734 protein-coding genes, 13 tRNA genes, 8 pseudogenes, 6 riboswitches and 2 other annotated features (1 of these 763 cut by a window edge) are annotated in these 768,212 nt (G+C 38.2%); of the genes and pseudogenes, 599 read left to right on the top strand and 156 right to left on the bottom strand.

The window, feature by feature from the left end; translation table 11 throughout:
* Nucleotides 1-96: 96 nt before the first annotated feature.
* The 18 genes from BMZ31_RS05240 to BMZ31_RS05160 all read left to right on the top strand — a co-directional run bounded on the left by BMZ31_RS05240 (nt 97) and on the right by BMZ31_RS05160 (nt 9,009).
* Nucleotides 97-172, top strand: a tRNA-Asp gene (locus tag BMZ31_RS05240).
* 11 nt (nt 173-183) lie between these two features.
* Nucleotides 184-256 (top strand) — tRNA-Phe (locus BMZ31_RS05235).
* A gap of 40 nt (nt 257-296) precedes the next feature.
* Nucleotides 297-372 (top strand) — tRNA-Thr (locus BMZ31_RS05230).
* A gap of 26 nt (nt 373-398) precedes the next feature.
* Nucleotides 399-483: transfer RNA gene (locus BMZ31_RS05225), tRNA-Tyr, on the top strand.
* A gap of 5 nt (nt 484-488) precedes the next feature.
* A tRNA-Trp gene (locus BMZ31_RS05220) sits at nt 489-562 on the top strand.
* A 19-nt stretch (nt 563-581) separates the two neighbouring features.
* Nucleotides 582-657 (top strand) — tRNA-His (locus BMZ31_RS05215).
* A gap of 38 nt (nt 658-695) precedes the next feature.
* Nucleotides 696-770 (top strand) — tRNA-Gln (locus BMZ31_RS05210).
* Between the two features lie 4 nt (nt 771-774).
* Nucleotides 775-849 (top strand) — tRNA-Gly (locus BMZ31_RS05205).
* Nucleotides 850-856: 7 nt separating this feature from the next.
* A tRNA-Leu gene (locus tag BMZ31_RS05200) sits at nt 857-942 on the top strand.
* 23 nt (nt 943-965) lie between these two features.
* Nucleotides 966-1,047, top strand: a tRNA-Leu gene (locus BMZ31_RS05195).
* 114 nt (nt 1,048-1,161) lie between these two features.
* On the top strand, nt 1,162-1,401 hold the full coding sequence (locus tag BMZ31_RS20695; RefSeq protein WP_254778595.1) for a hypothetical protein: 240 nt from the start codon (nt 1,162-1,164) through the stop codon (nt 1,399-1,401).
* 86 nt (nt 1,402-1,487) lie between these two features.
* Complete coding sequence (locus tag BMZ31_RS20690; RefSeq protein ID WP_254778593.1) at nt 1,488-2,090, top strand: tyrosine-type recombinase/integrase; 603 nt, start codon at nt 1,488-1,490, stop codon at nt 2,088-2,090.
* 161 nt (nt 2,091-2,251) lie between these two features.
* Nucleotides 2,252-2,485, top strand: coding sequence for a hypothetical protein (locus tag BMZ31_RS05185; RefSeq protein WP_254778591.1), 234 nt, complete (start codon nt 2,252-2,254; stop codon nt 2,483-2,485).
* Nucleotides 2,486-2,715: 230 nt separating this feature from the next.
* Entirely contained in the window at nt 2,716-3,939 is a 1,224-nt protein-coding gene (gene avs1a / locus BMZ31_RS05180; RefSeq protein ID WP_090830636.1) for an AVAST type 1 anti-phage system MBL fold metallo-hydrolase Avs1a, read from the top strand.
* Nucleotides 3,940-3,952: 13 nt separating this feature from the next.
* The gene (locus BMZ31_RS05175) at nt 3,953-5,044 is read left to right on the top strand and encodes a trypsin-like serine peptidase (protein WP_090830635.1); all 1,092 of its coding nucleotides are present in this window, start codon (nt 3,953-3,955) and stop codon (nt 5,042-5,044) included.
* Nucleotides 5,037-5,516, top strand: a complete 480-nt coding sequence (locus BMZ31_RS05170; protein ID WP_090830634.1) for an ABC-three component system middle component 2 — start codon at nt 5,037-5,039, stop codon at nt 5,514-5,516. The genes BMZ31_RS05175 and BMZ31_RS05170 overlap by 8 nt, the downstream gene beginning before the upstream one ends.
* Nucleotides 5,509-7,434, top strand: coding sequence for an AAA family ATPase (locus BMZ31_RS05165; RefSeq protein WP_090830633.1), 1,926 nt, complete (start codon nt 5,509-5,511; stop codon nt 7,432-7,434). The genes BMZ31_RS05170 and BMZ31_RS05165 overlap by 8 nt, the downstream gene beginning before the upstream one ends.
* Nucleotides 7,435-7,773: 339 nt before the next feature.
* Entirely contained in the window at nt 7,774-9,009 is a 1,236-nt protein-coding gene (locus BMZ31_RS05160; RefSeq protein WP_090830632.1) for an HNH endonuclease, read from the top strand.
* Nucleotides 9,010-9,326: 317 nt separating this feature from the next.
* On the opposite strand, the gene BMZ31_RS05155 is transcribed toward BMZ31_RS05160, so the two are convergent.
* Together BMZ31_RS05155 and BMZ31_RS05150 are read right to left on the bottom strand one after the other, a co-directional pair.
* On the bottom strand, nt 9,327-9,662 hold the full coding sequence (locus BMZ31_RS05155; protein ID WP_090830631.1) for a hypothetical protein: 336 nt from the start codon (nt 9,660-9,662) through the stop codon (nt 9,327-9,329).
* Nucleotides 9,663-9,873: 211 nt separating this feature from the next.
* Complete coding sequence (locus BMZ31_RS05150) at nt 9,874-10,176, bottom strand: hypothetical protein (RefSeq protein WP_090830630.1); 303 nt, start codon at nt 10,174-10,176, stop codon at nt 9,874-9,876.
* A gap of 93 nt (nt 10,177-10,269) precedes the next feature.
* On the opposite strand from BMZ31_RS05150, the gene BMZ31_RS05145 reads away from it, so the two are divergent.
* The 11 genes from BMZ31_RS05145 to BMZ31_RS05095 all read left to right on the top strand — a co-directional run bounded on the left by BMZ31_RS05145 (nt 10,270) and on the right by BMZ31_RS05095 (nt 21,130).
* Nucleotides 10,270-10,692 carry a hypothetical protein gene (locus tag BMZ31_RS05145; protein ID WP_090830629.1) on the top strand — a complete coding sequence of 141 codons (423 nt, stop codon included), beginning with the start codon at nt 10,270-10,272 and terminating at the stop codon, nt 10,690-10,692.
* A 481-nt stretch (nt 10,693-11,173) separates the two neighbouring features.
* Nucleotides 11,174-12,115 (top strand): carbohydrate ABC transporter permease, encoded by a 942-nt coding sequence (locus BMZ31_RS05140; protein WP_090830628.1) that lies wholly within the window; start codon nt 11,174-11,176, stop codon nt 12,113-12,115.
* The gene (locus tag BMZ31_RS05135; RefSeq protein ID WP_090830627.1) at nt 12,115-12,942 is read left to right on the top strand and encodes a carbohydrate ABC transporter permease; all 828 of its coding nucleotides are present in this window, start codon (nt 12,115-12,117) and stop codon (nt 12,940-12,942) included. Before BMZ31_RS05140 ends, BMZ31_RS05135 begins: the two co-directional genes overlap by 1 nt.
* Before the next feature lie 79 nt (nt 12,943-13,021).
* Entirely contained in the window at nt 13,022-14,305 is a 1,284-nt protein-coding gene (locus BMZ31_RS05130) for an ABC transporter substrate-binding protein (RefSeq protein WP_090830626.1), read from the top strand.
* Between the two features lie 207 nt (nt 14,306-14,512).
* On the top strand, nt 14,513-16,330 hold the full coding sequence (locus tag BMZ31_RS05125) for a cache domain-containing sensor histidine kinase (protein ID WP_090830625.1): 1,818 nt from the start codon (nt 14,513-14,515) through the stop codon (nt 16,328-16,330).
* The gene (locus tag BMZ31_RS05120; RefSeq protein WP_090830624.1) at nt 16,305-17,075 is read left to right on the top strand and encodes a response regulator transcription factor; all 771 of its coding nucleotides are present in this window, start codon (nt 16,305-16,307) and stop codon (nt 17,073-17,075) included. The genes BMZ31_RS05125 and BMZ31_RS05120 overlap by 26 nt, the downstream gene beginning before the upstream one ends.
* Before the next feature lie 16 nt (nt 17,076-17,091).
* A complete protein-coding gene (locus BMZ31_RS05115; protein ID WP_090830623.1) occupies nt 17,092-17,814 on the top strand; it encodes a ThuA domain-containing protein in 723 nt (240 codons plus the stop codon).
* A gap of 15 nt (nt 17,815-17,829) precedes the next feature.
* Entirely contained in the window at nt 17,830-18,855 is a 1,026-nt protein-coding gene (locus BMZ31_RS05110) for a Gfo/Idh/MocA family protein (RefSeq protein ID WP_090830622.1), read from the top strand.
* A 14-nt stretch (nt 18,856-18,869) separates the two neighbouring features.
* Entirely contained in the window at nt 18,870-19,910 is a 1,041-nt protein-coding gene (locus BMZ31_RS05105; protein WP_090830621.1) for a Gfo/Idh/MocA family protein, read from the top strand.
* Nucleotides 19,911-19,922: 12 nt separating this feature from the next.
* Entirely contained in the window at nt 19,923-20,891 is a 969-nt protein-coding gene (locus BMZ31_RS05100; RefSeq protein WP_090830620.1) for a sugar phosphate isomerase/epimerase family protein, read from the top strand.
* A gap of 165 nt (nt 20,892-21,056) precedes the next feature.
* A tRNA-Gly gene (locus BMZ31_RS05095) sits at nt 21,057-21,130 on the top strand.
* Between the two features lie 89 nt (nt 21,131-21,219).
* On the opposite strand, the gene BMZ31_RS05090 is transcribed toward BMZ31_RS05095, so the two are convergent.
* Nucleotides 21,220-21,891 carry a B3/B4 domain-containing protein gene (locus tag BMZ31_RS05090; protein ID WP_090830619.1) on the bottom strand — a complete coding sequence of 224 codons (672 nt, stop codon included), beginning with the start codon at nt 21,889-21,891 and terminating at the stop codon, nt 21,220-21,222.
* A gap of 89 nt (nt 21,892-21,980) precedes the next feature.
* On the opposite strand from BMZ31_RS05090, the gene queG reads away from it, so the two are divergent.
* The 6 genes from queG to yhbH all read left to right on the top strand — a co-directional run bounded on the left by queG (nt 21,981) and on the right by yhbH (nt 28,898).
* Entirely contained in the window at nt 21,981-23,123 is a 1,143-nt protein-coding gene (queG, locus tag BMZ31_RS05085) for a tRNA epoxyqueuosine(34) reductase QueG (RefSeq protein ID WP_090830618.1), read from the top strand.
* 87 nt (nt 23,124-23,210) lie between these two features.
* Nucleotides 23,211-24,080: an amidase domain-containing protein gene (locus BMZ31_RS05080; RefSeq protein ID WP_090830617.1), complete on the top strand. Its 870-nt coding sequence runs from the start codon at nt 23,211-23,213 to the stop codon at nt 24,078-24,080.
* A 65-nt stretch (nt 24,081-24,145) separates the two neighbouring features.
* The gene (gene trmL, locus BMZ31_RS05075; protein WP_090830616.1) at nt 24,146-24,619 is read left to right on the top strand and encodes a tRNA (uridine(34)/cytosine(34)/5-carboxymethylaminomethyluridine(34)-2'-O)-methyltransferase TrmL; all 474 of its coding nucleotides are present in this window, start codon (nt 24,146-24,148) and stop codon (nt 24,617-24,619) included.
* Nucleotides 24,620-25,149: 530 nt separating this feature from the next.
* Complete coding sequence (locus tag BMZ31_RS05070) at nt 25,150-27,045, top strand: PrkA family serine protein kinase (protein ID WP_090830615.1); 1,896 nt, start codon at nt 25,150-25,152, stop codon at nt 27,043-27,045.
* A 110-nt stretch (nt 27,046-27,155) separates the two neighbouring features.
* A complete protein-coding gene (locus BMZ31_RS20235) occupies nt 27,156-27,332 on the top strand; it encodes a hypothetical protein (RefSeq protein WP_175478006.1) in 177 nt (58 codons plus the stop codon).
* A 396-nt stretch (nt 27,333-27,728) separates the two neighbouring features.
* Nucleotides 27,729-28,898 carry a sporulation protein YhbH gene (gene yhbH, locus BMZ31_RS05065; protein ID WP_090830614.1) on the top strand — a complete coding sequence of 390 codons (1,170 nt, stop codon included), beginning with the start codon at nt 27,729-27,731 and terminating at the stop codon, nt 28,896-28,898.
* 421 nt (nt 28,899-29,319) lie between these two features.
* On the opposite strand, the gene BMZ31_RS20890 is transcribed toward yhbH, so the two are convergent.
* Together BMZ31_RS20890 and BMZ31_RS05060 are read right to left on the bottom strand one after the other, a co-directional pair.
* On the bottom strand, nt 29,320-29,445 hold the full coding sequence (locus BMZ31_RS20890) for a hypothetical protein (RefSeq protein WP_302846833.1): 126 nt from the start codon (nt 29,443-29,445) through the stop codon (nt 29,320-29,322).
* 473 nt (nt 29,446-29,918) lie between these two features.
* A pseudogene (locus tag BMZ31_RS05060) lies at nt 29,919-30,065 on the bottom strand (KGG domain-containing protein); the annotation flags it as partial.
* A gap of 159 nt (nt 30,066-30,224) precedes the next feature.
* On the opposite strand from BMZ31_RS05060, the pseudogene BMZ31_RS20685 reads away from it, so the two are divergent.
* The 7 genes and pseudogenes from BMZ31_RS20685 to BMZ31_RS05025 all read left to right on the top strand — a co-directional run.
* A pseudogene (locus tag BMZ31_RS20685) lies at nt 30,225-30,344 on the top strand (FMN-binding negative transcriptional regulator); the annotation flags it as partial.
* A gap of 127 nt (nt 30,345-30,471) precedes the next feature.
* Nucleotides 30,472-31,062, top strand: a complete 591-nt coding sequence (locus BMZ31_RS05050) for a DUF421 domain-containing protein (protein WP_090830611.1) — start codon at nt 30,472-30,474, stop codon at nt 31,060-31,062.
* Between the two features lie 544 nt (nt 31,063-31,606).
* Nucleotides 31,607-33,595, top strand: a complete 1,989-nt coding sequence (locus BMZ31_RS05045; protein ID WP_090830610.1) for a methyl-accepting chemotaxis protein — start codon at nt 31,607-31,609, stop codon at nt 33,593-33,595.
* 551 nt (nt 33,596-34,146) lie between these two features.
* The gene (locus BMZ31_RS05040; protein ID WP_090830609.1) at nt 34,147-34,635 is read left to right on the top strand and encodes a hypothetical protein; all 489 of its coding nucleotides are present in this window, start codon (nt 34,147-34,149) and stop codon (nt 34,633-34,635) included.
* Between the two features lie 217 nt (nt 34,636-34,852).
* Nucleotides 34,853-35,572 carry a hypothetical protein gene (locus BMZ31_RS05035; RefSeq protein ID WP_090830608.1) on the top strand — a complete coding sequence of 240 codons (720 nt, stop codon included), beginning with the start codon at nt 34,853-34,855 and terminating at the stop codon, nt 35,570-35,572.
* Between the two features lie 103 nt (nt 35,573-35,675).
* The gene (locus BMZ31_RS05030; RefSeq protein WP_090830607.1) at nt 35,676-36,152 is read left to right on the top strand and encodes a GNAT family N-acetyltransferase; all 477 of its coding nucleotides are present in this window, start codon (nt 35,676-35,678) and stop codon (nt 36,150-36,152) included.
* Between the two features lie 171 nt (nt 36,153-36,323).
* Nucleotides 36,324-37,031 carry a DNA alkylation repair protein gene (locus BMZ31_RS05025; protein ID WP_090830606.1) on the top strand — a complete coding sequence of 236 codons (708 nt, stop codon included), beginning with the start codon at nt 36,324-36,326 and terminating at the stop codon, nt 37,029-37,031.
* 176 nt (nt 37,032-37,207) lie between these two features.
* Here the strand turns inward: BMZ31_RS05025 and BMZ31_RS05020 are convergent, their stop codons facing one another.
* Nucleotides 37,208-40,249, bottom strand: coding sequence for an efflux RND transporter permease subunit (locus BMZ31_RS05020; RefSeq protein WP_175478005.1), 3,042 nt, complete (start codon nt 40,247-40,249; stop codon nt 37,208-37,210).
* 345 nt (nt 40,250-40,594) lie between these two features.
* Here BMZ31_RS05020 and BMZ31_RS05015 point away from each other — a divergent pair, with 345 nt between their 5' ends.
* The 11 genes from BMZ31_RS05015 to BMZ31_RS04965 all read left to right on the top strand — a co-directional run bounded on the left by BMZ31_RS05015 (nt 40,595) and on the right by BMZ31_RS04965 (nt 52,338).
* Nucleotides 40,595-41,710, top strand: coding sequence for a mechanosensitive ion channel family protein (locus tag BMZ31_RS05015; protein WP_254778589.1), 1,116 nt, complete (start codon nt 40,595-40,597; stop codon nt 41,708-41,710).
* A gap of 643 nt (nt 41,711-42,353) precedes the next feature.
* Complete coding sequence (locus tag BMZ31_RS05010) at nt 42,354-42,839, top strand: STAS domain-containing protein (protein WP_090830604.1); 486 nt, start codon at nt 42,354-42,356, stop codon at nt 42,837-42,839.
* Nucleotides 42,840-43,023: 184 nt separating this feature from the next.
* The gene (locus BMZ31_RS05005) at nt 43,024-43,797 is read left to right on the top strand and encodes an amino acid ABC transporter substrate-binding protein (protein WP_090830603.1); all 774 of its coding nucleotides are present in this window, start codon (nt 43,024-43,026) and stop codon (nt 43,795-43,797) included.
* Between the two features lie 66 nt (nt 43,798-43,863).
* Entirely contained in the window at nt 43,864-44,523 is a 660-nt protein-coding gene (locus BMZ31_RS05000; protein ID WP_090830602.1) for an amino acid ABC transporter permease, read from the top strand.
* 15 nt (nt 44,524-44,538) lie between these two features.
* A complete protein-coding gene (locus BMZ31_RS04995; RefSeq protein WP_090830601.1) occupies nt 44,539-45,285 on the top strand; it encodes an amino acid ABC transporter ATP-binding protein in 747 nt (248 codons plus the stop codon).
* Nucleotides 45,286-45,492: 207 nt separating this feature from the next.
* The gene (locus tag BMZ31_RS04990; RefSeq protein ID WP_090830600.1) at nt 45,493-46,257 is read left to right on the top strand and encodes an SDR family NAD(P)-dependent oxidoreductase; all 765 of its coding nucleotides are present in this window, start codon (nt 45,493-45,495) and stop codon (nt 46,255-46,257) included.
* 28 nt (nt 46,258-46,285) lie between these two features.
* Nucleotides 46,286-46,591, top strand: a complete 306-nt coding sequence (locus BMZ31_RS04985; protein WP_090830599.1) for an ArsR/SmtB family transcription factor — start codon at nt 46,286-46,288, stop codon at nt 46,589-46,591.
* A 20-nt stretch (nt 46,592-46,611) separates the two neighbouring features.
* On the top strand, nt 46,612-47,994 hold the full coding sequence (locus BMZ31_RS04980; RefSeq protein ID WP_090830698.1) for an aldehyde dehydrogenase: 1,383 nt from the start codon (nt 46,612-46,614) through the stop codon (nt 47,992-47,994).
* Between the two features lie 31 nt (nt 47,995-48,025).
* Nucleotides 48,026-49,030 (top strand): NAD-dependent epimerase/dehydratase family protein, encoded by a 1,005-nt coding sequence (locus BMZ31_RS04975; RefSeq protein WP_090830598.1) that lies wholly within the window; start codon nt 48,026-48,028, stop codon nt 49,028-49,030.
* 491 nt (nt 49,031-49,521) lie between these two features.
* The gene (locus BMZ31_RS04970; protein WP_090830597.1) at nt 49,522-51,204 is read left to right on the top strand and encodes a glycoside hydrolase family 13 protein; all 1,683 of its coding nucleotides are present in this window, start codon (nt 49,522-49,524) and stop codon (nt 51,202-51,204) included.
* Nucleotides 51,205-51,315: 111 nt separating this feature from the next.
* Nucleotides 51,316-52,338, top strand: a complete 1,023-nt coding sequence (locus tag BMZ31_RS04965) for a LacI family DNA-binding transcriptional regulator (RefSeq protein WP_090830596.1) — start codon at nt 51,316-51,318, stop codon at nt 52,336-52,338.
* 21 nt (nt 52,339-52,359) lie between these two features.
* On the opposite strand, the gene BMZ31_RS20230 is transcribed toward BMZ31_RS04965, so the two are convergent.
* Complete coding sequence (locus tag BMZ31_RS20230; protein ID WP_175478004.1) at nt 52,360-53,076, bottom strand: hypothetical protein; 717 nt, start codon at nt 53,074-53,076, stop codon at nt 52,360-52,362.
* A gap of 169 nt (nt 53,077-53,245) precedes the next feature.
* Here BMZ31_RS20230 and BMZ31_RS04955 point away from each other — a divergent pair, with 169 nt between their 5' ends.
* The 7 genes and pseudogenes from BMZ31_RS04955 (at nt 53,246) to ribE (BMZ31_RS04925) (ending at nt 60,158) form a co-directional block, all read left to right on the top strand.
* A complete protein-coding gene (locus BMZ31_RS04955; protein ID WP_254778587.1) occupies nt 53,246-54,025 on the top strand; it encodes a divergent polysaccharide deacetylase family protein in 780 nt (259 codons plus the stop codon).
* 72 nt (nt 54,026-54,097) lie between these two features.
* Complete coding sequence (locus BMZ31_RS04950) at nt 54,098-54,607, top strand: potassium channel family protein (RefSeq protein WP_090830595.1); 510 nt, start codon at nt 54,098-54,100, stop codon at nt 54,605-54,607.
* A gap of 483 nt (nt 54,608-55,090) precedes the next feature.
* Complete coding sequence (locus tag BMZ31_RS04945) at nt 55,091-55,654, top strand: hypothetical protein (protein ID WP_090830594.1); 564 nt, start codon at nt 55,091-55,093, stop codon at nt 55,652-55,654.
* Nucleotides 55,655-55,674: 20 nt separating this feature from the next.
* Nucleotides 55,675-58,026 carry an EAL domain-containing protein gene (locus BMZ31_RS04940; RefSeq protein ID WP_090830593.1) on the top strand — a complete coding sequence of 784 codons (2,352 nt, stop codon included), beginning with the start codon at nt 55,675-55,677 and terminating at the stop codon, nt 58,024-58,026.
* A 31-nt stretch (nt 58,027-58,057) separates the two neighbouring features.
* Nucleotides 58,058-58,206: riboswitch (FMN riboswitch) on the top strand.
* A 133-nt stretch (nt 58,207-58,339) separates the two neighbouring features.
* Nucleotides 58,340-58,990, top strand: a complete 651-nt coding sequence (gene ribE / locus BMZ31_RS04935) for a riboflavin synthase (protein ID WP_090830592.1) — start codon at nt 58,340-58,342, stop codon at nt 58,988-58,990.
* 12 nt (nt 58,991-59,002) lie between these two features.
* A pseudogene (gene ribB, locus BMZ31_RS04930) lies at nt 59,003-59,626 on the top strand (3,4-dihydroxy-2-butanone-4-phosphate synthase); the annotation flags it as partial.
* Nucleotides 59,627-59,690: 64 nt separating this feature from the next.
* On the top strand, nt 59,691-60,158 hold the full coding sequence (gene ribE, locus BMZ31_RS04925; RefSeq protein ID WP_090830590.1) for a 6,7-dimethyl-8-ribityllumazine synthase: 468 nt from the start codon (nt 59,691-59,693) through the stop codon (nt 60,156-60,158).
* A 154-nt stretch (nt 60,159-60,312) separates the two neighbouring features.
* On the opposite strand, the gene BMZ31_RS04920 is transcribed toward ribE (BMZ31_RS04925), so the two are convergent.
* Nucleotides 60,313-61,143: an aldo/keto reductase gene (locus tag BMZ31_RS04920; RefSeq protein ID WP_090830589.1), complete on the bottom strand. Its 831-nt coding sequence runs from the start codon at nt 61,141-61,143 to the stop codon at nt 60,313-60,315.
* Between the two features lie 122 nt (nt 61,144-61,265).
* Complete coding sequence (locus tag BMZ31_RS04915; RefSeq protein ID WP_090830588.1) at nt 61,266-61,874, bottom strand: nitroreductase family protein; 609 nt, start codon at nt 61,872-61,874, stop codon at nt 61,266-61,268.
* 121 nt (nt 61,875-61,995) lie between these two features.
* On the opposite strand from BMZ31_RS04915, the gene BMZ31_RS04910 reads away from it, so the two are divergent.
* Nucleotides 61,996-62,304 carry a winged helix-turn-helix transcriptional regulator gene (locus tag BMZ31_RS04910; protein WP_090830587.1) on the top strand — a complete coding sequence of 103 codons (309 nt, stop codon included), beginning with the start codon at nt 61,996-61,998 and terminating at the stop codon, nt 62,302-62,304.
* Nucleotides 62,305-62,358: 54 nt separating this feature from the next.
* On the opposite strand, the gene BMZ31_RS04905 is transcribed toward BMZ31_RS04910, so the two are convergent.
* Both BMZ31_RS04905 and BMZ31_RS04900 read right to left on the bottom strand, forming a co-directional pair.
* A complete protein-coding gene (locus BMZ31_RS04905) occupies nt 62,359-62,844 on the bottom strand; it encodes a hypothetical protein (RefSeq protein WP_090830586.1) in 486 nt (161 codons plus the stop codon).
* A gap of 221 nt (nt 62,845-63,065) precedes the next feature.
* Nucleotides 63,066-63,461, bottom strand: a complete 396-nt coding sequence (locus tag BMZ31_RS04900; RefSeq protein ID WP_090830585.1) for a sporulation protein — start codon at nt 63,459-63,461, stop codon at nt 63,066-63,068.
* 206 nt (nt 63,462-63,667) lie between these two features.
* Here BMZ31_RS04900 and BMZ31_RS04895 point away from each other — a divergent pair, with 206 nt between their 5' ends.
* The 5 genes from BMZ31_RS04895 (at nt 63,668) to BMZ31_RS04875 (ending at nt 70,018) form a co-directional block, all read left to right on the top strand.
* Nucleotides 63,668-64,189, top strand: coding sequence for a DUF2179 domain-containing protein (locus tag BMZ31_RS04895; protein WP_090830584.1), 522 nt, complete (start codon nt 63,668-63,670; stop codon nt 64,187-64,189).
* Nucleotides 64,190-64,565: 376 nt separating this feature from the next.
* The gene (locus tag BMZ31_RS04890; RefSeq protein WP_090830583.1) at nt 64,566-65,714 is read left to right on the top strand and encodes an ABC transporter ATP-binding protein; all 1,149 of its coding nucleotides are present in this window, start codon (nt 64,566-64,568) and stop codon (nt 65,712-65,714) included.
* Entirely contained in the window at nt 65,707-67,263 is a 1,557-nt protein-coding gene (locus BMZ31_RS20885) for a glycine betaine ABC transporter substrate-binding protein (RefSeq protein WP_090830582.1), read from the top strand. The genes BMZ31_RS04890 and BMZ31_RS20885 overlap by 8 nt, the downstream gene beginning before the upstream one ends.
* Nucleotides 67,264-67,449: 186 nt before the next feature.
* Nucleotides 67,450-69,504 (top strand): methyl-accepting chemotaxis protein, encoded by a 2,055-nt coding sequence (locus tag BMZ31_RS04880; RefSeq protein ID WP_090830581.1) that lies wholly within the window; start codon nt 67,450-67,452, stop codon nt 69,502-69,504.
* A gap of 196 nt (nt 69,505-69,700) precedes the next feature.
* Entirely contained in the window at nt 69,701-70,018 is a 318-nt protein-coding gene (locus BMZ31_RS04875) for a hypothetical protein (protein ID WP_090830580.1), read from the top strand.
* A gap of 48 nt (nt 70,019-70,066) precedes the next feature.
* Here BMZ31_RS04875 and BMZ31_RS04870 read toward each other — a convergent pair whose 3' ends face one another.
* A complete protein-coding gene (locus BMZ31_RS04870) occupies nt 70,067-72,229 on the bottom strand; it encodes an MMPL family transporter (RefSeq protein ID WP_090830579.1) in 2,163 nt (720 codons plus the stop codon).
* 217 nt (nt 72,230-72,446) lie between these two features.
* On the opposite strand from BMZ31_RS04870, the gene BMZ31_RS04865 reads away from it, so the two are divergent.
* From BMZ31_RS04865 to BMZ31_RS04850, 4 genes are all read left to right on the top strand, one after another.
* The gene (locus tag BMZ31_RS04865) at nt 72,447-73,403 is read left to right on the top strand and encodes a sugar-binding transcriptional regulator (RefSeq protein WP_175478003.1); all 957 of its coding nucleotides are present in this window, start codon (nt 72,447-72,449) and stop codon (nt 73,401-73,403) included.
* Nucleotides 73,404-73,584: 181 nt separating this feature from the next.
* Entirely contained in the window at nt 73,585-74,259 is a 675-nt protein-coding gene (gene deoC, locus BMZ31_RS04860) for a deoxyribose-phosphate aldolase (protein WP_090830577.1), read from the top strand.
* 26 nt (nt 74,260-74,285) lie between these two features.
* Nucleotides 74,286-74,456 carry a XapX domain-containing protein gene (locus BMZ31_RS04855; RefSeq protein ID WP_090830576.1) on the top strand — a complete coding sequence of 57 codons (171 nt, stop codon included), beginning with the start codon at nt 74,286-74,288 and terminating at the stop codon, nt 74,454-74,456.
* A 26-nt stretch (nt 74,457-74,482) separates the two neighbouring features.
* Nucleotides 74,483-74,881: a cytidine deaminase gene (locus BMZ31_RS04850; RefSeq protein ID WP_090830575.1), complete on the top strand. Its 399-nt coding sequence runs from the start codon at nt 74,483-74,485 to the stop codon at nt 74,879-74,881.
* A 257-nt stretch (nt 74,882-75,138) separates the two neighbouring features.
* Here BMZ31_RS04850 and BMZ31_RS04845 read toward each other — a convergent pair whose 3' ends face one another.
* Nucleotides 75,139-75,771: a DNA-3-methyladenine glycosylase gene (locus BMZ31_RS04845; protein ID WP_090830574.1), complete on the bottom strand. Its 633-nt coding sequence runs from the start codon at nt 75,769-75,771 to the stop codon at nt 75,139-75,141.
* Nucleotides 75,772-75,890: 119 nt separating this feature from the next.
* On the opposite strand from BMZ31_RS04845, the gene proC reads away from it, so the two are divergent.
* The 8 genes from proC to BMZ31_RS04805 all read left to right on the top strand — a co-directional run bounded on the left by proC (nt 75,891) and on the right by BMZ31_RS04805 (nt 88,368).
* A complete protein-coding gene (gene proC / locus BMZ31_RS04840; RefSeq protein WP_090830573.1) occupies nt 75,891-76,706 on the top strand; it encodes a pyrroline-5-carboxylate reductase in 816 nt (271 codons plus the stop codon).
* Nucleotides 76,706-78,322, top strand: coding sequence for a diguanylate cyclase (locus tag BMZ31_RS04835; RefSeq protein ID WP_090830572.1), 1,617 nt, complete (start codon nt 76,706-76,708; stop codon nt 78,320-78,322). The genes proC and BMZ31_RS04835 overlap by 1 nt, the downstream gene beginning before the upstream one ends.
* Nucleotides 78,323-79,366: a HEAT repeat domain-containing protein gene (locus BMZ31_RS04830; RefSeq protein WP_090830571.1), complete on the top strand. Its 1,044-nt coding sequence runs from the start codon at nt 78,323-78,325 to the stop codon at nt 79,364-79,366.
* The gene (locus tag BMZ31_RS04825) at nt 79,367-80,779 is read left to right on the top strand and encodes a glycosyltransferase family 2 protein (RefSeq protein ID WP_090830570.1); all 1,413 of its coding nucleotides are present in this window, start codon (nt 79,367-79,369) and stop codon (nt 80,777-80,779) included.
* The gene (locus BMZ31_RS04820; RefSeq protein ID WP_175478002.1) at nt 80,776-84,024 is read left to right on the top strand and encodes a hypothetical protein; all 3,249 of its coding nucleotides are present in this window, start codon (nt 80,776-80,778) and stop codon (nt 84,022-84,024) included. Before BMZ31_RS04825 ends, BMZ31_RS04820 begins: the two co-directional genes overlap by 4 nt.
* Nucleotides 84,025-84,026: 2 nt before the next feature.
* Entirely contained in the window at nt 84,027-84,395 is a 369-nt protein-coding gene (locus tag BMZ31_RS04815) for a response regulator transcription factor (RefSeq protein WP_090830569.1), read from the top strand.
* A complete protein-coding gene (locus BMZ31_RS04810) occupies nt 84,385-87,303 on the top strand; it encodes an ATP-binding protein (protein ID WP_090830568.1) in 2,919 nt (972 codons plus the stop codon). Before BMZ31_RS04815 ends, BMZ31_RS04810 begins: the two co-directional genes overlap by 11 nt.
* A gap of 162 nt (nt 87,304-87,465) precedes the next feature.
* Nucleotides 87,466-88,368 (top strand): aldo/keto reductase, encoded by a 903-nt coding sequence (locus tag BMZ31_RS04805; protein WP_090830567.1) that lies wholly within the window; start codon nt 87,466-87,468, stop codon nt 88,366-88,368.
* Between the two features lie 161 nt (nt 88,369-88,529).
* Here the strand turns inward: BMZ31_RS04805 and BMZ31_RS04800 are convergent, their stop codons facing one another.
* The 4 genes from BMZ31_RS04800 to BMZ31_RS04785 form a co-directional block, all read right to left on the bottom strand.
* Entirely contained in the window at nt 88,530-89,111 is a 582-nt protein-coding gene (locus BMZ31_RS04800) for a YitT family protein (RefSeq protein ID WP_090830566.1), read from the bottom strand.
* Between the two features lie 127 nt (nt 89,112-89,238).
* Nucleotides 89,239-90,540: an NCS2 family permease gene (locus tag BMZ31_RS04795; protein ID WP_090830565.1), complete on the bottom strand. Its 1,302-nt coding sequence runs from the start codon at nt 90,538-90,540 to the stop codon at nt 89,239-89,241.
* A gap of 187 nt (nt 90,541-90,727) precedes the next feature.
* Nucleotides 90,728-91,729, bottom strand: a complete 1,002-nt coding sequence (locus BMZ31_RS04790) for an inorganic phosphate transporter (RefSeq protein WP_090830564.1) — start codon at nt 91,727-91,729, stop codon at nt 90,728-90,730.
* A gap of 11 nt (nt 91,730-91,740) precedes the next feature.
* A complete protein-coding gene (locus BMZ31_RS04785) occupies nt 91,741-92,358 on the bottom strand; it encodes a DUF47 domain-containing protein (protein WP_090830563.1) in 618 nt (205 codons plus the stop codon).
* Nucleotides 92,359-92,747: 389 nt separating this feature from the next.
* Between BMZ31_RS04785 and BMZ31_RS04780 the strand changes: the two genes are divergently transcribed.
* Complete coding sequence (locus BMZ31_RS04780) at nt 92,748-93,002, top strand: GlsB/YeaQ/YmgE family stress response membrane protein (RefSeq protein WP_090830562.1); 255 nt, start codon at nt 92,748-92,750, stop codon at nt 93,000-93,002.
* A gap of 52 nt (nt 93,003-93,054) precedes the next feature.
* Here the strand turns inward: BMZ31_RS04780 and BMZ31_RS04775 are convergent, their stop codons facing one another.
* Complete coding sequence (locus tag BMZ31_RS04775) at nt 93,055-93,975, bottom strand: RluA family pseudouridine synthase (RefSeq protein ID WP_090830561.1); 921 nt, start codon at nt 93,973-93,975, stop codon at nt 93,055-93,057.
* 194 nt (nt 93,976-94,169) lie between these two features.
* Between BMZ31_RS04775 and BMZ31_RS04770 the strand changes: the two genes are divergently transcribed.
* Nucleotides 94,170-94,568: a YhcU family protein gene (locus tag BMZ31_RS04770; protein ID WP_090830560.1), complete on the top strand. Its 399-nt coding sequence runs from the start codon at nt 94,170-94,172 to the stop codon at nt 94,566-94,568.
* Between the two features lie 46 nt (nt 94,569-94,614).
* Here BMZ31_RS04770 and BMZ31_RS04765 read toward each other — a convergent pair whose 3' ends face one another.
* From BMZ31_RS04765 to BMZ31_RS04755, 3 genes are read right to left on the bottom strand one after another with little or no spacing between them, the layout of a single operon-like run.
* The gene (locus tag BMZ31_RS04765) at nt 94,615-95,085 is read right to left on the bottom strand and encodes a thioredoxin family protein (RefSeq protein ID WP_090830559.1); all 471 of its coding nucleotides are present in this window, start codon (nt 95,083-95,085) and stop codon (nt 94,615-94,617) included.
* A gap of 1 nt (nt 95,086) precedes the next feature.
* Nucleotides 95,087-95,524 carry a disulfide oxidoreductase gene (locus BMZ31_RS04760; protein ID WP_090830558.1) on the bottom strand — a complete coding sequence of 146 codons (438 nt, stop codon included), beginning with the start codon at nt 95,522-95,524 and terminating at the stop codon, nt 95,087-95,089.
* A 21-nt stretch (nt 95,525-95,545) separates the two neighbouring features.
* Complete coding sequence (locus BMZ31_RS04755) at nt 95,546-96,148, bottom strand: TetR/AcrR family transcriptional regulator (protein WP_090830557.1); 603 nt, start codon at nt 96,146-96,148, stop codon at nt 95,546-95,548.
* A gap of 150 nt (nt 96,149-96,298) precedes the next feature.
* On the opposite strand from BMZ31_RS04755, the gene BMZ31_RS04750 reads away from it, so the two are divergent.
* From BMZ31_RS04750 to BMZ31_RS04730, 5 genes are all read left to right on the top strand, one after another.
* Nucleotides 96,299-98,038, top strand: a complete 1,740-nt coding sequence (locus BMZ31_RS04750) for a phospho-sugar mutase (RefSeq protein WP_090830556.1) — start codon at nt 96,299-96,301, stop codon at nt 98,036-98,038.
* Between the two features lie 268 nt (nt 98,039-98,306).
* Nucleotides 98,307-99,425 (top strand): GAF domain-containing sensor histidine kinase, encoded by a 1,119-nt coding sequence (locus BMZ31_RS04745; RefSeq protein WP_090830555.1) that lies wholly within the window; start codon nt 98,307-98,309, stop codon nt 99,423-99,425.
* A gap of 14 nt (nt 99,426-99,439) precedes the next feature.
* Nucleotides 99,440-100,084 carry a response regulator gene (locus tag BMZ31_RS04740; RefSeq protein WP_090830554.1) on the top strand — a complete coding sequence of 215 codons (645 nt, stop codon included), beginning with the start codon at nt 99,440-99,442 and terminating at the stop codon, nt 100,082-100,084.
* 138 nt (nt 100,085-100,222) lie between these two features.
* The gene (locus BMZ31_RS04735) at nt 100,223-100,750 is read left to right on the top strand and encodes an NADPH-dependent FMN reductase (RefSeq protein WP_090830553.1); all 528 of its coding nucleotides are present in this window, start codon (nt 100,223-100,225) and stop codon (nt 100,748-100,750) included.
* A gap of 11 nt (nt 100,751-100,761) precedes the next feature.
* Entirely contained in the window at nt 100,762-101,994 is a 1,233-nt protein-coding gene (locus BMZ31_RS04730; protein WP_090830552.1) for an MFS transporter, read from the top strand.
* Nucleotides 101,995-102,039: 45 nt separating this feature from the next.
* Here BMZ31_RS04730 and BMZ31_RS04725 read toward each other — a convergent pair whose 3' ends face one another.
* On the bottom strand, nt 102,040-102,291 hold the full coding sequence (locus BMZ31_RS04725) for a YhdB family protein (RefSeq protein WP_090830551.1): 252 nt from the start codon (nt 102,289-102,291) through the stop codon (nt 102,040-102,042).
* Between the two features lie 136 nt (nt 102,292-102,427).
* On the opposite strand from BMZ31_RS04725, the gene BMZ31_RS04720 reads away from it, so the two are divergent.
* From BMZ31_RS04720 to BMZ31_RS04710, 3 genes are all read left to right on the top strand, one after another.
* Nucleotides 102,428-103,417 (top strand): M14 family zinc carboxypeptidase, encoded by a 990-nt coding sequence (locus BMZ31_RS04720; protein ID WP_254778585.1) that lies wholly within the window; start codon nt 102,428-102,430, stop codon nt 103,415-103,417.
* A 39-nt stretch (nt 103,418-103,456) separates the two neighbouring features.
* Nucleotides 103,457-103,777 carry a DUF3889 domain-containing protein gene (locus BMZ31_RS04715; RefSeq protein WP_090830549.1) on the top strand — a complete coding sequence of 107 codons (321 nt, stop codon included), beginning with the start codon at nt 103,457-103,459 and terminating at the stop codon, nt 103,775-103,777.
* Nucleotides 103,778-104,114: 337 nt separating this feature from the next.
* Nucleotides 104,115-105,527 carry a SpoVR family protein gene (locus BMZ31_RS04710; RefSeq protein ID WP_090830548.1) on the top strand — a complete coding sequence of 471 codons (1,413 nt, stop codon included), beginning with the start codon at nt 104,115-104,117 and terminating at the stop codon, nt 105,525-105,527.
* Nucleotides 105,528-105,633: 106 nt separating this feature from the next.
* Here BMZ31_RS04710 and BMZ31_RS04700 read toward each other — a convergent pair whose 3' ends face one another.
* Complete coding sequence (locus BMZ31_RS04700; RefSeq protein ID WP_302846832.1) at nt 105,634-106,128, bottom strand: PCYCGC motif-containing (lipo)protein; 495 nt, start codon at nt 106,126-106,128, stop codon at nt 105,634-105,636.
* A gap of 204 nt (nt 106,129-106,332) precedes the next feature.
* Between BMZ31_RS04700 and BMZ31_RS20225 the strand changes: the two genes are divergently transcribed.
* Nucleotides 106,333-106,557 carry a hypothetical protein gene (locus tag BMZ31_RS20225; protein ID WP_090830546.1) on the top strand — a complete coding sequence of 75 codons (225 nt, stop codon included), beginning with the start codon at nt 106,333-106,335 and terminating at the stop codon, nt 106,555-106,557.
* A 178-nt stretch (nt 106,558-106,735) separates the two neighbouring features.
* On the opposite strand, the gene BMZ31_RS04690 is transcribed toward BMZ31_RS20225, so the two are convergent.
* From BMZ31_RS04690 to BMZ31_RS04680, 3 genes are read right to left on the bottom strand one after another with little or no spacing between them, the layout of a single operon-like run.
* A complete protein-coding gene (locus BMZ31_RS04690) occupies nt 106,736-106,924 on the bottom strand; it encodes a twin-arginine translocase TatA/TatE family subunit (RefSeq protein ID WP_090830545.1) in 189 nt (62 codons plus the stop codon).
* Between the two features lie 12 nt (nt 106,925-106,936).
* A complete protein-coding gene (locus BMZ31_RS04685) occupies nt 106,937-108,106 on the bottom strand; it encodes a ZIP family metal transporter (RefSeq protein WP_090830544.1) in 1,170 nt (389 codons plus the stop codon).
* A 15-nt stretch (nt 108,107-108,121) separates the two neighbouring features.
* Nucleotides 108,122-109,138, bottom strand: coding sequence for a multicopper oxidase domain-containing protein (locus tag BMZ31_RS04680; RefSeq protein ID WP_090830543.1), 1,017 nt, complete (start codon nt 109,136-109,138; stop codon nt 108,122-108,124).
* A gap of 360 nt (nt 109,139-109,498) precedes the next feature.
* Here BMZ31_RS04680 and BMZ31_RS04675 point away from each other — a divergent pair, with 360 nt between their 5' ends.
* The 4 genes from BMZ31_RS04675 to BMZ31_RS04660 all read left to right on the top strand — a co-directional run bounded on the left by BMZ31_RS04675 (nt 109,499) and on the right by BMZ31_RS04660 (nt 113,884).
* On the top strand, nt 109,499-110,536 hold the full coding sequence (locus BMZ31_RS04675; protein ID WP_090830542.1) for a flavin-containing monooxygenase: 1,038 nt from the start codon (nt 109,499-109,501) through the stop codon (nt 110,534-110,536).
* 91 nt (nt 110,537-110,627) lie between these two features.
* Nucleotides 110,628-111,182: a copper resistance CopC family protein gene (locus BMZ31_RS04670; protein WP_090830541.1), complete on the top strand. Its 555-nt coding sequence runs from the start codon at nt 110,628-110,630 to the stop codon at nt 111,180-111,182.
* Nucleotide 111,183: 1 nt separating this feature from the next.
* Nucleotides 111,184-112,260: a copper resistance D family protein gene (locus tag BMZ31_RS04665; protein WP_090830540.1), complete on the top strand. Its 1,077-nt coding sequence runs from the start codon at nt 111,184-111,186 to the stop codon at nt 112,258-112,260.
* 685 nt (nt 112,261-112,945) lie between these two features.
* Complete coding sequence (locus BMZ31_RS04660) at nt 112,946-113,884, top strand: magnesium transporter CorA family protein (protein ID WP_090830539.1); 939 nt, start codon at nt 112,946-112,948, stop codon at nt 113,882-113,884.
* Between the two features lie 48 nt (nt 113,885-113,932).
* Here BMZ31_RS04660 and corA (BMZ31_RS04655) read toward each other — a convergent pair whose 3' ends face one another.
* Entirely contained in the window at nt 113,933-114,874 is a 942-nt protein-coding gene (gene corA, locus BMZ31_RS04655; RefSeq protein ID WP_175478015.1) for a magnesium/cobalt transporter CorA, read from the bottom strand.
* Nucleotides 114,875-115,413: 539 nt separating this feature from the next.
* The gene (locus BMZ31_RS04645) at nt 115,414-115,899 is read right to left on the bottom strand and encodes a PCYCGC motif-containing (lipo)protein (RefSeq protein WP_368086626.1); all 486 of its coding nucleotides are present in this window, start codon (nt 115,897-115,899) and stop codon (nt 115,414-115,416) included.
* 245 nt (nt 115,900-116,144) lie between these two features.
* On the opposite strand from BMZ31_RS04645, the gene BMZ31_RS04640 reads away from it, so the two are divergent.
* From BMZ31_RS04640 to BMZ31_RS04625, 4 genes are all read left to right on the top strand, one after another.
* Nucleotides 116,145-116,441, top strand: a complete 297-nt coding sequence (locus BMZ31_RS04640; protein ID WP_090830536.1) for a hypothetical protein — start codon at nt 116,145-116,147, stop codon at nt 116,439-116,441.
* Between the two features lie 186 nt (nt 116,442-116,627).
* Nucleotides 116,628-117,368, top strand: a complete 741-nt coding sequence (locus tag BMZ31_RS04635; RefSeq protein WP_090830535.1) for a ZIP family metal transporter — start codon at nt 116,628-116,630, stop codon at nt 117,366-117,368.
* A gap of 97 nt (nt 117,369-117,465) precedes the next feature.
* Entirely contained in the window at nt 117,466-117,795 is a 330-nt protein-coding gene (locus tag BMZ31_RS04630) for a hypothetical protein (RefSeq protein WP_090830534.1), read from the top strand.
* A 147-nt stretch (nt 117,796-117,942) separates the two neighbouring features.
* On the top strand, nt 117,943-119,976 hold the full coding sequence (locus tag BMZ31_RS04625; protein ID WP_090830533.1) for a YhgE/Pip domain-containing protein: 2,034 nt from the start codon (nt 117,943-117,945) through the stop codon (nt 119,974-119,976).
* A 135-nt stretch (nt 119,977-120,111) separates the two neighbouring features.
* Here BMZ31_RS04625 and BMZ31_RS04620 read toward each other — a convergent pair whose 3' ends face one another.
* On the bottom strand, nt 120,112-122,775 hold the full coding sequence (locus tag BMZ31_RS04620) for a YhgE/Pip family protein (RefSeq protein WP_175477999.1): 2,664 nt from the start codon (nt 122,773-122,775) through the stop codon (nt 120,112-120,114).
* Between the two features lie 463 nt (nt 122,776-123,238).
* On the opposite strand from BMZ31_RS04620, the gene BMZ31_RS04610 reads away from it, so the two are divergent.
* Nucleotides 123,239-124,003 carry a FixH family protein gene (locus BMZ31_RS04610; protein ID WP_175477998.1) on the top strand — a complete coding sequence of 255 codons (765 nt, stop codon included), beginning with the start codon at nt 123,239-123,241 and terminating at the stop codon, nt 124,001-124,003.
* A 58-nt stretch (nt 124,004-124,061) separates the two neighbouring features.
* On the opposite strand, the gene BMZ31_RS04605 is transcribed toward BMZ31_RS04610, so the two are convergent.
* Both BMZ31_RS04605 and BMZ31_RS04600 read right to left on the bottom strand, forming a co-directional pair.
* Nucleotides 124,062-124,946, bottom strand: a complete 885-nt coding sequence (locus BMZ31_RS04605; RefSeq protein ID WP_090830529.1) for a YitT family protein — start codon at nt 124,944-124,946, stop codon at nt 124,062-124,064.
* A gap of 127 nt (nt 124,947-125,073) precedes the next feature.
* Nucleotides 125,074-125,442 carry a response regulator gene (locus tag BMZ31_RS04600; protein WP_090830528.1) on the bottom strand — a complete coding sequence of 123 codons (369 nt, stop codon included), beginning with the start codon at nt 125,440-125,442 and terminating at the stop codon, nt 125,074-125,076.
* Between the two features lie 72 nt (nt 125,443-125,514).
* A riboswitch (cyclic di-GMP riboswitch) is annotated at nt 125,515-125,605 on the bottom strand.
* 247 nt (nt 125,606-125,852) lie between these two features.
* On the opposite strand from BMZ31_RS04600, the gene BMZ31_RS04595 reads away from it, so the two are divergent.
* Nucleotides 125,853-126,749 carry a cation diffusion facilitator family transporter gene (locus tag BMZ31_RS04595; protein ID WP_175477997.1) on the top strand — a complete coding sequence of 299 codons (897 nt, stop codon included), beginning with the start codon at nt 125,853-125,855 and terminating at the stop codon, nt 126,747-126,749.
* Nucleotides 126,750-126,847: 98 nt separating this feature from the next.
* On the opposite strand, the gene BMZ31_RS04590 is transcribed toward BMZ31_RS04595, so the two are convergent.
* Nucleotides 126,848-127,222, bottom strand: a complete 375-nt coding sequence (locus tag BMZ31_RS04590) for a Na-translocating system protein MpsC family protein (protein ID WP_090830526.1) — start codon at nt 127,220-127,222, stop codon at nt 126,848-126,850.
* Between the two features lie 230 nt (nt 127,223-127,452).
* Nucleotides 127,453-127,594, top strand: a riboswitch (cyclic di-AMP (ydaO/yuaA leader).
* A gap of 375 nt (nt 127,595-127,969) precedes the next feature.
* Here BMZ31_RS04590 and BMZ31_RS20880 point away from each other — a divergent pair.
* From BMZ31_RS20880 to BMZ31_RS04565, 7 genes are all read left to right on the top strand, one after another.
* Nucleotides 127,970-128,101: a hypothetical protein gene (locus BMZ31_RS20880; protein ID WP_302846831.1), complete on the top strand. Its 132-nt coding sequence runs from the start codon at nt 127,970-127,972 to the stop codon at nt 128,099-128,101.
* A 441-nt stretch (nt 128,102-128,542) separates the two neighbouring features.
* Nucleotides 128,543-128,620, top strand: coding sequence for a potassium-transporting ATPase subunit F (locus BMZ31_RS21020; RefSeq protein WP_368086628.1), 78 nt, complete (start codon nt 128,543-128,545; stop codon nt 128,618-128,620).
* Between the two features lie 25 nt (nt 128,621-128,645).
* Entirely contained in the window at nt 128,646-130,319 is a 1,674-nt protein-coding gene (gene kdpA / locus BMZ31_RS04585) for a potassium-transporting ATPase subunit KdpA (RefSeq protein WP_090830525.1), read from the top strand.
* Nucleotides 130,320-130,353: 34 nt separating this feature from the next.
* Nucleotides 130,354-132,381, top strand: a complete 2,028-nt coding sequence (kdpB, locus tag BMZ31_RS04580; protein ID WP_090830524.1) for a potassium-transporting ATPase subunit KdpB — start codon at nt 130,354-130,356, stop codon at nt 132,379-132,381.
* Nucleotides 132,382-132,407: 26 nt separating this feature from the next.
* Nucleotides 132,408-132,959, top strand: a complete 552-nt coding sequence (gene kdpC / locus BMZ31_RS04575; protein ID WP_090830523.1) for a potassium-transporting ATPase subunit KdpC — start codon at nt 132,408-132,410, stop codon at nt 132,957-132,959.
* A gap of 86 nt (nt 132,960-133,045) precedes the next feature.
* Nucleotides 133,046-133,453 carry a CBS domain-containing protein gene (locus tag BMZ31_RS04570; protein ID WP_090830522.1) on the top strand — a complete coding sequence of 136 codons (408 nt, stop codon included), beginning with the start codon at nt 133,046-133,048 and terminating at the stop codon, nt 133,451-133,453.
* Between the two features lie 60 nt (nt 133,454-133,513).
* Nucleotides 133,514-135,883, top strand: a complete 2,370-nt coding sequence (locus BMZ31_RS04565; RefSeq protein ID WP_090830521.1) for a universal stress protein — start codon at nt 133,514-133,516, stop codon at nt 135,881-135,883.
* Between the two features lie 106 nt (nt 135,884-135,989).
* Here the strand turns inward: BMZ31_RS04565 and BMZ31_RS04560 are convergent, their stop codons facing one another.
* Both BMZ31_RS04560 and BMZ31_RS04555 read right to left on the bottom strand, forming a co-directional pair.
* A complete protein-coding gene (locus tag BMZ31_RS04560; protein WP_090830520.1) occupies nt 135,990-137,246 on the bottom strand; it encodes a DUF445 domain-containing protein in 1,257 nt (418 codons plus the stop codon).
* Nucleotides 137,247-137,339: 93 nt separating this feature from the next.
* On the bottom strand, nt 137,340-138,398 hold the full coding sequence (locus BMZ31_RS04555; protein ID WP_254778583.1) for a helix-turn-helix domain-containing protein: 1,059 nt from the start codon (nt 138,396-138,398) through the stop codon (nt 137,340-137,342).
* Between BMZ31_RS04555 and BMZ31_RS04550 the strand changes: the two genes are divergently transcribed.
* The 7 genes from BMZ31_RS04550 to BMZ31_RS04520 all read left to right on the top strand — a co-directional run bounded on the left by BMZ31_RS04550 (nt 138,390) and on the right by BMZ31_RS04520 (nt 144,511).
* A complete protein-coding gene (locus BMZ31_RS04550; protein WP_175477996.1) occupies nt 138,390-138,602 on the top strand; it encodes a hypothetical protein in 213 nt (70 codons plus the stop codon). The two genes, BMZ31_RS04555 and BMZ31_RS04550, sit on opposite strands and share 9 nt — an antisense overlap.
* Nucleotides 138,603-139,000: 398 nt before the next feature.
* Complete coding sequence (locus BMZ31_RS04545) at nt 139,001-139,342, top strand: PadR family transcriptional regulator (protein ID WP_090830517.1); 342 nt, start codon at nt 139,001-139,003, stop codon at nt 139,340-139,342.
* Nucleotides 139,329-139,970, top strand: coding sequence for an HAAS signaling domain-containing protein (locus BMZ31_RS04540; protein ID WP_090830516.1), 642 nt, complete (start codon nt 139,329-139,331; stop codon nt 139,968-139,970). Before BMZ31_RS04545 ends, BMZ31_RS04540 begins: the two co-directional genes overlap by 14 nt.
* A gap of 67 nt (nt 139,971-140,037) precedes the next feature.
* Nucleotides 140,038-141,498: a DUF4153 domain-containing protein gene (locus BMZ31_RS04535; RefSeq protein WP_090830515.1), complete on the top strand. Its 1,461-nt coding sequence runs from the start codon at nt 140,038-140,040 to the stop codon at nt 141,496-141,498.
* A 32-nt stretch (nt 141,499-141,530) separates the two neighbouring features.
* Nucleotides 141,531-142,229 carry a response regulator transcription factor gene (locus BMZ31_RS04530; RefSeq protein WP_090830514.1) on the top strand — a complete coding sequence of 233 codons (699 nt, stop codon included), beginning with the start codon at nt 141,531-141,533 and terminating at the stop codon, nt 142,227-142,229.
* The gene (locus BMZ31_RS04525) at nt 142,219-143,628 is read left to right on the top strand and encodes a sensor histidine kinase (protein WP_090830513.1); all 1,410 of its coding nucleotides are present in this window, start codon (nt 142,219-142,221) and stop codon (nt 143,626-143,628) included. Before BMZ31_RS04530 ends, BMZ31_RS04525 begins: the two co-directional genes overlap by 11 nt.
* A 529-nt stretch (nt 143,629-144,157) precedes the next feature.
* Nucleotides 144,158-144,511, top strand: a complete 354-nt coding sequence (locus tag BMZ31_RS04520) for a hypothetical protein (protein WP_090830512.1) — start codon at nt 144,158-144,160, stop codon at nt 144,509-144,511.
* 59 nt (nt 144,512-144,570) lie between these two features.
* Here BMZ31_RS04520 and BMZ31_RS04515 read toward each other — a convergent pair whose 3' ends face one another.
* From BMZ31_RS04515 to BMZ31_RS04490, 6 genes are all read right to left on the bottom strand, one after another.
* Nucleotides 144,571-144,753, bottom strand: a complete 183-nt coding sequence (locus tag BMZ31_RS04515) for a hypothetical protein (RefSeq protein ID WP_090830511.1) — start codon at nt 144,751-144,753, stop codon at nt 144,571-144,573.
* A 118-nt stretch (nt 144,754-144,871) separates the two neighbouring features.
* Nucleotides 144,872-146,221 carry a hemolysin family protein gene (locus BMZ31_RS04510; RefSeq protein ID WP_090830510.1) on the bottom strand — a complete coding sequence of 450 codons (1,350 nt, stop codon included), beginning with the start codon at nt 146,219-146,221 and terminating at the stop codon, nt 144,872-144,874.
* A 66-nt stretch (nt 146,222-146,287) separates the two neighbouring features.
* On the bottom strand, nt 146,288-146,689 hold the full coding sequence (locus tag BMZ31_RS20875; RefSeq protein WP_090830509.1) for a MerR family transcriptional regulator: 402 nt from the start codon (nt 146,687-146,689) through the stop codon (nt 146,288-146,290).
* A 216-nt stretch (nt 146,690-146,905) separates the two neighbouring features.
* Nucleotides 146,906-148,210 carry a hemolysin family protein gene (locus BMZ31_RS04500; protein ID WP_090830508.1) on the bottom strand — a complete coding sequence of 435 codons (1,305 nt, stop codon included), beginning with the start codon at nt 148,208-148,210 and terminating at the stop codon, nt 146,906-146,908.
* A gap of 410 nt (nt 148,211-148,620) precedes the next feature.
* Nucleotides 148,621-149,169 carry a GNAT family N-acetyltransferase gene (locus tag BMZ31_RS04495; protein ID WP_090830507.1) on the bottom strand — a complete coding sequence of 183 codons (549 nt, stop codon included), beginning with the start codon at nt 149,167-149,169 and terminating at the stop codon, nt 148,621-148,623.
* 31 nt (nt 149,170-149,200) lie between these two features.
* The gene (locus BMZ31_RS04490; RefSeq protein ID WP_090830506.1) at nt 149,201-150,361 is read right to left on the bottom strand and encodes a histidine kinase N-terminal domain-containing protein; all 1,161 of its coding nucleotides are present in this window, start codon (nt 150,359-150,361) and stop codon (nt 149,201-149,203) included.
* 182 nt (nt 150,362-150,543) lie between these two features.
* A riboswitch (TPP riboswitch) is annotated at nt 150,544-150,647 on the top strand.
* Nucleotides 150,648-150,774: 127 nt separating this feature from the next.
* Between BMZ31_RS04490 and thiT the strand changes: the two genes are divergently transcribed.
* The 4 genes from thiT (at nt 150,775) to BMZ31_RS04470 (ending at nt 154,423) form a co-directional block, all read left to right on the top strand.
* Entirely contained in the window at nt 150,775-151,350 is a 576-nt protein-coding gene (thiT, locus tag BMZ31_RS04485; RefSeq protein WP_090830505.1) for an energy-coupled thiamine transporter ThiT, read from the top strand.
* 146 nt (nt 151,351-151,496) lie between these two features.
* Nucleotides 151,497-151,949: a helix-turn-helix transcriptional regulator gene (locus BMZ31_RS04480; RefSeq protein WP_090830504.1), complete on the top strand. Its 453-nt coding sequence runs from the start codon at nt 151,497-151,499 to the stop codon at nt 151,947-151,949.
* 120 nt (nt 151,950-152,069) lie between these two features.
* Entirely contained in the window at nt 152,070-152,252 is a 183-nt protein-coding gene (locus BMZ31_RS04475) for a hypothetical protein (protein ID WP_090830503.1), read from the top strand.
* Nucleotides 152,253-152,377: 125 nt separating this feature from the next.
* Entirely contained in the window at nt 152,378-154,423 is a 2,046-nt protein-coding gene (locus BMZ31_RS04470; protein ID WP_090830502.1) for a transglycosylase domain-containing protein, read from the top strand.
* Between the two features lie 91 nt (nt 154,424-154,514).
* Here BMZ31_RS04470 and BMZ31_RS04465 read toward each other — a convergent pair whose 3' ends face one another.
* Entirely contained in the window at nt 154,515-154,841 is a 327-nt protein-coding gene (locus tag BMZ31_RS04465) for an HPr family phosphocarrier protein (RefSeq protein ID WP_254778579.1), read from the bottom strand.
* A gap of 709 nt (nt 154,842-155,550) precedes the next feature.
* Here BMZ31_RS04465 and BMZ31_RS04460 point away from each other — a divergent pair.
* The 3 genes from BMZ31_RS04460 (at nt 155,551) to fumC (ending at nt 161,259) form a co-directional block, all read left to right on the top strand.
* The gene (locus BMZ31_RS04460) at nt 155,551-157,302 is read left to right on the top strand and encodes an ABC transporter ATP-binding protein (protein ID WP_090830500.1); all 1,752 of its coding nucleotides are present in this window, start codon (nt 155,551-155,553) and stop codon (nt 157,300-157,302) included.
* Nucleotides 157,303-157,306: 4 nt separating this feature from the next.
* Nucleotides 157,307-159,325: an ABC transporter ATP-binding protein gene (locus tag BMZ31_RS04455; RefSeq protein ID WP_090830499.1), complete on the top strand. Its 2,019-nt coding sequence runs from the start codon at nt 157,307-157,309 to the stop codon at nt 159,323-159,325.
* A 557-nt stretch (nt 159,326-159,882) separates the two neighbouring features.
* The gene (gene fumC / locus BMZ31_RS04450; protein ID WP_090830498.1) at nt 159,883-161,259 is read left to right on the top strand and encodes a class II fumarate hydratase; all 1,377 of its coding nucleotides are present in this window, start codon (nt 159,883-159,885) and stop codon (nt 161,257-161,259) included.
* Between the two features lie 256 nt (nt 161,260-161,515).
* Here the strand turns inward: fumC and BMZ31_RS04445 are convergent, their stop codons facing one another.
* Nucleotides 161,516-161,731, bottom strand: coding sequence for an alpha/beta-type small acid-soluble spore protein (locus tag BMZ31_RS04445; protein WP_090830497.1), 216 nt, complete (start codon nt 161,729-161,731; stop codon nt 161,516-161,518).
* A 258-nt stretch (nt 161,732-161,989) separates the two neighbouring features.
* Here BMZ31_RS04445 and BMZ31_RS04440 point away from each other — a divergent pair, with 258 nt between their 5' ends.
* Nucleotides 161,990-162,232 carry a hypothetical protein gene (locus BMZ31_RS04440; RefSeq protein ID WP_090830496.1) on the top strand — a complete coding sequence of 81 codons (243 nt, stop codon included), beginning with the start codon at nt 161,990-161,992 and terminating at the stop codon, nt 162,230-162,232.
* A 46-nt stretch (nt 162,233-162,278) separates the two neighbouring features.
* Here BMZ31_RS04440 and BMZ31_RS04435 read toward each other — a convergent pair whose 3' ends face one another.
* Nucleotides 162,279-163,391: an ABC transporter ATP-binding protein gene (locus BMZ31_RS04435; protein ID WP_090830495.1), complete on the bottom strand. Its 1,113-nt coding sequence runs from the start codon at nt 163,389-163,391 to the stop codon at nt 162,279-162,281.
* A 99-nt stretch (nt 163,392-163,490) separates the two neighbouring features.
* On the bottom strand, nt 163,491-164,396 hold the full coding sequence (locus tag BMZ31_RS04430) for a PucR family transcriptional regulator (RefSeq protein WP_139205910.1): 906 nt from the start codon (nt 164,394-164,396) through the stop codon (nt 163,491-163,493).
* A 172-nt stretch (nt 164,397-164,568) separates the two neighbouring features.
* Here BMZ31_RS04430 and BMZ31_RS04425 point away from each other — a divergent pair, with 172 nt between their 5' ends.
* A complete protein-coding gene (locus BMZ31_RS04425) occupies nt 164,569-164,829 on the top strand; it encodes a metal-sensitive transcriptional regulator (RefSeq protein ID WP_090830494.1) in 261 nt (86 codons plus the stop codon).
* Between the two features lie 46 nt (nt 164,830-164,875).
* Here BMZ31_RS04425 and BMZ31_RS04420 read toward each other — a convergent pair whose 3' ends face one another.
* The 5 genes from BMZ31_RS04420 to BMZ31_RS04400 form a co-directional block, all read right to left on the bottom strand.
* On the bottom strand, nt 164,876-165,067 hold the full coding sequence (locus BMZ31_RS04420; RefSeq protein WP_090830493.1) for a hypothetical protein: 192 nt from the start codon (nt 165,065-165,067) through the stop codon (nt 164,876-164,878).
* A 65-nt stretch (nt 165,068-165,132) separates the two neighbouring features.
* Complete coding sequence (locus BMZ31_RS04415) at nt 165,133-166,341, bottom strand: YheC/YheD family endospore coat-associated protein (RefSeq protein ID WP_090830492.1); 1,209 nt, start codon at nt 166,339-166,341, stop codon at nt 165,133-165,135.
* Nucleotides 166,338-167,702, bottom strand: a complete 1,365-nt coding sequence (locus BMZ31_RS04410; RefSeq protein WP_090830491.1) for a YheC/YheD family endospore coat-associated protein — start codon at nt 167,700-167,702, stop codon at nt 166,338-166,340. The genes BMZ31_RS04415 and BMZ31_RS04410 overlap by 4 nt, the downstream gene beginning before the upstream one ends.
* Nucleotides 167,680-168,783, bottom strand: a complete 1,104-nt coding sequence (locus BMZ31_RS04405; RefSeq protein ID WP_090830490.1) for a YheC/YheD family endospore coat-associated protein — start codon at nt 168,781-168,783, stop codon at nt 167,680-167,682. The genes BMZ31_RS04410 and BMZ31_RS04405 overlap by 23 nt, the downstream gene beginning before the upstream one ends.
* 2 nt (nt 168,784-168,785) lie before the next feature.
* The gene (locus BMZ31_RS04400; RefSeq protein ID WP_217642740.1) at nt 168,786-170,147 is read right to left on the bottom strand and encodes a YheC/YheD family endospore coat-associated protein; all 1,362 of its coding nucleotides are present in this window, start codon (nt 170,145-170,147) and stop codon (nt 168,786-168,788) included.
* Nucleotides 170,148-170,383: 236 nt separating this feature from the next.
* On the opposite strand from BMZ31_RS04400, the gene BMZ31_RS04395 reads away from it, so the two are divergent.
* From BMZ31_RS04395 to BMZ31_RS04385, 3 genes are all read left to right on the top strand, one after another.
* Entirely contained in the window at nt 170,384-170,737 is a 354-nt protein-coding gene (locus BMZ31_RS04395) for a YlbF/YmcA family competence regulator (RefSeq protein WP_090830488.1), read from the top strand.
* 462 nt (nt 170,738-171,199) lie between these two features.
* Nucleotides 171,200-172,066 carry a Cof-type HAD-IIB family hydrolase gene (locus BMZ31_RS04390; protein WP_090830487.1) on the top strand — a complete coding sequence of 289 codons (867 nt, stop codon included), beginning with the start codon at nt 171,200-171,202 and terminating at the stop codon, nt 172,064-172,066.
* A 164-nt stretch (nt 172,067-172,230) separates the two neighbouring features.
* Nucleotides 172,231-173,742: a coproporphyrinogen III oxidase gene (locus BMZ31_RS04385; protein WP_090830486.1), complete on the top strand. Its 1,512-nt coding sequence runs from the start codon at nt 172,231-172,233 to the stop codon at nt 173,740-173,742.
* 118 nt (nt 173,743-173,860) lie between these two features.
* Here BMZ31_RS04385 and BMZ31_RS04380 read toward each other — a convergent pair whose 3' ends face one another.
* Complete coding sequence (locus BMZ31_RS04380) at nt 173,861-174,133, bottom strand: hypothetical protein (protein WP_090830485.1); 273 nt, start codon at nt 174,131-174,133, stop codon at nt 173,861-173,863.
* Nucleotides 174,134-174,237: 104 nt separating this feature from the next.
* Between BMZ31_RS04380 and BMZ31_RS04375 the strand changes: the two genes are divergently transcribed.
* Nucleotides 174,238-175,023 (top strand): enoyl-CoA hydratase, encoded by a 786-nt coding sequence (locus BMZ31_RS04375; protein ID WP_090830484.1) that lies wholly within the window; start codon nt 174,238-174,240, stop codon nt 175,021-175,023.
* Nucleotides 175,024-175,428: 405 nt separating this feature from the next.
* On the opposite strand, the gene BMZ31_RS04370 is transcribed toward BMZ31_RS04375, so the two are convergent.
* The gene (locus BMZ31_RS04370; RefSeq protein WP_090830483.1) at nt 175,429-175,614 is read right to left on the bottom strand and encodes a YhzD family protein; all 186 of its coding nucleotides are present in this window, start codon (nt 175,612-175,614) and stop codon (nt 175,429-175,431) included.
* A gap of 140 nt (nt 175,615-175,754) precedes the next feature.
* Here BMZ31_RS04370 and BMZ31_RS04365 point away from each other — a divergent pair, with 140 nt between their 5' ends.
* The 6 genes from BMZ31_RS04365 to BMZ31_RS04340 all read left to right on the top strand — a co-directional run bounded on the left by BMZ31_RS04365 (nt 175,755) and on the right by BMZ31_RS04340 (nt 183,640).
* A complete protein-coding gene (locus tag BMZ31_RS04365; protein ID WP_090830482.1) occupies nt 175,755-176,654 on the top strand; it encodes an ABC transporter ATP-binding protein in 900 nt (299 codons plus the stop codon).
* On the top strand, nt 176,647-177,900 hold the full coding sequence (locus tag BMZ31_RS04360) for an ABC transporter permease (RefSeq protein WP_090830481.1): 1,254 nt from the start codon (nt 176,647-176,649) through the stop codon (nt 177,898-177,900). Before BMZ31_RS04365 ends, BMZ31_RS04360 begins: the two co-directional genes overlap by 8 nt.
* Nucleotides 177,901-178,059: 159 nt before the next feature.
* The gene (locus tag BMZ31_RS04355; protein WP_090830480.1) at nt 178,060-179,286 is read left to right on the top strand and encodes a metallophosphoesterase family protein; all 1,227 of its coding nucleotides are present in this window, start codon (nt 178,060-178,062) and stop codon (nt 179,284-179,286) included.
* Nucleotides 179,287-179,299: 13 nt separating this feature from the next.
* Nucleotides 179,300-182,302, top strand: a complete 3,003-nt coding sequence (locus tag BMZ31_RS04350) for an ATP-binding protein (RefSeq protein WP_090830479.1) — start codon at nt 179,300-179,302, stop codon at nt 182,300-182,302.
* 52 nt (nt 182,303-182,354) lie between these two features.
* Nucleotides 182,355-183,299 carry a 3'-5' exoribonuclease YhaM gene (yhaM, locus tag BMZ31_RS04345; protein WP_090830478.1) on the top strand — a complete coding sequence of 315 codons (945 nt, stop codon included), beginning with the start codon at nt 182,355-182,357 and terminating at the stop codon, nt 183,297-183,299.
* A gap of 152 nt (nt 183,300-183,451) precedes the next feature.
* Entirely contained in the window at nt 183,452-183,640 is a 189-nt protein-coding gene (locus BMZ31_RS04340) for a sporulation YhaL family protein (RefSeq protein ID WP_090830477.1), read from the top strand.
* 49 nt (nt 183,641-183,689) lie between these two features.
* On the opposite strand, the gene BMZ31_RS04335 is transcribed toward BMZ31_RS04340, so the two are convergent.
* Nucleotides 183,690-184,559, bottom strand: a complete 870-nt coding sequence (locus tag BMZ31_RS04335; protein ID WP_090830476.1) for a peptidylprolyl isomerase — start codon at nt 184,557-184,559, stop codon at nt 183,690-183,692.
* Between the two features lie 208 nt (nt 184,560-184,767).
* Between BMZ31_RS04335 and BMZ31_RS04330 the strand changes: the two genes are divergently transcribed.
* Nucleotides 184,768-184,851 (top strand): YjcZ family sporulation protein, encoded by an 84-nt coding sequence (locus tag BMZ31_RS04330; RefSeq protein ID WP_064503397.1) that lies wholly within the window; start codon nt 184,768-184,770, stop codon nt 184,849-184,851.
* Between the two features lie 95 nt (nt 184,852-184,946).
* Here the strand turns inward: BMZ31_RS04330 and BMZ31_RS20660 are convergent, their stop codons facing one another.
* Entirely contained in the window at nt 184,947-185,132 is a 186-nt protein-coding gene (locus BMZ31_RS20660) for a hypothetical protein (protein WP_090830475.1), read from the bottom strand.
* Nucleotides 185,133-185,303: 171 nt separating this feature from the next.
* Here BMZ31_RS20660 and BMZ31_RS04320 point away from each other — a divergent pair, with 171 nt between their 5' ends.
* On the top strand, nt 185,304-185,645 hold the full coding sequence (locus BMZ31_RS04320; RefSeq protein ID WP_090830474.1) for a DUF1878 family protein: 342 nt from the start codon (nt 185,304-185,306) through the stop codon (nt 185,643-185,645).
* On the opposite strand, the gene BMZ31_RS04315 is transcribed toward BMZ31_RS04320, so the two are convergent.
* From BMZ31_RS04315 to BMZ31_RS04295, 4 genes are all read right to left on the bottom strand, one after another.
* Nucleotides 185,623-186,216 carry an HTH-type transcriptional regulator Hpr gene (locus tag BMZ31_RS04315; protein WP_090830692.1) on the bottom strand — a complete coding sequence of 198 codons (594 nt, stop codon included), beginning with the start codon at nt 186,214-186,216 and terminating at the stop codon, nt 185,623-185,625. The two genes, BMZ31_RS04320 and BMZ31_RS04315, sit on opposite strands and share 23 nt — an antisense overlap.
* Before the next feature lie 214 nt (nt 186,217-186,430).
* Nucleotides 186,431-186,802 (bottom strand): YtxH domain-containing protein, encoded by a 372-nt coding sequence (locus BMZ31_RS04310; RefSeq protein WP_090830473.1) that lies wholly within the window; start codon nt 186,800-186,802, stop codon nt 186,431-186,433.
* A gap of 523 nt (nt 186,803-187,325) precedes the next feature.
* Entirely contained in the window at nt 187,326-187,853 is a 528-nt protein-coding gene (locus BMZ31_RS04300) for a tryptophan transporter (RefSeq protein WP_090830471.1), read from the bottom strand.
* 131 nt (nt 187,854-187,984) lie between these two features.
* On the bottom strand, nt 187,985-188,404 hold the full coding sequence (locus BMZ31_RS04295) for an HIT family protein (RefSeq protein ID WP_090830470.1): 420 nt from the start codon (nt 188,402-188,404) through the stop codon (nt 187,985-187,987).
* 639 nt (nt 188,405-189,043) lie between these two features.
* Between BMZ31_RS04295 and BMZ31_RS04290 the strand changes: the two genes are divergently transcribed.
* From BMZ31_RS04290 to BMZ31_RS04275, 4 genes are all read left to right on the top strand, one after another.
* Nucleotides 189,044-189,784: an ABC transporter ATP-binding protein gene (locus BMZ31_RS04290; protein ID WP_090830469.1), complete on the top strand. Its 741-nt coding sequence runs from the start codon at nt 189,044-189,046 to the stop codon at nt 189,782-189,784.
* Complete coding sequence (locus BMZ31_RS04285) at nt 189,777-190,988, top strand: ABC transporter permease (RefSeq protein ID WP_090830468.1); 1,212 nt, start codon at nt 189,777-189,779, stop codon at nt 190,986-190,988. The genes BMZ31_RS04290 and BMZ31_RS04285 overlap by 8 nt, the downstream gene beginning before the upstream one ends.
* A 97-nt stretch (nt 190,989-191,085) precedes the next feature.
* Nucleotides 191,086-191,814, top strand: coding sequence for an EcsC family protein (locus tag BMZ31_RS04280; RefSeq protein ID WP_090830467.1), 729 nt, complete (start codon nt 191,086-191,088; stop codon nt 191,812-191,814).
* A gap of 86 nt (nt 191,815-191,900) precedes the next feature.
* Complete coding sequence (locus tag BMZ31_RS04275) at nt 191,901-192,536, top strand: phosphatase PAP2 family protein (RefSeq protein ID WP_175477994.1); 636 nt, start codon at nt 191,901-191,903, stop codon at nt 192,534-192,536.
* A 28-nt stretch (nt 192,537-192,564) separates the two neighbouring features.
* Here the strand turns inward: BMZ31_RS04275 and BMZ31_RS04270 are convergent, their stop codons facing one another.
* Together BMZ31_RS04270 and BMZ31_RS04265 are read right to left on the bottom strand one after the other, a co-directional pair.
* Nucleotides 192,565-193,962: a hypothetical protein gene (locus tag BMZ31_RS04270; RefSeq protein WP_090830465.1), complete on the bottom strand. Its 1,398-nt coding sequence runs from the start codon at nt 193,960-193,962 to the stop codon at nt 192,565-192,567.
* Nucleotides 193,963-194,134: 172 nt separating this feature from the next.
* Nucleotides 194,135-194,641 carry an antibiotic biosynthesis monooxygenase family protein gene (locus BMZ31_RS04265; RefSeq protein WP_090830464.1) on the bottom strand — a complete coding sequence of 169 codons (507 nt, stop codon included), beginning with the start codon at nt 194,639-194,641 and terminating at the stop codon, nt 194,135-194,137.
* Nucleotides 194,642-194,930: 289 nt separating this feature from the next.
* Between BMZ31_RS04265 and hemE the strand changes: the two genes are divergently transcribed.
* The 17 genes from hemE to BMZ31_RS20530 all read left to right on the top strand — a co-directional run bounded on the left by hemE (nt 194,931) and on the right by BMZ31_RS20530 (nt 213,220).
* Nucleotides 194,931-195,977: a uroporphyrinogen decarboxylase gene (gene hemE / locus BMZ31_RS04260; protein WP_090830463.1), complete on the top strand. Its 1,047-nt coding sequence runs from the start codon at nt 194,931-194,933 to the stop codon at nt 195,975-195,977.
* 151 nt (nt 195,978-196,128) lie between these two features.
* Nucleotides 196,129-197,067, top strand: coding sequence for a ferrochelatase (gene hemH / locus BMZ31_RS04255; RefSeq protein ID WP_090830462.1), 939 nt, complete (start codon nt 196,129-196,131; stop codon nt 197,065-197,067).
* Nucleotides 197,068-197,085: 18 nt separating this feature from the next.
* A complete protein-coding gene (gene hemY / locus BMZ31_RS04250; RefSeq protein ID WP_175477993.1) occupies nt 197,086-198,516 on the top strand; it encodes a protoporphyrinogen oxidase in 1,431 nt (476 codons plus the stop codon).
* Between the two features lie 105 nt (nt 198,517-198,621).
* Entirely contained in the window at nt 198,622-199,194 is a 573-nt protein-coding gene (locus BMZ31_RS04245; protein ID WP_175477992.1) for a TetR/AcrR family transcriptional regulator, read from the top strand.
* Between the two features lie 73 nt (nt 199,195-199,267).
* A complete protein-coding gene (locus BMZ31_RS04240) occupies nt 199,268-201,439 on the top strand; it encodes a YhgE/Pip domain-containing protein (RefSeq protein WP_090830460.1) in 2,172 nt (723 codons plus the stop codon).
* Nucleotides 201,440-201,801: 362 nt separating this feature from the next.
* Nucleotides 201,802-202,779 carry a nuclease-related domain-containing protein gene (locus tag BMZ31_RS04235; protein ID WP_175477991.1) on the top strand — a complete coding sequence of 326 codons (978 nt, stop codon included), beginning with the start codon at nt 201,802-201,804 and terminating at the stop codon, nt 202,777-202,779.
* A 58-nt stretch (nt 202,780-202,837) separates the two neighbouring features.
* Nucleotides 202,838-203,572 carry an MBL fold metallo-hydrolase gene (locus tag BMZ31_RS04230; protein ID WP_090830458.1) on the top strand — a complete coding sequence of 245 codons (735 nt, stop codon included), beginning with the start codon at nt 202,838-202,840 and terminating at the stop codon, nt 203,570-203,572.
* 18 nt (nt 203,573-203,590) lie between these two features.
* Complete coding sequence (locus BMZ31_RS04225) at nt 203,591-204,580, top strand: lipoate--protein ligase (protein WP_090830457.1); 990 nt, start codon at nt 203,591-203,593, stop codon at nt 204,578-204,580.
* A 470-nt stretch (nt 204,581-205,050) separates the two neighbouring features.
* Nucleotides 205,051-206,601 carry a fatty acid--CoA ligase family protein gene (locus BMZ31_RS04220; protein ID WP_090830456.1) on the top strand — a complete coding sequence of 517 codons (1,551 nt, stop codon included), beginning with the start codon at nt 205,051-205,053 and terminating at the stop codon, nt 206,599-206,601.
* 1 nt (nt 206,602) lies between these two features.
* Complete coding sequence (locus BMZ31_RS04215; RefSeq protein WP_090830455.1) at nt 206,603-207,379, top strand: enoyl-CoA hydratase-related protein; 777 nt, start codon at nt 206,603-206,605, stop codon at nt 207,377-207,379.
* Nucleotides 207,380-207,614: 235 nt separating this feature from the next.
* Complete coding sequence (locus BMZ31_RS04210; protein ID WP_090830454.1) at nt 207,615-208,604, top strand: ABC transporter substrate-binding protein; 990 nt, start codon at nt 207,615-207,617, stop codon at nt 208,602-208,604.
* 33 nt (nt 208,605-208,637) lie between these two features.
* On the top strand, nt 208,638-209,648 hold the full coding sequence (locus BMZ31_RS04205) for an ABC transporter permease (protein WP_090830453.1): 1,011 nt from the start codon (nt 208,638-208,640) through the stop codon (nt 209,646-209,648).
* On the top strand, nt 209,623-210,417 hold the full coding sequence (locus BMZ31_RS04200) for an ABC transporter ATP-binding protein (RefSeq protein ID WP_090830452.1): 795 nt from the start codon (nt 209,623-209,625) through the stop codon (nt 210,415-210,417). Before BMZ31_RS04205 ends, BMZ31_RS04200 begins: the two co-directional genes overlap by 26 nt.
* 142 nt (nt 210,418-210,559) lie before the next feature.
* Nucleotides 210,560-211,273, top strand: a complete 714-nt coding sequence (locus tag BMZ31_RS04195) for an AzlC family ABC transporter permease (protein WP_254778577.1) — start codon at nt 210,560-210,562, stop codon at nt 211,271-211,273.
* Entirely contained in the window at nt 211,263-211,568 is a 306-nt protein-coding gene (locus tag BMZ31_RS04190) for an AzlD domain-containing protein (RefSeq protein ID WP_090830450.1), read from the top strand. The genes BMZ31_RS04195 and BMZ31_RS04190 overlap by 11 nt, the downstream gene beginning before the upstream one ends.
* Nucleotides 211,569-211,722: 154 nt before the next feature.
* Nucleotides 211,723-213,003, top strand: coding sequence for a M48 family metallopeptidase (locus tag BMZ31_RS04185; protein ID WP_090830449.1), 1,281 nt, complete (start codon nt 211,723-211,725; stop codon nt 213,001-213,003).
* Nucleotides 212,987-213,220, top strand: coding sequence for a hypothetical protein (locus BMZ31_RS20530; RefSeq protein ID WP_090830448.1), 234 nt, complete (start codon nt 212,987-212,989; stop codon nt 213,218-213,220). The genes BMZ31_RS04185 and BMZ31_RS20530 overlap by 17 nt, the downstream gene beginning before the upstream one ends.
* On the opposite strand, the gene BMZ31_RS04175 is transcribed toward BMZ31_RS20530, so the two are convergent.
* Entirely contained in the window at nt 213,217-213,453 is a 237-nt protein-coding gene (locus BMZ31_RS04175) for an IDEAL domain-containing protein (RefSeq protein ID WP_090830447.1), read from the bottom strand. The two genes, BMZ31_RS20530 and BMZ31_RS04175, sit on opposite strands and share 4 nt — an antisense overlap.
* A gap of 385 nt (nt 213,454-213,838) precedes the next feature.
* On the opposite strand from BMZ31_RS04175, the gene BMZ31_RS04170 reads away from it, so the two are divergent.
* The gene (locus tag BMZ31_RS04170; protein ID WP_090830446.1) at nt 213,839-214,405 is read left to right on the top strand and encodes a competence protein ComK; all 567 of its coding nucleotides are present in this window, start codon (nt 213,839-213,841) and stop codon (nt 214,403-214,405) included.
* 140 nt (nt 214,406-214,545) lie between these two features.
* Here BMZ31_RS04170 and BMZ31_RS04165 read toward each other — a convergent pair whose 3' ends face one another.
* On the bottom strand, nt 214,546-214,935 hold the full coding sequence (locus BMZ31_RS04165) for a YhjD family protein (protein WP_090830445.1): 390 nt from the start codon (nt 214,933-214,935) through the stop codon (nt 214,546-214,548).
* 204 nt (nt 214,936-215,139) lie between these two features.
* On the opposite strand from BMZ31_RS04165, the gene BMZ31_RS04160 reads away from it, so the two are divergent.
* The 5 genes from BMZ31_RS04160 to fabG (BMZ31_RS04140) all read left to right on the top strand — a co-directional run bounded on the left by BMZ31_RS04160 (nt 215,140) and on the right by fabG (BMZ31_RS04140) (nt 220,337).
* Nucleotides 215,140-217,113 carry a S9 family peptidase gene (locus BMZ31_RS04160; RefSeq protein WP_090830444.1) on the top strand — a complete coding sequence of 658 codons (1,974 nt, stop codon included), beginning with the start codon at nt 215,140-215,142 and terminating at the stop codon, nt 217,111-217,113.
* Nucleotides 217,114-217,299: 186 nt separating this feature from the next.
* Nucleotides 217,300-218,238, top strand: coding sequence for an LCP family protein (locus tag BMZ31_RS04155; RefSeq protein ID WP_090830443.1), 939 nt, complete (start codon nt 217,300-217,302; stop codon nt 218,236-218,238).
* A 76-nt stretch (nt 218,239-218,314) separates the two neighbouring features.
* Nucleotides 218,315-218,938: a TVP38/TMEM64 family protein gene (locus BMZ31_RS04150; RefSeq protein ID WP_090830442.1), complete on the top strand. Its 624-nt coding sequence runs from the start codon at nt 218,315-218,317 to the stop codon at nt 218,936-218,938.
* Between the two features lie 18 nt (nt 218,939-218,956).
* The gene (gene lepB / locus BMZ31_RS04145) at nt 218,957-219,511 is read left to right on the top strand and encodes a signal peptidase I (RefSeq protein ID WP_090830441.1); all 555 of its coding nucleotides are present in this window, start codon (nt 218,957-218,959) and stop codon (nt 219,509-219,511) included.
* Nucleotides 219,512-219,596: 85 nt separating this feature from the next.
* A complete protein-coding gene (gene fabG / locus BMZ31_RS04140; RefSeq protein ID WP_090830440.1) occupies nt 219,597-220,337 on the top strand; it encodes a 3-oxoacyl-ACP reductase FabG in 741 nt (246 codons plus the stop codon).
* Between the two features lie 429 nt (nt 220,338-220,766).
* Here fabG (BMZ31_RS04140) and BMZ31_RS04135 read toward each other — a convergent pair whose 3' ends face one another.
* Together BMZ31_RS04135 and BMZ31_RS04125 are read right to left on the bottom strand one after the other, a co-directional pair.
* The gene (locus tag BMZ31_RS04135) at nt 220,767-222,029 is read right to left on the bottom strand and encodes an NAD(P)/FAD-dependent oxidoreductase (protein WP_090830439.1); all 1,263 of its coding nucleotides are present in this window, start codon (nt 222,027-222,029) and stop codon (nt 220,767-220,769) included.
* A 550-nt stretch (nt 222,030-222,579) separates the two neighbouring features.
* Nucleotides 222,580-223,800 (bottom strand): helix-turn-helix domain-containing protein, encoded by a 1,221-nt coding sequence (locus BMZ31_RS04125; RefSeq protein ID WP_090830437.1) that lies wholly within the window; start codon nt 223,798-223,800, stop codon nt 222,580-222,582.
* Between the two features lie 456 nt (nt 223,801-224,256).
* Between BMZ31_RS04125 and BMZ31_RS20870 the strand changes: the two genes are divergently transcribed.
* On the top strand, nt 224,257-228,399 hold the full coding sequence (locus tag BMZ31_RS20870; RefSeq protein WP_090830436.1) for a S8 family serine peptidase: 4,143 nt from the start codon (nt 224,257-224,259) through the stop codon (nt 228,397-228,399).
* Between the two features lie 422 nt (nt 228,400-228,821).
* On the opposite strand, the gene BMZ31_RS04115 is transcribed toward BMZ31_RS20870, so the two are convergent.
* Nucleotides 228,822-228,895: transfer RNA gene (locus tag BMZ31_RS04115), tRNA-Arg, on the bottom strand.
* Nucleotides 228,896-229,161: 266 nt separating this feature from the next.
* On the opposite strand from BMZ31_RS04115, the gene BMZ31_RS04110 reads away from it, so the two are divergent.
* From BMZ31_RS04110 to addA, 6 genes are all read left to right on the top strand, one after another.
* On the top strand, nt 229,162-230,229 hold the full coding sequence (locus BMZ31_RS04110; protein ID WP_090830690.1) for a DUF3900 domain-containing protein: 1,068 nt from the start codon (nt 229,162-229,164) through the stop codon (nt 230,227-230,229).
* A gap of 29 nt (nt 230,230-230,258) precedes the next feature.
* Nucleotides 230,259-231,230, top strand: a complete 972-nt coding sequence (locus BMZ31_RS04105) for a DMT family transporter (RefSeq protein ID WP_090830435.1) — start codon at nt 230,259-230,261, stop codon at nt 231,228-231,230.
* Nucleotides 231,231-231,243: 13 nt separating this feature from the next.
* Nucleotides 231,244-232,446 (top strand): alanyl-tRNA editing protein, encoded by a 1,203-nt coding sequence (locus BMZ31_RS04100; protein ID WP_090830434.1) that lies wholly within the window; start codon nt 231,244-231,246, stop codon nt 232,444-232,446.
* A gap of 456 nt (nt 232,447-232,902) precedes the next feature.
* Nucleotides 232,903-233,442: a GNAT family N-acetyltransferase gene (locus BMZ31_RS04095; protein ID WP_254778575.1), complete on the top strand. Its 540-nt coding sequence runs from the start codon at nt 232,903-232,905 to the stop codon at nt 233,440-233,442.
* 350 nt (nt 233,443-233,792) lie between these two features.
* Entirely contained in the window at nt 233,793-237,296 is a 3,504-nt protein-coding gene (gene addB / locus BMZ31_RS04090; RefSeq protein ID WP_090830433.1) for a helicase-exonuclease AddAB subunit AddB, read from the top strand.
* On the top strand, nt 237,289-241,065 hold the full coding sequence (addA, locus tag BMZ31_RS04085; protein WP_090830432.1) for a helicase-exonuclease AddAB subunit AddA: 3,777 nt from the start codon (nt 237,289-237,291) through the stop codon (nt 241,063-241,065). The genes addB and addA overlap by 8 nt, the downstream gene beginning before the upstream one ends.
* Nucleotides 241,066-241,113: 48 nt before the next feature.
* On the opposite strand, the gene BMZ31_RS04080 is transcribed toward addA, so the two are convergent.
* Genes BMZ31_RS04080 through BMZ31_RS04055 form a run of 6 tightly spaced genes read right to left on the bottom strand, consistent with a single transcriptional unit; the run spans nt 241,114 to nt 243,079 of the window.
* Nucleotides 241,114-241,332 (bottom strand): spore germination protein, encoded by a 219-nt coding sequence (locus BMZ31_RS04080; protein WP_090830431.1) that lies wholly within the window; start codon nt 241,330-241,332, stop codon nt 241,114-241,116.
* Nucleotides 241,333-241,367: 35 nt separating this feature from the next.
* Nucleotides 241,368-241,760: a spore germination protein GerPE gene (locus BMZ31_RS04075; RefSeq protein ID WP_254778573.1), complete on the bottom strand. Its 393-nt coding sequence runs from the start codon at nt 241,758-241,760 to the stop codon at nt 241,368-241,370.
* Nucleotides 241,760-241,939 (bottom strand): lipocalin/fatty acid-binding family protein, encoded by a 180-nt coding sequence (locus tag BMZ31_RS04070; RefSeq protein ID WP_090830430.1) that lies wholly within the window; start codon nt 241,937-241,939, stop codon nt 241,760-241,762. The genes BMZ31_RS04075 and BMZ31_RS04070 overlap by 1 nt, the downstream gene beginning before the upstream one ends.
* A 5-nt stretch (nt 241,940-241,944) precedes the next feature.
* Complete coding sequence (gene gerPC / locus BMZ31_RS04065; protein WP_090830429.1) at nt 241,945-242,553, bottom strand: spore germination protein GerPC; 609 nt, start codon at nt 242,551-242,553, stop codon at nt 241,945-241,947.
* Between the two features lie 38 nt (nt 242,554-242,591).
* Nucleotides 242,592-242,810 (bottom strand): spore germination protein GerPB, encoded by a 219-nt coding sequence (locus BMZ31_RS04060; protein WP_090830428.1) that lies wholly within the window; start codon nt 242,808-242,810, stop codon nt 242,592-242,594.
* A gap of 47 nt (nt 242,811-242,857) precedes the next feature.
* A complete protein-coding gene (locus tag BMZ31_RS04055; protein WP_090830427.1) occupies nt 242,858-243,079 on the bottom strand; it encodes a spore germination protein in 222 nt (73 codons plus the stop codon).
* A gap of 154 nt (nt 243,080-243,233) precedes the next feature.
* Between BMZ31_RS04055 and BMZ31_RS04050 the strand changes: the two genes are divergently transcribed.
* The 14 genes from BMZ31_RS04050 (at nt 243,234) to BMZ31_RS03985 (ending at nt 254,247) form a co-directional block, all read left to right on the top strand.
* On the top strand, nt 243,234-244,427 hold the full coding sequence (locus BMZ31_RS04050) for a DUF418 domain-containing protein (RefSeq protein WP_090830426.1): 1,194 nt from the start codon (nt 243,234-243,236) through the stop codon (nt 244,425-244,427).
* A 159-nt stretch (nt 244,428-244,586) separates the two neighbouring features.
* Nucleotides 244,587-244,673, top strand: a riboswitch (cyclic di-GMP riboswitch).
* A gap of 97 nt (nt 244,674-244,770) precedes the next feature.
* Nucleotides 244,771-245,103, top strand: a complete 333-nt coding sequence (locus tag BMZ31_RS04045; protein WP_254778616.1) for a DUF192 domain-containing protein — start codon at nt 244,771-244,773, stop codon at nt 245,101-245,103.
* Between the two features lie 13 nt (nt 245,104-245,116).
* Nucleotides 245,117-245,287: a Flp family type IVb pilin gene (locus BMZ31_RS04040; RefSeq protein ID WP_090830424.1), complete on the top strand. Its 171-nt coding sequence runs from the start codon at nt 245,117-245,119 to the stop codon at nt 245,285-245,287.
* Nucleotides 245,288-245,361: 74 nt separating this feature from the next.
* Nucleotides 245,362-245,532 (top strand): Flp family type IVb pilin, encoded by a 171-nt coding sequence (locus tag BMZ31_RS04035; protein ID WP_090830423.1) that lies wholly within the window; start codon nt 245,362-245,364, stop codon nt 245,530-245,532.
* A gap of 279 nt (nt 245,533-245,811) precedes the next feature.
* Nucleotides 245,812-246,333 (top strand): A24 family peptidase, encoded by a 522-nt coding sequence (locus BMZ31_RS04030; protein ID WP_090830422.1) that lies wholly within the window; start codon nt 245,812-245,814, stop codon nt 246,331-246,333.
* Nucleotides 246,330-246,713: a TadE/TadG family type IV pilus assembly protein gene (locus BMZ31_RS04025; RefSeq protein ID WP_090830421.1), complete on the top strand. Its 384-nt coding sequence runs from the start codon at nt 246,330-246,332 to the stop codon at nt 246,711-246,713. Before BMZ31_RS04030 ends, BMZ31_RS04025 begins: the two co-directional genes overlap by 4 nt.
* A gap of 11 nt (nt 246,714-246,724) precedes the next feature.
* Nucleotides 246,725-247,642 (top strand): Tad domain-containing protein, encoded by a 918-nt coding sequence (locus tag BMZ31_RS04020; protein WP_254778571.1) that lies wholly within the window; start codon nt 246,725-246,727, stop codon nt 247,640-247,642.
* Entirely contained in the window at nt 247,643-248,350 is a 708-nt protein-coding gene (cpaB, locus tag BMZ31_RS04015; RefSeq protein WP_139206602.1) for a Flp pilus assembly protein CpaB, read from the top strand.
* 33 nt (nt 248,351-248,383) lie between these two features.
* The gene (locus BMZ31_RS04010; RefSeq protein ID WP_090830419.1) at nt 248,384-249,247 is read left to right on the top strand and encodes a CpaE/TadZ family protein; all 864 of its coding nucleotides are present in this window, start codon (nt 248,384-248,386) and stop codon (nt 249,245-249,247) included.
* Complete coding sequence (locus BMZ31_RS04005) at nt 249,244-250,677, top strand: TadA family conjugal transfer-associated ATPase (protein ID WP_090830418.1); 1,434 nt, start codon at nt 249,244-249,246, stop codon at nt 250,675-250,677. Before BMZ31_RS04010 ends, BMZ31_RS04005 begins: the two co-directional genes overlap by 4 nt.
* Entirely contained in the window at nt 250,674-251,633 is a 960-nt protein-coding gene (locus BMZ31_RS04000; protein WP_090830417.1) for a type II secretion system F family protein, read from the top strand. Before BMZ31_RS04005 ends, BMZ31_RS04000 begins: the two co-directional genes overlap by 4 nt.
* A 3-nt stretch (nt 251,634-251,636) precedes the next feature.
* Nucleotides 251,637-252,557: a type II secretion system F family protein gene (locus tag BMZ31_RS03995; RefSeq protein WP_090830416.1), complete on the top strand. Its 921-nt coding sequence runs from the start codon at nt 251,637-251,639 to the stop codon at nt 252,555-252,557.
* A gap of 353 nt (nt 252,558-252,910) precedes the next feature.
* Nucleotides 252,911-253,807 carry a fumarylacetoacetate hydrolase family protein gene (locus tag BMZ31_RS03990; RefSeq protein WP_090830415.1) on the top strand — a complete coding sequence of 299 codons (897 nt, stop codon included), beginning with the start codon at nt 252,911-252,913 and terminating at the stop codon, nt 253,805-253,807.
* An 83-nt stretch (nt 253,808-253,890) separates the two neighbouring features.
* Nucleotides 253,891-254,247, top strand: coding sequence for a YisL family protein (locus tag BMZ31_RS03985; protein ID WP_090830414.1), 357 nt, complete (start codon nt 253,891-253,893; stop codon nt 254,245-254,247).
* An 83-nt stretch (nt 254,248-254,330) separates the two neighbouring features.
* On the opposite strand, the gene BMZ31_RS03980 is transcribed toward BMZ31_RS03985, so the two are convergent.
* Entirely contained in the window at nt 254,331-254,894 is a 564-nt protein-coding gene (locus BMZ31_RS03980) for a DUF2777 domain-containing protein (protein WP_090830413.1), read from the bottom strand.
* 177 nt (nt 254,895-255,071) lie between these two features.
* On the opposite strand from BMZ31_RS03980, the gene asnB reads away from it, so the two are divergent.
* On the top strand, nt 255,072-256,919 hold the full coding sequence (gene asnB, locus BMZ31_RS03975; RefSeq protein ID WP_090830412.1) for an asparagine synthase (glutamine-hydrolyzing): 1,848 nt from the start codon (nt 255,072-255,074) through the stop codon (nt 256,917-256,919).
* A gap of 233 nt (nt 256,920-257,152) precedes the next feature.
* Here the strand turns inward: asnB and BMZ31_RS03970 are convergent, their stop codons facing one another.
* Complete coding sequence (locus tag BMZ31_RS03970; protein ID WP_090830411.1) at nt 257,153-258,628, bottom strand: methyl-accepting chemotaxis protein; 1,476 nt, start codon at nt 258,626-258,628, stop codon at nt 257,153-257,155.
* A gap of 218 nt (nt 258,629-258,846) precedes the next feature.
* The gene (locus tag BMZ31_RS03965; RefSeq protein WP_090830410.1) at nt 258,847-260,601 is read right to left on the bottom strand and encodes a glycoside hydrolase family 13 protein; all 1,755 of its coding nucleotides are present in this window, start codon (nt 260,599-260,601) and stop codon (nt 258,847-258,849) included.
* 352 nt (nt 260,602-260,953) lie between these two features.
* On the opposite strand from BMZ31_RS03965, the gene BMZ31_RS03960 reads away from it, so the two are divergent.
* The 6 genes from BMZ31_RS03960 to BMZ31_RS03935 all read left to right on the top strand — a co-directional run bounded on the left by BMZ31_RS03960 (nt 260,954) and on the right by BMZ31_RS03935 (nt 269,740).
* Nucleotides 260,954-262,261, top strand: coding sequence for a sugar ABC transporter substrate-binding protein (locus BMZ31_RS03960; RefSeq protein WP_090830409.1), 1,308 nt, complete (start codon nt 260,954-260,956; stop codon nt 262,259-262,261).
* 163 nt (nt 262,262-262,424) lie between these two features.
* Nucleotides 262,425-263,726 (top strand): carbohydrate ABC transporter permease, encoded by a 1,302-nt coding sequence (locus tag BMZ31_RS03955; protein WP_254778569.1) that lies wholly within the window; start codon nt 262,425-262,427, stop codon nt 263,724-263,726.
* On the top strand, nt 263,726-264,559 hold the full coding sequence (locus tag BMZ31_RS03950; protein WP_090830685.1) for a sugar ABC transporter permease: 834 nt from the start codon (nt 263,726-263,728) through the stop codon (nt 264,557-264,559). Before BMZ31_RS03955 ends, BMZ31_RS03950 begins: the two co-directional genes overlap by 1 nt.
* A 100-nt stretch (nt 264,560-264,659) precedes the next feature.
* Nucleotides 264,660-266,204 carry an alpha-amylase family glycosyl hydrolase gene (locus BMZ31_RS03945; RefSeq protein WP_090830408.1) on the top strand — a complete coding sequence of 515 codons (1,545 nt, stop codon included), beginning with the start codon at nt 264,660-264,662 and terminating at the stop codon, nt 266,202-266,204.
* A 12-nt stretch (nt 266,205-266,216) separates the two neighbouring features.
* A complete protein-coding gene (locus tag BMZ31_RS03940; protein ID WP_090830407.1) occupies nt 266,217-268,571 on the top strand; it encodes a glycoside hydrolase family 31 protein in 2,355 nt (784 codons plus the stop codon).
* Nucleotides 268,572-268,696: 125 nt separating this feature from the next.
* On the top strand, nt 268,697-269,740 hold the full coding sequence (locus BMZ31_RS03935) for a LacI family DNA-binding transcriptional regulator (RefSeq protein WP_090830406.1): 1,044 nt from the start codon (nt 268,697-268,699) through the stop codon (nt 269,738-269,740).
* Between the two features lie 256 nt (nt 269,741-269,996).
* On the opposite strand, the gene BMZ31_RS03930 is transcribed toward BMZ31_RS03935, so the two are convergent.
* The 3 genes from BMZ31_RS03930 to BMZ31_RS03920 all read right to left on the bottom strand — a co-directional run bounded on the left by BMZ31_RS03930 (nt 269,997) and on the right by BMZ31_RS03920 (nt 273,654).
* Nucleotides 269,997-270,869: an SDR family oxidoreductase gene (locus BMZ31_RS03930; RefSeq protein ID WP_090830405.1), complete on the bottom strand. Its 873-nt coding sequence runs from the start codon at nt 270,867-270,869 to the stop codon at nt 269,997-269,999.
* A 105-nt stretch (nt 270,870-270,974) separates the two neighbouring features.
* Nucleotides 270,975-272,621: a CoA-disulfide reductase gene (locus BMZ31_RS03925; protein WP_090830404.1), complete on the bottom strand. Its 1,647-nt coding sequence runs from the start codon at nt 272,619-272,621 to the stop codon at nt 270,975-270,977.
* A gap of 541 nt (nt 272,622-273,162) precedes the next feature.
* Nucleotides 273,163-273,654, bottom strand: coding sequence for a YajQ family cyclic di-GMP-binding protein (locus tag BMZ31_RS03920; RefSeq protein WP_090830403.1), 492 nt, complete (start codon nt 273,652-273,654; stop codon nt 273,163-273,165).
* Nucleotides 273,655-273,811: 157 nt separating this feature from the next.
* Between BMZ31_RS03920 and BMZ31_RS03915 the strand changes: the two genes are divergently transcribed.
* Entirely contained in the window at nt 273,812-274,684 is an 873-nt protein-coding gene (locus BMZ31_RS03915; RefSeq protein WP_090830402.1) for a CvfB family protein, read from the top strand.
* A gap of 241 nt (nt 274,685-274,925) precedes the next feature.
* On the opposite strand, the gene BMZ31_RS03910 is transcribed toward BMZ31_RS03915, so the two are convergent.
* On the bottom strand, nt 274,926-275,057 hold the full coding sequence (locus tag BMZ31_RS03910; protein ID WP_090830401.1) for a DUF3941 domain-containing protein: 132 nt from the start codon (nt 275,055-275,057) through the stop codon (nt 274,926-274,928).
* Nucleotides 275,058-275,144: 87 nt separating this feature from the next.
* Nucleotides 275,145-276,002 (bottom strand): DegV family protein, encoded by an 858-nt coding sequence (locus BMZ31_RS03905; RefSeq protein ID WP_090830400.1) that lies wholly within the window; start codon nt 276,000-276,002, stop codon nt 275,145-275,147.
* A 126-nt stretch (nt 276,003-276,128) separates the two neighbouring features.
* Between BMZ31_RS03905 and BMZ31_RS03900 the strand changes: the two genes are divergently transcribed.
* Together BMZ31_RS03900 and BMZ31_RS03895 are read left to right on the top strand one after the other, a co-directional pair.
* On the top strand, nt 276,129-276,971 hold the full coding sequence (locus BMZ31_RS03900) for a YitT family protein (RefSeq protein WP_090830399.1): 843 nt from the start codon (nt 276,129-276,131) through the stop codon (nt 276,969-276,971).
* A 10-nt stretch (nt 276,972-276,981) separates the two neighbouring features.
* The gene (locus BMZ31_RS03895; RefSeq protein WP_175477990.1) at nt 276,982-277,728 is read left to right on the top strand and encodes a BsuPI-related putative proteinase inhibitor; all 747 of its coding nucleotides are present in this window, start codon (nt 276,982-276,984) and stop codon (nt 277,726-277,728) included.
* Nucleotides 277,729-277,792: 64 nt separating this feature from the next.
* Here BMZ31_RS03895 and BMZ31_RS03890 read toward each other — a convergent pair whose 3' ends face one another.
* The 3 genes from BMZ31_RS03890 to BMZ31_RS03885 form a co-directional block, all read right to left on the bottom strand.
* A complete protein-coding gene (locus BMZ31_RS03890; protein WP_090830397.1) occupies nt 277,793-277,987 on the bottom strand; it encodes a DUF3813 domain-containing protein in 195 nt (64 codons plus the stop codon).
* Between the two features lie 2 nt (nt 277,988-277,989).
* Nucleotides 277,990-278,142 carry a hypothetical protein gene (locus tag BMZ31_RS20220; RefSeq protein WP_175477989.1) on the bottom strand — a complete coding sequence of 51 codons (153 nt, stop codon included), beginning with the start codon at nt 278,140-278,142 and terminating at the stop codon, nt 277,990-277,992.
* Between the two features lie 102 nt (nt 278,143-278,244).
* Complete coding sequence (locus BMZ31_RS03885) at nt 278,245-279,057, bottom strand: Cof-type HAD-IIB family hydrolase (protein WP_090830396.1); 813 nt, start codon at nt 279,055-279,057, stop codon at nt 278,245-278,247.
* Nucleotides 279,058-279,256: 199 nt separating this feature from the next.
* Here BMZ31_RS03885 and BMZ31_RS03880 point away from each other — a divergent pair, with 199 nt between their 5' ends.
* The 4 genes from BMZ31_RS03880 to BMZ31_RS03865 all read left to right on the top strand — a co-directional run bounded on the left by BMZ31_RS03880 (nt 279,257) and on the right by BMZ31_RS03865 (nt 281,970).
* Nucleotides 279,257-280,030 carry a prolyl oligopeptidase family serine peptidase gene (locus BMZ31_RS03880; protein WP_090830395.1) on the top strand — a complete coding sequence of 258 codons (774 nt, stop codon included), beginning with the start codon at nt 279,257-279,259 and terminating at the stop codon, nt 280,028-280,030.
* A gap of 20 nt (nt 280,031-280,050) precedes the next feature.
* On the top strand, nt 280,051-280,359 hold the full coding sequence (locus BMZ31_RS03875) for a metal-sulfur cluster assembly factor (RefSeq protein WP_090830394.1): 309 nt from the start codon (nt 280,051-280,053) through the stop codon (nt 280,357-280,359).
* 13 nt (nt 280,360-280,372) lie between these two features.
* Nucleotides 280,373-280,711, top strand: coding sequence for a DsrE family protein (locus BMZ31_RS03870; RefSeq protein ID WP_090830393.1), 339 nt, complete (start codon nt 280,373-280,375; stop codon nt 280,709-280,711).
* 134 nt (nt 280,712-280,845) lie between these two features.
* The gene (locus tag BMZ31_RS03865; RefSeq protein WP_090830392.1) at nt 280,846-281,970 is read left to right on the top strand and encodes a TIGR04053 family radical SAM/SPASM domain-containing protein; all 1,125 of its coding nucleotides are present in this window, start codon (nt 280,846-280,848) and stop codon (nt 281,968-281,970) included.
* A gap of 46 nt (nt 281,971-282,016) precedes the next feature.
* Here the strand turns inward: BMZ31_RS03865 and BMZ31_RS03860 are convergent, their stop codons facing one another.
* Nucleotides 282,017-282,703 carry a Crp/Fnr family transcriptional regulator gene (locus BMZ31_RS03860; protein ID WP_090830684.1) on the bottom strand — a complete coding sequence of 229 codons (687 nt, stop codon included), beginning with the start codon at nt 282,701-282,703 and terminating at the stop codon, nt 282,017-282,019.
* A gap of 386 nt (nt 282,704-283,089) precedes the next feature.
* Here BMZ31_RS03860 and moaA point away from each other — a divergent pair, with 386 nt between their 5' ends.
* Nucleotides 283,090-284,106, top strand: a complete 1,017-nt coding sequence (gene moaA, locus BMZ31_RS03855; RefSeq protein ID WP_090830391.1) for a GTP 3',8-cyclase MoaA — start codon at nt 283,090-283,092, stop codon at nt 284,104-284,106.
* Nucleotides 284,107-284,204: 98 nt separating this feature from the next.
* Here the strand turns inward: moaA and ric are convergent, their stop codons facing one another.
* On the bottom strand, nt 284,205-284,903 hold the full coding sequence (ric, locus tag BMZ31_RS03850) for an iron-sulfur cluster repair di-iron protein (RefSeq protein WP_090830390.1): 699 nt from the start codon (nt 284,901-284,903) through the stop codon (nt 284,205-284,207).
* A gap of 602 nt (nt 284,904-285,505) precedes the next feature.
* Here ric and glp point away from each other — a divergent pair.
* From glp to BMZ31_RS03835, 3 genes are all read left to right on the top strand, one after another.
* On the top strand, nt 285,506-286,771 hold the full coding sequence (gene glp / locus BMZ31_RS03845) for a molybdopterin molybdotransferase MoeA (protein WP_090830389.1): 1,266 nt from the start codon (nt 285,506-285,508) through the stop codon (nt 286,769-286,771).
* The gene (mobB, locus tag BMZ31_RS03840) at nt 286,765-287,316 is read left to right on the top strand and encodes a molybdopterin-guanine dinucleotide biosynthesis protein B (RefSeq protein ID WP_175477988.1); all 552 of its coding nucleotides are present in this window, start codon (nt 286,765-286,767) and stop codon (nt 287,314-287,316) included. Before glp ends, mobB begins: the two co-directional genes overlap by 7 nt.
* Before the next feature lie 318 nt (nt 287,317-287,634).
* Complete coding sequence (locus BMZ31_RS03835) at nt 287,635-288,351, top strand: YwiC-like family protein (RefSeq protein ID WP_090830387.1); 717 nt, start codon at nt 287,635-287,637, stop codon at nt 288,349-288,351.
* Between the two features lie 31 nt (nt 288,352-288,382).
* Here the strand turns inward: BMZ31_RS03835 and BMZ31_RS03830 are convergent, their stop codons facing one another.
* Nucleotides 288,383-289,075, bottom strand: a complete 693-nt coding sequence (locus tag BMZ31_RS03830) for a Crp/Fnr family transcriptional regulator (RefSeq protein ID WP_090830386.1) — start codon at nt 289,073-289,075, stop codon at nt 288,383-288,385.
* Nucleotides 289,076-289,356: 281 nt separating this feature from the next.
* Here BMZ31_RS03830 and BMZ31_RS03825 point away from each other — a divergent pair, with 281 nt between their 5' ends.
* The 9 genes from BMZ31_RS03825 (at nt 289,357) to clpB (ending at nt 302,212) form a co-directional block, all read left to right on the top strand.
* Entirely contained in the window at nt 289,357-289,536 is a 180-nt protein-coding gene (locus tag BMZ31_RS03825; RefSeq protein ID WP_090830385.1) for a YjzC family protein, read from the top strand.
* A 522-nt stretch (nt 289,537-290,058) separates the two neighbouring features.
* Nucleotides 290,059-291,093, top strand: a complete 1,035-nt coding sequence (argC, locus tag BMZ31_RS03820) for an N-acetyl-gamma-glutamyl-phosphate reductase (RefSeq protein WP_090830683.1) — start codon at nt 290,059-290,061, stop codon at nt 291,091-291,093.
* Nucleotides 291,094-291,111: 18 nt separating this feature from the next.
* The gene (gene argJ / locus BMZ31_RS03815) at nt 291,112-292,341 is read left to right on the top strand and encodes a bifunctional ornithine acetyltransferase/N-acetylglutamate synthase (protein ID WP_090830384.1); all 1,230 of its coding nucleotides are present in this window, start codon (nt 291,112-291,114) and stop codon (nt 292,339-292,341) included.
* Between the two features lie 13 nt (nt 292,342-292,354).
* Nucleotides 292,355-293,125 carry an acetylglutamate kinase gene (gene argB, locus BMZ31_RS03810; protein WP_090830383.1) on the top strand — a complete coding sequence of 257 codons (771 nt, stop codon included), beginning with the start codon at nt 292,355-292,357 and terminating at the stop codon, nt 293,123-293,125.
* Nucleotides 293,126-294,277 (top strand): acetylornithine transaminase, encoded by a 1,152-nt coding sequence (locus BMZ31_RS03805; protein WP_090830382.1) that lies wholly within the window; start codon nt 293,126-293,128, stop codon nt 294,275-294,277.
* 72 nt (nt 294,278-294,349) lie between these two features.
* Complete coding sequence (locus BMZ31_RS03800) at nt 294,350-295,432, top strand: carbamoyl phosphate synthase small subunit (protein ID WP_090830381.1); 1,083 nt, start codon at nt 294,350-294,352, stop codon at nt 295,430-295,432.
* Nucleotides 295,425-298,544, top strand: a complete 3,120-nt coding sequence (locus BMZ31_RS03795) for a carbamoyl phosphate synthase large subunit (protein WP_090830380.1) — start codon at nt 295,425-295,427, stop codon at nt 298,542-298,544. The genes BMZ31_RS03800 and BMZ31_RS03795 overlap by 8 nt, the downstream gene beginning before the upstream one ends.
* The gene (gene argF / locus BMZ31_RS03790) at nt 298,541-299,497 is read left to right on the top strand and encodes an ornithine carbamoyltransferase (protein ID WP_090830379.1); all 957 of its coding nucleotides are present in this window, start codon (nt 298,541-298,543) and stop codon (nt 299,495-299,497) included. Before BMZ31_RS03795 ends, argF begins: the two co-directional genes overlap by 4 nt.
* 117 nt (nt 299,498-299,614) lie before the next feature.
* Complete coding sequence (gene clpB / locus BMZ31_RS03785) at nt 299,615-302,212, top strand: ATP-dependent chaperone ClpB (RefSeq protein WP_090830378.1); 2,598 nt, start codon at nt 299,615-299,617, stop codon at nt 302,210-302,212.
* An 85-nt stretch (nt 302,213-302,297) separates the two neighbouring features.
* Here the strand turns inward: clpB and BMZ31_RS03780 are convergent, their stop codons facing one another.
* Nucleotides 302,298-302,480: a YjzD family protein gene (locus BMZ31_RS03780; RefSeq protein ID WP_090830377.1), complete on the bottom strand. Its 183-nt coding sequence runs from the start codon at nt 302,478-302,480 to the stop codon at nt 302,298-302,300.
* A 229-nt stretch (nt 302,481-302,709) separates the two neighbouring features.
* Between BMZ31_RS03780 and BMZ31_RS03775 the strand changes: the two genes are divergently transcribed.
* The 3 genes from BMZ31_RS03775 (at nt 302,710) to BMZ31_RS03765 (ending at nt 305,492) form a co-directional block, all read left to right on the top strand.
* Nucleotides 302,710-303,447, top strand: coding sequence for a lipase family protein (locus BMZ31_RS03775; RefSeq protein WP_090830376.1), 738 nt, complete (start codon nt 302,710-302,712; stop codon nt 303,445-303,447).
* A gap of 77 nt (nt 303,448-303,524) precedes the next feature.
* Nucleotides 303,525-304,373: a hypothetical protein gene (locus BMZ31_RS03770; protein WP_139206601.1), complete on the top strand. Its 849-nt coding sequence runs from the start codon at nt 303,525-303,527 to the stop codon at nt 304,371-304,373.
* 165 nt (nt 304,374-304,538) lie between these two features.
* A complete protein-coding gene (locus BMZ31_RS03765) occupies nt 304,539-305,492 on the top strand; it encodes a BMP family ABC transporter substrate-binding protein (RefSeq protein WP_090830374.1) in 954 nt (317 codons plus the stop codon).
* A gap of 20 nt (nt 305,493-305,512) precedes the next feature.
* Here the strand turns inward: BMZ31_RS03765 and BMZ31_RS03760 are convergent, their stop codons facing one another.
* Nucleotides 305,513-305,764, bottom strand: coding sequence for a hypothetical protein (locus tag BMZ31_RS03760; protein WP_090830373.1), 252 nt, complete (start codon nt 305,762-305,764; stop codon nt 305,513-305,515).
* A 198-nt stretch (nt 305,765-305,962) separates the two neighbouring features.
* Between BMZ31_RS03760 and BMZ31_RS03755 the strand changes: the two genes are divergently transcribed.
* The 10 genes from BMZ31_RS03755 to BMZ31_RS03710 all read left to right on the top strand — a co-directional run bounded on the left by BMZ31_RS03755 (nt 305,963) and on the right by BMZ31_RS03710 (nt 316,942).
* Nucleotides 305,963-306,895, top strand: coding sequence for a beta-ketoacyl-ACP synthase III (locus tag BMZ31_RS03755; RefSeq protein WP_090830372.1), 933 nt, complete (start codon nt 305,963-305,965; stop codon nt 306,893-306,895).
* A 94-nt stretch (nt 306,896-306,989) separates the two neighbouring features.
* Nucleotides 306,990-308,228, top strand: a complete 1,239-nt coding sequence (fabF, locus tag BMZ31_RS03750; protein ID WP_090830371.1) for a beta-ketoacyl-ACP synthase II — start codon at nt 306,990-306,992, stop codon at nt 308,226-308,228.
* 399 nt (nt 308,229-308,627) lie between these two features.
* Entirely contained in the window at nt 308,628-309,413 is a 786-nt protein-coding gene (locus BMZ31_RS03745; protein WP_090830370.1) for a DUF2268 domain-containing putative Zn-dependent protease, read from the top strand.
* Between the two features lie 163 nt (nt 309,414-309,576).
* A complete protein-coding gene (locus tag BMZ31_RS03740; protein ID WP_090830369.1) occupies nt 309,577-310,599 on the top strand; it encodes an ABC transporter ATP-binding protein in 1,023 nt (340 codons plus the stop codon).
* A 2-nt stretch (nt 310,600-310,601) separates the two neighbouring features.
* Nucleotides 310,602-311,612, top strand: a complete 1,011-nt coding sequence (locus BMZ31_RS03735; protein WP_090830368.1) for an ABC transporter ATP-binding protein — start codon at nt 310,602-310,604, stop codon at nt 311,610-311,612.
* A 36-nt stretch (nt 311,613-311,648) separates the two neighbouring features.
* A complete protein-coding gene (gene opp4A, locus BMZ31_RS03730) occupies nt 311,649-313,355 on the top strand; it encodes an oligopeptide ABC transporter substrate-binding protein (RefSeq protein ID WP_090830367.1) in 1,707 nt (568 codons plus the stop codon).
* Nucleotides 313,356-313,521: 166 nt separating this feature from the next.
* Nucleotides 313,522-314,487 carry an oligopeptide ABC transporter permease gene (gene opp4B, locus BMZ31_RS03725; RefSeq protein WP_090830366.1) on the top strand — a complete coding sequence of 322 codons (966 nt, stop codon included), beginning with the start codon at nt 313,522-313,524 and terminating at the stop codon, nt 314,485-314,487.
* A gap of 13 nt (nt 314,488-314,500) precedes the next feature.
* Nucleotides 314,501-315,412 carry an oligopeptide ABC transporter permease gene (gene opp4C, locus BMZ31_RS03720; protein WP_090830365.1) on the top strand — a complete coding sequence of 304 codons (912 nt, stop codon included), beginning with the start codon at nt 314,501-314,503 and terminating at the stop codon, nt 315,410-315,412.
* Between the two features lie 470 nt (nt 315,413-315,882).
* Nucleotides 315,883-316,104: a YuzI family membrane protein gene (locus BMZ31_RS03715; RefSeq protein ID WP_090830364.1), complete on the top strand. Its 222-nt coding sequence runs from the start codon at nt 315,883-315,885 to the stop codon at nt 316,102-316,104.
* Between the two features lie 91 nt (nt 316,105-316,195).
* A complete protein-coding gene (locus tag BMZ31_RS03710) occupies nt 316,196-316,942 on the top strand; it encodes a YjbA family protein (protein WP_090830363.1) in 747 nt (248 codons plus the stop codon).
* 36 nt (nt 316,943-316,978) lie between these two features.
* On the opposite strand, the gene trpS is transcribed toward BMZ31_RS03710, so the two are convergent.
* A complete protein-coding gene (trpS, locus tag BMZ31_RS03705) occupies nt 316,979-317,968 on the bottom strand; it encodes a tryptophan--tRNA ligase (protein WP_090830362.1) in 990 nt (329 codons plus the stop codon).
* Between the two features lie 62 nt (nt 317,969-318,030).
* Nucleotides 318,031-318,269: a binding site (T-box leader), on the bottom strand.
* Nucleotides 318,270-318,822: 553 nt separating this feature from the next.
* Between trpS and BMZ31_RS03700 the strand changes: the two genes are divergently transcribed.
* The 5 genes from BMZ31_RS03700 (at nt 318,823) to BMZ31_RS03680 (ending at nt 324,606) form a co-directional block, all read left to right on the top strand.
* On the top strand, nt 318,823-320,472 hold the full coding sequence (locus BMZ31_RS03700) for a peptide ABC transporter substrate-binding protein (protein ID WP_090830361.1): 1,650 nt from the start codon (nt 318,823-318,825) through the stop codon (nt 320,470-320,472).
* A gap of 264 nt (nt 320,473-320,736) precedes the next feature.
* On the top strand, nt 320,737-321,672 hold the full coding sequence (locus tag BMZ31_RS03695) for an ABC transporter permease (RefSeq protein WP_090830360.1): 936 nt from the start codon (nt 320,737-320,739) through the stop codon (nt 321,670-321,672).
* A 2-nt stretch (nt 321,673-321,674) separates the two neighbouring features.
* Nucleotides 321,675-322,589 carry an ABC transporter permease gene (locus BMZ31_RS03690; protein ID WP_090830359.1) on the top strand — a complete coding sequence of 305 codons (915 nt, stop codon included), beginning with the start codon at nt 321,675-321,677 and terminating at the stop codon, nt 322,587-322,589.
* Nucleotides 322,590-322,600: 11 nt separating this feature from the next.
* Nucleotides 322,601-323,668, top strand: coding sequence for an ABC transporter ATP-binding protein (locus BMZ31_RS03685; protein ID WP_090830358.1), 1,068 nt, complete (start codon nt 322,601-322,603; stop codon nt 323,666-323,668).
* Nucleotides 323,669-323,670: 2 nt separating this feature from the next.
* The gene (locus tag BMZ31_RS03680) at nt 323,671-324,606 is read left to right on the top strand and encodes an ABC transporter ATP-binding protein (protein WP_090830357.1); all 936 of its coding nucleotides are present in this window, start codon (nt 323,671-323,673) and stop codon (nt 324,604-324,606) included.
* 69 nt (nt 324,607-324,675) lie between these two features.
* Here BMZ31_RS03680 and BMZ31_RS03675 read toward each other — a convergent pair whose 3' ends face one another.
* On the bottom strand, nt 324,676-324,858 hold the full coding sequence (locus BMZ31_RS03675) for a hypothetical protein (protein ID WP_090830356.1): 183 nt from the start codon (nt 324,856-324,858) through the stop codon (nt 324,676-324,678).
* A 215-nt stretch (nt 324,859-325,073) separates the two neighbouring features.
* On the opposite strand from BMZ31_RS03675, the gene BMZ31_RS03670 reads away from it, so the two are divergent.
* The 6 genes from BMZ31_RS03670 to pepF all read left to right on the top strand — a co-directional run bounded on the left by BMZ31_RS03670 (nt 325,074) and on the right by pepF (nt 332,517).
* Nucleotides 325,074-325,649, top strand: coding sequence for a GNAT family N-acetyltransferase (locus BMZ31_RS03670; protein ID WP_090830682.1), 576 nt, complete (start codon nt 325,074-325,076; stop codon nt 325,647-325,649).
* Between the two features lie 524 nt (nt 325,650-326,173).
* Nucleotides 326,174-326,569 (top strand): transcriptional regulator SpxA, encoded by a 396-nt coding sequence (gene spxA / locus BMZ31_RS03660; protein WP_090830354.1) that lies wholly within the window; start codon nt 326,174-326,176, stop codon nt 326,567-326,569.
* Nucleotides 326,570-327,010: 441 nt separating this feature from the next.
* The gene (gene mecA / locus BMZ31_RS03655; RefSeq protein ID WP_090830353.1) at nt 327,011-327,688 is read left to right on the top strand and encodes an adaptor protein MecA; all 678 of its coding nucleotides are present in this window, start codon (nt 327,011-327,013) and stop codon (nt 327,686-327,688) included.
* A gap of 65 nt (nt 327,689-327,753) precedes the next feature.
* Nucleotides 327,754-329,265, top strand: coding sequence for a cardiolipin synthase (cls, locus tag BMZ31_RS03650; protein WP_090830352.1), 1,512 nt, complete (start codon nt 327,754-327,756; stop codon nt 329,263-329,265).
* 76 nt (nt 329,266-329,341) lie between these two features.
* Nucleotides 329,342-330,592 carry a competence protein CoiA gene (locus BMZ31_RS03645; protein ID WP_090830351.1) on the top strand — a complete coding sequence of 417 codons (1,251 nt, stop codon included), beginning with the start codon at nt 329,342-329,344 and terminating at the stop codon, nt 330,590-330,592.
* 104 nt (nt 330,593-330,696) lie between these two features.
* Entirely contained in the window at nt 330,697-332,517 is a 1,821-nt protein-coding gene (pepF, locus tag BMZ31_RS03640) for an oligoendopeptidase F (protein ID WP_090830350.1), read from the top strand.
* Between the two features lie 594 nt (nt 332,518-333,111).
* On the opposite strand, the gene BMZ31_RS03635 is transcribed toward pepF, so the two are convergent.
* From BMZ31_RS03635 to BMZ31_RS03620, 4 genes are all read right to left on the bottom strand, one after another.
* Nucleotides 333,112-333,996, bottom strand: coding sequence for a ClpXP adapter SpxH family protein (locus BMZ31_RS03635; protein WP_254778567.1), 885 nt, complete (start codon nt 333,994-333,996; stop codon nt 333,112-333,114).
* Complete coding sequence (locus BMZ31_RS03630) at nt 333,993-334,400, bottom strand: globin domain-containing protein (protein ID WP_090830349.1); 408 nt, start codon at nt 334,398-334,400, stop codon at nt 333,993-333,995. The genes BMZ31_RS03635 and BMZ31_RS03630 overlap by 4 nt, the downstream gene beginning before the upstream one ends.
* Before the next feature lie 218 nt (nt 334,401-334,618).
* Entirely contained in the window at nt 334,619-335,230 is a 612-nt protein-coding gene (locus tag BMZ31_RS03625; RefSeq protein ID WP_090830348.1) for a lytic transglycosylase domain-containing protein, read from the bottom strand.
* A 20-nt stretch (nt 335,231-335,250) separates the two neighbouring features.
* The gene (locus BMZ31_RS03620) at nt 335,251-335,907 is read right to left on the bottom strand and encodes a CYTH domain-containing protein (RefSeq protein ID WP_368086625.1); all 657 of its coding nucleotides are present in this window, start codon (nt 335,905-335,907) and stop codon (nt 335,251-335,253) included.
* A 150-nt stretch (nt 335,908-336,057) separates the two neighbouring features.
* Here BMZ31_RS03620 and BMZ31_RS03615 point away from each other — a divergent pair, with 150 nt between their 5' ends.
* From BMZ31_RS03615 to BMZ31_RS03600, 4 genes are read left to right on the top strand one after another with little or no spacing between them, the layout of a single operon-like run.
* Nucleotides 336,058-336,417: a UPF0738 family protein gene (locus BMZ31_RS03615; protein WP_090830346.1), complete on the top strand. Its 360-nt coding sequence runs from the start codon at nt 336,058-336,060 to the stop codon at nt 336,415-336,417.
* Between the two features lie 57 nt (nt 336,418-336,474).
* On the top strand, nt 336,475-337,113 hold the full coding sequence (locus tag BMZ31_RS03610; protein WP_090830345.1) for a GTP diphosphokinase: 639 nt from the start codon (nt 336,475-336,477) through the stop codon (nt 337,111-337,113).
* Between the two features lie 49 nt (nt 337,114-337,162).
* Nucleotides 337,163-337,960 (top strand): NAD kinase, encoded by a 798-nt coding sequence (locus BMZ31_RS03605; RefSeq protein WP_090830344.1) that lies wholly within the window; start codon nt 337,163-337,165, stop codon nt 337,958-337,960.
* 17 nt (nt 337,961-337,977) lie between these two features.
* Nucleotides 337,978-338,883, top strand: coding sequence for an RluA family pseudouridine synthase (locus BMZ31_RS03600; protein WP_090830343.1), 906 nt, complete (start codon nt 337,978-337,980; stop codon nt 338,881-338,883).
* 29 nt (nt 338,884-338,912) lie between these two features.
* Here the strand turns inward: BMZ31_RS03600 and prpE are convergent, their stop codons facing one another.
* Nucleotides 338,913-339,650, bottom strand: coding sequence for a bis(5'-nucleosyl)-tetraphosphatase PrpE (prpE, locus tag BMZ31_RS03595; protein ID WP_090830342.1), 738 nt, complete (start codon nt 339,648-339,650; stop codon nt 338,913-338,915).
* Nucleotides 339,651-339,956: 306 nt separating this feature from the next.
* Here prpE and mgtE point away from each other — a divergent pair, with 306 nt between their 5' ends.
* From mgtE to BMZ31_RS03545, 10 genes are all read left to right on the top strand, one after another.
* On the top strand, nt 339,957-341,336 hold the full coding sequence (gene mgtE, locus BMZ31_RS03590) for a magnesium transporter (protein WP_090830341.1): 1,380 nt from the start codon (nt 339,957-339,959) through the stop codon (nt 341,334-341,336).
* A gap of 16 nt (nt 341,337-341,352) precedes the next feature.
* Complete coding sequence (locus tag BMZ31_RS03585) at nt 341,353-343,212, top strand: monovalent cation:proton antiporter family protein (protein ID WP_090830340.1); 1,860 nt, start codon at nt 341,353-341,355, stop codon at nt 343,210-343,212.
* 115 nt (nt 343,213-343,327) lie between these two features.
* Nucleotides 343,328-344,098 (top strand): enoyl-ACP reductase FabI, encoded by a 771-nt coding sequence (gene fabI, locus BMZ31_RS03580; RefSeq protein ID WP_090830339.1) that lies wholly within the window; start codon nt 343,328-343,330, stop codon nt 344,096-344,098.
* A gap of 333 nt (nt 344,099-344,431) precedes the next feature.
* The gene (locus tag BMZ31_RS03575; RefSeq protein ID WP_090830338.1) at nt 344,432-344,791 is read left to right on the top strand and encodes a DUF1360 domain-containing protein; all 360 of its coding nucleotides are present in this window, start codon (nt 344,432-344,434) and stop codon (nt 344,789-344,791) included.
* Nucleotides 344,792-345,139: 348 nt separating this feature from the next.
* Nucleotides 345,140-345,592, top strand: coding sequence for a YhcN/YlaJ family sporulation lipoprotein (locus BMZ31_RS03570; protein ID WP_254778565.1), 453 nt, complete (start codon nt 345,140-345,142; stop codon nt 345,590-345,592).
* 15 nt (nt 345,593-345,607) lie between these two features.
* A complete protein-coding gene (gene spoVAC / locus BMZ31_RS03565) occupies nt 345,608-346,084 on the top strand; it encodes a stage V sporulation protein AC (RefSeq protein WP_090830337.1) in 477 nt (158 codons plus the stop codon).
* A complete protein-coding gene (spoVAD, locus tag BMZ31_RS03560) occupies nt 346,085-347,095 on the top strand; it encodes a stage V sporulation protein AD (protein WP_090830336.1) in 1,011 nt (336 codons plus the stop codon).
* Nucleotides 347,096-347,112: 17 nt separating this feature from the next.
* Nucleotides 347,113-347,469: a stage V sporulation protein AE gene (spoVAE, locus tag BMZ31_RS03555; RefSeq protein WP_090830335.1), complete on the top strand. Its 357-nt coding sequence runs from the start codon at nt 347,113-347,115 to the stop codon at nt 347,467-347,469.
* An 84-nt stretch (nt 347,470-347,553) separates the two neighbouring features.
* On the top strand, nt 347,554-347,673 hold the full coding sequence (locus tag BMZ31_RS03550; protein ID WP_139205907.1) for a YjcZ family sporulation protein: 120 nt from the start codon (nt 347,554-347,556) through the stop codon (nt 347,671-347,673).
* A gap of 138 nt (nt 347,674-347,811) precedes the next feature.
* Nucleotides 347,812-348,066 carry a sporulation-specific transcription regulator SpoVIF gene (locus tag BMZ31_RS03545; RefSeq protein ID WP_090830333.1) on the top strand — a complete coding sequence of 85 codons (255 nt, stop codon included), beginning with the start codon at nt 347,812-347,814 and terminating at the stop codon, nt 348,064-348,066.
* Nucleotides 348,067-348,112: 46 nt separating this feature from the next.
* Here BMZ31_RS03545 and BMZ31_RS03540 read toward each other — a convergent pair whose 3' ends face one another.
* Complete coding sequence (locus BMZ31_RS03540; protein WP_090830332.1) at nt 348,113-350,407, bottom strand: ATP-dependent helicase; 2,295 nt, start codon at nt 350,405-350,407, stop codon at nt 348,113-348,115.
* A gap of 392 nt (nt 350,408-350,799) precedes the next feature.
* Here BMZ31_RS03540 and BMZ31_RS03535 point away from each other — a divergent pair, with 392 nt between their 5' ends.
* On the top strand, nt 350,800-351,081 hold the full coding sequence (locus tag BMZ31_RS03535; RefSeq protein ID WP_090830331.1) for a hypothetical protein: 282 nt from the start codon (nt 350,800-350,802) through the stop codon (nt 351,079-351,081).
* 16 nt (nt 351,082-351,097) lie between these two features.
* On the opposite strand, the gene BMZ31_RS03530 is transcribed toward BMZ31_RS03535, so the two are convergent.
* From BMZ31_RS03530 to BMZ31_RS03515, 4 genes are all read right to left on the bottom strand, one after another.
* On the bottom strand, nt 351,098-351,772 hold the full coding sequence (locus tag BMZ31_RS03530; RefSeq protein ID WP_090830330.1) for a DUF421 domain-containing protein: 675 nt from the start codon (nt 351,770-351,772) through the stop codon (nt 351,098-351,100).
* Nucleotides 351,773-351,886: 114 nt separating this feature from the next.
* On the bottom strand, nt 351,887-352,309 hold the full coding sequence (locus BMZ31_RS03525; protein ID WP_090830329.1) for a GNAT family N-acetyltransferase: 423 nt from the start codon (nt 352,307-352,309) through the stop codon (nt 351,887-351,889).
* Between the two features lie 6 nt (nt 352,310-352,315).
* Complete coding sequence (locus BMZ31_RS03520) at nt 352,316-352,828, bottom strand: YjcG family protein (protein ID WP_090830328.1); 513 nt, start codon at nt 352,826-352,828, stop codon at nt 352,316-352,318.
* 144 nt (nt 352,829-352,972) lie between these two features.
* Nucleotides 352,973-353,695, bottom strand: coding sequence for an alpha/beta hydrolase (locus BMZ31_RS03515; RefSeq protein ID WP_090830327.1), 723 nt, complete (start codon nt 353,693-353,695; stop codon nt 352,973-352,975).
* 448 nt (nt 353,696-354,143) lie between these two features.
* Here BMZ31_RS03515 and BMZ31_RS03510 point away from each other — a divergent pair.
* The 6 genes and pseudogenes from BMZ31_RS03510 (at nt 354,144) to BMZ31_RS03485 (ending at nt 356,808) form a co-directional block, all read left to right on the top strand.
* Nucleotides 354,144-354,216: transfer RNA gene (locus BMZ31_RS03510), tRNA-Val, on the top strand.
* A gap of 328 nt (nt 354,217-354,544) precedes the next feature.
* Nucleotides 354,545-354,807: pseudogene (locus BMZ31_RS03505) on the top strand (metal-sensitive transcriptional regulator).
* Nucleotides 354,808-354,841: 34 nt separating this feature from the next.
* A complete protein-coding gene (locus BMZ31_RS03500; RefSeq protein WP_090830326.1) occupies nt 354,842-355,198 on the top strand; it encodes a rhodanese-like domain-containing protein in 357 nt (118 codons plus the stop codon).
* 94 nt (nt 355,199-355,292) lie between these two features.
* Nucleotides 355,293-355,527: pseudogene (locus tag BMZ31_RS03495) on the top strand (glutaredoxin family protein).
* Nucleotides 355,528-355,687: 160 nt separating this feature from the next.
* On the top strand, nt 355,688-356,296 hold the full coding sequence (locus BMZ31_RS03490; RefSeq protein ID WP_090830325.1) for a class I SAM-dependent methyltransferase: 609 nt from the start codon (nt 355,688-355,690) through the stop codon (nt 356,294-356,296).
* A gap of 137 nt (nt 356,297-356,433) precedes the next feature.
* On the top strand, nt 356,434-356,808 hold the full coding sequence (locus BMZ31_RS03485) for a YidH family protein (protein WP_090830324.1): 375 nt from the start codon (nt 356,434-356,436) through the stop codon (nt 356,806-356,808).
* A 137-nt stretch (nt 356,809-356,945) separates the two neighbouring features.
* On the opposite strand, the gene BMZ31_RS03480 is transcribed toward BMZ31_RS03485, so the two are convergent.
* From BMZ31_RS03480 to BMZ31_RS03470, 3 genes are all read right to left on the bottom strand, one after another.
* Complete coding sequence (locus BMZ31_RS03480; protein WP_090830323.1) at nt 356,946-357,485, bottom strand: NAD(P)H-dependent oxidoreductase; 540 nt, start codon at nt 357,483-357,485, stop codon at nt 356,946-356,948.
* A gap of 117 nt (nt 357,486-357,602) precedes the next feature.
* The gene (locus BMZ31_RS03475) at nt 357,603-358,139 is read right to left on the bottom strand and encodes an NAD(P)H-dependent oxidoreductase (protein ID WP_090830322.1); all 537 of its coding nucleotides are present in this window, start codon (nt 358,137-358,139) and stop codon (nt 357,603-357,605) included.
* A 103-nt stretch (nt 358,140-358,242) separates the two neighbouring features.
* Complete coding sequence (locus BMZ31_RS03470) at nt 358,243-358,665, bottom strand: MarR family winged helix-turn-helix transcriptional regulator (RefSeq protein WP_090830321.1); 423 nt, start codon at nt 358,663-358,665, stop codon at nt 358,243-358,245.
* Between the two features lie 291 nt (nt 358,666-358,956).
* Here BMZ31_RS03470 and BMZ31_RS03465 point away from each other — a divergent pair, with 291 nt between their 5' ends.
* The 12 genes from BMZ31_RS03465 to BMZ31_RS03410 all read left to right on the top strand — a co-directional run bounded on the left by BMZ31_RS03465 (nt 358,957) and on the right by BMZ31_RS03410 (nt 369,471).
* Nucleotides 358,957-359,385, top strand: a complete 429-nt coding sequence (locus BMZ31_RS03465; RefSeq protein ID WP_090830320.1) for a VOC family protein — start codon at nt 358,957-358,959, stop codon at nt 359,383-359,385.
* A 59-nt stretch (nt 359,386-359,444) separates the two neighbouring features.
* Entirely contained in the window at nt 359,445-360,152 is a 708-nt protein-coding gene (locus BMZ31_RS03460; protein ID WP_090830319.1) for an SDR family oxidoreductase, read from the top strand.
* Between the two features lie 43 nt (nt 360,153-360,195).
* Nucleotides 360,196-361,023: a methyl-accepting chemotaxis protein gene (locus tag BMZ31_RS20865; RefSeq protein WP_090830318.1), complete on the top strand. Its 828-nt coding sequence runs from the start codon at nt 360,196-360,198 to the stop codon at nt 361,021-361,023.
* 27 nt (nt 361,024-361,050) lie between these two features.
* Nucleotides 361,051-362,100 (top strand): zinc-binding dehydrogenase, encoded by a 1,050-nt coding sequence (locus BMZ31_RS03450; protein WP_090830317.1) that lies wholly within the window; start codon nt 361,051-361,053, stop codon nt 362,098-362,100.
* A 54-nt stretch (nt 362,101-362,154) separates the two neighbouring features.
* Nucleotides 362,155-363,189, top strand: a complete 1,035-nt coding sequence (locus tag BMZ31_RS03445; RefSeq protein WP_090830316.1) for an aldo/keto reductase — start codon at nt 362,155-362,157, stop codon at nt 363,187-363,189.
* Nucleotides 363,190-363,416: 227 nt separating this feature from the next.
* Complete coding sequence (locus BMZ31_RS03440) at nt 363,417-364,253, top strand: SDR family oxidoreductase (protein WP_090830315.1); 837 nt, start codon at nt 363,417-363,419, stop codon at nt 364,251-364,253.
* 58 nt (nt 364,254-364,311) lie between these two features.
* Nucleotides 364,312-365,346 (top strand): aldo/keto reductase, encoded by a 1,035-nt coding sequence (locus BMZ31_RS03435; RefSeq protein ID WP_090830314.1) that lies wholly within the window; start codon nt 364,312-364,314, stop codon nt 365,344-365,346.
* 20 nt (nt 365,347-365,366) lie between these two features.
* Entirely contained in the window at nt 365,367-366,233 is an 867-nt protein-coding gene (locus BMZ31_RS03430; RefSeq protein WP_090830313.1) for an SDR family oxidoreductase, read from the top strand.
* The gene (locus BMZ31_RS03425; RefSeq protein ID WP_090830312.1) at nt 366,230-366,946 is read left to right on the top strand and encodes an NAD(P)H-dependent oxidoreductase; all 717 of its coding nucleotides are present in this window, start codon (nt 366,230-366,232) and stop codon (nt 366,944-366,946) included. The genes BMZ31_RS03430 and BMZ31_RS03425 overlap by 4 nt, the downstream gene beginning before the upstream one ends.
* Nucleotides 366,947-367,052: 106 nt before the next feature.
* The gene (locus BMZ31_RS03420) at nt 367,053-367,520 is read left to right on the top strand and encodes a nuclear transport factor 2 family protein (RefSeq protein WP_175477986.1); all 468 of its coding nucleotides are present in this window, start codon (nt 367,053-367,055) and stop codon (nt 367,518-367,520) included.
* Nucleotides 367,521-367,899: 379 nt separating this feature from the next.
* Entirely contained in the window at nt 367,900-368,886 is a 987-nt protein-coding gene (locus BMZ31_RS03415; RefSeq protein WP_090830310.1) for an aldo/keto reductase, read from the top strand.
* 6 nt (nt 368,887-368,892) lie between these two features.
* Nucleotides 368,893-369,471 (top strand): TetR/AcrR family transcriptional regulator, encoded by a 579-nt coding sequence (locus BMZ31_RS03410; protein WP_090830309.1) that lies wholly within the window; start codon nt 368,893-368,895, stop codon nt 369,469-369,471.
* Nucleotides 369,472-369,656: 185 nt separating this feature from the next.
* Here BMZ31_RS03410 and BMZ31_RS03405 read toward each other — a convergent pair whose 3' ends face one another.
* Nucleotides 369,657-371,573 carry a CoA-disulfide reductase gene (locus tag BMZ31_RS03405; RefSeq protein WP_090830308.1) on the bottom strand — a complete coding sequence of 639 codons (1,917 nt, stop codon included), beginning with the start codon at nt 371,571-371,573 and terminating at the stop codon, nt 369,657-369,659.
* Nucleotides 371,574-372,006: 433 nt separating this feature from the next.
* Between BMZ31_RS03405 and BMZ31_RS03400 the strand changes: the two genes are divergently transcribed.
* The 3 genes from BMZ31_RS03400 (at nt 372,007) to speE (ending at nt 375,156) form a co-directional block, all read left to right on the top strand.
* Nucleotides 372,007-372,840 (top strand): alpha/beta fold hydrolase, encoded by an 834-nt coding sequence (locus BMZ31_RS03400; RefSeq protein ID WP_090830307.1) that lies wholly within the window; start codon nt 372,007-372,009, stop codon nt 372,838-372,840.
* Nucleotides 372,841-372,844: 4 nt separating this feature from the next.
* Nucleotides 372,845-374,101, top strand: a complete 1,257-nt coding sequence (locus tag BMZ31_RS03395; protein ID WP_090830306.1) for a GNAT family N-acetyltransferase — start codon at nt 372,845-372,847, stop codon at nt 374,099-374,101.
* A gap of 197 nt (nt 374,102-374,298) precedes the next feature.
* Nucleotides 374,299-375,156: a polyamine aminopropyltransferase gene (gene speE / locus BMZ31_RS03390; RefSeq protein ID WP_090830305.1), complete on the top strand. Its 858-nt coding sequence runs from the start codon at nt 374,299-374,301 to the stop codon at nt 375,154-375,156.
* Nucleotides 375,157-375,172: 16 nt separating this feature from the next.
* On the opposite strand, the gene BMZ31_RS03385 is transcribed toward speE, so the two are convergent.
* Nucleotides 375,173-375,838 (bottom strand): hypothetical protein, encoded by a 666-nt coding sequence (locus BMZ31_RS03385; protein ID WP_090830304.1) that lies wholly within the window; start codon nt 375,836-375,838, stop codon nt 375,173-375,175.
* Between the two features lie 226 nt (nt 375,839-376,064).
* On the opposite strand from BMZ31_RS03385, the gene BMZ31_RS03380 reads away from it, so the two are divergent.
* The 7 genes from BMZ31_RS03380 to BMZ31_RS03350 all read left to right on the top strand — a co-directional run bounded on the left by BMZ31_RS03380 (nt 376,065) and on the right by BMZ31_RS03350 (nt 385,772).
* Nucleotides 376,065-378,701: a putative amidoligase domain-containing protein gene (locus BMZ31_RS03380; RefSeq protein WP_254778564.1), complete on the top strand. Its 2,637-nt coding sequence runs from the start codon at nt 376,065-376,067 to the stop codon at nt 378,699-378,701.
* Nucleotides 378,698-380,110, top strand: a complete 1,413-nt coding sequence (gene murF / locus BMZ31_RS03375; RefSeq protein WP_254778563.1) for a UDP-N-acetylmuramoyl-tripeptide--D-alanyl-D-alanine ligase — start codon at nt 378,698-378,700, stop codon at nt 380,108-380,110. Before BMZ31_RS03380 ends, murF begins: the two co-directional genes overlap by 4 nt.
* 20 nt (nt 380,111-380,130) lie before the next feature.
* Entirely contained in the window at nt 380,131-381,636 is a 1,506-nt protein-coding gene (gene aepX, locus BMZ31_RS03370; protein ID WP_090830303.1) for a phosphoenolpyruvate mutase, read from the top strand.
* Nucleotides 381,633-382,763, top strand: coding sequence for a phosphonopyruvate decarboxylase (gene aepY, locus BMZ31_RS03365; protein ID WP_090830302.1), 1,131 nt, complete (start codon nt 381,633-381,635; stop codon nt 382,761-382,763). The genes aepX and aepY overlap by 4 nt, the downstream gene beginning before the upstream one ends.
* Nucleotides 382,756-384,600: a 2-aminoethylphosphonate aminotransferase gene (locus BMZ31_RS03360; protein ID WP_090830301.1), complete on the top strand. Its 1,845-nt coding sequence runs from the start codon at nt 382,756-382,758 to the stop codon at nt 384,598-384,600. The genes aepY and BMZ31_RS03360 overlap by 8 nt, the downstream gene beginning before the upstream one ends.
* Before the next feature lie 13 nt (nt 384,601-384,613).
* Nucleotides 384,614-385,033: an NUDIX hydrolase gene (locus BMZ31_RS03355; protein WP_254778562.1), complete on the top strand. Its 420-nt coding sequence runs from the start codon at nt 384,614-384,616 to the stop codon at nt 385,031-385,033.
* 124 nt (nt 385,034-385,157) lie between these two features.
* Nucleotides 385,158-385,772: a DUF2238 domain-containing protein gene (locus BMZ31_RS03350; protein ID WP_090830299.1), complete on the top strand. Its 615-nt coding sequence runs from the start codon at nt 385,158-385,160 to the stop codon at nt 385,770-385,772.
* Nucleotides 385,773-385,790: 18 nt separating this feature from the next.
* On the opposite strand, the gene BMZ31_RS03345 is transcribed toward BMZ31_RS03350, so the two are convergent.
* Nucleotides 385,791-386,243, bottom strand: a complete 453-nt coding sequence (locus tag BMZ31_RS03345) for a VOC family protein (protein WP_090830298.1) — start codon at nt 386,241-386,243, stop codon at nt 385,791-385,793.
* Between the two features lie 163 nt (nt 386,244-386,406).
* Between BMZ31_RS03345 and BMZ31_RS03340 the strand changes: the two are divergent.
* The 6 genes and pseudogenes from BMZ31_RS03340 (at nt 386,407) to BMZ31_RS03315 (ending at nt 391,886) form a co-directional block, all read left to right on the top strand.
* Nucleotides 386,407-387,459: pseudogene (locus tag BMZ31_RS03340) on the top strand (NAD(P)H-dependent flavin oxidoreductase).
* Between the two features lie 149 nt (nt 387,460-387,608).
* Nucleotides 387,609-388,337, top strand: coding sequence for an amino acid ABC transporter ATP-binding protein (locus tag BMZ31_RS03335; RefSeq protein WP_090830297.1), 729 nt, complete (start codon nt 387,609-387,611; stop codon nt 388,335-388,337).
* 22 nt (nt 388,338-388,359) lie between these two features.
* The gene (locus BMZ31_RS03330) at nt 388,360-389,163 is read left to right on the top strand and encodes a transporter substrate-binding domain-containing protein (RefSeq protein WP_090830296.1); all 804 of its coding nucleotides are present in this window, start codon (nt 388,360-388,362) and stop codon (nt 389,161-389,163) included.
* 85 nt (nt 389,164-389,248) lie between these two features.
* Nucleotides 389,249-389,899 (top strand): amino acid ABC transporter permease, encoded by a 651-nt coding sequence (locus BMZ31_RS03325; RefSeq protein ID WP_090830295.1) that lies wholly within the window; start codon nt 389,249-389,251, stop codon nt 389,897-389,899.
* 11 nt (nt 389,900-389,910) lie between these two features.
* On the top strand, nt 389,911-390,561 hold the full coding sequence (locus tag BMZ31_RS03320; protein ID WP_090830294.1) for an amino acid ABC transporter permease: 651 nt from the start codon (nt 389,911-389,913) through the stop codon (nt 390,559-390,561).
* Nucleotides 390,562-390,980: 419 nt separating this feature from the next.
* Nucleotides 390,981-391,886, top strand: a complete 906-nt coding sequence (locus tag BMZ31_RS03315; RefSeq protein WP_090830293.1) for a DUF1002 domain-containing protein — start codon at nt 390,981-390,983, stop codon at nt 391,884-391,886.
* Nucleotides 391,887-392,012: 126 nt separating this feature from the next.
* Here the strand turns inward: BMZ31_RS03315 and BMZ31_RS03310 are convergent, their stop codons facing one another.
* Nucleotides 392,013-392,228: a hypothetical protein gene (locus BMZ31_RS03310; protein WP_090830676.1), complete on the bottom strand. Its 216-nt coding sequence runs from the start codon at nt 392,226-392,228 to the stop codon at nt 392,013-392,015.
* Nucleotides 392,229-392,328: 100 nt separating this feature from the next.
* Nucleotides 392,329-393,120: a glycerophosphodiester phosphodiesterase gene (locus tag BMZ31_RS03305; RefSeq protein WP_090830292.1), complete on the bottom strand. Its 792-nt coding sequence runs from the start codon at nt 393,118-393,120 to the stop codon at nt 392,329-392,331.
* Nucleotides 393,121-393,309: 189 nt separating this feature from the next.
* Here BMZ31_RS03305 and ytvI (BMZ31_RS03300) point away from each other — a divergent pair, with 189 nt between their 5' ends.
* From ytvI (BMZ31_RS03300) to BMZ31_RS03275, 6 genes are all read left to right on the top strand, one after another.
* The gene (ytvI, locus tag BMZ31_RS03300; protein WP_090830291.1) at nt 393,310-394,341 is read left to right on the top strand and encodes a sporulation integral membrane protein YtvI; all 1,032 of its coding nucleotides are present in this window, start codon (nt 393,310-393,312) and stop codon (nt 394,339-394,341) included.
* Nucleotides 394,342-394,742: 401 nt separating this feature from the next.
* Nucleotides 394,743-395,729: a BMP family lipoprotein gene (locus BMZ31_RS03295; RefSeq protein ID WP_090830290.1), complete on the top strand. Its 987-nt coding sequence runs from the start codon at nt 394,743-394,745 to the stop codon at nt 395,727-395,729.
* Nucleotides 395,730-395,751: 22 nt separating this feature from the next.
* Nucleotides 395,752-397,404 (top strand): methyl-accepting chemotaxis protein, encoded by a 1,653-nt coding sequence (locus tag BMZ31_RS03290; protein ID WP_090830289.1) that lies wholly within the window; start codon nt 395,752-395,754, stop codon nt 397,402-397,404.
* 143 nt (nt 397,405-397,547) lie between these two features.
* The gene (locus BMZ31_RS03285; protein ID WP_090830288.1) at nt 397,548-397,652 is read left to right on the top strand and encodes a YjcZ family sporulation protein; all 105 of its coding nucleotides are present in this window, start codon (nt 397,548-397,550) and stop codon (nt 397,650-397,652) included.
* A 29-nt stretch (nt 397,653-397,681) separates the two neighbouring features.
* Nucleotides 397,682-397,819, top strand: coding sequence for a YjcZ family sporulation protein (locus tag BMZ31_RS03280; RefSeq protein WP_090830287.1), 138 nt, complete (start codon nt 397,682-397,684; stop codon nt 397,817-397,819).
* A 148-nt stretch (nt 397,820-397,967) separates the two neighbouring features.
* A complete protein-coding gene (locus tag BMZ31_RS03275; RefSeq protein WP_090830286.1) occupies nt 397,968-398,570 on the top strand; it encodes a cell wall hydrolase in 603 nt (200 codons plus the stop codon).
* Nucleotides 398,571-398,592: 22 nt separating this feature from the next.
* On the opposite strand, the gene BMZ31_RS03270 is transcribed toward BMZ31_RS03275, so the two are convergent.
* On the bottom strand, nt 398,593-399,012 hold the full coding sequence (locus BMZ31_RS03270) for a YkvA family protein (RefSeq protein ID WP_175477985.1): 420 nt from the start codon (nt 399,010-399,012) through the stop codon (nt 398,593-398,595).
* Between the two features lie 222 nt (nt 399,013-399,234).
* Here BMZ31_RS03270 and BMZ31_RS03265 point away from each other — a divergent pair, with 222 nt between their 5' ends.
* The 8 genes from BMZ31_RS03265 to BMZ31_RS03230 all read left to right on the top strand — a co-directional run bounded on the left by BMZ31_RS03265 (nt 399,235) and on the right by BMZ31_RS03230 (nt 408,636).
* Nucleotides 399,235-400,815: a peptide chain release factor 3 gene (locus BMZ31_RS03265; protein ID WP_090830284.1), complete on the top strand. Its 1,581-nt coding sequence runs from the start codon at nt 399,235-399,237 to the stop codon at nt 400,813-400,815.
* Between the two features lie 97 nt (nt 400,816-400,912).
* Entirely contained in the window at nt 400,913-401,935 is a 1,023-nt protein-coding gene (locus tag BMZ31_RS03260; RefSeq protein ID WP_090830283.1) for an EAL domain-containing protein, read from the top strand.
* Nucleotides 401,936-402,078: 143 nt separating this feature from the next.
* Nucleotides 402,079-403,473, top strand: coding sequence for a Na+/H+ antiporter NhaC (gene nhaC, locus BMZ31_RS03255; RefSeq protein WP_090830282.1), 1,395 nt, complete (start codon nt 402,079-402,081; stop codon nt 403,471-403,473).
* Nucleotides 403,474-403,598: 125 nt separating this feature from the next.
* Nucleotides 403,599-404,696 (top strand): SDR family oxidoreductase, encoded by a 1,098-nt coding sequence (locus tag BMZ31_RS03250; protein WP_090830281.1) that lies wholly within the window; start codon nt 403,599-403,601, stop codon nt 404,694-404,696.
* 133 nt (nt 404,697-404,829) lie between these two features.
* Nucleotides 404,830-405,318, top strand: coding sequence for a hypothetical protein (locus BMZ31_RS03245; protein WP_090830280.1), 489 nt, complete (start codon nt 404,830-404,832; stop codon nt 405,316-405,318).
* 138 nt (nt 405,319-405,456) lie between these two features.
* Nucleotides 405,457-406,683 (top strand): DUF5667 domain-containing protein, encoded by a 1,227-nt coding sequence (locus BMZ31_RS03240; RefSeq protein ID WP_139206599.1) that lies wholly within the window; start codon nt 405,457-405,459, stop codon nt 406,681-406,683.
* A gap of 115 nt (nt 406,684-406,798) precedes the next feature.
* Complete coding sequence (gene sigI, locus BMZ31_RS03235) at nt 406,799-407,551, top strand: RNA polymerase sigma factor SigI (RefSeq protein ID WP_254778561.1); 753 nt, start codon at nt 406,799-406,801, stop codon at nt 407,549-407,551.
* A 14-nt stretch (nt 407,552-407,565) separates the two neighbouring features.
* Complete coding sequence (locus tag BMZ31_RS03230; protein ID WP_175477984.1) at nt 407,566-408,636, top strand: anti-sigma factor domain-containing protein; 1,071 nt, start codon at nt 407,566-407,568, stop codon at nt 408,634-408,636.
* 28 nt (nt 408,637-408,664) lie between these two features.
* Here the strand turns inward: BMZ31_RS03230 and BMZ31_RS03225 are convergent, their stop codons facing one another.
* The 6 genes and pseudogenes from BMZ31_RS03225 to BMZ31_RS03205 form a co-directional block, all read right to left on the bottom strand.
* Nucleotides 408,665-408,862, bottom strand: coding sequence for an alpha/beta-type small acid-soluble spore protein (locus BMZ31_RS03225; RefSeq protein ID WP_090830276.1), 198 nt, complete (start codon nt 408,860-408,862; stop codon nt 408,665-408,667).
* Nucleotides 408,863-409,137: 275 nt separating this feature from the next.
* Nucleotides 409,138-410,463 (bottom strand): (Fe-S)-binding protein, encoded by a 1,326-nt coding sequence (locus BMZ31_RS03220; protein WP_090830275.1) that lies wholly within the window; start codon nt 410,461-410,463, stop codon nt 409,138-409,140.
* Nucleotides 410,460-411,872, bottom strand: a complete 1,413-nt coding sequence (glcD, locus tag BMZ31_RS03215; RefSeq protein WP_090830274.1) for a glycolate oxidase subunit GlcD — start codon at nt 411,870-411,872, stop codon at nt 410,460-410,462. Before glcD ends, BMZ31_RS03220 begins: the two co-directional genes overlap by 4 nt.
* Nucleotides 411,873-411,965: 93 nt before the next feature.
* Entirely contained in the window at nt 411,966-412,211 is a 246-nt protein-coding gene (locus BMZ31_RS21015; RefSeq protein WP_254780680.1) for a PucR family transcriptional regulator, read from the bottom strand.
* A 153-nt stretch (nt 412,212-412,364) separates the two neighbouring features.
* Nucleotides 412,365-413,086, bottom strand: a pseudogene (locus BMZ31_RS21010) (CdaR family transcriptional regulator); the annotation flags it as partial.
* Nucleotides 413,087-413,161: 75 nt separating this feature from the next.
* Nucleotides 413,162-413,518, bottom strand: a complete 357-nt coding sequence (locus BMZ31_RS03205) for a DUF3905 domain-containing protein (protein WP_090830273.1) — start codon at nt 413,516-413,518, stop codon at nt 413,162-413,164.
* Between the two features lie 147 nt (nt 413,519-413,665).
* Here BMZ31_RS03205 and BMZ31_RS20215 point away from each other — a divergent pair, with 147 nt between their 5' ends.
* Both BMZ31_RS20215 and BMZ31_RS20210 read left to right on the top strand, forming a co-directional pair.
* A complete protein-coding gene (locus tag BMZ31_RS20215) occupies nt 413,666-413,827 on the top strand; it encodes a hypothetical protein (protein WP_175477983.1) in 162 nt (53 codons plus the stop codon).
* Nucleotides 413,824-413,964: a hypothetical protein gene (locus BMZ31_RS20210; protein ID WP_175477982.1), complete on the top strand. Its 141-nt coding sequence runs from the start codon at nt 413,824-413,826 to the stop codon at nt 413,962-413,964. Before BMZ31_RS20215 ends, BMZ31_RS20210 begins: the two co-directional genes overlap by 4 nt.
* A 68-nt stretch (nt 413,965-414,032) precedes the next feature.
* Here BMZ31_RS20210 and BMZ31_RS03200 read toward each other — a convergent pair whose 3' ends face one another.
* Entirely contained in the window at nt 414,033-415,775 is a 1,743-nt protein-coding gene (locus tag BMZ31_RS03200; protein ID WP_090830272.1) for a B12-binding domain-containing radical SAM protein, read from the bottom strand.
* 174 nt (nt 415,776-415,949) lie between these two features.
* Here BMZ31_RS03200 and BMZ31_RS20525 point away from each other — a divergent pair.
* Nucleotides 415,950-416,024 (top strand): annotated as a pseudogene (locus BMZ31_RS20525) (lactate utilization protein C); the annotation flags it as partial.
* Between the two features lie 31 nt (nt 416,025-416,055).
* Here BMZ31_RS20525 and BMZ31_RS03195 read toward each other — a convergent pair.
* Nucleotides 416,056-417,078, bottom strand: coding sequence for an acyltransferase family protein (locus BMZ31_RS03195; protein WP_090830271.1), 1,023 nt, complete (start codon nt 417,076-417,078; stop codon nt 416,056-416,058).
* 353 nt (nt 417,079-417,431) lie between these two features.
* Here BMZ31_RS03195 and BMZ31_RS03190 point away from each other — a divergent pair, with 353 nt between their 5' ends.
* From BMZ31_RS03190 to BMZ31_RS03175, 3 genes are all read left to right on the top strand, one after another.
* The gene (locus BMZ31_RS03190; RefSeq protein WP_254778558.1) at nt 417,432-419,255 is read left to right on the top strand and encodes a methyl-accepting chemotaxis protein; all 1,824 of its coding nucleotides are present in this window, start codon (nt 417,432-417,434) and stop codon (nt 419,253-419,255) included.
* Between the two features lie 475 nt (nt 419,256-419,730).
* Complete coding sequence (locus tag BMZ31_RS03180; RefSeq protein WP_090830270.1) at nt 419,731-421,584, top strand: PAS domain-containing sensor histidine kinase; 1,854 nt, start codon at nt 419,731-419,733, stop codon at nt 421,582-421,584.
* Nucleotides 421,585-421,709: 125 nt separating this feature from the next.
* Entirely contained in the window at nt 421,710-422,294 is a 585-nt protein-coding gene (locus BMZ31_RS03175) for a DUF2087 domain-containing protein (protein WP_090830269.1), read from the top strand.
* A 67-nt stretch (nt 422,295-422,361) separates the two neighbouring features.
* Here the strand turns inward: BMZ31_RS03175 and BMZ31_RS03170 are convergent, their stop codons facing one another.
* The gene (locus BMZ31_RS03170) at nt 422,362-423,147 is read right to left on the bottom strand and encodes a carbon-nitrogen family hydrolase (protein ID WP_090830268.1); all 786 of its coding nucleotides are present in this window, start codon (nt 423,145-423,147) and stop codon (nt 422,362-422,364) included.
* 127 nt (nt 423,148-423,274) lie between these two features.
* On the opposite strand from BMZ31_RS03170, the gene BMZ31_RS03165 reads away from it, so the two are divergent.
* From BMZ31_RS03165 to BMZ31_RS03140, 6 genes are all read left to right on the top strand, one after another.
* Entirely contained in the window at nt 423,275-424,447 is a 1,173-nt protein-coding gene (locus tag BMZ31_RS03165; protein ID WP_090830267.1) for a pyridoxal phosphate-dependent aminotransferase, read from the top strand.
* 83 nt (nt 424,448-424,530) lie between these two features.
* A riboswitch (SAM riboswitch) is annotated at nt 424,531-424,638 on the top strand.
* 87 nt (nt 424,639-424,725) lie between these two features.
* Nucleotides 424,726-425,940 carry a 2,3-diketo-5-methylthiopentyl-1-phosphate enolase gene (gene mtnW, locus BMZ31_RS03160; protein ID WP_090830266.1) on the top strand — a complete coding sequence of 405 codons (1,215 nt, stop codon included), beginning with the start codon at nt 424,726-424,728 and terminating at the stop codon, nt 425,938-425,940.
* Complete coding sequence (locus tag BMZ31_RS03155) at nt 425,941-426,609, top strand: 2-hydroxy-3-keto-5-methylthiopentenyl-1-phosphate phosphatase (protein WP_090830265.1); 669 nt, start codon at nt 425,941-425,943, stop codon at nt 426,607-426,609.
* Entirely contained in the window at nt 426,602-427,231 is a 630-nt protein-coding gene (locus tag BMZ31_RS03150) for a methylthioribulose 1-phosphate dehydratase (RefSeq protein ID WP_090830264.1), read from the top strand. The genes BMZ31_RS03155 and BMZ31_RS03150 overlap by 8 nt, the downstream gene beginning before the upstream one ends.
* 22 nt (nt 427,232-427,253) lie before the next feature.
* Nucleotides 427,254-427,787 (top strand): 1,2-dihydroxy-3-keto-5-methylthiopentene dioxygenase, encoded by a 534-nt coding sequence (locus BMZ31_RS03145; RefSeq protein ID WP_090830263.1) that lies wholly within the window; start codon nt 427,254-427,256, stop codon nt 427,785-427,787.
* A gap of 302 nt (nt 427,788-428,089) precedes the next feature.
* Nucleotides 428,090-428,371 (top strand): aspartyl-phosphate phosphatase Spo0E family protein, encoded by a 282-nt coding sequence (locus BMZ31_RS03140; protein WP_254778557.1) that lies wholly within the window; start codon nt 428,090-428,092, stop codon nt 428,369-428,371.
* Between the two features lie 692 nt (nt 428,372-429,063).
* Here BMZ31_RS03140 and BMZ31_RS20205 read toward each other — a convergent pair.
* The gene (locus BMZ31_RS20205) at nt 429,064-429,261 is read right to left on the bottom strand and encodes a hypothetical protein (RefSeq protein ID WP_139206598.1); all 198 of its coding nucleotides are present in this window, start codon (nt 429,259-429,261) and stop codon (nt 429,064-429,066) included.
* A gap of 137 nt (nt 429,262-429,398) precedes the next feature.
* Here BMZ31_RS20205 and BMZ31_RS03130 point away from each other — a divergent pair, with 137 nt between their 5' ends.
* The 4 genes from BMZ31_RS03130 to BMZ31_RS03115 are packed head-to-tail and all read left to right on the top strand — an operon-like array spanning nt 429,399 to nt 432,863.
* Nucleotides 429,399-430,217: an electron transfer flavoprotein subunit beta/FixA family protein gene (locus BMZ31_RS03130; protein ID WP_090830261.1), complete on the top strand. Its 819-nt coding sequence runs from the start codon at nt 429,399-429,401 to the stop codon at nt 430,215-430,217.
* A 42-nt stretch (nt 430,218-430,259) separates the two neighbouring features.
* Nucleotides 430,260-431,291, top strand: coding sequence for an electron transfer flavoprotein subunit alpha/FixB family protein (locus BMZ31_RS03125; RefSeq protein ID WP_175477981.1), 1,032 nt, complete (start codon nt 430,260-430,262; stop codon nt 431,289-431,291).
* Nucleotides 431,284-432,579, top strand: a complete 1,296-nt coding sequence (locus BMZ31_RS03120; RefSeq protein WP_090830260.1) for an FAD-dependent oxidoreductase — start codon at nt 431,284-431,286, stop codon at nt 432,577-432,579. The genes BMZ31_RS03125 and BMZ31_RS03120 overlap by 8 nt, the downstream gene beginning before the upstream one ends.
* Complete coding sequence (locus BMZ31_RS03115) at nt 432,579-432,863, top strand: ferredoxin family protein (protein WP_040204690.1); 285 nt, start codon at nt 432,579-432,581, stop codon at nt 432,861-432,863. The genes BMZ31_RS03120 and BMZ31_RS03115 overlap by 1 nt, the downstream gene beginning before the upstream one ends.
* A 117-nt stretch (nt 432,864-432,980) precedes the next feature.
* Here BMZ31_RS03115 and BMZ31_RS03110 read toward each other — a convergent pair whose 3' ends face one another.
* Nucleotides 432,981-433,334: a hypothetical protein gene (locus tag BMZ31_RS03110; RefSeq protein WP_090830259.1), complete on the bottom strand. Its 354-nt coding sequence runs from the start codon at nt 433,332-433,334 to the stop codon at nt 432,981-432,983.
* Between the two features lie 225 nt (nt 433,335-433,559).
* On the opposite strand from BMZ31_RS03110, the gene BMZ31_RS03105 reads away from it, so the two are divergent.
* Entirely contained in the window at nt 433,560-434,093 is a 534-nt protein-coding gene (locus BMZ31_RS03105) for a hemerythrin domain-containing protein (RefSeq protein ID WP_254778556.1), read from the top strand.
* Between the two features lie 269 nt (nt 434,094-434,362).
* Complete coding sequence (locus tag BMZ31_RS03100; protein ID WP_090830258.1) at nt 434,363-435,511, top strand: MFS transporter; 1,149 nt, start codon at nt 434,363-434,365, stop codon at nt 435,509-435,511.
* Between the two features lie 106 nt (nt 435,512-435,617).
* Here BMZ31_RS03100 and BMZ31_RS03095 read toward each other — a convergent pair whose 3' ends face one another.
* Nucleotides 435,618-437,111: an ATP-binding protein gene (locus tag BMZ31_RS03095; protein ID WP_175477980.1), complete on the bottom strand. Its 1,494-nt coding sequence runs from the start codon at nt 437,109-437,111 to the stop codon at nt 435,618-435,620.
* A gap of 182 nt (nt 437,112-437,293) precedes the next feature.
* Here BMZ31_RS03095 and BMZ31_RS03090 point away from each other — a divergent pair, with 182 nt between their 5' ends.
* Both BMZ31_RS03090 and BMZ31_RS03085 read left to right on the top strand, forming a co-directional pair.
* Entirely contained in the window at nt 437,294-437,734 is a 441-nt protein-coding gene (locus tag BMZ31_RS03090) for a MarR family winged helix-turn-helix transcriptional regulator (RefSeq protein WP_090830256.1), read from the top strand.
* Nucleotides 437,735-437,942: 208 nt separating this feature from the next.
* Entirely contained in the window at nt 437,943-439,637 is a 1,695-nt protein-coding gene (locus BMZ31_RS03085) for a M3 family oligoendopeptidase (protein WP_090830255.1), read from the top strand.
* A gap of 45 nt (nt 439,638-439,682) precedes the next feature.
* On the opposite strand, the gene BMZ31_RS03080 is transcribed toward BMZ31_RS03085, so the two are convergent.
* Nucleotides 439,683-442,706, bottom strand: a complete 3,024-nt coding sequence (locus tag BMZ31_RS03080; protein ID WP_090830254.1) for an efflux RND transporter permease subunit — start codon at nt 442,704-442,706, stop codon at nt 439,683-439,685.
* 318 nt (nt 442,707-443,024) lie between these two features.
* Nucleotides 443,025-445,175 (bottom strand): ATP-dependent Clp protease ATP-binding subunit, encoded by a 2,151-nt coding sequence (locus tag BMZ31_RS03075; protein WP_090830253.1) that lies wholly within the window; start codon nt 445,173-445,175, stop codon nt 443,025-443,027.
* A gap of 203 nt (nt 445,176-445,378) precedes the next feature.
* Between BMZ31_RS03075 and BMZ31_RS03070 the strand changes: the two genes are divergently transcribed.
* On the top strand, nt 445,379-446,422 hold the full coding sequence (locus tag BMZ31_RS03070; protein WP_090830252.1) for a YkvI family membrane protein: 1,044 nt from the start codon (nt 445,379-445,381) through the stop codon (nt 446,420-446,422).
* Between the two features lie 57 nt (nt 446,423-446,479).
* Here BMZ31_RS03070 and BMZ31_RS03065 read toward each other — a convergent pair whose 3' ends face one another.
* Nucleotides 446,480-447,148 (bottom strand): hypothetical protein, encoded by a 669-nt coding sequence (locus BMZ31_RS03065; RefSeq protein ID WP_090830251.1) that lies wholly within the window; start codon nt 447,146-447,148, stop codon nt 446,480-446,482.
* 220 nt (nt 447,149-447,368) lie between these two features.
* Here BMZ31_RS03065 and BMZ31_RS20635 point away from each other — a divergent pair, with 220 nt between their 5' ends.
* Together BMZ31_RS20635 and BMZ31_RS03060 are read left to right on the top strand one after the other, a co-directional pair.
* Nucleotides 447,369-447,491: a DUF6254 family protein gene (locus BMZ31_RS20635; RefSeq protein WP_254778555.1), complete on the top strand. Its 123-nt coding sequence runs from the start codon at nt 447,369-447,371 to the stop codon at nt 447,489-447,491.
* 87 nt (nt 447,492-447,578) lie between these two features.
* Complete coding sequence (locus BMZ31_RS03060; RefSeq protein WP_090830250.1) at nt 447,579-448,238, top strand: oxidoreductase; 660 nt, start codon at nt 447,579-447,581, stop codon at nt 448,236-448,238.
* Nucleotides 448,239-448,297: 59 nt separating this feature from the next.
* Here the strand turns inward: BMZ31_RS03060 and BMZ31_RS03055 are convergent, their stop codons facing one another.
* Nucleotides 448,298-448,486, bottom strand: a complete 189-nt coding sequence (locus BMZ31_RS03055; protein WP_090830249.1) for a YkvS family protein — start codon at nt 448,484-448,486, stop codon at nt 448,298-448,300.
* 245 nt (nt 448,487-448,731) lie between these two features.
* On the opposite strand from BMZ31_RS03055, the gene BMZ31_RS03050 reads away from it, so the two are divergent.
* The 5 genes from BMZ31_RS03050 (at nt 448,732) to BMZ31_RS03030 (ending at nt 454,260) form a co-directional block, all read left to right on the top strand.
* Nucleotides 448,732-449,940 carry an MFS transporter gene (locus BMZ31_RS03050; RefSeq protein ID WP_090830248.1) on the top strand — a complete coding sequence of 403 codons (1,209 nt, stop codon included), beginning with the start codon at nt 448,732-448,734 and terminating at the stop codon, nt 449,938-449,940.
* Between the two features lie 490 nt (nt 449,941-450,430).
* Nucleotides 450,431-450,697, top strand: coding sequence for a phosphocarrier protein HPr (locus tag BMZ31_RS03045; RefSeq protein WP_090830247.1), 267 nt, complete (start codon nt 450,431-450,433; stop codon nt 450,695-450,697).
* Nucleotides 450,697-452,415, top strand: a complete 1,719-nt coding sequence (ptsP, locus tag BMZ31_RS03040; RefSeq protein ID WP_090830246.1) for a phosphoenolpyruvate--protein phosphotransferase — start codon at nt 450,697-450,699, stop codon at nt 452,413-452,415. Before BMZ31_RS03045 ends, ptsP begins: the two co-directional genes overlap by 1 nt.
* A 324-nt stretch (nt 452,416-452,739) precedes the next feature.
* Nucleotides 452,740-453,213, top strand: a complete 474-nt coding sequence (locus BMZ31_RS03035) for a hypothetical protein (protein ID WP_090830245.1) — start codon at nt 452,740-452,742, stop codon at nt 453,211-453,213.
* A 174-nt stretch (nt 453,214-453,387) separates the two neighbouring features.
* A complete protein-coding gene (locus BMZ31_RS03030) occupies nt 453,388-454,260 on the top strand; it encodes an NAD(P)-dependent oxidoreductase (RefSeq protein WP_090830671.1) in 873 nt (290 codons plus the stop codon).
* A gap of 51 nt (nt 454,261-454,311) precedes the next feature.
* Here the strand turns inward: BMZ31_RS03030 and BMZ31_RS03025 are convergent, their stop codons facing one another.
* Entirely contained in the window at nt 454,312-455,463 is a 1,152-nt protein-coding gene (locus BMZ31_RS03025; RefSeq protein ID WP_090830244.1) for an aminotransferase A, read from the bottom strand.
* A gap of 191 nt (nt 455,464-455,654) precedes the next feature.
* On the opposite strand from BMZ31_RS03025, the gene corA (BMZ31_RS03020) reads away from it, so the two are divergent.
* From corA (BMZ31_RS03020) to BMZ31_RS03000, 5 genes are all read left to right on the top strand, one after another.
* Entirely contained in the window at nt 455,655-456,650 is a 996-nt protein-coding gene (gene corA / locus BMZ31_RS03020; protein ID WP_090830243.1) for a magnesium/cobalt transporter CorA, read from the top strand.
* Nucleotides 456,651-456,751: 101 nt separating this feature from the next.
* Nucleotides 456,752-457,270: an RDD family protein gene (locus BMZ31_RS03015; RefSeq protein WP_090830242.1), complete on the top strand. Its 519-nt coding sequence runs from the start codon at nt 456,752-456,754 to the stop codon at nt 457,268-457,270.
* Nucleotides 457,271-457,320: 50 nt separating this feature from the next.
* Entirely contained in the window at nt 457,321-457,752 is a 432-nt protein-coding gene (locus BMZ31_RS03010; protein ID WP_217644035.1) for a DinB family protein, read from the top strand.
* A 110-nt stretch (nt 457,753-457,862) separates the two neighbouring features.
* Entirely contained in the window at nt 457,863-459,188 is a 1,326-nt protein-coding gene (locus BMZ31_RS03005) for an MFS transporter (RefSeq protein WP_090830240.1), read from the top strand.
* Nucleotides 459,189-459,291: 103 nt separating this feature from the next.
* Complete coding sequence (locus BMZ31_RS03000) at nt 459,292-460,197, top strand: chemotaxis protein (RefSeq protein ID WP_090830239.1); 906 nt, start codon at nt 459,292-459,294, stop codon at nt 460,195-460,197.
* A gap of 83 nt (nt 460,198-460,280) precedes the next feature.
* Here the strand turns inward: BMZ31_RS03000 and BMZ31_RS02995 are convergent, their stop codons facing one another.
* The 4 genes from BMZ31_RS02995 to BMZ31_RS19990 form a co-directional block, all read right to left on the bottom strand.
* Nucleotides 460,281-460,751, bottom strand: a complete 471-nt coding sequence (locus BMZ31_RS02995; protein ID WP_090830238.1) for a YkyB family protein — start codon at nt 460,749-460,751, stop codon at nt 460,281-460,283.
* 118 nt (nt 460,752-460,869) lie between these two features.
* On the bottom strand, nt 460,870-462,147 hold the full coding sequence (locus BMZ31_RS02990; protein ID WP_090830237.1) for an MFS transporter: 1,278 nt from the start codon (nt 462,145-462,147) through the stop codon (nt 460,870-460,872).
* Nucleotides 462,128-462,760 carry a PadR family transcriptional regulator gene (locus BMZ31_RS02985; RefSeq protein WP_090830236.1) on the bottom strand — a complete coding sequence of 211 codons (633 nt, stop codon included), beginning with the start codon at nt 462,758-462,760 and terminating at the stop codon, nt 462,128-462,130. Before BMZ31_RS02985 ends, BMZ31_RS02990 begins: the two co-directional genes overlap by 20 nt.
* Before the next feature lie 125 nt (nt 462,761-462,885).
* Nucleotides 462,886-463,137: a hypothetical protein gene (locus BMZ31_RS19990; RefSeq protein ID WP_139205906.1), complete on the bottom strand. Its 252-nt coding sequence runs from the start codon at nt 463,135-463,137 to the stop codon at nt 462,886-462,888.
* A gap of 266 nt (nt 463,138-463,403) precedes the next feature.
* Here BMZ31_RS19990 and BMZ31_RS02980 point away from each other — a divergent pair, with 266 nt between their 5' ends.
* A complete protein-coding gene (locus BMZ31_RS02980; protein ID WP_090830235.1) occupies nt 463,404-465,521 on the top strand; it encodes a sensor domain-containing protein in 2,118 nt (705 codons plus the stop codon).
* A gap of 290 nt (nt 465,522-465,811) precedes the next feature.
* Here the strand turns inward: BMZ31_RS02980 and BMZ31_RS02975 are convergent, their stop codons facing one another.
* On the bottom strand, nt 465,812-466,684 hold the full coding sequence (locus tag BMZ31_RS02975; protein ID WP_090830234.1) for a metallophosphoesterase: 873 nt from the start codon (nt 466,682-466,684) through the stop codon (nt 465,812-465,814).
* A gap of 150 nt (nt 466,685-466,834) precedes the next feature.
* On the opposite strand from BMZ31_RS02975, the gene BMZ31_RS02970 reads away from it, so the two are divergent.
* Both BMZ31_RS02970 and fadH read left to right on the top strand, forming a co-directional pair.
* Complete coding sequence (locus tag BMZ31_RS02970; protein ID WP_090830233.1) at nt 466,835-467,047, top strand: hypothetical protein; 213 nt, start codon at nt 466,835-466,837, stop codon at nt 467,045-467,047.
* A 98-nt stretch (nt 467,048-467,145) separates the two neighbouring features.
* On the top strand, nt 467,146-467,910 hold the full coding sequence (fadH, locus tag BMZ31_RS02965) for a 2,4-dienoyl-CoA reductase (RefSeq protein WP_090830232.1): 765 nt from the start codon (nt 467,146-467,148) through the stop codon (nt 467,908-467,910).
* Between the two features lie 227 nt (nt 467,911-468,137).
* On the opposite strand, the gene BMZ31_RS02960 is transcribed toward fadH, so the two are convergent.
* Nucleotides 468,138-469,010 carry a C39 family peptidase gene (locus BMZ31_RS02960; protein WP_090830231.1) on the bottom strand — a complete coding sequence of 291 codons (873 nt, stop codon included), beginning with the start codon at nt 469,008-469,010 and terminating at the stop codon, nt 468,138-468,140.
* A 153-nt stretch (nt 469,011-469,163) separates the two neighbouring features.
* On the opposite strand from BMZ31_RS02960, the gene BMZ31_RS02955 reads away from it, so the two are divergent.
* The 14 genes from BMZ31_RS02955 to BMZ31_RS02890 all read left to right on the top strand — a co-directional run bounded on the left by BMZ31_RS02955 (nt 469,164) and on the right by BMZ31_RS02890 (nt 481,150).
* Nucleotides 469,164-470,378 (top strand): EAL domain-containing protein, encoded by a 1,215-nt coding sequence (locus BMZ31_RS02955; RefSeq protein WP_090830230.1) that lies wholly within the window; start codon nt 469,164-469,166, stop codon nt 470,376-470,378.
* 84 nt (nt 470,379-470,462) lie between these two features.
* Nucleotides 470,463-470,693 carry a hypothetical protein gene (locus BMZ31_RS02950; RefSeq protein ID WP_090830229.1) on the top strand — a complete coding sequence of 77 codons (231 nt, stop codon included), beginning with the start codon at nt 470,463-470,465 and terminating at the stop codon, nt 470,691-470,693.
* 298 nt (nt 470,694-470,991) lie between these two features.
* Nucleotides 470,992-471,669 carry a DUF3993 domain-containing protein gene (locus tag BMZ31_RS02945; RefSeq protein WP_175477978.1) on the top strand — a complete coding sequence of 226 codons (678 nt, stop codon included), beginning with the start codon at nt 470,992-470,994 and terminating at the stop codon, nt 471,667-471,669.
* 236 nt (nt 471,670-471,905) lie between these two features.
* Entirely contained in the window at nt 471,906-472,142 is a 237-nt protein-coding gene (locus BMZ31_RS02940) for a YkuJ family protein (protein ID WP_090830227.1), read from the top strand.
* 141 nt (nt 472,143-472,283) lie between these two features.
* The gene (cbpB, locus tag BMZ31_RS02935) at nt 472,284-472,718 is read left to right on the top strand and encodes a cyclic-di-AMP-binding protein CbpB (RefSeq protein WP_090830226.1); all 435 of its coding nucleotides are present in this window, start codon (nt 472,284-472,286) and stop codon (nt 472,716-472,718) included.
* 129 nt (nt 472,719-472,847) lie between these two features.
* Nucleotides 472,848-474,314, top strand: a complete 1,467-nt coding sequence (locus BMZ31_RS02930) for an MDR family MFS transporter (protein WP_090830670.1) — start codon at nt 472,848-472,850, stop codon at nt 474,312-474,314.
* Nucleotides 474,315-474,375: 61 nt separating this feature from the next.
* Complete coding sequence (locus BMZ31_RS02925; RefSeq protein ID WP_090830225.1) at nt 474,376-475,251, top strand: LysR family transcriptional regulator; 876 nt, start codon at nt 474,376-474,378, stop codon at nt 475,249-475,251.
* Between the two features lie 101 nt (nt 475,252-475,352).
* Entirely contained in the window at nt 475,353-476,063 is a 711-nt protein-coding gene (gene dapD, locus BMZ31_RS02920; protein ID WP_090830224.1) for a 2,3,4,5-tetrahydropyridine-2,6-dicarboxylate N-acetyltransferase, read from the top strand.
* A gap of 183 nt (nt 476,064-476,246) precedes the next feature.
* The gene (locus BMZ31_RS02915) at nt 476,247-477,365 is read left to right on the top strand and encodes an N-acetyldiaminopimelate deacetylase (RefSeq protein WP_090830223.1); all 1,119 of its coding nucleotides are present in this window, start codon (nt 476,247-476,249) and stop codon (nt 477,363-477,365) included.
* A 156-nt stretch (nt 477,366-477,521) separates the two neighbouring features.
* On the top strand, nt 477,522-478,064 hold the full coding sequence (locus tag BMZ31_RS02910; RefSeq protein WP_090830222.1) for a peroxiredoxin: 543 nt from the start codon (nt 477,522-477,524) through the stop codon (nt 478,062-478,064).
* Nucleotides 478,065-478,145: 81 nt separating this feature from the next.
* Nucleotides 478,146-478,601: a TlpA family protein disulfide reductase gene (locus tag BMZ31_RS02905; RefSeq protein ID WP_090830221.1), complete on the top strand. Its 456-nt coding sequence runs from the start codon at nt 478,146-478,148 to the stop codon at nt 478,599-478,601.
* Between the two features lie 142 nt (nt 478,602-478,743).
* Nucleotides 478,744-479,658: a DUF4349 domain-containing protein gene (locus BMZ31_RS02900; RefSeq protein WP_090830220.1), complete on the top strand. Its 915-nt coding sequence runs from the start codon at nt 478,744-478,746 to the stop codon at nt 479,656-479,658.
* Nucleotides 479,659-479,769: 111 nt separating this feature from the next.
* Nucleotides 479,770-480,429, top strand: a complete 660-nt coding sequence (locus BMZ31_RS02895) for a potassium channel family protein (RefSeq protein WP_175477977.1) — start codon at nt 479,770-479,772, stop codon at nt 480,427-480,429.
* Between the two features lie 124 nt (nt 480,430-480,553).
* Nucleotides 480,554-481,150 carry an HXXEE domain-containing protein gene (locus tag BMZ31_RS02890; protein WP_368086627.1) on the top strand — a complete coding sequence of 199 codons (597 nt, stop codon included), beginning with the start codon at nt 480,554-480,556 and terminating at the stop codon, nt 481,148-481,150.
* 185 nt (nt 481,151-481,335) lie between these two features.
* On the opposite strand, the gene rnjA is transcribed toward BMZ31_RS02890, so the two are convergent.
* Together rnjA and BMZ31_RS02880 are read right to left on the bottom strand one after the other, a co-directional pair.
* A complete protein-coding gene (gene rnjA / locus BMZ31_RS02885) occupies nt 481,336-483,003 on the bottom strand; it encodes a ribonuclease J1 (RefSeq protein ID WP_090830217.1) in 1,668 nt (555 codons plus the stop codon).
* A gap of 6 nt (nt 483,004-483,009) precedes the next feature.
* Nucleotides 483,010-483,219, bottom strand: coding sequence for a DNA-dependent RNA polymerase subunit epsilon (locus tag BMZ31_RS02880; protein WP_090830216.1), 210 nt, complete (start codon nt 483,217-483,219; stop codon nt 483,010-483,012).
* 495 nt (nt 483,220-483,714) lie between these two features.
* Between BMZ31_RS02880 and BMZ31_RS02875 the strand changes: the two genes are divergently transcribed.
* Both BMZ31_RS02875 and BMZ31_RS02870 read left to right on the top strand, forming a co-directional pair.
* Nucleotides 483,715-484,605, top strand: coding sequence for a DMT family transporter (locus BMZ31_RS02875; RefSeq protein ID WP_090830215.1), 891 nt, complete (start codon nt 483,715-483,717; stop codon nt 484,603-484,605).
* Nucleotides 484,606-484,631: 26 nt separating this feature from the next.
* Nucleotides 484,632-485,402, top strand: a complete 771-nt coding sequence (locus BMZ31_RS02870; RefSeq protein ID WP_090830214.1) for a Cof-type HAD-IIB family hydrolase — start codon at nt 484,632-484,634, stop codon at nt 485,400-485,402.
* A 223-nt stretch (nt 485,403-485,625) separates the two neighbouring features.
* On the opposite strand, the gene def (BMZ31_RS02865) is transcribed toward BMZ31_RS02870, so the two are convergent.
* Nucleotides 485,626-486,180, bottom strand: a complete 555-nt coding sequence (gene def, locus BMZ31_RS02865) for a peptide deformylase (RefSeq protein ID WP_090830213.1) — start codon at nt 486,178-486,180, stop codon at nt 485,626-485,628.
* Nucleotides 486,181-486,427: 247 nt separating this feature from the next.
* Between def (BMZ31_RS02865) and BMZ31_RS02860 the strand changes: the two genes are divergently transcribed.
* From BMZ31_RS02860 to lpdA, 5 genes are all read left to right on the top strand, one after another.
* Complete coding sequence (locus BMZ31_RS02860; protein WP_254778554.1) at nt 486,428-487,087, top strand: YkyA family protein; 660 nt, start codon at nt 486,428-486,430, stop codon at nt 487,085-487,087.
* 515 nt (nt 487,088-487,602) lie between these two features.
* Nucleotides 487,603-488,721, top strand: coding sequence for a pyruvate dehydrogenase (acetyl-transferring) E1 component subunit alpha (gene pdhA, locus BMZ31_RS02855; protein ID WP_090830212.1), 1,119 nt, complete (start codon nt 487,603-487,605; stop codon nt 488,719-488,721).
* A 3-nt stretch (nt 488,722-488,724) separates the two neighbouring features.
* Nucleotides 488,725-489,702 carry an alpha-ketoacid dehydrogenase subunit beta gene (locus tag BMZ31_RS02850; RefSeq protein ID WP_090830211.1) on the top strand — a complete coding sequence of 326 codons (978 nt, stop codon included), beginning with the start codon at nt 488,725-488,727 and terminating at the stop codon, nt 489,700-489,702.
* A 156-nt stretch (nt 489,703-489,858) separates the two neighbouring features.
* Entirely contained in the window at nt 489,859-491,226 is a 1,368-nt protein-coding gene (locus tag BMZ31_RS02845; protein ID WP_090830210.1) for a dihydrolipoamide acetyltransferase family protein, read from the top strand.
* Nucleotides 491,227-491,229: 3 nt separating this feature from the next.
* Complete coding sequence (lpdA, locus tag BMZ31_RS02840) at nt 491,230-492,639, top strand: dihydrolipoyl dehydrogenase (RefSeq protein ID WP_090830209.1); 1,410 nt, start codon at nt 491,230-491,232, stop codon at nt 492,637-492,639.
* A gap of 63 nt (nt 492,640-492,702) precedes the next feature.
* Here the strand turns inward: lpdA and BMZ31_RS02835 are convergent, their stop codons facing one another.
* The gene (locus tag BMZ31_RS02835) at nt 492,703-493,104 is read right to left on the bottom strand and encodes a hypothetical protein (protein WP_090830208.1); all 402 of its coding nucleotides are present in this window, start codon (nt 493,102-493,104) and stop codon (nt 492,703-492,705) included.
* 215 nt (nt 493,105-493,319) lie between these two features.
* On the opposite strand from BMZ31_RS02835, the gene BMZ31_RS02830 reads away from it, so the two are divergent.
* Nucleotides 493,320-493,562: a hypothetical protein gene (locus BMZ31_RS02830; RefSeq protein ID WP_090830207.1), complete on the top strand. Its 243-nt coding sequence runs from the start codon at nt 493,320-493,322 to the stop codon at nt 493,560-493,562.
* A gap of 19 nt (nt 493,563-493,581) precedes the next feature.
* On the opposite strand, the gene BMZ31_RS02825 is transcribed toward BMZ31_RS02830, so the two are convergent.
* Together BMZ31_RS02825 and BMZ31_RS02820 are read right to left on the bottom strand one after the other, a co-directional pair.
* Entirely contained in the window at nt 493,582-493,917 is a 336-nt protein-coding gene (locus tag BMZ31_RS02825) for a hypothetical protein (RefSeq protein WP_090830206.1), read from the bottom strand.
* A 59-nt stretch (nt 493,918-493,976) separates the two neighbouring features.
* Nucleotides 493,977-494,411, bottom strand: coding sequence for a DUF1885 family protein (locus tag BMZ31_RS02820; protein WP_090830205.1), 435 nt, complete (start codon nt 494,409-494,411; stop codon nt 493,977-493,979).
* A 159-nt stretch (nt 494,412-494,570) separates the two neighbouring features.
* Between BMZ31_RS02820 and BMZ31_RS02815 the strand changes: the two genes are divergently transcribed.
* On the top strand, nt 494,571-494,870 hold the full coding sequence (locus tag BMZ31_RS02815) for a DUF3055 domain-containing protein (protein ID WP_090830204.1): 300 nt from the start codon (nt 494,571-494,573) through the stop codon (nt 494,868-494,870).
* A 246-nt stretch (nt 494,871-495,116) separates the two neighbouring features.
* Nucleotides 495,117-495,242, top strand: a complete 126-nt coding sequence (locus BMZ31_RS02810) for a GapA-binding peptide SR1P (protein ID WP_090830203.1) — start codon at nt 495,117-495,119, stop codon at nt 495,240-495,242.
* Between the two features lie 54 nt (nt 495,243-495,296).
* On the opposite strand, the gene BMZ31_RS02805 is transcribed toward BMZ31_RS02810, so the two are convergent.
* Nucleotides 495,297-496,769 (bottom strand): aminotransferase class I/II-fold pyridoxal phosphate-dependent enzyme, encoded by a 1,473-nt coding sequence (locus BMZ31_RS02805; protein ID WP_090830668.1) that lies wholly within the window; start codon nt 496,767-496,769, stop codon nt 495,297-495,299.
* A gap of 213 nt (nt 496,770-496,982) precedes the next feature.
* Here BMZ31_RS02805 and BMZ31_RS02800 point away from each other — a divergent pair, with 213 nt between their 5' ends.
* Together BMZ31_RS02800 and BMZ31_RS02795 are read left to right on the top strand one after the other, a co-directional pair.
* Entirely contained in the window at nt 496,983-497,939 is a 957-nt protein-coding gene (locus BMZ31_RS02800) for an NAD(P)H-dependent flavin oxidoreductase (protein ID WP_090830202.1), read from the top strand.
* Between the two features lie 64 nt (nt 497,940-498,003).
* Nucleotides 498,004-498,273, top strand: coding sequence for a UPF0223 family protein (locus BMZ31_RS02795; protein WP_090830201.1), 270 nt, complete (start codon nt 498,004-498,006; stop codon nt 498,271-498,273).
* Between the two features lie 185 nt (nt 498,274-498,458).
* On the opposite strand, the gene BMZ31_RS02790 is transcribed toward BMZ31_RS02795, so the two are convergent.
* A complete protein-coding gene (locus BMZ31_RS02790) occupies nt 498,459-499,079 on the bottom strand; it encodes a DUF1054 domain-containing protein (protein WP_090830200.1) in 621 nt (206 codons plus the stop codon).
* Nucleotides 499,080-499,279: 200 nt separating this feature from the next.
* Between BMZ31_RS02790 and BMZ31_RS02785 the strand changes: the two genes are divergently transcribed.
* Nucleotides 499,280-499,474, top strand: coding sequence for a hypothetical protein (locus BMZ31_RS02785; protein WP_090830199.1), 195 nt, complete (start codon nt 499,280-499,282; stop codon nt 499,472-499,474).
* 256 nt (nt 499,475-499,730) lie between these two features.
* Nucleotides 499,731-500,528: an inositol monophosphatase family protein gene (locus BMZ31_RS02780; protein WP_090830198.1), complete on the top strand. Its 798-nt coding sequence runs from the start codon at nt 499,731-499,733 to the stop codon at nt 500,526-500,528.
* Between the two features lie 90 nt (nt 500,529-500,618).
* On the opposite strand, the gene BMZ31_RS02775 is transcribed toward BMZ31_RS02780, so the two are convergent.
* Nucleotides 500,619-500,804, bottom strand: a complete 186-nt coding sequence (locus BMZ31_RS02775; protein WP_090830197.1) for a YlaF family protein — start codon at nt 500,802-500,804, stop codon at nt 500,619-500,621.
* A 148-nt stretch (nt 500,805-500,952) separates the two neighbouring features.
* On the opposite strand from BMZ31_RS02775, the gene typA reads away from it, so the two are divergent.
* Genes typA through BMZ31_RS02760 form a run of 3 tightly spaced genes read left to right on the top strand, consistent with a single transcriptional unit; the run spans nt 500,953 to nt 503,464 of the window.
* Nucleotides 500,953-502,794: a translational GTPase TypA gene (typA, locus tag BMZ31_RS02770; protein WP_090830196.1), complete on the top strand. Its 1,842-nt coding sequence runs from the start codon at nt 500,953-500,955 to the stop codon at nt 502,792-502,794.
* A 23-nt stretch (nt 502,795-502,817) separates the two neighbouring features.
* The gene (locus BMZ31_RS02765) at nt 502,818-503,132 is read left to right on the top strand and encodes a YlaH-like family protein (RefSeq protein ID WP_090830195.1); all 315 of its coding nucleotides are present in this window, start codon (nt 502,818-502,820) and stop codon (nt 503,130-503,132) included.
* Between the two features lie 38 nt (nt 503,133-503,170).
* On the top strand, nt 503,171-503,464 hold the full coding sequence (locus BMZ31_RS02760) for a hypothetical protein (protein ID WP_090830194.1): 294 nt from the start codon (nt 503,171-503,173) through the stop codon (nt 503,462-503,464).
* A gap of 59 nt (nt 503,465-503,523) precedes the next feature.
* Here BMZ31_RS02760 and BMZ31_RS02755 read toward each other — a convergent pair whose 3' ends face one another.
* Nucleotides 503,524-503,724 carry a YlaI family protein gene (locus BMZ31_RS02755; RefSeq protein WP_090830193.1) on the bottom strand — a complete coding sequence of 67 codons (201 nt, stop codon included), beginning with the start codon at nt 503,722-503,724 and terminating at the stop codon, nt 503,524-503,526.
* A 158-nt stretch (nt 503,725-503,882) separates the two neighbouring features.
* Between BMZ31_RS02755 and BMZ31_RS02750 the strand changes: the two genes are divergently transcribed.
* Entirely contained in the window at nt 503,883-504,338 is a 456-nt protein-coding gene (locus BMZ31_RS02750) for a pyridoxamine 5'-phosphate oxidase family protein (RefSeq protein ID WP_090830192.1), read from the top strand.
* A gap of 20 nt (nt 504,339-504,358) precedes the next feature.
* Here the strand turns inward: BMZ31_RS02750 and BMZ31_RS02745 are convergent, their stop codons facing one another.
* Nucleotides 504,359-504,943: a YhcN/YlaJ family sporulation lipoprotein gene (locus BMZ31_RS02745; RefSeq protein ID WP_090830191.1), complete on the bottom strand. Its 585-nt coding sequence runs from the start codon at nt 504,941-504,943 to the stop codon at nt 504,359-504,361.
* 200 nt (nt 504,944-505,143) lie between these two features.
* On the opposite strand from BMZ31_RS02745, the gene BMZ31_RS02740 reads away from it, so the two are divergent.
* Nucleotides 505,144-506,472, top strand: a complete 1,329-nt coding sequence (locus BMZ31_RS02740) for a PhoH family protein (protein WP_090830190.1) — start codon at nt 505,144-505,146, stop codon at nt 506,470-506,472.
* Nucleotides 506,473-506,509: 37 nt separating this feature from the next.
* Here the strand turns inward: BMZ31_RS02740 and BMZ31_RS02735 are convergent, their stop codons facing one another.
* On the bottom strand, nt 506,510-507,007 hold the full coding sequence (locus tag BMZ31_RS02735) for a molybdopterin-binding protein (RefSeq protein ID WP_090830189.1): 498 nt from the start codon (nt 507,005-507,007) through the stop codon (nt 506,510-506,512).
* 180 nt (nt 507,008-507,187) lie between these two features.
* Between BMZ31_RS02735 and BMZ31_RS02730 the strand changes: the two genes are divergently transcribed.
* Together BMZ31_RS02730 and BMZ31_RS02725 are read left to right on the top strand one after the other, a co-directional pair.
* Nucleotides 507,188-507,469, top strand: a complete 282-nt coding sequence (locus tag BMZ31_RS02730) for an Fpa/YlaN family protein (protein ID WP_090830188.1) — start codon at nt 507,188-507,190, stop codon at nt 507,467-507,469.
* Nucleotides 507,470-507,675: 206 nt separating this feature from the next.
* Nucleotides 507,676-508,875 carry an FtsW/RodA/SpoVE family cell cycle protein gene (locus BMZ31_RS02725; protein ID WP_090830187.1) on the top strand — a complete coding sequence of 400 codons (1,200 nt, stop codon included), beginning with the start codon at nt 507,676-507,678 and terminating at the stop codon, nt 508,873-508,875.
* A gap of 109 nt (nt 508,876-508,984) precedes the next feature.
* Here the strand turns inward: BMZ31_RS02725 and BMZ31_RS02720 are convergent, their stop codons facing one another.
* Complete coding sequence (locus BMZ31_RS02720) at nt 508,985-509,893, bottom strand: COX15/CtaA family protein (RefSeq protein WP_090830186.1); 909 nt, start codon at nt 509,891-509,893, stop codon at nt 508,985-508,987.
* A 547-nt stretch (nt 509,894-510,440) separates the two neighbouring features.
* Here BMZ31_RS02720 and cyoE point away from each other — a divergent pair.
* The 8 genes from cyoE (at nt 510,441) to BMZ31_RS02680 (ending at nt 518,539) form a co-directional block, all read left to right on the top strand.
* Nucleotides 510,441-511,379 carry a heme o synthase gene (gene cyoE, locus BMZ31_RS02715; RefSeq protein ID WP_090830185.1) on the top strand — a complete coding sequence of 313 codons (939 nt, stop codon included), beginning with the start codon at nt 510,441-510,443 and terminating at the stop codon, nt 511,377-511,379.
* A gap of 107 nt (nt 511,380-511,486) precedes the next feature.
* A complete protein-coding gene (coxB, locus tag BMZ31_RS02710; RefSeq protein ID WP_090830184.1) occupies nt 511,487-512,557 on the top strand; it encodes a cytochrome c oxidase subunit II in 1,071 nt (356 codons plus the stop codon).
* A 28-nt stretch (nt 512,558-512,585) separates the two neighbouring features.
* Nucleotides 512,586-514,460, top strand: a complete 1,875-nt coding sequence (gene ctaD / locus BMZ31_RS02705) for a cytochrome c oxidase subunit I (protein WP_175478012.1) — start codon at nt 512,586-512,588, stop codon at nt 514,458-514,460.
* A complete protein-coding gene (locus BMZ31_RS02700; RefSeq protein ID WP_090830182.1) occupies nt 514,460-515,089 on the top strand; it encodes a cytochrome (ubi)quinol oxidase subunit III in 630 nt (209 codons plus the stop codon). Before ctaD ends, BMZ31_RS02700 begins: the two co-directional genes overlap by 1 nt.
* Before the next feature lie 4 nt (nt 515,090-515,093).
* Nucleotides 515,094-515,429 (top strand): cytochrome c oxidase subunit IVB, encoded by a 336-nt coding sequence (gene ctaF / locus BMZ31_RS02695; RefSeq protein WP_090830181.1) that lies wholly within the window; start codon nt 515,094-515,096, stop codon nt 515,427-515,429.
* Nucleotides 515,430-515,623: 194 nt separating this feature from the next.
* Nucleotides 515,624-516,583 (top strand): cytochrome c oxidase assembly factor CtaG, encoded by a 960-nt coding sequence (gene ctaG, locus BMZ31_RS02690; RefSeq protein ID WP_090830667.1) that lies wholly within the window; start codon nt 515,624-515,626, stop codon nt 516,581-516,583.
* A gap of 177 nt (nt 516,584-516,760) precedes the next feature.
* Nucleotides 516,761-517,228 carry a DUF420 domain-containing protein gene (locus BMZ31_RS02685; protein ID WP_090830180.1) on the top strand — a complete coding sequence of 156 codons (468 nt, stop codon included), beginning with the start codon at nt 516,761-516,763 and terminating at the stop codon, nt 517,226-517,228.
* A gap of 138 nt (nt 517,229-517,366) precedes the next feature.
* Complete coding sequence (locus tag BMZ31_RS02680) at nt 517,367-518,539, top strand: GNAT family N-acetyltransferase (protein WP_090830179.1); 1,173 nt, start codon at nt 517,367-517,369, stop codon at nt 518,537-518,539.
* 42 nt (nt 518,540-518,581) lie between these two features.
* Here the strand turns inward: BMZ31_RS02680 and ytvI (BMZ31_RS02675) are convergent, their stop codons facing one another.
* Nucleotides 518,582-519,640 carry a sporulation integral membrane protein YtvI gene (gene ytvI, locus BMZ31_RS02675; protein ID WP_090830178.1) on the bottom strand — a complete coding sequence of 353 codons (1,059 nt, stop codon included), beginning with the start codon at nt 519,638-519,640 and terminating at the stop codon, nt 518,582-518,584.
* A 134-nt stretch (nt 519,641-519,774) separates the two neighbouring features.
* Here ytvI (BMZ31_RS02675) and BMZ31_RS02670 point away from each other — a divergent pair, with 134 nt between their 5' ends.
* Nucleotides 519,775-520,128, top strand: a complete 354-nt coding sequence (locus BMZ31_RS02670; RefSeq protein ID WP_090830177.1) for a hypothetical protein — start codon at nt 519,775-519,777, stop codon at nt 520,126-520,128.
* Nucleotides 520,129-520,147: 19 nt separating this feature from the next.
* On the opposite strand, the gene BMZ31_RS02665 is transcribed toward BMZ31_RS02670, so the two are convergent.
* Nucleotides 520,148-520,507: a YugN family protein gene (locus tag BMZ31_RS02665; protein ID WP_090830176.1), complete on the bottom strand. Its 360-nt coding sequence runs from the start codon at nt 520,505-520,507 to the stop codon at nt 520,148-520,150.
* Between the two features lie 247 nt (nt 520,508-520,754).
* Between BMZ31_RS02665 and BMZ31_RS02660 the strand changes: the two genes are divergently transcribed.
* On the top strand, nt 520,755-521,186 hold the full coding sequence (locus tag BMZ31_RS02660; protein ID WP_090830175.1) for a CBS domain-containing protein: 432 nt from the start codon (nt 520,755-520,757) through the stop codon (nt 521,184-521,186).
* A 318-nt stretch (nt 521,187-521,504) separates the two neighbouring features.
* The gene (locus BMZ31_RS02655) at nt 521,505-522,590 is read left to right on the top strand and encodes a CAP domain-containing protein (RefSeq protein WP_090830174.1); all 1,086 of its coding nucleotides are present in this window, start codon (nt 521,505-521,507) and stop codon (nt 522,588-522,590) included.
* Between the two features lie 68 nt (nt 522,591-522,658).
* On the opposite strand, the gene BMZ31_RS02650 is transcribed toward BMZ31_RS02655, so the two are convergent.
* The gene (locus BMZ31_RS02650) at nt 522,659-523,030 is read right to left on the bottom strand and encodes a hypothetical protein (protein ID WP_090830173.1); all 372 of its coding nucleotides are present in this window, start codon (nt 523,028-523,030) and stop codon (nt 522,659-522,661) included.
* A 155-nt stretch (nt 523,031-523,185) separates the two neighbouring features.
* On the opposite strand from BMZ31_RS02650, the gene BMZ31_RS02645 reads away from it, so the two are divergent.
* From BMZ31_RS02645 to BMZ31_RS02620, 5 genes are all read left to right on the top strand, one after another.
* Nucleotides 523,186-523,599 carry a YlbD family protein gene (locus BMZ31_RS02645; protein WP_090830172.1) on the top strand — a complete coding sequence of 138 codons (414 nt, stop codon included), beginning with the start codon at nt 523,186-523,188 and terminating at the stop codon, nt 523,597-523,599.
* A 13-nt stretch (nt 523,600-523,612) separates the two neighbouring features.
* Nucleotides 523,613-523,852, top strand: a complete 240-nt coding sequence (locus tag BMZ31_RS02640) for a YlbE-like family protein (protein ID WP_090830171.1) — start codon at nt 523,613-523,615, stop codon at nt 523,850-523,852.
* 93 nt (nt 523,853-523,945) lie between these two features.
* Nucleotides 523,946-524,389, top strand: coding sequence for a hypothetical protein (locus BMZ31_RS02635; RefSeq protein ID WP_090830170.1), 444 nt, complete (start codon nt 523,946-523,948; stop codon nt 524,387-524,389).
* Nucleotides 524,390-524,450: 61 nt separating this feature from the next.
* Complete coding sequence (locus BMZ31_RS02630; protein ID WP_090830169.1) at nt 524,451-524,897, top strand: YlbF/YmcA family competence regulator; 447 nt, start codon at nt 524,451-524,453, stop codon at nt 524,895-524,897.
* A gap of 680 nt (nt 524,898-525,577) precedes the next feature.
* On the top strand, nt 525,578-525,853 hold the full coding sequence (locus tag BMZ31_RS02620; RefSeq protein ID WP_090830167.1) for a YlbG family protein: 276 nt from the start codon (nt 525,578-525,580) through the stop codon (nt 525,851-525,853).
* A 35-nt stretch (nt 525,854-525,888) separates the two neighbouring features.
* Here BMZ31_RS02620 and BMZ31_RS02615 read toward each other — a convergent pair whose 3' ends face one another.
* Nucleotides 525,889-526,278 (bottom strand): DUF7147 family protein, encoded by a 390-nt coding sequence (locus tag BMZ31_RS02615; RefSeq protein ID WP_090830166.1) that lies wholly within the window; start codon nt 526,276-526,278, stop codon nt 525,889-525,891.
* A 516-nt stretch (nt 526,279-526,794) separates the two neighbouring features.
* Here BMZ31_RS02615 and BMZ31_RS02610 point away from each other — a divergent pair.
* From BMZ31_RS02610 to coaD, 3 genes are all read left to right on the top strand, one after another.
* Complete coding sequence (locus tag BMZ31_RS02610) at nt 526,795-528,213, top strand: stalk domain-containing protein (RefSeq protein ID WP_175477976.1); 1,419 nt, start codon at nt 526,795-526,797, stop codon at nt 528,211-528,213.
* Nucleotides 528,214-528,759: 546 nt separating this feature from the next.
* The gene (rsmD, locus tag BMZ31_RS02605) at nt 528,760-529,320 is read left to right on the top strand and encodes a 16S rRNA (guanine(966)-N(2))-methyltransferase RsmD (RefSeq protein ID WP_090830164.1); all 561 of its coding nucleotides are present in this window, start codon (nt 528,760-528,762) and stop codon (nt 529,318-529,320) included.
* Between the two features lie 12 nt (nt 529,321-529,332).
* On the top strand, nt 529,333-529,812 hold the full coding sequence (gene coaD, locus BMZ31_RS02600) for a pantetheine-phosphate adenylyltransferase (RefSeq protein ID WP_090830163.1): 480 nt from the start codon (nt 529,333-529,335) through the stop codon (nt 529,810-529,812).
* Between the two features lie 31 nt (nt 529,813-529,843).
* On the opposite strand, the gene ylbJ is transcribed toward coaD, so the two are convergent.
* Nucleotides 529,844-531,070 (bottom strand): sporulation integral membrane protein YlbJ, encoded by a 1,227-nt coding sequence (gene ylbJ / locus BMZ31_RS02595; RefSeq protein ID WP_090830162.1) that lies wholly within the window; start codon nt 531,068-531,070, stop codon nt 529,844-529,846.
* Nucleotides 531,071-531,263: 193 nt separating this feature from the next.
* Between ylbJ and BMZ31_RS02590 the strand changes: the two genes are divergently transcribed.
* Both BMZ31_RS02590 and BMZ31_RS02585 read left to right on the top strand, forming a co-directional pair.
* Nucleotides 531,264-532,046, top strand: coding sequence for a patatin-like phospholipase family protein (locus BMZ31_RS02590; protein ID WP_090830161.1), 783 nt, complete (start codon nt 531,264-531,266; stop codon nt 532,044-532,046).
* Nucleotides 532,047-532,051: 5 nt separating this feature from the next.
* Nucleotides 532,052-533,077, top strand: a complete 1,026-nt coding sequence (locus BMZ31_RS02585) for a SepM family pheromone-processing serine protease (protein ID WP_090830160.1) — start codon at nt 532,052-532,054, stop codon at nt 533,075-533,077.
* A gap of 116 nt (nt 533,078-533,193) precedes the next feature.
* Here the strand turns inward: BMZ31_RS02585 and BMZ31_RS02580 are convergent, their stop codons facing one another.
* On the bottom strand, nt 533,194-534,426 hold the full coding sequence (locus tag BMZ31_RS02580) for a nucleotidyltransferase (RefSeq protein WP_090830159.1): 1,233 nt from the start codon (nt 534,424-534,426) through the stop codon (nt 533,194-533,196).
* A gap of 147 nt (nt 534,427-534,573) precedes the next feature.
* Here BMZ31_RS02580 and BMZ31_RS02575 point away from each other — a divergent pair, with 147 nt between their 5' ends.
* The 4 genes from BMZ31_RS02575 to BMZ31_RS02560 all read left to right on the top strand — a co-directional run bounded on the left by BMZ31_RS02575 (nt 534,574) and on the right by BMZ31_RS02560 (nt 536,933).
* The gene (locus BMZ31_RS02575) at nt 534,574-535,101 is read left to right on the top strand and encodes a YceD family protein (RefSeq protein ID WP_090830158.1); all 528 of its coding nucleotides are present in this window, start codon (nt 534,574-534,576) and stop codon (nt 535,099-535,101) included.
* Between the two features lie 82 nt (nt 535,102-535,183).
* Nucleotides 535,184-535,357 carry a 50S ribosomal protein L32 gene (gene rpmF, locus BMZ31_RS02570; RefSeq protein ID WP_040204800.1) on the top strand — a complete coding sequence of 58 codons (174 nt, stop codon included), beginning with the start codon at nt 535,184-535,186 and terminating at the stop codon, nt 535,355-535,357.
* A 152-nt stretch (nt 535,358-535,509) separates the two neighbouring features.
* The gene (locus BMZ31_RS02565; protein WP_090830157.1) at nt 535,510-536,271 is read left to right on the top strand and encodes an enoyl-CoA hydratase/isomerase family protein; all 762 of its coding nucleotides are present in this window, start codon (nt 535,510-535,512) and stop codon (nt 536,269-536,271) included.
* Nucleotides 536,272-536,357: 86 nt separating this feature from the next.
* A complete protein-coding gene (locus BMZ31_RS02560; protein WP_090830156.1) occupies nt 536,358-536,933 on the top strand; it encodes an RsfA family transcriptional regulator in 576 nt (191 codons plus the stop codon).
* Nucleotides 536,934-537,199: 266 nt separating this feature from the next.
* Here BMZ31_RS02560 and BMZ31_RS02555 read toward each other — a convergent pair whose 3' ends face one another.
* The gene (locus BMZ31_RS02555; protein ID WP_090830155.1) at nt 537,200-537,670 is read right to left on the bottom strand and encodes an N-acetyltransferase; all 471 of its coding nucleotides are present in this window, start codon (nt 537,668-537,670) and stop codon (nt 537,200-537,202) included.
* A gap of 231 nt (nt 537,671-537,901) precedes the next feature.
* On the opposite strand from BMZ31_RS02555, the gene BMZ31_RS02550 reads away from it, so the two are divergent.
* The 47 genes from BMZ31_RS02550 (at nt 537,902) to pyrE (ending at nt 588,890) form a co-directional block, all read left to right on the top strand.
* Nucleotides 537,902-539,245, top strand: coding sequence for an acetyl-CoA carboxylase biotin carboxylase subunit (locus tag BMZ31_RS02550; RefSeq protein WP_090830154.1), 1,344 nt, complete (start codon nt 537,902-537,904; stop codon nt 539,243-539,245).
* Nucleotides 539,246-539,263: 18 nt separating this feature from the next.
* Nucleotides 539,264-539,476 carry an acetyl-CoA carboxylase biotin carboxyl carrier protein subunit gene (locus BMZ31_RS02545; RefSeq protein WP_090830153.1) on the top strand — a complete coding sequence of 71 codons (213 nt, stop codon included), beginning with the start codon at nt 539,264-539,266 and terminating at the stop codon, nt 539,474-539,476.
* Nucleotides 539,477-539,806: 330 nt separating this feature from the next.
* On the top strand, nt 539,807-541,348 hold the full coding sequence (locus BMZ31_RS02540) for an acyl-CoA carboxylase subunit beta (protein WP_090830152.1): 1,542 nt from the start codon (nt 539,807-539,809) through the stop codon (nt 541,346-541,348).
* A 576-nt stretch (nt 541,349-541,924) separates the two neighbouring features.
* Nucleotides 541,925-542,833, top strand: coding sequence for a 2-dehydropantoate 2-reductase (locus tag BMZ31_RS02535; RefSeq protein ID WP_090830151.1), 909 nt, complete (start codon nt 541,925-541,927; stop codon nt 542,831-542,833).
* Nucleotides 542,821-543,210 carry a DUF3397 domain-containing protein gene (locus tag BMZ31_RS02530; RefSeq protein ID WP_090830150.1) on the top strand — a complete coding sequence of 130 codons (390 nt, stop codon included), beginning with the start codon at nt 542,821-542,823 and terminating at the stop codon, nt 543,208-543,210. Before BMZ31_RS02535 ends, BMZ31_RS02530 begins: the two co-directional genes overlap by 13 nt.
* A 102-nt stretch (nt 543,211-543,312) precedes the next feature.
* Complete coding sequence (gene bshC / locus BMZ31_RS02525; protein ID WP_090830149.1) at nt 543,313-544,947, top strand: bacillithiol biosynthesis cysteine-adding enzyme BshC; 1,635 nt, start codon at nt 543,313-543,315, stop codon at nt 544,945-544,947.
* 137 nt (nt 544,948-545,084) lie between these two features.
* Entirely contained in the window at nt 545,085-545,516 is a 432-nt protein-coding gene (mraZ, locus tag BMZ31_RS02520) for a division/cell wall cluster transcriptional repressor MraZ (RefSeq protein ID WP_090830148.1), read from the top strand.
* Nucleotides 545,517-545,579: 63 nt separating this feature from the next.
* Entirely contained in the window at nt 545,580-546,521 is a 942-nt protein-coding gene (gene rsmH, locus BMZ31_RS02515; RefSeq protein WP_090830147.1) for a 16S rRNA (cytosine(1402)-N(4))-methyltransferase RsmH, read from the top strand.
* Nucleotides 546,522-546,543: 22 nt separating this feature from the next.
* Nucleotides 546,544-546,900, top strand: a complete 357-nt coding sequence (gene ftsL / locus BMZ31_RS02510) for a cell division protein FtsL (protein WP_090830146.1) — start codon at nt 546,544-546,546, stop codon at nt 546,898-546,900.
* On the top strand, nt 546,900-549,143 hold the full coding sequence (locus BMZ31_RS02505) for a penicillin-binding protein (protein WP_090830145.1): 2,244 nt from the start codon (nt 546,900-546,902) through the stop codon (nt 549,141-549,143). Before ftsL ends, BMZ31_RS02505 begins: the two co-directional genes overlap by 1 nt.
* Nucleotides 549,144-549,236: 93 nt before the next feature.
* Nucleotides 549,237-551,150 (top strand): stage V sporulation protein D, encoded by a 1,914-nt coding sequence (locus BMZ31_RS02500; RefSeq protein ID WP_090830144.1) that lies wholly within the window; start codon nt 549,237-549,239, stop codon nt 551,148-551,150.
* A 126-nt stretch (nt 551,151-551,276) separates the two neighbouring features.
* Nucleotides 551,277-552,746: a UDP-N-acetylmuramoyl-L-alanyl-D-glutamate--2,6-diaminopimelate ligase gene (locus tag BMZ31_RS02495; RefSeq protein WP_090830143.1), complete on the top strand. Its 1,470-nt coding sequence runs from the start codon at nt 551,277-551,279 to the stop codon at nt 552,744-552,746.
* 169 nt (nt 552,747-552,915) lie between these two features.
* Nucleotides 552,916-553,890, top strand: coding sequence for a phospho-N-acetylmuramoyl-pentapeptide-transferase (gene mraY, locus BMZ31_RS02490; protein WP_090830142.1), 975 nt, complete (start codon nt 552,916-552,918; stop codon nt 553,888-553,890).
* Nucleotides 553,891-555,240 (top strand): UDP-N-acetylmuramoyl-L-alanine--D-glutamate ligase, encoded by a 1,350-nt coding sequence (gene murD / locus BMZ31_RS02485; RefSeq protein ID WP_090830141.1) that lies wholly within the window; start codon nt 553,891-553,893, stop codon nt 555,238-555,240.
* 86 nt (nt 555,241-555,326) lie between these two features.
* Nucleotides 555,327-556,427, top strand: coding sequence for a stage V sporulation protein E (spoVE, locus tag BMZ31_RS02480; protein ID WP_090830140.1), 1,101 nt, complete (start codon nt 555,327-555,329; stop codon nt 556,425-556,427).
* A 252-nt stretch (nt 556,428-556,679) separates the two neighbouring features.
* On the top strand, nt 556,680-557,780 hold the full coding sequence (gene murG, locus BMZ31_RS02475; RefSeq protein WP_090830139.1) for an undecaprenyldiphospho-muramoylpentapeptide beta-N-acetylglucosaminyltransferase: 1,101 nt from the start codon (nt 556,680-556,682) through the stop codon (nt 557,778-557,780).
* A 59-nt stretch (nt 557,781-557,839) separates the two neighbouring features.
* Nucleotides 557,840-558,748 (top strand): UDP-N-acetylmuramate dehydrogenase, encoded by a 909-nt coding sequence (gene murB, locus BMZ31_RS02470; protein ID WP_090830138.1) that lies wholly within the window; start codon nt 557,840-557,842, stop codon nt 558,746-558,748.
* Nucleotides 558,749-558,895: 147 nt separating this feature from the next.
* A complete protein-coding gene (locus BMZ31_RS02465; RefSeq protein WP_090830666.1) occupies nt 558,896-559,687 on the top strand; it encodes a cell division protein FtsQ/DivIB in 792 nt (263 codons plus the stop codon).
* A complete protein-coding gene (locus BMZ31_RS02460; protein ID WP_090830137.1) occupies nt 559,650-560,369 on the top strand; it encodes a DUF881 domain-containing protein in 720 nt (239 codons plus the stop codon). The genes BMZ31_RS02465 and BMZ31_RS02460 overlap by 38 nt, the downstream gene beginning before the upstream one ends.
* 48 nt (nt 560,370-560,417) lie before the next feature.
* Nucleotides 560,418-561,149 (top strand): DUF881 domain-containing protein, encoded by a 732-nt coding sequence (locus tag BMZ31_RS02455; RefSeq protein ID WP_090830136.1) that lies wholly within the window; start codon nt 560,418-560,420, stop codon nt 561,147-561,149.
* On the top strand, nt 561,149-561,499 hold the full coding sequence (locus BMZ31_RS02450) for a small basic family protein (RefSeq protein WP_090830135.1): 351 nt from the start codon (nt 561,149-561,151) through the stop codon (nt 561,497-561,499). Before BMZ31_RS02455 ends, BMZ31_RS02450 begins: the two co-directional genes overlap by 1 nt.
* Before the next feature lie 135 nt (nt 561,500-561,634).
* The gene (gene ftsA, locus BMZ31_RS02445; protein ID WP_090830134.1) at nt 561,635-562,921 is read left to right on the top strand and encodes a cell division protein FtsA; all 1,287 of its coding nucleotides are present in this window, start codon (nt 561,635-561,637) and stop codon (nt 562,919-562,921) included.
* Between the two features lie 41 nt (nt 562,922-562,962).
* Entirely contained in the window at nt 562,963-564,105 is a 1,143-nt protein-coding gene (gene ftsZ / locus BMZ31_RS02440) for a cell division protein FtsZ (RefSeq protein ID WP_090830133.1), read from the top strand.
* 794 nt (nt 564,106-564,899) lie between these two features.
* Nucleotides 564,900-565,838: a sigma-E processing peptidase SpoIIGA gene (gene spoIIGA / locus BMZ31_RS02435; RefSeq protein ID WP_090830132.1), complete on the top strand. Its 939-nt coding sequence runs from the start codon at nt 564,900-564,902 to the stop codon at nt 565,836-565,838.
* A 44-nt stretch (nt 565,839-565,882) separates the two neighbouring features.
* On the top strand, nt 565,883-566,602 hold the full coding sequence (gene sigE / locus BMZ31_RS02430; protein WP_090830131.1) for an RNA polymerase sporulation sigma factor SigE: 720 nt from the start codon (nt 565,883-565,885) through the stop codon (nt 566,600-566,602).
* Nucleotides 566,603-566,778: 176 nt separating this feature from the next.
* The gene (sigG, locus tag BMZ31_RS02425) at nt 566,779-567,558 is read left to right on the top strand and encodes an RNA polymerase sporulation sigma factor SigG (protein WP_090830130.1); all 780 of its coding nucleotides are present in this window, start codon (nt 566,779-566,781) and stop codon (nt 567,556-567,558) included.
* 148 nt (nt 567,559-567,706) lie between these two features.
* Nucleotides 567,707-567,973, top strand: coding sequence for a YlmC/YmxH family sporulation protein (locus BMZ31_RS02420; RefSeq protein ID WP_090830129.1), 267 nt, complete (start codon nt 567,707-567,709; stop codon nt 567,971-567,973).
* Between the two features lie 66 nt (nt 567,974-568,039).
* Entirely contained in the window at nt 568,040-568,867 is an 828-nt protein-coding gene (gene pgeF / locus BMZ31_RS02415) for a peptidoglycan editing factor PgeF (RefSeq protein WP_090830128.1), read from the top strand.
* Nucleotides 568,867-569,553, top strand: a complete 687-nt coding sequence (locus BMZ31_RS02410) for a YggS family pyridoxal phosphate-dependent enzyme (RefSeq protein ID WP_090830127.1) — start codon at nt 568,867-568,869, stop codon at nt 569,551-569,553. The genes pgeF and BMZ31_RS02410 overlap by 1 nt, the downstream gene beginning before the upstream one ends.
* Before the next feature lie 3 nt (nt 569,554-569,556).
* The gene (locus BMZ31_RS02405) at nt 569,557-570,009 is read left to right on the top strand and encodes a cell division protein SepF (RefSeq protein WP_090830126.1); all 453 of its coding nucleotides are present in this window, start codon (nt 569,557-569,559) and stop codon (nt 570,007-570,009) included.
* A 6-nt stretch (nt 570,010-570,015) separates the two neighbouring features.
* The gene (locus tag BMZ31_RS02400) at nt 570,016-570,279 is read left to right on the top strand and encodes a YggT family protein (protein WP_090830125.1); all 264 of its coding nucleotides are present in this window, start codon (nt 570,016-570,018) and stop codon (nt 570,277-570,279) included.
* Nucleotides 570,280-570,282: 3 nt separating this feature from the next.
* Nucleotides 570,283-571,056 (top strand): YlmH family RNA-binding protein, encoded by a 774-nt coding sequence (locus BMZ31_RS02395; protein ID WP_090830124.1) that lies wholly within the window; start codon nt 570,283-570,285, stop codon nt 571,054-571,056.
* Between the two features lie 89 nt (nt 571,057-571,145).
* Nucleotides 571,146-571,661 carry a DivIVA domain-containing protein gene (locus BMZ31_RS02390; protein ID WP_090830123.1) on the top strand — a complete coding sequence of 172 codons (516 nt, stop codon included), beginning with the start codon at nt 571,146-571,148 and terminating at the stop codon, nt 571,659-571,661.
* A 48-nt stretch (nt 571,662-571,709) separates the two neighbouring features.
* Nucleotides 571,710-571,947, top strand: a binding site (T-box leader).
* Nucleotides 571,948-572,012: 65 nt separating this feature from the next.
* A complete protein-coding gene (gene ileS, locus BMZ31_RS02385; protein WP_090830122.1) occupies nt 572,013-574,784 on the top strand; it encodes an isoleucine--tRNA ligase in 2,772 nt (923 codons plus the stop codon).
* 346 nt (nt 574,785-575,130) lie between these two features.
* A complete protein-coding gene (locus BMZ31_RS02380; protein ID WP_090830121.1) occupies nt 575,131-575,421 on the top strand; it encodes a hypothetical protein in 291 nt (96 codons plus the stop codon).
* 79 nt (nt 575,422-575,500) lie between these two features.
* The gene (gene lspA / locus BMZ31_RS02375) at nt 575,501-575,992 is read left to right on the top strand and encodes a signal peptidase II (RefSeq protein WP_090830120.1); all 492 of its coding nucleotides are present in this window, start codon (nt 575,501-575,503) and stop codon (nt 575,990-575,992) included.
* The gene (locus tag BMZ31_RS02370; protein WP_090830119.1) at nt 575,964-576,875 is read left to right on the top strand and encodes an RluA family pseudouridine synthase; all 912 of its coding nucleotides are present in this window, start codon (nt 575,964-575,966) and stop codon (nt 576,873-576,875) included. Before lspA ends, BMZ31_RS02370 begins: the two co-directional genes overlap by 29 nt.
* Nucleotides 576,876-577,056: 181 nt before the next feature.
* The gene (pyrR, locus tag BMZ31_RS02365; RefSeq protein ID WP_090830118.1) at nt 577,057-577,599 is read left to right on the top strand and encodes a bifunctional pyr operon transcriptional regulator/uracil phosphoribosyltransferase PyrR; all 543 of its coding nucleotides are present in this window, start codon (nt 577,057-577,059) and stop codon (nt 577,597-577,599) included.
* A 326-nt stretch (nt 577,600-577,925) separates the two neighbouring features.
* Entirely contained in the window at nt 577,926-579,233 is a 1,308-nt protein-coding gene (locus BMZ31_RS02360) for a solute carrier family 23 protein (protein ID WP_090830117.1), read from the top strand.
* Nucleotides 579,234-579,387: 154 nt separating this feature from the next.
* A complete protein-coding gene (locus tag BMZ31_RS02355; RefSeq protein WP_090830116.1) occupies nt 579,388-580,326 on the top strand; it encodes an aspartate carbamoyltransferase catalytic subunit in 939 nt (312 codons plus the stop codon).
* Nucleotides 580,289-581,575, top strand: coding sequence for a dihydroorotase (locus tag BMZ31_RS02350; protein WP_090830115.1), 1,287 nt, complete (start codon nt 580,289-580,291; stop codon nt 581,573-581,575). The genes BMZ31_RS02355 and BMZ31_RS02350 overlap by 38 nt, the downstream gene beginning before the upstream one ends.
* Nucleotides 581,572-582,669, top strand: a complete 1,098-nt coding sequence (locus BMZ31_RS02345; protein WP_090830114.1) for a carbamoyl phosphate synthase small subunit — start codon at nt 581,572-581,574, stop codon at nt 582,667-582,669. The genes BMZ31_RS02350 and BMZ31_RS02345 overlap by 4 nt, the downstream gene beginning before the upstream one ends.
* Complete coding sequence (carB, locus tag BMZ31_RS02340; RefSeq protein WP_090830113.1) at nt 582,653-585,862, top strand: carbamoyl-phosphate synthase large subunit; 3,210 nt, start codon at nt 582,653-582,655, stop codon at nt 585,860-585,862. Before BMZ31_RS02345 ends, carB begins: the two co-directional genes overlap by 17 nt.
* Complete coding sequence (locus tag BMZ31_RS02335; RefSeq protein WP_090830112.1) at nt 585,859-586,638, top strand: dihydroorotate dehydrogenase electron transfer subunit; 780 nt, start codon at nt 585,859-585,861, stop codon at nt 586,636-586,638. Before carB ends, BMZ31_RS02335 begins: the two co-directional genes overlap by 4 nt.
* Nucleotides 586,635-587,573: a dihydroorotate dehydrogenase gene (locus BMZ31_RS02330; RefSeq protein ID WP_090830111.1), complete on the top strand. Its 939-nt coding sequence runs from the start codon at nt 586,635-586,637 to the stop codon at nt 587,571-587,573. Before BMZ31_RS02335 ends, BMZ31_RS02330 begins: the two co-directional genes overlap by 4 nt.
* On the top strand, nt 587,545-588,252 hold the full coding sequence (pyrF, locus tag BMZ31_RS02325; RefSeq protein ID WP_090830110.1) for an orotidine-5'-phosphate decarboxylase: 708 nt from the start codon (nt 587,545-587,547) through the stop codon (nt 588,250-588,252). Before BMZ31_RS02330 ends, pyrF begins: the two co-directional genes overlap by 29 nt.
* Nucleotides 588,253-588,257: 5 nt before the next feature.
* Nucleotides 588,258-588,890, top strand: a complete 633-nt coding sequence (pyrE, locus tag BMZ31_RS02320) for an orotate phosphoribosyltransferase (RefSeq protein ID WP_090830665.1) — start codon at nt 588,258-588,260, stop codon at nt 588,888-588,890.
* 31 nt (nt 588,891-588,921) lie between these two features.
* Here the strand turns inward: pyrE and BMZ31_RS02315 are convergent, their stop codons facing one another.
* On the bottom strand, nt 588,922-590,634 hold the full coding sequence (locus BMZ31_RS02315; RefSeq protein ID WP_090830664.1) for an Rqc2 family fibronectin-binding protein: 1,713 nt from the start codon (nt 590,632-590,634) through the stop codon (nt 588,922-588,924).
* Nucleotides 590,635-590,806: 172 nt separating this feature from the next.
* On the opposite strand from BMZ31_RS02315, the gene BMZ31_RS02310 reads away from it, so the two are divergent.
* The 17 genes from BMZ31_RS02310 (at nt 590,807) to spoVM (ending at nt 608,738) form a co-directional block, all read left to right on the top strand.
* Nucleotides 590,807-593,485 carry a calcium-translocating P-type ATPase, SERCA-type gene (locus tag BMZ31_RS02310; RefSeq protein ID WP_090830109.1) on the top strand — a complete coding sequence of 893 codons (2,679 nt, stop codon included), beginning with the start codon at nt 590,807-590,809 and terminating at the stop codon, nt 593,483-593,485.
* Nucleotides 593,486-593,576: 91 nt separating this feature from the next.
* On the top strand, nt 593,577-594,452 hold the full coding sequence (locus BMZ31_RS02305; RefSeq protein WP_090830108.1) for a YicC/YloC family endoribonuclease: 876 nt from the start codon (nt 593,577-593,579) through the stop codon (nt 594,450-594,452).
* A 57-nt stretch (nt 594,453-594,509) separates the two neighbouring features.
* Nucleotides 594,510-594,773, top strand: a complete 264-nt coding sequence (gene remA, locus BMZ31_RS02300) for an extracellular matrix/biofilm regulator RemA (RefSeq protein ID WP_090830107.1) — start codon at nt 594,510-594,512, stop codon at nt 594,771-594,773.
* An 11-nt stretch (nt 594,774-594,784) separates the two neighbouring features.
* Complete coding sequence (gmk, locus tag BMZ31_RS02295; protein WP_090830106.1) at nt 594,785-595,402, top strand: guanylate kinase; 618 nt, start codon at nt 594,785-594,787, stop codon at nt 595,400-595,402.
* Nucleotides 595,402-595,620, top strand: a complete 219-nt coding sequence (gene rpoZ / locus BMZ31_RS02290; RefSeq protein ID WP_090830105.1) for a DNA-directed RNA polymerase subunit omega — start codon at nt 595,402-595,404, stop codon at nt 595,618-595,620. Before gmk ends, rpoZ begins: the two co-directional genes overlap by 1 nt.
* 216 nt (nt 595,621-595,836) lie before the next feature.
* Complete coding sequence (gene coaBC / locus BMZ31_RS02285) at nt 595,837-597,051, top strand: bifunctional phosphopantothenoylcysteine decarboxylase/phosphopantothenate--cysteine ligase CoaBC (protein WP_090830104.1); 1,215 nt, start codon at nt 595,837-595,839, stop codon at nt 597,049-597,051.
* Nucleotides 597,048-599,462: a primosomal protein N' gene (priA, locus tag BMZ31_RS02280; protein WP_090830103.1), complete on the top strand. Its 2,415-nt coding sequence runs from the start codon at nt 597,048-597,050 to the stop codon at nt 599,460-599,462. Before coaBC ends, priA begins: the two co-directional genes overlap by 4 nt.
* 74 nt (nt 599,463-599,536) lie before the next feature.
* On the top strand, nt 599,537-600,022 hold the full coding sequence (def, locus tag BMZ31_RS02275; RefSeq protein WP_090830102.1) for a peptide deformylase: 486 nt from the start codon (nt 599,537-599,539) through the stop codon (nt 600,020-600,022).
* Complete coding sequence (gene fmt / locus BMZ31_RS02270; protein ID WP_090830101.1) at nt 600,019-600,963, top strand: methionyl-tRNA formyltransferase; 945 nt, start codon at nt 600,019-600,021, stop codon at nt 600,961-600,963. The genes def (BMZ31_RS02275) and fmt overlap by 4 nt, the downstream gene beginning before the upstream one ends.
* A gap of 1 nt (nt 600,964) precedes the next feature.
* Complete coding sequence (rsmB, locus tag BMZ31_RS02265; RefSeq protein WP_090830100.1) at nt 600,965-602,314, top strand: 16S rRNA (cytosine(967)-C(5))-methyltransferase RsmB; 1,350 nt, start codon at nt 600,965-600,967, stop codon at nt 602,312-602,314.
* A 3-nt stretch (nt 602,315-602,317) separates the two neighbouring features.
* The gene (gene rlmN, locus BMZ31_RS02260; protein ID WP_090830099.1) at nt 602,318-603,409 is read left to right on the top strand and encodes a dual-specificity RNA methyltransferase RlmN; all 1,092 of its coding nucleotides are present in this window, start codon (nt 602,318-602,320) and stop codon (nt 603,407-603,409) included.
* A gap of 3 nt (nt 603,410-603,412) precedes the next feature.
* Entirely contained in the window at nt 603,413-604,165 is a 753-nt protein-coding gene (locus BMZ31_RS02255) for a Stp1/IreP family PP2C-type Ser/Thr phosphatase (RefSeq protein WP_090830098.1), read from the top strand.
* Nucleotides 604,165-606,156: a Stk1 family PASTA domain-containing Ser/Thr kinase gene (gene pknB / locus BMZ31_RS02250; RefSeq protein WP_090830097.1), complete on the top strand. Its 1,992-nt coding sequence runs from the start codon at nt 604,165-604,167 to the stop codon at nt 606,154-606,156. The genes BMZ31_RS02255 and pknB overlap by 1 nt, the downstream gene beginning before the upstream one ends.
* Before the next feature lie 18 nt (nt 606,157-606,174).
* A complete protein-coding gene (rsgA, locus tag BMZ31_RS02245) occupies nt 606,175-607,056 on the top strand; it encodes a ribosome small subunit-dependent GTPase A (protein ID WP_090830096.1) in 882 nt (293 codons plus the stop codon).
* 1 nt (nt 607,057) lies between these two features.
* The gene (rpe, locus tag BMZ31_RS02240) at nt 607,058-607,702 is read left to right on the top strand and encodes a ribulose-phosphate 3-epimerase (RefSeq protein ID WP_090830095.1); all 645 of its coding nucleotides are present in this window, start codon (nt 607,058-607,060) and stop codon (nt 607,700-607,702) included.
* Between the two features lie 205 nt (nt 607,703-607,907).
* The gene (locus BMZ31_RS02235; RefSeq protein WP_090830094.1) at nt 607,908-608,555 is read left to right on the top strand and encodes a thiamine diphosphokinase; all 648 of its coding nucleotides are present in this window, start codon (nt 607,908-607,910) and stop codon (nt 608,553-608,555) included.
* 102 nt (nt 608,556-608,657) lie between these two features.
* Nucleotides 608,658-608,738: a stage V sporulation protein SpoVM gene (gene spoVM, locus BMZ31_RS02230; protein ID WP_075685407.1), complete on the top strand. Its 81-nt coding sequence runs from the start codon at nt 608,658-608,660 to the stop codon at nt 608,736-608,738.
* 159 nt (nt 608,739-608,897) lie between these two features.
* Here the strand turns inward: spoVM and rpmB are convergent, their stop codons facing one another.
* Nucleotides 608,898-609,086, bottom strand: coding sequence for a 50S ribosomal protein L28 (gene rpmB, locus BMZ31_RS02225; protein WP_090830093.1), 189 nt, complete (start codon nt 609,084-609,086; stop codon nt 608,898-608,900).
* A gap of 338 nt (nt 609,087-609,424) precedes the next feature.
* On the opposite strand from rpmB, the gene BMZ31_RS02220 reads away from it, so the two are divergent.
* From BMZ31_RS02220 to BMZ31_RS01790, 87 genes are all read left to right on the top strand, one after another.
* The gene (locus BMZ31_RS02220; RefSeq protein WP_090830092.1) at nt 609,425-609,787 is read left to right on the top strand and encodes an Asp23/Gls24 family envelope stress response protein; all 363 of its coding nucleotides are present in this window, start codon (nt 609,425-609,427) and stop codon (nt 609,785-609,787) included.
* Nucleotides 609,788-609,840: 53 nt separating this feature from the next.
* The gene (locus tag BMZ31_RS02215) at nt 609,841-611,523 is read left to right on the top strand and encodes a DAK2 domain-containing protein (protein WP_090830091.1); all 1,683 of its coding nucleotides are present in this window, start codon (nt 609,841-609,843) and stop codon (nt 611,521-611,523) included.
* A gap of 124 nt (nt 611,524-611,647) precedes the next feature.
* Nucleotides 611,648-612,310, top strand: a complete 663-nt coding sequence (gene sdaAB / locus BMZ31_RS02210) for an L-serine ammonia-lyase, iron-sulfur-dependent subunit beta (RefSeq protein WP_090830090.1) — start codon at nt 611,648-611,650, stop codon at nt 612,308-612,310.
* Nucleotides 612,311-612,333: 23 nt separating this feature from the next.
* Nucleotides 612,334-613,224 (top strand): L-serine ammonia-lyase, iron-sulfur-dependent, subunit alpha, encoded by an 891-nt coding sequence (sdaAA, locus tag BMZ31_RS02205; protein ID WP_090830089.1) that lies wholly within the window; start codon nt 612,334-612,336, stop codon nt 613,222-613,224.
* On the top strand, nt 613,214-615,262 hold the full coding sequence (gene recG, locus BMZ31_RS02200; protein ID WP_090830088.1) for an ATP-dependent DNA helicase RecG: 2,049 nt from the start codon (nt 613,214-613,216) through the stop codon (nt 615,260-615,262). Before sdaAA ends, recG begins: the two co-directional genes overlap by 11 nt.
* A gap of 141 nt (nt 615,263-615,403) precedes the next feature.
* Nucleotides 615,404-615,967 carry a transcription factor FapR gene (gene fapR, locus BMZ31_RS02195; RefSeq protein WP_090830087.1) on the top strand — a complete coding sequence of 188 codons (564 nt, stop codon included), beginning with the start codon at nt 615,404-615,406 and terminating at the stop codon, nt 615,965-615,967.
* 20 nt (nt 615,968-615,987) lie between these two features.
* On the top strand, nt 615,988-616,995 hold the full coding sequence (gene plsX, locus BMZ31_RS02190) for a phosphate acyltransferase PlsX (protein ID WP_090830086.1): 1,008 nt from the start codon (nt 615,988-615,990) through the stop codon (nt 616,993-616,995).
* Nucleotides 616,996-617,006: 11 nt separating this feature from the next.
* A complete protein-coding gene (gene fabD, locus BMZ31_RS02185; RefSeq protein WP_090830085.1) occupies nt 617,007-617,951 on the top strand; it encodes an ACP S-malonyltransferase in 945 nt (314 codons plus the stop codon).
* The gene (gene fabG, locus BMZ31_RS02180; RefSeq protein WP_090830084.1) at nt 617,951-618,694 is read left to right on the top strand and encodes a 3-oxoacyl-[acyl-carrier-protein] reductase; all 744 of its coding nucleotides are present in this window, start codon (nt 617,951-617,953) and stop codon (nt 618,692-618,694) included. The genes fabD and fabG (BMZ31_RS02180) overlap by 1 nt, the downstream gene beginning before the upstream one ends.
* 79 nt (nt 618,695-618,773) lie before the next feature.
* Nucleotides 618,774-619,007, top strand: coding sequence for an acyl carrier protein (gene acpP, locus BMZ31_RS02175; RefSeq protein WP_090830083.1), 234 nt, complete (start codon nt 618,774-618,776; stop codon nt 619,005-619,007).
* 96 nt (nt 619,008-619,103) lie between these two features.
* Complete coding sequence (rnc, locus tag BMZ31_RS02170) at nt 619,104-619,847, top strand: ribonuclease III (protein WP_090830082.1); 744 nt, start codon at nt 619,104-619,106, stop codon at nt 619,845-619,847.
* A gap of 52 nt (nt 619,848-619,899) precedes the next feature.
* Nucleotides 619,900-623,466, top strand: coding sequence for a chromosome segregation protein SMC (gene smc / locus BMZ31_RS02165; protein WP_090830081.1), 3,567 nt, complete (start codon nt 619,900-619,902; stop codon nt 623,464-623,466).
* A gap of 15 nt (nt 623,467-623,481) precedes the next feature.
* The gene (gene ftsY, locus BMZ31_RS02160) at nt 623,482-624,468 is read left to right on the top strand and encodes a signal recognition particle-docking protein FtsY (protein ID WP_090830080.1); all 987 of its coding nucleotides are present in this window, start codon (nt 623,482-623,484) and stop codon (nt 624,466-624,468) included.
* A gap of 414 nt (nt 624,469-624,882) precedes the next feature.
* Nucleotides 624,883-627,261, top strand: a complete 2,379-nt coding sequence (locus tag BMZ31_RS02155; protein ID WP_090830079.1) for a hypothetical protein — start codon at nt 624,883-624,885, stop codon at nt 627,259-627,261.
* Complete coding sequence (locus BMZ31_RS02150; protein ID WP_090830078.1) at nt 627,258-628,193, top strand: ABC transporter ATP-binding protein; 936 nt, start codon at nt 627,258-627,260, stop codon at nt 628,191-628,193. The genes BMZ31_RS02155 and BMZ31_RS02150 overlap by 4 nt, the downstream gene beginning before the upstream one ends.
* On the top strand, nt 628,190-629,032 hold the full coding sequence (locus BMZ31_RS02145; protein ID WP_090830077.1) for an ABC transporter permease: 843 nt from the start codon (nt 628,190-628,192) through the stop codon (nt 629,030-629,032). The genes BMZ31_RS02150 and BMZ31_RS02145 overlap by 4 nt, the downstream gene beginning before the upstream one ends.
* Nucleotides 629,033-629,055: 23 nt before the next feature.
* Nucleotides 629,056-630,621, top strand: a complete 1,566-nt coding sequence (locus tag BMZ31_RS02140; RefSeq protein ID WP_090830076.1) for a hypothetical protein — start codon at nt 629,056-629,058, stop codon at nt 630,619-630,621.
* A gap of 4 nt (nt 630,622-630,625) precedes the next feature.
* Nucleotides 630,626-631,633 carry an AAA family ATPase gene (locus tag BMZ31_RS02135; RefSeq protein WP_090830075.1) on the top strand — a complete coding sequence of 336 codons (1,008 nt, stop codon included), beginning with the start codon at nt 630,626-630,628 and terminating at the stop codon, nt 631,631-631,633.
* Nucleotides 631,630-632,499 carry a DUF58 domain-containing protein gene (locus tag BMZ31_RS02130; RefSeq protein ID WP_090830074.1) on the top strand — a complete coding sequence of 290 codons (870 nt, stop codon included), beginning with the start codon at nt 631,630-631,632 and terminating at the stop codon, nt 632,497-632,499. Before BMZ31_RS02135 ends, BMZ31_RS02130 begins: the two co-directional genes overlap by 4 nt.
* Before the next feature lie 12 nt (nt 632,500-632,511).
* Nucleotides 632,512-634,290: a vWA domain-containing protein gene (locus BMZ31_RS02125; RefSeq protein ID WP_090830073.1), complete on the top strand. Its 1,779-nt coding sequence runs from the start codon at nt 632,512-632,514 to the stop codon at nt 634,288-634,290.
* Complete coding sequence (locus BMZ31_RS02120; protein WP_090830072.1) at nt 634,274-637,066, top strand: VWA domain-containing protein; 2,793 nt, start codon at nt 634,274-634,276, stop codon at nt 637,064-637,066. The genes BMZ31_RS02125 and BMZ31_RS02120 overlap by 17 nt, the downstream gene beginning before the upstream one ends.
* A 98-nt stretch (nt 637,067-637,164) precedes the next feature.
* Nucleotides 637,165-637,497 (top strand): putative DNA-binding protein, encoded by a 333-nt coding sequence (locus BMZ31_RS02115; protein WP_090830071.1) that lies wholly within the window; start codon nt 637,165-637,167, stop codon nt 637,495-637,497.
* A 12-nt stretch (nt 637,498-637,509) separates the two neighbouring features.
* On the top strand, nt 637,510-638,862 hold the full coding sequence (ffh, locus tag BMZ31_RS02110) for a signal recognition particle protein (protein WP_090830070.1): 1,353 nt from the start codon (nt 637,510-637,512) through the stop codon (nt 638,860-638,862).
* Nucleotides 638,863-638,961: 99 nt separating this feature from the next.
* On the top strand, nt 638,962-639,234 hold the full coding sequence (gene rpsP / locus BMZ31_RS02105) for a 30S ribosomal protein S16 (RefSeq protein WP_090830069.1): 273 nt from the start codon (nt 638,962-638,964) through the stop codon (nt 639,232-639,234).
* 11 nt (nt 639,235-639,245) lie between these two features.
* Nucleotides 639,246-639,476, top strand: coding sequence for a KH domain-containing protein (locus BMZ31_RS02100; RefSeq protein WP_090830068.1), 231 nt, complete (start codon nt 639,246-639,248; stop codon nt 639,474-639,476).
* Between the two features lie 102 nt (nt 639,477-639,578).
* Nucleotides 639,579-639,965 (top strand): YlqD family protein, encoded by a 387-nt coding sequence (locus tag BMZ31_RS02095; RefSeq protein ID WP_090830067.1) that lies wholly within the window; start codon nt 639,579-639,581, stop codon nt 639,963-639,965.
* Between the two features lie 12 nt (nt 639,966-639,977).
* The gene (gene rimM, locus BMZ31_RS02090; RefSeq protein WP_090830066.1) at nt 639,978-640,496 is read left to right on the top strand and encodes a ribosome maturation factor RimM; all 519 of its coding nucleotides are present in this window, start codon (nt 639,978-639,980) and stop codon (nt 640,494-640,496) included.
* Entirely contained in the window at nt 640,496-641,236 is a 741-nt protein-coding gene (trmD, locus tag BMZ31_RS02085) for a tRNA (guanosine(37)-N1)-methyltransferase TrmD (RefSeq protein WP_139205912.1), read from the top strand. The genes rimM and trmD overlap by 1 nt, the downstream gene beginning before the upstream one ends.
* A gap of 133 nt (nt 641,237-641,369) precedes the next feature.
* A complete protein-coding gene (gene rplS / locus BMZ31_RS02080; protein ID WP_090830064.1) occupies nt 641,370-641,714 on the top strand; it encodes a 50S ribosomal protein L19 in 345 nt (114 codons plus the stop codon).
* 165 nt (nt 641,715-641,879) lie between these two features.
* Entirely contained in the window at nt 641,880-642,437 is a 558-nt protein-coding gene (gene lepB / locus BMZ31_RS02075; RefSeq protein WP_090830063.1) for a signal peptidase I, read from the top strand.
* Between the two features lie 19 nt (nt 642,438-642,456).
* Complete coding sequence (ylqF, locus tag BMZ31_RS02070) at nt 642,457-643,353, top strand: ribosome biogenesis GTPase YlqF (protein WP_090830062.1); 897 nt, start codon at nt 642,457-642,459, stop codon at nt 643,351-643,353.
* Nucleotides 643,354-643,444: 91 nt separating this feature from the next.
* Nucleotides 643,445-644,209, top strand: coding sequence for a ribonuclease HII (locus BMZ31_RS02065; RefSeq protein ID WP_090830061.1), 765 nt, complete (start codon nt 643,445-643,447; stop codon nt 644,207-644,209).
* 21 nt (nt 644,210-644,230) lie between these two features.
* Nucleotides 644,231-646,114 (top strand): hypothetical protein, encoded by a 1,884-nt coding sequence (locus tag BMZ31_RS02060; protein WP_090830060.1) that lies wholly within the window; start codon nt 644,231-644,233, stop codon nt 646,112-646,114.
* Entirely contained in the window at nt 646,111-646,407 is a 297-nt protein-coding gene (locus BMZ31_RS02055; protein WP_090830059.1) for an EscU/YscU/HrcU family type III secretion system export apparatus switch protein, read from the top strand. Before BMZ31_RS02060 ends, BMZ31_RS02055 begins: the two co-directional genes overlap by 4 nt.
* Before the next feature lie 242 nt (nt 646,408-646,649).
* Nucleotides 646,650-647,810, top strand: coding sequence for an ADP-forming succinate--CoA ligase subunit beta (gene sucC / locus BMZ31_RS02050; RefSeq protein ID WP_090830058.1), 1,161 nt, complete (start codon nt 646,650-646,652; stop codon nt 647,808-647,810).
* A 72-nt stretch (nt 647,811-647,882) separates the two neighbouring features.
* Complete coding sequence (gene sucD, locus BMZ31_RS02045; protein WP_090830057.1) at nt 647,883-648,785, top strand: succinate--CoA ligase subunit alpha; 903 nt, start codon at nt 647,883-647,885, stop codon at nt 648,783-648,785.
* A 78-nt stretch (nt 648,786-648,863) separates the two neighbouring features.
* Nucleotides 648,864-649,727: a DNA-processing protein DprA gene (dprA, locus tag BMZ31_RS02040; protein WP_090830056.1), complete on the top strand. Its 864-nt coding sequence runs from the start codon at nt 648,864-648,866 to the stop codon at nt 649,725-649,727.
* A 296-nt stretch (nt 649,728-650,023) separates the two neighbouring features.
* Nucleotides 650,024-652,099: a type I DNA topoisomerase gene (gene topA / locus BMZ31_RS02035; RefSeq protein WP_090830055.1), complete on the top strand. Its 2,076-nt coding sequence runs from the start codon at nt 650,024-650,026 to the stop codon at nt 652,097-652,099.
* A 251-nt stretch (nt 652,100-652,350) separates the two neighbouring features.
* Nucleotides 652,351-653,658, top strand: a complete 1,308-nt coding sequence (gene trmFO, locus BMZ31_RS02030) for an FADH(2)-oxidizing methylenetetrahydrofolate--tRNA-(uracil(54)-C(5))-methyltransferase TrmFO (RefSeq protein ID WP_090830054.1) — start codon at nt 652,351-652,353, stop codon at nt 653,656-653,658.
* Between the two features lie 60 nt (nt 653,659-653,718).
* A complete protein-coding gene (gene xerC, locus BMZ31_RS02025) occupies nt 653,719-654,618 on the top strand; it encodes a tyrosine recombinase XerC (protein ID WP_254778553.1) in 900 nt (299 codons plus the stop codon).
* Nucleotides 654,619-654,665: 47 nt separating this feature from the next.
* Nucleotides 654,666-655,208 (top strand): ATP-dependent protease subunit HslV, encoded by a 543-nt coding sequence (gene hslV / locus BMZ31_RS02020; RefSeq protein WP_090830053.1) that lies wholly within the window; start codon nt 654,666-654,668, stop codon nt 655,206-655,208.
* An 18-nt stretch (nt 655,209-655,226) separates the two neighbouring features.
* Nucleotides 655,227-656,633, top strand: a complete 1,407-nt coding sequence (gene hslU, locus BMZ31_RS02015; RefSeq protein ID WP_090830052.1) for an HslU--HslV peptidase ATPase subunit — start codon at nt 655,227-655,229, stop codon at nt 656,631-656,633.
* Between the two features lie 66 nt (nt 656,634-656,699).
* A complete protein-coding gene (gene codY, locus BMZ31_RS02010) occupies nt 656,700-657,479 on the top strand; it encodes a GTP-sensing pleiotropic transcriptional regulator CodY (protein ID WP_090830051.1) in 780 nt (259 codons plus the stop codon).
* 441 nt (nt 657,480-657,920) lie between these two features.
* Nucleotides 657,921-658,310: a flagellar basal body rod protein FlgB gene (flgB, locus tag BMZ31_RS02005; RefSeq protein ID WP_090830050.1), complete on the top strand. Its 390-nt coding sequence runs from the start codon at nt 657,921-657,923 to the stop codon at nt 658,308-658,310.
* A 5-nt stretch (nt 658,311-658,315) separates the two neighbouring features.
* A complete protein-coding gene (flgC, locus tag BMZ31_RS02000; protein WP_090830049.1) occupies nt 658,316-658,777 on the top strand; it encodes a flagellar basal body rod protein FlgC in 462 nt (153 codons plus the stop codon).
* A 22-nt stretch (nt 658,778-658,799) separates the two neighbouring features.
* A complete protein-coding gene (fliE, locus tag BMZ31_RS01995; RefSeq protein WP_090830662.1) occupies nt 658,800-659,114 on the top strand; it encodes a flagellar hook-basal body complex protein FliE in 315 nt (104 codons plus the stop codon).
* Nucleotides 659,115-659,187: 73 nt separating this feature from the next.
* Complete coding sequence (gene fliF / locus BMZ31_RS01990) at nt 659,188-660,777, top strand: flagellar basal-body MS-ring/collar protein FliF (protein ID WP_090830048.1); 1,590 nt, start codon at nt 659,188-659,190, stop codon at nt 660,775-660,777.
* Between the two features lie 18 nt (nt 660,778-660,795).
* Nucleotides 660,796-661,812, top strand: coding sequence for a flagellar motor switch protein FliG (fliG, locus tag BMZ31_RS01985; protein ID WP_090830047.1), 1,017 nt, complete (start codon nt 660,796-660,798; stop codon nt 661,810-661,812).
* The gene (gene fliH, locus BMZ31_RS01980) at nt 661,793-662,572 is read left to right on the top strand and encodes a flagellar assembly protein FliH (RefSeq protein WP_254778552.1); all 780 of its coding nucleotides are present in this window, start codon (nt 661,793-661,795) and stop codon (nt 662,570-662,572) included. The genes fliG and fliH overlap by 20 nt, the downstream gene beginning before the upstream one ends.
* A complete protein-coding gene (gene fliI / locus BMZ31_RS01975) occupies nt 662,569-663,885 on the top strand; it encodes a flagellar protein export ATPase FliI (protein WP_090830045.1) in 1,317 nt (438 codons plus the stop codon). Before fliH ends, fliI begins: the two co-directional genes overlap by 4 nt.
* Before the next feature lie 3 nt (nt 663,886-663,888).
* Nucleotides 663,889-664,332 (top strand): flagellar export protein FliJ, encoded by a 444-nt coding sequence (gene fliJ / locus BMZ31_RS01970; RefSeq protein WP_090830044.1) that lies wholly within the window; start codon nt 663,889-663,891, stop codon nt 664,330-664,332.
* Nucleotides 664,333-664,339: 7 nt separating this feature from the next.
* A complete protein-coding gene (locus BMZ31_RS01965; protein ID WP_090830043.1) occupies nt 664,340-664,951 on the top strand; it encodes a MotE family protein in 612 nt (203 codons plus the stop codon).
* An 18-nt stretch (nt 664,952-664,969) separates the two neighbouring features.
* Nucleotides 664,970-666,223: a flagellar hook-length control protein FliK gene (locus BMZ31_RS01960; protein ID WP_090830042.1), complete on the top strand. Its 1,254-nt coding sequence runs from the start codon at nt 664,970-664,972 to the stop codon at nt 666,221-666,223.
* 3 nt (nt 666,224-666,226) lie between these two features.
* Nucleotides 666,227-666,874 carry a flagellar hook assembly protein FlgD gene (flgD, locus tag BMZ31_RS01955; RefSeq protein WP_254778551.1) on the top strand — a complete coding sequence of 216 codons (648 nt, stop codon included), beginning with the start codon at nt 666,227-666,229 and terminating at the stop codon, nt 666,872-666,874.
* A gap of 17 nt (nt 666,875-666,891) precedes the next feature.
* Nucleotides 666,892-667,281, top strand: a complete 390-nt coding sequence (locus tag BMZ31_RS01950) for a TIGR02530 family flagellar biosynthesis protein (RefSeq protein ID WP_090830040.1) — start codon at nt 666,892-666,894, stop codon at nt 667,279-667,281.
* Nucleotides 667,282-667,355: 74 nt separating this feature from the next.
* Nucleotides 667,356-668,156, top strand: coding sequence for a flagellar basal body rod protein FlgG (flgG, locus tag BMZ31_RS01945; RefSeq protein ID WP_090830039.1), 801 nt, complete (start codon nt 667,356-667,358; stop codon nt 668,154-668,156).
* Between the two features lie 51 nt (nt 668,157-668,207).
* The gene (locus BMZ31_RS01940) at nt 668,208-668,432 is read left to right on the top strand and encodes a flagellar FlbD family protein (RefSeq protein WP_090830038.1); all 225 of its coding nucleotides are present in this window, start codon (nt 668,208-668,210) and stop codon (nt 668,430-668,432) included.
* A complete protein-coding gene (gene fliL / locus BMZ31_RS01935) occupies nt 668,419-668,847 on the top strand; it encodes a flagellar basal body-associated protein FliL (protein ID WP_090830037.1) in 429 nt (142 codons plus the stop codon). Before BMZ31_RS01940 ends, fliL begins: the two co-directional genes overlap by 14 nt.
* 45 nt (nt 668,848-668,892) lie before the next feature.
* On the top strand, nt 668,893-669,891 hold the full coding sequence (fliM, locus tag BMZ31_RS01930; RefSeq protein WP_090830036.1) for a flagellar motor switch protein FliM: 999 nt from the start codon (nt 668,893-668,895) through the stop codon (nt 669,889-669,891).
* Nucleotides 669,881-671,161: a flagellar motor switch phosphatase FliY gene (gene fliY, locus BMZ31_RS01925; RefSeq protein WP_090830035.1), complete on the top strand. Its 1,281-nt coding sequence runs from the start codon at nt 669,881-669,883 to the stop codon at nt 671,159-671,161. Before fliM ends, fliY begins: the two co-directional genes overlap by 11 nt.
* A gap of 20 nt (nt 671,162-671,181) precedes the next feature.
* A complete protein-coding gene (locus BMZ31_RS01920) occupies nt 671,182-671,544 on the top strand; it encodes a response regulator (RefSeq protein ID WP_090830034.1) in 363 nt (120 codons plus the stop codon).
* A gap of 27 nt (nt 671,545-671,571) precedes the next feature.
* A complete protein-coding gene (locus BMZ31_RS01915; protein WP_254778550.1) occupies nt 671,572-672,240 on the top strand; it encodes a flagellar biosynthetic protein FliO in 669 nt (222 codons plus the stop codon).
* Nucleotides 672,237-672,902 (top strand): flagellar type III secretion system pore protein FliP, encoded by a 666-nt coding sequence (fliP, locus tag BMZ31_RS01910; protein ID WP_090830033.1) that lies wholly within the window; start codon nt 672,237-672,239, stop codon nt 672,900-672,902. The genes BMZ31_RS01915 and fliP overlap by 4 nt, the downstream gene beginning before the upstream one ends.
* A gap of 12 nt (nt 672,903-672,914) precedes the next feature.
* Nucleotides 672,915-673,184, top strand: coding sequence for a flagellar biosynthesis protein FliQ (gene fliQ / locus BMZ31_RS01905; protein ID WP_090830032.1), 270 nt, complete (start codon nt 672,915-672,917; stop codon nt 673,182-673,184).
* A gap of 4 nt (nt 673,185-673,188) precedes the next feature.
* The gene (fliR, locus tag BMZ31_RS01900; RefSeq protein ID WP_090830031.1) at nt 673,189-673,965 is read left to right on the top strand and encodes a flagellar biosynthetic protein FliR; all 777 of its coding nucleotides are present in this window, start codon (nt 673,189-673,191) and stop codon (nt 673,963-673,965) included.
* On the top strand, nt 673,966-675,048 hold the full coding sequence (flhB, locus tag BMZ31_RS01895; protein WP_090830030.1) for a flagellar biosynthesis protein FlhB: 1,083 nt from the start codon (nt 673,966-673,968) through the stop codon (nt 675,046-675,048).
* Nucleotides 675,049-675,084: 36 nt separating this feature from the next.
* On the top strand, nt 675,085-677,121 hold the full coding sequence (gene flhA / locus BMZ31_RS01890) for a flagellar biosynthesis protein FlhA (RefSeq protein ID WP_090830029.1): 2,037 nt from the start codon (nt 675,085-675,087) through the stop codon (nt 677,119-677,121).
* Nucleotides 677,118-678,299, top strand: coding sequence for a flagellar biosynthesis GTPase FlhF (gene flhF / locus BMZ31_RS01885; RefSeq protein WP_090830028.1), 1,182 nt, complete (start codon nt 677,118-677,120; stop codon nt 678,297-678,299). The genes flhA and flhF overlap by 4 nt, the downstream gene beginning before the upstream one ends.
* A gap of 1 nt (nt 678,300) precedes the next feature.
* Entirely contained in the window at nt 678,301-679,167 is an 867-nt protein-coding gene (locus tag BMZ31_RS01880; RefSeq protein ID WP_090830027.1) for a MinD/ParA family protein, read from the top strand.
* A 9-nt stretch (nt 679,168-679,176) separates the two neighbouring features.
* On the top strand, nt 679,177-680,274 hold the full coding sequence (locus BMZ31_RS01875) for a protein-glutamate methylesterase/protein-glutamine glutaminase (protein WP_090830026.1): 1,098 nt from the start codon (nt 679,177-679,179) through the stop codon (nt 680,272-680,274).
* Between the two features lie 20 nt (nt 680,275-680,294).
* Complete coding sequence (locus tag BMZ31_RS01870; protein ID WP_090830025.1) at nt 680,295-682,343, top strand: chemotaxis protein CheA; 2,049 nt, start codon at nt 680,295-680,297, stop codon at nt 682,341-682,343.
* Nucleotides 682,344-682,525: 182 nt separating this feature from the next.
* Entirely contained in the window at nt 682,526-682,975 is a 450-nt protein-coding gene (locus tag BMZ31_RS01865; RefSeq protein ID WP_090830660.1) for a chemotaxis protein CheW, read from the top strand.
* Nucleotides 682,976-682,985: 10 nt separating this feature from the next.
* Nucleotides 682,986-683,627: a chemotaxis protein CheC gene (locus BMZ31_RS01860; RefSeq protein WP_090830024.1), complete on the top strand. Its 642-nt coding sequence runs from the start codon at nt 682,986-682,988 to the stop codon at nt 683,625-683,627.
* A complete protein-coding gene (locus BMZ31_RS01855; protein WP_090830023.1) occupies nt 683,624-684,121 on the top strand; it encodes a chemotaxis protein CheD in 498 nt (165 codons plus the stop codon). Before BMZ31_RS01860 ends, BMZ31_RS01855 begins: the two co-directional genes overlap by 4 nt.
* 297 nt (nt 684,122-684,418) lie before the next feature.
* Nucleotides 684,419-685,183, top strand: a complete 765-nt coding sequence (locus tag BMZ31_RS01850; RefSeq protein WP_090830022.1) for a FliA/WhiG family RNA polymerase sigma factor — start codon at nt 684,419-684,421, stop codon at nt 685,181-685,183.
* Between the two features lie 23 nt (nt 685,184-685,206).
* Nucleotides 685,207-686,562 (top strand): DUF342 domain-containing protein, encoded by a 1,356-nt coding sequence (locus tag BMZ31_RS01845; RefSeq protein WP_254778609.1) that lies wholly within the window; start codon nt 685,207-685,209, stop codon nt 686,560-686,562.
* Between the two features lie 14 nt (nt 686,563-686,576).
* Nucleotides 686,577-686,891 (top strand): hypothetical protein, encoded by a 315-nt coding sequence (locus BMZ31_RS01840; protein WP_090830020.1) that lies wholly within the window; start codon nt 686,577-686,579, stop codon nt 686,889-686,891.
* A gap of 9 nt (nt 686,892-686,900) precedes the next feature.
* Nucleotides 686,901-687,542 carry a hypothetical protein gene (locus tag BMZ31_RS01835; RefSeq protein WP_090830019.1) on the top strand — a complete coding sequence of 214 codons (642 nt, stop codon included), beginning with the start codon at nt 686,901-686,903 and terminating at the stop codon, nt 687,540-687,542.
* A gap of 146 nt (nt 687,543-687,688) precedes the next feature.
* Nucleotides 687,689-688,390, top strand: coding sequence for a 30S ribosomal protein S2 (gene rpsB, locus BMZ31_RS01830; protein WP_090830018.1), 702 nt, complete (start codon nt 687,689-687,691; stop codon nt 688,388-688,390).
* 154 nt (nt 688,391-688,544) lie between these two features.
* Nucleotides 688,545-689,426 carry a translation elongation factor Ts gene (tsf, locus tag BMZ31_RS01825; RefSeq protein WP_090830017.1) on the top strand — a complete coding sequence of 294 codons (882 nt, stop codon included), beginning with the start codon at nt 688,545-688,547 and terminating at the stop codon, nt 689,424-689,426.
* Between the two features lie 113 nt (nt 689,427-689,539).
* On the top strand, nt 689,540-690,265 hold the full coding sequence (pyrH, locus tag BMZ31_RS01820; RefSeq protein ID WP_090830016.1) for a UMP kinase: 726 nt from the start codon (nt 689,540-689,542) through the stop codon (nt 690,263-690,265).
* The gene (gene frr, locus BMZ31_RS01815) at nt 690,265-690,822 is read left to right on the top strand and encodes a ribosome recycling factor (protein WP_090830015.1); all 558 of its coding nucleotides are present in this window, start codon (nt 690,265-690,267) and stop codon (nt 690,820-690,822) included. The genes pyrH and frr overlap by 1 nt, the downstream gene beginning before the upstream one ends.
* 349 nt (nt 690,823-691,171) lie before the next feature.
* Nucleotides 691,172-691,948: an isoprenyl transferase gene (locus BMZ31_RS01810; protein WP_090830014.1), complete on the top strand. Its 777-nt coding sequence runs from the start codon at nt 691,172-691,174 to the stop codon at nt 691,946-691,948.
* A 19-nt stretch (nt 691,949-691,967) separates the two neighbouring features.
* Nucleotides 691,968-692,759 (top strand): phosphatidate cytidylyltransferase, encoded by a 792-nt coding sequence (locus tag BMZ31_RS01805; protein ID WP_090830013.1) that lies wholly within the window; start codon nt 691,968-691,970, stop codon nt 692,757-692,759.
* A gap of 33 nt (nt 692,760-692,792) precedes the next feature.
* Nucleotides 692,793-693,935, top strand: coding sequence for a 1-deoxy-D-xylulose-5-phosphate reductoisomerase (gene dxr / locus BMZ31_RS01800; RefSeq protein WP_090830012.1), 1,143 nt, complete (start codon nt 692,793-692,795; stop codon nt 693,933-693,935).
* 125 nt (nt 693,936-694,060) lie between these two features.
* Complete coding sequence (gene rseP / locus BMZ31_RS01795; protein ID WP_090830011.1) at nt 694,061-695,320, top strand: RIP metalloprotease RseP; 1,260 nt, start codon at nt 694,061-694,063, stop codon at nt 695,318-695,320.
* 19 nt (nt 695,321-695,339) lie between these two features.
* Nucleotides 695,340-697,043: a proline--tRNA ligase gene (locus tag BMZ31_RS01790; RefSeq protein ID WP_090830010.1), complete on the top strand. Its 1,704-nt coding sequence runs from the start codon at nt 695,340-695,342 to the stop codon at nt 697,041-697,043.
* 58 nt (nt 697,044-697,101) lie between these two features.
* On the opposite strand, the gene adhP is transcribed toward BMZ31_RS01790, so the two are convergent.
* Complete coding sequence (gene adhP, locus BMZ31_RS01785) at nt 697,102-698,118, bottom strand: alcohol dehydrogenase AdhP (protein WP_090830659.1); 1,017 nt, start codon at nt 698,116-698,118, stop codon at nt 697,102-697,104.
* A gap of 322 nt (nt 698,119-698,440) precedes the next feature.
* On the opposite strand from adhP, the gene BMZ31_RS01780 reads away from it, so the two are divergent.
* The 52 genes from BMZ31_RS01780 to BMZ31_RS01525 all read left to right on the top strand — a co-directional run bounded on the left by BMZ31_RS01780 (nt 698,441) and on the right by BMZ31_RS01525 (nt 760,879).
* Complete coding sequence (locus BMZ31_RS01780; RefSeq protein WP_090830009.1) at nt 698,441-702,766, top strand: PolC-type DNA polymerase III; 4,326 nt, start codon at nt 698,441-698,443, stop codon at nt 702,764-702,766.
* 382 nt (nt 702,767-703,148) lie between these two features.
* Nucleotides 703,149-703,619 (top strand): ribosome maturation factor RimP, encoded by a 471-nt coding sequence (gene rimP, locus BMZ31_RS01775; protein ID WP_090830008.1) that lies wholly within the window; start codon nt 703,149-703,151, stop codon nt 703,617-703,619.
* Nucleotides 703,620-703,717: 98 nt separating this feature from the next.
* Nucleotides 703,718-704,839 carry a transcription termination factor NusA gene (gene nusA, locus BMZ31_RS01770; RefSeq protein ID WP_090830007.1) on the top strand — a complete coding sequence of 374 codons (1,122 nt, stop codon included), beginning with the start codon at nt 703,718-703,720 and terminating at the stop codon, nt 704,837-704,839.
* An 18-nt stretch (nt 704,840-704,857) separates the two neighbouring features.
* Complete coding sequence (locus tag BMZ31_RS01765; protein ID WP_090830006.1) at nt 704,858-705,139, top strand: RNase P modulator RnpM; 282 nt, start codon at nt 704,858-704,860, stop codon at nt 705,137-705,139.
* Nucleotides 705,139-705,441: a YlxQ family RNA-binding protein gene (locus BMZ31_RS01760; protein ID WP_090830005.1), complete on the top strand. Its 303-nt coding sequence runs from the start codon at nt 705,139-705,141 to the stop codon at nt 705,439-705,441. The genes BMZ31_RS01765 and BMZ31_RS01760 overlap by 1 nt, the downstream gene beginning before the upstream one ends.
* 19 nt (nt 705,442-705,460) lie before the next feature.
* A complete protein-coding gene (gene infB, locus BMZ31_RS01755; RefSeq protein ID WP_090830004.1) occupies nt 705,461-707,665 on the top strand; it encodes a translation initiation factor IF-2 in 2,205 nt (734 codons plus the stop codon).
* Complete coding sequence (locus BMZ31_RS01750) at nt 707,665-707,946, top strand: DUF503 domain-containing protein (RefSeq protein WP_090830003.1); 282 nt, start codon at nt 707,665-707,667, stop codon at nt 707,944-707,946. The genes infB and BMZ31_RS01750 overlap by 1 nt, the downstream gene beginning before the upstream one ends.
* Nucleotides 707,947-707,960: 14 nt before the next feature.
* Nucleotides 707,961-708,335 (top strand): 30S ribosome-binding factor RbfA, encoded by a 375-nt coding sequence (gene rbfA / locus BMZ31_RS01745; protein ID WP_090830002.1) that lies wholly within the window; start codon nt 707,961-707,963, stop codon nt 708,333-708,335.
* A 117-nt stretch (nt 708,336-708,452) separates the two neighbouring features.
* Nucleotides 708,453-709,373, top strand: a complete 921-nt coding sequence (truB, locus tag BMZ31_RS01740) for a tRNA pseudouridine(55) synthase TruB (protein WP_090830001.1) — start codon at nt 708,453-708,455, stop codon at nt 709,371-709,373.
* A gap of 34 nt (nt 709,374-709,407) precedes the next feature.
* A complete protein-coding gene (ribF, locus tag BMZ31_RS01735; RefSeq protein WP_090830658.1) occupies nt 709,408-710,358 on the top strand; it encodes a bifunctional riboflavin kinase/FAD synthetase in 951 nt (316 codons plus the stop codon).
* Between the two features lie 127 nt (nt 710,359-710,485).
* On the top strand, nt 710,486-710,755 hold the full coding sequence (gene rpsO, locus BMZ31_RS01730) for a 30S ribosomal protein S15 (protein WP_090830000.1): 270 nt from the start codon (nt 710,486-710,488) through the stop codon (nt 710,753-710,755).
* Nucleotides 710,756-711,002: 247 nt separating this feature from the next.
* Complete coding sequence (gene pnp, locus BMZ31_RS01725) at nt 711,003-713,120, top strand: polyribonucleotide nucleotidyltransferase (RefSeq protein ID WP_090829999.1); 2,118 nt, start codon at nt 711,003-711,005, stop codon at nt 713,118-713,120.
* Between the two features lie 382 nt (nt 713,121-713,502).
* Nucleotides 713,503-714,447: a polysaccharide deacetylase family protein gene (locus BMZ31_RS01720; protein WP_090829998.1), complete on the top strand. Its 945-nt coding sequence runs from the start codon at nt 713,503-713,505 to the stop codon at nt 714,445-714,447.
* A gap of 86 nt (nt 714,448-714,533) precedes the next feature.
* Nucleotides 714,534-715,775: a M16 family metallopeptidase gene (locus BMZ31_RS01715; protein WP_090829997.1), complete on the top strand. Its 1,242-nt coding sequence runs from the start codon at nt 714,534-714,536 to the stop codon at nt 715,773-715,775.
* 114 nt (nt 715,776-715,889) lie between these two features.
* A complete protein-coding gene (locus BMZ31_RS01710; protein WP_090829996.1) occupies nt 715,890-716,153 on the top strand; it encodes a YlmC/YmxH family sporulation protein in 264 nt (87 codons plus the stop codon).
* Nucleotides 716,154-716,396: 243 nt separating this feature from the next.
* Complete coding sequence (dpaA, locus tag BMZ31_RS01705; protein ID WP_090829995.1) at nt 716,397-717,299, top strand: dipicolinic acid synthetase subunit A; 903 nt, start codon at nt 716,397-716,399, stop codon at nt 717,297-717,299.
* Nucleotides 717,296-717,889: a dipicolinate synthase subunit B gene (gene dpaB, locus BMZ31_RS01700; RefSeq protein WP_090829994.1), complete on the top strand. Its 594-nt coding sequence runs from the start codon at nt 717,296-717,298 to the stop codon at nt 717,887-717,889. Before dpaA ends, dpaB begins: the two co-directional genes overlap by 4 nt.
* A gap of 178 nt (nt 717,890-718,067) precedes the next feature.
* Nucleotides 718,068-719,120 carry an aspartate-semialdehyde dehydrogenase gene (asd, locus tag BMZ31_RS01695; RefSeq protein ID WP_139205905.1) on the top strand — a complete coding sequence of 351 codons (1,053 nt, stop codon included), beginning with the start codon at nt 718,068-718,070 and terminating at the stop codon, nt 719,118-719,120.
* Nucleotides 719,121-719,162: 42 nt separating this feature from the next.
* The gene (gene dapG / locus BMZ31_RS01690) at nt 719,163-720,407 is read left to right on the top strand and encodes an aspartate kinase (protein ID WP_090829992.1); all 1,245 of its coding nucleotides are present in this window, start codon (nt 719,163-719,165) and stop codon (nt 720,405-720,407) included.
* Between the two features lie 21 nt (nt 720,408-720,428).
* Nucleotides 720,429-721,298 (top strand): 4-hydroxy-tetrahydrodipicolinate synthase, encoded by an 870-nt coding sequence (gene dapA / locus BMZ31_RS01685; RefSeq protein ID WP_090829991.1) that lies wholly within the window; start codon nt 720,429-720,431, stop codon nt 721,296-721,298.
* A gap of 190 nt (nt 721,299-721,488) precedes the next feature.
* Nucleotides 721,489-723,156, top strand: coding sequence for a ribonuclease J (locus tag BMZ31_RS01680; RefSeq protein ID WP_090829990.1), 1,668 nt, complete (start codon nt 721,489-721,491; stop codon nt 723,154-723,156).
* A 761-nt stretch (nt 723,157-723,917) separates the two neighbouring features.
* Nucleotides 723,918-724,673: a ClpP family protease gene (locus tag BMZ31_RS01675; protein WP_090829989.1), complete on the top strand. Its 756-nt coding sequence runs from the start codon at nt 723,918-723,920 to the stop codon at nt 724,671-724,673.
* Nucleotides 724,670-724,888, top strand: coding sequence for a YlzJ-like family protein (locus tag BMZ31_RS01670; protein ID WP_090829988.1), 219 nt, complete (start codon nt 724,670-724,672; stop codon nt 724,886-724,888). The genes BMZ31_RS01675 and BMZ31_RS01670 overlap by 4 nt, the downstream gene beginning before the upstream one ends.
* Before the next feature lie 146 nt (nt 724,889-725,034).
* Nucleotides 725,035-727,377 (top strand): FtsK/SpoIIIE family DNA translocase, encoded by a 2,343-nt coding sequence (locus BMZ31_RS01665; RefSeq protein ID WP_090830657.1) that lies wholly within the window; start codon nt 725,035-725,037, stop codon nt 727,375-727,377.
* A 468-nt stretch (nt 727,378-727,845) separates the two neighbouring features.
* Complete coding sequence (locus tag BMZ31_RS01660) at nt 727,846-728,571, top strand: GntR family transcriptional regulator (protein ID WP_090829987.1); 726 nt, start codon at nt 727,846-727,848, stop codon at nt 728,569-728,571.
* 87 nt (nt 728,572-728,658) lie between these two features.
* Nucleotides 728,659-729,756 carry a BMP family lipoprotein gene (locus BMZ31_RS01655; protein WP_254778549.1) on the top strand — a complete coding sequence of 366 codons (1,098 nt, stop codon included), beginning with the start codon at nt 728,659-728,661 and terminating at the stop codon, nt 729,754-729,756.
* A 168-nt stretch (nt 729,757-729,924) separates the two neighbouring features.
* A complete protein-coding gene (locus BMZ31_RS01650; protein ID WP_090829986.1) occupies nt 729,925-731,448 on the top strand; it encodes an ABC transporter ATP-binding protein in 1,524 nt (507 codons plus the stop codon).
* On the top strand, nt 731,445-732,524 hold the full coding sequence (locus BMZ31_RS01645; RefSeq protein WP_090829985.1) for an ABC transporter permease: 1,080 nt from the start codon (nt 731,445-731,447) through the stop codon (nt 732,522-732,524). The genes BMZ31_RS01650 and BMZ31_RS01645 overlap by 4 nt, the downstream gene beginning before the upstream one ends.
* Nucleotide 732,525: 1 nt before the next feature.
* Entirely contained in the window at nt 732,526-733,479 is a 954-nt protein-coding gene (locus tag BMZ31_RS01640) for an ABC transporter permease (RefSeq protein ID WP_090829984.1), read from the top strand.
* 175 nt (nt 733,480-733,654) lie between these two features.
* Nucleotides 733,655-734,794 carry a GGDEF domain-containing protein gene (locus BMZ31_RS01635; RefSeq protein ID WP_090829983.1) on the top strand — a complete coding sequence of 380 codons (1,140 nt, stop codon included), beginning with the start codon at nt 733,655-733,657 and terminating at the stop codon, nt 734,792-734,794.
* 221 nt (nt 734,795-735,015) lie between these two features.
* Entirely contained in the window at nt 735,016-736,296 is a 1,281-nt protein-coding gene (locus BMZ31_RS01630) for an EF-P 5-aminopentanol modification-associated protein YfmF (protein WP_090829982.1), read from the top strand.
* On the top strand, nt 736,293-737,582 hold the full coding sequence (locus tag BMZ31_RS01625; protein WP_090829981.1) for an EF-P 5-aminopentanol modification-associated protein YfmH: 1,290 nt from the start codon (nt 736,293-736,295) through the stop codon (nt 737,580-737,582). The genes BMZ31_RS01630 and BMZ31_RS01625 overlap by 4 nt, the downstream gene beginning before the upstream one ends.
* A gap of 84 nt (nt 737,583-737,666) precedes the next feature.
* Nucleotides 737,667-738,389: an elongation factor P 5-aminopentanone reductase gene (locus BMZ31_RS01620; protein WP_090829980.1), complete on the top strand. Its 723-nt coding sequence runs from the start codon at nt 737,667-737,669 to the stop codon at nt 738,387-738,389.
* Nucleotides 738,390-738,615: 226 nt separating this feature from the next.
* The gene (locus BMZ31_RS01615; protein WP_090829979.1) at nt 738,616-738,873 is read left to right on the top strand and encodes a DUF3243 domain-containing protein; all 258 of its coding nucleotides are present in this window, start codon (nt 738,616-738,618) and stop codon (nt 738,871-738,873) included.
* Nucleotides 738,874-739,008: 135 nt separating this feature from the next.
* Nucleotides 739,009-739,800: a DUF3388 domain-containing protein gene (locus BMZ31_RS01610; RefSeq protein ID WP_090829978.1), complete on the top strand. Its 792-nt coding sequence runs from the start codon at nt 739,009-739,011 to the stop codon at nt 739,798-739,800.
* A 9-nt stretch (nt 739,801-739,809) separates the two neighbouring features.
* Nucleotides 739,810-740,694 (top strand): helix-turn-helix domain-containing protein, encoded by an 885-nt coding sequence (locus BMZ31_RS01605; RefSeq protein ID WP_368086624.1) that lies wholly within the window; start codon nt 739,810-739,812, stop codon nt 740,692-740,694.
* Between the two features lie 59 nt (nt 740,695-740,753).
* A complete protein-coding gene (gene pgsA, locus BMZ31_RS01600) occupies nt 740,754-741,329 on the top strand; it encodes a CDP-diacylglycerol--glycerol-3-phosphate 3-phosphatidyltransferase (protein WP_090829976.1) in 576 nt (191 codons plus the stop codon).
* A gap of 92 nt (nt 741,330-741,421) precedes the next feature.
* Nucleotides 741,422-742,672: a competence/damage-inducible protein A gene (locus BMZ31_RS01595; protein ID WP_090829975.1), complete on the top strand. Its 1,251-nt coding sequence runs from the start codon at nt 741,422-741,424 to the stop codon at nt 742,670-742,672.
* A 594-nt stretch (nt 742,673-743,266) separates the two neighbouring features.
* Complete coding sequence (gene recA, locus BMZ31_RS01590) at nt 743,267-744,307, top strand: recombinase RecA (RefSeq protein ID WP_090829974.1); 1,041 nt, start codon at nt 743,267-743,269, stop codon at nt 744,305-744,307.
* Nucleotides 744,308-744,677: 370 nt separating this feature from the next.
* Nucleotides 744,678-746,237 carry a ribonuclease Y gene (rny, locus tag BMZ31_RS01585; RefSeq protein ID WP_090829973.1) on the top strand — a complete coding sequence of 520 codons (1,560 nt, stop codon included), beginning with the start codon at nt 744,678-744,680 and terminating at the stop codon, nt 746,235-746,237.
* A gap of 116 nt (nt 746,238-746,353) precedes the next feature.
* A complete protein-coding gene (locus BMZ31_RS01580) occupies nt 746,354-747,151 on the top strand; it encodes a TIGR00282 family metallophosphoesterase (RefSeq protein ID WP_090829972.1) in 798 nt (265 codons plus the stop codon).
* A gap of 421 nt (nt 747,152-747,572) precedes the next feature.
* A complete protein-coding gene (gene spoVS / locus BMZ31_RS01575; protein ID WP_029281188.1) occupies nt 747,573-747,833 on the top strand; it encodes a stage V sporulation protein SpoVS in 261 nt (86 codons plus the stop codon).
* A gap of 178 nt (nt 747,834-748,011) precedes the next feature.
* Nucleotides 748,012-748,941 (top strand): dipeptidase, encoded by a 930-nt coding sequence (locus BMZ31_RS01570; RefSeq protein WP_090829971.1) that lies wholly within the window; start codon nt 748,012-748,014, stop codon nt 748,939-748,941.
* A 287-nt stretch (nt 748,942-749,228) separates the two neighbouring features.
* Nucleotides 749,229-750,965, top strand: a complete 1,737-nt coding sequence (locus BMZ31_RS01565; protein ID WP_090829970.1) for a 2-oxoacid:acceptor oxidoreductase subunit alpha — start codon at nt 749,229-749,231, stop codon at nt 750,963-750,965.
* A complete protein-coding gene (locus BMZ31_RS01560; protein WP_090829969.1) occupies nt 750,966-751,832 on the top strand; it encodes a 2-oxoacid:ferredoxin oxidoreductase subunit beta in 867 nt (288 codons plus the stop codon).
* A 709-nt stretch (nt 751,833-752,541) separates the two neighbouring features.
* Nucleotides 752,542-754,086, top strand: a complete 1,545-nt coding sequence (gene miaB / locus BMZ31_RS01555) for a tRNA (N6-isopentenyl adenosine(37)-C2)-methylthiotransferase MiaB (protein WP_090829968.1) — start codon at nt 752,542-752,544, stop codon at nt 754,084-754,086.
* A gap of 1 nt (nt 754,087) precedes the next feature.
* Entirely contained in the window at nt 754,088-754,540 is a 453-nt protein-coding gene (locus tag BMZ31_RS01550) for a YlbF/YmcA family competence regulator (RefSeq protein WP_090829967.1), read from the top strand.
* A 238-nt stretch (nt 754,541-754,778) separates the two neighbouring features.
* Nucleotides 754,779-755,324, top strand: coding sequence for an outer spore coat protein CotE (locus BMZ31_RS01545; protein WP_090829966.1), 546 nt, complete (start codon nt 754,779-754,781; stop codon nt 755,322-755,324).
* Nucleotides 755,325-756,164: 840 nt separating this feature from the next.
* Nucleotides 756,165-756,536, top strand: a complete 372-nt coding sequence (locus BMZ31_RS20630; RefSeq protein WP_254778607.1) for a VOC family protein — start codon at nt 756,165-756,167, stop codon at nt 756,534-756,536.
* Nucleotides 756,537-756,647: 111 nt separating this feature from the next.
* Nucleotides 756,648-758,597 (top strand): alkaline phosphatase family protein, encoded by a 1,950-nt coding sequence (locus tag BMZ31_RS01535; protein WP_090829964.1) that lies wholly within the window; start codon nt 756,648-756,650, stop codon nt 758,595-758,597.
* Between the two features lie 603 nt (nt 758,598-759,200).
* Nucleotides 759,201-759,878, top strand: coding sequence for a protein kinase family protein (locus tag BMZ31_RS01530; RefSeq protein WP_090829963.1), 678 nt, complete (start codon nt 759,201-759,203; stop codon nt 759,876-759,878).
* A complete protein-coding gene (locus tag BMZ31_RS01525) occupies nt 759,851-760,879 on the top strand; it encodes a potassium channel family protein (protein WP_090829962.1) in 1,029 nt (342 codons plus the stop codon). The genes BMZ31_RS01530 and BMZ31_RS01525 overlap by 28 nt, the downstream gene beginning before the upstream one ends.
* 48 nt (nt 760,880-760,927) lie before the next feature.
* Here BMZ31_RS01525 and BMZ31_RS01520 read toward each other — a convergent pair whose 3' ends face one another.
* From BMZ31_RS01520 to BMZ31_RS01510, 3 genes are read right to left on the bottom strand one after another with little or no spacing between them, the layout of a single operon-like run.
* Entirely contained in the window at nt 760,928-761,314 is a 387-nt protein-coding gene (locus BMZ31_RS01520) for a DUF350 domain-containing protein (RefSeq protein ID WP_090829961.1), read from the bottom strand.
* Nucleotides 761,315-762,556 (bottom strand): glutathionylspermidine synthase family protein, encoded by a 1,242-nt coding sequence (locus BMZ31_RS01515; protein WP_090829960.1) that lies wholly within the window; start codon nt 762,554-762,556, stop codon nt 761,315-761,317.
* Between the two features lie 3 nt (nt 762,557-762,559).
* Nucleotides 762,560-762,871 carry a hypothetical protein gene (locus BMZ31_RS01510; protein ID WP_090829959.1) on the bottom strand — a complete coding sequence of 104 codons (312 nt, stop codon included), beginning with the start codon at nt 762,869-762,871 and terminating at the stop codon, nt 762,560-762,562.
* Nucleotides 762,872-762,964: 93 nt separating this feature from the next.
* Here BMZ31_RS01510 and BMZ31_RS01505 point away from each other — a divergent pair, with 93 nt between their 5' ends.
* The 4 genes from BMZ31_RS01505 to mutL form a co-directional block, all read left to right on the top strand.
* Nucleotides 762,965-763,399, top strand: coding sequence for a hypothetical protein (locus tag BMZ31_RS01505; RefSeq protein WP_090829958.1), 435 nt, complete (start codon nt 762,965-762,967; stop codon nt 763,397-763,399).
* 74 nt (nt 763,400-763,473) lie between these two features.
* Complete coding sequence (locus tag BMZ31_RS01500) at nt 763,474-764,406, top strand: manganese-dependent inorganic pyrophosphatase (protein ID WP_090829957.1); 933 nt, start codon at nt 763,474-763,476, stop codon at nt 764,404-764,406.
* 390 nt (nt 764,407-764,796) lie between these two features.
* A complete protein-coding gene (gene mutS, locus BMZ31_RS01495; protein ID WP_175477974.1) occupies nt 764,797-767,439 on the top strand; it encodes a DNA mismatch repair protein MutS in 2,643 nt (880 codons plus the stop codon).
* A 24-nt stretch (nt 767,440-767,463) separates the two neighbouring features.
* On the top strand, nt 767,464-768,212 hold the 5' end (the start) of the coding sequence (gene mutL, locus BMZ31_RS01490; protein ID WP_090829956.1) for a DNA mismatch repair endonuclease MutL. Its footprint extends 1,162 nt past the window's final position; the window shows 749 of its 1,911 coding nt (coding positions 1-749); its start codon is at nt 767,464-767,466; its stop codon lies off the right edge, out of view.

Here is a 768,212-nt window from a genome sequence, read left to right as displayed (position 1 = left end):
CGGTAGCTCGTCGGGCTCATAACCCGAAGGTCGCAGGTTCAAATCCTGCCCCCGCAATTAATGTAAGTTATTTTCAAGGAAACTTGAAAAAACTTTGGTCCCGTGGTGTAGCGGTTAACATGCCTGCCTGTCACGCAGGAGATCGCCGGTTCGATCCCGGTCGGGACCGCCATTTATTATTTTGGCTCAGTAGCTCAGTCGGTAGAGCAAAGGACTGAAAATCCTTGTGTCGGCGGTTCGATTCCGTCCTGAGCCACCTTGATTTTTTCGCACTAGCGAAAATAATCATCCTCAATGCCGGTGTAGCTCAGTTGGTAGAGCAACTGACTTGTAATCAGTAGGTCGTGGGTTCGACTCCTATCGCCGGCACCATTCTTACAATGTCTTTCTTTTATAGTGGAGGGGTAGCGAAGTGGCTAAACGCGGCGGACTGTAAATCCGCTCCCTCCGGGTTCGGCGGTTCGAATCCGTCCCCCTCCACCATTTATAGGGGTATAGTTTAAAGGTAGAACGAAGGTCTCCAAAACCTTTGGTGTGGGTTCGATTCCTACTACCCCTGCCAATTTTAATTTACAACTGTGGCGGTTGTGGCGAAGTGGTTAACGCACCTGATTGTGGTTCAGGCATTCGTGGGTTCGATTCCCATCAGTCGCCCCATTTTTCACAAAATCATAGCATTTGCATATAATGATTATTGGGCTATAGCCAAGCGGTAAGGCATCGCACTTTGACTGCGACATGCGTTGGTTCAAATCCAGCTAGCCCAGCCATTATGCGGAAGTAGTTCAGTGGTAGAACACCACCTTGCCAAGGTGGGGGTCGCGGGTTCGAATCCCGTCTTCCGCTCCATTGAATTGCCGGGGTGGCGGAACTGGCAGACGCACAGGACTTAAAATCCTGCGGTAGGTGACTACCGTACCGGTTCGATTCCGGTCCTCGGCATTGCAAGCCTATTAATTGAATACGCCGGTGTGGCGGAATTGGCAGACGCGCACGACTCAAAATCGTGTTCCGTGAGGAGTATCGGTTCGACCCCGATCACCGGTATTAAAAATGCTTTAGAATCAAGGTCTCAACTTAATGTTGAGGCCTTTTTTCTTTGCCTTCTAACACGACTAAGAAAACAAAAATCGTGTGCACTGAATCGTGTGCGTAAGAGGTATGTATGGCAAGACGAAAAGAATTACTAAGGAAGAACTTCAAATTATAAGAAAGAAAATTACTGATGAAGAAGCCTTCGAAAAGTTCTTTAAGGATTGTTATTTGCGTAATTTAAGGCCAGCAACAATTGAGTATTACAAAAATGAATTTCATGCTGCTAAGCTGCTCTTGAATAAGGAACTTGTTAATTGCAATCAGAAGGATATTGAGGATTTAATCATTCAAAGCAGAAAGTCATGAAGGTAACTACCATTAATACTCGATTACGTGCCCTTAGAGCTTTCTACAACTTCCTGGTTAAAAACATACTAATTAATGTGAGTCCAATGAAGAACATTAAACTATTGAGGGATAGACAAAAGACAATAGAAACTTTAGATAAAAATGAAATTGAGTCTTTACTTAAAGTCATTAGAAAACAAAAAACATTGATAGGTTTTCGCGATGAGGTTATTTTGCTTATTTTTCTTGATACTGGAGTTCGACTATCTGAATTGGTTGGGATTAATGTTGAAGATGTTCAGGGGAATAAGATAATTATCAGAAAGACGAAGAATTTGTTTGAGAGGACTGTTTACTTATCTGATATCACTCAAGAGCAGCTAAAGAGATACGTAATTATAAGAGGTGAACTGGAGACAAAAAGGCTGTTTATTAGTCGGGATAACGAAAAACTTAATCCTCATAGCATTCAAACCAGATTTACTAAATACGGAAAAGAAGCAAAGATAAGCAAAAGAGTAAGCCCACATACTTTTAGACATACCATGGCAAAAAGAATGATTATGGCAGGTGTGGATGCTTTTACCCTTGTGACCATTCTTGGTCACAGTGATATTACAATAACCAAAAGATATGTCAACTTGTGGGGGGCAGATATAGAACTAAAGCATAAACAATATGGTGCACTTAAGGGATTAAATATATAAGGTTTACGAACATATGTTGCCACACTATAATAATAAAAGAGATGGCATATGAGTTTGGCGGCTCTACCATCTCTTAATAAAAATCGCAGAAGGATTAACTTCTACATGAAAATGATAGCAAGTCTTTTTCCTCTGTGTCAAGAGATGAAGGAGAAGGAAAAATGAAATTAGTATCATTGTTAAGTGGTAGAGGTTTTGTTATGTACAACAAGGAGTTAGCTCACAAAGTATCAGTAAATGGAGCAATCATTTTCGGACAGTTATGTTCAAGTTACGAAAGTTTTGGAAGTAAGGAAATGTTAACTATTCGTGATGGAAAAGAATACTTTTTCTTAACAGCAGAAACTTTGGAAGAAGAAACAGCTCTTACATATAAACAGCAAAAATGGGGCTAAGTTTAACTATCCCCCTACTTCTTCTAGAAAAAAAGCTTATATGCTTGAAATAACGTGGGGGGTTTCGATTTTTGCGAAGGTACCAAAACCCCAAAACTCCGTGAACATTCAAAAATATAATCAAAATGGGATTGTTAGAGTTTATCTAAAACAGGTATTTCCACTTATGTTATCTTATTATAAAATGAAATTTATGGTAAAATCACTTTAAAAAAAGAGGAGTCATGATTTTGTCTGATATTCGTATTGAAGTATACCCAGCTTTAGAAGGAGACTGCTTTTTAATAAGCATAGGGAAGGAAAGAAAAACAAATATCCTTATTGATGGTGGGTTTGCGGAAACATATAATGATTACTTAAAGCCTAGACTAATTAGTATGGCAGAAAATGGTGAAGAGTTAAATCTAGTTATTGTTACACATGTTGATGCAGATCATATAGAGGGAATTATAGAACTTTTTAAGGAGAATGGAACGGCAGAGAACCCTTTAATTATTCCAATTAAAGAAGTCTGGCATAATAGTTATAGACATCTTAATTCATTAAAACAAAAAGGTAAGGAACTTAGTTCTAATGAAGAAGGTATTCTTTCAGGTATAATTAGCCAGGGGTCTGTTGTTCAAAACAAAAAGAATAATAATCCAAATAAAGATATAAGTGCAAAAGATGGATCTACATTAGCAGCATTACTGCTTAGTAGGAAATACAAATGGAATAGTTTGTATGATGGCAAAGCAGTGAATTGTGATAATAATGGGTTAATAGCATTGACAGAAGATATTAACCTACGGTTATTATCTCCTAATTCAGAGAGTTTAAAGAGATTAGAAAAATACTGGTTTAAAGAGTTAAGGAAAAAAAAGTATGATTTTAAGTTAACAGACAACAAACTATTTGATGATGCATATGAGTTTTTTTTACTATCTCAAAATGATGATCAACAAAATAATGAAAGTGAAAATGTATCCTATAAGGAGAAAAAAATGAGCCTAGACCACCTTTTAAGTAAAAAAATGAACCATGATAATTCGCCTGCAAATGGTTCTTCTATTTCCTTTATCATTGAATATAAGAAGAAAAAACTATTATTTTTAGCAGATTCTCATCCTAAAAGCATACAAAAAGAAATACAAAATTTAGTGAATAATATTGGTTATAACCCTTTTTTTAACATAATCAAAGTTTCACACCACGGTAGTCACAGAAATACTAGTACTGAGTTACTTGGTTTGATAGATTCTCCTATTTATTTATTTTCTACAAATGGAGAAAAAAATAATCATCCAAACCCAGAGACTATCGCTAGGATTATTTCTAGAAAAGGGTTAGAGAGGAAGCTAATATTTAATTATCCGGTTAATAATGAGATTCTTTCTAATGAAGATATTAGGACAGAGTATCAATTCTCTCTGGAATTTTCTGATGGATATCATGTGAAGGTAATTGATTTATAGAGGGGCTAGTAAAATGATGAACAAGGTTGATTTAACTTATGAAAAAGCAATAGGCAGATTGATTTGTGGTGATGAAGTCAAGGATAAAGCAACGGTTTTTCTAATTTCAGCAAACAGAGCAGTTACAGCAAGACACGCAGTTGATGAGTATTATTTGGAAGGCAAGGAGATCTATCTAGAGTTTTTAAATATTCATAATTCACCTATTAAACGTAGGGCAGTTCCTATTGAGCCCACCCAAATTCTAAATTCACCAGTTACTGTTTTAGAACTAGATGAGCCTATACATAGTAATTTATATTTAAGATTCTGTAATTATGAAGTTCAAAAAGATAATATATATGAGACTTTTGGATATCCAGTAGTTAAATGGGAAATGGGTCATCGAACAAAGAGTAATGTATTAAGAAGGATAACAAGCAATATGGCTCGCCCATATGATTGGGATATTGATTTAAACCATGAATCAAATATAGACAATTTCAGCGGTCTTTCAGGCGCCCCACTATTTGTAAATGGAAAGTTAGTAGGAGTTGTTTTAACTGAAACAGTTGCCAACGATAAGGTAGTTTCATTGGGTTCTATTAGTGTACAAAGTATAAGAGACTATTTAATAGAGTTGGAAATATTAATCGAGGAGCCTTTACAAGAATTTAGTATGGACGAAATTTACGAAATAGATGGGAATAGGGATTTCTCTGAATCTATGTTCATACTAAAGCTTGAATCTGCGCAGATTTATGATCATGAGGATTGTCAGCAAGAATTTTTTAATGCAGAAATAGCAAAAAGTTCAATTGAAAGTAGGGACGTCTCTTCTGAAATTAAAGATTTCGTTATGTTAAAAGAAAACGTAAAGAGTATTTGGAAAACTCAACATCGTTCATATAAAGATGAGAAGGATGGAAACGACCTTTTAACAAAGGTTTACGAGAGGATTGAGGATTTAAATGAAACCACTCTAAAGATTGGCCTTGATATTCCATTAGTAGCTAAAAAAGGAATTGTTCATCAATTATCTGATGAATGCAAGGTTGGTTGGGTAAAAAATTATAAGTCTAGATTAGAGGAACACTTATTAGGAAGGGGTGTAGAAAATGATTGAAGAGTTGAATTTAGTTAACAGAGATTTAATTTTAAATTCAACAAGATTACTAATATTAATATCTGAATTTGATTCTAAAAAATCTTTTAAAATGAATATAAATAAAATTATGTTATATGACTTTTTTATGAAGTTTCCACAAACAATGCTACCGAAGAAAGAAATTGAGGAGGAACAGAGGGATTTTAATGAATTTTACTCTTTCTTTCATTGGCAGCCAGATAGGGAAGAATATAATTTATACTTAAGGTACTTATTAAGTAAGAAATTAATACAAAGAAATATAATGGATAACGATTTTTGCTTTAAAATTAATGAGTTGGGTAAAGAAGTCATTGTAAAAATGGAGAGTTCATACTCAGTTGAGTTAGGTCATATTGCGAAGTATATAAAAAAAGAATTGAGTAAATTAAGTGATACTAAAGTTGAGAGTATGATTATCAAAAAAGTGGGAATGGTTAATTATGAGTAAAAAGATATACTTAGAAAAATTAATATTAGTTGGTTTTCGGAAAAATTACGAAGTACTATTCAAAAAAGGTTTGAATTTTATTTCTGGTCCGATGTCAACTGGTAAATCTTCTATAGCAGAAATGATTAATTATGCTTTTGGCAGTGAAAAACATAAAGCTTACATAGAAATAGGAAAAAGTTGTAAGGATGTTCAGTTAGAATTTTGGATTGGAGACAATAAATTTAAGATTGTTCGACCTCTGTTTGATTTCAAAAGACCAGTTAAGTTATTCCGATGGAATAAAGAAGAATTAGGATTCGATAAGAATTTTGAATTGCTAGAGATTGATACCCCAGCCAATAAGCACTCACTTTCAGCATTTTTACTAAATGAAATTGATCTCCCAGATATAATTGTCGCAAATCAACATTTTAGTTTTAGAGATTTATTTAAATATTCTTATGTTAAACAGTCAATCATTGATTCTGAAAATTTATTGATGGAAAAAACCTCAGGATCTAATTTAAAAAGAAAGCCTACTTTTGAGATAATCTTTAATATTTATAACGAATTGTTAGGGGATTTAAAACAGCAACTGAAAGAAAAATTGAAGTATATTGATTTTTTAAATAATAAAAGAATTGGTGTCTACGAATTTTTGAAAGAAATGAATATGCTTAATGATAATACCTTTCAAGAGCAAAAAGAGAGACTTGAAAAACTACGGTCAGATGAGACTAATAAACTTAGAGAAATAAAGGCTTCTGGAAAATATGATGAAAGTCTTACGCTGGGACTAGAAGGGGAGATTAATAATTTAAAGGAGAAAATTAGTAATTTTGATACTCTTATTTTAGATAAAGAAAAGCATATTGATAAATTGCTTTTATTAAGGAATCAATATTATAGTGAAATTCAAAAGATTGAATTCATTTTAGAAGGTTCATTGATTCTAAATAGTTACACGTTTGATTTATGTCCTTCTTGTTTAAACCCTCTCCTACCTAAAAGTGGATGTACATTATGTGGAAGTGAACTTAAAGACCTCTCAACAGAGGAAACGAGAGTGTTTAAAAGTGAACTTCTTCGTTTAAAAAGAAAGCTTAATAGCTTAACTTCATTTATGGATCAACAAAGGGAGATTTTAATAAAACTTCAGAAAGATAAAAATTTATCTGAAGAGCAATTGCATGTAAAACAAAGAGAATTAGATCATTTAATAAATCATTATATCAGTCCTTACATTGAACAAATTCAACAAATTAACTATAAAATTGGAGAAATAAATAACAGTATTGATCAGTTAGAAAAAAATCTAAGAGTAGTAAATCAATTTTCCAAAATTACTCAAGATATTCTTGAGGAAGAGAAGTTACGTGATAATTTACAAAAAAGAATTAATTCATTAGAAAAGGATAAAATATCCAAAAAGGAAGTAATCCAAAACCTTTCTGAATTATTTTTTGAAATATTAGAGGAATTTTCGTTTCCTAAACTTAGTAACGCCTATATAGGGGAGTCCAATTACTTGCCTTTTGTTAGAGGAGTAAAATATGATGAATTAGGAAGTGGTGGAGCAATTACAATGACAACCATGGCCTATTTTCTATCTATTGCATTATTAAAGCTCAATAATAAAAATCACTTGGGTCTATTAATAATTGATTCTCCAAGGAAAAACCTAGGGGCTGATTCTAAAATCGATGATGAATTTAAAGATGAAGAAATATTTAACTCTATAATAAAATATTTTGCTTCTTTAAAGGATAAAACGGATAAAGACAAAACAGAAAATCCTGTAGAGGATATTCAATTAATCGTTATTAACAATGGTAATCCTGATTTCTTAAGTGAAGATGATTTAATTGTAAGATTTGATGGAAAAGGTACTAATCAATTACCATATGGATTAATTGATGATGTGGAACACATATAAGTATTTAATTAGTTTATTTTAATTAAGTATAAAATATTAATTTTATCCAACTACACCTGTCAATTAGGTGTAGTTTATTTATATATATAAAATGAGAATTTTATATTACTGATTACAACGAATTACCAGTAACATAGAATGCCACAAGGTGTAGTACGGCGGCTAATTACTGTTTGAAAAACATCCTGATTAAAGAGACTGGCATTTTTACATTGTGAAAAACGGAAAATCTAATACCAATATTATGTAATGAATGCTATTATAATATTTAGATTTTTTACTTTTGTGATTATAGTAGGTATAAATACAACTATCTTTAATTTCCTGGAGGGCTTTTAATTGAATAGAATTTCAATAAAGAAAGAAGTATTAGAAAGGGATAATTACACTTGTCAAATGTGTGGATTTTCTGGCGCATCGGTCAATTTAGGTATACATCATATTATACCTAAAAGTTCAGGAGGTCCAGATTCCATAGATAATTTAACAACAATTTGCAATAATTGCAACTACAGTACGCATAAACTTGCACTAAAGGAAAAAAATGTTGATAGCAAGAAATTAAACAAATGGGTCAATGAATACTTCAGCACCCCAGTAACTGGTGATTTGTATCATTACACTAACTTGAATGCTGCAAAAGGTATTTTAGATACAAAAGAAATGTGGTTATCAAATGTAAGAACAATGAATGACCCCGACGAACTTAGTTATGGTTATAGATTAATTACTATGGCGTTAGAAGAACTAGAAGGAAAGGATTTTTTTCAGCCACATCAAGAAACATTAGGAAATCTAAAAGAAGTTATGAAACAATTAGCAGAACAAAAGGTGATTGTTGGAAACGCAGAAATATACTTGACCTGTTTTTCAGCAGCCGAAAATACGATACGTCAGTGGGTTACATATGCAGACACAGCTAATGGTGTAAGTCTAAAGTTTTCTAACAAAATAAGTAAAAATAAACATGAAATTAAAGACATATTAAACAACAGGGTCTCCATGGTAGCTGCAAATAAATATGATGATGTTAAAGAAACGATTGACCTGTATAAAGAAAACTATTACGGATTTAAAGAGGTAAAATATGTAAAAGAGGACGTCGCAACAGAATCACCTTTTTTCCAAAATTTAAAATTCGAACTAATTGAACCATTAACCGAGCTTTTCTCTGACTCAGCTAATAATAGGAAATTAAATACTGCAGGACCTACCAAGTATGTCCAATCCATTTGTGATGGTTCTATTGAAAGTATTGCCACTAACTTTTTTATAAAGATGGCTTTATGGGCGCTGTCTGTAAAACATCTTCATTGGGAAGACGAAAAAGAGTGGAGACTAATATTGTTATTACATAGTCCAAAAGTCAATAACTACAATACTCATTTCTTAATCAAACCTGGTATGATGGTTCCATTTATAAAATATTTTATTTCACCGGAAGATATCTTGGAGATTTGTCTGGGACCTAAAACAAATAAGTCTATGACCCACTTAGCTTTAGACTACTATGTTAAAGCTAACCCAGTTTATAGTAAACTTAAAATTGAAGAATCTGATATAAAAATGGCTTAGCAAATAGTGATACGTATATAAGAGCTATTAAGAGTTCTCACTCATCTCCTTCTATAAAAGTCTGCCTATTTGGCGGACTTTTTGTTATTTATGTAACGGAAATGAACCGGGTGCAAATCTCGTAATTGGTAATAAGAATGGCGTGTAAACTGACAACAGTTTTGACACGCCATTTTTAATTTATGGAGTTTTTTTAGTCCTGGAAATATAAAGCGTCTTATGGTGCTAAAGCTCCCGTTACTTTAAGTACATCTATTAAAACTCTTTTTCCTCCAATATACCTTGTTATCCTTCCTAGCAGCGATAGCATAGTGATATTATACAAACTTAAAAGTCTCAGATGAAATTCCATTTGCTTCTAAGTCACTATAAAGGTACATAACGATAACTTCCTTAACAATTTCTTCTTCGCTATTTGTCCACTCGTTCGGAAGAGAAGTTGGTGCATTCACATTCCAAGATATTATATATCCAGGAACTGATGAATCATCCCAAGACACAGTAATATCTACGGTCGCATTTGCAAGCTCAACATCATCATCACCATCTCCAAACCGGTTTACAACAATCTCATAATTATATGAAAAACGATAAGTATCATTTTTTTTCAATGAACGGACATAATCGTCTTCATTTTCATAGCCATTATACATAAATTTTCCCTCCAAAAAATATAAATCGATTTATAAAAAAGCTTTCCTTTTAATTGTAACATTTTGTAATTTTATGAGTATATATTTTTTACTATCCTGATACAAAAAGAAATTGGCACAGGTCAATCCCCATACCAATTAGTTTGTCATTTTATTATAATGTACCTCAAAACGAACCCGTTAATATTATAAACAAGGTGTTTTTTTATTATTATTCCCAGTCTTCTTCAACCCTCGGGATATTCTCATTATTGTAAAATTCGTAAAACATTTCTGTTAAAAAATTTTGACGTTCTTCATTAGACTCCCATTTGTTAAGGTTCATAACAATCTCCATCATTTCTTCTGCAGAATACTTTTGCGTGTGAAACGCCTCTTCCTCCTCTTCTCTTTCTTTATTGAGACGATTTAAATACATATCATGTATTCCAACTTTTTTAGATAGAAATTCAATGTCCTTTTTAAGATTTGAAATTTCTTGTTGTAAATTTAAAATTTCTTCTGCTGTCTTCATTTCGACATCCCCCCATCAACTTTTCTAATAGTATTTTACCATTCTTGCTTTACACTTTAAATTCACTCGATATAAGAAGTTCGAGGTGATTTTATGTTTCCAACAATGGAGCAACTTATTGAACATTTGAGTAATAAAATGACTAATGAGGATATAGCAAAAATATATGGGCTCACTTTTCAAAAGGTTATACAATTAATTAAAAAACATAACATCAATCCAACTGAACTTAGAAAAGTCGATAAATTTATTGTTTATGAACACTGGTATAACGGGGAACTAGTATATGTAGGTAGTGGTGTTTGGTATAGGTGTAGAAGATATACAAATAGAAGGAACACGGAACATCGGCAACTAATGGAACAAGGAAAAATTGTATATAAGATCGTAGGGGAATTTGAGGATTTGAATGAAGCAAGAAAAGTTGAAGCTAAATTAATAAAAAGATACCATTCATTAGGACAAGTAAAATTTAATAAAAAAATTAATTATCGAATTGACGATTTTAAAGAGTAAAGGCATAATTATCAGTAGTCGTGTTATTTAAATTTCTCAGTAATTCCTTATACTGTTGGGATTATCGGTTTTATAAGCATTTTAGTTATCGACCGGACTCAAAATCGTGTTCCGTGAGGAGTATCTGTTCGACCCCGATCACCGGTATCAAATAAGGCTCAAAAGCCTTTAAAATCAAGAGATCTCACAAATTGTGGGGTCTTTTTTTTATTGATTCAACTTCATATAGCAAAAATTGTATAGGCTGACGATAAGTAACTTTAAAGAGTGCAAGAATGATAGTAAAGGATGGTGGAACAGCAAGAAGGACTTAGAGGAGAATTTTCTTCAGCTATCCCATCATATTATAGACTTATTTTTTTAAAAAAAGAAGTCAAAATTGTCTACCAATTAAGTCAATTTAGTTCCCCTGCACCTCTCGTTCATCAATTATAATTTAGAAAGCGGTTACATTTATAAAAATCAGGGAGGTGGAGTAAGAATGATTTCCAAGATTCAAACCAAGGAAATAACAACCAACCCAAACATTAAAACAAAATCGAATAGCATATTGAAAAAGAAAAACATTTTAGTTTATGCGGCTTTTGTTGGACCGGCAATATTATTTTTTCTATCTATTCAAATTATCCCTTTTATGATGGGGATTTATTATTCTTTTACATCATGGAATGGCGTTAGCTCGGTAGCTGAATGGGTTGGATTGGAGAATTATATTAAGATTTTTAAAAATGATCCTAATTTCTTCAATTCATTTTTATTTACCACAAAATTTATGGCTGCTTCTGTCATTATCAGTAATTTATTAGGTTTTGGTTTTGCGCTCCTTTTGAATGCAGCTTTAAAAACAAGAAACATCTTGCGGACCATATTTTTTATTCCAAATGTCATTGGAGGACTATTGCTCGGTTTTATCTGGCAATTCATTTTCGTAAAAGGGTTTGCCTCAATCGGAAACCTTACAAATCTTGAAGTATTTAAACTTCCTTGGCTGGGTGATGAGACGACTGCTTTTTGGGGCATAGTTATCGTATTTGTTTGGCAAATCAGCGGATATATGATGGTAATCTATATAGCGGCATTACAAGGCGTTGATAACTCTCTTTTAGAAGCTGCTAGAATTGATGGGGCATCTAATTGGAAGTTACTAACGAAGATTATCATCCCTCTTATATTGCCAGCTTTTACAATTTGTTTCTTCTTAACTATTTCGATGGCATTCAAAATTTTTGATATCAACCTTTCTTTAACCGGTGGAGGACCATTCAATTCTACACAATCGGTTGCAATCAATATTTATCAGGAAGCCTTCCAAAACAATCGTTATGGTTTAGGTACTGCAAAATCCATCCTATTCTTCTTAGTGGTTGCGGTCTTCACAACCGTTCAAGTTATTGTTACGAAGAAGAGGGAGGTTGAGGCATAGTGGATCAGAAATATACAAAACTAACATTTTTACTAGAAATAGTTGGTATTGTCTTGGCAATCATTTTTCTTATTCCCTTTTACTTTGTTATTGTCAATTCCGTAAAAGGTTTCGCTGACATCCTCATCGACGCAGCTTCTTGGCCAAAGGAGTTTTTATTCAGTAATTTCGTTAAAGTTTGGGAGATCATCAATTTTCCTAGAGCGTTTTGGAATTCATTGGTTATAACGGTGATAAGTAATATCGGACTTGTTTTGATTAGTTCTATGGCGGCGTGGAAGATGGTAAGAACTCCAGGGAAATTCAGTAAAATACTTTTTGTATTCTTTGTATCAGCGATGGTAATTCCTTTCCAGACTGTCATGATTCCTCTTATGAAGCTGGGAGGAACAGTTGGTCTTACTAATAGTATAACTGGACTGGTTATTATGTATTTTGGATTTGGAATCCCGCTCTCTTTGTTCCTTTATCATGGCTTTGTTAAAACAGTACCAATTGAGATTGAAGAATCTGCCAGAATTGATGGCTGTAGCCAATTTGGAGTGTTTTGGAGGATTGTTTTTCCACTATTAAAACCGATTACAGTGACTGTTGTCATCCTTAACACGTTATGGATCTGGAATGATTTCTTACTGCCATTGCTCGTCTTACAAGATGCAGAATTGCGAACCATTCCTTTAGCGACAAGTTCCTTTTTTGCACAGTACACAAAACAGTGGGATATGGGGCTAGCTGCTCTCGTGCTAGGAATAACGCCAGTCATTATTTTCTTTCTATTCTTGCAAAAGCACATTATCAAAGGTATTGCTTCGGGTTCGATCAAATAGTTATTAAGTTTTTGTAGCTATCTCCATAGATAACTGCGAAAATTTATATAAAAAAATAAAAAGGGAGGTCAATACTGCTATGAAACGCTTTTTACTTCTTTGTTTATCTATGATTTTGTTTGTAGGCATCATTGCTGGCTGTTCTTCAAAGAATACTTCTAGCAATGATAAACCAAAGGAAGGGTCAAAATCAAAGGATGAGGTTGTAACCCTAAACCTTTTCCAATTTAAGGTTGAAATCGCAGAACAGCTTCAAGCAATGATTAAGGAATTTGAAGCAGAGCATCCAAATATCAAGGTAAAGCTTGAAACGGTTGGTGGTGGAGCAGACTATGGCGCAGCTTTAAAAGCCAAATTTGCTTCAGGGGAAAAACCTGATATTTTCAACAACGGTGGTTTTAAAGAGTTAGAGCTTTGGAAAGAGCATTTGGCTGACCTCTCTCAAGAACCTTGGGCTGAGCACGTACTTCCAATTGGGAAAGTTCCAATGACAGACACGGATGGAAAGCTTTATGGTATGCCAGTCAATCTCGAAGGATATGGTTTTATTTACAACAAAGATCTATTTAAGGAAGCTGGAATTACGGAACCACCAGCAACAATTACAGAACTAAAAGATGCGGCAAAAAAGCTTAAAGCGAAAGGTATTACACCATTCTCTGCTGGCTATGGCGAATGGTGGGTAATTGGTCAGCATTTATTGAATATTGGATTTGCACAGCAGGAAGATCCTATTAAATATATCGAAGGATTATATGACGGATCACAAAAGATTACTGGAAATGAGCAATTTAAGAATTTCAAGGAAGTGTTAGACACAGAAATCAAGTACGCAAATGATAACCCATTAACAACGGATTATAATACTCAAGTTACACTATTTGCATCTGGTAAAACAGCTATGCTCCAACAAGGTAACTGGACGGAGAACATGATTAAGGAAATCAATCCAAACATCAACATGGCGTTTTTACCAATCCCTATTACGGATGATGAAAAAGCAGACCGTCTACCAGTCGGTGTTCCAAACAACTGGGTAGTTAACAAGAACTCTGAGCATATTGAAGAAGCAAAGGAATTCTTGAATTGGATGGTTTCATCCGAAACAGGTAAGCGTTTCATTACTGAAGAATTTGCATTTATTCCAGCATTCGATAACATCGAGCCAACTGGTTTAGGGCCTTTGGGACAATCAATTCTTGAATACTCTAAAGCTGAAAAAACAATTCCTTGGACTTGGTTCAGATGGCCGGACGGAGCAAACAAAGAGTTTGCAGCAACAATCCAAGAATATGCAGCTGGAAAAATTGATTATGACACCGTTCTAAAACGCTTTCAAAAAACGTGGGAAAACCTGAAGTAAATGAATTTGTACCCATGATGAGGGAAAGCATGTCTTCTACGAGACATGCTTTCTGTTGTATTATTACACAAAAAATATAATCAATTTCGTATGCCGAAGTCTTACATTACCTAGAACTCTATTAGTATTTAACTTTCCGGCATTCACCTATGGAAGGGGAAGCTATATACTTGATTATAAGTAGAATAGCAGGAGGGAAGTCACCACATGTTTAGATCAAGCATAAGGAATAAACTTATCATCCTCTTAATGGTTACAACAATCGTCCCATTCGGTTCATCCATTATTATCACCTATTTTCATACGAAAGAATCTTTAAAAAATCAAGTTGTACAGGAAAATAGGAATCTCCTCTATCAGGGGAAAGTTAACCTGGAAAGCTATCTAAATGAATTAAATGGACTAACCCTATCATTATATAAAAATCCAGATATCGTTAACTTTCTAAGGTCAGACAACAAAGAAGATAGTTACCAAACGCTTGGAATTATCAAAAATGTCCTGCAAACGATTTTGTATGCTGAAGATAATATTGAAAGGGTTCATATATCCATTGCAGAGGACTACTGGGGACTTTCCGCTTCCAAACAATCGACGGTAGTTTTTGTGAAAAATTTGATGGATTCTAATAAAGAATCCTATGAGAAGGCAAGAAAAAGTCCATTCAATATGTATATTGAACCAATACATACTCGGCAAGATGCAACAAAAAAGAGAGCGTTGAATGTCATTTCTATACACCGTTCATTAACGAATGTACCTGCAAATGAAGTGCTCGCCTACATTTCTTTAGAAGTGAGACCTGATAAAATTATTAAACTAAGTGAAAATCTGTATAACCAGGATACAGAGGAATTCTACATTCTAACCCCAGAAGGAGAGATGATATACAGTTCGGATGCTAATATATCTGCCAATAAAAAGAAGGAAAAATGGATCGACAGGTTAATTCTTTCTAAAAAGAATAAAGGGACGCTAGAATGGAAAGAAAGTTCATTCAACGGACTAATGATTTATGATCAACTCCCGAAAGCTAAGGGTGGATGGTTTTTGGTGAAGGCCATACCTTATTCCACTCTGTATGAAAGTGTTTTTGACGTAACGAAAATTAACATTATATTTGGGATGGTTGGTTTAAGTCTCGTCATACTAGCCACATTATTCGTATCCTTTAAGATAACATCGCCAATTCGAATCCTACTGCACAACATTCAACAAGTTGAAGCAGGTAATATGAAAGTCCATTTCGAATCATTAAGAGACGATGAAATTGGAAGATTAAGTTTTCGCTTTAAACAGATGATTGAAAAGATAAATGATTTGATAAACAGAGAATACAAACTTGAATTGGAAAACAAAACAAATCAATTAAAAGTTCTTCAATCACAGCTTAATCCTCACTTTTTATATAACGCATTGCAATCGATTGGAACGGTTGCATTAAAAAACAAAGTGCCGCAAATTTACTCGCTTGTTACTCACCTTTCTAAAATAATGAGATATGGGATGAACATGGATGAGGATATGGTGCCTTTATTCAAGGAAATAAACTATACCGAGGCTTTTTTTCTTTTACAAAAAGAACGGTTTGGTGAGCAATTAGAGTTTTCTATAGATGTAGAAGATGAGGCATTGCAGATACTCGTTCCAAAAATGATTTTGCAACCGATTATCGAAAACTACTTCAAGCATGGATTTGAAATGCGTAATGGAGTAGGAAAAATTTCGTTAGTTTGTAAAAAGGCTGAGTCAGCCTTAATCATACAAGTTCAAGATAATGGTGGAGGGGTATCTGAAAGCCGCCTGGAAGAAATTTATCAACATTGGAAGGAAGAAAACAATCGCATAGGGCTAGAAGAAACCAATATTGGATTGAAGAATATATATGTCCGTTTGAAGCTTTACTATAATGAACAAGCCACATTACAGCTCGAAAATCAAAATGAAGGTGGTCTTTTAGTAACGATTAGACTGCCGATAGATTTGGAAGGTGAGAGGCATGAAAGCAATCATTATAGACGATGAGAAACACGTCCGTGAAGGATTACTTCTTTTGGCAGATTGGGAAAAGAATGGTATTCAGAAGATTTTCGAGGCAGAAGACGGAAATGGAGCGATAGAGCTAATTTCCAAACACCGTCCTGAAATCATTTTTACAGATATGAGAATGCCTAAAAGAGATGGAATCAGTCTCTTGAAGTGGATTCACGCCTCCAATCTTATGAGTAAAACGATTGTGGTGAGTGGATACGATGATTATGAATATATGAGAAATGCAATCTATTATAAAAGCTTTGATTATATCTTAAAACCAATTGACCCAGAAATTCTCAACGAAACATTAGAAAGAGCAATAAAGGAATGGAACGAGCAGCATTCTTTAAACAAGTCGAAGATGGTGCCAGACGTTAAGACAGAGGTGAATTTTCAACTTGAGAAAGAGAAAAGTGTTATGCAAAAAATAGAAGAATACCTGAGGACGAATTTTCAGCAGGATATTAATCTCCAAGAGATTGCTGATCGTTTTTTCTTAAGCAGAGAGTACATTTCAAGGAAATTCAAGCAGGAATTTCGAGAAACATTAACCGATTATTTAACGAAAATCCGTATGGAAAAAGCAAGAGAACTAATGGGAAATCCGCAAATGAAAATCTATGAAGTTGCCTATTTGGTTGGTTATCAAAATGAAAAATATTTTAGCAAAGTGTTTAAGAAACTCGTTGGATTAACACCAAATGAATATAGGAATAAATACTCTTCTAAATTATAGAACTGGAGGTCTTAACATGGTTAATGTAACAGTTTGGAATGAGAATCGTCATGAACAGAAAAATCCAAAGGTGAGCGCAGTTTATCCCGAGGGTATACATGGCACGATTGCAGCATTTTTGGGAGAAGCGCAATTCAATGTGGGAACAGCTACCTTGGACGAGCCTGAGCATGGTCTAACCGATGAAGTCCTAAATCAAACAGAGGTTCTGATATGGTGGGGTCATATTGCTCACAATGAAGTTAAAGATGAGATTGTTGAAAAGGTGAAGCAGAGAGTACTCGATGGAATGGGACTAATTGTCCTTCATTCAGGTCATTTTTCTAAAATTTTCAAAACCCTCATGGGGACATCCTGTGATTTGAAGTGGAGGGAAGCTGGAGAAAGGGAACGTTTATGGATCCTTGACCCGAGCCACCCTATTGCTGAAGGACTGGGGGAATATATAGAGCTTGAGAGCGAAGAAATGTACGGGGAGCATTTTGATATTCCTGCTCCTGAAGAATTGCTGATGGTTAGTTGGTTTGAGGGCGGAGAGGTTTTCAGAAGTGCCTGTACTTATCGTCGCGGAAAAGGAAAGGTTTTTTACTTCCGCCCAGGACATGAAACTTATCCTACTTATTACAACAAACAAATTCAACAGGTGATCACAAATGCAGTTAAATGGGCGAAGCCATTAGATCTGCCAAATCCTGTTTATGGAAATGCACAACCGCTTGAAAAAATCAGTGCGAAATAAGGGGAGGAATGAGTAATGGAGAAAATTAAAGTTGGAATTATTGGCTGTGGCAGTATTGCAAAACATCGTCATCTTCCGGAGTATGCAATGAATAACCATGTAGAAATTATTGCTGTTTGTGACATTGTGCAGGAGCGGGCAACAGAATTCGCTAAACTTTATGATGCAAAAGCGTATTCTCATTACGAGGAGTTATTAGGAAACCCAGAAATTGATGCGGTCAGCGTCTGTACTCCTAATTATTTACACGCACCAGTTTCCATTGCAGCTCTCAATGCTGGCAAGCACGTTCTTTGTGAAAAACCAATGGCCACTTCCCAAGATGAAGCTAAGAGCATGATTGTAGCGGCTAAAAATAGCGGAAAGAAACTTATGATTGCACACAATCAGCGTTTTGTACCGTCACACCAAAAAGCAAGGAAATTGATTGAGAACGGTGAAGTTGGAAAAATATACAGCTTCCGAACTGCTTTCGGTCACGGTGGTCCAGAAGGCTGGAGTGCAGATGGAAAAGAAAGCTGGTTCTTTAAAAAGAGTGAAGCTTTTATTGGCGCAATGGGGGACCTCGGTGTTCATAAAACGGATCTGCTCCGCTTTTTGCTAGGAGAAGAAATTGTGGAAATAGGAGCTTTTGTCGAAACGAGCGCAAAAGAAAAGGCCGATGTTGATGACACAGCAGTTTGTGTCTTAAAAACGGAATCGGGAATCATTGGCACACTAGCCGCCAGCTGGTCGTATGTTTCAAAAGAGGATAACTCTACGATTATTTATGGGGAGAAGGCTATTCTAAGATTAGAGGATGATCCGGTCAATTCCTTAATTGTTCAATATAAAAACGGGGAAGTTGCAAAGTTTGAACTTGGAGGTATTCAGACGAACAATAGTGGCGGTCAGAAGAACTCACAAGTCATTAGCCATTTTGTAAATTCCATTATCCATGATACGGAACCTCTGGTTACAGGAGAAGAAGGAATGAAATCACTTCAGGTTGTTCTTGCTGCACTTGAATCGAATGAAACAAAACGAATTGTAAAAAATTAATTGAGGTGTAGCTGATGCAGAAGCTGAGAATGGGAATGATCGGAGTGGGAGGAATTGCGCAGAGCCGTCATATTCCCTCCTTCTTACAATTATCCGATCAAGTAAGTATTGAAGCCATCAGTGATGTGAATGAAGCGACCGCGAGGCTTGTTGCTGAAAAATATGGGATTTCAAAGGTGTTTTCCAATTATAAGGACATGTTCTTCGAGGTTGATGCTGTTACGATCTGTACGCCGAATAAGTTCCATGCAGAAATCGCCATTGCAGCGCTTGAGGCAGGACTTCATGTATTATGCGAAAAGCCGATGGCAATGAACGCTGAAGAATGCCTGGCAATGAATAATGCAGCTGAAAAGGCCGGAAAGATTTTAGCTATAGCGTACCATTATAGGTTTATGAAAGATTCACAAGCTGCGAAACGAGTCATTTTAGAAAATGAAATTGGCACTCCGATGGTAGCGAGAGTTAAAGCACTAAGGAGGAGAAAAGTTCCTGGATGGGGTGTTTTTACAAGTAAAGAGCTTCAGGGCGGGGGCAGTTTAATCGATTACGGATGCCATTTTTTAGACCTTTCACTTTGGTTATTAGGAAATCCAAAGGTTGTTGAAGTGACTGGTACCTCCTATAACCAATTGAGCAAAATGTCTGAGCAAGTTAATTTATGGGGGCACTTTGATCATAAGACGTTTGATGTGGATGATCATGTGACTGCCTACATTAAATTTGAAAATGGTGCGTCGATGCTATTTGAAACTTCGTGGTCTGCGAACATCATGAAAGATGAAGAGTGTGTAAGTATTTCCGGTCAAACCGGCGGGGTGGAACTATTCCCGTTTCAACTAAATCAATCCAAGCATGGGATGTTATTGAATAGTGTAGCAGACTGGGTACCAGGAGATGATGATCCCGGGATACCTCAAGCGATGAATTTTATTAACAGCTGCTTAGGTTTGGAAAAGCTTGTTGTTAAATCAGAAGATGCTTCGCAGGTAACGAGAATTATAGACGCTATCTATCAAAGTAGCGAATCAGGCAAAAGTATTCTTTTGACATAGGAGGATTCTAAAATGAAACTTGGTGTTTTCACGGTTTTATTTTCACATAAGAATTTTGATGAAATGCTTGATTATGTGAAAGCGGCAGGATTGAAGGCTGTTGAGATAGGTACAGGAGCGTATCCTGGCAAAGCTCACTGTAACCTTGATGAGCTTTTAGAAAGTGCAGACAAGCGCGATGAATATCTAGAGAAAGTCACTTCAAGAGGGTTAGAGATAAGCGCGTTTAGTTGCCATGGCAACCCAATCTCACCGGATAAAGAGTTTGCAGAAGAGTCCCACCAAGCCTTGGTTAAAACAATTAAACTGGCAAGCTTGTTGGGCGTACCTGTTGTTAACTGCTTTTCAGGGACAGCAGGAGATCACGAAGGCGCGAAATATCCAAATTGGCCAGTAGCGCCTTGGCCAAATGAATTCGGAGACATTCTGAAGTGGCAATGGGAGGAAAAGTTAATTCCTTATTGGAAGGAAGTTGGCTTACTTGCCCAAGAGCACCATGTGAAAATTGGATTGGAGCTTCACGGCGGTTTTCTCGTCCATACTCCGTATACTCTCTTAAAATTAAGGGAAGAAACATGTGAGGCAATTGGTGCCAATCTTGATCCAAGTCACTTATGGTGGCAAGGAATTGATCCGGTAGCAGCTATTAAAATACTTGGAAAAGAAAATGCTATCCACCATTTCCATGCAAAAGATACTTACATCGATCAAGAAAATGTCAATATGTATGGGCTAACCGATATGCAGCCATATGGAAATGTCCAAACACGAGCGTGGACATTCCGTTCAGTTGGGTGCGGGCACAGTCTTCAAGAGTGGTCTGATATGATGAGTGCGCTGCGGACATTCGGCTATGACTATGTTGTGAGCATCGAACACGAGGACCCACTCATGTCGATTGAAGAAGGCTTCTCACGTGCAGTTAAAAACTTGAAATCAATCTTAATTGAAGAACAGCCAACTGATATGTGGTGGGCATAGGGTGTTTGTGGAAAAATGGGAAGGTACATTAAGTCTCTTCCCATTTTAATTTTTATAAAAGTTATTGACGAATTTTAAGGAAACGTGTATTATATAGAAGTTGTCACTTCCATTCGACAAAAAACGAACATTTTCGCAAAATATACATGAATAACTAAATAAAATGCGGGTGTAGTTTAATGGTAAAACCTCAGCCTTCCAAGCTGATGTCGTGAGTTCGATTCTCATCACCCGCTCCATACATATTGTTTACAACGCAGTGTTTCGTTCAAAAAGAACGAAGTATTGCGTTTTTTATTTTGCGCATATGAAAATAGGATACCTACTGCTACAGGCATCCTATCACTTTAAATTGTCCATTACCTCCATGAATCTGAATGAACATATTCATTAATGATTCAGTTAGTTGTTCGCATTGATCAGTATTGAGAGAAGGGCGTAAGTAGATGATTTGAAGAGCATTTTTTGTATCCATTGTCACGGGCGCTCTGTCTGAATCAACAAAAGGGCTCCCAAAGGGACCATGATCATCACATGAAACTAATAGATTATGTAACGAGTTACTTCGTCCATTCAAACCAGTGTATTCATCATTCTCCTGTCCAATCTTGAGTGCAATATCTCCAGACAGTTTGGTGAGGTCATAAATGCCAATGGGTACTTGATATTGCAGTGAATAAAAGTTATTTAAATCTGTCGCACTTTGAATTGAAGGCAAGTAATTTTGTTTTTGGATGCGTCGATATAAGGCTTCTGCAGAATGTCTATAACGATTTGGATCTTTACCAATAGACTTAAATATTTGTCTCCATTCCTTGATACCCTCTAGTTCATTAACTGACTTTTCCTCAAGGTCAAAGTATAAAGATTCTTGGAATAATTGCAATCGTCCCTTTAACATCTGCGGAGAATCTCCTACACTTATTCCTTCATAGTGGATTACCCCGATTTTAAATGCTGGAATTTGGGAGCATACTTCTGATGAGATATTAATTTCCAAGGATTCCACCTCCAAATTTTCTTTTAAATAGTTTATCATAAATAAGGATTATAAAATAATTGGCACAAAGATTGAAAGGAGGCATAACCGTGAATTTTAAAGGCTTGAAAGAAGAAATCGTGGCTTATAGTAAATCCATTGGTATTGATAAAATTGGGTTTACAACTGCTGATAGTTTTCAAGAAATGAAAAATCGATTGTTGGTTCAGCAAGAATTCAATTATCAATCTGGCTTTGAGGAAAAAGATATAGAGAAGCGTGTTACGCCTTCATTGATATTTGAAGAACCTCGTTCTATCATTTCGATTGCTTTGGCATATCCTTCAAAAATGAAGGTTCATATAAAGAGTAAAAAAGGGGAGCGTCGCGGGATTTTTTGTCGTGCTTCGTGGGGTGTTGATTATCACAATATCCTAAAAGATCGTTTAATGAAACTTGAAGCATTTATTTCTGAAAAAGTGCCGGAGGCTCGGTTCAAATCGATGGTGGATACCGGTGAGCTTGTTGATCGCGCTGTTGCAGAACGGGCTGGGATAGGCTGGAGTGGAAAGAACTGTTCGATCATTACTCCAGAATACGGTTCCTACGTTTATTTAGGAGAAATGATTACGAATCTGCCATTTGATCCTGATACACCAATGGAAGACCGTTGTGGAACCTGCAACAAGTGTGTGGATGCATGCCCGACCGGAGCATTGGTTCAAGGTGGACAGTTGAATTCTCAGCGTTGTATCGCGTTTTTAACTCAGACAAAGGGATTCCTGCCAGATGAGTTTAGGAACGAACTAGGTAACCGTATATATGGCTGTGACACTTGTCAGACTGTTTGTCCAGAAAATAAAGGGAAGAATTTTTATTTTCACGATGAAATGGAAGCTGATCCGGAATTGGCTAAGCCATTATTAAGACCAATGCTCAACATAAGTAATAAGGAATTTAAGTTGAAGTTTGGTCCGATTTCTGGTTCCTGGAGAGGGAAAAAGCCACTTCAAAGAAATGCCATCATTGCACTTGCACATTTCAAAGACGAAACGGCCATACCGGAATTAATGGAACTAATGAAGAATGATTCGAGACCTGTACTCAGAGGAACCGCAGCTTGGGCGTTAGGGAAAATAGGTGGACTTGAAGCGAAAAACGCTTTGCTGGCTGCTAAAAATAAAGAAAATGACGAAGAAGTTCTAGCTGAAATTGACAAAGGCTTGAGTTTCTTTTTGATCAAAGAGAACTAGTCACTTGATATCATCGTGTGATTAGTTCTTTTTTTTAGCAGAAAAGATAATTTCTTCTCATATGAATGAAATGAGAGGAGGGATGTTATGCGGAAGCAGTTGCAAGATTTACTTAAAAGGCGTGTTGAACAGTGTGTGTCTCAAGAGAGGACGAAAGCATGGAATTGTCCTAAGATTGAAAGGAAGAAAGAAAGTTGTCTAAAGAGGAAAGCAGAAATAGTTAAATCAAAGGCTACTGGAAAAATCACTGATATTAGAGAAGAGAATGATATTTCGGTCGTTTCTTATGATGTTCATTTTCAATATTTGATTAAACAGAAGGATTTGCTTATTCTGGAAGAAGAAATCGAGCAAAGAAGAGCAGAATTTTTTAATAATGAACTTATCGAAGAATTAGAAGTGCATCCTAATCTACAAAGAGATCTGAAGGATTATTTTGTTCCATCAGATGATCGTGATGAGAGACTAAGTTATGAATACAACCGTTTACGAGCAGTTCAGTATGCTGAAAGATGGTGGAATGAGTTCAATCCCGCTTACAAGAGATTTGAAAATGATTGTACAAACTTCATCTCGCAATGTCTAAGAGCTGGCGGGGCACCGATGAGGGGAATTCCTAACCGGAATAGAGGCTGGTGGATGACGAATACATGGAGTTTCAGTTGGACCGTTGCACAGTCACTAAGAGGTTATTTAGGCTCTTCCCAAGTCGGACTGAGGTCTAGAGAAGTGGCAAGTCCTAGAGAGTTATTGCTTGGTGATATCATTTGCTATGATTTTCAAGGAGACGGTCGATTCGACCATAACACCATTGTTACAGGGAAAGATGCTTTTGGTATGCCATTGGTTAATGCTCATACTACCAATAGCAGGATGAGATACTGGGCTTATGAAGATTCAACTGCTTACACGCCTCAAATCAAATATAAGTTTTTCACGATTGTCGATGATCGCTAAACAGGTTGAATGGTTTCGGTTGAATGTTATAATAGCAGATAGAGTTTATTGATGAGGTGAAAATTGTGGCATTACATGTAGTCTTATATCAACCACAAATCCCGGCAAACACCGGCAATATAGCAAGAACTTGTGCAGGAACGGATAGTGTCTTGCATTTGATTAGACCATTAGGCTTTTCAACGGATGACAAGGCGCTTAAACGGGCTGGTCTTGATTATTGGGAGTTTGTAAAAGTGGTTTATCACGATTCATTGGAAGAATTTTATGAAAAAAACGAAGGCGGAGAGTTTTTTTACCTGACAAAGTTTGGAGAAAAACCGCATTCGACTTTTGACTATAGCGATCCAAGCAAAGATTACTATTTCATTTTTGGACGAGAGACAACTGGGTTGCCAAAAGACGTTATCGAAAAAAATAAGGAAAGAAGTCTTCGTATCCCAATGAATGATAACATTCGTTCATTGAACCTGTCTAATACCGCTGCAATTCTTATTTATGAAGCATTAAGACAGCAAAACTTTGCTCATCTAAAATAGTTATAATAAAAGGCTGTTTTCGCATTGATTGTTGTTTTCACGAAAAAAGCAACAACACGTATAAGTTCTAATTTCGTGCTCTTTTCCTCAATATAAAATTCTAAACGCTAAATCTCGTCTAGCTTTAGTATAGAAAAAGCCCTACTGCCGGCTTTTTCTTGTTCCAATAACAACAAAGTTTACGAAAAGAGCCTAATAAAAAAACTGCTGAAATATCAGCAGTTTTTTATTTTTTAGCACCTGGCTTATCATCGTATCCAGAAGTGAAAATTGCGGCTAAGAAAACGACCATGACACCAATAATCAATAGCAATTTCATATATGTAAGCCTCCTTTTTTACTGATTAAATGACATATAAGCATATTATATCCCAATTTTCTCTAAGAGTGAAGGAAAAGGACTAGTTTATTCAAAAAACATCTGAAGAAAAAATGACAGGCAGTTTCTTCGCTCGGAATAAGAATGTTCAAGTGCCCAAGCGCATAGACTTTATTAATCGTCTCTGATAATGCGACAAGGGGAGGACAAAATGGATATTCTAAAAAAGATTGAGATGTTTCGAGTTGAAGAGGAAAAGCTTCGTTGGGAAGGGACTTTCGGTGAATATTTACAATTGTTGAAAGAAAAGCCATGGGTAGGTCAATCCGCACATTCACGGGTTTATAATATGATCAAGGATGCCGGGATTGAAGAGGTAAAGGGAAAGAAAACGTACCAGTTTTTCAACAATCAACTTTTTGGTTTAGAAGAACCTTTAGAGAGACTAGTGGAAGAATATTTTCATCCAGCAGCAAAAAGACTTGATGTAAGGAAAAGAATCTTACTTTTGATGGGTCCTGTTAGTGGTGGGAAATCTACCCTCGTCACGATGCTCAAACGCGGATTGGAAGCCTATTCGCACACAGAAAGAGGATCAGTATTTGCTATTAAAGGGTGTCCGATGCATGAAGATCCATTGCACATGATTCCGCATCATCTAAGAAAGGACTTTGCTGATGAGTACGGAATCCGCATCGAGGGAAATCTATCTCCATTAAACTTAATGCGTCTTGAAGAGGAATATGGCGGCAGGATTGAAGATGTACTGGTAGAAAGAATCTTCTTCTCAGAAGATAAGCGGGTTGGAATTGGGACGTTCAGTCCATCCGATCCTAAATCACAAGATATTGCAGACTTAACGGGAAGCATCGACTTCTCGACGATTGCCGAGTACGGGTCAGAATCAGATCCGCGCGCATACCGTTTTGACGGCGAATTGAATAAAGCCAACAGGGGTATGATGGAATTCCAGGAAATGCTGAAATGTGATGAAAAGTTCTTGTGGCATTTGCTTTCTTTAACACAAGAGGGAAATTTCAAGGCAGGAAGATTTGCCTTAATTAGCGCCGATGAGCTTATTGTTGCCCATACAAATGAAACGGAGTATCGTTCATTTATTTCCAATAAAAAGAATGAGGCTCTTCATTCAAGGATTATTGTTATGCCAATTCCTTATAATCTTAAAGTGACTGAGGAAGAAAAGATTTATGAAAAGATGATTAACGAAAGTGATGTCTCTAACGTTCATATCGCTCCTCATACGTTAAGGGTGGCTGCTATGTTTACCATCTTGACGCGACTCAAGGAACCGAAGAAGGGCGATATTGACTTAGTTAAGAAGATGAGGTTGTACGATGGGGAAAATGTTGAAGGGTACAGTTCAGCGGATGTTGAAGAATTGAAAAAAGAATATCAAGATGAAGGAATGAGTGGGATTGATCCACGTTATGTGATCAACCGTATTTCTTCAACCATTATTCGTAAAGAAGTACCTTCAATCAATGCTTTGGACGTGTTGCGTTCCTTGAAAGAAGGACTGGATCAGCACCCATCCATTACTGCTGAATTGCGTGAACGCTATATGAACTATATCTCATTGGCTCGTAAAGAGTACGATAACCTGGCGAAGAAAGAAGTTCAAAAGGCATTCGTATATTCATATGAAGAGTCTGCTAAGACACTTATGGACAATTACCTTGATAATGTGGAGGCATATTGTAATAAGGCGAAGCTACGTGACCTTCTGACTGGCGAGGAAATCAGCCCTGATGAAAAACTGATGCGTTCTATCGAAGAACAAATTGGCATCTCAGAAAATGCGAAGAAAGCTTTCCGTGAAGAAATTTTGATTCGAATTTCTGCGTATGCTCGTAAAGGAAAACGATTTGATTACAATTCACACGATCGTTTAAGAGAAGCCATTCAAAAGAAATTGTTCGCTGACTTGAAAGATGTAGTGAAAATCACCACTTCTTCCAAAACTCCAGATGAACTTCAATTGAAGAAAATCAACGAAGTAGTGGTCCGCCTGATTGATGAGTGTGGCTATAACTCGACGTCTGCAAATGAATTGTTGCGTTACGTAGGTAGTTTGTTAAATAGATAATAGACTAAAAAGAGGTCGGCTGTCGCTGACCTCTTTTTGATTTTCACAAGAAAAGCAGGGCTTGTTTAAAAAGTATCAAAAACGGGAAAATACCAGTAGAGGTGATAAACATGAAGAATCCAGAATTAGATCGTAACCATACGCCAGAGAATAGTTCAATGGCTCCTAATCTAGAGGAGATGGAGAATCTCGGAAAGCAGATGGAAAACCGCAGAACCAACCAAGAATTGAAAGAGGATTATGGAAAGAAGCCAGATCCCATCCAACATGAAAAGGCAGACGAGTAACCTTTGCTGATACAGCAAGGGTTATTTTTTTGCGCTAAAGAAGGGATGCACCTTGAAAGGATAACCCATTGTAAAACATTCAGTCTTCTTCATTTCATACAAACCCTTATCAGCGCGTTGCAGGAGGCTATACAGGGTACTACTATCCGTATGGTTACGTTGCTGAGATACGAGTAATCTACCCGTTTTTAAAATTGTAACCACATAAAAATGAAAGGCTTGTCCTTCTTTAAGATTGTTTAGCCTAATTGTCAAAATAAACTGTAAATTATTCGCTGTTTCTGCATAGGATAGAGTAATTACATTTCTCTAAGGATTTTGGCACTCGCGATAATGTATGCGAAAAGGAAACTATGTGTGCAATGTAAGATAAAATTTTATAAGGAGGGGTTTAAATTGACCGATGTGAACAGCCAGCCGTTTTTAATTTCCAGAGAAGATTGGTCCCTCCACCGTAAAGGCCACGATGACCAGCAGCGCCATCAGGAAAAAGTCCAAGAAGCGATACGCAATAATCTTCCTGATTTGATTACGGAAGAAAGTATCGTGATGTCAAATGGCCGTGATGTGGTAAAAATACCAATTCGTTCTTTGGACGAATACAAAATTCGTTATAACTATGATAAAAACAAACATGTGGGCCAGGGAGACGGTGACAGCAAAGTTGGCGATGTAGTAGCTCGTGACGGGTCCGGTGATCAAAAGGGTAAAGGAAAAGGGCAAGGAGCAGGCGATCAGGCCGGAGAAGATTACTTCGAAGCAGAAGTGTCGATGATGGAACTCGAAGAAGCATTGTTTAAAGAGCTTGAGCTACCGAATTTAAAGAGGAAAGAGCAACAAGAACATCTTGTTGAAAACATTGAATTTAATGATATCCGCAAAACTGGATTGATGGGCAATATCGATAAGAAGCGGACAATGATGACTGCCTTTAAACGTAATGCGATGATGGGGAAACCGGCATTTCATCCTATTTATAAAGAGGATTTGAAATTTAAGACATGGAATGAAACAATAAAGCCTGAATCCAAAGCAGTCGTTTTAGCGATGATGGATACGAGCGGATCGATGGGAATATGGGAAAAGTACATGGCCAGAAGTTTCTTTTTCTGGATGACTCGTTTCCTTCGAACCAAATACGAAACCGTTGATATTGAGTTTATTGCTCACCATACAGAGGCTAAAGTTGTGTCAGAAGAAGACTTTTTCTCGAAAGGTGAAAGTGGAGGAACCATTTGTTCTTCCGTATATAAAAAAGCATTGGAACTTATCGAGCAAAAATATGATCCTAGTAAGTTCAATATTTATCCGTTCCACTTTTCAGATGGTGATAATTTAACTTCTGATAATGCCAGATGCGTCAAACTTGTTGAAGAGTTGATGAAAGTTTCCAATATGTTCGGTTATGGAGAAGTAAATCAATACAACCGCCACTCGACCCTCATGTCCGCGTATAAAAACATCAAACATGAAAACTTCCGTTACTATGTCCTCAAGCAGAAAGCCGATGTCTTCCATGCCATGAAGAGCTTTTTTCATAATGAAGAAAATAAGAAGTTTGCTTAAACGAAACCGACAGGCTGATGCCTGTTGGTTTTTATTATGGATTCGAAATGTGTTTTGACTATAGAGTCAAATAGTAAAAGTGAAGGCAATTGTAAGAAATGGATGCTTGTTATAACCATGGTAAAGTGATTCTAAAGGCTTCTTTGCCATTTCACAGGCCACTAGAGAGACTTTAACATGTAAATACGAAAGATCGATCAGGTTTGTTCATATACCAAAGCACAAGCATACCATTATTAAACAAATTCCAGTTAAATTATGCGGTGATTGTATTAAATGAATCAGAAAAGGAGTCCTCAAAGGCGTATTCCTTTGGGGACTCCTTCATTTTGAAAGAAAATCATATCCCAATAGAGATGCGTTTGGAGGAGATTGTTGATTCTATTAATTTTTGATATTGATAAATAAAATAATCCAACTCTTAGCTAGCTATTACAGTTCTGTCATTATTAAGCCCTAGTTTTAGTCCTTTATCGATTAAGTCCAATCTTAAGAATTCAATATAAATCCGTAATTCAAACGGTGAAAATACGAAAGTCTTTTCCATTTCAATACCTCGTTTTACAGAAAAATACAAAACAACTTTATGATTTTATCATTTTATTATTAGTAATGAAACGAAATTTGTGAGGAAACATAGAATTTTTTAATTCACCTAACCAATTTGTACAGCCTACTTACTATTTAAGTTCATTTGAGAAGGAATGTACTCCTGCAGTTTTTTCACAACATATTGATTAGCATAACGTATCGTCGCGTGCATTTTCTCTATTTTTTTTAGAATTCTACTCTATGAATAAGAAAGGTAGAGAAAGTACAACCGTTTTATTAGAGCATCGCGGTCACAAGCAAAATTCATTTGTACCCGAGATGCTATTCTAAGGAGCTTGTTCCTCTTTTTACATAGAAAAACGACAGCTAAAAAAGCTGCCGTTTTCCTGATATCAAGTATAGCTTTGTCATTTTGACCTAATCGTTGGAGTTACGTCCTCTCCCATTTGAGGAATTATTATCATTATCATTTTGGCTTCTTGCTTCTCCACCTTTACGACCGATGTCCTGGTAGAAATCCTTGTCATGATTTTCAGCTGTAGCCTCTCCGCCTTTACGTCCTCTTTCCTCACGAGACATCTTAGAATCATTGCTATTACCGTTGTTGTTAGCCATTTTAAGATCACTCCTTAAGATTATTGAGGTTACATCCTTTAAATAGCCTGTACAACGAAAATAAAACTAGAACATTAAAAGTGTAATAATATTGTAAAATTTCGTTAATATTTGTCTTTTTTAATTAACCTCTGTTAAGAGTCAGGATTGATTTTTTAATGGGTAAGTATGGAAGAAACAGAGCAGGGGAAACCAATAGCCACTCATTTGCCTTTTGGTTTTAATAAAAAAGGTGATGATTACTATATTACTGGGCATATGGCCTATGGAAACCCTCAGAGGATAGGAAATGACATTGTTATAAAAAATCTTTCACATTTAGCCAATAAACCGTTTCAAAATAAAATGTTCAGCTCATGTATATTATATATGCCTTTTTATAAACTAACGGAAAAAGGGTGGTAATATGCAATTAAATTGGATTTGGAATGCGGTTCTAATTGTTTTAGTGGGAACGATCTTATTAAGATTTGCTGGTAGAAATTCAGTTTCTCAAATGACAGTATCCCAACTTGTCATTATGATTACGATTGGACCTATACTTAGTCGTCCCATTGAGAACAAAGGACTTTTGACCACATTTGGTGTTGTTTTAGTTCTTATTTTTACTGTGTATGGTATCCAGTATCTTAAAATGAAGTTTGATAAGATAGAAACATTTTTTAGTGGGAAACCCGTATTTATCATAGAAAATGGAAAAATAAATGAAGAAAACATGAAAAAAATGAGACTTACTCCTGACGATCTTGATATTCGATTACGCCAAGCTGGAAGTTACGCCATTGTTGATTTAGAGTGGGCAACTATTGAGGTTAGTGGAAAACTTGGTTATAAGTTGAAGGCTAATAAACAACCAGCCACCAGGGAGGACATTCAGAAATTAATCCAATTAGTTGAATCTAAGTACACCGATTCCATTTCTTTTCATAAAGATATGCACGCTGTGGGAAACAATATAGTTACTGAGGTTGCTTCTAAAAAAGATATCAATCCTTAAACTTCCAGTAACACTGATTAAGAGAACAAGAAATCCCTTCAGAGAGCAAGGTCTGAAGGGTATTTTTATAGGGGATGTTTTTTCACATTTTTCTGTGTTTCATGGATGAGGAATCGGTGCGTTTCTACTATAAGTGGAGATGTACCTTTCTTATTGAAGTAATATGGCAGATTTGTTTGTGAAGAAATGTACTTAAAGTAACGGGGCTTTAGTTCAATAACAAACCAAGCCACCGAAAAAGTAAATTGTGGATTCGAAATTTGTTTAGGTTACCAATATCAAAAATGAAGGCAATTATAAGAATTGGCAATGACTGCGATAAGGCAGTCTTTTTCTTTCGAAAAAATGAACATTGAAATTTAACAGAGTCCATTTGCAAAATTATCAACATTATCGCTTACAAAGCCAACCTTTTATTTAGCCAGAGAGAATGTTAAACAATAACCATAATTAGTAATCCCAACCTTAAATTAACAATGTAAAATTTGCATGAACATTCCGATATATATGATACATATAAATTAGAAAAGTAGGGGTCAAACGGATGAACTTTAAGAATTATTTTACTTCTAAAATCCAGCGTCAAATTCTTATTCCTTTTTTATCATTATTAATTATTGCGGGTGGGATTATTGCATTTATTAGTTATACACTGAGCGTTAAGATGACAACCAATGAGTTGACACTAACAGTCAAAGAACAAATGAAAAATACAAATGAAGCTTTTGAAATTTTCTTTCACAATACTGAGTCAACTATCAGTCTTTTTGCTAACAACGAAGAAGTAAAAAACTATAATACCAATAGAGAAGCCATTCTGAATGATTTTAAAGCAAAGATCGAAAGTGATAAAACAATCACTAATATTTATATGGGAACAGAAGAAACAGCAGAAATGATTCTATACCCACATGCGGAATTACCAGCTGATTACAATCCAAAAGAACGACCTTGGTATACAGATGCTATAAATAGCAAAGATAAAATCATCTGGACTGAACCCTATATCGATACAAGTACAAATCAAACCATTATAAGTGCCGCTAAAGCAATATATGAAAATGACAAGTTAATTGGAGTTGTAGCAGTCGATATCTCTATTGACACTTTAATTGGCATGATAAATGAAACAAAAATTGGTGAAACAGGATATGCATTTTTAGTTGATAAACATGGTAAAATTCTAGCACATCCATCTAAAGAGGAAATAACAAAAGATGTAAATAATGAACCGTTTTATAAGTTTATGGATAAAAAAGAAGGAGTAGTACATGCAACATATGAGGGTCAAGAGAGGGAATTTGGTTATTTTGTGAATCCGACAACAGGATGGAAAATTGCCGGAATTGTCAATACTGCTGAATTTGAGGGAAAAGGAAAACAGATCATAACTCCGATTTTAATTACTCTTCTTCTGGTTCTCGCGTTTTCGGTAGTAGTTTCTTTAATTGTTACCCGCTTCATAACTAAACCTATCAAGACTCTACAAGGTGCAATGGAACAGATCGAGAAAGGTGATCTTACCGTTTCAATCAATATAAAGCGGAGTGACGAAATAGGTGCTTTAGGTAAAAGCTTTGACCATATGATTAAACAACAAAGAGATATCCTGAAGAAGATATCAACAATATCTAATCAAGTTACAGATGCTTCCCAAACGTTAGTCGCAAGCGCCGAAGAAAATACCGCTGCATCAAATGAAGTGGCAACGACTATGGAACAGATTGCTTCCGGTGCAACAAATCAAACTGAAATTGTACAAATAAACGTTGTCGCATCTAATATGCTTTCGGAAAGCATAAAAGAAATTGAGATTCAATCAGAGAAAATTAAACAAGAGTCTGAAAATATGTTTGTTTCTTCAGAAGAAGGTATGGAGAAGGTCCACAATCTTCAAAAACAATTTGAAAAAACCAGTCAGCTTGCCTTAGAAATGGGAGAGGTTGTTAATCAACTAAATGAACGATCTTCTTCGATAAGTAATATTGTCCAAACAATCGGAGGAATTGCAAGCCAAACTAATTTATTGGCTCTAAACGCGGCTATTGAAGCAGCTAGGGCTGGGGAACATGGAAAAGGCTTTGCTGTAGTTGCAGACGAAGTAAGAAAACTTTCAGAGCAAACAAACCAATCCTTGAAGGAAATTTCAAATATCATCAGACTAATGCAAAATGAAACATCCAATACTGTTTCATTAATCGAACAAACGAATCAGTTCATCCTTGAACAAGGTAATACAGTAAATGAAACAGAAATCGCTTTTAAGTATATAAATGAAAAAGTCACATATAACCATAAATTATTCGAGAGAATAACCATAAGTATGAAAGAAATGGTGGAGCAAAAAAATCGTTTGCTAGAAAACTCCAACCATCTAAATGCGATTAGCCAAGAAACGGCAGCGGGCACAGAACAAGTATCTGCTTCCATTGAAGAGACTACTGCATCTATGGAACAACTAAATCACTTAGCTGTCGAATTAGAAGAGTTTTCAGTGGAAATGCAAAATGAAGTTCGAAAATTCAGTTTATAAAAAAAGCATTCAATATAAAATTTCATAGAATAATTAGATTAGGAGTTACATTCAGCTAGGACAATTTAAAATAAAAAATCCGCGGAAATTTGAATATGTTTTGTCATCGGATTTAATATAAAATGGCAGGGATTTTGAATAAAGCATGTCCTCACTGGTATAAGTTTTTCTAAAAAGGTAATTAAGGTTTTCTTAAAATTATGGGAAATACCCAGAGAATTAAGGTGGAATTTACCTTTTTCTTTGGGTGTTTTTTTTTGAAAAAGAGAGGGACTCTGTTTGGCAAGCTGGAAAAGACTGATGAGCTACAGAGTTTTTGATGCAATTATAATGATTAGGTTGTCAAATGACACAAAAGTAAGTGAGAATTTGTAAACTTTCTTATTTCACTCACGGTGCAAGAGTTAAAGAAATGATCGCTACTTTTGGGCATTTTCCTTATTGTCCTAACGGCAGTTTAGTTGAAGAAATATTTAGGTGAATTTTGTAATTACCAAATAATAAGCGTATCCCTCAAAAAAATGGTAATTATATAAAATAGAGGTGATTACTTGATAGGCCTTATTATAGCAATTATTGTTTATAATTTTATTGCCTTTAAGACAAATAAGAAACTAACAGGTAATAAAATTATACAAATTTGGACATTTACCGTTGCGTTTCAGATAATATTTGATGTCATTGTTGATTATAAATATCACGGTTACTGGTATTTTACTAAAGCTATTGATTGGCAAGGAATTATTCCACATTTACTATTAGTCCCACCAGTTAATATAATTTTTTTAAATTGGTTTCCTTTTGAAAAGAAAATTACTAAACAATTTGCGTACCTTATAATTTTTGTATTAGCAATAGTAATTTACGAAGCAATAGCTAATTTACCGAATCCTTGGGGATACTTTCATAATGGATGGTGGACGCTTTGGTACTCGGCTATCGTAGACCCGATACTTCTATTGATATTATTAGGATTTTATAAATGGATATGCCAACTAGAAATAAAAGCAGTAAGCAAATATAAGAAAAATGGTAATTGATTAGCGAATTTAACTTTTAATAATGACTTTACTCAACTAACGGGGGCGTTGATCCTAGAAGGATTAACGCTTCTTTTTGTTGAACTGTTATTGAAGTAACGGTTGCAAGAGTTAAAGATGGGAACTGTTGCGGCAATCCCGTTGTTTGTTCCACGAACGGGCAGTTGAATAAGAGCGGAATTAAGAACTTAAAAATTAATGTAAATGGGGATGGAGAATGAAGAATATAAAACGGACATTTTTTGCTGCCGTTGTTGTTTTACTAGTTGCTGGGGGTTGGTTTGGTTACCTAAAAATGACAGATGATACTTATGAAGGAATGTCAATTATTCCTGAACAACACGATGATATTCCTTTATTTGAAGGGTTAGAACCAACAAGAAGCAATTACGTTATAGAAGAGAATCGCTGGAATGATGTATATGATTTTTACTTTGAGAAACTACCTGAACTAGGATGGAAGAATGATTATGTACAAACTGCACTTGATGATGAAGACTCTGAAAATGATTGGGGAGGATTTCAATCTCGTTGGACAAAATTAGGTTTTGAAGGAGAGTTAACCATTTCTGCATCATACAATAAATTTGACGAACAAACGGAGGTAATGTTCGATCAAACACCAATTTATTATACTTCAACTTGGATAAATAAAGTTCCAGAAAGTATATGTATATATCAGAATTCAAACAATCGAGATTGTTCGGTAATAAAAGATAGAGGTAAGATTCAGAAAATAGTGAGTCTCATTAACGATGCAATTGATTGGGAAGGAAAAGCATTACCACGTGAAAAAGCAAGTACAATTGATTTTGGTGAGATAGATATAAAGGTTCTTTACGAAAAGGAGAAAGAAGTTTATTTTCAGTCGGAAAAAGGTCTGAAATTTATGAAGCCAGAACCTGAATTCTTTGAACTTACGGGAATCTCACAGTAAACAGTTTTAATTCCGGGTGCCTTAATCAATGGTGCAGATTATTTGAAGAAGGGTGATATAATATTTTAAAAGTCTGAATTAAAGACTTTGGGAGGATAAAGAAATGAAAATTGAAACAAGAGAAGCAAAGGTTAAAGACTTTCATCAAATGTTAGAAATATACAAAGAACTTGATGAAATACATAGGTTGGAACATCCCGATATATTTATAGAACCTGAAGGTGACGCTAGACCTTTAGAATATATTCAAAATCAGATTGAAGACGATGATAAATATTTAGTTGTGGCTGAATTAGATAATCTGATAGTTGGTTTTGTAGAATGTGTTGTTATGGAATCAAGTACATTTCCAGTTATGAAGAAAAGAAAATGGGTCGAATTAAATAGTCTAGTGGTTTTAAAGAGTTTTCAGAGTAAAGGTATAGGAAAAATGTTACTTGATTGTGTGGTTGAATGGAGTAATAAAAAAAGAATAAACAGAATTGAGTTAAAAGTATTTAATTTTAATACAAGTGCTAGAGAGTTTTACTCAAAGGCTGGTTTCAAAAATATCTACTCTAAACTGTACTTAGATTGTTAATTTTCTTAATAAAAGGGGCTTTAGTTTAAGATCGGGCTACCACACTTGTTAGCTGTTTTATTGTCCTAAAGGTCAGGATAGCTTTAGAAGAAATTAATAATTTTGTAGAAATGGATTTGAGGGGCTTGAATATTAAGGGGAAAACCTCCCAAATGAAGGAAGTGCTAAAAGATGAATTTACAAATGGTTATGCAGGAACTTGAAGCTCTGGGCAAGGAACGAACCAAGAAAATTTACATATCCAATGGCGCGCAGGAGCCGCTTTTTGGAGTGGCTACAGGCGCTATGAAGCCAATCGCCAAGAAAATCAAAATAAATCAACCATTGGCTGAGCAGCTTTACGCGACAGGGAACTACGACGCCATGTACTTTGCAGGCATTATTGCAGACCCAAAAGCAATGACTGAGGCGGATTTTGAGCGGTGGATGGATGCGGCGTATTTTTATATGTTGTCCGATTATGTGGTTGCAGTAACTTTAGCTGAAACTGATATTGCACAAGACGTTGCTGATAAATGGATTGCTAGCGGTGAGGAACTGAGAATGTCAGCAGGCTGGAGTTGTTACTGCTGGCTTTTGGGTAATCGCCCGGACGGTGAATTTTCTGTAAGCAAGATTGCCAATATGCTTGAAAATGTAGAAAATACGATTCATCATTCTCCAGAACGAACTAAATATGCTATGAATAGTTTTATTTACACGGTGGGGATATCATTTTTGCCGCTTCATGAAAAGGCGGTCGAGATCGCAAAGACTGTAGGCCCAGTAGAAGTAAATCAGGAAAAGAAAAAAAGTAAGTATCTACTCGCTTCTGAAAGAATTCAAAAGGGAGTAGATAGTGGGCAGCTTGGTTTTAAACGCAAATATGTAAGATGTTAACAGTAGTCTCGCAATGCGAATAAAAAGAAGATATAAGGCTCTTGTTGTATTATCGGTCAGCATTCATTTTGTTCCACACTTAAAATTTTCTTATAAATGTCAATAACAACGAAAAAACAGCAAACCTAGATTTGCTGTTTTTAACGTCATCTTAATGTTTAATTTCCTTTTATCTTTTAATAAGAGATAGGATTTTCTGTTGTCTTGCCCTTTACCGCATTTTGTCTCTGTTTTTTTGCTTTCTTAAAGTGAAACAGTTCGTAAAAAGTTGGAATCACAATAAGTGTTAATAGAGTGGATAAAGTTAAACCGGAAATTACCACAACGGCTAAACCTTTTGAAACAAGATTCATACTCATACCGGATTCGTTCGCGAAAAGAAGCGGCACCATCGCGAAAACGGTCGCAAGTGCTGTCATTAAAATTGGACGAAGTCTTACGATACCTGCTTCAATAATTGCTTCACGGATATTCATTTTTTCTTCATTATGACGAATGCGGTCAACTAACACAATCGCATTTGTCACCACAATACCAATGAGCATCAGCATGCCGATTCCGGCAGAAACATCGATACTTGATTTTGAGATGACAAGTCCTAATAGAGATCCGATTGCTGCAAGTGGCAGAGAAAACAAAATTGCGATACTCGCTCGGAAAGATTTTAAGGTAATTAGTAGAATTAAGAAAACCAATCCGATAGAGAACAACGCCATTTTTCCAAGTTCCATTAAATCATCTGTCGACTGCATAGATGATCCGGTAATCTCAGCTGTAGTCCCATCCCCAAATGTATGATCATTTTTCCACATTACTAGTTCTTTTTGAATCGCTCCTGTGACGTCACCCATTTTTTCTGGATCCACGGCTGCGCTGACTTGAAGATAATTGTGGCCATTTTTTGAGTAAATGGTTCCAGGCTCTTTTACATCTTCAATCTTCGCAATTTCAGATAAAGCTGTCATTCCATTTGGTAACATAATTTGTAAGTCTTCTAAGTCTTTTGAATTACTTACTTCTTTTAAAGCACCAAGTTTTACTGTAGTCGTCCGGCCATCTATTTTCATGTTGCCGATGATGGCTGGCTTAAGCATTGCGCCAATAGATTGTGCAATTTCTTCGGCGTTTACTAATTTCGAATCTACCGTTATTCTTACAGTTGGTTTTGTATTTTCATCATTATTTTCAACTTTTAGTACGCCTTCAATTGATTTTAGTTTCTTCTCGACTATGTTTGCTGCCTTTTCAATTTTCGCTTCATCATCGCCAAGCACGTCAACGGATACCGTTGTTGTGTTCGGGCCCATTAAACCGGCTGTATCTGCAGTAAGAACCGCACCATCGAATTCTTCCTTATGTTTACGGATATCTTTTACAATTGTTGAGGAATTTACATCTTCATCAAGGAATACCATGAACTGAATTTGGTTGCTGTCTTGAAGCTCACCGAATTGAGCCGCATCAGCATTGTTACCAACTTGAACGATGTGGTTTTTAACGCCTTTTTCCTTAGCTAAAATGCCTTCCATTTTCGTTAATCCACTTTTTACTTCTTCAAATGGCGTGCCATTCTTATAACGAAGCAAAACGGTGATGTACGCGCTGTCTGATTGATCGACTGAACCTTTTGGCATTGAAACAAATAAACCAACAGAGCCTCCGACCACTACGAGTGACAAAAGGATAGGCAGCCATTTATGATTCAAGCTCCAGCGAAGTACCGATGGATAAAATGTGCTTTGCTTATGATCCTTTATCTTCACGTTTTTCATCATTCTTGCACTCAAAACCGGTACGACCGTAAGTGAGACAAAAAGTGAAGCAAGCAATGAACAAGAAATCGTTATGGCAAAAGGCAATACAATATCCCTTAGACCTCCTGAGACAAGTCCCATTGGTAGGAAAACCGCTACGGTTGTGAGTGTAGAAGATGTAATGGCTGCTGAAACCTCTTTTACCGCACTAATTAGAAATTCAGGTGTTAATTCATTTCCAGTTTTTCTTCGGTAGATATTTTCAACAACTACGATACTATCATCCACTAGTCGTCCGACAGAAACTGCAATACCACCTAGTGTCAAAATGTTTAACGTTACGCCGAAAAACGATAGTAACAACATCGTAATACATAGAGAAAGCGGAATACTGATGATTGTAATCAGCGTCATTCGGAAACTGCGCAAGAACAATAAAATAATAAGCGTTGCAAATAGAGCTCCAATTAATACTTCACGTGTCATCGAGTTAATGGAGTCTAAAACAGTATCTGCCAAGTTAATAAATACTGTTGCTTTCAGCGTACCTTTATATTCCTTATTTATTTCCTTTGCTAATTCGTCTACTTGAGTTCCAACTGATACTGCGTTGGATGTTGAATCTTTTTGTACAACAATTTGAATGAAGTCTTTGCCATTCATATGTACAATGCTTTGTGTATCTTTTTCCAATGTAACTTCAGCTACATCTTGTAGCTTTGTGCTGGCGTTAATCTGTAGATTTTTTAGATCTTCTATTTTTTCGATCTTACCAGTTACAATGATGCTAGTTGCTTCATTGTTGAGTGTCTGTTCCCCCACGGCGACAGATGCATTTCTTCCTTGTAAAAGTGTATAAACATTTTGAAGTGGGATTTGGGAATTCGTTAATTTTTTCATGTCTAATTTGATTAAGACTTGTTGGTTTTTTCCCCCATACGTCATGACATTTCCTACACCTTTTATTTGTTTGAACTTTGGAAGAATGTCATTTTCAACAAGGTTCAATTCCTTATTACTAATCTCTTTTTCAAACGTTAAACCAGTATATACCACTGGTATTTGTGAGGTGTTCAAGAGTACAACAAATGGCTTCATTACACCAACAGGTAAATTAACAGTAGAGACAGCCTCTTGTACTTGTTGTTTTGCTTCCTTTAAGTTTGTATTCGATTCAAAAGTCAATGTCATTTGCGTAAAATTGTTTCCGGTTTCCGAAAGTACATCGCGTTTTCCTTTTACTCCTGCAAGTGACTTTTCAATAGGTTTTGTTACTTGTTCATCCATGGTGACAGCGTCAATACCGTTTCCGACTACTGATACCGTTACATATGGTTGATCTGCTTCCGGCATAAGTTCCATTGGGATGTTGAAATAGCTAATAATTCCAAAAACCATTGAGGCGATTACAGAAAAAGCTAAAGCCGCTTTATTTCGTAGCGCCCATTTTGTAAACCATGTCATAAATAACCTCCGAATATACATATTTATCAAACTAGGAAAATTATACCATTACATACGCGCTAACACATTACAAATTTTGAGATTTATTGAATTTTTAACCTAAAAAAAATAATGGTCATTCCTAGTATAGTCAACAACTAAATGTAAATCAGATTCTGGTGAAGCTATAGGAATAAGATGGTTCTTTTAAATCCTAAAATCCATGACTTTAGCAGTATTTAAATATCTATTCGAAGAAGTTATTATATGTGGATGCAATAGTTTAAAAAGCAGGTGTTATGAGCTTTTTTCATGTCGGCCTTATATTGCATCTATAGAATAGTAAAGTAAAAGTGAGGTAATAAAATGTTTAAAGATACATATGTCATGGCTTTCTTAACGTTTGGATTAGAATATGAAACGTTAAAGAACTTAGGGATTTCTATTGGAATCTTGGCTGTGTTTATTCTTTTTAGAAACATATTTACTAAATATGTGTTTCAGTTAATCTTAAAGATTTTCAAAAAAGCACCAACAGATTTCTTCACAAAAATCTGTTTAAGCTTTGAACGCCCTTTAGGATGGGCGTTTATTATATTAGGTTTGTATGTTGCGATGGATTATTTCCCTTTCATTGAACAACACAATTCGTTATTCTTAAAATTCTTACGTTCTATGGTCATTATTTTGATTACATGGGGATTGTTTAATTTGTCTTCTCCTACTACGGGGATTTTGGTCAGTGTGAACCAAAAGATGAACAATAAAATTGATTTAATTCTACTTCCTTTCATTTCAAGAACAATCCGTGTCATCCTGATTGCGATTAGTATCAGTATTATCGGTCAGGAATTCGATTATGACGTAAATGGCTTGGTCGCAGGTCTTGGTTTAGGAGGGCTCGCCTTTGCTTTAGCTGCAAAAGAAGCCGTAGGTAACTTAATAGGCGGAATTGTCATTGTAACGGAGAAACCTTTTACGGTTGGAGACTGGATCTTAACACCTAGCGTAGAGGGAACAGTAGAAGATATTAACTTTCGAAGCACAAAGATTAGAACTTTTAGTCAAGCACTCGTTACTGTTCCAAATTCAACCCTTGCAAACGAACCGATTACCAATTGGAGCCGTATGGGTAAACGACGAATCAATTTTCACTTAGGCGTTAACTATCAAACTACCAAAGATCAAATTACAAGAGTCGTTCATCGAATTGAACAAATGTTAAAAACTCATGATGAAGTTCATCAAGATACGATAATGGTGGCATTCGATCATTATAATGACAGTAGTCTTGATATTCTGTTATATTTCTTCACCAATACAACGGTATGGGCAGACCACGTTAAAATCAAACATGAAATTAACCTAGAAATCATGGGGATTTTAGAGGAAGAGGGAGTAGAAGTCGCTTTCCCAAGTCGAACCATTTACGTAAAACCACAATCAAGTGAATTATTTCAAACAATGGGATCTCTTGATTAAACTAAAGGGTTAATTAAAGAAGTAGCTAATCGGAAAATAACTGGTTAGTGAGATATAGAAGAATTACTTTACCAGACCGACAAGCAACACGCCTGTCGGTCTTTTTCTTATTCGAAAATGCTTAACCTAACTACAGTAAAATTTTAGAAGGTATAAATCTATATTACTAACATGCTTAATGGATTGAATATAAAAGGCTCTTTTCTAAAAGATTGTTGTTTATTAATCAGTTTTGTGAAAACAAGCCAATAATGAAGTTGATTGGAGCGGAAGGTGCGAGACTCCTCGAAAATCCTCATGATGCTTTCGCATCATTTCGTGCGATGTGAATTCCTGGAAGCTTTCCTTGTGCTACCGCCTTTCCTTCGTGCGTGGGTTTATTCGAGGAAGTCAACCAATGTCCTGCGGGATTAGCGGGACAGGTGAGACCCCGCAGGCGCGAATGCGCCGAGGAGGCTCACCGCACGCCCAAGACGAATTTGTCCATGAAAAAGCAGGCTTTAGTGCTTTTTCATAATTCGTAACGCGGAAAGCGAGCATCCTGGAGCGGAAATCAACCACTACAATCTAATAGCAACAAAGTTTATGAAAACAGCCATATAAAAAAACAACAAATCTTTCTGTTGGAGGGGGAGTAACATTCATGCAAGAAATGGATGAACTAAAAAGGGAGAATGCTATACTGAAAGAGAAGATTAAGGATTATGAGAAGTTAATCGATGAACTTTCAGCACCGGTCATTCCTTCAATTATACCTAATACCATATTAGTTCCTTTAATGGGGAAATTAACGACACAACGATTTAGCAGAATTCAAAATATCATCCTTCTTAATATACAGAATCAAAATGCCGATACCGTTCTGATTGATTTTACAGGGATTAGTGTCGATGAAGTGGATGCGATAGGGATTAGCCAATTAAGTCATGGGCTTTTCCAAATAAAAACTTCATTAAAATTAATGGGTGTCGAAACAATCTTTGTAGGATTTTCACCTCAATTTTCTCAAGGGTTGGTCCAAGCGGGAGTCGATGCTAAGAAACTGAATACCCATGCCACGTTTAGAACAGGACTCCGATATTTAATGAATAAAAAAGGTCTAGAGTTCAAATCAACAATAAATATTTAATGAAAGTTGTCCTTATAGAAAGTTTATTAACCGAGCTGTATTCCTTAAATTGGAATATGGCTTTTTTTATTTTTTCTAATAAGGAACATTGTAAATCACAAATTATATTGTTATAATGTGCTAGTGTGATAATATGGTAACGCACTAAAGTAAAATGATAAATACAAAAGGTGGTAATCATAACATGAAACGTTTAGCAACTTTTATTCTTATAATAGTAGGTTTATTTGCGATTGTAACTGGATGCTCGAAGTCCACAGAAAAAGAAGATAATACGCTTGTTATTGGTATTGACGATAAGTTTGCACCAATGGGCTTTAGAGATGAACAAAATGAAATTGTTGGGTTTGATATCGACTATGCAAAAGCGGCAGCAGAAAAGATGGGTAAAAAGGTTAAATTCCAACCGATTGATTGGAAAACGAAAGAATCTGAGTTAAGCAGTGGAAGAATTGACCTCATTTGGAACGGTTACACTATTACGGATGAGCGTAAAGAGAAAGTCCTTTTCACAAAGCCTTACCTAAAAAATGCACAAGTTGTTGTAACATTGGCTGATTCTAAAATTGCAAAATTAAATGACTTGGAAGGCAAAGTAGTAGGTCTTCAGTCGCTTTCATCGGCGGCAGATGCTTTGAATGCTGCACCAATCAAATCCAAAGTAGAAACAGTTACGGAGTTTTCCGATAATGTTCTCGCTTTGAATGATCTGAAGAGCGGTCGTTTGGATGCAGTGGTCATTGATGAAATTGTCATAAACTATTACATGACGAAAGAAAAAGAGGCATTTAAAGTACTTGATGAGTCTCTTGCTCCAGAAGAATACGGAATTGGCGTGAAAAAAGGCAATGAGGAATTGCTTGAGGAACTTCAAAAAGCTCTAGATGAAATCAACGAAAACGGAACTGCAGCTAAGATTTCGGAAAAATGGTTTGGCGAAGATAAAGTTTTAAAATAGTACGGAATATAGGGCAAAACAGGATTTCCTTTACGGGAAGCCTGTTTTGTTTTTGGAGGAACTTCTATGTCAATTGATTATCTAACATCTATATTAATGCCAATGCTTGACGGCGCACAGATGACCGTTCTATTGTTCTTCGTTGCGATTATCGTGTCCATTCCTCTTGGACTAGTGTTGACACTAGCAGTGGGAAGCCGATTCAAGGCATTATCGGGGCTGGCTCAAGGTTATATATATGTGATGCGTGGAACGCCACTATTGCTCCAATTATTGTTTATTTGTTTCGGACTTCCGATGATCCCTGTGATTGGGGAATATATGGTCCTTGATCGTTTTGTTGCAGCTTGCCTTGGGTTCATATTGAACTATGCAGCTTATTTTGCAGAGATTTTTCGCGGTGGCCTTTTGGCTATTGATAAAGGTCAATATGAAGCATCCCAAGTACTCGGTCTAAATAAATGGCAGACAATGACACGCGTCATTTTGCCACAGATGTTCCGCGTTGCCCTTCCGGCAGTGGCAAATGAGTCTGTGACCTTGGTAAAAGATACAGCACTTCTATATGCTGTAGCGGTACCTGAGTTATTACACTACGCACAGACCGCTGTTAATAGAGATTTTACGATTATGCCATTTTTCGTAGCGGGAATCATTTATTTAGTGATGACGATTGCCTTAACCATTTTCTTTAAGTGGCTCGAGAAGCGGTTCAAATTTGAATAGAAAGGAGTGAGTAATATGTCGATCATACAAATCTCAAATCTCAAAAAATCATTTGGCAGTTTGGATGTTCTAAAACAAATTACATTTGATGTTCAAAAAAACGATGTGGTGGCAGTAATTGGACCTTCTGGATCGGGAAAGAGTACAATGCTCCGAAGCCTTGTACATCTTGAGACAATCGATGCCGGTAGCATTTGCATAGATGGTAATTATTTGGTGAAGGATGGGCTGTATTCAAATCCACAGGAGTTAAAGCAAATTGCCTCTAAAATGGGCATGGTTTTCCAGCACTTTAACCTTTTTCCCCATCTCACTGTAAAAGAGAATCTGGAACTCGCTCCAAAGATGCTTAAGAAAACGTTAAATGAAGATATTCATAAGCAAAGCACTGACATTTTGGGGAAAATCGGATTAACAAACTGGGCATCATCCTACCCTAAGAATCTCTCTGGTGGTCAAAAGCAAAGGGTAGCAATTGCACGTGCTCTTATGATGAATCCAGAAATCCTATTGTTCGATGAGCCAACATCTGCCTTGGATCCCGAATTGACTGGCGAGGTTTTGCAAGTAATGAAGCAATTAGCAGAAGAAAAAATGACAATGATTGTCGTAACTCATGAAATGGGGTTTGCAAGGGAAGTAGCGAATAGAGTGGTTTTCATGGATAACGGAGAGATTATTGAATCAGATCATCCGGAGGAACTGTTTACCAACCCTAAGAATGAGCGAACTAAGGCTTTCCTGAATCGGAGTTTAAAGTAGGATTTAAACGTTATTATACTATCTCCTCTATAATGGGGAGATTTTTTTATGGAATCTATGTTAAAGCTCAATATTCATAGTATCTGCTTCTTTTTCAAAAACTAACAGAATATACCTTAGAATGATAGAACATTGACTTCTTAAGGAAAAGTAATTATTATATGTTTAAACGCTTAAACATATAAAAATTTCTTCCTGGAGGTCAAAATGAAAAAAACAGTATTAATTACGGGTGCAACAAGTGGATTAGGATACGAGTTTGTGAAATTATTCGCCGCTGATGGATACGATCTGGTTCTTGTCGCTAGAAACGAAAATATAATGAGACAAATTCAAAAGGAATATCCCTATACGAAAATCACTGTGATTACAAAAGATTTAGGTGAACCTAGTGCTGCACTCGATGTTTTCACTGCAGTAGAGAATAATGGTATTGAAATTGATGTGCTTGTGAACAATGCAGGCTTTGGTTTATTAGGTGAATTTGATCGTCTGGATATCCAAAAACAATCAAATATGATTCAATTAAATGTAACAGCATTAACAGAATTAACCTATTATTTCCTGCCACAAATGAAGCAACGAAAAAGTGGAAGAATCATGAATGTTGCCAGTACAGCAGCATTTCAGCCTGGTCCGATGATGGCCGTCTATTATGCAACCAAAGCCTATGTACTTTCATTCTCAGAAGCACTTGTCGAAGAACTGTCAGGTTCCGGTGTGACTGTCACAACGCTCTGCCCTGGTGCAACTAAAACTAACTTTGGTTCGGTTGCAAATGTAGAAAAAACAAAAATGTTTAGTAAGGCAATGTCATCGGAGGTAGTTGCGAAGCAAGGTTATGCAGCGTTAATGAATGGAAATCGTGTAATGATTACAGGTGGTATGAATAAGGTTGGAGCAATTGCAGCTAAATTTATGCCAAGAAGCATCTCAGCCAAGATTGCAAAATTTGTTGCAGGGGAAAAATAAGGCATCAATTTTTAAAGGGGAAGATCAGATGGGAAAACAGGCGATAGACGTATTTCGTGCTTGTATACCGCTATTTAATGCGTTAAGTGATACAGCAAGACAAGACATTATCTTATTGTTAGCTGAACAGGAACGATTAAGTGTTAACGAAATTGCAGAGCAATCCAATCTTTCAAGACCGGCAATTTCACATCACTTAAAAATACTACGGGAAAATCAGCTTGTTGAAATAGAGCAAAAAGGGACAACGCGGTACTACTCACTTTCGTTAGACCAAAGTGTTTTGCAACTAAAACAGTTGATTGAGGTTGTAGAATCTGAGTGTATTTTATAATGAAGGGCGGTAATGAAGCGATGGTTGAGTTAGATATGAAAAAAATCTTACAAGAGCATAAGCAATTCTTTCACAATGGGCACACGAAAACCCTCGAGTTTCGCCTAGAACAATTGCAGAAACTTAAAGATGCCATCATTCGTTATGAGAAAGAAATCATTACGGCATTAAACAAAGATCTTCGTAAGAGTGAGTTTGAAGCCTATGGGACAGAAATTGGCTTTACACTTGATAGCCTTCGTTACATGTTGAAAAATTTGAAGCATTGGATGAAACCTGAAAAGGTTAAAACACCGCTTCATCAGTTTCCTGCTAAGAGCTACATTATGAAGGAGCCGTATGGGACTGTCCTTATTATTGGACCATTCAACTATCCATTTCAATTAATTATTGAACCTTTAATTGGGGCCATTGCAGCCGGTAATTGTGTTGTATTAAAACCTTCTGAAAGCACTCCACATGTTTCTGCATTGATTAAGAAAATGATGAGAGAGACTTTTGATGAGCATTATGTCCGTGTGATGGAAGGGGAGAAGGAAACGACTTCCCTATTAATCCATGCACCATTTGATTATATATTCTTTACAGGAAGTGTCCCCGTTGGCAAAATCGTCATGGAAGCTGCAGCCAAAAACTTAGTCCCGATTACATTGGAGCTTGGAGGCAAAAGCCCGGTAATTGTAGATGAAACGGCCAATCTTGAAATTGCCGCAAAAAGAATCATGTGGGGAAAAATGATTAATGCGGGACAAACCTGTATTGCTCCTGATTATGTCATTGCACATGCAAAGATTAAAGATGCATTAATTGATAAGATGAAGGAAGCTGTCACTTCTTTTTATGGAACGGATGCTTCGAAAAGTGAGGACTATGGAAGAATTGTGAATGAGCGTCAATTTGATCGACTTGCCGAAATTATCGAAAAGGACAGAAGAAAAGTCGTCTTTGGAGGGAATGTCCTACGAGAAGATTTATACATCCAACCTACCATTTTCGATAAAATTACCTGGGATGATGCTTCCATGATGAATGAAAATTTCGGACCTATCCTTCCCGTTCTTGAATTTAATCATCTTGAGGAAGCCATCAACATGATCAATGACCGGCCGAAACCATTGGCTCTCTATATTTTTACGGAAAACAAAAGAGTAGAAGATGAAGTGTTGAGCAAAGTTTCCTTTGGAGGAGGCTGTGTAAATGATACCTTATCACATGTTGCGAGTGCCCATCTTCCTTTCGGTGGTGTTGGAAATTCGGGAATTGGTGCTTATCACGGAAAACATAGCTTTGAAGTATTTTCACATAGTAAAAGCATCTTGAAAAAAAGTACAAAATTTGAATTAGGAATCGTTTTTCCTCCATACAAAGATAAGATTAAACTTGCAAAAAAGTTGTTGAAATAATTTTTTATAGGCAGGAAGAAGGTAAATTGTATTGAAAATAGCTGTCATTGGGGCAACAGGGATGATTGGACATCATACAGCAAATGCCGTAATAGAAAGAAACCATGAGCTAATCATTTTACGCCGTTCTTCATCTAATACTGAGAAATTGAAGGATTTGGTCTATGTTGACCGAATTGTTGATTTTAATGATCGTAAAAGCATTACTCAAGGCCTAATCGGGGTGGACGCGGTCATACATTGTGGTGCCTATTATCCGACAATCCCCCGTTATTGGAAAGAAGATGTAAAGCTTGCTTCTGAGCAAATGGAAAACTTCTATGAAGCATGCAAAGATATTCCTCTTCATAAAATCGTTTATGTCGGTGCAGCGATTGCTTTGCCCAAACATCCTGAAGGGGAAAATGGAACCGAGGAAATGGTTTATTCTTCGACACCACAAAACAAGAATCCTTATCTACAAGTGAAATATGAATTAGAGGAAATGGCAAAGCAATATGCCTCCAAAGGTTTACCTGTTGTGATTGGCATCCCTTCCATGTGCTTTGGTGAATATGATTATGGGCCATCAACAGGTCGATTAATCGTTGATATAAGTAACGAGAACTTGCCAGCTTATATTGAAGGGAATCGGAATGTTATTTATGCGGGCGATGCCGGAAGAGGTCTTGTTATGGCTGCCGAAAAAGGGAGAATTAGTGAGCGTTATTTATTCACTGGCACAAATGTTTCCATGAAAAATCTAACTAAATTAATAGCGGATTTATCAGGAGTGGAGCCTCCCAAAAAGAAAATTCCATTACCGATTGCAAAGGTGATTGCACACTTCCTAGAATTTAAGGCAAAAATCTTCAAAGAGGAAAAAGTGAAACTAGATTCAACTGCTGTAGCCGTTATGGCACTTGGACAATTTCTTGACGGATCAAAAGCAAGGCATGAGTTTGGTTTTACACAGAGTGAGACGTTAGAGGAAACGATAAAAAGGTCCTTGACTTGGTTTTTCAATGAAGGATATATAAATAAAAGAGATAGATAGCCAGTGAAAGAGTTCAATTAATTGGACTCTTTTTGTTTGGCTATGTTAAAGCACATGGTTGATTTTCTGCATTTTGTTGGTTGGAGCGAAAGGCGCTTGACTCCTTGAAAATTCTCCATTATGCTCGCATAAAATCGTGCAATGTAAATTTAGGGAAGAATTCCTTGTGCTACTGCCTTTTCTTCGTGCGTTGGTTCTTTCGAGGAAGATCCAAAATGTCTTTAGAAAGAAAGCGACTGGAGCGGAAATCAACATTAAAATTTAACAGAGCTTTTTGTTTTCATTATTTGAGGCTGCATGAAACTATGTGGTAGTACGCTATTCGAGTTATTGACAGATGATTAAGTTAGAAGTAAACTGAAATCACCGTAGATGTGAAAACGGTTGCACCATAAAAGAAATAAAATAGTTTAATTGAGTATATTCTATTTTTTTACCAAATGATTAAACGTTTAATCAAACTATCAAATTATATATGAGGATGAGACTTAATGAATAAGAAATGGTGGAAAGAAAGTGTTGTTTATCAAATTTACCCAAGAAGTTTCATGGATAGTAATGGTGATGGAATTGGGGATTTGAAAGGTATTACTTCTAAGCTTGATCACCTGCAGGATTTGGGTATTGATGTTATATGGCTTTCACCGGTTTATAAGTCTCCTAATGATGATAATGGCTATGATATTAGTGACTATCGAAATATTATGGACGAGTTCGGTACTATGGCAGATTTTGATGAAATGCTTGAAGAAGCGCATAAACGTGGAATTAAGATCATGATGGATCTCGTTGTAAACCATTCATCAGATGAACACAGCTGGTTTATTGAATCACGCAAGTCCAAAGATAATCCATATCGTGACTATTATATTTGGAAAGATGGAAAAGATGGACTTCCTCCTAATAACTGGGGAGCGTGTTTCGGAGGATCTGTATGGGAGTACGATGAAACTACCGATGAGTACTATCTACACTTATTCTCAAAAAAACAACCAGACTTAAATTGGGAGAATCCTCGTTTGCGTCGTGAAGTATACGATTCCATGACATACTGGTTAGATAAGGGCATCGATGGTTTCCGAATGGATGTAATTAATTTTATTTCTAAGGATACTAGTTACCCAAATGGAGTTGTGCATGAAGGAAGCCACTATGGTGATGGTGGACAATACTTTTTGAATGGCCCAAGAATCCATGAATTCCTTCAGGAAATGAATAAAGAGGTTCTTTCAAAATATGATATTATCACTGTTGGTGAAATGCCAGGAGTGAATGAAGAACAAGCGAAACTTTACACAGGCAATGATAGAAATGAACTTAACATGGTCTTTCATTTTGAACACGTCGGTTTAGGCGATGGGAAATTCGGAAAATGGTCAGCCTTGCCTTGGAAATTAACAGATTTGAAAAAGATTTTTACAAAATGGCAGGTTGGCTTAGCTGAAGATGGTTGGAACAGTTTGTATTGGAGTAATCATGATCAGCCACGTGCGATTTCGAGATTTGGAAATGCTAGTGAAGAATATCGCGAGCTTTCAGGGAAAATGTTAGCAACTTGCCTTCATATGCTACAAGGAACGCCTTATATCTACCAAGGTGAAGAGTTAGGGATGACGAATGTTGCCTTTGATCGTGTAGAAGACTACCGTGACATTGAAACACTAAATGCTTATCGTGATTATGTTGGTGATGGAAGGATCTCACATGAAGAAATGATGCGTGGCATCCATGAACGTGGACGCGATAATTCAAGAACACCTGTACAATGGACAAACGAAAAAAATGCAGGTTTTTCTGAAGGAACACCTTGGATTGATGTGAATCCAAACTATACAAAAATTAACGCAAGCAGTGTAAAAGAAGATCCTAATTCAATCTTCCATTATTATAAAAAGTTGATTCAATTGCGTAAGAAAATGGAGATTATCGTATACGGTACTTACCAAATCCTTATGGAAAATGATGAGAAGATTTATGCTTACACAAGAACACTGGGTGATGAGAAGTTGTTGGTGATTACGAACTTCTCAAAAGATGAGCCTGTCTTTGAATTACCAGAGGATATTACATTTGATTCAAAGGAATTGTTAATTAGCAATTACGATGAAGTGGATGGCGATATTTCTTCTATCACTCTAAGACCTTATGAAGCGAGAGTTTACCTTCTAAAGTAAGTTCAAGTAAACCTATAGCTGTCCCATTTAAGTGCAAAGCACAGATGGGGCAGCTTTTTCTCAAATAAATAGTGGTTATCTCTTTGTGCTTTCTTCGAGAGGAGGTTAGAAATGAGCAGAAGAATCAGTATTAAGGATGTTGCTGACAAAGCAAAAGTGTCCATTGCAACCGTCTCGAATGTGATGAATGGAAAAGGACGGATGTCTGAAGAGACAATTAAGCATGTAACAGCTGTTATTGATGAGTTAGGCTATACACCTAATATGGCTGCCCGAAATTTGAAAACGAACAAATCACAGCTCTTTGGCGTTGTCGTTCCTACTGAAAAGAAAGAGAAATTGTATGAAAATCCTTTTTATTGGAGTTTTGTTAACGGTCTGGAATCAGGTATGAGGGAGCGGAATTACCAGGTCATATTAGAGGGCATTAACGAGGAGGCTGAATCATTCTCCTTCGTGAAAGAAAGGCAATTGGATGGCCTTGTCATTATAGGGACCCATGAAGGTTCATCTATCATTGATAAAGTATTAGCATTGAATGTTCCATGCGTATTTGTTGATAGTTATCTGGAAGATCCGAGTTTGTATCAAGTAATGATTGATGACCATAATGGCGGCTATATGGCGACTAAACATTTAATTGACTTAGGACATCGGAATATTGCCATCATAACTGGCAGACCCGTAAAAGGACATGTTATTGATAACCGTCTTCAAGGTCATATGAAGGCTCTTGAGGAAGTTGGAATCGTCTTCCATGAAGAGTACGTAATCGAGAGGCCGATTAACACTTATGGTGGTTACTCTAGTGCTCAACATATCATGGAAAAGTATCCTAATGTCACAGCCGTCATTGCTTTTTCTGATATAACAGCAATGGGGGCAATGAAAGGATTTATCGATCATGGTTGGCACATACCGCAGGAAATCTCCATCGTAGGATTTGATGGCTTATTTTTTGCAAACTTTCTGTCTCCTTCCCTTACGACGGTTCATCAAGACATAGAGCTGAAAGGGAAAATAGCTCTGGATTTATTAATGAAACAAATGGATGGGAAGGACGTCATTTCAAATAAAAAGGTCGTGCTTCCGGTTGAATTGAATATCGGGACAAGTACCTCCAAGAATGAATAAGCAGCTCAGTGTTTGGGCTGCTTATTCTATTCTCTCTTTTTCGAACAATGAAGGATTAACCAATCCGCTTAAGCTTTCGGTTGAAGCCCACAGATTACTAAGGAATCTAGGCATCATTTGTTTGGATGGAAGATGGCGATACTTAGAAAAATAAATAAACAGTTTAAGGTAATTACATGCATTTATGGGAATATGAATGTTTTCTGCATAATAATTGTTTTCCGTGATAGTGGCAAATGAACGGGTTTCGAAACCCGTTACAAACCTGGTTCGCTTCCCTTTGTATTCGTTAGGTATGAAATGTAGGTTTTTGACGATTAGGGGATCATCGCTACCATCATAATTGGCAAAACGAAGTTGTTTTACAGGTGATACATCATCAAGATTTTCCACCACATATAGTGCATGTCCGTAAGCCTTATCGAATCCCTCTCTTAAAGGTTGCATTTGTAGTTCATTTAAGCGATCTACCAACGGGAGAACATCATCCTTTAGATAGGTGGGACGGAAGATTTGCCGGGAAAGTTTTAATTTATCCAGTGTTTCGCAAGTGAAGGATGTGAAAAGGTACCAGTATCCTTGATCATCTCTGCTCACAAAATCTCTCTCAGATTTACTGTGAATGTAAAAGTCTCTAAAACGGTCATTTTGATCAAAAGTAAAATCTTCCTCTTCTGTTCTTTCCTTATTTGTATTTAATGGTTCCTCTATCGGTACGGCCAATTGTGAAAAAATCATTAAATCAACCTCAATTCTCCTAACTTTTCACTTTAACTTACCTTGAATCAAGCTAAAATAAACAATTCATATTAAATTTGATGACCTTCTCAGGTAACTAGTGGCATGCATGCTCCTTTTTCAGATTGGATAAATTAACATGAATACACCGTTTTTAAGGAGGACCGGAATGAAAACTTTAAGAATTTTTTATTTTGCTGTAATGGTGTTTAGTTTTCTGTTATATCCTACGCAAAGTGGAGCGAAACAACTTAGAGCTGCTATCATAATTGATGATTTTGGTGGAGGAGGAGGTGGAGTAAACGAATTTTTGGAAGGAGATATTCCGATTACGGCTGCGGTAATGCCTTTTACGGAAAAATCTAGAGAACATGCAGAATGGGCGCATAGAAATGGATTTGAAGTAATGGTGCATTTGCCAATGGAACCGAAGAAGGGGAAAAGGTCATGGTTAGGTCCGAAACCAATTACGACCGATCTAAATGAAGATGAAGTAAAGAAGCGTGTAATCGAAGCAATCGAAAGTGTGCCACATGCGAAGGGATTAAATAATCATATGGGCTCCCGTGCTGTTGAAAATGAAACGATTGTGAGGGCAATAGTAGAAGTAGTCAAAGAAAAAAAGATGTTTCTAGTAGACAGCGGTACAAGTCCAAAATCTAAGTTCCCCAAAATAGCTAAGGAACTTGGTGTCCCTTTATTATCAAGGGATGTTTTCCTCGATGATATTTCATCAACAGCTCATGTGAAAAAACAAATGATGATATTGGCAAAAATTACGGAACAAAAGGGAGAAGGAATTGCTATAGGTCATGTGGGAGTAACGGGTAAGAAATGTTCAACAGGCATATTTGAATCAATGACATATTTTAAACAAAGAAACATTGAGATTGTCCCAGCTTCTGCGCTCATTATGGATGAAATCAGAAAACAATATTTTTTATTTTAATATTAACCAAAGGCCCGCTTGCGTTTCCGTTAACGGGCTTTTGATGGTTTAATGTGATAGGAGGAAGGATAGGTGCGGACATCTCGTTATACCAAAAAGCTTATATTGTATGTATTTTTGAATCTATTCTTGTCTTCATTATTATTCTTCGATAAATATTTGAATAAAATGAATGGAGGTTTGAATTATATTGTCTTAGCATTCCTTATTCTAATTTTGGTGTTTTGCAGTGTTCTGTTTGGGATTTTTATCAAAAGAGTAATCAGGTCGAAGGAATCATTAACCAGGATTATTAGTGGGACTGCTTTATTAATCGGACTTATCATTCTTTCATATGCAAATATTTATCAGCAAATCCATCGCATTTATGGTAAGAAGGCTTTCTCTGGTGAAACCTTATCCAGTAACGACTTTTTATATTACAGCATCACTACATTCACCACCACTGGATACGGAGATATTACATCAGTTGGCCTTATCTCAAATATCGCTGCAGCCTCACAAATGTTATTCGGATGTATTATGAACACCATCTTGATTGCCATCTTGACGTCTATTATTTTGTCGAGACTGAAGGAATAACTTCATATAAATTGGCTTTGTTAAAGTACAATGTTGATATTCTACACTTTGTTGATTGGAGCGGAGGGCGCATGACTCCTCGAAATTCCTCAATGATGCTACCGCATCATTTCGTGCGATGTAAATTCAAGGATGCTTTCCTTGTGCTATCGTATTTTCTTCGTGCGTGGGCTTTTTCGAGGAAGATCATCAATGTCATGGGGGATTAGCGTTTAAGAAGAGACCCTCGGCAGGAGCGAAAGCGACGAGGAGGCTCGACGAACTCCCCCCAAGACGAATTTGTCCTTGAAAAAGCCAGCATAAGGGCTTTTTCATAATTTGTACCGGAGAGCACGCGACTGGAGCGGAAATCAACAGGCAAGTTTAACAGAGCCTATAAATATATAAGATTATCATATAAAACCATTGCTTTTCCCTATGCAGATAAAATAGACTGAATCTATGACAAAATTCTACAATATTTAGTGCTTAGGGGGGAGATACATGTATAAAAAAGTAGAGACCACCGAAGATTTGAATATATTTGATAATATCTGGATGAGTTGTTGGGTTGAAAAGGGATTCGAAATGGAGTTTTCCCATGGAGAAATTGATCGGTATATTATCAAAAATGATGAAGCGCAAAATATTGGAACAGTTGAGTTAAAAGATTACTCATTGGATGAGAATAATTACATGAATTTAATTTATCCATTTCATAAAAACAATGTGATATCCACTAGTACAAAAAGGATGGTTGAAATTGATAAAGTAGCCATTCTAAAAGAACATAGAGGTAAAAACCTGGACAGGCTTTTATCTGTAATTGTTTTTCATTGCAAAAACAATGAGATAAGTTATTGTATAGTTCTTCTCGAACGACTATTCTATAAAGCTCTGAAGAACGTTTATAAAGTTCCCCTGTATGTTGATGGAGAGAAATTTTTCTACAAGGGTGATTTGGTTGTGCCGGCCATCATAGATGTAGAGAGAATGTATAGAAATAGTGAAGAGTATAACTGGCTTATTTCTGATGTGCAAAAAGCAGGTCTTGAAGTGAAAATTTAGACAGGTGAGACGGAGAAAATATGTTCATTCGAAGAAATAAAGCGTTTTTGTTTATTGTCATTATGATTTTCTTCTATTTAATATGGAATATTGTGTTTAAGAAAGATAAACATCTGATTGATGCAGGGGGATTTGCTTTTCAAACCATTGCACCATTGATTTCTACAGGTTTGCTTATATCAGCCTATAGGAAGACGAAGAAAAAATGGAAAAGATTTTGGTTGTTTTTAGGTATGGGTAGTTTTAGCTATTTTATTGGAATGATGCTTTGGTCTTATTATGAATTATTCCTAAAAGTTGGTGCTGAAACCACTATTTTACCTGAAATGTTTTGGATCGGTCAGAACTTGTTCTATTTATTTGCATTACTGATTGTAATGTATGAAGCCAAAAATAGATTGATTACCTTCAGACTCTTTCTTGATATTTTAATTGTCATGTCGGTTGCGGCGACATTCTATTGGAAATTTATTATTGATCCTCTACTTGATAGGAACTCAGGTTTATATCAATTGGTAGGGGAGCTTATCTATCCTATTCTTGATTTAGGTGTTTTATTTGGGGTAATAAGCTTTCTTATCGCTTCAAACAGAATGTTTACAAAAAAATCATCTCTGTTAATTGTATCGGGATTGCTTATCCAAATTATTGCAGATACCATCTTTTCGTACTTGAAAGTTAAAGATACTTACGAGGTCGGTAGCATTAATGAACCCTTATGGATTTTCTCTCTGCTATTGATTGGACTAGCGGGAAACTATCATGAAAAGACTATTCATAAATCGTTGCCAAGTAACTTTAACAGAATTATCAAGGGGAAAATCCTCAAGCATACTCTTCCATATACAAGTGTAATATTTCTATTTACATATGTGGTATTCAAGTTTTACGAAATTGATACGATTGTTTTCGGATTGTTTATTAGTATCCTATTAGTCATACTGAGGCAAATTATTACACTATTAGAAAATGACCGTTTGGTTGATAGTCTGCATGGTTTAAACGAGGAACTTGAATCGAAAGTAAAAAACAGGACGGAGCAACTTGAAGAGACATTAACAACTATGGAATATTTGGCCTACCATGATGTCGTAACTACGTTGCCCAATCGTAGATTGCTTGAAATCAAATTATCGGAAGCTTTGGAAAGAGCATCTAATAAAAAGAGCCAAATTGCCGTCATGCTGCTTGATTTGGATAGATTTAAGCAAATTAATGACAGTTTAGGTCATTCATATGGAGATTTGTTGTTAATTGAAATCGGACAGCGTCTTAAAAGCATATTAGATGAGGGAGTCATCATTTGTAGAATTGGGGGAGATGAGTTTTCAATCCTAGTTGAGTTTACTGAAATTTCAACAGTAGAAGAAAATGCTAAGAGGATCATATTTGAATTAGGGAAGCCATTTTTTATAAAAGAAGCTGAACTTCACATAACAACTAGTATTGGCATCGCGATTTTCCCAGAACATGGATCCGATTTCAGTGAACTATTAATGCAAGCTGATATGGCAATGTACCGTGTAAAAGAACAGGGAAAAAATAATTATGAATTTTATCATTCATCCATGAATATGCAATCTAGAGTCGAGATGGAGAACGCTTTACGGAAAGCTATTCAAAATGAGGAATTTATTCTTTATTATCAGCCGCAGCTTTCATTAAGCACTGGAGAAATTATTGGAGCGGAAGCCTTAATTAGATGGAACAGACCTGATCACGGTATGGTTACACCTGAAAAGTTTATCCCTATCGCTGAAGAATCTGGCATTATTACGACCATAGGAGAATGGGTAATAAGAAAAGCATGTGAACAAATTGTCCTATTGAAAAGAGCTGGATTCAAACCATTGCGTATAGCGGCAAATATTTCATCCATTCAGTTCCAGCAAATCGATTTTGTTGAAGTCGTTTGCAGAATCATTAAGGAAACTGGCGCAGATCCTGAGCTTCTTGAATTAGAAATTACAGAGAGTATTGCGGTTAAGGATATTGAAGATACCATTGCTAAACTTAGTGCATTAAAGAAAACGGGTATTCAAATTTCCATTGATGATTTTGGCATGGGTTATTCTTCTTTGCACTATTTAAGCCAATTTCAAATTGATCGTTTGAAAATTGACCGTAATTTTATCCTGAATATCGATGAAAGTGAAAAGGATGTAGCGATTGTTAAGCTGATTACGATGATGGCTAAAGGTTTGAATCTTAAAGTGCTGGCAGAAGGTGTTGAAATGAAAAGTCACTTAAATTTCCTCAAAGAAATAGAATGCGATGAGTTTCAAGGATTTTTATTTAGCCCACCTGTTCCGATAGAGGATTTCATGGAGTTATTGTCACATGAGAAGTCGAATGTTTTCCTTTTGATATAGATATTAGTATAATAACATTGTAACAACTGAATATTTCCTTCGGGGTCGGGTGAAATTCCCAACCGGCGGTGATGAAACAATAGTGTTTCTAAGTCCGTGACCCGGTTAACTTTATCGTTAAGCGGTGGATCTGGTGAAATTCCAGAGCCGACAGTACAGTCTGGATGGGAGAAGGAATATAAAGGTTAGGACAATGGAAGAAAAACACCATTTTTGACCTTTATTTCGTGCTGCCTAATTTTGGACCTGAAGAAATCATTTCTTCAGGTCCTTTTTTTATGGTTCATTAACACAGTGAGGCGGTGAAAATAATTTGTTTACAGGGATTGTAGAAGAGATTGGCGAGGTCACAGAAATTAAACTGTCGAGAAATAGTTTTAACTTAAGAATTGCTGCAAGGAAAATACTCGGTGATGTAAAGCTTGGTGATAGCATTGCTATAAATGGTGTATGCCTGACAGTCACTTCTTTTTCTCATTACGAATTCACAGTGGATGTTATGCCTGAAACGATTAAGGTAACAAGTCTCAATAGAATTACAAGAGGTTCTAAAGTGAACTTGGAAAGAGCTATGGCTGCGGATGGCAGATTTGGAGGCCATTTTGTTTCTGGACATATTGATGGAGTTGGAATGATTAAGAACAAAAAACGTCTAGCAAATGCTGTGTATTATGAAATAGAAGCTGATGAAGAGTTACTTCATTACATAATCTTGAAAGGTTCTGTAGCAGTCGATGGTACAAGCTTGACTGTGTTTGATGTAACAGATCAAAGTTTTACAGTTTCCTTAATACCTCACACCGTTCAAGAGACAATTATTGGTCAAAAAGAAATGGGGGATTTTGTAAATGTTGAATGTAATATGCTTGGCAAATATGTAGGACATTTCATGTCGAATAAAACAAGCATAAAGAAAGAAAAATCCATTTCTGCTCAATTTTTAGAAGACAATGGATTTTTATAGGAGGGGTATGACATGTTTGATCCTATTGAAGAAGCAATCGCTGAGCTAAGGAATGGAAATGTCATCATTGTATGCGACGATGAGGATAGGGAAAATGAAGGGGATTTCATTGCACTTGCTGAAAAAACTACCCCAGCTGTCATTAATTTTATGGCCACACACGGTCGAGGCTTAATTTGTGTTCCCATTGAAGAAGACCTTGCTGAGAGGCTTAAATTGGATAAAATGGTTGAACAAAATACGGATCCACATGGGACAGCCTTTACAGTGAGCATTGATCATAAATTCTCAACCACAGGGATTTCTGCGTTCGAGCGATCTGCAACCGTTTTGAGTATGGTAGATCCAGCTTCTAATGCAGTTGATTTTAAAAGACCAGGTCATATTTTTCCGTTAATTGCTAAAGAGGGCGGAGTTTTAAGACGAGCTGGGCATACAGAAGCGGCAGTTGATCTTGCAAAATTATGCGATGCAAAGCCTGCAGGTGTAATTTGTGAAATTATGAATGAAGATGGTACAATGGCGCGTGTTCCAGAGTTGCGTAAAGTTGCTAATGAGTTTGGGTTAAAGATGATAACGATTAAAGATTTGATGGAATATCGAATAAGAATAGAGGGTCTTATTAATAGCGAAGTGTAAGAACTTGGTGCTTTAATTTTCTCACTAATTTAACATTAAAAGAAAAATTGGAGGATTGGACATGGGCAATATCTTTGAAGGTAATTTAGTTGGTACAGGATTAAGAATAGGAATCGTTGTGGGAAGATTCAACGAATTTATCACAAGTAAATTGTTAAGCGGGGCATTGGATGCGTTGAAACGTCATGGTGTAAGTGAAGATTTAGTAGATGTTGCATGGGTGCCTGGCGCTTTTGAAATTTCATTAATTGCTCAAAAAATGGCGAAAAGCAATAAATACGATGCAGTAATTACGCTTGGCACCGTTATTCGCGGTTCCACTCCACATTTCGATTACGTTTGTAATGAAGCTGCAAAAGGCGTATCCACTACTGCGCTTCAAACTGGTGTACCTGTCATTTTCGGTGTTTTGACTACTGATACTATTGAACAAGCTATTGAAAGAGCTGGTACCAAGGCTGGAAATAAAGGCTGGGAGGCTGCAGCATCAGCAATTGAAATGGCGAACCTTTGCCGTGTAATCGAATAAGGTTCTTTTCTTGAACTTTTTTGTTATTGGAACAAGAAAAAACCGGCAGTAGGGCTTTTTCTGTACTTATGCCACTAGGAAATTAGAGTTTAGAATTTCATAATGAAAGAAAATCTCCCGCATTTGCGGGAGATTTCATTTTCTAAATATATTATTAAAAATCAAAGTTATCAGGATCTGGACCGACTCTTTCGTTCTTATTCAGGCTATTGATCTTGTCCATATCTTCCGTTGATAACTCAAAATCAAAGATACTTGCATTCTCGATAATACGTTTTTCATTCGTAGATTTTGGAATAGTCACAACCCCGTTTTGTAGGTCCCAACGTAGAATGACTTGGGCTGGTGATTTACCATACTTGTTGGCAATTTCAACAATAACCGGTTCAGTGATTAACTCACCTTGTTTCAGTGGAGACCATGCTTCAAGCTGAATGCCTTCTTTTTTACAAAAAGCATGCAGTTCAGTCTGCGTAAGATGCGGGTGATATTCAACCTGATTGACCATAGGTTTGATTTCAGCCACGCTAAGTAGGTCTTCAAGATGATGGATATGGAAGTTGCTTACGCCAATTGCACGAACACGTCCATCCTTATAAAGCTTTTCTAAAGCCTTCCATGTATCGTTGTATTTGCCTGCCACTGGCCAGTGCACTAAATAAAGATCCAGATATTCAAGTCCAAGCTTTTCCATACTCGTTTCAAATGCTTGAAGCGTGGTTTCATACCCTTGATCGGCATTCCATACTTTTGTTGTGATGAACAATTCTTCACGTGGGACGCCAGAGTCCTTAATGGCTTGTCCAACACCCTCTTCATTTTGGTAAATAGCAGCCGTATCAATACTTATATATCCGTTCTTGATTGCCGCTTTAACAGAATCAACTACTTCTGATCCTTCTTTTACTTTGAATACACCTAAACCAAACCAAGGCATTTCTACTCCGTTATGTAATTTAGTTGTAGCTTTTAAGCTATTAGTCATAATGGTTATCCTCCTCTTTTCATGTGTTTAGGGACTACTATATTCTCTCATAAAATCTTCTAAAAGATGAATATTTTGCTTAAATTCGCCGGTTCTCTTTTTTGAAAACCGGCGATTGTTTTTTAAATCCAAGTTGTCATGTCTTCGATATTCAAACGGCCAGATGGTCTGCCTGGCTTGGCTGCTTTGCCAAGTGGTAGAAGCATGATTGGGACATAGCGATCACTAACCTTAAAAGTATCAACAAATGCTTGAGAGTTGAATCCTCCTATTGGACATGTGTCCCATCCCTTTGCTTGTGCAACAAGCATCAACTGCATAGCTGCAAGAGATGCATTTCCATATGCTGCTAATTTAGCGTATTCAGGATTTTTATATGCACCTTCAATTTGTCCATGAAGTGCATTTTTGATTTCCTCGCTTAAAGCACCTGCTTCTACGGCTGGACCGAAAACGGGTTCAAAGTTCTTGTTTGCTTCTAAATCTCCGAGAATGACGATGACAGCAGAAGCGTCGACAACCTGTGACTGATTATATGCGATAGGCAATAATGTTTCTTTGGCTTGTTGATCATGTATGACCATAAAGTGCCAGTGCTGCAAATTCCATGCAGACGGTGCTTTTCCAGCTAATTCTAAGATTTCCATTAGCTCGTCCTTTTCTATCTTTTGACTTGCGTCAAATACTTTCACTGCTCTACGTTCTTCTATCACTTGAAATAAGTTTTTCATAACTTAACCCTCCTGTTGATGGTAAAAATAAATCAACTTACTTTTTGTAAGTTGTGACTTAGTGTATAATAAAGAAAAATGTATTAGAGGTCAAGGAATAATATTTAAAGGAGATTTAGAAATGGCATCTTCTTGTTTATGCCCTAAATTTGAAAAAGCATTCCAACTCTTAGGGAAACGTTGGACCGGTGTAATGATCCATGTGCTTTCTGAAGGACATACTCGCTTTAATGAAATAGGCGAGCAAATCCCTAATATAAGTCAAAAAATGTTGGCGGATCGATTGAAGGATTTAGAACAACAAGGAATTGTCGAGAGAGTGGTATTTCCTGAAACTCCCGTCAGAATTGAATATCATTTGACGGAAAAAGGGGAAGAATTGTATCCGGTAATGGCAGAATTGCAAAAATGGGCTGAAAAATGGGTATAGCAATATAAAAAAGAAAATGACTGTACCTCATTGTGGTACAGTCATTTTTTAGGCTTAACGAAGCTCTAAAGTCAGAAGAGCTGCAAGTTCATTCAAATCCTTTAAAACCATCGTTTTTGAATCCTCGATTAGAATTTGAGCGCTCCATTCCCTTGATTCATTGATGGCTGAAAAGGCTTCTTTTTGTTTTTCTAAAAGTAGAAATGCTCTTGCACGTGCTTCAAATGCATAGGCTGTGTAAAAGGGTTCGATTTTTGCTGTCTTGCTTATGTGTATACATTGATCAGCGTTATATAGAGAACGCTCTCCGAGACCTGCTGATGCATACACTCTTGATAATTGCCAATATCCGATGGATAAATTTTGGGCGGTATGAGTTTCAACTTGAGTCCAATGCCAAAATGAGACATGTGCGAGGTTTATCATTTGTTCATTTTCTTCCAGTGTACGGTTATCCTTATCAAGAAAATCCCAAGTCCGATTAAAGCATTGAACAGCTAATTCTTTATGGGTATAACTATTTGTAGTTGGTGAATTCATGAAAGAAACCTCATTTCATTTTTTTCTTCTCATATAGATATTCCTTTTTAAATGTGAATTTCCTTTTTTTAATGGGCCATAATATTTTATAGAAGAAGACGCTGTTAAATAATGCTATATATGGATGACGGATTCCCCACTAAGTCAAAATTAGACATTAACACCAAGAAGAAAAAAAGCAACCATAGATGGCTGCTTTTTGGATTAAATAAAATGTTAAATTACCTTGCTGCTAAAACTTTAATGCCATCTAAATCTACTTTTTTAATTCCTTCATGAAAAATCAAGTTTGTTTTGAATTTATAAGATAATTGACTTTCAGATTGTGGTAATGATTCAGGCAGATGAAATTTGAAAGGTATTTTGTTTACTTCTTCACACTGTATCTTTTTAGAAGTTAAAATAGTCGAAGTTTCAATGATTGATTCAAGATCATCTTTCGTATTTACAGATATAAGGTCACACTCAATTCTTTTCAATTTTTGCTCGGATGTTCCTCCATTAATTAAGAAGTGTCCAGTCACACATTCCCCTGGTACATATTCTTCTTTTTCTAAAACAAGATCAATTTTGGCAGAGCCAATACCTAATAAGGACATGCATTTTTTTAAGATCAATTAAAAGATCCCCCTTCAGAAATAGACGATTCATTTTAACACATTTCTTATAGATGTGAAGTAAAAAAAAAAAATAAAAACAAGGGAAATATCGACAAAAAATTCACTTCCTAAAGCAAGAATTTTTGCGAAAATGTATTTTAAGATTAAAGAACGGGTAAGGTCAAATATGAGCTTTGGATTAGCTGGATAGAAGGAGGATTGCTATGATTGAAGCTTTACTCATTTTCTTGCTTCAAATTATTTATGTACCAGTCTTAACGTTAAGGACGATCCTTTTAGTGAAGAACCAAGCAACTTCTGCTGCGGGTGCGGGCCTAATAGAAGGAATCATTTATATTGTCAGTTTAGGTATCGTTTTTAAAGATCTGTCAAACTGGATGAATATCGCTGCCTATGTTATTGGTTTTAGCGCGGGTTTATTATTAGGTGGTTACATCGAACGAAAACTTGCATTTGGTTATGTAACGTACAATGTTAGCTTGCTTGAGCGGTGCGATGAATTAGTAGAATCATTGAGAAATGCCGGATTTGGAGTAACGGTTTTTATTGGAGAAGGGATCGAATCTCAACGCTTTCGTCTCGATATCGTTTCAAAAAGATCACGTGAAAAAGAATTTTTGAGAATTATTGAAGAAATTGCCCCTAAAGCTTTCTTGGCATCTTACGAAATAAGATCCTTTCGTGGTGGCTACTTAACAAAGGGAATGAAGAAGAATTCAAAATGAGTATAGGCTGTTTTCGCATTGATTGTGCTTTTCGGATGCTACTTTCATCCCGCATTCTTTATGGCTTCGGGGCTCTTTTCGAGAAGTTACTGAACCAAGAATTCATAAAGAATCGAAAAAATCCAGGAGCCGATTTTTACTTTTGCTTGTGAAAACAACAAAGTTTACGAAAAGTGCCTTAGTATAAGACGTTACTTTTGAAGGGTCGCTCAAAAGTTAACGTCTTATTTTTTTTGATCTTTTAAATATTATGTTTTTTATGATGGTAACGCTTACTGAGAAAATTATTTCAAAAAAATGTTTGCTCGCTAACTAAGTTAGGGTAAATAAGTCTTATTGATAAAGAAATTTTAGAACGAAAAGTGAGGCGAAAGACTTGATTACATTTGAAAACGTTGGGAAGAAATATCCGAACGGTTTGGAAGTACTTAAGAACATAGATTTTCATATCAATAAAGGTGAGTTTATTACCTTGATTGGACCAAGTGGATGTGGAAAAACGACGACTATGAAGATGATCAATCGTCTGATAGAACCTACTAAAGGTAGAATCCTTATTGATGGTGAAGATATTTCAAAAAAGAATCCCGTATCTTTAAGAAGAAACATTGGGTATGTGATTCAACAGATTGGCTTACTTCCACATATGACCATAGGAGAAAATATCTCTATCGTTCCTCGTCTTAAAGGTTGGGAAGCAGATAGATACGAAAAGAAAGTAGATGAACTTTTAGAGCTTGTTGGTTTAGATCCGAAGACATTTAAGAATCGTTACCCAGCGGAATTGAGCGGTGGGCAGCAGCAACGTGTCGGGGTTATTCGAGCTTTGGCAGCTGAACCTCCTATCATTTTGATGGATGAGCCATTCAGTGCGTTAGATCCCATTAGCCGTGAACAACTCCAGGATGAACTTACGAAGTTACAAGAATCAATAAAGAAGACGATCGTTTTCGTTACACATGATATGGATGAAGCTCTTAAAATTGCCGACAGGATTGCGATTATGAAGGATGGCGAAATTGTTCAATTCGATACCCCTGAAAGAATCCTGCGCCATCCTGTAAATGATTTTGTAAAAGGATTTATTGGTGAGCAGCGCTTAGAGAACGGGTTGCAAACAACTCCAGTTGCTGAAGATCTTATGATCCATAGATTGGTGACTGCCAGACCGAATCGGGGTCTTGCTGAAGCACTGAAAATGATGAAAACATATAAGGTTGATAGTTTGCTAGTCACAGATCAAGAAAATCGCTTGCTTGGAATTGCAACAGCTGAAGCGATTAGACGAAATTATACAGATGAATCGAAAGTATTGAAGGATATCATTTATATGAACTTAACAACAGTGGAAAAAGATACACCATATACAGATGTAGCAGAAATCTTCGCGAAAGAGGGGGCTCCCTCTATTCCGGTTTTAGATAATGGGAAACTAGCAGGTCTTATTACAAAGGCTACCATGATGAGAGGTTTAGCAGGGATTAATACAGAGCCTCATCACGAAGGGGGTTCAGTCAATGTCTAATTTCTTCCATACATTAACACAAACCTTTTATGAAAGATGGCCAGACATTCTGATTGGATTAAAGGAGCACTTATTCCTTTCACTTGTGTCCATCTTAATTGCTACCTTGATTGCCGTTCCTTTAGGTATTTTTATTTCAAGAAGAAAGAGAATTGCTGAGCCAGTTATCGGAGTGACAGCTATCTTTCAAACAGTACCTAGTTTAGCGTTATTCGGTTTCCTGTTACCGCTCTTTGGAATTGGTAATACCACAGCCATTATTGCTCTTACTATTTATGCCTTGCTTCCCATTTTGAGAAATACGTACATTGGTATTACGGGTGTCGAACATTCAGTCGTTGAGGCTGGTAGAGGTATGGGTATGACGAAGAATCAAATACTTCGTATGATCGAACTTCCTCTAGCACTTCCCATTATCATGGGGGGATTAAGGACGGCTACCGTTCTCACAATTGGTGTAGCAACTCTTGCAGCCTTCATTGGTGCTGGAGGATTAGGCGATTTGATCTATAGGGGTCTTTCAACAACAAGAAATGAACTTGTCCTTGCAGGTGCCATTCCAGCCGCCCTTTTGGCAATTGTATGTGATGGGTTACTAAAGAGAGTGGAGATTGCTTCTGATCCAAGATCAGGAAAGAAATTTTCTCTTAAGAAACTAGCTCTTTTCGCAGGAATTCCATTACTAGCACTTATCCTATTCTTTGGGATGAAAGAAGATACGGATGAAAATACAGTAGTCATTGCTGGTAAGAAATGGACAGAGCAATATATTCTTCCGCACATACTAGCAGTCTATATTGAGGACAAGACAGATTACAAAGTAAAAATCGAAGAAGGATTAGGTGAGACGCCTGTATTAACTAAGGCTATACAAAAAGGTGACATAGATATGTTTGTCGAGTACACAGGAACAGGTCTATTAACCGTACTTAAAGAAGAGTATGATCCTGAAATGGATGCGGATCAAATATATGAAAAAGTCAAAAAAGGCTACGATGAAGAGTATGATTTAGAATGGATGAAACCATTAGGATTTGAGAATACATTTACACTTGCATTAAATCCAGAGACATACAAGAATCTTGGGGTAAAGACGATTTCAGATTTATCACCACGTTCGTCTGAATTGCTATTCGGTGGACCTACCGAGTATTACGAACGCGAGGATGGATACACTCCTCTTGTTGAGACGTATGATTTAAGCTTTAAAGAAAAAGAAAGTCTGGATCCTAATCTGATGTATACAGCAGTAAAGGAAGGGGATGTAGACGTCATTCCTGCCTTCACTACTGATGGGCGAATCGCTCGTTTCAATTTGGGTGTTCTTGAAGATGACAAAAAGTTCTTCCCGCCATATTATGCAGCACCAGTCATCAGAAAAGAAACGCTCAAGGATTTTCCGGAATTGAAGAAAGTATTAAATCAACTTGAAGGAAAAATTTCGGAGAAAGAAATGGCCGAAATGAATGCACGCGTCGATTTGGATAAAGAAGATCCGAAAAAAGTAGCAACTGATTTCTTAAAAATGAAAGGTCTAATAAAGAAATAAAAAGATATACAGAAAGCTAACAAAAGAGCCATCAGCGAAGATGGCTCTTTTGTTGTGGATAAAATTGGATTGGCTACTATAGTACTTTTTTCACTGTTGGAAGCTTAAAAACATCCGATACCAATAAGGGTAACAGGTGTCGCAATTTGTCGAATTGAAATATTAAACAATAAAGGAGAAAATTGAATGTTGAAATTTAAAACGGTAAAGGGAAGGACATTTTTCTTCATACTACCTCTATTACTATTAACTTTAGTCTCTATCATCTTATTTTCATACTTCTATTCTAAATCTCTTATCTATAAAGAATTGAATCAAAAGATGGAGCAACAGTTAAATAGTGTCACAAACAGTCTGGAATCAAATTTGAAGTCTCATATGAAAGTGACTGAGTCTTTAGCTAGAACCGTTGAATCAAATAATGCATCTTCATTCACATTGCCTGAATTACAGAATCTCCTAAAGAATAATCTGCGTACAAATAAAGATACATTTGGGTTAGGGATCTTCTTTGCACCAAATAAATACAAAGAAAGTGTACAGTACTTTTCGACGTACTCCTATAACGAAGACGGGAATGCAGTGACCACAGAAGAGTACAGTGCCCCCTCTTTTGACTATCCTTCACAGGAATGGTATAAGGTTGGAGAAAATACAAGCAAGGCGGCAATATTTACTGATCCTTATTTAGACACAAACCTTAATATATTAATGGCAACAGCCACGGCACCATTTTATGAAGGAGACAATCAAATGCAAGGTGTTGTCACTGGTGATATTGATTTGAATACACTTCAGGAATATGTTGGGAATTTAAAAGTTGGTTCAACAGGATGGGCACTTTTAATGGATAGCAAAGGAAACTACCTTGCTACTCCGGATAAGAGTAAAGTGATGAAAACCCAAATCCAAAAGGATGATAACCAATCCCTTGCTAACATAGGCTCTAAACTTTTAAAAGGAAAGTCCGGAAATGATAGTTATGAAGATTCGAATGGAAAGAACCATATTTATTATAAGAAAATGCCTCTTAATAATTGGGTTATCGCTCTTGTCATTCCCGATGAGGAATTATCTGCACCTTTAAAATCGTTGCTGAACACGCTTGCCATCATCAGTATCATTTCTATTGTGTTCATAATCCTTATCATTCTTATATATAGCCGCTATATTACAAGTAATATAAAAAGTGTGAATGACCTTTCCATTGCAATGGCAAGTGGTGATTTTTCAGGAAGTATTGAGGTCAACTCTCACGATGAATTTAAGCAAATGGCAAACAATATGAACATGATGCTCCAAAAACTTCGAATGATGTTCACTCACTTAGCTGATAGTACGAATCAAGTTGCAGCCTCTTCACAACAATTAACGGCAAATGCTAATCAATCAGCTAAGTCTACGGAATCGGTTGTTTCCGCTATGAAGGAAATATCAGCAGGTGCGGAGGACCAAGTGGTATCTGTAGAGGAGAGCACGAGAGCGCTTGAAGAAGTAGCAATTGGGATGCAGCGTATTGCTGAATCGACAGCTACTGTTTCAGAGACATCTGCTGATGTAAGTGAAAGAGCAGGACTTGGAAATGAAGTGGTTCAATCTGCGGTAGAGCAAATGAAATTGATTCATTCAGCAGTTAACGACTCTTCTTCAGCATTAACTCGATTAGTTGGACATTCAGACGAGATTGGAAAGATTATTGAAGTAATTACAGCGATTACTAATCAGACCAACTTGCTTGCCTTGAACGCGGCCATTGAAGCTGCTAGAGCAGGCGAATCTGGAAAAGGTTTCGCGGTTGTGGCTAATGAAGTAAGAAAACTTGCTGAACAATCGAAATCATCTGCAGATCAAATTGCAAGTCTCATATTGGAAATGCAAAAGGAAACAATTCATACTGCTAGCTTGATGAAAAAAGGTGCTGAAGAAGTAGAAAAAGGAAATGTAGTGATCACAAAAGCTGGAGAAATTTTCAAAGATATTGTTGATAATATTGAGTTTGTGAATTCTCAACTTCTAGAAGTCTCAGCGGCAAGTGAAGAAACATCAGCGAGCTCTGAGGAAATTACAGCAACTTCACAGCAGTTGCTCAACATTGCTCGTGAAACATTATCTAGTACTACTCAAGTTGCAACTTCTTCAAATGAACAGCTTGAATCAGTGGAAGATATTTCGTCAGCAGCAGAAGGGTTAAGCAAATTAGCTCAAGAATTACAGGAACTTAGTGCTCAATTCAAGATATAACAGTAAAAAGGGAAGCTCAATTAGAGTTTCCTTATTTACTAGTTTTCTGCTGGCTTAATAGCACGATGAGTTTAGTCGGAATGGACCTGACAAAAAATGGTCAAAAACTTTTGAAGAATTATCAACAGTTTTTCCAATGTAATAACAATCGGCATGCCATTCCCTATAATGAAGGTATCAAATGCGGAGGTGCCTTATGAATATTACGACGATTATTGAACTGAAGAATGATGAAGTCGAAGAAATGGCAGGCGCTAAATTGGTTTTTGCAAAAGAACAAATGGATGACCATATTGTTGAAACTTGTGTGGAATGTTTCAAATACACTAGTGATGGACAGTGCATAGAAACAGAAGTTGCAATGGAAAAAGTATTCAATCACCTGCAGGAAAAGGGGATCATCCCTCTTCATATCAAAGATTTTTCATTTGAGATGCCATCTTGTGAGAAAGTGAAGAAGAATTCAGATATGGAAGACATACCGCAAAATGTCATACTTTCATTCATGTATTAATTTCTTCATTACTGAAATAAGAAAAAAGCCAACCAAAAAGGTTGGCTTTTAATGTGCGTTCATTTTCTTTCTAGGTTTGATACCAAAGAACCACCAATTCCAATCGCCAAGGAGCTTCATTAATGATGGAACAAGAATCATTCGCACAATGGTAGCATCAATGAAAATGGCAATCGCAATTCCTACACCCAATTGTTTAACAGGCATGACACCTGTGAAGGCAAATGCACCTGTGACGACAATCATAATGGCAGCGGCGGAAGTAATAATTTTACTTGTGGAGGTAAGTCCATCAATGGTGGCTTTACTATTATCACCGGTTTCCAAGTAATACTCTTGAATCCTTGATATTAAGAAGACTTCGTAGTCCATCGATAATCCGAAAACAAGACTGAATACGAAGACAGGTAATACAAGCGCAATATTCACCGATTCCATTCCAAAATGACCTTGCTGATAAATCCAAACGACAATTCCAAAAGTTGAGCCGAGACTTAAAATATTCATTAGAATCGCTTTAATCGGAATGAGTAGGGAACGGAAAGCAAGCATGAGAATGATAAAGGTTGAGACAAGAATCAACATCAAACCATGTGGAGCCTTCTTAAAGATTTCATCGAAAATCTCCTGTTCAAACTTGTAGCTTCCTCCAAAGTTCGTCTTGATACCAAGGTCTTTCTTAGACCATTCTCGTACCCATTTTCGTGCTTCAGGAGATTCAATGTCCTCATCGAGATAGACATTTACAAGCATTTTTCCGTCTCTAATAAAATAATCACGTATAGGTTGAGTTTGCTCAGGATTTCCTTGCTTTAAGAACCCCATGAACATTTTTGCGTCATCAATGGAAGTAGCTGTAAAAGCTGAATCTACAGACGTGACGAGAGTATTTTCTTGGATCTTTTTTATGGCATTAAGAATTTTTTCGGCGGAGTTTTCATCCAAACGATCTTCCTTGCTGTCAAAGACAATGCTCACTTTGTTGCGATCGCTTTTCCCTTTTTCCATAAAGTGATCTTGGAAGGTTTCATATGCTACTCTTGAAGGGTATTTCGGCGGCAATGCATCAACACCTGGAATAGCCAAAGACATTTCTCTTACTGGTACAAGACAAACCAATAAGATTGCAAAAGCACTTAGCATCATGACCAATGGTTTCTTCATGACGAACTTTGCAAATTTATTCCAAATACTTTTAGAAGATTCCTTTGCTCTCCAAACGCTTAAGGAGTGGATCTTATCTCCAAGAATAGCCAATAAAGCAGGCAGGAAAGTCAAAGCGGACAAAGCTGAAACGAGTACAACAATCATTCCGCCTAGTGCAACATTTTGGAAAATGTCTATCTGAATAAACAGCAGTCCTGATAAACCGATGAAGACGCATAGACCCGAGAAGATGATTGAACGCCCAGCAGTAGCTACAGTTACTCTAAGAGCTTCTGGTATGCTTTTACTCTTTACCTCTTCTTTATAGCGGTTGATAAACAATAAGGCAAAGTCTATGCTGAGAGCAAGTCCAATCATTGGAACTATATTTAATATGAAAATGGAAAGGTCAGTAGCATAGCTGAAAAAGTATACAACTCCCATTGTTGTCAAAATGGATATGACTCCTATCACAAGCGGAATGCTAGCCGCGATCAAACCGCCGAATGCAAGAATGAGGACAAGGAGAGCAATTGGCAAACCAATCATTTCGGCTTTTGCTAAATCTTCTTGGCTTGCTTCATTCAAATCTTTAACGATTACAGGTTCCCCTGTTAATGTTACTTCTAATCCATCTTGATCACGTAGGTTCTTATCGAGGAACTTGATTTCCTCTGATAAATTACCTGGCTCTTTATCAAAAGTAATCAATCCATATGCCCGATTATCTTTGATCATGCCTTCTCGGTCGAAGGGAGAGATCACATTTTTTACGCTATTAAGATCCTTGGCAGAATCCATTGTAGCTTTCATATATTCTTTCCAATTAGAATCCGTGATTTCTTTTTTTCGTTCGAACATGACAATAATAGTGGCCTTCGGTTGTTCGAATTCTTTTTCGAGAATATGTCGAGTTTCCTTATAGGCTCCGTCATATTCAAATCCGTTCCCACTTAGAACGGAAGGGAGTTTCGTTGCGGTGAATCCAAATCCTGCAATGATAAGAACCCATATAATAAGAGTCAATTTTCTATACTTGTACATAAGATTTCCTAATTGGTTCAATGAAGTGTCTTCCTCCTAGCTGAAAATTTTTACAACTATTTTTATTATCGATATTTTAAAGGGTCTTGTATAGTTTCAAAGCTCGTGAATCCTCCACTCACTTTAAAAAATTCTTCAAATTAAGGTGAGGTAATGGGACGAACAAATAAATCGCAGATGACTTAATCAAATTTTCTGCTACAATTATGCTATTAATTCAACTGAATAGGTGATGTTTTTGGAAAAAGATAAGCTTTTAAAAGTTATTGAAGCGGCGAAGCTATACTATTTACTTGATCATAATCAGAACGAGATTGCGAAGATGCTTGGGGTATCAAGACCCACAGTATCTAGGTTCCTTCAATTAGCCAAAAGTGAGGGGATTGTACAGATTAGTATTAAAGATCCCACTGAGAATATTGAAAGTCTGGCAGCGGAACTAGAAAAGAAATTTAATCTAAAAAAGGCGATCGTGGCATCGATACCACAATATGAAGATAACCTTATTAAAAATTATTTAGGTGAAAAAACGGCAGCTTATTTGCATGAAGTAGTTAAAGATGAAGATATTATTGGAGTGACATGGGGAACAACGCTTTATCATGTTGCAATTGAGTTAAAACAAAAGTTTGTGAAAGATGTAAAGGTTGTGCAGTTAAAGGGTGGAGTAAGTCATGCAGAAACGAACACATATGCATCTGAAATCCTTTACTTATTTGGCAAGGCTTTTAACACCACACCACATCATTTGCCACTTCCGGCCATTGTTGATCATGAAATTGTAAAACGTGCGATGGAAGCAGACCGACATATCGGCAGGATCCTTGATTTAGGAAAACAATCAAATATTGCCCTCTTCACCATTGGACCAGTAAAATCAGAATCTTTACTTTTTCAACTAGGTTATTTTACTGAAGCTGATCTGGAAACATTATTTCCAAAGGCTGTGGGGGATATTTGTTCAAGATTTTTTGACCGGGATGGGAATATTTGTAGTGAAAGTTTAAATGAACGTACATTGGGCATTAACCTCGATGAATTGAAAAAGAAGGAGAAGTCCATTCTAGTAGCAGGGGGACCTAAAAAAATTGATGGCATTTATGGTGCATTGAAGGGTCGTTATGCCAATGTCCTTGTTACTGATCAGTTTACAGCCCAGTTTCTTCTTGATAAAGCGAACTTGGCAAGTAATTAAAAGTAAGAGTGGTTTAACAAGCCTTTTCCGTTGAAATATGACACTTCTGTGAATTGGAAACATATTTATTTTACATTTGTTCACAAAACACATTACAAATGTTCATTTTTTTGTTATATTAATTTTGGAAGTATTTTTATAAGCAATATGACATTTATTTAATAGTGAGGGAGATATATATATGACTCAAAATGTTGCAGGAATGATCGATCATACTCTTTTAAAAGCTACAGCTACAAAGGCTGAAATCGTAACACTTTCTGAAGAAGCAAAAACGCATAAATTTGCCTCTGTATGTGTGAACCCAACTTGGGTAAAGACGGCTGCAGAAGTACTTGCTGATACTCCAGAAGTTAAAGTTTGTACAGTAATCGGTTTTCCATTAGGTGCATCAACTCCAGAAGTAAAAGCATTCGAAACAACTAATGCTATCGAAAATGGTGCTACAGAAGTTGATATGGTTATCAACATCGGTGCCTTAAAAGACAAGAATGATGAACTTGTTGAAAGAGACATTCGCGCAGTTGTTGACGCAGCTCGTGGAAAAGCTTTAACAAAAGTAATCATCGAATCTTGCTTGTTGACTGACGAAGAGAAAGTACGTGCATGTGAGCTTTCAGTTAAGGCTGGCGCAGATTTCGTTAAGACTTCTACTGGGTTCTCGACAGGTGGAGCAACTGTTGAAGATATCGCATTGATGAGAAAGACTGTAGGTCCTGACATCGGTGTTAAAGCTTCTGGTGGCGTAAGAAGCCGTGAAGATGCATTTGCAATGATCGAAGCAGGTGCTACACGTATTGGTGCAAGTTCAGGTATTGCCATCATCAATGGCGAAACTTCTACAAGTTCTTACTAAAATTGAGATAAAGAAGAGGTCCAATTATGAAAGAGATTATTTTAGCTACAGTAGCGGGCATAGCTGTAGGAGTACTGTTTAAGTTTCTTAAACTTCCTTTACCAGCTCCACCCGTATTTTCAGCAGTAATGGGTGTATTTGGTGTTTACTTTGGCGGAGTTATCGCTGAATGGTTAACGAAATTTTTCCAACAATAGGATAACCTGGGCGGAGGGTGAACGAGATGGAAGAGAACACTTTGGTAAAAGAAGCGATTAAGGCGCGGGAATTTGCTTATACTCCTTATTCTAAATTTAAGGTAGGGGCAGCGCTCCTTTCAACGGACGGCCAAGTTTATCATGGGTGTAATATTGAAAATGCTGCATACGGAATGTGTAACTGTGCTGAAAGAACGGCACTTTTCAAAGCCTATTCAGATGGCGTCACGAAATTTCAATCGATGGCTGTCGTTGCAGATACAGATCGTCCTGTACCGCCATGCGGCGCTTGTCGTCAAGTAATCTCTGAGCTTTGTGATCCTGATATGGAAGTCGTTTTGACTAACCTAAAAGGGGACATTGAGAAAATCACCGTTAAAGAACTTCTTCCCGGGGCTTTCTCACCTAAAGATTTGTTAAAATAAGCAAAAAGCTAATCTTCGGATTAGCTTTTTTTGTTGTCTAGGAAATTTTAAAATAAATTAATGTGGATAACTTTCTACGTTTTTCTAATAATCCAGCTCCAGCGCCCAGCCCCTCGGGGTCATAAGCCAAATCACTTCAGAAATCAGGATTTCCTGCGTGATTCGTCTTATGCCTGTCGGGGCTAAACAGGGCGCTTGCGCCTTTTGTTCTTGTTTATATGGTTTTATCCTTGTACAACGATGAGCAAAAGGCTAATCTAATTTGTTTTTGATTTTCTTTCTTTCCTAGATATAAACGGATTTTCCGTAATCCAGAACCTCCATGGATAATCTTTGGCTTCTCCTGAATTATCAATACCAATTCGCTTTCCTGAAGAGATGGATTCTGGCTTATAACCTTTTGCAATCATCAATGGTGGTTCAAAGAAAGCAGAACCATAATCCTTCATTGTGATTCCTAGTGCTTTCGTAAGTTTTCCAGGGCCATTTGTAAGGTTTTGAAGTTCTGTGAGACCCCTTCTTTTTTTCATTAGTTGAATTCCTGTCAGGGGTTCAAGTGCCCTAATCAAAACTGCCTCCGGTGCCCCATTTTCTCCACTAACGACGTTCACTAAACAGTGCGTATGCATGACATAGGTATAAATTCGACCGGGTTCCGCGAACATGACTTCTGTTCTTTTCGTTCTCCGATTTTGATAACTATGTGCAGCTTGATCCATGGGACCTATATAAGCTTCTGTTTCCACGATATAGCCCGCTATAATTCCCTCATCTGTTTGTCTTAAAAGAATGCTCCCGAGTAAGTTCTGTGCTAATTCAAGCGTAGGTTGTATATAAAAAGACTCAGGATAAACACTATAATCATCTATTAATGCTTTGGATTCCGTCATTTTTCTACCTCTTTCTACAAAAAACTACAAAAGTGGGGAGTGTTTTCTTTATAATTCCCCCTTCATACCTTAAAATAACTGACATACATAGAAAATATTACAAATAGGGTGTGTTCTGATTGGATAAGAAGATTGGTTTTATAGGTAGTGGCAAAATGGCCCAGGCTATGCTTAATGGCTTGGTGAAATCTGAGGTAGTAAATAAGGAACAAATTATGGCTAGTGCCAAATCCGAGGGAACAATCAACCTCGTAAAAGAAATGTACAAAATAAACGTTACAAATGAAAATAAAGAAGTAGCGAAATTTGCAGATATCATCATCCTTGCCGTAAAGCCCATTCATTATGGATTGATTATTTCTGAAATAAAGGATTTAATCCGAAACGATACGGTGATTGTAACGATAGCAGCTGGCATTACGCTTCAGGATATTGAAGCCGCCTTTGATAAAAAAGTGAAATGCGTTAGGACGATGCCTAACACACCTTCATTAGTAGGTGAAGGAATGAGTGTACTTTGTCCAAATGCTTTTATTTCTGATATGGATTTGAAAAATGTACGACAATTATTCAATAGCTTTGGTAAAAGTGAAATCCTTGAAGAAACTTTAATGGATGTTGTTCCGGCTATCAGTGGTTCTAGTCCTGCATACGTCTACATGATGATTGAAGCAATGGCGGATGCTGGAGTAATGAAAGGGATTTCCCGAAAACAATCGTACCAACTTGCTGCACAGGCGGTTCTTGGGGCTGCAAAGATGGTACTGGAAACCGGTGAACATCCCGGAGCATTGAAAGATGATGTCTGTACACCTGGGGGAGCAACAATCGAAGCAGTTGCTGAACTCGAGAAAAATGGCTTCAGAGGGTCCATCATAAATGCGATGGAAAAATGTTACGAAAAGACAACGGGGATGACTAACGGGAGGAAATAATGGAGTTACATAATTATGAGCGGCTTTTATTTCAAAAAATTAAAAGACAGATTTCTGACTGGTTTGCTTCCGTTGAAGAGATGGTCATTCCAAAAGAGGATGTGTATGGCTTCTTGCATTCCATTAAAGGGACTGCAGGCACCATTGAACTTGGAGGACTATTTCAGATGGCGAGCAATCTCTTGGAGAGTATAGAGAAAAGGGAATCCGATTGGAGTCTGAGCGACTTGCGGGATTTCCTTTATGATCTAATGAATCTGACATATGAATATGAACATTTTCAAGAGTTGGATAGCAAACCTAAAGTTGAAAGAAATGCTCAAATCCCATTAATACAGATTATTGATACCGATATTTCGATGCTCATTTTATTAAAGGATGTCTTAGAGGAAAAAGGTTGGATGGTTATTACTAGTTCCAACTTGGAAAAAGCCAAGTCCCAGTATTATGAATTTCATCCTGACCTCATCATATTAGACGGTAATTTGCCAGATAACGGCGGATTACAGTTTCTAAACGATTTAGAGACGCATACATCCAAACACTTCGTTCCAAAAATGATTATGAGCGCTCAAAATGATCGTCAATTGAGAATAGATTCCTATCGTTCTGGTGGGGATGATTTTGTTGCAAAGCCCATAGATAGTGAAGAGTTTATCGTAAGAGTGGAAAGGCACTTACAGAGGAAACGATTATTTGATGAATCGGTCTTAACGGATGAACTGACAAATGTATACAATCGCAGATATTTGAGCGATGTTCTTGATAGAAATTTAAAAGATTTCAAAAGAACAAAGGAACCATTTTCTATTGTCTTAGCTGATTTAGATCACTTTAAGAAAATTAATGATACTCATGGCCATTTAATTGGAGATCGCGTCTTATTGAAATTTGCTGAATTTTTAAGGGAAAGCACTCGAAGCTCTGATACGGTTTTTAGATATGGCGGAGAAGAGTTTGCCATCATTCTACCTAGAACAAGGAATGAGGAAGCAAAATCAATCATGAAGAGGATATTACGTGATTTTTCGAAAATTTCATTTGAGGGTAACGATGACAAATTTACGGTTACTTTTTCCGCTGGAATATTTGAAATAAACGTCAGTGATTTAGAAAAGAATGATGTTCTAAAGTTTGCCGATCAAGCTTTGTATAAAGCAAAAGAAAGTGGAAGATCGAAAGTTGAAAGTGCGAGCGATCAATTGCACTATGCATCAACTAGAAAATTAAGTGTATCCATTGTTGACGATGACGCCATTATTCGAACGATTCTATTAAAAGTTATTCAGAATATTGAAGTGGAGAGAACGGAACTAGACGTAAAAGCCTTTGAAGACGGTATATCTTTTTTTGAATCGGGACGTTTTGAAGAATCAGAAGAACACTTCCTCATTCTTGACGGAGTGATGCCTGTAATGGATGGATTAGAAGTATTGCAAAAGGTGAAAAAGATCCAAGGAAATAGGAATCTTTATGTCCTCATGTTGACTGGAAGAAAAGGGGATATGGATATTGCCAGGGCATTAAAATTAGGGGCGGATGATTATGTAACGAAACCTTTTAGTATCACTGAGCTCCAAGCGAGAATTCAAAGATTAATTAAAAGGATGAAATAAATGATTGGTAATGAACTTGCAATCCTTTCAGGTGCACTTCTTATAGTGTTTTTTTTCCTCCTTGGCATTTTGCTGTACTTAATCATAAGAAAGCTTAGTGAAAATGCGAGAAACCAAAAAATCAGCAAGCTTACTGAAAAGTACTTTGCATTGATTTTTATCTATATGACAGATCAGTTTCACTCAAGAAGTATACGCTCCGATTCTAAATTGCAAAAAGAGGCATTAGAACAAGCTCTTGGAAGGTACGCGGAAGTGCTTGAAGGTGAAAGTGAGAAATACGCGCTCAGACATTTGGCAGAATTACATTTATCAGGATATTATGCAAAAAGACTTAAGTCGGCTGTCTGGAGTCAGCGTATGAACGCACTATACTATATAGAAGATTTTCAGATGATGACACTTCGAGAAGATGTGATTAGATTACTGAGAAAAAAGAAAATTTCCAGAGAAGAAATCGTTCATTCACTTCGTGTTTTGGCTTCTTTTCGGGATAAACGTCTGTTCGAATTACTTAGTAATGACTTTGATCATTTGACTGATTATGAGTATCGGGCGATTTTGTCCAGGCTTGATAAAGAAGGAATTGATTTATTTATGCTCAGTTTTTATCGTATTCCTGAACAATTGAAGTTTGCAGTATTAGACGTTTTAGGTACTTCAAAGGAAATCCATTACTTAAGTTTCGTGGAAACCATTTATGGATCTTATTCAGGCGAAATAAGGTTAAGGGCATTAAAAACGATAGCGGCTATTGGTTATGTTAAAGATATCAATACTTACTTGCCATTATCCGACTCTTCCGTTTGGCAGGAGAGAATGTTTTTTGCGAAGTTGCTAGGTTCATCAAATGATCGCAAAGGAATCCCATACTTGGTTACATTTTTGCATGATGATTCTTGGTGGGTAAGATCCCAAGCAGGGCAAGCCTTATCTAGTTTTTCGAATAGTCGTGATATCTTTCTTAATGTGCTTCGACAATCCCAAGATCCATATGCACGTGACATGGCAGAAGAATGGCTTTCACGGGGAGAGGGAATTTAAATGGAGAATTCTTGGTGGACTACCGGATTCACGATTGTTGCTGGATTCATTGCTATTTACATGATTGTTATTATTGTTTTTTATACAGTTATCCTCGTCATTTCAATGTTACAGCTACGAAAGCATTTTAAGTTAAATCGTAAACAAGTATATGAGGATTATGTGGATGACTTTGCTGTAAAGCCGATATCCATCATTGTGCCCGCGTTCAATGAAGAAGCCGGTATCATCCCAAGTGTTAGGTCATTGTTAAGTGTAAATTACCCTAGTTTTGAAATCATTGTGGTAAACGACGGATCCACAGATTCCACGTGGCAGAAGATGATTGAGCATTATGAGATGAAAGAAATAAAAAGAGTGGTTCGCAAACAGATTGAGACAAAGCCTATTTCAAGTATTTATCAATCTACGCTTCTTACGAATCTATATTTGATTGATAAAGAAAATGGAGGAAAGGCAGATGCTCTAAATGTTGGGTTGAATTTTGCTCATTATCCCTATATTTGTTCGCTAGACGGAGACTCCGTCTTGGAACAAGACGCTTTTCTAAAAGTGATGAAGCCGATTGTTGATTCTGGCGAAGAAGTGATCGCTTCCGGGGGAAGTGTGAGAATTGCGAATGGATGTGAAATTCATAACGGTAATATCCTAAACATTGGCTTATCCAATAATCCACTCGTCATCATGCAAATTATCGAGTACCTACGTGCATTCTTAATGGGTAGGATCGGCTTAAGCAGACACAACCTTTTGTTGATCATTTCAGGAGCCTTTGGGGTATTCTCGAAAAAGTGGATAGTCGAAGCAGGGGGATACAAAACGGATACAGTAGGAGAAGACATGGAGATGGTTGTCGGAATCCACCGTTTGCTCAAAGAGAAGAAACTGAAGAAGAAAATCGTCTATGTACCAGATCCAGTTTGTTGGACAGAAGTTCCAGAAGAAATGAAGTTTTTACGCAAGCAGCGTAGACGCTGGCATCGTGGTTTATTCGAGAGTTTATGGAGACATCGGAAGATTACTTTTAATCCTAAATATGGATCGATTGGCTTTATTTCTTTCCCTTATTTTTGGATAGTCGAATTTTTAGGACCGATTGTTGAACTCTTTGGTTATGTCTTCGTAGTCCTTTCCATGTTTTTTGGTGGAATCTATTTGGAGTTTGCCATTCTTATTTTCTTATTATCATGCTTATATGGATCTCTGTTTTCTATGTCTGCCGTATTGTTGGAAGAATGGACATTAACGAGATATCCTAAAGTTTCTGATATGTTGAAGTTGTTTTTTTACTCCATGACCGAAACGATTTGGTACCGGCCTCTAACTGTTTTTTGGAGATGTGAAGGTATTTGGCAGATGATCAAAGGTGATCACAGCTGGGGAGAAATGAAGAGAAAAGGTGTATCACGATGAGAAACTACTTGAAGAGTCCACAAGTATATGTATGGATATTTGTTTTGCTTTTTTGCCTAGTCATTACGAGTCCGTTTTGGCTATGGTTTATAAAAAATGAAAATCACTTAAATGTGCTTATCGTCGATAAGACTGTGCCGGATCAATCCTATCGTGAACATAAAGGGTTGGTTTGGATTTTGAATAATGGAAAGTACATGAAAGGAAATGGTGAACCGTATTCCGTTAGTAAAGACTACGTAGGATTTAAACCGTCAAAGGAAAAGACTTTTAAAACAACTGAGGTTCCAAATGACTTGTCCAGATTTGATGTAATTTATCTTGCTGATCAATATGGAGTATATAATGAAGAATTCTACGGAACAAATGAGACGGGAAAGAGATCTGAAGCATTGTATGGAGGGCTTCAAGAACAAGAACTCAAGAATATTGAGAGAGCCTTACTTAAGGGGAATAAAACGTTAATCGCAGAATTCAATACATTTGGCAGTCCGAGTTCTGCGGAAACAAGGGATAAGATATCCAATTTACTAAATCTTGATTGGACAGGTTGGATCGGTCGTTATTTTTCCCACTTAGAAGGTACAGAAGTTCCTGATTGGGTGAAGGAAAACTATCAAAAAAAGTACGGGAAATGGGACTATTCCGGTGAAGGTTATGTGTTTGTTGATGCTAATAACTTCATAGTAGTTCTAGGCAGTAAAGATTTAAAGGGTAGTGGTGTCGAATTTTTTTACACGAACGAAGGAAAGGAAAGGTTTTCTGGCAATGTTGAAGCAGAATATGGCTATTGGTTCGATATTATTGAGGCGAGAAATGAAACTGAGATTCTGGCCAAGTATCAGCTGCCTTTAACCAAAAAGGCGAAGCAAAAGCTAAAGAAGTTTGGAATTCCAACAGAATTTCCAGCCATCATCTCACATCAAAATAGGAAGTATTCGTCCTATTATTTTGCAGGGGATTTTGCAGATGAGGCAGAAATTCCGCAAATCTATCAGACCACAGGCTTTGATAAGTGGAAAAGACAAACTGAATCAAAGAGTTCGTTCTACTGGAGCGGATATGTACCACTTATGAAACAACTATTAAAGAACGGTCTACATAAAAATATTGAACCGAAAAAAATTGAACTAACTAAAAAGGATGGAATCCTCTCGAATAGTCGAACAGGAGATAAGTACATACAGATAAAGAAGAATGGAAAATGGGAGGACTTGCTCATCAAAGGTGTTAACATGGGGATTGGAAAGCCAGGTTATTTCCCAGGTGAAACGGCTATTACGAAAGATGAATACTTTAGATGGTTCAAAGCGATTGGAGAGATGAATGCCAATACGATACGAGTTTATACTCTTCATCCACCAGCATTTTACGATGCACTCTACGAATATAATCAATTGGCTGAAAATCCTATCTTTCTTTTTCAAGGGGCATGGATTAATGAGGAAGGACTTGTCCAAACCCAAGATGCATATGCTCAATCAAACGTGGTCGATTTTCAAACGGAAATGAAGCATATGATCGATATTACTCATGGACATGCTGACATTGTCAAAAGAACTGGGCATGCTTACGGCAAGTATAGCAGCGACATTTCGTCGTATGTACTTGGATATATCATTGGAATAGAGTGGGATCCTTACATGGTTCAAAACACGAACCTTAAACATAAGGAAAAAGCACAATTCAAGGGGAAATATTTTAACACTTCTAATGGCTCTCCATTTGAAGTATGGCTTGCAGAAAGGCTGGAGTTTGCTGCTACCTACGAAGCAGATACTTATCAATGGCAACATACGATGAGTTTTACGAACTGGGTGACAACGGATTTGCTTAATCATCCAGAAGAGCCGCTAGAACAGGAGGACCTTGTAGCCGTAAACCCAAATCACATTCAAAAGACAAACGATTTTCATGCGGGTATCTTTGCTTCGTATCATATTTATCCGTACTACCCTGACTTCCTTAACTTGAATGATACTTATGCCAATTATAAGGATTCGAAGGGTGAGAAAAATAATTATGCGGGCTATCTAAATGACCTAATAAAAGAGCACGAAATGCCTGTCGTTGTGGCCGAGTTTGGTGTGCCGGGTTCAAGGGGTTTAACGCATAAAAATGTGATAGGAATGGACCAAGGGCACCATTCTGAAAAGGAACAAGGGATGATCAACAAACGTCTATTTGAGTCGATTGTTTCAGAGGGCTATGCAGGTGGAATGGTGTTTGCATGGCAGGACGAATGGTTCAAAAGGACTTGGAACACGATGGATTATGATAACCCCGATCGCAGACCATTTTGGTCTAACATTCAAACGAATGAACAAAATTTTGGATTGCTTTCTTTTGAGCCAGGAATGAAAGAAAGTGCCATTCATGTCGATGGAGATACAGGAGATTGGATCAAGAATAAGTCTAGGCTCCTTTATAGCATGCGAGGTAGCAAATTGAAGGAAACACGGATGAGTTCAGATGAAAAATACCTCTACTTTTTAATGAAGTACGAATCACCCTTAAATTTTAAGAAGGATGATATTTTTCTAATGCTAGATACCATTGGAGACCAAGGTCAAACCGAGATTGAACTGTCAAAGGGGAAGAAACTCAAGACAGATTTAGGAATTGATTTTCTGATAAGCTTGAAGGACGAAAATAATGCAAGTATCACCGTGGATAGTTACTATGATTCCTTTTATTATCAGTATGGTGAGATGCTGAAGATGATACCTAAAGCTCCATATGCCCATGTAAAAAATAATGGAGTATTTCATCCTATAAGATTGGCACTCAATAAAGAGCTGGTTATCCCGACAACAGGCAAGAAAATCCCGTTTCAATCTTATGAGACAGGAGAGTTAAAGTTTGGTAATGCCAACCCTATTAATCAAAAATATGATTCCTTAACCGATATAAGTATTAACGAGGATCATACAGTCATTGAGGGAAGAATACCATGGCAATTGTTGAATGTTAAAGACCCTAGTCAAAAAGAAGTGATGGGGGATCTATGGAAACAAGGGTTAACGGGAAGTAGAAAAATTTCTGATATCGGTGTGGTTGTAGCATTTAGTGAAAATGAAAAGCTGCTCTATACCCAACCTGAAACTTCCCATGCCACCATAACACGAGATAGCGTTGCTATATATAATTGGGATGATTGGGATGAGCCTCGCTACTATGAACGTCTAAAAGAATCATACTACATCATGAAGAACACGTATGGTTCTATAGGTACGGGGGAATAAAAGTGAAAAAGATTTTATTAGCTGAAGATGAAGAAGTATTGCGAATGCTGATAGCAGATACATTGGAGGATGATGAATATTTGGTGGATGAGGCTTCAGATGGAGCAGAGGCGTTATCTAAGATTCAAAATACCGATTATGATCTCATCATTCTAGATTATATGATGCCTGTTTTCACAGGACTTGAAGTAATTGAAAAAGTGAGAAGCATTCCAGGGAAACAATCTATCAAAATCTTGATGCTTTCTGCCAAAAGTCAACAGTACGAACAGGAAAAGGTTCTCGAAGCGGGCGCGGATTATTTTATGGCAAAACCTTTTAGTCCGCTTCAGCTTTTGGAGAGAGTAGAGGAAATTCTTAATGAAAATTAATCAATACGTTAAGAAAAGTCTATCACACCAATTTATTGCACTTATGGGAACCTTTATTGGTATTTTTGTCATAGGGTCTATAGTGTTGTTACTCACTTTACGCTCCCTTATACAATCATATACAGCTGAGAATGAACTGTTGGAGAAAAAAGAGCGAATCGCTCAGGAAATTGAAACGATTTATAACCGTTCTTTCTTTGATGCTCGTGGATATTTGGCATATGGTAATCTGACTTTAAAAGAAAATGCTTTAGCTCAAGAAGAAAAAATAAGAAAACTTGAAAAACAGTTTGCTAAGATAGCAAATCGAAACGAAGATCGCCTCTTTTTGAATAGCATCTATGAGTTTACAGACTATTACTTTGTAGACACACTCCCTCGTATCTTTCAATTACATGAAATTAACGATAAAGAGGGAGTCATACAGTTAGGTAATAAACAGGCGACTTCAAGAGTGAATCATTTTCAAGAAGTACTTCAGAGCTATGCCATTAAGCTTGATAATGATGTGGAAAATAATTTTCAAAAACTGTTAATTACGCAAACCTATGTTCAAATTGTCTTTGTCATTTTCATTCTACTTATATTACTTGTACTTCTAAGAATCATCCGATTGATGTTAAATAGAATTGGACACCCTTTAACTCAATTTGTTAAAGCTGCAAATGACATGTCAGAAGGAAAAGATACCATTATCCCAACGAAAATGAACATCGAACGTATGGACGAAATTGGCATATTATCAACAGCATTTCAGAGAATGGTAGAAAAGGTTCAAGAAAAAGAGCAAGACTTGTTGTCGCATAATGAAGAATTGAAAGCTCAGCAGGATGAGCTAAGATCACAACAGCGAGAACTTGAAGAAACACTCGAGACACTACGTGAAAATGAAATAAAGTTAAGTAATCGAAATAAATTAATTAACAATATCTCGAATTCATTGAACAAACAAGAGGTTTTGGATAGTATCGTTGAAAATACTTGTAAAATTATCGATGCTGATCGTGGGATGATTGCCATGATTTCAGATCAAATATATGCAGGATTTGGGATCTCGGATAAAGGGATGTTGCAGTTTTTCACTCATTGGGACAATGGTCTAAACCGAAGATTGCAAAGTAAAAAGAAACCAATCTGCCTAAAGAGGGAAATGAAACCTGAAGAAAATGGTTTCTATAGTGGCACTTTTTATAGTTATGATTTATATATTCCCATTCTCTCATCAGACAATGGAGTAATGGCCTTAATGGTCTTTAGTCGATATAGCGCGCCATTTCTTCATGAAAATATGGATGAATATGAAGCACTGGCTAAAAGCATAGGAATTTCATTAGAAAAAATCAATTTATATGAGAAGTCAGAGGATGAACGAAAACTTAACCAAGACATCTTGAACACAGTCCATGAGGGCATTCAACTTATAAATAAAAACAAGTCAATTGTTCAAGTAAATGAACAGTTAAATGAACTTTTCGGATTAGCGAAAGGGGATAGACAGCTTGTTGGCCTAAAATGGGAGGAATGGACCACTTTATTAAGAAGTCAGGTTGAGGACGATATGAATCTTTTTCAATTCTTGGAAAATGCCATTTCTAGTGAGCACACAATATCACAAGATGAACAATCATTTATCTACCGGAAGAAGGAAAATAATCAGGTCATTAAAATTTACTGTGAAGACCTTTATCATGGAGACAAGAAGTTTGGGAAAGTGATTGTGTATCGAGATATTACGAAGGAATTTGAAGTAGATCAGATGAAGTCTGAGTTTGTAAGTACCGTAAGTCATGAGTTGAGAACACCATTGGCAAGTATTTTGGGTTTTACTGAACTAATGATGAATCGTGATTTAAAGAAGGATAAACAAAACAAATATCTTAAGACCATCCTCAATGAGACAAAGCGCCTAACAGCACTAATCAATGACTTTCTTGATGTCCAGAGAATGGAATCTGGAAAACAAACATATGAAAAGAAGTTTTTTGAATTAGTTCCTATATTAGAAAAAGTAATAGAGATGCAAAAAGTAAATACGGAAAATCACAAAATAACCTTGAAGTGTAGTGTTTCGGATTCGCCTTACATTCTTGGAGACAAAATGAAGATAGAACAAGTTTTTACCAACTTAATAAGCAATGCTATCAAATATTCTCCAGATGGTGGCAAAGTGGAAATCTGTATTGATAAAAATCAAAAGCAGATTGAGGTTGCAGTTAAAGACCAAGGGTTAGGAATTCCGGACGATGCTTTCACCCATTTATTTACGAAATTCTATCGTGTTGATAATACGGACCGTCGAAAAATAGGCGGTACTGGGTTGGGACTGGCTATTGTTCATGAAATCATGAAAGCTCATGGAGGAGATATTAGGGTTGAATCTGATTTAGGAGAAGGAAGTATTTTTACAGTCGTTTTTCCAGTATATGAAGGAAAGGAAGAAGCTTTCTTGGAAGATGAAAGGGTTGGGAATATCGGAAGAGGCTATCACATCATGGTAATTGAAGACGATACTAGTTTAGCCCAACTCATTATACAGGAGTTGCGAGAAAGTGGCTTCCATGCTGAGAATTTCAAAAATGGCCGGGATGCACTGCTGGCAATTGAGAAAGAAACTCCGGATGCTATTGTTTTAGATATCCTGCTAGAAAAAGGCGATTTGGATGGTTGGGAAGTCATGGAGATGATAAAGAAATCTGAGCGCTTCAAAGACATTCCAATCATCATATCGAGTGCTCTTGAAGAAAAAGAAAAAGGATTATCACTAGGGGCAAATGACTATCTCATAAAACCATATAAGCAAAGCCAATTATCAAAAGCCATTATGCAGACATTGCTGAATATGGGAAAAATGGGACAAATTCTTGTGCCTGATACAAATGAAAGAAATCGTTTCAAACCAGAAGAATAGAATAGTCTACTTGTAGGGGATTCACTATTGTAACTTGGTGAATCTTCTTCTATATTCTTAATCCATTTGAATTGCTATTTATGTTGCTATGAGGTAAAGTGCCAATGGATAGACCCTTTTTGAGTTTCGTATGACATCTAGTTTTAGAAAAGAGGTAAGTGTATGGAAAAAGTTCAACTAGCAGAAGATTTGTCATTTTCACGTGTCATTCATGGTTTATGGAGACTGGCAGAGTGGAACATGAATTCAGAGGAAACGTTGAAATTAATCGAAGAATGTATGGATTTAGGCATCACGACTTTCGATCATGCAGATATTTATGGTGATTACACAAGTGAATCTCTCTTTGGCAATGCTTTAGAACTGAAACCATCGCTAAGAGACGCCATGCAAATTGTAACGAAGTGTGGAATAAAGTTACTTTCTTCAAAATATCCTGAGCATGAGATTCAACACTATGATACAAGCAAAGAGCATATTTTAAAGAGCGTAAATCAATCCTTAGTTAACTTAAAAACGGATTACATAGATGTATTATTGATACACCGTCCTGACCCGTTCATGGACCCTCAGATGGTAGCGGAAGCTTTTGAACAATTAAAAGCAGAGGGGAAGGTTCGTCACTTTGGTGTGTCTAACTTTACGCCTTCACAGTTTAATATGTTAAGTAGTTACTTAAATTTTTCTTTAGTAACGAATCAAGTAGAAGTTTCCGCCATGCACATGGAAACATTTAAAGATGGAACGATAGAACAGTGTCAGGAAAAGCGAATTGCGCCGATGGCCTGGTCACCGCTGGCCGGGGGACGTATTTTTACTGCGAATGATGAAAAGGCGTTGAGGGTTCGACAAGCACTTGAAGAGGTGGGGAATGAACTGGGTGTACATGCAATCGATCAATTGATGTATGCATGGCTTCTAAACCATCCAGCCAAGATAATGCCGATTGCAGGTTCTGGTAATCTACAAAGAATACAACAGGCTGTGGATGCATTAAGTATCAAGATGACTCGCCAGCAATGGTTTAAGATTTGGGTTGCCTCTAACGGACATGGTGTCGCATAACAAGAAGACAAAAGAACGCCGCAACTGGAGTTGCAGGCGTTTTTTTGAACTTTTGGTTTTTGGCTCTATTCATAGTATTTTTTGTAAATTAAGGAGTGGTTGATTCCACTACAGGTTGCTAACTTTCAGCAGAAGAATTATAAAAAGCCGGCATTAGCATATTAAAAGTAAGGATAGGTAGTTTGTTTCCTTACCGTAATAGACGTCATAATTCCTACAAAAATAATAGTCAAAAATGAATACATGAACTTTTCCACCCCCACCACACTGAGGCCGCTAAGTACAACGAGTCCGTCAATCAAAAAAATAAGAATACCAACGTTTAATGAAGTTTTCAAGGTAAGAAGTTGTGCTAAAAGATCGGTTCCACCGGTACTCGTTTCATATCTAAGCATAATACCTATTCCTGTTCCTACAAGTAATCCGCCAATAATGGTGCTCACTAAAATCCCTGTCTGAAAAGAGCCGTTAAAAAATGAAAAAAGATCAATACATAGTGAAGAAATAATTAGTCCATGCAAACTGTAAAAAAAGTACTTTCTTTGAAAAAACCATGCTAAGACGTATAACGGGATACTGAGAATAATCATACTCAAACCCGTTGGCCATCCGTAAAAATAATGAAGAATTAGCCCAATACCAATGATTCCTCCATCCAAAAGATGATGAGGAACTAGAAATCCATTTACACCTATACTGAGTAAAAAACTCCCCATTAATATCGCCAGTAATTTACCTGCCATTTTACTCACCTCACTCACTTGTCCTTCTCTAACAAAATATGAGACATATCCACAAATAGAATGGAAATACATTTTGGCCAAAAATAAAAGACCACATCACAAAGTGATGTGGTCTGCGTGTCCATTATTAATGTGGCAAAAATGCGAGTTGATAGAAGAAGAGGACCGCAAAAAGGTAAACAAGTGGATCAACTTCTTTAAACTTTCCTTTTGCTATTTTCATCAACGGATAAGAGATAAATCCAAGTGCAATACCAGTCGCGATGCTTGATGTAAGAGGCATGCTTAAGATAATAAGAAAAGCAGGGAAAGCTTCATCCAGTTCATCCCATTTGATATGGGAAATGCTTCCCATCATCAAACTACCAACAATGATGAGGGCTGGTGCTGTAATGGCAGCTAAACCAGAAACCGCACTTACAAGAGGTCCGAAGAATGCAGCTACAATGAATAGGATAGCGACAGTCAAAGAAGTTAATCCAGTTCGGCCACCTGCTGCAACACCACTTGAGGACTCAATATACGCTGATGTTGGGCTTGTCCCGAATATCGCACCAATTGTAGTCGCAATTGAATCGGAGAGCAATGCTTCACGAGCACGTGGCATTGTATTGCCCTTCATTAATCCTGCTTGTTGGGCTACCCCTACCATCGTTCCGGTAGTATCGAAAATTGTTACAAGTAGGAAGGAGAAAACAACTGCATAAAGACTATGTTGGAAAACTTCTCCGAAAGCATCGATTGGATTAACAATGATCAAGCCTTCTGGAAGTTTAGGTAGTGACATGATGCCTTGGTCAAAAGAAAGCTGACCAGTAGCAAATGCGATAATACCTGTAACGATCATTCCTAAAAACAAAGCTCCATTAATTCTTAACACCATGAGAACTAAAGTAACAGCTAAGCCAATCAGTGCAAGGATGGCTGAAGGTGAATGTAAATCTCCCAATCCAACTAGATTTGTAGGATGGTCCGTAATTATTTTTGTAAGGCGAAGACCTATGAAAGCAATAAACAACCCAATTCCTGCTGTAATACCGTGTTTAAGATTCTCAGGAATTGCTTCAATCAATTTCTTACGGAAAGGAGTCAATGACAATACGACGAATATAAGACCCGCGATAAAAACTGCAGCAAAAGCAGTAGTATATGAAATATTTCCATGAGTTCCTACAACTGAATAAGCAAAATAAGCGTTCAAACCCATACCAGGGGCAATAGCGATAGGATAATTAGCAAATAGTGCCATCCATAAAGTACCCGTAACAGTTGCAATGATTGTTGCGGTAAAAACCTGGTCAAATGGGACTCCAGCGTCTGCAAGAATAATGGGATTTACAACGACGATGTAAACCATTGTGAGAAAGGTAGTTAAACCGGCCAAAATTTCTGTTTTGGCATTTGTATTGTTTTCTTTTAATTTAAACAAAGAATTCACTCCTAAAAACGAACATTTATAAACACAAATCTTATAATATTCGTTTTTAGGTGATTTATCAAGAAGAAAATAAAAAGAGTTTTAATTGGAATTGGTAGAAGGTAGTGGGAGCATGGAAAGTGGGAAAGGTTCGAAATATGAAAAAAAGCAGGGGATAAGCATCCCCTGCCAAAACATATTAGAAAATTAGATTTAGAATATGGTACATGATTCCTGCGATAAGAGCAGAAATAGGTAATGTAATTACCCATGTAATCAACATTCTTTGGGCAGTTCCCCACTTTACGCCTTTAAGACGGTGAGATGCACCTACACCTAAGATTCCAGAAGAGATAACGTGAGTAGTACTAACAGGTAAGTGGATATATGTCGCTCCGAAGATAACGGCTGCACCCGTTAAGTCAGCTGCAACTCCGTTTATCGGACGGATTTTCATGATTTTACCGCCTACCGTTTTAATGATCTTCCATCCACCAATTGAAGTACCTAATCCCATTGCTATAGCACAAGATACTTGAACCCATCGTTGGATTTCATCTGGTGATTCCTGGAATCCGTTTGCAACTAAAGCAAGCGTGATGATACCCATTGCTTTTTGTGCATCATTTGTACCATGTGAGAATGATTGTAAAGCAGCAGTAGCTACTTGAATCAAACGGAAATTACGGTTTGTTCTGGTTAGGCTATGGTTTCTGAATACGACTTTAAATATGCTGTAAACGATATAACCTACCGCAAAGGCTAATAATGGCGAGAAAATCAATGCTTGAATGATTTTCATGAAGCCAGCGTAATTCAAAGAGTCAAATCCTGATGCAGCGATTGCTCCACCTGCGATTGATCCTATTAAAGTATGTGAAGAACTACTAGGAATACCTAAGTACCAAGTTAATAAGTTCCAAAAAATTGCTGAAATTAATGCAGCTAAAATTACAAGCGATCCATTTTGTAAAGTGAAGGGATCAACAATATCCTTTGTAATCGTTTTTGCAACACCAGTAAATGTGATGGCACCTACAAAGTTCATGACAGCAGCTAAAATGATTGCTTGTCTTGGTTTAAGAGCTTTCGTTGAAACAGAGGTTGCAATTGAATTTGCAGTATCATGGAAACCATTAATGAAGTCAAATGCAAGAGCCCCGATGACGATAAGTATCGTTAAGATTAAAATAGCATCCATTTTAAGACTCCTTATGCATTTTTCATGATAATAGTTTCTAATGTATTAGCAACACCTTGAGAGCTATCTGCGATTTCTTCAAGGTTTTCGTAAATTTCTTTGTACTGGATAATACGGATTGGATCCTTCTCAACTGAGAATAAATGTTTAATTGATTGACGTAGGATTCCATCACATTGTGATTCATAATCTTTGATCTTGATTGCGTGATCACGGATTTGCAACAATTTCTTAGTTGAAAGCAATTCGATTGCCTTTTCGATTTCTGCCACACTTGCTTGGATAGCAGCAACGAATTTTAGCATATAGTCGTCTGCTTGTGTAATATTGTACATTTCGAAAAGCGCTGCACAGTGCTCAAGTCCATCAAGTACATCGTCCATGCTGATAGCTAAGTGAAGAAGATCTTCACGCTCGATTGGAGTAATGAAAGCATCGTTTAACTGCTTAATCATTTCGTGAACAAAAGAATCGCCTTTTGTTTCATATTCTTTCATTTTCTCAGAGAATATTTTCAAATCAGATACATTGTTCAATTTGTACTCAGTAAAGTATGTAGCACCTTCCTTAAGGTTGTGAGAAATACTGTTGAGTAACTCTGAAAACTTATCCTTCTTTTTGAAAACCATTTTGAAACCCCCAATTAAAATTAAAATTCATCCAAGTAAAGTACCAAACGAAATTCATTTTACATGAAAAATGTCGAAAAAGGTTGCCTTTACATTAAAATTTACAAAAACTTAACATTACTAATGTAGCCAAGTTCATATTCAGTTATTTTGAGGTTTTTAATAATTTTTTTGTTCATGTGTTTAATATACCAACAATGGTGGTAAGTTAATCGTACAAGCAAGTTAAAACGACAAAATGGTTTTCCATTTTGTTAAACATCAACTTAATTACTTGTAAGCTGCAGCGAAAAGTAATTAAGACGCACTGTACCTGACTTCCCGGGTGAAGGTAAAGTGTAATGATGAAATGAAATAATAACTAATTTTAAATTTGAGGAGTGAGTTAAATGGGCTTTTTATGGGCTTTAATTATTGGTGGATTAATCGGATGGGTAGCAGGTATGATTGTAGGTAAGGATATTCCAGGTGGTGTTATTGGTAACATTATCGCAGGTTTTGTTGGTGCATGGTTAGGTTCAATGATTTTCGGTCATTGGGGTCCGGATCTTGCAGGATTCGCCATTATTCCGGCGATTATTGGTGCAGTATTACTAGTATTTATTTTAAGCTTGATCATGAGAGGTTTCCGCAAAACAACATAATTATTTAAAAATAAAATTTGAAAAACCTCCCATTTTGGGAGGTTTTTTGTATTTATATGAGTGACAAATTGATTCTGTAAGACTCGGGGAAGTCAGTCGGAAACGGTGCATAAACAACCATTTCTTCAAGTGTTAAAGGATGAATGAATTCCAATTTTGCGGCATGGAGCATGACTCGTGGCTGGGTACCATTTCCTCCATATAAGGTATCACCGATAATAGGATGGCCAATATGGCTCAGGTGGACCCTGATTTGATGAGTTCTACCTGTATCTAGCCAGCATTTTACTAATGTCAGACCTTCATTTTTAAATTCTTTAATGACTTCGTAATGAGTAGTGGCAGATTGTCCAGAGGGAGACACGCGTCTCCGTGTAGCGTGATGACGATCTTTTCCAATTGGCTCGTTGATTGTACCTCGTTTTTTCTTTGGCGTACCTTGGACAAGAGCTAGGTAAGTGCGCTTTATCTCTCGTAACTCCAATTTTCGATCGAGTATGGCACCAGCCAGTTCGTGTTTTGAAAAAAGAATGGCACCTGACGTTTCTCGATCCAACCTATGAACATGACGAAAATTCCTTATTTCTCCTTTTGACTGAAGATAATAGGCAACTCCATTGCTTAGAGTTTCTTTATCTTCAAAAGAATTTGGATGTGTATTCATAAACGGCATCTTGTTAAGAACGATTAAGTGATCGTCTTCGTAAATAATGTCCAGCTCTAAATAAGTAGCAGTTAAATGGATTTCAACATCCTGAAATATATGGAGTTGCAACTTATCATTTTTCTGCAAGGGATTGAGCCAGTTGGCTTTTGTCCCATTTAACTTTACAGCCGCATTCATTCTAAGAGCATGGGTTAATTTTTTGGGTGAATCCCACCGCTGACGAAATAGTTCTTCTATTGTTATGCCCTCCCAGTAGTTGGGAACTGTTATTTCAAACCATTCTCCTGTGCGTCTAGTCCGAAGCATGAAGATACCTCACTTTACTTTATGTACAATATTCCGGTCTGATAAATGACCTAATATTAGTTAATTATTACCTGTACCGTGGGTATAATTACCACCCTAAAATTAAAGCGAATTATGTTATTCTTAACGTATATCATTACGTAATCATAAATATAAATTGTTTACGATGAAAAGGATGCAAAGGTGGGTTTTTAGTGAAGATTGTTTTTGCATCGACACCAAGTCAAGAAGAGAAAATTAGCGAGCTTGTCCAGCATTTCTACTCCAGCGTTTTTCCACTTTACTTCTCGGATCAAGAAATAAGAAAGTTTGAACGACTGAAAGTGCTGCAGACCACAACCCGTCATTTTGAATACTTCGGAACTTTACGTGAAGCATTCCATGTTATTACCAGCTTGCAAACCCTTATTTCCATCTTGGAGTCGCCATGCCAACAAGAACATTATGAGCTTTTATTTAGCAAAAATGCAGAAAAACTAAAAGATTATAATTTGTTTTTTCCATTCGAATATGATCAATTCTTAGATGCAAAGTTCTTAAAGAATACCAACTTTAGTACTTACACTAAAGCTGCCAATGAATTACTAGTCTAAATATTTAAACGCCTGCAGAAATGCAGGCGTTTTTTTCTATTTAGGATTATTTAGCATTCTCGTTTAGCCATTGTTCAAAGACGTCTTTTTCTTGAGATCCAACAATTCGTGCGGTTTCTTTGCCGTCTTTATATTGGATGATCGTTGGCGTACTTTCAATCTTATATTTATCCCAGCCGTTTTCGAACTCCAGTAAATTGAATTGTTGTAAGTTAACATCCATCTCTTTTGCTAAAGGAGACACGATAGGAGTCGTTACCTTGCAATGTGGACATGTCGGGCTATAAAAGTAGATGGTAGCATCTTCTCCGTCAGCAAGCTTCTTATCCAATTCTTCAGGGAGAATTAAGTTTTGATAGTTTGGATCATCGAGCTGTGCAATCGTTTCGGAATGGAGAGTATCTTTCTTATATTTATTTTCTTCTCCCATTTTTTCTTCGTTTTGCATCTTCGTTAAATAAGCCACACCAATAAAAAGACCAATAATGACTACAAGAAAGATGAGTACCTTTTTCATATTATTTTTCCTCCTTTATACTTTTCCATATTATTAAACTGCAAATAAAAATAATTGTAAAAGCGGTTAGAGCAAGAAAGGGAATAGTTATAAAACCCAGCCAATTAATATACTGACCCGTACAAGGAACACGGCCGCATGCAGGTGCGGTGTCGGCCATAAAAGAAAGCTTTTGCAGAGAGTAATGGTAAATTGAAATAAGTGCGCCAATTCCAGACATCCACATGGAGTAATAAACGGCTTTATAGTCTTTTTTGATCACTGCTATTCCTAAAATTAATACAAGTGGATACATAAGGATGCGTTGATACCAGCATAATACGCAAGGCTCATACTGACGGATTTCAGAAAAGTATAAGCTACCAAACATGGCAAGTACGGATGCAACCCATGCCGTAAACAATAAAGATTCCTGTTGTTTTGATTTAACATCATTCATGCTTATTCACCCCGGTAATTATTATTTATTTTTATTTATTCCTAGTAAACCATATAAGAAGAAATAAATGCTTTCTTTAACAAATCGGTTCTTTTGCTCTTCGCTTGCGAGAATCTCTGAATATTTTCGTATACTATCAGAAAAGGACTGCATGAAAAAGAAGATTGTATTGGTCGAAAGGTTTTCTGAGATATCGCCGGACTTTCTGCCTTCCTCGAGAAAATCGAGAATAAGAGGGAATGATCTTTCCATAGAAAAGGCTTGGACCATTTCGGCAATCGCTGAATTTTCATCGACAAGGTTAATGAGGAATTCTGAACTTATTTCATCATTGCTTGCTAATTTATCTTCCATTAGTCGCGCCATTTTTTCCGTGAAAGAAAGACTGCTCTCTTTAATCAGCATAAATCTCTCAAGCTGAGAATGTAAATAATGTTTTACAACGTCAGAAATTAGATTGTCTTTGCTCCCATAGTAATTGTAAATGGTCACTTGAGATACCCCAGCTCCTTTTGCAATCTCCTGGATATTTACCTTTTGAACACCCGATTTTGCAAAAAGTGAAAATGCTGCTTGGCGAATTTGCTCCATTTTTTGTTGCTTTCTTCGTTCAAAGCCGTTCATTTTGTCACCTCAACATTTATCTTAAGCGAAAAAGCCATTTATCTCAAATTCAAAATATCAGTTTAATTTTTCTTTTATTAGATGCGCTTATGCAGGTCCCATCAAATTTGCTATAATAATGTTAATTTCAATAAAAATGGGGGGATTTGGATGGATTGGAAGAAGCGTGCACAAATGTGGACAAATTTTGTACAGATCGATGAAGAATTGAAATCCCAATTATCAGAGATGAAAAATGATGAAAAACAACTAGAAGAAGTATTTTATAAAAACCTTGAATTCGGTACTGGCGGAATGCGTGGAGAACTCGGTGTCGGCACAAACCGCATGAATATTTATACTGTAAGAAAAGCAGCTGCTGGCTTAGCTGCCTATATTGATTCACAAGGCATGGATGCGAAGAAGAGAGGGGTAGTCATTGCATACGACTCTCGTCATAAGTCCCCTGAATTCGCGATGGAAGCGGCAAAGACATTGGCGACAAGAGGAATTCAGACATATGTGTTTGATGAGTTAAGGCCGACACCTGTCCTTTCGTTCGCTGTCCGCCATTTACATGCTTTTTCAGGAATAGTGATTACGGCAAGCCACAATCCTCCTGAGTATAATGGATTTAAAGCTTATGGGCATGACGGGGGGCAATTGCCACCTGATGCTGCTGATGAAGTGATCGAGAAAGTGAATGAAATCGAGAATGAATTGATTCTTGAAGTCTCAAGTGAAGAGTCTCTCAAAGAAAAGGGCCTTATAGAAATGATAGGTGCTTCCATAGATCAGGCATACCTTGAAAAATTGATGACAATCTCTGAAAACCCTAATCTTGCAGATGAAACAAATATCAAAATCGTTTTTACTCCTTTACACGGAACGGCAAACAAACCTGTACGTGATGCCTTAAAGGCTCTTAAATATCAGAACGTTACCGTTGTGGAAGAACAAGAACTTCCTGACCCAGAATTCTCCACAGTAAAAAGTCCGAATCCTGAAGAGCATGCAGCATTCGAACTGGCTATTCGTGAAGGAAAGAAAGTAGATGCAGATATTTTAATCGCAACCGATCCTGACGCAGATCGTCTTGGAATAGCGGTTAAGAATAATGAAGGTGAATATGTGGTTTTGACAGGAAATCAGACAGGTGCCCTGTTACTCGACTATATTCTTTCACAAAAGCAAGAAAAAGGAATGCTGCCACGTAACGGTGTGGTAATGAAAACAATCGTTACTTCTGAGCTAGGAAGAAAAGTTGCTTCACAATATGACATCGAAACGATTGACGTTTTGACAGGATTTAAATTCATTGCTGAAAAAATCAATCAGTTTGAAACATCAGGTGAATATAGATTTCTATTTGGATATGAAGAAAGCTATGGTTATTTGATTGGCGACTTTGCTCGTGATAAAGATGCTGTTCAAGCAGCTTTGTTAGCTACAGAGGTATGTGCCTATTATAAAAAGCAAGGAATGACTATGTACGATGGGCTCATGCAAGTTTATGAGAAATATGGGTATTACTTAGAAGGTCTTCGTTCTTTGACTCTTAAAGGCAAGGAAGGTGCCGAATTAATTCAAGAGATTCTGTCCCAATTCCGTGCAAATCCACTTTCTGAACTAGGGGAATTAAAGGTTCACTCAATGGAAGATTACTTGACAGGTTTAAGAGTGATAGATGACAAAACAGAGAAGATAGATCTTCCAAAATCAAACGTCTTGAAATTTTTCTTTAATGACGGTTCATGGGTTTGTTTACGTCCGTCAGGGACAGAACCAAAGGTGAAATTCTACTTTGGAGTTAATGATGTGACATTATCACAAAGCAAAAACAAATTGGAAAGCGTCGAGAATCATTTTATGACACTGGTAGAAGGCATGGTTCAGACTTTAACAAAATAATATCACCAAGTTAGCTAGGCAGCACTTGTTTATATGGCATCTGCTTCGGAACATGTAGTGGATGAAATCGTTATTCATCCACTAGTACAGAATTATCCAATCGCATATTGATTTTAATCCCAAAGGATTCTTCCTTTGGGATTTTTTAGATTTCGCAGGATAGGTGTTCTACATCTTTAGATGTAGAATATTTCAGACTTTTTGTTAACGTCATAGAGTTTGGAAAGAGGTATAATGAGAAAAAATGGATTTTTTAGGAGGGGCAAGGTTGGAGGAAGACAAAAGGCTTATAAAGCTTAAGCTTTTAAAAGAGATTGCGGAGTTATTAAATAAAGGTACGGAGATGAATGTCGTCCTTTCTGAAGTGTTAAAAAAACTCTTGAATGTAACAGGTATGGAAACAGGATGGGTGTTTTTAATTAATGAAAATGGAAATTATGAGATGGCAGCTTTTGAAAATCTACCTCCTGCATTATTGATTAACAATTGTGAACCGATGTGTCATGGAGGTTGCTGGTGCATTGATAGATACAACGATGGGCGATTAGATAAGGCGACTAATATTATTGCATGCAAAAGATTAGAAGATGTCATGGAAAATAAATGTGGAGAAACGTATGGATTAACCCACCACGCTACGGTCCCTCTAAAAGCAGGAAATGAAAAATTTGGTTTATTGAATATTGGCTCACCCCATAAAACGCACTTCGAATCGGAAGAATTGGCGCTATTGGAATCAGTCAGTCTGCAAATTGGAACAGCTTTGAAACGGATGAAATTAACGCAAATCGAACAAGAGACGGCACTTGTTGCAGAACGGAATCGGTTGGCTCGTGACTTGCATGACTCAGTCAACCAGTTGCTTTTTTCCATAAATTTGACTGCTAGAGGCGGTAGGGAAGTGACAACTGAGACAGAAGTTGCCGAAACCTTTGATTATATACAGGATTTGGCCCAAGAAGCCCTTCTAGAAATGAGGGCATTAATCTGGCAATTGAGACCTCAAGGGCTGGAAAACGGGATTGTAAGTGCATTAAGCAGCTATGGACAAATGCTCGGCATGACCTTGGACGTTAAAGTAAAGGGAGTCGTTAACTTGCCATGCCAAGTAGAAGAAGTGATATGGCGAATCGGGCAAGAAGCAATGGCAAATTGCAAAAAGCATTCAGGTCAATCGAATATCAAGATTAATTTAACTGTTGGAAGCCACCAAGTAACTTTTCAAATTGAAGATGAAGGCTGTGGTTTTTATTACGATGAGGAAAAACAGTTACCTTCACTTGGTTTGAGAAGTATGAAGGAGAGAACTGAGGCTGTAAACGGAACATTGCAAATCAAGAGTTTACCGGGGAATGGAACTAAGCTAAAGGTAAAGATACCTTTTTAAGGAGAGAGGATTATATGGGGATTAGAATCTTAATTGCTGACGATCATCACGTCGTTAGAAGAGGGTTAGTCTTTTTCTTGAAGACGCAACAAGAAATTGAAATCATTGGTGAGGCCAGGAATGGAAAAGAAGCCGTTGAGTTGGCCTCAAAGCTAAACCCAGATTTGATTTTAATGGATCTTGTCATGCCTGTCATGAATGGGATAGAAGCAACAAAACTGATCAAACAAGAAAACCCACATATAAAAATTATGATGCTGACGAGTTTTTCTGATCAGGATCATGTCATTCCTGCTATTGAAGCAGGAGCATCGGGTTATCAATTAAAAGATATCGAACCTGATGACTTAGTTCGTGCTATTAAGCAATTGATGAATGGAGTGAACCAGCTGCATCCAAAGGCGACTAGTCACTTACTGGAGCATATGACTAATAAAAACAATCAACGCAAGGAACCAATAGAAAGTCTGACACGCCGAGAAATCGAAGTCTTAAAAGAAGTGGCGAATGGAAAGAGCAATAAAGAAATTGCTTCTACTTTATTTATTTCAGAAAAAACCGTGAAAACGCATGTATCTAATATATTATCCAAGTTGGAATTAGCTGATCGAACACAAGCAGCGCTTTTTGCTGTTCGAAATGGTGTAATGGAAATGTAACCTTTTCTACAACTTTAGTCGTAGAAATCACAGTAAGAATTTCCATCTCATTGACTACGGAAAAATCAAGCGTATAGATGATTTTGAAGATGCTTTTTCTTCCTATAATGATATTAGAAACCTAAAGGAGAGAGAGCGATGAAAATATTAATGATCAATGGTAGCCCAAGAAAAACAGGGCGTACGGGGATTGCTTCTCGTTATATTACGAAAATGCACGGTGTTGATTTCATTGATTTGAGTGTGTTGGATGTTCCAATCTTCAATGGTGAAAAGGATCAAAACGAACTTGCTTCCGTTAAGCATATACGTACATCAGTTTCTGAAGCGGATGGAATTATTATGGCTTCACCAGAGTACCATAGTGGCATGAGCGGCGCGTTAAAGAATGCGCTCGATTTTCTTGGTAGCGAGCATTTTGCAAACAAACCCGTCGCACTTTTAGCAGTGGCGGGGGGTGGCAAGGGTGGAATCAATGCCTTAAATAACATGCGAACAGTAGCACGAGGATTATATGCCAATGCCATTCCAAAACAGCTTGTCCTCGATCCACATTGTTTCAATTACGAAAACGATGGTCTAAATGATACTGCCGCTACACAAGTCAATGGGCTTATTGAAGAACTAAAGATTTATGTCCGAAGCTTCTCAATCATGAAGGCATAGGAGGAGTGAAAATGGCGAACTTATATAGTGATAAGCGTTTTTTCTTTATACTCGCAGCCAATATTCTCTCATCAATCGGTTCAGGGATTACCATGATTGCGATCCCTTGGCTTCTTGTGTCTGAAGTAGATGGGGGTAAGATATTCGGTTATATTACCATCGCTATGACGGCTGTAAATTTTGTTTTAACTCCCATGATTGGTCATATAGTTGACCGTTACTCTCGGAAAAATATACTTTTAGTCGGTGAATCCCTAGGCTTTATTCTGATTACAATCTTTTCAATTTATGGGTTGATGGGATTCGAGTATCAGATCTGGCATTATCTAATTTTATTTGGCACAGGTAGTTTTTATTATAATCTCTTCTATCCAGCTATCTTTGCATTCAATCAAGAGATTTTTGATAAAAGTGTTTACAGAAGTTTAAATGGAGCGATGGAAATACAAGGTCAGCTCTCCAGTGTTTTAGCAGGCGCATTAGCGGCAGTGCTCTTGACGAAGGTTGGACTGGAATGGTTATTGTTAATCGATGCACTCACTTATTTAGCTGCGTTCTTATTTTTCAAAGCCATACCTTACGTGCAAAAACCGCTTTCTAATCAAGGTGAAGCATTCTTAATGAAGTTAACAGAAGGTTATCGCTTTATGAAAGTTAGACCAGCTTTATTCTTTTTCCTCTTAGCATCATTTATGCCATTTATCGGAGTTATGGTCACGAACTATGTGTTTCCCGTTTATCTAGCTGAAGTTTTAAAAGCTGAAGCTGCAGTATATGGAATGCAAACCACGATCTATGGAGTTGGAGCCGTCATTGCAGGAATATTGATTCCGGTCATCTCATTAAAATGGGGCAATCGATATACCATACTTTTTACTGTATTCCTATACGCAACTGCGATTTCTACAATCGTTTTGACATCATCGATATCTGTTTACTTTTTGCTAACAGTGTTGCTTGCGTTTGGAAATGCAGGGACGCGAGTGGCTAGAAATGCATTTATGATGGACGTCATTCCTAATGCCATAATGGGTAGGGTGGATAGTTTGTTTAGGGTTGTCGGATTAGGGATAAGGCTCCTCTTATTAACGATTTTTACACAGTTAAGTTCCCAGGATCATATTTCATACAGTTTTTATCTTTTGTCGGCTGTGCTGATTGCCGCTTTCCTCACTGTTCTTTTTTCTTCGAGAAAATTTGTAGAAACTGACACCCATACTTTGCTAAAAACACGGACCAGTTAATGGCCCGTGTTTTTTCTATTCATTGTATTGGATAATCCGATTACCTTAGGAAAGACTATATACAGCTAATTCTTCATCCTCTATAGAAGTTTCGCTGGCGTGTTCAATATACCTTAGTAGAGAAGTTAATTGTTTCTCTAATGCATTATATTCTTTTTCAAAATGGTAGGCATGCAAGAAATGTTCGATCTTCTTGGAGAGAAATTGATCTTTTGTTCTTACCATTAAGATCAATAAATTATCCCATTGAGATCGGTGAGTGTAATAAAGAGCTCGATCATAATCAGTATTGTTCATCTGTTTCTGTCCCCTCCTCGTTGGGAGTGGTTATATTTTGTGATAAACCAGGAGAGAAATCTCGCAGTAAATGTTGGACATCTTGAATCAGCGCGTTTTTCAAGTTTTACCTGTATAAATGTAGAGGAGTATCGTGATGAAAAAGCGGTTGCTTTTAATGATATGTTTATTATCATTTTATTCGAATATTGCTTATGCAAGTCCAGTGGTGAAAACCGACAACCTATACACATATGAGGAAATGTTAAGGGATGTTAGCGATTTAGACCGGAAATACAAAGAAATCATTACTGTGAACACAATTGGCCATTCCCATTTTAATCGCAAAATCATGGCGATTAAGCTCGGGAAAGGTCAAAACAATATTCTTATCAACGGTTCGCATCATGGGCGTGAATGGATGACGACCATGCTCATTATGAAGATGATTGAAACGTATGCTGAGGCATACGCAAATAATAATGTAATCGGTAAATATAAGACCGATATCTTCAATGACTTTTCTATATGGTTTGTGCCTATGGTTAATCCGGATGGGGTAACGTTACAGCAATTTGGTCCAAATCAATTCCCGATCTTTCATCAGAAGTCTTTGCTTCACATGAATAATGACTCACATGATTTCAAAGGTTGGAAAGCGAATGGTTGGGGTGTGGATTTGAACAGGCAATACCCAGCGGGCTGGAATGAATTAAAAGGCGAGAGCCAAAGGAATTATCAATTTTACAAAGGACACAAACCCCTGCAAGCTATTGAGGTTCAAGCTATTTCCCATTTTACTAAGAGAATTAAACCGGCTTTAGCCATTTCTTATCACACTGCTGGACGAGAAATATTCTGGAATTACCAAAATGGTGAATGGCTAGTAAGAGACAGAAAAATCGCTGCTAAAGTGGCACAATTGACGGGATATAAACTAAATATCCCTCCTAAAAAAGCAACTGGAGGCGGCTTTACAGATTGGTTTATTACTACTTTTCATAAGCCGGCAATGACGATTGAAATCAGTTTTCTAGTAGGGGAAAGAAACCCACCCTTATCCGTTTTTTCAGAGGAGTGGGTGCGAAATTGCGAAGTTGGAATCATGCTCGCACATGAAATTAAAACAATGTACATAAAAAAATAAGCATTCGCTAAAAATACGAAAGGAAAGGAAGTGTACCAGATGAAAAAAATATGGATGTTAGCGGTATTATCTTTGGCATTGACGCTCGGCTTTCAAGCCTCAAAATCCAGCGCTCAACAACCTGATTATGCTAAATACGGAAATGTAGCCATTGCTGTTGTAAAAGCGGATTATCCTGGTATTGCTGTTACAGAGTATAACTATATTGGGAGAACGAAGCCCAACGCCACAGACGTTACTGACTCATTTCGCTTCAAAGTAACGGAAAATGGAAAGCCAAAAGTTGTGGTTGTAAAAGTCACCCACAATTTAGAAAACAAAAAGCTACTGAATCTAACAGTTGGCGAGGAAAAACCATAGGACTACTACTCCTATGGTTTTTCCCTTTTTGTGCTTTTTAAAGTGTTTTTTGGCTCAACATATTGCCTGTTAAAATATTTGACGTGATTTTTGTAACTTTTGACGGGTTTTTGAAATATATGAGGTGAAATTTCATTATTTGACGTGATTTCGAAAAGATATGATTGGAACTTAATATTCAGAAAATAATAATGAGTAATTATCCTTATATTTCAGCCAAGGAACTGTTCATTTAATCTGCTACTTGGGACCACCACATCTTTTTCAGTTCGGATTCGTTTCATCATTCCCGATTTCTTCTCATACATTGTGGTAAGAAGAAAAAGGGGGAGTGAAGATGAATTCTGAAGGCCGAAAAGCATTGGAGAAGGCTATCGGAGAAATAACGGAGATTGCAAAAGGATTTGGTTTGGATTTTTATCAGATGAGATACGAAATCTGCCCTGCTGAAATCATTTATACATTCGGTGCCTATGGAATGCCGACGCGATTTTCACATTGGAGCTTTGGTAAACAGTTTTTTAAGATGAAGCTGCATTATGATTTAGGTTTAAGCAAAATTTATGAACTTGTTATTAACTCTAATCCTTGTTACGCCTTTTTACTTGATTCCAATTCCCTTATTCAAAATAAACTCATTGTTGCCCACGTTTTAGCTCATTGCGACTTTTTTAAAAATAATGTCAGATTTCAAAATACAAAGCGCGAAATGGTTGAGAGTATGGCTGCAACAGCTGACCGGATTCAACAATATGAAATTCGTTATGGAAAGAAAGAGGTAGAAACCTTCCTTGATGCCGTATTGGCGATAGAAGAACATATTGACCCTTCGTTAATGAGACCAAAATTGGCTTGGACAATGGAAGATGAAGTTGAATCTTCGGAAGACCGTGCACCCGTTACTCCATATGATGACCTGTGGGGTATGGACAAAAAAGAGGAAAAGAAGACTGATAAATCCACGAAAAAGAAATTTCCCCCTCGTCCAGAAAAGGATTTATTGCTATTCATAGAGACTTACAGCAAAGAACTTGCTGACTGGCAAAGAGATATTCTCACGATGATGCGTGATGAAATGCTCTATTTTTGGCCTCAGCTTGAAACCAAAATCATGAACGAAGGCTGGGCATCTTTTTGGCACCAGCGGATACTCCGTGAAATGGATTTGACGAGCGGTGAAGCGATTGAATTTGCCAAACTGAATGCAGGTGTCGTGCAGCCATCAAGAACGGGAATTAACCCTTACTATTTAGGTATCAAGATTTTTGAAGATATTGAAGAGCGTTTTAATAACCCAACAGAAGAAATGAAGAGAAGGGGAGTCAAACCTGGATCCGGTCGTGAAAAGATGTTTGAGGTACGGGAAATTGAATCAGATATTTCATTTTTACGAAACTACCTTACGAAAGATCTTGTTATGCGTGAAGACATGTATTTATTCCAGAAACAAGGCAAGGAATACAAAGTGGTCGACAAACAATGGGAGCATGTAAGGGACCAACTCGTCAGTATGCGTGTCAATGGTGGCTTCCCATATATCACCGTAAACGATGGAGATTACATGAAGAATGGAGAACTATACCTTAAGCACTGGTTTGAGGGAATTGAACTGGACCTGAAGTATTTGGAGAAGGTATTGCCATATGTTCACCAACTATGGGGAAGAATCGTCCACATGGAAAGTGTTATTGAAGGCAGGGCAATGCTATTTACGTATGATGGAAAAGGGATCCATCGGAAATATTTATAACAAAAAGGAGCGATGTTACCCCTATTTGCTGGGATACTCACAGCTATACACGTATGGACGAAACATTAAGCAATAAACAAAAAACGCTGAAAATTTTCAGCGTTTTTTATGCTTCTGGTATTGGAGTCGGAGTGGATGGTGTACCCAATCCTTTGTATTTTTCATCAATTTGATTACGGATATCTTTTAAAGGTGTCCCTTTTTCGAACTCTGCTTTAGCCTCACGGGCTATATCTACACAAACCCCTCAGCCAAAGCCCATTGTATCAAGGGTTACGGTAGTACCTTCAATTTTATCTACGAAACAATTTGTGTTGCTTGTATGCCCGTCTTCTTCGTAGCATCCACAGTAGCAAGGCATGTAATTGAGGACCTCAGGATTAGAAACTGCGAATTGATATGCTTCTAACACTTTGGGGCTATCCGTATAGTTTGTTACAACAGACCAATCATCGCTACCTATATTATAAGTTAGAACAGGTGCGTTTTTTTCGTTGTGTTCAGTGTGCTGACCGTCAGACTGTTCTTGTTCACCTGTTGATGATGAACAACCAGTAGATAATGCGACGACTGTCAGTATAGGGAATAAATACTTTTTCATCTAAACTTCCTTTCCATGAATAGCAAGGTTTATATAGATACTCTGTTATAAATAGAAGGATACAGAATTACTTTTATAGATTCAATGGAAAGTATTGAATATTCCTGATTTGTTCATTGTTTTGTTACAATTCCAAAATATAAAGACCACCATCCAAATCCTCTTTCCTTGTTTATCCCAATCAGTAAGATAATTCTTAGGAGAATGAGTGGGGTTTGTGATACAATCCTGCATGAGATGGTTTTAGAAAGGATGTACATGATGAACTTTGCACTGGGATTTAATCTTATGGTTTTTCTTCCTGATATTGCAATATATTTAGTATTATCGTTATTATCGTTAGGTGTAATCTTTTTCTTTAAGAAAAAATCAGATCAAGAATTAAGGGAACTCGAAGAAAAAGGCCAATCAAACATAAAACAACCCTAAAAAGTAATGACATGGGTCCAACTGAAAGATGATAATAATAGAATCCATATTTATTAAACTAAAAGAGGGAGTCCGAAAGTTTGCTTTTGGACTCCCTCTTTTTTCATGTGTGGTTATGGTTTGTTACTTTAGTGACTGAGAATTGATGTCCGCATAGGTTGTGAAAGAATTTGATGGTTCATTTTCCTTTATCGATATCTTTTTCATGTTCATCATCGTTTTCATCCAATATTCCCTTGGTGGACTGTCTAAATTCCCTAAGCGTGGTCCCTACTGCCCGCCCTAGCTCTGGAAGTTTTTTCGGTCCAAATACGATTAATGTAAGAACAATAATTAAGATGACACCACTAATACCTATATTCGCCACTTCAATCTCCCCTTAATATTTTACGAAAAATGCCGTAAAATACATGATCAATATTCCCATTGTAAATCCGGCAAAGTTCAGCCAGGAAACTGAAGGTTCAAGGTTCTTTTTATGGTCTTCGATAAGCATTTTCGAGATAACGAAAATAACTTGTAAAATCGCTCCTGCTCCTATTCCTAGGAAAACAGCTCCCCATATTGGTGAAAAGACGAATCCCCCAAACCACGTTCCGAGGATGGCAGGTGCCCCAGCAATGGATCCAAGTAAGATAAAGGTGCTCATTTTAGGCTTTATCTTCAATAAGGGAGCTGCAATGCCAATTCCTTCGGTAATATTATGAAGTGTAAAACCAATGACTAGAAACGTTCCTAGTGCAGCTTCTCCAAGTGCGAAGGATGAGCCAATGGCCAAACCTTCACCAAAATTATGAAGACCAATGCCTGTAGCCATTAATAAAGCAATTCCAATGGGAGAATAACCTTTTCCTTTTTGTTTCTTATGTTGATACTGATCAAAGGCAATTAAAAGTAAGAAGGAAAGAACAGTACAAATAATGACAACCATATTTCCTTGGAACACAGAAGGTGCTTCTGCTCCAATTTCAAACCCATCAAACAAAGTGCCGAAAAATAAAAACAACAATAACCCAACGGTGAGCGCCATAATGCTATTGATCCATTTTCGTTTTAACCTCTTCATAAACGGATACCATAATAAGCCTAATGTGATAGGCACAATTCCTACATAAAAACCTATAAAACCGTAATTCAAGAAGTTTTTCCAAGATGGTTCTGGCGTCAAGGTTGCCGCAGCAATCGAGGCTTCCGTAATAATGCCATTTTCTGAAATTAATAGGATCGTATGTGGATCTCCTTCCACCCAAGGATAGTTAATCGTTACCTTAGCATCCTGAAATCTTTTTAATGTTGTTCCGGGATCCATTGAGAAATTCCAAACAGAATCATCCACAATCACTTGAGAAATGGTCAATGTTTCTGGCCCTGTATTACTGACATCTAGTTCAAATCCATTTGGAACGACCGTTAGTTTATCGAGATTTAAGACCTCGATTGGAGCTGCGGGGTCTCTTTCGACTCCAGCTCCATTTTTGAATACCCACCCCAGCACCAATACTAAAAGGACAAGTGGGATGAGGCCGGTTATCAACCATTTTGCTTTCATAAATTCCCCACCTTTCTAAATAACTTCAAAGAATCCCATCCATCCGAGTTCGGCAAATTCACTTACATGTGCATGGAACATGTATTTACCTTTGTAGGGGAATCGTACCTCAAGAATTCCACGTTCTCCTTGGCACTGCATGATGGTATCGGTAAATTGAGTAGGATTATCATTTCGTCCAGTTGGAATATACGTAAAGTAGTTGGCATGCAAATGGAATGAATTAAGCAAGTCAAACTCCGTTAAATTGCTCAGATAGATTCGGACAAGTTCATCCTTTTTGATTTTGATGGGATGATTCATAAAAGCAAAAGCGTACCCATTCACTGTATAAAATTCATTCGCACCGTCTAAATCCAAATCATAGGCATTCATCACCATATTTAGTTCTACGGCTTTTTCTCGTGGAGTTTTTGGGTCAATGATGAAATTCCCGTATAACCCTTTATGAATATGGCGGCGTAAAGGCAAAACATGACAATGATAAATCTGTAATCCATATGGTTTTGCTTCAAATTCGTACGTAAACGATTCACCAGGTGCTATAGGGGCAATACCGTCCATTTCAGGGGGATGAATACCATGGAAATGAATGGAGTGCGGGTGGCTCCCCTGGTTTTTAAATTGAAAACGTAAAAGATCTCCTTCTGTACAACGAAAGGTTGGTCCTGGGATTGTTCCATTGTAAGTCCAACCCGGAAATTTAATACCTTTTGCAATTTCAATTTCCTTATCAATCGCAACGACTTCATATTCACGGAGGGTTCTACCATCTGATAACGTTGACACTTTTCCATAATCAAATTCAGTCAAGAGGCGTTCAGCCATTTTGTAGCCTTCTGTTTTGGTCGTATCCATCATGTTGGTGTGACTTCCTGTATGGCCGCTTTTACCGGAAGCGTGGTGGTTTTCGGCTTTTGCTACACTTGAAAATGGAGACATTTTATTCAAATACATACTGCCTGCGATACCAAGTGCGCCTGTAGTGCCTATTTTGATAATATCGCGCCTTGAAATCTTATTATCGGACATGTTTTTACCTCCTTTTAAAAAGTTTCCCCGATGCAACTTAATTGGGTTTGTCTATAACATAATTCATGGACAATCCATTTGTCAATTACAAAATTAATAGATAATTTTGTAATTTTTTTATCAAACATTCAAACAATCATTTGACCATGAAATGATTGTTGCATATACTAATACTCAAATGAATGTTTGAATGATAAAGGTGGTGTCTTATTAGGGTTGGATCGCTATTTTTGCCGATATGGGCGCAACTCTTATTGTCACACTAAACGGCTTACGACTTCTCAAGATAAAAGACAAATAAGAAATGACTCCCCAATTGTTTGGGGAGTCTTCTATTGATTTTTTTAAGGGGGAGAATTTATGTATGACGTTATAGTCATTGGTGCGGGTCAGGCTGGTCTTTCTATGGGCTACAATTTAAAACAAAAGAATGTATCGTTCTTAATTTTGGATAAAGGAGCAGAAGTGGGTGAGAGTTGGAAAAATAGGTATGACTCTCTCACTTTATTTACACCACGCTCCTATAGCTCACTTCCTGGGTTACCTTTAAAAGGGGAACAAGAACATTATCCAACGAAGAATGAAATAAGCGATTATTTATCTTTGTACGCCACCACTTTCGAGCTCCCTATCCAGCTAAATACTTGTATTGAAAAGGTGGTCAAAACAGATGAACATTTTACTTTGTTCACCAGTAAAGGAGAATACCAAAGTAAAAATGTAATTGTTGCGACAGGTCCATTTCAAGACCCCAACATCCCAAAGTTCTCAGAGCGTTTATCTGATAAAGTCTTTCAGCTGCATTCATCTGATTACAAAAATCCTCGTCAACTTTTAAAAGGAACCACACTTGTTGTAGGTGGAGGAAACTCAGGCGCGCAGATTGCAGTAGAGTTATCAAAGGAAAGGGAAGTGTATTTATCTATTGGGCACAAGTTGAAATTCATCCCCCAGGATATCGGGAATAAAAGCGTATTTTGGTACTTTGATAAATTGGGAGTATTAAGGGCTAATGTGAAAAGTAAAATCGGAAGGATCATAAAAAATAGGCCAGATCCTATTTTCGGGTACGAACTGAAAGTTCAACTCAAAAAGGAAAGAGTTCTTCTTAAGCCTCGTGTCCTATCAGCAGATAAGAATACAGTAACTTTTGCTGACGGTAGTAATGTGGAAGTGGACAATGTCATATGGTCGACTGGTTTTAAATCCGATTATCAATGTATAAATATCCCGTCTATTTTCAATGAAAAAGGTTTTCCCATTCACGATCGTGGAATTACATCGGTTAACGGATTATACTTTTTAGGCTTACCTTGGCAATATAGAAGAGGATCAGCATTACTTCAAGGAGTCGGGACGGACGCAAAGTACCTAACTGAATACCTTTTTAAGAAGTAATGGAAAGTTAACTGTGTTATGAATTTTTGAAAATTGATCCTAACTAGAGTGTAATGATGAAAAATTTGAGCATATACAAAGGAGCTACACCATGAAAAGACTATTCTTAACACTATTATTCCTACTCGTAATGGTCCCGACCATTACGAGTGCACATACTGAAATCTCATCTTCCAATCCTTCATCAGGCCAGGTTGTAACGGAGGATCTTAAAGAAATTGTCCTTAAATTTGAGGGAGAAATTGAATCATTGAGTACGATAAATGTCACAAAGGACGGAAAAGAAATTTCCCTTTCCAGAGTTGATTTAAAAGAAAAACAAATGGTAGGTGTACTTTCATCGCCGCTTGAAGATGGAGAGTATGTGATTGATTGGAGTATTGCTGGAGAAGATGGACATCCCATCACAGGAGAGATACTTTTTTCTGTACAAATGGAACAAAAGGAAGAATCCGAACAGAATGCTGTAACAACTGAAAAAGAAGATATGAATCAGGAAATGGAGAAGAAAGAAATCACTAAGACCAATAGCACGTCTGAAAATCATGGTCACAAATCCTCAAGTCTTATAACAAATATTATGATGGTGATCCTTTTATTGATTCTTGTGTTCGGCGTATCAAAGCTTTTTAGAAGGAAGCGTTAGTATGAGTATGTTCATTTCGTTGGCTGAACTCGGGAATTATATCTTATTTTCCATTTTAGTTGGTCATGTTGCTTTACAATTCGTTTCAGAAAAAAATAAGCCTCAAATCGAGATCTCAAAGCATTTCTTACTACTTTCTACACTGGGTATCATCATTTTTACATTGGGTCCCATTGTACAAGTTATCACTTATTTTGAGGGAAGTGTCGGATTACCTCTTGCCATTTATTCTGTCCTTACAGATTTCCAGGTAGGGAGAGCGTGGCTATTTATTGGATTCATGGCAACTTTTTTATGGATGACCATTTACGTGGAGGGATCAAAATATTTACAAGCGTTTTGGCTTTTAATGATGATTCTTGCGGTAGGCTACGCCAGTCACATTGCATCACTTTCTTTATGGACGGGTTTAGTCACGCATGTCATCCATTTTCTAATGGTCACACTTTGGGTAGGGGTTCTCATTCATGTTACATGGTTTTCAACAGGAAAGTACAATTGGAAGAAGTTTCTTAAATGGTTTACTCCCTTTGCCATCGTATGTTTACTCATCGTTGTCATAAGTGGAATAAGCCTCATGCTTTTTGTTGTTGAACCGAAAGATTACGTGAATTCATGGGTGTTACCTTATGGTCAGATGCTACTTCTAAAGCACATAAGTATTATCCCCGTTCTTGTTTTTGCTTTTATGAATGGGGTTCTGGCTAAGAAAAGTTTAAAGCATTCTGCCTTCAATCCGCTGCCATGGTTAAAGGGAGAAAGTATCTTATTGTTACTTGTATTCTATTTTACTAGTGTAATGGGAACATTGTCCCCACCTCATGAAGTTGAATTTACTGTTAAAACAGAGGGAGCTTCACAATTGTTGGAATCGCTATTAGGGACGGAGATTATTTCATCATTACATTTACAATTGGTTCCAACATTCCAATCGTCTTTACTAATGTTTATAGCCATAATATTTTTGTCCTTAATTTTGGTGAGTTTTAAGAAAGTGAAACCGATTCTCTCAGTGGTATTCGGACTAAGCTTTATCATGGCTTTATATTTGGGAATAATGCTGTCGTTATTCATATAAAGATTGAGTGTTTTCAATAATAAAACAGCAATTATGTCCCATGAGTGCTTCCCGTAAGAGAGCGACAGTTTGTAGTGCACTGTGGTCGTTGGAGTCAGACTAACGGATGGGCTTAAAGGCGCCATAGTTTATCGACCTTCCTCTCCCAGCCGTAGAATCAGTATGGACGGATTCAATATATTTTCATTTTCTGTGGTGTAGCGCTGTTATTGCGCTTCATGGATGGCTAACAGGGGCTTTTATTTAAGAACAAGCAACCGAACTTTTATTTTCTCTACACTAAGAAAGACTGATTTTCTAGTCTGGAATCATCATAATATTTTTAACAAATTTTATTCAATCAATAAAATGCTCAAGGATAAGGTAGGATTTTAATCATTTTGTTCAGTATTCTAAGAAGCCGATTTGTGTCGGCTTTTTTACATTTAGAAAATGGACACGTAGTTCTAGATTAGTGCATAGTTTACAATTCTAACCTGTCAGAGTATGATATTTAGGCACATTCCCATTTAAAAGGAGTTGAACATTTTTGGGTAATCCAAATAGTTTAGAACCAGAACCCGATTCGAAATTTGAGGAAGTCATTTACAAACCATTCTTCAAGGGATTGATTACTGATAAAATCGTCAACTCTTTGTTTTATCTGGGGTAGATTTGGCTTCCTTACTCATGAGGAGGTTACACAATGTTGAAAATTTATTTGACTAATGAAAATGGATTTCTTCAAGAGACTACTGAGTTCATCAAAGGATGTTGGATTAATCTTGTATCCCCAACGGAACATGAGATTAATGAGGTAGCAGAAAAATTACAGATTCCTTTAGATTTCCTAAAAGACCCATTAGATGAAGAGGAAAGATCAAGGATCGAAAAGGACGATGGTATCGTCCTCATTATTGTTAACACACCTTTGTTGTCAAAGGATGAGAATGGTATTCCTATTTATGACACAATTCCTCTAGGGATGATAATTGCCGAGGATAGTTTTATCACTATTTGTTCCAAAGATAATCCGATATTTCACGTATTTGCACAGAATAAAGTAAAGCAGTTTTTCACCTACAAAAAGACAAGGTTTTCGTTCCAAATTCTTTATTTAATATCTACATCTTTTCTCAAGTATTTAAAACAAATCATTAAAAAGACAGATAAGATTGAGAATGAACTTCATCAGTCAATGAAAAATAAAGAGCTTTTTTCATTATTGAATATGCAAAAAAGTCTTGTATATTTCACTACCTCTTTAAAATCGAATAACATTGTTATGCAGAAAATGTTAAAAAGCAATTATCTTAGACTTTTTGAGGATGACCAAGAATTGTTAGAGGATGTAATTATAGAAAATCAACAAGCTATTGAAATGGCTGAAACCCATACCACCATCTTAAGTGGCATGATGGATGCATTTGCCTCTGTCATATCCAATAATGTTAATTTTGTAATGAAGTTTTTGACATCTATTACAATAATTATGGCTTTACCTACAATGGTTGCAAGTTTCTATGGAATGAATGTTTCTATTCCTTTTCAAAATTATCCGCATTCATTTTTAATTGCTATCATCATTTCAATAATTTTATCCAGTGTTACAGCACTTATCTTCTGGAAAAAGAGATTCTTCTAAGAAATGACAAAACCGATATTCATAATGGAATATCGGTTTTTGATTTTTTTATTTAAACCATCCTTTTCTCCAGAGCCAAAAGAGCATAGTTGATCCTACAACAAACATAACTCCGAGTACACAAAAATATCCCCAACGCCAATGAAGTTCTGGCATATATTCAAAATTCATGCCATAGATACTGGCGATGAATGTTAAAGGAATGAAAAATGATGTCATGACAGTCAGTGTTTTCATGATTGAATTCATTCTGTTTGAAGTTAAGGATATATAATTATCACGAATATCTGAGGTCATTTCGCGATTAGTCTCAACCATCTCTGAAAGCTTTAATAAATGATCATATAAATGCATGAAATAAGCTCTCTCATTTTTTGGGACAACCAATTTTTCTGAATTAAGGATTCGATACACTAATTCTCTCATTGGTAAGATGGTACGGCGGAGTTTGAGAAGCTGATTTCTAATTTCAAAAAGACCTTGGATTCCCTCTTGTTTCCCATCCGTAACTTCCATTTCGTTTAGTGAATCCTCAATTTTATAAACACTTGGGAAATACCCATCAACAATCTTATCCATAATCAAATAAAAAAAGTAAAGCGAGCCCTTTTTTAATATCTTTTCATCTTTATAGAGCTTTTGACGGACTAACTCCATTTCAGGTGATGGTTGTAAATGAAACGTTACAATAAAATTTTGCCCAACAAATATATCCACTTCTTCAGCGGTAAGTGTATTTTGATTTAATGAATGTAGGACAAAAAAATCATAGCCCTCATTATAATCAAGCTTGGGACGCTGGAAATAATGAAGGCAATCTTCAATTGCCAGTGGATGGAACTTGAAGTGGGTCTTTAGAAGAAGAGACTCTTCCTCAGTTGGAACGTTAAAATCTACCCAATACCACATAAGGTCAAGATTTGCTAATTCACTTATTGGTAAATCATTGATAACTCGCAAGTCATTTGTAACTGCAATGGTACGTATCATATTCATCGATCCTCTTTTCATCTATTTTAACCATTATTATCAAAGCGTGATTTTACAATGCATTTTGGTATCAGTAATAAGGTATGGTCCATTTTTCAAAGATCCTTTTTATTCTTACAATAGCTTCTTTGAAAAATGATTTCAAATAAATTTTATGTAATAAGAGTTGGAGGGGTATAGGTATAAATGGAAGCCCCTTTATGGGTTAAATGAAAATCATAAACCATTTATGAGTGGTTTGTGATTTTTTTTAGATGAATCTCGATGTTCTGAACTCCTCGTACGACAATCTTATCAATCATTTCTTTCGTTAATACTTTCGTTTTTTCTGGTGGAAGGGAGTCAAACGCATCAATGATTCCCTGAAGTTTCTAAGCAGGTAATGAAATTTTTGTCGTTTATAATTTTAGTTCGACGATAAACAGCATGTTATGAAGGCAAGGCAATGCTATTTACGTATGAGGGGATAGGGATACATCGGAAATATTTATAACAAAAAGTAAAGCCCGAATTCAATTAGAATTCGGGCTTTACTTTTGTTACCCTTCAGGCATAGGTGTAGGAGTTGGTGCTGTGCCAATTCCCTTGTATTTATCATCAATCATATGGCGAATTTCTTTTAAAGGAGTACCTTCCTCAAACTCTGCTTTAGCCTCACGGGCTATGTCTACACAAATTCCTCAGCCAAAGCCCATTGTATCGAGGGTTACCTTAGCACCATCTGTACTTTCTACAAAGCAGTCTGTATTGTTCGTATGTCCTTCTTCTTCGTTACAACCGCAATAGCAAGGTATATAGTTTAGTACTTCTGGATGCGCGACAGCAAATTGATAGGCTTCGAGTATTTTCGGACTATCGGTATTAGATTTGATAACAGACCAATCATCGCTCCCAATTTTATATGTTAAGACGGGAGCACTTTTTTCTGGTTGTTCATTGCTAGATTGTACCTGATCTTTAGGTGAAGCGGAACAACCGGCTACTAAAGTGAAGACCGTCAACATAGGGAATATATACTTTCTCATCTAACCTTCCTTTCCAATAAGAAGTTATGTTCATATAGCTATTCTTATCATAATAGTAGCGAAAGGAAAGTATTGCTTCAATGGAAATCCCACGTTAGAGCGTTTCCTTCTGATAAAATTCGATAGTTTGTCACAACTTCACATAGGTTGAACACTAAGCACGTCTCAATTTTCGTTTAAGCATGGCTAACTAAGGGAAATGTAAAGTATGAACAGTTCAAATCTAAACTGGAGGATTGGTAAAAATGGAAACAACGCATGATTTACACAAAACAAATGATACAGTATCAGAAACCGGAACTTATATTTGTGCTGCAGGAGAAAGAAAAGATCTTCAAAAAGGGGAACAATTTCCTGTATGTCCAAATACGCATCAACCGACAACATGGCGTCACGCAGACCATGAACACAAAAGTGGCGAGCAAGTTACAGAATCAGGTGGTTACCAGGATAAAGATGGAGAACATGTTGAATTAAAACAGGGTGAAGTTTTTCCAAATTGCCCAAATACAGGTCAGCCAACTACTTGGAAGCATGCATGATTCTTGAAAAGAACGTAGGTTAACATGTGCTAAAAAAAGGTGTCCCTAAAGTTTAACTTTTGGGACACCTTTTTTATGTGTCCTGATTAGAAGCATGAAACTCACTTTCAGTCTAAATAACAAGTTAATGACATATGTATAAATTGATTTAACAATAACAAAGACAAGTTATTAAAGGGTGGTTTAATGGTTGAAGAGTTAGAGTTTAGTGCTGCAATCGTCTTTCTTGTTTTTGTTGGGATGGTTATTGGCGGAACATCCATTCGAATCATGGGTGTATTCATAAGTAGAGAAAATACAGTGTATTTACAAATCCTTTGCGGTGGTTTGTTAATGGGCTTGTTTACTTTTGAAATCCTTCCCAAAGCATTTATTCACTATCAGAGTGTCGGAATATTTACCGGCATATCGATAGGTGTATTTATTATGCTTTCAATGGAATGGGTCTTACATAAAAGTTCGCACTTTCACACTTTGAGTCAAGACGCCCTTTATTTATTGATGGTTGCCCTCATTATTCATAGTTTTCCTACTGGTATCATGTTTGGAATGAGCCTTCAAAAAGGTGCCCTAATAAACGGTGGCTTACTGCTTGCCTTTATCATCCACCATGTACCAGAAGGAATGATTATTATGTCATTGGTACCAATGACTAAGAGGAAAAATCGCTTATTTATACTTCTTTGCTCAACATTGTCAATCGTAATCGGATTGAATATATATATGGGGCTACATATAAGCTTTGATTCAATGAAATGGAATACCATCATGATGGGAACGACGATTGGGACCTTGGGTTATGTCACCATTTATGAAATGCTTTGGAAGAAATCGAAAAACCTTTCGAAGGGAAAAGTAGCATTGATTGTTCTAACTGGAATGATGGGGATTCACTACTTCCTAAAACTTCTACCTACACATCACTAAGAAGTTAGGCTTTTCTTTATTCCTCAAAATTAAATCATGTACAAAGACAAGCATGAATAAACATTTTGTATATGTCATTAATTTAAGGGGGAAAAAAATGAAGAAACTGCTTTTATTGTTACTTTGTATCTTCTTTTTAAGTGCTTGTAGTGAACAAGAGTCATCAAAGGAGATTTGTGGGTATGGGCCAATGATGGTTGTAAACGGTAAAGACTATTTGAGGGTCCCAGTAAAGAAACCATTTAAGTTAGAAAAACAAATCGGAGTGATAAAGGAGAAACTAAAAGAAAAAATTCATCCTGTTGAGAACTTCTCATCGAACTCTCTTGAAGTTGGAACAACGATTTATCGCGTAGAAGGACATGAAAATTATTTATTAGCAGAAACCAAAGATAAAGAATATCTATTATATGAATTGATTAATTAGAAAAAGGGTGGAAGAAGACATTTGTCTATCTTTCACCCTTTTTTCTTCTATAAAATTGTCCATTACTAAATAACATCGTGAAGTATAATCTAATGATTTTCTCTAAAGCTAAGGGAATCAATATTATTTCCTGAGGAGAGGTATAGTGTGAATAAGATTTGGCGCATTTATAAAACAGATTGGCATCGAATCTTTCGCGCCCCAACAGTGCTCTTTTTAGTAGTAGCATTAATGCTATTACCTTCTGTTTATGCTTGGGTAAATATCAAGTCGATATGGGATCCGTATAGCAACACATCTGGAATAAAAGTTGCAGTTGCTAATGAGGATGAAGGTACGGAAGTTTTAAAAAAGAAAATCAATGTAGGAAATGAGATTGTGAAAAATCTGAAGAATAACCATAAACTTGGATGGGTGTTCGTTGATCGAATGGAAGCAAAGCGTGGTGTAGAACATGGAGAATACTATTCCTATTTGATTATTCCAAAGGATTTTTCTAAAAAGCTCTCCAGTATATTGGAAGCCAATCCCCAAAAACCGGTCATCCTATTTGGAGTCAATGAGAAATTAAATGCGGTCGCACCAAAGATTACAAACTCAGGTGCATCCAGTGTAACCATACAAATTAGTGATAACTTCACTAAGACAGTTGGTGAAGCTATCTTTTCTGCATTTCAGAGAGTAGGAAAGGTTCTACAAAAAGATTTGCCGTCTATTCTAAATCTGGAATCAAAAATTTTTGAACTCGAACAAGCTTTACCGAAAATTGAAGAGATGGGTCAAGCCGCAATTGAATTAGAAAGCAAGTTGCCTGAAATAAGACAAAAAGCTCAGAAAATCATTGAACTCGAGAAAAAAATACCAGATATCCAAAGGGCAGGCGAAAGTATCTTAAAAATCGAAGGAAGCTTACCACTAGTTGAGGAAGCGGGGGATCAAGTGGTAGAACTACAAAAGCAGATGGGAGAAATCGGTCGATCGACAGAAATACTGAATGACATTAACAACAACTTGTCCACTTTGGAAGCTAATTTAGAAGAGGCAATAAACAATGCAAAGGCGGCTGCAGATTCAAATGCGAATACAGATGAAAATACACAAAAGTTAGAGTTACTTTATAAAGACATTGTGGGAATACACAATCGTGTTACTAACACTCGATTAGGTCTAAAACAAAAGATAGATGAAATAGAGGATAGCATGAGCAGAGCTGCTGGCTTCATGGAAAATGACTTGCCTTCTGTAGAGAAAAAGATTCATGAGGCCGCAGCTTTCGTTCGTCAAGACTTGCCAAAGATGGAAAATGATCTCCGAAAAACGTCATTACTCATTCAGAATAGGTTAGCCGAGTTCGAGAATGTGGTTCATAGTGCAGCAAATTTTGCTCGAAATGATTTGCCAGCTTATGTAGAAAAGGTGAAAATTGCCGCAGATAAAATCCGTAAGTTCAGAGGCAGTGTAAATATTAACGAAGTCATCGCCTTCTTACAGCACGATCCACAAAAAGAAAGCGAATTTTTAGCTAGCCCAGTTATTCTTAATACGAAAAGGATTTTTCCGATACCTAATTACGGCTCAGCAATGGCCCCGTTTTATACAATGTTGGCACTATGGGTAGGAGGGACTCTTCTAGTTTCTTCCCTCAGAGTGGATGTGGAAGACAATGAGCATAAATTCAGAAGCTATCATGTTTATTTCGGTAGATTATTAACGTTTCTTACGATAGGATGCTTTCAAGCGGGTATTGTTACTTTTGGAGAAATATTCTTTCTGCATACTTATGTAGTAAATAAATATTGGTATGTCTTATTAAGTATTTTTATCAGCATCGTTTTTGTATGCATCATATACACGCTATGTTCCGTGTTTGGAAACATCGGCAAAGGACTAGCTGTTCTTTTAATGGTTTTTCAGATGTCTAGTAGCGGGGCGACGTTTCCTGTCAGTATGACTTCTCCATTTTTCCAAAGTTTAAGCCCTTTTATGCCATATACATATGCTGTAAGAATTTTGCGTGAGGCAGTCGGAGGAATGATTCAAGAAGTTGTATTAAGAGATTCGCTCATTCTAAGTATCTACATTGTCGTCTGTTTCTTTATTGCTCTGATTTTGAAGAAGCCTCTTAATAAGAGACTTGCAGGCGCTTTAGAGAGTGCGAAAGCCTCTAAAATGGTACCATGAAGGGATGGGAAGTTAACATGGAGGACTGCTGAAAATAGGAAGGAATAAACCTATCATATTTTAGCCAAATTATTTGACAATAAATCTAAAAAGTCCTGCAGAGGTATTCTTTACCTCATGCAGGACTTTACCGTCTTACATTGCTACATCAGATTGTTGTGATTGTGATGTAGTTTTTTCTTTCACAAGGAATACTGCCAAAGCAAGTAAGCTAAACGCGATGAAGTAGATAAATAGTACACCTAAGTTAGAAAGTGCAGTACCAAAGTTATCTAGAGTGATCACCGCTTTAAATCCTGCAATGCTATAGGTCAGTGGTAGGAATTCGCTTAAATTACGTAGATTTTCAGGCAACATTGGAATCGGTAGATTTGCTCCTGTAGTTGAAAGTTGAAGAACGATCAACACAAAAGCAACAAAGCGACCGATATTTCCAAGGCTTGCAAAGAATAATACAATTCCTGAGAATATGATGCTCACCACAATGGCAAAGAATACGAAGCCGAATGGATTTTGGACGTTCAAATCTAAAGCGAATACTACTGCTGAAAGGAGCAGAGCCTGCCCGATTGCAAGGGAAGCAAGATTCAAGAATTTAGCTCCGAACCATGTGAATGCTGATACACCTTCTGGTCGTGTGAAATTAATAAACATTGACATAATCAAGATTCCTACAAGTAAAGCTAAAGATAAAACATATGGAGCTGTTGAATCGCGGTAGAACTGATAACCGTTAACTTTATCGCTGACTAATTCAACAGGTGAAGAGAACATGCTAATATTTGAATCATCAGCCTTAATCGCACTTGTTTTTTCAGCACCATCTTTTAGTCCAGTTGCTAGTTCGTTGCTACCAGCATTTAGTTTGCCAGCACCATCATTCAATTGTGTGACACCATCAGTTAGGTCACCCCAACCTTTATTCACACTTGCCGTTCCGTCGCTTACTTGAACCATGCCGTTATGAATTTTGCTAGCACCGCTCGTAAGTTGACGCCATCCGTTATCAACGGTAGCATTGCCATCGCTCACTTGAACCAAGCCAGCATGAACTTTCCCAACGCCATTAGTCAATGGTCCCCATGCAGTGTTAATAGAGTCATTGCCCGCGCTTACTTGAACTAAGCCAGCTTGGATTGCTCCCGCACCGCCATTAAGTTTCTTAACTCCTTCCGTGAGAGTACTCCAACCTGTATTGACACTGTTATTTCCAGCAGCAATGAGAGTGGTACCACCATGAAGTTCCGCAACTTTATCAATCATAGTTGCCCAGCCTGCTTCAACTGTAGCTGTACCTCCGGCAAGAAGAGGAGCTTTTTGATGAAGACTTGCGACTCCTTGGACAATATCAGTTTGTCCGACTACCATTTGATTAACGCCGTCTGCTAAAGAGTCTTCTTTAGGAATTGAGTTTTCCGTGAATGCAGCTGCTAATAATGCTGCTCCACCTTGTAATTGTTGAAGTTTTTCTTTTTTTGCGGGATCAGTTGCAGCTGCAGTGATACCTCGACTTGTTTGTACAATGGTCATAAAGGCTGTATCAGTTTGTAGCTCTGGATGAGCTGTTAAGTAGGCATCTAATGCTCCAGTTAGCTGCTGGAGATTTGAACCTAGGGCCTGTGAAGATGCAGCAACTTCATTTACACCTGCAGAAACAGCTGCAGCTCCAGGTTGAATTTTGCCACGAATGGCAGCTTGAGTCTTAGTTAAACCGCCTAAAATTTGTTCAGTCCCGCCTTTTAAAAGCGGTGTACTTGCTTCAAGTTGCTTTGCTCCTGCAGCAAGCTCTTGTATGCCTTGCTGTTTTTCCTTTAATGATTGTAGTAATAGACCAGTACCGTTGTTAGCAGCTGTTGCTCCTGCGGCCAATCTGGAAATATCTCCAGACTTTATTTCCATTTGGGATAGCATTAGAGAAGTCCCATCTTTCAATTCAGATGATCCATCCTTCAAATCTCTCGTTCCTTTTGCTAACTTAGCAATATCACCAGTCTTAGCCTTTAAGGATGTAAGGATTTGAGCTTGCCCGTCTCTTAATTCTTTCGAACCCATTGCCAATTTCGTAATGTCAGGCTGTTTCTTCGTTAAGTTGCTCAACAATTGGCCTGTACCATCTTTAAGTTCGTTTGAACCATTAGCAAGTTTGCTAATGTCACCAGATTTTTCTGTAAGCGATTTCAAAAGTGTCGACGTTCCATCGTTCAATTGAACCGTTCCATCGTGTAGTTGGGCTGATCCATCAGCTGCACTTTGAAAACCAGTTGAAACTTCTCCAAGACTACCGAAAATGTTTTTCACGTATTTCTCGGTAATCTTATTCGCTAAGCTTTCTCTGATTTTCTCTGTAGCACTTTTTGTTACTTGAGCTGCCATGAAGTTCAAGCCTTCATTTTGTATATAGTTCAGCTCTAATTTCATTGGATTAGGATCTAGAACAGTTGTGACCCTTTCCGAGAAGTCTTCCGGAATCTCGATAACCATGTAATACTTTAGGTCCTTAAGTCCTTTTCTTGCTTGGGCAGAATCGACGAATTTCCATCCAAGACTTTTGTTTTTTTCAAGATCTGCAACGAGATCTTTTCCGACATTGATCTGTTCATCATCTGATACGGCGCCGAGATCATTGTTGACAACTGCGACCGGCAAATTCGACAGATTGTCGTAAGGTCCCCATTTAGGTGATAGTAGAATACCACCATACACCACTGGGACGAGCAATGCTGCAATGACAGAGAATAAGACTCCTTTTTTTGCAACAAGCTTGGCCATTTCTGAAAAGAATAAGCCAAAAACATTCATCCATTTTACCCCCATATTTCGAATAATTGCGTGTGAAAAATGAATGTCTATTCAATTCTTTCACTAAGAGATATTTATTCTAAATACTAGGACAAAATTCCTGCTAATTTTCCAGAAAATAAAAAATATTATGAAAATTATTCCAAAATAATATGAAAAGGATTATTAATTTGGCTCCGGTAAAGTTTAAGTTTGATTATTAAAAAATGTTAATTGGAGCGGAAGGCACGAAGACTCCTGCGGGATTAGCGGGACAGGTGAGACCCCGCAGGCGCAGATGCGCCGAGGAGGCTCACCGCACGCCCCGCGGAAAGCGAAGTGCCTGGGAGCGAAAATCCACCGGAACATTTAACGGAGCGTCTAATCTTAACAAATTATTCACATCTTAATGTTGTTAATACTGGTTAACTCCGTTAAGATTTTGGTAAGAATGTGTATATATGATAATAAAGGAGCTTTTAAAATGAAATTTAAGATATTAGGGATTGTAATGTTCGTATTCTTCCTTGCAGCTTGTTCTTCAAATGAAGATCACTCAAACCATAAGAATCATAATGCTCAGAATTTAGAACTCATTGATGTTGAAGTGAAATTGACTCCGGAGACATTGAAGGCAAATGAAGAAGTGAAAATTGAAGCAGTAGTGACTCAGGGGAAAGAAAAGGTAGCCGATGCAAAAGAAGTCAAATTTGAGATTTGGCAGTCAGGTCAGGAAGACCATGAAATGTTGAAAGCCAAGAATGACGGCAAGGGAATTTATTCTATTAGTAAAACATTCACTGAAGATGGTCAATATTTCGTAACGGCGCATGTTACGGCAAGAGGTTTGCATGCAATGCCTAAAAAAGAAATAACAGTAGGTACTCCAGTAGCAACAAATGATTCACATGATGAAAATCATGAATCAGCCACACATGAGGAAGAACATCATCACGATTCAGAGCTAACGATTGATCTAAAGAATACAACTGAATTTAAAGCGAATGAGCAAGCAAAACTTAATGCAGTGGTTATGAATGCTGATTCCGCTCTTTCGGATGCGAAAATTACCTTTGAAGTATGGGAAGGTGCAGAGGGGAAACCTCAATGGATTGACGCGAAAGAAGAAGGAAACGGATTGTATACGGCACCCATTACCTTTCCTCAAGCTGGTTCCTATCATGTACAAGTTCATGTGAAAAAGGATGAATTGCACGACCATAAAGTGTTCATGTTTGACGTAAAATAATGAAGCGGACAGCTCTAAAGGAGGGCTGTCCGCTTTTATTGAAGGGATAGTGAAAAGTTTAATGAATATCTTTTTTCTTGAAACGTCCGCCACGAACTTCAGAGATATCGGCAAATGCCAGAAAAGCAGTGCGATCGATTTCCTCTACTATAGTCTTTAGTTTGGCTTCTTCGAGACGGGTGATTACACAGAAAATAACTTTCTTATCATCTCCAGTAAAAGCCCCTTCACCAGTTAAGTAAGTTACTCCCCTACCTAGTCGAGCAAGAATCGCTTCACCAATGTCCTTATGTTGATCGCTAATGATCCAGGCAGATTTTGACTCATCAAGCCCTTGGACAACTACGTCGATTGTTTTAAAAGCAATTACGTAGGCGAGCATGGAGTACATAGCACGATCCCAACTAAACACAAATCCTGCTGCTCCGAGAATGAAAATGTTGAAAAACATAATGATTTCACCAACAGAGAATGGCACTTTGTTGTTGATAAGAATTGCTAAAATTTCAGTACCGTCTAATGCACCTCCGTATCTAATCGCCAAACCTACACCTACACCTAGTACCATTCCACCAAAAACGGTTGCAAGAAGAATGTCATCTGTGAAAGGGGGAATTGGATGGAATAAGGAAGTGAAATAAGAAAGAACAATAATTCCAAATAGGGTAGAAATCGCAAACGTCGTTCCTATTTGTTTTCGGCCAAGAAAGAAAAATGGAAGGTTCAATAGGAAAATGAACATACCGAGAGGAAGATGGAACACGTGGGATAACATAATGGAGATACCGGTAATTCCTCCATCGATTACACTATTAGGAACTAAAAAGATTTCTAGCCCCGTTGCCATTAAGAGAGCACCGAGGAATATTCCAATGGCTCTTTTTAGAACTTGGCCTTTACTAAGTTTTTTGTGTTTTATTGCTGATTTTACTGTTTCTGTCATTCATCTGCTCCTTTACCGTTCATTTTTCAAACTATAATTATAGTATACCAATAATAAAATGATATTCCTTATGTTAAGCTCATAGTTCAAGTAATAAAATATCCCAAAACAAAAGCAGCATTCCTGATTAGGAATGCTGCTTTTGTTCAATATTATGTAAGGAAGCAATTAAGCCAGTGAAATCGGGTTTAGATAAGAAGTCCTTTGCTCCAAGTTTAATTAAATCGGAGTGTAAGAAAGGCTCGAATAAAGTAGAAAACATAATGATATTAGCATTAGAATCTAATTTCAGGATTTGTCTTAGTGCCTCAAAACCATTTTGTTTCGGCAAAGAAATATCCATTAATACAAAATCTGGTTTAGATTGTACATATTTACTGACAGCTTGTTTGCCATCATCGGCTTCAGCGATGATCCTAAAATGTGTCTTCGTCAGCAGTTTTCGAAGGACGCTTTTGGTGTAGATAGATGAATCTGCTACAAGAATTCTTTTCATGATTGAACACCCTTCCTTTAGGTAAAAGGCAAAGTAGGGAATGGACGTTGGAAAGAATACTCTACGAGTGTCCTATGCAACCCGGCTGCCATGACAAGAAAAATCTTGTTTTAGGCCCGTGGCTTTGCGTCTTTTACTTTCGTAAAATTTGCCCTTTGTCAAATAGTAGCAGAATATAGTAATTGAAACATGGGATAAAAGGTGTGTTTTTAACCAAGACAGGGGAATAGATGAAAATTTAGTTGAAGAATGTAGAACGAGTGCGGGTGCGAAGATATGATAATGAAAAGTTTGGTCTTGGGAAATTTTTTTTTATTAAGGCTAAAGAGGTTGCATGATCGAAAACTGTTGCTCTAGACCCACCAATCTACGAATTGTTATGATGGGAAAAGATTTGAATTGGGGTGTTGTTGTTGGATAAAAGAGAATCATTAGCAAAAAAAATTGCCATCATAAGTGTTTGGGCTAATATCATTCTCACATTAGGGAAAATTTTTGTAGGTTGGTATGGGAACTCGGATGCTGTCTTCGCAGATGGGATTCACTCTGCTGCAGACGTTTTTGCTTCAATCATCGTTTTACTAGTCATAAAGTTGGCCAATAAACCTGCAGATGAAGATCACCCCTATGGACACGGGAAGGCAGAAGTCATTGTTTCGGGTGTAGTTGGGATCATTCTAGTCTTTGTTTCCATCTATATCGTTTATGAAGGCATTGTAGGCTTTTTCCATCCAATTGAAACGCCTAGTCTTTTAGCGATGTGGGTAGCTATTATTTCTTACGTTTCAAAAACGGTTCTTTATCGCACATCTTTGAAGGTTGCCAAAGAATATAAAAGCAAGGCAATGGAGGCCATCGCTTTTGATCATAAGGCAGATATAGTAGCATCTATTGCAGCTGCAGCGGGGGTATTGCTTTCGTTTATTGGAGATAAGTCTAATATCATTTTCTTGATGTACGGAGATAAAGTGGCTAGTATTTTCGTTGCATATCTTATCTTTAAGATAGCTAAGGAAATGCTGACAGAAGCTTTTCATATCCTTATTGAACGAAGTCTTGATGCCGATACCTTGCAGTCCATTATCAATGTCATCAATGAATTCGAAGAAGTTAGACGGATAGACAGAATCCGAGGCAGAGAGCATGGACATTACATATTAGTTGACGTGAGAATATCTATCGACCATTTTAAGACAATCAAAGAAGGTCATGATCTGGCAAGAGAAATAAAAGGCGCCTTAATGAAAAAGTTCGATAATGTTGAAGAAGTATTGATTCATCTTAACCCTTATTTTCCAGAAAATTAACGCGAAAGGACTGGCGATTTAAAGGAGCCAGTCCTTAAATTATTTGAAGTGAGGTTATATCATTTGACCAGTTCCATAAAGGTGGAGAGAGTGAACATTTAGGACTGTTCAAGAACTTTTTCAAGGTCTTTGTCGATTATGAAGACCTCAATTCTTTCTCCCATTTTAGTACTGATATCACTATGGCTGGATAATACTTTGCAGCCGGTAAATTGTTCAACGATTTGCTCAAAGTCCTGGCTGTACATTTCTCGCAAAACCTGCCGCATTTGTTTTACTAGCTTTCGACCTGTATCGTGGGAAACTAAGTGTTTTTCCTCGACAGTCAGCACACCCTTGAATCGAGTGATGACCATATCTTTTACGATATAAGTCTTTGCTTCCTGCGGTCCTCTACCAATCAATTCTCGTTGAAACTTAATAAAGGCGGCACTTATTTCTGCCTCTAATTTCTTTTTAGACGGTGATCCCACTCATGTTTCCTCCCTAAAGTGATGTTTTCACTTTTCATGAGCCTTATATTAAAGCCAGCAAGAACAAAATGTCAATAACTACTAGAATCTTAGAAATAGTGAGAAAAGATGAGGAATATTAAGTAATATTCGTTTTTATTAGGATAAATAAAGAAATTTAAACTTTTTTTGTGTTTTTTACCTATTTACAAACGAATGCTTCAGGAATATCATTACATTGTAATCAGCAACTTCATATACGGCTCAATCCTGAGAAATCAGGAACGGAGGAACCAATTATTTGGGGTTAATTCTGCCATACGCAGAAGGGATGAGTAACTCTTTCGCCATCCTACCCGTCAGCTAACTTCGTCGGCTAAAGCGAGGGAGGTCATAAGACCACCTTTTTCAGGGGGCTTTTTTGTTGTCATTAAACAGCAGAAGAGCAACTTGAGATTGTAAAATGGGTCTTTTTTTGTTGCCTATTTTAAGAAAAGAAAAAGTAATTTGGAAGACAGAACGCAAAGAGAGCTATATGCTTGCTGGGCGTTAAGTAGACCAATGAGTGCTTTTTCTCCGTAATGTTTGTTTCTATATGCAAACAGTCATGATGTTTTCAGCATCTATGATCGTTTGCCTATAGAAACGAACCGGAGGAAGAGTAAGCATTGGTCTATTTTTTTGTTCTTTTGCAGGTTTCCAGTCATGAGAAAAGTTGAGAGGGAGTAAGAAAACACCAGAAGCAATCGTTCAAAGGAGAAAAAGTGCATGGACAATATTTTACTCATTGGAAAAGGGGAGCTGTTTTCATCAGTAGTTAATTATTCTTATCGTTACGTCTCAAATGAATTGATCACGATTTTGCCGTATGAACAATTTTTATATTTACAAAGTTGGTAAAAGAGATTGAGAATTTTCAAGAGCATAGAAAATTAAGCGGCTACAAGCGAGTATATCTTTTACCTGAAGGTTTATCAGCTGGAATTATTTGCACTTCTTTTCTTTCAGAATGGTTTTTAGGAACCATTTTCGTTGTCACTCAGGACCATGGAAGCAATTTTCTTTATAAAAAATTGGGAGCCGATTACGTAATTATGAGCTGGCCACATTGCAGAACCTATCATTGGTTTCCGAAACAAAATGAGGAAAATTCTTAAATTAGAGGAGGTGAATAGTAAAAGCATCTTAGGAAGAAAATTTAACGTTTTATTTTCATTTAGTGGAAGGAGAGCAAAAAATGGATTTTGTATCTATTGGACTTATTGTACTTAGTTTTGCGATGTTTTTTGGTTTTATTAAGTTTTGTGAAATCGTAATAGATGATCAAGGGAGCGGAAAATCATGATTCTATTAATGTGCATTGTAGGCGGCTTAACCCTTTATTTAATGGATGCACTTATTCATCCAGAAAAATATTAATTTTTTTTACGCGGAGGGAAATAAAATGGATTTTTTACAAATAGCCTTGGTACTGGCTCTGGTTGTTATCTTTGCCATTCCAATGGGGCGATACATAGCTTCAGTCTTTTCTTTGGAATCAACAAAACTCGATAGGGTTTTCGGCGGCATAGAAAAGGTGATTTATAAAATCTCAGGCATACAGCAAACCGAAATGAAATGGAAAGAGTACGCCAAAGCACTCTTAATAAGTAATCTTGTCATGTTCGGACTAGGGTATATCATTGTGCGTTTCCAGCACATTTTGCCTGGTAATCCTAGTGACATAGTTACTATGGATCCGCTGCTATCTTTTAATACCATTTCAAGCTTTTTGACTAATACCAATCTTCAGCATTATAGTGGAGAATCTGGTCTTTCTTACTTATCGCAAATGATGGTCATCATATTCTTAATGTTTACTACCCCTGCTACAGGGCTGGCTCTTTGTATCGCTTTTTTCAGAGGTATAACAGGACAAAAGAGTATTGGAAACTTTTATGTTGATTTAGTTCGTACACACACTCGTATTCTATTGCCGTTATCGGTACTGGTTGCGCTTTTCCTAGTCGGTCAGGGAGTTCCGCAAACAATGGACCCAACAGTTACAGTAAATACGATTGAGGGAGCGGAGCAGCAGATAGCCCGCGGGCCTGTCGCTTCATTAGAATCTATTAAACACTTAGGAACAAACGGGGGAGGTTTCTTTGGAGTAAACTCTGCACATCCATTTGAAAATCCTACACCGCTTTCAAACGTAATCGAAATTATTTCAATGTTCTTAATTCCAGCTTCATTGCCATTTGCTTATGGTCGAATGAGCAGAAACCGCAAGCAGGGAATGATCTTATTCACTGCGATGAGCATCATGTTCCTTGGGTTCTTATCCCTTGCTTACTTTAGTGAAGCAGGTGGAAATCCTGCCCTAGAGGCAATAGGCTTATCTCAGGAGAACGGCAGTATGGAAGGAAAAGAAGTACGATTTGGTATTGCCCAAAGTGCACTATTTACAGCGGTAACAACGGCAGCTACAACAGGTACAGTAAACAATATGCATGATACCCTAACACCGCTTGGAGGTCTTGTCCCACTTGGAGAAATGATGTTGAACTGTGTGTTTGGTGGAGACGGTGTTGGAACCATCAATATTTTAATGTATGCCATTTTGGCGGTATTCTTAGCGGGCCTAATGGTTGGTCGTACCCCAGAATTCCTGGGACGGAAAATTGAAGCGAAGGAAATGATATTGATTGCGATAACCATCTTGATTCATCCACTGATCATATTAGTTCCTTCTGCCATTGCCCTGGCAACCAATATGGGAACAGTTGCAATCTCAAATCCAGGCTTTCACGGTATTTCACAGGTAGTGTATGAGTTCACTTCATCAGCTGCCAACAACGGTTCTGGATTTGAGGGCTTAGGTGATAATACCCCGTTTTGGAATATTTCAACAGGTCTGGTCATGTTGTTTGGCCGATACTTCTCAATGATTGCCATGATTGCGGTAGCAGGGTCATTGTTGTCAAAAAAACCGGTACCGGAAACGCTAGGAACTTTTAAAACAGATAACAGCACATTCTTGGTCATTCTTGTAGCAACGGTATTAATTGTCGGAGCATTAACCTTCTTCCCAGTGCTTGCACTAGGTCCTATAGCTGAATGGCTGACCATACGATAACGATAGAAAACAGAAAGTAAAGGAGTATTCCTATATGAACACAACGCGTAAAAATACGCTTAGTAATGATATTGTTACAAATGCGATAAAAGAGTCATTTAGAAAACTTAATCCGATTGTAATGTTGAAAAATCCAGTTATGTTTGTAGTAGAAGTAGGTTTTGTCATCACCCTTCTGTTGACGATTTTCCCATCCATTTTTGGAGAAAAATCAGACGCATTGTATAACGGAGTAGTTAGCAGCATCTTATTTATTACAATCTTATTCGCAAATTTTGCTGAAGCATTAGCTGAAGGCAGAGGGAAAGCGCAAGCTGACAGTTTAAAGAAAACAAAGCAAGATACAAAAGCGAGAAGGTTACAAAAAGATCATTCTTATAAAATCGTAGATTCTACAGAATTGCGTAAAGGAGATATAGTTCTCGTAGAAGCAAACGAAATGATTCCTGGGGACGGAGAAGTCATTGAAGGCGTTGCCTCTGTAGATGAATCAGCCATTACCGGTGAATCAGCTCCTGTTATCAAGGAATCTGGCGGTGATTTCAGCTCTGTAACAGGTGGTACTAGAGTCACTAGTGACAGCATTAAAGTGAAAATTACTGCAGATCCTGGAGAATCATTCATTGATCGAATGATTAGCCTTGTAGAAGGTGCAAAACGCCAAAAAACACCTAATGAAATCGCATTAAATACGCTTTTGGTCAGTCTAACATTAATATTCCTGATTGTTTGTACGACACTTGTTCCTATTTCATCTTTTGTAAATGCAACTATTCCGGTTGCAACCCTGATTGCACTGTTGGTTTGCTTAATACCAACAACGATTGGTGGACTTCTCTCGGCAATTGGGATTGCTGGGATGGACCGTGTTACACAATTTAATGTAATCGCAATGTCAGGAAAAGCTGTTGAAGCCGCAGGAGATATTAATACGATCATCCTTGATAAAACTGGGACGATTACACATGGTAACCGAATGGCTTCTTCATTTGTTCCGGTAGAAAACATAACAAAGGATGATCTCAATCGAGCAGCGGTGGCTAGTTCGCTACATGATGAAACTCCTGAAGGACGATCTATCATTGAACTAGGAAGAAAATTAAATGCTACCTTTCCTGAGATTCATGGCACAGAGGGAGTGGAATTTACTGCAGAAACTCGGATGAGTGGTACTAATTTTTCAGATGGCCTTGCAGTACGTAAAGGGGCAGTTGACGCAATAAAAGAATATGTGAAAAAACAAGGTGGGCAAATACCTAGAGATCTTGAAGAAAAAACAAGGAAAATCGCAATGGAAGGTGGAACTCCGTTAGCGGTAGCAGATGGAAATCGTATATTAGGTCTAATATATTTGAAGGATACAGTTAAGCCTGGTATGAGAGAAAGATTTAATGAATTACGAAAAATGGGAATTAAAACAGTCATGTGTACAGGGGACAATCCCCTAACTGCAGCAACCATTGCTAAAGAAGCTGGCGTGGATGATTTTATCGCAGAGGCAAAACCTGAAGATAAGATTGCTGTTATCAAAAGAGAACAATCAGAAGGAAAATTGGTTGCTATGACAGGCGATGGAACAAACGATGCCCCAGCTCTCGCCCAAGCCGATGTTGGTCTTGCTATGAATAGCGGTACTATGGCAGCAAAGGAAGCTGCAAACATGGTTGATCTAGACTCTGATCCAACAAAAATAATCGAAGTCATTTCGATTGGGAAACAGCTATTGATGACTCGCGGAGCTCTGACTACATTTAGTATTGCTAACGATGTTGCTAAATATTTTGCCATCATTCCTGCCATGTTTATGATTGCAATACCTGAAATGGCTTCACTTAATATTATGAACCTTCAAACCCCAGAAAGCGCGATTTTATCAGCTCTGATTTTTAACGCAATCATTATACCATTGCTGATTCCATTAGCTATGAGAGGCGTTAAATATATTCCAATGAGTGCAACGAAATTATTAAATCGCAATTTGTTCATTTACGGTTTTGGTGGAGTGTTAGTTCCGTTTATTGGTATTAAAGTGATCGATATCGCATTGAGCTTGTTTATTTAAATAATCTAATAAAGGGTGATGGTAAAGTGTTGAAAAATCTAAGAATCAGTCTGGTGCTGTTAATCGTTTGTGGGATAGGCTACCCTATGGCAGTAACCGGTATTTCTAATTTAGCAATGCCGGCAAAAGCAGAAGGAAGTTTGATTGAAAGTGATGGAAAAGTAATCGGTTCAGAATTAATCGGCCAGATGTTTAAAGATCCGAAATATTTTTCCGGGCGAGTATCTTCTATAGAATATAATGCAGCAGGTTCTGGCTCTGGCAACTATGCACCTTCGAATGAAGCTATGATTGAACGTACAAAAAAGGATATTGAAGCCTTCCTTGCAGCAAATCTAGAAGTGAAGAAAGAAGATATCCCTGCAGATCTTTTAACAAATTCAGGATCGGGACTGGATCCGCATATTTCTCCGTTAGCAGCCAAAATTCAAGTCTCGAGAATCGCGGAGATAAGAGGCATAGACGAAAAAGAATTGCTTCAATTAATTAAAGAGAAGACAGAAGGTCGACAACTGGGTATTTTTGGTGAACCTCGGGTCAACGTTTTAGAGTTAAACATGGCTCTTGACCAAATGTAATATGTTGAGAAGGAGAGTACTGTACTCTCCTTTTTTCAAAAAATAAATAGTTAAGCACCGAGTAATTTTGGAGGACTGTTGTTATTGTGAATATAGCATTTTTTCTCATACCCAAGAATGAAGTAGCATACATCAAATACGAATCAACAATGAGGCAAGCACTAGAAAAGATGGAATATCACAGGTATTCAGCTGTGCCACTAATAGATTGTGAGGGAAGGTACATCGGTACTCTTACAGAAGGAGATCTATTATGGAAGGTAAAGAATACACCAAATTTTACTTTTGAAAGTACCAATAAGATTTGGTTAAGAGATATTCCTCTTCATAAAAAAAATAAAGCCATTTCGATTAACTCAGAAATGGAAGACATCATCCTAAAGTCATTGGAACAAAATTTTGTTCCAGTCGTGGATGACAATAAAACATTCATTGGCATCATTAGAAGAAGAGAAATTATAGAGTATTGTGCCAAAAGCTTATTCGTCATGTAATTTTAACAGTTTATTTATCTTTGAAAGTTTTCGCGTAAGTTTAAAGAGAGGGAAAAGTATATGGCAGAAAAGTTTCGAAGGAAATCTCCCGAAGAATTTTTACATTCCATTTACAAAATCAATCGAGGTCGTCTAAAAATTATTCTAGGTGCAGTTTCTGGATCTGGAAAGACCTTTCATATGTTATTGGAAGGAAATGAACTTAAGAAAAAATCAATTGATGTGGTAATAGGAATAGTTAGTGCCTCAGATCGTCCTAAAACCGTTGAACAAATAGGAGATCTAGAAATAATTTCACCGATTGAGTGGACGGACAATGGAAACATTAAACAGGATTTGGATGTAACAGCCATAATTGAAAGAAATCCTGAGGTAGTACTTGTCGATTCTTTGTCACATCGTAATCGACCTAATGCTTTGAATAAGAGAAGACTTGATGATGTGTTAATGATTATGAGCAATAACATTAGTGTATTAACAACCATAAACATCTATGAATTAGAAGGTGTAAAAGAGGTAGCGGAAAAATTATTAGGTGTTAAGGTTCAAGTTGACCAATGTCTACCAGATAACACTCTAGCAATGGCGGATGAGGTTAAGCTTCTAGATGTTACTCCTGAACAAATACTTAATCGTTTTCAAGAAGGTTCTATTAATGAAGGACATGAAGAGAAAAGTAAGCAACAAAATTTATTCAGAAGAGATAATTTGGCTGTATTACGAGAACTTTCATTACGTTTTTTAGCAGGAGAAGTAAATGATGAACTAGACGATTATCGTGAGAAGCAGGGATTAATTGGACCATCTGGAGCCTCGGAGCTAGTGCTTGTATCTGTCCAATACCACTGGAATGGATCCATCTTAATACGCCGAGGACAACAAATTGCAAAACGACTAGGTGGAGAGTTATTTGTTGTATGTTTTCGCTCTCCTGCAATGAAACTCTCCAAAGACGAGGAGACTTTTCGAAGGTCCATTATAAAGCTAGTTGATAAAGTAGGAGGGAAATTTGAAGAATTACCATTAACAACTGATGATGTAGCCGAGGAAATTGTAACCTATGCGACTAATAATAATGTTACTAGAATTGTGATGGGACAATCAAAACGAAGTCGTTGGGAGGAAATTATCCATGGATCTATTATTAATAGAATACTACGTAAAACGAGAAACATGGATGTATTTATTGTAGCTGATCGAGCAGAAAAAAATGGAGAAAGAGTAATTCCTGCTAAATGGAATAAAGAAATTGTTAAGAATCCATACCGCCGTATGTCCCATAAAGAAGTAGAAGAGAAAATAGATAAGATTAGACGAGGCCATTTAAAAGTATATATCGGAGCTGCCCCCGGTGTTGGAAAGACCTATACAATGCTACGTGAGGCGAACCTCTTAAAAAGAAAAGGCATCGATATCATAATTGGACTAATCGAAACACATGCAAGAAAAGAAACATCGGAACAAATTGGTTCCCTAGAATTGATTCAAAGGAAAAAAATAAGCTATAAAAATGTTTTCCTGGAAGAAATGGACACAGAAACCATTATCAAAAGAAATCCAGAGGTTGTGCTTGTAGATGAATTAGCTCATACAAATGTACCCGGGAGTAAAAATAAAAAACGATATCAAGATGTTGAAGAAATCTTAAAAGCGGGAATTTCGGTTATTTCAACGATGAACATCCAACATCTAGAAAGCCTAAATGACAGTGTGGAACAAATTACTGGGGTTCGAGTTCGGGAAACTGTACCAGACCATGTTTTGAGAGTTGCAGATGAAATAGAGCTTATTGATATTTCTCCAAAATCGCTTCAGCAACGAATGCGTGAAGGAAATATCTATGCGAAGGAAAAAGTGGAACAAGCGCTGAATCATTTTTTTAAAACTGGTAACCTTATTGCTTTACGTGAATTAGCTTTACGCGAGGTAGCGGATGATGTTGATGAAAGGCTTGAATCATTGGAGACGAGACGGACTTTAAGGGGGCCATGGAGAAAACAGGAGGTAATTTTTGTTTGTGTAAATCTGCGCACGGATAGTGAAAGTCTCATTAGGCGCGGGTTTCGTATCGCCTATAGGTTAAAAGCGGTATGGTATGTGGTTTATGTCAAACATCATTCACCTCTAACTGAGGAGGAAGAGAGGAGTTTAGAGAATATTAAAATTTTGACAGAACGGCTCGGAGGAATCTTTGAAATGTACGAAACTACTCAACGCCGACAAGTGGTAGGAGAGCTAGTGGAACGATTAAAGGAAAAAAATGCAACGCAAGTGATTATCGGTCATTCAGCTCGGAGAAGATTAGAGGAAGTTCTTAAAGGATCGGTGGTGCAAAAATTACTTAGAGCGGTACGTCATTTAGATGTATTAGTTGTTGCTGATCATAAACCGGAAACAATGGACAGTAACAAAAGTGATCTTAAATATTGAAAAGGATAATAGGGAAAGGGGATCGTAATTAGTATTTTTATTTAGTAAGTAATTAAAAAGGAAAATAAAAAGTGAGTGCAAATGAAAAGAGCACTCACTTTTTGGACTAAAAAAATGATTTAACCCCAACTAATACTAATCCAATCAAGAAACCACAAAGTGCCCCGTTTACACGAATCCATTGCAAATCTTTCCCTACGTTGTTTTCGACCATCTGTGTAATGGTAGCATCGTCAAGCTTGTCTAAATTCTCACGAACAAGTTTTCCGATAACAGAGTGATTTTTCTCTACGAGATTGGCAATTTGTTTTTGTACCCAGTCTTCCATTTTTGCCATTCTTTCGCTATCTGCCTTTGTATTGCTCAGTAGCTTCTGAATCGCAGGAAGAACGAAATCGCCAAAAAATTCTGGTGCTTGTATGAAGAGAAGTAATCTTTCCTTAAATTGCTTCAAGATGTCAGTAATTTGATTCGCAGGCTGCCAATCCTCTATAAATTGTTGCTTCCAGCCGTTTAGCTCTCCAGATAATTTTTCTAGGTTTTGCGTTTTCGTTAATTCGGACTGAATTTGTTGAATGACCATTTGTCTATTACGATTATCCTTTTCCTGCAAACCGCGCACATTTCTTAATATGAATGTTTGCAAAAGGCTCCCAAGCTTTTCTTCATTAATAAAATTACTGAATGAACGCAGTGCAATTTGCATAAAGCCATCCATTTTCATGTTTTCAATATATTCTATGGCCATCGTTCCCAACTGGAATTTTGTGCTATCTTTACTCGCCCAAACTGCTAGCTCATTGAGAGCGAAGTCGAGTGCCTTCACCTCGTATTCACGAGTTGTTACTTGCTCAACTGCAGCTTGCAACACTTTCAAGGTATCCACCGTTTCTAATTTAGACTTTAATTCTTTTTCTACAAACGGTGATAACTTTTCAACGTTCAGCTCTTGTACGCTATGAACAAGAATAGATGTAATGGCCGTTTGGAATACTTCAGTCTGAATTTTTTCTTCGGCAATATTCAATGCCTTTTCGGTAAAATTCATATTTTTGATTTTTGCGCGAATGCTTTCTTTTGTAAGCCAATCGTTCTCAAGCATATTTACAATTCCATTCGTAATCCTTTGTCTATTTTTAGGCAGAAGGGCAGTGTGGGGAATTGGAATTCCTAGTGGATGTCGGAATAACGCAGTAACGGCAAACCAGTCGGCCAAACCACCTACTAACCCCGCTTCAAACCCACCTTGTAGGAATCGTCCAAAAAGAGAGTCTTGAAAAGGTATAGTTGCAATAAATCCTGTTCCCATTATTGCAAGTGAAATGCTAGCCAGATGTTTAGATTTGTTATTGTTTTTTGTCATTTGAATTACCTCGATGATCATTTATTTTATAGCCCTATTTTGAACTGTTGAAATTAATTTAACATGTGAAAGAGGTTAATTCCAACTATGTGTTTAATTCCCCGTAGTTACAGTAAATAAATCCATTTTCTTGTTTATATGATCGATATATTTTTCATCTTGTTGAAGTTCGAATATGACTTTTGCTTTCTGCAACAATCTTAAGGCTTCAGTAAACTGACCTTGAAGTTCTAGGTTATACCCATATTGATAGTGAAGCTCACCAAGGAGGTATAAGTTGTCTTTTTCAATACACCAACGAACGGCTTTTTGACAATAAGAAATGGACTCAGAATAACGTTGTATACGCGTTAAAACGCGAGCAATGTTATAGAAAAGGCGCGATACAATAGTATGGTCCTGAATATAGGGGATTTGCTTTAGATATTCGTGTCCGTTCACGTACGTATCCAGTGCTTCTTCATACGATCCTTCCTCAAAATAAACAGAACCTATACTTAACAGAATTTCTATTTCCCTTTCTGACCAGACTTTTTCGATATCGTGGGTAAGGGAAATGGCCTCATGTAATATTTGTACAGCTTCCGTTCCATCCCTATGTAACATGTAATGACATATTCCTTTATGCCATAATAATACTTGGAAAGTCTTATTGTTCTCCGTGAATAAAGGATTGTTCATTTCTGCTTTTACGATTTGTTCCATCTGCAAGTACTGAGAATTTCTTCTAGCCGCAGTCAACTGGCGGGTGACTTCCTGTACATAATCTAGTCGAGGTGTGATGCCAATATCGAAAAAGTAGTTTACATCTACCCCTAGTCTTTGAGAGATTAAGTATAATGTATTGGAAAGTGGATAGGCTTCGCCTTTTTCGATTTTGCTAATTTGCGCTTGGGTACAGATCCCTGTCGCTAATTCTTGTTGAGAGAGGTTCATTGATTTTCTTAAATCCTTAATTCTTTTTCCAATGGCTGAAAAGTCCAATGCAATGCCCCTTTCAAAAATATTCCTAGAGTTATAATTACAAATGAAAAACGTTGATTGTGAGAGTTTTCTATCGGAAAATAACGATAAATCGGCTATTTTGGCGAATATATCAAAATTTGATTTATGGTCTAATAAGAATAAGTCATCGCTTAAGTGATGATCCATCAAAAAGAAGAGGAAGGTGTGACTTTGAAAAATCACTTTTTCAAAATAACCATTGCTACAATCTTGTTGGTTGGTACAGCTATAGGCATTTCTCAAGGAAGTGGCCAACAGGATACTTTCCAGAAAAGGTCTATCGAACACATTGCTGAACTGCCAACCATTTTTAACAATGGGAATGATGGCACATCTTCAAGCCTAACATAGGCACTTTTCTATTGAGCACCATCCATGAACAATTCAGCATGGCTTTTAGGACTTACCCCATTTGTAAAATCTCTTTTCTCTTTTTGAGAGCCTTCCCGGTTTCGGAAGTGCTCTATTTTTTTTTTTTTTTGAAGGATGTATTAAAGGTCAATGTTGATCTTTTACACCTATTGATTGGAGCGGAGGGGACAAGACTCCTGCGGACTCACCTGACACCCCGCGGAAAGAGATTTCCTGGAGCGGAAAATCAACAGTCTAATTTAACATAGCCTTTTTGAAAAACAACTTTAACATAAATATACCATTTGATTTCAAATTTTTTCTATAATTTAACTTTACTTTTCTTCTTATTATCTTGTAATATGATATTACCTAATAATTCTAGGTAGGTGATAAATATGTTTAATCGGGAGCTTTTAAAAGGGAGCACTTCGTTGATTGTTTTGCAAATGCTACAAGAACGCGATATGTATGGTTATGAATTGGTGAAGGAATTGGATAAACGCAGCGACCATCATCTGCAGGTAAAAGAAGGTACTTTATATCCTGCCCTTCATAAACTGGAAAATCAAGAATATATCGAATGTTATTGGCAAGAGCAAGAGAAGGGACCTGCACGCAAGTATTACCGAATTACGGCTGCAGGGAAAGAAATGTTAGATGAAAAAACGCAGGAATGGAATCAATTTGTAAAGGTCATGAACAAAGTGATGAGGAGACCTGGACATGATTCGATCTAAGGAAGAGTTCTTGCTGTTATTAGAGCAGGGGATAAAAAAACATCCTGATAAGGAAAAGATTTTGGAAGAGTATGATTTGCATATTTCAGAACTAATTTTGGAATTGTCACAGCAAGAAGGAAATCAAGGTTCAGTCATGGATCACGTTGTCAAAAGGCTAGGAACTCCTGATGAAATCGCAGCACTTTGGCTTGAGGAAGTCAGTGCGTCTCCAGAAAAAACGAAATGGTTATTCATATTGACAAACGTTTTCTTCTTCATAGGTGGGAGTGCGCTAACTCTTGCGTATCATTTGCTTGAATTAAAATGGATAGATGGTATGTGGGGTAAATTGACGGCTATTCCCTTTACAATCATGATGGTTTACATGTTTTTCTGGGCATTGTTAGGATATGAAATTGGTAAATCTTTTGGGCATGGAGGAAAGAAACTCCTTAGAAAGACATTCATTTGGGCATTAGCTCCCAATATTCTATTAATGAATTTAGTGTTGTTCCAAATTATTCCCCGAGATTGGTTTCAGCCCTTGTTGAGTACAAATTTTATCTTATTATGTATAGGGGCAACAGTCTTATTGTATCCAATTAGCTGGTTTGGTTATCGTTGGGGGAAAAAGGTCTCTTTGTAGTCCTTTTTTTTAACTATATACATCGTAATTCTATGTATATAGAAATAGTATGTAATAGGAGGTTCGTATGGAAATCATTAATCGAAAAAACTCATGGGTATTCTTAATTCTTTGCTTTGTTGTTGGTGCAATGGCAGAGATTTCATTTTTACATGGATGGGTAGGTATATCATATCCTATATTTATCATTTTTTTCTATTCACTTTTCCTATGGCGTTTCAGAACGAAGCAACTAACTCATCATAGAATGGGGACACTATTGTTAGTATGTATTTGGCTCCTTTCGTTGACTTTTACTCTTTTTGATAATGTCTTGTTTTATGCACTTAATTCGCTCCTATTGCCGCTACTCATATGTGTGCATCTTGTATTAATTACTAGCCCTAAATGGTTAGAGTGGGATCGTCTTGAGTTTGTTCAGCATGTTTTTAAGAGGATTGGTGGTGCGATTCACTACGATATTCGGTGTGCGGCAGTTCTTAGAAGAAAAATGAAAGGCAGGATGAAGGAATCAACTTATGATTCAATGAGGAAAACTTTATTAGGAATATTGTTTTCCGTTCCCATTCTATTTATAGTGATTAACCTTTTAGTTTCAACGGATGTCCACTTTGCTGACCTGATTGGTAAAATTCCAAATTCGCTTCTAAGCGCTGATATGGTTGAAACTATCCTTAGGAGTTTAGCAGTATTCGTTTATTCCTTAATCATTTTTGGGTTTTTCCAAGTATTGGGCAAAAGGAATATTCCCACAAGGAATCCTCAAATTCGAGGGGAGAAAACTTTTTTTGATGGAGTCAGTATTCTTCCGATTTTGGTCCTTTTGAATGTCACCTATGTGTTATACACCATTATCCAATTCCAATACTTCTTTAGTGGTTCATTGCAGGATGGTTTTACTTATGCTGAATATGCTCGTCGGGGTTTCTTTGAATTAATGACAGTAACCATCATCAATCTTTCACTCATTATATTCGTTCTAAATTATGTCAAACAAAACAAGAAGATTATGTTGTTCATTCGTATACTGCTCACATTACTTGTTTTATTTAGCAACGTTATGCTTGCTTCAGCTTTCATAAGGCTATATTTATATGAAGAAGTATTCGGTTTCACCCTGGCCCGTGTTTTGCCTCACTCATTCATGTTATTTTTGACGGTGATTTATGGTTTTACATTATTGAAAATATGGATTGAGCGGGTTTCATTATTAAGATTTTTCTTTCTTACTGGTATTGTCTATTACACGCTTCTAAATATGGCCAATGTTGATAGGTTTATTGTAGATCAAAATATCGCACGCTATGAAAAGACAGCGAGAATAGACATATATTACATGAATAGCTTATCCTATACAGGTTTAGATGGGTTGATCAGTTTATATGAAAAGGAACCAAATATCCATGGATTGCAACAATTATTGAAAGAACGTCAAATGGAAGAGTACAATACACTTGAATCTTGGCAATCATATAATTTTACGAAAGACAAAGTAGTTGACCGTTTAGAAAAACTCTCATTTAATTAAGATAGATTGAAAAAAGTAAGCAGGTGAGTAAGTTGAAGATACTAGTAATTGAAGATAATGAGAGTGTTTGCTCCATGCTAGAAATGTTTTTCATGAAAGAGGGCTATAAAGGAGAATTTGTTCATAATGGGTTAGAAGGGTATGACCGTTTTCGTTCAGGTGATTGGGATCTGCTCATTTTGGACTGGATGCTACCTGGGATGGATGGAGTCAGCCTTTGTAGAAAAATAAGGGAAGTTAGCAATGTTCCCATTATCCTATTAACAGCAAAAGATAGTGAGTCTGACCAGGTCTTGGGGTTGGAAATGGGTGCAGATGATTATGTAACAAAGCCCTTCAGTCCGTTGACGCTTTTGGCAAGAATCAAGGCTGTTTCAAGAAGGTTTCATCAAGATCCTAAAGTGAATGAATTGAACTATTTACAGTCTGATCATTTTAAAATCAGTAAGGAAACGCGAGAGGTTTATCTTGATGGAGAAAAGGTAAATAACTTAACTCCTAAAGAGTTTGATTTGCTTTACTATTTCATTCAAAACAACAGGCAAGTGTGTTCCCGAGAACAACTTCTAGATAAAGTGTGGGGGTACCAATATTATGGTGACGAACGAACAGTTGATGTTCACGTAAAACGTCTACGGAAAAAAATTGGCACAACTGAAACTCCATTTATTCATACGATTTGGGGCATAGGGTATAAATTTGATGAAACTGTGAGTCAACATGAAATTTAAGTACTTTCATCAATTACTTCTTAGTCACATAAGCGTGCTCTTGATTGCATTCTTCTTATTGTGGTTACTGTTTTATAGTTTTTTAGAGAGCTTCATTTACCAAAATAAAGTGGAAGAACTTCAATCGTTTGGGGTGCAGATCATAACAGACTTAACAGACCCTACAGAAGTGAGTCCCTCTTTTCTAAAGCATTATAATGATTTGTTACAGGCAAGAAACATCCGTTTTTACCTTTTCGATGGCAGTGGAAAAGTGGTAGGCTCCAAAGAAGCACAACCACCTCTCGTTAAGTTGACGGAGGAAGAATGGAATGATATTCAGAATGGAAAAAGCGTTATGGTCAAACATGATTTGGAAAGATTCAAGCAAGAAGTAACGCTTGTGGCTCTTCCATATATGGAAAATCATACTTTGTTAGGTGGGGTTCTGTTGGCCTCCCCCATTAGTGGGGCAAGAGAAATTATCCAACAGATTAATCAATATTTTCTACTGACTGTTGCCTTCACGCTAATCGTTACCTTCCTTCTGAGTGGTATCATTTCGAAATACTATGTGAAGAGAATCAATCGTATTAGGGAGGCTACCTCTATGATTTCTGCGGGGGATTACCATTTTGATATCCCTTTTAGCGGTTATGATGAAATCGGTGGTCTCGCAGAAGATTTTAATCGTATGGGTGGTAAATTAAGAGATTCCCAGCAGGAAATTGAGCGGCTTGAAAATAGACGTCGTCAATTTATTGCAGATGTCTCCCATGAACTCCGGACACCGTTGACAACAATCAGCGGTCTTGTGGAAGGAATCAGAAATGATATGATTCCTCGCGAAGACCAGAAAAGAAGCATGGATTTAATCAATCAAGAAACAAAGAGGCTGATCCGTCTTGTAAACGAAAATCTTGATTATGAAAAAATTAGATCCAATCAGATTAAGCTTACAAAAGAGGAAATTGACCTTATTGAAGTGTTAGAGGTGATAAAAGAACATTTAGATGGTCAGGCACACCTCAAAAATAATGAAATCATTCTTGAAATAGAAGCAGGGATAAGTGTAACTGCTGATTATGACAGGCTATTGCAAATCTTGCTGAACATCACTAAAAATAGCATCCAGTTTACTTCAGATGGTTCTATCTACTTAAGAGGATGGCAATCGCCAAAAGAGACAACCATTGAAATAGAGGACACTGGTTCAGGTATTGATCCTGAAGAAATCGAATCAATCTGGCACCGCTTCTATAAAGCTGATTTATCTAGAACAAGCAATGCTTTTGGTGAATTTGGTTTAGGGTTATCCATAGTAAAAAAACTTGTTGAATTGCATAACGGTAGCATATCTGTATCAAGTGAGAAAAATATGGGTACCAAATTTTTGATTAAGCTTCCGGCAACGTACTAAAAGAAAAAATGAGAGGTGATGCAATAGTGCTCAGCACTTATCGTATCACCTCTTTTCTATAGGCTTTATTAAACGAAACTGTTGATTATTTTATGGGAGAGAATCCGCGAGACTCCTCGAAAATCCTCGAAAATCCTCCATTATGCTATCGCATAATATCGTGCGATGTAAATTCAGGGAAGAATTCCTTGTTTATCGCATTTCCTTCGTGCGGTGATTATTCACGGAAGCTTATTCAATGTCCTGCGGAAAAACGGGCTGGAAAGACCCCGCAGTGAGGAACGAGCGAGGAGGATCGCCAGTTCGTGTGCGGAAAGGGAGTGGATTCCCCATACTCACTTATAAAAAAACAACACTAAACATTAACAGAGCCTTTCTATATGAAGGGCTGCCAGTTGGATGTCCATTCACGTTGCCTCACAAATTTCACAAATACCCTTTCATACTGTATTGTTCCTTAATTTGTAACATGTGCATGCTAGGAATGATGATAAGATGAAACTAACTTAATGAGAGGGAGCGAATTAGAATGGACGCAAACTTTTCGCAATTAGCAAACACAGTTGGTGAAATCAAGAATTTAATGGATTCATTTCAAGATACGCTTGTAAATATAGAAAAGAGACTTTCTCGCCTCGAGAAAATGGATAGTATTGAGCACAGAGTAGAGGTAAACCAAATTGATTTATCAGATATTAAAGAAGCAATCCTAAGGATGGAAGACCATCAAAATGAAGAAATTGGGAAGGTACTTCAAGTCATGAAAGAGAGTTTTACCAAAGAGCACAATGAGACAATTATGCATATTAATCGGCGCTTGGATTCACATTTGATAAAGCTTGCAAAAGCAGAAGAAGAAATAATTATCTTAAAAAATAGATGAGAATAGAGAGAAACAAAAGAAAGGAGCATCCACCTGAATGAATGCTCCATTTTTTATATTTATTTCTTGATTAACGATTTCACTCCTAAATAAAGCAATGCGAATGAAAATACTATAATTGCGATGACTCCAACGATGTCAAAGAAAGTAACGAGGCTAGAGATGAAAGATAGGCTAGGAAGGTCAAGTAGGGCAAAACCAGCCAATATACACGCGACATATAAAAACACGATAGGATTCATTTGTACACCTCCTTAAGAACAATATATTCAAAAAGACTGTACTTGACTGAGACATCTGTCCAAAAAATGATTTGAATTTTAAAAACCCAGGTCATGAATGACCTGGGTTTTAAATGTATTATGATAAGACTTCTGTTTGTGAAATCTTTAGTTCCGAGGAAGGCTCTGTTTCATCTGCCTTTTTTGTAACTTCAATATATTTAATGTGGTGTTCTTCCATTTCGATAATTTTAAAAGCAAAAGTATCGAAGTCAAGAATGTCACCTTCATTTGAATCATAGTTTTCTGTCAGCATCCAACCGCCAATTGTATCCACGTCTTCGTCGTCAATTTCTAATCCGAGTAGATCATTGACTTCACTAACAAGTACCTTCGAATCAATAATAAAGTGATTATCTTTGATTTTTCGAATCATAGGCACTTCATCCATGTCAAATTCGTCACGGATCTCGCCGACAATCTCTTCAAGAATATCTTCTACTGTTACAAGACCTGAAGTACCACCATATTCATCCATCAAGATAGCCATGTGAATACGGTCTTTTTGCATTTTTACAAGTAAGTCATGAATTGGAATCGTTTCAATGACTCTAATGATTGGGCGCGTATAAATTTCTAATGTTTGCGTATCAAGATTCTCGTTACCAATTAAGTCTGTCATCATTTCTTTGATATTAACAAGACCGATGATATGGTCTTTATCGCCATCGATGATAGGATAGCGTGTGAATTTTTCTTCCTTTAGGACTTGAAGAAAAGTAGCTAATGTATCATCTTTAGAAAGCGACATAATTTCGGTACGAGGAACCATGATTTCTTTTGCAATTCTATTATCGAATTCAAATATCTTATTTACATACTTAAACTCTGATTGGTTGATTTCACCACTTTTTAAACTTTCAGCCATAATGATGCGAAGCTCTTCCTCAGAATGTGCCATTTCATGTTCTGACGCTGGTTTTAGACCAAACATGCTTGTGAATATACGTGCAGAACCGTTTAATGCCCAAATGAAAGGAAACATGATCTTATAAAACATGATGAGCGGACGAGCCATGAGCAACGTTACTTTTTCAGCTTTTTGAATAGCCAACGTTTTAGGAGCCAGTTCTCCGACAACAACATGCAAGAAAGTAATAGCTGCGAAAGCGATAGCGAACGTAATGACATGGGAAACTCCTTCAGGAATAGCCATACCATCGAAAATTGGACGAAGCATCATTTCAATTGTCGGTTCACCTAACCAACCTAGACCGAGTGCCGTTATGGTGATACCTAATTGACAAGCTGATAAATACTCATCCAGATTCGAAATAATTCTTTTTGCAGCTATAGCATTCGTATTGCCTTCTTCAATTAACTGATCAATTCTTGAACTTCGTATCTTTACAATCGCAAACTCCGATGCGACGAAAAAAGCTGTTAAAGCAATTAAAATGGCTATTAAAACCAAGTTAAATATGTCCAAATAATTTCCCTATCTCGTTAGAAAACGAGTAAGGAGTCACCTCCCGATTAATAAACGAAATTTGATTTAACTCGTTAAATTCAAAAGTGATTTCATAAGTGCCGAGCCTTCGGAGTTAATATTTTTAGAAAAAACCTTACGTTGATCCTCATTCATATTTTCTATCAAAGGCAATAAAACATTTATCTCATTGTGCAATTGTTTCATTTGTTGCGCAACGGCATTGATTTGTTCTTCCACTTCTGAATCACGAATTATCTTGTTTTTCTTTATTTCTAGTTTTCTCTTAATCTCATCTAATGGAAAATGCATGCTCTTGCATGCTTCGATGAATTCCAAATCTTGCAATGCTTCTTCCGTATAAATACGATAATTACCTTTTGAACGTTCTGCTTTTAGCAGTCCAATCGTTGTGTAATAATCAATCGTTCTTTTCGAAGTATTTGCAATACTTGCTAGTTCGCCGATACGATAGACAACCCCATCATACCACCTCTTTAACGTAAAATTAGTTACCTTTCATTATATACAAATGAAAGTATACAGTCAAACGTTCCGGTTTAGAGAGAATGTTGTAAGACATTGTATGGGAATAGGGGAGAAAATATGTGCATCATTTATAAATACAAAAACAAACGTCCACAAAACGAAGACGTTTGTTTTTGTAGAAATAATTTCTTAAAGTTAAACATTCTCACTGACCTTTTTAACCTCTAAGTACCAAATATGATGTCCTTCTAACTCCTTAATCTTAAATTCATAACCGTCAGCATTTATGCTGTCGCCTTCATTTATTTCATATTTACGTGTCAAGAACCATCCAGCTATTGTATCCACGTCATCTTCTTCTAGATCGATGCCTAAAAGGTCGTTTACTTCCGTGATTAGTACTTTTCCATCCAATATATAGTGATCCTTTCCCATCTTTTGTATGAGTGGAAGCTCATCAGTATCAAACTCATCTCGGATTTCTCCGACTATTTCTTCCAAAATATCTTCAGTTGTTACAAGGCCAGCTGTCCCTCCGTATTCATCGGATAAAATGGCCATTTGCGAGCGGTCCTTTTGCATCCTCATTAATAAGTCTTGAATAGGAATGTTTTCCATAGCCCTGATAACTGGTTTAATATATGGTGTTAAAGGTTCCTCACCTTTACACTTTTGCATAATGCAATCCGTTAAGATTTCCTTAGAATTTACGATGCCGAGTATATTATCTTTGTCTCCATCAATGACGGGATATCGTGTATATCTTTCTTCTCTTATCGTTTTGAAAATTTCGTCCATGTTTTGGTCAATTGATAAACAAACCATCTCCATACGTGGTACCATTATTTCTTTAGCAACGCGATTATCAAATTCAAAGATCCTGTTCACATATTTGAATTCAGATTGATTAATTTCTCCACTCTTATAGCTCTCAGAAAGAATGATTCTTAGTTCTTCCTCAGAGTGTGCGAGTTCATGTTCAGAGGCAGGTTTTAGTCCAAATAAGCCGACAATTAGCCTTGCTGCAGTATTTAATAGCCAAATGAATGGATACATGATTTTATTAAACAGTATAAGTGGCGGTGAAAATAATAAAGTGATGGCTTCTGCCTTTTGAATCGCAAAAGTCTTTGGAGCTAATTCACCCACTACCACATGTAAAAAGGTAATTAATGAAAAAGCGATAATAAAGGATAGAATATGACTTAATGATTCTTGAAGTTGCAACCTCTCAAATAGGGGATGGAGCATTCTTTCGACAGTAGGTTCACCAAGCCAACCTAGTCCTAATGATGTAATGGTTATCCCTAATTGACAGGCAGAGAGGTACTCATCCATATGTGTGACTACTCTCTTGGCAGCCTTGGCCTTTGGATGGCCTTCTGCTAATAATTGATCAATTCTTGTACCTCGTATTTTTACTACTGCAAACTCAGATGCAACAAAGAAAGCTGTCAGTGCAATAAGAATGATAATTAATATGACATTTGTAATAATCATATGAAACCCTACTAGATGTAAGGCCGCCACCTCCGTTCAAAGTTGTTTATAATTAAGAAAGGGAATGAATTTGATTTTAATCTGGATTTCTTTTAATATTCCCTTACATCCTTTTTTTACAATTAAGTTCAATTGAAACTTTAATTAATGTTTTTTTTTATAAAAAGTCGTTTTCGTAAGATTTGTTACTATTTAACAAATAAAAAGTAGTGGTTGATTACCACTCCAGGATGCTCACCTGTCCCGCTGCTCCCGCAGCACAAAGAAAAGGTGATAGCATTTTCGAGGAGTCTCGCACCTTCCGCTCCAATGAACTTCTTTGAATATGGTTTTCTTCCACAAAGCTTATTAGAAAAACAACAATCTTTTAGAAAAGAGCCAATAAAAAAAACTGCCATCAGCAGTTTTTGTTAATCTTGTTTATTCCATTCCCTTGATAACATGCCGTAAACTATCAAATCGTGAAAAACTCCATTCAATACCTCGCCATCTCGAATTGCACCCTCTTTTACAAATCCAAGTCTTTCGGGTATCGATCGGCTCTTTATGTTGTATTCACCACAGCGAATTTCAACGCGATTTAGACCAAGATCTAAGAAAGCATAATTAACTAAAGCTCGAACACACCTTGTCATAATCCCGTATCCTTGGGCTTTTTCGCTTAGATAATATCCAAGACTTGTTTGCCTGTTGCGCCAATCAATTTGATGGAAACCGATGCAACCAACTAATTTTTTTCTATACAGAATTCCAACATTGAAACCATTATTATCAGCAAATTGTTTTAACCATAAAGGAATAATCGCATGATATTGGGAAGGATGTGTCATCCCGTCAACCCAAGGAAGCCATTCGCGAAGATGATTCCGATTACGGTCTACAAGATTATAGAGTCTTTCAGCATCGTGTATTTGAAATAATTGCAGCTCAATATCTTGATCTATTTTTAATGAAAACAAACGTTGGCCTCCTCGAATGAGTTAGGTACCCTTATGGAAGGGGAGTGTCTACAGGTGAAAAAATTTCTTCCTCAGCAATGGGTAGTACAATGGAAAACATGGTTTTATCTATAGTGGATATACATGACAGATGTCCTTTATGCTTTTCGATAATTTCTTTACATACAAAAAGTCCAAGTCCAGTGCCTAGCTTTTTGGTTGTAAAAAAAGGTTCAAAAATAGTGCGATGATACTCTTCTGGAATCATTGGACCATTGTTGGCAATATCTATTCTAATTGTTCCACTTTGTACGGGATGACTAATGATTTCAATTGTTGGTTGATCTACATCATGATGTCCAAGAACGTCAATTGCATTAAAAATAATGTTAATGAAAACCTGTCTGATTTCATCTGCGTATCCCCATAGAGGAAGATCCCTATCAAGTTCCTTAATAATTCGCACTTTTCCATCAAGGATGCTAGGATACAAGAAGTTTAAGACTTCTTCGATCATTTGATTCAATTGGAACATAACCTTTTCTTTACCAATTAATTCTTTTTTAGACAGTAGTAAGAACTGCGAGATGCGAAAGTTCAATTGCTCAAGTTCGTTCGAAATAATATCAAGATATTTCATACTTGGATAATCCGCTTTAAGGAGTTGGATAAAACCTTGAATGGATGTCATTGGGTTTCGAAATTCATGGATAAAGCTTGAAGTCATTTGTCCCAACAATGTAAGACGATCTTGGTGTGTAGAATCAATAAACTGCGTCTTTTCTTCAATAATTTTATTTTTCGCTTCAGTATAATGGGTTACCGCATAATATAGAAATTTATCAAAACAAAAATTGATTTTGTTTATAGACTCTTGCAGGTCAGGCCAGTCGAGTCCAGCTTTGCTCAACTGCGTATAAACAAGGGACCTTCCAAGGTCGACGTTATAGACAAAGTCACCGATGTTAATGTTGGCTAAGACTCTTTCTTCTGCCACATGATGCGCTAAATCCTGTATAAAATGAAGTAGTTCTTCTTCTGAAAGAAGGAATGTATTTTCAATAATGCTAAATATAGAAGTAGCATTCTCAATGATTTTATCTTTGAATGGATCATCATTGGAGACCATGATCGATTTGGCCCAATCGTTTAATAATTCGTCTTTATGGCTTTGAAGATAAAACAGAAATTTGTTCTTCGTATCTTGTATCATGTCAAGCCTCCATATGAATTAGGTTCCGAAAAGAATGGTTATTTGAGTTATTCGTTAAAGGTGGGGAAATTCCTTTAATTTTTGAAAAAAAAGGACTTAAAACCACTACTTTCATTGTATTTTAGTGTGTGACTTGTAAAAATAAATTTAGAGTAGTATATTCATAGAGGAAATCAATTGAATACTTCCACAAGGGGGGCCAAATTTGGCTGAGAGTGAACGATCGAGTTCTGACCCTTTGAACCTGTTAGTTAACGCTAGCGTAGGGATGTGGTTTGGTGAATAATGTCAGCAATTTGGACCAAGCGCGCAACCGTCCAGATTGCTTTTTTATTTGCACAAAATACCAATGCGCCATGTCGACTGTTAGGTTAGGTTTCAACGATATCCAACCATAAAAGGGGGAAACGTATATGAAACAATCTCAGAGTAAGACATTATTTTTAGTGGAAATTGCTGTTTTTACAGCGCTTGCCTATTTACTTGATCTAGTATCAGCATTCGTGTTTTCGAGAATTTGGCCACAAGGAGGGTCCGTCTCGATTGCGATGGTACCGGTGTTCTTAATGGCTTTCCGTTGGGGGATTAAAGGCGGGGTTCTGACTGGTTTATTGCTTGGACTACTACAATTTATTTTAGGGTTTGCATCTATTTACACTCCGGTACAGGGTGTACTGGATTACTTAATTGCCTTTTCGGTTTTAGGGTTTGCTGGGCTATTTGCAGGGCAAGTAAAAAGTGGTCTTATGGAGAATAAGCGAACAAAATGGATAACAGGTTTGATATTAGGAACAGTAGTAGGAAGTGTCCTTCGCTTTCTTTGTCATTTCATTTCTGGAATTGTATTCTTTGGTTCTTATGCTCCGAAGGGTCAGCCAGTTGCCTTGTATTCTCTTATTTATAATGGAACGTACATGCTGCCAAGTCTTATCATTAGCGCAATCATCATGATATTAGTTGTAAGTGCATTACCGAAAAGAATGATTTAATCAACAGGCAAGTTCAATAAAGCGAATCAATAAAAATGTCTAAGTTTCAACTTAGGCATTTTTTTATGATTATTTTGCAAATAGCTTTTAAATAAAAGAATATTTGTGTAAAATTACACTAACCATAAAAAGAAGAAGGTATGAATGTGACAAGAGATGAGATTATCCTCAAGATATCGGAAAAGTTAAGGCTTGTACGAACGGAAGCGGGTTATACACAAGATAAGATGGCCGATATCATCGGTCTATCTAAGAAAACGCTTGTACAGATTGAAAAAGGCAGAGCACTTGCCAATTGGTCCACAGTCGTTGCTACATGTGCACTTTTCCGTGAAACAGAAACCATTCAATTTATTTTCGGAAATGAACCTTTAGAGGTTTTAGAAACAGTGGCTCGTGATGGAAGAGACTATCGTCAAGAAAAAACACTGGGTGGGAAGATTTGGTGGAGAGAAATGATGAGAAGAAATGGCTTTATTTTACAACAAAATATTGTAAGTCAGCATTTCCGCATCTTGGACGAGGAACATTTTAGAATCTATAGTAGTATGGATGAGCATTCGGCAAAAATGAGATTTGAAGAATTATGTAAAGGGTAAACTTTTGAGAGCAGACATTGTCTGCTTTTTTCCATGGCATTAATTCTATTAAGTTACCCTCAAAAAATGCATATCGCAAACGAATCTTATTTTAAAATGTAAGAGACTGAGGTGAACAGAATGAGTAATTCGCAAGTTATGCATCCTACCATTCGTAAATGTTTACAACATCTTGAGATTCTTGATGCCGATGATAAAACAAAACAAATTGTATATATGTATATGGAGTCATTATATAAGGAACTAACAGAAGTAAATTTACTTCCACACGAAAACATGGAGCGAGATCAAATAAGCAATTAATAAAGCATTCGATATGAATCGAACGCTTTTTATTTTCGTTCAATGAATATGTTTTTTTTATAATGGGTAAAAGTAAACGATACTTCACATAAACACATCAAGAAAGTAATTCGCAGGGGGAACATATGAATAGGGAAAGTTATAGAAACAAAATGAAAAAAGATTGGAAACAACGTCATTGGAAACAAATCGTCTTATTGTTAGTCACTAGTTTCATTTTAATAGGATTAGGTTTCTTTCAGTTTTTTTCATCGGATGTGGATATTTCAAAGTTGAAGAATGAACTATTACAACCAACAGTTATTTATGATGTAAATGGTAAGGTAGCCAGCAAAATCTCAGGAAACAAAAACGAAGGCGTTTCGATAAATGAGATACCAGTGCATATGAAAAATGCTGTAGTCGCAATCGAGGATCACCGCTTTTACGATCATAGTGGAGTCGATTTAATCGGGATTTCAAGAGCATTTTTCCGTAATTTAAAGGCTGGCGGAGTAGTGGAAGGTGGAAGTACCATCACCCAGCAATTAACGAAGAACGCTTTGCTTTCTACTGAAAAAACTTACGATAGAAAATTAGAAGAGGTTTTCTTGGCTCGCGAAATTGAGAAGGAATATAGCAAAGACGAAATCCTGCAGATGTATTTGAACATGATCTATTTTGGTGAAGGGTCATGGGGAATCAAGCAAGCCTCACTTAAATATTTCGGAAAAGAACCAAAAGATTTAACTATCGCAGAATCTGCGCTTATCGCGGGACTAATAAAAGCACCTTCCGCACTTAATCCGTACGAACATATCGAAAAGGCGAAGGATAGACGGGACGTCGTATTGGTTCAAATGAAAGAACAAGGAATGATTTCTCAAAATCAATACGAACAAGCAAAATCTGAAAAGGTAACTTTGAAAGACAAAGGGGCTGATCCTTTTAAAGGTAAATACCCTTACTATGTTGATCACGTATTGGATGAAGCAATTAAGGTATACGGGTTGTCGCAAGACCAGTTATTAACGGAAGGATACAAGATTTATACGGAAATGGATACGACCATGCAGGGGGCTGTTGAAAACACATATGCCAGTGATAGTCTGTTTCCGTCAAGTAACGATGATACCATAGTACAAAGTGGCGCTGTTTTGATGGATCCACAAACTGGTGGCCTAAGAGCGATTGTCGGTGGCAGAGGACAGCATTATTTTAGAGGCTATAATAGGGCAACACAGCTTAAAGCTCAGCCAGGTTCAACAATGAAGCCGATTGCTGTTTATACTCCGGCCATTGAAGAAGGTTGGGATATTAAGGACCTTGTAAAAGATGAACCTATGAAATTTGGTAACTATGAGCCAAAGAATTATAAAGGTCGTATACATGGTGATGTTCCAATGTATGAAGCGGTTAAGGAGTCCTATAATATTCCAGCTGTTTGGCTGTTAAATGAAATAGGTATTGAAAAAGGTCTTGATGCCATTAACCGCTTTGGCATTCCTTTAGAAAAAGGGGAACGCAATCTTGCACTGGCTTTAGGTGGCTTACAAACGGGAGTATCTCCAAAGGAAATGGCTGAAGCCTATTCCGTATTTCCTAATTCAGGTACAAGAACAAAAGCGCATTCTATTAAGAAGATTGTTGATGTTGATGGAAACGTTGTTGCCCGTTTTAAAGAGAAAAAAATAAAAGTGACCAATAAGATTGTGACAGATAAGATGACGACCATGCTTTTAGGAGTGGTCGAACATGGTACAGGTAAGGCAGCACAAATTACAGGTTATGAAGTTGCTGGTAAGACAGGTTCAACCCAGGTACCCATAGAAGGGATTGATGGTGTAAAAGATCAATGGTTCGTTGGATATACTCAAAGTCTTGTAGGAGCTGTTTGGGTAGGATACGATAAGACCGATAAGAACCATTATTTGAATACCACAAGTAGTGAAGGGGCAGCCGTCATCTTTAAAGATTTCATGAAGGACGCCGTTAAAAATACCCCAAATACTCGTTTTGACGTTCCTCACATTGCAACATTCATGGAAGAAAAAAGACGTGAAGAAGAAAGAAAAAGGTCTGTAGAAGAGCAGTTTAAGAACGAAGCGGATAAATGGAAAAAAACGATCGAAGAAGAAACAAAGAAGTGGGAAAAGAAATTGAAAAAAGGTAAAGGAAAAAAAGGTCATTAAGAAGAGGGGGGCGTATAACGCCATCCCCTTTTTTGGGGGAAAACAAAAGGCATCGCCCATGTGTACTGGGAGGATGCCTTTAAACTAAATATCAAATTTGAAAAGTTTCTGTTGTATCAAGAAATCGTTTCTGATTCATACGCAATACAGAAATATGGCTCGTACAAATAGATTTAATGCTTTCTAAATGATTCTGAACATCGTTTCCTTCAACAATAATTTTCAATGCTGTTTGTGGCTCTACTGTCAGTAAAAATGATACCAGTTTAGGTAAATTAGAAGAATCCACCGCTTTATGTTGACTATATAAGTAAGTTGATCCATTAAAAGCTCTAGATGCTTGGAAAATTTCCAGCATTTTTTTCATCGAAAATTTGTTGTGAACGATGACATTCGTCGAGATAATTTCTTTCATCATTCTTTTCTCCTTTGTCTTATATACTATTTTTTGTGATAGTTTTTAAATACCCGTGTGAGAAAAGGCTAAACCACGAGGAACAGAAATGTGAAATTAGTCCTATCCGACGGATAGGGTGTCATGAAGCATCAAGAAAGTCCTTATTAGTTTAATTGCCTAATTATTAGAAAATACGTACAATTTACATAAATACGATTGACTAAAAGAATGTAGAGTGATAATCTAACAAAGAATGAAAAATAAGGAAAAGGAGGGTTACTAATGAACATGATAAAGTTGAATGACCAAAATAAAACTGCATACTCAAAATGTAACCTGTCCAACGCACTTATTTGATTTATTATTTATTGAATCAATTATATAAGGTGTAGACAGCACAGGTTACGTTTTCTTAAACGTGATTTGTGCTTTTTTGTCTCTTACACCCTTTTTAAACTGAGACATATCGCATTCCCGCGGTATGTCTTTTTTGTTTTTGGCTCTGTTAAAGTACAGTGTTGAATCTTTGCACTTGGTTGATTGGAGCGGAAATCACCAGACAAAATTAACATAGCCTTGTTATTTAGGAAGAAATAAGTAATTCGCATTTCTGTTAAATACTCATAAGGAGGAAGCAAAATGAAACCCAAAAAGGAATTGATGATTGAACATAACTCTGGGGATTTAGATGGTGGTTAACGATGGATAGGAAAAGAAGGGGGACGATAGAATGTTTTCGGTATTACAAAAATTAAGTTGGTTCTTTAGAGAAAATTGGAAAAGATATACTGTTGCTATTAGTTTGCTAACTTTTGTAGGTTTTATTGAAATCATACCGCCAAAGTTAATTGGTATGGCGATCGATGATATCCATATAGGAGAAATGACATTAGAGAAAATTTTTCGTTACGTTGGAATCATGGTAATACTTACGGTTTCTTCCTATATCATCACCTATGTTTGGATGTATCAATTATTCGGTGGAGCATTTTTAGTAGAAAGGCAGTTAAGATCACGTTTTATGCGTCATCTGCTTAAAATGACTCCTACTTTCTTTGAAAAGAACCGGACTGGGGATTTAATGGCACGAGCTACTAATGATTTAAAAGCAATATCCACTACAGCGGGGTTTGGAATTTTAACATTTGTAGATTCAAGTATTTGGATGTTAACGATTCTATTCACAATGGTGTTTTTCATTAGTTGGAAATTGACTTTGGCAGCAATTTTACCTTTACCGCTTATGGCTTTACTAATGAAGATGTACGGTAAAAAGATTCATCACCGCTTTACAAGTGCTCAAGATGCTTTTGGCGATTTAAACGATCGAGTATTGGAATCCATTGCAGGCGTTAGGGTAATTAGAGCTTTTGTACAGGAAAAAGCGGATGAACAGAAATTCCATGAAATGACAGAGGATGTTTATAGAAAAAATTTATCTGTTGCAGTAATCGATGCACTGTTTGAACCGACTATTAAAGTGTTGGTCGGGCTAAGCTATTTGATTGGTCTTGGATATGGAGCTTATCTCGTTTTCCATCAAAGTATTACGCTCGGTGAACTGGTGTCTTTTAATGTGTATTTAGGGATGCTTATTTGGCCAATGTTTGCCTTTGGTGAACTCATTAATATCATGCAACGAGGAAGTGCTTCCCTAGATCGTTTACAGGAAACCTTATCCTATGATGCGGACGTAAGCAATCCGGAAAATCCCGTGAATGTTGAGACTCCAGAAAGTATTGAATTCAATGATGTGACGTTTCAATACCCGTCTGCTACTAAACCAAATCTTCAAAAGATAAAGGTGAGGATTGATCGAGGACAGACGCTAGGTGTCGTAGGAAAAACAGGTAGTGGGAAGACGACATTTATTAAACAATTGCTTAGGGAATATCCAGCTGGAGAAGGGATGCTTGCCCTTTCAGATATTCCAATTGAAAGCCAAGACCTTGGAAAGGTTCGTGGATGGATGGGGTATGTCCCGCAAGAACATGTGCTATTTTCACGAACAGTAAAGGAAAATATTTTGTTCGGGAGAAGCGATGCAACAGAAGCCGATCTAGAAAAAGCTATCTATTTGGCAGCTTTCAAGAAAGACTTAGAAATATTACCAGAAGGCTTGGACACTTTGGTAGGAGAAAAAGGAGTCGCTCTTTCTGGTGGCCAGAAACAAAGAATTTCCATTGCGAGAGCTCTTATAAAGGATCCGGAAATCCTGATATTAGATGATTCACTTTCAGCTGTGGATGCAAAAACCGAGAAGCGGATTATTGAGAATATCCAGTCAGAGCGTGAAGGGAAAACTACGCTTATTACGACACATCGTATGTCTGCCGTCCAGCATGCTGATCATATCATTGTCTTTGATGATGGGAAAATCACAGAGGAAGGCACGCACGACCAACTGATGTTAAGAGGTGGCTGGTATAAAGAACAGTATATTCGCCAACAGGCGGAAGACACCGCGCAAAATGAGGGGTGACACCATGACAATAGGAAAAAGATTATTTGAATATGCCTTGATATATAAGAAAATCATCATCACGGCTTTGATTATGCTAACGATAGCGGTTGCGGCTGACTTAGCCGGACCGTTTGTAGCTAAGAAGCTGATTGATCAACACATACTTGGAATAGAATCACCTTGGTACAAAACCCAGAAGGGAAACATGTCGGTTGAATACAAAGGCGAGTATTTCACAAGAAAAGATTATTTAGAGGAATCTTTACCTGCTGAAAATCAGATTCGTATCCTCCAAGTTGGAAGTAAATTTGTAATGGTTAAACAACCAATTGATTTTGATGGGAAAAGAAGCATGGTCGCCGGACAATTGTTGATCAAAAAGGGAAGTGACACAAGTAAGTACAATGCAGAAATTTTAAGTGGTACTCAGTTGTTAAAGTTTTATTTGCCTGAAATTCCAAAAATGATAAAACTGTTAGGCATTTATTTTGCCTTGCTGGTTATAGCTGCATTCTTCCAATATGGTCAAAAGTATTATCTACAGAAATCTGCGAATAGAATTATTCAAAAAATGCGTGAAGATATTTTTGGTCATATCCAGCGATTGCCGATTCACTATTTCGATAATTTGCCGGCAGGTAAAGTAGTGGCCAGAGTAACGAACGATACGGAAGCCATTCGTGAATTGTACGTAACGGTCCTTTCTGTATTCTTCTCAAGTGCCATCAATATCGTGGGAATTTATGTAGCGTTATTTATCCTAAGTCCCAAGCTTGCGGCTCTATGCCTGATATTGTTACCCATTTTATATGTATGGATGATCATTTACAGAAGAATCGCTTCAAAATATAATCATGTCATTCGTGCCAGGGTTAGTGATATCAATGCAATGGTAAATGAGTCCATTCAAGGAATGAATATCATTCAAGCTTTTAAAAGAGAAAAAGAGACGATTGGTGAGTTTGAAAACTTCAATGAAGATCATTTTAAATTCCAGAACAAGCTTTTAAGCTTGAATTCTCTTACTTCACATAATTTGGTTAACGTTTTAAGAAATTTAGTGTTTGTCATCTTCATTTGGTACTTTGGTTCGGAATCGATAAGGGCTATCGATGTTTTGTCCCTAGGAATGTTGTACGCATTCGTAGATTATATCAATCGTTTGTTTAATCCAATTGTTGGAGTTGTAAACCAATTAGCCAATCTGGAGCAAGCGCTTGTGGCAGGAGAAAGAGCTTTTGAACTTCTAGATGAAAAAGGTGAAATGGTAAGTGATCAGGACATTCCAAGGTATAAAGGTAATGTGAAATTTGATCACGTTTCATTTGGATATAAAGAAGACGAATACGTTTTAAAAGACTTGGATTTTGAAGCTAAACATGGAGAAACTGTTGCACTGGTTGGTCATACAGGCTCTGGAAAGAGTTCAATTATGAATTTGCTGTTCAGGTTTTATGATTGCCAGAAGGGTTCTATTTTGATTGATGGAATCGACATAAAAAGTCTGCCTAGACAAACGATTAGAAAGCATATGGGTATTGTTTTACAAGATCCGTATTTGTTCACAGGAACCATTGCTTCAAATGTGGGACTTAATCATCCTGGGATTTCTAGAGAGAAAATCGAGAAAGCATTAGCTGACGTCGGAGCTGACGTTATCTTTAAAAACTTTGAAAATGGTTATGATGAGCCTGTGATTGAAAAAGGAAGCACTCTTTCCAGCGGCCAGAGACAGCTCATTTCTTTTGCAAGGGCACTCGCATTCGATCCGGCTATTCTCATACTCGATGAGGCTACTTCGAGTATTGATACCGAAACAGAAGCTGTTATCCAAGAAGCGATGGATGTGCTGAAGAAAGGTAGAACTACCTTCATTATTGCACATCGACTCTCCACTATTAGAAATGCTGATCAAATCATTGTGCTCGATAGAGGAAGAATTGTAGAGAAGGGAAACCATGATGAATTAATAGAGCGAAAAGGGAAGTACTACCAAATGTATCAATTACAACAAGGCGGAGCGTCCATATCGGTCTCCTAAAGGATGGCATTGCAGAATCGTTTTCAAAAATAAAGGAGTTCACAGAATTTCTATAACATTGTCACCTATTCGCAACAAATATTCCTGATTTTGCGGCGATCATATGATACTTTATCATTGATGAACAAAGTAGATATGGTCGAGGTGAAAACAATGGGCGAATTTTCTGTCACACTCAGTATTGCCAGTATTATGATTCTTGTCTATTTTATTGGATATACGATGGTGAAATCTTAAAACTACTGCAAATTTTGCAGTAGTTTTTTTTTGAAAGAAAAGAATTTTTACACAAATGAAATAGGGTCTTACACAAATAAAGTGTACAGTTACACCAATGAACCGTACAGTTACACAAATAAAAATTTTCCTACAACCTATCCTCTGAATAAAACAGTATAAATAGATACAAAATATTACTTTTCAGATCAAAATTTATAGTTTTTCCCAACGATCTTAAGTTTAGAAGACAATCTAAATAATTGGTTTAAATTTTTGATCTTCTAAACATGATTTTTCAAATGAATGGGAATAAATTAGGTAGGAAAGGATGTGTGCCTATGAACGAATATAGAGTGGAGAAAGATACAATCGGTGAAATAAATGTGCCTAAGGACAAATATTGGGGGGCCCAAACTCAAAGGAGCAAAGAAAATTTTAAGATAGGCAAGGAAAAAATGCCAACCGAACTTATCTACGCTCTTGTTACAATCAAAAAAGCAGCCGCCATAGTCAACCATGCAAGTCAGAAATTGTCTCAGTCTAAATCTACTGCCATTATGGCTGCTTGTGATGAAATCTTAACGGGTAAGCTTGATGAACATTTTCCATTAGTAGTTTGGCAAACGGGAAGTGGAACGCAGTCGAATATGAACGTGAATGAAGTAATTGCATTCAGAGCGAACCAAATCTTAGACACAACTAAAGATGGGAAAGTTCATCCGAACGATGATGTGAATATGTCTCAAAGTTCAAACGATACTTTTCCGACAGCGATGCATATATGTGCTTATAAAAAAATCTTCGAGGAGCTTTTGCCCGCTATCAGGAAGCTTAAAGTTACGCTACAGGCTAAAGAAGAGAAATTCGCAAAAATAATTAAAATAGGAAGAACCCATCTGCAAGATGCAACCCCTGTTACTTTAGGACAGGAAATTAGTGGCTGGAAGGCAATGCTTCAAAAAAGTGAAAAAATGATTACGGAAGCATCACAATATTTGCTGGACTTAGCAATTGGGGGAACGGCTGTAGGTACTGGGATTAATGCAGATAGAGATTTTGGGGATAAAATGGCAGAAGAGTTAGAAAGATTGACTGAATATCCATTTCAATCTTCTAGCAACAAATTTCATGCATTAACTAGTCATGATGAAATTGTCCATGTCCATGGTGCCATGAAAGCTCTCGCAGCTGACTTGATGAAGATTGCTAATGATGTGAGATGGCTTTCAAGTGGTCCGAGAAGTGGAATTGGAGAGTTGAGAATCCCAGCGAATGAACCAGGAAGTTCTATCATGCCTGGGAAAGTAAATCCAACCCAAAGTGAGGCTCTGACGATGATTGTTTGTCAGGTATTTGGAAATGACGCAGCAATTGGTTTTGCAGCAAGCCAAGGCAATTTCGAACTAAATGTGTTCAAGCCTGTCATCATTTATAATTTATTGCAATCAATAAGTATACTTGCAGACGGCATTGTTTCCTTTAATGATCATTGCGCCATCGGCATCGAAGCAAACCTAGAAGAAATTCATAAGCATTTAGAAAGATCATTGATGCTGGTGACGGCACTCAATCCTCATATCGGGTATGAAAAAGCTGCGTTTATTGCTAAAAAAGCTTTTGCGGAAAATACTACTTTAAAAGAAGCAGCTATAAAAAGTGGCTACTTAAATGAAGAACAATTTGAACAGTGGGTTAAACCTGAAAACATGATTTAACCAAGGCTCTTTTCGTAAACTTTGTTGTTTTACAAGCAAAAGTAAAAATCGGCTTCTGGATTTTTACGAATATTAATGAATTCTTAGTTCAGCAACTTCTCGAAAAGAGCCCCGAATTCATTAAGAATGCGGGATGAAAAAAACATCCGAAAAGCAATAATCAGTGCGAAAACATTCTAAACACTAACATGCCCCCTTCCGAAGAAGGGGGCAATAGCCAAATTTATTCAATTGTAGGTGATATGCTTAGTTTAATTTATTTTGAATATCCGCCAAAAGATTGTTCAGCCATTTGAACAAGGCGTTTTGTGATTTCTCCACCAACAGAACCGTTAGCGCGAGCCGTTGCATCTGCACCTAATTGTACTCCGAACTCACTAGCGATTTCATACTTCATTTGGTCAAGTGCTTGTTGCACTCCTGGAACTAATAATTGATTGGACGAATTGCTTCTAGATGATTGGTTTGGCATTGTGATTCATCTCCTCAATAATTTTTAGTTTTAATGGTTGGGTTAGCCGGAATTACACCGGCGTGCAAGTTATCCTGCAACCTTTTGGTTTAACCCATCGGTAGAAGTGATTTGCTGTTTGTACTAACTATTATGGATGATTTTTAAGGACTTATTCAGATTTATTTACAACCAATTTATTCCTTTTTGAAAGTTGTACATAGGGTGTTTCTTTTTACAAACAATAGAGGAGAAGAATCGTCAAAAGGAGACGGTAAGATGAATATCTGTCCTATTTGCAACGGATTGCAAGAACTGAAGATAGCGTGTGATAAATGCAAAAGTAAAATGAATGATTGTGGTAGAATCATGGACTATTATGATGATTATAGTGCTTATATGGAAATAGATCAGTTGAAACTGGAGGATGGTTATCCAGATACAAATGCACAGCATAAATGTCCCCATTTGTATTCCTGTATGAAATGTAATCAAGATCAAATCGTCTTTATTACAGAATAAATGAACCCCGCCTTATGTTAAGGCGGGGTTCATTGTTTTCATGTTATTATTTTTCGTTCGATGGTCGAATGCGTGATTCTGTTTCAGCATCAAAGAAGTGAGCTTTATTCATATCAAATGCAAGTTCCAGGTTTTGACCAGGAACGATATCTGTACGAGAGTCAACGCGAGCAACGAAATCTTGTCCGCCTACGCTAGAATAAATCATAGTTTCAGCACCAGTTAATTCAGAAACATCGATTTGTGCATTGATTTTTGTTCCTGGAGAAGCTTCGATGAAAACTGGCTCATCATGAATGTCTTCTGGACGTACACCAAGAATAATTGGCTTGCCAACATAACCTTGTTCACGAAGTACTTTCATTTTTCCTTCTGGAACTGCTATGGATGCATCACCAACGATGAACTTTCCATCTTCTAGCTTTCCGTTAAAGAAGTTCATAGCTGGAGAGCCAATAAAGCCGCCAACAAATACATTTTCAGGCTTTTCGTAAACTTCTTTAGGAGCTCCAACTTGTTGAATGAGTCCGTCTTTCATAACAACAAGGCGAGTAGCCATTGTCATAGCTTCTGTTTGGTCATGCGTTACATAAATAGTCGTTGTTTGTAAGCGACGGTGAAGCTTGGCAATTTCTGCACGCATTGCTACACGAAGTTTTGCATCAAGGTTTGAAAGTGGTTCATCCATTAAGAATACCTTTGCATCACGGACAATTGCACGGCCAAGTGCAACACGCTGACGTTGACCGCCTGATAATGCCTTAGGTTTACGATCTAAATACGGATCCAAGCCAAGAATCTTAGAAGCTTCCTTCACACGACGATCGATTTCATCTTTAGGGAACTTACGAAGTTTAAGGCCAAAAGCCATGTTGTCATATACACTCATGTGAGGGTATAGAGCGTAGTTTTGGAATACCATTGCGATATCACGATCTTTAGGAGCAACATCATTTACCCTTTTGCCATCGATGAAGAAGTCGCCCTTAGAGATCTCTTCTAAACCAGCAATCATACGAAGTGTAGTTGATTTTCCACAACCTGATGGTCCAACAAATACGATGAATTCTTTATCTTGAATGTGTAGATTGAAATCGGTTACAGCAGTAACTTTATTATCATAAATTTTATAAATGTGATCGAGTTTCAATTCAGCCATTAGTATAGCCTCCTAGAGAATATGTTGTTAAGAAGATTCTACCTAATAATCACAAAATGCAAAATGGACAATGTGCACAAACTTTTTTGGGCAAGTTGTTCACTTAATTTCGCTGTTTGAAATTAAGGAAGCAATGAAAACCGTAAAAGCACTATGAAAGTCTTTCAAATGTATGCCTGTTTTTTCAGTGAATTTGTCAAGACGATATTGCAAAGTATTTCGGTGTATGTACAAGTGTTTTGCCGTCATACTTGCATTTAGGTTATTTTCAAGAAAAGTTTTTATCGTAATGTGCATCTCGGGGTCATCTTTAAATATTTTCAAAAGTTCATTGTCCATTTTTCCTTTTATATCTTCCCTTAAATGGTGTGCAAGGTAGGACGGGAAAACCTTTTCGAAAGATAACATTCTTTCATTTTTCAAAAAAGAAAGAGAAAAATCAAAAAATTCCTTATCCTGCTTAATAAGAGATGGAGTTTTAAACGCTAGCTCATGAAATTTTCCGATGAAAAAAAAGGTCTTTGCGAAAAAGTCAGCCTCGAACGTTTCAGACATCATCTGGTATTCTTTTTCCGACAATGAAACAGCTGAATTTTCTTCAATGATGATTCCTCTATTATCAAATTCCCATATAATGATAGCTTGTTCAGGTAAGAAGCCCTTGATTGCAGATTCCAACTCTTCACGTTCAAGTTGTTGATTCTCAATGAAAAAATGAATGAATCTCATTTCTTTTTGTGATTGTTGAATGGGAAATGGACCTTCGTTATATAAAAAGTCGTACCACTCTTTAGTATGGATATTCATAGTGGAGATTGCTGATTTTTCTACATGTTCATATAGGAGGCTGAGAAGCTTTAATTCTTTTTCGCCAATGCCATTCTTGGGAATGAGGAGCCATGATTGATCTTGATGATTTCTGAAGTAGTGGTAATTTGAAAAGTTATCTGTTGGAAATTCTTTGGATATAATTGCTTCGGGATATAATAATTGAATATGATTCATGTTTAGGTCCTCGATTATTAGTAATTATTGAAATTCATTATATCAGGTCTATCATAGGAAAAGAATGTGTGTCAAATGATGCAGTTTTTTTTGTTCAATCGTGAAAAAAAATTGGAATAAGGATATAATTAGATACAGCAGGGGGTACCGTAATGAGAAAGAGGTGTTTATCGTGGAATACTCCAAAGAAATGAAGAATCGTTTGAAACGTCTGGAAGGGCAAGTACGTGGTGTTATCAGAATGATGGAAGAAGGCCAGCATTGTAAAGATGTTGTGACTCAGCTTTCAGCTGTAAGATCGGCTGTCGACCGCTCCATTGGATATATGGTAGCGAAAAACCTGGAGGCTTGTATTCGGGAAGCTAATGACGAAGGCAAAACGGCAGAGGACGCTATCCAAGAAGCTGTTAATATGATAGTGAAAAGCAGATAGACACCTACATCTTATGATGAGGTGTCTTTTTATAGGGGTACGTTTTTTAACTTTCACTTTGATAAGGAGGCTCTTCTTCATACAAATCTCTTGCTTCTTCAATATTGACACTATCATGACGCATATGGACAGTGCCTCCGGACATACCTTCATTGATCATACGGTCAATATCCATATAAGCTAGGTCTCTGCCTTCATAACAAGACTCTTTTTGTGATGATTGTTTTTTCTCTTTCATTATGATGACTCCTTTCCATGAAGTTCAGTTTATTTTTTCAGGAAAACAGTCATTTCATACAGTTTTTATAAAGGTTCATTTTGCTGCCCATTCAAATGACTACAGTAATAAAAAAGTTTGCAGAGCTTTATCAACTTATTTTCTTCGATATGTTCTTCCTCAAAACTCATTGGTTTTGAATTCACCTCATAGACGTAGTAGTCTCCACTTGTGCTAATTCCTGCGTCAATCGAGAACTCGCCAAAAAAACCATATCTATTAGTTAAGGCCTTCCCTATGAGAGGAGTAATCGTATTTATGAACTGATCATGCTCTTTTGTTTGCAATAGTTGGTAAGAGATATAGGTACCTCCATTTGGAAGGTGTGTCGTTACATTTTGAGATTTCGATATTCTAATTCCTACACCCGTAACTTTGTAAATTCCCTCATCGAAATGGCATAATACCCGAAAATCAAAACGATTTCCTTCAAAGGTTGCAAACTTAATTGCTTTTTGTACAATGTATGTTTTCGTAGCTTGTGTTGAAGTTTTCCACCATTCCCAAAATGAATCGTAATTTTGAAAAATGTAGGAGTTGTCTATGCTATACACTTGAATTTGTTTGTCTGAAGCCAAATGAAGTCTGTATATCCCCTTTCCTTTTGAAGAAAGGCAAGGCTTTAAATAAATTGTCCGATGCTCCTCAAGGAAGTCTGCTAGTATCATGCGTTCCTCTAAAGGGATTGTTGCTGGTAAAAATGGTCGAAGTTGAGGATCTTCTTGGAATATCGTGGTCAAATCATATTTATCAATAAAACATGGGTTGAAAAATGGAATGCCTTTATCGGCGAACGTATTCATCATGAGGTTATTAAAGATGTCCTTTTCTGTTTTTCGTAAAGAAATACGGTTATATATGACATCTGGAAAAGGCGTCTTAACCTTTATCCAAGTGTCATTCTGTGGAAGATATAGGTTTCCTTCAATTAAATTTTCATGGATATCATCTGGGGTGAAAATAAAACTAAGGGAGCCGTTATTTAGAAGGTGCTTTTGCAACTTCCTGAACAAAAATCCGTTTCCAATCACTTCTTGCCCATTCTTTTTAGAACATAGGATGCCGACCAGTGGTCCTAGATGATTATTTTGAGAGGACAATTGGAATGGAATGTAGCGACTCGAGGCTTGAATGTTTCTAAAAGATACTGGGAGTTTTTCGATTCCAAATGTAAAGGATTCTTCACTATAATTGTGAACCCATGTTTGTTCCTTTCGATCCCAAAACAGACTCATTTGAAGAGCATCTCCGGATTGATGATTGATTGTTCAGTAAGGAAAACAGCGAACGCGATAGAGAGCTTTCTTGTTAATAAATCAAAATCCTTTAGCTGTGGATGGGTAAAAATAGACCTTCCCGGTTTGGAGTTTGCTTCAAATAACCAAACACGTCCATTGCGATCAATACCAAGGTCGAATCCTATTTCTCCGATTATTCCTTCCATGTCCCGTTCTATTGCTTCGCTAAGAACCAAGCTTGCATGTGTCAATTTTTCTTTGTACAGGGAACATTCTTTTGAAGGGAAAATTTCTTCCAGGGTTTTTATGACTCCGCCGTTATGAATATGGGTTGTGGCACTGCCGACTCCGGCGATCTTTGCTGCTATGGCTGTAACATGCCATTTACCATGGGCGTCTTTATTGGTATGCACACGGAAATCGAGAGTACGTTGTTGATGTCTGAGTAAGTGGATTCCTTGTTGAATAAGCATTTTTTTCATGCTTTTTCCACGAAACACATACTTGAAAAGAGCCTCCAAAGTAGAAAACTTCAGGAGCCGATTCATATGCTGTGAATCGCAATATCGACAATAATACATGTTTTCTTGCTTATCATAAATAATTTGGTGAACGCTATTACCCAGACTTCCGTTAAAGGGCTTTATATAAATATGCCCGTAATCTGAAAGCATTTTTTCAATTTGTGAAAAAGATGAAAAAGTATGAGTCTCGGGCAAAAACTCAACTGCAAGAGGATTATCGAGCAACCGTTCGTGAACATCCAATTTGTTAAAGAAACCAGGATTATACCAAGGAATAAGGTAGTCGTGCTGTAATTTGTCCTTGATCTTTTTTAAATGCGGACGGTTTTCAGTTTTTCTATTTGGCAGCCGGTCGTATATAACATTTGGAAAGGGAACTTCGTTGATGACCCATCCTTCTTTGCGAAAAAAGAAACCTTTTATCATTCCCCTTTCCCAGTCGATGTGCTGTTCCCCAAAGATGAAAGGAAGCGCACCTACAGATTTTTGAACCGATAACAGTTTTGCGAAAAAGATAGATCTTTCGCCCATCGGTCTTAAAGGGAAAGGTGTGAAACCCGCAGTGAAAATACCAATTAATGGACCCAAATGTAAAGTCTGATCTTGCACAAATGCATGCAATGGTACATCTGAGTGAAGAAAGGTAATAGAATCTGCTACATTTTTGCTCATAACTATCTTATCCACACTTTGTTCGGAAGGCTTGAATTGAGCTTCCACGGAAAGAGAGCCGAAGGCAATTCGGTTCAATGAATGGTCTTTTATGAGGGCAGTTGGACAAAACACAGTGGATTCATTCCTTATGTCCGTTTCAATGATGTAACGTTTTCGCATGGTGTGAATTCAGTCCCTTCACTTCGTTTTGGTGAACAAAACTTCCATAAAGAAAAGGAGCTTGATAAAGAGTATCTATCATCTCTGGGCAAGTCTCTACAATTACTTTTCGACCAGGCTTTGAATTTATGTCCAAAATCCAGACGGCACCATCCTTTGCAACTCCAATGTCGACGCCCATTTCAAATAAAGATGGAAACTCGTTCTCCAATAAAGTAGGAAGCAGCTTTACAATATATGAAAGTTCACCGTGTATATAACGTGCTTGCTCTTTTGATATTGACTCAGTCCAGCTTCTATAATCCAATGTCTTGCCGCCTGCACACAAGTTTGACAGAATACCTTCGTTTTGCCCCTTACGGATACCCTTTCCTCGCTCAGTCCACTTTCCTTCTGCATTCTTCTGTAAGAGAATTCGGATATCAAAAGGAAGATCAGAAGAATCACGTAATTCAAAATAAGGCTGAACAAGATAAAGATGATTTTGAAGCAATTTCTCTAGCCATGCTTGCATTTTCTTGATATCTGTAAAAGTGCGTTCTATCACCTTTCCGTTCTTCTCTGTTTTAACAATGATAGAGAACTCTTTTTTTTCGATGTAATAGATTCCGTATCCTTGAGAGCCTGTAATGGGCTTAAGCATGATTTTCTTCCAGTTTTCTAGTCGGTTAAATACAGTTTGATAGGAGTTGACTTGTTGGGAAGGAGGTAGATAGGGGGCAAGTTCTGTATTTGCGAGAGTTTTGTAAAGTTCTATCTTGTTTGGTAGACCGTATCCTAAGAACCTGATATCGTCTCTATTTTTAAGCCATGTGACAATGGGTATCGCTTTCTTCGAATGTGGATCGTCTCCATAAAAACAACGATCATATAATACCGAAGGGAGAGGAAACTCACAATCTACCCAATCGTGACTTGTGGGCTCAAACTTTTTCCCTTTTACTAGTTGTGTAAGAGGATTAATACTTGTTGGAATAAACCGATAGCAAACGATTCCCCTCAATGCGGCGCGTTTAGCTACCTCTGTAAAATAACTTGCTTCGCTTTCATGATTAAGTGACATAAAACCTAAAGTGTACATGTTTACGAATCCTCCTTTTTAGTGGACTTTTCAAAAGCAAGGGAAGTGCAAAACCGGATAATTGCTTTTGCTGAAGGCCGAATTTTTAATGATTTGTCTTCAAAGTTTTTCGATGGTTTTGAATTGATTTCGATAATCCATAGCTTCCCATGGTGATCAATTCCAATATCTACGCCTAACTCTCCAAGGATTCCAGAGGTGTGTTGACTTAAAATGGAACAAGCTTCGATAGCGAGTTCAGCCAACAAAGCACTTTGAGCCATGGCCTCCTGCTTGCTGAAACAATGGGAAAGAGCAAGGACAGGACGCATGATTTCTCCACCTTGAGCTATGTTTGAGACGAATTGTTGCTTGGCAGATATCCGTGCAACTGTAGAAGTCTTACTCCAAAGATTTTGTGAATTGCGATGACAGAGGACGCGAAAATCGATTTGCCGCGAATAGTAATCAATAAGGTCAATCCCTTGCTGTACAATGCACCATTTTTTTGTGAAAAAGGTTTGGTAATGTTGGAACAGTTCATTAAAGGAGAGCTTCCTTTCGCTTTTGAGATGATGGTTTGTAGATGTATCTACCCAATAAGAGTTCTCATCTTTTGTAATCTTTAAGATGTTTCTCCCTTGGCTGCCGTGAATGGGTTTAATGAAGACCGTACTATATTTATTTGTCATCTCAATAAGGCTTTCTCTTGTAAGAAGCTTAGTATCGGGAAGATAAGGAAGTAAATGATCTTCATGACTTAAATAGTTATACACTTCCCATTTTGAAAAAAATCTTTCGTTAAAATAAGGGATTTCCAGGTCATTAATCATCTCGCGTAATGCTAGCATTTCAGATCCTTGTTCGAGTTTTCGAGAATGAATCCGATTATAGATAACATCAGGAAGGGGCAGCTCGCTAGATACCCATCTTTCATTTTCATAATAAAATCCTTTTACTGAAGAAGCGGAAAAGTCGGCATGGGCGAAAACGTAGAAGAACCCTCCATACTCCTTTACACCTTTTTCTAATTCTTCGCAGAATGAGTGGATGCTCCGAAAATTAGGTTCATCATTTTCGTCATGATAATAATTAGTAAGCATGCCAATAATAGGCCCAACTTTCAATGTTTGTAACACTTCATCAAAACGGACGGCAAAAACATATTTCTGTACAGGCAGAGAATATTTTTCAAACAAAGCGGTTGGGATTTTTAATGTACTTGTATCTATGCTAAAAGTTTTCATTTTAACACTTATGCATGTTCGCCCTATTGTTAGTGGAATGATGCTTTCATCAGCCATTTTCCATTTTTTTAGAAGAGCTGAGGAAACATACATCGAATAGGGATCTTCATTGTAAGTTTGAATAGGTTCAAACTTCATATAAGAAACGGAACTTGTCATCATCATTCCTCATTTATGTTTCAACATTTTGTTTATTTTTTAAGTAGGAAATTAGGCAAAAGCGGATATAAGTATCTTATGATTTCGGTTTACAGGGTGTGATTCGATTTTTGAAATGAGTGTTTTTCGGAGGTCGTTCAAGGTCACACCTCGCTATTACCTACATAGTTTGTTATAGTTAGAGGGAAGTAGTGATTATTAAAGGAGTGGTTATCATGGCAGTAAATCTATACGATGCAGCTTACGAAATGGAAAAAGCAATTCGTCAAAGCGATGAATATAAGCAACTTAAACAAATGTATGATGAAGTCAATGCGGATGAGTCAGCTAAAAGAATGTTTGAAAACTTCCGTGACATCCAAATGAAATTACAACAAAAGCAAATGATGGGTCAAGAAATCACACAAGAAGAAGTGGATCAGGCTCAAAAAACAGTAGTACTTGTTCAACAACATGAGAAGATTTCAAGATTGATGCAAGCTGAGCAACGTATGGGCATGATCATTGGAGAAATCAATCAATTGATCATGAAACCTCTAGAAGAACTTTATGGCAAGATGGAAGCATAAGAATAGACATTCCCAAAGCTCTGGCAAATTGCCAGGGCTTTTTTTATCAGATAAGGATGTGTAAAATTTGACCTAAAACGTATTTTTGGGGCATTACTGTGTCTGAAAGGGGCAAGCACAAAAGAAAACGGGTTTTACACAAATAAAATGGCAATCTACACAAATAAAGTGTACAGTTACACAAATGAACCATACAGTTACACAAAAAGAAATTCTCCTATAATCTCTCTTCTAAATGAGTGAGTGAAAATTGATATTAAATATTACTTTTTACACTCCCTTCCTCTTCATTATTTGACGATTTTTCAAACTGTCTAAGATTTATGAGGTAATCTAATGAGTTGGTTTATCTTTTGAAGGACATTCTTGCTTTTGCTTAATTTCATCCCTCTGTTCTATAAATGTATAAGCCATCATACAAGTGAAATAAGGTTAATTTCATCACGAACAGGGGGCAACATGATGATATATCGCTTACTTGCGTTAAATATTGATGGGACACTTCTACAATCAAATGGAAAACTGCATAAATCTACAAAGGAAGCCCTAGATTATGTTCAGCAAAAAGGAATTTATGTAACGCTCGTTACTTCAAGGAGCTTTCCCTCCGCAAAGAAAGTGGCTCGTGCTTTGAAACTAAAATCCTTGCTTGTGACACATCAAGGTGCATATATTTCAGGTCCTGATGCAAAGCCGGTATATGTGAAACGAATTTCAGAAGATGTAACTTATGACATTGTGAGATTCCTTGAAAGTTTTTCTTGTCAGATAAGAATTGTACATGAACAATTTTCGTTGTCTAATAAACTCAGGATTAATAATAACCTTCTTGCGAAGACCGTTTTCACATCTGGAGATCCAGTTTTGTACTCTCAACAATTTGTAGAAGACCTAAGTGAAACACTAGCTGATCAGCCGGTATCACCTCCGAAGATCGAGGTGTATTTTGAACATAAAAAAGATGCGGAAGATGCTAAAGCAGGCTTGAAAGCCATGTTCTTGGAAGTATCAGCAGATGCATTAAATCCTTATTGTTTAGAAATTTTGCCTCAAGGTGTTTCAAAAATGAATGGTCTTCTTTATTTAGGAGAGCATCTGGGCATTAGTCGAAAAGAAATGGTCTATATCGGCAGTGATCTTGATGATATTCCTTTAATAGAAGAAGCGGGATTAGGCGTTGCTATGGGGAATGCTCGTTTTGATGTGAAAAAAGCGGCAAACTGGGTGACTCGTTCTGAAAATGAACAAGGAGTTGCTTATATGGTGAAGGAACATTTCCGCAAACAGCAGCCGATAGAGTTCTTAAAAAAGATGAATATTATTAAATAGTAATTCTAGCTATCTGACCCATTTTGGGAATGATAGCTTTTTGTATTTTTGTGGCGTGACTAAGTCCCAAAATTTGCTGCATTCTTTGCATTTCCGTTTATTGACCTGCCAAAAGGCTTTATGTAAACTTAAGACAATCTGTTTTTTTTGAAAGGTGATAAATTTTGCATATATTAATTAAAGGCTTAGATGACGAAAGATATATTCGTCCACTTCAGAATATAGCCAATTTATTTTTTGAAGAATCTAAAGTAGCATTTACTCCAATTGAAAATGCTGATATTCATATATTGTTCACTTCTGAAATAGGGGAAGAATTTAAAGCTAATGCTAGCTTGACTGATTTAAATAACCAAAAACATACAGCGTCCTTCAGTACAATCATTGATGAAGCAGGTACTGAAAAAGAACGTTTCAAACAAACGAAAAACGCATTTTTGCATGTTTATTTGAAGGTACTACAGGAATGGACTGGAATCATTCAAAAATGGGGCATTCTGACAGGGATTCGTCCTACAAAATTACTTCATCGTAAACTTCAGGATGGAGTTGGGGTTGGAGAAGCTCATCAGGAATTGAAGAAGGATTATCTTATTTCTGATGAAAAAATCAATCTCATGCAGCATATCGTAGAACGGCAGCTTGCTGTCGTACCTGACCTTTATTCATTACAGAAAGAAGTAAGTATTTATATTGGGATTCCATTTTGTCCAACAAAGTGTGCATACTGTACGTTCCCTGCGTATGCCATAAATAGCCGGCAAGGATCTGTCGATTCTTTCTTAGGTGGGTTGCATTACGAAATGAAAGCGATCGGGCAGTGGTTGAAGGAAAAGGATATCCGAATTACGACTGTCTATTATGGTGGTGGAACTCCGACGTCCATTACAGCTGAGGAAATGGACATGCTTTATGAAGAGATGTACCAATCCTTCCCTGATGTCGAAAACATCCGTGAAATCACTGTTGAGGCTGGCAGACCAGATACGATTACGCCAGAAAAAATAAATGTCTTGAAAAAGTGGAACATCGATCGAATTAGCATAAATCCACAATCGTATACTCAAGAAACGCTAAAAGCGATCGGGCGTCATCATACAGTAGAAGAAACGGTAACAAAGTACCATTTAGCAAGAGAAATGGGTATGAACAATATTAATATGGATTTGATTATTGGTTTACCGGGTGAGGGGATGACTGAATTTACTCATACATTGGCTGAGACGAAGAAATTGATGCCCGAGTCATTAACGGTTCATACCCTTTCATTCAAGCGAGCATCAGAAATGACGAAAAATAAAGAACGGTACAAAGTGGCTGATCGCGAAGAAGTTGAGGGCATGATGGAATTAGCAGAGAAGTGGACGAAAGAGCATGCCTATGAGCCCTATTATTTGTACCGTCAAAAGAATATCTTAGGCAATCTTGAAAATGTTGGTTATGCTCTACCAGGACAAGAGAGTATCTATAACATCATGATTATGGAAGAACAACAAACGATTATTGGTCTTGGTTGTGGAGCAGCAAGTAAGTTCATTCACCCCGTCACAGGCAAAATCACTCAGTTTGCAAACCCAAAGGATCCAAAGACTTATAATGATAGCTACAAAGAATATACTGATGAAAAAATTGCGATTCTGAACGAACTATTTTTTCAACAAACTATAGAACGATAAAATAAATGCTTAGGAAAAAAATCAAAAGGCTATTTTAACAGAACCAATCATTAAAAATGAGTCGCCAGCATTCTAAATGTCTGGCGATTTTTTATGGTCTAGGAAATTATAAAATAAATTAATGTGATAACTTTCTACGATTTTCTAATAATCCAGCTCCAGCGCCCAGCCCCTCGGGGTTGTTTCCTAAAGCCGAAACAACCTTGGTCATAAGCCAAATCACTTCAGAAATCAGGACAAGGAACGCTTCGGCAGCATTAACATCGCACGAAGAAAAAGCGATAGCTTTTTCGAGGATGACTGCGTGATTCGTCTTATGCCTGTCGGGGCTAAACAGGGCGCTTGCGCCTTTTGTTCTTTGGGAGAATAAAATTATGCCAAAACTTTTCATGACATTATCCGAGAAGAATTTTCTTAATTTTTATAAAATTAGTTTTTTTACTTAAAAGGTAGCTTTATAATAAGAGAGAATAGTGAAAGGAGGCGTTTCAGGTTATGAATTTTGTAACGGAAAGCGTAAATGTAAAAATAAATGGTCGCGTTGCAACGGTTGAAATGAACAGACCCGAAGCTTTAAACGCATTGGATAAAGATCTTATTAAAGGGCTAGTTGTGAAATTGAAAGAAATCACTGACTCTGATGAAATTGATATTGTCGTGCTAACAGGTAATGGTAAAGCTTTCTCAGCCGGCGGTGATATTAAGTCAATGCTTACAATGAAAGATGAAAACGATTTCTTTCCGATTATGGATAGCATAAATGAACTAATAATTACTTTATACAGTATTCCAAAGCTGACAATCAGTGCGGTTTCAGGAGCAGCTGCTGGATTGGGCTTTAGCCTAGCGCTTGCCACAGACTATATTCTGGCAGATGACACAAGCAAGTTTGCCATGAATTTTATCGGTATTGGACTTATTCCTGATGGAGGAGCACACTTCTTCCTAGAAAAAAGACTTGGAGAGACAAGGGCGAAGCAACTTATTTGGGAAGGGAAAGTCATGGGTGCTGAAGAGGCGTTCAAACTGGGCTTAATTCAAGGAGTTGCTGAAGGTTCCTTAGCAGATGCACTTGAAAGCAAGGTCACAGAGTGGTTACATAAACCCGTTCAAGCGATGATCAAAACGAAAAAAATCCTAGCTGAAAACAATCGACCTCAATTATTGAAGGTTCTAGAAGTCGAAAAGCACGCCCAATTCAAAATGAGACAATCCAAAGATCATCGCGAAGGCATTCAAGCTTTTATTGAAAAAAGAAAACCAAAATTCATTGGGAAGTAGAAAGAAAAGCGGAAACGCCTTGCTTAGCCCCGACAAGCATAAGACATGCGCTGGCAAAAGGCGTCCTTTGCCTTCCGAAGCGAATGGCTTATGACCTCGAGGGGCTAGGCGTTGGAGCTGGACAACAAAAAAGCGGAAACGCCTTGCTAAGCCCCGACCAGCATAAGACATACGTTGGCAGAAGGCGTTCTTTGCCTTCCGAAACGGATGGCTTATGACCTAGGTTGTTTCGGATTTAGGAAACAACCTCGAGGGGATGCCGCTCGAAGCTGGACAACCAGAAAAGCGGAAACGCCTTGCAAAGTACTTTAGTCAAATGAAGACCTGGAAGTCTGGCAAGTAATAGTTATTGGCAACAGAACATATATAGAAAGAGGCGGATCACAATGATCTGCCTCTTTTCAGCTAAGCATGGAATAATACGAGTTTACCGCTTGGTGAAGTGCATCGGTGAGTTTTGTCGAGGTAATTCTTTTCGCTTAGCATCTTTTCGCCAATTTGTTTGGCTTCCTGATCAGCAGCTGCTTGGAACGTTTCATCAAGCAATTTTTCTCCATTTGCTTCAAAAACGGTAAGTTTATAATTTTTCATAATCATTACCCCTTTGTTTAATTATTCAGATGATTACTATTATTCTTACATAATTTATTAAAATGTGCAAAAATAAAATTAATGGAAAAGTGAACCTTTTGAACTACTATAATCGTAGAAACAGAGGAGGGGGGAGTTTTATGTCTTTAAAACTTGAACAAATCACAAAGAGTTATGGAAAGTTTATTGCGGTTGACGAATTGACTCTAAATATCCCAGAAAAAGAGATGTTTGGATTTTTAGGAGCGAATGGAGCGGGGAAGACGACGACCTTCAGGATGATCTTGGGTCTACTTGAGCCTAATTCTGGCACAATTACATGGAATGGAACGAACTTAAATTATTCTACGAGCCATCTCGTTGGATATTTACCAGAGGAAAGAGGCTTGTATCCAAAGTTAAAGGTAAAGGAACAACTAGTGTACCTTGCAAGGCTAAGGGGCATGAGTAAGCAAGATGCCCTTAAACAGCTTACATACTGGCTTGAGAGATTTAAAATACCTGAATACATCGATAAGAAAGTCGAAGAGCTGTCGAAAGGAAATCAGCAGAAAATCCAATTTATCGCAGCGGTACTACACCAACCAAAATTGCTTATTCTGGATGAGCCATTCAGCGGCTTGGATCCTGTAAATGTTGAATTATTAAAGGGTGCTGTACTTGAATTAAAAGAGAGCGGTACAACTATAGTCTTTTCAAGTCATCGAATGGAACACGTAGAAGAAATGTGTGAGCATTTATGTATCATGCATAAAGGTAAGCCAGTGGTACATGGATCTCTAAAAGATATTAAACGCAATTTTGGAAAAAAGAATTTAGTCATTCATGCTGATTTTCCTCTAGATGAGTTGAAAGATTATTCAGGAGTAACAAAGTCTAAAGTTACGACGGAGGGAATTCACTTGCAAATCGAAGGAGAACATGTTGCTGAAAAGATACTAAAACAAATCGTCAACAATGGATTCATTCGAAAATTTGTCCTTGAAGAACCCTCGTTAAACGATATTTTCATTGAAAAAGTAGGTGCTTCCTATGAATAAGTTTTGGATTATTCTATTTCATACCTATCTGAACAAATTGAAAACGAAGTCCTTTATTGTCACAACGGCAATTACTATTGTTATTCTTCTTGGACTGACAAATATGAATAGAATTATAGATGTATTTGACCGCAATGATTCTGCTGAGAAGATAGCTGTCTTAGATGAAACAGAACAACTGTATGAGCCTTTAAAAACCGCTGTAACTGCTTTAAACAAAGATTTAAAGCTTGAAAGATATGAAGGAGACATCGCAAAGGCTGAATCAGATGTCAAAGAAGAAAAATATGCAGGAATGCTGGTTTTGAGCCTAAATGATGAAAAGCTTCCAGAGGCCCAGTTCAAGGCGATGAGTATTGCAGATTCAACCGTGTATGCCGATATACAAACGAGCATGCAACAAATCAAAACAACTTTAGCGGCTTCTCAAATAAACCTGACTCCCGAGCAGCTTCAAAAACTCTATAATCCAGTAGTTTTCGAGAAAATCGCGCTTGAAGAAAATGCTAAAACTGAGGAAGAACTTAATCAGGCTAGGGGCCTTGTTTATGTGATGCTTTTCATTATATATTTTTCAGTCATTATGTACGCGAATATTATTGCGATGGAAGTTGCGACCGAGAAGTCTTCACGGGTTATGGAAATCCTTATTTCCAGTGTTTCACCTGTAAAGCAAATGTTCGCCAAAATCTTAGGCATCGGGCTTCTAAGCTTGACTCAATTGGCTATCATGCTATCAATAAGCTATTTTTCTGTTAAGCAGAACCTTGCAACAATGAAAGGCGGATTCTTCGACTTTTTTGGTTTCGGGAATGTGCCAATCGGAACCATTATATATGGAGTCCTCTTCTTCATACTGGGGTATTTCTTGTATGCGACCCTTGCGGCATTTTTAGGATCACTCGTCAGCCGTATTGAGGATGTTCAACAAATGATTACACCAATGACGATGATGATTGTTGCTGGATTCATGATTGCCATGTTTGGTCTTAATAAACCAGAGGCATCTTTTGTTACGGTAACATCTTTTATTCCCTTCTTCACGCCTATGCTTATGTTTCTCCGCGTCGGTATGCTCTCTATCCCAGTATGGGAAATTGCAGTCGCCATTGGTATACTAATTGCTACAATTGTCGTTCTTGCTGTATTCGGAGCCCGTGTCTATAAAGGTGGAGTGCTCATGTATGGAAAATCAAGTACTTTTAAAGATATTGGGAAGGCATTACAGCTTACGAAAAAAGAATAAGGTGAGAGGGAGCTTTCTCAGAAGAGAAGGCTTCTTTTTATATCCTTTTTAACTAAATTTCCAATATCACCATGATAATACTGAATGGTCTTATTAAATGTGTGGGAACACGCATTCGCTTTGTGTTAAAATAAAGAAAAAGTTCGTGAGGTAATCAAAATGAAACAGATTAAGTTTATTCATGCCGCAGACTTGCACCTCGACAGTCCAATGCAAGGATTGAAGCATTTACCTAAAGAAATCATAACAAGGCTGAGAGAAAGTACCTTTACAGCATTCAAGAAAATCACTGAGGCGGCTCTCCAACATTCAGTTGACTTCGTGGTATTGGCAGGAGACTTATATGATGGAGAGGATCGAAGTATAAAGGCGCAAGCCCGCTTTAAAAAGGAAATGGAAAAGCTGGCAGCTGCACAGATTCCTGTATATATCATACACGGAAACCATGATCATTTGAACGGGACTTGGATCAAGCTTGATATGCCAGAAAGTGTCCATATCTTTAATGAGAATGTAGAAGTTAGTAAACTAAAAACTAAATCAGATGCAGTCGTTCATCTTTATGGTTTCAGTTACGAACAAAGACACGTAATAGAGAGAAAAATAGATAGCTACATGAAAAAGGATTGGGCCGACTTCCATATTGGTATCCTGCATGGTCAAGATGGAGCGGATTCGAATCATGCTGCATATGCACCTTTTCAAGTTCAGGACTTATTGGAAAAGAAATTTGATTACTGGGCACTAGGTCATATACATAAGAGAGCAATCTTATGCGAAAGTCCTCCAATCGTTTATCCGGGTAATATTCAAGGGAGGCACAAGAAAGAACTGGGCGAGAAAGGGTGCTATCTCGTAACGCTTACCGAAAGAGAAGCTGAATTAGATTTCATTGCGACCGCAGATGTTGTATGGAAAGAAATTCAACTGGATATAACTTCAGCTAAGCATTTTCAGGACGTTTACTCGTTATGCAGGCAGACCATTGAAAATAATCGAGAGAATGGCAAAGGTACATTGCTTTCTATGAGTCTTGAAAATCAAGAAACAGAAACATTCCTTACACCTTCACTTGTTTCTGAACTCTTAGAGGTACTCCAAGATGAAGAAAAAGAGATGAATGCTTTTGTATGGTTAATAGATTTAAATGTCATGAACACAAATGTTATGAGTTTGCCAAATACGATATACGAAAGTGAGTTTTTGGGAGAATTATTTGCAGAAGCAGAATCGATTGAAAATATCGAACAGGCAATCTCTGTTTTATATGATCATCATCATTTAGGAAGAAAATATTTATCTCCATTAGAAGAGAAAGAGGAACAAGAATTGATTATGAAAGCTCAAACTTTATTAGCGAATTTGTTGACTTCAGCCAAACGGTAAGAGAGGGGTAAAAATGAGAATAACAGAGTTGTACATATATGGATTTGGACAATTGAATGACTTGGATATACGAGATTTGAGTGACTTCCAAGTGTTCTTTGGGGAAAATGAAGCCGGAAAGTCCACCCTTTCTGCCTTTATACATGCCATTTTGTTTGGATTTCCGACGAAACAGCAGTCTGACTTACGATATGAACCAAAACATCAAACCAAATATGGTGGTAAACTCAAGGCTCACTTCCCTGATCGAGGATATGCTGTCATTGAAAGGGTAAAGGGGAAAGCCGTTGGAGATGTGACAGTGGTTCTTGAAGATGGTACGCGCGGTAATGAGCTTCTTTTAAAGGAATTACTTTCTAATGTAGATAGGTCTTTATACCAAGCCATTTTTTCTTTTAACATTCACGGTTTGCAAAATATCCATCAAATTAAAAATGAAGATATCGGTAAATTTCTTTTCTCAGCTGGCACACTCGGAACAGATAGTCTTTCCATAGCTGAAAATGAACTTCAAAAAGAGTTGGATTTACGTTTTAAGCCAAGTGGAAAGAAACCCATAATCAATGAGAAGCTTCAAGAGTTGCATGAACTGAACGCAGACTTGAAAAAAGCCGCTGCCAAAAACCACGCTTACGAACAGCTTATCGTGAGAAAAACAGAATTGGAAAACGACTTGAACGGTCTTCGTAACGCGATAGAAGACCTGAGATTGAATGAAAACAAACTAAAGGAATGGATACGTGTTCGTCCAAACTTCCTTGAAGAGAAAAGTATCATCAGGGATTTAGAGAAAATAGGAGAGTTCAATTTTCCTATTCATGGTATTCAAAGGATAGAGAAGTTACTGCTGCTGTTGAACCCGCTAGATGCTCAACTTTCAACTGCGAAGGAGAACGCCGAGCAAATTTCTCGAGAATTGGAGTCCTTAAAACCTAATCAAGAAATTTTAGCTCATGAATCGGCCATTTTATCCTTATTGGAAAAACTGCCTTTACTTGAACAAATGAAACTTGAAGAAGCCAAACTTAAGAACCAAAAGGAAGAAACCAACGAAAAGTTGAATGTTCTTAAGGAAAAACTTCACCTCTCCATTCCGTATAAGGAAATTTTCGAGATCAATACAAACATCTTTGTAAAACAGGAAGTTGAAGAAGCCTACATTAAATCACAGAAATTATCAGAGAAAATGAAGGACCTTGATGATAGCTTTAATGAAGAAAAAAAAGAACTTGAAAATTTAGAAGAGGAAATGAAACGTTGTAGAGAACAACTACTTTCAGAAGAGGAAAGAAGTAAATATAGTAGAAGTTTTAAGAGTGAGACTGGAATTCAAAAAGCAGAGACGGAAATGGGTTATTTGCAAGAAAAGATCCTTTTTTATAATAACGCCGATCAGCAAGAAAAGAAGCGAATGAAGGAACAGCAAAAAAAGAAACAATTTCAACTCATGGTTTTCGCAGTTATCATAACTTTACTACTCGTCTATTTCATCATGACGAAACAATGGAATTTAGCGGCCATTGGTTTCTTTGTAAATATATTGCTGATTTTGCTTGGGATAAAGAATAAAGACTCTAAACCGACAAGCACAAAAAATGAAGTTTTGGAAGAACTCATCGAGCAGGAGGCAAGTTTAAGAGAGAACTTAAGAGTGATGAAGTCCGGTACGGATTTTCATGCTATTAAAATGATAGAAAAGGATGACCAACTTCTAAATCAATTGAAAAGTCTTGAACTGAAATGGGAACAAAAGAATATTCAGTATGAAAAAGTGCTTGCTAAATTTGAAGCCTGGGAAGAAGAAGTCAGGCAGAATGAACAGCAGGTAAGGGATCTATGTGCTTCACTAAAGCTTCCTTATAATATAGGGGTGGCGCGTTTGATTGAAGGATATCAGATGATTGAACAACTAAAGGCAAACTGGCGTGAAATCATCCGAATTGATCAAAGGCTCCAAGATATAAATGATTCTGTTAGTAAAATCGAGGTTCGTTTGAAATTTTACTCAGACAAGTTCTTTGATGGGCAAGATTACGATATTCACCATTTTTCTTTTACATTCAAGAGGATTTTAAAGGAAGAAACAGAAAAACAAATTCAATGTGAAGCAATCGGCAAAAAGTATAAAGAAACAGTTGATCATCTACAAGAGTTGCTTCGCCAACAAAGACATATGAAAGGTGAAGTTTCCAAACTCCTTGAAGAGGCGGATGCTGAGGATGAGCAGCAATTTATGTTAATAGGTAGAAAAGCAGAAGACAGGATTAAGCTTAATAAGAGGCTTCAGGAACTTGAACGTCAAAAGAGCTATAGTTTTCTAACACAACAAGATCTCGGAGAACTTGAAGCAATCTTGGATGTAGAAGCTTCTATTATGGAATTTGATACGAAAGTGAAGTTTTCCGAGTCCAGATACGCTGAAATGCAGGATCAACTTGCAAAGGTCAAGTACGAACTCCAAGTAATTGAAGATGGTGGTCTATACTCTGAACTCATGCACACCTTTAAGGAGAAGAAATATGAGTTAGAAGAAGCTGCTAGAGAATGGGCATCGTATAGTCTAGCTCAAAATATCCTGTACAGAACGGTTGAGAAGTATAAAAATCAAAGATTACCCCAAATGCTTGAAAAAGCTGAAGAATTCTTCGTTTTTCTTACAGAAGGGAAATATAGAAGAATTCATTTAAAGGATTCAGGGACAGGCTTTATCATCGAGAATAAGGATCATACGCTCTTTGAGGCTAATGAATTGAGTCAGGCAACAATGGAGCAAGTTTATGTTGCCTTGAGACTTTCTCTTGCGGTCACTTTATATGAGAAATATTCATTACCTATCATGATTGATGATAGTTTTGTAAACTTCGATGAAAAGAGGACGTCGAAGATTATGCAGCTTTTGAAAAAACTAAACAACAACCAAATCTTGTTTTATACTTGTCATAAACACATGCTCAAATATTTCAATGAAAGTGATATTCTCTGGCTCGATAAGGGTAAGGTAAGGATACATTCATAGGTAAATATCGGTATGATATACTTGAAGTATGGGAAGGAGTGTTGATTTCACTATGGGTAAAGGGATTCTAGATTTTGAAGTTGGGGAGCATTTTGAAGCGTTCCTACTTATTAAGAGTTCAGTAAAGGGAGTAGCTAGTAATGGGAAGCCTTTTCTAACACTCATTCTCCAAGACCAAAGTGGGGATATTGAAGCTAAACTTTGGGATGCGACAGATGAAGACGCAAAAAATTATTCTAACCAAAGTATAGTAAAGGTTTCTGGTGAAATTCAAAATTATCGTGGCAGAAGTCAGTTGAAGATAAGGCAAATCCGATCTGCAGGACCTTCTGATTCCGTTAAGCTTTCTGATTTTCTAGAAACGGCTCCTTTAAGTAGCGAGGACATGAACGGAATTCTAACACAGTATATTTTTGAGATGAAGAATCCAAATATCCAGAGAATCACAAGACACTTAATCAAGAAGCATCAAGTTGCTTTTCTTGAATATCCAGCGGCGACAAAGAACCATCATGAGTTTGTATCCGGTTTGGCTTATCATGTGGTAAGCATGCTCGATCTTGCAAAAGCAATCGCAGGGCTATATCCAAGCCTTGATAAGGATTTACTCTATGCAGGTGTGATTTTACATGATATGGGTAAAGTACTTGAGTTATCGGGCCCTATCTCAACCGCCTACACATTAGCTGGAAATCTTCTTGGTCATATTACCATTATGGTTAATGAAATTGGCAAAGCTGCTGACGAACTTGGCATAACAGGTGAGGAAGTATTGATTCTTCAGCATCTTGTTCTTAGTCATCACGGTAAAGCTGAATGGGGAAGTCCAAAACCTCCACTTGTTAAAGAAGCGGAGATTTTACATTACATTGATAATCTAGATGCTAAAATGAATATGCTTGACCGGGCATTAGAAAGAGTGAAGCCTGGTGAAGTGAGCGAACGAATTTTTCCGCTTGAAAATCGTGCTTTCTACAAACCAACTTTTCATAAATAACCAAAAAGCATTTCGCCAAAAAAGCGATTTGCTTTTTTGGTTTGCATTATTTGAATTTCATTGTTCCTTGTCCAATTTTTTTAGCATAATTTACACTTCCAAGAATATGTTGATAACAAGGGGACAACCTCATTTCGAAAGGAGCAATGTACATGACTATTCCTATTTGGGTATTTGCTGTTGTATTTGGGATTGTTATTAGTGCGATCATGGCAATTAAAACAGGAAGAGAAGAGAATAAACTTGAGATGGAGAGTATAGAGCGGGAAGGGGAAATCTATATTGTCCGTTTAGAGAGGGAAAAGGAAAGACGCAGAGAGAATAAATCACTTGGTGTTTAATACAAAAGAGGGACTTCTAATGAAGTCCCTCTTTTTAAGGAAGAGAAAATTATTTTCCTTCTTCTTTCTTAGCTGTGTCCAAGACACCTTTAAGATCTTTATCTTTAACTTCAACTTTAGCTTCTTTCATTTCACGTTTCATTGTTGCAGCAATAACTTCGTTAGTCAATTTTGAAGACTTTAATTGGTATTCCATCTCTTCTTTCATGTCTTCGAAAGATTTTTTCTCTTTCTTTTCCGTTACTTGAATGATGTGGAAACCATATTCAGTCTTTACAGGAGCACTGATTTCATTCACTTTAAGAGCATATGCTGCTGCTTCGAACTCAGGAAGCATTTTTCCAGCTCCGAACCAACCTAAATCTCCGCCTTGTTGAGCAGAAGTAGTGTCAGTTGATTTTTCTTTTGCTAAGTCTTCGAATTTAGCGCCGCCATCCAGCTTCGCTTTAATATCCTTAGCAGTAGCTTCATCTGCAACTAAGATGTGGCGTGCCTTAATTTCTGGCTTATAGTTGTCGTAGTATTCTTTAAGTTCTTTGTCTGTTACTTTAACATCTTTCAATGCAGCTTTTTCAACTAAAAGCTGGCTTTTAAGGATTTCTTTTAATTCTTTTTCATCCTTGATATTATTTTGCATCAAAAGCATTTCGAAATTTGCACCGGCTTGAGCCTTAATTTCGTCAACTTTCTTGTTTAGCTCTTCATCTGTAACTTTATATTTTTTTGCAAGGACTTTTTGATATAGAAGCTCTTGAAGAGCTTGTTCACCGTATTTTTCCTTCATTGCTTCGTAAAGCTCGTCCTTCGTTACATTTCCTGCCTTTGATTCAACAACGGCTTCTGAACTTCCGTTTCCATTACAAGCACTTAAACCAATAACCCCAGCCGTTAAAGTGAGGGTCAGTATCCATTTTTTCATGATGAACATCTCCTAAACAGTATATTCTTTTATTTCCACAAACCCTACTATAACACAAATGCAGATAAGTGCAAAAATTTTACTATTAAGTAGTCACATGAAAACGACTAGTCCACTTGAAAACTTTTCGGGTAAAGGGATAAACGCCCATTTCAAAAAGGAAGCAAATGAATAGTATAAGTTAGCAACTCTTAAAGGAGGTGTTAACATGGGTGCTGGATACGGCGGAGGCTTCGCTTTAATCGTAGTTCTTTTCATCTTGTTAATCATTGTTGGCGCAGCTTGGTTATAGTTTAAAATGAAGAAAAAACATGGGGCAAAAATTGCCCCATGTTCTTTTCATTCCACCTTCTGACGTTAGTGTCTGAAAAGGTGGAGATGTATGGTTTATGTGAAGAGAATTTCAATGTAAGAGGAAACAAGCAATATGGTAATTAAGATGTTGATAGTTCTAAAAACCTTGTGCTGTCGCTCTTCCGGGATTTCCTTTTGGGAACATAGGGAATCTGTCATCTTATTCACATAAAATAAGATAAAAACGGCTAAAATAAGAAACAAATATATGGAGATCATCAGCGATTCCCTCCCTTACTCTATAGTTTGCTTATAATACAATATCAAACATTTTCTAAAAAAGATAGTAAAAAAGAATGTGAGAATAGGCAGTTTATACATACGTTCTATGAGGGAATAATGATATAATCTTATGCTATAAGGATATAGGTTTAGAATCGAGGTCACAGGATGAACGAACGGACTGTTATGCAAAGACTAGAACTATTGGAATATCATCAAAGCCTGTTAATGGAAATGATGACTTTTTCATCAGATGAATTTAATAAATTGATCATCACAAAGAAGCTCTCCAAAAGGGAAGTTGAGACATTTTCATCATTTTGTGAGAAATTGAGCATAGAGATGCAAGAACAAAAAGCGGAAGGTTTTGTCTACTTTCATCCGCTTTTTAATGAATTTAAGTCTATTCTGCCTAGACATATCCAAGCAAGGGAGATGATTGAAGCCTGTTTACAGCAAGGTCTATTCACACCCTTAATGGCGGAGTTTAAGAAATACTTAAAGAGCTAGACAAATCTTGTGTCGTTTCCTCACGCTTCTTAAGCTTGCCTTCTTCTTCCACGAATTCCCCTTCAATCTTATTAAAGGATTTTTCGAAAATATCCATAAAATCATTTCCATAAATATTTCTCACAATTGCCATCGTCTCCACGAAATCAGGAAATTTCCCATACAGGTCTCGTAGAGGTAGGGCACCTGAAAATACAGCGTTGCCACTTGGCTCATATGATTCCATTAGAGAAAGAAGAATACCTTCACCTTGTTCTGTCAGTTGGATATACGTATTGCGTTTGTCGTTTTCCTTTTTAGAAAATTGAAGAAGACCACGTTCTTCAAGCTTTTTTGAAAAATTGAAAGCTGTTGAAACATGCATAACCCCAAATTTAGCCACATCGGAAATGGACGCACCGTTTAAATGATAGGCAATCCAAAGGATATGATGCTCATTGATGTTTAAGTCAAAAGGCTTAATCCATTGCTGCCAGTCCTTTTCAATAGATTTCCACAACGCTTTACTCAGCTGGGCTATCCTTTGGCTGAAAAGTATGGCTTCTTTCATTGAATATTCTTTTTCTGACATCCCCATTTTCACCCACTTTTTAAATACTCTATTAACATTATGCCAATAAAGTAAAAATTAATAAAGATATAAATTTACAAAATTTTTAGAATTTGAAAGTTTTTTTTAATTTTAGGTCGTTATTTTCTAAAAATTGGTTAAAATTGAGTTCTTTCAGTTCTTGAAAGAACTCAAAAAGTCCGATTACAGATCGATTTTTATTTTTGAGTGGAGACTATGCTTGAGCAGATTGATTCTTTGCCAGTTCTGTTTCTAATTGCTGAATCGATTCTTCGATTTGTGCTATTTCTTTTTGTAGTTCGAGTTGATGAGGTTCAATCTCTGATTTCCATTCAGCTAATGAGACATTAACATCTTGAACAAATTGAGAGATGTGAGCTTTACCTTCCTTTGATGCAGAAACGGACGAATTCTTCAATTCCACAAGATTATCCTTAAGTTCGAGCAAGTGTTTCGACCACAAATCTTTATTTGCAATTAATGAAGCGCGCGTTTCTTTTCCAGATGATTTTGTAGAAAGCAAAGTTGATACTCCTGCAACTACGCCTCCGACTAAAAATCCATATATAAATTGTTTTGGTTTCATATGTATACACCTCGTCTTTTTTCTATTTACAAATTTCTACATAAAATATGAAAATCCTTTTTTACAAAAACTTATAAATGACAGTCATTTGTTTATTTATATCACTTTGAAATGGAGCATAAACATTGTGAACACATAGGCTCATTTTTATCAGCATAATATTGATTAATACATCGCTTTGTAAATAGCGAAGGGTGGGGGAAGATGTGGGATTACTTATCAAGTTCATTTTCTTGTTGAGTCTTGTGTGTATAATTGGTTTTTTATATTATTTGCTTCTTTATCAAAAATCTTCAGCTTATCCTCCAAGATATTTGGTTATGAAAAGAATGCGTGTATTAGGGGGGAGTGGAGGGGCACTATTTTTGATGGGGTGCTTGTTTTATATCTTTTAATAAGGCGCTTTAAGCTGCATGTTAAAATCTGCTCAAGGCCCTCGTTATTCAAGGGGTATTCAACCTTGTGTCAATTATCTCGCTATACCAAAAAAAAAGAACCCAAAAATTGGGTTCTTCATTTTGCTTTATATTCGATGTGTTTGTGTTGTCAGTTTTGTTCTTTTTACGATTGTTCCTGCTACCGGATATAGGAACACCATCATAATTGTATTTAAGGCTGTTGCTGGCAATACAACGCCAATAAATAATGCAGTGAAAGGAATTGGTAAACCAACTAGCAATAGTGCTGAAGTTAGAAATACAGTTCCAGAAATCATTGTGCCAATTGCTGTTAAAATACCTACACTAATAATGGAGTTTTGAAACTTCTTCAAAACAAGGAACATTCCAAAGAATAAAAATGCTGATATAGGCTTATCAATGATATTTGGGACTAGACCTCCAGGGAAAGTTGTTGTCAAACCTGAGATTAATCCAGTTACAATTCCAAGAAGTAAGACGCTTTTTTTGTCAGGAAAAAGTATGATCCCCAAAAACATCATCGTCAGCATCATATCTGGTTTCATGCCGTTTATAAATCCGGGTACGACGGCATGAAGTACAGCCCCCATTCCTACCAATAGGGATAAGGCCACAAGGTTCTTCGTATTCATTTCTCATCTCTCCTCTGCTCTTCTGAGTCTAAGCTATTTTGTTCCTCCTGCAGTGCACTCATTGCCTGCAGCGAAAAACTTGTTGTCATTATATCATGGGTGGCTCAAAAATGGAACCAGTCTATTTCCATCTAAATTCGATTAGAAATTTTTTGAGCCATTTCTCTTAAATGGTCTGGAGTATAATCACTTTGATTTGATTTCCATACAGCTCCAAAACCATCGCCTTTGCCGTAGCGTGGAATGAGATGCAAGTGGAAATGGAAAACCGATTGTCCTGCATCTTCACCATTGTTATTAATCGTATTCATTCCAATCGGATTGAATTCCGTTTTTAAAGCATTGGCGATTTGAGGAACGACTTCGTAAATATTACGAGCAATTTCTGGAGTAAGTTCGTAAATGTTTTCCTTATGTACTTTTGGGATTACCAAAGTATGTCCTTTTGTAACCTGGCTAATATCCAGAAAAGCCACTACATGTTCATTTTCAAATACCTTTGAAGCGGGAATATCACCATTAACAATTTTGCAAAAGATACAATCTGACATTTATAACATCCTTTCAAATTTCGTCTCATTTAACTTGACTATATATTACCAAATATTATTCATTGTTGCTAAGCTGAACGATGTACAGGAGAGAAAGAAGAATTCCTTTCTTCATATTAAAAGGCAGGATCCGCTTGGAATCCTGCCTAATGAAGGGGAACTGCTTCTATGTGTGTGTTAACTCAGGTCATTCTCTTTGATAAGCACCTCATTTTCTATAAAATAGATAAGGGTGAATTATTTAAAGAGTGATCTTTGTTCAAGCTGACCATCCCCTTTTCAGGTTCTTCTTTATATGTTTAACAACGTATAAAGCTTAACGATGATCTGCGACAAACACCTCATTTTCACTTATTGATGGTAAGCGTATTTTGGTGTTTCAAGAACTCGACATGGTGTGCAATGCAACCATCCCCTTGTTAGGACATGTGAAGCTAACTAATTTGGATTGAAAAGTGAATTGTCTTTAACAGACACCTCATTTCAATTTTTAGCGATTGTTTAAACCGTTTTAGTTGTTGTTGCCCCTTCAAAAATTATGATGTCCGCTTTGGAGACTAAATATACACATGTTCTTTTCTATTTTTAAAATGAATATTTTGGTAAACTAAAAAGAAATGACGAGGAAGGGCGTTGATTATGGCTTTATTGAAGATCGAAGAGTTGACCGGGGGGTATACTCGAAATCCCGTTCTGAAAAATATTTCGTTTGAAGTTAAAGAAAAAGAAATCGTTGGATTGATTGGACTGAACGGGGCTGGAAAAAGTACAACTATCAAGCATATCATCGGTTTGATGGAGCCGCATAAAGGAACGATTTCCATCAATAATCTTTCATTCGTAAAAAATAAAGAAGCCTATCGGAAATTATTTACATTCATTCCTGAAACGCCAATTTTATACGATGAATTAACTTTAAAAGAACACTTAAAACTAACAGCAATGGCGTATGGCTTGTCTGAAAAGGAGTATGATCAGCGCGTCGAGAAACTTTTAAAGGAATTTAGAATGGAAAAGCGGATGAACTGGTTTCCTGCCCATTTTTCAAAAGGGATGAAACAGAAGGTCATGATCATGTGCGCTTTTTTAGTACAGCCATCTCTTTACATCGTGGACGAGCCATTCGTTGGACTTGATCCACTTGGTATTCAATCTTTGTTGGATTTAATGAAAAAAATGAAGGAAAACGGCGCAGGAATTCTTATGTCTACTCACATTCTCGCTACTGCGGAAAGATATTGCGACCGATTCATCATTCTTCATGAAGGAGAGATTCGTGCTCAGGGAACCCTAGACGAACTTAGAGAGCAATTCAACATGCCAACCGCCACTCTTGATGACCTTTATATTCAACTGACAAAGGAAGAAGATTATGTTTGATGACAAAAAGCTATGGAAAGAAAGGGCTAGCCGCCGCAGTAAAGATATGTCGCGTTATTTGCGTTACATATTCAATGGCCACCTTGTAATCGTATTGTTTTTTCTGCTTGGAACTGCCGCTTATTATTATCAAGGCTGGGTTCAAACCTTATCTGGAGATTTCCCTGCAGAAGTCATCATGGCAGTAGTCTTCGGCTTTGTCTTAACTTACAGTCCGGTGTACACCTTCTTATTAGAAGCTGACCGAATTTTCCTGTTGCCCGTTGAAACGAAGATGAAAGACTATTTCTTTCGTTCAACGATTGTCAGCATCGCCTTCCAAAGTTACATATTGCTAATGGTGCTGGCAGCTTTCATGCCACTTTATGCGAAAGTTAGTGGTCAAGGTTTTGGTTCGTTTCTGATGTTTTTTGTAGTATTATTGGCGATAAAAGGTTGGAACGTTTTCGTTAATTGGCAAATTCAATTTTTTCTGCAGCCTTCTATCCATTTATCAGATAAAATAGTCCGCTTTATGATTAATGCTGTCTTTATCTATTTGCTGTTTGTGAAGGCTAATTGGATATTCTTGGTGATATTAGGGTTTATGATGATTCTGTTTTATGCTTATTTTAGAAAGCAAACAGTGGATAAAAGTTTGAAGTGGGAATCTTTAATTGATCAGGAAGAAAAGCGTATGACGTCCTTTTACCGCTTTGCTAATCTTTTCACGGATGTTCCTCAATTAAAGGATAGTGTGAAGAGAAGGAAATGGCTTGATTTCATTGCCAATAGGATCCCTTATTCCCAAGAAAAGGCATTTCAGCATTTATTTATGCTCGCTTTCCTAAGATCTGGTGATTTTTTTGGTCTGTTTATTCGTTTGACGCTTATTGGCGGGGCAGCAGTATATCTTATTTCCTTTCAGTATGGTCAAATCGCATTATCACTGTTGTTTCTTTATTTAACGGGTTTTCAATTACTTCCGTTATGGAACCATTACAATAATAAAATATGGCTCGAATTGTATCCCTTAAAATCAGAGCAGAAGAAAACGGCTTTTCAATCTTTGTTATTTAAATTAATGATGATACAGAGCGTTTTGTTTGCTTTGATGATGTTGGTGAAAGGTGATTATATTATCTCTTTATTGGCTTTTTCAGCTAGTATCCTTTTCTCCATTTTCTTTGTTTATTTTTACAACAACAAAAAGCTGTTTACTTAAGATCTCCTTCCCGTTATGGGAAAGGAGATTTTTTTGAAACTTGTTACTATTTTAAACGTAGAAATAATCATTACAAAACAGGAATGGTGTGGAGCAAATGAATGAATATGAATTAAACATATATAAGGATTTAGAAGAATGGAAACGAAAAATAACGAAGCGTTCTGGAATCATTGCACGTATCTCCAAAAAAGCTCAAGTGAAAGTTAATACAATCATTCCGGAGAAGGTCCATAAAGTTTTGACGGAAAGTATTAAAGGGATGGTAAAAGCTACTCTGGTGGGCTCACAATATTCGACTAAAAAAGATCAAGGATCTGGTTTCACGCTTGCGCAACGCGATGAGCTCGCCAAAAGTAAATTGTCCACTTATCAAAAGACTGCCATGCTTGAAGGGGCAGGAACAGGAGCTGCTGGTTTTTTTCTTGGGCTTGCGGATTTTCCCCTCTTGCTGTCTATTAAGATGAAGTTCTTATTTGAAATTGCAGCGGTCTATGGATTTGACACGAGTAAGTATGAAGAAAGACTATTTATCCTCCATGTATTTCAACTTGCATTTTCCAGTGATGATACAAGGATTGAGACATTCCATACGATTGAAAAATGGGAAGAGAAGAAATCAATGCTGGCAGATATGGATTGGAGAGAATTTCAACAAGAATATAGGGACTACATCGATCTTGTAAAGATGATGCAGATGGTGCCAGGTATTGGGGCAATTGTTGGGGCCTATGCAAATCATAATCTCTTGAAGCACTTAGGCGAAACCGCCATGAATGCCTATCGTTTGAGAGTTCTAATAATGAATCCAAAGGACTATGGATGATATAGACAATTTTTACACATTTTCATATACTTGACATAGTATACTGTCAAGAAGGCTATTAGAGAAAGGAATAGTTACATATGAAAATGAATCGAAATTGGACATTGACAGCGATTGCGGTCTCTTTTGTTGTTGCACTATTAACCGTCTGGCAGGTTGGTCAAACAAAAGGAGCGCTTTGGTTTGATAAAGTTATAACATCCTCGTTAAACTGGGTACCAGAATCAAGCCTTCCGTTTTTTATCGCAATAACTGAAATGGGTGACAAGGTTGGGATTGGCATTCTGGCACTCATTACCGTCTTGTGGTTGGCGTTTAAAAAGAAGGACTTTGCTGGTATAGCGGCTTTTGTTTTTGCAGTAGCACTTGGAAATGAAGTTTCAAAGTTGCTTAAGAATATGGTTGGAAGACCTCGCCCTGAAGTTGAACATCTCGTTGATTTGACAAGTTTTAGTTTTCCTAGTGGTCACGCTATGGTAGGAATCATTCTGTATTTTTTTATTGCTTATCTGATCTTGAAGCATGTTGAAAATAAGAACATTAGAATGCTTGGAGCCGTTTTGGCTGGTATCTTGATTTTACTCATCGGAATGAGCCGCATCGTACTTCATGTTCATTATGCTTCTGATGTAGTCGGTGGATATGCGCTCGGATTTATGTGGGTATCCTTATGGATTTTCTTATATGAAAAGTATGGACGAAAATTAAATAGAACGAAATAGGCAGCCATGTGGCTGCCTATTTTATATATCAAATCAAAAACATTGCCACAATGGTTGTCACGATTAGACCAATGGTAACAGGGGCAAGATTTCTTCTTGCCAACTCGAACGGGTCTACATTACAAATGGCTGCAGCAGGAATTAACGCCCAAGGTACGAGTGTGCCTCCTCCAACCCAGATGGCCGCGATTTGACCTAATGCAGTCAAAGTTGCTGCACCAGCACCGATTGTTGTTGCAAAAAGTTTTGCAATCGATCCGGCGAGAGAGATTCCTGAGAAGCCTGAACCGTCTAAACCGGTAATGGCTCCGACCGAGGTTAGGGTAATGGCACCCACTTCTTTACTTAAAGGCACAACTGAAGCAAGTGCAACACCCAAGTCGTTTACAATACCGTTGGATGCTTTCGGCAGATAATCTCCAATAATGGTTGTGAAACCGGCATCCCCTAGGTAGAAGAAGGCGGCAATCGGAATAACGGGACCAAACACTTTAAACCCGAATTGAAAACCATCTATTAGATAATTCGTGGTTTTTTCCAACCCTTTATCCTTATGACTCATCAATGTAATCATGATCAAGATGAAAATCGACGTACCGCCGATAAGGGCAGTTGCATCCCCGCCCTGTAATTTAAGAAAATACATGGCAGCTACATCAAGGGCAAATAGTAGAGGAACAAAAAGAGCGAAAAATCTTTTTTGCCCGGTAGTAAGCAATGAAGTCTCTGAATTGCTTGAATCCGTACTTTCTTCAGCAGGTAGTATAGTAGGAAGTAACACACCTCTTTTCATATCTCTTCTTAAAAAGTAGAATGCAGCAATCGTTGTGACAGCACCCATTACAAACACGAGCGGGATACTAGCTTCAATCACTTCTGCCACCTGTAAACCGGCAGCGTCTGCCGTCAGTTTCGGTGCTGCCTGAATGATAAAGTCACCTGAAAGTGCAATACCATGACCAAATAGATTCATTGCCATCGCTACCCCAAGTGCTGGTAATCCTGCTCGGACTGCGACAGGTAACAGGACAGCTCCTAATAACGCAACTGCAGGAGATGGCCAGAAGAACCAAGATATTACCATCATCAATATACCAATTGTCCAATATGCCAGGGCCGGGTTGCGGATGAGCTTAGAAAACGGAGAAATCATAACCTCGTTAATGCCCGTTGAAGTAAGTGTTTTACTCATAGCAACGATGATAGAAATGACGAGTATGGTGGAGAGAAGTTCTGTTATGGCGTATATGAAACTTGTGAAAATGCTGCTGACAGACATACTCACCGAACCAGTCGCCGTGATGGCAATGAGGAAAATACCTATAATACAAACAAGGGTAGTGTCTCTTCTTTTAATCATAAAACCGATAATTAATACGATAAAAACAACATATATCCAGTGAAGTGCCGTGAGATCTATACTCATAAAATTACCTCCTTTCATTCATCTGGGAAGCGATTAGACATTCGCCCTGCCGGATGTAATACAGAATATGAAAAAATGAAAAAGAGGTGTTTGAACGATTAAAAATATGTTTTTTGTGCAGGTGAGCTCCGATATAAACCAAAAACGGAACAGAGCATTAGCTCCGTCCCGTCTATTCTTTAGGAATATAGTACTTTGTTACATACGATTGACTTGAGAAAATGTTAGGTTGTTTATCAATCCCTTCCTCTGTGCCTCTCTTTTCATGAGCTTTATCATAGGCCTTGGAAGTTTGCCAAGCATTGAAATCTGATTCACTCTCCCATTGGGTTAAGATAATATAAGTATTGGATGAAAGGGGACGCAACACGCGAATCGCAATAAATCCGGGTTCTTGTTCGATCATCCCTGGTCGATTCTTAAAGCGATATTCAAATATTGGCTTGCCTTCATCCGTTACCGGAATATTATTCATGACGATAAAACCTGATTTTTTCAAAGATCCAGCAGAGTCTATCACCTCATATTTGCGTGGTTCGTTAAATAGAGTGGCTCCCTCAGTCTCATGAAGTAATAACGCACCATCGGTATCTAGCATTGTCAACATCGTTTCTGCTGAGTGTTTATTCTCAATAGATTTCATGTAATCAAATGTTCCTGATGTCATGTAAATCTTCATTATATACACCTCGTTTTTTATTGATAATATACTTTTGATTCTTTAACAAAAACTACTTTAATCTATCTATACTTTAGGGAGTATTCATTTTCTGCCCAATAAATTGGAGGATGAAACGCTAATTTCGACTTTTTTTTGACAGTTTTCCATGTTAACTATACAGAGATGTTAGAAAACGCTATATTTGTAAAGAAAGTATTTTAGAATGTTTATAAAGAAGAAGTTTCTCATTTTGGTTCTTATATATTACAATGAAAAACAGACATGTTTTTGAAAGGTGGATACAATAGTGGCGAAAGCAATAAATGAAACATTTTTAAAAGCAGCAAGAGGAGAGAGGACGGATTATGTTCCTGTATGGTATATGCGCCAAGCAGGGAGATCACAGCCGGAGTATCGCGCCATTAAGGAAAAATACTCATTATTTGAAATTACGCACCAGCCTGAGTTATGCGCTTATGTAACTCGTTTGCCGGTTGAACAATATAACGTTGATGCAGCAATTTTATATAAAGATATCATGACACCACTGCCTGCAATCGGTGTGGACGTAGAAATAAAGTCAGGAATCGGTCCTGTTATTTCAAACCCTATCAGATCTTTTTCCGATGTAGACAAACTTGGGGAAATTAATCCGGAACAAGACGTTCCTTATGTGCTTGAGACGATCAAGCTTTTAACAGAGGAACAATTGTCCGTACCGCTAATTGGATTCGCTGGTGCACCGTTTACACTGGCTAGTTATATGATTGAAGGCGGTCCTTCGAAAAACTATAACAAAACGAAAGCATTTATGTATGCAGAGCCAAAAGCTTGGTTTGCATTAATGGATAAGCTTGCTGAAACGACAATCACTTACGTGAAAGCGCAAATCAAAGCGGGAGCAAAAGCGATTCAAATCTTTGATTCATGGGTAGGAGCTCTTAACGTTGAGGATTATCGCTATTTCATCAAGCCTGTCATGACTCGAATTTTCAGTGAGCTTAAAGAAGAAAATGTACCATTAATCATGTTCGGTGTTGGAGCAAGTCATCTTGCAATGGAATGGCACGATCTTCCGCTTGATGTCGTTGGATTGGACTGGAGATTGCCGATCAATGAAGCGCGTGGCATGGGCATTACAAAAACGGTACAAGGTAACCTTGACCCAGCGATTCTTTTGGCACCATGGGAAGTAATCGAAGAGAAGGCGAAGGCTATCTTAGATCAAGGGATGTCGCATGACGGTTATATCTTCAATTTAGGACACGGCGTTTTCCCATCTGTAAATCCAGATGTTTTAAAGCGTTTAACAACATTCATTCACGAATATTCAGCTGCAAAACTTAGCCGTTAATCACCTTTTTAAAAAACAGAGTGTTAAAAGTGGTAAGGAAAAGCTGGTTTTGTCACAATAGGAAGAAACCGCCTCAGTGGCCGAGCTGCTGAGGCTCTCCTGCACTCTTAAGAGGTGCACCGTTTACATACACATAAAAGAGGTGTTATAGATGACGAAGAAGAAGATGGGGCTACTTGTAATGGCATACGGTACTCCCAATAAATTGGAGGATCTTGAAGGGTATTACACTCATATTCGCCATGGCCGAAAACCTTCTCCAGAAATGCTGGAAGATTTAAAGAACCGTTATGAGGCAATTGGTGGCATTTCCCCACTTGCAAAAATTACAATCGAACAAGGTCAAGCCCTTGAAGCACACTTGAATACCATTCAAGACGAAGTGGAGTTCAAAATGTACCTTGGACTAAAACACATTGCTCCGTTCATTGAAGATGCGGTCAAACAAATGTATGAAGATGGTTTGGAAGAAGCGGTAAGCATCGTATTGGCACCGCATTTCTCAACATTCAGCATTAAGTCGTACAATGGACGTGCTAAGGAAGAAGCGGAAAAGCTTGGCAACCTAAAGATTCATTCGGTGGAAAGCTGGTACAATGAGCCGAAGTTTATTGATTACTGGGTGAAAAAAGTAAGCGACACATACGCGGAAATGCCGAATGAAGAGCGCGAAAATGCTGTTCTAATTGTCTCTGCCCACAGCCTTCCTGAAAAAATCCTTCAACTCGGTGACCCTTATCCGGACCAACTCCATGAAACAGCTGATTTGATTGCCCAAAAAACGGGTATCAAAAATTATGCAGTAGGCTGGCAAAGTGCTGGAAACACTCCTGAACCTTGGCTAGGTCCTGACGTGCAAGACTTAACACGTGAACTTTTTGAAAAGCATCAATACAAGGCATTCGTTTATACTCCGGTTGGGTTTGTATCTGATCATCTAGAGGTTCTATTTGATAATGATATTGAATGTAAAGCTGTCACAGATGAAGTGGGTGCTCAATACTACCGTCCCGAAATGCCGAATGCAAAACCTGAGTTTATTGACGCTATGGCCACAGTCATCCTTCGTCTGTTAGCTGATAACGAATAAAAAGGCGATGATTTTATAATGGTGGAAAAAAAGAAGATTGTCATAATTGGTGGAGGAATGACAGGTCTTACAGCTGCTTATTACCTGCAAAAAATAGTCCGTGATAACAATTTGCCTATTGATGTAACTCTTGTTGAAGCATCCCACAGGCTAGGTGGCAAAATGCAGACCGTCGTTCGAGATGGTTTTACCATTGAGCGTGGACCAGATTCATTTTTAGCAAGGAAAACAAGTATGTCCCGCCTTGTGAAGGAAGTAGGTCTTGAAGACCAGCTTGTTAGCAATACTGCAGGGAAATCCTATGTACTTGTGAAAGAAAAGCTGCATCCCATGCCAGGTGGTTCTGTTATGGGAATACCTACACAAATGGCACCTTTTGTTACGACAGGATTGTTCTCAATGGGAGGGAAATTGCGAGCTGCGGCTGATTTTATTTTGCCTAAGTCTGAAGGCAGTCAAGACCAAGCGCTCGGCGAATTCTTCCGTAGAAGACTTGGCAATGAAGTGGTTGAGAATTTGATTGAACCTTTATTGTCGGGAATTTATGCAGGAGATATTGATCAATTAAGCTTAATGTCGACTTTCCCACAGTTTTATGAGGTAGAGCAGAAATATCGAAGCCTTATTTTAGGGATGAAAAAAACATCACCACCAAAGCCTAAAGATGAAAAAGGCAAATCCAAAGGTATTTTCTTGACGGTTAAGTCGGGACTACAATCTTTAGCTGAAGCGATTGAAGCCAAGCTTGAACCAAATACGGTTCTGAAAGGATATCGAGTAGACTCTATTGATAAACTGGATGTAGGGTATGGGATATCATTCAATAATGGGGAGACATTGAGAGCAGATAGTATTGTAGCGACCGTTCCGCATCACGCCATGCAATCAATGTTTTCACAATATGATTTCTTTGATTCTCTGAAATCGATGCCGGCTACTTCCGTTGCCACTGTAGCGATGGCGTTTCCAAAGGAAGCTATCCGTAAAGATATTGATGGAACAGGTTTCGTTGTATCAAGAAATAGTGATTACACGATCACTGCATGTACTTGGACACATAAGAAGTGGCCCCATACCACTCCAGAAGGTAAAGTACTACTCCGCTGCTATGTTGGAAGGGCAGGAGATGAGGCTGTTGTCGATTTATCCGACGACCAAATCATCAAGATTGTACTAGATGATTTAAATAAAACGATGAACATTACACTAGAACCTGAATTCGCGATTGTCTCTCGTTGGAAAGATGCAATGCCACAATATACGGTCGGTCATAAAGAACGAGTGCAAACCATCAAGGAGCATGTAAGTAAAGAACTTCCTGGAGTTTTTATTGCCGGTGCTTCTTTTGAAGGTATTGGACTTCCTGATTGTATTGACCAAGGCGAAGTAGCTGTTCAACAAGTGGTAGAGTTTTTAAATATGGAAATGAAAGAAGCTGTCAAATCGTGACAGCTTTCTTTTTCTCTTGCATCGGTTTGCATACCGTGATAAAATAACTTCAGTCCTGAATGACTAAAATGTTCATTTGGTCAGTTTCGTGAAAGAGGTGTTGAAATGGCGATTGATAGAAAGCGGCTTATCATTGATGCAGCGACAAATTCGTTTACACTTTTTGGATATAAAGCGACGACAATGGATCAAGTTGCCAAGCTAGCCAATGTTGGAAAAGGAACGATTTATACTTTTTTTAAGAATAAAGAAGAACTTTTTGATGAAATCATCGCGAGTCTTATCAATGACATGAAAGAAGCTGCAGATGAAGCCTTTGATTCATCGTTAACTTTTCACGAAAATGTCCACCGTTCACTTTTTGCCATTCTTGAATTTAGGAAGAAACATCAGTTGACGATCAAGCTTTTCCAAGAGGGACGAGATATGGGGACACCAACGGTTATGGAAGTCATGTTGCGACTTGAAAAAGCCATCATCGGTTATATCAAAGAACGTGTTCAACAAGCGATAAGTAAAGGGGACATTAAAGAGTGTGACCCTGAATTGACGGCATTCGTCATGCTAAAGCTATATATTGCTCTGATCTTTGATTGGGAAAAACAGCATGAGCCATTGCAAAAAGAAAAGATTGCTTCATTATTTGAACAATATATCTTTAAGGGATTGTCTAAATAAGATAGTCCTTCATTTTAGGGATGGAATGACCAAGTGAACAAAATGGTCAAAATGTAAAGGGGAGGCATCACGATTGAAAAACATCTTGTTAAAAGAAGAATTGTTAGCAATCCTTCGCAATAAGAAATTATTGATACCGATTATTGCTGTCATGTTTATTCCGGTCCTGTATAGCGGTATGTTTCTATGGGCTTTCTGGGATCCCTATGACAAGCTTGACGAGCTGCCCGTTGCGGTTGTGAATGGGGACAGCGGTGCCGTGCTTGATGGTAAAGAAATTAAGCTAGGTGACGATTTAGTCGATAAACTAAAGGAAAGTAAGAATTTCAACTTTAAGTTTGTTGATAAAGAGGAAGGCTACGAAGATCTTGATCATCAAAAATACTATATGTTGATTGAGATTCCCGAAGATTTTTCTGAAAACGCAACAACATTATTGGACGAAAATCCAAAGAAATTAGATTTGGTTTACGTTCCAAATGAAGGGTATAACTTCCTTTCTTCCCAAATCGGAGGTACGGCAGTCGATCGTATTAAAGCATCACTGTCAGAAAAGATTACTGAAACTTATGCTGAAACCATGTTCGATAAAATCGGAGAAATGGCTGACGGAGTTACAAAAGCCAGCGAGGGTGCGAGCGACTTAAACGACGGTAGTGAAAAGTTGAAAACAGGTTCTCAGGATTTACGAGATGGATTGGCAACTTTAGCTGAAAAATCCATTCAGTTTAATAATGGGATGAAACAAGCTGATGTTGGTGTGGACCAATTGGCTGAAGGATCTGCCGAGCTGTCTGATGGTATTGGCAAACTGCAAGACGGTCAGCAACTGCTTGCAGATAAATTTGGGGAAATCCAAGGTGGCACAAATCAGTTAGCGGGTGGAGCTTCCCAAATTAAGCAAGGCTTGCAGCAAATTGAAACGAAGTTGCCTGTTGCGGTGGCGGGAACTACAGAGCTTGAGAATGGTGCCGGTCAGCTGACTGCTGGACTGGGACAAGTGAAAGATGGAGTAGGCGGAATTAACGAAGGTGCTCAGAACTTAACTAAGGGATTAGAAGAATTTCGTTCAAAAGGAATTAATCTTACTCCTGATCAGCAAAAAGCACTAGACCAACTGATTGCAGGAAGCCAAGCAATAGCAACAGGTTCTTCTGAACTTTCCGCAGCTACTGGTCAATTGTCTGCAGGCGCAACAAAGTTGCATTCTGGCTTAGGTGCCTTGAAACAAGGACAGCTTGAGTTAAGTAATGGTATTGGTCAGTTGTCTAAAGGAAGCGTTCAGTTGAGCGATGGCTTAGGAAAATTGTTTACAGGCGAAGCAGCCTATGCGACTGGACTGCAGAAATTTGGTGCAGGTCTTGATGATGCAGGGGCTGGATCAGTGAAACTTGCCCAAGGTGCATCCAAGCTTTCAGGTGGTATGACTCAATTATCTGATGGTTCAGTTGCGATGACAGATGGAGTCGGAAAACTGGCTGATGGGTCAGAACAGTTGTCTGAAGGTACGGTTAAATTGTCAGATGGATCTAAGGAACTTGCAGACAAACTTGCTGACGGAGCTAAAGAAGCTTCAAAAGTTGATGCTGATGAAAAGACTTTTAACATGATGGCCGATCCCGTAAAAGTAGATAATGAGAAGATTAACAAAGTACCAAACTACGGTACAGGGTTCGCTCCATACTTCTTATCATTAGGTCTGTTCGTCGGGGCATTGTTGCTATCTATCGTGTTTCCATTGCGCGAACCAGCTGTAACTCCTGCAAATGGGTTTAGTTGGTTTGCGAGCAAATTTGCGATATTAGCAGGTATCGGTGTCATTCAAGCACTTCTTGCAGACGCTATTTTACTTGGTTTGTTAGGGTTAGAGGTACAAAATTTACCTTTATTCCTATTGTTCTCAATAGTGACGAGTTTGACGTTTATTGCGCTAGTACAGTTCTTAGTTACGATGATTGGAGATCCAGGACGTTTCATTGCAATCATCATCTTGATATTGCAGTTAACGACGAGTGCAGGAACATTCCCGCTTGAACTTGTGCCAGATTTCTTACAAGGTTTCAATGCGGTTCTGCCAATGACGTATTCTGTTCACGGCTTTAAAGCGGTAATCTCAAGTGGGGATTTCAGCTTCATGGGTGAGAATATGTTGATTCTATTCATCTTCATGCTTTCATTTGCAGTTGGAACATTGGCATACTTCAGCTTCAAGCATAAGCGTCAATTTGAAACAATTGCTAAATAAGATTGTTAGCGAAACCCAGCCGGCTTTCATGCCCGGTTGGGTTTTTATTTGAATTGGAGAGAAAGAGGTAGAAACGTGTCTGAAAAATGGCAGGCGCGAGTAGAATCCAAATTTGCGCGAGTAAATGTCTGATTCCCGCAAGTAAACTGCACTTTTACACAAGTAAACCGTACATTTGCACAAGTAAAATTTTTTGCTGAACTTCCTACGCTCTCTTCATCGTGTAAAAATATACTAAATATAACTTTTTGAACTTTCGAATCCATTATAATATGTCATTTTTTCGAACTGTTACATATGAAGAAGGTAATTCGATTAGTACTTTTGAATCTTTAATAAAAGTAAAGAAGGGATGTGTCAAAATGATAGTAAAATCGAGAGGAGTTCCTCAAATCATTCAAGTACTAAAAGCTTTACTGCCTCGCTTGGATAAAAATCATCCAAAACGAAATCAACTTCAACAACAATTAGATAGGAGACTTGCGGGATTGAGAGGGGAAGAGTCTTTAGATTATTATTTGGGGTATTTGGACGAACAAAAATATTTCATCCTTCACGACCTGCGCCTCGCAAACGGACCTCATTTCTTTCAAATCGATACTCTTCTCCTAACCACCCAATTTGCAGTCATCTTAGAAGTCAAAAATATTGCCGGGAAAATTATATTTGATTTAGAAGCAGAACAGTTGATTAGGACGCTTGATAATGAACAACAAGGTTTCCACGATCCTCTTAGTCAATTAGAATTTCAGCTTTCACAGTTGAAAAAGTGGTTAACCGAAAAGAAGTGCCCAGCCTTACCACTAGAAGGGTTTGTAGTAATCAGTAGTGATAGGACGATTTATAGCGTATCAAATCAGGATAAAGAAGCTTACCGAAAAATCTGCCATGCTTATGCTATTTTAAAGAGGCTTATAAGACTTGAAAAATTTCATAATAATGAAGTCATGACTTTGAAGGAAGTTCAAAGAATGTATAAGTTGCTAGTCAAACACCATCAGCCATTAACAATTAATGTGCAAAAACACTTAGGTGTCTCAACCGCGGAAATTCGAACAGGAGTTCAATGCCCCGAGTGTGAATTTTTACCAATGCATTATGGTTATGGGTATTGGCACTGTGAAATTTGTCATCATAAAACTAAAAATGCCCATCTAAATGTTCTCAAAGACTATTCCCTTCTCATCACTTCCACGATTACTAACTCAGAATTCCGTCGATTTCTCCACGTTCCAACCCTACATATGGCAAACCATAAACTTCGCTCACTACAATTACCCTACATAGGAGAAGGAAAGCAACGAAAATATGATATTACACATATTAAGCATCCCGATTAGATGAAATCCTCCCAAATATTGAGTATATTAAGGATAGAAGAAATAGAGGAGGTCCAATATGAAACTTACGATTATCGGTTTCTGGGGTGGTTATCCTAAAGCAAATGGTGCGAGTTCAGGTTATTTACTTGAGCACGATGGGTTTCAACTCTTAATTGACTGCGGAAGCGGTGTACTCGCAAAGCTGCAGAACAAGGTACAGCCGGAAGAGATTGATGCAATGATTGTTTCACATTATCATCCCGATCATATTGCTGATATTGGTGTCATTCAACATGCAAGGCTCATTCAAGGGTTCCTTGGGAAAAAAATGACGACATTACCGATATACGCGCATGCGGAAAATCAAACAGAATTTGCAAAGCTTACATATAAAGACATCACAAAAGGAATGGCCTATCAACCGAATGAACCACTCACCGTTGGACCATTTACGATTACTTTTGTCAAAACGATTCATCCTGCCCCGTGCTATGCAATGAGAATCGAAGCAGGTGGGAAGGCAATCGTTTATACGGCTGATAGCGCGTATCAAGATGCTTTTGTTCCTTTTTCAGAGAAAGCGGACTTGCTGCTTTGTGAATGCAACTTCTATGCGGGTCAGAATGCCAGCAATGCAGGACATATGACAAGTACAGATGCAGGAATGCTTGCTCAAAAAGCGGGAGTCAAACAGTTGATATTGACTCATCTTCCTCAATTCGGTAATCTCGAAAACCTCGTTACTGAAGCGGCCGCAGAATATAAAGGTTTCATCAGTCTTGCAGAAGAATTCATGGAAATTACTTTGTAAATATAGGAGTGTTCTTGCATGTTATTTATTGATAATAAGGGAATCACAGATCCACGCATTAACCTGGCGATTGAGGAATACTGTCTGAAAAACCTTGATATAAACGAAACGTATTTACTTTTTTACATAAATGAACCATCTATTATCATAGGTAAGAATCAAAACTCCATTGAAGAAATAAACACAGAGTATGTAGAAAGCAATGGAATTCACGTGGTTCGAAGATTGTCCGGTGGAGGTGCGGTTTATCATGACCTCGGCAATCTTAACTTTAGCTTCATCACGAAGGATGACGGCGAAAGCTTTCATAATTTCCGAAAATTTACGGAGCCTGTAATTGAGGCTTTGAAAAAACTGGGCGTGAATGCAGAGCTAAGCGGAAGAAATGACATTCTTGCGGAAGGTCGGAAGATTTCTGGGAACGCGCAGTTTTCTACGAAGGGAAGAATGTTTAGTCATGGGACACTATTGTTTGATTCTGAAATCGAACATGTTGTTTCGGCTCTTAATGTGAAAAAAGATAAGATTGAATCAAAAGGGATCAAATCCATTCGCAGCCGCGTGGCAAATATTTCAGAGTTTCTTTCTGATAAGATCACCATTGAGGAATTCCGTACGTTGTTGTTAAAAAACATCTTCGAAGGGTCAGAAGAAATTCCTGAGTATGTCCTTACGGAAGAGGATTGGGAGAAAATCCATGCACTTTCAAAAGAACGTTATCAAAACTGGGATTGGAATTATGGGAAATCTCCTAAATTCAATTTACAGCACTCTCACCGTTTCCCAGTAGGGCAAATTGATGTTCGACTTGAAGTGAATAAGGGGACAGTCGAAAATTGCAAGATTTACGGTGACTTCTTTGGTGTTGGCGATGTAACGGAAATTGAAGATAAACTGACAGGTATCCGGTATGAGAAAGCTTCTATCGATGCAGCCCTAGAGGATGCAAATATCCCTCATTATTTTGGTAATATTACAAAAGAAGATTTTCTAAACTTGATTTATTAATAACTAGAGGACAGCGTCTATCAATCAGACGCTGTTTTTTTATCATGGTCTAGGAAATTACAAAATAAATTAATGTGGATAACTTTCTACGATTTTCTAATAATCCAGCTCGAGCGCCCAGCCCCTCGGGGTTGTTTCCTAAAGCCGAAACAACCTTGGTCATAAGCCAAATCACTTCAGAAATCAGGACAAGGAACGCTTCGGCAGCATCATCATCGCACGAAGAAAAGGCGATAGCCTTTTCGAGGATGAACTGCGTGATTCGTCTTATGCCTGTCGGGGCTTAACAGGGCGCTTGCGCCTTTTGTTCTTAGGCTGCTTTCTCTTGTTCCAATAACAACAAAGTTTACGAAAAGAGCTTAATCAAAAATGAAAACGCTTGAATACGAAAATTTCTTTCAATATAATATATTTAGAATATTTTTTATAATTAGTGAATGAGTATTCATTCAGCGAAAGGGGAGAAATAGATGAATTTATCGTTTCAGCTTCATGAAACGGCGAAAAGACTTCCAACGAAAACTGCTTATCATTTTTTAAAACAATCAAGTACATATGCCGAGTTGGATGGCGCCGTTACCAAATTTGCTTCAGGTCTTGAAAAATTAGGATTGCAAAAAGGCGACCATGTCGCATTGCTTTTGGGGAATTCTCCGCATTTTGTGATTAGCTTGTATGGGGCGATGCGTTTAGGGGTAACCGTCATTCCAATCAATCCAATTTATACACCAGATGAAATCGGCTATATTTTAAACAACGGAGATGTTAAAGCGGTTATCATGCTAGATATGCTTCTACCGTTAGCAGAAAAGATGCATCACCTTTTACCAAAGGTAGAAAATTTCATCGTCTGTGAGACTGGACAGGCTCCTTCCAACCTTGAAGAATCTAGCGTATCCTCAAAATTGAAATCGTTTACAAGTGTGGTTGGGTCGGGTGAATTGAGCTTCCAAGGACCGGAATTGAATGAGGAAGATACTGCGATCATTCTTTACACTTCTGGTACGACTGGAAAACCGAAAGGCGCAATGCTATCACATAAAAATCTGTATAGCAATGCAAGTGACGTCGGCGAATATTTACGTATGAATGAAAGTGACCGTGTCATTACGGCATTGCCAATGTTCCATGTTTTCTGCTTGACGGTGGCTTTGAATGCACCGCTTATTACTGGGGCGACCATATTGATTGTGCCAAAGTTCAGCCCAGCAGAGGTTTTCAAACTAGCGAAAGAACATGAGGCAACAGTATTTGCTGGCGTTCCAACCATGTACAATTTCCTTTTCCAATATCCAGAAGGCAACCCGGAGGACCTAAAGTCCTTAAGATTATGTATTTCAGGCGGAGCATCACTTCCAGTTGCACTCCTAAAGAATTTTGAACAAAAATTCAATGTGATGGTTTCTGAAGGGTACGGTCTGTCAGAAGCATCGCCAGTGACATGCTTCAATCCGCTTGACCGCCCGCGTAAGGCAGGCTCAATCGGGACGTCCATCATTCATGTAGAGAATAAGATTGTAAACGAACTAGGGGAAGAGGTAGCGGTAGGTGAAGTCGGTGAACTAGTTGTTCGCGGACCTAATGTCATGAAGGGGTACTATAAACTTCCTGAAGAAACGGCTGCAACACTTCGCGATGGCTGGCTATATACAGGAGATTTAGCTAAAGTCGATGAGGAAGGCTATTTTTACATTGTCGACCGTAAAAAAGACATGATTATTGTCGGAGGGTACAATGTATATCCGCGTGAAGTGGAAGAAGTATTGTACAGTCACCCTGATGTAGTCGAAGTTGCGGTGCTAGGAGTTCCGGATCCGAATTTCGGAGAAGCGGTTAGAAGCTACGTGGTAAGTAAAAATCCTGACATAACAGAAGCAGTGCTTTTGGCTTTCTGTGCAGAACATCTGGCAAAATACAAACTTCCGTCTTCCATTGATTTTATAGAAGAACTTCCAAAGAATACGACCGGAAAAATCTTAAGACGCGCTTTGAAAGCCAAAGTGATGGAATCGGTGAAATAACATGGCAGCGATAAAATATGAAGTCACCAATCATTTAGCCATTGTTACGATTGACCGTCCAGATGCAATGAATGCATTTAATTATGATACTTTAGTAGAGTTGCAAAATACAGTTGAGAAGATTCGTATCGACAAAGAGGTTCGCGTTGTTCTATTCACTGGTGCAGGCGATAGAGCATTCAGTGTTGGAGCAGACCTAAAGGAACGTAAGAATCTTTCTGATGAAGATGTAAAACGCAATATTTATAAAATAAATGACGTTTTCAACAGTATCGATCAGCTTCCACAACCGACCATTGCCGTCATCAATGGATATGCATTTGGAGGCGGCATGGAGTTGGCGTTGGCTTGCGATTTTCGCATAGCAACTGCTGGAACCCTCATGGGACTCACTGAAACAAGTCTTGCGATTATTCCTGGAGCAGGTGGTACGCAAAGGTTACCTAGATTAGTAGGACAAGCTAAGGCACTTGAACTCATCTTGACTGCTCGACGATTAACATCTGATGAGGCAATGGAATACGGACTGCTTACTAAAGTAGTTGAGCCTTCCATGTTAATGGAGTCAAGTATGGAATTTGCCAATCTTATGCTTGCCAATGGTCCTGTTGCTCTTCAACAAGCTAAATATGCCATCAAACAAGGGATGAATGCCGATTTAATGACAGGACTTCAGATTGAACGTAAAGCGTATGAAGTCACGATTCCTACTGAAGATCGAATGGAAGCATTAAAAGCTTTCAGTGAAAAAAGAAAAGCTAACTTTATAGGGAAATAGATTAGGCATGGCCATTATGGTCATGTTTTTCTTTTTTTTAAAAGGATGAAGTGTCACTGTGTCGGCAGTTTGATTATCTCTTTAACCTCGCCAGCAATGCAAACCTCTCAGTTAAGTCTCAAAAAATATTTTCTTAAAATTATAAAAACTTCTTGCGTTCGGAGTTGGAGCGTGATTATAATTTAGTACATAAAAGCGTTTAAGTAAAAGAGTGAAACGCGAGGGGGAAATAGAAATGAGAAAAAGTCTGAAGGTCTTGGCAATGGCTGGAATCATGAGTTCAATGCTTTTAAGCGGTTGTGGAAGTGAAGGTGCAAATGGATCGGAAAAAGGTGAGAAAGATACATATAAGATTGGTGTTACCCAAATTGTCGAGCATCCATCTTTAGATGCCGCTTTAACAGGATTCCAAAAAGCCTTAAAGGAAGAAGGCTTGAAGGTTGAATACGATGTCCAGATTGCCCAAGGCGATCAAAACAACAATCAATCGATTGCTAACAACTTTGCCGGAGATAAGGTAGACCTTATCTTTGCAAACTCTACACCAAGTGCGTTGTCAGCTTTAAATGCTACGAAGGAAATTCCGATTGTTTTTACTTCGGTTACGGATCCGCTCGGCGCGGGACTTGTGAAATCAATGGAATCGCCAGGAGCTAATATTACAGGAACAACAGATACACATCCAGATGCGATTCCAAACATGGTGAAGTTTATGGATGAGCACATGAAAGGAAAAAGCGTCGGCGTGATTTATAATGCAGGTGAACAGAATTCTGTTTCACAAATTGATTTGGTCAAGAAAGCTTTAAAAGGAACCGATTTGAAGTTAGTAGAAACGACGGTTTCAGCATCATCAGAGGTGAAACAGGCGGCTGAATCGCTTGTTGGGAAAGCTGACATGATTTACATCATCACAGATAATACTGTTGTTTCTGCGCTTGAATCGGTTGTACAAGTTGCGGAGGATCAAGACATCCCATTGTTTGTTGGGGAACTTGATTCAGTCAATCGTGGTGGGTTTGCAGCTTACGGTTTCGATTATGCTGACATTGGCTATGAAGCAGGGCAGATGGCTGCCAAAATTTTGAAAGGCGAAAAGAAAGCTAAAGAACTGCCTGTCCAATATCCTCAAAAATTAAAACTATTAATCAATAAAAAGGCTGCAGAAAAAATGAACGTCGACATAAAAGAAGAGTGGAAAACGGAAGCGGAATTTTTGGAATAACAACTTGTTTAAGACTAGAAGGAGGATTGCTTCATGTCACTTGCGGTATTCAGTTCATTTGAAGCCGGTGCCATCTATGCATTGATGGCACTCGGCGTTTATTTATCTTTTCGGATTTTGGATTTTCCTGATTTGACTGTGGATGGAAGCTTTGTCACCGGTGCTTCCATTGCGGCCATTATGATTGTAAACGGCTTTGATCCATTCTTGGCGACTGCACTGGCTTTATTGGCAGGATTTACAGCAGGGGCTTTAACGGGACTGCTCCATACAAAAGGGAATATCAACCCATTACTTGCAGGAATTTTAATGATGATCGCCCTGTATTCTATCAATCTACGAATCATGGGCAAATCAAATGTCCCACTTTTAAATGAAGAGACGGTCATGACTAAACTTACAAACTGGTGGCAGGGGCTTGGACTCGATTCTATGCTTTCATCGCTGCCATTTGTTCCGAAAACGTGGGCTATACTTACGGTTATGACCCTCCTCGCTTTAGCAGTTAAAAAGCTGCTGGATCTATTCTTAAAAACGGACATTGGCCTGGCGCTACGGGCAACAGGTGACAATGAACCGATGATCAGGAGTTTTTCAGGGAATACAGACACTCTGAAAATCGTTGGTTTAGGGATATCAAATGCACTCGTTGCTTTTTCGGGAGCATTGGTTGCTCAATATAATGGCTTTAGTGATGCAGGCATGGGGATTGGCATTATCATCATTGGACTTGCCTCAGTAATTATCGGTGAAGCAGTCTTTGGTGTGAAAAGTATTGCAAGAGCGACGCTAGCTGTAATTGGTGGTTCGATTCTTTACAAGTTAATTGTTACTTTGGCACTACGTGTCGAATTTCTTGAAACGAGCGATATGAAATTGATTACAGCCTTAATTGTAATTGGAGCTCTTGTTATTCCAAAAATCATTTCTCAGCGTCGTTTAAAAGCAGGGAAGAAAAAACGACTATCTATGCTTAAACAAAATATGGGCCAATCAATGGCCAAGAGTGGTGAACAGCTTGTTGCAGCTAAATCAGATTTTTAAAGTATTCAATGAAGGAACACTGGATGAGAAGGCTGCGCTGCAGCAAATCAACTTACATTTGGCAGAGGGCGATTTTGTTACGGTCATTGGAAGTAATGGAGCAGGGAAGTCGACATTAATGAACATGGTGTCTGGTAAGCTGACTCCTGATCATGGTGAGGTACGAATTGCTGCCACTGATGTGACTTACATGAAAGAACATGTGCGATCTAAATACATCGGGCGAGTTTTTCAGGACCCGATGGCTGGGACAGCACCGACAATGACAATTGAAGAAAATTTGGCTATCGCATTTGCGCGTTCCAAGAAGCGGTCTTTAAGAATCGGCGTTACAAGAAAACGGAAAGAGTTTTTTAAAGAAACGTTGGCTACACTTCACCTCGGTCTGGAGAATCGCTTGCAGGCAAAAGCAGGTTTGCTTTCCGGCGGAGAGCGACAAGCATTATCCCTTTTAATGGCTACTTTTACCGAACCAAAGATTCTTTTGCTAGATGAACATACGGCTGCCCTAGACCCTGCCCGAGCAGAACTCATTACGAACCTCACAGAAAAGATTGTACAAGAGTACGGATTGACGACTTTAATGGTTACTCATAATATGGAGCAGGCATTAAGACTTGGCAATCGATTGGTGATGATGGATAAAGGTCAGATTATTTTTGAAGCAGCAGGTGCCGAAAAGCAAGGATTGACTGTAGAAAAACTGTTGCAGGAATTTCAGCGAATTCGCGGTGAAAGTCTTAATAGTGACAGATCCGTCCTCGTTTAAAAAAACACATGTCAAAAACATGTGTTTTTTCCTTTGAATTACGATTAGCAGAGTATAAGATGTTCTAACATAACCTATGAATCATGTATAATAGGAAAATATTGAATAGAGTGATTATTTATTTGAGGGGTGAGACATCATTTTGCATACGTATTCTTCTTTTAAGCAAGGTGTACAGGCAGGACTTAGTATCGCCATCGGTTATTTTCCCATCGCTTTAACTTTCGGTCTATTAGCAAAAACGACGGGTCTTACCATTAGTGAAACGGTATTAATGAGTTTGCTCGTTTTTGCCGGTGCATCTCAATATATTTCATTGAGCTTGATAACAATGGGGACAGGTCTTATTGAAATCATTTTAACGACGTTCATTGTGAATATTCGTCACTTCTTAATGTCCACTTCCTTGAATGAAAAAATGGAAGATGATGAGCGGATTTTTCCTAAACTGTTTTACTCTTTCGGAATTACAGATGAAACCTTCTCCGTTGCAGCCACTAAGGATGGTACGGTATCGGCCGCCTATTTATTCGGTGTTATCTCTGTTTCGTATTCAAGTTGGGTGCTGAACTCAGGTCTTGGCCACTTAGTTGGAGCCAATCTCCCAAAGATACTTCAGGAAAGCATGAGCGTTGCCTTGTATGCAATGTTCGTCGGTCTTTTAGTTCCCTCCATGAAAAAAGCAGCAAAAGTCATATTCTTAGCCGTACTGGCCGCATGCTTTAACTCTATTTTTACTATTACAGGAATCCTTGAACCAGGCTGGGCAATTGTATCGGCAACCTTATTGTCTGCGGTCCTAGTAGAAGCCATTGAGACAGTCAAAAGGCAAAGGAGGCTAGACCATGAAAGCTGAGATTATTTGGATGATTTTAGGTATGGCGGTCGTTACCTATTTGCCAAGGATGCTTCCGTTTGTACTATTTAAGGGTGTAGAACTTCCTCCCTTTTTTCAAGGAGTGCTAAAAAATGTTCCGTACACCACGCTTGGCGCTTTAATCTTTCCAGGCATATTATTTATACAAGAAGATATTTGGTTTGGATTGGTTGGAGCTGCGGCTGCCTTCTTGGCTGCTTTTCTCGGAGCAAACGTCATTTTTGTCGTGTTGGGCTCGATCGCCGTTCTAACCATCTATTCAACAATTATGTAAAGCGTTTTAACCGTTCTAGGAGGAACGGTTTTTTTTTCTGTAAGGAAGAATGATATGATGAAGTTGTTCTTGTCTTCTCAATAAAACAAGTTCTATTTGAGCTTATCGTAACTAAACTAAATATAGAGAGGTAGTACAAAAAGGGGGACAGCTTATGGCGAGAAAGATGGGTGTATATGCCGTATTGGCATACGTACTATATGGATTATTTTATTATTGGTATTTATTCTATTTTGCTGATACCAGTTTGCCGTTCGAATATCAAGGTTCTAGTGCGGATCCAGCAACTTTTTTGAATGGTAGGGAGCTTGTACTGAGTGAAGAATATTCTAAAACACGTAACTTATTGTTTTTCTTAGCAACTCCTCTTGAGTGGCTGATCTATTTTTTAATTTTGCTATTAGGATTATCTAAAGCTTTTAAACGGTGGGCTGACGAATCAGCTAAATATAAGATATTGCAGACGCCGATCTATTTGATATGGCTATCGGTCGTCGCTTATGTGGCTACATTTCCGCTCAGCTATATAAGCTACTCTCTAGCTAAAACCTATAATATTTCTACTCAAACGTTTACTTCCTTTATGAAGGATGAGTTGATCGATTTTTGGGTTAATTACGGAACGATGTTAATCGTTGTATCTGTACTATATTGGCTCATGAATAAGAGTGCAAAGCGCTGGTGGCTGTATGCTTGGTTCCTGTCGATACCATTTACCTTATTTATGATGTTCCTTCAGCCAGTTGTAATTGACCCGTTGTACAATGATTTTTACCCATTGAAAAATAAAGAACTAGAAACCAAAATTCTTAAACTTGCCAGTGAAGCCAAAATTCCTGCAGAGCATGTATTCGAAGTGAATATGGCTGAAAAAACCAATGCTTTAAATGCCTATGTAACTGGTATTGGTTCCAATTCACGTATTGTTCTCTGGGATACAACACTGAATCGCTTATCTGACGATCAAATCCTTTTCATAATGGCCCATGAAATGGCCCATTATGTTGAAAAACATCTTTACTTCGGTATTGCAGGTTATTTACTCCTTTCCTTGCTCGGATTGTACTTAACATACAGGTTGATGAACTGGTCGATTAGGCGTTGGGGGAATGAATTAAAGGTGACGGAAATGAAGGATATCAGAAGCTTGCCTTTATTTTTCATGATTTTGTCGATACTTATGTTTGTGTCAAGTCCATTCTCAAATTTTGTTTCTCGCTATCAAGAAATGCGTGCAGATCGATATGCCATTCATATGACTGAAAATAGTGAAGCTGCTATTACGTCATTCCAGGAATTGAGCCGTTCTGGTTTGAGCCAAGTCAATCCTCCATTGCTTGTGAAGTTATTCCGCTATGGACATCCGACCATGCTGGAGAGGATCAGTATGATTGAGGAATTTCAATTAAAGAATCGCAATGAAAAAGAAGAATAAACAGAAACAGGGAGACAGTGGAAAGATTCCATTGTCTCCCTGTTATGTTGTGGTCAAGGGAATGATAAGTCAGCTCATTTTTCAGCTTCAGAAGTTTGTGTCTTTTGTCAAAAAACAATCCCCCACCATAAAGGTTTGGGGATTTGCGTTAGAAGGGCTCTTGGGGGAGAAATCGGATTTTAACGAAGTTAACGGTGAAGTTCCAACGCTTTCCTAGGTTCCAAATCGTTTTGTGAGTTGAGCATACTGCTTTGACAGCCGCATAAATGCTGGTTTGTCTTTTCGGTCAATCGCTTCATCAATCTGCTTTTGAAGTTTTTCTTTTTCAGATGTCAAAAGAACTTCTGTTAACAACATCTCGATGTACAGGTTCTGAACAAAGGCTTCTTTTAATTCCTTCTTTTTCATGGCACTAATTTTCATCAATTCCGTATAGGATTTTTCCTTCATGAAAATCACCCCTGAAGCTTTTTTATAGTATATGGGGAATCAAGGTGATTATCAACGAATTTTTATAATTTTCTGATAAATATTTTTTAGCGATTGATATTATGAATATTTTCGTAACATTTCCTTCAATTTCAAAATGTTTCAAAGTTAAATGATATGATTTATGAGTATAGGCTGTTTTCGCATTGATTGTTGTTTTTCGGATGAAACTCTCATCCCGCATTCTTTTTGGCTTCGGGGCTCATTTCGAGAAGTTCCTAAACCAAGAACTCATAAAAAAACGTAAAAATCCAGAAGCCGATTTTTACTTTTGTATGTGAAAGCAACAAAGTTTACGAAAAGAGCCTAAGTATAAAAAGCAAAGCATTTTGAGGAGTTGAGAAGGATGGGTCATACATCCATAGAAGAATATGAAATCAATCCGTTTACGATGTTTATCAGGCCGGTAACTTACGGTAGTAAGATTTATTCGGAAATAGTAGAAGTCCAGGATGAATTTTTGTCTCCTTTTAAACCGCTTGATATTATCGAAAATAGCTGTGAGTACTTTGGTGCGACTTTTAAAGGTAAAAAAGAGGGGAGTACTCTGCTTACAGGTGTTACTCATAAAGTTCCGATTGTCATTGACTCCATGAATCATCTTTATTTTTTTCCAACTACATCACCCAATCGCCCCGATTGCATATGGATTGCCCACGACCATGTGATTAGTCACCAGCGGCATAATCCTACTGAAACACTTGTTGTCTTTCAAAATAAAAAGTCTTACATATTCCCAATTTCATACAACTCCTTTGAAAACCAGTTGATGCGTACTGCTTTTTTACGCACCAAAATGCTTCAGCGTATTGATATGCTTGAGCGAAAATCGTTTTATCTTATGAATCGAAATCACAAAATGGAAGCTTCGGAGCGCCAAGACCATTACATGCATAGTCCGAGAAAAAGCTAAGGAATATTTACATACTTTTTTTAGTGAGAGCCTATATTTTCGCATGAGAGTGAGTTCTATACTGATTACCTTTAGTCATGGGTTTCCAGTATTGAATATTCACTCTTTTTTTGCCCGCAAGATGATGGAGTGAAGGAATATCAAAAAGCTTCTGTCTTATTTCGATTTCCAGATAAATGTCTTTGGATGAAATAATAATCCATGAGTTCCTGAACCTTATTTCTTATTCGTGGATTAAAGTAATTGTGATGCTCTTCATATCCTTTGTATAAGAATAAAAACATCGTAAAAGCATCATCCCTTTTAGTTTGCATGACTTGCAACTTGTTCGTTCGCATGTACTTCTTTGCTTCAGACAACTCTCGTTGAATTACTTTCATCGTTTCCTCAATCAAGTCTAGATACGGTTTCTTCAGTTTGAAAGGACTGTTGTTAATAACCATAAGATCCTTGTGGAGTACAGTTAAGACCATTGGCAAGTAAATGGCCTGTTCCATAATATTACGGTCATGTTCAGGGATTCTTGTCATCACAATCAACTCCTTGAATCAATATGATTTTTTGTTTCAGAAAAAAGAATCTCCTCTTATTATAAGAACATTTGTTCGTTTTTATGATACAAAAAATAAATATAAAAGGCAATATCACTTACGAAGTTTCTTTGAAAGAAGGATATAATATTTCTATTGTCGAAATAAAGGGGCAACGATCAATAAAAAGGTGGAATTTCAGCGATGCAAAAACGTGGAATAAGAGCAGAAGACTTATACAAATTAAACTCCGTAACAGACCCGAGGATTTCACCTGACGGGAATAGCTGTGTGTTTGTAGAAACGATGATGAATAAGGAGAGTCAAAAATATTATTCCCACTTAAAATGGATTCCATTACATAAAAAGGACGAACCAGTACAATGGACATTTGGAGAATCAAAGAATCATTCTCCACGGTGGTCTCCTGATGGTCAAAAGATTGTTTTTATTTCAAATAGAAATGGTAAAAATCAATTGTTCGTCTTAAACGTCAATGGAGGAGAAGCGAAACAAATTACCTCTTTGCCGCGTGGTGCAAGCAATCCGGTATGGTCCCCAGACGGGAAAAGGATTGCTTTCTCAACATCGTTGAGAGGGGATACAAGGATTGAAAATGCTGATCAAGAAGAGAAAACAACGATCACACCTCTCGAAGTTGAGGAAATGAAATATAAATCTGATGCGGAAGGATTTTGGAACGGAGATTATAAACAAATAGCCGTTCTTGAAATAGAGACGGGCAAAGTGGAGCAACTAACTACTGGAGAAACAGATCATCAATTGTTTTGTTGGTCGCCAGATGGAAAATATCTAGCCATCGGGGCAGACCAAAATGTGAATAAGGATGATTCGTTCTTGCAGGACGTCTTCATGCTTGATGTTTTAGAAAAAAGCCTAACCAAAATAACGGAAGGTTCAGGATACTTTGGCAATGTAACATGGTCACCAAACGGTAAATACCTTGGATTGATTGGCCATGAAAGTGAGTTCAAAAATGCAACTTTGCCAAAGGCGTGGATTTATCATCTTGAATCAAAGTCAATGAATTGTCTCACCGATAGTTGGGATGTGGCTGTTGGTGACATGATGATCAGTGACTTTCAATATGGTGCGGTGAATCCTGGAATCCTATGGACAGCCGATAGTGAAAGCTTTTATTTTCTTGCCTCAGATTATGGAAGTACAGCTGTCTACTATGGAAATCTGAATGGTGAGATTTACCCTGCCCTTTTAGATCAACAGCATGCCTACGGACTTTCAATAGATGGTTTTGATAAGGCGGTTATTGCAATCAGTTCAACAATCGAAACGGGAGATTTGTATGAACTGACGGTAACTGAAGGGAAATTAGAGCGCTTAACGAATGTGAATGAAAACTTTTTAGATGAAATTCAACTTTCGGAAGCTGAGTCTTTTTATTTTACCGGAGAGAACGGGTTGAATATTCAAGGTTGGCTGATGAAACCAGTGGGATTTGAGGAAGGGAAAAAGTATCCTCTTATTTTGGAAATCCACGGTGGTCCTCATATGATGTATGGGAATACGTACATGCACGAATTTCAAAAGCTCGCCGCAAATGGATATGCAATCGTTTTTGTAAATCCTAGAGGCAGTCATGGATACGGACAAGAATTCGTTGATGCAGTCAGAGGTGATTATGGAGGCAACGACTATGGGGATCTCATGAGCGCTGTTGATTATGTCCTTGAAACATATGATTTCGTTGATGAAAACCGTCTCGGAGTCACGGGTGGGAGCTATGGTGGATTTATGACCAATTGGATTGTGGGACATACGAATCGCTTTAAAGCAGCCGTGACACAGCGTTCGATTTCTAATTGGATCAGCTTTTATGGTGTAAGCGATATTGGTTATTATTTCACTGAATGGCAAATGAAAACGGATATGAGTGACATTGAAACATTGTGGAAGCATTCGCCGTTGGCCTATGTAAAGAATGTAGAAACACCTTTGCTCATCCTCCATAGTGAAAAAGATTATCGTTGTCCTATCGAACAAGCCGAGCAATTGTTTATTGCTTTGAAGAGACTTGGAAAACAGACGAAATTCGTTCGTTTCCCCGGAGAGAACCATGAACTGTCGAGAAGCGGACACCCCAGTCTTCGGATAGACCGTCTTAATCATATTGTTTGTTGGTTTAATCAATATTTATAATAAACCATAAAAACCGCATTCCGACTAGGTTTGCGGTTTTTTCCTGCAAAAAAAAGTGGATTTTGGTGAAAGTTTTTTATAGAAGAAAAAAGGGTAGGGGAAAATGATAGGGAATAAGAAACTTATTAGCTAAAAAAACAGTCCAATATAGTAAGGGTCATAAATAAATGGAATGGATGGATTTGTATGAGACAAGAAAGACATCAGCAAAAGAAAAGAAGTATCTGGCGTAAGGTCCTGTTATTGCTCTTTTTAATGGCAGCAGCATTATTTGCTTTCGTTTATTGGCAATATCAACAAGGAGTATCAAAATCGGTTGAACGCTCCGAAAAACCTCCAGTACAACAAGAGGTATATGAATTTGAAGGAAAAAAAGATCAATTTGGTTTAACAAACATTCTATTACTGGGAAGTGACGCTAGAGGAAAAGAAAAGTCGCGTGCAGATACTATTATGATTGCACACTATAATGAAGATAAAGGCACCTTTAAGCTAACGTCCATCATGAGGGATACGTATGTTGATATTCCCGGACATGACAAAAATAAAATCAATGCAGCCTTCGCACTAGGCGGTCCAGAACTTATGAGACAAACAATCAAGGAAAACTTTGATATTGAACTTCAGTATTACGCTATTTTGGATTTCGAAGGATTTGTTCAATTAATTGATGAAGCATTTCCAGACGGCGTTGAAGTAAATGTGGAAAAAGAAATGTCAGAGAATATCGGAGTAACCCTTAAACCAGGTATTCAAAAACTGGATGGAAAACATCTATTAGGCTACGTCCGTTTTCGTCATGATGCAATAGGGGACTTTGGTCGTGTAAACCGCCAACAACAGGTTGTGAAAGACGTTGGCAGTCAGCTTGCCAGCATTGAAACGATTCCGAAACTGCCAAAATTGGTCGGTGTTGTATCGCCCTATGTGAATACGAATGTAGATACAACCGATGCATTATTCATGATAAAAGATTTTCTCTCAAAGGACCGGGGTACGCTTGAGACCTTCCGAATTCCTGTGGAAGGAACTTTTGAAGACCAAAAAATTAGTGGTGTTGGAGCAGTCCTAAGAATAGACATCGAAAAAAATACAGAGGCTTTGCATCAATTTTTACAGCAATAGTGTTTTCACTCCTGTTATCGTGTGTAAAATAGTAACAGGAGTACATAGAAGAAGTTTATCTTAGAGGGGTTTGCATATGGATTTAGAAACACTGAGGGCATGGTTCACGATGGATAATATCATGGATCTCATCCGTGAATATCGCTCGTTTGGACCATTGCCCGGGATACTTTTACCTATGCTTGAAGCCTTTCTGCCATTTTTGCCATTGTTCTTATTCGTCATGGCAAACGCTAGTGCTTTTGGGCTTTGGCTTGGTTTTTTATATTCGTGGATTGGTGCATGTACAGGTGCGCTATTAATTTTTTTAATCGTCAGAAAGTATGGCCAGAAAAAGATATTGTCTTTTTTACAGAAGCATCCACAAGTTCGGAAATCCATGAATTGGATAGAACGCCATGGGTTTGGCCCTATATTTTTGCTGCTTTGTTTTCCATTCACACCTTCCGCCGTTGTAAACATCGTCGCAGGGCTTTCAAAAGTAAGCATTGCCCAATATATGTTGGCGGTCATCACAGGGAAGATGGTCATGATTTTTACGATAAGCTTTGTCGGCTATGATCTGCAGGCATTAGTGACGAAACCGCTTCGTACGGCAATCGTGGTACTGGTGATTTTTATTCTTTGGTATGTTGGGAAAAGAATTGAAGTAAGATTAAATATGGGGACAGAGATAAAGGATGATATAACAAAACAATAATAATCGGGAGAGTGAAGAATGAAAGAGAAATGGAAAAAAGAAGGGGTCGAGTGGTTTAAAGCTTTTGCCATTGGAATGATCATCTTTGTCTTTATTCGTACATTTTTCGTCTCTAATTATGTTGTGGAAGGAGAGTCGATGATGCCGACTCTCCAAGATGGAAATAAACTGGTTGTCAATAAGTTAGGTTACGAGATAAGTGATTTGCATCGTTTTGACGTAATTGTGTTTCATGCCAACAAAGAAGAAGATTTCGTAAAGCGCATCATTGGATTACCCGGGGATAAAATCGAATACAAGGATGATGTATTATTCATCAACGGGAAAAAGTATGAAGAGCCATTCTTGGACGTATATCGTGAAAAAGCGTTGGATGGAAAGTTAACAGGGAATTTTACTTTAGAGGAGATTACAGGTGAGAAAGTTGTCCCAAAAGGGAAATTATTCGTTCTCGGGGATAATAGGCTAGAAAGCTGGGACGGTCGGCATTTTGGTTTTATCTCAGCTGACCAAGTTGTAGGAAAAGTAAATTTACGTTATTGGCCATTTAATGAAGTCGACGTAGAATTTTAAGAACTTGATCACTATCAAGTTCTTTTTTTCGTATGTTATGGTAAAATAATTAGAAAATTAAGAATAAATTACGGGGGATTTTTTTATGAGATTAGAAAATAAAGTAGCCGTCATCACTGGTGGGGCAAATGGAATCGGATATGCGGCAGCAGGGATATTTGCAAGGGAAGGTGCACTCGTTGCATTGGCAGATTACGATGCCAAGACAGGGGAATTACGTCTGGAAGAATTGAAAAAGAAGGGCTATGACGCCTCTTTTTTTCAGGTCAACGTGACGGATCGAGCTAGTGTCGATGGAATGGTGAAATCCGTGCTGGACAAGTATGGGAAAATAGATATTTTAGTTAATAATGCAGGAATAACGAAAGATGCAATGCTGGCAAAATTAACGCCGGAAGATTTTCAGAGTGTTGTTGATGTGAACTTAATGGGAGTATTCCATTGTGCTCAGGCAATATTGCCAGTTATGGCTGGCCAAGGTAAAGGGAAAATCATTAATACGTCTTCGGTAACGGGCGTTTACGGGAATGTTGGACAAACGAATTATGCGGCTACTAAAGCGGGCGTCATTGGTATGACAAAAACTTGGGCAAAAGAACTTGGACGTAAGGGGATAAATGTAAATGCTGTTGCCCCAGGATTTATTGAGACAGGAATGACAGCAGGCATTCCTGAAAAGGTACTTGGGCAGATGCAGCTGATGGTGCCACTAGGACGCTTAGGCAAGCCAGAAGATGTGGCTAACGCTTATTTATTCCTCGCTTCTGATGAATCAGATTACGTGAATGGCACTGTCATTCATGTGGACGGCGGCATCATGATGTAGGTGAATGTACAAAAGACCAAAAAGCCTGTTGGGGCTATTTGGTCTTTTTATTTGGACTTATCTTGGTTTGCTTTTCTTTTTCTTTCTCGGCTCGATAACGCGCACACGCCGTCTTTAAACAATCACCTTTGACGTGCTCACCGTATTGTTTTCTGAAAATCTCCAAACAATAGCATTTCTGCTGCATTTGCTTAGCTCCCTGAGTGTTCAAAATCATTGTATTTGGTATCTATTGTAGTACCGGTTGGGAGAAATGTGTGTCGGAATTTGTCGTCATATCGATATATGAGGAAATCGTATTGATATATGAAGAATTCGTATCGATAAACTGTGAAATCATATTGATATATTCCAAATCCATATCGATATATTGATAAATCGCGTCGATAAATTAGACTGACTGCAATTCAAGAGAATCATCTATAAGTCCTAACCATAGAGTGGCAGGTTCAGGTCATGCTTTTGCTTTTGAAAAATCCTTTTTCTTGATGAGCGGGTGAGTGAAACGATATCGGCGCCATCGTTTGGACGCTTTAAGATCAAATCTCTTAATATATGAGAGCCGAGCATACTGTAAACTGTGCCATTTCCTCCATATCCTAATAAATAAAAGAGGCGCTTTTTCCCAGGATGAACTCCAATAAAGGGTAGGTTATCAAGAGATTCCCCAAAACTGGCACCCCACGCATGGGCAATTTTTATAGGAAGCATAGGAAATAGCTTTTCTACTTCCTGTTTTAACCTTTGAGCGCGGTTATGAATCCAGTCTTCGTTTTCAGGCGGGAAAGAGATATTCTCGTCTAAGCCACCAGCAATGATTCGTCCATCAGCTGTGGTACGTAAATATAGATATGGTCGTTTCGTCTCCCAAATAAGAGCTTGATCTATCCATTCGGATAAATCGGGTATCGGTTCAGTAGCGATGGCATAAGAACGGTTAATATCTGAAGGGAGAGCATTCAAAATTGGTAATGGTTCATAACCAGTTGCAAAAATGACATTCGAAGCTCGCAAATTACCTAAGGAAGTCTCAACTGTGACATGTTCACTCTGCTCTTTTACTTTTAAAACCTCTGTTTCCTCGAACAAATGAACACCTTTCTTTTGTAAAAAGGTGAGGATTCCCCGGATAAACTTAAGAGGATTAACCTCTGCATCCCCATAAGTAACGAGTGCTCCAGGCTTTGAAAAGGGTAGATGGTTGGTCATTTCTTTATTTGTCCAATAGTCTGTAGGAAAACCATTTTTTTTGAGAGCGTAGAATTCCTTCCTTAATTTATCGACATCCTCTTCCATGCTGGCATAGTAAATACTTTTCCTGCGAATAAAATCACTCTCAAAAGGTAAAGACTGAGCCACTGCTGCTAGTTGATCCATCGCCGTTTGACACAGCTTATAGAAACGAACCGCTTTATCTTCTCCGATTTGTTTGCTCAGTTCATGAAGCATAATATCATTAGAAAATTGTAATAGACCTGTATTGGCAGCCGAACTTCCCATGCCCATCTTCCCTTTATCAATAATGGCAACCTTTAAGCCTTCTTGAATGAGAGCATAAGCACTCAAAGCCCCTGCCATTCCTCCACCAATAATAACTATGTCATATTTATTTGCTTTTTCCGATTGTTCAACCATCCAGTCTTTTGGTTGAAGTGTATTTGGCCAATACAAACTTCCGTTATGCAGTTTCATAGATATGCCCTCATTTCAATATAGTCCGTTATCGATAGAAATGATGTACTATACCCGGATGAGGAAGTGAAAAAACTAGTAAGTATTTTTAGGAGAAAAAAAAGGGGATATATCCTGTAAGGATGAGGATGTAAGACAGTGTTTTTGGTTAAAAAGCCTATAGAGAGTTAGCTTTTTATTTTTGATTTTTTAATAATCACTTTTCTGCGTAATCTTAGCAAGTGCTTCTTTTTTAAAGGCGGCTCAAACACATTTTGGTTTACAGCAATCAATGTCCCAATAGTAATCGGCATTTCTTTAATGTAGGCACTTTGCTTGCATAAAACCGTCCCGAAAGGTTGTAAATGTAATGTTAATTTTCAAGTAGCCATTATTTTAATTGCATCAAAAATCGCTGGTAGACTAAGTGTGAGATTAGGACAGCCTTCGGTTCTAGGGAAACTCCTAATTGGAATTATATTGAGTACTTTTCAAACTAATAGAGTTGAGACCTATTTGCAATATTTAGTTAAAAAAAGGCATAACTCTAATTGTGGCATGCCTTTTCTATTTAATGATTAATCAATACATTGGCTATTTTTAAGGCTTTACCAGTTTGTTTTTTGTTAAAATAATAATTAAACAATTCTTTTTTGGAACGTTTAATTAAATAAACAAAGCCAAATTTTTTAAACAAAGGTAATGAATAATCAGATAAGTATTGATGGTATTCCTGTTCTTTATTTTGAATTAAATAACCAAGTAAAGTAAATAAGTTTATATATAATTGTTCATTTTTCTTTAGAGCTTTTTCTAGTCCTTCATTTGTCAGTTGTAATAATTCATATGTTGGAAGTAAACTCCCATAATATGCACTTCTTATATAGCCTTCTAAAGAAAGTAAGTAAGGGCTTGAATCATTATTTTTAAGACTCATTGACTCTTTATAGTATTTATTCGCTGGGGCATAATTTTTTCTTCTAAAGTATTCAAAGGCTAAATTGTGTAATACCCTTGCCTTACGAACAGGTGAATTACAAAGTTCACAGCTTTTGATTAAGCTTTCAAACCTCTGGATGGTCTCTTTAAAATCTCCATCATCTTTTACTTGAATCGCCATAAGCATTTCTGCATCAATCACTCTGAGATAGTTATTAATTTCTTTAAAAAATTGACGCGATTTATCTGCAAAAAAATAAGCCATAACAGGTGATTCGTTTAAATGATACGCGACTGCTAAATGATAGGAATATTCTTTGTTATAGTAATCTGTATCATTTATTGACTTTAATGCTTGAATTGCTTTGAGATTTTCATGTTTCGCTAAATAGAATACTCCTAAAACGTGTTTGAATAGATTAGCTTCGTAGGATGATAACTTATGTTCTTCCTTTTGGATTTCATCGATGATGACTGATGCTTCATCAGTCAAATTATGCATTAATAAATACCTAACCCGAAGTATTTTGTAAAGATTGATATAATCAGAGATTTGAATTAACTCTTCTTGCTCTAGTTCATGATTTATAAGATCCATTTCTTCAAATAATTGCATGACAATCACATCATGCCAATGATTTAAACGCTTTTTTATATTCTTTAGTTTTATTATTTCATTTTCGATATTAATTTCTAGTCGCTCGGATAAAAGAGTGACAATTTCAGGTGCATATTCAGTTTGTAAACGCTCTATTTTACTAATATGTGTTCCAGAACAAATCCCTTTTCCTAATTGCTCTTGAGTCATTTGGTATTTTTCGCGATAAAACTTTATGATTTTCCCCTCATACATATTGAAATTCTCCTTTTAGAAAAATTCTATTTTGATAGTTTTGAGTAAAGGAAACCAAGATTCCCCCAAGTACAAAAATGATTTTTTCAATATAGTTCCAAAATTATCATTTTCTAGCAATCATACTACTTAACTTTTTGCAAAAAAACGTTTAATTCTTCAAAGTTTGACAATATTCTACAAGGGCTCCGTCAAATCGTATAGTCAAATTAGGAAAACTCGTAGAATAATTCCCCCAATTTACCGACAATAAAAGCTCAAGTACAATATGAATTAATAGAGTTGTCTAATTATTCACACTCTTATTTTACACTATCTTTCTTTAGGGAGGAAAGCGATGCTCATAGGAATATGTAACCATTTTATTAAGGAAAACCTGCTAGATTTATTATTTTTAGAAAATAATAGGTTTAAAATTTGTAGCTAAAATTAAATTAGCAGAAGGAGCATCGATTAATGAAAATTCGAAAGAAACGATTTCTAAATGTTATGGTAACAGGTGTAATAGCATCCAGTTTACTTACATCTTACTTAATGCCTCAGCAAAAAACCTATGCTATATCACATTCTGCAGAATCGATCTTAAAAGGACTAACAGAAGAACAACGACAGTCTATAAAACGATTAACCCCACAAGAAGGATTCATCATTGATCCAAGTTTGTTGTCACTTAAAGATAAAACAGCAAATGTCATTGTTGAGTTCAAAACATCTCCGGTCGAAAATGCTCAGCAATCAAACACAAAAGGTACATCTAAAAATAAAGTAGAAAAGATTAAAGGAGAACAGGAACATTTCAAGCAACGCTTAGAAGAGCTTTTCAATAAAAAGAAGGAATTGAACCCGAAATTAAAAGAAAATTCAATTCATTTTCAAATTAAACAAACTTACCAGAATGTGTTTAATGGAATGGCTATGACGATTCCTACAAATGAAATTAATACCTTGCTTCAGACTGGTGTAGTTAAAAGGATTTGGAAAGACAATGTCGTTAGTTTACCGATAAATGAATCGACTACTACTCAAGAACCAACAACTGGAAAAGTAATTCCACCAGCGCTTCCTCATATAGGAGTTGATCGTTTACATAATGAGGGCTTAAAAGGTCAAGGAATCAAAGTTGGAGTGCTTGATACTGGGATCGACTATAATCACCCTGATTTAAAAGATGTTTATAAAGGCGGATATGACTTTGTCGAAAATGACTCTGATCCAATGGAAACAACTAGAGAGCAATGGCTCGCATCTGGTCAACCTGAAACGATAAACGGTACTGCATACTATACAGAACACGGAACCCATGTTGCTGGAACAATTGCATCTAACCCTAAAAATGATGTTGAATATGCCATGACAGGTGTAGCTCCGAATGTTGACTTGTATGCATATCGAGTATTAGGAGAATATGGATCAGGATATGATTCATCGGTTATCGCAGGTATAGAAAGAGCGGTAGAAGATGGAATGGATGTTATTAATCTATCATTAGGTAATGGTAATAATCATTCCTTAGACGCTACATCTGTAGCAATCAACAATGCAGCATTAAAAGGGGTCATACCAGTTATAGCCGGAGGAAATTCAGGGCCAACACCTGGTACGTTAGGTTCACCAGGTGCTTCTCCACTAGCTATCACTGTTGGTGCAAGTGATGTGCCGACTGATATTCCAACCGTTAATGCGAGTTTAGCAGATATTTCAGTTCAAAATACATTAATGGGGCATGGTCTTGGTAATGATTATCTAAAGTTAATTGATAAAGAGTATGATGTTGTTGAAGTAGGTATTGGTACAGAAGAGGATTATACTGACAAAGACGTTAATGGGAAAGTGGCATTAATTGCTCGTGGCGAGATATCATTTGATGAAAAAATTCGTCGAGCTCACGAAAAAGGTGCTGTAGCGGTATTGATTTATAATCATATCGATGGAGAGATTCCATTTTTCTTAGGTGAAAATCATGGTTATATCCCAACATTTAAAATGTTACATGCCGACGGAGTAAAACTTTCAGAAAAATTAAAAGCAGATCCTACAGCTAAACTTAAATTAACAGACTTACAGTCAAATATGACAACAGGTGATGTATTAGCTGATTTTAGCTCACGTGGTCCAGTTAGTAATAACTTTGATATTAAGCCAGATGTAATAGCACCTGGGGTTTCTACATTCTCTACTGTTCCAGAATATATTAATAGTCCAGAAGATGGTGTCGATTATTCTAGTGGTTATGCAAGTTTAAGTGGAACATCCATGGCAACACCACATGTTGCTGGAGTTGCAGCTTTATTATTACAATCACATCCAGATTATACAGTTGCAGATGTAAAAGCAGCGCTTATGAATACTGCGGATCCTTTAAAAGGTCGTAAGTACAATGTGAATGAAGTTGGAGCAGGACGTGTAGATGCTTATGAAGCAGTCCACAATACAACGTTATTTGAAGTTCAAAATAAGACGACTACCTTGGATGCAGCTGGATTTAAAATAGAAATCGATGACATCTCAGGATCTATACCTTTTGGCAGTATTTCACAATCAAGTGAGACTCAAAATAGAATAACCTCGATATCTATTAAGAATTTAAGTAGTGAACTAGAAACATATCATACTAGAGTTGAATTTTTAACAATCGATGGTGTCTCAAAGGAAGCTGGTAAGAATGGTGTGACGCTTCAATTACCATCAACGATTGATGTGAATGATAATGAGAATAAAAATATTAATGCAGAAATATCCATTCCAGCGGATGCAGAATTTGGTATATATCAGGGATATATTTATATTGAAAATGAATCAAAAACAGCAGAATATCAAATTCCTTTCCATGTTCGTTATTCTAAACCTGGATTCGAAAAACTAGAATTTTATAAACATGCAATAACGAATGACCTTAGTAACTTTCATCCATACATCGAGCCGTTTACACCAGTCAGTTTCAAGTTAAATAGTCATATGAAAACGATTGATGTAGTGGTTAGCGACCTAGATGGAAAACCAATTGGGTTTTATGGCACATTTAATTTAGAAAATACCTCAGTTGATACGGATTACTTAATATTTTTCGGATTTTCAGGTGAAGTAAAACATTTTACAGGTGATCCGAATAAACCTTTATCACTTGAATATGAACCACTTAAAGAGGGTAAATACATTGTTTCTTATATTGGAACAGGAGTAGATGGTAAAACATATAAGATTGATAATGACATGGTGATCGATAATACTGCTCCAACACTGGAATTTGATAAGAAAACAGGAATCAAAGAACTTTCAGATTCAGATTTAACAACGGAAAGTTATGACGGACAAGATTATACAGCCTATTGGGTGCATGGGAAATTGTATGATGATACGATTGACTATTTAAAAACTAGAGGACATGACATCACTCAAGAGGCAAATACCGCGTACGCTTATCAAGATTCTTTTTGGCCAACAGCTGAATTTTTCCCAAATGCAAATGGTGAATTTAAATTTGGTGTCCTACCAGAAGAATATGCAAACTATCCAACTAATGTAAGAATCTATACTTATGATTACGCTACTGCAGGAAATCCGATTTTCCCAGAGTTTACTTTTATTAATAAAGGAGCTCAATATTCTACAATTAAACCAAATACAAAAGGTGTAAGTCTTGGATCGGAGTTTGTAAATACATTTACAGTTCAAAACGCGAAAGATTTAACAAGTGCAACTGTAACAATCGATGTCCCTAATTTCTATAAAGTTGTAGACGTTAAGCCATCAAAACAGCTAGAAGATCTTGCAAATAAAAATAATTGGACTATTAATGTTGCAAAGCCACAAATTAAAGAAGAATATTGGTCTAAGATTTCAACATTTGCTGTAGATATTTCAGATAAAAAGACACAATTACCGGTTTCAATCAATGATGATATTGATTTATTAGATATCAAATTAAAAGTAGTCGATGACCATAATTACATGGTAGAAAGTTCATTCTATTATCAAGAATCTTCATATCAAACAAACTCCGGTAGTAAGTTTACTTTACCAACATTTGCTGAAAAGTTTAAATTCCACTCTCAGCACTCATGGGTAGAAGGTTACTATCATGGTGAAGCAGTTAATTTGGACAACTATGATATGGATTATTCAAGAATTGGGACAAAAGCTTATCTGGTTGATAAAAACGGTAAAAAGTACACTGCGGATATTTCAGAAAATGGGTATATGACGTATACGGATATCCCTGCAACGAAAGATGAATATACGTTAATCGTAGATATCCCTGGTCATTTCTTATATAGTAAAAAATTAACTTTAAGCAGGACAATTGATGGAAAAGTCCAAGGTAATTTCTATTCTATATATACGGATACGACTGCTGCCGGTGATGTCAACGGAGATCATGTAATTGATATTTATGACGCAAAGCTGGTTGCAAACAATGCTGGAATATCAGGGGATAGATTGAAAGAAGATCTTAACAAAGATGGAGTTGTTGACATTATTGACTTCAACTATGTCGAAAAGAACTTCATGTCCATCAATCCATATTTCCCAACGTCCAATAAACCAGTTGAAAAAACTAAAAATCTAACATTAGAAGAATTGAAAAAAAGTTTTAATTAATAATGAGGGTGCCTGTTGATATTGTACAAAACTGTCAAAGCGGCTCGTGAAGTCGCTGCCAGGTTAAAGCCAGGTACCCAAGGATGATCCCATACTTTGCTAAGTAAACATTCTTATTTACAAAGTTTAAAACGTCCTCATTATTGTATGAAGAAAAACTTATTGAGTTAATTAGTAAAAATCTTATGAACAAGGAATCCTAATTCAATTATTATGAAGTCTAAATCTTATTTTTTATATAAGTAACGGAAAGCTTTTGTTGACTAAGACAGCGATCTGCTTTTGCAAAAAATGCAATCTAAACAAAAATGGACCCTTCTCAATATGAGAGGGTCCATTTCATTTTCGGCAATCCAAAGTTTTTGTTATTTGTTGCTCTTAAAGGAGCAAGCAAGAATGTTGATTTATTAAGGGTTTTTGGATGTCCCAGAGAGGATTCGAACCTCCGACCTACAGTTTAGGAAACTGTTGCTCTATCCTACTGAGCTACTGAGACATAATATAATGAATTTAAGTAGTCGTACTATCTCGCCCTGATCGCAGTAAGAAGATTCAAGGAGTGGCTCGATCAGTACGCTGAAGCTTTTTCATTGAAGCTTATTCGGTCGTGCTGAATAGAAAGACTCTTTCATTATAAAGAATGAATGAATAAAGGTCAATAATGGTGAGTAAATCACTCGTGTTGTCTGGCTTGGTAAAATTGACGAATGTAACCTGCTTTTTTATACTGATGAAAGTAATGAAGGAAGCTGGGTGAATGTAGTGGATTTTGAAGTTAAATACTTATCCTTTTTTGTCGTTCAGGTTGAAGGTAAGGGCGATCAAGCGGATAAGCGTTATAAGCATTTTCAGACATTAGATGAAACAGAATATGAAAATAGTTCTTTAAAGGACTTTTTAGACGGAGAATTTACTAAAATTTCAAAACGGAAAGTTGATCGACATCCGAAGACGGAGGAAGTGCCGACAAAAATCGGTTATTTCGTCGTAGAAGAGGGTCATGACCTCACTTCGAATCCAAACTATAATCTCTTCAATCGCGTGAGACATGCTGATTCCAAAGAAGCATTTTATGCTGAAAGTGAGAAGTTTGTTACCGCGTATCTAGATACAAGTGCTGTCCGTGGTGGGGTATTCCTTGTTGCATCAGCAAAGCTTAGGAAATATTTCGATGAGCCATTTGTTTTTATCCTCAAATGCGATTTTGAACCGAAAGTGGCTTCGATTTCCGATGAAGCGACACTGATTAGAAATGTGGAAATGGCGATTACCACAAAGAACATGAAATCGATTCAATATCCATTTATGCCAGAAGAAGGCATGATAGAGGAGCATGAATTGAAAATCAATCAGTCTTCACACGCACGTTATTTTGAAGATTTTTTGAAGTATGTGGAATATGGCCAATCGATGCCTGAAATCGTCAAATCACAGGTGATGGAAATTGTAAGAGGCCATATGGAAGAAAACTATGCAACCGAAAGCGATCCAGAAGAACGTGAACGCCTAGAAACGGCTATGGAGGTTTGGGCAACGAGCGACAAGCGTGAAATCCAAGAGCGATTCACGAATGAGGAAGTCATTGAGGCAGCAGCACAAATCGTCGAGCATACTCCAGATCTAGAGTTGAAAATGAAACTGGATCATATATCAGTGAAAGGACTCCTTTCAGATTATGGAGATAGTGTACATTTAGCGAAGATCAATCATAAATATGTGTTAATGGTCGAAGCTGACTCGGTGGTTTTTGAAAAAGGGTTTTCACCAATTGAATTTCTAAGGCCGGATGATTTGGAACAGGTAATAGAGAGAATTCGTCGAAAACATTAACACGAGGCTATATAAATGGAGGGGGAAACATGCGTCCACTCATGCTTGGAATCTTTTCAGCTTTTTTCTTTGCTTTTACATTCGTTTTAAACCGAGCAATGGAATTGTCTGGGGGTAGTTGGATATGGAGTGCTTCACTCCGGTATTATTTTATGGTTCCATTGCTGCTTATTATTGTGGCAGGTAGAGGGAATCTTCGATCGTTACTCAACGTAATGAAAGAGAAGCCAGGCAAGTGGTTGCTGTGGAGTACAGTTGGCTTTGGATTGTTTTATGCGCCGATTTGTTTTACAGCAAGTTATTCCCCTGGCTGGCTGATCGCAGGGACATGGCAGATAACGATCATTTCAGGGTCGCTCCTTGTTCCATTTTTTTATGAAAAAGTAAAAACGGAAAACGGATTCGTCCTGAAAAAAGGAATGATTCCTGTAAAAGGGCTATTGATGTCCAGTATTATTCTTATTGGTGTGTTTTTGATGCAGATTGAGCATGCTGGAAAAATAGAGAGTAAGGATTTGTGGCTCGGGATTATCCCTATCATAATCGCATCGTTTGCATACCCTCTCGGCAACCGAAAAATGATGGAGGTATGTGAGGGGCGACTGGATGCGTATCAGCGAGTGCTAGGGATGACAATAGCGAGCATGCCTTTTTGGATATTGCTATCGGTCTATGGGGTGGTAAACGTAGGCTTACCGACTGGAGGCCAAATTTTTCAATCAGGCTTGGTGGCTGTATGTTCAGGAGTCATAGCGACGGTACTTTTTTTTCAGGCAACTGACTCTGTCAGAGGTAATATGAAGATGCTCGCTTCGGTTGAAGCAACCCAATCGATGGAAGTTGTGTTTGCTCTAGCTGGAGAAGTCATCCTGTTATCGGCCGCGATGCCTTCAACTTTGTCATGGATTGGGATCGTTGTGCTAATGGCAGGCATGTTTTTGCATAGCTACATTTCGCAACAAACCCATGTACCGAAAAAACCACAAAATATCGCTTTATAGAGGAGTACTAAAGATGGAGCACAAACTTTATTATAAAGACCCTTACACAAAAACTTTTTCGTCGAAAGTCAGTTACCAAAAACAAGACGAATCAGGAAGATGGTACGCAGTTTTGTCCGAAACCGCCTTTTATCCTACCGGTGGAGGGCAACCACATGATACAGGCACAATAGACGGTATAGAAGTAATCGATGTTGAAGAAGTGGACGGTGAAATACGTCATTACATAGAAAAGCCTTTTGAAGAGGTTGGGGATTCTGTAACAGGTGTGATTGATTGGGAACGACGTTTTGATCACATGCAGCAGCATGCCGGGCAGCATATTTTATCAGCTGCCTTTGACTCGGTGTTAGGATTTGAAACGATCAGTTTTCACCTCGGAAAAGAAACCTTAACGATTGATTTAGCGATTGAAGACTTGTCTGAGGAGCAGGCCTCAGCTGCTGAAGCTTTAGCGAATAGCATCATATTAGAAAATCGTCCCATTGAAACGAAGTGGACAACAGATTCAGAGCTTCATCAATATCCTATGAGGAAGATGCCGAAAGTAGCAGGGGATATTCGTCTTGTCATCATACCAGACTTCGATTATAACGGTTGCGGTGGAACACATCCATCATCTACAGGTCAGGTCGGAGCAATTAAGATTCTTGATTGGGAGCGTCAAAAGAAGAAAGTGCGCGTTCAGTTTGTTTGTGGAAACAGAGTGCTTACGCAGCTAGACCATAAACAGAAAGTGCTTCTAACAATGACCAAGCTATTGAATGCTCCTGAACAAGACATGGAGAAAGCAGCGTTCCGCGTTCTCGAGCATAATAAATTTCTTGAAAAGTCGCTTGAAGATGCACGCGATGCTCTCTTGCAATTTGAAGCAAAAGAATTAATCCAAGATTGTCAGAGTGATGGGAAAGTTCGATTCGTAACCAAAGTCATGGTAAATCGTTCGATGCAGGAGTTGCAAAAACTTGCAAAGAGTACGGTAGGACTAGCTGATGACAGCATCGCCATCCTTGTGTCGGAGAGTGATGGTCGCTTGCAAATCGTAGCAGCCAGAGGATCACAAGTTAATGTGAGCATGAAAGCAATCATGGGTGAAGCACTGCCATTGATAAATGGAAAAGGTGGCGGAAATGACGTCATGGCTCAAGGTGGTGGAGAGGCAATTATTTCTGGTGATACCCTTCTCCAAAAAGTGGTGAAAAATTTAATCAGTTAGGCTCTTTTCTTAAACTTTGTTTTTATTGGATTAAAACCATTAGGGATTTAGAGTATAGAACTTTATGTTGAAGAAAAGAGTACGAAAAAAATCCATACGTGATGGTTTCCTTTTTCGCAAGGCTTTGTTAAAGACCAATGTTGATTTTTAGCTTTGTTGATTGTAGCGGAAGGGTGCGAGACTCCTCGAAAAGGCTATCGCCTTTTCTTCGTGCGTGGGTTGATTCGGGGAAGATAATCAATGTCCTGCGGGGAAAGCGGGTCAGGGGAGACCCCGCAGGAGTGAAGCGACGAGGAGGCTCCCGAACCGCCCGCGGAAAGGGAGAGCCATGGAGCGAAAATCAACAACCAAGATTAACAGAGCCTTTCGTAAAAGCAACAATATTTGCGAAAACAGCCATCAGTTAAAAGGAAATCTCTTGCGTATGCCGAATTTTATCACGATGAGGTGATTGGTTTGGAAACGAAAAGTATGTTAAATGGGAATAGGATTTACTTAGATGGTCTCGTTAAAAAAGATGTATCATCTTTCATGAAATGGCAAAAGAAAGATTCTTTGATGAGAAATTATGATGCCCTCCCTTTTACCCCAAAAAGCGAAACTGAGTGGGAGAAGTGGATTGAAGATAATGGTACAAATCAATTCAAATTTGCGATTCGAAACAAAGAAAACGACGATTTGCTCGGACATGCTGCCATCGATGGTATTCTTTGGTCACACCGGACAGCTTGGGTGTCAATTTTTATTGGTGAAGAGAACTTGCATGGGCAAGGATTTGGTAGTGAGGCAATGGAACGGGTGCTTGAATTTGCTTTTTGTGAGCTTAACTTGCATCGTCTTCAATTGACCGTATTTTCATATAACGCTAGAGCCATTGCATTGTATGAGAAGCTCGGATTTAAAAAAGAAGGTACATATCGCGAATTTCTTGAGAGGGATTTACAAAGGCATGATATGTTCTTATATGGATTGTTGAAGCATGAATGGAGAAAATAGCGCGGCGATTGCCGTGCTTTTTCATTGGGTTTGCTAGTGATACCGGTTGGGGCATATTTTTGTTGAATGATGTCGAAATTTCGATAGAAGCTTCGTAACCGTCGTTAATTTCGTATAAGCGCCGTTAAATTTTTGTAACCGCCGATAGAACCCAATCAACCGCCGTTAAATTAAGAAAATCACCCAAGATACCCTCATGTCTGCAATGTCAGCACAAATGATCATCAATCATTTATTGTTTAACCTAACTGAATCATGTACTTGTGGATAACGAAGGTATTATACAAACGTTTGTACCCCTTTTGTGGTAAAATAGTATCAAAGGACGCATTCGAGACGGAGGTTTCATTATGTCATTAAGAACCATTATTGGCCGAGCGGGGAGCGGGAAAACAACCCTCTGCTTGGATGAAATAAAAAGTTCGCTTAAAAAAGATCCCTCTGGAGATCCGATTATATATCTAGTTCCAGATCAAATGACTTTCTTATCTGAATACCGTTTAGTCACTGATCCCGAAATTGGAGGGATGATCAGGACACAAGTGTACAGTTTTTCCCGACTTGCCTTAAGAATCCTTCAGGAGACTGGGGGAATAAGCAGGTATCACTTGAATAGCGTTGGTATGAGCATGCTGATTCGAAAAATTATTGACGAACGTAAAGACGATTTGAAGCTTTTCCAAAAAGCTGCTGATAAAAATGGCTTCATTCAGCAAATGGAGCAAATGATGACGGAGTTCAAGCGTTATTGTATTCGCCCCGAGGAATTGGTTGAAAAGCAACAGCATTTAAATCAGGTGAATGATGAACGCCCGAAACAGGCATTACAAGACAAATTACATGATCTTGAATTGATTTATCGTAATTTTGAAGCCGCTCTCGAAGGAAAGTATACAGATTCTGAAGACTACTTTCGATTACTGACGGAGAAAGCAGCATCTTCTCGTTATCTTCAAGATGCTGAAGTATACATTGACGGTTTTTACAGTTTTACACCTCAGGAGTTCCAGATCATCTCCGAATTGATGAAGCATTGCCGAAGAGTCACGATTGCCATGACTTTAGATGAACCATATATCGGAGTGGCTCCGGATGAACTTCACTTATTCCGTATGTCTGCAGAAACGTGTCAAACCATCCATGAAATTGCAAAGACAGGGAATATCACGATTGAACCGTATATACAAATGAACGAACAAAAGAGATGGGAAGACCCATCCCTCAAATATTTAGAAGCTGCATTTGATGCACGCCCAGCAGTTCCTTTCGAGAGTACACCGGCACTCCATATTTGCCGCGCCGTCAATCGACGCGCAGAAATCGAGGGGATTGCGAGGGAAATACGTGAACTTGTCAGGGCCAAGGGCTACAGGTATAGGGATATTGCCATCTTGATGAGAAATGGTCATTCCTACCAGGATATCATTGAAACGGTCTTTTACGATTACGAATTACCTGCTTTCATCAGTGTAAAACGGACAATGTTACACCATCCGCTAGTAGAATTAATTCGTTCCACTTTGGAAGTCATTAACGGAAAATGGCGTTATGAACCTGTTTTCAGAGCGATTAAATCAGACCTGCTTTTCCCTCTCCAGCGAAATCTAAATAAGATGAGGGAACAGATGGATCAACTGGAAAATTTTGTTCTCGCATACGGGATTCAAGGAGACAAATGGACAAAGAAGGATCGTTGGCATTATCGCCGTATCAAGGGACTTGAGTTTAGCTCTGCCACCCAAACTGATGCGGAAAAAAAGACAGAGCAAATGCTCAATGAGTTAAGACTCATGATCACTGCTCCGATTATTCGCTTGTCCAAGCGTTTCAAAAAAGCGGATAGTGGCAGAAAGCTTTGCGAAGCTATATATCTTTATCTAGAAGAGTTGGAAATTCCTGCGAAACTGGAGCAATGGAAATTCACAGCTGAAGAGAAAGGCGATCTCGTTAAAGCGCGTGAACACGACCAAGCCTGGAATGCCATTGTTGAACTTCTCGATCAATATGTGGAAATGCTTGGCGAAGAAAAGGTGAACTTAAAGCAATTCGCATCAATCATGGATGCAGGTTTGGAATCACTCGAATTTTCACTTGTTCCACCTGCCATAGATCAAGTACTAGTCGCAGATTTAGAGAAATCGAGACTTTCGGATATAAAGGTTGCCTTTATCATCGGACTCAATGAGGGAGTTTTACCGGCCAAAATAGCAAATGACGGCATCCTCGCAGAGGATGATCGAGAAATGCTGCAGGTTACAGGACTAAAAGTAGCTCCTGGTAGCAGAACGAGGCTTCTAGATGAGAATTTCCTCGCCTACAAAGCTTTTACGACGCCGTCTGAAATCCTTTATTTGAGTTATCCGTTTGCCAATGAAGAAGGAAAAGGGCTGATGCCTTCTTCTTATATTAAGAGAATGACAGACATGTTTCCTGCTTTCCATGAACATGCATTTGTAACTGACCCTTCCGAATTGACAGAGCAGGATCAACTGAATTTTGTCTCAAACGGCCACACCTCGTTATCTTACTTGACCGCCATTCTTGAATTGAACAAACGCAATTATCCTGTCAACCATTTATGGTGGGATGTTTACAATTTTTATATGGAAGATGAGAAGTGGAAAAATACCGCCAGCCGAGTTCTTTCTAGCTTATTTTATGAAAATAAAACGGTTCAACTTTCTCCTGAAGTCGCGGATGATTTATATGGAGAAACGATTCAAGCCAGTGTTTCCAGAATGGAAATGTTTCATAGTTGCCCCTTCTCACACTATGTCCAACATGGCTTAAAGTTAAGGGATCGTCAGATTTACCGTCTTGAAGCACCAGATATCGGCGACTTGTTCCACGCGGCATTAAAGCAAATTTCGGAAATGGTCAACGATCAAAATATTTCATGGGCGAAACTGACGCGATCAGAATGCGAGAAATTGGCAAAGCAGGCAGTCGACAATCTTGCTCCAAAGCTACAGAATCAAATCCTGCTGAGTTCTGAACGCCATCATTATATCAAGTATAAACTCGAACAAATTATCACCCGTGCTTCCTTCATTCTAAGTGAACATGCCAAAGTAAGCGGGTTTTCTCCAGTTGGATTAGAGGTTGGTTTCGGTGCAAATGAAAAGCTGAATCCCCTTCAATTTAATTTGAAAAATGGACATAAAATGGAACTTGTCGGACGGATTGACAGGGTTGACAAAGCCGAGGACGACCAAGGTGTTTACTTGCGCGTAATCGATTATAAATCGAGTGAAAAGGATTTGAACTTGGGTGAAGTTTATTACGGGCTTGCCCTGCAAATGCTGACTTATTTAGATATCATTATCGCCAACTCGGACCAGCTAGTTGGGAAGAAGGCAGACCCTGCAGGTGTATTGTATTTCCATGTTCATAATCCGATGATTGACTCGACTGAAATGCTTGGCTCAGACGAAATCGAGGAAAAAATCTTAAAGAAATTTAAGATGAAGGGCTTAGTGCTAGGAGAACACAATGTCATCCGCTTAATGGACCAAGGTCTGGAAACAGGAGAATCACAAATTATTTCTGCTGGTATCAATAAGAAAGATGGTGGCCTTTCTAAAAGATCAAAGATTGCTAGCAAAGATCAGTTTGATGAATTGAATCGATATGTGCGTAATCTATACGTGAAAACAGGAAATGAAATACTTGATGGCAAAGTGGAGATTTCGCCATACAAACTGAAGGAAAAGACTCCTTGTACGTTCTGTTCGTTCAAATCGGTTTGTCAGTTTGATCAATCCGTAGCTTCAAATGAATTTAGATCGCTAACACCAAAATCAAATGAAGAAGTATTTGAGTCCATCAAGAAGGAGGCGAGTCAAGATGAGTAAGCTGAATATACCTCCTAAACCTGAGAATGTCACATGGACAGACGATCAATGGAAAGCCATAATGGCTAAGGATCAGGACATTCTCGTGGCCGCGGCAGCTGGTTCAGGAAAGACCGCTGTGCTTGTTGAAAGAATGATCCAAAAAATTATCGCCGAGGAAGACCCTATCAATGTGGATGAGTTGCTAGTTGTTACCTTTACAAATGCATCAGCAGCTGAAATGCGTCATCGTATTGGAGAAGCATTGGAAAAGGCGATTGACAAAGATCCAGGCTCACAGCATCTACGGACCCAGTTGAGTCTTCTAAACAGGGCGTCCATTTCCACCTTGCATTCATTCTGTTTGGAAGTTATTCGGAAATATTATTATTTAATTGATATTGATCCTGGCTTTCGAATTGCTGATCAAATCGAAGGGCAGCTTCTCAGAGATGAAGTAATGGACGAGTTATTTGAAGATGAATACGGAAAGCAAGGAAATGAGGACTTCTTCAAACTCGTGGATACATTCAGTAATGACCGCAGCGATACAGGTTTACAGGATATTGTCGCAAAGATATATGAGTTTGCCATGTCTAATCCGATGCCAGCTAAATACTTGGATTCAATTGTAAATATGTATAAAGTTGATCCTAATCAAAGTCTGGAGGATTTGCCGTTCATCCAAACGCTTTTATACGATATAGAGTTGCAGTTACAAGGTGCAAAACAATTGTTAGAACGAGGCCTTGAATTGACACGTCTTCCAGGTGGACCGGCTCCAAGAGCTGAGAATTTTGAAGATGATTTAAAGATTGTTGATACGCTATTTATGGCTAAGAACGATTCATGGATGACGCTGTATCATGCCATGCAAACTTGGAGTTTCTCAAGAGCTAAGCCTTGCAAAAAGGGAATGTTTGATGAGGGGTTAACTGAAAAGGCTAAAGAATTGCGTGATAAAGCGAAAAAGCTTTTAGAAACGATGAAAACAGAGCTTTTTACAAGAAAACCAGAGAGCTTTTTGTGTGATATGAATGAAATGAAACCATTGATACAAACGTTGGTAGGATTAGTTCAATCCTTTGCAGACCGCTTTGATCAGCTTAAAAGGGAAAAGGGATTAGTTGATTTCTCCGATTTGGAACATAGTTCACTTGCGATTCTGGCTAATAGACCATCAGAAGATGGCCAACTTCTACCGTCCGAAGCAGCAATAGCGTACAGAGATCACTTTAAAGAAGTTTTGGTGGATGAATATCAGGATACGAATATGGTTCAAGAGACGATCTTGAAACTTGTTAGTAAACAAGGGGAGAACGGGAATTTATTTATGGTTGGCGACGTAAAGCAATCAATCTATCGTTTCCGTCTTGCAGAACCAAATTTATTCTTAGGAAAATACAATCTTTTTGGGAATGGTGAATCAGGTCCCGGACTAAAGATTGACCTTGCGAAAAATTTCCGCAGCCGCTTTGAAGTACTTGAAGGTACTAACTTCTTGTTTAAACAGCTGATGGGCGTAAAAGTTGGGGAAATAGAATATGATGAACCTGCCGAACTAAAGAAGGGTGCACCTTATCCAGAGGACAAATCATATCCAATTGAGTTAATGCTCATCGATCAAGCACAAGGTTCTTCTTCAGAATCAGAAGATGATGCTGAGGAAGCAAGCAGTGACGCTACCGAGTTTGATAAAGATGACTTAAAGCAATCACAGCTTGAAGCAAGAGCAATGGCATTGAAAATTAAACGTATGATTGCTGAACAAAAAGAAGTCTATAATGCAAAGACCAATACAGGTCGACCAGTCATGTATCGGGATATCGTCATTTTGCTACGTTCTATGACTTGGGCTCCTCAAATCATGGAGGAATTCAAACAACAAGGCATCCCGATTTATGCAAATTTATCAACCGGGTATTTTGAAGCCACAGAAGTGGCCATTATGATGAGCCTTCTTCGTGTCATTGACAATCCATATCAAGACATCCCACTTGTTTCTGTGCTAAGGTCGCCGATTGTCGGCTTGGACGAAGAAGAGTTGGCCAAGATACGCATTCATCATAAGAAGAATACTTTCTTTGAAGCTCTCTCTGATTTTTGTTCAAGAGTGCCAAAGGAAGAAACAGAAGGAGCCTATGAAAAGGTTCGTTATTTTTACGAAAAGTTAAAGGATTGGCGTTCACAGGCAAGACAAGGCGCCTTATCTGAGTTGATTTGGCAGTTGTATAGAGATACAAGATTTTACGATTTTGCCGGAGGTCTTCCTGGTGGAAAACAGCGACAAGCGAACTTAAGAGCACTGTATGATCGGGCAAGGCAATATGAAGAAACATCGTTCCGGGGGTTATTCCGCTTTTTGCGCTTTATAGAGCGGATAATGGATCGTGGGGATGATTTAGGCGCGGCAAGGGCACTTGGCGAACAAGAAGACGTGGTCAGGATGATGACCATTCATAGTTCCAAAGGACTTGAATTTCCAGTTGTCTTCATAGCAGGTCTCTCGAGACAGTTCAATACAATAGATATCAAAAAACCATATCTACTGGATAAGGAATATGGCTTTGCAGCCAAATATGTAAATCCAGAGAAAAGAATAGCCTATCCATCACTGCCACAACTTGCTTTCAAGCGTAAAAAGAAGATGGAAATGCTTGCAGAAGAAATGCGCGTGCTTTATGTCGCGCTAACGAGAGCAAAAGAAAAATTATACTTGCTGGCTTCAGTAAAGGATCTCAGAAAGAAGCTTGAGCAGTGGGCAGACACTTCCCAAAACATGGATTGGCTACTAAAAGACTATGAACGAGCAGCGGCAAATAGCTATTTTGATTGGGTTGGTCCTGCGCTTATGAGACATCGGGATGCAGGTGAACTGCTCGTGGATTCTGGAGATCATTCCCATGGATACAAAGAGATTTACAACCATCGCTCTGCTTGGGATATTAAGGTCTTATCTGCAGCTGATCTCCGAGTTGAGGAAGAATTAGCCGAACAAGAAATGGAGAACTTGCTTGATTTTGTGAAGGAGGGACAATTTGTCCCAATTCATTCAAGTTTAAAGGAGGAAATTTCTGATCGTCTTACTTGGACTTATGAAAACAAAGATGCAGCCACGCATCGCTCTAAACAATCTGTGTCCGAAATGAAACGTCATCGGGAAATTTCTGATGAACAGAGTGGGACTGATTTGCTAAGGAAATTCAGGAAGCCCTTGTTGAATCGTCCTAGATTCATACAGGAAAAAGCACTTACCCCTGCAGAACGCGGAACAGCCCTTCATATGGTGATGCAGCATATTGATCTTGCAAAGCCTATTGATGCAGGTTCATTCCAACAGCAGGTCACTGATATGGTGGCAAGGGAACTGTTAACCGAAGAACAGGCAGAAGTCATAGATGTTGCTTTAATAGAACAATTCTTTGAAACTGAAATTGGCAAAAGAATGCTAGCTGCCAAAAGTGTCAAAAGGGAAATTCCTTTTAGCTTGGCATTGCCAGCAAGATCCATATATCCTGATTGGCGAGGGGCAGAAGAGTCCATTTTCATTCAAGGGGTTGTCGATTGTTTGTTTGAAGATGAAGAAGGGCTCGTACTTCTAGACTACAAAACAGATGCGATAACTGAAAGATATAAAGGTGGATTTGAACAAGCGAAACGGATTATGGAAGATCGCTATCGCATGCAAATCGAATTATATGCGAAAGCTGTTGAACAAATCTGGAAAAAGCCGATTCAACATCGTTACTTGTTCTTCTTCGATGGTGCTAACATTTTGAAGATAGAGTAAACTTTTAAATCCAAACAGGCGTGAATCCACTTGATTCGCGCCTGTTTTTTAATTATTTCCAGTGATGGGCTGGTCGACCAGGTTTGTATCAAGGACGTTGCTTGCACTTATACCGTTATTCGTGATGATAAATCCGCCTGTATTTCCTGAGCCCGAACCACTATTGGCTTTTGAAGCGCTTTTGGGAGAAATGATGACAGTATCACCAAACTGAACTGTCCCTCCACCTACATTCACGATTTGAACAGGACCTACAATGGCTGGCATGAACATCACCCTTTAGTTTAAATTAAACAGATTTTTTATTCCTCAGAATCTTCTATCGGCCTTTTAAGTTGCCGAATATGTTTTACCCTTGTTTCCATGTACACATTGCAACTACTTCCTACATGAATTAAACCTGTAGTAGAAACTGCGATGACATCTATTTTCCCCACCTTAATGCAGGGGGTGAGATTATTTTTGAAGGAAATCATATTTTCATTGATTGGTTGAAGTGGGATAGGTTCTTTGAAAATGGCATATTCTTCAAAAACCCCTTCTGTTCCTAAGAAGGTATCTGACTCTCGTTGAACGGCCAATACCCTTGAAAATCCATTGATGATCGATGAATCTCCAAGTTGAATGGTTGAAGAAAAAGAAACGGTTTTGATATGAAGATAATCTACTATCGAAGTTCTTGAGAGCAAGTTCATTATCCTTTCGGAGTTAATGGGACGAGAGCACCGATAATCAATGATTCGGCAGGAGTGTCAAAAGTTGATGCAAGCTGAATGGTTTCCGTATCGCCTACTAATATCAAGGAAGAACTGGCTACGGCTGAGACACGAATCGTACCAACACACAATTCACGGTTATATACTTGAAAATTCATAACGATCAAACCCTTTCGTTATTTTCTGGCAAGTTGCTCAAGAAAGTATGAATACCTTTTTCGATTTCGACTTTTATTTTATGAATGATTTGTTCTTGTTGCTTCTTTAATCCATTTTCACTGCGATCAGTGAATGGAGTCTGATTCATATAATATTCAATTCGGTTTGCCAGTTGCTTCTTTACGTCAGTTTGCACAAAAGAAACGTATGAACGATCAAATTGTCTTTGTAGAGCGTGTTCACAAGCAACAAAAGTCTGTTCAGTGTCTTTCTCAAGATAAGACATGATTGCGTCTTCAATTTCGATTGTACATCGCATTTTTTCTTCTGGGGAAAGACCTGTCTGGATGGTCTGGTTATCGACGGTAAAGTCTTCAATTCCTTGCAAATCTGATGGATTCAGTCCAATGTTAAGTGTACCCTCTAGAGTTTCTACCTTTAATTGATCAAATTTATATTCGATTTTATCGACTCTAATTGCAGGTTTTTCTTTTAATTCCTTTATTTCTGCCATGCAAGTTTGCAGTTGTTCTTCAAGAGCTTTCAATCTGCGATCTTGGGCCTCAATAAAAGCATGGAGTCTGCTTATATAAGAATAAAAGTCCGCACTCATTTGCGTTCACCTCAATTATCATTCGATTTAAAAATCACCTAAGGTGTTTGAAGAGGAACAAATGTCCCTTCGGTTGATCCAGAGCTTGGCGTACCACTTTTCGCTTGAGGAGCGGGTTCTTTAAACCCTCCTGTATTATAAAGGTACGATGCAGGTCTTATCACTCCAGCACTTCCAATTTGAAGTACGCTGGAGTTTGTAATGCTCCCAATTTTAATGAAATTGATTTGAATGGACTGTTGAATGTAGAAATTCATGTCATCACCCGTTATCGGATTTATTGAAGAATGCTATTGATAGGTGCTTACGCATTAAGAATAATTCCTTGATCTATTTGATCCTGGTCATATGTGTTGGTCTGACTGTAATCATTCCGGACATGTAAGGCGTCACCTGTATTGAATGAACCAGCTCCTGAGAAAGTTTTGGCATTTGATATCGGCATGATTTTATAAACGTCGCCTATGTGAAAAACGGCACTGCTTCCGATTGAGATCACTTGGACGACTCCTACGATTGCTGGCATAATCCCCATCCTTTGCGCAGTATTTCTTTATTATCGTATGTTATAGAAGGAATTGTGTGATTAAATTGCCTACTAACCGAAATAAGAAAACCATTTGTTGGGAAAATTTTTAGAGTATAATCGTATTAGGAATTTGTTATAAGAGGGGGAAAATATGCTGAAAAATGTAACGCCTATCACTGAGGCAGAAAGAATTGTTTCCATTGACGTTATAAGGGGCTTCGCAATATTAGGAATTTATTTAATCAATATGCTTTCTTTTCATTCACCATTTTTACATATCGATCCAATTACATGGTGGGACTCCCAAGTAGATCAAGTTATTTATAAGTTCATTGATATCTTTGCTCAAGCTAGTTTTTATCCCTTGTTTTCCATGTTGTTCGGATATGGGCTAATTATTCTAAGAGAACGTACGGTGAAGAAAGGATTGTCTTTTCCTATCATTGCCGCTAGAAGGCTTGTTACATTGTTGGTCCTTGGTATTGTTCATGCCTTTTTGATATGGGATGGAGACATATTAATCCTTTATGCGGTAATTGGACTTTTATCACTAATCTTTCTGAGAATGTCAGGGAAAAAACTTATGCTAACAGGCATACTGCTGTACACGATTTCAAACTTGCTATTAAGTCTGCTGACTTTCATCATCGTCATGATGAATCCAGAAGAACCATTCAATATAGCTGATTTGTCAAAAGCTGATGCTGCTATCGAGGTGTATCAAAATGGAACGTTCTCTGAGATAACAGACCAGCGGATTAGCGAATGGTACGAGGTGTATAATTTGTACTCGTTGCCTATTATGTTGTTTACATTTCTTCCATACTTATTATTCGGTGCAGGGGTTGGGAAGGTTGGAGTTCTGGCTGATGTCCCAAAATATAAGCGAAAGCTCCTCATGACATTCATATTCTTGTTTCCGTTTGGACTGTTATTAAAATGTCTTCCTTACATAATGGTACACAATTATGCTACAGACTATATGCAAGACGCCTTTGGGGGAGTCATGCTCGCCATATCATATGCTTGTGCCATCGCCTTAGTTATGGAAAAAGAAAAGATGAAGAAATTTTTGCTTTACTTGGCGCCAGTAGGAAAATTATCGATGAGCAACTATCTACTACAATCAATTTTTACAACATTTGTTTTTTATAGTTATGGTTTAGGAATGTACGGAAAGTTTTCCTTAGCAGAAGGAACAATTCTTGCGATATCATTTTTTATTCTACAAGTAATTTTAAGCCATTTTTGGGTCAAGTATTTTTATTACGGACCTGTCGAATGGTTATGGCGAAGCGTGACATATTTGCATCGACCAAAAATGGCAAGGAATAAATTTCAGTAAATTCCGACATCGGAACATTAAACCTATAGATTTACCAAGGGTGTTGGTTCCTAATACCTAAAAAAATAATAGATAAAATGAGAGTTTAGAAGGATATTCGAAAGGTTTAAAAGCGAATAATATGAATTTAAGAGATCAGTCGACAAACACAACACTGAGTCTCGATAAAGGCAAACCTGGTGAAAACCAGCGACGCAAAACTATAGGGACTACGGTGCAAATGCACTATGTCAGCCAGTTACCGAAAGATCAGGGTGTTTCATAGGTGCAGTATGACTAATGACCCCCCTTTCGGCAAAGGCGGGGTTATTTTGTATGCATGGAGGTGGAAAAATTGAAAGTCGTGAACCTGTCGAACGGTAAGGAAATGGCAAGCATAGTGACAAAAGCCGACACTTTTTTTAGGAGGCTGAAGGGACTGATGTTTACCCAAAATTTTCATGAAGGACACGGCCTGTTAATTCAACCCTGCCAATCCATTCACACGTTCTTCATGAACTATTCCATTGATGTTCTTTACGTAAGCGAAGATTTCGAAATTGTAGGTATGGACGAAACGATGAAGCCTGCGATGGTTGGAAAGTTTCATAGAAGAGCTGTTTCTGTACTTGAACTTCCTGCGGGAACCATACAGAAAACGGAAACGAAAGTAGGACACTATTTATCTATGATGTGAGGGGTTGTTGAAAATGATGAAGAAGCTTAACGAATTGATGGCAGATGAAAAAGGCCAAGGTATGACGGAATATGGTCTAGTATTAGGAATTATCGCAGTTGCAGTAGTAGGCGCACTAGCAGTATTACGTACTGAAATCCTTGAAATGTTCGAAAGTGTTAAAACGGCAGTAACGAATCGATAAGATCGCAAAAGGAAAGTATTTTAAGAATAAATAATTCTCTTAAACTAATTTACGAATAAAAGGAGTGGTTTTAAATGATGAAAAAAATGCAGTCATTATTCACTGAAGAGCAAGGTCAAGGTATGACGGAGTACGGTTTAGTATTGGGTATTATTGCAGTTGCGGTTGTAGGAGCTCTTGCTGTCCTTCGTACTGAGGTTCTTGAAATGTTTGAAAGCGTTAAAACGGCTGTAACAGGTCGTTAATTAATCTGTTCACCGTATACACATGTGAATGCAGCTTTTTGTTAGGACAAGCATATAAGGGACCCCCCCATGGTTATTATTCTTATATTATTACAATATAAATATCCTTATATGTGCCCCTTATAAATGGTTGCTTGCAGCTAATAAATCTTTGGCAAAAGGCCTTGCGTTCATCTGTAACGTGAGGCCTTTTGTATGTTAATAGAATAGCTTTTTTATTGGTTAGTCTAAGTGCACTCAATGCGCTTGTGCTAATGGCATGAAAAGAGGTGTCTTAAAATGTGGAGTGACTATCTGTTAGTCGCTACTTTGTTGGTATGTGTCATTACTGATATAAAAGAACGGAAAATCTATAATGCAGTCCTTTTTCCAGCGTTATGCACCGCGTGGATTCTACACGTTATCACGGGAGGGAGCGACGGACTATACCTAACTTTGCTGGGTACATTGGTGGGATTTTCATTATTGTTGATTCCTTATTTACTTGGTGGCATGGGTGCTGGTGACGTGAAATTGCTGGCAGTGATCGGAGCCATTAAAGGAATGATGTTTGTTTTGATGGCCGCTGTTTATATGGCTTTAGCAGGTGGTTTAATGGCTTTTTTAATATTAGTTTTTCACAAGGGACTTAAAAAGAGACTATTGGGTATCGTTTACTTCCTAAATGGTTTGCGCAACGGCATCAGGATGCCAATCATGACAAATTCAGATTCTATGAAAACGACTTATCCGTACGGCGTGGCAATAGCCGCGGGTGCACTTTACCAAATTATCAATCAGTACGGAGGGCTTCCGTTATGAAAAAGGATGAATCGGGACAGTCTCTTGTTGAAACAGCATTAATCCTTCCAATCCTGCTCCTCATAATAGCTGGAATAATAGATTTTGGAAGAGTATTTTACACATACTCCCATCTTCATATGGCGGCCCAGGAAACGGTAAGGAGAGGAGGGTTGGGAGAAGGAGATAGTGCCATTAGTGCGTTTGCTCATGATTACATCCATCTACCAAACTCAGAAAAATTGCAAATCAGTATTTCTCCTACAGAAAGCGCAAGAAATCATGGTACTTACATGACAGTCCAGTTACGCTATCCATTTACATTTGTTACACCTATTATCTCAAAATTTTTTCCGTCACCATTTATGATTGAAACCGAATCGACCATACGTGTCGAGTGAGGAGGCGGCTAATGATCGATTTATTAACAAGAATGAGACGAGATGAAAATGGGAATGCCATTATCCTGGCTGCCATATCTTTAATGGCTTTATTAGCGATTGCCGGATTGGCGATCGATGGTGGACTCGTATATATGACCAAAAGCCATCTGCAAAAAACAGCCAATGCCGCCGTACTTTCTGGCGCTCAGGAGTTGACCAATCAAGAAGCCGCTGTGGCAAAGGTTGTGGACGAAGTGTTAATAGCCCATAAAGAACCAGCTTCCCTTGAGAGTATCCAAATAAAAATGAATGACGAAGTATCGGTTGATTTATCTAAAAAAGTAAATCTCGCTTTTTCAACCCTACTAGGTTTTGAAAATTTGGATGTTAAAGTTCATGCCAGTGCAGGACTACGCAATATGGGCAGGGCTGTGGGAGCGGTTCCTTTGGGAATTGATGAGAGTATTCAACTTGATTTCTATAAGACTTACGAATTGAAGGTGGATTCAAGCGGAGTAGAGTACGGTAATTTCGGAATTCTTGCCCTTGGAGGTCCAGGAGCGGCCACATACGAAGATAATTTCCGGAATGGATATAAGTCAGAATTGAAAATTGGAGATATTATCGATACTCAGACAGGTAATATTGCAGGAAAGACAAGGTCGGTTGTTCAGGAACGAGTGAACGGATGTACGGCAAATCCTCCTGACTTCACAGACCGTGATTGTTCAAGGATAATCCTTGTCCCAGTTTATAAGCCGTACGATTATTCAGATGGACAAATGAAGCAAATTAAAGTTACAGGATTTGCTTATTTCTACATTACGGATCCGATGGATAGCAAGGATACTTCCATTAAGGGAATGTTTATCAGAAGGGCCGGTACAGGATTTGAAGAGCCAGGAAGCAAGGATAAAGGGGCTTACAGCATCAGACTAACAGAGTAGGTGAGGAAATTGCGTTCAAAGTTCGTTTTGGTTTTAGCACTTGTAATGGGTATGATTACCACCGTATTATTCTTTCAATATATGAAACAATTTGATGCCGAAAAAGCTGCTACCTCCAATACTGTTGAGGTCATTGTAGCAAAAGAAAGAATCGAGAAGAATGCGCGTATTTCCGCAAATATGATAGAGAGAGTCAGTCTTCCTGAAAAAAGCATCCATCCTAAAATGATGAAATCAGATAGTTTGGTCGTAGGAAAAATAGCAACTTCTATGATTGAAAAAGGCGAGCCAATTATGTCGCATCGACTTGTTTCAGAGTTAGAAGAAGATTTGTATGTTTCAAGGAAAGTGAAGGAAGGCTATCGAGCGGTTTCTGTGGGCGTCAACATCAATCAGACAGCTTTGAATTTAATAGAACCGGAAGACGATGTCGATGTTATTTACTCAAGAGCTAAGAAAGCACAAAACTATGAAAAAGAAGTAGAGACAGTTGTACTCCTTAAGAAAGCCCGAGTACTTGCTGTAGGAAGAAAGCTTAAGACCCCTGAAGATTCAAAAGAACCTTATGTAGAATACAGCAATGTAACATTGGAGTTGAAACCTGAGGACGCATTTAAACTAGTAAATGCATCAGAACAAGGAAATCTTCATTTTATCCTTCATAAGCGTCCGGTCAGAGAAGAGAACGTTGATACAACAAAGAAATAAACAAAAATAGGTTAATACGGAAGGTGACGATTCATGACTAGCCCGGATGAAATGCAAACTGTAGGTGTAGAAAGACAACGGAAACGCGGAGAAATGATTGCCGTTTGCAGTGCAAAGGGCGGGATTGGTCGCACCATTTTAACAGTCAATTTAGCAGTAGCCCTTTTTAAAAAAAATATTTCTGTTGCAATCTTAGACGGTGATTTCCAATTTGGCGATGTCGGTCTAGCTATGGATTTACAATCAACTTTTACCATAAAAGAAGTGATAGAAGGAATCGCAACGCTCGACGAACATAGTCTAGCAGGCTACTTATGCCATCATGATAGTGGGGTAAAGGTTCTGCCCGCAACCGACCGACCTGAGTATGCAGATTTAGTGTCAAAGGAAGCCGTTAATAAGATTTCTGATTTAATGCTTTTGCACCATGATTATGTAGTGGTGGATACGGGAGTGGGGTTAAATGACCATACGATCAACTTTGTTGAACGTGCAGATCAAATCCTGATCGTTACAAATCTTGAAATGGCAGCCTTGAAAAATACTAAATTGATGCTAGAAACATTAGAAATTCTTGGGTTAAGGGAGAAAGCAAGAGTAGTCATCAACCGGGCAAATATGGAAAGTGTCATCCAAGCAACGGATGCCGCAAACATCCTTGATGAAAAAGATCCTATCTATATTCCGAACGATTTTCACATTTGTTCTCAGTCACTTAATATTGGCATTCCTTTTGTCATTAACCAAACCAAAACAGATGTGGCAAAAGGTGTATACAAAATGGCCGAGATGATTACATCCCGACGAGAAATTATCACGTTCAAGACAAGCAAATCACAATCTCTTCTTTCAAAATGGTTACCACGCAAACGCACGAAGGGAGGAGGCAATGAATGAGCCTACTTAATCGCATCCAGGAAAAAACGCAACAGCATGCAGCAGATTCCATTGTAGAAGCAGAAACTCATGATAACTCCTCAAGTATGCCAAAAGTCGATATTCGCAATGTGTTTAGGGACCAACGTAATAAAGACACAGATAAAGACAAAGTAAGAACTAAAAAGGTAGACAAGCATCATGAATTAAAAAGTATTCTTCATAAAAAAATTCTGCAAGAATTAAAGGATGAAGAAGTAGAACAGATTATTCCTAAACTTGATGCGATGGCTATTGAAATTATAAAGGAAGATGAAACTTTCCGAGGAAGCATTGACAGAAAAAAAGTCGTTGACGAATTAATCAATGACTTGACTGGTTTTGGTCCTATCAACCCTTTGTTATTAGACGAGGACGTCTCTGAAGTAATGGTAAACGGTCCCAATCAGGTTTATTGTGAGCGAAAAGGTAAATTAGAATTAACGGCTATCCGTTTTCGAGATGATGAACATGTCATGAGTGTAATCGATAAAATTGTTGCACCAATTGGCAGGCGAATCGATGAAAGTTCTCCCATGGTTGATGCGCGATTGCCAGATGGTTCTCGAGTTAATGCCATTATTCCACCGCTTGCCTTAAATGGACCAACAATAACCATCCGTAAATTTGCTAAGGATCCGTTTCAAATTGAAGACCTGATAAATTTTGGAACGGTTACGGAAGAGATGTCCATCTTTCTAGAAGCTTGTGTAAAGGCAAGGTTAAACGTATTTGTAAGTGGTGGAACAGGTTCTGGGAAAACGACAACGCTGAATGTCCTTTCTAACTTCATTCCAACAGATGAGAGAATTGTCACCATTGAAGATGCAGCAGAACTTCAATTAGGACAGGAACATGTTGTATCTCTTGAATCAAGGCCACCTAATATTGAAGGAAAAGGAGCCATTAGCATCCGTGATTTAGTCAGAAACTCATTAAGGATGCGACCAGACAGAGTCATTATTGGTGAGGTTCGTGGAGCAGAGGCTTTGGATATGCTTCAAGCCATGAATACTGGTCACGATGGATCACTTGCTACAGGGCATTCCAATAGTCCACGTGATATGATTTCAAGATTAGAAACCATGGTGCTTCTAGCGGGTGTAGAGCTTCCCGTAAAAGCAATTCGTGAACAAATAGCAGGAGCCATTGACTTGATTATTCAACAGTCTCGCTTGAAGGATGGGACCAGAAAGATTACGAGTATCACAGAGGTACAAGGGATGGAAGGGGATGTCATTGTTCTCCAGGATGTCTTTACTTTCAAGCAGGAAGGGCTCGGTCCAGATGGCAAGTTTATTGGTAGGTTAGTGCCAACAGGTGTACGTCCTAAATTCTATGATCGCCTAGAAACCTCCGGCGTGCATATTCCTCCTTCAGTATTTATTGAAAATGAGGGGTGGGGGTCATGAAATACGTAATTCTCATATTCTTCCTCTTCTCCTCATTCTTGTTTTTCGTATTTCTCTTAAGAAGAATGTTTTTTTCAGAGCAAAGGCTTGAAAAAAGAATGAAAAAATATTTGGCGGTATCTGAGAAGAACTTAAATAAAAATCAATTTAATCTTCTTCTTCAATTTCAGCTGACAAAGCAAAAAATCCGCAAGAATGTATTAACAAAAGAGAAGAACAATAAGCTAGAGACATTATTAGCAAGAGCAGGATTGCCACTTAAACCTGAAGAATATATCCTGTTTCAATGGATTTCCACTGGTTTTATTGGATGCTTGCTATGGCTTATCAGTGGGGAAGTAATTTTTCTCTTAATTGGTTCTTATCTCGGATTCCTATTCCCTAAATGGTATTTAAGAAAGAAACAAAAGCAGAGAATAACAAAATTTAATGACGATCTTCCGGACATGATTACAACCATCGTTGGTTCTTTACGCGCTGGATTCAGTTTCCCGCAAGCGCTAAAAGCGGTGACAGAAGAAGCGAGTTCGCCAATTAAGGATGAAATGGAAGCAGTCTTAAAGGAAATGCAATATGGGAGCAGCATTGAAGATTCACTCAACGATCTAAAAGAACGCATGCCCAGTGAGGACTTAGACTTGATGATTCAGGCAATCTTGATTCAAAGACAAGTAGGCGGGAATTTGGCAACGGTTCTGGATAAAATCGTCGAAACGATTCGGGATCGAACGAAAATTCATAGACAAATTTCAACTTTAACTGCGCAAGGCCGCTTATCGGGAATAGTGATCGGACTGCTTCCTATTATACTGGCTTTCGTTTTGTTCTTGATTGAGCCGGATTACATTGGAACGCTGTTTCAAAATCCCATCGGTATTGGACTGCTAATTGCCGGTGCGATCTCGGGATTAATCGGGTTCATGCTCATAAGAAAAATTACTTCCATAGAGGTGTAACTGATGATTTTCCTTTCATTTTTCATAACCATCACTTTATTAATCTATGAACTGTTTGTCATTCGTTCTGAGAAAAAAGAGAGAGTACAAAAGCGGCTTGCGGCTTTTGTGACAGCTGAAAAGGATAGTGTTACGGAATTAATAGCAAAGAATCAAACAACGACAATTTTTGAACGTTTTATAAAACCTCTTTTCGAAGATTTTAAAAGAAGTTTTAAGAAGAGAATGCCGGGAGAAAAGGAAGCGAGAATCGAAAAGAAGCTCCAACTGGCTGGCAATCCATTTGGAATGAATCCGGTAGATTTTCGATTATTGCAAGCTGCACTTTTTTTCACATTTCCATTTTTATTTGGTGGTTATGCCAGTCTTTTGAGAGCGGGTACCGGTGGAATCATCATCTTTATTATGATCGGAATTCTGATGGGATTAACCATTCCGCACCTGTATTTACGTCAAAAAACAAAAGCGAGAAATCATAAAGCATTAAGGGAACTACCGGATGTCCTTGATTTATTAACCGTTAGCCTTGAAGCGGGGCTTGGATTTGACTCCGCGGTAAGTAGGGTGGTCTCGAAAAAGGAAGGTGTAATTTCCAATGAGTTTCATCGTTGTCTAGAAGAAATTCGGCTTGGGAAAACTAGACGTGAAGCATTGGCAGGCATTCGTGAAAGGGTGGATGTTGATGAAGTCAAAGCGTTCATTAGCTCTATCCTGCAAGCAGAAAAGCTTGGCATTGGAATGGTACAAGTATTGCGAGTCCAGTCTAATGAAGTTAGAGACAGAAGAAAGCAGCGTGCAGAGGAAGAAGCCATGAAAGCACCAATCAAAATGTTATTTCCTCTCGTCCTTTTCATTTTCCCTAGTCTATTTATTGTTTTGCTAGGACCGGCAATCATTCAGTTCGTACAAACATTTCAAAAATAAAGAAGGCTGGATCCTGAATCGCTTTATGCGAAAAGGACCAGCTTTTTTTTCCATTGGCTTTGTTAGGGGTCAATATTGAATTTTAGCACCTATTGATTGGGACGGAGGGGACTCGATTCCTACGGGATTAGCGGCTCAGGTGAGAACCCGCAGCAAAGCGACGAGGAGGCTTACCGAACGCCCCCAAGACGAATTTGTTCATGAAAAAGCCGGCATTTGAGCTTTTTCATAATTCGTACTGGAAAGGGAGTACCTTGAGCGGAAATCAACAGTCTAATTTAACATAGCCTTTCCATTAATAATAGAGTTCTGTTAAAATTTTCTGTAAATAGTATCTTGGGGGAATGAAAAAAATGAGGTTTGCAACGGCAATCTATGACAATGAAGAATTTGTAGGTCTTGTAAGTGAGGATGGAAAAGAGATATTAAATTTATCAAAAGCTAGTAATGCCAATCAATTTCCACTACCAGCAACACTTGCAGAATGTATTGCAGAAGGAGACTCTTTTCTAGATAAGGTAAAAATTTTGCGTGACTTGCCGCAAGAGGGAAAAAGAGATTTCTATTTATCTATTGATCAAGTGAAGTTATTAGCTCCTATTCCAAAACCACAAAAGAATATCTTCTGTGTAGGGAAAAATTATGCGGATCATGCGATTGAAATGGGAAGTGCAGATGATATTCCTGAAGAAATAATGGTCTTTACGAAAGCACCTACAACGGTAATAGGAGATAAAGAAACGGTGTTGAATCATAATGAAATCACGAGCGAACTCGATTATGAGGGTGAACTAGCCGTGATTATTGGTAGAACGGGCCGTGCGATACCAACGGAAAAGGCATTAGAGTACGTATTCGGATACACAATCATAAATGATATTACAGCACGTGATTTACAAGCTAAACATAAGCAATTTTTTATTGGTAAAAGCTTGGATACAACTTGTCCAATGGGTCCTTGGATTGTCCATCATTCTCTAGTCCAAAACCCTTCTAGTTTGAACATCCAAACATATGTAAATGGAGAATTAAGACAGGATTCAAATACAAAACATTTTATTTTTCCGATCGATAAAATTATCAGCGAATTGTCAAAAGGAATGACGCTTGAGTCTGGAGATATCATTGCTACTGGTACACCAGCCGGCGTCGGAAAAGGATTTAAGCCACCGCGTTTCTTACGTGCTGGTGATGAGATTGAAATTTCAATCTCTGGTATTGGAACATTAAAAAACAAAATTGAAGAATAGCAATTGATTGAAATAGATTTTTTCGGGAAATATGGTAGTAATAAGGGAACTTATTCAAATGAATCTGAAAAGGGGATATGTTCATGACACACGCACATATTTTTTCATGGTTCGTAGCCATCATCCTTTTTTTGGTCGCCCTCAAACTCTATAATGGCGATAACGCGAAAAGTGTAAAGATCGTAAAAATGGTCTTAAGGTTATTTTATGTATTCATTTTGGTTACAGGTTTGATTTTAATCATGGGTCTAGCGAAAATCACCCTGCTTTACATCTTAAAGGCCGCACTTGGTGTATGGGTGATAGCGATGATGGAAATGATTTTGTCTAGAGTATCAAGAAGGCAAAGAACTTCAATACTGTGGGTACAATTTAGCCTAGCCTTACTGCTAGTCCTTTATTTAGGTCTAAAGCTCCCATTGGGATTCGACTGGTTTTAGGAAAGTTTGTCAAAAGGAAAACCCGGTGCATTATGCATCGGGTTTTCCTTTTGGAGATATTCAGTCGGTCTTGATTTTTGTTTCTAAGAGGTCATTTTTTCAATGATGAGCCTTTTCCCAGTATTGAGCGTGAATTCAAAACGATCATTCGTCTTTTCGTAATAACAAAAATGATGCTGAACATTACAAATCTGCTCTTGATTGTCAAAGACCATGAAATTGACTCCATCCTGCTGTTTCTCATCATTTAGGAATGAAAGGTGATTATAACAATACAGGCAATCATAAATGGAGAAATGCAGGGAATTGAGAGTCGTAACAAATTGGAAAAAGGCGTCATCGTTGATGCCATCTAGAAGTCTTTCGAGTGAATAGACCAGGTGCTTACGAATTCTTACATTGTCCTGATGACGTAGAAAAAATATTTCATTTCCCATTTTGATTTTTCCGTCTTCCAATAAGACGCCTCTCTTCCAACGATTCATGTGCAAGACTTCAATCTCCTGATGTAGAAATTCTTCTACAGATGCAGCTTCATCGGTTTCATCGTCAAAGAAAACCCATTGTTCATTCATATATTCAACTGTACCTTCTGAATAGGCTCTTGATTGATATTCATAAAGTTTTAAGCGTTGCTGTCGGTTCATTAGTTAACCTCCGTAAATGGTGCTCTCTTCTTTCTTTGTAGACAGAATCATAAGAATTTATAACTCACTAACTGTAATTAGGACAATTAACCATTTATATTAGGCTGCATAGTATAACATCATGAAAAAAGCTGCTTGTGGCTTTTCCTTAGCCCCATCTGGGAAGGATGATGGAAAATGTGTGGAATTACCGGTTGGATTGATTATCATAGGAATGTAAAAATGCAGACAGACACTCTTGCAAAAATGGCAGGAACGCTTTCGAAACGGGGACCGGACGATACAAATATTTGGACTGATACTAATGTTGGTTTCGGCCATAAACGATTGGTCGTGGTAGATCCCGAAGGTGGAAGGCAGCCAATGACAAAAACGGCAAGAGATTCAGTTTATACCATTTGTTATAACGGTGAATTGTATAATACGGAAGAAATTAGAAAAGAACTCCTTATAAAAGGATATTCGTTCAAGGGTCATTCTGACACAGAAGTTCTGTTAACTGCCTATATAGAATGGGCAGAAGAATGCGTTGATCACCTTAATGGTATTTTTGCTTTTGCCGTTTGGGATCAAAAGAAGGAAAAATTATTTATTGGACGTGACCGATTAGGTGTAAAGCCATTATTTTTTACAGAGAAAAACGGTGGTCTCATTTTTGGTTCAGAACTGAAAGCGATACTTGTACACCCTGAAGTCTCAGCAGAACTGGATAGGGAAGGACTTGCAGAGATATTTGGTCTTGGACCTTCACGTTCTCCTGGCAGTGGTGTTTTCAAAGGAATTAAAGAGTTAAGGCCTGGTCATGCACTAACTTTTTCAAAAAATGGCTTAAAAATCTGGCGCTACTGGAATGTGAAGAGTAGCCAACATCAAGACAATCTAGGAGACACCATTGATAAAGTTCGCCATTTAGTGACGGATGCGGTCACTAGGCAACTCGTTTCAGATGTGCCGCTTTGTACATTCTTATCAGGTGGCGTGGATTCAAGTGCTATAACCGCAATTGCAGCCAAAGCATTTGAGAGGGAAGGTAAGGGGCAACTGCATACTTACTCGATTGATTATGAAGACAATGCGAAGTTTTTCAAGTCTAATGAGTTCCAGCCGAATTCGGATGCCCATTGGATCAATTTGATGACAGACACATTTGGTACGAAGCATCATAGCTGTATCATCACTCAACAACAATTAGTGGATAACTTGATAGAAGCAGTGCATGTTAGAGACTTACCGGGGATGGCTGATATTGATTCTTCACTACTCTGGTTTTGTCGTGAGATAAAGCAGGATTTTGTTGTAAGTCTTTCTGGGGAATGTGCGGATGAAATTTTCGGAGGATACCCTTGGTTTCATCGTGAAGAGGACTTAATGCGAAATGGATTTCCGTGGATGCGTTCATCAGACCAGAGAAATCTTTTACTGAGTGAGCATTGGCGTCGAAAAATTTCAGTTAATGATTACGTAATGGAAAAGTATGCTCAAACTTTAGCAGAGACACCTGCATTAGAAGGTGAATCGAGGCAAGAAGCGAAGCGAAGAGAACTCTTTTATCTGAATATGGTCTGGTTCATGACTACATTACTGGATCGGAAAGATAGAATGAGTATGGGAGCAAGTCTTGAGGTGCGCGTTCCTTTTGCAGATCATCGACTGGTTGAATACGCATGGAATATTCCATGGGAAATGAAAATGCATGGAAATCGTGAAAAAGGAATTTTAAGAGCGGCTCTTGAAGGAATTCTGCCAAATGAAGTTCTTTATAGAAAAAAGAGTCCGTATCCGAAGACGCATAATCCTAAATATGCCCAATCCATTCAAAATTGGATGAAGGATATTCTTTCTGACAAAAGCTCAGCTCTTCATGAATTTTTTGACCGGGAACACTTGAATGAAATGGTCAACAGTGCGGGGACTTCTTTTAAAGAACCTTGGTTCGGTCAATTGATGACAGGCCCACAATTGCTCGCACATCTAGCTCAAATACATGTTTGGTTTAAAGATTATAATGTAAATGTTGTAGAATAAGGCCGTTTTCGCACCGATTGTTGCTTTTCGGATGCTACTTTCATCCCGCATTCTTTATGGCTTCGGGGCTCTTTTCGAGAAGATACTGAACTAAGAATTCAGTAAAAATCGTAAAAATCCAGAAGCCGATTTTTACTTTTGCTTGTGAAAACAACAAAATTTACGAAAAGAGCCTAGAATAAAAAAGAGGCACAACCATTTTATTCAATGGTTGTGCCTCTTTCGCTTAAAGACTATGAAAGATTCTTTTCGATATTTTCGGCTGCGATGGTTGTTTCAGAGATGATAGTTGCGATTTTATGGCTATCCTGATTCAATGATTCAATCGTTGCACTCATTTCCTCAAGACTTGCACTTGCTTCTTCAATGATGGCAGCAAGTTCGCTTGTCGAAGTTTCGACATTAGTAGACTGTTTTTCAACTGAACTTGATAGACTCTCAAATTCTTTGAAAGTCGTATTAAGTGTGTCTAGCGTCTGACCAAGCTTTTGAAAATAGTCAGAAACCTCGTTTGTTGATTCCACGCTTTCTTGAAGCTTCTTGCTGCTGAGCATCACAATTTCCATTGTATCAGCGTTAGAACTATTCACTTCTGAAAGGTTTTTTGTGATTTTTTCTGTAGTCAACTTCGTTGTTTCAGCTAGCTTTCTAATTTCTTCGGCAACCACCGAGAATCCACGTCCTGCATCGCCTGCTCGAGCGGCTTCGATAGAGGCATTAAGGGCTAGTAAGTTCGTTTGATCGGTAATCTCTTTAATATTACCTGCATAAAGGTTAGTTTCTTCAATTTTCTTCGTAAGATTTTCGAAGTTTGAAGATAAGGCGGAGATAACTTGCTGCAACTCTTTCATTTCTTGAGATAATATAGCAAATCTTTGTTGACCGTCAGTAGCAACTGAGTTTGCTTGATTCGCTTCCTCTGAAAGTACACTAGTTACTTGACCCATATTCTGCATCATGATTAACGATTCATGAGCATTCTCTGCTATTTCACTAATTTGTTCGCTTTGTGTCTGACTTCCAGCAGACACTTCAACAATAGCAATTTTCATTTCTTCCTGGGCACTTAAGTTCGTTTGAATTTGATCGTTTACTGTTGTGATACTAGAGATAATTTGCTTTACATCCGTTTCAAGAGTCACCCTTTGTTGCTCTTTAAATACAGCTTCTTCTTCAGCAACAGTTAAGAAAGAGATAACTGATTGAAATTGTTTGGTTGCTAAGTGGATCACTACATACAATAATGAGCCCATTAGTACATATCCAATGATAGAACTTGCAAACATAGCATTCAGTGCATCTTTATGTGAATCTGCAAATAGATTATTAGTGATCATTGTGATTAAACCTAGAATGAAACCGAGCGAAAATATTCTTCTATTTAGTTGTACAGATGCCATAACAGCCATGAAGAAAATTACACCTAGTAGACTGACATTTCCGCCGAACAGGAGAATGGATAGGTTTGTAGATAAACCTAATACGATAACAATGGAGAAGGGGAAAAGAACTGGTTTCTTCATTTTAGTAAAACCGAAATATAATAAGAATGCTAGAACGATTTCTATTCCATATATTGCCGACTTATTAAACTCTTTCATTACAAGCGTATATAATAATGCTAAAGTTGCAGAGATGCTGAAGGTTACCAACATCAACTTATTTTTGTTCAACAAATCTTTTAATTTCAACTGGCTAATCGCTTCCATAGCAAATACCCCTTTCTCCCAATAAAACTTTTCTTTTTGGTAATATCGACATAATTCGGCAAATCTTAAGAGGAGTAAAGGAGAGTAAGAGAATTTATTAAAAGTATTTTAAATAACGTCACAATTTGGTTATATTCTTGGTCCTGTAATGGCATAAAAAAACTAGAGACCTAACTTCGCAAAAGAGGAAGTAGGTCCCTAATTTATTCAGCCATATTTTAGTTTCTTGCTAATTGAAGGATTTTAAATCCAAATCCATCAATAAGAATCTCGTCTGTTTCAATAGTTTCATTCGTCCATAAATCTAGGGCATTTGAAACACTCAAAGATTCAGGAATAACCACATTCACACTATCTACTGAGTTATTTAAAATGAAAATATATTCAGATGATCCATCTGTTTTCGAATAGATGACATGATTTGTAGCATCGTTCGTTTCAATGAAAGTAATATCATTATTTCTAAAAGCTTGATGCTCTTTTCTAAGTGATATCAATTTCTTAAGATGGTTGAACAAATCCCGATTCTGCTTTTCGGTATCCCATACCATACACTTACGGCATCCAGGATCTTGTTCACCAGTCATTCCAACTTCATCTCCATAATAGATACAAGGGGACCCTGTAAATGATAGTTGGAAAATATAAAGCAATTTCAATTTATCGATATTTCCTCCGCATTGAGTAAGGATTCGTGGTGTATCATGGCTATCTAATAAATTAAAAGCAACTTCATTTACATTGTTAGGATAGGAATGCTGGACATTTGAAATGATATTACTGAATTCCTTAGCTTTAATTTGATCTTTTGCAATGAAATTCAGTGCTCCTGTAGTGAAAGGATAATTCATTACAGCATCGAATTGGTCGCCTTGTAGCCATGGCATTGAATCGTGCCAGATTTCACCAAGGATATACACATCAGGACGAATTCCTTTAACTGCTAGACGGAACTCTCTCCAGAACTGATGGTCAACTTCATTTGCCACATCAAGGCGCCAGCCATCGATGTCGAATTCTCTTACCCAGTAACGTCCGACTTCAAGCAAGTAATCTTTTACCTCTTGGTTTTCAGTGTTGAGCTTTGGCATGAATTGTGTAAATGCAAAAGTATCATAGTTTGGTTTTGGCTCGGTTACAATTGGAAATTCTCTTAGATAGAACCAATCTTTATAAATAGAAGCTTCACCTTTTTCAAGCACATCTTGAAATTGAGGGAAGAAATAACCGCTATGGTTAAAAACAGCATCTAGCATAACTTTAATGCCGTTTGCATGACATACTTCTACTAATCTCTTAAATGTTTCCTTATCACCAAACTGAGGGTCAATTTCCATATAATCAATCGTATCGTATTTATGGTTTGAGAAGGCTTTAAAGATCGGTGTGAAATAGATTCCAGAAATGCCTAACTCAACAAGATGGTCGATGTGCTTTATGACCCCTTCGAAGTCACCCCCAAAGAAATTGTGAGGTGTTGGTTCCTCCTCACCCCATGCCAGTGTGCCAGGAGGATTCAAGTCTGGATTTCCATTAGCAAAACGTTCTGGAAATATTTGATACCAAACAGTTTCCTTTGCCCATTCAGGTGCTTGGAAAACATCTATTTTATTCAGGAAAGGAAAACAGAAGAAGTAGGCAGTGTCGTTATTTGGGACTTCCTCATAAAAACCTTTTTCAGTGTAAACGATTGTTTCATCACCAGAGGTTAAGATGAAACCGTAGCGCAATCTCTTAAATTCAGGCGCAACGCTTACAAACCAATAATCAAAGAGGTCATCAGAACCACTAATCTTCATTGTAGTTTGCTTGGTAACCCACCCAGATTCTGTATGCTCATATGGATCGCCGTATACAAGTTGGACAGAATCAACATCATTCCTTTTCGTACGCAAACGGATATGAAGTTCCGTTTCATTATAAGCATAGGCATAATTGTTTTTTGGTCTGTGGTAAACAGCTTCCTTAAGCAATGAAATCACTCTCCTGATAAGTGTAAATTTTATGAACTTTCTATGGAAAAAGAGTAAATATACGAAAAATATTGTAGCGCTTTCATTTTTACTCTGTTATGATTATATCAGTTAGCGAAAACGTTTGCACATAAATATTTTAATAGTTGACATTCGCATTTTTGAAAAATAAACTTATGAATAGCAACAAAGAAAGCGTTTTCTTTTTGAAAATAGAAAATGGACATGATATTACTAGTTTATGAATATTTTATGAACAAATGAGCAAACGTTTTCTTATTCTATCACTCTATTGATTTCACTGCACGAGTGTGCATGAAATATAAAACAATTCTTAAAAGGTGGGGAAAGTATGCAAAAGTTTTTAAAGTTATCTTTTATCCTGGTCATTATTTTTGCTTTAGCAGCATGTAATAAGCCGGTAAAAGAAAACGCAGGCGGAGATAAAGAGAAAGAAAAAGAAAAGACAGAAGAGAAAGTTGCTATCGAAGCTGAAGATGGAGCAAAACTTATTCTTTGGGATAACGGCGGTGCTGAAGGTGAATGGGCGAAATATGTAGCTGAAGAATTCACAAAGAAGACAAGCATCCCTGTTGAAGTACAAGAAGTTGCACACGTTGATGCTGCTGGAAAACTTGAAGTTGACGGACCAGCTGGTCTTGGTGCTGACGTATTCCACGCACCACATGACCACGTAGGTAACATGGTGAAAGCCGGCCTAATCTACGAAAACATGTTTGCTGATGACTATAAGAAAGACTTCATGGAAGCTGCAATCAATGGTACTTCTTTTACTGAGAAAGACGAGTCAATGCTTTACGGTTTCCCTATGGCAATCGAAACTTATGCTCTTTACTACAACAAAGATCTAGTTAAAAAACCTGCTGAAACTTTTGAAGAATTATTCGCGCAATCTAAAGAATTCCAAAAAGGTTCTACTGATGCTGACAAGAAATTCGGCTTCATGATGGAGCCAGGTAACTTCTACTTCAACCATGCTTTCTTTGCTGGTTACGGTGGTTACATTTTTGGTAAAGACAACACTGATCCATCTGATTTAGGTGTTAACAACGAAGGAGCTATCAAGTCTGGTGAATTCATGCAAAAGATTCACAAAGAACTTCTTCCACTTAAAATTGAAGACATCACAGGTGATGTAATCTCTACTTTCTTCAACGAAGGCAAATTACTTTACCGTATCTCTGGTCCTTGGGATATCAAGAACCACACTGACGCTGGCGTAAACTTTGGTATTGCTCCACTACCAAAATTAGATAATGGCAAGAACCCTGCAAGTTTCTCTGGAATCAAGGCTTACTATGTAAACTCTTATTCTAAATATCCTAAAGCTGCAACATTACTTGCACAATTTGCAACAAGCAAAGAAATGTTAGAAAAGCGTTTTGAAATGACTGGTCAAATTCCACCACATAAAGCTTTGTTAGAAAGTGAAAAGATCAAAGCAGATCCTTATGCTAAGGCATTCTTAGAACAAGCTAACAGTGCAGTTCCAATGCCAAATATTTCTCAAATGCAATCTGTTTGGGAGCCAATGGGCGTAGCTTATACAACAATTTGGAATGATGGAACTGATCCTAAAGCTGCTTTCGATGCTGCTAAAACACAAATTGAAGATGCTATTGCTTCTCAATCTAAGTAATTGAATTTCAGAGCCGATACCAATCTAGGTATTGGCTCGGTTTTTATATTGTAATTGAAGATTTTACTAGAAATACAACCTGACTTTGAAAACAAGCAGAAGTGAGTTGAACTTCTGTCTAAATAAATTGCACATCATAAGAAAAGTGAAGAGAGGGATTTAAGTGCAAAAGAAAGCGAGAACAGGTGCAATTTTGTCCTTATTGCTAATGGGACTGGGGCAACTCTACCATCGTCAATATGCTAAAGGAATCTTCTTAATGGCCTTAAATGTTTATTTGCTCTTGTTCTGGTCATTTCCATTTAGATTGGCAATGTGGGGTCTAGTTACACTAGGGGAAACTGCTCAAACGAGAAAAGGATTTGAAATTGTACAAGGTGACCACTCGATCTTCTTAATGATTGAAGGTATCATTTTCCTCATCTTATTCTTGCTCTATTTATGGGTTTACTACTTGAATGTTCGAGATGCTTATAAAGTTGGGAAGCTAAGAGACCAAGGTGGACAACCTAGTACGTTTAAACAGACATTAGCAAATGTTTGGGAGAATGGATTTCCTTATATCCTATTAACTCCTTCTATTCTATTTACTGCTTTTTTGACAATTTTACCGCTATTATTCGGTATTTTAATTGCCTTTACAAACTATTCAGGCCCAAACCATCTCCCACCTAAGAGTCTAGTAGACTGGGTTGGTTTCCAAACGTTCATTGATTTATTCCAGCTTAAGACGTGGAGTAAAACGTTCTATGGAGTATTCAGTTGGACAGTACTTTGGGCAATTTTATCAACGGCGACAACGTTCTTCCTTGGGTTAATCTTTGCGGTGTTCATTAATCATAAAGGTGTTAAGCTTAAGCGTTTCTGGCGAAGTATCTTTATTCTTCCTTGGGCTATTCCGCAATTCATCAGTATTTTAATTCTAAGAAACATTTTTAATGGAGAGTTTGGTCCGCTTAATCATTACTTAGAAGCTTTAGGTTTCGCGGCAATTCCTTGGTTATCAGATCCATTTTGGGCAAAAACGACACTTGTCGTTGTAAACATGTGGTTTGGTTTTCCATTCTGGATGGTTCTGATGAGTGGAGTTATGACAACGATTGATAAGGAGCTTTTTGAAGCGGCCGATGTGGATGGAGCTTCCGCTCGTCAAAAGTTTTGGAAAATCACCATGCCAATCGTAATGTTCTCAACAGCACCCCTATTAATCATGAGTTTTGCAGGAAACTTCAATAACTTTAACGTTATTTATTTAATGACACAAGGTAAACCTGTAAACGTGGAATATAGTTATGCAGGTTCCACAGATATTTTAATTAGTTGGATTTATAAAATGACGCTTCAGCAAAGCCAGTTTGCGATGGCTTCGGTTGTGTCTATCCTAATTTTCATTGTCGTATCGACACTTTCAGTTTGGAATTTCAGAAGGACAAAAGCATTTAAAGAAGAGGATATGATGTCATGATGAGTAAAAAATTATATGACAGACTAACTGTCGGGCTAATATATTTAATTTTGGTCATTACGTCAATCTTAGTTCTCTACCCTATTTATTGGATCGTTATTGGAGCTTTCAATCCAGGAGATTCTCTTTTCTCTACTAAATTGCTTCCGAGTACGTTGACGCTTGATCATTTCAGAGACCTATTTGAAAAGACCGATTACTTATTATGGTATAAAAACACGATTAAAATCGCTTTTTTCAATATGATTATTTCAACTTTTCTTGTTGTAACAGCAGCATATGCATTCTCAAGGTTTAGATTCCCAGGTAGAAGACAAGGACTTATGACAATGCTAGTGCTACAAATGTTCCCTGGTTTCATGGGAATGATCGCAATTTATATTCTTTTACTTCAAATTGGATTATTGGACAACCATTGGGGTTTAATTCTGGTGTATGCTGGTGGATCCATACCTTTTGGTGCGTGGTTGGTTAAAGGATATTTTGATGGACTTCCAAGAAGTCTTGAAGAAGCAGCGAAGATTGATGGAGCAAGTCATACAACGATTTTCTTCAAAATCATGATGCCACTATCAAAGCCGATTTTAGTATTCATTGCTGTAAATAACTTCATTGGCCCATGGATGGATTTTATCTTTGCTCGTCTTGTGTTAAGATCGAATGATAATAAAACACTTGCAATTGGTTTGTTCGAGTTTGTTACAGGGAAGGCAAACACTCAATTCACAACATTTGCTGCAGGGGCAATCTTGGTTGCAGTACCTATTACAATTCTATTCTTGCTTTTCCAAAAACATATTGTTGAAGGACTTAAAGCAGGAGCGAACAAATAGTATCTTTACTTAGCCTAAAGGCGATGCCTTTAGGCTATCAATCAGCAAGGACGTTATATTAGAATACAAAATCAGATTAGGACTTAAGGAGGGAACGGAGATGAAAAAACACTTTCTCATTTTCATCTTGATTCCTTTTCTTTTTTTTTACGCGGTCCCAGCAGGAGCAGCTAACAAAAAAGAAGAGCGTAAATGGCAAGATGAAACCATCTATTTTTTAATGGTCGACCGTTTTAACAATCTCGATTCAACTAATGATATGGATATTAATTTACAAGACCCGAAAGCTTATCATGGTGGAGATTTTAAAGGAATCACCGATAAGTTGGATTATTTGAAAGATATGGGCTTTACAGCCATTTGGTTGACACCAATCTTCGATAACGAAGACAAAGGTTACCATGGCTATTGGATTAAAGATTTTTATAAGCCTGATGAACATTTTGGAACAATGGAGGAATTTAAGAATCTTGTAAAAGAAGCTCACAAACGTGATATGAAGGTTATCTTGGATTTTGTCATTAATCACGTAGGACCCCATCATGAATGGTTGAATGATCCGGCTAAGAAAGACTGGTTTCATGAAAGGAAAGACATAAAAAATTGGAATAACCAAAATGAAGTGGAAGACGGCTGGCTTTTTGGATTACCAGACCTTAATCAAGAAAATCCAGAAGTGAAGAATTATTTATTCGATGCCGCTAAATGGTGGATTAAAGAAACCGATATCGATGGGTATCGCCTGGATACTGTAAAGCATGTTCCTGTAGGGATATGGAAAGAGTTTTCGGCAGAAATGAAAAAGACTAAGAAAGATTTCTATTTAATTGGCGAGGTATGGCACGATGATCCCCGATATATTGCTAAATATGACAAAGAAGCAGGAATAGACGGATTTGTAGATTATCCCTTAAACACTGAATTAAGAAAAGCGTTTAAGAAACCAGACCAGTCTCTTGGTCTTCTTTTCAACGTTTGGAAGAGGAATCAAATCTTATACGAGGATCCTTATTTAATGGGAACATTTATGGATAACCATGATAATGTCCGTTTTACAAGGGAAATCATTCAAAATAACATCCACCCTGGACCAAGATGGAAGATGTCATTAACCTATCTTTATACTTCTCCAGGAATTCCAATCGTCTATTATGGAAGTGAGATTGCCTTAGATGGAGGGAACGATCCTGATAATCGCCGCATGATGAACTTTAAAGCGGATAAAGAATTAATTGAATATATTACGAAGCTTGGAGAATTACGCCAAAAGTATCCTTCATTAACAAGAGGAACAATGGATCTCTTATTTGAAAAAGAAGGTATGGCTGTCTATAAGCGTGTTTATAAAGATGAAATAGCTGTTGTTGCGATTAATAATACGACAAAAACTCAAAAAGTGACTTTAAAAGAAAAGGATCTTGCACCTGATAAAGAGCTAAGGGGATTATTGGGTGATGACTTGGTAAGAAGTGATAACGGCGAATATCGATTAGTAATTGACCGTGAAAAAGCAGAAGTTTACTTTATTGCTGAAAAAACGGGTTTAAATATACCATACTTAGCAGTCATGGCTACTGTTTATGCCGCTTTCATCACTTTTATCATCTTAATTTGGAAAAGGTCTCGTAAGAAAAGCTCTCAGTAAGGAGGAATCGCCATGCTCGAAGATACAAGTTTTGCTATCCACCCAGGTCAAGAACATAAAATCTTGAATGCTGATTATAAAGAATTAGGTAGAATTACTAAAGTTTCCCAAATAGATAATGTGGCCGTTCTAACGACTGAAACGGGTGACCTATGTATAAAATTTTATCGTGAAGATATTGTCAGGTTCGTTATAAATCCTTTTGGTGAAACTTCGTTAAAAAGTAGTCCTGCTTTGACTACGACCGGAGAAAAGGTCGAAGTTTCCATTGTTGAAAGCGAAAAGGATGTAATAATCCAATCGAAATTACTTACTGTACTGGTAGATAAATTCCCAGTAAGAGTAACGGTAAAAGATTCAAATGGAAACATACTGACAAAGCAAAGTGGCAAGGGTATGGGCTATAAAGAGTCTAAAGAAGTTTTATGTTATACAAACATGAGCGAAGAAGATCACTTTTATGGATTTGGTGAAAAGACTGGTTTCTTAGATAAGCGTGGCGAGAAAATGGTGATGTGGAATACGGATGTGTATGCTCCGCATAACCCAGAAACAGATTCTCTTTATCAGTCTATCCCATATTTTATGACATTGAAAAACGGGTTGGCATTCGGAACATTTTTCGATAATACGTTTAAGACGACTTTTGATTTAAGAAGTGAATCAGATCATTACTCCTTTAAAGCTGAAGGGGGGCAAATTGATTACTATATCATGGCAGGTCCTTCACCAAAAGATGTTCTTGAGCAGTACACTTATTTGACAGGGAGAATGCCAATTCCGCCAAAGTGGGCTATAGGATATCATCAATCGCGTTATAGCTACGAAACCGAACAAGAAGTACGTGAACTCGCGGTAAATTTCAAGAAAAAACAAATTCCACTAGATGTCATTTATCTTGATATCCATTACATGAATGAATACCGAGTATTTACATTTGATAAGGACAAGTTCCCAAATCCCAAGCAGATGATTGCGGATTTGAAAGAAATGGGTATAAGAATTGTTCCTATCGTAGACCCAGGTGTGAAACAAGATGCAGAATATAAGATTTATCAAGAAGGCGTATACGAGGATCATTTCTGTAAATACATCGAGGGAGATTACTTCTTTGGTGATGTTTGGCCAGGAAAAAGTGCCTTCCCTGATTTCACAAATTCAAATGCCCGTGAATGGTGGGGAGAGAAGCATAAATATTATACAGACATGGGGATAGAGGGTGTCTGGAATGATATGAACGAGCCATCAGTATTTAATGAATCAAAGACAATGGATTTAAATGTCATGCACGATTATGATGGCGATCCTCGCACACATCGCGAACTTCATAACATTTATGGATTCATGATGGGGAAATCAACATACGAGGGAATGAAGAAGCATTTAGGCGGAAAACGTCCTTTCTTATTGACTCGTGCAGGATATTCTGGGATTCAACGATATGCAACCGTTTGGACAGGGGACAATCGCAGCTTCTGGGAACATCTTCAATTGTCGATTCCAATGGTGTTGAATCTTGGTTTGTCAGGAATTCCGTTCGCTGGTCCGGATGTTGGTGGTTTTGCGCATGATTCTAATGGAGAATTGTTGGCTCGTTGGACTCAGGTAGGAGCTTTTACTCCATATTTCCGAAATCATTGTGCCATTGGATTTGCTCGTCAGGAGCCATGGTCATTTGGTGAAAAGTATGAAAACGTGATAAAAAAATATATTGAACTGCGTTATCAGTGGCTACCACACCTGTACTCACTATTTGCAGAAGCACACCGTACTGGTACACCAGTCATGAGACCACTGATGCTTGAATATCCAAATGATCCTGAAACGTATAACTTATACGATCAATTCATGGTTGGGGATAGTGTCATTGTAGCGCCTATTTTAAAGCCAAGCACGCAACATCGTGTTGTTTATCTACCTTCAGGCTCATGGACAGATTATTGGACGGGAGATGTACTAGAAGGTGGAAAACATCATCTCGTAAAAGCAGATCTTGAGACGCTCCCTATTTTCATTAAACAAGGATCGGTAATTGTTAATGGTGAAGTTAAGCATTCTACAGAGATAAAGGATCAAAAAGTTACACTTCACCTTTATTATGGTAATGATACAGAATCGTGTTTTAAGTGGTATGAAGATGATGGCAGTACATTTGGTTATGAGAATGGTAATTATTCTTTAACTACGCTCACAATTGCATGTGAAGAAAAAGAAATAAAAATCGTTTCTTCAAAAGAAGGAACATACACTTCAGAAATCAGCGAAATGGAACTAATCGTTCATGGAGCAGAAGGAGAAGTAAGGGTATCATTGGATGGGAAAGAATTGAGATTAGAGAAAAATAAAGCGATTCTTTCTTTGAACTAAACCTCTAAAGTTTCTTCGTTGCAACAGAATACCTGAACTGAGGATAAAAATATCCCGTTTTTAGGAAATTCATTTTATAATGAGTGTAAAGAGTCCAATGAGCTTCCAGGGAGAGGGTGAAGCAAATGACGGTTACAATAAAAGATGTAGCAAAACTCGCAAACGTTGCACCATCAACAGTGTCGCGTGTTATTGCCAATAGTCCTAGAATAAGCGGCAAAACGAAGGAAAGAGTAAAAGAGGCCATGGAGGAATTAGGCTATCATCCTAATTTCATCGCACGCAGTCTCGCTAGTCAATCCACTCAGGCTATTGGACTTGTCATGCCGAGTTCATCGGATTTAGTTTTCCAAAATCCCTTTTTTCCAACGGCGTTAAGTGGTCTAAGTCAGGCGGCGCATGAGAAAAACTATGCGTTGCACATGACAACAGGAAAAACGGAAGATGAGATTTTTGACGGTGTTGTTCATATGGTTCAAGGGAAAAGGGTTGACGGGGTCATTCTGCTTTATTCAAAGGTTGAAGATAAAGTAATCTCATATCTACAAAAGCGTGACTTTCCATTTGTAGTAATCGGAAAACCATATAAGCATGCCGAGCAAATTACCCATGTTGACAATGACAACTTTAGAGCAACAAAAGAAGTCACAGAATACTTAATTCAAATGGGTCACGAGCATATTGCATTTGTTGGAGGAAATTTGGACTTTGTTGTAACGGTTGAGCGTCTACTCGGATATGAACGTGCCTTGAGGGATTCATATCTTCCATTAGAAAACGATTATATTGTCCATGAAGAATTCCTAAGAGAAGGTGGACAAGAGGCAGTAAGAGGTTTAATGTCGTTAGAAAAACCACCAACAGCACTTGTGGTGGCAGACGACTTAATGGCATTGGGCGTTCTGAACATGCTAGATGAAATGGGTATCAGTGTTCCAGAGGATATTTCAATTGTAAGCTTTAACAATGTATTGCTTGCTGAAATGTCTAGACCCCCTTTGACGTCAGTGGACATCAATATCTACGATTTAGGTTACGAGGCTGCTAAAAACTTGATCCAAAAGATTGAGAATCCAAAAGAACCGAATAAACGAATCATCATTCCGCATAAACTGATCAAACGTCAGTCATGTGGTGAGCATCGAACAAAAGCTAAAATACTGACTTAAGTAAAGGCTCTTTTCGTAAACTTTTTTGCTTTCACACGCAAAAGCAAAAATCTGCTTCTGGTTCTTTACGATTTTTTATGAATTCTTGGTTCAGTAACTTCTCGAAAAGAGGCCCGAAGCCGTAAAAAATGCGGGATGAGTGTAGCATTCGAAAAGCAACAATCAATGTGAAACAACCTAAGTAAAAGCCGACTGCACAATGTGTAGTCGGCCTCTTTATGTCATTAATCTCGTACGCAAGAGCTCGTTGCGTTAGTTATCCATTTAACACTTTCCCACCGTTGACATGCAGAATTTGCCCACTTACATAAGAAGAATCCTCACTAGCCAAATAAACATAGCTTGGAGCTAATTCATATGGCTGACCTGCACGCCCTAGTGGTGTATCTGAGCCAAATTTTGCCACTTTTTCTGGTGTGAAAGTGGAAGGGATGAGAGGCGTCCAAATCGGTCCTGGTGCGACGCCATTAACTCTAATCCCCTGTTTGGCTAATGACATGGCCAAAGAACGGGTAAATGTGACGATGGCACCTTTTGTGGAAGAATAGTCTATCAATTGTTCATTGCCCTCATATGCAGTAACGGAAGCTGTATTGATAATCGTTGCACCTTTTTTTAGGTGTGGCAATACTGCCTTCGCCATATAGAAATAGGAAAAAATATTCGTTCTAAAAGTTTTCTCCAGCTGCTCGGCTGTTATATCCAGCAAACTTTTCTGTGGATGTTGTTCAGCAGCATTATTGACTAGAATATCAATTTTTCCATATTCGTCTTTAACCCTTTTAACGGAATCGATACAGAATTGTTCATTTCCAATGTCACCTGCAATTAGCATGCATTTACGACCTTCTGCTTCAATCTGTTTTTTTGTTTCCTCTGCATCACTATCTTCATCTAGATAAAGGATGGCTAGATCAGCGCCTTCTTTTGCAAAGTAGATGGCAGCTGATTTCCCAATTCCGCTGTCTCCACCTGTTATGATGGCTACTTTGCCAGAAAGTTTTCCACTGCCTTTATAATTCGGATCGACAGAGATTGGTTCTGGCTGCATTTTTGTTTCCACTCCAGGCTGTTGATCCTGATGCTGTGGTGGAAATTCTTTTGGCGGTTTTACATTTTCGTTACTCATTACATTCACTCCATTCCAAATTCTCTCATGTTTCATAATTCCTTTGTTTCTATCAAGAAAAACATGGGAATTATTAGAATTTGAAAAAGTAAGCGTAAAGACAGGCTATTTAGTTTTCATAGTGGAGTATGTTTTATATCCACCGGTTAAATTCTTAACATCAAAACCATGTTGTTTTAATATTCTAGAAGCCAGATATCCTCTTTGCCCGACTTGGCATGTTATAAAAATGGTTTCATCTTTCGGAAGCTTATCCAGCCTTGAACGTAGCTCATCGACTGGAATATTGATTGAACCTTCAATACAGCCATTTCCATGTTCCTTATTAGTCCTGACATCCAATAGAAATGCGCCATTTCTAACTATTTCATCTATTTCATGCCATTTTACCGTTTCGACTAATCCATCAACAATATTTGCGGCAACATAGCCAAGCATGTTAACAGGGTCTTTGGCAGAAGAATAGGGAGGAGCATATGCAAGTTCGAGTTCCTGTAAGTCTGAAACAGTTAATCCACCTCTAATCGCAGTTGCGAGGACGTCAATTCGTTTATCCACACCATCTTTGCCAATTGCCTGAGCTCCAAAAATCTTTCCGGTCTCTTTATCAAAAAGAAGTTTCATCGAAATGGGCTGTGCACCTGGATAGTAGCCCGCATGGGAAAGGGGATGAATGTGTATAGTTTCATAGGGAATACCGAATCGAGCTAATGTTTTTTCATTATTTCCCGTAACTGCAACGGTAAGATCAAATACCTTTACAATAGATGTCCCAAGTGTTCCGGGATATTTAATATTTCTGCCATTAATAGAATGAGCAACAATATGTGCTTGTCGGTTTGCTGGCCATGCAAGCGGAATCATCGTTGGGTTCCCATTCACGTAATCTCTCACTTCTACAGCATCCCCAAGTGCATAAATAGATGGGTCCGATGTTTGCATATATTCATTCACTTTTATTCCGCCTCTTTCACCAAGTTCAAGTCCTGCTTCCTTGGCTAGCGCGTTCTCTGGCGTCACGCCAATTGCAAGAATAATGAGGTCGGATGAAAGTGTTTTTCCGCTTTCAAGGTGTACCGTTGTTCCTTCTTCGGATACATCTTTAATTCCATCTTCTAGTATAAGGTCAATTCCTTTTTCAACTAGATGTTTTTGTACAACCGTTGCCATTTCAATATCAATCGGAGCCATCACTTGATTTGCCTTTTCAACGATCGTTACTGATACACCAGCTTCGACTAAGTTTTCAGCCATTTCTAGTCCGATAAAGCCTCCACCAATGACAACAGCATGTTTAGGGTGTTTATCATCAATAAATGATTTTATTTTATCCATGTCAGGAATGTTTCTTAGCGTGAATACATTGCTTGATTGTAATCCTGCAATCGCTGGTACAATTGGTTTTGCACCAGGTGAAAGAACAAGAACATCATATTCTTGTTCAAATTCCTCGTCTGATTTTAGATTGCGTGATGTAACCGTTTTACGGTCGCGGTTTATGCGAATAACTTCTGTAAAGTTGTGTATATCCAAATTATATTTTTCTTTCATTCCTTCTACTGTCTGAACAAGTAACTTGGATCTATCCTGTATGACTTCGCCGATATAATAGGGAAGCCCACAATTTGCAAAGGAGATAAATTCTCCTCTTTCAAACATCGTAATTTCTGCATTTTCATCTAGACGACGCATTTTTGTCGCAGTAGTGGCTCCGCCTGCGACTCCGCCAACAATGACAACTTTTTTGTTCATTCCGTTTCCTCCTTTATTAGATACCCTTAAGGGTAAAATATCCATTTATTTTGAATTTAACCCTCACATTTAAGAAAAATCTGCTAATAATAAAAAAGAACCATGCGTGTCAGATAAAAGAGTGAATGAAATCTTAGTAAAAGGCTCTTTTCTAAAAGATTATTTTTTAAAAATAAGTAATGTGAAAGCAAGCCATTAATAACAAAGTTGATTGGAGCGGAAGGTGCGAGACTCCTCGAAAATGCTATCGCATTTTCTTCGTGCGTGGGTTCATTCGGGGAAGCTAATCAATGTCCTGCGGGATTAGCGGGACAGGTGAGACCCCGCAGGCGCAAATGCGCCGAGGAGGCTCACCGCACGTCCCCAAGACGAATTTGTTCATGAAAAAGCCGGCATTAGGGCTTTTTCATAATTCGTCTAGGAAAGCGAGCATCCTGGAGCGGAAATCAACTACTACAATCTATTTAATAAATAGGAACAAAGTTTAAGAAAACAGCGTAATAAAAAAACCGATTGACACTTAGTATCAATCGGTGAGGGATTAGCGGTAATTCATAAATTGAACTTCTACAGTTAAATCAGCCGCTTTGACTGCAGCAATAATTTTCTGAAGATCATCGCGTTTTTGTCCAGTAACGCGAATTTGATCATCTTGAATCTGACTTTTTACTTTGAGTCCGCTGTTCTTTATTAAAGTATTAATCTTCTTGGCATTTTCCTTGTCAATTCCTTGGACAAGCTTGGCACGTTGTCTCACGGTACCACCTGAAGCATTCTCAAGCTTTCCATAATCAATGTTTTTGATCGGAATTCCACGTTTGATCATTTTGCTCAATAATACATCTTTGAGTTGATCCATTTTATAGTTATCATCTGAAACCAGAACTAATTCTTCTTTATCAAGTGTGACACTACTTTTACTGCCTTTAAAATCATAGCGCGTTCCAATTTCTTTCATTGTTAGGGTCACTGCGTTTGTGACTTCTGAGAAGTCGACTTTAGATACAATATCAAATGAATTATCTTTAGACATGGTTACCTCCGAAAAAATAAAATTCCCGATGCGGGTAGGGAAGGTCATCTTCATTTAAATAGAAGTTTCCCTTTATGGCTCCATTATAGTAAAATATAGCAGTTCAAACAACTTTATGTAGTACTGGCTTTTGAAAGACAGATGGGAGGAAATGAATTTGTCTTTATTGGAACAGGTAGGACGAATGGTGAATTTAACCGTTGCTCGAAAGGCAGCGTATGGGTATTTTTTGACGGATGGCAATGAGGATGTTCTTTTGCACTTCAATGAAACAGATAAGGAATATGAGGATGGGGATACAGCAGAAGTATTTCTTTATCCAGATAATCATGGCAGGGTGTCGGCGACTACCACGCAGCCGTCAATTGTGGAGGATGAATATGGGTGGGTTGAGGTAGTTGATTCGAAGCCTGAAATAGGAGTCTTTCTAAATATAGGCATTCAGAAAGACATATTATTAGGTAAAGATGATCTTCCCGTTCACCAATCAGTTTGGCCGCAGGTTGGTGATTTGGTTTATGCAACTATACGAGTAAATCGTAGTTTCCGATTGTATGCAAAGCTAGCTACAGACCCAGTCATCGAGGATATTTCTATAAAAGCAACCCGAGAAGACTATAACAAAAATATTCACGGCCATATTTATCGAACAGCAAAAGTAGGAAGCTGGATCTACACGGCTGAAGGTTTCAAAGGGTTTATCCATGAGTCTCAAAGAAGAGAAGAACCAAGACTCGGTCAAAAGGTAGAAGGTCGAATTATCGATGTTAAAGAAGATGGAACGATTAATGTTTCATTGATTGCACGTAAAGAATTTTCAATGGACGAAGACGCGGCTGTAATTTGGGAATATTTAATGTTAAGAGATGGTGCAATGCCATACAGTGACAAGAGTACTCCTGAAGATATCCACGACCGTTTCAAGTTAAGCAAGGCTGCTTTCAAGAGAGCTATGGGCAAGCTCATGAAAGAAGGAAAAGTTTATCAAGATAACGGTTGGACTTATAAAAAAGAAGAAGAGCAAGCGTAAAATACGCTGCTCTTCTTCTTTTTTTCGTTTTTCTACTTGTCCATCTCAAACCCCCAGCGCCTAGTATACTTCGCCCTCCTCCTTACGATAAGTCAACATCGAATCAAACGTTGCTCCTGCGCCATAGTGATTCCGAGAAGCTTATGTTCAGCTCGTCGCAAAGCTACATGATGCTTATTCAAGGTTGTAAAACAGGAAGTGTTGCAGGCAGTTGCTTCGCTAAACGGGCGTTTCCACTTTTCTACTTATGATCAGTGGTTTTTGAGTATTGGTTTTTTCCAGCTTTGCGATTCTTTTCACGCATCATGTTTTTTTCATGATGAAGGGCTTGATTGTCTTTTGCTTTTTTATCGTTATCGGAAGTATGAGGCATAATAAAACTCCTTTCGTATTTGAATCAATTACACCAATTAGTGTCTGTCATCAAGGAAAGGAGTATGTAAAGTTATAATGAAAGATTTTATGAGATCTTTTTTAAAAAGAAAATCGCAATGGCACCAGGACCAGTATGTGAGCCAACAGAAGCTCCGATTAAAGAAATTGTCACTTCTTTCGGATGGAATTCTTCCACGATCATTTTTTTCATTTCCAAAGCGGTTTCTTCATCCTGGGCATGACTGATTCCTATTTCTTGTTCTTCTAAGGATGTACCTCTTTCTCTCATCAATTCAATGATTCGTCTAAGCAGTTTTTTCTTGCCGCGAATCTTATCGATAGGCACAAGTTTCCCGTCTTCAACATTTAGCAGTGGCTTTATATTTAGGAGTCCCCCTACAAAAGCTGATGCTTTTGAAACGCGTCCACCTTTGGCAAGGTGTTCTAAATCATCCACTGTAAACAATTGTTCCATATTTTCTTTTCTGAACATGATGTCATTTAGAATTTCTTCTTTTGACACGCTTTGAGAGGCCAGTTTAGCAGCTTCTTTTACGAGTAAGCCGTAACCAAGAGAAGCACATTTGGAATCAACGACTGTTAGATTAAAGTTTGGATAATTTTCCTTCACTTGGTTAACAATCATAACAGCGGTCTGATAAGTTCCAGACAGTTGGGAAGAGAAAGCTATGTATATTCCATCTTCGTTATTGATTGCCATCTGTGTAAAAGTTTCTTCAAATGCAAGCGGTGAAGCCTGGGATGTTTTTAGTGTCTTCCCATCACGAATGGCTTGATATACCGTCTCAGGGTCAATTGTTCTCAAGTCTTCGTATTCCTGCCCGTCCAAATGAACCTTTAAGGGAAAAAGGGTTACACCGTGTTCGGTATAAAAGGACAATGGCAAATCACAAGCGCTGTCCGCAAGTATTTTAACTGACAATTTCATACACCTTCTTTTAGCACTATTTCCCTTAAGTTTATATTTTTCATGAACAAATTACAATGAAATGTCCTTGAAAATGAATTTGGGGTATAAGGATATTATTACTTCTTAGGAGGAGTTAAGATGGTCTGGCTTGAAATAAAAAAGTTCACAATCGTTCTTATTGGAGCAATATTAAATGCAATTGCCATGAACTTATTTCTCATACCCGCTAACATATACTCTAGCGGTTTTACAGGCATTGCACAGTTGCTTTCAAAAATCCTCACTGACAACACGCCTATATCCATTTCCACAGGGGTTCTACTCTTTCTCCTTAATGTTCCAGTAACGATTCTTGCTTGGAAAAAGGTAGGGAAATCATTTACTTTTTACAGTTTTATTAGTGTGTTTTTAATGTCCTTATTTCTTGAGATTATTCCAGTCATACACTTATCAAAAGATATCCTGTTGAATGCTGTTTTTGGTGGGGTTATAGCAGCGGTTGGGGTTGGATTAACATTGAAGTGGGGTGCCTCCACAGGCGGGTTAGACATCATTGCCATGATTTTATCAAGAATGAAGGACAAACCTGTAGGGATCTACTTCTTTATTTTCAACAGTATCATCATTTTAACGGCGGGGATTATGTTCGGATGGGAAAAAGCACTATATACCCTTGTAACTCTTTACGCTTCAACAAGGGTCATTGATACCATCCATACACAACATGAAAAATTGACCGCACTAATCATTACAAAGAAACCGGATGAATTAAAAAAGGCTATCCATTCAAAGCTAGTTCGAGGTATTACCATGGTGCCTGCGAAAGGCGCATTTTCTAACGAGACAAGGGACCTATTAATGATTGTCATTACTCGTTATGAATTGTACGACTTAGAAAGAATCTTGAAAGAAGTTGACCCTAATGCATTTACAAACATTGTTCAAACCGCAGGGATTTTCGGATTTTTCCGGAGGGATTAGGAGGAACCATATGAAGAAGTTCTTGTTTATTATTGTTTTACTATTTGTTCAAGTGACAACGGTACATGGTAATCAACAGGACATGAATTTCTCAGTAGCAACTGAAACAGGAACTCAGGAAGCGCTAATACGCTTAAAAGTTGAAAATCAGACAAGTGAAAAGTTGAAGCTTGAATTTCCAACCTCGCAATTTTACGAGTATATCGTCAAAAATCAGAAGGGGAAAGAAATATTTCGATATTCCAACGGCCGGTCTTTCTTACAAGCCATTCAACAAATTGAATTGGATCCAGGTGAAGAAAAGATATGGGAGGACAGATGGACGTACCCAGTTGGGACAAAGCCAGGAGATTATGTCATAGAGGCAGTTTTAAAAGCTAGTATCCTGAATGATAGACCAAGTCAAAAAGAAATCAGAGCGGAAACCAGTGTGAAGATAGGACTTAAGGAAGAGGCATTTAGAGGAATAGTCGTGTCCGGATCAGGGGGGAAATACACTGTTCAAGGTGAAATAAGTCCGAGTCTAACCGAATTCTTTTACTTAGTGGAGGATGGTCATCATCAATGGATCTCCGAGAGGAAAGTAGATTTAGGAAAACCTAGTGGAAAGTGGCGGAAATTCAAGTTGAACATCACGGTGCCATCTAACGTCTTGCCCGAGAACGGAACACTTATCCTTTTTCTTTATGAAAAAAAACTACATAGCGGTGAAGCAGTTAACCACTTACCAGTCAAGCTAGAAAGTTTCCCTAAATAATAACATAAAGTTATATAAAATACAGGAAAATAACCGGATTCCAATAGGAAACCGGTTATTTTCATTACATAGTTGTGTCGATTTGGGCAAGCTCAGTTTGCATTTCTTGGAGCTGCTGCTGCTCTGCGCGAGTCGAATTAGCGAATGCAGAACTTAATGCATTCTTTGCTGTATCAACTGCAGCTTGTTGGTCAACGGTGTCGGCTGATTTAGCAGCCTCCACAAATCTTCTGGCTTCTTGGAACAGTCTATTACCCATAATTAAATCCCTCCAAGTGAGGAATCATGCACATTTGCCATCTTCTGCGCTTCCGCTTCTGCATAGGTCATGTGATAGGGAATACGTTCATCATGCTTGGAAACAGTATCTTTTCCTTGCTGAACAAAGCGTTTCGATTTGTTTCGTTTACCCACTCGAATCCCTCCAAATATAGAGCTTGTTTTGAAACAGCGCTGGCTGCTTCCTAATTAGTATGCTCACGGGAAAAGGATTTCATCGAGGAAAACTATGGTGATTTATTTAATGTTCAGCAAGTCCGCCAAATATAATCCAATGCCATCTTGTTCATTTGTTAAGGTAATATCATTGGCAACTGCTTTTAATTGGTCAATGGCATTCCCCATCGCAATACCATGTCCAGCATACTCAAGCATTTCTAAGTCGTTGTCTTCGTCACCAAACGCAATAATGCGTTCTGGAGGGATTTGAAAATACTCTGACATTCTTTTTAAGCCGACCGCTTTATTCATACCGCTTTTAACAATTTCAATGACATGCCATGGGGCTGCCCAACGTCTGTGATCAATTACTTCAGCATGAACATCTGAGAGATGCTTTCGGATTGCGGCAACATGTTCGTCTTCGGCATGGATCAGCATACTTGTAGGATTTTGAGTTAAAAATTGCTTTAAATCTCCAGTTGTTATATTGGGATCACCAAAACCAAAAATGTCTAACAGCTTTTCATCATGATAATGGAAGTACACTTCGTCGATTACTTCGGCAATGATGTTGTGAAAAGGAAAATCACTCATTGCTTCTACGATGTCTTTTGCGACTTTTATATCTAAAGGGGTATGATATGCTCCCCACTTAGAATCTAAAGGATGGTGGACGAAAGCTCCATTGAAGTTGACGATAGGTGTGGTCAACTGAAGTTCCCTGTAGTACATTTCACTGGAGCGAAATGGTCGGCCTGTAGCAATCATTACTTCGTGTCCTAAGTCTCTGGCTTTCCACAAAATCTCTTTCGTCTTTTGAGATATGGTTTTATCGTCTTTTAATAATGTTCCATCTAAATCTAGTGCAATTAAATGTTTCTCTTTCATATGGATCTCCTTAAGTAGAAAGTGTAATGCTTTTGGAAATTTAAAATTAAGTGGTAAACTAGAACATATTGATTCAAATGAAACTTTATCCTTCTTATGTACCATGTTAACAATAATATAGGGTACATGTAAAAAAATTCACTTCAAAAGCAATTTTTTGTTATTATACTTGAATTGTCAAGATTGGGAGGTTTAGTTCTTGATTATCGTTGAGCATGATTGTATTGAAAGTATTCCCGTTCTTCATGTCGTGAAACAATCTTTATTTTCGGAAAAGCTTCCGCTCGTATTCTTTGTTCATGGTTTTACAAGTACAAAGGAGCAAAATCTTAACTATGCTTATTTAATGGCTCAAAAAGGATTCCGGGTTTTGCTGCCTGAGGCACTACATCATGGTGAACGTAACAATGGAATGAATGAAAAAGAATTATCATTCCACTTCTGGGACATTGTCCTGAATACCATTGGTGATTTGAATGTAATTAAGAATCATTATGCTAAGAAGGAAATGATTGATTCTGAAAACATTGGAGTGTCTGGAACCTCAATGGGTGGAATCGTGACTTTGGGGGCATTAACTCAATTTGATTGGATCAGTGCAGCTGTTAGCTTAATGGGAAATCCTAATTACGAACAATTTGCACAGTGGCAACTTGAAATTATCAAGAAACAGGGACTTCAATTGCCTTTATCAGAAGATAAGCTGAATCATTTTATGTCGGTTTTACGTCAATATGATTTGAGCTTACAACCTGAAAAACTAAATGGACGTCCACTACTTTTCTGGCATGGAAAGCAAGACTCAGTTGTCCCATTCTCGTATGCATATCAGTTTTATGAGTCACTGAAACCACAATATGATCAAGATAAATGGTCTTTTATTGTAGACGAAAAAGCGGGTCATAAGGTTAGCCTTGAAGGTGTAAATGCTACAGTTGAATGGTTTGAGAAACATTTACAGACTGTGGAATAAATGAACAAGGAGTGTTAGAGATGGATCAAGATTTAAAAGATAGCATTATGGGTACTTTGGAATTAGTTATCGACCCAGAGCTTGGTGTGGATATCGTAAACCTTGGTTTGGTTTATGATGTTGAAATGGATGAAGAAGGTACAGCAACTGTGACGATGACATTAACATCAATGGGTTGCCCGCTGGCAGGTACGATTGTAGATCAAGTTAAAAGAGCACTTGAAGACATTCCAGAGGTAAAGAAGACGGAAGTAAATATTGTGTTTAATCCTCCATGGACGAAAGACATGATGACAAGATATGCAAAAATCGCACTAGGCATTCGTTAAAGGAGGTGCAATGATGAAGAATAAAGTAATACTTGTAAGTTCCGATCAGCTTGGAAAAGGTGATAAGGAATTAGGTGAAGGTGTCCTAGAAACCTTCTTTACTCTCTTGAAACAAAGAGAAGAACTTCCCAAAGCAGTGTTTCTCATGAATAGTGGTGTTATGACCCTGACGGATCGCTCCCTTGTTTCATTGCATCTTAAAGAACTTGAAGAAAAGGGCGTTGAAATCCTAGCTTGTAAAACTTGCGTCGATTATTACGAAGTCGAAGGCATCCTGCAAGCGGGGAAAATTAGTTCAATGGCTCATTTTATCGAACTAGCAGCACAATATGAAGTCATTACGATATCCTAAAACTCGTCAGCAGACGAGTTTTTTTGTATGCAAAGATTTGATTGTGACCTACTTCACTTTGTTAATGAATTGACTCACCTATAATAGGACTAAAGGGTTAACTTTTTAGGAACTAATAGCGGGAGGCATTCCAGATGGTTTTTAGCCGTGATTTTAATAAAGATCCATTTATCGTCATATGGGAATTAACAAGAGCATGTCAACTTAAATGTCTACATTGTCGTGCTGAAGCTCAATATCGTAGGGATCCGAGAGAGTTGAGTTTTGAAGAAGGAAAAAATTTAATTGATCAAATTTATGAAATGAATAATCCAATGCTTGTTTTTACAGGTGGAGATCCACTTATGCGCGAGGATGTTTTTGATATTGCTAAATACGCTATCCAAAAAGGTGTTAGGGTCTCTATGACACCAAGTGCGACGCCAAATGTCACAAAAAGTGCAATCGAAAAAGCGAAAGAAGTGGGTCTTGCTCGTTGGGCATTCAGTTTAGATGGGCCAACAGCTGAAATTCACGACCATTTTCGTGGTACAGAAGGTTCCTTTGACTTGACGATAGAGAGAATAAAGTACTTGCATGAACTTGAAATACCGGTTCAAATCAATACAGTAATTTCGAGATACAATTATGAACATTTAGATGAAATGGCAAAAGTTGTTGAAGAGCTAAAGTGTGTATTATGGAGTGTGTTTTTCCTTGTACCGACAGGTCGTGGACAAGAAAAAGACATGATATCTCCTGTTGAACATGAAAAAGTATTTAAGTGGCTTTATGACTTAAGTAAAAAGGTATCCTTCGATATCAAAACGACCGCTGCACAACACTATCGTCGTGTCGTGATTCAACAAAAGAAACGGGAATCCAAAGAGTCACCTAAAGAGATTGATTACTTGAATGCACTGACAAAAAAAGGTTTGACAGGATCTATTAATGGATTAGGTAGAGCTCCAAAAGGTGTAAATGACGGCAATGGCTTTGTGTTTATTTCACATATTGGTGATGTATATCCAAGTGGATTGCTACCAGTGAAGGCAGGGAATATAAGAGAGCGGGGGTTAGCAGATATTTATCGGAATTCGCCAATCTTTCAATCTCTACGCAATCCAGACCTATACAAGGGAAAATGCGGCAAATGTGAATTCAGACATGTTTGCGGAGGATCGCGCTCTCGTGCATACGCGATGACAGGTGACTACCTAGAAAGTGAACCATATTGCACATATATTCCTATGGAGTTAAGAAAGAAACAAACCCAATAAGAAAGGGATGGCGCAGGCCACCCCTTTCTTCACAAATTTGAAAATATCAATCGATACTGCAATAGACAGCTGGACAGTTTTCACAGCCTATTTCTTCACGGAGAAACTGAAGGTCATGGATAATGATTTTTCCTTTCTTGACCGAAATGACTTTATCTTTCTTTAGTTCATTCAGGATACGGTTTGTACTTTCACGCGAAGTTCCGCAAAAATTTGCAAGTTCTTGATTGGTTAAAGGGAGATCGATCAATATTCCATCTTTAACTTCAATTCCATAACTATTCGTCATTCGAATGAGAGTTGAGATGAGTGCCCCTTTTTTACCGTTAAGAACGAGGTCTCGGAACTTGGTTTGAGTTTTTCGAAAGTGATCGCTCATCCATTTCATGAACTCAAACGCTAAGGCACTATTTTGAAAGATTTCTCGTTCAATTACATCTTTTTTGATGGCTACAATTTCGCCTTCTTCTAAAACTTTGGCACTTAATAAGTATTTAGGATTGTCAGTAAATAATGTAAGTTCTCCACAAATATCATTGGCACCACAAATCCTTAATGATAGTTCACGACCATCGGAAGTTATTTTACTTATTTGGACTTTGCCTGAAATGATGATATAAAGTTCTTCAGCTAACATTCCTTCTTGGAATAAGTAGGTTGCTCTTTCACTTTGAAATCTTCGGTCTGCAAAAAGTAGCAGTTCTTTTATTTCTATGGAATGAGTAGGTTTCATTTTATTTGGCACATCAATCACCTTTTCCTCATTTTTGGTTTAGATTTATTAGAAAAAATTCATTTCAATCATTTAAAATTAATTATTATCAACATTTTATCGCAGAAAGATTAAACAAAAACGGTTTAACAATGACAATATAGTGAAAACTTATAAGTATTTAGAATCTTAAAAACAAGTGAACTGTATAAAGTGATAATATGAGACAAGGTATCTTGCTATAGGAGAGCTTTTAGAACGATCTAACAGTTGATTTCCGCTCCAGACGCTTGCTTTCAGGGACGAATTACTACAATCAACAGAGTGAAGAAAATCAATATTATTCTTTAGCAAAGCCATACTTTCAAAAATCAAAACCAGCTTCTCACTTTATTGGAGTTGATATCATGGTTAGAACCATTATTAAAGATAAACTAAATAGGCCTTTAAGAGATTTAAGGGTGTCTGTCATAGATCGTTGTAATTTTAGATGTCAGTATTGTATGCCTGCAGAAATTTTTGGTCATGATTTTGCATTTCTGCCAAAGAGTGAGTTACTTACTTACGAAGAAATAGTACGAGTGGCCAAAGCATTCGTAAAACATGGAGTTGAAAAAATCCGACTAACAGGCGGAGAACCTTTGTTACGAAAAGATTTACCCACATTAGTTGCCATGCTTTATGAAATTGAAGGTGTGAATGATATCGGTTTAACAACCAATGGTGTTCTCCTGCCAAAACACGCAACCGACTTAAAGCACGCTGGCTTAAAAAGAGTCAATGTCAGTCTTGATAGCCTTAATGATGAACTGTTTGGAAAGATCAATGGACGTAACATAGGAACCGGTCCGGTACTCAAGGGAATAGAAGCAGCAAGAACTGCTGGCCTTGGAGTAAAGGTAAACATGGTAGTAAAAAAAGGCTTGAATGATCAAGAAATCATTCCAATGGCTAAGTTTTGCAAAGAAGAAGGGTTACAGCTTCGCTACATTGAATTTATGGATGTCGGCAGCACAAATGGCTGGAAAATGGATGATGTCATTACTAAAAAACAAATTTATGATTTGTTAATGGAGAATTTCGAGTTGGAAGCATTAGATCCGGCCTATTTCGGTGAAGTTGCAAAACTATATCGTTACAAAGGGACTCAAATGGATGTTGGCTTTATTACTTCAGTTTCAGAGTCATTTTGTCAAAGTTGTACACGAGCGCGACTCTCAGCCAACGGCCAGCTCTATACTTGTTTATTTAATGGAAATGGACATGATATTCGAGACTTTATTCGTAATGGGGCAACGGATAATGACATACAGGAAAGAATAGCGAACATTTGGTACCAACGTGATGACCGCTATTCAGATGAAAGAACGGCTGAATCAATAAAAAATCGCAAAAAAATTGAAATGTCTTATATTGGTGGCTAGACTCTCTTTCCGAAAAAGAGAGTCTTTTTTGTTTCAGATGCTATTATGAAGACCTGCGATTTTGTCATCGCAGGTCTATAGAATCCAGATATTCACTTTTAAATGAAACGAGGGAAGAGAATGTTATTTTCAAGATGTACGTGCATGAACGTATGCTCTTCTAACATTTCAAGACGCTTGTAAACAAGGCGATATGTTCCACAGGCATCGGCTGGTGGTGTGAAATCCGATGTGATGGTTCGAAGCTCTCTTAATAATGAACCTGCATGATCATGTTCTTTTTCAAGTTCAGTAATGAAATTGATCGCTTCTTCTCGATTCTCCACTGAGTTCTCAGCTAACATCTTGATGAGAGGGAAAACGGTTTCTTCTTCCTTCGCTGCATGTTCAATCATTTCTTTTTTGAACTCATAGAACAATTCATAAACTTTTAAAAGCTCAGGACGATTACCACCATGGACGCGTGAAACCTTTGTCACGTAAGGACTAAGTTGGTCTAATTCTTCCATAAGCGGACGATGATAATGTGAAATAATGTGGTCAATGATTGTATGAGAGTCTGAATTCAGCCATACTTCCATGTTTTGTTCATTCTCGTTATTTTTTTCAAAAACAACTGTTAATTCTTTTAAAAGTGTTTCAATATCTACATTGTTTGCAGCAGCTGCTTCGCTTAATGGAGTATTACCTCCGCAACAAAAATCAATGCGATAGCGTTTAAATACATCGCTCGTCTTTGGTATTTCATTTACAATATCTCTAACTAGAGTGCTGGCGGAAAAGGTTGCTGTCTTCATCTAACTTCCTCCTTGAAATCCTAATTCTTATTTTGTTTACACTCTTATCTTAATGGAATGGCAACGAGGAGTTGGTGACCTGTATCACACTTTCAATTATTTATTAAATTTAATAAAGAAAAAGATGTTGAGATGTGAAATTTGCCATCTCCATTTGAATCCTTTAACTTTATAATTGATAAAGAAATCAATGAAACCCCTAAAAAAACTTTAAGAATGGCTCTTTTCTAAAAGATTGTTGTTTTTGGAATCAGTTTTATGAAAGTAAACCTAGTAGTTGATTGAAGCGGAAGGTGCGAGACTCCTCGAAAATCCTCCATTATGCTATCGCATAATATCGTGCGATGTGAATTCCTGGAAGCTTTCCTTGTGCTATCGCATTTCCTTCGTGCGTGGGCCCATTCAAGGAAGCCATTCAATGTCCTGTGGGAGTAGCGGGACAGGTGAGACCCCGCAGGCGCGAATGCGCCGAGGAGGCTCACCGCCCGCCCCACGGAAAGCGAGCATCCTGGAGCGGAAATCAACCTTCAATTTATTAAATTGCAACAAAGTTTACGAAAACAGCCTTAATAAATGAACTTTTTACATAGGAGCTGAACAGGATGCTTGAAAGAAGAACACCTATCAACATTGCCGAAGCGGTACAAAAAGTGATGGATTACCAATCCTTAGGAAGAACGGAATATGTAAATATACTTGAAAGCTATGGAAGATTTTTAGCAGAAGATCTAACGGCAACAAGCGACGTGCCTCACTTTGATCGCTCTCCATACGATGGATTTGCTGTTAGAGCTGTTGACACGATAGGCGCTTCTCAAACGAATCCAATAGAATTTGAAGTCATAGATCACATAGGAGCCGGTGAAACGACAAATAAGGTTTTAGATGAGCGGCAGGCAGTGAGGATTATGACTGGGGCAATGCTTCCGAAAGGTGCGGATGCGGTCGTAATGCTTGAACTTGCCAGTTCCTATGAAAAGAATGACAAGGCTTATATGACAACTAAACGAGCATATAAAACGGGAGATAACGTATCGTATAAAGGTGAAGATGCTAAATTTGGCGAAGCCCTTGTTAAAAAAGGAACAATGATTAATCCAGGTATCGTTGCCATACTAGCGACATTTGGTTATGAGCTAGTACCAGTTGTAAAAAAACCAGTTGTTGGTCTTTTTGCTACAGGAACAGAACTACTGGAAGTACACCAAGCCCTTGAGCCCGGCAAAATCAGAAACAGTAACTCATCTATGATCATGGCACAAATTGAAAGAGCCGGTGGAGAGGTTCATTATTTTGGTAAACTTCCTGATATTTTTGATACATGCTATGAGGCAGTCCTAAATGCGGTCGATAAAGTAGATATTCTAATCACAACAGGTGGAGTTTCGGTAGGTGATTATGACTATCTCCCAGCTATTTATGAGAGAATGGGAGCAGAAGTCTTATTTAATAAGATTGGAATGCGCCCAGGAAGTGTCACAACGGTTGCTGTATATAAAGGGAAGCTTTTATTTGGGCTGTCAGGAAATCCTTCGGCTTGCTATGTGGGATTTGAGTTATTTACACGTCCGATCATTAGAAAAATGCTTCATTCAAAAAATCCTCATTTACGAAAAGAAAAAGCGATCTTACAAGCAGATTTTCCGAAACCGAATCCTTTCACACGTTTTGTGAGAAGTAATAGTGATGTACAAAATGGACAGCTAGTTGTTTCGCCAAGTGGGGTGGACAAATCAAATATCGTAATGAGTCTTGCAACTGCCAATTCCCTTATGATTCTGCCAGGAGGTACAAGGGGATTTGAGAGCGGAAATGAAGTTGAAATCCTGTTACTTGAAGATCAATTAGGCAGTGTTTGGCCGTGGTAAATAAACCTTTTATTTTTCAGGTTGTAGGTTATCAGAACAGTGGGAAGACAACTGCTGTAACTCAAATTGTTAGAGGGTTATCTGAGCAGGGATATAAGGTCGCTACAATCAAGCATCATGGTCACGGGGGGAAACCCGAAGTTGTTAAGGACAAGGATTCCTATCGACATATAGACGCTGGAGCAATTGTAACACTGGTCGAAGGAAATGGAAGACTGCTACTGCAGGGAGAAAAAAGTGAATGGTCTCTCGCCGAAAAAATCACTTTGATATCACAGATGAACCCTGATTTCATTATTATTGAAGGACACAAATTTGAATCTTATCCCAAGTTGGTATTGATTCGTAAACATGAGGATACGGAACTGTTAACGAAATTGACCTGTATCAAAGCAATCTACTTTTGGGACTTAGAGTTTATGAATGCGAATGAAGTTCAAGAAGACTTGCTCCTTTGCCATTTGAAGGAAGACGATAGCTTCAAGAGAGTAATTAGATTTATGATTGATGAGTGCAAGAATGTTTTTAGAAGAGAATTGGAATAGTTTCTTTTTAGTTTGTACGGAAGAGATTTGACTCTCAATAGGGCGTCTTTTCTTTTTATACTAGATAAGAAAGTTTTAAATATTACGGAGATAACTGTCTAGCTTCAGCGCCCAGCCCCTCGGGGTTGTTTCCTAAAGCCGAAACAACCTTGGTCATAAGCCAAATCTCTCCAGAAATCAGGATTTCCTGCGCGCTTTGTCTTATGCCTGTCGGGGCTGAACAGGGCGCTTGCGTTTTTCTAATATGTGATTTGTTTCACTTACTTTGTGTCTTATTTGAAATATATTGAAGATAAGCATTACAAAGGAGTGAGAACGATGAAGTTATTTTTACCAAAGCAGCATGGTGCATGGGCAATGTTGCTTGTCCCATATTGGCTTGGCGTTATAGAATCTGGATTTCGTTGGATGCACGTTCCCTTATTTATTGGTTGGCTATTTTTATATTTAGCGACATATCCGTTCCTCATGCTATTTAAGAAAAAAAAGATTCATTTTCACGCCAAATGGAGCATGCTTTATTTGATTCCTTCTATCTTGTTTTTATCTGTACCACTGTATCATAAACCAGAAATGTCCTATTTAGGAATGATCATGACCCCATTTTTTGGTATTAATGTATATTTTTCTTCCAAAAATAATGATAGGGCTTTTGTTAATGATTTAAGTGCAATTATTGTTTTTTGTATTGCTGGTATAGGAAGCAGCTTTCTTGTACATGGTAATCTGACCAATGGAATGTGGCTTCTATTTTCTTCGAGCGTCCTCTTTTTTATTGGAAGCACTTTTTATGTGAAATCAATGATTCGTGAAAAGAAAAATCAAAAATTCAAGTGGCAATCATGGGTGTATCATCTTTTGGTACCGATTATTTGGATTCTTGCTCACGAAGACCTCGTTGCACTAGCTTTTTTGCCTAGTACCATTAGAGCATTCGCCTTCTATGGTAGACCGCTTAGTGCAAAACAAGTAGGTGTATTTGAAATTGTTAATTCGTTCATTTTCTTTATTACTATGATGTACAGTCTATACTGAAAATGAAAAAAGCCGCTTCTTAAGCGGCTTTTTAGTCTACTTTGCAAATTTCAATCGGACAATCTTCGCAATCAATTTCCTTTTTTAAAAAAAGCAGATCGTGAACTTTGATCAGACCTTTCTCCATGGAAATAACCCTTTGTTTTTTGAGTTCGCTCAGCAACCTGTTCACAACTTCTCTGGATGTCCCACAGAAATTTGCTAATTCTTGATTCTTTAAAGGAAAGTTAATTAATATACCTCCATCAGTCTCGATTCCAAAGCTATTTGTCAAACGAATGATTGTAGAATAAAGAGCGCCTTTTTTGCCGTGAAGGACTAAGTCCCGGAATTTAGCCTGAGTCTTTCTATGTTGCAAACTCATCCATTTCATGTATTCCAATGCCAAAGAGGTATTAGTTGCAAGCTTTTCTTCAAGTTGGCTTTTTGAGATAACAGCAACAGAACCACCTTGAATTACTTTTGCCGTTAATAAATATTTGGAAGAAGGGCAAAATAAGTTCAATTCACCTATCAAATCACCGGCATTACATAATCGAAAAGTCAGTTCACGTCCATCGGGAACCATTTTATTGATTTGAATAATGCCATTTTGAATAAGATATAACTCATTAGCCAAACATCCTTCTTGGAAAAGGTAATCGTCATCTTCAATTTTTTTGATATGACTTACTGTCTGGAAGATTTCTTTTAATTCAAATGGAATATCTTGAATGACTTGCATAGACCCTCAGCTCTTTCAAATGGCTTTTTGTTTGGTAATGGATGGGTTTATCCAAAGATTATACTGTAATTATATTGATAATACTTAAGACGTATCAATGTTTTATAAACGAATTCATAAAATCGTCACCATTGTCAGAATTTCCAAGAATAGTACCGACCTTTTATGACAAATTTATTGCTTGGGAAATAGTGCTGTCGAATGAAGTTGGAAACATTTTCTTTCATTTTCAAAAGTGTTTTGGCAAATAATAAGGGAAACGTGAGAAGGAGTGAATTCATTTGGGTCAAAATCGACAGTTTAAACCAGGACAAAAAGCTCCGAATAATGGGGAATATATAGAAATTGGTGAGACAGGAAGCACTGTAAACAATCCGAAAAAGATCAGATTAAAAGCTGGAGACAGCTTCCCGGAAAACTCTAATCACAATCGTATATGGTCTTATGTAAGAAAACCTTAAGACATGAAAAACATGGTTCTGAAAAGAATCCATGTTTTTTTATTGGCTATGTCCAGCACCCAGCCAGTTTTCTTCGGTGAATAAGCTTCCTTATTTTTTGGCTCTGTTAATGTTTAGTGTTGTTTTTCATAAGTGAGTATGGAGAATCCACTCCCTTTCCGCGGACGAACTGGCAAGCCTTCTCGCTCGTTCCTCACTGCGGGGTCTTTCCAGCCCTTTTTTCCGCAGGACATTGAATAAGCTTCCGTGAATAATCACCGCACGAAGGAAATGCGATAGCACAAGGAAAGCTTCCAGGAATTCACATCGCACGAAATGATGCGATAGCATCATGAGGATTTTCGAGGAGTCTCGCGGATTCCCTCCCATAAAATAATCAACAGTTTCGTTTAACAGAGCCTATTTTTTTGAAAAAAAAGATTGCAATTTCTGATTATTTATTTTTATAATGGTTGATATAAATTAATAATTATTTATAAAAATGAATAAAAATACAAAATGTTATCAGGAGGATAATTGGTGATTAACGTTTCTGTAATAGGTGTAACAGGATATAGTGGCGTGGAACTTCTGAGGTTGCTACATGCACACCCTGAATTTAATATTCATACGATGCATTCAACCAAGCCAGAAGAATCCATTTCCAACTTATTTCCCCATCTTACAAGATTAATAAATTGTGATTTGGATAGAGTGGATGTCGATCGTATTGCTGAGGAGTCTGATCTGGTATTTCTCGCAACACCATCAGGGGTTTCAAGTGAATTAGCAAAAGGATTCTTTGATAAGAACATTAAAATTATTGATTTATCTGGGGATTTGCGATTGAAGAATAAGAATAAATACGAACAATGGTACGGGAAAGAGGCTGTAGCTGATCGTATTTTAGAAAAAGCCGTTTACGGATTAAGCGAATGGAATGCAAATGAAATAAGGAATGCAACGATAGTGGCAAATCCCGGATGTTATCCAACCGCTGTTCTATTAGGCTTGGCACCTGTGATGTTAGAGAAGGCCATTCATATAGATTCACTCATCATAGATGCAAAGTCTGGTCTTACTGGTGCAGGAAAGTCACCATCAAACGATACACATTTTTCAAACATGAATGAAAACTTTAAGATTTATAAAGTGAACAAACATCAGCATATTCCTGAGATTGAACAGCAACTTCTTCAATGGGACGAATCAACCCAACCGATTACGTTTAGCACACACTTAATGCCGATAAACAGGGGGATTCAAGCAACTATTTATGCAAAAGTCAGTAATGGATTTGATACCAATAAAATGCGGTCACTCTATGAATCTATGTATCAAAATAGTCCATTTGTACGAATTAGAAACAAGGGAGATTTTCCTCAAGTAAAAGAAGTATGCGGATCAAACTTTTGTGACATTGGATTAGATGTTGATCCTAGAACGGGTAGGATAACGATTGTTTCGGTTATTGATAATCTCGTAAAGGGAGCCGCTGGTCAGGCAATTCAGAATGCCAATCTCATGTTCGGTCTCAATCAAGATGTTGGTTTATACCATATGCCGATGTTTCCATAAAAGGAAGGGGTAGACAAAGTGCAAGCTACAAACTCTATTGAAATAACAAATATAAAATCAGGAAGTATCATAACACCTAAGGGGTTCCTTGCAGCTGGTACACACGCGGGGCTGCGTTATTCAAAAAAAGACTTAGGGGTTATCATAAGCGAAGTTCCTGCCATTAGTGCAGCGGTTTATACAACAAGTCATTTTCAAGCGCCACCTTTAAAAGTGACTCAGGATAGTTTAGCAGAGAATAGTTTTTTGCAAGCTGTCATTGTCAATAGCGCTTGTGCAAATGCATGTACTGGTGAACAGGGCCTTAAAGATGCGTATCAAATGAGATTGTTGGCTGCGCAGCAATTTAATCTTATTGAAGATGCCGTGGCAGTAGCTTCTACAGGAGTAATCGGTGAATTTTTGAAAATGGATAAGATTGAGATTGGAATTACCGAGCTTCTTCCAAATAAAGAATTAACGGATGCTGAAGACTTTCAAACGGCCATTATGACAACAGATCTTGTTATGAAAAAATGCTGTTATTCTACCGTCATTGGTGGAAAGACTGTGACGATGGGTGGAGCAGCGAAAGGGTCGGGGATGATCCATCCAAACATGGCTACTATGCTTGGCTTTGTGACAACAGATGCGGCTGTTCATGCAGATTCACTGAAGAAGGCACTTCAGTTAGTTACAGGCCATAGTTTTAACCAAATAACGGTAGATGGCGACACATCTACAAACGATATGGTAATCGTTATGGCGAATGGTCTGGCAGAAAATCCCGTTCTCGATGAGAACAGTCCAGATTGGGTGGCGTTCGTAGAACTTCTCGCAAAAACTTGTCAAGATTTAGCCAAGCAGATTGCACGCGATGGCGAGGGGGCGACGAAGCTGATTGAAGTAAACGTCAAAGGGGCAAAAGACGATGAGCAGGCCCGTGCAGTAGCGAAAACAATTGTTGGCTCTAATCTTGTGAAAACGGCTGTTCACGGTGCCGATGCAAACTGGGGAAGGATTATCGGTGCTATTGGAGCAAGTTCAGCAGAGGTTAATCCTGAGATTGTTGATATCTCTTTAGGTGAAATGACTATGTTGAAAAAAAGTGAACCTCAAGCCTTTTCTGAAGAAGAAGCTACGGCGTATCTAAATGAAGATACAATAAAAATTCACGTGGATTTACATTTAGGAAATGGAATTGGGCTCGCATGGGGATGCGATTTGTCATATGACTATGTGAAGATTAATGCAAACTATCGCACATAAAAGGAGCAGGGAAATGCAAATAGCTGTCATAAAATGCGGAGGCAGTATCATCAATGAATTATCGGATGCATTTTTTACGAGTATCAAAGTGCTGAAAGAAGAAGGTTATGGCTGTGTCATTGTCCATGGCGGAGGTCCTGATATAAATGAAGAGTTAGAAAGAATGCAGATTGAGCCGGAATTTTATTTAGGGATGAGAAAAACAACAGCAGTAACATTGCAAGTAGTAGAACAAATCTTAGCTGGAAAAACCAATCGTGCACTTGTCACTCGACTAGAGAAAAAAGGTCTCAATGCAATAGGGATAAACGGTAGTGATGCAAAGTGTCTACAAGCGGAAATGATAGACCAAGAGAATTTGGGTCTAGTTGGGGACATAACAACAGTGAACGCTTGCCTCATTGAGTCGTTGTTGCAGCAAGACCTTATTCCGGTACTTACTCCTCTCGCCATAACCGATAAAGGAGAGAAGCTGAATGTGAATGCGGACTTAGCAGCTGCAGCTGTCGCAAAAGCATTAAAGGCGAATCAATGCGTATATATAACGGATGTTAGCGGGATTTATATCGATGGTTCATTAGTTCTTGCTCTCACTGATAACCAAGTAAGTGATTATATCAAAAATGGTAGCATCTATGGTGGAATGATTCCAAAGGTTAGTTCGGCCCTTAAGGCCATTGCAAATGGTGTTAAGAGCGTAAGGATCGTTTCTGGAAAGGAAGCCTTTTTTGATAGAGAGAAATGGTATGGAACAGAAATAGGGACAAAGGGAGTGCAAGTATAAATGAGTTATTTATTTCCTACTTATTCACGATGGGAAATTGAGCCTGAACATGCTGAAGGAACTTACCTAATTAGTAAAGATGGCAAGAAGTACTTAGACTTTACGTCTGGTATCGGAGTTTGTAATTTAGGTCACTGTCCAGAGAATGTGAAAAAAGCCATCCAATCGCAGCTGAATAAATTTTGGCATGTATCGAACCTGTTCCAACAAAGCGAACAGGAAAAGGCAGGACAAATGCTTGCCAAAGCCGCTGGGATGGACGCTGTTTTTTTTGCTAACAGTGGTGCTGAAGCAAATGAAGCAGCGATCAAGCTTGCTAAAAAAGCGACGCAGCGTGACAAGGTCATTACTTTCCAACAGTCTTTCCATGGAAGAACGTACGGTGCGATGGCTGCAACAGGACAAGAAAAAGTGAAAATTGGTTTTGGTACGATGCTTCCAACCTTTGTTTCACTGCCGTTTAACGATATTAAGGCATTGCAAAATGAAATGAATGAAGAAGTGGCAGCCGTTATGCTTGAAGTCGTTCAAGGTGAAGGTGGAATTCATATTGCCGACGCAGATTTCCTAGATCAAATTCAATCATTATGCAAAGAATGTGGTTCATTATTGATCATTGATGAAATACAAACTGGCATCGGCCGCACAGGAAAACCTTTTGCTTTCCAACATTTTGGAATGGAACCGGATATCGTCACAGTAGCTAAAGGATTAGGTAACGGATTGCCAATCGGAGCTGTTATTGGTACGGAAAGACTCAAAGCTATTTTTGGTCCAGGAAGCCACGGTTCAACTTTCGGTGGTAATCCAGTCTCCATCGCAGCAGCCATTGCTACCATGGAAGAAATCTTTGAATCTGCCTTTCTTAGAAAAGTAGAAGAAAAGAGTGCTTGGCTCTTCGATTATTTAGAAAGTAGCTTAATTCACCACGCATCTGTTAAAGCAATAAGAGGCTTAGGAATGATGATGGGGATTGAAATAACAGTACCTAATTCTCAAATTCTTTCCCTTTTAAGGACGTCAGGATTAATTGTTTTGCCAGCGGGTGAAAAGGTGATTCGTCTCTTACCACCTTTGACAGCCACACGAGATGAGCTAAAGGATGGAATTGAAATCATGATAAAGGTATTTGAAGAGTTTAAAGAAAAATAAGCGATTTTTTTTAGAATAATTTGCATAATTATCATTATTCATGAATGTATATACAGAATTAGAGGTGTCGATATGAATGGATATATTAAACTAAGCAGTGGTGAAGTTTATTCTGGTGAATGGAAGTCTAACCTAAACCATCAAGAGGACATTCAAGGGGAAATTGTTTTTTATACAGGTATGACGGGATATCAAGAGGTCTTAACCGATCCATCTTATAAGGGGCAAATTGTCGTATTCACATACCCCTTAATCGGCAATTACGGAATCAATGAAACAGACTTTGAAAGCAAGCAGCCGCATGTAGCAGGGGTCATTGTATACGAAGCAAGTGAATCTTCATTCCATTATGAAGCGAAACATACTTTAAGAGAATACTTGAATAAGTGGAATATCCCTTTGCTTTCGCATGTGGACACAAGAAGTCTCGTTAAGAAAATAAGAAAAAATGGGAGCATGCAAGCTGTACTCTCTCATCAAGAAAGCCCATTGAAAGATTTGAAAATGCCTCAAACCTTGAAAATTGAGAGCGTTACAGTAAAAGAGATGGTATCGGTTGGTGAGGGTGAACATCACGTTGTACTTGTTGATTATGGATTCAAAAAATCGATTTTAGATGCTCTTTTAGATAGAAACTGCATGGTAACTATCGTTCCTTATCACTTTTCTTTTGAAAAAATCGCAAAATTGCAGCCAGATGGCTTAGTACTTTCTAATGGTCCTGGTGATCCTTTAGATCTTATAGGGGAGTTCCCGAAGATTAAGAAGCTGCTCCATCATTATCCCACATTAGGGATTTGTCTTGGTCATCAGCTTAGCGCACTCTCACTTGGTGCGATGACTTCTAAGCTAACTTTTGGACATAGAGGAGCTAACCATCCTGTGTACGATGTGAAGAAAAACAAAGTCATTATGTCATCACAAAATCACAGTTTTGTTGTAGAAGAAGATAGTCTGAAAGGAACAAACTTAGTTGTTCGATTTAAGAATCTGCATGACCAATCAATTGAGGGACTTTATCATCAAAGGTTGCCTATCCAAACGGTTCAATTCCATCCTGAAGCAAATCCAGGCCCTTCGGATAGTGAGTATATCTTTGATGAATTTATGGAAGAAATTATTCAATACAATGGGAGAGTCAGAGCATATGCCTAAAAATACAGCTATAGAAACGATTCTTGTCATTGGATCCGGACCAATCGTAATTGGTCAGGGTGCTGAATTTGACTACGCAGGAACACAAGCGTGTCTTGCTTTAAAAGAAGAAGGCTACAAAGTAATCCTCGTTAATAACAACCCAGCCACAATCATGACTGATGAGGCTATCGCCGATTCTATCTATTTCGAACCTCTGACAGTCGAAACATTGGAAAAAATCATCAGAAAAGAACGACCAGACGGACTTTTGGCAACATTAGGGGGACAGACGGGATTAAATTTAGCATTTCAGCTAGATGAAAAAGGAATTCTTGAGCGCTATGGCGTTAAAGTGTTAGGAACTTCTATTAATTCGATCAAGCAAGGTGAGGATCGTGACGCTTTTCGGAACTTAATGAACGAGCTGGGCGAACCAGTACCTCCAAGCGCAATTGTTCATACTGAAAAAGAAGCAATGGAGTTTGCTAAAACCATCGGATTTCCTATTATCATACGTCCTGCCTATACATTGGGAGGGTCCGGTGGAGGGATTGCCGACAATGAAAAAGAGTTAATAACTCTCATTAAAGGGGGACTTCATGAGAGTCCAATCAGCCAATGTTTGATTGAAAAAAGCATTGCTGGCTTTAAAGAAGTGGAATATGAAGTCATGAGGGATTCTTCAAATACTTGCATAATCATTTGTAATATGGAAAATATCGACCCCGTAGGGATTCATACTGGCGATTCAATCGTAGTAGCACCCTCTCAAACGCTAACAGATGATGAATATCATCTGTTGCGTACTTCGGCAGTTAAGATTATTTCTGCATTAGAAATTATTGGAGGTTGTAATATTCAGTTTGCCCTCGATCCTGTTAGTAAGAATTATTATCTAATCGAAGTTAATCCGAGGGTTAGTAGATCTTCTGCATTAGCATCCAAGGCAACAGGATATCCGATTGCTAGAATTGCTGCCAAACTCGCAGTTGGATATTCTTTATCTGAAATAATGAATCCAGTCACGGAAGAGACATTCGCGAGCTTTGAGCCTGCCTTAGACTACGTGGTTGTGAAATTTCCGGTTTGGCCTTTTGTGAAATTCCCAGAGGTAGATAGAAAACTGGGTACACAAATGAAGGCAACTGGAGAGGTTATGGGCATAGACCGTAACCTTGAAAGAGCGATTTTGAAATCCCTTCGTTCTTTAGAGATGAATAATGAAGATTTAGTCATGCCTTATTTAGGAAGCTGGACGAATGAAAAATTATTTTTCCAGTTAAAAGAACAAACGGATGAACGTTTCTTCATTCTAATGGAATTGATTAGAAGAGGGACATCTATTGAAGTTCTTCATGAGATTACAAAGATAGATTTATATTTCCTTACATGCTTTGCGAGACTGATTGAAATCGAAAAAGAGATTTACTCCTTAGACACTGAAAAGGTTGGAAGAGAAGAACTCGCTTTCTTTAAGGAAAAAGGATTCAGTGACAAGTTCCTTGCTAAGTGTTGGAAGGTGGAAGAGAAGAAGATCCGCCAACTTAGAAAAGAGTTTGGCATATTACCTGTATATAAAATGGTAGATACATGTGCTGCTGAGTTTGAAGCTACTTCCAACTATTACTATTCTTCTTATTTCGGAGAAGACGAGCGAATAGAAACGGACAAGGAAAAGGTTCTCATCATTGGAAGTGGACCGATTCGTATTGGACAGGGAATAGAGTTTGATTACTGTTCTGTCCATGGAGTGCTAGCTGCTAAAGGTGAGAACATTGAAACCGTTATGATCAATAATAATCCAGAAACCGTTAGTACTGATTTCACCATCTCTGATCGCTTATACTTTGAACCATTGACAGTGGAAGATATCCTAAATGTCGTAGAAGTGGAAAAAATTCATAAAGTAATTGTTCAATTCGGAGGGCAAACGGCGATTAACCTGGCTAAAGAGTTAGAATCATTCGGAGTTGAAATTCTCGGCACAAATTCAGACATTATCGACATGCTTGAAGATAGAGAACGATTTTACGAGCTTTTGGGGAAATTGGATATTCCTCATGTCAAAGGAAAGATGGCACATAACTCTACTCAGCTTCTGGAGGGAGCAAAAAAGATTGGATTTCCACTACTTATTAGACCTTCTTATGTAATCGGCGGATTTGGAATGAAAATCGTGAATAATCAAAGTGCACTATATAAATTTTTAAAAGAAGAAAGTGTTCCTTATCCAGTATTAATAGATCAATTTCTTGAGGCAAAGGAAGCAGAATTAGATCTTGTAGCAGATGGTGAAAATATTTATATCCCTGCCATTATGGAACACATTGAAAAAACGGGTATCCATTCTGGCGATAGTATGTCCATTCTTCCACCTATCGATATTTCCTCTGCTGTTCAAAATAAGATGTGTGAATATGCCAAAGCTATCGTATCCGAAATTGCGTATCGAGGATTAATGAATATTCAATATATCTTAAAAGATGAAGAAGTTTATGTACTTGAAGTAAATCCTCGAGCAAGCCGAACTGTTCCAATCATTAGCAAGGTGACAGGCTATCCGCTCGTTCAAACCGCAACGAAAATTCTGCTAGGGAAAAGATCATTGCAGAATGAAAAGGAATATAAGGAGTCGGTAGCACCATTATACTGTGTTAAGTACCCAATATTTTCAAACTATGCTTTAAATGGACTTGATTCAAAAACGGGGCCACAGATGAAATCGACTGGAGAAGGGATAAGCATAGGCGAAAGCGTATCAATAGCTTTAAATAAAAGCTTTCATGCCATTTCGAAAAAAGAGATCCAGTCTCAAGAAGTCCTAATCTATCATGATGATGAAGAAATAGTGGATTTAGAGAATTCGGAAGATGCAGGACAGGTACGTTTCATTTCTTCAAAAGAGTTACCTAGTCCAATAAGGAATGATAAGGTCACCGCCTTTTATAGCCCAGGAATTAGTGAAAAAGATATCGCTAATCGAAAAATCGCGACAAAGCAACGAATTCTGACTTTTACCGAAGAAGAAACCCTTCGAGCATTCTTGAATTCAACGAAAGAAAATCAATGGAAAGTAAGCGATATTAAGGATTGGCTAAATAGAAATCGAGAGGAAGTGCCGCTAGGATGATACAGACAAATTTCAGGAACGATTCACTGAATATTAAAGGAAAAGACTTTTTATCCTTGATTGATTATTCACCGGAAATCATCCAAGGTCTTCTTACCAAAGCTATCAAAATTAAGAATATGACTCTATTAGGGGAGAGTTATAAACCTTTAGTAGGAAAAAACCTTGGGATGATTTTTGAAAAGTCATCAACAAGAACAAGAGTATCCTTTGAGGTTGGAATGTTACAACTTGGGGGCAATGCTTTATATTTAAACAGCAGTGATCTACAGATGGGACGCGGGGAATCGATCCATGATACGGCAAAGGTGTTATCTCAATACTTGGACGGAATCATGATCCGAACTTTTTCTCACGATATTGTCACTGAACTTGCCCATTATGCATCCATTCCTGTTATTAACGGTTTAACGGACTTGTTCCATCCTTGTCAGGCTTTAGCCGACCTTCTCACCATTCAAGAAAATAAGGGTGAATTGGCAGGTCTTAAGGTTACTTATATTGGAGATGGAAATAACGTAGCTCACTGTTTAATGATAGCTTGTGTGAAAATGGGAATGGATTTTGTAATTTCATGTCCAAAAGGTTATGAGCCGAATGAAAGTGTTATTAAAATGGCTATTGAATTAGCAAAAGAAAACAAATGCACAGTCAAAATTGAGAACGATCCCCTTTTAGCCGCTATGAATGCTGATGTGCTATACACGGATGTCTGGACGAGTATGGGGCAAGAAAAGGAAAACGCTATGAGACTAGAGGTTTTTTCTTCCTATCAAATCAATGAAAGAGTAGCTGATCAAGCCAAGTCCGATTATATGTTTCTTCATTGTCTTCCTGCCCACCGTGGGGAAGAAGTGACATCAGGAATCATTGATGGTTCTCATTCTGCTGTATTCGAACAGGCTGGAAACCGCCTTCACGCCCAAAAAGCGCTACTTTCCGAACTACTATAATAATGAAGAAATAAGACAAAGCCATTCGACTTCATGTTCGAATGGCTTTTATTTTCCATGGGAATAATTTATAATATAATCATTAGTCAAAAAAGGTCAAACAGGAGGTTGGGAATCATGAATCTTGAAAAAATGACGGTGCGATTGCAGGAGGGTTTACTTGCAGCACAGGAGTTAGCGAAAGAACACCATCATCAGGAAATTGCTGATGCCCATCTTTTTCTTGCATTAATGAATCAAGATGAAAGCTTAATTGTGTCTGTATTGGAAAGGGAAAATGTTGGAATTGAGATGGTCAAATCGAAATTGCAACAGGCCATTGCCAACAAGCCGCAAGTTTACACTTCAAACACGAATGGTAATCAAATATATGTATCCGCTCAGTTGCATAAATTGCTATCAAAAGCAGAGGAAATAATGAAAGATTTTGAAGATGAATATTGTTCTGTCGAAGTGGTGCTATTAGCTGGTCTTTCTATCAATGACTCTGAGATATCCAAAATATTAAAAACGCATGGAATAAATGAAAGTAAGGTCAAAAAAATCATATTTGAAGTCAGGGGGAATCAGAAGGTGACGACACAAAATCCAGAAGTGACTTATGAAGCATTAAAAAAATATGGACGAGATCTCGTTGCAGAAGTAAGAAGCGGGAAAATCGATCCTGTCATAGGAAGGGATGGCGAAATTCGCCATGTCATTCGCATTCTATCAAGAAAAACGAAAAACAATCCTGTTTTAATTGGAGAGCCCGGTGTCGGAAAAACGGCGATTGTAGAAGGGCTTGCTCACCGAATTGTGCGTAAAGATGTACCAGAAGGCTTAAAAGATAAAACCATTTTTTCACTTGATATGAGTTCATTGATAGCAGGTGCGAAATTTAGAGGGGAATTTGAAGAAAGATTAAAAGCTGTGCTTAATGAAATACGGAAGAGTGAAGGGAAAATCCTCCTATTTATTGATGAACTTCACACAATAGTGGGTGCAGGGAAAACTGAAGGAGCGATGGATGCAGGGAATATGTTAAAGCCTATGCTTGCTCGTGGGGAACTACATTGCATCGGCGCGACTACCTTGGAAGAACATCGTAAATATATCGAGAAAGATCCAGCCCTAGAAAGACGTTTTCAACAGGTCCTGGTTCAAGAACCTACAGTCGAAGACACAATTTCCATTCTTCGCGGCTTAAAAGAAAGATTTGAAATCCACCATGGAGTTAATATCCATGATAGAGCCATTGTGGCTGCTGCTACATTATCTAACCGTTACATTTCAGATCGTTTTTTACCGGATAAGGCCATAGATCTTGTCGATGAAGCTTGTGCCATGATTCGGACTGAGATTGATTCAATGCCATCTGAACTTGATGAAGTTACCAGGAGATTAATGCAACTTGAAATTGAAGAAGCGGCACTCATGAAAGAAACAGATGAGGCTAGTAAAGAAAGACTGGCTTTCTTGCAAAAGGAATTGGCTAACTTAAGAGAACAGGCGAACACCATGAAATCTCGCTGGCTAAAGGAGAAAGAAGGAATACAAGCGGTTCAGGAAAAGAGAGAGCAGCTCGAAAAACTTCGTAGAGAACTCGAGAAAGCAGAAAATGATTATGATCTAAACAAGGCCGCAGAACTACGTCATGGAAAAATTCCTGCACTTGAAAAAGAACTGAAAGAATTTGAATCCTCCTTTGTTAATCAGCAGGAAAATAGGCTTTTGCGTGAAGAAGTTACAGAGGAAGAAATAGCGGGAATTGTTGGTAGATGGACAGGAATACCGGTTTCGCGACTGGTCGAAGGCGAACGTGAAAAACTCTTAAAGCTCGAGAATATCTTGCAGGAACGAGTTGTGGGTCAGGATGAAGCAGTACAGCTCGTGGCAGATGCAGTATTAAGAGCAAGAGCGGGAATCAAGGATCCTAATCGCCCTATTGGCTCGTTCTTGTTCTTAGGACCAACGGGAGTGGGAAAAACAGAGTTGGCTAAAACGCTTGCTGAGGCATTATTCGATAGTGAAGAACAAATGATTCGAATAGACATGTCCGAATATATGGAAAAACATTCGATTTCAAGATTGATTGGGGCTCCTCCGGGGTATGTAGGATATGAAGAAGGCGGTCAGCTGACAGAAGCTATTCGCAGAAGACCTTACTCTGTCATTCTTTTAGACGAAGTTGAAAAAGCTCACCCTGAAGTATTTAATTTGCTACTACAAGTTCTTGACGATGGACGTATTACCGATTCACAAGGACGCACGGTAGATTTCAAGAATACTGTCATCATCATGACTTCAAATATAGGATCTCATTTCTTGCTTGAGGAATTAGATAGTGTAATAAGTGAGGAGACGAAAGAAAAGGTAATGGCAACCTTACGTGGTCACTTTAGGCCGGAGTTCTTAAACAGGGTAGATGATATTATTTTATTTAAGCCGTTATCGCAAGTCGAGATTAAATCTATTGTTTTAAAAATGATTGATGGTTTGCAGCAAAGACTAGCAGAAAAGCATATAAGCATTTCGTTAACGGATGAAGCAATCCGCTTTATCGCAGACTCGGGATTCGACCCGGTCTATGGAGCAAGGCCATTAAAGCGGTTTATCCAAAAAAATCTGGAAACAAAGCTGGCAAAAGAAATCATTGCTGGCAATATTCACGATCATTCCACAATCGAAGTAACCTTTAAAGAAGGACAGCTTTTTATTAACACTCAGAAATAAGAAAAGTTGTTAATCACCATTCTCACAAAAAATAAAAAAGGTCATCCTGCGATGATGCAGGATGACCTTTTAAGTAGGTTGATTCTTAGTGTTTTTCAATAGGATCATTAGGCAGAATAGCAGGAACAACTAAGATTAAGATTGTTGCTCCAACAGCAAGAATAGATCCAAGTTTAAAATCGAATGCAACACCGACCATTGAACTAGCTACATAAGTCAACATTTGTACAAGAAGAAATGCCCAGAAAAAAGTCCAAAAATAACGCACGATTTTCACCTCTAACTATTTAGAAATCTTTTTTCATCTTAACATAAGCTTTAAAATTAATAAAGAAAAACTGACAAGTCCGAACTGAAGGAAAATTTATTTTTAAATAATTAACGGTGTTCGTATATGAATTTAAGTGGATATTTTTGTTGTATAGGCAAACTCCCTCTCAAAACATTTTAATTTACATAAAATATTCTGTAGAAATTATGCAAAAGGGGTCTTATCTATGGAAAACCGGAGTTTTCAACTGGATAGTGAATGGAACATCGTCCAATACCCAGAGAAACCGACGGGATTTGGTGTCTTAATCATTGGCGACGAGAGACATTTCGTAGATGAATGCAAAAGTTTCTGGATGCAGAACGAAGGAAAACAGGCTATCACTCAAAAGTTGAGAGATGCAGGTTACACAATTTTTTCTTCCAATTTATACGGAAGGAATTGGGGGAGTGATCAAGCGGTTGAGCTAAGTAAACGCTTGTATCAACATATTTTAAAAAGTGAAATCTTAAACAATAAAATCCATGTTCTAGCTGAAGGAATGGGAGCTCTAGTTGCATTAAGGCTTTTGCAGGAAATGAACGATAAAATCCGGTCGGTTGCTTTAATAAATCCAATCTTATCTCTAACACATCATCTTGAACAAGAACGTGAGCACAAATTTTTTTATAAGAAATTAATGAAAGAACTTTCGGCAGCGTATCACGAAGATAGTAAAGTGATTGAAACACAAATTCTTGCTAGAGGAAGTGAAGTGACTTTGGATTATGGAGTTCCGATTTCCATTTATCACATACTTGCGGGAGGAAGGGCTTTTAATCAATCCAAGTGGACACAGAAGTTAATTGACAGTCAGAAAAACAGTAAGACTGTCATTCAATCCAGTTATATGCTACCAGAAAAGAAACTTCAGTTAGGTCAACAAATCATCAAATTTTATAAAAGCCATGAGAATCAATTGTAAAGACAGTCTTCCCTTTAAGAAATAATCAGCCCATATAGAGCATACGATACATTGAGTAGTTTTTAGGGGAGGCTTTTATGATGGACAAGGTTGTAATATTATCGCCTTTTGGTTATACAAATTTTTATTTATGCTCTCAATTCCTAGAAAAAGGAATTGAAACCTATGGTTTTAACGTTTCCGATCTAAGTTATGATTCATTTGAAGAAGAAAAATTGATGGAGATAGGAAGAAATGCGAATTATATTGAAATAACGAGGGAAAAACTATTAGAAAACCCATCAATTATTGATTCGGATATTATTATTCTATCTTTATACGATTTTTTCATATCAGGTCATGAGGAATTAAAAGATAGAAACTTATTTGAGTTTATCATCAATGTAAGCAATCGTTCAAAGCAACTCGTTGTACTATTGCCTATGCAAATGAAATTAAAGGAAGAGAAAGTCAATTTAGCCATTAGCGTTTTACAGGAGCTATTGACACGGTTGGAATCATCCAAGGTCAACATTATGCAACAATATTATTTACCCACGCTATATGGCCCGTGGCAGCCTCTTCCTTTTGTATTTCAAACTTTGCTTGTGAGTGAGGGAAAAGGTAAAAGAAATTTGAGTGAGTTCAAGGATTGGACCGCCGATGCGATTTACATTGAGGATGCAATCCGGGAATTAATGAATAAAATAGTCGCAGAAGATAATGGGAAATACCTTTTGAAGAGTGATGTGCCGAACCATTGGGAAAAGTGTGCTGAACTATTAGGTGGTTATTCCGGAAATTTCCAATCAAGGTTTCCAGACATTGAGCATATGCTTGTGGAAGAAGACGTTCAAATCGTAACTGTAAAGTCTTCGATATCCTTAGAAAATGCCCTGGATAAACAAAAAATGCACACAAGTAGACTTTTATTGGGTAAAGACTGAAGCAAATGAAAATGCTCTTTTCAATTTAGGTCTTAGGGAGTAGAATAAGAGGAAATGCACCCATAAAGTGCCAATACAAAAAGTCCAATGCTAAAGAAATTGTACAGCTTCTAAAGCTGTATATTTTTTGGGCATAAGGGTTGCTGTCTAAAGGAGTTGCCAATGATGTTTAAGAGAATAATTACATTTTTGTTATGCCTTTTACTGCTACCAGGATGCGAAAACTCTATGAATACTGGTCAACTAAAAAAAGCGGGGCTTCTTGTTCCTGAAACAATTAATGATCAGGTGTGGGGTACAAAAGGTTATAAAGGATTATTGAAGGTACAATCAAAATTCGATGTTGAAGTATATTATAAAGAAGGTATGAATTCAAAAGCTGTTGTTGAGAGGGCAGTCAAAGAACTAGATCAAAAAGGAGTCAATCTCATTTTTGGACACGGTAATGAATTTGGTGGTTTCTTTGACGAAATCTCTAAATCATATCCCGACATCCATTTTGTTAGCTTCAATAGTGAGGCAAACAGTCCGCAAACAACGAGTCTGAATTTTGATGCTTATGCGATGGGGTTTTTTGGGGGAATGGTGGCTGCACATTCAACAAAAACGAATCAACTTGGTGTCATTGCTGCCTATGATTGGCAACCTGAAGTTCGTGGTTTCCAAGATGGGGCGAAATTTCAAAATGGAATGTCTGAGGTTTCGATTAAGTATGTGGGATCATGGGATGATAAGGAAAAAGCCATGCATATGCTAAAGGAATTGATCAAAAATGATGTTGACGTTGTATATCCCGCAGGAGACGGATTCAACGTTCCAATCATTGAAAGTATGAAAGAGCGGGGATTATTTGTAATTGGATATGTCTCCGATCAATCCGATTTAGGTGAAGAGGCTGTATTGACAAGTACGGTCCAACATGTTGATGCATTGTACGAAATAGTTGCTGAAAAGTTTAATAATGGAACCTTGGAATCAGGAAATCTATCATTTGATTTTGAAGATAATGTTATCTCTCTCGGTAAATTTAGTCCCATAGTGAATAAGGAATTCCAGAAAGAGATTAATGGGTTGATTCAAACATACATAGAAACAGGAAAACTGCCTGAAAAGAAATAAACCGCATTCAATAATGCGGTTTATTTTTTATTCATAAACTTTTCGATGAATGGCTGGATTGTCGAAAATAGTGGCTTTAGCTTATGAGCAGACTCAAGCAGTGTGTCAACGTGAATGATTATTTCATCCAAATCTAGATGTGATGTGGTCTCCAAAGATTCTTCAGGCACCTCATATATTTCTTCTTCACTTTCTGCTTCACTTCTATTTTTTGAGCCAAATAGAAAATGAGCAAATGGATCTTCCTTCATTTTTTCTCGATTTTCCCGCAACGTTATACCTCCTTAACAAGGCTTTACTACAGACTATGTTGAACATTTTTATTTCGTTAGGACAATAGCACATTGAAAAAACATATTTAACAGTTGCTTTAAAGACCAATATTTTGCTAAAATTAGTACCAAGTCATAATAATTGATAATATAATGTGAAATAAAAATTATAAAGATAAGTACAGGGGGATTGACTGTATGAATGCTGGAATATTAGGTATAGGCAGATATTTACCCGAAAAAGTTGTTACCAATGCGGATTTGGAAAAAATCGTTGACACTTCGGATGAATGGATTCGTACAAGGACAGGTATAGAAGAACGTAGGTTGGCAGAAGACAACATCGATACTTCTGATATGGGTTTTGAAGCTGCGAAAAAGGCGATTGAAAATGCAGGCATTGCTCCTGAAGAAATCGATTTGATCTTGGTAGCGACTGTTACGCCTGATCGACCATTTCCTTCAGTTGCATGCATGCTCCAAGACAGACTGGGAGCGAAACGAGCTGCCGCCATGGATATTAGTGCTGCCTGTGCGGGATTTATGTACGGAATGATAACAGCCAAACAGTTTATTGAGACAGGTGCTTATAAGCATATCCTCATCGTTGGTGTTGAAAAACTTTCCAAGATTACTGATTGGACAGATCGAAATACTGCCGTGTTATTCGGTGATGGTGCTGGTGCCGTTATACTAGGACCTGTTTCTGAAAACAGAGGTATCCTAGCTTTTGAATTAGGTGCAGATGGTACTGGAGCTAAACACCTTTATCAGGATGAAAACATCATCATGAATGGCAGAGAAGTTTTCAAATTTGCTGTCCGCCAAATGGGTGAAAGCAGTGTCCATGTATTAGAAAAGGCTGGATTGTCAAAAGAGGATGTAGACTTCCTTGTTCCCCATCAAGCCAACATCAGAATCATGGAAGCATCAAGAGAACGACTTGGACTTCCAGTAGAAAAAATGTCTAAGACAGTAAACAAATATGGTAATACCTCCGCAGCGTCCATACCTATCTCTCTTGTTGAGGAATTGGAAGCAGGGAAAATCCAAGATGACGATGTGATTGTAATGGTTGGATTTGGTGGTGGTCTCACTTGGGGAGCAATCGCGCTTCGTTGGGGTAAATAAAGTTATAATTGATTTTAATTCATTTAAGCCCATATTGTATGGAATGGAAGGCTTGTACTTTGTTAATCGTACTGAAAAAGGAGATGGATCTAGAGTGAATAAACGCAGGGTTGTTGTAACAGGTGTCGGAGCAGTGACTCCACTAGGAAATGACGTAAACACTACATGGAAAAACATACTTGCTGGCAAATCTGGAGTAGGACCGTTGACACGTGTAAATGCTGACGAATATCCTGCCAAGGTTGCTGCAGAATTAAAAGACTTTAACCCGGAAAATTTCATCGATAAAAGAGATGCGCGTAAAATGGATCGGTTTACTCAATACGCAGTTGCTGCATCATTAATGGCAGTCAAAGATGCTGAATTAAACATCACGGAAGAAAATGCTCCAAGAGTAGGCGTTTGGATTGGTTCTGGAATTGGTGGTATGGAAACTTTTGAACAACAATATGAAACGTTCATGAACCGTGGATATCGTCGAGTCAGTCCTTTCTTTGTACCAATGATGATTCCTGATATGGCGACAGGTCAAGTATCGATCACATTGGGAGCTAAAGGATTCAATTCATGTACTGTAACAGCTTGTGCTACAGGGACAAATTCAATTGGAGATGCCTTTAAAGTCATTCAACGTGGAGATGCTGATGCAATGATTACGGGTGGCGCAGAAGCACCGATTACCAAAATGTCTGTAGCTGGATTCTGTGCAAACACTGCACTATCCACAAATCCTGATCCAGCAAGTGCTAGCCGCCCATTCGATAAGAATCGCGACGGTTTTGTAATGGGGGAAGGAGCCGGAGTTGTCGTTCTTGAGGAATTAGAACATGCTCTCGCTCGTGGTGCAAAGATTTATGCTGAGATTGTTGGCTATGGAGCTACTGGTGATGCCTATCATATTACCTCTCCAGCTCCTGGTGGAGAAGGCGGGGCCCGTGCAATGAAAATGGCAATTGAAGATGGGCAATTAAAGCCGGAAGATATTGATTATATTAATGCACATGGAACGAGTACTGATTACAATGACAAATTTGAAACTCTTGCAATCAAAGAAGTTTTTGGTGAACACTCTTATAAATTAGCAGTCAGCTCGACAAAATCCATGACGGGGCATCTTCTTGGAGCAGCAGGTGGAATTGAAGCGATTTTTACTGTTCTAGCAATGAAGGAAAATATCCTTCCTCCAACAATCAATCTTCAAAATCCAGATCCAGAATGTGATTTGGATTATGTTCCAAATGAAGCACGTCCAAAAGTAATTAAGGCTGCTATTAGTAACTCACTTGGATTCGGTGGACACAATGCTACGATAGCATTTAAGAAATATGAGTAATCATCTTAAACGGGCGTATATACGTCCGTTTTTTTTTATTTTTTTTGGCTCTGTTAAAGTTTAAAGTTGATTAATAAACAATGTTAACTGGAGCGGATGGCACGAAGACTCCTCGAAAATGCTATCGCATTTCCTTCGTGCGTGGGTTCATTCAAGGAAGCCATTCAATGTCCTGCGGAAGAAGTGTGTCAGGGGAGACCCCGCAGGAGCATCAGCGACGAGGAGGCTCCCCGACCGCCCGCGGAAAGCGAAGTGCCTGGAGCGAAAATCAACAGGCACATTTAACAGAGCTTTTTTTTTAGGAAAAATTTCACATTCACAAACATCCACGTTGTGACATATATGTGAGTAGCGCTTGAGTTTAAGCTTCAAGGATGAGCCTATAAAGGTGGTGCAAGGATGGGGATTATAAACACGAATGATTGGTTAAAAGAAAACTTTTACGATCCTCTAAAAGTTTGTACGAAGTTGAAACCATTATTTCCAGAACTAAATGAAAAAGAAATCTATACCTACATGAAAAAATTCCATATGTACACTCCTTCGAGAAACACTAAAACCATATATCAACAGTTGAAAGCATCCAAGGTATGGGAAACTGTAGAAACGCTTTATATAAAATACAAAAAGATTTGGAATGGACCAGATGTACCAGTGTATATCTTCCCGCTTGATGGAGGAAATCGATTATTTGTTAGAAACTCTCAAAATAAATGTGGAGTATCATTTCAAGACAAAATGTTTCTTTTTCTAGGCGATATAAAGGATGAAAAGGAAATAGAAGCCGTTTTTGTGCATGAATATCATCACGTTTGCCGGTTAAATGAACTTAATAAAAATCTAACCGAGTATTCCTTATTAGACTCAATTGTGATGGAAGGATTAGCAGAAAAAGCAGTAGAACATCACTGTGGGAAAGTATATCTTGCCGATTGGTGTCGAAAGTATTCACATACTGACATTGAAAAGTGGTGGGGTCAATACATGATCCCTAATCTTTGTCGAAAGAAAAATGAGCGCATCCATGACCATATTTTATATGGGGTAGGGAGGTATCCAAGTATGCTTGGATATAGCATCGGTTACCATATAGTGGAAGAGTTTTATGATAAAAAAAATTTTTCTGCTAAAGCATCTTTCTCTATTTCACCTGAAGAACTATTAAAGGAAATAAAATTCCAATAATTTTTGTAAGTCAAAAAGCCTGGAAAACCAGGCTTTTTAGCTTACAAAAATAGAAAGATTTTTCATAATTGACAAAAAAGTATTGCAATTGTAACAATTTCGTAATAGTATTTTATTTAAATATGAGAATTTACAGAATAATTCAAAAGTAAGAGGGTGTCATATGAACGCAAATACTCTATTACATAAGGAAGCACCTTTATTAGAGGTGAAAAATTTAGAGACAGCCTTTCAAATTGAAGGCAAAGAGTATAATGCTGTCGATAAAGTGTCGTTTTCTGTCAAACCACGCCAAATTGTCGGAGTGGTAGGCGAATCGGGATGTGGAAAGTCAGTCATGAGTTTATCCATTATGAACTTACTTCCAAAGGGTGTAGGAAAAATCCGTTCTGGTGAAATTATTTTTGATGGGGTTCACCTTGAAAATAAAACAGAAAATGAAGTTAATAAGATACGTGGTAAAGATATTTCTATGATTTTCCAAGAACCGATGACATCGTTGAATCCAGTTTTTACAATCGGATTCCAACTGGAAGAAGTTCTCTTCAATCATATGAAAATATCAAAAAAAGAAGCAAGGATGAAGAGTATCGCTCTTCTGAAGAGTGTTGGAATAGGGCGCCCTGAGAAATTGGTGGATGAATACCCGCATCAATTATCAGGCGGTATGCGACAAAGGGTAATGATAGCAATGGCGATTGCTTGTCAGCCTAAACTCTTAATAGCGGACGAGCCCACAACAGCGCTAGACGTTACGGTACAAGCACAAATTCTTGAATTATTGAAGGAAATTCAAGAAGTCAATGATATGTCAGTTATATTAATCACTCATGATTTAGGTGTTGTAGCCGAGATGTGCGATGAAGTGATTGTGATGTATGCGGGTAGAATCGTTGAAAGAACGGATGTAGATACGCTTTTCCATAATCCGAAGCACCCTTATACTACTTTATTGCTTGGAGCAATTCCAAAGATGGATGAAGAAGTGGAAAGGCTTAGTTCTATAAAAGGAATAGTACCTTCACTAACGAAAATGCCTGAAGTAGGCTGCAGATTCATGGACAGATGTCCTAAAGCAATGCCAGAATGTCGTTCCATTACACCAGTACTTTCTGATGTTGAGCAAGGTCATGAAGTTGCCTGTTTGTTGTATGAAACAAGCAAGCCTAGGGAAGGAGTTAGGTGATAATGAGCAACACAGTTTTAGATAATGAAAGAAATCAGCTTTCCTCCCAAACTGAGAATTTATTAGAAATTCAAAACCTTAAAACTTATTACCCGGTAAAGGGAGGATTCTTAAAAAGAACAGTTGGTAACGTTAAAGCCGTAGACAATGTCTCTTTTGAAATAAAGAAGGGTGAAACACTAGGACTTGTAGGTGAATCTGGTTGCGGTAAATCGACAGCAGGAAGAACCATTCTTCGCTTATTGAAGCCAACTGACGGCAAAATCATTTTTGAAGGTAAAGACATTACAAACTTAAGAGGTAAGTCTTTAAGGGATATCCGAAAGGATCTTCAAATGGTTTTTCAAGATCCATATGCGTCACTAAACCCGATGCAAATGGTAGGAGACATAATCGCAGAACCAATCTATAACTATACCAAAAAGAGTAAACCAGAGCTTAAGAAAGAGGTAATGGACTTATTAGAAAAAGTTGGACTACCACCTGATGCTTATTACAAATACGCACATGAATTCTCTGGGGGACAAAGACAACGTATTGGAATCGCAAGGGCTCTTGCGTTAAGGCCAAAACTCATTATTGCGGACGAACCTGTTTCTGCTTTGGATGTGTCTGTTCAATCACAAGTATTGAATCTACTTAAAGATTTGCAAAAGGAATTCGATCTGACATTTTTATTCATCGCTCATGACTTAAGCGTCGTAAAACATATGAGTGATCGAATTGGAGTTATGTATTTAGGAAATATGGTGGAGGTATCTGAAAAGGATAGCTTATACGCAGAGCCTTTACATCCGTATACCCAGGCTCTAATTTCAGCAATCCCATCTCCGGATCCTCGGTTGAAAAAGGAACGAATTATCCTAAAAGGTGATGTGCCGAGTCCTTTGAATCCTCCAAGTGGCTGCCCATTCCATCCACGTTGTCCAATGGCGATGGCAGAGTGCTCTCAAGCTAAACCGGTATTAAAGGAGGTGAGGCCCGGTCATCGGGTCGCTTGCCACCTTTATTAATAAGGCAACAAAAATAACATTAACGGGGGGAAAAAAATGAAGAAGAATTGGTTATGGCTAGCTGCTGTTATGCTAATCCTATCCGCGTTTCTATCAGCGTGTAGTGGCGGCGAAAAAGCTGGTACAAAAAAAGAAGAAGGCAAGAAGGAAGAGACAGCTGGAAAGCCGAAAGATGGCGGAACACTTGTTTATTCATTAGACTCAGCTCCTGAAGGATTATTCAACATGAACTTTTACGGAAATCAATCAGATTTCTACGTAAATGACTTCTTCGACGAAAACTTAATTGATTTTGACGAAAACTTAAAGCCACAACCACACATCGCTTCTTGGGAAACTGCTGATAACAAAGTTTTCAAGTTCAAGTTTAAAGAAGGCGTAAAATGGCATAACGGTGAAGAACTTACTGTACATGACTGGGTTTTCGCACTTGAAACTCTAGCTCACAAAGACTATGAAGGTCCTCGTTACGTAAACGTTCAAAATATCGAAGGTGCTCCAGCATTCCACGAAGGAAAAGCTGACAAGATTTCCGGTGTTAAAGTTATTGACGACTACAATGTTGAGATTACGTTTGACAAAGCTCGTGTAAACAACCTTGAAAACCTTTGGACATATGTTATGTCTCGTAAAGAGTTTGAAGGTGTTGCTGTAAAAGACATGATGGCTTCTGAGCAAGTTCGTACTAAGCCTGTTGGTTTAGGACCATTTAAAGTGACTAAAGTAGTTCCTGGTGAATCAGTTGAACTTGAGCGCTTTGACGACTATTTCTTAGGCAAGCCTCATATCGAAAAAGTTATCTTGAAAGTTATTGATCCTTCTCTAACTGTTGGAGAACTTCAAAACAACACTCTTGATATGACTGCATTCCACCCAAGCATCATCGAAGAAATCTCTGCTTTAAGCAATGTTGATGTTGTAAAATATCCTGGTCTTTCTTATTACTACATTGGATTTAAATTAGGTAACTGGGATGGCAAGAAAAACGTTTCTAACGAGCCTAAGTATGCTGACAAGAAACTACGTCAAGCAATGTACTATGCAATTAACCGTGAAGAGTGGAACAAAGCGTTCTTCTTTGGTGTAGGTAAAGTGGTAAACCGTCCTATCCCTACAAACCACTGGATTGCTGCAGATAATAAAGATCTTGAGCAATACAAATATGACCCAGAAAAAGCTAAGTCATTATTAGACGAAGCTGGATACAAGGATACAAATGGTGATGGATTCCGTGAAGATCCAAAAGGTAAAGAATTTGTAGTTAACTTCGCTCACTACGCAACTCAAAACCCAACTTTCGAAGCTCGTGCAAAAGCTATGGCTCAATACTGGGAAGAAGTTGGCTTAAAAACTAAAGTTTCTATGACTGAAGCTAACCTTTATTATGATCAATTAGAAAAATCAGATAAAGCTATGGAAGTATTCTTCGGTGGCTGGTCAACTGGTACTGATCCAGATCCATCTGGACTTTGGAGATCAGACGCTCTTTGGAACTACCCTCGTTGGGCTGACGAAAAGAGTGACAAGTTCTTAGATGATGCATTAGATGTAAATGTTGTTGGTACTGATGCAGATAAGCGTAAAGATCTTTATGTTCAATGGCAAAAGCATTTCATGGATGAGCTTCCAGCACTTCCAATTGCTGAGTTAGATGAAGTAATGGCTGTAAACAAGCGTGTTAAAGGCGTTAAGTACGATGTTTCAGGTACTAACCGTCAACATGAATGGTGGTTAGAGCAATAATTTTCAAAGTCCAGCGCGGGGGATGCAAGTCCCCCGCCTTGGATATTACCTTGAATTAACTGACGATTACCTCCCAGCTCAAAAAAGCTAGACATGGGGGCTTACCGTCAGTTAATTCGGGAACCAGTAACGTAAAAATCTGTTGTAATGGATAAGGAGAATGCACATGTTGAAGTATTCACTCCGAAGAATATTGGGAATGATCCCGATGTTGCTCCTTATCTCCATTGTTGTGTTTACTCTGGCGAAACTAATGCCTGGAGATTCCCTCAGTGGAGAGATTGACCCAAACAATACGGATCCAAAGTATATCGCTGAAATGCGTGAGAAGCTCGGATATAATGATCCTCCTCACGAACAGTACTTCCGTTGGGTAAAAGGTTTTGTCCAAGGAGAATTTGGGAAATCGGCACGTTATAAGATTGAAGTGGCCGATGTTATCAGTCAAAGGATACCAAATACACTTTTGCTTGGATTTACATCTATTTTTATCACTTATGTGCTCGCCTTCTTTATGGGTATATATGCAGGAAGAAAACCGTATACACTCGGGGATAACTTGATAGGCGCACTCAACTACTTTGGTTTGGCAATTCCTTCATTCATTGCCGGGGTTTTTGCAATCTATCTCTTTTCATTTAATTTAGATTGGTTCCCTTCTAATGGTTCTATCGACATTGGTGTTACAGAAGGTACTTTCGAATATTGGGTAAGTCGTATGCACCATGTAATTTTGCCAGCGATTATCTTAGGTACATTGGCAACGGCAAGTTACACACAATTCTTACGTAATGACATCATCGACAGTAGCCGCAAAGATTATGTACGTACCGCTAGAGCAAAAGGTACACCAGAAAATAAAATTTACAATGTTCATATTTTAAGAAATTCAATTATACCTTTGATTACATTCTTAGGGTTCGATATTGTAGCCATCATTAGTGGAGCCATCATTACGGAGACAATTTTCACTTATCCGGGTATTGGACAATTATTCTTACAATCAGTAGGAACAAGAGATTATCCCGTACTTATGACTTTAACGATGTTGTTCTCTTTCTTGACTCTCGTTGGAAATCTAGTGGCAGATATCCTATACGGTATTGTAGATCCTAGGATTAGAATGGAATAGGGGGGGCTGTGCAATGGAAATCGTTACAAATAAAGAAACTGGCATCGGTGTAGCAGCCCCAAAAAAGAGCTTGTCTCCATGGGCAATTGCACGCAAAAAGTTTTTGGCAAACAAACTGGCAATGACAAGCCTCGTATTTTTGTTAGCCGTTACAATCATATCTATTTTAGCTCCTTATATTACTACTGTTGATATCACCCGAGTAAACATTGGGGAAATGTCATTGAAACCTTCAGGGGAACATTGGTTGGGTACAGATAAAAGTGGAAGAGACGTTTTTACAAGACTCCTATACGGAGGCAGAGTCTCTCTACTTGTTGGAATCTCATGCACAATTTTTGTTATTACCTTAGGAACGATTGTTGGAGCAATTGCAGGATATTTCGGTGGAACAATTGATAGTATGCTTATGAGATTTACCGATTTTGTTTTGAATTTTCCGTTTATCGTATTTGTAATCGTTTTGAGCACAATTTTAAAAGACAAAGTTTCTGGTGTTTTAGTTTTAATCCTAGTTATTAGTTTCTTACAATGGGGTGGGGTTGCCCGTATAGTACGAAGCAAGATCATGGCTGAAAAAGAAAACGAGTATATCATTGCAGCTGTATCAATCGGTTGCTCTCCTTTAAAAGTCATCGTGAAGCACTTACTTCCCAATGTATTATCGACTATCATCGTACAAGCAACTATCTTGTTTGCAACGATGATTGTTGCAGAATCTGGGTTAAGTTATTTAGGATTTGGTGTTCCACAGGAAGTACCAAGTTGGGGGAATATGCTTTCATCGGCAAACGAACCTGATGTATTGCAAGGTAAAGGATGGATATGGATTCCACCTGCATTAATTATTACATTAACAATTCTCTCGATAAACTTTATTGGTGAAGGATTAAAGGATGCATTTAATCCAAAGTCAAGACGATAGAAATCTGCCATCTTCTGATGGCGGATTTTTTTTATGGCTCTGTTAAACTTGCCTGTTGATTTCCGCTCCAGACGCTTGCTTTCCGGTATGAATTATAAAAAAAGCCCTAATGCCGGCTTTTTCATGGACAAATTCGTCTTGGGGGCGTTCGTCGAGCCTCCTCGTCGAGCCTCCTCGTCGCTAGCGCTCCTGCGGGGTCTCGCCTGTAACGCTAATCCCCCAGGACATTGATGAGCTTCTCCGAAATAACCTACGCACGAAGAAAAGGCGGTAGCCTTTTCGAGGAGTCAAGCGCCCTCCGCTCCAATCAACAAAGTGTAGAAAATCAACATTGTACTTTAACATAGCCTTTTTTATAAGTCCCTAGGGAATTCTTTGACTCAAATAGGCATGTCCAAACAATTTACTTCATATAAATATTCAAAAAGCGGATCGACCGAGTTGTATCCGGCTAACTGAAGGTGGAAAAATTGGTAATCAGAGGTTTTATATATCTGACTGGTTTTGGACTGGCTGTATCTGGAGGAGTCAATGCAATTGCTTATCTCAATTTATTAAGCACTGGTTATAGTCCCGCCGAATATTTCTTCTATATAAAGAATCGACCAGAATGTTACATCATGCTAATAGGTGTAGCATTGATCATCATATGTTTATTAAGTCCACATAGAAAAAACGAAAACGACTATTAAATTACGGTGGAAAATGCATTATTAGGAATAAATTAACTTTAGTCTGCCAATACTGATTGACAAATAGATACTTGAAGCGAGGGGTCATACAATGCTATATCTTCATGATGTCTGGGTCAACTGGTTTGAAGGAGAAGAGAATGGATATAATGTTTGCCATTTTCACGAATGGAGAAAAGATGATGGTATTGAACTTCTAGATCAAGTACCACTTCTAAAGGTCGAAACAATATTATTCAATTACATTGAAAATGACTTATCAGAAATACCACAGCAACTTCTAGACGAAATATTCCAAAAAGCTCATTTACGCAAGAACCACGAACGAATTCAAATGGAATATTGTTTTGTAATCACAGATGGGGTAGGGATCCTTGCAGTTGACACAATTGGATACAATATACCGATTAGAAAAAGTCGTCTTATTCCTCGTCAAGAACAGTTAGTATATGAAATGATTGAAAATCATGATGCTAAGGCATATTCATTTAATGCAATAAATGATGAAAAGACTTTTCATATCTTATCTCCTGAGCCAAAGCTGATGTCAGGGTTAACTAGGAAAGAACGACAATTAAAGCAACTACTTTTCATGGCATTAGACCAACTATATACATCTAAGAATCAGGCTGAAATAAGATATTGGTTTACAGAATGGTGTCCCGAAAGATATTCAGTCATTCAAGCTATGGATGTGGATGACGCATGGAAACAGCTATTTGAAGAAACAAAATATGGATGGACAGGTAGACATGAAAAATTTTGTGAAAATATCATCAAAGGCCAACCATTCTTTGAAAAGTTATGGGAAATGGAACAAGGATCGAAAGTAAATTAAAGGAGCTGGAATAAATCCAGCTCCTTTTTCTGATTACTATTTTCGTTTACGTCCCAACCCCATCGCATTTTCCATTTTCTTCAACATCTTGGAAGCTACTCGATTAGCTTTCTCAGCACCATTATCAAGTATTTCGTCTAATTCAGAGCTTTCCATTAGTTCATGATACTTTTTCTGAATAGGTTCAAGTTCTTTAATGAGAAGTTGTGCAAGATCACCTTTAAAGTCGCCGTACCCTTTACCGCTGTAGGCTTCCTCAATTTCCGAAATAGGTTTGTTACTTAAGATAGAATAGATTGATAATAAATTTGAAACGCCGGGTTTGTTTTCTTTATCGTATTTTACAACTCCCTCAGAATCCGTAACTGCACTTTTAATTTTCTTTTCTATTTGTTTTGGATCGTCTAATAGGGTAATAAAAGACTTTGTATTAGGGTCGGATTTACTCATCTTCTTGGTAGGCTCTTGAAGGGACATGATTCGAGCACCGACCTTAGGAATGCGAACTTCAGGAATTGTAAAGATATCATTGTATTTCTTGTTGAATCGTTCAGCTAGATCTCGAGTCAACTCGAGATGTTGTTTTTGATCTTCTCCTACTGGTACTAAATCCGTACCATATAGTAAGATATCCGCCGCCATTAATGGTGGATATGTCAAAAGGCTTGATGAAACGGCTTCTTTTCCTGCAGACTTGTCTTTGAATTGCGTCATACGTTCTAGTTCTCCTATATAGGCCGTACATTGCATCATCCATCCTGCCTGAGCATGAGCCGGTACTTCAGATTGAATAAATAGTGTTGCTTTCTCTGGATCAATGCCTACTGCTAAGTATAGGGCAGCAAGACTGCGGATATTGTTTCTAAGTACCATACGATCTTGAGGTACGGTGATAGCATGCTGATCTACGATACAGAAGTAGCAGTTATATTCATCTTGTAACTCTACAAATTGTTTGAGTGCTCCAATATAGTTACCAAGTGTGATTGTACCGCTTGGCTGGATGCCTGAAAAGATGGTTTTCATTCAATTTTCCTCCATTAAAAGCTTTATTTTTAAACACAAAAAGACCATTCATCCCCATAATAAATAGGGACGAATGGTCCGCGGTGCCACCCTAATTGCTCAAAAGAGCCACTTTGTTCCCAGTATAAATGTCCTGGGTACCTTTTTAACGCAAGGTTTACGCTGGATTATACATGTAAAGAAATACATTTCCTATCCAGGGCTCAAAAGTCCATTCGTGAGAAAGGGATGTTTGTTTTCACCAGACACAAACTCTCTAAAATCCTTATTTCTCAGTACTATTCTTTTTCATAGCCATTCATTTATTTTTGGTAATAATAAAATATCTTATATGGAAGGAAATTGCAAGTTGTCTTAAAAAGCATTCCAATATTTACATAAAAAAGAAAGAAAATGAAACTTTAGTAGGTTGAATTTACAGAAAAAACAATTATTCTAGCAATTTCATTTATTTGAAAAGCCTATTATATCAACGTTTTTGAACAAAAAATTGAAAATTGTAATTTTAAACTCCTAAAAGCTACTTGCAATAAATTTTTAAACTATTTATAATAAACGTAACAAACGGATTCTTTACGGAATTTCAACACTTTCATGTACATAATTTGTCCATGCTTGGTAAGATTTAAAAATGAGTAAGTTTATGACTTGCATTGTTAAGAGATCATACATAGAAACGACTAGTATTCTCTTAAAATTATAAACTTGCTTTTTTTTATTTCGTTTTGAATTGTCTGGAAATTCTATCTATTAAATTAACAGACTATTTAATAAATATATCAAGGGCGGACGAGTGTGCATGGGAAAAATGCAAGTGAAGATCGTTTGTGGAAAAAATATAGGGGGGTAAGACCGTGAAAAAAAGATTATCAGTCTTTTTTAGCTTGTTGCTTGTTCTAAGCATGTTTTTAGCTGCTTGTAGCAAAGAAAAAGCAGGCGAAACTGGCACAAAAACTGAGGGCGGTAAAAAGGAAACTGACGTACCTCAAGAAATGCGTGTTAACGTTAACTCTGAGCCATTCTCATTAAACCCTGGTTTAGCAAGTGATGCTACTTCTGGTGGTGTATTAAACCAAACTTTTGAAGGTTTAACTCGTATTGACAAGAGCGGTAAACCTCAACCAGCAATGGCTGAGACTATCACTCCTTCTGAAGATTTGAAGACTTATACTTTCAAACTTCGTGATGCACAATGGACAAACGGAGACCCTGTAACTGCACAAGACTTCGTTTACGCTTGGAAATGGGCTCTTGACCCTAAAAACGAATCACAATATGCTTACCAACTTTACTACATCAAAGGCGCACAAGCTGCTAACGATCCTGAAGTTGGCGGATCACTTGATGAAGTTGGCGTAAAAGCTATCGACGATAAGACTCTTGAAGTAACTCTAGAAAACCCAACTCCATATTTCTTGGAATTGACTGCATTCTACACTTACTTCCCTGTAAACCACAAGGTTGCTGAAAAGAATCCTAAGTGGTACACAGAAGCAGGTGCAGACTATGTTTCTAACGGACCATTCAAAATGACTGAATGGAGTCACCAAGACAAAATCGTTATTGAAAAGAACGACACTTACTGGGATAAAGATACAGTTAAGTTAACTAAAGTTGAAATGTACATGATCAACGACCCTAACACTGAATTATCTATGTTTGACAACGGAGAATTAGATTGGGCAGGTTCACCATTCGGTACTCTTCCAACTGATGCTATTGGACAATTGAAAGATTCTGGCGACTTAACAATCAAACCTATCGCTGGTACTTACTGGTATAAGTTCCAAACTGAAAAGCCGCCATTGAACAATAAAAACATTCGTAAAGCACTTTCTTATGCAATCAACCGTAAGGCGATTGTTGAGAACATCACTCAAGGCGGACAGATCCCAGCTATGGCTGCTGTACCACCTTCAATGATTAAAGAAAACGAAAAAGGCTACTTCCAAGATAACGATGTGGAAAAAGCTAAAGAATTCTTGAAAAAAGGTATGGAAGAATTAGGATATAAGGATGTAAAAGATATCCCTGCTATCTCTCTTTCTTACAACACAAGTGAAGCACATCAAAAGATTGCTCAAGCAATCCAAGATATGTGGAAAAAAGAACTTGGCGTAGAAGTAACTCTTGATAACGCTGAGTGGGCAGTTTATATCGACAAACTTCATAAAGGTGATTACATGGTTGGTCGTATGGGCTGGTTAGGTGACTTCAACGATCCAATCAACTTCCTTGAATTGTTCCGTGAGAAAGACGGCGGAAACAACAACACTTTCTGGGAAAATGCAGAATTCAAAAAGCTTCTTCAAGATTCAGCTGCAGAATCAGATGCTGCAAAGCGACTTGATATGTTGAAAAAAGCTGAAGAAATCTTCATCGATGAGATGCCAGTTGCTCCAATCTACTTCTATACGAACGTTTGGGTAAGCAAAGAAAATCTGAAAGATGTAGTAGTTTCAGGTCTTGGAGATGTTCAATTGAAGTGGGCTCACTTCGAATAATCTAAACATAGTAAGAAAACTCAAGGTATATGGGATTTTAAACCCATATACCTTGCTTTCTGAATAGGTGAGAAAATACAGAATGTTTCGTCTGTATTTAGTGCGTTAAAGTAGAAATGCAGCTACGCCCAGTCCCTCGAGGCCTTATGCTGACATCAGAATTACCAAAAAAATACTTGATGTCGTATTAGGATTGGAGGGACTAAATAAGGGCGATTTGGCTGAAATTAAAGAAAAAGATAGTAGAAACTGGAGGTGTGCATTATGGTGAGATACATCATGAGTCGTTTACTTTATATACTGTTATCGCTATACCTGATCATTACAGCAACTTTTTTCTTCATGAGACTAGCACCAGGTAACCCGTTTACTTCGGAAAAGCAGTTACCACCTGAAATTCAGGCTGCACTTAATGAACATTATGGCCTCAATGAGCCATGGTATGTACAATATGGGGATTATTTAGGAAGAATTGTACAGTGGGATTTTGGTCCATCATTTAAGTGGAAAGCGCGAACAGTAAATGATCTTATTAATGATGGTTTTCCAGTATCATTACTGCTTGGGGCTGAAGCAATATTAATTGCACTTTCACTTGGACTACTATTAGGTATCATTGCAGCGCTTAGACATAACAAGTGGCAAGACTATACTGCTATGATTATCGCAGTTCTTGGAATATCAGTTCCTTCATTCATTATGGCTACTGTATTACAGTACATCCTGGCAATTAAGCTTGGGATTTTCCCAGTTGCACGTTGGGAATCCTTCGCGCATTCAATCCTTCCTGCATTGGCTTTAGCGTCAACGCCAATGGCGTTTATTGCACGTTTGACTAGGTCAAGCATGCTTGAAGTTCTCGCAAATGATTACATTCGTACCGCGAAATCTAAAGGACTTAGTGGCGGTGTAATCACAGTTAAACATGCTATAAGAAACGCAATCCTTCCGGTTGTCACTTATTTGGGACCATTATCTGCTGCGGTTATTACAGGAAGCTTTGTTATCGAAAAAATCTTCGGAATTCCTGGTTTAGGCTCACACTTTGTTACTTCTATCGGAAACCGGGATTATACTGTAATCATGGGACTTACTGTTTTCTATAGTATCATCCTATTGGCGTGCATTCTCCTGGTCGATATTGCGTATGGATTGATTGATCCGCGCATCAAACTTACCGGCGGAAAGAAAGGAGAATAATTATGCAGATTTCTAAAGATAAATTTCAGGTCGTAGGTTCTCAGGCTTATGAAGCAGAAAAAATTTCAAAGCCAAGTTTGTCTTTTTGGAAGGACGTATCTCTTCGATTTAGAAAAAATAAACTTGCACTTTTTGGTGTATTCTTGTTAATCCTCCTAATCATTATGGCAATTTTCGGACCCCATATGGTTAAATACGATTATGCTACAAATGATTTATTGAACCATAACAAGCCACCTTCAGCAGAACATTGGTTTGGTACGGATGACTTAGGTCGTGACGTTTTTGCTCGTACTTGGGAAGGAGCTAGAATTTCCCTATTCATTGGTGTTGCTGCAGCGTTGATTGACTTTACAATCGGTGTTCTTTGGGGCGGTATTGCCGGCTATAAAGGCGGTAGAGTAGACGAGTTTATGATGCGTATTGCTGACGTATTATGGGCTGTACCTTACCTTCTATTAGTTATCCTTCTGATGGTTGTATTAGGTCAAAGCCTTGGTACGATGATTTTGGCAATGACCATTACTGGTTGGATTAATATGTCCCGTATTGTTCGTGGTCAAGTAATTTCATTAAAAGGACAAGAATACGTACTAGCTTCACGTACTTTAGGTGCTGACCTTCCACGTATCATGGGTCGCCACTTAATTCCTAATACAATGGGACCAATCCTTGTAACTGTAACATTGACTGTTCCAGGAGCTATCTTTACTGAATCTTTCCTAAGCTACCTTGGACTTGGTTTAACACCACCGTTAGCGAGCTGGGGAACAATGGCTGCTGATGGCTTACCTGCAATAAAGTATTACCCATGGCGTTTATTCTTCCCTGCAACGTTTATCTGTTTAACGATCTTTGCATTTAACGTAATTGGGGATGGCTTACGCGATGCACTAGATCCACGATTACGCAAATAGGGAGTGAGAGTATGGAAAAATTATTAGAAGTTAAAAATTTAGAAGTCTCATTCCAAACTTATGGAGGAGAAGTAAAGGCTGTACGAGGAGTAACCTTTGACCTTCATAAAGGAGAGACACTTGCTATTGTAGGTGAATCAGGCTCAGGAAAGAGTGTAACTTCACAAACTATCATGAAGCTGATTCCAATGCCTCCTGGCAAAATTAAGGGTGGACAAATTCTTTTCAATGGGGAAGATATTGTTCCTAAAACCAATAAGCAAATGGAGAAAATTCGTGGTAAGGAAATCAGTATGATTTTCCAAGATCCGATGACATCTCTTAACCCGACAATGAAAATCGGCCGTCAAATCATGGAGGTTCTAATCAAGCATCAAAATATGAATACAGCTGCAGCGAAAGAACGTGCAATCGAGTTGCTTCGCCTTGTAGGTATTCCGATGCCAGAACGCCGTGTGGACCAATACCCACATGAATTTTCAGGTGGTATGAGACAACGTGCAATGATTGCCATCGCTCTTTCTGCTAATCCGAAGTTATTAATTGCCGATGAGCCAACAACTGCACTTGATGTTACAATTCAAGCTCAAATTTTGGAGCTCATGAAAGACTTGCAAAGTAAGATGGATACATCCATCATCTTTATCACACATGATCTTGGTGTTGTAGCAAACGTTGCTGACCGCGTTGCAGTAATGTATGCAGGGCAAATCGTTGAAATGGGTACAGTTGATGAAATTTTCTATGACCCACGCCACCCATATACTTGGGGATTATTAGCATCAATGCCTAGCTTGGACAATGATGATAAATCCGATTTGGCTGCTATTCCAGGAACACCACCGGATCTTACAAACCCACCAAAAGGTGATGCTTTTGCACCGAGAAATAAATATGCAATGGCTATTGATTTTGAGGAAGAGCCACCAATGTTCCAAATTTCTGAAACTCATTTTGCTAAGACTTGGTTGCTTCACCCTGACGCGCCGAAGGTTGAGCCACCTGAAGCTGTCCAAAGACGTATGAGAAAGCTTTCAACTTCCTTTGATAAGGCAGTACTTGTTAAGGAGGGTGAATAAGAATGGCTGATAAATTATTAGAAATCAAGAATTTGAAACAACATTTCAATGTTGGTCGACCTAATATGGTAAAAGCCGTAGATGGTGTTTCGTTTGATATTTATAGAGGTGAGACTCTAGGACTTGTTGGAGAATCAGGTTGTGGTAAATCTACAACTGGACGTACGATTATTCGTCTTTATGATGCGACTGATGGTCAAGTTCTTTTTAACGGTGAAGATGTTCACGGGAAAAAATCTGCAAAAGAATTAAAGAAATTTAATCGTAAAATGCAGATGATTTTCCAAGATCCATACGCTTCTCTAAATCCTCGTATGACAGTTACCGATATCATTGCTGAGGGAATTGACATTCATGGATTAGTGAAAAATAAGAAAGAACGTATGGAGCGAGTTTATGAGCTTCTTGAAACTGTAGGTTTAAACAAGGAGCATGCTAACCGTTATCCACATGAGTTCTCTGGTGGACAAAGACAACGTATCGGTATTGCTCGTGCCCTAGCAGTTGACCCTGATTTCATCATTGCTGATGAACCTATTTCAGCACTTGATGTATCCATTCAAGCACAAGTAGTAAACTTAATGAAAAAGCTACAGCGTGAAAAAGGCTTAACATACCTTTTCATTGCCCATGATCTTTCAATGGTAAAATACATCAGCGACCGTATCGGCGTTATGTATTTCGGAAAGTTAGTTGAATTGGCGCCAGCTGAAGATTTGTATAAGAACCCATTACATGCATATACAAAATCATTATTGTCTGCTATTCCACTTCCGGATCCAGAATCAGAACGCACACGTAAACGTATTTCATACGACCCAAGTGTTCATAACTATGCTGAGGGTGAAGATTTGGAAATGCGTGAAGTGAATCCAGGTCACTTTGTTTATTGCTCTAAAAAAGAGTATGAAGCTTTTAAAGCTAATTACGTTAGATAATAATAAAAAAACGATCTCATTTAAGAGATCGTTTTTTTATTACTAGAAGTTAATCACTTCTATCAAACGTTATTTCTTTCCCCCAACACTTTTCCAACCTGTTGTGAATTTTGCACATTGATCAACAAATTCGCTCTTGTTTTTGCCTCCGAAAAGCTTTTCACCGACACCGTTTGTCATTACACCCATTAGGGCAGTAATAGCAATGACAAGCCCAGCAACAATTGTTAAATCCATTATGTAAGCTCCCATGTTGGCCTCCTTATTTTTCACCCATCCAGCGGTGATTAATCAAAATGAAAAATATGTGTTACTTTCATTTTATAAGAACTATCTGATTATTAAAAGAGAAAGTTGAATAAATCCACTTAAACAAAAAATGGGGAATGTTATTTAAAAATTAGGGAAACTAATCATGTAGAGGTTTTTTTCAAAAACTGTAATTATGACATCAAGGAGTGGTAATGTTGCATTGGTATGAAAAGTTAAATCAGTATTTTCCTATTGAAGAAATGAAGTCACAAGAACATATGGAGACACTTTTGAGAGAACGCCCAGAGATATACCATAAAGATGAAGGATCTAATCATGTACTGATGTATGTGGAACTGGACCAATTCATTTTTATTGATTATTTATTTGTTTCCAATAAGTCTAGAGGGCAAGGACTTGGCCATAAACTACTAGAAAAGTTAAAGCAGAAAGGGAAACCGATAATACTAGAAGTAGAGCCCATTAATTATGAAGACACTGATACTGAGAAACGTCTTAAATTCTATAAGCGTGAAGGATTTGAACATGCACAGTCAATTGGTTATAGAAGACGTTCACTAGCAACTAAAGAGATCACACCAATGGAAATTCTTTATTGGTCGCCAGGACATGAAAAAGAAGAATTGATTTTTGAAGCAATGAAAGAAACATACGAAAAAATCCATACTTATAAAGATAAACAGTTTTATGGAGAAAATTATCAACCTGTGGAGGAAGTTCTACACTTTGATACGGAAAGTGAAAATCCTGATTTGCTTAGGGATATCTAAGTCTGGCTGTGTGAAATCAAACATCTAAAAAAATCTTTGAGAATGATGTTTAACTTATTTAATTTAAGGGTAAAGGAAATTATCTAACATTTACCTACAGAAAAACAAAATAGAAAGCGAATAATTTATGGTAGGATTTTTTCGCATTGATTGTTGCTTTTCTGATGGGATACTCATCTCGTATTCTTTGTGGCTTTGGGGCTCTTTTCGAGAAGTTTCTGAACCAAAAAGTGAAAATCCAAAAGCCGATTTTTACTTTTGCTTGTGAAAGCATCAAAGTTTACGAAAAGAGTCTAAGGGAAAGAAAAACTATTTTAGATTTAGTGAAACTTTTCTCGATTTGAATCGTCTATATAATGAGTGAATAAATATCTCAATTATTACTAGTTCATAACATTTTCAAAAAACCATACCTTTTTCAAAGAAGCTAGTGTATAATCTATGATATAAATTACTTAATTGTAATTATTATAAATAATTTCTTTCTATATATGTTCAAAAACTATTAAGGAGTGTGATTATTTGTGGTTACGCTATACACTTCACCAAGCTGTACATCTTGTAGAAAAGCAAAATCATGGCTTGAAGAACATGAAATCCCATATACAGAACGCAATATTTTCTCAGAACCTCTTTCAATTGATGAAATTAAAGAAATTCTGCGAATGACTGAAGATGGAACAGATGAGATTATTTCAACAAGATCAAAGACATTCCAAAAGCTTGATGTTAATCTAGAATCAATGCCTTTACAAAACTTGTTTGAATTAATCAAAGATAATCCTGGTCTCCTTAGACGACCAATTATCATTGATGAAAAAAGATTGCAAGTTGGCTATAATGAAGATGAAATCCGTCGTTTCTTACCAAGAAGGGTTCGTACTTTCCAATTACGCGAAGCTCAGCGCTTAGTCAATTAATATACCATATTAAAGAAAACCTGCCTCCAATGCAGGTTTTCTTTTTGTATGAAATGGATAAGACGGCTTTACAACTATATGCCTGTATTCTGGGACAAGGTATAGAACAAAGTTATCCTAATTTCTTATAGTAATTAAAAACAACCCTCTATGTAGGTGCTTTTGTCTTTTCCTCGTCAGTAGATTTTGAAATTACATGTCTGCTTTTATCAAATACGGGGAATATTGTAAATGTATAGGCAAATAACCGTTTTTATGTTTTGAGGATTTTTTATTTCCCTAATTGCTCTATTTATCATAAAATATAAGTACAAGATTCTAATAATATTGTCCCATAGAGCTTGAAGTGTATGATGGAGTTCTTTGGGTAAATAAATAGCATGAACATCTTTTTGGGGGTATTTTGTCCCTTCAATCTTGTATCGGAAGGGAGTGTCAATGATGGAGATTGAAAGAATTAATGAAAATACTGTGAAGTTCTACATTTCATATGGTGATATCGAAGAAAGAGGCTTCGATCGTGAAGAGATTTGGTACAATCGCGAACGAAGCGAAGAACTCTTTTGGGAAATGATGGACGAAGTTCATTATGAAGAGGAATTTGCGGTTGAAGGTCCATTATGGATACAAGTACAAGCGTTAGAAAAAGGATTAGAAGTTCTTGTAACAAAAGCTCAACTTGCTAAAGATGGACAAAAATTCGAGTTGCCGATTCCTAGTGATAAGCTAAAAGATATTCCTGTAGATGAACGTATCGAAGAATTGCTTGACCAACATTTCAATCCAAGACAACAGCCGAATGCTGAAGAAGATATTTTTGAAGAGGAGGAACCATTAGAGTTCTTACTCGGCTTTAAAGATTTTGAGGATGCGATTATGCTTTCGAAAAGGTCAGGATTAGATGAACTGGATACAAAGCTTTATAGCTTTGAAAACAAGTATTATCTTTTTGTTCAGTTTTCCGAAGAGCAATTTGAGGAAAAACAAATTGATGACATATTAAGTGTTTTGTTAGAATATAGTCATGAGACAAATTATACCATTCACCGTGTTGAGGAATACGGAAAGGTGATCATTCCGCAAGACGTCTTTAGTACATTGCGCAAACACTTTTCTTAAACGAAGCAACCGATTTCAACTCTTGAAATCGGTATTTTTTTTAAAATAACAGTAGGTGATTTAAACTGAAGAATACAGTTCGTGTTTTATTTTTTATATGTATAATAGGTTTGCTGACTTTTCTGTTTCGTGAAAAGTTACAAGGTGGATTTTTAGGAATTGTGAGTATTATCACGACATTATCAGTATTTTTTATCGGTCTGGTAATCTTTCTTGAAAATCGCCATCCCACTCAAACGATTACCTGGCTTGTGGTTTTAGGTGGATTTCCTTTAGTAGGTTTTGTGTTCTATTTACTGTTTGGACGGAACTACCGAAAAGAAAGAATGTTTCGCAAGAAGTATTTCTTAGATAAACAAGCCTTTCTCAATATTGAGGATACACGTGATATTAAAAGTGAAGAGAAAATAAAACAAATGGCAGATCATCAGAAACGATTATTCAACTTGGCAGAAAATCTAGGCAATAGTCCCATCTCTTTTGGTACGGCTACGCAAGTCTTAACAAACGGTGAGGAAACTTTTAATAGTATTATTGAAGAAATAAAGAGGGCACGTCATCATATTCATCTAGAGTACTACATCGTTCGTCATGATCGAATCGGTCAGGAACTAAAAGAACTTTTAATTTCAAAAGTAGCTGAAGGAGTAAAAGTTCGCTTTTTATTTGATGCAGTAGGCTCATGGCAACTATCTAAGCGTTATATTTCAGAACTAAGAAATGCTGGGGTCGAAACAATTCCCTTTGGTCCTGTAAGATTGCCGTTTTTAAACAATAAATTTAATTTCCGTAATCATAGAAAGATTGTCGTGATTGATGGTACTGTTGGTTTTGTAGGTGGTTTAAATATTGGTGATGAATACTTAGGAAGAAATGAAAGTATTGGTTTTTGGCGGGATACGCATTTGAAATTGAAAGGCGAAGCTGTAAGAACCCTGCAGTTGATTTTTCTGCAGGACTGGTACTACATGACAAATCACAGTTTCCTAACGGCCGAATACTTGTCTCCAGATTACCAAGATAATAATCATGGAGGGGTACAACTTATCGCTGGGGGACCAGATACTGAGCATAGTGTGATTAAAAACATTTTCTTCTCTATGATTACATCCGCAAAAGAAAGCGTTTGGATAGCCTCACCTTATTTCATTCCTGATGAAGATATTTTTTCAGCATTGAAAATTGCTGCTCTAAGTGGAATCGATGTTCGTTTGCTCGTTCCAAACCGACCGGATAAGAGGATTGTTTTTCATGCATCAAGATCTTATTTTCCTGAATTGTTAGAAGCAGGGGCGAAGGTATACGAGTATGAAAAAGGGTTCATGCATAGCAAGATGGTAATTGTAGATCATGAGTTGGCCTCAATCGGAACTTCAAATATGGATATGAGAAGTTTCCATTTGAACTTCGAAGTAAATGCATTCTTATACAGGACAAGAAGTACAGAAAAACTAGTGAAGGAATTTCTTCACGACTTAGAATCGGCCAAACAACTTGATTTAAAGATTTTCAGTGAAAGACATTTAGGCTATCGTCTTTTAGAATCTACTTCACGACTAATGTCACCACTACTATAAGTAAAGCCCTTTTTAAACGTGCAAAGTATAATAACTCTTGCTCGTGAAAAGGGCTCTTTTTTACGCAGGAGTTGAAGTGAGTTTTGGCGAATCAATGGATAAAGAGAGAGGAGGAGATAGTTTGTTAACAGCTGTAACAGATGGCGGTCTAGAAGTTTGTCTTGCTGATGCCAATGATAAATTGAAGCTATTATCGTATCGAAGGGAGGAGCATTTTCTCTGTCCCTCGTGCAAACAAAGAGTAATAATGAAATTAGGAGATAAGAGAATTTATCATTTTGCACATATAGGAGGTAGTTCATGTCCACATACCTACGAACGTGAATCACTATACCATCTCGAAGGAAAGAAACAATTATACCTGTGGCTAAAAAAGGAGGGGTATTGCCCCATTCTAGAACAATATGATCCGGAAATACAGCAGCGTCCAGATATTACTTTCATAAAGGATGGCAAGAAGTATGCGGTTGAATATCAATGTTCTTCGATTGCCGCAGACCTTTTTAAGAAACGAACTAAAGCGTATATCAGTCAAAACTATCATCCACTATGGATCTTAGGCGGAAACCATTTCAAACGAAAAGGGGAAAATACCATTTCATTGTCTGGATTTGATTTCTTGTTCTATAAAACAGAAGAATTCATCCCTTATTATTGTTCCAAACAAAATAAATTCATTTTAGCAACGGACATTCATCCAATTTCTCCTCAAAAAGCCTACGCAAATTTCACCTTTATTCAACCTGAAAATACACCCGTAGATTTACTGCTTAAACCTAAAAAGAAAATTCCAGTTAATTTAAGAGCATGGTGTAAGTTACTTCAAAAAGTAAGACTCAATATGTGCAAGTATCACACCCAACGTGAAGGTCGCTTTTTAAAGACTTTGTATCATAATCGCCTTAATCCCTTCTTATTACCTCCAATTGTAGGCATCCCCATCCAATCAAGTGTCATCATTGAAACTTCGCCGCTTATTTGGCAAGCATATGTCTTCTTAGACTCTATTCACAACAAGAAGCTTGGACAAACCATCTATACTAGAGACGTGATAGGGGCCTTTTTTAGAAGATGCAATTTGAAAGAGATTTTAATAAGAGAAATTCCATCTTTGTGTGGAAGCAAGGTTGATCAAGCTGTCAATGACTATCTGGAAGTATTAACTGAATTAGGGATATTAAAGAAAACATCTGAAAGCACATTTCTTCTTATGGTTAAGGTGGAGATTCCCCAGACTACTCTTGAACAACAGGAAATGGAAGCTTCTTTATATCAACTATTGGATACAATTTCTAAAACAAATAATAAAAGTACATTTCGTACATAAGATAATGATATATTTTCTAAGGGGATTTGAAGGAATTTTCTAAAAAATAGAGAATATATTCATAAAGATTTTCGTATCTCGAAATGTCGATAGGAGGAAATGGAATGGCTAATGAAACTGCTGTAAAATCACTGCCGCCACGCAGTGAAATGAAGGTCGAGGAAACGTGGAGATTAGAGGACATATTTGCAACTGATGATGTCTGGGAAAAAGAATTCAATGAAGTGAAGGCTCTTATTCCAGCTGTGAAAGAATTTGAAGGAAAGCTTGGAGAAAGTTCAGACCAGTTGTATAAAGCTCTTCAATATCAAGATCAACTGTTGGAGCGCCTTGGCAAGTTATATACATATGCCCATATGAGATATGACCAGGATACGACGAACTCTTTTTATCAAGGTCTTGATGACAGGATGAAAAATCTGTATTCTCAAGCCTCAAGTCAATTGGCTTATATTGTTCCAGAAATTTTAGCGGTAGATGAAGATAAAATTAAGGGATTCTTAGCTGAAAACAAGGACTTACAGCTATACAAAAAGGCATTAGAGGAAATCGGGTTACAACGTCCTCACATCTTATCAGCTGAACAAGAAGCATTGCTTGCAGAAGCAAGTGAAGTTTTTAATTCTTCATCAAATACTTTCGGTATGCTCAATAATGCCGATTTAGAGTTCCCAAGCATTAAAGATGAAGAAGGTAACGAAGTAGAGATTACGCATGGTCGCTACATCCGCTTTTTAGAGAGTGACGATCAAAGGGTTAGACATGATGCATTCAAAGCGGTATACAAAACGTACGGTAAATTCCGCAATACATTTGCCAGCACGCTTAGTGGCAATGTGAAAAAAGATAACTTCAAAGCTCGTGTCAGAAAATATAGTTCCGCAAGACATGCGGCATTGGCTGCCAATAACATTCCAGAAAGTGTGTACGATAATCTTGTTAGCACAGTGAACAAAAATCTTCACTTGCTGCAAAGATATGTAAAACTTCGCAAAAAGGTACTTGGTCTCAAAGAATTGCATATGTACGATCTATATACGCCACTTGTAAAAAATGCAAAAATGGAAATTCCTTATAAGGAAGCTGAAGATCTCGTTTTAAAGGGACTTTCTCCATTAGGTGAAGAATATCAGAACGTCCTTAAAGAGGGATTTGAGAACCGTTGGGTAGACGTACATGAAAACAAAGGTAAGCGCAGTGGTGCCTATTCTTCTGGAGCATATGGAACGAATCCATATATCCTTATGAACTGGCAGGATAATGTAAATAACCTGTTCACGCTTGCCCATGAGTTTGGGCATTCTGTACACAGTTATTACACACGAAAGTCACAACCTTACGCATATGGAGATTATTCCATCTTTGTAGCTGAAGTGGCATCGACTTGTAATGAAGCGCTTCTAAATGATTATTTGTTAAAGACAATTGATGATGAACAAAAACGTTTATATCTCCTCAACCATTTTCTGGAAGGATTCAGAGGGACAGTTTTCCGTCAAACTATGTTTGCTGAGTTTGAACATCTCATTCACACAAAGGCACAGAACAATGAAGCTTTAACGGCTGACGCCTTAACAGAAGCTTATTATGAGCTTAATAAGAAATATTTTGGTGAAGAAGACCTTATCCTCGATGAGGAAATTGGCCTTGAATGGGCGCGTATTCCACACTTCTATTACAATTATTATGTGTATCAGTACGCAACGGGATATAGTGCAGCTACAGCACTTAGCCAGCAAATCCTTGAAGAAGGAGAACCTGCTGTTAAACGATACATTGATTTCTTGAAAGCAGGAAGTTCTGATTATCCAATCGAAGTGTTGAAAAAAGCTGGAGTAGACATGACTAGCTCTCAACCGATTGAAGATGCATGTAAGGTATTTGAAGAAAAACTTAACGAAATGGAACAACTATTATCTAAGTAATGTAAAAGGGATGGAGCACCGGGCTCCATCCCTTTTAAAATCCTTTGAATTTTTTTCGATTATTGAAGAAAGTTACTAAGATCAAAAATGAGAGAAATAATAAAGGAGCACTAATGAACAAAGGTATGAGATGCATTAATCCGAGCAGATTAAGAACAAAAGAGAAGATAATGAGCGAAAGAATGATTATTAAAGGAAGTCGACGCATATGTAATTCTCCTCAATCTTTTTAATATATTCTTATTCGAAAGACAATCTATATATTCAATTTATATGACAATATTGTGAAATAACACACAAACTTCTTGCTCATGATTATTATCCATGGTATATTTTATTCGTGAAGTTGATCACAAACAAACATTAACCCCTTTGTTTGAACCGTGAAAGATTTCTCCCATCCCCTTTGTTCGTATTTATAGAAAAGACCTTTCAGCTTACGGAGCTAAAAGGTCTTTTTCCGTTATTATAAAGATAACTGCCAAAGTAATGAGCCTTGATGTAAGGACATAAATACGGTTTAATCGGTCTCCATTTTTGGAGTATGATATGCTTCATTCATAAAAATAGCCATGTCAACATTATGACATGGCTTTATGATTGTTCACTATATTTCCAAAATGTTCCGTATTTCGCAGGCACTTGAGTGACTACTTGTTTTAACAGAAGTTTTTTCATTTCACGCTCTACTTCAGCCACGGTCATATCATAAACAACTGCAATTTCCTTGGAAGCAACAAGGCTGAAAAACTTCAAAAAGGCTTCTAAGGGTGGTGGCTCAGATTGAGTGGGTCTTTCCTGAAGCATTTCCTCAAGTATCTGAACGTACACTTCATAAGGATAATAACCAGTAATTTTGATTCCCTCTTCTTCGGCATCATCATTAAAGAAAACAAGAGTCGGGATTTCCTGCACGTCCATCTCAGAAGTAATCTTCAAATCACATTGAAAGGCTTTCGCTGAGCTTTCAGAGTGGATATCCGTAATAAACTCTTCTACATCAAGTCCAACCTGTCTCGCACAATCCTTTAAGACTTCAAAGTTAGAAACATTTTGCTTATCCAAAAAAAGCACTTCTTGTAATTTTCTTAAAAAACGGATTCCTGCACGACGTCCTTGCAATTCAGCTGCCTTAATAGCGATAGATGCAATGTACGGAGAAGAAACTGGATTTTCGAACCAAAGGCTACCATCACACGACATACCTGATCGACTAGCGGTTTTTTCCCACATGTCAGCTATGTTCTCATAATTTTTTTTCTTGCCCATATTTAAAGTTGCCAAGCGGCCACTTAGTACATGTTTAATGGAAAAATATCTACCGTACTCAATTTGAAGTTTTTTCATTATAGGTTCGATCGCCCAGCATTCAGGACAAAGAGGATCTACGAACATATAAATTTCAATAGGCTTCTTTTCATTCCCATGACAGTGATGGGGTGTCTGATGGGATTTATAACTATTTTCATGTTTTTTCACAAGTCCTCACCCAATGAACTCTCAGTATCTGGAGTATTAATCATATGTTGAGCAGTTAAGACGAGCCTTGCGTAGTATTCATCTCTTAAACGGCCTTCAAGACCAACTTTATCCATCGCTTCTGCCATGCATGCGAGCCAGGCTTTCGCTCGTGACGGAGTAATGGGAAACGGTAAATGACGCGCTCTCATCATTGGATGTCCATGCTCATCAGTGTAAAGGGAGGGACCTCCTAGATATTGCGTCATAAATTGTTTTTGTTTACGTGCAGTTTCAGAAAGATCGTCAGGAAAAATTGGCGATAGCTCAGGATGCTTTCCAACTAGGCCATAAAACGTATCTATTAATTCATGAAGTTTTTCTTCACCGATAGCCTCGAATGGTGTGGGCATTTTCTCTCCCATGTTGCCAACTCCTTTAGTTGAGTTTAATTCCGATTAACGGAGCAGTTTATTTTCTTTATTGTAGCAATGCCTTTTTTATATCTCAAACAAATCGCTCAAATGTAAAGAGATTTTTGCAAAAAGTGGCTAAAAAGCTGTCTTCGTCCATAATCGCTCTATTAATTTACACAAAAACTCCGCCTGTTACAATGAACAAGCGGAGTTTATCGATGACAAGTTTACCCATAATAATGATTTGTCACTTTTTTTACATAGTTTAGAGTTTCTCTGAAGGGAGGAATACCGCCGAACTTATCTACGTTCCCTGGTCCTGCATTATAAGCCGCTAAAGCCAATTCGATATTATCATCATATTTATCAAGCATATTCCGTAAATATTTAGCTCCACCCATAATATTCTGTTCAGGGTCAAAAACATTTTCGACACCTAACGAACGAGCCGTGGAAGGCATTAGTTGCATCAAGCCACCTGCGCCAACATGACTCCTAGCGGCTGGATTGAAATTGGACTCTTGCTTAACAACTGATTTTATCAACTTCGCAGGCACATTAAATTGTGCTGCAGCTTTCTCAATGATCTCATCGAATGATCCTGAGAATTTAGTATTGTTTAATTGAGGTAATTGAGTGAAAGTTTGCTTGTCCAATCTGTTAAGCATACCTAACGCAGATGTGGATGTACTTATCGGTTGAGAATAGGCACTCGTTTGACTTTCCATCAAGAGTTCGTTAAAGATATCCTGAAACATGGAAGTTGGTTGTGGTGAACTAGAGCTGAAATTTTGCATCGCCTTTAATTCCAACATCACCTTTAATTTGTCGATGTTCATGTATAGCCTCCTTCGGGTCTTTAGGAATCCTCTTGCAAGCTTGATTTGCGCTCATAAAAGCGCTGAATTTTATTATTTGTTATTCTCATCGGAATAACATGCTCTTTGAGTAATTCAGAAAAAATCTTTAATCCAGCCTCATAATTTTCTACTTCGTATTCTAACTCAAAATCCTCGAAATTTAAATAGTAACTATGGTCCAAAACAAGTAATCCTTGCCTAAAATTTATTTCTGCTCTTTCTGTCTTTAGAGAGCCAAAATAGGATAAATCAGAGAAGGAAATGCCATATTGCTTAATGATTGCTTCAATAGGACCGCCAGGGAGTTTTCCGGACTGGAATGCAGTGGCTGCTTCATCTTTGCTGATGATTTGATTCGTTTCTAACAATTCCTGACCAGAGGGCTGTTTTAAAGTCATTTCGTATGAGCCATCTTTTTCCCTTATTCGAAGTGCGGAATGGAGGTTCTTAAGAGCAAATGTCTCTGTATCAAAATAATGATTTTCTTGTAAGAAAAAATCGTTCGGGGTAATACCAAATGCATTGCATAATTGGTCGAATTCCGATTCAATGAGTAGATTTTTAAACTCAATCTCTAAATGCTGTGACAATACAATCTTCCTTTCAGCTTCTAAGTCATTTAATGAATTTGGTTTTTCTAAATGGATTATCTTCAACGTTTAGTTCAACGGGTACAAATGGAATAATGGCTCAGCATTCGGAATGCATCCTCTAATATTATCCCTTTTAAAGCTATTTACTGCAATCTTTGGGAGAAATGTGAGGATTATGCTAAAATAGGTAGGTGTATAATGGAGGTTGAAAACATGAATAACAAAATAAACATAACAGAAGCAAACATTAGCGAAGAGAACTTATTTTTAAAGGTTGAAAGTCTATCGGCAACTCTAATGCCAAGAGGACAGATGCTTGTAGATTCAGATCATTTTGCATTTATTTATATCTTGGAGAATGAGGATGCCTATACATATCTGGCTTTGCCTGAATGGAGTTGGCCAACCTTGAAAACCGCGAATGAAAAAGGGGTTAAGGTGTTCGCCATTGCAGGTGAAGCAAATATTGAGCTAACACAATTCAATGATGAACTTTCATATCTAATTGAAAACATTAAGGGTAATAGTAATTATGGTGATGAAATGGTAAAGAAAGTAGAAGACTTATTCTAATGCTTTAAAGCTTTTTATTTAAAATAGTAGCTTGTATCATCGGGTGAGGTGTAAAGCATGAAACATTGGGACCAGTTTTTGGCTCCTTATAAGCAAGCGGTTGAGGAACTAAAGGTAAAGTTGAAGGGCATGCGAAGCCAATTCGAAATGGATTCCGTCCATTCTCCAATCGAGTTTGTTACCGGAAGAGTTAAGCCAATAGCAAGTATTCTTGATAAAGCAAATCAAAAGGGAATTCCCCTTGATAAATTAGAAACAGAAATGCAAGATATTGCTGGTTTACGTATGATGTGTCAATTTGTAGACGATATTCACACTGTAGTTAGAATGTTAAGAACTCGCAACGATCTACAGGTTATTGAAGAGAGAGATTATATTTCTCATAAGAAATCAAGCGGTTACCGTTCTTATCATGTAGTGATTGAGTATCCAGTTCAAACTATCCACGGAGAAAAGAAATTGCTTGTTGAAATTCAAATCAGAACATTGGCGATGAACTTCTGGGCTTCTATTGAACACAGCCTGAACTATAAGTACAAAGGGCAATTCCCATCCGATATTCAAATGAGGCTAAAGAGCGCGGCAGAAGCAGCTTTTCGTCTAGATGAAGAAATGTCGACCATACGTGGAGAAATCCAGGAAGCCCAAGCATTCTTTACTCGAAAGAAAGAAACACAGCAAGAAGGCAATAATTGATATGAATAAAAAGATATCCACTTGCGCATTTCTTATAGGGGGGTAAAGCATGAAATTTGCAATAACATCAAAAGGCGATCAAAAATCAAATACGTTAATGCATAAGGTCAGGACGTACTTGCTAGACTTCGATCTCATCTATGATGAAGATCAACCCGACATTGTCGTTTCTATCGGAGGAGACGGCACATTGTTATATGCTTTTCACCGATATAGTAGTCGGTTGAATAAAACAGCCTTTGTAGGGATTCATACAGGGCACCTGGGGTTTTATGCCGATTGGCGTCCTGATGAGATTGAAAAATTAGTCATTGCCATCGCAAAGACTCCCTATCAGGTGATTGAATATCCATTGGTTGAAGTTATTATTCGCTATCAGCATGGCGGCAAGGAATCACGTTACCTGGCATTAAACGAATCGACTGTAAAAAGTGTAGAAGGAACGCTAGTCATGGACGTTGAAATTCGCGGAGCCCATTTTGAAAGGTTCCGTGGAGACGGTCTTTGTGTGTCTACACCTTCAGGGAGTACAGCATATAATAAAGCATTGGGGGGTGCGATTATCCACCCATCTATTGCTGCTATTCAACTGGCTGAGATGGCATCCATTAACAATCGAGTATTTAGAACTGTCGGATCACCATTGATTTTACCAGCACATCATACGTGTATGCTAAAGCCTGTTAATCGCTCAGACTTTCAGGTGACGGTAGACCATCTGACATTGTTACATAAAGATGTGAAATCGATTCAATTTAGAGTGCCAGATGAAAAAATCAGATTTGCGCGTTTTAGACCATTTCCATTCTGGAAAAGAGTACATGATTCTTTCATTGCAGACGAATAAGACTGGAGTAACGGAACATGCCTACCCGCTTTAAATTGAATTGGAAAATTGACACTAGTGATACCGATAAATTATTGAAAGATTTTCTTAAAGAGCAGGAAATATCCAAAACGGCGTTAACAGATATCAAGTTTAAGGGTGGCAGGATTGTCATTAATGGCGAGGATGTTAATGTTCGATACAAATTGAAAGTTGGAGACGAGGTTACGATTTATTTTCCGCCCGAAGAGCCAAGTGAAGGGGTTAAAGGTGAAAATATTCCACTAAACATTGTTTATGAAGATGAATACCTTCTCGTCATTCAAAAACCAGCGAAAATGAGCACAATACCTTCAAGGGAACATCCGCAGGGAAGCCTCGCAAATGCGCTGGTAGGACATTACGAAAAGATTGGCATCAGAGCTACTTCACATATCGTAACAAGATTGGACCGTGATACTTCTGGTCTTGTTTTGGTAGCGAAACATCGTCATACACATCATTTATTAAGTAAACAGCAAAAGAGCGGGAAGGTTAAGAGAACTTATGAAGCATTTGCTGAGGGGCATTTCTCCACTTCTTCGGGAACGATTGAGGAACCAATCGGCAGGAAAATGGATAGCATCATTGAAAGAGAAGTGAGGGAGGATGGTCAATACGCCTGCACGCATTTCAAGGTCATCCAGTCGATAAAGGGATTCACTCATCTAGAGTTGAGGCTGGAAACAGGCAGAACTCATCAAATTCGTGTACATCTTTCCCACAAAGGACATCCATTAGTGGGAGATGACCTTTACGGTGGACATACTTCTCTTATGGTTCGGCAAGCCCTTCATTGTAAAAAACTCGCCTTCTATCATCCTTTTCTTAAAAAGGATTTGGTCTTTGAATCTTCACTTCCTTCAGACATGGCGGCACTTATCCATACAGAAAAAGCTGATTAACACTTTTTTGTTAGTCAGCTTTTTTCAATTCATTTATCTTCGCGAAACTTTTCGGCGACATATGGCATGGAAGATGGGACGGATACAATTTCCATCTCAGGATATCTTAATGCACTTAGCTTTCCGCCAAATACTGCACCAGTGTCTATGTTATAAGTATTCTTATAAATTTTCGCTTCTATTACAGGTGTGTGTCCATATACGACGATGACATTGCCTGAATAATTTAATGTCCAATCACGACGTACTGGTCTTCCATCTGGATGCTTTTCACCCGTAATATCTCCATAGAGGACAAACGTCTTAACCTTTGCATCATTTCTTCCTATATAGTCATGACGAATCCCAGCATGAGCAATTACGAGCTTTCCATCATCGAGAAGGTGATAGAGGGGGGAATTTTCATACAGTCGAATAAAATCATTTGAAATCTTGTTTTGCTCTTTCTTTGGAAGAGCCCTGTATTCCGCGGCAGTGGTTTCCAAGCCATGAGTTTCTTGAACCTTGTTTCCCAAGAAAAAACGATAAAGCTTATTACAATGATTGCCTGGCGTGTAATAGGCTTTCTTATTTGATACAAGTTTTGAAACAATTTCTGCAACCTTCAAAGAAGCAGGTCCACGATCTGTGAGATCCCCAACAAAACCGAGCAAACGACCATCAGGATGGACTGGAATACCAGTATCCCATTTGTACCCAAGTTCCTCCGTTAAAGTTTTAAATTCATCAAAACAACCATGGATATCACCGATTATGTCAATATTCATTAGAGTCACTCCTTAAGAAAACATCAAATTAGCATTTCGTCATTCTAGCTATTACTATAAGTATAACCAAGACATTTCAAAATGAAAAAAAGCCGCTCATGGTTTTAAGCTATTAATGTTAAAATAATAAGGCTCTTTTCTATTGGTGTTTTTCTTGAAAAATTGTGAAAACAGCCAATAATAAAGATTTAAAGCAAAGGAATTGAGTAAGGACTTTGAATTCTGATAGAAGCCCCAAAAATAATAGAAAAAACAATGAATTCATGTAAAAAAAGTTATGGAATATGCTTGAAAGGGGCAAATAAAATGGAAGAACAATTACAAGAAAAGACACGCAATCGAATGGATACAGATTTACTCATCAAGACTCTTGCTGAAGAAAATTTGGAATTATTCAGAGAGGAATTCCTCGATTCTCATCCATACGATCAAGCAAATTTTTTCAAAGAATTAGACGAAGAGACCAGAACAAAGATTTATCATTATTTATCACCAGAAGAAATGGCTGGTATCTTTGAAAACTTAGAGCTTGAAGATGATGAATATAAAGAAGTTCTTTCCGAAATGAACTTGAATTATGCGGCTGATATGCTTTCCAACATGTATGCCGATGATGCAGTAGACGTATTGAACGAGCTTGATAAAGATCAAGTGGCTAGTTACTTGACGATTATGGATAACGAGGCTGCCCAAGAAATTAAGGACCTCCTTCATTACGAGGAATATACGGCAGGAAGTATCATGACGACTGAATTCGTGGCGATTCTGGCCAATCAAACTGTCAGATCTGCCATGTATATTTTGAAAAAAGAAGCACCACGTGCTGAAACGATTTATTACATCTATGTGGTTAATGAAGAAAAACAACTTGCTGGAGTTATTTCCCTTAGAGATCTAATTGTCACGGAAGATGACACGATGGTTTCAGAAATCATGTATGACCGGGTGGTATCTGTTTCTGTTGGGGATGATCAAGAAGAAGTAGCACGAAAAATGCGCGATTATAACTTTTTGGCCTTGCCGGTCGTGGATTTTCAAAATCATTTACTTGGAATTATTACGGTTGATGATGTTATGGACGTTATGGAGGAAGAAGCTTCAGATGACTATTCAAAGCTTGCAGCGGTATCGGATATGGATAATCTTGATAAAGGACCACTTGCCTCCGCGAAGAAGCGACTTCCATGGTTGATTATCCTACTATTTCTTGGGATGTTAACCGCAAGTCTAATTGGACGCTTTGAAGAAACGTTAAATAAGGTAGCAATTCTCGCTGTATTTATTCCTTTAATAGCTGGTATGGCTGGAAACACTGGAACGCAATCATTGGCCGTAGCAGTCAGGGGGATTGCTACTGGGGAATTGGAAAGGGAGAATAAGTCCAAACTTATCTTCAGAGAAGCTGGTACTGGTTTGATTACTGGCGCCACGTGCGGGGTATTGATTACTTTGGTTGTTTATTTATGGCATGGGGACCTTTTTCTCGGAATGCTTGTAGGCATCTCTATTCTTTGTACATTAACTGTTGCGACCATCGCAGGGTCTTTGATTCCATTGTTTATGCACAAGTTGAAAATTGATCCTGCCGTAGCTTCTGGTCCGTTTATTACAACTATCAATGACATACTTAGTATCCTCATCTACTTTGGATTAGCAACCATGTTTATGAGTTACTTGACACCTTAATGAGGGAGGTAAGAAAGTGGAGCATCATGCATCTTTAACTTCGTTAGTGATAGTGATCATTGTAGCATTCTTAACCCCTATCTTGCTGCACCGTCTGAAACTGGCCGTGATTCCTGTTGTTGTTGCTGAAATCATCATGGGGCTCGTAATTGGTAAGAGTGGATTCGATGTCGTCCAACAAGACATGTGGATTGAAACTCTCTCAACCCTTGGGTTTATCTTTTTAATGTTTTTAAGTGGTCTTGAGATAGACTTTAGTGTGTTTAGAGGTAAAAAGAAGAAAGAAAAATTGTCGAGTGGGAAATTTGAACCTAATTCCTTCTTAGTAGCAACATTGATTTTTATAGGAATTTTTATTTTTTCATTAGGATTATCCTTTTTATTTGTCTTTTTAGGCTTTATCGAGAATGCATTTTTGATGACATTGATTATTTCAACCATTTCCCTCGGAGTGGTAGTACCCACATTAAAAGAAGCGAATCTAATGAAAACAGGAATTGGGCAAATCATCTTATTGGTTGCTGTCATTGCCGACTTAGTGACAATGATTTTACTTGCGGTATTTGTTTCACTTAACGATAAAGGAAATTCAAATATGTGGCTTTTACTTATTCTATTTGCCGCAGGCGTGGGTTTATATTTTATCGGTAGGAGATTTAAGAACCGTAAATTCATTGAAAAACTCTCTACTGGTACGATTCAAATTGGAACGCGTGCGGTCTTTACCTTGATTATTCTTTTAGTAGCTGTCTCAGAAAAAGTAGGGGCAGAAAACATATTAGGAGCCTTTTTAGCGGGTGTACTCGTATCTCTACTGTCTCCTAATCAGGATTTAGTTCATAAGTTAGATTCTTTCGGTTATGGATTTCTCATTCCGATATTTTTCGTAATGGTAGGAGTGAAACTTGATGTATGGTCCTTACTTGGAGATGAAAAACTTCTGATACTGATTCTGTTGTTACTTGCAGGTTTACTGCTCTCCAAGCTGGTTCCAGTCTTTCTTTTAAAAAGATGGTATGACATGAAAACAGTCATCTCTTCAGGTTTCTTGTTAACTTCCACACTTTCACTGGTAATAGCCGCGGCAACCATTGGGGAAAGGATGAATGTAATCACTCCAGAAATGAGCGGTACCTTAATACTTGTTGCTATCATCACCTCCATCTTTACGCCGGTTGTCTTTAAAAAGATGTTTCCGAAAGAAAAACTACACCATAGAAAACTGAAGGTAGCCTTTGTTGGAGCGAATCAAATTACAATGTCTGTTTCAAGAGATTTAAATGCATCTCTTTACGATGTGAGCATCTATCATACAACACAGGAGAAGTCTGAAAAACAAATTGCAGATTCCTTGTTTGATATTAGGGAAATAGTGGACTTTACTTCAGATGACATTGCAAAAACAGAGATTGTGAAAGCCGATGTAGCATTCATTTCAACAGGCGATGAAGAAACGAATGCTAAGCTTGCACTTTTTGTGAAAGAACAAGGAGTCGAAAGGGTTATCACAAGAATTGAAAGTCCAGATAGGGAAGTTGAACTGCAAGAACACGAAATCGAAGTATTTTCAGCATTTCTATCCACAAAAGCGTTGCTGACTGCCCTAATAGAATCACCAAGCATTATAAACATCCTGACAAACCAGGATTCAGCTTTATTTGAGATACAGATGATGAACGAGAACTTTGATGGCATGACAGTAAGAAAGTTTCCTTTTACAGGCGATGTAATATTTGTACGTATTTTCAGGGGAATCGATTCCCTCATTCCACATGGTGACACAGAACTTAAAGTAAATGATCGCTTGATTGTATCGGGCTCAAAAGAATATGTAAGTAAGTTAAGGCGTGAACTTGAGTTTTGTGAGCAGTGTTAAATAAGGTTTGGTATGTTTGCAAGGTGCATAAACCGTTAACTCTTTTCTTTTTTGGATGTATCGTGTAATATTAGTACTAGGTGCTAATAACATGTATAAACTAGGGGGATATAAATTGAATCTTTCATTATCCGGTAAAACATACGTAGTAATGGGTGTAGCTAATAAACGCAGTATCGCTTGGGGGATTGCGCGTTCTCTTCACGATGCTGGTGCTCAATTAATCTTCACATACGCAGGTGAAAGACTTGAGAAAAGTGTTCGTGAACTGGCAGAATCACTTGAAGCGGAACGCACAATCGTATTGCCATGTGATATCACGGTTGATGAAGAAGTTGCTCAGTGTTTTGCACGAATTAAAGAGGAAGTCGGAACCATTCAGGGTGTAGCTCATTGTATAGCATTTGCAAATAAGGAAGAACTTCAAGGCGATTATATGAATACAACACGTGAAGGATTCTTGTTGGCTCATAACATCAGTTCCTATTCTTTAACAGCTGTCGCAAAGGAAGCAAAAGATTTGATGGTTGAAGGCGGCAGTATCGTAACTTTAACGTATCTTGGCGGCGAGCGTGTAGTAGCGAATTATAACGTAATGGGTGTTGCGAAAGCATCTCTAGATGCTAGCGTTAAATATCTAGCTTCTGATTTAGGAAAGCATGGCATCCGTGTTAATTCTATTTCAGCTGGTCCTATCAGAACGTTATCTGCAAAAGGTGTGAGTGATTTTAATTCAATACTAAAAGAGATTGAAGAGAAAGCTCCATTGAGAAGAGTAACAACACAGGAAGAAGTAGGAGATACAGCATTATTCCTTTTCAGTGAACTCTCAAGAGGAATTACTGGTGAGAATATACACGTTGATTCAGGATTCCATATTTTATAGTCATTCAGCCCCGTTCCGATGTAGGAACGGGGTTTTGTATTGTGGGGAATTGTCTAAGTGAGAATGAACTTGATAACAGAGATAACGTCCAAAACTTCAAACTGTTAAATCTTAATAAGGTCTAATTTTTTGAAGTTATCATGTTTACTTCCCAATTTTAATAATAATTTAATACTCCCAATGAATTGAAAATAGGCTAATAGAATGTCCAAAGAAAGTTGAATGCATAAAATATAAATAAATTGAAGCTGAAAATGGTTGTGAAAGAGTGTCTGAATTTTACAGCCTTCAATATTTATCTTACGAGCTCGGTCACTAAAGGAGGATTCGGTAATGATACTTGGATTGGATATAAATATCATCATTATTATTGGATTCGCGACCTTTCGTTTAACAAGATTGATTGTATTTGACAAAATCATGGATAATGTTAGAGCTCCTTTTTTTGATGAAATTATTGAAGAAAACGATTTAGGGGAGAAGGAAATTTATCTCATACCTAAAAAATCTGGAATTCGTCATTGGATTGGACAATTATTATCTTGTTACTGGTGCGTAGGGATTTGGGTAAGTACCTTTCTGGTTTTCATGTATTTGATTTTTCCAACCTTAGGGGGACTTCTGATCATTATTATGGCGGTAGCGGGAATAGGCTCTATTATCGAAACAGCAATAGGTAAAATGCTTCCATAAGAGGTAGTTTTCAGATAATAAAAATTAGTAAGAAGAGGTGAACTTTCCATGATAAGTAAAGGTTCTGATGTTTATATTAAAAAGCAACAAGAACAACAAAAACAGGTTCAGCAGCAAACCAAAGTGAAAAAGAATTGCGGATGTAACAAAAAAAAACAACGTTCTTAACGAAACGGCTGTCTCAAAAGAGACAGCCGTTTCTTGTATATAGGATTAACAGATAAATCTTAGGTACAGTGACTGAGAAGGAGTATACATTTATTTATTGGCATAAAAATCATTTTTGGGAAAAGACTATGGTTAAAATGAAACCATAACTATAGGAAAGGGATTACCATGATTAAAAAGATGCTCTTAACAATAGTAATTACGATACTTGCAGTCGGCTGCAGCCATGAAAAAAATTCCCAAGAAAGTAAATTGGCCCTTATAAAAACAACCAATCCACAGCCTTTGAACATTTCAGCGAGAGAATCAACAAAAGTGGATGAAAAGATTGAAAAGGATATCTCTTCATTTGAGGAAATATATGATGTTGCAGTTATTAAGGGCAAGAAGGAAATCCTTGTTGCTTATAAAGTGAAGCATATGAAGAGATTCGGAATGAAAAACATCGAAAAGAAAATCAATAAGTTGCTTGAGAAGAAGTATCCCGATGAAAATTTCATCGTTTCAAGTGATTATAAGATTTTTCTAGAGGCTGTACAGCTTCGGGAGGATTTGGAGAAGCCTGATTTTTCAACGAAAAAAGCCCAAAAGAGATTTGAAAGAATCATCAATTTAAAAAAGGAATTAACTTAGTAGGGAGGAGCAAATATGAGCAAAAAACAAGATGAAATGACTCCTGAGCAAAAGCAATATCAGCAACTTGAGCAAAAACATGAGATTCAAAGACCTGTATTAAAAAACTGTATTAAGGCATTTTGGGTTGGAGGACTTATTTGTGTGATTGGTCAAGCAATCAGTTACTTTTATATCTATTTCTTCAATTTTACAGAACAGACGGCAGGTAATCCGACAGTTGCGACGATGGTTTTTATTTCAATGCTTCTAACTGGTTTTGGAATTTATGATCGTTTAGGACAGTTTGCTGGGGCTGGGAGTGCTGTTCCGGTTACGGGATTCGGAAATGCTGTTATTTCTGCAGCTATCGAGCATCGGACAGAAGGTTTTGTCCTTGGGGTTGGAGGAAACATGTTCAAGTTGGCGGGGTCTGTCATTCTATTCGGAGTGGTATCTGCTTTCTTCGTTGCACTCATTAAAACGTTGCTCATCATTTGGGGGGTGCTATAGTTGCTTAAGGGAAAACAGACATGGCATTTCAATAACAAGCCCATTATCACAGCAACAGGAGTTAGTGGCGGACCTTTTGAAAAAAACGGAAAGTTATCCTCTGATTTTGATATTCTTCATGATGACTTGTGGATGGGAAAAGAGTCTTATGAAAAAGCTCATCGACTATTAATTGAGGAAGCTATTGAAACTGCTATGCAAAAAGGGAACGTAAAAAAAGATGATATTCAATTCCTGATTGCTGGGGATCTCATTAATCAAATAACTCCATCAAGTTTTGCCGCAAGGACACATGAATTACCGTATTTCGGTATTTTTGGAGCGTGCTCTACTTCGATGGAAGGTCTGGCATTGGCTTCGTTTATCGTGAATCATAATGGAGCAAAGCACATTATCACAGGTGCTTCTAGTCATAATGCAGCCGTCGAAAAACAATTTCGTTATCCGACCGAATATGGTGGTCAAAAACCACCAACTGCGCAGTGGACTGTTACGGGAGCGGGGATGGCCTTAGTTTCAGGTCACGGAAATCGAGGAACCGATCCATATACGACTTATGCCACAATCGGCAAAGTAATTGATATGGGGTTAACGGATCCATTTAATATGGGTGGTGCAATGGCTCCTGCAGCCGCAGATACGATCGTTGCTCACTTTAAGGATACCGGTCTTGATCCATCGCACTATGATCTGATCATTACAGGGGATTTAGGGAGAATCGGTCATGATACGGCAATGGAGTTGTTGCAAAAAGAAGGATTAAAGATTAGTCAGGATCAATTCAAGGATTGTGGTCTTTTGCTATATCAAGACGATCAGCCGGTACAATCTGGAGGAAGTGGTGCAGGTTGTTCTGCAACAGTACTATACGGACATTTGCTTAATGAAATGAAGAAAGGTACATACAGGCGTATTCTCGTCGTTGCAACGGGAGCGTTGCTTTCTCCCTTATCATTTCAACAAAATGATAGTATACCTTGTATTGCTCACGCGGTTTCCATTGAGATTTAATAAAGGAGGAGCAAAAGATGTTAGCCATGTTTTTTTGGGCGTTCGTGGTAGGTGGAGCAATTTGCGTTTTTGGTCAGTTGCTTTTTGATGTGGCAAAATTGACGCCAGGGCATACACTTAGTCTTCTGGTTGTTATTGGAGCTGTTTTAGATGGATTAGGACTTTACGAACCATTGGTTGATTTTGCAGGGGCAGGAGCAACCGTCCCGATTACCAGTTTCGGCAATTCTTTGGTTCATGGAGCACTCCAAGAAGCTGAAAAACACGGTCTTGTCGGGGTCTTAACAGGAATGTTTGAAGTGACTAGTTCAGGAATTTCTGCAGCTATTATTTTCGGGTTTATTGGCGCCGTATTATTTAAGCCAAAAGGATAAAAGTTTAGTTTTTTTAAAAGAGCCCATACACTTTTGGTGTTTTGTCATATGTTATAGGGAGACAACAAAAGCGAGGTGACAATCATGGGCTACGGATTTTGCGGAGGCTACGGTTATGGTGGTGGCGGTTACGGTTCCACATTTGTATTGATCGTAGTATTGTTCATTTTGTTAATTATTGTGGGTGCAAGCTTCTATAATTAATAATCATTTAAATGCAAAATGCCACTTTCAATTCGAAAGTGGCATTCGGCTTTTAAAAGAACGCTTGCGCTTTTCTAATCACCATTTCTCCGCTCTTTCATACTATAAAGTAGTTTAAGAAGGAGCGTGATCCTCGATATGGATAATGGATTTTTCAAGAATATTGAAAAGAAGACCGGCGTGAACATGAAAGACATTTTTGAATTGGCCGGCTCATTGCAAAATGCCAACTTTAAAGATGAAGCGACTGTTCGCAATGTAATCAGAAGAGTGTCTCAAATTGCCAACAAAAATGTTCCGAAGGAAACCGAAGATAAGATCGTAAAATCAATTGTGAATGATGGGAAGCAATTAGACATCAATACAATTACGAAAATGATCAACAAGAATTAATAAATAAGAAAGGACTGAACTTAAAAAAGATCAGTCCTTTTTTCTGTTAGCTTCGAAATATTTTTAGAAATCTTGAAACTGCAGCATTTTTTCCGCGCCTTTTTTCAGGTACGGAAATATAAAGCTTTTCCTTTGCTCTTGTAACTGCAACATAGAGGAGTCTTCGTTCTTCTTCAATTGCAGAAGTTTCTCCGTTTCGCAAACTTTCCAGGGCATAATCATGTGGGAGGCTACCATCAACGGCACCCAAAATATACACGGTATTGTATTCCAAGCCTTTGGAACGATGTATTGTACTTAAAGTAATGGCGTTCTCCATTGTCTTGCTCAATTTCTTCATTTCTTTGTTCATTGCTGCCATGTGTTCCGTATGATCAATAAATTCTCTTAAGGTTGTAAAGTTTCGCGCAGCAACCTTTAAGTCTTTAAGGTCATCCGAGCTTCTTTCCATCTTATTTCCTTCGCTGCCCCTCTTCTTTAAGTAATCCTGAAAACCTAAATCCTTTTCAATTACTTCAAGAGCAGAAAGCGGTGTAAGATGTTTCAAAGACCTGACAACACTTGCGGTCTGTCTAAGCTTTCTTTCTTGGAAGGAATGCCCTGTTTTAATGTGAGTGAAAGTTTCAAGAAAACTGCAATCCTGTAGAATGCTTTGAGCTTTGACTTCCTTTAGTACGGATTGTTTAAGGAAGAGTGGTCCAATTATATAGGGAAGCGCATTTTGGTCATCTTCATTCAAACTTAAACGCATAAAGGCAAGCAGACTTTTGACTGTTCTGCGGTCATAAAAACTTTCAGCATCCTGGTCTAATTTAAAAGGAAGGCTTGAATTGGCAAGTCTCTCAAAAATTGCCCGTGCAGCCGAATGGGTTCTATAAAGAATAGCAAAGTCTGAAGGATTTGCCCCTTGTGCGATCTTTTCCTGTAAGTCCGTCACAATCATCGTAGCTTCTTCTTCTTCATCATATGGATAGAATAAAGTTGGAGCATCCGTCCCAGTGAATTGTGCGCTCATTTTTTTGACGCGACGCTGTTTATTGGCAACAATAATTTGATTCGCTGTCGTGACAATTTCATGTGATGAGCGATAATTCTGTGAGAGATGGATTACTTTTGCATCAGGAAAGTCTTTCTCGAACTCCAATAAGTAAGCAGGGTCACTACCACGGAACGAATATATCGATTGGTCGTCATCACCGACTGCACAAACATTTTTATTTACCGAGGAAAATAATTTCACAAGCTCATATTGTACTTTATTAATATCCTGAAATTCATCTACAAGAAAATACTGAAAACGATTTTGATACTTTTCTAATAGTGAAGGGGAAGATTGAAACAATGCGAAACAACCTAAGAGCATATCGTCAAAGTCGAATAAGCCCTCTTTTAATTTTATTTCTTCATAACGATTATATAGGAAGGAGACTTTTTCTTCCCACTCACTAGTTGGTTTCACATCTTTCGGATTCACTAATGAATTTTTCCAAAAACCAATTTGCTGCAAGGCCAAATCGAAGGCAAAATCCTTTTCCGATAAATCTAATTCTTTTCCGGCTTCCTTTACGATCCGGTCTTTTTCCCACTCTCGTTTGAGGAGTTTTTCAGAAGACCATTTTTCAGGAGAGTGGAATAATAGAATGCGATAAAAAATACTATGGAAAGTACCTGACACAAGTTGGCTCACTTTTTCCCTTTTCATGTTGGGATAATACAGCATTCTGTTTTTCATTTCTGCAGCTGCTTTAGAAGTAAAGGTAAGCAACATCATGGTTTTTGGATCGATCTTTTCTGCTTCAAGCATATATGCTGTTCGAGCTGTCAAAACTCTAGTTTTCCCACTGCCAGCCCCTGCTAAAACAAGCAAAGAGCCCTGAGTTTCTATTACGGCTTTAGCCTGACTTTTATCCAAGTTAACACCTTCAGACAAGAGATTGTCCAAGTAATAGGTTCCTTTTGTTACTTCCCTAACAGAAGGAGGAGTAAATTCTCGATGAATGGTCAGAGCTCTTGCAGGCTTAAATGTAGTCGCATCTTCTTTTTGCAGGGTTGCGATTCCACGTGATTGTGGCATGCGAAAACCGTTTCTTTCAATATAGACTGTTTCAGTTGCTGAAGGCTCTTTATCACTATTAATCTCCGAATCTCGGCATGCTGATGATTCCATTTGTAAATGATAGAAATGTGGTTCTTGGGAAATACCGAGATAAAATTTAACTTTTTTATGGCAAACAGGACACGCAAGTTCGCCGTTTTTTCCTGATTGATAGATTTTTTGAAACTCCGATCTATCTAGTTGATCGATATGAATGACACGGTTTTGATAAAAAACGGTTTTCAAGGATGTCCCTCATTTCTTGTTGAAAATAGACTTTGATTTGAAATGAATTCTACTGTGGGAAAAATGATTTCATGGAAGATGAGTGATGAATAAACGAATGGAGTATCATTTGAATTCGTATCTGAAATGACTTATTAAATCTATCTCTACCCCCAAATATGCCACAGAACAACCGTACCTTATGGATATCTAAAAGATCATTTATTTGTTAAAAAGCCATACCGAGCCATTAACCGAATTCATACTTTTAATAAAACAAGACAGACTCTATCATATCAAATTTCTTATCGATTCAAAAGGGAAGATTCTTGTTTCATTCTGGCAAATAAGGGGTAAAGATGGTGAACAAATCATAAACTAATTAGAAATGAAGAATGAAAGAGGTGTTCGATATGGGATATATCATTCCTGTTACCCAATACCAATATATGCAATATCATAATCGTGAAATTGGAACAACAACTGTCCCCCTACATACATATAAGATTGAACGTGTGAGGGTGGTAAACGGGGAAGAGCCGACTCAGGACCATGAGTCCTCATCACAGGAACGCCTTCAAACGGCTCCGCTTAGAGCTCGATCACCTTATAAAAAAATGCTGAATGAGCGCTTGATTGAGAAAGTTTATAGTGAAATTACTGGTAAAGGTAACCTATACAGTAAAAGTGTTTAAAAAAAGAGGGTGAAGCTTAGTATGTTTGAACATGCAAAGCTTCACCCTCTAACCATTCTGCGTAAAGTACTTCTTCCATTGACTGCGCTCCGTATTTCTTAATTTCCTTCAAGAGCCTTTGTTCATCCCAATGAATCATCTGCAAATTATCCTTTATGAGCTCGCCATCCAGGATAATGGTGACGGGAAGAGTCACTTTATCTAGTTTGAGATTTAGGTCCTGTGCTGTTGGATTCGAATAATTAGGTTTTTTCAATACGCTTACTGTTCCATCTGTCTCCAGTATGGCAAATTCACATTCACGGATTGTAAATACATCTCTTGATCGGAGCAGATGTTGGAGCTGGTTAATATCCAGATGATTTTTCTTTAGAACCTTATAATCAATCTTTCCGTTGCGAATAACGATGGAAGGTTCGCCTTCAAGTAGTTTTCTGGTTCCTTTAAATTTCTGCGTAATGATTTCAGTTGCAAATACTAAAGAACCCCATAGAAAAATAGCAGTCAAAATTTCTTTTACACCAATGTTTTCATCAAATAGGGCATTTCCAACTAGTTCTCCAAGGACCAGTGCTGATATGAAATCAAATGTAGTGATTTGTGTAATTGTCGTTTTTCCGAGTATCTTCGTTAGTAAAAATAACGCGACATAACCTACAAATAATTCAAGGAAAATGTGGAAGAACACCATGTCAAATTTCTCCTTTAATGAACGGCATATAGGGTAGTATTTGCTTTAAGTAGGAAATTATCCCATATAAACACAAAAGCTCTTACCTCAATTGAAGGCAAGAGCTTTTAATTTCTATACAGTTTTAATCATCGTACGATGCGGTATGCCAGCATCTAAGAATTCATCAGAAACAGCTTGATATCCAAGTTTTTCATAAAAAGGAATGGCTTGAGTTTGTGCATTTAATTTAAGCTTTTTGAAGCCTTCCTTCACAGCAAAGTTTTCAATAGCTTCCATGATTGCTTTTCCTGATCCACCATGGCGATTTTCTTTCAAGACGCAAATTCTTTCTACTTTCCCATAGTCATCAAGTTCACGAAAACGTCCTGCACCGATTGGTTTACCCTCTTCATAGAGGACAAAATGGGTACAGTCATTTTCGTACTCATCGATTTCTTCTTCCATTGGGACTTGTTGTTCTTCTACAAAGACAGTTTTTCTAATAGCGAAGGCTTCCTCCAGTTGGTCTGGGTTGGTAACAGCTTTTACATTCATGATGTACTATTCCTTTCTAAGACGAAATGTTTCATATACAGTCCATGATCCATTTTCGAGCTGATAAAGGAGGTGGAAACGATCAACTGTCTCTTCATGGTTTACATCAAGCATACGTAATGAACCATAAACATCAGAATGCTCATCGTTTGAAAGCTTCTGTGCGATGGTAATATGAGGCACGAATGCGTATTCTTGTGGTTGAGTCTCAAGCTGTGCATTCATATCGTTGTGTAGCGAATCCAAATATTCCGATGGCTCAACTTTTAAATAAATTACATTATTAACAGGTTGAAATGAACTGATTTTCGTTGTCTTTAATTGAAACGGCTGATATTTCTTGGCAATTTCCCCAAGTTGTTCGGCTAATTTTTTTGCCTCATCTTCAGTTGCTTCAAACGCTGATTTCAACGTCAAATGTGGGGTGATAAGTGAATAATGTGGATCGTAACGCTTTCGATAGGAATTCGCTAAGTCTTGCAGTTTTTTGGAAGGAAAGATAACTACTCCAAATTTCATAGTAAAACCTCCATTATTCTAATATAGGTACTAGGAACTTACTTGGTAGCCAATCTTAATATCATATTATCCATTCGGTTTCGGCTCTTCATCTTCTAGTATAACAAATTTTCCGAATTTACAATATATAAGAGAACTGATTACCTAAAACATGATTTTAAGAGCACGAATCAAGTCTGGTTGCCAATATGTCCATGTATGATCGCCGTTAAATTCATCATAAAAGTATGTAAACGATTTGCTAGTAAATAACTTGTTCAATTCACGATTTGGTTCTAAGAAGTCCAAGATTTTTCCATCGTTAGTCTTTACGGTAATTTCTTCTGTTCCGATGACATGGTAAATGTTCAATAGCTCAGACTTTGTGAAATTTCTAACGGTTTCTAATACCTTGTCATTGACATATGGCGATTGTAACATGACTTTGCCGAATGTATGTGGGTATTGCAGAGCCGCCATAAGAGAAACTGTCGCTCCCAACGAATCCCCAATAAGCGTACGAGTCGTACCCATATGATAGGTAGGGAACTCTTGATCCAAAAATGGAACAAGTTCGTGAGCTAAAAAGCGGATGTACGCTTCATTTTTTTCACCCGAAGGATGATACTTTTCTCGACGGTCATCAACGTTTAAGTAAGGAATACCAACAATGATGACGTTCTCAATTTCTCGATCGTGTAAAAGTTGATCGGCCACTCTACCAATCCGTCCTAGCTGAAAATAGTCCTTCCCATCTTGAGCAATAAGAAGTGAATACTTGTAAAGCGGAGAAAAGTTAGCCGGTAAATATACAAGTATTTGAACATCTTCATTTAAAGCAGTGCTTCTAATCGTTAAGTCTTTAATTGTCCCTTTTGGAATATCCATGGTGATTCCCCCATTCTAGCATCCGTCCATTCCAATACCGGTGATGGGAATGGGATGGGCGGTTTAGGTTTCTTCAGATATAATCTTTTCCAATATTTCTTTTGAATAAAGACCAGCATTGGCATCAAAACTTATTGAAAAATTACTTCTATCTTACCAATATTTCTTCTTTGTTGCCAAAACAACACTTAAGTACTGACTCCGTGTGCTCATTACCTTTTACAATGATCATTTAATCGCATCATACCTTCAATAAGGTAATTTTAAGTCTAAAAGGAGAGAGGATATTTTTCCATTAATATGCCCATCTATCGTAAAAAAGTTTTCTTCTACTATGTAAAAGTTGACGACATTGACATTTTAACAAAAATGAATAAAATAATATATGTCTTCTAATAGGTATTGACAGATAGACACCTACATACTAAAATCAAAGTACATTCAAATCGATCTGTTAGCTCAGTTGGGAGAGCGCAACCTTGACAGGGTTGAGGTCGGGGGTTCGAACCCCTCACAGGTCATCTATGAAAGCTTCCATTCCATTAAGGTTTGGGAGCTTTTTTTATGATGTTTGGTTGTGATAAAGATATATGAATCAGTGATGGATGCATCCTTTTTGGAATGCATCTTTTTATTGAAAAAAATGAATACATCTGTAAAAAGGAGGGAAGTAAGCTTCTACCCATCTATTTTTTATAAATAAAATATATTGACTATATACCTATATGGGTATATAGTTGCATTGTAGCCATTATTGATACATTAAAGAAGTAGTGCTTCTTTAATGATTAAACGAAGAAGTTGAATAGAGTTCATTAATACCTAAAATACCTAAAGGATGTGTAGATGATGGATTATGATGACCAAATAAAGAATCGTCTTAAACGAATCGAAGGACAACTAAGAGGTATTTTGAGGATGATGGATGAAAATAAGGAATGTAAAGATGTATCACCCAATTATCTGCTGCTAGAACTGCAATTGATAGAACAATTGGTGTGGTAGTAAGTTCTAACTTAATTGATTGTGTACGAAATGCCAATAATCAAGAAGGAAAGCCTTCTGTAGAACTACTGAATGAAGCAGTTAATCTCTTAATAAGAAGCAGATAAATAGAAAACAAACAAAGGAATGGTGAGAAGTAATATGGAGTATCTCAATTATGTAGTGATAGGCATATTTGTTTTGTTTATGTTACAGCGTTTATTACCTACAAAAGGGGTTAAACAAATATCTACCTCTGCTCTAAAAAATGAACTAAACGACCAAAATAAGCAGTTTGTTGATGTTCGCACACCTGTTGAGTTTAAAGGGAATCATATTCGAGGATTTAAGAATATCCCTCTTCACCAGTTGGCCAATAATGTGAATGAACTTTCGAAGGAAAAAGAAATTGTGGTCATTTGTCAAAGTGGAATGAGAAGCAATAAGGCTTCTAAATTGCTAAAAAAAAAAGGATTCAAGCAAGTAACTAATGTAAAAGGTGGCATTAGCGCCTGGTAAGATAACTTTACTGTTTTATGCTACTTTGAGACCTTTTCGAAAGTGTAGATTAAACATGCATAAGAAAAATTTACAGAAGAAGGGGATTTTAAGTATGAATTCAATTACCGTTTATACAACAACTCGTTGCCCATATTGTGCTTATGTTAAAGAATTTTTTGACAGAGGAAAATCTTCCTTTTAAAGAAGTTAATCTTGATTCGAAGCCTGAAATGATGCACCAACTTGTTAGAACAACTGGTCAAATGGGTGTTCCTCAAACAGAGGTTAATGGAAAATGGGTTCTGGGTTTTGATACCCATCACATCCTGCAGGCATTGAAAAACTAAAAGAAGTCAGAATTATTTTAGGGGCTAGCAATAGCCCTTTTTTATATTGTAAAGTAGGACGCATATATACTTATACTATTAATGGAAGTACTACTCGGAAATTGAAGTCACTCGAGTATTTCATTCAAGCATTGGATAGGCAAGCTGGAGGAGGTTAAATATGAATCATTGGGACGTTCGTTTTCAAAATGAAGAATTTGTATTTGGTAAGGAACCAAATGTCTTTCTAAAAGAATTCCACTTAAAGATTCCTCTAACGAGTGGTAGAGCATTAGCAATTGCTGAAGGAGAAGGCAGGAATGCTGTGTTCTTGGCTGAGCAAGGAATGCAGGTAACAACATGGGATTATTCAGAAGCAGGTTTAGAGAAGACAAGAAAGCTTGCTAAGGAAAAAGACGTTGTAGTTGAAACTGCACATGTAGATCTCAATCATGCTCCGTGGAAGAAAAATGAGTGGGATGAGATAGTTTGTATCTTTGGTCATTTCCCTAAAGATTTAAGAGAAAAAACGCTACTTAATGTAAGAGAAGCAGTTAAACCGGGTGGATATTTCTTGACGGAAGTTTACTCTGTGTATCAGCTTCCATACCAAAGTGGAGGTCCCCGAGATGAGGCGCTACTATATTCTCCAGAAGATTTATTACAAGTTTTTTCTGATTGGAGAATCGTTCATTTCTTTATGGGCGAAGTGGTCCGTCATGAAGGCGAGGGACACAACGGATTATCTCATGTGATTCAGTGTGTAGCACAAAAACCTATGGCGGAATAATGGTTAGCTTTTTGTTTACTTCATATTTGTTTATTAATAGAAGTGAAGGTATTGAAGAAATGGAATATTAAATTATATACGATAATATATCTAGGAAGACCATCTCGGAAGGCTTCTTAAGATGAAGGAGCGATCAGATGAGAAATGAACAAGAAAACCAACCAACAATCGATTCCAAATACATTCAGCAGCATTTAGCGAACGAACGGACTTATTTGGCTTGGATTCGTACAGCCATTGCAATTATTGGCGTAGGATTCTTGGTGACAAATTTACATTTTAATATGAAGGAAAATCTCTCACCTATTGGTGATGTGCTAGCAAATATGATTGGCATTGCATCTGTAGCATTAGGGATCATTACGATTATCATGGCAACGATTGTGTATTTAATAAAAATCAATACGATTAATTCTCAAACGTTTACGGCCTCGAAAAATTACATTGTTGCTCTCAGTATCTTTATCATTGTCATTTCTTTATTATTTGGTAGCTATTTCCTACTTGCCTAATACATTTTATAAAAGCACTTCTCAAAAAGCATATGCTTAAGAGAAGTGCTTTTATTATTGCAATCCACAATTTGCTTTTTTTAGCTAGGTATCAAGTTATGCTTAATTCTAAGCTATCATTTATGATGCGTTGAAAACTAGCGGCCAGCACGCAAATTTGAATTGGTTACTTTAGTAGCTAGTGCTTCAGCGCTTTCTTGAAGTCTTTCTTCGTTTAATGTCATCATTCCTTGTAATAGGAAAGAAGGTAGGAAATGCATGCCACAAAGGTTTGCTGTCGCTTGGAAGGGACGAGTTAACTCGCTCATGGAATAGTGATTGTAACCACCAGCCTGGTAAGCTTCAGCCGGACCTCCAGAAGAAATAGCCAGCATGATCTCCTTTCCATTAAGCTTTTTACCTTCTGCCCCATAGGCAAAACCGTATTGTAAAACGACATCTTGCCATTGCTTCAATAAAGCAGGTGAACTATACCAATAAAAAGGGAATTGTAAAACGATGCGATCATGCTCTAATAAAAGTTGCTGCTCTTTTTCTACATCAATCTCGAAGTTCGGGTAATGTGCATATAAATCGTGAACCGTTACATTTTCCTCTTGTTGGAGGCGGTTCATCCATGTTTTATTTACTCTCGACTTCTCCAAGTTTGGGTGGGCCACAATGACTAATGTTTTCATCTTTATCACCTTTCTTGTGTGTGCATGCAAGTGAAATTCTTGAATTCCGTCACTTGAAATAAAATAAAGGTATTTCAGAAGGAGAAATACCTTTATTTTATATTTTTTTATCCTTAATTAAGCTTCGATCGTTGATGGCTGAACAACGTGATCAACATATGCTTTAGCACTTTCTGCTAGTTGCTCATCTGAGACATGCATTACACCATTCAAAACAAATAATGGCATAAATTTAGTGCCAATGAGATTGCTTGTCTGTTGAAGAGGAGTTGTTAAAGTCTCCATGGTAAAATTGTTGTAACCAGTAGGTTGGTATGAATCTTTTGGTCCAAAAGTTGAAATGGCAAGACCAAGTTCTTTACCGTGTAGCTTATCTCCGCCTTCTCCGTATGCCCATCCATATGAAAGGACTTCATCTTGCCATTGTTTTAACAAAGCAGGAGTGCTGTACCAGTAAAATGGGAATTGAAGAATAATACGGTCATGTGACTCTAAAAGTTTTTGTTCATGTTCAACATTTATTTTTCCATCAGGATATGCATCATAAAGAGTATGAATTGTAATTTCTTCGTGCTTTTTCAATTCTTCCATCCAAGCACGATTAATTCGGGATTGTTCAAGATTAGGATGTGTGATAATTACAAGTGTTTTCATCAGTAATTCTCCTTTTTCATCTTTTATTGTTTGTACAAGCAAATATAAAGGTAAGATACCTAACTTAATACATTTTTAGTATTCAGCAAAGTATCTTATTTTATTACTTTTCTAATTTGTTTCCTGCATCGTTTATTAACTTATTTAATACTTTTCCTTCTTCTTCACCCAAAATATCTGAGTAAGATCGAAATAATATTTTCCAGCCTTCTTTAATATCTTTAAGAATCGCTTCTCCATTTTCAGTAGGAAAATTTAACGATCTCTTGCCCTCTGTCTTTCGTTCTATCAAGCCTTTTTCAACCAACTTATCAACAAAACGAGTAATTGTAGAAGGCTTGAGATGCAGGGCCTCTGCTAACTCCGATTGTGCAATTCCAGGTTTATCAATAACTAACATCATTAAAAATGCATGAGTCGGAGATAGTCCCGTGATCTTGAAAGAATCTTCAGCCATCTTTGTAATAGCCCGTGATAGCTTATTAACTGTAAAATACAGGCAATTGTCAAAAAAATCATCAATCATAATAAGAACCCCTTACTTTTTGCTTGTACATACAAATTACCGCATACAAATTTATTTGTCAAATGACATGTAGAAAATTTTATTTCTCAGCATTAAATATTTTCGCTAATAGGAATCAATAAAAAAATGTCAATTTATGAAGGAAAAAATTATCTGGGCAAAGATTGATTTTTCAAATATGTTACTTTATTATGATTGTATGTACAAACAACGAATAGGTTGTTTGTATTACAATTATTAATTTAAACAAATAACTCTATCAAAGTGTGAGAATAATTATTTGGAGAGGGTGTGTTTAGAATAAGTGCTATCCCGTTCAATAAGTTGATGTATTTGTATATGGGTACTTCAAATTTTGATACTGATTTTCATTACTACAAATTTGTACTTGGTGGAAAATTACACTGGGCTTTCGACAGATTTGGAGCAAAGGTTGCTGCATTTGAAATCGGGGAGGGACCTCTATTATTAATCGCAGATCACTTAACTCCACCTACGTGTATGCCTATTTATGAAGTGAGTGATTTGGATGGAAAAACAAGAGAATTAAGAAATAGAGGATGGAAAGAAGAAAAAGGACCAATTGAAATACCAAACGGACCTTGTTACATATTTAAGGACTCTAGTGGAAATTGCTTCGGTATTTTTGAAAACATTAGACCTGCTGTTGCAGAGGAGTCTTACAAGGATGAGAAGAATAAATATAGATTTCAAGATTAAGAGAAAAAATTTTTCGGATTGGATTGTATGTACAAACAATTAAAAAGGAGCTGAACATTGTGTCTCAATATAAGGGAATTGCTCTTATTACCGGTGGAAACAGAGGAATTGGTTTTGAATTAGGCAAACAATTAGCCGTGAAAAATTATCAGGTTATATTAGGCTGCAGAAACAAAGAAAAAGGACAAAATGCTGTTAATTCTTTAAACAAAGCTGGATATGACATGCATGTTGTTGAACTTGATGTTGATCATATTGAAAGCATTCAGAATGCTGTGGAATATGTTCAACAAACATATGGCCGACTTGATGTGTTAATTAATAATGCAGGGGTTTATTTAGATGAGAACCTAAAAATGACTGAAGAAGATCCTGATATTTTAGAACAAACGTTAAGAACCAACGTTTTGGGACCTTTTCATCTAATTCAATCTTTTCTGCCTTTAATGAAGAAAAATAATTATGGGAGAATTGTCAATATTTCTTCTGGTTATGGCCAAATGGATGGGATGGATCATACTGGACCAGGCTCATATAAATTATCCAAACTTGCATTAAATGGACTTACACGTCTTATTGCTGCAGAGGTTCTTGGAAACATCAAAATCAATGCGGTATGTCCAGGGTGGGTTAGGACTGATATGGGTGGTCCTCATGCTCCCAGAAGTGTAGAAGAGGCTGCTCAATCCATATTGTGGCTTACAGAAGTTGATGAAGCTGGGCCAAATGGTGGTTTTTTTAGAAATGGTCAAAAAATCAACTGGTAAATAGATTTGTAAAATATTTCCGATTAAGAAACGAGAGGTTCCTATGTCACAACATCATTTGATTATTGAATCGCTTATAAAGGTCGCTCCAATATTCCAGTCCGCAATACCAACGGACACCTCCATCACTATTGGAAATAAAGACGAAATCCTTGCCTATTTTCCTGGTGAAAAGATAAAGCTTAAGTTAGAACCAGGTATGAAAATAAAACCTGGAACACCTGCGGATGATGTTTTAAAAAATGGAAAACCCATTAGGATGGTCATACCAGCAAATTTGCATGGAGTAGAATTCACAGCAAATCTGCTTCCATTAAAGGATGAAGATGGTCAGGTGATTGGGGTATTGTCACTTGGTATTATGCATCAAAACGAGGAAGAATTATTGAAGATTTCGAATGAAATGACCAATTCTCTGGAATTAGTAAACGAAAATGTAGGAAATGTATCTGGAGGTGCCCAGTCCTTATTTTCACTAACTCGAGATCTTTTACAAAGTTCTGAGGAATCAAGCAAACAGGTGGAAAAAACAAAAGAGGTCATCACTTTTATTAAACAAGTGGCAGATCAAACAAATCTTCTAGGACTAAATGCAGCTATTGAAGCGGCAAGGGCAGGTGAATACGGGAGAGGATTTAGTGTAGTGGCCAATGAAATACGAAAACTTTCCCAACATACCCGTTCCTCTACTGAAACAATTCAAGAAATACTTGAGAACATTAGAAAATCGATGGAGAGTATCAACAAAATGGTACAAAAAATCTCTGATGTAGGAGATGTTCAAAAAGACAATATAAAACAAATTCATGAATCCGTGGAAGAAATACAGCAGATGTCAAAGAGGCTTAATGAATTTGCTAACCTGATTTAAATTTTACAAGCTAAAGGGCGATTTTTGATGAAGAACAAACGTGTAGTTATCCAACATTACGGTGGTGTGGGAGGATTACACATCATTGAAGAAGAGATACCTCTTCCTAAAAAAGGTGAAGTTCGAGTAAAAGTAATAACTGCAGGGGTCTCCTATAATGAGGTAATGCAGCAGGAGGGAGTTTTTAAAAACCCAGCTTTACCTATACCAAAGCTGCCCTATACACCCGGTTATGATATTTACGGAATTATTGAACAGACTGGCTTAAGTGTTGATGAAAAATATATTGGGAAAAGAGTCATTGCTTTAACGGGTACCGGAGGATATGCAAAATATATCAATCTTCCTTTAGAGGAAATGACAATTATTCCAGAAGACTTTGATTTAGATCCAGCTCAAGCAGTCGCTCTTGTTCTAAACTATGTAACAGCCTACCAAATGCTAAAAAGAGTTGCTCGTGCAAAAAAAGGAGAGCGAATTCTGGTCCATGGAGGGGGAGGAGGAGTTGGCTCGGCCCTTTTGGATTTGGGTAGGTTTGCGGGTCTTGAAATGTATGCAACTGCAAGCACTCATAAGCAGAGTTTCATAAAAGGCTATGGCGCTTTTCCTATTGATTATATGAAGGAAGATTTTGTAGAAACCATCAAGGGTCATTCGAGCAATGGGGTAGATATTGTTTTTGATTGTTTCGGAGGATCGGTTTCAACGCGTTCCTATTCATTGTTAAAAGAGAAAGGAAGACTTGTCCTATTTGGAGATTTAGGGAAAATGGCAAATGGGAGACCAGGTAATTTCTTTCAGAATGTAAGAACTATTAGTGGTATTAGTTATTGTCTATTGAAAAATCTAATCCCTTGGAATAATCGAACCGTGTCTTTTTACGGCATTGATGTTTACAAGAAAAAAAATCCTGTTTGGTTTAAAGAGGATCTAAATGAGCTAGTACAGTTATTGTCATCAAAAGAAATTCAACCAAGTATAGCTGAAAAAGTTTCCCTAGAGGGCATTTACTATGCGCATGAACGACTCTCTAAGAGAGATGTCTTAGGAAAATTGATTGTAGATATGACCAAATGATATATAAGCAAGAATGAAGTTAAGTAAAAATCAATAATATAAGGAGGCTTTAGAATGAGATATAAATTATTAGGAAATAGTGGATTGAGAGTTTCAGAGTTAGCTTTGGGAACCATGACATTTGGTGAAGACTGGGGACCTTATGGGGCATCTAAAGAAGAAAGTAGAAAAGTGTTTGAAGCTTATGTGGAAGCTGGTGGCAACTTCATTGACACAGCAAATATTTATTTAAATGGAACAAGTGAAAAATTTGTTGGGGAATTCATTGCACCTATAAGAGAAGAGATGGTTTTAGCCACCAAATATTCGCTCAATTTTCTAAATCCTAATGATCCGAACGCAGGTGGAGGGCATCGGAAAAACCTTGTTCAATCAGTAGAAGCAAGTTTAAAACGATTAAATACAGATTATATTGATGTGTTATGGCTTCATTTTTGGGATATTATGACGCCAGTAGAAGAAGTTATGCGTTCCTTGGATGACTTAGTCCGTTCAGGAAAAGTATTATATGTTGGTATATCGGATGCTCCTGCATGGGTCGTTTCAGAGGCAAATGCAATTGCTAAGTTACGAGGATGGTCCCCATTCATTGGATTGCAAATCCAGTACAGTTTAATTGAAAGAACAGTAGAGCGTGAATTGCTTCCTATGGCAAAGGCATCTGACAGTGGCGTTACAGTCTGGTCTCCTCTAGGACAGGGTTTACTTTCTGGTAAATATACTAAAAAAAGCAGTGATCAAAAGAGGTTGGAAATTCCAAATCCAATGCATAATCAATTCCTAAACGATAGAAATCTTGAAATTGCTAAAGAAGTCGACAAGATTGCAGATGAACTAGGGCGTAGTTCTGCACAAGTGGCGCTAAACTGGGTTAGACAACAACAAGAAAGAGGGGTAATCATCCCGATAATTGGTGCTAGAACAGAAGCTCAATTAAAAGATAATTTAGGTTGTCTTGAGTTTGAACTAGGTGACGAACACATGCAAAGACTAAACGAAATTAGCAAAATTACGTTAGGATTTCCACATGATTTCTTAGCAACAGGACAACAACAGATGTATGCAAAAATTGATAGTCATAGATCATAAAATACAGATATTTTAATCAAAAGGCTCTGTTTAGCGATACTGTTGATATTTGTGAGGAAGGGAATCCGCGAGACTTCTGCGGAAAAACGGGCTGGAAAGACCCCGCAGTGAGGTACGAGCGAAGAGGCTTACCATTTCGTCCGTGGAAAGGGAGTGGATTCTCTAATTTTACTCATAAAAAACAACACTAAACATTAACAGAGCCAATCAAAAAAGGGGAGTTCAACATGGAAAATAAAATTTGTTTGATTACTGGTGGGAATTCAGGTATTGGAAGAGCAACGGCTCTTGAATTAGCTGAAAAGGGAGCTACGGTCGTGATTTTGTGCCGCAGTAAGGAACGCGGAAATGAAGCAGTTAAAGATATTATTGAACAATCTGGTAACAATAAGGTGCACATGCTTGTTGCCGACCTTTCTTCTCAACAAATGGTTCGTCAAGCAGCAGACGAATTTAAACAAAAGTTTGATAAGTTGGATGTATTGATAAACAATGCAGCTGTTTTCTTACCTGAAAGATCAGAAACGGAAGATGGAATTGAAACTACATTTGCTACCAACTATCTTTCTCATTTTTTACTTACCCATCTTTTGCTTGATTCATTAGAAGCAAGTGGTGAAGGCCGTATTATCAATGTTGCTTCAAAGCATAATGGAATTAAGATGAATTTTGATGATTTAATGGTGAAAAATAACTATAAGTTTTATAAAGCTGTAGGACCAACAAAACTTGCTTTAATTTTATTTACGAAAGAGCTTGCAAGAAAATTGGAAGGAAGACCAATCACTGTAAATAGCCTTCACCCCGGCATTATTAAGTCAAACATTATGCATCAGTTGCCTTGGATTTTCCGCAGTATTTTTGGGCTAATGTCAGCTAAAACAGAAAAAGGAGCTAAAACTCCGGTATTTCTTGCAACTGCCCCAGAGGTAAGAGGAGTAAGTGGTCAATTCTTTAATAACTGTAAACCTGAAAACACAACAAAAGAAGCAAACGATCCGAAAGCGGCCAAACAATTATGGGACATAAGCATGAACCTATTAAAGCCGGGTATCTTAAACTAGCATCCATCGTTGATTAAATGATTGATTGTACAAACAAATAAAAAAATAGGTGATAAAAATGAGATATAAATTACTTGGAAAAAGTGGATTAAGAGTTTCAGAACTGGCTCTTGGAACGATGACATTTGGAGAAGATTGGGGATTTGGGGCTTCAAAAGAAGAAAGTAAAAAAATATTTGATCAATTTGTAGAAGCAGGTGGGAATTTCATCGACACTGCTTGCAATTATACGAATGGCACAAGTGAAAAGTTTATAGGTGAGTTCATTCAAGGCAATAGAGAGCAATTCGTGATTGCTACTAAATACTCGCTTTCTACCCGACGTAATGATCCAAACGGTGGGGGAAATCATCGTAAAAACCTTGTTCAAACTATTGAAGGAAGTTTAAAGCGATTAAATACGGACTACATTGATTTATTATGGCTTCATGCTTGGGACTTTACGACACCTATCGAAGAAGTGATGCGTGCTTTGGATGATATGGTTCGAGCAGGTAAAGTTTTATATGTAGGAATCTCTGACACACCAGCATGGATTGTTTCCCAAGCTAATACTTTAGCGATGTTGCGTGGTTGGACGCCATTTATCGGTTTACAAGTGGAATATAATTTACTGCAACGTGCACCAGAACGTGACTTATTACCTATGGCTCGCGCTTTTGATATTGGTGTAACAGCTTGGGCACCGATGGCTGGTGGTGCATTGACAGGAAAGTATCTAAATGACCAATCGAAGGAAGAGTTAAAACGCTTGACTCCAGAAAGCAAAAGATTAAATGACATTAATAGTAAGATTGCAATGGAAGTGGTGAAAATTGCTGGTGAAATTGGCAGTACACCTGCTCAAGTTGCGCTTAATTGGGTACGCCAACAGTCAGGTGTCATGATTCCGATTGTTGGAGCGAGAAAAGTGTCACAGATGACTGATAATCTAGGTGCAGTTGAATTCAAATTATCATCAGAACATCTTCGGAATTTAAATCAAGTAAGCGAAATTGAGCTTGGCTTTCCACACGAATTTTTATCATCTGAACCAGTTAGAAATGCACTGTTTGGTACTACATTTTCAAAAATCGATAACCATAGAAAATAAAGAAATAGAGGTAAAAGAATATGGACACAACAATACTAGTGATTGGTGCAACAGGGAATATCGGTAAAGAATTAACAAAGCTTCTTACCGATAAAGGTTATAAGGTTCGTGTGACCATTCGTCCTACAAGTCAAACAGAGGAATTAAAAGCACTAGGAGTCGAACTGATTCACGCTGATTTACTTGTTCCATCTTCACTGAAAGAAGCTATGAAAGGTATTGAGAAAGTATTTTTTGCGACACCGTTTGTTCCAAACATGGTAGAGCTATCAAGTCATATTATTCAGGCTGCAAAAGAAGCAGGTGTGAAGCATCTTGTGAAAATTTCAGGTGCAGGAGCTGAACTGGAAGCCATCACAATGGCCAAATGGCACCGGACTATTGAAAAAGAAATCGAACAATCAGGGATCGCTTATACCTTCTTACGTCCCAATTCATTTATGCAAAACATCGTCAACTTTAGCTCCCATACAATCAGGGATCACGGTGCATTCTACGCACCTATTGGTGATGGGGAAATTGCTATGGTTGATGCACGTGATGTTGCTAATGTAGCGAATCATGTTTTAACTGAAGAAGGACATGAAAATAAAGCGTATTATTTATCCGGGCCAGAAGCCATTTCTTATCACGAAATTGCAAATATTCTTTCTGATGTGACAGGAAAATCTATAAAATATGTAGATGTTCCAGCTGAAAGTGCTCGTCAATCGATGCTAGATGCAGGTATGCCTGCAGAAACAGTTGATGCATTGGTAGAGTTATATCATATAAACAAAATAGGATATACCGCAGAGGTTTCCAATACAGTAGAAGAAATCATAGGACAAAAAGCAACTTCATTTGAAACGTTCGCTAAAGATTATCAAGAGGCGTTTATAGGATGAATGTGTTAATCGTTTATGCTCACCCGGAGCCGAGGTCGTTTAATGGTGCGTTAAAAGATTTAGCAATCAAAACATTGGAAGAACAAGGTCACTTCGTGAAAGTTTCTGATTTATATGAAATGAATTTTAATCCTGTTGCAAACAAACAGGATTTCTTAGAACTTGAGAACCACGAGTTTTTTAAATATCAAATGGAACAAATAGCAGCCGTGAAAAAAGACACGTTTACTGAAGATATTAAAACGGAAATTGAAAAACTAAAATGGGCTGATTTTGTTCTTTTCCAATTTCCATTATGGTGGTTGTCTGTTCCTGCTATTTTAAAAGGCTGGGTAGACCGTGTTTTTACGATGGGGTGGTTGTATGGGCCTGGCGTAGGTTTATATGATCAAGGTGGATTAAAAGGAAAAAAAGCGATGTTATCTGTTACAACTGGTGGACCTGAGACCATGTTTTCCAAGAATGGAATTAGTGGTGACATGATGGATCAAGTGTTACACCATATTAATCGTGGGATATTGAGCTTTTCGGGAATGGAAGTATTGCCACCATTTGTCAGTTACGGAGCAGCACATCATGAAGAATTACGTAAGCAATACTTAGAAACATTTAAAGAGCGTTTACTTTCTCTTGAAACGACACCATCCACTCCATATCATCCTAATTCGCATTATGATTCAACGATGCAACTTAAGTCAGAGTTCAGAGGGTAAGGCAAGTATAGTGAAGGTTTGATTGCTTCCGTTGGAGAGGACAATTAGAGAAAGTTTTACAATGATAACCCATTTAGTATATTGCTTATTATTAGGGAGTGTAGAAATGGAACAGTTACAAAGATATATTGATCAACAGAAGATCATTTCACAAATAAATAGGGTTGGAACAGCTGCAGATTCACACAAATGGGTAGAGCTAGAAGAAGTGTTTACTGATAAGGTATGGTTAGATTACTCTTCTCTTTCAGGGATAGAGGGTAGTGAAATAAGTAAAAAAGATATTATTCATGCATGGAGCCAATTCTTACCAGGTTTCCAAGCAACGCATCATATGATTACAAACCATGAAGTGGATATTATAGGAAATGAAGCTCAAGCTACTTCTAAAGTACTTGCACTTCACTATTTACCAAACCAATCTAACCATAATACATGGACAGTAGCTGGGGTTTATATGCATCACCTTGTGAAAAACGATGGCAAATGGCTAATTGATCAAATGACATTACAAGCTACTATTATCGATGGAAATAATGATTTACCACAATTAGCACAAGAGAGTAGAAAATAGTCTTATTATAAAAGCATTAAAGAATTGTAGTTGATATGTTACAGTTCATACCATATTTAAATAGATAAATGAAAAAGCGATGCTTCGTAAATTATTTATGCGGCATCTTTTTTTTAGATTAAAAAAACAATGGGCTTAATAAAGAAGTCCCTATGAGATAGCTACTATTATGAAATTTTATGCAAAGAAACATTTGATTCGTTTGATTTTTGGAAAAATGATGAATGCTCGTTGCGTTGGAAAGACTATGTGTGAGGAATATCAAAATTTAGGTTTTTCATCAAGTGACAAAAAATGAAATTTGTCACTTAATATTTGTTATTTTTCTATGATATGATTAACCTATCAAATAAATACAAATAAATTGGAGGTATTTTTTATGGAACATAGAAAAATAGGTCAAAATGATTCATCTATCTCAGCTATTGGTTTAGGTTGTATGGGAATGTCTGATCTTTATGGTGCAGCAGACAGAAAGGAAAGCATTGCAACTATACATGAGGCGCTAGAGAAGGGTATTACTTTATTGGATACAGGAGACTTCTATGGTGTCGGTCATAATGAACTTCTTTTACGTGAAGCATTGCAGGGGCAAAAGCGTGAGAATGCGTTTATTGCCGTCAAAACTGGAGTGTTAAGATCTCCGGATGGCGGATGGATTGGCATGAATAACCGTCCCGAAGCAATCAAGAATGCATTGGCATATACATTACAACGTCTTGGAGTAGATTACATTGACCTTTATCAGCCAGCACGTGTTGATCCAAGTGTACCGATTGAGGAAACTGTAGGTGCTATCGCTGACATGGTGAAGGCTGGATATGTGAAACACATAGGGTTATCTGAGGCAAATGCCGAGACAGTCCGTCGTGCTCATGCCGTTCATCCGATAAGCTGGTTGCAAATCGAATATTCACTATTTAGTCGTGGAATTGAAAAAGAAATCTTACCTACTTTACGTGAACTTGGAATCAGCCTATCTGCTTACGGTGTACTTTCACGTGGATTGTTAAGTGGAAAATGGTCGAAGGATCGTCAAGGTGTTGACTTCCGTTCTTTCGCACCACGTTTTATGGGCGAAAATCTGGATAAGAACTTAGCTCTTGTAGAAGCTTTAAGAGATATCGCAGTAGAAAAACAAGCAAATGTTGCTCAACTTGCCATTGCATGGGTTCTTTCTAAAGGCGAGGATGTAATCCCATTAATCGGTGCTCGCAAACGTTCACAACTACAGGATGCATTAAGCGCAGTGGACTTACAACTTAGCAAATCTGATCTTGAAAGAATTGAAGCTGCTGTGCCTGCAGAAGCTGTTGCTGGTACACGATATGCTGCTGAACAAATGGGGATGTTAGGGGTAGAGTAAGGAGAAATGGCGGACCAACCTTTAACAAAAGAAATTATATTAGATACAGCGGAGCAAGTGCTTCGCCGATTTGGACCAGAGAAAACAAGTGTGGTAGATGTGGCAAGGGCTTTGAAAGTGAGTCACGGCTCCATCTATCGACACTTTCCTAGCAAAGCATCTTTGAGAGAAGCCGTTGCAGAGAAGTGGTTGCATAGCATCTCTGAGCCATTAGCGACCGTTTTCAACCATGACTGTTCTTCTACTGAACGTTTGTATTTATGGTTAAAAACCTTGATTCAGATTAAGCATAACTTGGTTCAGGAAGACCCGGAGTTATTTACGATGTATACTAGTCTTGTAGAAGAATCTGTGGAAGCGGTAAGTGCACATATCGCTGAATTAATTGGACAAATCATTCCGATTATTGAAGACGGCATTGCTAAACAAGAATTTAAGTCCGGAGATGCTGTATCCACCGCGAGCGGAGTCTTTATGGCTACAGCAAAATTTCATCATCCTGCCCACGCTAAAGAATGGTTATCACCAACTATTGATCAGGAATTTGAAACCGTTTGGAATTTGATTCTTTCAGGAATAATCTAAATATCTATAACAATAAGAAAGCCGAATTTTCCACGTCATCATTGGAAAATCGGCTTTTTGTTTATACGGTAAGGCTCTTAAAATGGCTCTGGTTGGAAAGCAAGAATTCAAAAAACAAGTATTAGGTGCTGGCAGCTGGTTCTGATTGTTTTGAAGTAATACGAAATCAGACGGACTATAACATTTTATATCAAGCCTTTTTTTATCGTGGTTGTATAATGCTTATCTTCTCGTTCAGTCTTCACTAAAGTATGTTGATTCTTCTCGCACCAAGCAGAAATGTCTTTTACAAAGTTGCAATCAGTAGAAGTGATTTGCAAGACCTCACCTAATTGAAGCTTTTTGATATTTTTATGAACTTCCATGATAGGGCCGGGACAGGATAAACCAGTCGCATCAATATGCATGAAAACCTCAAAATCTTCAGTTGTAGCTGGTGATACTTTACTGCCTTTTTGATTGTAAACGGAAGAATATGTTTTCCAGCCACCATCTAAATTTTTAACATCATATCCATTTTCTGAAAGAATTCTAGACGCTAAGTAACCTCTTAATCCTACCTGACAAGAAACGTAAATGGTTTTGTCTTTGGGGATTTCATCCAATCGATCGCGAATTTCTCCTAAAGGAATATTGATAGAGCCCTTAATAAAACCCATTTCTCTTTCAATTGGCTCACGCACGTCAATGAGCAATCCACCATTTTCAGCGATTTCATCTATTTCATCCCATTGGACAGTACTTACATCACCTTCCATCATATTTGATGCAACATATCCAGCCATGTTTACAGGGTCTTTTGCTGATGAAAACGGTGGAGCGTAAGACAATTCGATTTCTGTCAAATCATAGACAGTCAAGTTCCCTTTAATAGCTGTAGCGATCACATCGATTCGTTTATCAACCCCATCTTCTCCCACTGCCTGTGCCCCGTAAATGGTACCTGAATCAGGGTTGAATAGTAATTTTAAGGCAATCGGTGCAGCACCTGGATAATAACCAGCATGTGAGCTTGGGTGAATATGAACCGCTTGATATTTCTTGCCTAGTTGTTTAAGTTGTTTTTCATTTAGTCCTGTAGCAGCCACGGCTAAATCAAATATTTTTGCAATGGCAGTACCAAGTGTTCCTTTATATTTCTCGTTCTTTCCATACACATTATTGGCAACAATTCGTCCTTGGCGGTTAGCTGGACCCGCAAGTGGAATCATGGCCGCATTACCATTAATATAATCCTTTACTTCAATTGCATCGCCGAGGGCAAAAATATTCGAATCATTCGTTTGAAGAAATTCATTAACCTGAATGCCGCCACGCTCGCCGACATCCAAACCTGCCATGATAGCCAATTTGTTTTCTGGACTTACTCCAATTGATAAGATGGCCATGTCTGTACAAATCTTTTTTCCACTAGCAAGTTCAATTGTGCTTCCATTGCTCTTAAATGCCTTCACTCCATCTTCTAATATCAAATCTACACCTTTATCTCTCAAGTGAGAGTGAACGATAGAAGCCATTTCGTAATCAATTGGTGTCATGACTTGTTTACCAAGTTCTACTACCGTAACTGATATGCCGCGTTCAACCAAATTTTCCGCCATCTCTAGCCCGATAAATCCTCCGCCAATGACAACTGCTCTCCCTGGATGTTGTTCGTCAACAAATGATTTGATTCGATCTGTATCTGGAATGTTGCGTAATGTAAAGACATTCTTGGCTTCAGATAATCCCTCGATATTTGGAACGATTGGCTTTGCTCCTGGCGAAAGAATTAAGGTATCATAGCTTTCTTCGTATACTTTATTAGTTAGAAGGTTCTTAGCTGAAATAGTCTTCTTCTCTCTATTAATCTCTACGACTTCAGTGAGGTTACGTATATCTAAATTGAACTTTTTACTCATGCCTTCAACTGTTTGTACCAATAATTTCTTGCGGTCTTTAATCGTTTCTCCGATATAATATGGCAATCCACAATTGGCAAATGATATATGTTCTCCTCGTTCAAATAGGACGATTGTTGAAGTTTCATCTAATCTTCTTAATCTAGCTGCTGCTGTGGCTCCTCCCGCAACTCCACCTACGATGACAATCTTTTTTGGCATGTTTATTTCCTCCTTTAAATTAAACCTATAAATCGTGTGCTTTTATATCTTGTTCTGTGAAAATAATCACAAAAAAATACTGATCAATTTCGCAGAACAATGGCTGATGTGTTAAGGGCATTTGATTGTTTTCCTTATGCCCTAATGGGTATATATTACTTACACTTATATACTATACGGGGTATGTGGAGTGTTCAATATAAATCGAATAATTTTGTCTGATTTTCTTTGCAGTCAGACACAAATAAGACAAAAAGTTGGATATGAGACTTGTTAAATCAAGGTTTGTTAGGCGAGATGAAGTACATCTATATTTTTAATGTGAAAGAAAAAGGAATCCAAACTCAATGCAGCGAATATTATTGAAACAAGAATAAACTGACTATTCGTTTTATTTAATTAACTATTATTACATTCCTTTAGGAGGTTACCTATGCATAATGAAGAATTCTTATTGTTGAGAGATATGTCCATTTATACAAAAAGATTTGGCAATGGAATACCTTTGGTGTTTTTACATGGTGGACCTGGTGGGGAACACAGATATTTTCTGCCTCACTTACAATCGTTGGATTCTCACTTTGAACTTATTTTCTATGACCAACGAGGCTGTGGTCAATCCGCTCGATTACAAGGTGGAGATTACACAATTGAGGATGAAATAGAAACCCTAGAAGAACTCAGAAAAAGTTTAGGGCTAGAGAAATTAAATCTTGTTGGTGAGTCCTGGGGATCGATGCTTGCACTACTGTATGCATCAAAATATCCGCAACATACAAACAAAATATTCATGACTGCTGCTGTTGGAGCAACTGTCGATGGATATTTAGGGTTCGGAGAAGAATTAGAGAAAAGACTCACCTCAGAAGATAGAAGGAAATTCGATGAACTTGTAAAAAAACTAGAGGTGAATGAAGTTGATGTGGCTGAAATTTTTAAGGTAATTAACCCATATTACGTTTATAGTGTTAGCAAACTAGCGAAAAAAACTGAGACTAATAGTAATGCCGAAGTGAATAGCAGGTTGGGGGAAGATATAAAGAGTAAGTACAATCACCTCATAGATTCAGAGGCGTTGGGTCAAGTACCAATGATGATTGCTCAAGGAGATACCGATATCATCACCCCTGAAGCATTGGAAGAACTACTCTTAAAACATCTTCCTCACGCTCGGTTAGTCGAAATTAAGAATTGTGGTCATTGGTCAGTCATTGAACAGCCGGAAGTTTTGAAAAATTTAATTAAAGAATTTTTCTTAGGGGAATGATGGTATGGAATCTATTATTCGGAAGCTAACGCTAGCTGAAATCGATCAGTATGCAGAGATTGTCATCAATGCATACCCGGGAGTGATGGAAAGTTCGACTGATTTTAAGACTCGCTTCATTCAAAGTTTGAAAGACATCCATGAAAAGGTAGCTACGATTGAATTTTATGGCCTGTTTCGAGACGGGAAATTAATTGGTGGTATGAGATTACATTATTACCAGATGAATTTGAGTTCGAAAATCATAGATGTCGGTGGAGTTGGATTAGTAGCCGTTGATTTATTGCATAAAAAGGAAAAAGTCGCTAAAGAGCTAATCACATATTTTATTGACCATTTCCGAAATAGAGGTACATCTCTAGTGATGCTATATCCTTTCCGCCCTGATTTTTATAAAAAGATGGGTTTTGGATTCGGAACAAGAATGAATCAATATAAGATTGAGCCTAACAGTTTTCCAAATGAGGAGAATAAAGAAGGGCTGGTTTACTTAACAGAATCCGATTTGCCACATATCCGTGAATGTTATCAAACTTATGCGAAAAACACGCATGGAGCAATCATGAAGACGGAATTTGAATTAGAGAGAATGCTGAAAAATCCAGTTGCAAGAATAGTTGGGTATATGAATGACTCTGTTTTGGAAGGTTATCTTTTGTTTACTTTTCAGAAAGAAAGGGAAGCAAACTTCTTATTGAACAATTTGGAAGTGAAGGAATTCATCTATCTCAATCCAACCTCTTTATTGAAACTCAGTAGCTTTTTGCATACTCAGGCAGATCAAGTTAATCGAGTCATCCTTAATACGCAAGACCAATCTCTTGAATTCTTGTTGAAGGATGCGAGAAATGGGACACACAATCTTATTCCAAGCGTTTACCATGAAACGAATACTTCGGGAACGGGTATTATGTATCGGGTGGCAGATATAGAGAAGTTTATCAATGAATTAAGTGACATACAATTCGGTTATGGAAACTGTAAAATTAAATTTTCTATACAAGATTCTCTTATATCAGATCAGCGTTTAGAAGTTTGGATAAGTGTAGAAGAAGGCTTTATGAAAGTGATCGAAAAATGCGAATGCGAAATCGAAATGGACATCGACGTTTCAGATTTTTCATCACTTTTAATGGGAGCTGTTGATCCTAAAAGTTTATATAATTACGGGAAGTTAAAGCTGAATAATGCTGTTCATATTTCTACATTAATGCAGCTGTTTATAAATCAAAAGAAGCCCTTATGTAACACGCTGTTTTAGCAAGGAAAAACTATCTTGCCTAATCTTCTATCTTAAAAACCTAACATAATTTTATGTTAGGTTCTTTTACTTTTGCTGAAAAATCCTTCCCCTCTTTTTGAAAGGCTCTTATTTTTGTGCGAATGATTCATGACAAGCCTTCAAAAAGTTTCATAGTATAATTGGGACGCCATATTCAAAGAAGGGATGGTGGAAAGATGTCAGAACATATGAAAGGCTATAAACAGGATGAAAAAGGTACTCTTTGGCTCAGAAGCTATGTTGCGAATGCCAGTATGGAGACTAGATATAAGGTTAAGAAGTTACTTCACTTTGAGCGCTCTGCTTATCAAGAGATAAGTATTGTCGATACAAAGGGATTTGGAAGGATACTTGCGCTCGATGGTGTACCGCAAGTTTCACTGAAAGAAGGGTTTATTTATAATGAGATGATTAGTCACGTCCCCCTTGTCACTCATCCTAGTCCTAAGAAAGTGGCAATGATTGGCGGTGGCGATTGCGGACACGTACGAGAAGCTATCAAATATAATGAAATCGAATCCATTGAAGTGGTTGAAATAGATCAAAGAGTAACAGAAGTGTGCAGAGAATGGCTAACTCCAGAAACAGCTTACGCAAATGATCCACGAATAAATTTGATTCACCGGGACGGGTTTGAATGGATTCAAGAGAAGAAAGGAAATATTGATGTACTTATGATAGACCGTCCCGATCCCGAAGGGCCTGGAATTAAATTGTTCAAGCCCGAATTCTACAAATATGTATTTGATGCTTTGACAGTTGATGGAATAGGTGTCTTTCAATCTGGGTCACCTTATTATAATGTCAATACTTTGCAGCGTACGATTCGGAATTTGAAGGAGTTATTCCCAATTGTAAAAACGTATGTAGTAACAATTCCTCTGTTTCCTTCGGGGATATGGAGCTTTACGATTGCTTCTAAGAAATGGGATCCCCTTCAGGCAAAGCTTCAGAGATTGCAAGATAAGGAAACAAAGTACATCGATGCTGATGTTTATCTCGCTAGTTTTACTCTTCCGAAATATGTAAGATGAAAGAAGCCATCCATTTTTATGGATGGCTTCTTTCATTAATAATTTGAGTGATCAATTCGACGATTTCGGATTGATAATCTTCTCTGAGTGTTTTGGAAAATTCAATTTGAAAAGTGTGGAAGTGAGGACCATAGCCCTCATAAGAATCTCCATCTCCCATTCTATGATAGACAATCGATTCATCACCATCAAAATATTCATCAAATACGATTCTTGTATTAGGTAATATTTCATTTGATTTTTTACGAATTGTCCTTTGAAACCAACTCCTCATTTTTTTGGAACACGATTGTCCTTGAAAAGTACCTACTTCAATTGCATGTCGGCCATAATGTTCATCTTTCATTCCGTGGATGGATAAATGTAAAACAGGTTTGGTGATTTGATGGGATTGTTCATCAAGAATGCCATATTGTTTAAAGATTTTTTTTATCGTTGCACGATATTGTTGGAGTGCTGCATCATTGCTCCCATCCATTTTCCTGTTCAAGTCTGCAACCGTTCTTGAAACCTTACTAATGATTCCCGCACATTTTACATTTGAAATGACTCTTTCAACAATCTCTCCTGTAAATAAGTCTGATTGAGGCGGTTTGGCATGTAGTGCATCTACAAGACAGAGTGAAGTTGGATCGCCTATATAATAATCCAGATACTCTAACTCTATGAATTCTATCTTCATATATTTAGCTCACCATTCCCGTTAAATTAAGAGAAATAACCCCTTAGCATGTCCTTTATATATGTAATGCTTTTCTAATGGAAATGGTGAATGGTGCACACTAAGAATTGGACAGGGTATTCACACAAGAACATTTAGTGAAATTACATATCATAATGTAAGGCTACACTCATGGTCACACAGCACTTGAATAAGAAATACATTTTTACAAATTGGAGGGCAATTTGTGCTATCAAATAATCATATTAATATCTTGCGGGATAAAGAACTCCTGTTACGTATGCTTCGGCTAAACAACGTTAAAGCAATTGAACTAGCAGATCCCAGTTCCTCCTCTTATCCACTCATTGGCCGGAAATTCGGACATCAAGGTGGACAGGACGTTACTGTCGTTCATACGAAAGAACAAGGGGTAGAAGAGGGATTTGATTATTTCACAAAGCTTTATGTCATAGAGCAGGAATACCGAATAGAAGTGAAGGGTTTAAGTATAGTAAGCGTTTATTTGGCAATGCCAGACAGTGTCATAGGTAATGAGATTCCTATAAGGACAGAAGAGAATGGATGGAAATGGGAGGAAGTGGATGTTTCATCCTTGCCTGAAGATTGGACAGACATTGCCATAAGAGCCTCTTACATTACTGGTTCTACACATGCTTTTGTAAAGATGGGGCAGTTGATTAATGACCAACCAATCGTCCTTGATGTTCAAGTTTTATCAAATGAAGTTTCAGATACAATTATTAAACCGGATGAAAAAGTCATGACCATCGGCGCAGATGTAGAATTTATGCTTAGTTGTGATAATGAATTGTTGCCGGCATCCGACTTTTTTCCACTAGAAGGACCCATAGGCTGTGATGAAAGACAAATCGAACAGGATAGCGGTGATTATGCACTGGTTGAGTTAAGACCATTACAATCTGATTCTCCGCATGGCCTATATGAGAATATTAAAAAGCTGTTAAAGGATGCATCGAAGGAAATCCCTTTCGATAATATCAGCTTTCGAGCTGGCAGTATGCCATTTTTCGGTTATCAGTGTGGGGGACACATCCATTTCGGAATGAATCCATCTGTTTCACTAATAAGATCACTAGATTACTATTTGGCAATACCACTCGCGATGATTGAAGAATCTAATCCAAGCAGGCGTAGGCGCAGAACGAAGCATGGTGGTTTAGGTAGATTTCGGATGAAGCCGTACGGATTCGAATACATTTCCCTTAGTTCTTGGATGATGACTCCAGAAATTACTTTGGCTACTTTATGTTTGGCACGCTTGTTAGCATCCTGTCATAAAAAATTATCAACCCCTTATTTATATGATTCATGCTTTCAGGAAGCCTATTATAAGGGTAATCGCCATGTGCTTACAATCTTGTGGGAGGGTATCAAGAAGGAACTGACTAATCTAGAAGAGTATCATCAATATGAAAAGGAACTCGCGCCTTTTTTTCAGATGATTGAAGACGGATCAGTTCTTGATGGCAAAACTGATCTTCGGAAAAGTTGGGGCTTTGATGCTCCAGATAAACAATATGAGCGTGGACTTGTCATTCAAGTGCCAAGAAAAACGAGGATGAAACATCAATTAAAAGAAGGTCAAGAAACATATGTATGTGCAGGTAAAGCTATCTCCAAAGCCCAAATTAGACCTTATCCGTTTTCATTTCGTAATTCCAACGTCATTCAACTTTCACCTTCTCTTCGAAAAGCATTGTCGCTTCCCGATTACTGGATTCCGAAAATCTCATCTTCAACAGGCGCATTGGTACTCGGACCTATCTTAGGGATATTAGCAGAGAGGCCTTTTGAGCGCCAAGGGACTTATTTTCAGCATTTAAGCAAGATCGCCAAACAAAAGCAAATGTTAGTATATGTCTTTGAACCGAAAGACATTATGTGGGACACACAGCAAATCAAAGGAACAACCATAGATGGAGAAGGAATCTTCCCATTCCCTGCAGTCATTTACGATCGTCATTTCCGGACAACTCTTAAATATAAAAGAGAAATTGAAGAAACGAGAGCTAAACTCCAATTCGTATACAATATCCCCTTTTTAAATCCCCCAACATTATTCGAAATTACCGGAAATAAGTGGTCTTCACATGAACTCTTATCAGAAAAATTTTCAGATTATCTTCCAGATACTCGACTTTTAAACGAGCCCGAGGACCTAACAGACATGCTTAATCTTCACGGTGAAATTTTCGTCAAGCCTCTTGAAGGTGCGTTAAGCAAAGGTATTACACGCGTTATTCAATTAAACTCAGGAATATTTTGGATGAATGAAAAGCAACGGGTATTCCAGCCATTGACTGGGGTTTCTGAGTTAATCTCTTCATTTTTCCCATTAAAAAATAATAAAAGTTACATCGTACAAGAAGCCATTAAGCGGAGACAAATGAACGGCAATTTCGTTGAACTAAGATCGTATATGCAGAAAAATGGTAAAAACAAATGGGTGAGAACCGGTATGGTAGCACGTTTGACCAATGAGGGAGTAATGTCTGAAGACACAGAAATCAACAAGCGTTCCAGTGTGGTGCTCAATAAGCTTTTCCCTGAAACAGCAGAACTTCGCGCAATGAAGAGAGAAATTGGTGAACTAGCAAAAAATGTAGCGGAGTTAATAGAAGAAGAAATCGGTCCTTTTGGAGAATTGGCAGTCGATATTTGTATCGACCAAAGCAATTCTATTAAAATACTAGAAATTAACGCAAAGCCAGATAATCTTTTTTCTCAGGTGAGAGCATACAAACTGCGTAATCTTGCTGCATTGAGACTCCTCAACTATGCCGCTTCATTAACTGGCTACGAGTTAGATGATAGCAATCAGAAAGGAGATGAAGAATGATGAAAGAGCTTATATTAAGTGACATTGTCACTCTTATAAAAGGAACAGTCATCCACGGGACAGACAATATCATCATCAAAGGAGTTAAGAACCGAACGAAGAAAAAAATGAAGGATAACCACATTCTTTTTCATATCAAAAGAGATAAGATACGTGGATCATTTTGGGAGGGTTACAAATCACTAGCTGTAATAACAGATGTACCAGAACAGATTGGTGAATGGAGAGACAATTTGACTGTTATTGTCGTAAGTGACATTCAGGAGGCATATTGGACATTTATCGATTATTATCGAGGTCTCTTTGATATTCCCATCATTGGTGTTACAGGAACTTGTGGGAAATCTACAACAAAAGAGATGATCCTGCAGATTCTAGAGAAAGATTTCAATGTAGAAGCGACATGGGAAAGCATGAACTCTATGAGTGTAAATCTCAGGTACTTAACCGATATAGATGAATCAACAGAAATAGCTGTCTATGAAATGCCTGTAGCTTATCCCGGTTACCTTAAGGTAGCATGCAGATATTTTAAACCACAGATCCGAATTCTCTTGAATATTGGTGTTCATCATCTTGCAGATTGTGAAACTCCGGAAACGTATATGAAAGCTAAAGCGGAAATAGTAGATGGGATGGACCATGAAGCTGACATTCTCATCCTCAACGGCGATGATGAGAATATTAAAAAGATGGTGGATACAAGTCCGTATAAGAACGTCGTGTATTTTGGGAAAGATGATACAGCTCATTTTCAAGCAGAAAACATTACCTATGCCGTTAACGGGATGAAATTTACTCTCAAGCATGAAGGAAAATGTTATGAAGTATTTGTTCCAGGTTATGGAGAGCACAATGTGTACAATGCAATGGCTGCTATTGCGGCTGTATCATACGCTGGAGTTGAAATGGAAACAGCTATAAAAGGTCTCGCTTCATTCAGCCATCTAGAAGAACACCTGGAATGTAAGCAAGGAATGAATGGAGCGGTTATTATCGACGATACTTGGAACTCAGCGCCGTTATCAATGTCAACAGGTCTGAAAGTACTGAGTGATTTATCTAAGGATAAGACATCCATTGCACTTTTAGGGTACATGCCCCAACTCGGTGACGGTCAGTTTGCGGTCGACCAATATCGAAAAATGGGAGAAGAGGCTTTTTCTACAGGTGTGGATTTACTTTTCGTAGTTGGGAAGGAAGCTGAGCAAATTGGCATTAGTGCCATTGAGTGTGGGATGGACCAAAGCAAGGTGCACTTTTGTGAAACGGGAACAGAAATCTATGCAATTGTAAAAGATTATCTGAGTGATCAAGCTGTTTTATATATAAAAATAACTCACCGGGTTATGACTCGAGATTCCTTCGTTGAGCTGAAGAAGAAATTGATTCCGGATGAAGAATCGTAATCGAAAGGAGAATTAAAAGAATGAAGAAAACGACACAGCTGCGCAACATGATAAATAGCGATCAGCTAGAGTTGATCATGGAAGCCCATAATGCCTTGTCAGCAAAAATCGTTGAATCTGCCGGATTTAAAGGAATTTGGGCAAGTGGCTTATCCATCTCAGCAGCTTTGGGTGTCCGGGATAACAATGAGGCGTCTTGGACTCAAGTACTCGAAGTTTTGGAATTCATGAGTGATGCAACATCGATTCCCATTTTGCTCGACGGTGATACTGGATACGGAAATTTTAATAATGCCCGACGATTAGTAAAGAAGTTAGAGCAAAGAGGTATAGCGGGTGTATGTATTGAAGATAAGCTTTTTCCAAAGACAAACTCATTTATTAATGGGGAAGCTCAGCCGCTTGCTGATATTGATGAGTTTTGCCATAAGATAAGGGCAATGAAGGACACTCAAGAAGATGAGGACTTTGTCGTTGTTTCTAGGGTTGAAGCCTTTATTGCAGGATGGGGATTAAGAGAAGCACTTCGTCGAGCCGAGGCTTACCGTCAAGCAGGTACCGATGCCATTCTTATCCACAGTAAAAAGTCAGATAGTAGTGAAATAGAGACATTCATGAAAGAGTGGGGAAATAGACTACCGGTCATCATCGTCCCCACAAAGTATTATAAGGAACCGACTTCTAAGTTCCGTGATCTTGGTATAAGTGTTGGAATTTGGGCAAACCACAATCTTCGTGCCTCGATTACCGCTATGGAAAAAACATCGAAACAAATTTACCTCGAAGAAAGTCTAATAAATGTTGAGCCTTCTGTAGCTTCCCTTGAAAAAGTTTTTCAGTTACAAGGGCAGGATGAACTCGATTTAGCTGAGAGGAAATATCTTCCAAAAACCAAAAACCTTACCTCTTCTATTATTTTTCCAGGAAACGAAACAGAAAACCCTCTATTGGAGAAGCAAATTGAGCAGCTAAACAACGCAGGAATCAAAAGTATAACGCAAATTGGAAAATCTGCTTCGCAGAATCTTTCTGAAGGAAGAGAAGTTTACCAACTATATCAAGCTATGAATCAATTAAAGGGAGACACTATCTTCAGCTATGCCGAGATGATCTACAAGCCACATGTACTTGAAGAATTACTGGACGACAGTGCAGATATTGTTCTTGTCGTAGATGGAGATTTTGAACGAGGGAAGGATAAGCTATTCGTTACTGCGAGCTCCCCTTATTCAAAAAATTCATATTCCAAAACAGTCAATTTTTTGAGCATGTACGAAAGTAAAGATTTCCAAATTCAAATCCCTCATGGAGAATTTATTGGACTTTGGAAGGTAAATGAAAAAGGAGCGACAGTTTTAAAAGAAGCTTTGGAAAAGATTGCACAAAGAGACGATTTTAAACTATTGACACTCGCTCAATTGTTTAATCAAATCGCAAATACCCATCCAATCATGGTCAAATATATTAAGGGTCAATGGCTTGACTTGGCCTCTTTTAAATCAATAGAGTCAGGTGAATTGCCATGATGGACACGAAAGCATTTGGACAGGAATTAAAAAAACAGGGTTTTGATTTCTTTAGTGGAGTACCATGTTCCTTCTTAAAGCCTCTTATCAACTTTGCCATAAATGAATGCGAATATATGAAAGCTGTTAATGAAGGAGAAGCGGTATCTATTGCAGCGGGAGCAAGCGTGGGGGGAAAAAGGTCTGTCGTGCTCATGCAAAATTCCGGTTTAACAAATGCAAGCTCTCCATTAACATCTCTTATTTTTCCATTTAAGATTCCGATACTGGGATTTGTAAGTCTGCGGGGGGAACCAGGTATACCAGATGAACCTCAACACGAGCTGATGGGACAAATTACAGGACAAATGTTGAGTCTTATGAAACTTGAATGGGAGTATTTATCTACCGATCTGGAATCGGCGGTAAAGCAGATAGAGAAAGCGGTCACTTTCATTCAGCGCGATCAGCCTTTTTTCTTCATAGTAAAAAAAGATACTTTTACTGCTGTGCCACTTGAGAATCAAACTCTGAATAAAACAAGAAATCTCATATGTGGAAAAAAGATGAGAGAGGATCAGTTTCCGACAAGGCTTAATACATTAGGTTTGATTCATTCCTTGAAGGATGACGATACCGTTCTATTGGCAACAACGGGAAAGACTGGGCGTGAACTTTATGAGATTGAAGATGCTCCTAATCATTTTTATATGGTTGGATCAATGGGCTGTATCAGTGCATTTGCACTTGGGCTTAGTGTTGTGAAAGGGAATAAAAATATAATCGCCATTGACGGAGATGGTGCATTGCTCATGCGTATGGGCAGTCTTGCAACAAATGGCTACTACTCCCCTTCTAACGTGCTTCATATACTCCTTGACAATCATATCCACGACTCAACTGGTGGTCAGTCTACTGTTTCTATGAATGTTAAGTTCGTTGAAATTGCTGCTAACTGTGGCTACAAGAATGCTTTTTATGTTCATAGTTTAGAAGAATTACGCAAAAGAATTCAAGATTGGAAGAAAGATAAACAGCATACTTTCCTTTATTTAAAAATAGCCAAAGGTTCCATGAAGAACCTCGGACGTCCGAAACAGAAGCCAGTTGAAGTGAAAGAGAGATTGAAGGTGTTTCTTGATGATTAAGACAGCAGTCATTTTGGCAGCCGGGATGGGAAGCAGACTTAGAGAAAGAACCATTCATCGTCCAAAAGGATTTTTAGAGTTGGATGAACTCTCCATTATCGAGCATTCCATTAAGAAACTCAAAGCATGCGGAATACAAACGATATTTATCGGAACTGGCTTTAAAAGTGAGTATTATGAGGCACTCACTATAAAGTACCCTGAGATTATTTGTGTAAAAAACGCTTCGTTCCAAAGCACTGGAAGTATGTACACTTTGTATCTCTTAAAGGAACGGTTAAATGAAGACTTCCTCTTGATGGAGTCTGATTTAATCTATGAAAAGCGCGGGATAGAAGCATTGGTAGAAGATGCCCGTCACGACATCATCTTAGCGAGTGATCTTACTTATTCCGCTGATGAAGTATTCATTGAATGTAACCGTGATGGAAGTCTCAAGAATATGTCAAAGCAAAGGGGAAACCTGGATGATGTTCATGCAGAACTGGTGGGGATATCAAAAATTTCGTTTTCTACGTACAAGATGATGTGTGAATTTGCTGAAAAGCATTCAAAAAAAGATCTCGATTACGAACAGGCACTGGTGGGGATTTCTTCAAAAACAGGACTTCATATAAAGAAATTATGTAACTATGCTTGGTGTGAGGTAGATGATGAAGGTCATTGGCAACGTGCTATCAATGTAATCTATCCAATCATCAAGGCGAAAGAAAACTTACCTAAGCCGGTACCACGGAATGTCCTGTTAAATCCTGGCCCCGCAACCACGACTGACACGGTTAAATATGCACAAGTTGTACCTGATATTTGCCCTCGTGAAAAAGAATTTGGATCTGTTATGGAGTTTATAGCTGCTGAATTAACAAAATTTGTAGCTCCTGAAGATGAGTATACAACAGTTTTGTTTGGTGGATCAGGGACAGCGGCTGTTGAATCCATTCTCAGTTCCGTTATTGGAAATCGTAAAGTCTTAATTATCAACAATGGAGCTTACGGCAAAAGAATGTGTGAAATAGCCAAAGCATATGGAATCGGTTTTTATGAATTTGAATCACCGGCAGCTAATGGTTTGGAAATTGTCCAATTGGAAAAATTTATTGATGCTCATCAAAAAGAGATTTCACATCTTGCCATTGTCCATAACGAGACGACGACTGGACTGCTTAATCCGATTGAACAGATAGGGGAAATATGTTCGAACCATGGAATTCAAATGATTGTTGATGCGATGAGCTCTTATGGAGCTATTCCTATTAATATGAAAAGGATGAACATTCATTATCTGGCGGCTAGCTCCAATAAGAACTTACAAGGTATGGCTGGAGTCTCGTTTGTCATTGCTCACAAAGCGAGTTTGGAGAAATCGCGCTATTTGAAACCGCGCAATCTTTATCTGAATTTGTATTCTCAATATGAGCATTTCCAAACAACTGGACAAATGAGATTTACTCCGCCTGTTCAGACACTCTATGCTTTAAAGCAGGCAATCATAGAAACAAAGTTTGAAGGTATCGAAAATCGTTATGCAAGATATTCACGAAACTGGGAAGTGCTGATTAATGGAATATCAAAACTTGGGCTTACACACTTAGTTGATTGTGATCATCACAGCAAAATTATCACAGCCATTCATGAACCGGATTGTGAGCATTATGATTTTGAAAAAATGCACGATTTCCTATACAGAAGAGGTTTTACAATATACCCAGGGAAGTTTGCTGAAAAGAATACTTTTAGGATTGCAAACATTGGTGAGATTACGGAAAAAGACATAGAAGATTTTCTTTTGCTTTTAGAACAATACCTGAAAAATGAAAGTCCAATGGATAACAGATAGGAGGGGAGAGAAGATGTCGATTCCAAGACACAAGCTTGCAGTGGCGATCCTTGTTTTGAATGCTAATCATGAAATTCTGCTTATTAAGCATCCGAGAAGGGGATGGGAATTTCCAGGTGGTTTTGTCGATCAAGGCGAATCCATTAAAGTGGCGGCTGTAAGAGAAGTGAAGGAGGAGTCCGGATTAGACATAGAACTAACAAACTTTTATGGCATTGATCAAATCGTCACGAGTTCGACTTGTGTGTTTCTGTTTCAGGGAAGAGTAATGGGCGGCACATTAATGATATCAAATGAATCAGAAGATGCCTGCTTTGTTTCTCTTCTCAAAGCAAAAAGGTTGATTCAAGATGAAGGGTATAAGGGTAGATTAGACCGATGTCTTGAGCAAAATGGAAATCCTTTTATCAATTTAGTTGAACATAACAATTGAGTAAGTGCCGGGTAATATCCAGGACTGGATATCTCCTGGCACTTTTGATATTTAATAGGAATTTTTACATGATGCATAAAATTGGGGGAACTCTAAAATCATATTAGAAGTGTAGGTGTTGAAAATGAGCAATAAACGATTAATTGGTATTTTTATTTTATTTTTGTTTTTTCTTATTTGGTCTGGTATAAGGCCTGCGGACCGCTTCACCTGGTGGTTAGAGGTTCTGCCTGCTTTAATCGGAGTTGCAGCCCTGATTTTTACTTATAGGAAATTTAAGTTTACTTCCTTGGCGTACATACTAATTTTTATTCATTGCGTGATTCTGATTGTTGGTGGTCATTATACCTATGCTGAAATGCCATTATTTAATATGTTAAAAGATATGCTTGATCTTGACCGTAATTATTATGATCGACTAGGCCATCTCGCACAGGGGTTCATCCCCTCCATCATTGTAAGAGAAATCCTATGGAAAACATCACCATTAAGAGAAAATAAATGGCTGCCTTTTATCGTCGTTTGTATTTGTTTGGCCTTTAGCGCCACTTATGAACTAATCGAGTTTACCGTTGCTGTAATGACTGGAGAAGCAGCAGAAGCCTTTCTTGGTACACAAGGGGATGTATGGGATACACAGTGGGATATGCTTCTTGCATTAATCGGAGCCATAACAGCTTATTTTACTCTGCATTCCATTCATAATGAACAACTTAAAAGTCAGGCACCGTCCATATGAATGGATGGTGCCTATGTATTATCGTTTGCTATTCCAAACACTCAAATGAACCACGCCTAGTTCTGGTTTGCTTTCTCCTTCTATTAAAGCCAAGTATTCGAGCGAGTTTCCGTCCGGATCGGCAAAGTAATAGGAGGCAGTTGGCATCCAGGCATGTACAACTGGCTCGGATGCATCTAATCCAAATGATGGACGTACTTCGATTCCTCTTTTCTTTAAAAAAACGGGAACCTCGAGTAAAGTTTCTAGAGAAACTTCGAACGCGAAATGAGATCGGCGGAAGTCTTCTTCGGAAACTTCCCAAACTCCAAGCATCTGTTCTTTTTTCTCCACATCACCCAACCAGAAAAAAGCTACCCTTCTATCTTCTAAAACAGTAGCAACCTCCAAATCCAGACTTCGGTAAAAATCTATCGCTTTTTCTAGATTCCTTGTGTACACATGAGTTTCAAACAGTTTTGCATTTTTCATCTTTCATCCTCCTAGTAACATTTCTTAATACTATGATACTTCTTAAAATCTTCGTATACATTGATCCTTAGCAGTAAATCATCTCATCCGAAAGTATGAAGATATTCTTTTCCGTGAAAGATAGTAAACTATGTATAATGGAAATAAATTGAAATGAGGTGGTGTGGTGATTTTTAAACAACTTGGTGCGCGATATCCTATATTTCAGGCAGGGATGGCAGGTGGCTTAACTACACCTGAACTAGTTGCTGCGGTTTCCAATTTTGGGGCTATCGGCAGCATTGGAGCAGGATATATGACAGCGGAAGAATTAAAAAAGGCAGTAAAAAATACGAAAACACTTACAGATAAATCCTTTGGGGTTAACCTCTTTATCCCAGAAGAAGTAACATTTCCAAAAGTTGAAGAAATTCAACAGATGATTTCATTTTTGAATCAATACTCACACGAAAGTCCAATCCCTTCTAATTGGACATTCACGGATAAAGGGAAAGTGACGTTTGAAGAGCAACTTTAAACTATCTTATCTGAGGATATCAAGCTATGTAGTTTTACTTTTGGACTTCCGGATAGAATATTAATCAAGGAATTACAAAGATCTGGTGTAATCGTAATGGGAACTGCGACGACTGTAGATGAAGCTCAACAACTGGAAAATAGCGGGGTAGATATGATCGTTGCACAGGGAAGTGAAGCTGGTGGACATCGCGGCACATTTCCGACTACAAAAGGAAATCCTCAAATTGGTTTAATAGCCTTAGTGCAGCAAATGGTTCATTCGGTAAAAACTCCTGTAATCGCTGCAGGTGGAATTGTTACAATTGGCGGAATAAAAGCTGTCCTGTCTCTTGGAGCAGCAGGTGCACAATTGGGTACCGTATTCCTAACTTGTAAAGAAAGCGGAACGAATCGTGCTTATCGAAACAAAATCATCGAGAGTAATGAAGAAGATGTCATCATGACGAAGGCATTTTCAGGAAAATGGGCAAGAGGTATTAGAAATAAGTTCATTGAGGTGATAGAGAAGGCATCTTTAGACATTCCACCTTACCCTATTCAAAATGATCTTACAAAATTAATGCGTTCTCACGCTGCAAGAGAATTGAATCCAGAGAAGTTATCTTTATGGGCAGGGCAAGGTGTTGGATTAATTCAAAGGGAATATTCCGCAGCAGAAATTTTGGCAGAACTAGTTTCAGAGTTGAATATTGGATAAGAAATGACACTCTTCCAAGGTGTCATTTTTTGTTGGGAAAATTTTATGTTTAAAGGAAATGGTCGTAGGGTAGAGAATATTCAGAATATTATAATCGGAAATGTTTTATACAGAGATAGCTATGATAATGGGAATAGGGGGGAATTTACGTGATTGAATTTAAGGGAGTCAATAAGTTCTTTGGTGACTTTCATGTTCTAAAAGATATTAATCTTACCATTAACAAAGGTGAGGTTGTTGTTGTGATTGGACCTTCTGGGTCAGGAAAGAGTACAATGCTTCGTTGCATTAATCGGCTTGAAACCATTACAGATGGAACGCTGACCGTCAATCATATTGGAGTTAATGATCCAAAAACTGATATTAATAATCTTCGTCGTGAAATCGGAATGGTGTTTCAACATTTCTATTTGTATCCGCACAAAACCGTGCTTGAAAATATTACACTGGCTCCCATGAAGGTGCTTGGCCTGTCACACCCAGAAGCCCAAAAGATTGCCGAGTTCTATTTGCAAAAAGTTGGCATACCTGAAAAGGCAAATTCTTTTCCAGCACAGCTGTCTGGCGGACAACAGCAACGCGTGGCAATCGCCCGCGGTCTGGCGATGAAACCAGAAATTATGTTATTCGATGAACCTACATCAGCACTTGATCCGGAAATGATAGGAGAGGTGCTTGATGTTATGAAGGCATTGGCAAAAGAAGGAATGACGATGGTGGTGGTTACCCATGAGATGGGATTTGCCAGAGAAGTAGCGGATCGTATCGTTTTTATGGACGAAGGAAAAATCCTGGAAGAGTCAACACCGGCTGAGTTTTATGCGAACCCTCGCGAAGAACGGGCTCGTTTATTCCTAAGCCGTATATTAAACCATTAAATAGAAAAAGGGAGGAAATGAAATGAAGGAATTATTGAAAGCTCCACTAATGGTGATTCTAGCAGTCTTATTTTTGACAGCATGTGGAGGAAATAGCGAAAAAACAAGTGGTGACAGTAGTAAAGATGTGATGGCTCAAATCAAAGACCGGGATAAGATTGTGTTTGGAGTTAAACATGATACCCGTCTATTTGGACTGAAAAATCCAAGTACCGGTAAAGTGGAAGGCTTTGATATCGATTTAGCAAAGGAACTAGTAAAAGAAATATTAGGCGATGAAACAAAAGTAGAGTTTAAAGAAGTTACTTCTAAAACGAGAATACCACTCCTGAATAATGGTGAAATTGACGCTGTCATTGCCACAATGACAATTTCTGAAGAGCGTAAAAAAGAAGTTGATTTTACGGATGTGTATTTTGAAGCAGGTCAATCCTTGCTTGTGAAAAAAGGAAGTAAGATCAAAGGGATTGAGGACTTGAAGAAAGGTACGAAAGTATTAGCGGTAAAGGGTTCAACTTCTGCTATCAATATTCGTGAAAAAGCACCTGAAACCGAAGTATTGGAATTTGAGAATTATTCGGAAGCATTCACTGCCCTTAAGTCTGGAAAAGGGGATGCCTTAACAACGGATGATGCGATCCTTTATGGGATGGCAGATGAAGATTCTTCTTTTGAATTAGTGGGTGGCACTTTTACTAAAGAGCCATATGGAATCGCTGTTAAGAAAGGAAATAAAGAACTTGTGGACAGATTGAATGAAGCTCTTAAGGCAGTCAAGGATTCTGGGAAGTACGATGAAATCAAAGATAAATGGATTAAAAACTAAAGGTTAATAAACAAATATTATTTATAGTTGTTTATATCGGGATGAGCAAAAGCTCATCCCGATTAGTTAGGGGGGATTATGCCTTATGGATTTTTCCATTTTAACCGATAATTTAGATCTATATTTAGAAGGGTTTAAATATACCGTGATAGCGAGTTTCATTGCACTTGTAAGCAGTTTTATTTTAGGAATCGTCATAGCAGTCATGCGAATTGCTCCGATTAAGATGTTGAATTGGGTGGGGACTGCCTTTGTTGAATTTGTCCGTAACATACCAGTTCTTATCATCACATTCTTTTTTTATTTTGGTTTATCATCTGTTGGTGTTGAATTTGACGGATTGACAGCTGGGACCATCGCTCTTGCCATATACACGGCAGCTTTTATTGCTGAAGCGATTCGTGCAGGCATTTTAGCTGTACCGAAAGGACAGATGGAAGCGGCACGTTCATCGGGACTTACTTATAATCAGGCAATGAAACTAATTATTTTACCACAAGCCATAAAAATAGTGATTCCACCGCTTGGCAATCAGTTCATTAATTTAGTTAAAAACTCATCTATATTGGGCGTCATCGCTGGTCTTGATCTCATGTACCAGGCAGATTTGATTTCTTCACGTTCGTTCGTGACATTTGATGTCTATATCTTCGTTGCTCTATTCTATTTAATTCTGACAATACCTTTAAGTCTTGGCGTGGGTTATCTTGAGAGACGCTTAGCTAGAAGCCAATAGGGGGGAGTCTAATGGATTTTGTTGGTGCATTTACTGTGGACCATCTACAATTTTTATTAGAAGGATTTTGGGTCACATTGAAAGTTGCATTTATTTCTATCATTTTAAGTTTCATAATCGGAGGTACGATTGGTACAATACGATACGCGAGAATACCGGTTGTTTCACATGTGCTGGCAGTAGTGGTTGAGACTATTCGGAACTTGCCTTTGTTGTTGATTATTTTCTTTACTTATTTTGCATTGCCAGAGATAGGTGTTAAATTACCGATTACAGTTGCAGCCATTGCTGCATTAACTGTCTTTGAATCTGCGATGCTATCTGAAATTATTCGAAGTGGCTTAAACTCGATTGAAAAGGGGCAGATAGAAGCTGCGCGTTCGTCTGGCCTAGGATATGTTCAGACGTTGAGATATATTATCTTGCCACAAGCATTACGTAGAATGGTTCCTCCCATCGTAAGTCAATTTATTTCTTTATTGAAGGATACATCGTTGGCGGTTGTCATCGCATTACCTGAAGTAACTCACAATGCACAAATTATCTATGGCCAAAAAAGCGGATACGTAATACCGATGTTATTTATACTAGCGTTCATGTACTTTATCGTTAATTATTCACTATCTCTTGTTGCAGGTCGCCTAGAAGTAAAGAGGGCTTAAGGATAAGGAAAGGAAGATGCCAATGATGCATCTTCTTTTTTATGGTCTAGGAAATTATAAATTAAATTAATGTGGATAACTTTCTACGTTTTTTCTAATAATCCAGCTCCAGCGCCCAGCCCCTCGGGGGCATAAGCCAAATCACTTCAGAAATCAGGATTTCCTGCGTGATTCGTCTTATGCCTGTCGGGGCTAAACAGGGCGCTTGCGCCTTTTGTTCTGTGAGTAATAATTAACTCTGTAGATTTTTTATCTTGTTTTATATTTGTTGGGAAATATAAAAAGGAGTACTTGAATACAAGTAATAACTGGATTGAAAAGTAAGGTCATGCTATCTTTGTAGGGATGATTGAAACTTTTTTGATGATTTTTCAGTCTTAATACTTGGTACAGAGATTTGCTTAAAAGGAGAATTAATGATGATTACAAAAGGTTTCTTGAAAATGGTCACAATCGGAGCTGTTTTTACATTTGCGATTTCACTCGGAAATATTGCTCATGCAGATGAAAGTATCAATGAAAAATATGGTTTGCCTATCGTCGTATATGGAGAGGCTTTAATTCCTGCTCAAAAGGAAGAAGTTAGAGACTTACTAAAAGTGGAAGATGTAACCAAGGTAAAAGAGATTACAGTGAATGGGGATGATCTTGTTACCTATATTAAAGGTGATAAGCATTCAAATATGTATTCTTCAGCAAAAATAACTCGAAAAGACACGGGCGAAGGGCTAGTCATTAATCAGGTTACTCCTAAAAATATCACTGAGGTTACCGATGAAATGTATGCTAATGCACTTTTGACTGCCGGTATCCAAGATGCTGTCGTTGACGTGGCATCTCCCGTAAAAGTAAGTGGACATTCCGCGCTCGTGGGAATTTATAAAGCTTATGATGAAGGCAAAGGAACGGAACTTGATAAAGAGCGGACAGAAGTAGCGAATGAAGAACTGAACCTGGCTACAGATTTGGCTAAAAAAGAAGGCATGGATCAAGATAAAGTTAGTGAACTCTTAACTGAGATAAAAAAAGAAATTGCCGAACAAAATCCCGCAACTAAAGAAGAAGTGGAAAAAATCATCGATGATAAGCTGAAAGCTCTAGGATTAGAGTTATCGGCAGCAGACCGTCAACTCTTAGTGGATTTGTTCGAAAAAATGCGTGGTTTGAATATTAATTTTGACAACGTTCAATCACAATTAGAGGATCTTTCAAAGGATATTCAGCAACGTATTGAAGAAGCCGTTGGAGAAAACAAAGGATTCATAGAATCAGTATCAAATTTCTTCAAGGAATTGATTGATGCCATTAAAGGGATTTTTTCATAATCCTTCATTTATTGTTTTACAAATCAACATCCTTACCACTCAAAAAAAGGCTCAAACTTGACGTCAAGTTTGAGCTTTCGATATTTTCAAAAGTATTTAGCTGTAAATCTAAAATTGCAAAATCCATTACATGCCTGTTTTGTATTTTTCATTGCTCGATGAAGAGTTCTTGGTATGGTGACCATCTTTTTCTTCTCGCTTCTCAATCTTCAAATCTTCCATAGGAATAGGATCGACGTTTTTTTCGCTCTCAAATTTGTCAAAGAGACTCTCATTTTCAGTAGGGTATTGTTCTGGATTATCTCTATTGGCTGACAATAGCTCTTCTCTTGTCTTCTTCATTTCTCTCAACTGAATCACCTCGTTTCTAACTTATTTACCTCAGATGAATGCAGGTAAAACAATAAAGGCAATTTTTAGATGAGCAAACTGAACATTATTTCTAATGAAGTAAACTGGGGAAATCACTTATAATCCCATCGACCCCAAGTCTCTTGAATTTTTCGGCCTCTTTCTTGGAGCGGACCGTCCATACCATTGTTTTTAATCCAAAACTGTGTATTTTCTTAACAATTCTTCGATTGACCATCGTTTTTTTAGGATTCACATAAGATGCGTATTTGCTAATGTCTAATAATGTATTTGTAGAAATACCAATCCCTCTATTCTTTAATAACACTCCAATTGGAATATTTGGAAGGAGGGTGTGAAACTTTTTCATTGAATTTCGATCAAAGGACTGGACAATGATTTTTTGGCTATCGGTAAGATGAAGAGCTACTAGTTCCTCAGCCAATTTTTCTTCCATACCAGGATAGAGGGAAGGTTTTTTTAGTTCTATCAGAAATCCAATTTTCTCGTGATAACGATTAAGAACTTCATTTAGAGTGGGCACTCTTTCGGTGCAATAATCCGTATGAAACCAACTTCCAGCTTCATATGTTGTTAGTTCTTTTATAGTAAAATCCCGGATTCGTCCTTTACCATTTGTCGTTCTATTTATAGTATCATCATGGATCACTACAAGATGACCATCCTTCGTCATATGGATGTCTAGTTCGATGTATTCCATTCCATGTTCCATAGCTTTATCAAAAGAAGCGAATGTATTTTCCGGAGAGAGGCCCGCTGCACCGCGATGTCCAACCTTAATCGGAAAATGTCCTTTAATATCTGTGATGTTATTGAAAAATGAAGAGGCAAAAGTCTTTAAATACCAAATAAATTTCAGCATTTTATCATCCCTTCATTAAGAGTTTTATTTATATTCCACCAAAAATGTTAAAAAAACAACAGCCGTATTATTTTTATAAATAAAAAGTGAAGAAACTTCGCAGTCCGCTTAAAAAAAAGATATAATATTCACAGACTTAAATTTATTTGCAACTTTACGCTTAGATGTTGCTCCATAGGAGAGAGTATTATGTGGAAAAAATGGTTAACCATAGTTGGGGTCATCTTACTATTCATATTTTTTATTCCTTACAGTTTACCAATCGTGTTCGCACTAGTCACCGCCATGTTATTAGAAGGTGTTGTACATTATTTTCAAAGAGTTTTGCGTTTAAGCAGGGTAAAGGCCGTTATTGCTTCATTCCTCACTTATATTGCAGCCCTTATCATTATAGGATATAACTTATTCTTAATCATTTTTCAGCAAACGGTAAAATTGTCAGAGAATACTCCATCTTTTGTAAAGGATTTATATGCTTCTGCCATTAAGCCTCTTATAAAAAAATGGGAATCCTATTCCAAGACGCTTCCTGATGAAGTTATTCTTTCTTTAGAAGAAACGTTAGAGAAAACATTTATGGCTCTAGATTCATTTTTACAAGGAACTGTTGCATTCCTTGTTAACCTACTGACAGCCATTCCAGGATTCCTTATTGAATTCCTTGTATACTTAATTGCTTTATTCTTAATTAGCATTGAACTTCCGGAAATCAAGAAACGGATAAAAGAACGTTTGACCGTAGAATCTCAAAGAAAATTTTCGATCGTTATCAACCAGTTAACACAAGCTGGTTTCGGATTTATAAAAGCGCAAATCATCTTGAGTTTGCTTACGTTTGTACTCGCATTTGTCGGTCTTTCAATTTTAGGAGCTCCTTATACATCGTTAATATCTTTGCTTATCGTAGTTGTAGATATATTGCCGATTTTAGGTACAGGATCCGTCTTGGTGCCATGGGCAGTAGTTTCGTTACTGCAGAATAATCAATTCCTTGGAGTCGGATTAATTATCATGTTTGTGGTCATTACGGTGGTAAGAAGAATAATTGAACCAAAAGTATTTTCCACAAACCTTGGGATATCACCGCTTGCATCATTAGTCAGTTTGTATATCGGGTTTAAGTTGTTCGGTTTTATCGGGCTCTTTGCAGGTCCTGCACTTGTGATCATTTTTGATGCACTTGTGAAAGTGAATGTCATTCGTTTAAATTTTAAGATTTAGTTGCAGGTAAAGTACGCATATAGACTATGCGTGCTTTTTTATGTTCTAGGAAATTATAAAATTAATTAATGTGGATAACTTTCTACGATTTTCTAATAATCCAGCTCCAGCGCCCAGCCCCTCGGGGTCATAAGCCAAATCACTTCAGAAATCAGGATTTCCTGCGTGATCCGTCTTATGCCTGTCGGGGCTAAACAGGGCGCTTGCGCCTTTTGTTCTTTCCTAAATATATGAAAATAAAACATTTTAATGGAAAAACACATTGATTAGGTCGAAGGAAACTGCTGAAATGAAAAACCAATTATGACTTTATACCTATTAATAAGGTGCTTTATCTTCACGATAAAAAGTATGATAGTAATTTATTGCTAGAAAGAACACAACAGGAGGATTTTCATCGTATGAAAAAGATTGCGTTATTAATAGTAGTTCTTAGTTTACTAGTAAGCATGTCTGCTTGTTCACAAGGAACTGTTTCTAAAAAAGAAAAGAAAGAGCTTCATGTCGGCATTATGCTTTCAGATGTAGGCCTCGGAGATCAATCTTTTAGTGATGCAGGTTTTGCGGGATTGGAAAAAGCCCGTGATGAACTTGGAATCATATTTGATTATAAAGAACTAAATGAAACTGGAGATTACGCAAAAGGATTAAGCCAGTTAGCAGAGGAAGGTAATGAAATTGTCATCGGGCTTGGATTTATGGTCCAGGAATCCATAGAAGAAGTTGCCAAAAAATATCCGAAGACAAAGTTCCTATTAATTGACTCTGTTTCAGACCTTGAAAATGTTTATTCGGTGACTTTCAAGGAAGAGGAAGGCAGTTACTTAATCGGATTAGTTGCAGGTATGAAGACAAAGACCAACACAGTCGGTTTTGTTGGGGGGATGGATGTCCCGCTAATTCGTAAATTTGCTGCTGGGTTTATGCAAGGTGTAAAAGATGCTAATCCTGCTGCAAACGTGATTATTCAATATGCAGGTGATTTTGGTAATGCAGCGCTTGGGGAGAAACAGGCAACAGAATTGATTGCCCAAAAGGCTGATTTTATCTATCCTGCTGCTGGCTTAACCGGTACAGGGGTATTAAAAGCTGCACAACAAAATAAGATTTACTCATTTGGAGTAGATTCAGATCAATATTTCCTTGCAGAAAAATCAGTTGTAACTTCCATGCTTAAGAAAATTGATGTAGCTATTTACTCAGCAATAAAAGAATATGCAGAGAACGGGAAGTTTAAAGAAAAAGACCAAGTCTTAGGGTTAAAGGAAGATGGAGTAGGTCTTGCTGATTTACGATTGGTCGAATTTACTGATCAAGAAAAACAATTAATGGAAGATAAGAAAAATGAAATCCGCAACGGAAACATCAAAGTAAACAACGATTACTAAACAACCAGAAGGAGTACTATCCATGAATCTTAGAAAAAAATTATTACTGAATTCGTTAATTCCTTTGATTCTCGCGATTCTGATGGTTGGTTTTATTATTGCACAAATGATGCAAATTCAATCTGCCAACAAAAGTGAGGTCAAAAATCTTGTTAATGTCCAAAGGCTAGATGGGGATGTCTTATCACTTCAACAAGGACTAGGAACTTTTGCATTCTCGCCATCAGATGCAAATGCATACGTTGTAACAAATGTGATGAATGAAACAAGGAAAATAATTGGCGAGTTAAACGAGAATCTTACTGACAAGGATCATTTAAAGCAGTTAGATAAAATAAATACTAAATTCACACAGCTTGAGAAAGAATCGAAAAATGCGATTCAAGCCAAAAGTGATTTCGAATCGAAAAGGCTTTCTTTAAGAACGAAAGGGATTTTAAATGACCTTTACTATTTGAAGAAAATCACAAACGAAACTTATGAATCCAACCAACTGGCGATCAAGAAGCAAATAGGTTTCGTTATAACTTCTGCTTTACTCGGAAGCTTGATTTTGCTTGCGGTAACAGGAGTCATTACGTTCATTTATACAACGAGGATTACTAGTCCTATTAAGAAACTTGCGGAAAATGCAAACCGTATTGCGGAAGGGGACTTAACTGTCAAACTTGAATCCATATCACTTAAAGACGAAGTGGGGCAGCTTAACGAAGCATTCATTCAAATGGCTGGTAACTTGAAAAAAATGATTGAACATTTAGCAATTAGTTCAGAACAAGTGGCATCGTCGTCTCAGCAATTGGCGGCAAGCGCAGAACAAACGATTGCTACAACAGAACAGATGTCCAGAACAATGCAAGAGGTTGCAGCAGGTTCCGATCATCAACTAAAAATGTCCTTAGAAAGTGCTCAAGCAGTTGAAGAAACAACAATTGGAATCACAAGAATTGCAGAAAGTGCAACGCAATTGTCTGAACTTACTTCTGATACTGTGTCTAAAGCAGAGGAAGGCTCTACTTTTGTAGGAAAAACGGTACAGCAAATGACTACGATTCAACAATCTGTTGATATAACTGACGAACGCGTCCGTCTATTAAGCAATCGTTCGAAGGAAATTGATGATATTGTTGGAATCATAACAGCTATTGCAGGGCAAACGAATTTATTGGCCTTAAATGCAGCCATAGAAGCAGCAAGAGCAGGCGAATCTGGAAAAGGTTTCGCCGTTGTTGCTGATGAAGTTAGAAAGCTTGCTGAAGAAACAAACACCTCAGCAAAAAAAATCGGTAATATTGTTAACGAAGTTCAAAGAGAGACTGATCTTTCTGTTCAAGCAATGGAAGACGTTCGTCAAAATGTTGAAGAAGGTATTCAAATTACTGAAGATACGAGATCAAAATTCGCAGAGATCTTAGCCTCAATGGATCGTATGTCTGCTCAAATTGAAGAAATTTCAGCTACAAGTGAAGAAATTTCAGCAGGTTCTGAGGAAGTTGCTGCATCCGTTCAAGATATGGCTGAGGTGGCGCGTCAATCAAGTTCACATACTCAGGTAGCAGCATCATCTGCAGGGGAACAGTTAGCATCAATGGATGAAATTAATCAATCCGTTAATCAACTGTCCAAAATGGCTACTGAACTTGAAAATATTATTGGAACCTTTAAGATGGATTGATCTGCAAATATTAAGTTTTACGAGAGAAGCAAATGGTGCTTCTCTTTTTTTTATTTTATTAAAGAGAATTTATTGAGCCTTTAATCGCATAGTCCAAGCATTCTGAATAGGATATATAGAAATTAACAAAGGAGGTTGTTTAAATGTCAGGATCTTGCGGATACGGCGGCGGTTTCGCCCTAGTAGTAGTACTGTTCATTTTATTAATCATCATTGGAGCTTCTTGGGGTTACGGCGGCTGTTGCTAATATTACTCTAAGAAAGGGGGTTATTTGAAATGCCATATGGATACGGTTACGGCGGCTGGGGCTACGGCGCTGGTTGTTGCGGATATGGTTACGGCGGAGGCTTTGCATTAATCGTCGTGCTATTTATCCTTCTTATCATTGTTGGTGCAGCTTGTTTCAAATTCTAATGTAAGTGACGAGACAGGGGACTCATCCCTGTCTTTTTCTTTGTAAAAATTTCCGCTTTTTCCATGGTAAAGATTTGGTGTAGAACTTCCATATGAAATCATGTTAGTCTGTTTAAGTGATTTCAGAGATGCATAAGGAGGTAATACGATGAAGAAAGTGGCTACTATTGTACTCTCTCTACTGTTTGTATTCCTTTCTTTGCAATACGGGGAAACAACAAAAGGACAAGCTCCAATGAAAGACGACCAAAAAATGTACACTGTCCAAAAGGGAGATACATCATATAAAATTGCTGTCAAATTTGGTATATCGGAACTTGAATTAAAAAATGCAAATGCTGAAATGGATATGAAGTTCAAAAAAGGTGAGAAGATTTACATTCCAAAACCTAGCGTTACAAAACAAGAAAAAGAATTACTCGCAAGATTGGTTCATGCTGAGGCAGAAGGCGAACCGTATAAAGGGAAGGTAGCGGTAGCAAGTGTTGTCTTGAATCGAGTAGAAAATAAAGATTTTCCTGATAGCATTAAAGAGGTTATTTATGAAAAAAGACAATTTGAACCTGTAGCAAATGGTAGTATCAATGAACCAGCTGGTGAAGCTTCAAAAAAGGCCGTAAACGAAGCTATTGCTTTGCAAGGTCAGGGAACTGAATCGCTATATTTTTTTAACCCAGATCAAACTAGTTCTAAGTGGTTAAGAACCAAAACAGTCACTGAGGTTATAGGTAACCATCGTTTTGCAATTTAATAAGACAAATTTCATCCCCTCTTTAATCGAGGGGATTTTCCATTTCAATTGCCTTCGAATCTTTCCAAAGTTTAAACTTCTCCAAATCACCGCTGATTTGCTTTACGGTATAGGCAATTACAGCTGCATCATCAAAAATGCCTAAACCTGCGATAAAATCAGGAACAAAGTCAATTGGAGAAACAAAGTAAATTATGGCACCAACAACTGTTAGGATAGTTGAAGTGGAAACATTCTTGTACTCACCCTTTGTCCAAGAGCGGACAAGCTCAAATAGTAATTGAATCTTTTCAAAAGCATTGCCTAAAGAATCCTTTTTACCTGTTGCTTTGGCAAATGCTTTTTTAAGTAAGCCTTCTGTTTTTTCTTTATTTCCAATATAGTTTTTGGCCTTCAAATCAAATTTCTGCTTTTCTGAGTGTAAGTCCTGTTGGATTGACATTGGCTCACATCCTTTTTGAATTTTGGGATACATAAATGTGCCACCTTATGAATAACATTCCACGAAATCCCCATACTAAACTCTTCTTTAAGAATTGAGTGACAATAAAATCCAAGATTTTGTGAGCTTTAATTCGTGTAAACACATTGCAAAGTTCTCCGCAGAGAGCTAAGATTGAAGTTATGAGTAAAAATTTTATGGTTTAAAAAGCGAGGAATATAAATGAGTAAGAAATTCACAGAAGAAGTTCTTTCGCGTCGGACATTTGCGATTATATCCCACCCGGATGCAGGGAAAACGACGTTGACTGAAAAACTTTTATTATTCGGCGGTGCCATTCGTGACGCAGGTACAGTTAAAGCAAAAAAGACTGGTAAATTTGCGACAAGCGATTGGATGGAAATTGAAAAGCAACGTGGTATATCAGTAACATCAAGTGTCATGCAATTTGACTATGATGGATTCCGCGTCAATATACTTGATACACCTGGTCACCAGGATTTCAGTGAAGATACTTATCGTACTTTGATGGCCGTTGATAGTGCAGTTATGATTATCGATTCTGCTAAAGGTATTGAGGAACAAACTTTGAAGCTTTTCAAAGTTTGTCGTATGCGTGGAATTCCAATTTTCACTTTCATTAACAAGCTTGACAGACAAGGTAAAACACCTCTTGAACTTTTGGCAGAACTTGAAGAAGTTCTTGGAATTGAATCCTATCCAATGAACTGGCCAATTGGGATGGGGAAAGAATTTCTTGGTATTTATGACCGATACTACAATCGTATTGAGCAATTTAGGGTTGAAGATGATGAGAAATTTATCAGCCTAAATGATGATGGAGAAATTGAAGGCGATCATCCAATCAAGACGAACGGATTATATGATCAAACTTTGGATGAAATCATGCTTTTGAACGAAGCGGGTAACGATTTTTCTGCAGAGCGTGTTCATGATGGAACCCTTATTCCTGTATTCTTTGGTAGTGCGCTAGCAAATTTTGGCGTTCAAACATTCTTGGAGACATATTTGCAGTTTGCTCCAGCCCCTATGGCGAGAAACTCAACAAGTGGCAAAGTTGATCCTCTTACAGAAAAGTTCTCAGGTTTTGTTTTCAAGATTCAAGCGAATATGAACCCTGCCCATCGTGACAGAATTGCGTTTGTTCGAATCTGTTCAGGTAAGTTCGAACGTGGGATGGCTGTTAACATTCCTAGATTAGGTAAGCAAATCAAGGTCGCTCAATCTACGCAATTCATGGCAGAAGAGCGAAGTACGGTTAATGAAGCAGTCAGCGGAGACATTATTGGATTATATGATCCAGGCACATATCAAATTGGGGATACGATTACATCAGGTAAAGATGATTTCCATTTTGAGCGTTTGCCTCAGTTTACACCTGAATTGTTCGTAAGGGTATCAGCGAAGAACGTCATGAAGCAAAAATCCTTCTATAAAGGAATCCAGCAACTTGTCCAAGAAGGTGCAATTCAGCTCTTTAAGACTGTAAAAACAGATGATTATCTACTTGGTGCAGTTGGTCAGCTTCAATTTGAAGTTTTTGAACATCGCATGAAGAATGAATACAATGCGGAAGTCCTCATGGAACGCCAAGGCAACAAGATAGCCAGATGGATTGAAGGCGATACAGTTGATGAGAATTTATCTAGCTCGCGAAGTCTTTTAGTAAAAGATCGATTTGACCATTATGTCTTCCTTTTTGAGAATGACTTTGCATTGCGTTGGTTCCAAGAGAAAAATCCTGATATTAAACTTTATAATCCTATGGATAAGCACGAGTAATAACACCGGCGGGGAATATCCCGCCGGTTTATTTGTGTCCAAAGTACTAGAGTTTTGATAAAATTTAGAAAGAGAAAGATACTCCTGGAGGTTCAATATGAATGATTATAAATGTGTGCAGTGTGGTATTCCGTTTCAAATCTATACAAATGGATATCTATTTATTGAAACTGAACTGAATGTCACTTCTGACCTATTTCAAAACATTGGGGCCAATTGTTGGGTTGCTCCATATGAAAAACTTGAGTATGCGGAATACCTACTGAAGAAGCTAGAAGAAAGTCATCTGCAATTTGGTAGAGAAATTAGAAGTGCTTTATCACAAACAAAAGTAAAGCCGCTACTTTTCATCCCTGCAGAGAGTCTTTTAATGCAATTGCAAAACGCCGAAATTATTTCTACTATCCAAACTGGAGAATTAATCAGTTATTTGCAACCGATTATCCATTTGCAGGAGAATGATCGAATATTTGGTTATGAATCTTTGCTTCGTTCATCATGCGCAGATATGATTTCGCCAGGAAAACTTTTTTCAGTAGCTGCAAAAAGTGGTATGCTCTCACTTCTTGATCAAAGAGCTCGAGAAGCAGCCATTATTGCGAAACGCACCTACGTACCAAAAGGCGTTAAGAGTTTTATTAATTTTTTACCGTCTACCATCTATAATCCAGAGTATTGTCTGCGTCACACCTTCAAGCTAGTAAAGAAATATGAAATCGATCCATCAGATCTTGTTTTTGAAGTGGTTGAAACAGAAAAAATCAGTGACGTAGACCATTTAAAAAGAGTTTTAGATACTTATAAGAAGCAAGGAATGAAAGTGGCTCTAGATGATGTAGGATCAGGTTTCGCTACGTTAGATGTCCTACAAATGCTTAATCCTGATTTCGTGAAAATAGATCGCCATTATGTGGATCATTGCGATAAATTTCCAGAGAAGCAGCAATTCCTCACTGAAGTGATGCAAATCGCAAAAGATTTAGGCATTATTGTTCTGGCAGAAGGTATTGAAAGGCCAGAAGAACTTGAGCACTGCCGACAGATAGGGATTGATTTAGCTCAAGGTTTTCTTATTGGGAGACCCTCCGAAAGGCCAGCAAAAGATATTATATTAATATAAATAGAGTGTTGACAAGAAAGGGTACGGACGATATTATAAATAAATACTTTACTACTTAAAAGCGTTTAAGTTTAAAAGCGTCTAAGTCTAAAAGTATAGTAATTATTTATCCTATATTCGAAGTCTCGGAGGTATTACTTGTCATGCAACTAGAACAATCCACAATTAATTTGAAGCCTTGGGAGGCCATATTGGTCGTACTTATTCTCTTTGGTGGAATCAGCTATTCCATAATATTTCTTCAAATGATTCCGCATATTCCCATCGTCATTGGGATGACTGGCCTAATGGGTTACGGATTAATAAAAAAAGTAAATATTAATGAAATAGAAGCTGGAATGATGGAAGGCATACGATCTGGTCTTGGAGCTATCCTGTTATTCTTTTTTATCGGGATGCTAATAAGTAGCTGGATGGCGAGCGGAACGATTCCAACATTTTTTTTCCTTGCAATGGAACTCGTAAGTGAAAAATATTTTTATGCAATTGCTTTTGTCGTGACAGCAATAATTGGAATTAGTACTGGAAGTTCCTTTACAGCATCAGCAACTCTTGGGGTTGCATTCGTCAGCGTGAGTGTTACTATCGGGATCTCACCAGCTATTACAGCAGGTGCGGTTGTGTCTGGAGCGTTCTTTGGAGATAAAATGTCACCTTTATCGGATACAACGAACTTAGCTTCCATGGTTGCTGAGGTCAATTTGTTTGAACATATTCGAAATATGGCCTGGACTACAGTTCCGGCATCAATAATATCATTAGTATTATTCGCCTATTTGTCTCCGGAAGCATCATCAGCTGACTTTACCAAGATGAGCATGATAAAATCTGTACTTTTGAAAATGAATCTCGTTCACTGGTATTCATTTATTCCGCTGCTGATTTTGATGTTTTTGGCACTTAAGAAAGCTTCGACACTTATCACTTTGTCCGCCAGTATAATGGCAGCTATGGTAATTTCTATTTTTGTTCAAAAGGATTTTCATCTTCATGATGCTCTAAATCTCCTATATTCAGGTTATAAGTCTGATACAGGAATTAAAGAGATTGACTCTTTACTGACAGCTGGCGGAATGGAAAGTATGATGTTTAGTATTTCTCTTGTCTTGCTTGCTTTAAGTATGGGCGGACTATTGTTCAAACTAGGTATTTTCCCAGTGCTTTTGCAGTCCATCCAGAAACTTCTTAAAGGTACCGCTTCTCTCATATTTGCGACTGCTACCACTGCGATTGGAATTAACTTTCTGCTGGGAGAACAATATCTATCGATACTATTACCTGGCAATGCTTTTAAAGATCGCTTTCAGCAAGCGGGATTGGAATCAAAGAACCTTTCTAGAGTACTTGAGGATGCAGGAACTGTGGTAAATGCGCTTGTGCCATGGGGAGTTTCGGGCATATTCCTCACCAATATTTTAGGGGTAAGTACCCTTGAATATTTACCATTTACATTCTTTTGTCTTTTATCTCCCGTATTGACTGTTCTTTTTGGTTTAACTGGATGGACGATCACAACAAGAAAAACGATTGCTGCTTAAGCAGAATCGTTTTTCTTTAGTTTAATTCATTTTAATTGAAAGAAAATTCTGTCAAAAAATTGACGAATGTATTTTGTACTCTTTAGAATATAAGAAAAAGAGCATGATGACAGGCGGTGCATTTGATGGAAAAAGGATATTTTTTCACTGGGTTTCCAGGCTTTATCTGTAATCAATTAATAAGGCAGGTAATCAAAAAAACTGACATGAGAGGGGTAATATATACTCTTGTTTTACCCAAAATGATGTCTAGAGCAATTGAGGAAAGAAATCAGCTCGTGAAGGAATGCGGTATTCTGGATGAACAGTTTGTGATCATTGAGGGAGATATCACCGCTTTGTCTTTAGGACTATCTCCAGCGATGCAAATGGAAATTAAAGAAAAAATAAACTACGTTTTTCATCTTGCAGCTATTTATGACCTTGCCGTCAATAAAGATGTGGCCGTCCATGTAAATGTGAATGGCACAAAGAATGTGAATAAGTTTGTAAGGGGACTCCCTAATATAAAAAGATATACGTACTTTAGTACGGGATTCATTGCTGGAAGACGTGAAGGGAAATTGTATGAGCATGAACTCATTAGACCATCCCAATTTAAAAATTATTATGAGGAAACAAAATTTGAAGCAGAAGTAATGGTGGAGATGTTAAAAAAAGACGTCCCTGTTACGATCATCCGACCAGGTATCGTGAAAGGAAATACTAAAACGGGTGAGACGATTAAATTCGATGGTCCTTATTTTATTATGAATTTCATCGACAGACTTCGCTTCCTTCCTTTTCTACCTAGACTTGGAGAAAGCGAAGCAGTGGTTAACCTTGTACCAATCGAGTATATTGTTGCAGCAACTACCTATTTGAGCTTTCATGAAGGTGGAGAGGGAAAGACCTATCATTTAACCGATCCATCACCTTACAAAGTGTCAGAATTATATGAGATGCTGATGGAAGAACTCATTAACAAAAGGCCAAGAGGTTCTATTCCTTTATCAGCAGCACAATGGGGATTATCCATTAAACCCTTAAGGAGATATTTAGGCGTAGAAAAAGAAGCTCTAGACTATTTTTCTTGGCTTGGCCAGTTTGACTGTACTCAAGCACAAATGGATTTGCTGGGATCTGGAATTTCCTGTCCTGATTTTAAGGATGGAGTACCAGCAATGGTATCTTTTTATATGAAAAATAAAGATAATCCACGTTATCAGGTTAAAATTATATAAAAGTAGCTAATATCATTTAAAGTCTGATTTCCTGAACTGGGAATTATTTTGGTATTGAATTGGATATCCTAAATGAGAAGCAGTTGCTAGCATTTAGTTAAAACCATCATGCCAAGATAAAGCGGGTTGAACAATGAAGAAGCTCAGTAAACTTGAAGCGATTCTATGGAATATTGCATTGCCCGGCTTTAGTCAGCTGTTGGCAGGACGATATCTCAAAGGAATTACACTTATCTTATTAGAATTTGCTATTAACGTGAATAGTCATTTCAATATAGCGATCATGTATAGTTTTTTGTGGGAGATTGACATGGCCACTAAAGTGATTGACTTCCAATGGCTAATGTTTTATCCATGTGTCTACATGTTTGGAATGTGGGATGCTTATCGTGATGCAATGCCTAAGGATGAGAAACTCACGTTCTTACCCTTCGTATTTGGTGCCTATTTTGTAACCATCGGATTAATGTATTCTACAAGTCTAACGATTTTTGGAATAAAATTTGGTCCAGTTTTTTTACCGATGCTATTTCTTTTACCTGGTCTGATCATTGGATTAGTGATTAAATATTTAATTATAATCATCACTACAAAACGCACGAGAGAAAAAATGTATGAATAAAGGATCTTTTTGAAATCCTTAAACCAAAAACAGGTTTAAGGATTTTTTATTTTATTTATATTTATTTGTAACCCCCACAAATTGTCATATCACCCTCGTAATCTTTTGTGAAAGCGATCGCACATACAAAATCATGAGGTGAAAGAATTGACAAAACTAACTAGCCACAAACAATTAAACAAAATTGCAAAGTCAGCTTTAGCTATGGTTCTTGCAGGAACATTCACATTCTCAACTACAAATGCATTTGCGGAAGAGTCTACTACTCAAGAAAGCACAAATGTAGAAACGGTAGATCTTTCAGCAACAACAAATAAAGAAGCTAACACAGATACAACTGTTGAAACAGAAGACGTTCAAAAATTGGATGATGAAGAAACAGAAGAGCCATCTCTTCTACCTGGAGATTTCTTTTATTTTACAAAATTAGCATTTGAAAAAATCGCATTGGCGCTTACATTTGATGATGTAAAAGAAGCTAAGATGCTTTCTGATTATGCTGCAGAGCGTTTAGCTGAAGCAGAAGCGCTTTTCAAGGCTGGTGATGAAGACTTAGCATTAAAAACAATTGAAGATTCAATCGAATATTTGAAAAATGCTGATGAAATCGTTGAAGAAACTGAAGGCGATGATGAGTCTACGAAAGCAGAAGATACAACAACTGAAGATACAAAGACTGAAGATACAAAGACTGAAGATACAAAGACTGAAGATACTACAACTGAAGACGGACAAGCTTCCGACACTGAAGGTACTGAAAATGACACAGAAGTAAAAGACGATGAAACGGCTGTGGAAGATGAAGTAACAACAGAAGAGCCTGCTACTGAGGAAGAAGAAGCAGTTGAGGAAGTTAAAGAATTGATTTCACAAAACATTATCGCATTAACAGCTGCTATGGAAAAAGTGAAAAATCCAGTTGCTAAAGCTGCGTTACAAAAAAACATCGACAAAAGCTATGAAAAGCTAGCCAAGAAAATTGCAAAATGGGAAGAGCGTTATGCAAAAGAAAATGAAGAAGAAGCAACTGAAGATTCAGTCGAAAAAGAAGAAGTAGTGACTGAGCCAGTAACAGAACCGGTAACTGAGCCTGAAACAGAAACAACTACAGAAACAGAAACGGATACTACCGTTGTACCGGCTCCAATTGTTACGGCACCTAAGCATCCTCAAAAAGCTGTGAAACAAGAAGCTAAGCTAGAAATCAAACAAGTAAAGCAAGAAGCAAAACAAGAAGTGAAAAAGATCAAAGCAGAAGTTAAGCAAAAACGTGTTGAAGCTAAAACAGAACATAAAGGCGGCAATCACGGTGGTAACCAAGGTGGAAAACATGAACAAGACAATAAAGGGAAAGATAGACACTAATTTTTGACCAAGAACAAGAAAAGATAGCCTTTTTTAAGGCTATCTTTTCTAAATCTCTTTTTTACCCCATAAAAACCCTCTGGTTTGCGTATGTTATAATTGGGTAAGTCGAGAGGTGAGACTAATGCTAAGTTTATTGTTCATGACAAAAAAGAAAAAAACATTAGAAGAGAAGGTCCTCTTAATACAAGAAGGAGACCTTTCATTGCTGAACGAGACAATAGACTCGTATAAGCCCTTTATTGCAAAAACAGTGTCCGGAGTATGCAAGCGTTATATTCATGAATCCGACGATGAATTTAGCATTGGCCTTATTGCATTCCATGAAGCGGTTGAAAAATACTCTCCGGAAAGAGGCAGTTCGTTGCTAAGTTTTTCGGAAGTGTTGATAAAAAGACGTGTCATTGACTATATTCGGAAAAACTCCAAAAACCAGTTTGTAAGCCTCGATTATCAGAATGATATGACGGATGAGGAATCTTCTGGATCGATGCTTGAAAATAATCTTTCAATAGAAGAATATACAAAAAAGCAAGACGAAACAAAACGTAGAGAAGAAATAATAAATTTTCAACAGTTATTAAAGGATTTCGATCTGAGTTTTTCAGATATCGTGGAACAATCACCTAAGCATGTAGATGCTAGAAAAAATGCTATTATGATTGCCAAGATTCTTGTAGAAGATTCAGAGTTGAAAGATTTATTATTTGAAAAGAAAAGGTTGCCCATCAAGCAGTTACAACAATTGGTTGATGTCAGCCGAAAGACAATTGAACGAAATAGAAAGTACATTATTGCCATTGCCCTTGTCATGTCAGGGGATTATGTATATATGAATGATTATATAAAAGGGGTGCTTGAAGGGTGAAAAAGGGAGTTGTAATGGAAGTTAATGAGCGTTTTTTGACATTATTGACCCCAGAAGGTGAGTTCTTACGTGCCCGTAAGCAGGACAAGCAATATTCTTTAGGTGAAGAAATTCATTTTTTTCCTTTAGAAGTGAATCAAAAAGTAAAAGACCGTTTTTTTTCTTTTGATCGGCTATCGAGAAAAACAATTGCATTTTCAACTGCAGCGGCGCTTCTTTTTTTCTCAGTATTGATTCCTTTGAACAGTGATCCTAAAGTCTATGCTTATATGTCTATTGATGTAAATCCAAGCATAGAACTTGGTATCAATAAGGAACTCAAGGTTATCGAATTAAACGCCTATAATGAAGAAGGTAAAGAAATAATTGATGACATAACTGGATGGAAAAATAAAGATATGACGGTTATCACAGATAAGATCCTGAATGAAGTGAAAGAACAGGGGTATTTTGAAAAGAACCATGATATTTTGATTTCGACTGTTCCTACAGATGTGAGTGAAAGTGATATCGATGTGCAAATGGATGAAAAGGTAGAAGAAATCCAGCAACATATCGATGAAAGTATTACGTTAACAGTCATGGAAGCTACGGAGAAGGAAAGAAATAAGGCCAAAAAGCTTGGACTTTCAACTGGAAAGTATAAGAGTGAAAAGCAAGGTAAGATTCATGTCATTGAAAAGAAACAAAAAATAATCTCCCCTAAAAAGGATAAAAAACAAGACACGAACCTTACCCCTACTCCAAAAGTAACGGTACCTCCAGTGAAAGATACTGTTCCAGCTGAAAAACCTGTAAAAGAACAACATCCGAATGCTCATGTCCCTAAAACTAATAACGGTCAAGGACAAAAACATGAGGAAAGTGGAAATAAGCGAACTGAATGGAAAGATGATAAGCAAGAGAAACATAATCAAGGCAATATGAAAAATGATAAAAAGCAACATCAGAAATCTTCTACTAATTACCAGCCTCGTCCTAATGATAAGAGAATAGATTCTAATCAAGTGAACAATAGTGGGAAAAAATCATGGAATACTCAAGTAGACCGCAATAATAAGCATAAAGAAAAGTCCGGTTATTAAACCGGACTTTTTGCCATTTTATATGAAGTTATTTTGTTCCACCCGATAATTGAGCTTGTGCTTGTGCCACAAGTCGTTTTGTAATCTCTCCGCCAACTGATCCGTTTGCACGTGCAGCAGTATCAGAGCCAAGACTTACACCAAACTCTTGTGCGATTTCATATTTAACTTGGTCCAAGTATAGTTCAATACCCGGTACAAGTAATTTATTGCTACTTCTTGCCATTACTCTTCAACTCCTATTTCTGTATTACAGAGTGTGACTCTGTAATACTAGTTTCTGCACTTCCAAGCGATTCATAAGTGGTAATACTTATGGAATTGAAGTAAAGGTTGGAAATATCTAAGTAGAAAGGAGTAGAAGAGCTTTTTTTACATTTAGGCTCTGTTAAACTTGGTTGTTGATTTTCGCTACAGGTTTCGAGGAGTCTCTTACCCTTACGCTACAATCAACAAAGCTAATAAATCAACATTGGTCTTTAACAGAGTCTACATTTAAGCTTATTTAGAAGCAGCTTTTAGTAATAAATCAACGATGTGGACTCCTTCTGTTGTAGAAGAAATTCCTTCCCTTTCTATTCCGAGTTTCATTTGTAGTAGGCAACCTGGATTTGCGGTTACAATTGTTGTCGCGAGTGTCTCTTTTGCTTTAACCATTTTTGAATCGAGCATTTGCATGGAAGATTTAGACTCGACAATGTTATAAATTCCTGCAGATCCACAACATCTATCTGCATCTTTCATCTCTCTAAATTTTGTGCCTTTAATCGATTGAAGAAGTATTCTAGGTGCCGAAGCTGTCTTCATCACGTTCCTTAAGTGACAAGAATCTTGATAGGTGATAACTTGATCTGGCAATTCAAGGTGTACTTTTTTATGGAATTGCAATTCTACAAGAATTTCTGAAATATCCTTAATTTTATTAACAAATAATTTTGAACGCTCTTTCCAATCGGGATCATCTTGTAAAAGGTGATCATAATCGATTAGAAATGCACCACATCCACCCGCGTTGGTAATGATATAGTCGACATCCAATTGTTCAAAAGCCAAGATATTTTTCTTAGCTAATTCTTTAGCTAAATCTTTTTCTCCACTGTGGCCATGTAAGGCGCCGCAACAACTTTGGTTTGGAGGAATGATAATTTCACAACCAGCCATCTGAAGCAGTTTTGTTGTTGCATTATTGGTATTTAAGAACATAATATCCATGAGACATCCACTAAAGAAAGCTAAGCGTTTCGTTTGTTCAGACTCAGCAGGTAAGTAGGTTGGTCTATTTTTCATTTCTTTCATGGTTGGTACTTTCGGAAGTACTTTTTCCATTGTAGCTAAACTTTCTGGAAACAGCTTCATAATACCGAGTTTATGAGTCAGGTTTTGTAAACCTGAGCGTTGATAAAAGCCAATCATTCCTGTAAGGCTTCTCATTCTGTTTTGATGGGGAAACAATTCTTCAAAGACGATTTTCCTTACGGCTTTTACAGGTAAAGAGAACTTTTTATTTTGATTAATGATATCTCTAGCTTCTTCCAATAACGAGCCATACTTTACTCCCGAAGGACAAACGGGCTCACAGGCTCTGCAACCAAGACAAAGATCCAAAGATCTTTCGAAATCCTCATCTGGTTCGATTAACCCGTCTACGACTGCTTTCATTAAGGCAATACGTCCCCTCGGTGAATGAGATTCCTTATAGCCGGATTCAATATAAGTAGGGCAGGTAGGAAGGCAAAATCCGCATCTCATACAGTTTAGCAATTCATCTTCGTTCATTCTCTCTTTGAATTGCTGTTGAATTTTCACTTGTTCCTGAACTGTTGTCATTTTGTTACCACCACGCGCTTCCTGCTGTCTTTTGCAATAACTTTTCCTGGGTTCATAATGTTATTTGGGTCAAATGCGGCTTTAACAGCTTTCATAGCTGCCATTCCCTCTTTGCCAAGTTTCAATTCCAAATAAGGTGCTTTCATGATTCCAACGCCATGTTCCCCCGTAATTGTTCCACCAAGTTCGATTGCTTTTTCAAAGATTTCAGCAAAAGCTTTTTCGACTCGCTCCATTTCATCCTTGTCTCGAGCATCAGTAGGGCAAGTTGGATGTAGGTTTCCGTCTCCAGCATGTCCGAATGTACAAATGCTGACATTATGCTTTGAGGCAATTTCATTAATAGCTTTAACCATATTAGCAATTTCTGATCTTGGAACAGTAGCATCTTCCAGAATGGTTGTTGGCTTCAACCGGGCAAGTGCAGAGAGGGCAGATCTCCTCGCTGTTCTTAGAGCTTCAGCTTCAGCTTCTGTTTGTGCCACTTGAACAGAGATAGCTCTTTCCGATTGACATATTTCAGCCATCAACTGCATATCACGATCCACAATTTCTTGAGGACCGTCCTGTTCAATTAATAAAACGGCTTGAACATCTGTTGGCAGCCCTATTTGAGCATAGGCTTCCACGACTTTTAAGGTTGGTTGGTCTAAAAATTCTAATGTAGTTGGAATAATCTTATTGGCAATGATTTTAGAAACGGTCGTTGCAGCAGCTTCTAAGTCCTCATAAAGTGCCAGCATCGTCTTTTTTGTTTCTGGCAATGGGATTAGTTTTAGCGTTGCTTCCGTAATAATGCCTAATGTTCCTTCAGATCCTACAAAGAGGCGAGTGAAGTCGTATCCGGCAACATCCTTAGCCAATTTTCCACCTGTGCGCATAATATCGCCATTAGCAAGTACAATCTCCAATGCCATAACGTAATCACGTGTGACACCATATTTCAATCCACGCAGTCCACCAGAGTTTTCATTAATATTTCCACCTATTGTTGAGATTTTCATTGAACTTGGATCTGGCGGATAAAATAAGCCTTTTGCTTCAACTGCATTTATCATATCAAGTGTGATGACTCCAGGTTGTACAGTTATGGTTAAGTTTTCTTCATCGATTTCGAGAATAGAGTTCATATATTTGAACAATAGAACTATACCGCCTTCAGTAGGGCAAGTGCCTGCACAAAGATTAGTGCCTGAACCTCTGGGGACGATGGGAATGCCACTGCTATTGCAAATCTTTAGGATACGGGATATCTCGTCCGTATTGCGTGGGCTTACTACAGCATCAGGCATCGACTGGAAATTAGGCGTGGCATCAAAAGAATAAACAAGCCTGCCTGTTTTATAATCATCGTAATTTTCGGCCCCAACGATGGCTGAAATTTGTTCTTTTATGCTATTTGGAATCATTTCTATTCCCTCCGTTAAATAAAACACTTACTTGTAAGTATAAAAAAAACAGGCTTTCGCCTGCTATGTATATTCGTACAAAAAAATGTTGGATTAACAATTAATTTTTGTGTTTTCATCCAAGAAACGAAGGGCTAAATATATGGTTACTAAGTTTTCCAGATTTCCTGGATGGTAGCCAGTCAGTTCTTCAAACTTTTTTATCCGGTAATGGAGAGTATTTATATGAATATGTAAGGATTCGGCAGTATTCTTTAAAGATTGATTTTGCCTAATCAACTCTTTAATAGTATGAACGAGTTCACTATCATGTAGAGCAGGACCGATTGTCCTGTTCATAAATTCAATTTTTGTTTCTTGCTTTATTTCTTCAAAAATCATTTCCAATCTAAGCTCCCCATCAAAGACAATGGGGTTTTCATTTCTTGTTGTTTTTAGTGCTCTTTCAGCCTGATGATAAGATATTTGTAAATCTTGTGGGAGGACGCTTTGACCTACTCCAACATATGCTTCAGTCCCGATATGATTTTTGATGAATAAGAGGAATTGATGTAAACGATGCTTAAGCTGTCCTTCTTGCTTGTTTCCGTCAGAAGCAAATAAGACGACAATCCTTTCATTTCGCCATCGTAAAGGGACATCATTCTCATGATCTCTGAACCAATTTAATAGGGTATACCAGCCATCCCTTGTGACAGGTGAATCCATAGAACCAAAATCGATAATGGCAACAATACGTGGAATTGTGAGATTGATTGACAATAGGTCGGCATTATTCAAAAATTGTGTATCCCATTCTCTTCCTTGAATGAGGTCAAAGACGAATGCTTCCGTTGCCCTTGATTGCCAATCAAACTGCTCAGCATAGAAATTCTCACTAATTAATAGTTCGGTCATTTTACGGATAATCTCGCCGAATGGCGTCACGACGTCTGGTTCACCTGTTATTCCAATTACGCCAATTACATCGTTTTGAAAAAAACAGGTAAGTTTATTCCCGCTTTGACACCAATCCAATTATCTTGATTCACTTTGCTAATAATCAATTTTCGCTTATCTCTAAGAGCTATAAGGGCACCTTCGTGAAAAGTACCTACTCGTTGAAAATCTGTACTTGCAATAATAATACCTTCTGTATCAACGACAATGATGTCTTCTCCGATTAGTTTTCTTACTTCACGCACGATTTTTTCGGCTAAATCTGGCAATAACATACATTCACCTCCAAACATATTATAAATGAAAAAAAAGAGGACGTCCTCCTAGGAAATCCGTAGGAGGATGTTCTCTTAATCTTTGCCATGACTAACATCTATAGTAGGATGCATGAAAGGAAATCCTTGGGGTTTCTTATTGCTTTCAACCATTTCACGATTTTCAGCAGAATTCCATCCTATATCATTCGTTGGATGAATCCATTCATCACCTGACATCATTTCCGGATCGGTATCGACCGACCAGTTTTCGAGTGGAGAGTTAGGAGAAGCATACTTACTGTCTCCTATAACCACGCCGTATGAGTTGATAAATGGAGGTTCAATCTCAATTCCCGTACCTTCAAAACTCGGAGCATTGATTTGATGGGGAAGAGTCTCGTTTATGGCTAAGTTCTCGAGTTCGGGCTTGTTGTTGGTCTGTTTTTTCATATGCTCACTCCTGTTTTTGCTTATTTTTTTCAAAAAGGTTCTATTTTATCAAAGTAAAAAAGAGGCAATCAAAGCAAGGCATATTTTAAATTACAGGTGAAAAAATAAGATTGCTTTAGAAAATTCGACTATATTGGGGGTAATGAAATGACTAAACGTAAAGCAGAACATCATGCACTTGAAAAATATAGTAAAACACCAAAAAAGAATCTTAAGGATACCGAATTTTCAGCTGAATATAGTGGCGGGGAAGATGCAATGAAAGGCGCAAATCGTAATTCAAAGCTAGGGAAAAAGGGAAGGTCATGAAAAACAAGAACCAGAATTCAAATGAAATCACCAACGTAGAATTTGGAATTGAATTTGGCGATGTTAATGGTGTGAAGTTATATGATTATCCTTTGAAAAATGAAAAAAAGAATGACAAATCGAAGAAAGAAAAATAAGAAAAAAAGGACAAGCATTTTTTAGCGCTTGTCCTTTTCAAATGATGATAAGAGGGTGAAAAACCGGGTTACATTTCTGCCGAGTATAAGCCGGTTTTTTCTTGAGAAGGGTCAAAGAATGCAACTAAAACATTTTTACTTCTTTCGATTTCACCATCTCTAATATATTTCGTTAGGTTAAAGCTTAGTTCTTCAAGCATGGTGTGTTTATGCAATTCTTTTTCACTAAGACTTAGGTCCATAAATGATGTACCTAAAACAGCTGGATTTTCTAAAATCTGGCTATAAATATTTGTTCTTTGTTCTTTAGAAAAACTTACATGCCACCATGGTTTTCTAGGTTTGAATTTGTGTCTCAATAAATAGTCGTATTTCATCAAGCTTTCAACTATATCAAGATTTTCGATTTTGCGGCTTTCTAAGAATGAATATAATCTTGTAAAAAGATCTTCAAGTTGATGGCCAATTCTTGACCACCCTTTTCTATCCCAGTAAGCGCCAAATTCCTGGAAGAAATCAAATGGAGAAGGGAAGACTCTTGTGACAAGGTATTCGATCGTCTCGTCCATTCGATGATCATTCCAATATTTCTCTAACACATCTTCCACTTGTTTAATTCTTATAATGTCTTCGAAAGGCAAAACGTTATTTCCTAAAATCTCATACGGTGAGTGATCCATATAAACGTAATCATGATCTGCAGCTCGTAGACGTAAACCAGTGCCACGTAGCATTTTTAAGAAACCTAATTGAAGTTCTTCAGGTCTCATTGCAAATACATCATTGAATGTTTGCTTGAAGGAATGGTAATCTTCCTCAGGTAACCCTGCAATCAAATCAAGATGCTGATCAATTTTCCCGCCATCTTTTACAAGCGTTACGGTTCTTGTTAGCTTAGCAAAGTTTTGTTTTCTCATAACCAACTCATTTGTAGCATCATTGGTTGACTGAACGCCAATTTCAAAACGGAATAATCCAGCAGGCGCTTCACGGTTTAAGAATTCAATTACTTCAGGTCTCATGATATCGGCAGTAATCTCAAATTGGAATACTGTACCAGGGAGATGCTCATCAATAAGAAATTGAAACATTTCCATTGCATAGCTTCTGCTAATGTTAAAAGTGCGATCAACAAACTTGATTGTTTTAGCTCCGTTTTTCATGAGATAGCGGATATCGTCCTTAATCTTTTCTCTGTCAAAATAACGGACACCAACCTCGATTGATGACAAGCAAAATTGGCAACTGAAAGGACAACCACGGCTCGTTTCAATATATTGCACCCGTTTGCCCAGGTGAGGAAGGTCTTCCTCAAATCTGTATGGAGATGGAAGTTCTTTCAAGTCCAACTTATTGCGTTGTGGATTAATCAAAGTCTTCTCGTTCTCGCGATAGGAAATACCTGGTACATTTTTGTATTCGTGGCCATGGCTAATCTCATTAAGAAGCTGTTTAAACGTTTGCTCACCTTCACCAAGAACAATAAAGTCTATTGAAGGAACATTATCCATCCATTCCATACTGTCATATGAGACTTCCGGACCACCGACGACTATTTTTATCTCAGGATTGATCTTTTTAATCATTTGCATTACTTTGATCGTTTCTTCGATATTCCATATATAACAACTGAAGCCTAAGACATCAGGCTTTCGGCTAATCAAATCAGTAACAATATTCATGATTGGATCTTTAATGGTATATTCTACAAGTTGAACATCATATTCTGGTGCTGCATATGATTTCAAATATCGGATGGCAATGTTTGTGTGGATGTACTTCGCATTAAGCGTCGAACAAATGATATTCATTATCTAAACTCCTTTTAGACAAAAGTCCATATAAAACAACACGTTATTATAGCTTATTTTTATGATAAAAGAAAGGCTCTTCCGCTTGGAAGAGCCTTTGCATCGTTTAAGGAATCTTGAATGAAAGTACATTATTCTGCAAGAAAGCAATGATGCAGACGAGTAAAAGTATACTCTGCTGATATCGAGTTAGTGGTCGGGGTACACGGTCCAGTAAAGGCAGCGTATATTGTTGTCGATGATCTATAAAAAAAGTCTGCGGAAATCTCCGCAGACTTTTTTATGAAGATTTTACTGAAGTAAGTACTTCATATTTTAGCTTCCTTAACTTCGAAAGTCTGAATTCAATCAGTGGCTGTGCAAAGGAAGTGATCATCTTGCTTGATAATAAGAGCGTTAATACCAAAGCGATAGCAGCTAAATAGATACATCTTTCTGGGTTATCAAAATAGCTTTGAATTGAGCTTTCTCTGAATAAACGTACAAAGAATCCGTGAAGTAAGTAAACATATAACGTATTCTTACCTAGATTTGTAAAGAAGTATTTCTTATTTGGAACAAATGCAAAAAAGCTGAGAATCATCCAGAAGCTGATAGAGTAGAATCCTAAACGTTTGAACATGGCTAAAACTGAATAGGTCCCAAGCTTTTCATAAGATTTTGAACCTAGTAGCCATTGATAAGGAATATCAGGGTTCAAGTAGAACCAAAGGAAAATGGCGACAAAGGACATTGAAGCCAATATTCTTATTCTTGTACTGGAAAGCACGACTAAATGTTCCTTTTTCATGAAGTAACCAATCAGAAATAACGGGAAAAATACAAACGTTCGTGACAAACTCATGTAGTTTGAAATCCAGTCAACATATCCTACAGCCAATCCGATGAAAATAGCTAGTGCAATAGCTACGGATGGCTTCATTTTTGCAAAAACAAAAAGCATGATGTTCCAGAAAAATAAGCTGATTAAAAACCAAAGCGACCAATGTGGATTAAAAGGGTCAATTTTTAAAGTCGATTTGTCATACAAGTAAAAATAGAAAACCGAATAAATCAGTTGGAAAATGATATACGGAAGTATCAATTTTTTAGCTAACTTGGCTACGTACCCTTTATCAAAAAATCCTTTAGCGAAGAAACCTGATACAAGTATGAAAGCCGGCATGTGAAAACTATAGATAACTTTGTATAGGGCATAAATAACATCATTATGTTCTATGAATGACCTAAGAAAATGCCCAAATACAACAAATACAATCAAAATAAATTTTACATTATCAAAGTAATAATCTCGCTGTCTCATTTTTAACCTCCCAGTCTAAGACCCTGGCAATCACCCATTCTATACCCTCTCTTCAAGGTTGAAAACCCTAAACAGTCAGGTAATTAATGGGTAGGGTGAGAGGAATTGCATAATTTCATCATGGTTCCCTTATTAAGAAAATTCACAAATTGTCTTCTGAGTCATCTGTACTATGGAAATTTCATTAGTTGGAAAAATTCAGATAAAATTGTCGACTTGACCTTGTCGATTTTTGTAACAATATATTCACTAGTTAAACTTTTTGATTTATAATGAATAAAAGAAAAAGTTAGAAAATGTTCACAAATGTGAATTTGTAGGTTGGTGTTTACATAATAGGGGGGTTAACAACTGTGCAGAGGGCAAAAAAGTTAATAGGGAAATTAAGAAGGAAAATGGACCAAATGCAGCCTAAACGGAAGCCAAACAAAGAAAAGAAAAATTGGCTTGAGACAGTAAGTAAAAAACTTATGGGAGCGAGGAAGTGGCAAAACTTAAAGCTTGGTCATAAATACGGATTGTCTATTTTTGTTACAATCGGACTTTTTACATTATCAACTATTATTACCTTTGCTCTTTTAGCGAATGTCAACGCGAAAATGGCAGATGTCAAGGATTCTGGTGAAAAAGCAATCGATATGACAGTTTCCGCTGGGATTTTTTATCAAAAGAGCGGGGCAATTGGCAACTATATCATTGATTCAAACCCTAAACACTTAACTCAATTTGAGGAATTAACAAAGGAATTCAGCAAACTCGAGAAACAGATTAAGCCTGCTTTGACTTCTGTTGAATCAAGGCAACTCTTTGCTGATATTAGTAAGAATAATAAAGAAATAACGACAATCTTCAATGAAACGATTAAACCACAAGTTAAGCTGCAGCATAAACGGGAGTACATGCTTGGTAAACTCAAAGTAGACAATATCGTTAAAGATACGATTGTGAAATTGGAAAAATTAAAAGATGTTTTAAAAGAAGAACAAAAAGATGCGATTTCTTCTGCTAAAGCAGGATTAATCTTAACGCTAATCGTCCTTGTCGTTTCCATCATTGTCTCAGCTTTGATGGGGATTATCTCAGTGATTGTTATTAGTTCAATCATTTCAAAGAAATTGAATCAAATTATTATGATTTCAAATGAAATTGCAGATGGAAATTTAAGTGTGGAATCAGTGGAATATAGCGGGATGGATGAGATTGGACAGTTAAGTAAAGCTACAAATTCTATGAAAGAAAAACTTCAGTCCATGATACAAGAAATTTCAGCGGTATCAGCTATTGTTACCCATAAAAGTAGTGAACTCACCGTGACATCTGATGAAGTCAAAGCAGCCAGTCAACAAGTGGCTGCCACGATGCACGAATTATCTGGTGGAGCAGAAGACCAAGCGAGTTCAGCTACAGATTTAGCCAGACTTATGGACGACTATTTATCAAAAGTGCATAAAGCTGTTGAGAATGGGACATCAATTCGAACTGCTTCAAATGAAGTTCTTTCTATGACACAAAAAGGTGATTCCTTAATGAAGGGGTCACAATTGCAAATGGAAAAAATTAACGTAATTATGAAATCATCAGTAGAAAAGGTTAAAGGCTTGGATGATCAAACGAAGATGATCTCGAAGTTGGTTCAGGTCATCAAAGATATTGCTGGACAAACAAACTTACTAGCATTAAATGCTGCGATTGAAGCTGCCAGAGCAGGTGAACATGGCAGAGGATTTGCAGTAGTGGCAAATGAAGTCAGAAAGCTAGCTGAACAAGTTTCCTTGTCCGTTAAAGATATTACGGAGATTGTCCAAGGGATTCAAAATGAATCTGGAAATGTAGTTTCCTCCCTGCAATCGGGATATCAAGACGTTGAGGGTGGAAGGGAACAAATTGAAGCTACAGGACAAACCTTTAAACAAATCTATGAATCTGTAACACTCATGACAAGTAAAATTAATGAGATTTCTGAAAACCTTGATCATGTTTCTGCTAGTTCAGACCAAATGAACATTTCCATCGAGAATATAGCAGCTGTGTCTGAAGAATCTGCTGCTGGTATTGAAGAATCGAGTGCTTCTATTACCCAGACAAATCATGCTATGGAGAACATATCAGAGCATGCACAGTCATTAAGTAATTTGGCTGATCAATTGAATGGAATGATTACAAGATTTAGATTGTAAAAAATGGCTCTTTTCTAAAAGGTTTTTGTTTTTACAAAGATTTGTGAAAGCAAGCCAAAAATTAAGTTGATTGGAGTGGAAGGTGCGAGACTCCTGCGGGATTAGCGGGACAGGTGAGACCCCACAGGCGCAAATGCGCCGAGGAGGCTCACCGCACGCCCCGCGGAAAGCGAGCATCCTGGAGCGGAAATCAACCACTACAATCTAAAAGCAACAAAGTTTACGAAAACAGCCTGAAAAATTGAAGCCGTTTCTTCTAGAAACGGCTTTTTAGCAGGGTTATGTAAAAGCATATTATTGTTTTTGACACCATGTTGACTGCAGTGGAAATCAACAGGTAATTTAACAGAGACTTTAATAAAGACATAGATTAAATAATCGGAATTTTCAATACTTAAATAAAGGTTTTTATTAGCACTCTGTAGAATATGAATGTTACAATAACTGTTTTGTGAATGGCGCGGGGGGACAATATATGGCACATGAGACATTCAGTGAAGATGTGCAAATTTTAAAAGCAAAGATTGCAGAATTGGAAGAACAAAACAACCTGCTTAAAAATGAAATCTCAAATAGAGAAAAATGGAATGCCCTGACGAAAGTGGCAGAAGACGCCATTATTCATTTTGACGATAACGGTGAAATCATCGATGTTAATGATGCTTTTTGTTCCCATGTAGGCTTGAAAAAGCACGAAATCATTTCGAAACCCTTAGAAGAATTCATTCCATATGAAAAGCACTATAAACTTAAGCGTCAAAATATACTCCTTATGGAAGCCGGAAAAGCAAAAGGAATTCTGCCCATTGTACACCGTAACGGTATAACTTTTTTTGATGTTATTACGACAAGACATCCTCTAGGAAATCTTAATATTTCCGTTATGAGAGATATAACTCATAAAAAAATCATGGAAGAATCCATTACGAATAAAGACGATCTTGTAAAAGCTTTATTTTTACAGGCTATAGATGGAATCGTTTTTTGGGATTTAAAAGGTAAAGTTGTTAACGCTAACTCTTCAGCTTGCCGTATCTTTGAGTCATCACACCATGAAATTGTAGGGAAACGGTTTAAGGAATTTCAAGTAAAAAAAGACGAAAATTACTATAAAGCGATGACTGAAATAAATGAAACCGGGGCAGGAAAAGGCCAACTTTTTTTTACATTGCCGAGTGGGAAAGAAAAGTTAATTGAATTTTCGAGTAGAATGCATTCTGTTGATGGATATCACATGACTATTTTTCGTGATGTGAGCAATCGTCATCGCATGGAACAAGAATTAAGATTTAGTGAGTTAAAATGTAGGAAAGTATTTGAAGGGTCTTTTGATGGTATGATCCTGTGGGATGAAGATTATATTATTACCGATGTGAATACTTCAGCTGAATTAAGTTTCGGCATATCCAAAAGAAAGATCATCGGAAAATCCATCAAAGAACTTGTAACAAAATGTCCTAAGAAACATCAGGAACTAATGCAGCACGTCGAACAGGTTATTCAATTTGGTCAACACGATTCGTCAATCATCCTCGAACAGAGGGATGGGACACCTAAACATTATGATTTTTCATCGAAATACAATGTTGTCGAAGGGCTTAGCTTGACTGTTTTTCGAGACATTACAGAGAAAATGGAAATGCAAGAACAATTACGGAAGTCAGATACATTAAACGTAATTGGTCAATTGGCAGCGGGTATTGCCCATGAAATTCGTAATCCAATGACTGCTTTAAAAGGGTTTGTGCAGCTTCTAAAAGGCAGTATAAAAAAAGAACACGAAATGTATTATCAAGTAATAACTTCCGAACTGCAACGAATCGATACCATTATTAATGAATTTTTAATTCTTGCTAAGCCTCAGGCTGTCAGATTTGAAGAGTGTGATGTAACAAAGATCATGAAGGAAACAGTCGACCTTTTGGGAGCACAGGCGGTCCTTCATAACGTCCAATTCGGTACGTTTTATGAGGATGGGGGTGGCAGAGTTTTCTGTGAACCTAACCAATTAAAGAAGGTCTTTATCAATATTATAAAAAATGCAATTGAAGTCATGCCTGAAGGAGGTATGATAGATATCTCTTTTGGAAAGTCAAGAGATAACAAACTACATATAAGAATTAAAGATGAGGGAATCGGAATACCGCCCGAAAAGCTAAAAAGACTGGGTGAGCCTTTTTATACGACGAAAGATAGAGGGACTGGTCTGGGCTTGATGGTTACCTATCGAATCATTGAAGAACATAAAGGTTTCATAAAAGTCGAAAGCGAAGAAGGTAAAGGAACAGTATTCAATATTTATCTACCTTTGATAGTTAACGAAGATTAAATTAGTACGATAGTAAAAAATTGGCACTTTTTTAACAAAAAGTGTCTCTTTGAGTTGACTGGAATATAATAATTTGATATATATCTAATTAGATGATTATCAAATTACCGGATAGGATGATTAGGATGCAACTGAACCGCTTAGTGACTTTCTTAAAAACAATGGGAGATCCGACAAGGGTCCGAGTGGTTGCTTTACTAGCAAATGGACCCCTGCATGGTCAGGCAATCGCGGGTAAATTGGGATTGACTCCTTCAACGATTACACACCATTTAAAAAAACTTCGTGAAATCAATGTGGTGTATGAAAGACGAGATAAAAACACGATTTATTTTTATTTAAATGAATCTGTAATCCGCCAGCAGGCAAAGGGTTTAACCCAACTATTTGAGAAAAAAGAGGAAAAGGTGGATGAAGTGACTGAAATGAATCAGGAACGCCAGAAGGTCTTGAAAAATTTCTTTTCAAATGATGGCCGATTAAAAAGCATACCAGCACAACGGAAGAAGAAACTCATGGTATTTGAACATATTGTTTGTGGTCTGAAAATAGGGAAAAAGTACGAGGAAAAAGAACTGAATGACTATATTAAGCAGTTTCATGAAGATTATGCGACCATTCGAAGGGAATTCATTATCAATCAATATATGTATCGCGAAAATAGTATTTATGAACTGAATCCTCAAGAAATGTGGGCAAAAATAGATTGATAATAAACCTAATAGGAGGAAGGGAGCGTGCAAGTTCAGCGGACTCCATCCTCCTATTGAACAAAAATTAATTATAAAGTTCGGGAATTCTATCAGTAAATATCGGTATCTGACTCCTGACTTGATCTACTTTTGCAAAATCTATGTCAGCGACCATTATTTCTTCCAATTCTCCTGCTTCAGCTACAATTTCTCCCCATGGATCAATGACCATCGAGTGCCCAGCAAACTCATTATTTGGATCACTTCCTGCTCGATTACATGCAATCACATAACACTGATTTTCAATCGCTCTGGCAATGAGTAAGGACCTCCAATGATGAAGGCGAGGCATTGGCCATTCAGCCACGACAAAAAGTGCTTTAGCTCCTTTTACAGTATGGCTTCGAATCCATTCTGGGAAACGAATGTCATAACAAATCATGGCTGCAAGAGATTGTTGTTCTAATTCAAATAATCCCTTTTCACTGCCGGGAATTAAATATAAGTGTTCATCCATTAAACGGAACAAATGAAGTTTGCTATATTCATGAACGAGCTCTCCATCTTTAGTAATCACAAATAAAGTGTTTTTAACACCTTTTTCTGTTCGATTTGCGATGGAACCTCCCACGAAATGCACTTTGTATTTTATTGCCATTTTTTTCAGAAAGCCAATAGTGTTTACGCCTTTACTATCTGCTATTTCTTCGAGTCTAGTTAAGTCATACCCTGTCGTCCACAACTCGGGTAAGACGATGATATTCGGCTTAGATATTGCCGCTTTTTCAATCAATTCAGTCGCCTTCTCTAGATTGCGTTCAGGGTTCCCAAATACAATATCCATTTGAATACAGGCTAATTTCCAGTTCATCTTGTTCCACCTCTTTTAGAAAAATCTAAATTTTTACTTTACAAGCTGTCATTAACGTTATATCATTTGTGACTAGATTTTCAACTAAAAATTTCATCATTCAAAAAATTAAAAGCAGGTGGACCAATTGAAACACTTTCAACAATCAGATTTGCTAGATAGCTTACCGAAACAATTTTTCGCATCACTCGTAAAAAAGGTAGGAGAGTATGTTGCTCAGGGATTTGATGTCATTAATTTAGGACAAGGTAATCCCGATCAACCAACACCTGAACACATCGTTGCTAAATTACAAGCAGCGGCAGCAAATCCAGTAAACCACAAGTACCCTCCATTTCAGGGGTTCCGATATTTGAAAGAAGCAGCCGCAGAATTTTACATGCGTGAATATGGTGTAGTTTTAGACCCAGATTCAGAAGTGGCCATCCTTTTTGGAGGAAAAGCCGGGCTTGTGGAAATACCGCAATGTTTGTTGAATCCTGGTGATACTGTACTCGTACCAGATCCGGGTTATCCTGACTATTGGTCAGGTGTCGCACTTGCACGAGCAGAGATGGCAATGATGCCACTTTTGGAAAAGAATGAGTTTTTGCCAGATTATGATGCTATTTCTAAAGAAACTCTTCGTGCTGCAAAGTTAATGTTCCTAAACTATCCAAATAATCCAACGGGAGCTGTCGCGACGAAGGGATTTTTTGAAAAAACTGTTCAACTGGCAAATGAACACGATATTTGTATCGTCCATGATTTTGCCTATGGTGGTATCGGATTTGACGGTGAAAAGCCGGCGAGTTTTCTCGAGGTTGAAGGGGCAAAGGATATTGGTATTGAAATCTATACGCTTTCTAAAACTTATAATATGGCAGGATGGAGAGTGGGGTTTGCGGTAGGTAATCGAAGTGTGATCTCAAGCATCCAACTCATGCAAGACCATCTCTTTGTAAGTCTGTTCGGAGGTATTCAAGAAGCGGCGGCAGAAGCGTTAATAGGGTCACAAGACTGTGTTCGTGAGCTAAACGACCTTTATGAAAAGAGAAGAGATGTTTTCATAAATGGTTTGAAGTCAATCGGTTGGGAAGTCAAAGCGCCGAAAGGTTCGTTTTTCGCTTGGTTGAAGGTTCCCACTGGATACACTTCGGAGGAGTTCTCTAATTTTTTGTTGGAGAGGGCTCATATTATGGTTGCTCCCGGGATAGGATTTGGAGAGCACGGTGAAGGTTATGTAAGGGTCGGATTGTTAACAACAGAGGAAAGACTGGAAGAAGCCGCAAGAAGAATCGAATCATTAAAAATTTTCTAAAAACTAATTGACAATCTGAAAAATTCTTGCGATAATCCTAATTAATTAATTTTAAATTATGAAAATCAAATATACATTTCGTTTTCTTATCAAGAGCAGGTGGAGGGACTAGCCCTATGAAGCCCGGCAACCGACTTAACATTTTGTTAAGCACGGTGCTAATTCTTGCAGCGATAGCTGGCAGATAAGAGGATGTTAGTTTGTAATGCTAACCTCTTCTTTCTGAAGAGGTTTTTTGCTGTTTTGGCTCTTTTTAAGGGAGAAAGGAAGAAGAACAAATGACTGAATTGATCGCAACTTATGCTGTAAATGACCATTGTGAAAATCCTGAAAAAAAAGCTGAGGAGATTGCCTTAGGGTTAACGGTTGGCTCATGGACCAACTTACCTGAACTAGAACAAAACCAGCTACGACGACATAAAGGGAGAGTCGTTTCGGTTGAAGCTGTTTCTAACGGTCAAGTAGAAGCTGCGATTTTGAAAATCGCCTATCCTGCCGTAAATTTCTCAAATGATATTCCAGCAATTCTTACAACTGTTTTCGGAAAGCTTTCCCTCGACGGTAAAATTAAGCTGATTGATTTACAGTTTGATGCGGCCTTGAAAAATGTATTCCCTGGTCCAAGATTCGGCGTAGAGGGAATTAGGAACTTAACAAGTGTATATGACAAACCTTTGCTAATGAGTATCTTCAAGGGAGTACTAGGAAGAGATATGGATTTTCTTATCCGTCAGCTAAAGGAGCAGGCACTAGGCGGAATAAATATTGTCAAAGACGATGAAATTCTTTTTGAAAATGAATTAACTCCGTTTGAAAAGAGAATTGTAGAAGGTAAAAAGGTCTTACATGAAGTTTATGAACAGACAGGGAACAAAACCTTATATGCCGTTAATCTTACCGGTCGCACTTCCAAACTAAGGGACCAAGCAAGAAGAGCAGCTGAACTCGGAGCAGATCTACTATTGTTTAATGTCTTTTCTTATGGGTTGGATACATTGCAGGAGTTGAGGGAGGACGATGAAATAGCGCTTCCTTTTATGGCTCACCCTGCATTCAGTGGAGCTCTGACTTCATCACCTGATTATGGGGTGTCGAACTCATTGTTGCTCGGCAAATTGTTAAGATATGCAGGAGCGGATTTATCACTTTTTCCGTCACCATACGGCTCTGTTGCATTGGAAAAAAATCAGACGCTATCGATTAGTAGAGAGCTGTTGCTACCTGACTCCTTAAAGCCAGCCTTTCCTGTACCTTCTGCAGGAATACACCCAGGTTTAGTGCCACTGCTCATTGAGGACTTTGGAAATGACTGTGTCATAAACGCAGGTGGAGGTGTTCATGGTCATCCTGATGGTGCTCAAGGAGGAGGGCGAGCATTCATCCAAGCGATTGAAACTCACCTGAAAGGAAAGAGTCTATTCGTGGGTGCGGAACAGTATCCGGAACTAAAAAAGGCGATTCAACTTTGGGGAAGCGTTGAGGTGAATGTCTAAATGCAATATGTAGTTTACTGTGATTTTGACGGCACTGTGACTGCTAAAGATAATATTATAGCCCTAATGAGAAAATTTGCACCCGAGGGCTGGGAAACAATCGCTGATAACGTTCTTTCAAGGAAAGTTTCCATTCGCGAAGGCGTTGGTGAATTGTTTGCTCTTTTACCGAGTAATCAAAAAGACGAATTAACTAAATTTGCTGTTGAAAACGCCATTCTGAGGCCAGGGTTTCAAGATTTCCTCTTTTTCTTAGAGTCTGAAAGAATCCCAATCTATATAGTCAGTGGTGGAATTGATTTCTTTGTCCATCCATTGCTTGAAAAATTCAGTCCTTTGCTAGGAATCTATTGTAATGAAGCAGATTTTTCAAAAGAACGTATTGAAATCAAATGGCCACATATTTGTGATCAACTATGTAGCAATGATTGTGGATGTTGTAAAACGAGCATCATGCGAAAAAATGAAAAAACAGGAGATTTCAATATCGTCATTGGTGACTCGGTTACCGATCTTGAAGCGGCTAAAAAGGCTGACTTCGTACTAGCAAGGGATTTGTTACTTGAAAAATGTCGGGAATGGGACATTCCTCATGAAAGTTTTGATACCTTTTACGATTGTATTGAAGTGATAAAAAATAGGATAGAGGTGAAGAAGGTCAATGCTTAAACAAAGATGGAACGAACTGGCTGACGTAAAGGATGAGCTTTCTGGAAGGGATTGGTTTATGGGTACAAGTGGAAACTTGGCCATTAAAGTGAGCGATGAGCCACTAAGGTTTTTAGTGACAGCTAGTGGGAAAGACAAAAGAAAGCGAACTGACGAAGACTTTCTTCTTGTTGACGAATTTGGAAGGCCAGTTGAGGAAACCCATTTAAAACCATCAGCAGAGACACTTCTTCATGTTGAAATATATCGACGTACAAAAGCTGGTTGCAGTCTTCATGTTCATACGATTGATAATAATGTTATTTCAGAAGTGTATGGTGATACAGGAGAAGTTTCCTTTCAAGGCCAGGAATTAATTAAGGCATTTGATAAATGGGAAGAAGATGCCGTTTTGCGCATACCAATCATCAAAAACTACGCTCATATTCCTACTTTGGCAAAGTCATTCTCAGAATATGTATCCGGAGACACTGGAGCTATTTTAATTAGAAATCATGGAATTACCGTATGGGGAAGAACGGCTTTCGAAGCTAAAAAGATTCTTGAGGCTTCGGAATTCTTATTCCGTTATCAACTCCGATTACTGGAACACAAACCGTATCAGTTATTTAAAGTTGTTTAATAAAATTTAGGAGGAAACGAAAATGGCTCATATTCAATTTCAAGGCCGTGACGAGCAAATTCATGGAAAAGAGGAAGTTGCTAAATTTTTAGATAGTCAGGAAGTAATTTATGAAAACTGGAATATCGGAAAACTACCAGCCGAATTAACCGAGAAGTACACATTGTCTGATGAAGAAAAATCATCTATTTTAGATGCATTTGCAGAGGAAATTGCAGATATTTCAGTGAAACGCGGATATAAAGCTCAAGATGTCATTTCATTATCGGAAAAAACCCCGAATCTAGATACCCTTTTAGAAAACTTCAAAAAGGAACATCATCATACAGATGATGAAGTTCGTTTTATTGTAAGCGGTCATGGGATTTTCGTGATAGAAGGAAAAGATGGAGTCTTTTTTGAAGTCTATCTAGAGCCTGGTGATCTTATTTCAGTACCACCTAATGTAAGGCATTACTTCACGTTACAGGAAGATCGAAAAGTTGTAGCAGTAAGAATTTTTGTTACAACAGAAGGATGGGTTCCTATTTATGAGAAGGAAGAAGTAAGCTTATAATCTATGATTTTCTAGCAGATTTGATGAATTTCAAATCTGCTTTTATATTCCATATAAATGTAAGCGCTTTCCAATATTTCTACAAAAAACCACATACCTTTTTTTGGATAATCCACAAGAAATATGTCGAATTCGCAAGAAAAAACCCTGAAGTTACTGTCGAAAAGTAAGGAAAGATGATTGTTTTGTCTAGTTTTGCGAAAGGGTTTACAGGGGTAGAAATTTTTGTCATAATTCAAAAAAGAGAGGCAAGATAGAGATGAAAAATGGACAAGGTGGTATAGAGTAGGGGGCACTGAAGATTGGGGCAGAAAGCAGCAGTAGCAGTTCATTCCGATAGTATACTTAGAGAAATAAAAAGCAAAAGAGAGAAAATGATGGAATGTGCCAATGAAAAAGGATTTACCAACGAGGATACAATAAAATGTAGTCAGGAACTAGATGAATTAATATATGTTTATCAAACTTGTTTTTGCTCCCCTTCTGAACCAAAAGCAGAAGTCAGAACATTTATTGCAAATTTGACAATGGTATTGCCTAAAGCACTGACAGGAATCATTCAAATTCTATTAATAAGTATTTAATGAAGGAAGAATCCAATTGGAATCTTCCTTTTTTTATGGTCTATGAAATTATCAAATAAATTAATGTGGATAACTTTCTACGTTTTTCTATTAATCCACCTCCAGCGCCCAGCCCCTCGGGGTTGTTTCCTATAGCCGAAACAACCTTAATTGTTTTCAAAAGCCAAAACAATTTTGGTCATAAGCCAAATCACTTCAGAAATCAGGATTTCCTGCGTGATTCGTCTTATGCCTGTCGGGGCTAAACAGAGCGCTTGCGCCTTTTGTTCTTTGGCTTTGTTAAAGGAAATTGTTGAAATAAAGATGTTGTTGATTGGAGCGAAAGGCAGGAGACTCCTCGAAATTCCTCAAGGATGCTATCGCATCATTTCGTGCGGTGTTCATTCAAGGAAGCTTTTTCAATGTCCTGCGGGAATAGAGGGACTTAGAAGACCCCGCAGGCGGATTGTGCCAAGGAGCTTCCGAACCCGCCGAAGAAGAATTTGTCTTTGAAAAACCCGGCAGTATGGCTTTTCATAATTCGCCCGCGGAAAGCGAGTGCCTGTAGCGGAATTCTACATGCGAGGTTAACAGCGTCTTTATTTTTAATAAATCGGTAAAGTGTGACTTTTATCATTGTTGATACCCTTATATTTCATATATTTATATTAGGGATAACTTTCCTTTTTCTCCTGAAAAGATTTTCTTCTTCATTAATAACTACTTTTTAGAGTAATCTCCATTGAAACAAATTTCTTGATCATGCAATACATAAAAGGTTGTTCATCTTTACATTGGGCTGTATTCGTAATTTTGTTGCTATCTAACAAATTGAAATAGTTGTTGATTTCCGCTCCAAGATGCTCGCTCCAATCAACTATTAGATTTACTTTCAGAAATGAGCCTTTCATTTATATACAAAGAAATAAGAATTCCCAAATTGTTTTGTACTATGCTTATGTTGCGATACATATATCGTAATACAAAGCATTTTTATAAAAACTAGCAATGGTTTGCAAGAGAAGGTTTTATTAAGGAGGACCTATATATGCACATTGTCGTATGTGTCAAGCAAGTTCCAGATACAAAAATCATTAAAATCAATCCAAAGACCAACACCCTAGATCGCCGCAGTGCACCTGCCATTCTCAATCCATACGATGCCCATGCGGTTCAGGAAGCAGTCAAGATCAAAAGGCAGACGGGTGGAACGATATCAGTTTTATCCATGGGACCACCCCAGGCAACTGCAGTCATAAAAAAAAGTATCGAAATAGGAGCTGATCGTGGTTATCTGATATCAGATAGAGCTTTTGCGGGGGCCGATACCCTAGCAACTAGTTATGCCTTATCAAAAGCCTTGGAAAGAATCGGAAAGGAACATCCGGTTGATATGATCATTTGCGGCAAGCACGCGATTGATGGAGATACAGGGCAAGTAGGACCAGGTATTGCTCGGAGAATTGATATTCCTCCTGTCACGAATGTAATTGAAGTTTCTGAAGTGAATTTAGATGAAAAAACCGTATTGATTAAGAGAAAGTTAGCTAACGGCTACGAACTCATTCAAACTCAGCTGCCTTGCTTATTGACAGTTGAGAAAGAGATAAACGAAATCGAATATTCATCTTTAACAAACATGATAAAAGCGGCTAGATATGAGTCTGTAATTTGGGCTGTAAGCGACTTAGAGAATGTAGATAGAACCCAACTTGGTTTGAAAGGCTCACCAACCATTGTCGGAAAGATGTTTACGCCTCCTAAACCCGAAGGTGGTAAGAGGTTGGAAGGTTCTGTGGATGAGCAAGTTGAGGAATTGATGGGCTTACTTATGGAAAAGAAGGATTTGTTTTTCTTAAATTCTTAAAATTATTCAGTCTGAAAGTCTATTTTTAGAGGAGGAGTCTCGATGATATTAGACGAATACCGTGGCGTATGGGTATTCATAGAACAAAATGACGGGAAAATTGAAGGGGTTTCTCTTGAATTATTGGGTGCAGGTAGAAAGCTTGCAGACAAGCTTGAAGTGCCTCTTGCCGGAGTTTTACTCGGTGAAGGAGTCAAAACTTTGGCCAATACTGTCATTTCCTATGGAGCCGATGAAGTGTATGTTATAGATCATCCAGTACTTAAAAATTATCGGACTGAATCATATATGAAAGGCGTCATTCTGCTTGCTGAAAAGTACAAGCCTGAAATATTCCTTTATGGGGCTACGCCTAATGGGAAGGATTTGGCGAGTGCAGTTGCGACTGACTTAAATACGGGTCTGACAGCAGATACGACCATGCTCGATGTCGAAGTTAGTAGTCGTTTGCTTGAAGCAAGCCGTCCTGCATTTGGAGGAAATATCATGGCTACCATTCTATGTAAAAAACATCGCCCACAAATGGCTACGGTGCGACCAAAGGTGATGAAGGCTTTGGAAGCGGATCAATCAAAATTAGGGAAGATCATTGAAGAAAAGATGGATATAAGAGAACAAGATATGCGTACTAAAGTGCTGCAAATTGTGAATGATGTAACAAAAAAAGCAAACTTGGCAGATGCCCACATTATTGTATGTGGTGGGAAAGGTATGGGAGATGTACAAAACTTCCAGCTCCTTCAAGAGTTAGCTGATACAATTGGTGCGACATTAGGGGGTACGCGGGATGTGGTTGAGGCAGGATGGATGCCACATCATCTTCAAATCGGGCAAACGGGTGAAACTGTCACGCCGAAAATTTATTTCGCTATCGCTCTTTCAGGAGCCATTCAACACGTGGTAGGAATGAAAAATTCAGAGATCATCATTGCAATTAATAAGGATCCCAATGCACCTATATTTGATGTGGCTACTTATGGAATTGTCGGCGATGCGTTAGTGATAGTACCGAAACTTATTGAGCAATTTAAGGAGATCCGTAATCAAAAGGGCGGTGAAATGAGCTATGTCTGAAAAATTTGATGTGATCGTAGTTGGTGCCGGTCCTGCTGGTACAGCATGTGCTTTTGTTGCTGCTCAAAATGGCCTAAATGTTCTTTTAATTGAAAGAGGCGAATATCCTGGAAGCAAGAACGTAATGGGTGGTGTTCTATACAGAAAACAGATGGAGGACATCATTCCTGAATTCTGGAAAGAAGCACCTCTTGAGCGTCCTGTGATTGAACAAAGATTTTGGATGCTTGATAAGGAATCGGTCGTATCATTTGGGTATAAAGGTCTTGAATGGGCTCAAGAGCCATATAACAATTTCACCGTTTTGAGAGCACAATTCGATCAGTGGTTTGCCAAAAAAGCAGTTGAAGCTGGTGCATTGCTTATTAATGAAACGGTAGTTATTGAATGCATTGTGGAAAATGGAAAAGTCGTTGGAGTCCGTACAGACCGACCGGATGGAGATGTTTTTGCGGATGTGGTGGTCCTTGCAGATGGAGTAAACTCTTTGCTAGGAAAACAGCTTGGATTTCACAAAGAATTCCGTCCTGATGAAGTGGCCTTGACCGTAATGGAAGTTATTAATCTACCTAAAGAAAAAATCAATGATCGATTCAATTTATCTGATAACCAAGGGTGTACAATCGAAATTTTTGGTGACTCCACCAAAGGAAATCTCGGTACAGCGTTTATCTATACAAATAAAGATAGCATCAATATTGGAGTCGGCACGACACTGTCAAGTATGATGAAAGCGAAATTAAAGCCTTATGATTTACTTGATTATTTAAAAAATCATGCAATGGTAAAGCCGCTAATTGAGGGTGGGGAATCAGCAGAATATCTTGCCCATCTCATTCCAGAAGGGGGATATCATTCTGTTCCGAAGGTAGTGGGTAACGGTGTGGTCGTTGTAGGCGATGCTGCACAACTCGTTAATGCGATTCATCGTGAGGGATCAAATATGGCAATGGCTTCAGGGAAAATGGCTGCTGAAGCCATTGTAAAGGCTAAAGAACGTAATGATTTCAGTGAGGCTGGTCTTAGCGCATACAAGGATGAATTATTTGGAAGCTTTATCATTAAGGACTTGGAAAAGTATAAGGATGCGGCACACACATTTGAAAGATACCCACAATACTTTAAAGAGTACCTTCCAATGATGAACCAAGCTATGAGCAAGTTCTTTACAGTAGATGGTACACCAAAACGAGATAAACAAAAGCAAATCATCAAAAGTGTCACAGCAGAAAGAGGGACTTTTAGGTTCATTCAAGATATGTATCGCGCATGGAAGGCGGTGAAATAATGTCGACGAAAAACATCGAGGAAAAGCAGTATCTTCTTAGATTTAAGTGTGATACGAAATCTCATTTGACTGTATTAGACCATGATGTTTGTATGACGCAATGCCCTGATAAAATTTGTACCGTTTTCTGTCCTGCGGAAGTTTATAAATGGGAAGGAACAAGAATGCAAGTCGGCTATGAAGGATGTCATGAATGTGGAAGTTGCCGAATTGGATGTCCCTATCAAAATATTAAATGGGAATATCCTAAAGGCGGGCATGGGATCGTTTTTAGACTGGCTTAAAAACGGAAAAACCGATTGCTTCGGCAATCGGTTTTTTTTTATTCTTCAAACTATATGTATGTTTTTTCACAAGTGAAATCAAAAAAAGGAGGGTGTTGCAGTGGGAATCTCTTGAGGTTAGCTTATTTTCTCTAATTTTGTAGTTGAGAATAATTGATCTCTATGCGACTGTAATTCGAGCAATCGGGCTTTGTCACAAGCTTTATGAAAGTTATCATGGAGTTCTGATGAATAAAAAGGATAATTCCAGTCAAACGTCCCTTCAAAATCACATAAGTAAACGCTTACTCTCCAGTGGAAAAATTCCTCATTTTGAGTAGAAGGTTCACCTTCTAAAGCTATGAGCCAATGGGTTAAAGTAAGAGGAGTGTTTTCTTCGGCAGGTAATTCAGAAGTGAGGGCTTCCTGATCATTTGCACCGATTGGAATCAATGGTTTTTGATAAAAGTCACGATAATTAGGGGAGTTCATATGTTAGTCCTCCTTTATAGGTTGCTAATTTTATTATATGTAAGTTTTTCAGAATTTTTGAGTAAAAATGTTAAAATTTTTCGAAAATTTAACATCGTTCATGAAATGTTCAAGAATCTTTATTTTTCTATATCTTTATGTCATTTTTGGAAACAGTGATGAGCATCACAACGCAAATTTATGCTTCCTTATATACTAAAGAAAAGATCGAAAGGAGACGGGAAAATGACTGAAATAATGGGATGTATGGGGGCTTTTGGCGGAGTAAATGAATCTGATTTATGCGATGGACTAAGGCAACTTAAAGGAGAACACCCACCTCTTATAAACAGGCTTGAAGGGCTGCTTGAAGCATGTTTGAAAATTGAGAGTGGTGAAGAACTAAGTGTGAATTTTAATTCCCTTAAAGAGAAGGTAGAGGCTTTTATTAAGGAACTTGAACCGCATTCTGAACGCGAGGAAAGTATTCTCTTTCCGATGATGTCAAACTATATCGGTAAGTCTATGGGACCTATAGCGGTTATGGAATATGAGCATGATCTCGCTAAATCTCTAATTAGTACTTTTATAGAGCAGTCTGCATCCTCGACAGAATTATCAGAGGGAAAAATGAAGGAACTTGCACTGATGATTAAAAAGGCGTACTACACTTTGGTGGATCATTTTACAAAAGAGGAAAATGTATTATTCCCGATGGCTCAACGTATGTTGACAGAAGAGGAGAAGCAAGAACTTTATTTTAGAATTCAAGAAATATAGACATGATGGGGGAACCCATCTTTTTTTGTTCATGACTTTGGAACTTCTCTTCAGACCTATATTATTGACTGAATATTATGATTACACTGTTCCTTTTCTTAATTCTTTTGAATTATAATATATAAGTATTTATTAGGTTGGTAACGAACAACATCCCTTTATAAAAAATAGCTGAAAAAATAAGGAGGAAAGATATGGTGACTGAAATCATCCGCCAACGCCCCTAATAGGGGCGTTGTTTCTGAGCCGCCACATTTGGAGGTTTAGACATGAAGAAATATGTTTATATTGTTGGTTTATCTGAATTTGCATCAAGAATGAATTTCATGGCATTGACAGCATTAATTCTTACTTTTCCAAATAAAGAATGGCTGTTTACTGCTTTTTTCCTAGTTAGGCAAATTGGCGCTTTATTGATGAGCCCAATTGCTGGTAAACTTGCTGACCGCTTTGACCGAAGAAAGTTAATGTTGATCAGCGACTTTGCAAACGGATTCGCTGTTTTGCTTCCTTTAGTAGGTACTTCATCAATGATTGTAATATCTGCCTTTATTTTAGGATGTACAAATCAATCCTTTTATATTGGTTATGAAGCATCCATACCTGATATGTTCGGGAAAGACAGAGGTTACGATATTAATGCACTAATTGTAAGAATTGCCTCATTTGCGAGCATTATAGGATTTATCATTGGAGGATGGGTAACTGAGAAACTGGGCATTCTTCCTGTAATCGTTTTTGATAGCATTACTTATTTTGTAGCTACAATCTTTTTGTATTCAATAAGTTGGACCTCATCCCTGCACCAAAGAAATAAAGAAATCGGAAAATTAAACAAGAAAAAAGACGCTTTGGAAAAAAATAAGATTTCTAGTGAAGTAAAATGGCTACTGATTATTTTGTTTTTCTTTACATTAGCAGTATCAGGATATAATTTTTCCCTACCGTTATGGGCGGAAACTTATAATCAGCCTTCACTGGTGAATGGAGTCTTTTGGGCTATTTTATCTTTGGGCTCATTTGTTGGGAGCATGATGAATAAGAAAAGTGTTAATATGAAAAGCCTTGCTTTTATTTTTCTGGCATTTGCCTTAAGTTTAGTGTTTTCTTTTACATTTAAAACCGTTTATGTGGCAGTTCCTTTATTGTTTTTTGTAGGCTTTTTTGAAGGCAGAAGTCAGATTATTTCTACGTCATTACTTCAAATGACATCATCAGTACAAAGAGGACGGATATTCGGATTGCAGGGTGTTCTCACTAGAACTGGATTTCTAATAGGGTTTATCCTGTGCCCAATATCAGTATCCATCCTTGGGATATCAGGGAATGTTTGGGCTCTCCAATCGTTATTAATGGTTTGCGCCATCACATACTTGATTTATGAAAAGTGGGGATTATTCAAATCTACTTTTTCATGAGAAATTCAATAAGCAGATTAAAAAAGCGGATCCAATTGTATTGGATCCGCTTCTAATATCAGCATTTTATGAGTTTATTTGAAATATTGCTTGCCATTCCATAAACTTAAACAACTAATGGCAACAAAATAACGACATCTGTTCCTTCATTTTTCTTGCTAGATACTTCTATTTTACCTTTAAAAGATTCAACAATACGCTTGCATACAACAAGTCCTAATCCGGTGCCGGTTTCTTTTGATGTATAGAAAGGAGTGAAAATCTTGGTAAGTTCTTCGGGGGTCATTCCGGAACCATTATCACGTATGCAGATTTCACACCACTTTTCTTTCTTTGAAATCTGTATATTAAGATTGCCATCTTCAGAAATGGATTCAAAGGCGTTCTTTGTAACATTCAGGATGACTTGTTTTAATTGATCCTTATTACACTCTACTATGACTTCCTCATCAGAAAATAACCAAGTACACTTAGCATTGAAAAGATTCCCCTCAGAAATAATCAGTGGTTGGAGCTCTTTGATCACCATGTGAATATGAATCAAGTCTGTTTTTTCTGCAGTTGGTTTACCCAATATAAGGAACTCACTTACAATCTCATTGATTCTACTAATCTCAGTATCAATAACCTCAAAATAATATTTGTCCTCGGGATCGGTATACTTTTCACTTAACAGTTGAATAAGTCCTTTCACTCCCGTCAGAGGATTCCTAATTTCGTGGGCGGTACTGGCTGCCAAAGTTCCGACTAGTTCTAACTTCTGTTGCTCGTTTTGTTTTTTCTCCCTTAAAGATTGCTCCCAAAGAAGAATGTACTTAATTAGTAAGAATAATATATTAGAAATGATCAATATGAAAAATATGGGTCGATAAACATTTTCAATAATAGATTTGTATTTTCTTTCAGGAACTTTAACATAAATGGACCATGGAAGTCTCTCTATAGGCTTGCTTACCCATGAATTGTTATAAGTTTTAGGAGGGCTTTCTATGTTTATTTTCATCATCGGATTTGCTGTGCCATTGTATACTAATATTTTTGTATCGGGAGTAAGGATTTTCATGACATTTTGAATGTAATCTATTCTTATATGAGCCACCATCAAACCATTCAAGTTACGATCTTCATCTAAAATCGGACTAGCTAGTCCAATTACTTTTTGACGATTGATCAAGGTCTCGTATCGATTTGAAATGATTGTATCCTTGGTCTTAATAACATTTTTTATATATGTATTTTTTGAAAGATTAGTATCTACTAATAATCCGTTTGATCCTGCAATAACGGTGCCATATTTATCTAAAACATAGATTCCGCCATAACGTGGATCTTTTTGATGTGTACGCTTCAAGATTGGATCCAGTTTTTCGGGATTATTCATGGAAGTATTGGCGGTCAAAGACAACATTTCCATTGAAGTGACTGTTTCTGCGATAAGTTTATCCCAGCTCTTTTGATGGACAGTTGCAATCCAGTTTGCATGTTCGATTCTAGCTTTCTCATCCTTTTTTAGAGTGGATACGACTGTTAAAGATGAGATGAGTAAAAATGGAACAATAACAACGAAGATATAGATGAGAAGGTTTTTTTTATTTGTCATGATACCGTCCTTTATTCTGCTAAAACAATGATATGATTTATTATAACATTTAGTCTTTTATTCTTAAATCCCATCTATTTGGGAAAGTTATAATGGGAGGCTTCGTTGACACACTTACTTCCGTTATTTATAATAATTTTGAATTCGAGATATTTGATAACGATTAAAGGAATGAAGAATGTATGGAAAAAGAAGCGATTTCCCAATCATTAAAGCTTTTTATCGTTCTTTCTAGGGCTTATAAAGCTATTAATGAACGTGTAAATAAAATTATTCAAACTTATGGACTGAATCCGACTGAATTTGCTGTGCTTGAATTGTTATACCACAAAGGGGATCAACCTCTTCAACAAATTGGTGGGAGAATTTTATTAGCAAGTGGAAGTATCACATATGTTGTTGATAAACTAGAACAAAAAGGAATGTTGAAACGTCTTGCTTGTCCAAAAGATAGACGGGTAACATACGCTCAAATTACCGCAGAAGGAAAAAACTTTATTGAAGGCATTTTTCCTGAACACGAACGACAAATTCATGAGTTGATGTCCAGCCTTGAAACGGAAGAACAAGTACAAGCAATAGAGCTTCTAAAAAAACTAGGCATCCCTGCGGGTAAATTTTAATACGGTTTTCTTAACCGTATTTTTTTATTTTAAAGGAAATTCGGAATTTTTGTAGAAATCCTTAATGTTGTATTAAAAATTAGGCTCTGTTTAATTATAATGTTGTCTTAAAATAAATGATAAAGCAGTTAGTCCGCTGTAAGGGAGCGGATGCTAGTGAATATCACAATGTAGTTTTACAGTGCCAAAAAATAAAGGGGATGGATTCATGCGATTCGAAGAATATACATATAAACGTCCAAACTTAGAAGAAGTGACAGAAGCTTTTCATAAGGTCCTAGTAAAATTTGAGCAAGCATCCACAATCGAAGACCAAGATCAGGCTATGAAGGAAATCAATGAAATTAGAAATGACCTTGGAACAATGTTCAATATTTGTTACGTCCGTCATTCCATTGATACAAATGATGAATTTTACAAGGCTGAACAAGATTATATGGACGAAATTCAGCCTGAAATTGAAGGGCTTATTACAAAATATTATCATGCTCTTGTGAATTCTCCGTTTCGTGAGCAATTAGAAAACAAATGGGGAAAACAGCTATTTGCACTTGCAGAGGGACAATTAAAAACATTTAAGCCCGAAATCGTTTCCTTGCTTCAGAAGGAAAACAAACTTTCATCTGAGTATACGAAATTAGTAGCATCTGCAAAAATCATGTTCGAAGGTGAAGAACGTACTTTAGCACAATTAGATCCTTTCACTGAGTCTACTGACAGAGAAACAAGGAAGGAAGCTAGTGAAGCAAAGTTTGGTTTCTTTGCTGAAAACGAAGAAAAATTTGATCGCATTTATGATGAGTTAGTAAAAGTAAGAACAGAAATGGCTCAAACACTTGGTTATAAAAACTTTGTTGAACTTGGTTATTATCGTATGAACCGTACAGATTATAATGCGGATATGGTTGCAAATTTCCGCAAACAAGTCAAAGAATTCATTGTTCCACTTGCATCCAAGCTTAAAGAACGTCAAAGTGCAAGAATTGGTGTTGACCAAATGAAATATTACGATGAAAACTTCAATTACAAAACAGGGAATGCTTCACCTAAAGGAACTCCTGATTGGATAATTGAAAACGGGCAACAAATGTATGAAGAGTTATCTAAAGAGACAGGGGAATTCTTCCGCTTTATGCAGGATAATCATCTTCTAGACTTAGTCGCTAAGAAGGGGAAAGCTGGAGGAGGTTATTGCACCTTTATAGAGGAGTATAAAGCTCCATTCATCTTTTCTAACTTTAACGGTACATCCGGTGATATCGATGTTCTAACCCATGAGGCAGGTCATGCTTTTCAAGTATACTCAAGCCGTCATTTTGAAATTCCTGAATATTACTGGCCTACTTATGAGGCAGCTGAAATCCACTCAATGAGCATGGAATTCTTTACGTGGCCTTGGATGGAAAAGTTCTTTCTTGATGATACAGAAAAATATAAATTCTCTCACTTAAGTGATGCGCTATTATTCTTACCGTACGGAGTATCGGTCGATGAGTTCCAACATTGGGTATATGAGAACCCTGAGGCATCTCCAGCTGAAAGAAAAGCGAAATGGAGAGAAATTGAAAAAATGTACACTCCTCACAAAGATTATGAGGACAACGAATATCTAAATAATGGCGGTTTCTGGCAACGACAAGGCCATATTTATAACTCGCCATTCTATTATATTGACTACACTCTTGCTCAGATTTGTGCGTTCCAATTCTGGAAGAAATCAAGAGAAGATCAAGCAGGTGCATGGAAAGATTACGTGGCATTATGCAAATTAGGCGGAAGCAAATCTTTTACTGAACTTGTAAAAGGAGCGAATCTTATTTCACCATTTGAAAATGGGTGTGTTGAGTCTGTAGTGGGAGAAATTGATAAGTGGTTAAGTAGTGTGGATGATACAGAACTATAAAAGAGAAGCGAGCGATGGCTTGATACCGTCGCTCGCTTTTTCTTATTATAACGCTCTTTCTTTTCTTACTTGTTTAAAGAAGAAAAGCTCGTAAATGACAGGGACTAAGATCAAAGTAAGAATTGTTGATGACGTTAAGCCCCCAATTACAGTGATGGCAAGACCTTTTGAAATCAACGTGCCCGATGAAGTAGTAAAGGCAAGTGGCAACAGTGCTGCAATCGTTGCAAAAGCGGTCATTAGTATCGGTCGTAATCTTGTTTTACCGCCTTCGATCAATGCTTCTCGAATCTTCATACCTTTTTCTTCACGGTTTTGACCGATTCGGTCTACTAATACAATGGCATTTGTAGTCACAATTCCAATTAACATTAACATTCCGATCATGACGCTGACGGACATTGGCTCGCCCGCAAATGTAAGTCCTAAAAGTGAACCGATTGGAACAAAAATAAGAGAAGAAAGGATAATGAATGGAATTCTCGCTCTGCCGAAAGTTATCAACATCGTCAAATAAACGAGACCAATGGCAATCACCATTGCCAATCCAAGCTGTTGGAATGTTTCCATGGTTTCATCGCTTCCGCCTCCACCTTCAAAGGTTACCCCTTTAGGCAAGTCGAGTTTCTTAACACCGTCAATGACATCTGCTGTAGTCTTTTGAATATTTTCAGAGTCAATTTGAGCTGAAATACGTGCATACACTTTTCCATCGAGTTTTTGAATAGCAGTATAAGTTTCCGTTTCCTCAATTTTAGCAACTTCTGTAATTGGAACAGGCCCTTTAGCTGTGAAGAGGACAATATCTTTAAGATCTTCAAGATCTTCAGCAGGATTGTCATAAGAAATCTGTACTTTACGATCAACATCATCAAGCTTTAGGTTACCAATGTTAACTGGCTTCGTTTGATCTGCAATGGTACCGAGGATTTGAAAACCAGATACGCTAAGTTGGGCTGCTTTTTGAGAATCGATGTCTACCACGACCTGCTTTTGTCTTTCTGAGAAGTTGTTCGAAACGTACTTTAGGTCTTCTTGCTTGGTCATAAACTTCTCTACATCCGAAGCAGCTTGCTGTAAATCAGCTAAATCGGAGGCATATAAATCTATATTTACATTGTTATTGGATGGTGGTCCACCTGTAGACATTTCCTGGACACCAATCTTGGATTTAGGTGCATCTGTGAGAACGATATCTTCCATTTGTTTCTCTAAATCATCAATTAGTTCGGTAACATCTACATTGTCTGAAAGTGTAATAAAATAATTCGCCTGATTTTTTCGTTGTAAACCAGTTTGGAAGTCACGTGTACCGACCCCTGTTGTGACTTCCTTAATCTCTTTCTTTTTATCAAACATTTCTTCAAGTTCCAATGAAACTTCATTTGTTTTTTCAAGTGAAGTGGATGATGGTAATTGAACGCTTGCAACAAGTAACTTTTGTTCTTCGTTTGGTATGAAGGTGAATCCAAGACGAGGGACAAGCGCTAAAGAACCTACTAATGAAAGAATCGATAGAACAATGATTGTTTTCTTGTGATTAAGCGACCATCCAATAGCTCTACCATAAAATCTTTGCATTCCGTCTTCTTTTTCTTCAGCCGGAACTTTCTTGAAAGAAAATTTAGCTAATACTGGTACGATTGTAATCGCAACGACTAATGAAGTTAATAAAGAGAAAACGATTGTCAATGCAAACGGCAAGAAGAATTCCCCGGTTACACCTCCAACAAAGCCTAAAGGTAAAAACACTACAACGGTGGTAATCGTCGAAGAAGTAATGGCTTTCAGGATTTCTTTTGTAGAATCCTGAATCAAATCATTTGAAATGCCTTTCTTTGTACGACGAACCCGTCTAAAAATATTTTCAATTACTACGATACTATCGTCCACAACCCGACCAACTGCTACGGCCATTCCTCCAAGAGTCATGATATTCAGAGAAATATCCATTTGTTGTAGGAAGATGGATGATACGAGTAAGGACATTGGAATGGATATGATGGCAATGATGGTTGCACGGAAATTCCTCAAGAACAAAAGAACCGCTAGAGAAGCGAAAAGTGCTCCCAGTAAACCTTCTTTAATTAATGTTTCTACGGATTTTTCAATTCCTTCCGCTGAGTCAAAACCAATAGCGTACTCAAGTCGGTCATCGTATTTTTTTAAGACGGAAAGAACCTTATCAGCAACTTCCACCGTATTCGCGTCTTGTTTCTTGGTTACGGCCATAGAAAGAGAATCTTTCAAATTGTATCGGGTAATTTCAGGTTTTTCACTGATTTCTTCAATTTTTGCAAATTCTTTTAAAGAAATTGCGGGAGCATTTGGGTTAAAAGACGATTTAATTGTCAAGTTTTCAAGTTCATTGATTGCGTCAACTTTCTCTTGAACCCTAATAGGAATCTGAATTTCGTTTGAATTTAGATTTCCAGCAGGAAACGATAATTGCTTTTGATTAATTTGTTCTTTGACATCATTTAATGACAGTCCAAGCTTTGCTGCTTTTTCTTTATCGACTGTTATCTGTAACAGTTCTTCTGTATTTCCTCCAACAGAGATACTGTTCACGCCTGAAATCTTATTTAATTCTGGAATGACTTCATTATCCAAAAGTTCTTGGAGATCTGTATCTCCCTTTGAAAATAATGAGATGTTATAGATGGGAAAGGCCCCGAAAGAAAATCTGTTTACTTTTGTTTGAACGTTATCGGGCAGTCCGGCATCTTTAATGTAACTGTTAACTTGCTGTTCAATGTCATCCATCTTTGTGTTAAAAGGGAATTCCAAACTGATAATGGCAATGCTTTCGAAGGAAGAACTCTGCATTTTCTTTACTCCTTCGATTCCTTTCAGTTTAGTTTCAAGTTTCTCGGTCACTTGTTCGTTGATATCTTGTGGTGAAGCACCAGGATACACGACCTCAATTGAAAGTTGTGGGAACTCAATATTAGGTAATAAATCAACCTTTAGTTTTGAAAAGGAAAATAATCCGCCAAGAATGAGTAGAAAAGAAATAATAAATACTGCAAAAGCATTCTTCAAACTGAATCTTGTCAAGAAACCCATGTTTTTACCTCACTTATGATTATTTTGTATGTAATCATTCTATAAGGAAAATTGTTGAAATTCATTTTTAAACTGCAAATTTAAGAAATATTTAAGATTCCCTTTACATTTGGTCTTTTTACAATTTGGCTCAATGAAAGTTCATTCTTGATTTTGACACTTTGTTGACTGGAACGGAAATCAACACAATAACAGAGCCCATAATTTAATTGAGTAAGCCTGGAATGGAGCGGAATCAATGGGATTTTATGCATGTATTTAACATTTTGATAAAGAAAAAGCGGAAGTGAGTCACTCCCGCTAAGAATTGCAGTTTTACTAATTATGAACTACCTCTGATGCAAGTATACAAATCTCTTCGTTAACAAGAGTGGCTTTTAAATCCTTGCATTCGTGCTCATCAATAATGAAATCAGTAATTTTATCTTCTAATTGTTCCTGGATTACTCTTCTCAATGGACGTGCCCCAAATGCTGGATGATGTCCAAGTTGTGCCAACTTTTCTTTTACTTCTTGGTCGACTGTCAGAGTGATATTTTGGTCTTTAAGATTGTCCTTGAGTTCTTGAAGCATTATTTCCACAATGTTAATCAAATCATCTTTCTCTAATGTATTGAATTCAATGATGCTGTCAAAACGATTTAAGAATTCTGGTTTGAAGAAAGCTCCAAGACTATCAAGTACACTTGCGTTACCTTCAGAAGGTGTTTTATCAAAGCCCACTTGAATTGTTTTGTGTCCAACACCTGCATTACTTGTCATAATAAGGACCGAATCTTTGAAGATGACCGTTCTTCCTTGGCTGTCGGTAAGTCTACCATCTTCGAGAATCTGCAGGAAAATATGTTGTACATCTGGATGAGCCTTTTCTATTTCATCAAGTAATATGATGCTATAAGGATTTCTACGAACTTTCTCGGTAAGCTGTCCTGCCTCTTCATGACCCACATATCCTGGGGGTGAGCCAATTAATTTTGATACACTGTGTTTTTCCATATATTCGCTCATATCTAAGCGGATCATGGCGTCTTTTGAACCAAATAGTTCTTCGGCAAGAGCCTTAGTTAATTCTGTTTTACCGACACCAGTAGGTCCTACAAATAGGAATGAACCAATTGGACGTTTCTTAGATTTTAATCCAGCTCTTGCTCTACGGATTGCCTTCGCCACCTTTTGAACGGCATTGTCCTGTCCGATGACCTTTTGTTTCATGTATTCTTCGAGATTCTTAATCTTATTTTGCTCATTCTCTTGAAGCTTACCTACAGGAATACCAGTCTTTTGTTCAATTAAATGTTGGATATGTGCTAATTCTACAATCGGAGCGTTATTTTCATTTTGCTCATTTAATTCTTTTTCAATCCGGGTTTCTTCGTCCCTTAATGATGCTGCTTCCTCGTAATTTTCCTTTTTAAGGGCTGTTTCTTTTTTAATTGAAATTGCTTTTAGTCTTGCTTCTAGTTGATCTGTATTTCTAACTTTTGTGACTAAATTTAGTTTTGAGCCAGCTTCATCGAGTAAGTCAATTGCTTTGTCAGGAAGGAAGCGATCTTGAATGTATCGATGGGAGAGATTTACGCAAGCTTCTATTGACTCTTTTGAATATTTCACACCGTGAAAGTCTTCATATTTAGATTGTATACCCTTGATGATTTCAATTGCCTTGTCAAGTGCTGGTTCATGAACGTGGATAGGCTGAAATCTTCGCTCTAGGGCTGAGTCCTTTTCAATTTGTCTGTATTCTTTTAAAGTTGTAGCACCTACTACCTGGAGTTCTCCACGTGCAAGTGCGGGTTTCAGAATATTTGCGGCATCCATGGAGCCTTCTGCAGACCCAGCCCCAACTAATAAGTGGATTTCATCAATGAATAGGATGATATTCTTACGCTCCTGCAATTCGCTAATGAGTTTTTTCATTCTTTCTTCAAATTGACCTCTAATTCCAGTGTTGGCGACGAGCGATGCCACATCCAATAAGTAAACTTGTTTATTCAGCAATTTATAGGGGACGTCTCCCTCCGCAATTTTCAGTGCGAGCCCTTCTGCAATGGCTGTTTTACCTACCCCTGGTTCTCCAATTAGCACAGGGTTATTCTTATTTCTTCTATTAAGAACTTCTATTACACGTGAAATTTCTTCATCACGGCCAATGACAGGGTCTATTAGACCTGCCTTTGCTAAGTTTGTAAGATTTCGTCCTATCTGATCAATGAAGCCATTATTACCTGACTCTTCATAATTTTGTTTAGAGTTAGGCTGATTAGATGTTGAATTTTCAGGTTGACCGAAGAAATCTTGGAAAAATGGAAAATGAGCCATGTTGTGAGCAGTGGGGCTGAAGGCAGACCCTAAGGCTTTTTTTTCTTTATGATAACAAGCTTGGCAGAGTTGTAAGTTTTGTTGTTGATTATTCAATCGAATTGTTACATTAATGTTGGCGTGGTTTTCTTTACACATTTGGCAAAGCATAATAAAAACCTCCTGTTATATGAAATTGCAAATAAGGATTTGTTTGACCTTATTTGACCTTTGTAACCATATTATACTTTGACCTTTTTTGACTTTCAATATTTTTGTTTGTGGTGGATTTTGGAATTATTATTTTTCTTAATTTATGAAAGCTCGTCTTTGTTTGTCTTTTCTTTCATATATTTTTTAGGAGGAGGGATGATGTGAAAACGAGATGGGGAGCGGCCATGCAAATCGCCGCAGTATATGTAGGAACAGTGGTTGGAGCAGGATTTGCAACTGGAAAAGAAATCGTCGAGTTTTTTTCCCGATTTGGGTTATTAGGCTTTTTTAGTATATTAATGAGCGGATATCTTCTTATTTTTTTAGGTTCTAAGCTAATGAGAATGGCCGCCCAAATAAATGCAAAATCATATCAGGAATTTAATCAATATTTGTTTGGAAAATGGACAGGGACAGCAGTCAACATTCTTATGCTAATCATGCTACTGGGTGTCAGTTCAGTTATGTTATCAGGTGCAGGCGCGGTATTTGAAGAACAATTGGGTTCCTCAAAAACAATTGGTGTCATAATTACGATTGCAATGTCTATGGTTGTCATGCTGATTGGTACGAAAGCTCTGTTTGCAGTCAATACATTTGTTGTTCCTATGATGATTACATTTAGTTTTATGCTGATGACACTTTCATTGAATATGCCAGGTTTTACAGGGGCTTTTCTTTTCAGTCCTGAAGTTGATGACAGATGGAAAGTATTCTTATCACCATTTTCCTATACGGCATTAAATCTTGCTCTTGCCCAAGCCGTATTGGTACCCATTGCTTCAGAAATTAAAGACGACTGGGTTATTAAATGGGGTGGGATTCTAGGTGGAGCAGCATTAACAATGATTATGATTTCAAGTCATATAACGCTTATCATGCTTCCTAATTTACAAGCTTACGAAATTCCAATGGCTATCATCATGAAAAGCTTATCAGCAGGCCTTTATTGGATATTCGTACTTATTATTTATGGGGAAATATTTACATCCGTAATCGGAAATGTTTTCGGATTGGAGCGCCAAATACGAAATTACGTAAAAGCACGAACGCTTTATATTGTTTCTACGATATTTATCGTGGCTTATTTCATAAGTTTGATTGACTACGGCACATTGCTGTCTGTCCTTTATCCTATTTTCGGATATGCGAGTCTTTTGTTCCTCTTCCTATTGTGGAAAAAGCCATTGTTAAACAAGAAATAGACTCGGAAATCCCGAGTCTATTTCTTGTTTTATCAAATTGTTTTTTTAGATAACGTATTATTCGCTTTTACCTTTTAAGATTGTTTTTGCCATTTCAATAAACGGTGAACGGTGGTCAGCGTCTTTTTTCGAGAATAAAGTTAATTTCATTTTCATATCCCCATGATCGATGAGGTAAGCAGTTACTGTTTCACTTTCAGTTGATGTTTCCATTACGGTAGCATCTTTAAAGAAATCGTCATCTGGAAGGGCTGGCGTTGTAACCTCGCTGCTGACAGCTTGTAATTGACTCTTCGTCGTATCTTTAACTGTAGTCCATTCCGTTTCAGCCGGTAGCAATTCAATTCTCATGAATACAGAGTCATCGGTCTTGAAAAATAAGATTTCTTTACCCGGTTCCTCCGAAGTTAATTCATACTCAGGAAGAACATACATGGAGTAGTTTTGCTGGTCATTATATTTTAAGAACGCTGTATCTTCCTTTTGTTCTCCATTCACAGTATAAGTTAAGTTTTGTTCTAATATCCTAACAACATCGCCTTCTGGTACTTTTTCTTGTTTATCGTCTGCTTTCTCGTTGTCGTTGTTTTCTTCGCTTTGCTTCTCTTCGTTCCCAGTATTTCCACTACCATTGGTTTGATTGGCCTTTTCTTCATTAGATCCACAACCAGCTAAGAATAGCGTAAGCATTGAAGTGAGGACCATTAATTTAAAAATGTTCTTCATGAAATTACCTCCTGAAATTTTACAATCCTTTCCTACTATATTAGACGAAAATGATCGAAAATGGTTACATTGTGTACAAAATGATGATGAAGACCTTTAATTTTGGGGTTTAGTGGAAATAAAACAGGGGAATCTTCTTCTTTTTTATAGGGGGAAGGTCCCTCTAAAAACATAATCGTGAATAATTTGGTTAGCATAATAAATGAAAGGGGGGAGTAATTTGTCAAAATCAAAGAGTGAAAAAGAACGCGAATGGACAGTGAGAAAGCAGGATCAAAATCCACATGGTAAAGTAAAATCCTTTAAGGAATTGTCCCAAAATCAAACTAAAACTGACCTGTGAGAATAAGCATGGTATCATTTAAGAGCTGCCTGTTTTGTGCAGCTCTTTATGGTTTTGGAATGTGTGCTTGAGGGAGAGGGGAAATAGATGGGAAGAAGCGCATTAGTTTTAGGTGCAAATGGGTTGGTTGGAGGAAAACTTTTAGAACAGCTTCTAAAAGATGATAAGTATGAGAAGGTAACTTATTTAGGTAGGAAAGAAGTTAATAAACATCCAAAATTGACTCAAATATTACTAAATTTAGACAAGTTAGATCATTTCCACAGTGAATTTCAAGTTAATGATGTGTATTGTTGTCTAGGAACAACGATTAAAAAGGCAGGTTCACAAGGAGCCTTTACTAAGGTGGATTATGAATATCCATTGAAAGCTGCACAGTTAGCGAAGGCTGGAAACGCAGACCAATATCTTATCATCTCTGCAATGGGAGCAAATCCAACATCAAGAATTTTCTATAACAGAGTGAAAGGTAAAGTGGAAGAAGAATTAAAGAAATTAAATATGAACGGACTTCATATTTTCCGTCCTTCTTTGTTACTGGGAAAAAGAGAGGAATTCCGGTTTGGAGAAAAAATGGCAGAATGGTTGTTCAAGCCAATTTCGAATGTAAGATTAGCCTTTTTGAGAAAATACGGTCCTATTGAGGCAGAGACTGTTGCAATAGCAATGAAGAGAATAGCCTTAAAAGCGGATAAAGGGATACATATATATGAGTCTGAGCAAATAAAGAACATCACAAAGAGATAAAAGGCAGCTATTAAGAGCTGCCTTTTATCTCTAGATTATTATTTTGATAGAATGATATATTAATATGCGGTTTCTTTTAATACTTTATAATTCTTATGGTTTACCACTGTTCTCTGATCTAATTCCATATCGCGGTAATTATCCATGTAAGTAAGGTCGACGATTACAGAGTTTTCATTTACCTTCTCTACAACCCCTTGCAATCCATCTCGGAATTCTATGACGTTGCCTACTTCTGCTTTCTTCAAATAGGTTCTCTCCTTTACCTTCCAACTGATATCCATATTATTACTTAACAGTTTGCACTAAATTAACCAATTCGTAAAGGTATTTTAGTGTAAGAATCATAAAAAAATTTAATTTTCACAAATTTGATACCGTTTTCAAAGAATTAATCAATAAAATGAGAGAAACTTACATTTTCTTCTAGACAATGGGAGTCCATTTTTATATGATTCTTAGTAACTCGAAATAATCATACGGAGGTGAAATTATGCTTAAAAACAAAAATGTTTGGATTCTAATGACAGGTGAGTTTATCGCCGGACTTGGCATGTGGATAGGGATAATTGGGAATTTGGAATTTTTGCAGCAACAAGTCCCATCGGATTTCATGAAATCATTGATACTGTTTGCAGGATTATTTGTTGGTGTCCTTTTCGGTCCTTTTGCTGGGAGGGTAATTGACCAGTCTTCTAAGAAAAAAGTATTGGCATATTCGAATATATTAAGAATCATAGCTGTGTTCGCAATGTTTTTTGCAATTGGTCAGCAAAATGTATTATGGATGGTTCTATATATGCTGGGCATCAGTGTTTCTGCAGCTTTTTACTTTCCTGCCCTTCAGGCAGCTATACCCCTTATAGTAAAAGAAGAGCAATTGCTGGTATTGAACGGTGTTCATATGAACATTGCTACGATAGCGCGAATATTGGGAACCGCACTAGGAGGACTATTAGCTGTCTATTTCAGCCTCTTTTTTATTTATTTAGCTACTTTACTATCTTATGTAATTATTTTTTTATGTACACTTGCATTAAAAATAAAAGATGAGGAAAAGAAAGAGACTAATATAAAGGAAAAATCGAGCTTTAGGGAACTTTGGCCAGTCATAACGGAACAACCAGCCATACTGACGGGACTTTTGCTTATGCTGATACCTGTTTCGTTTATTGGTAGCTTTAACCTTATGGTATTGGAAATAAGTGAGATGCAAGGTGATCCTGGGATCAAAGGACTCTTGTACACCACTGAAGGAATAGCTCTGATGCTCAGCACTTTTGTTATTAGAAGGATTTCAAGGGGGAAAAACGTTGTTGTCTTTTTGTTAGCCAGTGCGATGCTTATTGCTTTGGCACATATTTCCCTGTATTTTGCTGATATCAAAATACTATCGATCCTTTCTTTTGGATTGTTTGGTTTTGCAGCTGGTGCATTCTTTCCATTATCAGCAACACTTTTTCAAAAGAAGATCGCCAAAGAAGTTCACGGACGCTTTTTTTCTTTCCGCAACATGACGGACAGGGTGTTATTTCAAATCGTACTCCTTTCAACGGGATTATTCCTGGATACCATTGGCTTCAAGTACATGGTTTTATGTTTCGGAGGTTTTTCTTTGCTTTTGGCATTAATATTAACGTTAAAGCAATTATCGAAACCGGTTTCCTATATACAAGATCTTGCCATCAAAAAAGCAAATTAACATATTTCCTCGGAAATTTCGACAAACATTATAAAAAAGGAGAAAGTGAAATGAACATTATTCGTTTCACTTTTTCTTTTTGTATTAGGCTCGTTTCTTAAACTTTGTTGCTCTCTCACACACAAATAAAAAGGCTTCTTTTTACAATTTTTCATGAAATCTTGGTACAGGAACTACTCGAAAAGAGCATTGCCTTATTTATACTCTCCAGCAAAGGTTGTGTTAACATTTAGGTTTGTTTTGTTTTTTTAAAATGCGGGGGAATAACAGTTGAGATTAGTAGTGCAATTTAACTAATCCAAATAAATGATTTCGCACACATTTTCGACACATTTAACGTAAATAATATAGATTGATTTCGAATTATAGCGCTTTCAAATCTTAATTTTTAGTCAATTAACGGTTTAGTTGACGAAAATGGTTAAATTGTATTTAATGAGGGTAGCATCAATCTATATAATATCTCATATTCAAAGGAGTTTGATTAAGCATGGCAGAAAAACAATTCAAAGTAACAGCAGAAACAGGTATTCATGCAAGACCAGCTACAATCCTTGTACAAGCAGCAAGTAAATTCGACTCTGAGATTCACTTAGAATATAAAGAAAAGAAAGTAAACTTGAAATCCATCATGGGCGTTATGTCACTTGGTGTAGGTCAAGGTGCTGAAATTAAGATTACTGCCGAAGGTAACGATGCTGAAGAAGCATTAAGAAGCCTTGAAGAAACTCTTAACAAAGAAGGTCTTGCTGAGTAATGACTTTCTTACAAGGAATTGCTGCATCAAACGGGATTGCGATCGCAAAAGCTTATCGTTTGATTGAGCCCAACCTCACATTTGATAAAAAGACAATCGATGACGTAGACAGTGAAACTGAACGCTTCACAGCAGCATTAGAAAAATCAAAGTCTGAACTTTCGGTTATCCGTGACCGCGCAAAAGTTGAATTAGGTGCTGACAAGGCGGCTATTTTTGAAGCTCATTTGCTTGTTCTAAGTGATCCAGAATTAGTTGGACCTATCGTTGATAAGATCAAGACTGAAAAAATCAATGCTGAAGTAGCACTAAAAGAAACAGCTGACATGTTCGTGATGATGTTTGAGCAAATGGATAACGAATATATGAAAGAGCGTGCAGCTGATATTCGTGATGTTACGAAAAGAGTCTTAGCGCATTTATTAGGTGTTGATTTAGTCAATCCTAGTATGATTCAAGAAGAGGTAATCATCGTCGCGGAGGATTTGACTCCATCAGATACAGCACAATTAAATCGTCAGTATGTAAAAGGATTCACAACGGACATTGGAGGCCGCACATCTCATTCAGCTATCATGGCTCGTTCAATGGAGATTCCTGCAGTAGTTGGAACAAAATCTGCAACTGAACAAATTCAGAACGGTGATTTGGTAATTGTTGATGGGCTAAAAGGAGAAGTACATATTAATCCTACTCCTGAAGCAGTTGAACAATATAAGAAAATCAACGCTGAGTATGAAGAGCAAAAAGCAGAATGGGCAAAACTAGTAAATGAGAAATCAGTATCGGCGGATGGTCATCACGTAGAACTTGCTGCTAACATTGGTACCCCTAAAGATTTAAAGGGTGTTATTGAAAATGGCGGTGAAGGTGTAGGGCTTTATCGAACTGAATTTTTATATATGGGAAGAGACCAGCTTCCAACTGAAGAAGAGCAATTTGAATCATATAAAGCTGTTCTTGAAGGAATGGCAGGGAAACCTGTTGTTGTAAGGACACTAGATATTGGTGGAGATAAGGAACTTCCATACCTGCACTTGCCCAAAGAACTTAATCCATTCTTAGGTTTTAGAGCAATTCGTTTGTGCCTTGATGAACAAGGAATTTTCCGTACTCAATTGCGTGCATTACTTCGTGCAAGCAGTTTTGGTGATCTAAAGATAATGTTCCCTATGATTGCTACACTCGACGAGTTTAGATCGGCAAAGGCGATTCTTGAAGAAGAAAAGCAAAAGCTTCTTTCAGAGGGTGTGAATGTTTCTAATAGCATTGAGCTTGGAATAATGGTTGAAATTCCGTCAACTGCTATTCTAGCGGATCAATTTGCTAAAGAAGTGGATTTCTTCAGTATTGGAACAAATGACTTAATTCAATATACAATGGCAGCCGATCGTATGAATGAGCGCGTTTCATATCTATATCAACCGTATAATCCTGCGATTTTACGCTTGGTTAAGATGGTTATCGATGCATCTCATGCTGAAGGGAAATGGACAGGCATGTGTGGAGAAATGGCAGGAGATGAAACAGCAATTCCGTTATTGCTTGGTCTTGGCTTAGACGAATTCTCCATGAGTGCTACTTCCATCCTAAAGGCGCGTTCACAAATACGTAACCTTAAAAAGTCTGACATGGAAGAGTTGGCAAATGCCGTACTTCAAATGAAAACGACAGAAGAAGCAATTGAGGCTGTACGTAAAGCAACTAATACTAAATAAAAATAAAATGAAGGTTTTACCATTCATTTCTTGGGTATAAATGAGTAAGCACACTTTGGGATAACCATAGTAAGCTGCACATTCTCATTTTCCCCCTTTTTTGCCGACTGCATGAGTAGTCGGTTTTTTTATTTGATAAATGTTGCATTTACACACACGATGAACGGAAAGCAAACAAACGAAGCTTATTGATAAGTTAATAGTGCTTTATCAAACTAAGTAACTTTAACAAATTAAACCACTTATAACTTTGAAACATGCATTCTCTTTTTTATGTTTATCACCTTTTGTTTTAGGAAATGGTATGCATAAGGAGGGATTTCAGTGGTCAAACATTTTAAGAAGCAAAAACTGCTCGGATTTATCATTTGCCTTGCATTTTTACTTAACGCATGTGGTTTTCCAACTGCACAAGAACTGATTATCAATCGATATGCAGATGCATTATTGACCAAAAACAATGAACTTCAGTTTAGGTTTAGAATCAATAATGAGGTTCTTGAAGAAAGACAACCATATAAGGTAAAGGTAACTATACATGATGAAAAGTTAAGAAAAGCTATTGGGAAAGAAGAAATTGTTTATGGAGAAGAACAGGTAAGGAATGGGCAATCGCTTGAGGCAGACAATGAAGGCGAAAAATTTATTTTAATGGAACCCATCCCATTAAACTTGGATCTACATATTGATGAAATTAGAAAGCTAATTGAAGAGGACAATGCTGTTTCTATTGAAGTCTATGATGATCAAGAAGTTCTAGGAAAAGCTTATTTAACTAATTTCTCATCTGAATTATAATCAGGTTTAATTTACTGCAACTTTGGGGAATATATTGAAGTGCATAAATTGGAGATTAAGCACTCGGCCAGGGAAAATTCTTTCCCTGGCTTTTCTCATTTTACAAAGACATGATACGAAATCATGATAAAATTAGAGTATTAATGAAAAACGGAGAGGAAGATCAGATTGAATATGAAGAAAGTAATTGGATTTATAGGAACAGGTGTAATGGGGAAAAGCATGGCAAGTCATTTATTGAAAGCTAATTATACAGTCATTGTATATAATCGTACGAAAGATAAAGCGAAAGAATTGTTATCGCTAGGGGCGAAATGGGCAGATTCACCAAAAGACGTGGCTAAAAAGGCAGACGTGATTTTTACTATCGTTGGTTATCCATCAGATGTTGAAGAAATCTATTTTGGTGATGAAGGGATCCTTGCAAATGGTAAAGAGGGTGCTTACCTAATCGATATGACTACTTCTACTCCATCCCTTGCAGTAAAAATAGCTGAGGAAGCCGAGAGGAAAGGTATGTATGCATTTGATGCTCCAGTCTCAGGTGGTGATATTGGTGCGAAAGAAGCGCGTCTTGCGATTATGGTCGGGGGAGACGATGTTACATTTAATGATATCAAGCCTCTTTTAGATGTTTTGGGCACGAACATTGTATATCAAGGTAAAGCCGGTTCTGGCCAGCATACAAAAATGTGTAATCAAATAGCGATTGCATCGAATATGCTCGGTGTGTGCGAGGCAATTGTTTATGCAGAAAAGGCGGGCCTCAATCCTGAGAATGTCCTGAAAAGCATTTCAACAGGAGCTGCAGGTAGCTGGTCTCTATCTAATCTGGCTCCAAGAATGTTGGCTGAGAATTTTGAGCCAGGTTTCTTTATAAAGCATTTCTTAAAAGATATGAAAATTGCGCTTGATGAAGCAGAAAAAATGAATATGGATGTTCCCGGTCTTTCTCTTGCTCATTCCCTCTATGCTTTACTTTCCGAAAGAGGAGAAGAGAACAGCGGTACCCAAGCATTATATAAATATTGGAATGACAATAATTAAACCTTTAACAACATAAAAAGAAGCCCTCATTAAATGAGGGCTTTTCCTATGCTACTTCGATTGCAGGAACTTCTCCAGTCTATCCAATCCTTCTCTTAATGAGTCCAATGAATAAGCAAAAGATAATCTAAAATAACCTTCTCCTAATGGAGAAAACGCGTTACCTGGGACGACAGCCACTTTTGCCTCTTTCACTAGCTGGAGGGCGAAGTCGAAAGAATTAGCTTTCATCTTTGCAGGTATCTTTACAAAGAAATAGAAGGCACCATCAGGCTTTACTACTTCCAAGTTCATTCCAACTAAACGTTCATATACATAGTCTCTTCTTTGCAGATATTCATTCCTCATTGGGAGTGCGTCATCTATGCCAACAGTTAATGCTTCTAAAGCAGCTGCCTGTGCAATGGAGTTTGCGCATGTCACATTGTATTGATGCACTTTCAATATATGTTGAAGGATGTTCTCAGGGGCAAACAACAATCCGATTCTCCACCCAGTCATTGAATGTGATTTTGACAATCCATTGATGACAATGGTCTTTTCTTTAAGGTATTCAGCAATAGAAGTATGAGCATTGTCAAAAACGATTTCGCTATAAATTTCATCGGCCAAAACAAAAATATCCTTATCCTTTAAATAGTCTGCAATTTCTTCCAATTCCTCGGATGTAAGACTTACCCCAGTAGGGTTCGAGGGGTAAGGTAGTACAATACATCTCGTCTTACTGGTAATAGACCGTTTCATCAAGTCCACTGTAAATCTAAAACCGTTTTTCCTTACATCCACATAAACGGGCTTAGCTCCACACATGCGTATGATCGGCTCGTAGCCAGGATAAACAGGTCCAGGCAATAATACTTCATCACCTTCCGTTAAAATAGATCTGAAAGTGACATCAATAGCCTCACTAGCTCCAGTTGTAATGATAACCTCGGTTTCAGCTTTATATGTAATCCTGTATTTGGTCTCCAAAAATTTAACAGCGGCCTGTCTCAATTCGATCATTCCTGCATTGTGTGTATAGCTGGTGAAATCCATGTCTATAGCATTTTTCGCTGCTTCCTTTACATGGAGCGGAGTAGGGAAATCAGGTTGTCCAATTGTAAGGCTGATCATATCTTTAGTACCTGCGACTAAATTAAAGAATTTACGAATTCCTGAGATTTCTAGGTCTTGGACTTTTTGATTAATGAAGTGTTCCAATTTTTCTAACATCCTTCCGATTTATGTTGTTATTATTTTATCATGAACTTTGTGAAGGAAAACCCTACATGTATAACTTATCTTTTATTTCGTTTGCATCATGATAAGAAGTTACTTAAGATGTTTAGAAGGGAATAATGTAATGAGCAGGTTCATCTATTTTATCAAAGTAAAGAAATGAAGGGTGTCAAATGATAAAAATTTGTGCATTAAAAGGGAGTGGTGAGGTCGTAAATGATCTCACATTAGAAGAAACAAAGAATAATGATGTCAAATGGTTCTGGGTTGATTTTTCAGTACCAACAGTTGATGAACAGAGATTGCTAGCCAGTCATTTTGATTTTCATCCCCTATCCATTGAAGATTGTATCGATGAATTCAGTCAAAGACCAAAGCTTGATTTTTATGAAGAATATCTATTTCTTGTCATACATGCGGTTAATGAAAAAGCAATAATGGCTGAAGAAGTGGACATTTTTGTGAGCGAAAAATTCGTTGTTACTTTTCATAAAAAGGAATTGATTGAAGTCGAACAAATGTGGGATCGATTGAAAAATGATAAACAAATGCAAGAAGGACCATTCTCTATCATGCATGCCATTATTGATAAAGTTGTCGATGACTATTTTCCTTCAGTCTATTTAATAGAAGAAGAATTGAATAGAATTGAGGATAACTCTAAAGATGAATCGATGAATGATTTGATGGAGCAATTGTTCGATCTACGTACTGATTTATCAAGAATGAGAAGGTCTGTTATTCCAATGAGAGACTTGCTATACAGAATCGTTCAATCTGAGAGGCTAAGTTTCCTAAAGGACAGAAAAGTATACTTTAATGATGTCCATGATCATTTATTGAAAATTGTGGAGATGATTGAATCCTATCGTGAATTTTCATCAGATATACGCGACAGCTATCTATCGGTCAATTCAAATCGAATGAATTCCATCATGATGACATTGACGGTAATTACAACCATCTTCATGCCACTTACTTTTATTGCGGGTGTTTACGGGATGAACTTTACATATATGCCAGAATTGGAGTGGAAGTACGGATATTTCTTTATTTTAATAATAATGTTATTGATTGCGATTACTATGTTCATCATGTTTCAAGCGAAAGGTTGGTTTCGTTTTGGGAAACAACCAAAGAAGAAGAGTAGGCATATCCATTTACGTTAAGGAAAGATGCAAAAATTTCATCTATTATTAAAAGTTTGATGATATAATAAATGTAATTTTCAATATTTTTACTCATTTGTAAAATAAAAGGGGAGGAAATTGTGGACTTACATTTAGAAAAAAATGATCCTGAAACAAAAGAGTACGGTGGTTTTTGGATTCGCTTTGGAGCATACCTTTTAGACTCAATCATTCTAGGTATCCCTTTGATGATTCTTACATTTGTCATTTTATTTGCTTTCCTCGGGTCTTCAGGTGTCCTTGATGCTATGCTAGCAGATCCTGAATATATGGAATCCACGATGACAGATAATCAAGCAATGAAACTGTTGGGTGGATATTTGCTTGCTGTATTGCTAAATTTCATCATAACTATTGCATATTACGCTGGAATGCATGCTTCAAAATGGCAAGGGACGATAGGGAAAAAATTACTAGGCCTTAAAGTGACAGACATGAATGGTCAGCGTATTTCTTTCTGGAGAGGGCTGGGACGATACATAGCAATGGTCTTTTTGTCAGCTATATTTATGATTGGTTATATTATGGCTGCATTCACAGCTAAAAAGCAATCACTACACGATATGATAGCGGGTACGATTGTAATTAAAGATAAATAGCATTTGGGGGAAGTATGATGAAGGTGGTTGATTTTCAGAAACATCATGATATGTATTCTAATTGGTTACTGGGCTTAAAGAATTTAGATGATTCTTCTTGGTTTATGCCTATATCAGAAGGAAAATGGTCTGTAGCTGCCATCGTTTCCCACCTATTGTTTTGGGATAGACATTGCATTGCGGAAAAGATCCCTAACTTTAAAGAAGGCTCTTTAATTACAGGGTACCCAGACTTTCAAGAATACAATCAAACAGCCCAAGAATACGCGCATAATGGAGTTTCTAAAGAATCGTTAATTAATGAAATTATTGCAGAAAGAAACCAATATCAAACCTATTTGAAAGGGTTGAAAGAGGAAGAGTTGGATATTTCTTTCAAGATTGGCGGTCATCCGATTACGATTGGGGAGTTCTTTAAGGATTTTATGAGTCATGATTTACATCATCAAGAACAAATAAATAAGCTTCTTAAACCGGAATAATAAGAAAAATCCTTGCATCAAGTGTAAGGATTTTTCTTATTGCCTAAATTTAAAGGGATTCTCAGTCATATAGTTGAAATATATAGAAAATAAAATAAGAGGAGAATCCGATGGAACCTATAAGCAAGCACCAAGTCGCAAAAGAATCGAAGTTGAATATTTGGCGATTATATTTTTCATTGCCTATCATTTCTTGGGCCTTATATGACTTTGCCAACACCATATTTTCATCAAACATTAACACCATATTTTTCCCTTTTTATCTTCAGGAAGTAATAGGTGAGAATGAAGTCCTGAATCAAATTGCCAGTACCTTTGTGTCGTACTCCAATGCGGTAGCAAGTTTCTTTCTCGTACTGTTTTCTCCCTTGTTTGGTGTTTTGATTGACAGAACGGGACAAAAGAAAAAATTCATTGTCGTTTTCACTATCATATCAGCAATTTGTACAATGATGATGGGAATAGTTGCAGGTCAATCGTATTCAGGAAAATGGTTTGGTCTTCCGATTACGCTTTCCGTAGTGGTAATCCTTTTTATTTTCGCGAAATTCTTTTACCATTCTAGCCTTATATTCTATGATGCTACTATTTCAGATCTTGCCACTAAAGAGACAATGCCTCTTATTTCCGGCTTTGGAGTAGCTGTCGGATACATTGGTACTCTTGTTGGATTAACGGTTTATCCTTTTGTAGGGAATGAAGGTTTTCATGAAGCTTTTCTTCCTACAGGAATCTTATTTCTGTTATTTTCATTACCACTCTTTTGGTTTGTAAAAGACAAACCATTACCAATTAAGAAGAAAGAGACCTTTCTATCGGGATACAAAGAAATCATTTCTACTTTTAAAGATATGAAACAACATCAAGCGATTTTTACATTTATGATTGCGTATTTCTTCCTAAACGATGCCCTTGCAACTACCATTGCCATGATGGCCGTTTATGCCAAAACGATCGTCGGTTTTACTACTGGAAAGTTTATATTGCTATATCTGGTTTCGACTGTCTCAAGCATCATTGGTTCCTTTATTTTTGGTTATATTGCCAAGGCAAAGGGGTCTAAGAACGCAATAAGTTATGTAGGGATATTACTTCTTGTGGCCTTAATCATTGCTGCTTTAGCCGTTAATGAATCTATGTTCTGGCTTGCTGGAAGTATGTTTGGGGTAGCGTTAGGATCGATGTGGGTGACAACAAGGACATTTATTGTTGAGTTAACTCCAGAAAACAAGCGAGGGCAATTTTTTGGGTTATTCGCTTTTTCTGGGAAGGTTTCTTCGATCGTAGGACCATTGCTATACGGTACGATTACCCTTATATTTGCGGACTACGGTAATATTGCTAGCAGGCTCGCATTGTCATCGCTTATTGTATTAACTGTTATTGGTCTTTTCATCCACTTTAAAGTCAAATTGCCTGTTGAAAATGATAATTGATTGTTATTTTTAAAAAGTACTTCATTGTCATAAGTAACGGTCGATAATATAGGTATATTAATATTTATTAAAAGTTACTTTGTAGGGAAGGACGATTTGTTAAGTGGATAATAAAAAAGGAATCCTACTCGAGAGCGGAACAAATGAACTAGAACTAGTCGAATTCGGGATTGGTAAAAATAAATTTGGGATAAATGTCATTAAAGTTAGAGAAATCATTAATCCCGTTCCCATTACGCAGATTCCACATGCACATCGGAATGTAGAGGGAATCATTGAGTTAAGAGGGGAAGTCCTACCTGTTGTGAACGTAGCGACAGCACTTGGTTTTCCTCCATCTGAAGAACCTGAACAAGATAAGTTCATTGTCGCTGAATTCAATAAACAAAAGATTGTCTTTCACGTTCATACTGTTACTCAAATACATCGTATTTCATGGAATGAAATCGAAAAACCATCCGATATGTACCAAGGTATTGAAAGTCAAATTATTGGTGTGGTGAAGCTTCAGGGTGAAATGATTCTTTTGCTTGATTTCGAGAAAATTGTCGTTGAAATAAATCCGGATACAGGAATCAACATACAACAGGTGAAGAAACTTGGTAAGCGTGACAGGTCAAACAAAAAGTTAGTCGTTTCGGAAGATTCACCTCTTCTTCGTAAATTATTGTTTGATACTTTATCTGAAGCAGGGTTTCAGTCAATTGAATTTTTTGAAAATGGTCTTGACGCATTAAGTTACCTTGAAAGTATCGTTGCTTCAGGAAAAGATGTTACAGAGGAAGTTCAATTAATTATCACGGATATTGAAATGCCTCAAATGGACGGACATCATTTTACAAAACGAGTGAAAGAGAATACTATGCTATCAAAGCTTCCAGTCATTATATTTTCATCTTTGATTACAGAAGATCTTCGCCATAAAGGTCAAATGGTCGGAGCAGAGGATCAAGTCAGTAAGCCAGAAATTGCCGAATTAGTCCTCTTGATTGATAAATATATCCTATAGGAATGTTTTATTAAACGATAGCTTGTTATAAAAAACGCAAACGCCTGTGTTCAGGTGTTTGCGTTTTTTATAAGTACATAATTTTAATATCTCTCACCAAGTTTTTTGAATACGGGCTTTTGATAATGCCTTTGACGTCCACTAAAAGATGACTTTTCAACTTCTTCTTTTAAGCCTGTATAATTCTGAAGTAATATTCTTGCGTTTTGTAATGATAAAAAGGATTTAGGGTTTCTTCGGTTTTCATCCAACTTTCCTAAGTGCGGCAACTCAGTAAAATCATTTTTTGATGGTGGAATATGAAAACTGTATTGTCCACATTCCACAAGCACATCGGATTGTTGTTGGCTATGTTTTGGATTAAGGGAGAAGTGTAGACCTATTTTCCGTGCTTTACCCTCAGCTATTAGTTTTTTTAATGATTCCTGTTTTAACTTATATAAATATTTTGGATTTGGAGCGGTTTTGGCATGTCTGTTAACTGTATAGATAGCTTGTGAGAGGTGATCTACGGTTAGCTCAAGACGGGGAAGGGGGTTCCTATTATCTTTCAAGTGGGGGTTCTCCTTTCATTTTATTAAAAGCATGTCCATTATAACTTGTTTTACCCCCTTTTGAAAAGAAGAAGCCAACCATAGAAAAAGGGAAGAAGTAATCTTCCCTCTACATTCCCTATATTTGGGCTGAATTTGATTTGCTCCTACCACTTGGCATTCTTCTTGCAAAACTGATCAAGACAGATGTACCAAACAAGACAGTTGCGGCCCCTGCTCCTACCATCACAAAGGAAACTCCAATCAAATCTGCCAGTAATGCGCCTGCTGCTGGAGCGATTAACATGGAAAAAGTCTGAATAGAATTTGCCGCAGAGGAAACACGGGCCATCATAATTTCAGGGGTTTCAGACTGGAGTATATAGCCATATGGAACAGCTTCTCCCGAACCCATTATCCCTAACAGCAAAGCACCAAAAAACCATACCCACTGTTCTAAATTCAATATGCCCATTGCTCCTAGGCCAACTGAAATAATTAATGTTCCACTCAAGACAGATGATATGGCCATAAAAGAAATCGGCTTCGCTTGCCAATTTGTCCAGTTTCCAAGAAATAGAGCACCAATGACACTGCCGAGACCAACAGCACTAACTAAGTAGCCATAATTGTTATGACTAAAACCAAGATCTTTGGCTACAAAAATAAATAGTCCATCATACAAAAAAATAATGAAGAAAGCGATGGAAGAGATAAGGATCGATATTTTTAATGGAGGGACGGAGAAGATATGTCTAATCCCAATAGAAAGATCTTTCCAATAAGATGTTTTTACTTGTTCTTGAGTGTTATTTTGCTCTGATTCATCGTCTGAGACAGGTGGCTTTAAAGAAGGAAGGGTTAATAGAAATAAAATGGATATAGCAAATCCGATGGCTTCAAAAATAAAAGGACTTCTGACTCCTATAATAGCAATTAATGCTGCCCCGAGCGCTGGACCAATAATTTTCATAGTATTCATGGAAAGCTGACTTAACGTAACAGCTTCAGGGAGTAGTTCTTTTGGAACAGTCATTCGGATGACACTTTGTCTTGCTGGATCATACAAAGCAGCAACAGTTGATTTAATAAAAACAAAAACGAGTAAGACGAGGAAATTGGATGCAAAAAAAAGCCCTATCACGCAGGTGATTCTTAAAACTAGGCATGTTAACATTACAGTTTTTTTCGGTAGCTTATCAATAAATACACTAGCAAATGGACCGATTACAACCCAGGGGATTCCTAGTACTATGATGAGGGTAGCAACGGCTGTTTCCCCTAATCCCCAATGAAACGCTACAATCACTTGTAAAGCAATCATATCAAGCCAGTTACCTAGGTCTGAAAAAAGTTGAGCGCCAAACAAGGATCGATATCCTTTGATTCTTAATGGTCTAAACATCGATAGTTTCATCAGCATTACCACCCAATTCATTATTTAGTGCTTTCTTTCTTCGCTGAACAATTTTCTCTTCTAAGCCATTTGGATCTTGCGAAGCGGGAAGGTTATTAGAAAGCAGTGTTTGAATGGTTTCGTCGATCCATTTTATCTCCGCTTCAAGGATTGTTTTAGAATAAGAAATGCCTAGCATCCCGAGTCCACTAATGTAAGATGTTCCATTGCTAGGCCATTGACTAATAAAAGCGAGTATATCTTCACTTTCAAACTTTCTTTTTTGTAAATGCTTAATGAATATACGATTGTCCATTTCACTATGCCATGCGGCCATTTTCATAAATAATTCGTCTTTTCGCGCAGGATAGGCAGGAGTTGCGTTTAACCAGTTTTCTAGTTCAGACCACCCCTTTGCAGTTAACTCGTATAGAGTTTTCTTACGACCTGAAATTTCATTTTCAAAAGCTTGAATGAATCCTTCTTCTTCAAGCTTCTTGAGCTTAGGATAAATGCTTCCGTAACTCATTCCCCAATAAAGGCTCGCAGCCTTATGTTCAAATTCATTCTTAATATCGTATCCTGAACTAGGCATCGAACTTATTACAGCTAATATGGCATGATCTGCAGACATAATATCTCTCCTTGATGTATCGAAATGATATATCGATTATTATAATATGGATTTATATGGAAAACAATGGGGAGTGTAAAATAAAAAAGCAGATCGGTTTCGATCTGCTTTAAACAGGATTGATCTTATCTAATTCGCATTGGATATCCAGGTCCAGGTGGATATGGTGGAAAGGGTTGTGGAGGCGGGTAGGCCGCAGGGTAAGGTGGATATGGATATTGGCATCCAGGATATGGGCAAGGGTATGGTCTGTTGAATAAGAATGGTGTAACTAGAAGTGAACCGAGACCTATACCTGCTACAAATGGCCAAAGTCCAAATCCTATAAAACGACTATCTCGATATGGTTGATAACCACGGTAATAATAGTTATTCATTATGAAAACTCCTCTTCATCTTATGATGTACTCATAACAACTTATGCAAATTTACTTTCTATTCATAATGTATGGTCATATGGGACGGATTGCGCCTGTACACTTAAATGGATTAACATTTGGAATCAAGTTGGGAAACAAGTATGACTCAAAATATAATTAACTGAATTGCTATCATTTATAGTATGATAGGAGCATATATCCATTCGTTTTTTCCTGTCTTTATATACTTTTGAAATAGGATTTTAGTTTAAGAGGATGATCAGATGAAACTTACGAAAAGCATCTTAAATGAAGAATTAGTAAATGGACCGGACGGAATAATTACTGAAAAAATCATTTTTGATATCATTTTTAGACATATGAAAGATTTGGTTTTCGTCATGAAAGTGGAAGAAGGGCCGTCATTTCGATACGTGTTTGCAAATGAATCCGCCCAAGAACATGCTAAAATAACAGCGGATTCGTTAGGGAGAACTTTGGAGGATGTACTTCCGTTTGAATTAGCATTTCCCTTGCAAAAGGAATATGAAAAGTTATTGAAACGTGGCACTGTTCATGTTTTTCTAAATGAAAGCCCTTTCGGTAATGGTGAAAAGGTTGTTGGTGAAACCATTTTGACCCCAGTTAAAGACCTTTCGGGAGAGATAAGGTATGTTATAGCCGTTACTAGGGAAGTAACTGAAAAGCTGGTTGAACAATTGCGTTTAATTGAAAGTGAACAACGATATAAATCAATTGTAGAAAATAATATAGATGCCATTTTTTCAATTGATTTTAAAGGCAAAATATTGGACGCAAACCCTGCTGCTGCATTAGTAACGGGATATACCCAGAAACAGCTCATGAACCGTTCATTATACAATCTGATTGATGATTATGGTCTAAGGGATCTTCAAAACCTTCTTGAAAGAACTCAAAATGGATTTGCCATGGAATCGCTCGATTGTAGATTTATTCACCAGAATGGCCATCTTTTAACAGTGCATATCAAAACGGTTCCCATAGCCATACATGGAGATATTAGTGGGATATATGTGATCATGCGTGATATTTCAATGGAAGCAAGACATGCGGAAACAATAAGGTATATGGCTTTCCACGACCAATTGACGGGGTTATATAATAGAAGGGCACTTCTTGATCATTTGAACGATAGCATACATACATTTTCCAATAAAAGAATCGGATTCGCTCTCATTTCAATAGATTTGGACCGTTTTAAACATCTTAATGATACACTTGGACATCTCGTGGGAGATGAAATCCTAAAAAAAGTTGCGGACCGTCTTTCAGAACTCCAAACAGATAGTTGTCTTGTATATCGTCAAGGTGGAGACGAGTTTATGATTCTGCTACTCAACACAACGAGGAGAGATACCACCCGTTTTGTGCAAGAAACTTTAAACATGTTTGCCAAGTCATTTTACTTTAACTCACAAGAATATTACATTTCTCCAAGTATTGGTATAAGTATGTTTCCGAATGATGGAAAAAATGCAGAAACATTAATTAAGAATGCGGACGAAGCATTATATAGGGTAAAGGATAGAGGAAAAGCACATTTTCAGTTCTATCGCTCAGACATGAGCAATGAGATATTGAATGTAGTAACCCTTGAGACAAATTTACGTAAAGCCATTAAACGTAATGAATTTACACTATTTTTTCAGCCTCAAATAGATTTGAAAACGAGCGAAACCAAGAGTTTTGAAGCACTACTTCGATGGAACAATGAAGAATTGGGGAATATCCCGCCGAGCATTTTCATTCCACTTGCTGAGGACACGGGATTAATTGTCTCAATCGGTAATTGGGTAATCGAACAAGCATGTAAACAAATTAGTGACTGGAACAAGAGTGGATATCACGATATCCGAGTCGCAGTAAATATATCTCCTAAACAATTTCAACAACCTAATCTCGTTCCATTCATCAGGACAATGATTGAAAAGTACAGAGTACTACCTTCGTCCCTTGAAATTGAAATAACGGAGAGTGCAATGCAAGATACGAAAGAAACGATACCGACACTTAAGAGCCTAAAAGAAATCGGTTTGGCCATTTCTGTCGATGATTTTGGCACTGGATATTCTTCATTAAACTATCTGAAAAAATTTCCGATCGATGTGTTGAAAATAGACCAATCATTTATCCGGGATATTCTGCATGATGAGAAGGATGCAGCCATAACTTCAACAATCATTCACTTAGGGAGAAGTCTAGGAATGGAAGTTATTGCCGAAGGTGTCGAAGACAAAAATCAAATTGATTTTCTTTCAAAGGCGATGTGTCATAAGGCTCAAGGGTATTATTATGCAAAACCTCTTCCTGCATCTGACATAGAGAGGGACTTCCTTAACATATGCAATAAAAAAGGCTGATACTTTGGTATCGGCCTTTTTTATCAGAAATTTTTAATTTTAAAATATAACGGAGATAACTGTCTAGCTCCAGCGCCCAGCCAGTTTTCATCTAAGGATATGCTTCTCCGAATATCTTGCGAAGAGCATGACCTTTAGGTGATGCTTGGAGTAGCTCGAGGTTGTTTCTAAAATCCGAAACAACCTCGAGGGGCTGAACACAAAGGAAAGCTACTTGGAAAAACACCGCAGGCATAAGTGCTCTTTACTTGTGCCGAGGGCGCTTGCGCTTTTCTAATTGCATATGGTTTTTATTTGTCTTTTTTGAGGGTAAATACTGTTAACTCCGGCTTTGACAAGAAACGAAATGGCATACGGGTAGTCCCCAACCCACGGTTCACATAGAGAGTCAATGGATTTTGATTACCTATTGAGTAAAAACCTTCATTATATATTTTCGCTAAGGGAGGTTTTACAAGCGGTCCTAGGAAAGGAATCTTAATTTGACCACCATGGCTATGTCCGCTTAACTGCAAATGGACGTTTAGTTCGGAAGCAGCATCAGCTAGATCAGGTTCATGACATAAAAGGATTTTGAATGATTCATGGGGCACATCCCGTAACGTCAATTCTAAGTCGGGTCTCCCTAACATAGCATCGTCTACTCCTGCAACATAGAAATGCTCACCAGTCGGAGAATCAATTCTACTCGCTTGATTTAAAAGAAGTTGGAAACCTGACTGCTCCATTAATTCTTTATAGATATCTGAGCCATAACCTCCGTGATCGTGATTACCATAAATGGCGAATTTCCCAATCTTTGCTTTTAGTTCAGTTAAAATTGGAATGATACTTGACGGGCTCTTATATCGATTAGGTTCGTCCATCAAATCACCAGTAAAGAAGATGATATCTGGATGAAAATGATTTATTTTTTTTACAAGAGTTTCTAGTTGGGATAATTCATATTGGAAGCCTAAATGGGTGTCGCTGAATTGAACGACTTTCAACCCGTCGAATCCAGCAGGGAATTGTGGATGGCTAAAAGAATGTTTTGTTATTTCTAATAGACTGGGTTCAATTTTATTTGCGTAAAAGTAGCCCCCCGTACCTGCCCCAAATGCGGTAAGCAAGATCGAGGCTACTCTTTTTAGAAATGTCCTGCGAGCTACCTTTTTGGGCATGACTTATACCTGCCTGTCTAAAATTTTTACTCATTTATACTAACAGAGAATAGTCAGAAAAAGAAGAGTATGCCAACAATTTTAATACAGTTAGAATTCAAAAATAGAAACGAATACTCGGCAGTCCGGTATTGGGAATAGGAGCACTAAATGATAAAAGATGATGGCAAGAAAAAGAGTATGATGTTCATACCAGTCAGAAATGGAATGATTAAAGTTCATATTTTTGGATTTCACTTTCCTGGTTCTTGGGGAAAAGTATTTGCAAAATTAAACGGTAAGGAAGTCAGCTCGGTAGGAACTGAAAGAAAGAAGACAATTATCCAGTGTTTATCTAAGCTACATAGTACTTTATCTAGTTAAATAAAAGAGTATATTATAATTAACTAACTTAATTGTTCGAAAATTCTCTAATTAATGATAAAATAGAAATGAACGATCATTCATTTGGGGGGATATTGATGAAGGATAAAGTCGTAATCGTCACAGGCGGCTCAAGCGGAATGGGAAAATACATGGCTAAGAAATTCGCAGATGTTGGTGCAAAAGTTGTCATAACAGGAAGGACACCAGAAAAATTAGAAGCTGCAATGGCGGATATTACTGAAAATCAGGAAAACATCCTAGCAATTCAAATGGATGTGAGGGAAATTGAAGATGTCAAAAGAATGATCAAGGAAACATGTGATCGCTTTGGTCAAATCGATTACCTTGTCAATAATGCAGCTGGAAATTTTATTTGCCCTGCCGAGAAATTGAGCGCCAATGGCTGGAACTCAGTTATTAATATCGTATTGAACGGTACTTTCTACTGCAGTAGTGAAGTAGGGAAGTACTGGATTGAGAAAGGCATAAAGGGAAGTATCATCAATATGGTTGCTACATACGCATGGGATGCAGGTGCTGGAGTCATCCATTCTGCGGCTGCAAAAGCTGGTGTATTGTCGATGACTCGTACGCTTGCAGTTGAATGGGGTAGGAAATATGGTATCCGTGTGAATGCCATTGCACCAGGTCCTATTGAAAGGACGGGTGGTGCAGATAAATTATGGGAATCTGAAGAGGCAGCAAAAAGAACACTTGCAAGCGTACCTCTTGGCAGGCTTGGGAAACCAGAAGAAATTGCTGAGCTTGCTCATTTCTTATTCTCCGACGGTGCGGCTTACATCAATGGTGAATGTATTACAATGGACGGAGGCCAATGGCTTAATCAATTTCCTTTTTAAATAAGGCTCTTTTCGAAAACTTTATTGTTATTGGTTTCTGAAACCTTAGGAATTTAGCTTTGAGAATTTTATATTAAGGAAAAGGGCACGAAATAAGAATCTATACGTGTTGTTCCATTTTTCGTAAAAGCAACAATCAATGCGAAAACAGCCTTAAATAATCGCAAGAGGTCAATGTTCATTGGAACTCCTTGAACAAAAGTAAGGGGTGAATAGAAAAACTCTATTCACCCCTTTTTATAGCTAACTGCACGACTTTTAAGTGCTTTCCAAGAATCGATAAATTGTTGTTTTCCTACTTTGACTTGTTTTCTGCCCGATAAAGGATCGTTAAGATAGACGAAGTCCTTATCGTAGCCAACTAGAACAACTGCATGCAAGTCTAAAGGAGTTTTAATGAATTTTTGACCATGGTACCATGATTCCCACCTGTCGGGAAGCCTAAAGTCTCCTGTTGTCCATACCACAACTGGATAGCCTTCAGATACATGTGTCAGTACTTCTTCGAATTTTTTGTTTGTTAGGTTTACAGACCTTCCGGGCATATACTGTTCAATTAATGCTATCATCGGCTTATCGAAAACAGCGTACCCGGCTCTCTTACCTGTCATATCCCCGACGAAACCTACATCAGGGTCACCCCATTTTAATATGTCTCCACGTTGGGACCTCACTAATGGATCATTGTCTTTTTGTACTTTTTGATATAACTCCATTTTAGATGTTTTTACTCCTGCATACTGAAGCATCATAGCCAAGCTTGTGACTTCACAACCATATTTTAGTTCAGGGTTTTGCTTAATGAGTACAACATCTAATAATTGATTTGATTTTACGACTGGTTTTGCCTCATTGAGTTTTTGAATTGGGACCGATGAGACATTATCTAATAGGTCTTTTGATGATTCTGTTTTAGGAGAAGCTGTGTTATTTATTTTTGTCTCTCGCATACTTTCCAAATCAGAATTAGTCTCAGTTTTATTGGTAACATGACTCGTTTTTACTGTATTGTATTTGATCGTCTCTGCCGGGGGCTCACTGTTGGAATGGCTGCATCCAAGTAAAGGGAAGAGAGCGGCCAGAACGTGTAATTTATTCATCAACTCGTCCTCCTTTGTTTGGGCCGTACTTTAGGTTGTGAGTTAAGAAAAATTGTATAACAACATTCTTTTGGCAATGGCGCCACATAAGACAGGAAGGTTTTGGCACACATATGCTATAATTGGTTCAAATAGAAAATTGGAGGAATCGACATGGATGCACTGGACATTCTTACAAATCTAGAAAATGTCGTTCCCTTTTTTCAGCCAATTTTCAGTGCGGATGAGCATCTAGTAATTGGATATGAAATTTTGGGAAGGTATTGTAAAGATGGAGACATCATGAGTCTTGGACCGTTTTTTCAAGATGAGCAAATACCTGAAGAGTACCGTATAGAGGTCGATCAATTAGTTTTGTTGAAAGCCCTTCAAAAAGCCGTAGATCAAGAAAATAACGATTTGCTTTTTGTGAACAAGGATGCGTCATTACTGATGTATGATGATGGTGAAAGTTTTTTACAGACATTGCTATTATTTCAGGATAAGGGAATTCAATTAGACAGAATTGTACTCGAAATCAATGACAGTAAATTTGATGGGGAACATGATCAACTCGATCATCTACTTAATTACTATCGTACTTTTGGCATCAAGATAGCTATTGCAAAAATGGGGAATGACAGAAGTCATCTCGACCGAATTGGTCAACTTGAACCAGATATCTTGAAAGTAAATCTTAGTGCTCTCAGATCTTCAACTACTGCGAGCAATTTCCAAGATATTGTTTATACGTTAGCTTTACTGGCACGTAAAATAGGTGCTACATTGCTTTTTGAAAATATTGAGATGTCCTTTCAGCTTCAATTTGCTTGGAAAAAAGGCGGTAGATACTATCAAGGATATTACTTAGCTACACCAACAGGTGATTTTGTCGATCCATCTTTGGTGAAGGATCGTTTAAAAGGTAAATTTCACGATTTTATTAATCATGAAAAGAAGAAACTTGAAACAATCTATTCAACAGCGACGGCTTTCCATAATATCGTACTTGAATTAGCAAATAAGTATAAAAAGCAAGTTGGCTATGAAGAACTTTTTAAACACTTGATGAGGGAAATGAATGATGTTGCATTCAGAATGTACGTTTGTGACGTAGATGGTTTTCAGATTTCACCTAATTTCTTTAAATCGCAAAGTGGATGGGTAGTACAGCAGGAATATGTACAAAAGAATTGGAGTTGGCGTCCGTACTTTCTTGAAAATATAGTTAAGATGAAATATGAGAAGAAAGGATTGTTATCTGATCTTTATAGTGACATTGAAACCGGAGAGACCGTAAGAACATTTTCATTTCCAATTTCTGTTTCAGATTTCTTATTTATTGATATTTCATATACGTATTTGTTTGAACATGAAGGGTTATTATAACCCTTTTTTTATTTCCCGCATAGAAAGTGTTCCAAAGTGGAAATTTATAATCATTAAGACTTTCCTTGAAGGAGAGGAAAATAAATGGATTTTCTCATGATTTCATTGTTAATTGTAGCTGCCATCTTAGTGTTCTCATTAATTTATACATGGCAGCTTGCCAGACGACAAAAAGCAGTGGATGTGATCGATTCGGCTATTCCTAAGGCGGTTCAAGCACATTCTTATTTAAGCAATCCAATTTTTCTATCGTATGGCATCTTTTTTGCTCTGTTGTTACTGATTATTGTGTTTGTCAGTATCTATTTCTTCTAGGTCTCCTTTTTAGGAGGCTTTTTTTAATTGCATTACTAACTACTGTTGATTACTTATTTAATTTCGTTAGAATCGTCTTCCTTTTTTTAAAAAAATCTAGGTAATCAGAACTGTTTTTGTACTATGCGATGATGAAAGAAGTTAATTCAATATCGAATGGGGTAGAAAGATGATATAGAAAGAATTTATTGTCATAACATGTGATTAAAGGACGAAATCTTTTTAAAACCATGTAACACAAATGTTGGTAAAATGTAATGTATCACGTATAGAAAATATTTGCATAGGGGGAAAGAACATGAAAAAATGGACGTTGCTATTATTCCTGTTACTACTAATGAGCCCGCTGACAACCAATGCTGAAGCAAATAATAATGATCTTTCCAGTCGAAAAGAAGTCCTTTCATTCCTTAAAGGGGCTTTCGAGGCACAAGTATCCCTGAGTGAAAAAGAGAGAGGAATGGATGAAATACATGGAATTCTTTCTCCTTATTTTACAAAGAATTACGAAACAATCTTTTTAAAAGAAAATCTAGTTCATGAGAATGGAAAATATATGACTTACGGATCTGATTTTGCTCGGTATTTCATCCCGTTTTTTCAATTCTCGGATGAAACAAAAATAGTGATTTTACCAGATGAAATTTTTGTTTATGAATACTTTGAAGGTAATAAAGAAGGCCCCGTAGAGTACGAAAGCCATTATGAAGGAATTCGTCTTACTAAAGACAAAGGTAAATGGAAAGTGGATGAATATCTGGATAAGGATATTCCAAACCGAATTATCGAATTGGAACAGAATGTGGAAGTTGAGAAAAACAAAGTCAAGACAACTGAGGTAACTCAAAATCCATCATTGTTCAATCCTCTCTCTGCACTTTTACAATTTGGAGCAATATTTAATGATTACAGTCCTAAAAAATTCTACATGGCTTTCCACCATCCTGATTTTAGGGAACAAGTCGCTTTTCGATAATACCCATTTTAAGACCGCCTTAATGGTTCTTTTATAAGGCGGTTTTTATATGAATAAAAATAAAATATATACCAATCTTAAGATTTTACTTGTACAAATGGCTTACCTTATTTTATTCTGTTAATATTGGCATTCGCAGAATGATGAAAGAAAAGATTCTGAATTTAGGATAAAAAAATGCCAAAAGTGAAAACTACTAACAGAATGTTTGTTTTTCGTTTGAAAGGAGATGGAGCATGTCACAGCTTCAGGGTATATTAACTCGTTTAAAAAACCTTCAGGAACAATCCAATGGAGGTGAACCAGCACAACGTTACTTCGAAGTGGATGGTCAAAGAAAGTGTCAAGTTACTTATCATCCAAAAACAGCTACGTTCGAGCTGGAAGTTTATAATGAAAAAGAAAAACCAAAGCGTTATCAGTTCGACAACATGGACATGATTACAATTGAAATTTTTGACTTAATTCAATAAATAATCAAAGAAGGAACCCTAAATAGGTTCCTTTTTCCTTTAGATTGAGTAAATATTATTAAAAGATGAAAATTAAGCGGTCCATAGGAATTTATGATAAGATGGATTTGCTGGCAAAACAAAAATGAGGGGTTTTCTGTAATGGTAAGTCTTCATAGTGAAGAATTTTTGCAATTAAGTATTCCCGATCTAATGATACCGTCAGAGCGTGTTGCGCATGTCCAATTAGGTAATAATTTAGAGCATGCATTATTAGTTTTAACAAAAAGCGGTTATACGGCGATTCCAGTCTTAGATCCTTTTTATAAATTGCATGGACTACTGAGCACACCTATGATTATGGATTCCATTTTGGGGATCGAACGTATTGAGTTTGAAAAGCTTGAAGAAAAACGTGTGGAAGAAATTATGAACGCTTCAGTTCCGAGGCTGAATATTAATGCAGATTTTAAAGCTTGCCTTGAACTTCTCATCGACCATCCATTTGTATGTATGGAAAATGATGAAGGAGTTTTTGAAGGAATTTTGACAAGGCGGACGGTACTAAATCAGTTGGAAAAACACATTAGCAAGTGATTGAGTTAGAGCTCCCTGTTGGGGGCTCTTTTCACAAACTGAACGAGATAGGAGTTGAAACATTTGGGAGATGTTCTGAATGAAAAAGAAAATCGTAAACGGAACGAATTAAACCGTCCGCTTATTCTGATGACAGTTATGCTAGTCATGTTTATGGGAGCAATCGAAGCAACCATTGTTTCAACGGCTATGCCGGCTATTGTTGGTGATTTGGGTGGTTTTAGCTTATATAGCTGGGTATTTTCAGCCTACTTATTAATGAATGCAGTAACAGTTTTGATTTATGGGAAATTGTCCGATATATATGGTCGAAAGCCAATCTTGACGATTGGTATTGTTTTTTTTCTGATTGGTTCGATTTTATGTGGTTTTGCGCAATCGATGGAGATGTTGATCATATTTCGTTTTATTCAAGGATTTGGGGCAGGTGCAGTTACCTCTATTGCTACGACCATAGTAGGCGATATTTATACGAAGGAAGAAAGAGCAAATATTCAGGGTTATTTAGCTAGTGTTTGGGGAATTTCTGCCATTAGCGGTCCGGCACTTGGGGCGTTAATTGTTGAATACGCAAGCTGGCATTATGTATTCTGGATCAATATCCCGTTAGGCTTATTGGCGATTGTAGGGTTATGGTTGTTCTTCCACGAACGTGTGGAGAAGAAGAAAATTACAATCAATCATAAGAGTGCTCTATTCTTAACGATTTCCATCTCAACTTCAATGGTTATTTTAGTAGAAGGAGGAGGAAGGTGGCCTTGGCTTTCCTTTGAGACTCTCAGTTTATTGGGAATTAGTATAGTGACACTTTTCGTATTTATGATCTTTGAGAAAAAGTCCCTTGAACCTATGGTTCCCTTCACTTTATGGAAAAACAGAGCCATTAGGATTGCAAATCTAGCTTCACTTACAACCGGTATGATGCTAATTGGCATATCTAGTTTCTTGCCAGCCTACGTCCAAGGCGTGATGGGGCGCTCCCCTTTAATCGCTGGCTTCACCTTAACGGCAATGTCCATTGGATGGCCAATCGCCTCTACCTTAGCAGGAAAAATGCTAATCAAGTGGGGTTATCGTTATACGTGTTTATTAGGAGGAGCAGCACTAATCATTGGAAGTAGCCTCTTTTTATTAATAGCACCAACTGGTGGACCGATATGGTTAGCATTGGGCTCGTTCATTGTAGGCATAGGAATGGGGTTAACAACAACATCTTTCGTGGTATCCATACAAAGCTCGGTATCGTGGCAAGAAAGAGGTATTGCTACGGCGTCAAACATGTTTATGCGCAATCTGGGTAACACGATGGGAGCTGCTATATTCGGGGGTATATTAAATTTCCGTTTAAGAAGTTATCTACAAAAGGAACATGAATCCGAGATAAGTCAACAGGAGTTATCAGTTGACTCCGTTAATCTTTTGCTTAATAAATCAAAAAGAATCCGAATTCCAATAGAGATTAGGGAAATCCTTCAGGATGGCCTAACCGTCGGGTTGAAAACGGTATTTGCATCAGTCTTTTTATTAGCGATTATTAGTCTTATATTGATTTTCTTTCTCCCAAAAAACAGAAACTTGAGGAAAAAGCTTAGTTGAATGATAATGAAAATTCAGTCAATATCTATTATAATATAAGAAAAACTATAAAGAGGGATGTATGTCATCATTATCTGAATTTCAATTATTATCGATTCTTGCACAGGAAATGAATATGAGAAAAGCTGCTGAAAGATTATTTGTCTCCCAGCCTGCTCTTTCACAAAGGTTACAAACGATAGAAAAAGACTGGGGCACAAAATTGTTTATCCGTTCACAAAAAGGATTGGCACTAACACCTGCAGGTGAGCATGTGATCGAATTTGTTAAAGATGTCCTCCTTAAAGAAGAGAAAGTAAGAGAGTCAATCCATTCCCTGCACGATGAAGTATCAGGAACACTGAAGATAGCCGTTGCTACAATCGTAGGTCAAAACTGGCTTCCTCAAGTGCTGAAGAAATTTATCGAACGCTATCCTCAGGTTAAGATTTCGCTTGTAACAGGTTGGAGTAGTGAAATTCTGAAGTCTCTATACGAGGATCATGTTCATATCGGTATCATCCGAGGGACACCAGATTGGAAAGGTGTTAAAATTCACTTGTTTGAAGATAGTTTATATCTAGTAGATAAGGAAATTAGCGAGCCTGATCAGGTGCTTAAAACGGACAGACCTTTTATTCAGTTTAAAAGTGACTCCAACTATTATCAAGAAATTCAAGATTGGTGGCAAGGACGCTTTCAGATGGCCCCTAAACGAACAGTTGTAGTTGATCAAATAGAAACATGCAAGCAAATGGCTTTCAATGGAATTGGTTATGCAATTTTGCCCGCGATTACTTTGAATGGTGCAGAAAAAGATATACATAAGATTCCGTTGCTTGATGAAAAAGATGAGCCTCTGAAAAGGGATACATGGCTTCTAGGATATGAATCTTCTTTTCAGTTAAGACAAGTACAGGCCTTTGCGGAGCTGATAAAAGAGTTTACCCCGCACTAAAATAGGAAATGATAAAAAGTGTTTTTATGACTGTTTATCTTGTTTTCAATGCTTTTGTTTGTTACAGTAATTTTGCGAATACATAAAAGGAGGAATTTACAATGAAAATGATGGATGCAAACGAAATTATTTCATTTATACAAAATAGTAAGAAATCTACTCCAGTAAAGGTTTATGTGAAAGGAAATCTTGAAGGACTTGATTTTGGAAGTAGTGCAAAAGCTTTTATCAATGGCAATACAGGGGTTGTTTTTGGGGAATGGTTAGAAATTCAAGAAACTCTTCAAGCAAATGAAGCTAAAATTGAAGATTATGTTGTTGAAAATGACCGCAGAAACTCAGCAATTCCTCTATTAGATATGAAAAATATCAAAGCTCGTATTGAGCCGGGTGCTATTATCCGAGACCAAGTAGAAATTGGAGACAATGCTGTTATCATGATGGGTGCGTCTATCAATATCGGCTCTGTTATCGGTGAAGGTACTATGATTGATATGAACGTAGTACTTGGAGGAAGAGCTACTGTAGGTAAGAATTGTCACATCGGAGCAGGTTCTGTCTTGGCTGGGGTAATCGAGCCACCTTCTGCAAAACCAGTTGTTGTCGAAGACGATGTTGTGATTGGTGCAAATGCTGTTGTTCTAGAAGGAGTAACTGTTGGAAAGGGAGCTGTAGTAGCTGCTGGAGCGATTGTCATTGATGATGTTCCTCCTTATACTGTGGTTGCAGGTACCCCTGCGAAAGTGATCAAACAAATTGATGAAAAAACAAAAGCTAAAACTGAAATCAAACAAGAGCTGCGTCAGCTATAATTATTAAACATCCAAGAAAGCGTGGAAGATTTCCACGCTTTCTTATACATATGGCTTTGTTATATTCTCTATGTTGTTCCTTGAATATATAATAAATTAATCAGTCGCAGACCCTAGTAAAGATCATCCATGTCGGTGATTAGAGCATACATAAAAATAAGTTCTTGTATGAGGAGAGGCAGTATGGAAACTTTTGTGAAGATTAGACGGGACCTTCATCAGATTCCGGAATTGGGTTTTAAAGAGTTTAAGACACAAGAGTATTTAATCAAATATCTGAGTTCATTGCCGCAAGGAAAGCTCACCATCAAAAAGTGGGAAACCGGATTATTTGTAAAAATTCATGGGTTAAATCCAAGCAAAACGATTGGTTATAGAACAGACATTGATGGTTTGCCCATTAGCGAAGAAACAGGGTTACCGTTTTCTTCTACTCATGATGGCAGAATGCACGCATGTGGTCATGATTTTCATATGAGTATCGCTCTCGGCCTAGTAACGCACTTTGTACAGAACCCTATTAAAGATGACTTATTATTTCTATTTCAACCTGCTGAGGAAGGTCCAGGCGGTGCTAAACCGATGCTTGAAACAGAAATTATGAAGGAATGGAAGCCGGATATGATTGTGGCATTACATATAGCTCCAGAATATCCTATCGGCACAGTTGCATTAAAAGAAGGATTACTTTTTGCCAATACTTCTGAATTATTTATTGACCTAAAAGGCAAAGGAGGACATGCTGCATATCCACATCGTACCAATGATATGGTCATTGCAGCTTGTTCATTAGTCAGCCAACTACAAACCATCGTCGCTAGAAATGTGGATCCTCTCGATAGTGCTGTCATCACCATCGGTAAAATAACAGGTGGGACCGTTCAGAATATCATCGCTGAAAATGCAAGGTTAGAAGGTACAATACGGACTATGTCTACTGAATCAATGGAAAAGGTTAAAGCCCGTATAGAAGCCTTAGTAGAGGGCGTAAAGGTTGGCTATGAATGTGATGTAAGGATAGATTATGGTTCCATGTATCACCAAGTATATAACAATCATGAATTGGCACGGGAGTTTATGGATTTCATCCATAATGATACAGAAATGAATTTAATCGAATGTAAAGAAGCAATGACTGGAGAAGATTTTGGTTATATGCTCGCTGAAATTCCTGGTTTCATGTTCTGGTTAGGGGTGGGTTCTGAGTATGGACTGCATCATTCCAAGCTCAATCCAGATGAAAATGCGATCTCTCAGGCAATTGATTTAATGATTAAATACATGAATCGACAAGGTAATTGAGAAAGTTAAGAAAATTTAGACGTTTTTGTTTGGTTCTGGAAAAATCTCATGGTAAAATTAATGTATGAAGACCGACAGAGTATGAAAAATATTTGCAACTTTTAAAAGAGAATTCCATAGTGGTTCTCATTAAATAAGATATTGGAGGGATTTTAAATGCCAGAACGTATGGTTGGAAAACAAGCTCCACGCTTTGAGATGGATGCTGTAATGAAGAACAAGGAATTCGGAAAAGTAAGCTTAGAAGAAAACATGGCTAATGATAAATGGACTGTCTTATTCTTCTACCCAATGGACTTCACTTTCGTTTGTCCTACTGAAATCACTGCACTTTCAGATCGTTTTGATGAGTTTGAAGATCTTGATGCTGAAGTAATCGGTGTTTCAACAGATACAGTGCATACTCACCTTGCTTGGATCAAAACAGATCGCAAAGAAAACGGTCTTGGAGATCTAAATTATCCATTAGCTGCAGATACAAACCACCTTGTTTCACGTGACTATGGAGTGCTAATTGAAGAAGAAGGTATTGCTCTTCGTGGTTTATTCATCATCAGCCCAGAAGGCGAATTGATGTATTCTGTTGTAAACCACAACAATATCGGTCGTGACGTTGATGAAACACTTCGCGTGCTTCAAGCATTACAAACAGGTGGACTTTGCCCTGCAAACTGGAGACCTGGACAAGCTACACTTTAATCATTAATTGACTCTGTATAATACAATTGACCTAACGAATAGTGTTAGGTCTTTTTCATAGTAACAATAGGAGGGTTCTTTATGAAATTACGTGAACAAATGCCAGAATTGAATGGTGTGACAGAATGGCTGAATGGGGAAGTTTCAAAAGAGGATTTAGTAGGGGACAAACCGACACTCATTCATTTCTGGTCGGTTAGCTGTTATCTTTGTAAAGAAGCGATGCCACAGGTGAATCAATTCCGCGATGACTTTAAAGACAAGTTAAATGTAGTAGCTGTACATATGCCTCGTTCGGAAGAGGATTTAAATATTGAGGAAATCAAGAAAAGTGCAGTAGAACATGGGATTAGTCAGCCGATTTTTGTTGATAGTGAAATGAAACTTTCTGACGCTTTCGAAAATCAATATGTTCCCGCTTATTATGTTTTCGATCGTGAAGGAAAATTACGCCATTTCCAAGCAGGTGGAAGCGGTATGAAGATGTTAGAAAAAAGAGTAACTAGAGTACTCGACGAAATGGAGAAAACAGAATAGCTAAAGATAGAAACTGGCCAATAAAATTGGTCAGTTTTTTTGTCTTCTACAAAAAAGTTAATGTTAGACTTTTTCAAGAGTAACCTTTTCATTTCAATATTCGTCGATATGTATATAGCCACGAATGGGAGCGTGAAGGTGAATGAGGTTCATAAAGCGAATGGTCAATCTTATATTATTGCTTTTCTTTATTACCGCTTGCAGTAGTGTTGACAATAGCGGAAGTAAGACTGAAGGGAGAAGCTCCGATTCGATCATGAAAGATGATAGTGGTGAGTCAAAGGCCAACACAAGCGACTCAGTAGCTATGAGTGAGGAATCATCAAAAAAAGAAGAAACCTCTATAGAGCAAGCCAATGTAAATAACCGTATGGTCATTTATGAAGCACAGCTTCATCTTCGTGTGAAAAACTTTGCAGGCACCTTAACATCTTTTGAGCAGATGACGAAGAAATATAGTGGGTATTTGGTAGAGTCTGATGTTGTTAAGGAAGAAGAAACGGTAAGTGGGACAATGACCATAAGGATACCAAACGAATATTTTCAAGAATTCCTAAATGCTGTTGAGGGGGAAGCAGCGGAAATATTGCAACGAAATGTCAATGGTAAAGACGTCACTGAGGAATTTGTCGATCTCGAATCAAGGCTCAAATCAAAACGGGTTGTTGAAGCAAGATTATTAGACTTTATGAAGACGGCAGAAAAAACAGAGGATCTTTTGCAAATCTCTTCAGATTTGGCAACGGTACAAGAAGAAATTGAACAAATCGTTGGTAAGATGAATTACTTGAAGAATCAAACTGCTTTTTCTACCATCACGATAACGTTTTTTGAGAATGAACTAACCGTTCCAAAATTAGATAATAAGGAACTAAATACATGGGAACGGACGAAAAAACAGTTTGTCACGAGCTTAAATTGGTTGATTTCTTTTATTTCCGGCATAGTCGTATTTTTTGTCGGGAATTTGCCAGTTATAATTGTTTTCACATTGATTGTGATAGTTGTTTATCTCTTCATTAAGAAAAGAAAGAGGAATTACAAAACACCTTCTTAAGAATCTTAATTATTTGAGAGATTAATCATACTTTTTTAAAGTAATGGTTTTTTAATAAATATGTTAAGATATACTCATGCTCTTTTAACATATATACCTGGAGGAATTTCTGTGAAAAAAGAATTTGCCGTAATAGGACTAGGGCGCTTTGGCGGCAGTATTTGCCGCGCTTTGGCAGAACAAGGCATGGAAGTAATGGCAATTGATAAAGACGAAGATAGAGTCAATGAGTTTGCCATGATTGCCTCGCATGCAGTGGTTGGTGATACTACGGATGAAACGGTATTAAAAGGTCTTGGAATACGTAATGTTGACCATGTTATTGTTGCAATCGGTGATGATATCCAGTCAAGTATCTTAACAACGTTAATTTTAAAGGAATTAGGTGTAAATCATATAACTGTAAAAGCTCAGAACGACTATCATGAGAAGGTTTTGCGTAAGATAGGTGCAGACCAAGTAGTGCATCCTGAACGTGATATGGGAAAAAGAATTGCCCATAATATCGTTTCCAATAATGTCCTTGATTACCTTGAACTTTCTGATGAACACAGCATTGTCGAAATCGTTGCTAGCGAAAAGCTCGATGGAAATTCAATTATAGGTCTCGACATTCGTGCAAAATACGGAATTAATATCGTTGCAATAAAAAGGGGAAGTGAAATCATCGTTTCTCCGCAAGCAAATGAGATCATCCATACAAAGGATCTATTAATCGTAATTGGAGCAGATGTAGACATCAACCGATTCGAGAGGAAGGTCATGGGATAAAATAAGCGATGAAGCCATAATGGCTTCTTTTTTTATGGCTAGGTTAAATAATTCCTTTGTTCAATTGGAGGCACAAGCCCCTTTCTTCCATTAATGAGATGAACTTTGACCAAGTTTCGTGGAAATGGACGAGACTTGTTTTCTGTACTCCAAGATGATTGTTTATTGTTTTCGTTTCTCAACGAATGCGACCTATGATACACTCGAATTATCAGAATTTACCAAATTAGCAACAAAGTGTATTCCGTTTAAGCGCAGGATACTTGAAGATGAAGCCTTCAAAATAGATAGGAGAAATTATATGGTATTTTTAGATGTTACCAATGCAATATGGTTATTTGTAATTATATTTATGCTCCACGATTTTGAAGAAATTATTTCTGTTGAGCATTGGGCAAATAACAACAAAAGTAAATTAAGTGAAAGAAACACTTGGATTAATCAAAGGATTTGGAGTTTTTGGAACGTTAATTCATATTCATTTGCCAAGAGAGATGTGGTAATCTTTATGGTTATGTCACTTATCACAGTAATTACTATTTTTAATTTACATCAAACTTGGAGTATCCACTTATACACTTCTTTCTTAGTATTCATTTTATTTCACAATGTCCTACATATTTTACAGACAATAATGCTAAGAACATATACACCAGGTTTATATACCGCGATACTCTTAGTTACACCGTACTCAATATTTTTACTGACAATAATAAATTGATTTACTATATTAAAGTGGAACTTTAATGGAACAAAGGAACTCCAAGAAAATATGGATTTCCCTTCCAATATTTCGAAATTCAACACGATCCATTAACATAGCTTTTTTACAAAAAGATCTTTTTTCAAAACAAAAGCTCCAGATCCTATTGGGATACTGGAGCTTTTGAAATTATTCTTTTCTAATTAAACTTCCATGATAATAGGAAGAATCATTGGACGACGCTTAGTTTTTTCGTAAAGGAAAGGGGACAATGTATCAGTGATCTCGTTCTTGATTTCAGACCATTGTGTTGTACGGCGTTCCATTACTTTATTCAAATGTTTTGTAATGAGGCTTTGGGCGTCATTGATCAAATCGCCTGACTCTCTCATGTAGACGAAGCCTCTTGAGATGATATCTGGACCTGCAGAAATCTTGAAGTCTTTCATGTTGATGCTGACGACAACTACAACTAGTCCTTCTTCTGATAAGATTCTGCGATCACGTAGGACGATATTTCCGATATCGCCGATACCGCTTCCATCGATATAAACATTTCCAGAAGGGATTTTTCCAGCAACTTGTCCAGTATCATCAGATAGGGCAAGGACCTCACCATTATCCATAATGAAACAATTTTCTTCCGGAACACCACAGTCAACGGCAAGTTTTGCGTGCATTCTTTGCATGCGGTATTCACCATGAATTGGCATAAAGAATTTAGGCTTTATTAGACGAAGCATTAATTTTTGTTCTTCCTGCCCGCCGTGTCCTGAAGTATGGATATCACTTAATGAACCATGAATAACTTCAGCACCTGCTTTGAAAAGCATGTTGATTGTACGGCTTACACTGATTGTATTACCAGGAATAGGTGAGGAAGAGAATACTACCGTGTCACCAGGAATAATCTGAATTTGACGGTGAGTTCCGTTAGCAATACGTGAAAGTGCTGCCATCGGCTCTCCCTGGCTTCCTGTACAAAGGATGGTTACCTTGTTAGCTGGTAAACGATTAATTTGTTGTGCTTCAATAAATGTCTCTTTAGGTGCAGTAATATAGCCTAGCTCTAGTCCAATATTAATGGCTGCTTCCATGCTTCGGCCAAATACAGCAACTTTTCTACCATGCATTACAGCAGCTTCGACAACTTGTTGAAGTCTGTGGATGTTCGATGCAAAAGTAGCGAAGATGATACGACCATCTACTTTTCTAAAAACATCTTGAATGCTTTCGCCAACACGACGCTCTGACATTGTGAAATTAGGGACTTCACTATTCGTGCTGTCAGATAACAAGCATAATACGCCTTCTTTACCGATCTCAGCCATTTTTGTTAAGTTTGCCGGCTCACCAACAGGAGTGAAGTCAAACTTGAAATCTCCTGTGTGGACAACTTGACCTGGAGGAGTTTTCACGACGATTCCGTAAGAATCTGGAATACTGTGAGTAGTTCTGAAGAAAGTGACAGATGTTTTTCTAAACTTAATGATATCGTCTTCTTTTATCTCAATCAGTTTTGTAGATCTTAATAATCCGTGTTCTTCAAGTTTATTCTTAATCAATCCAAGCGCTAATTTGCCGCCATAAATTGGAATGTTCACTTGTTTAAGTAAGTATGGAATACCACCAATATGGTCTTCATGACCATGTGTAACAAATAAACCTTTAATTTTATCTTCATTTTTAACCAAATACGTATAGTCAGGAATAACGTAGTCAATTCCTAATAGTTCGTCTTCAGGAAACTTAATTCCAGCGTCAATCAGAATGATTTCGTCTTGAAATTGAACGGCGTACGTATTTTTTCCAATCTCGCCGAGACCGCCCAGTGCAAAAACAGCTGTTTGGTCATTTTTAACAAATTTCATAAATTATCAAATCTCCAATACTTTAAAGTCTTCATTAGTTTGTTCATACTCAAGAAAATTTCCTGTTACCGAAGTTACAAATTCAATATTATAGTTGCGATCAGCAAGTTTGTTTCTAACATCCTTTTCTGATTCCGCTTCCACGTATACAGTTTTTGTGTTTTCACGTACAGGTACTTGTAATTTGCTTTCTTGGAAATAAACTTTAAAAATCATCATTATTCGCTCCTTACTCCACATTTAACTTTTTCTATTATATAAAAGTTTAACATCTTTTTCATGTATTTTCTTTTCGCGGGAATTTCCGGGAAGAATTATTTAATTGAAAAATACGTAAAAGAAGGACTGATAAACAATTTACAATAAGGAAGGAGCCCTCCGCAAGTTTGAAGGGCCCGAAATATCATGCAATCGTTTTTTTTCGTAACAGATCGTTCCACTGTTTTAAGAGCTTTTCTTTAAGCTTCTTCAACATAGTGGATCATCTCCTTACTTCTTATTTTATACCATCCTTGTCCAATGTAAAGCTGAGATGAAAGATAAGTGAAACATTTACCTTGTAAACGGTTCTTTTTACTTATATTATATGACGAAAAAACACTTATTTTCATGGATAATGATGGGAATTATGTGTCATTTGCTGAATTGACAATTGACGATGGGAGGTTTAGTGTTTTATTTGCTAGGAAGTGGTAGGGAAAGGGGAATATTATGGGGAGATTGTATACGGCATTAATTGGCTTGAGTCTTATTTGGGGAACTTCCTTTCTATTTATTAAGTTACTTTTGGAGGATATGGGTCCAGCAGCTGTTGTTTTTGGTCGAAGTATTTTTGGAGCAATATTGCTTGGAGCAATCATCATTGTTCAAAAGAAACGCTTGAATCTGAAGAGCGTACCATGGAAAAGCATCATTTTTGTGGCACTGCTTAATAATGTCATACCTTGGTCACTCATTTCTCTAAGTGAAACCATGATATCTTCGAGTCTGGCATCGATTATAAATGCAACAACTCCTATTTGGACCATACTCATTGGCTTTTTCTTTTTCTCTTCCATTTTAGAGTTGAAACAATGGGCTGGTATTTTTATTGGCTTTATTGGGATATTCATCTTATCAGATATACACTTTGATGATCTCATTAATGGAAGTACCCTTGGTGTCTTCCTTATGTCATCGGCTACATTTTGCTACGGTTTCGCCGCTCAGTTGACGAAAAAACACTTAAAGTCATTGAGTGTAATGGAAATATCTTTTCTTACATTGGCCTTATCGAGCTTAATGAGCTTGGGCATAGTCTTAGGACGTGAACCTGAGTCTTTAACATTGTTTGCAAATGCTTCAATCTTATTAAGATTTTTAGGATTAGGTGCATTCGGATCGGGTATTGCTTATCTTTTATACTATTATCTTGTTCAAAAGGGAAGTCCTGAGTTCGCATCTCTTGTGACATACTTAGTTCCAGTCTCTGCCGTCATTTGGGGAGCAGCCCTCCTTGAAGAATCTATACATTTATACATGCTCATTGGGTTATCTATTATATTTATAGGTGTATATGTTGCCTCATACAAAACAAAATCTGTGAAAAAAGTTGCAGCTTAGATTACATAGCATAAGGGGAGTTTTTTATGTCCAAAATTGTTTTTTTTGATATTGATGGAACATTGTTAGATCACGAAAAGAATCTGCCATCAAGTGCAAAGGAAGCTATATTAGAATTAAAGAAAAATGGTGTTTATGTGGCTATTGCTACCGGAAGAGCACCATTCATGTTTGAAAGCCTTCGCAAGGAACTCGAAATAGAATCTTTCGTTAGCTTCAATGGACAATATGTAGTATTTGAAAATGAGGTCCTTTACGAAAATCCATTGATGGAAAAGGATTTAGAAAAACTTCTAGAGCATGCTGACAAGAATGAGCATCCTCTTATTTTTATGAACGAGAAGACGATGAAGTCATCTGTTAAACATCATGAACATATAGAGAGTAGCTTGGGGAGTTTGAATTTCACTCATCCAGATGAAGATAAATTTTATTATAAGGATAGAAAAATCTATCAAACCCTACTTTTCTGTGGAGAAGGGGCAGAAAAGGAATACTCCGATACATATCCTGATTTTCACTTAATCCGCTGGCATCCGGTATCTGTAGATATTTTGCCCGCAGGGGGATCGAAGGCAGAAGGTATAAAGAAAATGGTTGAGAGATTAGGGTTTGACATGAGTAATGTTTATGCTTTTGGTGATGGTTTAAACGATCTGGAAATGCTAAAAACGGTCGGAACCGGTGTTGCAATGGGGAACGGTGTAGCTGAGGCAATAGCTATAGCAAATATGGTCACGAATGATGTAGCCGAAGATGGAATTTGGCACGGGCTGAAAAAACTTGGGCTTATCTAAAAGCTGTTTTCGCATTGATTGTTGCTTTTCGGATATTACTTTCATCTCGCATTCTTTTTGGCTTCGGGGCTCTTTTCGAGAAGGTTCTGAACTAAGAATTCATAATAAGTCGTAAAAATCAAGAAGCCGATTTTTACTTTTGCTTGTGAAAACAACAAAGTTTATGAAAAGAGCCTATCTAAAAAAATCCTGCCTTCCGTTCTCGGAATGGCAGGATTTTCTTTTATCTTTCGATGGCTATTGCATTTTCTATCGGTCTAAATGGATCTTCCTTATTAATATGGTCATAAAACATGACACCATTCAAGTGGTCAATCTCATGTTGGAACACAATTGCAGGAAGACCTTTTAAGCGAAGTTGAATGTCGTTTCCATCTAAATCCTTTGCCTTAACGGTTATACGGGCGTATCGTGGAACAAAGCCAGGAATAGATTCATCGACTGAAAGGCATCCTTCACCTGAAGTTAGATAGGACCTTTCAACAGAATGACTGATAATTTTTGGGTTGAACAATGCATAGCTATATAATGTGTTTTTTTCATCATATACATGTACAGCCATCATTTTCTTTGAAACATTTATTTGTGGCGCTGCCAGACCGATCCCAGCTCGCAGTCCGTATTGTGCAGCGATTTCTGGATTTTGACTGTTCTTTACATAATCCAATAGATCAGTTAGTACTTTCTTATCTTCTTCTGATGGCGGCATAGGTACTTCTGCAGCTACTTCACGAAGAGTGGGATGGCCGTCTCGGATGATATCTTCCATCGTTAACATCTTCTTTCACTCCTGTTCTCTACTTTTTACAAATGTATGCAAATAGTCTATCAGACAATTCCTTAAAAGTTAACACGCTTGTTTTTAAATAATCGTAAGTTTAATCCCTTTGGAATATTTAGATCTCTTTTGCATACTAATGTAGACAAGCTATTGTATTGAGATTTTCGTATACCTTTAACGTTATTGTCAAAATAAACGTTAATCGATATAGTTAAAACGTTATCACTCAAGGGAGGCAAAAGTCTTGCATAAATCAATGAAACGTATCATCTCTATTGCAATTGTTCTTATTATTATTTTGTCAGGATGCTTGATGCAGAAACAGACGGCAGAAGAGATTTATGAAGTGCTAGAAAAAGTAGTGGTCAAAGAAAAAATCTTTGAAGAGCAACAAACTCCACTGATGTCACTAGAAAAACAAGAAAAGGTACTATACGATAAGATCATCACACTGGGAATGAAGGAACAAAAACAAATTAATAAACTTTCAGACGAGGCCCTTAAATTACTTGATGAAAGAGAAGAACTAATGAATAAGGAGCAAAAAAGTATTATTGCTTCAAAAAAAGAATTCAAGAAGATAAAGGCTCTCATTAAGGAATTAGAGGATCCAAAGGTGAAAAAAGAAGCAGATATGCTTTTCGATATCATGCAGAAAAGATATGAGGCACATGATGCCTTATACGAAGATTATATGAAATCACTTAGTTATGATCGTGAACTTTATCAGATGTTCAAGGTTAAAGATCTTTCTATAGATAGGCTAGAAGACCAAGTGAATAAATTGAACGCATCTTATAATGAAATCTTTGCATCTAATGAAGAATTTAATGAACTGACTAAAAAATACAATGAACAAAAGACGGTATTTTACAAAGTCGCAGGATTCAAAATAGAAAAATAAAGCATATTAAAAAATCGATCATTTAGATCGATTTTTTTTAATATATAACAACTTCATGAATTTTTAGTTGTTTGTAGTACAGTGTGTCATATTTTATTAATACAGTATAAAAATTCTTGGGTTCTGATTAACAAGTTACTTAACTTATTAAATTATAAAACATAGTGATTGACGTAAGTATTAGCAATGGGGTAAACTCATCTTTGTGGAAGAAAGTTGTATTAATACTTATTGTGTTTTTGACTAATACAGAATACTTCGAGGATAAAAAGGTAAATTCAACGTTTTTGTTCTCGTTTATGTGGAAAACTATATGAGGCGTGTCCACTTATCAGAAAAACGACATTTAATGTAATCTCATATCACAACTTTTGAAAGTTGTATGCGCTAGAAAGAAATTTCTGGAATAAGTATTCCCGTAATTTTTCTAAAATGTTTTCAATTTGGGTATTCTAAGTTAGTATACTTAGCTCTTTTAAATTATTGTCTTTTCAAAGAAAGGAAAGGTGACTTAAATGGCTTCTAATACAAAGAAGGCACAAAAATTCGATGCGAAAAAATCGCTCGAAACAGTAGAAGAACAGTTTCAAATGTTCCAAATCCTAAATGAAGAAGGGGAAGTCGTAAATGAGGCTGCAATGCCAGAATTAAGCGATGCTCAACTTCAAGAACTAATGGAGCGTATGGTTTATACTCGTATTCTTGACCAACGTTCAATTTCTTTAAACCGTCAAGGTCGCTTAGGTTTCTATGCTCCAACTGCTGGACAAGAAGCTTCACAGCTTGCATCTCAATTTGCTCTGGAGAAAGAAGACTTCATTCTCCCTGGCTATCGTGATGTTCCACAAATGATTTGGCACGGTCTACCTTTATATCAAGCATTCTTGTTCTCACGTGGTCACTTCCAAGGAAATCAGATTCCTGAGGGTGTTAATGTAATTTCTCCACAAATCATCATCGGTGCTCAATACATCCAAGCTGCTGGTGTGGCTTTAGGTATGAAGAAGCGCGGTGCAAAATCTGTGGCGATTACTTACACTGGTGATGGCGGGGCATCTCAAGGTGATTTCTACGAAGGTATTAACTTCGCAGGTGCATTTAAAGCTCCAGCAATCTTCATCGTTCAAAACAACCGTTTTGCGATTTCAACTCCTGTTGAAAAGCAGTCAGCTGCAAAAACTGTAGCTCAAAAAGCTGTTGCTGCAGGTATCCCTGGAATTCAAGTCGATGGAATGGATCCATTGGCTGTATATGTAGCTGTTCGTGATGCTCGTGAGCGTGCTGTTAATGGCGAAGGTCCTACTTTGATTGAAACAATGACTTACCGTTACGGTCCACATACAATGGCAGGGGACGACCCAACTCGTTACCGTACAAGTGACCTAGATAATGAGTGGGAAAAGAAAGATCCACTTGTAAGATTCCGTAAATTCTTAGAAACAAAAGGAATTTGGAACGAAGAGAAAGAAAACGCAGTAATCGAGAAGGCAAAAGAAGACATTAAGGACGCTATCAAGAAAGCAGATGATGCTCCTAAGCAAAAAGTAACTGACTTAATTTCCATTATGTACGAAGAAATGCCTTATAACTTAAAAGAACAATATGAAATCTACAAAGAAAAGGAGTCGAAGTAAGCCATGGCTCAAATGACTATGATCCAAGCTATTACTGATGCGTTACGCACAGAACTGCGCAACGATCCGAATGTTCTACTTTTCGGAGAAGACGTTGGCGTAAACGGAGGAGTATTCCGTGCAACGGAAGGACTTCAACAAGAATTTGGCGAGGACCGCGTATTTGATACGCCACTTGCTGAATCTGGTATCGGCGGTTTGGCTGTCGGCCTTGGCTTACAAGGATTCCGCCCAGTTCCTGAGATTCAATTCTTCGGATTCGTGTTCGAAGTAATGGATTCTATCTCTGGTCAATTAGCTCGTATGCGTTACCGTTCTGGTGGTCGTTATACTGCTCCAGTTACAATCCGTTCTCCATTTGGTGGAGGCGTTCATACACCTGAAATGCATGCTGATAGCTTAGAAGGCTTAATGGCTCAATCTCCTGGTGTTAAAGTAGTCATTCCTTCAACTCCATACGATGCAAAGGGATTATTGATTTCTGCTATTCGTGACAATGACCCAGTCATTTTCCTTGAGCATATGAAATTATATCGTTCATTCAGACAAGAAGTACCTGAAGAAGAGTACACAATTCCGCTTGGTGTTGCAGATGTTAAGCGTGAAGGTACAGACCTTTCTATCATCACTTACGGTGCAATGGTTCAAGAATCATTAAAAGCGGCTGAAGAGCTAGAAAAAGAAGGGCACTCTGTAGAAGTAGTTGACCTTCGTACTGTAAGTCCACTTGATATCGATACAATTATTGCTTCTGTTGAAAAAACAGGACGTGCGATTGTTGTTCAAGAGGCACAAAAACAAGCTGGTATCGCAGCAAACGTAGTAGCTGAAATTAATGACCGTGCCATTTTAAGTCTTGAAGCACCTGTATTGCGTGTTGCAGCACCAGATACTGTATTCGCGTTTTCTCAAGCAGAAACAGTTTGGCTTCCAAACTATAAGGATGTTATTGAAACGGCTAAAAAAGTTTTATCATTTTAATTAATAGCTCTATTATTGCTCATTGTTGAATTGACACTTTGTTGACTGGGACGAAATCAACAGGCAAGTTTAACAGAGCCTTAAGAATATGATGGGGAAGATTTAGATCTTCCCGAGTTTTTTATACGAGATTGTACAATAGGAGGATGAATCGAATTGTCATTTCAATTTAAAATGCCTGACATCGGTGAAGGTATTCACGAAGGCGAAATCGTCAAGTGGTTTGTAAAAGCAGGCGATAAAGTCCAAGAAGATGATGTATTGTGTGAAGTTCAAAACGATAAAGCAGTTGTAGAAATCCCTTCTCCAGTAGCTGGAACGGTTCTAGATGTATTAATCGAAGAAGGTACTATTGCAACAGTTGGTCAAACTTTAATTTCATTTGATGCTCCTGGATATGAGAATCTTAAATTCAAAGGTGATCATGAGGATGAAGCTCCAAAACAAGAGGAGAAGACTGAAGCACAAGTTCAATCTACTCTTGAAGCTGGACAAGACATCAAGAAAGAGGCTGTTGCTTCTGAAACACCTGCAACTTCAACAGGCGCTGGGGCTCAACCTCAAGTAGAAGTAGACCCTAATCGTCGTGTAATTGCCATGCCGTCTGTACGTAAATATGCTCGTGAAAAAGGCATTGATATTCGTCAAGTAGCAGGTTCAGGTACAAATGGCCGTGTTGTGAAAACTGATATCGATGCATTCTTAACTGGTGGGGCAACGGCACCTGCAACATCTACGACAGCAGCAACTGAAACTGTAGGAGCTCCTAAAGCAGCTGAAACAAAAGCAGCACCTACAGCAGCGGCAGTTCCACAAGGACAATATCCAGAAACTCGCGAAAAAATGAGCGGTATCCGCAAAGCAATCGCGAAAGCTATGGTTAACTCTAAGCATACAGCACCACATGTAACTTTGATGGATGAAATCGATGTAACTAAACTAGTTGCACATCGTAAGAACTTCAAAGAAGTTGCTGCTAAGAAAGGAATCAAGCTTACATTCCTTCCTTATGTGGTAAAAGCATTAACAAGTGCACTTCGCGAATATCCGGCTTTAAATACATCGCTTGACGATGCTGCTGGAGAAATCGTTCATAAGCATTACTATAATATTGGTATTGCTGCTGATACAGAGAAAGGTCTTTTAGTTCCAGTTGTAAAGGATGCTGACCGCAAATCTGTATTTAGTATTTCAAATGAAATCAATGAGCTTGCCGTCAAGGCTCGTGACGGAAAATTAGCTCCAGATGAAATGAAAGGTGCTTCTTGCACGATTTCTAACATCGGTTCTGCAGGTGGACAATGGTTTACACCAGTTATTAACCACCCTGAAGTAGCTATACTTGGTATTGGCCGTATTGCTGAAAAGCCAATTGTAAGAGATGGTGAAATTGTTGCAGCACCTGTACTTGCATTATCATTAAGCTTTGATCACCGTATGATTGATGGAGCTACTGCGCAAAATGCACTTAATCACATCAAACGCTTGTTGAACGATCCAGAACTATTGTTAATGGAGGCGTAATAAATGGTAGTTGGAGATTTCCCAATTGAAACAGATACTATAGTCATTGGTGCCGGACCTGGCGGATATGTTGCAGCGATTAGAGCTTCACAGTTAGGTCAAAAGGTAACGATTGTTGAAAAAGGAACTCTTGGTGGAGTTTGCCTAAATGTAGGTTGTATCCCGTCTAAAGCACTTATTGCTGCTGGACACCGCTTTGAGACTGCTAAGCATTCAGAAGCTATGGGTATCACAGCTGACAATGTAAAAGTTGACTTCTCAAAGGTCCAAGAATGGAAAATGAGCGTAGTTAACAAGTTGACTGGCGGTGTTGAAGGTCTACTAAAAGGAAATAAGGTAGATATCGTTCGCGGAGAAGCTTATTTTGTAGATGCTAACACATTAAGAGTAATGGACGAAAACTCTGCTCAAACTTATACTTTTAAGAATGCGATTATCGCTACAGGCTCTCGTCCGATTGAATTACCAGCATTCAAGTACACAAAGCGAGTTCTAGATTCAACAGGTGCGTTAGCACTTCAAGAAGTTCCACAAAGCATCGTTGTTATTGGTGGCGGTTATATTGGAACCGAACTTGGTGGAGCATACGCAAGCTTTGGTACAAAGGTTACAATTCTTGAAGGCGGGGACGAAATCCTTAACGGTTTTGAAAAACAAATGTCTTCTCTTGTTAGTCGTAATCTAAAGAAAAAAGGCGCTGAAATCATCACTAAGGCACTTGCTAAAGGTGTTGAGGAAAATGAAAATAGCGTTGTTGTAAATTATGAAGTAAAAGGCGAAGCTAAAAGTGTCGAAGCTGATTACGTATTCGTAATGGTTGGACGTAAACCAAATACTGATGAGCTTGGGTTAGAGCAAGTTGGTGTGAAAATGTCTGATCGTGGTGTTATTGAGATCGACAAACAATGCCGTACAAGTGTAAGTAACATCTACGCTATCGGTGATATTGTCGAAGGACCGCCATTGGCTCACAAAGCTTCTTATGAAGGTAAAATCGCTGCTGAAGCTATTTCAGGTCACCCAGCAGAAATTGATTACTTAGCTATTCCTGCAGTAGTATTCTCTGATCCAGAACTTGCTTCAGTAGGTTACACTGAGCAACAAGCTAAAGAAGAAGGAATCGAAGTTACAACTGCTAAGTTCCCATTTGCTGCAAACGGTCGTGCTTTAGCATTAAATAACACTGATGGGTTCCTAAAATTAGTAACTCGTAAAGAAGATGGACTTGTAATCGGAGGACAAATTGCAGGTGCAAGCGCTTCTGATATGATTGCAGAATTAGGTCTTGCTATTGAAGCAGGTATGACTGCTGAAGACTTAGCTATGACAATCCATGCACATCCTACATTAGGCGAAATCACAATGGAAGCAGCGGAAGTTGCAATTGGTAGTCCAATTCACATTATAAAATAAGCTCACAAAAAACCTTTTCCGTAAATGGAAAAGGTTTTTTATTTGTATGGATTATTCAGGATTTCATTCGAGATTTTCCGCGTATTCATCACCTTGAACTAAAATATTTGAAACAGACTGAACGATTTGATCTTTTGAACTTTGGCCCTTTATATGTACCACTACTTTGTTTTGCTCAATGATGATTAGGGCGGGAGAATGGTCGATACCAAAAGCTTCATAATAATCCTCTTCTTGGTCACTAGTAATCACTTTTAACCTCGACATTTCTTCTGGATATTGGTTCTTCAGCTCTATAATTGCATCATAATATTCATTTTCCTTTTCATAGTGTGATTCATCAGAAAAGAAAAGAAGTAGTTGGGAGTCATTATCGTCTAAAATATTATTTCTTTGTACTTGATGTGTGCATGAGGAGTTAAGAAAGACTACAGAGAGAATAAAAAAAGAAGTCAATACTTTCATCGTGTTGCCTCGCTTTTTTGATTTTAGATTCTATTAAGCATAAGAAACACCAACGTATTTAAGTCTTACATATCTTATCATGTTAAATTCCAAAAAATTGGCTTGTCATATAAATGATATACAAATGAAAAATATCTCTTACACCATGTACATATAGATAAATAAGCAGTTTTTTCTATTGGAAAAGGAAGTTTACTATTGGACGGTGATGGAGATTGAAAATTTATATGGTTGTACTTCTTCAGCTAATCATATGGAGTGCCTATACATTGATCGAATGGCTTTCGAAGCATGATCATCCTATTTACAACGTAATGATGTTTCTGGTTTTTACGTATATTGCGTGTTTCATTGGGCATACCATAACGAAATCTGTTCGAACGACCATGTTTGTGACCCTATTTAGCCTGATCGTTTATGGAAGTTTTCATATCTCTATGTATATGTTTACAAACTAAAACAAAAAAGACGGCCATCCTATTTAGGACGGTCGTCTTTTGTAAAGAATCGGATGATAATAGTATAAAATGAAAAGAAAAGCGCAAAGAAAGTAGACAAAGATAACAAAAACATAAATGGCTTCACATCAGTATCTTTTTTGATTGGAGAAGAAAAGTTTATTTCTAATGGGTATGATTGTTCGTTAGAGGGTAAATCCACTTTTTGATTTAAAAAGGGAAAAGGACCTCCGAAATTGACGTTTTGTTCAAGAGTGTCTGGTTTTTTCTCAAAGTAACTCGAAAAGTAATATGGTGAGAGGAGTGTGATTACCAGACTAATTATAAGAGTATAGAAAAAGCGTTTTTTTATCATGAATGGACCTCCGACAACAAAATGAAAGAACAGCTTCTCGTGCTGTTCCAGGATAGATATTATTTTCTAGGATAGAAATACATGATTCTTCCATTAAATAAATGTAATTCGCCTTGTAATTTTTTTGCGAGATATTTACAAAATTCATTTGCCTTTCCTTTGTCCCCAAAAGTGGATTGCTCAGGCAGTGTAATTTGTACATATGACTGTTCCAGGGATTCACCACTCTCATCGATAATCATTTCTTTGTCTACACCAATGAGGATAGCGAAATATCGGTCATGGTTGGAATGAAGATAAAACCAATTTCCTTTACCTTCTTCAGTTTCTTTTATTTCATATGGGAATGCAGCGTTATCAAATTTCCAATCCAACTGTTCCCCAGTTTTAGCTGTTATGTCTTTATAATAGTGAAATAGCTCTTTGAGTTCTTCCACTGAGATATCTTGTTTGCCAGATGAAGGCACTAATTTTATGTATGCGTTTTCTGCCACCGACGTTTCCCCCTATTACACCCAGTTTCTGTTCTTATTTATTCTAGCATTGAATAAAATATAATGACAACCGTAATCAAAATGAAATACTCACTTTTCTTGCACTGTAATACTCGAGTGAATTATAATAATATTCAAACAATTCAAAGGAGGAGAACTATGGATCTATTTGAAAAATTATATGACGAACATGAAAATGTAAAAGTCCGTTTTATTGGATTTACTACAGAACATACTCGATATGATTTTGGGATTGTTTATACAAATATGTTTTTTGGTAAACCACTCGTCGTATGTATGCAGACCGGCCGTTCCACACTCCTTGATAATAAAGACATTGAAGATATTGATCATCTACAGAGTGTCTTTCGTATACAAACGAAGGAACAAGCTGCAGATCTTGTTGAATTTTTTATGGAAATATTGCCTAATATGCCATTTGAGACACAATATGACTAAGATGGAAACTTAAATGCCTTGCACTCCTCCTTGCTTATCTATGTCTAAATGATAGCAAGAAGGACTTGTGCTTGGCATTTTTTTTATAATAACATTCATAATAGGTTATACATATTGAGGGTAAAATTTAATTAGTATATACAATTTGGGCTTGAAAAAACAAATGTGTTATATTATTATATATTTATAGAGATTAAAGCGCTTTCAAATTTTTGATCATTACTAATTGAAAAGGGGATTGAAAAGATGGGTACAATTGTATGCCAAGCTTGTAACTCTACTATTGATCATTTTGAAGATGAGAAAGTCACGGTTTTATATTCAAAAGGACAATGTTGTCACGAAGAACATTCAGAAGAAGAGATTAACTAATTATGTAAATATACAAATATGAAACAGGACTCCCTTTAGGGAATCCTGTTTTTTTTAGCGAATTGCTTTATATTCTTTGATTACTCTTAGTGTTTTAATTTCATCATCTTCAGGACCTTGGACAGGAAGCCCTACTTCTAAATTTTTCTTGATATAAGATAAATTTTCTTTCGTAATGATTTCGCCAGGAATGAAGATAGGGATGCCCGGAGGATAAACCATTATGAACTCTGCGATGATTCTTCCTTCGGATTCTTCAAATGGAACGACTTCCGTTTCTGCGTAGAAAGCATCTCTAGGCGTCAGAGCGAGCAATGGGATATCAGGTAACATTACCTGAGGGGGGTCAACTTTTTCAGTACGATGGTCCACTTCGTCTGCTAGGTCCATAAGAGCAGCTACTAAAAGGTCGCCTTCTCTTTCTGTATCACCAGGTGTGATGATGCAGAGGATGTTATACAAGTCTGACATTTCCACCTCGATGTTATGCTTTTCCCTTAGCCATTTTTCTACATAGAATCCGTTTAATCCTAATTCTTTTACAGAAATGATTAATTTTGTAGGATCAAAGTCAAAAGTCGCCTTCGTCCCTAAGATTTCTTCTCCAACACAAGAGATATGATCGATTTCGTTGATCCTTCTACGGATCGATTGAGCCAATTTAATCGTTTTATCGACTAATTCACGACCTTCTGTGGCAAGTCTCTTACGTGCTACATCTAGTGAAGCTAAGAGTAGATAAGAAGTTGAAGTTGTTGTTAGCATACTTAATATCGTTTGAACTCGATTGGCAGAAACTAAGCCTTCTTTCATATTTAGAATGGAACTTTGAGTCATTGATCCACCAAGTTTATGAACGCTTGTAGCCGCCAAATCTGCACCAGCTTGCATAGCTGAAAGAGGTAGATCCTCATGGAAATGGATGTGAACGCCGTGAGCCTCATCAACTAAAACCGGTACATTGTAGGAATGAGCAATTTCAACGATTTTCTTCAAATCAGCCGAAATGCCAAAGTAAGTAGGATTAATGACAAGAACACCTTTTGCATCTGGGTGCTGCTCAAGAGCTTTAGATACAGCATCTGTTGTTATGCCATGAGAAATTCCAAGATCTTCATCAATATCAGGATGAATGAAAACCGGGACGGCTCCAGAAAAAACAATTGCTGACATTACCGATTTATGAACATTTCTCGGAACAATGATCTTATCTCCAGGTCCGCATACCGCCATAACCATTGTCATAATCGCACCACTTGTACCTTGAACGGAGAAAAATGTATGATCTGCACCGAAAGCTTCGGCGGCCAAATCTTGCGCCTGTTTAATAATCCCCTTTGGACTGTGTAGGTCATCCAAAGGCCCAATGTTAATTAAGTCTATGGAAAGGGCGTTATCGCCGATAAATTCTCTGAATTCTGGATCAATACCGCTGCCTTTTTTATGGCCAGGGATATGAAATTGTACTGGATTTTTTTCTGCATGTGCTAATAGACCGCTAAATAACGGTGTTTCATATTGAGACAATTTTTTTCCACACCTCTTTAAGTCATAAATAATCATTTGCTTGTATTTTAAAAACATAAAACAAATGAATTATAGCACTATTACCCCTGTTTGCATAGCAACAATCATTTGATTTTAATAAGAACATTTTCTTAGTTTTTGACGGGAAGAAGGAAATTAATCTATGGAATCGAAATAAGAAGATAAAGGAAAGTGAAGGAGTGAAACATTCAAATGAATTGGAACACACGGGTTACAGAACTACTGAACATAAAATATCCAATCGTTCAGGGCGGCTTAGCTCATCTTGCTTATTCTGACCTTGCTGCAGCAGTCTCTAATGCTGGTGGACTTGGTCAGATTACGGCAATGTCATTAAAATCCCCGGACCTATTAAAGGATGAGATAGAAAAGGTGAAGAACCTAACAAACAATCCATTTGGAGTCAATTTTGCAATTGGACAACACGGAAGGTCATATGAAGATTTTCTCCAAGTTGCAATCGATGAAAAAGTACCTGTTATTTCCATGACAGGTGGGAATCCTGCACCTATCCTTGATGCTTTAAAAGGCACGCTAATCAAGAAACTAGTCTTGGTAGCAGCGCGAAGACAAGCCATAAAGGCAGAGGAGTTAGGTGCGGATGCAGTTATGGTTGTTGGTCAAGAGGGAGGCGGTCATCTAGGGAGAGATGATATAGGAACTATGGTCCTAATTCCTACAGTAGTAGATTCGGTATCCATACCTGTAATTGCTTCAGGTGGTATAGGAGATGGCAGGGGATTGATGGCTGCTCTTAGCCTTGGGGCAGAGGGAATTGAAATGGGGACAAGATTTATTGCGACAAAAGAGTGTTTACACGCTGCTGAAAGCTATAAAAATAAGCTTGTTACAGGAACAGAGTCTGACACCGTTGTGATCAAAAAGTCATTAGGGTCGCCAGCCAGAGCCATATCCAATGAATGGACCGACCGTATTATTGATATTGAGAAACAAGGAGGAACTTACGAACACCTTAAAGACCTGATAAGTGGTGAAGCGAATAAGCGTTACATCTACGAGGGGGAAATGTCAGGAGGCTTCGCTTGGGCAGGGCAGGTTATGGGTCTTATTAGAGATGTACCTTATGTTTCAGAATTATTTATTAGGATGATTGATGAAGCTGAGGGAATACGTAATAAATGGAATTGATGTTGCTTATTTCCTTGTGTGTTTGTAAAATGGTATATACATTTTAAAAGCAGGTGAATTATACGTGGAGTATCAATACCCAATTGATTATAGCTGGACAACTGATGAGATTGTTGATGTCATTCATTTTTATGAAGCTATAGAACGAGTTTATGAAAAAGGAATTGTACGCGAAGAGTTGCTTGACATTTACAGGAGATTTAAAGAAATTGTTCCCGGTAAATCCGAGGAAAAAAAGCTTTGTGGAGAGTTTGAGGAAATGAGCGGTTATTCTGCTTATCGTGCAATAAAGAAGGTAAAAGAAAGTGAAGCAGGAAAAAAGATAAAGATGTAGGTAGAATGAAACAATATAAAAAGCGAAGGGCATGGTTGCAGTCTGCAACCATGCCCTTCGCTTTTTAGAAATCAATTCTTAAATCCTCTTTACCAGGTTTCTATCGTTTTCCGACAGAAGACTCCCGCTTCAAACCACGCGAAAGGGTGTTAAGTGGTGAGTAGTTTAAGACAGAAAGGATAGGTTTATGACATTTTATAAAGGGGTAATAATTTTTTAAACACATGATCAATCTCTGAAAGTAATTGAGATGGGCCCATCTTCACAACTTCATCTCGATCTATGTGATAACCACACAATAATTCAGATTTTTTGACCGTTTGAAGTCGCTCGAAGAAACCGGCTAATTCCTCTTTCGACAATTGTTGATGTTCAGTTGCCTCAGGTTTCATATGATCAATGGACCAAACGAAATGACCTGGGATCTCCTGATAGATTTTATCAATATGCTGTTGAAATGTTTTTCCGATATTTTGTTTATTTGGCGCTTCGTAAATAACGGCAAACCAAATGAAAAGGTGGGTTTCCCACATGCCGATTTGGAAGTGAGGAAGCATTTTATATCCACGACGGTTATTGGCAAATGCTACCCACGTATCATTTGGAGGGTTCGTGGTCCGGCGTGCATGTTTTGCAACATGAGGAAACATTTCATTGCCGGTTAAATTGGCTAATGTAGGTGCAAAGTGCTCACCGAGCGCTTCCAGCTTTGGTCTAATATTTTCGATTAAAGCATCCATTCTTGGTGCAAGGCCATCTATTTTAAAAACATCGAAGTCTTTTTCACTAAAGCCGCTAAAATTCATAAAAACCTCCAACAAAATACTTTTATAAATAAAGTTCTGAGAATGATTTTAGCATAATAAGTTGAATTTAAAAAAGAAAAGGCTTATAGGTTAAAGCACAATTTAGTTGCAACTTGAACATGAGGTTCATACTATAAAAGTAAAAATAATCTGATAATTTAATTTGAAGGATCCACAAATTGTTGGAAGGGGTGCTTATAATGAAACAGTTAATGAATTCCACTCGTAAAAAGGGCATAGAAAAAGAAAGAATGGCTGTACTGAAATTAGAACTTGATTATGAATTGGCAACTTTGTTTGAAGCGATGACAGAAAATAATGAGAATAAGAAAAATGTATGTAAAATTAGATTAGAAAAAATTCGTCAAGAACTGCTACGGTTAAAAGCTCTATAAAATTCATCATCATTATATAGTTGTCATAAGGAGAAAAAAATTGGCAATGATCATTCTAATCCTAAAAATAAAACTTTGAGACGAACTCCATCATGAATGAGGGGTTCGTTATTTATTTAAAGGAAATAATCAAAAATAAGAAGTAAATATTTGGTTGGCTTGAAGGGGATAGATTATACTATATAGATACCAAGCACACTAAACAAATACATAGATATGAAATGATTACACAATAATCAATTTGGAGGAATTGGAAATGGACTGGGACCATATAGATCAGTTGGCTAAGCAATGGGTTAAGGAAGCGGGCTCTTTTATTAAAATGTCATTTCCGCAAACTCTAAACGTCCAGACAAAATCAAATCCTAATGATCTTGTAACGAATATCGATCAAGAAACTGAAAAATTTTTTATAAAAAAAATAAAAGAATCTTTTCCAGATCATAAAATCTTAGGTGAAGAAGGGTTTGGAGATAAGATTGAAAGTCTCGACGGCGTAGTTTGGATCATTGATCCAATTGATGGGACAATGAATTTTATCCATCAACAAAGGAACTTTGCCATTTCCCTTGCTATTTATTGGGATGGAGTAGGAGAAATCGGTTTAATTTACGATGTCGTTCATGATGAATTGTATCATGCCAAACGAGGTGCTGGTGCTTTTCTTAACGATCGTCCTCTTCCTACATTAGAAGAAGTGGCTGTCAAGGAAGCTGTTATCGCGTTGAATGCAACTTGGGTAACGGAAAATAGCAAGATAGATCCCGGCTTGTTAGGGCGTCTTGTCAGAGATGTAAGAGGAACGAGGTCCTATGGATCTGCTGCTCTAGAAATGGTATTTGTTGCAACAGGAAGAATAGATTCGTACATGTCTATGAGGCTGGCACCTTGGGATATTGCGGCAGGGGTCATTATTGTCCAGGAAGTAGGAGGCGTAGCCACGACATTAAAGGGTGGAGACTTGAACTTACTTGCAAAACAATCTCTATTTGTAGCAAAGCCTGGTTTACATCCAACTATTTTAAAGGAATATTTGAATGATGGAAAATGGTAATCAAAAAAGGAACCTGACTAACTTGTCAAAGTTCCTTTTTTTTATGAATGAATTTAGCGATCATTTCTATGCATGAAGATAAAAATCTGTCTAAAGCAGACCATTTTCACGATATTTCTTCTTTGTCTTAAAGCCCATTCCCATTACAAAAATAAGTGTAATTACACTTATGAGAGCACCCCAAATACTTCTTTCTCCGATAGCTATACCAATCCCCATTATGCTTGCAGCTGCCAAAATCGCAAATCCTAAAAACGGCCACTTTATGTTTTTCATGACGACAAACTCCCCTTTAACTACTCGATAAAATCATTGTACAGAAAATGATTCTAGGTTTCTACCTTAAGTGTGGTATAATGTTTTAGTTGTGAAAGAAAATACAAATACTATATGTATTTAAGATAACAGGTAGGAGTGGAATTTTTTGAAACTTAGAGAAGATTTACGCAATATCGCTATTATTGCCCACGTTGACCATGGTAAAACGACTTTGGTTGACCAATTGTTAAAACAATCTGGTACTTTCCGTACAAACGAACACGTTGAAGAACGTGCAATGGATTCAAACGATCTAGAAAGAGAACGTGGAATTACGATTTTAGCGAAGAATACAGCTATCCAATATAAAGATAAGAGAATTAATATCTTGGATACACCGGGACATGCTGACTTTGGTGGAGAAGTAGAACGTATCATGAAAATGGTTGATGGTGTTCTTCTTGTTGTTGATGCATATGAAGGTTGTATGCCACAGACTCGTTTCGTTCTTAAGAAAGCATTAGAACAAAACTTAACTCCGATCGTTGTAGTTAATAAGATTGACCGTGATTTTGCTCGTCCAGCAGAAGTAATCGATGAAGTAATCGACTTATTCATCGAACTTGATGCAACAGAAGAACAACTTGAGTTCCCTGTTATTTACGCGTCAGCTATTAATGGGACTGCAAGTACAAATCCTGAACAACAGGATGAAAACATGCAATCATTATACGATGCAATTGTTGAACATATTCCAGCACCAGTTGATAACAGTGAAGAGCCTCTTCAATTCCAAGTAGCACTTCTTGACTACAATGATTATGTAGGAAGAATCGGAATTGGACGCGTATTCCGTGGTACTATGCAGGTAGGTCAACAGGTTGCTTTAATGAAACTTGATGGTTCTGTAAAGCAATTCCGTGTATCTAAAATCTTTGGTTTCTTCGGACTAAAGCGTCAAGAAATTGAAGTAGCAAAAGCAGGAGACTTGATCGCTGTTTCCGGTATGGAAGACATCAACGTAGGAGAAACAGTTTGTCCTTTCGAACACCAGGATGCACTTCCAATCCTAAGAATTGATGAGCCTACATTGCAAATGACTTTCCTAGTAAATAACAGTCCATTTGCAGGTAGGGAAGGTAAGTATCTTACTTCAAGAAAAATTGAAGAAAGATTACGTGCTCAATTACAAACCGACGTTAGTTTACGTGTAGAAAATACTGATTCTCCTGATGCATGGATCGTTTCAGGCCGTGGAGAGCTTCACTTGTCTATCTTGATCGAAAACATGCGTCGTGAAGGTTATGAGCTTCAAGTATCTAAACCTGAAGTTATCGTAAGAGATGTTGATGGAGTTCGTTGTGAGCCGGTTGAGAGAGTTCAAATTGATGTTCCAGAAGAGCACACTGGTGCGGTTATGGAATCAATTGGTGCGCGTAAAGGTGAAATGATTGACATGATCAACAACGGTACAGGTCAAGTTCGCCTTATCTTTAACGTGCCTGCTCGTGGTTTGATTGGTTATACAACAGAGTTCTTAACAATGACGCGTGGTTACGGAATCATCAACCACACATTTGACAGCTATCAGCCAATGGCTCAAGGGCAAGTTGGTGGAAGACGTCAAGGTGTACTTGTTTCTATGGAATCAGGTAAAGCATCTACTTATGGTATTATGGGTGTTGAAGACCGTGGAACAATCTTTGTTGAGCCTGGAACTGAAATTTATGAAGGTATGATCGTTGGCGAGCACACTCGTGAAAATGACATTACTGTAAACATCGCTAAAGTAAAACAAGCGACAAATATCCGTTCTGCAAATAAAGATCAAACTTCTGTTATCAAGAAGCCGCGCATCATGACGCTTGAAGAATCTTTAGAATATCTAAATGATGATGAGTATTGTGAAGTAACACCAGAATCTATCCGTTTACGTAAGAAGATTCTTGATAAGAACGAACGTGAGCGTGTAGCAAAGAAGAAAAAATTAGCTGAAACAAGTAAATAAGATCGAAGGAGGATTGGACGAAAATGGTAAACGAAAGTCTTTCTTTTTTCGCGGCCCTTTATCAGGTTGACGTCCAGCCAAAGGTCGGGATGTGGATGCTCTTTTTGACCATTACCGGACTTTCAATCCTGGTATACAAGCTTGGTTTTGCTAAAAAGCTTCCAATTGCAAAATCAATCTTAATTTATCTTTTCTTAGTGTTTGGCTGCTCATTTATGACATTCCTTGGCATCTTTTTACCGGTTGCTGAAGGGCTTATTGTCGCAGCCTTGATATTGATCATCTATAAGATTCGTCTTCATCAGCAAAAGAAGCTAGAAGCTGATCAAAAGCTTTAAGCTTCTTTGCTTGACGAGTAGTAACGGGGGTTGCTAGGATGAAGTCCTTGCAGGATGCACTTTATAATTGGCTTACAATCAAAGTGGTGAAAGATAGCCGACCTGATGATACAGCAGCAAGAGATACAACCGAATTGTTTGAGGAAATTCTTTCTACCGAACACGGGGTATCGGATATCGAGGTTAAGACTGATTTATTAATGTATTATCTGACTTACCAACATGCTGGTGAAACGAAGAACGCAAAATATCCGCGCGAATTGATTGAAATCATGTTGGATCAAATCAATGAGTCACCAGAAAGATATGCAAACTATCCTGAAGAGGATTAAAAAAACGCTTGTCCAATTGGACAAGCGTTTTTTTGTGAAGCAACTTGGTTTGAAGTTTTTCACCAATCATCCTCTTCGGACTTTTTGCGGTACAGTTTGAAGTTGCCTGTATCAATTCTCTCTTGGGTCTTAACGGAAATTCTATCTTCACAAGGTTTACACATATATGTATGGATAGGGCGATTACGAAGACGTTTGGCAATTAATGTTTCGTCTTCAATCGCCTCTATTTTATCGCAAAGAACGCACTTTACTCTCATTTGCTTCACCTCTTTACTATCTTATATCTTTTTTTATAGTATATCATGTAAAAGGATGGAATGTTATCCTCACAATACTTCAAAGAGTTGAAGTGTGATGGGAGTAGTAGTAAGATTGGTTTAGCTAATCATTCTTTTACATAGAGAGGAAAGATCATATGCCAAACCAAGTTGAACCAAAGTTAATTAAACCGCTATTTGATGCACTGCAAAAAGAAAGATTCGTCTTACTCGCAACGGTTGACCATGAAAGTGGCGGACCAAGTGTAAATGCGATTTCTTGGGTTTTTGCCAAGGATGATCAAACGATTTACTTTGCGATTGATAACCGTTCAAGGATCATTCAAAATTTAAATTCCAATAATAGAGCAATCATTAACGTTATCGCAAACGAATCAACATACTCCATTAGCGGGAAAGCAACTGTAAAGGTAGAGAAAATGGATGGCGTTCCCCTTAAATTGGCATTAGTCGAAGTGAGTATTGAGGAAGTTAGAGATGTTATGTTCTATGGCTCTAAAATCGTTACAGAACCAGGATACGACAAGACATATGATAAAGATGCCGCGGCCCGCTTAGATAAGCAAGTGATGGACGCAATGAAAAAAGCTTAGTCAATTGACTAAGCTTTTTGTTATTTATAGTAATTGGAGTGCTTTTCTTGTTTGTTTTCTAGTTTTTTCTGTTCTTTTTGATTTAATTTATTCTTGGGTTCTTCCAGACCATTTTTAGGATTGGGTTTTAATATGTCAGCAGGTATTTCAGGCATTAGCCTTCCTGATATGTCCGCTAACTCATTCATAATACCTTGAATAGGCTGTCCGTTTTTTATATCTTGATTTATTTCCTTTAACCTTGCAGTAACGTCGGGATCTGCGATAACAACTGCCTTCGCACCGTATGGATCCTTTTTCAAACTTTCTGCTACAGAATACTTTATGGAACCCACTTGAGATCTCTCTATATTGCTATCGACATCGATCCCGACAATGGCATACTTCCCAAGCACAACTGCGGTTGCGTCGTTTACATTAGGAATGCCCGTCGATAGTTCAACTAATCGTTTGGATATTTGAACACCCGTTTTCCTGTCAACATGTTCAATTTCACTATTCTTTACCTTAATGAATTGTTGTTTTGATTCGGTGGCATTATTATTGCTCGTATTACATCCGCTAAGAGTAAATAAGAACAAGAGCACAATCCAGAATACTTTCATTAGATGCAGGCCTCCAATCATCAATATTATGCAGCTAATAGTTAGGAATTAAGTACAAGACTTTAGCTACTACAATTATTGTGCGGAATACCTTCTATCTTTATTCGAATTCACATATATTTTAGCAAAGTCCTATCCAGCAATCGGAACAATGTGTTCCGAAAATAATTTAAAGTCTAAGAATGGCGGGGGGCATCTTGTTGAGTAAAATATATGTGTTGGATACAAATGTTCTGTTGCAGGACCCTTATTCGATCTTTTCTTTCGAAGATAATGAAGTGGTTATTCCAGCTGTCGTTTTAGAAGAAGTCGACTCTAAAAAGCGTTATATGGACGAAGTAGGAAGAAATGCACGACAGGTGTCTAGAATCGTTGATAGTTTGAGGCAAACAGGCAGGCTGCATGAAAAAATCTCTCTTGAAAATGGTGGGAGTTTGCGAATTGAATTGAACCATCGCTCTTTTCATGAGCTTCAGGATATATTCGTGGAAAAGACAAATGACAATCGGATTCTTGCTGTCGCTAAGAATTTATCCGATGAGGAAGAAACGAAAGAAAACGGCAAACTTGTCATATTAGTTAGTAAAGATGCTTTAGTGCGAGTGAAAGCAGATGCAATTGGTTTGTACGCCGAGGACTTTCTAAGTGACAGAGTTGTTGAAGTTGATCATATTTATACAGGATTCCATGAAGTGTATGTCCCTTTAGAAGTCTTAGGCAAGTTTTATGAAAAAGGAGAACTGTCTCTTTCAGAAATCACCAACCATCCTTTTTATCCGAATCAATTTTTGATCATGAAGGACGCGCTCGGAAGTTCCTCATCCGCAATAGGAATGGTTGAACGTACAGGTAAAAAAGTTCGTAAACTGAACATGAACCACGACCATGTTTGGGGAATACACCCAAGAAATGTCCAACAAACGATGGCCATTGAACTTCTGCTTAGAAAAGATTTGCCTCTTGTAACTATGATTGGAAAGGCTGGCACAGGGAAAACATTGTTAGCATTGGCATCCGGGTTAATGCAGACAGAGGATTTGAGGGATTATAAAAAATTGATTGTCGCGCGTCCAATCGTACCATTAGGTAAGGATTTAGGTTATTTACCTGGAGAAAAACAAGAAAAACTTCGACCGTGGATGCAGCCAATTTATGATAATCTTGAGTTTTTATTCAATACGAAAAAACCTGGTGAATTGGATGCCATTTTAGCTGGTATGGGCTCCATAGAAGTAGAGGCTTTAACCTATATCCGAGGAAGAAGTATACCAGATCAATATATCATTATCGACGAAGCGCAAAATTTAACCAAACATGAAGTGAAAACCATTCTTACCAGAGTGGGGGAGGGTAGTAAGGTTGTACTTATGGGTGACCCGGAACAAATTGACCATCCGTATTTAGATGCTTACAATAATGGACTCACGTATGTGGTCGAGAAATTTAAAGATCAAATGATTTCTGGTCATATTAAGTTATTAAAGGGCGAACGTTCAGGTCTAGCCAGACTTGCGGCAGACCTATTATAAAAGAATCCCGGGCAATAAACTGCCCGGGCGTGCACCTTTATTTCACCAAGAATGCTTTAATGTTTCTAATTGGATTCAACTTATTAGAGCCATCTCCCCAAAAAAGATGGACAGGACCGTCTTCTTTAAGTGGTTTACCGTTTTGTGAGAATTGTAAAATCATTTCATATGCAGAGTCTAAAGGAACTGTGATATCCCCTTCGCTGCTAACGATAGTGACTTCTTTTGCCTCAGGAAGTGGTGAAGCATTGGTCAAGAAAGGTTTAAAAGGAATTCCGAAAGTTCCATTAAGTACTCTCTCCTTTTCAAACTTTCTTTCTGTTTTCATTGTTGGCGGATAGATGGCACCTTCGCTGATTTCACGGTCCCAATGTTTTGAAATGGCTTTTGTATATTCTTCTTTTTCATCTCGTTTATCTTCTTCTTTAAAAGAATACGTGTCCAAATCAATCTTACGGTCGTCAAAAATCCAGACACCAGGATCGATTGTAATCGAATATTTTACATTGCCTTGAATACTTAATACATTCTCCATGTTGTCCCCCTGATTATCCATTGTAATTTAAATTATATATTCTTTTAATGCTTATGTCATTTTTGGAAAAGTATCATTGCCATATCGAAGGTTGTTCTTTATTGTTCTTGCAATTTTCCTTTATTGACGGTAGAATTTATAGATAGGTTAGGTAAACGCTCGGAAACGGGGGGGTCAATGTTGGCGTCTGAAATGATGGTGAATCATCAAGAAAAAGCTTATGCCTTATTACAGGCTGACGCTGATAAGATATTAAAGCTAATAAAAGTACAAATGGATAACCTGACAATGCCTCAATGTCCTCTATATGAAGAGGTGCTAGATACACAAATGTTCGGTTTGTCCCGGGAAATAGATTTTGCAGTAAGACTTGGGTTGATTGATGTAAAAGATGGGAAAGCCATTTTGGATCAACTTGAGCGTGAACTTTCAGTGCTGCATGACGCGTCCACAAAAAGATAATGCAGTAAGACTCAAACGGACCAAAGGGCCTGTTTGAGTTTTTTTGTAGTCATGGGAGTATGAGAATTTAATGTTGTCACTATCTAATTTTAGAATCAGCGTTTGTGATTTTCATACTGGAAAACTGCAGAAAAGTTTCCTGCTTTCTAGGCATCTTCTACAACAAAAAAGAAACTTAAAATAATCTTAAAATGGAGAAGAGACCAATGATCAAAAAAATACTCAAATCTTATGATTATTCTTTAATTTTTGTAATAGTCCTTTTATCGCTTTTCGGTTTGATCATGGTTTATAGTTCCAGCATGGCCTGGGCTGTCTCGCCAAGATATGATGTTGCAAGTAATTTCTTTTATGAAAAACAAAGATTATTTTTGATAGGTTCGGGATTAATCTTTACTTTTGTCGCCCTTTTTCCATATAAGGCTCTGAAAAGTAATAGGATACTTGGTCCCATGGTTCTAGGCTCGTTAGTCGTTCTTGGTGCGTTATTTGTCTTTGGACATGTAGCGGGTAATGCACAAAGTTGGTTTAAAATTGGACCGCTTCGCATTCAGCCTGCGGAATTCGCCAAACTATTTGTCATTATTTATTTAGCGGCGGTTTATGCGAAAAAACAAACTTACATTAATGAGTTTAATAAGGGTGTAGTTCCACCTTTGGCCTACTTATTTTTAGTAGTTTTATTGATAGCTATACAACCAGACTTTGGTACGGCAATCATTGTAGTAGCAATTGCTGGTACCATTATCATGTCTTCGGGAATGAATTTAAAGAATCTTTCTAAGCTATTTCTGATTGCATTATTAATGGCTGCACCACTCGTAATTACTTTACAGGATGAGATTTTTTCCGAGAAGAGATTAGCTCGTTTTGAAGTGATGAAGAATCCTTTTTTGGACGAACAGGATAAAGGTTTTCATCTTGTAAATTCTTTTATTGCGATTGGGTCAGGTGGTATCAATGGACTTGGTCTAGGGCAAAGTGTTCAAAAACTTGGTTATTTGCCTGAATCACATACGGATTTCATAATGTCGGTAATTGCTGAAGAACTTGGTATCTGGGGAGTAGGGTTTGTAATTTTGTGTTTGTCTTACATAGTACTCCGCGGACTCTATATAGGATTGAAATGTAAAGATCCTTTTGGAAGCTTGTTGGCGATAGGTATTTCGAGTATGATCGGGATTCAATCATTTGTTAACCTAGCAGGTATTACTGGTATCATTCCTTTGACAGGTGTGCCACTTCCGTTTGTCAGTTATGGTGGTTCTTCATTGCTCCAACTTTCTATTGCTATGGGGATACTTGTGAATGTTTCCATGTTTGTAAATTATGAAGAAAACTATAAAAAGGCAAACGTGGATAATAAACCAGATAACTTGAGAAATGTAACGAACTTGAGGGCTTAACTTAATAAGATGGCTATTTTAAAGTACATTGTTGATTGGAGCGGAAATCAACAGGCAATTTTTAAAAAAAAGATAAAAAAGAGAGTTTCCAAAAATGGAAACTCTCTTTTTATCGACTATTTTTACTTGATCTAGATATGAGTAAAATAAAATAGCTCAGCAATCCAAATAGACTGGTAATGAAAAATGCATGAGATAGGGCGATGATAAGATTAAGTCTTGTAAAAATAATGAGTGCTCCTGCAATTACTTGTAAAGAGACCAGTATGAGGGCAATCATCCATCCCCAATAAATAACTTTTTGTTGGCGATAATTTTTAAAAGCCATTATCGCAATGTAAGCTATCCAAATGAAGATCATTCCTGCTGCAACTCGATGTCCCATTTGAACCCACACATAAATGTTATCAGGCATTGCTGGTGAAGAATTTACGCAGAATGGCCAATCAGGGCATACAAGGCTTGCGTTCATGTGCCGTACAAGTGCACCTGTATAGATAACAAGATAAGTGTATATGGAAAGTGCGATAGTATGGAATTTCATTCTCTTATCAATAACCAATTTATCAGCTTCAAATTTCTTATCTACTTCAAAAATCAGAAGTGTCAAAAGGAAAACGGAAGCAAAGGATATAAGCGATATTCCAAAATGAAGGGCAAGTACAAAATCAGACTGTCCCCATTTTACGGCTGCTGCTCCGATTAATGCCTGTAACATAAGGAAAAAGAATGATAGAACCGATAAGAATTTAGTTTCTCTAATATGTCCAATCGTTTTCCATGTCCAAATGGATAGAACTAAAACCATTAATCCGCCAGCACCTGATACTAGCCGATGGGCTAATTCTATTAGTAGTTCGGGAGTAATTTCAGTAGGCATGAACTCGCCGTGACACAGTGGCCATGTTCTCCCGCAACCCATACCTGAATCAGTCTTTGTTACGAGTGCCCCTCCGAGTAATATAAATATCATCACTAATGTGGTTCCGACTGCGAACCACTTCAAAGAACGCTGCAATCGATGTCACCTTCTTATTCTAGAGTCCAATCATTTGTCAAACTATTTTCTTGACAGTATAATGTTTAAGGGGCTTATATAAAAAACCCTTTATCATCATAACGAATATTCATCAAAAAGAACAGTAAAAGAGTTGAAAAACCACTTAATTTATTCTTAATTTACGAGGAAAATAAATTATGTTATTACAGTTCAGTTTTAACCACATAAAGAAATGAATAAATGTCAGGAAACTGTTTTGTTATTATGGTGAAAAAACGTCGCAGACTTAATCCGTTTCAAATTTAGACACAATTTGTTAAAAAAATATACAAAAAAAGTTCACAAAAGTTACCCAAAGTGTGATTTAATATACAGAGAAAGTGTTAGTTGTTTTCTGATAATAATTAACAATATGATAGTGTTGGAAACATCCTAATAGCAAAATATATGTAAATATTTGATGGCAATTCGTTTGTTATTGTAGATATAGTAATATCGCAATGACGATGTTTTTGCCTGCTTTCTGTTTAATTGCACCTAGTTATAGGGAAAAGGAGGAGAGTTAATGCCCAATTCTAAGGCTTTAGATAAAGCTGTCTTAGATAAAGGAACAGCAAGACTTTCTAATGACAGTACGAGCAGTACTGTATGGAAGGATTTCCTTGCTCTCATTAAAATAGGGATTGTAAACTCGAATTTAATCACTACTTTTACTGGTCTGTGGCTTGCGCTGCATTTTACCAATCAAAGTTTTCTACACCATTTAGATATCATGTTCTACACTTTAATAGGATCTTCATTAATTATTGCAGGTTCATGTAGTATTAATAACTACTATGACCGGGATATCGATCATTTAATGGAAAGAACAAAGAGTAGACCGACTGTGACAGGCAAGGTGCTTCCAAAAAATGTGCTCTTTTTAGGTCTAATGCTCATCGGATTAGGAACACTGCTTTTGGCGCTGACAACTTGGACAGCAATGGTAATAGGTCTTCTTGGGGTATTCAGCTATGTTGTACTTTACACAATGTGGTCAAAAAGACAGTTTGTATCAAATACGATTGTCGGAAGTATTTCAGGTGCAGTGCCTCCACTAATTGGATGGTCGGCTATCGATGGAAATCTTGATATGATGGCCTGGGCATTATTTGTGATTATGTTTGTTTGGCAACCGCCACACTTTTATGCACTTGCTATGAGACGTGTAGAAGAATACAGAGCAGCTGGAATACCGATGCTACCTGTAGTAAAAGGATTTGCAACAACTAAAAAGCACATTGTGCTTTGGGTAATGGCCCTATTGCCATTGCCATTCTTTCTTAAGGCTTTAGGAATCCCATTTCTAATACTTGCCACTTTATTGAATCTAGGCTGGCTTGCATTAGGGATTTATGGATATAAGATCAAAGATGATATAAAATGGGCAAAACTGATGTTTGTATACTCACTGCAATATTTGACTATTCTGTTTGTAGCTATGGTTATTGTGACATTAATCTAGTTTTGCCTGAAAATCCTTTCTGATGATTTTCGGAGGGAAGGGTTTTCATTTTGTTTTTGATCAAGTAATTTAAGGAATAATTTGCGGAAGAGGGGTTTGATTAAGCTATGAAAAGGCTTGCGAAATGGCGTTTATTCTCGTTGTTTGCGATACTAACGCTTATTCTCTCCGGATGTGGCGAACCGTTTCTATCAACGTTAAAGCCTGCCGGTGAAGTTGCAAAAATGCAATACGATTTGATGTTGCTAAGTACAGCAATCATGGTTGGAGTTATTATTATTGTTTCAGTAATTTTCGTTCTTGTAGTTCTTAAATTCCGACGCAAGGATGACAAAATTCCTAAGCAAGTTGAAGGAAACCACAAACTAGAAATCATCTGGACTGTGATTCCCATTCTATTGCTACTAGTTCTTGCTATTCCTACAGTTGCTGCTACATTCAAGCTTGCTAATGTAGATGAAATGGAAAAGAAAAATAAGGATGGAAAAACAGACGCTCTTGTTGTTAACGTACGTGCTAATCTTTATTGGTGGGAATTTGAATATCCAAACCAAGAAATCATCACAAGTCAGGAATTGGTAGTGCCTACGGATGAAAAGGTTTACTTTAACCTTAAGTCTTCAGATGTGAAGCACTCATTCTGGATCCCTGCTGTAGGTGGTAAGATGGACACAAACACAGATAATGTCAACAAATTCTGGTTAGAATTTGACAGTGAAAAATCTAATGAAGCTGGCAACTTATTCTATGGTAAATGTGCTGAGCTTTGTGGTCCTTCCCATGCATTAATGGACTTTAAAGTTAAGGCTCTTTCTAAAGATGAGTTCGCACAGTGGACAAAAGATATGCAAAACGTTAAAGAAGCTGTAAAAGCTGAAGGTGACCTTGCTCAACAAGGACAAGAAATCTTCAACCAAAGCTGTATCGGATGTCACGCAGTTACTCCTGCCAATACAACTCCGGAAGCAGCTCGTAAAGCTCCAAACTTAACAAACTTCGGTGATCGTTCACGTATCGCAGGCGTTCTTGGACACTCAGAAGAAGACTTAAAAAATTGGTTAAGAGACCCTAACAAGTACAAACCAGGTAATACAATGGCTGGTACATATGGCGACTTAACTGAAGAACAATTAGATGCACTTACCGAATACTTAATGGGATTAAAAATCCAAGAATAATCGGGGATTTTGTTTAAAGGGAGGTTAAATTGTGAGTACGTTAGCTCAAAAAAAGGGATTTGGCGCAACAGTATGGGATTACCTAACTACTGTTGACCATAAGAAAATTGCAATCCTTTATCTTATCGCTGGCGGGTTCTTCTTTCTAGTTGGTGGACTAGAAGCGATGTTTATCCGTATCCAGCTTGCAGTACCAAACAATGATTTTGTCAGTGCAGGTTTATATAATGAAATCTTAACCATGCATGGAACAACTATGATATTCCTTGCAGCGATGCCGTTAATTTTTGCCTTTATGAATGCAGTCATGCCACTTCAAATTGGTGCTCGTGACGTTGCATTTCCTTTCGTGAATGCGTTAGGTTTTTGGTTATTTTTCTTCGGTGGAGTTTTCTTAAACTTATCTTGGTTCCTAGATGGGGCTCCTGATGCAGGTTGGACATCTTATGCTTCACTTGCAATGGCATCACCTGGTCACGGTGTAGACTTCTACATTTTAGGTTTGCAGATTTCAGGTATAGGCACCTTGATTGGTGGTATAAACTTCCTTGTAACAATTGTTAATATGCGTGCACCAGGTATGACTTACATGCGTATGCCATTATTCACATGGTCTACATTTGTAACGTCTGCACTTATCCTGTTTGCATTCCCGGCTCTTACAGTCGGATTAGTATTAATGATGTTTGACCGTATGTTTGGTACTCAATTTTTCGACCCAGCAATGGGTGGAAATGCAGTAATTTGGGAACATCTTTTCTGGATTTTCGGACATCCGGAAGTATATATCCTTGTTTTACCAGCTTTCGGTATTTTCTCTGAAATCTTTGCTATTTTCTCTAGGAAGCGTCTATTCGGATACTCATCAATGGTATTCGCAATCGTGTTGATCGGTTTCCTTGGATTCATGGTTTGGGCTCACCATATGTTCACAACTGGTTTAGGACCTATTGCGAATGCAATCTTTGCTGTTGCAACGATGGCGATTGCCGTACCAACAGGTATCAAGATCTTTAACTGGTTATTCACAATGTGGGGCGGTAGTATCACATTTACAACGCCAATGCTTTATGCAATTGCGTTTATTCCGACATTCGTAGCAGGTGGGGTAACTGGGGTTATGCTTGCAGTAGCTGCAGCTGACTATCAATACCATGACAGTTACTTTGTAGTTGCTCACTTCCACTACGTTATCGTTGGTGGAGTAGTATTTGCTATCTTAGCAGGAACACATTTATATTGGCCGAAAATGTTCGGAACGATGTTAAATGAATTCTTAGGGAAAATCACTTTCTGGTTATTCTTTATTGGATTCCACTTAACATTCTTCATCCAGCATTTCCTTGGCCTAATGGGTATGCCACGTCGTATTTTCACTTTCCTTCCTGGTCAAGGATTTGAAACAGGAAACATGATAAGTACAGTTGGGGCATTCTTCATGGCAGCTGCAACAATTATCCTTCTAGTGAATGTAGTTATTACATCTGTGAAGAATAAGAAGGTTGGTAACGATCCTTGGGGTGACGGCAGAACACTTGAGTGGGCAATCCCATCACCACCACCATTCTACAACTTTAAGCAATTGCCACTAGTTCGTGGTTTAGATGCTTATTGGATTGAAAAGATGGAAGGCAAAAAAGAAATGACACCTGCTGAACCACTTGGTGACATTCACATGCCAAATTCATCATTCATTCCAGTTATGATTTCATTTGGTTTATTCGTAGCAGCATTTGGCGCTATGTACCATGTAGATAAAGTTGTTTGGGCACTACCTGTAATGATTATTGGACTTGGAATTACTTTAAGTTCGATGTTTATACGTTCTGTAAAAGATGATCATGGATTCCATATCCATAAAGAAGAATTATTAGAAGAAGATGACAAGGGGGGCAAGGCATAATGCACGCAGAAGAAAAATTCACAATCGAAACATGGCCTGCTGCGCCTGAAAAGGCGACCCTTGAAGCAAAAAATAAGTTTATGGGCTTTTGGTTTTTCCTTGGTGGAGAGACGGTTCTATTTGCTTGCTTATTTGCAACTTATCTTGCTCTAAAAGATAAAGTACCAAATGCTGAGCATCATTTAGCGAAAGATTTATTTGAACTTCCTCTAGTGTTCGTTGCAACTATGCTTCTTTTGACAAGCTCATTAACAAGCGTTTATGCAATGTATCATATGAAAAATTTCAATTTCAAGAAAATGCAACTTTGGCTTGGGATTACAGTACTTTTAGGTGCGGGGTTCCTTGGGTTAGAAGTCTACGAGTTCAATCACTATGTTCATGAATTCCATCATACAATTCATAGTAGTGCATTTGGATCCGCATTCTACACACTTGTTGGTTTCCATGGTGGACACGTTGCGTTCGGTTTACTTTGGATTACAACTCTAATGGTGCGTAACTCTAAGAGGGGCTTGAACCTTTATAATGCACCGAAGTTCTATGTAGCGAGTCTATATTGGCACTTCATTGACGTTGTATGGGTGTTCATCTTCACTGTAGTATATTTAATGGGAATGGTGGGATAAACTGATGGCAGATCATCAACTAAATTCAGGTAACCCAAGAGTCGACATTGAATATCGCCGCAAGAAGAGTAAAGAAGAAATGAGATATCAACTTGTTTCATTCTCTTTGATGCTATTCTTAACATTCGTTGCTTTTGCAGCAGTTGGTATTGAAGGATTTTCTGGATGGTTTACAGTTCCATTCATTATTCTTTTGGCCATCGTTCAAGTTATTTTCCAACTTTACTACTTCATGCATATGAGCCACAAAGGTCATGAAGCACCGTCTTTATTCCTTTACTCAGGATTAGTAGTTGGACTTGTTACTATTTGGGCGTTCATGACGATCATTTGGTGGTAATTAAAAAGTAATTTATTACTGGACAGTAGACCAGTCAAAAAGAAAATCGGCTATTAGTCGATTTTCTTTTTTTGCTCAAGAATATTCTGTACAAGTGAATTTCAGATAATTAGCTGGATTCACATGGGTGACACTATCTGATTTTTAGTAGTTATTTTTATTATTTGGAAATAGTTCACTTCTTTGCCTCTATCATGAACCAAGAGTATAATGAAAGTAACATTCTAATAGAAGAGGTGTTTTATTTGCTTGACTTAGGTATGTTCGGATTCCGAGCTTTATGGAGCCCATATTTCTTTATAGTCCTCACATTGATTTCCGTAGGGTATTTTCTACTTACAGTAAAATATAGATTGCGCTATAGCGACAGTGAGCCTTTGAAGAATAAAGAGGGAATATTGTTTCTTGTTTCAATGGTTTTGATATATGTAGTCAAAGGATCTCCTATTGACTTAATGGGGCATCTAATGTTTTATGCCCATATGATTCAAATGGCTGTTTTATATTTGGTCATTCCACCGCTTTTGATTGCAGCGGTGCCGCATTGGTTGTGGAGAAGAATGTTGAAAAATAATATCATTAACAAGACTTTTAGATTCTTTACGAAACCACTTATTGCCTTGATTCTTTTTAACGGTATTTTTTCTATTTACCATATCCCATTAGTTTTTGATTTTGTTAAACAAGATATGTGGCTACATGCATTGTATACAGGTGCATTATTCTTATTAGCCCTTTTTATGTGGTGGCCATTATTGAATAGTTTAAAGGAGTATCAAACTCTGAATGGATTAAAAAAGGTGGGTTATGTCTTTGCTAGTGGTGTTCTACTTACGCCTGCATGTGGATTAATTATTTTTGCAGACAATCCAATGTATCAAACCTACTCTGACCCACAAGCATGGGCAGAAGCGCTTAAGTTATGTGTTCCACCATCTATGCTCGCTGGCTTAGAATTAAGTGGTCCGGAAATGTTCAATTCTATGTCATTGCTAGAAGATCAAAGACTCGGTGGAGTTGTGATGAAGATTATCCAGGAGATCGTCTATGGAGTGATTTTGGCTCAAATTTTCTTCAGTTGGTATCGTCAAGAACAAGAAGAGACTGAACTTGAATTAGCCAAGTCACGAATTCAACCGACTATTATAGAATAATGCAAATTTTATAGACAGATGTCCTCTTTTGAAAATGAAAGATATTGACCTTATTTCATAGAGGACATTTGTTCGGTGTTTGATTGTGTACTTCTATTTTATACATAATATTGATTCGTATGCTAAAATCATATAGGATCACTAGTTTAGAACCACAGAAGAGAGTGAGGATGCAAGATGAATTTCGCAGTTCCTATTTTACCTACAATCAGTACTACTTTTATCCTTTTAAGCGCCATTACAGTTGCAATAGGCTGGGCGCAAATACGAAAAAGAAATATTGAAGCACATAAAAGAACAATGATCGCGGCAGCAGTATTTGCACTGATTTTCTTTCTGATTTATGCCAGCAGAACTATTTTCATCGGAAATACTTCCTTTGGTGGCCCAGAATCTATTAAGATTTACTATACAGTGTTTTTAATTTTTCATATTACCCTTGCAACCACAGGGGCCATTTTTGGGATTGTTACGCTCCTTACAGGATTCAGTAATAAACTAGCTAAACACCGTAAACTTGGACCGGTCACAAGCGTCATTTGGTTCTTTACAGCGATTACGGGTGTAGCTGTTTATCTATTGCTTTACGTCTTCTACAAAGGCGGAGACACGACTTCAGTCATAAAAGCCATCATTGGTGGATAATGAGAGAGACCGAAACGGTGCTCTCTTTTTTACATTACATAAATCATTTAACAACTTATTTTCCATGGATTAAGAAGGAATTCTGAAAGATTAATCGAAGGTAAAATAGATTGAAATTCTTATGCAGGAGTGAACAATGTGGAAATTAAGCGCTTAAATGAATCAGATTATGTAGATAGCATGAAATTATCAATGTATGCCTTTCAATATAAAATACCTGATGAGGATATCGAGTCACGAAAAAAAATGCTAGATAAACATCGTTTACTTGGAATACGGGAGCAGAACCAGTTGGCAGCAAAGCTTCATATTATTCCTTTAACAGTGGTCATAGGACAAGAAGAATGGAAAATGGGTGGATTAGCCGGTGTAGCGACCTATCCAGAGTATCGCAGAAATGGCTATGTCCGAGAGTTAGTTTCAGCTTCTTTAAAAGATATGAAGGACCATGGAGAAATTGTTTCATTACTTCATCCTTTTGATATTGGCTTTTACAGAAGGTATGGGTGGGAGATTTTTGTTGATCACAAGAAAGTCGTGATTACACGAGATAAGTTAAAAATGCTGCCTCCTTCGATTGGTATGGTAAAAAGATATAATAAAAACACCCACTCTTCTGCGATCGAAGAAGTATACAGAAAATATTCTTTAGGCTTCAATGGAATGCTTGTCAGAGACCATGATTGGTGGATGAATAGTATTTATCATGAGGAGTCAATAGCAGTGCATTCTAACGAGCTTGGTGAAATGGACGGTTATATACTATATACTGTTAAGGACAAAGTGATGGATGTACAAGAATTCGTGGCTCTTAATCATATGGCTAGAAGAGGACTATGGAACTTTATTTGTCAACACGATTCAATGGTTGAAAAAGTGCAGATACTATTATCTACCCACGATATATTACCTTATTGTTTACACACGCCTAAATTGCAAGCTGAAGTTTATCCATATTTTATGGCTAGATTAGTAGATGTAGAGTCATGTTTAAATAAATTTTCATTTGTCAATACAGGCGAGAATCTTTTTATTCACTTGGAGGATCAATACGCCCCATGGAATAACGGAACCTACATGATTAGTGAAGATGGAGTTAAAGTTTTTAAAGATAAACCAGGTTCTGCATGTGCCCATCCTCCTCAAAAAGGAATAAGCATGGATATTAATTCTTTAACGGCAATTATTTTTGGATACAAACGGCCTATGGAGTTGTATGAAATCGGAAGATTAACAGGGAATATGAAAGAAATTGAACATCTTGAAAAGATGATCCCTTCAAGTAAATCTTTCTTTTATGATTTTTTCTAAATACAAGCAAAAAATGGACACCATATTCATGGTGTCCATTTTTTAAATCTTAAAACTTATTTTGATGATTCCTGCTTCTTTCGCAGAGTTGTATGCAATGATGATGAGTGGTCCTAATAAGAAGCCTATGAAGCCAAATATCTTTAAACCTAAGTACATTGCTACAAGAGTAGCTAAGGCGGAAAGGCCGATGTGGCTTCCCATTACTTTGGGCTCAACAATCCTTCTGACCATAATCAGGACAATTGCTAGGACAGCAAGCTTTGTTCCAAAAGCAATATCGCCTGTTACAAAATGAAATAAAGACCATGGTCCTAGAAGTACAACTGAGCCGAAAATAGGAATGAAGTCAACCACTGCTATGAAAAAGGCCATTACAAGTGCAATTTCTGGTGATATAAAAATAAGGGCAAACAGGGAAATGAAAAAAATAATTGCACTTACCAAAAATTGTGCTTTTAAAGATCCCAGTACTACGTAGGATAATCGTGACGCCATAAAATTGACTTGGTCAGCAGTACGTTCTTTCAGATACTTATGTACTCCTGCATTTAAGCGTGGAATATCGAGCAAGAATAAAAATAAAGCTATTAAGTAAACGAGAAAACTAACTAAATAATTAGGAATGTTAGTTAATAGTGTTTTTACATTAGTGATGTTTATATAGTTTACAAGTTCGTTTCTTGTGTTATTCAAAAAACCTTCTACATGGTTACTTATCTCCACCAGAACTTCTTTAGGGAGTGATTCAGTTGCTGATGAAATACGTCTCTCAAATGCATACCATTCTCTAGATATCTCACTAATATATATTGGTCCATTTTCCACTAACTTTATTGCCTCGGTAATAACTTTGGTAGTAATAAAATACCCACCAAGTGCAAATAGCAGCAAGAAAGAAATAAAGACGATCAAAACTGAGATTTTCCTCTGAAGGTTAAACCTGGATTGCACAGATTTTACGAGTGGTTCCAAAATCACTGCTGTAAAAAAGGCCGCTAACAGAGGTACGGAAACTGGTAGAACAAAGTAAAATACAAATGCAGTAAGAACCGCAAACAAAGCAATCATGATTATTCGTTTAGAAACATATTGAGTCAATGGTCCGCTCCTTTCAAAAGCTAATCTATCATTCAATGAAATAATTTGAAAGTTTGTTAACATTTAAATTATAGTATGCATTTACTAAAATAAACAATAAAAGTTTTTGAACGGAAAAGGATGAGGTGAGGGCGTTGGTCTTAAGAAAACATCAGAACAGCGAATCCGAACTTGCACTCAAACATATCATTTCCATTATTATTAAATCAAATTTGAATCATCAAGATTATTTTAGAGCGGCGAAGAAATTCAGCGATGAAAGGATTGGGGGATTTTCTCTTTTTCCAAGCCTTGTCGTTGATATTGAAGATTCGAAAGTTAGGGTTAAATTGAACCTCGAAGCTTTTAGAATGGACGGGATGATTCAACAAGCAAGCCATTTACAAAGTTGTATTTATGAAGATGTAAAGAACTTAACCGGATATGAGCTACAAAATATTCAACTGTGTATCAAAAAAATACTTAAAAAAAAAGCAAAAGACGCATGAATTTCATGCGTCTTTTGACTTAAATGGAAAATTTTTCGATTTCTTTTGTAACATCAGCAATGATTTTTTGACATTGACTTACAAGGCTACTTGGGAATTTTTCTCCATCGCCGTATTCAACGCCATGTGGATAATAATGTTTGCCTAATAAAGGAGTCATCAATTGAATGACAGCACGGTGTGCGCCGATGTCACCTTCAACAGCATAACCACGAAGGCGAAGGTAAAATACACCTTCTTTTAATTCAAACTTACGATCGTATGTAACGCGCTCATAGTCCCATTGACCTTCACGCACTAGACCGTAATCAAGCATCACTTCATCAAGACGATTTAGGTCAGCCTTCATATTTTCGATACCAGTATTTTCAAACTTCATGAATATGTCCCTCCTGCAAAACGCCATTGCCTTGCCTTTATAAAAAAGGATGCAGGCATATTATTTCAATTCTAATAATAGTAGAAAAAGATTAAACTTGCAATGAAATAAGAGATGTAATGTAAATTCATTGAAAAATGTTCTTAAATGTAATCATCCATACGAAGGGAATAATCTAAAATTGATAGGAAATCCTATCGGTGAAAAAACATTTTTCATTACTTCAAAATATTGGAGGAGGATTTCCATGACTCAAGTTAAAGAAATTATGACAACTGATGTAGACCACTGTACCCTATTGGATAACGTCTTCGAAGTGGCCGTAAAGATGAAGGAATTAAATGTTGGTGCTATTCCAATTTTAGATGGTGAAAAATTGGTAGGCGTGATTACGGATAGGGATATTGTAACAAGGTGCATAGCCGAGAAACATCCTGCATCTTCAAAAGTGGAAACAATTATGAGTAAAGAACTTTATACAATATCTTCAGACGCTACAAGCGAGGATGCTGTAAAATTAATGGCAGAGCATCAAATCCGTCGACTACCCGTTGTGGAGCAAGGTAAGTTAGTAGGAATTGTTTCACTTGGTGATTTAGCAGTGCACCATTTGACAGATGATCAGGCACAGGAAGCACTATCAGAAATATCTGAATCTAACTATGGTGGCCTTCAATAGTATTTAAAGGTTGTTATCGCAGTGAGTGTTGCTTTTAAGAATGATACAACAAGTATAAATTCTTATTTCGTGTCTATTCCTCAAAATGAAATTCTAAACGCTAAACTCTTTTGGTTTCAGTATAGAAAAAGCCTAACAGTTGGCTTTTTCTTGTTCCAATAACAAAGTTTACGAAAAGAGCCTATGTCAAAAAGGGTGATGCAGAGAAGTTCTGAAGAGAACATTTTTTGCATCATTTTCATTTTAAATCACTCTCACTATTAAAATGAAAGTTATTGATGATATAATAATTTTAACATGCACATATGATGATAGAAGATGCAGAAGAAGGGAGGATCATTTCTGCGCGCACTTATACGTATTCTTATATTATTAGCCGTATTTTTGGCGGCCGGATTTTTACTCAATCTGATAGAAGATAATGAAAATGACATTTTAGTTAATGAAAATTCTCCTGCTCAATTAGAGAAGCAATCTCCCATTTCCCAAAAAGAGACAGCGGGTTATGGTGTACCTGACCGACCGAAAGAAGGGCTTTCTGTCCTTATTGGTAAAAATAAAGATGTATTAGAGAAGACACTGGGAAAACCTCTTCGTATTGATCCATCGGTCTATGGATATGAATGGTATATATACAATCAAACCCCTGAGCATTATGTGCAGGTAGGTGTTGAAAATAATAAAATTGTTACGCTGTATGTAATCGGAGCAAATGCAAATGCAACTCCTTTTAAAATTGGCCAATCAGTTGAAGACTTATTTGCAAACCTATTTATTGATGCAAATATTAGCTTGGATTATAAAGGAAACTCATATAAGTTTGAGTTAAACGATACGGATGTAAATATGCGACCGCTTATCAAGCTTGGAGATATTTTTGCGCAAGCTTATATTGATAAATTTACTGGAAAGTTATCGAGTGTCCGTTTCCTTGATTCTCCGACCTTGATAAAGCAGCGCCCATACGAAATGATTTATCGAGGTGAATTGCTATTAGCAGACGAGATCACTGATGAAATGTGGCCCGAAATTGAAAAAGCAAATGCGAATCAAATTTATGATTTGACAAATATCGTAAGGCTTCGCCATAAGCTTAAGCCTTTAGTCTGGGATGAAGAGACGGCGGAAGTTGCGTATGGGCATAGTAAGGACATGGAAGAAAATGATGACTTTTCGCATGATTCTCAAAAATATGGAGGCCTTTCAGATCGACTTGAAGCTGCCAATGTCACGTATAAAATAGCTGGCGAAAATATTGCTGCAAATTATACCGACGCACCAGCTGTTGTAGAAGGTTGGATGAATAGCAGAGGGCACCGTGAATCCTTGCTAAATGAAGAATATACCCATATCGGTGTTGGGGTATATCGAAAGCATTATACACAAAACTTCATTGAAAAATAAATATAAAGAAGCTTGAATAGGGTATATTCAAGCTTTTTATTTTGCCTTTTATTAAGATTAATTTCAATTCAATTAGTAGGTTGGGCGTTTGAGTTTTCTAATCTATTATAAAGAAAACTCTGTTTATCCCATTGTCCATATAACTTTACGCTGGCACCTTCAGGAATAGTTTCAACCTTTGTGTTGGTGGAGAGTGGATGTTTTTTTTTCGCTTTGATGATTTTCGTGTCACATTGTAGAGTCAGTTCTTGCACCAGTATTTGGCGATGGTAATAAAAACGTGTAATTTCGTTTTGAGCGGATATTACTTTTCCCGATAAATAAGCTTCTTCCTTTACAAAACCAATTTTTAACCATTCCTCTTCCTTATTTTTCATCTCTTTTTTTGTAAGCCAATAAAAATATACAAGAATGATGGGGATGACTACTGCAGTTACCATTACATGTTTCACCTCGTGGTTTATGTAGAAGGAAATTGCTTTATTCTTTTGACATTTTATCATGTCCTTATTGATTTTTGTATATTAAAGATTTCACCATTCCGATATCGTTTCATATCGTATTATAGGCGATTGATTCAGCGGAGGTGAACTAAGTGACTACGAAGAATTTGCATCCTTCAGTACTGAAGTTTAAAGAATTTGTAAAGGCAAATCCCTTAATCACACAGGAAGTACGTAAAGGGAATGCTACATGGCAGGAATTATATGAGGACTGGTATCTCTTAGGTGAAGAGGATTCCCGTTGGGAAGCTTTTCGGAATGTTCAAAAGAACGAGGACGTAAATGTGGAAGTAACATCAGAAGAAACAAAATCGGATTGGATGGGACAAATGATGGGCATTGTGAAAAATATGGACCCCAATCAAGTTCAGAGTCATTTATCCAACTTGAGTCAAGCTATCGGTGCTGTACAGGGACTTCTCTCACAATTTCAGGGAAGCAAACAGGTGAATGAGGTGAAGAAACCGGATAGTCCTCCAAATCCATTCTCATTCAGAAAAGACTAAGGAGAATTCAAAAATGAGAACTGACGTGATGGATTATATTAATCAGCAAAAAGACTTAAAAGATTTCATTAGAGAGCAGCCACAGTGGTATCGTAAATTAATGAGAAATCCACACGATTTACAAGCTTTCGAAATAGCAGCCCTTAATTACCATAAAAAAACGATACCACATCGAGTTGAAAAATTCACAAATGGTGTACAAATGGCCTCCATGATGTTTCACATGTTTCAGGCAATGAATCAACAAAATTAGGGGAGATACTTATTGAGAGGTTCTCTCCTTCTTTACGATTTTGGCATAAAAAGGTCTTGTTTGCGAACAATACTCCTAAAAGGAGTGAATGAAATGTTGAAAGGGATGAAGGCACTTATCATTGTTATGATGAGTCTTTTGGTATCAGCGGGTTGTCAAAAGGATATACCAAAACCTGAGAATAAAATTCAGATCGTGACTGTCAATAGTAATCAATTTGGGGAAGAGGAAAGCATACCTGTTAACAACTCTCCTCAGCAACAAGACCCTTTCTATGTCCAATCACAAATTAATGGGAAAAATGTTTACATAGAATGTATTGTAAGAGGAGTTACTTTTAGAAATGATCCTCAATCTCAGGGAAAAGCTGGGAAAATCATTGTGACAATTGATGGAAAGAGGAATCAAGAAGTAAGGGCAGCAGCTTTTATCATTAAGGGGTTATCTTCAGGAAAGCATCGAATAAAATTGGATATTGTTAAACTAAATGGAGAGCCATATTCACTTTCGAAAGAATTTACAATTTCTATCAAATGACAATAACAATCTTTCGCTTTGTTAGAATAATCATGGTAAAATAACTGATGGAGGTGAGCGAATGCTTGCTACATCAGAAAGAATTGAACTGTTAGAGAATGCGGAAGAGTTGGCGGCAATGGTGCTGGACTCTGAGATTGCTGAGCAATATCGCAAATGCTTATATAGATTACAAACTAATCGCGAAACACAAAATAAGATACAAAGGTTTGTCCGTTTGAAAGATGTTTATGAAGACGTGCAAAGATTTGGGAGATATCATCCTGATTACAAAACGATTATGATGCAAGTCCGTGAAGCAAAAAGGGATATGGATATGGATATAATCGTTGCAGCCTTCAAAAAAGCAGAAACTGATTTGCAAAGCTTATTAGATGAAATCAGTATGTATGTAGGAAGGTCAGTATCTGAACATGTAAAGGTTCCTACTGGTAATCCTTTCTTCGAAGGTGGAGGCTGTAGTACTGGAGGATGCGGAACAGGTGGAGGTTGCGGATGCTCAGCTTAAGAAACGGTGTATAACCGTTTCTTTTTTTAGGCTCTTTTCGTAAACTTTGTTATTATTGGCTACTAAAACCAGTAGAGATTTAGAGTGTAGAATTTCATATTGAGGAAAAGAGCACGAAATATGAATCCATACCTATAGTTGCCGTATTCGAAAAGCAACAATCTATGCGAAAGCAGCCTTTTTTACCAAAATTGATTCGGAGTCAATCGGATACAATCGTCGCATAGATTACCGCAACAAAACATTTTCTGTTGTGGAACATAAAAGCGGTGCCTATAAACGTACAAATACTCCTCCTTTCTTACAAAGATTGTCTCGGAGTGTAACTGTTTCCCTTTCATGGCTTTAGCAGAAAAGCGGCGAATATGGTCCTCTATTACACTTTTCTCAAGTGGCTTTCCCATCTTAATATAAAGAAATGGAATCCCGGTTATTTTTTTGACCGATGATTCTTCTATTTCTTTAACTGAGTTAAAATGTGAGAGGAAAACGGTCCAAATTATATCTAAATTCATATTATCACCTGTTTTCATACTTATTGGTAATCATGAAGTTGATCTGAATTTCGCTTTTCTATTTTATGAGTAGTATATGCGTTCGTAGGACATTGTTTTCATTGATAAATTGGGTTTTGGTATGCTAGACTTAAAAAAACATTCGTATTTTTGAAGGGGATAAATATGTTCGGACAAAGGCAGGGACTAATTATTTGGCTTTATTCGTTGAAGCAGGCAAAAATGCTTAGACGATTTGGCAATGTACATTACGTATCCAAACGTTTGAAATACGTGGTGCTCTATTGCAACCAAGATGAAATTGATGGAATCATGGAGAAGCTAAAATCTTATTCATTTGTCAAAAAAGTTGAGCCTTCATATAAACCATTTGTAAAAACGGAATATGAAAATTCCACTCCTGACAAAGCAAAAGAATATGATTATAAGATGGGGATTTAAAAGGTGAGGGAAATTCCCCTCACCTTTTCTCATATTTATTGTAATGGTGGGATGATATAGTTTAGTCGTAGGATTCCAATCATTTGCTGGTAGTATAGTTCTTTCTCCGCAAAAATGGTGGAAGGTTTGACTGACAATTCATGTACGACATGACCCAATTCTTTTGCCGTTTCTGCAAAAAGGTCAAATCGTTTACTGAGTGTAACATTTGGATTGGGAATGCCTTCTCTACATACGTAAAGTGGCTGGAAGTTGCCTGGAGTAGTCGGTTTTAAGATTACTACTAAGGAAGTAAGGTCTTTTTCGTTTATTTTTGTATGCAGGGCAAGCATGCATGTTAATCTTTCTTTATTTGCTCTCGCTATTTCGAGTAACTCGTATAAATCTGAATACCCTTCTCCTAATTCAATAAAACGCTGAATCAATGATGAACTCTCCTTTTAAATAGGCACAGTTATACGTGTCTGTTGATTTCCGTTCCAGTCGCTTGCTTTCCGGTACGAATTATGAAAAAGCCCTAATGCCGGCTTTTTCATGAACGAATTCGCCTTGGGGGCGTTCGCCGAGCCTCCTCGTCGCTAACGCTCCTTCGGGGTCTCGCCTGTAACGCTAATCCCCCAGGACATTGATGGTCTTCCTCGAAATAACCCACGCACGAAGAAAATGCGTTAGCATTTTCGAGGAGTCAAGCGCCTTCCACTCCAATCAACAGATTGTAGAAAATCAACATTGTACATTAACATGGCCTTTAAATAAATAAACTTTAAGTCAACTCTATCATTTTCTTTGCTTGATGAGAAGGCATGGATTTGAAATTCAGTTTGGTAAAAGTTCTTCCATAAAATACACAAACGAAGGATGCCTCTTTTTCAAAAATCATACTGACGTATACATCTTGTCATGATATTGTAATATTAACGTTATGCACGAGGAGAATGAAGATGGCAAAAAGAACCATTCCTTTATTTTTTACCTTTTTGCTTGTAGCAGGTGGTATGTTATTTTGGCAATGGAAGATCTATGACATTAACCTTAAAAACAACCAGCATAAAAATAATAATGTCTCACAGCAGCTAATAGTCGATGCACGCAACAATCAACTGTTGGTACGTCATATATTTAGCGGATTGGATAAAGGACAAGAGTATAGAATCCTTATGTCGGAAAAAACAAATACATGGTCGTGTGTCACACCTGATGGGGGGAAATGTAAATCCGGTGATGAGGACCCACAAACATTCCTATCTGAGCAAGGTGAAATTGAAATTCAATATTCTGTAACTATAAGTGAAAAAACTTCTCCTTTAATATTTTCAGATTGGACTCCAAAACTACAAAAGATTGAGCCGATAAAAACAACCATTAAGGTGATAGATACTGCTAGAAGAGATGGAACTTGGATTGCGGGTGTCCCTTTACAGGGGTATAAGAAGATGGAATTTGTTGATTATTACGTCTTTGCAGGACAAGGTGATATCTCTTCGCTTTATTGGCAAAATAAGACTCTTTATCCTGCCAAAATCACCGATCATCTGACGGTCTATTCTGAACATAAAAACCTTCAAGTTAACATCAATATGGACAACGTCAAAGGATTGCCTGATATTCCGTACATGTCTCTTGTTGAGTCAAAAGATCAACAAAGATTTACGGTTAAAGGAATATCTCTTAATGAAAATTTCCAAGATGCTGGGCATGTAGAAAAGGAAATTGCAGCACAATACTTCAAGAACAAACTAGATGGCAACTTAGTTGGTAATTCACTAGCTGTTGACTTGCTTAGTGCGTTGTTCCTGCAAACAAGTGCGACTACTGAAAAAGGCAATTTTATGATGAAGGAACTCTATTCACATTTAACAAAAGAACAGGTTTTAGAATTACAAACACGTTTTCTTAAAATGAAAATAATCGATAGTCGTTTAATGGATAAAAATCTTGGAGAGATTAAAGGCTTAGAAAGCTCCTTCTTTTCAGTTAATCTACTGCAGACGCAAGAGTTCGCTTCCTTGTTTTTCTTCGATTCTCGAGAAGTTAGGTTAAATGGACAAGTCAACTCAAAGATGGAAGTTATTTATGATAAAGATAAACGCCTATATCCCCTTTCCCAAACGATGGAGGGTTTAGGTTATAATGTTGAAGTTCTTCCAGAAGCAGATGCTGTACAACTCGATAACGGAAGAAATAAGTATCGTTTTTACCTGAATAGAAACTCATTTCGCTATAATCAATCAGAGTATGGACTTTTGGAAAACCCATTATTGACTAGAAATGGACAGATATATATTGAACAAAGTGGGTTACAGTCATTGTTTAAAATAAATATTAATGAAACTGAGAAGGAAATCATGCTTTCCACTTAGGGGAGTCCCCAAAAAAAGAAAAAACCCTGCAGAAAATCTGCAGGGTCCTTCTATATCCATTAATAGGATAGAAGGCAAAGGGAGAGGAGAAACCGGAGGAAGAACTTATGGGGAAACGTAAGTCTTCTCCGCGGTTGGCAACAACATCCTCGAATAGATGCTGTTAATACCATTATTTCCACAATGGGAGTGCTTATACACCTGAAAAGAGAAATTTTCCGTTATTTAAAGTTTGGAAACTTCTTGAAGTACTTGTATTTGGCTATGAATAGTCAATATGGTAGGATAATGAAGGATATATTTTTACATAAGCACTTTTCGTAAACTTTGTTGTTATAGAAACAAGAAAAAGCCGGCTGTAGGGCTTTTTCTATACATATGCTACTAAGAAATTAGCGTATGGAATTTTGTAGTCAGGAAAAGAGCACGAAATAAGAATCTATACGTGTTGTTGCATTTTTCGTAAAAGCAACAATCAATGCGAAAACAGCCTTTCCATAAGAGTAAATGCATGTTGCATGATCAAGAAAAGACAGTGGTGATATTATGAGAGTTGTATCAGGTGAATGTAAAGGTAGACCTCTAAAGGCTGTACCAGGCTCTTCAACCCGCCCAACGACAGATAAGGTAAAAGAGGCTATTTTCAACATGGTCGGACCATACTTTGAAGGTGGTTTAGGACTGGATTTGTTTGCAGGCAGCGGCGGGTTAGGGATTGAGGCGCTAAGTCGGGGTTTTGAAAAAGTTATATTTATTGATCGCGATGGAAAAGCAATCCAGACAATACGTGAGAATATTGAAGCTTGTGGTTATGAAGGAAATTCGGAAGTGTTTAGAAATGATGCTGAACGAGCTCTTAAGGCAATTATCAAAAGGGAACTGTGCTTTGATATGATATTTCTGGATCCTCCTTATAAAAAACAACAGCTCTTAAATTTACTTGGGAAAATAGATGAAGAAAATTTACTGAAACAAGATGGGACAATCGTTTGTGAACATAGCTTTGACGTCAATCTTCCAGAGCAAGTTGGAAGGTTGTATCGGAAGCGGCAGGAAACATACGGAATCATTGCAGTTTCTATATATGAAACGAATTCCGAAGATTAGGGAGATGGGTCTATGACAAAAATCGCGGTATGTCCAGGTAGTTTTGATCCTATAACTTATGGACATTTAGATATCATAAAAAGAGGCGCAAAGATTTTTGATGAATTGCATGTCGTGGTTCTCAATAACTCTTCTAAAAATCCACTATTTTCAGTTGAAGAGCGAATTAGTCTAATTAAAGAAGTCACAAAGGATATTCCCTCAGTGAAGGTGGACATGTTTCAAGGCCTTTTGGTAGACTATGCTCGTACAGTTCAGGCTTCTGCAATCATTAGGGGGTTGCGTGCTGTCTCAGATTTTGAGTACGAAATGCAAATAACTTCCATGAATCGAGTTTTAGATGAAGAGATAGAAACCTTCTTCATTATGACAAACAATCAATACTCCTTCCTAAGTTCAAGTATTGTTAAAGAAGTTGCGAAATATGGAGGAGACATTTCCGAATTAGTACCTCCATTTGTGGAACAAGCCTTGAAAAAGAAATTTTCCTAATAAATAGAAGCTGTCCCTTATGAGGCAGCTTCTATTTTCTTACTCTTCTCGAAAAAAGTATAAAAGTATACAACATCAAAGCTGAGATTGTTAGGATTGGACCGAATTTTATCATCATACTGTATAGGTCGTAGAACCAAGAACTATGTTTAAATAAGAAAACAGGAATAGCATTGGATGGTTGTTCGTTATTATAAAATTTTTCATAAACGGGCTCCCAGAGCAAGTAGGCAAACAGACTGGCAAACCCTCCATGGAAAATCCGAGCTATGAAAAAAGGTTGAAAGCGAATGTCCGTCTGTGCGAGAATGCTTGCCACTTGTGCTTGAACACTAAATCCGCTAAATGCCAGTATGAAACTAGTAATAATAGCTTGATGCATCAAGGTAGCATCCTGAACTTGACTTGTAAGCTGACTTCCCAAGGTGATTTCGAAGAGTCCAGAAATAAATGGAATACTAAGCGCATCCGGTAAAGTGAAAATGGATAAAAGGAATTCGACTGTGTGGGCGAGCATAGTAGTAAAGCCGAGATAAAATAGTAGTTTGTTTACGACAGAGAACAGGATGATAAAGCCGCCAATCATTAACAAAGTTTGAATAGAAGAAGTTACAGCGTCACCGAGAACTTTTCCTATTGGACGCTGATCTTTCAATCTCGTTTGATGAAGGGACGATAAGGCATATCGGAATTTGGATACATGCTTGTTCTTTTTAGGAAGAGCAGCCTTTTCTTTTTTTTCATCTTTTCCATAGAATCTCATGAGAAGTCCGACGCAAATATTGCCTAAGTAATGAGAGAGTGCCAGAATCACACCAAGCTTGGCATTATAGAAAAAACCAACTGAAACGGCACCGAAAATAAATAATGGATTGGATGAGTTCGTAAACGAGACAAGTCTTTCTGCTTCAATTCTAGTCAATTGACCTTCTTGTCGAAGACGTGCTGTTAATTTCGCTCCAGAAGGATAACCAGATGCCATCCCCATTGCCCATACAAAACCTCCAACCCCGGGCACTCTAAACAAGGGTCTCATGAGTGGTTCCAATAATACTCCGATGAACTTTACGACTCCAAAACCAATCAACATTTCCGAAACAATAAAAAAGGGTAAAAGCGAAGGGAAAACAATTTCCCACCACATATTAAGGCCACGAATCGAGGCTTTCACTGATTCCTGAGGAAATGCGATTAAGGCAATGGCCATTAATGTAACTGATGAAGCAAGAACTAAAGTTTTTATTTTTGAACGGTACAAAGGCGTGTCTCCTTCCACCACATGCTGACTGTGCAAGGGTTCCAATTAATGCTAAAATAAGATGTTGTAAGATCTATTAAGAACGAGTGGTTCTCCACTCTTGTCCTACATAACACAATATACTCATAGAACTTTAATTTAGACCATAAGATTGAACGAGATATCTCTTTTCTCAATTAAAGGAGGGATCGAAGTGAGCGGTCCTAAAGTTGGTTTGGCACTTGGATCAGGAGGTGCACGTGGTTTTGCCCACTTGGGTGTAATTAAGGTCTTTATTGAAGAAGGAATACCGATTGATTTGATAGCAGGTAGTAGCATGGGCGCAATGGTTGCCTGCTTTTATGGAGCAGGAATTGAAATGGACCAGCTTTATAAATTATCTACCTCTTTTAAAAGGAAATATTATCTCGATTTTACAGTTCCTAAAATGGGATTCATCGCTGGTAAGAGGGTAAAGGAACTTATTCGGATATTTACAAAGGGGAAAAATATAGAACAGCTTAATATTCCAGTCGCAGTAGTTGCCACTGATTTAATGACGGGAGAAAAGATTGTATTTAAGGAAGGGCCGATTGCAGATGCTGTAAGAGCAAGTATCGCCATACCAGGTATTTTTGTCCCAGAGAAATGGAACGGTAGAATCCTTGTTGATGGTGGAGTGATAGATCGTATACCAGTTTCAGTTGTGAAGGAAATGGGAGCCGACATTGTCATTGCCATTGATGTCTCTCAAGTGAAGCGAAACGAAGAAATCAGTTCTATTTATGATGTAATCATGCAAAGTATAGATATTATGCAAAAGGAACTCGTTTCGAATCGGGAAATCGCTTCAGATATCATGATACGCCCAAAAGTAGATATGTATAGCTCTCGTGCATTTACCAATATCAAAGAAATTATTGAAATCGGGGAGAATGAAGCTCGAAAGGAAATCGACAACATTAAAAGAGTGATCGAGTGCTGGAAGGAGAAATAAGATTCATGAAGAAAAAATATTACATTCGCCCTTTTATTTTCATTGCGGTAGTATTAGTAGCCGCAATGTTTTATACACTGCCCTATTATGTATCCAAACCTGGAATGGCTCAAGAACTAGAGCCAATTATAAAGGTAGAGAATGGTTTCGATGAAAAGGGGAATTTTATGCTGACCACTGTCAGGATGGGAAGGGCCAATATTTATTCATATGTTGCCGCGAAAATAGGTAAATATCAAGAAATTTATCCTTTGGATATGATCTTGAATGGAGAAGAAACCGAAGAAGAATACGCTACAAGACAGTTGCATTTGATGGAAAGTTCAAAGTTGAATGCTATCGAAGTTGCTTATCAAAAAGCGGGGTTACCCGTTGATTATCGATATTTGGGTGTATATGTATTGAATGTTTTACCAGATATGCCCGCATATGAAAAGTTAATCGCAGGCGATCGTATTATTAAAGTCGATGGAAATGCATTCCATTCTTCGGATAAATTCATTGAACATGTTGGCAAGAAAAAAGAAGGCGATTCAGTCAATTTAACTTATATCCGGAAGAATAAAAAAGCTGAAGTAACCATTCCGGTCCAAAAGTTTAAAGATGACCCTTCAAAAGTTGGGGTTGGAATCACCTTAGTAGATGATAAACAGATTATCGTTGATCCGGATGTAAAAGTGAAGACGGACGAAATTGGCGGTCCTTCAGCAGGTTTGATGTTCTCACTTGAAATCTATAATCAATTAACTAAAACAGATTTGACTAGAGGTTATCAAATTGCTGGTACTGGAACGATTTCCGCAAACGGAGTGGTTGGGCCTATTGGTGGCATTCAACAGAAAATAGTTGCTGCGGACAAATCTGGGGCTGAAATCTTTTTGGCACCAAATGAAAAGGGCATCAAAGGATCAAATTATCAAGATGCTGTGAAAGCAGCTAAAGATATTGGAACAAAAATGAAGATTGTTCCCATCGATACTTTTGATGAGGCAGTTGAATATTTGGAAGGCTTAAAAGCTAAAAAGGGCTGACATTGTCAGCCCTTTACTTGTCTAGCTTCAACCAGCCAATTTACATATAAGTAATCGATTCTTCGAGTTTTTTCTGAAAAGAAGGACCTTTAGGTGAAACTTTAAGAAGCTCGGGATCATGAGCCAACTGACTCGCTATTTTGAATGTAAATGGGAGATTGTTTATATTCCATCTTCAAGTATTCATTCTGTTTTTGGACTGGAATGCCCAAAGCATAAATCCGTGAAGCTTTGATGTCCAAATCTAATTGTGGGTGCTGATAGGATGAAAGTTTTGACACAAGTGGTAATGAGAAATGTTTTTTCATCTTATTTAAATATTCTCTTCCATTTGTCGTCATCCCAAGTAACCTTAAATAGGATGCTTTTTCATTCTGTAACATATCATCCTTTTTGGTGTTTGTTAAGATGTGGACGCAAGCCCGCTGTAGTCGAGTCCATGTATACCTTTTTGTTTTGACTAGTTCCATAAATTGCTGGAATGTCTCAGCGTGCATACAAGCTTCTATGAATCGATTCTCTAGTCCCTCTTCAATTTCGTATATTTCTTTAAGTTCTTTAGCTGAACTATGTAAAAGGCGATATTTGAGTAGAGGCCAATACATTTCCCAAGAGTGTAAAACTCCGTATTGATTGAAATAGTCATTTAGTTGTTCATACGTAGTGGAAGGGACATATTGAGCAATTTGGTCATAATTACTATCTTTTAAGAAAACAGCCTTCCTAATGCTTGTAGCACTTGCAATCGTCGCAGATGCGAAATGTTCATCATGATAATCAGCATTTTTGCGTTTGATTGTTATGGGTTTCATGGAAGACTTTTGTTGCAAGGCTGATTTTACATACTGGAAACCAAGAATATTATTGGGCTTAGACAAATCTAGTAATTGAGGTCCAGCATTCAAGCTTATGAAGGCTTCACTTGCTGCTCTTGGATAACTCATTCCAAGATTCATTTTATGTTTTATTTCATCGTTGTAGGCTGCGGAATGTTCTTGTAGAAAACTGATTGTATTGTAGAATGAGGAAATATCCCCATCTTCGCTTCCAAAACAAAACGATTGGCATCCTACTTCTGATAATAAAGAAACAGAACCATCTGCAAAAATTTCGGCGTGCTGGGTAGCAAATTTGTAAGGTAATTCAAAGACGAGGTCAACGCCGCCTAATAGTGCCATTTTTGCTCTCATCCATTTTGAAACCATTGCGGGTTCTCCACGTTGTAAAAAATTCCCGCTCATGACTGCTATAACGATATCAGCACCACTTACTTCTTTTGCAGATGAAACATGATAGGCATGTCCATTATGAAAAGGATTATACTCGACAATTACGCCAACAGCATGCATAATAAAATTCTCCTTCCATTCTCCCTAAAACAAGTTGAAAGCCGTTTAAAGTCAGGTGGGAATGTATACATTATAGTGTAAAGAAAAAATATTGACAAATAATTATAGGAAGGCTATAATTACCTTTGTTGCCTTGAGGTGATTCAAATGAAATGGACATTAAGCCAGTTGCAAAAATATCGAAACAAGGATTTCATAATCGATGAAATTATTCAGGTAGATGAGATCAAACAAGATGATCCAACTATCCGTGAAGTTCTGCCCATCCATATTACTGGACGAGCAGACATAGATTCGACGAAAGTGACGTTTCATTTAAATATTAAAGGTCATTTGATTCTTCCTTGTTCTCGTACATTAGTAGATGTAAAACTTCCGATTAATGTCGAAACAACTGAAACGTTTCTTTTGAATGTATCAGAATATGAAACTGAAGAGGAAGCGCATCAGGTTAAAAGTGATACAATTGATTTAATGCCTGTCATTAGAGAGATTCTATTGCTTGAAGTACCTATGCAAGTATTTTGTGAAGATCAACATAGTGAAGGTGGCGCTCCACAATCCGGTAAGGATTGGGAAGTCGTTCGCGAAGATGATCAAATCAAAAAAGTCGATCCTAGATTGGCTGGGCTTGCGAAATTTTTTGACAATAATAATCCATCTTCCGATTCTTAATCGGAAGAAACAAGAAGCAAGGTGAAGAACCAGATCTCTGGCCTTCATAACTTTCTTAATACTCTTTAAGGAGGTGGGAAGAATGGCTGTACCTTTTAGAAGAACTTCTAAAACTGCGAAAAGAAAGCGCCGTACTCATTTTAAATTAAATGTTCCGGGTATGGTAAGTTGCCCAAACTGTGGTGAGATGAAACTTGCTCATCGCGTATGTAAAGCTTGCGGAACTTATAAAGGAAAAGAAGTAGTAAACGACTAATTTTCCGTTGATATAAAGCACAAGGAGCTCATAGCCCTTGTGCTTTTGTCGTTGTTTAGAAAGTTCTGTATAAAAATAAACAGAAGAAAAAGCAGAGAATCTGCGACACTTCTGCTATTAGGAAAAATACAGAATCATTGGGGGATAAGTGGATGGCTTATAGGATAGAAGAAAATACGGCCGGCTATTTAGTATTTGTGATTGATCGACAGGAAAAAAGAAACGCTATAAATTATGAAATCATGAAAGGGCTTAGTGAAGTAATCGAATTAGCTAAGTCTTCGAATGTTAAGGCGCTTGTCATCACAGCTAGTGGTGATCGTGCATTTTGTTCAGGTGGAGATCTTTCGGTATTCCATCAGCTTGAAACCGAACAAGAAGCTTATGTCATGTTGAAAAAGATGTCTGATATTCTATATGAATTACTTACTCTTCCGATTCCGACGATTGCTTTAATGAACGGAACTGCGGTAGGCGGTGGGTGTGAAATTGCGACAGCATGTGATTTCCGGTTAGCAAGAACAGGAATAAAAGCCGGTTTTGTCCAAGGGAATCAAGCCATTACCACAGGATGGGGTGGGGGGTCCATTCTTGTTGAAAAATTCGCTTACACGGAATGCTTCAAATTATTGTTGGAAGCAAAAATTGTTCCTGCTCATTATTTGAGAGAAATCGGCTTTATTGACGAACTCTATGACGGAGATTCAACCGAAGCTTGTGAACGTTTTTTAGAGAACATCATACATAAAGAGATTGGCGTATTGAAATCTTATAAGAATATGTACATAAGAAAGTGGGAACAGGCAGGTCTCCGAAGGAAAATAGATGAAGAAGTACGCCAATGTGCCATTCTATGGGAGAGCGAAGCACACCATAAATACGTTCTTCAGTTCTTGAATAAGAAAAAAAGCTAACTAAATCTCATTCCTAGTGTATGTCAAAGTCTATCTTTTCTAGTAGATGCATATGTATGAATAAAAACACTAGGAGGGATTTATGGATGTCATCCATTCGCCAGGATGCTTGGACACAAGATGAAGATTTATTATTGGCTGAAGTAGTGTTAAGGTACATTCGTGATGGTGGGACACAACTTCAGGCATTTGAAGAGGTAGGAAAGAAACTTTCGCGGACATCTGCTGCTTGTGGGTTCCGTTGGAATTCTTATGTAAGGAAGCAGTATAAGTCAGGCATAGAACTAGCTAAAAAACATCGTAAGGAAGCTAAAAAACAACCGGTTTCGAGTGGGGGCATCACTATAGATGAACAAATAGTGGCCTCTACAGATGTTATCGTTGATTATCCTGAAGAAGCTATCAGCTTTTCAAAAGTGATCGACTTCTTGAATAACCTTTATAAAAAAGCGGAATCATCTGATGCCGTTCAAGTTGAAAGAGAACAATCGATAGACCAAATTAAAGATTTAGAGAAAAAAGTTTTTTATCTAGCGGCTGAAAATGAAAAGCTAGCTAAAAATTTGAAGGAGATCGAAGAAGATTACCGTTCTCTTATAGAAGTTATGGAAAAAGCAAGGAAGATTTTTGTTTTGCAAGAAAGGCAGACGACAGAAGGGTGAATCTTAGAAGAGTAATAACTAATCTCCAGAGTTGAATAAATTGAAAAAAAGCGGACTCAATTTTGTCCGCTTTTCCATTTTTTAATTAAGGCTGTTTTCGCATTGATTGTTGTTTTCGAATCATTCTTCCAATACGTATTATTATTGGCTTCGGGGCCATTTTCGAGAAGTTCTTGAACCTATATTCGAATAAGAATCGTAAAAATTCAAAAGCCGATTTTTACTTTTGTTTGTGAAAGTAACAAAGTTTACGAAAAGAGCCATAATTAATGTTGTGCTTCTACTCCAGCAGGATACCATACGAGTGGATTTTCCCCACGATCTCGTTCAACTTCATAATCCACACTTGCAAAATCCATCTTCTCCCAAAAATCTTTGGATTTTACACGAGGATTCGTCTTAATCGGCATACCGAAGCTTTTTGCAAAATCGACAAGCGTTTTGCCGTAACCTTTTCCTTGATAATCAGGTAATACCTCTAGTTTCCATAGCTCCAAGTAATTCTGTGGAGGAGAAAAATAGCGATCCACTTTCATATCTACTTGGTACAAACTCATGCGAGCAACTAATTTATCTCCAAAATAAATTCCGTAGAATGGCGAATCACTGTCGTTTTCGATGATATTTGCTTCTAAGTCCTCAAGCATCGAGAGTTCTTGAATTCCGTATTCTTTAAACTTTTTAAATTCTTCAAGTGTTTTGTAGTTAACTTTGAGTTTAGTAACTTTTAGTGACATGGAAACTCCCCCTTAAAAAATCATCATCTATTCATTTTATTGATGAAATGAACTTTGAATAACATGAAAAAAGAATATATTCTAACAATATTGTTTTCATTATATAACAAAAAAACAAAAAATTCTGCATAGAAAACTCGGAAGCGTTTTCAAAATTTGCAGGAAATTTCGTGAATGATGTAGAAACATAATAAGTGAGCGATAAAATGTGGCTGAGGAAGGGGAAGAAAATTGCAAAAAATATTAGTTGCCAATAGGGGAGAAATAGCATTAAGGATTATTAAGACTTGCAATGAGATGGGAATTGAAACGGTTGCCATTTATTCCGATGCAGATCATGACATGCCTTTTGTTAAAGCAGCTACCAAGTCGGTGCGAATTGGTGAAGCCCCAGTCATGAAATCCTACTTACGGGCAGATGCCATTTTGGAAGTTGCTAAAAATGAAAATGTCGATGGAATTCATCCAGGCTATGGATTTCTTTCTGAAAATTATAATTTTGCAAAACTAATAGAACAAGAAGGAATTACTTTTATTGGTCCTGCTCCTGAAACCATTGAAATGATGGGAGACAAAATTGTTTCTCGCAGGACAATGTTGGCAGCAGGTGTGCCAGTAGTACCTGGTACCGAAGATGGTGTTTTATCCCTTGAGGAAGCATGTGAAATTGCAGAATCGATGGGATATCCGGTAATGCTGAAAGCTAGTGGCGGAGGCGGAGGCATCGGAATGGTGCGCTGTGAAAATGAGCAAGCGCTCGCTAAGTCTTTTGATTCGACAAAAGCTAGAGCGAAAGCATATTTTGGGTCTGAAGAAGTCTTTATTGAAAAGTATATTGCAAATGCTCGTCATGTCGAAGTACAAGTTTTTGGCGATAAGCACGGTAATATTGTCCATCTTTTTGAAAGAGATTGTTCGATTCAAAGAAGGCATCAGAAAGTCATTGAAGAATCTCCTTCACCATTTTTATCGGACAAAACGCGCCAGAAAATGTTTGAAACAGCGATTCTTGCTGCTAAAGCCGTAAATTATTTTAATGCAGGGACTATTGAGTTCATTGTCGATGAAGAAGAAAATTTCTATTTCTTAGAAATGAACACAAGACTGCAAGTGGAACATCCGGTCACTGAACAAATAAGCGGGCTTGACTTAGTGAAATGGCAAATCCTAGTAGCACGAGGAGAAAAACTACCGCTTCTGCAATCAGAACTTGATTCGACAGGTCACGCGATTGAGTTCCGACTTTATGCGGAGGATCCTGTTAAATTCATGCCTTCTCCAGGGAAAATAAATGTATTTTCATATAAACAAGGTGAAGGTATTAGAATTGATAACGGATATGATGAAGGCGGGACTGTTTCACCTTTCTATGACCCAATGATATCAAAGTGCATTTTTCATGCTCCAACAAGAAAAGAAGCATTGAACTTGGCTGATGACTTTTTCAAGGATTTGAAAATTGAAGGTATTAAGACAAATGTACCTTTGTTCCTTTCTCTTCTTGAAGATGAGGATTTTCAGAATGGTTTGTACACCACTTCATTCCTTAATGAGAGACTAACAACTAAATCATAATATTTGGAGGACTTAATAATGAAAGAAATTACATCATCTATGGCAGGTACGGTTTTAAATATTTTTGTTGCAAACGGAGATTCAGTAAACAGTGGTCAAGAAGTTTTAATGCTTGAATCAATGAAAATGGAAATCCCTGTTGAAAGCACGACTGATGGAACTGTAAAGGAATTGAAAGTTAATATTGGCGATTTCGTTAACGAAGGCGACGTACTTCTAGTTATCGAATAAATCGATTTCCGTTTTAAATTTTGGCTATGTTAAAGTACATTGTTGATTTTCTGCACTATGTTGATTGGAGGGGAAGGCGCTTGACTCCTCGAAAAGGCTACCGCCTTTTCTTCGTGCGTGGGATTTTTCGGGGAAGATCATCAATGTCCTAGGGGATTAGCGTTACAGGCGAGACCCCACAGGAGCGCTAGCGACGAGGAGGCTCGGCGAACGCCCCCAAGACGAATTTGCTAATTCGTACAGGAAAGCAAGCGACTGGAGCGGAAATCAACAGGCAAGGTTAACAGAGCCAAGTTTTTAGTACTAATGAAAGTGGATGGAGGGATGAAATTGTCTACAGTGAAACCTGGAAATGAAACTCTAGCGGAGAAAAGACAAAAGATTGATGCTGGTGGGCATCCGAAATATCATGAAAAATTAAAAGCTCAGAACAAGCTTTTTGTTCGTGATCGACTAAATCTATTGTTTGATGATGGTAAATATGAAGAAGATGGAAAATTCGCCAACTATATGGCGGGTGACCTTCCTGCTGACGGTGTCGTAACAGCGATTGGAAAGGTTAACGGTCAAACAGTATGTGTAATGGCGAATGACTCTACAATTAAGGCAGGATCATGGGGTGCTCGTACAGTTGAAAAAATCATCCGTATTCAGGAAGTGGCGGAAAAACTACGAGTGCCATTATTCTATTTAGTAGACTCTGCTGGTGCAAGGATTACAGATCAACTTGATATGTTCCCTAATCGTCGTGGTGCTGGAAAGATCTTTTATAATCAAGTAAAGCTTTCAGGGATGATACCTCAAGTATGTATTCTTTTTGGACCTTCCGCTGCAGGTGGAGCTTATATACCAGCGTTTTGTGACATTGTCATCATGGTAGATCAAAATGCTTCCATGTACTTAGGGTCACCAAGGATGGCAGAAAAAGTTATTGGTGAAAAAGTAACGCTTGAGGAAATGGGCGGAGCTCGCATGCATTGTTCTGTGAGTGGATGCGGTGATGTCCTTGCTTATAGCGAAGAGGAAGCGATTGAGTCAGCGAAAAAGTATATCGGATACTTTCCAGCCAATTATCAAGAAAAGCCTAAAAAAGGTGAAGCATTGTCACCTAAAGATGGCAGAGAACTTGAAGCGATCATTCCTAAAAATCAAAATGCACCTTTTGATATGTATGAGTGCATCGATTCTTTGATTGATAATGGTTCATTCTTTGAAATGAAGAAATTGTTTGCACCAGAGCTTATTACCGGATTTGCTAGAATGGATGGCAAAGTAGTTGGGATCATTGCAAATCAGCCGAAAGTGAAAGGCGGAGTCCTTTTTGTAGATTCTGCAGATAAAGCTGCTAAGTTTATTACACTTTGTGATGCTTTCCATATTCCATTACTATTCCTCGCTGATGTACCAGGATTCATGATCGGTACAAAGGTTGAACGTGCAGGAATTATCCGTCATGGTGCAAAGTTGATTGCAGCGATGAGTTCTGCAACTGTTCCGAAAATTTCTGTTGTTGTTAGAAAAGCATATGGTGCTGGTCTTTATGCGATGGCGGGTCCAGCTTTTGAACCAGATTGCTGTATTGCCTTACCAACTGCACAGATTGCGGTTATGGGTCCTGAAGCAGCAGTTAATGCCGTTTATTCTAATAAAATCAATGAAATAGAAGATCCTAAAGAGAAACTAGCTTTCGTTCAAGAGAAGCAGCAGGAATATAAAGAGAGTATTGATATCTATAAGCTTGCTTCTGAATTAATCGTTGATGAAATTGTAGCTCCATCAGAGTTGCGTCAAACATTAATTCAAAGATTTTCCTATTATGATACAAAAGAATTAGCATTCAGCCATAGGAAACATCCAGTGTATCCTGTATAAGAAAATTCCCCCCTTTCGGTCTATGATCGAAAGGGGTTTCTATTTTTTATCAAAGCGAGTTACAAGGGAAAGTTAATCGAAGACTAGGAATTTCTCTCTATTTAAGGCTGTTGGCGTAAACTTTGTTGCTATTTTATAAAAGTGGTTGATTTCCGCTCCAGGATGCACACTTTCCGTGGGACGAATTATGAAAAAGCCCTTTTCCATGGGCAAATTCGTCTTGGGTGGGCGGTAATCCTCCTCGGCGCATTCACGCCTGCGGGGTCTCACCTGTCCCGCTGCTCCCACAGGACATTGAATGGCTTCCTTGAAAGAACCCACGCACGAAGGAAATGCGATAGCACAAGGAAAGCATCCTTGAATATACATCACACGAAATGATGCGATAGCATCATTGAGGAATTTCGAGGAGTCTCGCACCTTCCGCTTCAATCAACTACTAGGTTTACTTTCAAAGACTTAAAAACAACAATCTTTTAGTAATGAGCCTTACTTAAATAATTGAATGAAACTTTCAAGAATAAGGTTCTTTCTGTTAAAATATGTATTAAAGTGACCGTAATTGAGGGGATAACAATGAGGATTGGTATAATTGGTGCTGGTTCTATCGGACTATTATTTGCAGCTTATTTAAGTGATACATATGAAGTTACTGTTTACACAAGAAGTGACCGTCAAAGTGAAGACATACGTTCCAAAGGGCTAGCTTTAAAAGAATCGGATGAATGCTTCAGTAAAGAAGTAAATGTGGCACCTATACATATGTGGAGTGGTAATGAAGAACTCACCATTATAACTGTGAAGCAACATCAACTGCCTAAGGTTATAAATACAATTAATTCTGTCGGTGCAAAGAGTCTGTTGTTCTTGCAAAATGGCATGGGGCACATAAAATTTCTAAAGGATGCCATCGCTGATAACATTTTTCTCGGATCGGTAGAGCATGGTGCTTATAAGGAAAATGGTCACTCTGTACAACACAATGGAAAGGCGTTAACAAGGGTGGCCGTCTATCGGGGAGATGAATCGTTACTTCGTTCATTCGTAAAAGGAGCTCCCTCGAATTTTCCATTTGTTGTGGAAGCCGATTACTTTCAAATGCTTCAGGCAAAATTAGTTATAAATGCAGTCATAAACCCATTAACTGCCGTTCTTCGAGTAGAGAATGGTTTACTAGTGGAAAATCCCTATTATTACAAATTACTTAAAGAATTATATTCAGAAATTGCAAATATCCTTAATTTGAATGAAGAAGATGGTTGCTTGGAAAAAATCGTTTCCATTTGTAAAAATACTGCTCAAAATCGATCATCCATGTTAAAAGACTTGGAGGCTGCCCGGAAGACAGAGGTGGAGGCTATCCTAGGATATTTAATCGACATGGCGAAGGAAAATGATGTAAAAGCTTCTCTTGTAAGGGGATTATATTTTGCAGTAAAAGGGATGGAGTCGATGGAAGAGGAGGGGTTACCTTGGGAGGGGTAATTTCGAACATACTCGCAACTTTTATTTCGATTCCATTCCTTGGCTATATCTTACTTTTTGTCTTTTTCAAAACGTTAACTAAAAATCATCGGAAATCTGTACAGCGTGCATTTGATTATAGTACCTTGCTATTTATCATAGCTGTTCATTTCCTGATCATAACAATCTTTGGAAAATCATTGCTATGGTTTATCATATTATGTATGTCCTTTATTGGTATTGTCTTCGCCATTATCCACTGGAAGACAAAAGGGGAAGTTATATTCAGTCTGCTTTTTAAGGGTTTTTGGAGGTTTAATTTCTTGTTGTTTTTTACAGCCTATTTCAGTTTATTAATCTATGGGATGATAAAACGAGCCGTGTTGTTCGCGGGATAATACTTAGGTATGGATGTTTTAGGCAAAGTTTTTTAAAATGGGCCATGAAAGTGCTATACTCAAAAATGAATAAATTTGAAATGCCAGAAAGGAAGTACATAAATGGAGATGATAAATCTCTCGTTGCCAGCAACCAATCAGTTTGCATCCGATTATTTGCAGCAAACGACCAATATCCAATCCTTTTTTCATTACCAATATAATAAACCGGAAGCATATAAAGAGCGGATCGCTGAGCTGAGGAAGAGAGCATTTCCTAGACAGGAATTGGCTTCACATATTCAAGAATTTATGGCAAAGTACCCGACTGCCCCTCAAGTAGATTCTTCAATAGAAAAATTGAAGGAACCAGAAAGTGTTGTCGTAATAGGTGGACAGCAAGCTGGTATATTGACGGGTCCTTTATATACGATACATAAAGTGATTTCAATTGTTGCTCTCGCTGAACAAAAAGAAAAGGAACTGGGAATACCTGTTATTCCAGTGTTTTGGATTGCGGGTGAAGATCATGATTTTCCTGAGGTAAACCATATTTTCATTCCAGCAGAAGATAAAGTTGAAAAATCTACGATACCTCAAAAAGTTCTTCAAAAGAAGATGGTCTCTGATATTCAACTAGATAAAGCAAGTTTCCAACAATGGATACAAGATATTTTTAGAGAATTCGGGGAAACAGAGCATACAGGAAAATTAATAAATTTTATCGACCAAGCGCTTGAGCAATCTTATTCTTTTGTGGATATTTTTGCGACGATCATTATGGAACTCTTTAAAGAAAAAGGTCTTTTAATTGTTGATTCGGGAAATGTCGGAATGAGAAAGCTAGAGAAAACGATTTTTCAGCAGCAAATAGAGAATCAGAAAATGATTACTGAAAGCTTATTGAACCAGCAAACTAAAGTACAGGAAGCGAATTATCCGCTTGCAATTGAATCAAAGGAATCAGCAGCAAATCTTTTCTACTATGACTCTAACTATAACGAAAGAATATTATTAGAATTCGATTCAGAAACAGAACGATTTGTGGGGAAAAATGGGGCGGTTGTGTTTTCGAAGGATCAATTATTGGAGCTTGCAGAGTGCAATCCGGAAAAATTGAGTAACAATGTGGTGACTCGGCCCTTAACTCAAGAATGGCTATTCCCTAATCTTGCTTTTATAGCAGGTCCTGGTGAGATTTCTTACTGGGCAGAATTGAAGGAGATTTTTGAACGTTTTTCTATCAAGATGCCTCCTATTGTTCCCAGATTGAACCTTACTTTTATGGATCGAAATATAGAATCAGATTTGCAAGAATTGGGAATCAGTCTTCAAAGTGTCCTCACGAAGGGCACCACAGAATATAAAGATCAGTTCTTTTCTTCGGTAAAAGATGAGGAACTCGATCATTACTTTGATGATGCGAAAAATGCATTGATGACACAATACGAATTAATTGAACAGAGATTATCTGAAAAGGATAAGAGCCTTTTGCCGTTATTAAAGAAAAATGAAAATCTTATAATGAAGCAGCTTGATTTCATGGTGGGAAGAGTAGATGCAGCCAGACGTCAAAAATATGATTTTGAATTAAAAAAATACGATCGCATTGATATGGCATTAAGACCCAATGGGTTGCCACAAGAAAGAGTTTGGAATATCTTCCAATATTTAAACTTGTATGGAATCGATTTTGTTTCACGAATAATGGAGTTGGATTTCGTTTTTGATGGAACTCACAAACTCATTAAACTTTAGGTAAAAACTTCACCAAAATTGGTGGAGTTTTTTTTGAATTCAAAAAATTTAGTGGTACTGGAAGATTATTTGCAAAAATATGTGGAGGAAAGTGGGGGAATGTGGTACATTTTAGTTAGAAAGTGGGGGTAGCGGCTATGTTCATGGGTGAATACCATCATAACATTGATAGTAAAGGCCGTTTAATTGTGCCCTCGAAGCTCCGTGACAACCTTGGTGAGATGTTCATTATCACGCGGGGCTTGGATCAGTGCTTATTTGGCTATCCTCTTTCAGAATGGAAAATCATCGAGGAAAAGCTCAAAGCACTACCACTTACAAAAAAAGATGCTCGTTCGTTTACAAGGTTTTTCTTTTCAGGTGCAACTGAGAGTGAAGTAGACAAGCAGGGCAGAATCAATATTCCCACACCATTATTGCAATATGCAAAATTAGAAAAAGAATGTGTCATTCTTGGAGTTTCCAATCGAATTGAAATTTGGAGTAAAAAGATTTGGGAAGACTATTTTACAGAATCAGAACAATCTTTTGCAGAAGTTGCTGAAAACATGATTGGATTTGATATATAATGGGAAATGTTTTATTAGAATAATATTTCAGCGCTTCGTTTCGATTGGAAAGGGTGGCTTAACATGACGTTTGAACATACAACAGTACTTTTGAAGGAAACGGTCGATGGCTTAAATATTAAGCCTGACGGTATTTATGTGGATTGTACAATGGGGGGAGCAGGTCACAGTGCCTATCTTCTTTCGCAGCTTGGCGAAGGTGGAAAGTTATATGCTTTCGATCAAGATGAAATAGCCATTGCAAATGCAAAGGAAAAGCTTAAAGAGTATAGTAATCAATTAACAATCATTAAGAGTAATTTCTTACATTTGAAAGAAGAACTCGAAAACCATGGTGTAACTCAAGTTGATGGAATTCTATATGACCTTGGGGTTTCATCCCCACAGCTTGATACCCCTGAAAGAGGCTTTAGTTATCACCATGATGCACCTTTAGACATGAGGATGGATCATGATGCCCCACTTTCAGCTTACGATGTCATCAATCATTGGTCATACGAAGACTTAGTAAGGATATTTTTCCAATACGGAGAAGAGAAATTTTCGAAGCAAATTGCGAGAAAAATTGAAGCAGCTCGGAACTTGGAGCCCATTAAGAGTACAGGTGAATTAGTAGAACTGATTAAAGACGCTATTCCTGCACCTGCAAGAAGAAAAGGCGGACATCCGGCAAAAAGAATTTTTCAAGCGGTCCGAATTGCTGTAAATGATGAGTTATCTGTCTTTGAAAAATCACTGCAGCAAGCGATTGAAGTTTTAAAGCCTGGGGGTAGAATTAGTGTCATCACGTTCCATTCTCTAGAAGATCGTATTTGTAAGGTGACGTTTAAGAAAGCGAGCGAAACGCCACCGCTACCTCATGGTTTGCCAATTATCCCGAAGGAATATGAACCAATATTAAAACTCGTTAACCGAAAACCAATCCTCCCATCAGAGGAAGAACTAGAAGCAAATAATCGTGCACGCTCCGCAAAGCTCCGTATTGCGGAAAAAAATAGAAAATAACATTGAACCAGGAGGGGAATGAATGAGCAATTTAGCCAGAAAGCTGCAGCAACAGCAGCAGCAGCAACAACCTGTACAAGAGCCAAAAAAGGTTAGTGTGAAAAAAGTTTGGTTGACACCGGGGGAGAAAATACTTGGTCTGATGTTTTCAGCGATGGTATGTTTTGGTGCTGTTCAAATTATTTCCACTCAAGCTGACATTTACGAAGTGAACAAAGAAATTCAACAAACCGAAGTAACCATTAAGGAACAAGAAAAAATAAATAATGACTATAAAGAGCAGATAAGCGAATTAAGTACATATGAGCGTATCTGGGAAAAAGCCAAACAACTTGGTTTGGTTTTAAATGAAGATAACGTGAAGGTTGTGCAAGAGTAATGATCAAAAAACAGCCTAATATGAATGTAGGAGCAGCGATATTATTTGTAATATTCAGCCTGCTCTTTTTTGTCTTGATTTACCGTTTTCTAGAAATTCAAATCACTGGAGAAGCCGGTGGCCAGCCACTTGCAGCAAAAGCGAAACAAAAATACATGCAAGAGGGTGTTGTTGAGGCGAAACGGGGATCCATTCTTGATCGCAAAGGTGAAGTGATAGCTGAAGAAACAGCTTCATACACACTTATTGCAATATTGGACAAGAAAATGACGACTAATAAAAATAATCCAAAGCATGTAGTTGACCCTGAAATGACAGCGAGGGAATTAGCGAAGTATTTAGATCTGGATGAAAACGAAATTTATCGAATTTTAAAGAAAGATCTTTTTCAAGTGGAATTTGGAAAAGCAGGTAGAGACATCTCCCATGCCAAGAAAAAGAAGATTGAAGATCTAAAGCTTCCGGGAATTACTTTTATAAGAGATTCAAAAAGATTTTATCCTAATGGGATCTTTTCTTCTCACTTGATTGGATTCGTTGAAAGAAAAGAAAATAAAAAAGATGGCAGCTTTCAAACTTTGGGAAAGCTAGGAATTGAGAAAACGCTAAATGATACTTTGTCAGGGAAAAATGGGAAAATAAACTATCAAAGTGATTTATGGGGTTATTTATTGCCTGATGAAGAAGAAAAAATCACCCCTGCTCAAAACGGAAACAATGTTTACTTGACTCTTGATAAGAAAATCCAAACCTTTCTTGAAGATGCCATTAATAAGGTTGATAGTGAATACAAGCCAAAGAAGATAATTGCTATCGTAGCAGACCCGAAGACAGGGGATATATTGGCGATGGGGCAACGTCCTACCTTCCATCCTAAAACAAGGGAAGGGATTGAAAAAACCTGGCACAACGAAGCAATTGAAAACTCATTTGAGCCGGGATCGACGATGAAGATTTTTACGCTTGCAGGAGCTGTTCAAGAAAAGGTCTTTAATCCTAATGAATGGTACAAGTCGGGTTCATTCCGTATTTCAGATAAGGACAGAACCATACATGACCACAATTATGTCGGTTGGGGGAATATCACCTATCTTGAGGGTGTGCAAAGGTCGTCAAACGTAGCATTTGCAAAAATCGCTAAAGAGAAATTAGGATTTGAAAGGTTCCGAGAGTATTTGACCAAATTTGGATTTGATAAACCAACTGGTATTGATTTACCGGATGAAACCAGTGGGAAAATTCAATACACCTATCCGATCGAAAAAGTAACAACAGCCTTCGGGCAAGGAAGTGCCATCACTCCAATCCAACAAGTGCAGGCGGCGACAGCCATTGCCAATGGCGGAAAAATGATGAAACCACATGTTATTGAAAAAATCGTTAACCCTGATTCTGGAGAAATTGTTTCAAATTCAGAACCAGAGGTCGTTTCAACACCGATATCTGCAGAAACAGCCAAAACTGTTCGCGATATTTTGGAGACGGTCGTCACATCTCCGAAAGGAACGGGAAGTCGTTATAAGATTGAAGGTTACAGTGTGGCTGGGAAGACTGGGACAGCGCAAATTCCAGGCAATGACGGTAAATACTTGACTGGTCCTAAGAACTATATCTTTTCTTTCCTAGGAATGGCGCCAAAAGATGATCCAAAGCTGATTGTTTATGTGGCCGTTCAGCAGCCGGAAGTTGAGAGCTATTTTGATGGTTCCATACCGGTATCCATGATCTTTAATACGGTGATGAAAAGTAGTCTCCAATATTTAAACATCCAGCCAGCAAAGATGGAAAAGGCTTCATCAGATGTACTAGCTGATTTCAAAGGTAAACCGGTCCAGACAGTTAATCAAGAACTCGCAAAAAAAGGATATAAGGCAGTGGTTCTTGGTAATGGATCAGAAATTATAGGGCAATTACCTGCAGCAGGAACAAAGGTTCTAGAAGGGGAGAAAATCTTCCTTCAAACAGCTGGAGATTCTGTCATGCCTGATGTGTTCGGATGGTCGAAAAGGGATGTCATGCAATTCGCTCAGCTAGCCGAGTTGAACTTAAACTCACTTGGTTCAGGATTTGTAGTAAAGCAAAATTTGCAGATAGGAAGCAAATTGCCCAAAAATGAATATTTGATTGTTGAACTTGAAACACCTGAACAACAGTTCAAGAAAAATGAGGCTACAAAAAAAGAAGAAAATAAAGAGAAAAACGACGGTGAAGAGGAAACCACAGATGATGAGGTAAAGGATTGATAGGCTCGTATTACTTGTCTAGCTTCATCGTTCTAACTGAATAAGTACAAGCATATAAATGAACGACCTGAAAAAAGGAGGCTCGTTCATTTTATGCGTGTATCTAATGTTACTGTACGTAGACGATTGGCGATTGCATTATTCGTAGGCATTCTCATATTTTTAATCATTGATATCCGTCTTGGTTATGTCCAATTCGCCCTTGGTGATATGTTGACTGATCGGGCAAAGGGTTCTTGGAGTCGTAATATCCCATTTGAACCTGAACGCGGAGAAATAATAGACAGAAATGGAGTGGCTCTTGCCACAAATATGAGTGCGCCGACTGTTTGGGTAGTTCCTAGGCAAATAAAAGAACCTGAGGCTACGGCTGAAAAATTGGCTGCCGTTTTAGATATGTCGAAAGAAAAGGCTCTTAAGTATGTAACTACAGGAGAGATGATTGTCAGGATCAAGGAAGGGCGTAAAATTTCTCATGAAAAGGCGAAAGAAATTCGTGCTCTCGGACTTGAAGGGGTATTTATCGGTGAGGATTCGAAAAGGCACTATCCTTTCGGCAGTTATCTATCGCATGTACTTGGATTTGCCGGTATAGATAATCAAGGTTTGATGGGGTTAGAAAAATATTATGATAAAGAATTAAGCGGTGAAAAAGGCTCTGTAAAGTTTTATGCAAACGCCAAAGGGGAACGAATGAATGACATGGCGGATGACTATCAGGCGCCTGTGGATGGTCTTGATTTAAAACTAACTGTCGATAGTAAAATCCAAACCATCATGGAGCGGGAGTTGGATATCGCAGAGGCAACATATAAACCTGACGGCATCATTTCCATTGCGATGAATCCAAATACGGGTGAAATTCTAGCAATGTCAAGTAGGCCGAGTTTTGATCCTGCCAATTTTAGAAATGTTGCTCCAGAAGTCTACAATCGAAATTTACCTGTTTGGAGTTCATATGAGCCAGGGTCTACTTTTAAGATTATTACATTGGCGGCTGCTCTTGAAGAAGGCAAAGTGAATTTGGCAAGTGAGCACTTCCATGACCATGGTGCAGTGGAAGTAGGTGGAGCGCGACTTAGATGCTGGAAAAAAGGTGGCCATGGCGACCAAACTTATCTTGAAGTCGTCCAAAATTCCTGCAACCCAGGATTCGTTGAATTAGGTCAGAGGCTTGGTAAAGATACGCTTTTTAAATACATTAAAGGTTTTGGATTTGGTGAAAAAACCGGCATTGATCTGCAGGGGGAAGCAAAAGGAATTCTATTTAACTTAAACCGTGTAGGACCTGTAGAGTTGGCTACAACGGCTTTCGGTCAAGGTGTAGCCGTTACTCCGATTCAACAAGTGGCGGCAGTTGCGGCTGCAGTCAATGGAGGCACACTTTATACACCGTTTATTGCCAAAGAATTAATAGATCCTGTAACCAAACAAGTAGTGATGAAAAACACACCAATTGCTAAAAGGCGTATTATATCCGAAGACACATCAAAGCAAATACGGAACGCTCTTGAGAGTGTTGTTGCTCAAGGAACAGGCGGAAACGCATTCGTCGAAGGATATAGAGTGGGAGGAAAGACAGGGACTGCCCAAAAAGCAAAAGATGGGCGATACCTCGAAAATAATTTCATCGTATCATTTATTGGATTTGCTCCTGCAGACGACCCACAAATTGTTGTTTATACTGCTGTAGATAATCCTAAAGGTACTGTTCAGTTTGGTGGTGTTGTAGCTGCCCCAATCGTTGGCAAGATTATTGAAGATAGTTTGCGTGCCCTTAAAGTGGAGCCTCGAAAAAACCAAATTGCAAAGAAAATGAAGTGGAATGATGTGCCAATGGTGGAAGTGCCAGAGGTAATCGGTCTCTCTAAAAAGGAACTTTCAGAAATGATGGTGAACCTAAAGATCGACTCCAGTGGCGAAGGTGATACCGTCGTTAGACAGTCACCGCAGGCAGGAGTGAAAATAAAAGAAGGGTCAACCATCAGATTGTATTTCAGTAAATAAATTGAACTAGGACTTTGGGCGGCCGGAAATTATTCCACCGCTCAATTTGTTTTTTCAAAATGGCATTAACTTCTTTTATCATGTAAAATAGATAAGCCATGTTAGTTATGAGAGGAATTGATACAAATGAAATTACATGAGCTACTAGAGAGTCTGCACTTGATAATCCCTTTTGAGGGACCTAACCCTGAAATTATCTCAATTGAAAATGATAATCGTAAAGTACAAAAAGGAAGCTTGTTTATTTGCATAAAAGGGTACACAGTTGATGGGCACGACTTCGCGCAGGCTGCAGTCGATAGCGGTGCCGCTGCAATAGTTGCAGAAAGACCCTTAAGTGTAAATATTCCGGTCATTGTCGTGAGAAATACTACACGTGCAATGGCTGTTCTCGCAGACGCTTTTTATGGTCAGCCGAGTCAAAATCTCCATCTGATTGGAATCACAGGAACAAATGGAAAAACAACAACCAGTCATCTTATAGAAAACATCTTACGCGATGCAGGAAGTAAAACAGGCTTAATTGGTACAATGTATGCAAAAATTGGTGACGAGATAATCGAGACAAAAAATACAACTCCTGAAAGTTTGACACTGCAAAAGACATTCAAACAGATGGTAGATGCAGAAGTGGATGCAACGGTAATGGAAGTTTCATCGCATGCTCTTGTAGTTGGGAGAACACACGGGACAGATTTTGATATTGCGGTATTTACTAATCTATCACAGGATCATCTTGATTATCATCACACGATGGAAGAATACAAAAACGCGAAAGGATTATTATTCTCGCAACTTGGGAATGCCTATAATCCAGTTAACCCCAAATTCGCAATCTTGAATGCAGATGATGCAGCTACCCCTTCCTATATTGAAATGACAGCCGCGAAAGTTGTAACCTATGGGATCGATCAAGATGCTGATATCCTTGCGAAAGACATTATTGTTACGGCAAACGGTACACAGTTTACGCTTTCAGTAAGTGGGAAAGAACATAAAGTGAGTATTATGATGGCCGGCAAATTCAACGTTTATAACGTTCTTGCCAGTATTGCAACCGGTTTGGTATCGGGTATCCCAATTGAAGGGATTATTGAAACAATCCAAAAGATTGAAGGAGTATCCGGTAGATTTGAATTGGTTAAGGGAAATCAGGACTTTTCTGTAATCGTTGATTATGCCCATACACCAGACAGTCTAGAAAATGTTCTAAAAACCATTCAACAATTTGCAGAGAAACGCGTTTTTGTTGTCGTTGGCTGCGGTGGAGATCGTGACAAAACAAAGCGACCGTTAATGGCGAAAATCGCTTGTGAATACGGAACAGATGCTATTTTTACAGCTGACAATCCTCGCAGTGAAGATCCATTGGCCATATTGAAGGATATGGAGGCTGGTGTGATTGGGGAAAAATATATCAGCATACCTGATCGAACTGAAGCAATTGAATGTGCCATAAAGGAAGCTAAATCAGGTGATGTCATCTTGATCGCTGGTAAAGGACACGAAACGTATCAGGACTTTGGTGATAAAGTGATTGATTTTGACGATAGAGAAGTGGCCAAAAAAGCAATTGCAGCAAAGTTGAAGCAATAAAATTCGAAACAAAACATTATTAAATGGAGAACAGAAATAAAATGAATAATGAAAATCTATTTTTAATAAAAAATAAACGTCTCAATGGCACAAAAGAAACATATGATATAGCTGTAGTGTTTCAAACAAGTGTACTGAGTAACATTGACTGGAAGAGGAAGGGATAAAAATGTTAGAGCAAGTTATATTTTTCACAATCATAATGGGGTTTCTGATTACAGTACTCCTTTCTCCCATTTTTATTCCTTTCTTAAGAAGGTTGAAATTTGGACAAAGCATTCGCGAAGAAGGACCACAATCCCATCAAAAGAAAACTGGAACACCAACTATGGGGGGATTGATGATTCTATTTTCAATCATTATTACAGCATTGGTTATGGTAGGGAAATTTGCAGAACCAACAGTTAAAACGTATTTATTATTGCTTGTAACCTTAGGATTCGGTCTTTTAGGATTCCTTGACGACTTTATTAAGGTTGTAATGAAGCGAAATCTTGGTTTAACATCTAAACAAAAGTTATTAGGTCAGATTATTATTTCCGCCATTTTTTATTTTGTCTATAAACACAATGAATTTTCAACCGAAGTAAGCGTGCCATTAACCGACTATTCTATCGATTTAGGTTGGTCGTATGCTCTATTCATAATCTTTTGGCTAGTCGGCTTTTCTAACGCAGTGAATTTGACGGATGGATTGGATGGCTTACTTTCTGGAACTGCAGCTATTGCATTTGGAGCTTTTGCAGTATTAGCATGGAATCAATCTCAATTTGAAATTGCCATTTTTTCAGTAGCTGTAGTAGGAGCCGTCTTAGGATTCCTTGTTTTTAATGCCCATCCTGCGAAAGTATTTATGGGTGACACAGGTTCCCTTGCTCTTGGTGGTGCAATTGCCACTGTTGCTATCTTAACCAAACTTGAAATTTTGTTAATCATCATTGGTGGGGTATTCGTTATTGAAACCTTGTCAGTTATTATTCAAGTAGCTTTCTTTAAATCTACTGGTAGACGGATTTTCCGAATGAGCCCATTACATCATCATTACGAACTGATCGGATGGTCAGAATGGAGAGTTGTTGTTACGTTCTGGAGTGTGGGACTTTTGTTAGCTGTATTAGGAATCTATATTGAGGTGTGGTTATAATTGAAGGAAATTACGGAATATCAACATAAAAAAATTCTTGTACTTGGATTAGCTAAAAGTGGAGTCAGTGCCGCTATGCTTCTTCATAAATTAGGAGCTTTCGTAACCGTTAATGATAATAAGCCATTGTCAGAAAATCCAGAAGCTCAGGGTCTTTTAGAACAGGGGATTACGGTTATTTGTGGTGAACATCCGCTCGGGTTATTAGAAGAAGGATTTCAAATGATTGTAAAAAATCCAGGAATTCCTTATAGCAACCCTATGATCAAAGGGGCGATTGAAAAAGGGATTCCTGTACTTACAGAAGTAGAATTAGCGTACAAAATTTCTGAAGCTCCATTTATCGGGATAACAGGAACGAATGGAAAAACAACTACGACAACGTTGGTTTTCGAAATGCTTAATAAAGGCCAAAAGAAACCACTCATCGCTGGGAACATTGGTACAGTCGCTTCTGGGGTTGCTCAAATCGCAGAAAAGGAAAATACGATCGTCATTGAATTGTCTTCATTTCAATTAATGGGAATCAATGAATTCAAGCCTCATATTGCCATGATAACAAATTTGTATGATGCCCACCTTGATTATCACGGTACTCGTGATGAATACATAGAGGCAAAAGCAAATATTACTAGAAATCAAACCAAGGATGACTACTTGATATTAAATGCTGATCAAGAAGAGGTAATGAATATTGCAAAGTCTTCCTTGGCACAAACTGTTCCTTTTTCAGTTACAAAGAAATTGGAAAATGGAGCATGCATTGAGGATGGCTGGATTTCTTTTAAGGGTGAAAAGGTAATCGATATTGACACCATCGCATTACCAGGTGCACATAACCTTGAGAACATTCTTGGGGCAGTGGCAGCAGCCAAGCTTTTAGGTGTAACAAATGAGGCTATTGCGGAAGTCTTAACGACTTTCACGGGAGTTAAACACCGTCTTCAATTAGTAGCAGAAAAGGATGGGAGAAAATTCTATAACGATTCGAAGGCCACAAACATTTTGGCCACCGTAAAAGCACTTACAGCTTTCAAGAAACCATTGGTTCTATTAGCTGGAGGATTAGATCGCGGGAACGAATTTGATGAGTTAATTCCCTATTTACAAAATGTAAAAACGATTATTACTTTTGGTCAGACAGCTCCTAAAATAGAGCGAGTGGCAAAAGAAGCGGGAATAAAAACAATCAAGCGTGTCGATAATGTTGAAAAGGCTGTACCGGAAGCTTACATGCATTCTGCTTCAGGCGATGTCATCTTATTATCTCCTGCTTGTGCGAGCTGGGATCAACATAAAACTTTTGAAGTCAGGGGAGACATCTTTATCGAAGCTGTGCATAAGCTTTAAGTAAGGGCTTGTCTGCTTAGGATGATTATTGACTCCTTGAACGATACTCTTACAGGCCCTAAAACTAGCGGTTGAGGTGTGTTGTAGTGCCTACAAAGAGAAATACTCCTGATTTTATTTTATTGATCGTAACACTGACGCTTTTAACCGTAGGGCTCATAATGGTTTACAGCGCAAGCGCAGTATGGGCTGACTACAAATTCGAGGATTCATTCTTCTTTGCCAAACGTCAAATGCTCTTTGCGGGTGTCGGAATCGTAGCGATGTTCTTTATCATGAATGTGAATTATTGGACATGGAGGACCTTTGCGAAGATGATTATAATCATTTGTTTCGTAATGCTTGTTCTCGTTCTGGTTCCCGGAGTTGGAAATGTAAGAAATGGTTCACGAAGCTGGATCGGTGTTGGAGCCTTTTCCATTCAGCCCTCCGAATTCATGAAACTTGCCATGATTGTTTTTCTCGCCAAGTACTTATCGGAGCGGCAGAAGGTCATTACTTCATTCAAGAAGGGACTTGTTCCTTCTCTAGGACTTGTCTTCCTCGCCTTTGGGATGATTATGCTACAACCTGACTTAGGGACTGGGACAGTAATGGTTGGAACCTCTGTGGTAATGATCTTTGTATCTGGTGCACGTATTGCCCATTTTGCAGCACTAGGACTCATTGGAGTTGCTGGTTTTGTAGGTCTTGTCATTTCTGCTCCGTATCGAATGGAGAGGATTACTTCTTTCCTTGATCCATGGTCTGATCCGCTTGGGAGCGGTTTTCAGATGATTCAATCATTGTTTGCAATTGGACCAGGGGGATTGTTTGGATTGGGTCTTGGAGAAAGTCGTCAAAAATTCTTTTACTTGCCAGAACCACAGACAGACTTTATTTTTGCCATATTAGCAGAGGAATTAGGATTTATAGGCGGATCATTTGTATTGCTATTATTTGCTTTACTGCTTTGGAGGGGCATTAGGATATCATTAGGTGCTCCAGATTTGTTTGGAAGCTTCCTTGCAGTAGGAATAATAGCCATGATAGCCATACAAGTGATGATCAATGTCGGAGTGGTCACAGGCTTAATGCCAGTAACAGGGATTACATTGCCATTCCTAAGTTATGGGGGATCATCCTTGACATTGATGTTAATGGCAGTAGGCGTTCTACTTAATATTAGCCGCTATGCAAGATATTGAGGCAGACCCTAAAAGGGTTTGCTTTTTTTCTTTTTAGAAATATGTTAATTTAATCGATGTTGAGGATTTAATATAACCGTTTTTTTATAGTCTCAGGTGCTTCCGCTTCTTGTTTTTGTATTACAATTGTTTAACATATTATTTTCTCGCTCTATATTTTGTTTTGTTTATAGTAGAATGGGGTAAAGCGAGTGAGTGGTTTTAATTAAATATTATATTAGAAATATTTTTTTGAGTTGATGGGGTGGAATAATGAGAATAGTAGTAAGTGGTGGCGGTACGGGTGGACATATCTATCCTGCGTTAGCCTTAATACGTGAAATACATAAAGAAAATGAACAAGCTGAATTCTTATATATAGGAACAGAAGCGGGTCTGGAAAGTTCAATTGTGAAAAGAGAAGGTATTCCGTTTAGATCTATACATATAACAGGGTTTAAAAGAAAATTATCTTTTGATAATGTTAAGACTATATATAGATTCCTTAAGGGTGTCAGCGATAGTAAAAAGATATTAAAGAATTTCAAGCCTGATGTCGTGATTGGCACAGGCGGATACGTATGTGGACCAGTGGTATACGCTGCTGCAAAATTGAAAATTCCTACTATAATACATGAACAAAATAGCGTACCAGGCTTAACTAATAAATTTTTATCACGCTATGTTAATAAAATAGCAATATGTTTTGAAGGAGCTAGAGAGTATTTTCCTGACAAGAAAGTTGTATTTACAGGGAATCCACGTGCATCTGAAGTAATGGGGCAAGACGGTATACATGGCCGCATTTCAACAGGATTAAATTCCAGTATGCCTGCTGTACTTGTTGTAGGCGGGAGTCGTGGTGCAAGGCCGATTAACGAAGCTATCATAAAGTCATTATCACAATTCAGGGAAAAACCTTATCAGATTCTATATGTAACAGGCGATACGCATTTTGAGGAAGTTCAAAAAGAAGTAGCGTTAGTGGGTAACCCAGAAAACGTCATTATCAAGCCATTTATTCATAATATGCCAGAGGTACTTTCGGGTATCGATTTAACCGTTGCTAGGGCAGGTGCTACTACATTAGCAGAGCTAACGTCATTGGGCATTCCTAGTATCTTAATACCAAGTCCTTATGTGACAAATAATCATCAGGAAAAAAATGCGCGCTCTTTAAGTGATCATGGCGCTGCTACTTTATTGTTAGAGAAGGACTTGAATAGTAAACGTTTGGTTGAAGAGATTGATGCTATTCTTCTAGATGAAAATAAATTAAATGATATGAAAACTAAAGCAAAAAAACTTGGTGTACCTGATTCAGCACAAAGGCTTTATACGGTGATGAAAAAGCTTACGGAAAACCAGAGGTAGCCTAAGAGAATTTTTTGCATAAACTATGGTAACACTCTTTTGAAATATAGGAGGTATTTATGGACGGCATAGTGAAAGAACTTGAAAAATTAAATGTAGGAAAAGTGAAGCCCAATGAACCACTTTCTCTTCATACAACCATGAAAATTGGTGGGCCTGCAGATGTTCTTGTGGAGCCTTCCTCAGTTGAAAATGTAAAAAAAATTATGGACTTTGTTCGTGAAAAAGGCCTGAAGTGGAGAGCGATTGGTAGAGGGTCTAACCTATTAGTTTCTGATGAAGGCATTGAGGGCATCGTGATTAGACTCGGAGCAGGTTTGGATTCACTCGAAGTGAACGGGACGGATGTTAAGGTAGGCGGTGGCCATTCGTTGATAAGTCTTGCAACGCTTATAAGCAAAAAGGGACTATCAGGACTGCAATTTGCTGGCGGTATACCAGGTTCGGTCGGTGGAGCAGTCTATATGAACGCGGGTGCACATGGATCCGATATTTCAAAAATCCTTGTAAAAGCTCTTGTACTCTTTGAGGATGGAAAGATAGAATGGCTTTCAAACGAAGAAATGGAATTTTCTTATCGCTCATCTGTTCTTCAGAAGAAGCGCCCTGGTATGGTGTTAGAAGCTGTTTTTCGTTTAGAAGAAGGAGAAAAAGAAACAATCGTAGCAGAAATGCAAAAAAATAAAGACTATCGTAAAGAAACGCAGCCATGGAACTATCCATGTGCAGGAAGTATCTTCCGAAATCCTCTTCCAAACTATGCTGGCCAACTAGTTGAATCGGCTGGATTAAAAGGGCATAGTATCGGTGGGGCAAAAATCTCCGAAATGCATGGCAACTTTATTGTAAATACTGGTGGTGCCACTGCCCAAGACGTATTAGCGCTTATCCAGCATGTAAAAGACACAGTGTTTAGTCAGTACGGAGTGAAAATGGAAACAGAAGTGGAAATAATCGGACGAAAGTAACAGGAAATACTTCTTACTAATGACATATATTGTGGTATAATTATTCATTAGATATGGATAAAAAGGCTGTGTTAATGACGGCATGAAGATTCGTGCCGTTGTTTTCAATTCCGGTAAAGTCCAAAAGAAGGCATTGGGGTGAAGGGTGTGGAAAAGGGTAAAATCGTTTCTCTTGAAGAGCGTATACCTAAATTGAAACAACAAAGACGGCGCAAGGCCAACAAGAGGCTTATCATGCTGCTGTTATTGTTCTTCTTTATGATTGCATGTGTTGTTTATGTCCAATCGCCTTTAAGCCGAATTAAAACCATCACTGTGACTGGAAATGCCTCATATTCAAAAAATGATATTATAGCCAAAAGTGGTCTTACCTTCCAAACGAATGTATGGAAGGTAAACAAAAAGACTGTAGAAGCTCAGATCATGAAACTTCCAGAAGTGAAAAAAGCAACTGTGCGTGTGCAGTTTCCAAATATTGTCAAGGTCAATGTGAAGGAACATAAAAGAATTGCTTATCTTTCTGATAAAAAAGCTTTTTATCCAGTACTTCAAAATGGAAAAATATTAAAGGAAAGCACAAAGCAACTCCCAGGTAATGCTCCAGTTTTGGGTGGGTTTAAAGAAGGAAAGGTATTGGACGAGCTTATTTCAAGCCTTGACGACTTACCTCTCGAAGTGAAAAATTCAATCTCAGAGATTCATTATGCACCAAGTAAGACGGACCGGTTTCATATTACTTTATTTATGAACGATGGTTTCGAAGTTAGTGCTAGTTTGAGAAGTTTTGCAGAAAAAATGGCGCATTATCCTTCAATCATAAGTCAGCTCGATCCAAAAGTTAAAGGTGTAATTGACTTGGAAGTAGGATCGTACTTTAAAGCTTATGGACAGGAAGGAGACGATGAGGTTGAAGAAAATAAAGATGAGAGTGAAGGGTAATCATGTTATCTTATCTTTGGTTTGTTTAGTACTCGGCTATATGTTGGCTTTTTCCTACCATATTACCCAAAAGGAAAATGAAGGCTCTAGTATAACGAGCAAACAATGGGAAAAAAATTTAACACTGAGAAATCAAATGATTAATCAGGAAAAGGAAAATAGAAAATTACAAAAAGAACTGATTAAAAAACAACAAAAGGTTCTTGAAATAGAAAAAGATTTGTCCAAAGGTGCTCAAGTATTTTTCAATTTGGCAGAAGACACCGAAAAATACAGGATGTATTTAGGAAAAGTACCTGTGAAAGGCAAGGGTGTTGAAGTTACTCTTGCAGATGGAGACTATCAAGTAGAAACTGCAAATATAAACGATTATATCGTTCATGAATTTCACGTTTTTAAAGTAATAAATGAGCTCTATATTTCAGGAGCTGCGGCTGTGGCCATTAATGGGCAACGATTGACGCACAATTCTTATATAGAGTGTACAGGGCCTGTTATTACGGTAGACGGTCATCAGCATCCAGCTCCATTTGTCATTACCGCGATAGGAGATTCCGATGTACTTGCTTCTGCTTTGAATTTAACAGGAGGGGTCAAGGATCAACTTGTAAATGACAATATCATTTTTTCTTTACAGAAAAAAGATGAAATTATCCTCGATCCTATTCTTGGGAAGAATTAATGGGAGCTGTGAAGAAATCGTAACGGGCTAGAAGGTCAGGTGATAAATGTGGACAAGTCTAAAAATATTAGTTTAACCATCATTACTGCAGTAATTGGTTTCATGATTGCTATCCAATTCCAAACCGTTAAAGAACCTGTAGTAAGAGACACAAGGGATGTATGGCAACTCAGGGAAGCATTGTTGAAAGAGAAAGAACTACAGTCCACATTGATTCGAGAGATTCGCTCGAATGAAGAGAAGCTGGCAGCCTACGAATCAAAGAGAAAGCAAAGTAAAGAGCAGGTTCTTCGTGAAACATTAGAAGAACTTAAGGTCGAAGCGGGCTTAACTGAAATAACTGGACCAGGACTAGTCCTTACGATTGAACCAATTTATGAGGATATTAAATTGGGTACAACAGTTGCATCTCTTTCTCCTGACCTATTAAAGAGGATGCTAAATGAACTCAACATGTACGACGCAAAACATATAAGTGTGGATGGACAACGAATCATCAACAGCACAGTCATAAGGGATATCAATGGTGAAACAAAAATTGACGGTCATACATTAGATTCCCTGCCTATTGACGTAAAGATTGTCGTTGAAGATATGAAAACGGCTAATAAGCTTTATAACCGCATGCAGGTATCCAAATCTGCAGAAGAGTTTTTTATCGATAATTTAAGAGTAACAGTTTCAAATCCTGAGCTTAATATTACTGTTCCGGCGTATGAAAATTCCATTCGTATTCGTAATATGCAGCCTGTTAAACCTGGTGAAGGAGGCAATACCTAATGTGGCTTCCAGTTATGGGCTTGATAATGGGAATATTGTTTGGCTTAATGACAGACATTCGTATTCCTGAAGAATATTCTAATTATCTTTCGATCGCCGTTTTAGCGGCATTCGACACCTTGTTTGGAGGAATAAGGGCGAGACTACAAAACATCTATGATGAGAAGGTATTTGTATCAGGCTTTTTCTTTAACATCATACTTGCAGCAAGTTTAGCTTTTCTAGGTGTTCATCTTGGTGTAGACTTGTATTTAGCAGCCATTTTTGCTTTTGGAGTGAGATTATTCCAAAACATTGCGGTCATTCGCCGAATATTATTGACAAAATGGTCAACAAATACTGAAAAATAGAAAAAAAGTGAATTTTTTTAGAGGGAATCATTTAGTTGTGACGAATATTTTATTAGATAGGGACTAGAAAACGACAAATGTTTAAAATAGGTTGTTTTTTAACGTTAAAGGGAACGCTAAAGGAGGTGCCAAAGAATGAACAACAATGAAATATATGTAAGTCTTGACATCGGTACATCCAGTGTGAAAGTCATCATTGGTGAAATGGTCAATGACTCATTAAATATTATTGGTGTTGGCAATGAGAAGTCAGAAGGATTAAGAAAAGGCTCCATTGTAGATATAGATGAAACAGTTCATTCTATTAAAAGAGCAGTTGAACAGGCTGAAAGAATGATTGGAATGGAAATCCGTCAAGTCATTGTAGGGATTACAGGTAATCATGTGATGTTACAGCCTTGTCATGGAGTAGTAGCAGTATCAAGTGAAAATCGTGAGATTACTTTAGATGATGTTGAGCGTGTGAAAGATGCAGCACAAGTTGTATCCATTCCGCCTGAAAGAGAGATCATCGATGTAGTAGCTAAACAATACATCGTTGATGGACTTGATGAAATTAACGATCCACGTGGCATGATTGGTGTCCGACTCGAAATGGAAGGCACCATTATTACAGGTTCAAAGACAATCCTACATAATACGCTTCGCTGTGTTGAACGTGCAGGTTTGGAAATTTTAGACATAACGCTACAGCCTCTGGCTGCAGGATCTTTCGCCCTATCAAAGGACGAAAAGAATCTTGGCGTTGCTCTTGTTGATATCGGCGGAGGATCAACTACAATCGCTGTATTTGATAATGGACACCTTAAAACAACGAGTGTAATACCAATTGGCGGAGACCATATTACTAAAGACTTGTCGATTGGATTACGCACTTCAACAGAAGATGCTGAGAAAGTAAAAATCAAATATGGTCATGCTTTTTATGATGAAGCTTCTGAAGAAGAAGTGTTCAGTGTTCCGATTATTGGCAGTGATCAGCATCAGCAGTTTAGTCAGATCGAAATTTCTGATATTATAGAAGCAAGACTTGAAGAAATTTTTGATTTGATCCAAAACGAATTAAGAAGATTAGGTGTACGCGATCTACCTGGTGGCTTTGTGCTAACTGGTGGAGTGGCGAATATGCAAGGTGTGTTGGAACTTGCTCAAGTCATTTTCCAGAACCGTGTAAGAATTGCAATTCCTGATTATATTGGAGTTCGTGAACCACAATATACGACAGCAGTTGGTTTGATACAATTTGCTTATAAGAATGCTAGATTAAAAGGCAGAAAAACGGTCTCAATGCCACCTGTCTCCGAACCTAGAGAAAAGCGATTGCCGAAACAACAGCAACAACCGAAAGCAAAGCTGGAAAAACAACCTGAGGAAAAAATGACAACAAGAGTAAAAAAGTTCCTAGGTTACTTTTTTGAGTAAACAGGTGTTCAAGGAATATGGACGAATTAGGAGGATTTGTCATGCTGGATTTTGATATGAATTTAGATCAACTTGCTACGATAAAAGTCATTGGTGTCGGCGGTGGCGGTAATAACGCGGTTAACCGTATGATCGAACATGGCGTTCAAGGAGTAGAGTTTATCTCCGTAAATACAGATGCCCAAGCATTAAACTTGTCTAAAGCAGAAGTGAAAATGCAAATTGGCGGTAAATTAACACGTGGTCTTGGAGCGGGTGCTAACCCAGAAGTAGGGAAAAAAGCAGCCGAAGAAAGCAAAGAACAAATTGAAGAAGCTCTAAGAGGAGCTGACATGGTCTTCGTTACTGCTGGTATGGGTGGCGGAACGGGTACGGGTGCTGCACCTGTTATTGCCCAAATCGCTCGCGATTTAGGTGCTTTAACTGTTGGCGTCGTAACACGCCCTTTCACATTCGAAGGACGTAAACGTTCTAATCAAGCAGCTGGCGGAATTGGACAGATGAAGGAAGCGGTTGATACACTTATTGTCATCCCGAACGATCGCTTATTAGAGATTGTTGACAAGAGCACTCCAATGCTTGAAGCATTCCGTGAAGCTGACAACGTACTACGTCAAGGTGTACAAGGTATATCTGATCTAATTGCAACTCCAGGATTAATTAACCTTGACTTTGCTGACGTAAAAACGATCATGTCAAGTAAAGGATCTGCATTGATGGGTATTGGGGTAGCTTCTGGAGAAAACCGTGCGGCTGAAGCTGCAAAGAAAGCTGTTTCATCTCCATTGCTTGAAACTTCCATTGATGGAGCTCAAGGGGTTCTTATGAATATCACGGGTGGCTCAAATCTAAGCTTGTATGAAGTACAAGAAGCAGCGGACATCGTTGCGTCTGCTTCAGACCAAGATGTAAACATGATTTTTGGATCTGTCATCAATGATAATCTGAAAGATGAAATCATCGTTACTGTCATTGCAACTGGTTTCCAGGAAGAATTACAACAACCTAAACCGGTACGCCCTTCGTTTGGACAATTAAAGCCAAACATTGGTACAGTGAAAAGAGAACCGAAACGTGAGGAAGTACAACCTGAACCTGTGAGACATACTTCTGTTTCACAACAACAACCTGAGGATACACTAGATATCCCAACTTTCTTAAGAAATCGTAATCGTAGACGATAAAATAGCAACAAAAAAACACGACTCAAATGAGTCGTGTTTTTTTGTTTTTTAGGCTTTGTTAAAGTACATTGTTGATTATTTGCATAATATTTAGGGAAATCGACGGGGATATCGTGATTTTTAAAAAGCCGAATATGAACTCAGCGAATATATTTTTGAAACCGTTTATTACCATGAAAAAACAGGCGATAACATTTTTGAAAATGGCGATGACGATCAAAAAACAGGAGTATAAAAAGGGCTGAAAACCTCACGAGGGTATAATGTTATACTTTCATATCCACTTTAAATGAGATAATTACGCCAAAATCTTCATATTTAATCATGCAAATTTTCGCACAAGTAGACTTCTCGTGCCTTCTACCGGTATTTTCTGCACTTTGTTGATTGGAGCGGTAGGCACTGGACTCCTCAAAAAGGCTTCCGCGTTTTTTTGTGGGTGGGTTCTTTCAAGGAAGATAATCAGTGTCCTAGGGAACGACCGTTATGCGACCAGGAGGTTCGGCGAATAATCCGAGGAGAGCAAGCGACTGGAGCGGAATTCAACAGAGCCATGTTATAAAATTGAGCTGATCTATCACTTATCTCCTCAAAGAAAAAATCTGACAAAATCCGAATGGATACATGAAAATTTCTGTTCTTTCGTTTACAGGAAGTGACACACTTCTGCTGCTAAGGTAGGTTATACTTTTCCGTAAACAGAAAGGTTTTGTAAAAAGGATTGGGGGTTTTATATCGGTTAACATGCAGAACACGCAATGAAGAGCTTTCTTAGATCGCGGGGTGCTGTAAAGATGACTGTTTATGTGGATGTAATTTGGGCTTTGAATTTCTTGTTTGACAGTCTCCTGCTTTACCTGACAGCCATCATACTCAAACGGGAATTCCGTTTATGGAGATTGCTATTAGGGGGATTTATAGGCTCATTAATCATTATATTATCATTTACACCTCTAAATTCCTTTTCAGGCCATCCAATCATAAAGTTGCTATTTTCTATACTGATGGTATTTAGTGTATTTGGTTATAAAAGGCTGCGTTATTTTATCAGTGGTTTATTTACCCTATATCTTGCAACTTTTCTTGTTGGTGGCTTTTTAATAGGGATGCACTACTTCATAAGATTTGATAATGAATTGACAACCAATGTTCTTATCTCAAGTGTCAAAGGCTACGGCGATCCTGTAAGTTGGCTTTTTGTCATGATTGGGTTTCCCGTTGCATGGCATTTTTCTAAGTCGAGGATTGAAAGTATTGAAATGACGAAGATTGAGTTTGATCAGAAAGTGGATGTACTAATTAGATTAGGTGAGAGAACCTACTCATTTAGAGGTCTTGTAGACAGTGGCAATCAGTTATATGATCCTTTTTCAAGAATGCCAGTCATGTTCGTTTCTCTTTTTGACAGATTGGACCTTTTCCCTGAGGCAATAAAGAAAATGGCGGAAGATCCTGAATGCCTCATAAATGGGAATGACGAAGTGCACTCAGAATGGCAATCAAAACTTAAAATTATCCCGTGTCGTTCGGTTGGTCAGGAACACCAACTAATTATTGCGATAAAACCTGATCAAGTTTTCATTGTGAAGGACCAATTTCAAATTGATTGCAGTAAGTGTCTTGTATCATTTACGATGCAACGCTTATCGGCAGATGATTCATTCCAGTGTATCGTTCATCCAAAAATGCTGACAGGTGTAAGAAAACCTGTAGCATCAACGAAGGTAAGCTAATAATACTATACTCAGAAATTCATCATTTAGAAGGAGGTACTTCCATGAAAAAATGGAAACTTCGCTTATCCTATTACTGGTATAAGCTTCTGATCAAGCTAGGGTTAAAGACGGATGAAATTTATTATATTGGTGGAAGCGAAGCATTGCCGCCGCCCTTAACGAAGGACGAGGAAGAAGTGCTATTAAAGAAACTTCCGAATGGGGATAAAGCGGCTAGATCCATATTGATTGAAAGAAATTTGCGACTAGTGGTCTATATCGCACGTAAATTTGAAAATACAGGCATCAATATCGAAGACTTAATCAGTATTGGAACAATTGGTTTAATAAAGGCTGTTAACACATTTAATCCTGAGAAGAAGATTAAGCTTGCTACATATGCATCAAGGTGTATTGAAAATGAAATTCTCATGTATCTTAGAAGAAATAATAAGATACGTTCAGAGGTGTCATTCGATGAACCCTTAAACATAGACTGGGATGGTAATGAACTACTACTATCCGATGTACTTGGAACGGAAGAAAATATCATTACAAAGGATCTTGAAGCAAACGTTGATAGAAAGCTATTGACGAAAGCTCTTCATCAACTTTCAGACCGTGAAAAGCAAATTATGGAACTTCGTTTTGGTCTTACGAATGGGGAAGAAAAGACCCAGAAGGATGTAGCAGATATGCTTGGAATTTCACAATCCTATATTTCAAGGCTAGAAAAGCGCATCATTAAGAGACTAAGGAAAGAATTCAACAAAATGGTTTAAATATAAAAAATATTATTTCAACAAAATTTTTTTCTGAAGAAAAAAGTGAAGTTTTATAGGGAATTAATGAGTTTTTTCCAATTTTCTTCCTAGAACCGTGAAACCACATGTGCATATTTTTCCTTCTCAAGGAGATACTGTTTTTTGTACAGCAACTCCTGTGAGGAGGGAAGAGATTGACTCGAAATAAGGTTGAAATTTGTGGTGTTGATACATCAAAACTTCCTGTTTTAAAAAATGAAGAAATGCGTTTGCTTTTCAGACAAATGCAAGAAGGCGATATATTCGCTCGAGAAAAGCTTGTGAATGGAAACTTGCGGCTTGTGTTAAGCGTTATTCAGCGTTTTAACAACAGAGGAGAATTTGTTGATGACTTATTCCAGGTGGGCTGTATCGGATTAATGAAGTCTATTGATAACTTTGATCTCGGCCAAAATGTAAAATTCTCTACTTATGCCGTACCGATGATTATCGGGGAGATACGGAGGTATTTGAGAGATAATAATCCGATAAGGGTGTCACGGTCTCTCAGAGATATTGCCTATAAAGCGCTTCAAGTTAGAGAGCGGTTGATGAGTGAAACCTCGAGAGAACCTACTGCAGAGGAAATCGCAAGGGTACTAGAGGTTCCGCATGAGGAAATTGTTTTTGCACTGGATGCTATCCAAGATCCTGTATCTCTGTTTGAACCGATTTATAATGATGGTGGCGACCCGATTTTTGTAATGGATCAGCTAAGTGATGAAAAAAATAAAGATACAAACTGGATAGAAGAATTAGCACTCAAAGAAGGCATGCGTAGATTAAACGAACGCGAGAAGTTGATTTTGCGCAAGCGTTTTTTCCAAGGTAAGACGCAAATGGAAGTTGCTGATGAAATTGGCATTTCACAAGCCCAAGTATCAAGACTTGAAAAAGCTGCAATAAAGCAAATGAACAAGAATATACAAAGCTGAAGCTGCCTTTATGGCAGCTTATTTATATGGGATTTTATCCGAAAATATAGGTTATTTTTGAGACTGACTATATTTATTGTTCCATTGAACAATATTCCCGTTTTACATTCATATATTTGTAATAGCATGTAAAACGGGAGTGATTAGAATGGTGAAAATTTCAGACTTTCAAATCAAGGATGTAGTGAATGTAGCTGATGGGAAAAGATTAGGTAATGTTGGAGACATCGAGATAAACTTAAATACAGGGAAAATTGAAGCCGTTGTGGTAACAGGTGTAGGTAAAGTATTAGGTTTCTTTGGACGGGAAGAAGATATTGTGATTCCTTGGAAGAACATTTTAAAGATTGGCGAGGACGTCATCCTTGTAAGATTTAAAGATATGGCGGAAAGGGTATATGAAGAAGAGCTTTAGGTGCTTTTATGCAAGCTAATATAAGAGTATGGTAAACTTAAAGTAAAATCAAAACGGAGAAGTGATATGGAACCATTTGTAAAACAAAATGAACAGTATTACTCAATAAAGAATTGGGTTGAACAGTATCCAGGATTGGTTGCTGGATTTACAACTAAAAATGGCGGTTCAAGTAAAGATTCTTTTCAATCTCAAAATTTTGGCTTTCATGTAGGGGACAACTTGACAGATGTTTGTGCGAACCGTGAGTCACTCGCAAAATCCATTCGTGTTCCATTAGAAAAATGGGTTGGAGCAGAACAGACACATGGCATTAGAATCAAGAAAGTGACTTCAGAGGACTGTGGCAAAGGCTCGTATGCGTACGATGATTCAATTAAAGACACTGACGGTTTTTATTCAACCGAAAAGGGTATTTTGATGACTCTTTGTTTTGCTGATTGTGTACCACTGTATTTTATTGCTCCTGAGAAGAAGATGATCGGGATTGCTCATGCAGGTTGGAAAGGAACCGTTCATGGCATCGGTGCAAAAATGGTATCAACCTGGCAGCAGGAAGGAATCGATGTCGAACGAATTTCTGTCATTATTGGCCCATCTATCTGCAAAAAATGTTATATTGTAGATGATTATGTTATTACTTTCGTTCAAAATACACTAGAACATGTCGAAAAAAAACCATATAATCAAATACAAGAAGGTCAATATACTCTTGATTTGCAAGAATTGAACAAACAGCTTCTTATGAAGCAGGGAATCAAGGAAGATCAAATCCTAACTACTACCTATTGTTCAAGCTGTCACCAAGATGAATTTTTTTCCCATCGTCGTGATAATGGAAAGACGGGGAGGATGATGAGCTTTATTGGCTGGAGGGAGGATTCTGATTTTTAATGGATGTTGTTGTAAAGCTAGAAACAATTCAAAAACAAATTCATGATTCTTGCATGAAAGTCGCTCGGAATCCCGATGAAGTAAAAATTATTGGCGTAACAAAATATGTAAGTATTGAAAGAGCCGCTGAAGCGCTAGAGGCAGGAATCGTTCATCTTGGTGAAAACCGTGACGAAGGACTAATAGAAAAATGGCAAGTTCTTCAGGACAAGCCTGTATGGCATTATATTGGTTCCTTGCAGACAAGAAAAGTAAAAAATATTATCAATCAAGTCGAATACATTCATTCTCTTGACCGATTATCATTAGCTGAAGAGATTAATAAAAGAGCTAATAAAAAGGTAAAATGCCTCGTACAAGTCAATGTGTCTGGTGAAGAATCTAAGCATGGGCTTGCACCAGTAGAAGTAATTAGGTTCATTGAGAGCATAAAGTCATTAGAAAACGTATATGTTGTTGGGTTAATGACAATGGCACCATTTACAGATGATGAAAAAACTCTTCGAGAATGCTTTAAGAAATTGGCAGAAATTCGTAGCGAAGTCCAAGCACTCCATCTTCAGAATGCTCCGTGCACAGAATTGTCGATGGGGATGTCGAATGATTTTAATATTGCAATTGAAGAAGGTGCCACAATGGTAAGGATTGGAACAGCCCTTGTTGGCTATGATGATGAGGAGGTGTAAGCAATGAGTATTAAATCTAAAATCAAAACTTTTTTCTTTTTGGATGATGAATATGAGGATTATGAAGACGAATACATTGAAGAAGAAGTAGAACCACTAAAAACACAAAAGCAACAGGTTCAAAAGCAACTTCCTCAAAAACAAAACGTTGTGAGTCTACAAAGTGTTCAGAAAGCATCAAAAGTAGTTTTAGTTGAACCAAGGGTATATGCTGAAGCTCAGGACATTGCTGATCATTTGAAAAATCGCAGAGCTGTAGTTGTAAATCTGCAACGTATCGATCACGATCAGGCTAAAAGAATAGTGGATTTTCTAAGCGGGACAGTTTATGCCATCGGAGGGGATATCCAAAGAATCGGCACAAGTATTTTCTTATGCACACCTGACAATGTTGAAGTTTCTGGGAATATTTCTGAGATCATGCAAGAACATGATCTACATGATTCGAGGTGGTAGTGTTAAATGGATATTGTATTTTACATCTTATCTAAAGTGTTTGAGCTTTATTACTGGGCATTAATCATCTATATTTTGATGTCTTGGTTTCCTAGTGCACGCGAAACGTCGATCGGACGATTATTCACTCGTATATGCGAACCATATCTTGAGCCGTTTAGAAAAATCATTCCCCCTATCGGAATGATTGATATTTCACCAATTGTGGCAATCTTAGTCCTTCGATTTGCGTCGAATGGATTGGCACAGGTTCAGACTTGGATTGGCTAAAGAATGAATATTTATCAACATTTTCGTCCTGAGGAACGTGAATTCATAGATCAGGCTTTGCATTGGAAAGAATTTGTGGATTCCACATATTCCGCTAAGCTTACTGATTTTCTCGATCCTCGGGAGCAACATATTGTAAAAACCATCGTGGGCGAGCATGGGAACGTTAAGCTTGCATTTTTTGGAGGAACCGAAACAACCGAAAGAAAGCGTGCTTACTTGTATCCTGACTATGATGAAGCTGCAATGGAGCAATTTCAAATTAGCTTATTTGAAATTAATTATCCTAGCAAATTTGTTACAATCGAACATCCACAAGTTTTGGGTAGCTTAATGTCGATTGGGCTGAAGCGCGGGAAATTTGGGGATATTCTTTTCAAAGGGGATAGAATACAGATTTTTACTGCGTCTGAGGTAAGTGATTATCTCGGGATGCAACTAGAATCAATTGGTAAAGCCAAAGTCGAATTGAAAGAAATTCAGTTGTCAGATGCCATTGAGTCAAAAGAAGAATTGCATGAGCTGTCAACGACCGTCTCTTCATTGAGACTGGATACAGTTATCGCAGCAATACATAACCTCTCAAGACAAAAAGCCCAACTTTTCATTGGACAAGGTCTCGTTAAGGTAAATTGGACTGTCATTGAAAATACCGCCTTCGTTTGTGAAGAAGGGGATATCCTATCGATGAGAGGATATGGCAGAGCCAAAATCATATCGATAGATGGCAAGACGAAAAAAGATAAATGGAGAATTACTGCAGGGAAATATCAATAAATTTCATTATTATTGCAGGAATATAGAAATATTTGTCGAATATTTGCACTGTACATAAAAGAGAAGAGACTGATTTTGGAGGTGGCACTATGCCATTAACGCCGTTGGATATTCATAATAAAGAATTTAATAAAGGTTTTAGAGGCTATGATGAGGATGAAGTAAACGAATTTCTTGATCAAGTGATCAAGGATTATGAACAAGTCATTCGAGAAAAGAAAGAAATGGAAGAGCGTTTGAATGATCTGAACGAACGTTTAGGGCATTTTACTACGATTGAAGAAACACTCCACAAGTCAATCGTCATTGCCCAAGAAGCATCAGAAGATGTAAAACGCAATGCTCAAAAAGAAGCAAAACTTATTATTAAAGAAGCTGAAAAAAATGCTGATCGCATTGTAAACGAGTCGCTTTCAAAGGCAAGAAAGATTGCACTTGATATTGAAGACTTGAAAAAACAATCGAAAGTATTCCGTACTCGCTTTAAAATGCTGGTCGAAGCACAATTGGATCTTTTAAATAATGATGACTGGGATCATTTATTACAATATGAATTAGATTCAACTGAGTTAAATTCTTCAAAAGAAGAAGACTCATTAGCTTGACGAAATAAGGAATTTTCGCATATAATTTTTTAATAACCAAAATAGCGATTATTGACGATGAGAGGGACAGTACAATATCTACAAGCTTTTTAAGCGAGCTGGGATTGGTGGGAGCCTAGCAGAGCGAGATATTGGAAGATCACCCTTGAGTTCCGGGTTGAAAATTCTGTTTCAGAATGATTAAACTTAGGCGTTTCATTCACGTTACGAATTTTGAGTGGATATAGTCTTTTTGATTATTTCTAACAGGGTGGTACCGCGGGAAATAAACCTTCTCGTCCCTATTTGGGATGAGAAGGTTTTTTTGTGTTTAAATAATTCGCTTGCAGCTTAATAAATGGAGGAATAAAAATGGAGTACAAAGATACGTTATTGATGCCACAAACGGAATTTCCGATGCGTGGGAATCTTCCTAAAAGAGAACCTGAAATCCAGGGGGAATGGAAAGAGATGGATATTTACAACATGGTGCAGGAACGTACAAAGGATCGTCCAATGTACGTATTACATGATGGACCACCATATGCGAATGGTGATATCCACATGGGTCATGCATTAAATAAGGTTTTGAAAGATTTTATTGTCCGTTTCAAATCGATGAGCGGATTCAATGCACCATACGTACCAGGTTGGGATACACATGGTTTGCCAATCGAGCAGGCTTTGACAAATAAAGGTGTAAAACGGAAAGAAATGTCGGTTGCCGATTTCCGTAAGCTTTGTGCAGAGTACGCACTAGAACAGATCGATAATCAACGAGAGCAGTTTAAGCGTCTCGGAGTCCGTGGTGATTGGGAAAATCCATACATCACATTAAAGCCTGAATACGAAGCTCAACAAATCAAGGTCTTTGGAGACATGGCGAAAAAAGGCTATATCTATAAAGGTAAGAAACCTGTTTACTGGTCGCCTTCAAGTGAATCCGCGCTTGCAGAAGCAGAAATTGAGTACAATGATAAGCGTTCACCATCTATCTATGTAGGTTTCAAAGTAAAGGATGGTAAAAACGTTTTAGATACTGATACACACATTGTTATCTGGACGACTACTCCATGGACAATTCCAGCTAACTTGGGAATTTCCGTTCATCCTGACTTAACATACGTAGTTGTAGCTGCAAACGACAAAAAATACCTTGTGGCAGAAGCACTTCTTGAAGCGGTTTCTTCAGCAGTTGGCTGGGAAGCTACTGAAGTAGTTTCAAAAGTTAAGGGAAGCGAGCTCGAAAATATTGTAGCAGAGCATCCTTTATATGGCCGTGATTCTTTAGTGATGCTTGGGGACCACGTAACTACTGATGCTGGTACAGGTTGCGTTCACACAGCACCAGGTCACGGTGAAGACGATTTCCATGTTGGACAGAAGTATGGGCTTGATGTTCTATGTCCAGTTGATGATAAAGGACACATGACGAGTGAAGCTGAAGGTTTCGAAGGTTTATTTTATGAAGAGGCTAATAAGCCAATCACTCAAAAGTTGGAAGAGAATGGCGCGTTATTGAAGCTTTCATTCATTACTCACTCATATCCACACGATTGGAGAACAAAGAAGCCAGTAATTTTCCGTGCTACTGCTCAATGGTTTGCTTCAATCAAGGATTTCCGTGAAGATTTATTAGAAGCAATCAAAGAAACAAAATGGGTGCCTGCATGGGGTGAAACACGTCTATTCAATATGGTTCGTGACCGTGGAGACTGGTGTATTTCCCGTCAACGTGTATGGGGCGTTCCAATCCCTGTATTCTATGCTGAAAATGGCCAAGAAATCATCACTGATGAAACAATTGATCACGTATCAGCATTATTCCGTGAACACGGATCAAGTGTTTGGTTTGAGCGTGAAGCGAAAGATTTGCTTCCAGAAGGATTTACACATGAAGGAAGCCCGAATGGTCTATTCACGAAAGAAACAGATATCATGGACGTTTGGTTTGATTCTGGTTCTTCTCATCAGGCAGTGCTTGAAGAACGTGAAGACTTGCAACGTCCGGCTGATCTTTATCTAGAAGGTTCTGACCAATATCGCGGCTGGTTTAACTCATCACTTTCCACTGGTGTAGCTGTGACAGGAAAAGCTCCATATAAAGGTGTTTTAAGTCATGGATTTGCTTTAGATGGAGAAGGAAGAAAAATGAGTAAATCAATCGGAAACGTTGTTGTTCCAGCAAAGGTTATGGACCAACTGGGTGCCGACATCCTTCGTCTATGGGTAGCTTCAGTGGATTATCAATCAGATGTACGTGTATCAGATCCTATCTTAAAACAAGTCGCTGAGGTATACCGTAAAATCCGAAATACTTTCAGATTCTTACTTGGAAATCTAGCTGACTTTAATCCAGAAACAGATGCAGTAGCATATGAAAACTTGCGTGAAGTGGACCAATTCATGCTTGTTAAACTTAACAAACTCATCAAGAATGTGAATGAATCATATGAGAAGTACGAATTTGCAGGTATTTACCATGCTGTAAACAACTTCTGTACTCTTGACTTAAGTTCGTTCTATCTTGATTTTTCCAAGGATGTCCTTTATATCGAAGCGAAGGATAATGCAGAACGTCGCGCTATCCAAACGGTTCTTTTCGAGTCCTTAATGGCTTTAACAAAATTGGTTGCTCCAATTTTATCTCACACATCAGATGAGGTTTGGGGCTTTATCCCTTCCGTTAAAGAAGCAAGCGTGCAATTGACAGATATGCCAAAGCACCAGGAATTCGAAAATGCTGAAATGCTTGAAAACAAGTGGACTGCGTTCATGAAGCTTCGTGACGATGTTTTAAAAGCACTTGAAGAAGCACGTAATGAAAAAGTAATCGGTAAGTCACTTACTGCCAAAATCACTTTGTACGTAAGTGATGAAACGAAGTCATTGCTTGATTCAATTGATGAGAACTTGAAACAACTCTTTATCGTATCTGGATTTGAAGTGGCAGGTTCTTATGAGGAAGCACCAGAACAAGCTGTTAAGCTTGACACTGCAGCAATCCTCGTTTCTAAAGCTGAAGGCGAGACTTGTGAACGTTGTTGGACAGTCACTTCTGAAATCGGAGAGGTAGCAGCACACCCAACGCTTTGTACTCGCTGTGCAACAGTAGTAGAAAAAGAATATTCACACTTAGCTTAATTGCTTTAAAACCCTCGCAGGAACTATCTTGCGAGGGTTTTGTTTTATTCTCGATGGGTTGCTCCTAGGATTTGTTTATCGACTTAGATTTGTCGAGAATTGTTGAAAACTCGTTAGAAGTTAGAAGTTCATAACCGCCGTTAAATGGAAACAAGCGCCGTTAAAAAGATTTAACCGCCGTTAGACTCATTATTGACTATTTCTGTCTGTCGAGTCTAATCAAGTCTCAATCACTTTTCTTTAAATTTCCACCTTCGCTAATGTTTTCTGTACATGTCAAATGTTTTAAGGACTTCAAATTAGAAATGAGGAGAAAATAACGATACAAAATGGCGGAGGTGCAACGATGAAAACTTACAGTCAGCATCTTTATGAAGAACTCCGTGAAACTGAAGAAGAAATCATGAATAAACTTAGAAAAGACGATCTTGAGGAATGGTTCAGTAAACTTCTGATTGCAGAGTTGAAGGATGTACAATCGACAATGGAAAAAATAGATTGCGGGACATACGGTAAATGTGAAATATCTGGTGAAATTTTGCCTGACTTCATACTCCGAATCGTTCCCACCTTAAAATCTCAACAGGACGTATCTAATATTGAGGCTTTTTGCCGCAAGCCTTTGAGCGACTTCTAAGAATGTAAGATTGTCCAAACGGTGGCCGGTATGCTAAAATGCTAAAAGAAGTCAATGATGAGTTATGGGGGTTTCTTTAGTGTTTTATTACATATTAGCATTGTTTGTGATTTTATTGGATCAAGTGACAAAATGGCTGATAGTTCAGCGTTTGCAATTAGGTGAAAGCATTAAAGTGATTGAAGACGTCTTTTATATTACCTCTCATCGGAACCAGGGAGCTGCCTGGGGAATCTTACAAGGACAAATGTGGTTCTTTTATGTGATCACGGTTGTGGTCATTATTGGACTTATTTATTACATTCAAACAGCAGTAAAAGGTAAAAAACTATTTGGAATTTCTCTTGGACTTATGCTTGGTGGAGCGATCGGTAATTTTATCGACCGAGTGTATAGAAAAGAAGTAGTGGACTTTGTTCAAACGTTTATTTTTGGCTATGATTTTCCGGTTTTCAATATCGCTGATTCAGCGTTAGTCATCGGGGTAGCACTATTAATGTTGCAAATGCTACGAGAAGAGAGAGAAGCGAGGGAGAAAGCACATGGAGAAAATGAATCACAAAGTTCTTGAGGAACAAAAGGGTGACAGGATTGACAAGGTCGTTTCTACATTGAATGCTGATTGGTCAAGAACACAGGTCCAACAGTGGATTAAGGATGGAAACGTACTTGTAAATGGTCAGTCGGTAAAAACAAATTATAAATGCAGCATCAATGACGATTTGGAAATATCTATTCCAGAACCGGAAGAATACGATGTTCTACCAGAAGAAATGGATTTGGAGATATTTTTTGAAGATCAAGATGTGCTCGTCGTAAATAAACCTAAGGGCATGGTCGTCCATCCTGCGCCAGGTCATTTGACTGGAACATTGGTAAACGGCTTGATGGCCCATTGTAAGGATTTATCAGGTATTAATGGTGTAATGCGTCCAGGCATCGTTCACCGAATTGATAAGGATACCTCAGGCCTATTGATGGTTGCCAAAAATGATATGGCGCACGAAAACTTAGTTAATCAATTGGTTGCTAAGACAGTAACACGAAAATATAAGGCAGTTGTTCACGGGGTAATTCAGCATGATCATGGGACGATCGATGCTCCTATCGGCAGGGATACAAGAGACCGTCAAAGCATGACCATTGTTGATAATGGAAAGCATGCCGTTACTCACTTTCAAGTGCTTGAAAAATTCAAGAACTTCACGCTTGTGGAATGTCAGCTTGAAACGGGAAGAACTCATCAAATCAGAGTCCACATGAAATATATTGGATATCCATTGGCTGGAGATCCGAAATACGGACCAAAGAAAACTCTGGACCTTGGTGGACAAGCGTTGCATGCTGGAGTACTTGGGTTCATCCATCCAAGAACGCAGGAATACATGGAATTCGAAGCACCACTTCCAGAAAGCTTCACGACACTTCTTGATGAATTAAGAAATAATGATTGACATGTTCGACAAGTCCATGTAAGATGATTTTAGTTGAATAGCTCCTTTAATACAGTCCCGTGAGGCTGAGAAGGAAACGGATAAATGGATGCAAGATGCATCTATAATTTGTGCAAAATTCGTTTGCCTCTCGCCAAAATCGGTGAGAGGCTTTTATATTTTTAGAGGATGTGAATGATTAATGACACAAAAAGCAGTTGTACTCGATGATCAAGCAGTGCGCCGAGCCTTAACTCGGATTGCCCATGAAATCATTGAAAAGAATAAAGGTGTTCAAGAAAGTATCCTCGTAGGGATTAAGACAAGAGGTATCTATATTGCTAAAAGACTTGCTGAAAGAATTGAAGCAATCGAAGGAAACCCAATTCCAGTGGGCGAACTTGACATTACGTTATACCGTGATGATCTTACGAAAAAAACGGCTGATCAAGAGCCGCTTGTAAAAGGATCGGATATCCCAGTTGATATCACCAATCAAAAGGTCATCCTCGTTGATGATGTACTATATACGGGAAGAACGGTAAGAGCCGGAATGGACGCTCTTATGGACATTGGCCGCCCAGCATCAATCCAATTAGCGGTCCTAGTCGACCGTGGTCACCGTGAACTACCAATAAGGGCTGATTATGTCGGAAAAAATATACCAACTTCAAGCTCTGAAAAAATAGTCGTTGAATTGATGGAAAAAGACGAATGTGATCAAGTAAGCATATATGAAAACTAAATAGCCCTTTTAATGGCAGTCCAGAGAGGCTGACAAAGGGAGAGTTAGGCATGGCTTTACTATGCCTTCATACCCTCTTTGTGCCCTCAAGCCGAAGAGGGTTTTTTATTTAAAAAGTGGCTGTGTTAGAGTGAAGTGTTGATTTTCTACATTTTGTTGATTGGAGCGGAAGGTGCGAGACTCCTGCGGGATTAGCGGGACAGGTGAGACCCCACAGGCGCAACTGCGCCGAGGAGGCTCACCGCACGCCCCGCGGAAAGCGAGCATCCTGGAACGGAAATCAACAGGTGTGTATAACAGAGCCTAAAAAATAGGAGGCACAACTGATGAATAACAACAAACCATTATTAGACGTAAAAGACGTACCTAATCCGATACAGTGGATCACTTTAAGTTTACAGCACTTATTCGCCATGTTCGGAGCCACAATCTTGGTGCCATACTTAGTGGGGCTAAGCCCTGCGATAGCGTTAATTTCAAGCGGTCTTGGAACGTTGGCTTTCCTTATGATTACAAAATGGCAAGTACCTGCATATCTCGGATCCTCATTCGCTTTCATAGCGCCTATCATAGCCGCTAAAGCTGGCGGTGGCCCAGGAGCTGCAATGATTGGAAGTTTCATGGCAGGCTTGGTTTACGGAATTGTCGCTCTGATTATCAAAAAAGCGGGCTACAGATGGATTATGAATCTGCTTCCTCCGGTTGTGGTAGGTCCGGTCATTATCGTAATCGGTCTAGCTTTAGCAGGAACTGCTGTTAATATGGCCATGAACAATCCAGCGGGAGAGTACAGTCTGTTGCATTTCTCAGTTGCATTTGTCACACTAGCAGCCACAATTATCTGTTCAGTTTATGTAAAAGGCATGCTAAACATGGTGCCAATCCTAGCCGGGATAGTCGTAGGATACATCTACGCCTTACTAGTTGGAGTCGTCGATTTCACTCCAGTAAAAGAAGCCGCATGGTTTGAAATGCCAAAATTCATCATTCCGTTTGTACATTACAAAGTCAAATTCACTTTGGAACTTATGCTACTGATGGTACCTGTCGCAATCGTAACATTATCTGAACATATCGGGCACCAGCTTGTTCTTAGCAAGGTAGTCGGCAGAGACTATATTAAAGAGCCAGGATTACACCGCTCAATTCTCGGTGATGGGATGGCGACGATGATTTCAGCTTTCATTGGTGGACCTCCGAAAACCACTTATGGAGAAAATATAGGAGTATTAGCAATAACTCGAGTTTATAGCGTGTATATTTTAGCAGGTGCAGCTGTAATAGCAACGATTTTCGGATTCATTGGAAAAATAACTGCGCTTATCAGCACAATCCCAACTCCGGTAATGGGTGGCGTGTCCATCCTGCTGTTCGGAATCATTGCATCATCAGGATTAAGGATGTTAATCGATAGCAAAATCGATATGGGAGACAAACGAAACCTTGTCATTTCATCCGTGATTCTAGTCATCGGTATCGGTGGAGCGTTCATAAAAGTATCAGAGCAATTCGAAATTCAAGGAATGGCACTTGCAGCAATCTGTGGTGTAGTCTTGAACCTTATCTTACCTGGAAGAGAAAATGCTTCTGAAGATATGTTTGAAATAGAAAAAGAAAATAAGAACGTAGCGTAAACCTTTTAATAAAGTCCCGTGAGGCTTGGAAGGGTGTTGAGCTGTCAAAAGATGAGTACAAACCATTCATCTATTAAGACAGACACGAAACGACCAACACCCTGATCAATGAACCACAGATCAGGGTGTTTTTTTAAAAAAAGGAGGCGGATCCATGAAGAACCTACTAACTACTGCTGAATTAACGATAGAAGACATACATACACTGCTTAAGGATGCACAGGACTTTGCAGACGGGAATGAGTGGAAAGCCAAAGAGCAAATGTTTGCAGCCAATCTTTTCTTTGAACCTAGCACAAGAACAAAGTGCAGTTTTGAAATGGCGGAAAGAAAATTGGGATTCCATGTAATACCTTTCGAAGCCGAAGCGTCAAGCATCCAAAAAGGAGAAAGCTTATATGATACGGTTCGGACCCTCGAAGCAATTGGTGTCAATGCCGTAGTCATCAGGCACGAACAAGAAAGGTACTTCGAAGAACTGACTGGGAAAATTAACATCCCAATCTTAAATGGAGGCGATGGTTGTGGTCATCATCCAACCCAATCGCTCCTGGACCTTTTGACTATAAGGCAAGAATTTGGAAGTTTTGAAGGTCTGAAAGTGACGATTGTTGGAGACGTACTACACAGCAGGGTAGCGAGATCGAATGCCGAAGCACTTACCAGGCTCGGAGCGTTAGTGCAATTTTCCGGACCTGAAGCATGGTTCAATCAAGAACTTATGACGCAGTATCCCATTGTGGATATGGATGATGCCATTGAGAATTCTGATGTAATGATGCTGCTTAGAATTCAACATGAACGTCATGACAGGAGAATGGGCATGAGTGCTTCAGATTATCATCTTCTGTATGGTTTGACTATAGAACGTGAAAAACGAATGAAGCCGAAAAGTATCATCATGCATCCTGCGCCAGTTAATCGTGGAGTGGAATTAGCAGATGAATTAGTTGAATGTTCAAGATCAAGGATTTTTAAACAAATGGAAAATGGCGTATATGTGAGGATGGCAGCATTAAAATGGTGTCTTGAACAATCAAAAGGAGGGTGTAATGATGAAAACTCTGATCAAAAATGCGAAATGGCTTACTAAAACAGGTGAATGGCAAAACGGTGAAATATTAGTTGAGGATGGGAAAATTGCAGAGCTTGCGGAAAGAGTGTACGAAGAAGTACAAGAAACGATCGATGCGAAAAATCTTTTGATTGCACCGGGATTCGTTGACCTGCATGTTCATCTTCGTGAACCGGGTGGTGAAAAAAAAGAAACAATCTTAACTGGAACTCTTGCCGCTGCCAAAGGTGGTTTCACCACCATTGCAGCCATGCCGAACACACGCCCAGTTCCTGATACAAAGGAACAATTGGATTGGCTTCAAAGCCGCATCAAAGCGACAGCCAATGTAAGAGTGCTACCTTACGCATCCATTACGACTAGACAGTTGGGTGAAGAGTTGACCGATTTTGATGAACTAAAGAACTCAGGAGCGTTTGCTTTTACAGACGATGGTGTTGGGGTTCAATCAGCCTCCATGATGCTTAAAGCAATGAAAAAAGCAGCTGGAATAGGGATGCCTATTGTAGCTCACTGTGAGGAAGATACTTTAATCAATCATGGATGTGTTCACGAAGGTGAATTTTCAAAAGAAAATGGGTTGAAAGGAATTCCTTCCGTTTGCGAATCCGTCCAAATAGCGCGGGATGTGCTTCTTGCTGAAGCAACCGGATGTCATTACCATGTTTGCCATATCAGTACGAAAGAATCAGTGAGGGTCGTAAGAGACGCAAAGCGAGCAGGAATAAAAGTGACAGCGGAAGTCACGCCGCACCATCTGTTGCTGAGCGAGGAAGATATACCTGGGCTCGATGCGAATTATAAGATGAATCCACCACTACGCGGGAAAGAAGATAGAGAGGCTCTAATTCAAGGTTTACTTGATGGGACAATAGACTTTATCGCTACCGATCATGCTCCGCACACAACTGCTGAAAAGGAGGAGGGGATGGAGCTTGCACCTTTTGGAATCGTCGGACTTGAAACCGCCTTTCCGCTTCTTTTCACACATTTAGTCGAAAAGGGGATATTGTCATTAGAGCAGTTAATAAGATTAATGAGCTATTATCCTGCAAAAACGTTCAGCCTTCCGTATGGAGTAATAGATAAAGGTGCACCTGCAGATCTTGTATTCTTAGATATCGTACAATCCAACATCATCGATTCTTCTAAGTTTTTATCAAAAGGAAGAAATACTCCATTTAACGGTTGGGAGTGCAAGGGTTGGCCATTGATGACAATGTTTAATGGGAAAATCATCTCTTATGAAGGAAGTGCTATCAGATGAACAAACAGCTTATCTTAGAAGATGGAACAATCCTGATTGGCAAAGGATTCGGAAGTGAACGCAACTCTATTGGCGAAGTGGTTTTTAATACAGGAATGACAGGGTATCAGGAAATTCTCTCTGATCCATCCTATTGTGGTCAAATCGTTACATTTACCTATCCACTGATTGGAAACTATGGCATCAATCGGGATGATTTTGAATCCATCATACCTGCTGTGAATGCAATGGTTGTAAAGGAAGCAGCGGATTTCCCATCTAACTGGCGCAGCGAATTTTCTCTTGACGAATATTTAAAACTAAAAGATATTCCCGGAATCAGTGGGATTGATACACGTAAATTGACAAGAATTATCCGACAGCATGGAGCACTCAAAGGAGCAATCGTCTCATCAGAAGAAGATGCTGAACAGGTGATAGCAAGCTTGAAAACTACAAATCTTCCTGTGAATCAGGTGAAGCAAGTATCAACCAAATCACCATATCCAAGCCCTGGACGCGGTCACCGCATTGTCCTTGTCGACTTTGGAATGAAGCACGGAATCTTGAGGGAACTCAATAAGCGCGATTGTGACGTCATTGTGGTTTCTTATGATACGCCTGCTGCTGATATCCTGCAGCTCCGTCCTGATGGAGTCATGTTATCGAATGGACCTGGGGACCCAAAAGATGTTCCAGAAGCGGTTCAGATGATAGAGGAGATACTAGGACAAGTCCCATTGTTTGGGATTTGCCTTGGTCATCAACTGTTCGCGCTAGCTTGTGGTGCCAATACCGTGAAAATGAAGTTTGGCCATCGCGGTTCCAATCATCCTGTAAAGGAATTAGCTACTGGCAAAGTTGCACTGACTTCACAGAATCACGGTTACACTGTGGAAGAAGGTTCTCTTGAAGGTACTAGACTGGATGTTACGCACATAGCACTTAACGATGAAACGATTGAAGGACTAAAACATAAAGACTTCCCGGCCTTTACGGTTCAATATCATCCAGAGGCTTCACCGGGTCCGGAAGACGCAAACGGTTTATTTGATCAATTTTTGAAAATGGTAGATTACGAGAAACGGGGGAAACAGCATGGCAAAGCGCAATGATATAAAAAGTGTACTCGTTATAGGTTCAGGTCCGATTGTGATCGGGCAGGCAGCAGAGTTTGACTACGCTGGCACGCAAGCTTGCGTGGCTTTAAAGGAAGAAGGCTACAAAGTAATTCTTGTGAATTCAAACCCTGCAACCATTATGACAGACACAGAAATCGCAGACGTTGTCTATATTGAACCTCTCACATTGGAATTTGTCAGCCGGATTATTCGGAAGGAAAGACCTGATTCTATCCTCGCTACTTTAGGTGGCCAAACAGGATTGAATTTAGCAGTTGAACTAGCGAAATCAGGTGTCCTTGAAGAGTGTGGTGTTGAAATTCTTGGAACCAAACTTTCGGCCATTGAACAAGCTGAAGACCGTGAGCTATTCCGATCATTAATGAATGAGTTGGGTGAACCTGTTCCAGACAGTGAAATCATTCACCATCTTGAAGAGGCAAAAAGCTTTGTAGAAAAAGTAGGGTACCCTGTCATTGTACGTCCTGCTTACACATTGGGAGGAACGGGTGGCGGAATTTGCCATAATGATGAAGAACTCAATGAAATCGTAGCAGGTGGCCTGAAAAGCAGCCCTGTTCAACAATGTTTGCTAGAAAAGAGCATTGCAGGCTTTAAAGAAATTGAATATGAAGTGATGCGGGATTCAAACGATAACGCCATCGTGGTATGTAACATGGAAAACATTGATCCAGTAGGCATTCACACCGGTGATTCCATTGTAGTTGCACCGAGTCAAACGCTTAGCGACCGTGAATATCAACTGCTTCGCAATGTTTCATTGAAAATCATCCGAGCACTTAAGATTGAAGGCGGATGCAATGTTCAACTTGCTCTTGATCCTGACAGTTTCAACTATTACATCATTGAAGTGAATCCAAGGGTTAGCCGGTCTTCTGCCCTGGCTTCCAAAGCTACTGGATATCCGATTGCAAAATTGGCAGCCAAGATTGCTGTTGGTTTAACACTCGATGAAATGCTCAATCCTGTGACAGGTAAAACGTATGCAAGCTTTGAACCAGCATTAGACTACATCGTGACAAAAATTCCGAGATGGCCATTTGATAAGTTCGAAAGCGGAAATCGTATTCTCGGAACGCAAATGAAGGCTACAGGGGAAATCATGGCAATCGGAAGAACGTTTGAAGAATCTCTTTTAAAAGCAATCCGTTCCCTCGAATCAGGTGTTCATCACTTTGAATTGAAAAACGGACATAAAATGTCAGAAGAGATCCTTGAAAAGAGAATTCGTAAAGCGGGTGATGAAAGATTATTCTACCTGGCTGAGGCTCTTAAGAGGGGAATTTCAATAGATATACTTCATAAATGGAGCAACATCGATCTTTTCTTCCTGTATAAGATGGGAAAAATCATCCGTTTTGAAACAGAGATTGGTCAATATCCTTTCCATAGGCAGTTAATGACTGAAGCTAAACAAATGGGCTTCTCGGATAAAAAGATAGCCGAGCTGTGGAATGTTAGTGAGAAAGAAATTTACGATTGGAGAAAGGAAATCGGTATTATTCCTGTGTATAAAATGGTTGATACATGCGCAGCAGAATTTGAATCTTCCACTCCATATTTTTATGGTACCTATGAGGACGAGAATGAATCTATTGTCACGAGCAAGAAGAGTGTGGTGGTACTTGGTTCAGGACCAATCCGCATCGGTCAGGGAATTGAATTTGACTACGCGACTGTCCACTCGGTGAAAGCGATAAAAGAATCTGGATACGAAGCTATCATCATCAACAATAACCCAGAAACAGTTTCAACGGATTTTAGTATTTCTGACAAACTCTATTTTGAACCTTTAACGATTGAGGATGTGATGCACATTATCGATCTGGAACAACCCGAAGGTGTAGTCGTGCAATTTGGTGGACAAACGGCTATCAACCTAGCAGAGAGTTTAGTAGAACGTGGAGTTCGTATTCTTGGAACGAGTGTTGAGGATTTGGACCGAGCAGAGAATCGGGATAAATTTGAATCTGCGCTTGAAACAATGGGTATTCCACAGCCTCAAGGAAAAACGGCACTTTCGGTTGAGGAAGCAGAAAAAATTGCTGAAGAAATTGGCTATCCAGTATTAGTAAGACCATCTTACGTGCTAGGTGGAAGGGCAATGGAAATCGTTTACGAACGTAAGGAATTGCTTCAATACATGGCAAATGCAGTAAAAGTGAATCCTGAGCATCCTGTTCTGGTCGATCGTTACTTAACGGGGAAAGAAATTGAAGTTGATGCTATCTGTGATGGAGAAACGGTCCTTATTCCTGGCATAATGGAACACATCGAAAGAGCAGGCGTTCACTCTGGTGACTCCATTGCAGTTTATCCGCCACAAAGCTTGACAGAAGATGTGAAGAATACATTAATCGACTATACAACAAGATTGGCAAAGGGATTGAAAATCATTGGGCTTCTTAACATACAGTTTGTAGTTTCAGAAGGAAAAGTGTTCGTCCTTGAAGTTAATCCACGTTCAAGCAGAACGGTTCCATTTTTAAGCAAGATTACGAATGTCCCAATGGCAAAGATTGCGACAAAAGTTATTCTTGGTAAGACTCTTAAAGAACTCGGCTATACAGAGGGACTGGTACCTGAGAAAATGGGTGTTTATGTAAAAGTTCCGGTGTTTTCTTTTGCAAAGTTACGAAGTGTAGACATTACTTTAGGACCTGAAATGAAGTCGACTGGAGAAGTGATGGGAAAGGACCTCACTCTCGAAAAGGCACTTTACAAAGGATTGATTGCATCAGGAATGAAAATTCAAGAGTTCGGAACGGTTCTTTTGACAGTTGCCGATAAAGATAAAGAAGAAGCGAGCAAAATAGCCAAACGATTTGCCGCGAATGGCTACAAACTTATGGCGACTAGTGGTACGGCAGCCTATTTGAAAGAATCAGGAATTGAAGTGACTGAGGTCGCTAAGATTGGCAGTGAAGGAGCGACTATTCTCGATGTCATCTTAAATGGGGAAGCCCAGTTTATCATCAACACTCTGACAAGAGGTAAGCAACAAGAAAGTGATGGATTTAGAATCAGACGAGAAGCAGTCGAAAATGGTGTACCTTGTCTTACTTCACTCGATACAGCTGATGCCATTCTGAAAGTGGTTGAGTCGATGACATTTTCAGCAGAAGCGATGGGAAGCAATCAAACGAAGGAGGCGGTTTATTCTTGAAAAAGAAGGAACTGGGAAGAATCTTAAGTCAACGAAAAATAGCCGACTCTATTTACGAATTGATTGTGGAAGCGGAACTTACAAGTGAAATCGTTGCTCCTGGGCAATTTGTTCATATAAAAGTAGGCGAAGGGATGGACCCTTTGTTAAGAAGACCAATCAGCATTGCAGCAGTGGACCGCGAAGCCAAAACATTTACGATGATTTATCGAAAAGAGGGGCGGGGAACTACAAGCTTATCAGAGAAAGAAGCAGGATCAAGAATTGATATTCTTGGACCATTAGGAAATGGATTCCCTATCTTTGAAGTTAAAAAAGGGCAGACAGCATTACTTGTTGGTGGCGGAATAGGTGTTCCGCCTCTCTACGAACTTTCCAAGGCTTTGCGTGAAAGAGGGGTTAACGTCATTCATGTGTTAGGCTTTCAAACGGAAACTTCTGTTTTTTACGAAAAAGAGTTTGTGAGCTTAGGAGAGACTTTCGTGGCAACCGTAGACGGTTCTTATGCTTATAAAGGCTATGTAACGGATGTAATCAATCAGGAAAATATTGATTTTGACGTTATGTATGCATGCGGACCGACCCCAATGTTAAAAGCTCTTGAACAGTCTCATAAAAATAAGAAAGTCTATTTGTCTCTAGAAGAAAGAATGGGATGCGGAATTGGAGCGTGTTTTGCATGCGTCTGCCCGCTTCAAGATGATCCGAGCGGGCATGCCTATCGGAAGGTTTGTAGTGATGGTCCTGTGTTTAGAGCTGGGGAGGTGCTGATATGAGTATGTTAAACGTAAACTTGCCAGGTTTAAATCTTAAGAATCCAATCATGCCAGCCTCGGGATGCTTCGGATTTGGTCGGGAATACAGTGAATTTTACGACCTCAGTGTACTAGGTGCAATCATGATTAAGGCGACAACAGCCGAACCTCGATTTGGCAATGCTACTCCAAGGGTGGCCGAAACTTCTGCCGGTATGCTGAATGCGATTGGATTACAAAATCCTGGTTTGAAGAAAGTCATCTCAGATGAACTAAAGTGGTTAGAAAATTATGATGTACCCATTATAGCCAATGTAGCAGGTTCGCATGAAGAAGAGTATGTAGAAGTCGCACGTGAAATCTCGAAAGCGCAAAATGTAAGAGCGCTGGAACTGAATATTTCTTGCCCAAATGTAAAAACGGGTGGTATTGCATTTGGAACGATTCCAGAGGTAGCAAAACAACTAACTCGTAAAGTGAAAGAAGTTTCAGAGGTACCTGTTTATGTGAAACTATCACCGAACGTAACGAACATCGTAGACATGGCGTTGGCAGTTGAAGATGGCGGCGCGGATGGACTGACGATGATTAATACATTAGTTGGGATGCGTATTGATACAAAAACAGGTAGGCCGATTTTAGCAAATGGCACAGGTGGTTTGTCCGGACCGGCAATCAAACCGGTTTCGATTAGAATGATTTATGAGGTTAGTCAGCGGACTGATTTGCCGATTATCGGAATGGGTGGAGTGGAATCTGCGGAGGATGTTTTAGAATATTTCATGGCTGGCGCTAGTGCGGTAGCAGTAGGGACAGCTAACTTTATAGATCCATTCGTATGTCCTTCCATCATTAAAGAATTACCTGAGCTGCTTACTAAACGAGGTTACGCTCACATTGAGGAATGCAAAGGAGTGAGTTGGAAGCATGGAAAGACCGCTTATCATCGCGCTTGATTTTTCGAATATGGATGAGACAAAGACTTTTTTGCACACATTTAAAAATGAAGAACTCTTTTTGAAAGTAGGAATGGAATTGTTTTACGAGGAAGGTCCTGAAATCATTAAGTTGTTAAAACATCAAGGACATTCAATTTTCCTCGATTTGAAGCTTCATGATATCCCGAACACTGTCAACAGAGCGATGTCGAGGCTCGCAAAGCTTGGCTGCGATCTTGTAAATGTTCATGCAGCAGGTGGGATTGACATGATGAAGGCCGCTATTGACGGTCTTGATGCCGGAACACTTGCAGGAAAAGAAAGACCGAAATGCATAGCCGTGACGCAACTGACGAGCACTTCAGAAAGTCAGATGAAAGCAGAACAACTTATACCTGTTACCTTGAGTCAGTCGGTGATGCACTACGCAACATTGTCTAAAGAGGCAGGGGTTGATGGTGTTGTTTGTTCAGCACATGAAGTAGCAGACTTACGTTCAAGCTTTGGAGAGGAATTCCTGACCGTTGTCCCAGGCATTCGCTTATCGGACAGTTCGGTTCAAGATCAAGTACGCGTTGCATCACCGTGTTTTGCTAGAGAAGCAGGGGTTTCAGCGATTGTCGTAGGACGACCCATTACGAGAAGCACCGACCCACTAAGAGCATATGAAATCTTTCAGCAGGAATGGAGAGGATGAGAGATATGAAACACAAAATTGCGGAACAACTAATAGAAATCGGCGCCGTAGCATTAAGACCAAATAATCCATTTTTATGGACTTCAGGCATGAAGTCACCGATATACTGTGATAACCGCTTAACCATGTCGTATCCGCATGTCCGAAAAGAGGTAGCAGAAGGCTTGAAAACCCTAATCCTTAAACACTTTCCAGAAGTGGAAATCGTTGCTGGAACTGCAACTGCCGGAATTCCTCATGCTGCATGGGTAAGTGAATTGCTCGAGATGCCGATGTGCTATGTGCGTTCCTCGGCTAAAGGGCATGGAAAAGGAAATCAAATAGAAGGAAAAGTTGAAAAGGATCAAAAGGTTGTCATTATCGAAGATCTTATCTCAACGGGTGGCAGTGTAATCACGGCGGTGGAAGCTCTTAGACAAGCAGGCTTAAATGTACTTGGAGCCGTGTCCATATTTACCTACGAACTTGAAAAAGGGAAAAAAATGCTTGAAGAAGCAAACATTGAAACGTATTCATTGACGAATTTTCAAAGTTTAGTGGAAACAGCTGTGGAAAAAGGAAACTTAACCAAGGACGAACAGCGTAGCTTGCTAAACTGGAGAGAGAATCCAAGTCAATGGCAAGAAATAAATGCGTAGTTTTCAATAAAAATAGGACCCACATCGGGTCCTATTTTTTTCTGAGATTCAATACCAGGTCTTCATCTGGAGTGACAAAGACGGTTTGCTGATTATCGTAGATAACGAAACCTGGCTTTGCACCGCTTGGCTTCTTAACATGCCGAACCTTAGTGAAATCGACAGGGACAGAGCTAGAGTTACGAGCTTTACTAAAATAAGCTGCAAGTTTTGCGGCTTCGATTATGGTTTGTTCCTCAGGCTCTTTGCTTCGAATTAATACATGTGATCCTGGAATATCCTTAGTGTGAAGCCAAATTTCATCTCTTGCTGCCAGTTTATTGGTTAAATAATCATTCTGCTTATTATTTTTACCAACAATGATTTCGGTCCCATCGCTTGCAAAATAGTGTTCCAAAATGGGTTTTGCATTAGAAGATTTCTTATTTCCACGTTTTTGACGTTCACGGATATATCCACCTTCTACTAATTCTTCACGAATTTCTTCAATATCCTTTGATGAGGCGGTAACAATCTGTTGTAGCAATCGATCGAAATACTCGACTTCATGCTCGGCGATTGCAATCTGCTCTAATACAACCTCAACGGCATTTTTTGCTTTTTGATACTTTGAAAAGTATTTTTGAGCATTTTCAGATGGTGTTTTCAATGGATCTAGACTAATCGTAATACTTTTACCTTCTTCGTCATAATAATCGATGACTTCAATTTCTTTCATGCCCTTCTTCGCGGCATAAAGATTCGCTGTTAGCAATTCGCCCTGCTTTTGATACTGATCTGCTTTCTCGGCGTCTTTCAATGTCTTTTGGAGCTTTGCGATTTTCTTTTCGTTTTTTTCTAGTTCGTTCACAATAAAACGTTCAATCGTGCTTGATTGTTGTTTGACTCGATCACGAGCGGCTTTTCCAAAATAAAAACGATCAAGCATTTCACTTAAATTTGAAAAAGATTTTACTTCTCCCTCTAAATGATGAAGCGGCATGAGATAAAAAGCCTCTTTTTCAGGAGTAGTAATAATAGAAGGACTGATTTCTCCTAACTTTATTGGAGAGACGATGGACATAAATGCAGCAGGAAGTGTAGTTCGATTCGCCATGCCGCATTGATGAATGATTTCTTTTGCGATTAAAGGTGACATCCCAGCGAATTTTTCGACAAGCTGTCGATCAATGCGCCCACTGTTGAAATCTACTGCCCTTAAAACATCTTCAGCACTGGCTTTTAGCGGATTGAGCTTGTCCTGTTTTGGTGGGAATACATATGTATGTCCAGGTAAAAGTGCGCGATGGCTGTTAACCGCAAACGAAACATGCTTGATGCTATCCAAGATCATATTACGTTGTTTATCAATGAGCGTGATATTACTATGTCTGCCCATGATTTCCACAATTAGTTGTTTGTAACTGATATCGCCAATTTCGTTTCTTCCCTTAACTTCAAAGATTAGCATCCGATCCATATCAGCCTGATATACATCCTCTAAAATATATCCTTCTAAATGTTTCCTCAATAACATACAAAACATTGGTGGTTCACTAGGGTTTTCGTATGCTTCGTTTGTCAGCTGCACTCTTGCATTGCTTGGGTGGGCTGAAAGGAGCAATTTTTGATTCAAACCGTTAGCGCGGATTGTTAAGATAATTTCACTTTTATAAGGCTGATGAACTTTGTTGATCCTGCCGCCCTTTAAGGAAGCGGAAAGTTCTTGAGCCATTGCGTGTGTAAAAAGACCATCAAATGACATAAATAACATCCTTTTCATTAATTCATATTCTTCATTATACATGATGTTCGAGTAATCATTCATATCTTGTACTACTTGATAGCATTTTTTGGGACGAGACTGAATAAGCTTTGTTGAGGTGTCATGTAATTCACTGCTTGTTGAAATTTGAAGGGGGAAGTGAGATGGCCGGATGAAGTTCCATGAAATGAATGTGACAGAAGTAGAAAAAGCCTTAGAGACTGACTTTTCGTCTGGATTGTCAAAGGAAGAAGTACAGAAAAGAATGAAAATGCATGGTTATAATGAACTGGAGGAAGGGGAAAAGCAATCAGCACTGCTTTTATTTTTTAGCCAGTTTAAGGATTTCATGGTTGTTGTATTGCTTGCGGCAACACTTATATCCGGTTTGCTCGGTGAATATATTGATGCGATTGCCATTATTGCCATTATCGTTATCAATGGCTGCCTAGGTTTCTTTCAAGAAAGAAAGGCAGAAAAGTCACTTCAGGCACTGAAAGAGCTATCAGCCCCACAGGTTCATGCTTTAAGGGATGGTGAATGGATCAAGATTCCATCCAAAGAAATAGTCATGGGTGATATTTTGCGTTTCACAAGTGGAGATCGAATTGGAGCTGACGTGCGCTTAATTGATGTCAAGAGTCTAGAAATCGAAGAATCTGCGCTAACTGGCGAGTCATTGCCAGTCTCCAAAACGACCCAAGTATTAAGGAATCCACAGGCAGGAATCGGCGATATGGAGAACACTGCCTTTATGGGAACAATGGTGACGCGCGGAAACGGGACTGGTGTCGTAGTCGGAACCGGCATGAAAACAGCTATGGGTCAAATTGCAGACCTACTTCAGAGTGCAGAGACAATGGCAACTCCTTTGCAAAGGCGTCTTGAGCAACTCGGCAAAATTTTGATAACAGCGGCATTATTTCTTACAGTTCTAGTAGTCGGCATAGGAGTTCTTCAAGGTCAAGAACTGTATACAATGTTTTTGGCGGGAGTATCACTTGCTGTGGCAGCCATACCTGAAGGGTTACCTGCAATCGTTACCGTCGCATTGTCACTCGGTGTTCAAAAAATGATCAAGAAGAATGCGATAGTAAGAAAGCTGCCTGCTGTTGAAACGCTCGGATGTGCATCGGTAATTTGTTCAGATAAGACAGGTACGATGACACAAAATAAGATGGCAGTTACCCATTTGTGGAGCAGTGGTCATACTTGGCAAGTAGATGGAGTAGGTTATGTCCCAGAAGGGAAATTTTACAGAAATGACCGAGAAGTCAACCCTAGGGACGAAAAGGCTCTTCAACAAATGTTGATTTTCGGAATGCTTTGTAATCATTCTAACCTGATTTTCAGAGAAGACGAAGTCGTGCTCGATGGAGATCCAACAGAAGGTGCTCTTCTTGTCAGTGCGATGAAAGCAGGCTATGACAGGACAAAGCTCCTTGGAGAATATACAATTGCTAATGAGTTTCCATTTGATTCAACGCGAAAGATGATGAGTGTATTTGTTAAAGATCATCAAGGTAGACAGTTTATCGTAACAAAAGGAGCTCCCGATGTTCTGATTGGGAAGTGTGAATCGATTCTCTGGGAAGGTAAAACACAATACTTATCCAATAGCATTAAAGGAAATGTTCAAGAAGCCATCGATGGACTTGCTTCTCAGGCTCTTCGAACAATTGCAATTGCCTATAAGCCGGTTCAAGCCAATACGATTATCTTGACGGAGCAGGAAGCAGAAAAAGACTTAATTTTCATCGGGGTTCAAGGCATGATAGACCCACCTAGGCCGGAAGTGAAAGAGGCTGTAAAAGAATGCCGTGACGCTGGTATCAAAACGGTCATGATAACAGGTGATCACGCGATTACTGCTAAAGCCATCGCCAAACAGCTTGGAATTCTGACTAAAGATAGTAAAGTCATGGAAGGTAAAGCTTTATCTGAAATGTCCGTAGGCGAGCTTGAAGATGTGGTGGAGGAGGTAGCTGTTTTTGCACGCGTCTCTCCAGAGCATAAATTGAAAATTGTAAGAGCCCTGCAGAACAAAGGGCATGTTGTTGCCATGACAGGTGATGGGGTAAATGATGCTCCTGCCATCAAAGCGGCAGATATCGGTGTGGCAATGGGAATAACGGGTACTGATGTAGCGAAAGAAGCATCTGCACTCGTATTATTAGATGACAACTTTGCAACCATAAAGGCAGCAATTAAAGAAGGAAGAAATATTTACGAAAATATCCGTAAATTTATTCGTTATTTACTTGCTTCCAACGTGGGGGAAATATTGGTCATGTTGTTTGCGATGATTTTGGCTTTGCCTTTACCACTCGTTCCTATTCAAATACTTTGGGTCAATCTCGTTACGGATGGCCTGCCAGCCATGGCACTTGGACTTGATCGTCCTGAAGAAAATGTGATGAAGCGGGGACCAAGAAGTCCTAAGGAAGGAGTCTTTGCAAGAGGACTTGGCTGGAAAGTAGTATCCCGTGGGTTCTTAATCGGACTCGTGACGTTATTTGCGTTTATGATTGCATATAAACAACATCCAGATCAACTCATATATGCCCAGACTGTCGCTTTCGCAACGCTTGTGATGGCACAACTCATCCACGTTTTTGATTGCCGTAGTGAAAAATCGGTATTGTCGAGAAATCCGTTTGGAAACCCATATCTGGTTTGGTCAGTCATTTCATCACTCATTTTGGTGCTGATTGTCATCTACTATCCTGGTCTTCAACCGATTTTCCATACAGTTCCTATCGAAGCGAGAGACTGGCTTCTGATCTTAGGATTATCGGCTATTCCAACTTTTTTATTGGCAGGGTCATTTTTGTTAAGAAAAACAAAATAAATTGTGATATAATCCAAAAGGTAGTAGAGGTTCGACTCTATTACCTTTTCTTTATGGAATAGACCTTTCCGATAGATTGGAAGTGCAAGCGATGACGGTAAGTATGACGGGCTATGGCAGGAGTAAGGCCGAGGCAGGTCCCTTCTCAGTAAATATAGAAATAAAATCGGTCAATCATCGTTTTTCGGAATACCATATTAGAATGCCTCGTCAATTTATGGTTCTCGAAGAAAAAATGAAGAAAAAAATAAGCCAATATATTCATCGGGGAAGAGTCGAGGTATTTGTCAGCCTTGAGGGTGAATGGCCCTTAAAGCGTAAATTGAATGTCGACTGGGATCTCTTGGATGAGTATTTTCATTTTATGAAAGAAGCGCAAGCTAAATACGGATTTCAGGAAAGCTATGCTGTTCAAAGCATGTTGAACCGTGAGGATCTCATACATATTGAAGAAACTGAGATTAATAATGATGAGCTTGAGATTTTGTTATTGAATGCTGTTGAGGAAGCGGCAGCAGGCTTGAAGAAAATGAGGGCAGCCGAAGGTATTGAACTTTCAAGGGATGTCCACTCACAACTTCATCAATTAGAATCAAAAGTGAAAGAACTTAAGGTTCTTGCTCCGGATGTTTCTCTTCATTATAAAGACCGACTGACTAAGAGATTACAAGAATTTCTAAACGGTCAAATTGATGAAGCGAGAATTGTTACGGAAGTAGCTATTTTTACAGAAAAAGCAGATATCAACGAAGAGTTGATTCGCTTAAACAGTCACATTCAGCAAATGCTCCTTACTTTGAGTCAAGAGGAGCCGATTGGTCGAAAGCTTGATTTTCTTTTGCAGGAGATGAATCGAGAAACGAATACGATCGGATCTAAAGCGAATGATTCAGAGATTGCAAAGAAAGTTGTAGAAATGAAAAGCCTGCTCGAAAAGATGAAGGAACAAGTTCAGAATATTGAGTAGCATGGTTTAGAAAAGGCTTATACAGGTGAAAATATTAAAGATGATTGGGGGACCATCATGTCGATTAAATTGATTAATATCGGATTTGGGAATATCGCTTCCGCCAATCGTATTATCTCGATTGTTAGTCCAGAATCTGCTCCAATAAAAAGAATCATTCAAGATGCCCGCGATCGTGGTTCGTTAATCGATGCTACATATGGAAGACGTACACGAGCGGTCATAGTAATGGACAGCGATCATGTCATTTTGTCTGCAGTCCAGCCTGAAACGGTTGCGCATAGACTTACAGACCGTGATGAAATTAGTGATGAAGGGTAGGACTTTATAAAATGCAAGAAAAAGGATTGCTTATCGTTCTTTCAGGTCCCTCTGGGGTAGGTAAAGGAACGGTCAGAAAAGAGATTTTTTCCCATCCGGATACAGCTTTTGAATACTCTATATCCATGACAACTCGTTCTCCTCGTGAAGGCGAAGTGGATGGCATTGACTATTTCTTTAAATCAAGAGAAGAATTTGAAGAACTGATCGAGCAAGGGAAATTGCTTGAACATGCAGAATTCGTTGGGAATTATTACGGCACACCTGTTGATTATGTTCAACAAACTTTGGATGCAGGCAAAGATGTATTTTTAGAGATTGAAGTCAAAGGGGCACGACAAGTTCGTGAAAAATTCCCTGATGGTTTATTTATTTTCTTAATGCCTCCAAGTCTTTCAGAGTTGAAAAACCGTATTGTAACTAGAGGTACTGAAACAGATGATCTTATTCATAACCGTTTACTCAGTGCTCGTGAAGAAATTGAAATGATGGACTTATACGATTATGTAGTAGAGAATGATCAAGTGGAATTAGCTTGTGAAAGAGTAAGATCCATCGTTACTGCGGAACATTGCCGCCGTGAAAGAGTGGAACATCGTTATAAAAAATTGCTGGAGGCTGATTTTTAATGTTATATCCATCTATTGACTCTTTATTAAATAAAATTGATTCAAAGTATTCACTTGTATCTGTAGCAGCAAAACGCGCTCGCAACATGCAGCTAACGAATGAAACAAGACTTGAGAAATATGTTTCTCATAAATACGTAGGAAAAGCGCTTGAAGAAATTTATGGTGGTCAGCTTTCTTACACAACGGCTCAAAAACAAGATAATTCAGCTGAATAATTCTTGAAGAGAATAAAAATAACAACCTAAATCATTAGGTTGTTATTTTTATTTGGCGGAGCAAACGGTAAGCCTAGTCTTTCCTAGAGCAATTATGGAGAGTGGAATTCACCAGGCAAGTTTAAAAGAGACTAAAAAAATAAGCCCTTATGGATGAAAAATCACGGTTGTTCTAGCATAATGGAAGTAGATAATGTTTGATACGGGGGTAAATACATGCTTACACATAAAAAAATATTACTTTGTGTAACCGGGGGAATTGCGGTTTATAAGGCAGTAGCACTTACAAGTAAACTTGTTCAAGCTGGTGCGGATGTAAAGGTGATTCTGAGTGAATCTGCGGCTAAATTCGTGACGCCATTAACATTCCAAGCGATGTCCCGAAATGAAGTCTATATTGATACATTTACAGAAAACAATCCTCAAGTTATTTCTCACATAGATCTTGCTGATTGGGCCGATTTAATTATCGTCGCTCCGGCAACCGCCAATACAATTGGAAAACTTACAAATGGTATTGCAGATAATATGATCACGACTACGCTTTTGGCAACTACAAAAGCGCCAGTTTGGATTGCTCCTGCAATGAATGTAAATATGTACAACCATCCCGCCGTAAAAAAGAACATCGATGTGCTCTTTGGTTATGGATATCGTTTCATCGAACCGAGTGAAGGTTATCTTGCTTGTGGATACATCGGGAAGGGGCGTCTTGAAGAGCCAGAAGAAATAGTGAAATTAGCAAGCGAGTATTTTGAAGGTGCATCTTCTTCATTATTAAGAGGCAAGACAGTGATTATAACAGCAGGTCCAACCCGCGAAAAAATCGATCCTGTCCGTTTTATTTCCAATCATTCAAGCGGAAAGATGGGCTACGCAATCGCTGCAGAAGCACAAAAAGCTGGAGCTGATGTGATTCTAGTTTCAGGACCGGTAAGTATTCCCGTTCCTTCGGGTGTGAAAGTAAAGAAGGTAGAAAGTGCAAAAGAAATGATGGAAGCGGTAATGGCTGATTTCGATCAAGTCGATATCGTCATTAAGACAGCAGCGGTTGCTGATTACCGTCCCAAACTTGCCTACGACCATAAGATTAAGAAACAGCCAGGCGATGAAGTGATTGAGCTTGAACGAACGCAAGACATTCTTTTTGAATTAGGGACAAGGAAAAAGAATCAAGTCCTGATTGGTTTTGCCGCCGAAACAGATAACGTGGAGGAGTATGCTCGTCAGAAACTTTTTAAGAAAAATGCTGATATGATTGTTGCTAATAATGTTAAATCTGAAGGGGCAGGATTCGGAACGGATACTAACATTGTCACCATGTACAAAAAGGAAGGGGATCCTATTCGCTTGCCTTTGATGACAAAAGTTGAAGTAGCAAAAAGAATCATTGAGGAAATTGCTATGATTCAAGAGGAGACTGGAAAATGAGAATTGCCAGTGTAGTTGTGGATGTTCCAGCTAAACAGACTGATCGTCCATTCGATTACCTCATACCTGAGAAGTGGCAGGACATTATTCAGCCGGGGGTGAGAGTGATTGTTCCTTTCGGTCCAAGGAAAATTCAAGGATTCGTAGTAGCGGTTAAAACAGAATCTGAATTTAAGAAACTGAGAGAAATTAGTGAACCGATGGATCTCGAACCTGTATTAAATCATGAACTTTTACAAATTGGGGATTGGCTCACAGAAAAGGCATTATGCTATAAAATCACTGCTTATCAAGCTATGCTTCCTGCTGCACTAAAAGCTCGTTACGAGAAGAAAATCAAGCTGGCTCACGGGAGAACAGTGGAGGAACTTCCCTTTGATCTGCAACCATTCTTTGAACAAGAGAATACAATCCTTTGGGAAACCGCGCTAAGTGAAGGAATCGTCAATAAATTACAAAAAGAAGTAAAAAAAGGAACAGTAGAGGTTTTATATGAAGTAAAGGAAAGACTTCGTAAGAAACAACTAAAATTCATCAAGCCACTCCTTTCAGCGAAAGAACTTCAAGAGGCTTTGGAGCAGTTACCACCAAGGTCAAACAAGCAAAAAGAAATCTTAAACTATTTTGTCTGCCATCATGAGACTGTTGAACAAAGACAGCTAACTGCCGATCTAAATGTTTCCGCTGGAGCCATTAAGGGGCTTATCCAAAAAGGTCTCCTTTCAGAGCAAATGATGGAAGTTTACCGCAATCCATACGAAAACAGGGAATTTCTACAAACCCAGCCATTGCTATTAACAGATGCGCAACGTGAAGCCATTTCTCCTATCTTGAATTCGATTGAGAACGAGCAGCACCGCGTTTTCCTGTTGTATGGTGTAACGGGCAGTGGGAAGACCGAAATCTACTTGCAATCGATTCAGGATGTCCTAGACAAAGGAAAAGAAGCCATTGTTCTTGTTCCGGAAATTTCATTAACTCCTCAAATGGTCAACCGTTTCAAAGGGCGATTTGGTGATCGGGTTGCCGTCTTACATAGCGGTTTGTCTGCAGGTGAAAAATATGACGAATGGAGAAAGATACAAAGAAAAGAAGTGAAAGTAGTAGTGGGAGCGCGTTCTGCTATCTTCGCTCCTTTCGAAAATCTTGGAATTATAATCATCGATGAGGAACATGAGACAAGTTATAAGCAGGAAGAATCACCACGCTATCATGCCCGGGATGCTGCCATTGAAAGAGCGATCAATAATCGCTGCCCAGTTGTCCTTGGAAGTGCAACCCCGTCGCTAGAGACTTTCGCGAGGGCGAAAAAGGGAGTATTTGAGCTTCTCACTTTGCCAAATCGCATGAACAATCAAGCACTTCCTACTGTTGAAATTGTGGACATGAGAGAAGAACTTCGCTCTGGGAATCGCTCGATGTTTTCAACGGTCTTGTTCGAAAAACTGCAGGATAGAATCGAGAAACGTGAACAAACCGTGTTGTTTTTAAATAAGCGTGGACATTCTTCATTTGTCATGTGCCGAGATTGTGGCTACGTAGTGAATTGTCCGCATTGTGATATTTCTTTAACTTATCATCGATCTAACCAACTAATGAAATGCCACTATTGCAGTTATGAAAGCTTTGTGCCGAAACAATGTCCTGAATGCTTAAGTGAGCATATTCGTTATTTTGGGACAGGGACACAAAAAGTGGAAGAAGAACTCGGTAAGTTGTTGCCACAAGCTCGAGTCATTCGAATGGATGTAGATACAACGACTCGGAAAGGTTCTCACGAGAGGCTGCTTAAGGAATTTGAAGAAGGCAAAGCTGACATTCTATTGGGTACACAAATGATTGCAAAAGGATTGGATTTTCCTAACATCACATTAGTGGGTGTCTTATCAGCGGATACGATGCTTCATTTACCAGATTTTCGTTCTTCAGAAAAAACATTTCAATTACTCACACAAGTAAGCGGAAGGGCCGGTAGACATCAACTCCCAGGTGAAGTTATCATTCAAACATATACACCAGAACATTATAGTATTCAATTGGCTAGCCATCAGGATTATGATGAATTTTATCAACAAGAAATGATGATTAGAAAGCAACATAGATATCCGCCATTCTATTATATTGCGCTGATTACAGTAAGTCATGACCAGCTATTGAGTGCAGTAGCGGCAACCGAAAAAATCACAAAGTATGTCCAGTCCAGAGTGTCGAAAGAAGCGGTGGTCCTAGGACCTGTTGCATCACCTATACCTCGTATCAATGATAGATATCGTTATCAATGTCTGATAAAATACAAACGGGAACCAGAGCTTGCAAAAACATTAAAGACAGTATTGGATCAGTTTCAGCAGGAATCGTCAGCAACGAGTTTACAAGTTGCAGTAGACGTCAATCCTTATTTATTAATGTAGGCTTTGTGATGAGAGCTTTAGAATCTTTCACAGTGGGCGAGAATAAATAGAAAAGCATAATTGGAGGAAAAATCTTGGCAGTTCGTAAAATAGTAACTTACCCAGCAGAAATACTTGAACAACCTTGTAAAAAAGTTACAACATTTGATAAGAAACTAGTGAAATTATTGAATGATATGTATGACACAATGATTGAGTTTGATGGAGTTGGACTTGCAGCACCGCAAATCGGTCTGGATGAGCAAATTGCCATCGTGGATATTGATGATGAACATGGCACAATCGAACTGATCAACCCTGAAATCGTTGAGACTTCTGGAGAGGAAATAGGACCTGAAGGCTGCCTGAGTTTCCCGAATTTATACGGTGAAGTGGCTAGAGCGACATATGTGAAAGTGAAGGCTTTTGATCGTAAAGGAAATCCTTTTGTAATGGAAGCGGAAGATTTTCTAGCAAGGGCGATTCAACATGAAATTGATCACTTGAACGGTGTATTGTTTACTACAAAAGTAGTAAGATACTTGAACGAAGAAGAATTAGAAGAGGCGGTAAGTGAATGACGAAAATCGTTTTTATGGGGACACCGGATTTTTCGGTTCCTGTTTTAAGAAAAATAATTGAAGATGGCTATGACGTCATTGGAGTTGTGACTCAGCCGGATCGTCCGGTTGGTCGAAAGAAAATTCTTACTCCCCCACCTGTTAAAGTGGAAGCGTTGAAGCACGGGATTCCCGTTTATCAGCCTGAAAAAATTCGTCAAAGAGAAGAATTGGACGAAATTTTAGCATTAAATCCCGATCTAATTGTTACGGCTGCGTTTGGCCAGATTCTACCTAAAGAACTGTTGGATGCACCTAAATACGGCTGTATCAACGTCCACGCATCATTATTGCCTGAACTGCGTGGTGGGGCTCCAATCCATTATGCGATCATTCAAGGGAAAAAGAAAACTGGAATAACGATCATGTACATGGTAGAAAAACTGGATGCAGGAGATATCTTAACTGTAGCGGAAGTTCCGATTACCGAAATCGATAACGTTGGAACCCTTCATGATAAGCTAAGCGCGGCGGGTTCGGCTCTACTTTCAGAGACAATTCCAAAACTATTGAACGGTGAACTTAAGCCTGTCCCTCAAAATGAAGAAGATGCAACATTTGCTTATAATATCAAACGCGAGCAAGAAAAAATTGATTGGTCAAAAACGGGTGAAGAAATTTATGATCATATTCGTGGAATGAATCCTTGGCCTGTAGCTTATACAACGATGGATGGTTCGGTATTAAAGTTGTGGAATACAGAGAAAACAACAGGAGAACCGAATACAGAGCCCGGAGTTGTTATAGGTATTGAAGAAAACGGTATAATTGTTAATACAGGAAATGGAACTGCCTTAAAATTACTTGAGCTACAACCTTCCGGTAAGAAACGAATGACAGCCGTTGATTTCTTAAGAGGGGCTGGTTCTAAGGTAACCAAGGGTATGAAATTAGGTGAGTAATATGAATAAAGCTAAAAAGAATGTTCGTGAAACTGCAATGGATCTCTTGGAGACAATTGAAAAGAACCAATCATACAGCAACCTGCTGCTTCATCATGCAATTGAAAAAAATGTTATTCCTGCCAAGGATATTGGTCTCTTGACAGAGCTTACTTACGGGACCTTGCAGAGAAAAATGACTCTGGATTTTTATTTGAAACCATTCATTAAGGATAGCCGCAAGTGGCAATCTTGGGTAATGAATTTATTAAGGGTTACTCTTTATCAGATGGTATACTTAGATAAAATTCCAGATCGTGCTGCAATTTTCGAAGCAGTTGAAATTGCAAAAAAGCGTGGTCATAAAGGCATTGCCGGACTTGTAAATGGAATATTAAGATCCGTTCAACGAGAAGGATTGCCTTCACTCGAGACCATTGAAGATCCGATAGAAAGACTTTCTGTAGCAACGAGCCATCCTGTTTGGCTAGTGCGCAGGTGGGTTGATCAGTTCGGTATCGAGTCCACAAGTGAAATGTGCGAATTAAACCTAATTGCACCGCTTCAGACTGCGAGAATTAATACTACTAAAATCACTCGTGAAGAATGTGTTGCTTTGCTCGAAGAAGAAGGGTATTTGGTCGAACCAAGTCCAATTCTTCCCGAAGCAATTAGGGGGCTACAAGGGAATCTTGCTTCTTCCACCGCTTTTAAATGGGGCCTATTAACGATTCAAGATGAAAGTTCTATGCTTGTTGCACATGCACTTGGAATTAAGGAAGATGAAGAAGTCCTTGATGCGTGCGCAGCACCTGGAGGAAAGAGTACCCACATTGCTGAAAAGATGTCGAACAGCGGAAAAGTCGTTTCACTTGATCTACATGAACACAAAGTCAAATTGATAAATGATAATGCCAACAGACTAGGGCTTACAAATATCGAAACGAAGGCAATCGACACAAGAAAAGTTCAGGAAGTGTTCCCTGAAGAAAGTTTTGATCGAATCTTGCTCGATGCACCTTGTTCCGGCCTAGGGGTAATGCGAAGAAAACCGGATATGAAATATACAAAAAAAGAAGAAGATCTTTTCCATTTGAGCTCTATCCAATGGCAACTTTTGCAATCAGTAGCCCCATTAGTGAAAAAAGGTGGAATTTTGGTCTATAGTACGTGTACAGTAGATAATGAGGAGAATCAAAAAGTGGTAAACCGCTTTTTAGAAGAAAATCCTCAATTTGAGGGTGATCACACATTAGTAGACCGGATGCCGGAGGCGATTAAGCCGCTCGTTACAGGCTATGATTTGCAAATGATGCCACAGCATATCGGTTCGGACGGTTTTTATATAGCAAGCTTACGAAAGAAGGTGTAACAGTTGGAACTAAAAAATACAACTGAGTCAGGCATAATAAATGAAAAAAACAAACCATCAATCTATTCATTGGAATTACAAGATCTTAAAGAATGGCTTACTGAGAACGGTGAAAAAGCATTCCGTGCTGAGCAAGTTTTCGATTGGCTTTATAAAAAGCGTGTTACTAGCTTTGAGGATATGTCTAATCTATCCAAGAGCATGAGGGACAAGCTTGATGCGAATTTCCATCTTACTACCTTGAAGACAGCCATCCAACAAACATCTGCAGATGGTACAATTAAGTTCTTATTTGAACTTCATGATGGATATTCCATTGAAACAGTGTTAATGCGACATGATTACGGCAACTCTGTTTGTGTAACAACACAAGTAGGATGCAGAATTGGTTGCACATTCTGTGCATCGACTTTAGGCGGATTGAAACGACACTTGGAAGCAGGAGAAATTGTTGCGCAAGTAGTCCGCGTTCAACAAGCGCTTGATGAAACGGATGAGCGCGTCAGTTCGGTAGTTATTATGGGTATTGGGGAACCATTCGATAATTATGATAACATGATGTCATTCTTGAAAATTATCAATCATGACAAAGGATTAAATATCGGAGCAAGACATATTACAGTTTCCACAAGTGGTATTATTCCGAAAATCTATAAGTTTGCCGAAGAAAATTTGCAAATCAACTTTGCGATTTCCTTACATGCTCCGAATACAGAATTAAGAAGTCGATTAATGCCGATTAACAAGGCATATAAGCTTCCTGACCTTATGGAAGCTGTACAATATTATATTGCCAAAACGGGACGAAGAGTGAGTTTTGAATACGGTTTGTTTGGCGGAGTTAACGATCAAGTGGAACACGCAGAAGAACTTTCAAAATTATTGAAAGGGATTAAATGCCATGTGAACCTTATTCCGGTTAACTATGTTCCAGAACGCGATTATGTAAGAACGCCAAGAGATCAGATATTTGCATTTGAAAAAACACTTAAAGACAATAACATAAATGTAACTATTCGCCGTGAACAAGGCTCTGACATCGATGCAGCATGTGGACAACTTCGTGCAAAGGAGCGCCAAGAGGAGACGAGGTAAAATATGAAAGCTGTATTTATGACCGATCAAGGAAAAGTCCGCTCTCATAATGAGGATAGTGGAGGAGTTTTTTTAAATCTGGACGGAAACCGCCTTGCCATTGTAGCAGATGGTATGGGTGGTCATCGTGCAGGTGATGTAGCTAGTGCGATGACCATTACTCAGTTGAAAAATGTGTGGGAAACGACAAACGGAATAACAACTGCAGATGAAGCAGAAAGCTGGCTCAAGGGTGAAATTATTAAAGTGAATTCGCTTTTATTTGAACACGCACGAGACCATCTTGAATGTGATGGGATGGGTACGACAATCGTAGCAGCCATCAGTACAGATCGTTTTGCTACTGTAGCCAATATTGGGGATAGTCGTTGTTATATTTTAAACGAATCAGGCTTTCAACAATTGACTCAAGACCATTCTCTTGTTAATGAATTGCTTCGTTCCGGCCAAATCACAAAAGAAGAAGCAGAACATCATCCAAGAAAGAATGTCTTATTGCGTGCTTTGGGTACTGAAGAATCAGTTGAGATGGATATAAGGACGATCATGTTTGAAGAAGGCGATGTTTTGCTTCTTTGTTCTGATGGTCTTTCAAACAAAGTAAGTAATGATGAGATGATTCAAGTGCTTTCCAATGAGGAAGACATGGAGAAAAAAGCCTCAAAACTTATCACACTTGCCAACGATTATGGTGGCGAGGATAACATCAGCCTGGCGATTGTTGCATTCCCCAGGGAGGGTGAAGGTGATGAATAATGCTGATAGGTAAAAGAATTAGCGGGAGATACAAAATATTAGAAATGATTGGCGGCGGCGGCATGGCTAACGTTTATTTAGCCCATGACATGATCCTCGACCGCGATGTCGCAGTTAAGATGCTGCGTCTTGATTTTGCCAATGACGAAGAATTTATCCGTCGTTTTCATCGTGAAGCACAATCTGCAACAAGCTTGGCTCACTCAAATATTGTCAATATTTATGACGTTGGTGAAGAGCAGGATATTTATTATATCGTTATGGAGTACGTTGCAGGACAAACTCTAAAGCAATACATACAACAAAATTCACCAATACAAGTAGAAACAGCACTTTCTATCATGAGACAGCTTACTTCTGCCATTTCACATGCACATAATAATAACATTGTTCATCGTGATATCAAACCCCACAATATCCTTATGGATCGTGAAGGAAAAGTAAAGATCACCGATTTCGGAATTGCAATGGCATTGAGTGCTACAAGCATTACCCAAACAAACTCTGTGTTAGGATCAGTGCATTATCTATCACCAGAGCAAGCTCGGGGAGGAATGGCCAACAAGAAATCGGATATTTATTCTCTTGGGATTGTCATGTTCGAACTTTTGACAGGACGTTTGCCGTTTTCAGGAGAGTCAGCGGTTTCAATAGCCCTGAAGCATTTACAATCTGAAACTCCTTCTGTAAGAAGATGGAATCCTGATGTGCCGCAAAGTGTAGAGAATATTGTGTTAAAGGCGACTGCAAAAGATCAGTTTAATCGTTACGCTTCAGTTGATGAAATGGAAGAAGATATTAGGACGGCCTTAGACCCTAAAAGATTATATGAGCCTAAATTTTCAGTGCCCATTGATGATGAAGCGACAAAAGCCATTCCAATCATTACAAATGATCGCGCCTTTCAAAATTTTGATGAAACGGTTGTTCACTCTCAAGGGAAACAAAATGGCAATCAAACTGAAAATGATGTAAAAAAAGAACATATGGCTGCGAAAAATACAAAAGATAAGCCGAAAAGAAAAAAATGGCCTATTATTTTGGTATCTACTTTTTTTGTCATAGCATTGCTTGGCATTCTTACCATAACCGTTCTGCCTGATTTCTTATCACCTAAAGACGTCCCAATTCCCGATGTAAGTGGAAAGTCGTTGGATGCAGCTTATGAGGAACTTTTATCTGCAGGGTTCAAAATTGGTGAAACAAAAGATATTCCTGATGCAGAAATCAAAGAAGGACTCGTTGTGAAAACGGATCCTAAAGCAGGCAGATCGGCAAAAGAAGGTTCTAAAATCAATGTTTATAAGAGCAGCGGGAAAGAAAAAATCGAAATGGACGATTATCTGGATAGACAATACGAAGATATTGAGAAATTGCTGACAGATAAAAACTTCGAATATATAGAAACAGAAGAGGTATACGATGACAGTGAGCCTGGTACGATCCTTGAACAGGATCCAGCACCTGGTGAAGAAGTTGTGCCAGAAGAAACAACAGTTAGATTTACGATTAGTAAAGGTCCAGAAACCATTACATTGAAAAGTCTTAAAGATTATACAGCAAAAGGTGTACAAGATTATGCCGAGTCTGTTGGTCTGAATGCCGATGTTTCGAAAGAAGAATATCATGACACGATTCCAGAAGGTATTGTCATTTCCCAAGAACCAGATGCAGGAACCCAGATGAATAAAGGGGACATGATTTCTGTCGTCATTTCGAAAGGGAAAAAAGAAGTTCCTCCTAAAGAGGTAACGCGGGAAGTCATAATAGAATACGCACCGGCCATTGCGGGTCAACCACAAGAAGTGCAAATTCTTATTGACGATCTCGACAGAAGCATGACAGTTCCAGATGAAACTTTTTATATTACCCAAACAACGAAAAGAACCATAAAGTTAAGAATTCCGTATGGTGGACAAGCTGGCTATAAAGTAATCCGAGACAGCAGCGTGATCATCGATGAGGTTGAAGAATATCCGCGCGAGGAATAACGAACGAGGAGTGTGACTATGCCTGAAGGAAAAATAATGAAGGCACTAAGTGGTTTTTATTATGTGATTCATGATGATACCATTACTCAATGTCGAGGCAGGGGAGTCTTTCGTTTGAATAAGATTACTCCCCTTGTAGGGGACAATGTTGTATTCCAGGCTGAGAATGAAACAGAAGGTTATGTTCTTGAAGTGAAAGAGAGGAAAAATGAGCTAGTAAGACCACCGATTGCTAATGTTGATCAGGCAATACTGGTTTTTTCAGCGGTAGAACCTGCATTTAGTACCTCTTTGCTGGATAGATTCCTTGTGCTCGTTGAGTACAATCAAATTGATCCCATCATTTGCATAACGAAAATGGATCTAACTTCAGATAAAGAGAGAGAAAAAATTAATCAATTTGCTGATCAATATCGTGCAGCGGGTTATGAAGTACTGCTCACATCGTCAGAAACAGATGCTGGGGTTAAACAGTTAATTCCCCATCTTGCTGAAAAAATATCCGTATTCGCAGGACAATCAGGTGTAGGTAAATCATCATTACTGAATGCACTTCGTCCTGACCTAGAGTTGAAAACAAATGATATTTCTTCCCATCTTGGACGGGGGAAGCATACGACACGACATGTTGAGTTATTGAGTGTGGCAAACGGTTTAGTAGCCGATACGCCCGGATTCAGCTCTTTAGAGTTTACTGAAATCGAGGCAGAAGAATTGACCTCATGCTTCCCTGAAATTCAGCGCTTAAGTGAAAACTGTAAATTTAGGGGCTGTCTTCATGTTAAGGAGCCTAAATGTGCAGTCAAAGCCGCTGTGGAGGATGGAAGTTTGCCAGATTATCGTTATGATCACTACTTAGAATTTTTGCAGGAAATAAAGGATAGAAAGCCGAGGTACTAGTATGGTTAAAATTGCACCTTCCATCTTGTCTGCAGATTTTGCAAGACTTGGTGAAGAAATTAAGGATGTTGAAAGAGGGGGAGCGGATTATATCCATGTAGATGTAATGGATGGTCATTTTGTTCCCAACATTACGATTGGTCCTTTAATTGTTGAAGCAATAAGGCCTGTAACGACTTTGCCGCTAGATGTCCATCTGATGATCGAAAACCCTGACTCCTATATAGAAGCTTTTGCAAACGCAGGCGCTGATTATATTACCGTTCATGTTGAAGCTTGTCGCCACTTGCATAGGACGATACAGTTAATCAAATCTTACGGGATAAAAGCAGGGGTCGTCTTAAACCCTGCCACGCCTGTGGATTCCATTCAACACATCATTTCTGATGTGGATTTGGTTTTGCTGATGTCTGTGAATCCTGGCTTTGGAGGTCAAAAATTCATTCCTGAAGTTCTGAAGAAGATTAGAGCGGTCAAGGAAATGATTGACGAGAGAAACCTGGATGTAGAAATTGAAATTGATGGTGGTGTGAACGCAGAAACTGCCAGGCTGTGTGTGGAAGCGGGAGCTACAGTTCTTGTAGCAGGCTCTGCCATATATAATGAAAAGGATCGAGCAAAAGCCATTGCATTGATCAGAGGATAATATCCTAGAAAAAGTCAGCCGTTAAGGGCTGACTTTTCTTTTAGGCTATGCTAAAGTACATTGTTGATTTTCTGCACTCTGTTGACTGGAGCGGAAATCAACAGGCAAATTTAACAGCGCCTTCTTTTAATATGATACATATACACTAGGTGTAGATGAATGACCTTAATCAGTTCTAATCTATATCATTTTAAGAGGTGAAAAGATGAATATCAATATTTTGGCAGGGGGTCCAGACGAGCTGCTTCCTGATTTGCGTGATTTTAACGGAGAAAATGAAAGGTGGATTGGCGTTGACAGAGGTGTTATTACACTTCTTTCTAAAGGAATCAAGCCATTTGCTGCCTTCGGTGATTTTGACTCTGTCACTGAGAGTGAATGGAATCAAATAGAGAATGAAGTAGAAAAACTGAGCAAATTTAAGCCTGAAAAAGATGAAACAGATACAGAACTTGCTTTGAACTGGGCAGTAGAACAGCATCCCAAATTGATTAGGTTATTTGGTGCAACAGGTGGTAGGGCTGATCATTTTCTAGCAAATATACAGCTTCTTATTCATCAATTAAATCAGGGACACGGTTGTGAAATCGAAATGATTGATTTGAAAAATTCTATCATGGTAAAAAAACCTGGGGAATATTACATTGAAAGATCAGCCGAAAAAAAATATATTTCATTTGTCCCAGTATCCCTTGAGGTTAATGGACTCACATTAAATGGCTTCAAATATCCGCTAAAAGATCGTCATATTTCCATCGGAAGCACACTATGTATTAGTAATGAACTTATTAATGATCATGGTACTTTTTCATTTGCTGAAGGCATATTAATAGTGGTAAGAAGCCAAGATTAATATGCTCTGAAAAGCTGGGTACTTTTTTCATTCCCATGAATAGCATGGTAGAGGTGCAGGATTTTAAAGACTGAGATGCGTATGATGGTGAGGAGGGGCATTATGAAGTTTTATACGATTAAACTTCCGAAATTCTTGGGTGGTCTTGTCCGGGCGATGATTGGTGCATTTAAGAAAAACTGATAATCAACACCATAAAGGTATGTTGTGCCGAATGTACAGACAACCTTACGAAACAAGTAAAGCACCCTTCGCCCAAAGGGTGCTTTTAAATTTTTTAAGATGGGGAAAGCTATTAAAGGCAAAAAGAAAAGACATCCAAGATGGATGTCCATTTCATTATTAAACGCGTTCTACTTTACCTGATTTTAACGCTCTCGCAGAAACCCAAACACGCTTAGGCTTGCCGTCTACAAGAATGCGTACTTTTTGAAGGTTAGCACCCCATGTACGCTTGTTTGCGTTCATAGCGTGGGAACGTGCATTACCAGTTGTTGTTTTTTTACCAGTGATCACACATTTACGTGGCATAAGTTTTCCCTCCTAACTACCAAAAGCTGAAGCTGTTTCATGCTTCTAATAACAATTTTACAGATGATGACATCCGTTCTAACAAGAAAAATGGCTATCTATCGCAATTACGCGAAAGCATAATAACCTAAATTTCTATAGTAAAAAGATACTTTAATAATTTATCACACATGTTTTATGAATGCAATAGTTGTGTCAAAGACTTTCAAGAAAAAATCCTTGACATTGTTTCAGAATTCATGCTCTATAGTAATCGGGGCAAGTATGACTTTCAAATTTACAGCGCATATAGTAAAATGACTTTAGCCAAGAACCAATTTCCAAAGGGGGAACGATTCATGTCCATCGAATTAAAAACAAAGTACGGACAAATTGATATTTCAAATGAAGTAATCGCAACCATCGCAGGCGGAGCAGCAATTGATTGCTACGGAATTGTCGGTATGGCTTCAAAAAGTCAAATTAAAGACGGTTTGACAGATATTCTGCGTCGTGAGAATTTCACTCGTGGTGTTATCGTGCGCCAAGAAAATGATGAAGTACATATTGATATGTATATCATTGTAAGCTATGGAACGAAGATTTCAGAAATTGCTCACAATGTACAATCAAAAGTTAAATACACGCTTGATAAAACAGTTGGACTTGCCGTGGAATCGGTTAATATTTTTGTTCAAGGAGTTCGTGTAACGAACCCGTAAGTTCGTCAAACGCGTCAATCGTGTAACGAACAATTAGTGAGGAGGAAAGATTTGTGTCAATTAAAGCAATAAACGGAAAACGCTTCGCAGAAATGGTCATTCAGGGTGCGAATCATTTGGCAGCCAATGCAAATTATGTGGATGCGTTAAACGTTTTTCCTGTACCTGATGGAGATACCGGCACCAATATGAATTTATCGATGACGTCCGGAGCAAAGGAAGTCAAAAATAATGTTCAAGATCATATCGGTAAAGTAGGTGCGGCTCTTTCCAAAGGTTTGTTAATGGGAGCGCGCGGAAACTCAGGGGTTATCTTATCCCAATTGTTCCGTGGATTCTCAAAAACAATTGAAACAAAGGCTGAGATTTCTGCAAAGGATTTTGCTGCGGCATTAGACTTCGGAGTGGAAACAGCTTATAAGGCTGTAATGAAGCCTGTTGAAGGAACAATCTTGACAGTTGCAAAGGATTCCGCGAAAAAAGGCGTTCTGGCAGCTGCTAAAAGTGATGACATTATTTATGTAATGGAAGAGGTTTTAAAGGAAGCTAATGCATCTTTGAAACGCACTCCTGATCTTCTTCCAGTGCTTAAAGAAGTTGGAGTCGTAGATAGCGGTGGTCAAGGCCTTGTCTTCGTTTATGAAGGTTTCTTAGCAGAATTAAAAGGTGAAAAACTTCCTGATTCTCCTTCTGTAATGCCACGAATGGATGAATTGGTGAGCGCTGAACATCATAAGAGTGTTCAAAGCCATATGAACACAGAAGATATCGAATTTGGGTATTGCACCGAATTCATGGTGAAGTTCGAAAACGAAAAGCTTGCAGGTAAGCCTTTTAAAGAAGAGACTTTCCGCCAAGACTTAAGCAAACATGGTGATTCCCTACTAGTAATTGCTGATGAAGATGTAGTTAAAGTACATATCCATGCAGAGCATCCTGGAAATGTTTTGAATTATGCTCAAGGATATGGTAGTTTAATCAATCTTAAGATTGAAAACATGCGTCAGCAACATACAAATATCGTGGGTGAAACTCAAACTCCTTTAGTTTCAGGAATGCCTGAAAAGAAGAAGGAAATGCAGGAGTACGGTATCGTAACTGTATCAATGGGTTCAGGAATTGCAGATTTGTTCCGCAGCATTGGTGCCCATGAGGTAATCGAAGGCGGACAAACAATGAATCCAAGTACGGAAGATATCGTTAAAGCTGTAGAAAATGTAAACGCAAAGAAGGTTTTTATCCTTCCAAATAATAAAAATATCATTATGGCTGCCCAACAGGCTGCTCAAGTGATTGGTGAAAATGCGGTAGTAATCCCTTCGAAAACTGTTCCACAAGGATTAACAGCATTACTTGCTTTTAATCCGGGAGCAGACATCGAAGCTAACACTGAAGTAATGACTGAGGCATTGCAAAACGTGAAGACGGGTCAAATCACATATGCCGTTCGCGATACAAGCATCGATGGTATTGAAATTGCTAAAGATGATTTCATGGGAATTGCTGACGGAAAGATCGTCCTTAAAAATTCCGATAAATTAACAGCAGCACAAGAGTTGCTTGCAACGATGCTTGATGAAGACTCTGAAATCTTAACTATTCTTCAAGGTGAAGGCGTAAGTGCCGAAGAAGTTGACAGTCTAGTTGAATTTGTTGAAGAGAAATTCGAAGATGTCGAAATCGAAGTGCATAATGGAAAACAGCCACTTTATTCATTTATCTTTGCAATTGAATAATCGTCATATAAAATAGAAGGGGGATAACCCTTCTATTTTTTTTCGAATGACTGGCTCAAGCACATACTAAGGTGCTTGTGCTATTCTTGAAAGCAGAGTTGATTTCCGTTAGGGGGAGAAAGCTGTGAAATATAAAAGTGTATTTGATATTATCGGACCTATCATGATTGGCCCATCCAGTTCTCATACAGCTGGAGCTGCAAGGATTGGTCGGGTGGCTAGAAGTTTATTTGGACGAGAACCGAAATGGGTGAATATCTCCTTATATGGTTCATTTGCTAAGACTTATAAAGGGCATGGCACCGACGTGGCTATTATCGGCGGAATTCTGGACTTCGATACTTTTGACGAGCGCATTATTGAGTCGATAGACATTGCCAAAAGCAAAAGTATCAAGATTCGATTTATTGAGGAAGAAGCTTTGACAGATCATCCCAATACAGCAAGGGTACAAATCGGTGATGACCAAGGTGAACTAGAGCTTGTTGGTATTTCTATTGGCGGTGGCAAGATTGAAATAACTGAATTGAATGGTTTCGAATTAAAGCTTTCAGGACACCATCCGGCTATACTTGTTGTCCATAATGACCGCTTTGGTGCGATTGCGGGTGTATCCAACATTCTGGCCAAACATGAACTTAACATCGGTCACATGGAAGTTTCCCGAAAAGAAAAAGGAAAACTTGCCTTGATGACCATTGAAGTGGATACAAATATTGACGATAAAGTATTACATGAAATTGAAAAACTGCCTCACATTTTAAAAGTAACCAAAATTGTTGATTAAGGACATTTTAAGGGGGGAAGAAAGTGTTTCGCAATGTTGCTGAATTAGTGGAATTGGCGAATAGCCAGAATAAGAAAATATCTACATTGATGATCGAACAGGAAATGGCCGTTACAGGTAGATCTAAAGAAGAAGTTCTTTCACTGATGGAAAAGAATCTTGAGATTATGGAACAGGCAGTCGAACGTGGTTTAAAAGGAGTTAAGTCTCATTCTGGCTTAACGGGCGGAGATGCTGTTCTTTTACAGAAATATATTGAAAAAGGGAAGTTTCTATCAGGGGAAACAATCTTGGATGCGGTTTCTAAAGCCGTAGCGACAAATGAAGTAAATGCCGCAATGGGGACAATTTGTGCAACTCCGACTGCAGGTTCGGCTGGGGTTGTTCCAGGGACTTTGTTTGCTGTTCAAAGCAAGCTAAATCCTACAAGGGAAGAGAAAATTGCCTTCTTGTTTACAGCAGGAGCATTCGGTTTTGTTGTTGCTAATAATGCTTCCATTTCTGGAGCTGCAGGAGGTTGTCAAGCTGAAGTAGGTTCAGCGGCTGGTATGGCAGCAGCAGCAATTGTGGAAATGGCTGGGGGCACACCTGAACAATGTGCGGAGGCGATGGCAATCACCCTTAAGAATATGCTTGGACTCGTCTGTGATCCAGTAGCAGGACTTGTGGAAGTTCCTTGTGTAAAGAGAAATGCGATGGGCGCTGCCAATGCAATGGTTGCCGCAGATATGGCTCTTGCAGGTATTACTAGCCGTATTCCTTGTGATGAAGTAATTGAAGCGATGTATAAGATAGGTCTATCGATGCCTACAGCGCTAAAAGAAACTGCACAAGGAGGGTTGGCGGCAACACCGACTGGGCGTGAACTAGAAGCCAAGATTTTCGGTATTCCGCTTCAGAAACGTGAATCCTAATTTAAATGAGTCAGTAATTGCAATAAAAGGTATTGGTAAAGAGTCAGCCGAAGTACTGGCTGAATCGAATATTTTAACCATTGCAGACTTGCTTGAGTACTTCCCATATCGATACGAAGACTATCGACTTCGCGATTTAGCTGAAGTAAAACATGATGAAAAGGTGACGGTGGAGGGGAAGGTTCATAGTGAGCCTTCTCTTGTCTTTTTTGGTAAGAAACGTTCACGATTAACTGTCAGACTCCTCGTAGATCGTTATCTTATTCAGGTTACCTTTTTTAACCAGCCTTATATAAAATCAAAATTAGCTATAAACGAAACAATCACGGTGACTGGGAAATGGGATCAACATCGTCAGTTGATTACGGCCAATGAAATGAAAGTGGGTCCTGCTGCACAAGAAAAAGAGTTTGAACCTGTCTATCATCTAAGGGGCAACCTCACAATGAAGGCGATTCGGAAATATATTCTCGGCGCTTTCAATCAATTTGGAGAGTTCATTGATGAAACCCTTCCAGCTTCACTTCTTGCGAAATATAAGTTGATGAACCGCAAAGACGCAATGGAAACCATGCATTTTCCTGCGAATCAAGAAGATGTTAAACAAGCGCGCCGAAGGTTTGTTTACGAAGAGTTTTTGCAATTTCAGTTGAGGATGCAAGCCCTACGTAAATTTGAACGTGAACAATCGCCTGGAATAAAGCATGACTTCAGTCAAGAAAAACTAGAACATTTCATTGGTAGTCTTCCCTTTCCTTTAACCAATGCTCAGAGTAGGGTAGTGGACGAGATTCTGAAAGATATGATTTCCCCATTCAGAATGAATCGTCTTTTACAGGGAGACGTAGGCTCTGGAAAAACAGTCGTCGCTGCCATCAGCTTATATGCTTCGATTCTCGGTGGTTATCAAGGTGCATTGATGGTTCCAACAGAAATTCTCGCTGAGCAGCATGCAGCATCATTAAAGCAGCTCCTAGAGCCCTTTGAAGTACGTTGTGAACTGTTGACGAGCTCTGTCAAAGGGAAAACGCGAAAAGCCATTCTTTTCGACCTTGCAAATGGAGAAATCGACGTACTCATTGGAACCCATGCCTTGATTCAAGACGAGGTTGTCTTTAAGAAATTGGGACTTGTTATTACCGATGAGCAACATCGATTTGGTGTTGGGCAAAGGAAGATACTTCGTGAAAAAGGGGAAAATCCCGATGTCCTATTCATGACAGCTACTCCGATCCCACGCACACTTGCCATTACTGTCTTTGGTGAAATGGATGTATCCATTATTGATGAGATGCCGGCAGGAAGAAAAACCATTGAAACTTACTGGGCTAAACAGGAAATGCTCGAACGTGTTTTGTCCTTTATGGAAAAAGAACTCACAAAAGGACGCCAAGCTTACGTAATCTGTCCTCTGATTGAAGAGTCTGAAAAGCTGGATGTGCAAAACGCAATAGACGTACACAGTGTGCTCACACAGTATTTCCAAAACCGTTATAAGGTCGGCCTCATGCACGGAAGGCTTACTTCTGATGAAAAGGAAGACGTTATGAGAAGTTTTAGTGTTAACGACGTTCAAGTCCTTGTTTCTACAACAGTCGTTGAGGTAGGGGTTAACGTTCCGAATGCGACGATGATGGTAATCTACGATGCTGAAAGATTTGGGTTATCTCAGCTTCACCAGCTACGCGGTCGTGTCGGCAGGGGCAGTGAACAATCCTATTGCATCTTGCTTGCGGATCCGAAAACAGAAGTCGGCAAAGAAAGAATGAGAATCATGAGTGAAACAAATGACGGTTTCGTAGTCAGTGAGAAAGATCTTGAACTTAGGGGTCCTGGTGACTTTTTCGGAAGAAAACAGAGTGGAATGCCTGAATTCAAAGTTGCCGATATGGTTCATGATTATCGGGCTTTGGAAACGGCTAGAAATGATGCAAGTATACTGATTGAGTCGATAGCTTTCTGGGAATCCCCTGAATATAAAGCACTTCGAAACAGCCTTGCTTTGTCAGGTGTGTTGAGTGGTGAAAAGTTGGATTAGTCGGTACTTTCTAACAATTCCATACTTTTCTTTCTTGGGAAAAAGCGGGTTGCAGCAAATGAAACTATTTCTTGCAATCTGCTTTTTTAAATTTTATACTACTATTAGTACCTAGTCATAAGATCGTGGACGGTGTTGAACATGAAACGTAATAAACGTGATAGACAGCAATTATTAATTACTACAATAAAAGAAAATCCATTCATTACTGATGAAGAGTTATCAGAGAAATTTTCGGTCAGCGTCCAAACGATCAGGCTGGACCGTCTTGAGCTCTCGATTCCTGAGTTGCGTGAGCGGATAAAGAGTGTGGCTGAAAAGAAATTTGATGATGAAGTCAGATCATTGCCCATTGATGAAATCATTGGTGAAATAATAGATATAGAACTTGATGATAGTGCGATTTCGATCTTTGATGTGAAGGAAGAGCACGTTTTTAAAAGAAACAAGATTGCCAGAGGGCATCACGTTTTTGCTCAGGCAAATTCACTTGCCGTTGCGGTTATTAATGATGAATTGGCATTAACGGCAAAAGCGAATATACAGTTTAAGCGATTAGTAAAACAGGATGAACGTGTTATTGCGAAAGCAAAGGTCGTGAAAATCGACGTGGAACTGGCTAGAACTTTCGTAGAAGTGAACTCCTATGTAAATAGTGAATTGGTATTTTCGGGCGAATTTGAAATGTACCGTTCCAAAAATTAATTCAAAGGATGAGAGCGATCATGAGATTGGCTATAGACGCTATGGGAGGCGATCATGCTCCGAAGGAAATCGTCCTAGGTGCCATGAAGGCTGTTGCCGCGTTTCCAGATGTACATATTACCCTTGTAGGGGATGAAAAAAAAATTAAAGAATACTTGAATCACGATGAAAGAATTACAGTTCATCATACTGATGAAGTCATTCTGGGGACGGACGAGCCTGTTCGCGCTGTAAGACGAAAAAAGAACGCCTCAATGGTACTTGCTGCACAACTCGTTACTGATGGCTTGGCGGATGCATGTATATCAGCCGGAAATACAGGAGCATTAATGGCCGCAGGGCTGTTTGTAGTTGGAAGGATTGAAGGAATCGACAGACCTGCATTATCACCAACTCTTCCTACAATAGGCGGAGAAGGATTTTTGTTATTAGACGTAGGTGCCAATGTTGATGCAAAGCCTGAACATTTATTGCAATATGCAATTATGGGATCCATTTATTGTGAAAAGGTGCGCGGGGTAACGAATCCACGTGTTGGCCTCTTAAATATTGGTACGGAAGAGAAAAAGGGAAATGAGTTAACAAAACAGGCATTTGACCTTATTAAACAAGCTAACTTGAATTTTGTTGGCAATGTCGAAGCACGTGATTTACTCGATGGCGTTGCTGATGTTGTCGTGACAGATGGATTCACGGGCAATATGGTCTTAAAGACAGTGGAAGGAACAGCGCTATCTGTTTTTAAAATGCTTAAAGGTGCTTTAACTAGCAGTTTAAAAAGCAAGGTGGCAGCTGCCATTTTAAAGCCTGATCTTGTTCAATTGAAATCCAAAATGGATTACTCAGAATATGGCGGGGCTGGTTTGTTTGGCTTAAAAGCTCCTGTCATTAAGGCGCATGGATCATCAAACGCCCAAGCAATATATAGTGCGATCAGACAAGCGCGAGAGATGGTTGGGAATGATGTATCTGGTTTGATCAAAACGACGATTGAAGAAACGAAGGTTGAAGTAACACAATCTAAATAAGAGGTGTAAAAATGGGGAAAATCGCATTTTTGTTTCCAGGCCAAGGGTCCCAAACAGTTGGTATGGGGAAGTCTTTAGCTGAGACACATTCGGTTGTGAATGAAATCTTTCAAAAAGCGGATCTAAAATTAAAAGACGAACTTACAAAACTTATATTTGAAGGTCCTCAAGAAGAATTAACACTTACAAAAAATGCACAACCTGCACTTTTAACAACAAGCATTGCCATTCTCGAACTTTTTAAGAATTCAGGAATCCAAGCTGATTATTTGGCAGGACATAGTTTGGGAGAGTATACAGCTCTTGTTGCTTCGGGTGCGATATCTTTTGAGGATGGTGTGTATGCTGTCCGAAAAAGAGGGGAATTTATGGAGGAAGCTGTACCGAACGGTGAAGGAACAATGGCAGCTGTTTTAGGTGGAGATCGTCAAGCACTTGAGGATTTAACAGCTAACCTTACTGCAGATGGTTATCCAGTTCAGCTTGCTAATATGAATTGCCCAGGGCAAATTGTCATTTCTGGAAGCCGTAAAGGTGTTGAAATGGCATCAGAAAGAGTGAAAGAAGCCGGTGCAAAAAGAGCAATTCCTTTAGAAGTGAGCGGTCCATTCCATTCTTCTCTCATGAAGCCTGCAGCAGAGAAATTACAGGATGTTCTTGATGGAATTAATATACAAGAAGCCACTATTCCGGTCATCGCTAATGTAAATGCACAACCAATGTCTTCCCCGGATGTCATAAAAGACAACCTAATAGCTCAATTGTATTCCCCAGTGCTTTGGGAAGATTGTGTTGCACGCATGGTTGCAGACGGAGTTGATACATTTATTGAAATTGGTGCTGGTAAAGTTTTATCAGGATTGGTTAAAAAAATTGACCGTTCGGTTAACACATACTCAGTTTCTGATGAAGAAAGCTATAATGCCGTAATGCAAGCATTAAAGGGGGAGAAATAATGAGACTTGAAGGTAAAGCGGTACTAGTTACTGGCGCATCTAGAGGAATTGGTCGCGAGATCGCACTTGAAATGGCACGCCAAGGTGCAAATGTTGCTGTCAACTATTCTGGAAGTGAAGCAAAAGCAAATGAAACGGTTGATGAAATAAAAGCAATGGGCCGCGATGCATTTGCTGTTCGATGTGATGTTTCAAATGCTGAATCCGTTGGAGCAATGGTAAAAGAAACAATCGATCGTTTTGGGAAGCTAGATGTACTTGTCAACAATGCAGGAGTAACAAAAGACAATTTGTTGATGAGAATGAAAGAAGAAGAATGGGACGATGTCATCAACATTAATCTTAAAGGTGTTTTCCTTTGTACGAAAGCTGTTACTCGCCAAATGATGAAGCAGCGTCAAGGACGTATTATCAACATCGCATCTATCGTAGGTGTTAGCGGAAATCCTGGTCAAGCAAATTATGTTGCTGCCAAAGCTGGAGTAATCGGATTTACCAAGACTGCCGCTAAAGAACTTGCTTCACGCAATATTACGGTGAATGCTATCGCCCCAGGTTTCATCACGACGGATATGACTGATAAACTTTCGGAAGAAGTGAAGACAGAAATGTTGAAGCAAATTCCGTTAGCCCGTTTCGGTGAGCCGAAGGACATTGCTAATTTGACAATTTTCCTTGCTTCTGATGACAGTTCATACATGACTGGTCAGACACTTCATGTCGATGGCGGCATGGTCATGTAATTTTTCTTTTGAAAATACTTGCTATTCATTTATTATTTTGATGAAATACACTATAATATCTTGAGGGGAGGTGACAAGCATGGCAGAAGTATTAGAGCGCGTAACAAAGATCATTGTTGATCGTTTAGGTGTTGAAGAATCTCAAGTTTCACTTGAAGCTTCTTTTAAAGAAGATCTTGGTGCTGATTCCCTGGATGTAGTAGAATTAGTAATGGAATTAGAAGATGAGTTCGATATGGAAATCTCTGACGATGATGCTGAGAAAATTGGCACAGTAGGTGACGCTGTTAATTACATAAATAGCAAAATGTAATCGTTGGATTCCTGTAAAGCTCCGTTCTGAACGGGGCTTTCTTCTGTATTTTCATCAATAGCAATGTGTGTAAATAAATAGCAAGGTGGAGACTTTATGCGCAAAAACGGAAAAGAAAGAGATGTCTACAACATTCGCGCTAAAGAAAATCTTTTTAGTGATTTTCAAAAGATGATCGGAATTCAATTTGACAATGAAAGATTATTAAAACAAGCATTTACCCATTCATCTTATGTGAATGAGCATCGCAGAAAGCCGTATGAAGACAACGAAAGACTTGAATTTTTAGGTGACGCGGTACTGGAGTTAACTGTTTCGCAGTTCCTATTCAAGAAGTTTCCCCATATGAGTGAAGGAGAATTAACAAAGCTTAGGGCAGCTATCGTGTGTGAACCTTCGCTAGTAGGTTTTGCTAATGAACTGTCATTTGGCAAAGTAATTCTTCTTGGTAAAGGGGAAGAAATGACAGGTGGACGTGAAAGACCTGCATTGCTTGCGGATGTCTTCGAGGCTTTTATAGGGGCACTTTATTTAGATAAGGGAATCGAAGTAGTTACTTCATTCCTGGATATGGTCGTTTTCCCTAAAATTAATGCCGGTGCTTTTTCTCATGTGATGGATTTTAAGAGTCAGCTTCAGGAGTTAGTGCAAAGAGACGGCTCGGGTGCAATTGAGTATAAGGTTTTGCTCGAAAAAGGACCTGCCCATAACCGAGAATTTGTTTCCAAAGTTTCTTTAAACGGTGAGGAACTTGGAGTGGGTACAGGAAAATCAAAAAAAGAAGCAGAACAACACGCTGCCCAAATGGCATTGACGAAATTAAAATCTGCTACGAAATAGAACCAATCTGGCATCATTCATCATTTCACCAGGCAGCTAGGAGGAAATTACAATGTATTTAAAACGGTTGGATGTCGTTGGCTTTAAATCCTTTGCTGAGCGGATTGGTATCGATTTTGTTCAGGGGGTAACGGCAGTTGTCGGACCGAATGGGAGCGGGAAGAGTAACGTCATTGATGCGATTCGCTGGGTATTAGGGGAGCAATCAGCCAAATCATTGCGTGGTTCCAAGATGGAAGACATCATATTTGCAGGAAGTGACTCGAGACGTGCCCAAAATTTTGCTGAAGTAACTTTGACACTCGATAATGAGGATCAGGGACTTGCAATTGATTACAATGAGGTAAGTGTCACTAGACGTGTTTTCCGCTCAGGAGATAGTGAATTTCTGATAAATAAACAACCATGCAGACTTAAGGACATCATAGATTTATTCATGGATTCTGGATTGGGACGAGAAGCTTTTAGCATAATTAGCCAAGGGAAAGTCGAAGAAATCCTAAATAGTAAGGCGGAAGAACGTCGTACGATTTTTGAAGAAGCTGCTGGAGTGTTGAAGTACAAAAATAGGAAGAAAAAAGCTGAAGTGAAATTAACGGAAGCACAAGATAACCTTAACCGTGTAAGTGATATCCTGCATGAACTTGAAGGACAAGTGGAACCTTTGCAGATTCAAGCTTCTATCGCTAAGGATTTCTTAGAGAAGAAAGAAGAGCTTGAAAAAATCGAAGTCGCTTTGACGGTTTTCGAGATTGAAGAACTTCACGGAAAGTGGGAGCAGCTATCTGCCCAACTTGAAAAACATCAAAATGATGAGTTGGCATTGTCCGCCCATTTACAAAAGAAGGAAGCCAATATCGAGGAAGCTCGAGATCATTTGGCTGCCTTAGATGAGTCCATCAGTGAGCTTCAAAATGTGCTCCTTTATGCTAGTGAAGAGCTTGAAAAGCTTGAAGGCAGAAAAGAAGTACTGAAGGAAAGAAAGAAAAATGCTTCACAAAATAAAGCGCAGTTAGAACAAAATATCGAAGAACTCACTGTTAAAACGGAGAGATTGCAAAAAATGCAACTCGAGCAAGAGGAAGCAGTGACTGTCCTTCGTGACCAAGCCAAACAACTACAAGCTAGCCTTAAAGAAAAACAAAGTAAATTGCTTTTATTCTCTGAGAACATTGAGGAGAAAATCGAGACTTTAAAAAGCGAATACATTGATGTTTTAAATGAACAAGCCGGAGCGAAGAATGAGCTTAAGTTCATTGAGCAACAAATGGAACAGCAGTCGAGAAAATCTTCAAGACTCGATGAAGAAAATGTAAGGTATATTGACGATCGACAACGCTCTTCTGAAAAGAAAGCAGATGTTGAAGCTAGGATTTTAAAGATTCAAGCTGAAATCGATAAGCAAGTACACACATTCCGCGAGAATCAAAGAGCGCTTGAAAACTTAAAGAATAGTTATCAAAAGCAAGAAAAAACACTATACCAAGCATACCAGTTCTTACAACAGTCAAAGTCCCGAAAAGAAATGCTCGAAGAAATGGAAGAGGATTATTCAGGTTTTTTCCAAGGTGTAAAAGAAGTACTTAAGGCAAGAGATGGTAAGTTACAGGGGATCGAAGGGGCAGTTGCAGAACTTATCAATGTGCCAAAAGAATATGAAGTAGCCGTTGAAACAGCGCTTGGAGGTGCTTTGCAGCACGTAGTCGTGGAGTCAGAACAGCATGGGAGAACGGCGATCCAATATTTAAAACAAAATGGTTATGGGCGTGCAACTTTCCTTCCGTTAAGTGTCATTAAGGGAAAGGCGTTATCATCCTCTCAAATGAGTATGATCCAAGGGCACCCAGCCTTCGTTGGCAGTGCAGCATCCCTTGTAAACTTTGATAACAAGTATTCTGAAATTGTTCACAGCCTTCTCGGAAATGTCATCATCACCAAGGATCTAAAAGGTGCTAACGAATTGGCTAAGCTTCTTCAATATCGTAGCCGTTTTGTAACGCTTGATGGGGATGTTGTAAATCCGGGCGGTTCCATGACCGGAGGAGCTCTAAAGCAAAAAACTTCCTCACTTTTAACCCGTAAAAGTGAATTGGATGATATTAAAGCAAAGCTCATTCAAATGGAGGAGAAGACTGTCCAACTCGAAATGTTTGTTAAGCAGCTCAAGGAAGACATTCAGAAGCAAGAGGTTGAACTTGAAACGATGCGTAAGAACGGAGAAGAACTCCGCTTAAATGAACAAGCTTTAAAAGGTGAACTACGTGCGGCAGAGCTAGAGGAAAAGAATATTAACGAACGACTCGCTATTTATGATCTAGAAAAAGATCAGTTTAGTGACGAACAAAAAAAGTTTGCAAATAGAAAACTTGAACTTGTAAAATTATTAGACCAAATTGCTGATAAGATTTCCTCTATGGATGAACAAATTTCAGTTCTTACGGAACAAAAGAATAATAATTCTACTTCAAAGGAAGTTATTCTATCTGAAATCGGGGAATTGAAAGTGGAATTTGCATCCAAGAATGAACAATTCTTAAATGCAGAAGAAAAATTCAGAACGATTATTGCGGATCTTAAAGAGAGTTCTGATAAATTGACCTTATATAAAGACGATCTTTATCTTCTTTCATCAGAAATGTCGGATAGTTCTTCTGGGGAAGAACAGCTAGAAAGTGCCGCACTTCAAAAACAACAAGATAAGGCAGATACTTTAAAACTCATTTCCTCGAGACGAGAAGAAAGACTTCAACTTCATGCGAAATTAGAAGATGCCGAGTTAGACACCAAAGAGTTAAGACGTCAGCATAAAGGCTTGGTAGAAGTTCTGAAGGATGAAGAAGTGAAAATCAATCGTCTGGATGTTGAATTGGAAAATCGCTTGAACCATCTTAGAGAAGAGTACTTGCTTTCATTCGAGGGAGCGAAAGAAAAATATCCTCTGATGATTCCAGCTGAAGAAGCACGCAAAAAAGTTAGATTGATTAAACGGGCGATCGAAGAACTTGGGAATGTGAATCTTGGAGCGATAGAAGAATATGATAGAGTTTCAGACCGTTACGAGTTTTTAATTGAACAAAAGACTGATTTGCAGGAAGCAAAAGATACTTTATTCCAGGTCATTGATGAAATGGACATAGAAATGAAAAGAAGATTCGAGGAGACTTTTAAGGCGATTAAATCTCATTTTGAACCGGTCTTTCAAGCATTGTTCGGTGGTGGGCGCGCAGACCTTAAATTGACGAATCCTGAAGATATGCTGAATACAGGTGTAGAAATTGTTGCACAGCCACCTGGAAAGAAGTTGCAGAACTTGGCGTTATTATCAGGAGGAGAAAGAGCACTAACAGCTATTGCCCTCCTATTCTCTATCTTGAAAGTTCGTCCTGTTCCATTCTGTATTCTTGATGAAGTAGAGGCAGCACTGGATGAAGCAAATGTGCAGCGATATAGCCAATACTTGAAAAAGTACAGCAAGGAAACGCAATTCATTGTTATTACACACCGAAAAGGGACTATGGAAGAAGCAGATGTTTTATACGGAGTTACGATGCAAGAATCCGGTGTGTCAAAACTCGTTTCCGTACGCCTGGAGAATTCGAAGGAACTTGTTCAATCATAACTGAGGAGCGATAGCATGAGTTTTTTTAAGAAATTAAAAGAAAAGATTACGAAACAAACCGATAGTGTTACTGAAAAATTTAAAGAAGGCTTAACGAAAACACGTGAGAACTTTTCTGGAAAAGTGAATGAACTAGTGTCGCGCTACCGAAAAGTCGACGAAGAGTTTTTTGAGGAATTAGAAGAAATATTAATTGGTGCCGATGTCGGCTTTGATACGGTGATGGAACTGATCGATGAATTGAAAAAAGAAGTGAAGCTCCGTAACATTCAAGATCCACAAGAAGTTCAAAGTGTTATTTCTGAAAAACTTATTGATATTTACAGAGGTAAAGAAGACTTCTCTCCAGCAATCAATATTCAGGATGAAGGTCTAACTGTTATCCTCTTTGTTGGTGTGAATGGTGTTGGGAAGACGACAACAATCGGAAAACTTGCACATAAATTCAAAAGTGAAGGCAAAACGGTTGTATTGGCTGCAGGAGATACTTTCCGTGCAGGTGCAATCGAGCAATTGGAAGTTTGGGGAGATCGCGCAGGCGTTGATGTAATCAAGCAAGCGGAAGGCTCAGACCCAGCAGCTGTCATGTATGACGCGGTAAAAGCAGCAAAAGCGAGAAAAGCTGACATCTTGATTTGCGACACAGCAGGCCGATTGCAAAATAAAGTGAATTTAATGAAAGAACTTGAAAAGGTCAAGCGTGTGATAGAACGTGAAGTTCCAGGAGCACCACATGAAGTATTACTTGTGCTGGATGCAACGACAGGACAGAATGCCTTGATTCAGGCTAAGACATTCAAGGAAGCGACAGATGTTAGCGGGATTGTACTTTCTAAACTCGATGGGACTGCAAAGGGCGGAATTGTCCTTGCTATCAGAAATGAATTAAAAATCCCTGTGAAACTAGTCGGACTTGGAGAAAAAATGGACGATCTTCAAGAATTCGATGCAGAAAAATATGTGTATGGATTATTTGCCGAGCAAATTGACCGAGAAGAATAACATTGAAAACAGTAGCGAGATATTCGTTGCTGTTTTTTTTGTGGTTTAGGAAATTTTAAAATAAATTAATATGGATAACTTTCTACGTTTTTCTAATAATCCAGCTCCAGCGCCCAGCCCCTCGGGGTTGTTTCCAAAATCCGAAACAACCTCGGTCATAAGCCAAATCACTTCAGAAATCGGGATTTCCTGCGTGATTCGTCTTATGCGTGTCGGGGCTAAACAGGGCGCTTGCGCCTTTTGTTCTTTCAATAAAATGTTGTTGCAAAACATAAACGAAAGTGTAAAAATACACTTATAAACAAAAATGGAAACAACTTACACATATTTTTGATATTTTTTTGAAATAAGTGAAGTGATTCTATTGTTCTGCTCGTCTATTACATATAGAGAGATCATTAGGGGGGAATTTTGTTGATAAAGAAACATGTGTATGCCTTATTTTTCATCTTGCTTTTCATCTCACTCATTGCTCAACCAGTAACCGCAGCTAAATCGAGTGGAATAAAGATGTCCATTGAGACAGGAATCGACAGCAAGATTATGAGCGGTCAAGGTTTTCCGCTATCCATTACAGTCGAAAATAGTGGAGAAGACTTTTCAGGTGACTTGTTGATTAATTTTTATCCTTCCTATAACTCAAGTGGGAGCAAGGCAGTACGTATTGAGTTGCCAAAAGGAGATAAAAAGACATACAGCGTATCTATCCCAGGTTATTCAGAAGATCAACCTTATAACAATCAAAATTTCCAATCCATTCATTTGTATGAGGGAGATTGGCAAGACGATGAGGAAGTAGATTATAAGGGGCCAAAAAATCTTAAACCTAAGTTCATTGATATGATGAAAAATACGGTGGCCGTTCTGAGTGAGGACCCTGACAGACTAAAGGAATTAAAAGCACTATCTGTGGGAAATCAATTTGAAGTGTTGACAATGACTGAAACGGATGTTCCTGAGAATGCAGCAGGGCTTGATATGCTTGATTATATCGTAATGGATGAATTCTCCGTTTCCACACTCAGCAATAAGCAACAGGAAGCCATAAAAGAGTGGATCGTGAGAGGCGGTACTCTTATTGCAGGAGCTGCACCTGATGCTTCTCAATCATACGGAATCCTATATGAAGTATTGCCGATGGAAATGAAAAGTGAGGGGGTCCTTAACTCCGCATACTTTAAGACAAATCCCGAAGTTAAAACTGATTTTGAAAATGTCCCTGTGTTTACAGGACCATTAGTAAAAAATGCTAAAGTTGTAGGGAAATTAAATGCTTTGCCTGTAGTAGTCCAAAAAGAATTTGGATCCGGACAAATCTTGCAAACGGCTTTTTCGTTAGGTGACGAACCGATCTCTGCTTGGAAAGGTTATGGCGATTGGTTTCAAGCTACTTTGCTAGACAATAATCCTAAGAAGATGAATCAGTTTAATGGTTCACCAAATCCTTTTGAAAATTTATATTACGAATTTGCAGAATCCAATGAGTACTTTAAGTCTGTACAATTTTCCCTTGGACAGTTGGCATTATTCTTAATCATATATTTATTAATCCTGGTTCCAATTCTTTATTTCGTATTGAAAAAATGGGATAAGAGGGAACATGCCTGGTGGGTAATCCCGGTTATTGCCTTTTTCTCATCAACATTAATATTTAGTGTTGGAGCAAGAGACAGACTCGCATCTGCGAAAATTAACCAAATGGGTGTATTCAGGGCGGAAGGAGGACAGCTTGAAGGAATTCAAGCCGTTTCACTTCTTTCCAATACTGGTGGGAATTATCAAATGTCCTTTAGTGATGGAGCATTTAATGGTGTACCGGGCTCCATGCAACCGAGTATGGAAGCTCAACATTATGCAGTGCTAGAAGAAGACAGGAATGGTCAAATGGTAACTTTTCCAGGTGTGGAGTACTGGTCGACAAGAACTCAATTTGGTCCTGCAGCAAAAACGGATGCCGGAGAATTTGTTTCAGATTTGAAATTTGAAAACAAAAAACTGACAGGAAGCATTAAGAATGAATTTCCGTATGATTTTGAAGAAATTTATATTTGGTCTGGTAGCAAAAAAGTGAAGCTTGGTTCTCTTAAGAAAGGTGAAACGATAAAGGTAGATAAAGCACTTGGAATGGATTATCTAACTTCACCAGATGGTTATCTTAATCATAATTACTATGGATCTCCGCAACAAGATCTGATGAAAATGAAAAAAGAAAGACTTGAAAACAGAGTTTCAGAGTTGCTGGCAAACAATCAACATTCTGAGAATATACCTGTCATTTATGGCTATACAAAGGACTCTGTTTTAAAAATCAACTTGAAAGAGAGAAAAAAGTCGGAAAATAACGTTTTCTTGATTTTTCAGCCAGTTACGGTCAAAGAAAACCTAAAAGGACCGTTTATCTTGAAGAATGATGTCTTGAAAATGCAGCTTGAAGTTTTGACGGGTGGCATCATGGAAGAAATGAATTTGGCTAAAAACGAAGCCATGATAGATGATGGAGAATACGAGTGGATTGCTCATGTACCAGCTTTATTTATGAATGATAAGGTGAAACTATCAGAAGTTGCCATCTCTATCAAGGGGAAGTATATTACTTACTCGCTTTTTGATTACAGTACTTCAACATACACTCCATTGGATGAAACAAAGAAATCTTATCAATTTACAGGTGAAGATTTAGGTAAGTATGTCTCCAAAGAAGGAGAAATAAAAATCAAATTGCTGAAAGCCGCAAAGGGAGATCCTCACGTATACCTTCCTGCGATTACGGTAAAAGGGGAGGTTAAACCATGATAGAAATCATCGACTTATCAAAAAGATACGGTAAATTTACAGCCCTCGAAGGACTAAACCTAAATATCGAAAAGGGTACAGTCTTTGGTTTTGTTGGACAAAATGGAGCAGGAAAATCGACCACTTTTTCCATTTTGGCAACGTTGCTGGCGCCTAGTTCTGGAACGGCTTATATTAATGGATTTAATATCTCGAAAGATCCTAAAGCAGTTAGAAGACAAATTGGATATATGCCGGACTTTTTTGGAGTTTACGATCAATTAAAGGCAGTTGAATATTTGGACTTTTATGGAGCAAGTTACGGAATTCCTGCTTCAGAACGAGCCAAGTTAATACCTGAATTGCTCGAACTCGTGAATCTTTCTCACAAGCGAGATTCGTATGTCGATGTCCTTTCGAGAGGAATGAAACAAAGACTTTGTCTTGCCCGTTCGCTTATTCATGACCCAGAAGTGCTTATCCTTGATGAGCCTGCATCAGGTTTGGATCCACGTGCTCGAGTTGAAATGAGAGAGATATTAAAAGAATTAAAAAATATGGGTAAGACCATCATGATATCATCTCATATTCTTCCTGAGTTAGCTGAAATGTGTGATGTCATTGGGATTATCGATCAAGGAAAACTCGTAGCAGAAGGATCCGTATCTGAGATTCAACAAAAGCTTCAAGGAGAAAGAATGATAGTCGCTAAGATTTACAAAGAAATCGAGAAGGCTATTAAATTTTTTGAGGATGATTACAACATCTCTAAATTACAACGGCGTGAAGATGGGGTATCCTTGCAATTCCTCTACAAAGGGAACAATGAGGAACAATTCATGATGTTGAAACGAGCCATTTCACAAGATATTGCCATTATCAGCTTCTCTGATGTGGAAACGAATCTTGAAGACGTGTTCATGGAAATTACGAAGGGGGTGGAATTAGTTTGAGAAATTTGTTGATCAATCCAGTCTTAAATAAGGAATTTAAGTTGAGATTTCGCTCATTTAAAGGTTTTTTAGGCTTATTATTCTATTTGCTCGCTGTGGCTATTGTCATTTTAGGATTTATCTTTATCCAAATGCAATCCTCCAGTATGGGATATTTTCGTCCGTCTCAAAGTAGAGAGATGTTTATCCTTATGTCCTTCCTTCAACTCGGCTTGATACTATTCATAACGCCTGGACTTACAGCCGGTGTCATCAGTGGGGAACGGGAACGGCAAACTTTGAACATCCTCCTCACGACAAATCAGAGCTCCATGAGCATTATTTTGAGTAAGTTGGTTTCTTCTGTGTCGTATTTGTTACTGATGATTTTTGCTAGTCTTCCTTTATACAGTATTGTGTTTTTGTTCGGTGGTATTTCACCAGGACAAGTGCTTAAGACACTCGGATTCTATATATTTACGACTTTTGTCTTTGGAAGTATGGGAATATTGTTCTCAACTTTAATCCGAAAAACGATTGTATCAATGGTAACGACTTATGGGACGGCATTGTTCTTAGCTGGAGGGACAGCTTTCTTGTTCCTCATTTCCTTAGAATACTCTCAAATGTCAAATGGAGTCCAACCCTCATCGAATCCATTTCCATACTTTATGGCAATGCTAAATCCGTTTATTGTCATGTTTGGATTTTTGGAACCAGAGATTTTCAGAGAAATTACTCAAAAAACCGGGGTGGATATGCCATTGTGGGTGTCGTATGTCATCTCCTACTCTGTCATTCTTATTTTGGCAGCGACAATTAGTATCAGAAAACTACGCCCTAATATGAAAGTGAAATAAGTACTTTTCGAAAGGAGAAGGCTGTGGAAACCAAAAAACAGTTTCTTCATTTATTGAATCCGGTTTATAGGCAACTTTTCATAGCGAGTTTCTTTAAGGAGGTACAGATTTTCCTGTTGGGTGCTGGAATTTATTCCAGTCTTCTCTTCTTGATAGCAAGGCTTGTCGTTTTCCCGTTTATGCTTTATTGGCTTGTAGGTGGTCAAAGTATCCTCTTCCTTTATTTTGTTTATCGTTCATGGAAAAATCGACCTACAATTATACTTGTTGCAAAGATCTATGATGAATACGTCGGAGAAGATAGGGTCATTACGGCCCTTTCTTTTCTTGAAAAAGAAGGATTATTGCAAAGGTTGCTTCTTCATGAAACTGTGAGTCTTATGAAAAAAGTGCAAAAAGAAGTTCTGAAGAGAAAGAAAAAAATGTTTCTTCCTAAACCATTTTTTGCTGGAAGTCTATTGATCACAGCTTCTGTCTTTTTATTTTTGCATCCTAATGAACTAGTGGATTCGGCTAAGAAAAAAGAAGAGGAAGCCAAGATGTTACAGGAAACTGAAAAACGCCTGGAGAAATTAGCGAAAGAGCAAAAGAAGCCTGAAGTTCGAAAAGTGATTGAAAAGGCGCTTGATCAATTAGAGAAAAAAGAAACCGCTAAAGCAGCTTTAAAGGAACTAGAGAAGCAAACGAAACAGCTTGAATTAAAGCAGGTCAAAAAGAAACAAGAACAGCAGAAATTGCAAGATTGGCAGGAACAGCTTGAAGATGCAGGGATGAAAAAGCTATCAAATGCATTAAAAGCCGAAGATATGAGCGAAATTGAAAAACAGTTAGAGAAATTAAACAAGAATTGGTCCAATCTGTCAGACAAGCAAAAAGCGGTCTTAAGTGAGTTTACTCAATCGAATCGAGAACTAACTGAAAAAGAACTGGCGACGATCGCTGAACAAATTAAGGTTGCCCTAGCTGCCGGTAAAGAACTATCGGATTTGGCAGCTGCGAATACCGTCTTAAATCAAGAAGCGAGTAATCTACAGAAACAAATGGATGGCACAAGTTCAAGTCAGATAGCATTAAACCCTTCCTCTCAAACTGGTCAAAATAGTAATCAGAATTCTTCTGCTACAGGAAAGGGCTCTCCAAACAAGAGTGGTTCGGCAGGAAAGGGTTCTGGACAGTCTGGGAGTGGGCAAAGTAGCGGTAGCGGAGGATCAGGGAACGGTTCCGGTAATAGTGGAAGTGGAAGTGGAAGTGGCTCAGGTGGCGGTTCAGGATCAGGGTCAGGCAGTGGGAGCGGATCAGGAGGTTCAGGCGCTGGAAAAGGCGCAGGATCAAGAGATTTTTTAACCGTTCCTCATTCGATAGCTGGCAAAGAAAATATTGAAAGTGATTCTGGAAATTTAGGTGAAGGTAGCTCTCAACAATCTGAAGGAAATGGTCCTATCTTGAGAGGTCAAATTAGATCCTATAAAGAAGTGTATGGTCAATACGCAGAGGCGTATCGGAAAAGCTCTGACAGAGTAAAACTCCCTTCTGAATTAGAAAATATCGTCAAAAATTACTTTACAAATATTAATCCTGATAAGGAGTAATCAAATGGCAACCTTACAAGAAAAAGAGCAGCAGTTTCAATGGGCAGCAGAACAAATGAAGAAAGTAAAAAGTGAAATCCAAACCTTTATTGTGGGTCAAGATGAAGTCATTGATCAAGTGCTTTGGAGTATATTTTCCCGAGGTCATGCGTTATTGGAGGGATTACCAGGCTTAGGTAAGACGATGTTAATACGTACCATTGCCGATTGCCTCGATTTGCGTTTTTCTAGGATACAATTCACTCCGGATTTGATGCCTTCAGATATTACAGGGACGATGATTCTTCAGCCGGGAGAAGATGGGAAGCAACAGTTCTCCTTTCACGAAGGTCCGTTATTTGCGAATATCGTTCTGGCGGATGAAATTAACCGTGCGACTCCAAAAACACAAAGCTCTCTGCTTGAGGCAATGGCCGAACAGACGGTAACGATAATGGGTGATACAAAAAAACTGGAAAAACCATTTTTCGTTTTGGCGACCCAAAACCCGATCGATATGGAAGGAACATATCCTCTGCCTGAGGCACAAATGGATCGCTTTATTTGTAAAATAAACGTTAGTTATCCGACTGTTGCAGAATTAAAGGAAATTGCACTTCGTACTACAGGAACGCAGTCTACAGAACTGAACACGGTTCTGGATGCAAAAGATGTTTTGCTTTTACAGGAACTTGCTAAGGAAATTCTTGTAGCAGATGAAATATTGGACTATGCTGTGGGAATGATTTCAGCTACACATCCTGATTCAGAGACGGCCCCAGAACTTGTTAAAAAATATGTTCAGTTTGGAAGTGGTCCTCGTGGCTTGCAGGGACTAATCCAGATGGCTAAAACGCGTGCGTTATTCTCTGGACGTTACCATGTTTCCGTAGGGGATTTGAAACAAGTTGCCCACCCTGTGCTAAGACATCGTCTTTTCATCAATTTTGAAGGGGAAGCCAGCGGAATTACCGCTGACACGATTATAGAAGAAGTGTTGATAAAAGCTCATCAAGGAGAACAGGTGAGATGACCATCCTCTCCCAAGCGTTATTAGGAAAGCTGCAGAAAAAGAAATTCTCTGTAAAGACGAGGCGTCGAGGGGGGCATAAAGGAACAAGAAGTTCGGGGATGCTTGGTACATCACTTGAGTTTTCTGATTTCCGAATTTACCAGCCTGGAGATGATGTACGTCAAGTAGACTGGAACGTCTATGGCAGAACACAAAAACACTATATTAAACGGTTTCTTGATGAACAGGAACTTAACGTTACGATATTTCTTGATTCAACTTCTTCTATGAGACTTGTAGCAGGGAAGTGGGAGAGGGCAAAACAAATTGCCGCAGCGTTTAGCTACATTACCTTAACAAGTGATGACCGGCTTACCTTTATCCCAGTGAGCTCTGATAGTGGAGGGAGAATAAGCCGGAAAGGATCTGTGTACGGTAAAAATACTTTTTCCGAGATATTAAATATTTCAGAAGCAAACGTAACAGGATCTTTTGTTGAACAATTTGAACAATACTCTTTTAGAAAAAGTCAACTATCTATTATCCTTACAGATGGACTTGAGCCGTTAGATAAGTTCGAGGAACTTTTCCGGAAATTAGCAGTTAGTAGGCAGGAAGTGCGTTTTCTACAAATATTAAGCGAGGAAGAAATCAGCCCGAGCTTTGAAGGTGACGTTAAACTCATTGATAGTGAAAATGGTTCTATGGTTAACGTGAGTATGCACAGTTACATCATTGAAAACTACCAAAATCGTCTTCGTGAGCATAACAGCCAACTCGCACAATTATGCAAACGTTACGGTATTTCATATTTATTCTGTAGTGATCAGACAGATTTGCAGCAATTTTTATTTCATGAATGTTCGGCCAAAGGATGGCTGTGTTAAGGAGGAGAAGGCATGCTACATTTTGTAAATCCAATCTACTTTATTCTAGCCATCTTAATTGCCGGAGTCGTCCTCCTATATTTCTTCAGGAAGCAGTATAAGGAAATCTTGAACTCTTCCAATCTTCTTTGGGAACAAACGATGAACGAATGGCAAGCATCCCCTTGGTTAAAAAAACTGCAACAAAACCTGCTTTTTTGGCTGCAAATATTCGCATTACTGCTTCTAATGTTTGCGCTTGTCAGACCATATTGGGATTCAAAGGGATTGAAGGGCGAACATAATATTTTCATTCTCGATACTTCAGCAACAATGGCAGCAGGAAAAGAAATAAACACATTTGAAAAAGCAAAAAAACAGATGCTAGAAATGCTTGAACAGCATCATGGACAAAAAGTAACGATTATTACTGCAGGAGAAAAACCAAAAGTAGTGCTAAACAAGGAAACAAATAAGAATATCATTTTGAAAGAATTAAAGAATGTAAGAGTTACCTATGAGCATGAAAATATGAAAGCTGCCCTAAGATTAGCCGATTCTTTTGCCGATAACCATCAATCATCCATTCACGTATTTACTGAAGGTGTTTCCCAAAAGCAGATACCGGAAATGAAACAAAAAACGTTGATGGAAATACATAACATGGGAAATAGCTTAAATAATGTATCACTAACTTCATTTGGTGTAGAAAAAGAAATTGGTAAATTAGCCGCATTAGCGGTTATTGAGAACCAATCACCTCACGAAAAGAAACTTTCACTTCATGTGAAAGATGAGAAGAATATACTGTTTGAAAAAGAATTGAGCTTCAAAGCAAATGAAAAACGAATTATAGAAATTCCTGACTTACCAGAACGATCTTATTTCGTAGCAGAAGTGATAACGGATGACGATTACAAAGTTGATAATTCAATGAATGCTGTAATGGCTGAGTCAAATCAAGATGTATTTACAATTGGTGAACTTAACCCATTCTTTGGGAAGGCGTTAAAAACAATGGGGATTGAAAGCACCCAATTAAATGATAAAGCACAATGGAATGGTATCAAAAATGGAATTTTTATTTCAGAAGGGGTATCTTTGGAAGCCATCCCTGCAAAACCGCTAATCTTTGTCAATAAAGGTGGAGCCTCAGAAAAACTAGCGTTGGAAAATCCAATTAGTAAAATCGAAGACCCATTACTTCAATATGTAGATTTAAATAAAACTTATATTGAATATGCTTTTAAACCTGTAAAAGGAGAATGGGAAACGATTGCGAGCAGCGGAGAGATTCCTCTTATTCAAAAGGGAAGTGTGAACGGTCATCCAGCCATTATGCTGAATTTCCCTCTGGAAGCAACAGATTGGCCGCTACAACCAGGCTTTCCTATCTTCTTGTACAATAGCTATCAATGGCTTAACAAACAAACTGGTTTTCTAGGATATTTTCAACCTGGTGAAGAAAAATGGTTGAATTCGGATGAAAGCGGAGCAAATTGGGAGATATATTCCGAGTCTGGTGAGAGTATCGATTCTATTGATACTACTGCAGAGAGTTTTAAAGCTCCTGCTAAACCAGGTATCTATCAAGCTGTTTCAGGCGATTCGGTCGCTTACTTTTCTGTAACACTTGACGAGCGGGAAAAGGAGCTTGGGAAAGATGAATCTTTCAGTTTAAATAAGAAGAACTTTTACGCGAAAGAATGGACAAAGATTGAAAATGATTCCGTTTGGTTTTGGTTAGCACTTGTCGCACTTGTTTTATTGATGATCGAATGGGAGGTATACCGACGTGGATTTAGAAATTAAGTACCCCTTCCTATTAGTCTTGTTACTTCCCGTTATGATGATTCTTTTCTTATACGTTAAACAAATGAAGGGGAAACGTGAAGTTGAAAAGTATGTGATTGTGAGTTTACGTACTTTGATTTTTAGTTTATTGATTATCGCTTTGACCATACCGCAAATTTTATTACCGATTAGTGAAGAAAAGATCATATTTGTTGTGGATCGGTCTGCGAGTGTCCAAGGTTCAGAGGACCAAATTTTAGATTGGATAGAGAAAAGTCTCGATAAAAAAAACTCACACCAATCCTATGCCGTAGTTTCCTTTGCAAAAGGAGCAACTGTGGAAACCTCCTTATCGAGAACGAAAAAAGACATTCATACTTTAAATGGTGCTAACGAGCCAGGAGAAACAAATATTGAAGAAGGTCTTCAATTTGCCGAGGCACTTCTACCAAATCAGGAAAGTGGAAGACTTGTTCTGCTTACGGATGGCAATGAAACGAGCGGGAAGGCACTTGATACAGTGAAATTATTAAAGAATCGTTCATTAGAACTTGATTATGCTGTCATAAAAAGACCGCAAACGGAGGAAGTATCCATTACCTCCCTTGACGTCGAGCCTTCGTTATACGAAGGTGAAAATGCGGAAATTCGAGTTACCATTGAGAGTAACATTGAAAAAACGGCAAATGTGAGAATCTCTGTGAATAATCAAGAAATAATCAAAAAGGATGTTGTGGTCAAGGAAGGAAAAAATGAATATTCATTTTCCCATTTAGCCAGTGAACCTGGAATGAATGTATATAAGGGCGAAATCGTTGTCCAAAATGATACTTTTATTGAAAACAATGCGATGTATGCAGTTTCCAATGTCAAAGGTACACCTCGCGTATTAGTTGTGGGTAATAATGAATCTGGAATGCTGACATCTATACTTCAATCCTCTGGGTTATTAGTAGACACGCTGATACCTGAGAAATTACCGGAATCATTGGCAGGATTTCTGCAATATCAATCCATCATCTTTGATAATGTGCCAGGTACGAGTATAAGCCAACCTCAGATGGAGTTGATTGAAAAGGCAGTTAAGGATTTCGGTACAGGCTTTGTCATGCTTGGAGGAGATCAAAGCTTTGGATTAGGAGGATATTTTAAAACTCCTATCGAAAAAATCCTTCCTGTTGACATGGATATTAAAGGGAAAAAGCAGATGCCTTCCTTAGGCCTCGTAATCGTCATGGACCGTTCTGGAAGTATGGGCGGAAATAAAATCGAACTTGCAAAAGAGGCAGCAGCAAGATCAGTGGAACTTTTAAGAGAAGAAGATACGCTCGGATTTATTGCGTTCGATGATCGTCCATGGGTTATCGCAGAGGCTGAGCCACTTACGAATAAGAAAGAGACGATTAAGAAAATCCGCTCCATCACTCCTGGAGGGGGGACAGAAATTTACACCTCCTTGGAAAAGGCATATGAGGAACTCGAAAATCTTAAATTACAGCGTAAGCATATCATTTTACTTACAGATGGCCAGTCCGCGCCAGGTGATTATGAGACGTTGATAACAAATGGTCTTCAAAACAAAATCACCCTTTCAACGGTAGCGATTGGTTCTGATTCTGATCGAACGTTATTAGAAGAACTAGCTATTCAGGGTACTGGAAGATTCTACGATGTCACAGATGCAAGTGTGATCCCAAGTATTCTTTCAAGGGAAACGGTGATGGCAACAAGAACGTATATTGAGGACCATCCTTTTTATCCGGAAGTTTCGGCATCATCCGATTGGAGTGAAATTGTCAAGGATGGAGTTCCAAAGATGAATGCTTACATTGCCACCACAGCTAAACAAAGAGCGAATGTAGATTTTATAAGTGAGAAAAAAGATCCGATTCTCGCATCATGGCAATACGGTTTGGGTACTACTTTCGCATTTACCTCAGACAGCACAGGTAAATGGAGTGGAGATTGGGCAGTTTGGGAAAAATGGCCGGAATTCTTGACGCAACTGGCAACCAAAAGTTTGCCAAAATATGAAAGTGAACCCTTTCAAACATCTGTTGATAAGAGAGAAGGAAATACGGTTGTCACACTAAAAACTTCTAAAGACAAGTTTCTCCCAATTGAAGCAGCGATTGTTACCCAGGCTGGAAAGTCAATTGATGTCTATACGAAACTTGTCGCACCAGGCGAATATGAACTTGTTTTTCCGAACGAGCCAGGTATGTATTTTTTGAGCGTAAACCAAACGGCTAAGGATGGAAAAAGTAATTTTTATAAGACAGGATTTACGGTTCCGTATTCTGAAGAGTATCTATTGCAAGGGACAAATCGAGCTTATCTGAAAGAAATAACAGCTTTATTAGGTGGGAAGGAGTTAATAAAGGAAAGCGATGCATTCCGACCACTTAAAAATAAATCATACACAAAACAGGAAATTAGTGAATGGTTACTTCTATTGGCATTTATTATCTTAGTAATTGAAATCGTGATTCGTCGATTTGGAATGATGCCAATTATTCTTTTATTAAAGAAAAGTAGGGTTAATTCTCGCCCAGAGGTGAGTAAAGCTACTTCTACACTTAAACAGTTGTCGGCGGAAAAAAACAAGAGAATAAACAAAGAAGAAAAGAAAGTGCTTGCACCGATTCCTGCGAAGATTACCAATCGTGTAAACGAAAAACAAACGAAAAGTGAAGTCAACTGGAAAGAGCCAAAGGGATCCGAAAAGGATATTGATAGGGAAGCACGGATGAAACGTCTGCTTGAGGCGAAAAAAAGAAAAAACGGTCGCTAGGATAGTGGATTACTGTAGTGATAATGGATTGACAGGATTTGACCGACTGTGTAAACTAGCTATTGTAAAGGCTTTTCACTTAACAAGGAGGGATGAGCATGCTTGAAAAAACAACGCGCATGAATTATCTTTATGATTTCTATCAGTCGTTGTTAACACCAAAGCAGCAAAGCTACATGTCTCTCTACTATTTGGATGATTATTCACTTGGAGAAATTGCTGAAGAATATGATGTTAGCCGTCAGGCGGTATACGATAACATCAAGCGTACGGAAGCAATGTTAGAAGAGTATGAAGAAAAGCTACTATTATTTCAGAAATTTCAAGAGCGCAGCAAGATACTTTCCCAAGTCAAGGATTGCATTCAAGATGAGTCATCAACAAAGCAATCTTTGCTGGAAGCAGTTGCAGAGCTTGAGAAATTAGATTAGGAGGCGGCATATATGGCATTTGAAGGATTGGCCGACCGACTGCAAAATACAATCCAAAAAATCCGTGGAAAAGGGAAAGTAACTGAAGCGGATGTAAAAGAAATGATGAGGGAAGTCCGTCTTGCTCTATTAGAAGCAGACGTTAACTTCAAGGTCGTTAAGGAATTTGTTAAGAAGGTCACCGAGCGTTCAATTGGACAAGAGGTATTGAAAAGCCTCACACCTGGTCAACAGGTTATCAAGGTCGTAAAAGAAGAATTAACCGAATTGATGGGTGGAGAGCAAAGCAAGATTGCTGTTTCGAACAGACCGCCAACAGTGATCATGATGGTTGGTTTGCAAGGTGCTGGTAAAACAACGACAACTGGTAAGTTGGCTAACTTGCTTCGGAAAAAATACAATCGAAAGCCACTTCTTGTCGCAGCGGATATATACCGTCCTGCTGCCATTAAGCAGCTAGAAACGCTAGGCAAGCAATTGGGTATGCCTGTATTTTCTCTTGGTGATCAAGTAAGTCCTGTTGAAATTGCTAGACAGGCGATTGCTAAGGCGAAGGAAGACCACCATGATTATGTCTTAATCGATACAGCCGGTCGTTTACACGTTGATGAAGCGTTGATGAACGAACTGAAAGAGATTAAGGAACTATCCAAACCAGATGAAATTTTCTTAGTGGTCGATGCGATGACGGGGCAGGATGCTGTCAATGTCGCTCAAAGCTTTAATGAACAGCTTGGACTTACTGGTGCGGTTCTTACAAAGCTTGACGGCGATACTCGAGGCGGTGCCGCGCTTTCCATTCGTGCGGTTACTCAGACTCCAATTAAGTTTGTCGGTCTTGGCGAAAAATTGGACGCGCTTGAACCTTTCCATCCAGAGCGTATGGCATCCAGAATTTTGGGTATGGGAGACGTTCTCACTCTTATTGAAAAAGCGCAGGCAAATGTGGATGAAGAAAAAGCGAAAGAGCTTGAGCAAAAAATGCGTACAGCATCTTTTACGCTTGAGGATTTCCTCGATCAGCTTGGACAAGTTCGCAAAATGGGTCCTCTTGAGGATTTGTTGAAAATGATGCCTGGTGCAAACAAGATTAAAGGGCTCAATAATATCCAGATTGATGAAAAGCAAATTGGTCATGTCGAGGCAATCATCCGATCTATGACTGCCGCTGAAAAAAACCAGCCTGAAATCATCAATGCCAATCGTAAAAAACGAATTGCGAAAGGTAGCGGTCGTTCAGTACCTGAAGTAAACCGTCTGCTTAAACAATTCGAAGATATGAAAAAAATGATGAAGCAAATGGCTGGAATGCAGCAAAAAGGTAAGAAAAAGGGTGGATTCAAGTTCCCTTTTAAGCCTTTTTAACATCATTTTTTATCTGTAAAGAAAAAACACTTTACAAACAATATTATTATCTGTTATCATTCTATCTTGTGTGAAACTATTCGGAGGTGCTTTTTTAAAATGGCAGTTAAAATTCGTTTAAAACGTATGGGAGCTAAAAAATCTCCTTTCTATCGTATTGTTGTAGCTGATTCTCGTTCTCCTCGTGACGGACGTTACATTGAAGTTGTTGGAACTTACAATCCAGTTACACAACCAGCTAAAGTTGAAATCAACCAAGAGCTTGCTCTTAAGTGGCTACAAGATGGTGCAAAGCCATCTGACACAGTACGTAACCTTTTCTCTAACGAAGGCATCATGGAAAAATTCCATAATGCAAAACTTGGCAAGTAATTATTGCTGACATGAAAGAGTTAATCGAAACGATTGTGAAGCCCCTTGTTGATTTCCCGGATGATGTTCGTGTAGACATCTCGGAGGAAGATCAACGTGTAACCTATTTACTTACTGTCAACAAGAGTGACATGGGAAAAGTTATCGGAAAGCAAGGGCGCGTTGCGAAAGCAATTCGCACTGTTGTATATGCAGCAGGATCCTCACAACAGAAGAAGATTTTCTTGGAAATTCATGAGTAGTAAGAAAAGCGAAAGCGACATAAGCGTTTGCTAGGAAAAAAGGAAGGTGATAAGCCTTCCTTTTTTTCCTATTCATTTTTGTTTTGCTGGAGGGCTGGGGAAATGAAAATTCTTCAAAGTGTTGAGGTTAAACAAATCGTAACGGAAAAAAGCAAGCAAATTCTGCTTGAAAAATACGGTGAAAATAAACGCAAACTTTCAAAAGAAATCGAACAACTCCAGTTCCAATGGAAAAAAACAGACAAGACAAAACAATTCAACTCTATGGAATTGAAAGTGAAATTTGAAAAGGAAATTCATCATCGACAGGAAAAACTAAAACTGCTCGATTTTCAAATAGAACAATTACATATGCTACCTTTAGGGAGCGAACTGAAAGAAAAGGAAGTACAAGCCGTAATTGATATTAAGGTTGGAGACCATTGGGAAGATTCGATTGGAAAAACAGCCATTATCATAAAGGATGGAAAAATAGAAGAAATTCGTTGAGGTGATTTCATCATGGAAAAGTGGTTTAACGTTGGTAAGTTAGTCAATACGCATGGATTGAGAGGCGAGGTACGTGTCGTATCTTCTACCGACTTTGCCAATGAACGCTATAAAAAGGGTAATACTTTGTATTTATTTATGCCTAAATCCAATGAACCCATTGAATTAAAGGTAAAAGCACATCGCAGTCACAAATCATTTGATTTGCTGACTTTTGAAGGTAAAGAGAACATCAATGAAGTGGAAAAGTTTAAAGGTGGAATCATCAAGGTGCCTGAGTCCCAACTAGGGTCATTGCCTGAAGGCGAATACTATTATCATGAAATCATCGGTTGTACTGTTATAACGACTCAAGAAGAGGAAATCGGCAAAATTACGAGCGTTCTTTCTCCGGGAGCCAATGATGTTTGGGTCATAAAAGGGAAATCAGGCAAGGAAGTATTGATTCCATTTATTGATGAAATTGTGATGAAGGTTGATGTAAAGGAAAAAATCGTCATAATTGAGCCGATGGAAGGTCTACTTTCATGATGAAAATAGATGTACTCACTTTATTTCCTGAGATGTTTGAAGGAGTTTTTGGCCACTCAATCTTGAAGAAAGCCGCCGAGAAACAGGCTGTCTCCTATAACGTTGTGAATTTCAGAGATTTCTCTGATAACAAACACAATACTGTCGATGACTACCCTTATGGTGGGGGAGCAGGAATGGTTCTAAAACCGCAACCCATTTTCGATGCGGTGGAGACATTAAGCAAAGATAAAGCGGGTAAACAACCGAGAGTGGTTTTGCTTTGTCCTCAAGGTGAACGTTTTAATCAGAAAAAGGCAGAAGAATTGGCTGAAGAAGACCATCTTATTTTCATTTGTGGTCATTACGAGGGTTATGATGAAAGAATACGAGAACATGTCGTTACAGATGAAATTTCCATTGGTGATTATGTCTTAACAGGGGGAGAGCTAGGAGCGATGGTCGTTATCGACAGCGTTGTTCGCCTGCTTCCTGAAGTATTAGGAAATGAAGAGTCCCATATGAAAGATTCATTTAGTACAGGTCTTCTCGAGCACCCACACTACACCAGACCGGCCGACTTTCGCGGCATGAAGGTTCCCGATGTACTCACAGGAGGAAACCACAAGCTGATCGAAGAGTGGAGAATGAAAGAATCTTTACGCAGAACGTATATGCGTCGACCGGATTTGCTAGAAACTTTGGAGTTGACACCTGAACAATTAAAATGGCTTGAAGAAATAAAAAAAGATAATCGATAGCTCTTGCGGCAAAGGGTCGATTATGTTAAGATACTTCTTGTGACTTAAGCTGCTTAAAGTAGTAAAGAGTCTTATAACGATGTTCCGCTGCAATCTGAAGATGTGCATGAGCGTCTGGGAGGAGATGAAAACGATGCAACAATTAATTTCTGAAATCACAAAAGAACAACTTCGCACTGATCTTCCTGCTTTCCGTCCTGGTGATACTGTACGTGTACACGTTAAAGTTATCGAGGGTACTCGTGAGCGTATTCAGTTGTTTGAAGGTGTTGTGATCAAGCGTCGTGGTGGTGGAGTCAGCGAAACTTTCACAGTACGTAAAGTTTCTTACGGTGTAGGCGTTGAGCGTGCATTCCCTGTACACACACCAAAAATCGCGAAGCTAGAAGTAATTCGCCGCGGTAAAGTCCGTCGTGCTAAGCTTTACTACTTGCGTAACCTTCGTGGTAAAAAAGCTCGTATTAAAGAAATTCGCTAATAAGAAAAGGAAAGAGCTTGTTATACAAGCTCTTTTTTTTACATAATTGGCTTCTTTTTTGTTAAAAAAGTATGAAATGTATCTTCCCATCGTGTTTATGCTAGATTTTTTGTGTAAAATAATTGTTGAATAAATATTTATGACAAGAGATTGGTGGGGTATTGAATGACTAAAAAGAAAAATGAAGTGTGGGAATGGACGAAAGCTTTAGTAATTGCAGTTCTTCTGGCTGCTGTTATCCGATATTTCCTCTTTGCTCCAATCGTGGTAGATGGTCTTTCAATGATGCCTACCCTTCATGATCAGGACCGTATGATTGTCAATAAGTTTGGATACACAATAGGAGAGCCAAAGCGATTCGATATTATTGTATTCCATGCTCCTGAAAACAAGGACTATATCAAAAGGATAATCGGTCTGCCGGGTGACCGGATTGAATATAAAGATGATACTTTATACGTGAATGGCAAGGCTTATGAAGAACCTTATCTCGATGAGTATAAGAAAAAAGTTATCGATGGTCCACTGACCGATCCGTTTACACTCATAGAAAAAACAGGTAAAGAAACTGTGCCTGAGGGTCATTTGTTCGTGATGGGGGATAATCGCCGCAACAGCAAAGACAGTCGTCATATTGGCACGATTCCTATGGAGAAGGTTCTTGGGAATACCAGTTTTGTGTACTGGCCGTTCGAAGATATTCGAAGCGTAAAAATGAAATAAATTTTAGGAGGTGGCCCATTTGACGATCCAATGGTTTCCAGGCCATATGGCCAAGGCTCGCAGGGAGGTCACGGAAAAGCTTAAGTTAGTAGATATTATTTTTGAATTGATAGATGCAAGGATTCCCTATTCATCACGTAATCCGATGATTGATGAAATTATCCAGCATAAACCTAGACTCGTCCTTCTAAATAAGGCTGACATGGCTGATCGCCATGCAACAAAGCAATGGATTGAGTATTTTGCAGAAAAAGACGTCAAAGCGATTGCTATCAATGCTCAAGCGGGAGAAGGCTTAAAAGAAATTGTCCAAGCAGCTGAAGCTGTTCTAAAGGAAAAATTTGACCGTCTCAAGGCAAAAGGGGTGAAGAAACCTCGAGCCATTCGAGCGATGATTGTCGGTATTCCGAACGCCGGTAAGTCGACGTTAATTAATCGTCTTGCCAAAAAGAATATTGCTAAGACAGGAAATACACCTGGTGTTACGAAAGCCCAACAGTGGATTAAAGTTGGTAAAGAACTAGAACTTCTAGATACTCCGGGAATTCTATGGCCTAAGTTCGAGGATCAGGAAGTGGGCATGAAGCTTGCTGTGACTGGTGCAATTAAGGATACATTGCTTAATCTTCAAGATCTTGTTGTATTTTCATTAAGATTTTTGGAGAAACGATATCCAGAACGCTTAAAAGAAAGATTTAAGCTTGAAGCAGTGCCTGAGAATATCGTAGAGATGTTCGATCATATCGGAGTGCTGAGGGGCTGTCTAAAGGCAGGCGGAATCGTTGATTATGACAAAGTGTCAGAGCTTGTCATCCGAGAAATTCGTTCCGAAAAATTTGGACCTCTTACATTTGAGAGACCTGAAGACTTTATTGTTGCAGTGGAAGAAGAAGCGGTTAATAACGAGCTCTCCTAATGGGGGGCTTTATTTTTTTTCAGAACATCCGATAAAAAATAAGACAAACACTCGAATTGTATATTAATAAATTTAACAGCAGGTGAATTAGGTGCAAAAATTGGCGATTGCAGAAATTGAAGAAAAATTAAAACTGATTGAAGATAGCGACCCGTTTTTCATTAAGATTGCTCAGGATGAAAGAAAAGGCGTACAAAAGCTTTTACTAAAATGGAAAAAGCAACGTGAAATAGAACAACGCCTACATGATAAATTTCTAGAAATGACTTTTTATGAAAAAAAGTGGCGCCAAAAAGGATACAACAGGATTGCAGGAGTTGATGAGGTAGGAAGAGGTCCACTTGCTGGTCCTGTTGTCGCAGCTGCTGTCATACTTCCCGAAAATTTCTTTTTACCTGGTATTGATGACTCTAAAAAGCTCTCTGAAGCAAAGAGGGAAGAATACGCAAAGAAAATAGAACAAGAAGCGATTGCAATTGCTGTTTCTATTATTGATGCTGGAGAAATTGATAGAATCAATATTTATGAAAGTACTAAGAAAGCAATGTTAACCGCCATAGCTAATTTAGAAAGCAAACCTGATTTCTTATTGATTGATGCAATGAAATTAGAGACTCCATATGGCTATGAGGCAATCATTAAAGGTGATGCGAAAAGTATTTCTATTGCTGCCGCTTCAATCATTGCAAAAGTGACAAGGGATCGTCTAATGAAAGAATATGCTTTGCAATTTCCAAAATATAAATTTCAGCAAAATATGGGGTATGGGACAAAAGATCACCTTGATGCTTTGAAGCACCATGGAATCACTCCTATACATCGCAGGAGTTTTGCTCCAATTAAAGATTTTTCATAACCGTTGATGGAGGTGAAGGCGATGAATCCCGCACAGATCATGAAATCGGTTCTAAGTCCGAGTATCCAATCAGATTCATTAGGTCAATCATTCAAAGCAGGTCAGATTGTCACTGGGAAAATCACGAAGCTATTTCCGAATCAGACAGCAGAAGTTCAAATCGGTTCTCAAAAAGTAATCGCACAGCTTGAAGCCCCTTTGTCCACGAATGAACGGTATTGGTTTCAGATCCAGCCTGGAGAAGGCAAGATTCACCTCAAGGTGTTGAATGGTTTAACTGGTGCAGCACTGAGGGGTAATGCTGGTGTCGAAGATCTGCTTGCCCAATTTGGACTGCAATCAACGAAAGAAAATAACGCACTAATTAGGTTCATGATTAAGGAACAGTTGCCAATTACAAAAGATTCATTGCAGCTTGCCTCCGTCTGGTTAAAAGGATTCGAACCGTTGGCAGATGGGTTAGCCACGATTAAGCTGATGGTCGAAAAGGCCGTTCCTTTCACGAAAGATATATTCCTATCGTTATTGGCAACTCAACAAAAAGTACCTTTTCATGAACTAATCTCTAATTTGAATAAAGAGTTGACTAAAGCGGCTCCGACAGACCAAATTCTTAACCTACAATCAAAACTTACGGAGCTTACATTACCGTTAGGGGAAAGGATAGGTAAATTGGCTTTGCCTCAACTAGTCAAGAGTTGGCTGTCATCAAGTGGGAAAGAAGAAAGTTCTGCTATAGACTTTTTGAAAAAGATTGGACTTGTACAAGAATCAGCCTCAGAAGGTGAATTAATCAGGAAAGTATTGATGACTCTAAATGAGAGGAAGGGTTCCTTTCACATCAACGATGGATCAGAGAATCTTTCTGGTAAATTAAAGACCATTATTGAAAAAAGTGGGGTTTCAGTATCTGCCCATCTGCCTTCCGTTTTAACGGACTCTCCAGAGTCAATGAATGGGATCAAATACAGTGGCCTTCCGAAACTAACCGAGACGGTTAAGAGCGCGCTCACGACCTTACTAATGGAGAAAAGTGTACTAGAAAGAAACACGACGGCACAAAATCCCCCAGGGTATCGTACAGCTATTGAGATTCTTTCGTTGCTAGGAAACAATAACACCTCTATTCAAACTGCTGAAAAAATGCTTGGAAAACTTCTTTCAGGGAGGTTGAATAGTGGCGATAAACAAGTCACACTACCAAATGAAAAAGAAATAGTTGAAATTGATCGAATCCTGAAGAGCATAAGTGCAGAAACGGTCAATTGGTCTGAGGGTCCATCTGTCTATAAAGAAATCAAAAAAGTGCTTTCAAGCCTAGGGTATGAGTATGAATCAGATATGAATGCTTTTGGGTTTAAAGAAAATGAGAAATTAAATGAAACACTTAAACCGATGCTCATTAAATATTTGAATGAGCATCCCTCACATTCTGGCCGTGAAGCTGCAGAAAACCTCTTGAATAGAATTACAGGTGTACAACTCTTGAACAATGATACAAGTATTCTGCAACAAGTAGTCATGCAGATGCCACTTACTTTTGTCGAGAAGAAATTCGACTTGACGATTCAATGGTCGGGAAAGAAAAAAGAAGATGGAAAAATCGATCCTAATTATTGCCGCATTCTTTTTTATTTAGAACTCGAACAAATAGGACACACGATTGTTGATATGCAGGTTCAAAACCGTATTCTTTCTATTGGTATCCTAAATGAGAATCCTGATCTAAAGACGATCGCCTCACCTTTGATAGCTCCATTGAAGGAGAAGTTAGCGGAAATGAAATATGTGTTATCTTCCATCTCTTTTGAACAACCATCATTAAATGGCGGAAAGTCGTTGTTGAGGGAGAAAATCAGGGCATATGATTCAAAAGGCTATTCGGGAGTTGATATTAGGATATGACGACTGATGAAAAGCATTCGCGTCGGGAAGCGGTAGCTCTCGGGTTTCAACCTGAACGCGGCGATGCACCAAAAGTATTGGCTCGCGGTAAAGGATTGATTGCAGATCAAATCATCGACAAAGCGAAGGAAAACAATGTGCCGATTCAAGAAGATCCGTCACTGGTTGGTTTGCTAAGTGAACTAGACATTAATCAAAGTATTCCAGAAGAACTTTACCAAGCCGTAGCCGAAGTTTTCGCATTTATTTATCGTTCAGACCGTGAGATGCAAAAAAGGGGAAAAGACGGGTGAGAAGCCTGTCTTTTTATTATTGTCATAAAATAATTCGTAGGTTTTATTCTTTGGGATACTCAGAAAACACTGGTTTTAAAGTGTGATATTTTTCAGACTTTTAAGATAAATATAATATTTTCGTCATAATGGTGGACAAGGTATGTGTCATTATATAAAATGAAAGCGCAGTCTATTTTTGATAAGTTAATAGGGAACGCGGAAGCGCTTATGCGAAGCCGTCAGATTAAGGAGGATGGGAAATGAATATCCATGAGTATCAAGGAAAAGAGATCCTCAGAAAATATGGGGTTGCTGTTCCAAATGGAAAAGTGGCATTCACGGTTGAAGAAGCTGTAGAAGCTGCAAAAGAACTTGGCACACAAGTTTGTGTAGTTAAAGCACAAATCCACGCTGGTGGAAGAGGAAAAGCTGGCGGTGTTAAAGTTGCTAAAAACCTTGACGAAGTTCGTACATATGCAACAGAAATCTTAGGCAAGACGCTTATTACGCATCAAACAGGTCCTGAGGGTAAAGAAGTAAAGCGTCTGCTAATTGAAGAAGGTTGCGATATTAAGAAAGAGTATTATATCGGACTAGTTCTTGACCGTGCGACTTCACGTGTAGTCCTAATGGCTTCCGAAGAAGGTGGAACGGAGATTGAAGAAGTGGCTGAAAAGACGCCTGAAAAAATCTTCAAAGAAGAAATCGATCCTGTTGTTGGTTTAAGTGCATACCAAGCTCGTCGTATTGCATTTAACATTAATATTCCTAAGGAATTAATTGGCCAAGCAGTCAAATTTATGATGGCATTATACTCTGCATACATTGAAAAAGATTGCTCTATCGCAGAAATCAACCCGCTTGTTGTTACAGGTGATGGTAAAGTAATGGCGTTAGATGCAAAATTGAACTTCGATTCAAATGCTTTATACCGTCAAAAAGACGTGTTAGAGTACCGTGACCTTGAAGAGGAAGATGCAAAGGAAATCGAAGCTTCTAAATACGACCTAAGCTACATATCTTTAGATGGAAATATCGGCTGTATGGTTAACGGAGCAGGACTTGCAATGGCAACTATGGATATTGTAAAGCATTATGGTGGAGACCCTGCAAACTTCCTTGATGTTGGGGGCGGTGCAACAGCTGAAAAAGTAACTGAAGCTTTCAAAATCATCCTTTCTGATGCAAACGTTAAAGGTATTTTCGTTAACATCTTTGGCGGAATCATGAAGTGTGACGTTATTGCTGAGGGTGTTGTAGAGGCTGCTAAGCAAGTAGGACTAAGTGTTCCGCTAGTTGTTCGTTTAGAAGGTACTAACGTTGAACTTGGGAAGAAGATCCTTGCTGAGTCTGACTTAAATATCATTGCAGCTGAATCAATGGCTGACGGAGCACAAAAAATCGTTTCTTTAGTAGGTTAAAATTCATACAGAGCCAGTTGGGATGATGAATAAGCCTGACGGTGATACTGGAGATAAGGAAGGGGAATTGAAGTGAGCGTTTTTATTAATAAAGATACGAAGGTCATTGTTCAAGGTATTACAGGTTCAACGGCCCTTTTCCATACAAAACAAATGCTGGAATACGGCACGCAAATCGTTGGTGGTACTACACCTGGTAAGGGTGGAATGGAAGTAGAAGGCGTACCAGTTTTCAACACTGTAAAAGAAGCGGTTGAAGCTACTGGTGCAAATGCTTCAGTCATCTATGTACCTGCTCCATTCGCAGCGGATGCTATCCTTGAAGCGGTAGATGCTGAACTGGATCTTGCAATCTGTATCACTGAGCACATTCCTGTTTTGGATATGGTAAAGGTTAAGCGATACATGGAAGGTAAGAAAACTCGTTTAGTAGGACCTAACTGCCCAGGTGTAATCACACCGGATGAGTGTAAAATTGGTATTATGCCAGGATACATTCATACAAAAGGTCATGTTGGTGTAGTTTCACGTTCTGGAACTTTAACTTACGAAGCTGTACACCAATTAACACAAACAGGAATCGGACAATCTACAGCTGTAGGTATTGGTGGAGATCCTGTAAATGGTACAAACTTCATCGATGTTCTAAAAGCTTTCAACGAAGATCCTGAAACATATGCAGTAATCATGATCGGTGAAATTGGTGGAACAGCTGAAGAAGAAGCAGCCGAGTGGGTAAAAGCTAACATGACGAAGCCTGTAGTTGGATTCATTGGTGGACGCACTGCACCTCCAGGAAAACGCATGGGTCACGCTGGTGCTATTATCTCAGGCGGTAAAGGTACGGCTGATGAAAAGATTCGCGTCATGAACGAGTGTGGAATTAAAGTAGCAGACACACCATCTGTAATGGGTGAAACTCTCATTGAAGCACTTAAAGAAAACGGCTTATACGAAAAGTGTAAAACACATTAATTTTCTTAGTTTCATATAGTCTGAAATAGTCCCTCTATCAGAGGGGCTGTTTCACCTTAAAAAATAGGAGGTTAACCCATGGACGATTTTAAAAGAAGACTAGTCCATCTGCTTCATTGTCCGAATATAAGCTGGTCTGCAGTATATAACCTACTGAAGAAGGATCCTCATTTACACAACGTTTATCAACTTTCTTCCTTTGATTCCCTCAAACGACCTCTCAATGCTACAGAATCTTTAAAAACTCCCTCCACTGAACTTATTCTTGAACAAATGCGACAATATGAGACAAACGCAATAAAGGTTATTACAATTTTTGATAAAGAATATCCTCCTGCTTTAAAAGAGATATATCAACCCCCCTGGGCTCTATTTGCAAAAGGTAATATAGAGTTATTAAAACTTGAACCGAAGCTAGCAGTTGTAGGTTCCAGGCAGGCAACTCAATATGGGAAAAATGCCATCAGACTCTTATTTCCTGATCTGATTGAAAGAGGAATCGTCATCGTAAGTGGTTTGGCCAAGGGAATTGATGCCATTGCTCATGAATGTACACTAAGAAATGGTGGTCAAACTATCGCAGTGATTGCAGGAGGTTTTTATCATATTTATCCAAAAGAAAATTTATCCTTGGCGATGGAATTGATGAAAACACACCTCGTCATTTCAGAATATCCTCCAGATACAAAACCAAGTAAATGGCACTTTCCGATGCGAAACAGAATCATCAGTGGCCTATCTAAAGGTACATTAATAATAGAAGCAAAGAGAAAAAGCGGGTCGCTTATTACTGCCAATTATGCGGTAAATGAAGGCAGGGAAGTCTTTTCATTACCAGGCAGTATCTTTAACCCTTTTTCAAATGGCACTAATGAGTTAATTCAGCAAGGAGCAAAGCTAGTTACGACGGCTGAAGACATTTTAGTTGAGATAAGAAATTGACATGTGGTATTTTTTCGGGGAAAATGCTGTATAATTCATAAAAAAAGGATTTTTATGTATGATTTTGAAAAAACCTTCTTAATTTAGTGGAAAAAGGTTGAAATTATTTTGATTCTGTTATACATTTTGCATCAGGTGTCCAAACAATAAAAAGAGTTATCAATCAATGTCCCATTTTCGTTTCCACATCATGAAAACGGTTTCGAGGGTTGTTTTCGACTTCCTATTAAAAGATAAATAGAGAATATGTAGTAATAGATGGTATGAAATATAGACCTCTTAAGGAGGAAAAATGGATGTCCGATTTTCTTGTAATCGTAGAGTCGCCAGCTAAGGCGAAAACGATAGAGCGCTATCTTGGAAAGAAATATAAAGTGAAAGCATCCATGGGGCATGTTCGTGATTTACCGAAAAGCCAAATGGGTGTCGATACAGAAAACAACTATGACCCTAAATACATAACTATTAGAGGGAAGGGCCCTGTCCTTAAAGAATTGAAGTCCGCTGCAAAAAAAGCAAAGAAAATTTATCTCGCGGCTGACCCGGATCGTGAAGGAGAGGCAATTGCCTGGCATTTGGCTCACACACTTGATGTAGATATCACTTCAGATTGCAGGGTTGTTTTTAATGAAATAACAAAGGATGCCATCAAAGAATCCTTTAAGCACCCTAGACCAATCAATATGGATCTTGTAGATGCCCAACAGGCACGTCGTATCTTAGATCGCCTCGTCGGTTACAATATCAGTCCCCTATTATGGAAAAAAGTAAAAAAAGGTTTGAGTGCCGGAAGGGTACAATCTGTAGCGGTGCGATTAATCATTGATCGTGAACAAGAAATACAGGCTTTTATCCCTGAAGAATACTGGACCATTTCTGGTGAATTATTAAAAGGAAACGATGTCTTTGAAGCATTCTTCTATGGGCTAGGTGACAAGAAGATGGAACTGACATCCGAGCAGGACGTAAATGGAATTCTGCAAAAGATGGAAGGTAACAAGTTCAAGGTAATATCTGTTTCAAAGAAAGAACGAAAAAGAAATCCAGCACCGCCTTTTACAACTTCTTCATTACAACAAGAGGCTGCGAGAAAACTGAATTTCCGTGCCAAGAAGACAATGATGCTTGCTCAACAACTATATGAAGGTATAGAGCTCGGTAAGGAAGGTACAGTTGGTTTAATTACTTACATGCGTACAGATTCCACTCGAATCTCCGAAACAGCCCAAAATGAAGCGGCTTCATACATTGCTTCAGAATTTGGCGAATCTTACCTAAAGGAAGAACAAAGAAAAGAGAAAAAGCAATCAAATGCACAAGATGCGCATGAAGCGGTTCGACCAACAAGCGCCCTCCGTGATCCAAACAGCATGAAAGAATTTTTGTCTCGAGATCAATTCCGACTGTATAAGTTGATATGGGAAAGATTCTTAGCGAGCCAAATGGCACATGCCATCATGGATACCATGAGCGTAGACTTACAAAACGGATCTGTTGTATTCAGAGCTACTGGATCAAAAGTGAAATTCCCTGGTTTCATGAAACTTTATGTGGAAGGTTCAGATGATCAAGTAGAGGAAAGCGAAAGAATGCTTCCTGACTTGAAAGAAGGGGACGAAGTTTTTAAAAAGGACATTGAGCCAAAACAACACTTCACTCAACCTCCACCAAGGTATACGGAGGCCAGATTAGTCAAAACACTTGAAGAGTTAGGTATAGGTAGACCATCTACTTATGCACCTACTCTTGATACGATACAAAAAAGAGGATACGTAGCTTTAGATAATAAGCGATTTATACCTACCGAACTTGGAGAAATCGTGTTACAATTGATTCTTGAGTTTTTTCCGGATGTATTGGATGTTGAATTCACTGCTAAGATGGAACAAGGCCTTGATGATGTCGAGGATGGAAAAGTAGGTTGGGTCAACGTTATTGACAATTTTTATAAAGATTTCGAAAAGCATTTAGGCAGAGCTGAACAAGAAATGCAACAGGTTGAAATAAAAGATGAGCCTGCTGGCGAAGATTGTGAACAATGTGGTAGTCCGATGGTATTTAAAATGGGACGATATGGAAAGTTCATGGCATGCAGCAATTTTCCTGACTGCAGAAACACGAAAGCAATTGTCAAAGACATCGGTGTTACTTGTCCTAAATGTAAAGAAGGTAACATTATCGAAAGAAAAAGCAAAAAGAAGCGATTGTTTTATGGATGCGATCAATATCCTGGATGTGACTTTATTTCATGGGATAAGCCACTGCCAAGAAACTGTCCAAAATGCGAGAGCTATTTAGTCGAGAAGAAATTAAAAAAAGGTGTCCAGGTACAGTGTACAGAATGTGACTACAAAGAAGAGCAGCAAAGTTAGAGTGAGCTCCAAGCTCACTCTTTTCCATTTTCTCATTAAAAAACAGAAGAAAATGGATTTTATTCTTCTAAACGGTTATGCTTTTCTTCTGGCAAGCCAAAAGAGAAGTCTTGCTCTTTTTTCGTTTTGTCGAAATTTGTAATATACGAAACTTTTTTCTGAAGTTTTCGTATTGTTAACTGTAAGATGGAAATGAATGATGGTAAATATATAGATTGAAGAATAAAAGGTAGCATAGTGGAGGTAACAAAATGAGTAATGTAACAGTAAATGTAATCGGTGCAGGTCTTGCCGGAAGTGAAGCAGCATGGCAACTAGCGAAAAGAGGCATAAAAGTAAGACTATATGAAATGAGACCGGTAAAACAGACACCCGCTCATCATACAGATAAATTTGCAGAATTGGTTTGCAGTAATTCATTAAGGGCAAATACACTTACAAACGCAGTTGGAGTATTAAAAGAAGAAATGCGTCTGTTAGATTCTGTCATTATTCTTTCAGCTGATGAATGCTCTGTACCTGCCGGCGGTGCGCTTGCTGTAGATAGACACGAATTTGCTGCTGCTGTAACAGATAAAGTAAAAAACCATGAAAACGTTACTGTTGTCAATGAAGAAGTTACTGAAATTCCTGAGGGGATTACCATTATTGCAACAGGACCGTTAACAAGTCCAGCACTTGCTGCACAATTGAAAGAGTTAACAGGCGAGGATTATTTGTATTTCTATGATGCAGCTGCACCGATTCTTGAAAAAGACAGCATCAATATGGACAAGGTTTATTTGAAATCTCGTTATGATAAAGGGGAAGCTGCTTACTTAAACTGTCCAATGACAGAGGAAGAATTCGAAGTGTTCTATCAGGCGCTTGTTTCAGCAGAAACGGTTCCATTAAAAGAATTTGAAAAGGAAATCTATTTTGAAGGCTGTATGCCAATTGAAGTAATGGGTCAACGTGGAAAGAAAACGATGCTTTTCGGACCAATGAAACCGGTTGGACTTGAAGATCCTCGTACAGGCAAGCGACCTTTCGCCGTAGTTCAGTTGCGCCAGGACGATGCTGCAGGAACACTTTATAATATTGTAGGTTTTCAAACTCACCTTAAATGGGGAGCTCAAAAAGAAGTCATTCGCTTAATTCCTGGCTTGGAAAACGCAGAAATTATTCGCTACGGTGTTATGCACAGAAATACTTTCATAAACTCTCCAAAAGTACTTATGCCAACATACCAATTCGGTAATCGTGAAGATTTATTCTTTGCTGGACAGATGACTGGTGTAGAAGGATATGTAGAATCTGCAGCAAGTGGATTAATTGCGGGGATCAACGCTGCTCGTCTTGTATTAGGGGAAAAGCCTGCTGAATTCCCAGCTGAAACAGCAATGGGAAGTATGGCGAAATATATCACAAATGCCAACTCTAAGAATTTTCAACCTATGAATGCAAACTTCGGATTATTCCCTGAATTACCTGTTAAGATTAAAGCGAAAGCAGATCGTTATGCAGCACATGCTAGCAGAGCATTAGAAACAATTCAGAACTTTGCGAAAAGTTTGTAAATATCCTTGCAAGCCATATTCAATTGTGATAATATTTAGTAGCTTTGTGGGGTGGTATGATTGGAGAATGTGAACGTTTCATTAAAATTGTTTATAGAATATTTACAAATAGAAAAAAACTACTCACAATATACAGTTGAACATTATCATTATGATATTAGTGATTTTGCTAAATTCATGGTGGAACAAAACATTGCTCATTTTGAGGATGTTCAATACACCGATGCAAGGCTCTATCTTACTTTCTTATATGAAAGAAAGCTTGCAAGAAAGACAGTCGCCAAGAAAATTTCCTGTTTGAGAAGTTTTTATAAGTTTATGCTCAGAGAGAAGCTAATTGAAGATAATCCATTTGCACTTGTTACCATGCCCAAAGCGGAAAAGCGGCTGCCAGAGTTCTTCTACGAAGATGAACTCCAACAGCTCTTTGAATCTTGTGAGACGGAAACGCCTCTCGGACAAAGAAATAAAGCCTTGCTGGAACTCCTATACGCGACTGGCATTCGTGTTAGTGAATGCTGCAGCATTAGGCTTAAAGATTTGGACTTTTTTCTATCGACCATACTTGTTCATGGCAAAGGAAACAAGGAAAGATATGTACCCTTTGGTAGCTTTGCAAGTGACTCGCTTGAACATTACATAAACAATGGCAGACAGAAGCTTCTAGAAGGCAAGGAACAGCACGATACTCTGTTTGTTAATCATCGGGGCGGACCGCTGACTGTTAGAGGGGTAAGAACCATTTTAGATGGGATGATCAAGAAATCAACCTTGAATGGTAAAATCCATCCGCATATGCTAAGGCATACTTTTGCAACACATCTTCTTAATAATGGTGCCGATATGAGGACTGTTCAGGAATTGCTAGGACACGCATTTTTATCATCTACACAAGTTTATACACATGTAACGAATGACTATTTGCGAAAAACTTATATGACCCATCATCCGAGAGCTTAATGATGATGGCTGGTCCAACCATTAACTCCTAAAGGAGGATACTAATCATGTCACAATTTCATGCAACGACGATTTTTGCGGTTCATCATAAAGGGGAATGCGCGATGTCAGGTGATGGTCAAGTCACTTTTGGTAACGCGGTAGTGATGAAACACACTGCAAAAAAAGTCAGAAAAATATTTAATGGTAAAGTCTTAGCTGGTTTTGCTGGATCTGTTGCAGATGCCTTCACTTTATTTGAAATGTTTGAAGGTAAACTGGAAGAGTACAACGGAAATCTTCAAAGGGCAGCTGTAGAACTTGCCAAGCAATGGCGCAGTGATAAAGTATTGAGACGTCTTGAGGCAATGCTGATTGTTATGAACGAAGAACACATTCTGTTAGTATCTGGAACAGGTGAAGTGATCGAACCTGATGATGGGATATTGGCTATCGGCTCAGGAGGGAATTACGCCCTGGCTGCTGGACGATCTTTGAAGAAGTTTGCAGGTGAACATTTGTCTGCTAAGGAAATTGCAAAAGCTGCATTAGATGTGGCTGCTGAAATCTGTGTTTATACAAATGAAAATATTATTGTGGAAGAGCTATAACGGGAAGGAGCCTGATTCATGAGTAAAATGACGAATTTAACGCCCCGCCAGATTGTAGATAAGCTTGACCAATATATTGTAGGACAGAAGGATGCGAAGAAGGCGGTCGCAGTTGCCCTAAGAAACCGATACAGAAGAAGTTTACTGGACGGTAAATTACGTGATGAAATTATTCCGAAAAATATCCTAATGATTGGCCCTACAGGAGTCGGAAAAACCGAAATTGCACGTAGAATGGCCAAACTTGTTAGTGCTCCATTTATTAAAGTGGAGGCAACGAAATTTACTGAGGTCGGATATGTTGGCCGTGATGTTGAATCAATGGTAAGAGATTTAGCAGAAACAGCAGTAAGACTTGTAAAAGAAGAAAAAATGCTTAGTGTGAAAGAGCGTGCTGAAGAAAACGCAAATCATCGTTTAATTGATTTGCTCGTACCATCTCAAAAAAAATCTACTTCCTACAAAAATCCTTTAGAAATGCTTTTTGGAGGAGGAGGTCATCAGGCAGAAACAGAAACGAGTTCTCACGATGATTTCAATGAAAACGAGAAACGTAAGATTGTGAAGGAAAAACTTGCATTGGGAGAGCTCGAAGACCAAGTCGTAACAGTTGAAGTGGATGAGCAGCAACCATCTATGTTCGACATGCTACAAGGCTCAGGTATGGAGCAAATGGGCATGAACATGCAAGATGCATTAAGTAGTTTTATGCCTAAACGTCGTAAGAAACGTAAGCTTACAGTAAGAGAAGCTAGAACCGTTTTAACCAATGAAGAAGCTCAGAAATTGATTGATATGGACGAAGTGACACAAGAAGCGGTTTTTCGTGCAGAACAAACGGGTATTATCTTTATTGACGAGATTGATAAGATTGCCAGCAAAAATGCTGGCGGATCTTCAGCAGATGTTTCCCGCGAAGGTGTTCAAAGAGATATCCTTCCAGTTGTTGAAGGGTCAACGGTTGTAACGAAGTACGGTTCTGTGAAGACGGATCACATCTTGTTCATCGCAGCCGGTGCGTTTCACATGGCGAAGCCTTCGGATTTAATCCCTGAATTGCAAGGGCGATTCCCGATTCGTGTAGAGTTAACTAAGCTAACGGTAGATGACTTTTTCCGAATTCTTGTTGAACCAGATAACGCCCTAATAAAACAATATCAGGCTTTATTGGAAACGGAAGGTATACAAATTGAATTTTCTGACGATGCTATTCGTAAGATAGCTGAAGTTGCTTTTGAAGTAAATCAAAATACTGATAATATCGGTGCTAGACGACTTCATACCATTCTTGAGAAACTTTTAGAGGATTTATCCTTTGAAGCTCCGGACATTAATCTTGAAAGCATTAAGATCACTCCACAATATGTGGAAGAAAAACTTGGTGCGATCTCACGAAATAAAGACTTAAGCCAATTCATTCTTTAATGAGAATGAAACATCATACTAATAATCAAAATAGGGTTTGTGTTAGATAATAGGAGGAAGAAACAAATGGATTTATTATCAAAGACTAGAAAGATTAATGCCTTACTTCAAAAGGCTGCAGGAAAGCCTGTAAACTTCAAGGAAATGTCTGATACATTGAGCGATGTTATTGAAGCAAATGTATTCGTCGTTAGCCGTCGTGGAAAATTACTTGGCTTTTCGATTAATCAGCAAATTGAAAACGAGCGTATGAAAAATATGCTTGAAGAGCGTCAATTTCCTGAAGAGTACACAAAGAATTTGTTCCAAATTCAAGAAACTTCATCAAACCTTGATGTGGAATCTGAGCACACTGCTTTCCCGGTTGAAAACAGAGACCTATTCAGAGAAGGTTTGACAACTATCGTACCAATCATTGGTGGCGGTGAGCGTTTAGGTACACTTATTCTTGCTCGTATTCATGAAAAATTCCATGATGATGATTTAATTCTTGGAGAATATGGTGCAACGGTAGTAGGAATGGAAATTTTAAGAGAAAAAGCAGAAGAAATTGAAGAAGAAGCGCGTAGCAAAGCGGTTGTTCAAATGGCTATCAGTTCATTATCATATAGTGAACTTGAAGCAATTGAGCATATTTTTGAAGAGCTAAATGGCAAGGAAGGTTTACTTGTTGCATCTAAGATCGCTGACCGCGTAGGCATTACTCGTTCAGTTATTGTAAATGCTTTGAGAAAGCTCGAAAGTGCTGGTGTCATTGAATCCCGTTCATTAGGGATGAAAGGAACTTACATCAAAGTTCTTAACGACAAGTTCTTAATGGAATTAGATAAGTTAAGATCCAACTAATAAATCTATACAAGAAGTTAACATCATTTACTTCTTATATTAGAACCCCATCAGGAGATAATAAATCTTCCTGGTGGGGTTTTTTGTGTTGCGTTGCAATGAACATCAAGAATTCGAATGTGATACACTTACAAAAATTGGATAGTATAAAATAGTTCTTTCTTCACAATGCAATGTAACAAATATGTAATAAGATGAACGAAGATATATTCGACAAGTTTCGAGAAATTTCTTGTTTTTCTAAAATAATTAGTATATAAAGAAAATTAAGGATAAAAAATCAAGCAAACGCCCTACTCATTGGCAAAATATAGTAAAAAAATAAGACTTTAGGGTTAGGGACAGTTTATTACACTTTCATTACAATAATAAATAGATTGATATAATCGAGAATTTTCTGCAAAAAGAATCATTTTCTGACAATCGGAATGAGGTGCACCTTTGAAGTTATTTTCAAACACAATGACAACAATTGAAAATGCCCTGAACTATTCATCAACAAAGCAAAAGGTCATTTCGCAAAACATTGCCAACGTGGATACACCAAACTACAAGGCTAAAGACGTTAGTTTTAAGTCCATATACAAAGATGCAGTGAATTCATCGCTGCATGCAAATAGAACAGACTATCGACATTTTGAATTTAAAGGCGGAACAAGCTCTGCCATCATTAATAGAAAAGATGTCCAATATCAGCACAATGGCAATAGCGTCGATTTAGATAAAGAAATGTCTGAACTGGCAACAAATCAGATCTATTATAATGCGATGATTGAAAGAATGAATGGCAAATTTTCTACTCTTAATAATGTCATTAGAGGAGGGAAATAATATCAATGTCAATATTTCATAGCATTAATACATCAGCTTCTGCCTTGACAGCGCAGCGTCTTAGAATGGATGTTATTTCTTCCAATATGGCAAATGTGGATACAACACGTGGGAAAATCGTTAATGGTGAGTGGCAGCCTTACAGCAGGAAAACGGTTGTAATGGAACCAAGGGAAGGTTCCTTTTCTTCTTTTCTTCAAATGGCTAAAGGTGGAAGAGTTAACTCAGCCGTTGGGAATGGAGTAAAAGTCTCAGCCATAAAAGAGGACAACAAGACACCATTCAAAATGGTATTCGATCCCGAACATCCTGATGCAAATGCGGATGGATTTGTCCAAATGCCTAATGTTGATCCATTAAGAGAAATGGTTGATCTCATGAGTGCGACAAGATCTTATGAAGCAAACGTAACCGTTATGAATGCTTCAAAAAGTATGTTAATGAAAGCGTTAGAAATCGGGAAGTAAGGATTAAGGAGACAATTCAATGATGAATAACGTATCTTTCCCATCAGTAAGCCAAGTATTCGCATCAGCTGAAAATACAAAAATCAATACACCTACACAAACACCATTCGAAGCTCAAAGAAGTTTTGCGACCGTATTAAAAAATTCTTTGAACGAACTAAATGAAACGCAAATTCAATCTGACCGATTGACAGAAAAATTAGCCAAAGGTGAAAATATAGATTTGCATCAAGTTATGATTGCTTCACAAAAAGCAAGTATTACTTTACAAGCAACGATGGAAATCCGAAACAAGGCCATTGAGGCATATCAAGAAATGATGAGAATGCAAGTTTAAAACAAAAAGGCTGTTAGCTTGAACAAAAAAAGTAGCTGCCCAGACAGTAGACAGAAAAAGCCGGGGGATAGCGATGAATGAAACTGTACGAAATTATTTAAATAAAATGAAAAACTTTTGGGGCAGCCGCACAAAGAAGCAAAAAGGCATTTATGCTGCATCAGCTGTTTCATTCGTTATAGTTATAGCGGTTGCAGCGTTCTTCGCCACCAAAACAACCTTAGTCCCTTTATATAGCAACTTAACCCCATCTGAAACAGGTTCCATTAAAGAGAGTCTGGATGCCAGAGGGGTTAGTTCACAAATTGCTGATGGTGGTACCACGATAATGGTTCCAGAGGATACGGTTGATACGTTGAAGGTTGAATTAGCAGCCGAAGGAATTCCGAAATCAGGGAATATTGATTACTCATTTTTTAGTCAAAATGCCGGAATTGGTATGACTGAAAATGAATTTAACGTGTTAAAGCTTGATGCTATGCAAACAGAATTAGCGGATTTAATGAAGGGAATTGAAGGGGTTCAAGATGCAAAAGTCATGATTAACCTTCCTGAGCAAAGTATCTTCGTTAATGATAAGGACGACGCAGCATCAGCGTCTATCGTTCTTCATACAAAGCCAGGATATCAATTCAAAGAAGAACAAATCCGTTCTCTATATCATTTGGTTTCAAAAAGTGTGCCCAACCTACCCACTGATAATATCGTCATCATGAATCAAATGTTTGAGTATTTTGATTTAAATGAAAAAGAAAATTCAATCGCAGGTAACTCATTTACGACTCAACATGAAATAAAGAAACAAATTGAAAGAGACGTTCAGCGCCAAGTTCAAAACATGCTTGGTACAATGATGGGTCAAGACAAAGTAATTGCAACGGTCACAGCTGACCTTGACTTTACACAGGAGAATAGAGAAGAAAACATCGTTTCTCCTGTTGACGAAGAAAACATGAAAGGTCTCGAAATTAGTGTGCAAAGGGTAACAGAAACATTCTCTGGTAAGGGGGCTGCTCCTGGTGGTGTAACAGGAGCTGGTGAGAATGAAATTGCCAATTACACGGAGACAACTGGAGAAAGTAATGGGGATTATGAAAAAGTGGAAGAGACGATTAACAATGAAGTTAACCGTATCCGTAAGCAAATTGTCGAAAGCCCATACAAAGTAAGAGATTTAGGTATTCAAGTGATGGTTGAACCACCGACACCGGATGATCCTAATACCCTTCCGCAAGAAAGGGTAGACGATATAACAAAAATTCTTTCAGCCATTGTTCGAACGACTATAGATAAGAATTCTGCCGAAGAAAACTTATCTGATGAGGCGATTCAAGATAAAATCGTAGTCTCTGTACAGCCATTCAAAGGCAAAGTGACTTTCCCAAGTGAGACGGAAGAGAAGATTCCAGTTTGGGTCTATGTGGTTGGGGGAGTATTGATTGCCATCATAGCACTATTGTTATTCCTGTTTATGAGAGCTCGCAGAAAACGTAAGGAAGAAGATGAAATGGAAGAAGAATTAGCAGAACCATTATTCATTCCTGATGTTAATGATGAGAAAGAAACAGAAAATAGCTTACGAAAGAAGCAACTCGAAAAAATGGCAAAAGAAAAGCCGGAAGATTTTGCAAAGCTTCTCCGGACATGGATTGCAGAAGATTAGGGCTAGGAGGAACAGAAAATGGCAAGAAAAGAACAAAAAGAATTATCGGGGAAACAAAAGGCGGCCATTCTCCTTATCTCTCTTGGTCCGGATGTATCTGCTTCTGTCTACAAGCATCTTAGTGAAGAAGAAATTGAAAAACTAACTTTAGAAATCTCGGGTGTGAAAAAAGTGGAGTCAACTGCGAAAGAAGAAATTCTTGAAGAATTTCATCAAATAGCACTTGCACAAGATTATATATCTCAAGGCGGAATTGGGTATGCAAAGACCGTCCTAGAAAAAGCATTGGGAGCTGACCAGGCATCTGTGATAATAAACAGATTAACCTCTTCACTGCAAGTGAGGCCATTTGATTTTGCAAGAAAAGCGGATCCAGCGCAAATTCTTAATTTTATCCAAAATGAACATCCGCAAACGATTGCGCTCATATTATCCTATCTGGATTCAACCCAGGCTGGTCAAATATTATCTGAATTACCACAGGAAATGCAGGCGGATATAGCACGAAGAATAGCCGTCATGGATAGTACTTCTCCTGAAATTATAAATGAAGTGGAACAAATATTGGAAAGAAAGCTTTCCTCGACTGTCACACAGGATTACACGCAAACGGGCGGCATTGAAGCAGTCGTTGAGGTGCTCACTGGAGTCGACAGAGCTACTGAACGAACAATTCTTGATGCGCTTGAAATACAAGACCCAGAGCTTGCTGAAGAAATCAAGAAAAGGATGTTCGTATTCGAGGATATTGTCACTCTTGATAGTAGAGCCATTCAGCGCGTAATCCGCGATTGCGAGAACGAAGACTTAATGCTTGCGCTTAAAGTATCTAGCGAAGAAGTGAGGGAAATCGTTTATAAAAATATGTCTAAACGAATGGTCGAATCCTTCAAAGAAGAAATGGAATATATGGGTCCTGTCCGTCTAAGGGACGTCGAAGAAGCTCAGACTCGTATTGTTACAATCATACGCCGACTTGAGGAAGCAGGAGAAATTGTTGTAGCCCGCGGCGGAGGTGACGACATCATTGTCTAAAGTCATAAAGTCACACTGGACCAAGCAAGAGGATACTGAGAAAAAAGTAATTTCTATTAAAGTTATGGAACCTTCTCGGGAAGAAATTCAGACACCGCTTTTTATTCATAGCGAAGACGAAAAACAAGAAATAATTGAAAAAGCTAAACACGAAGCTGAATTGATTCTTGAAGAAGCGCGTGTCCATGCCCAATCCATGCGGGAGAAAATCGACAGTGAAGCAGAAACATGGGAGCAAGAAAAATTGGAAATGGCTGAAAGAGCTAGACTTGAAGGCTATGACAAAGGTCTGAATGAAGGTCGTGAAAAAGGATACAGTGAGTATCAGGAAACAATCCTTCATGCTCGTGAAGTAGTTGAGACATCCAAACAAGATTATATAGCTCATATAGAAGCCTCAGAAAAGACAATCGTCGACCTTGCCATGAAAGCTGCAGAGAAAATTCTTGGGAAAATGGTAAAAGGAGATTCTGAACAATTTATCTCCATCGTTAAAAGGGCTCTTAAAGAAGCGAAAGAGCATTCAGAAATCCAATTGCATATTAACCCGATTCATTACGGTTTCCTTTTATCCCAAAAAGAAGAGTTGAGTGCGCTATTTCCTAGAGAAACAGATCTTTATATTTATCCTGATGATGCATTATTAGAAGACAGTTGCATAATCGAATCAGCAAGCGGAAGGATTGACGCAAGCGTAGACGTGCAACTCGCAGAAATTAAAAGGCGGCTACTAGAATTACTGGAGAGTGAACAGTCATGAGGGCCGTAGACCTAATCGATGAACTGGATCAACTCGATACATTTAAACGGTATGGAAGAGTAAAGAGAGTAGTCGGTTTAATGATTGAGTCTCAAGGTCCGGAAAGCTCCGTTGGCGATGTCTGCTATATTTACGTGGGCAATAAGACAAAGAGAAAAATACAAGCCGAAGTGGTTGGATTCCGAGATGAGAATGTTGTCTTAATGCCATACACTACGGTTAGCGATATATCACCTGGAAGTTTGGTGGAAGCCACATTGAAGCCACTAGAAGTAAAGGTAGGTTCAGGACTCATCGGTGCGGTAATCGATTCCTTAGGACAGCCACTCAATGGTTCTATGCTTCCCAAAGGACTTGCTTCTGTTCCAACTGAGCAAGCACCACCAAATCCAATGCAAAGACCTCCGATTGATGAATCCATCGAAGTAGGCGTAAGAATGATCGACAGCTTATTAACAGTTGGGAATGGTCAACGAGTCGGAATATTTGCAGGAAGTGGCGTGGGAAAGAGTACATTACTGGGAATGATTGCCCGTAATACAAAAGCAGATCTCAATGTCATTGCTTTGATTGGGGAGCGTGGCAGGGAAGTAAGGGAATTTATTGAACGTGATCTTGGGGAAGAAGGACTCAAGCGTTCAATCGTCGTGGTTGCCACTTCTGACCAACCTGCCCTTATGAGGATAAAAGGCGCATTTACGGCAACAGCGATTGCGGAATATTTTCGCGACAAAGGACTGAATGTCATGATGATGATGGATTCTGTTACCCGTGTTGCCATGGCACAACGAGAAGTGGGGCTAGCGATAGGTGAACCCCCTACTACTAAGGGGTATACACCATCTGTCTTCGCAGTCTTGCCCAAACTTCTCGAAAGGACCGGTACAAATCAAAATGGTAGTATTACTGGTTTCTATACGGTTTTGGTTGATGGGGATGACATGAATGAGCCGATTGCGGATACCGTAAGAGGAATTTTAGATGGACATTTCGTAATGGACCGTTCCCTTGCTAATAAGGGCCAGTATCCTGCCGTGAATATTCTGAAGAGCGTGAGTAGAATTATGAATCACATTGTTTCTCCCGAGCAGGTCAAGGCAGCAGAGCGATTAAGGGAATTGCTTTCTATTTATATCAATTCCGAAGACCTAATCAATATTGGAGCATATAAAAAAGGTTCATCCTTAGAAATTGATGAAGCCTTACGACTATATCCGAAAATCATTTCATTTTTGAAACAAAGTACAAATGAGAAGATTTCAATTGAAGAAAGTGTCAATCAATTGATGCAACTGATTGAAAAAGGGGAATAATTCGTGGGTTATCAATTCAAATTTGACAAGATTCTTCATATAAAAGCTAAAGAAAAAGATGAAGCCTTATCTGTATATAACGATGCTGTTAAGAAATTTGAGGAAGCAGCAGAAAAGCTATACGAATTTATGAAGAAAAAAGAAGATCTTGAAACATATCAATCGGACAAGCTTGTGGCAGGGTTACCAGTCATGGAGATAAGACATTACCAGCAATTCATCGTTAATATTGACAAAACGATTGAACATTATCAAAAGATGGTAATGAATGCTCGTAATCGAATGACTTTTTTTCAAGAAAAATTGATGGAAAAGAATGTCGAAGTGAAGAAATTTGAAAAAATCAAAGAGAAAGACTTTCAAATCTTCAAGGATGACATCAAGCTGCTAGAAGGAAAGCAGATGGATGATATCTCGATTCAGCAATACATGAATCGGGAAAGTTAGGTGAAATATGGAAAACGGATTCCAAGACAAAGATGAAAATAGACAAAGTCCTATTCAATGGTTTTTGCTCGTAATTTTAATTCCCATTATGTTTGCAATTGTCGTTACCCTTATCGTTACTACTGTAGCAGGTATCAACGTATTTGATGTAGCAAAAGAACATGGTGCTAAGATTCCTTTAATCGGTGGGCTATTTGATCAAGATGAACAAAAAGCTTTAGCAGAATTCGAAAAGGAACGAATTGATTTGGAAGGACAAATAAAAGACAGAGAAGCAAAGATTGAACAATTGCAATCGAAGTTGGAAAACAAAGATAAAGATATTGAAAAAGCTCGCCTTGAAAGAGATAGATTATTACAAGAAATTGATGACTTAAACGCTATTCAAGAGGAAAATAAACGAGCATTCAAGGACATTGTTCGAACATACGAGACACTTTCAGCTAAAAAGGCGGCTCCAATCATCACTCAAATGAAGGATGAGGAAGCGTTGAAAATCCTTACTAATGTCAGTGCGGAAACGCTTGCTAGCATTATGGAGAATATGGAACCTGACCAAGCTGCGAAATACACGCAATTAATGACGAATGAATCCCAAGACCAAGTAGATATCCCTTAATTAAAAGGAGGTGAATATGTGGAAATCGGCGTGAAGAACATGCCCCAGGCTAATGCAACGCCTGTACAAAATGTGAACTCAACCAATTCAACTTCGAAAAAAGGTTTCTTTCAACTATTCGTTAATACCATGTCGACAGCTCAATCAACTCAAAACGTCAATGGACAAGAATCAGCGTCAGCTAATTTCTCTGATGCAGACCTAAAAAAGCTTCTCGAATTCATGAAAACGTTGGATGTGCTTGAACTCGAAGGTGGAAAAGAAATGCTTGACCAAGTTTTGTCCAATCCTGAGTTAGATATTATGAGTATGGTTAAAGATTTATTGGGCGTAGACGAATCTGAATGGACCCAATTGTTAGGTAAATTAGGAGAGCTAATGCCACAGTCTTTGACTGAGACCGAAGATGGAAAAAAAGACGAAATTGCCCAGTTGGAGCTCTTAATGTCCAGTCTGTTAACTTTACCGAAGAATGAATTGCAAAAATATATGAAAGATGCCGAAACAATGATTAAGGCAGTCAAACTTTATGAACTGCTTTCGGCTAATCAAGAAAGCTTTAATCGTGAGACCAAACTCTCAGACACCTTAAAGCAGCTGAATGAAAAGCTTGAAAGACTTCTGACAGACAAGGGAAGCCAAGTCAAGTTTGATTACTTGCAAAAGACCGTAATGCCATTGGCTGCTGAATTGAATAATTCTGCTTCAAAAGTAAACGACAAAGAGTCTGTAAAAAATCTTATTAATAAGCTGGATGGTTTTCACCAGATGAATATCTTGCCGCAGCATTTTTCAAAAACGGAACAATTAACATTAATGCTCGATGGCGGCCGTCGTCAAATCTCAGGCGAACAGCTTATGCAACAATTTGAATCAATTCTCTCCAGAAGCTCTTTTCTGAAAACAGGTGGATCACAGAGGTTATTCATTAACTTGAATCCAGAGCATTTAGGTTCGTTAAGAATTGAATTAATTCAAAAAGACCAATTGATGATAGCTAGAATATTGACCACGACTGGAGCAGCGAAAGAGACTCTAGAAAATCAACTGCACAGCTTGAAACAGGCATTTGCAGCTCAGAATATTCAAATGGATCGTGTGGAAATTTCACAACAAATGACACAACAAGAGCGTTCGTTCTACAGAGAACAAACAAATTCTCAAGAACAACCCGATCAGAATGATCGCAGGGAAGAGCTAGACAAGCAACGGTCAAATAATGAAGATTTTATCAATACTTTTGAGGAAGCGCTTCTCAATGCAGAAGTATAGGTGATGAACATGGTCAAAACAGTTGATTCTTCTTTATTGATAAACAACAGACAAAATTCAACGAGAAAAACCGGCTCAGATATTCTGGGGAAAGATGATTTCTTAAGAATCCTGATGACTCAATTGCAAAATCAGGATCCTCTAAATCCTATGCAAGACAAAGATTTCATCGCTCAGATGGCCACTTTTTCTTCGTTGGAACAAATGACAAACATGAGTAAGTCCATTGAAAACTTGGTAAACATGGAACAGCAAAATAACTTGATTAACTACAATTCTTTTGTAGGAAAGGAAATTTCCTGGACCAAATTAATTGAAAATGAAGACCCAAGTATCCCCGCTTCAGTCCAACAAGGAAGCGGCCAAGTTTCTTCGATTCAATTTAAGAACAACCAAGTCACTTTCATTTTAGAAGATGGAACGACACTAGAACCAGCAAACATATCACAGGTGAATGAGTCCTCTGCTGATAGCCATGTCTTGCAAGCCTCTATGTTGATTGGCAGAAACGTATCTTATCTCAACACTCTAAATGAAGAAATAACGGCTACGGTGAAAGCTGTTTCGTTTAAGAACGGAAAAACTGTATACCAATTAAATGATGAAGCAGGAACAAAAATAACCGCTTCACAAATCATGAAAATTGAATAAAGACTGGAAGTGGCGGGATGGCAAGATCCGATATTCGTCCGATCACATCTCAGCCTGTGACCACCAATGTCCTAAAGGGAATTCAGCATAAACAATCGCATCAAAAGCCTTTTTCAGCTCATTTGCAATCAGCTATTGCAGAGACTGCAAAGCTGACGGTTTCCAAACATGCAAAAGAGAGGATGATACAACGTAATATTCACATTGGTGATGAACGTTGGAAGGTCATCGAAGAAAAAGTACTAGAAGCTGGCAAGATGGGGATAAAAGAATCACTTGTGCTCCTATCGGATGTCGCAATGATCGTCAATGCAAAAAATAAGACGGTGATTACAGTAATGGGACGTGAAGAAGCAAACACGCAAATATTTACAAATATTAATGGAACAATTCTGCTTGATAACTAAAATGGCTGGACCTTTGATGGGGGCCCGAGTTGCTGACTGACTGAAGCAGCTTAATACGAGAGGAGATATTATACATGTTACGTTCAATGTACTCTGGAATTAGCGGAATGAAGAATTTCCAAACAAAGTTAGATGTTATTGGTAACAACATTGCCAATGTAAACACTTTCGGATATAAAAAAGGTCGTGTCACATTTAAAGACATGGTAAGTCAGACCGTTTCGGGTGCTACTGCATCTGGAACAGCATTGGGTGGGGTTAACCCAAAACAAGTAGGACTGGGTTCACAACTTGCTTCCATTGACATTGTTGATACGCAAGGGAGCTTACAAACTACAGGACGCGTATTGGACCTTGGTATTCAAGGCGACGGTTATTTTGTGGTTCAAAAGGATACAGGGAGTTACTATACACGTTCTGGTAACTTCTATCTCGATAATGAAGGCTTCCTTGTTTCGGGATCTGGTGAATTCGTGCTGGATGATACTCAAAATAGAATCCAGTTAAATGGCGGTAACGTAAACACGATCGAAAGCATGAATATAAGTAATGATGGAAGCATCAGCATTGTTGTTGGTGGAGCTCCTAGTACGGCAGCTAAAATTGGAATTGCAAGATTTAACAACAATGCTGGTTTAGAAAAGGTTGGTAATAATCTATATCGTGAAACGAACAACTCTGGTGCTCCACTTACAGCAGTAGCAGGAACAGCGGGTGCTGGAACAATTGTTTCAGGGACTCTTGAGATGTCTAACGTGGATCTTTCAGAGGAATTCACTGAAATGATTACTGCACAGCGTGGCTTCCAGGCTAATACCCGTATTATCACTACTTCTGATGAAATCCTTCAGGAATTGGTGAATCTGAAACGATAATAGGAAGGGGCAGGGTTAAAGGCGGAATGCCTTTAACCCTATGATAAATAAATGATAAAAGTAACCCGCTTAAACGGAAATCCTTTCACCCTTAACGCCATCTTCATTGAGACAGTTGAGTCATTTCCGGATACAACTATAACGTTATCAAATGGACGAAAATATGTTGTGAGGGAAAAAGAAGATGATGTCCTGCGAATGGTAAAGGGATTCTATCAATCCATCACGTTAATCGGAAAGCAGCCCTTGGAGGAAAAGGAAGATGAAAAAAAATAAACTAGTAATGATTATGGCTATTATGCTATTGGCGATTACATTAGTAGGAGCTGTTGCATTGGTTGTGGTCATGAAATTCATGGGGGATTCTGAACACAAAGAACCATCCATTGAAGAAGTTCTTGAATCGTCAGTTGATGTGCCGACGATAACAACGAATTTAGCAAGCGATGACTTTATCCGTATGTCTTTTAAAATTGAAACAGATAGCAAAAAAGCAAAAGAAGAGTTGCAACAAAGAGAATTCCAAGTTCGCAATATTATCATTCAAGAGCTATCAGAAAAAAAAGCAGAAGACCTTCAAGGGAAAGAAGGAAAACTTCAACTTGAAAATGCTTTAAAAGCCGATATAAATGAATTGATGCAAGATGGGAAAGTTAAGAAGGTATATATTACAGAATCTCTCCTCCAGTAAAACTTTCAAACCAAGATTGCACCAAAACAAGGAGGTGAGGATGAAATGTCAGGAGAAGTGCTTTCGCAAAGTGAAATTGATGCGTTACTTTCTGCTTTATCAACAGGCGAGATGGACGCAGATGAACTGAAAAAAGAACAATCTGAGAAAAAAATCAAGGTATACGATTTTAAAAGAGCTTTGCGTTTCTCAAAGGATCAAATTCGAAGCTTGACGAGGATACATGAAAATTTTGCAAGGCTTTTGACCACATTTTTTTCAGCACAGTTGCGTACTTATGTGCAAATTACAGTAGCATCGGCTGACCAAATTCCATATGAGGAATTTATACGCTCAATCCCCAAAATGACAATCTTGAATGTATATGAAGTACTGCCTCTTGAAGGTAGGATTTTGATGGAGGTCAACCCAAATATTGCTTATGCTATGATGGACCGCATGTTGGGAGGGCGTGGCGCGAGCTACAATAAGGTTGAAAATCTTACAGAGATTGAAACCAAAATTATGTCCAACACTTTTGAGAGAGCCTTTGAGAATTTGAGAGAAGCATGGAGTACAATCGAAGAAATTGATCCGGTGCTAAGTGATTTTGAAGTAAATCCTCAATTTCTCCAAATGGTGTCACCCAATGAAACAGTAGTTGTTATTTCATTAAACACTACGATTGGTGAAGCGAGTGGGATGATTAATATTTGTATTCCTCACGTCGTATTGGAACCAATCATTCCAAAGCTATCTGTACATTATTGGATGCAAACAGAAAAGAAGGAAAAAGAACCAGAAAAATTGGCTTTACTTGAAAAAGGAATCCAAAGGGCTGACGTTCCATTAGCTGTAGAACTAGGGACGTCCGAAATAAATATTCAAGATTTCCTGACACTCGATATTGGAGATGTCATCCAGCTTAATCAATCTATTGATCAACCTTTAGTGGTCAAAGTCGGTGATATTCCGAAATTTATCGGTCAACCAGGAAAAGCAAATAAGAGAATTGCCATTCAAGTATTAGACACATGGAAGGGAGGAGACGGCGATGGTGAGTGATGAAATGCTTTCTCAAGATGAAATAGATGCTTTACTACGCGGAACAGACGAGGATTCGAATAAGGGAGGAGATTCTTTCAATGTTGAAGATTACCTTTCTTCAATGGAACAGGATGCCCTCGGGGAAATAGGCAATATTTCATTTGGTAGCTCAGCTACAGCGCTATCCACTTTACTTAATCAGAAAGTGGAGATTACAACTCCTACAGTTACAGTAATTGAAAGAAAAAACATGGCGGATGAATTTCCTCAACCGTATGTAGCCGTTCAGGTAAGTTATACAGAGGGATTTGCTGCAAATAATGTGCTTGTCATCAAGCAAAGTGATGCAGCAATCATTGTAGATTTGATGCTTGGTGGAGATGGTACCAATCCATCTGAATACATGGATGAAATCCAGTTAAGTGCTGTTCAGGAAGCCATGAATCAAATGATGGGTTCATCAGCCACATCGATGTCAACGATTTTTAATAAGAGAGTCGACATTTCACCGCCTTCTATTCATATCTTAGATGTCAAACATGGAGAAGGTACAAGCAGCATACCTGAAGATGACCTTCTTGTGAGGGTCTCCTTTAAGCTTAAAGTTGGTAAACTGATTGATTCAAATATTATGCAGCTCTTACCTTTAAACTTTGCAAAAAGTTTGGTAGACGAATTAATGAATCCCGGTCAAACTGCTGTCAATGAAGTTCCCGAAACAAAGACATTGCCAGTGCAAGAACAAGTTGCAAATGTATCACATCAACCGGTAGAAGAAGTTCAACAACAATATGCTCAAAATACTAATTACCAGCCTGAACATCAGCAACATTACCAACAGACGCATCAACAGGTAGGCCAACAAGTCCCTTACCAACAACCACAACAACAAGTGGCTCAACAAGTTAACTATCAACATCCGCCAGCACAGCCTCAGCATTTTGGTGCAGGATATGGTGGTGCACCAGCAAATGTTCAACCAGCAGTATTTTCAAATTTTGAACCTTATCAACTACAAGAAGCAGAGTCGAAAAATTTAGATATGCTCTTGGATATCCCATTGCAGGTTACGGTTGAACTAGGAAGAACGAAAAGGTCAGTCAAAGAAATACTTGAGCTTACAACTGGTTCTATCATTGAATTGGATAAATTAGCAGGTGAACCGGTGGACATCCTTGTTAACAACCGACTCATTGCCAAAGGCGAAGTCGTAGTAATTGATGAAAACTTTGGCGTTCGTGTAACTGATATCATCAGTCAAACAGACAGAATCAAAAAACTTAGATAATACTTTGGGGGTTAAGTTATATGGCACATAAGATTTTAATAGTGGATGATGCAGCGTTCATGAGAATGATGATCAAGGATATCCTTTCAAAAAATGGATACGACGTGGTTGGAGAAGCAGCAGACGGCGCGCAAGCTGTTGAGAAATACAAAGAAACACAACCTGACTTAGTGACGATGGATATCACAATGCCGGAAATGGATGGTATTGCTTCACTAAAAGAAATTAAGAAAATCAACCCTGCGGCTAAAGTTATCATGTGTTCAGCGATGGGACAACAAGCAATGGTCATTGATGCAATTCAGGCGGGAGCTAAAGACTTCATTGTTAAACCTTTCCAAGCAGACCGTGTTTTAGAAGCAATTGCTAAAGCATTAAACTAAGGAATTCAGATTAGAGGGTGCAGCACCTTGTTGAAAAATAAACAGTTGTTACTAGCAGCTCTCCTGATTATTTTTGCTCTGCTGGGGCAATCAAATACTGCCCAAGCGGAGCAATTGAATAACAGTGTGAAAGATTGCTTTGAACATCCGGATAAGTGTAAAGAAAAAAATAGTATTACCCAGAAAGAAACATCAAAATCTGACGAAGCAAAAACATCCCAGGTAGGTGTCACCTTTTGGGATTTTCTTCGAATGATTGTTGCTACCATTTTTGTAATCGGGTTATTGTACTTTTTATTGAAATTCATCAATAAAAAGAGCAGAAACTTTAAAACAAGCCAATTAGTTGAAAACCTTGGAGGGACTAGCCTTGGAGCAAATAGGTCGGTTCAGGTGGTCAAAGCAGGGAACCAGATATTGATTGTAGGTGTAGGAGAAAGCATTCAATTGCTCAAAGAGATTAATGATCCCAAAGAATATCAGAAATTTATTGATGAGTACAACAATAAGATGGATCAACTCATCCAACCAAGCGATATTGTGACAAAGCTAATCGAAAGAACGAAAAACATACAGTCAACTAAAAACGAGGGAACGTCATTCTCCGCCGTTTTTAAAAATCAGCTGGATGATTTTACAAAAGGGAGAAAAAAGCTTTTTGACGAGCTTGATAAAGAAAGGTCCGACAAACGATGAATGAATTTGCAGAGATTTTTAACGGGAACTCTCCTGAAAGTGTATCAACTTCCGTAAAGCTCTTATTATTATTGACGGTATTTTCACTTGCACCTAGTATTCTAATCTTGATGACTTGCTTTACGAGAATTGTGATCGTTCTTTCCTTTGTCAGAACGGCGCTTGCGACTCAGCAAATGCCACCTAACCAAGTCATAATCGGATTGTCGTTGTTCCTGACTTTTTTCGTTATGGCTCCTACTTTTCAAGAAGTGAATAATAAGGCACTTACACCGTTATTCAATGATGAAATAAACCTGGAACAGGCATATGACAGAGCTTCGGTGCCCTTAAAGGAATTTATGAGCGCACATACAAGACAAAAAGATTTAGCCTTATTCCTCGAATATACAAAAGCTGAAAAGCCCGATTCAATTGAAGACATTCCTTTGACAACACTTGTTCCAGCGTTTGCGATCAGCGAGATAAAAACCGCTTTCCAAATTGGTTTTATGGTATTTATACCTTTTTTAGTAATCGACATGATTGTAGCAAGTGTCTTGATGTCAATGGGGATGATGATGCTTCCGCCAGTCATGATTTCACTGCCATTTAAGATTCTATTATTTGTTCTTGTTGATGGCTGGTATTTAGTTGTTAAATCCTTACTACAAAGTTTTTAAGCAGGTGATGATATGGGTCCTGAGACGGTAATAGACATTGCTGAACGCGGAATATTAACAGTATTGATGGTTTGTGGTCCTTTGTTATTGCTTGCATTGGCAGTTGGTCTCATCATTAGTATTTTTCAGGCAACTACACAAATACAGGAGCAAACTTTAGCGTTCGTACCAAAGATTGTCGCGGTTCTGTTAGGAATTGTATTCTTTGGACCGTGGATGTTAAGTCATATGCTTTCTTATACTACAGAAATTTTTTCGAACTTGGCAAGGTACATAGGATGATTTCATGGTTGATATAATCCCTGAATTCCCTGCTTTTTTACTCGTATTCGTAAGGGTAACATCATTTTTCCTGATGATGCCGCTTTTTTCATATCGAACCATTCCAGGACCGCATAAGATTGGATTTAGCTTTTTCCTAGCCTGGATTATGTTCTATACATTGGATGCGCCAGAACTTGTCATTGATGCTCAATATTTCATGTTAGTCATCAAGGAAGCTATGGTGGGATTAACAATTGGATTTATCGCTTATGTAGTCATGTCAGTAATCCAGGTTGTCGGTGGTTTTATCGATTTCCAAATGGGAACATCCATTGCGAACGTGATTGATCCCCAAACAGGCGCACAAAGCCCGTTAATGGGTCAATATTTGTACACCTTGGGATTATTGTTTTTATTATCACTAAATGGACATCACTTGTTAATTGATGGAGTCTTTTATAGTTATAGATTCATACCGATCGATCAAGTTTGGCTTCCCTTTGGAAAAGAAGAAGTCATGACTTACATCTTACGGTCAATTAATACGATGTTCATGATCGCTTTTCAAATGGCTGTACCAGTCGTCGGGAGTTTGTTTCTTGTTGATATTGCCCTTGGCATAATTGCGAGGACTGTTCCACAAATGAATATATTTGTCGTGGGGTTACCAATTAAAATGATTGTCGGATTTATCATACTGATCATTACAATGGGAGTGATGATGTCAGTCATTTCGGGATTATTTGAAACAATGCTCTACACGATGCGGGGATTGATGCAATTGCTTGGAGGTTTATAAATGGAATGGCTCTCACTTGACCTTCAATATTTTGCGGGCGAAAAAACAGAAAAAGCAACTCCTAAGAAAAGAGAAGATGCCAAGAAGAAGGGACAGGTAGCGAAAAGTCAGGATATGAATGCTGCTTTCGTATTGTTAGCGGTGTTTCTATTTTTAACCTTTTCTGGTGGCTATCTTTTTGAAGGGATTTTTTCATTTTTTCAACATTCATTAACAGAATATATGTTGATGGATTTAACTGAAACGAATCTAAAAGTATTGTTTATTGAAGTATTATCTCAACTCGCGCTGATTTTAGGACCCATCATGTTAATAGCTATGATTGCGGGAGTAATAGCAAACTATTTTCAAGTTGGTTTCATGTTTTCAACAGAAGCCATTCAACCAAAGTTAGAAAAAATTGATCCTATAAAGGGTTTTAAAAGAATTTTTTCTATGAGAGCAATTGTCGAACTGGTTAAATCCATCTTGAAAATCAGTTTTATTGGGGTTGTGACGTTCTCAGTCCTTTGGTCAAGGATGGAAGAGATTCTAATCCTTTCACAAAAAGCTGTAGGCGCAGCTCTTGTTACATTAGCTTCTTTAACTGTTCAAATGGGTTTAGCGGCTTCAGCAGCTTTACTGTTCTTAGCATTTCTCGATTATCTTTATCAAAAATACGATTTTGAGAAAAGTATCCGAATGTCAAAACAGGACTTAAAAGATGAATATAAGAATGTCGAGGGTGACCCGATGATTAAATCTCGCATCAAGCAAAAGCAGCGTGAGATGGCGATGCGAAGAATGATGCAAGAAGTTCCAAAGGCTGACGTAGTCATCACAAATCCAACCCATTTTGCGATAGCCATCAAATATGAAGAGGACAAGTACGACGCTCCTTATGTTGTCGCCAAGGGTGTTGATTTTATGGCCCAAAAGATCAAGCTGATTGCGAAAGAAAATGAAGTTACAACTATAGAAAACAGAGCTTTGGCGAGGGCGCTATATAGTCAAACAGAAGTCGGGGATATCATACCTGAAGAATTTTTTAAGGCTATCGCGGAGATTCTTGCATTCGTTTATCGTTCTAAAAACAAATTGTAAAAGTTATTTATACACGGAAGAAAGGAGTGAGGCAACATGTCAGCAAGGGACTTAACCGTATTATTGAGCGTCATTTTAATTGTCGCAATGCTGATCATCCCGTTTCCTACGTGGTTACTTAGTATCTTGATTATCATGAATATCTCTTTAGCTTTATTAGTACTTTTGATTTCAATGAATATGAGTGAACCATTGCAATTCTCAATATTTCCTTCCCTATTATTATTGCTTACTCTGTTTAGGCTTGGTTTGAATGTTTCAACGACGAGATCGATCCTCACTCATGGAGAAGCCGGTGGCGTGGTTGAAACGTTCGGAACATTCGTAGTAGGTGGGAATCCCATCGTTGGTATCGTTGTCTTCGCCATTCTGGTTATCATCCAGTTTATCGTAATTACAAAAGGAGCCGAGCGTGTATCCGAAGTTGCTGCACGTTTTACGCTCGACGCAATGCCAGGTAAGCAAATGAGTATTGATGCTGACCTGAATGCTGGGATGATTTCAGAACAACAAGCAAGAGAGCGCCGTGAAAAAGTAAGCCGTGAAGCCGACTTTTATGGAGCTATGGATGGAGCTAGTAAGTTCGTTAAAGGGGACGCGATTGCCGGGATTATCATTGTCATGATCAATCTTATTTTCGGAATGGTCATTGGGATGACACAGCAAGGTCTACCTTTTGCTGAAGCAGCGCAAAGGTTTTCATTGATGACCGTCGGCGATGGAATCGTAAGTCAAATTCCTGCCCTTTTAATTACCACGGCGACTGGTATTATCGTGACAAGGGCTGCGTCTGAAGGAAACCTAGGACACGATTTGACTAAGCAGCTATTTGCATATCCTGCAATGTTGTATGTGGCAGGTGGCACCATTGCACTATTAGGCTTATTAACACCAATTAACGATATTATTACCTTGCCTGTAGCGGCACTTTTAGCTATCGGAGGCTATTCTTTCTCCCGAGTACCAGAACCTGATAAAGGTCAATTACAAGAGTTGGAAGAAGAAATCGAGACGGATGAAATGAAAAGCCCTGAAAGCGTCATTAATTTGTTGAATGTAGATCCAGTTGAATTCGAATTTGGATATGGTCTAATTCCTTTGGCTGATACAAATCAAGGTGGGGATTTACTTGATCGAATAGTCATGATTAGAAGACAGTTGGCAATTGAATTGGGATTGGTCATCCCTGTTGTTCGAATTAGAGACAATATTCAACTGCATCCTAACGAATATCGCTTGAAAATTAAAGGAAACGAATTGGCAAGAGGAGAATTGCTCTTGGATCATTATCTGGCAATGAGCCCTGGTATAGACGAAGAGTCTATCGAAGGTATTGATACGATAGAGCCATCCTTCGGTTTGCCTGCCAAATGGATTACCGAAGACATGAAGGAACAAGCTGAAATCTTTGGTTATACAGTTGTAGATCCGCCATCTGTCGTATCCACACATATTACAGAAATCATCAAGGCAAATGCACATGATTTGTTAGGTAGACAAGAAACAAAGCAATTAATCGACCATCTTAAAGAAAGTTATCCGATTCTCGTTGAAGAAGTCACACCGACTCCTTTATCTGTAGGTGAGGTTCAAAAAGTCTTAGCTAAACTTTTAAGGGAAAATGTATCGATCAGAAACTTGCCAATTATATTCGAAACACTTGCCGATTTTGGAAAAGTCACTTCCGATACGGATGTTCTTGCAGAATACGTTCGTCAAGCACTTGCAAGACAAATCACAAATCAATACTCAGGCAATGGGGAGTCTCTGAAAGTTGTAACTTTGTCTGGGAAAATTGAAAAAAGTATTGCTGATGGAATTCAGCAAACAGAACATGGAAATTATCTATCAATGGACCCTGTCGTATCTCAGTCAATACTTGAATCAATTGCTTCAAATATTGAACAGCTTTCTATTATGGAACAAACGCCAATCGTATTATGCTCTCCTGCTGTGAGGATGTATGTACGGCAACTAACTGAACGCTATTTCCCTAAGGTTCCAATCTTATCCTATAACGAACTCGAAGCGAATGTCGAAGTCCAAAGTGTTGGGGTGGTGAATATTGAATGAAGATAAAAAAGATTATTGCAGATTCCATGCCTGAAGCACTTAAGACGATAAGAGCAGAACTTGGTGACGAAGCGGTTATCCTAAATTCAAAAGTTGTTTATGGTGGAGGTTTTCTTGGTTTCTTTAGAAAGAAGCAAATAGAAGTCATTGCAGCAATTGACCCAATACCTAAAGAAGAGAAAGTAAAGAATGTAAGAGAAGCATTGCCAACGCAATGGCCTGAAAAAGTGGCAAGTCCAAAACCGACTTACACAGAGCAGAAAATCAAAAAAAAACCTGAACCAATAGTACATCCAAACATAAAAAACGATGATTTAATAAAAGAAGTAAATGAATTGAAAATGATTGTGAAAAACCTACCAAAAGAAAACCAACTTATTAATCATCTTACGCCCGTTCCAATTGCAGGTATTCAGGAAATGCTCGATGAGCAAGAGGTCTCAATAGAGATTCAAGAAAGACTCTTAAAGAAATTAACCGAAAAATGGTATTCAAAAGAAAGCGATCTTTCACAAGAAAACTTATTGGAAATCCTTGGGGATGAAATCGTTGATTCTCTAGCGCCCATTGCTTTTGGAGGCGTGAGTTTTTCTAAAAAGTTTATAAATGTTGTCGGACCAACAGGAGTCGGTAAGACCACTACACTCGCCAAGGTGGCTGCAGATATGGTCATCAAACATCAAAAGAAAGTCGCTTTCATCACTACAGATACTTATCGAATTGCGGCCATTGAACAGCTTAAAACATACGCAAGTATACTTAATATTCCTGTTGAAGTTTGTTACAGTCTTGAAGAGTTTCGTAACGCAACCGAAAAGTTTGCCGATTACGATGCTGTTTTGATTGATACGGCCGGCCGCAATTTCAGAAATAAAAAATATGTGGATGACTTAAAGAAAACAATCGATTTTGAAAAAGATATGGAAACGTTTCTTGTTTTGTCGCTCACTGCGAAAGAAAAAGACATGAAAGCTATTTACCAGCAATTTGCACTCATTGGTATTGATAAGCTTATTTTTACAAAAGCAGATGAAACATCCGTTTATGGGGCGATGCTCAATATGACATTACAACATCACGTTGGAGTGGCTTACATCACTAATGGTCAAGACGTCCCGGATGACATAATCGAAGCATCCCCTAATGCCATTAAAAGCTATTTAATAGGGGAAAATTAAAATGAAAGATCAAGCAGAAAGCTTACGCCTTAGATTAAAAAGCATTGAAAGTCAGTCCTTTACAAATGCCATTGCCATTGTTAGCGGCAAAGGTGGAGTAGGAAAATCGAATTTCTCATTGAATTTTTCCATTTCCCTAGCGCAGAAAGGGTACAAGGTTCTTGTTTTCGATATGGATATTGGCATGGGGAATCTCGATATTCTAATGGGGAAATCCTCTGACAAGTCGATTGTTAATTATTTAAATGGAACTTCAGGTCTAAAAGAGATTATGATGGATGGCCCGCAAGGCATCCGATACATCGCTGGAGGTACTGGACTTACACAGTTGGTTCAATTCGATGAAGGTAAACTACGCTCTTTTATAGACGATCTTCATCATGAATTAAATCAATTTGATTTCCTTATCTTCGACATGGGTGCCGGTGTCACTGAAGATTCTTTGAGGTTCCTGCTCTCTGTCAATGAAATTATCGTCGTCACAACACCAGAACCTACTTCCTTAACTGACGCATACGCTACTTTGAAGCACTTAAATATGTATGATAACAACATTCCTTTTTATGTAGTTGTCAACAGGGCACTGTCTGAAAAAGATGGAAAAGACACGTTAAAAAGGCTTTCTGACGTTGTTCAGAAGTTTTTGAACAAAGAAATCGTTTCCCTTGGTATGTTGCCGGATGATCGAAATGTGCAGCAATCTGTCCGAAACCAAATACCTTTTCTGCTCAATAGTCCTAAATCCGAGGCATCTAAAGCCTTAGAAATGATTACTGCTCAATATGTCAGAAACAAATCAGAAGAAGTTAATTCGCTAATATCGCATTCTTTTATGTCAAAATTGAAAAGGTTTCTTTTCGAAAGGTAGTGCATCATTTTGGAAAAGATCAAAGTACTCATCGTAGACGATTCCGCTTTTATGCGAAAACTCATCCAAGATTTTCTTTCCAATAACCCCCGAATTGAAATTGTGGGAACAGCTCGCAATGGGGAGGATGCTTTAAAAAAGATAAAAGTTTTAAAGCCCAATGTCGTGACGATGGATGTTGAAATGCCTGTCATGGATGGACTTTCAGCAGTGAAGATGATTATGAAGGAAAACCCCGTACCCATCATCATGCTTTCAAGTACTACTAATGAGGGCGCTGAAAATACCTTCATTGCTATTCAGTCAGGTGCGGTTGATTTTATCCAAAAACCATCAGGTGCAATATCCTTAGATCTCCATAAAATTAAGGAAGAATTAATTGAAAAGGTATTATCTGCAAGTAAGGCGAACATCGTTCATCTTGCTACTGCAAATTCCGACATAAATTTGTCTATTCCTGTCGCAAAATCATATAGTAAAATGGAATCAATAAAGGCATCAATACAAAAGCCTAAAAACAATCTCTCTTCACAACACGCAAAGAAAATTATTCTAATTGGTACATCTACTGGAGGACCAAGAGCTTTGCAGGCAGTTCTAACAAAATTGCCTGCCAATATAGACGCTCCTATCCTAATTGTTCAGCATATGCCACCGGGCTTTACAAAATCGCTTGCGACTAGATTAGATTCACTATGCAGCATATCCGTAAAGGAAGCAGAAGACGGAGAGGTATTAAGGAAAGGAACGGCCTATATAGCCCCGGGTGGTTATCACTTTAAGGCGAAGCTAGTTGGTGGTAATTTACTTGCAGACCTAGATCAGTCACCTCCGAAGAATGGTCATCGCCCTTCTGTAGATATCTTGTTTGAATCAGTAAGCAAAATGACGGAATTCGCAAAAGTTGCTGTCATTATGACTGGAATGGGTGCGGATGGATCGCAAGGCATTATCGATTTAAAAACTAAAGGCAATGTTGCTGCTATTGCAGAATCGCAAAATACATCCATCGTATTTGGAATGCCAAAAGCAGCAATATCTACAAAGCTTGTTGACGAAGTACAGGATCTTAATCATATTGCAGAAACAATCATGAAATTTGTTTAAAGTAGAGGGGCGTGTGGCACATGGAAATGAATCAGTATTTAGAAATATTTATTGAAGAAAGTAAAGAACATTTACAATCCTGTAACGAACATTTGCTGGAACTCGAAAAAAATCCGGAAAACTTGACAATTGTAAATGAAATATTCCGCTCAGCTCATACATTAAAAGGGATGTCAGCGACAATGGGCTATGAGGACTTGGCAAGTTTGACACATCAGATGGAAAATGTACTTGATGCCATCAGAAATATGAAAATAAAGGTTTCTGCTGAATTATTAGATGTGGTTTTCCAAGCGGTCGATGATTTAGAAGCAATGGTACATTCCATCGCAGAGGGTGGCGATGGGAAAAGGGATGTCAAAGAAGTGGTTAATAAACTCAAGTTAATCGAAAATGGTGAGCAACCAAATCAAATAAATGGCGGTACCAAAACCGTTCAACATCCCGCTTCGACAGCCAAAGTCATCAAGAACTCTTATGATGATTTCGAAAAAACTATTTTTCAACAATCGAAAGAACAAGGATTTAATAGCTATGAGGTTACGATTGCATTAAGAGAAGACTGTGTCCTTAAAGCAGCTCGAGTATTCATGGTTTTTGAGGTTCTTGAACAAGTTGGGGAAGTCATAAAGTCCACTCCGACAGTTGATCAATTAGAAGAAGAAAATTTTGACCAACACTTTACAGTTGCGATTGTTTCGACAGAGTCCCAAGACTCTATTCAAAAGAAAATCATGAACGTTTCTGAAGTTGAAAATGTAGAAGTTGCAGAGATAGACTATTCATCCAGCACAGAGTCACATGAATTAATTCACGAAATGGTGTCAGACACAAAACTTGCTGAGCAGGAAGTCAATGAGGTTGTGTCAGTGGTGGTACCTCAGGAAGAAAACAAGCAAACAGCCAAGCAACCCAATGCAAGCAACAAAACGATCCGGGTCAACATTGAGAGACTAGATATACTCATGAATTTGTTTGAGGAACTTGTTATTGACCGTGGACGACTTGAGCAAATTTCAAGAGAATTGAATAATCAAGAATTACATGAAACAGTGGAGAGAATGTCACGAATCTCTGGGGATTTGCAAAATATTATCTTAAATATGCGCATGGTCCCAGTTGAAACCGTGTTCAACCGTTTTCCGAGAATGGTTCGTCAACTTGCGCGTGATTTGAATAAGAAGATTAACTTGGAAGTTGTGGGTGCTGAAACAGAATTGGATCGTACCGTCATTGATGAAATAGGTGACCCGCTTGTGCACTTAATCCGCAATGCCCTAGACCATGGCATTGAGACTCCTGAAGTCAGAAAAGCAAAGGGGAAACCTGAAGAAGGAACTGTCATCCTTAAAGCTTATCACAGTGGAAATCATGTCTTTATTGAAATTGAAGACGACGGGGCAGGCATAAGCAGGGAAAGAGTTTTGGCGAAAGCAATAAATAAAGGAATCGTGACAGAGCAAGCTGCTGCTTCCTTAACAGATAAACAGGTATATGAACTTATACTAGCATCGGGTTTCTCAACAGCAGAGAAAATTTCCGATATTTCAGGACGCGGCGTCGGACTTGATGTTGTGAAAAGCACGATTGAATCTCTTGGAGGATCCATTTCAATTGATTCTACAGAAGGGAATGGCTCGTTATTTTCAGTGCAATTGCCATTAACCCTTTCCATTATTTCAGTCATGCTTGTTGAAATTCAAAAAGAAAAGTTTGCTATTCCGCTATCTTCTATTATCGAAACGGCGATTGTGAAGAAAGAGGATATCATGAACTCGCACAATCAAAAGGTGATCGATTTTAGAGGAAGAGTTGTACCGTTATTATTCTTAAAGGAATTGTTTGAAGTGCCTGGTGTAGTAGAGGACAATGACTTTTACTCTGTTATCGTTGTAAGAAAAGGTGACAAACTTGCCGGCTTGGTAGTGGATTCATTCATTGGTCAACAGGAAGTTGTCCTGAAGTCATTAGGTAACTATTTGACGAACATCTTTGCCATCTCCGGTGCAACCATCCTTGGTGACGGCCAAGTGGCGTTAATCGTTGATTGTAATGCTTTAATAAAATAGCTAATTTAAAATTTGCTATTTGTTGATTGAAGCAAGGTGCAAGAATCCTGTGGTCGAAATCAACAACTCCTTATAAAGCAGCAAATTTTACGAAAACAGCCAAAAGAAACATTTAAATTATGCCATCGCATGAGAATTGACTAAGGGAAGTGGAAACCTTGAACGAAACTTTATCAGCAGTCATGAAGATAATCGTATTTCAACTAAAAGAAAAAGAGTATGCAATCCCTGTTAGCCAGGTACGTTCTATTGAAAAGGTTCAGCATATAACAAGAGTTCCAGGTACTGTTTCGTTTGTTAAAGGGGTCATTAATCTACGTGGAGTGGTGACACCAATAATCGACTTACGTAATCGCTTCGGATTAGACGAAACGGTTTACTCTGATAGTACAAGGGTGATCATTGCGGCACTTGAAGAGATGGAAGTAGGTCTAATCGTCGACGCAGCAAATGATGTAATTGATATTCCAACAGATTCCATCGAACCTCCTCCTGAAATTGTAGGAGTACTTGAAGCGGAGTATATCAATGGTGTTGTGAAAATCGACAAGAGACTGCTCATCCTTCTCGAGCTTAAAAAAGTGCTTGATGAAGACGATGTCTTAAAAGCGACCAAAGGAATCGAAGGATAAGGACTAATACATGAGATTTATTGAAAAATTCACATCCATGCATCTGGATATACTAAAAGAAATAGGCAATATTGGAGCAGGCAATGCTGCAACATCACTTTCCAAATTACTTAATAAAAAGATAGACATGAAGGTACCTGATGTACGAATCATATCGTTTGATGAAATGATGGAACTTGCGGGCGGTGCTGATAATGTTGTTGCAAGTGTCTATTTGAGAATCGAGGGCGAAGCACCAGGTGGAATGTTCTTTGTCCTTCCTCTTACTCAGGCATCTCGATTCATACAAGAGATGATAGGTGATAAGGAATTTTCGTTTGAGCACAGCCCACAAGATGAATTGGCACTCTCTGCTTTTCAAGAATTGGGCAATATATTAGCAGGGTCTTATTTATCAGCGTTGTCGGATTTTACGGATATGTCTCTTTATCCATCAGTACCAGCGCTGAATATTGATATGTTTGGTGCCATCATTAGTTTTGGACTTATTGAATATTCGCAAATTAGCGACTACGCAATCTTAATTGATACTGCTTTAAATGAAGGAAATGATACATCTGAAAATGAAAGTGTAAAAGGTCATTTTTTCTTATTGCCTGATCCCGACTCATTTCAGATTATTTTTGAATCATTAGGGGTAGAACAACCATGACCGAAAGCATAAGTGTTGCCAAAGTAGGAATTGCAGACATGAAAATGGTTAAGTCACCTGACACAATAAGAACGTCTGGATTGGGTTCCTGCGTTGGTGTTGTCATTTATGATTTGGCCAATAAAGTCGCAGGCTTAGCACATGTCATGTTGCCAGAATCCTCGCTTGCTAGAACTGGGGACTTAAATACAGCCAAGTATGCGGATACAGCCGTAAAGGAACTTGTAAACCTCCTCATTCAGGCAGGGGCAAGGAAAACCTCATTAAAGGCCAAGCTTGCAGGTGGAGCCCAAATGTTCCAATTTACAACTGGTAGCGATTTGATGAGAATAGGACCTCGAAATGTTGAAGCTGTAAAACAACAGTTAAAAGCATTGAGTATTCCGGTCCTAGCTGAGGATGTTGGTGGAAACAGTGGAAGGACAATTGAATTTAATCCTGCGAGTGGAATCCTCCAAATAAGGACAGTTAATAAAGGTACCCAGGAAATTTAAATTTTTCTGTTTTTCGTTTGTTGAAAAATCGTCATTCTTCTGGGCAGGAGGATGACTTTTTCATATAGGTTCTTTTCGTAAACTTTGTTGCTTTCTCGCACAATAGCATAAATCGGCTTCTGGATTTTTACGATTTATTATGAAATCTAGCTTTAGAAAACTCTCGAAAAGAGCCACGAATCCATAGAGAATGCGGGAAGAGAACCATCCGAAATTCAAAAATTAGTGCGAAAACAGTCTTCATATAAGCTCTTTAAATACGCCAGTATGACATACTTCACTTTTAGGAGGACTAACATGACTGATGAAACCATTATGGACGAACAGCATCATTGGGAAAAATGGACAGACGGTCGTGACGCTGATTCGGGCAACCATCTTGTCAAAAAGTACATGCCTCTTGTTTCCTATCATGTTCAGAGAATATCGGTAGGCTTACCGAAAAACGTTTCAAAAGATGACCTAAGAAGTTTGGGGATGTTGGGCTTATATGATGCTCTTGAGAAATTTGATCATAAAAGAGACCTTAAGTTCGACACATACGCATCTTTTCGAATCAGAGGAGCCATCATTGATGGCTTGCGTAAAGAAGATTGGCTTCCTAGGAGCACTAGGGACAAAGCGAAAAAGATTGAAGCGGCAATTGAAAAATTGGAGCAACGATTACAACGGAATGTAACACCAGCTGAAATCGCAATTGAATTAAACTTACCTGTAGACGAAATTTACTCAGCGATGAATGAACATTTTTTTGCGAATGTACTTTCAATGGATGAACAGCCATCTGAGCAAGATGACAAGGATGGCGCAACGTTTGTTCTTAAGGACGAAAAAGCCATTGTTCCAGAAGAAAGTCTAGTGAAAAAGGAATTAGTTTCAGAATTGACAAGGACAATTGAAAACTTAAGCGACAAGGAGCAACTCGTCATCAGCTTATTTTATCAAGAAGAATTAACCCTAACTGAAATTGGCCAAGTAATGAATCTTTCCACATCCAGAATCTCACAGATACATTCGAAAGCACTCTTTAAGTTACGAGGAGCCATGGAAAAAATCATGTAGGAAATGAGGTATCTCTTGTGGAAATGCCATTCTGTATGACAGTCTCGAAAGACAGACTAAAAGCAATGTTGGACAAGACAACCGATGATTTAGACGCAACCTCTTTCAACATGGAGGATTTACTAAATATGTTGAAAAAAGAGAAGATCGTGTATGGATTAAATATTGAATTGCTCGAGGAACTTTGCCGAAATCCACGAGGGATTGAATTTCCTATAACAATCGCGGAAGGTAAGCCGAAAACCGATGGGAAAGACGCTTATTTAAAAAGCGAATTAAGAAAATTACAGTCAAATAGTAAGCCTGAAGTCCTCAATTTTAGAAACGTTCTAAAGATCCCTTCAGTAAAAAAAGGCCAACTTCTTGCTAGTGTGTGTCCCGCTGAATCTGGTATCCTTGGGATGGATGTCTTTTCTAATGTTATTCGCGCGAAGGATGGTAAGCCGTTGAAAACAAAAGCGGGAAAAAATGTTTTCATGGAGTCAGGCCGGTTTTATTCTTCCATTGATGGACAGTTATCGATTACGAATAGATCTATTTCTGTAAATCCTGTTTTTGAAGTAAATGGCGATATTGACCTAAAGACAGGTAATATTGATTTTATCGGAAATGTGATTATTAGAGGTAATGTTCCGAATGGTTATGAAATCAAGGCGGGCGGTGATATCAGGATTACTGGTATTGTCGAAGGTGCAATAATTGAGGCGGCAGGAAATGTAACCATTGGTGGCGGAGTTGCGAGTGGTAACCGTGGGAGGATCACTGCAGGCGGTAATGTGCTAGCTGCTTATTTTAACCAAGCAAATGTGAGAGCGGAACAAGGTATCTATGCAGAAAAATCGATTCTCCATTCTCATGTTTCAGCTGGAGAATCGATTTTTTGTCATCATGCATCTGTCATAGGTGGAACGTTTGAAGCAAAAAAAGACATACATATAAAGGAACTGGGGAATCGATCCTATACAAAAACACATCTTTATCCTGCCTACGATTCTAGAACACAACAAATAGAAGCGGACCTTCTTGATGAACTAAAATCGACAACTGATATGATTTCAAAGTTAACACAAATTGAACGAAAGCTTTCTGCGAAGTCAAAGGCAAGTGGAATGATGTCAGAAGACGATAAAAAGGTCATCAAAAAACAAAGGTTGACAATGGAGCAGCTAGCAAAGCAGAAAGAAGAACTTGAAAGTCAATTAGCACAAATTCAGGAAGACAAATTGGAGCAATCCCATTCTTTTGTTTATGTCTATGAAAGTGTTTATCCTAACACTTCAATCCACTTTGGAAAATATACAAAAAAACTAAATGTTGAACATCATCATGTGAAATTCTACTTTTCCAATGGAGAAATTCAATTCGAGCCAATCCTATAGATTAGGAGATAAACATGAGCCTAAAAATGATAGAACTTCAAATTGCAATTCCCAGAACTCATGAAGCAGGAAGAATTCAAGAGCAAATTCAACAGAGAGAGCATGTGAATCAAAGTCATGCCTCCGAAATGATGAAAAAGGATCAAGAATTCCATTCCAATTCAGTAGTAAAGCAGGAACAAAAAGGGAATGCCCTCCTTCAAAAGCATCATGGTGAAGGTAGTAAAAAACACAGTAAAAAAGACCAGGAAAAGCTAGAGAAGAACAACGAAAAGGGCCATACGAAAATGCATCCATACAAGGGTGCATTTATCGATATGAATGGATAAGGTGATCATATGAATATATTTCTTCTAGTAATCAGCCTTTTGTTAAATGGAATAGCCATTTTTCTCATTTTTATTTTATACGCAAGACAAAATCGGTTGGTACAAGTTGAAAAGAAACAAGAAACGATTATTCGTGAGCTTGAAGATACCATGACCTCTTATCTCGTCGAGATGAAAGAAGAAAATGAAAAATTCATCGAGAAGCTCTCAAAACAAAGACTAGGAACTAGTGGAAAAAGTCAAAATGTAATTCAAAAAGACACGAATTCCTCAGATATTATCGCTACTTATGTTCCTAAAACAAGTAATGAGAATATTGGTGTCAGAACTGCAACGGTTCATGTCACTCCTAACAAAGCCAAAGCTGTATCTGCATATCAAAGCCAAACAAAAATCCAGGATCAGCAAGATGCTGAAGAAGTTCTTAGTCTTATTGATTATTCTGAACAACCGACACAAGAAAGAAATCATAAAACTCAAGACCTAATGGTTGAAAACAGTCCCGAGGATTGGAAACAGAAGTCTCTTTTGAGTCAAGCGTTGTTGCTTGAAGCAGAAGGATTAACAGAGGATCAGATTGCCAAGAAATTGAATAAAGGAACCACTGAAATTCACCTTCTATTAAAATTCAATCGAAAAAAAGAAGAATAGCTTGATTGTATCTTCGACATGTGCTATATTATTTCATGGTGTTAATACACACGCTTATGGATTTAGTCGATTGGTGCTGTGCAAACAGTGATCGCCTAAAAATGAAATGAGCGGAGGAAAATACAAAACCATTAGGAGGAAACATCATGTCAGTAATTTCTATGAAGCAATTGCTTGAAGCTGGTGTGCATTTCGGACACCAAACTCGCCGTTGGAACCCAAAAATGAAGAAATACATCTTCACTGAGCGTAACGGTATCTACATCATCGACCTACAAAAGACAGTTAAAAAGGTTGAAGAGGCTTATAACTGGGTAAAAAATCTTGCTGGTGAAGGCGGAACAATCCTTTTCGTTGGAACTAAAAAGCAAGCTCAAGATTCAGTTAAAGAAGAAGCAGAACGTTCTGGAATGTACTATGTTAACCAACGTTGGTTGGGTGGTACTTTAACAAACTTCGAAACAATCCAAAAGCGTATCGCTCGCTTAAAAGATATCGAAAGAATGTCTGAAGATGGAACTTTTGAAGTTCTTCCGAAGAAAGAAGTAGTTCAATTAAAGAAAGAACTTGAGCGCTTAGAGAAATTCTTAGGCGGAATCAAGGATATGAAAGTACTTCCTGATGCACTTTTCATCATCGATCCTCGTAAAGAGCGTATCGCTGTTGCAGAAGCTCACAAATTAAACATCCCTATCGTTGGTATCGTTGATACAAACTGTGACCCAGATGAAATCGACGTTGTTATCCCTGCGAATGACGATGCTATCCGTGCTGTTAAATTATTAACAGGCAAAATGGCAGATGCTATCCTTGAAGCTAAACAAGGTGAAGAAGTAGCTGCTAACTAAGATGTAATTCACTAAAAGGTGATAAGAGGGAACACCCTTTATCACCTTTTTTTCAAGAATAATTGTCTAATCTAATTCATAGCCTGGGTTAGGTTAGAATGAACCAAACTTGGCTAAACAAATAGTACATACATTAAAGGAGGATTTATACATTATGGCAATTACTGCTCAAATGGTAAAAGAACTTCGTGAAAAAACTGGTGCTGGAATGCTTGATTGCAAAAAAGCATTAACTGAAACTAACGGTGACATGGACAAAGCAATCGACTTCTTACGTGAAAAGGGAATTGCTTCTGCTGCTAAGAAAGCTGACCGTATTGCTGCTGAAGGTACAACTTTCATCTTGGCTGAAGGAAACGAAGCTGTAATTCTTGAAGTGAACTCTGAAACGGATTTCGTTGCTAAAAACGAAGGATTCCAAGTTCTTGTTAAAGAATTAGCTGCACACTTATTGAAAAACAAGCCTGCATCTGTTGAAGAAGCATCTGCGCAAACAATGGATAACGGTGTTACTGTAGCAGACCACATCAACGCTGCTATCGCAAAAATCGGTGAGAAGTTAACTCTTCGTCGTTTTGCAATCAAGACTAAGACTGATAATGATGCTTTCGGTGCTTACCTACACGCAGGCGGACGCATTGGCGTTCTAACTGTACTTGAAGGTACTACTGAAGAAGCTACTGCTAAAGACGTGTCAATGCACATCGCTGCATTAAACGCTAAGTATGTTTCACGTGATGAAGTTTCTCAAGAAGAAATCGATCACGAGCGTCAAATCTTGACTCAACAAGCACTTAACGAAGGCAAGCCAGAAAACATCGTTGCTAAAATGGTTGAAGGCCGTCTTGGCAAATATTTCGAAGATGTTTGTGTTCTTGACCAAACTTTCGTTAAAAACCCTGACTTGAAAGTTCGTCAGTTTGTTGAATCTAAAGGCGCTACTGTTCGCGAATTCGTACGCTACGCTGTAGGAGAAGGTATCGAAAAGCGTGAAGACAACTTCGCTGAAGAAGTTATGAACCAAGTTAAAAAATAATTATCTAAATAAATGAATAGGGGACACTTTGTGTTCCCTATTTTTAAAATGAGAATAAGATTAGAGGAAAAGTGTTATTTTTCTACTTTTAAAAATTACATAAGGGGGTTCCTATGAGCGGTCCTAAATACAAACGCGTTGTCCTAAAATTAAGCGGTGAAGCACTTGCAGGAGAAGCTGGCTTCGGTATTAATCCTACTGTTATCAAATCTATTGCCAATCAGGTTAAGGAAATTGCTGAATTGGATGTAGAGGTGGCAGTGGTTGTCGGAGGCGGCAACATTTGGCGTGGCAAAATTGGAGAAGAAATGGGCATGGATCGAGCAAATGCCGATTATATGGGAATGCTGGCAACAGTAATGAATTCACTTGCTCTTCAAGACAGCCTTGAAATGCTAGGTATCGAAACTCGAGTTCAAACTTCTATTGAAATGCGTCAGGTAGCTGAGCCTTATATCCGTCGCAGAGCGATCCGTCACCTTGAGAAAAAGCGCGTCGTTATTTTTGCGGCTGGAACTGGAAATCCATATTTCTCAACAGATACTACAGCAGCTCTTAGAGCAGCTGAAATTGAAGCAGATGTTATCCTCATGGCAAAAAATAATGTGGATGGAGTTTATTCTGCTGACCCGCGAGTTGATCAAAACGCAACGAAGTACGAAGAGCTTTCATATCTTGATGTTCTCAAAGAAGGTCTAGCTGTTATGGACTCAACTGCTTCTTCATTATGCATGGATAATGATATTGCCTTGATTGTCTTCTCGATTATGGAGCAAGGAAATATTAAGCGTGCCGTTATGGGTGAAACAATTGGTACAATTGTTAGGGGGAGAAAATAATGCCGAAACAAGTTATTTCCAACACAAAGGATAAAATGACAAAAGCGATTCAAGCTTATACTCGTGAACTTGCTAGTATCCGTGCTGGTAGAGCGAACGCTTCTTTATTAGATAGAATTACAGTTGATTATTATGGAGCGCCAACTCCAGTAAATCAGCTTGCAGGAATCAGTGTTCCTGAGGCTAGATTGCTTGTCATACAACCATATGATAAGTCTATTCTAGGTGAAATAGAAAAGGCAATCCTAAAATCGGATCTTGGCCTTAATCCATCAAATGATGGAAGTTTAATTCGTCTTGCCATTCCACAACTAACTGAGGAACGTCGTAAGGACTTGGTTAAACTTGTAAAAAAAGAATCGGAAGATGCGAAAATTGCTATCCGTAACGTACGTCGTGATGCAAACGACGATCTCAAAAAGCTTGAAAAGAATGGTGAGATCACGGAAGACGATTTACGTGGATACGCTGATGATATTCAAAAGCTTACTGACGAACATATCGTGAAAATCGATCAGATTACTAAAGACAAAGAGAAAGAAATTTTAGAAGTATAATACTGGACTAAGTGGACTTCTTAATTTCAAAAGGACCCTCTGTAACAGGGGGTTCTTTTGCCTATTATGAAGAGTGCTGTGTGGGTCTATGTTTCTAGCGTAAGAAAATATGAAATTTCAACTTAGATAGAGGGCGCTTGCGCTTTTCTACTTGAAGAAAGATTCTGAATCCTGGTAACAATACATAATGTTATTATTAGAGATATATGTTTTTGTTTTTGGTATGATAGATGCATGTAAACCTTTGATGCCATTTTACTTCGGTATGAAGGTTTTGCCTATGATGTCACATCCTGAAATATAAATGTCCATTGATGGAAGTTTCACTTAATTTGGGGGAGCAAAATTTATGTTAAATAAGATTAAGTTATGGAAGAAACAAGAGCATACTTCCAGTCTTCAAGACAGAATAAACCAAGCAACAAAATTGCAGGTTCCTTCTCATATTGCCATCATTATGGACGGAAATGGGAGATGGGCCAAAAAAAGGGCATTGCCTCGCATAGCAGGTCATCATGAGGGGATGAAGGTCGTTCGCAAGACTACCAAGCTTGCAAATTTACTTGGAGTAAAGGCGCTTACTTTGTATGCTTTTTCAACGGAGAATTGGAAACGACCAAAAACTGAAGTGGATTATTTGATGAAGCTGCCAGAAGAATTTCTTGGGTCTTTTCTGCCTGAGCTGGTTGCTGAGAATGTACAGGTACGAATGATGGGTGATAAAGATATGTTGCCCGTACATACTTTAAGAGCCATTGAAAAAGCGATGGATGACACAAAACATAATGATGGGCTTGTATTAAACTTCGCTCTTAATTATGGAAGCAGGGCAGAAATCATGGATGCAGTGAAGCGCGTCTTAAATGATTGCAAAAGTGGTATAATGAATGAAAATGACCTCAACGAAGATACTTTTTCTTCTTATTTAATGACATCGGAACTAGAAGATCCGGATTTATTAATTAGGACGAGCGGTGAAATCAGACTAAGCAACTTTATGCTTTGGCAGCTTGCTTATACAGAATTTTGGTTCACTGATGTACTTTGGCCCGATTTTGGTGAGGAGCATTTACTCGAAGCGATCGAAGCGTTTCAAAATCGACAACGTCGTTTCGGAGGAGTATAGAGAAGGTGTTGAAGCTTAGATGAAGCAAAGAATCATAACTGGAGTAGTTGCAGGAGCCATATTTTTATCAATCATCGTCTTGGGAGGCTTCCCTGTTGTTTTGCTGGCGTATTTGCTAGCATCAGTAGGATTGTACGAGCTTCTAAAAATGAGGAAAATCAGCTTGACCTCTTTTCCAGGGATAGCTGCGATGTTGTTTTTATGGGTGATGATGTTACCCGAACAATACGACAACTTGTTCAATGTAATCAACTATTCAAAGGCAGAAATAGCATTTATCGGAATTCTATTATTCTTGACCTATACAGTAGCGACCAAAAATCGCTTTACATTTGATGATGCGGGATTTGTATTTCTTGCAGCTGTATATGTAGGGACTGGATTTTTCTTCTTAATTCAAACGCGTGACGCAGGATTAATTTATGTGTTTTATTCGCTGTTCATCATTTGGGCTACGGATTCAGGAGCTTATTTTATCGGTAAAGCGATGGGGAAACGCAAGTTATGGCCAGAAATAAGTCCGAACAAAACAGTAGAAGGATTCCTTGGTGGAATCTTCTGCGCAGTGGTTGTTGCAGTTTTGTTCATTCTTTTTGCTGATATGGATGTATCCGCTATAAAACTCATTGTAATAACGATCATACTTTCCGTTTCAGGACAAATTGGAGATTTGGCACAGTCTGCTTATAAGAGACACTATGGTGTAAAGGATTCTGGTAACTTATTACCAGGACATGGCGGAATACTTGACCGTTTTGACAGCTTATTGTTTGTTTGGCCATTAATCCACTTTTTACATTTGTTTCAATAGTAATTGCTTTAGGACATAGGAGTTGAACAACTGGTGAAATACATTAGTTTATTGGGTGCCACTGGTTCAATTGGAACCCAAACATTGGATATCATTAGAGAAAACCCAACATCATTTAAGTTAGTTGCCATGTCTGTAGGCAAGAACATCGAACTTGCGAGAAAAATGATTGTTGAATTTTCTCCTGAACTCGTTTCAGTTCAGGAGAAAAGCAGTTATGACATATTGAAAAATGACTTTCCGCATACAAAATTTACATATGGTGCTGAAGGGTTAGTAGAAGCAGCTGTATATCACAAAGCACAAATTCTTGTGAATGCTGTTATCGGAAGTGTGGGGCTAGATCCTACGCTGCAAGCAATCGAAGCGGGCAAGACGATTGCAATTGCCAATAAAGAGACACTAGTGACGGCAGGTCATCTTGTCATGCAAGCCGCGAAACGTAAAGGGGTCGATTTACTCCCTGTTGATAGTGAACATTCAGCTATTTTCCAATCGCTTCAAGGCGAAAAGATGAAAAATATTGCACGCTTGATTTTAACAGCGTCTGGCGGTAGTTTCCGAGACCGTACAAGGGAAGAGCTGTCAGGGGTAACAGTGGAGCAAGCTCTGAATCATCCTAACTGGTCAATGGGAGCGAAAATTACGATTGATTCCGCGACCATGATGAATAAAGGGCTTGAAGTAATTGAAGCGCATTGGCTTTTCGATATGCCATACGAAAAAATTGATGTGCTCCTTCATAAGGAAAGTATCATTCATTCTATGGTCGAATTTCACGACAGCAGCATAATCGCACAACTAGGAACGCCGGATATGAGGGTACCGATCCAATATGCGCTCACTTTTCCAGACCGATTGCCATTTCCTAGTTCGAAACGTTTGAATTTAGCTGAAATTGGGATGCTCCATTTTAGAGAGATGGACTTTCAAAGATTTCGTTGCCTGAAGTATGCCTATGAAGCAGGTAAAATCGGTGGAACAATGCCGACTGTTCTGAATGCGGCTAACGAAGCTGCTGTAGCATCCTTTTTAGAAGGAAAAATCAATTTCCTTCAAATTGAGGATTTGATAGAAAGAGCACTAGCCAAACATGACTGTAAAGTAAACCCTAGTCTTGAAGAAATTCAAGAAGTTGACAAGGAAACAAGAAAGTTTGTGAACTCCATTAGTTGAGAAATTGACACAATGAAAAGCGAAGTGCCTTTGGCAAGGTAAGCGAGCTGAACACGGCCACTAATCGTAAAGTGCAATTGAAAGATTCATTGTTAATTATCTTTAAAGAAAAGGTGGTTGTTTTATTGAGTACTGTTATTGCCTTTATCGTCATATTTGGGGCTCTTGTCTTTTTTCATGAATTAGGACATTTAATTTTTGCAAAGAGGGCAGGTATTCTCTGCCGTGAATTCGCGATTGGATTCGGTCCAAAAGTGTTCTCTCACAAAAAAGGGGAAACTACTTATACAATTCGTTTGCTCCCGATTGGCGGATTTGTTCGCATGGCTGGAGAAGACCCGGAAATGATTGAAATCAAACCGGGATTCAGAATCGGTTTGTTGTTTGATCAACAACAAAAGGTTAGTAAGATCATTTTAAATAACAAAGAAAAATATGCAGATGCTCGCATTGTTGAAGTTGAGCATGCTGATATTGAACGTGAATTAATTATTAAAGGTTATCCAGAAGACGATAATGAAAAAATGGCATTATTTCAAGTTAGTCCAAATGCTACAATTGTTGAAGATGGGGTAGAGTCACAAATTGCCCCTTATGACAGACAATTTGGATCCAAAACGCTTTGGCAAAGAACGCTTGCGATTTTTGCAGGACCAATGATGAACTTTGTTCTCGCATTCTTTATCTTCATTTTCATTGCCCTCTTCCAAGGAGTAGCTGTCAACGAGCCTAAACTTGGTGAACTGACAAATGATGGGGCAGCGATTGAAGCAGGCTTTAAAGAAGGCGATATTGTGCAAAGTATCAATGGAGCAGAAATCTCTAGCTGGGCTGATATTGTTGAAATCATTCAGAAGAATCCTGAAAAAGAACTTTTGTTTTCGATTAGCCGTGGTGGAGAAGATTTAGAAATTCCGGTGACACCAAAACAAAAAGAGGTTGAAGGACAGAAAATTGGTATCATTGGAGCATATAGTCCTGTTGAAAAGTCACCACTAAAAGCATTAACGTCAGGTTTTGAACAGACATATTTCTGGACGAAGGAAATTTTTGTGATGCTTGGCAAACTTGTTACGGGTCAATTCGATATCAATATGCTTTCAGGTCCAGTAGGTATTTATGTATCAACTGACACTGTTGCAAAATCAGGTATTTTTTACTTGATGAAATGGGCAGCGATTTTAAGTATCAATCTTGGAATCATGAATTTGCTTCCAATTCCGGCACTTGACGGAGGAAGATTGATGTTTTTCGCAGTAGAAGCATTGCGTGGCAAACCGATCGATCGTCACAAAGAAGGGATGGTCCACTTTATCGGATTTGCTTTATTAATGCTACTCATGCTCGTTGTCACCTGGAATGATATACAAAGATTTTTCTTATAAGATAATGAGGTGCTATTAGATGAAACAAAGTATGACGCTTATTCCTACATTGAGAGAAATACCTGCTGATGCTGAAGTGAAAAGCCATCAGTTATTGCTAAAAGCAGGATACATTCGACAGAATGCAAGTGGAGTTTATAGTTTCCTTCCACTAGGTAAAAAGGTGCTTCAGAAGATTGAAGCGATCGTTCGTGAAGAAATGGACGGGGCCGGAGCAGTTGAGTTGCTTATGCCCGCGTTACAACAGGCTGAACTATGGCAAGAATCAGGTAGATGGTATTCTTACGGTTCGGAACTGATGCGTTTAAAGGATCGTCATGACCGTGAATTTGCTTTAGGTGCGACTCATGAAGAGGTCATTACAAGTCTTGTTCGTGATGAAGTGAAATCATATAAGCGTTTACCGTTAACGCTATATCAAATTCAAACAAAATTCCGTGATGAAAAACGTCCACGCTTTGGACTACTTCGTGGTCGTGAATTTGTCATGAAGGATGCGTATTCATTCCATTCCTCACATGATAGCCTTGATAAGGTATACGAACAACTCTTCACTGCCTATTCGAATGTTTTCAGCCGTTGCGGATTGAATTTCCGTGCTGTAATTGCAGATTCAGGTGCCATGGGTGGTAAGGATACGCACGAATTTATGGTGCTTTCAGAGATTGGTGAAGACACGATTGCTTATTCTGATACGTCGACATACGCTGCAAATATTGAAATGGCTCCAGTGGTCATGACATATGAAAAGAAAGATGCACCGTTAAAAGACATGGAAAAAGTATTAACAGAAAACCAAAAATCCATTGAAGAAGTTTCTAGCTTCTTGAACGTATCAGCAGAAGACTGCATAAAGTCGTTGCTTTTCAAAGTGGATGAAAAGTATGTACTCGTCCTTGTACGTGGTGACCATGAAGTTAATGATATTAAACTCAAGAACTTGTTTGAAGCAGGTGTTATTGAGCTTGCATCACATGAGGAAACAAAAGAAGTTCTAGGTTGTGCGGTTGGTTCAGTGGGACCTATCGGTGTCAAAAACGTTGAAGTGGTTGCTGACCATGCTGTTCAAGCGGTTATAAATGGTGTATGTGGCGCAAATGAAGAGAATTATCACTTTGTAAACGTAAATGTAGAGCGAGATTTTGAAGTAAATCAATACGCTGACCTTCGTTTCATCAAAGAGGGTGATTTATCTCCTGATGGTCAAGGTAAAATTCTTTTTGCAAAAGGAATAGAAGTTGGACATGTGTTCAAGCTTGGAACAAGATATAGTGAAGCGATGAATGCTACATATCTTGATGAAAATGGTAGAACACAACCGATGATTATGGGATGCTATGGTATCGGTGTTTCTCGTACATTGGCTGCTGTAGCTGAACAGTTTAATGACGAGAGTGGGCTTGTATGGCCTGCTGATATCGCTCCATTCCAAGTTCATCTAATCGCAATTAACATGAAGGATGAAGCGCAAGCGACACTTTCTGAAGAATTATACGCACAATTGAAAAAGAATCGTTACGATGTTCTTTTCGATGATCGCCAAGAAAGACCAGGCGTGAAATTCGCTGATTCTGATTTAATTGGTATGCCTATCCGTGTAACAGTTGGAAAGAAAGCGGCTGAAGGCATCGTTGAGTTGAAGGTTCGTAAGACAGGTGAAATGATTGAAGTTCATCGTGATGAACTAGCAACTAAGATTCAAGACATCCTTGAAACTTTATAAGATAAGTAAAGAGCACTGCGGCCGCCGCAGTGCTCTTTTTGATTATGAATTTAGTCAATTATTTCTCCATATCCAATACGATTCGACCGTTGATTTCGCCTTTTTCAAGTTTTTCAAATATATCGTTGATTTCGTCCAATTGAGCTGTTTCTACAATCGTGCGAACTTTTCCGTCAGCAGCAAATTGTAATGCTTCTTGTAAGTCTTTACGTGTACCAACGATAGATCCAACAACGCTTACTGCATTTAATACAGTATCGAAAATAGGAATTTCCATCGTTTCTGGTGGAAGACCTACTGCAACACATTTACCACCGCGTTTAACTGAACGATACGCTTGGTCAAATGCATGCTTTGATACTGCTGTGCAAATACTTGCTTGAACTCCTCCAACTTCTCGCTTGATATATTCTGCCGCATCTTCCTTTAATGGATTAATTGTCAAATCTGCTCCTAGTTCTTTTGCCAATTCTAGCTTTTCATTAAATGTGTCAACCGCAACTACTTTGTAGCCCATTGCTTTTGCATATTGAACAGCTACGTGTCCTAGTCCGCCGATACCAAATACTGCAACCCAGTCACCAGGCTTTGCTTCACCGACCTTTAGAGCTTTATATGTTGTTACACCTGCACAGAAGATTGGTGCTGCTTCTACATAATTCAAGTTATCTGGAACTTTAACAACGTATCTGCCGTCTGCTAAGCAGTATTCTGCATATCCACCATTGATAGAATATCCAGCGTTTTGCTGATCAAGGCAAAGCGTTTCTCTTCCGCTTAAGCAATATTCACATTGTCCGCAAGCTGAATATAACCAAGGAATTCCTACACGGTCACCAACTTTTAAATGGGTAATATCTTCGCCAACCTTAACAATTTCTCCTACTCCTTCATGACCTGGAATCAATGGAAGAGAAGGTTTAACTGGCCAGTCACCATGGGCTGCATGCAAATCTGTATGACAAACTCCACAAGCCTTAATATGGACAAGTACGTCGTGCTTTCCTACTTCTGGTACTGGAACATTTTCAACGACTAATTCCTTTTTGAATTCATGTACGACTGCGGCTTTCATTTCGTGTTGTTGACACATTTGAATGACCTCCTAAGATTGAGTGACTAAGTAAGTATTTCTTACACCTTCACTATAGTCAGTAACGAATAATCCGACAATATCCAAAGGGGCATTTCAACGCACCTGTCAGAAATCCGACAAATTTCGTATACAGATTAGACACAATTGAATGAATAATATTTTGTAAATGAGTTAGAGAAAAAAACGGTATACTTAATATGGATATATGAAGTTGCAGGTTGTCTGTGTGTGATATAATAACTTTTTTAACAACATTCATTTTGATGAAAGAATATAGAAATAGATAAATGGGGGAGATTCGATGAGCGATCATGCAATCGGCAAAATCGAGCGTTTTCAACACTTGCTATCTCAACTGCAACTCACTGAAGATGCAATCGTCGTGCATTTTCATCATGCCCAGATCGAAAAGGTTCAGGTTGAGAAAAAAGCCCGTAAATGGCATTTTAGTTTTTTATTAGAAAAGATAATTCCTTTTAACGTATACAATCGTTTTACAACCCAATTGCAAAGGACATTTGCTGAAATAGCATCCGTTTCGTTTACAATTAGTGTAAAAGACCAACAATTTACAGAGGAACTGTTAGTTGGTTATTGGAAAAGTTGTTTGCAAGAAATAGATGGAATAGCTCCACCACTATTAAAGTTATTAAATGAACAGACTCCGAAAGTACAAGGACATAAATTACTAATCAGTGCCCGAAATGAAATGGAAGGCCTAGCAATCAAGCGGAAATATGAATCTACGATAGCAAACATTTTTCAGTCGTACGGATTTCCTTTATTGTCCCTTGATGTAGATGTTCAGGTACAAACATCCAATGAAGAGTACGAGCAATTCCTTGAGGCAAAACAAAAAGAAGATCAAGAGCGTGCTCTGCTTGCTATGGTCGAAATGCAGAAGGCTGAAAGTGAAAAGGATGCAGGAGGAAATGCAGAGCTTGATGGTCCACTTACAATTGGTTTGACCATTAAGGATGATGCAGATTTCAGAAGTTTGATCGATATCATCGACGAAGAACGCCGCATTGCGGTTGAAGGATTTATTTTTGATGCTGAAACAAAGGAACTCCGAAGCGGCAGAACATTGTTAACCTTTAAAATTACCGACTACACTAGTTCAATAATGGTAAAAATGTTTTCTCGTGATAAAGAGGATGCCGCGCTCTATCAACATGTTAAGAAGGGTATGTGGGTAAAAGTTCGTGGTAGCATCCAAAATGATACTTTTGTTCGCGACCTTGTTATGATCGGAAATGATATAAACGAAATCAAGCCGAAGCAACGCATGGACACTGCTCCAGCAGATGAAAAACGTGTTGAGCTTCACCTTCATTCCCCGATGAGCCAAATGGATGCTGTTACATCGGTAAGTGCTTTGGTCGCTCAAGCGAAAAAATGGGGTCATAAAGCGATTGCGATTACTGATCATGCGGTTGCTCAATCATTCCCGGAAGCATTTGGGGCAGGAAAGAAGAACGATATCAAGATTTTATATGGTGTCGAAGCAAATCTAGTTAACGATGGTGTACCAATCGCATACAATTCAGCACATCGCAAGCTTGCTGAAGATACTTATGTCGTGTTTGACGTTGAAACGACGGGACTTTCTGCCGTATATGACACAATCATCGAACTTGCTGCTGTCAAAATTAAAGAGGGGGAAATCATTGACCGTTTTGAGTCATTTGCCAACCCTCATCATCGCTTATCTGCAACGACAATCAACCTAACCGGTATTACGGATGATATGGTTCGAAATGCTCCGGAAGTGGAAGAAGTATTAAAGAGATTCCAGGAGTGGACAGGTGAGTGTACACTAGTTGCTCATAATGCATCATTTGATATGGGCTTCTTAAACGTTGGATATAAAAAGTACGGACTTGGTGAAGCCGAAAATCCAGTTATAGATACACTTGAACTCGGACGCTTCCTTTATCCAGAAATGAAGAACCATCGTCTTAATACACTAGCCAAGAAATTTGACATTGAACTTACACAACATCATCGAGCCATTTACGATGCAGAGGCAACCGGTTATTTATTGATGAAGATGCTAAAGGACGCAATGGAAAAAGAAATAGAGTTCCACGATCAATTAAATGACAATATGGGACAAGGAAATGCATATCAACGTGCGCGTCCATACCATTGCACATTACTTGCTCAAAATGAAGTTGGTTTGAAAAACCTTTTTAAACTAATATCGATTTCACATATGAATTATTTCTATCGTGTCCCACGTATTCCGCGTTCTCAACTTGAAAAGCATCGCGAAGGCATTTTAATAGGGTCAGGCTGTGATAAAGGCGAGGTCTTTGAGAGCATGATGCAAAAAGGACCTGAAGAAGCCTTTGCTAAGGCAAAATTCTATGACTATCTCGAAGTGCATCCAAAGGCGGTTTACGCCCCATTGCTTGAGATGGAATTAGTCAGGGATCAAAAGGCACTTGAAGAAATCATCAGTAATATTGTGAAACTAGGCGAAGAGCTGGATAAACCGGTTGTCGCAACAGGTAATGTACATTACTTGAATGAGAATGATAAAATCTATCGTAAAATCTTGATAAACTCACAAGGTGGAGCGAATCCACTAAATCGTCACCAACTTCCAGATGTACATTTCCGCACCACAAATGAAATGCTTGATGCATTTTCTTTTCTCGGAGCAGAAAAAGCAAAGGAAATCGTCGTGACAAATACAAATAAGGTTGCCGACATGATCGAGAACATTAAGCCGATCAAAGACGACCTTTACACGCCTAAAATTGAAGGCGCAGATGTTGAAATGCGCGAAATGAGTTATGCAATGGCGCACAGCATCTATGGTGAAGTTCTTCCAGAAATAGTCGAAGCACGACTTGAAAAAGAATTGAAGAGTATCATTGGACACGGATTTGCCGTTATCTATCTGATTTCTCATAAACTCGTAAAAAAATCATTGAATGATGGCTACCTTGTAGGTTCACGTGGATCCGTCGGTTCGTCTCTAGTAGCGACGATGACGGAAATAACTGAAGTAAATCCGTTGCCTCCACATTATGTTTGCCCATCCTGTAAGCATTCTGAGTTTTTTAACGACGGTTCTGTAGGATCGGGATTCGACTTACCTGACAAGGATTGTTCTCAATGTGGCGCGGCCTATAAGAAAGACGGACATGATATTCCGTTTGAAACTTTCCTAGGGTTTAAAGGGGACAAAGTTCCCGATATCGACTTGAACTTCTCTGGAGAATATCAGCCGCGCGCCCACAACTATACAAAAGTGCTTTTCGGTGAGGACTATGTTTACCGTGCAGGTACGATCGGTACTGTAGCCGATAAAACAGCTTATGGATATGTAAAAGGCTATCAACAGGAAAATAATCTTCATTTGCGCGGAGCAGAGATCGATAGGCTTGCTTCTGGATGTACAGGTGTTAAAAGAACGACTGGTCAGCATCCGGGCGGTATCATCGTAGTGCCTGATTATATGGATATTTATGATTTTACACCAATACAGTTCCCTGCAGATTCTGCTACATCTGAATGGAAAACGACTCACTTTGATTTCCACTCTATACATGACAATCTATTGAAGCTTGATATACTCGGACACGACGACCCAACTGTCATTCGTATGCTTCAAGATTTAAGTGGAATGGATCCTAAAACGATTCCAACCGATGATCCAAAAGTAATGAAGATTTTCAGCGGGACAGAATCACTAGGCGTGACCGAAGAACAAATCATGTGTAAAACTGGTACGCTCGGTATTCCTGAATTCGGAACGCGATTCGTACGTCAGATGCTTGAAGATACGAAACCATCGACTTTCTCGGAGCTTGTACAGATTTCAGGACTTTCACACGGTACCGATGTATGGCTCGGAAACGCCCAAGAACTTATCCATAATAAGACCTGTACTCTAAGTGAAGTAATCGGATGTCGTGATGACATTATGGTTTATTTAATCTATCAGGGACTTGAACCATCTTTCGCTTTTAAAATTATGGAATCCGTACGTAAAGGGAAAGGTTTATCTGAGGATATGGAAGAAGAAATGCGCAAGAATTCAGTGCCAGAATGGTATATTGATTCTTGTAAAAAAATCAAATACATGTTCCCGAAAGCCCATGCCGCTGCATATGTATTAATGGCTGTAAGGATCGCTTATTTTAAAGTACACCATCCATTGTTCTATTACGCAGCATACTTTACGGTTCGTGCAGACGATTTCGATGTTGAAGCAATGGTACGCGGATCGGAAGCGTTAAGAGCTAAGATTGAAGAAATCAACGCAAAAGGGCTTGAAGCATCAACAAAAGAGAAGAACTTGTTGACGGTGATGGAGTTGTCTCTTGAAATGTGCGAGCGCGGTTTTTCTTTTCAAAAAGTGGACTTGTACCGTTCAAGTGCAACAGATTTCATTATTGATGGAGACACACTCATTCCGCCTTTCAATGCAATTCCTGGTCTCGGTACAAATGCGGCTATTAACATTGTTAAAGCAAGAGAAGAAGGCGAGTTCCTTTCAAAAGAGGACTTACAACAAAGAGGTAAAGTTTCCAAGACGATCATCGAGTTCCTCGACAAGCAAGGCTGCCTAGAGTCACTGCCAGATCAAAATCAGCTATCGTTGTTTTAATTTAGTTATCAAATTCAAAGCGGAGAGCGGCCCAACACCCGCTCTCCGCTTTTACGTGTCTAGCTCCAGCGCTTTAGCCCCTCAAGGTTGTTTCCTAAAGCCGAAACAACCTCGGTCATAAGCCAATCACTTCTGAAGGCAAAGGACGCCTTCTGCCAGTGCTTGTCTTATGCTGGTCGGGACTAAGCAAGGCGCTTACGCTTTTCTTGTTTGCATATAAATTTTGGATATGGTATAGTTTTATTGGAAATACTAAGATAAACTCTCGTGGACAAGAGTGGGGAAACCCGCTCTTTCGTTGTTGTTAGGACCTTTTTTATTATTAAATTAGGATGAAAATTTCCATTTAAAACGGTTATATTAGCGGAAAAGGAGGGTTAGCATGAGCAAGGTAACGGAAGTGGTGGAGGAAATCATTTCACCGATTTTAGACCAAATTAATTTCGAACTAGTTGATATTGAATATGTAAAAGAAGGTAAGGAATGGTTCCTTCGTTTATATATTGATAAAGACGGCGGTGTGGATATCGAGGATTGTGGTCTGGCTAGTGAAAAGGTTAGTGAAAAACTTGATGAGATTGATCCAATTCCCCATAACTACTTTTTAGAGGTTTCTTCTCCCGGTGCTGAACGCCCTTTGAAAAAAGAAAAAGATTTTTTAAGATCAATTGGAAAACGTGTTTATGTTAAAACATATGAACCAATTGATGGTGAAAAAACGTTTGAAGGTAAGTTGGCGGAGTATGATGGAAAATCTGTCAAAGTCGAAATTATGATTAAGACTCGCAAAAAGGTCGTTGAGATTCCTTTCGAAAAAATAGCGAATGCTCGTTTAGCTGTTTCTTTTTCTTAGGATATGTTAATGGGCATTGTTGATTGGCAGCGTAATGACGCACAGCCTGCCTAGCAGGATTAATTTTGTATGAGTGATTTGAAGGGGGATAAAGTCTCATGAGCAGTGAATTATTGGATGCTCTTACATTGCTGGAGAGAGAAAAAGGAATTTCCAGAGACGTAATAATAGAAGCGATTGAAGCAGCACTGATTTCTGCATATCGTCGCAATTTTAACCAAGCGCAAAATGTTCGAATCGACTTGAATTTACAATCTGGTTCAATGAGAGTGTTTGCACGTAAAGAAGTTGTTGATCAAGTTTTTGATCCACGTCTTGAAATTTCTGAAGAAGATGCACAACGAATCAATCCAAACTACACCGTTGAAGATGTAGTTGAAATGGAAGTTACTCCTAAAGACTTTGGCCGTATCGCTGCTCAAACTGCTAAACAAGTAGTGACACAACGCGTACGTGAAGCTGAAAGAGGAATTATCTATTCAGAGTTTATCGATCGTGAAGAAGACATTATGACAGGAATCGTACAGCGTCTTGATTCTAAATTCATTTATGTCAGCCTTGGTAAAATCGAAGCATTGTTGCCGATTAATGAGCAAATGCCAAATGAACGTTATAAGCCACATGACAGAATCAAAGTTTTTATCACGAAAGTGGAGAAAACGACAAAAGGGCCACAAATCTTTGTTTCCCGTACTCATCCTGGTTTATTAAAGCGTTTATTTGAAATCGAAGTTCCTGAAATTTACGATGGAACAGTTGAAATTAAGTCTGTTGCCCGTGAAGCTGGTGACCGTTCGAAGATTTCTGTTCATTCCGAAAACCCTGAAGTAGATCCTGTAGGTTCTTGTGTAGGGCCAAAAGGAACTCGCGTACAAGCGATTGTCAACGAGTTAAAAGGTGAAAAAATCGATATCGTTAAATGGTCTGAAGATCCTGTTGTTTTCGTTGCGAATTCACTCAGCCCATCGAAAGTTGTAGATGTAGCTGTAAATGAAAGTGAAAAAGCTACAACTGTTGTTGTACCTGACTATCAACTTTCATTGGCTATTGGTAAGAGAGGGCAGAATGCTCGCTTAGCAGCTAAATTGACTGGCTGGAAAATTGATATCAAATCAGAATCAGAAGCGCGTGAACTGGGTATCTATCCACGTGAGGATGCTATCAAGCTTTTAGATGACAATCTAGAAGACGACTTCGATTATGAAGATGACATGGAATAAAAAGTGAGGTGAATGGTTGTGAACAATCGAAAGAAAGTTCCAATGCGAAAATGTGTTGCTACCGGTGAAATGAGACCGAAAAAAGAACTCGTTCGCATCGTTCGCTCAAAAGAAGGAGAAGTATCCATCGATCTTACGGGCAAAAAGTCCGGTCGTGGTGCCTATCTTTCATTAGATAAAGAAGCTATCCTTTTAGCCAAGAAAAAGAATTCCTTATCTAACCATTTAGAAACGAAGATAGATGAATCAATATATGAAGAACTTCTTGAGTTCGTTGAGAAGGAGAAACGACAATCCTGATGAAATCAAATCAATGGATGTCATTGCTTGGCTTAGCAAATCGAGCGCGAAAAATCATTTCGGGGGAAGAGCTCTCAATCAAGGAAGTTAGAGCAGGAAGAGCAAAACTCGTTTTGTTATCGGCAGATGCGTCTGCAAACACAATGAAAAAAATAACAGATAAGTGCAAGTCCTATGAGGTTCCAGTGAAAATTGTGGAAGATCGCCATATTCTTGGTCAAGCGATTGGCAAGGAAGCCCGCGTGGTTGTTGCTGTAATGGATGATGGATTTGCCAAAAAGCTGGTTTCGTTGCTCGATTAATTCTAGCGGGGGTGAAAGAATGAGTAAAACGCGTGTTTATGAATATGCGAAAAAACATAATATTTCCAGTAAGGATGTAATCGGTAAATTGAAAGATATGAATATAGAAGTTTCCAATCACATGGCAACAATCGAAGATGATGCACTTGCAAAGCTTGATGCTTTGTACGTGAAAAAAGAAGAAAAGAAGGAACAAGCTTCTCAGTCTTCTTCAAAGCCTCAACCAAGAGCAGTTGCTCAAGTTGTTTCTAAAGCAACTCCACAGGCATTCGACAATCTTGATGACAAAAACCCAACACCAACAAAGGTGAAGGTAAATCCTAACCCGGTGAAGAAAAATGATCAATCTTCTAAGCCAAATGGAAACAAGCCTTTTAACAAAGGTAAGGGTAAAAATAATCAGCAACAAAGAAACAATAACAATAAGAGACCTCAACAATCTCAACCACAGCAACCAAAGAAGGAAAAAGAACTTCCAGCTAAAATCACTTTTAGTGAATCTTTAACTGTTGCTGAACTGGCTAAGAAGCTTCACCGCGAGCCATCTGAAATCATTAAGAAATTATTCCTTCTTGGCGTTATGGCAACAATCAACCAAGAGTTGGATAAAGATGCTATTGAATTGATCGCGAGCGAATATGGCGTTGAAGTGGAAGAAGAAATCAAAATCGATACAACTGATTTAGAAGTTTATTTCACTGATGATGCAACAGAAGATCAAGTTGAAAGACCATCTGTTGTTACGATCATGGGACACGTTGACCATGGTAAAACTACATTGCTTGACTCAATCCGTAACACGAAAGTGACGGAAGGAGAAGCAGGTGGAATCACACAGCATATTGGTGCATACCAAGTTGTTGAAAATGGTAAAAAGATTACTTTCCTTGATACACCAGGACATGCTGCTTTCACAACGATGCGTGCACGTGGAGCTAAAATTACGGATATTACAATCCTAGTTGTAGCTGCGGACGATGGCGTTAAGCCTCAAACAGTAGAAGCGATCAACCATGCTAAAGCGGCAGAAGTTCCAATTATTGTTGCTGTTAACAAAATGGATAAGCCGACTGCCAATCCTGAAAAGGTTATGCAGGAATTAACTGAGCACGGTTTGGTATCTGAAGCTTGGGGTGGAGACACAATCTTTGTTCCGCTTTCTGCTAAGACAGGCGAAGGAATCGAACAACTTCTTGAAATGATTCTTCTAGTTGGAGAAGTTGAAGAATACAAAGCTAATCCAAAACGCAGTGCTGTTGGTACTGTTATTGAAGCTCAATTGGATAAAGGCCGTGGAGCTGTTGCGACATTACTAGTCCAAAACGGAACACTTCGTGTAGGTGATCCTATCGTAGTTGGAAGTACTTTCGGACGTGTTCGTGCGATGGTTAATGATATTGGCCGCCGCGTTAAAGAAGCGGGTCCATCAACTCCGGTTGAAGTAACAGGTTTGAGCGATGTTCCACAAGCTGGTGACCGTTTTGTTGTCTTCAAAGATGAGAAAACAGCTCGTCAAGTTGGGGAAGCTCGTGCCCAGCAAGTTCTTGCTGCTTCACGTGGTGAAAGTTCACGTGTGAGTCTTGAAACTTTATTTGAGCAAATGAAACAAGGTGAAATGAAAGACTTGAACGTAATCGTGAAAGCTGACGTTCAAGGTTCTGCAGAGGCGTTAGCTGCATCACTTCGTAAAATTGATGTGCAAGGTGTTAATATTAAGATTATTCACACTGCAGTTGGTGCGATCAACGAATCTGATATCACGCTAGCGGCTGCATCCAATGCAATTGTAATTGGATTTAACGTTCGCCCAGATGTAAATGCAAAGCGCGCAGCTGATGCTGAAAAAGTTGACGTTCGTCTTCATAGAATTATTTACAAAGTAATTGAAGAGATTGAATTTGCAATGCAAGGTCTACTCGATCCTGAATTTGAAGAGAAAATCATCGGTCAGGCTGAAGTACGACAAACATTCAAAGTCTCTAAAATTGGTACAATTGCTGGTTCTTTCGTTACGGAAGGGAAAATTACTCGTGACAGCGGTATCCGCTTAATCCGTGATGGAGTTGTAGTCTTCGAAGGCACAATTGACGCCCTTAAGCGTTTCAAAGATGACGCTAAAGAAGTTGCAAGAGGATATGAGTGTGGAGTTACCATTAAAAACTTTAACGATGTTAAAGAAGGCGACATTATTGAAGCATATGTAATGGAAGAAGTGGAACGTTAATGATTGTAGGGGTAGCCGAATGTGAGTGCATCATTTATGATGCACACTCCCTAAAGGAAAAACGAGCTGTTTTACAGCGGATCTTATCCCGCTTAAAACAAAAGTTTAATGTATCCGTTTCGGAAGTAGGCTATCAGGATGTATGGCAGCGATCCATGATTGCGATCGTTGCTGTATCATCTACAAAAATGACCACTGAAAGAGAATTGCAAAATGCGTTAAAAATGATCGATTCGTTCCCAGAGATTGAACGGACGATTACAGAAATTGATTGGCTTTAATGAGGTGAATGAATATGAGCCATAGAGCAACCCGCGTTGGTGAGCAAATGAAGAAAGAACTTGGTGACATCATCGGTCGTAAAATCAAGGATCCAAGAATTGGTTTTGTAACTGTCACTGATGTTCAAGTTACGGGTGATTTGCAACAAGCCACTGTTTATATTTCTGTTTTAGGCGGGGAAGAGCAAAGAGAGAATACGTTAAAGGGCCTTGCGAAAGCAAAGGGATTCATCCGATCCGAAATTGGACAACGCATTCGTTTGCGAAAGACGCCTGAAATTATTTTTGAATTCGATGAGTCATTTGAATACGGCAATCGAATTAATAATCTTCTTCATCAATTGCAAAAAGAAGAACAACCCATGGATCAGTCTAAAGATGAAGAGTAATGGATAGACAACTTGTCTATCCATTTTTTTCGGCTAGAGGGGGAATAATAGATAAATATCTGTTTCAAGCGTGAACCCGCTCTTTCTCTTAAATTCAAGATAAAGGTGATGAAAAGTATGGAAGGGATTTTGCCCCTCTTTAAACCAGCAGGCATGACTTCGCATGATTGTGTATTTAAGCTAAGAAAAATATTGAGGACAAAAAAAGTGGGTCATACAGGAACTCTAGACCCTGATGTTACTGGTGTCTTACCCATTTGTATTGGTAGGACAACAAAGGTGGCTGAATACATAACGGATGCAGGAAAAGCTTACGATGGGGAGGTCACAATTGGATTCTCCACAACGACAGAAGATGCATCAGGTGAGGTAGTTGAATCTAAGGTTTTGGATCGAATCATCAAGAGAGAAGAAATATTGAAAGTCTTGGAATCCTTGACAGGGGAAATTGTCCAGACTCCGCCGATGTATTCTGCTGTAAAAGTAAATGGAAAACGATTATATGAGTATGCGCGTCAAGGAATAGAGGTGGAGCGACCATCACGGAAGGTAAATATCTATTCAATAGAGCTTCTCGATCATCGTGATGAGTTTGCAGGTGAAACCATTTCTTTCAAGTTTAGGGTGGATTGTGGCAAAGGTACTTATATCAGAACACTTGCTGTCATGATTGGAGAGAAATTGGGATACCCAGCCCATATGTCGTGGCTCCAGAGAATCAAATCTGCTTCGTATACTTTAGAAGATTGTCTCACGCTTGAACAGGTAGAGGTATTAATGAATGACGGCGAGATAAATGAAGTTTTGAGACCTCTTGAAAGCGCAGTTTCTCATTTGCCGAAATATGTGTTAAGTGATAAAGTAGCAGAGAAAGTGAAAAACGGTGCGCTTCTACCTGTACCGGATTTCTTGCAAAATATCAACGGACCTATTATTGCTGAAACAGAACAAGGAATGGCACTTGCAATCTATGCTGCACATCCTGAAAAAGCTAACGTTTTGAAACCTGTTAAAGTACTGAGGAATGATCAGATATAATAGAGGTACGGATAAGAAAAAGGTGAATACCATCGTGAAACTGATTAATCTTGGATATCCTAATACATTAAAAAGTATCGAATTGCCAGAACTATCAATCGCTCTCGGGTATTTTGATGGTGTGCATCGAGGCCATCAAAAGGTTATAGACGAGGCAGTAAAGAGGGCAAAAGAGGACGGGCTAAAAAGTGCAGTGATGACATTTGATCCCCATCCGTCAGTTGTCCTTGGGAAAAGCGAGAAACATACACAATATATTACACCACTAGAAGATAAGATTAGAATAATGAATCAATTAGGGGTGGATTACCTATTTGTCGTCGAATTCACCTCCGAATTTGCTAATCTTCTTCCCCAAGAATTTATTGATGAATATATCATTAGTCTAAATGCGAAACATGTGATAGCTGGATTTGACTATAGTTACGGAAGAATGGGAAAGGGAACGATGGAGACATTGCCTTTCCATTCCCGTAACAAGTTCACGTTCTCAGTAGTCCCTAAACTTGAGAATGACGGAGTGAAAGTAAGCTCGACGGCCATTCGCCTCCTATTGAAAGAAGGGAGAATGACAGAGTTGCCGCAATTTCTAGGTCGTTATTATTCTACTACCGGGACGGTCATCCATGGAGACAAACGTGGAAGAACAATCGGGTTCCCTACTGCCAATATCGATTTAGCGGAGGATTATATTATTCCTCCAGTTGGTGTGTACGCTGTGAAAGTTGTCATAGATGGTGATTCACATTTTGGCGTTTGTAATATTGGCTTTAAACCTACCTTTCATAAAGAAGCTGCACCAAGACCGTCAGTTGAGGTTCATATTTTTGATTTCGATAGGGACATTTACGGTCAAACATTGACGATAGAATGGCACAAGTATATTAGAGGCGAACAGAAATTTTCTGGTATTGAAGAACTGGTGGCACAAATCGAGCGAGATAAACAAAGCTCTATCAGTTACTTTGAAAAAAAGAATGGTTAGACTTGCTTTTTGTCATAAAAAGATATAAGATAATAAAGGTGTTAAAACACTAGAACCTTTGCTTGGCAAGTCGAGTCACCGACGCTTGCTCAGTAACAGGGGATATATTATTAGGAGGTGAAACAGTATGGCAATCACTCAAGAACGTAAGAACGAACTTATCAATGAGTTTAAAACTCATGAAAGCGATACTGGATCAGCTGAAGTTCAAATCGCTGTCCTTACTGAATCAATCAACAACTTGAACGACCACTTACGTACTCACAAGAAGGACCACCACTCACGTCGCGGTCTTTTGAAGATGGTAGGTAAACGTCGTAACCTTTTAACTTACCTACGTAACAAAGATGTAGCACGTTACCGTGAGTTAATCAATAAGCTTGGCTTACGTCGATAGTCTACAGAAGCGGGAATTTTCCCGCTTTTTTATTATCCTAGAAAAGTTTTGGAAATGCATGTGTGAAACATAAAACAACTATTTTTTATACATATTTTAAAAACAGTTAAAACTGGACATAATAAATATTAATTTGTAAAGGCAATTAAAGCACAAAGTGGCTTTTTTTTATAGAGGAAAAATGATTGGTCGAAAATGCAAGCCATTCATTTTGAATTGTGATATAGGTAGAGAGGGGTTAAATTGAATGGATCAAAATAAACATGTTTATTCCATCGACTGGGCTGGACGCAAGCTTAGTGTTGAAATTGGCCAATTGGCTAAACAAGCAAATGGAGCAGTGTTAGTCCGTTATGGAGATACAGCTGTATTGAGTACGGCAACAGCTTCAAAAGAACCAAAAAATCTTGATTTCTTCCCATTGACTGTAAACTATGAAGAGCGTTTATACGCAGTTGGTAAAATCCCTGGTGGATTCATTAAACGTGAGGGTCGTCCAAGTGAGAAGGCTATTTTAGCGAGCCGTTTGATTGACCGTCCGATCCGTCCATTATTTGCAGATGGATTCCGTAACGATGTACAAGTTATCAGTATTGTAATGAGTGTGGATCAAGATTGCTCTTCTGAAATGGCTGCTATGTTTGGGTCATCCCTTGCATTATCGGTTTCCGATATTCCTTTCGAAGGACCAATTGCAGGTGTGGTTGTTGGGAGAGTTAATGGAGAATTCATTATCAATCCAAATGTCGAACAGACTGAACAAAGTGACATCCACTTAACAGTTGCAGGGACAAAAGACGCGATCAACATGGTTGAAGCGGGTGCAAATGAAGTGCCTGAAGAAATCATGCTGGAAGCAATTATGTTTGGTCATAATGAAATCAAACGTCTTATTGAATTTCAGGAGCAAATTGTTGCTGAAATTGGTAAACCAAAATCAGAAGTTGTTTTATATACACTAGATGCTGAACTTGAGGCTGAAATCCGTCAGCTTTGTGAAGCTGAAATGATTGAAGCAATCCAAGTTCAAGAAAAGCATGCTCGTGAAGCTGCAATTAAAGAAGTTAAAAATAAAGTAATTCAAAAGTATGAAGAGCAGGAAGCGGAAGCTGACGACATGAAGCAAGTGAAGCAAATCTTGGATAAGATGGTTAAAGGCGAAGTTCGCCGCTTAATCACACAAGAGAAAGTTCGCCCTGATGGTCGTAAACCAGACGAAATTCGTCCATTGTCTTCTCAAATCGGCTTATTGCCTCGTACTCATGGTTCTGGTTTGTTTACTCGTGGACAAACTCAAGCTTTAAGCGTATGTACTCTTGGAGCAATGGGTGACGTGCAAATCTTAGATGGTTTAGGATTAGAAGAAGAAAAACGTTTCATGCATCATTACAACTTCCCATTATTCAGTGTCGGTGAAACAGGACCAATCCGTGGACCAGGCCGTCGTGAAATCGGGCATGGTGCATTAGGTGAACGTGCTCTTGAGCCAAGTATTCCTTCTGAAAAGGAATTCCCTTACACAATCCGTCTTGTATCAGAAGTATTAGAATCTAATGGTTCTACTTCTCAGGCGAGTATCTGTGCGAGTACATTGGCAATGATGGACGCTGGTGTTCCAATCAAGTCGCCTGTAGCTGGTATTGCGATGGGACTTGTTAAATCTGGAGAGCATTATACTGTTCTTACAGATATCCAAGGTATGGAAGATCACCTTGGCGATATGGACTTTAAAGTTGCTGGAACAGCAAATGGTGTAACAGCTCTTCAAATGGATATCAAAATTGATGGATTATCACGTGAAATTTTAGAAGAAGCATTGCTTCAGGCTAAAGTGGGTCGTATGCAGATTCTTGACTCTATGCTACAAACAATTGCTGAACCAAAATCTCAACTTTCTCAATATGCACCTAAGATCTTAATGATGGCTATTAATCCTGATAAGATTCGCGACGTAATCGGACCGAGCGGTAAGCAGATTAATAAGATCATTGAAGAAACTGGCGTAAAGATTGATATCGAACAAGATGGTACCGTATTTATTTCATCTGTGAATGAAGAAATGAATCAGAAAGCGAAGAAAATCATTGAAGATATCGTTCGTGAAGTGGAAGTTGGACAATTATATCTTGGTAAAGTAAAGCGCGTTGAAAAATTCGGTGCTTTCGTTGAAATTTTCCAAGGTAAAGATGGTCTTGTTCATATCTCTGAAATCGCTGAAGAACGTGTAGGCAAGGTTGAAGATGTATTGAAGATTGGTGACGAAATTCTTGTTAAGGTTACTGAAATTGACAAGCAAGGACGTGTAAACCTTTCTCGCAAGGCTGTATTGAAGGAACAACGCGAAAAAGCTGAGCAACAAAGCTAAGTAACAATTAATTGTACATTAGAAGGTATTCATGAGCTCCTATCGTGCTGGAATTTATACCTGAAAGTATAAGCAAAGTCAGGGGAAACCCTGACTTTTTGCTATTAATAATGCTCTTTTCGTAAACTTTGTTGTTTTCATAAGAAACCGTAAAAATCGGCTTCTGGATTTTTACGGTTTCTTATGAATTCTTGTTTCAGGAACTTTTCGAAAAGAGCCCCTAAGACATTAAGAATACGGGATGAAAGTAGCATCCGATAAGTAACAATCAATGCGAAAACAACCATGAGTAAACATACATATTCAAGGCTTCACCATACACTGTCTTTTCGTTCTACCTTGTCCTTTTTGTACATATTCTGTAAAGAAGGAGGCAAGATGAATGAAACGTTATTTTGTGTTCGTAGTGATCTTATTCATTTCATGGTCAGTAGTTAATAATCGTTTTACAGATGAATATGTAGTAAAGTTAAAACAAGACAGCATTCCGGTAATGAAACAAAACCCTCTTTTCGAAAAAATCCTGAGCGAGGCACCAAAATATGAAGTAAAACCAACTGATGCGAAAATTGATCAGGTATGGAAAGCCATGCCAGGTTATAATGGGATAAATGTTGATGTGAAAGCATCCTATCAAAAAATGAAGGCAAACGGGCGTTTTGAGGCGAGTAAGTTAGTATTTGAACAGGTGAAGCCGAAAATTCATTTGAATGACCTGCCGCCATCGCCCATCTATCGTGGCCACCAAGACAAACCAATGGTCAGCTTTATTATTAATGTTGCTTGGGGAAATGAGTATTTACCGAATATGTTGGCTGTTTTGAAAAAACATAAAGTACATGCAAGTTTTTTCCTTGAGGGAAGATGGGTAAAGGAAAATCCAGACCTTGCAAAAATGATTGCAGATGCCGGTCACGAAATTGGGAATCATTCATACACACATCCTAATATGAAGCAACTCTCCAATGACAAGATTCGTGAACAGATTGCTAAGACAAATGAAGTTATTGAAGCGACAACCGGAGAGAATTGTGTATGGTTTGCTCCCCCAAGTGGAAGTTACCGTGATGATGTTGTGAAAATTGCGGATGAACTCAACCTTGGCACGGTCATGTGGACGGTGGATACGATCGATTGGCAAAAGCCAACACCACAAACCTTAATTTCAAGAGTAATGGGGAAGATACATAATGGAGCAATGGTGCTAATGCATCCGACAGATTCTACCTCTCGCTCACTAGATTCCCTTTTAACGCAAATAAAAGCGAAAGATTTGGAAGTAGGCACCGTTTCACAATTAATGGATGAAGAAAGAATTGTGAAATAGATTTTATTTTTAGGGGAAAATAAAAGTAAAAATCCGTCAAAATGAAAACTAGTTGCAACAGTTGTATATGAACAGGAGGAGTTTGTTTGATCAAGAAATATACATGCCAAAATGGGGTAAGAGTTGTACTCGAAAATATTCCGACAGTTCGTTCCGTCGCAATTGGTGTTTGGATTGGAACAGGTTCGCGAGATGAAACACCTGAAAACAATGGTATTTCGCATTTTCTTGAACATATGTTTTTTAAAGGGACAAAAACAAGGTCAGCTAGAGAAATTGCTGAATCATTTGATAGTATCGGCGGTCAAGTAAACGCTTTTACTTCGAAAGAGTATACATGCTACTATGCCAAAGTTCTCGATACGCACGCTGATTTTGCTTTAGAAGTATTATCAGATATGTTCTTCAACTCGACTTTTGTTGAAGAAGAACTAAAAAAAGAAAAAAATGTTGTTTATGAAGAAATCAAAATGTATGAAGATACGCCAGATGATATCGTTCATGACTTATTGAGTAAGGCTGTTTATGAAAAACATCCACTTGGCTATCCGATTTTAGGTACAGAAGAAACTCTTGCTACTTTCACAAGTGATACACTAAAGAATTATATGTATGATATGTACACTCCTGAGAACGTGGTCATCTCAATTGCCGGGAATATTTCTGAGGCATTTATCGGGGAAGTAGAGAAGTATTTTGGAAATTATGAAGGTGGAAAAAATACTGTAACGGATGAAGGAAAACCTGATTTTCATTCTAACCGCATTTCAAGGAAGAAAGAAACAGAACAGGCACATTTATGTATCGGCTTTGAAGGCTTGCAAGTCGGTCATGATGATATTTATAGTTTGATTGTATTGAATAATGTTTTAGGCGGAAGCATGAGTAGCCGTTTGTTCCAAGAAGTTCGTGAGCAACGCGGACTTGCCTACTCTGTTTTCTCTTACCATTCTTCTTATAAAGACAGTGGAATTGTCACACTGTATGGTGGAACAGGGGCGAAACAGCTTAATACATTATATGAAACAATCCAGGAAACACTGGCTAAGTTGAAACAAGAGGGTATTACAGCTAAAGAGCTTAACAACAGCAAAGAGCAACTGAAAGGTAGCTTGATGTTAAGTCTGGAGAGCACGAACAGTCGAATGAGTCGAAATGGGAAAAATGAATTGCTTCTTAAACGCCACCGCGATCTTGACGAAATTGTTGTTCAAATTGATCAAGTGACGAAAGATAGCGTTGACTCATTGGCCAACAGCATTTTCACGGACAACTATTCCGTATCACTGATCAGTCCAGATGGAGTTTTACCGGAAAGTCTTAAATAGTAGTTCTTGAACAGTCTCCCCTAGGGAGGCTGTTCGTTTTTTTTTACAAGAAAGTCTAAAAGTCGAGGTGCGCATATAGACTAGTAGTAGCGGAGCACGAAAGGGGATGCTACTTTGAGACTGAGTGAATTAAGTGGAAAAGAAATTGTCGATGTAAAAAGAGCAGAAAGACTGGGTGTCTTAGGGCAGACAGATTTAGAAATAAATGAAAATACAGGTCAAATTCAAGCACTGCTAATTCCTTCTTTAAAATGGTTTGGCTTTCGTAAGCAAGGGGGAGAAATCAGGGTACCTTGGAAGCACATTAAGAAAATAGGAACAGACATGATTATCATTGATATTCCAGATGCAGAGCAGGAAAATAATGAAACTGATTGAATGTAAAGTCCAGGCAGAAATAGCTGCTTGGGCTTTTTATTTGGAATAACTCACCGTTTAATGCCCCCTTACATAAGATGTGTAAGTAGAAATGAAGCAACAAACAACGATCGATGAATGTAATGAAGATGTAGTGTTTTAAACATAAAAAACTCGCCGAAATCACAAGCCGGCGCAGTTTAATTTTTGCGTTCAGAACCTTGAAATGGTTCTGACTAGCTGAAAAAGAAGGTGAATATTTTCATGCTGACAGGAATGCAAATTGCTGTGGTTGGCGGTGACGCGCGACAACTTGAGATAATCCGCAAACTGACAGAGCTGGATGCCAAGCTTTCATTAATAGGTTTTGAACAGCTTGATCATGCTTTCACAGGAGCGACAAAGGAGAAAGTGGATGAAGTCGATTTTTCTGTTATGGATGCAGTGATCTTACCTGTGCCCGGCACGAATCTCGAAGGTCAGGTTGAAACGATATTTTCAAATGAACGTGTCTTTTTGACTGAAGAAATGTTGATGCAGACACCGGCTCATTGCACAATCTACTCGGGTATTAGCAATGCATATTTAACGGGTATAACCAGTCAGGTAAATCGAAATCTTGTGCAACTTTTTGAGCGGGATGATGTAGCTATTTACAATTCAATTCCGACGGTTGAGGGGACCATCATGATGGCCATTCAGCATACCGATTTTACGATACATGGTTCCCATATAACAATTTTAGGTTTAGGTAGGGTGGGAATGAGCGTGGCAAGAACGTTTCATGCTTTGGGAGCCAAAGTCAAAGTAGGTGCTCGAAGAAGCGAGCATATTGCAAGAATTTCAGAAATGGCCGTTCAACCATTTCATCTCGATCAAATTCAGAATGAAGTGAAAGATACTGACATCCTTATTAACACGATACCATATTTGATTGTCGATGCCTCTGTCATTTCGAAGATGCCGACGCACACCCTGATTATTGACCTGGCATCGAAGCCTGGTGGAACTGATTTCAGGTACGCAGAAAAAAGGGGAATCAAGGCGCTGCTGGCACCTGGTTTGCCAGGGATTGTGGCTCCGAAAACGGCAGGTCAAATCTTGGCGAATGTACTTTCTCAACTTCTTCAGGAAGATTTCACAAAGCGAAAGGGGAAAGCAAAATGAGTTTAAAAGGAAAGAGAATTGGTTTTGGATTGACTGGTTCTCATTGCACATACGACGCTGTATTTCCTGAAATAGAGAAATTGATTCAACAGGGAGCAGAGGTGATTCCAGTTGTCACTTTTACCGTACAAAGCACGACTACGAGGTTCGGAAAAGGCGAAGATTGGGTACAGAGGATTGAAGACTTGACCGGTAATAAAGTAGTTGATTCCATCGTTAAGGCGGAGCCCCTTGGTCCGAAGCTCCCTCTTGATTGCATGGTAATTGCTCCATTGACTGGCAATACAATGAGTAAGTTTGCAAACGCCATGACAGACTCACCTGTATTGATGGCAGCGAAAGCGACTTTAAGAAATCTAAAACCTGTCGTGCTTGGGATATCAACCAATGATGCACTAGGGTTAAACGGCATGAATCTAATGAAACTCATGGCCACGAAGAATATTTATTTCATTCCTTTTGGTCAGGATGATCCTGAAAAGAAACCGAACTCCATGGTAGCGCGTATGACAAAATTGTCCGAGACAGTTGAAGCAGCCATCAATGGCAAACAGTTGCAACCTGTACTTGTAGAAAGATATTTGGATTAAACCTTCCGCTTTTTCTGGTATTTTGCAAAAAGGTTCTTTTCTTTTAGAGGAATATGATAAAATGTAAATATTATTTTGATGGCGGCATTAATGGCCGCCATCCATCAGTTTTTTTAAAAGTATGCTTCTCAAATATATTTTTCCCAGAAAAAGTAGTGGAATGGAAGGGGTCTTGTTAATGAGTCAGCAAAATGGGTACCATGTAGCTGTCGTTGGTGCAACGGGTGCAGTTGGACAACAAATGATCGATACACTTGTAAAAAGGAATTTTCCAATCGGAAAACTTACTTTATTATCATCCGCGCGTTCAGCAGGAAAAATTTTAGAAGTAAATGGAACTGAATATACATTGCAAGAAGCAAAGCCTGAAAGCTTCGCTGGCGTGGATATTGCTTTATTCAGTGCGGGTGGCAGTGTATCTAAAGAATTGGCTCATGAAGCAGTCAAGCATGGTGCCATTGTTGTAGATAATACGAGTGCATTCCGTATGGATGAGAATGTACCTTTAGTTGTGCCTGAAGTAAACGAAGCAGACTTACTTAAGCATAATGGTATCATTGCTAATCCGAATTGCTCAACGATCCAAATGGTCGTGGCATTAGAGCCAATCCGTCAAAAACACGGTTTGAAAAAAATCATCGTGTCTACTTATCAAGCCGTTTCTGGAGCTGGTGCAGCTGCCATAAATGAGCTTAAGGAACAGTCTAAAGCTATCTTGAATGGTGAAAGTTTTGAAGCGAAGGTGCTTCCTGTAAAGGGAGACGAAAAACATTATCAAATCGCGTTTAATGTGATCCCACAAATCGATAAGTTTGTAGATAATGGCTTTACGTATGAAGAAATGAAAATGATCAATGAAACGAAGAAAATTATGAATATGCCGGAATTATCGGTAGCGGCAACTTGTGTCCGTCTACCTGTCGAGACAGGCCATTCAGAGTCTCTTTATTTCGAAATCGAATCAGCAGGCGTGAGTGCGGCTGAAGTGAAAGAAATGCTTAAAGATGCACCTGGTATTGTTTTACAAGATGATCCTGCAAATCAGGTTTATCCAATGCCGGCAGATTGTGTCGGCAAGAATGAAGTTTTTGTTGGCCGTATTAGAAAAGACCTGAACGAAGACCGTGGTTTCCATATGTGGGTCGTTTCTGATAATCTCTTAAAAGGTGCAGCATGGAATTCAGTGCAAATTGCCGAAAGTTTAATCAAGTTAGGCTTAGTGAAAAAATAACATCATGAGATATATCCTTTAAACAACTTTTGAGGTGCTGAGATGAAAATAATCGTCCAAAAGTTTGGCGGTACGTCTGTTCGTGACCAAAAGGGTCGTGAACATGCAAAAAAACATATTGAAAAGGCGCTTGCTGAAGGCTATAAAGCTGTAGTAGTCGTTTCTGCAATGGGAAGAAACGGCGATCCGTATGCAACGGACACCCTTTTATCGTTAGTAGGTGGAAGTGATAGTAACATCAGTAAACGTGAACTTGATTTGCTAATGTCATGTGGCGAAACGATTTCTAGTGTCGTGTTTGCCAATATGTTGGTAGAGAACGGAATTAATGCGACAGCTATGACTGGTGCACAGGCAGGTTTCCGAACTAATAATGATTTTACGAATGCAAAAATCATGGAAATGAAGTGTGATCGTCTTATTCGCGAACTTGAAAATGTCAATGTTGTCGTTGTGGCAGGTTTCCAGGGTGCTGCGAAAAATGGCGATATTACAACCATTGGTCGCGGTGGAAGTGATACTTCTGCTTCTGCTCTTGGGGCAGCATTAAATGCAGAGTGGATTGATATTTTTACAGATGTAGAGGGCATTATGACTGCCGACCCACGTATTGCCGAGAACGCCAGACCATTATCGGTTGTGACTTATACCGAGGTATGTAACATGGCTTATCAAGGTGCAAAGGTAATCCACCCGCGCGCTGTTGAAATCGCAATGCAAGCTAAGGTTCCAATCCGAATCCGTTCTACTTATACGGAGGGAATGGGTACACTTGTTACGACAATGAATAAGGATAATCGGGGCAGCGATATTAAAGAGCGTCCGGTTACAGGAATCGCCCATGTACCAAACGTGACACAAATTAAAGTGTTTGCGAAGAAAGAACAGTATAATTTGCAAGCTGAAGTTTTTAAAGCAATGGCGAAGGAGAGCATCAGTGTTGATTTTATCAACATTTCTCCTAATGGCGTCGTTTATACGGTCAATCAAGAAAGTACAAATAGAGCCATCGAAGTGCTTAAGGGCTTAGGACATGAACCTGCCGTTGAGCTGGAGTGTGCAAAAGTATCGGTTGTCGGTGCAGGAATGGCAGGAGTACCTGGTGTTACATCAAAGATCGTAACAGCACTCTCTGAAAAAGGTATCCGAATTTTACAATCAGCAGATAGTCACACCACTATCTGGGTATTAGTCAAACAGGCGGATTTGTCAAAAGCGGTAAATGCACTTCACGATGCTTTTCAATTACAAGATGAAGTATTAGAATTTGAGCGGACTGAAAGTTAAGGTTTGGAAAGGGGCAACAATATGGTTCATTTCGGTAGAGTATCAACAGCAATGGTCACACCTTTTGACAAAAATGGTCACCTAGATCTTGTCAAAACAACGCAATTAATCAACCATTTAATCGATAATGGAACAGATTCTTTAGTAATTGCAGGGACTACAGGAGAATCACCTACGCTCTCTAAGGAAGAAAAATTAGCACTCTTTGCTCATGTTGTAAAAGTAGTAAACAAGCGCATTCCGGTTATTGCTGGTACAGGCAGCAATAACACGTATGAGTCAATTGAAATGACCAAGAAAGCTGAGCAACTAGGAGTGGACGCAGTCATGATCGTCGCTCCATATTACAACAAGCCAAATCAAGAAGGTCTTTATCAGCATTTTAAAGCTGTGGCGGAAAGCACCAGTCTGCCGGTAATGGTTTACAACGTACCTGGTAGAGCGGTCGCCAACATTTCACCAGAAACGGTCGTTCGCCTATCAAAACTGCCGAACGTTGTAGCGGTTAAGGAAGCAAGTGGCGATATTAATGCTATGACACAGATTATCGCTAATACAGATGATGACTTCTTGCTTTATAGCGGGGACGATGGTTTAACACTTCCTGTTTTAGCTGTAGGTGGTCATGGAATTGTTTCTGTTGCCTCTCATGTAATTGGAAAAGAAATGCAGGAAATGATAGGGTACTTTTTAGAAGGTGATAATAGGAAAGCGGCCAAGTTACATCAAGAGCTTCTGCCTGTTATGCTAGGGCTATTTGCAGCACCTAGTCCTGTTCCAGTAAAAACTGCGCTTCAATTGAAAGGGTTGGATGTAGGACCAGTAAGGCTTCCTCTTGTACCATTAACGGAGCAAGAACGTCTTTCGCTATCGTCTCTTTTTGTAAAATAATCACAATGAAGAACCAGTCGAAGATAATCGACTGGTTCTTTTTTCAGTGAATTCAGGGGGATATTTTGCCGAGAAAATATCCAAGTCTTCCTTTAGAGGTATAATTTGGTTGTAAAGAATTTCAGACTTCAAGTATAATGAGGATAACTGATCTCGATCGGAAAAACATCATTGTAGGAGGATTCGGAAATTGATACAGAGAAAGAATAATAACATCAAGGTGATTGCTCTCGGAGGAGTCGGAGAAATAGGCAAAAATATGTACGTTGTTGAGGTAGATGAAGACATCATCGTTATTGATGCTGGACTCATGTTCCCAGAAGACGAAATGTTAGGAATCGACATCGTCATTCCAGATATCACTTACTTAACTGAAAATAAGGATCGCGTTAAAGCTGTATTTTTGACACATGGTCATGAAGACCATATCGGTGCATTATCATATTTGCTTCGCCAAGTGAATGTACCTGTGTATGGTACACGTCTTACACTTGCGCTTGTTCATTCAAAACTAAAGGAACAAGAGTACAAAGGGAAAATCAATGCGTTTGAAATCCATTCCGATTCAATCATCGAAGTGGGTTCTGTCGAGGTAAGTTTCTTTAGAACGAATCACAGCATTCCTGATTCAGTTGGTGTATGTGTACATACTTCAGAGGGAATCATTGTCTATACAGGAGACTTTAAATTTGATCAGGCTGCAACGGATTTGTACAAGCCTGAAATCGGTAAGATGGCCAGCATTGGAGAGCAAGGCGTCCTTTGTTTGCTTTCTGATAGTACAGATGCGGAAAAGCCGGGATACACGACTTCTGAAGCTACGGTCGCACGTCAAATGTCTGATGCTTTTTACAATGCTCCCGGAAGAATTTTTGCTGCCTGCTTTGCTTCAGATATTAACAGAATCCAACACATCTTTGATTCGGCAGCTGAAAGTAATCGAAAGGTAGCAGTTGTCGGAAAAAGTCTTGAGCGTATTTACCACATTGCATTGGAACTAGGTTATTTAAATGTTGCGGAAGACTTGATTATTCCTATTTCGATGATTGGGGAAGTTCCGGATAACCAACTCGTAGTTTTAATGACAGGTACTCAAGGAGAACCTATTGAAGCACTTCAGAAAATGGCAAAACAAACGCATAAGCAAGTAAATATTCAAAAAGGTGATACAGTACTCATCGCAGCATCTCCACTTAGAGGCAGTGAAATTTTCTTGTTTAAAACGGTTGATATGTTGTTCCGTGCTGGTGCTAATGTCATTTCTGGAAGAAAGACCATTCATGTATCAAGCCATGGAAGTCAAGAAGAATTGAAATTTATGATCAACTTGATGAAACCTAAATTCTTCGTACCTGTTCATGGTGAATTCAGAATGTTAAAAGCGCATGGAAAAGTAGCGAAATCCTGTGGACTGACTGACAGCCAAATCCATATTCCTGACAAAGGCGATGTAATCGAGTTTAAAGATGGAAAGATGACTACAAGCGGTAGAGTGCCGTCAGGAAATGTCCTTATCGACGGTATCGGAGTAGGAGATGTTGGTAATATCGTTTTACGTGATAGAAAGCTATTATCTCAGGACGGTATCTTAATTGTGGTGGTTACATTAACAAGAAAAGAAAAGAAGGTCGTTGCTGGACCGGAAATCATTTCAAGAGGATTTGTATACGTCCGTGAATCCGAAAAATTGTTGGAGGAATCAACGAATAAAGTACGTGAAGTTGTGGAACGTAATACATCAAAAGACAATTTTGATTGGGCAACACTTAAACAGGAAATGCGAGATGATCTGAATCGTTTCCTTTACGAAAGAACTAAAAGACGTCCAATGATCTTGCCTATCATCATGGAAGTATAATTTACGCAATGCACCGGGATATGGCCCGGTGTTTTTTTTTGCTATTTAATAAAAACAAATTTGAATCTTTTAGAAAGGCTCTGTAAATGTACATTGTAGTTTTTCTTGATCCTGTGGTATTTTTTCTAAAATGAATTTTTGGTGTCTCAAAGGCATTTACAAAAGAAACCGGGTTTTACACAAATGAAATGGCAATTTCCACAAATAATGTGTACAGTAACACAAATGAACCATACAGTTACACAAATAGAAATCCAGATGTTCGTTATATAAGTGAATTGATTTGTAAGTATTCTATTTGAAGAACTAGTTGAGTATTTCTTTTCCTAAAAATCGTAACTTCCATTCCAATCGAAATAAAAGTAGTCATCTTACGTCGAAAATCACATCAAAATTTATGTTTTCCTCACTAAAAAATGAAAAGTACCCTTCATTCTGAAAGAAAAGGAATGGGGGGGGATATTATTTGGCTGTTTTCGCATAGATTGTTGCTTTTTCGATTAAAGCTACAACACGTAAAGATTCTTATTTCGTGCACTTTTCCTCAATATGAAATCATAGATCCTAATTTCCTAGTTGTGTAAGGAGAGAAAACTCTACTGCCGGCTTTTTCTTTTTCCAATAACAACATAGTTTACGAAAAGAGCCTATTATTTTAATGCAATGAAACGGAAAGGTGTTCTTCTTTTCTTCCTTAAACAAGCATGAAAATATACATTGTGATAATACTAACCATATTAAGTGTGAAGGGAGAATAATGGATGGAAAAAGATACAGCACCAAATAATCCGGCTTCTCAAGAAGGTCCGGATACACAAAAAGAGGATAAGCCAACTTCTTCTATAATCGAGAAAATTCAACAGCTTGGCCAAACAAATGTCCCACAGCTTTCGCCAGATTCTAAAATTCATTGTTTAACAATTGTTGGACAAATCGAAGGCCATATACAGCTTCCTCCACAAAATAAGACAACTAAATATGAACATTTGATTCCTCAGATCGTGGCAATTGAACAAAACCCGAAAATAGAGGGATTACTGGTCATTCTCAACACTGTCGGTGGCGATGTGGAAGCAGGTTTAGCCATCTCTGAAATGTTAGCTTCATTATCCAAACCGAGTGTTTCGATTGTCCTAGGTGGCGGTCACTCGATAGGTGTGCCAATTGCGGTATCATGTGATTATTCATTTATTGCCGAGACGGCTACGATGACCATTCACCCTATCAGGCTGACAGGATTAGTTATCGGTGTACCACAAACCTTTGAATATTTAGACAAGATGCAGGAAAGGGTTGTACACTTTGTGACGAAGCATTCGAATATCTCGGAAGAGACTTTTAAGAAATTAATGTTTGAAAAAGGGAATTTAACAAGGGATATTGGTACAAATGTTATTGGGATCGATGCTGTAAAATCTGGCTTGATTGATGAAGTCGGCGGAATTGGTGCAGCGATGAAGAAATTGAATGAACTTATTGAGTTGAACAAAGAGTCTCAAGAGGGGCTGATTCAATGATTCTATATACGATGATGCCTTATGACCTGATATACCCATGTGAGAATGAGGCATTTGGAAAACAAAAGCTTATAACCTATGAAGGCATAGAAATGCTCGTCGAAAGTGTAGACGGACAGAACTATCAAATTGTTCGTATCATGAGTACCGATCCTCAACACTATTTGAATGATGCCTGTTGTCCAGGGACGAAAATTTCTTTTGTAAATACCTAATGTTAATCCTCATCGGTCAAGCTATTATGTTATAATTGAATTATCTAAAAAAGCAGCCGCCTATGGCTGCTTTCTTCCATTCAGGATGTTTACATAAGTGAAGGTTGGCAGAAAATACTACTATAAAAAATACATTAGGTGATGAAATGGCTAAAAAGAAACGTCGGCAAAGCCGGAAAAAAAGTAGTGATTTGAAACGCACAGTCCAATATGAACTTGTAGCCCTTCTACTTTTAGCGTTGGCTATCATATCCATAGCAAAATTAGGAGCTGTAGGGAAGGCGACGGTATTCTTTTTCAGGTTCTGGATGGGCGAATGGTATATGATCAGTTTAATAGGTCTTGTTGTTTTTTCTGGATATTTAATGTGGAAAAGGGAAATTCCATTCCTATTCCATATAAAACTAATAGGCACTTATTTAATCATAAGTTCTTTATTATTACTTAGCCATGTGACTTTATTCGATCTTTTATCTAACGAAGGAAAGTTTGCTGACCCAAGTGTGATTTCTAATACTTGGGAACTTTATATGATGGAGATAAAAGGAAAAACGAGCACTGTCGATCTTGGCGGTGGGATGATCGGCGCAGTTTTATACGCTCTTTTCCATTACTTATTTGCTGCAACGGGTACAAAGATTGTTGCTTTTATTTTTATTCTCATTGGGTTTATTCTCCTTACAGGTAAGACGTTCGGAGAAGCGCTGGGTAAAATACTTATTAGTCTTCGCACATTCATTGGTGGGCAGTGGAAAGCATTCCGTGAGGATATAACAAACTGGAAAGAAAAGCAGGAAAAAGTTAAAGAGCAAAAGAAAGCCGAAAAAGAACAACAAAAGTCTGTACCAAAGATTGAACCGGCACCTGAAGCTCCTATTTCCTACCAAGAAGAGGTCATTATTCCTGAACCGATTATTTCGAGTTTTGCAGAAAGGGCTTATCCGAATAGTGATCAACCAGAAAGCCATTCGGGTGAACAGAAACCAAAACAAAAAAACAGTAAAGCACAAGAGGATGAAGAAGAGTCTGTACCTCCGATAAAGTTTACTGAAGTCGAGAACATTGAATATGAACTTCCTCCTTTGAAATTATTGAAATTACCAAGAAAAACGGATCAAAGCGGAGAGTATGAACTCATTCACGCGAATGCGGCAAAACTTGAGAGGACTTTTCAAAGTTTTGGAGTTAAAGCGAGGGTAACTCAAGTTCACTTAGGTCCTGCCGTGACAAAATACGAAGTACACCCAGACGTAGGTGTGAAGGTAAGCAAAATCGTCAGTTTGAGTGATGATTTAGCACTTGCCCTTGCAGCAAAAGGTATTCGAATAGAAGCGCCAATTCCAGGTAAGTCTGCGATTGGCATAGAAGTACCGAATACAGAAGTCGCTATGGTATCACTTCGCGAAGTCTTGGAATCAAAAGAACATGATAAACCTGAAGCAAAGCTACAAATTGCTCTTGGACGTGATATTACGGGTGATGCAGTACTTGCTGAGTTAAATAAGATGCCCCATCTGCTTGTTGCCGGTGCAACAGGTAGCGGAAAGAGTGTGTGTATAAACGGTATTATTACTAGCATACTAATGCGGGCTAAGCCTCATGAAGTCAAGTTGATGATGATTGATCCTAAAATGGTTGAATTAAATGTCTACAACGGCATACCGCACTTGCTTGCACCAGTCGTGACAGATCCGAAAAAAGCTTCGCAAGCTCTAAAAAAGGTTGTAAATGAAATGGAGCGACGTTATGAACTTTTTTCTCATACAGGCACGAGAAATATAGAAGGATATAACGAGTATGTAAAACGACATAACATTGAGGAAAATGCCAAACAGCCATTACTACCTTATATCGTAGTGATAGTGGACGAGCTAGCAGATCTCATGATGGTTGCTTCTTCAGACGTAGAGGACTCCATCACGAGACTTGCTCAGATGGCAAGGGCCGCAGGAATCCATCTCATTATTGCGACACAGAGACCTTCGGTTGACGTCATAACTGGGGTTATTAAAGCAAATATTCCATCCCGTATTGCCTTTGCGGTTTCAAGTGCGACGGATTCTCGGACGATTCTAGATATGGGTGGAGCAGAAAAGTTACTGGGCAGAGGTGACATGTTGTTCCTGCCTGTCGGAGCTTCCAAACCGGTGCGTGTGCAAGGAGCATTTTTATCCGATGATGAGGTTGAGGATACGGTGAATTATGTTATTTCACAACAAAAGGCACAATATCAGGAGGAAATGATTCCAGAGGATATTCCTGAAAACACAAGTGAAGTGGATGATGATCTATATGAAGAGGCTGTTGACTTGATTGTTGAAATGCAAACGGCTTCCGTCTCAATGTTACAGCGACGTTTCCGAATCGGATATTCGAGGGCAGCACGACTTATTGACGAAATGGAAGCACGTGGAGTGGTAGGTCCATACGAGGGAAGTAAGCCTAGAAATGTACTTGTAACGAAACCTAAAGAAGAAGCTAGTTTATAAGGGGTATAACTCAGCAGGCTAGTAAAAGATGCATTCCCATATATGTAATTCTTAATGACTAATCATGAGAATTTGCACAGAAAAATCCGGGAGGTTCTCCCGGATTTTTCTGTTGGAAAAAAATTCTCCTGTTCCCATCTATCGAATCTTGTCAAAAAAAGTTATATGCCATACTATTAAAAACGTTTCCAATATGACTATCTCAGTATTAGAAAATCTATTTTTTGGAAAATAATAAAGTTATTTACAAATAATGTATGTTTTCTGGCTTTTTCGCCTCTAATTATACCAAATTTTATAGGTATTTGGGACTGAATTAAATATTAATTTTAACTTGTGAGCTTTTTTCGACAAATTGATGAAACCCTATTTATTTATAAGAAAAAAAGTGTTATAGTATTTTCGATTAGTAGGAATGATTGAACATCAGATGTCTGATGTCTTAGGAAAATGGTTGGAGGAACCTGCATGTCAATTAAGTCAGATAACCGGCATTTGTATTTACAAGTGATCGATCGGTTGAAGCAAGATATCGAAGAGGGTATTTATAAAGAAAGAGAAAAACTTCCTTCGGAGTTTGATCTTGCCAAACATTTAGGAGTAAGCAGGGCAACACTGAGGGAAGCGTTACGAATTCTTGAAGAAGAAAACGTAATCATCCGTCGCCATGGTGTCGGTACTTTTGTAAGTGCAAAGCCATTGTTTACTTCAGGGATCGAACAGTTGAACAGTGTCACGAATATGATCAAACAAGCAGGAATGAAGCCAGGAACAATTTTTCTAAGTTCATTGACACAAGGTCCTACCGAAGAAGATATTCGTCGTTTCACATGTTCAGCGGATGATGATATTGTCGTGTTGGAAAGGGTAAGAACCGCCAATGGAGAACCGGTTGTTTATTGTGTAGATAAAATACCAGTAAACATTCTTCCCGAAACTTTTTCTCATGATGAGGAATCTATCTTGAATATCCTCGAAGGAGAAGCGAACCGGAGAATTACATATGCGGTCGCTCAAATCGAGCCCATTGGATATCACGAGAAAATTTCACCGATCCTTGAATGTGAGCCAGAAACTGCATTACTTGTTCTCAAGCAAATGCACTTCGATGAAATGGATGAACCAATTCTGTATTCGGTAAACTACTTTAAGGCCGATAAATTCAGTTTTCATGTACTTAGAAAAAGAATTTAATTTTTTGAGGGTATTGAAAACGCATTCATTCGTGTTTTAAAGTCATTTCTACAAAATCTAAAAACATTTCCTTAGGGGGACAAAACCTTGAAAAAGCGTAAATTTGGTTTAGCTATGTCATTGGTTCTTGCAGCAGGAACTCTTTTAGGAGCTTGCTCGGGTAAAGAAGAAGGTAACGGAAGTAAAGATGGTAAAGAAGCTCTTAAAGTAGGTATGGTTACTGATTCAGGTACAATTGATGACAAATCGTTCAATCAAGGTACATGGGAAGGTATCTTAAAGGCAAAAGATGAGCTTGGAATTAAAGAAAAGTATCTTAAACCAGCTGGAAATACTGAAGGCGATTACTTAAAAGAAATTGGTAACTTAATTGATGCAGGATACAATTTTGTTGTAACTCCTGGTTTCAAGTTTGAAACAGCTGTTTTCAAGGCTCAAGATAAATACAAAGATGCTAAGTTTGTAATCATTGATGGAAATCCACACTCTGGTGACTACAAGCCAGTTGTTAAGGAAAACACTGTGGCTGTATTCTTCGCAGAACACGAATCAGGATTCATGGCTGGTGTTGCTACTGCTCTTGAGTTGAAAGAAGGAGAAGCTGGCTTCATCGGTGGTATGGAAATTCCTGCGGTTCAAAAGTTCAACTGGGGATTCCAACAAGGTGTTAAATACGCAAATGAAAATCTAGGCACAAATATGAGCATTAAAGCTGAAAACGTTATTTATCAAGGTTCTTTTGATAACGTAGCTGCTGGACAACAAATTGCTGCTCAAATGTTTGACCGTGGTGTTGATGTAATCTTTACTGCTGCTGGTGGTGTTGGTGTTGGTGCAATCAACGAAGCAAAAACACGTGCTAAAGCAGGCGAAAAGGTTTGGATCGATGGAGTTGACGTAGACCAATTTGAAGATGGTAAATATGATGGCGATAAGTCAATCATCTTAACTTCTGCAATGAAGAAATTAGACCAAGTAGCTCTAGATATGGTTAAACTTGAGACTGAAGGTAAATTCCCTGGCGGACAAACACTTACATTTGATGCTAAAAACGACGGTATTGGTTTACCAGAAAAAAATCCTAACTTAAGCGAAGAAACTGTAACTAAAGTTAAAGATATTTTTGAAAAGATCAAATCTGGTGATATTAAAGTCGCTGCTGAACAAGGTTCTTTATTTAAGTAATCTAGTGATAAAAGAGACGGTTCTTTCCGTCTCTTTTATCTCTCAATAGACTAAATTTGAAATTTTTTGTAAATTTATCAGAATGGTTAATGTGAGATAAAAGATTTTTATCACTGGGTGGGGGACTCCCTAAAAGTAATGGAAATAAATAAAAAGGTGAGTGCTACTATGAGTTATGTAGTTGAGATGCTTAATATTAGAAAAGAATTCCCTGGTATTGTAGCGAATGATAATATTTCTCTGTCTTTGAAAAAAGGGGAAGTACATGCTCTATTGGGCGAAAATGGAGCGGGTAAATCCACTTTAATGGGTGTTTTATTCGGGATGTATCAGCCTGAAAAAGGGATGATAAAAGTAATTGGAAAAGAAGTTAAGATTTCTAATCCAAATGTTGCAAATCATCTCGGCATTGGTATGGTGCACCAACATTTTAAACTTGTAGAGAATTTTACTGTAACAGAAAATATTATTCTTGGTAGTGAGCCCCTTAAAGGTTTGGTGCTGGATACAGAAAAAGCTGCAAAAAAGATTGCAGAATTGTCAAAGCACTATGGTTTGAATGTTGATCCTTACGCGAAGATTGAGGATATTTCTGTAGGTATGCAACAACGTGTTGAAATCATGAAAATGTTGTATCGCGAAGCTGAAGTTTTGATTTTTGATGAACCAACAGCCGTTTTAACTCCAAATGAAATTGAAGAATTAATGAAAATCATGCGAAACCTTATTAATGAAGGTAAATCTATTATTATCATCACTCATAAACTTAAAGAAATTAAAGCTGTTGCAGACCGTTGCACAGTTATTAGACGAGGAAAATCAATTGGAACTGTGACGGTTGCAGATGCAAGCGAAGCAAGTCTTGCAGAAATGATGGTTGGCCGTCATGTTAATTTCAAAGTGGATAAGAAAGAAAGTACTCCAGGTGATGTAGTACTAACAATAGATAATGTGTCTGCGAAAAATAACAGAAAAGTAATGGGGCTTAAGAATTTTTCCCTCGAAGTAAGAAAGGGAGAAATAGTTGGGATTGCAGGTGTAGAAGGAAATGGTCAAAGCGAACTGGTTGAGGTTATTTCAGGTCTTCGAAAAGCTGAGTCAGGACAAGTCTTATTAAATGGTGAAGAGATTACAAACTTCCCTATCCGCCAAAGAATTGAAAGTGGAATAGGACATATTCCAGAAGATAGACATAAACGTGGGTTGGTCTTGGATTATACGATGGAATCCAACATGGTTTTAGAGGTTTATAATAGAAGACCTTTCTCAAAAAATGGATTATTAAATGGATCAGCAATTAAGGAGTATGCTAATAAGATACTTCAAAATTTCGATGTTCGCTCTGGTGAAGGTGGAGCCTCTATTGCGAGGACTTTATCTGGAGGAAACCAACAAAAGGCCATTATAGGAAGAGAATTAGAGTTAAATCCCGATTTATTAATTGCTGTACAACCAACTAGGGGATTAGATGTTGGCTCGATTGAGTATATCCATCAAAGATTGATTCAGCATCGTGATAGCGGAAAGGCAGTTTTACTAGTTTCTTTAGAACTAGATGAAGTTCTACAGTTATCAGATAGAATCGCTATTGTTAACAACGGTGACCTTGTGGGTATTTTGAATGCTGCTGAAACCAATGAGAATGAAGTTGGACTTATGATGGCAGGAGTAGGTAAGGAGACAAGCAAATGAGAAATACAATCGTATCAATAATAGCAGTTCTTTTAGGGCTTATTGCTGGGGGCATCTTGATGCTCATAATAGGAAGTAACCCTATTGAAGGATATACGTACCTTTTGCAAGGTGCACTTAAAAGCACAGAACGTATTGGAAATACTTTAGCTACTGCGACACCGTTAATTTTCACAGGACTTTCTGTAATGTTTGCATTCCGAACAGGTCTTTTCAATATTGGTGCTGCAGGTCAAATGTTAATCGGTGGCCTTTGTGCAACAATGGTTGGATTAACATATGATTTTTCACGACCTGTCTTGCTGGTTGTAATGGTCTTAGCTGGTCTTTTAGGTGGAGCGCTATGGGCATATATTCCTGGATTGCTTAAAGCGAAGTTTAATGTGCACGAGGTTGTTTCAACGATTATGATGAACTGGATCGCTTACTGGACAGTTTACTACGTCGTTCCTGGATATTTCAAAGGAGAATTCCTAGAAACAGAATCAAAAGCACTAGCAGATAAAGCTACTTTGAAAGCTCCATTCTTAACGGAAATGTTTGATGGATCTTACATCAATTTGGGCTTGTTCCTTTCCGTGATAACAGTATTTATTATTGCTTTTATCATTGATAAGACAACTTTAGGGTTCGAATTAAAGGCAGTAGGTTTCAACCGACATGCAGCAGAGTATGCAGGTATGCGTGTAAATAGAAATATCATCTTGTCCATGTTGATTTCAGGTGCTCTTGCTGGGATTGGTGGAGTTAGCATGTATGCAGGGAATGCTAACGTTATTCAAATTGGTATACTTCCAACTATGGGATATGATGGTATTGCGGTATCGTTACTAGGTGCGAACACTCCATTTGGTGTATTCTTTGCAGCCATCCTTTTTGGAATTCTATACTCAGGTACAGGTTTTATGAATGCAATGACAGAAATACCACCTGAACTTGCAAACACAATTATCGCTATTATCATTTACTTTGCCGCAACAAGTGTCTTAATCGAGAGAATGCTTAGCAAAAAACGTAAAAATAAATCTGACGCTAATGCCGTGAAAGGTACTGCAACAAAGAAGGGAGAATCGTAAAATGTGGACCATCATAGAACAAATATTTCCTTATGCTATTGTATTTACCATTCCCCTTTTAATTACTGCATTAGGCGGTTTATTTAGTGAAAGAAGCGGTATCGTCAATATTGGATTAGAAGGTTTAATGATCATTGGTGCATTTGCTGGAGCATTAACTGTTAACCATTTTCAAGATATCTACCCTAATAATGATATGATTCTTTGGCTTAGTTTATTAGTTGCCATGGTAGCTGGGGTATTGTTTTCCTTATTGCATGCATTTGCTAGTATTAACTTAAGTGCCAATCAAATTATTAGTGGTACAGCCATTAACATGATTGCTGCTGCCCTAACAGTATTTTTAGCTAGAAATATGACAGGTAGTGGTAATATTCGTATTACTAATGGATTCTCACCAATGAATATTCCGGGCTTGTCTTCTATTCCAGTCATTGGGGATCTATTTTTTACAAAAACCTATGTAACGACATGGTTTATCTTATTGATACTGATAGTGAGTACTTTTATTCTATATAAAACAAAGTTCGGTCTACGCTTAAGAGCATGTGGTGAATTCCCACAAGCTGCAGAGGCGGCAGGTGTAAATGTTAGAAGAATCCGCTATAGCGGAGTTATGATCTCAGGGGCATTTGCTGGCTTAGGCGGTGCGCTGATTATCTTGACTTATGCTGGAGAATTTACTGGCTCAGTAGCAGGACTTGGATTCTTGGCGCTAGCGTCTTTAATTTTCGGCCAATGGCGACCATTTGGAATTTTAGCTGCTACGTTATTCTTTGGTTTTGCAAGTACAATTGCGAACGTATCACAAGTAATTCCAGAGCTTCAAGTTTTCCCGCCAATCATATTGAAGATTTTCCCATATGTTGTAACATTACTTGCTTTAGTAGCGTTCTCTAAATCTTCACGTGCTCCTAAAGCAGCAGGGGAAACTTTTGATTCAGGTAAGCGTTAATATCCAAAACATAATTTGTTTAGTGAAAACTACACAGTAATAATTATTTCTATTTAAAAATTATGATACCTGCTTCCCTTTTAATCAAAAGGGGGCAGGTATTTTGATTTTCTAATAGTTAATATGCTATTTTAGTGAAACTTAGCGCTTTTACATTTTATATGTTGTGTGAATTATGTTAAAATTTGAAGAAACTGAAAATATTGATTCTGAATCACGAGGTAAAGCTATGAGGTTATCACTCTATCAAAATGATTATGAAACTGAGCGGATTTTTTCTTACCTCCGTTGGATTTTCGTATTTATTTGTGGATTCATGTTTTATTATCCGCCAATCGACAATATTCTCCAATTTGAACATGATACATTCTCCTATTTGTTTTTCTCTGGAATTATCTATATTTGTATTTCCCAAATTGCTTTGGAAAAAATGGATCCAAATCATAAAATGTTCTCATTACTCACAAAAACAGGGATATTATTCGATTTTATCGCCTATATATGGCTACTAGTCCTGTCCGGCGGAGTAACAAGTATGCTGTTTCCGATTGGCATCCTAATTGTTATGCATGCGACAATCTATTGGCAGACTAAAGGTGCCTTTACGGCTTCGTTTTTTTCAAGCGTTGGTTACTTGATTATTTTCTTGCAAGAGCCTTCTCCACCTCAAAAACTATGGTTTATCTTAGGAATGAACCTCATATTTATTTGGGTAGTAGGATTATTTGGCTCTCTCATTGTCCTAAGAGAAAGAAAGCATTTCAAAATGAAAGAAATTTATCATGAACTGGTTGTGACCGATTATCTGACAGGGTTATATAACCATCGTCATTTTCAAGAGCATCTCCGCCATCTGACTGATAGGAAAACTCCTTACCTTCTCATCATGGGGGACATAGACCATTTCAAGTCCATTAATGATCAATATGGCCATTTGGTTGGTGATGAGGTACTTAGATCGATTGGGAAAATCTTCTCCAAGATTGCTGCCGATTTTGAAGGACAAGCCTTTCGTTATGGCGGTGAAGAACTTGCTTTCTTACTACCTGCAAGTGCTGAAACGAAACTAAGTATGTTTTTGGAAACGGTCTTTCACGAGCTTAATCTTGCTTATTTTACGACTGAGAAGTGGACGATTACAATGAGTTTTGGAGTTGCTTTATGGCGGGAAGAGTATAGCTCCAATGAAATCATAAGCATTGCCGATGATCTTTTATATAAAGCCAAAAGTAATGGTAAGAACAGGGCTTGTTTGGAATCAGGATTCTGTTATAGAAATGAAGAAAAAAATTCTGCAATTAACAAGACTTCATAGAAAATTTCCGTACATGTTGTGCGGAAGTTTTTATTATGGAGCTAAAAAACAATCATCTTGTATTAGTATTTGGAATAGGTATGCATTTTGAATTTTGCTTAATACTTGTAATGGATAAGCCTGACAAATTATAGTAAGAATAGGTTTAATTTCATTTGTAAACGATAACAATGACGTGTCTAAGGATGAAAAATGTCCATAAAGATGAAGGAGGACCGCACATGGATGTAATGGCGGAAAAAGTAACAAACATGCAAGGCTATAAACTTCATGTCGTAAAGACGGAAAAATACAAGACAAATACTTTAGTTTGGAAAATGAAAGCTCCGTTGAATAAAGAAGATGTTACTCAAAGGGCATTACTTCCTCATGTACTGCAAAGCAGTTCTGAAAAGTATCCAACAACTGCTGCGCTTCGATCTTATTTGGATGATCTATATGGAGCGAGTTTATTTGTGGATTTGGCGAAAAAAGGTGAATATCATGTCATGAGCTTTTCGCTTGAAATCGCCAATGAAAAATTTTTGAGTGACCCTAGTCCTTTACTCAAAAAGGGCTTTGAGTTTTTTTCAGAAATCCTTACTAAGCCACATGTAAAGGAAACTGCTTTTCACACAGATTCTTTTGACCGTGAAAAACGGACGTTAAAGCAACGTATCCAGTCTGTTTACGATGATAAAATGCGATATTCTAACTTCCGATTGGTACAGGAAATGTGTAAGGGTGAACCTTATGCACTCCATGTGAATGGTGAAATGGATGATGTTGAGGCGATCACTGCAGAAAGCCTTTATACTTATTATCAAAAAGCTTTTGCCGAAGATGAAATGGATTTTTACGTAATTGGTGATGTGGATTCCAAAGAAGTTGAGTCATTGGCAGCTGAAATGCTTAAGTTTGAACCACGTGCAGCCAAACGGGTTGAAAAGACAAATAGCAACAAACGAACCGACGTGAATGAAGTGATCGAAGAACAGGACATTAAACAAGGGAAACTCAATATGGGCTTCCGAACAGATATTGTGTATGGGGATCCAGATTATTATGCACTTCAAGTATTTAACGGAATTTATGGTGGATTCTCTCATTCAAAGTTATTCATAAATGTACGAGAAAAAGCTAGCCTTGCTTATTATGCAGCAAGCCGTCTTGAAAGTCATAAAGGCTTAATGATGGTCATGTCAGGTATAGATATGAAAAACTATGAGCAAGCCGTTACCATTATAAAGGAACAGCTAGAAGCGATGAAGAACGGAGAAATCACTGACCAAGAACTTGAACAAACAAAGGCTGTCATTCAGAATCAAATGCTTGAAACCATCGATACTTCACGTGGACTAGTGGAGGTTCTCTATCATAATGTGGTGTCTGGGTATGATATTACCCTTGAAAAGTGGCTTGAGGAAATGCAGAATGCGAAGAAGGAAGATGTTATTGCTGTTGCGAAAAAAGTGGAACTCGATACCATCTATTTCTTAACCGGCAAGGAGGTTCAGGCATGAAAAAAATAAATTTTGAGCAACTTCAGGAAGAACTTTATTATGAAAAGCTTCCAAACGGTCTGGATGTATATATATTGCCTAAAAAAGGATTTAACAAGACGTACGCAACGTTCACCACGAAGTACGGTTCAATTGATAATCATTTTCAACCTCATGACAAGAATGAACTTGTAAAAGTGCCGGATGGAATCGCTCATTTCCTAGAGCACAAACTTTTCGAAAAGGAAGATGGAGACGTGTTCCAACAATTTAGCCGTCAAGGGGCTTCAGCGAATGCGTTTACTTCTTTTACAAGAACCGCTTACCTTTTTTCTAGTACTTCCAATGTGGAAAGGAACCTAGAGACACTAATTGACTTTGTACAGGATCCTTATTTTACAGAAAAGACAGTTGAGAAAGAAAAAGGGATAATAGGACAGGAAATTACGATGTACGATGATAACCCGGATTGGCGTTTATATTTTGGCCTCATTCAAAACTTATATAAAAACCATCCTGTTAAAATTGATATTGCAGGTACAATTCCTTCTATCTCGAAGATTACTGCAGACTTGCTTTATGAGTGCTACCATACCTTCTATCATCCGAGTAACATGTTACTCTTTATTGTCGGGCCGGTAGATCCAAACGAAACGATGGACTTTGTTAAGAATAATCAGTCCAAGAAAGAATACAAAGAAATGCCGGAAATTAAGCGTTCATTTGAGGAAGAACCGCTCGAAGTGGCAGAGAAGAAGCAAGTTCTTCAAATGAACGTGCAAACTTCAAAGTGTCTCTTTGGCATAAAGGCTCTGCATGCCGATCAAAAGGGTGAAGAATTACTGAAAAATGAGTTGACAATGAATGTCCTTCTTGACCTGCTATTTGGAAAGAGCTCGGATAATTATAACCGTCTTTATGACGAAGGACTCATCGATGAAACTTTTTCTTATGATTACACTCAAGAATTCGGATTTGGATTTGCCATGGTTGGAGGAGACACCGACCAACCAGATAAATTGGCTGATACGATTCAAGAAATGCTTGAAAGCGCTAAAAATGGTGCGGTATTTACCGAAGACCAGTTGGCACGTGCAAAAAAGAAGAAAATTGGAGGATTTCTCCGCGCAGTCAATTCTCCTGAATATATTGCCAATCAATTTACACGCTATGCTTTCAACGAGATGAATCTTTTTGATGTTGTTCCAACTCTTGAAAAAATCACCTTAGAGGACGTAAAAAGACTTGCTACAGAAGTCATTTCTGAAGAGAGATTTTCTGTATGCCAGGTTGTACCGAAGAAGTAATGAGACAGAAGCGCCTTTGTTGGCGCTTTTTTCTATTGCAAGATTATTGTATGATAAGCTTGAGAAAAGAGAAAGAGTGATTGGATGGGGAAATATGTGTTAATAACTGGGGCAAGCGGAGGTATTGGACAAGCAATTTCCTTAAAACTTGCATCTGAGGGGAATCATTTATATTTACATTACAATCAAAATGAAAGTTCAATCAAAGAACTAGTAACGAAGTTAAAACCTTATGGTGGGGAATATTACACAATAAAAGCGGATTTATCAGATCCGCTTGGACACGAGCAGTTGATCAAGAATGTATTCAGTCTTGATGCCATCGTTCATTGTGCGGGCAATGCTCATTATGGTATGCTTCTGGACCTTCAACTAAAAGATGTTGAGGCGTTGATGAGAACTCATGTAACTCATCCACTCATGCTGACGAAAGGTCTTCTTCCAAAAATGATGAGCAAAAAGGCAGGAAATATTGTGGTGATTTCATCCATATGGGGTCAAACAGGTGCAGCATGCGAAGTTGCATATTCAGCGGCAAAGGGTGCACAACTCGCCTTTGTAAAGGCATTAAGTAAAGAAGTGGCGCTTTCTGGCATTCGTGTGAATGCTATCGCACCTGGTGCTATAAATACAGCAATGTTAGACGGTTTTTCTGGAGCAGAAATGGACTTGCTTAAAGAAGAAATTCCGATGGGAAGACTTGGGCTCCCTGAAGAAGTCGCGAATGCAACATCATTTCTTTTATCGGATCAATCAGCGTATATTACTGGGCAAGTCATCGGAGTAAATGGTGGTTGGTATACATAGAAGGTTTTTATTTTTGGAAGTATTCCTATACTTTATGCCAATTAAGAGGGGTTGATTTCCACTCCAGGCCATTCCAATCAACTGATCTTCAAACGATTTGTTTCTAAAAACTATTTACAAAACAATAATCTTTTAGAAAAGAGCCTTATTTTTTCGATGTTTCCATGCATATTTTACAGCATCAAGCCTCAAAATAACTATGTATTATCATAAAGGAGGGTTTAACATGTCTGTATTAGACAATTGGAAACAATGGGAAGACTTTCTTGCGGATCGTCTTCATCAAGCACAACATCAAGGTATGAACAACGAAGCGGTTGGCGACCTAGCTTTCCAAATCGGTGATTATCTTTCAAACCAAGTAGAACCAAAAAATGAGCAGGAAAGAATCCTTGCTGATTTGTGGTCTGTAGCAAGCGACGATGAGAAGCATGCAATCGCAAATATGATGGTAAAACTCGTACAGAATAACGGAACTCGCTAAAAGAGAGGGGAATTTCCTCTCTTTTTTATTTATATAGGTTTATCCTTTCATCTTATAGGAAAATCATTTATGATAAGGTTATGATAAAAAACAAGTGGATTTTGTCGAATCACGCTACCGAGTGGGGGTTTTTTAATGTCCAAGAAAGAATGGTATATTGAATATGAGATCCAAAAAAACCGACCAGGGCTACTTGGAGACATTGCCTCGCTCCTTGGTATGCTATCCATTAATATCGTCACAATCAATGGAGTGGACGAAGGACGCCGCGGTTTGCTGATTTTAGCCAAAGATGATGACCAAATTGTTCGCCTTGAGTCAATTCTCCAAACTATGGATACAATAAAGTTAATAAAAATTCGGGAACCTAAACTGCGCGACCGCCTTGCTGTTCGACATGGACGATACATACAACGAGATGCAGATGATAAGAAAACTTTCCGATTTGTAAGAGATGAACTTGGGCTGCTTGTCGATTTTCTTGCAGAACTCTTTAAGCAGGAGGGCCACAAGCTTATCGGGATTCGCGGAATGCCGCGAGTTGGCAAGACTGAATCTATTGTCGCTTCAAGTGTGTGCGCGAACAAGAGATGGTTGTTTGTTTCGTCCACTCTCCTAAAGCAAACGATCAGAAATCAATTAATCGAGGATGAATACAATGAAAACAATTTATTTATCCTTGATGGAATCGTGTCTACGAGGAGAGCGAATGAACGCCATTTGCAGCTTGTTAGGGAAATAATGCGCCTTCCCGCTGTAAAAGTGGTTGAACATCCCGACTTTTTCGTGCAAAATACAGAATATACTTTGGACGACTTTGATTATATTATTGAACTGCGTAATGATCATGAAGAAGAAATAACGTATGAAGTTGTCGAAAACCACAACATGTTCTCCGGGTCGGAATTCGGGGGATTTGATTTTTAATAATGGAAGGTGTTACCGTTGACGGAATTAGGTAATCGACTAAAAGAAGCTCGCTTAACCAAAGGGTTGAGTTTGGACGATTTACAGACCATCACAAAAATTCAAAAGCGCTATTTAATTGGCATTGAAGAGGGAAACTACGATGTGATGCCCGGGAAATTCTACGTGAGGGCGTTCATTAAGCAATATGCTGAAGCTGTTCAACTAGATCCAGAAGAACTATTTGATCAGTACAAAGATGACATTCCTACAATCAGAAATGAAGAACTACCCGAGCAGTTATCAAGGGTGAAGTCGAGAAAAACAATCACTGAATCGAATCCAAAGGTGTTTGCGGTTCTTCCAACTTTGCTCGTTGTTGTTTTTGTTGTAGGTGCACTTGGCCTGCTTTATTATTTTCTTCAAAACAATGCAGATGACGATGCTTTGGAACCTGTTGATAAGGAAAAGGCTCCTATCAATGTAGTGGATGATCTAAAGGATAAAGAAAAAGAAGAAGTGCCTGTTGAAGAAGAGGAAAAAGAACCTGTTGAGGAACCTGCAAAAGAGGAAACTCCAAAGCAGGAACTAACTGTAGTAGAAGGCAAAGGTGCCAAGTCTACTTATGAATTGAAAAACGCTGCCAAGTTTGAACTGAAAGTCGTTACGACAGGTGAAACTTGGATTCAAATCAAGAATGGCAAAGGTTTCTCTTTTTTCCAAGGCATGCTGAAAAAGGGCGCAACTGAAAGCCAAACGTTCGACCTTAGTAAGGAGACAGAAGCTATCATAGTAGTCGGCCGCACAAATGATACTGAAATTTATGTAAATGGCCAGAAGCTAGAGTACGCTGTTCCGCCAACTGAGGTCGTACGTCAGGATATTACAGTCCGCTTTGTACCCCCTACACAATAGTCTTTGATAAAGAAAGGTTATTGTCGGTTGGTTTTTAAAACGCTTGTGGAGGAAAAAAGATGAATTTACCGAATAAGATTACCATATCAAGAATCCTGTTAATACCTTTGTTCCTTTTGATTATGCTTGTACCAGACTGGGGCAACATGAATTTTCTAGGTGCAGAAATGCCTGTTGCACATTTTGTTGGTGCATTAATATTTATCCTTGCATCGGTGACAGATTGGGTAGACGGATATTACGCTCGAAAATACGACCTTGTTACAAACCTGGGGAAATTTTTGGATCCATTAGCAGACAAGCTGTTGGTTTCAGCTGCCCTTATCGTATTAGTTGAACTACATTTGGCTCCTTCATGGATCGTCATCATTATCATTAGCCGTGAATTTGCCATCACTGGTCTACGCTTAGTACTAGCGGGCGAAGGGGAAGTTGTCGCAGCAAACATGCTCGGGAAAATCAAGACATGGGCACAAATTGTAGCAATCTCAGCGCTGTTACTTCATAATACGATTTTCGAATTGATGGCCATTCCATTTGACATGATTTCATTATGGGTTGCCATGTTATTTACTATTTGGTCTGGTTGGGACTATTTTGCAAAAAACAAACATGCATTTATTAACTCAAAATAAGTTGATGATGAAACTCCCTTAATGGGAGTTTTTTGTTAACAACTGAAGGTGCAAATTATATATATAAGACATAATGGGAAGGGTGTTGGCTAATGAATGCTGAAATCATAGCGGTTGGTTCTGAGCTTCTACTAGGTCAAATTGTTAATAGCAATGCGAAATTTTTATCTTTGCAGCTTGCCGAGCTCGGAGTAAATGTCTTTTTTCATACGGTGGTTGGAGATAATCCTGATCGCTTGCAAAAAGCGATAGAAATTGCTGAAAGTCGTTCAAACTTGATTGTTTTTACAGGTGGACTTGGACCGACCAAGGACGATTTAACAAAAGAGACCATTGCAAAACATCTAAAGAAGCAACTCGTGATGGACGAGAATGCACTGACTAGCATCAAAGAATATTTCAAGCGCACGAATCGTCATATGACAGACAACAATCGTAAACAAGCGATCGTATTAGAAGATTCTAAGATTCTCCCTAATGATAATGGTATGGCGCCTGGCATGTTTTTGAAAAAGGGTAACCATTTTTACATGCTATTACCTGGTCCCCCTAAGGAAATGGAGCCTATGTTCTTGAAGTATGGGCATAGTGCCTTGCAAAATGTCTTGGAGGACAAACAACAAATTGTCTCACGAGTACTCCGCTTCTTTGGCATTGGTGAGGCGATGCTTGAAACCGAAGTAGAAGACTTGATTGACTCGCAAAGTAATCCAACGATTGCACCACTAGCTTCAGATGGTGAAGTAACGCTAAGACTCACAGCTAAGCATGAAGTTATTTCTACAGCACATGCGCTACTAGACGAATCGGAACAGGAAATTTTGAAAAGAGTAGGTTCTTATTTCTACGGTTATGATGATACTTCTTTAATAAAAGAACTGACGAAACTTTTATCCCATGAAGGATTAACAATTGCAGTAGCAGAAAGTCTGACAGGAGGAATGTTCCAAGAACAATTCACCTCTATTCCAGGTGCGGGGGCTCTTTTGAAAGGCGGAGTCGTCTGTTATACAAACGAAGCTAAAGCAAATGTACTGAAAGTGAAAGAAGAGACAATAGAGAAGAGCGGAGTGGTGAGTGAGGAATGTGCGGCAGAACTTGCACAAAACACTCTCGGAATTTTTCAATCTGATGTTGCAGTAAGTTTTACTGGTGTGGCGGGTCCTGATCAGTTAGAGGGACATCCAGTCGGTACGGTATATATTGGCATTGCAATAAAGGGTAAACCAATTAGAGTGGAAAAATTGAATCTCGGTGGAAGCAGGGAAGCAATTCGAGTAAGAAGTGTCAAATATGGCTGTCATTTCTTGATAGACAGTCTGAAAAAAACATGGAACGCTTAAAAGTTCTGTGTTTTTTTCTTTGCGGAAGACTGACTGCCCTTTTCTGAAGGCTCTGTTAAACGAAACTGTTGATTATTTTATGGGAGGGAATCCGCGAGACTCCTCGAAAATGCTATCGCATTTCCTTCGTGCGGTGATTATTCACGGAAGCTTATTCAATGTCCTGCGGAAAAACGGGCTGGAAAGACCCCGAAGTGAGGAACGAGCGAGGAGGCTTGCCAGTTCGTCGGCGGAAAGGGAGTGAATTCCCCATACTCACTTATAAAAAAACAACACTAAACATTAACAGAGCCTTTCTGAAAATCTCGATTTTATATTAAACTCAAGTTTAAACCTCGTTGTATAGGGATACTAAGAAATTATCAGACTAACATCTGAAAAAGCATTTCTACATCTATAATTACATGAAAACGGTCGAAAGCCTACAGATAACAACCAATTTAGATGTTAATCATTGGTATGAAAAAAACGAATGAATGTTCGATTTTTTACTCGACAAATGGTCTCAAAAGGTTTATAGTAAAAATAGGTTAACAAAACTAGATTCATACGACATCAAATTTTGTCTTTTATATATGAGGGAGGAAATTATACGTGAGTGATCGTCAAGCTGCTTTAGAAATGGCTTTAAAACAAATAGAAAAGCAATTCGGTAAAGGCTCTATCATGAAACTTGGAGAGCAAACAGATCGTAAAATCTCAACTGTCCCAAGTGGCTCTTTAGCATTGGATGCTGCTCTTGGAGTAGGCGGATATCCACGCGGACGTATTATTGAAATTTATGGTCCAGAAAGTTCAGGTAAAACAACTGTTGCGCTTCATGCTATTGCAGAAGTACAAGCAACAGGCGGACAAGCTGCATTCATCGATGCTGAGCATGCTCTTGACCCCGCATATGCACAAAAGCTTGGCGTAAACATTGATGAGCTTCTTCTTTCTCAGCCAGATACAGGAGAACAAGCTCTTGAAATCGCAGAAGCACTTGTTCGAAGCGGAGCTGTAGATATTCTTGTTATTGACTCAGTAGCTGCATTAGTACCAAAAGCTGAAATCGAAGGTGAAATGGGAGATTCTCACGTTGGTTTACAAGCGCGTTTAATGTCTCAAGCATTACGTAAGTTATCTGGTGCCATTAATAAGTCTAAGACTATTGCTATCTTCATCAACCAGATCCGTGAAAAAGTCGGCGTTATGTTTGGTAACCCTGAAGTAACTCCGGGCGGACGTGCATTGAAGTTCTATTCAACTGTTCGACTTGAAGTTCGCCGTGCAGAGCAATTAAAGCAAGGTACAGACATTGTCGGTAACAAGACAAAAATCAAAGTTGTCAAAAATAAGGTAGCTCCTCCTTTCCGTGTAGCTGAAGTAGATATCATGTACGGTGAAGGAATCTCTAAAGAAGGCGAAACGATCGACCTTGGATCAGAGCTAGATATCGTGCAAAAGAGTGGATCTTGGTATTCTTATAATGAGGAACGACTTGGCCAAGGTCGCGAAAACTCAAAACTCTTCTTGAAAGAGAACCCTTCTGTTCTTCTTGAAATCCAAAAGAAGATTCGTGAACATTACGGTTTGGATGAGGAGAAATCCCTACCTGAGACTGAAGACGACGAGCAATTTGAATTGATTGATTAATATCTTCCGGGTATTTCCGGTCAAAAGGGCAAAGTCTGTTATAACGGCTTTGCCCTTTGTTTATATGATTGTCTCTGTTAAAGTCAATGATCAACAATGTAGTTGAAAAGAACAACTCAATAATATATCTGAAGCTAAAAAGCGACTGCGTTTGTAGGAATGTGCAGAATTCTAAATATTTAAAAAAGCCAAAAGTACTTACCCTTGACAATGTATTTGCTCAGCTTTACAATTAACATGTATATTTTACATTTTTCGTAATAATTACAATGCTTAAAAGCCGTAGTGCTTGCTGTATGTTGAGTTTCAACAATATACATGCCGACACTTAAAAATGTAACAAAAGTTCATAGCAAGAGGAGGTGTAACGATGGAACCAATTACAATCATCTCCATTTTGCTTGGCCTATTCGTCGGTGCAGTTGTTGGCTATTTTATCCGAAAATCCATTGCTGAAGCAAAAATTGCAGGAGCAAAGAGTGCTGCAGAGCAAATTCTTGAAGATGCGAAACGTGACGCAGATGCATCGAAAAAAGAAGCCCTGTTAGAGGCAAAGGATGAAATTCACAAGCTTCGAACAGAAGCTGAACGTGAGGTTCGTGAACGAAGAAATGAACTACAAAAGCAAGAAAATCGTTTACTACAAAGAGAAGAGAATTTGGACCGAAAAGATGAAACGTTAAATAAACGTGAAAGTCTTTTAGAAAAGAAGGACGATTCTCTTAACCAAAGACAACAGCATATTGAAGAGATGGAAAGCAAAGTGGACGAGATGGTACGTGCACAGCAGACAGAACTTGAAAGAATTTCTAGTCTGACTCGTGACGAAGCAAAAGCGATCATTTTAGATCGTCTCGAACAGGAATTAGCACATGATACCGCTGTCATGATTAAAGAAAGCGAAACCCGTGCGAAAGAAGAATCCGACAAAAAAGCGAAGGAATTACTATCGCTTGCGATCCAGCGTTGCGCTGCTGATCATGTCGCTGAAACGACGGTTTCCGTTGTCAACCTTCCAAATGATGAGATGAAAGGCCGTATTATTGGACGAGAAGGCCGAAATATCCGTACGTTAGAAACACTTACAGGAATCGATCTTATTATAGATGATACTCCTGAAGCAGTTATTTTATCCGGATTTGATCCAATTCGTCGTGAAACGGCAAGACTTGCGCTTGAGAAACTTGTGCAAGATGGACGTATTCACCCAGCTCGTATCGAGGAAATGGTTGAAAAATCTCGTCGAGAAGTGGATGAACACATTCGAGAAATCGGAGAACAAACTACTTTCGAAGTAGGCGTCCACGGATTACATCCAGATCTTATCAAGATTCTAGGCCGACTAAGATACCGTACAAGCTACGGTCAAAATGTCTTGAAGCACAGTATGGAAGTAGCTCAGTTATCAGGTTTGCTTGCTGCTGAGTTAGGTGAAGATGAAACGCTTGCTAGACGTGCAGGTTTACTGCATGATATCGGTAAAGCAATCGATCACGAAGTCGAAGGAAGCCACGTTGAAATCGGAGTTGAGCTCGCTACGAAGTATAAAGAGCATCCGGTTGTTATCAACAGTATCGCATCCCATCACGGCGATAAGGAACCAACGTCAATCATTGCAGTATTGGTTGCTGCAGCTGATGCATTATCTGCTGCTAGACCTGGTGCACGTAGTGAGACGCTTGAAAACTACATTCGCCGACTTGAAAAGCTTGAAGAAATTTCCGAGTCTTATGAAGGTGTTGAGAAATCATTTGCGATTCAAGCTGGCCGTGAGGTTCGTATCATGGTTAAACCAGAATCTATTGATGATTTGGCAGCACATAGACTTGCAAGGGATATCAGAAAGCGCATTGAAGAAGAGCTTGATTATCCTGGTCACATTAAGGTTACAGTCATCAGGGAAACAAGAGCAGTTGAATACGCAAAATAAAGCGGTGCATCTTGCACCGCTTTTCCTTTTTTAGAGTCTGATATTGGATAGACATGGAGGGAAATGTGTTAAACTTAGAGCATGTTAAAATATATGCAGTATAGAAAGGAAATTACATGAATTTATTATTTGTAGGAGACGTTGTCGGTTCTCCAGGTCGTGATATGGTAAAAGAGTACGTACCGAAACTAAAAGAAAAATATCGCCCCCATATGACGATTATTAACGGTGAAAATGCAGCTGGTGGTAAAGGTATTACAGAGGCAATTTACCGTCAGTTTTTAGAAGTAGGAGCTCAGGCGGTAACCTTAGGAAACCATGCCTGGGATAATCGTGAAATCTTTGAGTTTATTGAAAAAGCAAAATACCTTGTCCGCCCAGCTAATTTTCCTGCTGGTACACCAGGGACAGGAATTGTATATATCAGGATGAATGATATTGAGCTTGCAGTAATCAATCTACAAGGAAGAACTTTTATGCCTGCTATTGATTGCCCATTTAAAAAGGCAGACGAGTTGGTGGAGGAGGCAAAAAAACGTACACCGTTCATTTTTGTTGACTTCCATGCTGAAGCCACCAGTGAAAAACTTGCAATGGGATGGTACTTGGAAGGACGAGTTTCTGCTGTTGTAGGAACTCATACGCACGTTCAAACAGCCGATAATAGGATACTTCCAGGAGGTACTGCATACATTACCGATGTGGGAATGACTGGTCCATATGATGGAATCCTAGGTGTTGAGAGAGACGCTGTATTGAAGAGGTTTCTAACCGCTTTACCTGTTCGATTTGAAGTGCCTACGTCAGGTCCGAGCCAACTTAGTGCGGTTTCTATTGAACTTGACCGTAAAACAGGGTTGGCGAAAAAGATTGAACGTATCCTAATTAACGACAATCATCCATTCTATTCATAAGGACTATTCAAAAAGAGTGTTGTTTTGCAAATAGATTTTAAAACGTAATTTGTTTAAAAGAAGTTGAATGGAATGGAAAGTGCGAGACTCCAGAGGTAGCAGCGGGACACGTGAGACACCAGAAGCGCGAGTAGCGCCGAGGAGGCTCCACCCCGCTCGCCCAAGAAGAATTTGCCCTTGTCCAAGGAAAGCGAGCATTCTGGAGTGGAAATCAACCACTCCTAAAATAGCAAAAAACTTTACGAAAACAGCCAGTCATAATATGAGTAATTCTATGATCACTCCTTGATACTTCTACTTTTTTTGTCCAAGCCGGAATATGTGGATATTTCCGTGAATATAGTAGCAGTGGAATGATATATGCCTGATTAGTTCATGAAATGCTCATGCGGGATCGGGATTATACAAGGAGGAGCTAGGAATGGAAATATTAAAAGTTTCAGCAAAATCTAATCCTAATTCTGTAGCTGGTGCGCTTGCCGGAGTTCTGCGCGAAAGAGGTGCAGCGGAAATCCAGGCTATTGGTGCGGGTGCATTGAATCAAGCGGTAAAAGCAGTAGCGATTGCTCGAGGATTTGTAGCACCTAGCGGGGTAGATTTAATCTGCATCCCGGCCTTTACAGATATCTTAATCGATGGGGAAGAACGTACAGCGATTAAACTCATCATTGAGCCTAGATAAAAAAGTTCAGTTCAAACTGCCTGCTTGCTAACTTAGACAAGCAGGCTCTTTTTATATTTAGGCTCTTTTCATAACTCATGTTGGCACGAAATAAGAATCTATTCGTGTTGTTTCATTTTTCGTAAAAGCAACAATCAATGCGAAAACAGCCTAAATTTGAGAAGAGGAGTGAGTGGAAATGAGAATATTTGATGCGCACTGTGACGTTCTTTATAAAATGTTTAAAGATTCCTCGATAGATTTTAGCGACTCTTCAAAACTGCATGTAAATGCAAGTCAGTTAGTAAATGCGAAAGTACAGGTCCAATGTTTTGCCATATTCGTATCCCCATCAATACATCCAGATGTATCATTTCATGCATCTTTATATATGGTTGATATTTTCTTTGAAAAAATCTTAAAAAAGAATCCGAATATGAGGTTTATTAGTCATAGCAAGGACATCAATACTTTAAAGGAAAATGAAGTGGGGGCTATTTTAACCCTTGAAGGCTGTGATGCAATAGGGAGGGATATCGTTAAGCTGAAAACATTGCTTCGTCTCGGAGTATCTTCTGTTGGATTAACGTGGAATGATTCCAATCATGTAGCAGATGGAGCAATGGAGGAAAGGGCAGGGGGATTGACCCGTTTCGGTATGGAAGTTTTGCGCCTCTTGAACGATACAAATACATGGTGTGATGTTTCGCATCTGTCAGAGCGAGGATTTTGGGATGTCATTGAGTGGGCAGATCACCCATTTGCTTCGCATTCAAATTGTTATTCGCTATGCCCACACCCTCGAAATCTAAATGACCAACAAATTGAAGCCATAATTGAGAGGAACAGTGTAATGGGATTGACATTTGTGCCAGAATTCCTTTCAGGACATAAAAAGGCAACGATTACCGATGTTCTAAGACACCTCGAGCATATTTGTGAGCTTGGAGGAGAAAATCATGTTGGCTTTGGTTCAGACTTTGATGGCATAGATGACACAGTAATGGATTTAAGTAGGGCTGGAGACTATATGAATTTGGTTAATGAGCTTCAAAAATATTATTCTGAAATACAAGTAAAGAATTTTTTATTCGATAATATGGCGAAAAGATATACAAAAAAGAAATAAAAAAACGCTAATTTAAAGCGCTTTCTTTAAAAAAACAGGAAATCTACCAAACTATTTTTTGAAAATAAAAAAATATTCATATTTTAGACAATAATTATTTATAAAGGGTTGCAATTTTTGGCACATAGGTCTAGAATTGAAAGCGTTTAGTACACATCCATTTAAGATACTTATAGGCGCCGGAGTGTTACTCGGGCGTGATTCTAGTGAATTATTTGGAAAAGTGCTACACTAATCTAAGAAAATGTTTTTACATATATCTTTACGTATCTAAAGGGGTGTAAGTCATGATCAATCAACTTTCATGGAAAGTTGGCGGACAGCAAGGGGAAGGTATCGAAAGTACTGGGGAAATCTTTTCTATTGCTTTGAATCGTTTAGGATACTTCTTGTACGGTTATCGTCACTTTTCTTCACGTATTAAAGGTGGCCACACAAACAATAAAATCCGCGTTAGCACATCACAAGTTCGTTCAATTTCTGACGATTTGGATATCCTTGTTGCTTTTGACCAGGAAACAATCGATCTTAACTACAAAGAATTACACAGCAATGGTGTTATCATCGCTGATGCTAAGTTTAATCCGGTAAAACCGGAAGATACTCAAGCAACTATGTATGCGGTTCCATTTACTGAAATGGCCACTGAACTAGGTACTTCTTTAATGAAGAACATGGTTGCAATCGGTGCAACTTCGGCTGTATTGAATCTTGACATCAAAGTATTTGAAGAAGTTGTTCAAGAAATCTTTGGCAGAAAAGGTCAACAAGTTGTAGATAAGAACATGGAAGCAATCCAAGCAGGTTTTGACTTCATTAAAGAACAACTTGGCACAAACGTTCAAACAATGGAGCTTGAAAAAGCAGACGGAACAAAACGTATGTTCATGATTGGGAACGATGCAATCGCTTTAGGTGCAGTTGCTGCGGGTTGCCGATTTATGGCTGCATACCCTATCACGCCAGCTTCAGAAATCATGGAATATTTGATTAAGAAGCTTCCGGCACTTGGCGGAACAGTTATTCAGACTGAAGATGAAATCGCTGCATGTACAATGGCAATCGGCGCTAACTACGCTGGTGTTCGTACAATCACGGCATCCGCAGGTCCTGGTCTTTCATTAAAAATGGAAGCTATCGGTTTGTCAGGTATCACTGAGACTCCGCTTGTAATTGTTGATACGCAACGTGGAGGCCCATCTACAGGTCTACCAACGAAGCAAGAGCAATCAGACTTGATGGCTATGATCTATGGAACTCACGGTGAGATTCCTAAAATCGTTATGGCTCCAAGTACAGTTCAAGAAGCATTCTACGATGCTGCTGAAGCTTTCAACTTAGCTGAAGAATATCAATGTCCAGTTATCCTTTTAACTGACCTTCAATTATCTTTAGGTAAACAAACAGTTGAACCACTTGATTTCAATAAAGTTGAAATTCGTCGTGGGAAGCTTGTAACAGAAGAGATTCCAGAGAACCCTGATAAAGGTTACTTTAAGCGTTATGAAGTGACTGAGGATGGCGTTTCTCCACGTGTTATTCCTGGTATGAAAAATGGTATCCATCACGTAACAGGGGTTGAGCATGATGAGACAGGAAAGCCTTCTGAATCAGCTGCCAACCGTATTGCGCAAATGGATAAGCGTTTCCGTAAAGTGGAAAACATCCGTTTTGACACACCCGTTCATAAAGATGCAAAACACGAAGATGCTGACGTATTAATCGTTGGTTTCAACTCAACTCGTGGTGCGATTGAAGAAGCAATGATCCGTCTTGAAGCAGAAGGAATGAAAGTGAATCATGCTCAAATCCGCTTGATCCATCCATTCCCAACTGACGAAGTTCTTCCATTGGTTCGTTCAGCTAAGAAAGTCCTAGTTGTAGAAAACAATGCGACTGGACAGTTAGCTAACATCATGAAGATGAATGTTGGACATGCTGAAAAGATTACAAAACACTTGAAATATGATGGAAATCCATTCCTTCCTCACGAAATTCAGTCTAAATGCAAGGAGTTGTTCTAAATGGCTACATTTAAAGATTTTCGTAATAACGTCAAACCAAACTGGTGCCCGGGCTGTGGAGACTTTTCCGTACAAGCAGCTATGCAACGTGCAGCAGCAAACGTTGGCTTAGAGCCTGAACAACTTGCAGTTATTTCTGGAATCGGATGTTCTGGACGTATTTCTGGATACATTAATTCTTACGGTTTCCACGGCATTCACGGCCGTTCACTACCAATTGCACAAGGTGTGAAAATGGCTAACCGTGATTTAACGGTTATCGCTTCTGGTGGTGACGGAGATGGATTTGCAATCGGTATGGGTCACACGATCCATGCAATCCGCCGTAACATCGATGTTACTTACATCGTAATGGACAACCAAATCTACGGTTTAACAAAGGGACAAACATCCCCTCGTTCAGCTGCAGGATTTAAAACAAAATCAACGCCACTTGGTTCAATTGAACAAGCAATTTCTCCAATGGAAATGGCTTTAACGGCTGGTGCTACATTTGTTGCGCAAAGCTTCTCAACTGATCTTAAAGATTTAACGGCTTTAATCGAAGCTGGAATCAATCACAAAGGCTTCTCGTTAATCAACGTATTCAGCCCATGTGTTACTTATAATAAAGTAAACACATACGACTGGTTCAAAGAAAACCTAACGAAGCTTAGCGATGTGGAAGGCTATGATTCTTCTAACCGTGAAATGGCTATGCAAACATTAATGAAGCATGATGGCCTTGTAACTGGTCTGATCTACCAAAACACTGAGCGTAAATCTTATCAGGAACTTGTTGCTGGCTACTCTGAAGAACCTCTTTCAAAAGCTGATTTAGTTCTTGATCAAGCTCATTTCGATAAGCTTGTTGCGGAGTTCATGTAATCAATATAGATGAGAGTACTTTTACTCGATGTAAAACAATCCCGTGGGCAGTGGTGCTCACGGGATTGTTTTGTTCGGTGCTGGCGGTTTGAATAGAGGATAATGTTGTGAGTATCTTGTATGTCGGATCATATCTGACATATCGATTTCGATCTATGTACTTTTCATATGGATATCTGCAGGGTTGCATTGATAAACGAGGAATTCATATCGATATATTTCTTTTTCGTATCGATAAAATCTTCTTTGATTAAAATTCGACTATAAATACCCTGCATTTTTAATAAATGGCTCTGTTAAAGACCAATGTTGATTTATTAGTTTTGTTGATTGTAGCGTAAGGGTGCGAGACTCCTGCGGGAAAAGCGGTTCAGGGGAGACCCAGCAGGAGTGAAGCGACGAGGAGGCTCCCGAACCGCCCGCGGAAAGCGAGTGCCCTGGAGCGAAAATCAACAACCAAGTTTAACAGAGCCTAATAAATAAAGTCACCTGTCCTACATTTTGTGATTTTTTTCACTTCATCATCGTTGTCAATGAATTAAAATGAAAATTCAAGTATAAAATAACGGGTTCTGCCTTGTTCGGTATGGCTTGTTTCTATTGTTTTCACCCGCATGAACCTTTATACTATAGTAATGTGCATGTCTATTAGAATTACTTAAGATTGTACGATTATAGTGGAATCAATTGAAAGGGGACATACCTTTTTATGAATGAAGAGCAACGCTTACAAAGTCAAAAAGTAGAATCTGCAAATCCATCGGACAAAAAATCCGAAAAAGATTTCAGTAAATACTTTGAGACTGTCTATACTCCACCTTCCTTAAAAGACGCTAAATTACGCGGGAAAGAAGAAGTCAAATACCATAAAGATTTCGCTATCTCTGAAGAATTCCGTGGAATGGGTGATGGCCGTAAATTCTACATCCGCACCTATGGTTGTCAAATGAACGAACATGACACAGAAGTAATGGCAGGGATTTTTCTTGCGCTTGGTTATGAAGCTACTAATAGTGTAGATGATGCTAATGTAATTCTTCTTAATACTTGTGCAATTCGTGAAAATGCGGAAAATAAAGTATTTGGTGAACTTGGTCATTTAAAGCATCTTAAAACAGAGAGACCGGATTTGTTAATCGGGGTATGCGGTTGTATGTCCCAAGAAGAATCGGTTGTTAACAAAATTTTAAAAACGTACAACCAGGTTGATATGATCTTTGGAACCCATAATATCCACAGACTACCTAATATCCTTCATGAAGCATACATGTCCAAAGAAATGGTCATCGAAGTATGGTCTAAAGAAGGGGATGTTATTGAAAACCTTCCAAAGGTTCGTCGTGGCAACATTAAGGCATGGGTAAACATCATGTACGGTTGCGATAAGTTCTGTACGTACTGTATCGTTCCTTATACTCGTGGTAAGGAAAGAAGCCGTCGCCCAGAAGATATCATTCAGGAAGTGCGCCATTTGGCAGCTCAAGGATACCAAGAAATTACCCTGTTAGGTCAGAATGTAAATGCCTATGGTAAGGATCTTGAGGATATCAACTACGGCCTTGGCGATTTAATGGATGAAATCCGTAAAATTGACATTCCAAGAATCCGCTTTACAACAAGTCATCCTCGTGACTTTGATGATCACTTAATTGAAGTGCTTGCAAAAGGCGGAAACTTGATGGATCATATCCATTTGCCAGTACAATCAGGTTCAACAGATGTATTGAAAATCATGGCACGTAAATATACAAGAGAGCAATATCTTGAGTTAGTTCGCAAGATTAAGAAAGCAATTCCTACAGCCTCTTTAACTACTGACATCATTGTTGGATATCCGAATGAAACCGAAGAACAGTTTGAAGAAACGGTTTCCCTCTATAAAGAGGTTGGATACGATGCAGCATTTACGTTTATTTACTCTCCACGCGAAGGTACACCAGCTGCCAAAATGGTCGATAATGTACCTATGGAAGTAAAAAAGGAACGTTTACAACGCCTAAACGCTGTTGTAAACGAATATTCAGCTATGGCAATGCAAAGATATGTAGGGCAAGTTGTCGATGTTCTTGTAGAAGGGGAAAGCAAGAACAATCCAGATGTGCTTGCCGGTTATACAAGCAAACTGAAACTTGTAAACTTCATTGGTCCAAAAACGTCAATTGGAAAAATTGTTAAAGTAAAGATTACAGCGGCGAAAACATGGTCATTAAACGGAGAAATGATTGAAGAACTAGAAACGGCAGAGGTGAAATAACGTGGCGAAGTATACAAAAGACGATATCGTCGCACGTGCACAAGAATTGGCACAGATGATTTCTCAAACAGAAGAAGTGGATTTCTTTAAACGTGCGGAAGCACAAATCCACCAGAACGAAAAAATTCGTACATTGATTTCGGATATAAAGGGTCTACAAAAGCAAGCTGTCAACTTACAGCATTATGGAAAGCCAGAAGCGTTAAAAAAAGTAGAAGACAAAATTGCTTCAATTGAGAAAGAATTGGATGAAATTCCAGTTGTTCAAGATTTTAAACAATCACAATTAGAAGTAAATGAACTTTTACAGTTGATTGCTTCAGCAATTTCTAATACTGTAACAGACCAAATTGTTACTTCAACGGGTGGAGACCTGCTTCGTGGCGAAACGGGTGCTAATGTAGCCAATCAAAGTGATAGCTGCAGTCATGATCACGACCACGATCATCATTAATAATTAACCAAAAACCAGGCTGAGAAATCAGCCTGGTTTTTTTAATGGAGCAGAAAACCCTCTGTAAGCATTTTGTTTTTTCGGAAGTTTTCTTAGGCAATAAGGCACAATCCCAAAAATCCGCGCATAAACTGAACTATGACTAAACTTTTATCCAGTGTTTAAAAAAATATATCGCACACTAGTCTAATTTTGAGCATAGGATGAAATGAAACTGAAAGAGGAGGGTTCGCTCGAAATGGGAGAATACAGAGAGATTATAACCAAAGCGGTCGTAGCCAAAGGACGGAAATTCACACAGTCCAATCATACGATTTGCCCGGCACATAGTCCAACAAGCATTCTTGGCTGTTGGATCATCAACCATAAATTTGAGGCGAAAAAGTGCGGTAAAACTGTAGAAATACACGGATCCTATGACATTAACGTATGGTATTCTTATAACGAAAATACAAAAACAGAAGTTGTCACAGAACGTGTAACTTATAAAGATGTCATTAAGTTAAGATACCGTGACCCTGATAGCCATGATGATCAAGAAATCATTGCGAAGGTATTGCAGCAACCAAATTGCTGTGAAGCTGTTATTTCACCAAATGGCAATAAAATCATCGTCCACGTCGAAAGGGAATTCCTTGTGGAAGTAATCGGCGAAACAAAGGTTTGTGTAGCTGTTTACCCTGAAAAATGTGAATGTGATGATGAAGAGTGGGGCACAGAACTGGATGATGAAGATTTTGAAGACCTAAATCCAGATTTCTTGCTAGGTGCTGAAGAAGAATAATACAAAACTAGGAAGGTTCCACTTCCTGGTTTTTTTTTTGTCCTTTTCCATATGAGTACTCTTTGTTCCTTATAATTGATGAGTGATCCATACAACTTTTGGCTGACCAAACGAAATGATAAGAAAAATATAATAATGTGGAGAGGAGAGATAATGATGAGAATATATCAGGTTCATATTAAATGCTTTAATTTGGAGAATATGAAGGATTTTTATCAAAATATATTATTGATGGAATTGGTTTCAAGTACGGATGCTTCCTTTTCAGTTATGGCGGGATCAACAAAGCTGATTTTTGAAAAAGATACGTCTACACCTTTTTACCATTTATGTTTTAGAACAGGGTCTGATTACTTTGATTTCATCTATGAGCGTCTGGCACAAAGGAGTTTGCTCTTGCCAGATGAAGAAGGGAATTACAGTCTATTTTGGGAAGGCAAGCAGGCATACTTTGTTGATCCGGACGGGAATATTATGGAGCTATTAGAAAGACCGGTAAGCTGGAGCGGTGCGAAAGAATTAAGTGGTTGGCATGACATCGGTGAAGTTGGAATGCCTGTGAATTCAGTTGAAGAGATGCGAAATAACCTCTCATCGGTTATCAGTAATATCTATAAAGCTGAAAGCGATAGGTTTGCCTTTTATGGAGATAGAGAAGGTGTTTTTGTCCTCGTCAAAGAGGGAAGAAACTGGTATCCCACGGAACGTGCTGCGACTATTTATCCACTTAAAATCGTTGTATCAGGTCCTGAAGAGGCTCGCTTCTATCATGAAGAATTTGACTACGAAATCAAGGTCAAAAAGCAATGGGACGGCGAGGTACCGGCAGTACAATTCAGGATGGCACGCCCGACCAATCAATTAGAAAAGATTGAACAGTTTTACAAAGAGGGTCTTGGTCTTAAGAAGATAGGCGAGTTTAGAAAACATGAGGGGTATGACGGTTTGATGTTTGGATTGCCAAACTACGGATACCATTTGGAATTTACACAATTTGAGGAGTTTATAGAACTACCCTTACCTACAAAGGAACATTTATTGGTATTCTACATTACCAGCCGTTATGAACGTGATAAAATTGTCAGTCGTCTTGCTGGGATGGGGTTTCCAGCTGTCACTTCTGAAAACCCTTATTGGGCAAGAGGGGGAGTGACCATTGAAGATCCAGATGGATGGAGAATCGTTCTCATGAATTCCGTTGGTATAGGGTAAATATGAGGAAAAGCTATGTTAACATTCATGTAATTGGTAGCATATCAATAGTTTCGGAGTTTAGTTAAGAGGGAAATAACCCTGTTATAGAAAGATAGACGGGGGAATATCATGTTTAGAAAAATGAAAGTGTTTTTGATTGCATTTGGAATTATGACCAACATAGGCGTTCATAACGTGAATGCGGCAGAGAAAAAGCAAGTAATCTTGATTTCATTTGACGGAATGAGAAATGATCTGACCAAAAAATTTGTGAAGGAAGGAAAACTTCCTCACATCAAAAAATTAATGAAGCAGGGTACCAGTGCTACTCGTTCGCGCACAATCACACCTTCACTTACAGCTCCATCGCATGCAGCCATAGCAACGGGAGCGAGACCTAGAGAAACAGGTTTTGTGAGCAACCAGTGGCACGAAGAAGGGACAAAGCTAACGAATAAAAATAATGCTTTTAAACAAGAATTGGATGTTAGCCCGATATGGAAAGAGGCAAGGAAAAGTGGGAAAACGACTGCTACGATCATCTTCCCAGGTGCCAATCCTAAAACAGGCGAACAGGCTGATTACACCATTTTCTATGGAGACACATGGGCACAGAGCAAGTTGGAGGAATTAAATTTCATTCCTGCTCAAGGGTGGGAGTTTGAGGAAACGAGTTATAGCGAGCCGCAAGAAGCAAAATTCAATATAGATTTGGAAAAAATGGACGAAACTTCATATCATATGTTGGCAATCGACTCGACCGATGATCATAGATTAAACTATGATTCTTTCGTCCTTTCTACAGATAAGGTAGTGGATGAAACTGATGCCAAGATCAGTGGCAATATGTGGGGAAGCATGCCTGTTAAAGTGAAAGATGGAGAGTACGCGGGGTATTATTTTAAGCTTAAAAGTTCAGGAGAAAGTTTGTCGCAAATAAAAATGTATCGAACAGCTGTGACATCTGGAAGCATCCAAGGTCCGAGGGGATTTTCAGAAGATATTCACAAGAAGTTTGGTTTCTTCCCAGTCCAGGATGATACCAAGGCGTTGGTTAATGGTTGGATCACGAGAAAAGAATATGAAGAGGTAAGTACTCGTTTTACAGATTGGGTTTCGGATGTTTCCATATATATTAAACAGGAATACAAACCTGATTTACTTATGTATTACGCTCCGCAAATCGACCATGAACAACATGAATTCTTGCTTGAAGACCCGCGACAACCTGGCTATACAGAGAAGAAGGCTGAAGAAAATAACGAATATATAGAGTGGTCCTATAAAGTTGCCGATTCCATGGTTGGTCAGATGATGAGAAAATTAAAAGCTAATGATCAGTTATTCGTCGTTTCGGATCATGGTATGGAGCCTGCACACACTACTATTGAGCCGAACAAGATTTTGTTAGATGAAGGTTACTTAAAACTTACTGATGATGGAAAAGTCGATGTGAAAGAGTCTAAAGCTTATGCTGTAGCGAGCGGTTCGTCCGCAAATATCTATGTTAATTTAGAAGATCGAGAAAAAGGCGGGCAATTGAAAGAAAAAGAATATATTAAAACGAAATCAGAACTTATTAAACTCTTCAAAGATTATGAAGTACCCGTCTCAAAAGAAAAAGAAACCGTCGAATTCTATGTAGACGAATTGTTTGACCGCTTTTCAAATGATAAGCTGACAGGCGATTTCATTTCGAAAGCAGTGGGTGAACTGAACACCTATGCCATTAAAGATGAGGTAAAGCCATTTGAAAAAATAATTGAAACCTCCAAAAATAGGATGGCGAAACATGAGAATTTTGGGGATCTGTTAATCTTGACTGGTGAAGGATTTATTGTAGGACAAGGTCATAAAAAAGTGACACATCCTGCAGAGGAATTGGGTACACACGGAGGCGACCCAAATCGTGAGGCGTTAAGACCTGTTTTCTTTGCTATGGGAAGTGGTATTAAAAAAGGTAACCTTATTCATTCTGTCACGAACTTGGATGTGGCCCCGACTTTGTATCACTGTCTAGCCATTAAAGCACCCAAATTCGTAGAAGGACAAAATTTGAAGGGAATCTTTCAAAAATAGTATGGAGATTGGCTGGCGAACTTCGCCAGTTTTTTCTTTTTGCTCTCTTCTAAAAGATTGTTGTTTCTTAAATAAGTTTTGTGAAAGAATACCATATTTAAAGAAGCTGATTGGAGCGGAGGGCGCTTGACTCCTCGAAAATGCCTACGCTTTTTCTTCGTGCGTGGGTTATTTCTAGGAAGCTCATCAATGTCCTGGGGGATTAGCGTTACAGGGGAGACCCCGCAGGAGCGATAGCTACGAGGAGGCTCGACGAACGCCCCTAAGACAAATTTGCTTATTCGTACCGGAAAGCAAACGACTGGAGCGGAAATCAACAGGCCAGTTTAACAGAGCCTATTTGTTAAATAGAAACAAAGTTTACGAAAACAGCCTTTCTTTTTATCGCCACTGTAACATTTAAAGGCTGTTCAATTTATCGAATGAAAAAGCTCTTTATCTACGAAATGAGAGATGATTCTTCAGGATATTTTACAGTCCCTATTTCTAAAGTCATAGACTGTGGTTTGTAACAGATGAATATGATTAGAATATAAGAAACCAGTAAAATATTTGTAGACAAAGCATCAGGAAAGGTTAAAAATAAGGAGGAAAGGAGTTCATATGCACATTCAATCAATTGTAAATTTAATAGAAGAAGATCTTTTGCCTAATATAAATTTAATCGTGGAAAGTCCGTTCGATCCCATAATCGTTATTAACCATACAAAATCTTGGCGGACGATTGGAAGCGGGAATTATGCCGGTGTATTTGAACATCCGTCCATGCCTGGTATGGTCGTAAAAGTATATGGGAGAAATAAAGAGGAAATCAAAAATGAAATGGACGTTTATAAGCGATTAGGCGAACATGAATCATTTTCAACTCTTTACGCATATAGCGACAACTATCTTGTCTTGAAAAAGCTCGAAGGAATCACTCTTTTCAACGCAGTGATTAACGGAATAGCCATTCCTGAATCGGTCATTAAAGATATTGATCGCGGGCTCAAATACGCCAAAACAAGAGGATTAAATCCTTACGATGTTCATGGGAAAAACGTCGTTTTGCACAATGGTAAAGGCTACATCGTCGACATATCGGATTTCTATAAAAAGGGCTATTGCAGCAAATGGAACGATTTGAAAAAAGCATATTACAAAATATATAAACCATTTTTCTTAAAATGGCATCCACCCGTTCCGTTCATCGTGATGGAAGGAGTAAGAAAAGGTTATCGTTTTTATAAGAAGCTGAAGAGGGGGAACTCTACATGCTTTTCTTCAGAAAAATCTTTATAAGTGCAATGAAATTCCGTTATCGAACGCTTGTGATGTTCACTCTATTGTTTGTTGTGTTTAATGCATGGTTCATGTCTGTAATTGAACCTGAGACATTTGAGAACACCTTTCACGCAATGTGGTGGCTTTTAACAACGATGACGACGGTCGGATATGGGGACGTTTCCCCAACGTCCGAGTTCGGTCGAATCTGGGCAATGCTCGTTATCTACACCGTTGGGATTGGTCTCTTTGGAATGATTATCGGGCAGATTGTCGAGTCAGTCTCTCATTACAAGCGAATGAAGGAGGAGGGAAAATTGAACTATCGTGGAGAAAATCATTATGTTGTAATTGGGTGGACGGCTAAGTCCAAATCTACAATTAGAGAGTTGTTTGCAGGTGATAATTTGTCTGAAGTAGTGTTAATCGATGAGCTCGAAAAAACGCCTCTGGAACATGAGCGGTTTACATATGTGAATGGAAGTCCTACTGATTTTGAAACATTAAGAAAAGCAAGGATTGAAAAATCGAGAGCAGTTCTTTTGTTTGCGCCAGATGGTGTTACAAATTCCGATTTGGCAGACGGTAAAACGCTACTCGTTGCTTCTACAATTGAAAGTTATGATGATGAAACCGAAAATAATATTTACACAATTGCAGAAATCTTGAATGAAAAGCATGTTGGCAATTTCAAGCATGTCAAAATCGATGAATTTATTTTATCACAAGAGTCGGTATCGAACTTGATGGCCAAGTCTGCGCAAACAAAAGGTTCCAGTCATTTGTTTACGCAGCTTTTGAGCCATCAGGATGGTGAAAACGGCAGCGATCTTTGGGAAGTAACAACGAATCCAGCATGGAAAACCTATGGAGATGCATACGAAGATTTGAAGTCAAAAGGTGCTCAATTGATAGCAGACCGGAAAGACCTAAATATCATCAGAAAGTTGAATGAACCTATTCCAACTGATGCCGTATTGTTTGTAATCTGTGATAAGAAAACATTTCAATCCATATAAAAAAGGTGCCTTCCTGACATTTCAGGAAGGCACTATTAGATTTGAAAGTTAGTAGGTTAAACAACCTGCAATAACAATCCCAATCGAAATGGAAAGAAGCATCAAGAAGAATCCGACAGCACGGTTGTCTTCGTCGATGGATTGCGTCACGTTAAAATGCGGTGTAATCCACTCGGCAATATAGAACAGAACGATTTGAGCCAAAACACCAATTCCGCCCCATAAAAACATATCTGCTAAGGAAATGGAATTAGCAGCCGAAGAGTAAAGGACAACTGCCAAACCGACCAAACGCCCTCCAAGAACGTAACTCGCAGCAAGATTTCCGTTGGCCATCAATCTAAATTCTTTGTTTTTTGTTGTGATTTCCATTAAAACAAGGCCAATAACCAGTAAAAAAATACCTGTTCCCAGGTAAGCCAGGAAATTTAACATTTATTTCTCCTCCTTAGAATGAATGCCCACGGGCAAGAAGTAGGATTCATTACCTGTAATTTTTTCTCCGGCGCGTACGCCTATCGCACTTGATTTACCTGCAATCGTAAAAGAACCGATCAAGTATGACAATTCTTCCTCCCCTTTTTCCGTTTCCAGACGGATCTTAGGAAGGGAGATATATTGTTGAAAAACAGCCGTTTCATTTTCAAACGTTCGGATTTTATTTTTTAATAGTTCGCAATGATTTTGATCGTAAATCGTGATTGTATCGCCCTCTCTGCCTAAAGAGGGTTTTTTTACAAAAGCAGTACTTCCTAAGAAAGCATCTGCCTCTAAATAGGTTGGAAGCATATAGGTTTTAATAGCTTCACACTCTTCCTTTGTAAAAAAACGGCTTGCTTCAGCAAGTCCCCATATTAGAGCTTGAATGGTTTTTGGCTGTAATAAGAATGCAGATGGTGGATTCAAGATTGCAAGTTTTCCGCGTTTAACAAGTTCGAGAAGCTTGATGCCGGTTTTGTCGTCCGTTATAGGATCCTTGTCTTCAAGCATATGTTCTAAAGGATACGTTTGCCGATAAAGGACGTCAATAGGCAATCCGTCCGAATCTATGAGAGCGTCATCGCTTATTCGCAAATTCTGGAGCGGGATTAGCTGGTGTTCAACATTGCAAAATCCACTTAAGTATCGGATGGTATTCCAATCTTCAACGTGATCATGATGTGCGGTAAAGACTACATTTGGCTGGGCATTTCCTGCAACTAGCTTCGCACTCTCGAGGATTGCTTTATTGATTGCAGATGCTAATAGCGCTTCTTCATTTCTGTTAGGGTCAGAAAAGCCAAACTTCCTGGCGACGACACCGTTAATTTTAAAACATTCTTTAATGAATGTAGGCGTGTCACTATTGAATTCAAGAAGTTTTAAACCGTCAGTTGTGTTAACAAAATCAAAACGTCCAATGATGGTTTCCGGAAAAAACTGCTTCATCTTGATAAAAGCAAGTGATTCTGTTGGAAATCCGAGATCTAAGAGCTGTTCTTCGGGAAGTTGACGAAGCAGTCGGGCTGTTTTGCTGAAAATGGCCATCATGGTCTCTGTAGCAAGTTTGACTTTATCAATGAGTTCCTTCTTCAAAGGCAAAACATGGAATAAACTATATTCAGCATCGTTTATGTCGGACCAAAAGTCCGGTAATTGGCGGTAAAACTCTCGTCGTTGCTTTTGATAGTCATTCATTGGTTAGCCTCCAAAGCCACCTTTTGAACCGCTACCAATACCACCTTTAAAGCTTGATGATGATTTGTACGCTTTGTAAGCCGATGATTTCTTGAAAGCGCTGCGGCTTTTATAATAGGTTCCAGCGTAGAAATAATGTCCATGATAATGGGAATGGCTATCACCGCATTCCCAAACGCCAAGTTCATCATCCCAATCCCACTCGCTGCAACTATCTTCATCAGGTTGAGGTGGAAGGTCGTCGCTACAGGCTGATAATGCACCTGTGGATAGGGAAAGGACAATACCGGTTATCAATTTTTTTGTCTTATTCAAAGTATCACACTCCTAACTGGCAATATCTTCATTATAGAATTTATTCAGTAGAAAACAATGGTAGAATGGAAGAAAACAAAGGGAGGTCTTATTATGCGATTGGAATACCGCCTCGATGATGATGCTGCGGATTATCCAGCATTATGGCATTATCCTGATTTGACTGTTAGTGAAGTTGTCTGCAGAATGACATGTGAGTTTTTTATTAAGGATGCGCAAACATACAAAGTAACCCTTACGACAAAGGATGCAAAAGGCGATATCATCATCTATTTAAATAAAGAAGCCTTCGAGGATGAGCCTAGCCAGAAATACTTTGATTACATAGGTCTCGAATTTCGAGAAATGCTCGAGGGCGGTATGCAACGTGTAATTGAGTCGCGTGATTTGTTTGTTCACGACGATGCTCTGGCGATTCTCCATTGCGATTCCATTTTTATAAAAGGAAAAGAATTTCATCTCGATTCGCGCGAAATTGATGAGGATCGGAAATGCTATGTATATTATGGGACTTACGATAATAAATGACTTGATGACAGACCGTGCATTTATGTTAAAATAAACACTGGAAATTCTATTATGGACATGTAAGGAGTAGTGACATGGAAAAAGTACTCGTTTTCGGACATAAAAACCCGGACACTGATTCAATTTGTTCAGCTATCGCTTATGCTGAATTGAAAAAGAAATTAGGCATGGATGTTGAGCCGGTTCGTTTAGGTGAATTGAACGGTGAAACACAATATGCTTTAGAGAAATTCAATGCAGAAGTTCCACGCCTTGTTGAGACTGTTTCAAGCGAAGTGAGCAACGTAATTTTGGTTGACCACAACGAGCGTCAACAAAGCGCTAACGACATCGAAAAAGTTCGCATTATCGAAGTAATTGATCACCACCGCGTTGCGAATTTTGAAACAAGCGATCCGTTGTACTTCCGTGTTGAGCCAGTAGGCTGTACTGCGACTATTTTAAATAAGATGTACAAAGAAAACGGCATTGAAATTGCTAAAGAAACAGCTGGATTAATGTTATCTGCTATTATTTCAGATTCATTACTTTTCAAATCGCCAACTTGCACTGAGCAAGATATAGCCGCTGCAAAGGAACTTGCTGAAATTGCAGGCGTTGATGCAGAAGAATATGGCCTTGCTATGCTAAAAGCGGGTGCTGACTTAAGCGACAAGACAATCGCACAATTGATTTCACTTGATGCGAAGGAATTCCAAATGGGCAACAGCAAAGTTGAAATTGCTCAAGTAAACGCAGTTGACACAAACGATGTCATGTCTCGCCAAGCTGAGCTTGAGGAAGCATTGAATCAAGCAATCGCTGACAAGGGATTGGACTTGTTCCTGCTTGTGGTTACAGATATCTTGACAAACGATTCTGTTGCATTGGCACTTGGTTCAAAGACTGAAGCAGTTGAAAAAGCTTTCGGTGTAAAGCTTGCTGAAAACAAAGCAGTACTAGAGGGCGTTGTTTCTCGTAAGAAACAAGTTGTTCCACCATTAACTGAAGCTTTCGGAAATCTATAAAATACTGTGCGGAGGGGAGGAGATCCCCTTCGCTTTTTTTTTCGTATATATGCCTCAATTATGTACTTTTTGTGAAACTTGACAAATGTTAGCTCAAACTGGACAAATGTGTCGTCAAATTAGACAGATATTCAACCAAACTAGACGAATGTGCAAGGTTTTCATGAAAAGAAGTCGCTGGATGGGGTTCATGAAGTCGTTGTTTGTGTACTTTGAGTGACACTGGACATAGATTTGGACAAATTGGACAAAGAAGTAGCAAAAATGGATCAAGAAGTGTCATACCCCGGCAAACTGCCAACCCCTAAATTAATTCTTTCCAGTTCATGAAGGCATAACGTCGATATGTTATAATAGATTGTCGAAAAGTATGAGTTTTTGGAGGAAATAATGGCAGCTTACACGCCCATGATACAACAATATTTAAAAATCAAGGCAGAGTACCAGGATGCCTTTTTATTTTTTCGCTTAGGCGATTTTTATGAAATGTTTTTTGATGATGCGATAAATGCATCGCAGGAATTGGAAATTACGTTAACAAGTCGTGAGGGTGGCGGTTCTGATCGTGTGCCAATGTGCGGTGTTCCGTACCATTCTGCGCCTAACTATATTGAACAGCTGGTAGAACGTGGCTATAAAGTCGCGATCTGTGAACAAACTGAAGATCCGCGCCAGGCGAAAGGTGTGGTGAGACGTGAAGTCGTTCAATTAATCACACCAGGTACGGTCATGGACGGACGTGGCCTCAGCGAGAAAGAGAACAATTATCTTGCGGCGATCACTGCTTTCAATGATCAAACATTTGGGTTCGCATATAACGACCTTTCAACGGGTGAAAACCGCGTTACACTTTTAACCTCTGGCTTCGATGAAGTTCTGAATGAACTTGCCGTTCTGGGTGCAAAAGAAACGGTCATTGCGAGCGATTTTTCACCTGAATGGCAAAAGAAGTTACGCGAACGTGGTGTGCTCGCCATATCCATTGAAGATGAGACGAAGGCGGAAGAGCATTTTCTGCCACTGATGATCAATCTTAATCAGGATAAAATGGTTACCGCAGTCGCAAGAATGTTCCATTACTTGTACCGTACCCAGAAACGAAGCCTTGATCATCTTCAACCGGTAACCACCTATCAAACACATCACTTCATGAAGATAGACTATTTTTCAAAAAGAAACCTTGAACTTACCGAAACGATACGTTCTAAAGGTAAGAAGGGTTCATTACTTTGGCTGCTTGATGAAACGATGACGGCAATGGGTGGCAGGATGCTGAAGCAATGGATTGATCGTCCGCTTATTGATCGTCAGGAAATCGAACGCCGACATGGACTTGTCGAGGTATTGATTCAACAATACTTTGAGCGACAGGAACTACGTGAAAAACTAAAAGAAGTCTATGATCTTGAGCGCCTTGCTGGCCGCGTCGCTTTCGGTAATGTAAACGCACGTGATCTTGTGCAGTTGAAAAAATCTCTACTTCAAGTTCCACAGCTGCAAGCGATACTTACCCAGCTGACAGGAAATGAAGTGCAGGAAATTGCGGGACGCCTTGATCCTTGTGATTCAGTAACCGATCTATTAGAACGTGCCTTAGTCGAGAATCCGCCACTATCGTTAAAAGAAGGAAATATGATACGAGATGGATATAACGACCAACTAGATCAATACCGCTATGCGAGCCGTAATGGAAAGACATGGATTGCTCAGCTGGAGCGTGAAGAACGTGAAAAGACGGGAATCAAGAGTCTGAAAATCGGCTATAACCGCGTGTTCGGGTATTATATAGAAGTAACTCGTTCGAACCTTCATCTTTTACAAGAAGGTCAGTATGAACGTAAACAGACTCTCGCGAATGCAGAGCGTTTTATTACGCCAGAATTGAAAGAAAAAGAGACATTAATTTTACAAGCGGAAGAGAAAAGCGGGGAGCTGGAATACGCCTTATTCGCTGAAATTCGCGAAATGAGTAAGGAATATATCCCGAGATTACAAGCGTTGGCGAAAACAGTTAGCGAATTAGATGTCTTGCAATGCTTTGCCCAAGTGAGTGAAGACCGTAGATACGTAAAGCCTCAGTTTTCTGAGGAGCGTCGTGTCGCTGTTAAGGAAGGTCGTCATCCGGTCGTTGAAAAAGTGCTAAACGCGCAGGAATATGTTCCGAATGATTGTTTCATGGACAGGGAACGAGAAGCCTTGCTTATTACAGGTCCGAATATGTCTGGTAAAAGTACTTATATGCGTCAAATTGCGTTAACCGCAATTCTTGCTCAAATTGGGTGTTACGTTCCGGCAACAGAGGCAATTTTACCAATTTTTGACCAAGTGTTTACAAGAATTGGAGCAGCGGATGACCTCATTTCCGGACAAAGTACGTTCATGGTTGAAATGCTGGAAGCCAAAAATGCGATTGCGAATGCTACACAAAATAGCTTAATCTTATTTGACGAAATCGGCCGGGGTACGTCTACTTATGACGGTATGGCCCTGGCACAGGCAATTATTGAATATATTCATAACCGCATTGGTGCGAAAACGCTCTTTTCGACGCATTATCATGAATTGACGGTGCTTGAAGAAGAGCTTCCTAACTTAAAGAATATTCATGTAAGCGCAGTTGAACACAATGGCAAAGTCGTGTTCCTTCATAAGATTAAAGAAGGTGCAGCAGATAAGAGTTATGGTATACATGTCGCACAACTTGCAGAACTTCCTGAGGAACTCATTGAGCGTGCGAATGAAATTCTCTTATCTCTAGAGCAACAAGATCAGCAAGGAGCAGCAAAGATACAACCATCTTCTGCAAAAAAAGAAAAAGCAAAGCCGTTACAGCCTGTGGAGACGGTTAAGATTCAAGATGAAGACGCACAGCTGTCTTTCTTCGATGCAACAGTTACACCAACTCCAAAAGTGGAGCTTAACACGAAAGAAAAGAAAATCGTGGAGCAAATCAAAGGATTGGATATCCTTGATTTAACTCCTTTACAAGCAATTAATACATTGTACGAACTTCAAAAAAAGCTAAAGTCATAGAAATGGACAGGGAGGTGGCCATCAGTGGGGAAAATCATTCAGTTAGATGATGCATTGTCGAATAAAATCGCGGCCGGAGAAGTGGTTGAGCGACCCGCATCTGTCGTGAAAGAATTAGTTGAAAATGCGATGGATGCCGGCAGTACGGTGATTGAAATCGATGTTGAAGAAGCGGGGCTTGCAAAAATCCGCATCACCGATAATGGAGAGGGCATCGCAGAGGATGATGTTCTGACCGCCTTCCAGCGCCATGCAACAAGTAAAATCAAAGACGAAAACGACCTATTCCGAATTCGCACTCTAGGGTTCCGAGGGGAGGCGCTGCCGAGTATTGCCTCCGTATCACGACTGGAAATGAAGACATCAACAGGTGAAGGTGCCGGTCATCGCGTTGTAATTGAAGGCGGGAAAGTAGCCGTTTTTGAAAAATCGTCCAGTCGTAAAGGGACGGATATTGCCATTACTGATTTATTCTTCAACACGCCTGCACGACTGAAGTACATGAAAACCATTCATACAGAACTCGGAAATATTACCGATGTCGTAAACAGACTCGCACTATCCCATCCCGAAGTATCTTTCCGACTGATTCATAACGGCCGAAAGTTGCTTCATACAAATGGAAATGGGGATGTGCGCCAAGTACTGTCAGCTATTTACGGTATGAACATCGTGAAAATGTTGCATCCAATTTCTGCACAATCGCTTGATTTCCGCATTAGTGGTTTCGTTTCAATGCCGGAAGTAACGAGGGCATCGAGAAACTATATTTC

The sequence above is a fragment of the Bacillus sp. cl95 genome (assembly GCF_900115925.1).
Taxonomy (GTDB): Bacteria; Bacillota; Bacilli; order Bacillales; family Cytobacillaceae; genus Neobacillus_A.
The sequence above is the reverse complement of the archived record's forward strand: the minus strand, read 5'-3'. Positions and strand labels throughout refer to the sequence as shown.

What these genes read in the sequence shown, in the direction of transcription:
- BMZ31_RS20695 (WP_254778595.1), top strand. Translation starts at nt 1,162, where the DNA reads ATGTATGGCAAGACGAAAAGAATTACTAAGGAAGAACTTCAAATTATA.
- BMZ31_RS20690 (WP_254778593.1), top strand. Translation starts at nt 1,488, where the DNA reads ATGAAGAACATTAAACTATTGAGGGATAGACAAAAGACAATAGAAACT.
- BMZ31_RS05185 (WP_254778591.1), top strand. Translation starts at nt 2,252, where the DNA reads ATGAAATTAGTATCATTGTTAAGTGGTAGAGGTTTTGTTATGTACAAC.
- BMZ31_RS05175 (WP_090830635.1), top strand. Translation starts at nt 3,953, where the DNA reads ATGATGAACAAGGTTGATTTAACTTATGAAAAAGCAATAGGCAGATTG.
- BMZ31_RS05170 (WP_090830634.1), top strand. Translation starts at nt 5,037, where the DNA reads ATGATTGAAGAGTTGAATTTAGTTAACAGAGATTTAATTTTAAATTCA.
- BMZ31_RS05165 (WP_090830633.1), top strand. Translation starts at nt 5,509, where the DNA reads ATGAGTAAAAAGATATACTTAGAAAAATTAATATTAGTTGGTTTTCGG.
- BMZ31_RS05155 (WP_090830631.1), bottom strand. Translation starts at nt 9,662, where the DNA reads ATGTATAATGGCTATGAAAATGAAGACGATTATGTCCGTTCATTGAAA.
- BMZ31_RS05150 (WP_090830630.1), bottom strand. Translation starts at nt 10,176, where the DNA reads ATGAAGACAGCAGAAGAAATTTTAAATTTACAACAAGAAATTTCAAAT.
- BMZ31_RS05145 (WP_090830629.1), top strand. Translation starts at nt 10,270, where the DNA reads ATGTTTCCAACAATGGAGCAACTTATTGAACATTTGAGTAATAAAATG.
- BMZ31_RS05140 (WP_090830628.1), top strand. Translation starts at nt 11,174, where the DNA reads ATGATTTCCAAGATTCAAACCAAGGAAATAACAACCAACCCAAACATT.
- BMZ31_RS05130 (WP_090830626.1), top strand. Translation starts at nt 13,022, where the DNA reads ATGAAACGCTTTTTACTTCTTTGTTTATCTATGATTTTGTTTGTAGGC.
- BMZ31_RS05125 (WP_090830625.1), top strand. Translation starts at nt 14,513, where the DNA reads ATGTTTAGATCAAGCATAAGGAATAAACTTATCATCCTCTTAATGGTT.
- BMZ31_RS05120 (WP_090830624.1), top strand. Translation starts at nt 16,305, where the DNA reads ATGAAAGCAATCATTATAGACGATGAGAAACACGTCCGTGAAGGATTA.
- BMZ31_RS05115 (WP_090830623.1), top strand. Translation starts at nt 17,092, where the DNA reads ATGGTTAATGTAACAGTTTGGAATGAGAATCGTCATGAACAGAAAAAT.
- BMZ31_RS05110 (WP_090830622.1), top strand. Translation starts at nt 17,830, where the DNA reads ATGGAGAAAATTAAAGTTGGAATTATTGGCTGTGGCAGTATTGCAAAA.
- BMZ31_RS05105 (WP_090830621.1), top strand. Translation starts at nt 18,870, where the DNA reads ATGCAGAAGCTGAGAATGGGAATGATCGGAGTGGGAGGAATTGCGCAG.
- BMZ31_RS05100 (WP_090830620.1), top strand. Translation starts at nt 19,923, where the DNA reads ATGAAACTTGGTGTTTTCACGGTTTTATTTTCACATAAGAATTTTGAT.
- BMZ31_RS05080 (WP_090830617.1), top strand. Translation starts at nt 23,211, where the DNA reads ATGCGGAAGCAGTTGCAAGATTTACTTAAAAGGCGTGTTGAACAGTGT.
- BMZ31_RS05070 (WP_090830615.1), top strand. Translation starts at nt 25,150, where the DNA reads ATGGATATTCTAAAAAAGATTGAGATGTTTCGAGTTGAAGAGGAAAAG.
- BMZ31_RS20235 (WP_175478006.1), top strand. Translation starts at nt 27,156, where the DNA reads ATGAAGAATCCAGAATTAGATCGTAACCATACGCCAGAGAATAGTTCA.
- BMZ31_RS20890 (WP_302846833.1), bottom strand. Translation starts at nt 29,445, where the DNA reads ATGGAAAAGACTTTCGTATTTTCACCGTTTGAATTACGGATTTATATT.
- BMZ31_RS05050 (WP_090830611.1), top strand. Translation starts at nt 30,472, where the DNA reads ATGCAATTAAATTGGATTTGGAATGCGGTTCTAATTGTTTTAGTGGGA.
- BMZ31_RS05045 (WP_090830610.1), top strand. Translation starts at nt 31,607, where the DNA reads ATGAACTTTAAGAATTATTTTACTTCTAAAATCCAGCGTCAAATTCTT.
- BMZ31_RS05035 (WP_090830608.1), top strand. Translation starts at nt 34,853, where the DNA reads ATGAAGAATATAAAACGGACATTTTTTGCTGCCGTTGTTGTTTTACTA.
- BMZ31_RS05030 (WP_090830607.1), top strand. Translation starts at nt 35,676, where the DNA reads ATGAAAATTGAAACAAGAGAAGCAAAGGTTAAAGACTTTCATCAAATG.
- BMZ31_RS05025 (WP_090830606.1), top strand. Translation starts at nt 36,324, where the DNA reads ATGAATTTACAAATGGTTATGCAGGAACTTGAAGCTCTGGGCAAGGAA.
- BMZ31_RS05020 (WP_175478005.1), bottom strand. Translation starts at nt 40,249, where the DNA reads ATGACATGGTTTACAAAATGGGCGCTACGAAATAAAGCGGCTTTAGCT.
- BMZ31_RS05015 (WP_254778589.1), top strand. Translation starts at nt 40,595, where the DNA reads ATGTTTAAAGATACATATGTCATGGCTTTCTTAACGTTTGGATTAGAA.
- BMZ31_RS05010 (WP_090830604.1), top strand. Translation starts at nt 42,354, where the DNA reads ATGCAAGAAATGGATGAACTAAAAAGGGAGAATGCTATACTGAAAGAG.
- BMZ31_RS05005 (WP_090830603.1), top strand. Translation starts at nt 43,024, where the DNA reads ATGAAACGTTTAGCAACTTTTATTCTTATAATAGTAGGTTTATTTGCG.
- BMZ31_RS05000 (WP_090830602.1), top strand. Translation starts at nt 43,864, where the DNA reads ATGTCAATTGATTATCTAACATCTATATTAATGCCAATGCTTGACGGC.
- BMZ31_RS04995 (WP_090830601.1), top strand. Translation starts at nt 44,539, where the DNA reads ATGTCGATCATACAAATCTCAAATCTCAAAAAATCATTTGGCAGTTTG.
- BMZ31_RS04990 (WP_090830600.1), top strand. Translation starts at nt 45,493, where the DNA reads ATGAAAAAAACAGTATTAATTACGGGTGCAACAAGTGGATTAGGATAC.
- BMZ31_RS04985 (WP_090830599.1), top strand. Translation starts at nt 46,286, where the DNA reads ATGGGAAAACAGGCGATAGACGTATTTCGTGCTTGTATACCGCTATTT.
- BMZ31_RS04980 (WP_090830698.1), top strand. Translation starts at nt 46,612, where the DNA reads ATGGTTGAGTTAGATATGAAAAAAATCTTACAAGAGCATAAGCAATTC.
- BMZ31_RS04970 (WP_090830597.1), top strand. Translation starts at nt 49,522, where the DNA reads ATGAATAAGAAATGGTGGAAAGAAAGTGTTGTTTATCAAATTTACCCA.
- BMZ31_RS04965 (WP_090830596.1), top strand. Translation starts at nt 51,316, where the DNA reads ATGAGCAGAAGAATCAGTATTAAGGATGTTGCTGACAAAGCAAAAGTG.
- BMZ31_RS20230 (WP_175478004.1), bottom strand. Translation starts at nt 53,076, where the DNA reads ATGATTTTTTCACAATTGGCCGTACCGATAGAGGAACCATTAAATACA.
- BMZ31_RS04955 (WP_254778587.1), top strand. Translation starts at nt 53,246, where the DNA reads ATGAAAACTTTAAGAATTTTTTATTTTGCTGTAATGGTGTTTAGTTTT.
- BMZ31_RS04945 (WP_090830594.1), top strand. Translation starts at nt 55,091, where the DNA reads ATGTATAAAAAAGTAGAGACCACCGAAGATTTGAATATATTTGATAAT.
- BMZ31_RS04940 (WP_090830593.1), top strand. Translation starts at nt 55,675, where the DNA reads ATGTTCATTCGAAGAAATAAAGCGTTTTTGTTTATTGTCATTATGATT.
- ribE (WP_090830590.1), top strand. Translation starts at nt 59,691, where the DNA reads ATGGGCAATATCTTTGAAGGTAATTTAGTTGGTACAGGATTAAGAATA.
- BMZ31_RS04920 (WP_090830589.1), bottom strand. Translation starts at nt 61,143, where the DNA reads ATGACTAATAGCTTAAAAGCTACAACTAAATTACATAACGGAGTAGAA.
- BMZ31_RS04915 (WP_090830588.1), bottom strand. Translation starts at nt 61,874, where the DNA reads ATGAAAAACTTATTTCAAGTGATAGAAGAACGTAGAGCAGTGAAAGTA.
- BMZ31_RS04910 (WP_090830587.1), top strand. Translation starts at nt 61,996, where the DNA reads ATGGCATCTTCTTGTTTATGCCCTAAATTTGAAAAAGCATTCCAACTC.
- BMZ31_RS04905 (WP_090830586.1), bottom strand. Translation starts at nt 62,844, where the DNA reads ATGAATTCACCAACTACAAATAGTTATACCCATAAAGAATTAGCTGTT.
- BMZ31_RS04895 (WP_090830584.1), top strand. Translation starts at nt 63,668, where the DNA reads ATGATTGAAGCTTTACTCATTTTCTTGCTTCAAATTATTTATGTACCA.
- BMZ31_RS20885 (WP_090830582.1), top strand. Translation starts at nt 65,707, where the DNA reads ATGTCTAATTTCTTCCATACATTAACACAAACCTTTTATGAAAGATGG.
- BMZ31_RS04880 (WP_090830581.1), top strand. Translation starts at nt 67,450, where the DNA reads ATGTTGAAATTTAAAACGGTAAAGGGAAGGACATTTTTCTTCATACTA.
- BMZ31_RS04875 (WP_090830580.1), top strand. Translation starts at nt 69,701, where the DNA reads ATGAATATTACGACGATTATTGAACTGAAGAATGATGAAGTCGAAGAA.
- deoC (WP_090830577.1), top strand. Translation starts at nt 73,585, where the DNA reads ATGACTCAAAATGTTGCAGGAATGATCGATCATACTCTTTTAAAAGCT.
- BMZ31_RS04855 (WP_090830576.1), top strand. Translation starts at nt 74,286, where the DNA reads ATGAAAGAGATTATTTTAGCTACAGTAGCGGGCATAGCTGTAGGAGTA.
- BMZ31_RS04850 (WP_090830575.1), top strand. Translation starts at nt 74,483, where the DNA reads ATGGAAGAGAACACTTTGGTAAAAGAAGCGATTAAGGCGCGGGAATTT.
- BMZ31_RS04845 (WP_090830574.1), bottom strand. Translation starts at nt 75,771, where the DNA reads ATGACGGAATCCAAAGCATTAATAGATGATTATAGTGTTTATCCTGAG.
- BMZ31_RS04835 (WP_090830572.1), top strand. Translation starts at nt 76,706, where the DNA reads ATGGAGTTACATAATTATGAGCGGCTTTTATTTCAAAAAATTAAAAGA.
- BMZ31_RS04830 (WP_090830571.1), top strand. Translation starts at nt 78,323, where the DNA reads ATGATTGGTAATGAACTTGCAATCCTTTCAGGTGCACTTCTTATAGTG.
- BMZ31_RS04825 (WP_090830570.1), top strand. Translation starts at nt 79,367, where the DNA reads ATGGAGAATTCTTGGTGGACTACCGGATTCACGATTGTTGCTGGATTC.
- BMZ31_RS04820 (WP_175478002.1), top strand. Translation starts at nt 80,776, where the DNA reads ATGAGAAACTACTTGAAGAGTCCACAAGTATATGTATGGATATTTGTT.
- BMZ31_RS04810 (WP_090830568.1), top strand. Translation starts at nt 84,385, where the DNA reads ATGAAAATTAATCAATACGTTAAGAAAAGTCTATCACACCAATTTATT.
- BMZ31_RS04805 (WP_090830567.1), top strand. Translation starts at nt 87,466, where the DNA reads ATGGAAAAAGTTCAACTAGCAGAAGATTTGTCATTTTCACGTGTCATT.
- BMZ31_RS04800 (WP_090830566.1), bottom strand. Translation starts at nt 89,111, where the DNA reads ATGGCAGGTAAATTACTGGCGATATTAATGGGGAGTTTTTTACTCAGT.
- BMZ31_RS04790 (WP_090830564.1), bottom strand. Translation starts at nt 91,729, where the DNA reads ATGGATGCTATTTTAATCTTAACGATACTTATCGTCATCGGGGCTCTT.
- BMZ31_RS04785 (WP_090830563.1), bottom strand. Translation starts at nt 92,358, where the DNA reads ATGGTTTTCAAAAAGAAGGATAAGTTTTCAGAGTTACTCAACAGTATT.
- BMZ31_RS04780 (WP_090830562.1), top strand. Translation starts at nt 92,748, where the DNA reads ATGGGCTTTTTATGGGCTTTAATTATTGGTGGATTAATCGGATGGGTA.
- BMZ31_RS04775 (WP_090830561.1), bottom strand. Translation starts at nt 93,975, where the DNA reads ATGCTTCGGACTAGACGCACAGGAGAATGGTTTGAAATAACAGTTCCC.
- BMZ31_RS04765 (WP_090830559.1), bottom strand. Translation starts at nt 95,085, where the DNA reads ATGAAAAAGGTACTCATCTTTCTTGTAGTCATTATTGGTCTTTTTATT.
- BMZ31_RS04760 (WP_090830558.1), bottom strand. Translation starts at nt 95,524, where the DNA reads ATGAATGATGTTAAATCAAAACAACAGGAATCTTTATTGTTTACGGCA.
- BMZ31_RS04755 (WP_090830557.1), bottom strand. Translation starts at nt 96,148, where the DNA reads ATGAACGGCTTTGAACGAAGAAAGCAACAAAAAATGGAGCAAATTCGC.
- BMZ31_RS04750 (WP_090830556.1), top strand. Translation starts at nt 96,299, where the DNA reads ATGGATTGGAAGAAGCGTGCACAAATGTGGACAAATTTTGTACAGATC.
- BMZ31_RS04740 (WP_090830554.1), top strand. Translation starts at nt 99,440, where the DNA reads ATGGGGATTAGAATCTTAATTGCTGACGATCATCACGTCGTTAGAAGA.
- BMZ31_RS04735 (WP_090830553.1), top strand. Translation starts at nt 100,223, where the DNA reads ATGAAAATATTAATGATCAATGGTAGCCCAAGAAAAACAGGGCGTACG.
- BMZ31_RS04730 (WP_090830552.1), top strand. Translation starts at nt 100,762, where the DNA reads ATGGCGAACTTATATAGTGATAAGCGTTTTTTCTTTATACTCGCAGCC.
- BMZ31_RS04725 (WP_090830551.1), bottom strand. Translation starts at nt 102,291, where the DNA reads ATGAACAATACTGATTATGATCGAGCTCTTTATTACACTCACCGATCT.
- BMZ31_RS04720 (WP_254778585.1), top strand. Translation starts at nt 102,428, where the DNA reads ATGAAAAAGCGGTTGCTTTTAATGATATGTTTATTATCATTTTATTCG.
- BMZ31_RS04715 (WP_090830549.1), top strand. Translation starts at nt 103,457, where the DNA reads ATGAAAAAAATATGGATGTTAGCGGTATTATCTTTGGCATTGACGCTC.
- BMZ31_RS04710 (WP_090830548.1), top strand. Translation starts at nt 104,115, where the DNA reads ATGAATTCTGAAGGCCGAAAAGCATTGGAGAAGGCTATCGGAGAAATA.
- BMZ31_RS20225 (WP_090830546.1), top strand. Translation starts at nt 106,333, where the DNA reads ATGAGTGGGGTTTGTGATACAATCCTGCATGAGATGGTTTTAGAAAGG.
- BMZ31_RS04685 (WP_090830544.1), bottom strand. Translation starts at nt 108,106, where the DNA reads ATGAAAGCAAAATGGTTGATAACCGGCCTCATCCCACTTGTCCTTTTA.
- BMZ31_RS04680 (WP_090830543.1), bottom strand. Translation starts at nt 109,138, where the DNA reads ATGTCCGATAATAAGATTTCAAGGCGCGATATTATCAAAATAGGCACT.
- BMZ31_RS04675 (WP_090830542.1), top strand. Translation starts at nt 109,499, where the DNA reads ATGTATGACGTTATAGTCATTGGTGCGGGTCAGGCTGGTCTTTCTATG.
- BMZ31_RS04670 (WP_090830541.1), top strand. Translation starts at nt 110,628, where the DNA reads ATGAAAAGACTATTCTTAACACTATTATTCCTACTCGTAATGGTCCCG.
- BMZ31_RS04665 (WP_090830540.1), top strand. Translation starts at nt 111,184, where the DNA reads ATGAGTATGTTCATTTCGTTGGCTGAACTCGGGAATTATATCTTATTT.
- BMZ31_RS04660 (WP_090830539.1), top strand. Translation starts at nt 112,946, where the DNA reads ATGTTGAAAATTTATTTGACTAATGAAAATGGATTTCTTCAAGAGACT.
- corA (WP_175478015.1), bottom strand. Translation starts at nt 114,874, where the DNA reads ATGATACGTACCATTGCAGTTACAAATGACTTGCGAGTTATCAATGAT.
- BMZ31_RS04640 (WP_090830536.1), top strand. Translation starts at nt 116,145, where the DNA reads ATGGAAACAACGCATGATTTACACAAAACAAATGATACAGTATCAGAA.
- BMZ31_RS04635 (WP_090830535.1), top strand. Translation starts at nt 116,628, where the DNA reads ATGGTTGAAGAGTTAGAGTTTAGTGCTGCAATCGTCTTTCTTGTTTTT.
- BMZ31_RS04630 (WP_090830534.1), top strand. Translation starts at nt 117,466, where the DNA reads ATGAAGAAACTGCTTTTATTGTTACTTTGTATCTTCTTTTTAAGTGCT.
- BMZ31_RS04620 (WP_175477999.1), bottom strand. Translation starts at nt 122,775, where the DNA reads ATGAATGTTTTTGGCTTATTCTTTTCAGAAATGGCCAAGCTTGTTGCA.
- BMZ31_RS04610 (WP_175477998.1), top strand. Translation starts at nt 123,239, where the DNA reads ATGAAATTTAAGATATTAGGGATTGTAATGTTCGTATTCTTCCTTGCA.
- BMZ31_RS04605 (WP_090830529.1), bottom strand. Translation starts at nt 124,946, where the DNA reads ATGACAGAAACAGTAAAATCAGCAATAAAACACAAAAAACTTAGTAAA.
- BMZ31_RS04600 (WP_090830528.1), bottom strand. Translation starts at nt 125,442, where the DNA reads ATGAAAAGAATTCTTGTAGCAGATTCATCTATCTACACCAAAAGCGTC.
- BMZ31_RS20880 (WP_302846831.1), top strand. Translation starts at nt 127,970, where the DNA reads ATGGACAATATTTTACTCATTGGAAAAGGGGAGCTGTTTTCATCAGTA.
- BMZ31_RS21020 (WP_368086628.1), top strand. Translation starts at nt 128,543, where the DNA reads ATGATTCTATTAATGTGCATTGTAGGCGGCTTAACCCTTTATTTAATG.
- kdpA (WP_090830525.1), top strand. Translation starts at nt 128,646, where the DNA reads ATGGATTTTTTACAAATAGCCTTGGTACTGGCTCTGGTTGTTATCTTT.
- kdpB (WP_090830524.1), top strand. Translation starts at nt 130,354, where the DNA reads ATGAACACAACGCGTAAAAATACGCTTAGTAATGATATTGTTACAAAT.
- BMZ31_RS04565 (WP_090830521.1), top strand. Translation starts at nt 133,514, where the DNA reads ATGGCAGAAAAGTTTCGAAGGAAATCTCCCGAAGAATTTTTACATTCC.
- BMZ31_RS04560 (WP_090830520.1), bottom strand. Translation starts at nt 137,246, where the DNA reads ATGACAAAAAACAATAACAAATCTAAACATCTGGCTAGCATTTCACTT.
- BMZ31_RS04550 (WP_175477996.1), top strand. Translation starts at nt 138,390, where the DNA reads ATGATCCATCAAAAAGAAGAGGAAGGTGTGACTTTGAAAAATCACTTT.
- BMZ31_RS04555 (WP_254778583.1), bottom strand. Translation starts at nt 138,398, where the DNA reads ATGGATCATCACTTAAGCGATGACTTATTCTTATTAGACCATAAATCA.
- BMZ31_RS04545 (WP_090830517.1), top strand. Translation starts at nt 139,001, where the DNA reads ATGTTTAATCGGGAGCTTTTAAAAGGGAGCACTTCGTTGATTGTTTTG.
- BMZ31_RS04540 (WP_090830516.1), top strand. Translation starts at nt 139,329, where the DNA reads ATGATTCGATCTAAGGAAGAGTTCTTGCTGTTATTAGAGCAGGGGATA.
- BMZ31_RS04535 (WP_090830515.1), top strand. Translation starts at nt 140,038, where the DNA reads ATGGAAATCATTAATCGAAAAAACTCATGGGTATTCTTAATTCTTTGC.
- BMZ31_RS04525 (WP_090830513.1), top strand. Translation starts at nt 142,219, where the DNA reads ATGAAATTTAAGTACTTTCATCAATTACTTCTTAGTCACATAAGCGTG.
- BMZ31_RS04520 (WP_090830512.1), top strand. Translation starts at nt 144,158, where the DNA reads ATGGACGCAAACTTTTCGCAATTAGCAAACACAGTTGGTGAAATCAAG.
- BMZ31_RS04515 (WP_090830511.1), bottom strand. Translation starts at nt 144,753, where the DNA reads ATGAATCCTATCGTGTTTTTATATGTCGCGTGTATATTGGCTGGTTTT.
- BMZ31_RS04500 (WP_090830508.1), bottom strand. Translation starts at nt 148,210, where the DNA reads ATGATTATTACAAATGTCATATTAATTATCATTCTTATTGCACTGACA.
- BMZ31_RS04490 (WP_090830506.1), bottom strand. Translation starts at nt 150,361, where the DNA reads ATGATACAAGATACGAAGAACAAATTTCTGTTTTATCTTCAAAGCCAT.
- thiT (WP_090830505.1), top strand. Translation starts at nt 150,775, where the DNA reads ATGAAACAATCTCAGAGTAAGACATTATTTTTAGTGGAAATTGCTGTT.
- BMZ31_RS04475 (WP_090830503.1), top strand. Translation starts at nt 152,070, where the DNA reads ATGAGTAATTCGCAAGTTATGCATCCTACCATTCGTAAATGTTTACAA.
- BMZ31_RS04470 (WP_090830502.1), top strand. Translation starts at nt 152,378, where the DNA reads ATGAATAGGGAAAGTTATAGAAACAAAATGAAAAAAGATTGGAAACAA.
- BMZ31_RS04465 (WP_254778579.1), bottom strand. Translation starts at nt 154,841, where the DNA reads ATGATGAAAGAAATTATCTCGACGAATGTCATCGTTCACAACAAATTT.
- BMZ31_RS04460 (WP_090830500.1), top strand. Translation starts at nt 155,551, where the DNA reads ATGTTTTCGGTATTACAAAAATTAAGTTGGTTCTTTAGAGAAAATTGG.
- BMZ31_RS04455 (WP_090830499.1), top strand. Translation starts at nt 157,307, where the DNA reads ATGACAATAGGAAAAAGATTATTTGAATATGCCTTGATATATAAGAAA.
- fumC (WP_090830498.1), top strand. Translation starts at nt 159,883, where the DNA reads ATGAACGAATATAGAGTGGAGAAAGATACAATCGGTGAAATAAATGTG.
- BMZ31_RS04445 (WP_090830497.1), bottom strand. Translation starts at nt 161,731, where the DNA reads ATGCCAAACCAATCATCTAGAAGCAATTCGTCCAATCAATTATTAGTT.
- BMZ31_RS04440 (WP_090830496.1), top strand. Translation starts at nt 161,990, where the DNA reads ATGAATATCTGTCCTATTTGCAACGGATTGCAAGAACTGAAGATAGCG.
- BMZ31_RS04435 (WP_090830495.1), bottom strand. Translation starts at nt 163,391, where the DNA reads ATGGCTGAATTGAAACTCGATCACATTTATAAAATTTATGATAATAAA.
- BMZ31_RS04430 (WP_139205910.1), bottom strand. Translation starts at nt 164,396, where the DNA reads ATGAATCATATTCAATTATTATATCCCGAAGCAATTATATCCAAAGAA.
- BMZ31_RS04420 (WP_090830493.1), bottom strand. Translation starts at nt 165,067, where the DNA reads ATGAAAGAGAAAAAACAATCATCACAAAAAGAGTCTTGTTATGAAGGC.
- BMZ31_RS04415 (WP_090830492.1), bottom strand. Translation starts at nt 166,341, where the DNA reads ATGAGTCTGTTTTGGGATCGAAAGGAACAAACATGGGTTCACAATTAT.
- BMZ31_RS04410 (WP_090830491.1), bottom strand. Translation starts at nt 167,702, where the DNA reads ATGCGAAAACGTTACATCATTGAAACGGACATAAGGAATGAATCCACT.
- BMZ31_RS04405 (WP_090830490.1), bottom strand. Translation starts at nt 168,783, where the DNA reads ATGTACACTTTAGGTTTTATGTCACTTAATCATGAAAGCGAAGCAAGT.
- BMZ31_RS04400 (WP_217642740.1), bottom strand. Translation starts at nt 170,147, where the DNA reads ATGAAGTTTGAACCTATTCAAACTTACAATGAAGATCCCTATTCGATG.
- BMZ31_RS04395 (WP_090830488.1), top strand. Translation starts at nt 170,384, where the DNA reads ATGGCAGTAAATCTATACGATGCAGCTTACGAAATGGAAAAAGCAATT.
- BMZ31_RS04390 (WP_090830487.1), top strand. Translation starts at nt 171,200, where the DNA reads ATGATATATCGCTTACTTGCGTTAAATATTGATGGGACACTTCTACAA.
- BMZ31_RS04380 (WP_090830485.1), bottom strand. Translation starts at nt 174,133, where the DNA reads ATGAAAAGTTTTGGCATAATTTTATTCTCCCAAAGAACAAAAGGCGCA.
- BMZ31_RS04375 (WP_090830484.1), top strand. Translation starts at nt 174,238, where the DNA reads ATGAATTTTGTAACGGAAAGCGTAAATGTAAAAATAAATGGTCGCGTT.
- BMZ31_RS04370 (WP_090830483.1), bottom strand. Translation starts at nt 175,614, where the DNA reads ATGAAAAATTATAAACTTACCGTTTTTGAAGCAAATGGAGAAAAATTG.
- BMZ31_RS04365 (WP_090830482.1), top strand. Translation starts at nt 175,755, where the DNA reads ATGTCTTTAAAACTTGAACAAATCACAAAGAGTTATGGAAAGTTTATT.
- BMZ31_RS04360 (WP_090830481.1), top strand. Translation starts at nt 176,647, where the DNA reads ATGAATAAGTTTTGGATTATTCTATTTCATACCTATCTGAACAAATTG.
- BMZ31_RS04355 (WP_090830480.1), top strand. Translation starts at nt 178,060, where the DNA reads ATGAAACAGATTAAGTTTATTCATGCCGCAGACTTGCACCTCGACAGT.
- BMZ31_RS04350 (WP_090830479.1), top strand. Translation starts at nt 179,300, where the DNA reads ATGAGAATAACAGAGTTGTACATATATGGATTTGGACAATTGAATGAC.
- yhaM (WP_090830478.1), top strand. Translation starts at nt 182,355, where the DNA reads ATGGGTAAAGGGATTCTAGATTTTGAAGTTGGGGAGCATTTTGAAGCG.
- BMZ31_RS04340 (WP_090830477.1), top strand. Translation starts at nt 183,452, where the DNA reads ATGACTATTCCTATTTGGGTATTTGCTGTTGTATTTGGGATTGTTATT.
- BMZ31_RS04335 (WP_090830476.1), bottom strand. Translation starts at nt 184,559, where the DNA reads ATGAAAAAATGGATACTGACCCTCACTTTAACGGCTGGGGTTATTGGT.
- BMZ31_RS04330 (WP_064503397.1), top strand. Translation starts at nt 184,768, where the DNA reads ATGGGTGCTGGATACGGCGGAGGCTTCGCTTTAATCGTAGTTCTTTTC.
- BMZ31_RS20660 (WP_090830475.1), bottom strand. Translation starts at nt 185,132, where the DNA reads ATGATCTCCATATATTTGTTTCTTATTTTAGCCGTTTTTATCTTATTT.
- BMZ31_RS04320 (WP_090830474.1), top strand. Translation starts at nt 185,304, where the DNA reads ATGAACGAACGGACTGTTATGCAAAGACTAGAACTATTGGAATATCAT.
- BMZ31_RS04315 (WP_090830692.1), bottom strand. Translation starts at nt 186,216, where the DNA reads ATGTCAGAAAAAGAATATTCAATGAAAGAAGCCATACTTTTCAGCCAA.
- BMZ31_RS04310 (WP_090830473.1), bottom strand. Translation starts at nt 186,802, where the DNA reads ATGAAACCAAAACAATTTATATATGGATTTTTAGTCGGAGGCGTAGTT.
- BMZ31_RS04300 (WP_090830471.1), bottom strand. Translation starts at nt 187,853, where the DNA reads ATGAATACGAAGAACCTTGTGGCCTTATCCCTATTGGTAGGAATGGGG.
- BMZ31_RS04295 (WP_090830470.1), bottom strand. Translation starts at nt 188,404, where the DNA reads ATGTCAGATTGTATCTTTTGCAAAATTGTTAATGGTGATATTCCCGCT.
- BMZ31_RS04290 (WP_090830469.1), top strand. Translation starts at nt 189,044, where the DNA reads ATGGCTTTATTGAAGATCGAAGAGTTGACCGGGGGGTATACTCGAAAT.
- BMZ31_RS04285 (WP_090830468.1), top strand. Translation starts at nt 189,777, where the DNA reads ATGTTTGATGACAAAAAGCTATGGAAAGAAAGGGCTAGCCGCCGCAGT.
- BMZ31_RS04280 (WP_090830467.1), top strand. Translation starts at nt 191,086, where the DNA reads ATGAATGAATATGAATTAAACATATATAAGGATTTAGAAGAATGGAAA.
- BMZ31_RS04275 (WP_175477994.1), top strand. Translation starts at nt 191,901, where the DNA reads ATGAATCGAAATTGGACATTGACAGCGATTGCGGTCTCTTTTGTTGTT.
- BMZ31_RS04270 (WP_090830465.1), bottom strand. Translation starts at nt 193,962, where the DNA reads ATGAGTATAGATCTCACGGCACTTCACTGGATATATGTTGTTTTTATC.
- BMZ31_RS04265 (WP_090830464.1), bottom strand. Translation starts at nt 194,641, where the DNA reads ATGAAGATTTACATGACATCAGGAACATTTGATTACATGAAATCTATT.
- hemH (WP_090830462.1), top strand. Translation starts at nt 196,129, where the DNA reads ATGACGAAGAAGAAGATGGGGCTACTTGTAATGGCATACGGTACTCCC.
- hemY (WP_175477993.1), top strand. Translation starts at nt 197,086, where the DNA reads ATGGTGGAAAAAAAGAAGATTGTCATAATTGGTGGAGGAATGACAGGT.
- BMZ31_RS04245 (WP_175477992.1), top strand. Translation starts at nt 198,622, where the DNA reads ATGGCGATTGATAGAAAGCGGCTTATCATTGATGCAGCGACAAATTCG.
- BMZ31_RS04235 (WP_175477991.1), top strand. Translation starts at nt 201,802, where the DNA reads ATGATAGTAAAATCGAGAGGAGTTCCTCAAATCATTCAAGTACTAAAA.
- BMZ31_RS04230 (WP_090830458.1), top strand. Translation starts at nt 202,838, where the DNA reads ATGAAACTTACGATTATCGGTTTCTGGGGTGGTTATCCTAAAGCAAAT.
- BMZ31_RS04225 (WP_090830457.1), top strand. Translation starts at nt 203,591, where the DNA reads ATGTTATTTATTGATAATAAGGGAATCACAGATCCACGCATTAACCTG.
- BMZ31_RS04220 (WP_090830456.1), top strand. Translation starts at nt 205,051, where the DNA reads ATGAATTTATCGTTTCAGCTTCATGAAACGGCGAAAAGACTTCCAACG.
- BMZ31_RS04215 (WP_090830455.1), top strand. Translation starts at nt 206,603, where the DNA reads ATGGCAGCGATAAAATATGAAGTCACCAATCATTTAGCCATTGTTACG.
- BMZ31_RS04210 (WP_090830454.1), top strand. Translation starts at nt 207,615, where the DNA reads ATGAGAAAAAGTCTGAAGGTCTTGGCAATGGCTGGAATCATGAGTTCA.
- BMZ31_RS04205 (WP_090830453.1), top strand. Translation starts at nt 208,638, where the DNA reads ATGTCACTTGCGGTATTCAGTTCATTTGAAGCCGGTGCCATCTATGCA.
- BMZ31_RS04190 (WP_090830450.1), top strand. Translation starts at nt 211,263, where the DNA reads ATGAAAGCTGAGATTATTTGGATGATTTTAGGTATGGCGGTCGTTACC.
- BMZ31_RS04185 (WP_090830449.1), top strand. Translation starts at nt 211,723, where the DNA reads ATGGCGAGAAAGATGGGTGTATATGCCGTATTGGCATACGTACTATAT.
- BMZ31_RS20530 (WP_090830448.1), top strand. Translation starts at nt 212,987, where the DNA reads ATGAAAAAGAAGAATAAACAGAAACAGGGAGACAGTGGAAAGATTCCA.
- BMZ31_RS04175 (WP_090830447.1), bottom strand. Translation starts at nt 213,453, where the DNA reads ATGAAGGAAAAATCCTATACGGAATTGATGAAAATTAGTGCCATGAAA.
- BMZ31_RS04170 (WP_090830446.1), top strand. Translation starts at nt 213,839, where the DNA reads ATGGGTCATACATCCATAGAAGAATATGAAATCAATCCGTTTACGATG.
- BMZ31_RS04165 (WP_090830445.1), bottom strand. Translation starts at nt 214,935, where the DNA reads ATGACAAGAATCCCTGAACATGACCGTAATATTATGGAACAGGCCATT.
- BMZ31_RS04160 (WP_090830444.1), top strand. Translation starts at nt 215,140, where the DNA reads ATGCAAAAACGTGGAATAAGAGCAGAAGACTTATACAAATTAAACTCC.
- BMZ31_RS04155 (WP_090830443.1), top strand. Translation starts at nt 217,300, where the DNA reads ATGAGACAAGAAAGACATCAGCAAAAGAAAAGAAGTATCTGGCGTAAG.
- BMZ31_RS04150 (WP_090830442.1), top strand. Translation starts at nt 218,315, where the DNA reads ATGGATTTAGAAACACTGAGGGCATGGTTCACGATGGATAATATCATG.
- lepB (WP_090830441.1), top strand. Translation starts at nt 218,957, where the DNA reads ATGAAAGAGAAATGGAAAAAAGAAGGGGTCGAGTGGTTTAAAGCTTTT.
- fabG (WP_090830440.1), top strand. Translation starts at nt 219,597, where the DNA reads ATGAGATTAGAAAATAAAGTAGCCGTCATCACTGGTGGGGCAAATGGA.
- BMZ31_RS04135 (WP_090830439.1), bottom strand. Translation starts at nt 222,029, where the DNA reads ATGAAACTGCATAACGGAAGTTTGTATTGGCCAAATACACTTCAACCA.
- BMZ31_RS04125 (WP_090830437.1), bottom strand. Translation starts at nt 223,800, where the DNA reads ATGTATGAGGGGAAAATCATAAAGTTTTATCGCGAAAAATACCAAATG.
- BMZ31_RS20870 (WP_090830436.1), top strand. Translation starts at nt 224,257, where the DNA reads ATGAAAATTCGAAAGAAACGATTTCTAAATGTTATGGTAACAGGTGTA.
- BMZ31_RS04105 (WP_090830435.1), top strand. Translation starts at nt 230,259, where the DNA reads ATGCGTCCACTCATGCTTGGAATCTTTTCAGCTTTTTTCTTTGCTTTT.
- BMZ31_RS04100 (WP_090830434.1), top strand. Translation starts at nt 231,244, where the DNA reads ATGGAGCACAAACTTTATTATAAAGACCCTTACACAAAAACTTTTTCG.
- addB (WP_090830433.1), top strand. Translation starts at nt 233,793, where the DNA reads ATGTCATTAAGAACCATTATTGGCCGAGCGGGGAGCGGGAAAACAACC.
- addA (WP_090830432.1), top strand. Translation starts at nt 237,289, where the DNA reads ATGAGTAAGCTGAATATACCTCCTAAACCTGAGAATGTCACATGGACA.
- BMZ31_RS04080 (WP_090830431.1), bottom strand. Translation starts at nt 241,332, where the DNA reads ATGCCAGCCATTGTAGGTCCTGTTCAAATCGTGAATGTAGGTGGAGGG.
- BMZ31_RS04075 (WP_254778573.1), bottom strand. Translation starts at nt 241,760, where the DNA reads ATGAACTTGCTCTCAAGAACTTCGATAGTAGATTATCTTCATATCAAA.
- BMZ31_RS04070 (WP_090830430.1), bottom strand. Translation starts at nt 241,939, where the DNA reads ATGAATTTTCAAGTATATAACCGTGAATTGTGTGTTGGTACGATTCGT.
- gerPC (WP_090830429.1), bottom strand. Translation starts at nt 242,553, where the DNA reads ATGAGTGCGGACTTTTATTCTTATATAAGCAGACTCCATGCTTTTATT.
- BMZ31_RS04060 (WP_090830428.1), bottom strand. Translation starts at nt 242,810, where the DNA reads ATGAATTTCTACATTCAACAGTCCATTCAAATCAATTTCATTAAAATT.
- BMZ31_RS04055 (WP_090830427.1), bottom strand. Translation starts at nt 243,079, where the DNA reads ATGCCAGCAATCGTAGGAGTCGTCCAAGTGATCTCAATCGGAAGCAGT.
- BMZ31_RS04050 (WP_090830426.1), top strand. Translation starts at nt 243,234, where the DNA reads ATGCTGAAAAATGTAACGCCTATCACTGAGGCAGAAAGAATTGTTTCC.
- BMZ31_RS04040 (WP_090830424.1), top strand. Translation starts at nt 245,117, where the DNA reads ATGATGAAGAAGCTTAACGAATTGATGGCAGATGAAAAAGGCCAAGGT.
- BMZ31_RS04035 (WP_090830423.1), top strand. Translation starts at nt 245,362, where the DNA reads ATGATGAAAAAAATGCAGTCATTATTCACTGAAGAGCAAGGTCAAGGT.
- BMZ31_RS04030 (WP_090830422.1), top strand. Translation starts at nt 245,812, where the DNA reads ATGTGGAGTGACTATCTGTTAGTCGCTACTTTGTTGGTATGTGTCATT.
- BMZ31_RS04025 (WP_090830421.1), top strand. Translation starts at nt 246,330, where the DNA reads ATGAAAAAGGATGAATCGGGACAGTCTCTTGTTGAAACAGCATTAATC.
- BMZ31_RS04020 (WP_254778571.1), top strand. Translation starts at nt 246,725, where the DNA reads ATGATCGATTTATTAACAAGAATGAGACGAGATGAAAATGGGAATGCC.
- BMZ31_RS04010 (WP_090830419.1), top strand. Translation starts at nt 248,384, where the DNA reads ATGACTAGCCCGGATGAAATGCAAACTGTAGGTGTAGAAAGACAACGG.
- BMZ31_RS04005 (WP_090830418.1), top strand. Translation starts at nt 249,244, where the DNA reads ATGAGCCTACTTAATCGCATCCAGGAAAAAACGCAACAGCATGCAGCA.
- BMZ31_RS04000 (WP_090830417.1), top strand. Translation starts at nt 250,674, where the DNA reads ATGAAATACGTAATTCTCATATTCTTCCTCTTCTCCTCATTCTTGTTT.
- BMZ31_RS03995 (WP_090830416.1), top strand. Translation starts at nt 251,637, where the DNA reads ATGATTTTCCTTTCATTTTTCATAACCATCACTTTATTAATCTATGAA.
- BMZ31_RS03990 (WP_090830415.1), top strand. Translation starts at nt 252,911, where the DNA reads ATGAGGTTTGCAACGGCAATCTATGACAATGAAGAATTTGTAGGTCTT.
- BMZ31_RS03985 (WP_090830414.1), top strand. Translation starts at nt 253,891, where the DNA reads ATGACACACGCACATATTTTTTCATGGTTCGTAGCCATCATCCTTTTT.
- BMZ31_RS03980 (WP_090830413.1), bottom strand. Translation starts at nt 254,894, where the DNA reads ATGAACCGACAGCAACGCTTAAAACTTTATGAATATCAATCAAGAGCC.
- asnB (WP_090830412.1), top strand. Translation starts at nt 255,072, where the DNA reads ATGTGTGGAATTACCGGTTGGATTGATTATCATAGGAATGTAAAAATG.
- BMZ31_RS03970 (WP_090830411.1), bottom strand. Translation starts at nt 258,628, where the DNA reads ATGGAAGCGATTAGCCAGTTGAAATTAAAAGATTTGTTGAACAAAAAT.
- BMZ31_RS03960 (WP_090830409.1), top strand. Translation starts at nt 260,954, where the DNA reads ATGCAAAAGTTTTTAAAGTTATCTTTTATCCTGGTCATTATTTTTGCT.
- BMZ31_RS03950 (WP_090830685.1), top strand. Translation starts at nt 263,726, where the DNA reads ATGAGTAAAAAATTATATGACAGACTAACTGTCGGGCTAATATATTTA.
- BMZ31_RS03945 (WP_090830408.1), top strand. Translation starts at nt 264,660, where the DNA reads ATGAAAAAACACTTTCTCATTTTCATCTTGATTCCTTTTCTTTTTTTT.
- BMZ31_RS03940 (WP_090830407.1), top strand. Translation starts at nt 266,217, where the DNA reads ATGCTCGAAGATACAAGTTTTGCTATCCACCCAGGTCAAGAACATAAA.
- BMZ31_RS03935 (WP_090830406.1), top strand. Translation starts at nt 268,697, where the DNA reads ATGACGGTTACAATAAAAGATGTAGCAAAACTCGCAAACGTTGCACCA.
- BMZ31_RS03930 (WP_090830405.1), bottom strand. Translation starts at nt 270,869, where the DNA reads ATGAGTAACGAAAATGTAAAACCGCCAAAAGAATTTCCACCACAGCAT.
- BMZ31_RS03925 (WP_090830404.1), bottom strand. Translation starts at nt 272,621, where the DNA reads ATGAACAAAAAAGTTGTCATTGTTGGCGGAGTCGCAGGCGGAGCCACT.
- BMZ31_RS03920 (WP_090830403.1), bottom strand. Translation starts at nt 273,654, where the DNA reads ATGTCTAAAGATAATTCATTTGATATTGTATCTAAAGTCGACTTCTCA.
- BMZ31_RS03910 (WP_090830401.1), bottom strand. Translation starts at nt 275,057, where the DNA reads ATGCCTCATACTTCCGATAACGATAAAAAAGCAAAAGACAATCAAGCC.
- BMZ31_RS03900 (WP_090830399.1), top strand. Translation starts at nt 276,129, where the DNA reads ATGGTCTGGCTTGAAATAAAAAAGTTCACAATCGTTCTTATTGGAGCA.
- BMZ31_RS03895 (WP_175477990.1), top strand. Translation starts at nt 276,982, where the DNA reads ATGAAGAAGTTCTTGTTTATTATTGTTTTACTATTTGTTCAAGTGACA.
- BMZ31_RS03890 (WP_090830397.1), bottom strand. Translation starts at nt 277,987, where the DNA reads ATGGGTAATAGACTGTTCCAAGAAGCCAGAAGATTTGTGGAGGCTGCT.
- BMZ31_RS03885 (WP_090830396.1), bottom strand. Translation starts at nt 279,057, where the DNA reads ATGAAAGAGAAACATTTAATTGCACTAGATTTAGATGGAACATTATTA.
- BMZ31_RS03875 (WP_090830394.1), top strand. Translation starts at nt 280,051, where the DNA reads ATGGATCAAGATTTAAAAGATAGCATTATGGGTACTTTGGAATTAGTT.
- BMZ31_RS03870 (WP_090830393.1), top strand. Translation starts at nt 280,373, where the DNA reads ATGAAGAATAAAGTAATACTTGTAAGTTCCGATCAGCTTGGAAAAGGT.
- BMZ31_RS03865 (WP_090830392.1), top strand. Translation starts at nt 280,846, where the DNA reads ATGGTTTTTAGCCGTGATTTTAATAAAGATCCATTTATCGTCATATGG.
- BMZ31_RS03860 (WP_090830684.1), bottom strand. Translation starts at nt 282,703, where the DNA reads ATGAAACCTACTCATTCCATAGAAATAAAAGAACTGCTACTTTTTGCA.
- moaA (WP_090830391.1), top strand. Translation starts at nt 283,090, where the DNA reads ATGGTTAGAACCATTATTAAAGATAAACTAAATAGGCCTTTAAGAGAT.
- ric (WP_090830390.1), bottom strand. Translation starts at nt 284,903, where the DNA reads ATGAAGACAGCAACCTTTTCCGCCAGCACTCTAGTTAGAGATATTGTA.
- glp (WP_090830389.1), top strand. Translation starts at nt 285,506, where the DNA reads ATGCTTGAAAGAAGAACACCTATCAACATTGCCGAAGCGGTACAAAAA.
- BMZ31_RS03835 (WP_090830387.1), top strand. Translation starts at nt 287,635, where the DNA reads ATGAAGTTATTTTTACCAAAGCAGCATGGTGCATGGGCAATGTTGCTT.
- BMZ31_RS03830 (WP_090830386.1), bottom strand. Translation starts at nt 289,075, where the DNA reads ATGCAAGTCATTCAAGATATTCCATTTGAATTAAAAGAAATCTTCCAG.
- argB (WP_090830383.1), top strand. Translation starts at nt 292,355, where the DNA reads ATGCAAATAGCTGTCATAAAATGCGGAGGCAGTATCATCAATGAATTA.
- BMZ31_RS03805 (WP_090830382.1), top strand. Translation starts at nt 293,126, where the DNA reads ATGAGTTATTTATTTCCTACTTATTCACGATGGGAAATTGAGCCTGAA.
- BMZ31_RS03800 (WP_090830381.1), top strand. Translation starts at nt 294,350, where the DNA reads ATGAATGGATATATTAAACTAAGCAGTGGTGAAGTTTATTCTGGTGAA.
- BMZ31_RS03795 (WP_090830380.1), top strand. Translation starts at nt 295,425, where the DNA reads ATGCCTAAAAATACAGCTATAGAAACGATTCTTGTCATTGGATCCGGA.
- argF (WP_090830379.1), top strand. Translation starts at nt 298,541, where the DNA reads ATGATACAGACAAATTTCAGGAACGATTCACTGAATATTAAAGGAAAA.
- clpB (WP_090830378.1), top strand. Translation starts at nt 299,615, where the DNA reads ATGAATCTTGAAAAAATGACGGTGCGATTGCAGGAGGGTTTACTTGCA.
- BMZ31_RS03775 (WP_090830376.1), top strand. Translation starts at nt 302,710, where the DNA reads ATGGAAAACCGGAGTTTTCAACTGGATAGTGAATGGAACATCGTCCAA.
- BMZ31_RS03770 (WP_139206601.1), top strand. Translation starts at nt 303,525, where the DNA reads ATGATGGACAAGGTTGTAATATTATCGCCTTTTGGTTATACAAATTTT.
- BMZ31_RS03765 (WP_090830374.1), top strand. Translation starts at nt 304,539, where the DNA reads ATGTTTAAGAGAATAATTACATTTTTGTTATGCCTTTTACTGCTACCA.
- BMZ31_RS03755 (WP_090830372.1), top strand. Translation starts at nt 305,963, where the DNA reads ATGAATGCTGGAATATTAGGTATAGGCAGATATTTACCCGAAAAAGTT.
- BMZ31_RS03745 (WP_090830370.1), top strand. Translation starts at nt 308,628, where the DNA reads ATGGGGATTATAAACACGAATGATTGGTTAAAAGAAAACTTTTACGAT.
- BMZ31_RS03740 (WP_090830369.1), top strand. Translation starts at nt 309,577, where the DNA reads ATGAACGCAAATACTCTATTACATAAGGAAGCACCTTTATTAGAGGTG.
- BMZ31_RS03735 (WP_090830368.1), top strand. Translation starts at nt 310,602, where the DNA reads ATGAGCAACACAGTTTTAGATAATGAAAGAAATCAGCTTTCCTCCCAA.
- opp4A (WP_090830367.1), top strand. Translation starts at nt 311,649, where the DNA reads ATGAAGAAGAATTGGTTATGGCTAGCTGCTGTTATGCTAATCCTATCC.
- opp4B (WP_090830366.1), top strand. Translation starts at nt 313,522, where the DNA reads ATGTTGAAGTATTCACTCCGAAGAATATTGGGAATGATCCCGATGTTG.
- opp4C (WP_090830365.1), top strand. Translation starts at nt 314,501, where the DNA reads ATGGAAATCGTTACAAATAAAGAAACTGGCATCGGTGTAGCAGCCCCA.
- BMZ31_RS03710 (WP_090830363.1), top strand. Translation starts at nt 316,196, where the DNA reads ATGCTATATCTTCATGATGTCTGGGTCAACTGGTTTGAAGGAGAAGAG.
- trpS (WP_090830362.1), bottom strand. Translation starts at nt 317,968, where the DNA reads ATGAAAACCATCTTTTCAGGCATCCAGCCAAGCGGTACAATCACACTT.
- BMZ31_RS03695 (WP_090830360.1), top strand. Translation starts at nt 320,737, where the DNA reads ATGGTGAGATACATCATGAGTCGTTTACTTTATATACTGTTATCGCTA.
- BMZ31_RS03690 (WP_090830359.1), top strand. Translation starts at nt 321,675, where the DNA reads ATGCAGATTTCTAAAGATAAATTTCAGGTCGTAGGTTCTCAGGCTTAT.
- BMZ31_RS03685 (WP_090830358.1), top strand. Translation starts at nt 322,601, where the DNA reads ATGGAAAAATTATTAGAAGTTAAAAATTTAGAAGTCTCATTCCAAACT.
- BMZ31_RS03680 (WP_090830357.1), top strand. Translation starts at nt 323,671, where the DNA reads ATGGCTGATAAATTATTAGAAATCAAGAATTTGAAACAACATTTCAAT.
- BMZ31_RS03675 (WP_090830356.1), bottom strand. Translation starts at nt 324,858, where the DNA reads ATGGGAGCTTACATAATGGATTTAACAATTGTTGCTGGGCTTGTCATT.
- mecA (WP_090830353.1), top strand. Translation starts at nt 327,011, where the DNA reads ATGGAGATTGAAAGAATTAATGAAAATACTGTGAAGTTCTACATTTCA.
- pepF (WP_090830350.1), top strand. Translation starts at nt 330,697, where the DNA reads ATGGCTAATGAAACTGCTGTAAAATCACTGCCGCCACGCAGTGAAATG.
- BMZ31_RS03630 (WP_090830349.1), bottom strand. Translation starts at nt 334,400, where the DNA reads ATGGGAGAGAAAATGCCCACACCATTCGAGGCTATCGGTGAAGAAAAA.
- BMZ31_RS03625 (WP_090830348.1), bottom strand. Translation starts at nt 335,230, where the DNA reads ATGAACATCGACAAATTAAAGGTGATGTTGGAATTAAAGGCGATGCAA.
- BMZ31_RS03615 (WP_090830346.1), top strand. Translation starts at nt 336,058, where the DNA reads ATGAATAACAAAATAAACATAACAGAAGCAAACATTAGCGAAGAGAAC.
- BMZ31_RS03610 (WP_090830345.1), top strand. Translation starts at nt 336,475, where the DNA reads ATGAAACATTGGGACCAGTTTTTGGCTCCTTATAAGCAAGCGGTTGAG.
- BMZ31_RS03605 (WP_090830344.1), top strand. Translation starts at nt 337,163, where the DNA reads ATGAAATTTGCAATAACATCAAAAGGCGATCAAAAATCAAATACGTTA.
- BMZ31_RS03600 (WP_090830343.1), top strand. Translation starts at nt 337,978, where the DNA reads ATGCCTACCCGCTTTAAATTGAATTGGAAAATTGACACTAGTGATACC.
- prpE (WP_090830342.1), bottom strand. Translation starts at nt 339,650, where the DNA reads ATGAATATTGACATAATCGGTGATATCCATGGTTGTTTTGATGAATTT.
- mgtE (WP_090830341.1), top strand. Translation starts at nt 339,957, where the DNA reads ATGGAAGAACAATTACAAGAAAAGACACGCAATCGAATGGATACAGAT.
- BMZ31_RS03575 (WP_090830338.1), top strand. Translation starts at nt 344,432, where the DNA reads ATGATACTTGGATTGGATATAAATATCATCATTATTATTGGATTCGCG.
- BMZ31_RS03570 (WP_254778565.1), top strand. Translation starts at nt 345,140, where the DNA reads ATGCTCTTAACAATAGTAATTACGATACTTGCAGTCGGCTGCAGCCAT.
- spoVAC (WP_090830337.1), top strand. Translation starts at nt 345,608, where the DNA reads ATGAGCAAAAAACAAGATGAAATGACTCCTGAGCAAAAGCAATATCAG.
- spoVAE (WP_090830335.1), top strand. Translation starts at nt 347,113, where the DNA reads ATGTTAGCCATGTTTTTTTGGGCGTTCGTGGTAGGTGGAGCAATTTGC.
- BMZ31_RS03550 (WP_139205907.1), top strand. Translation starts at nt 347,554, where the DNA reads ATGGGCTACGGATTTTGCGGAGGCTACGGTTATGGTGGTGGCGGTTAC.
- BMZ31_RS03545 (WP_090830333.1), top strand. Translation starts at nt 347,812, where the DNA reads ATGGATAATGGATTTTTCAAGAATATTGAAAAGAAGACCGGCGTGAAC.
- BMZ31_RS03535 (WP_090830331.1), top strand. Translation starts at nt 350,800, where the DNA reads ATGGGATATATCATTCCTGTTACCCAATACCAATATATGCAATATCAT.
- BMZ31_RS03530 (WP_090830330.1), bottom strand. Translation starts at nt 351,772, where the DNA reads ATGGTGTTCTTCCACATTTTCCTTGAATTATTTGTAGGTTATGTCGCG.
- BMZ31_RS03525 (WP_090830329.1), bottom strand. Translation starts at nt 352,309, where the DNA reads ATGAATGTAAAAGCTGTTACCAACCCAGACCAACTGGAGGAAGCCTTC.
- BMZ31_RS03520 (WP_090830328.1), bottom strand. Translation starts at nt 352,828, where the DNA reads ATGAAATTTGGAGTAGTTATCTTTCCTTCCAAAAAACTGCAAGACTTA.
- BMZ31_RS03515 (WP_090830327.1), bottom strand. Translation starts at nt 353,695, where the DNA reads ATGGATATTCCAAAAGGGACAATTAAAGACTTAACGATTAGAAGCACT.
- BMZ31_RS03500 (WP_090830326.1), top strand. Translation starts at nt 354,842, where the DNA reads ATGGAGTATCTCAATTATGTAGTGATAGGCATATTTGTTTTGTTTATG.
- BMZ31_RS03490 (WP_090830325.1), top strand. Translation starts at nt 355,688, where the DNA reads ATGAATCATTGGGACGTTCGTTTTCAAAATGAAGAATTTGTATTTGGT.
- BMZ31_RS03485 (WP_090830324.1), top strand. Translation starts at nt 356,434, where the DNA reads ATGAGAAATGAACAAGAAAACCAACCAACAATCGATTCCAAATACATT.
- BMZ31_RS03480 (WP_090830323.1), bottom strand. Translation starts at nt 357,485, where the DNA reads ATGAAAACATTAGTCATTGTGGCCCACCCAAACTTGGAGAAGTCGAGA.
- BMZ31_RS03475 (WP_090830322.1), bottom strand. Translation starts at nt 358,139, where the DNA reads ATGAAAACACTTGTAATTATCACACATCCTAATCTTGAACAATCCCGA.
- BMZ31_RS03470 (WP_090830321.1), bottom strand. Translation starts at nt 358,665, where the DNA reads ATGATTGATGATTTTTTTGACAATTGCCTGTATTTTACAGTTAATAAG.
- BMZ31_RS20865 (WP_090830318.1), top strand. Translation starts at nt 360,196, where the DNA reads ATGTCACAACATCATTTGATTATTGAATCGCTTATAAAGGTCGCTCCA.
- BMZ31_RS03450 (WP_090830317.1), top strand. Translation starts at nt 361,051, where the DNA reads ATGAAGAACAAACGTGTAGTTATCCAACATTACGGTGGTGTGGGAGGA.
- BMZ31_RS03445 (WP_090830316.1), top strand. Translation starts at nt 362,155, where the DNA reads ATGAGATATAAATTATTAGGAAATAGTGGATTGAGAGTTTCAGAGTTA.
- BMZ31_RS03440 (WP_090830315.1), top strand. Translation starts at nt 363,417, where the DNA reads ATGGAAAATAAAATTTGTTTGATTACTGGTGGGAATTCAGGTATTGGA.
- BMZ31_RS03435 (WP_090830314.1), top strand. Translation starts at nt 364,312, where the DNA reads ATGAGATATAAATTACTTGGAAAAAGTGGATTAAGAGTTTCAGAACTG.
- BMZ31_RS03430 (WP_090830313.1), top strand. Translation starts at nt 365,367, where the DNA reads ATGGACACAACAATACTAGTGATTGGTGCAACAGGGAATATCGGTAAA.
- BMZ31_RS03425 (WP_090830312.1), top strand. Translation starts at nt 366,230, where the DNA reads ATGAATGTGTTAATCGTTTATGCTCACCCGGAGCCGAGGTCGTTTAAT.
- BMZ31_RS03420 (WP_175477986.1), top strand. Translation starts at nt 367,053, where the DNA reads ATGGAACAGTTACAAAGATATATTGATCAACAGAAGATCATTTCACAA.
- BMZ31_RS03415 (WP_090830310.1), top strand. Translation starts at nt 367,900, where the DNA reads ATGGAACATAGAAAAATAGGTCAAAATGATTCATCTATCTCAGCTATT.
- BMZ31_RS03410 (WP_090830309.1), top strand. Translation starts at nt 368,893, where the DNA reads ATGGCGGACCAACCTTTAACAAAAGAAATTATATTAGATACAGCGGAG.
- BMZ31_RS03405 (WP_090830308.1), bottom strand. Translation starts at nt 371,573, where the DNA reads ATGCCAAAAAAGATTGTCATCGTAGGTGGAGTTGCGGGAGGAGCCACA.
- BMZ31_RS03400 (WP_090830307.1), top strand. Translation starts at nt 372,007, where the DNA reads ATGCATAATGAAGAATTCTTATTGTTGAGAGATATGTCCATTTATACA.
- BMZ31_RS03395 (WP_090830306.1), top strand. Translation starts at nt 372,845, where the DNA reads ATGGAATCTATTATTCGGAAGCTAACGCTAGCTGAAATCGATCAGTAT.
- speE (WP_090830305.1), top strand. Translation starts at nt 374,299, where the DNA reads ATGTCAGAACATATGAAAGGCTATAAACAGGATGAAAAAGGTACTCTT.
- BMZ31_RS03385 (WP_090830304.1), bottom strand. Translation starts at nt 375,838, where the DNA reads ATGAAGATAGAATTCATAGAGTTAGAGTATCTGGATTATTATATAGGC.
- murF (WP_254778563.1), top strand. Translation starts at nt 378,698, where the DNA reads ATGATGAAAGAGCTTATATTAAGTGACATTGTCACTCTTATAAAAGGA.
- aepX (WP_090830303.1), top strand. Translation starts at nt 380,131, where the DNA reads ATGAAGAAAACGACACAGCTGCGCAACATGATAAATAGCGATCAGCTA.
- aepY (WP_090830302.1), top strand. Translation starts at nt 381,633, where the DNA reads ATGATGGACACGAAAGCATTTGGACAGGAATTAAAAAAACAGGGTTTT.
- BMZ31_RS03360 (WP_090830301.1), top strand. Translation starts at nt 382,756, where the DNA reads ATGATTAAGACAGCAGTCATTTTGGCAGCCGGGATGGGAAGCAGACTT.
- BMZ31_RS03355 (WP_254778562.1), top strand. Translation starts at nt 384,614, where the DNA reads ATGTCGATTCCAAGACACAAGCTTGCAGTGGCGATCCTTGTTTTGAAT.
- BMZ31_RS03350 (WP_090830299.1), top strand. Translation starts at nt 385,158, where the DNA reads ATGAGCAATAAACGATTAATTGGTATTTTTATTTTATTTTTGTTTTTT.
- BMZ31_RS03345 (WP_090830298.1), bottom strand. Translation starts at nt 386,243, where the DNA reads ATGAAAAATGCAAAACTGTTTGAAACTCATGTGTACACAAGGAATCTA.
- BMZ31_RS03330 (WP_090830296.1), top strand. Translation starts at nt 388,360, where the DNA reads ATGAAGGAATTATTGAAAGCTCCACTAATGGTGATTCTAGCAGTCTTA.
- BMZ31_RS03325 (WP_090830295.1), top strand. Translation starts at nt 389,249, where the DNA reads ATGGATTTTTCCATTTTAACCGATAATTTAGATCTATATTTAGAAGGG.
- BMZ31_RS03320 (WP_090830294.1), top strand. Translation starts at nt 389,911, where the DNA reads ATGGATTTTGTTGGTGCATTTACTGTGGACCATCTACAATTTTTATTA.
- BMZ31_RS03315 (WP_090830293.1), top strand. Translation starts at nt 390,981, where the DNA reads ATGATTACAAAAGGTTTCTTGAAAATGGTCACAATCGGAGCTGTTTTT.
- BMZ31_RS03310 (WP_090830676.1), bottom strand. Translation starts at nt 392,228, where the DNA reads ATGAAGAAGACAAGAGAAGAGCTATTGTCAGCCAATAGAGATAATCCA.
- BMZ31_RS03305 (WP_090830292.1), bottom strand. Translation starts at nt 393,120, where the DNA reads ATGCTGAAATTTATTTGGTATTTAAAGACTTTTGCCTCTTCATTTTTC.
- ytvI (WP_090830291.1), top strand. Translation starts at nt 393,310, where the DNA reads ATGTGGAAAAAATGGTTAACCATAGTTGGGGTCATCTTACTATTCATA.
- BMZ31_RS03295 (WP_090830290.1), top strand. Translation starts at nt 394,743, where the DNA reads ATGAAAAAGATTGCGTTATTAATAGTAGTTCTTAGTTTACTAGTAAGC.
- BMZ31_RS03290 (WP_090830289.1), top strand. Translation starts at nt 395,752, where the DNA reads ATGAATCTTAGAAAAAAATTATTACTGAATTCGTTAATTCCTTTGATT.
- BMZ31_RS03285 (WP_090830288.1), top strand. Translation starts at nt 397,548, where the DNA reads ATGTCAGGATCTTGCGGATACGGCGGCGGTTTCGCCCTAGTAGTAGTA.
- BMZ31_RS03280 (WP_090830287.1), top strand. Translation starts at nt 397,682, where the DNA reads ATGCCATATGGATACGGTTACGGCGGCTGGGGCTACGGCGCTGGTTGT.
- BMZ31_RS03275 (WP_090830286.1), top strand. Translation starts at nt 397,968, where the DNA reads ATGAAGAAAGTGGCTACTATTGTACTCTCTCTACTGTTTGTATTCCTT.
- BMZ31_RS03270 (WP_175477985.1), bottom strand. Translation starts at nt 399,012, where the DNA reads ATGTCAATCCAACAGGACTTACACTCAGAAAAGCAGAAATTTGATTTG.
- BMZ31_RS03265 (WP_090830284.1), top strand. Translation starts at nt 399,235, where the DNA reads ATGAGTAAGAAATTCACAGAAGAAGTTCTTTCGCGTCGGACATTTGCG.
- BMZ31_RS03260 (WP_090830283.1), top strand. Translation starts at nt 400,913, where the DNA reads ATGAATGATTATAAATGTGTGCAGTGTGGTATTCCGTTTCAAATCTAT.
- nhaC (WP_090830282.1), top strand. Translation starts at nt 402,079, where the DNA reads ATGCAACTAGAACAATCCACAATTAATTTGAAGCCTTGGGAGGCCATA.
- BMZ31_RS03250 (WP_090830281.1), top strand. Translation starts at nt 403,599, where the DNA reads ATGGAAAAAGGATATTTTTTCACTGGGTTTCCAGGCTTTATCTGTAAT.
- BMZ31_RS03245 (WP_090830280.1), top strand. Translation starts at nt 404,830, where the DNA reads ATGAAGAAGCTCAGTAAACTTGAAGCGATTCTATGGAATATTGCATTG.
- BMZ31_RS03230 (WP_175477984.1), top strand. Translation starts at nt 407,566, where the DNA reads ATGGAAGTTAATGAGCGTTTTTTGACATTATTGACCCCAGAAGGTGAG.
- BMZ31_RS03225 (WP_090830276.1), bottom strand. Translation starts at nt 408,862, where the DNA reads ATGGCAAGAAGTAGCAATAAATTACTTGTACCGGGTATTGAACTATAC.
- BMZ31_RS03220 (WP_090830275.1), bottom strand. Translation starts at nt 410,463, where the DNA reads ATGACAACAGTTCAGGAACAAGTGAAAATTCAACAGCAATTCAAAGAG.
- glcD (WP_090830274.1), bottom strand. Translation starts at nt 411,872, where the DNA reads ATGATTCCAAATAGCATAAAAGAACAAATTTCAGCCATCGTTGGGGCC.
- BMZ31_RS21015 (WP_254780680.1), bottom strand. Translation starts at nt 412,211, where the DNA reads ATGAACAGGACAATCGGTCCTGCTCTACATGATAGTGAACTCGTTCAT.
- BMZ31_RS03205 (WP_090830273.1), bottom strand. Translation starts at nt 413,518, where the DNA reads ATGAAAAAACAGACCAACAACAAGCCCGAACTCGAGAACTTAGCCATA.
- BMZ31_RS20215 (WP_175477983.1), top strand. Translation starts at nt 413,666, where the DNA reads ATGACTAAACGTAAAGCAGAACATCATGCACTTGAAAAATATAGTAAA.
- BMZ31_RS20210 (WP_175477982.1), top strand. Translation starts at nt 413,824, where the DNA reads ATGAAAAACAAGAACCAGAATTCAAATGAAATCACCAACGTAGAATTT.
- BMZ31_RS03200 (WP_090830272.1), bottom strand. Translation starts at nt 415,775, where the DNA reads ATGAATATCATTTGTTCGACGCTTAATGCGAAGTACATCCACACAAAC.
- BMZ31_RS03195 (WP_090830271.1), bottom strand. Translation starts at nt 417,078, where the DNA reads ATGAGACAGCGAGATTATTACTTTGATAATGTAAAATTTATTTTGATT.
- BMZ31_RS03180 (WP_090830270.1), top strand. Translation starts at nt 419,731, where the DNA reads ATGGCACATGAGACATTCAGTGAAGATGTGCAAATTTTAAAAGCAAAG.
- BMZ31_RS03175 (WP_090830269.1), top strand. Translation starts at nt 421,710, where the DNA reads ATGCAACTGAACCGCTTAGTGACTTTCTTAAAAACAATGGGAGATCCG.
- BMZ31_RS03170 (WP_090830268.1), bottom strand. Translation starts at nt 423,147, where the DNA reads ATGAACTGGAAATTAGCCTGTATTCAAATGGATATTGTATTTGGGAAC.
- mtnW (WP_090830266.1), top strand. Translation starts at nt 424,726, where the DNA reads ATGACTGAATTGATCGCAACTTATGCTGTAAATGACCATTGTGAAAAT.
- BMZ31_RS03155 (WP_090830265.1), top strand. Translation starts at nt 425,941, where the DNA reads ATGCAATATGTAGTTTACTGTGATTTTGACGGCACTGTGACTGCTAAA.
- BMZ31_RS03150 (WP_090830264.1), top strand. Translation starts at nt 426,602, where the DNA reads ATGCTTAAACAAAGATGGAACGAACTGGCTGACGTAAAGGATGAGCTT.
- BMZ31_RS03145 (WP_090830263.1), top strand. Translation starts at nt 427,254, where the DNA reads ATGGCTCATATTCAATTTCAAGGCCGTGACGAGCAAATTCATGGAAAA.
- BMZ31_RS20205 (WP_139206598.1), bottom strand. Translation starts at nt 429,261, where the DNA reads ATGAAAGGCTCATTTCTGAAAGTAAATCTAATAGTTGATTGGAGCGAG.
- BMZ31_RS03130 (WP_090830261.1), top strand. Translation starts at nt 429,399, where the DNA reads ATGCACATTGTCGTATGTGTCAAGCAAGTTCCAGATACAAAAATCATT.
- BMZ31_RS03125 (WP_175477981.1), top strand. Translation starts at nt 430,260, where the DNA reads ATGATATTAGACGAATACCGTGGCGTATGGGTATTCATAGAACAAAAT.
- BMZ31_RS03120 (WP_090830260.1), top strand. Translation starts at nt 431,284, where the DNA reads ATGTCTGAAAAATTTGATGTGATCGTAGTTGGTGCCGGTCCTGCTGGT.
- BMZ31_RS03115 (WP_040204690.1), top strand. Translation starts at nt 432,579, where the DNA reads ATGTCGACGAAAAACATCGAGGAAAAGCAGTATCTTCTTAGATTTAAG.
- BMZ31_RS03110 (WP_090830259.1), bottom strand. Translation starts at nt 433,334, where the DNA reads ATGAACTCCCCTAATTATCGTGACTTTTATCAAAAACCATTGATTCCA.
- BMZ31_RS03105 (WP_254778556.1), top strand. Translation starts at nt 433,560, where the DNA reads ATGACTGAAATAATGGGATGTATGGGGGCTTTTGGCGGAGTAAATGAA.
- BMZ31_RS03100 (WP_090830258.1), top strand. Translation starts at nt 434,363, where the DNA reads ATGAAGAAATATGTTTATATTGTTGGTTTATCTGAATTTGCATCAAGA.
- BMZ31_RS03095 (WP_175477980.1), bottom strand. Translation starts at nt 437,111, where the DNA reads ATGACAAATAAAAAAAACCTTCTCATCTATATCTTCGTTGTTATTGTT.
- BMZ31_RS03090 (WP_090830256.1), top strand. Translation starts at nt 437,294, where the DNA reads ATGGAAAAAGAAGCGATTTCCCAATCATTAAAGCTTTTTATCGTTCTT.
- BMZ31_RS03085 (WP_090830255.1), top strand. Translation starts at nt 437,943, where the DNA reads ATGCGATTCGAAGAATATACATATAAACGTCCAAACTTAGAAGAAGTG.
- BMZ31_RS03080 (WP_090830254.1), bottom strand. Translation starts at nt 442,706, where the DNA reads ATGGGTTTCTTGACAAGATTCAGTTTGAAGAATGCTTTTGCAGTATTT.
- BMZ31_RS03075 (WP_090830253.1), bottom strand. Translation starts at nt 445,175, where the DNA reads ATGCTTTGCCAAATGTGTAAAGAAAACCACGCCAACATTAATGTAACA.
- BMZ31_RS03065 (WP_090830251.1), bottom strand. Translation starts at nt 447,148, where the DNA reads ATGAAGAACATTTTTAAATTAATGGTCCTCACTTCAATGCTTACGCTA.
- BMZ31_RS03060 (WP_090830250.1), top strand. Translation starts at nt 447,579, where the DNA reads ATGGGAAGAAGCGCATTAGTTTTAGGTGCAAATGGGTTGGTTGGAGGA.
- BMZ31_RS03050 (WP_090830248.1), top strand. Translation starts at nt 448,732, where the DNA reads ATGCTTAAAAACAAAAATGTTTGGATTCTAATGACAGGTGAGTTTATC.
- BMZ31_RS03045 (WP_090830247.1), top strand. Translation starts at nt 450,431, where the DNA reads ATGGCAGAAAAACAATTCAAAGTAACAGCAGAAACAGGTATTCATGCA.
- ptsP (WP_090830246.1), top strand. Translation starts at nt 450,697, where the DNA reads ATGACTTTCTTACAAGGAATTGCTGCATCAAACGGGATTGCGATCGCA.
- BMZ31_RS03030 (WP_090830671.1), top strand. Translation starts at nt 453,388, where the DNA reads ATGAAGAAAGTAATTGGATTTATAGGAACAGGTGTAATGGGGAAAAGC.
- corA (WP_090830243.1), top strand. Translation starts at nt 455,655, where the DNA reads ATGATAAAAATTTGTGCATTAAAAGGGAGTGGTGAGGTCGTAAATGAT.
- BMZ31_RS03010 (WP_217644035.1), top strand. Translation starts at nt 457,321, where the DNA reads ATGTATTCTAATTGGTTACTGGGCTTAAAGAATTTAGATGATTCTTCT.
- BMZ31_RS03005 (WP_090830240.1), top strand. Translation starts at nt 457,863, where the DNA reads ATGGAACCTATAAGCAAGCACCAAGTCGCAAAAGAATCGAAGTTGAAT.
- BMZ31_RS02990 (WP_090830237.1), bottom strand. Translation starts at nt 462,147, where the DNA reads ATGAAACTATCGATGTTTAGACCATTAAGAATCAAAGGATATCGATCC.
- BMZ31_RS02985 (WP_090830236.1), bottom strand. Translation starts at nt 462,760, where the DNA reads ATGTCTGCAGATCATGCCATATTAGCTGTAATAAGTTCGATGCCTAGT.
- BMZ31_RS19990 (WP_139205906.1), bottom strand. Translation starts at nt 463,137, where the DNA reads ATGAATAACTATTATTACCGTGGTTATCAACCATATCGAGATAGTCGT.
- BMZ31_RS02980 (WP_090830235.1), top strand. Translation starts at nt 463,404, where the DNA reads ATGAAACTTACGAAAAGCATCTTAAATGAAGAATTAGTAAATGGACCG.
- BMZ31_RS02975 (WP_090830234.1), bottom strand. Translation starts at nt 466,684, where the DNA reads ATGCCCAAAAAGGTAGCTCGCAGGACATTTCTAAAAAGAGTAGCCTCG.
- BMZ31_RS02970 (WP_090830233.1), top strand. Translation starts at nt 466,835, where the DNA reads ATGATAAAAGATGATGGCAAGAAAAAGAGTATGATGTTCATACCAGTC.
- fadH (WP_090830232.1), top strand. Translation starts at nt 467,146, where the DNA reads ATGAAGGATAAAGTCGTAATCGTCACAGGCGGCTCAAGCGGAATGGGA.
- BMZ31_RS02960 (WP_090830231.1), bottom strand. Translation starts at nt 469,010, where the DNA reads ATGAATAAATTACACGTTCTGGCCGCTCTCTTCCCTTTACTTGGATGC.
- BMZ31_RS02955 (WP_090830230.1), top strand. Translation starts at nt 469,164, where the DNA reads ATGGATGCACTGGACATTCTTACAAATCTAGAAAATGTCGTTCCCTTT.
- BMZ31_RS02950 (WP_090830229.1), top strand. Translation starts at nt 470,463, where the DNA reads ATGGATTTTCTCATGATTTCATTGTTAATTGTAGCTGCCATCTTAGTG.
- BMZ31_RS02945 (WP_175477978.1), top strand. Translation starts at nt 470,992, where the DNA reads ATGAAAAAATGGACGTTGCTATTATTCCTGTTACTACTAATGAGCCCG.
- BMZ31_RS02940 (WP_090830227.1), top strand. Translation starts at nt 471,906, where the DNA reads ATGTCACAGCTTCAGGGTATATTAACTCGTTTAAAAAACCTTCAGGAA.
- cbpB (WP_090830226.1), top strand. Translation starts at nt 472,284, where the DNA reads ATGGTAAGTCTTCATAGTGAAGAATTTTTGCAATTAAGTATTCCCGAT.
- BMZ31_RS02930 (WP_090830670.1), top strand. Translation starts at nt 472,848, where the DNA reads ATGACAGTTATGCTAGTCATGTTTATGGGAGCAATCGAAGCAACCATT.
- BMZ31_RS02925 (WP_090830225.1), top strand. Translation starts at nt 474,376, where the DNA reads ATGTCATCATTATCTGAATTTCAATTATTATCGATTCTTGCACAGGAA.
- dapD (WP_090830224.1), top strand. Translation starts at nt 475,353, where the DNA reads ATGAAAATGATGGATGCAAACGAAATTATTTCATTTATACAAAATAGT.
- BMZ31_RS02915 (WP_090830223.1), top strand. Translation starts at nt 476,247, where the DNA reads ATGGAAACTTTTGTGAAGATTAGACGGGACCTTCATCAGATTCCGGAA.
- BMZ31_RS02910 (WP_090830222.1), top strand. Translation starts at nt 477,522, where the DNA reads ATGCCAGAACGTATGGTTGGAAAACAAGCTCCACGCTTTGAGATGGAT.
- BMZ31_RS02905 (WP_090830221.1), top strand. Translation starts at nt 478,146, where the DNA reads ATGAAATTACGTGAACAAATGCCAGAATTGAATGGTGTGACAGAATGG.
- BMZ31_RS02900 (WP_090830220.1), top strand. Translation starts at nt 478,744, where the DNA reads ATGAGGTTCATAAAGCGAATGGTCAATCTTATATTATTGCTTTTCTTT.
- BMZ31_RS02890 (WP_368086627.1), top strand. Translation starts at nt 480,554, where the DNA reads ATGGACGAGACTTGTTTTCTGTACTCCAAGATGATTGTTTATTGTTTT.
- rnjA (WP_090830217.1), bottom strand. Translation starts at nt 483,003, where the DNA reads ATGAAATTTGTTAAAAATGACCAAACAGCTGTTTTTGCACTGGGCGGT.
- BMZ31_RS02880 (WP_090830216.1), bottom strand. Translation starts at nt 483,219, where the DNA reads ATGATTTTTAAAGTTTATTTCCAAGAAAGCAAATTACAAGTACCTGTA.
- BMZ31_RS02875 (WP_090830215.1), top strand. Translation starts at nt 483,715, where the DNA reads ATGGGGAGATTGTATACGGCATTAATTGGCTTGAGTCTTATTTGGGGA.
- BMZ31_RS02870 (WP_090830214.1), top strand. Translation starts at nt 484,632, where the DNA reads ATGTCCAAAATTGTTTTTTTTGATATTGATGGAACATTGTTAGATCAC.
- def (WP_090830213.1), bottom strand. Translation starts at nt 486,180, where the DNA reads ATGTTAACGATGGAAGATATCATCCGAGACGGCCATCCCACTCTTCGT.
- pdhA (WP_090830212.1), top strand. Translation starts at nt 487,603, where the DNA reads ATGGCTTCTAATACAAAGAAGGCACAAAAATTCGATGCGAAAAAATCG.
- BMZ31_RS02850 (WP_090830211.1), top strand. Translation starts at nt 488,725, where the DNA reads ATGGCTCAAATGACTATGATCCAAGCTATTACTGATGCGTTACGCACA.
- lpdA (WP_090830209.1), top strand. Translation starts at nt 491,230, where the DNA reads ATGGTAGTTGGAGATTTCCCAATTGAAACAGATACTATAGTCATTGGT.
- BMZ31_RS02835 (WP_090830208.1), bottom strand. Translation starts at nt 493,104, where the DNA reads ATGAAAGTATTGACTTCTTTTTTTATTCTCTCTGTAGTCTTTCTTAAC.
- BMZ31_RS02825 (WP_090830206.1), bottom strand. Translation starts at nt 493,917, where the DNA reads ATGATAAAAAAACGCTTTTTCTATACTCTTATAATTAGTCTGGTAATC.
- BMZ31_RS02815 (WP_090830204.1), top strand. Translation starts at nt 494,571, where the DNA reads ATGGATCTATTTGAAAAATTATATGACGAACATGAAAATGTAAAAGTC.
- BMZ31_RS02810 (WP_090830203.1), top strand. Translation starts at nt 495,117, where the DNA reads ATGGGTACAATTGTATGCCAAGCTTGTAACTCTACTATTGATCATTTT.
- BMZ31_RS02800 (WP_090830202.1), top strand. Translation starts at nt 496,983, where the DNA reads ATGAATTGGAACACACGGGTTACAGAACTACTGAACATAAAATATCCA.
- BMZ31_RS02790 (WP_090830200.1), bottom strand. Translation starts at nt 499,079, where the DNA reads ATGAATTTTAGCGGCTTTAGTGAAAAAGACTTCGATGTTTTTAAAATA.
- BMZ31_RS02785 (WP_090830199.1), top strand. Translation starts at nt 499,280, where the DNA reads ATGAAACAGTTAATGAATTCCACTCGTAAAAAGGGCATAGAAAAAGAA.
- BMZ31_RS02780 (WP_090830198.1), top strand. Translation starts at nt 499,731, where the DNA reads ATGGACTGGGACCATATAGATCAGTTGGCTAAGCAATGGGTTAAGGAA.
- BMZ31_RS02775 (WP_090830197.1), bottom strand. Translation starts at nt 500,804, where the DNA reads ATGAAAAACATAAAGTGGCCGTTTTTAGGATTTGCGATTTTGGCAGCT.
- BMZ31_RS02765 (WP_090830195.1), top strand. Translation starts at nt 502,818, where the DNA reads ATGGTAAACGAAAGTCTTTCTTTTTTCGCGGCCCTTTATCAGGTTGAC.
- BMZ31_RS02760 (WP_090830194.1), top strand. Translation starts at nt 503,171, where the DNA reads ATGAAGTCCTTGCAGGATGCACTTTATAATTGGCTTACAATCAAAGTG.
- BMZ31_RS02755 (WP_090830193.1), bottom strand. Translation starts at nt 503,724, where the DNA reads ATGAGAGTAAAGTGCGTTCTTTGCGATAAAATAGAGGCGATTGAAGAC.
- BMZ31_RS02750 (WP_090830192.1), top strand. Translation starts at nt 503,883, where the DNA reads ATGCCAAACCAAGTTGAACCAAAGTTAATTAAACCGCTATTTGATGCA.
- BMZ31_RS02745 (WP_090830191.1), bottom strand. Translation starts at nt 504,943, where the DNA reads ATGAAAGTATTCTGGATTGTGCTCTTGTTCTTATTTACTCTTAGCGGA.
- BMZ31_RS02735 (WP_090830189.1), bottom strand. Translation starts at nt 507,007, where the DNA reads ATGGAGAATGTATTAAGTATTCAAGGCAATGTAAAATATTCGATTACA.
- BMZ31_RS02725 (WP_090830187.1), top strand. Translation starts at nt 507,676, where the DNA reads ATGATCAAAAAAATACTCAAATCTTATGATTATTCTTTAATTTTTGTA.
- cyoE (WP_090830185.1), top strand. Translation starts at nt 510,441, where the DNA reads ATGCCCAATTCTAAGGCTTTAGATAAAGCTGTCTTAGATAAAGGAACA.
- coxB (WP_090830184.1), top strand. Translation starts at nt 511,487, where the DNA reads ATGAAAAGGCTTGCGAAATGGCGTTTATTCTCGTTGTTTGCGATACTA.
- BMZ31_RS02700 (WP_090830182.1), top strand. Translation starts at nt 514,460, where the DNA reads ATGCACGCAGAAGAAAAATTCACAATCGAAACATGGCCTGCTGCGCCT.
- ctaF (WP_090830181.1), top strand. Translation starts at nt 515,094, where the DNA reads ATGGCAGATCATCAACTAAATTCAGGTAACCCAAGAGTCGACATTGAA.
- ctaG (WP_090830667.1), top strand. Translation starts at nt 515,624, where the DNA reads ATGAACCAAGAGTATAATGAAAGTAACATTCTAATAGAAGAGGTGTTT.
- BMZ31_RS02685 (WP_090830180.1), top strand. Translation starts at nt 516,761, where the DNA reads ATGAATTTCGCAGTTCCTATTTTACCTACAATCAGTACTACTTTTATC.
- BMZ31_RS02665 (WP_090830176.1), bottom strand. Translation starts at nt 520,507, where the DNA reads ATGAAGTTTGAAAATACTGGTATCGAAAATATGAAGGCTGACCTAAAT.
- BMZ31_RS02660 (WP_090830175.1), top strand. Translation starts at nt 520,755, where the DNA reads ATGACTCAAGTTAAAGAAATTATGACAACTGATGTAGACCACTGTACC.
- BMZ31_RS02655 (WP_090830174.1), top strand. Translation starts at nt 521,505, where the DNA reads ATGCAGAAGAAGGGAGGATCATTTCTGCGCGCACTTATACGTATTCTT.
- BMZ31_RS02650 (WP_090830173.1), bottom strand. Translation starts at nt 523,030, where the DNA reads ATGGTAACTGCAGTAGTCATCCCCATCATTCTTGTATATTTTTATTGG.
- BMZ31_RS02640 (WP_090830171.1), top strand. Translation starts at nt 523,613, where the DNA reads ATGAGAACTGACGTGATGGATTATATTAATCAGCAAAAAGACTTAAAA.
- BMZ31_RS02635 (WP_090830170.1), top strand. Translation starts at nt 523,946, where the DNA reads ATGTTGAAAGGGATGAAGGCACTTATCATTGTTATGATGAGTCTTTTG.
- BMZ31_RS02630 (WP_090830169.1), top strand. Translation starts at nt 524,451, where the DNA reads ATGCTTGCTACATCAGAAAGAATTGAACTGTTAGAGAATGCGGAAGAG.
- BMZ31_RS02620 (WP_090830167.1), top strand. Translation starts at nt 525,578, where the DNA reads ATGTTCGGACAAAGGCAGGGACTAATTATTTGGCTTTATTCGTTGAAG.
- BMZ31_RS02610 (WP_175477976.1), top strand. Translation starts at nt 526,795, where the DNA reads ATGGCAAAAAGAACCATTCCTTTATTTTTTACCTTTTTGCTTGTAGCA.
- rsmD (WP_090830164.1), top strand. Translation starts at nt 528,760, where the DNA reads ATGAGAGTTGTATCAGGTGAATGTAAAGGTAGACCTCTAAAGGCTGTA.
- coaD (WP_090830163.1), top strand. Translation starts at nt 529,333, where the DNA reads ATGACAAAAATCGCGGTATGTCCAGGTAGTTTTGATCCTATAACTTAT.
- BMZ31_RS02585 (WP_090830160.1), top strand. Translation starts at nt 532,052, where the DNA reads ATGAAGAAAAAATATTACATTCGCCCTTTTATTTTCATTGCGGTAGTA.
- BMZ31_RS02580 (WP_090830159.1), bottom strand. Translation starts at nt 534,426, where the DNA reads ATGCATGCTGTTGGCGTAATTGTCGAGTATAATCCTTTTCATAATGGA.
- BMZ31_RS02575 (WP_090830158.1), top strand. Translation starts at nt 534,574, where the DNA reads ATGAAATGGACATTAAGCCAGTTGCAAAAATATCGAAACAAGGATTTC.
- rpmF (WP_040204800.1), top strand. Translation starts at nt 535,184, where the DNA reads ATGGCTGTACCTTTTAGAAGAACTTCTAAAACTGCGAAAAGAAAGCGC.
- BMZ31_RS02565 (WP_090830157.1), top strand. Translation starts at nt 535,510, where the DNA reads ATGGCTTATAGGATAGAAGAAAATACGGCCGGCTATTTAGTATTTGTG.
- BMZ31_RS02560 (WP_090830156.1), top strand. Translation starts at nt 536,358, where the DNA reads ATGTCATCCATTCGCCAGGATGCTTGGACACAAGATGAAGATTTATTA.
- BMZ31_RS02555 (WP_090830155.1), bottom strand. Translation starts at nt 537,670, where the DNA reads ATGTCACTAAAAGTTACTAAACTCAAAGTTAACTACAAAACACTTGAA.
- BMZ31_RS02545 (WP_090830153.1), top strand. Translation starts at nt 539,264, where the DNA reads ATGAAAGAAATTACATCATCTATGGCAGGTACGGTTTTAAATATTTTT.
- BMZ31_RS02535 (WP_090830151.1), top strand. Translation starts at nt 541,925, where the DNA reads ATGAGGATTGGTATAATTGGTGCTGGTTCTATCGGACTATTATTTGCA.
- bshC (WP_090830149.1), top strand. Translation starts at nt 543,313, where the DNA reads ATGGAGATGATAAATCTCTCGTTGCCAGCAACCAATCAGTTTGCATCC.
- mraZ (WP_090830148.1), top strand. Translation starts at nt 545,085, where the DNA reads ATGTTCATGGGTGAATACCATCATAACATTGATAGTAAAGGCCGTTTA.
- rsmH (WP_090830147.1), top strand. Translation starts at nt 545,580, where the DNA reads ATGACGTTTGAACATACAACAGTACTTTTGAAGGAAACGGTCGATGGC.
- ftsL (WP_090830146.1), top strand. Translation starts at nt 546,544, where the DNA reads ATGAGCAATTTAGCCAGAAAGCTGCAGCAACAGCAGCAGCAGCAACAA.
- BMZ31_RS02505 (WP_090830145.1), top strand. Translation starts at nt 546,900, where the DNA reads ATGATCAAAAAACAGCCTAATATGAATGTAGGAGCAGCGATATTATTT.
- BMZ31_RS02500 (WP_090830144.1), top strand. Translation starts at nt 549,237, where the DNA reads ATGCGTGTATCTAATGTTACTGTACGTAGACGATTGGCGATTGCATTA.
- BMZ31_RS02495 (WP_090830143.1), top strand. Translation starts at nt 551,277, where the DNA reads ATGAAATTACATGAGCTACTAGAGAGTCTGCACTTGATAATCCCTTTT.
- mraY (WP_090830142.1), top strand. Translation starts at nt 552,916, where the DNA reads ATGTTAGAGCAAGTTATATTTTTCACAATCATAATGGGGTTTCTGATT.
- murG (WP_090830139.1), top strand. Translation starts at nt 556,680, where the DNA reads ATGAGAATAGTAGTAAGTGGTGGCGGTACGGGTGGACATATCTATCCT.
- murB (WP_090830138.1), top strand. Translation starts at nt 557,840, where the DNA reads ATGGACGGCATAGTGAAAGAACTTGAAAAATTAAATGTAGGAAAAGTG.
- BMZ31_RS02460 (WP_090830137.1), top strand. Translation starts at nt 559,650, where the DNA reads ATGAGGTTGAAGAAAATAAAGATGAGAGTGAAGGGTAATCATGTTATC.
- BMZ31_RS02450 (WP_090830135.1), top strand. Translation starts at nt 561,149, where the DNA reads ATGTGGCTTCCAGTTATGGGCTTGATAATGGGAATATTGTTTGGCTTA.
- ftsA (WP_090830134.1), top strand. Translation starts at nt 561,635, where the DNA reads ATGAACAACAATGAAATATATGTAAGTCTTGACATCGGTACATCCAGT.
- ftsZ (WP_090830133.1), top strand. Translation starts at nt 562,963, where the DNA reads ATGCTGGATTTTGATATGAATTTAGATCAACTTGCTACGATAAAAGTC.
- spoIIGA (WP_090830132.1), top strand. Translation starts at nt 564,900, where the DNA reads ATGACTGTTTATGTGGATGTAATTTGGGCTTTGAATTTCTTGTTTGAC.
- sigE (WP_090830131.1), top strand. Translation starts at nt 565,883, where the DNA reads ATGAAAAAATGGAAACTTCGCTTATCCTATTACTGGTATAAGCTTCTG.
- BMZ31_RS02420 (WP_090830129.1), top strand. Translation starts at nt 567,707, where the DNA reads ATGGTGAAAATTTCAGACTTTCAAATCAAGGATGTAGTGAATGTAGCT.
- pgeF (WP_090830128.1), top strand. Translation starts at nt 568,040, where the DNA reads ATGGAACCATTTGTAAAACAAAATGAACAGTATTACTCAATAAAGAAT.
- BMZ31_RS02410 (WP_090830127.1), top strand. Translation starts at nt 568,867, where the DNA reads ATGGATGTTGTTGTAAAGCTAGAAACAATTCAAAAACAAATTCATGAT.
- BMZ31_RS02405 (WP_090830126.1), top strand. Translation starts at nt 569,557, where the DNA reads ATGAGTATTAAATCTAAAATCAAAACTTTTTTCTTTTTGGATGATGAA.
- BMZ31_RS02400 (WP_090830125.1), top strand. Translation starts at nt 570,016, where the DNA reads ATGGATATTGTATTTTACATCTTATCTAAAGTGTTTGAGCTTTATTAC.
- BMZ31_RS02395 (WP_090830124.1), top strand. Translation starts at nt 570,283, where the DNA reads ATGAATATTTATCAACATTTTCGTCCTGAGGAACGTGAATTCATAGAT.
- BMZ31_RS02390 (WP_090830123.1), top strand. Translation starts at nt 571,146, where the DNA reads ATGCCATTAACGCCGTTGGATATTCATAATAAAGAATTTAATAAAGGT.
- ileS (WP_090830122.1), top strand. Translation starts at nt 572,013, where the DNA reads ATGGAGTACAAAGATACGTTATTGATGCCACAAACGGAATTTCCGATG.
- BMZ31_RS02380 (WP_090830121.1), top strand. Translation starts at nt 575,131, where the DNA reads ATGAAAACTTACAGTCAGCATCTTTATGAAGAACTCCGTGAAACTGAA.
- BMZ31_RS02370 (WP_090830119.1), top strand. Translation starts at nt 575,964, where the DNA reads ATGGAGAAAATGAATCACAAAGTTCTTGAGGAACAAAAGGGTGACAGG.
- pyrR (WP_090830118.1), top strand. Translation starts at nt 577,057, where the DNA reads ATGACACAAAAAGCAGTTGTACTCGATGATCAAGCAGTGCGCCGAGCC.
- BMZ31_RS02360 (WP_090830117.1), top strand. Translation starts at nt 577,926, where the DNA reads ATGAATAACAACAAACCATTATTAGACGTAAAAGACGTACCTAATCCG.
- BMZ31_RS02355 (WP_090830116.1), top strand. Translation starts at nt 579,388, where the DNA reads ATGAAGAACCTACTAACTACTGCTGAATTAACGATAGAAGACATACAT.
- BMZ31_RS02350 (WP_090830115.1), top strand. Translation starts at nt 580,289, where the DNA reads ATGAAAACTCTGATCAAAAATGCGAAATGGCTTACTAAAACAGGTGAA.
- BMZ31_RS02345 (WP_090830114.1), top strand. Translation starts at nt 581,572, where the DNA reads ATGAACAAACAGCTTATCTTAGAAGATGGAACAATCCTGATTGGCAAA.
- carB (WP_090830113.1), top strand. Translation starts at nt 582,653, where the DNA reads ATGGCAAAGCGCAATGATATAAAAAGTGTACTCGTTATAGGTTCAGGT.
- BMZ31_RS02330 (WP_090830111.1), top strand. Translation starts at nt 586,635, where the DNA reads ATGAGTATGTTAAACGTAAACTTGCCAGGTTTAAATCTTAAGAATCCA.
- pyrF (WP_090830110.1), top strand. Translation starts at nt 587,545, where the DNA reads ATGGAAAGACCGCTTATCATCGCGCTTGATTTTTCGAATATGGATGAG.
- pyrE (WP_090830665.1), top strand. Translation starts at nt 588,258, where the DNA reads ATGAAACACAAAATTGCGGAACAACTAATAGAAATCGGCGCCGTAGCA.
- BMZ31_RS02315 (WP_090830664.1), bottom strand. Translation starts at nt 590,634, where the DNA reads ATGTCATTTGATGGTCTTTTTACACACGCAATGGCTCAAGAACTTTCC.
- BMZ31_RS02310 (WP_090830109.1), top strand. Translation starts at nt 590,807, where the DNA reads ATGAAGTTCCATGAAATGAATGTGACAGAAGTAGAAAAAGCCTTAGAG.
- BMZ31_RS02305 (WP_090830108.1), top strand. Translation starts at nt 593,577, where the DNA reads ATGACGGTAAGTATGACGGGCTATGGCAGGAGTAAGGCCGAGGCAGGT.
- remA (WP_090830107.1), top strand. Translation starts at nt 594,510, where the DNA reads ATGTCGATTAAATTGATTAATATCGGATTTGGGAATATCGCTTCCGCC.
- gmk (WP_090830106.1), top strand. Translation starts at nt 594,785, where the DNA reads ATGCAAGAAAAAGGATTGCTTATCGTTCTTTCAGGTCCCTCTGGGGTA.
- rpoZ (WP_090830105.1), top strand. Translation starts at nt 595,402, where the DNA reads ATGTTATATCCATCTATTGACTCTTTATTAAATAAAATTGATTCAAAG.
- coaBC (WP_090830104.1), top strand. Translation starts at nt 595,837, where the DNA reads ATGCTTACACATAAAAAAATATTACTTTGTGTAACCGGGGGAATTGCG.
- priA (WP_090830103.1), top strand. Translation starts at nt 597,048, where the DNA reads ATGAGAATTGCCAGTGTAGTTGTGGATGTTCCAGCTAAACAGACTGAT.
- fmt (WP_090830101.1), top strand. Translation starts at nt 600,019, where the DNA reads ATGACGAAAATCGTTTTTATGGGGACACCGGATTTTTCGGTTCCTGTT.
- rsmB (WP_090830100.1), top strand. Translation starts at nt 600,965, where the DNA reads ATGAATAAAGCTAAAAAGAATGTTCGTGAAACTGCAATGGATCTCTTG.
- BMZ31_RS02255 (WP_090830098.1), top strand. Translation starts at nt 603,413, where the DNA reads ATGAAAGCTGTATTTATGACCGATCAAGGAAAAGTCCGCTCTCATAAT.
- pknB (WP_090830097.1), top strand. Translation starts at nt 604,165, where the DNA reads ATGCTGATAGGTAAAAGAATTAGCGGGAGATACAAAATATTAGAAATG.
- rsgA (WP_090830096.1), top strand. Translation starts at nt 606,175, where the DNA reads ATGCCTGAAGGAAAAATAATGAAGGCACTAAGTGGTTTTTATTATGTG.
- rpe (WP_090830095.1), top strand. Translation starts at nt 607,058, where the DNA reads ATGGTTAAAATTGCACCTTCCATCTTGTCTGCAGATTTTGCAAGACTT.
- BMZ31_RS02235 (WP_090830094.1), top strand. Translation starts at nt 607,908, where the DNA reads ATGAATATCAATATTTTGGCAGGGGGTCCAGACGAGCTGCTTCCTGAT.
- spoVM (WP_075685407.1), top strand. Translation starts at nt 608,658, where the DNA reads ATGAAGTTTTATACGATTAAACTTCCGAAATTCTTGGGTGGTCTTGTC.
- rpmB (WP_090830093.1), bottom strand. Translation starts at nt 609,086, where the DNA reads ATGCCACGTAAATGTGTGATCACTGGTAAAAAAACAACAACTGGTAAT.
- BMZ31_RS02220 (WP_090830092.1), top strand. Translation starts at nt 609,425, where the DNA reads ATGTCCATCGAATTAAAAACAAAGTACGGACAAATTGATATTTCAAAT.
- fapR (WP_090830087.1), top strand. Translation starts at nt 615,404, where the DNA reads ATGAAACGTAATAAACGTGATAGACAGCAATTATTAATTACTACAATA.
- plsX (WP_090830086.1), top strand. Translation starts at nt 615,988, where the DNA reads ATGAGATTGGCTATAGACGCTATGGGAGGCGATCATGCTCCGAAGGAA.
- fabD (WP_090830085.1), top strand. Translation starts at nt 617,007, where the DNA reads ATGGGGAAAATCGCATTTTTGTTTCCAGGCCAAGGGTCCCAAACAGTT.
- fabG (WP_090830084.1), top strand. Translation starts at nt 617,951, where the DNA reads ATGAGACTTGAAGGTAAAGCGGTACTAGTTACTGGCGCATCTAGAGGA.
- acpP (WP_090830083.1), top strand. Translation starts at nt 618,774, where the DNA reads ATGGCAGAAGTATTAGAGCGCGTAACAAAGATCATTGTTGATCGTTTA.
- rnc (WP_090830082.1), top strand. Translation starts at nt 619,104, where the DNA reads ATGCGCAAAAACGGAAAAGAAAGAGATGTCTACAACATTCGCGCTAAA.
- smc (WP_090830081.1), top strand. Translation starts at nt 619,900, where the DNA reads ATGTATTTAAAACGGTTGGATGTCGTTGGCTTTAAATCCTTTGCTGAG.
- ftsY (WP_090830080.1), top strand. Translation starts at nt 623,482, where the DNA reads ATGAGTTTTTTTAAGAAATTAAAAGAAAAGATTACGAAACAAACCGAT.
- BMZ31_RS02150 (WP_090830078.1), top strand. Translation starts at nt 627,258, where the DNA reads ATGATAGAAATCATCGACTTATCAAAAAGATACGGTAAATTTACAGCC.
- BMZ31_RS02135 (WP_090830075.1), top strand. Translation starts at nt 630,626, where the DNA reads ATGGCAACCTTACAAGAAAAAGAGCAGCAGTTTCAATGGGCAGCAGAA.
- BMZ31_RS02130 (WP_090830074.1), top strand. Translation starts at nt 631,630, where the DNA reads ATGACCATCCTCTCCCAAGCGTTATTAGGAAAGCTGCAGAAAAAGAAA.
- BMZ31_RS02125 (WP_090830073.1), top strand. Translation starts at nt 632,512, where the DNA reads ATGCTACATTTTGTAAATCCAATCTACTTTATTCTAGCCATCTTAATT.
- BMZ31_RS02115 (WP_090830071.1), top strand. Translation starts at nt 637,165, where the DNA reads ATGCTTGAAAAAACAACGCGCATGAATTATCTTTATGATTTCTATCAG.
- ffh (WP_090830070.1), top strand. Translation starts at nt 637,510, where the DNA reads ATGGCATTTGAAGGATTGGCCGACCGACTGCAAAATACAATCCAAAAA.
- rpsP (WP_090830069.1), top strand. Translation starts at nt 638,962, where the DNA reads ATGGCAGTTAAAATTCGTTTAAAACGTATGGGAGCTAAAAAATCTCCT.
- BMZ31_RS02100 (WP_090830068.1), top strand. Translation starts at nt 639,246, where the DNA reads ATGAAAGAGTTAATCGAAACGATTGTGAAGCCCCTTGTTGATTTCCCG.
- BMZ31_RS02095 (WP_090830067.1), top strand. Translation starts at nt 639,579, where the DNA reads ATGAAAATTCTTCAAAGTGTTGAGGTTAAACAAATCGTAACGGAAAAA.
- rimM (WP_090830066.1), top strand. Translation starts at nt 639,978, where the DNA reads ATGGAAAAGTGGTTTAACGTTGGTAAGTTAGTCAATACGCATGGATTG.
- trmD (WP_139205912.1), top strand. Translation starts at nt 640,496, where the DNA reads ATGAAAATAGATGTACTCACTTTATTTCCTGAGATGTTTGAAGGAGTT.
- rplS (WP_090830064.1), top strand. Translation starts at nt 641,370, where the DNA reads ATGCAACAATTAATTTCTGAAATCACAAAAGAACAACTTCGCACTGAT.
- lepB (WP_090830063.1), top strand. Translation starts at nt 641,880, where the DNA reads ATGACTAAAAAGAAAAATGAAGTGTGGGAATGGACGAAAGCTTTAGTA.
- BMZ31_RS02060 (WP_090830060.1), top strand. Translation starts at nt 644,231, where the DNA reads ATGAATCCCGCACAGATCATGAAATCGGTTCTAAGTCCGAGTATCCAA.
- BMZ31_RS02055 (WP_090830059.1), top strand. Translation starts at nt 646,111, where the DNA reads ATGACGACTGATGAAAAGCATTCGCGTCGGGAAGCGGTAGCTCTCGGG.
- sucC (WP_090830058.1), top strand. Translation starts at nt 646,650, where the DNA reads ATGAATATCCATGAGTATCAAGGAAAAGAGATCCTCAGAAAATATGGG.
- dprA (WP_090830056.1), top strand. Translation starts at nt 648,864, where the DNA reads ATGGACGATTTTAAAAGAAGACTAGTCCATCTGCTTCATTGTCCGAAT.
- topA (WP_090830055.1), top strand. Translation starts at nt 650,024, where the DNA reads ATGTCCGATTTTCTTGTAATCGTAGAGTCGCCAGCTAAGGCGAAAACG.
- trmFO (WP_090830054.1), top strand. Translation starts at nt 652,351, where the DNA reads ATGAGTAATGTAACAGTAAATGTAATCGGTGCAGGTCTTGCCGGAAGT.
- hslV (WP_090830053.1), top strand. Translation starts at nt 654,666, where the DNA reads ATGTCACAATTTCATGCAACGACGATTTTTGCGGTTCATCATAAAGGG.
- hslU (WP_090830052.1), top strand. Translation starts at nt 655,227, where the DNA reads ATGAGTAAAATGACGAATTTAACGCCCCGCCAGATTGTAGATAAGCTT.
- codY (WP_090830051.1), top strand. Translation starts at nt 656,700, where the DNA reads ATGGATTTATTATCAAAGACTAGAAAGATTAATGCCTTACTTCAAAAG.
- flgC (WP_090830049.1), top strand. Translation starts at nt 658,316, where the DNA reads ATGTCAATATTTCATAGCATTAATACATCAGCTTCTGCCTTGACAGCG.
- fliE (WP_090830662.1), top strand. Translation starts at nt 658,800, where the DNA reads ATGAATAACGTATCTTTCCCATCAGTAAGCCAAGTATTCGCATCAGCT.
- fliF (WP_090830048.1), top strand. Translation starts at nt 659,188, where the DNA reads ATGAATGAAACTGTACGAAATTATTTAAATAAAATGAAAAACTTTTGG.
- fliG (WP_090830047.1), top strand. Translation starts at nt 660,796, where the DNA reads ATGGCAAGAAAAGAACAAAAAGAATTATCGGGGAAACAAAAGGCGGCC.
- fliI (WP_090830045.1), top strand. Translation starts at nt 662,569, where the DNA reads ATGAGGGCCGTAGACCTAATCGATGAACTGGATCAACTCGATACATTT.
- BMZ31_RS01965 (WP_090830043.1), top strand. Translation starts at nt 664,340, where the DNA reads ATGGAAAACGGATTCCAAGACAAAGATGAAAATAGACAAAGTCCTATT.
- flgD (WP_254778551.1), top strand. Translation starts at nt 666,227, where the DNA reads ATGAACATGGTCAAAACAGTTGATTCTTCTTTATTGATAAACAACAGA.
- BMZ31_RS01950 (WP_090830040.1), top strand. Translation starts at nt 666,892, where the DNA reads ATGGCAAGATCCGATATTCGTCCGATCACATCTCAGCCTGTGACCACC.
- flgG (WP_090830039.1), top strand. Translation starts at nt 667,356, where the DNA reads ATGTTACGTTCAATGTACTCTGGAATTAGCGGAATGAAGAATTTCCAA.
- BMZ31_RS01940 (WP_090830038.1), top strand. Translation starts at nt 668,208, where the DNA reads ATGATAAAAGTAACCCGCTTAAACGGAAATCCTTTCACCCTTAACGCC.
- fliL (WP_090830037.1), top strand. Translation starts at nt 668,419, where the DNA reads ATGAAAAAAAATAAACTAGTAATGATTATGGCTATTATGCTATTGGCG.
- fliM (WP_090830036.1), top strand. Translation starts at nt 668,893, where the DNA reads ATGTCAGGAGAAGTGCTTTCGCAAAGTGAAATTGATGCGTTACTTTCT.
- fliY (WP_090830035.1), top strand. Translation starts at nt 669,881, where the DNA reads ATGGTGAGTGATGAAATGCTTTCTCAAGATGAAATAGATGCTTTACTA.
- BMZ31_RS01920 (WP_090830034.1), top strand. Translation starts at nt 671,182, where the DNA reads ATGGCACATAAGATTTTAATAGTGGATGATGCAGCGTTCATGAGAATG.
- fliP (WP_090830033.1), top strand. Translation starts at nt 672,237, where the DNA reads ATGAATGAATTTGCAGAGATTTTTAACGGGAACTCTCCTGAAAGTGTA.
- fliQ (WP_090830032.1), top strand. Translation starts at nt 672,915, where the DNA reads ATGGGTCCTGAGACGGTAATAGACATTGCTGAACGCGGAATATTAACA.
- fliR (WP_090830031.1), top strand. Translation starts at nt 673,189, where the DNA reads ATGGTTGATATAATCCCTGAATTCCCTGCTTTTTTACTCGTATTCGTA.
- flhB (WP_090830030.1), top strand. Translation starts at nt 673,966, where the DNA reads ATGGAATGGCTCTCACTTGACCTTCAATATTTTGCGGGCGAAAAAACA.
- flhA (WP_090830029.1), top strand. Translation starts at nt 675,085, where the DNA reads ATGTCAGCAAGGGACTTAACCGTATTATTGAGCGTCATTTTAATTGTC.
- flhF (WP_090830028.1), top strand. Translation starts at nt 677,118, where the DNA reads ATGAAGATAAAAAAGATTATTGCAGATTCCATGCCTGAAGCACTTAAG.
- BMZ31_RS01880 (WP_090830027.1), top strand. Translation starts at nt 678,301, where the DNA reads ATGAAAGATCAAGCAGAAAGCTTACGCCTTAGATTAAAAAGCATTGAA.
- BMZ31_RS01870 (WP_090830025.1), top strand. Translation starts at nt 680,295, where the DNA reads ATGGAAATGAATCAGTATTTAGAAATATTTATTGAAGAAAGTAAAGAA.
- BMZ31_RS01865 (WP_090830660.1), top strand. Translation starts at nt 682,526, where the DNA reads ATGAAGATAATCGTATTTCAACTAAAAGAAAAAGAGTATGCAATCCCT.
- BMZ31_RS01860 (WP_090830024.1), top strand. Translation starts at nt 682,986, where the DNA reads ATGAGATTTATTGAAAAATTCACATCCATGCATCTGGATATACTAAAA.
- BMZ31_RS01855 (WP_090830023.1), top strand. Translation starts at nt 683,624, where the DNA reads ATGACCGAAAGCATAAGTGTTGCCAAAGTAGGAATTGCAGACATGAAA.
- BMZ31_RS01850 (WP_090830022.1), top strand. Translation starts at nt 684,419, where the DNA reads ATGACTGATGAAACCATTATGGACGAACAGCATCATTGGGAAAAATGG.
- BMZ31_RS01845 (WP_254778609.1), top strand. Translation starts at nt 685,207, where the DNA reads ATGCCATTCTGTATGACAGTCTCGAAAGACAGACTAAAAGCAATGTTG.
- BMZ31_RS01840 (WP_090830020.1), top strand. Translation starts at nt 686,577, where the DNA reads ATGAGCCTAAAAATGATAGAACTTCAAATTGCAATTCCCAGAACTCAT.
- BMZ31_RS01835 (WP_090830019.1), top strand. Translation starts at nt 686,901, where the DNA reads ATGAATATATTTCTTCTAGTAATCAGCCTTTTGTTAAATGGAATAGCC.
- rpsB (WP_090830018.1), top strand. Translation starts at nt 687,689, where the DNA reads ATGTCAGTAATTTCTATGAAGCAATTGCTTGAAGCTGGTGTGCATTTC.
- tsf (WP_090830017.1), top strand. Translation starts at nt 688,545, where the DNA reads ATGGCAATTACTGCTCAAATGGTAAAAGAACTTCGTGAAAAAACTGGT.
- pyrH (WP_090830016.1), top strand. Translation starts at nt 689,540, where the DNA reads ATGAGCGGTCCTAAATACAAACGCGTTGTCCTAAAATTAAGCGGTGAA.
- frr (WP_090830015.1), top strand. Translation starts at nt 690,265, where the DNA reads ATGCCGAAACAAGTTATTTCCAACACAAAGGATAAAATGACAAAAGCG.
- BMZ31_RS01810 (WP_090830014.1), top strand. Translation starts at nt 691,172, where the DNA reads ATGTTAAATAAGATTAAGTTATGGAAGAAACAAGAGCATACTTCCAGT.
- BMZ31_RS01805 (WP_090830013.1), top strand. Translation starts at nt 691,968, where the DNA reads ATGAAGCAAAGAATCATAACTGGAGTAGTTGCAGGAGCCATATTTTTA.
- BMZ31_RS01790 (WP_090830010.1), top strand. Translation starts at nt 695,340, where the DNA reads ATGAAACAAAGTATGACGCTTATTCCTACATTGAGAGAAATACCTGCT.
- adhP (WP_090830659.1), bottom strand. Translation starts at nt 698,118, where the DNA reads ATGAAAGCCGCAGTCGTACATGAATTCAAAAAGGAATTAGTCGTTGAA.
- BMZ31_RS01780 (WP_090830009.1), top strand. Translation starts at nt 698,441, where the DNA reads ATGAGCGATCATGCAATCGGCAAAATCGAGCGTTTTCAACACTTGCTA.
- rimP (WP_090830008.1), top strand. Translation starts at nt 703,149, where the DNA reads ATGAGCAAGGTAACGGAAGTGGTGGAGGAAATCATTTCACCGATTTTA.
- nusA (WP_090830007.1), top strand. Translation starts at nt 703,718, where the DNA reads ATGAGCAGTGAATTATTGGATGCTCTTACATTGCTGGAGAGAGAAAAA.
- BMZ31_RS01760 (WP_090830005.1), top strand. Translation starts at nt 705,139, where the DNA reads ATGAAATCAAATCAATGGATGTCATTGCTTGGCTTAGCAAATCGAGCG.
- infB (WP_090830004.1), top strand. Translation starts at nt 705,461, where the DNA reads ATGAGTAAAACGCGTGTTTATGAATATGCGAAAAAACATAATATTTCC.
- BMZ31_RS01750 (WP_090830003.1), top strand. Translation starts at nt 707,665, where the DNA reads ATGATTGTAGGGGTAGCCGAATGTGAGTGCATCATTTATGATGCACAC.
- rbfA (WP_090830002.1), top strand. Translation starts at nt 707,961, where the DNA reads ATGAGCCATAGAGCAACCCGCGTTGGTGAGCAAATGAAGAAAGAACTT.
- truB (WP_090830001.1), top strand. Translation starts at nt 708,453, where the DNA reads ATGGAAGGGATTTTGCCCCTCTTTAAACCAGCAGGCATGACTTCGCAT.
- rpsO (WP_090830000.1), top strand. Translation starts at nt 710,486, where the DNA reads ATGGCAATCACTCAAGAACGTAAGAACGAACTTATCAATGAGTTTAAA.
- pnp (WP_090829999.1), top strand. Translation starts at nt 711,003, where the DNA reads ATGGATCAAAATAAACATGTTTATTCCATCGACTGGGCTGGACGCAAG.
- BMZ31_RS01720 (WP_090829998.1), top strand. Translation starts at nt 713,503, where the DNA reads ATGAAACGTTATTTTGTGTTCGTAGTGATCTTATTCATTTCATGGTCA.
- dpaA (WP_090829995.1), top strand. Translation starts at nt 716,397, where the DNA reads ATGCTGACAGGAATGCAAATTGCTGTGGTTGGCGGTGACGCGCGACAA.
- dpaB (WP_090829994.1), top strand. Translation starts at nt 717,296, where the DNA reads ATGAGTTTAAAAGGAAAGAGAATTGGTTTTGGATTGACTGGTTCTCAT.
- asd (WP_139205905.1), top strand. Translation starts at nt 718,068, where the DNA reads ATGAGTCAGCAAAATGGGTACCATGTAGCTGTCGTTGGTGCAACGGGT.
- dapG (WP_090829992.1), top strand. Translation starts at nt 719,163, where the DNA reads ATGAAAATAATCGTCCAAAAGTTTGGCGGTACGTCTGTTCGTGACCAA.
- dapA (WP_090829991.1), top strand. Translation starts at nt 720,429, where the DNA reads ATGGTTCATTTCGGTAGAGTATCAACAGCAATGGTCACACCTTTTGAC.
- BMZ31_RS01675 (WP_090829989.1), top strand. Translation starts at nt 723,918, where the DNA reads ATGGAAAAAGATACAGCACCAAATAATCCGGCTTCTCAAGAAGGTCCG.
- BMZ31_RS01670 (WP_090829988.1), top strand. Translation starts at nt 724,670, where the DNA reads ATGATTCTATATACGATGATGCCTTATGACCTGATATACCCATGTGAG.
- BMZ31_RS01665 (WP_090830657.1), top strand. Translation starts at nt 725,035, where the DNA reads ATGGCTAAAAAGAAACGTCGGCAAAGCCGGAAAAAAAGTAGTGATTTG.
- BMZ31_RS01660 (WP_090829987.1), top strand. Translation starts at nt 727,846, where the DNA reads ATGTCAATTAAGTCAGATAACCGGCATTTGTATTTACAAGTGATCGAT.
- BMZ31_RS01650 (WP_090829986.1), top strand. Translation starts at nt 729,925, where the DNA reads ATGAGTTATGTAGTTGAGATGCTTAATATTAGAAAAGAATTCCCTGGT.
- BMZ31_RS01645 (WP_090829985.1), top strand. Translation starts at nt 731,445, where the DNA reads ATGAGAAATACAATCGTATCAATAATAGCAGTTCTTTTAGGGCTTATT.
- BMZ31_RS01640 (WP_090829984.1), top strand. Translation starts at nt 732,526, where the DNA reads ATGTGGACCATCATAGAACAAATATTTCCTTATGCTATTGTATTTACC.
- BMZ31_RS01635 (WP_090829983.1), top strand. Translation starts at nt 733,655, where the DNA reads ATGTTAAAATTTGAAGAAACTGAAAATATTGATTCTGAATCACGAGGT.
- BMZ31_RS01630 (WP_090829982.1), top strand. Translation starts at nt 735,016, where the DNA reads ATGGATGTAATGGCGGAAAAAGTAACAAACATGCAAGGCTATAAACTT.
- BMZ31_RS01625 (WP_090829981.1), top strand. Translation starts at nt 736,293, where the DNA reads ATGAAAAAAATAAATTTTGAGCAACTTCAGGAAGAACTTTATTATGAA.
- BMZ31_RS01620 (WP_090829980.1), top strand. Translation starts at nt 737,667, where the DNA reads ATGGGGAAATATGTGTTAATAACTGGGGCAAGCGGAGGTATTGGACAA.
- BMZ31_RS01615 (WP_090829979.1), top strand. Translation starts at nt 738,616, where the DNA reads ATGTCTGTATTAGACAATTGGAAACAATGGGAAGACTTTCTTGCGGAT.
- BMZ31_RS01610 (WP_090829978.1), top strand. Translation starts at nt 739,009, where the DNA reads ATGTCCAAGAAAGAATGGTATATTGAATATGAGATCCAAAAAAACCGA.
- pgsA (WP_090829976.1), top strand. Translation starts at nt 740,754, where the DNA reads ATGAATTTACCGAATAAGATTACCATATCAAGAATCCTGTTAATACCT.
- BMZ31_RS01595 (WP_090829975.1), top strand. Translation starts at nt 741,422, where the DNA reads ATGAATGCTGAAATCATAGCGGTTGGTTCTGAGCTTCTACTAGGTCAA.
- rny (WP_090829973.1), top strand. Translation starts at nt 744,678, where the DNA reads ATGGAACCAATTACAATCATCTCCATTTTGCTTGGCCTATTCGTCGGT.
- BMZ31_RS01580 (WP_090829972.1), top strand. Translation starts at nt 746,354, where the DNA reads ATGAATTTATTATTTGTAGGAGACGTTGTCGGTTCTCCAGGTCGTGAT.
- spoVS (WP_029281188.1), top strand. Translation starts at nt 747,573, where the DNA reads ATGGAAATATTAAAAGTTTCAGCAAAATCTAATCCTAATTCTGTAGCT.
- BMZ31_RS01570 (WP_090829971.1), top strand. Translation starts at nt 748,012, where the DNA reads ATGAGAATATTTGATGCGCACTGTGACGTTCTTTATAAAATGTTTAAA.
- BMZ31_RS01565 (WP_090829970.1), top strand. Translation starts at nt 749,229, where the DNA reads ATGATCAATCAACTTTCATGGAAAGTTGGCGGACAGCAAGGGGAAGGT.
- BMZ31_RS01560 (WP_090829969.1), top strand. Translation starts at nt 750,966, where the DNA reads ATGGCTACATTTAAAGATTTTCGTAATAACGTCAAACCAAACTGGTGC.
- miaB (WP_090829968.1), top strand. Translation starts at nt 752,542, where the DNA reads ATGAATGAAGAGCAACGCTTACAAAGTCAAAAAGTAGAATCTGCAAAT.
- BMZ31_RS01545 (WP_090829966.1), top strand. Translation starts at nt 754,779, where the DNA reads ATGGGAGAATACAGAGAGATTATAACCAAAGCGGTCGTAGCCAAAGGA.
- BMZ31_RS20630 (WP_254778607.1), top strand. Translation starts at nt 756,165, where the DNA reads ATGGCACGCCCGACCAATCAATTAGAAAAGATTGAACAGTTTTACAAA.
- BMZ31_RS01535 (WP_090829964.1), top strand. Translation starts at nt 756,648, where the DNA reads ATGTTTAGAAAAATGAAAGTGTTTTTGATTGCATTTGGAATTATGACC.
- BMZ31_RS01530 (WP_090829963.1), top strand. Translation starts at nt 759,201, where the DNA reads ATGCACATTCAATCAATTGTAAATTTAATAGAAGAAGATCTTTTGCCT.
- BMZ31_RS01525 (WP_090829962.1), top strand. Translation starts at nt 759,851, where the DNA reads ATGCTTTTCTTCAGAAAAATCTTTATAAGTGCAATGAAATTCCGTTAT.
- BMZ31_RS01520 (WP_090829961.1), bottom strand. Translation starts at nt 761,314, where the DNA reads ATGTTAAATTTCCTGGCTTACCTGGGAACAGGTATTTTTTTACTGGTT.
- BMZ31_RS01515 (WP_090829960.1), bottom strand. Translation starts at nt 762,556, where the DNA reads ATGAATGACTATCAAAAGCAACGACGAGAGTTTTACCGCCAATTACCG.
- BMZ31_RS01505 (WP_090829958.1), top strand. Translation starts at nt 762,965, where the DNA reads ATGCGATTGGAATACCGCCTCGATGATGATGCTGCGGATTATCCAGCA.
- BMZ31_RS01500 (WP_090829957.1), top strand. Translation starts at nt 763,474, where the DNA reads ATGGAAAAAGTACTCGTTTTCGGACATAAAAACCCGGACACTGATTCA.
- mutS (WP_175477974.1), top strand. Translation starts at nt 764,797, where the DNA reads ATGGCAGCTTACACGCCCATGATACAACAATATTTAAAAATCAAGGCA.